The 906,931-nt window shown below is 65.5% G+C and carries 831 protein-coding genes, 23 tRNA genes, 2 other RNA genes, 9 pseudogenes and 1 riboswitch (2 of these 866 running past the window's edge); of the genes and pseudogenes, 508 read left to right on the forward strand and 357 right to left on the reverse strand.

The window, feature by feature from the left end; genetic code table 11:
- The 4 genes from coaBC to WJ542_RS07910 form a co-directional block, all read right to left on the reverse strand.
- On the reverse strand, positions 1-73 hold the start of the coding sequence (gene coaBC / locus WJ542_RS07895; protein ID WP_411188739.1) for a bifunctional phosphopantothenoylcysteine decarboxylase/phosphopantothenate--cysteine ligase CoaBC. Its footprint begins 1,157 nt before the window's first position; only the first 73 of its 1,230 coding nucleotides appear in the window; its start codon is at positions 71-73; the stop codon falls past the left edge of the window.
- A 65-nt stretch (positions 74-138) separates the two neighbouring features.
- Positions 139-672 (reverse strand): signal peptidase II, encoded by a 534-nt coding sequence (gene lspA / locus WJ542_RS07900; protein WP_411188741.1) that lies wholly within the window; start codon positions 670-672, stop codon positions 139-141.
- Complete coding sequence (ileS, locus tag WJ542_RS07905; protein ID WP_411188742.1) at positions 672-3,521, reverse strand: isoleucine--tRNA ligase; 2,850 nt, start codon at positions 3,519-3,521, stop codon at positions 672-674. The genes lspA and ileS overlap by 1 nt, the downstream gene beginning before the upstream one ends.
- 115 nt (positions 3,522-3,636) lie before the next feature.
- On the reverse strand, positions 3,637-4,632 hold the full coding sequence (locus WJ542_RS07910) for a bifunctional riboflavin kinase/FAD synthetase (RefSeq protein ID WP_411188744.1): 996 nt from the start codon (positions 4,630-4,632) through the stop codon (positions 3,637-3,639).
- A 157-nt stretch (positions 4,633-4,789) separates the two neighbouring features.
- On the opposite strand from WJ542_RS07910, the gene purN reads away from it, so the two are divergent.
- The 5 genes from purN (at position 4,790) to nadC (ending at position 10,631) form a co-directional block, all read left to right on the forward strand.
- Positions 4,790-5,485, forward strand: a complete 696-nt coding sequence (gene purN, locus WJ542_RS07915; protein ID WP_411188745.1) for a phosphoribosylglycinamide formyltransferase — start codon at positions 4,790-4,792, stop codon at positions 5,483-5,485.
- The gene (locus tag WJ542_RS07920) at positions 5,482-6,870 is read left to right on the forward strand and encodes a methyltransferase domain-containing protein (protein WP_411188746.1); all 1,389 of its coding nucleotides are present in this window, start codon (positions 5,482-5,484) and stop codon (positions 6,868-6,870) included. The genes purN and WJ542_RS07920 overlap by 4 nt, the downstream gene beginning before the upstream one ends.
- A gap of 347 nt (positions 6,871-7,217) precedes the next feature.
- The gene (locus WJ542_RS07925; protein WP_411188747.1) at positions 7,218-8,414 is read left to right on the forward strand and encodes a DesA family fatty acid desaturase; all 1,197 of its coding nucleotides are present in this window, start codon (positions 7,218-7,220) and stop codon (positions 8,412-8,414) included.
- 186 nt (positions 8,415-8,600) lie between these two features.
- Positions 8,601-9,731 (forward strand): quinolinate synthase NadA, encoded by a 1,131-nt coding sequence (gene nadA / locus WJ542_RS07930; RefSeq protein WP_411188749.1) that lies wholly within the window; start codon positions 8,601-8,603, stop codon positions 9,729-9,731.
- On the forward strand, positions 9,732-10,631 hold the full coding sequence (gene nadC / locus WJ542_RS07935; RefSeq protein WP_411188750.1) for a carboxylating nicotinate-nucleotide diphosphorylase: 900 nt from the start codon (positions 9,732-9,734) through the stop codon (positions 10,629-10,631).
- Positions 10,632-10,735: 104 nt separating this feature from the next.
- Here the strand turns inward: nadC and nadB are convergent, their stop codons facing one another.
- From nadB to radC, 4 genes are all read right to left on the reverse strand, one after another.
- Entirely contained in the window at positions 10,736-12,337 is a 1,602-nt protein-coding gene (nadB, locus tag WJ542_RS07940) for an L-aspartate oxidase (RefSeq protein WP_411188751.1), read from the reverse strand.
- A 205-nt stretch (positions 12,338-12,542) separates the two neighbouring features.
- The gene (rpmG, locus tag WJ542_RS07945; RefSeq protein ID WP_027794136.1) at positions 12,543-12,710 is read right to left on the reverse strand and encodes a 50S ribosomal protein L33; all 168 of its coding nucleotides are present in this window, start codon (positions 12,708-12,710) and stop codon (positions 12,543-12,545) included.
- Between the two features lie 10 nt (positions 12,711-12,720).
- Positions 12,721-12,954 (reverse strand): 50S ribosomal protein L28, encoded by a 234-nt coding sequence (gene rpmB, locus WJ542_RS07950; RefSeq protein WP_027794135.1) that lies wholly within the window; start codon positions 12,952-12,954, stop codon positions 12,721-12,723.
- Positions 12,955-13,217: 263 nt separating this feature from the next.
- Positions 13,218-13,916 carry a RadC family protein gene (gene radC, locus WJ542_RS07955; protein ID WP_411190502.1) on the reverse strand — a complete coding sequence of 233 codons (699 nt, stop codon included), beginning with the start codon at positions 13,914-13,916 and terminating at the stop codon, positions 13,218-13,220.
- Positions 13,917-14,230: 314 nt separating this feature from the next.
- On the opposite strand from radC, the gene WJ542_RS07960 reads away from it, so the two are divergent.
- The 6 genes from WJ542_RS07960 (at position 14,231) to WJ542_RS07985 (ending at position 20,460) form a co-directional block, all read left to right on the forward strand.
- Entirely contained in the window at positions 14,231-14,686 is a 456-nt protein-coding gene (locus tag WJ542_RS07960; RefSeq protein ID WP_411188752.1) for an FKBP-type peptidyl-prolyl cis-trans isomerase, read from the forward strand.
- A 4-nt stretch (positions 14,687-14,690) separates the two neighbouring features.
- Positions 14,691-15,653 carry a 4-hydroxy-3-methylbut-2-enyl diphosphate reductase gene (gene ispH, locus WJ542_RS07965; protein ID WP_411190504.1) on the forward strand — a complete coding sequence of 321 codons (963 nt, stop codon included), beginning with the start codon at positions 14,691-14,693 and terminating at the stop codon, positions 15,651-15,653.
- Between the two features lie 1,159 nt (positions 15,654-16,812).
- On the forward strand, positions 16,813-17,763 hold the full coding sequence (locus WJ542_RS07970) for a branched-chain amino acid ABC transporter permease (RefSeq protein WP_411188753.1): 951 nt from the start codon (positions 16,813-16,815) through the stop codon (positions 17,761-17,763).
- Between the two features lie 16 nt (positions 17,764-17,779).
- Positions 17,780-18,949, forward strand: coding sequence for an ABC transporter permease subunit (locus WJ542_RS07975; protein ID WP_411188754.1), 1,170 nt, complete (start codon positions 17,780-17,782; stop codon positions 18,947-18,949).
- Positions 18,950-18,967: 18 nt separating this feature from the next.
- Positions 18,968-19,744 (forward strand): ABC transporter ATP-binding protein, encoded by a 777-nt coding sequence (locus tag WJ542_RS07980; RefSeq protein ID WP_411188755.1) that lies wholly within the window; start codon positions 18,968-18,970, stop codon positions 19,742-19,744.
- The gene (locus WJ542_RS07985) at positions 19,744-20,460 is read left to right on the forward strand and encodes an ABC transporter ATP-binding protein (protein ID WP_411188756.1); all 717 of its coding nucleotides are present in this window, start codon (positions 19,744-19,746) and stop codon (positions 20,458-20,460) included. Before WJ542_RS07980 ends, WJ542_RS07985 begins: the two co-directional genes overlap by 1 nt.
- Positions 20,461-20,568: 108 nt before the next feature.
- On the opposite strand, the gene WJ542_RS07990 is transcribed toward WJ542_RS07985, so the two are convergent.
- Both WJ542_RS07990 and WJ542_RS07995 read right to left on the reverse strand, forming a co-directional pair.
- Positions 20,569-21,039, reverse strand: a complete 471-nt coding sequence (locus tag WJ542_RS07990) for a GNAT family acetyltransferase (protein WP_411188758.1) — start codon at positions 21,037-21,039, stop codon at positions 20,569-20,571.
- Between the two features lie 17 nt (positions 21,040-21,056).
- A complete protein-coding gene (locus WJ542_RS07995) occupies positions 21,057-22,241 on the reverse strand; it encodes an acetylornithine transaminase (RefSeq protein ID WP_411188759.1) in 1,185 nt (394 codons plus the stop codon).
- Here WJ542_RS07995 and WJ542_RS08000 point away from each other — a divergent pair.
- A complete protein-coding gene (locus WJ542_RS08000; RefSeq protein ID WP_411188761.1) occupies positions 22,240-22,476 on the forward strand; it encodes a hypothetical protein in 237 nt (78 codons plus the stop codon). The genes WJ542_RS07995 and WJ542_RS08000 overlap by 2 nt on opposite strands.
- 81 nt (positions 22,477-22,557) lie before the next feature.
- Here WJ542_RS08000 and WJ542_RS08005 read toward each other — a convergent pair whose 3' ends face one another.
- Positions 22,558-23,589 (reverse strand): CDP-6-deoxy-delta-3,4-glucoseen reductase, encoded by a 1,032-nt coding sequence (locus WJ542_RS08005; protein ID WP_411188762.1) that lies wholly within the window; start codon positions 23,587-23,589, stop codon positions 22,558-22,560.
- A 75-nt stretch (positions 23,590-23,664) separates the two neighbouring features.
- Between WJ542_RS08005 and WJ542_RS08010 the strand changes: the two genes are divergently transcribed.
- Entirely contained in the window at positions 23,665-24,714 is a 1,050-nt protein-coding gene (locus WJ542_RS08010) for an NAD-dependent epimerase/dehydratase family protein (RefSeq protein ID WP_411188763.1), read from the forward strand.
- Positions 24,715-24,748: 34 nt separating this feature from the next.
- Here the strand turns inward: WJ542_RS08010 and WJ542_RS08015 are convergent, their stop codons facing one another.
- Positions 24,749-24,937 (reverse strand): hypothetical protein, encoded by a 189-nt coding sequence (locus WJ542_RS08015; protein WP_411188764.1) that lies wholly within the window; start codon positions 24,935-24,937, stop codon positions 24,749-24,751.
- A gap of 154 nt (positions 24,938-25,091) precedes the next feature.
- Positions 25,092-25,796: a pseudouridine synthase gene (locus WJ542_RS08020; RefSeq protein WP_411188766.1), complete on the reverse strand. Its 705-nt coding sequence runs from the start codon at positions 25,794-25,796 to the stop codon at positions 25,092-25,094.
- Positions 25,797-26,057: 261 nt separating this feature from the next.
- On the opposite strand from WJ542_RS08020, the gene poxB reads away from it, so the two are divergent.
- The 3 genes from poxB to WJ542_RS08035 all read left to right on the forward strand — a co-directional run bounded on the left by poxB (position 26,058) and on the right by WJ542_RS08035 (position 29,773).
- Positions 26,058-27,776 carry a ubiquinone-dependent pyruvate dehydrogenase gene (gene poxB / locus WJ542_RS08025; protein ID WP_411188767.1) on the forward strand — a complete coding sequence of 573 codons (1,719 nt, stop codon included), beginning with the start codon at positions 26,058-26,060 and terminating at the stop codon, positions 27,774-27,776.
- Positions 27,777-27,909: 133 nt separating this feature from the next.
- Positions 27,910-28,686 (forward strand): TraB/GumN family protein, encoded by a 777-nt coding sequence (locus WJ542_RS08030; protein ID WP_411188768.1) that lies wholly within the window; start codon positions 27,910-27,912, stop codon positions 28,684-28,686.
- A gap of 547 nt (positions 28,687-29,233) precedes the next feature.
- Positions 29,234-29,773 (forward strand): hypothetical protein, encoded by a 540-nt coding sequence (locus tag WJ542_RS08035; protein ID WP_411188769.1) that lies wholly within the window; start codon positions 29,234-29,236, stop codon positions 29,771-29,773.
- A gap of 307 nt (positions 29,774-30,080) precedes the next feature.
- Here WJ542_RS08035 and WJ542_RS08040 read toward each other — a convergent pair.
- Both WJ542_RS08040 and hemN read right to left on the reverse strand, forming a co-directional pair.
- A tRNA-Leu gene (locus WJ542_RS08040) sits at positions 30,081-30,165 on the reverse strand.
- 103 nt (positions 30,166-30,268) lie between these two features.
- Positions 30,269-31,654 carry an oxygen-independent coproporphyrinogen III oxidase gene (hemN, locus tag WJ542_RS08045; RefSeq protein ID WP_411188770.1) on the reverse strand — a complete coding sequence of 462 codons (1,386 nt, stop codon included), beginning with the start codon at positions 31,652-31,654 and terminating at the stop codon, positions 30,269-30,271.
- 239 nt (positions 31,655-31,893) lie between these two features.
- On the opposite strand from hemN, the gene WJ542_RS08050 reads away from it, so the two are divergent.
- The 3 genes from WJ542_RS08050 (at position 31,894) to WJ542_RS08060 (ending at position 33,767) form a co-directional block, all read left to right on the forward strand.
- Positions 31,894-32,196 (forward strand): YkgJ family cysteine cluster protein, encoded by a 303-nt coding sequence (locus WJ542_RS08050; RefSeq protein WP_411188771.1) that lies wholly within the window; start codon positions 31,894-31,896, stop codon positions 32,194-32,196.
- A gap of 59 nt (positions 32,197-32,255) precedes the next feature.
- Entirely contained in the window at positions 32,256-32,843 is a 588-nt protein-coding gene (locus WJ542_RS08055; RefSeq protein ID WP_411188772.1) for a DUF1439 domain-containing protein, read from the forward strand.
- Between the two features lie 75 nt (positions 32,844-32,918).
- On the forward strand, positions 32,919-33,767 hold the full coding sequence (locus WJ542_RS08060; RefSeq protein ID WP_411188773.1) for an undecaprenyl-diphosphate phosphatase: 849 nt from the start codon (positions 32,919-32,921) through the stop codon (positions 33,765-33,767).
- A gap of 56 nt (positions 33,768-33,823) precedes the next feature.
- Here WJ542_RS08060 and trmB read toward each other — a convergent pair whose 3' ends face one another.
- The 3 genes from trmB to WJ542_RS08075 form a co-directional block, all read right to left on the reverse strand.
- Positions 33,824-34,597, reverse strand: a complete 774-nt coding sequence (trmB, locus tag WJ542_RS08065) for a tRNA (guanosine(46)-N7)-methyltransferase TrmB (RefSeq protein ID WP_411188774.1) — start codon at positions 34,595-34,597, stop codon at positions 33,824-33,826.
- Between the two features lie 267 nt (positions 34,598-34,864).
- A complete protein-coding gene (locus tag WJ542_RS08070; protein ID WP_411188775.1) occupies positions 34,865-35,089 on the reverse strand; it encodes a hypothetical protein in 225 nt (74 codons plus the stop codon).
- A gap of 204 nt (positions 35,090-35,293) precedes the next feature.
- Positions 35,294-35,368: transfer RNA gene (locus WJ542_RS08075), tRNA-Gly, on the reverse strand.
- 273 nt (positions 35,369-35,641) lie between these two features.
- Here WJ542_RS08075 and WJ542_RS08080 point away from each other — a divergent pair.
- Together WJ542_RS08080 and WJ542_RS08085 are read left to right on the forward strand one after the other, a co-directional pair.
- On the forward strand, positions 35,642-35,938 hold the full coding sequence (locus WJ542_RS08080; protein WP_411190505.1) for a DNA-binding protein: 297 nt from the start codon (positions 35,642-35,644) through the stop codon (positions 35,936-35,938).
- Positions 35,938-36,243, forward strand: coding sequence for a helix-turn-helix domain-containing protein (locus tag WJ542_RS08085; RefSeq protein ID WP_411188776.1), 306 nt, complete (start codon positions 35,938-35,940; stop codon positions 36,241-36,243). Before WJ542_RS08080 ends, WJ542_RS08085 begins: the two co-directional genes overlap by 1 nt.
- A gap of 75 nt (positions 36,244-36,318) precedes the next feature.
- On the opposite strand, the gene WJ542_RS08090 is transcribed toward WJ542_RS08085, so the two are convergent.
- Positions 36,319-36,882, reverse strand: coding sequence for a YggT family protein (locus WJ542_RS08090; RefSeq protein ID WP_411188778.1), 564 nt, complete (start codon positions 36,880-36,882; stop codon positions 36,319-36,321).
- Positions 36,883-36,957: 75 nt separating this feature from the next.
- Positions 36,958-37,278: an EthD family reductase gene (locus tag WJ542_RS08095; RefSeq protein ID WP_411188779.1), complete on the reverse strand. Its 321-nt coding sequence runs from the start codon at positions 37,276-37,278 to the stop codon at positions 36,958-36,960.
- 467 nt (positions 37,279-37,745) lie between these two features.
- Between WJ542_RS08095 and WJ542_RS08100 the strand changes: the two genes are divergently transcribed.
- Positions 37,746-37,907: a hypothetical protein gene (locus tag WJ542_RS08100; protein ID WP_169740107.1), complete on the forward strand. Its 162-nt coding sequence runs from the start codon at positions 37,746-37,748 to the stop codon at positions 37,905-37,907.
- A gap of 414 nt (positions 37,908-38,321) precedes the next feature.
- Positions 38,322-38,630 carry a hypothetical protein gene (locus tag WJ542_RS08105; protein WP_411188780.1) on the forward strand — a complete coding sequence of 103 codons (309 nt, stop codon included), beginning with the start codon at positions 38,322-38,324 and terminating at the stop codon, positions 38,628-38,630.
- Between the two features lie 119 nt (positions 38,631-38,749).
- Here WJ542_RS08105 and WJ542_RS08110 read toward each other — a convergent pair whose 3' ends face one another.
- The 3 genes from WJ542_RS08110 to WJ542_RS08120 all read right to left on the reverse strand — a co-directional run bounded on the left by WJ542_RS08110 (position 38,750) and on the right by WJ542_RS08120 (position 42,614).
- Complete coding sequence (locus WJ542_RS08110; protein WP_411188781.1) at positions 38,750-39,418, reverse strand: LysE family translocator; 669 nt, start codon at positions 39,416-39,418, stop codon at positions 38,750-38,752.
- Between the two features lie 93 nt (positions 39,419-39,511).
- Positions 39,512-40,984, reverse strand: coding sequence for an NAD-dependent succinate-semialdehyde dehydrogenase (locus WJ542_RS08115; protein WP_411188782.1), 1,473 nt, complete (start codon positions 40,982-40,984; stop codon positions 39,512-39,514).
- 49 nt (positions 40,985-41,033) lie between these two features.
- Positions 41,034-42,614: a UbiD family decarboxylase gene (locus WJ542_RS08120; protein ID WP_411188783.1), complete on the reverse strand. Its 1,581-nt coding sequence runs from the start codon at positions 42,612-42,614 to the stop codon at positions 41,034-41,036.
- 561 nt (positions 42,615-43,175) lie between these two features.
- Here WJ542_RS08120 and WJ542_RS08125 point away from each other — a divergent pair.
- Positions 43,176-44,339, forward strand: a complete 1,164-nt coding sequence (locus tag WJ542_RS08125; protein WP_411188784.1) for a transglycosylase SLT domain-containing protein — start codon at positions 43,176-43,178, stop codon at positions 44,337-44,339.
- 86 nt (positions 44,340-44,425) lie between these two features.
- Here WJ542_RS08125 and WJ542_RS08130 read toward each other — a convergent pair whose 3' ends face one another.
- The 4 genes from WJ542_RS08130 to ribBA form a co-directional block, all read right to left on the reverse strand.
- On the reverse strand, positions 44,426-45,619 hold the full coding sequence (locus WJ542_RS08130; RefSeq protein ID WP_411188785.1) for a pyridoxal phosphate-dependent aminotransferase: 1,194 nt from the start codon (positions 45,617-45,619) through the stop codon (positions 44,426-44,428).
- Positions 45,620-45,743: 124 nt separating this feature from the next.
- Positions 45,744-46,178 (reverse strand): transcription antitermination factor NusB, encoded by a 435-nt coding sequence (nusB, locus tag WJ542_RS08135; RefSeq protein ID WP_411188786.1) that lies wholly within the window; start codon positions 46,176-46,178, stop codon positions 45,744-45,746.
- On the reverse strand, positions 46,175-46,687 hold the full coding sequence (gene ribH, locus WJ542_RS08140; protein WP_411188787.1) for a 6,7-dimethyl-8-ribityllumazine synthase: 513 nt from the start codon (positions 46,685-46,687) through the stop codon (positions 46,175-46,177). The genes nusB and ribH overlap by 4 nt, the downstream gene beginning before the upstream one ends.
- A gap of 80 nt (positions 46,688-46,767) precedes the next feature.
- Entirely contained in the window at positions 46,768-47,934 is a 1,167-nt protein-coding gene (ribBA, locus tag WJ542_RS08145; protein WP_411188788.1) for a bifunctional 3,4-dihydroxy-2-butanone-4-phosphate synthase/GTP cyclohydrolase II, read from the reverse strand.
- 164 nt (positions 47,935-48,098) lie between these two features.
- Between ribBA and WJ542_RS08150 the strand changes: the two genes are divergently transcribed.
- Together WJ542_RS08150 and WJ542_RS08155 are read left to right on the forward strand one after the other, a co-directional pair.
- Entirely contained in the window at positions 48,099-48,377 is a 279-nt protein-coding gene (locus WJ542_RS08150) for a type II toxin-antitoxin system RelE/ParE family toxin (RefSeq protein WP_411188790.1), read from the forward strand.
- Positions 48,378-48,388: 11 nt separating this feature from the next.
- On the forward strand, positions 48,389-48,694 hold the full coding sequence (locus WJ542_RS08155) for a HigA family addiction module antitoxin (protein WP_411188791.1): 306 nt from the start codon (positions 48,389-48,391) through the stop codon (positions 48,692-48,694).
- A 72-nt stretch (positions 48,695-48,766) separates the two neighbouring features.
- Here the strand turns inward: WJ542_RS08155 and WJ542_RS08160 are convergent, their stop codons facing one another.
- The 10 genes from WJ542_RS08160 to WJ542_RS08205 form a co-directional block, all read right to left on the reverse strand.
- Positions 48,767-50,596, reverse strand: coding sequence for an ABC transporter ATP-binding protein (locus WJ542_RS08160; protein WP_411188792.1), 1,830 nt, complete (start codon positions 50,594-50,596; stop codon positions 48,767-48,769).
- A gap of 439 nt (positions 50,597-51,035) precedes the next feature.
- Positions 51,036-52,310: a DUF445 domain-containing protein gene (locus WJ542_RS08165; protein ID WP_411188793.1), complete on the reverse strand. Its 1,275-nt coding sequence runs from the start codon at positions 52,308-52,310 to the stop codon at positions 51,036-51,038.
- A gap of 14 nt (positions 52,311-52,324) precedes the next feature.
- Positions 52,325-53,185: an EcsC family protein gene (locus WJ542_RS08170; protein WP_411188795.1), complete on the reverse strand. Its 861-nt coding sequence runs from the start codon at positions 53,183-53,185 to the stop codon at positions 52,325-52,327.
- A complete protein-coding gene (locus tag WJ542_RS08175; RefSeq protein ID WP_411188796.1) occupies positions 53,182-55,314 on the reverse strand; it encodes a heavy metal translocating P-type ATPase in 2,133 nt (710 codons plus the stop codon). The genes WJ542_RS08170 and WJ542_RS08175 overlap by 4 nt, the downstream gene beginning before the upstream one ends.
- A 10-nt stretch (positions 55,315-55,324) precedes the next feature.
- A complete protein-coding gene (locus WJ542_RS08180; RefSeq protein WP_411188798.1) occupies positions 55,325-56,047 on the reverse strand; it encodes an HMA2 domain-containing protein in 723 nt (240 codons plus the stop codon).
- 159 nt (positions 56,048-56,206) lie between these two features.
- A complete protein-coding gene (locus WJ542_RS08185) occupies positions 56,207-56,617 on the reverse strand; it encodes a DUF5132 domain-containing protein (RefSeq protein ID WP_411188800.1) in 411 nt (136 codons plus the stop codon).
- Positions 56,618-57,159: 542 nt separating this feature from the next.
- On the reverse strand, positions 57,160-57,795 hold the full coding sequence (locus WJ542_RS08190) for a riboflavin synthase (RefSeq protein WP_411188801.1): 636 nt from the start codon (positions 57,793-57,795) through the stop codon (positions 57,160-57,162).
- Between the two features lie 53 nt (positions 57,796-57,848).
- The gene (gene ribD, locus WJ542_RS08195; RefSeq protein WP_411188803.1) at positions 57,849-58,982 is read right to left on the reverse strand and encodes a bifunctional diaminohydroxyphosphoribosylaminopyrimidine deaminase/5-amino-6-(5-phosphoribosylamino)uracil reductase RibD; all 1,134 of its coding nucleotides are present in this window, start codon (positions 58,980-58,982) and stop codon (positions 57,849-57,851) included.
- Positions 58,983-59,065: 83 nt separating this feature from the next.
- Positions 59,066-60,364, reverse strand: a complete 1,299-nt coding sequence (gene hemL / locus WJ542_RS08200; RefSeq protein WP_411188805.1) for a glutamate-1-semialdehyde 2,1-aminomutase — start codon at positions 60,362-60,364, stop codon at positions 59,066-59,068.
- Between the two features lie 69 nt (positions 60,365-60,433).
- Positions 60,434-60,901, reverse strand: a complete 468-nt coding sequence (locus tag WJ542_RS08205; RefSeq protein WP_411188806.1) for a hypothetical protein — start codon at positions 60,899-60,901, stop codon at positions 60,434-60,436.
- A 183-nt stretch (positions 60,902-61,084) separates the two neighbouring features.
- Between WJ542_RS08205 and WJ542_RS08210 the strand changes: the two genes are divergently transcribed.
- Positions 61,085-62,317, forward strand: a complete 1,233-nt coding sequence (locus WJ542_RS08210) for a Bcr/CflA family multidrug efflux MFS transporter (protein WP_411188808.1) — start codon at positions 61,085-61,087, stop codon at positions 62,315-62,317.
- Positions 62,318-62,406: 89 nt separating this feature from the next.
- On the opposite strand, the gene WJ542_RS08215 is transcribed toward WJ542_RS08210, so the two are convergent.
- The 3 genes from WJ542_RS08215 to zwf all read right to left on the reverse strand — a co-directional run bounded on the left by WJ542_RS08215 (position 62,407) and on the right by zwf (position 66,563).
- The gene (locus tag WJ542_RS08215; RefSeq protein ID WP_411188810.1) at positions 62,407-64,323 is read right to left on the reverse strand and encodes a bifunctional transcriptional regulator/glucokinase; all 1,917 of its coding nucleotides are present in this window, start codon (positions 64,321-64,323) and stop codon (positions 62,407-62,409) included.
- On the reverse strand, positions 64,304-65,005 hold the full coding sequence (gene pgl / locus WJ542_RS08220; RefSeq protein WP_411188812.1) for a 6-phosphogluconolactonase: 702 nt from the start codon (positions 65,003-65,005) through the stop codon (positions 64,304-64,306). The genes WJ542_RS08215 and pgl overlap by 20 nt, the downstream gene beginning before the upstream one ends.
- Before the next feature lie 91 nt (positions 65,006-65,096).
- Positions 65,097-66,563 carry a glucose-6-phosphate dehydrogenase gene (gene zwf, locus WJ542_RS08225; RefSeq protein ID WP_411188813.1) on the reverse strand — a complete coding sequence of 489 codons (1,467 nt, stop codon included), beginning with the start codon at positions 66,561-66,563 and terminating at the stop codon, positions 65,097-65,099.
- Between the two features lie 565 nt (positions 66,564-67,128).
- Between zwf and WJ542_RS08230 the strand changes: the two genes are divergently transcribed.
- From WJ542_RS08230 to WJ542_RS08245, 4 genes are all read left to right on the forward strand, one after another.
- Positions 67,129-68,376 (forward strand): ABC transporter substrate-binding protein, encoded by a 1,248-nt coding sequence (locus WJ542_RS08230; protein ID WP_027795427.1) that lies wholly within the window; start codon positions 67,129-67,131, stop codon positions 68,374-68,376.
- A 169-nt stretch (positions 68,377-68,545) separates the two neighbouring features.
- Positions 68,546-69,487 carry a carbohydrate ABC transporter permease gene (locus tag WJ542_RS08235; protein WP_411188815.1) on the forward strand — a complete coding sequence of 314 codons (942 nt, stop codon included), beginning with the start codon at positions 68,546-68,548 and terminating at the stop codon, positions 69,485-69,487.
- Complete coding sequence (locus WJ542_RS08240; protein WP_027795425.1) at positions 69,477-70,334, forward strand: carbohydrate ABC transporter permease; 858 nt, start codon at positions 69,477-69,479, stop codon at positions 70,332-70,334. The genes WJ542_RS08235 and WJ542_RS08240 overlap by 11 nt, the downstream gene beginning before the upstream one ends.
- 29 nt (positions 70,335-70,363) lie before the next feature.
- Positions 70,364-71,482 (forward strand): ABC transporter ATP-binding protein, encoded by a 1,119-nt coding sequence (locus tag WJ542_RS08245; protein WP_411188817.1) that lies wholly within the window; start codon positions 70,364-70,366, stop codon positions 71,480-71,482.
- Positions 71,483-71,584: 102 nt separating this feature from the next.
- Here WJ542_RS08245 and WJ542_RS08250 read toward each other — a convergent pair whose 3' ends face one another.
- Both WJ542_RS08250 and trxB read right to left on the reverse strand, forming a co-directional pair.
- Positions 71,585-72,358 carry a Smr/MutS family protein gene (locus WJ542_RS08250; protein WP_411188819.1) on the reverse strand — a complete coding sequence of 258 codons (774 nt, stop codon included), beginning with the start codon at positions 72,356-72,358 and terminating at the stop codon, positions 71,585-71,587.
- Between the two features lie 111 nt (positions 72,359-72,469).
- On the reverse strand, positions 72,470-73,465 hold the full coding sequence (trxB, locus tag WJ542_RS08255) for a thioredoxin-disulfide reductase (protein WP_411188821.1): 996 nt from the start codon (positions 73,463-73,465) through the stop codon (positions 72,470-72,472).
- 369 nt (positions 73,466-73,834) lie between these two features.
- Here trxB and WJ542_RS08260 point away from each other — a divergent pair, with 369 nt between their 5' ends.
- Together WJ542_RS08260 and lolA are read left to right on the forward strand one after the other, a co-directional pair.
- Entirely contained in the window at positions 73,835-76,153 is a 2,319-nt protein-coding gene (locus tag WJ542_RS08260) for a DNA translocase FtsK (protein WP_411188823.1), read from the forward strand.
- A gap of 47 nt (positions 76,154-76,200) precedes the next feature.
- Complete coding sequence (gene lolA / locus WJ542_RS08265) at positions 76,201-76,929, forward strand: outer membrane lipoprotein chaperone LolA (RefSeq protein WP_411188824.1); 729 nt, start codon at positions 76,201-76,203, stop codon at positions 76,927-76,929.
- Positions 76,930-76,946: 17 nt separating this feature from the next.
- Here lolA and WJ542_RS08270 read toward each other — a convergent pair whose 3' ends face one another.
- Positions 76,947-78,020, reverse strand: coding sequence for an MBL fold metallo-hydrolase (locus tag WJ542_RS08270; protein ID WP_411188826.1), 1,074 nt, complete (start codon positions 78,018-78,020; stop codon positions 76,947-76,949).
- Between the two features lie 230 nt (positions 78,021-78,250).
- Between WJ542_RS08270 and WJ542_RS08275 the strand changes: the two genes are divergently transcribed.
- The 11 genes from WJ542_RS08275 to bioB all read left to right on the forward strand — a co-directional run bounded on the left by WJ542_RS08275 (position 78,251) and on the right by bioB (position 90,523).
- Positions 78,251-78,667 carry a MerR family transcriptional regulator gene (locus tag WJ542_RS08275; protein WP_411188827.1) on the forward strand — a complete coding sequence of 139 codons (417 nt, stop codon included), beginning with the start codon at positions 78,251-78,253 and terminating at the stop codon, positions 78,665-78,667.
- Positions 78,668-78,700: 33 nt separating this feature from the next.
- Positions 78,701-80,506 carry a bifunctional isocitrate dehydrogenase kinase/phosphatase gene (gene aceK, locus WJ542_RS08280; protein ID WP_411188829.1) on the forward strand — a complete coding sequence of 602 codons (1,806 nt, stop codon included), beginning with the start codon at positions 78,701-78,703 and terminating at the stop codon, positions 80,504-80,506.
- 37 nt (positions 80,507-80,543) lie between these two features.
- Positions 80,544-81,311: a carbonate dehydratase gene (can, locus tag WJ542_RS08285; protein WP_411188831.1), complete on the forward strand. Its 768-nt coding sequence runs from the start codon at positions 80,544-80,546 to the stop codon at positions 81,309-81,311.
- Positions 81,304-82,497 carry an acetyl-CoA C-acetyltransferase gene (locus tag WJ542_RS08290; RefSeq protein ID WP_411188833.1) on the forward strand — a complete coding sequence of 398 codons (1,194 nt, stop codon included), beginning with the start codon at positions 81,304-81,306 and terminating at the stop codon, positions 82,495-82,497. The genes can and WJ542_RS08290 overlap by 8 nt, the downstream gene beginning before the upstream one ends.
- A 106-nt stretch (positions 82,498-82,603) precedes the next feature.
- On the forward strand, positions 82,604-83,281 hold the full coding sequence (locus tag WJ542_RS08295) for an SDR family oxidoreductase (protein ID WP_411188835.1): 678 nt from the start codon (positions 82,604-82,606) through the stop codon (positions 83,279-83,281).
- Positions 83,282-83,350: 69 nt separating this feature from the next.
- The gene (locus WJ542_RS08300; protein WP_411188837.1) at positions 83,351-83,803 is read left to right on the forward strand and encodes a YchJ family protein; all 453 of its coding nucleotides are present in this window, start codon (positions 83,351-83,353) and stop codon (positions 83,801-83,803) included.
- A 428-nt stretch (positions 83,804-84,231) separates the two neighbouring features.
- Complete coding sequence (locus tag WJ542_RS08305; protein ID WP_411188839.1) at positions 84,232-85,656, forward strand: dienelactone hydrolase family protein; 1,425 nt, start codon at positions 84,232-84,234, stop codon at positions 85,654-85,656.
- A 447-nt stretch (positions 85,657-86,103) separates the two neighbouring features.
- On the forward strand, positions 86,104-87,459 hold the full coding sequence (gene bioA / locus WJ542_RS08310; RefSeq protein WP_411188841.1) for an adenosylmethionine--8-amino-7-oxononanoate transaminase: 1,356 nt from the start codon (positions 86,104-86,106) through the stop codon (positions 87,457-87,459).
- Positions 87,459-88,655, forward strand: coding sequence for an 8-amino-7-oxononanoate synthase (gene bioF, locus WJ542_RS08315; protein WP_411188843.1), 1,197 nt, complete (start codon positions 87,459-87,461; stop codon positions 88,653-88,655). The genes bioA and bioF overlap by 1 nt, the downstream gene beginning before the upstream one ends.
- Positions 88,652-89,380, forward strand: coding sequence for a dethiobiotin synthase (gene bioD / locus WJ542_RS08320; RefSeq protein ID WP_411188845.1), 729 nt, complete (start codon positions 88,652-88,654; stop codon positions 89,378-89,380). Before bioF ends, bioD begins: the two co-directional genes overlap by 4 nt.
- 72 nt (positions 89,381-89,452) lie before the next feature.
- Positions 89,453-90,523, forward strand: coding sequence for a biotin synthase BioB (bioB, locus tag WJ542_RS08325; RefSeq protein WP_411188847.1), 1,071 nt, complete (start codon positions 89,453-89,455; stop codon positions 90,521-90,523).
- A gap of 161 nt (positions 90,524-90,684) precedes the next feature.
- Here bioB and cytX read toward each other — a convergent pair whose 3' ends face one another.
- Positions 90,685-92,001 carry a putative hydroxymethylpyrimidine transporter CytX gene (gene cytX / locus WJ542_RS08330; RefSeq protein ID WP_411188849.1) on the reverse strand — a complete coding sequence of 439 codons (1,317 nt, stop codon included), beginning with the start codon at positions 91,999-92,001 and terminating at the stop codon, positions 90,685-90,687.
- A gap of 196 nt (positions 92,002-92,197) precedes the next feature.
- Between cytX and WJ542_RS08335 the strand changes: the two genes are divergently transcribed.
- From WJ542_RS08335 to WJ542_RS08375, 9 genes are all read left to right on the forward strand, one after another.
- Positions 92,198-93,529, forward strand: a complete 1,332-nt coding sequence (locus WJ542_RS08335) for a replication-associated recombination protein A (RefSeq protein WP_411188851.1) — start codon at positions 92,198-92,200, stop codon at positions 93,527-93,529.
- An 87-nt stretch (positions 93,530-93,616) separates the two neighbouring features.
- A complete protein-coding gene (serS, locus tag WJ542_RS08340; protein ID WP_411188853.1) occupies positions 93,617-94,909 on the forward strand; it encodes a serine--tRNA ligase in 1,293 nt (430 codons plus the stop codon).
- Between the two features lie 185 nt (positions 94,910-95,094).
- Positions 95,095-95,185 (forward strand) — tRNA-Ser (locus WJ542_RS08345).
- Positions 95,186-95,543: 358 nt separating this feature from the next.
- Positions 95,544-96,329, forward strand: a complete 786-nt coding sequence (gene map / locus WJ542_RS08350) for a type I methionyl aminopeptidase (protein WP_411188854.1) — start codon at positions 95,544-95,546, stop codon at positions 96,327-96,329.
- Between the two features lie 171 nt (positions 96,330-96,500).
- Positions 96,501-97,049 carry a GNAT family N-acetyltransferase gene (locus tag WJ542_RS08355; RefSeq protein ID WP_411188856.1) on the forward strand — a complete coding sequence of 183 codons (549 nt, stop codon included), beginning with the start codon at positions 96,501-96,503 and terminating at the stop codon, positions 97,047-97,049.
- Between the two features lie 206 nt (positions 97,050-97,255).
- Positions 97,256-98,116 carry a septum site-determining protein MinC gene (gene minC, locus WJ542_RS08360; RefSeq protein ID WP_411188858.1) on the forward strand — a complete coding sequence of 287 codons (861 nt, stop codon included), beginning with the start codon at positions 97,256-97,258 and terminating at the stop codon, positions 98,114-98,116.
- A gap of 75 nt (positions 98,117-98,191) precedes the next feature.
- A complete protein-coding gene (gene minD, locus WJ542_RS08365) occupies positions 98,192-99,007 on the forward strand; it encodes a septum site-determining protein MinD (RefSeq protein WP_411188860.1) in 816 nt (271 codons plus the stop codon).
- A gap of 14 nt (positions 99,008-99,021) precedes the next feature.
- The gene (minE, locus tag WJ542_RS08370) at positions 99,022-99,276 is read left to right on the forward strand and encodes a cell division topological specificity factor MinE (RefSeq protein WP_028215841.1); all 255 of its coding nucleotides are present in this window, start codon (positions 99,022-99,024) and stop codon (positions 99,274-99,276) included.
- A gap of 303 nt (positions 99,277-99,579) precedes the next feature.
- Complete coding sequence (locus WJ542_RS08375) at positions 99,580-99,897, forward strand: hypothetical protein (RefSeq protein WP_411188861.1); 318 nt, start codon at positions 99,580-99,582, stop codon at positions 99,895-99,897.
- A 94-nt stretch (positions 99,898-99,991) separates the two neighbouring features.
- On the opposite strand, the gene WJ542_RS08380 is transcribed toward WJ542_RS08375, so the two are convergent.
- Positions 99,992-101,407 carry a chloride channel protein gene (locus WJ542_RS08380; RefSeq protein ID WP_411188863.1) on the reverse strand — a complete coding sequence of 472 codons (1,416 nt, stop codon included), beginning with the start codon at positions 101,405-101,407 and terminating at the stop codon, positions 99,992-99,994.
- A 210-nt stretch (positions 101,408-101,617) separates the two neighbouring features.
- Here WJ542_RS08380 and waaC point away from each other — a divergent pair, with 210 nt between their 5' ends.
- Positions 101,618-102,622 (forward strand): lipopolysaccharide heptosyltransferase I, encoded by a 1,005-nt coding sequence (waaC, locus tag WJ542_RS08385; RefSeq protein WP_411188865.1) that lies wholly within the window; start codon positions 101,618-101,620, stop codon positions 102,620-102,622.
- Between the two features lie 465 nt (positions 102,623-103,087).
- On the opposite strand, the gene WJ542_RS08390 is transcribed toward waaC, so the two are convergent.
- The 4 genes from WJ542_RS08390 to WJ542_RS08405 form a co-directional block, all read right to left on the reverse strand.
- Positions 103,088-103,267 carry a hypothetical protein gene (locus WJ542_RS08390; RefSeq protein ID WP_411188866.1) on the reverse strand — a complete coding sequence of 60 codons (180 nt, stop codon included), beginning with the start codon at positions 103,265-103,267 and terminating at the stop codon, positions 103,088-103,090.
- A 156-nt stretch (positions 103,268-103,423) separates the two neighbouring features.
- Positions 103,424-104,737, reverse strand: a complete 1,314-nt coding sequence (locus WJ542_RS08395; RefSeq protein ID WP_411188867.1) for an MFS transporter — start codon at positions 104,735-104,737, stop codon at positions 103,424-103,426.
- Positions 104,738-104,905: 168 nt separating this feature from the next.
- Positions 104,906-105,418: an energy transducer TonB family protein gene (locus WJ542_RS08400; RefSeq protein ID WP_411188868.1), complete on the reverse strand. Its 513-nt coding sequence runs from the start codon at positions 105,416-105,418 to the stop codon at positions 104,906-104,908.
- A gap of 140 nt (positions 105,419-105,558) precedes the next feature.
- Positions 105,559-105,771: a hypothetical protein gene (locus WJ542_RS08405; RefSeq protein ID WP_411188869.1), complete on the reverse strand. Its 213-nt coding sequence runs from the start codon at positions 105,769-105,771 to the stop codon at positions 105,559-105,561.
- 497 nt (positions 105,772-106,268) lie between these two features.
- Here WJ542_RS08405 and WJ542_RS08410 point away from each other — a divergent pair, with 497 nt between their 5' ends.
- Entirely contained in the window at positions 106,269-107,468 is a 1,200-nt protein-coding gene (locus WJ542_RS08410; protein ID WP_411188870.1) for a tyrosine-type recombinase/integrase, read from the forward strand.
- A 52-nt stretch (positions 107,469-107,520) separates the two neighbouring features.
- Here WJ542_RS08410 and WJ542_RS08415 read toward each other — a convergent pair whose 3' ends face one another.
- The 12 genes from WJ542_RS08415 to rph all read right to left on the reverse strand — a co-directional run bounded on the left by WJ542_RS08415 (position 107,521) and on the right by rph (position 116,731).
- Positions 107,521-109,143, reverse strand: a complete 1,623-nt coding sequence (locus WJ542_RS08415; protein WP_411188871.1) for a T6SS phospholipase effector Tle1-like catalytic domain-containing protein — start codon at positions 109,141-109,143, stop codon at positions 107,521-107,523.
- A 24-nt stretch (positions 109,144-109,167) separates the two neighbouring features.
- Positions 109,168-109,704 (reverse strand): DUF3304 domain-containing protein, encoded by a 537-nt coding sequence (locus tag WJ542_RS08420; RefSeq protein ID WP_411188872.1) that lies wholly within the window; start codon positions 109,702-109,704, stop codon positions 109,168-109,170.
- 301 nt (positions 109,705-110,005) lie between these two features.
- Positions 110,006-110,296 (reverse strand): hypothetical protein, encoded by a 291-nt coding sequence (locus tag WJ542_RS08425; RefSeq protein ID WP_411188873.1) that lies wholly within the window; start codon positions 110,294-110,296, stop codon positions 110,006-110,008.
- A 452-nt stretch (positions 110,297-110,748) separates the two neighbouring features.
- Positions 110,749-111,552, reverse strand: coding sequence for a DUF3987 domain-containing protein (locus tag WJ542_RS08430; RefSeq protein WP_411188874.1), 804 nt, complete (start codon positions 111,550-111,552; stop codon positions 110,749-110,751).
- Positions 111,549-111,779 carry a hypothetical protein gene (locus WJ542_RS08435; RefSeq protein ID WP_411188875.1) on the reverse strand — a complete coding sequence of 77 codons (231 nt, stop codon included), beginning with the start codon at positions 111,777-111,779 and terminating at the stop codon, positions 111,549-111,551. The genes WJ542_RS08430 and WJ542_RS08435 overlap by 4 nt, the downstream gene beginning before the upstream one ends.
- Positions 111,776-112,708, reverse strand: a complete 933-nt coding sequence (locus tag WJ542_RS08440; RefSeq protein WP_411188876.1) for a hypothetical protein — start codon at positions 112,706-112,708, stop codon at positions 111,776-111,778. The genes WJ542_RS08435 and WJ542_RS08440 overlap by 4 nt, the downstream gene beginning before the upstream one ends.
- A 55-nt stretch (positions 112,709-112,763) precedes the next feature.
- Positions 112,764-112,931: a helix-turn-helix transcriptional regulator gene (locus WJ542_RS08445; RefSeq protein WP_411188877.1), complete on the reverse strand. Its 168-nt coding sequence runs from the start codon at positions 112,929-112,931 to the stop codon at positions 112,764-112,766.
- Positions 112,932-113,145: 214 nt separating this feature from the next.
- Complete coding sequence (locus WJ542_RS08450) at positions 113,146-113,832, reverse strand: hypothetical protein (protein ID WP_411188878.1); 687 nt, start codon at positions 113,830-113,832, stop codon at positions 113,146-113,148.
- A gap of 175 nt (positions 113,833-114,007) precedes the next feature.
- Positions 114,008-114,097, reverse strand: a tRNA-Ser gene (locus WJ542_RS08455).
- 45 nt (positions 114,098-114,142) lie between these two features.
- Positions 114,143-115,360 (reverse strand): radical SAM family heme chaperone HemW, encoded by a 1,218-nt coding sequence (gene hemW / locus WJ542_RS08460; RefSeq protein WP_411188879.1) that lies wholly within the window; start codon positions 115,358-115,360, stop codon positions 114,143-114,145.
- Positions 115,357-115,998 carry an RdgB/HAM1 family non-canonical purine NTP pyrophosphatase gene (rdgB, locus tag WJ542_RS08465; RefSeq protein WP_411188880.1) on the reverse strand — a complete coding sequence of 214 codons (642 nt, stop codon included), beginning with the start codon at positions 115,996-115,998 and terminating at the stop codon, positions 115,357-115,359. The genes hemW and rdgB overlap by 4 nt, the downstream gene beginning before the upstream one ends.
- Entirely contained in the window at positions 115,991-116,731 is a 741-nt protein-coding gene (rph, locus tag WJ542_RS08470) for a ribonuclease PH (RefSeq protein ID WP_411188881.1), read from the reverse strand. Before rph ends, rdgB begins: the two co-directional genes overlap by 8 nt.
- 292 nt (positions 116,732-117,023) lie before the next feature.
- Between rph and WJ542_RS08475 the strand changes: the two genes are divergently transcribed.
- From WJ542_RS08475 to WJ542_RS08495, 5 genes are all read left to right on the forward strand, one after another.
- Entirely contained in the window at positions 117,024-117,959 is a 936-nt protein-coding gene (locus WJ542_RS08475; RefSeq protein WP_411188882.1) for a YicC/YloC family endoribonuclease, read from the forward strand.
- Positions 117,960-117,973: 14 nt separating this feature from the next.
- Complete coding sequence (gmk, locus tag WJ542_RS08480; RefSeq protein ID WP_411190506.1) at positions 117,974-118,666, forward strand: guanylate kinase; 693 nt, start codon at positions 117,974-117,976, stop codon at positions 118,664-118,666.
- A gap of 40 nt (positions 118,667-118,706) precedes the next feature.
- Entirely contained in the window at positions 118,707-118,910 is a 204-nt protein-coding gene (gene rpoZ, locus WJ542_RS08485) for a DNA-directed RNA polymerase subunit omega (protein ID WP_006400783.1), read from the forward strand.
- Between the two features lie 90 nt (positions 118,911-119,000).
- Positions 119,001-121,367, forward strand: a complete 2,367-nt coding sequence (locus WJ542_RS08490) for a RelA/SpoT family protein (protein ID WP_411188883.1) — start codon at positions 119,001-119,003, stop codon at positions 121,365-121,367.
- Positions 121,368-121,401: 34 nt separating this feature from the next.
- Complete coding sequence (locus tag WJ542_RS08495) at positions 121,402-121,890, forward strand: phage protein NinX family protein (RefSeq protein WP_411188884.1); 489 nt, start codon at positions 121,402-121,404, stop codon at positions 121,888-121,890.
- Between the two features lie 90 nt (positions 121,891-121,980).
- Here the strand turns inward: WJ542_RS08495 and WJ542_RS08500 are convergent.
- Both WJ542_RS08500 and WJ542_RS08505 read right to left on the reverse strand, forming a co-directional pair.
- A tRNA-Arg gene (locus WJ542_RS08500) sits at positions 121,981-122,057 on the reverse strand.
- A gap of 97 nt (positions 122,058-122,154) precedes the next feature.
- Positions 122,155-122,231, reverse strand: a tRNA-Arg gene (locus WJ542_RS08505).
- Positions 122,232-122,349: 118 nt separating this feature from the next.
- Between WJ542_RS08505 and greB the strand changes: the two genes are divergently transcribed.
- A complete protein-coding gene (gene greB, locus WJ542_RS08510; protein WP_411188885.1) occupies positions 122,350-122,916 on the forward strand; it encodes a transcription elongation factor GreB in 567 nt (188 codons plus the stop codon).
- Between the two features lie 95 nt (positions 122,917-123,011).
- On the opposite strand, the gene WJ542_RS08515 is transcribed toward greB, so the two are convergent.
- Both WJ542_RS08515 and WJ542_RS08520 read right to left on the reverse strand, forming a co-directional pair.
- Positions 123,012-124,169, reverse strand: a complete 1,158-nt coding sequence (locus WJ542_RS08515) for a porin (RefSeq protein WP_411188886.1) — start codon at positions 124,167-124,169, stop codon at positions 123,012-123,014.
- A 524-nt stretch (positions 124,170-124,693) separates the two neighbouring features.
- Positions 124,694-124,897, reverse strand: coding sequence for a hypothetical protein (locus WJ542_RS08520; protein WP_411188887.1), 204 nt, complete (start codon positions 124,895-124,897; stop codon positions 124,694-124,696).
- A gap of 407 nt (positions 124,898-125,304) precedes the next feature.
- Between WJ542_RS08520 and WJ542_RS08525 the strand changes: the two genes are divergently transcribed.
- Entirely contained in the window at positions 125,305-125,508 is a 204-nt protein-coding gene (locus WJ542_RS08525) for a cold-shock protein (protein ID WP_028205165.1), read from the forward strand.
- A gap of 279 nt (positions 125,509-125,787) precedes the next feature.
- Positions 125,788-126,969, forward strand: coding sequence for an exonuclease domain-containing protein (locus WJ542_RS08530; RefSeq protein WP_411188888.1), 1,182 nt, complete (start codon positions 125,788-125,790; stop codon positions 126,967-126,969).
- A 15-nt stretch (positions 126,970-126,984) separates the two neighbouring features.
- Here WJ542_RS08530 and WJ542_RS08535 read toward each other — a convergent pair whose 3' ends face one another.
- The 5 genes from WJ542_RS08535 to pepN all read right to left on the reverse strand — a co-directional run bounded on the left by WJ542_RS08535 (position 126,985) and on the right by pepN (position 132,665).
- Positions 126,985-127,575, reverse strand: a complete 591-nt coding sequence (locus tag WJ542_RS08535; RefSeq protein ID WP_411188889.1) for a chorismate mutase — start codon at positions 127,573-127,575, stop codon at positions 126,985-126,987.
- A 256-nt stretch (positions 127,576-127,831) separates the two neighbouring features.
- On the reverse strand, positions 127,832-127,981 hold the full coding sequence (locus WJ542_RS08540) for a hypothetical protein (RefSeq protein WP_027795377.1): 150 nt from the start codon (positions 127,979-127,981) through the stop codon (positions 127,832-127,834).
- A 674-nt stretch (positions 127,982-128,655) separates the two neighbouring features.
- A tRNA-Thr gene (locus tag WJ542_RS08545) sits at positions 128,656-128,731 on the reverse strand.
- Positions 128,732-128,792: 61 nt separating this feature from the next.
- Positions 128,793-129,809: a class 1 fructose-bisphosphatase gene (locus WJ542_RS08550; RefSeq protein WP_411188890.1), complete on the reverse strand. Its 1,017-nt coding sequence runs from the start codon at positions 129,807-129,809 to the stop codon at positions 128,793-128,795.
- A gap of 168 nt (positions 129,810-129,977) precedes the next feature.
- Positions 129,978-132,665, reverse strand: coding sequence for an aminopeptidase N (pepN, locus tag WJ542_RS08555; RefSeq protein ID WP_411188891.1), 2,688 nt, complete (start codon positions 132,663-132,665; stop codon positions 129,978-129,980).
- Positions 132,666-132,934: 269 nt separating this feature from the next.
- Between pepN and WJ542_RS08560 the strand changes: the two genes are divergently transcribed.
- Positions 132,935-133,609 carry a DUF4136 domain-containing protein gene (locus WJ542_RS08560; protein ID WP_411188892.1) on the forward strand — a complete coding sequence of 225 codons (675 nt, stop codon included), beginning with the start codon at positions 132,935-132,937 and terminating at the stop codon, positions 133,607-133,609.
- Positions 133,610-133,701: 92 nt separating this feature from the next.
- On the opposite strand, the gene WJ542_RS08565 is transcribed toward WJ542_RS08560, so the two are convergent.
- From WJ542_RS08565 to WJ542_RS08600, 8 genes are all read right to left on the reverse strand, one after another.
- On the reverse strand, positions 133,702-134,274 hold the full coding sequence (locus WJ542_RS08565) for a TMEM165/GDT1 family protein (RefSeq protein WP_411188893.1): 573 nt from the start codon (positions 134,272-134,274) through the stop codon (positions 133,702-133,704).
- A gap of 6 nt (positions 134,275-134,280) precedes the next feature.
- A riboswitch (yybP-ykoY riboswitch) is annotated at positions 134,281-134,509 on the reverse strand.
- Position 134,510: 1 nt separating this feature from the next.
- Positions 134,511-135,830 (reverse strand): guanine deaminase, encoded by a 1,320-nt coding sequence (gene guaD, locus WJ542_RS08570; RefSeq protein WP_411188894.1) that lies wholly within the window; start codon positions 135,828-135,830, stop codon positions 134,511-134,513.
- A 158-nt stretch (positions 135,831-135,988) separates the two neighbouring features.
- A complete protein-coding gene (locus WJ542_RS08575) occupies positions 135,989-137,032 on the reverse strand; it encodes an adenosine deaminase (RefSeq protein WP_411188895.1) in 1,044 nt (347 codons plus the stop codon).
- Positions 137,033-137,060: 28 nt separating this feature from the next.
- Positions 137,061-138,119, reverse strand: a complete 1,059-nt coding sequence (gene xdhC / locus WJ542_RS08580) for a xanthine dehydrogenase accessory protein XdhC (RefSeq protein WP_411188896.1) — start codon at positions 138,117-138,119, stop codon at positions 137,061-137,063.
- Between the two features lie 66 nt (positions 138,120-138,185).
- A complete protein-coding gene (gene xdhB, locus WJ542_RS08585) occupies positions 138,186-140,603 on the reverse strand; it encodes a xanthine dehydrogenase molybdopterin binding subunit (protein WP_411188897.1) in 2,418 nt (805 codons plus the stop codon).
- Complete coding sequence (xdhA, locus tag WJ542_RS08590) at positions 140,600-142,141, reverse strand: xanthine dehydrogenase small subunit (protein ID WP_411188898.1); 1,542 nt, start codon at positions 142,139-142,141, stop codon at positions 140,600-140,602. The genes xdhB and xdhA overlap by 4 nt, the downstream gene beginning before the upstream one ends.
- A 391-nt stretch (positions 142,142-142,532) precedes the next feature.
- The gene (locus tag WJ542_RS08595) at positions 142,533-143,063 is read right to left on the reverse strand and encodes a disulfide bond formation protein B (RefSeq protein ID WP_411188899.1); all 531 of its coding nucleotides are present in this window, start codon (positions 143,061-143,063) and stop codon (positions 142,533-142,535) included.
- Between the two features lie 144 nt (positions 143,064-143,207).
- On the reverse strand, positions 143,208-144,596 hold the full coding sequence (locus WJ542_RS08600) for an amidase (RefSeq protein WP_411188900.1): 1,389 nt from the start codon (positions 144,594-144,596) through the stop codon (positions 143,208-143,210).
- Positions 144,597-144,740: 144 nt separating this feature from the next.
- Between WJ542_RS08600 and WJ542_RS08605 the strand changes: the two genes are divergently transcribed.
- The 3 genes from WJ542_RS08605 to WJ542_RS08615 all read left to right on the forward strand — a co-directional run bounded on the left by WJ542_RS08605 (position 144,741) and on the right by WJ542_RS08615 (position 148,927).
- Positions 144,741-146,498 carry a cation:proton antiporter gene (locus WJ542_RS08605; protein ID WP_411188901.1) on the forward strand — a complete coding sequence of 586 codons (1,758 nt, stop codon included), beginning with the start codon at positions 144,741-144,743 and terminating at the stop codon, positions 146,496-146,498.
- 124 nt (positions 146,499-146,622) lie between these two features.
- The gene (locus WJ542_RS08610; protein WP_411188902.1) at positions 146,623-147,972 is read left to right on the forward strand and encodes a gamma-glutamyl-gamma-aminobutyrate hydrolase family protein; all 1,350 of its coding nucleotides are present in this window, start codon (positions 146,623-146,625) and stop codon (positions 147,970-147,972) included.
- Between the two features lie 235 nt (positions 147,973-148,207).
- Entirely contained in the window at positions 148,208-148,927 is a 720-nt protein-coding gene (locus tag WJ542_RS08615) for a DUF2968 domain-containing protein (protein ID WP_411188903.1), read from the forward strand.
- Positions 148,928-149,079: 152 nt separating this feature from the next.
- Here WJ542_RS08615 and WJ542_RS08620 read toward each other — a convergent pair whose 3' ends face one another.
- Both WJ542_RS08620 and WJ542_RS08625 read right to left on the reverse strand, forming a co-directional pair.
- Complete coding sequence (locus tag WJ542_RS08620) at positions 149,080-150,150, reverse strand: hypothetical protein (protein WP_411188904.1); 1,071 nt, start codon at positions 150,148-150,150, stop codon at positions 149,080-149,082.
- A gap of 283 nt (positions 150,151-150,433) precedes the next feature.
- A complete protein-coding gene (locus WJ542_RS08625) occupies positions 150,434-150,964 on the reverse strand; it encodes a GNAT family N-acetyltransferase (protein WP_411188905.1) in 531 nt (176 codons plus the stop codon).
- A 304-nt stretch (positions 150,965-151,268) separates the two neighbouring features.
- Between WJ542_RS08625 and tcuC the strand changes: the two genes are divergently transcribed.
- A complete protein-coding gene (gene tcuC, locus WJ542_RS08630; RefSeq protein ID WP_411188906.1) occupies positions 151,269-152,564 on the forward strand; it encodes an MFS transporter in 1,296 nt (431 codons plus the stop codon).
- A 24-nt stretch (positions 152,565-152,588) separates the two neighbouring features.
- Here the strand turns inward: tcuC and WJ542_RS08635 are convergent, their stop codons facing one another.
- Positions 152,589-154,496 carry a tetratricopeptide repeat protein gene (locus WJ542_RS08635; protein WP_411188907.1) on the reverse strand — a complete coding sequence of 636 codons (1,908 nt, stop codon included), beginning with the start codon at positions 154,494-154,496 and terminating at the stop codon, positions 152,589-152,591.
- 128 nt (positions 154,497-154,624) lie between these two features.
- Between WJ542_RS08635 and WJ542_RS08640 the strand changes: the two genes are divergently transcribed.
- The 3 genes from WJ542_RS08640 (at position 154,625) to WJ542_RS08650 (ending at position 157,737) form a co-directional block, all read left to right on the forward strand.
- Positions 154,625-154,951, forward strand: coding sequence for an ArsR/SmtB family transcription factor (locus tag WJ542_RS08640; protein WP_411188908.1), 327 nt, complete (start codon positions 154,625-154,627; stop codon positions 154,949-154,951).
- On the forward strand, positions 154,951-155,979 hold the full coding sequence (locus WJ542_RS08645) for a cation diffusion facilitator family transporter (RefSeq protein ID WP_411188909.1): 1,029 nt from the start codon (positions 154,951-154,953) through the stop codon (positions 155,977-155,979). The genes WJ542_RS08640 and WJ542_RS08645 overlap by 1 nt, the downstream gene beginning before the upstream one ends.
- An 81-nt stretch (positions 155,980-156,060) precedes the next feature.
- Positions 156,061-157,737: an FAD-dependent monooxygenase gene (locus WJ542_RS08650; RefSeq protein WP_411188910.1), complete on the forward strand. Its 1,677-nt coding sequence runs from the start codon at positions 156,061-156,063 to the stop codon at positions 157,735-157,737.
- A 30-nt stretch (positions 157,738-157,767) separates the two neighbouring features.
- Here the strand turns inward: WJ542_RS08650 and WJ542_RS08655 are convergent, their stop codons facing one another.
- The 4 genes from WJ542_RS08655 to WJ542_RS08670 are packed head-to-tail and all read right to left on the reverse strand — an operon-like array spanning position 157,768 to position 163,048.
- On the reverse strand, positions 157,768-158,007 hold the full coding sequence (locus tag WJ542_RS08655) for a formate dehydrogenase subunit delta (RefSeq protein ID WP_411188911.1): 240 nt from the start codon (positions 158,005-158,007) through the stop codon (positions 157,768-157,770).
- A gap of 4 nt (positions 158,008-158,011) precedes the next feature.
- The gene (gene fdhF / locus WJ542_RS08660; protein WP_411188912.1) at positions 158,012-160,951 is read right to left on the reverse strand and encodes a formate dehydrogenase subunit alpha; all 2,940 of its coding nucleotides are present in this window, start codon (positions 160,949-160,951) and stop codon (positions 158,012-158,014) included.
- 13 nt (positions 160,952-160,964) lie between these two features.
- A complete protein-coding gene (locus WJ542_RS08665; RefSeq protein WP_411188913.1) occupies positions 160,965-162,533 on the reverse strand; it encodes a formate dehydrogenase beta subunit in 1,569 nt (522 codons plus the stop codon).
- Positions 162,530-163,048: an NAD(P)H-dependent oxidoreductase subunit E gene (locus tag WJ542_RS08670; RefSeq protein WP_411188914.1), complete on the reverse strand. Its 519-nt coding sequence runs from the start codon at positions 163,046-163,048 to the stop codon at positions 162,530-162,532. The genes WJ542_RS08665 and WJ542_RS08670 overlap by 4 nt, the downstream gene beginning before the upstream one ends.
- Positions 163,049-163,179: 131 nt before the next feature.
- Between WJ542_RS08670 and WJ542_RS08675 the strand changes: the two genes are divergently transcribed.
- Positions 163,180-164,265 carry a substrate-binding domain-containing protein gene (locus tag WJ542_RS08675; protein ID WP_411188915.1) on the forward strand — a complete coding sequence of 362 codons (1,086 nt, stop codon included), beginning with the start codon at positions 163,180-163,182 and terminating at the stop codon, positions 164,263-164,265.
- 105 nt (positions 164,266-164,370) lie between these two features.
- Positions 164,371-164,637, forward strand: a complete 267-nt coding sequence (locus tag WJ542_RS08680; RefSeq protein WP_411188916.1) for a hypothetical protein — start codon at positions 164,371-164,373, stop codon at positions 164,635-164,637.
- Positions 164,638-164,746: 109 nt separating this feature from the next.
- Here the strand turns inward: WJ542_RS08680 and ssrA are convergent.
- From ssrA to ompA, 4 genes are all read right to left on the reverse strand, one after another.
- Positions 164,747-165,116: a transfer-messenger RNA gene (ssrA, locus tag WJ542_RS08685) on the reverse strand.
- 91 nt (positions 165,117-165,207) lie between these two features.
- Positions 165,208-165,939, reverse strand: coding sequence for a phosphoglycolate phosphatase (gene gph / locus WJ542_RS08690; protein WP_411188917.1), 732 nt, complete (start codon positions 165,937-165,939; stop codon positions 165,208-165,210).
- Positions 165,940-165,967: 28 nt separating this feature from the next.
- The gene (gene ubiG, locus WJ542_RS08695; RefSeq protein WP_411188918.1) at positions 165,968-166,666 is read right to left on the reverse strand and encodes a bifunctional 2-polyprenyl-6-hydroxyphenol methylase/3-demethylubiquinol 3-O-methyltransferase UbiG; all 699 of its coding nucleotides are present in this window, start codon (positions 166,664-166,666) and stop codon (positions 165,968-165,970) included.
- Positions 166,667-166,837: 171 nt separating this feature from the next.
- Positions 166,838-167,485, reverse strand: coding sequence for an outer membrane protein OmpA (gene ompA / locus WJ542_RS08700; RefSeq protein ID WP_411188919.1), 648 nt, complete (start codon positions 167,483-167,485; stop codon positions 166,838-166,840).
- A 542-nt stretch (positions 167,486-168,027) separates the two neighbouring features.
- Here ompA and gyrA point away from each other — a divergent pair.
- From gyrA to cysM, 17 genes are all read left to right on the forward strand, one after another.
- Positions 168,028-170,640, forward strand: a complete 2,613-nt coding sequence (gene gyrA / locus WJ542_RS08705; RefSeq protein ID WP_411188920.1) for a DNA gyrase subunit A — start codon at positions 168,028-168,030, stop codon at positions 170,638-170,640.
- A gap of 189 nt (positions 170,641-170,829) precedes the next feature.
- Positions 170,830-171,438: a DUF2059 domain-containing protein gene (locus tag WJ542_RS08710; protein ID WP_411188921.1), complete on the forward strand. Its 609-nt coding sequence runs from the start codon at positions 170,830-170,832 to the stop codon at positions 171,436-171,438.
- Positions 171,439-171,616: 178 nt separating this feature from the next.
- The gene (gene serC / locus WJ542_RS08715) at positions 171,617-172,699 is read left to right on the forward strand and encodes a 3-phosphoserine/phosphohydroxythreonine transaminase (protein ID WP_411188922.1); all 1,083 of its coding nucleotides are present in this window, start codon (positions 171,617-171,619) and stop codon (positions 172,697-172,699) included.
- 69 nt (positions 172,700-172,768) lie between these two features.
- Positions 172,769-173,851 (forward strand): prephenate dehydratase, encoded by a 1,083-nt coding sequence (gene pheA, locus WJ542_RS08720; protein WP_411188923.1) that lies wholly within the window; start codon positions 172,769-172,771, stop codon positions 173,849-173,851.
- Between the two features lie 57 nt (positions 173,852-173,908).
- The gene (gene hisC / locus WJ542_RS08725) at positions 173,909-175,015 is read left to right on the forward strand and encodes a histidinol-phosphate transaminase (RefSeq protein ID WP_411188924.1); all 1,107 of its coding nucleotides are present in this window, start codon (positions 173,909-173,911) and stop codon (positions 175,013-175,015) included.
- A 34-nt stretch (positions 175,016-175,049) separates the two neighbouring features.
- Positions 175,050-175,985 (forward strand): prephenate dehydrogenase, encoded by a 936-nt coding sequence (locus tag WJ542_RS08730; protein ID WP_411188925.1) that lies wholly within the window; start codon positions 175,050-175,052, stop codon positions 175,983-175,985.
- A gap of 64 nt (positions 175,986-176,049) precedes the next feature.
- Positions 176,050-177,354 (forward strand): 3-phosphoshikimate 1-carboxyvinyltransferase, encoded by a 1,305-nt coding sequence (aroA, locus tag WJ542_RS08735; protein ID WP_411188926.1) that lies wholly within the window; start codon positions 176,050-176,052, stop codon positions 177,352-177,354.
- A 71-nt stretch (positions 177,355-177,425) separates the two neighbouring features.
- Positions 177,426-178,151: a (d)CMP kinase gene (gene cmk / locus WJ542_RS08740; RefSeq protein WP_411188927.1), complete on the forward strand. Its 726-nt coding sequence runs from the start codon at positions 177,426-177,428 to the stop codon at positions 178,149-178,151.
- A gap of 159 nt (positions 178,152-178,310) precedes the next feature.
- On the forward strand, positions 178,311-180,041 hold the full coding sequence (rpsA, locus tag WJ542_RS08745; RefSeq protein ID WP_411190507.1) for a 30S ribosomal protein S1: 1,731 nt from the start codon (positions 178,311-178,313) through the stop codon (positions 180,039-180,041).
- Positions 180,042-180,067: 26 nt separating this feature from the next.
- Positions 180,068-180,391 (forward strand): integration host factor subunit beta, encoded by a 324-nt coding sequence (locus WJ542_RS08750; RefSeq protein WP_411188928.1) that lies wholly within the window; start codon positions 180,068-180,070, stop codon positions 180,389-180,391.
- A 279-nt stretch (positions 180,392-180,670) separates the two neighbouring features.
- The gene (locus tag WJ542_RS08755) at positions 180,671-180,964 is read left to right on the forward strand and encodes a lipopolysaccharide assembly protein LapA domain-containing protein (RefSeq protein ID WP_411188929.1); all 294 of its coding nucleotides are present in this window, start codon (positions 180,671-180,673) and stop codon (positions 180,962-180,964) included.
- A gap of 64 nt (positions 180,965-181,028) precedes the next feature.
- Positions 181,029-182,204, forward strand: a complete 1,176-nt coding sequence (gene lapB / locus WJ542_RS08760; RefSeq protein WP_411188930.1) for a lipopolysaccharide assembly protein LapB — start codon at positions 181,029-181,031, stop codon at positions 182,202-182,204.
- 79 nt (positions 182,205-182,283) lie between these two features.
- A complete protein-coding gene (locus tag WJ542_RS08765; RefSeq protein WP_411188931.1) occupies positions 182,284-183,690 on the forward strand; it encodes a UDP-glucose dehydrogenase family protein in 1,407 nt (468 codons plus the stop codon).
- Positions 183,653-184,660 carry a D-glycero-beta-D-manno-heptose-7-phosphate kinase gene (rfaE1, locus tag WJ542_RS08770; protein ID WP_411188932.1) on the forward strand — a complete coding sequence of 336 codons (1,008 nt, stop codon included), beginning with the start codon at positions 183,653-183,655 and terminating at the stop codon, positions 184,658-184,660. Before WJ542_RS08765 ends, rfaE1 begins: the two co-directional genes overlap by 38 nt.
- 12 nt (positions 184,661-184,672) lie before the next feature.
- Complete coding sequence (gene rfaD / locus WJ542_RS08775; RefSeq protein ID WP_411188934.1) at positions 184,673-185,665, forward strand: ADP-glyceromanno-heptose 6-epimerase; 993 nt, start codon at positions 184,673-184,675, stop codon at positions 185,663-185,665.
- Positions 185,666-185,743: 78 nt separating this feature from the next.
- Complete coding sequence (locus WJ542_RS08780; protein ID WP_411188935.1) at positions 185,744-186,100, forward strand: ComEA family DNA-binding protein; 357 nt, start codon at positions 185,744-185,746, stop codon at positions 186,098-186,100.
- A 266-nt stretch (positions 186,101-186,366) separates the two neighbouring features.
- The gene (gene cysM, locus WJ542_RS08785; protein WP_411188936.1) at positions 186,367-187,269 is read left to right on the forward strand and encodes a cysteine synthase CysM; all 903 of its coding nucleotides are present in this window, start codon (positions 186,367-186,369) and stop codon (positions 187,267-187,269) included.
- A 66-nt stretch (positions 187,270-187,335) separates the two neighbouring features.
- On the opposite strand, the gene mltB is transcribed toward cysM, so the two are convergent.
- The gene (mltB, locus tag WJ542_RS08790) at positions 187,336-188,631 is read right to left on the reverse strand and encodes a lytic murein transglycosylase B (RefSeq protein WP_411188937.1); all 1,296 of its coding nucleotides are present in this window, start codon (positions 188,629-188,631) and stop codon (positions 187,336-187,338) included.
- Positions 188,632-188,835: 204 nt separating this feature from the next.
- Between mltB and WJ542_RS08795 the strand changes: the two genes are divergently transcribed.
- Positions 188,836-189,762, forward strand: a complete 927-nt coding sequence (locus tag WJ542_RS08795) for a histone deacetylase family protein (protein ID WP_411188938.1) — start codon at positions 188,836-188,838, stop codon at positions 189,760-189,762.
- 90 nt (positions 189,763-189,852) lie between these two features.
- On the forward strand, positions 189,853-190,662 hold the full coding sequence (locus WJ542_RS08800) for an enoyl-CoA hydratase (RefSeq protein ID WP_411188939.1): 810 nt from the start codon (positions 189,853-189,855) through the stop codon (positions 190,660-190,662).
- A 2-nt stretch (positions 190,663-190,664) separates the two neighbouring features.
- On the opposite strand, the gene WJ542_RS08805 is transcribed toward WJ542_RS08800, so the two are convergent.
- Complete coding sequence (locus WJ542_RS08805; RefSeq protein ID WP_411190508.1) at positions 190,665-191,528, reverse strand: alpha/beta hydrolase; 864 nt, start codon at positions 191,526-191,528, stop codon at positions 190,665-190,667.
- Positions 191,529-191,896: 368 nt separating this feature from the next.
- Here WJ542_RS08805 and WJ542_RS08810 point away from each other — a divergent pair, with 368 nt between their 5' ends.
- The 5 genes from WJ542_RS08810 (at position 191,897) to WJ542_RS08830 (ending at position 197,394) form a co-directional block, all read left to right on the forward strand.
- Complete coding sequence (locus WJ542_RS08810; protein ID WP_411188940.1) at positions 191,897-192,931, forward strand: methionine ABC transporter ATP-binding protein; 1,035 nt, start codon at positions 191,897-191,899, stop codon at positions 192,929-192,931.
- Positions 192,921-193,574: a methionine ABC transporter permease gene (locus tag WJ542_RS08815; protein ID WP_411188941.1), complete on the forward strand. Its 654-nt coding sequence runs from the start codon at positions 192,921-192,923 to the stop codon at positions 193,572-193,574. The genes WJ542_RS08810 and WJ542_RS08815 overlap by 11 nt, the downstream gene beginning before the upstream one ends.
- A gap of 215 nt (positions 193,575-193,789) precedes the next feature.
- Positions 193,790-194,539, forward strand: a complete 750-nt coding sequence (locus WJ542_RS08820; protein ID WP_411188942.1) for an electron transfer flavoprotein subunit beta/FixA family protein — start codon at positions 193,790-193,792, stop codon at positions 194,537-194,539.
- 20 nt (positions 194,540-194,559) lie between these two features.
- Entirely contained in the window at positions 194,560-195,495 is a 936-nt protein-coding gene (locus WJ542_RS08825) for an electron transfer flavoprotein subunit alpha/FixB family protein (RefSeq protein ID WP_411188943.1), read from the forward strand.
- A 111-nt stretch (positions 195,496-195,606) separates the two neighbouring features.
- Positions 195,607-197,394: an acyl-CoA dehydrogenase gene (locus WJ542_RS08830; protein WP_411188944.1), complete on the forward strand. Its 1,788-nt coding sequence runs from the start codon at positions 195,607-195,609 to the stop codon at positions 197,392-197,394.
- Positions 197,395-197,487: 93 nt separating this feature from the next.
- Here the strand turns inward: WJ542_RS08830 and WJ542_RS08835 are convergent, their stop codons facing one another.
- Positions 197,488-198,774, reverse strand: coding sequence for a D-amino acid dehydrogenase (locus tag WJ542_RS08835; protein ID WP_411188945.1), 1,287 nt, complete (start codon positions 198,772-198,774; stop codon positions 197,488-197,490).
- A gap of 179 nt (positions 198,775-198,953) precedes the next feature.
- Here WJ542_RS08835 and WJ542_RS08840 point away from each other — a divergent pair, with 179 nt between their 5' ends.
- Together WJ542_RS08840 and WJ542_RS08845 are read left to right on the forward strand one after the other, a co-directional pair.
- Positions 198,954-199,442: an Lrp/AsnC ligand binding domain-containing protein gene (locus WJ542_RS08840; protein ID WP_411188946.1), complete on the forward strand. Its 489-nt coding sequence runs from the start codon at positions 198,954-198,956 to the stop codon at positions 199,440-199,442.
- A gap of 85 nt (positions 199,443-199,527) precedes the next feature.
- Entirely contained in the window at positions 199,528-200,673 is a 1,146-nt protein-coding gene (locus WJ542_RS08845) for a PA0069 family radical SAM protein (RefSeq protein WP_411188947.1), read from the forward strand.
- A 29-nt stretch (positions 200,674-200,702) separates the two neighbouring features.
- Here WJ542_RS08845 and WJ542_RS08850 read toward each other — a convergent pair whose 3' ends face one another.
- Both WJ542_RS08850 and WJ542_RS08855 read right to left on the reverse strand, forming a co-directional pair.
- Entirely contained in the window at positions 200,703-201,167 is a 465-nt protein-coding gene (locus tag WJ542_RS08850) for an NINE protein (protein ID WP_411188948.1), read from the reverse strand.
- 94 nt (positions 201,168-201,261) lie between these two features.
- Entirely contained in the window at positions 201,262-202,539 is a 1,278-nt protein-coding gene (locus tag WJ542_RS08855) for a PQQ-dependent sugar dehydrogenase (protein ID WP_411188949.1), read from the reverse strand.
- Between the two features lie 108 nt (positions 202,540-202,647).
- Between WJ542_RS08855 and rpsP the strand changes: the two genes are divergently transcribed.
- The 6 genes from rpsP to WJ542_RS08885 all read left to right on the forward strand — a co-directional run bounded on the left by rpsP (position 202,648) and on the right by WJ542_RS08885 (position 206,896).
- Entirely contained in the window at positions 202,648-202,902 is a 255-nt protein-coding gene (gene rpsP, locus WJ542_RS08860; protein ID WP_027795319.1) for a 30S ribosomal protein S16, read from the forward strand.
- A 26-nt stretch (positions 202,903-202,928) separates the two neighbouring features.
- The gene (gene rimM, locus WJ542_RS08865) at positions 202,929-203,645 is read left to right on the forward strand and encodes a ribosome maturation factor RimM (RefSeq protein ID WP_411188950.1); all 717 of its coding nucleotides are present in this window, start codon (positions 202,929-202,931) and stop codon (positions 203,643-203,645) included.
- A gap of 49 nt (positions 203,646-203,694) precedes the next feature.
- A complete protein-coding gene (gene trmD / locus WJ542_RS08870; protein WP_411188951.1) occupies positions 203,695-204,462 on the forward strand; it encodes a tRNA (guanosine(37)-N1)-methyltransferase TrmD in 768 nt (255 codons plus the stop codon).
- Positions 204,463-204,623: 161 nt separating this feature from the next.
- Positions 204,624-205,019: a 50S ribosomal protein L19 gene (gene rplS / locus WJ542_RS08875; protein ID WP_027795316.1), complete on the forward strand. Its 396-nt coding sequence runs from the start codon at positions 204,624-204,626 to the stop codon at positions 205,017-205,019.
- An 84-nt stretch (positions 205,020-205,103) separates the two neighbouring features.
- Entirely contained in the window at positions 205,104-205,793 is a 690-nt protein-coding gene (locus WJ542_RS08880; RefSeq protein ID WP_411188952.1) for a CoA pyrophosphatase, read from the forward strand.
- A gap of 161 nt (positions 205,794-205,954) precedes the next feature.
- On the forward strand, positions 205,955-206,896 hold the full coding sequence (locus tag WJ542_RS08885; protein WP_411188953.1) for a CobD/CbiB family protein: 942 nt from the start codon (positions 205,955-205,957) through the stop codon (positions 206,894-206,896).
- Positions 206,897-206,983: 87 nt separating this feature from the next.
- Here the strand turns inward: WJ542_RS08885 and WJ542_RS08890 are convergent, their stop codons facing one another.
- From WJ542_RS08890 to WJ542_RS08900, 3 genes are read right to left on the reverse strand one after another with little or no spacing between them, the layout of a single operon-like run.
- On the reverse strand, positions 206,984-207,307 hold the full coding sequence (locus WJ542_RS08890) for a putative signal transducing protein (RefSeq protein WP_411188954.1): 324 nt from the start codon (positions 207,305-207,307) through the stop codon (positions 206,984-206,986).
- Between the two features lie 14 nt (positions 207,308-207,321).
- Entirely contained in the window at positions 207,322-208,317 is a 996-nt protein-coding gene (gene rsgA, locus WJ542_RS08895; protein ID WP_411188955.1) for a ribosome small subunit-dependent GTPase A, read from the reverse strand.
- Positions 208,314-209,585: a M48 family metallopeptidase gene (locus WJ542_RS08900; RefSeq protein WP_411188956.1), complete on the reverse strand. Its 1,272-nt coding sequence runs from the start codon at positions 209,583-209,585 to the stop codon at positions 208,314-208,316. Before WJ542_RS08900 ends, rsgA begins: the two co-directional genes overlap by 4 nt.
- Before the next feature lie 127 nt (positions 209,586-209,712).
- Between WJ542_RS08900 and orn the strand changes: the two genes are divergently transcribed.
- Positions 209,713-210,351, forward strand: coding sequence for an oligoribonuclease (gene orn, locus WJ542_RS08905; protein WP_411188957.1), 639 nt, complete (start codon positions 209,713-209,715; stop codon positions 210,349-210,351).
- 27 nt (positions 210,352-210,378) lie between these two features.
- On the opposite strand, the gene mog is transcribed toward orn, so the two are convergent.
- Together mog and yjgA are read right to left on the reverse strand one after the other, a co-directional pair.
- Positions 210,379-211,002, reverse strand: a complete 624-nt coding sequence (gene mog, locus WJ542_RS08910; protein WP_411188958.1) for a molybdopterin adenylyltransferase — start codon at positions 211,000-211,002, stop codon at positions 210,379-210,381.
- Positions 210,989-211,597 (reverse strand): ribosome biogenesis factor YjgA, encoded by a 609-nt coding sequence (yjgA, locus tag WJ542_RS08915; RefSeq protein WP_411188959.1) that lies wholly within the window; start codon positions 211,595-211,597, stop codon positions 210,989-210,991. Before yjgA ends, mog begins: the two co-directional genes overlap by 14 nt.
- 183 nt (positions 211,598-211,780) lie before the next feature.
- Here yjgA and pmbA point away from each other — a divergent pair, with 183 nt between their 5' ends.
- Entirely contained in the window at positions 211,781-213,151 is a 1,371-nt protein-coding gene (pmbA, locus tag WJ542_RS08920; RefSeq protein ID WP_411188960.1) for a metalloprotease PmbA, read from the forward strand.
- A gap of 51 nt (positions 213,152-213,202) precedes the next feature.
- On the opposite strand, the gene WJ542_RS08925 is transcribed toward pmbA, so the two are convergent.
- From WJ542_RS08925 to WJ542_RS08965, 9 genes are all read right to left on the reverse strand, one after another.
- The gene (locus WJ542_RS08925; RefSeq protein WP_411188961.1) at positions 213,203-213,700 is read right to left on the reverse strand and encodes a dihydrofolate reductase; all 498 of its coding nucleotides are present in this window, start codon (positions 213,698-213,700) and stop codon (positions 213,203-213,205) included.
- A gap of 55 nt (positions 213,701-213,755) precedes the next feature.
- A complete protein-coding gene (locus WJ542_RS08930; protein WP_411188962.1) occupies positions 213,756-215,288 on the reverse strand; it encodes a sigma 54-interacting transcriptional regulator in 1,533 nt (510 codons plus the stop codon).
- Positions 215,289-215,305: 17 nt separating this feature from the next.
- The gene (locus tag WJ542_RS08935; RefSeq protein WP_411188963.1) at positions 215,306-216,817 is read right to left on the reverse strand and encodes a hypothetical protein; all 1,512 of its coding nucleotides are present in this window, start codon (positions 216,815-216,817) and stop codon (positions 215,306-215,308) included.
- Between the two features lie 130 nt (positions 216,818-216,947).
- Positions 216,948-217,772: a peptidase C39 gene (locus WJ542_RS08940; RefSeq protein ID WP_411188964.1), complete on the reverse strand. Its 825-nt coding sequence runs from the start codon at positions 217,770-217,772 to the stop codon at positions 216,948-216,950.
- A gap of 15 nt (positions 217,773-217,787) precedes the next feature.
- The gene (locus tag WJ542_RS08945; RefSeq protein WP_411188965.1) at positions 217,788-218,501 is read right to left on the reverse strand and encodes a C39 family peptidase; all 714 of its coding nucleotides are present in this window, start codon (positions 218,499-218,501) and stop codon (positions 217,788-217,790) included.
- A gap of 121 nt (positions 218,502-218,622) precedes the next feature.
- Complete coding sequence (locus WJ542_RS08950; RefSeq protein WP_411188966.1) at positions 218,623-220,035, reverse strand: hypothetical protein; 1,413 nt, start codon at positions 220,033-220,035, stop codon at positions 218,623-218,625.
- 27 nt (positions 220,036-220,062) lie between these two features.
- The gene (locus WJ542_RS08955) at positions 220,063-220,668 is read right to left on the reverse strand and encodes a hypothetical protein (protein WP_411188967.1); all 606 of its coding nucleotides are present in this window, start codon (positions 220,666-220,668) and stop codon (positions 220,063-220,065) included.
- On the reverse strand, positions 220,665-221,156 hold the full coding sequence (locus tag WJ542_RS08960; RefSeq protein WP_411188968.1) for a hypothetical protein: 492 nt from the start codon (positions 221,154-221,156) through the stop codon (positions 220,665-220,667). Before WJ542_RS08960 ends, WJ542_RS08955 begins: the two co-directional genes overlap by 4 nt.
- Positions 221,157-221,245: 89 nt before the next feature.
- Positions 221,246-221,761: a hypothetical protein gene (locus WJ542_RS08965; RefSeq protein WP_411188969.1), complete on the reverse strand. Its 516-nt coding sequence runs from the start codon at positions 221,759-221,761 to the stop codon at positions 221,246-221,248.
- A gap of 554 nt (positions 221,762-222,315) precedes the next feature.
- Between WJ542_RS08965 and WJ542_RS08970 the strand changes: the two genes are divergently transcribed.
- On the forward strand, positions 222,316-223,707 hold the full coding sequence (locus WJ542_RS08970) for a sigma-54 dependent transcriptional regulator (RefSeq protein WP_411188970.1): 1,392 nt from the start codon (positions 222,316-222,318) through the stop codon (positions 223,705-223,707).
- Positions 223,708-223,833: 126 nt separating this feature from the next.
- The gene (locus tag WJ542_RS08975) at positions 223,834-224,805 is read left to right on the forward strand and encodes a thymidylate synthase (RefSeq protein WP_411188971.1); all 972 of its coding nucleotides are present in this window, start codon (positions 223,834-223,836) and stop codon (positions 224,803-224,805) included.
- A 130-nt stretch (positions 224,806-224,935) separates the two neighbouring features.
- Here WJ542_RS08975 and WJ542_RS08980 read toward each other — a convergent pair whose 3' ends face one another.
- Together WJ542_RS08980 and WJ542_RS08985 are read right to left on the reverse strand one after the other, a co-directional pair.
- Positions 224,936-227,143 (reverse strand): DUF6600 domain-containing protein, encoded by a 2,208-nt coding sequence (locus WJ542_RS08980; protein ID WP_411188972.1) that lies wholly within the window; start codon positions 227,141-227,143, stop codon positions 224,936-224,938.
- A 229-nt stretch (positions 227,144-227,372) separates the two neighbouring features.
- On the reverse strand, positions 227,373-228,083 hold the full coding sequence (locus WJ542_RS08985) for an ArsR/SmtB family transcription factor (RefSeq protein WP_411188973.1): 711 nt from the start codon (positions 228,081-228,083) through the stop codon (positions 227,373-227,375).
- A 212-nt stretch (positions 228,084-228,295) separates the two neighbouring features.
- On the opposite strand from WJ542_RS08985, the gene WJ542_RS08990 reads away from it, so the two are divergent.
- The 3 genes from WJ542_RS08990 (at position 228,296) to WJ542_RS09000 (ending at position 230,175) form a co-directional block, all read left to right on the forward strand.
- Positions 228,296-228,442, forward strand: a complete 147-nt coding sequence (locus WJ542_RS08990; protein WP_411188974.1) for a hypothetical protein — start codon at positions 228,296-228,298, stop codon at positions 228,440-228,442.
- A gap of 91 nt (positions 228,443-228,533) precedes the next feature.
- The gene (locus WJ542_RS08995) at positions 228,534-229,553 is read left to right on the forward strand and encodes a GlxA family transcriptional regulator (RefSeq protein WP_411188975.1); all 1,020 of its coding nucleotides are present in this window, start codon (positions 228,534-228,536) and stop codon (positions 229,551-229,553) included.
- A gap of 118 nt (positions 229,554-229,671) precedes the next feature.
- Positions 229,672-230,175, forward strand: coding sequence for an acyl-CoA thioesterase (locus WJ542_RS09000; protein WP_411188976.1), 504 nt, complete (start codon positions 229,672-229,674; stop codon positions 230,173-230,175).
- Positions 230,176-230,259: 84 nt separating this feature from the next.
- Here the strand turns inward: WJ542_RS09000 and fumC are convergent, their stop codons facing one another.
- From fumC to WJ542_RS09025, 5 genes are all read right to left on the reverse strand, one after another.
- The gene (gene fumC / locus WJ542_RS09005; RefSeq protein WP_411188977.1) at positions 230,260-231,660 is read right to left on the reverse strand and encodes a class II fumarate hydratase; all 1,401 of its coding nucleotides are present in this window, start codon (positions 231,658-231,660) and stop codon (positions 230,260-230,262) included.
- Between the two features lie 98 nt (positions 231,661-231,758).
- Positions 231,759-233,414 carry a phospholipase D family protein gene (locus WJ542_RS09010; protein WP_411188978.1) on the reverse strand — a complete coding sequence of 552 codons (1,656 nt, stop codon included), beginning with the start codon at positions 233,412-233,414 and terminating at the stop codon, positions 231,759-231,761.
- Between the two features lie 59 nt (positions 233,415-233,473).
- Complete coding sequence (gene panS / locus WJ542_RS09015) at positions 233,474-234,412, reverse strand: ketopantoate/pantoate/pantothenate transporter PanS (protein ID WP_411188979.1); 939 nt, start codon at positions 234,410-234,412, stop codon at positions 233,474-233,476.
- A gap of 136 nt (positions 234,413-234,548) precedes the next feature.
- Positions 234,549-235,955, reverse strand: coding sequence for an MATE family efflux transporter (locus WJ542_RS09020; protein ID WP_411188980.1), 1,407 nt, complete (start codon positions 235,953-235,955; stop codon positions 234,549-234,551).
- Between the two features lie 132 nt (positions 235,956-236,087).
- Positions 236,088-236,309, reverse strand: a complete 222-nt coding sequence (locus tag WJ542_RS09025) for an RNA-binding S4 domain-containing protein (protein ID WP_411188981.1) — start codon at positions 236,307-236,309, stop codon at positions 236,088-236,090.
- 187 nt (positions 236,310-236,496) lie between these two features.
- On the opposite strand from WJ542_RS09025, the gene WJ542_RS09030 reads away from it, so the two are divergent.
- Positions 236,497-238,653, forward strand: coding sequence for an ATP-dependent helicase (locus WJ542_RS09030; RefSeq protein WP_411188982.1), 2,157 nt, complete (start codon positions 236,497-236,499; stop codon positions 238,651-238,653).
- A 61-nt stretch (positions 238,654-238,714) separates the two neighbouring features.
- Here the strand turns inward: WJ542_RS09030 and WJ542_RS09035 are convergent, their stop codons facing one another.
- The 8 genes from WJ542_RS09035 to fdxA all read right to left on the reverse strand — a co-directional run bounded on the left by WJ542_RS09035 (position 238,715) and on the right by fdxA (position 243,136).
- Positions 238,715-239,476: a DUF4088 family protein gene (locus tag WJ542_RS09035; RefSeq protein ID WP_411188983.1), complete on the reverse strand. Its 762-nt coding sequence runs from the start codon at positions 239,474-239,476 to the stop codon at positions 238,715-238,717.
- 194 nt (positions 239,477-239,670) lie between these two features.
- Positions 239,671-239,994, reverse strand: a complete 324-nt coding sequence (locus tag WJ542_RS09040) for an AzlD domain-containing protein (RefSeq protein WP_411188984.1) — start codon at positions 239,992-239,994, stop codon at positions 239,671-239,673.
- Complete coding sequence (locus WJ542_RS09045; protein WP_411190509.1) at positions 239,991-240,677, reverse strand: AzlC family ABC transporter permease; 687 nt, start codon at positions 240,675-240,677, stop codon at positions 239,991-239,993. Before WJ542_RS09045 ends, WJ542_RS09040 begins: the two co-directional genes overlap by 4 nt.
- Before the next feature lie 160 nt (positions 240,678-240,837).
- Entirely contained in the window at positions 240,838-241,740 is a 903-nt protein-coding gene (locus WJ542_RS09050; protein ID WP_411188985.1) for a helix-turn-helix transcriptional regulator, read from the reverse strand.
- A gap of 83 nt (positions 241,741-241,823) precedes the next feature.
- A complete protein-coding gene (locus tag WJ542_RS09055) occupies positions 241,824-242,303 on the reverse strand; it encodes a CreA family protein (RefSeq protein ID WP_411188986.1) in 480 nt (159 codons plus the stop codon).
- Positions 242,304-242,470: 167 nt separating this feature from the next.
- Positions 242,471-242,546, reverse strand: a tRNA-Asn gene (locus WJ542_RS09060).
- Between the two features lie 67 nt (positions 242,547-242,613).
- Positions 242,614-242,689 (reverse strand) — tRNA-Asn (locus tag WJ542_RS09065).
- Positions 242,690-242,812: 123 nt separating this feature from the next.
- Entirely contained in the window at positions 242,813-243,136 is a 324-nt protein-coding gene (gene fdxA / locus WJ542_RS09070) for a ferredoxin FdxA (RefSeq protein ID WP_411188987.1), read from the reverse strand.
- A gap of 287 nt (positions 243,137-243,423) precedes the next feature.
- On the opposite strand from fdxA, the gene pncB reads away from it, so the two are divergent.
- From pncB to WJ542_RS09095, 5 genes are all read left to right on the forward strand, one after another.
- Positions 243,424-244,626, forward strand: coding sequence for a nicotinate phosphoribosyltransferase (gene pncB, locus WJ542_RS09075; RefSeq protein WP_411188988.1), 1,203 nt, complete (start codon positions 243,424-243,426; stop codon positions 244,624-244,626).
- 105 nt (positions 244,627-244,731) lie between these two features.
- Positions 244,732-245,394 (forward strand): LutC/YkgG family protein, encoded by a 663-nt coding sequence (locus WJ542_RS09080; RefSeq protein WP_411188989.1) that lies wholly within the window; start codon positions 244,732-244,734, stop codon positions 245,392-245,394.
- A complete protein-coding gene (locus WJ542_RS09085; protein WP_411188990.1) occupies positions 245,395-246,816 on the forward strand; it encodes a sodium:proton antiporter in 1,422 nt (473 codons plus the stop codon).
- A 43-nt stretch (positions 246,817-246,859) separates the two neighbouring features.
- Entirely contained in the window at positions 246,860-247,849 is a 990-nt protein-coding gene (locus WJ542_RS09090) for a 2-hydroxyacid dehydrogenase (RefSeq protein ID WP_411188991.1), read from the forward strand.
- Positions 247,846-249,348 carry a DNA recombination protein RmuC gene (locus WJ542_RS09095; protein ID WP_411188992.1) on the forward strand — a complete coding sequence of 501 codons (1,503 nt, stop codon included), beginning with the start codon at positions 247,846-247,848 and terminating at the stop codon, positions 249,346-249,348. Before WJ542_RS09090 ends, WJ542_RS09095 begins: the two co-directional genes overlap by 4 nt.
- A gap of 15 nt (positions 249,349-249,363) precedes the next feature.
- Here WJ542_RS09095 and WJ542_RS09100 read toward each other — a convergent pair whose 3' ends face one another.
- From WJ542_RS09100 to WJ542_RS09125, 6 genes are all read right to left on the reverse strand, one after another.
- A complete protein-coding gene (locus tag WJ542_RS09100) occupies positions 249,364-249,858 on the reverse strand; it encodes a GNAT family N-acetyltransferase (RefSeq protein WP_411188993.1) in 495 nt (164 codons plus the stop codon).
- On the reverse strand, positions 249,858-250,133 hold the full coding sequence (locus WJ542_RS09105; protein WP_411188994.1) for a hypothetical protein: 276 nt from the start codon (positions 250,131-250,133) through the stop codon (positions 249,858-249,860). The genes WJ542_RS09100 and WJ542_RS09105 overlap by 1 nt, the downstream gene beginning before the upstream one ends.
- A gap of 67 nt (positions 250,134-250,200) precedes the next feature.
- Positions 250,201-251,508, reverse strand: a complete 1,308-nt coding sequence (gene moeA, locus WJ542_RS09110; RefSeq protein ID WP_411188995.1) for a molybdopterin molybdotransferase MoeA — start codon at positions 251,506-251,508, stop codon at positions 250,201-250,203.
- A gap of 142 nt (positions 251,509-251,650) precedes the next feature.
- Positions 251,651-252,271, reverse strand: coding sequence for a molybdenum cofactor guanylyltransferase MobA (mobA, locus tag WJ542_RS09115; protein WP_411188996.1), 621 nt, complete (start codon positions 252,269-252,271; stop codon positions 251,651-251,653).
- Positions 252,272-252,278: 7 nt separating this feature from the next.
- The gene (moaA, locus tag WJ542_RS09120; RefSeq protein ID WP_411188997.1) at positions 252,279-253,391 is read right to left on the reverse strand and encodes a GTP 3',8-cyclase MoaA; all 1,113 of its coding nucleotides are present in this window, start codon (positions 253,389-253,391) and stop codon (positions 252,279-252,281) included.
- Between the two features lie 163 nt (positions 253,392-253,554).
- On the reverse strand, positions 253,555-256,713 hold the full coding sequence (locus tag WJ542_RS09125) for an Rne/Rng family ribonuclease (RefSeq protein ID WP_411188998.1): 3,159 nt from the start codon (positions 256,711-256,713) through the stop codon (positions 253,555-253,557).
- Between the two features lie 852 nt (positions 256,714-257,565).
- Here WJ542_RS09125 and WJ542_RS09130 point away from each other — a divergent pair.
- Genes WJ542_RS09130 through WJ542_RS09145 form a run of 4 tightly spaced genes read left to right on the forward strand, consistent with a single transcriptional unit; the run spans position 257,566 to position 260,748 of the window.
- The gene (locus WJ542_RS09130; protein WP_411188999.1) at positions 257,566-258,609 is read left to right on the forward strand and encodes an RluA family pseudouridine synthase; all 1,044 of its coding nucleotides are present in this window, start codon (positions 257,566-257,568) and stop codon (positions 258,607-258,609) included.
- A 58-nt stretch (positions 258,610-258,667) separates the two neighbouring features.
- Positions 258,668-259,327, forward strand: a complete 660-nt coding sequence (locus WJ542_RS09135; protein WP_411189000.1) for an HAD-IA family hydrolase — start codon at positions 258,668-258,670, stop codon at positions 259,325-259,327.
- A complete protein-coding gene (locus WJ542_RS09140; protein ID WP_411189001.1) occupies positions 259,324-259,716 on the forward strand; it encodes a Rieske (2Fe-2S) protein in 393 nt (130 codons plus the stop codon). The genes WJ542_RS09135 and WJ542_RS09140 overlap by 4 nt, the downstream gene beginning before the upstream one ends.
- A 15-nt stretch (positions 259,717-259,731) precedes the next feature.
- Complete coding sequence (locus WJ542_RS09145; RefSeq protein ID WP_411189002.1) at positions 259,732-260,748, forward strand: S49 family peptidase; 1,017 nt, start codon at positions 259,732-259,734, stop codon at positions 260,746-260,748.
- Positions 260,749-260,850: 102 nt separating this feature from the next.
- Here WJ542_RS09145 and WJ542_RS09150 read toward each other — a convergent pair whose 3' ends face one another.
- Entirely contained in the window at positions 260,851-261,570 is a 720-nt protein-coding gene (locus WJ542_RS09150; protein WP_411189003.1) for an SAM-dependent methyltransferase, read from the reverse strand.
- On the reverse strand, positions 261,567-262,214 hold the full coding sequence (locus WJ542_RS09155; RefSeq protein WP_411189004.1) for a Maf-like protein: 648 nt from the start codon (positions 262,212-262,214) through the stop codon (positions 261,567-261,569). Before WJ542_RS09155 ends, WJ542_RS09150 begins: the two co-directional genes overlap by 4 nt.
- Positions 262,215-262,551: 337 nt before the next feature.
- Between WJ542_RS09155 and WJ542_RS09160 the strand changes: the two genes are divergently transcribed.
- The 22 genes from WJ542_RS09160 to nagZ all read left to right on the forward strand — a co-directional run bounded on the left by WJ542_RS09160 (position 262,552) and on the right by nagZ (position 282,638).
- Positions 262,552-263,199, forward strand: a complete 648-nt coding sequence (locus WJ542_RS09160) for a DUF177 domain-containing protein (protein WP_411189005.1) — start codon at positions 262,552-262,554, stop codon at positions 263,197-263,199.
- A 131-nt stretch (positions 263,200-263,330) separates the two neighbouring features.
- On the forward strand, positions 263,331-263,510 hold the full coding sequence (gene rpmF / locus WJ542_RS09165; protein ID WP_018441573.1) for a 50S ribosomal protein L32: 180 nt from the start codon (positions 263,331-263,333) through the stop codon (positions 263,508-263,510).
- A gap of 147 nt (positions 263,511-263,657) precedes the next feature.
- Positions 263,658-264,764, forward strand: coding sequence for a phosphate acyltransferase PlsX (gene plsX / locus WJ542_RS09170; protein WP_411189006.1), 1,107 nt, complete (start codon positions 263,658-263,660; stop codon positions 264,762-264,764).
- On the forward strand, positions 264,764-265,753 hold the full coding sequence (locus WJ542_RS09175; RefSeq protein ID WP_411189007.1) for a beta-ketoacyl-ACP synthase III: 990 nt from the start codon (positions 264,764-264,766) through the stop codon (positions 265,751-265,753). Before plsX ends, WJ542_RS09175 begins: the two co-directional genes overlap by 1 nt.
- 134 nt (positions 265,754-265,887) lie before the next feature.
- Positions 265,888-266,826, forward strand: coding sequence for an ACP S-malonyltransferase (gene fabD, locus WJ542_RS09180; RefSeq protein ID WP_411189008.1), 939 nt, complete (start codon positions 265,888-265,890; stop codon positions 266,824-266,826).
- 70 nt (positions 266,827-266,896) lie between these two features.
- The gene (fabG, locus tag WJ542_RS09185; RefSeq protein WP_411189009.1) at positions 266,897-267,646 is read left to right on the forward strand and encodes a 3-oxoacyl-ACP reductase FabG; all 750 of its coding nucleotides are present in this window, start codon (positions 266,897-266,899) and stop codon (positions 267,644-267,646) included.
- Positions 267,647-267,802: 156 nt separating this feature from the next.
- Entirely contained in the window at positions 267,803-268,042 is a 240-nt protein-coding gene (acpP, locus tag WJ542_RS09190) for an acyl carrier protein (RefSeq protein WP_004197638.1), read from the forward strand.
- A 209-nt stretch (positions 268,043-268,251) separates the two neighbouring features.
- Positions 268,252-269,493: a beta-ketoacyl-ACP synthase II gene (fabF, locus tag WJ542_RS09195; protein WP_411189010.1), complete on the forward strand. Its 1,242-nt coding sequence runs from the start codon at positions 268,252-268,254 to the stop codon at positions 269,491-269,493.
- 140 nt (positions 269,494-269,633) lie between these two features.
- Positions 269,634-269,984 carry a hypothetical protein gene (locus WJ542_RS09200; RefSeq protein WP_411189011.1) on the forward strand — a complete coding sequence of 117 codons (351 nt, stop codon included), beginning with the start codon at positions 269,634-269,636 and terminating at the stop codon, positions 269,982-269,984.
- A gap of 125 nt (positions 269,985-270,109) precedes the next feature.
- Entirely contained in the window at positions 270,110-270,709 is a 600-nt protein-coding gene (gene rpoE / locus WJ542_RS09205; protein ID WP_028215987.1) for an RNA polymerase sigma factor RpoE, read from the forward strand.
- 76 nt (positions 270,710-270,785) lie between these two features.
- The gene (locus tag WJ542_RS09210; protein ID WP_411189012.1) at positions 270,786-271,421 is read left to right on the forward strand and encodes a sigma-E factor negative regulatory protein; all 636 of its coding nucleotides are present in this window, start codon (positions 270,786-270,788) and stop codon (positions 271,419-271,421) included.
- Positions 271,422-271,426: 5 nt separating this feature from the next.
- The gene (locus WJ542_RS09215) at positions 271,427-272,485 is read left to right on the forward strand and encodes a MucB/RseB C-terminal domain-containing protein (RefSeq protein ID WP_411189013.1); all 1,059 of its coding nucleotides are present in this window, start codon (positions 271,427-271,429) and stop codon (positions 272,483-272,485) included.
- 20 nt (positions 272,486-272,505) lie between these two features.
- The gene (locus WJ542_RS09220; protein WP_411189014.1) at positions 272,506-274,032 is read left to right on the forward strand and encodes a DegQ family serine endoprotease; all 1,527 of its coding nucleotides are present in this window, start codon (positions 272,506-272,508) and stop codon (positions 274,030-274,032) included.
- Positions 274,029-274,292 (forward strand): glutaredoxin family protein, encoded by a 264-nt coding sequence (locus WJ542_RS09225; RefSeq protein ID WP_411189015.1) that lies wholly within the window; start codon positions 274,029-274,031, stop codon positions 274,290-274,292. Before WJ542_RS09220 ends, WJ542_RS09225 begins: the two co-directional genes overlap by 4 nt.
- Positions 274,293-274,409: 117 nt before the next feature.
- Positions 274,410-276,203, forward strand: a complete 1,794-nt coding sequence (lepA, locus tag WJ542_RS09230; RefSeq protein WP_411189016.1) for a translation elongation factor 4 — start codon at positions 274,410-274,412, stop codon at positions 276,201-276,203.
- A 30-nt stretch (positions 276,204-276,233) separates the two neighbouring features.
- Positions 276,234-277,127 (forward strand): signal peptidase I, encoded by an 894-nt coding sequence (gene lepB, locus WJ542_RS09235; RefSeq protein WP_411189017.1) that lies wholly within the window; start codon positions 276,234-276,236, stop codon positions 277,125-277,127.
- A 133-nt stretch (positions 277,128-277,260) separates the two neighbouring features.
- Positions 277,261-278,370, forward strand: a complete 1,110-nt coding sequence (gene rnc, locus WJ542_RS09240) for a ribonuclease III (protein WP_411189018.1) — start codon at positions 277,261-277,263, stop codon at positions 278,368-278,370.
- A 63-nt stretch (positions 278,371-278,433) separates the two neighbouring features.
- Entirely contained in the window at positions 278,434-279,339 is a 906-nt protein-coding gene (era, locus tag WJ542_RS09245; protein WP_411189019.1) for a GTPase Era, read from the forward strand.
- The gene (recO, locus tag WJ542_RS09250; protein WP_411189020.1) at positions 279,326-280,297 is read left to right on the forward strand and encodes a DNA repair protein RecO; all 972 of its coding nucleotides are present in this window, start codon (positions 279,326-279,328) and stop codon (positions 280,295-280,297) included. Before era ends, recO begins: the two co-directional genes overlap by 14 nt.
- Positions 280,294-281,058, forward strand: coding sequence for a pyridoxine 5'-phosphate synthase (gene pdxJ / locus WJ542_RS09255; protein WP_411189021.1), 765 nt, complete (start codon positions 280,294-280,296; stop codon positions 281,056-281,058). The genes recO and pdxJ overlap by 4 nt, the downstream gene beginning before the upstream one ends.
- A 66-nt stretch (positions 281,059-281,124) precedes the next feature.
- Positions 281,125-281,532: a holo-ACP synthase gene (gene acpS / locus WJ542_RS09260; protein ID WP_411190510.1), complete on the forward strand. Its 408-nt coding sequence runs from the start codon at positions 281,125-281,127 to the stop codon at positions 281,530-281,532.
- Between the two features lie 62 nt (positions 281,533-281,594).
- A complete protein-coding gene (gene nagZ, locus WJ542_RS09265) occupies positions 281,595-282,638 on the forward strand; it encodes a beta-N-acetylhexosaminidase (protein WP_411189022.1) in 1,044 nt (347 codons plus the stop codon).
- Positions 282,639-282,716: 78 nt separating this feature from the next.
- Here nagZ and WJ542_RS09270 read toward each other — a convergent pair whose 3' ends face one another.
- The 4 genes from WJ542_RS09270 to earP all read right to left on the reverse strand — a co-directional run bounded on the left by WJ542_RS09270 (position 282,717) and on the right by earP (position 286,788).
- Entirely contained in the window at positions 282,717-284,096 is a 1,380-nt protein-coding gene (locus WJ542_RS09270) for a sigma-54-dependent transcriptional regulator (RefSeq protein WP_411189023.1), read from the reverse strand.
- A 287-nt stretch (positions 284,097-284,383) separates the two neighbouring features.
- Positions 284,384-284,593: a CsbD family protein gene (locus WJ542_RS09275; protein WP_411189024.1), complete on the reverse strand. Its 210-nt coding sequence runs from the start codon at positions 284,591-284,593 to the stop codon at positions 284,384-284,386.
- A gap of 266 nt (positions 284,594-284,859) precedes the next feature.
- On the reverse strand, positions 284,860-285,417 hold the full coding sequence (gene efp / locus WJ542_RS09280; protein WP_411189025.1) for an elongation factor P: 558 nt from the start codon (positions 285,415-285,417) through the stop codon (positions 284,860-284,862).
- 183 nt (positions 285,418-285,600) lie between these two features.
- Complete coding sequence (gene earP, locus WJ542_RS09285; protein ID WP_411189026.1) at positions 285,601-286,788, reverse strand: elongation factor P maturation arginine rhamnosyltransferase EarP; 1,188 nt, start codon at positions 286,786-286,788, stop codon at positions 285,601-285,603.
- Between the two features lie 206 nt (positions 286,789-286,994).
- On the opposite strand from earP, the gene uvrC reads away from it, so the two are divergent.
- The 7 genes from uvrC (at position 286,995) to WJ542_RS09320 (ending at position 291,478) form a co-directional block, all read left to right on the forward strand.
- Positions 286,995-289,274 (forward strand): excinuclease ABC subunit UvrC, encoded by a 2,280-nt coding sequence (uvrC, locus tag WJ542_RS09290; protein WP_411189027.1) that lies wholly within the window; start codon positions 286,995-286,997, stop codon positions 289,272-289,274.
- Between the two features lie 108 nt (positions 289,275-289,382).
- On the forward strand, positions 289,383-289,973 hold the full coding sequence (gene pgsA / locus WJ542_RS09295; protein WP_411189028.1) for a CDP-diacylglycerol--glycerol-3-phosphate 3-phosphatidyltransferase: 591 nt from the start codon (positions 289,383-289,385) through the stop codon (positions 289,971-289,973).
- A 180-nt stretch (positions 289,974-290,153) separates the two neighbouring features.
- Positions 290,154-290,229 (forward strand) — tRNA-Gly (locus WJ542_RS09300).
- Between the two features lie 62 nt (positions 290,230-290,291).
- Positions 290,292-290,367, forward strand: a tRNA-Gly gene (locus WJ542_RS09305).
- A 125-nt stretch (positions 290,368-290,492) separates the two neighbouring features.
- A tRNA-Cys gene (locus WJ542_RS09310) sits at positions 290,493-290,566 on the forward strand.
- Between the two features lie 55 nt (positions 290,567-290,621).
- A complete protein-coding gene (locus WJ542_RS09315; RefSeq protein ID WP_411189029.1) occupies positions 290,622-290,891 on the forward strand; it encodes a DUF2164 domain-containing protein in 270 nt (89 codons plus the stop codon).
- Positions 290,892-290,977: 86 nt separating this feature from the next.
- A complete protein-coding gene (locus WJ542_RS09320) occupies positions 290,978-291,478 on the forward strand; it encodes a GNAT family N-acetyltransferase (protein ID WP_411189030.1) in 501 nt (166 codons plus the stop codon).
- Between the two features lie 23 nt (positions 291,479-291,501).
- Here the strand turns inward: WJ542_RS09320 and WJ542_RS09325 are convergent, their stop codons facing one another.
- Positions 291,502-292,428 (reverse strand): cytochrome c oxidase assembly protein, encoded by a 927-nt coding sequence (locus WJ542_RS09325; RefSeq protein ID WP_411189031.1) that lies wholly within the window; start codon positions 292,426-292,428, stop codon positions 291,502-291,504.
- A 126-nt stretch (positions 292,429-292,554) separates the two neighbouring features.
- Entirely contained in the window at positions 292,555-293,109 is a 555-nt protein-coding gene (locus WJ542_RS09330) for an SCO family protein (RefSeq protein ID WP_411190511.1), read from the reverse strand.
- 391 nt (positions 293,110-293,500) lie between these two features.
- Between WJ542_RS09330 and otsB the strand changes: the two genes are divergently transcribed.
- Both otsB and otsA (WJ542_RS09340) read left to right on the forward strand, forming a co-directional pair.
- Positions 293,501-294,250 carry a trehalose-phosphatase gene (gene otsB / locus WJ542_RS09335; RefSeq protein ID WP_411190513.1) on the forward strand — a complete coding sequence of 250 codons (750 nt, stop codon included), beginning with the start codon at positions 293,501-293,503 and terminating at the stop codon, positions 294,248-294,250.
- A gap of 73 nt (positions 294,251-294,323) precedes the next feature.
- Entirely contained in the window at positions 294,324-295,784 is a 1,461-nt protein-coding gene (gene otsA, locus WJ542_RS09340) for an alpha,alpha-trehalose-phosphate synthase (UDP-forming) (protein ID WP_411189032.1), read from the forward strand.
- 95 nt (positions 295,785-295,879) lie between these two features.
- Here the strand turns inward: otsA (WJ542_RS09340) and WJ542_RS09345 are convergent, their stop codons facing one another.
- Positions 295,880-297,715 (reverse strand): ABC transporter ATP-binding protein, encoded by a 1,836-nt coding sequence (locus tag WJ542_RS09345; RefSeq protein ID WP_411189033.1) that lies wholly within the window; start codon positions 297,713-297,715, stop codon positions 295,880-295,882.
- A gap of 718 nt (positions 297,716-298,433) precedes the next feature.
- On the opposite strand from WJ542_RS09345, the gene WJ542_RS09350 reads away from it, so the two are divergent.
- From WJ542_RS09350 to WJ542_RS09360, 3 genes are all read left to right on the forward strand, one after another.
- Positions 298,434-299,498, forward strand: coding sequence for a glycosyltransferase family 4 protein (locus WJ542_RS09350; protein WP_411189034.1), 1,065 nt, complete (start codon positions 298,434-298,436; stop codon positions 299,496-299,498).
- A 192-nt stretch (positions 299,499-299,690) separates the two neighbouring features.
- Positions 299,691-300,554, forward strand: coding sequence for a hypothetical protein (locus WJ542_RS09355; protein WP_411189035.1), 864 nt, complete (start codon positions 299,691-299,693; stop codon positions 300,552-300,554).
- 86 nt (positions 300,555-300,640) lie between these two features.
- Positions 300,641-301,102 carry a DUF2214 family protein gene (locus tag WJ542_RS09360; protein WP_411189036.1) on the forward strand — a complete coding sequence of 154 codons (462 nt, stop codon included), beginning with the start codon at positions 300,641-300,643 and terminating at the stop codon, positions 301,100-301,102.
- Between the two features lie 146 nt (positions 301,103-301,248).
- Here WJ542_RS09360 and WJ542_RS09365 read toward each other — a convergent pair.
- The 4 genes from WJ542_RS09365 to WJ542_RS09380 form a co-directional block, all read right to left on the reverse strand.
- Positions 301,249-301,323 (reverse strand) — tRNA-Val (locus tag WJ542_RS09365).
- A 48-nt stretch (positions 301,324-301,371) separates the two neighbouring features.
- On the reverse strand, positions 301,372-302,115 hold the full coding sequence (gene dnaQ, locus WJ542_RS09370) for a DNA polymerase III subunit epsilon (protein ID WP_411189037.1): 744 nt from the start codon (positions 302,113-302,115) through the stop codon (positions 301,372-301,374).
- A 49-nt stretch (positions 302,116-302,164) separates the two neighbouring features.
- On the reverse strand, positions 302,165-302,614 hold the full coding sequence (rnhA, locus tag WJ542_RS09375; RefSeq protein ID WP_411189038.1) for a ribonuclease HI: 450 nt from the start codon (positions 302,612-302,614) through the stop codon (positions 302,165-302,167).
- On the reverse strand, positions 302,611-303,435 hold the full coding sequence (locus tag WJ542_RS09380; RefSeq protein ID WP_411189039.1) for a class I SAM-dependent methyltransferase: 825 nt from the start codon (positions 303,433-303,435) through the stop codon (positions 302,611-302,613). Before WJ542_RS09380 ends, rnhA begins: the two co-directional genes overlap by 4 nt.
- A gap of 21 nt (positions 303,436-303,456) precedes the next feature.
- Here WJ542_RS09380 and gloB point away from each other — a divergent pair, with 21 nt between their 5' ends.
- The 6 genes from gloB to WJ542_RS09410 all read left to right on the forward strand — a co-directional run bounded on the left by gloB (position 303,457) and on the right by WJ542_RS09410 (position 312,354).
- Positions 303,457-304,272, forward strand: coding sequence for a hydroxyacylglutathione hydrolase (gene gloB / locus WJ542_RS09385; protein WP_411189040.1), 816 nt, complete (start codon positions 303,457-303,459; stop codon positions 304,270-304,272).
- Between the two features lie 151 nt (positions 304,273-304,423).
- Entirely contained in the window at positions 304,424-306,079 is a 1,656-nt protein-coding gene (locus WJ542_RS09390) for a transglycosylase SLT domain-containing protein (RefSeq protein ID WP_411189041.1), read from the forward strand.
- A gap of 467 nt (positions 306,080-306,546) precedes the next feature.
- Positions 306,547-307,707, forward strand: coding sequence for a glutamine-hydrolyzing carbamoyl-phosphate synthase small subunit (carA, locus tag WJ542_RS09395; protein WP_411189042.1), 1,161 nt, complete (start codon positions 306,547-306,549; stop codon positions 307,705-307,707).
- A 169-nt stretch (positions 307,708-307,876) separates the two neighbouring features.
- Positions 307,877-311,143: a carbamoyl-phosphate synthase large subunit gene (carB, locus tag WJ542_RS09400; RefSeq protein WP_411189043.1), complete on the forward strand. Its 3,267-nt coding sequence runs from the start codon at positions 307,877-307,879 to the stop codon at positions 311,141-311,143.
- Positions 311,144-311,363: 220 nt separating this feature from the next.
- Positions 311,364-311,840, forward strand: a complete 477-nt coding sequence (gene greA / locus WJ542_RS09405) for a transcription elongation factor GreA (protein ID WP_411189044.1) — start codon at positions 311,364-311,366, stop codon at positions 311,838-311,840.
- A 61-nt stretch (positions 311,841-311,901) separates the two neighbouring features.
- Positions 311,902-312,354: a DUF4149 domain-containing protein gene (locus tag WJ542_RS09410; protein ID WP_411190514.1), complete on the forward strand. Its 453-nt coding sequence runs from the start codon at positions 311,902-311,904 to the stop codon at positions 312,352-312,354.
- Between the two features lie 113 nt (positions 312,355-312,467).
- Here the strand turns inward: WJ542_RS09410 and WJ542_RS09415 are convergent, their stop codons facing one another.
- Positions 312,468-313,010: a YhbY family RNA-binding protein gene (locus tag WJ542_RS09415; RefSeq protein ID WP_411189045.1), complete on the reverse strand. Its 543-nt coding sequence runs from the start codon at positions 313,008-313,010 to the stop codon at positions 312,468-312,470.
- Between the two features lie 239 nt (positions 313,011-313,249).
- Between WJ542_RS09415 and WJ542_RS09420 the strand changes: the two genes are divergently transcribed.
- The 11 genes from WJ542_RS09420 to phoR all read left to right on the forward strand — a co-directional run bounded on the left by WJ542_RS09420 (position 313,250) and on the right by phoR (position 325,678).
- On the forward strand, positions 313,250-313,912 hold the full coding sequence (locus WJ542_RS09420) for an RlmE family RNA methyltransferase (RefSeq protein ID WP_027795220.1): 663 nt from the start codon (positions 313,250-313,252) through the stop codon (positions 313,910-313,912).
- 207 nt (positions 313,913-314,119) lie between these two features.
- Positions 314,120-316,009 (forward strand): ATP-dependent zinc metalloprotease FtsH, encoded by a 1,890-nt coding sequence (ftsH, locus tag WJ542_RS09425; RefSeq protein ID WP_411189046.1) that lies wholly within the window; start codon positions 314,120-314,122, stop codon positions 316,007-316,009.
- A gap of 134 nt (positions 316,010-316,143) precedes the next feature.
- Positions 316,144-317,052 carry a dihydropteroate synthase gene (folP, locus tag WJ542_RS09430; protein WP_411190515.1) on the forward strand — a complete coding sequence of 303 codons (909 nt, stop codon included), beginning with the start codon at positions 316,144-316,146 and terminating at the stop codon, positions 317,050-317,052.
- 51 nt (positions 317,053-317,103) lie between these two features.
- The gene (gene glmM / locus WJ542_RS09435) at positions 317,104-318,456 is read left to right on the forward strand and encodes a phosphoglucosamine mutase (RefSeq protein WP_411189047.1); all 1,353 of its coding nucleotides are present in this window, start codon (positions 317,104-317,106) and stop codon (positions 318,454-318,456) included.
- A gap of 354 nt (positions 318,457-318,810) precedes the next feature.
- On the forward strand, positions 318,811-319,842 hold the full coding sequence (gene pstS / locus WJ542_RS09440; protein WP_411189048.1) for a phosphate ABC transporter substrate-binding protein PstS: 1,032 nt from the start codon (positions 318,811-318,813) through the stop codon (positions 319,840-319,842).
- Positions 319,843-320,022: 180 nt separating this feature from the next.
- Positions 320,023-321,009 (forward strand): phosphate ABC transporter permease PstC, encoded by a 987-nt coding sequence (gene pstC / locus WJ542_RS09445; protein WP_411189049.1) that lies wholly within the window; start codon positions 320,023-320,025, stop codon positions 321,007-321,009.
- Complete coding sequence (pstA, locus tag WJ542_RS09450) at positions 321,006-321,902, forward strand: phosphate ABC transporter permease PstA (protein WP_411189050.1); 897 nt, start codon at positions 321,006-321,008, stop codon at positions 321,900-321,902. The genes pstC and pstA overlap by 4 nt, the downstream gene beginning before the upstream one ends.
- Positions 321,903-321,923: 21 nt before the next feature.
- Positions 321,924-322,778, forward strand: a complete 855-nt coding sequence (gene pstB / locus WJ542_RS09455; protein WP_411190516.1) for a phosphate ABC transporter ATP-binding protein PstB — start codon at positions 321,924-321,926, stop codon at positions 322,776-322,778.
- Positions 322,779-322,797: 19 nt separating this feature from the next.
- Positions 322,798-323,502: a phosphate signaling complex protein PhoU gene (phoU, locus tag WJ542_RS09460; protein ID WP_411189051.1), complete on the forward strand. Its 705-nt coding sequence runs from the start codon at positions 322,798-322,800 to the stop codon at positions 323,500-323,502.
- Positions 323,503-323,532: 30 nt separating this feature from the next.
- Positions 323,533-324,234, forward strand: a complete 702-nt coding sequence (phoB, locus tag WJ542_RS09465; RefSeq protein WP_027795211.1) for a phosphate regulon transcriptional regulator PhoB — start codon at positions 323,533-323,535, stop codon at positions 324,232-324,234.
- A 130-nt stretch (positions 324,235-324,364) separates the two neighbouring features.
- Positions 324,365-325,678 carry a phosphate regulon sensor histidine kinase PhoR gene (phoR, locus tag WJ542_RS09470; RefSeq protein ID WP_411189052.1) on the forward strand — a complete coding sequence of 438 codons (1,314 nt, stop codon included), beginning with the start codon at positions 324,365-324,367 and terminating at the stop codon, positions 325,676-325,678.
- A gap of 123 nt (positions 325,679-325,801) precedes the next feature.
- On the opposite strand, the gene ppk1 is transcribed toward phoR, so the two are convergent.
- Positions 325,802-327,865, reverse strand: a complete 2,064-nt coding sequence (gene ppk1 / locus WJ542_RS09475) for a polyphosphate kinase 1 (RefSeq protein ID WP_411189053.1) — start codon at positions 327,863-327,865, stop codon at positions 325,802-325,804.
- 216 nt (positions 327,866-328,081) lie between these two features.
- On the opposite strand from ppk1, the gene ppx reads away from it, so the two are divergent.
- Positions 328,082-329,662, forward strand: coding sequence for an exopolyphosphatase (gene ppx, locus WJ542_RS09480; protein ID WP_411189054.1), 1,581 nt, complete (start codon positions 328,082-328,084; stop codon positions 329,660-329,662).
- A 77-nt stretch (positions 329,663-329,739) separates the two neighbouring features.
- Here the strand turns inward: ppx and WJ542_RS09485 are convergent, their stop codons facing one another.
- Both WJ542_RS09485 and sixA read right to left on the reverse strand, forming a co-directional pair.
- Positions 329,740-330,558: a GNAT family N-acetyltransferase gene (locus tag WJ542_RS09485; protein ID WP_411189055.1), complete on the reverse strand. Its 819-nt coding sequence runs from the start codon at positions 330,556-330,558 to the stop codon at positions 329,740-329,742.
- Positions 330,559-330,789: 231 nt separating this feature from the next.
- On the reverse strand, positions 330,790-331,254 hold the full coding sequence (gene sixA / locus WJ542_RS09490; RefSeq protein WP_411189056.1) for a phosphohistidine phosphatase SixA: 465 nt from the start codon (positions 331,252-331,254) through the stop codon (positions 330,790-330,792).
- A gap of 148 nt (positions 331,255-331,402) precedes the next feature.
- On the opposite strand from sixA, the gene WJ542_RS09495 reads away from it, so the two are divergent.
- Positions 331,403-331,479, forward strand: a tRNA-Pro gene (locus WJ542_RS09495).
- 80 nt (positions 331,480-331,559) lie between these two features.
- Here the strand turns inward: WJ542_RS09495 and WJ542_RS09500 are convergent.
- The 5 genes and pseudogenes from WJ542_RS09500 to WJ542_RS09520 all read right to left on the reverse strand — a co-directional run.
- Positions 331,560-331,778, reverse strand: a complete 219-nt coding sequence (locus WJ542_RS09500) for a hypothetical protein (protein WP_411189057.1) — start codon at positions 331,776-331,778, stop codon at positions 331,560-331,562.
- Positions 331,779-331,815: 37 nt separating this feature from the next.
- On the reverse strand, positions 331,816-332,127 hold the full coding sequence (locus tag WJ542_RS09505; RefSeq protein WP_411189058.1) for a hypothetical protein: 312 nt from the start codon (positions 332,125-332,127) through the stop codon (positions 331,816-331,818).
- 314 nt (positions 332,128-332,441) lie between these two features.
- Positions 332,442-332,792 carry a hypothetical protein gene (locus tag WJ542_RS09510; protein ID WP_411189059.1) on the reverse strand — a complete coding sequence of 117 codons (351 nt, stop codon included), beginning with the start codon at positions 332,790-332,792 and terminating at the stop codon, positions 332,442-332,444.
- 55 nt (positions 332,793-332,847) lie between these two features.
- Positions 332,848-334,020, reverse strand: a pseudogene (locus WJ542_RS09515) (DUF6402 family protein).
- Between the two features lie 419 nt (positions 334,021-334,439).
- Positions 334,440-335,184 (reverse strand): annotated as a pseudogene (locus WJ542_RS09520) (IS5 family transposase); the annotation flags it as partial.
- Positions 335,185-335,195: 11 nt separating this feature from the next.
- Between WJ542_RS09520 and WJ542_RS09525 the strand changes: the two are divergent.
- Together WJ542_RS09525 and WJ542_RS09530 are read left to right on the forward strand one after the other, a co-directional pair.
- Positions 335,196-335,693 carry an integrase core domain-containing protein gene (locus tag WJ542_RS09525; RefSeq protein WP_411189060.1) on the forward strand — a complete coding sequence of 166 codons (498 nt, stop codon included), beginning with the start codon at positions 335,196-335,198 and terminating at the stop codon, positions 335,691-335,693.
- A gap of 168 nt (positions 335,694-335,861) precedes the next feature.
- The gene (locus WJ542_RS09530) at positions 335,862-336,089 is read left to right on the forward strand and encodes a hypothetical protein (RefSeq protein WP_411189061.1); all 228 of its coding nucleotides are present in this window, start codon (positions 335,862-335,864) and stop codon (positions 336,087-336,089) included.
- Between the two features lie 30 nt (positions 336,090-336,119).
- Here WJ542_RS09530 and WJ542_RS09535 read toward each other — a convergent pair whose 3' ends face one another.
- Complete coding sequence (locus WJ542_RS09535) at positions 336,120-339,467, reverse strand: autotransporter outer membrane beta-barrel domain-containing protein (protein WP_411189062.1); 3,348 nt, start codon at positions 339,465-339,467, stop codon at positions 336,120-336,122.
- Between the two features lie 308 nt (positions 339,468-339,775).
- Here WJ542_RS09535 and imuA point away from each other — a divergent pair, with 308 nt between their 5' ends.
- The 3 genes from imuA to WJ542_RS09550 are packed head-to-tail and all read left to right on the forward strand — an operon-like array spanning position 339,776 to position 345,597.
- Entirely contained in the window at positions 339,776-340,609 is an 834-nt protein-coding gene (gene imuA, locus WJ542_RS09540; RefSeq protein ID WP_411189063.1) for a translesion DNA synthesis-associated protein ImuA, read from the forward strand.
- On the forward strand, positions 340,518-342,125 hold the full coding sequence (locus tag WJ542_RS09545) for a Y-family DNA polymerase (RefSeq protein WP_411189064.1): 1,608 nt from the start codon (positions 340,518-340,520) through the stop codon (positions 342,123-342,125). The genes imuA and WJ542_RS09545 overlap by 92 nt, the downstream gene beginning before the upstream one ends.
- Before the next feature lie 10 nt (positions 342,126-342,135).
- Complete coding sequence (locus tag WJ542_RS09550) at positions 342,136-345,597, forward strand: error-prone DNA polymerase (RefSeq protein WP_411189065.1); 3,462 nt, start codon at positions 342,136-342,138, stop codon at positions 345,595-345,597.
- On the opposite strand, the gene WJ542_RS09555 is transcribed toward WJ542_RS09550, so the two are convergent.
- Together WJ542_RS09555 and WJ542_RS09560 are read right to left on the reverse strand one after the other, a co-directional pair.
- On the reverse strand, positions 345,591-346,505 hold the full coding sequence (locus WJ542_RS09555) for a dTDP-4-dehydrorhamnose reductase family protein (protein WP_411189066.1): 915 nt from the start codon (positions 346,503-346,505) through the stop codon (positions 345,591-345,593). The genes WJ542_RS09550 and WJ542_RS09555 overlap by 7 nt on opposite strands.
- 11 nt (positions 346,506-346,516) lie before the next feature.
- Positions 346,517-346,729 (reverse strand): heavy-metal-associated domain-containing protein, encoded by a 213-nt coding sequence (locus WJ542_RS09560; RefSeq protein WP_411189067.1) that lies wholly within the window; start codon positions 346,727-346,729, stop codon positions 346,517-346,519.
- Between the two features lie 161 nt (positions 346,730-346,890).
- Between WJ542_RS09560 and cueR the strand changes: the two genes are divergently transcribed.
- The 3 genes from cueR to WJ542_RS09575 all read left to right on the forward strand — a co-directional run bounded on the left by cueR (position 346,891) and on the right by WJ542_RS09575 (position 348,341).
- On the forward strand, positions 346,891-347,316 hold the full coding sequence (gene cueR / locus WJ542_RS09565) for a Cu(I)-responsive transcriptional regulator (RefSeq protein WP_411189068.1): 426 nt from the start codon (positions 346,891-346,893) through the stop codon (positions 347,314-347,316).
- 291 nt (positions 347,317-347,607) lie between these two features.
- Positions 347,608-347,754: a DUF3563 family protein gene (locus tag WJ542_RS09570; RefSeq protein ID WP_084168922.1), complete on the forward strand. Its 147-nt coding sequence runs from the start codon at positions 347,608-347,610 to the stop codon at positions 347,752-347,754.
- Positions 347,755-347,981: 227 nt separating this feature from the next.
- Complete coding sequence (locus tag WJ542_RS09575) at positions 347,982-348,341, forward strand: hypothetical protein (RefSeq protein WP_411189069.1); 360 nt, start codon at positions 347,982-347,984, stop codon at positions 348,339-348,341.
- Positions 348,342-348,353: 12 nt separating this feature from the next.
- Here WJ542_RS09575 and WJ542_RS09580 read toward each other — a convergent pair whose 3' ends face one another.
- The gene (locus WJ542_RS09580) at positions 348,354-349,199 is read right to left on the reverse strand and encodes a 23S rRNA (adenine(2030)-N(6))-methyltransferase RlmJ (protein WP_411189070.1); all 846 of its coding nucleotides are present in this window, start codon (positions 349,197-349,199) and stop codon (positions 348,354-348,356) included.
- 83 nt (positions 349,200-349,282) lie between these two features.
- Positions 349,283-350,254, reverse strand: a complete 972-nt coding sequence (locus tag WJ542_RS09585) for a potassium channel beta subunit family protein (protein WP_411189071.1) — start codon at positions 350,252-350,254, stop codon at positions 349,283-349,285.
- Between the two features lie 204 nt (positions 350,255-350,458).
- On the opposite strand from WJ542_RS09585, the gene WJ542_RS09590 reads away from it, so the two are divergent.
- Together WJ542_RS09590 and WJ542_RS09595 are read left to right on the forward strand one after the other, a co-directional pair.
- Entirely contained in the window at positions 350,459-351,262 is an 804-nt protein-coding gene (locus tag WJ542_RS09590) for a 3-hydroxybutyrate dehydrogenase (RefSeq protein ID WP_027797613.1), read from the forward strand.
- A gap of 13 nt (positions 351,263-351,275) precedes the next feature.
- Positions 351,276-352,550 (forward strand): patatin-like phospholipase family protein, encoded by a 1,275-nt coding sequence (locus WJ542_RS09595; RefSeq protein ID WP_411189072.1) that lies wholly within the window; start codon positions 351,276-351,278, stop codon positions 352,548-352,550.
- A gap of 89 nt (positions 352,551-352,639) precedes the next feature.
- Here the strand turns inward: WJ542_RS09595 and WJ542_RS09600 are convergent, their stop codons facing one another.
- On the reverse strand, positions 352,640-353,839 hold the full coding sequence (locus WJ542_RS09600; RefSeq protein ID WP_411189073.1) for an amino acid aminotransferase: 1,200 nt from the start codon (positions 353,837-353,839) through the stop codon (positions 352,640-352,642).
- 216 nt (positions 353,840-354,055) lie between these two features.
- Between WJ542_RS09600 and uvrB the strand changes: the two genes are divergently transcribed.
- The 6 genes from uvrB to WJ542_RS09630 all read left to right on the forward strand — a co-directional run bounded on the left by uvrB (position 354,056) and on the right by WJ542_RS09630 (position 360,036).
- Positions 354,056-356,137, forward strand: coding sequence for an excinuclease ABC subunit UvrB (gene uvrB, locus WJ542_RS09605; RefSeq protein ID WP_411189074.1), 2,082 nt, complete (start codon positions 354,056-354,058; stop codon positions 356,135-356,137).
- Positions 356,138-356,355: 218 nt separating this feature from the next.
- Positions 356,356-356,904, forward strand: coding sequence for an iron transporter (locus WJ542_RS09610; protein ID WP_411189075.1), 549 nt, complete (start codon positions 356,356-356,358; stop codon positions 356,902-356,904).
- Between the two features lie 28 nt (positions 356,905-356,932).
- Complete coding sequence (locus WJ542_RS09615) at positions 356,933-357,277, forward strand: cupredoxin domain-containing protein (protein WP_411189076.1); 345 nt, start codon at positions 356,933-356,935, stop codon at positions 357,275-357,277.
- A gap of 56 nt (positions 357,278-357,333) precedes the next feature.
- On the forward strand, positions 357,334-358,176 hold the full coding sequence (locus tag WJ542_RS09620; protein WP_411189077.1) for an FTR1 family iron permease: 843 nt from the start codon (positions 357,334-357,336) through the stop codon (positions 358,174-358,176).
- A 59-nt stretch (positions 358,177-358,235) separates the two neighbouring features.
- Complete coding sequence (locus tag WJ542_RS09625) at positions 358,236-359,591, forward strand: 4Fe-4S binding protein (protein ID WP_411190517.1); 1,356 nt, start codon at positions 358,236-358,238, stop codon at positions 359,589-359,591.
- Positions 359,592-359,628: 37 nt separating this feature from the next.
- Positions 359,629-360,036, forward strand: coding sequence for a GlcG/HbpS family heme-binding protein (locus tag WJ542_RS09630; protein ID WP_411189078.1), 408 nt, complete (start codon positions 359,629-359,631; stop codon positions 360,034-360,036).
- A gap of 145 nt (positions 360,037-360,181) precedes the next feature.
- Here the strand turns inward: WJ542_RS09630 and hemP are convergent, their stop codons facing one another.
- From hemP to WJ542_RS09650, 4 genes are all read right to left on the reverse strand, one after another.
- The gene (hemP, locus tag WJ542_RS09635) at positions 360,182-360,490 is read right to left on the reverse strand and encodes a hemin uptake protein HemP (protein ID WP_411189079.1); all 309 of its coding nucleotides are present in this window, start codon (positions 360,488-360,490) and stop codon (positions 360,182-360,184) included.
- A 144-nt stretch (positions 360,491-360,634) separates the two neighbouring features.
- Complete coding sequence (locus tag WJ542_RS09640) at positions 360,635-361,117, reverse strand: SRPBCC family protein (RefSeq protein WP_411189080.1); 483 nt, start codon at positions 361,115-361,117, stop codon at positions 360,635-360,637.
- A 45-nt stretch (positions 361,118-361,162) separates the two neighbouring features.
- Positions 361,163-361,561 carry an OsmC family protein gene (locus WJ542_RS09645; RefSeq protein WP_411189081.1) on the reverse strand — a complete coding sequence of 133 codons (399 nt, stop codon included), beginning with the start codon at positions 361,559-361,561 and terminating at the stop codon, positions 361,163-361,165.
- A 63-nt stretch (positions 361,562-361,624) separates the two neighbouring features.
- Positions 361,625-362,506, reverse strand: coding sequence for a pirin family protein (locus tag WJ542_RS09650; protein ID WP_411189082.1), 882 nt, complete (start codon positions 362,504-362,506; stop codon positions 361,625-361,627).
- Positions 362,507-362,628: 122 nt separating this feature from the next.
- Between WJ542_RS09650 and WJ542_RS09655 the strand changes: the two genes are divergently transcribed.
- Entirely contained in the window at positions 362,629-363,708 is a 1,080-nt protein-coding gene (locus WJ542_RS09655; RefSeq protein WP_411189083.1) for a LysR family transcriptional regulator, read from the forward strand.
- A gap of 393 nt (positions 363,709-364,101) precedes the next feature.
- On the opposite strand, the gene WJ542_RS09660 is transcribed toward WJ542_RS09655, so the two are convergent.
- The 8 genes from WJ542_RS09660 to WJ542_RS09695 all read right to left on the reverse strand — a co-directional run bounded on the left by WJ542_RS09660 (position 364,102) and on the right by WJ542_RS09695 (position 371,066).
- The gene (locus tag WJ542_RS09660; protein WP_411189084.1) at positions 364,102-364,521 is read right to left on the reverse strand and encodes an ExbD/TolR family protein; all 420 of its coding nucleotides are present in this window, start codon (positions 364,519-364,521) and stop codon (positions 364,102-364,104) included.
- A gap of 14 nt (positions 364,522-364,535) precedes the next feature.
- Positions 364,536-365,255, reverse strand: coding sequence for a MotA/TolQ/ExbB proton channel family protein (locus WJ542_RS09665; protein ID WP_411189085.1), 720 nt, complete (start codon positions 365,253-365,255; stop codon positions 364,536-364,538).
- A 50-nt stretch (positions 365,256-365,305) separates the two neighbouring features.
- Positions 365,306-366,040 carry an energy transducer TonB gene (locus tag WJ542_RS09670; protein WP_411189086.1) on the reverse strand — a complete coding sequence of 245 codons (735 nt, stop codon included), beginning with the start codon at positions 366,038-366,040 and terminating at the stop codon, positions 365,306-365,308.
- A gap of 235 nt (positions 366,041-366,275) precedes the next feature.
- Positions 366,276-366,527 carry a (2Fe-2S)-binding protein gene (locus WJ542_RS09675; protein WP_411189087.1) on the reverse strand — a complete coding sequence of 84 codons (252 nt, stop codon included), beginning with the start codon at positions 366,525-366,527 and terminating at the stop codon, positions 366,276-366,278.
- A 238-nt stretch (positions 366,528-366,765) separates the two neighbouring features.
- Positions 366,766-367,665 carry a glutamate racemase gene (murI, locus tag WJ542_RS09680; RefSeq protein ID WP_411189088.1) on the reverse strand — a complete coding sequence of 300 codons (900 nt, stop codon included), beginning with the start codon at positions 367,663-367,665 and terminating at the stop codon, positions 366,766-366,768.
- A 40-nt stretch (positions 367,666-367,705) separates the two neighbouring features.
- Positions 367,706-368,185, reverse strand: a complete 480-nt coding sequence (bfr, locus tag WJ542_RS09685) for a bacterioferritin (RefSeq protein WP_411189089.1) — start codon at positions 368,183-368,185, stop codon at positions 367,706-367,708.
- A 214-nt stretch (positions 368,186-368,399) separates the two neighbouring features.
- Positions 368,400-369,923 carry a fumarate hydratase gene (locus tag WJ542_RS09690; RefSeq protein ID WP_411189090.1) on the reverse strand — a complete coding sequence of 508 codons (1,524 nt, stop codon included), beginning with the start codon at positions 369,921-369,923 and terminating at the stop codon, positions 368,400-368,402.
- 255 nt (positions 369,924-370,178) lie between these two features.
- Positions 370,179-371,066 carry a DMT family transporter gene (locus WJ542_RS09695; RefSeq protein ID WP_411189091.1) on the reverse strand — a complete coding sequence of 296 codons (888 nt, stop codon included), beginning with the start codon at positions 371,064-371,066 and terminating at the stop codon, positions 370,179-370,181.
- 405 nt (positions 371,067-371,471) lie between these two features.
- Here WJ542_RS09695 and acs point away from each other — a divergent pair, with 405 nt between their 5' ends.
- The 5 genes from acs to WJ542_RS09720 all read left to right on the forward strand — a co-directional run bounded on the left by acs (position 371,472) and on the right by WJ542_RS09720 (position 377,702).
- Entirely contained in the window at positions 371,472-373,454 is a 1,983-nt protein-coding gene (acs, locus tag WJ542_RS09700; RefSeq protein WP_411189092.1) for an acetate--CoA ligase, read from the forward strand.
- Between the two features lie 92 nt (positions 373,455-373,546).
- Positions 373,547-373,912: a DUF4212 domain-containing protein gene (locus WJ542_RS09705; RefSeq protein ID WP_411189093.1), complete on the forward strand. Its 366-nt coding sequence runs from the start codon at positions 373,547-373,549 to the stop codon at positions 373,910-373,912.
- Complete coding sequence (locus WJ542_RS09710) at positions 373,909-375,927, forward strand: sodium:solute symporter family protein (RefSeq protein WP_411189094.1); 2,019 nt, start codon at positions 373,909-373,911, stop codon at positions 375,925-375,927. Before WJ542_RS09705 ends, WJ542_RS09710 begins: the two co-directional genes overlap by 4 nt.
- A gap of 141 nt (positions 375,928-376,068) precedes the next feature.
- Complete coding sequence (locus WJ542_RS09715) at positions 376,069-376,902, forward strand: MoaF C-terminal domain-containing protein (RefSeq protein ID WP_411189095.1); 834 nt, start codon at positions 376,069-376,071, stop codon at positions 376,900-376,902.
- Entirely contained in the window at positions 376,899-377,702 is an 804-nt protein-coding gene (locus WJ542_RS09720) for an SDR family oxidoreductase (RefSeq protein ID WP_411189096.1), read from the forward strand. Before WJ542_RS09715 ends, WJ542_RS09720 begins: the two co-directional genes overlap by 4 nt.
- A gap of 68 nt (positions 377,703-377,770) precedes the next feature.
- On the opposite strand, the gene WJ542_RS09725 is transcribed toward WJ542_RS09720, so the two are convergent.
- The gene (locus WJ542_RS09725) at positions 377,771-378,556 is read right to left on the reverse strand and encodes an SDR family NAD(P)-dependent oxidoreductase (RefSeq protein WP_411189097.1); all 786 of its coding nucleotides are present in this window, start codon (positions 378,554-378,556) and stop codon (positions 377,771-377,773) included.
- A 182-nt stretch (positions 378,557-378,738) separates the two neighbouring features.
- Here WJ542_RS09725 and WJ542_RS09730 point away from each other — a divergent pair, with 182 nt between their 5' ends.
- The 6 genes from WJ542_RS09730 to WJ542_RS09755 all read left to right on the forward strand — a co-directional run bounded on the left by WJ542_RS09730 (position 378,739) and on the right by WJ542_RS09755 (position 384,760).
- Positions 378,739-379,467, forward strand: a complete 729-nt coding sequence (locus WJ542_RS09730; protein ID WP_411190518.1) for a helix-turn-helix transcriptional regulator — start codon at positions 378,739-378,741, stop codon at positions 379,465-379,467.
- Between the two features lie 88 nt (positions 379,468-379,555).
- On the forward strand, positions 379,556-380,887 hold the full coding sequence (locus tag WJ542_RS09735) for an aspartate aminotransferase family protein (RefSeq protein WP_411189098.1): 1,332 nt from the start codon (positions 379,556-379,558) through the stop codon (positions 380,885-380,887).
- Positions 380,888-381,094: 207 nt separating this feature from the next.
- Positions 381,095-382,033 carry a helix-turn-helix domain-containing protein gene (locus WJ542_RS09740; protein ID WP_411189099.1) on the forward strand — a complete coding sequence of 313 codons (939 nt, stop codon included), beginning with the start codon at positions 381,095-381,097 and terminating at the stop codon, positions 382,031-382,033.
- A gap of 261 nt (positions 382,034-382,294) precedes the next feature.
- Positions 382,295-383,599 carry an MFS transporter gene (locus tag WJ542_RS09745; protein WP_411189100.1) on the forward strand — a complete coding sequence of 435 codons (1,305 nt, stop codon included), beginning with the start codon at positions 382,295-382,297 and terminating at the stop codon, positions 383,597-383,599.
- A 100-nt stretch (positions 383,600-383,699) separates the two neighbouring features.
- Positions 383,700-383,790 (forward strand) — tRNA-Ser (locus WJ542_RS09750).
- Between the two features lie 298 nt (positions 383,791-384,088).
- Complete coding sequence (locus WJ542_RS09755) at positions 384,089-384,760, forward strand: nitroreductase (RefSeq protein ID WP_411189101.1); 672 nt, start codon at positions 384,089-384,091, stop codon at positions 384,758-384,760.
- A gap of 27 nt (positions 384,761-384,787) precedes the next feature.
- Here the strand turns inward: WJ542_RS09755 and WJ542_RS09760 are convergent, their stop codons facing one another.
- Complete coding sequence (locus WJ542_RS09760) at positions 384,788-385,204, reverse strand: HIT family protein (protein WP_411189102.1); 417 nt, start codon at positions 385,202-385,204, stop codon at positions 384,788-384,790.
- Between the two features lie 169 nt (positions 385,205-385,373).
- Here WJ542_RS09760 and cfa point away from each other — a divergent pair, with 169 nt between their 5' ends.
- A complete protein-coding gene (gene cfa / locus WJ542_RS09765; RefSeq protein ID WP_411189103.1) occupies positions 385,374-386,540 on the forward strand; it encodes a cyclopropane fatty acyl phospholipid synthase in 1,167 nt (388 codons plus the stop codon).
- Here cfa and crcB read toward each other — a convergent pair.
- Positions 386,537-386,917 (reverse strand): fluoride efflux transporter CrcB, encoded by a 381-nt coding sequence (gene crcB, locus WJ542_RS09770; protein ID WP_411189104.1) that lies wholly within the window; start codon positions 386,915-386,917, stop codon positions 386,537-386,539. The genes cfa and crcB overlap by 4 nt on opposite strands.
- Before the next feature lie 140 nt (positions 386,918-387,057).
- Here crcB and WJ542_RS09775 point away from each other — a divergent pair, with 140 nt between their 5' ends.
- The 5 genes and pseudogenes from WJ542_RS09775 to WJ542_RS09795 form a co-directional block, all read left to right on the forward strand.
- Positions 387,058-387,801 carry a (Fe-S)-binding protein gene (locus tag WJ542_RS09775; RefSeq protein WP_411189105.1) on the forward strand — a complete coding sequence of 248 codons (744 nt, stop codon included), beginning with the start codon at positions 387,058-387,060 and terminating at the stop codon, positions 387,799-387,801.
- A complete protein-coding gene (locus WJ542_RS09780; RefSeq protein WP_411189106.1) occupies positions 387,798-389,195 on the forward strand; it encodes a lactate utilization protein B in 1,398 nt (465 codons plus the stop codon). The genes WJ542_RS09775 and WJ542_RS09780 overlap by 4 nt, the downstream gene beginning before the upstream one ends.
- Entirely contained in the window at positions 389,182-389,769 is a 588-nt protein-coding gene (locus WJ542_RS09785) for a LutC/YkgG family protein (protein WP_411189107.1), read from the forward strand. The genes WJ542_RS09780 and WJ542_RS09785 overlap by 14 nt, the downstream gene beginning before the upstream one ends.
- Before the next feature lie 80 nt (positions 389,770-389,849).
- Complete coding sequence (locus WJ542_RS09790) at positions 389,850-391,940, forward strand: cation:proton antiporter (RefSeq protein WP_411189108.1); 2,091 nt, start codon at positions 389,850-389,852, stop codon at positions 391,938-391,940.
- A 40-nt stretch (positions 391,941-391,980) separates the two neighbouring features.
- Positions 391,981-392,226: pseudogene (locus WJ542_RS09795) on the forward strand (hypothetical protein); the annotation flags it as partial.
- A 306-nt stretch (positions 392,227-392,532) separates the two neighbouring features.
- Here the strand turns inward: WJ542_RS09795 and WJ542_RS09800 are convergent.
- Entirely contained in the window at positions 392,533-393,921 is a 1,389-nt protein-coding gene (locus tag WJ542_RS09800; protein ID WP_411189109.1) for an NYN domain-containing protein, read from the reverse strand.
- Positions 393,922-394,243: 322 nt separating this feature from the next.
- Here WJ542_RS09800 and WJ542_RS09805 point away from each other — a divergent pair, with 322 nt between their 5' ends.
- Both WJ542_RS09805 and WJ542_RS09810 read left to right on the forward strand, forming a co-directional pair.
- A complete protein-coding gene (locus WJ542_RS09805) occupies positions 394,244-395,530 on the forward strand; it encodes an alkaline phosphatase family protein (RefSeq protein ID WP_411189110.1) in 1,287 nt (428 codons plus the stop codon).
- Between the two features lie 2 nt (positions 395,531-395,532).
- Positions 395,533-396,849 (forward strand): cytochrome-c peroxidase, encoded by a 1,317-nt coding sequence (locus WJ542_RS09810; protein WP_411189111.1) that lies wholly within the window; start codon positions 395,533-395,535, stop codon positions 396,847-396,849.
- Between the two features lie 42 nt (positions 396,850-396,891).
- Here the strand turns inward: WJ542_RS09810 and WJ542_RS09815 are convergent, their stop codons facing one another.
- The gene (locus WJ542_RS09815) at positions 396,892-397,767 is read right to left on the reverse strand and encodes an IclR family transcriptional regulator (RefSeq protein WP_411189112.1); all 876 of its coding nucleotides are present in this window, start codon (positions 397,765-397,767) and stop codon (positions 396,892-396,894) included.
- A gap of 121 nt (positions 397,768-397,888) precedes the next feature.
- On the opposite strand from WJ542_RS09815, the gene WJ542_RS09820 reads away from it, so the two are divergent.
- Positions 397,889-400,237, forward strand: coding sequence for a cytochrome P450/oxidoreductase (locus tag WJ542_RS09820; protein WP_411189113.1), 2,349 nt, complete (start codon positions 397,889-397,891; stop codon positions 400,235-400,237).
- A 73-nt stretch (positions 400,238-400,310) separates the two neighbouring features.
- Positions 400,311-401,684, forward strand: coding sequence for an MFS transporter (locus WJ542_RS09825; RefSeq protein WP_411189114.1), 1,374 nt, complete (start codon positions 400,311-400,313; stop codon positions 401,682-401,684).
- 32 nt (positions 401,685-401,716) lie between these two features.
- Here WJ542_RS09825 and WJ542_RS09830 read toward each other — a convergent pair.
- Both WJ542_RS09830 and WJ542_RS09835 read right to left on the reverse strand, forming a co-directional pair.
- Positions 401,717-402,394: pseudogene (locus WJ542_RS09830) on the reverse strand (ferritin-like domain-containing protein); the annotation flags it as partial.
- A gap of 42 nt (positions 402,395-402,436) precedes the next feature.
- On the reverse strand, positions 402,437-403,054 hold the full coding sequence (locus tag WJ542_RS09835; RefSeq protein ID WP_411189115.1) for a LysE/ArgO family amino acid transporter: 618 nt from the start codon (positions 403,052-403,054) through the stop codon (positions 402,437-402,439).
- A 115-nt stretch (positions 403,055-403,169) separates the two neighbouring features.
- Here WJ542_RS09835 and WJ542_RS09840 point away from each other — a divergent pair, with 115 nt between their 5' ends.
- Both WJ542_RS09840 and WJ542_RS09845 read left to right on the forward strand, forming a co-directional pair.
- Complete coding sequence (locus WJ542_RS09840) at positions 403,170-404,063, forward strand: LysR family transcriptional regulator ArgP (protein WP_411189116.1); 894 nt, start codon at positions 403,170-403,172, stop codon at positions 404,061-404,063.
- Positions 404,064-404,805: 742 nt separating this feature from the next.
- A complete protein-coding gene (locus WJ542_RS09845) occupies positions 404,806-405,279 on the forward strand; it encodes a DUF3331 domain-containing protein (protein ID WP_411189117.1) in 474 nt (157 codons plus the stop codon).
- A 109-nt stretch (positions 405,280-405,388) separates the two neighbouring features.
- Here WJ542_RS09845 and WJ542_RS09850 read toward each other — a convergent pair whose 3' ends face one another.
- Both WJ542_RS09850 and WJ542_RS09855 read right to left on the reverse strand, forming a co-directional pair.
- Positions 405,389-406,654 carry an MFS transporter gene (locus tag WJ542_RS09850; RefSeq protein WP_411189118.1) on the reverse strand — a complete coding sequence of 422 codons (1,266 nt, stop codon included), beginning with the start codon at positions 406,652-406,654 and terminating at the stop codon, positions 405,389-405,391.
- Complete coding sequence (locus tag WJ542_RS09855; RefSeq protein WP_411189119.1) at positions 406,651-407,643, reverse strand: PRC-barrel domain-containing protein; 993 nt, start codon at positions 407,641-407,643, stop codon at positions 406,651-406,653. The genes WJ542_RS09850 and WJ542_RS09855 overlap by 4 nt, the downstream gene beginning before the upstream one ends.
- 522 nt (positions 407,644-408,165) lie before the next feature.
- On the opposite strand from WJ542_RS09855, the gene WJ542_RS09860 reads away from it, so the two are divergent.
- From WJ542_RS09860 to WJ542_RS09870, 3 genes are all read left to right on the forward strand, one after another.
- Positions 408,166-409,557, forward strand: a complete 1,392-nt coding sequence (locus WJ542_RS09860) for an NCS2 family permease (RefSeq protein WP_411189120.1) — start codon at positions 408,166-408,168, stop codon at positions 409,555-409,557.
- A gap of 162 nt (positions 409,558-409,719) precedes the next feature.
- A complete protein-coding gene (locus tag WJ542_RS09865) occupies positions 409,720-410,163 on the forward strand; it encodes an ArsR/SmtB family transcription factor (RefSeq protein ID WP_411189121.1) in 444 nt (147 codons plus the stop codon).
- An 8-nt stretch (positions 410,164-410,171) separates the two neighbouring features.
- On the forward strand, positions 410,172-410,501 hold the full coding sequence (locus WJ542_RS09870; RefSeq protein WP_411189122.1) for an SRPBCC family protein: 330 nt from the start codon (positions 410,172-410,174) through the stop codon (positions 410,499-410,501).
- 139 nt (positions 410,502-410,640) lie between these two features.
- On the opposite strand, the gene WJ542_RS09875 is transcribed toward WJ542_RS09870, so the two are convergent.
- On the reverse strand, positions 410,641-410,823 hold the full coding sequence (locus WJ542_RS09875; RefSeq protein WP_027797668.1) for a hypothetical protein: 183 nt from the start codon (positions 410,821-410,823) through the stop codon (positions 410,641-410,643).
- A gap of 117 nt (positions 410,824-410,940) precedes the next feature.
- Positions 410,941-411,846, reverse strand: coding sequence for an NAD-dependent epimerase/dehydratase family protein (locus WJ542_RS09880; protein ID WP_411189123.1), 906 nt, complete (start codon positions 411,844-411,846; stop codon positions 410,941-410,943).
- 111 nt (positions 411,847-411,957) lie between these two features.
- On the opposite strand from WJ542_RS09880, the gene WJ542_RS09885 reads away from it, so the two are divergent.
- From WJ542_RS09885 to WJ542_RS09905, 5 genes are all read left to right on the forward strand, one after another.
- Positions 411,958-412,872: a LysR substrate-binding domain-containing protein gene (locus WJ542_RS09885; RefSeq protein ID WP_411189124.1), complete on the forward strand. Its 915-nt coding sequence runs from the start codon at positions 411,958-411,960 to the stop codon at positions 412,870-412,872.
- 106 nt (positions 412,873-412,978) lie between these two features.
- Positions 412,979-414,505 (forward strand): histidine ammonia-lyase, encoded by a 1,527-nt coding sequence (gene hutH, locus WJ542_RS09890; protein WP_411189125.1) that lies wholly within the window; start codon positions 412,979-412,981, stop codon positions 414,503-414,505.
- Between the two features lie 68 nt (positions 414,506-414,573).
- On the forward strand, positions 414,574-415,269 hold the full coding sequence (gene hutC, locus WJ542_RS09895; RefSeq protein ID WP_411189126.1) for a histidine utilization transcriptional repressor HutC: 696 nt from the start codon (positions 414,574-414,576) through the stop codon (positions 415,267-415,269).
- Between the two features lie 277 nt (positions 415,270-415,546).
- The gene (locus tag WJ542_RS09900) at positions 415,547-416,224 is read left to right on the forward strand and encodes a hypothetical protein (RefSeq protein WP_411189127.1); all 678 of its coding nucleotides are present in this window, start codon (positions 415,547-415,549) and stop codon (positions 416,222-416,224) included.
- Between the two features lie 68 nt (positions 416,225-416,292).
- Entirely contained in the window at positions 416,293-418,272 is a 1,980-nt protein-coding gene (locus tag WJ542_RS09905) for a DUF3857 domain-containing transglutaminase family protein (RefSeq protein WP_411189128.1), read from the forward strand.
- Here WJ542_RS09905 and WJ542_RS09910 read toward each other — a convergent pair.
- The 5 genes from WJ542_RS09910 to glgC all read right to left on the reverse strand — a co-directional run bounded on the left by WJ542_RS09910 (position 418,269) and on the right by glgC (position 423,909).
- Positions 418,269-419,468 (reverse strand): branched-chain amino acid ABC transporter substrate-binding protein, encoded by a 1,200-nt coding sequence (locus tag WJ542_RS09910; RefSeq protein WP_411189129.1) that lies wholly within the window; start codon positions 419,466-419,468, stop codon positions 418,269-418,271. The genes WJ542_RS09905 and WJ542_RS09910 overlap by 4 nt on opposite strands.
- A gap of 64 nt (positions 419,469-419,532) precedes the next feature.
- On the reverse strand, positions 419,533-419,994 hold the full coding sequence (locus tag WJ542_RS09915; protein ID WP_411189130.1) for a hypothetical protein: 462 nt from the start codon (positions 419,992-419,994) through the stop codon (positions 419,533-419,535).
- 78 nt (positions 419,995-420,072) lie between these two features.
- Positions 420,073-420,936 carry a pyridoxal kinase PdxY gene (pdxY, locus tag WJ542_RS09920; protein ID WP_411189131.1) on the reverse strand — a complete coding sequence of 288 codons (864 nt, stop codon included), beginning with the start codon at positions 420,934-420,936 and terminating at the stop codon, positions 420,073-420,075.
- A 209-nt stretch (positions 420,937-421,145) separates the two neighbouring features.
- Positions 421,146-422,618, reverse strand: coding sequence for a glycogen synthase GlgA (glgA, locus tag WJ542_RS09925; RefSeq protein WP_411189132.1), 1,473 nt, complete (start codon positions 422,616-422,618; stop codon positions 421,146-421,148).
- A gap of 25 nt (positions 422,619-422,643) precedes the next feature.
- Positions 422,644-423,909: a glucose-1-phosphate adenylyltransferase gene (glgC, locus tag WJ542_RS09930; protein ID WP_411189133.1), complete on the reverse strand. Its 1,266-nt coding sequence runs from the start codon at positions 423,907-423,909 to the stop codon at positions 422,644-422,646.
- A gap of 328 nt (positions 423,910-424,237) precedes the next feature.
- On the opposite strand from glgC, the gene WJ542_RS09935 reads away from it, so the two are divergent.
- A complete protein-coding gene (locus WJ542_RS09935) occupies positions 424,238-425,272 on the forward strand; it encodes an alpha/beta fold hydrolase (protein WP_411189134.1) in 1,035 nt (344 codons plus the stop codon).
- Positions 425,273-425,311: 39 nt separating this feature from the next.
- Here the strand turns inward: WJ542_RS09935 and WJ542_RS09940 are convergent, their stop codons facing one another.
- The gene (locus WJ542_RS09940) at positions 425,312-426,307 is read right to left on the reverse strand and encodes an LLM class flavin-dependent oxidoreductase (protein WP_411189135.1); all 996 of its coding nucleotides are present in this window, start codon (positions 426,305-426,307) and stop codon (positions 425,312-425,314) included.
- Between the two features lie 664 nt (positions 426,308-426,971).
- Here WJ542_RS09940 and hpnI point away from each other — a divergent pair.
- From hpnI to WJ542_RS09975, 7 genes are all read left to right on the forward strand, one after another.
- Positions 426,972-428,243, forward strand: a complete 1,272-nt coding sequence (gene hpnI, locus WJ542_RS09945; protein WP_411189136.1) for a bacteriohopanetetrol glucosamine biosynthesis glycosyltransferase HpnI — start codon at positions 426,972-426,974, stop codon at positions 428,241-428,243.
- Positions 428,233-428,364: a hypothetical protein gene (locus tag WJ542_RS09950; RefSeq protein WP_411189137.1), complete on the forward strand. Its 132-nt coding sequence runs from the start codon at positions 428,233-428,235 to the stop codon at positions 428,362-428,364. Before hpnI ends, WJ542_RS09950 begins: the two co-directional genes overlap by 11 nt.
- The gene (gene hpnJ, locus WJ542_RS09955; protein ID WP_411189138.1) at positions 428,361-429,782 is read left to right on the forward strand and encodes a hopanoid biosynthesis associated radical SAM protein HpnJ; all 1,422 of its coding nucleotides are present in this window, start codon (positions 428,361-428,363) and stop codon (positions 429,780-429,782) included. Before WJ542_RS09950 ends, hpnJ begins: the two co-directional genes overlap by 4 nt.
- The gene (gene hpnK, locus WJ542_RS09960; RefSeq protein ID WP_411189139.1) at positions 429,782-430,690 is read left to right on the forward strand and encodes a hopanoid biosynthesis-associated protein HpnK; all 909 of its coding nucleotides are present in this window, start codon (positions 429,782-429,784) and stop codon (positions 430,688-430,690) included. Before hpnJ ends, hpnK begins: the two co-directional genes overlap by 1 nt.
- Positions 430,687-431,745 carry a lysylphosphatidylglycerol synthase domain-containing protein gene (locus WJ542_RS09965; RefSeq protein WP_411189140.1) on the forward strand — a complete coding sequence of 353 codons (1,059 nt, stop codon included), beginning with the start codon at positions 430,687-430,689 and terminating at the stop codon, positions 431,743-431,745. The genes hpnK and WJ542_RS09965 overlap by 4 nt, the downstream gene beginning before the upstream one ends.
- Positions 431,746-431,840: 95 nt before the next feature.
- A complete protein-coding gene (locus WJ542_RS09970; protein ID WP_411189141.1) occupies positions 431,841-432,410 on the forward strand; it encodes a hypothetical protein in 570 nt (189 codons plus the stop codon).
- A 16-nt stretch (positions 432,411-432,426) separates the two neighbouring features.
- Positions 432,427-433,458 (forward strand): patatin-like phospholipase family protein, encoded by a 1,032-nt coding sequence (locus tag WJ542_RS09975; protein WP_411190519.1) that lies wholly within the window; start codon positions 432,427-432,429, stop codon positions 433,456-433,458.
- Positions 433,459-433,495: 37 nt separating this feature from the next.
- Here the strand turns inward: WJ542_RS09975 and WJ542_RS09980 are convergent, their stop codons facing one another.
- Positions 433,496-433,834: a type II toxin-antitoxin system PemK/MazF family toxin gene (locus WJ542_RS09980; RefSeq protein WP_411189142.1), complete on the reverse strand. Its 339-nt coding sequence runs from the start codon at positions 433,832-433,834 to the stop codon at positions 433,496-433,498.
- Positions 433,835-433,840: 6 nt separating this feature from the next.
- Positions 433,841-434,128, reverse strand: a complete 288-nt coding sequence (locus WJ542_RS09985) for an AbrB/MazE/SpoVT family DNA-binding domain-containing protein (protein WP_027796462.1) — start codon at positions 434,126-434,128, stop codon at positions 433,841-433,843.
- A gap of 440 nt (positions 434,129-434,568) precedes the next feature.
- Between WJ542_RS09985 and WJ542_RS09990 the strand changes: the two genes are divergently transcribed.
- The 12 genes from WJ542_RS09990 (at position 434,569) to WJ542_RS10045 (ending at position 448,202) form a co-directional block, all read left to right on the forward strand.
- Positions 434,569-435,258, forward strand: a complete 690-nt coding sequence (locus tag WJ542_RS09990; RefSeq protein ID WP_411189143.1) for an ABC transporter permease — start codon at positions 434,569-434,571, stop codon at positions 435,256-435,258.
- 19 nt (positions 435,259-435,277) lie between these two features.
- A complete protein-coding gene (locus tag WJ542_RS09995) occupies positions 435,278-435,991 on the forward strand; it encodes an ABC transporter permease (protein ID WP_411189144.1) in 714 nt (237 codons plus the stop codon).
- An 83-nt stretch (positions 435,992-436,074) separates the two neighbouring features.
- Complete coding sequence (locus WJ542_RS10000; RefSeq protein ID WP_411190520.1) at positions 436,075-436,878, forward strand: ABC transporter ATP-binding protein; 804 nt, start codon at positions 436,075-436,077, stop codon at positions 436,876-436,878.
- 49 nt (positions 436,879-436,927) lie between these two features.
- Positions 436,928-438,040 carry a GlxA family transcriptional regulator gene (locus WJ542_RS10005; RefSeq protein ID WP_411189145.1) on the forward strand — a complete coding sequence of 371 codons (1,113 nt, stop codon included), beginning with the start codon at positions 436,928-436,930 and terminating at the stop codon, positions 438,038-438,040.
- Between the two features lie 180 nt (positions 438,041-438,220).
- Complete coding sequence (locus WJ542_RS10010; protein ID WP_411189146.1) at positions 438,221-439,435, forward strand: aspartate aminotransferase family protein; 1,215 nt, start codon at positions 438,221-438,223, stop codon at positions 439,433-439,435.
- 32 nt (positions 439,436-439,467) lie between these two features.
- The gene (gene aruF, locus WJ542_RS10015; RefSeq protein WP_411189147.1) at positions 439,468-440,565 is read left to right on the forward strand and encodes an arginine/ornithine succinyltransferase subunit alpha; all 1,098 of its coding nucleotides are present in this window, start codon (positions 439,468-439,470) and stop codon (positions 440,563-440,565) included.
- A complete protein-coding gene (astA, locus tag WJ542_RS10020) occupies positions 440,562-441,611 on the forward strand; it encodes an arginine N-succinyltransferase (protein WP_411189148.1) in 1,050 nt (349 codons plus the stop codon). The genes aruF and astA overlap by 4 nt, the downstream gene beginning before the upstream one ends.
- Before the next feature lie 8 nt (positions 441,612-441,619).
- Positions 441,620-443,083, forward strand: a complete 1,464-nt coding sequence (gene astD / locus WJ542_RS10025; protein WP_411189149.1) for a succinylglutamate-semialdehyde dehydrogenase — start codon at positions 441,620-441,622, stop codon at positions 443,081-443,083.
- A gap of 12 nt (positions 443,084-443,095) precedes the next feature.
- Positions 443,096-444,436: an N-succinylarginine dihydrolase gene (astB, locus tag WJ542_RS10030; RefSeq protein ID WP_411189150.1), complete on the forward strand. Its 1,341-nt coding sequence runs from the start codon at positions 443,096-443,098 to the stop codon at positions 444,434-444,436.
- Positions 444,420-445,472, forward strand: coding sequence for a succinylglutamate desuccinylase (gene astE, locus WJ542_RS10035; RefSeq protein WP_411189151.1), 1,053 nt, complete (start codon positions 444,420-444,422; stop codon positions 445,470-445,472). Before astB ends, astE begins: the two co-directional genes overlap by 17 nt.
- Positions 445,473-445,720: 248 nt before the next feature.
- Positions 445,721-446,515, forward strand: a complete 795-nt coding sequence (locus WJ542_RS10040; RefSeq protein WP_411189152.1) for an ABC transporter substrate-binding protein — start codon at positions 445,721-445,723, stop codon at positions 446,513-446,515.
- Between the two features lie 367 nt (positions 446,516-446,882).
- Positions 446,883-448,202, forward strand: coding sequence for an EAL and HDOD domain-containing protein (locus tag WJ542_RS10045; protein ID WP_411189153.1), 1,320 nt, complete (start codon positions 446,883-446,885; stop codon positions 448,200-448,202).
- A gap of 104 nt (positions 448,203-448,306) precedes the next feature.
- On the opposite strand, the gene WJ542_RS10050 is transcribed toward WJ542_RS10045, so the two are convergent.
- On the reverse strand, positions 448,307-449,749 hold the full coding sequence (locus WJ542_RS10050) for an HDOD domain-containing protein (protein WP_411190521.1): 1,443 nt from the start codon (positions 449,747-449,749) through the stop codon (positions 448,307-448,309).
- 48 nt (positions 449,750-449,797) lie between these two features.
- A complete protein-coding gene (locus WJ542_RS10055) occupies positions 449,798-451,747 on the reverse strand; it encodes a putative bifunctional diguanylate cyclase/phosphodiesterase (protein ID WP_411189154.1) in 1,950 nt (649 codons plus the stop codon).
- Between the two features lie 356 nt (positions 451,748-452,103).
- On the opposite strand from WJ542_RS10055, the gene WJ542_RS10060 reads away from it, so the two are divergent.
- The 3 genes from WJ542_RS10060 (at position 452,104) to WJ542_RS10070 (ending at position 454,622) form a co-directional block, all read left to right on the forward strand.
- Positions 452,104-453,426, forward strand: a complete 1,323-nt coding sequence (locus tag WJ542_RS10060) for an EAL and HDOD domain-containing protein (RefSeq protein WP_411189155.1) — start codon at positions 452,104-452,106, stop codon at positions 453,424-453,426.
- A 135-nt stretch (positions 453,427-453,561) separates the two neighbouring features.
- Positions 453,562-454,125, forward strand: coding sequence for a peroxiredoxin (locus WJ542_RS10065; protein WP_411189156.1), 564 nt, complete (start codon positions 453,562-453,564; stop codon positions 454,123-454,125).
- Between the two features lie 29 nt (positions 454,126-454,154).
- Positions 454,155-454,622, forward strand: coding sequence for a hypothetical protein (locus WJ542_RS10070; protein WP_411189157.1), 468 nt, complete (start codon positions 454,155-454,157; stop codon positions 454,620-454,622).
- Positions 454,623-454,660: 38 nt separating this feature from the next.
- On the opposite strand, the gene WJ542_RS10075 is transcribed toward WJ542_RS10070, so the two are convergent.
- The 5 genes from WJ542_RS10075 to WJ542_RS10095 form a co-directional block, all read right to left on the reverse strand.
- Complete coding sequence (locus WJ542_RS10075) at positions 454,661-457,954, reverse strand: efflux RND transporter permease subunit (protein WP_411189158.1); 3,294 nt, start codon at positions 457,952-457,954, stop codon at positions 454,661-454,663.
- Positions 457,955-457,958: 4 nt separating this feature from the next.
- Positions 457,959-461,096 (reverse strand): MdtB/MuxB family multidrug efflux RND transporter permease subunit, encoded by a 3,138-nt coding sequence (locus tag WJ542_RS10080; protein WP_411189159.1) that lies wholly within the window; start codon positions 461,094-461,096, stop codon positions 457,959-457,961.
- Positions 461,097-461,102: 6 nt separating this feature from the next.
- The gene (locus WJ542_RS10085) at positions 461,103-462,449 is read right to left on the reverse strand and encodes an MdtA/MuxA family multidrug efflux RND transporter periplasmic adaptor subunit (RefSeq protein WP_411189160.1); all 1,347 of its coding nucleotides are present in this window, start codon (positions 462,447-462,449) and stop codon (positions 461,103-461,105) included.
- A gap of 388 nt (positions 462,450-462,837) precedes the next feature.
- Positions 462,838-463,674, reverse strand: coding sequence for an IclR family transcriptional regulator (locus WJ542_RS10090; protein WP_411189161.1), 837 nt, complete (start codon positions 463,672-463,674; stop codon positions 462,838-462,840).
- A gap of 559 nt (positions 463,675-464,233) precedes the next feature.
- Positions 464,234-465,436: an ammonium transporter gene (locus tag WJ542_RS10095; RefSeq protein WP_411189162.1), complete on the reverse strand. Its 1,203-nt coding sequence runs from the start codon at positions 465,434-465,436 to the stop codon at positions 464,234-464,236.
- Positions 465,437-465,867: 431 nt separating this feature from the next.
- Between WJ542_RS10095 and WJ542_RS10100 the strand changes: the two genes are divergently transcribed.
- Positions 465,868-467,529, forward strand: a complete 1,662-nt coding sequence (locus tag WJ542_RS10100) for a sensor histidine kinase (RefSeq protein ID WP_411189163.1) — start codon at positions 465,868-465,870, stop codon at positions 467,527-467,529.
- On the opposite strand, the gene WJ542_RS10105 is transcribed toward WJ542_RS10100, so the two are convergent.
- Positions 467,526-467,870, reverse strand: coding sequence for a hypothetical protein (locus tag WJ542_RS10105; protein ID WP_411189164.1), 345 nt, complete (start codon positions 467,868-467,870; stop codon positions 467,526-467,528). The two genes, WJ542_RS10100 and WJ542_RS10105, sit on opposite strands and share 4 nt — an antisense overlap.
- A gap of 123 nt (positions 467,871-467,993) precedes the next feature.
- Entirely contained in the window at positions 467,994-468,575 is a 582-nt protein-coding gene (locus tag WJ542_RS10110) for a DJ-1/PfpI family protein (RefSeq protein WP_411189165.1), read from the reverse strand.
- Between the two features lie 59 nt (positions 468,576-468,634).
- Here WJ542_RS10110 and WJ542_RS10115 point away from each other — a divergent pair, with 59 nt between their 5' ends.
- The 7 genes from WJ542_RS10115 to WJ542_RS10145 all read left to right on the forward strand — a co-directional run bounded on the left by WJ542_RS10115 (position 468,635) and on the right by WJ542_RS10145 (position 474,594).
- Entirely contained in the window at positions 468,635-469,159 is a 525-nt protein-coding gene (locus WJ542_RS10115; protein WP_411189166.1) for a GNAT family N-acetyltransferase, read from the forward strand.
- 2 nt (positions 469,160-469,161) lie between these two features.
- A complete protein-coding gene (locus WJ542_RS10120) occupies positions 469,162-469,626 on the forward strand; it encodes a BCAL1086 family glycoprotein (protein WP_411189167.1) in 465 nt (154 codons plus the stop codon).
- A 76-nt stretch (positions 469,627-469,702) separates the two neighbouring features.
- A complete protein-coding gene (locus WJ542_RS10125; protein ID WP_411189168.1) occupies positions 469,703-470,170 on the forward strand; it encodes an Rrf2 family transcriptional regulator in 468 nt (155 codons plus the stop codon).
- Positions 470,171-470,275: 105 nt separating this feature from the next.
- Positions 470,276-470,920: an NAD(P)-dependent oxidoreductase gene (locus WJ542_RS10130; RefSeq protein ID WP_411189169.1), complete on the forward strand. Its 645-nt coding sequence runs from the start codon at positions 470,276-470,278 to the stop codon at positions 470,918-470,920.
- Positions 470,921-471,075: 155 nt separating this feature from the next.
- Positions 471,076-473,598: a mechanosensitive ion channel family protein gene (locus tag WJ542_RS10135; RefSeq protein ID WP_411189170.1), complete on the forward strand. Its 2,523-nt coding sequence runs from the start codon at positions 471,076-471,078 to the stop codon at positions 473,596-473,598.
- 263 nt (positions 473,599-473,861) lie between these two features.
- Complete coding sequence (locus tag WJ542_RS10140; RefSeq protein WP_411189171.1) at positions 473,862-474,320, forward strand: Lrp/AsnC family transcriptional regulator; 459 nt, start codon at positions 473,862-473,864, stop codon at positions 474,318-474,320.
- Between the two features lie 79 nt (positions 474,321-474,399).
- Positions 474,400-474,594, forward strand: coding sequence for a hypothetical protein (locus WJ542_RS10145; RefSeq protein WP_411189172.1), 195 nt, complete (start codon positions 474,400-474,402; stop codon positions 474,592-474,594).
- A 53-nt stretch (positions 474,595-474,647) separates the two neighbouring features.
- Here WJ542_RS10145 and WJ542_RS10150 read toward each other — a convergent pair whose 3' ends face one another.
- Together WJ542_RS10150 and WJ542_RS10155 are read right to left on the reverse strand one after the other, a co-directional pair.
- Positions 474,648-476,897 (reverse strand): FUSC family protein, encoded by a 2,250-nt coding sequence (locus WJ542_RS10150; protein WP_411189173.1) that lies wholly within the window; start codon positions 476,895-476,897, stop codon positions 474,648-474,650.
- Positions 476,898-477,040: 143 nt separating this feature from the next.
- Positions 477,041-477,682 carry a VC0807 family protein gene (locus tag WJ542_RS10155; RefSeq protein WP_411189174.1) on the reverse strand — a complete coding sequence of 214 codons (642 nt, stop codon included), beginning with the start codon at positions 477,680-477,682 and terminating at the stop codon, positions 477,041-477,043.
- 165 nt (positions 477,683-477,847) lie between these two features.
- Here WJ542_RS10155 and arfB point away from each other — a divergent pair.
- Positions 477,848-478,240 (forward strand): annotated as a pseudogene (gene arfB, locus WJ542_RS10160) (alternative ribosome rescue aminoacyl-tRNA hydrolase ArfB); the annotation flags it as partial.
- A gap of 76 nt (positions 478,241-478,316) precedes the next feature.
- On the opposite strand, the gene WJ542_RS10165 reads toward arfB, so the two are convergent.
- The 3 genes from WJ542_RS10165 to WJ542_RS10175 form a co-directional block, all read right to left on the reverse strand.
- On the reverse strand, positions 478,317-478,574 hold the full coding sequence (locus WJ542_RS10165) for a DNA-binding protein (protein ID WP_411189175.1): 258 nt from the start codon (positions 478,572-478,574) through the stop codon (positions 478,317-478,319).
- A gap of 153 nt (positions 478,575-478,727) precedes the next feature.
- Positions 478,728-478,955 carry a hypothetical protein gene (locus WJ542_RS10170; RefSeq protein ID WP_411189176.1) on the reverse strand — a complete coding sequence of 76 codons (228 nt, stop codon included), beginning with the start codon at positions 478,953-478,955 and terminating at the stop codon, positions 478,728-478,730.
- 170 nt (positions 478,956-479,125) lie between these two features.
- Positions 479,126-479,875, reverse strand: coding sequence for a YdcF family protein (locus WJ542_RS10175; RefSeq protein ID WP_411189177.1), 750 nt, complete (start codon positions 479,873-479,875; stop codon positions 479,126-479,128).
- A gap of 243 nt (positions 479,876-480,118) precedes the next feature.
- Here WJ542_RS10175 and WJ542_RS10180 point away from each other — a divergent pair, with 243 nt between their 5' ends.
- Positions 480,119-480,436, forward strand: coding sequence for a hypothetical protein (locus WJ542_RS10180; protein ID WP_411189178.1), 318 nt, complete (start codon positions 480,119-480,121; stop codon positions 480,434-480,436).
- A 239-nt stretch (positions 480,437-480,675) separates the two neighbouring features.
- Here the strand turns inward: WJ542_RS10180 and WJ542_RS10185 are convergent, their stop codons facing one another.
- Positions 480,676-480,960 (reverse strand): hypothetical protein, encoded by a 285-nt coding sequence (locus WJ542_RS10185; RefSeq protein WP_411189179.1) that lies wholly within the window; start codon positions 480,958-480,960, stop codon positions 480,676-480,678.
- Between the two features lie 252 nt (positions 480,961-481,212).
- Positions 481,213-481,599 (reverse strand): annotated as a pseudogene (locus WJ542_RS10190) (transposase); the annotation flags it as partial.
- Positions 481,600-482,042: 443 nt separating this feature from the next.
- On the opposite strand from WJ542_RS10190, the gene WJ542_RS10195 reads away from it, so the two are divergent.
- From WJ542_RS10195 to truB, 9 genes are all read left to right on the forward strand, one after another.
- The gene (locus WJ542_RS10195) at positions 482,043-482,945 is read left to right on the forward strand and encodes a LysR family transcriptional regulator (protein WP_411189180.1); all 903 of its coding nucleotides are present in this window, start codon (positions 482,043-482,045) and stop codon (positions 482,943-482,945) included.
- A 96-nt stretch (positions 482,946-483,041) separates the two neighbouring features.
- Positions 483,042-484,277, forward strand: coding sequence for a pyridoxal phosphate-dependent aminotransferase (locus WJ542_RS10200; protein WP_411189181.1), 1,236 nt, complete (start codon positions 483,042-483,044; stop codon positions 484,275-484,277).
- A 292-nt stretch (positions 484,278-484,569) separates the two neighbouring features.
- Positions 484,570-485,622, forward strand: coding sequence for an SMC-Scp complex subunit ScpB (gene scpB, locus WJ542_RS10205; protein ID WP_411189182.1), 1,053 nt, complete (start codon positions 484,570-484,572; stop codon positions 485,620-485,622).
- A gap of 147 nt (positions 485,623-485,769) precedes the next feature.
- The gene (gene rluB, locus WJ542_RS10210) at positions 485,770-487,569 is read left to right on the forward strand and encodes a 23S rRNA pseudouridine(2605) synthase RluB (protein ID WP_411189183.1); all 1,800 of its coding nucleotides are present in this window, start codon (positions 485,770-485,772) and stop codon (positions 487,567-487,569) included.
- A gap of 458 nt (positions 487,570-488,027) precedes the next feature.
- A complete protein-coding gene (gene rimP / locus WJ542_RS10215; protein WP_411189184.1) occupies positions 488,028-488,486 on the forward strand; it encodes a ribosome maturation factor RimP in 459 nt (152 codons plus the stop codon).
- A complete protein-coding gene (nusA, locus tag WJ542_RS10220; RefSeq protein WP_411189185.1) occupies positions 488,483-489,958 on the forward strand; it encodes a transcription termination factor NusA in 1,476 nt (491 codons plus the stop codon). Before rimP ends, nusA begins: the two co-directional genes overlap by 4 nt.
- A 152-nt stretch (positions 489,959-490,110) precedes the next feature.
- Entirely contained in the window at positions 490,111-493,086 is a 2,976-nt protein-coding gene (gene infB / locus WJ542_RS10225) for a translation initiation factor IF-2 (protein WP_411189186.1), read from the forward strand.
- 80 nt (positions 493,087-493,166) lie between these two features.
- On the forward strand, positions 493,167-493,535 hold the full coding sequence (rbfA, locus tag WJ542_RS10230; protein WP_411189187.1) for a 30S ribosome-binding factor RbfA: 369 nt from the start codon (positions 493,167-493,169) through the stop codon (positions 493,533-493,535).
- 10 nt (positions 493,536-493,545) lie between these two features.
- Entirely contained in the window at positions 493,546-494,511 is a 966-nt protein-coding gene (gene truB, locus WJ542_RS10235; RefSeq protein WP_411189188.1) for a tRNA pseudouridine(55) synthase TruB, read from the forward strand.
- 54 nt (positions 494,512-494,565) lie between these two features.
- Here truB and WJ542_RS10240 read toward each other — a convergent pair whose 3' ends face one another.
- The 4 genes from WJ542_RS10240 to WJ542_RS10255 all read right to left on the reverse strand — a co-directional run bounded on the left by WJ542_RS10240 (position 494,566) and on the right by WJ542_RS10255 (position 499,651).
- Positions 494,566-496,131: a DHA2 family efflux MFS transporter permease subunit gene (locus WJ542_RS10240; RefSeq protein ID WP_411189189.1), complete on the reverse strand. Its 1,566-nt coding sequence runs from the start codon at positions 496,129-496,131 to the stop codon at positions 494,566-494,568.
- Between the two features lie 28 nt (positions 496,132-496,159).
- Positions 496,160-497,410 carry an EmrA/EmrK family multidrug efflux transporter periplasmic adaptor subunit gene (locus WJ542_RS10245; protein ID WP_411189190.1) on the reverse strand — a complete coding sequence of 417 codons (1,251 nt, stop codon included), beginning with the start codon at positions 497,408-497,410 and terminating at the stop codon, positions 496,160-496,162.
- 79 nt (positions 497,411-497,489) lie between these two features.
- A complete protein-coding gene (locus tag WJ542_RS10250; protein WP_411189191.1) occupies positions 497,490-499,073 on the reverse strand; it encodes an efflux transporter outer membrane subunit in 1,584 nt (527 codons plus the stop codon).
- 86 nt (positions 499,074-499,159) lie between these two features.
- Positions 499,160-499,651 (reverse strand): MarR family winged helix-turn-helix transcriptional regulator, encoded by a 492-nt coding sequence (locus WJ542_RS10255; RefSeq protein ID WP_411189192.1) that lies wholly within the window; start codon positions 499,649-499,651, stop codon positions 499,160-499,162.
- 363 nt (positions 499,652-500,014) lie between these two features.
- Between WJ542_RS10255 and typA the strand changes: the two genes are divergently transcribed.
- From typA to WJ542_RS10285, 6 genes are all read left to right on the forward strand, one after another.
- Entirely contained in the window at positions 500,015-501,841 is a 1,827-nt protein-coding gene (gene typA, locus WJ542_RS10260) for a translational GTPase TypA (protein WP_411189193.1), read from the forward strand.
- 348 nt (positions 501,842-502,189) lie between these two features.
- Positions 502,190-505,054, forward strand: coding sequence for a 2-oxoglutarate dehydrogenase E1 component (locus WJ542_RS10265; protein WP_411189194.1), 2,865 nt, complete (start codon positions 502,190-502,192; stop codon positions 505,052-505,054).
- Between the two features lie 107 nt (positions 505,055-505,161).
- Positions 505,162-506,424 carry a 2-oxoglutarate dehydrogenase complex dihydrolipoyllysine-residue succinyltransferase gene (gene odhB, locus WJ542_RS10270; RefSeq protein WP_411189195.1) on the forward strand — a complete coding sequence of 421 codons (1,263 nt, stop codon included), beginning with the start codon at positions 505,162-505,164 and terminating at the stop codon, positions 506,422-506,424.
- 101 nt (positions 506,425-506,525) lie between these two features.
- On the forward strand, positions 506,526-507,956 hold the full coding sequence (gene lpdA / locus WJ542_RS10275; RefSeq protein WP_411189196.1) for a dihydrolipoyl dehydrogenase: 1,431 nt from the start codon (positions 506,526-506,528) through the stop codon (positions 507,954-507,956).
- 116 nt (positions 507,957-508,072) lie between these two features.
- Positions 508,073-509,170, forward strand: coding sequence for a cell division protein ZapE (gene zapE / locus WJ542_RS10280; RefSeq protein ID WP_411189197.1), 1,098 nt, complete (start codon positions 508,073-508,075; stop codon positions 509,168-509,170).
- Positions 509,171-509,303: 133 nt separating this feature from the next.
- A complete protein-coding gene (locus tag WJ542_RS10285; RefSeq protein WP_411189198.1) occupies positions 509,304-509,753 on the forward strand; it encodes a transposase in 450 nt (149 codons plus the stop codon).
- A 146-nt stretch (positions 509,754-509,899) separates the two neighbouring features.
- Here WJ542_RS10285 and WJ542_RS10290 read toward each other — a convergent pair whose 3' ends face one another.
- The 4 genes from WJ542_RS10290 to WJ542_RS10305 form a co-directional block, all read right to left on the reverse strand.
- Positions 509,900-510,385: a DUF2147 domain-containing protein gene (locus tag WJ542_RS10290; protein ID WP_411189199.1), complete on the reverse strand. Its 486-nt coding sequence runs from the start codon at positions 510,383-510,385 to the stop codon at positions 509,900-509,902.
- A gap of 148 nt (positions 510,386-510,533) precedes the next feature.
- A complete protein-coding gene (locus WJ542_RS10295; protein ID WP_411189200.1) occupies positions 510,534-512,222 on the reverse strand; it encodes a ShlB/FhaC/HecB family hemolysin secretion/activation protein in 1,689 nt (562 codons plus the stop codon).
- 253 nt (positions 512,223-512,475) lie between these two features.
- The gene (locus tag WJ542_RS10300) at positions 512,476-513,966 is read right to left on the reverse strand and encodes a collagen-like triple helix repeat-containing protein (protein WP_411189201.1); all 1,491 of its coding nucleotides are present in this window, start codon (positions 513,964-513,966) and stop codon (positions 512,476-512,478) included.
- A 39-nt stretch (positions 513,967-514,005) separates the two neighbouring features.
- Positions 514,006-515,502, reverse strand: a complete 1,497-nt coding sequence (locus WJ542_RS10305) for a collagen-like triple helix repeat-containing protein (protein WP_411189202.1) — start codon at positions 515,500-515,502, stop codon at positions 514,006-514,008.
- Between the two features lie 574 nt (positions 515,503-516,076).
- Between WJ542_RS10305 and WJ542_RS10310 the strand changes: the two genes are divergently transcribed.
- From WJ542_RS10310 to WJ542_RS10375, 14 genes are all read left to right on the forward strand, one after another.
- Positions 516,077-516,256: a Flp family type IVb pilin gene (locus tag WJ542_RS10310; protein WP_411189203.1), complete on the forward strand. Its 180-nt coding sequence runs from the start codon at positions 516,077-516,079 to the stop codon at positions 516,254-516,256.
- Between the two features lie 112 nt (positions 516,257-516,368).
- The gene (locus WJ542_RS10315; protein WP_411189204.1) at positions 516,369-516,872 is read left to right on the forward strand and encodes an A24 family peptidase; all 504 of its coding nucleotides are present in this window, start codon (positions 516,369-516,371) and stop codon (positions 516,870-516,872) included.
- Positions 516,869-517,348: a TadE/TadG family type IV pilus assembly protein gene (locus tag WJ542_RS10320; RefSeq protein WP_411189205.1), complete on the forward strand. Its 480-nt coding sequence runs from the start codon at positions 516,869-516,871 to the stop codon at positions 517,346-517,348. Before WJ542_RS10315 ends, WJ542_RS10320 begins: the two co-directional genes overlap by 4 nt.
- A 61-nt stretch (positions 517,349-517,409) precedes the next feature.
- A complete protein-coding gene (gene cpaB, locus WJ542_RS10325) occupies positions 517,410-518,342 on the forward strand; it encodes a Flp pilus assembly protein CpaB (protein ID WP_411189206.1) in 933 nt (310 codons plus the stop codon).
- A gap of 48 nt (positions 518,343-518,390) precedes the next feature.
- Positions 518,391-519,785, forward strand: a complete 1,395-nt coding sequence (locus tag WJ542_RS10330; protein WP_411189207.1) for a type II and III secretion system protein family protein — start codon at positions 518,391-518,393, stop codon at positions 519,783-519,785.
- Between the two features lie 48 nt (positions 519,786-519,833).
- The gene (locus tag WJ542_RS10335; RefSeq protein ID WP_411189208.1) at positions 519,834-521,060 is read left to right on the forward strand and encodes a P-loop NTPase family protein; all 1,227 of its coding nucleotides are present in this window, start codon (positions 519,834-519,836) and stop codon (positions 521,058-521,060) included.
- Between the two features lie 3 nt (positions 521,061-521,063).
- Positions 521,064-522,398, forward strand: a complete 1,335-nt coding sequence (locus WJ542_RS10340; protein WP_411189209.1) for a TadA family conjugal transfer-associated ATPase — start codon at positions 521,064-521,066, stop codon at positions 522,396-522,398.
- The gene (locus WJ542_RS10345) at positions 522,391-523,461 is read left to right on the forward strand and encodes a type II secretion system F family protein (protein WP_411189210.1); all 1,071 of its coding nucleotides are present in this window, start codon (positions 522,391-522,393) and stop codon (positions 523,459-523,461) included. Before WJ542_RS10340 ends, WJ542_RS10345 begins: the two co-directional genes overlap by 8 nt.
- The gene (locus WJ542_RS10350) at positions 523,458-524,588 is read left to right on the forward strand and encodes a type II secretion system F family protein (RefSeq protein ID WP_411189211.1); all 1,131 of its coding nucleotides are present in this window, start codon (positions 523,458-523,460) and stop codon (positions 524,586-524,588) included. The genes WJ542_RS10345 and WJ542_RS10350 overlap by 4 nt, the downstream gene beginning before the upstream one ends.
- 9 nt (positions 524,589-524,597) lie before the next feature.
- Complete coding sequence (locus WJ542_RS10355; protein WP_411189212.1) at positions 524,598-525,491, forward strand: tetratricopeptide repeat protein; 894 nt, start codon at positions 524,598-524,600, stop codon at positions 525,489-525,491.
- A 42-nt stretch (positions 525,492-525,533) separates the two neighbouring features.
- On the forward strand, positions 525,534-525,902 hold the full coding sequence (locus tag WJ542_RS10360) for a DUF3613 domain-containing protein (protein WP_411189213.1): 369 nt from the start codon (positions 525,534-525,536) through the stop codon (positions 525,900-525,902).
- A gap of 82 nt (positions 525,903-525,984) precedes the next feature.
- Positions 525,985-527,769 (forward strand): pilus assembly protein TadG-related protein, encoded by a 1,785-nt coding sequence (locus WJ542_RS10365; protein ID WP_411189214.1) that lies wholly within the window; start codon positions 525,985-525,987, stop codon positions 527,767-527,769.
- 9 nt (positions 527,770-527,778) lie between these two features.
- A complete protein-coding gene (locus tag WJ542_RS10370) occupies positions 527,779-529,167 on the forward strand; it encodes a sigma 54-interacting transcriptional regulator (protein WP_411189215.1) in 1,389 nt (462 codons plus the stop codon).
- Positions 529,168-529,215: 48 nt separating this feature from the next.
- Positions 529,216-529,950: a DUF2968 domain-containing protein gene (locus tag WJ542_RS10375; protein ID WP_411189216.1), complete on the forward strand. Its 735-nt coding sequence runs from the start codon at positions 529,216-529,218 to the stop codon at positions 529,948-529,950.
- Positions 529,951-530,139: 189 nt separating this feature from the next.
- Here WJ542_RS10375 and WJ542_RS10380 read toward each other — a convergent pair whose 3' ends face one another.
- The 3 genes from WJ542_RS10380 to hfq all read right to left on the reverse strand — a co-directional run bounded on the left by WJ542_RS10380 (position 530,140) and on the right by hfq (position 532,259).
- A complete protein-coding gene (locus WJ542_RS10380) occupies positions 530,140-531,333 on the reverse strand; it encodes a low temperature requirement protein A (protein ID WP_411189217.1) in 1,194 nt (397 codons plus the stop codon).
- 99 nt (positions 531,334-531,432) lie between these two features.
- Positions 531,433-531,624, reverse strand: coding sequence for a hypothetical protein (locus WJ542_RS10385; RefSeq protein WP_411189218.1), 192 nt, complete (start codon positions 531,622-531,624; stop codon positions 531,433-531,435).
- A 146-nt stretch (positions 531,625-531,770) separates the two neighbouring features.
- The gene (gene hfq, locus WJ542_RS10390) at positions 531,771-532,259 is read right to left on the reverse strand and encodes an RNA chaperone Hfq (RefSeq protein WP_411189219.1); all 489 of its coding nucleotides are present in this window, start codon (positions 532,257-532,259) and stop codon (positions 531,771-531,773) included.
- A 461-nt stretch (positions 532,260-532,720) separates the two neighbouring features.
- Between hfq and WJ542_RS10395 the strand changes: the two genes are divergently transcribed.
- On the forward strand, positions 532,721-532,858 hold the full coding sequence (locus WJ542_RS10395) for a hypothetical protein (protein WP_411189220.1): 138 nt from the start codon (positions 532,721-532,723) through the stop codon (positions 532,856-532,858).
- Positions 532,859-532,883: 25 nt separating this feature from the next.
- Here the strand turns inward: WJ542_RS10395 and WJ542_RS10400 are convergent, their stop codons facing one another.
- Positions 532,884-534,707, reverse strand: a complete 1,824-nt coding sequence (locus WJ542_RS10400; protein ID WP_411189221.1) for an AMP-binding protein — start codon at positions 534,705-534,707, stop codon at positions 532,884-532,886.
- A gap of 298 nt (positions 534,708-535,005) precedes the next feature.
- Positions 535,006-536,223 (reverse strand): MFS transporter, encoded by a 1,218-nt coding sequence (locus tag WJ542_RS10405; protein WP_411189222.1) that lies wholly within the window; start codon positions 536,221-536,223, stop codon positions 535,006-535,008.
- A 399-nt stretch (positions 536,224-536,622) separates the two neighbouring features.
- On the opposite strand from WJ542_RS10405, the gene WJ542_RS10410 reads away from it, so the two are divergent.
- Together WJ542_RS10410 and WJ542_RS10415 are read left to right on the forward strand one after the other, a co-directional pair.
- Positions 536,623-537,396, forward strand: a complete 774-nt coding sequence (locus WJ542_RS10410) for an SDR family oxidoreductase (protein WP_411189223.1) — start codon at positions 536,623-536,625, stop codon at positions 537,394-537,396.
- A 98-nt stretch (positions 537,397-537,494) separates the two neighbouring features.
- Complete coding sequence (locus WJ542_RS10415) at positions 537,495-539,249, forward strand: long-chain fatty acid--CoA ligase (protein WP_411189224.1); 1,755 nt, start codon at positions 537,495-537,497, stop codon at positions 539,247-539,249.
- A gap of 40 nt (positions 539,250-539,289) precedes the next feature.
- On the opposite strand, the gene WJ542_RS10420 is transcribed toward WJ542_RS10415, so the two are convergent.
- Complete coding sequence (locus WJ542_RS10420; RefSeq protein ID WP_411189225.1) at positions 539,290-539,679, reverse strand: hypothetical protein; 390 nt, start codon at positions 539,677-539,679, stop codon at positions 539,290-539,292.
- Positions 539,680-540,085: 406 nt separating this feature from the next.
- Between WJ542_RS10420 and oxc the strand changes: the two genes are divergently transcribed.
- The 4 genes from oxc (at position 540,086) to oxlT (ending at position 545,062) form a co-directional block, all read left to right on the forward strand.
- Positions 540,086-541,831: an oxalyl-CoA decarboxylase gene (gene oxc, locus WJ542_RS10425; protein ID WP_411189226.1), complete on the forward strand. Its 1,746-nt coding sequence runs from the start codon at positions 540,086-540,088 to the stop codon at positions 541,829-541,831.
- A 47-nt stretch (positions 541,832-541,878) separates the two neighbouring features.
- The gene (gene frc / locus WJ542_RS10430; RefSeq protein ID WP_411189227.1) at positions 541,879-543,129 is read left to right on the forward strand and encodes a formyl-CoA transferase; all 1,251 of its coding nucleotides are present in this window, start codon (positions 541,879-541,881) and stop codon (positions 543,127-543,129) included.
- Positions 543,130-543,265: 136 nt separating this feature from the next.
- Positions 543,266-543,700, forward strand: a complete 435-nt coding sequence (locus WJ542_RS10435; protein ID WP_411190522.1) for a PAS domain-containing protein — start codon at positions 543,266-543,268, stop codon at positions 543,698-543,700.
- Between the two features lie 54 nt (positions 543,701-543,754).
- Complete coding sequence (oxlT, locus tag WJ542_RS10440; protein ID WP_411190523.1) at positions 543,755-545,062, forward strand: oxalate/formate MFS antiporter; 1,308 nt, start codon at positions 543,755-543,757, stop codon at positions 545,060-545,062.
- A 24-nt stretch (positions 545,063-545,086) separates the two neighbouring features.
- Here oxlT and WJ542_RS10445 read toward each other — a convergent pair whose 3' ends face one another.
- The gene (locus WJ542_RS10445) at positions 545,087-545,803 is read right to left on the reverse strand and encodes an alpha/beta fold hydrolase (RefSeq protein WP_411189228.1); all 717 of its coding nucleotides are present in this window, start codon (positions 545,801-545,803) and stop codon (positions 545,087-545,089) included.
- 449 nt (positions 545,804-546,252) lie between these two features.
- Between WJ542_RS10445 and WJ542_RS10450 the strand changes: the two genes are divergently transcribed.
- From WJ542_RS10450 to WJ542_RS10480, 7 genes are all read left to right on the forward strand, one after another.
- A complete protein-coding gene (locus WJ542_RS10450) occupies positions 546,253-546,930 on the forward strand; it encodes a heavy metal response regulator transcription factor (protein ID WP_411189229.1) in 678 nt (225 codons plus the stop codon).
- Positions 546,927-548,315, forward strand: coding sequence for a heavy metal sensor histidine kinase (locus WJ542_RS10455; protein ID WP_411189230.1), 1,389 nt, complete (start codon positions 546,927-546,929; stop codon positions 548,313-548,315). The genes WJ542_RS10450 and WJ542_RS10455 overlap by 4 nt, the downstream gene beginning before the upstream one ends.
- A 149-nt stretch (positions 548,316-548,464) precedes the next feature.
- Positions 548,465-549,271, forward strand: a complete 807-nt coding sequence (locus WJ542_RS10460; RefSeq protein WP_411189231.1) for an alpha/beta hydrolase — start codon at positions 548,465-548,467, stop codon at positions 549,269-549,271.
- Positions 549,272-549,411: 140 nt separating this feature from the next.
- Positions 549,412-549,699 (forward strand): hypothetical protein, encoded by a 288-nt coding sequence (locus tag WJ542_RS10465; RefSeq protein ID WP_411189232.1) that lies wholly within the window; start codon positions 549,412-549,414, stop codon positions 549,697-549,699.
- 1 nt (position 549,700) lies between these two features.
- Positions 549,701-550,753: a multidrug transporter subunit MdtN gene (mdtN, locus tag WJ542_RS10470; protein ID WP_411189233.1), complete on the forward strand. Its 1,053-nt coding sequence runs from the start codon at positions 549,701-549,703 to the stop codon at positions 550,751-550,753.
- Positions 550,734-552,740, forward strand: a complete 2,007-nt coding sequence (locus WJ542_RS10475; protein ID WP_411189234.1) for an FUSC family protein — start codon at positions 550,734-550,736, stop codon at positions 552,738-552,740. Before mdtN ends, WJ542_RS10475 begins: the two co-directional genes overlap by 20 nt.
- On the forward strand, positions 552,710-554,296 hold the full coding sequence (locus WJ542_RS10480) for a TolC family protein (protein ID WP_411189235.1): 1,587 nt from the start codon (positions 552,710-552,712) through the stop codon (positions 554,294-554,296). Before WJ542_RS10475 ends, WJ542_RS10480 begins: the two co-directional genes overlap by 31 nt.
- A 134-nt stretch (positions 554,297-554,430) precedes the next feature.
- Here WJ542_RS10480 and WJ542_RS10485 read toward each other — a convergent pair.
- Positions 554,431-554,517, reverse strand: a tRNA-Leu gene (locus tag WJ542_RS10485).
- Between the two features lie 216 nt (positions 554,518-554,733).
- Positions 554,734-554,820 (reverse strand) — tRNA-Leu (locus tag WJ542_RS10490).
- Between the two features lie 364 nt (positions 554,821-555,184).
- Here WJ542_RS10490 and rnr point away from each other — a divergent pair.
- The 3 genes from rnr (at position 555,185) to rpiA (ending at position 559,397) form a co-directional block, all read left to right on the forward strand.
- Positions 555,185-557,653, forward strand: a complete 2,469-nt coding sequence (gene rnr / locus WJ542_RS10495; protein WP_411189236.1) for a ribonuclease R — start codon at positions 555,185-555,187, stop codon at positions 557,651-557,653.
- A 163-nt stretch (positions 557,654-557,816) separates the two neighbouring features.
- Positions 557,817-558,560, forward strand: coding sequence for a 23S rRNA (guanosine(2251)-2'-O)-methyltransferase RlmB (gene rlmB, locus WJ542_RS10500; protein ID WP_411189237.1), 744 nt, complete (start codon positions 557,817-557,819; stop codon positions 558,558-558,560).
- 141 nt (positions 558,561-558,701) lie between these two features.
- Positions 558,702-559,397, forward strand: a complete 696-nt coding sequence (gene rpiA, locus WJ542_RS10505) for a ribose-5-phosphate isomerase RpiA (protein WP_411189238.1) — start codon at positions 558,702-558,704, stop codon at positions 559,395-559,397.
- An 82-nt stretch (positions 559,398-559,479) separates the two neighbouring features.
- On the opposite strand, the gene WJ542_RS10510 is transcribed toward rpiA, so the two are convergent.
- The gene (locus WJ542_RS10510; protein WP_103705863.1) at positions 559,480-560,214 is read right to left on the reverse strand and encodes a Crp/Fnr family transcriptional regulator; all 735 of its coding nucleotides are present in this window, start codon (positions 560,212-560,214) and stop codon (positions 559,480-559,482) included.
- Between the two features lie 697 nt (positions 560,215-560,911).
- On the opposite strand from WJ542_RS10510, the gene WJ542_RS10515 reads away from it, so the two are divergent.
- The 3 genes from WJ542_RS10515 (at position 560,912) to WJ542_RS10525 (ending at position 564,661) form a co-directional block, all read left to right on the forward strand.
- Entirely contained in the window at positions 560,912-562,480 is a 1,569-nt protein-coding gene (locus WJ542_RS10515; RefSeq protein ID WP_411189239.1) for a mannose-1-phosphate guanylyltransferase/mannose-6-phosphate isomerase, read from the forward strand.
- A gap of 329 nt (positions 562,481-562,809) precedes the next feature.
- Complete coding sequence (locus tag WJ542_RS10520; protein WP_411189240.1) at positions 562,810-563,538, forward strand: FadR/GntR family transcriptional regulator; 729 nt, start codon at positions 562,810-562,812, stop codon at positions 563,536-563,538.
- 145 nt (positions 563,539-563,683) lie between these two features.
- On the forward strand, positions 563,684-564,661 hold the full coding sequence (locus WJ542_RS10525) for a Gfo/Idh/MocA family protein (RefSeq protein ID WP_411189241.1): 978 nt from the start codon (positions 563,684-563,686) through the stop codon (positions 564,659-564,661).
- 59 nt (positions 564,662-564,720) lie between these two features.
- Here the strand turns inward: WJ542_RS10525 and WJ542_RS10530 are convergent, their stop codons facing one another.
- From WJ542_RS10530 to WJ542_RS10560, 7 genes are all read right to left on the reverse strand, one after another.
- On the reverse strand, positions 564,721-565,380 hold the full coding sequence (locus WJ542_RS10530) for an amino acid ABC transporter permease (RefSeq protein ID WP_411189242.1): 660 nt from the start codon (positions 565,378-565,380) through the stop codon (positions 564,721-564,723).
- A 31-nt stretch (positions 565,381-565,411) separates the two neighbouring features.
- Positions 565,412-566,209 (reverse strand): transporter substrate-binding domain-containing protein, encoded by a 798-nt coding sequence (locus WJ542_RS10535; protein WP_411189243.1) that lies wholly within the window; start codon positions 566,207-566,209, stop codon positions 565,412-565,414.
- A gap of 62 nt (positions 566,210-566,271) precedes the next feature.
- Positions 566,272-567,306 carry a quinone-dependent dihydroorotate dehydrogenase gene (locus tag WJ542_RS10540; RefSeq protein WP_411189244.1) on the reverse strand — a complete coding sequence of 345 codons (1,035 nt, stop codon included), beginning with the start codon at positions 567,304-567,306 and terminating at the stop codon, positions 566,272-566,274.
- Between the two features lie 136 nt (positions 567,307-567,442).
- Positions 567,443-568,219: an arginyltransferase gene (locus WJ542_RS10545; RefSeq protein ID WP_411189245.1), complete on the reverse strand. Its 777-nt coding sequence runs from the start codon at positions 568,217-568,219 to the stop codon at positions 567,443-567,445.
- Positions 568,220-568,395: 176 nt separating this feature from the next.
- Positions 568,396-569,148 (reverse strand): leucyl/phenylalanyl-tRNA--protein transferase, encoded by a 753-nt coding sequence (gene aat / locus WJ542_RS10550; protein WP_411189246.1) that lies wholly within the window; start codon positions 569,146-569,148, stop codon positions 568,396-568,398.
- Positions 569,149-569,160: 12 nt separating this feature from the next.
- Positions 569,161-569,706: an NUDIX hydrolase gene (locus WJ542_RS10555; protein WP_411189247.1), complete on the reverse strand. Its 546-nt coding sequence runs from the start codon at positions 569,704-569,706 to the stop codon at positions 569,161-569,163.
- Positions 569,707-569,878: 172 nt separating this feature from the next.
- A tRNA-Met gene (locus WJ542_RS10560) sits at positions 569,879-569,955 on the reverse strand.
- Between the two features lie 145 nt (positions 569,956-570,100).
- Between WJ542_RS10560 and WJ542_RS10565 the strand changes: the two genes are divergently transcribed.
- Both WJ542_RS10565 and WJ542_RS10570 read left to right on the forward strand, forming a co-directional pair.
- Positions 570,101-570,598 carry a heme-degrading domain-containing protein gene (locus WJ542_RS10565; RefSeq protein ID WP_411189248.1) on the forward strand — a complete coding sequence of 166 codons (498 nt, stop codon included), beginning with the start codon at positions 570,101-570,103 and terminating at the stop codon, positions 570,596-570,598.
- A gap of 4 nt (positions 570,599-570,602) precedes the next feature.
- Complete coding sequence (locus tag WJ542_RS10570) at positions 570,603-570,941, forward strand: DMT family transporter (RefSeq protein WP_027797196.1); 339 nt, start codon at positions 570,603-570,605, stop codon at positions 570,939-570,941.
- Positions 570,942-570,999: 58 nt separating this feature from the next.
- Here WJ542_RS10570 and WJ542_RS10575 read toward each other — a convergent pair whose 3' ends face one another.
- Positions 571,000-571,215, reverse strand: coding sequence for a hypothetical protein (locus WJ542_RS10575; protein ID WP_411189249.1), 216 nt, complete (start codon positions 571,213-571,215; stop codon positions 571,000-571,002).
- A gap of 129 nt (positions 571,216-571,344) precedes the next feature.
- Here WJ542_RS10575 and WJ542_RS10580 point away from each other — a divergent pair, with 129 nt between their 5' ends.
- Together WJ542_RS10580 and WJ542_RS10585 are read left to right on the forward strand one after the other, a co-directional pair.
- Positions 571,345-571,716 carry a DUF1488 family protein gene (locus WJ542_RS10580; RefSeq protein WP_411189250.1) on the forward strand — a complete coding sequence of 124 codons (372 nt, stop codon included), beginning with the start codon at positions 571,345-571,347 and terminating at the stop codon, positions 571,714-571,716.
- The gene (locus tag WJ542_RS10585) at positions 571,608-572,762 is read left to right on the forward strand and encodes an enoyl-CoA hydratase/isomerase family protein (protein ID WP_411189251.1); all 1,155 of its coding nucleotides are present in this window, start codon (positions 571,608-571,610) and stop codon (positions 572,760-572,762) included. The genes WJ542_RS10580 and WJ542_RS10585 overlap by 109 nt, the downstream gene beginning before the upstream one ends.
- Before the next feature lie 20 nt (positions 572,763-572,782).
- Here the strand turns inward: WJ542_RS10585 and WJ542_RS10590 are convergent, their stop codons facing one another.
- Positions 572,783-573,208: a hypothetical protein gene (locus WJ542_RS10590; protein ID WP_411189252.1), complete on the reverse strand. Its 426-nt coding sequence runs from the start codon at positions 573,206-573,208 to the stop codon at positions 572,783-572,785.
- A gap of 306 nt (positions 573,209-573,514) precedes the next feature.
- On the opposite strand from WJ542_RS10590, the gene ssuD reads away from it, so the two are divergent.
- Genes ssuD through WJ542_RS10615 form a run of 5 tightly spaced genes read left to right on the forward strand, consistent with a single transcriptional unit; the run spans position 573,515 to position 577,067 of the window.
- Positions 573,515-574,672 carry an FMNH2-dependent alkanesulfonate monooxygenase gene (gene ssuD, locus WJ542_RS10595; protein ID WP_411189253.1) on the forward strand — a complete coding sequence of 386 codons (1,158 nt, stop codon included), beginning with the start codon at positions 573,515-573,517 and terminating at the stop codon, positions 574,670-574,672.
- Positions 574,673-574,723: 51 nt separating this feature from the next.
- On the forward strand, positions 574,724-575,563 hold the full coding sequence (gene ssuC, locus WJ542_RS10600) for an aliphatic sulfonate ABC transporter permease SsuC (RefSeq protein ID WP_411189254.1): 840 nt from the start codon (positions 574,724-574,726) through the stop codon (positions 575,561-575,563).
- Positions 575,560-576,513: an ATP-binding cassette domain-containing protein gene (locus tag WJ542_RS10605; protein ID WP_411189255.1), complete on the forward strand. Its 954-nt coding sequence runs from the start codon at positions 575,560-575,562 to the stop codon at positions 576,511-576,513. Before ssuC ends, WJ542_RS10605 begins: the two co-directional genes overlap by 4 nt.
- Before the next feature lie 50 nt (positions 576,514-576,563).
- Positions 576,564-576,779, forward strand: a complete 216-nt coding sequence (locus WJ542_RS10610; protein ID WP_027797203.1) for a TOBE domain-containing protein — start codon at positions 576,564-576,566, stop codon at positions 576,777-576,779.
- Positions 576,780-576,830: 51 nt separating this feature from the next.
- A complete protein-coding gene (locus tag WJ542_RS10615) occupies positions 576,831-577,067 on the forward strand; it encodes a hypothetical protein (protein ID WP_411189256.1) in 237 nt (78 codons plus the stop codon).
- 34 nt (positions 577,068-577,101) lie between these two features.
- On the opposite strand, the gene WJ542_RS10620 is transcribed toward WJ542_RS10615, so the two are convergent.
- From WJ542_RS10620 to dusA, 3 genes are all read right to left on the reverse strand, one after another.
- The gene (locus tag WJ542_RS10620) at positions 577,102-577,485 is read right to left on the reverse strand and encodes a hypothetical protein (RefSeq protein WP_411189257.1); all 384 of its coding nucleotides are present in this window, start codon (positions 577,483-577,485) and stop codon (positions 577,102-577,104) included.
- Positions 577,486-577,777: 292 nt separating this feature from the next.
- Positions 577,778-577,853: transfer RNA gene (locus WJ542_RS10625), tRNA-His, on the reverse strand.
- A gap of 95 nt (positions 577,854-577,948) precedes the next feature.
- Positions 577,949-578,980, reverse strand: coding sequence for a tRNA dihydrouridine(20/20a) synthase DusA (gene dusA / locus WJ542_RS10630; protein WP_411189258.1), 1,032 nt, complete (start codon positions 578,978-578,980; stop codon positions 577,949-577,951).
- Between the two features lie 278 nt (positions 578,981-579,258).
- On the opposite strand from dusA, the gene WJ542_RS10635 reads away from it, so the two are divergent.
- The 3 genes from WJ542_RS10635 to WJ542_RS10645 all read left to right on the forward strand — a co-directional run bounded on the left by WJ542_RS10635 (position 579,259) and on the right by WJ542_RS10645 (position 582,251).
- Positions 579,259-580,311: an NADP(H)-dependent aldo-keto reductase gene (locus WJ542_RS10635; protein WP_411189259.1), complete on the forward strand. Its 1,053-nt coding sequence runs from the start codon at positions 579,259-579,261 to the stop codon at positions 580,309-580,311.
- 262 nt (positions 580,312-580,573) lie between these two features.
- A complete protein-coding gene (locus tag WJ542_RS10640) occupies positions 580,574-581,635 on the forward strand; it encodes a permease (RefSeq protein WP_411189260.1) in 1,062 nt (353 codons plus the stop codon).
- Between the two features lie 193 nt (positions 581,636-581,828).
- Positions 581,829-582,251, forward strand: a complete 423-nt coding sequence (locus WJ542_RS10645; protein WP_411189261.1) for a hypothetical protein — start codon at positions 581,829-581,831, stop codon at positions 582,249-582,251.
- Positions 582,252-582,306: 55 nt separating this feature from the next.
- Here WJ542_RS10645 and WJ542_RS10650 read toward each other — a convergent pair whose 3' ends face one another.
- Both WJ542_RS10650 and nodI read right to left on the reverse strand, forming a co-directional pair.
- Positions 582,307-583,143: an ABC transporter permease gene (locus WJ542_RS10650; RefSeq protein ID WP_411190524.1), complete on the reverse strand. Its 837-nt coding sequence runs from the start codon at positions 583,141-583,143 to the stop codon at positions 582,307-582,309.
- Between the two features lie 96 nt (positions 583,144-583,239).
- On the reverse strand, positions 583,240-584,154 hold the full coding sequence (gene nodI / locus WJ542_RS10655) for a nodulation factor ABC transporter ATP-binding protein NodI (protein ID WP_411189262.1): 915 nt from the start codon (positions 584,152-584,154) through the stop codon (positions 583,240-583,242).
- Between the two features lie 270 nt (positions 584,155-584,424).
- On the opposite strand from nodI, the gene WJ542_RS10660 reads away from it, so the two are divergent.
- Entirely contained in the window at positions 584,425-584,898 is a 474-nt protein-coding gene (locus tag WJ542_RS10660) for a universal stress protein (protein WP_411189263.1), read from the forward strand.
- Between the two features lie 39 nt (positions 584,899-584,937).
- Here WJ542_RS10660 and WJ542_RS10665 read toward each other — a convergent pair whose 3' ends face one another.
- The 3 genes from WJ542_RS10665 to lexA form a co-directional block, all read right to left on the reverse strand.
- Entirely contained in the window at positions 584,938-585,597 is a 660-nt protein-coding gene (locus tag WJ542_RS10665) for a DUF2939 domain-containing protein (RefSeq protein ID WP_411190525.1), read from the reverse strand.
- Positions 585,598-585,703: 106 nt separating this feature from the next.
- The gene (locus WJ542_RS10670; RefSeq protein ID WP_411189264.1) at positions 585,704-586,087 is read right to left on the reverse strand and encodes a hypothetical protein; all 384 of its coding nucleotides are present in this window, start codon (positions 586,085-586,087) and stop codon (positions 585,704-585,706) included.
- 27 nt (positions 586,088-586,114) lie between these two features.
- Entirely contained in the window at positions 586,115-586,765 is a 651-nt protein-coding gene (gene lexA / locus WJ542_RS10675; RefSeq protein WP_411189265.1) for a transcriptional repressor LexA, read from the reverse strand.
- A gap of 271 nt (positions 586,766-587,036) precedes the next feature.
- Between lexA and WJ542_RS10680 the strand changes: the two genes are divergently transcribed.
- The 6 genes from WJ542_RS10680 to WJ542_RS10705 all read left to right on the forward strand — a co-directional run bounded on the left by WJ542_RS10680 (position 587,037) and on the right by WJ542_RS10705 (position 593,237).
- Entirely contained in the window at positions 587,037-588,092 is a 1,056-nt protein-coding gene (locus tag WJ542_RS10680; protein ID WP_411189266.1) for a sulfate ABC transporter substrate-binding protein, read from the forward strand.
- Between the two features lie 110 nt (positions 588,093-588,202).
- Entirely contained in the window at positions 588,203-589,102 is a 900-nt protein-coding gene (gene cysT / locus WJ542_RS10685) for a sulfate ABC transporter permease subunit CysT (protein ID WP_411189267.1), read from the forward strand.
- Positions 589,099-590,079, forward strand: a complete 981-nt coding sequence (gene cysW / locus WJ542_RS10690; protein WP_411189268.1) for a sulfate ABC transporter permease subunit CysW — start codon at positions 589,099-589,101, stop codon at positions 590,077-590,079. Before cysT ends, cysW begins: the two co-directional genes overlap by 4 nt.
- 3 nt (positions 590,080-590,082) lie before the next feature.
- Positions 590,083-591,147, forward strand: coding sequence for a sulfate/molybdate ABC transporter ATP-binding protein (locus WJ542_RS10695; protein WP_411189269.1), 1,065 nt, complete (start codon positions 590,083-590,085; stop codon positions 591,145-591,147).
- Positions 591,148-591,196: 49 nt separating this feature from the next.
- Positions 591,197-592,123: a CysB family HTH-type transcriptional regulator gene (locus tag WJ542_RS10700; protein ID WP_411189270.1), complete on the forward strand. Its 927-nt coding sequence runs from the start codon at positions 591,197-591,199 to the stop codon at positions 592,121-592,123.
- 76 nt (positions 592,124-592,199) lie between these two features.
- Positions 592,200-593,237 (forward strand): asparaginase, encoded by a 1,038-nt coding sequence (locus WJ542_RS10705; protein ID WP_411189271.1) that lies wholly within the window; start codon positions 592,200-592,202, stop codon positions 593,235-593,237.
- 115 nt (positions 593,238-593,352) lie between these two features.
- Here the strand turns inward: WJ542_RS10705 and lysM are convergent, their stop codons facing one another.
- The 4 genes from lysM to gcl form a co-directional block, all read right to left on the reverse strand.
- Entirely contained in the window at positions 593,353-593,853 is a 501-nt protein-coding gene (lysM, locus tag WJ542_RS10710) for a peptidoglycan-binding protein LysM (RefSeq protein WP_411189272.1), read from the reverse strand.
- Between the two features lie 436 nt (positions 593,854-594,289).
- The gene (locus WJ542_RS10715; protein WP_411189273.1) at positions 594,290-595,198 is read right to left on the reverse strand and encodes a 2-hydroxy-3-oxopropionate reductase; all 909 of its coding nucleotides are present in this window, start codon (positions 595,196-595,198) and stop codon (positions 594,290-594,292) included.
- Between the two features lie 73 nt (positions 595,199-595,271).
- A complete protein-coding gene (gene hyi, locus WJ542_RS10720; protein ID WP_411189274.1) occupies positions 595,272-596,069 on the reverse strand; it encodes a hydroxypyruvate isomerase in 798 nt (265 codons plus the stop codon).
- Positions 596,070-596,155: 86 nt separating this feature from the next.
- Positions 596,156-597,940 carry a glyoxylate carboligase gene (gene gcl, locus WJ542_RS10725; protein ID WP_411189275.1) on the reverse strand — a complete coding sequence of 595 codons (1,785 nt, stop codon included), beginning with the start codon at positions 597,938-597,940 and terminating at the stop codon, positions 596,156-596,158.
- A gap of 183 nt (positions 597,941-598,123) precedes the next feature.
- On the opposite strand from gcl, the gene WJ542_RS10730 reads away from it, so the two are divergent.
- From WJ542_RS10730 to WJ542_RS10765, 8 genes are all read left to right on the forward strand, one after another.
- Positions 598,124-599,038, forward strand: coding sequence for a substrate binding domain-containing protein (locus tag WJ542_RS10730; protein ID WP_411189276.1), 915 nt, complete (start codon positions 598,124-598,126; stop codon positions 599,036-599,038).
- Positions 599,039-599,243: 205 nt separating this feature from the next.
- Positions 599,244-599,615, forward strand: a complete 372-nt coding sequence (rpsF, locus tag WJ542_RS10735) for a 30S ribosomal protein S6 (protein WP_411189277.1) — start codon at positions 599,244-599,246, stop codon at positions 599,613-599,615.
- A 55-nt stretch (positions 599,616-599,670) separates the two neighbouring features.
- On the forward strand, positions 599,671-599,970 hold the full coding sequence (gene priB / locus WJ542_RS10740) for a primosomal replication protein N (protein WP_411189278.1): 300 nt from the start codon (positions 599,671-599,673) through the stop codon (positions 599,968-599,970).
- 2 nt (positions 599,971-599,972) lie between these two features.
- On the forward strand, positions 599,973-600,248 hold the full coding sequence (rpsR, locus tag WJ542_RS10745) for a 30S ribosomal protein S18 (protein WP_027797225.1): 276 nt from the start codon (positions 599,973-599,975) through the stop codon (positions 600,246-600,248).
- A gap of 27 nt (positions 600,249-600,275) precedes the next feature.
- Positions 600,276-600,728, forward strand: a complete 453-nt coding sequence (rplI, locus tag WJ542_RS10750; protein WP_411189279.1) for a 50S ribosomal protein L9 — start codon at positions 600,276-600,278, stop codon at positions 600,726-600,728.
- A 156-nt stretch (positions 600,729-600,884) separates the two neighbouring features.
- Positions 600,885-602,270: a replicative DNA helicase gene (locus tag WJ542_RS10755; protein WP_411189280.1), complete on the forward strand. Its 1,386-nt coding sequence runs from the start codon at positions 600,885-600,887 to the stop codon at positions 602,268-602,270.
- A 191-nt stretch (positions 602,271-602,461) separates the two neighbouring features.
- Entirely contained in the window at positions 602,462-603,088 is a 627-nt protein-coding gene (locus tag WJ542_RS10760) for a DUF47 domain-containing protein (RefSeq protein WP_411189281.1), read from the forward strand.
- 10 nt (positions 603,089-603,098) lie between these two features.
- Complete coding sequence (locus tag WJ542_RS10765) at positions 603,099-604,109, forward strand: inorganic phosphate transporter (protein WP_027797229.1); 1,011 nt, start codon at positions 603,099-603,101, stop codon at positions 604,107-604,109.
- Between the two features lie 52 nt (positions 604,110-604,161).
- On the opposite strand, the gene WJ542_RS10770 is transcribed toward WJ542_RS10765, so the two are convergent.
- The 13 genes from WJ542_RS10770 to WJ542_RS10830 all read right to left on the reverse strand — a co-directional run bounded on the left by WJ542_RS10770 (position 604,162) and on the right by WJ542_RS10830 (position 617,401).
- Positions 604,162-604,968, reverse strand: a complete 807-nt coding sequence (locus WJ542_RS10770; RefSeq protein WP_411189282.1) for an SDR family oxidoreductase — start codon at positions 604,966-604,968, stop codon at positions 604,162-604,164.
- 118 nt (positions 604,969-605,086) lie between these two features.
- Positions 605,087-606,256 carry a C40 family peptidase gene (locus WJ542_RS10775; RefSeq protein WP_411189283.1) on the reverse strand — a complete coding sequence of 390 codons (1,170 nt, stop codon included), beginning with the start codon at positions 606,254-606,256 and terminating at the stop codon, positions 605,087-605,089.
- Positions 606,257-606,470: 214 nt separating this feature from the next.
- A complete protein-coding gene (locus tag WJ542_RS10780) occupies positions 606,471-608,294 on the reverse strand; it encodes a PhoH family protein (protein ID WP_411189284.1) in 1,824 nt (607 codons plus the stop codon).
- 115 nt (positions 608,295-608,409) lie between these two features.
- Positions 608,410-608,586, reverse strand: a complete 177-nt coding sequence (locus tag WJ542_RS10785; RefSeq protein ID WP_411189285.1) for a hypothetical protein — start codon at positions 608,584-608,586, stop codon at positions 608,410-608,412.
- Between the two features lie 81 nt (positions 608,587-608,667).
- Positions 608,668-609,129 carry a peroxiredoxin gene (locus WJ542_RS10790; RefSeq protein WP_411189286.1) on the reverse strand — a complete coding sequence of 154 codons (462 nt, stop codon included), beginning with the start codon at positions 609,127-609,129 and terminating at the stop codon, positions 608,668-608,670.
- A 113-nt stretch (positions 609,130-609,242) separates the two neighbouring features.
- Positions 609,243-610,139, reverse strand: coding sequence for a polysaccharide deacetylase family protein (locus WJ542_RS10795; protein WP_411189287.1), 897 nt, complete (start codon positions 610,137-610,139; stop codon positions 609,243-609,245).
- A 25-nt stretch (positions 610,140-610,164) separates the two neighbouring features.
- Complete coding sequence (locus tag WJ542_RS10800) at positions 610,165-611,211, reverse strand: bifunctional UDP-4-keto-pentose/UDP-xylose synthase (protein ID WP_411189288.1); 1,047 nt, start codon at positions 611,209-611,211, stop codon at positions 610,165-610,167.
- The gene (locus tag WJ542_RS10805) at positions 611,208-612,179 is read right to left on the reverse strand and encodes a formyltransferase (RefSeq protein WP_411189289.1); all 972 of its coding nucleotides are present in this window, start codon (positions 612,177-612,179) and stop codon (positions 611,208-611,210) included. The genes WJ542_RS10800 and WJ542_RS10805 overlap by 4 nt, the downstream gene beginning before the upstream one ends.
- Entirely contained in the window at positions 612,176-613,225 is a 1,050-nt protein-coding gene (locus WJ542_RS10810) for a glycosyltransferase (RefSeq protein ID WP_411189290.1), read from the reverse strand. The genes WJ542_RS10805 and WJ542_RS10810 overlap by 4 nt, the downstream gene beginning before the upstream one ends.
- 132 nt (positions 613,226-613,357) lie before the next feature.
- Positions 613,358-614,512: a DegT/DnrJ/EryC1/StrS family aminotransferase gene (locus WJ542_RS10815; RefSeq protein WP_411189291.1), complete on the reverse strand. Its 1,155-nt coding sequence runs from the start codon at positions 614,510-614,512 to the stop codon at positions 613,358-613,360.
- Between the two features lie 117 nt (positions 614,513-614,629).
- A complete protein-coding gene (locus WJ542_RS10820) occupies positions 614,630-615,001 on the reverse strand; it encodes a DMT family transporter (RefSeq protein ID WP_411189292.1) in 372 nt (123 codons plus the stop codon).
- A 164-nt stretch (positions 615,002-615,165) separates the two neighbouring features.
- Positions 615,166-616,860, reverse strand: a complete 1,695-nt coding sequence (locus WJ542_RS10825; RefSeq protein ID WP_411189293.1) for a glycosyltransferase family 39 protein — start codon at positions 616,858-616,860, stop codon at positions 615,166-615,168.
- Between the two features lie 166 nt (positions 616,861-617,026).
- Positions 617,027-617,401: an Mth938-like domain-containing protein gene (locus WJ542_RS10830; protein WP_411189294.1), complete on the reverse strand. Its 375-nt coding sequence runs from the start codon at positions 617,399-617,401 to the stop codon at positions 617,027-617,029.
- A 372-nt stretch (positions 617,402-617,773) separates the two neighbouring features.
- Between WJ542_RS10830 and WJ542_RS10835 the strand changes: the two genes are divergently transcribed.
- From WJ542_RS10835 to WJ542_RS10860, 6 genes are all read left to right on the forward strand, one after another.
- The gene (locus WJ542_RS10835) at positions 617,774-619,021 is read left to right on the forward strand and encodes a pyridoxal phosphate-dependent aminotransferase (protein WP_411189295.1); all 1,248 of its coding nucleotides are present in this window, start codon (positions 617,774-617,776) and stop codon (positions 619,019-619,021) included.
- Between the two features lie 41 nt (positions 619,022-619,062).
- Complete coding sequence (locus WJ542_RS10840; protein ID WP_411189296.1) at positions 619,063-620,394, forward strand: homoserine dehydrogenase; 1,332 nt, start codon at positions 619,063-619,065, stop codon at positions 620,392-620,394.
- Between the two features lie 21 nt (positions 620,395-620,415).
- On the forward strand, positions 620,416-621,867 hold the full coding sequence (thrC, locus tag WJ542_RS10845; protein WP_411189297.1) for a threonine synthase: 1,452 nt from the start codon (positions 620,416-620,418) through the stop codon (positions 621,865-621,867).
- Between the two features lie 178 nt (positions 621,868-622,045).
- Complete coding sequence (locus tag WJ542_RS10850; protein ID WP_411190526.1) at positions 622,046-623,281, forward strand: molybdopterin molybdotransferase MoeA; 1,236 nt, start codon at positions 622,046-622,048, stop codon at positions 623,279-623,281.
- Positions 623,282-623,291: 10 nt separating this feature from the next.
- The gene (moaD, locus tag WJ542_RS10855) at positions 623,292-623,549 is read left to right on the forward strand and encodes a molybdopterin converting factor subunit 1 (protein WP_411189298.1); all 258 of its coding nucleotides are present in this window, start codon (positions 623,292-623,294) and stop codon (positions 623,547-623,549) included.
- 21 nt (positions 623,550-623,570) lie between these two features.
- On the forward strand, positions 623,571-624,053 hold the full coding sequence (locus tag WJ542_RS10860) for a molybdenum cofactor biosynthesis protein MoaE (protein ID WP_411189299.1): 483 nt from the start codon (positions 623,571-623,573) through the stop codon (positions 624,051-624,053).
- Positions 624,054-624,178: 125 nt separating this feature from the next.
- Here WJ542_RS10860 and WJ542_RS10865 read toward each other — a convergent pair whose 3' ends face one another.
- Positions 624,179-624,733, reverse strand: a complete 555-nt coding sequence (locus WJ542_RS10865; RefSeq protein WP_411189300.1) for a group III truncated hemoglobin — start codon at positions 624,731-624,733, stop codon at positions 624,179-624,181.
- A gap of 131 nt (positions 624,734-624,864) precedes the next feature.
- Between WJ542_RS10865 and WJ542_RS10870 the strand changes: the two genes are divergently transcribed.
- Positions 624,865-625,416 carry an Rrf2 family transcriptional regulator gene (locus WJ542_RS10870; protein WP_411189301.1) on the forward strand — a complete coding sequence of 184 codons (552 nt, stop codon included), beginning with the start codon at positions 624,865-624,867 and terminating at the stop codon, positions 625,414-625,416.
- A gap of 168 nt (positions 625,417-625,584) precedes the next feature.
- Positions 625,585-628,182, forward strand: coding sequence for an ATP-dependent chaperone ClpB (gene clpB / locus WJ542_RS10875; RefSeq protein WP_411189302.1), 2,598 nt, complete (start codon positions 625,585-625,587; stop codon positions 628,180-628,182).
- A gap of 89 nt (positions 628,183-628,271) precedes the next feature.
- Here the strand turns inward: clpB and WJ542_RS10880 are convergent, their stop codons facing one another.
- The 3 genes from WJ542_RS10880 to WJ542_RS10890 all read right to left on the reverse strand — a co-directional run bounded on the left by WJ542_RS10880 (position 628,272) and on the right by WJ542_RS10890 (position 631,627).
- Entirely contained in the window at positions 628,272-628,706 is a 435-nt protein-coding gene (locus tag WJ542_RS10880) for a YidB family protein (RefSeq protein ID WP_411189303.1), read from the reverse strand.
- Between the two features lie 139 nt (positions 628,707-628,845).
- Positions 628,846-629,424: a ComEA family DNA-binding protein gene (locus tag WJ542_RS10885; RefSeq protein ID WP_411189304.1), complete on the reverse strand. Its 579-nt coding sequence runs from the start codon at positions 629,422-629,424 to the stop codon at positions 628,846-628,848.
- Between the two features lie 247 nt (positions 629,425-629,671).
- Entirely contained in the window at positions 629,672-631,627 is a 1,956-nt protein-coding gene (locus tag WJ542_RS10890) for a sigma-54-dependent Fis family transcriptional regulator (protein WP_411189305.1), read from the reverse strand.
- 470 nt (positions 631,628-632,097) lie between these two features.
- Between WJ542_RS10890 and WJ542_RS10895 the strand changes: the two genes are divergently transcribed.
- Genes WJ542_RS10895 through lipA form a run of 5 tightly spaced genes read left to right on the forward strand, consistent with a single transcriptional unit; the run spans position 632,098 to position 637,324 of the window.
- Entirely contained in the window at positions 632,098-633,156 is a 1,059-nt protein-coding gene (locus tag WJ542_RS10895) for an ATP-NAD kinase family protein (RefSeq protein WP_411189306.1), read from the forward strand.
- Positions 633,157-633,194: 38 nt separating this feature from the next.
- Complete coding sequence (locus tag WJ542_RS10900) at positions 633,195-634,178, forward strand: thiamine pyrophosphate-dependent dehydrogenase E1 component subunit alpha (protein WP_411189307.1); 984 nt, start codon at positions 633,195-633,197, stop codon at positions 634,176-634,178.
- Positions 634,179-634,225: 47 nt separating this feature from the next.
- On the forward strand, positions 634,226-635,230 hold the full coding sequence (locus WJ542_RS10905) for an alpha-ketoacid dehydrogenase subunit beta (RefSeq protein ID WP_411189308.1): 1,005 nt from the start codon (positions 634,226-634,228) through the stop codon (positions 635,228-635,230).
- A gap of 4 nt (positions 635,231-635,234) precedes the next feature.
- Entirely contained in the window at positions 635,235-636,356 is a 1,122-nt protein-coding gene (locus WJ542_RS10910) for an acetoin dehydrogenase dihydrolipoyllysine-residue acetyltransferase subunit (RefSeq protein WP_411189309.1), read from the forward strand.
- A gap of 2 nt (positions 636,357-636,358) precedes the next feature.
- Positions 636,359-637,324, forward strand: a complete 966-nt coding sequence (gene lipA / locus WJ542_RS10915; RefSeq protein WP_411189310.1) for a lipoyl synthase — start codon at positions 636,359-636,361, stop codon at positions 637,322-637,324.
- A 35-nt stretch (positions 637,325-637,359) separates the two neighbouring features.
- Here lipA and WJ542_RS10920 read toward each other — a convergent pair whose 3' ends face one another.
- The 8 genes from WJ542_RS10920 to trxA form a co-directional block, all read right to left on the reverse strand.
- Positions 637,360-638,727, reverse strand: a complete 1,368-nt coding sequence (locus WJ542_RS10920; protein ID WP_411189311.1) for an MATE family efflux transporter — start codon at positions 638,725-638,727, stop codon at positions 637,360-637,362.
- A 7-nt stretch (positions 638,728-638,734) separates the two neighbouring features.
- Complete coding sequence (locus WJ542_RS10925; RefSeq protein WP_411189312.1) at positions 638,735-640,489, reverse strand: ArnT family glycosyltransferase; 1,755 nt, start codon at positions 640,487-640,489, stop codon at positions 638,735-638,737.
- Between the two features lie 239 nt (positions 640,490-640,728).
- Positions 640,729-640,992 (reverse strand): type B 50S ribosomal protein L31, encoded by a 264-nt coding sequence (locus WJ542_RS10930; RefSeq protein WP_035526223.1) that lies wholly within the window; start codon positions 640,990-640,992, stop codon positions 640,729-640,731.
- Between the two features lie 179 nt (positions 640,993-641,171).
- On the reverse strand, positions 641,172-642,008 hold the full coding sequence (locus tag WJ542_RS10935; protein ID WP_411189313.1) for a M90 family metallopeptidase: 837 nt from the start codon (positions 642,006-642,008) through the stop codon (positions 641,172-641,174).
- A 32-nt stretch (positions 642,009-642,040) separates the two neighbouring features.
- A complete protein-coding gene (locus tag WJ542_RS10940) occupies positions 642,041-643,597 on the reverse strand; it encodes an MFS transporter (protein WP_411189314.1) in 1,557 nt (518 codons plus the stop codon).
- Entirely contained in the window at positions 643,594-644,142 is a 549-nt protein-coding gene (locus WJ542_RS10945; protein WP_411189315.1) for a MerR family transcriptional regulator, read from the reverse strand. The genes WJ542_RS10940 and WJ542_RS10945 overlap by 4 nt, the downstream gene beginning before the upstream one ends.
- 141 nt (positions 644,143-644,283) lie before the next feature.
- Positions 644,284-645,546 carry a transcription termination factor Rho gene (gene rho, locus WJ542_RS10950; protein WP_027797263.1) on the reverse strand — a complete coding sequence of 421 codons (1,263 nt, stop codon included), beginning with the start codon at positions 645,544-645,546 and terminating at the stop codon, positions 644,284-644,286.
- Positions 645,547-645,807: 261 nt separating this feature from the next.
- Complete coding sequence (trxA, locus tag WJ542_RS10955) at positions 645,808-646,134, reverse strand: thioredoxin TrxA (protein WP_027797264.1); 327 nt, start codon at positions 646,132-646,134, stop codon at positions 645,808-645,810.
- A gap of 408 nt (positions 646,135-646,542) precedes the next feature.
- Between trxA and ffs the strand changes: the two genes are divergently transcribed.
- From ffs to WJ542_RS10980, 5 genes are all read left to right on the forward strand, one after another.
- Positions 646,543-646,641: signal recognition particle sRNA small type (ffs, locus tag WJ542_RS10960), an RNA gene on the forward strand.
- A 252-nt stretch (positions 646,642-646,893) separates the two neighbouring features.
- Positions 646,894-649,251 (forward strand): DNA polymerase III subunit gamma/tau, encoded by a 2,358-nt coding sequence (gene dnaX / locus WJ542_RS10965; protein ID WP_411189316.1) that lies wholly within the window; start codon positions 646,894-646,896, stop codon positions 649,249-649,251.
- Between the two features lie 79 nt (positions 649,252-649,330).
- A complete protein-coding gene (locus WJ542_RS10970; protein WP_027797266.1) occupies positions 649,331-649,657 on the forward strand; it encodes a YbaB/EbfC family nucleoid-associated protein in 327 nt (108 codons plus the stop codon).
- 133 nt (positions 649,658-649,790) lie between these two features.
- Positions 649,791-650,387 (forward strand): recombination mediator RecR, encoded by a 597-nt coding sequence (recR, locus tag WJ542_RS10975; protein WP_411189317.1) that lies wholly within the window; start codon positions 649,791-649,793, stop codon positions 650,385-650,387.
- Positions 650,388-650,458: 71 nt separating this feature from the next.
- Positions 650,459-651,697 (forward strand): CaiB/BaiF CoA transferase family protein, encoded by a 1,239-nt coding sequence (locus WJ542_RS10980; RefSeq protein WP_411189318.1) that lies wholly within the window; start codon positions 650,459-650,461, stop codon positions 651,695-651,697.
- 84 nt (positions 651,698-651,781) lie between these two features.
- Here the strand turns inward: WJ542_RS10980 and WJ542_RS10985 are convergent, their stop codons facing one another.
- Entirely contained in the window at positions 651,782-652,753 is a 972-nt protein-coding gene (locus tag WJ542_RS10985; protein WP_411189319.1) for an NADPH:quinone oxidoreductase family protein, read from the reverse strand.
- Positions 652,754-652,992: 239 nt separating this feature from the next.
- On the opposite strand from WJ542_RS10985, the gene surE reads away from it, so the two are divergent.
- From surE to WJ542_RS11010, 5 genes are read left to right on the forward strand one after another with little or no spacing between them, the layout of a single operon-like run.
- The gene (gene surE / locus WJ542_RS10990; RefSeq protein WP_411189320.1) at positions 652,993-653,754 is read left to right on the forward strand and encodes a 5'/3'-nucleotidase SurE; all 762 of its coding nucleotides are present in this window, start codon (positions 652,993-652,995) and stop codon (positions 653,752-653,754) included.
- Entirely contained in the window at positions 653,751-654,842 is a 1,092-nt protein-coding gene (locus WJ542_RS10995) for a protein-L-isoaspartate(D-aspartate) O-methyltransferase (protein ID WP_411190527.1), read from the forward strand. Before surE ends, WJ542_RS10995 begins: the two co-directional genes overlap by 4 nt.
- A gap of 11 nt (positions 654,843-654,853) precedes the next feature.
- A complete protein-coding gene (locus WJ542_RS11000; RefSeq protein WP_411189321.1) occupies positions 654,854-655,738 on the forward strand; it encodes a peptidoglycan DD-metalloendopeptidase family protein in 885 nt (294 codons plus the stop codon).
- Between the two features lie 13 nt (positions 655,739-655,751).
- A complete protein-coding gene (gene rpoS, locus WJ542_RS11005; RefSeq protein ID WP_411189322.1) occupies positions 655,752-656,831 on the forward strand; it encodes an RNA polymerase sigma factor RpoS in 1,080 nt (359 codons plus the stop codon).
- Between the two features lie 51 nt (positions 656,832-656,882).
- Complete coding sequence (locus WJ542_RS11010; protein ID WP_411189323.1) at positions 656,883-657,659, forward strand: 3'-5' exonuclease; 777 nt, start codon at positions 656,883-656,885, stop codon at positions 657,657-657,659.
- 40 nt (positions 657,660-657,699) lie between these two features.
- Here WJ542_RS11010 and WJ542_RS11015 read toward each other — a convergent pair whose 3' ends face one another.
- Positions 657,700-658,560: an endonuclease/exonuclease/phosphatase family protein gene (locus WJ542_RS11015; RefSeq protein WP_411190528.1), complete on the reverse strand. Its 861-nt coding sequence runs from the start codon at positions 658,558-658,560 to the stop codon at positions 657,700-657,702.
- 106 nt (positions 658,561-658,666) lie between these two features.
- Complete coding sequence (locus WJ542_RS11020; protein ID WP_411189324.1) at positions 658,667-658,966, reverse strand: hypothetical protein; 300 nt, start codon at positions 658,964-658,966, stop codon at positions 658,667-658,669.
- Between the two features lie 554 nt (positions 658,967-659,520).
- Between WJ542_RS11020 and rlmD the strand changes: the two genes are divergently transcribed.
- A complete protein-coding gene (gene rlmD / locus WJ542_RS11025) occupies positions 659,521-660,825 on the forward strand; it encodes a 23S rRNA (uracil(1939)-C(5))-methyltransferase RlmD (protein WP_411190529.1) in 1,305 nt (434 codons plus the stop codon).
- 117 nt (positions 660,826-660,942) lie between these two features.
- Here the strand turns inward: rlmD and WJ542_RS11030 are convergent, their stop codons facing one another.
- Positions 660,943-661,866: an outer membrane protein assembly factor BamD gene (locus tag WJ542_RS11030; RefSeq protein WP_411189325.1), complete on the reverse strand. Its 924-nt coding sequence runs from the start codon at positions 661,864-661,866 to the stop codon at positions 660,943-660,945.
- Positions 661,867-661,905: 39 nt separating this feature from the next.
- Between WJ542_RS11030 and WJ542_RS11035 the strand changes: the two genes are divergently transcribed.
- From WJ542_RS11035 to phaR, 6 genes are all read left to right on the forward strand, one after another.
- Positions 661,906-663,180, forward strand: a complete 1,275-nt coding sequence (locus WJ542_RS11035) for an RluA family pseudouridine synthase (RefSeq protein ID WP_411189326.1) — start codon at positions 661,906-661,908, stop codon at positions 663,178-663,180.
- A complete protein-coding gene (pgeF, locus tag WJ542_RS11040; protein WP_411189327.1) occupies positions 663,177-664,037 on the forward strand; it encodes a peptidoglycan editing factor PgeF in 861 nt (286 codons plus the stop codon). The genes WJ542_RS11035 and pgeF overlap by 4 nt, the downstream gene beginning before the upstream one ends.
- Positions 664,038-664,444: 407 nt before the next feature.
- Positions 664,445-666,319, forward strand: coding sequence for a class I poly(R)-hydroxyalkanoic acid synthase (gene phaC, locus WJ542_RS11045; RefSeq protein ID WP_411189328.1), 1,875 nt, complete (start codon positions 664,445-664,447; stop codon positions 666,317-666,319).
- Between the two features lie 89 nt (positions 666,320-666,408).
- On the forward strand, positions 666,409-667,590 hold the full coding sequence (locus WJ542_RS11050; protein WP_411189329.1) for an acetyl-CoA C-acetyltransferase: 1,182 nt from the start codon (positions 666,409-666,411) through the stop codon (positions 667,588-667,590).
- A 214-nt stretch (positions 667,591-667,804) separates the two neighbouring features.
- Positions 667,805-668,545 (forward strand): 3-ketoacyl-ACP reductase, encoded by a 741-nt coding sequence (locus WJ542_RS11055; protein ID WP_027796445.1) that lies wholly within the window; start codon positions 667,805-667,807, stop codon positions 668,543-668,545.
- 141 nt (positions 668,546-668,686) lie between these two features.
- On the forward strand, positions 668,687-669,259 hold the full coding sequence (phaR, locus tag WJ542_RS11060; protein WP_411189330.1) for a polyhydroxyalkanoate synthesis repressor PhaR: 573 nt from the start codon (positions 668,687-668,689) through the stop codon (positions 669,257-669,259).
- Between the two features lie 46 nt (positions 669,260-669,305).
- On the opposite strand, the gene WJ542_RS11065 is transcribed toward phaR, so the two are convergent.
- Both WJ542_RS11065 and WJ542_RS11070 read right to left on the reverse strand, forming a co-directional pair.
- Positions 669,306-669,590: a helix-turn-helix domain-containing protein gene (locus WJ542_RS11065; protein ID WP_411189331.1), complete on the reverse strand. Its 285-nt coding sequence runs from the start codon at positions 669,588-669,590 to the stop codon at positions 669,306-669,308.
- The gene (locus WJ542_RS11070; RefSeq protein WP_411189332.1) at positions 669,583-669,897 is read right to left on the reverse strand and encodes a transcriptional regulator; all 315 of its coding nucleotides are present in this window, start codon (positions 669,895-669,897) and stop codon (positions 669,583-669,585) included. The genes WJ542_RS11065 and WJ542_RS11070 overlap by 8 nt, the downstream gene beginning before the upstream one ends.
- A 267-nt stretch (positions 669,898-670,164) precedes the next feature.
- Here WJ542_RS11070 and rimO point away from each other — a divergent pair, with 267 nt between their 5' ends.
- The 4 genes from rimO (at position 670,165) to WJ542_RS11090 (ending at position 674,365) form a co-directional block, all read left to right on the forward strand.
- Positions 670,165-671,502, forward strand: coding sequence for a 30S ribosomal protein S12 methylthiotransferase RimO (gene rimO, locus WJ542_RS11075; protein ID WP_411189333.1), 1,338 nt, complete (start codon positions 670,165-670,167; stop codon positions 671,500-671,502).
- A 5-nt stretch (positions 671,503-671,507) separates the two neighbouring features.
- Positions 671,508-672,434, forward strand: a complete 927-nt coding sequence (locus WJ542_RS11080; protein WP_411189334.1) for a sugar kinase — start codon at positions 671,508-671,510, stop codon at positions 672,432-672,434.
- A gap of 64 nt (positions 672,435-672,498) precedes the next feature.
- On the forward strand, positions 672,499-673,128 hold the full coding sequence (locus WJ542_RS11085; RefSeq protein WP_411189335.1) for a hypothetical protein: 630 nt from the start codon (positions 672,499-672,501) through the stop codon (positions 673,126-673,128).
- A 52-nt stretch (positions 673,129-673,180) separates the two neighbouring features.
- Complete coding sequence (locus tag WJ542_RS11090; RefSeq protein WP_411189336.1) at positions 673,181-674,365, forward strand: cystathionine beta-lyase; 1,185 nt, start codon at positions 673,181-673,183, stop codon at positions 674,363-674,365.
- A gap of 81 nt (positions 674,366-674,446) precedes the next feature.
- Here WJ542_RS11090 and serB read toward each other — a convergent pair whose 3' ends face one another.
- Positions 674,447-675,286, reverse strand: a complete 840-nt coding sequence (gene serB / locus WJ542_RS11095; RefSeq protein ID WP_411189337.1) for a phosphoserine phosphatase SerB — start codon at positions 675,284-675,286, stop codon at positions 674,447-674,449.
- 374 nt (positions 675,287-675,660) lie between these two features.
- Between serB and ligD the strand changes: the two genes are divergently transcribed.
- Both ligD and WJ542_RS11105 read left to right on the forward strand, forming a co-directional pair.
- Positions 675,661-676,704 carry a non-homologous end-joining DNA ligase gene (gene ligD, locus WJ542_RS11100; protein WP_411189338.1) on the forward strand — a complete coding sequence of 348 codons (1,044 nt, stop codon included), beginning with the start codon at positions 675,661-675,663 and terminating at the stop codon, positions 676,702-676,704.
- Between the two features lie 254 nt (positions 676,705-676,958).
- On the forward strand, positions 676,959-677,519 hold the full coding sequence (locus WJ542_RS11105; protein ID WP_411189339.1) for a DUF6013 family protein: 561 nt from the start codon (positions 676,959-676,961) through the stop codon (positions 677,517-677,519).
- Between the two features lie 58 nt (positions 677,520-677,577).
- On the opposite strand, the gene WJ542_RS11110 is transcribed toward WJ542_RS11105, so the two are convergent.
- Together WJ542_RS11110 and WJ542_RS11115 are read right to left on the reverse strand one after the other, a co-directional pair.
- Positions 677,578-678,390 carry an ABC transporter permease gene (locus tag WJ542_RS11110; RefSeq protein ID WP_411189340.1) on the reverse strand — a complete coding sequence of 271 codons (813 nt, stop codon included), beginning with the start codon at positions 678,388-678,390 and terminating at the stop codon, positions 677,578-677,580.
- Positions 678,387-679,163: an ABC transporter ATP-binding protein gene (locus WJ542_RS11115; RefSeq protein ID WP_411189341.1), complete on the reverse strand. Its 777-nt coding sequence runs from the start codon at positions 679,161-679,163 to the stop codon at positions 678,387-678,389. The genes WJ542_RS11110 and WJ542_RS11115 overlap by 4 nt, the downstream gene beginning before the upstream one ends.
- 174 nt (positions 679,164-679,337) lie before the next feature.
- On the opposite strand from WJ542_RS11115, the gene WJ542_RS11120 reads away from it, so the two are divergent.
- Positions 679,338-681,671, forward strand: coding sequence for an AsmA family protein (locus WJ542_RS11120; protein WP_411189342.1), 2,334 nt, complete (start codon positions 679,338-679,340; stop codon positions 681,669-681,671).
- Between the two features lie 105 nt (positions 681,672-681,776).
- Here the strand turns inward: WJ542_RS11120 and WJ542_RS11125 are convergent, their stop codons facing one another.
- Positions 681,777-682,274: a hypothetical protein gene (locus tag WJ542_RS11125; RefSeq protein ID WP_411190530.1), complete on the reverse strand. Its 498-nt coding sequence runs from the start codon at positions 682,272-682,274 to the stop codon at positions 681,777-681,779.
- A 403-nt stretch (positions 682,275-682,677) separates the two neighbouring features.
- Here WJ542_RS11125 and WJ542_RS11130 point away from each other — a divergent pair, with 403 nt between their 5' ends.
- The 3 genes from WJ542_RS11130 (at position 682,678) to WJ542_RS11140 (ending at position 686,908) form a co-directional block, all read left to right on the forward strand.
- Positions 682,678-684,300, forward strand: a complete 1,623-nt coding sequence (locus WJ542_RS11130) for a sensor histidine kinase (RefSeq protein WP_411189343.1) — start codon at positions 682,678-682,680, stop codon at positions 684,298-684,300.
- Between the two features lie 66 nt (positions 684,301-684,366).
- Positions 684,367-684,846: a response regulator gene (locus WJ542_RS11135; RefSeq protein ID WP_411189344.1), complete on the forward strand. Its 480-nt coding sequence runs from the start codon at positions 684,367-684,369 to the stop codon at positions 684,844-684,846.
- A gap of 82 nt (positions 684,847-684,928) precedes the next feature.
- Entirely contained in the window at positions 684,929-686,908 is a 1,980-nt protein-coding gene (locus WJ542_RS11140) for a hybrid sensor histidine kinase/response regulator (protein ID WP_411189345.1), read from the forward strand.
- Between the two features lie 100 nt (positions 686,909-687,008).
- On the opposite strand, the gene mscL is transcribed toward WJ542_RS11140, so the two are convergent.
- The 4 genes from mscL to mfd form a co-directional block, all read right to left on the reverse strand.
- On the reverse strand, positions 687,009-687,455 hold the full coding sequence (mscL, locus tag WJ542_RS11145; protein ID WP_411189346.1) for a large conductance mechanosensitive channel protein MscL: 447 nt from the start codon (positions 687,453-687,455) through the stop codon (positions 687,009-687,011).
- A 150-nt stretch (positions 687,456-687,605) separates the two neighbouring features.
- The gene (locus tag WJ542_RS11150) at positions 687,606-688,616 is read right to left on the reverse strand and encodes a threonine/serine dehydratase family protein (RefSeq protein WP_411189347.1); all 1,011 of its coding nucleotides are present in this window, start codon (positions 688,614-688,616) and stop codon (positions 687,606-687,608) included.
- 26 nt (positions 688,617-688,642) lie between these two features.
- Entirely contained in the window at positions 688,643-689,884 is a 1,242-nt protein-coding gene (argE, locus tag WJ542_RS11155; RefSeq protein ID WP_411189348.1) for an acetylornithine deacetylase, read from the reverse strand.
- A 121-nt stretch (positions 689,885-690,005) separates the two neighbouring features.
- Entirely contained in the window at positions 690,006-693,479 is a 3,474-nt protein-coding gene (gene mfd / locus WJ542_RS11160; RefSeq protein ID WP_411189349.1) for a transcription-repair coupling factor, read from the reverse strand.
- A gap of 185 nt (positions 693,480-693,664) precedes the next feature.
- Here mfd and ispD point away from each other — a divergent pair, with 185 nt between their 5' ends.
- The 3 genes from ispD (at position 693,665) to WJ542_RS11175 (ending at position 696,248) form a co-directional block, all read left to right on the forward strand.
- A complete protein-coding gene (gene ispD, locus WJ542_RS11165) occupies positions 693,665-694,387 on the forward strand; it encodes a 2-C-methyl-D-erythritol 4-phosphate cytidylyltransferase (RefSeq protein ID WP_411189350.1) in 723 nt (240 codons plus the stop codon).
- A 38-nt stretch (positions 694,388-694,425) separates the two neighbouring features.
- On the forward strand, positions 694,426-694,905 hold the full coding sequence (ispF, locus tag WJ542_RS11170; RefSeq protein ID WP_411189351.1) for a 2-C-methyl-D-erythritol 2,4-cyclodiphosphate synthase: 480 nt from the start codon (positions 694,426-694,428) through the stop codon (positions 694,903-694,905).
- Between the two features lie 194 nt (positions 694,906-695,099).
- Entirely contained in the window at positions 695,100-696,248 is a 1,149-nt protein-coding gene (locus tag WJ542_RS11175) for an acyltransferase family protein (RefSeq protein WP_411189352.1), read from the forward strand.
- A 6-nt stretch (positions 696,249-696,254) separates the two neighbouring features.
- Here the strand turns inward: WJ542_RS11175 and WJ542_RS11180 are convergent, their stop codons facing one another.
- The 3 genes from WJ542_RS11180 to ompR are packed head-to-tail and all read right to left on the reverse strand — an operon-like array spanning position 696,255 to position 698,960.
- Positions 696,255-696,803 (reverse strand): peroxiredoxin, encoded by a 549-nt coding sequence (locus tag WJ542_RS11180; RefSeq protein ID WP_027796424.1) that lies wholly within the window; start codon positions 696,801-696,803, stop codon positions 696,255-696,257.
- Positions 696,804-696,832: 29 nt separating this feature from the next.
- On the reverse strand, positions 696,833-698,182 hold the full coding sequence (locus tag WJ542_RS11185) for an ATP-binding protein (RefSeq protein WP_411189353.1): 1,350 nt from the start codon (positions 698,180-698,182) through the stop codon (positions 696,833-696,835).
- A 43-nt stretch (positions 698,183-698,225) separates the two neighbouring features.
- Positions 698,226-698,960: an osmolarity response regulator transcription factor OmpR gene (ompR, locus tag WJ542_RS11190; protein ID WP_027796422.1), complete on the reverse strand. Its 735-nt coding sequence runs from the start codon at positions 698,958-698,960 to the stop codon at positions 698,226-698,228.
- 227 nt (positions 698,961-699,187) lie between these two features.
- Here ompR and WJ542_RS11195 point away from each other — a divergent pair, with 227 nt between their 5' ends.
- From WJ542_RS11195 to WJ542_RS11205, 3 genes are all read left to right on the forward strand, one after another.
- The gene (locus WJ542_RS11195) at positions 699,188-699,529 is read left to right on the forward strand and encodes a hypothetical protein (protein ID WP_411189354.1); all 342 of its coding nucleotides are present in this window, start codon (positions 699,188-699,190) and stop codon (positions 699,527-699,529) included.
- Between the two features lie 297 nt (positions 699,530-699,826).
- Complete coding sequence (locus tag WJ542_RS11200; protein ID WP_411190531.1) at positions 699,827-701,293, forward strand: DUF1800 domain-containing protein; 1,467 nt, start codon at positions 699,827-699,829, stop codon at positions 701,291-701,293.
- 67 nt (positions 701,294-701,360) lie between these two features.
- Entirely contained in the window at positions 701,361-702,578 is a 1,218-nt protein-coding gene (locus tag WJ542_RS11205; RefSeq protein ID WP_411189355.1) for a DUF1501 domain-containing protein, read from the forward strand.
- A gap of 65 nt (positions 702,579-702,643) precedes the next feature.
- Here the strand turns inward: WJ542_RS11205 and WJ542_RS11210 are convergent, their stop codons facing one another.
- A complete protein-coding gene (locus WJ542_RS11210; RefSeq protein ID WP_411189356.1) occupies positions 702,644-703,468 on the reverse strand; it encodes a squalene/phytoene synthase family protein in 825 nt (274 codons plus the stop codon).
- A gap of 302 nt (positions 703,469-703,770) precedes the next feature.
- On the opposite strand from WJ542_RS11210, the gene WJ542_RS11215 reads away from it, so the two are divergent.
- Positions 703,771-703,857: transfer RNA gene (locus tag WJ542_RS11215), tRNA-Leu, on the forward strand.
- 108 nt (positions 703,858-703,965) lie between these two features.
- On the opposite strand, the gene WJ542_RS11220 is transcribed toward WJ542_RS11215, so the two are convergent.
- Positions 703,966-704,331: a hypothetical protein gene (locus tag WJ542_RS11220; RefSeq protein ID WP_411189357.1), complete on the reverse strand. Its 366-nt coding sequence runs from the start codon at positions 704,329-704,331 to the stop codon at positions 703,966-703,968.
- 117 nt (positions 704,332-704,448) lie between these two features.
- Between WJ542_RS11220 and WJ542_RS11225 the strand changes: the two genes are divergently transcribed.
- Positions 704,449-705,201, forward strand: a complete 753-nt coding sequence (locus WJ542_RS11225; RefSeq protein WP_411189358.1) for a helix-turn-helix transcriptional regulator — start codon at positions 704,449-704,451, stop codon at positions 705,199-705,201.
- Between the two features lie 71 nt (positions 705,202-705,272).
- Positions 705,273-706,376, forward strand: a complete 1,104-nt coding sequence (locus WJ542_RS11230; RefSeq protein WP_411189359.1) for a DNA alkylation repair protein — start codon at positions 705,273-705,275, stop codon at positions 706,374-706,376.
- Between the two features lie 104 nt (positions 706,377-706,480).
- On the opposite strand, the gene WJ542_RS11235 is transcribed toward WJ542_RS11230, so the two are convergent.
- Positions 706,481-706,927 carry a MarR family winged helix-turn-helix transcriptional regulator gene (locus WJ542_RS11235; RefSeq protein WP_411189360.1) on the reverse strand — a complete coding sequence of 149 codons (447 nt, stop codon included), beginning with the start codon at positions 706,925-706,927 and terminating at the stop codon, positions 706,481-706,483.
- Positions 706,928-707,127: 200 nt separating this feature from the next.
- The gene (locus WJ542_RS11240; RefSeq protein ID WP_411189361.1) at positions 707,128-708,276 is read right to left on the reverse strand and encodes a glycerate kinase; all 1,149 of its coding nucleotides are present in this window, start codon (positions 708,274-708,276) and stop codon (positions 707,128-707,130) included.
- 471 nt (positions 708,277-708,747) lie between these two features.
- Here WJ542_RS11240 and tig point away from each other — a divergent pair, with 471 nt between their 5' ends.
- The 6 genes from tig to WJ542_RS11270 all read left to right on the forward strand — a co-directional run bounded on the left by tig (position 708,748) and on the right by WJ542_RS11270 (position 715,872).
- Positions 708,748-710,094 (forward strand): trigger factor, encoded by a 1,347-nt coding sequence (gene tig, locus WJ542_RS11245; protein WP_411189362.1) that lies wholly within the window; start codon positions 708,748-708,750, stop codon positions 710,092-710,094.
- A gap of 161 nt (positions 710,095-710,255) precedes the next feature.
- Positions 710,256-710,909 (forward strand): ATP-dependent Clp endopeptidase proteolytic subunit ClpP, encoded by a 654-nt coding sequence (gene clpP, locus WJ542_RS11250; protein ID WP_411189363.1) that lies wholly within the window; start codon positions 710,256-710,258, stop codon positions 710,907-710,909.
- Positions 710,910-711,185: 276 nt separating this feature from the next.
- Positions 711,186-712,457, forward strand: coding sequence for an ATP-dependent Clp protease ATP-binding subunit ClpX (gene clpX / locus WJ542_RS11255; RefSeq protein WP_411189364.1), 1,272 nt, complete (start codon positions 711,186-711,188; stop codon positions 712,455-712,457).
- Between the two features lie 194 nt (positions 712,458-712,651).
- Positions 712,652-715,081 carry an endopeptidase La gene (gene lon, locus WJ542_RS11260; RefSeq protein WP_411189365.1) on the forward strand — a complete coding sequence of 810 codons (2,430 nt, stop codon included), beginning with the start codon at positions 712,652-712,654 and terminating at the stop codon, positions 715,079-715,081.
- A 318-nt stretch (positions 715,082-715,399) separates the two neighbouring features.
- Positions 715,400-715,672, forward strand: a complete 273-nt coding sequence (locus WJ542_RS11265) for an HU family DNA-binding protein (protein ID WP_027796408.1) — start codon at positions 715,400-715,402, stop codon at positions 715,670-715,672.
- A 124-nt stretch (positions 715,673-715,796) separates the two neighbouring features.
- Positions 715,797-715,872 (forward strand) — tRNA-Val (locus WJ542_RS11270).
- Between the two features lie 186 nt (positions 715,873-716,058).
- Here WJ542_RS11270 and WJ542_RS11275 read toward each other — a convergent pair.
- The gene (locus tag WJ542_RS11275; RefSeq protein ID WP_411189366.1) at positions 716,059-716,730 is read right to left on the reverse strand and encodes a hypothetical protein; all 672 of its coding nucleotides are present in this window, start codon (positions 716,728-716,730) and stop codon (positions 716,059-716,061) included.
- A gap of 59 nt (positions 716,731-716,789) precedes the next feature.
- On the opposite strand from WJ542_RS11275, the gene WJ542_RS11280 reads away from it, so the two are divergent.
- Entirely contained in the window at positions 716,790-717,326 is a 537-nt protein-coding gene (locus tag WJ542_RS11280; protein WP_411189367.1) for a hypothetical protein, read from the forward strand.
- 212 nt (positions 717,327-717,538) lie between these two features.
- On the opposite strand, the gene WJ542_RS11285 is transcribed toward WJ542_RS11280, so the two are convergent.
- The 7 genes from WJ542_RS11285 to WJ542_RS11315 all read right to left on the reverse strand — a co-directional run bounded on the left by WJ542_RS11285 (position 717,539) and on the right by WJ542_RS11315 (position 722,870).
- Positions 717,539-717,721: a hypothetical protein gene (locus tag WJ542_RS11285; RefSeq protein WP_411189368.1), complete on the reverse strand. Its 183-nt coding sequence runs from the start codon at positions 717,719-717,721 to the stop codon at positions 717,539-717,541.
- A gap of 11 nt (positions 717,722-717,732) precedes the next feature.
- Positions 717,733-718,473, reverse strand: a complete 741-nt coding sequence (locus WJ542_RS11290; protein WP_411189369.1) for a hypothetical protein — start codon at positions 718,471-718,473, stop codon at positions 717,733-717,735.
- 154 nt (positions 718,474-718,627) lie between these two features.
- Positions 718,628-719,131, reverse strand: a complete 504-nt coding sequence (locus WJ542_RS11295) for a hypothetical protein (protein WP_411189370.1) — start codon at positions 719,129-719,131, stop codon at positions 718,628-718,630.
- Between the two features lie 69 nt (positions 719,132-719,200).
- Positions 719,201-719,776 (reverse strand): hypothetical protein, encoded by a 576-nt coding sequence (locus tag WJ542_RS11300; protein ID WP_411189371.1) that lies wholly within the window; start codon positions 719,774-719,776, stop codon positions 719,201-719,203.
- A 126-nt stretch (positions 719,777-719,902) separates the two neighbouring features.
- Positions 719,903-722,059, reverse strand: coding sequence for a lytic transglycosylase domain-containing protein (locus tag WJ542_RS11305; protein ID WP_411189372.1), 2,157 nt, complete (start codon positions 722,057-722,059; stop codon positions 719,903-719,905).
- Positions 722,060-722,290, reverse strand: a complete 231-nt coding sequence (locus WJ542_RS11310; protein WP_411189373.1) for a hypothetical protein — start codon at positions 722,288-722,290, stop codon at positions 722,060-722,062. It abuts the gene before it with no gap.
- 10 nt (positions 722,291-722,300) lie between these two features.
- Positions 722,301-722,870, reverse strand: coding sequence for a hypothetical protein (locus WJ542_RS11315; RefSeq protein ID WP_411189374.1), 570 nt, complete (start codon positions 722,868-722,870; stop codon positions 722,301-722,303).
- A gap of 138 nt (positions 722,871-723,008) precedes the next feature.
- Here WJ542_RS11315 and WJ542_RS11320 point away from each other — a divergent pair, with 138 nt between their 5' ends.
- From WJ542_RS11320 to WJ542_RS11355, 8 genes are all read left to right on the forward strand, one after another.
- On the forward strand, positions 723,009-723,296 hold the full coding sequence (locus tag WJ542_RS11320) for a hypothetical protein (protein ID WP_411189375.1): 288 nt from the start codon (positions 723,009-723,011) through the stop codon (positions 723,294-723,296).
- A 364-nt stretch (positions 723,297-723,660) separates the two neighbouring features.
- Positions 723,661-723,894, forward strand: a complete 234-nt coding sequence (locus WJ542_RS11325; RefSeq protein WP_411189376.1) for a hypothetical protein — start codon at positions 723,661-723,663, stop codon at positions 723,892-723,894.
- Positions 723,895-724,137: 243 nt separating this feature from the next.
- Complete coding sequence (locus tag WJ542_RS11330) at positions 724,138-725,184, forward strand: hypothetical protein (protein ID WP_411189377.1); 1,047 nt, start codon at positions 724,138-724,140, stop codon at positions 725,182-725,184.
- Positions 725,184-726,293 (forward strand): DNA-primase RepB domain-containing protein, encoded by a 1,110-nt coding sequence (locus tag WJ542_RS11335; RefSeq protein WP_411189378.1) that lies wholly within the window; start codon positions 725,184-725,186, stop codon positions 726,291-726,293. Before WJ542_RS11330 ends, WJ542_RS11335 begins: the two co-directional genes overlap by 1 nt.
- 143 nt (positions 726,294-726,436) lie before the next feature.
- Positions 726,437-728,341 (forward strand): primase-helicase family protein, encoded by a 1,905-nt coding sequence (locus WJ542_RS11340; RefSeq protein ID WP_411189379.1) that lies wholly within the window; start codon positions 726,437-726,439, stop codon positions 728,339-728,341.
- A 709-nt stretch (positions 728,342-729,050) separates the two neighbouring features.
- Positions 729,051-729,491 (forward strand): hypothetical protein, encoded by a 441-nt coding sequence (locus WJ542_RS11345; RefSeq protein WP_411189380.1) that lies wholly within the window; start codon positions 729,051-729,053, stop codon positions 729,489-729,491.
- Entirely contained in the window at positions 729,491-730,177 is a 687-nt protein-coding gene (locus WJ542_RS11350; RefSeq protein WP_411189381.1) for a hypothetical protein, read from the forward strand. Before WJ542_RS11345 ends, WJ542_RS11350 begins: the two co-directional genes overlap by 1 nt.
- Positions 730,174-730,608: a hypothetical protein gene (locus WJ542_RS11355; protein WP_411189382.1), complete on the forward strand. Its 435-nt coding sequence runs from the start codon at positions 730,174-730,176 to the stop codon at positions 730,606-730,608. The genes WJ542_RS11350 and WJ542_RS11355 overlap by 4 nt, the downstream gene beginning before the upstream one ends.
- An 83-nt stretch (positions 730,609-730,691) precedes the next feature.
- On the opposite strand, the gene WJ542_RS11360 is transcribed toward WJ542_RS11355, so the two are convergent.
- On the reverse strand, positions 730,692-731,678 hold the full coding sequence (locus tag WJ542_RS11360; RefSeq protein WP_411189383.1) for a tyrosine-type recombinase/integrase: 987 nt from the start codon (positions 731,676-731,678) through the stop codon (positions 730,692-730,694).
- Positions 731,679-731,757: 79 nt separating this feature from the next.
- On the opposite strand from WJ542_RS11360, the gene WJ542_RS11365 reads away from it, so the two are divergent.
- Positions 731,758-731,833, forward strand: a tRNA-Val gene (locus tag WJ542_RS11365).
- 169 nt (positions 731,834-732,002) lie between these two features.
- On the opposite strand, the gene WJ542_RS11370 is transcribed toward WJ542_RS11365, so the two are convergent.
- From WJ542_RS11370 to WJ542_RS11385, 4 genes are read right to left on the reverse strand one after another with little or no spacing between them, the layout of a single operon-like run.
- The gene (locus WJ542_RS11370) at positions 732,003-733,151 is read right to left on the reverse strand and encodes a CaiB/BaiF CoA transferase family protein (protein WP_411189384.1); all 1,149 of its coding nucleotides are present in this window, start codon (positions 733,149-733,151) and stop codon (positions 732,003-732,005) included.
- Between the two features lie 30 nt (positions 733,152-733,181).
- Positions 733,182-733,787 carry a DAK2 domain-containing protein gene (locus tag WJ542_RS11375; protein WP_411189385.1) on the reverse strand — a complete coding sequence of 202 codons (606 nt, stop codon included), beginning with the start codon at positions 733,785-733,787 and terminating at the stop codon, positions 733,182-733,184.
- Positions 733,784-734,788 (reverse strand): dihydroxyacetone kinase subunit DhaK, encoded by a 1,005-nt coding sequence (locus WJ542_RS11380; RefSeq protein ID WP_411189386.1) that lies wholly within the window; start codon positions 734,786-734,788, stop codon positions 733,784-733,786. The genes WJ542_RS11375 and WJ542_RS11380 overlap by 4 nt, the downstream gene beginning before the upstream one ends.
- A 56-nt stretch (positions 734,789-734,844) precedes the next feature.
- The gene (locus tag WJ542_RS11385) at positions 734,845-736,581 is read right to left on the reverse strand and encodes an acetolactate synthase catalytic subunit (RefSeq protein WP_411189387.1); all 1,737 of its coding nucleotides are present in this window, start codon (positions 736,579-736,581) and stop codon (positions 734,845-734,847) included.
- A 564-nt stretch (positions 736,582-737,145) separates the two neighbouring features.
- Here WJ542_RS11385 and WJ542_RS11390 point away from each other — a divergent pair.
- From WJ542_RS11390 to WJ542_RS11490, 21 genes are all read left to right on the forward strand, one after another.
- Positions 737,146-737,715, forward strand: coding sequence for a hypothetical protein (locus WJ542_RS11390; RefSeq protein ID WP_411189388.1), 570 nt, complete (start codon positions 737,146-737,148; stop codon positions 737,713-737,715).
- A 3-nt stretch (positions 737,716-737,718) separates the two neighbouring features.
- Complete coding sequence (locus tag WJ542_RS11395) at positions 737,719-738,600, forward strand: N-acyl homoserine lactonase family protein (RefSeq protein WP_411189389.1); 882 nt, start codon at positions 737,719-737,721, stop codon at positions 738,598-738,600.
- Between the two features lie 122 nt (positions 738,601-738,722).
- Complete coding sequence (locus tag WJ542_RS11400) at positions 738,723-739,727, forward strand: substrate-binding domain-containing protein (RefSeq protein WP_411189390.1); 1,005 nt, start codon at positions 738,723-738,725, stop codon at positions 739,725-739,727.
- 7 nt (positions 739,728-739,734) lie between these two features.
- The gene (locus WJ542_RS11405; protein ID WP_411189391.1) at positions 739,735-741,294 is read left to right on the forward strand and encodes a sugar ABC transporter ATP-binding protein; all 1,560 of its coding nucleotides are present in this window, start codon (positions 739,735-739,737) and stop codon (positions 741,292-741,294) included.
- Positions 741,291-742,256 carry an ABC transporter permease gene (locus WJ542_RS11410; protein ID WP_411189392.1) on the forward strand — a complete coding sequence of 322 codons (966 nt, stop codon included), beginning with the start codon at positions 741,291-741,293 and terminating at the stop codon, positions 742,254-742,256. Before WJ542_RS11405 ends, WJ542_RS11410 begins: the two co-directional genes overlap by 4 nt.
- On the forward strand, positions 742,253-743,260 hold the full coding sequence (locus tag WJ542_RS11415; protein ID WP_411189393.1) for an ABC transporter permease: 1,008 nt from the start codon (positions 742,253-742,255) through the stop codon (positions 743,258-743,260). Before WJ542_RS11410 ends, WJ542_RS11415 begins: the two co-directional genes overlap by 4 nt.
- 76 nt (positions 743,261-743,336) lie before the next feature.
- Positions 743,337-744,104, forward strand: a complete 768-nt coding sequence (locus tag WJ542_RS11420; protein ID WP_411189394.1) for an SDR family NAD(P)-dependent oxidoreductase — start codon at positions 743,337-743,339, stop codon at positions 744,102-744,104.
- 199 nt (positions 744,105-744,303) lie between these two features.
- Positions 744,304-745,734, forward strand: coding sequence for an MFS transporter (locus WJ542_RS11425; RefSeq protein ID WP_411189395.1), 1,431 nt, complete (start codon positions 744,304-744,306; stop codon positions 745,732-745,734).
- A 148-nt stretch (positions 745,735-745,882) separates the two neighbouring features.
- Complete coding sequence (locus WJ542_RS11430) at positions 745,883-746,941, forward strand: LacI family DNA-binding transcriptional regulator (RefSeq protein ID WP_411189396.1); 1,059 nt, start codon at positions 745,883-745,885, stop codon at positions 746,939-746,941.
- Between the two features lie 345 nt (positions 746,942-747,286).
- Positions 747,287-748,186: a CoA transferase subunit A gene (locus WJ542_RS11435; protein WP_411189397.1), complete on the forward strand. Its 900-nt coding sequence runs from the start codon at positions 747,287-747,289 to the stop codon at positions 748,184-748,186.
- Positions 748,183-748,989 carry a CoA-transferase subunit beta gene (locus WJ542_RS11440; protein WP_411189398.1) on the forward strand — a complete coding sequence of 269 codons (807 nt, stop codon included), beginning with the start codon at positions 748,183-748,185 and terminating at the stop codon, positions 748,987-748,989. Before WJ542_RS11435 ends, WJ542_RS11440 begins: the two co-directional genes overlap by 4 nt.
- A gap of 93 nt (positions 748,990-749,082) precedes the next feature.
- Positions 749,083-750,270, forward strand: coding sequence for a CaiB/BaiF CoA transferase family protein (locus tag WJ542_RS11445; protein ID WP_411189399.1), 1,188 nt, complete (start codon positions 749,083-749,085; stop codon positions 750,268-750,270).
- A 54-nt stretch (positions 750,271-750,324) separates the two neighbouring features.
- On the forward strand, positions 750,325-751,839 hold the full coding sequence (locus WJ542_RS11450) for a sugar ABC transporter ATP-binding protein (RefSeq protein WP_411189400.1): 1,515 nt from the start codon (positions 750,325-750,327) through the stop codon (positions 751,837-751,839).
- Positions 751,832-752,833 carry an ABC transporter permease gene (locus WJ542_RS11455; RefSeq protein WP_411189401.1) on the forward strand — a complete coding sequence of 334 codons (1,002 nt, stop codon included), beginning with the start codon at positions 751,832-751,834 and terminating at the stop codon, positions 752,831-752,833. Before WJ542_RS11450 ends, WJ542_RS11455 begins: the two co-directional genes overlap by 8 nt.
- 15 nt (positions 752,834-752,848) lie before the next feature.
- Complete coding sequence (locus WJ542_RS11460; protein ID WP_411189402.1) at positions 752,849-753,880, forward strand: substrate-binding domain-containing protein; 1,032 nt, start codon at positions 752,849-752,851, stop codon at positions 753,878-753,880.
- A 50-nt stretch (positions 753,881-753,930) separates the two neighbouring features.
- Positions 753,931-754,956 carry a hypothetical protein gene (locus WJ542_RS11465; protein WP_411189403.1) on the forward strand — a complete coding sequence of 342 codons (1,026 nt, stop codon included), beginning with the start codon at positions 753,931-753,933 and terminating at the stop codon, positions 754,954-754,956.
- The gene (locus WJ542_RS11470; RefSeq protein ID WP_411189404.1) at positions 754,953-755,960 is read left to right on the forward strand and encodes an ABC transporter permease; all 1,008 of its coding nucleotides are present in this window, start codon (positions 754,953-754,955) and stop codon (positions 755,958-755,960) included. The genes WJ542_RS11465 and WJ542_RS11470 overlap by 4 nt, the downstream gene beginning before the upstream one ends.
- A gap of 5 nt (positions 755,961-755,965) precedes the next feature.
- The gene (locus tag WJ542_RS11475; RefSeq protein ID WP_411189405.1) at positions 755,966-756,757 is read left to right on the forward strand and encodes an ATP-binding cassette domain-containing protein; all 792 of its coding nucleotides are present in this window, start codon (positions 755,966-755,968) and stop codon (positions 756,755-756,757) included.
- Between the two features lie 14 nt (positions 756,758-756,771).
- The gene (locus WJ542_RS11480; protein WP_411189406.1) at positions 756,772-757,701 is read left to right on the forward strand and encodes a CoA transferase subunit A; all 930 of its coding nucleotides are present in this window, start codon (positions 756,772-756,774) and stop codon (positions 757,699-757,701) included.
- Positions 757,694-758,458, forward strand: coding sequence for a CoA-transferase subunit beta (locus WJ542_RS11485; protein WP_411189407.1), 765 nt, complete (start codon positions 757,694-757,696; stop codon positions 758,456-758,458). The genes WJ542_RS11480 and WJ542_RS11485 overlap by 8 nt, the downstream gene beginning before the upstream one ends.
- A 39-nt stretch (positions 758,459-758,497) precedes the next feature.
- Positions 758,498-759,391 carry a CoA-transferase gene (locus WJ542_RS11490; RefSeq protein WP_411189408.1) on the forward strand — a complete coding sequence of 298 codons (894 nt, stop codon included), beginning with the start codon at positions 758,498-758,500 and terminating at the stop codon, positions 759,389-759,391.
- A gap of 95 nt (positions 759,392-759,486) precedes the next feature.
- On the opposite strand, the gene WJ542_RS11495 is transcribed toward WJ542_RS11490, so the two are convergent.
- Genes WJ542_RS11495 through WJ542_RS11505 form a run of 3 tightly spaced genes read right to left on the reverse strand, consistent with a single transcriptional unit; the run spans position 759,487 to position 762,274 of the window.
- Positions 759,487-760,308 carry a CoA-transferase gene (locus WJ542_RS11495; RefSeq protein WP_411189409.1) on the reverse strand — a complete coding sequence of 274 codons (822 nt, stop codon included), beginning with the start codon at positions 760,306-760,308 and terminating at the stop codon, positions 759,487-759,489.
- Positions 760,305-761,201, reverse strand: coding sequence for a CoA transferase subunit A (locus WJ542_RS11500; protein ID WP_411189410.1), 897 nt, complete (start codon positions 761,199-761,201; stop codon positions 760,305-760,307). Before WJ542_RS11500 ends, WJ542_RS11495 begins: the two co-directional genes overlap by 4 nt.
- A gap of 59 nt (positions 761,202-761,260) precedes the next feature.
- The gene (locus WJ542_RS11505; protein WP_411189411.1) at positions 761,261-762,274 is read right to left on the reverse strand and encodes a sugar ABC transporter substrate-binding protein; all 1,014 of its coding nucleotides are present in this window, start codon (positions 762,272-762,274) and stop codon (positions 761,261-761,263) included.
- A 75-nt stretch (positions 762,275-762,349) separates the two neighbouring features.
- On the opposite strand from WJ542_RS11505, the gene WJ542_RS11510 reads away from it, so the two are divergent.
- The 3 genes from WJ542_RS11510 to WJ542_RS11520 all read left to right on the forward strand — a co-directional run bounded on the left by WJ542_RS11510 (position 762,350) and on the right by WJ542_RS11520 (position 765,849).
- Positions 762,350-763,483 carry a CoA transferase subunit A gene (locus tag WJ542_RS11510; protein WP_411189412.1) on the forward strand — a complete coding sequence of 378 codons (1,134 nt, stop codon included), beginning with the start codon at positions 762,350-762,352 and terminating at the stop codon, positions 763,481-763,483.
- Positions 763,480-764,304 (forward strand): CoA-transferase, encoded by an 825-nt coding sequence (locus WJ542_RS11515; protein WP_411189413.1) that lies wholly within the window; start codon positions 763,480-763,482, stop codon positions 764,302-764,304. The genes WJ542_RS11510 and WJ542_RS11515 overlap by 4 nt, the downstream gene beginning before the upstream one ends.
- Before the next feature lie 420 nt (positions 764,305-764,724).
- Positions 764,725-765,849 (forward strand): CaiB/BaiF CoA transferase family protein, encoded by a 1,125-nt coding sequence (locus WJ542_RS11520; protein WP_411189414.1) that lies wholly within the window; start codon positions 764,725-764,727, stop codon positions 765,847-765,849.
- A 132-nt stretch (positions 765,850-765,981) separates the two neighbouring features.
- Here WJ542_RS11520 and WJ542_RS11525 read toward each other — a convergent pair whose 3' ends face one another.
- Entirely contained in the window at positions 765,982-767,487 is a 1,506-nt protein-coding gene (locus WJ542_RS11525; protein ID WP_411189415.1) for a sigma-54 interaction domain-containing protein, read from the reverse strand.
- A gap of 475 nt (positions 767,488-767,962) precedes the next feature.
- Here WJ542_RS11525 and WJ542_RS11530 point away from each other — a divergent pair, with 475 nt between their 5' ends.
- The 24 genes and pseudogenes from WJ542_RS11530 to WJ542_RS11645 all read left to right on the forward strand — a co-directional run bounded on the left by WJ542_RS11530 (position 767,963) and on the right by WJ542_RS11645 (position 792,781).
- The gene (locus WJ542_RS11530) at positions 767,963-769,144 is read left to right on the forward strand and encodes a CaiB/BaiF CoA transferase family protein (RefSeq protein WP_411189416.1); all 1,182 of its coding nucleotides are present in this window, start codon (positions 767,963-767,965) and stop codon (positions 769,142-769,144) included.
- Positions 769,145-769,266: 122 nt separating this feature from the next.
- Positions 769,267-769,952: pseudogene (locus WJ542_RS11535) on the forward strand (enoyl-CoA hydratase-related protein).
- A 9-nt stretch (positions 769,953-769,961) separates the two neighbouring features.
- Positions 769,962-771,671, forward strand: coding sequence for a class I adenylate-forming enzyme family protein (locus WJ542_RS11540; RefSeq protein WP_411189417.1), 1,710 nt, complete (start codon positions 769,962-769,964; stop codon positions 771,669-771,671).
- Positions 771,668-772,438 carry an enoyl-CoA hydratase/isomerase family protein gene (locus tag WJ542_RS11545; protein WP_411189418.1) on the forward strand — a complete coding sequence of 257 codons (771 nt, stop codon included), beginning with the start codon at positions 771,668-771,670 and terminating at the stop codon, positions 772,436-772,438. Before WJ542_RS11540 ends, WJ542_RS11545 begins: the two co-directional genes overlap by 4 nt.
- Position 772,439: 1 nt before the next feature.
- Positions 772,440-773,201 (forward strand): SDR family NAD(P)-dependent oxidoreductase, encoded by a 762-nt coding sequence (locus tag WJ542_RS11550; protein WP_411189419.1) that lies wholly within the window; start codon positions 772,440-772,442, stop codon positions 773,199-773,201.
- A gap of 31 nt (positions 773,202-773,232) precedes the next feature.
- On the forward strand, positions 773,233-774,399 hold the full coding sequence (locus tag WJ542_RS11555) for an acyl-CoA dehydrogenase family protein (RefSeq protein WP_411189420.1): 1,167 nt from the start codon (positions 773,233-773,235) through the stop codon (positions 774,397-774,399).
- Positions 774,400-774,411: 12 nt separating this feature from the next.
- Entirely contained in the window at positions 774,412-775,287 is an 876-nt protein-coding gene (locus WJ542_RS11560; RefSeq protein ID WP_411189421.1) for a 3-hydroxyacyl-CoA dehydrogenase family protein, read from the forward strand.
- A 2-nt stretch (positions 775,288-775,289) separates the two neighbouring features.
- Entirely contained in the window at positions 775,290-775,946 is a 657-nt protein-coding gene (locus tag WJ542_RS11565) for a 3-hydroxyacyl-CoA dehydrogenase family protein (RefSeq protein ID WP_411189422.1), read from the forward strand.
- Between the two features lie 235 nt (positions 775,947-776,181).
- Entirely contained in the window at positions 776,182-777,174 is a 993-nt protein-coding gene (locus WJ542_RS11570; RefSeq protein ID WP_411189423.1) for an NADPH:quinone oxidoreductase family protein, read from the forward strand.
- Positions 777,175-777,215: 41 nt separating this feature from the next.
- Positions 777,216-778,901 (forward strand): class I adenylate-forming enzyme family protein, encoded by a 1,686-nt coding sequence (locus tag WJ542_RS11575; RefSeq protein WP_411189424.1) that lies wholly within the window; start codon positions 777,216-777,218, stop codon positions 778,899-778,901.
- Complete coding sequence (locus WJ542_RS11580) at positions 778,898-779,686, forward strand: SDR family NAD(P)-dependent oxidoreductase (RefSeq protein WP_411189425.1); 789 nt, start codon at positions 778,898-778,900, stop codon at positions 779,684-779,686. Before WJ542_RS11575 ends, WJ542_RS11580 begins: the two co-directional genes overlap by 4 nt.
- Before the next feature lie 98 nt (positions 779,687-779,784).
- Complete coding sequence (locus WJ542_RS11585) at positions 779,785-781,155, forward strand: MFS transporter (RefSeq protein ID WP_411189426.1); 1,371 nt, start codon at positions 779,785-779,787, stop codon at positions 781,153-781,155.
- A gap of 14 nt (positions 781,156-781,169) precedes the next feature.
- Positions 781,170-782,054, forward strand: coding sequence for a MaoC/PaaZ C-terminal domain-containing protein (locus WJ542_RS11590; protein WP_411189427.1), 885 nt, complete (start codon positions 781,170-781,172; stop codon positions 782,052-782,054).
- Positions 782,051-782,818, forward strand: a complete 768-nt coding sequence (locus tag WJ542_RS11595; RefSeq protein WP_411189428.1) for an enoyl-CoA hydratase-related protein — start codon at positions 782,051-782,053, stop codon at positions 782,816-782,818. Before WJ542_RS11590 ends, WJ542_RS11595 begins: the two co-directional genes overlap by 4 nt.
- A 38-nt stretch (positions 782,819-782,856) precedes the next feature.
- A complete protein-coding gene (gene panB, locus WJ542_RS11600) occupies positions 782,857-783,678 on the forward strand; it encodes a 3-methyl-2-oxobutanoate hydroxymethyltransferase (protein ID WP_411189429.1) in 822 nt (273 codons plus the stop codon).
- A 120-nt stretch (positions 783,679-783,798) separates the two neighbouring features.
- The gene (locus tag WJ542_RS11605) at positions 783,799-784,812 is read left to right on the forward strand and encodes a LacI family DNA-binding transcriptional regulator (protein ID WP_027796057.1); all 1,014 of its coding nucleotides are present in this window, start codon (positions 783,799-783,801) and stop codon (positions 784,810-784,812) included.
- Between the two features lie 216 nt (positions 784,813-785,028).
- Positions 785,029-785,985 carry a substrate-binding domain-containing protein gene (locus WJ542_RS11610; protein ID WP_411189430.1) on the forward strand — a complete coding sequence of 319 codons (957 nt, stop codon included), beginning with the start codon at positions 785,029-785,031 and terminating at the stop codon, positions 785,983-785,985.
- A gap of 47 nt (positions 785,986-786,032) precedes the next feature.
- Complete coding sequence (locus WJ542_RS11615; protein WP_411189431.1) at positions 786,033-786,827, forward strand: ATP-binding cassette domain-containing protein; 795 nt, start codon at positions 786,033-786,035, stop codon at positions 786,825-786,827.
- Positions 786,828-786,829: 2 nt separating this feature from the next.
- A complete protein-coding gene (locus WJ542_RS11620; protein WP_411189432.1) occupies positions 786,830-787,843 on the forward strand; it encodes an ABC transporter permease in 1,014 nt (337 codons plus the stop codon).
- Positions 787,844-787,846: 3 nt separating this feature from the next.
- Positions 787,847-788,944: a phosphotriesterase family protein gene (locus tag WJ542_RS11625; protein ID WP_411189433.1), complete on the forward strand. Its 1,098-nt coding sequence runs from the start codon at positions 787,847-787,849 to the stop codon at positions 788,942-788,944.
- 103 nt (positions 788,945-789,047) lie between these two features.
- Positions 789,048-789,830 (forward strand): glutamine amidotransferase, encoded by a 783-nt coding sequence (locus WJ542_RS11630; RefSeq protein ID WP_411189434.1) that lies wholly within the window; start codon positions 789,048-789,050, stop codon positions 789,828-789,830.
- 27 nt (positions 789,831-789,857) lie between these two features.
- Positions 789,858-790,988 (forward strand): M20 family metallopeptidase, encoded by a 1,131-nt coding sequence (locus WJ542_RS11635; RefSeq protein WP_411189435.1) that lies wholly within the window; start codon positions 789,858-789,860, stop codon positions 790,986-790,988.
- Positions 790,985-791,923 (forward strand): ribokinase, encoded by a 939-nt coding sequence (locus WJ542_RS11640; RefSeq protein ID WP_411189436.1) that lies wholly within the window; start codon positions 790,985-790,987, stop codon positions 791,921-791,923. Before WJ542_RS11635 ends, WJ542_RS11640 begins: the two co-directional genes overlap by 4 nt.
- Before the next feature lie 12 nt (positions 791,924-791,935).
- Positions 791,936-792,781: a BtpA/SgcQ family protein gene (locus WJ542_RS11645; protein ID WP_411189437.1), complete on the forward strand. Its 846-nt coding sequence runs from the start codon at positions 791,936-791,938 to the stop codon at positions 792,779-792,781.
- An 84-nt stretch (positions 792,782-792,865) separates the two neighbouring features.
- Here WJ542_RS11645 and WJ542_RS11650 read toward each other — a convergent pair whose 3' ends face one another.
- Positions 792,866-793,663: an IclR family transcriptional regulator gene (locus WJ542_RS11650; RefSeq protein WP_411189438.1), complete on the reverse strand. Its 798-nt coding sequence runs from the start codon at positions 793,661-793,663 to the stop codon at positions 792,866-792,868.
- Between the two features lie 327 nt (positions 793,664-793,990).
- Here WJ542_RS11650 and WJ542_RS11655 point away from each other — a divergent pair, with 327 nt between their 5' ends.
- The 9 genes from WJ542_RS11655 to WJ542_RS11695 all read left to right on the forward strand — a co-directional run bounded on the left by WJ542_RS11655 (position 793,991) and on the right by WJ542_RS11695 (position 804,804).
- Complete coding sequence (locus tag WJ542_RS11655) at positions 793,991-795,055, forward strand: substrate-binding domain-containing protein (RefSeq protein WP_411189439.1); 1,065 nt, start codon at positions 793,991-793,993, stop codon at positions 795,053-795,055.
- A gap of 58 nt (positions 795,056-795,113) precedes the next feature.
- Positions 795,114-796,037, forward strand: a complete 924-nt coding sequence (locus tag WJ542_RS11660) for an ABC transporter permease (protein ID WP_411189440.1) — start codon at positions 795,114-795,116, stop codon at positions 796,035-796,037.
- 56 nt (positions 796,038-796,093) lie between these two features.
- Positions 796,094-797,218: a Gfo/Idh/MocA family protein gene (locus WJ542_RS11665; RefSeq protein ID WP_411189441.1), complete on the forward strand. Its 1,125-nt coding sequence runs from the start codon at positions 796,094-796,096 to the stop codon at positions 797,216-797,218.
- Between the two features lie 59 nt (positions 797,219-797,277).
- Positions 797,278-798,099, forward strand: a complete 822-nt coding sequence (locus WJ542_RS11670) for a sugar phosphate isomerase/epimerase family protein (protein WP_411189442.1) — start codon at positions 797,278-797,280, stop codon at positions 798,097-798,099.
- 25 nt (positions 798,100-798,124) lie between these two features.
- Positions 798,125-798,895: an ATP-binding cassette domain-containing protein gene (locus WJ542_RS11675; RefSeq protein WP_411189443.1), complete on the forward strand. Its 771-nt coding sequence runs from the start codon at positions 798,125-798,127 to the stop codon at positions 798,893-798,895.
- Positions 798,892-800,823 carry a thiamine pyrophosphate-dependent enzyme gene (locus tag WJ542_RS11680; protein ID WP_411189444.1) on the forward strand — a complete coding sequence of 644 codons (1,932 nt, stop codon included), beginning with the start codon at positions 798,892-798,894 and terminating at the stop codon, positions 800,821-800,823. Before WJ542_RS11675 ends, WJ542_RS11680 begins: the two co-directional genes overlap by 4 nt.
- Positions 800,789-802,288, forward strand: coding sequence for an NAD-dependent succinate-semialdehyde dehydrogenase (locus WJ542_RS11685; RefSeq protein ID WP_411189445.1), 1,500 nt, complete (start codon positions 800,789-800,791; stop codon positions 802,286-802,288). Before WJ542_RS11680 ends, WJ542_RS11685 begins: the two co-directional genes overlap by 35 nt.
- Positions 802,289-802,295: 7 nt before the next feature.
- Positions 802,296-804,011: a dihydroxy-acid dehydratase gene (locus tag WJ542_RS11690; protein ID WP_411189446.1), complete on the forward strand. Its 1,716-nt coding sequence runs from the start codon at positions 802,296-802,298 to the stop codon at positions 804,009-804,011.
- Between the two features lie 310 nt (positions 804,012-804,321).
- Positions 804,322-804,804 (forward strand): hypothetical protein, encoded by a 483-nt coding sequence (locus tag WJ542_RS11695; protein WP_411189447.1) that lies wholly within the window; start codon positions 804,322-804,324, stop codon positions 804,802-804,804.
- Here the strand turns inward: WJ542_RS11695 and WJ542_RS11700 are convergent.
- The gene (locus tag WJ542_RS11700) at positions 804,792-805,814 is read right to left on the reverse strand and encodes a hypothetical protein (protein WP_411189448.1); all 1,023 of its coding nucleotides are present in this window, start codon (positions 805,812-805,814) and stop codon (positions 804,792-804,794) included. The genes WJ542_RS11695 and WJ542_RS11700 overlap by 13 nt on opposite strands.
- 97 nt (positions 805,815-805,911) lie before the next feature.
- Positions 805,912-806,094: a hypothetical protein gene (locus tag WJ542_RS11705; protein WP_411189449.1), complete on the reverse strand. Its 183-nt coding sequence runs from the start codon at positions 806,092-806,094 to the stop codon at positions 805,912-805,914.
- A gap of 331 nt (positions 806,095-806,425) precedes the next feature.
- Between WJ542_RS11705 and WJ542_RS11710 the strand changes: the two genes are divergently transcribed.
- Positions 806,426-806,502 (forward strand) — tRNA-Asp (locus WJ542_RS11710).
- 106 nt (positions 806,503-806,608) lie between these two features.
- Positions 806,609-808,546 (forward strand): SurA N-terminal domain-containing protein, encoded by a 1,938-nt coding sequence (locus WJ542_RS11715; RefSeq protein WP_411189450.1) that lies wholly within the window; start codon positions 806,609-806,611, stop codon positions 808,544-808,546.
- Between the two features lie 113 nt (positions 808,547-808,659).
- On the opposite strand, the gene WJ542_RS11720 is transcribed toward WJ542_RS11715, so the two are convergent.
- The gene (locus WJ542_RS11720) at positions 808,660-809,007 is read right to left on the reverse strand and encodes a hypothetical protein (RefSeq protein ID WP_411189451.1); all 348 of its coding nucleotides are present in this window, start codon (positions 809,005-809,007) and stop codon (positions 808,660-808,662) included.
- A gap of 121 nt (positions 809,008-809,128) precedes the next feature.
- The gene (locus tag WJ542_RS11725; RefSeq protein WP_411189452.1) at positions 809,129-809,902 is read right to left on the reverse strand and encodes an arylesterase; all 774 of its coding nucleotides are present in this window, start codon (positions 809,900-809,902) and stop codon (positions 809,129-809,131) included.
- A gap of 6 nt (positions 809,903-809,908) precedes the next feature.
- Here WJ542_RS11725 and WJ542_RS11730 point away from each other — a divergent pair, with 6 nt between their 5' ends.
- The gene (locus tag WJ542_RS11730) at positions 809,909-810,646 is read left to right on the forward strand and encodes an ABC transporter ATP-binding protein (protein WP_411189453.1); all 738 of its coding nucleotides are present in this window, start codon (positions 809,909-809,911) and stop codon (positions 810,644-810,646) included.
- Between the two features lie 42 nt (positions 810,647-810,688).
- On the opposite strand, the gene pgi is transcribed toward WJ542_RS11730, so the two are convergent.
- From pgi to WJ542_RS11745, 3 genes are all read right to left on the reverse strand, one after another.
- Positions 810,689-812,308: a glucose-6-phosphate isomerase gene (pgi, locus tag WJ542_RS11735; RefSeq protein WP_411189454.1), complete on the reverse strand. Its 1,620-nt coding sequence runs from the start codon at positions 812,306-812,308 to the stop codon at positions 810,689-810,691.
- Between the two features lie 207 nt (positions 812,309-812,515).
- Positions 812,516-814,108: an NAD(P)H-hydrate dehydratase gene (locus tag WJ542_RS11740; RefSeq protein WP_411190533.1), complete on the reverse strand. Its 1,593-nt coding sequence runs from the start codon at positions 814,106-814,108 to the stop codon at positions 812,516-812,518.
- A gap of 132 nt (positions 814,109-814,240) precedes the next feature.
- Complete coding sequence (locus WJ542_RS11745; protein WP_411189455.1) at positions 814,241-815,536, reverse strand: FAD-dependent oxidoreductase; 1,296 nt, start codon at positions 815,534-815,536, stop codon at positions 814,241-814,243.
- A 393-nt stretch (positions 815,537-815,929) separates the two neighbouring features.
- Here WJ542_RS11745 and purL point away from each other — a divergent pair, with 393 nt between their 5' ends.
- From purL to WJ542_RS11765, 4 genes are all read left to right on the forward strand, one after another.
- Complete coding sequence (purL, locus tag WJ542_RS11750) at positions 815,930-820,015, forward strand: phosphoribosylformylglycinamidine synthase (protein ID WP_411190534.1); 4,086 nt, start codon at positions 815,930-815,932, stop codon at positions 820,013-820,015.
- Positions 820,016-820,156: 141 nt separating this feature from the next.
- Positions 820,157-820,405: a type II toxin-antitoxin system Phd/YefM family antitoxin gene (locus WJ542_RS11755; protein ID WP_411189456.1), complete on the forward strand. Its 249-nt coding sequence runs from the start codon at positions 820,157-820,159 to the stop codon at positions 820,403-820,405.
- Positions 820,402-820,788, forward strand: a complete 387-nt coding sequence (locus WJ542_RS11760; protein WP_411189457.1) for a type II toxin-antitoxin system VapC family toxin — start codon at positions 820,402-820,404, stop codon at positions 820,786-820,788. Before WJ542_RS11755 ends, WJ542_RS11760 begins: the two co-directional genes overlap by 4 nt.
- A 103-nt stretch (positions 820,789-820,891) precedes the next feature.
- Positions 820,892-822,016, forward strand: coding sequence for a Fic family protein (locus tag WJ542_RS11765; protein WP_411189458.1), 1,125 nt, complete (start codon positions 820,892-820,894; stop codon positions 822,014-822,016).
- 108 nt (positions 822,017-822,124) lie between these two features.
- Here the strand turns inward: WJ542_RS11765 and WJ542_RS11770 are convergent, their stop codons facing one another.
- From WJ542_RS11770 to WJ542_RS11790, 5 genes are all read right to left on the reverse strand, one after another.
- Positions 822,125-822,904 (reverse strand): peptidylprolyl isomerase, encoded by a 780-nt coding sequence (locus WJ542_RS11770; protein WP_411189459.1) that lies wholly within the window; start codon positions 822,902-822,904, stop codon positions 822,125-822,127.
- Between the two features lie 92 nt (positions 822,905-822,996).
- A complete protein-coding gene (locus WJ542_RS11775; protein ID WP_411189460.1) occupies positions 822,997-823,308 on the reverse strand; it encodes a BolA family protein in 312 nt (103 codons plus the stop codon).
- Positions 823,305-823,838: a septation protein A gene (locus WJ542_RS11780; protein ID WP_411189461.1), complete on the reverse strand. Its 534-nt coding sequence runs from the start codon at positions 823,836-823,838 to the stop codon at positions 823,305-823,307. The genes WJ542_RS11775 and WJ542_RS11780 overlap by 4 nt, the downstream gene beginning before the upstream one ends.
- A gap of 63 nt (positions 823,839-823,901) precedes the next feature.
- On the reverse strand, positions 823,902-824,321 hold the full coding sequence (gene msrB / locus WJ542_RS11785; protein ID WP_411189462.1) for a peptide-methionine (R)-S-oxide reductase MsrB: 420 nt from the start codon (positions 824,319-824,321) through the stop codon (positions 823,902-823,904).
- Positions 824,322-824,378: 57 nt separating this feature from the next.
- Positions 824,379-826,022 (reverse strand): protein adenylyltransferase SelO, encoded by a 1,644-nt coding sequence (locus tag WJ542_RS11790; RefSeq protein ID WP_411189463.1) that lies wholly within the window; start codon positions 826,020-826,022, stop codon positions 824,379-824,381.
- 141 nt (positions 826,023-826,163) lie between these two features.
- Between WJ542_RS11790 and WJ542_RS11795 the strand changes: the two genes are divergently transcribed.
- From WJ542_RS11795 to WJ542_RS11830, 8 genes are all read left to right on the forward strand, one after another.
- Positions 826,164-827,858 carry a 3-(methylthio)propionyl-CoA ligase gene (locus WJ542_RS11795; RefSeq protein ID WP_411189464.1) on the forward strand — a complete coding sequence of 565 codons (1,695 nt, stop codon included), beginning with the start codon at positions 826,164-826,166 and terminating at the stop codon, positions 827,856-827,858.
- A gap of 180 nt (positions 827,859-828,038) precedes the next feature.
- Entirely contained in the window at positions 828,039-830,120 is a 2,082-nt protein-coding gene (locus WJ542_RS11800; protein WP_411189465.1) for a 3-hydroxyacyl-CoA dehydrogenase NAD-binding domain-containing protein, read from the forward strand.
- A gap of 21 nt (positions 830,121-830,141) precedes the next feature.
- Positions 830,142-830,777, forward strand: a complete 636-nt coding sequence (pncA, locus tag WJ542_RS11805) for a bifunctional nicotinamidase/pyrazinamidase (RefSeq protein ID WP_411189466.1) — start codon at positions 830,142-830,144, stop codon at positions 830,775-830,777.
- 79 nt (positions 830,778-830,856) lie between these two features.
- Entirely contained in the window at positions 830,857-832,035 is a 1,179-nt protein-coding gene (locus tag WJ542_RS11810; RefSeq protein WP_411189467.1) for an acetyl-CoA C-acyltransferase, read from the forward strand.
- Positions 832,036-832,184: 149 nt separating this feature from the next.
- Complete coding sequence (locus tag WJ542_RS11815) at positions 832,185-832,487, forward strand: Dabb family protein (RefSeq protein ID WP_411190535.1); 303 nt, start codon at positions 832,185-832,187, stop codon at positions 832,485-832,487.
- A gap of 20 nt (positions 832,488-832,507) precedes the next feature.
- Complete coding sequence (locus WJ542_RS11820; protein WP_411189468.1) at positions 832,508-833,005, forward strand: PaaI family thioesterase; 498 nt, start codon at positions 832,508-832,510, stop codon at positions 833,003-833,005.
- Positions 833,006-833,071: 66 nt separating this feature from the next.
- The gene (locus WJ542_RS11825; RefSeq protein WP_411189469.1) at positions 833,072-834,070 is read left to right on the forward strand and encodes an NADP-dependent oxidoreductase; all 999 of its coding nucleotides are present in this window, start codon (positions 833,072-833,074) and stop codon (positions 834,068-834,070) included.
- A 90-nt stretch (positions 834,071-834,160) separates the two neighbouring features.
- Positions 834,161-835,039: an SDR family oxidoreductase gene (locus tag WJ542_RS11830; protein ID WP_411189470.1), complete on the forward strand. Its 879-nt coding sequence runs from the start codon at positions 834,161-834,163 to the stop codon at positions 835,037-835,039.
- 79 nt (positions 835,040-835,118) lie between these two features.
- Here WJ542_RS11830 and WJ542_RS11835 read toward each other — a convergent pair whose 3' ends face one another.
- Together WJ542_RS11835 and ygfZ are read right to left on the reverse strand one after the other, a co-directional pair.
- Positions 835,119-835,952 (reverse strand): NRDE family protein, encoded by an 834-nt coding sequence (locus WJ542_RS11835; RefSeq protein ID WP_411189471.1) that lies wholly within the window; start codon positions 835,950-835,952, stop codon positions 835,119-835,121.
- A gap of 90 nt (positions 835,953-836,042) precedes the next feature.
- Positions 836,043-837,074, reverse strand: a complete 1,032-nt coding sequence (gene ygfZ, locus WJ542_RS11840; protein WP_411189472.1) for a CAF17-like 4Fe-4S cluster assembly/insertion protein YgfZ — start codon at positions 837,072-837,074, stop codon at positions 836,043-836,045.
- Between the two features lie 78 nt (positions 837,075-837,152).
- On the opposite strand from ygfZ, the gene mltG reads away from it, so the two are divergent.
- The 10 genes from mltG to WJ542_RS11890 all read left to right on the forward strand — a co-directional run bounded on the left by mltG (position 837,153) and on the right by WJ542_RS11890 (position 846,700).
- Positions 837,153-838,163: an endolytic transglycosylase MltG gene (gene mltG, locus WJ542_RS11845; protein WP_411189473.1), complete on the forward strand. Its 1,011-nt coding sequence runs from the start codon at positions 837,153-837,155 to the stop codon at positions 838,161-838,163.
- Positions 838,164-838,784: a dTMP kinase gene (tmk, locus tag WJ542_RS11850; protein ID WP_411189474.1), complete on the forward strand. Its 621-nt coding sequence runs from the start codon at positions 838,164-838,166 to the stop codon at positions 838,782-838,784.
- A gap of 28 nt (positions 838,785-838,812) precedes the next feature.
- Complete coding sequence (locus tag WJ542_RS11855; RefSeq protein ID WP_411189475.1) at positions 838,813-839,862, forward strand: DNA polymerase III subunit delta'; 1,050 nt, start codon at positions 838,813-838,815, stop codon at positions 839,860-839,862.
- Positions 839,863-839,966: 104 nt separating this feature from the next.
- Positions 839,967-840,479: a GNAT family N-acetyltransferase gene (locus WJ542_RS11860; protein ID WP_411189476.1), complete on the forward strand. Its 513-nt coding sequence runs from the start codon at positions 839,967-839,969 to the stop codon at positions 840,477-840,479.
- A gap of 18 nt (positions 840,480-840,497) precedes the next feature.
- Entirely contained in the window at positions 840,498-841,283 is a 786-nt protein-coding gene (locus WJ542_RS11865) for a TatD family hydrolase (RefSeq protein ID WP_411189477.1), read from the forward strand.
- A 67-nt stretch (positions 841,284-841,350) separates the two neighbouring features.
- Entirely contained in the window at positions 841,351-842,094 is a 744-nt protein-coding gene (locus tag WJ542_RS11870; RefSeq protein ID WP_411189478.1) for an ankyrin repeat domain-containing protein, read from the forward strand.
- An 88-nt stretch (positions 842,095-842,182) separates the two neighbouring features.
- Positions 842,183-842,545 (forward strand): Rap1a/Tai family immunity protein, encoded by a 363-nt coding sequence (locus WJ542_RS11875; protein ID WP_411189479.1) that lies wholly within the window; start codon positions 842,183-842,185, stop codon positions 842,543-842,545.
- 192 nt (positions 842,546-842,737) lie between these two features.
- Entirely contained in the window at positions 842,738-844,135 is a 1,398-nt protein-coding gene (gene otsA, locus WJ542_RS11880; protein ID WP_411189480.1) for an alpha,alpha-trehalose-phosphate synthase (UDP-forming), read from the forward strand.
- A gap of 126 nt (positions 844,136-844,261) precedes the next feature.
- Positions 844,262-845,425, forward strand: a complete 1,164-nt coding sequence (locus WJ542_RS11885) for an AAA family ATPase (RefSeq protein WP_411189481.1) — start codon at positions 844,262-844,264, stop codon at positions 845,423-845,425.
- 207 nt (positions 845,426-845,632) lie between these two features.
- Positions 845,633-846,700 carry a glycosyltransferase family 4 protein gene (locus WJ542_RS11890; RefSeq protein WP_411189482.1) on the forward strand — a complete coding sequence of 356 codons (1,068 nt, stop codon included), beginning with the start codon at positions 845,633-845,635 and terminating at the stop codon, positions 846,698-846,700.
- Between the two features lie 32 nt (positions 846,701-846,732).
- Here the strand turns inward: WJ542_RS11890 and WJ542_RS11895 are convergent, their stop codons facing one another.
- The 3 genes from WJ542_RS11895 to WJ542_RS11905 all read right to left on the reverse strand — a co-directional run bounded on the left by WJ542_RS11895 (position 846,733) and on the right by WJ542_RS11905 (position 848,575).
- Positions 846,733-847,320: a BPSL1445 family SYLF domain-containing lipoprotein gene (locus WJ542_RS11895; RefSeq protein WP_411189483.1), complete on the reverse strand. Its 588-nt coding sequence runs from the start codon at positions 847,318-847,320 to the stop codon at positions 846,733-846,735.
- Between the two features lie 231 nt (positions 847,321-847,551).
- On the reverse strand, positions 847,552-848,007 hold the full coding sequence (locus WJ542_RS11900; protein ID WP_411189484.1) for a hypothetical protein: 456 nt from the start codon (positions 848,005-848,007) through the stop codon (positions 847,552-847,554).
- A gap of 253 nt (positions 848,008-848,260) precedes the next feature.
- The gene (locus tag WJ542_RS11905) at positions 848,261-848,575 is read right to left on the reverse strand and encodes a PsiF family protein (protein WP_411189485.1); all 315 of its coding nucleotides are present in this window, start codon (positions 848,573-848,575) and stop codon (positions 848,261-848,263) included.
- Between the two features lie 184 nt (positions 848,576-848,759).
- On the opposite strand from WJ542_RS11905, the gene WJ542_RS11910 reads away from it, so the two are divergent.
- Positions 848,760-849,056, forward strand: coding sequence for a YciI-like protein (locus tag WJ542_RS11910; protein ID WP_411189486.1), 297 nt, complete (start codon positions 848,760-848,762; stop codon positions 849,054-849,056).
- A gap of 32 nt (positions 849,057-849,088) precedes the next feature.
- Here the strand turns inward: WJ542_RS11910 and WJ542_RS11915 are convergent, their stop codons facing one another.
- The gene (locus WJ542_RS11915; protein ID WP_411189487.1) at positions 849,089-849,748 is read right to left on the reverse strand and encodes a phosphoribosyltransferase; all 660 of its coding nucleotides are present in this window, start codon (positions 849,746-849,748) and stop codon (positions 849,089-849,091) included.
- Between the two features lie 194 nt (positions 849,749-849,942).
- On the opposite strand from WJ542_RS11915, the gene WJ542_RS11920 reads away from it, so the two are divergent.
- Positions 849,943-850,164, forward strand: coding sequence for a hypothetical protein (locus WJ542_RS11920; RefSeq protein WP_411189488.1), 222 nt, complete (start codon positions 849,943-849,945; stop codon positions 850,162-850,164).
- Between the two features lie 37 nt (positions 850,165-850,201).
- Here WJ542_RS11920 and WJ542_RS11925 read toward each other — a convergent pair whose 3' ends face one another.
- A complete protein-coding gene (locus WJ542_RS11925; protein WP_411189489.1) occupies positions 850,202-851,059 on the reverse strand; it encodes a LysR substrate-binding domain-containing protein in 858 nt (285 codons plus the stop codon).
- 118 nt (positions 851,060-851,177) lie between these two features.
- On the opposite strand from WJ542_RS11925, the gene WJ542_RS11930 reads away from it, so the two are divergent.
- Positions 851,178-852,338 (forward strand): 2-aminoethylphosphonate--pyruvate transaminase, encoded by a 1,161-nt coding sequence (locus WJ542_RS11930; RefSeq protein ID WP_411189490.1) that lies wholly within the window; start codon positions 851,178-851,180, stop codon positions 852,336-852,338.
- Between the two features lie 66 nt (positions 852,339-852,404).
- The gene (gene phnX, locus WJ542_RS11935) at positions 852,405-853,208 is read left to right on the forward strand and encodes a phosphonoacetaldehyde hydrolase (RefSeq protein ID WP_411189491.1); all 804 of its coding nucleotides are present in this window, start codon (positions 852,405-852,407) and stop codon (positions 853,206-853,208) included.
- A 124-nt stretch (positions 853,209-853,332) separates the two neighbouring features.
- Here phnX and WJ542_RS11940 read toward each other — a convergent pair whose 3' ends face one another.
- Positions 853,333-854,454, reverse strand: a complete 1,122-nt coding sequence (locus tag WJ542_RS11940; RefSeq protein WP_411189492.1) for an asparaginase — start codon at positions 854,452-854,454, stop codon at positions 853,333-853,335.
- Positions 854,455-854,845: 391 nt separating this feature from the next.
- On the opposite strand from WJ542_RS11940, the gene WJ542_RS11945 reads away from it, so the two are divergent.
- On the forward strand, positions 854,846-855,163 hold the full coding sequence (locus tag WJ542_RS11945) for a YnfA family protein (protein ID WP_411189493.1): 318 nt from the start codon (positions 854,846-854,848) through the stop codon (positions 855,161-855,163).
- Between the two features lie 24 nt (positions 855,164-855,187).
- Here the strand turns inward: WJ542_RS11945 and WJ542_RS11950 are convergent.
- From WJ542_RS11950 to WJ542_RS11990, 9 genes and pseudogenes are all read right to left on the reverse strand, one after another.
- A pseudogene (locus WJ542_RS11950) lies at positions 855,188-855,328 on the reverse strand (thioesterase family protein); the annotation flags it as partial.
- 1 nt (position 855,329) lies between these two features.
- On the reverse strand, positions 855,330-856,700 hold the full coding sequence (locus WJ542_RS11955; RefSeq protein ID WP_411189494.1) for a sensor histidine kinase: 1,371 nt from the start codon (positions 856,698-856,700) through the stop codon (positions 855,330-855,332).
- The gene (locus WJ542_RS11960) at positions 856,687-857,403 is read right to left on the reverse strand and encodes a response regulator transcription factor (RefSeq protein ID WP_411189495.1); all 717 of its coding nucleotides are present in this window, start codon (positions 857,401-857,403) and stop codon (positions 856,687-856,689) included. Before WJ542_RS11960 ends, WJ542_RS11955 begins: the two co-directional genes overlap by 14 nt.
- A 29-nt stretch (positions 857,404-857,432) precedes the next feature.
- Complete coding sequence (locus WJ542_RS11965) at positions 857,433-858,983, reverse strand: alkaline phosphatase family protein (protein WP_411189496.1); 1,551 nt, start codon at positions 858,981-858,983, stop codon at positions 857,433-857,435.
- Positions 858,980-859,708, reverse strand: a complete 729-nt coding sequence (locus WJ542_RS11970) for a TonB family protein (protein ID WP_411189497.1) — start codon at positions 859,706-859,708, stop codon at positions 858,980-858,982. The genes WJ542_RS11965 and WJ542_RS11970 overlap by 4 nt, the downstream gene beginning before the upstream one ends.
- A gap of 1 nt (position 859,709) precedes the next feature.
- On the reverse strand, positions 859,710-860,108 hold the full coding sequence (locus tag WJ542_RS11975; protein ID WP_411189498.1) for an ExbD/TolR family protein: 399 nt from the start codon (positions 860,106-860,108) through the stop codon (positions 859,710-859,712).
- Positions 860,109-860,110: 2 nt separating this feature from the next.
- Positions 860,111-860,800: a MotA/TolQ/ExbB proton channel family protein gene (locus WJ542_RS11980; RefSeq protein ID WP_411189499.1), complete on the reverse strand. Its 690-nt coding sequence runs from the start codon at positions 860,798-860,800 to the stop codon at positions 860,111-860,113.
- 22 nt (positions 860,801-860,822) lie between these two features.
- Entirely contained in the window at positions 860,823-862,997 is a 2,175-nt protein-coding gene (locus WJ542_RS11985) for a TonB-dependent receptor (protein WP_411189500.1), read from the reverse strand.
- A gap of 390 nt (positions 862,998-863,387) precedes the next feature.
- Complete coding sequence (locus WJ542_RS11990; protein WP_411189501.1) at positions 863,388-863,642, reverse strand: DUF4148 domain-containing protein; 255 nt, start codon at positions 863,640-863,642, stop codon at positions 863,388-863,390.
- A gap of 357 nt (positions 863,643-863,999) precedes the next feature.
- Between WJ542_RS11990 and WJ542_RS11995 the strand changes: the two genes are divergently transcribed.
- From WJ542_RS11995 to WJ542_RS12035, 9 genes and pseudogenes are all read left to right on the forward strand, one after another.
- A complete protein-coding gene (locus WJ542_RS11995) occupies positions 864,000-864,221 on the forward strand; it encodes a DUF4148 domain-containing protein (RefSeq protein ID WP_487007203.1) in 222 nt (73 codons plus the stop codon).
- Positions 864,222-864,260: 39 nt separating this feature from the next.
- A pseudogene (locus tag WJ542_RS12000) lies at positions 864,261-864,404 on the forward strand (alpha/beta fold hydrolase); the annotation flags it as partial.
- A gap of 143 nt (positions 864,405-864,547) precedes the next feature.
- The gene (locus WJ542_RS12005) at positions 864,548-865,795 is read left to right on the forward strand and encodes a serine hydrolase domain-containing protein (RefSeq protein ID WP_411190536.1); all 1,248 of its coding nucleotides are present in this window, start codon (positions 864,548-864,550) and stop codon (positions 865,793-865,795) included.
- Positions 865,796-865,888: 93 nt separating this feature from the next.
- Positions 865,889-866,578: a GntR family transcriptional regulator gene (locus tag WJ542_RS12010; RefSeq protein WP_411189503.1), complete on the forward strand. Its 690-nt coding sequence runs from the start codon at positions 865,889-865,891 to the stop codon at positions 866,576-866,578.
- A 194-nt stretch (positions 866,579-866,772) separates the two neighbouring features.
- Entirely contained in the window at positions 866,773-867,687 is a 915-nt protein-coding gene (locus WJ542_RS12015; RefSeq protein ID WP_411189504.1) for a dihydrodipicolinate synthase family protein, read from the forward strand.
- A gap of 33 nt (positions 867,688-867,720) precedes the next feature.
- Entirely contained in the window at positions 867,721-869,145 is a 1,425-nt protein-coding gene (locus WJ542_RS12020) for an FAD-binding oxidoreductase (protein WP_411189505.1), read from the forward strand.
- Between the two features lie 100 nt (positions 869,146-869,245).
- Entirely contained in the window at positions 869,246-869,572 is a 327-nt protein-coding gene (locus WJ542_RS12025) for an MFS transporter (RefSeq protein ID WP_411190537.1), read from the forward strand.
- On the forward strand, positions 869,503-870,234 hold the full coding sequence (locus WJ542_RS12030) for an MFS transporter (protein WP_411190538.1): 732 nt from the start codon (positions 869,503-869,505) through the stop codon (positions 870,232-870,234). The genes WJ542_RS12025 and WJ542_RS12030 overlap by 70 nt, the downstream gene beginning before the upstream one ends.
- Positions 870,235-870,379: 145 nt before the next feature.
- Positions 870,380-870,721 (forward strand): RcnB family protein, encoded by a 342-nt coding sequence (locus WJ542_RS12035; RefSeq protein ID WP_411189506.1) that lies wholly within the window; start codon positions 870,380-870,382, stop codon positions 870,719-870,721.
- Here the strand turns inward: WJ542_RS12035 and dmpG are convergent.
- The 6 genes from dmpG to WJ542_RS12065 all read right to left on the reverse strand — a co-directional run bounded on the left by dmpG (position 870,718) and on the right by WJ542_RS12065 (position 877,111).
- On the reverse strand, positions 870,718-871,812 hold the full coding sequence (gene dmpG, locus WJ542_RS12040; RefSeq protein WP_411189507.1) for a 4-hydroxy-2-oxovalerate aldolase: 1,095 nt from the start codon (positions 871,810-871,812) through the stop codon (positions 870,718-870,720). The two genes, WJ542_RS12035 and dmpG, sit on opposite strands and share 4 nt — an antisense overlap.
- Positions 871,813-871,816: 4 nt before the next feature.
- A complete protein-coding gene (locus WJ542_RS12045; protein WP_411189508.1) occupies positions 871,817-872,776 on the reverse strand; it encodes an acetaldehyde dehydrogenase (acetylating) in 960 nt (319 codons plus the stop codon).
- Between the two features lie 13 nt (positions 872,777-872,789).
- Positions 872,790-873,578 carry a 2-keto-4-pentenoate hydratase gene (gene mhpD, locus WJ542_RS12050; protein ID WP_411189509.1) on the reverse strand — a complete coding sequence of 263 codons (789 nt, stop codon included), beginning with the start codon at positions 873,576-873,578 and terminating at the stop codon, positions 872,790-872,792.
- An 11-nt stretch (positions 873,579-873,589) separates the two neighbouring features.
- The gene (locus WJ542_RS12055; protein WP_411189510.1) at positions 873,590-875,125 is read right to left on the reverse strand and encodes a bifunctional 3-(3-hydroxy-phenyl)propionate/3-hydroxycinnamic acid hydroxylase; all 1,536 of its coding nucleotides are present in this window, start codon (positions 875,123-875,125) and stop codon (positions 873,590-873,592) included.
- A gap of 131 nt (positions 875,126-875,256) precedes the next feature.
- Entirely contained in the window at positions 875,257-876,114 is an 858-nt protein-coding gene (gene bphD, locus WJ542_RS12060) for a 2-hydroxy-6-oxo-6-phenylhexa-2,4-dienoate hydrolase (RefSeq protein WP_411189511.1), read from the reverse strand.
- 73 nt (positions 876,115-876,187) lie between these two features.
- A complete protein-coding gene (locus WJ542_RS12065) occupies positions 876,188-877,111 on the reverse strand; it encodes a VOC family protein (protein WP_411189512.1) in 924 nt (307 codons plus the stop codon).
- Positions 877,112-877,281: 170 nt separating this feature from the next.
- On the opposite strand from WJ542_RS12065, the gene WJ542_RS12070 reads away from it, so the two are divergent.
- The 3 genes from WJ542_RS12070 to WJ542_RS12080 all read left to right on the forward strand — a co-directional run bounded on the left by WJ542_RS12070 (position 877,282) and on the right by WJ542_RS12080 (position 879,411).
- Positions 877,282-878,028 carry a TetR/AcrR family transcriptional regulator gene (locus tag WJ542_RS12070; protein ID WP_411189513.1) on the forward strand — a complete coding sequence of 249 codons (747 nt, stop codon included), beginning with the start codon at positions 877,282-877,284 and terminating at the stop codon, positions 878,026-878,028.
- Between the two features lie 176 nt (positions 878,029-878,204).
- Positions 878,205-879,044, forward strand: a complete 840-nt coding sequence (locus WJ542_RS12075; protein WP_411189514.1) for an HTD2 family dehydratase — start codon at positions 878,205-878,207, stop codon at positions 879,042-879,044.
- A gap of 46 nt (positions 879,045-879,090) precedes the next feature.
- Complete coding sequence (locus WJ542_RS12080) at positions 879,091-879,411, forward strand: autotransporter outer membrane beta-barrel domain-containing protein (RefSeq protein ID WP_411189515.1); 321 nt, start codon at positions 879,091-879,093, stop codon at positions 879,409-879,411.
- Positions 879,412-879,552: 141 nt separating this feature from the next.
- Here WJ542_RS12080 and WJ542_RS12085 read toward each other — a convergent pair whose 3' ends face one another.
- Both WJ542_RS12085 and WJ542_RS12090 read right to left on the reverse strand, forming a co-directional pair.
- Positions 879,553-880,923 carry an EAL domain-containing protein gene (locus WJ542_RS12085; protein ID WP_411189516.1) on the reverse strand — a complete coding sequence of 457 codons (1,371 nt, stop codon included), beginning with the start codon at positions 880,921-880,923 and terminating at the stop codon, positions 879,553-879,555.
- The gene (locus tag WJ542_RS12090) at positions 880,920-881,633 is read right to left on the reverse strand and encodes an EAL domain-containing protein (protein WP_411189517.1); all 714 of its coding nucleotides are present in this window, start codon (positions 881,631-881,633) and stop codon (positions 880,920-880,922) included. Before WJ542_RS12090 ends, WJ542_RS12085 begins: the two co-directional genes overlap by 4 nt.
- 410 nt (positions 881,634-882,043) lie before the next feature.
- On the opposite strand from WJ542_RS12090, the gene WJ542_RS12095 reads away from it, so the two are divergent.
- Complete coding sequence (locus WJ542_RS12095) at positions 882,044-882,595, forward strand: recombinase family protein (protein WP_411189518.1); 552 nt, start codon at positions 882,044-882,046, stop codon at positions 882,593-882,595.
- A gap of 209 nt (positions 882,596-882,804) precedes the next feature.
- Positions 882,805-884,514, forward strand: a complete 1,710-nt coding sequence (locus tag WJ542_RS12100; RefSeq protein WP_411189519.1) for a dihydroxyacetone kinase family protein — start codon at positions 882,805-882,807, stop codon at positions 884,512-884,514.
- Positions 884,515-884,521: 7 nt separating this feature from the next.
- Here the strand turns inward: WJ542_RS12100 and dbpA are convergent, their stop codons facing one another.
- From dbpA to WJ542_RS12115, 3 genes are all read right to left on the reverse strand, one after another.
- Complete coding sequence (gene dbpA / locus WJ542_RS12105; RefSeq protein WP_411189520.1) at positions 884,522-885,919, reverse strand: ATP-dependent RNA helicase DbpA; 1,398 nt, start codon at positions 885,917-885,919, stop codon at positions 884,522-884,524.
- 69 nt (positions 885,920-885,988) lie between these two features.
- Entirely contained in the window at positions 885,989-886,456 is a 468-nt protein-coding gene (locus tag WJ542_RS12110) for a YaiI/YqxD family protein (RefSeq protein ID WP_411189521.1), read from the reverse strand.
- Between the two features lie 76 nt (positions 886,457-886,532).
- Positions 886,533-887,429 carry an AraC family transcriptional regulator gene (locus WJ542_RS12115; protein ID WP_411189522.1) on the reverse strand — a complete coding sequence of 299 codons (897 nt, stop codon included), beginning with the start codon at positions 887,427-887,429 and terminating at the stop codon, positions 886,533-886,535.
- A 161-nt stretch (positions 887,430-887,590) separates the two neighbouring features.
- Here WJ542_RS12115 and WJ542_RS12120 point away from each other — a divergent pair, with 161 nt between their 5' ends.
- Positions 887,591-888,370, forward strand: a complete 780-nt coding sequence (locus tag WJ542_RS12120; RefSeq protein ID WP_411189523.1) for an SDR family NAD(P)-dependent oxidoreductase — start codon at positions 887,591-887,593, stop codon at positions 888,368-888,370.
- A 38-nt stretch (positions 888,371-888,408) separates the two neighbouring features.
- On the opposite strand, the gene WJ542_RS12125 is transcribed toward WJ542_RS12120, so the two are convergent.
- Positions 888,409-889,368 (reverse strand): GlxA family transcriptional regulator, encoded by a 960-nt coding sequence (locus WJ542_RS12125; RefSeq protein WP_411189524.1) that lies wholly within the window; start codon positions 889,366-889,368, stop codon positions 888,409-888,411.
- Positions 889,369-889,487: 119 nt separating this feature from the next.
- Here WJ542_RS12125 and WJ542_RS12130 point away from each other — a divergent pair, with 119 nt between their 5' ends.
- The 3 genes from WJ542_RS12130 to WJ542_RS12140 all read left to right on the forward strand — a co-directional run bounded on the left by WJ542_RS12130 (position 889,488) and on the right by WJ542_RS12140 (position 891,195).
- Positions 889,488-890,288: an SDR family NAD(P)-dependent oxidoreductase gene (locus tag WJ542_RS12130; protein ID WP_411189525.1), complete on the forward strand. Its 801-nt coding sequence runs from the start codon at positions 889,488-889,490 to the stop codon at positions 890,286-890,288.
- Positions 890,289-890,359: 71 nt separating this feature from the next.
- On the forward strand, positions 890,360-890,671 hold the full coding sequence (locus WJ542_RS12135) for a DUF4148 domain-containing protein (protein WP_487007204.1): 312 nt from the start codon (positions 890,360-890,362) through the stop codon (positions 890,669-890,671).
- 293 nt (positions 890,672-890,964) lie between these two features.
- The gene (locus WJ542_RS12140; protein ID WP_411189527.1) at positions 890,965-891,195 is read left to right on the forward strand and encodes a hypothetical protein; all 231 of its coding nucleotides are present in this window, start codon (positions 890,965-890,967) and stop codon (positions 891,193-891,195) included.
- 481 nt (positions 891,196-891,676) lie between these two features.
- On the opposite strand, the gene WJ542_RS12145 is transcribed toward WJ542_RS12140, so the two are convergent.
- Positions 891,677-892,567 carry a LysR substrate-binding domain-containing protein gene (locus WJ542_RS12145; RefSeq protein ID WP_411189528.1) on the reverse strand — a complete coding sequence of 297 codons (891 nt, stop codon included), beginning with the start codon at positions 892,565-892,567 and terminating at the stop codon, positions 891,677-891,679.
- Positions 892,568-892,692: 125 nt separating this feature from the next.
- Between WJ542_RS12145 and sdhC the strand changes: the two genes are divergently transcribed.
- The 4 genes from sdhC (at position 892,693) to WJ542_RS12165 (ending at position 896,632) form a co-directional block, all read left to right on the forward strand.
- Positions 892,693-893,109: a succinate dehydrogenase, cytochrome b556 subunit gene (gene sdhC, locus WJ542_RS12150; protein ID WP_411189529.1), complete on the forward strand. Its 417-nt coding sequence runs from the start codon at positions 892,693-892,695 to the stop codon at positions 893,107-893,109.
- A 3-nt stretch (positions 893,110-893,112) separates the two neighbouring features.
- A complete protein-coding gene (gene sdhD, locus WJ542_RS12155) occupies positions 893,113-893,481 on the forward strand; it encodes a succinate dehydrogenase, hydrophobic membrane anchor protein (protein ID WP_411189530.1) in 369 nt (122 codons plus the stop codon).
- Positions 893,482-893,485: 4 nt separating this feature from the next.
- The gene (sdhA, locus tag WJ542_RS12160; protein ID WP_411189531.1) at positions 893,486-895,261 is read left to right on the forward strand and encodes a succinate dehydrogenase flavoprotein subunit; all 1,776 of its coding nucleotides are present in this window, start codon (positions 893,486-893,488) and stop codon (positions 895,259-895,261) included.
- Between the two features lie 669 nt (positions 895,262-895,930).
- On the forward strand, positions 895,931-896,632 hold the full coding sequence (locus WJ542_RS12165) for a succinate dehydrogenase iron-sulfur subunit (RefSeq protein ID WP_411189532.1): 702 nt from the start codon (positions 895,931-895,933) through the stop codon (positions 896,630-896,632).
- A gap of 31 nt (positions 896,633-896,663) precedes the next feature.
- Here the strand turns inward: WJ542_RS12165 and WJ542_RS12170 are convergent, their stop codons facing one another.
- The 4 genes from WJ542_RS12170 to WJ542_RS12185 are packed head-to-tail and all read right to left on the reverse strand — an operon-like array spanning position 896,664 to position 901,436.
- Positions 896,664-897,845 carry a lipid-transfer protein gene (locus WJ542_RS12170; protein WP_411189533.1) on the reverse strand — a complete coding sequence of 394 codons (1,182 nt, stop codon included), beginning with the start codon at positions 897,843-897,845 and terminating at the stop codon, positions 896,664-896,666.
- On the reverse strand, positions 897,842-899,413 hold the full coding sequence (locus WJ542_RS12175) for an AMP-binding protein (RefSeq protein WP_411189534.1): 1,572 nt from the start codon (positions 899,411-899,413) through the stop codon (positions 897,842-897,844). The genes WJ542_RS12170 and WJ542_RS12175 overlap by 4 nt, the downstream gene beginning before the upstream one ends.
- A 51-nt stretch (positions 899,414-899,464) precedes the next feature.
- Positions 899,465-900,586, reverse strand: coding sequence for a DUF5938 domain-containing protein (locus WJ542_RS12180; RefSeq protein WP_411189535.1), 1,122 nt, complete (start codon positions 900,584-900,586; stop codon positions 899,465-899,467).
- Positions 900,587-900,632: 46 nt separating this feature from the next.
- Positions 900,633-901,436 carry an SDR family NAD(P)-dependent oxidoreductase gene (locus WJ542_RS12185; RefSeq protein ID WP_411189536.1) on the reverse strand — a complete coding sequence of 268 codons (804 nt, stop codon included), beginning with the start codon at positions 901,434-901,436 and terminating at the stop codon, positions 900,633-900,635.
- 258 nt (positions 901,437-901,694) lie between these two features.
- On the opposite strand from WJ542_RS12185, the gene WJ542_RS12190 reads away from it, so the two are divergent.
- On the forward strand, positions 901,695-902,342 hold the full coding sequence (locus tag WJ542_RS12190) for a TetR/AcrR family transcriptional regulator (RefSeq protein WP_411189537.1): 648 nt from the start codon (positions 901,695-901,697) through the stop codon (positions 902,340-902,342).
- Between the two features lie 48 nt (positions 902,343-902,390).
- Here WJ542_RS12190 and pdxA read toward each other — a convergent pair whose 3' ends face one another.
- The 3 genes from pdxA to WJ542_RS12205 are packed head-to-tail and all read right to left on the reverse strand — an operon-like array spanning position 902,391 to position 905,697.
- Entirely contained in the window at positions 902,391-903,392 is a 1,002-nt protein-coding gene (gene pdxA / locus WJ542_RS12195) for a 4-hydroxythreonine-4-phosphate dehydrogenase PdxA (protein WP_411189538.1), read from the reverse strand.
- Positions 903,389-904,708, reverse strand: a complete 1,320-nt coding sequence (locus tag WJ542_RS12200; RefSeq protein WP_411189539.1) for a four-carbon acid sugar kinase family protein — start codon at positions 904,706-904,708, stop codon at positions 903,389-903,391. Before WJ542_RS12200 ends, pdxA begins: the two co-directional genes overlap by 4 nt.
- Positions 904,705-905,697 carry a 2-keto-3-deoxygluconate permease gene (locus WJ542_RS12205; RefSeq protein WP_411189540.1) on the reverse strand — a complete coding sequence of 331 codons (993 nt, stop codon included), beginning with the start codon at positions 905,695-905,697 and terminating at the stop codon, positions 904,705-904,707. The genes WJ542_RS12200 and WJ542_RS12205 overlap by 4 nt, the downstream gene beginning before the upstream one ends.
- Before the next feature lie 285 nt (positions 905,698-905,982).
- Between WJ542_RS12205 and WJ542_RS12210 the strand changes: the two genes are divergently transcribed.
- Positions 905,983-906,750: a DeoR/GlpR family DNA-binding transcription regulator gene (locus WJ542_RS12210; RefSeq protein ID WP_411190539.1), complete on the forward strand. Its 768-nt coding sequence runs from the start codon at positions 905,983-905,985 to the stop codon at positions 906,748-906,750.
- Here the strand turns inward: WJ542_RS12210 and WJ542_RS12215 are convergent.
- Positions 906,725-906,931: the final stretch of a DoxX family protein gene (locus WJ542_RS12215; RefSeq protein ID WP_411189541.1), read on the reverse strand. The gene runs 315 nt beyond the window's last position; 207 of the gene's 522 nt are visible here — the last part of the coding sequence; the start codon falls outside the window, past its right edge — the gene reads right to left on this strand; it ends in the stop codon at positions 906,725-906,727. The genes WJ542_RS12210 and WJ542_RS12215 overlap by 26 nt on opposite strands.

A 906,931-nucleotide genomic window follows, 5' to 3' on the forward strand; every position in this document is an offset into this window, starting at 1 on the left:
CGATGCCGCCCGTCATGCCGATCACGAGGTGCCTGCCGGCCAGTTCTCCGGGGTTCGCTGCGGACGTGTTCATCAGGTCAGGTCTCCTGTCCCATGCAGAGCAGTCGGGCGGCGGCTCGCGCCGCCACTGTCAAACGTTCAGCGCGCACCGCGCACGCGGCGCAGTTCGTCGAACACCAGCAGCGCGGCGCCCACGCAGATCGCGCTGTCCGCGACGTTGAACGCCGGCCAGTGCCAGCTACCCACGTGGAAGTCGAGGAAGTCGATCACGTGGCCATACATCAGCCGGTCCAGCACGTTGCCGAGCGCGCCGCCCAGTATCAGCGCAAGCGCGGTGCAGAACAGGTGCTGCGTGGCGTGGCGCTTGAGCAGGTAGCAGATCACGAGCGCGGCGACCACGCCGAGCGCCGTGAACCCCCAGCGCTGCCAGCCGCCTGCCGTGGCGAGGAAGCTGAACGCCGCGCCCTTGTTGTAGACGAGCACGAGGTTGAAGAACGACGTGATCGCGCGCCCTTCGCCGTAGCTGAACACCTTGGCCATGGCGATCTTCGTGAGCTGGTCGGCGAGGATCACGATCACCGCGACGCCGAGCCACGGGGCGAGCGTGCCGCCGGTGCCGCCGCTGCTACCGGCTCCGCCGCTACGGGATTGTTTCGGCAGGGTTTTTGCCATTATGCCGCGCTCCGCGTTTCGCCGTTTCCGAACAGGTTCGCAACGCACCGGCCGCACAGGCCCGGATGCTCCGCATTCGCGCCCACGTCCTCACGGTAGTGCCAGCAACGCTCGCACTTGAGGTACTTCGACGTGATGACCTCGACGGCTTCGTCCGCCTCGCTGTCCACCTTGACGACTTCCGCCGCCGAGGTGATCAGCACGAACTTCAGGTCGTCGCCGAGCGAGGCGAGGGCGTCGTAACGCGCGCCGCTCGCGAGGATGCGCACTTCGGCCTGCAAGGACGAGCCGATCTGGTTCGCCACGCGGGCCTCTTCCAGCGCCTTCGTCACGTTGCCGCGCACGTCGCGCAGGAGTGTCCACTTCGCGATCAGTGCTTCGGCCTGCGCGATGTCCGGGAAGGCGTGGAACGTCTCGACAAAAATGGTTTCGCTCTTCGGCTGGAACACCTTCCACGCTTCTTCGGCCGTGAACGAGAGGAACGGCGCGAGGATGCGCAGCAGGCTGTGCGTGATGTGATAGAGCGCGGTCTGCGCGACGCGGCGGGCCGCCGAGTCGGGCGCACTCGTGTAGAGGCGGTCCTTCAGCACGTCGAGATAGAAGCCGCCCAGGTCTTCCGAGCAGAACGTCTGCAGCTTGGCGACGACCGGGTGGAACTCGTAGCGGTCGTAATGCGCGAGCACGTCGTTCTGCAGCGTGTGCGTGAGCGCCACGGCATAGCGGTCGATTTCGAGCCACTGGTCCGCGGGCAGCGCGTGCTTGTCGAACTCGAAGTCGGAGAGGTTCGAGAGCAAAAAGCGCAGCGTGTTGCGGATACGGCGATAGCTTTCCGTCACGCGCTTGAGGATTTCTTCCGAGATCGCGAGTTCGCCCGAGTAGTCGGTCGAGGCGATCCACAGGCGGATGATTTCCGCGCCGAGGCGATTCGCCACTTCATGCGGATCGACGCCGTTGCCGAGCGACTTCGACATCTTGCGGCCTTCGCCGTCCACGGTGAAGCCGTGCGTGAGGAGGGCGTCGTACGGCGGGCGGCCGTCGAGCATCGAAGCCGTGAGCAGCGAGGAGTGGAACCAGCCGCGGTGCTGGTCCGAGCCTTCCAGATAGAGGTCGGCCGGAAATTGCAGCTCGTCCTTGTGCGAGCCGCGCAGCACGTGCCAGTGCGTCGTGCCCGAGTCGAACCACACGTCGAGCGTGTCGCGGTTCTTCTCGTACAGATTCGCGTCGTCGCCGATCAGCTCGCGCGCATCGAGCGTCTGCCATGCCTCGATGCCTTCCTTCTCCACGCGCTTCGCGACTTCCTCCAGCAATTCGAGCGTGCGCGGATGCAGCTCGCCCGTTTCCTTGTGCACGAAGAACGCCATCGGCACGCCCCATTGGCGCTGGCGCGAAAGCGTCCAGTCCGGACGGTTGGCGATCATCGCGTAGAGGCGTTGTTTGCCCCAGGACGGATAGAAGGCCGTCGCTTCGATGCCTTCCAGCGCCGTTTCGCGCAGGGTCTTGCCGCCGTCCGCGGGCTTGACGTCCATGCCCGCGAACCATTGCGAGGTGGCGCGGTAGATGATGGGCGTCTTGTGGCGCCAGCAGTGCATGTAGCTGTGCAGGTACTTTTCGCTGCGCAGGAGCGTGCCGGCGGCGTCGAGCGCTTCGACGATCTTCGGGTTCGCGGCCCAGATCGAGAGCCCGCCGAAGAGCGGCAGCGATTCGATATAGCGGCCATCGCCCATCACCGGGCTGATGATGTCCGAGTCGGCCATGCCGTGCGCCTTGCACGAGACGAAGTCTTCCACGCCGTAGGCGGGCGAGGAGTGGACGATACCCGTGCCGGTGTCGGTGGTGACGTAGTCGCCCAGGTAGATCGGCGAGGTGCGCTTGTAGCCCGGATGAGCCGACGCAAGCGGATGATGAAAGCGCAGGTTCGCGAGCTTTTCGCCGGGCGCCGTGGCGATCACGCGGCCTTCGAGTCCGAAGTCCTTCAGGCAGGCTTCGACGCGTTCCTCGGCGAAGATCAGCAGGCCGCGCGGCGTATCGACGAGCGCGTAGACCACTTCCGGATGGACGTTCAGCGCCTGGTTGGCGGGGATCGTCCACGGCGTGGTGGTCCAGATCACGATGCCGCCTTCCTCGCGCGGCAGCGCGGCGAGGCCGAACGCGGCGGCCGTTTCCGCGGGTTGCGCGAACGTGAACAGCACGTCGATGGTCGGGTCGGTCTTGTCCTTGTACTCGACTTCCGCTTCGGCGAGCGCCGAGCCGCAGTCGAAGCACCAGTTCACCGGCTTCAGGCCGCGGAACACGTAGCCCTTCTCCATGATCTTCGCGAGTGCGCGGATTTCGCCGGCCTCGTTCGCGAAGTTCATGGTCTTGTACGGGTTGTTCCAGTCGCCCAGCACGCCGAGGCGCTTGAAGCCCTTTTTCTGCGTTTCGATCTGGCCGGCGGCGTACTCGCGCGCCTTCTTCATGACTTCCTGGGCCGGCAGCGACTTGCCGAACTGCTTTTCGATCTGGATCTCGATCGGCATGCCGTGGCAGTCCCAGCCCGGCACGTAGACGGCGTCGTAGCCCGCGAGATTGCGCGCCTTGACGATCATGTCCTTCAAGATCTTGTTCACCGCGTGGCCGAGGTGGATGTCGCCGTTCGCATACGGCGGCCCGTCGTGCAGGATGAACTTTTTGCGGCCCTTCGAGGCGGCGCGGATCTTTTCGTAGAGCTTGCCTTCGTCCCATTCCTTGACCCATTGCGGCTCGCGCTTCGGCAGGTCGCCGCGCATCGGGAACGGGGTGTCCAGCAGGTTGACGGGATATTTCGATTCGGACTTCTGCGGCTTGCCGGAGGATGCTTTCTTGTCGCTCATGGTGAAATCACGGTGAATTCTGGGGATGCACGGCGTCGGGGAGAGCGGACTTGCCGCGCAACCGTCGCCTCGTGTGCCGCTCGCGTGGAACGCGAGGCGGCACAGGGGCCGCGGATCACCTAATTCGGTCGGTGGCCGAGGTGGAGAAACCGGTGGAACGGGTGCCGGCCGCGTCGGCGCCGGCGGCGGCGAACCAGGCGCGTGCGTTGACCACGTCGCGCGCGATCGCAGCGGTAAGCGTTTGGAGGTCTTCGAACTTTTCCTCGTCGCGCAGCTTCTTCAGGAACTCGACGCGCACGAGCTTGCCGTAGGCGTCGCCGTGCCAGTCGAGCAAATGCACTTCGAGCAGAACGCGGCCCGAGTCGTCCACGGTCGGGCGCAGGCCGAGGCTCGCCACGGCCGGCAGCGGATGATCGGCAATGCCGTGCACCTGCACGACGAAGATGCCTTTGGCCGCCGGCCGCTTGTGGCCGATCGGCAGGTTCAGCGTCGGGAAACCGAGGTCGCGGCCAAGTTTTTGCCCGTGCACGACGTGGCCGCTGATCGCGTAGCCGCGGCCGAGCGCGGCGCGCGCCGAATCGAGGTCGCCGGCGATCAGCGAAGTGCGCACGCCGGAACTCGAAATGCGCGCGCCCGACGGGTCGGCCACGGTTGCCATCTGCTCGACTTCGAAGCCGTACTGCTCGCCGGCCGCCTTCAGCGAATCGAAGTCGCCCGCGCGCTTCGCGCCGTAGCGGAAGTCGTCGCCGATCATCATCCAGCGCGCGTGCAGCCCGCCGACGATGATGCGCTCGACGAACGTATCGGGCGACTGGCTCGCGAACGTGTGGTTGAAGTGCTCGACGACCACGCGGTCCACGCCGTTATCGCGCAGCGCCTCCAGCTTGTCGCGCAGCATCGCGATGCGCGGCGGCGCGCCTGCCGGGTTGAAGAATTCGCGCGGGTGCGGTTCGAAGGTCATCACGCAGACGGGGAGGCCGCGCGCGTCGGCCGCCGCGCGCACGCGCGCGAGCAACGCCTGATGCCCGCGGTGGACACCGTCGAAGTTGCCGATGGTGAGCGCGCAAGGCGCCCGGCTTTCGGCGTTGGGAAGACCGCGGAAGACTCTCACGATAGCGGATCGGACCGGTTATGGGGCTAGTGTGACCTGATGTGACGCCAGGCATCGCGGCGCGAGGTCCGCGACGAAACAGAAGATTATAAACGCTCGGGCGCGGGATCGCCGCCGCCGGAGGGGCGGCGCTCGACCTCGATGATAAAATCCGCGGATGAAAAATCTCGTTATCCTGATCTCGGGGCGGGGCAGCAACATGGAAGCCATCGTGCGCGCGTGCGTGCACGAAGCCTGGCCGGCGAAGATCGCCGCCGTGATTGCCAACCGTCCCGACGCCGCGGGCCTTGCGTTCGCGGCATCGCACGGCATTGCCACGGCGGTGGTCGACCACCGCCAGTTTTCCGATCGCGCCGCCTTCGATGCGGCGCTGGCCCAGGTCGTCGACGGCTATCGGCCGGATCTCGTCATCCTCGCGGGCTTCATGCGCGTGCTGACGGACGGCTTCGTCGATCATTATGCGGGTCGGATGCTCAATGTTCATCCTTCGCTGCTGCCGAGCTTTCCGGGCCTGAAAACACATCAGCAGGCGCTCGACGCCGGCTGCCGCGTGCATGGCGCCACGGTGCATTTTGTCACCCCGAAGCTCGATCATGGTCCGATCGTCGCGCAGGCGGCGGTGCCGGTGCGCGCGGGCGACGACGCCGCGGCGCTGGCCGCGCGCGTGCTCGGGACCGAGCATGTGATTTATCCGCGCGCGGTGCGCTGGTTCGTCGAAGGGCGCCTTGCGCTCGACGGCGGCAAGGCGACGCTTACACCGCCCGAGCCGCAGTGGCTCTTCCTTGACGACACCCGCAACGATACCAGCGACGACACAAGCGCGAACGCACGAGCCGCCGGGGAGGGCGCATGAGACTGCATGGATTCCTGATCGGACAAACCGAGACGCTGCTGGCCGACGTCCTCAAGTTCACGGGCCCCGCCGACGCGGTAACGAGCCGCTTCTTCCGCGAGCATCCGAAGCTCGGCCACGGCGAGCGCGGCGTGATTGCCGAAGCGGTCTTCGCGGTCCTGCGCCGCCGCATGGAGTTCGCGCATCTGGCCGAGAGCGGCACGGGCGGCCCGACGCGGCGTCTCGCCTTGCTCGGCCTGATGGCGACGGCGGGCCGCTCGGCCGTCCGGCCGTTCGTCTCCGACGCCGAGGCGAGCTGGCTCGAGCACGTCTCGAAGGTCGACCCGGCGAGCCTGCCGCAGCGCGTGCAACTGAACCTGCCGGAGTGGATCGTGCGCGGGCTCGAACCGCGCTTCGAGCCCGCTGAGCTTGCGCAACTGGCCGCGGCGCTGAATTATCCGGCGCCGCTGGACCTTCGCGCGAACCCGATCAAGGCGAGCCGCGACGAACTGCTGCGCGCGCTGGCCGAAGCCGGCATCGAAGCTGGCGAGACGCCGTTTGCACCCTTCGGCGTGCGTGTGGTCGGCAAGCCGGCGCTCGCGAAGCTCGACGCGTTCAAGAACGGCTGGTTCGAAGTGCAGGACGAGGGCAGCCAACTGCTCTGCTCGCTGGTGGCGCCGCGCCGTGGCGAGATGATCGTTGATTTCTGCGCGGGTGCCGGCGGCAAGACGCTCGCGCTCGGCGCGGCGATGCGCTCGTCGGGCCGCCTCTATGCGTTCGACGTGTCCGACCGCCGGCTCGCCAAGCTCAAGCCGCGCCTTGCGCGTAGCGGGCTCTCGAACGTCAATCCGGTGCTGATCGACAGCGAGCACGACGCGAAGATCAAGCGGCTCGTCGGCAAGATCGACCGCGTGCTGGTGGACGCGCCGTGCTCGGGCCTCGGCACGCTGCGCCGCAATCCCGATCTCAAGTGGCGCCAGACGCCGGAGTCGCTGGCCGAGCTCGCACCCAAGCAGTTGTCGATCCTCACCAGTGCAGCGCGTTTGCTCAAGCGCGGCGGCCGGCTCGTCTACGCGACCTGCAGCATCCTCGAAGCCGAGAACGAGGCGGTCGTGAAGCAGTTCCTCGAAGCGCATCCGGAGTTCGAGCTGGTGAGCGCGCGCGACGTGCTGGCGGAGCAGCGCGTGGGTCTCGACACCGGCGACTATCTCTCGCTCTGGCCCCATCGCCACGCCACCGACGGCTTCTTTGCCGCCGTGCTGGAGCGGCGCGGGGAGGCGAGGCCAAAGGCCGGGCAGGCCAAGGCGGCTACCACGCCGGAAGAGTCGGCGGCGCAGCAGGAGGCCGTGGACGCCATCGCGAAGGCGAGCGAGACAGCGGCGGAACCGGACGCGGCGCTCGAATAATTCCGCAGGCGGTCCGTCCCCGGTTTCCGGTTCGTTGCCGGGCGGTCCATAAGTAGCGAGGCAGCAGCGCGAGGCGCGTGAGCCCGGCAAAGGCCCGGCTCACGCGTGTGCCGGTTCGCGCCGATTGCGAGCACATTGAGCGAAGATGGGTTGAAAGGTGCGGCAAAGCGCCTCCGGGGCGCTTTCAGGCATTGACGGGAACCCCCGAAAAGGAAAAAAATCTTCATTTGTTACAAACACTTGGAACGGTTCTAGTAGAATGCCGTCCAACCACTTTGCTGTGCTTTCACTTTCCTGACTCAGGCGGCCTTGTAAGGCCGGAGTCGCTCGTTACACGGGTATAGACCTTGTTGAACTCCCTGTTAGATTTCCTCGCTCACGGGCTGCTGCGCTTCTCGTGGTGGCAGATCCTGTTGTCCGTGGCAGTCGCTACGCACATCACGATCGTCGGCGTCACGGTGTATCTGCACCGCTGCCAGGCGCACCGGGCGCTCGACCTGCACCCCGTCGCGAGCCACTTCTTCCGTTTCTGGCTCTGGATGACCACCGGCATGCTCACCGGCCAGTGGGCCGCGATCCATCGCAAGCACCATGCGAAGTGCGAGACCGAAGAAGATCCGCACAGCCCGCAAACGCGCGGCATCTGGAAGGTGCTGCTCGAAGGCGCGGAACTGTATCGCACGGAAGCGAAGAACGAAGAGACGCTGCGCCGCTTCAGCCACGGCACGCCCAACGACTGGATGGAGCGCAACGTCTACACGCGCTACCCCATTCTCGGCGTGAGCCTCATGATGGTGATCGACGTGGCGCTGTTCGGCGCGGTCGGCCTGACCGTCTGGGCCGTGCAGATGGCGTGGATTCCGTTCTGGGCGGCTGGCGTCGTCAACGGTCTCGGCCACTTCTGGGGCTATCGCAATTTCAATTCGGCGGACGCCAGCACGAACCTGCTCCCTTGGGGCATCCTCATCGGCGGCGAGGAACTGCATAACAACCATCACACCTTCGCGACTTCCGCGAAGCTGTCGAACAAGTGGTACGAGTTCGACATCGGCTGGATGTACATCCGCCTGATGTCGATGGTCGGCCTTGCGAAGGTCAAGAAGGTCGCGCCCACGCCGCGCCTCATCACGGCCAAGCTGGTGCCCGATCAGGAAACGCTGCAGGCCGTGCTGTCGAACCGCTATGAAGTGATGGCGCGCTATGCGAAGGCCGTGAAGCAGGCGTATCGCCAGGAGCTCGCGCACCTCAAGGAAGTGGGCGCCCGCGAGAAATACCTGTTGATGCGCGGCGCGCGCAAGTGGTTCGACAAGGAAGAGGCGAGCCTCGACGAACCGCAGAAGCGCCAACTGCCGCAAATCTTCGCGAACAGCCAGAAGCTGCGCACCTACATCGAATTGCGCAACGAACTCGCGGCGATCTGGGAGCGCTCCAGCGCCTCGCGCGAACAACTGCTGACGCAGTTGCAGGATTGGTGTCACCGTGCCGAACAAAGCGGCATCAAGGCGCTCCAGGAATTCGCCTCGCGTCTTCGCCGCTATGCATGAGACGTAAAAAAATCCATTAGAATTCAGGTACGTCACAAAACCCCGCGTTGGCGGGGTTTTTCTTTTTGGGGCCGCGAAAACCTGCGCCGCTTGCAGGGCTTTTTCCGCAGCCGTCGGCAGGGCAGCAACCTGCTTGTATGGGCCAGGGTAAGTGCATTGCATCAGGACTGGCCGACAGAGGAGATCATGAGTCAGGCGATCATGAAGGTCGAATACGACCGGCCGCAGGGCGCCGTCTGCAGCGTTGGACAGGCGTGGGCACGCGTGCCCGATGCCCCTTCCGCGGCGCAGCGTGTGGCATTGAAGGAGCGCATCCGTGCGCTTCTCAAGCGCGAGAAGGCAGTGCTTGTCGCGCACTACTATGTCGATCCCGAACTGCAGGAGCTGGCGGACGAAACCGGCGGCTGCGTTGCCGATTCGCTCGAGATGGCGCGCTTCGGCCGCGATCATGAGGCTCGGACGCTGGTTGTCGCGGGCGTGCGCTTCATGGGCGAGACCGCGAAGATTCTGAGTCCGGACAAGCGCATCCTGATGCCGGACCTCGATGCGACCTGCTCGCTCGATCTGGGCTGCCCGGTGGACGAATTCTCCGCGTTCTGCGATCAGCATCCGGACCGCACCGTGGTCGTGTACGCGAACACGAGCGCCGCCGTGAAGGCGCGCGCGGACTGGATGGTCACGTCGTCGATCGGGCTCGAGATCGTCGCGCATCTGCATGCGCAGGGCCAGAAGATCATCTGGGCGCCGGATCGGCACCTGGGCGGCTACATCCAGAAGAAGACCGGCGCCGACATGCTGCTGTGGCAGGGCTCCTGCCTCGTGCACGACGAGTTCAAGGGCATCGAGCTCGATCTGCTGCGCGCCGAATATCCCGATGCGAAAGTGCTCGTGCATCCCGAATCGCCCGAAGGCGTCGTCGCGCAGGCCGATGTGGTCGGCTCGACCACGCAGCTCATCGATGCGGCCGTCAAGCTCGATGCCACGCGTTTCATCGTCGCGACCGACCTCGGTATCCTGCACAAGATGCGTCTCGCCGCTCCCGGCAAGACGTTCATCGAAGCGCCCACGGCGGGCAATAGCGCGACCTGCAAGAGCTGCGCACACTGCCCGTGGATGGCCATGAACGGCCTCGAGAATCTGGCCGACGTGCTTGAGCGCGGCCATAACGAGATCTTCGTCGATGCCGCACTGGGCGAGCGTGCCCGGCTGCCGATCGACCGCATGCTGGCCTTCGCGGCCGAACACAAGCGCCGCGTGCAGGCGAGCGGCGATCTCGCGCGCGACGGCGCGCTGTTCGCGAACGTGGGAGCGGCGTAAATGGGGGCGATGGAACTGATGGGTCTCGACGCAGCGTCGCCGGTCCTCGCCGAAGTGCGTGCGCAGTACGGTGCGGCGTTCGACGCGGCGATCGAGCGCAACGTGGCCGATGCGCTCGCGGAAGACGTGGGCGCGGGCGATCAGACGGGCCGGCTGGTCCCCGCCGACGAGATGCGCGACGCCCGCATCATCGTGCGCGAGGAGGCGGTGTTGTGCGGCGTGCTTTGGTTCGTTGGCGTGGTGCGCAGTGTCGATCCGCGTATCGAGGTGCGCTGGCACTACCGCGAAGGGGACCGCATGAGCGCCGATACGACGGTCTGCTCGCTGCGAGGCCCTGCGCGCGTGCTGCTCACAGCCGAACGCAACGCGATGAATTTCCTGCAACTGCTTTCCGGCGTGGCGACGGCAACGCGCCGCTACGTGGACGCGATCGCGCACACGAAGACGCGTATCGTCGATACGCGCAAGACGCTGCCCGGCCTGCGTCTCGCGCAGAAGTACGCGGTGCGCGTGGGCGGCGGGGCGAACCAGCGGCTCGCGCTTTACGACGGCATCCTCATCAAGGAAAACCACATTGCGGCCGCGGGCGGCGTGGGCGCTGCGATGGACGCCGCGCTTGCCCTGAATGCGGGCGTGCCGATCCAGGTCGAAGTGGAAACTCTGGCGCAGCTCGACGAGGCGCTCGCACACGGCGCGAAGTCCATCCTGCTCGACAATTTTTCGTTCGCGGCGATGCGCGACGCCGTGCGTCTCACGGCCGGCCGCGCGGTGCTGGAGGGTTCGGGCGGCGTCAACTTCGAGACGGTGAGCACGATTGCCGAAACGGGCGTCGATCGCATCTCGATCGGCGCGCTGACGAAGGACGTACGCGCGACCGACTACTCGATGCGGATCGTCTGAACACGCATACACAGACCGTGAAAGCAGAAAGGGCCGCTCCTGGCGAGGCGGCCCTTCGTTTTTGTGGTGCCCGCTTCCGCCTGCTTCGTGCGGGCCCTGGATGCTCAGCTCACCGTACGATTGCGCACGCGTTCCGGTGAAAGCACGGTGGGGAGTGCCTTCGGCAGCGCATTCGGCCAGTCGCGGCTGTAGTGCAAGCCGCGGCTCTCGCGCCGCTGGCGTGCGCTTTCCACGATCAGCGACGCCACTTCGACGAGGTTGCGCAACTCGAGCAGATCGCGCGTGACGCGGAAATTCGCGTAGTACTCGAGAATTTCGTCGCGCAGCAGGGCGAGACGATGCTGCGCGCGCGCAAGCCGCTTGTCGGTACGCACGATGCCGACGTAGTTCCACATCAGGCGGCGCAGTTCATCCCAGTTGTGGGCGACCACGACTTCTTCATCGGAGTCCGAAACGCGGCTCTCGTCCCAGTCGGGCAGCGGTGCGTGTGCGGCGGCGGCAAAGCCTTCGGCTTCGATCGCTTCCGCGGCCGAGCGGCCGATCACGAGACATTCGAGCAAAGAATTGCTGGCGAGCCGGTTGGCGCCGTGCAGCCCCGTATAGGACGTTTCCCCGACCGCATAGAGGCCCGCGAGATCAGTGCGGCCCGCGAGGTCGGTGACGACTCCGCCGCAGGTGTAGTGCGCGGCCGGCACGACGGGAATGGGCTCCTTCGTGATGTCGATGCCGAACTCGCGGCAACGCGCAAGGACCGTGGGGAAGTGCTCTTCGAGGAAAGCGGCGGGCTGGTGGCTGATGTCGAGATGCACGCAGTCGATGCCGTGCTTCTTGATCTCGAAGTCGATTGCGCGCGCGACGATGTCGCGTGGCGCCAGTTCGGCGCGTGCGTCGTGCTCCGGCATGAAGCGCGTGCCGTCCGGCAGGCGCAGCACGCCGCCTTCGCCGCGCACGGCCTCGGTAATCAGAAACGACTTGGCGTGCGGATGGAAGAGGCAGGTGGGGTGGAACTGGATGAATTCCATATTCGCGACCCGGCAGCCCGCGCGCCACGCCATGGCGATGCCGTCGCCGGTGGCCGTGTCGGGGTTCGTCGTATAGAGATAGACCTTGCCTGCACCGCCTGTCGCGAGGACCGTGTGAGGCGCCTGGATCGTCACGGTGCGGTCGTTCTTCAGATCGAGCGCGTAGAGGCCGTGACAGCGACGCCCCGGCAGGCCGAGGCGGTCGGACGTGATGACGTCGATGGCCTGATGGTCTTCGAGGATCGTGATGTTCGGATGCTGGCGCGCGCGCTCGAGCAGCGTTTGCACGACCGCGTGGCCCGTGGCGTCGGCGGCGTGGATGATGCGGCGGTGGCTGTGGCCGCCTTCGCGGGTGAGGTGAAAACCCAGCTCCGCAGCCGCATCTTTCGTGAACGGCACGTCCTGCGCGATGAGCCACTCGATCGCCTCGCGGCCATGCTCGACGATGAAGCGCGTGGCGGCCTCGTCGCATAGTCCGCCGCCGGCGACGAGGGTATCGTCCACGTGGTTCTCCACGCTGTCCGCCGAATCGAGCACCGCGGCGATACCGCCTTGCGCGCGGTCGCTGGCGCCTTCGGTCATCTCGCGCTTGGCGATCACCACCACGCGCCGCGTGTCGGCGAGATTCAGCGCGACGCTCAGTCCGGCCAGTCCGCTGCCGACGATCGCTACATCGAAATTCATGGTCCTGCTTCTCCGTCTCTTGTTCTACTGAGGCGCGCACGCGGTGCGCGCCGATGAAGCGGGAAGCATACTCCCTTCGGCAACAGGACGAAAAGCCGCACGACAGGGGAGGTGGGAAAAGGTGTTCCGCGAACGGTGCAAAAAGAAAAACCCCGCTGCAGGAGCGGGGTTTTTCTTGTCTTCGTCAGGCTCGGAACCCGATCAATTACTTGATCTTGGTTTCCTTGTACTCGACGTGCTTGCGAACAACCGGGTCGAACTTCTTGATCGACATTTTTTCCGGCATGTTGCGCTTGTTCTTCGTGGTCGTGTAGAAGTGACCCGTACCTGCGGTCGACTCCAGCTTGATCTTGTCGCGGACGCCCTTGGCCATGATTTACTCCTTACAGTTCGCCGCGTGCGCGCAGGTCTGCGAGCACGGAGTCGATGCCGTTCTTGTCGATCAGGCGCAGGCCTGCGTTCGAGATGCGCAGACGCACCCAACGGTTTTCGCTTTCAACCCAGAAACGGCGGTTTTGCAGATTCGGGAGAAAACGACGCTTGGTCTTGTTGTTCGCGTGGGAAACGTTGTTGCCGCTCATCGGCGCTTTCCCAGTGACTTGGCATACACGTGCCATGAGTACACTCCTACGGAAATTCTGAGTTCGAGAGCCGCTTAAGTTTCCCAGGCGAGAAATGGCCAGAATAGGAGCGCGCTCACGTATGGATGAGAGACAACCTCGAACCCAGGCCATATTTCCCCTGGAACGCCTCGATGGGCTTCGGAACAGGGTTGGAAATAGGCAAACCGCAATTCTAGCAGAAAAAGGCCAGAAAAATCAAACCCAATTTGCGAAAGTTCGTGGCGCAGCCGGCAACTCACTGGTAACTCACCTGCGGCTCAATTCCAGCCATTGCGGGCGAACGAATAAGTGTCGTGCGCGCCCACCACCAGATGGTCGATCAGCTGAACCTCCACGAGCGCGAGCGTTTCGCGCAGCACGCGTGTGAGGCGCCGGTCGCTCGCGCTCGGCTGCACGGCCCCCGAAGGATGATTGTGCGCGACGATCAGGCTCGCGGCGTTGAGCATCAAGGTGCGCCGGACGATCTCCCGAGGATACACCACCATGCGCGAGAGCGAGCCGCGCGAGCTTTCCTCAGGGGGGCGGATCAGCCGGTGGCGCACGTCGAGGTACAGACAGACGAAGACCTCGTAAGAGCGTCCGCCGATCAGGAGGCGCAGATAGTCTTCCACGGCGCCCGGCGTATCGACGAGCGGGCGATCGTCCAGTTGTTCCGCGAGGGCGCGCCGCGCCAGCTCGAGCACGGCCTGCAGCTTGGCCGCCTTCGCGGGGCCGATGCCGCGCAGGCCATCGAGCTCTTCGGGCTGCGCGTCCAGCATCGCGCGCAGGGTGCCGAAACGCTCGATCAGCGACCGTGCGACCTCGAAGACGCCGTGGCCAGGCAAGCCGGACCCGAGCAGCAGGGCCAGCAGCTCGACGTCGGACAGGGCGCCGGGGCCCGCTGCTCGCAGGCGTTCGCGCGGCATGTCGCGCTCGCGCGCGAGCGGCGCCGGCTCCGGTTCGGCGAGAGCCGGCATGGTTGGCTGCACACGCGAGCGAGCGTCGTTCGCTGCGGATTGCGACGGGGTTTCGCCTTGCAATACTTCTGCGCTACGCCAGGCCGGCTTCGCGCAAGCTGCTTCCAGCATCGTGACCTCCGAAAGACGGTGCGGCGCGCCGGGATCCAGGGGCGCCATGCCCGTGGCCTTTCATACGCGCAAGCCCAACCGCTGTGGATATGTGGCTTACAATAGAGGCTTTCCGGCTGCGGGAACGCTGCCGGACCGGCGCCTCGCGGCGCGCACGCGCCTGTTCTTGCCTGAGCGCGCGTCCTGACGAAAATGAGTACTGCATGAGCATCATCGACATCTCCGAGGTAAAAGCCGGTTCCCACGTGACACTTCACTACCGGCTTTCGCTCGCCGATGGCACCGAAATCGTCAATACCTTCGTTGACCGGCCCGCCACGCTGCTGCTGGGCGCCGGGCAACTCGCGCCGCCGCTGGAAGACATTTTGCTGGGCTTGAAGGTGGGCCACCACTCGACCTTTCAGCTAGCGCCCGGCGTCGCATTCGGCCAGCGCAATCCCGATCTCATCCAGCGCGTCTCGCTCGCCACGCTGCGCGAAAACGGCATGATCGGCGAGGACTTCACGCCCGGTGACCTGATCGAGTTCAACGCGCCGGACGGCGGTCGCTATGCCGGCGTGCTCAAGGAGGTGAACGAGACCTCTGCGCTGTTCGATTTCAACCACCCGCTCGCAGGCCAGGCGGTTGCGTTCGAAGTGAAAATCATCGGAATTCTCTAAACCCATCAGCTCCATGGACACGTCCTTGACTGCCGAAAGCGAAATCCTGCTTGCACAGCCGCGCGGCTTTTGCGCAGGCGTCGACCGCGCCATCGAGATCGTCGAGCGCGCGATCCAGTTGCACGGCGCGCCGATCTACGTGCGCCACGAGATCGTTCACAACGCCTATGTGGTCGAGGATCTGCGCAAGAAGGGCGCCATTTTCATCGAGCAACTCAGCGAAGTGCCGTCCGGCAATACGGTGATCTTCAGTGCGCACGGCGTGTCGAAGGCGGTGCGCGCCGACGCCGAGGCGCGCGGCCTGCGCGTCTATGACGCCACGTGTCCGCTCGTCACCAAGGTGCACGTCGAGGTTGCCAAGATGCGCGACGAGGGGCTCGATATCGTGATGATCGGCCACAAGGGGCATCCGGAAGTCGAGGGCACGATGGGGCAGGCAGCCGCGGGCATGTTCCTCGTCGAGGACATTGCCGACGTCGAGATGCTGCGGTTGCGCGACCCCGAGCGGGTCGCGTTCGTCACGCAGACCACGCTTTCCGTCGACGACGCCGCCGAAATCATCACGGCGCTCAAGGCCCGTTTCCCGGCGATCCGCGAGCCGAAAAAGCAGGACATCTGCTACGCCACGCAAAATCGGCAGGACGCGGTGAAGTTCATGGCGCCGCAATGCGACCTCGTGATCGTGGTGGGCAGTCCTAACAGCTCGAATTCGAACCGCCTGCGCGAAGTTGCTGAAAAGCGCGGCGTGCCAGCGTATATGGTGGATGCGCCCGACCAGATCGAACCGGCGTGGCTCGTCGGCAAGCGCCGCATTGGCCTGACGGCCGGTGCGTCGGCGCCCGAGGCGCTCGCGCAGCAGATCATCCTCCGGCTCAACGAGCTCGGCGTACGCAACGTGCGCGCGCTGGAGGGGATCGAGGAGAATATCGCTTTCCCGTTGCCGCGGGGCCTGGGTCAGCCAGCCTGAGGCGCAGTCGCTTCGAGGTTGGGTTCCCCTGAAAGAAAGCGCGCCGCAGGCGCGCTTTTTTGTTGGCCGGCATCGTTGGCCAGTAACCGGCGCCGGGTTGTGTTAAATGGGGTCGCATTAATGTGAAGGGCCCGGAAAACCCGGTTGCATCCAGGTTCTTTCGGACCTGCCCAGTGGGATTTCGCCGCCGGATTCTTCAACGCGTCCCCAATTTACTTGAACGCCGGTCCGCTTGGGCTTCCGCGTGCATCAATCTGGTGCGTCCAGAGCATAACCCTGATTGAAGTGGCTTCTTTTCCAGTGGCCCACCTGGCAAGGCATTCCGGGAGCTTCTCGCAACAGTTGATGCAAGCCGCTGCACATTTGGTGCAACTGATGCACGAAAAAATGGCGCAACCAAGGTGCAACCACGTTTCGCTCCTACTCTCAAAAAGTGGTTGCAATGCAGGAAAACCCTGCCGGCTCAGCATATTGCCCGTCGCATAATTGGAGTTACAATGCGCGCGTCCTGAAGGCTTGACACCCTTCAGGCGAGCAATCCGGAAGGCGCGGGAGACCTTATTAATGCAAGTCAAGTTTGCTGATGCCGCGTCCGAGGCGGCTGCGGTTGCGCCGCGCGATGCGCGGTTCGATGGCAGGGCCAGGACGGGCAGGTGTGCGGCGTCGACGGCGACTGTGCACCATCTAAGGGCTGTTAGGCGTTCCGGACGTGATGGCGAAAGCGGCGAGTCGCGCTTCGGACCGCGTTCCTTTCGGGCGTTAGCCGCGAAACGGACCGGAATGACCGTGATTCCCGTCGTCATATCGATTGCAGAAACTGGCATGCAACTTGCTCGTTCATACACCGGTACCGGAAACGGGCCGAAAGAGGGAGTCATGACGCACGACACATGCATGGGCGGCCATCGTGCCGCTCGCGATTGCGTCGCCGCGATCCTGGCGGGTAGTTGAACCCGACGGCACCGAACCATCCGACGGTGCCGTTTTTGCATCCGCATCCGGTGAGCTGCCGCTGCAACACAGCGGCAATCCGAGCCGGCTGAGGCTAACCGTTACCGGTCTTTTTTCAGTACCCGAAAGTGTCGTTGCGGTTCCGTAAAACATCGCCCACCGGCCGATGACTAGCGCGAATCCGGTCGCACGGGCTAAGGAGCATTAAATGGATATCTTCGTCCAACAGATCCTAAACGGGCTGGTGCTTGGCAGCGTTTATGCCATCATCGCGCTCGGCTACACCATGGTGTACGGGATTCTGGGCATCATCAATTTCGCGCACGGCGACGTACTGATGGTGGGGGCCATGGTCGCGCTCTCCACCATCAACGTGTTGCATAACCACTTCCCGGGCCTCGGGAACATTCCCACGCTGTTCATCGGTCTCATCGTCGCCGCCGTGGTCTGTTCGGTCGTCGGGTACACGATCGAGCGGGTCGCGTACCGGCCGTTGCGGCGCGCGCCGCGTCTCGCACCGCTGATCACCGCAATCGGCGTGTCGATCCTGCTCGAGACGCTCGCCATGATCATCTGGGGCCGCAATCCGCTGGCCTTCCCGCAACTGATCTCCACCGATCCGATCAACGTGATCACGCCTAGCGCGACGGGCGTCGGCGCCGTGATCTCGCCCACCGAGATCGTCATCATCGTCGTCGCGTTCGTCGTGATGGCTGGCCTGCTGCTGCTCGTGCACAAGACGAAGCTCGGCCGCGCCATGCGCGCGATCGCCGAAAACCCGGCCAATGCGAGCCTGATGGGCGTGAACCCGAACTTCGTGATCTCGGCCACCTTCATGATCGGCTCGGCGCTCGCGGCGCTGGCCGGCGTGATGATCGCCTCCGAGTACGGCAACGCGCACTTCTACATGGGCTTCATTCCCGGCATGAAGGCGTTCACCGCGGCCGTGCTGGGCGGTATCGGCAACCTCGGCGGCGCCATGGTCGGCGGCATCGTGCTCGGCCTGATCGAGCAGCTTGGCGCGGGCTACATCGGCAATCTGACCGGCGGGGTGTTCGGCAGTAACTATCAGGACGTGTTCGCGTTCATCGTGCTGATCGTCGTGCTCGTGTTCCGTCCGTCGGGGCTGCTGGGCGAACGTGTTGCGGACCGCGCATAAGAGGGAGTAGCACAACATGACTTCTATTCAACCGATCGAGCCGTCGACGACGCTCATCCCCGAGAAGAACACGACGAAGACTCTCGCAGTGGGCATCGTCACGGCGGTCTTCGTGGCCGCGCTGCCCTTCGTGGTGGGCGCGACGGGCGGCAACTACTGGGTGCGCGTGCTCGACTTCGCGATGCTCTACGTGATGCTCGCGCTGGGCCTGAACGTGGTGGTCGGCTTCGCCGGCCTCCTCGACCTCGGCTACATCGCGTTCTACGCCGTCGGCGCCTACACGGCCGCACTGCTGACCTCGCCGCACCTCACCACGCAGTTCGAGTGGATTGCGAACCTGTTTCCGGGCGGTCTGCATACGCCGTACTGGATCGTGATTCCCGTGGCGATGGCGTTCGCGGCCGGTGCTGGCGTGCTGCTCGGCGCGCCGACGCTGCGCCTGCGCGGCGACTATCTGGCGATCGTGACCCTCGGCTTCGGGGAAATCGTCCGTATCTTCATGAACAACCTCGACCGTCCGGTGAACATCACGAACGGGCCGCAGGGCATCACCGGCGTCGCGCCGCTCGAAGTGGCCGGCTTCAATCTCGCCCAGCCGCATACGATCTTCGGTTTCACGTTCACGTCGGTCTACATGTACTACTACGTGTTCGTGATCTGCGCGCTGCTCGTGATCTGGGTCTGTACGCGCCTGCAGCACTCGCGCATTGGCCGCGCCTGGGCCGCGATCCGCGAAGACGAAATCGCCGCCAAGGCCATGGGCATCAACACGCGTAACGTGAAGCTGCTCGCGTTCGCGATGGGCGCCTCGTTCGGCGGCCTTTCGGGCGCGATGTTCGGCTCCTTCCAGGGCTTCGTCTCGCCGGAATCGTTCACGTTCTGGGAATCGGTCGTCGTGCTCGCCTGCGTGGTGCTCGGCGGCATGGGCCACATTCCGGGCGTGATTCTCGGCGCGGTGCTGCTCGCCATCTTCCCCGAGTTCCTGCGCTCGACGATGGGCCCGCTGCAGGACGCGATCTTCGGCCATGAAATCGTCGATACCGAAGTCATTCGTCAACTGCTCTACGGTCTCGCGATGGTCGTCATCATGCTGTACCGCTCGGAAGGTCTCTGGCCCGCGCCGAAGCACGAAGACAAGATCGCGAAGATTGCGAAGCGTTCCAGCAAGAAGCCGGTGCGCGCCTAAAAGGACAGAGAGACGAATATGAGCAACAAATCCATCCGCCTGTCCGTGAAGGGTGTGAACAAGCGCTTCGGCGGCCTGCAGGCGCTCTCGGACGTGGGCCTCGAGATCGAGCAAGGGACCATCTACGGCCTCATCGGCCCGAACGGCGCCGGCAAGACCACGTTCTTCAACGTGATCACGGGTCTCTATACGCCGGACTCCGGCGAGTTCAGGCTCGACGGCGAGGCCTACACGCCGACGGCCGTCTATCAGGTGGCGAAGGCGGGCATTGCGCGCACTTTCCAGAACATTCGTCTCTTCGGCGGCATGACTGCGCTGGAGAACGTGATGGTGGGCCGCCACGTGCGCACGAAGCACGGGCTGATCGGCGCCGTGTTCCAGACGCCCTCGGAGCGCAAGGAAGAGCGCGAGATCAAGGAGCGCGCGCTCGAACTGCTCGAATACGTGGGCATCGCGCAGTACGCCGACTATACGTCGCGCAACCTCTCGTACGGTCACCAGCGGCGTCTGGAGATCGCGCGCGCGCTCGCGACCGATCCGAAGCTGCTCGCGCTCGACGAGCCGGCGGCCGGCATGAACGCGACCGAGAAGGTCGAACTCACGCGCCTGCTCGACAAGATCCGCGCGGACGGCAAGACGATCCTGCTGATCGAGCACGACGTGAAACTGGTGATGGGCCTGTGCAACCGCATGACAGTGCTCGACTATGGCAAGGTGATCGCCGAAGGTCTGCCGCATGACGTGCAGAAGGACCCGAAGGTGATCGAGGCATATCTGGGCGCAGGGGTGCACTGATGGCAAAGGCAATTCTCAAGATCACGGGCCTGCAGGTCAACTACGGCGGCATTCAGGCCGTGAAGGGTGTCGATCTCGAAGTGCGGGAAGGCGAGCTCGTCACGCTGATCGGCGCGAACGGCGCGGGCAAGACCACGACGATGAAGGCGATCACGGGTCTGAAGCCCTATTCGGCGGGCGACATCGAATACGATGGCCAGTCGATCAAGGGCGTACCGGCGCACGAACTGCTCAAGCGCGGCCTCGCGATGGTGCCGGAAGGCCGCGGCATCTTCGCGCGCATGTCGATCCTCGAAAACATGCAGATGGGCGCGTACCTGCGTAACGACACCGAGGGCATCAAGAAGGACGTCGACCGCATGTTCGGCTTCTTCCCGCGCCTGAAGGAGCGCGCGACGCAGCTCGCAGGCACGCTCTCGGGCGGCGAGCAGCAGATGCTGGCAATGGCGCGGGCGATCCTCAGCAAGCCGAAGCTTTTGCTGCTCGACGAACCGTCGATGGGTCTTTCGCCGATCATGGTCGAGAAGATCTTCGAAGTGGTGCGCACGATTTCGAGCGAGGGCATCACGGTGCTGCTCGTCGAGCAGAATGCGCGTCTCGCGCTGCAGGCCGCGAATCGCGGCTACGTGATGGACTCGGGCCTCGTCACGATGGAAGGCGACGCGAAGCAGATGCTCGACGATCCGAAGGTGCGCGCTGCCTACCTTGGCGAATAAGCGGGCGAATAAGCGCCTCTCGTAGTACGAAGCAAAAAGCTGCATGGGTGGTTCAGACCCATGCAGCTTTTTTTATGGCCTTCGCGTTGGCGATGCGGCGGCCGGGGCTTACTGCGCGTCGGCGGTGATCGCGAGCATGGGCCGTTCCAGCCGCTTGCCAAGGCTCACCACCGCATCGGCGCGGTAGCCTAGCGCCTCGTAGAAAGCCAGTACCTCGGGCTTGTCGCGCAGTACCTGCAGATTGAGCTTCGGGCAGCCGCGCGCGGCGAGCTGGCTTTCAGCGTGGCGCACGAGCCCCGTGCCGATGCCGAGCCGCCGCTCCGCCGGATCGACGGCCACCGAATAGAGCCAGCCGCGATGCCCGTCGTAGCCCGCCATCGCCGTTCCGACCACCGCGCCGTCTTCGTCGCGCGTGGCGACGAAAAACAGTTCGGGCTGCGTACCGAGTTTGTTCTCGATCGACAGACGCGGACTGCGATGCGGGCGAGTCGTGTCCTGATACTCCGGAAACGCCTGCAGCCACAGTGCGATGACCGCTTCGGCGTCGGCTCGTGCGAAAGGGCGGATCGTGACGGACATTGCCTGGTTCCAGCCGATTACAGCGAATCGAGAATCGAACGCAGCATTGCCATCATCTGGTCGATCTCTTCGTTCGTCACGTTGAGCGCGGGCATGAAGCGCAGCAGGTTCGGTCGCGCGGCGTTGAGCAGCAGGCCGTCGGGTTGCATGAGGCGCGCCTTCTCGACGATCTGCGGGCCGATGTCCTTGCCGAGCAGCAGCGCGCGCAACAGGCCTTCGCCACGCTCACCTTCGAAGCCGCGCTCCGCCGAGAGTTCGAGCAGCTTCTCGCGAAGATAGTCGGCGCGCGCACGCACGCCCTCCAGAAAGCCCGGCGCAACCAGTTGCGAAATCACCGAATAGCCCGCGGCCGTCATCAGCGGATTGCCGTTGTAGGTGCCGCCCTGGTCGCCCGCTTCGAACACGCAGATCTCCTGCTTCGCGAGCAAGGCCGCGAGCGGCACGCCGCCGCCAATGCCCTTGCCGAGCGTCATGATGTCCGGCTCGATGCCCGAGAGTTCATAGGCGAACAGCGTGCCGGCGCGGCCGCAGCCGCTCTGCACTTCGTCGACGATCAGCAGGATGCCGTGCTGCTTCGTGAGCGCGCGCAGTTGCTGCATGAATTCGCGCGTGGCGGGAATCACGCCGCCTTCGCCCTGGATCGGTTCGAGCATCACGGCGACGGTCTTCGCGCCGATGAGCTTCTCGACCGAGGCAATGTCGTTGAGGTCGGCCTTCGGGAAGCCCGGCACCTGCGGCGCGTAGATCGTGTCCCAGCCGGCCTTGCCGCTCGCCGACATCGTCGCGAGCGTGCGGCCGTGGAAGCTGTGGTCGAACGTGATGATCTCGTAGGCGCCGTCGCGATGCTTTTTGCCCCACTTGCGCGCGAGCTTGATCGCGCCTTCGTTGGCTTCCGCGCCGCTGTTGGCGAAGAACACCTTGTCGAAGCAGCTATGTTCCGTGAGGAGGTTCGCGAGCTTCGCCATCGGCTCGTTGTAGAAGGCCGGCGACGGATTGATGAGGAGGCGCGACTGCTTGTCGAGCGCCTCGATCATGCCTTCGTTGCAGTGGCCGAGACTGTTGACGGCCCAGCCCTGGATGAAGTCCAGATATCGCTTGCCTGCGTTGTCGTAGAGCCACGACCCCTTGCCATGCGTGAAAACGATTTCGGGCCGGTTGGTGATGTACATCAGCGACTCGGTCGGGTACTCGGAAAAATTCATGGCAACGGGCTCCGCGCTCAAGGGTTGCAACAAGGGTGGCAAGGAAGCCGCGACGGGGCGGCCGGAAAAACAAAAAGCCACGGCTGGCCGTGGCTTTCGTAATTCGAACTGCATGCGCGTGAGTGACGCGCGTCCGCAACGAAGCCAGGCCCTATTCGGGCAAGCGGCGACGTCGGAGAGCGGACAGGATGCGGTTCATGGGCGCAAGAATACGACAAGCGGATCGGCCGTGTAAACCGTCAATTGTGCACGGCGGAAGAAATTTTCGTGACGGCAGTTGGCCAACCCGCCGCCACGAACCGCGTGAGAGGCCGTATCAAACGGGGTTGGCGAGGTCCGCTGCGCTTGTGAACGAGTCCGCGTAGAACTCGTCTTCGGGCAGGCCGTGGTGCTGCGAGAAGTCGCGCTGCGCCGATTCCACCATGACCGGCGCGCCGCACGCGTAGACCTGATAGCCGGACAGGTCAGACAGGTCTTCGATCACCGCGCGGTGCACGAAGCCCGTGCGGCCGGTCCAGTTGTCGCTCGCAGCGGGTTCCGATAGCACCGGCACGAAGCGGAAGTTCGGAATGTCCTTCGCCCATTGTTCGGCGAGATCCAGCAGGTACAGGTCCTTTTTCTGGCGCGCGCCCCAATAGAGCGTCATCGGGCGGTTCAGGTTCTTGTAGGCCGCGTGCTCGACGATGGCCTTGATCGGCGCGAAGCCGGTGCCCGAGGCGAGCAGGACAATCGGCTTCTCCGAGTCCTCGCGCAGGAAGAAGGTGCCGAGCGGTGCCTCGAAACGCAGGATGTCGCGCTCCTTCATCTGCGTGAAGACGTGGTCGGTGAACTTGCCGCCCGGCATGTGGCGGACGTGCAGTTCGAGCGGGCCTTCCTCGTGCGGCGCGGTCGCCATCGAGTAGCTGCGGCGCGTGCCGTCCTTCAGGATGAATTCGAGGTACTGGCCGGCGAGGTATTGCAGGCGCTCATTGGCGGGCAGTTGCAGCTTCAGGACGACCACGTCGTCGGCACGGCGCTCGATCGCGGCGATGCGCGTGGGCAGCTTGCGCACCTGCATGTCGCCCACGCCCGCGACTTCGCGGATGTCGATTTCGAGGTCCGACTGGGCCGTCGCGCAGCACAGGAGCGCCATGCCGCGCGTGCGTTCGTCGTTCGAAAGCGCCGAGGCCGCGTGCGCGCGCTGTTCGATCTCGCCGTTGCAGATCGTGCCCTTGCACGAACCGCAGGCGCCGTTCTTGCAGCCATAAGGCAGGCCGACGCCCTGGCGCAGGGCTGCATTGAGGATGGGTTCGTCCGGTTCGACCTGGAACTGCCGGCCGCTTTGCTTGAGCGTTACGTTGAAAGCCATATTCGATTGAAGCGTAAGTCGGAAATCCGTAAGGGCCGCCGCCGACGTGGGCCGACGGCTTAAAATGGGTCCACCATGATTGCCACAAGAACCTTGCGCCGTGCGCGCATCCTGATCGTCGGTTGCGGCGACGTCGGCTTGCGCTGCGCCGTGCTGCTGCGCCCCCGCGCACGCGTGTTTGCGCTCACGAGCCAGCCGGCACGCGCGGCTTCGCTGCGCGAGGCCGGCACGGTCCCGCTGGTGGGCGACCTTGACGTGCGGGCGAGTCTTGCGCGGCTCGCCGGGCTCGCGAATGTCGTGCTGCACCTCGCGCCGCCGGAAAAATCCGGCGAAGACGACAACCGTAGCCGTCATCTGATCGCCGCCTTGACCGCCCGGAGCCGTTCGGCGGCGCGGCCGGCCGGGAGACCCCATGGAGCCTCGCGGCGCGGCATGGCGGCAAGCCCGCGCGCAGCGCTGCCGGTGCGTCGCAAAGCACGGTCTATTGTACCCGAGCGCACTATGGGGCCCGCAGGGCGGACGCGTATCCGCACTGGCCGATTGAAACTGGTTTATGCCAGCACCACGGGCGTCTATGGCGATTGCGAAGGCGAGCGCATCGACGAAACGCGCCCTGTACGACCCGCCAACGCGCGCGCCAAGCGCCGGGTGGCCGCCGAGCGCGTGCTGCGCCGCGCGACCGCGCGCGGCGTGCTGACGGCTTCGATCGCGCGCATTCCCGGCATCTATGCGGCCAACCGCCTGCCGCTCGCTCGTCTCGCGAAAGGCACGCCGGCGCTGGTCGAGCGTGACGACGTCTATACGAGCCATATCCACGCCGACGATCTGGCCGCCATCATGGTGCGGCTCGCCGCGCATGGCCGCCCGGCGCGCGTGGTGCACGCGTCGGACGACAGCGAACTGAAGATGGGGGACTATTTCGACCGCGTGGCCGATGCGTTCGGACTCGCGCGGGCGCCGCGCGTGAGCCGGGAGGAAGCGGAACGCCGCCTCGAACCCATGCTGCTTTCGTTCATGCGCGAATCCCGGCGCCTTTCGAACCGACGGCTCAAGCGGGAACTGGGTGTGAGACTGCGTTATCCGAGCGTCGACGATTTTCTGCGCACGCTGCCGCCGCGCCCGTGAACAAGGGCGCGGCGGCATGGCGCAAGCGTGCCGTTCACGTGATGGCCGGCAGCGCTTCGAGCAAGAGGAAGCAGAACAGGGCGCCGATGAGCACGCCGATCAGACCTGGCTGATATCGATGACGCAAACGCATCGACACGAGCAGCCCGCCGATCAGCAGCGCCCCCATTGCCACGAACGCCATCAACACGTATGAAATTTGATATGTGCCGTTGATGAACATAGCCCCCCTCCTTGCATCGCTTGTAATCATTGTTTAAACGAGTATAGGGCGCAACGTCAGGAAGGGCATGTTGCGGCGCGGCGGAACAGGGACGGTTCCGACGATATGAGTGCGGCACCGCACATAGCCGCAACCGGTGTCGATACGGTGGGGATCAGCCTTCGCGCAGTGCGTCGAGCTCGGGCGCTTCGAGCCATCGCCAGGCGCCGGGCGCGAGATCCGCGGGCAGCGTGAAGCCGCCAATGCGCTCGCGATGCAGTGCCTCGCAGCGATTACCCACAGCGGCGATCATCCGCTTGACCTGGTGGTACTTCCCTTCCAGCACCGTGAGTTCGAGTTCATGTTCGCCGTGCGTGCGCGCATCGACGGCCGCGATGGGCTCCCGTTCGCCGTGCAGCAGGACGCCAGTACGCAGCGCCTCGAGTTGCGTGTCGTCTAGCGCGTGGCGTGTCGTTGCCACGTAGACCTTCGGCACCTTGCGTTTGGGTGACGTGAAGGCGTGAACGAACTGGCCGTCGTCCGAAAGCAGCAGCAAGCCGGTCGTGTCCTGATCGAGACGGCCAACGCATTGCACGCCGCGCGTCGCGAGCGGTGCCGGCAGCAGATGAAAGACGCTCAGATGGTGCTGCGGATCGCGCGAGCACTCGTAGCCCGCAGGCTTGTTCAGCGCGAGATACGCGCGTTCGTGAAACGGCCAGGGTTCGGCGTCCACACTGAAGCTGAGCCCTGCGGTGTCGAACGATGCGAGCGGATCGGTGCAGAGGGCGCCCGCGACGGCGACGCGCGCGTCGGCGACGAGCGCGCGGCACTGGCGGCGCGAACCGAAACCCTGGCTGAAGAGAATGCTTTCGAGATTCATGAAGACCGGCGGACGGCGTCAAAACCGCTGCATTCTAACCGGCACCGCGGTCCGGGGCGGGCGCGGCGCCTCGCTTGCCGCATGCGGGCTTCGAAGCATCCTTCGCGAGGATGGCGTAACGTAGCGCGACGCATCGCAGATTGCCGCCGGCGAATGACGGCGCGGTTGCGCGATACGCATCCCTTTTTCCGGCGCGGTGCCGCGATGTGCAGCGGGACAGGCACATCGCGGCGCCGCGCGTCAGTCTACGAGGAGGACAGCATGGCGAACACGATCGCGGATTATCTGGCGAAGACACTCGAAGCGGTGGGCGTAGAGCGCATCTGGGGCGTCACCGGTGACAGCCTGAACGGCTTGTCTTCGAGCCTGGATCGTCTTGGCACGATTCGCTGGATGCATACGCGCCACGAGGAGGTTGCGGCATTCGCGGCCGGAGCCGAAGCGGCGGCAACGGGGCGGCTCGCGGTCTGCGCGGGAAGCTGCGGGCCGGGCAACCTGCACCTCATCAACGGCCTCTATGATTGCCAACGCAACCATGTTCCCGTGCTCGCGATCGCGGCGCACATTCCGTCGACGGAGATCGGCCTCCACTACTTTCAGGAAACGCATCCGCAAGAGCTATTCAAGGAGTGCAGCCACTACGTCGAACTGGTGACGAACGCCTCGCAGTTCCCGCGCGTGCTCGCGACGGCGTTGCGCACGGCCATCGACGAAAAGGGCGTGGCGGTGATCGTGCTGCCGGGCGACGTGGCCTTGCTCGAAGCGACCGGCGAGGAGCCGGCATGGGCCCAGGCCGCGCGGCCGGCGACGCTGCCGGCGGAGGCGGACATCGACCGGCTCGCCGACCTGCTGAACCGCTCGGAAGCCGTCACGCTGCTGTGCGGCAGCGGTTGCAAAGGCGCACACGACGAAGTCGTCGCGCTGGCGGACGCGCTCGGCGCGCCGACCGTACATGCATTGCGCGGCAAGCAGTACGTCGAATGGGACAACCCTTACGACGTGGGCATGACGGGACTGATCGGCTTCAGCTCGGGCTATCACGCGATGATGTCGTGCGACACGCTCGTGATGCTCGGCACCGACTTCCCGTATCGCAACTTCTATCCGCAGCACACCAACATCGTGCAGATCGACCGCAATCCGGCGGCGCTCGGCAGGCGGGCGCCGCTTGCGCTCGGCCTCGTGGGCGATGTGCGCGAGACGTTGCGGGCGCTCGCGCCGAAGCTCACGCGCAAGACCGATCGCCGCTTCGTCGAGCGTGCGAAGGAGCACTACAAGACTGCGCGCCAGGGTCTCGACGATCTCGCGACGCCGGCGCCCGCGGGCAAGCCGCTGCATCCGCAATACGTGACGGCGCGCGTGAACGCGCTCGCGGCCGACGACGCGATCTTCGCCGTCGATGTCGGCACGCCGACGCTGTGGGCGGCGCGCTATCTCACGATGAACGGCAAGCGCCGGCTGCACGGCTCGTTCAACCACGGGTCGATGGCCAATGCGATGCCGCAGGCGCTGGGCGCGCAGGCGGCCCATGCGGGCCGACAGGTGATCTCGCTGTCGGGCGATGGCGGGCTCTCGATGCTGCTCGGCGACATCCTGACTTCGCGGCAGCTCGACCTGCCGATCAAGATCGTTGTCCTGAATAATGGCACGCTGGGCTTTGTTGCGATGGAGATGAAGGCTGGCGGCTACGTCGAAACGGGCACCGACCTCGTGGCGACCAACTTTGCGGACATCGCGAAGGGGGCGGGTATATTCAGCGTGCGGGTGGAGACGTCGGAAGCGCTCGACGATGCGTTGCGCGCGGCGTTCACGCATCCTGGGCCGGCGCTCGTCGATGTGGTGACGGCCAAGCATGAGCTGGCGATGCCGCCGAAGCTGCAATGGGCGCAGGCCAAGGGGTTCAGCCTCTATATGCTGCGCGCGGTGCTGAGCGGGCGCGGGGACGAGGTGATCGAGCTTGCGCAGACTAATCTGCGTTGATGGAGTCGGACGGTTGTAAGCGCGCAAAGCCCCGCAATAGTGCGGGGCTTTGCTTTTGAAGCCGGTTGAGGATAATGCGGCTGCGGTACGCATTCAGGCCAAGTCCGCTGATTGACGTTTTGGGGGAAGTGGCGTGCTCTGGCAGATCGAAGGTTCAAACACCTACGTGCTCGGTTCCGTCCATGTGACAAACATGGCGCGACTGACTTTATCCGACATCGCCGGGCGCATCTTCGAGCAGGCCGATCGCGTGATCTTCGAGGCCGATCAGAAGGTTGCCCCAGATGCATCGCTATTCATGCTGCCGCCCGATACTCGCCTCGATAGGCTCATGGAGCCACCGGTATTTCGCAGGGTGCATGCGCACTGGGCTCGACTGGGACTTCCTGACGCGAATCTGTTGGTGCTGCGTCCAGTGATGGTCGCCATGACTCTGCAAATCTCGGAGGCATCTCGGAACGGGTATTTGACACAGTTTGGCGTGGACCACCTTCTGCGCGAGAGATCGGAACTGGCGCGCAAGAAAATTGACTATCTCGAAGATCTGAACGACCAGTTGCGTCTTTTGATGAGCACACCCTTGTCGGAACAAGTTTCGCTCCTGGACCATATTGCAACGCCAACGGACGCAGGATTTTCGGAGATAGAAGCCATGGTTTCGGCATGGCAGAACCACGACCTCGGACACTTCGAAAATCTACTGGAGGACCGCAGAAAGCTTTGGCCGCAATCCGTCGACGCTGTCCTGACCAGGCGCAATGAGGATTGGGCGCCACTGATTGCCGAGATGGTCCGGGCCGGCACGCATAATCTGATAGTCGTAGGTGCCCTGCACCTCGTAGGACCAACAGGTCTTCCTGTCCTGCTGCGACAACAGGGCCTTCACCTGGCGCCCCGGCAAGACGTTTAACCGGATTGTCGCGCAGCGCTGCTGCAGATCGGCTCAGCGGTTTCCAAACGCCTGTTTCCTGTGGTAACCAGGGTGGAAACTACGCCCGCCCGCCGTTGCTGATTCCACTGCAATCGACGCTGGCGGTTTTTCCAGTTCGGCATTATCTGCGGACTTGCTGCGCGGAAAAGCGTTCGGAAATTCCGGCTCACGCCGCCCGCATTTCCTTGAGGTATAAGCCTTTCAGGCCCATCGGCAGTTTCGAAACTGCGCGGAAATAGGTGAACTAATAATATGCGAAAAAATTCGCTGTTACTGACGCGTCGGGCGCCATGCCCGTAATGGCGCGCCTGGAGCGGCAATCCGTGAGTATCGCGGTGATGTTTGTTCGTAAATACAATTCATTGGTCTGACGCAGCCTCGTCTTGGATTCACCTACCCGAAGCGCATCTCGCTGATGCGGCTGCAAGAATCGCATCACACCGATTGTCGGTTCTGTACCGTGTGTAGAATATCGTCGCAAGAAATCACCAGTCTGCTTCGGACCGGGATGCGAAAGGGGGCATAAATGAAAAGAAGTGAAATGCGGACGAAAGTCGCCGTAATGCTGTCTGCCGGCGCGAAGAAACAGGACGTTTTTGCTGAGTTATCGGGGCAAGGTGTAAAGGATCGGGCTCTTGCGTACCTTATTGCAACGCACGTAGACCCGCGCCGTTGCGCCGACAACAAGATCCATCGCAGGATCGTGATCGCGATTGCCTGCATCCAGTTGATGCTTGCGATTCTCCTGGGAGGGTATGTTGCCCTTAATGCGTCGATGGCTGTTGGTGTGGTGGTCGGCGCGATTGGAGTATTGTTCGCTATTCTGTTTTTGCGGGGGTTCTTGACCGACAACGCCACTATTTACACGGCGTTTATCTTTCTCTCGCTTTCCCAATTGCCGCGACAACTTCAGGGTTTCTCTGATGACCCCGTCTGGGCCTCTATTGGTCTGGGAGTCGGCGTTGTGATCATTGGTTATGTCTGGTTCGTTCGTCACCGGCTGTTTCCGGACCTGGCCATTGTCTCGGTCAGGAAGATCAACGGCAAGTATGTATTCTCGGACTAATCAGCCAATTCCCGGTAGTTCATCCGCCAGTATTTCGCGCCGGACTTGTCGAGCTGGAGGTACATGCGGCCGCTGTCTGGCAGACGGTTGCCGCTGTCTTCCGGGTTGTACCGGGCTCCTGACTTGAGTGTCGGTGAGCGGCATGGTGGTATCGCAGCGCGAAATTCGGTGGTAGCTGAGCTGATGCCACCAAAAATACCACCGGCTGTCACTGGTAACGCGTTGCAGGCGATGGCAACAAAAAACCCCGCAGCGCTATGTCTGGCGGGGTTTGCTGGCGAAACGTTGTGAACGTTCGGAGAGTACTTGGTGCCTCGGGCCGGAATCGAACCGGCACTCCTTTCGGAACCGGATTTTGAGTCCGGCGCGTCTACCAATTTCACCACCGAGGCAGGACCTCGGCACCATCCGTCGCTATTTACGACGGCTATGCGCCGGGTAGCCAAGAATTATGACCTAATTCAGCCCGCCCGGCAACCGGCGCCCACCACGCGCTCAAACCGTGCGCGAGAATTGCTCCGGGCGCTGCGTGCCGAGGTAGCGGTCGAACACCATGGCGATATTGCGCACGAACATCCGCCCGGCCGGCAGCACTTCGAGCCGGTTCGCGCCGCGCGCGACAAGCCCGTCTTCCTCGAACGAGCGCAGGCGTTCGAGTTCGGGTGCAAAGGCGCTCGGGAAACTCACGCCGTAGGCGGCCTCGAACTCGTCGAAGCGCAGTTCGAGATTGCACATCAGCTCAGTGATGATGTCGCGGCGCAGCCGATCGTCGGCGCCCAGGCGGATGCCGCGTGCAATCGCGAGCCGCCCCGCGTCAAGCGCGGCGCCATAGCCGGGCAGATCCTTCGCGTTCTGGGCGTAGACGTCGCCGACCTTGCCGATGGACGACGCGCCGAAGCCGATCAGGTCGCAGTCGGCGCGCGTGCTGTAGCCCTGGAAATTGCGATGCAGCGTGCGCTGCTTTTGAGCCACTGCGAGCTCGTCGGTAGGCAACGCGAAGTGATCCATGCCGATGTAAACGTAGCCCGCGTCGGTCAACTGCTCGACCACGAGCTGCAGCAGCGCGAGCCGTTCGGCGGGCGAGGGCAGCGCCGCCGCATCCATTTGCCGCTGCATCTTGAACAGATGCGGCATATGCGCGTAGCCGAACACCGAAAGGCGATCGGGTGCGAGCAGCAGGATTGTGTCGAGCGTACGCCGGAAGCTCGCCACGGTCTGATGCGGCAGTCCGTAGATCAGATCGACGCTGATCGATTCGAAGCGGTTCGCGCGTGCCGCATTGATGCATTCAACCGTCATCTCCAGCGGCTGCACGCGATTGATCGCGCGCTGCACGACCGGGTCGAAGTCCTGCACGCCGAGGCTCAGGCGGTTGAAGCCGAGGCCGCGCAGATGCGCAATAGTGGCCGCCGAGGCTTCGCGCGGGTCGATTTCGATCGAATATTCGCCCTCGTTGTCGGAGCGCAGCGTGAAGTGCGCGCGCGTGGCGGCCATCAGTGCGCTCATCTCGTCGGGCGAAAGGAAGGTAGGTGTGCCGCCGCCCCAGTGGAGCTGCGAGACGGGCCGCTTCGTGTCGAAAAGTGCGGCCTGCAGTTCCAGTTCGCGGATCATCTGTTTCAGATACGGTTTCGCGCGGGTGCGGTTTTTCGTCGCAACCTTGTTGCAGCCGCAATAAAAGCAGACGGTGTCGCAGAATGGAATGTGGAAGTAGAGGGAAAGATCGGTTTCTTCGGCACCGGGGTCGGTGGCGGCACGGAAGTAGTGGGCGGGATCGAAGTCTTCGCGGAACTGCAGCGCGGTGGGGTAGGACGTATACCGCGGGCCGTTCGCGCCGTACTTGGCCAGCAGGTCGGGGCGGAACAGGAGATCGGCGTCACGCATGCGGGGTTCTCGTTGTTGGGGCGCCGTGCGGCCGTGGCCGGCGCCATTTCGAGGCAACATTCGGGCAACACCCGGACATCGCTCGGGCCTGGCACCGGACGGCATAATTTCTTGCGCCGGATTGATCCAGTTTAAGAGTGCGGTGCGTTTGGCGTTTGTGTAAAAAGGTCGCAGCCGGCAATGGCACAATGCGTCTGGTTCGTCGCGAGGCGGATCGTATCGACTGATTCAGGAAGCAGATGGTGAGTGCCGTTTCCCCCTTCGACGTGCCGGGTCACGCATGTCGCCCCGGCTGCGGCGCGTGCTGCATCGCGCCGTCCATTACGAGCCCGATTCCGGGCATGCCCGGGGGCAAGCCCGCGGGCGTGCGCTGCATTCAGCTTGGCGAGGATCTGCAATGCGCGATCTTCGGTTCGCCGCTGCGGCCCGCATGCTGCTCGGGGCTGCAGCCGCAGGCCGAGATGTGCGGCGCCTCGCGCGAAGAGGCGATCGTCTGGCTCACGCGGCTCGAGTCGGCGACGCGGCCCTCGCCCGACGCCTGAGTGCGTCCTTCCCACGTTTCGAACGGCAGGCCTCGCGCCGCCCTTCAAGGAGATTTCGCATGATTCATACGGCAACGCGCGTTTCCCGGCGAGCCTTCCTCCTCGCGGCATGTGCCGCGGCGGGCACGGCCATGTCACTGGGCGCGTGTGCGACGGGTACCTTCCCGTTCATCCCCGATCACTACACGTTCTCGCAGGAGCAGGTGCAGGCGGCGGTCCAGCGCAAGTTCCCGTATCACCGCTCGTTGCAGCAACTCTTCGAGGTGACGCTGACGAACCCCGTCGTCGTGCTGCAGCCCGATCGCAATCGCGTGGCCGTCCGCCTCGACGCCGAGCTTCAGAGCCCGCTGTTGCAGCAGCCTGTCGATGGCGTTTTCACGCTATCGAGCGCGCTTGCGTGGGATGCCGCGAGCCGCTCGGTGGTGCTCCAGTCGCCGTCGGTCGACAGCGTGGACATGCAAGGCGCGGCCGCGGCCTACGGACAGCAGGTGGGCTCGGTGGCGGCGCTCGCTGCCGCGCAGTTGCTCAACAACTATCCCGTCTACACGTTCAAGCCCGAGCAATTGCAGTTTGCCGGGGTCAACTACGAACCGGGTACAATCAACATCCTTACAAACGGCATGCGAGTGCAGATCGTCGAGAAATAAGCCGACGCGACGCCGCCGCGTGCAGCCGCCGGCGGTCCCGTCTTCCGTCCGGCGCGAATCCTCGCGAGGAAACGGATGGACTGGATACTGTTCTGCAAGGCTTTGATTCTGGGTGTCGTCGAAGGGCTAACCGAGTTCCTTCCGGTATCGAGCACCGGCCATCTGATCGTTGCGGGCAGCGCGCTCAGCTTCGACGGCGACTACGAGAAGACCTTCGACGTGGTAATCCAGTTCGGGGCGATTCTCGCGGTGTGCTGGGAATTTCGCGGCAAGATCGGCAATGTGATCGCGGGGCTGCCCACGCGGCCCGACGCGCGGCGCTTCGCGTTGAACGTGATCGTCGCGACCGTGCCCGCCGTCGTGCTCGGCCTGCTGTTCGAAAAGGCGATCAAGTCGGCGCTGTTCGCGCCGGTGCCCGTGGCGTTCGCGCTGGTGGCCGGCGGCCTCGTCATACTCTGGGTGGAGGGGCGCCACCGTCGTTCCGGTGCGCCGGCCGCGCAGACGCCTGCGCGGGTACGCTCGATCGACGACATCCGGCCGCTGGACGCGTTCAAGGTCGGCTGTGCGCAGTGTTTTGCGCTGATTCCGGGTATGTCGCGCTCCGGTTCGACGATCATCGGTGCGATGCTGTTCGGCTTCGAGCGGCGCATCGCCACCGAGTTTTCGTTCTTCCTGGCGATTCCGGTGATCTTCGGCGCCACCGTCTACGAACTGCACAAGAACTGGCAAGCGCTCTCAATAGACTGGCTGAGTTTGTTCGGCGTGGGCTTCGTTGCCGCGTTCGTTAGCGCGTTTGCCTGCGTGCGCTGGCTGCTGCGCTTCGTTGCCTCGCACGACTTCACGGCGTTTGCGTGGTATCGCATCGTGTTCGGCCTCATCGTCCTGCTGTTCGGCTATGGCGGCGGGCTTGGCTGGGAAGACTGAAAATCAAAAGGGGCGCCTTGTGCGCCCCTTGTGCATGTTGCTGTCCGACAGACCGTTCAGTCCGCGCGGCGGCGGAACACGAGGTCCCATACGCCGTGGCCCAGGCGCAGGCCCCGTCGCTCGAATTTCGTGACCGGCCGATAGTCCGGGCGCGGCGCGTAGCCGTCTGCGGTGTTCTGCAGCGCGGGCGTCGCACTCAGCACTTCCAGCATCTGTTCGGCGTAGTTCTGCCAGTCGGTGGCGCAGTGCAGGTAGGCACCCGGCTTCATGCGCGAAACCAGCAGTTCGACGAACTTCGGCTGGATCAGGCGGCGCTTGTGATGGCGCGCCTTGTGCCACGGATCCGGGAAGAAGATATGCACGCCGTCGAGGCTCGCGGGCGCGATCATCTGTTCGAGCACCTCGACCGCGTCGTGCTGGATGATGCGGATGTTCGCCAGGTTTTGCTCGCCAATCAGCTTGAGCAGCGCGCCAACACCGGGTTCATGCACCTCGACGCCGAGGAAGTCGTCGTCCGGACGCAGCCCGGCGATTTCCGCCGTGCTCGCGCCCATGCCGAAGCCGATCTCAAGCACGCGCGGCGCGCGGCGGCCGAACACGGCGTCCCAGTCCGCCGGTTGCGGCGTGTAGGGGACGACGAAGCGCGGACCGAGATCGTCGAGCGCGCGGCGCTGGCCCGTCGAGACGCGGCCGGCGCGTGTCACGAAGCTGCGGATGCGGCGGCGGTGCAGGGCGTCGGTCGAAGCGCCTTCGGCGGACTCGTGCGACTCGCCCGATGCGTCGGGCAGCGGGCAGTCGGACGGGACTGCGTCGTTCGGATCGTGATTCATCTTCGCGGATGGGCAGGTGAGGGCAGTGCGCGTTGCGGCCAGACCATGCGGCGCGGAGTCGGCGGGGCAGGCGGGGCGTTTGCGTCTGCTGAAAACAGGATATTGCAGGATCGCGGGATCGGGATCAGGCGGCGGCGCGGACAGGTGGCAGACGGAACCCGCGGGTGCCGCGGGCGCTGCCGTGGCGACCGGCGCCAAAACCGACGCGCATTATAACAGTGCCGTCACGCCGGGCCGCCGGGCGACACGGGATCCTCGTCCGGCTTCTCAATCTGCCGAGATCGTGATGTAGACAGGCGCCGGATAGGTCAGCTCGAAAGCGTCGATGCGGCAGGCGCGCACGTCCAGCAACAGGCGTTCGAGTTGTGCGGCGCGGTCAAGTAGCGGTTGGGCCTCGGAGGGCCCGCGCTCTCCGGCGTCCGCCAGCAGCTTCTTGCGGGCGGTCGCAATTAGCGCGATCGCGCTGGGGCGGGAGATGAAAAATCGTTCCATCGCTGACGGCCTCGCGGGTTGCGCGAAGCGAGTCGGGGTAAGCCGGATCACGGCGTGCCAGCGTGACAAACGCCGGGATGACCCAGGGTGAGCCGGACTTCGAACCTGCGAGAGGGAATTCAGGACAACCCGGGGCTCCTGCACGAGGCCCTTAGCGGGGCTCCGGTAGGTCCGGCAAGATCATGCGGCACTGATGAGCCGATGTGGAGCGGGCGATGGGAATCGAACCCACGTCTCCAGCTTGGGAAGCTGGGGTAATAGCCATTATACGACGCCCGCAGAGCCGGTGATTCTACAGGGAATTTTGGGGTTTGGGCAGTGGGGTGGTTTGGAGGCTGGCATCGAAACTGGCGCGGGTCGCTGGTGGAGCGGTGGCATAACTGGCGGCGAATGTTAGGTTGAGTGCAGTCTGCGGTACCTGGCTAGACCGCTCTTACCCCTTGGCTGAATCAAACGAGCAACGCATTCTCGATATACGCAAACCGGATGATCTAGTGATCGACAAGAGCTCCCGGAACTTGATGTTATACGGGAATCCCGTATAATTTATCTATACGGACCGTGATCGAGACCCCGACTTTCCAGAGACAAGCTGAACGCATTTGGTCTGATGTTGAGCGTCTCGAATTCATTAGTTGGATAGCAGCCAATCCTGATGCCGGGGATGTGATTCCGGGTGCAGATGGCGCTCGCAAAGTGCGGTGGAAGCGTGCCGGTACGGGTAAATCTGGCGGTACGCGAGTGATTTACTTCAACCTGACCGATGAGGAAATCGTGTTGCTCGTAGCTATCTATGCCAAAGCCGAACGCGAGAACATGCTCCCCAAAGACATCCGAAAGGTGATGTGATGGACATCGAGAAAATTGCTAAGGCAATCGAGGCCGACGCCGGTGAGTCGTTGCCAGATCTACGTCAAGCGCTTGAGGAAGCAGGGGCGCGCATTGGTCGTATGACGACTCCGGAGCAGATGCTTGTGCGTCAGGCGCGTGAGGCAGCAGGTATGACTCAACCTGCATTTGCCGAGCGAATTGGTACGCCGGTTGCTACCTTGCGCGACTGGGAGCAGGGTCGCTTTGCGCCGTCGGGCGCGGTGCTGTGCCTGCTACGCTTGCTTACCCGGCACCCCGAACTGACGGCTGAACTTGCCGCGTAGTTCTCACTGATCGTATTTGCCCATATGGAGCCCGCCTTTGAGCGGGCTTTTTCATAACGACGCCGCCCGCATCCGTCAAATTCCAAACAACGTGAGCGATACCGCCGCGCGTGTGATCACCATCAGCAGCACCTGCACGATGACGAAGAGCAGGATTGGAGAAAGATCGAGCCCGCCGAACTGCGGGACGATGCGACGCAGCGGGTTAAGGAACGGCGCTGTCAACTGGAACAGCACTGGCATGGCCGGCGACTGCGGATTGAGCCACGACAGCAGCGCCATCAGGATCGTGAGCCAGATGAGCAGATTGAGCGCCCATTTCACGACGGTCAGCACGGCGACGACAAGGAGGGTCGGCAAGAGGCCGAACGGATCGACGCCGGCCAGCCAGACCATCACCAGCACGTAGGCAATGGCGGCGATCAGCGCGGCGACCACGCTGGCCCAGTCGATGCCGCGCATGCCGGGTATGACGCGTCGCAGCGGCAGCACGAGCCAGTTGGTCACCTGTTGCACCGCGTGGCTGACCGGGTTGTAGGCAGCGACCCGGACGTACTGCAGCCAGGCGCGCAAAAGCAGGGCGGCGCCAAACAGCGTGAAAATCGTGTTGAGCAGAAAGCGGGCGATATCGCCGAACATCGGTGTTTTTTCTCCGTAGGGCTGGCGGTGGCGCGGACGGCCGCCGGGTCGTGATCAGGGTTGAGGCGGCGTTGCTTAGACCGAGATTTTGATCTCGCTGATCAGGATCGTGCCATTTCCGCCGTCGGTGTAGTTGGGAATGTCGTCGAGCAGCGTTTTGGCATGCGGCTGGAACACGGCGTAGAACGCTTCCGCGGTGTCGAACAGGAAGTGGCCCGCCGCGACATACGGCGGCGGCGTGCCCGGCGGCCCCGCATTGATGCCGATATCGACCGACCAGCCGCGCAGCGCATCGCCGAACAGGCGCGCGGCAAGCGGCATGTGGTGCGTACAGTAGTACTCGCTGTCGAAACGTCCGTTTTCGCGGTACGGATAGAGGATGCTGACCTTGATCATTGTGCGTTCTCGTCGGTGAATCCCGGGGCGCGGGCCGTATGGTCCGGGCGGCGCGCGCCGTTGCCACATTACCACGGCTTTCGCGGGCGCTGTGTAGTGCCGCGCGCCGAGGCGCCGGCATCGTGCGCAATCTGCACACGTGCGCAGGCTATGTTCGATATCGTACCGATACGCAGGATCGTGGCAGCTACAAAGAGCGAAGGATAGTCTGACAGACACGCTGCTGGGGCGCCATGTATTGCCTGCGCCGCTCATGGCGCAGAAATTGCATAGCTCCGGTCCCCAAGGCCCAAACGGCCTGGCTCAAAGCGATCGACAATGCAAGTGGGATATGCGCTACGAATGCGGCTATCTCACAACAAGGCAGTCAGTGTCTCAAAATTTGCGCACAATGGTCTCAAGCGTTTCGGTTTTGTCGTTGCAGTCCTGAGCTGTTTCCTGTCGGTAGTCCGATTCGGGAGTTCGCCATGAGCATCTTCGCTTACCGAAAGCATCTGCGGTTTCTTACGCCCGTCCAGCGGCGCCGCTGGTGGGATCAGAAGAAGCGCCTGAAGCCCAGGGTGCAGATCAGCGGTGCTTACGTGCCGCCCAGCATCACCCGCGAGTTCACTTATGTGAAGGTCGGATAGGGGTCGGCATAGCCGCCGGGGCGGCGCTTTCAGCCCGTTCTCAGCCAGCAGCAGGATGCCCGGTCGACGACCGGGCATCGTCGTTTACGGGCGCGGCGAACGGCGCCTCCAGCCAATTTGTAATCAAACTTTACCGGGCAATTTGTCTCGCCGGGTGCACCGGACGGTAAGAATGACAGCCCGCCGCTACGTCTGACGATTAATGCCTTGGGGCGGCGCGTCTGCGGGGTTCTACTAATGCGTGCCTGTCGCACGGGTGCGTCAGAGGGCAGCACTCTGTAAAAACAGGCTTGCAATTTGCAACAAATGCCCACCGCCAGAGCGCCGTGTTTTCGATACATTGGAATCGTCGGTTGTGTCCGTCTGTCTAACAGATTGAAGTTGGCGCCATTGCTGGCTGTCAGGAGAAGAGAAGTGAAAAAGACCGTTTCGTTTATCGTTGCCGCTGCGCTGGGTCTGGGGCTCGTCAGCGCGGCCGAGGCGCACGTTTCGGTGGGTATCGGTATCGGCATTCCCGTTGCACCCGCTTATCCGGTGTACGCAGCGCCGGTCTACGCGCCGCCGCCGCCCGTCGTTTATGCACCGCCGCCGGTTGTCTATGCGCCGCCGCCTGCGGTCGTCGTCGGCGGCTACTGGGGCCATCCGTACTGGGGGCATCCGTATTATCGCGGCTACTACCACGGTTATCACGGTTATTACCACGGCGGTTATTACCGTCATTGATCGCGCGGGCGGCTCCGGGCCGCCTCGTGACCGTTTTGCGCAAACGGCGCAACGTATGGCTCATGCCGCGTTGCGCCGTTTGCTTTTTGCGCGTCCCCCGGTGAGACGCCTTCGTGGAATCAGGACGCGTGCTGGACGATCAGGTCGCGATAGCCGTGCACGATCACGCTATATGAGAACCATGCAAATAGCAGCGCGGAAACCACGTGACACGCGCGCAGCAGCCCGGTGCCGGCACGCTTGCGTCCGTGGCTCGCGAGGCTGCAGAGGAAGAGGGTCCAGCCGAGGCCGCCGAGGAAGAAGCCGGAGAGAAATAGCGCCGCCGCGCCCGCGCTCGTCGCGCCCGACTTCGCAATCAGCGCGCCGCCCACGGCCGCGAACCACAAGATCGCGCTAGGCGAAGAAAGCGCGAGCAGCACGCCGCGCAAGAAGCCGCGCCACGGGCCTGGCAGCGGCGAGGCGAGGTCCGCCTCGCCCTCGACAGGCGGCGCAGCGGCCGGGTTGAGCGCCTCGCGCGCCATCTTCCAGGTGAGCATCAGCAGAATGGCCGAGCCGCCGATCCAGACGACCCAGCGTACGGCCTCGAACTGCAGCAATGCCGCCATGCCCGCGAGGGCGAGCGCCGCGTAGATGAGATCGCCGAAACAGGAGCCGAGGCCCAGCCAGAATCCTGGCCGGAAGCCGTGCGAGAGCGTGAGCGAGATGATCGCGACGTTGACGAGACCGATATCGAGGCAGAGCGAGAGCGAAAGGAAAAAGCCGTCGGACAGCAGGGAGAAGTGAGGCATTGAAGCGATTTCTTGTTCGAATGGAGCGCGTGGCGTCCGGATTTCAGGGCGTCCACACCGTGCGCGTGGGCGCCCATAGTAAGCTTTCGTTAATCAGACGCCAATACACAGGTATTTGAGCTCGACGTACTCGTCGATGCCGTACTTCGAGCCTTCGCGCCCGAGCCCCGACTGCTTGACGCCGCCGAACGGCGCAACCTCGTTCGAGATGAGGCCCGTGTTGATTCCCACCATCCCGTACTCGAGCGCTTCGGCCACACGCCACGCGCGAGCGATGTCGCGGCTGTAGAAGTACGCCGCAAGCCCGAAATCGGTGTCGTTGGCGAGGCGGATCGCGTCCGCTTCGTCTTCGAAGCGGAACACGGCCGCGACGGGTCCGAAGGTCTCTTCCTGTGCGATCAGCATGTCTCGCGTGGCGTTCGCGAGCACCGTCGGTTCGACGAAGCGGCCCTCGCGCACGCTGCCTCCCGTGACGAGCGTGGCGCCCTTCGCGGTGGCGTCACCGATGTGCTGGACTACCTTTTCGACTGCGGCGTCGTCGATCAGCGGGCCTTGAGTCACGTCCGACTCGAAGCCGTTGCCCACGCGGATGCCGCGCGAGGCCGCGGCGAGCTTGCCGACGAAGGCGTCGTAGACGGAGTCGTGCACGTAGAAGCGGTTCGTGCAGACGCAGGTCTGGCCCGCGTTGCGGTACTTCGAGATCGTGGCGCCCTCGACCGCGGCGTCGAGGTCGGCGTCGTCGAACACGATGAACGGGGCGTGACCGCCGAGTTCGAGCGCGATCTTCTTGACCGTCGGCGCGCACTGCCGCATGAGGATGCGGCCCACCGGCGTGGAACCCGTGAACGACAGATGCCGCACGACGTCGCTCTCGCACAGTACCTTGCCGATTTCGATCGAGTTCGCCGCGCTGGCCGTCAGGACATGGAACACGCCGCGCGGCACGCCCGCGCGCTGCGCGAGCTCCGCCAGGGCCAGCGCGCAAAGCGGCGTCTGCTCGGCGGGCTTCACGACGATCGTACAGCCCGCCGCGAGCGCGGGCGCGACCTTGCGGGTGATCATCGCGATGGGGAAATTCCAGGGCGTAATCGACGCGCAAACGCCGATCGGCTGCTTCAGGACGACTAACTTTCTATCTGCCGCGGGACTCGCCAGAACGTCGCCGTTCACGCGCTTCGCCTCTTCCGCGAACCATTCGAGAAACGAGGCGCCGTAGGCGACTTCGCCGCGCGCTTCGGCAAGCGGCTTGCCCTGTTCGGCGGTCATGATGACGGCCAGGTCGTCCGCATGCTCGGTCACGAGTTCGAACCAGCGACGCAGAACCGCCGCGCGCGCCTTGCCCGTGAGCGTGCGCCACGCGGGCAGGGCCGCGTGCGCCGCGGCGATCGCGCGGCGCGCCTCGTCCGCGCCGCAGTCCGGCACGCGGGTGATCTCGGCGTTGTCGGCGGGATCGAGCACGGCGAACTCCGTCGTGCCGCCGCTCCATTCGCCGTCGATCCAGGCGCGGGTCTTGAAAAGTGCGGGATCCTTTAACTGTGTCAGGCGCTCCGATGCCAGCAGAATCATCTTCGTGTCTCCTGAGTGCGTGAGCGGCGGGCAGGAGACACGTGGTGCCTCAGAGCCCGAGTTCGTCGTACAGCTTGTCGACGCGGGTTTTCACGTCGGCGTCCATTTCGATGGCGCGGCCCCATTCGCGCGAGGTTTCGCCAGGCCACTTGTTGGTCGCGTCGAGGCCCATCTTCGACCCGAGCCCTGCGACGGGCGAGGCGAAATCCAGATAGTCGATAGGGGTGTTCTCGACGAGCACGGTATCGCGCGCGGGGTCGATGCGCGTCGTGATCGCCCAGATCACTTCCTTCCAGTCGCGGATGTTCACGTCATCGTCGACCACGACGATGAACTTTGTATACATGAACTGGCGCAGGAAACTCCAGACGCCGAACATCACGCGTTTGGCGTGCCCGGGATAGCTCTTCTTCATCTGCACGATCGCCATGCGATAGCTGCAGCCTTCGGGCGGCAGATAGAAGTCCGTGATTTCAGGGAACTGCTTTTGCAGCAGCGGCACGAATACCTCGTTGAGCGCCACGCCGAGCACGGCGGGCTCGTCGGGCGGCTTGCCGGTGTAGGTCGAGTGGTAGATCGCATCGCGGCGCATCGTCATGCGTTCGACCGTGAAGACGGGGAACCACTCCTGTTCGTTGTAGTAGCCGGTGTGATCGCCGTACGGGCCTTCGAGCGCGTGCTCGTACGCCGCGCTCGCGCCCCTGGTGGGACGCGGCGGCGCGCCAGCGGGCGCCGGTTCCGGAACGCCCGCCTGCGGATAAATGAAACCTTCGAGGACGATTTCCGCGCGCGCCGGCACTTGCAGCGTGTCGACGCCGGGCGTCAGGCACTTCGCAAGTTCGGTTCGGCTGCCGCGCAGAAGGCCGGCGAACTGGTATTCGGAAAGCGTGTCGGGCACGGGCGTCACGGCGCCGAGAATGGTCGCCGGATCGGCGCCGAGCACGACCGCGACCGGGTAGGGCTGGCCGGGGTGGCGCAGCGCGAACTCGCGGAAGTCGAGCGCGCCGCCCCGGTGCGCGAGCCAGCGCATGATGAGCTTGTTGCGGCCGATCAACTGCTGGCGGTAGATACCCAGGTTCTGGCGCGTCTTGTTCGGCCCGCGTGTTACGGTGAGGCCCCAGGTGACGAGAGGGCCGGCGTCGCCAGGCCAGCAGGTCTGGACAGGCAGCTTCGCAAGATCGACGTCCTGCCCTTCCCAGACGATTTCCTGGCACGGCGGCGAGCCGACCGTCTTCGGCGCCATGTCCCAGACCGCCTTCGCCAGCGTAAGCAGCTTGCCCGCATCTTTCAGGCCGCGCGGCGGATCGGGTTCCTTGAGCGCGGAGAGCAGGCGGCCCACGTCGCGCAGCGATTCCAATGCGGCGCCGTCGCCCGCGCCGCCTTGATCCGGTGCGGGCGCGTCGATGCCCATCCCGAGCGCAACGCGGCGCGGCGTGCCGAACAGGTTGCCGAGGACCGGGAACGCATGGGTCGAGCGGTTCTCGAAGAGGAGTGCCGGGCCGCCCGCGCGCAGCACGCGGTCGCACAGCTCGGTCATTTCCAGCACCGGGGAGACGGCTTGCGGCACGCGGCGCAGTTCGCCGAGGCTCTCGAGGCGACCGATGAAGTCGCGCAGGTCTTTGTATTTCATCAGGAAAGGGTCGGGGCCACAGCGGCGGGTCGATTGTCGATTTTACCTGTGTTGGTTGGCACACGCTGGCCACCATAATGCGAAATGGTTACAAACGCCCGGTAAATGGCCGCAAACACGCATGGCGCGCGGGTCTCGACCGATTGAAGGCTGTTCATCATTACAATTAGTTATAGATTTGACAATCTATAGTATTGACGATCTATAAAACGCTGCTAGAATCCGTCCACACTGGTTGCAGGGCTTGCAATTTTTAGCCATCGTCCCGGTCCTTCAGACGCAACGCGTCGCCGTTTAGCCGACTCCCTGCACGGCTTTTCACGGTCTAGATTGGTTGTCCATCGCCAGCGCGCCTGTGCGCTGGCTTTTTGCGTGAGAACTCCCGCGTGCCCTTGCGCGCGCCTCAAGCAGTAACGGAGGAGTTCCACCACGGCGTACTCGCCGTTTTCCCGACGCCGCTGCCGCACCAGCCAGGGCGCGCGGTGTCTTGATCCTGCATCGGGCTGATGGCCTCGTGCCGCCCCCGTTTGGCCGGATCATGCAACATGGGGAGATCTGTAGATGAATACCTGGTTATCGTGGTGGCGCGCCGACGAGCGTGTAGCGCTTGGCCTGCGTGCGTTGCTGCGGCGTGGCACCCGTCTGAGCCATCACCTGTTCAGTATTGTTGGCGGCTGTGCCGTCCTGCTCGCGCTTGCCCTCTGGCTGCTGCCCACGTGGCGCGGCACGCTGGCCGCGCGCGTCATGCCCTTCGTTTCGGCGGCCGTGCAGGCCGGTCCGGCGCGCCTCCTGCAAGGCAATCCGCTGCCTTCGCTCGTGCCTCCAGGCGCGGCGGGCGACGAGAGCGAGAACGACGGTTCGACGCTGCCGGTGGCCCTCACGCCCGACGCCGGCGCAAACGGCGCCGGCAACGCGCAACCTGGGCCCGGTCTGGCCACGCTCGACGCGGTCACGCTCAACGGCCTCGATCCGCGTTCGCTGCCCAGCGTCGGCACGCTGGCGCATATGATCCCGTCGCAGCGCATCACGCCCGATGCCCGCGACGATCGCATCCTCGTTTCTGAGAGCGAGCAGGCGCTGGTCGCGAGCTATCTCGCGCGCCGCTATCGCGTGGCGCAGGAGCCGGTGGGCGAACTGGTGAAGGCTGCGTTCGATACCGGCCGGGAAGTGGGGCTTGATCCTCTGCTGTTGCTGGCGGTGATGGCGATCGAGTCGGGCTTCAATCCGTATGCCGAGAGTGGTGTCGGCGCACAGGGCCTGATGCAGGTGATGTCGAAGGTCCATTCCGACAAGTTCCAGTACTTCGGTGGCCAGAACGCGGCACTCGACCCGGTCGCGAACATCAAGGTCGGCGCGCTCGTGCTGAAGGATTGCATCGCGCGCGGCGGCTCGGTGCCGGGCGGTTTGCGTCTGTACGTCGGTTCGACGTCGCAGGACGACGGCGGCTACGGCGCGAAAGTGATGGCCGAGCGTTCGCGTCTGCGCGACGTCGCCCGTGGCCGCAACGTGCCGATCAATGCGCCGCAAGCGCCCGTTACCACGGCTTCGGCCACGACGGCCGCGCCACAGAAGGTGGCGAGCAACAAGCGCGTGCAGGTGACGCTCGACGGCGCTCATCCGATCGTCGAGAAGCCGGCGGTTACGCCGGTCAAGGCGGATCCGGATCAGGACGACGCCAGCGCGAGCGCGCAGAAGCGTAGTTCTTCACCCGAGCTTGGCGCATAAGTCGTCAGCAGCGAGATAGCCGGCCAATCGCCGGACGAAAAAAATGGCGCCCCTGGGCGCCATTTTTATTTGTGCCGGGTTGCGGGCTAGCGGCTGAACAGCCTGTGCAGCCGCTCGACGGCCTCCTCCAGCCGTTCGTACGCCGTGGCATAGGAGAGCCGCACGTACTGGTGTGGCGCTGCCGTGCCGAAATCCATCCCCGGCACCATCACCGTGCCTGCCTCGTGCAGCATCGCGCGCGTCAGGGCATCGCTGTCGCCGGCGGCAGGGTGCGCGACGTGCGTGCAGTCGGCATAGACATAGAATGCACCGTCGGGCATGACCGGCACGCGGAACCCGAGCGATTCGAGCGCCGGTGCGATGAAGTCGCGGCGACGCCGGAATTCGAGGCGGCGCGACTCGTAGATCGCGAGCGTGTCCGGTTCGAAGCAGGCCAGCGCCGCGTGCTGGGCGAGCGCCGACGCGCAGATGAAAAGGTTTTGCGCGAGCTTTTCGAATGCACCGACCAGCGCCGGAGGCACGACGAGCCAGCCAAGCCGCCAGCCGGTCATGTTGAAGTACTTCGAGAAGCTGTTGACGGTCACGACATCGTCGCCGAACGACAGGGCGGACACCGGCGGCGCATCGTAGCTCAGCCCCTGATAGATTTCGTCGACGATCGTGAAGCCGCCGCGTTCGCGCACCGTCTGCACGATGCGCCGAAGCTCGTCGGGCTCGATCGAGGTGCCGGTGGGATTCGAGGGCGAGGCGAGCAGCACGCCGCGCGTACGCGGGGTCCAGAGCCGCTCGACGTCGGCCGCCGTGAGCTGGAAGCGAGCCTCGGGGCCGCTCGGCACGAGCACCGGCTTGCCTTCTGCCGCGGCCACGAAGTGCCGGTTGCAGGGATAGCAGGGGTCGGGCATCAGCACTTCGTCGTCGCGGTCGACGAGTGCCGTACAGGCGAGCAGGAGTGCCGCCGAAGCGCCTGCCGTGACGACGACGCGAGCTGGATCGATCGTCAGGCCGTGCGCATGCTGGTAGTGCGCGGCAATCGCCTCGCGCAGCGCGTGGATGCCGAGCGCACTCGTATACTGCGTGACCCCGCGGCGTAGCGCCGCTGCGGCGGCGTCGACAACGGGCTCCGGCGCCGTGAAGTCCGGTTCGCCAATCCCCATGTGAATGATGTCGCGCCCGGCGCGTTCGAGCTTGGCCGCTTCCTTGGCCAGTTCCATGACGTAGAACGGCTGGATCGCGTCGACGCGCGCAGCAAGCCGCAGGAGCGGTTCGGCAACGGTATTCATGCGGGTGATTCCAGTTTCTTGCTGCCGGCAGAACCGGCGGGTCCGCCGGCGCGGACCGTAAAACGACAGCGAATTCGCAAGGCGGCGGGGCGCACGAGTGCGGCGCGCCCCGCCGCGCGAGACATCACGACCTGCGCGCGGCCTGGGTTTCCGCGGTGCGCAGTTGCACCGCGAGCTTGTCGAGCACGCCGTTGACGTACTTGTAGCCGTCCGAGCCGCCGAACGTCTTCGCCAGTTCGACCGCCTCGTTGATCACGACGCGGTAGGGGATGTCGACGTGGTGCGTCAACTCGTAGGTCGCGACCAGCAGCACCGCGCGCTCGACGGGCGAGAGCTGCTCGATCGGACGGTCGAGGCAGGGCGCGATGGCGGCCGAGAGCGTGTCCGAATCGCGGATCACGCCGTGCAGGATGGCGTCCAGATGCTCGTGATCCGCCTTGTCGTAACCCTGCGAACCGCGCAACTGCGCGTCGATCTCGCCGGCGGGCACAGCCGACAGCAGCCACTGATATAACCCCTGCGTGGCCAGTTCGCGGGAGCGGCGACGCGCGCTCTTCATTGCTCTTCCTCTTCGTCTTCCTCGTCTTCGTCCTCATCGCCGCCGTCGAGCTGCTCGAGCGCGACCGTGAGGTTCGCCATTTCGACCGCGACGCGCGCCGCGTCACGACCCTTCTCGGTCATGCGCGCGACAGCCTGCTCGTCGTTTTCCGTGGTCAGCACGGCGTTCGCCACCGGCACGCCGAAGTCGAGCGCGATGCGCGAAATGCCCGCGCCGCTCTCGTTCGAAACGAGCTCGAAGTGATAGGTCTCGCCGCGCAGGACCGCGCCGAGCGCGATCAACGCGTCGAACTGGCCGCTTTCGGCGAGCTTTTGCAGCGCGAGCGGGATTTCGAGCGCGCCGGGCACGGTGACGAGCAGCACGTCTTCGCCGACCACGCCGAGGCGTTCGAGTTCTTCGATGCAGGCGTCGGCCAGGCCGTTGCAGACGGGTTCGTTAAAGCGCGACTGGACGATGCCGATGCGCAGTCCGTCGCCGTCGAGGTTCGGTTGGTATTGTCCGATTTCCATGTGGTGTCCGTTGGTTCGGTTGTGCGTGGTGACGCGTATGAGTGGGCGCGGAGTGCCTTGTGCCGGGTGGTACTTGTGGCTCAGGCGCGCGTTGCGGCGTGCTCGGCGGCTTCCGGCGGGCACGGCGCTTCGGCGCTGCTGCCGGGCATCGGCACGAAGCCCGTGACTTCGAGCCCGTAGCCCGACATGCTGCCGAGGCGGCGCGGTTTCGACAATACCTGCATGCGGCCCACGCCGAGTTCGCGCAGGATCTGCGCGCCGATGCCGTAAGTCTTGAAGTCCACCGGACGGCGCGCGAGCGCCTCCGCGCGTTCTTTCTGGTCGAACGCCTTGAACATCTCGATCAGATGTTCCTTGGTGTCGCCGCAGTTGAGCATGACGATCACGCCGAGATCGCGTTCGGCGATTTCGCGCATGGCCGCGTCGAGCGTCCACGAGTGCGTGGACGAGCCCGTTTCCAGCAGGTCCAGCATGGAAAGCGGCTCGTGCACGCGCACCGGCGTTTCGCTCTCGGGCGTGGGCGTGCCGCGCACGAGGGCGATGTGCGGCGTGCGCGTCGGATGATCGACGTACATGACTGCACGGAAGGCGCCGTGCGCCGTCTGCATGGTGCGCTCCGCCACGCGTTCGACGATCGATTCCGTGCGGCTGCGGTAGTGGATCAGGTCGGCGATGGTGCCGATCTTCAGGTTGTGCTCCTGCGCGAACTCGATGAGGTCGGGCAGGCGCGCCATCGTGCCGTCGTCCTTGATGACTTCGCAGATCACGGAGGCCGGCGTGAGGCCCGCGATTGCCGTGAAGTCGCAGCCGGCCTCGGTGTGGCCCGCGCGCACGAGCACGCCGCCCGGCTGCGCCATGATCGGGAATACGTGGCCCGGCTGCACGATGTGCTCGGCGCGCGCGTCGTGCGCGACCGCGGCCTGGATCGTGCGGGCGCGGTCGGCGGCGGAAATGCCGGTCGTCACGCCCTCGGCCGCCTCGATGCTCACCGTGAACGCGGTGCCGTACTGCGTGCCGTTGCGGTAGGTCATGAGCGGCAGGTTGAGCTGCTTGCAGCGTTCCTGCGTGAGCGTCAGGCAGATCAGGCCCCGACCGTACTTCGCCATGAAGTTGATGGCCTCGGGCGTGATGAATTCCGCGGCGATGACGAGGTCGCCCTCGTTTTCCCGGTCTTCTTCGTCGACGAGGATCACCATCCGGCCGGCTTTGAGCTCGGCGATGATCTCCAGGGTGGTGGCGAGGGTCATGTTGGTGAGGTCTTTTCGGGAAAGCGCATATTTTACGCCACGGCGGGCGGCAAGTTGCTGTCAGCGGGGATGAGGGTTGGCCGAACGGCCGGCTGGGCAGCGCAAAACGCAGTCGGCACAATAGTAACGGTTGACGTTATTAACGCATTGCGTTACTATCCCCGATGATTACTTCGTTTGCATGCCGTGATACCGAGGCGCTCTTCTTTGGGCGCCGTGTCGCCCGCTTTGCCTTGATCGAACGGGTGGCGATTCGCAAGCTGCAGCAGATCCACGCCGCCGCCACGCTCTCGTTTCTGCGAGCGCCGCCCGGCAACCGGCTGGAGCGCTTGTCGGGCGATCGCGAAGGCTGGTACAGCATCCGCATCAACGTGCAATGGCGGATCTGCTTTCACTTCGAAGACGGCGAGGCAGCGGAGGTCCGCATCATCGACTACCACTGAGGAGCAGCAACATGGTACGGGAAGTTCCGCTTGCAACACCGGGCGAGATTCTTTCGGAAGACTGGCTCAAGCCCATGGGCATCAGCCAGTACGCGCTCGCCAAGGCGATCGGCGTGCCGCCGCGCCGCATCAACGAGATCGTGCTCGGCAAGCGCGCCATCACGGCCGACACCGCCGTGCGCCTCGCCGTCTATTTCGGCACCGACGCGCGCAGCTGGATGGAGCTGCAGGCGCATTACGACACCGAACTCGCGCGCGAGCAATTGCAGGACGTGCTCGCGCGCATCCAGCCGCGCGTGCCTGCCGAGCCTGCTTGAAACCGGCGTGAAACCGGCCTGAAACCCGACTGAAGCGTTGCTGCCGCGCCCGCGCGTGGTAGCACCGATGCGTCAGCGCAGGATGACGTCGTCCGCAAGACCCTTCGTCAGTTCGAGCGCCTGGCGCTCGAACAGCCGGCGATACAGCCCGCTCTCGCGGCGAATCAGGGCGTCGTGGCTGCCTTCTTCCACCACGCGCCCGCGCTCCAGCACGAGCAGCCGGTCGAGCGAGCGCACCGTCGAGAGCCGGTGCGCGACGACCACGGTCGTCCTGCCCACCATCAATCGCTCCATGGCCTGCTGGATCAGCACTTCGCTTTCGCTGTCGAGGCTCGAAGTCGCTTCGTCGAAGATCAGGATCGGTGCGTTCGCGAGGAACGCGCGTGCAATCGCCACTCGCTGGCGCTCGCCGCCCGAGAGCTTCACGCCGCGCTCGCCCACGAGCGTGTCGTAACCGTGCGGCAGCGCGGCGATGAAGTCGTGCGCGCTGGCCTGCCTTGCCGCGCGCTCGATCTCGGCGCGCGTAGCGCCTGGCCGTGCATAGGCAATGTTCTCCGCGAGCGAGCGGTGGAACAGCACCGGCTCCTGCTGCACGATGGCGATCTGCGAACGCAGCGAGGCCTGCTGCACGCGCGCGATGTCCTGGCCGTCGATCGTGATGCGGCCGCCGGACACGTCGTACAGGCGCTGAATCAGCTTGATCAGCGTCGTCTTGCCCGAGCCCGAGTGGCCGACGAGACCCACGCGCTCGCCCGGCGCGATCCGCAGCTTGAGGTTCTCGTAGAGCGGCCGTTGATCTGCACCGTAGCGGAACGTCATGTTTTCGAACTGGATGTCGCCGCGGTCGATCACGATGGGCGGTGCGCCCGGCTTGTCGTCGATCCCGAGCGGCTGGGCGTCCAGCATCACGAGTTCTTCCATGTCGTTGACCGAGCGCTGCAGGTTGCGAACGTGCATGCCGACGTCGCGCAGATAGCCCTTCAGCAGGAAGAACAGCGTGAGCGCGAACGTGATGTCGCCGACGCTCGCGAGCCCGCGCGCCCACAGCATGAGCGCTGCGCCGAGAATCGCCGCCTGCATGGCCACGAGCAGCACGCCCTGTACGCCGCCGTTGAACGTGCCGCGCCGCCACGTGCGTCGCGTGCGCTTGTCCCACTTCGAAACGACGCGCGCGAGCCGCGCCTCTTCGCGCGTTTCCGCGCCGAACGCCTTGACGACCGCGTTGCAAGAAATTGCGTCGGCGAGCGCGCCGCCCATCTTCGTGTCCCACGCGTTCGCGAGCCGCGCGGACGGCGCGACGTAGAAGAGCGAAAGCGAGACCGTGATGGCGAGATAGAGCAGGGAACCGAGGCCTACCACGAGTCCCATCACATGCCACTGCAGCGCGAGCAGGACGGTCGAGCCGACCAGCATCACGAGCGAGGGAAAGAGGGCGACGAGCAGCGTGTCGTTGAGCAGGTCGAGCGCCCACATGCCGCGCGTGATCTTGCGCACGGTCGAGCCCGCGAAACTGTTCGCGTGCCAGTCGGTGGAGAAGCGCTGCACACGGTGGAACGCCTGCGTGGCGATCTCGCTCATCATCCTCAGCGTGAGCACGATAATGTTCTGGAATGCTAACTGGCGCATGAGCGTGCCTGCCAGCCCGAGCGCGGTGAGCATCCAGAACGCGGCAATGGCGGCATGCCACGTAGGCGCCGCGCCGCTCGCGGCGTTGCGGGCCAAGGCGTCGACGAGTTCGCCCGCGTAATGCGGCGTGAACACGTCGGCGAGTGCGCCGAACAGCGCGGCGAGCGCCACGGCAAGCACGCGCGCAGGTTGGCGTGTCCAATGGCGCCAGGTGAAGCCGAGAACGTCTCGGAACGTGCGTCCGCCGGAACCGGTCTTTGTCTTTTGGTCGGTCATGGATAGCGTACTCCGGACTTTGCGTCCGGAGGCCCCAATGGAAAGTGGCTACGGAAAATGGGTTCGTGCGTCCTGGCTGCGGCCGGACGCACTACCTCGGAATCACGAAAAGGCTACGCAGCGAAAGTTTGGGCCGCGCGAAAGACCTGATCGGGGCGCAATCGCTGGGTGCAATTACGTCAGTGCCCGCGAAAAACTCGTGGCGAACCCGACATCACGCGAGGCATCGGCATGCCGGCGGCCATCTGAATGTTGTTGATCATCTCAGCCTCCTCGTGGAATCGGGTGAAGGGAAGGGCGCCGCTCAGGCCGGCACCCGTATGAAGATTCTGCCGATTCTAGCAGTGTCGACGCGTTCTTGCTTGCATCGGCTCTTATCTGTGACCAAAAGGAAACGGCGGGAAACGGCGCAGCACGGCACGGCACGAAACGAAACGGCTCAACCCAGGAGCCGCACCGCAACGAAGATTCCGAGTCCCACCAGACCGCCCACGAGCGTGCCGTTGACGCGGATGTACTGGAGATCCTTGCCGAACTGGAGTTCCAGTTTTTTCACGAGCGTTTCGGTGTCCCAGCGCGCGACGACTTCGGAGACGAAAGCGCCGATCTCCTGGCGGTTCGGCACCACGGCGTTGAAGACCATCCGCTGCGCGGACTGGTTGATGAGCGCACGGATATCCGCGCTTTCGTCGATCCATTTGCCGATCGCGATCAGCGCCTGCTCGAGGTAATTCGCCAGCATGCCGTCGCTCGCGCTCAGTTCGGCCCGCACCTTGCCTTCGATCTCCACGCCCAGCCAGTTCAGATACCCTTCGACTACCCCGTTGTCCAGCACGTCCGATTTGATCCGCTCGCCATACTCCAGCAATTGCGGGTCGTCGGCGAGACGGAGCATGAAAGTGTCGAGCATGTCCCGGTATTCGACGCGCCAGGGGTGTTCGGCGTCTTCGCGCGCCTCGTTCATCGTGCTTTGCAGTTCTGCGAGAAAGGCGTTGGTCAACCGCTCGTCGAGCCAGCCTGGCACCCAGCCCGCGCTTTTCTTCGCGACCTTCTGGCGAATGTTGTCCTGGTGGTGATCGAGGAAATGCCGGGCTGTGTCGATCGCGATGTCGAACGCCGCTTCGTGATGGCCGTGCGCGACGAGCACCGACAGCAATCGTGCGACGAGCGGCGCGGCGGCAAACGAATCGATGCCGTTGCGAATCAGGCCCCGGCTGAAGCTTTGCACTTCGTGCTCGCCGAAGAGCGAAAGCAGCGAGGGGAAGAGGCCTTGCAGGCGTTGCGCGACGAGCTTTGCGTTGGCGGGCTCGGTGATCCAGCGTGTCGCCCAGCCGGCGGCATCGACATGTTCGAGCCTCGCCGCCACTTCGGCCGGTGCCAGAAAGTTGCTCGACACGAACCGGCCGAAACTTTCGCCGATGCGCACCTTGTGGCGGGGGATGACCGCCGTATGCGGCAGCGCGACGCCAAACGGATGGCGAAACAGCGACACGACGGCGAACCAGTCGGCGCAGGCGCCCACCATGGCTGCCTCGCTGAACGCGCGCACATAGGCAAGCCACGGTCGCGCCGATTCGAACGCCGACGCCGCCACGAACAGCAGCAGCATCGCGAGCAGCAGCGCGGTGGCCACGATGCGCATGCGCCTGAGTTGCACGACGCGTTCGTCGGCAGGCAAGGGCGCCGCGGGATCGATGGGAGGAACGCTCGCCATGGCGTTGCGGCGCGCTAGGGAAGGAGTTTTGCCAGGTATCCGGACGCGGACGCTGCGGACGCTGCCTTGCGCGAATGCCCGCGGTACAGTCCCTGGATCGTCTGCGGGCCATAAATGCGCTCGAGGCGCCGGACCATGAAGTGGCCGCGCGCAACGCGCTGGAAGTGCTCGGTGAAGATCATGTTCAGAGTCGCGCCGCCGATGGCGCCGACTACCGGCACGATGCTCGAAGCCGACATGTCCGACACCACAAGGCCGAAGCGGGCGACGATCTCGCCCACGAGCTTGGCGATGATCGGCGTGGACGCGTTGACCGCGCCGCGCTCCGTGACGAGTGCGGCGACATCGTGGGTGAGGCGCGTCAGCACGAGGCGTGCGGCATAGTAGTCGACGTTTGCCCGGTCGTGCGGGCCGCGCACGCCGAGCGCGAAGACTTCCAGGCAGGCAAGCCGCGTCTCGATGAGGCCCAGGTCCTCGCCTTCGGCGCGAGCGATCCCGGCGATCGCGCGCAGCATCAGGACCGTGGTGATCGGCAACTCGACGGGCAAGGCCGCCATGCCGAAGAAGCCGCCCACACCGCCCGCGAGGCCGACGACGACATTGTTCAGCCAGTCCGGCGCGGCCTCGGGGGTATCGTCTTCGAGCGAGTCGATCGCGACTTCGAGGCATTTGAGAATCGCCCCGCGAACGCTGTCGCGCAGCCGTTCGTTGAGCGTGCGCGGCAGCCGCTCGACGATCGAATTGATCGGTTGTCCGACATAATCGGCGAGCCGCGCGGCAAAGTGCGGGTTCTCCAGCAGGTCGACGGCGAGTTTGAGATCGCGGCGGTGTTTCGCCGTCAGCGTGCCGTCGACAACCTGGATGGGCGTGTTCATGATTGGCGCAGGGCGGGGCGCAGACCGTTCAGGCTCGCGATGATCGCCGAGCCGTTGCTGATGACCGCGGTGACCTCGGGGCTGACGAGGCCGCCGGGCAGTGCAAGTCCCAGCGCGATCGTGTTCAGTGCCGCCACGATTCCGTAGTTCTGCTTGATGAGGCCGACCGCGCCGCGCGAAATCTCGATCGCCTTGATGAGCTTCCAGAGCGAGTCTTCCATCAGCACGACGTCGGCCGACTCGTGCGTGATGTCGGCGCCGTACTTCATCGCAATGCCGACGTCGGCGAAGCTCAGAGCCGGCGAATCGTTGATTCCGTCGCCCACCATCGCGACGACGCGCCCTTCGCGCTGTAGTTGAAGGATCACCTCGGCCTTGTCCGCCGGCATCATGTTCGCCACCTGGCGGGTCAGGCCGACGCGCTTGCCGACCGCCTTCGCCACGACGGCGTTGTCGCCCGTCAGCATGATCGTGTCGCGGATGCCCATGCCGTGCAGCGTGTCCACGATCTGGCGGCTTTCCGGGCGAATCCGGTCTTCGTAGGCGATCAGGCCCGCGAGCTGGCCGTCGATGGCCACATAAAGCGACGAGCAGCCGCGTTCGTCGATGGCGGCGCGTTCGGCCGCGATGTGATCGACGCGAATATCGTTCTGCCGCAGGAAGCGCTCGCTGCCCACATGCATGTAGTAGCCGTTCACGCGCCCCTCGACGCCGAGGCCGATCCGGTATTCGGTCTCGTCGCAAGGCGGCAGCACGAGCTGCAATTCGCCGCTCTTTTCGCGCAACGCTTCCGCCACGGGATGCTGGAGGCGCGTTTCGGCCGCCACCGCGAGCGCCAGCAGGTGCTCGGGCGAGACATGGCGATTGAACGACTGCATGTTCACGACGTGCGGCGTGCCGACGCTCAGCGTGCCGGTCTTGTCGAACACCACGGTATCGACTTCGGCGAGCTTTTCCATGTGGCCGCCGCTCTTGATGACGATGCCGGCGCGCGCGGCATGGGTCATCGACGAGAGCACGGCGGTCGGCGCCGCGACCCGGATGCCCGTGCCGTAATCGACGATGACGAGCGACAGGAAGCGGTTGAAATCGCGCGAGACGAGCGCGGTGCCGATCGCGAGGCCAAGCGTGGGCAGCACGAGCCGGTCCGCGAAGCGTTCCGCGTGATTCTGCATGCGCGTGTCGCCCACGGGCGCCGAGTCGACCAGGTGGGCGATCTGCCCCGCCGTGGTGTCGTTGCCGACACGGATCGCGCGCAGCGTCAGTTGTCCTTCGCGCAGGATCGTGGCCGCGAACACGACTTCGCCGGCGCCGCGCGAGACGGGCAGCCCCTCGCCGGTGATCGTCTTCTGGTCGATCATGCCGTTGCCGGAGAGGATCTCGCCGTCCACGGGAATCATTTCGCCGGGGTAGACCACGACGGAGTCGTCGATCGCGAGGCTCGTCGCGGGAACGGCCACTACCGTGCCGTCGCGGATCACCCAGGCCGTCTTGTCCTTGAATCCGAGGAGTTCCGTGACGGCCCGCTTCGAACCGGCCGCGGTGAGGTCGCGGATCCAGTCGCCGAGGCGGATCAGCCAGGTAATGACGCCGCCTGTGACGAGGTTGCCCTGGCCGATCGATGCCGTGATCGCCAGCGCGTCCAGGAAGTCGACGTTCAGGCGCCGCTCGCGGCTCCAGACCAGCCAGGCCCGGTGGAAGATCGGCGCGGCGTTGTAGACCATGAGCGGCACGTTGACCGCGATGGCGAATGGGTTGACCGAAAACGAGAGCAGCAGCGAGAGGCTGGGCAACGCGAGCGGCCAGCGGGGCTTCTCGGGCGCAACGTGGCTGCGTGCGGCGCCAACCGCGCTTGCCGAGCCGGTCGGGTCCAGATAGCGCAGCAACTGATCGAGGTCGGCGAGGCTGAAGCCCTCGAGCATTTCGAGCAGTTCGGCGAGCTGATCGCCTTGCTCGCGGTCGTAATGGACGATCAGGCTCGCGCAGTCGTATTTGATCTGCGCTTCGTCGATGAACTCCTGCTGCCGGAGCCACGACAATGCCGATTCCGCGAGCGGCGAGGGGGAGCAAAGCGCCGGGACATGCAGACGCACGCGGCCCGGAATCGCGTGCCGGATCGAAAACTCCATAGCGTGCGGGTCAGGCGGCGGCGCCGCGCGGGGTGGCCGCGGTGGCCGTGGCGGGCGGCTCGGCTGCCGGGCGGCCGTCCTGCTTCAATTCGATGAGGTGGTTCATGGCAAAGAGGCCCAGGGTGACCCACATCGGTGTCGCGGCTTCCGCGCCGATCTCGACGAAAGTCGCCACCGCGAGGCCGCCCACCAGCACGAACTTCAGGTCGATGGTGTTGTCCGTCATCGCCTTGATCTGATAGTCGACTTTCTTGAACAGGTCGACCGTGGCGCGCACCGCTTCCGAGCGTTCGGCCAGGAACTCGGCTTCGGCTTCGATTTTTTGGGCGATTTCCTCGATCTCGTCGCCCGGCCGTGCGGCTTTGACCGTGACGTCGGCCTGCGCGCAACAGCGGTGGAAGTGCGTCTGGAATTCGGCCTCGTGGCTCGGATCGTAGTGGATGACGATGCTGCCGGTGTCCGGCTTCGCCTTCACCTTCGTAATGCCGGGTATGGCCGAGAACACGCTCTGGAACAGCGTGAGAAATTCCGGGTTGTTCTTCGCGGACGGGATCTTCATGCGGATCCGGCCCGGCACCTTGTGCTCGATTCTCACCTCGTGTTTCTTCTTTTTGCTCCGTGCTGCCCGCGCGGCTTCGTCGCTCTCGCGCGACGCGGCGTGCGCCTCGGGCTCGTGCGTCGAGGTAGTGAGCGGTGCGTTGGGGGAGGGATCGTCAGGTACGGGATGACTCATGGGCAACGTTCGATAGTGCCAGGGCGCGGTCGGCGGGTGTGCGGCCGCGCGGAGGTTCCGGAAAGCGTGCTTCCTGAAAGGCGCGCGCAGGCCTCGCAACGAGGAAGGGGCGCAAAGTTGCGGGCGACCCTGCGGGCGCCCGCTGCCGTCATGCGCTGCTCAGGCCTTTGCGGCTTCAGCGGCCGGAACGACTTCGCCCGCGGCTGCCACTTCTTCGGCTTCGACTTCGGCTGCGATATCGCTCATCTGCTCCCGGACCTCGCCAACCGCCGACCGTGCCTTGCGGCCGAGCTTGTAAGCACCACGAACGGTTCGGTTGAAGAGCGGCTGAATGCGATCGCCGAGACCCGGCAGATACTTCGGGGCGAGCGCGGCGGCCGCGCCGATCAGAATGCCGGGAATCAGTGCGCTTTCGAGGATAGCGGCACCGACCACCACGACGCCGATCGTCGCCACTTTCGACTGCATGTCGTCGCCCCTGGGAGCCGCATCGCCGTGCTCGTCCTCAACCGTGTGTGCGTGGTCAGCGTGAGCGCTCGCGCCGTTGAGCTCGACTTTGTACTTTCCCATGATCCGGTCGTTCCTTTCACCTGAGGTCTAGAGACGAATCGGGCGACCGCGAGCGGTCGCCCCATGCCAGTTGATTGTTTTGTACGCCCGAACTGTGACACGCAGGTTACGTCGCGGGGCATTTCGTTCGAAGACCTATGCGAATGACGCAAATGAAAAGTGATGGAGGTTATTCGTAGGTTTTTTGAAAGTCACCAGGGCGAATAGAGATGTTCGCTGCGAGCCGGCATCCCTATGACGAATGCGAATCGAGACGGCGCACACTAGCGATAATCGGGACCGCGCACGAATAATCTTCGTGGCTGACCCGGTACTCCCTGTATGCGGCAGGAATGATGGTCGGCATCGGGTGATCTTCACGCGTCGCTGCCGATTCCAATGCCGGCGCGTCAGGCAGTCGTTTTCGGAGTGCTGATGAGTATGAGATTAGGATGGCTAACGGTATATGAGCTGCGGAAAACGGCTGTATACGTTGGAGATGCTGTCATCAAATCATGGATTTAGCGAGACGAAGGTAGACGATCGCCTCGCCAAAAACCAGATTACTTCAACGGGTTATGGCCGTCCTGAGACGTGCTGAGCATCCGCTCCACATACCGCGCAATCAAATCGATCTCCAGATTCACTTTCGTCCCTGCCTGAAGATGCTTGAGCGTCGTAACCTCGACCGTGTGCGGGATCAGGTTGATCGAGAATTCGCAGCCGTCCGCGCGGTCTTCCACCGAGTTGACCGTGAGGCTCACGCCGTTCACCGTCACCGATCCTTTGTACGCGAGGTAGCGACCGATCTCGGCGGGCGCGAGAACGCGCAGTTCGTGCGATTCACCCACCGGCGCGAAGCGCGTGACGGTGCCAAGGCCGTCCACGTGGCCCGAGACGATGTGGCCGCCCAGCCGGTCGTGCGCGCGCAGCGCCTTTTCGAGGTTGACTTCGCCCGTGGCCGCGAGGCCCACGGTGCGGTTCAGGCTCTCGCGCGAAACGTCGACGTCGAAGCTCGTCGCGGTTTTTTCGACGACGGTCATGCAAGCCCCCTGGATCGCGATGCTGTCGCCGATCTGGACGTCGTCCATGCCGAGCGCGCCCGCATTCACGCTCAGGCGCACGCCTGCATCGGCGTCGCTGCCGAGCGGTTTGATCGATTCGATGCGGCCCACCGCCGCGACGATTCCGGTAAACATCGTGCTGTTCCTTATGTTCGGTTCGTTGATGGAAGCGGCGGCCGCGGCACCGGTCAGGGCGCGTCCGCTTGCGAGGCTTCGGCGCGCTCGATGCGCGCGAGGAGGCGCAGGTCGTCGCCGAGGCGATCGACCGAGTGGTACTTCAGCCGCATGCGCGCGTCCAGCGACGCCGGCGCGGCAATGTCGATCATGCCGAGCGCGTTGGTGCCGAGCAGCGACGGCGCGAGGTAGACCAGCAGTTCGTCCACGCAGCCTTCGCGCAGGAGCGACCCGTTGAGCTTGTAGCCGGCTTCCACATGCAGTTCGTTTACGCCGCGCGCGGCGAGCTCGCTCAGCATGGCGGGCAGGTCCACCTTGCCTTGCGCATTGCCGAGCGGCACCAGTTCCGCGCCGCGCGCGCGCAGCGCTTCGGCGCGCGCTTCGTTGTGCTCGTCGAGCGAGGCGCAGAACACGAGCGTTGGCGCGCCCACGAGGATCTGCGCTTCGGGCGGCACGTCGAGCCGGCTGTCCACGAGCACGCGCTTCGGCTGGCGGGGTGTGTCGATGGCGCGCACGGTCATGCGCGGGTCGTCTTCCTTGACCGTGCCGATGCCGGTGAGGATGGCCGAGGCGCGCGCGCGCCATGCATGTCCGTCCGCGCGTGCCGCCTCGCCGGTGATCCACTGGCTTTCGCCCGAGGGCAGGCCCGTGCGGCCGTCGAGCGACGCTGCGATCTTCATGCGCACCCACGGGCGCTTGCGCACCATGCGCGAAACGAAGCCGATGTTCAGCTCGCGCGCTTCGTTGGCGAGCAGGCCGCAGCGCACGTCGATGCCCGTCTCCCGCAGCATCGCAAGGCCGCGTCCCGACACGAGCGGATTCGGGTCTTCCATCGCCGCGATCACGCGGCCGACCTTCGCTTCGATCAACGCGTTCGCGCAGGGCGGCGTGCGGCCGAAATGGCTGCACGGTTCGAGCGTCACGTAGGCCGTCGCGCCGCGCAGGTCGTGGCCGCGCCCGCGGGCGTCCTTCATCGCCTGGATTTCGGCGTGATCCTGGCCGGCCGGCTGCGTGTAGCCTTCGCCGATCACCTCGCCGTCCTTCACCAGCACGCAGCCGACGCGCGGATTCGGATCGGTCGTGTAAAGGCCGCGCGCCGCGAGAGCGAGCGCGCGCTCCATGTGGAGGAAATCGGTTTGCGAGAACATCGTCGTGCTTTCTCCGCGGCGGCGGGTCGGGTGAGCCGGGCGCGCAGCGCCCGGTGATGGCATGGCGGCAGCTCCGGCGCGATTCAGGCGGCGAAGGCGCGACGCGCGGCGGCGATCGTTGCGTCGATCGTCGCGTCGTCGTGCGCGCTCGACACGAAGCCTGCCTCGTAAGCCGACGGCGCGAAGTACACGCCCGCGTCCAGCATCTGATGGAAGAAGCGGTTGAAGTGCGCAATATCGCTCTTCGTAACTTCGGCGAAGCGGGTGGGGACCTTGTCGGCGAAGTAGAGGCCGAACATGCCGCCCACCGCGTCGGCCGCGAACGGCACCTTCGCATTGCGCGCCGCTTCGGTGAGGCCTTGCGCGAGACGTGCCGTTTGTGCCGAGAGCTTCTCGTAGAAGCCGGGCGCCTGGATCAGTTGCAGCGTCTTGAGGCCGGCCGCGACCGCAACCGGGTTGCCCGAGAGCGTGCCCGCCTGGTAGACGGTGCCGTTGGGCGCGAGATGGTCCATGATCTCGCGCCGGCCGCCGAATGCCGCCGCGGGCATGCCGCCGCCGATCACCTTGCCGAGGCACACCATGTCGGCCTCGACGCCATAGAGTGCCTGCGCGCCCTTGAGGCCCACGCGGAAGCCGCACATCACTTCGTCGAAGATCAGCACGGCGCCGTGCTTCGTGCAAAGGCTGCGCAGTGCGCCGATGAACTCGGGCGTGCCCTTCACGAGATTCATGTTGCCGGCCACCGGCTCGACGATCACGGCGGCGATCTCGTCGCCGAAGGCCTTGAACGCCTCTTCCAGCGCGGCCACGTTGTTGTATTCAAGCACCGTGGTGTGCTTCGCGATGTCGACGGGCACGCCCGCCGAAGTCGGATTGCCGAACGTGAGGAGGCCCGAGCCCGCCTTCACGAGCAGGCTGTCGGCATGGCCGTGGTAGCAGCCTTCGAACTTCACGATGCGGTCGCGCTTCGTGTAGCCGCGCGCGAGGCGCAGCGCGCTCATCGTGGCCTCGGTGCCGCTCGATACCATGCGCACCTGCTCCATCGAGGGCACGAGCTTGCAGATTTCCTCGGCAATCTCGATCTCGGCTTCGGTCGGCGCGCCGAACGAGAAACCGTTCTTCAGCACGCGCTCGACGGCTTCGAGCACTTCGGGATGAACGTGACCCAGGATCATCGGGCCCCATGAGCCGATGTAGTCGATATAGCGCTGGCCGTCGGCGTCCCAGAAGTACGGTCCTTGCGCGCGCTCGATGAAGCGCGGCGTGCCGCCGACCGAGCGAAACGCCCGCACGGGCGAGTTGACGCCGCCGGGAATGGTGCGCTGCGCGCGTTCGAAGAGAGCGTCGTTGCGGGACTGCGTGCTGGACTGAGTGTTCGACATGGGAGCTGGACCTGCGTGTAGGGTGTGGCGCGCGGCGCGACGGTCTCGCGCGGCGTAGGGAGGATCTGCTCAAATTGTACCGGAGTCGCCGGGATGGGGCCGACGCCCGGTCAGTTGGGCCCAGCGCTTCTCCAGCGCGCCTTCGGCAATCGGCTTGATGCGGGTCCCGGAGCTCTGGGCGTCCCAGGTCTGCACCGAGAACGGATGCACGCGCAGCGCGTCGCGGCCGATCACGACCTCGTGGCTCGCGTCCACGAGCCAGTCGTAAACGAAATCGATGCACAGGCGGTAGCCCCGCTTGTAGGCCGCGTCGGGCACCTCGTAGGGCGCGCGCGTCACGTAGCCCGAGCCGAAGAGGCCGCGCGGCTCGGACGCCACGCGGTGCACGAACACACGGTCGCCCGGCAGGATGCCGCGCGCGAAGCCGCAGCCCCAGGTGTCGGCAACCGCCTCTCCCAGCCGTACGCGTCGCGCTACCTCGGGGAGTTCGGGCCAGGGCCACTTCTTGGGGCTCCAGATCAGCAGGAAGGCGGTCATCGGTCGGGCTGCGCGCAACGCGCTGGCATAAAACCGGCAGCTTACCGTGAAGGCTCGCACATAGGCGTTTTTAAGCGTCGGGTACAATTCCCTCATTCGACGCCGCTTTGCGCCACCCGCATTGCGCGCCTTTGACTGATACGGCCGTCGCGCACCGCCGGCGGCTCGTTCCCGCACGCTCCCATGCCTCATTCCATACGCCGCCGGCCCGACGTCCGGCTGATCCTGCTGCTTGGCGCGCTCGCGGCCTGCGGCCCGCTCGCGACGGACATGTACCTGCCGAGCCTGCCCGCCATCGCGAAGGCCTTCGGGGTATCGGCGTCCGCGGCGTCCGCGACGCTCACGAGCTTCATGGCCGGTTTCTCGATCGGCATGCTGCTGTACGGGCCGCTCTCCGATGCCTACGGCCGGCGTCCGGTGCTGCTCGGCGGCATCGCGCTCTTCACCGTGGCGAGTATCGCGTGCTGGCTGTCGTTCTCGGTGGGCGAACTCACGATCGTGCGCTTTCTGCAGGCGCTCGGCGCCGGTGCCGCCTCGGTGCTCGCGCGTGCCATTGCCCGCGACGCGCACGAGCCGTCCGACGCCGCGAGAGTGCTGTCGATGGTCGCCATCGTCACGGCGATCGGCCCGCTGCTCGCGCCGTTGCTCGGCGGCCAGTTGCTGCTGCTCGGCGGCTGGCGCATCGTGTTCGTTGCGCTGACGCTGTTCGGCATGGCCTGCGCCGTTGCGGCCTGGCTGCGCGTGCCCGAGACCTGGCCGCCCGAGAAGCGCGAAAGCGGCGCGGTCCTGCGCTCGTTCGCGGCTTATGGGCGGTTGCTGCGCGATCCGCTGGTCTGGGGGCACATGATCTGCGGCGGCATGGCGTTCGCGGCGATGTTCACCTACATCTCGGCCACGCCGTTCGTCTATATCGAGTACTTCCACGTGACGCCGCAGCATTACGGCTTCTTTTTCGGCCTGAACATCCTCGGCATCATGCTCGGCAATTTCCTGAACACGCGCTTCATCGGCCACATGGGCACGCTGCGCATGGTGTCGATCGCGTCGCTCGTGAGCATCGTGGCGTCGTTCTTCGTCGCACTGGCCTGCCTCACCGGGCTCGGCGGGCTGTGGTCGATCGTGGCCGGCCTGTTCTTCGTGGTGGGCGTGGTGGGGCTGCTCGGCGCGAATTGCGCGACCGATCTCATGTATCGCTATCCGGTCAATGCGGGCGCGGCGGCGGCCGTGTTCGGCGCGGCGCAGCTCGGTCTCGGCGCGTTCGCGAGCGTGATGGTGGGCTGGTTTCCGGGCGTGTCGCCGTTCGGCATGGGCTGCACGATCGGCGTGTTCGGCGCGCTGACCTGGGTTGGCCGCCGCGTGGTGATCAAGTGGCATGGCCGGCCCGCGCCGGGGCAGGCGCAGCCAGCTTCGGTCTGAGCTGTTCGCCGCAACGGCAACGACAATGAAAATGGGACGCCGAGGCGTCCCATTTTTCTATACGGCGATACGCGGCGAGGGTGGCGCGCTTACTCCCGCGCGATCGACGAGGCGCCGTGGCTCAGCCAGTCGAGCACGGCGGAAGCATCGTCGTCGGCCTGTTCGCGCGCACGCTCGACGGCGTCGTGCATGCCGCCGTCCGACGACGCGCGGCGGATCGCGACGCCCACGGCGAGGATATCGATCATCAGCAGATGCAGGACGCGCGAGATCATCGAGAGCTGCGACTCGCGCATTTCGATGTGATCGGTTTCGAGCGCAACGGTCGCGCGCTTCGCGAGCGGCGTGTTGCTCGAGGTGATCGCAATGACCTTCGCGCCGGACTGCATGGCGACGTCGAGCACGCGCAGGAGTTCGGGCGCGCGGCCCGACTTCGAAACCGCCACGATCACGTCGCCCTTGCCGAGCAGGGCGGCGGAGGCCGCCTGCATGTACAGGTCGCCGTAGGCGATGGTCGGGATGCCGAAGCGGAAGAACTTGTAGTGCGCGTCCTGGGCGACGATGTGCGAGTTGCCGAGGCCGTAGAACTCGATGCGGCGCGCGCCGTTGAGCAGCGTGATGGCTTCCTCGACGTGCTCGAAGTTCAGATGCTCGCGCAACTGCAGGATGGCCGAGACGGTGTTGTCGAGCACCTTCGCGCCGAAATCGGTGGCCGTGTCGCCCAGATGCACCTGGCTGTGGCTCACGGGAATCGTGCCGGTGAGGCCCGTGGCGAGCTTGAGCTTGAAGTCCGAGAGCCCCTGGCAGCCGAGCGAGCGGCAGAAGCGGATCACCGTGGGCTGGCTCACGTCGGCCTTGCGCGCGATGTCGACGATCGGGTCGTTGATGATCGAGCGCGGATGGTTCAGCGCGAGGTCGGCCACGCGGCGCTCGGCCGGCGTGAGCGCGTCGCGCATCTGGCGGATGCGCTCGAACACGGCCGACGAGCCGCCGCCGGCGCGATTCGACAACTGCTCCGCAAGGATCGCGGAGACGCCGAGGAACGCCGGATATTCGGCGGTGATGACGTAGGTCGGGATATTCGCAAGATAGGCGTCGAAGCGTCCCTTGGCCTCGAAGCGCTGGCGGAACGACGAGCGCGTGAAGAGCTCGCCCAGGCGCGGCACCACGCCGCCGCCGATGTAGATGCCGCCGAGCGAGCCGAGCGTCATGGCGATGTTGCCCGCGAAGCTGCCGAGAATGCCGCAGAAGCACTCGACCGTTTCGAGCGCGAGCGCTTCGCCCTCATGCGCGCGCTTCACGACTTCCGCGGTGTCGAGGTTTGCTGGCAGACGCTTCTTGTCGCGCGCGGCGAGCGCGCGATAGATCAGTTCGAGGCCGGGGCCCGCGCAGACGCGCTCGAACGAGACATGCGGCCACTTCTTGCGCGCGAACTGCAGCACGACATCTTCGCGTTCGTCCTGGGGCGAGAAGCTGGCGTGGCCGCCTTCGCTGCCGAGCGCGATCCAGCGGTCGTCGGCGGGAATGAGGCCCGAAACGCCGAGGCCCGTGCCCGGCCCGAGCAGGCCGATCACGCTGTTCTGGCGGCGCTGGCCGCCGCCCACCTGAACGCGCTGGGTGTCGGTGAGGCCCGGCAGCGCCATGGCGAGCGCGGTGAAGTCGTTGACGACGAGCAGCGTGTCGAAGCCGAGCGCGCGGCGCGTGGCTTCGATCGAAAAGGTCCAGTCGTGGTTGGTCATGCGGACCTGGTCGCCGTCGACCGGGTTCGCGATCGCAATGGCCGCATGGTTCACGCGGCCGATCTTCGTGTCCTTCAGGTATTGCCGGATTACGTCCGCGACGCCGGGATAGTCGGCGCACGGATAGACACGCACCTGGCCGATCTCGCCCGGGCCGGTCTCTAGCGCGAAGCGCGCATTGGTACCGCCGATATCGGCGAGCAGCCTCGGTCCGTCGGCGTGCTGGCCCGCGCCAGGGGCGGTTTTATTAGGCACACCAGTAGACATCGAGTCTCACTCCCTTGTCGTTCGCCAGCTTCGAGATGGCGTTATTTTGTTCCGCCGCGGCGGCTTGTTGCAAAACGTCCAGCTTGCGCTGACCGGCGATCAGCAGGAAAAGCCGGTCGACCTGGCGCAGCGCCTGCATCGACCAGGACACGCGCGCGTGCGGCGCGGTCTGCGGATGGACGGCCACGAACGGGCGCGCCGTGGTGATCGCCTCGTGCCACTCGGGCGCGTCCGCGAAGATCGACGCCGTGTGGCCGTCCTCGCCCATGCCGAGCACGGCGACGTTGGGCAGGAGGCGCTGCGGGTCGGCATTGAGCGCGGCCACGTGGGCGTCCAGCGTCTGGCTTACGTCCACGAGCGGCAGGAAGCGCGCCTGCGCGGCTTCGTTTTTCAGCAGCGTTTCGTGGACGAGGCGTGAGTTGCTGGCCGCGTCCGTTTCCGGCACCCACCGGTCGTCGACGAGCGTGATGTCGGTGCGGGCCCAGTCGAAGCGGTGCGTCGACAAGGTCTCGAGGAAGGGGCGCGGGCTCGTGCCGCCGGAAACGGCGAGCGTCGCACGGCGCGCACCGGTTCCGGGCGCGGCGCTCTGAGCGGCGAGCGATGCATGTAGCGCATCGCCCACGGCTCGCGCCAGCGCGTCGGATTGGACGCGCGGGTCGTCGAATACGTGAAGCTCGATCACTTCTCCTCCAAGCAGCTTTTTTGTAGGTTTCGGATGATAGCCATCAATCGGTCGGTTGCCGGCGCGCGAGGCGCGCCGTTTTGCAGCGTGTTCAGTTCTCTTCTTCGAGCCAGCAGGTGCCGTGCTGCGCGAGCATCGCGCTCGCCGCCGCCGGGCCCCACGTGCCGGCCGCATAGGGTTTCGGCGCGCGCGTGGACGTGGCCCACTCGTTCAGGATCGGCTCGACCCACTTCCAGGCCGCTTCCTGCTCGTCGCGGCGCACGAAGAGCGCGAGGCGCCCGTTGATGACGTCGAGCAGCAGGCGCTGGTAGGCCTCCATCTGGCCTTCGCGGAAGAACTCGTCGAACGCGAGGTCCAGATGCACGCTCGCGAGGTTCATCCCTTCGCCGGGTTGTTTCGCGAGGCAGTAGAGGCGAATGTTCTCGTTCGGCTGCAGGCGGATCACGAGCCGGTTCGCGCCGGAACGCAACGCCGGCGCGCCGAGTGCGGAATGCGGCACGGGGCGGAAGTTCACCACGATCTCGGCCACCCGATCGGCAAGCCGCTTGCCGGTGCGCAGGAAGAACGGCACGCCGGCCCAGCGCCAGTTCTCGATCTCGACCTTCAGCGCGACGAAGGTCTCGGTGCGGCTGTCGGTTTTGACGCCGGGCTCCGTGGCATAGGCCGGCACGGCCTGGCCGCGGATCACGCCCGCATGGTACTGGCCGCGCACCGCGACCTTGCCGATGTCGTTGGCGTCGATGGGCTTGAGCGCGCGCAGCACGCGCAGCTTCTCGTCGCGCACCGAGTCGGAGTCCATCGAGTGCGGCGGCTCCATGGCGACGATCGAGAGCAGTTGCAGCAGGTGATTCTGCACCATGTCGCGCAGCGCGCCGGTGTTGTCGTAGAAATCGCCGCGCGCCTCGACCCCGAGTTCCTCCGCGATCGTGATCTGGATGCTTTCCACCCACTCGCGGCGCCACAGCGGCTCGAAGAGCGCATTGCCGAAGCGCAGCGCGAGCAGGTTCTGCACCGGCTCCTTGCCGAGGTAGTGGTCGATCCGGTAGATCTGGCCTTCGGCGAAGATCTCGCCCACGGCGTCGTTGATCGCGTTGGACGACTTCAGGTCGTAGCCCAGCGGCTTCTCCAGCACGATGCGCGCGTTTTCGTTCAGGCCGACGGCGGCGAGCGCGCGGCAGATCGGCACGAACAGCGACGGGCCCGTGGCGAGATAGAACACGCGGATGCCGGGCAGCGCTTCGATGCCGTCGCGCAGCATCGCGAAGTCTTCGGCGCGCGAGAGATCCAGCTTCACATATTCGATGCGCGCGAGAAAGCTCGCCCAGGCAGCCTCGTCGAGGCCGTTCTTCGAGACGTGCGGCTTGACGTGCGCGTCCACCCACTGGATGTACTCGGCGCGGTTCTCTTCGTGGCGTGCGACGCCCACGATCCTGCCCGGCTCCGCAAGCATGCCCGAACGGTGGGCTTCATACAGGGCCGGCAGGATCTTGCGCATCGACAGGTCGCCGGTCGCGCCGAAAAGAACGAACGTGAAGCCCGAATCGGTCTGGAATTGCATAGTCTCCGTCACAGTCCTGGGGGCCGCTGCAGGGGGAAGTCGGGCGGCCGTAGTCCGATAAATTTTTTTTTGACACTGAATTGTAGTTTAACTACAATCCAAATCAAGAGGTAACGTTCATTCGATGAAAAAAGCGTGGCGGCCTGCGGTGCGGGGCGGTCTGACGTGATTTCGCGAGCGGACGGAACATCCCTCATGTTAAAGGACAATGAACTTGTCGATGCGCGAGCCGGTTGGCCGGATCGCCGCCATGAGGGGGTTGGCCGCGTGACGCAAGCGGCGCCTCGACCTGCCGGGGGCAAGCAACCTGTGATCTTGCCCGCCGGCCGGTGAAAATCAAAAGAGGAGACAGTCAGTTGCATTCCAAACCACTCATCTCTTGAGCGTCCAGCGGCCGGAAACCGGCTCGCGGCTCGCGCACGTTTAGTGAAAACACGCGCGCGCGGCACTCCGGCGCCCGACCGTCCAGTGTTTTGCCTGTTTTTGTGCCTGTTTTAACCACACCGCACCCTGGCGACATCAGGGGCCAAACTTTTTTTGTTCAGGTGTCTGGAGGAGATAAGCAATGAAATTCCGAGCGATCATGGGCGCCCTGTGCGCCGCAGGTCTGATGGGTAGCGTGGTTACCGCGCAAGCGGCCGAGTCCCTCGAAGTGCTGCACTGGTGGACGTCGGGCGGCGAATCGAAGGCCGTCGGCGTGCTCAAGGACGACATGCAGAAGCAGGGCTATGTGTGGAAGGACTTCGCGGTCGCCGGTGGTGCGGGCGCGGCAGCCATGACCGCACTGAAGACCCAGGTGATTTCGGGCAATGCGCCGAGCGCCGCCCAGATCAAGGGTCCGCTGATCCAGGAATGGGCTGAGCAGGGCGTGCTGGTGCCGATCGATTCGGCCGCCACCGACTGGAAAGCCAACCTGCCGCCGCAGATCGACAAGATCATGCACGCCGACGGTCACTACGTCGCCGCGCCGTTCTCGGTGCACCGCGTGAACTGGGTGTGGATCAACAAGGCTGCGCTCGACAAGGTGGGCGGCAAGGTGCCGACCACGTGGCCGGAATTCTTCGCGCTCGCCGACAAGATGAAGGCTGCCGGCATCCAGCCGGTCGCCGCCGGCGGCCAGCCGTGGCAGGATCTGACGCTGTGGGAAGACGTGGTCCTCTCGCAGGGTGCGGACTTCTACAAGAAGGCGATCGTCGATCTGGACCAGAAGACCCTGACGTCGCAGCAGATGGTCGGCGTGTTCGACACGGTTCGCAAGATCGAGTCGTACATGGATAACGGCCGCACGGGCCGCGACTGGAACCTCGCCACGGCGATGGTCATCAACGGCAAGGCCGGCATGCAGTTCATGGGCGACTGGGCGAAGGGCGAGTTCGCGAACGCGAACAAGCAGCCGGGCACGGACTATGTCTGCGCGCCGGTGCCGGGCACCTCGAAGGGCTACACGTTCAACGTCGACTCGTTCGTGTTCTTCCAGCAGAAGGGCGAGAAGGCGGCGACGGCTGGCCAGCTCGCGCTCGCGAAGACCATCATGAGCCCCGCGTTCCAGGAGCAGTTCAGCCTGTACAAGGGTTCGATCCCGGTCCGTCTGGGTGTGGACATGAGCAAGTTCGATGCGTGCGGCAAGCAGTCGTACGCGGATGAGCAGACCGCGATCAAGGCTGGCGGCTATGTGCCGTCGCTTGCTCACGGCATGGCTCAGCCGGATGCGACCGCCGGTGCGATCACCGACGTCGTGACGAAGTTCATGAACTCCGACGAAGACTCGAAGAGCGCAGTCGAAGCGCTCGCCAAGGCAGCAAAGACGAAGTAAGCAGGGTGAGTTCCGCGCGCGGTGTGTAGGTGTCTATGCCGCGCCGCGCGCGGCGCCCTGGGCATGACGGTTCAGCCCGAACCTTTTCCCGTGCGAAACGGGCCTTCGCGCCGCTTGTGAACCCCAAGCGCGCACCGGCGCCGCGACGCACCGTACCAGGAGTTGCGCAGTGACTGCTTCTCTTAGCGGCAACGGCAAGGCGGCCACGCCTGCCAACCGCCGCACGTCGCCCATGGCGGCGCTTGCAGACCGCTGGATTCCGAAGCTGGTGCTTTCGCCCAGCATTCTGATCAGCCTCGTGTTTGTCTACGGCTTCATCGCCATTACCGGCTATCTCTCGCTGTCCGATTCGCGATTGATGCCGCGCTACGATTTCGCGGGATTCGACCGCTATAGCGAGCTTTTCTCCAACGACGTCTGGTGGACGTCGGCGCAGAATCTCGGCTGGTTCGGCATTCCGTTCATTGCGATCTGCGTGATCCTCGGCCTCTTTCTCGCGATCCTGCTCGACCAGCAGATTCGTCAGGAGGGCGCGCTGCGCGCGGTTTTCCTCTACCCGATGGCGCTTTCGTACATCGTGACCGGCACGGCCTGGCAGTGGATCTTCAATCCGGACCTCGGCCTCCAGCAGGTGATGCACCAGTGGGGCTGGACGAGCTTCCAGCTCGGCTGGCTCAACGACCCGGACAAGGCCATCTTCTGTATCGTGGTCGCGGCCGCCTGGCAGTCCACCGGCTTTTGCATGGCGCTCTTTCTCGCCGGCCTGCGCGGCGTGGACAGCGAAATCTTCAAGGCCGCCCAGGTGGACGGCGCGACGCTGCCCACGATCTACCGCAAGATCGTGATTCCGAGCATGCGTCCGGTGTTCTTTTCGGTGCTGCTGATCCTGTGCCACATCACGATCAAGACGTTCGACCTCGTCGTCGCGCTCACTGCGGGCGGTCCGGGCACGTCGTCGTCGCTGCCCGCCATCTTCATGTACACGTTTTCGTTCAACCGCGGGGAGCTCGGCGTCGGCGCCGCGTCGTCGATGATGATGCTTGCAACCGTGGTGGCCGTGCTCGTGCCGCTGATGTACCTGGAATCGAGGAGCACGCGCAATGCAGCCTAAGATGAAGGTAAGCCGCGTGGTCATCTACGCGGTACTGATCCTGTTCGCGTTGTACTTCCTCTTCCCGCTTTACGTGATGCTCTCGACGTCGCTGAAGACGCTCGACGAACTGCACGCGGGCAACATGCTCACGCTGCCCGCCCACCCGACCTTCGCGCCGTGGGTGAAGGCCTGGGCCGAGGCCTGCACGGGCGTGCGCTGCGACGGCATGCAGCCGTTCTTCATGAACTCCGTGAAGATGGTGATTCCGGCCGTGCTGATCTCGTCGATCATCGGCGCGTTCAACGGCTATGTGCTCACGCACTGGCGCTTCCGCGGGGCCGATGCGCTCTTCACGATGCTGCTGGTGGGCTGCTTCATTCCGTTCCAGGCGATCCTGCTGCCGATGGCGCGCCTTGAGGGCTTCTTCGGCCTCTCGAACACGATCGGCGGCCTCGTGCTCGTCCACGTCGTGTACGGCATCGCGTTCACGACGATGTTCTTCCGCAACTTCTACGTGAGCGTGCCCGCCGAACTCGTGAAGGCCGCGCGCATCGACGGCGCCGGCTTCTTCATGATCTTCACGCGCATCATGCTGCCGATCTCGCTGCCCATCTTCATGGTGTGCCTGATCTGGCAATTCACGCAGATCTGGAACGACTTCCTGTTCGGTATCGTGTTCTCGGGCGTCGATTCGATGCCGATCACGGTGGCGCTGAACAATCTCGTGAACACGTCCACGGGCGTGAAGGAATACAACGTCGACATGGCCGGCGCGATTATCGCCGCGCTGCCCACGCTGCTCGTCTACGTGATCGCCGGCCGCTACTTCGTGCGCGGCCTCACGGCGGGCGCGGTGAAGGGCTAACAAGCTCATTCGATTAAAGGATTCATAGTATGGCAAGCCTTTCCATTCGCGACGTCTACAAGACCTACCCGAACGGGGTGCCCGTCCTCAAGGGCGTCAACATCGACATCGAAGACGGCCAGTTCCTGATTCTGGTCGGCGGCTCGGGTTGCGGGAAGTCGACGCTCCTGAACATGATCGCGGGTCTCGAAACCGTCACCAAGGGCGAGATCTGCATGGACGGCAAGGTCGTCAACAACCTCTCGCCGAAGGACCGCGACATTGCGATGGTGTTCCAGTCGTACGCGCTCTATCCGTCGATGACGGTGCGCGAGAACATCTCGTTCGGCCTCAATATCCGCAAGGTGCCGAAGGCCGAGCAGACGCAGATCGTCGACCGCGTGTCGAGCATGCTGCAGATCCAGCACCTGCTCGATCGCAAGCCGGGCCAGCTCTCGGGCGGCCAGCGCCAGCGCGTTGCAATGGGCCGTGCGCTCGCGCGCGATCCGATCATGTTCCTGTTCGACGAGCCGCTTTCGAACCTCGATGCGAAGCTGCGCATCGAGATGCGCTCCGAAATCAAGCTGCTGCACCAGCGCGTGGGCAAGACGATCGTCTACGTGACGCACGACCAGATCGAGGCCATGACGCTTGGCGACCGCATCGCCGTCATGAAGGACGGCATCGTCCAGCAGTTCGGCGCGCCGCAGGACATCTACGATTCGCCATCGAACCTGTTCGTCGCCGGCTTCATCGGCGCGCCGCCGATGAACTTCATCAACGGCAAGCTCGTGGAGCAGGGCTCGGGCGTGGGCCTCGAACTGGATACGGGCGTGGCGCGCAACGTGCTGAACCTGCCGTTCGACGCGAACAAGGTGCGCGGCCACATCGGCCAGGAAGTGGTGCTGGGCCTGCGCCCCGAGCGCATCACCGACGCGCGCAGCTCGCACGACGGCCATGGCCACGAACTGCAGCGCCACACGGTGAAGGTGGACGTGATCGAGCCGACCGGCCCGGACACGCTCGTGTTCGCGCAGATCAACGGCAAGCGTGTGGTGAGCCGCGTGCACCCGGGCTCGAATCCGCAGCCGCTCAACAACATGGAACTGCTGTTCGACGTGTCGAAGGCCGTGTTGTTCGATCCGAAGACGGAAGAACGCGTCGCCTGAACCGGGCGGTGCGGTTCAGAATGAAAAGCCTCACGTGCGGGTCGCACGTGAGGCTTTTTTCATGTCCGCGGCTGATCGGGACGACGGCGCGCTGCTTCAGCGCTACAACTGCGGATGATGCTGATGATGTCCCGGCGCGTGCGGCTGCAGCAGCACGAGCACGGCGCCGGCGCCGCCGTCGTGCGGCCGGGCCTGGCAGAACGCGATGACCTCCTCCTTCTGCACGAGCCAGGCGCGTACCTTGCCCTTGAGCACCGGCTCCTTGCCGACCGAGCCGAGCCCCTTGCCGTGGATCACCCGCACGCAGCGCAGGCCGCGCTTGCCGGCTTCGCGGATGAACGCCTGCAGCGCCTCGCGCGCTTCCTCGCGGCGCATGCCGTGCAGGTCCAACTGGGCCTGCACGATCCACGTGCCGCGCCGCAGCTTCTTCACGACCTCGGCACTGACACCGGGGCGGTGGTAGTAGAGCGAGTCGTCGGTATCGAGGAGCGTTTCGGGATCGAAGTCGTCGGAGATCGCTTCATGCAGCACGGCCTGTTCGTCCCGCTGCGTCTGCAGCGGCAGCGGCACGGGCGGCGCGCGCCGCGCGGGCGGGCGCGGCGGCGCATTCAGAGGCGCGACGGCGCCGATTTCGCGGCGAAAGAGGTCGCTGTCGGCGGCGGCTTCCACGCGGGCGGCCTGAGTGGCGGCGCGCTCGCGTTCGCGCTGGCGCGTCTCTTTTTTCAGCGCGTCGCGCAGGCCGCCGAGTCCGGCGAAGCCCGCTTGCGACTTGCCGCCGGTTTCGCTCGCTGGAGCCGCCGGGGCAGGCGCGGGCTCGGCTGCGCGTGCAGGAGCGGGGCGCTTGGGTTCGCCGGGATGAGGCACGTTCTTCGGCATGACAGAAGGCGCGGAAGGGGTGGGATGGATCGGGGTCGGCGCCAAAGAAAAGGGCCGCCGGCTGGCTGGCCGCGGCCCTCGTTCCGGCGCGCCAGCCGCCGGTGGCTCGGCTTAGCGCTCGGCTTCGGCGCTCATGACGTGCGGCTGGCCGATCTCGTCGACGGTTTCGAGGTAGCGCTGCGCGTCGAGCGCGGCCATGCAGCCCGTGCCGGCGCTCGTGATCGCCTGGCGGTAGACGTGGTCCTGCACGTCGCCCGCGGCGAACACGCCCGCCACGCTCGTGCCGGTGGCGTTGCCGCTCAGGCCGCCGTTCGTGATGATGTAGCCGTTCTTCATTTCGAGCTGGCCCTCGAAAATGTCGGTGTTCGGCTTGTGGCCGATCGCGACGAAGAGGCCCTGCAGGTCGATATCGGTGGTTGCGCCGGTCTTCGCGTTCTTGATGCGAATGCCGTTCACGCCGCCGTCGTTACCCTTGACTTCGTCGAGCACGTGGTTCCACTTGATCTCGACCTTCCCTTCCTTTTCCTTCTCCAGCAGGCGGTCGATCAGGATCGGCTCGGCGCGGAACTTGTCGCGGCGATGGATCACCGTCACCTTGCTCGCAATGCCGGCGAGGTACAGCGCTTCTTCCACGGCCGTGTTGCCGCCGCCCACCACGGCCACGTGCTGGTTGCGGTAGAAGAAACCGTCGCAGGTGGCGCACGCCGAAACGCCGCGGCCCATGTACAGCTCTTCGCTAGGCAGGCCGAGGTATTGCGCCGACGCGCCGGTAGCGATGATCAGCGAGTCGCAGGTGTATTCGCCCGAATCGCCGATCAGGCGGATCGGCTTTTCGTTCAGCTTCGCCGTGTGGATGTGATCGAACACGATTTCCGTGTTGAAGCGCTCGGCGTGCTCGAGGAAGCGCTGCATGAGCTCGGGGCCTTGCACGCCGTTCGGGTCCGCGGGCCAGTTTTCCACGTCGGTCGTGGTCATGAGCTGACCGCCCTGCGCGAGGCCGGTGACGAGGAGCGGCGAGAGATTCGCGCGCGCCGCATAGACGGCAGCGGTGTAGCCGGCGGGGCCGGAACCGAGAATCAGGACTTTGGCGTGTTTGGTTGCAGACATGGTCGAAATCCGTAGAAAGACGCTGCGGGTGGTGCTTCGAAGCGGGCTGCGAAGCGTGCTTCAAAGCGGCGCCGCCCGCCGGTGCGGCAGGGGACACGCAGGTATGTGGGCATCAAGCCGCAATTATAAAGGCGGGGGGCGATCGCTGCCTCATGAAGCTTCCTCATCGCACCGATAGCCACGGAACGGGCCGGTGAGGCCCGTGACGCTCCGCTCGCCCGCTGTTGCCGGTTACCGTCATTTACAGCCGGGGCCTAAACAACCCGTTTACAATAAGCCGGATCGGACGACGGCGGCCGCGCCCTCACGCTGCAGAGATGCGCGGCGCGCGCGGACCGCGTATGCATCAAGGATCAGCACCAGGATTCAATGGCCAAAGCTCCCTATTCCGCGCAGGCGCAGGCACTGCCTCACCGCATGTCGCGCCTTCTCACCGAAATCCGCTGGCTGCTGCAGGTGGCGCTAGGCGTCTTCCTGCTGATGTCGCTCATCAGCTACAGCCGCCACGACCCGAGCTGGACCCATGCCGCCCAGGTCGACCACATCGCGAACTGGGCAGGCCGCGTGGGCGCGTGGACCTCGGACATCCTGCTGCTGCTCTTCGGCCTCTCGGCGTACTGGTGGATCGTGCTGCTCGCGCGCCGCATCTCGGCGAACTACCGGCGTATCACGCGCCACGAGTCGCCTGAAGACGACGATGACAAGCCGCGCGACCATAGCTGGATCGCCGAAGGCTTCGCGTTCGTGCTCGTGCTGCTGGCCTGCGACGGTATCGAGGCGCTGCGCATGTGGTCGCTCAAGGTGCAACTGCCGCGCGCCCCGGGCGGCGTGGTGGGCGAGGCCGTCGCGCGCGGCGTCTCGCACGCGCTCGGCTTCACCGGGGGGACGCTGGCGCTCCTCCTGGCGCTTGGCATCGGCCTGTCGCTGTATTTCCGCTTTTCATGGCTCTCGGTGGCCGAAAAGGTGGGCGAGGCCATCATCGACGCGGTGACGCTCGCAAGACTGCGCCGCGAGGCCGTGCGCGACCGCAAGCTCGGCGAGGCCGCCGCGGTCAAGCGCGAAGGCAAGGTCGAGCGCGGCCGCGTGAAGATCGAGGAACACGAGCCCGTCACGATCGTGCCGCCCGTGGTCACGCCGCAGCGTTCGGAGCGCGTGGAGAAAGAGCGCCAGGTGCCGCTCTTCACCGACCTGCCGGGCGACTCCACGCTGCCGCCCATTTCGCTGCTCGACGCCGCGCCCGCGAGCCAGGAGACGATTTCCGACGACACGCTCGAATTCACCTCGCGCCTCATCGAAAAGAAGCTCAAGGATTTCGGCGTGGATGTGGCCGTGGTGGCGGCCTATCCGGGGCCGGTCGTCACGCGCTACGAAATCGAGCCGGCAACGGGCGTGAAGGGCAGCCAGATCGTCAATCTCGCGAAGGATCTCGCGCGTTCGCTCTCGCTCGTGTCGATCCGCGTGGTGGAGACGATTCCGGGCAAGAACTTCATGGCGCTCGAATTGCCGAACCAGCGCCGCCAGACGGTGCGCCTCTCGGAAATTCTCGGCTCGGCGGTTTATGCCGACGCGCCGTCCGCGCTCACCATGGGCCTCGGCAAGGACATCGGCGGCAAGCCCGTCTGCGCCGACCTCGCGAAGATGCCGCACCTGCTCGTGGCCGGCACGACCGGTTCGGGCAAGTCGGTGGGGATCAACGCGATGATCCTGTCGCTCCTCTACAAGGCGAGCGCCGAGCAGGTCCGGATGATCCTGATCGATCCGAAGATGCTGGAAATGAGCGTCTACGAAGGCATTCCGCACCTGCTGTGCCCCGTCGTCACCGACATGCGCCAGGCCGGCAATGCGCTGAACTGGACCGTGGCCGAGATGGAGCGCCGCTACAAGCTCATGAGCAAGCTGGGCGTGCGCAATCTCGCGGGCTACAACAACAAGATCGAGGAAGCGAACAAGCGCGAGGAGAAGATTCCGAACCCGTTCAGCCTCACGCCGGACGATCCGGAGCCGTGCCAGAAGCTGCCGCATATCGTCGTGGTGATCGACGAACTGGCCGACCTCATGATGGTGGTCGGCAAGAAGGTGGAAGAGCTGATTGCGCGCATCGCGCAGAAGGCGCGCGCGGCGGGCATTCACCTGATTCTCGCCACGCAGCGGCCTTCGGTCGACGTCATCACGGGCCTCATCAAGGCCAACGTGCCGACGCGTATCGCCTTCCAGGTGTCGTCGAAGATCGACTCGCGCACGATTCTCGACCAGATGGGCGCCGAGTCGCTGCTCGGCATGGGCGACATGCTTTACCTGCCGCCGGGCTCGGGCCTGCCCGTGCGCGTGCACGGCGCGTTCGTCGCCGACGACGAGGTGCACCGCGTCGTCGACAAGCTCAAGGAGCAGGGCGAGCCGAACTATATCGAGGGCATTCTCGAAGGCGGCACGGCCGGCGAGGGCGACGAGGGTTCGGCGGGCGCGGGAACCAGCGGCACCGGCGACGAGTCCGACCCGCTATACGACCAGGCGGTCGAGGTCGTCATCAAGAACCGCCGCGCGTCGATCTCGCTCGTGCAGCGCCACCTGCGCATCGGCTATAACCGGGCGGCGCGGCTGCTCGAACAGATGGAGCAGTCGGGGCTCGTTTCCGCGATGTCGTCGAACGGCAACCGCGAGATCCTCGTGCCCGCGCGCGACGCCGATTGAGGCCGACCGAGGCCGCGCGCTTTCCATTCCTCTTGGAGAATGATTTGATGCAGTTTTTTGCTGGACAACCGGGCAGCCGTTTTGTCTCACTGGCTCAACTTGGCGCACGTGCGGCGCGCGCTTGCGCCGTGGCGCTCGGCGCCTCGGTACTGATGGCGTCGCACGCGTTCGCGAGCGGCACCGATCAGCTCAAGCAATTCGTCGCGCAGGTGCATGCCGCGCGCGGCGACTTCGTGCAGCGCGAGCTGAAGGTGCCGTCGGGCGCGAAGAACGCAAGCGACGCGATCGCCTCGGCCATGTCGAGCGCGAAGGTCTCCAGCGGGACGTTCGTGTTCGCGCGGCCCGGCAAGTTCATCTGGCAATACGAGAAGCCGTACCAGCAACTGCTGCAGGCCGACGGCGACAACCTCTACGTCTACGACAAGGACCTGAACCAGGTCACGGAGCGCAAGCTCGGCGGCGCGCTGGGCGCGAGCCCGGCGGCGATCCTGTTCGGCAGCAACGACCTCGACAAGAACTTCACGCTGCGCGACGCGGGCGTGAAGAACGGCATCGACTGGCTCGAGCTGATTCCGAAGTCGAAGGACACGCAGTTCCAGAGCGTGGGCATCGGCTTTCGCGACGGCAACCTCGAAGCGATGGAACTGCACGACGTGTTCGGCAACGTGACGCTGCTCACCTTCTCGAACATTCAGACGAATCCGTCGCTGCCGGCTTCGACGTTCAAGTTCGTGAGACCGGCAGGCGCCGATCTCGTGACGGGCGGCGCGAACTAAGACGGCGCTGAATCGGCTCAGACGGGGGCGAAGCGGATCACCTCGTCCGCGCCGGTCTCGCGCCGAAGCTTGCCCGCAAGCCACAGCAGATGCAGGTGGGCGAGCGCCTCGCCCATGGCGAAAGTCATCTGGTGGATGTCGAGCTGGCGCTTGAACATGAGCGGCACGATGTCGGCCGCGCTGCGCGGTGCCGCCGCGCAGGCTTCCATCACTTCGGCAAGGCGTGCGTCATGGTGCGCGCGCAGTTGCGCGATGCGCGTGCGCACGCCGCGGAACGGCTTGCCGTGCGACGGCAGCGCAAGGGTGTCCTCGGGCATCGTCTCGTAACGGCCGAGCGATTCGAGGTACAGCGCGAGCGGGTTGCCTTCCGGCTCGACTTCGAACACCGAGACGTTGGTCGAGATGCGCGGCAGCACCATGTCGCCCGAAATCAGCACGCGCGTTGCCTCGCAGAAGAGGGCGCAATGCTCCGGCGAATGGCCGTAGCCCGTCACGACGCGCCAGTCGCGCCCGCCTATCTTCACCGTGTCGGCTTCGCGCAGGCGCCGGTACTGCGCCGGCAGAGCGGGCACGAGGCTCGTGTAGTAGCCGCTGCGGTTGCGCAGCTTCTCCAGCGACTCCGGGTCGGCAAGGCCGTGGCGGCCGAAGTGGCGCGCGGCGCCTTCGCCGCCCGCGTTCGAGCCGTCGCCCGAGGACATGACGCGGGCGCTCATGTATTCGCCAAGCGTCGTCCACAGGCGCACGTCCCAGCGCTGCTTCTCGCCGCCCGCGCAGATCCAGTGCGCGAGGCCGATGTGGTCCGGGTGGCAGTGCGTGACCAGTACGCGCAGCACCGGCAGGCCTTCCAGCGCGGTATCGAACACCTGTTCCCAGTGCGCCTTGATCGTGTCGCTGGTGATGCCGCAGTCCACCACGGTCCAGCCCGGCTGGCCGTCGATCTCGTCGCGCAGCAGCCATAGATTGATGTGGTCGAGCGCGAAGGGCAGCGGCATGCGCAGCCACTTGACGCCGGGTGCGACGTCGAAGGTGTGCCCGGGTTCCGGCAGGGTGTCGGCGTAGGGATAGTCGAGCTGGTGTTCGAGGGCGTTCATCGGGGGTGTCTTCTCCATTCTTGTCGCCGCGGCGCGGGCCTGCGGCTTGCCCACATTGTCGCTGCATTGCGTCAAAGCTGCAGGCTGCCATTTTGCGTAGCGGTTGCACAAGCGCCAGCTTGACGATAACGTAAACGTCGATTGTATAGTCCAACGCAGCCCAATGTGACCCGCGGCACAACCCGAAGCCCGCTCCCGGCGGCAGCGGGCCCGTCGCCCACCGCACATCCATGACCCAGTACACGATTACCGAACTTGCCCGCGAATTCGACGTGACGCCGCGCGCGATCCGTTTTTACGAAGATCAGGGCCTGCTCGCGCCGAGCCGCGAGGGGGCGGGCGGCCTCAAGCGCGTGTTTTCGGGGCGCGATCGCACGCGGCTGCGACTCACGTTGCGCGGCAAACGGCTGGGCTTCACGCTTTCGGAGATCCGCACGCTGCTCGACCTGTACGACTCGCCCACCGATACGCTGCCGCAGCTACAGGCTTTTCTCGACACGGTGGTGCGTCATCGCGAGATTCTGGAGCGCCAGCGCGCCGACCTCGACGCCACGCTCGAAGACCTCGCGCAGTACGAGACGCAGGCGCGCGAGCTGCTCGCCCGCACCCATGCGACCGCGTCCAGCGTGCCGGACACCAGGGACTAGACGGGAGCGCATGTCTTCGCGGGCATGGAAGCGATGAAACACTTTCCGAAACTGCTCTCTTCGCAGATAGGCTTCGACGTCGCCGAGACGCTGCTCGAAGGCTTCAATCGCCACTACCGCAACTTCAGCGACGCGGCGGTGCGGGCGAAGGGCCTCTTCGAGTCGGCCGACTGGCGCGGCCTGCAGCGGCTCGCGCGCGAGCGCATCGCGTCCTACGACGAGCGCGTTGAAGCATGCGTGGCGACGCTCGAAGACGAGTACGAAGCGGAAGACATCGACGGCGAGGTCTGGCAGCAGATCAAGCTGCACTACATTGGCCTCCTCACGACGCACCGGCAGCCCGAGTGCGCGGAGACGTTCTTCAACTCGGTGTGCTGCAAGATCCTGCACCGCTCGTACTTCAACAACGATTTCATCTTCGTGCGGCCCGCGATCTCGACGGAATACATCGAGAACGACGAACCCGCCGCGAAGCCGACGTACCGTGCCTATTACCCGGGCAAGGACGGGCTGGCGGCGACGCTCGAACGCATCGTCACGAACTTCCAGCTCGAAACGCCGTTCGAGGACCTCGCGCGGGACGTCGACTGCGTCATGCGCGCGCTGCGCGAGACGTTCGGCGAAGTGGAGCCCAAGGCCAACTTCCAGATACACGTGCTGTCGTCGCTGTTTTTCCGCAACCAGTCGGCGTACATCATCGGGCGCATCATCAACGGCGATTTGCTCGCGCCGTTCGCCGTGCCCGTCCGTCACGTGGGCGCCGGCCGGCTCGCGCTCGATGCCGTGCTGCTGCGCCCCGAGCAGTTGCTCGTCATGTTCAGCTTCTCGCATTCGTACTTTCTGGTGGACATGGAGGTGCCGTCCGCCTGGGTCGAGTTCCTGCGCACGATCATGCCGCGCAAGCCGAGAGGCGAGATCTATACGTCGCTCGGGCTGCAGAAGCAGGGCAAGAACCTGTTCTATCGAGACCTGCTGCACCATCTCAAGCATTCGTCGGATCCGTTCGTCGTCGCACCCGGCATTCGCGGGATGGTGATGATCGTCTTCACCCTGCCGTCGTTTCCGTACGTGTTCAAGGTCATCAAGGACAGCTTTCCGCCGCCCAAGGAGACCACGCGCGCGCAGGTCGAGGCAAAATACCAGCTCGTGAAGCGCCACGACCGCCTCGGGCGTCTTGCCGATACGCTCGAATATTCGAGTGTCGCGCTGCCCGTGGCCCGCCTCGACGAGGCGCTCGTGAGCGAGCTGCAGAAGCTCGCGCCGTCGATGATCGAGTACGAGGGCGACAATCTCGTGATTCGCCATCTGTATATCGAGCGCCGCATGGTGCCGCTCAATCTCTGGCTGCAGAACGGCAGCGACGCGGAGGTCGAGCACGGCGTTCGCGAGTACGGCAACGCGGTGAAGGATCTGATGCGCGCGAACATTTTCCCCGGCGACATGCTGTACAAGAACTTCGGCGTGACGCGCCACGGCCGCGTGGTGTTTTACGACTACGACGAGATCGAGTACCTGACCGATTGCAACGTGCGCGCGGTGCCGCAAGCGCGTAATGAGGAGGACGAACTGTCTGGCGAGCCCTGGTACTCGGTCGGGCCGCACGACATTTTTCCGGAGACGTACCGCACGTTCCTGCTGGGCGATGCGCGCGTGCGCCGCTATTTCCTCGAACATCATCCCGACTTCTTCGACCCGGCGCTCTGGCAGGAGAGCAAGACGCGCCTGCTGGCGGGCGAAGTGCCGGACTGTTTTCCCTACGATCCGTCGATCCGCTTCAGCGCGCGCTATCCCGAGTGCTACGCCGGCGAAGCGCCGGCCGCGGCAGTGCGCGCTGCCTGAGGTGTCGGCCGCGAACGAACCAACCTGTTGAAACACTATGAGCCCCTCTCCCGACCACCCGCTTGCCCATCTCTTTGCGAACAACGAAAAGTGGGTCAGCTCGCGTCTTGCCGCCGACCCCGAGTTCTTTTCGCGGCTCGCCCATCAGCAGGCCCCCGAGTACCTGTGGATCGGCTGTTCCGATTCGCGCGTGCCGGCCAACGAGATCATCGGCTTGCCCTCCGGCGAAGTGTTCGTCCACCGCAACATCGCGAACGTGGTCGTGCATACCGACCTCAACTGCCTGTCGGTGATCCAGTTCGCCGTCGAACTGTTGAAGGTGAAGCACATCATGGTGGTCGGCCATTACGGCTGCTCGGGCGTGGGCGCGGCGCTGTACGGCACGCGCGTCGGCCTGGCCGACAACTGGCTGCAACACGTGCAGGACGTGCGCGAGAAGCACGCCGCGCTGCTCGACGAGTGGCCGATGGGCGAAGCGCGCCATCGCCGGCTCGTGGAGCTCAACACGATCGAGCAGGTCGTCAACGTGTGCCGCACGACCATCGTCGGCGACGCATGGGCGCGCGGCCAGCCGCTCACGGTTCACGGCTGGGCCTACGGCGTGCACGACGGGCGCATGCGCGACCTCGGCATGACTATTTCTGCGCCGGAGCAGTGGCAGGACACGTACAGGCGCTGCGTCGCGGGGGTTTCCGCGCAGCGCGCGCATCAGGCGGACAACGACGTCGTCGCGGCCGACGCGGCGAGTCTTGGCGGCATACCGGCCGTCGTTGCAGGCGTCATCAAGGAGCTCAAACATGAGTGAGACAAGTCAGGACCCCATCGTCATCGTCTCGGCGGCGCGCACGCCGATGGCGGGTTTTCAGGGCGATTTCGCGGCGCTGACGGCGCCGCAGCTCGGCGCTGCCGCGATCGCGGCAGCGGTGGCGCGCGCGGGCCTCGAGCCCGGGCAGATCGACGAAGCCGTGATGGGCTGCGTGCTGCCCGCGGGGCAGGGGCAGGCGCCGGCGCGCCAGGCGGCGCTCGGCGCGGGTCTGCCGCTTTCGGTCGGTGCGACGACCGTCAACAAGATGTGCGGTTCGGGCATGCGCGCGGCGATGTTCGCGCACGACATGCTGGCGGCGGGCTCGGTGGACGTGATCGTCGCGGGCGGCATGGAGAGCATGACGAATGCCCCGTATCTGCTGCCGAAGGCGCGTGCGGGCATGCGCATGGGCCACGGCCAGGTGCTCGACCACATGTTCCTCGACGGCCTCGAGGACGCGTATGACAAGGGCCGCCTGATGGGCACCTTCGCCGAAGAGTGCGCGGCCGAATACGACTTCTCGCGCGAGCGTCAGGACGCGTTCGCGATCGAATCGCTCAGGCGCGCAAAGCGTGCCAACGAAGACGGTTCGTTTGCGTGGGAAATCGCACCGGTGAAGGTGGCGTCGCGCGCGGGCGAGACGACCGTCGAGCGCGACGAGCAGCCGTTCAAGGCGAACCTCGACAAGATCCCGACGCTCAAGCCCGCGTTCAGCAAGACCGGCACGGTGACGGCGGCGAATTCGTCGTCGATCTCGGACGGCGCGGCGGCGCTCGTGATGATGCGCGAATCGACGGCGAAGCGCCTCGGCGTCACGCCGCTCGCGCGCGTAACGGGCCATTCGAGTTTCGCGCAGCAGCCCGCGAAGTTCACGACGGCCCCTGTCGGCGCGATTGCGAAGCTCTACGAAAAGACCGGCTGGCGCGCCCAGGATGTCGACCTCTACGAAATCAACGAGGCATTCGCCGTGGTCACCATGGCCGCGATGAAGGAGCACGACCTGCCGCACGAGAAGGTCAACGTGAACGGCGGCGCGTGCGCGCTGGGCCACCCGATCGGCGCGTCGGGCGCGCGCATTCTCGTCACGCTGATCGGCGCGCTGCGCGCGCGCGGCGGCAAGCGCGGCGTTGCGAGCCTGTGCATCGGCGGCGGCGAGGCGACGGCGATGGGGGTCGAACTGCTGTAACCCGTCCGAACGGCGGTAGGCTGGCAGCGAGCTGCGCCGCAGGGAGGCGGCGCGGCAATGCACGCGGCGGCCCGTTGGCGCCGCGTCTAACGATAAAGGTGTCCACATGAAAACCGTGTTGATCGTGGGCGCGTCGCGCGGCATCGGCCGCGAGTTCGCGCGCCAGTATGCGAAGGCGGGCTGGCGCGTGCTCGCCACGGCGCGCGGCGGCGAAGCGCTCGAAGCCCTGCAGGAGGTCGGCGCGCAGCCGTTCCAGCTCGACATTACGCAGCCCGAGGAGATCGCCGCGCTCGGCTGGAAGCTCGACGGCGAGCGGCTCGACATCGCGCTGATCGTGGCGGGCGTGTACGGCCCGCGCACCGAGGGCGTGGAGACCATCACGGCCGAGGACTTCGAGTACGTGATGACCACCAACGTGCGCGGCCCGATGCAGCTGATTCCGATGCTGCTGCCGCTCGTCGAACCGGCCAACGGCGTGCTGGGCGTGCTGTCGAGCCGGATGGGCAGCATCGCGCAGACCACGGGCACGACGGGCTGGCTCTATCGCGCGAGCAAGGCGGCGCTCAACGACGCGCTGAAGATCACCTCGCTGCAGACGCGCCGCGCGACCTGCATCGCGTTGCATCCGGGCTGGGTGCGCACCGAGATGGGCGGCGCGCAGGCCGCGATCGACGTGGCGCACAGCGTGAAGGGCATGCGCGAAGTCATTGCGGAAGCCGCGGCGGCGCGCGACGTGTTCAATGGCCGCTTCTTCCAGTACGACGGCACCGAACTCGACTGGTGACGGTTGGCTTTCTTTCTGTATGACGGATCCGCGCACCGATGCGCCGGATCGCAACGGGCTTTCCTCGCAATGAATGCTGCAACCCCGCGTGCCGCACGGCCCGCAGACTGTCCCTGCGGCGGCGCCGCGCCGACTCTCAAGCCGGGTGCAAAGCCGCCGCGCTATGCGGGCTGCTGCGGCCGTTTCATCGACGCGGGCGAACTGCCCGCGACCGCGCTCGAACTGATGCGCTCGCGCTATACGGCGTATGTGCTGGGGGAGACGGCGTACTTGCGGACGAGCTGGGCACAGGAGACCTGCCCGGCGGATCTCGACGCCGATCCGGCCGCGCCCGGCGCGCCGCGCTGGCTGGGCCTCGCGGTCAAACGCCATGAGCAAATCGACGCCACGCACGCCATCGTCGAGTTCGTTGCGCGCTACAAGACCGGCGGCCGCGCATGGCGGCTGCACGAGACGAGCCGCTTCACGCGCGGCGAGGACGGCCGCTGGCGGTACGTCGACGGCGACGTGACGGACGCCTGAATATCTTCGCCTGGCGGCTTTCCCCGCAGCCTGGACGCCGCTCTGGCGCATCCCTCCCTTACACAGCGATTTCAGTTCCGCCATGCGTACGTCGCACGACATACGCACTGGGGCTGATCCGGATGGACTCTCGCGTATCGCCCACCAGACGGGCCTGCGCGGCACTGGCATGCCTTATGCCGGGGTAAGCCCTGAATTGCGCAACAATATTTTGTCGTGTGAGGATCCAATCACGGTGTCCGTTGAGCCTCTGTGCGGCGGGCACCTGTAGCGGCAGCGATGCCGCAGCGATGTTCCGATCGGCTTTTCCCCACGACGGATCCCATCGGCACGTGCCTCGTGGCATGCGCAAGGGCTTTCGTTGTGCCGGAAACGGGCTGGCCGGGGTAAGACGGATTCAGGCAGGTTTGTCGCAGGTGGGTTTGCGAATGGCGTACACGAAGCACCTTGGTGGATGGATGTTGGCCGGCACGGCGTGTCTGCTTTCGTTCGCGCATTCGATCGCTTACGCCGCGCCGCTTGCCGCGTCGGTTGTCGCATCGCCTGCTGATACGCAGGCGCAGTTCCAGTCCGACCCGCAGACGTCCGCTCCCGCAGCGCACCCGGCACCGCTCGCGGCCGGTCCCCTCGGCAGTGCCAAAGTTTCCCCCCTCGCGCTCGACGACGCCTGGCTGCCCGCCGTGCGCGCCGACCTCAACGAGCAGGTGATCCGGATTCCGGTGGCCGGCGACGCCGACGTCACGCTCGAAACCACGATCTACCGCCCGGACGGCCCCGGCCCGTTCCCGATGATCGTGTTCAACCACGGCAAGATTCCCGGCGACCCGCGCTACCAGACGCGCAGTGACCCCGTGTCGTTCGCGCGCGAATTCGTGCGCCGCGGCTACGTGGTCGTCGCGCCGAACCGCCGCGGCTTCGCGGGCTCGGGCGGCACCTACGAGCAGGACGGTTGCGACGTGGCGCGCAACGGCCTTGGCCAGGCGGCCGATATCGCCGCGACGATCGACTACATGTCGAAGCAACCGTACGTGGACGCGAAGCACATCGCCGTGGCCGGCACCTCGCACGGCGGTCTCGCGACCATCGCCTACGGCACCGAAGCCGCGAAGGGCGTGCGCGCACTGATCAACTTCTCGGGCGGCCTGCGGCAGGATGCCTGCGCCGGCTGGCAGGACAACCTCACCCAGGCGTTCGGCGGCTACGGCGGCAAGGCGCGCGTGGCGTCGCTCTGGCTCTATGGCGACAACGACTCGGTGTGGACGCCGGATCTCGTCGCGAAGATGTTCGCCGCTTACCGCGGCGCGCAGGCAGATGCGCAAGCGGGCGACTCGGTGCCCGCCGCCGCTGCGAAGCTCGTCGACTTCGGCTCGTACAAGAACGATGCGCACCGTCTCGTGGGCGACCGCGACGGCGTGCAGATCTGGTGGCCGCGCGTGGAGGCGTTCCTCTCCCGCGAGGGCATGCCCACGGTCGTGCAGTACCGTGTGGCCGCGCCCGAAGCGCCGAACGCAACCGGTTTTGCGGCCATCGATTCGGTGGGCGCCGTACCGTTCCTCGACCAGGCCGGCCGCGACGGCTACCGCAACTTCCTCAAGCAGTATCCGACCCGTGCGTTTGCCGTTTCCGATTCGGGCGCGTGGTCGTGGGCCGAGGGCGGCGACAACCCGATGGCCGTCGCGATCGCGAACTGCGAAAAGCACAGCAGCGACGCCTGCCATCTGTATGCGGTCAACAACACCGTGGTCTGGTCCGACGACGCAGCCGTCGTCGCGCGCAACGACGCAAGCGCAGGGGTTGTGCCGACCGCCGCCGAAGCCGCCGACAACGACGGTCACGCACTCGCAAGCCGCTAGGCGCGCCTTCGCGCGGCGCGCGCACGAAGGCGCTGGCGCCGCTATCTTCGCTGTTCTCCGCTTCGAATTCCTCTCCTTGCGGGGCGTGTGTGCGCCGCCGCCCAGGTGCCTCCTGGACTGCCGTTGGGAGCCGTGGCAGCGGCTCCGCCAGCGTGTGCCACGGCTCATTTCATCCTCGTTTCGACCCATTGCCGCGCCGCCCGCTGCGACGCGTCCCCATTTTTGCGCCGATCTTCCACCGCCGCCCCCAGATTTTTTTGCATAAGCGAGCTTTACTTTGCCGTCGTCATCTGCGCGCTTTTCCGGGTATCCCGGGCGATTGGTCTTTTGCTGTGCCGAACCGCGCCGAACCTCGCTCCGCCACGCTTTCCAGCGCCGTTTTTGGGGTAGTGCATTGCGCGAGCGTTCGCGCTAATCTCGGTCCCGCTGTCGTATCGGGAGTCGTACTTGAATCCGCATTCCAATCTCGCCACCGACCGCTGGATCGAGCGCAGCCTGCGCGCCGTGTGGCACCCCTGCACCCAGATGAAGCATCACGAGCGTCTGCCGCTCGTCGCGGTGGCCCGCGGCGAAGGGCCGTGGCTCTACGATCGTGACGGTCGCCGCTATCTGGACGCCATCAGTTCGTGGTGGGTGAACCTGTTCGGCCACGCGAACCCGTCGATCAACGCCGCGCTCAAGGCGCAGCTCGACACGCTCGAGCACGTCATGCTCGCGGGCTGCACGCACGAGCCGGCGGTCGAACTGGCCGAGCGGCTCGCGGCGCTCACCGGCCATGCGCTCGGCCACGCGTTCTTCGCGTCCGATGGCGCCTCGGCGGTGGAGATCGCGCTGAAGATGAGCTTTCATGCCTGGCGCAACCGCGGCGAAGACGGCAAGCGCGAGTTCGTTTGCCTCGCCAACAGCTATCACGGCGAAACGATCGGCGCGCTCGGCGTCACGGATGTGAAGCTGTTCAGGGATGCTTACGACCCGCTGCTGCATCATGCGCACGTGGTCGCGTCGCCCGATGCGCGGGGAGCCCAGGCCGGCGAGAGCGCCGCCGACGTGGCGCGGCGCGCGCTTGCCGATGTCGAGCGCCTGTTCGCGGCGCGCAGCGAACATATCGCCGCGCTGATCGTCGAGCCGCTCGTGCAATGCGCGGCGGGCATGGCCATGCACGATCCGGCCTACCTCAAGGGACTGCGCGCGCTGTGCGACCGCTACCGCGTGCATCTGATCGCCGACGAAATCGCCGTGGGCTGCGGCCGCACCGGTACGTTCTTCGCGTGCGAGCAGGCCGGCATCTGGCCCGACCTGCTGACCCTGTCGAAGGGCATCAGCGGCGGCTATCTGCCGCTTTCGATCGTGCTCTCGCGCGACACCATTTTCGAAGCGTTCTACGACGACGACACCACGCGCGGCTTTCTGCACTCGCATTCGTACACGGGCAATCCGCTCGCGTGCCGCGCCGCACTCGCCACGCTCGATCTGATCGAGCAGGGCGACGTGCTGGCCGCCAATGCGCGCAAGTCGGCGCAACTACGCGAGGCGTTCGGCCCGCTCGCGGCGCATCCGCTCGTGCGCAACGTGCGCCAGTGCGGCACGATCCTCGCATTCGACGCTGCCATCGAAGACCGCTCGCGCGCCGCCACGTTTTCGCGCCGCTTCTTCGAAGAGGCGCTGACGCGCGAACTGCTGCTGCGGCCGATCGGCACGACCGTCTACGTTATGCCGCCGTACGTTCTCGACGCGCCGACCCAGGCGCTGCTCGCCGAACGCACGCTCGAAACCTTCGACGCTGTCGTCGCGGAGGACCGTTGATGCTGCTCCTCGACACCCTCGAACAAGGCTTGCGCGAGCTGGATTCGCGCGGCCTGCGCCGCCGCCGCCGCACGATCGACACGCCCTGCGGCGCGCACATGCTCGTGGATGGCCGCGAGACGATCGGTTTTTCGAGCAACGACTATCTCGGGCTCGCTTCGCATCCGCAACTCGTCGCCGCGCTGGTTGAAGGCGCGCAGCGCTATGGCGCGGGCAGCGGCGGCTCGCATCTGCTCGGCGGCCATTCGCGCGCGCATGCGCAACTGGAGGACGATCTCGCCGAATTCGCGGGCGGCTTCGTCGAGAATGCGCGCGCGCTGTATTTCAGCACCGGTTACATGGCGAATCTGGCCGTCGTGACCGCGTTGGCCGGCCGCGACACGACGCTCTTTTGCGATGCGCTCAATCACGCGTCGCTGATCGACGGCGCACGCCTTTCGCGCGCCGACGTGCAGATTTACCCGCATGCCGATATGGACGCGCTCAGCGCGATGCTGGAGGCGTCCGCCGACGGCCCGAAGGCGATCGTCACCGACACCGTGTTCAGCATGGACGGCGACGTCGCGCCGCTCGCGCGTCTCGTCGAGCTGGCCGAGCGGCATCAGGCCTGGCTCATCGTCGACGACGCGCACGGCTTCGGCGTGCTCGGCCCGCAGGGGCGCGGGGCCGTGGCCGAAGCCGCGCTGCGTTCGCCGTACCTCGTGATGGTCGGCACGCTAGGCAAGGCGGCGGGCGTGGCAGGCGCGTTCGTCGCGGCGCATGCGACGGTCGTTGAGTGGCTCGTGCAGCGCGCGCGCCCGTATATCTTTACGACGGCGTCGGCGCCGGCGGTCGCCCACGCGGTGTCGGCCAGCCTGCGCATCATCGCGGGCGACGAAGGCGACGCGCGACGCGCGCATCTGGGCAAGCTGATCGGGCGCACGCGAGCGATGCTCCGGCAAACGTGCTGGCTGCCCGTCGATTCGCAGACGGCCGTTCAGCCGCTCGTGGTGGGCGCGAACGACGCCACGATCGCACTGCAGGCCACGCTGGAACGCGACGGTCTGTGGGTGCCCGCCATCCGGCCGCCAACCGTGCCGGAAGGCACGTCGCGGCTGCGCATCTCGCTGTCGGCCGCGCATTCGGACGCGGATCTCGATCGGCTGGACGCGTCGCTGCAGCACGCGAGCCGGGAAACCCGGGAGGGGGCGCGATGACGCTTTCGCTCTTCGTCACCGGCACCGATACGGAGATCGGCAAGACTTTCGTGAGCGCGGCGTTATTGCGCGGCTTCGCCCGCAAGGGCCTGCTGGCGGCGGCGCTCAAGCCCATCGCCGCCGGCGCGTACGAGCGCGACGGCGTGTGGCACAACGAAGACGCCGATCAGCTCGATGCCGCCGCGAGCGTGCTGCTGCCGCCCGAAATACGTACGCCTTTCCTGCTCAAAGCGCCTGCCGCGCCGCATATCGCGGCCGCGCTGGAGGGCGTGACGCTCGACATGGGGCGCATCGTCGAATGCCATGCGGAGGCACGCAAGCGCGCCGAGGCTGTCGTGGTCGAAGGCGTGGGCGGCTTCCGCGTGCCGCTCACGGCGCAGCACGACACGGCGGATCTTGCCGTCGCGCTGAATCTGCCCGTCATACTCGTGGTCGGCATGCGGCTCGGCTGCATCAGTCATGCGTTGCTTACCGCCGAGGCGATCGCCTCGCGCGGGCTGAAGCTCGCCGGCTGGGTGGCGAACCGCATCGACCCGGACATGACGTTCCCCGAAGAAAACATCGACGCATTGCGCGAGCGCCTCGCCGCCCAGTACGGCGCGCCGCTCATCGGCATCGTGCCGCATCTGCGCGGCGCGAGCGCCGACGACGCGGCAGAACATCTGAACATCGACGCATTGCTCAGCCGCCTCGGCGCGGACCCGACTACGCCCGTGTTGCACTGAACATTGCCCTGAAATCCGCACCGGATCCGCATTGAACTGCTTGAAGTCAACGTCGCGAAGGACCCTGACACCATGACGCAAACCCACATCGACATCACCGGCCTCGGCAAGACCAAGGCGGCGGCCGCAGCGGCCGAAGCGCAGGACGCGGCGGCACGCTGGCGCGTTGCCGACGTCGCCGCGCTCTACGAGCTGCCGTTCAACGACCTGATCTTCCGCGCGCAGCAGGTGCATCGCGAGCATTTCGACGCGAACGCCGTGCAGCTTTCCACGCTCCTGTCGATCAAGACGGGCGGTTGCGAAGAGGACTGTGCCTATTGCCCGCAGTCGTCGCATTACGACACCGGGCTCGAAGCCGACAAGCTGATGGCCGTCGACGAAGTGCTGAAGGCGGCGCGCGTCGCGAAGGACAACGGCGCAACGCGCTTCTGCATGGGCGCGGCATGGCGCAATCCGAAGGACCGCCATCTGGAGCCGATCAAGGACATGATCCGCGGCGTGAAGGAGATGGGCCTCGAAACCTGCGTGACGCTCGGCATGCTCGAAACGCATCAGGCGAAGGCGCTCGCCGACGCGGGCCTCGACTACTACAACCACAACCTCGACACGTCGCCGGAGTTCTACGGCCAGATCATCTCGACGCGTACGTACCAGGACCGCCTCGACACGCTCGAACGCGTGCGCGACGCGGGCATCAACGTGTGCTGCGGCGGCATTGTCGGCATGGGCGAGTCGCGCCGCGAGCGCGCGGGCCTGATCGCGCAGCTCGCGAACATGGAGCCGTATCCGGAATCGGTGCCGATCAACAACCTCGTGCAGGTGCACGGCACGCCGCTCGAAGGCACCGAGCCGATCGATCCGTTCGAGTTCGTGCGCACGATCGCGGTGGCGCGCATCACCATGCCGAAGGCGATGGTGCGGCTTTCGGCAGGCCGCGAGCAGATGGACGAGGCGCTGCAGGCGCTGTGCTTCATGGCCGGCGCGAACTCGATCTTTTACGGCGATCAGTTGCTCACTACGAGCAATCCGCAGGCCGAGGCGGACCGCAAGCTGCTTGCGCGGCTCGGCATTCGCGCGGAGGCGGCGCAGGAGCTGCCCGCATCGGAGAAGGCGGCGCACGGCGGCTGCGGCCATTGCGAATGATGCGTTGAGCGCGGCGCGAACGTAAAACGAGTCCACCGGAAAGAAAGCCACGTTGCGAGCGATTCGCAACGTGGCTTTTTTAACGCATCGCGTCCGCGCAAATGAAAACGCCGCGCTTTGCGGCGCGGCGTGGATTCAAACGTCAGGCACAGATAACGGCGTCAGGCGTAAGCCGCACGCCGGGGACTGGCAAGCACGAGATAACAGAGCGCGCCGATCACGAGCGACGGCAGCGTTGCACCGAGATTCGGCAGCCACTGATTGAGCGCCTGGTAAGCGCCGAAGCCGATCACCCACGCCACGAACGCGCTCACGTGCCAGCCGCCCGAATACCCGTAGACGCCGCCCAGATCGGCAAGCGCTTCCGGTTCGATGCGGCGACGGCGCACCACGAAGTGATCGGCGAGCACGACGCCGAAGAGCGGCGCGAACACCGAGCCGATGAAGAGCAGGAAGTTTTCGTAGCGCGCCATCGGCACCACGATGCCGATTACCGTGCAGATCGCGCCAAACGCCGCCGAGAGCCAGGGCACGCTCGCGCGCGTCCAGAAGGTTCCGGTGGAGACGGCGGCCGAATGAATGTCGGCGAAGGCGTTGTCGATCTCGTCGATCAGCACGAGCAGCAGCGCGAAGCCGCCGCCCGCCTGCGCGAGCGCCGAGGTGAGCAGGGCGTCGCCGCCGCCCGCCGCGAGGCCGTAGATCGCGCCGAGCGCATAGAACCAGAGATTGGCGATGCCGTAGCCGACCAGCGTGCCGCGGAAGGTTTCGCCGGCGCGGCGGCCGAAGCGCGTGTAATCGGCGATCAGCGGCAGCCACGAGAGCGGCATCGCCACCACGAGGTCGATCGCGCTGCCGAACGGCATGTCGCCCGTGCCGGGGCGACGCATCAGGGCGCCCAGGTCATGGCGCGCGAGCAGATTCCACGTGAGCCACGCGGCGCCCGCGAGCAGCAGCCAGATGCCGTACGTACGCAAAAAGCGCCGCACGAACGAGAGCGGGCCGCTCACGGCGAGCAGCGTCGCGAAGAGACCGGCCAGCAGCGTCCAGACGAGCGGGACCGAGAAGCCGAAGGCTTGCTTCGCGAGCGCGTCGGCGGAGTCGCGCATCACGATGATCTCGAACGAGCCCCAGCCCACGAGCTGCACCATGTTGATGATGGCCGGCACCGAGGCGCCGCGCACGCCGAGCGTGGGGCGCAGCGACGACATGGCGGCGAGGCCGGTATCCGTGCCGATCACGCCCGCGAGCGCGAGCAGCACCACGCCGATCACGGTGCCGATGCCGATGGCCGCGAAGGCGGCCGGCAGCGAGAGGCCCGGCACGAGCAGCGCGCCCGCCTGGGCGACGAGCAGGCCGATGCCGAGCGAGAACCACAGCGCGAAGGCGTCGCCGGTGCGGAACTGGCGGCGCGCGTCGGGCACCGGCAGGAGCGGGGCGTAGGTGGAGCCGGCTGCGCCGGCGGGTGAATCCTGGGTCATCGGGAAAATTGTCCTCTGGTGTCGTCGAATGATTTTGGTATTTTCGGGGTCTGATCCTGCGCGGCGCGGCGGCTTGCCCTGGTGCGCCTCGCCCCGCCGCCGCACACTGTCATAATGCACGATTGCATCTGGCGCGGCCGACGCTCCCTCTTTTGGGGTGGTCGCGCCGAAAAGCCGACATTATCGCGAAAACCTCATGTTCGAAGAAACCCGTGCCAACGTACCGCTCGCCGAGCGGCTGCGCCCGCGCTCCATCGACGAAGTCATCGGCCAGAAGCATCTGCTCGGGCCCAACAAGCCGTTGCGCGTCGCGTTCGAGTCCGGCGAAGCGCATTCGATGATCCTCTGGGGGCCGCCGGGCGTCGGCAAGACCACGCTCGCGCGCCTCATGGCCGACGCCTTTCACGCCGAATTCATCGCGCTTTCGGCGGTGCTCTCGGGCGTGAAGGACATCCGCGAGGCCGTCGAGACCGCGCAACTGCATCGCGCGCACGGCCATCAGACGCTCGTGTTCGTCGACGAAGTCCATCGCTTCAACAAGAGCCAGCAGGACGCATTCCTGCCGCACGTGGAATCGGGCCTGTTCGTGTTCGTCGGCGCGACGACCGAAAATCCCTCGTTCGAAGTGAACAGCGCGCTGCTGTCGCGCGCGGCGGTGTACGTGCTGCGGAGCCTCGGCGAGGAAGAGCAGGGCGAACTGCTCGAGCGCGCGAGCGCGGAGCTGGGCGGCCTCACCTTCGCGGACGAGGCGAAGAAAGCGTTGATCGGCTCGGCCGACGGCGACGGGCGCAAGCTTCTGAACAATCTGGAAATCGTGGCGCGCGCCGCCGCGCAGCAGAAGTCCACGGAAATCGACACGGCGCTGCTGGGCAGTGCGCTCGCGGAGAATCTGCGCCGCTTCGACAAGGGCGGCGACGCCTTCTACGACCAGATCAGCGCGCTGCACAAGTCGGTGCGCGGCAGCAACCCGGACGGCGCGCTCTACTGGTTCTGCCGCATGCTCGACGGCGGCGCCGACCCGCGCTACCTCGCGCGGCGCATCGTGCGCATGGCGTGGGAGGACATCGGCCTGGCCGACCCGCGCGCGGGGCGCATCACGCTCGACGCCGCCGAGACTTACGAGCGCCTCGGTTCCCCCGAGGGTGAGCTCGCCCTCGCGCAGGCCGTGATCTACCTGGCCGTCGCGCCCAAGTCGAACGCGGGCTACATGGCGTACAACGAGGCGCGGCGCTTTGTCGGCAAGGACCAGTCGCGCGCCGTGCCGGTTCATCTGCGCAACGCGCCCACCAAGCTCATGAAGGAGTTGGGCTACGGTCACGAATACCGTTACGCGCACGACGAACCCGACGCCTATGCGGCAGGCGAGACCTATCTGCCGGATGGCATGCGCGAGCCGCGCTGGTATCAGCCGACGCCGCGCGGGCTTGAAGGCAAGATCGGCGAGAAGCTCGCGCGCCTTGCCGAACTCGACGCGCAATGGCGCGAGGAACACAAGGACGAGATTCGCGAGAAGAAGCGCCGGAGCTGAACGCCGCCGGGACGGGCGCCCTCGGACCCCGCGCGCCGGTGCGCTAAAATTGCCACTTCACACAACGAAACTGCGTCTCACAATCCCATGCTCGACATCCAGCTGCTGCGCAAAGACCTCGAAGGCGTCGCGAAGCGCCTCGCCGACCGCGGCTACACCCTCGACGTCGCGGCCTTTTCCGCGCTCGAAGCGGAACGCCGCGCCATCCAGACCCGCACCGAAGAACTGCAGGCGCGCCGCAACAGCCTGTCGAAGCAGATCGGCGCGATGAAGGGCCGTGGCGAGGACACGTCGGCGGTGATGGCCGAAGTGGGCGGTATCGGCGACGAAATGAAGGCGTCGGCCGCGAAGCTCGAAGAGATCCAGTCGAGCCTGTCCGACCTGCTGCTGGGCGTGCCCAATCTGCCGCACGAAAGCGCGCCGGTGGGCAAGGACGAGAGCGACAACGTCGAAGTGCGCCGCTGGGGTGCGCCGCGTCAGTTCGACTTCGAAGTGAAGGACCACGTGGACGTGGGCACGCCGCTCGGCCTCGACTTCGAGACCGGCGCGAAGCTCTCGGGCGCGCGCTTCACGATGCTGCGCGGCCAGATGGCGCGCCTGCACCGCGCGCTTGCGCAGTTCATGCTCGACACGCATACGCTGCAGCACGGCTATGCGGAAACCTACACGCCGTACATCGTCAACCCGGACATCCTGTACGGCACGGGCCAACTGCCCAAGTTCGCCGACGACATGTTCCGCGTGGAGAAGGGCGGCGCTGAGAACACGGTTACGCAGTACCTGATCTCGACGTCGGAGATCTCGCTCACGAACACGGTGCGCGAGAGCATCGTCGAGGCAAACGCCCTGCCGATCAAGCTCACGGCGCATTCGCCGTGCTTCCGTTCGGAGGCCGGTTCGTATGGCCGCGACACGCGCGGCATGATTCGCCAGCACCAGTTCGACAAGGTGGAAATGGTGCAGATTGTCGCGCCGGAAACGTCGTATGACGCGCTGGAGCAGATGGTCGTCCACGCCGAGACGATCCTGCAGAAGCTTGGCCTGCCGTATCGCGTGATTACGCTGTGCACGGGCGACATGGGCTTCTCGGCAGCCAAGACGTACGACCTCGAAGTCTGGCTGCCCGCGCAGAACACCTATCGCGAAATTTCGAGCTGCTCGAATACCGAAGCGTTCCAGGCGCGCCGCATGCAGGCGCGCTATCGCAATGCGCAAGGCAAGCCGGAACTCGTGCACACGCTCAATGGTTCGGGCCTCGCGGTCGGCCGCGCGCTCGTGGCGGTACTGGAGAATTATCAGGAAGCAGACGGCTCGGTAACGGTGCCCGAAGTGCTGCGCCCGTACATGGGCGGTGTGGCGCGTCTCGCAGCGAACGCCTGACGCTCTCCGGAACAGGGCGCTTTCCTCGCCCCCACTTTTTTGAAAGGGGACTTGGAAAGTGTCGTGGAATGTTCTATAATCTTCGCTTCGCCAGTCAACGACCGGGCTGACGAAATCGCGGTGAAAGCAGCAGTGGCAAATTTTGCAACACTCGTTTGCAGTGCTCGCCGCGGTAGTTGGACACCGGAGAGGTGGCAGAGTGGTCGATTGTACCTGACTCGAAATCAGGCGTACGGTTCCCCCGTACCGTGGGTTCGAATCCCACCCTCTCCGCCAGATACGAAAAACCCCCTGCAAGCCGAAAGGCTGCAGGGGGTTTTGCTTTGGGCGGCGCATTTTGATGGCATAGGCGTATTGCCGGGATGTTCGGGACTGCGTAGCGTCCGGCCGACGACGATGCACGCGGGCCGAAGCGCGAGAGCCACCCGCGAAGGTGGGGCGGTGATCGCGGTCAGGACGTTCTGCGCCTGGCGTTGTAAGATATTTCCCATTCTTGAGGGCAGCAGGGGCGCGGAAAGCCGGACATATCCGATTCCGCAGGCTGGCGGGCTTCAGCCCCCTGGTACAATCTCTCCTTTGCCTTGAACTGGCGGCGCGGCTCGACGAGCGGCGCCGCGCGTACTTCGGTCCACAGATGGCTATCACCTACAAGTCCGCCGCCGACATCGAGCGGCTGCGCATCTCCGGCCGGCTGGCCGCAGACGTGCTTGCGATGATCGGCGAGCACGTCAGGCCCGGCGCCTCCACCGACGACCTCGACGCGATCTGCAACGACTTCATCGTCAACACGCTCAAGGCCGTGCCGGCCAATGTGGGCTACCTCGGCTTCCCGAAGACGATCTGCACGTCGGTCAATCAGGTGGTCTGCCACGGCATTCCGAACCGCAACGAGATCCTCAAGGACGGCGACATCATCAATATCGACGTCGCCGTGATCAAGGACGGCTATTTCGGGGACACGAGCCGAATGTACACCGTGGGCACGCCGAGCACGGTCGGGCGTCAACTGATCGACACGACCTACGAGGCGATGGTGGCCGGCATCCGCGAAGTGCGGCCGGGCGCGACGCTCGGCGACGTGGGCCACGCGATCCAGCGCCGCGCGCAGGCGGACGGTTTTTCGATCGTGCGGGAGTACTGCGGGCACGGCATCGGCAAGGTCTACCACGAGGAGCCGCAAGTGCTGCACTACGGCCAGCCGGGGCATGGCCTGCGCCTGAAGCCCGGCATGGTCTTCACGATCGAGCCGATGGTCAACGCGGGCCGCGCCGGCACGGCCGTGCAGCGCGACGGCTGGACGGTGGTGACGAAGGACCGCTCGCTCTCGGCGCAATGGGAGCACATGGTCGCCGTCACCGACGAAGGCTACGAGCTCCTCACGCCCTGGCCGGACGGTACCGGCGACTACGAGTCGCCCTGATTCTCGCGAGGACATGACTGTTGCGGGGCCGTCTGTAAAGCGCCGCGTGCGTGCCGGGGCTGTCGTGAAGCGTCGGCGCGACGAACGGCTACTTTTGTCAAATAAGGATTTGACTCCCAGGCGAGTTCGGTTAAAGCTACGCGTTACTGGTTTATAGGGGTTTACGACTGCATGAGTCCGTCACTGACCGTTCGCCGTATCGCCGCCGATCAGGGTGCGGTGCTTCGCGAGCTCAGAACTGCGTCGTTGCGCGATGCGCCCTACGCGTTCGGCGATGCCACGCTCGAAGACGCGCTTTCCGCCGATGCGGCGGTTTTCGATGCGGCGGCGGCCCGCTATGCGGACTCGCATTCCGTCACCTCGTTCATCCTGTACACCGAAGGCCATCCCGCCGGGCTGATCGGCGCGAGCTTCGAGAGCGCGCCGGCAAGCCGGGCCTTCGTTTCGGCGCTGTGGGTCGCGCCGGCCGTACGGCACCTGCGCGGCGGCGAACTGCTGTTGAACGCGGCGATCGACTGGCTCGTTGCCGAGGGCACCGCGCAGGTCTACGCCTGGATCACCGACAACAACACGACCGCCATGCGCTTTTACGAGCGCTTCGGCTTCATTGCGACCGGCGATCACGCGCGCAGCAAGCATTCGCCCGAACAATGGGAAACGCTGCTCATGCGCGACGTCGGCAGTCGGGCACCAGACGCAGTGCAAGCCCAATCGAACTAGCGTTCCCGGCGCGCCGTGGCCCGCGCGCCTTCCATCGTTCCCTCACCGGTACGCCCCCCGTGCACGAACGCGCACGCCGTGTTTTCCTCGCGTTTGCACGCGTGGTGCGAGAGGGGTCCGGATTACCGGCTCCTGATTTAACCGCTAAAAATAATGGCCGTGCGCGTCGACGCCTGTAAAATACGCAAAATTTTTCGCCGAACGCCATGTCGCCCAGGAAATCGCCATATTTTGAACTGAAGAGCGGTTCAGTCGATACGCTTCTGTTCGTGGTCAAGACGACCGAGCTGGATGCCATGCGCGCCGAACTCACGCGGCGCTTCGAAGCTACGCCCGAATTTTTCGCGAACGACACGGTTGCCATCGACGTGCGGCGCCTGGGCGATAACGAGCAGGTCGCGCTTGGCGACATCGTGCGCCTGCTCGAGAGCGTGCGTATGCATCCGGTCGGCGTCGTGGCGCATTCCGCGCAGCACGCATGGGCCGCCGAGGCCGGCCTGCCGCTCCTCGAAGCGCGCGACCGCCGCGGCGCGAGCGCCAAAACGGCCGCGGAGGAGGCGGATGCCGCCGACGCGCCGGCCGCTACCGTGACCACGGCCGCCGCCGCCGTGGAGCCGCAGGCAACGTCCCCCGCGCTCGCGCAACCCGAACTTTTCCCCCCCGCGAGCGAGCCGCCTGCCGATACGCCGGCGGCAGCCGGCGACGCGGCCGCGCGCGCCGCGCGTGCGGAGCCGACGCTCGTCGTCGACCGGCCGCTGCGTTCGGGCCAGCGCATCTACGCGAAGGGCGACCTGGTGGTGCTTGGCCTCGTTTCGAACGGCGCGGAAGTCATCGCCGAAGGCAATATTCACATCTACGCGCCGTTGCGCGGCCGCGCGCTGGCGGGCGTGCACGGCAACCACGACGCGCGCATCTTCTGCACGTGTCTCGAGGCGGAACTGATTTCGATTGCGGGCATCTACCGTACGACTGAAGTCCCGCTTCCCGGCGAGGTGGCCGGCAAGCCGGTGCAGATCCGGCTGGACGACGAAGAAAAGCTGTTGATCGAACCGTTGAGGCTCACCTGACGCGCCGGGAGAAGCCGGGACGGCGGCGTGCGATGGGACCAAACTGAAGAAACTGACGAACACAAGGTTAAGGGAATGGCAAAAATCATTGTGGTGACTTCGGGCAAGGGCGGCGTGGGCAAGACGACCACGAGCGCGAGCTTCGCATCGGGCCTCGCGTTGCGCGGCCACAAGACCGCGGTCATCGACTTCGACGTGGGCCTGCGCAATCTCGACCTCATCATGGGTTGCGAGCGCCGTGTCGTGTACGACCTCATCAACGTGATCCAGGGTGAAGCGAACCTGAACCAGGCGCTCATCAAGGACAAGAAGTGCGAGAACCTCTTTATCCTGCCGGCCTCGCAGACGCGCGACAAGGACGCGCTCACGAAGGAGGGCGTGGAAAAGGTGATCGAGGACCTGCGCAAGATGGACTTCGAGTACATCATCTGCGATTCGCCCGCGGGTATCGAATCGGGCGCGCTGCTCGCGATGCACTTCGCCGACGAGGCGCTCATCGTGACGAACCCGGAAGTCTCGTCGGTGCGCGATTCGGACCGCATTCTCGGCATGCTCTCCTCGAAGACGAAGCGCGCGATCGAGGGCGCGGATCCCGTCAAGGAACACCTGCTCATCACGCGCTACAACCCGAAGCGCGTGAGCGAAGGCGAAATGCTCTCGCTCACCGACATTCAGGAAATCTTGCGCATCGAGCTGATTGGCGTGATTCCCGAATCGGAAGCCGTGCTGCACGCGTCGAATCAGGGCCTGCCCGCCGTGCACCTCGACGGCACCGATGTCGCCGAGTCGTACAAGGACGTCGTCTCGCGCTTCCTTGGTGAAGACAAGTCGCTCCGTTTCACCGATTACCAGAAGCCGGGCCTCTTTCAGCGCCTCTTCGGCAACAAGTAAGGGAGGCGCACGTCATGTCGTTTCTTTCGTTTTTTCTCGGCGAGAAGAAGAAGTCCGCCTCGGTAGCGAAGGAACGCCTGCAGCTCATCATCGCTCACGAGCGGGCGGGCGGCCATCCGCCCGCCGATTATCTGCCGGCGTTGCAGCGCGAACTGGTTGCGGTGATCTCGAAATACGTCAAGATCTCCGACGACGATATCCGCGTGAGTCTCGAACGTCAGGACGATCTCGAAGTGCTCGAGGTCAAGATCGAGATTCCGCAGGCCTGATGGTTGGGGCGGCGAGGCGTGCCGGTTTGCCGCCGGCGCGCTTCGCTGTTGTCCTTATCTCCTCCCGCTTTACTTTCGCAGTCAAGCGGCGGTTCCGTGCCGCCGCGGTGGCTCTCCTCGGCACGCGCGTCCTTCGCCTGCCGGCCATCGGCGACCCCCAAAACCTGCATTTGCCTTGCACGAAACAATCGGTTTCACTTCGTCCACGCTCGTAATGCCGCTCATGTCAGCGAAAACCGGGGTTCGCGCATTGATTGCAGTAGCGCCAACTCTGGCGTCTAACAACTGACAAGGGTGATCCCTATGAAAAAGTCCTTCCGCCTGATGCTCGCCAAGGGCGCCTTCCTCGCCGCCGGCGTTTGCGCTGTCGCCGCGCCGGCCTTGGCCGCAGTCGTCGTCGTCGAACCGAACGTTCCGCCGCCCGCCGAGCGTGTCGAAGTGGTACCGGCACCGCGCGCCGGTTACGTCTGGGACAAGGGCCACTGGAGGTGGGATCACGGCCAGTACGTATGGATTGCCGGCCACTGGCAGCGCGAGCGCGTGGGCTACCACTGGGTGCCCGGTCACTGGGTGGCGCACGGCCCGAACTGGCACTGGGTCGACGGCCACTGGGCAGCCTGAGGGACTGCTTTGAGGTGCAGCCTGCCGAGGCTGCCTGAGAGGCACGCCTGAAAGCGCGCCTGAGGAAATGGCTTGAGCGCGAGCCCGCAGCGTTTCAGCGACCGGAGGTTTCGTTCGCGGTGGTGCTGTCGGGCTCGTTGCGTCTGAGCGGCTCGGGCACGTCGGCGGGCGCCGCATCGGCTGCGGCGGGCTGCGGCGCAGCCGCCGGTTGCGGCGGCGCCGTGTAGCGCTGCGACAAGGTCTCGTAGAGCGGCGGCGCGAAAAAGCGCGAGACGCGGCTCGCGATCAGAGCCGTGGCCATCAGCGAGATCACGAGCGCGTGGCCGTTGATCATCTCCATCACGATCACGAACGATGTAATGGGCGATTGCGTGACGGCCGCGAGATACCCGACCATCGCGAGCGCAATGAGCATCTGCAGCTCCATGCCGCTGAAAACCATGTGCAGCGCGTTGCCGAAGCCCGCCCCGATCGACAGCGACGGCGCGAAAATACCGCCCGGAATCCCGGGCAGGTAAGAACCCACCATCGACGCCATCTTCAGGAACGGATACGCGAGTGACAGATGCTCGCGGCCGTCGAGCAGGCCGCGCGCTTCCGCGTAGCCGCTGCCGAACGTCGTGCCGCCCGAGACGAGCCCGATCACGGCGATGACGAGCCCGCAGAGCGCCGCGAACGCGACCGGCTGCTCGCCGTACAGCTTGCGCAGCGGCGCGGGAATCCAGCGCGCGGTATTGAGCAGCAGCCAGCAGAAGATGCCGCCGGCGATGCCGGTGACGACGGCGGTGAGCAGCACCGCAACGGCGAGCAGGTCCGGAAAGTGCGAGCCGATCTGGATCGTGCCGAAGTAGGTGTAGTTGCCGTTCAGGCCGAGCGCGATCACGCCCGCAATGATGATGGTGGTGATGACCACGCCGCTCGCGCGCGCTTCGAAGCTGCGCGTGAGTTCCTCGATGGCGAAGACGATGCCGGCAAGCGGCGTGTTGAACGCGGCGGAGAGCCCCGCGGCCGCGCCGGCCAGCACGAGCTTGCGTTCGATGTGCACGTTCGAGCGCGGATAGAGCCGCCGCATGTGGAACATGAGCGCGGCGCCGACCTGCACGGTCGGCCCTTCGCGGCCGATGGTGAAGCCGCCGAGAATGCCGAGAAACGACACGGCGATCTTGCCGGCCAGGATGGGCAGCGTGAGCAGACGCTCGCCCGACTCGCCGGGTCTCGCGTGCAGTACGGCGATCACCTGTGGAATACCGCTGCCTTCGGCGCCGCGAAAGAAAGTACGCGTGAGCCAGACCGAGACCGCGGCGACGGCGGGCGTCAGGATGAGAGGCAGCCAGATGTGCTCGCGCTGCAGGTGCAGAAAGGCGTTGTAGCCCCAGTCGATCAGGCGGGCGTAGAACACGGCCACGAGGCCCACGGCGACCGCGCCCAGCCACAGCACGCCGTATTGCCGCCACAAGCGTCGTGCGCGCCGCACGAAGGTCGAATAAAGGTCGGGGCTTACCGGTTGCATGGGCTCTGTTGGGGCGCAAAGACGAAATTATAGGGCGGGTCCGTGCAAGCCGCCCCTGGGGATTGCTGCGAGATTTCCCTGACCGTTCTTTTACCCGCGATAAACAAGGGCACGATGTATCGCTGGGGAATTGCCCGGATCATCTGCTTGACGATGCCGGCATTCCGTTAAAATCTCGAAAAAATTCATGGATAGCGAGCCGGCAGGACAATGAAACGGTTTCTGATTATCAAGGTGACCTCGCTGGGCGACATCGTCGAGGCATTACCGGTGGTGGCCGACATACAGCGCGAGTTTCCGGGTGCAACGGTGGACTGGGCCTCGGACGAATCGTTTGCCGATATCGTGCGCTGGAACGCTGGCGTCGACCGGGTGCTTTGCGCGCCGCTGCGCCGCTTCAAGAAGACGCGCAAGTGGAGCGACCTGAAAGCCATCTGGGCTTCGATCGGCGAATTGCGCGCCGTGCGCTACGACGCCGTCGTCGACATTCATGGCGTGTACAAGAGCGCCATCATCGCTGCGCTGACGCGCTCGAAGCGACGCTTCGGCTATCTCTCGCAGGATCTCGGCGAGCGCGGCGCGGCGTTCGCGTACAACGGGCGTTTCGGACCGCGTCCGAGAACCGATGCCTGGCTCGGCATGCGCATCAGCGCGGGCGAAGCGCTTGGCTATACGATCGATACGCCGCCTGTGTTCAACATGCGCATCCCGCGCGACGGGACGGCGCTGCCCGCGCCCGAAGGGCCGACCGCGCTGATTTTCCATGCAACGTCGAAAGACGAAAAGAAGTGGCCTGTCGCGCACTGGGGCGAACTCTGCCGCGATCTGCAGTCGCGCGGCCTGCGCATCGAACTGCCGTGGGGCTCGGATAATGAGCGCGCCACGGCTGAAGAGATTGCCGCCATCGTTCCTGGCGCCGTTGTCCTGCCGCGCCTGACTGTCCCGCAGGTGGCGCAGCGTATCGAGGACGTTGCACTCGTGGTCGGTACCGATACAGGCTTTGTCCATCTCTCGCATGCGCTGCTGAAGCCCACCGTGATGATCTTCGTCACGACGTCGGCGGAACATACGGGCGTGCGTGCACCAGGCAGATCGGTTTCGGTGGGAGACGGCAACCACGTGCCGCCTGTGAAGGCTGCGCTCGACGCCGTTAGCGAAGTCTATCCGCCGCGTGCCGATGCATCGCTGCAAGGCTCGGCCGTTTCGGCTGCGTGAGTGACACAGACGCGACACGGAGGCGACACGCGCTCGCCTTTTTTGTGTCTTTTCGCACGGCTTCTCGCGTAGTTTTTCGTTTACAGGTTTGTTAAAAGTGTCGCCGCGAGTTGGCGAATGTGCCGCGTACGCGGCGGCGCAGTGGGACATCGCGCCTCGCGTGTAACACGCGTCACATCGCTACTTACAAATTGCAACGCCTGGCGAAGTCGCCGTCGTGTTCAATCGAATCGTCCGGAAGCCAGACACGGCACACCAGGACGACAGACATTGACTCGACGGGAGAATGAAGTGAAACGACTGACGCTTACCCTCATTGCAGGTGCATTGCTCGCGGCAGCGCTGAGCGGGTGCGTCGTGGTGCCGGCCGGCGGCTACTATGGCGGCTACCATCACGGCTATTACTACTGAGGCGGATCGACCGGGAGAGCGAGGGCGGCACGCGCGCCGCCACCACGAGGTGACTCAGGCCAGCAGTATTTCGAGTGCGACGACCGCCGCGATGGCGGCCGCGTTCGCGGCAATCGCTTCGATCACCACTGCGCGCCAGCTCGTCGCGTGCAGCCTGAAAGCCAGCACGAGCGCAGTGCCGAGCGCGAGGGCGATCATCAGGACGACGTCGGCGTTGCTCAGATGGATGTTCATCGTCGGCTCCCGGAATGAGGAAGACAGCGTGGGCTGACCGAAATACTGATCTGTTGAACGAAGTATAGTCAGGCACCCCATGCGCTCAAAGTGGACAAAAAAAGCGGAGTCCGTCTTTTGCGGACTCCGCTTTTTCATCAGGGGCGACCCTGGGTATTACATCAGCGCCTTGTCGCGTGTCTCGTGCATGCACAGGACACCGAACAGGCTGATCGCAGCCGCGATCGACACGTACGCGCCGACCCACGACAGGCCGCCGCGCGCAGCGAGCACCTGGGCGATATACGGCGCCACCGAAGCGCCGAGAATGCCACCCAGGTTGTACGCCACGCCCGCGCCGGTATAGCGCACGCTCGTGGGGAAGAGTTCGGGCAGGAGCGCGCCCATCGGCGCGAAGGTGGCGCCCATCAGGAACAGCTCGATCACGAGGAACAGCAGCACGAGCGGCAGCGAACCACTGCCGAGCAGCGGCGCCATCGTGAAGCCCGAGGCGATCGCTGCGATGCAGCCGGCGGCCAGCACCGGCTTGCGGCCCCAGCGGTCGCTGGCCCATGCCGAAAGCGGCGTGGCGAGACCCATGAAGACGACCGCGACGCACAGCATGCCAAGGAAAGTCGGACGCGGAATATGCAGCGCCGTTACGCCGTGCGAGAGCGAGAACACCGTGGCGTTGTAGAACAGCGTGTAGCAGACGACCATGGCGAGCGCGCCCAGGAGCGTGGCCCGCCAGTGATCGGCGAGCAGCGTCGCGACCGGTACGCGCACGCGCTCCTCGCGCTCGATGGCTGCCTTGAAGGCGGGCGTCTCGGCAATCTTCAAACGCACATAGAGGCCGAGCGCGACGAGCACGGCCGAAACGACGAACGGCACGCGCCAGCCCCAGTCGCGGAACTGCTGGTCGGAGAGTGTCGAGGCGAGGCCGAAGAAGAGGCCGTTCGAGGCGAGAAAACCCACCGACGGCCCGAGCTGCGGGAACATGCCGAACCAGCCGCGCTTGCCGGCCGGCGCGTATTCGGTCGCGAGCAGCGCGGCGCCGCCCCATTCGCCGCCAAGGCCGATTCCCTGACCGAAGCGCAGGACGCACAGCAGGATCGGCGCGAGGCTGCCGATCGCGTCATAGCCGGGCACGAAGCCGATCAGCGTGGTGGAGAGGCCCATGACGAGCAGCGAGGCGACGAGCGTCGATTTGCGGCCAATGCGGTCGCCGAAATGACCGAACAGAAAGGAGCCGATGGGCCGCGCGACAAACGCGATGCCGAACGTGACGAAGGCCGAAAGCGCCTGCGCCGTCGCCGAGCCGTGCGGGAAGAACACCGGGCCGATCACGAGCGCGGCGGCCGTTGCGTACACATAGAAATCGTAGAACTCGATCGCGGTGCCGATGAAGCTCGCGAAGATCACGTGCGACGTGCGCGTCGCGCCGGCGCCGTCCTCGCCGGCGCGCGCGGGCGAAATCGGGGAAGTCGACATGTACGGAGTCTCCAGTCGTTGTAAGGCGCGTTGTCGCCGGGTTCGTCGTCGCTTGGGCGGTGCACGTCTTTATTCGCGGCGCAAAGGCCGGCGGGGTAGCGGAAAATTATAACGACCGTGAGTTGTGCGCAGCAAGGCGGCGGAAAGGCGGGGCGGCTGGGCGGCCGTTCAGTCGAAGTTCTGGGCCTGCGGCGACGCGAGCGTGCGCAACTGGAATTTGCCGTTGTCGTTGAAGAGCCAGTCTTCGAACATCTCGAGTTGACCTGCCGAGTTCAGCAGCCGTTCCGGCGGCACGGGCAAGGGTGCCGCACGGCGCAGCGTGGAGAGCGCGGTGGCTTCGGCCTCGTCGTCGCCGTTGGTGCGGTAGATCGACGACTTCACGATCTGGCCGTTGCGGTCCACCACGAAGGAGACGACCACGAGCGAACGCAGCATCGCCTGGGGCGAGCCATGCAGGATATACGAGGGGTTGCGATCAACGATGCGGTGGGCAACGGCCGTTCGGTACTGGTCGAGCGTGTTGCTGTTGATGGCTGCGGGCGGAATGATCAGGAGCGGACGCTGCGGCGGCGTAATGGTGCAGGCGCTTGCGATCAGCAGGGGCAAAGCGAAACCGACGCGCCGCAGCAGATTGGCGCATGACGCGGCGGGGCCGTCAGGCGGGCAGGCACGGATGAGCATTGTCGAACAAGCTCGGAGGCGAGACCAGATTCGAGCTTAGTCGAAATGCTCGCGGATGCAACCCGCGGTGGTCCGCAGCGGCCCGTATCATGCGCGGACATTCGGCGACGCCGGTGAAACGAGGCGGGACGGGCCGAGGCTTACTCGACCGGGAACTGCGCGCACGGGTCGGTCGCGATCGTTGCGCAGGCATACGAGTACTCCCCGCTCTTCAGGAACAGATCCTTGCCCTGCTGGAAGTTCGCGCGGAAGTCGGGCGAGCTTTCCCAGGCGATGAAGCCGGAGCACATCACGGCAGATAACACGACGAGCGTGAAGGCGATCTTTTCGAGGACTTGGTAACGGTGCGGCATGGTGGTGATTTCCCGGAATGCGTGGGATTTTACCGCGTTATTAGGGTTTTCACCTAGTTCCGTGTTTCGGGGTGTGTTTTGATTCAACCCTTATTTATTTTGGAGTTGGCTCGTCCGCTATACCAGTCGCGTAAGCTGGCCTCTGGAGTCGCATGCTGAAGGCAATCAGACCTGGGAATTGTCAAGGAATGCGAAATTTTCGGGATCGATGTCTTCCGTGTAGCGCTGTCGACGTCTGACGCTCGATGAAGAGTGGATGCTGGAGAGGCTTGTCGGGTGGAATTCTGGCGACTGGGCCAGAGGTTTCTAGGGGGAAGACGGCCGAGTGCAGGAATGTTCTGGCGGAGGCGGTGACCGCCAAAATACATTCCGAGAATTTCCGTGCCACTCCGTAGAATTCAATTACATCAATGGGTTAAAGCCATATTACTACTGTAACAGGCTACAATATTCCGGCGCTATCCGCCATTTTGCGATGGGCTAGACGATGGGCTGAAATGGCACTTACGGACAGACAGGCAAAGGGGCTGCAACCCGGCGACAAGCCGGTATTCGACGGGAAGGTAACGGGGTTGATGCTCACGCCAGGCAAGACGGGCAGCAAGTGGACGCTACGTTTCACAAGCCCGGTAACGGGCAAGCGGCGCGATGCGGGTCTCGGCGTCTATCCTGAAGTCTCGATACTGGACGCGCGTAACAAGGCGCTTGCCATGCGCACCCAACTCGACGCGGGGAAAGACCCAATCGATGAACGCGACCGCGAACAGCAAGCCGCGAGTGTCGCCGCTTCCGCGCTAACGTTCGAGAAAGCCGCGCGCACTGTCCACGAAGAGCTCAAGCCCGGCTGGCGGAATGCGAAGCACGCCGCCCAATGGATTAGCACGCTTGAGACTTACGTGTTCCCGAGGATCGGCAGCAAGCCACTCGACGCGGTCACGCCCGCCGACTGCGCGGACGCGTTGCGGCCTATCTGGTTAGACAAGGCAGAGACCGCCAGTCGTACCCGCCAGCGTATGCACGCCGTCATGCAATGGGCCTGGGCGCACGGCCATATCTCGGCGAACCCGGTTAGCGTAGTTGACCATATCCTGCCGAAGCAGGGCGCAAAAAAAGAACATCAACCGGCGATGCCGTGGCGCGAAGTTCCGGCGTTCGCGAAGGCTCAGTTACGTGATATCGAACCCGGCGACAACACGCGGGTGGCCTTGCTGTTCCTGATTCTCACGGCGGCGCGTAGCGGCGAAGTGCGCGGCGCGACGTGGGGCGAGTTCGACCTCGACGCCGGTATCTGGACCGTCCCAGGCGAACGTATGAAAGCGAAGATACCGCACCGCGTCCCGCTCCCGGCGGCCGCGCACGCGCTCGTCAAGCAGCTGAAGGAACAGAAGCAGTACGAGACGTTGGTGTTCCCGTCGCCGCGTGGCAAGGTGCTATCCGATATGACCTTGACCGCTCTACTGCGCCGGGTGAAAGCGAAAAGCGATACGCCGGGCCGCGTCGCGACCGCGCACGGCTATCGGTCAAGTTTCAGAGATTGGGCCAGCGAAAACGGCTACGCACGCGACCTTGCCGAGCGGGCGCTCGCACATACGGTCTCGAATAAGGTTGAAGCGGCGTATCACCGGACCGACCTGCTGGAATTGCGCCGCCCAATGATGGAAGCGTGGGCGTCGCATGTTTGCGGTACGGCGGAATGATTGGGTCCCGGCATCGCGATTATCGCGAGCCGGGGGTATGGACCTTAGAGGGTCAAGCGGTCATGACTTCCGGTTGTGGTCCAAGCCACGGCCTCTCGGCCAGGTATCGCACCCGGTCACAAAAGACGCTCCGTGGATCGTACAGGGCGCACGGCCACGAAGTGAAGTGCGCCACTGAGTCGTGAACATGTTCCGCCAGCAGGCCATCCACGGCGGGCGGGACAGCAGCGGGATCGTCCCACGCGGCAAGAATGAGGTCTTCATAAGGAGTGCGCTTGCGTGGCTCCGGTGGCGGCCAGTCCCGGCTGCCCGCATGGCGTTCTACAGGATTGCGCAGGAAGGCGACCCGGCGCTCCAGCCGCCGCTGTTCACCTAGTAACTGGGTCGCCTGCTTTGCCGGGTTTCGCGGGAGGGTGTACGTCCAGCCGGTCGGATCGCACTCGGGGTGGTCCTCGTCGGTGGCCGCCGGTACAGCCTCACAGGCCGACGCGGACACACCATGCTTCCCGTACAACTCCCCGAGCACATGGTTGTCGCCGTCCTTTCGGGCAAGACCGCCGCGCCACTGGAAATTCAGGCGACGGTGTACGTGTATCAGCGATTCCACATCGTCGCCTTCGGCGGCAGGCAGAGCCGCCATATAGTCCTGATAGAGCTTCAGCACAGGCTCGGTATTTGCGAGTGCGAAATAGCCTTGCCAGTCTGGCTGCATCTTGTCCAGCGACAGCAGCGGCACGCCAGCTTCCAGCGCTGCCGCGTACATGTGGCGTAGCGGGATGCGCGAGAGACGGTTGCTGCGGCCCTGTTCGTCTGGCGCGTAGCCGCCACCCACGTCCGAATGCACGCCAGGATAAACCACCTCCTCACAGTTGCCAGGATAGGTCCGGTTCACACGCACGGAATCCAGCGGGAATGCTTCACGGACCTCGTGGGCGGCAACGTAGTGCACACACCGCTCGACCTCGGGCGGTATCGCCAGTTCGGACGCCCAGTCCAGGTGCAGCCCCGGCCCGCCCACCGACGCCACCGTGTCAAACAGACCCAGGAACGTGATACGTAGCGGAATGCGCCACATGTCCTTTCCTATCCAGCACCGTTGACCGTCCTTATCGACGCATCGCGAAAGCAGCTTCCGCACAAAAGCCCGCGCCTCGGTCGCACCGCGCGAGAAGCCAAACACTGCAACACTGATAAACGGCATATGCTGCCGTGCTCCCTCGCTCCAGTCCTCCCCAAGAATCATGTCAAATGTGGCGAGCGCCGAATCGATGCGCGTCTGTCCTCCAGCACCCAGGCCGAGACCCAACGCCCCGCCGTCGTCATTGCGCAGCAGTTCGGTAAAGTAACCGGGCACTCGCCGGGGAACCTGGAACGGGGTGCCGACACCGGAGATGTAAGTGGGCGTGGCACCCTGTCTGGCCGGATCGTCAATCGCGGCCAGAAAGAGCTTAGCCACGTTCGACAGCGCCTGTTCGTGCTCAGGCTTCTCCAGTTCCTGATACATGTTGTTGCCAGTGCCGTCAAAGAAGAAACTGAGTTTCGGATAAAGACGGCACTGCAAGCGAGCCTTCGGGTCGCTGGGGAGTTCGGCGGCGATCCGTTTGCTCATTCCGCGTGCAGTAGCGCGGTCCAGTTCGGCGTCACTCACAGGTGCGCCCGCCTGGCGTACTGTCATGCTGAATTCCTTATGGTTGCGGGGTTATTTTGTGGCGCAGCGCGTGCGGCTTCGTGCAAACGCCAGTTCGGCCGTATCACGGTCGCGCACGATCAAGCAGAGGTAGCGGTCATCCTTCGCGGGGCCACCGGGTGGGAAATGCAGGACAGCAGAATGGGGTTCGCGCGGCTTGATGACGGCCTTCGTCTTCGGGTCGAGTTCCGTGCCCCACGTCCAATGAACTGTTACCGGTTCGCTCCAGTCCTTGGGGCTGGGATAACAGCAGGCCGCTGCACCACCACCGCCATGTGGTGGGCTGCCCCCCATGCCATAATGGTCAACAGCCATGTTGATCGCCCATTGGTCGGTCTGACTGATCGGGACCATGTACAGGGGGTGCTCGCTCGCGAGCGGATCGTCGGACACCAGTGCGCTGTCCGCCGTGCAGGCCGACAGGGCGAGCAGTGCGCCAGCGGCAAGCGCGACCGTGCGCGAGTATGCAATTGAGCACCTGTAGGGTGTCGTGTTGTGGAAATGCGGTTGGTGCCTGGATATCGCGTGCGACGCGTCCTGGTCTGCCATAGGCTGGCCTCCTTGCTGGATTGGGGGAGACGCGGCCCAATACATCAGGACTGCAAAGACAAGGCAGGCCGCGATACGAAGCTATTTCCGCTCTTCACGGCTTATAACGCGCAATACGCAGTGCCTCAATACGGAAACGTCAGAAAATTGGTCAACAATTGTCAGGGCGCAATGTTGAGCCTCGCCTAACCGGACGTAAGCCGGAGGGCATTGTTTTTGAGATGGTTATCGGTGGTCGCCGCTCGAATACGCCGCCGTTCGCCGGGCGCTGTGCGCTTCTTTTTTAAAGCGGTGCAATCACCTAGGTCGTCCCGGTTTCGTCCGCTTCGTCGTGGCCGTTTCCAAACAGGTTGGCGAACAGAATGTCGTCGTCCTTGTCGGTTTCGGTGCAGACCGTCGGGCGGCCATAGGCACGGTCGAGAATCGCGCAAGCAGCAGAAAGGCGCACCCCTTCAGTTGTGCCGTGCTGCATGATCGCGATGATCGTTTCGATGGCGGCAGGTGCATGCTGCCCGGCGAGATCGCGCATCCTCAGCGTCGTTTTGTTTAACGAGCCGGGCAGGCGACCGCCCGTTTTGCGTCCGAGAGCCATAGTTCTACTCCCTCCGATCTAACTTTCTCTAATTTAGACGGGCGGACCGTCGACTGTGTATTCGCCATCGTCTTAGGCGTTGGCTGCTGGCTGGCGGGTTGCCCGCAAGCGATATGGGCCGTGCCCGCCTTCACGTTCGACCCAGTGCGCGAGTCCGGTCTCGTTCTCGCGGGGGACTCGCTCAAACGCCGCCTGTCCTGCTTCGCCGTTGTTCAAAGTACCCTCGGTGCGAAAATCATGCGTATCGCAACATATGTTGAATCCGAATGAGGAAATGCGCGACGGGTCCGCATTGTCCGCGCCCGTGTCGGATTCCTTTGGCCTTGCATGGATGCGTACCCCTTGCCCGATGCGGACACCTTTGCGGACCCTTGGCTACGGACATTTCGCGAGTCTTCGCGCCCGCATTGCGGATGGTCTCAGGAAGGACCCATGCGCCTGTTCGTGACGCCTTAGCGCCCGGCTGGATCGTACCGCCAGCCACTCGCTGCCATTGCGACTTGCGCCTCAGCTTCGGCGCGACACTCAATCACTTTCGCGTGAAAGTACGCGATGTTCGGCAGCAGGTCCGAGAGCGGGCCGTTCGCGGCTCGCCCTAACGTTTCGGCGTGACGCTCGCGCGTCCATCCCTCAGCACGCGCAAGTTCGTCCACCATCGCGAACAGTTCGGCGCGCAACCGCCGCACGTTGTCCTCCGCGAGATACGGCCCCCACGGCAGGTAAGGTCCGCCGTCCGGGTCGATCATCGCACCGGCACATTTGTCGGACGTGGCTCTTGGATCGTTGGCGGCTTCCGCCTGTTCGCGTTCGTAGTCACGTATGGCACGCATGAAAAAGCTGTCGCACGTCGTCTTGCGCTCGCCGCTGTCCGCGATCACCACCACGAACAGGCTTACCGGCCCGCTCAGGCGGCTATCACGCTGCACGTCGACATGCGCCTGTATGGCCACGCTGAGCGCGGCGTGCGCGGAACACGCGACCATCGGCAAGGGAGCCTGAACGTAGCACTGCACCTCTTCCACGGCGGCGCGTATAGCTGGCGGCAAGGCGTCGACCGGATAGGGTTCCGGCTCTACCCGTACCGTCAACGGCTGCGGTTGCGGCCAGGCTGGCGGATCGTCCGCCACGGCGCTCGCGCGAGTGAAGAAGGCTTCACGCTTCGCTTGGATAGCCTCACGCTCGGCGCGTTCCCGCCTCGCGACCTCATCGGTTGCGACGATCTCCGCGAACGTTGCACGGCAAAAGTCGTTGCTCATAGCTCCCCCCGTTGCGCGCGTTCACGCAGCGCCGCCACCAGCGACGCGCGTGCGTTCTCCTCGACCCATTCGCGATGCTCAGCCCATTGTTCCGCCGTCATGGCGCGTTCGCATCGGGCCAGTTCGACGGCCAGCAGACTTTGTGCGTAAGCCTCAAGCGCGTCCACCGTGCGTGGTGGATGCTGGCGGCGGTCCCCCCGGACCTCGGCATGGTTAGCTCGCTTCATTCGTTAGCTCCGTTGAACAGCGCCGCCATGCGCCCGATATGCTCGCGCTCCGACTCTTCGGCAACCTTCGCGACCGCCAGCGCGTTCTCGGGCAACAGTTCCTCAATCGCGATGCGCAACAGACCGCGCAGAACGCTGGCAGGCATCGCTTCGGCTTCAACCGTTGCCGCAACCTCCGGCGAACGGCGGTCCGTGACCTTGCGCGGTTTGGTCGGGAGGTCGTACTGAGCGATCTGTTCTTCGTTGATCGCGATGCGCGCGAAATCGAGGTCGATTGCCGAATCGAGGTGCTTACGCAACTCGCGCTCCAGCGACCGGTCGATTAGTACCCCCGCCGGGTCGAAATCGCCGACGTAGAACACGACGAGCGGGCGACCATCGTCGCTGTCGTTGTGCTGCGCGGCCGCTTCGTGGACGAAGCTCACACTACTGAACCCGCCGCATGGGTAGAGAGGGACGGCCAGTTCCTGGCAGTCGTCCAGCACGACCGAAGCGATCGAGCGCGATTCGACCCAGACTTCGCACCGGCAGTCGGCACCGCGCCAGAGGTCAGCGCGGTAAAGCCCCCGCATGCGCCGAAGGAAATCGCCCGCGCCGCTGAACGTGTCGACGAAGTATCCACGCCTGGACATATCGGCGATCCAGTCGTACGGCAATACGCCCGCGCGGCGCAGCCGGACGCAACGTTCCTGGACATGGCGATACCCCCGGTCCGACTTCTCGACCGGAACCGCCAGCCTGGGGTTCGTCATCTGGTAAAAAACGTGCCGCACCGACTGCGGGTGGTCGGCACACAGGACCTCGATGATCTGCGCGTCCAGTTGATCCAGTTCGCTACGAGTGCGCCGCTGGCGCTTTATCGTGCTAGCACGATAAACGTCGGTATCGTCGCGACTCGCCTCGTTGCTGGCGGACTCAGGCGCGGACACGGCGGCCAGCCTTGACCGGTTGTTGCGCGCGGCTCGCGTCGATCTGCTGCTGCACCTAGGTCGCGACTTCGGACTCGATCCAGCGCACGGCGGCGGAACCGATGGTGACGGGCTTCGGGAATTCGCCTCGCGCGATGCGGTCATAGAGCGCGCTGCGCTGGAGTCCCGTAATCGCGGAGACGCGCGAGCGGGGAATCAGAACGGGGATGGTTTGATCGGCCATGCTGCACCTCAGCTTGTGGTGGTGCGCGCCGGGCTGGCGCGGCATGGCGGTATTTGATTCCTGCGCGTAGGCAGCGAATAGCCAGGCAGGTTGAGAAAACCCACCCCCTGCTAACGGTCAAAGGGGTGGGTGGGTTTGTGCTGAATGGGTAGGTGGGTTCGCGTGCGCGATACGAGCGAACCCAATAGCAGCAAGGCTTAAGGGGCGGGGTAGGTTACTGGCCGGGCGTCTTCGGCGCGCCGCCTGTCGGTTGCCAGTTGGCGACCTTCGCGACTTCCTCGATGCCGGTCTCGTTCGGATTTCCGTCGTCGTTCGTGAGCCCATATTCCGCCGCGTGCTCGCGCAACCATTTCTTGATCGCGTCTTTCACGCTTTTGCCGCTGGCCTGTGTAACCGCCAGCCACGCATTGACGGCAGCAGCGAGCCTTCGTGCATAGCGCGGATGCTCGGCGTTCAGGTAGTCCGGCGTATCACTCGCACCGGGGAAGAAGAACCCCGTTGTTACCCCGCGCGACGCGAGCCACGTTTTCAGGACTTCAACATCGACGGTCGTCCGCTGTGGGTCGATTTCGCCTACGGGGTCCCAATAACCTTCTGAATCATCGTTGATGTATCGAATATGGGTGTACTTGCCCAAGTAGACCTTATTGGCGGTCAGCGTTCTCCGTTCCGCTGCGTGCATCAACGCCTGTAGAACGGTCCTGAACTTTTCAGGGGTGTCGTCCTGGACCTCTTCGCCGGTCTCGAACTCCGTGAAGCTCGCCTGGCGCGGAATGTGGCAAGTTTTTTGGCCGTATTCGTCAGGCCCCTGGACGCGGCTAGGTCGGATGCCGCAAATCAACGCCGCCGCGCCCGCAAGCGAAAACGTATCGGCGATCCTGCAGAGATCGAACTCGTCCATGAAGTGTCCCGCGATGGGAAACATGAATGAGCGGATTCTAGCGGACTGTCGCGGCAACGATACGGGCCGCGCAGATATCTGAAACGCGTAGGAAGGCCGCGAGTTTGTGCGTGATGATGGGCTGAAAAAACCCCCCCGCAAATATCTGAATTTGCAGGGGTTTATGTTCCACTCCTGGCGGAGGCGGTGAGATTCGAACTCACGGAAGGGTTACCCCTTCGCCGGTTTTCAAGACCGGTGCATTCAACCACTCTGCCACACCTCCGGAGCCGCGCATTGTAACCCAAAAGGTCTGCCGGCCAGCAGCGTCTCACTCCGCGTCTTTGAGAAACATCTCCTGCAGGTCGTTCAGAAAGCGCTGCCCCAGTTCGGTCGGCGCGATTTTCTCGTAATCGCGCACAATCAGACCGCGTCGCTCGGCTTCCTGCAGCGCGGGCTCGATCGACGTCATCGACAAGCCGGTGCGCTCGACGAACCGGTGCACCGGAAAGCCCTCCACGAGCCGCAGCGCGTTGAGCATGAACTCGAACGGCAGATCACGCGAACCGACCTCGCGTTCCTCTTGCACCGGCGTGCCGGCGCGCGCCTGCTCGATGAACGTTGCCGGGTGCTTGTAGCGCGCCTGGCGCAGGATGCGGTTGGGAAACGACAGCTTGGTGTGCGCGCCCGCGCCAATGCCGAGGTAGTCGCCGAAGCGCCAGTAGTTCAGGTTATGGCGGCTCTGCCTGCCCGGTTTCGCATAGGCCGACACCTCGTAGCGTTCGTAGCCGGCTTCGGCCGTGCGCGCGTGGATCCAGTCCTGCATGTCGGCCGACTGGTCGTCGTCGGGCAGTGCCGGCGGGAACTTCGCGAACAGCGTGTTCGGTTCGAGCGTCAGGTGATAGAGCGACAGATGCGGCGGCGCGAACGAGAGCGCCGTTTCGATGTCGGCCTGGCATTCGGCGAGCGTCTGCTGCGGCAGCGCGAACATCAGGTCGAGGTTGAAGTTCTCGAAGGTATTCGCCGCGACTTCGACGGCGTGGCGCGCCTGCACCGCGTCGTGGATACGGCCGAGCGCTTTCAGATGCGCTTCGTTGAAGCTTTGGATACCTACAGAAAGGCGGTTGACGCCGCTTGCACGAAACTGCGCGAATTTTGCTGCGTCGAACGTGCCCGGATTGGCTTCAAGCGTGATTTCGGCGTCGGCGTCGAGCGGCAGCAGCGCGCGCACGTCCGAGAGCAGGCGATCGAGCCCCGCGGCGGAGAGCAGGCTCGGCGTTCCGCCGCCGATGAACACCGTGTGCACCTGGCGTCCCCAGACGAGCGGCAGGGCCTGCTCGAGATCCGAGCGCAGCGCGTCGAGGTAATCGTCCTCGGGAAAGCGCTCGCCTTTCCATTCGTGCGAGTTGAAGTCGCAGTAAGGGCACTTGCGCACGCACCACGGGAAGTGCACATAGAGCGCGAGCGGTGGCAGCGAGGTCAGGCGGGTGCTGCCAGGCGTCGAGAACGCCTGGATCACACGCAGGCCGGTTTGATGCGGGTCGCTCACGCGTCCTCCTTGAGGCGCGCGAGCAGGTGCTTGAGCGCCATCGCGCGGTGGCTCGAAGCGTTTTTCACGGCCGGATCGAGTTCGGCGGCCGTGGCGTTCAGTTCGGGCAGGAGGAAGTACGGGTCGTAGCCGAAGCCGTTCGCGCCGCGCGGCGAGTCGAGCACGACACCATGCCAGCGGCCTTCGGCGATGAGCGGCTCGGGGTCGGCGGCGTGACGTACGAGGGCGAGCACGCAGTAGTAGTACGCGCGGCGGTCCGCCTCGTCCTTCAGGCGCTCGACGAGCAGCGCGTTGTTGGCCGCGTCGCTCTTCTCGCCGCCGGCGAGCTGCGCGAAGCGCGCCGAGTACACGCCCGGCGCGCCGAAAAGCGCGCGCACGCACAGGCCCGAGTCGTCGGCGAGCGCGGGCAGCCCCGTAAGCTTCGCCGCATGGCGCGCCTTGGCGAGTGCGTTTTCGACGAAGGTGGGATGCGGCTCTTCCGCCTCGGGCACGTTGAACTGGCCCTGCGGCAGGAGCTCGATGCCGACCGTGCCGAACAGCGCCGCGAATTCGCGCAGCTTGCCGGCATTGTTCGAGGCGAGCACGACGCGCGAGAGCGCGCCGGCGGCGGCACCGCGGGTATTCCGGCCGTCAGCCATGCGCGATCCCCAGCGCCGCCTTTTGCTTCTCGACGAGCGAGCGGATGCCGCTCTGCGCGAGGTCGAGCAGGGTGTCCATTTCGGCGCGCGAGAAAGGCGCGCCCTCGGCGGTGCCCTGGACTTCGACGAGTCCGCCCGAGCCCGTCATCACGACGTTCATGTCGGTGTCGCATTCCGAGTCCTCGGCGTAGTCGAGGTCGAGGACGGGCATGCCTTCGTACACGCCCACCGAGATCGCGGCGACGTAGTCGGTGATCGGCGAACGCGCGAGGCGGCCGTCGGCAATCAGCTTCGACACCGCGTCGTGCGCCGCGACGAACGCGCCCGTGATGCTGGCGGTGCGCGTGCCGCCGTCGGCCTGGATCACGTCGCAATCGAGATTGATGGTGCGCGCGCCGAGTGCCTCGAGGTCGAACACGGCGCGCAGCGCGCGGCCGATCAGGCGCTGGATTTCCTGGGTGCGCCCCGTCTGCTTGCCGCGCGCGGCTTCGCGGTCGCTGCGCGTGTGGGTGGCGCGCGGCAGCATGCCGTATTCGGCCGTGAGCCAACCCTGGCCCTTGTCGCGCAGGAAGGGCGGCACGCTTTCGGAAACGCTCGCGGTGCACAGCACCTTCGTGTCGCCAAATTCCACGAGCACGGACCCTTCGGCGTACTTCGTGTAGTGGCGGGTGATGCGGACGTCGCGAAGCTGGTCGGCGGGGCGGCCGCTCGGGCGCTGGATCGATTGGGTCATCGTGAGAGCGTGCGCACGGGCACGAAAGGGGAGGGGAAAACACAATTTTACCGCCTCGACGCGACGCGCGAGGAACGGCGTCCGGGCTCGCGCGCGGGGCCGCCGCGCCAGGGCGGCGGCGCGGCGCGCGTCCTGTCCCGGGCTGGGCCGATCTGGGCGGGCCGCCCCCCAAAATGGGATAATACGGTTTCTCCGCCCCGCGTCATCATGAACACGCCGGGCGCCTCGATCCTTCCGCCGTGTCCCGCGCATCGCTACGCGCGACGCCACGGTTTTATTCGCGAGACGAACCATGATTTACAGCATGACCGGCTACGCAAGCGTCACGCGCGAGCTTGCTTCGGCTTCGGGTACGGGCGGCGCCAGCGTGTCCGTCGAATTGCGCACCGTGAACTCGCGTTTTCTCGACCTGAATTTCCGCATGCCAGAAGACGTGCGCGTCTGCGAGCCGACGCTGCGCGAAATGCTGATGACGAAGCTGTCGCGCGGCAAGGTCGATATCCGCATCAACGTGCAGCGCAGCGAGCAGACCGCGAACGCGGGCGCGCTGAACCGCGATGCGCTCGATCAGCTCGCCGCGCTCGAGCGCGCCGTGCTCGAAGCGTTTCCGGAGTCGGGGCATCTGCGCACGGGCGAGATCCTGCGCTGGCCGGGTGTGCTGGCCGAAAGCGGGGTCGCGCCCGAGGTGCTGCGCGATGCGGTGCTCGGCTGCGGCAAGGAGGCCATTGCCGAACTCATCAACGTGCGTGCGCGCGAAGGTGCGCAGCTCGCGAACATGCTGCTCGCGAACGTGACCGAAATGGAAGCGATCGTCGCGAAAATCACGCCCCTCGTGCCGGACCTGATCGTCAAGCACCAGCAGAAGATCGTCGAGCGGCTGCAGGAGGCGCTCGGCATTGCGGCGCCGGAGGCGAACGGCAACGGCACGATCGGTGGCGTCTCGCGCGAGGAGATCGCCGAGCGCATCCGCCAGGAAGTGACGATGTACGGCATTCGTATCGATATCGCCGAAGAACTGTCGCGTCTCACGGCGCATCTGAACGAAACGCGCCACGTGATCGAGAAAGGCGGCAAGGTCGGCAAGCGGCTCGACTTCATGATGCAGGAGCTCAACCGCGAAGCGAACACGCTCGGTTCGAAGGCGGCGGCGAAGGAACTCGCGGACGCGTCGATGACGCTCAAGCTCCTCATCGAACAGATGCGCGAGCAGGTGCAGAATCTCGAATGAAGGAAGCCACGAACATGACCGACCAGACCAGTGCAGCGAAGCCGCGCAATCCGTATGCGGGCGTCTATCCGGGCAACCTCTTCATGGTGGTGGCCCCCTCGGGCGCCGGCAAGTCGACGCTCGTCAACGCGCTGCTCGCCGAGGACAGCGCGATCCGCCTGTCGATCTCCTACACCACGCGAGCGCCGCGCTCGAAGGAGCGCGACGGCGAGCACTATCACTTCACCACCGTCGACGATTTCCTCGCGCGCCACGCTGTCGGCGAGTTTCTCGAAAGCGCCGAAGTGCATGGCAACTACTATGCGACTTCGCGCGTGTGGATCGAGGATCAGATGAAGATCGGCCACGACGTGCTGCTGGAAATCGACTGGCAGGGCGCGCAGCAGGTGAAGAAGCAGTTCCGCAACGCGGTAGAGATTTTCATTCTGCCGCCGTCGCTCGATGCGCTTGCCGATCGCCTCAGAAAGCGCGGCGAAGACGAGCCCAACGTCATCACGCGGCGCCTTCTGGCAGCCGGTAGCGAGATGGCGCACGCGAGCGAATCGGAGTACGTGGTGATCAACGAGAACTTCGATCGCGCGCTGCAGGAACTGCGTAACGTGGTGGCCGCAACGCGCCTGCGCTTCGCCTCGCAATACGCGCGTCATACCGGGCTCTTCGTGCAGCTCGGTATCCATCAGCCGCAGCCCGGGTCGTCGGGCACATAAGGTAGAATAAGAACCTGCTGAGAATGAGAAGGAAACCGACATGGCCCGCATCACCGTCGAAGATTGTCTGAAACAGATTCCGAACCGCTTCGAACTGGCGCTCGCCGCGACGTATCGCGCGCGCCAGCTCGCACAAGGTCACACGCCGAAGATCGAAAGCCGCGACAAGCCCACCGTCGTCGCGCTGCGCGAGATCGCGGCTGGCCAGGTCGGCCTGGAAATGCTGAAAAAAGTGCCTGTTTAACGGCGCCTCGTCCGTATTTCTGCCAAGGCCTGAAGTCGTCACGCGCGCGAGCCGCTTTCACGTCAACGCCAACCTGATACGGAGGGGAACATGAGCACGACGCCCTCGCCGGCCACCGAGGTGGACCAGGAAGCCGAGACCGCAAGCACCGCGCGCAACTACATCGACGCGGTCCTCGAACAGTCGTTTCGCCATCTGTTCGGACCCACCGCGACGCCGGAGCAGCCCCGCAAGCACGGGGTCGTCTCCATCGCCAATCTGACCGCCGCGCTTTCCGCTTACCTCACACCCGAGGAAATCAAGGAAGTCAAAGCGGCGTTCCACTTCAGCGACGAGGCCCACCTCGGGCAATATCGTCAGAGCGGCGAACCCTATATCACCCATCCTGTCGCCGTCGCGGAAATCTGCGCCGGCTGGAAGCTCGACGCCCAGTCGATCATGGCCGCGCTGCTGCACGACGTGATCGAGGACCAGGGCGTGACCAAGGCGGAGATCGCCGAGCGCTTCGGCGCGAAGGTCGCGGAACTGGTGGACGGGTTGTCGAAACTCGACAAGATGGAGTTTCGCAACCGCGAGGAAGCGCAGGCGGAAAACTTCCGCAAGATGCTGCTCGCGATGGCGCGCGACGTGCGCGTGATTCTCGTGAAGCTCGCGGACCGGCTTCACAACATGCGCACGCTCGGCGCGGTGCCGCCGGCCAAGCGCCGCCGCGTCGCGCGCGAGACGCTCGATATCTACGCGCCGATCGCGCACCGCCTTGGCCTCAACAACACCTATCGCGAACTGCAGGATCTGAGCTTCGCGAATTTCAATCCGAACCGCTACGCCACGCTGGAAAAGGCCGTGAAGGCAGCGCGCGGCAACCGTCGCGAAGTGGTGGGAAAGATCCTGGAAGCGGTGCAGCGCGCCATTGCGGACGCGAAGCTCAGCGCCGAAGTCACCGGCCGCGAGAAGACCATCTTCAGCATCTACAAGAAGATGCGCGACAAGCAGTTGTCGTTCTCGCAGGTGCTCGACGTGTACGGCTTTCGCGTCGTGGTGGAGTCGGCGCTCGAATGCTATACCTGCATCGGCGCGCTGCACGCGCTCTACAAGCCGGTGCCGGGCAAGTTCAAGGACTACATCGCCATTCCGAAGGTGAACGGCTATCAGTCCCTGCATACCACGCTCGTGGGCCCGTTCGGCGCGCCGATCGAGTTCCAGGTGCGCACGCGCAAGATGCACGAAATCGCCGAAGCGGGCGTGGCGGCGCACTGGCTCTACAAGAACGGCGGCGCCGATCTGAACGACGTCCAGAAGCGCGCGCACCAGTGGCTCAAGTCGCTGCTCGACATCCAGAGCGAAGCGGGCGATTCCAGCGAGTTCCTCGAACACGTCAAGATCGACCTGTTCCCGGACGCGGTCTACGTCTTCACGCCGAAGTCGAAGATCATGGCACTGCCGCGCGGCGCCACGGCGCTCGACTTCGCGTACTCGATTCACAGCGACCTCGGCAACCAGTGCGTCGCGGTGAAGATCAACAACGAGTTGCTGCCGCTGCGCACCGAGCTCAAGAGCGGTGACATCGTCGAGGTGATCACGGCGCCGTACTCCAAGCCGAATCCCGCCTGGCTCGGCTTCGTGCGCACCGGCAAGGCGCGCTCCGCGATCCGTCACTATCTGAAGACGATGCGGCTCACGGAGTCCGTGCAGTTGGGGGAGCGGCTCGTCGACCAGGCGCTCAAGGGCTATGGCTACCAGCTTTCGGATGTCACGCCGGAAGTGTGGGAAAAGCTCGTGCAGTGGACCGGTAACAAGGACCGTCAGGAAATCTTTGCCGACATCGGTTTGGGTCGGCGCGTAGCGGCCGTGATGGCCAAGCGTATCGAAGTGCTGATCAACGGCCTCGAGGCCGACGACGACGAGCACCACCATACGCCGCGCGATCCGAACGCGCCGCATGCGCCGCCCGTGGTCATCACGGGCACCGAAGGCATGTCGGTGCAGCTCTCGGCCTGCTGCCGCCCAATTCCGGGCGACGACATCATGGGCTATATCGGTATTGGCCTCGGCATGGCGATCCACACGACCGACTGCCGCGTCGCGCAGCGCATTCACAAGCGCGACCCGGGTCGCTGGATCGACGTGGCCTGGGCGCCGCAGCCTGGCCGCCTGTTCGACGTGGCCGTGAAGGTGCTCGTGAAGAACACGAAGGGTGTGTTCGCACGCGTGGCCGCCGACATCACGTCGGCCGACGCCAACATCGTGCATATCGCCATGGACGACGACCTCGCACAGGAGTCGAACCTCCTGCGCTTCGTGATCCAGGTGAGCGACCGTGTACACCTCGCGAACGTGATGCGCCGCGTGCGCACGAACCCGGACGTGATGCGCATCGTGCGTGAACGTCCGAGCGACGAAGGGCACCACCGCCACGATGGCGGCATGCGGATCGAACGCGAGCGCGGCGACTACTGAGCGGTGGGCGGGACTCCGCCCGTAGGGAGTTGCGATGAACGTAGCTGATCTGACGGGCATGACGCTCGACTATTGGGTGGCCCGCAGCCTGCATGATTTCGTCCGCGAAATTTATTTCACCGACAGCGGCACGAAGGTTGCGGTGCGCGGCAATGACCGTGGACGACCGTGGGATGGGCGCTTTGCGCCCTCGACGTCGTGGGAGGCGGCGGGTGTCGTGCTCGATCGCGCGCGGCGTTTCGAATTGCGCGAGCGGCGTGACGGCGCGAAGGCGTTCTGCGTTGCGGAATTCACGGGCAGTCACCGGACGGCCGAGGCGCATGGCGACTCGGTGCGCGTTGCGCTGCTGCGGGCGTTCGTCATGAGCCGCTACGGCGATACGGTGGGCGAGATGTTGCGGCAGCCGCAGGCGCTGAACGGCCCGCATGCCGAGCAGGTGGGGGAGCCGAGCGATATCGGCGACGTCGAAGATCTGCCGCGCCCGGATGCCCAGATAGGCGATATCGGCTCGCCGCCGCGCTAGGGCATTGGCGCAGGCGGCCGCGGAACAAGAGGAAGAGCGAGCTGAAAGACAAAAAGCCTTCCTGAATCATCAGGAAGGCCTTTCGAGAGGTGGCGCGGCTGGCAGGATTCGAACCCACGACCCCTTGGTTCGTAGCCAAGTACTCTATCCAACTGAGCTACAGCCGCACGCTAAAACTGTACTACTTCCGCCTTTCTGGTGCAGCCACGAAATCGCCGCCAGGAAAGACAAGGGCCTTCGTATGAGGAAGGCCCTCTGAATAAGTGGCGCGGCTGGCAGGATTCGAACCCACGACCCCTTGGTTCGTAGCCAAGTACTCTATCCAACTGAGCTACAGCCGCACGCAGAAGTGAGATTATAGCAGAGGTTTGAAAAAAGGGAAGGCTCTTATCGCGATTTGTCCTCGCGCGGGCATCGTGTAACCTGTGTGCAGGTTGCAAGTATCAACACTGAATCATCATGAACAAGGCATTTGTCAAAGAATCGAACGACAGCGACGACGACGATCTCGAAGGCGGTTTGCCCGAGATTCCTGCCGGCGCGAAAAACTATATGACGCCGGCTGGTTACCAGCGCATGCGCGGCGAACTGCTGCAATTGATTGACGAGGCGCGTCCGGAAGTCGTCAAACTCGTCTCGTGGGCTGCCTCGAATGGCGACCGTTCCGAAAACGGCGACTATATCTACGGCAAGCGGCGTCTGCGCGAAATCGACCGGCGCATCCGCTTTCTCACCAAACGGCTCGATCTTGCCGAGGTGGTGGACAGCAGCCGCCAGGAAAACACCGATCAGGTGTTTTTCGGCGCGACGGTGGAGTACGGCACCGACGACGGCGAACTGCATACGATCACCATCGTCGGTATTGACGAAGTGGATCTGGACCACGGCCGCGTGAGCTGGATTTCGCCCGTTGCGCGGGCGTTGCTCAAGGCGAAGATTGGCGATCAGGTGACGCTGTACACGCCTGCGGGCCCCGCCCCGATCGACGTGCTCGACGTGCGGTATCCCGCAGCGGGCGAGGCCTGAGCATAGCCGCGGCCGCGCGGAGCGAAATGGAAAAAGGCGCCGCCAGGGCGCCTTTTTCGCTGCTTCCCGCGTGCTCTGGGTCAGCAGGACGTTGCTTAGAAGCGGTGACGCATACCTACCGTCACGGCGACCTGGTCTTGCGTATTCGACGCCGAACTCAGACCGTTCAGGTAAGCGCCGACTTCCGGATTCGACGAGACGTGCTGCCAGTCGCCTTGCAGGTAGACGTCGGTGCGTTTCGAGAGCAGATAGTCGGATTGCAGCGCGACCGTGTTGTAGTTCGGGTTCACACCGCCGCCCAGATTCGCGCGGGTGTACGTGTATGAACCTGCGAGGCTCAGGGCCGGAGTCAGGGCATAACGGATGTTGCCTTCGAAGTTCTGGAAGCGTGCGCTGTTCGCGTTGAACGGAACGCCCGCGGTCGCAACGCCTGATTTCGCAGGCGAGATGCTGCCGCCCTGCGTGTCGCTCAGGTTGGTCTGCGTGTACACGAAGCCTGCCGTTGCCGGGCCGAACGTGTAGTTGAGGCCGCCGCCGAATGTGCGCTGACGGCCGGCCAGGAAGGTCCATTCGCCCGTTTGCGCGCCCGCGAATGCGGCTTGCTTGACCTGCGGGTTGTTCATGTCGTTGTTCAGTTGCAGGTAACCGGCGGCGACGTTCAGGCCGCCGTAGTTATACGTGGCGCCAAAGCTATAGGCCCGGTTGTTCGCGAATTCGGCGCTGTTCGAGAACGAGTACGTCGTGCCGAACTTGAAGCCCGAGTAATTCAGGCTCGAATACTTCACCGTGTTGTTGAAGCGGATCGAGTTGTTCAGGTTGTCGTTGTCGAACGGATGGGCGGCGATCATGCCGCCGGCTTGCGTCCCGGTGATCGACAGCGGTGCCAGATAGTCGACGACGGTGTCGTACTGGCGGCCGAGGGTCACGGCGCCATACTGATCGCTGGTCAGGCCGACGTATGCCTGGCGGCCGAACATGCGGCTCGATTGACCTGCCGTGCCGTTCATGATGCTGAAGCCGCTTTCCAGCACGAAGATCGCCTTGAGGCCGCCGCCAAGGTCTTCAGAGCCGCGCAGGCCCCAGCGGCTGCCGGTGACGGTGCCGCTCGTTGCTTGCCATGCGCTATGACCGTTTTGGTTGTTGGTGTAAGTGATGCCGGCATCGATCAGGCCGTATAGCGTTACGCTGCTTTGGGCGTGCGCAGCCGTTGCGACAGCGCCCGAGAGGGCGGTGACCATGAGAGTCTTTTTCATCGTTATGAACTCCGAGTGCAATATGGGTTTCCGGGAACCCAGGCTTGCGGAAACCGTTCACGCGAGAGCCGGCGAGAAGGGACAAGCCGCGTGGGACGCATGGATGCGACGAAACCGGTTTCCGGACAGGCAGAGTGTAGAGAGGGTGCGCGAAAGCGAAATATTTCGAAATTCACAATAGTCCATTGTGAAAAGTCGAATTATCTTGAGTGGAGCCTCAACCCCTGGCTGGAAGGGGCTTTGTCCCGCGCGGGTCCAGGTGTAAGCGAAATGTCAACTGAGTGACGTTGCCCGACCGCTACAGTGTGATTGCGAAAATCGGAATAAAAAGATGCCGTGCACCATTGTTGCGACCGGTGTAACACATGATTGTGTTATATGCGCTTAATACGCAGTTCGAACAGCGCATATACTACAAACGCTGCTTTTCGAAGCAGACTTTTTCGTTGACGAAAAAGATCTCCAAACCTTTGTCAGCGCGGCCCCAAGCCGCGCTTTTTTTTGTTCGCGCTATTGCTGCGCGTTCATCTGGCTGGTGCGGCGGGAGGCTCGAGCTGCAAGCTCCAGTCTTCCATCACGTAGTGCCGCGCGTCCATGGGCGAGCAGAGCAGGTTGTGCCAATGGTCCCCGTGCCACGGGCCGTAAGCGTCGAGTTCTTCCACTATGGACGTTGCCGGGTCTTCTGTTTGCACCAGCCACTTAAAACAGCGCCGCAGATTCTTCAGCATGATGACCTCCTGAAGCTTGCCATCCATCCAGATCTTGAATTGAATGTTTTACTTGAACAACCCGTAAAAACACTTACGTTTGATACGTATTGTTACATATCGGGAATTCTTGCGGTGACCGCATTAACACAAGTAATTCGGGTAAAAATGACGCAGGCTTGCGCAGCGCCATAGTTCGGTTTTTGCGCGAATTTTGATGCACGATGGTTTTATCGTGAAAATGGGAAAGCTGTTATAAAAAATTCGCTTGACTGGCGATTGTCGTTCCCCGTATAACGGCAATGCTGATTTTCCGGTCAAGCGCAATACCCATGCAGTTTGCTGAGTTTGTGATGAGGCGGGGATCGGTTGGCTTACGGCGCCAGGGTTAATCCCCGCGTCATCAAAATTTCGAGGGAAACTGAAACATGGAAACCGGTATCGTCAAGTGGTTCAACGATGCGAAGGGCTTTGGATTTATCACGTCTGACGCCGGCGGCGATGACCTGTTCGCGCACTTCTCGGAGATCCGCGCGGACGGCTTCAAGTCGCTGAAAGAAAACCAGCGCGTGTCGTTCGACGTCAAGGTCGGCCCGAAGGGCAAGCAGGCAGCGAACATCCAGCCGCTGTAAATGCATGCTGTGAATGTAGTCTGACACAGGCGCGACGCGCATGTGTCAGAACAGAAGGCCCTGGTAATACCAGGGCTTTTTTATTTTGATCGATTAAAAATAAAGACATGCAATAACGCGAGGCGTCGCGTTATTGTTTTTGCAATCGGGGAAAATCCGGGGAGTGCCGATGTGCGCCATTTGAAAGGTTGAAGTCTTGTATCAAGGAAGGCTGGGCACGTGGCGCCCGAACAGGGCATACTTGGCGCGTTTTCTTACATCCTTGCTTGCTGCTTCACCATGTCCGATATTTCCATGATGCCCGGCGCTGCGCCGGTCGATTCTCCCCTGGTTTTCGTGGATCTCGAGACGACAGGCGGGTCAGTGGGTGAGCATCGGATCACCGAGGTCGGCGTCGTGGAAGTGGCGTCGGGGCAGGTGACACGATGGAGTACCCTCGTCGACCCGCGTCAGGCGATTCCGCCCTTCATTCAGCAACTCACCGGCATTACCGATCAAATGGTGCAGGGCGCACCGACCTTCGACGAGATTGCGCCCGCACTCCTCGAGCGGCTCGACGGCAAGCTGTTCGTTGCCCATAACGCAGCGTTCGACCGGGGTTTTCTGCGCGCGGAATTCGAGCGTGCCGGTTTCTCGTTCAATCCCGACGTCCTGTGCACCGTGCGACTTTCGCGAGCGCTGTTTCCCGGCGAGAAGCGTCACGGACTCGACGCACTCGTCGAGCGGCACGCGCTCGTGCCGTCGGACCGCCACCGGGCGCTCGCCGATGCCGATCTGCTCTGGCAGTTCTGGCAGCGTCTGCCCTCGCTTGTGCCGGAGGAGATGCTCGCTACGCAGATCGACCGGCTGACGCGGCGGCATCGGCTGGCGGGCGAAATCACGGACGATCTCATCGATACCGCACCGGCTGGCCACGGAGTCTATGCGTTCTATGGTGAAGACGACGCGCCTCTCTATGTCGGACGCAGCGTGCGCGTGCGTCAGCGCGTGCGCGCCCATCTGTCGGGGGAGCGCCGCTCGTCGCGCGAGCAGCGGATGGCACAGCAGGTGAGGCGGGTGCAATGGTGCGCCACTGGGGGAGAATTCGGGGCGCTGCTCGTCGAAGCGCAATGGATCGCCGCGCTTCGACCCGCGTTCAATCGCGTGCCGCGCGTGACCCGGCGCGATCCGCTGTCGGCGTCCTGGCCGTTCGATGGAGCCGTGCTGGTCGAGGAGCGCGACGCGGCCGGCGGTGCGAGTGTCCTGCACCTCATCGATCGCTGGTGCTATCTGGGCGCCGTGGCAAGCGTTGCCGAGGCTGCCGAGCGCATTCAGACCGCGGGCGAACCGTCATTCGAAGTGGCGACGTGGCGCATCCTGCAAGGCCGCCTCGAGCGTGGTTTGCGCGTGCAGCCGCTGCAGTTGTCCGGGGCGGGCGCTGTTGCGAGCGTCGTTCAGGGGAGCGGGGGCGCAGCCGGCTGATCCCGTATGGGACTCCTAAGCGGCGCCGCCTACCCCGCCGCCTTCGCAGACATGGCCAAGCGCATCGTTGATCGCGCCAGCCCGTGAGGAATCGTAGCGCGTTAGCTGTTTCCAGTTCGCGAGCGCGCGCCCAAGCCGGGAGGGACAATCCGCCGAGGCCCGCAGCGGCTGAATTTGCACGAGCGCGCCGATCAACTGCCCGGTAAGCCGGTCGAGCTGGGGGCGCATGACGGTAGCAAGATCGGGTGCGGCTCCCGCTGGAGCCTGCGAGGTGCGCCACGTGTCGAAGAGCGCCTTCTGCACTTCGGTGCTCGCGTCGATCTGGTCGCGGAAGAACGCGTGTGCAAACTCGGGGTCGACGCCCGCTGCGGTCGCCCGCTTCTGGACATCGGTGAGCAGTGTCGCTTCGCGCGGCGCGTCGGTGATCGGTTTGTGATGCTCCCACTTCCAATGAGCGACGGGTTCGGCGAGCGAGAGGCGCTGCGAAACGAGCGCGATCAGATTGGTGAGCGCCGTGTCGTCGCCATCGGCGCGGGCGGGGGAAAGAGGTAGGGCGAGCAGCAGCGCCGCGGCGCAGCAGGCGCTTGCGCGAACGAGGGAATTCATTATGCGGTTTCGGTGGAAGTGAGCCGTCGGCTCGGGGTCGCGAAAGGCAAAGGATAGCGGGTATTGGCGATGGAGTAGCCGGTCGCGGATGTACCGGGTCGCGAAGGGATTCGCGAAGCCTCCAGTTGCTGCACTGCGTTTGCCGCGCAGCCCGAACATGCGCTGTCTCTATGTACAGCGCACGCTTTTGCATTAGCGCGCATCGAAGCGGCGGGTCGTCCGATCCGCCGTTCAATGCGCGTGCGCGCTTTCCCCGTTACTTTTGTTCGTGGGCCTTACGTTGCTCGTCAAGAAATGCGCGCACGTGTGCGGGCAATTCGTCGCCGAGGAATTCGACGGCCACCGGTTCCGGATCCGGGCTGAATACTTGGTCCGGGGTCGGAATCCTTGGCGGTTTGGCATCCATGATCTTTCTCCTGTGTAAGGCAATTATCCGACTCGGCCCTTCAAGCGCGCTAGTGCCGTTCACAGTAACAATGCTTTTCAGATGTGCGTGTTGCTTTAACCGCACAACGTCACACGGTAATAACCGGCGCGGAATATAATTGGCTGGATCACTTTTCGTGCTCCGTATGCGCGTTGCTTTCGCGCTTGCGCCTGCCAGCACAAGGGTTCTGAGCGCCCGCGCGTTGGTGCGGCGGGCCGCGCACGGGACACGAGATCATCCCTCCATGTCTGCGCAACGCACGATTAACCTTTGCCGTTGACGCGAAAATTCTTAAATTTTCTTAAACGCAAAAAAAGCGAGTTCGAGTCCATTCGTTTGATTAATTCAATCGCGAATGCCGTTTTCGGGCGATTTACTGCCAGGTGCATATAAACCAGGGCGGTGGTGAACGTGGGCTCCCGCTGCTCGCTTTTGGTAGCTAATGTCCTGGAGGCCTGAAGAGGGGCGGGTGCCGGCACATGCTGCACGTTTTCGTGGTTTGCCGGTCGCGCAGCGGCGTCGATCTTTCTGCGGGAGAGGCTCGCGGGGCGCGAGCACCGATGAGCCGGTTGGCGCGCTTCGGGACCGTAGAAATGAGGCCGCAGAAAACAAAAAGCCCAGTCACGAGGACTGGGCTTTTTGCTTGATTCTTTTGGTGCCGGAAAGAGGAATCGAACCCCCGACCTTCGCATTACGAATGCGCTGCTCTACCGTCTGAGCTATTCCGGCATCAGAGAAGGAAGATTATAGGAAGGATTCACCGTATACACAAGCCCCTCCCGTGCCTTTTTCATTTTTTGGCTTCGTGATGGTAGCGGGTCACGCGCTCGACTTCGTTCTTCGATCCGAGAAACACCGCCACGCGCTCGTGCAGGCTCGTTGGTTGAACGTCGAGGATGCGCGCCTCGCCGTTCGTCGCCGCGCCGCCCGCCTGCTCGACGATGAAGGCCATCGGGTTCGCTTCGTACATGAGGCGCAGCTTGCCGGGCTTCGACGGATCGCGGCGGTCGGCCGGATACATGAAGATGCCGCCGCGGTTCAGGATGCGGTGCACGTCGGCAACCATCGAGGCGATCCAGCGCATGTTGAAGTTCTCGCCGCGCGGGCCGTCCTTGCCCGCATTCAGCTCGCCGATGTACTGCTGTACCGGCTCGTACCAGTGGCGTGCGTTCGAGGCGTTGATCGCGTATTCGCGCGTCTCCTCGGGGATGCGCATGTTGCTTTGCGTGAGCACCCACGAGCCCAGTTCGCGGTCGAGCGTGAAGCAGTTCACGCCGTTGCCGGTCGTGAGCACCAGCACGGTTTGCGGGCCGTACACGGCATAACCCGCCGCGACCTGCTTCGTGCCCGGCTGCAGGAACGAGGCTTCGGTGGGCTGCTGGCCGTCCGGGCAGCGCAGCACCGAAAAGATCGTGCCGATCGAGACGTTCACGTCGATATTCGACGAGCCGTCGAGCGGATCGAACACGAGCAGGTATTCGCCCTTCGGATAGTTGGCGGGGATCGGGAAGAAGGTTTCCATCTCTTCCGATGCCATTGCGGCGAGGTTGCCGCCCCACTCGTTGGCGTCGAGCAGGATTTCGTTCGAGAGGATGTCGAGGTTCTTCTGCACCTCGCCCTGGACGTTCTCGCTGCCGGCGGTGCCCAGTGCATCGCCCAGCGCGCCTTTGCTGACGTTGAAGCTGATCGCCTTGCAGGCGCGGGCGACGACTTCGATCAGGAGGCGCAGATCGGCGGGCAGATTGCGGTGCTCGCGCTGCTGCTCGATCAGGTACTTCGTGAGGGTGGTACGACGTTGCAAAGCCATTGCAGGACTCCGGAAAGGCTTGGGAATAATGCAATTCTACCCGCTCGACCTTGCACGGCCGGGGTGCGGCGGCGCGAAAAAAAATCGACAAAAAAGCCTGCCGGGAGGGCAGGCCTGCAGGGACTTCGCTGCGGCGCAGCCGCTGGGGCCGCGCCGCATTCCGGCCGGTTACGCCAGCGCTTTTTCGACGATCTCGCGCACATCGCGCGACTTCGCACCGGCTGCGACCTTCTCCAGCGCGGCGCGCATCGGTTCGCGCAGTGCCGGCGTAAAGCGGCGCCACAGTTCGAGGCTGCGCGCGAGGCGCGCGGCGACCTGCGGGTTGATCGCGTCGAGGGCAAGCACCTGCTCGGCCCAGAATGCGTAGCCCGAGCCGTCGGCCGCGTGGAACTGCGCGGGGTTCGCTGCGCAGAAGCTGAAGATCAGCGAGCGCGCGCGGTTCGGATTCTTCAGGTTGAACGCGGGATGGCGCATCAGCGCGCGCACGGTCTCGATCACCGGCCGCGCCGTGCTGCCGCGCTGCGCGGCCTGCAGCGCGAACCACTTGTCGATGACGAGCGGTTCCTTTTCGAAGCGCGCGTAGAAGTCTTCCAGCGCCTTGTTCGCGAAGTCGCCGCCCGTAGCCGCCGAGGCGTTCAGCAGTACCGAGAGCGCGGCCGCGCGGTCGGTCATGTTGTTCGCACCGTTGTATTGCGCGGTGGCGAGGCGTACGGCGTCGGCCGGATCGTCGAGTTCCGAGAGGTACGAGAGCGCGAGGTTCTTCAGCGCACGATGGCCGGCCGCCTCGGGTGTCGGCTCGTAGGCGCCCGGGGTGAGGTGCTTCTCATAAGCGGCGAGCCAGTCGGCCTTGAGCGCCGTGCCAAGACGCTTGCGCAGGAACTGGCGCGCTGCGTGCACGGCGGCCGGGTCCGATTCGGTCATCTGTTCGGCCAGGTACGTTTCCGACGGCAGCATCAGCGCGAGTTCGCGGAACGACGGCGAGAGCGCTTCGTCGTTGAGCACGCGGCGGAACGCGTCGATCACGTCGTCGGTGACTTCGAGGGGCTGGCCCGCGCGCGCGGCAAGCGCAAGCAGCTCGCGCGTAGCGAGGCGCTGGCCGGCTTCCCAGCGGTTGAACGGGTCGCTGTCGTGAGCGAGCAGGAAGGCCAGTTCGTCGTTGCCGTACTCGTACTCGACGATCACCGGCGCCGAGAAGTTGCGCAGGAGCGAGGGCAGCGGCTTCGCCGGCACGTCGACGAATGTAAAGGTCTGCTGGGACTCCGTGAGTTCGAGCACGCGCGTCGTGCCTTGCGCGTTCGTCTCGCCTTCGAGGCGCAGCGGCAGGTCCTTGCCGTCCGCGCCGATCAGGCCGATCGCGAACGGGATCAGGAGCGGCCCCGTCTGCGTTTCGCGCGCGGCCGGCGAGGCGTTGCCGTAGTCCTGCGCGAGGGTCACGGCATAACGCTTCTGCGCTTCGTCGTAGCGTGTCGTGACTGTCACGCGCGGCGTGCCCGCCTGGCTGTACCAGCGCTCGTACTGCGTGAGGTCGCGGCCGTTGGCGTCAGCCATGGCGGCGCGGAAGTCGTCGCAGGTCACGGCCTGCCCGTCATGGCGCTTGAAGTACAGGTCCATGCCCTTGCGAAAGCCTTCGCGGCCGAAGAACGTCTGATACATCCGCACGACTTCCGAGCCTTTCTCGTAGACCGTCATCGTGTAGAAGTTGTTGATCTCGACGTAGCTCTCGGGACGCACCGGATGCGCCATCGGCCCCGCGTCTTCGGCGAACTGCATCTGGCGCAGCACGCGCACGTCTTCGATGCGCTTCGTTGCGCGCGCCGCTTCGTTCTCGTCGCCGCCCGACATGGCCGCCGAGAACTCCTGGTCGCGGAATACCGTGAGGCCTTCCTTCAGGCTCAACTGGAACCAGTCGCGGCAGGTCACGCGGTTGCCGGTCCAGTTATGGAAGTACTCGTGGCCGACCACGGCTTCGATGTTGGCGAAGTCGACGTCCGTGGCCGTTTCGGGATTCGCCAGCACGTACTTCGTGTTGAAGATGTTGAGCCCCTTGTTCTCCATCGCGCCCATGTTGAAGTCGCTCACGGCGACGATCATGAAGCGGTCGAGATCGAGTTCGAGGCCGAAGCGCGCCTCGTCCCAGCGGATCGAGTGAATGAGCGAGTCCATTGCATGGCGCGTCTTGTCGAGGTCGTGCGGCTCGACCCAGACTTGCAGCAGCTTTTCCTTGCCCGAGCCGCTCTTGATGCGCTCTTCCAGCGCAACGAGCTTGCCCGCGACCAGCGCGAACAGGTAGCTCGGCTTGCGGAACGGATCTTCCCATTTTGCGTAATGGCGGCTGTCGGGCAGGTCGCCTTCCGCGATCAGGTTGCCGTTCGAGAGCAGTACCGGATACGTGGCCTTGTCGGCGCGCAGCGTGACTGTATAGGTGGCCATCACGTCCGGGCGGTCGAGGAACCACGTGATGCGGCGAAAGCCCTCGGCTTCGCACTGCGTAAAGAAGTTGCCGCCCGAAACGTAGAGGCCCGAAAGCGTCGTATTGGCCGCCGGGTCACAGGCGCCGGTGAGCGTGAGCTCGAAACGGTCGGGCACGTTCTCGACCGTCAGGCCATGCTCGTGCGCGTGCACATTCGCATACGGCTTGCCGTCGAGCGCCGCGCTCACGAACTCCAGTTGCTCCCCCATCAGTTCGAGGTGCGGCATAGCGGCGGCAGCGGGGTTGCGGCGAACGCGCAGCGTGCTTTTCACGATCGTGCGCTCAGGGACGAGGTCGAACTCGAGATCGACGGTATCGATCAGGAAAGCAGGTGGCGCGTAGTCGGCGCGGCGAATCACGTTGGGCGTGGCGGTCGTATCGGACATGGTCGGGTGGGATCTCGTCGAATGGGGCGTCGCGCCCGTTCTGCCGCTTGTGGGGCGCTGCTTTTGGGCGCTTGTGGCGCGGCGCATCGTCTCATTGTACAAAGGCTCGGCCGGCTTGTCCGGGTTGGCCGTGGAGGCGGGCGTCGGGTGCGGGGCTGCGCGCGAACTTTCCCCCATTTGCGCGAGTCAGTATGATCATCGGATTGCCGTGCCGGGGGTCGGGCGCTACCGCCTCGACCGCGCTTTCGACCAATAGACACGAGAAGACCATGAAGCATGACCGCTGGACCCGCCGCGCCCTGATGCTGCTGGCGGTGTTTGCCGTGACGCTGTCCGGCTGCACGACCTACGTGACGAGCCAGGTGACGGCCTTTTCGGCGTGGGAAGGCGGCAGCGACGCCACGCGCACGTACGCCTTTTCACGCAACCCCGACCAGAAGCACAGCATCGAGGAAGAGACCTACGAGCGCATGGTCGCCGACGGTCTGGCGCAGTATGCGTTCCGCCAGGTCGACGAACGGCAGGCGCGCTATCTGGTGGGCCTCGCCTACGGCAGCCGCATGGATCAGGTGACGGTGGCGCAGCCGGTGTTCTACAACCCGTGGCCGGCGCCGTACTGGGGGCCGTTCAATCCTTGGGGGGCGTGGGGGCCCTACGCGCCCGCGTACGTGAACCAGACCTATCCGGTCTATACGCACGCGCTTGGCATCCGCATCACCGACAAGGCGACGGGCAAGGAGCTCTATAACGTGACGGCGCGCACGTCCGGCGACGAGCCGTCGCTCGTGCGCGCGATGCCGTACCTCGCGCGCAGCGCACTCTCGAATTTCCCGCTGGCGAACGGTTCCGTGCAGGAAGTCAGGCTGCCGGTCGAGAAGAACGGCGGGGCGCCGAACGAAATGGCCGCACCGATGCCCGCTTCGGGCGCTCCCGCGGCGCAGTAGCCCCGCGCGCCCTGGCATGCCCGGCAGGGCAATCGAATGGCGGGCCGCCGCAGGTTTTCAGGCGGCGCCGCCTTTCGTTCCGATTATTCCGTCTAGATTCCCACGCCCATCACCGCCAGCACGCCGAGCACGACGAACATGACGGCGGCGATGCCGTGCACGAGCTTCGTCGGCAGCTTGTGGGCAAAGCGGTCGCCCAACAGGATGGCAGGCACGTTGGCGATCATCATGCCGAGCGTGGTGCCGCACACCACACCGAAGAAGTCGTGAAAGCGCGCGGCGAGCGCCACCGTGGCGATCTGCGTCTTGTCGCCCATCTCGGCGAGAAAGAAGGTCACGACGGTCGCGCCGAACACGCCCAGCCGCGAGCGGTTGACGTTGGCTTCGCCTTCGTCGAGCTTGTCGGGCACGAGTATCCATAAGCCCATGGCGACGAACGAGGCGGCCAGCGCCCAGCGCATCACGGAAGGCGTGACGAGCGCGCCGAGCCAGGTGCCGAGCGCGCCCGCGCCCGCGTGATTGACGAGGGTGGCGACCAGCACGCCAAGGATGATCGGCATGGGCTTGCGATAGCGCGCAGCAAGGACGAGCGAAAGCAGTTGCGTCTTGTCGCCAATTTCGGCAAGCGCGACGGCACCCGTGGAAACGAGAAAGGCTTGATCCATTTTCTGAAAGTCCTCGGGCCGAGATGAGTGCGAGCGACGACCCACAACCCGCCGGGCCCTGTTGCGGCGGTTATGGGTCATCGGTCTCGCCAGGCCAGAGGCTGCACCTGCCATGGCCGCGAAGGCCAAGTTTGTTGACAGGTGCCCCCGCGGATCGTGCGCCGGGCGCATGAGCCTTCGTGGAAGGCGTGTTGCGCAGCACGATGCGGGGCGGCTACTCCCCAATGAGCGGCGGATTATAGCACAGCGCTTTGCGCGCGCTCGCCGCGGCGATGCACGCGCTTGCCGGCCGCGTAGGTCTCATGGACCGCGCGGTCGTCGCCGAGCAGCGCCAGCGCGAACAGCAGTTCTTCGAGCGATTCCGCGCGGGCCGTGCGCCGCGCGAGCAGCGGGGTGGCCCGCGGGTCGAGCACGACGAAGTCGGCTTCGCTGCCCGGCGCGAGCGTGCCGATGGTGTCGGCCAGATCGAGCGCCTGCGCCGCGCCCGCCGTCGCGAGCCAGAACATGCGCGTGGCGGTGAGGTGGTGGCCGCCCATGCGCGCGACCTTGTGCGCTTCGTTCATGGTCTGCAGCATCGAGAACGACGTGCCGCCGCCTACGTCCGTCGCGAGCGTCACGGGCATGGCCGATTCGTCGGCCTTGTCGAAGTCGAACAGGCCGCTGCCGAGGAAGAGGTTCGAGGTCGGGCAGTGCGCCGCGACCGTGCCCGTCTGCGCCATGCGGCGGCGGTCTTCGTCATCGAGCCAGATGCAGTGGCCGTACACCGCGCGGCGACGCAGGAGTCCGTAATGATCGTAGACGTCGAGGTAGCTGCGATGGCGCGGGAACAGCTCGCTTACCCATTTCACCTCGTCGGGATTCTCGGCCACGTGGCTCTGGATGAAGATGTCCGGATGGGCTTTCGCGAGTGCCTGGCAGGCTTCGAGCTGCGCCTCGGTCGAGGTGGGCGCGAAGCGCGGCGTGAGCGCGTACATCTGGCGGCCGCGTTTGTGCCAGCGGCCGATCAGCTCGGCGCTGTCGTCGTAGCCCGTCTGCGGCGTGTCGCGCAGGAATTCGGGGCAATGGCGGTCCATCAGCACCTTGCCGGCGATCATGCGCAGGTTCTTGGCCTCGCTCGCGGAAAAGAGCGCATCGGCCGACTGCTTGTGCACCGTGCAATAGACGAGCGCCGTGGTCGTGCCGCTCGCGAGCAGTTCTTCGACGAAGAAGCGCGCCGTGTCCTCGGCCACCGCCTCCTTTTCGAAGCCGCGCTCGGTCGGGAACGTATACGTTTCCAGCCACGGCAGGAGGCCCGGCGCCGGCGACGTGATCATGTCGGTCTGCGGATAGTGGATGTGCGTGTCGATGAAGCCCGGGACGATCAGCTTGTCGCGCAGGTCATGGACGGCGGCGCCGTCGGCGACGAGGCCGGCGAGCGCGGACCACGCGCCCGAGGCGATCACGTGGCCGTCTTCGACGATCACGACGCCGTCTTCGTGAAAGACAGCGGCGTCGGACGATTGCGCGGGGTCGCCTTTGAACGTCAACAGTTTTGCGCGGTAAGCCGATTGAGTCATGGGAACTGCGTCTCCAAAATCTTCAGGTTTGAGTGAGGTTGAGATCCCTTATTTGCGCCGTCCCTGAAAAACGCGGCACGAGAGGGCCCACGGCCCGGCGCTTTCGTGCCGGTCCCTGCGGTGTACTGCTGCCCCGTGAGGGGCGCGTGAGTCAGTGCTTACGCGGTCGTGCTGCTCCAGTAGGCGTCGAGCTTCGCGATCAGCGCGGCGCGCTCTTCCGGGCTCACGAACGACGCTTCGAAGCCGTTGCGCAGGATCGTGTAGACCTCCTGATCGTTCAGCTTCAGTGCGTCGATGATCGCGGTGTAGTTCTCGTTGACGTAGCCGCCGAAGTAGGCGGGATCGTCGGAATTGACCGTGACCGCCACACCCTGGTCGAGCAGGTCCTTGAGCGTGTGCTTCGTCATGTCGTCGAACACGCACAGCTTGAGGTTCGAGAGCGGGCAGACCGTGAGCGCCACACGCGTGTCGGCAAGACGCGTGACGAGCGCCGCGTCCTCGATGCTGCGCACGCCATGGTCGACGCGGTCCACCTTCAGCAGGTCGAGCGCTTCGTAGATGTACGACGGCGGGCCTTCCTCGCCCGCGTGTGCAACGAGCTTCAGCCCCTTGGCACGAGCTTGCCCGAACACGCGCTCGAATTTCGAAGGCGGATGCCCGCGCTCGGACGAGTCGAGGCCCACGCCGATCAGGCGCGGGTAGCGGTCGAAGAGCGGCAGCGCGGCTTCGAAGGTGGCGAGCGCATCGGCTTCGCTCAGGTGGCGCAGGAAGCACAGGATCAGCTTGCTCGTGAGGCCGCGTTTTTCGGCGTCGGCGAGCGCACGGTCGATGCCCGCGACCACGGTTTCGATCGGCACGCCGCGTTCGGTGTGCGTCTGCGGATCGAAGAAAATTTCGGCGTGCACGACGTTGTCCGCGAGCGCGCGCTCGCAGTAGGCCATCGTCATGTCGTAGAAGTCCTGCTCCTTGAGCAGCACGCTCGCGCCCGCGTAGTAGATGTCCAGGAACGACTGCAGGTCGGTGAACGCGTAGGCGCGGCGCAGCGACTCGATCGAGTCGTAGGCGAGCTTCACTTGGTTGCGCTGCGCGAGCGCGAAGATCAGTTCGGGTTCGAGCGAGCCTTCGATATGGATGTGCAGCTCGGACTTCGGCGCGCGCGCGGCCTTTTCGGTGAGCGGGACGGCGGTGGTCGTGATGGTCATGGTTGGGTCGGTCCGTGGGTAGATGACATCACGCGGAATGGGCGAGGGCATGGGCTGCGTGCGCCTCGATCGCCTGCAGGAGCTGCGCGGCGGCCGAGATGGCGATCACTTCGGGCGACTTGTCCACGATGCCGTCGACGCCGAGCGGGCACTTCATCCGTGCAATCTGCAGCGGATCGATGCCGCGCGCGGCGAGCCGGTGCTCGAACTGCTTGCGCTTCGTGTGCGAGCCGATCATCCCGAAGAACACGTAGTCGCCACGGCGCAGGATGCGCTCGGCGAGTTCGAGGTCGAGCGAATGATCGTGCGTCATCACGATGAAGCTCGTGCCCGGCGGGGCGGTATCGACGGCTTCGTCCGGGGCGTCGTTCGCGTCGATTTCGACGTTGGGCGCCGCCAGCGCCGCGAACGCTTCGGGCGACGGAAACGCGGCGTCGCGCTCGTCCACCCAGCGCACGCGGCACGGCAGCGTGCCGAGCACACGCACGAGCGCCGCGCCCACGTGCCCCGCGCCGAACAGCACGACGGGGAAGTCGTTGGGCGCGATCGTTTCGGTGAGCAGCGCGCCGCCTTCGCCGTCGTGCGTGTCCCAGAGGAGGCAGTCGGGGGCTTCCACGCCCGGCTCCGGCTCGGACAGCAAGATGGGGTCGGCCGCCGCGGCGCTGCCCGCGCCGATCGGGCTCCCATTCCGCGAGGAGCGGAATGATACGCTACGCACGGTCGACGCGCCTGCCGCGAGGCGGCGCGCCAGCGTGGCGAGCCAGCCGAGGTCGCCCACGTCGACCCGCTCGAACGCGAGCACGACCGCGCCGCCGCAGCACTGGCCGAGGCTCGGGCCGAGCGCGAGCCGTTCGAGACGGCGCATGTTCGGCGCGCGCATGCCGTCGCGCAGCACCTGACGCGCGATCTCGATAGCCTTCCATTCGAGGTGGCCGCCGCCGATCGTGTGGCGCGCGGCCTCGCGCGTCACGATCATCTTCGTGCCCGCTTCGCGCGGCGCCGATCCTTCGACGCGCGCGACCGTCACGATCACGGCGGCGTCGCCGTGCGCGAGCAGTTGCTGCAGATCGGTCAGCCAGGCTTGCATCTTGCGGTTCTCCTTGCTTCAGGCGGCACGAAGGGCGCGCCGCCGGTTGATCCTGGTAACTTCGTCTTATGGCTTCGCGCCGGCCAGGCTTTCGGCTACCGGCGCTGCGTCGGCTTGCGCCATGGCACTTGTGCGCAAAGCGTCGAGTGCATCGAGTATCGCTTCGGGCGTTGCCGGCGCACGCAGCGAGGCGGCCTCGCGCGCCTCGGGCACCGCCGCGCCGATGGCGTCGCGGATCGCGAGAAACACCGAGAACGGCAGCAGAAGCGGCGGCTCGCCCACGGCCTTCGAGCGGAATACGGTCGGCTCCGCGTTGTCGTTGCGATAGAGCCGGGTCGTGAACGCGGCGGGCGTATCGCTGATCGCGGGGATCTTGTAGGTGGACGGCGCGTGCGTCATCAGGCGTCCTTCGCCGCTCCACCAGAGCTCCTCGGTCGTGAGCCAGCCCATTCCCTGGATGAACGCGCCTTCCACCTGGCCGATGTCGATGGCCGGATTGATCGACTGGCCGGCGTCGTGGAGCAGATCCGCGCGCACGAGTTTCCATTCGCCGGTCAGCGTATCGACGACCACTTCGGACACGGCCGCGCCATAGGCGAAGTAATAGAACGGATGGCCCGTGAGCGTGCGCGCATCCCAGTGAACTTTCGGCGTCGCGTAGAAGCCGTCCGACCAGAGCTGCACGCGTTTCATATACGCGCGCTCGACGAACTCCGCGAACGCTACCGAGACACCGTTCGTGCGAACCGCACCGTCTTCGAACACGACGGCATCGGGCGTACCGCCGTACTCGGCGGCGGCGAGCCCGGCGAGGCGTGCGCGGATGGTCAGCGCGGCCGCTTCCGCGGCCTTGCCGTTCAGGTCGCTGCCGGTCGAGGCCGCGGTTGCCGAAGTATTGGCCACCTTCGACGTATCGGTCGCGCTCACGCGCACGCGCGCCAGCGGCAGTCCGAACGTGCCGGCCACGACCTGGGCGACCTTGGTGTTGAGTCCCTGTCCCATTTCGGTGCCGCCGTGATTCACGAGCACCGAGCCGTCGCGATAAACATGCACGAGCGCGCCGGCCTGGTTCAGGTGCGGCACGTTGAACGAGATGCCGAACTTCACCGGAGTAAAGGCGATGCCGCGCTTGAGGACCGAGTTCGAGCGGTTCCAGGCCGCGAGCGCCGCGCGCCTCTCGCGGTAGCGGCTCGAGGCGAGCAATTCGTCGGTGAGCGGCGCGAGGACGTTATCCTCCACGGGTTGGCCATAGGGCGTGACGTCGCGTTCGCCGATGCCGTAGTAGTTCGCGCGCCGCACGTCGAGCGGATCGCGGTTCAGCCTCTTCGCGATGCTGTCGAGCATCACTTCCATCACGAGCGCGCCTTGCGGGCCGCCGAAGCCGCGGAACGCGGTGTTCGACTGCGTGTTCGTCTTGCAGCAAAGCGCCACGATCTCGACGTCGGAGAGGAAGTAGGCGTTGTCGAAGTGGCAGACCGCGCGCGTCGCCACCGCACCGGAGAGGTCGGCGGAATAGCCCGCGCGCAGCGCGATTTCCACGCGCGCGCCGAGCAAACGCCCCTCGTCGTCGAAGCCGGCTTCGTATTCGTAAAGCGCGTCGTGGCGCTTGCCCGTGATCATGAAGTCGTCGTCGCGGTCGGCGCGCAGCTTCACCGGGCGGCCGGTCTTGTGGGCCGCGAGCGCGGCGACGCAGGCGAAGACGGCCGACTGCGATTCCTTGCCGCCGAAGCCGCCGCCCATGCGCCGGCATTCGCACGCGACGCGATGCGCGGGCCAGTCCAGCAGATGGGCCACGACCTGTTGCATCTCGCTCGGGTGCTGCGTCGAACTGTGGACCAGCATGCCGTCCTGTTCCTGCGGCAATGCGTAGGCAACCTGACCTTCCAGATAGAACTGCTCCTGGCCGCCCACGGCGAACGTGCCGGTAATGCGGTGCGGCGCCGCCGCGATCCGCTCCGCGGGTGCGCCGCGCGTGAGATGCAGCGGCGGCAGCACGTAGTGCTGCCTGGCGCGCGCCTCGGCGATGGAGAGCACCGGTTCGAGCGGCTCGTAGCGCACCACGTCGTCGCTCGCGGCAAGCGACGCGGCACGGCGCGCCAGATCCTGGCTCGTCGCGATCACCGCGAAGACGGGCTGCCCGAGGTATTGCACCGTGCCGTCCGCGAGTACCGGATCGTCGTGCAGCACGGGGCCGCAATTGTTCTCGCCGGGGATGTCGGCAGCACTGAGCACCGCGACTACGCCCGGCGCTTCGCTCACGCGGCGCAGGTCGAGCGACACGATGCGCGCGTGTGCGTGGCGCGAGAGTCCGAGCGCCGCGTGCAAGGTGCCTTGCACCTCGGGGATGTCGTCGGTGTAGCGGGCCTCGCCGCTCACGTGCAGTTCCGCGGATTCGTGCGGCAGCGACGCACCCAGCGCCGAGTGGGCCAACCGCGCTGCGGCCCCGGCGACGCTCGCGACAAACGGTTCGGACTGTCGGTTCATGGCGTTTCTCCCGCGGCGAGGATGGCGTCGTCCTCGAAGCCGTCGCCGGCGCCGAAGGCGAACGCATTGACGTCGCAGAGCGCGAGCGGAGCGTCGTCGCGGGTCTCCAGCCAGCAGCGCCACAGCAGGTTGCGCGCGACTTTCAGGCGATAGGCGGCGCTCGCGCGCAGGTCGGTGAGCGGCTGGTAGTCGGCCGCGAGGGCGTCCATCGCGCGCCGCGCCGTGGCTTCGTCCCAGCGCGCACCGGTCAATGCGGCTTCGGTGCGCGCGCCGCGCAAAGGCGTCGCGGCCATGCCGCCGAACGCCACGCGCGCCTTCGCGATGACGCCGTCTTCGCCGACGTCGAGCGCGAACGCCGCGCATACGGCCGAAATGTCCTGGTCGTAGCGTTTCGAGATCTTGTACGTGCGAAAACGCAGCGTGGACGTGGGGCGCGGCACGCGGATCGACTCGACGAACTCGCCCGGCGCAAGTGCCGTCTTCTGATAGCCGGTGTAGAAGGCGGCGAGCGGCAGCGTGCGCTCCGCGTTGGCCCGGCGCAGCACGAGTTGCGTGTCGAGCGCGAGCAGCACGGGCATCGAATCGCCGATGGGCGAGCCGTTCGCGACGTTGCCGCCCAGCGTTCCGGCGTTGCGGATCGGCAGCGATGCAAAGCGGGCCCAGAGTTCGGCGAGTTCGGGGTAGTCGATCGTCAGCGCCGCGTAGGCTTCTTCGAGCGGCACCGCGGCGCCGATCGTCAAGGCCTCGGCATCGGTCGCGAGGTCGCGCAGTTCGGCGACGTTGCCGGTATAGATCAGATCGCCCAGCTCGCGAAACTGCTTCGTGACCCACAGGCCAACGTCGGTGCTGCCGGCAAGCACGCGCGCCTGCGGCCGTTCCGCGCGCAGCTTCGCGAACTCGCCGAGCGTGCGCGGGGCGAAGAACGTCGCTTCGCCGCCGGCCACGCTCTTTGCGCGGTATTCGAACGTGCCGTCGCGCGCGAGCGCGCGCAGGGCGTCTTCGATGGCCGGGCGGTCGAGCGCGGTGCGCGGGTAGTCGAACATGCGCTGGGCGGCGTCGACGATGGGCCGGTAGCCGGTGCAGCGGCACAGGTTGCCAGAAAGGGCCTGATTGATCTCGTCGCGCGTGGGCAGGCCGGCGCTGGCCGGCTGGCGTTCGTAGAGCGCCCACAGCGACATCGCGAAGCCCGGCGTGCAGAAACCGCACTGCGACGCATGGCAGTCGACGAGAGCTTGCTGGACGGGGTGGAGCGTGCCGTCGGCGGCGCGCAGGTCTTCCACGGTGAAGAGCGCGCGGCCGTCGAGCGTAGGCAGGAACTGGATGCAGGCGTTGACCGCCTTGAGCGCGAGTCGTCCCTCGTCGTCGAGTTCTCCGACGACCACCGTGCACGCGCCGCAATCGCCTTCGGCACAGCCTTCCTTCGTGCCACAGGCGTGCAGATCCTCGCGCAGGTGCTGCAGCACGGTGCGCGTGACCGGCACGTCGCGCACCTCGTGCACGGCGCCCCGGCGCAGGAATCGGATGGTTTGCGTTGTCATGGTGAAACCCGGGAGACATTGCGGATCAGGCGCGCGTTACGCAGGGGGCGTGCCAAAGCCGGCCTCGCGCACGTAGATCGCCATCCAGTTCCGAAGATAGCACTGCTTGCGTCGGGAAAGTATTACCCGCGCATGATGGGGGTTATCACGCTGCCGTCATGGCAGCGGGCGCGGTGCTCCGGCCCTTTGCGAGGATTCCGGTGGTGGGGTGCAGGGCGGGGCGTTGCCGGAATGCCGCTCGTGGGCGGCTACGGCGGTGAGCAAGACGGGGCAAACGCAGGGCGCGGATGCCGGACTGGAACGGCGGTACGGTACCGCCGTGGATGCGCCAGTCCCGGTGAGGTCCGGAAGCCCGGGCGGAACATCGCTGCCGCGGGCCTCCGGCTGTCGCTCAGCGACGGAGGCCGGGCCAGGACACCTGGCGGCGGCGATTGCGCCAGAGGCTCAGGAATACCAGAACAAAGATGCAGAGGAACGCGACCAGCGACCACGCGGGCACCGACAGGCCGAGGATCGGCGGATAGACGGTTTCGCACAGGCCCTGGACCTTGAAGACCCCGGGCAGCCATTGCGCGGGCGGCAGCCCATCGATGATCGGCTGGAGCGTGTCGAAGCCGCAGCTAAAGCTCGGAAACGCCTGCACCCAGACGAGCCGCGCCGCGGCGACGATGCCGCCCGCAGCGGACAGCACGACCAGCCCTTCGAGCAGGCGTACGCCGCGCCAGCTCGACAGGCGCGCGCCGAGGAACGCGAAGATCGCGATCAGCGCGAAGAAGTAGCGCTGGAGGATGCACAGCGGGCAGGGATCTTCGTGCTCGACATATTGCATGTAGAGCGCGCCGCCCAGCAGCGCAAGAGAGATGAGGCAAAGAAGGACCAGCAGGCGGCGCTCGCGGCGCAACAGCGCGTTATCGTCGTTCATGTCGCTCGATTTTTCGGTTTGGTGACGCAGCGCACGGGCTGCGGCGGCGTGTCCGCGATTCTAGCGCGAAGGGCGTGTCGTGCGGCCATGTGCGCTTGACCGTATGGGGTTGCGATTGGAAAAGCATCGCACGCCGCTGCCGGCTCAGCGCAACGGCGCAAGCACCGCCTCGACGCCGCGGCCGATCGCCAGCAGGGTGTCGTCGGCAAAGGGCGCGCCGGCCAGCATCAGCCCGACCGGCGCCGCGCCGTGATGGTGGCACGGCAGCGACAACGCGCAGGCGTCGAGGAAATTGAACGTGCTTGGGTTGCGCAGCACGAGCGCGTTGGTTTGCGCGAATACGGCGTCGTCGTCGATAAGCGGCGCCACGCGCGGCGCCGCGATCGGCACGGTCGGCGCGATCACGGCATCGAAACGCGACCAGAGCGTGGCCTCGGCTTCCTGGAGCACCGCCGCGCGCGCCGCGATCAGGTCGAGGTAATCACAGGCGCGTGCCGGCTCACCCTTCAGGATGCGGGCGAGCACGCGCGGATCGTAGTCTGCGCGATGCCGGGCGATCAGCTCGCGGTGCCACGCATAGGCTTCGATCGGCGAGAAACCATAGCGATTGATCTCCGGCAGCCGATCGAGCGCGCCGAACCGGACTTCGCTCACGATCGCTCCTGCCGCGTCGAGATGCCTGAGCGCCGCGTCGATCGTCGCGGCGACTTCGGGCTCGACATCCTCCGTGACGTAGTTGGTCAGCACGCCAAGGCGCACGCCTTCCAGATGTCGTGCCGCGGGGACGTGCGGCGCGAGCCCGGCGAGGATGCGGTCGGTGAGCGCGCAGCATGCCACGCTGTTGCCAATCGGCCCGAACGAGTCGAGCGTCGGCGAGAGCGGCACGGCACCCGTCTTCGGAATTCGCGCGGCCGTGGGCTTGAAGCCCGTGAGTCCGCAGAACGCGGCGGGGATGCGGATCGAGCCGCCGGTGTCGGTGCCGAGCGCGACCGCGGCCATGCCATCGGCCATCGAAGCCGCCGCGCCCGACGACGAGCCGCCCGCGACACGCGCGTTGTCTTCCACGTTGCGCCCATAGGGAGAAAGAGGCGTGCCGTAGTGCGGATTCAGCCCGAGCCCGGAGAACGCGAACTCGCTCATATTGGTGCGCCCGATCAGCACGGCGCCCGCGTGGCGCAGCCGGGCGACCGCGACGGCGTCGTCCTGCGCGGGTAGCGCGCCCGCGAGCGCGGTGGAGCCCGCGCGCGTGACCTCGCCTTGCACGTCGAACAGGTCCTTCACCGAAACGGGCACGCCCGCGAGCGGCGAGAGCACGGTGCCCGAGGCACGCAGGCGATCGTGGGCGTCGGCCGCGGCGCGCGCGCGTGCGGGATCGACGTGCGTGAAGACGGTGGCGCCCTGGCCGGCCGGGTCGGCAATGCGCCCGAGCGCGGTCTCGACGAGCGCGCGGCTCGTCGTGCGGCCCGCGGCCAGATCGGCGGCAAGCTGGGCGAGGGGAGCAAATGGGGTGAAGGGGGCGGAGTCGGTGGTCATGGCGATGGGCGGTGGGAGGCGGGCGGTCCGGGCGGCGGACGCATCACATTGTAGGGCCGGATTTTCATCGCGGCGTAATTTGGATCGGCGCGCTCATCAGGTAAGATTCTTCAAATAGACAGCTATTTGTAAGGATTTGCTGACATGCACCAAGGAATCGGCTTCATTCAGGATCTGGCCGTCGTGATGGCGCTCGCCGGCGTCGTCACGGTGCTGTTCCATCGCCTGAAGCAGCCCGTGGTACTCGGCTACATTGCCGCGGGCGTGATCATCGGTCCGTACACGCCGCCATTCCAGCTCATCCACGACGAGCAGACCATCCAGACCCTCGGCGAGCTGGGCGTCGTGTTCCTGATGTTTTCGCTCGGCCTCGAGTTCAGCCTGAGGAAACTGTTCCAGGTCGGCGTGACGGCGATCATCGCCGCGCTTTCGGAAATCGTGCTGATGCTGTGGATCGGCTACGAGATCGGCCGCGCGTTCGGCTGGAGCGCAATGGACGCGCTCTTTCTCGGCGCGATCCTCGCCATCTCTTCCACCACGATCATCGTCAAGGCGCTCTCCGATCTCGGCGTCAAGCGCGAGCCGTTTGCGCAGCTCGTGTTCGGCATCCTGATCGTCGAGGACATTCTGGGCATCGCGATGCTGGTCCTGCTGGGCGGCATCGCGCAGACAGGCGAGCTCTCGCCGGGCATCGCGTTCATCACGCTCGGCAAGCTGCTGCTCTTCATGCTCGTCTCGCTGCTGGCGGGCATCCTGATCGTGCCGCGCGTGCTCGGCTACGTCGCGCGCGTGGGCAGCGACGAGATGCTGCTCGTCTCCGTGCTGGGTTTCTGCTTCGGGTTCTGCCTGCTGGTCGTCAAGCTCGATTACTCCATCGCGCTCGGCGCTTTCCTGATCGGCGCGATCATGGCCGAGTCGCGCCACCTGCATCGCATCGAGCATCTCGTCGCACCGCTGCGGGACGCGTTCTCGGCCATCTTCTTCGTGACGATCGGGCTCATGCTCAATCCGCTCGTGCTGGTGGATTACGCATGGCCGATCGCGGTGATCTCGCTCGCGGTGATTCTCGGCAAGCTCGTTTCGTGCGGCCTCGGCACGTTCCTCGCGGGCCGCGACGGCCGCACGGCGATGCGCGTGGGCATGACCGTTTCGCAGATCGGCGAGTTCTCGTTCATCATCGCGTCGCTCGGCCTCACGCTCAAGGTGACGAGCGGATTTCTCTATCCGATCGCGGTGGCGGTCTCCGCCATCACGACGCTCACGACCCCGTATCTGATCCGCTTCGCCGATCCGCTTTCGCAACGGCTCGCGCGAGCGATGCCGGCCACCGTGGCGAACGTCTTCGGCCTCTATGGCCAATGGCTGCGCTGTCTCATGCCGCGCTCGTCGGGGCCGACGTTCTTCACGCTCGTGCGCCGGATCGTCTTGCAGGTGGCGGTGAATCTTGCGCTCGTGTCGGCGATTTTCATCGGCGTGTCGTACGGTGCCCGCTATGCCGGCGCGCCGCTCTCCGCGTGGATTGCCGACGAGCGCCTCCAGCGCGTGGTGTTGTGGAGCCTCGCGCTCGTGCTGGCGATGCCGTTTCTCGTGGCGGTTTGGCGCAAGACGCAGTCGCTCGCGCTGCTGCTGGCCGAGGCGAGCGTGCAGCCCGAAAAGGCGGGGCGCTTCACGCGCGCGCTGCGCCATGCGATTGCCGAAGTCGTGCCCGTGCTGGCCATGGTCGGCGTCTTTCTGCTCGTCGCGGGGCTTTCGGGCACCATCCTGCCGCCAACCGGCTATCTGATCGGCGTGCTGGTAGGGGCGGCCGCGCTCACGATGCTGCTGTGGCGCTGGTTCGTGAGGATCCACGCCTCGATGCAGATCGCGCTGCGCGAGACCTTCGACGAACGCCCCGACGCATGACGCCGTGTTGCGCGGATGTGACCGGATGTGAGGAATTGTGCGCGGGGCTGGCGGCCTCTGACGGGGCGAAGGATAATCGGTCCATGTTCATCGTTCGCGCGCGCCGCGCACCCGACCCCACGTCATGAGCGAAAACAGATCCGACCGCCCTGAGGCATCCGACGGCATCGACCGTCCCGCCCATGCCGGCTCACCCGGCATCTCCCAATCCAACGCTTCGGCCGGATCCTCCGGCGCTTCTCCCGCTGCATCGACCTCCACGTCGCCCAAGCCCACGCCCACATCCGCGGAGCCCGTTGCCGCCGCTGCTGTGGCGGAAGGCGCGCCGGCAAAGCGTGCGTCGACCGATGCGCCCGAAAGCGCCTCGACGGTCACGCCCGACGCACAGTCTCATGGGGCAGAGGGGGGCGGGGGACGCACGCCGCAGAGCCCGGCAAGGGAAGCCGCCAAGGGAACCGAGGCGGCGTCCGCGGCGACCGAACCACCAGCGTCCGCCGATGCTCCGCGCCCAGGTGCGGCGCCCGCGGGCTTCGGCCAGGCACCGGACTTCAGCGCGCAGAACCCGCCGCCGCCCAATGCCTTGCCGCCGAATCCGCCGCGCTACCTGCGCCCGAGCGATTCGGCGTGGTCGGTGCTCGGCCGCATCATCGCGGCGCGCGCGCGCCAGCTGTTCGACCGTGCGGGGCAGCGGATCACGCAGCGGACCCTGCGCATCGGCGTGTCGGCGCGCATCTTCCATCCGGAACCGGGAGCCATGGGGCTGCGTGGCAAGACGCTGCAATATCTGGAAGAGTCGATTGCGCACTGGGTCATGTCGCGCGACGTGATCGTGTTCATGATTCCGACCGTCGGGCACCAGGGGATGCTGCATCCGAGCAATATCCGTCTGCGCGACTATGCGAAGCATCTCGACGGCCTCTTGCTGCAGGGCGGTGCCGACGTCTCGCCGCAGACCTACGCGGAAGTCTCGGCGCGCCCCGAGTGGCCCGGCGACCGGGTACGCGACATGTACGAGCTGGAGCTGCTGCACGAATTCGTCGAATCGGGCAAGCCGGTGCTGGGTGTGTGCCGAGGCTGCCAGTTGATCAACGTGGCGTTTGGCGGCACGCTTTACCAGGACATCGCCACCGATGTGCCTACCGCCAGTGCTCACGTGAGCGAACGCTACGACCAGCATCGTCACGCGATCACGTTCCCCTCGGGCTCGTCGCTTGCCAGCATGTTTCCGGGCCGCAGCGAGGCCATCGTGAACTCCATTCATCACCAGGCCGTGAAGAGCCTGGGGCGCGACCTCACGATCGAGGCGGTTTCGGCGGGCGACGGCCTCATCGAGGCGGTGCGATACCGTCGCGCGCCTTTCGTGGTGGGCGTGCAATGGCACCCGGAATTCCATCGCGCGGGCGGTCCCGAACTGCTCGACTGCACGCCGCTGCTCGACGCCTTCCTGCGTTCGGCGCGCGAGACGCGTTTTTAGCCATCGCGCGTTTTTAGCATCGCTTGCCGGCGCGCCACCGCGGTGCGCCGTTGCGTCGCATCATTACCCTGGTCCGAGGCGTGTCCAAGCCCCGCAACGGGGTGACGTCCGGGACGACTGCATTCCGTCTGTCCGGTTGATTCGATTCCAGGTAATCCCGAATTAAAGCCCGTTTTTGAGATTGCCGGACGGGGATAATGAAGGGTTACTCTGAATCATCAACGGAATGGCAGGTATGAAGTACTCAACGGCACTGCGCCGCGCGTTGCCCGGCGCCGCAGCTATCTTGATGTTGCTGCATGGCGCCGCAGGATGGGCGCAGGACGACGGCGGCGAGCTGGCGCCCGTAGCGGGCAACCGGCCGTCGCTTGGCACCCTGACGCCGCCCCCGGCCGGCGCGGTGCCGCCCGCGTCAACCGACGAGCAGGCGAGCGCAGACAGCGCGCAGGGCGATGTCGCCATGCTCATGGAGCTGATACACGATTCCCAACTTGTCGAATTGCGCACGACCTACAACGGCAGCTACGGCGCGAGTCTGTTCTTCTATCCCCCGGATATGACCTGGTACGTCGTACTGTTTCAGGACAAGCATTTCTGGCGGGTGATCCGTTCGCAGGACGAAGGACGCTCGGAGGCGATCTACGCGGATTTCGCGCGGCAGACCGGGCGGCTGGCGGACGTCGAGATACACCGTACCCAGCTCGAAGCGCAGAAGGCGTATATCCAGCGTGTGATCGCACTGTCCGAGGACCGTGCACGCCGTCTGCAGGCCGACCTCGACGTGGCGCACACACAGCAGGCACAGGTCAACGATCGCCAGCAGCAGATGCAGGCCGACGCGGCGACGCTGCGGTCCGAGAAGGCTCAAGCCCAGGCCCAACTGCGCGATCTTCAACGCCAGGTTCAGGATCTGCAGCGGGAGGCCGAGGCGGGCCTGCCCGGCGCGAGAAAATGAGGCAGGGTAGAGGCGCCAGGAGCGGGGCAAATAGCAGGTCAAATGACAGGTCAAGCGGCGGATCAAACAGTGCCGCCAATCAGTAAAAAGCCCGGCGTGCCGGGCTTTTTACTGTCTGACTGATACGTTGCTAAACGGTGTTGTTGAGCACATTACTTCGCGAAGCTGTCGGGTATTTCAGTCACTCGACGTTGCGAGACGTGGTTAACCCATTCGGTACTATCGACAGGGACCGATGAGCGGCTGGCCGGGCGTGGCGTTGTGTAGGTGCTAGCGTAGGAGGCGATCGATGCGTACTCGTCGCTATGATGCGCGCTCGGCCGACGGGGCGAATAATGCCCCGCTTTCGAATACCTGGCCGCAGTACGGTGGGTAGCGACCTGGTGGGGGTTCACGCGGTGCGGCGTGAACGTGTGCGCCGCATGCCGATCGTTGAAGGCGCGTGGCTTGATGGCGGCCTTGGACTTTGCGGCGCCTGGAACCGATCGGGCTGGATGTTTTTCGTTGTCTGCAACGAGCGGCAGCGCCAGGATCGGGGGCGGCGCAGTCACGTGATGGCTCTCTGCCGAGTAGTCCGGCCGGCTCGCGATGAGAGGCGCATCCGTGCCGGGTGTCGGCGTTGCGCTTTGCAACGGTGCAGTCGGCTCCACGGCTTGACTGGTCTGGAGAATCGTCTGCGAGTCCGCTACCGCGAGGTCGTGCGCAGCGCGTTCGTCGGCGAGCCGCTGCGAGACGGTACCGCCGGATTCATGATCCGCACGTGTGGGCGGTGGCGCGGCCAACTGCGTGTCGCTCTGCGGAGCATGGCTTGCCAGTATCCACGTCAGCAATGCGGCACCGCCGATTGCACAGGCTCCACCCGCCAGCCGGCTCCGGTCGGGTGGTGACATGCCCCCCGTGCCGGCCGGCAGGACCGGCCGCAAGGCTTCGATATGCGGCTCGACCGCCGGTTCGAGCCCACCGACGGAGAAGGGCACGGTCACGGCAACTGCCCCGTTCGCCCCTGCATGGATCGATTCGCCAACCCGTGCTCCTGCTGGCTCGGGAATCGTACGGCGATGCGGGTCCCAGCGGCAGGCCGCGCGAAACGCCTCCGCACTCAGGCAAACAGTGCGCATGATGGCGGCGTAAAGCGCCTTCATTTCGACGCGCAGGCTGAAGTGCGGCGGTAGCAGCATCCATTCGCGACCGAACGGTGGCGGAATGTGGTCGAGCGGGAGCACGCGCGGTAGCGCAATGGCACCCTCAACCTGAACGAACGGAATTGTCGACATCGATCTCTCGCAGCCATAGCTTGAACGAAGCGGGGCTACGGGCCGCGCTTCACGCCATCTTTCTGTTTATCGCAGGCGATGATGCAGGACGGCAGAAGAGCGATCTATCAGAAATGTCTTAAAAATTGATATCGCCTAAATCCGGCAGCGCGGCGGCAGATGGCTCGAAAGCCGGGTGCTCCGCGCGGCAGGAAGCCTTCGTGCGCGACCCGGTATTGAGTTTGATCAAGGCTTACACAGTATCGAGCCGCAAGACGTAACGCAGCGCCGTAATATCCACCCCGCCCATATGGTCGGGTTCGGCGCCCGAGAATTTCCAGCCCTGCCGTTCGTAGAACGCGATCGCCGGCGCATTGCCTTCGAGCACGTAGAGGTACAACTGGGCTTCGCCACGCGAGCGGGCCCATTCCTGCGCGGCCTGCATCAGCCGCTTGCCGACGCCGATACCCTGATGGTCCGGTAACGCATGCAGGTTATCGAGCAAGACACCCCACGGCGAATCGGGCTGCTGCTCGACGCAGACGAAACCCACCGGCGTCGTGTCGTTCAGTTCGGCAATCAGCACGAGGCGGCGCTCACCGCCCGGCGCTTCCATGCGTGCGCGCCACCAGGCCGCACGTTCGTCGCCGACTTCGCGCTCGAGGAAGGCGGCGGGCAGCAGACCGCGATACGTGGTTTGCCAACTGGCGGCGTGCAGGGTGGCGATCAGCGGGGCGTCGGCAGCGGTGGCCGGGCGCAGTATCAGAGGAGCAGCGTTGGGCATGCGGTGGCTGGGCATCGAAACGGATGGTGCGAGGCACTGCGCACAGGCTTTATTGTGCATGATAGGCGCACCGGCGCGAGGGCTCCCCGAAACCGCGATAAAACGCAATAAACTGGCGGAGCAAAGATCATTCGGTGCTTGTGTCGCACCCTCAGGTAATACCCTGATATATGAGAGTGCGCACGGGCAGCATAATGGCCGCCCGCTGGGCGCGCCCGCGTGACGCTCCGCTCGCGGGCTTTCTGTTTCACTGTCTGCCCAGCCGGCCACGCAGGGTGCGGCGGACGCCTCCTTTGAGAACGTCATGTCTACCGCGCCTCACGCTGCTTCCAGGGAATCCCGAGCTCGGACCGTGTTTCGCGTCACGAGCGGCAACTTCCTGGAAATGTACGACTTCATGGTCTATGGCTATTACGCTTCGGCGATTGCCAGGGCCTACTTTCCGAGCAACAATCCCTTCGCCTCGCTGATGCTGGCGCTGTCGGTGTTCGGCGCGGGTTTCCTCGTGCGGCCGCTCGGTGCCATTATTCTCGGCGCGTATATCGACCATCACGGCCGCCGCAAGGGCCTCATCCTTACGCTCGGCCTCATGGCGCTCGGCACGCTCACCGTCGCCGTCGTTCCGGGCTATGCGACGATCGGCTTTTTCGCGCCGCTGCTCGTGTTGTGCGGGCGCCTGCTGCAGGGCTTTTCCGCGGGCGTGGAGCTGGGCGGTGTCTCGGTCTATCTCTCGGAGATGGCGACCAAAGGCAACAAGGGCTTCTATGTGTCGTGGCAGTCGGGCAGCCAGCAGGTGGCCGTCGTGTTCGCCGCGCTGCTCGGCGTGTCGCTGCACCGCATCCTGCCTGTCGAGGAGATGACCTCGTGGGGCTGGCGCGTGCCGTTCATCATCGGTTGCTGCATCGTGCCGTTCCTGTTCCTGATTCGCCGCTCGCTGCAGGAAACGGAAGAGTTCGCGCACAAGAAGCATCGCCCGTCGATCGGCGAGATCATGAACTCGATGATCCAGAACTGGGGCACCGTGCTCGGCGGCATGGGCATGGTCATCATGACGACCGTGTCGTTCTACATGATCACCGCCTACACGCCGACCTTCGGCAAGGAAGTGCTCAAGCTCAGCGAAGTCGATACGCTCGTCGTGACGATCTGCATCGGCCTCTCGAATCTGTTCTGGCTGCCGGTTTCGGGCGCCATATCTGATCGCATTGGTCGTCGCCCTGTGCTGCTTGCCTTCACCGTTCTCACGATCCTCACCGCCTATCCGGCCGTGCAATGGCTCGTCGCCGATCCGTCATTCGGCCGGCTGCTGATGGTCGAGATGTGGCTCTCGTTCCTCTATGGCTGCTACAACGGCGCAATGGTCGTCGCGCTCACGGAAGTCATGCCGCCCGACGTGCGCACGGCCGGCTTCTCGCTGGCGTACAGTCTCGCGACGACGATCGGCGGTTTCACGCCGGCCATCTCGACCTATCTGATCCATGTGAGCGGCAACAAGGCCGCGCCGGGAGCGTGGATGGGCATCGCGGGCGTCTGCGGCCTCATTGCGACGCTCGTGCTCTATCGCACTGCGGAAGCACGCAATCAGTACAAGACCGTTTGACGAGTGCGGTCCCCGGTACGGCAGTCAGGCGTCGCGCAATTCCCGCGCGACGTCTTCCACGACTTCCGCCCATGCGCCGGGCCGGGGCTGACGCACGAGCCGCGCGCGCGGATACCAGGGGCTCGTGTCGGTGTCCGTGAACCAGCGCCAGTCTGCCGCGAACGGCAGCATCAGCCAGAGCTTCGCGCCTAGCGCGCCTGCCAGGTGCGCGATCGACGTGTCGATCGACACCACGGCATCCAGACGCTCGATTACCGCAGCCGTATCGGCGAAATCGGCGACCTTCAGGCCGAGGCGGTGGATCGAGCGCGCGCGCGGGTGAGCGCCGAGCGCGGCGTGGTCGGCGTCGCTCAATTGCGGTTGCAGCACGATCCAGTCGATACCTTCGAGTGCGAACAGCGGATCGAGTGCGGCCAGCGCCAGCGAACGATTTTCCTGCTTCTGGAGTCGGCCCGACCACGCGATGCCGATCTTGCGCTTCGCCTGCCCGCCGAGCGAGCCGCGCCACTTGCGCCGGTAGGCGGCCGGTGCCTCGAGGTACGGCTTGCGGCCGGGCAGGGCGTCGAAGGTCGTGCCGAGTGTGAGTGGCAGGGAAAGCAGCGGGCAGTACAGGTCGGCGGCCGGGCGCGGCGCCCCTTGGGCGATCAACGTCACACGCGCGGTTTCCACGACGGGCGCGATGAGCGGCAGCAACTGCGGCTGCACCTCGAGCACGACGCGTCCCCCCCTGTCCGCGACGAGCGGCACGAAGCGCACGAACTGCAGGGTGTCGCCGAAACCCTGCTCGGCCTGGATCAGCAGTGTCCGGCCGTCGAGCGGCTCGCCGCGCCAGCGCGGCAGGGCGTCGGCGGGCGCGCCGGTGAGGGGGGGGGATGCGGCATGCGAGGCTATCGTCGCCTGGTACTGCGCCGGTCCGCGCGAGGCCGGATCGAGGCGCCATTCGTATTCGGGCAGGCCGCGGCGGAAGTCGCCCATCGTGAGCCAGGCGAGCGCGCGGTTCAGATGCGCGGCGGCAAGCTCGGGACGCAGACGCAGGGCTTCGTCGAAGGCCCGCACGGCGGCTGCGTGCCGGCCCAGCGCATGGTGCGCCGTGCCGAGCCCAAGCCAGGCCAGCGCAAACTTCGGGTCGAGGCCGACGGCGCGCTCATAGGGACCGATGGCCTCGTCGTGACGGCCAAGCGACGCGAGCGCGGTGCCGAGGCCGAACAGCGCCGGCGAGAAACGCGGCTGAAGCGCGAGCGTGGCTTCGAATACCGTGACGGCCTCGGCGTGCTGGCCCATAGCGTCGAGCGTGTTCGCGAGATTGAAGTGCGCGGCGACGAAGCGCGGCTGCGCCGCCAACGCGGCGCGGAACTGGACGAGTGCGCCCTCGGTATCGCCGAGCGCATTCAGCGACATCCCGAGATTGTTGTGGGCACCCGCGTGGCTCGGGCGGATTTTCAGCGCGCGGCGGAACGAATCGGCAGCTTCGCTGTAGCGCCCGAGCGCGTGGTAGGCGTTGCCGAGATTGTTGTGCGAAGACGCGTCGCCCGGCTGCAGTCGCACCGAATGGCCGAACGAGAACATGGCGTCCTCGTGGCGGCCCAGCGCCGCATAGGCGTTGCCGAGGTTGTAGTGCGCGAGCGCGAAGGCCGGTGAGAGCGTGAGCGCGTTGCGAAAACGCTCGATGGCGGCTTCGAGCTGGCCGAGCGCCTTCAGGGCGTTGCCCAGATTCAGTTGAAGCGCGGCGTCGTCCGGGCGCAGGTCCACCGCACGGCGCACGAGGTCCGCCGCTTCCGCGTGCTGGCCCTGCTGGTGCCGCAGCACGCCGAGCAGGTGCAGCGCATCGACGTGCACGGGATCGGCGGCGAGCGTCGCGCGATAGTCGCGCTCGGCGTCGTCCAGCCGTCCGTCGCGATGTGCGGCGTACGCGCGGAAAAAAACCTGTTCCATGACCGGCAGGGGCAAGACCTGAATAAAACAAAGGCAGCATTTTCCCATACTCGAACGAGTGCCCCCGACACTTGACAGGAGATCCTGTAAGTCTTTAACATGTGAACACATATTCATATGTTTGATTAATGACCCTGTCTACACGCTTCGACGACGAGCGTATCGCGCCGCTCGCCGATCTCTTTCGCTTGCTGGGCGACCCTACGCGCCTGCGCATCGTGCTCGCTTGCGTGCACGACCGGCTTTCCGTTGGCGCGATCGCGGAGGTGCTCGGGCTTTCGCAATCGCTCGTCAGCCACCACCTGCGACTTTTGCGCGCAGCACGCATCGTGCGTGCGGAGCGCGAGGGCAAGCAGGTGTTTTACATGGCCGCCGATGCGCATATCAGCACGATGCTCGCGGGAATGCTCGAACACGTCGGCGAGCCCGCTGCCGAATATCAGGAGTCCGTCTGATGAGCGACGATCGCAAACAACGAAGCGCTGTCGAAGCGCACGATCACGATCATGACCACGATACCCACGCGGGCCACGATCACGGCGGCCACGATCACGCGGGGCACAACCACGGCCATGGTCACGGCCACCACCACCATGCCCCCGTAGCCGGCCATGGGCGCGCCTTTGCGCTGGCTGTTGCGCTGAACATCGTGATCGTCGCCGTGCAGGCCGTATACGGCGTGATTGCCCATTCGACGGCACTGCTCGCCGATGCCGGCCACAACCTGTCCGATGTCCTTGGCCTGCTGCTCGCCTGGGGCGCGATCTGGCTTGCCACGCGCCGCCCGTCGGCACGCTTCACGTTCGGCTTTGGCAGTTCGTCGATTCTGGCTTCGCTCGCGAACGCGACGCTGCTGCTCATCGCCTGCGGCGCCATCATTGCCGAGGCAATCGGCCGGTTGTTGACGCCAGCGCCGGTGGCCGGGCTCGACGTGTTCGTCGTCGCCGTGGTCGGCATGGTGGTCAACGGGTTCTCGGCGTGGCTCTTCATGCGCGGGAGCAAGGACGATCTCAACGTGCGAGGCGCATTCCTGCACATGGCCGCCGACGCCGGCGTTTCGGCGGCAGTCGCCGTGAGCGGCCTCGTGATTCTCTTCACGGGCTGGAACGGGATCGACCCGATCATGAGCATCGTGGTCGTGCTCGTGATCGTCTACGGCACGTGGGGTCTGTTGCGCGAGTCGGTGCGGCTCGCGCTTGCGGCGGTGCCCGAAGGCGTGGATGTGGAGCGCATTCGCGTGTTCCTCGCGCAGCAGGAGGGGGTGACCGACGTGCACGATCTGCACGTCTGGGCGCTCTCGACCACGGGCAACGCATTGAGCGCGCACCTCGTGATGCCTGGCGGCCATCCGGGCGACGCCGCGCTCGACGGCATCGTCCAGGTGCTCGGCGTGCGCTACAGCATGAAGCACGTCACGCTGCAGGTCGATATGGGAACGTCGCAACACCGCTGTTCGCTCGACGTCGTTCCGCACGCGCACTGATTCAGCGGCAAGCGGCACCGGCCCGGTCCGCGCCGGTGGCGGGCGTACACTACGGTTCATGTCGACCGCATGGAGGCCTGCATGACCGTGGCTTCTTCCTCGCCGCCCGTGCTCATCGTCGGGGCGGGACCGACGGGTCTTGCCGCCGCGCTTGCCCTCGTCCGCGCGCGCATTGCGGTCCGCCTGATCGATCGCACGCCCGAGCCGGGACATCACACGCGCGCCATCGGCATTCAGGCCCGCACGCTCGAACTCTTCGAGCAGCACCGTATCGTCGAACCCTTCCTCGAACTCGGCCACCGCGCGCATGCGGCCAATCTCTACTCGAACGGCCAGCGCCGGGCGCGGCTCGACTTCGATCCGCTCTTCACGCGCTATCCCTATCTGCTGTTTCTCGACCAGACCGTCACCGAACGCATTCTCGCCGAGCGCCTTGCGGCGTCCGGCGTCGAGATCGAGCGCGGCTGCGAGTTGCTCGAATTCACACAGGGCTCGGCGGGCGTGAGCGCCGAGGTGCGCTGTCCCAATGGCCGTATCGAATCGATCCGCGCCGCGTATCTGATCGCCGCCGATGGCGCGCATAGCACCGTGCGCCACAAGCTGGGGATGAAGTTCGAAGGCGAGACGCTGGAGCAGTCGTTCCTGCTCGCCGATGTCGGTGCCGGGACGCCCTGGCCCGACGACGAGTTCCATGTGTTCGCATCGAGCGACGGACTGGCCGCGCTGTTTCCGTTCGGCGAGGGACGCTGGCGCCTGATCGCCGATCACAAGGCCGTGCTGCCTGCCGCGCCGGAAGGGACGATGCCGGTCCCCACGCTCGACGAATGCCGCGCGATCGTCGGGCAGCGCATCCATCATCCGGTCTCGCTCTCGGAGATGACCTGGGCCTCGTATTTCGGCGTGAACAGCCGCATGGTGCGTCAGATGCGCGTGGAGCGCGTTTTCTTCGCCGGCGACGCGGCCCACGTGCACAGCCCCGCGGGCGCGCAAGGGATGAACACCGGCATACAGGAGGCGTTCAACCTCGGCTGGAAACTGGCCCGAGTGCTGACGGGCGGTGCGCCCGAGCGCCTGCTCGACACTTACCACGCGGAGCGCCATCCGATCGAGCGGCTCGTCCTGCAGCAGACGAGCTTCATGACCCAACTGGTGGAGGCCGATCATGGGCCGCTGAAGCTGCTGCGCGAGCGCGTGATGCCTGTGCTCGTCGCGCTAGGGCCGTTGCGCGATGCGGCGCGCGAGGCGGTGAGCGAGCTGTCGATCCAGTACCGGCGCAGTCCGCTTACGCTCGAGCATGGGCTAGACGGCGGACCGCGCGCGGGAGAACGCGCCCCCGATGCGCTGGCGCGCGTGATCGACGGGCCGTTCGGCAATGCGCCCGGTACGGGGCGCATTTTCGATCTGCACGACCCGGCGAGTTTTTCGTTGTTTCTGCTCGTCGATGGAGAGCCTGGGCGCGTGGCCCGGGACGACGATGCGGCGCTCGCGCGTTTCGTCGAAGCGGTCGAGCGGCTGCTGCCGCAGGCCTTGCGCGTCTGGCGGCTCAGCGATGCGCCGAGGGGCGGAACGACGCCCAAAGGCGAGGGCGCGCCAACGCTCGCCGAATCGTATGGACGTACGCGGCCCGCGTTCTACCTCGTGCGGCCCGACGGATATCTCTGCGCGCGCGGGCGTCCGTCGTCGGATCTCGACGGGCTGCTGCGTCACTGCGAGACCTGGTTCGCGCCGAATGGCGCCGCGCAGGGCCCCGTCGCGTGACGTGCGAAGACGGCAGCCCGTCCGGTTCGATCAGGCCGCCACGGGCGTCAGCGATTCGCGATACTTCGTCAGCGCCGCGAGGACGATTGCCGAAAGGCCGGCCTCCGCCGCACCGCTATCGAGCGCGGCCAGCAGCGTGCGCCGCATGCGCGGTTCCCAGAAGCGCCGGATGTGTTCGGCAATGCCCGTGAGCGCCTCGTCGCGATCGGGCAGCGACTCGAAGAACAGGCCGATCTGGTTGGCCATTTCGAACAGATGGTCGACATTCATGGCGTTATTTCCCTGAAGTCGTGGCAGCCGCTTCCACGCGCTGGCGGTGCAGTTCGAGCTGCTCGGCGCTGAAGCGCGAATAGTCGCGCTGCCATTGCGACGGCTGCTGCACGTGGCTGACCTGGACGGCCGTCACCTTGTACTCGGGGCAATTGGTCGCCCAGTCGGACGATTCCGTCGTGATCACGTTCGCGCCCGATTCGGGGAAGTGGAACGTGGTGTACACCACGCCCGGCTGCATGCGCGTGCTCACCTTCGCGCGCAGCACCGTCTGACCGGCGCGCGACTCGATGCCCACCCAGTCGCCGTCGCGGATGCCGCGATCCTCGGCGTCCACCGGATGGATCTCCAGGCGATCCTCTTCGTGCCAGCGCGAGTTCTCGGTGCGGCGTGTCTGCGCGCCCACGTTGTACTGCGAGAGGATGCGCCCCGTCGTGAGCAGCAGCGGATAGCGCCGCGTGATCTTCTCGGGTGTCGCGATGAACTTCGTGATCACGAACTTGCCCTTGCCGCGCACGAACGTGTCGACGTGCATGATCGGCGTGCCATCGGGCGCGTTCTCGTTGCAGGGCCACTGGATGCTGCCGAGCTCGTCGAGCCGCTCGTACGAAACGCCGTGGAAGGTGGGCGTGAGGCGAGCGATCTCGTCCATGATCTGCGACGGGTGCGTGTAGTTCATCTCGTAGCCCAGCGCGCGGGAGAGCAGAATCGTGGCTTCCCAGTCGGCGTACCCGGCCAGCGGCGGCATCACCTTGCGCACGCGCGAGATGCGGCGCTCGGCATTGGTGAACGTGCCGTCCTTTTCGAGGAACGACGAACCCGGCAGCAGCACGTGCGCGTACTTCGCCGTTTCGTTGAGGAAGATGTCCTGCACGACGATGCATTCCATCGACGAGAGCGCCGCCGCCACATGCTGCGTGTTCGGGTCGGACTGCACGATGTCTTCGCCCTGGCAGTAGAGCCCCTTGAAGCTGCCGTCGAGCGCGGCTTCGAACATGTTCGGGATGCGCAGGCCCGGCTCGGCCTGCAGCGCGACGTGCCAGGCGTCCTCGAAGAGGGTGCGCGTGGCGGTGTCGCCCACGTGACGGTAGCCCGGCAGCTCGTGCGGGAACGAGCCCATGTCGCACGAGCCTTGCACGTTGTTCTGGCCGCGCAGCGGATTCACGCCCACGCCCTCGCGGCCGATGTTGCCCGTGGCCATGGCGAGGTTCGCGATGCCCATCACCGTTGTCGAGCCCTGGGCGTGCTCCGTGACGCCGAGGCCGTAGTAGATCGCGGCGTTGCCCGCCGTGGCGTAGAGGCGCGCGGCCTTGCGCACGTCCTGCGCCGGTACGCCCGTAACGGCTTCCATCGCTTCCGGCGAGTTCTCGGGCAGCGCGACGAAATCGCGCCACTGCTCGAAGGCGCGCATTTCGCAGCGTTCGGCGACGAACGCCTCGTCGACGAGACCTTCGGTGACGATCACGTGCGCGAGCGCGTTGACGATCGCGACGTTCGTGCCGGGACGCAGCGGCAGGTGATGCTCCGCCTTCACGTGCGCCGTATCGACGATGTCGATGCGGCGCGGATCGACGACGATCAGCTTGGCGCCCTCGCGCACGCGGCGCTTCAGGCGCGAGCCGAACACGGGGTGGCCGTCGGTGGGATTGGCGCCGATCACCATGATGACGTCGGTGTGATCGATCGACGCGAAGGTCTGCGTGCCTGCCGATTCGCCGATCGTCGTCTTCAGGCCGTAGCCCGTGGGCGAGTGGCACACGCGGGCGCAGGTGTCGACGTTGTTGTTGCCGAACGCGGCGCGCACGAGCTTCTGCACGAGATACGTTTCTTCATTCGTGCAGCGCGACGACGTAATGCCGCCGATCGAGTCGCGGCCATACTTGTCCTGGATGCGCTGGAATTCGCTGGCCGCGTAGCGGATCGCCTCGTCCCAGCTCACTTCGCGCCAGGGATCGGTGATCTTCGCGCGGATCATCGGCTTCTTGATGCGGTCCTTGTGGGTGGCGTAGCCCCACGCGAAGCGACCCTTCACGCAGGCGTGGCCTTCGTTCGCCTGGCCGTTGCGGTGCGGTACCATGCGCACGACCTGGTTGCCTTTCATTTCGGCCTTGAACGAGCAGCCCACGCCGCAGTAGGCGCAGGTCGTCACGACCGAATGCTCGGCCTGGCCGAGCATCACGACGCTCTTTTCCTGCAGTGTCGCGGTCGGGCACGCGGCCACGCACGCGCCGCACGAAACGCACTCCGATTCCATGAACGGCTCGTCGACGCCCGCGGCCACGCGCGATTCGAAGCCGCGCCCGGCGATCGTCAGCGCGAACGTCCCTTGCGTTTCCTCGCACGCGCGCACGCAGCGGTTGCAGACGATGCACTTCGACGGATCGTAGGTGAAGTACGGGTTCGATTCGTCCTTCTGGTCGGCGAGGTGATTGGCGCCTTCGAATCCGTAGCGCACCTCGCGCAGCCCCGTTACGCCCGCCATGTCCTGCAGTTCGCAGTTGCCGTTGGCGGGACAGGTGAGGCAGTCGAGCGGGTGATCGGAGATATAAAGCTCCATCACGTTGCGGCGCAGTTGCTGCAGACGGTCGCTTTGCGTGCGCACTTTCATGCCCGCTTCGACCGGCGTCGTGCACGACGCCGGGTAGCCGCGGCGCCCCTCGATCTCGACGAGGCACAGGCGGCACGAGCCGAACGGCTCGAGCGTGTCGGTGGCGCAGAGCTTCGGCACGTTCACGCCGGCCTCGATCGCGGCGCGCATGACGGACGTGCCCGCGGGCACCGTCACGGCCTGGCCGTCGATTTCGAGCGCGACGTCCACATCGGCGTGGCGCAACGGCGTGCCGTAGTCGGTGTCGTCGAACGGCGAGCGTGGTTTCATCGCCTGCGACTTGCAACTGCACGCGCCGGAACCGCATCCGGCGTTGGGAATGAGCGCGTCGGACATGCTGGCTCCTGAATCAGGCCGCCGCCGCAGGGGCAGTGGGGTGGGCTGCGGGTTCGAGGCCGAAATCTTCGGGGAAATGGTTCAGTGCGGAGAGCACCGGGTAGGGCGTCATGCCGCCCATTGCGCAGAGCGAGCCGGCCATCATCGTGTCGCACAGGTCGCGCAGCAGCGTGACCTGTTTCTCCGAGGTGTCGCCCTGGCGGATCTTCGCGATCACTTCCACGCCGCGCGTCGAGCCGATGCGGCACGGCGTGCATTTGCCGCACGATTCGAGCGCGCAGAACGCCATCGCGTATTGGGCGAGCTCCGCGAGATTCGAGGCGTCGTCGTGAACCACGAGACCCCCGTGTCCCACCACGGCACCGACGGCCGCATACGCTTCGTAGTCCATGGGAATGTCCCACTGGCTTTCGGGCAGATAGGTGCCGAGCGGGCCGCCTACCTGTACGGCGCGAGCCGGGCGGCCGCTCGCCGTGCCGCCGCCGTAGTCGAACACGAGTTCGCGCAGCGTGACGCCGAACGCGAGCTCGACGAGCCCGCCGCGCGCGATGTTGCCCGCAAGCTGGAACGGCAGCGTGCCGCGCGAGCGGCCCATGCCGAAATCCTTGTAGAACGCTGCACCCTTCGCGAAGATCACCGGCACCGTGGCGAGCGTGATGACGTTGTTGATGACCGTGGGCTTGCCGTACAGACCCGCGAGCGCGGGCAGCGGCGGCTTCGCGCGCACGATGCCGCGCTTGCCTTCGAGCGACTCGAGCAGCGCGGTTTCCTCGCCGCATACGTAAGCGCCGGCGCCTTTCGCTACGAAGAGATCGAACGGCTTGCCGCTGCCCAGCACGTCTGTGCCGAGCCAACCCGCCGCGCGTGCGCGCCGGATCGCTTCTTCGAGCGCGGCAATCGCATGCGGGTATTCGCTGCGCACGTAGATATGCCCCACGCTCGCACCGACGGCGATGCCCGCGATCGTCATGCCTTCGATCAGCACGTATGGATCGCTTTCCATGATGAGACGATCGGAGAACGTGCCCGAGTCGCCTTCGTCGGCATTGCAGACGATGTACTTCTGATCCGCCTGCGCGTTCGCGACGGTGCGCCACTTGATGCCCGCCGGGAACGCTGCGCCGCCGCGTCCGCGCAAGCCGGATTCGATCAGCGCTTCGCAGGCGGCGGCGCCCGTCGTCGCGAGTGCCTGGCGTAGTCCTTCGAGGCCGCCGTGCGCGACGTAGTCGTCGGTGGAGAGCGGGTCGGTGATGCCGATGCGCGCGAAGGTGAGGCGTTGCTGCTTGCCCAGATACGGAATCTGCTCGACGAGGCCGACGCTGCGCGCGTGCTGGCCGCCCTGCAGAAAGCCGGCGTCGAACAGCGCAGCGATGTCCGCTGCTTCGACGTTGGCATAGCCGACGCGGCCATCGGGCGTTTCCACTTCGACGAGCGGTTCCAGATAGAGCAGGCCGCGCGAACCGTTGCGCACGAGTTCGATGGCGTCGCCGCGCGCGGCGGCTTCGCGTTCGATGGCCCCGGCGACCGCATCGGCGCCGAGGGCGAGCGCCGACGAGTCGCGGGGAACGTAGACGCGGATCATGCGGCCTCCTTTGCGCCGACGGCCGCGGCCATCGCGGCGCCGAGGAGTGCGTCGAACTTCTGCGGCGTCACTTTCGCGTGCAGCGTGCCGTTGATCGTCATCGCCGGCGAGAGCGCGCACTGGCCGAGACAGTAGACCGATTCCAGCGCGACCTGCCCGGTGGCCTCGCGCGCGGTTTGCCCATCATGGCCGTGCGCCTGCGCGAAGCGGCAGCCCGTATGCGCTTCGGCGTGCCGGGCCAGCGCCTCGCTGCCCATGCTGCGGCATGCCTCGGCACGGCAAAGCTGAACGGTGACGGCCGCCGGCGGCGCCGTGCGGAAGTGGTGGTAATAGCTGATGACGCCATGCACCTCGGCCCGCGACAGATTCAGGGCTTTCGCAAGCGGCACGATGGTTTGGGGCGGCACGTAGCCGGTTTCGTCCTGGATCGCATGCAGGATCGCGAGCAGGGTGCGCCCTGGCAGCGTGTGCCGGCGCACGAGTTCGTCGGGCGCGATAGGTGTCGTCTCGTCCAAGGTGGGGTACCTCCTGGAGCAAATATGCACTTGTTATTCATAAAGTGCGCATATATGCTGCCGTTGTCTCGTTGTGTGAACGAACGATAGGCCGATGTATTGGGTTTCGCAATAGGAAGGGCGAATTCATAATGATCAAGGTCGAATGCCAGGCGCAACTCGTCGTGCGCGATGCGGAAGGGCGTGAGGCAAGCCTGACGGACGTTGTGCCGCTGCTCGCGCTGGTCGCCGAGGAAGGCAGCATCGCGCAGGCCGCACAGCGTAAGGGTTTGTCCTATCGGCATGCGTGGGGCCTGCTGCGCGAGGTGGAAGAGCGTCTGGGCGGCGCGTTGATCGCCAAGGCGCGTGGCCGTGGATCGGTCCTCTCGGAACTCGGCGAGGCGGTGCTGCGCTCGCAGCGGCTGTGCGGCGAGCGTCTGCAAGGCAACCTGCAGGCGCTGGCGAGCGAAGTGGCGAGCGACCTCAATCGCTGGCTCGTGCCGCATGCGCTCGATCTGCGCATTCATGCCTCGCACGGTTACGCCGTGGCCTCGCTGGTGACGGCGCTGGTCGCGCAGCAGTTACCGGTGGAGATCAAGTATCGCGACAGCGTCGACGCCATTACGGCGCTCGCGCGCGGCGAGTGCGATCTGGCCGGCTTTCACCTGCCGCGCGGGGACTTTCGCGCGGCCTGCGCCGATGCATATCGCGGTTGGCTCGATCCCCAGCGGCATGTCTTCATCCATCTGACGCGGCGCAAGCAGGGCCTCTTCGTTGGCCGCGGCAACCCGAAGCAGATCGCCGGGCTAGCCGATCTCGCGCGCGGCGACATCCGCTTCGTAAACCGGCAGCCGGGCTCGGGCACGCGGATGCTGATCGATCTGCTGCTGACGCGCATCGGCGTCGATCCCGGACGGGTCAATGGCTACGCGTCGTCGGAACTGACCCATTCGGCGATTGCCGCCTTCGTTGCGAGCGGCATGGCCGACGTGGGGTTCGGGGTCGAGCCGGCGGCGCATCATTTCGGGCTCGACTTCATGCCAATCGCCGATGAAGATTACTATTTCGCGTGCGATCGGGCCCAGTTGGAGCGGGAGCCGCTGGCTGCCGTACTGGCGCTGCTGCGCGGCGCTGCGTTCCGCCAGAATGTCGCGCGCCTCGAAGGCTACGATCCCGCCGACTGCGGCAAGGTCGTGGCGCTCGACGCCGGCTGGGCCGGACTGGAGCCGGCGCTGTAATGCGATGCAATTAGCGGGTACTGCAGCCGACGGTGCTTTCTGTGATACTTTCGGGCGGGTATTGGCCTTCTCGTTTCAGATGCGCGCCACACGCGCCGATCGACCATGAAATTCCTGTTTAATGTTTGTGCTGCTGCCGCGACTGCGGGAGCCTTGTTCGCCACTGTTTCGATCGCCTTTGCGCAGAATTCGCCGGGCCAGCCCGACGGTATTCTCAGCGACGAATTCCGTCTGCAGCAACATCCGCAGTTGCCGTTCGCGGCTTCGGCGCCGTCGAACAAATATCAGCACGGTGCGCCTTCGGAAATGCGCAAAAAGGGCGATATGGGAGATCCGAACGGCTGTAATCTGCAGTGTCCGGACGACAATTGAGGGATTGAAGCCGGCCGTGTACGACGTGCCTGCCGGCTGCGGCGCGTAAAAAGAAAAACTCGCGAGGCCCGTAAGGGCGCCGCGAGTTTTTCTTTTGAGGCGGGAATTCTGGTGGAGCCGGCGGGAATCGAACCCGCGTCCAAAGGCAGTCCACACCCAGTTCTACATGCGTAGTTCTGTCGTTTGATTTAACCGCAGCGACGCGGACGAACACGCTGCGCTACGGCGATTCACTAAATTTTCGACTCTGCCGTCGTGACGCCGACAGAGCTTAACTGACGTAAATGACCTCTGGCGGTATTGCTACCGGTCTTGCGACGCTAACCCGTCAGTGAGCCAGGCAGAGGACGGCGGCCCTTAGGCTGCCAGTGCGAACGTATCGTCGTTTGCAGTTACGTTTTTCCCATTGATTAACGAGGTGACGGGTCCTCGGCATGCCCTGACTGCTTCATAACCCCTGTCGAAACCAGGTCGGCCCCAGAGGAAGGATCAATTATCCCATAGTTCGCCGGATGAGGCGAACCGCGCCCGTTTCAACAGGCGCGGGCTGCATCAAGGAATCGGCGGGATTTAGTCCGGCCGTGCTGCCTTTCCGACCGGCTTGAGCAAGTCGAGCAGCGCCGCGGTCGTTTCAGCGATGTAGTGCGCGTTCCATTGCGACGGCGGAACCTCGTTGCCGCAGTAGCCGTAGGCGGCGGCGATCGTCGCCATTCCGGCAGCCGCGCCCGCCTGCACATCGCGCGCGTCGTCTCCGACATAGACCACACGCTGCGGCTCGACGCCGATTACCTCGGCCGCATGCAGCAGCGGCGCCGGGTGCGGCTTGGAGTAGGGCGTGGTGTCGCCGCTGACGACGCATGCAGCCCGCGCGTCGAGATGCATGAGCTTCACGAGCGGATCGGTCAGGCGTGCGACCTTGTTGGTCACGATGCCCCAGCGCACGCCACGCGCGTCGAGGTCGTCGAGGACGGTGTCGATGCCCGGAAAGAGGGCCGTCTCGACGCGCAGGTTCGCCGCGTAGTTGGCGAGGAATTCCTCGCGCATCGCCGCGAAATCGGGATGGTCAGGGCCAATGCCAAATGCCCCGCCGATCAGACCGCGTGCGCCCGCCGAGGCGAGCGGCCGCAGCCGTTCGAGCGGCGCAGGCGCGAGACCGCGTGCGTGACGCATCTGATTCACGGCGGCGGCGAGGTCCGGGGCGGTATCGGCTAGCGTGCCGTCGAAGTCGAACAGGACGGCGTCGCAGGCGGCGAGCGCCACGCCGTTGCCGGATGCGGCGTCAATGAGAGTCGATGCAGTCATATCGGAGAGGGGGGTACCTGTTGCCGCGTCAGCCCTCGCGCCGGCACGCGATCATGTAGTTGACGCTGGAGTCGTTCGAGAGCGAGAAATGCCGCGTCAGCGGGTTGTAGGTGATGCCTTTGATCTCGACGAGGCGCAAACCGGCGAGGCGCACGAAGCCGGCGAGCTCGGAGGGGCGAATGAAGCGCGCGTAGTCGTGCGTGCCTTTGGGCAGCATCTGCGCGATGTATTCGGCGCCGATCACGGCGAGCAGATAGGCCTTCAGGTTGCGGTTGAGCGTCGAGAAAAACACCCAGCCGCCCGGCTTCACGAGGGTGGCGCAGGCTTGAACGATGCCGGCAGGATCCGGCACGTGCTCGAGCATTTCCATGCAGGTCACGGCGTCGAACGAGGCGGGCTCGCGTGCTGCGAGCGCTTCCGCGGCGATTTCTTCGTAATCGACCGTGACGCCGCTTTCGAGGCTGTGCAGATCGGCGACGCCCAGCGCCTCGCGGGCGAGGTCGATGCCTTTCACGGTGGCGCCCAGCCCGGCCATCGACTCGGACAGGATGCCTCCGCCGCAGCCGACGTCCAGCACGCGCTTGCCGGTGACGTGCGCGTGCGCGTCGATCCAGCCAAGGCGGACAGGGTTCAGTTCGTGGAGCGGCTTGAATTCCGCGTTCGGGTCCCACCAGCGATGAGCAAGATCGCTGAATTTCTGCAGTTCGTGGGGATCGGCATTGGTCATGTCGGAGCGGCCTGAAGCGCGGGGGCGGATGGGTGAGGATAAGGCCTGAGTATATAGGCGGGCTCCGATGGCGGCAAAATGCCACGCACCTTCGCAGTGCCTCTCAGGACGTGAAGAATAAAAAAGCCCCGCCGAAGCGGGGCTTTGAGACTTTCAGTCGCGACTCGCGAATTACTGCTTCTGCGTGCCGACAACTTCGACTTCCACGCGACGATCCGGTGCGAGGCAGGCGATGAGAGCCTTGTGGTTCTTCTGGTTGCAGCCCGTCGTGACCGGGTTGCGCTTGCCCTTGCCTTCCGTGTAGACACGGTCGGCCGGCACGCCCTTGCTGACCAGGTACGCCTTGACGGCTTGCGCACGGCGCAGCGACAGACGGTCGTTGTACGCGTTCGAGCCGATGCGGTCGGTGTAGCCGGTTGCAACGACGACTTCCAGGTTCAGAGCTTCGATCTTGCTTGCCAGATCGTCCAGCTTTTCCTTGCCGGCCGGCTTCAGGATAGCCTTGTCGAAGTCGAACAGAGCGTCAGCCTGATACGTGATCTTCTGGCTCGTGATGGCCGGCGGCGGCGGCGGAGCGACCGGCGGCTGCGGTGCCTGGGCGACCAGCGCGCCATCGCACTTGGCGTTGGCCGTGGCCGGCGTCCAGAACGCATCGCGCCAGCAAAGCTCGTTCGTGCCGTTCATCCACACCCACTCGCCCGTACCATTCACCCAGTTGTCATTGACGGCTTGTCGCGACGCCGGCACCGACTGTGCCTGAGCGGATGCAGCCATGACTGCGGTAGCTGCAATGAACGCGAGCTTTGAAAGTTTATTCATATTTCTCCTCTCGAAATTGAGATTACCGCAGGTTTACTGCGAGCCATATGACGAAGACAAGTCATACATTGCTCGAAGTATAACATTGGCGCGTTGCAGCGAACGTGTTGTGTAGACTTCGAGCAGCGTCTAACTTTGTGCGTTGGCATTTTGCCATATCGTTCCCGTCGTACGATAAAAAAAATCCGCCCCTTTCTTTGCGATCGATCGAATGTGGTACACCCGCAACAAAAAGTTCCCGCGGGATACCCTGGTATGGCGCCTGATTTCGGGCAGGTCCCGCAAACGGGCGGGTGCTGCACTGCGGATATCCTGGCGGCTCCTCGCCGGAGTCGCCGGATGGCGCTCAGGTGGCGTTCTGAGCGGTTCGGCGCCACCCCTCTAATAGGTATACGTAGAGCGAAGTCGGGGGTGTCGTGCGTGGTAGAATCGCGTGATGCGCTGCGTCCGCGGCGTCCATGCGACAGCAGGGTGCGCTTTTGCGTTGCTGCCTCCGGGTAGCATCGCGCGTGCCTCGCGTGTGCCTGTATACGACATCGATAATGGATCAATTCGCCAAAGAGACTCTGCCTATCTCCCTCGAGGAGGAAATGCGCCGCTCGTATCTCGACTACGCGATGAGCGTGATTGTCGGGCGGGCGCTCCCGGATGTTCGCGACGGCCTCAAGCCCGTGCACCGGCGCGTGCTCTACGCGATGCACGAACTGAACAACGACTGGAACCGCGCCTACAAGAAGTCGGCGCGTATCGTCGGCGACGTCATCGGTAAATACCATCCCCACGGCGACACGGCTGTCTACGACACGATCGTCCGCATGGCGCAGAATTTTTCGCTGCGCTACATGCTGGTGGACGGCCAGGGTAATTTCGGTTCGATCGACGGCGACAATGCCGCCGCGATGCGGTACACCGAAATCCGCATGGCGAAGATCGGTCACGAACTGCTGGCCGACATCGACAAGGAAACGGTCGATTTTGGGCCGAACTACGACGGCAGCGAAAGCGAACCGCTGATCCTGCCCGCGCGCATCCCGAACCTGCTCATCAACGGTTCGTCGGGGATCGCGGTCGGCATGGCCACGAACATTCCGCCGCACAACCTGAACGAAGTCGTCGATGCTTGTCAGCATCTTCTGAAGAATCCGCAGGCGTCGATCGACGAACTCATCGAAATCATTCCGGCGCCCGATTTTCCGACCGCCGGCATCATCTACGGTGTCTCCGGCGTGCGCGACGGTTATCGCACCGGCCGTGGCCGGGTGGTGATGCGCGCGGCCACGCACTTCGAGGAAATCGATCGCGGTCAGCGCATGGCGATCATCGTCGACGAACTGCCGTACCAGGTGAACAAGCGGTCGCTGCTGGAACGTATCGCCGAACTCGTCAACGAGAAGAAGCTCGAAGGCATTTCCGATATTCGCGACGAATCCGACAAGAGCGGCATGCGCGTCGTGATCGAGCTCAAGCGCGGCGAAGTGCCCGAGGTTATCCTCAACAATCTGTACAAGGCGACGCAGCTGCAGGACACGTTCGGCATGAACATGGTCGCGCTGGTAGACAACCAGCCGAAGCTGCTGAACCTGAGGGAAATGCTCGAGCATTTCCTGTCGCACCGCCGCGAGGTGCTGACGCGGCGCACTGTATACGAACTGCGCAAGGCGCGCGAACGCGGCCACGTGCTGGAAGGCCTCGCCGTCGCGCTCGCGAACATCGACGAGTTCATTGCGCTCATCAAGGCCGCGCCTACGCCGCCTATCGCGAAGCAGGAACTCATGAACCGCTCGTGGGATTCGTCCCTCGTGCGCGAAATGCTCGCGCGCGCCGAGACCGAAAACTCGGCGGCGGGCGGCCGCGAGGCGTATCGCCCGGAAGGGTTGAACCCGCAGTACGGCATGCAGGGCGACGGTCTCTATCGTCTGTCCGATACCCAGGCGCAGGAAATCCTGCAGATGCGTCTGCAGCGCCTAACGGGGCTGGAGCAGGACAAGATCATCGGCGAGTACCGCGACGTGATGGCCCAGATTGCCGACCTGCTCGACATTCTTGCACGCCCCGAGCGCGTAACGGTCATGATCTCCGACGAACTCACCGCGATCAAGAGCGAATTCGGCGACGAACGCCGTTCGAAGATCGAGATGAACGCGACCGAGCTCAACACTGAGGACCTGATCACGCCGCAGGACATGGTCGTGACCATGTCGCACGCGGGTTACGTGAAATCGCAGCCGTTGTCCGAATATCGCGCCCAGAAGCGCGGAGGTCGCGGCAAGCAGGCCACCTCGATGAAGGACGACGACTGGATCGACACGCTCTTCATCGCCAACACCCACGACCACATCCTGTGCTTCTCGAATCGCGGGCGCGTCTACTGGGTGAAGGTCTACGAAGTGCCGCAGGGCTCGCGCAACTCGCGCGGCCGGCCGATCGTCAACATGTTCCCGCTCCAGGACGGTGAAAAGATTACGGTTGTCTTGCCGGTCAAGGAGTTTTCGGCCGACAAGTACGTCTTCATGGCGACCGCGCTCGGTACCGTGAAGAAGACGCCGCTCGAGGCCTTCAGCCGCCCGTTGCGCAAGGGTATTATTGCGGTCGGCCTCGATGACGGCGATTACCTGATCGGCGCGGCCATCACCGACGGCGAACACGACGTCATGCTGTTCTCCGACGCCGGCAAGGCCGTGCGCTTCGACGAGAACGACGTGCGCCCGATGGGCCGCGAAGCGCGCGGCGTGCGCGGCATGCAGCTCGAAGAGAGTCAGCAGGTCATCGCGCTCCTCGTGGCGGGCGACGAGCAGCAGTCGGTGCTCACCGCAACCGAGAACGGCTACGGCAAGCGCACCCCGATCACCGAGTACACGCGCCACGGGCGCGGTACGAAGGGGATGATCGCGATCCAGACGTCGGAGCGCAACGGCAAGGTGGTCGCAGCGACGCTCGTGGACCCGGAAGCCCAGATCATGCTGATCACGACGACAGGCGTGCTGATTCGCACGCGTGTTTCCGAGATACGCGAAATGGGCCGCGCGACGCAAGGTGTTACACTCATCAGCCTTGACGAAGGCACGAAACTCTCCGGCCTGCAGCAGGTCGCAGAGGCCGACGGGGAAGGCGAAGCGGGTGATGCCGAGCCGGGCGAGGGTGAAAGCCAGGAGTAAGCAGGCGTGATGCAAAGCGACGGTCCGCGAGATGCGGGCGGGCCAGCGCAGGAAGGTCCTGAAATGGTGCCGGGCGGATCCGGCTGCGGGCGACCGTCTTCGAGTGAAGACGGTGCCGCGCGGGTCTGAGTTTGTCCCTGAATGGTCCGTCTGGCAGGCAGTTCGACTAATTTCTCTAAGGGAGTAATGATGCAAAAACGATTCAAGCAGGTTTTGTTGCTGGCCGCTCTCGTGCCGACGTTTGCGATGGCTCAGGCGCTCCAGAACCAGGCGCCCGACCAGTCTGCACCGGCCGCTGCCGCAGCACCGATCGATCCGGCAAAGCAAGCCGCGATCAAGGACCTGCTCGACGCGATCGACGCGCAGAAGCTCGTCGGCGCAATCGGCAACAGCGCGCAGATGCAGGCCAAGCAACTCGTCCCGGCGATCCTGTCGGACGCGCTGACGGAAAACAAGACGATGACGGACAAGCAGAAGCAGGCTTCCGTCCCGGGGCTGCAGAAGAATGCCGTGCCGAAGCTGGTTGACTCGGCAGGCCAGGTCTTCGCGACCCCCGCGTTCCAGCAAGATGCCATGCAAGCTCAGTACGACGCTTACGCGAAGTACTACAGCACGCAGGAAATCAAGGACCTGACGACGTTCTACCGCAGCCCGACCGGCCGCAAGTTCATCCAGGTGCAAGACCAGGTGGGCCGCGACGTCGTGAACGGCCTGATGCAGAAGTACATGCCGCAGTCGATCAAGGCAACGCGTCAGCAGGCTGACCAGGAAGTCGCCAACGCCGCCAAGGCCAAGTAAGTCAGGCATACCGGCGCCGCTGGCTGCCGGGCTCGCGTTGGCGGGTTCCAGCTGACAGTGCGATAATGGTTGTTTGCGCGTGAGCGCAAGCAACCATTTTTCATTTCGGGCGCGTTTTTCCGGTGCCTTTTATGCCACCGTGATACCGCCGCGCCTGCCTCCCCGGGGTCCTTTAACGATGCGCGTCTTCAACTTCTCCGCCGGACCTGCGGCCATGCCCGAAGAAGTGCTGCGCCAGGCCGCCGACGAAATGCTCGACTGGCACGGTAGCGGCATGAGCGTGATGGAAATGAGCCATCGCGGCCCCGAGTTCATGCAGATCCACAGCGAGGCGCTGCTCGACCTGCGCGAGTTGATGGAAGTCCCGGCGAGCCACCACATCCTGTTCTTGCAAGGTGGCGGCATTGGCGAGAACGCGATCGTGCCGCTGAACCTGTTCGGGGTGAAGCCGCGCGCCGACTTCGTGGTCACCGGCGCCTGGTCGCAGAAGTCGCAGAAGGAGGCGCTCAAGTACGGCGCGTCGCACATCGCGGCCAGCGGGCGGACCGAGGCGGGCTTCACGCATGCGCCGTCCGCGAACGAGTGGAAGCTTTCGGACGATCCCGCTTACGTCCATTTGTGCACGAACGAGACGATCGACGGCGTCGAGACCTTCGAGATCCCCGATCTCGGCGACATTCCGCTCGTGGCCGACGCTTCGTCGCACATCCTCTCGCGCCCGATGGACATCGCCAAGTACGGCGTGCTCTACGGCGGCGCGCAGAAGAACATCGGCATGGCCGGCGTGACGGTCGTGATCGTGCGCGAGGATCTGCTCGACCGCGCGATGTCGATCTGCCCGTCCGCGTTCGAATGGAAGACGGTTGCCGCGAACAACTCCATGTTCAACACGCCGCCCACCTATGCGATCTACATCGCCGGGCTCGTGTTCAAGTGGCTCAAGCGCCAGGGTGGCCTCACCGCCATCGAAGCGCGCAACATCGAAAAAGCGAAGCTGCTCTACGACACGATCGACGCGAGCGGCTTCTACATCAACAAGGTGGAGCGCCGCGCGCGCTCGCGGATGAACGTACCGTTCTTCCTCGCCGACGAATCACGTAACGAAGATTTCCTTGCCGGCGCGAAGGCGCGTGGGCTGTTGCAGCTGAAGGGCCACAAGTCCGTCGGCGGCATGCGGGCGTCGATTTACAACGCGGTGCCGCTCGAAGCAGTGAAAGCGCTGGTCGAGTACATGAAGGAATTCGAAGCGAAGCACGCATGAGCGCCGCATTTAGTATCTAACTATGCGCGGCTCGCGCGTGCGCCTCCTTTCAGATTGCCGGTCTCACGCATGGACGACGAACTCAATTCCAAACTCAAGCCGCTGCGCGAACGTATCGACGCGATCGATGCGCAACTGATCGCGCTGCTCAACCAGCGCGCGGCGGTGGCGCTCGAAGTGGGCGAGGTCAAGAAGCACTACAACGCGCCGGTGTTCCGCCCGGAGCGCGAGCTGCAGGTGATCGCGCGCCTGCAGGGACTGAGCGCAGGGCCGCTCGGCAACGAGCACATCAGCGCGATCTGGCGCGAGATCATGGCCGCGAGCCGCTCGCTCGAAAAGACGATCACCGCGGCCTATCTCGGGCCGGTCGGCACCTATAGCGAGCAGGCGATGCACGCGTACTTCGGCCAGTCGATCGAAGGCTTGCCGTGTCCGTCGATCGACGAGGTGTTCCGCTCGGTCGAGGCCGGGGCCTCCGAGTTCGGCGTGGTGCCGGTCGAGAATTCGAGCGAAGGCGCCGTGTCGCGCTCGCTCGACCTGTTTCTCGAGACGCAGCTCGTGATCGGCGGGGAAATCGCGCTGCCGATCGAGCACAACCTGATGACGCAAAGCGGCAAGCTGGCGGGCGTGACGCGCGTGTGCGCGCATCCGCAAGCGCTCGCGCAGTGCCAGCACTGGCTCACGGCGCACGCACCGCACCTGGAACGCCAGGCCGTGGCGAGCAACGCGGAGGCGGCGCGTCTTGCCGGCGCCGACCCGACGGTCGCCGCCATTGCCGGCGAGCGGGCGGCCACCCATTACGGCCTCCTGATCGCGAATGCGCTGATCCAGGACGATCCGCACAATCGCACGCGCTTCGTCGTGATCGGCAAGCAGCCGGCGGGCCCGACGGGCAACGACCAGACGTCGATGATCGTTTCGGTGAAGAACGAGCCGGGCGCCGTCTACAAGCTGCTCGAACCGCTCGCGCGCCACGGCGTGTCGATGACGCGCTTCGAGTCGCGTCCGGCGCGTGTCGGTACGTGGGAGTACTACTTCTATATCGACTTCGAGGGCCATCGCGACGATCCCGCCGTGGCCGGCGCGCTCGACGATCTCGGCAAGAAGGCCGCGTATCTGAAGATCCTGGGTTCGTATCCGCGCTCGCGCTGAAAACGTGGTCGGGCGGCTGCCAGGCCGTCCGCCAGGAACTGCTGAAGGAGACCCTGCATGACATCGCAATTCGGCCCGAACTACGTGCGCGCGATCGCGCCCTACGTTGCGGGCAGGCCGATTTCGGAAGTGGCGCGCGAGTTCGGGCTCGACGAGGCGCGCATCGTGAAGCTCGCCTCGAACGAGAACCCGCTCGGCATGCCCGAGTCGGCGCAACGCGCAATCGCGCAGGCCGCGTGCGAGCTGGGCCGTTATCCCGATTCGAACGCGTTCGAACTGAAGGCCGCGCTCGCCGCGCGCTACGACGTGCCGCCCGAATGGATCACGCTCGGCAACGGCAGCAACGACATCCTTGAACTCGCGGCGCGTGCGTTCGTCGAGCGGGGGCAGTCGATCGTCTATTCGCAGTACTCGTTCGCGGTCTATGCGCTCGCCGCGCAGGGCCTCGGTGCAAGGCATCTCGTGACGCCGGCCGTCCATCATGGCCACGATCTCGACGCGATGCTCGCGGCGATTGCCGACGACACGCGCCTCGTCTTCGTCGCCAATCCGAACAACCCGACCGGCACGTTCATCGACGGCGCGACGCTCGAGGCCTTCATCGCGAAGGTGCCGAGCCATGTGGTGGTCGTGCTCGACGAGGCCTACACGGAGTATCTTGCCGCCGGCAAGCGTTACGACTCGATTGCCTGGGTGCGCCGCTATCCGAACCTGCTCGTGTCGCGCACGTTCTCGAAGGCGTACGGGCTCGCCGGTCTGCGCATCGGCTTCGCGATTGCGCAGCCGGAGCTGACCGATCTGCTGAACCGTTTGCGTCAGCCGTTCAACGTGAATACGCTCGCGCAGGCTGCGGCTGTTGCCGCACTCGGCGACACCGCGTTCCTCGAAAAGAGCGCCGCGCTCAACGCCGAAGGGTATCGCCTGCTGACGGCCGCTTTCGAACGCCTCAAGCTCGAATACGTGCCGTCGGACGGTAACTTCGTGCTCGTGCGCGTAGGCAATGAAGACGGCGCGGGCGACCGGGTGAATCTCGCCTTGCTCAGGCAGGGCGTGATCGTGCGTCCGGTCGGCAACTATGGCCTGCCGCAGTGGCTGCGCGTGACGATCGGCCTGCCCGAGGAGAACGTGGCCTTCCTCGCGGCGCTTGAACGCGCGCTCGTGTGAGCGACGCGTATGTTTTCGTTTTTCCGGTGATGTCGTGAGCGTGTTTTCCTTCAACAAACTGGTGATTTTCGGTGTCGGCCTGATCGGCGGGTCGCTCGCTCGCGGGCTGCGCGAGCGCGGTGCCGGCGGCCTCCATGCGGGCCGCGTGATTGGCGTGGGGCGGCGTCTGCATTCGGTCGAGCGCGCGCTCGAACTGGGCGTGATCGATGCGGCCGCCACGCTCGACGACGATGCGGCGCTGGCCGAAGCGCTCAAGGGCGCCGACGTCGTGCTGCTGGCTGCGCCTGTCGCGCAGATGCGCGCGTTGTTCGAGCGCATCGCGCCGCATCTCGAAGACGAGACGCTCATCACTGATGCGGGCAGCACCAAGAGCGACGTGATCGAGGCCGCGCGCGCGGCGCTCGGCGCGCGTATCGCGCAGTTCGTGCCGGCTCACCCGATTGCGGGCCGCGAGTCGAGCGGCGTGGAGGCCGCGCTGCCCGATCTCTATGTCGGCCGCAACGTGGTGCTGTGCCCGCTCGCGGAGAACGCGCCGGAAGCGGTCGAGCGCATCGCCGCGATGTGGCGCGCGACGGGGGCCGTGATCGGCACGATGAGCGCTGCGCAGCATGATCGCGTGTTCGCCTCGGTGAGCCATCTGCCGCACGTGCTGTCGTTCGCCCTCGTGGACCAGATCCTCGCGTCGCCCGATGCCGAGCTCAAATTTTCGTTCGCTGCCGGAGGCTTTCGCGATTTCACGCGTATTGCCGCGTCGAGCCCGGAGATGTGGCGCGACGTCTGCCTCGCGAACCGCGCGGCGTTGCTCGCCGAGCTCGACGCCTACACCGAAGTGCTGGCGAAGCTGCGCGCAGCCATCGACACCGGCGACGGCGCCGCCCTCGAAACGGTGTTCGCGCGCTCGCGCGCGGCGCGCAGCGCGTGGCAGGAGCGCGGCGGCAAGCGCGCTGCCGAGGCCGCACCGGACAAGTAAGCCGAAAGATCAGCCGACAGACCCGCCGCGCCCTCGCGCCCGACCGAATTCTCAGGACACACCCATGGACTACCTCGATCTCGGACCTTTCTCCCGTGCGTCCGGCACCGTCCGCCTGCCCGGCTCGAAGAGCATCTCGAACCGCGTGCTGCTGCTCGCGGCGCTGGCCGAAGGCGAGACCACGATCACGAATCTGCTCGACTCCGACGACACGCGGGTCATGCTCGACGCGCTCGAAAAGCTCGGCGTGAAGCTCAAGCGCGAAGACGACACCTGCGTCGTGCAGGGCACGCGCGGCGCATTCACGGCGGTGCGCGCGGATCTCTTCCTCGGCAACGCGGGTACGGCCGTGCGTCCGCTCACGGCGGCGCTCGCGGTGAACGGCGGCGACTACCGCATTCACGGCGTACCGCGCATGCACGAACGGCCGATCGGCGACCTCGTGGACGGCCTGCGCCAGATCGGCGCGAAGATCGATTACGAGGAGAACGAAGGCTTTCCGCCGCTGCGCATTCGTCCGTCGGCGATTTCGGTCGATGCGCCGATCACCGTGCGCGGCGACGTTTCGAGCCAGTTCCTCACGGCGCTGCTGATGACGCTGCCGCTCGTGCGCGCCAAGGACGGCGTGACGGTCGTGCAGGTGGACGGCGAGCTCATTTCGAAGCCTTATATCGAGATCACGATCAAGCTCATGGAGCGCTTTGGCGTGAAGGTCGGGCGCCACGGCTGGCACCGCTTCGAAGTGCCGGCGGGCGTGCGCTATCAGTCGCCCGGCAAGATCATGGTCGAGGGCGACGCGTCGTCCGCGTCGTATTTCCTCGCCGCGGGCGCCATCGGCGGCGGTCCGCTGCGCGTGGAGGGCGTGGGGCGCGCGAGCATCCAGGGCGACATCGGCTTTGCCGACGCGCTCGGCCGCATGGGCGCCAACGTCACGATGGCCGACGACTGGATCGAAGTGCGCGGGATCGGCAACGATCACGGCAAGCTCGACCCGATCGACATGGACTTCAATCTGATTCCCGACGCGGCCATGACGATCGCCGTGGCGGCGCTTTTCGCGGACGGCGCCACGACGCTGCGCAATATCGCGAGCTGGCGCGTGAAGGAAACCGACCGCATCGCGGCGATGGCCAAGGAGCTGCGCAAGGTCGGCGCGGAGGTGGAGGAGGGCGTGGACTATCTGATCGTGCGCCCGCCCGCGCAACTCACGCCGAACGCGGCAATCGACACGTACGACGATCACCGCATGGCAATGTGCTTCTCGCTCGTGAGTCTCGGCGGCGTGCCCGTGCGCATCAACGACCCGAAATGCGTCGGCAAGACGTTCCCCGACTATTTCGACCGGTTCCTCGCGCTCGCGCAGCCGTAACGCCTTATTTTTCCCTGACGCCGATACTGAAGTTGTCACCGTAGTGGTTCGCAGTTGCTAATAACGCCAGCATGAAATCAAACCGTCCCTTTTATCCGACGCCCGTCATTGCAATCGACGGCCCGACCGCTTCCGGCAAGGGCACGGTGGCCACGCTCGTGGCCGCGCATCTCGGCTTTCACCTGCTCGACAGCGGCGCCCTGTACCGGCTCGCGGCGCTCGCCAGCATCCGCTATGCGATTGCCTGCGACGACGCGGACGGCCTTGCAAAGCTGATCGACGATCTTCACATCACGTTCCGCGAGGGGCTTGCGCAGCTCGACGGCGTCGATGTCTCGACCGAAATCCGCGCCGAGGAAGTCGGCAACCGGGCCTCGGTGATCGCCGCGCATCCTTCGGTGCGCGCGGCGCTCGTGGCGCGCCAGCGGGCCTTCCGCAAGCTGCCGGGGCTCGTCGCGGACGGTCGCGACATGGGTACCGTGATCTTTCCGGAGGCGGTTCTGAAGGTGTTTCTGACAGCGAGCGTCGAGGCCCGCGCGGCCCGCCGGCATAAGCAATTGATCCAGAAGGGATTTTCTGCTAATATGGATGACTTGCTCCGGGATTTGCGTGAACGCGATGCGCGCGACAGTAGTCGCACGGCCGCGCCGCTCAAGCCCGCAGCAGATGCGAAGCTTCTGGACACCTCGGCGCTCTCGATCGACCAGGCGGTCGAACAGGTGGTGCAGTGGTACCAGACGCTGTCGTCAGCATCGCAGCCCGCCCGTCACCACGACGGGCACGGCAAACAGGCGTAAGCCGTAGTTGTAGTAGCAGTGGTGCTCCGCACGAGCGGAGCGTGTGTTAAACCCTTTAACCCCGTATGGCTTTCGCATCCGTGCCGCGAACAGGCGTTCCGGCAGCAAGGCGGGACCGGTCCAGATGACCGGCAGGCAGTCGAACCCGCGGCGAAAACCCTGCAAATTCAGATTTTTATGTCCGACCTGCAAACCTCCACCCCGAATACCGAATCTTTCGCGGCTCTGTTCGAAGAGTCGCTGACCCGCCAGGACATGCGCGCCGGCGAAGTCATCTCCGCTGAAGTCGTGCGCGTCGACCACAACTTCGTGGTCGTGAACGCTGGCCTGAAGTCCGAGGCCTACATTCCCATCGAGGAATTCCTGAACGACCAGGGCGAAGTGGAGGTTCAGGCGGGCGATTTCGTTTCCGTCGCGATCGACGCGCTGGAAAACGGCTACGGCGACACGATCCTGTCGCGCGACAAGGCGAAGCGTCTCGCTTCGTGGCTGTCGCTGGAAAAGGCTCTCGACAACAACGAACTCGTGACCGGCACGATCACGGGCAAGGTCAAGGGCGGCATGACCGTCATGGTCAACGGCATCCGCGCGTTCCTGCCGGGTTCGCTCGTCGACACGCGTCCGGTCAAGGACACCACGCCGTACGAAGGCAAGACCCTCGAATTCCGCGTCATCAAGCTCGACCGCAAGCGTAACAACGTCGTGCTGTCGCGCCGTGCCGTGATCGAAGCCACGCAAGGCGAAGAGCGCGCCAAGCTGCTCGAAACGCTGAAGGAAGGCGCGATCGTCAACGGCGTGGTCAAGAACATCACCGACTACGGCGCGTTCGTGGACCTCGGCGGCATCGACGGCCTGCTGCACATCACCGACATCGCATGGCGTCGCGTGCGTCACCCGAGCGAAGTTCTCTCGGTTGGCCAGGAAGTCACCGCGAAGATCCTCAAGTTCGACCAGGAAAAGAACCGCGTTTCGCTCGGTATCAAGCAACTGGGCGACGATCCGTGGGAAGGCATCTCGCGCCGTTACCCGTCGGGCACGCGCCTGTTCGGCAAGGTCACGAACATCACCGACTACGGCGCGTTCGTCGAAGTCGAATCGGGCATCGAAGGCCTGGTTCACGTTTCCGAAATGGACTGGACCAACAAGAACGTTGCGCCGTCGAAGGTTGTCCAGCTCGGCGACGAAGTCGAAGTCATGGTCCTCGAGATCGACGAAGACCGCCGCCGCATCTCGCTCGGCATGAAGCAGTGCAAGCCGAATCCGTGGGATGACTTCAGCCGCAACTTCAAGAAGGGCGACAAGCTGCAAGGCGCGATCAAGTCGATCACCGACTTCGGCGTCTTCATCGGTCTGCCTGGCGGCATCGACGGCCTGGTTCACCTCTCCGACCTGTCGTGGAGCGAAACCGGCGAAGAAGCCGTGCGCAAGTACAAGAAGGGCGACGAAGTCGAAGCCGTGGTTCTGGGCATCGACGTCGAGAAGGAACGCATTTCGCTCGGCATCAAGCAGCTCGAAGGCGACCCGTTCAGCAACTTCGTTGCCATCAACGACAAGGGTGCGACTGTCGACGGTACGGTGAAGTCGGTCGACGCGAAGGGTGCGGTTATCACCCTGACGGCCGACGTCGAAGGCTACCTGCGTGCTTCGGAAATCGCGCAAGACCGCGTGGAAGATGCTCGCAACGTGCTGAAGGAAGGCGACAAGGTTAACGCGATGATCATCAACATCGATCGCAAGTCGCGTGGCATCAACCTGTCGATCAAGGCGAAGGACTCGGCTGAAACGCAGGAAGCGCTGCGCAGCATGTCGTCGGACACGGGTTCGGCTGCCACCGGCACGACCAACCTCGGCGCGCTGCTCAAGGCCAAGCTCGACGGCCAGAACCAGTAAGCCTCATAACGGGGGCAAGCTGAAGTATGACCAAATCTGAATTGGTCGCGCAGCTGGCTACGCGATTTCCGCAACTTGTCCTCAAGGATGCGGATTTCGCGGTCAAGACGATGCTCGATGCGATGTCCGAGGCGCTTGCCAAGGGCCATCGCATCGAAATTCGCGGTTTTGGCAGCTTCGGCCTGAACCGCCGGCCGTCGCGCGTGGGACGCAACCCGAAGTCGGGTGAGAAGGTGCTGGTGCCTGAGAAGTTCGTGCCGCACTTCAAGCCGGGCAAGGAATTGCGCGAGCGTGTGGACCGGCGTGCGGGCGAGCCGCTGAAAGCGGACGAGCCGGACGATGATCTGTAAGTCGCCCTTGGGTGCTTGCGGTTGTCGGCGGTCAATGCCAGATGGCCAGATATAAGGACCGGAAAGCGCCGGGGGTTATCGACCCCCGGCGTTTTTTTTTGTGCATACCCGGTGGTATCGCCTGCGGATTCGCCGCGTGCCCGCGACATGCGCTATAGCGCACATCCCGATGGGCGAGGCGTTCATTTACAATACGGGTCACTTCGGCACGGCTCGTGCTGCGGCGCAGCATGGCGGCCGGTGCCGGCGCCTTCTTCGCAACTGCCAAGAGACTCTTTCATGAGATTGATTGCCTGGGTGATCCGTGTGCTGGTATTCGTGTTGCTGCTCGTGCTTGCGCTCGCCAACACGCAAACCACAACGTTGAACTTTCTTGCCGGGTACGCGTGGCAGGCTCCGCTGATCTTGATCGGCCTCGCATTCTTCGTGGTGGGGTTGCTGGCCGGGCTGCTTTCGGCGCTGCCGGGCCTGTTCCGGCTGCGTATGGAGAATGGCCGCCTGAAGCGCGATCTGCGGGTGGCGCGCGAGACGCCGTCGCCGGTTGTCGAGCCGCCGCTGCCGCCGCTCATCTGACGCCATCGTTTCGCCGTGCGCCCGCAAGGCGTGCGGCTTGTGTCCCGCTTACACCGTCGCTCGCATGGATCTCGATTTCTGGTGGCTTCTCGTCATTCCCGTCGCTTTCGCGCTCGGCTGGATGGCGTCGCGCTACGACCTCAAGGCGCTTTTGTCCGAAAGCGCCAACCTGCCGCGCTCCTATTTCCGCGGCCTGAATTTCCTGCTCAACGAACAGCCGGACAAGGCCATCGATGCGTTCATCGAAGTCGCCAAGCTCGATCCCGAAACGGTCGAGCTGCACTTCGCGCTCGGCAACCTGTTCCGCCGCCGCGGCGAGACCGACCGCGCCATCCGCGTGCACCAGAATCTGCTTTCGCGCCCGGACCTGCCGGTGAACGAGCGCGATCACGCGCTCTATGAACTCGGCCAGGATTATCTGAAGGCGGGCATGCTTGATCGCGCGGAAGAGACCTTCGTCTCGCTGCAATCGGGCGACTATGCGCTGGGCGCCCAGCGGGCACTGCTCACGATCTACGGCATCGAGAAGGACTGGAACCGCTCGATCGATACCGCGCGCCAGCTCGAAACCATGGGCGCGGGTTCGCTCGACGTCGAAATCGCCCAGTTCCATTGCGAGCTGGCGCAGGAAGCGCTACAGCAGAAGAAGCCCGACGAAGCGCGGCGCCAGCTCGAGCTCGCGCTCAAGGCGAATCCTCAGAATGTGCGCGCGACGATCCTTGGCGGCGACGCCGACGCGGCGGGTGGCGACTGGGAGGCGGCGCTCGACCGGTGGCGCGGCGTGGAGGAGCAGAATCCCGCGTATCTGCCGCTCGTCGCCGAGAAGGTCATGAAAGCCTACGAATCGCTCGGCCGCGCGGAAGAGGGCGCGCAATTGCTGACCACGTGGGTCGATACGTATCCGTCGAACGATCTGCTCGACGTCGCCTACAAGTACGTTGCGGCGCTGCGTGGCGGCGACGCGGCGCACGCGCTTGCGCGCACGCAGATGCAGAAGGCACCGAATCTCGCCGGCATGGCGCGTCTGCTCGAAGCGCAGCAGGCCACGGCAGAGGAGCCGCGCAACAGCGAGCTCCAGTTGATGCGCTCGCTCCTGCAGCAGCGCACCAAAAATTTGCCACGCTACACGTGCCAGAATTGCGGCTTCCGGGCGCGCCTCTTCTACTGGCAGTGCCCGGGGTGCAGCGGCTGGGAAACCTACGCGCCGCGCCGCGTCGAGCCGATCCCCGCGTCGAGCTGAGCGTCCGGCGTTCGTCCGCGGGCCGTATGCAGGCGGGGCGGCGCCGCAACACAACACAGAATCTCTCACCGGAGCGCGTATGAAAATCACCATTGTCGGCACCGGCTACGTCGGCCTCGTCACCGGGGCGTGCCTTGCCGAGATCGGTCACGACGTGTTCTGCCTCGACGTCGATCCGCGCAAGATCGACATCCTGAATGGCGGTGGCGTGCCCATCCACGAACCGGGCCTGCTCGAGCTCATTGCGCGCAACCGTGCGGCGGGCCGCATCACGTTTTCCACCGACGTCGCCGCGAGCGTCGCGCACGGCGAGGTGCAGTTCATCGCCGTGGGGACGCCGCCCGACGAGGACGGCTCCGCCGACCTGCAATACGTGCTCGAAGCGGCGCGCAACATCGGCCGCCACATGAGCGCCTTCAAGGTGATCGTGGACAAGTCGACCGTGCCCGTGGGCACCGCGCAGCGCGTTCACGCCGTGCTCGGCGAGGAACTCGCGAGGCGCGGCCTGGCGGGCAGCGCGGAGCATCGCTACTCGGTTGTCTCGAATCCCGAGTTCCTGAAGGAAGGCGCGGCCGTCGACGACTTCATGCGGCCCGACCGCATCATCATCGGTATCGACGAAGACGAGAACGGCGGCCTCGCGCGCGAGAAGATGAAGCGCCTCTATGCGCCGTTCAACCGCAATCACGAGCGCACGATCTACATGGACGTGCGTTCCGCCGAGTTCACGAAGTACGCGGCCAACGCCATGCTCGCCACGCGCATTTCGTTCATGAACGAAATGGCCAACCTCGCCGATCGCGTAGGCGCCGATATCGAGTCGGTGCGTCGCGGCATTGGCTCTGATCCGCGCATCGGCTATCACTTCCTCTATGCCGGCTGCGGCTACGGCGGCTCGTGCTTTCCGAAGGACGTGCAGGCGCTGATCCGCACCGCAGCGGAATCGGGCCAGAATCTGCGCATTCTCGAAGCCGTCGAGGACGTGAACCACGGGCAGAAGGAAGTGCTGGTGCGCAAGATCGTCGGCGCATTCGGGGACGATCTTTCCGGCCGGCGCTTCGCGGTCTGGGGGCTCGCATTCAAGCCGAACACGGACGACATGCGCGAGGCGTCGAGCCGTCGCCTGATTGCCGAGCTGCTCGCGCGCGGCGCGGCGGTGACGGCCTACGATCCGGTTGCGACCGACGAGGCGCGCCGCGTGTTCGGACTCGATCTCGCACACGTGCCGGAACTGCTCGCGCGGCTGACGTTTGCAACGGGTCCCGAAGAGACGGTCGTGGGGGCCGACGCGCTCGTGATCGTTACCGAATGGACCGTTTTCAAGGCGCCGGACTTCGCCTACCTGAAGTCCGTGCTCAAGTCGCCGTTTATTTTCGACGGCCGCAATCTCTACGAGCCGGACGCGATGGCGGAACTCGGCATTGACTACTATTCGATTGGGCGACCCCATGTCAAGCTCGCAACCGATGCAACTCCCACGGTCTGATTCCACGGAGAAGGGCGTCGCGACGCCCGCGCCTGCCGTCGAGCACGTGCCGCGCGAGCGCTTCGCCGCCGCGCGCGTGCTCGTGGTGGGCGACGTGATGCTCGACCGTTACTGGTTCGGCGACGTCAACCGCATTTCACCCGAAGCGCCGGTGCCGGTCGTGCACGTGCAGCGCCAGGAGGATCGCCTGGGCGGCGCGGCGAACGTTGCGCGCAACGCCACCGCGCTCGGCGCGCAAGCGGGCCTGCTCTGCGTGGTCGGCCACGACGAGCCGGGCGAGCGCATCGTCGGACTGCTCGGCGAAAGCGGCGTCAACGCCCATCTCGAACGCGATCCTGCGTTGCCCACCACGATCAAGCTGCGCGTGCTTTCGCGTCAGCAGCAGTTGCTGCGTGTGGACTTCGAAAACACGCCGGCGCACGAAGTGCTGCTCGCAGGCCTCGCGCGCTTCGACGCACTGCTGCCCTCGCACGACGTGATCCTCATGTCCGACTACGCGAAGGGCGGCCTCACGCACGTCACGCAGATGATCGCGAAGGCGCGTGCGGCAGGCAAGGCCGTGCTGGTCGACCCGAAGGGCGACGACTGGGAGCGCTATCGCGGCGCGAGCGTCATCACGCCGAACCGCGCCGAGCTGCGCGAGGTGGTGGGCACGTGGAAGTCCGAAGAGGATCTGCTCGCGCGCGTGACGAAGCTGCGCCGAGAGCTGCAGTTCGATGCGCTGCTGCTGACGCGCTCGGAGGAGGGCATGACGCTCTTCACCGACGACGGCGTGCTGCACGCGGCGGCCGACGCGCGCGAAGTGTATGATGTTTCGGGCGCCGGCGACACGGTGATCGCCACGGTGGCCGTGGCGCTGGGCGCGGGCCTGCCGCTCGTGCAGGGCGTCGCGCTCGCGAACCGTGCGGCCGGCATCGTGGTCGGCAAGCTCGGGACCGCTACCGTCGACTACGACGAACTCTTTCGCTGACGCAGGCACACCATGACTCTTATCGTGACCGGCGCGGCCGGCTTCATCGGCAGCAATATCGTCAAGGCGCTCAACGAGCGCGGCGAGGATCGCATCATCGCCGTCGATAACCTCACGCGCGCCGACAAGTTCAAAAATCTGGTCGATTGCGAAATCGACGACTACCTCGACAAGACCGAATTCGTCGAGCGCTTCGCGCGCGGCGACTTCGGTAAAGTGCGCGCGATATTCCACGAAGGCGCCTGTTCGGACACGATGGAGACCGACGGCCGCTACATGATGGACAACAACTTCCGCTACAGCCGCGCGGTGCTCGACGCCTGCCTCGCGCAGCGCGTGCAGTTCCTGTATGCCTCGTCGGCGGCGATCTACGGCGGTTCGAGCCGCTTCGTCGAAGATCGCGAGGTGGAGGCGCCGCTGAACGTCTACGGCTACTCGAAGTTCCTGTTCGACCAGGTGATCCGCCGCGTGCTGCCCACGGCGCAGAGCCAGATTGCGGGCTTTCGCTACTTCAACGTCTATGGTCCGCGCGAAACGCACAAGGGCCGCATGGCGTCGGTGGCGTTCCACAACTTCAACCAGTTCCGCGCCGAAGGCAAAGTGAAGCTGTTCGGCGAGTACAACGGCTATGCGCCGGGCGAGCAGACGCGCGACTTCGTCTCGGTCGAGGACGTCGTGAAGGTCAATCTGTTCTTCTTCGATCATCCCGGGAAGACGGGCATTTTCAATCTGGGCAGCGGCCGTGCGCAACCGTTCAACGACATTGCAAGCACCGTGGTCAACACGTTGCGCGCGATGGAAGGCAAGAACGCGCTGACACTCGGCGAACAGGTGGAGCAAGGTTTGATCGAGTACATTCCGTTCCCCGACGCGTTGCGCGGCAAGTACCAGTGCTTCACGCAGGCCGATCAGACGAAACTGCGCGCAGTAGGCTACGACGCGCCGTTCCTCACGGTGCAGGAAGGCGTCGATCGCTACGTGCGTTGGCTGTCTGGCCAGGTGTAATTCGCACCCGCCGCTCCCTAAACTGGACTCTCACTGCCGGCGACGGTCGCCGGCAGGTCGTTTCAAGGGAGATCCAGCATGTTCAGAAAACTGCTCGCCGCGGCACTCTTCGTTGCCGCAGTCGGCCACGCGTTCGCGGCGGTCGACGTCAACACCGCCAATGAAGACGCGCTGCGCGGCATCAAGGGCATCGGGCCGGCACGCGCGAAGGCCATTCTCGACGAGCGCGGCGCGCACGGGCCGTTCAGGGACGCCTCCGACCTCGGCAAGCGCGTGAAGGGCATGGGCGGCCATACGGTCGAACGTTTGCAGGCCGAAGGATTGTCGGTCGGGCCGGCGAGCGCGCAGGCCGCGCACGGCAACGGTCAGTCGGCACAAACTGCGAAGGCGGCACCGCCTGGACAGCCGGCGGCCGCCGTGACGGTCAAGAAGTAGCCGCCGTCCCGTTCTTCGCTTACGCGCGGTAGCGCCTGACGGTCCCTTCAGGTGGCCACTCAGGTGACGTCGACCCGTGGCCTTGACCCGCGGCCCGGGCCGCGGGTTTTTTGCGCCACCGTGCAATCATCGCAGCGCCACACCACAGCGGCCTCGCCCCTACCGCTGTCAGGGGTCGTCAGCGCCAGGCCACTGCGTGGTTTAGAATCGACGGATCACATCCTACGCGCCATGCCTTGTGCATCGCGCCCGAAACGCAATCTGCCATGCCATACAAGACCATTGAAGACACGATCGGCAACACGCCCCTCGTGCAACTCGTCCGCCTGGTGGACGACGACATCCGCGCGCGCAACAACGTCATCCTGGCCAAGCTGGAGGGCAACAATCCCGCGGGCTCGGTGAAGGATCGTCCGGCGCTCTCGATGATCCGCAAGGCGGAAGAGCGCGGCCGCATCAAGCCCGGCGACACGCTCATCGAGGCCACGAGCGGCAACACCGGCATCGCGCTCGCGATGGCAGCGGCGATTCGCGGCTACAAGATGCTGCTCATCATGCCGGAGGATCTCTCGGTCGAGCGCCGCCAGAGCATGGCTGCCTACGGCGCGCAGATCCTGCTCACGCCGGTCAAGGGCGGCATGGAGTACGCGCGCGATCTCGCCGAGCAGATGCAGCGCGACGGCAAGGGCATCATCCTCGACCAGTTCGCGAACCCGGACAACCCGCTTGCCCACTACGAGGCCACCGGTCCGGAAATCTGGAACGAGACCGAGGGCCGCATCACGCACTTCGTGTCGTCGATGGGCACGACCGGCACGATCATGGGCACGTCGCAGTTTCTGAAGGAAAAGAATCCGGCCATCGAGATCGTCGGGGCGCAGCCGGAAGAAGGTTCGCGCATTCCGGGCATCCGCAAGTGGCCGGAGGCATACCTGCCGAAAATCTTCGACCGCAGCCGCGTCGATCGCACCGAGAACGTGAGCCAGGCCGCCGCCGAGACCATGGCGCGGCGCCTCGCTTCCGTCGAAGGCATTTTCGCGGGGATATCGTCGGGCGGCGCGTGCGAGGTGGCGATGCGCATTGCACGTCAGGTCGAGAACGCGACCATCGTGTTCATTGTCTGCGATCGTGGCGACCGTTATCTTTCGACTGGCGTGTTCCCGGCCTGAGCGGCGTCGTGACGCGCGGGTGGCGCGCCGCTCAGGAAAAGCGGGGGGCCACCCCTGGATCGATGTTTACTGCTGATCGCCGGGAGCGGGCGCCATACCCGGCGCGGCAGGGCCACCCGATCCACCCGGGCTACCCGATCCGCTATTACCTGGCCCGCTGCCCACACCGGGCTGCGTCGCCAGCATCTGCGCCTTCACGCGCATCCCCAACTGATACACCGCAAGCGCATAGAAGAAGCTGCGGTTGTAACGCGTCAGCACGTAGAAGTTCTTCAGCCCGAGCATGTACTGAGTGGGCCGCCCCGGCGTCGGCAGATCGACGACCGTGACCGGCGTGCCCGCTTCGGCCGCGATGTCCACGCTCGGCTCGCCGAGCACTAGCCCCGAGCGCAGCAACTGTTCGAGCGGCCAGTGCGGTTCCGGCTGCCCGTCGGCGGCGGCCTGCGCGATACCTTGGCTACCCGCATCGCCGGCGATCTGCCAGACCACCGGACGGCCCGATTCCCAGCCGTTCTGCCGCAGATAGTTGGCGACGCTGCCGATTGCGTCGGCCGGGCTCGTGCGCAGGTCGATATGGTTATTGCCGTCGTAGTCCACCGCATACTGCACGATGCTGCTCGGCAGGAACTGCGGAATGCCGATTGCGCCCGTGTAGGAACCCAGCACCGAGGTCGGATCGATCTGCGCGCCGCGCGTCCACACCAGATAGTCTTCAAGATTCTTGCGGAACGTTGCTTCGCGGTCGGCGCGGTTCGGCGTGTTCGGGTAGTCGAACGCAAGCGTCGTCAGCGCGTCGAGCGCGCGGAAGTTGCCCATGTAGCGGCCGTAGATCGTCTCGACGCCGATAATGCCGACGATCACCTCCGGCGGCACGCCGAACTCGTCGGCGGCGCGCTGCAGCGTGGCTGCGTTTTCGCGCCAGAACTTCACGCCCGCATTGATGCGCACGGGATCGAGAAAGCGCGCCTGGTAGACGCGCCAGTTCTTGATGCCCGGCGTGGGCGAGGGGGTGACGAGCTTCACCGCCGTCGCCGAATAGCTCACGCCCGCGAACAGCGCGTGCAGCGCGGTCGGGTCGAAGTCGTAGCGCGCCACCATGTCGTTGATGAATCCGTCGACATCCGGGTTGTTCGCATAACGCTGCGGGATGATTTCCTCTTCGAACGTCTGGCCCTGCTGCGTGGGCGCCTGGGGCTGCGCCTGCGTGACGGTGAGCGGGGCCTGGGGCGCTTGGGGTACCTGTGGCGCTGCCGTCTGGGCACGCGCCGTGCCGGTCCACAGCGGCAGCGCGGCGCTGAGCGCGAGGGCGAAAGTCGTGATGCGCAGGCGGCCGGATGCGGACAGAGCGGACTTGAGCGTCATGGGAAGCGGAAAGGTGGGAGCGAAGAGTGAAAGGGGCACGGGGCAGTATACCCGAGCGCCCCGCCGGAATTGGCGCTCCGGCGTGCCGGGTCGGCGCTTTCGCACGGAGTCCCTGTGGTAACGTGATGACTGATTGCGTGCTTTTCCGGCGCGCCCCAAGGATGGAGACCCGCGGCGACGTGCATGCCGCGGCAAGCACGACATATGACGACCGGATTCTTTACGCACCCAGACTGCCTGCTGCATGAAATGGGCGACTGGCATCCCGAATGCCCGGCGCGCCTGCAGGCCATCGAAGACCAGTTGATCGCGGGCCGCATCGACACGCTGATCGAGCGCGACGAGTCGGCTCCGCTCGCCGAAGTGTCAGCGCTGCTGCGCGTGCACACGCAGGCGCATATCGACTTCATCCGCAATACGTCACCGCAAGAAGGGTATGCGGAGATCGATCCCGATACGTCGATGAATCCGCACACGTGGCAGGCTGCGCTGCGCGCCGCGGGCGCGGCGCTTGCCGCCACCGACGCCGTGATCGCGGGGCGCTACGAAAACGCGTTCTGCAGCATCCGGCCGCCGGGCCATCACGCGGAACCCGCGCGCGCAATGGGTTTTTGCTTCTTCAATAACGTCGCGGTCGCGGCGCGGCACGCGCTGGAGGTGCACGGCCTCGAGCGCGTCGCGATCATCGATTTCGACGTACACCACGGAAACGGCACGGAGGCGGCCTTTGCGGGCGACTCGCGCGTGCTGATGTGCAGCTTTTTCCAGCATCCGTTCTACCCGTTCTCGGGTGCGGATCACCCGATGCCGAACATGGTCAACTTGCCGATGGCCGCACGCACGAAGGGCATGGAAGTGCGCGAGGCCATCGACCTGATGTGGCTGCCGCGCCTGCACGAATTCAAGCCGGAGATGCTGTTCATTTCGGCAGGCTTCGACGCGCATCGCGAGGACGACCTCGGCAACATGGGCCTCGTCGAGGACGACTTCGCGTGGATCACCGAGCAGGTCCGCGCGATCGCCCAACGCTATGCGAAGGGGCGCATCGTGAGCTGCCTCGAAGGCGGCTATAACCTCTCGGCGCTCGGGCGCAGCGTGGTCGCGCATCTGCGCGCGCTCGCCGATCTGTGAAATCGCCGCGCATCGCCGTGCCGTGTTGCCGTATTGCCGTGTCGCTTTGTCATGCCTCGTGACACGCATCGAGCCTGAAGGAGAGTGTGCATGAGCGTTCAACCGTCCGTCCCGGCCACCGGTGCCGAATCGTCGCTAATCGAAGTGACGCACGATGCCTGGGGTGTGCCGGGCGTCGTGCGTGTCACGCTGAACCGGCCCGATGCGTTCAACGCGCTCTCCGAGGCGCTCATCGACGCGCTGCAGGAACAGCTTTCGGCGCTGGCAAAGTCGCCGGCGCGCGTGGTCGTCATCGCCGGTGCGGGCCGCGCGTTCTGCGCCGGGCACGATCTCAAGGAAATGCGGGCGGCCCCTTCGCGCGAGTACTACGCGCAGCTATTCGCGCGCTGCACGAAGCTGATGCTGACGATCCAGAAAATGCCGCAGCCCGTGATCGCGCGCGTGCACGGCGTCGCGACGGCGGCCGGCTGCCAGCTCGTGGCGATGTGCGATCTGGCCGTCGCTGCCGACACGGCACGCTTCGCCGTATCGGGCATCAACCTCGGTCTCTTCTGCTCGACGCCCGCGGTGCCGCTTACGCGCAACGTTTCGCGCAAGGCGGCGTTCGAGATGCTGATGACGGGAGAATTCATCGATGCCGTCGCTGCACAGCGCGAGGGGCTCGTGAACCGCGTGGTTGCGCCGGAAGAACTCGACGCGGCGGTGACGGCGCTGGCCGCAAGCATTTGCGCCAAGCCACGCGAAGCGGTCGTGGCCGGCAAGGGGCTCTTCTACCGGCAGCTCGAAATGGGCATCGAGGCCGCGTACCAGTTGGCGGGCCAGACGATGGCCTGCAACATGATGACCGACCCCGCGCTCGATGGCGTGCAGGCTTTCATCGAGCGCCGCGGGGTGAAGTGAGGTCAGGCTTCAGCGGGCGCCGCCGTCGTGCCCGCGTTGTGCGCCTTTATCCAGTCGATCGCGGCGTCGATCACGCGTTCGCGTTCGAGGTCGTTGAGCGTCTCGTGATAATTCCCTTCGTAGAGCGTGAGCGTGCGGTCGGGCGAGCCCACATGGGGGCCGAACGCGCGGCTGCCGTCGGGTTCGGTGAGCTTGTCGGCGGTGCCGTGCCAGATCAGCACCGGCAGGCGCAATTCCGCGCGGCCGGCTTCGATACGCCGCATCGCGTTGAGCACTTCGGCTCCTGTACGCGCCGGAATCGGGCCGTGATGGACGAGCGGGTCGGCACGGTTCGCCTCGACCACGCGCGCGTCGCGCGCGAGCAGGGCAGCATCGATCTTCATTGCGGGAAAGCGCGGCCAGATCGCGCTCATCACGCGGCTCGCGGCAATCATCCATGACGGTACGTCGCGGCCGGGCGCCAGCGCCGGGCTCGACAGCAACAGGCCCGCGAGCGGCACGCCGCCATGCGGCGCGCGTTCGATCGCATAAAGCGCCGCAATGGCGCCGCCCATGCTGTGCCCCATCAGGAAGAGCGGGGTGCCTTGCCGGGCGCAGGCATCGCCCGCGTGGGCGACGAGGGCATACGCATCGTTCAGGTATTCGTCGAAGTGCGCGACCCACGCGCGAGGGCCGCTTGCACGGCCGTGGCCGCGCAGGTCGATCGCATAGACGTCGATGCCCGCGGCGTTCATGGCGGCAGCGAATGCCGCGTAGCGGCCCGCATGTTCGGCCAGGCCATGCAGCAGCGCGATCGCGGCCACCGGCGGCGTGGCGGTCGTGCGCCAGACGTAGAGAGGCAGCGTCGCGCCGTCGGGCGCATGCAGTGTCGAGGTTTCGGGAGTCGCGCCGGGTGCGGCATCACGCGCGGCGGCGTCGAACGGCGGGTTTGTCTCCATGGCTCTTCTTGTCCTTTGCGGTGGCTATTGTCGGTATCGTCTGCGCGGTGCGCCGCCCGATCATAGCCGCCGCGCCGCCCCGTTGGGCTCGCGCGGGGCAGCGGCATTCCTCTAATGCAATCCGGTTATGAAAATATCGAAATCAATTATTAAAAGGAATGACGGCCGCCAGGGTAAAATCGCGAGTTGAATTCAGTCCAGCAACGGCGGCTGTTTGCCGGCGCCCGGCGCTTCGGTGATCCCTGCGATCTTTCCGGCGTGCGGTGCGCGGCACGTCCGCCGTTTCGTTTTTCTCCATGATCGAAATACGCAACGTGTCCCAGCGTTTCGCCGGCCCGCAAGGCTGGATCGAGGCGCTGCACAACGTCAATCTGACCATCCCTCCGGGCGAAGTGTTCGGTATCATCGGGCGCAGCGGCGCGGGCAAGAGTACGCTCGTGCGCACCATCAATCTGCTCACGCGCCCTACCGAAGGCGATATCGTCGTCAACGGCCATACGCTCACGTCGCTCTCGCCCGCCGCGCTGCGCGAAGCGCGGCGCGAGATCGGCATGATCTTCCAGCACTTCAATCTGCTCTCGTCGCACACCGTGTTCGACAACGTGGCGCTGCCGCTCGAACTCGCGGGCATGAAGCGCGCGCAGATCGAGGAGACGGTGCTGCCGCTCCTCGAACTCGTGGGCCTCGCGGCGCAGAAGGATCGCTACCCGTCGCAGATCAGCGGCGGCCAGAAGCAGCGCGTGGGCATTGCGCGCGCGCTGGCGAGCAAGCCGAAGGTGCTGCTCTCCGACGAAGCCACGTCCGCGCTCGACCCTGAAACCACGCGGGCGATCCTCGACCTGCTGCGCAAGATCAATCGCGAGCTGAACCTCACGATCGTGATGATCACGCACCAGATGGAGGTGATCAAACAGGTCTGCGACCGCGTTGCCGTGCTCGATGCCGGCCGCGTGGTCGAAACCGGCCCCGTGATCGACGTGTTCCTGCAGCCGCGCCACGAAGTGACGCGCGCGCTGCTCGGCGACGTGATCGCGCAGGAACTGCCGCCCGCGCTCAAGGCGCGCGTGACCGAACGGCTCGCGAAGGGCAGCGGCCATCTGCTGCGCCTGGCTTTCAAGGGTACGGGCGTGGATCAGCCGGTGCTCTCGGAGACGATTCGCCGCTTCGAACTCGATTTCAACATCCTGCATGGCCAGATCGACGAGATCCAGGGGCAGGCGTTCGGCTCGCTCGCGGTGCTGGCCGGCGGCGATCCGGCCAGGGTGGCGCAGGCCGTGGCCTGGCTGCGCGAGCAAGGCGTGGTGGTGGAGGAACTGTCCCATGTGGAGTGAAATGTTCGACATGTTCGTCCAGTCGTTCTGGGAAACGCTCGTCATGGTGGGCATCTCGGGCGTCGTGGGCGCGGCCGTCGGTCTCCCGCTCGGCGTGCTGCTCTATCTGACCGATCGGGACGGCGTGCTGCAGAGTCTCGCCGTCAATCGCGTAATGGGTGCGATCGTGAACGCCGTGCGCTCGGTGCCGTTCATCATCCTGCTCGTTGCCGTGATTCCGTTTACGCGGCTCGTGGTGGGGTCGTCGATCGGCACGGCAGCCGCGGTCGTGCCGCTTACGATTGCCGCCGCGCCATTCATCGCGCGGCTCGTCGAAACGGCGCTGCGCGAAGTCGATCGCGGTCTCATCGAGGCTGCGCAGGCGATGGGCGCGAGCACGAGCCAGATCGTCTTCAAGGTGCTGCTGCCCGAGTCGCTGCCCGGCGTCGTGGCGGGGCTCACTATCACGTTCATCTCGCTCGTCGGCTATTCGGCGATGGCGGGCGCGATCGGCGGCGGTGGCCTGGGCGATCTCGGCATCCGCTACGGTTACCAGCGTTTCGAGCCGGAGGTCATGCTGATCGTCGTCGTGATCCTGATCGTGTTCGTGCAACTCGTGCAGTCGCTCGGCGACTGGCTCGTGCGGCGCCTGAGTCACAAGTGAACGACAACCAGGGCGGGAGGCCATGGATCTCCCGTTTAGAGAAATTCGTCGGAACCCGGGGTTGTAGCCCGGGTTTTTTCCACCGTAAAATAGCACGATCGTTCGCTGTCGCGCAAAAGCGGTAGCTGTGAAAAGTGCGGGCGGCAGAGGCGCACGGCGAGGCGCTCGCTATAATGTCCGCCAGGTTGACGTATTCGTAACTTCGGAGCATGTGAATGAAAATCCTTGTGCCAGTCAAGCGCGTAGTCGATTACAACGTCAAGGTCCGTGTGAAGTCGGACGGCACGGGCGTCGATATCGCCAATGTGAAGATGTCGATGAACCCGTTCGACGAGATTGCGGTGGAAGAAGCGGTACGTCTGAAGGAAGCGGGCGTGGCGACCGAGGTGGTGGCGGTGTCGGTGGGCGTGGCGCAGGCGCAGGAAACGCTGCGCACGGCGCTGGCGATCGGCGCGGACCGTGCGATTCTTGTCGAGGCGGCCGACGGCGTCGAGCCGCTGGGCGTGGCGAAGATCCTGAAGGCGCTTGTGGACAAGGAGCAGCCTTCGCTCGTAATTCTCGGCAAGCAGGCCATCGACGACGATTCGAACCAGACCGGCCAGATGCTCGCCGCGCTGGCGAACCTGCCGCAGGCCACCTTCGCCTCGAAGGTCACGGTGGCGGACGGCAAGGCGACAGTGGCGCGTGAAGTGGACGGCGGCGCGGAAACGCTGTCGCTGACGCTTCCCGCGGTGGTCACGACGGACCTGCGCCTGAACGAGCCGCGCTACGTGACGCTGCCGAACATCATGAAGGCGAAGAAGAAGCCGCTGGAGACGATCAAGCCCGAGGACCTCGGCGTGGACGTCACGCCACGCCTGAAGACGCTGAAGGTGGCCGAGCCGCCGAAGCGTTCGGCCGGCGTGAAGGTGCCGGACGTGAAGACGCTGGTCGAGAAGCTGAAGACCGAAGCCAAGGTCATCTAAGGGTTGAGGAGCGTAAAGACATGACGATTCTGGTTATTGCCGAACACGACAACACGTCCGTCAAGGCTGCGACGCTGAACACTGTGGCTGCCGCGCAGAAGATTGGCGGCGACGTGCACGTGCTGGTGGCGGGCCACAACGCGCAGGGCGCGGCTGATGCCGCGGCGAAGATCGCCGGCGTGGCGAAGGTGCTGCTGGCCGATGCACCGCAACTGGAGCAAGGCCTGGCGGAAAACGTCGAGGCGACGGTTATCGCGATTGCGAAGAATTACTCGCACATCCTTGCGCCGGCGACGGCCGCAGGCAAGAACGTGGCGCCGCGTATCGCCGCGAAGCTGGACGTGGCGCAGATCTCGGACATCACGGCGGTGGATTCGCCCGACACGTTCGAACGTCCGATCTACGCAGGCAATGCGATCGCAACGGTGCAGTCGGGCGACCCGATCAAGGTGATCACGGTCCGCACGACGGGTTTTGACGCCGTCGCATCCGAAGGCGGCAGCGCGAGTGTCGAGAAGCTCGAAGCGGCGGCAGACAGCGGCCTGTCGCAGTTCGTGAGCCGCGAAGTGACGAAGCTGGACCGTCCTGAACTGACGAGCGCGAAGATCATCGTCTCGGGTGGACGTGGCATGGGCAGCGGCGAGAACTATACGAAGGTGCTGGAGCCGCTGGCCGACAAGCTGAACGCCGCACTGGGCGCCTCGCGTGCCGCAGTGGACGCAGGCTACGTCCCCAACGACTTCCAGGTGGGTCAAACCGGCAAGATCGTGGCGCCGCAGCTGTACATCGCGGTGGGCATCTCGGGCGCCATTCAGCATCTGGCGGGCATGAAGGACTCGAAGGTGATCGTCGCGATCAACAAGGACGAAGAAGCCCCGATCTTCAGCGTGGCCGACTATGGCCTCGTGGGCGATCTGTTCACGCTCGTGCCGGAGCTGGTCAAGGAACTCGGCTGATTGCCGGTGCTGACCGACGCCGCGCGGGTTGAACCACGGCGTCCGGCATGACAGGAAGGGGTGCTACGGCGCCCCTTTTTTTATGGTTCGCAACCCGCGGAGGAGACAGACATGTACAACGCGCCGATCCACGACATGCTGTTCGTGATGAAGGAACTGGCAGGCCTCGACGAGATCGCGGCGCTGCCCGGTTTTGAAGACGCGACGCCCGAAACCGTTCAGGCGGTGCTCGAAGAAGCGGCAAAGCTCTGCGGCGAAGTGCTCGCGCCGTTGAACGCGGAGGGCGACCGCAATCCCAGCCGCTGGGATAACGGCAACGTCAGCGCGACACCGGGCTTTGCCGATGCGTTTCGCCAGTTCTCCGCAGGCGGCTGGCAGGGTGTGCAGCATCCACAGGAGTACGAAGGGCAGGGTTTGCCCAAGCTCGTTGCGACGCCGTGCATCGAAATGCTCAACGCGGCGAACCTGTCGTTCGCGCTGTGCCCGCTCTTGACCGACGGCGCGATCGAGGCGCTGCTTACGGCAGGCACCGAAGCGCAAAAGGCGCGCTACGTGCCAAAGCTGATCTCGGGCGAGTGGACCGGCACGATGAACCTCACGGAGCCGCAGGCGGGCTCCGATCTCGCGCTCGTGCGCACGCGCGCCGAACCGCAGGGCGACGGCAGCTACAAGGTCCTCGGCACGAAGATTTTCATTACCTGGGGCGAGCACGATATGGCGGAGAACATCGTCCATCTGGTGCTCGCGCGCACGCCTAGTGCGCCCGCCGGCGTGAAGGGCATTTCGCTCTTCATCGTGCCGAAATTCCTCATCAATGAGGACGGCTCGCCTGGCGCACGCAACGACGTGCATTGCGTGTCCATCGAGCACAAGCTCGGTATCAAGGCGAGCCCCACCGCCGTGCTGCAGTACGGCGATCATGGCGGTGCCGTGGGCTATCTGGTGGGTGAAGAGAACCGCGGCCTCGAATACATGTTCATCATGATGAACGCGGCGCGTTTCGCGGTCGGCATGCAGGGCGTCGCTCTTTCGGAGGGGGCGTACCAGAAGGCCGCGGCGTATGCGAAGGAGCGCGTGCAGAGCCGTCCCGTCGACGGATCGGCGAAGGATGCCGTGACGATCATCCATCACCCGGACGTGCGTCGCATGCTCGGCACGATGCGCGCGCTCACCGAAGCCTCGCGTGCGCTGGCCTATGTGGCGGCGGCAGAAAGCGACCTCGCGCATCGCCATCCCGACGAGGCGGTGCGCGCGCAGCATCAGGTGCGTTACGAGTATCTCGTGCCCATCGTGAAGGGCTGGAGCACGGAGCTCTCGATCGACGTGACGAGCCTGGGCGTGCAGGTGCACGGCGGCATGGGCTTTATCGAGGAGACGGGCGCCGCGCAGTACTACCGCGATGCGCGCATCCTGCCGATCTACGAAGGGACCACTGCGATCCAGGCCAACGATCTGGTCGGCCGCAAGACGCTGCGCGACGGTGGCGCGGCGGTGAAGGCGCTGATCGCCGACATTGCCCGGACCGTGGAAGCGCTGGGCTCGCACGAAGACGCGCCGTTCAAGGCCATGCACCGGCACCTGTCGCAAGGGCAGCAGGCGCTGGCTTCGGTGGTGGACTATGTGCTTGCCAACACGAAGAGCGATCCGAACGCCGTGTTCGCCGGTAGCGTGCCGTATCTGAAGCTGGCGGGCATCGTGCTGGGCGGCTGGCAGATGGGACGCGCGATGCTCGCATCGGCGCGGCTGAATGCAGAGGATCCGGCGTTCCACGGCGCGAAGATCGCGACTGCGCAGTTCTACGCGCAACATGTCTTGCCGCAGGCGGTGGCGCTCGAAGCGGCGATCGTCAGCGCGAAGGGGGCCGAGGGCGTGCTGGCGCTTTCCGAAGACCAGTTCTGACCCGCCTGTCGCACAACAGCATGCGCCAATGAAAATCGGCGCCCTCGGGCGCCGATTTTCGCTTGTGCCTGGCGTGCTGTCGAAGCCGCGGCGTTACGCGTAGGCGGGGCGGTGCGCGCCTTGCGTTTCGCCGAGATAGCGGAACACCGAGAGATCGTCGGCCTTGATCGCGGGCTGCTTGCCCGAAATGAGATCGGCGAGCAGTTGGCCCGAACCGCACGACATCGTCCAGCCAAGCGTGCCGTGGCCTGTATTGAGGAACAGATTCGGGAGCGGCGTGCGGCCGACCACGGGCGTGCCGTCCGGCGTCATCGGACGCAGGCCGGTCCAGAAGGTGGCCTTGGTGGTGTCGCCGCCGCCCGGGAACAGGTCGTTCACGCACATTTCCAGCGTCTCGCGGCGCGCTTCGCGCAGCGTCTTGTCGAAGCCGACGATCTCCGCCATGCCGCCCACGCGGATGCGATTGTCGAAGCGCGTGATCGCGATCTTGTAGGTTTCGTCGAGCACGGTCGAGACCGGCGCGGCATCCGCGTTCACGATCGGCGCGGTGATCGAGTAACCCTTGAGCGGATAGACCGGAATCTTCACGATGTTCGCGAGCATCTTCGTCGAGAACGAGCCGAGCGCAACCACGAAGGCGTCGGCGCGCACGAACTCGCTGCCGCACTGCACGCCCGCGATGCGATCGCCCGAGACCGCGAGGCTGTCGATCGGCATGTTGTAGCGGAATTTCACGCCCAGTTGCTCGGCCATCGCGGCGAGACGCGTGGTGAAGAGCTGGCAGTCGCCGGTTTCGTCGCCCGGCAGGCGCAGACCGCCCGTCAGCTTGTGCGAGACCGCGGCGAGCGCCGGCTCGGCGCGCTGGAGTTCGGCTGCGCTGAGCAGCTCGTACGGCACGTTTGCCTCCTTGAGCACGGCGATATCCTTCGCCGCGCCCTCGAACTGCTGCTGCGTGCGGAACACCTGCAGCGTGCCGCCCGTGCGGCCTTCGTACTGGATGCCGGTGTCGGCGCGCAGGGCCTGCAGGCAGTCGCGGCTGTATTCGGCAAGGCGCACCATGCGGCCCTTGTTGAGCGCATAGCGTTCGGCCGAGCAGTTCTGCAGCATCTGCCACATCCACTGGAGCTGGAACTTCGTGCCGTCGAGGCGGATGGCGAGCGGCGCATGCTTTTCGAACATCCACTTGATCGCCTTGAGCGGGACGCCCGGCGCCGCCCACGGCGCGGCATAGCCCGGCGAAATCTGGCCGGCGTTCGCAAAGCTGGTTTCGAGCGCCGGGCCGGCTTCGCGGTCGATGACCGTCACTTCGTGGCCCGCGCGCGCCAGATACCAGGCACTGGCCACGCCGACCACTCCACTGCCCAATATGACGACTCGCATAGCTGCTGCTCCAATAGATATTGTTGATGCGACGCCGGTTCCAGACCGCCTTGCCACGTGACAGGGCAGGGCAAACAGGAAAAAACACGCTTTGAGCGGCGTAGCTAGTGTTATTAGCTATGCTATTGTTGTATGCCTAGATTTAGTTATTGTATTTCTCAAATATTCAGGAAAAAAACATGAGAACGCAGCGCCAGCCGGTCCGCGCACTCGACCGGCTCGATCACCGCATCCTCAAGCTGCTTCAGGAGGACGGGCGCATGGCGATGAAGGATCTCGCCGAGCAGGTGGGGCTTTCCGTGACGCCCTGCATCGAGCGCGTCAAGCGCATGGAGCGCGACGGCGTCATCATGGGCTACTACGCGCGCGTGAACCCGGGCGTGCTGGGAGCGGCGCTGCTGGTGTTCGTCGAGATCACGCTCGACCACAAGAGCGGCAACATGTTCGAGCAGTTTCGACGCGAGGTGCAGAAGATTCCCGAGGTGCTCGAATGCCATCTGGTCTCGGGCGACTTCGACTATCTGATCAAGGCGCGCATCGGCGAAATGGCCGACTACCGCAAGCTGCTTGGCGACATCCTGCTGCAATTGCCCGGCGCCGTGCAGTCGAAGAGCTACGTCGTTATGGAAGAGATCAAGGAAACACTGACGATCGCGGTTGGCGCCTGAGGCGAGGCGGCCCCGTTTTTCGGGCTCGACAATGCGGCTCGATACTGTATATTTATACAGTATCGAGCCGCATTTTTATTTCCCTGTGAACGATCCCGATCGCGAGCCGCACGACGATGCCGACGCGTGGCAACCCATTGCGCCACCGGCGCCCCGCAAGGGGCGCGGTGCGGTCACGAACCTGCAGGGGCGCTACGAAGTGGATCAGCGCGAGACTTTCGACGACGGCTGGCGGCAACCCGGCGCCGAAGATGGTGGCGAGGAGGCCCCCGCATTGCGCACGCAGGTGTTCGAGGAACACGCGAAGAGCATCCTCACGCGCAACCAGTCGCCGGACATCCCGTTCAGCGTTTCGCTGAATCCCTATCGCGGCTGCGAGCACGGTTGTATCTACTGCTTCGCGCGTCCCACGCACAGCTATCTCGGCCTGTCGCCGGGGCTCGACTTCGAAAGCCGGCTCTACGCGAAGGTCAATGCGCCGGAATTGCTGGCACGCGAACTGTCGAAGCCGTCCTACGAGCCCGAGCCGATCGCGCTCGGCGTCAGCACGGACGCGTGGCAGCCCATCGAACGAGAACTGCGCCTCACGCGCCGCGTGATCGAGGTGCTGGCCGAGCGCGGGCATCCATTCGCGGCGATCACGAAATCGTCGCTGATCGAGCGCGACCTCGACCTGCTCGTGCCGATGGCCCAGCGCAACCAGTTCATGGCCGCGATCACGATCACGACGCTCGACGCCGATATCGCGCGCACGCTCGAGCCGCGCGCGGCCTCCCCGGCGCGGCGGTTGCGCACGATCCGCACGCTGGCCGAGGCGGGCATTCCGGTGGGCGTGAGCATTGCACCGGTGATTCCTTTCGTCACCGAGCCGGACATGGAGCGTGTGCTCGAAGCCTGCGCGGAGGCGGGCGCGACGAGCGCGAGCTATATCGTCCTGCGCCTGCCGTGGGAGGTGGCGCCGCTCTTTCACCAATGGCTCGCCGCGCATTTTCCGCAGCGCGCCGGGCGCGTGATGAACCGCGTGCGCGACATGCGCGGCGGCAAGGACTATGACGCCGCGTTCTCGCAGCGCATGAAGGGAACGGGTCTCTGGTCCGAACTGCTCAAGCAGCGCTTTCACAAGGCGGTGCGGCGGCTCGGACTGAACGAGCGGCGGCACGGCATTCTCGACATGTCGGAGTTCGTGAGCACGAAGTCCGCGCGCGAAAAGCCGCAGCTCGATCTTTTCTAACGCGGGAAAAGATCGCTATCGGGAGAGCGCTATTGAGAGAGCGCTTTTGCGGCCTCGACCTGCGATTCGAAATACGTCTGGAACGAGAGCGCGAGTCCCGACATGAGGAGGAACGCGCCGATCAGCAGCGAGAAGATCACGACGAAGACCACCGCCCAGCCCGAGCGGCTTTGGCGGCCGGCTTGCGCGTTGAACTGGGCGTCCCACTTCGCGTCGGGGCGCAGGCCGTAGACGATGGCCGCGAGAAACGCCGAGAGCACCGAAACGGCGCCGATGACCGCGAGCACCCAGCCCGCCGTCGAGGCGCGCTCGCTGGCGACGAGCAGCAGCACGCCCGGAACGCCGAGCAACGTGCCGAACACGTGCGCCCAGCCCCAGAAGTCGCGCAGGCCATAGAGGTAGAAGCGATGGGCGCCGAGGCTGCCGAAGAAGAACGCGAGCGCGGCGGTGAGCGTCTTGGAGCGAAAGCGCGTTGAAGGAGAGGCTTGGGACATGGGCGGGCGAAGGCGCGAAGTCGTTGATGCCGCAACGGCGGCAGCCGTCGGGCATTGTACGTCGCGCGCCCGTGCGTGCGCAGTGCCGCGCGGCCTACGGTTTCGTCCAGGTCACGCGATAGATCGCTCCCGCGTAGTCGTCGCTGATGAGGAGCGATCCGTCGGGCAGCGGCTCCACGTCGTCGGGGCGGCCCCATTGGGTGTCGTCGGGGTTGAGCCATCCTTGCGCGAATACCTCCTGACGCGCGTTCGTGCCGTCCGGATTCGCGGTGATCCGCACCACGCGGTAGCCCACTTTCCTGCTGCGGTTCCACGAACCGTGCTCGGCGATGAAAATGCTGTTGCGGTAGTCGGGCGGAAACATCGTGCCGGTGTAGAAGCGCATGCCGAGCGAGGCGACGTGCGCCCCCAGCTTCATGACCGGCGGTGTGAATCCGCTGCATGGGTGGCCCGCGCCGAACTCGGGATCGGGCACGTCGCCGCCGTGGCAATACGGGAAGCCGAAGTCGAGGCCGGCGCGTGCGAGGCGGTTGAGCTTGTCGTCGGGTACGTCGTCGCCCATCATGTCGCGGCCGTTGTCGGTGAACCAGAGTTCGTGCGTCTCGGGATGCCACGCGAAGCCCACCGTGTTGCGTACGCCGCGCGCGATCGTCTCGTAGTGGCTGCCGTCCGGGTCCATGCGGCCGATCATCGCGTAGCGCGTGCGCTGCGGGTCGCTCGCGGGAAGGCAGATGTTGCAGGGCGCGCCCTGCGGCACGTAGAGCTTGCCGTCCGGACCGAACGCGATGAATTTCCAGCCGTGATGGCGGTCGGCCGGCAGGGCGTTCGTCACGACGACGGCTTGGGGCGGGTCGTCGAGATGGCTATCGATGGCGTCGTAGCGCAGGATCGACGAAACGGCGGAGACGTACAGTGCGCCGTCGTGCCACGCGACGCCCACGGGCATTTCCAGTCCCGACGCGATCACATGTTTCCGGGCGAGCTTGCCGTCGCGCAGTTCCAGTGCGTACACGTGGCCGTCCATGCTGCCGACGTAAAGGATGCCCCTGGGCGAGAGCGTCATCTCGCGGGCGGCCGGCACGTCGTCCGAGAGCACTTCGATGTGGAAGCCGGGCGGCAGTTGAATGCGCTCGATGGGGAGGGCCGCCAGCGCAAACGGCGCGGTAAGCGCGAGGAGAGCGGCGGCGGCCGTACGGTATGTCAGAATGCCGGCCTGGCGTGCGCGCAGGACCCTGTCGCAACCCGGTGTTCTGTTCGTATGCGGGGACAGAGTGCGATGCGGCAGGCCTGCAAAAAGCCGCAGCAGCGCCGTGCGAACCCACGTCCGAGCCCTTTCCGCGCGGCCATCCCGCCTCGATCGATCGCCATTCATCGCACTTTCCCTCCTGGATTCTCAGTTAAGTGTTTGTTATGGCTTCGGTTTCGGGATATAATCGTCTGTTTCAGTAGTCCCGAACCCCCGGTTTTCAAGGATTCTAGTATGGTCATCATCCGTCTGGCACGCGGCGGCTCGAAGAAGCGCCCGTTCTACAACATCGTCGCAACCGACTCGCGCAACCGCCGCGACGGCCGTTTCATCGAGCGCGTGGGCTTCTACAACCCGGTCGCTACCAAGGGTGAAACGCTGCGTATCGCGCAAGACCGCGTGACGTACTGGCAAGGCGTTGGCGCGCAACTGTCGCCGGCCGTCGAGCGTCTCGTGAAGGAATCGCAAAAGGCAACGCCTGCTGCTTGAGCTTTGGCTTGATGCGAGGTTCGCCGATGCATGACGACGCAAAAGCCGCAAAAGCAGATGCGCCGGCTTCGGTCAAACCGCGCAAGGATGCTGGCGCTGCGCGCCGTGCTGCGCCGTCTTTTGGCGCGTTCGTGCGCAAGTCGCAGCCCGAACGTGCGGCAGAGGTTCCGAAGGCTGCGGCCGAAGGCTTGCTGCCCGCAACGGAGTCGAGCTTTCCGGCCGATGCCGTCGAAGTCGGCGCCGTGATCGACGCCTATGGCCTCAAGGGCTGGGTGAAGGTCGCGCCGCATGCGCAAGGCGGCAGCGCGTTGCTGGCGGCGAAGCGCTGGTGGCTCGTCAAGGGCCGCGAGCGGCAGTCCGCGGTGCGCATTGCCGCGAAGGTGCACGGCGACAGCGTTGTCGGGCAACTGGCAGGCGTAGCCGATCGCGACGCCGCACTGCTCCTGCGCGGTTCGCGTATCTACGTGAGCCGCGCCGAATTTCCCGCCCCCCAGGCCGACGAGTATTACTGGGTCGACCTGATGGGTCTCGACGTCGTCAACGAGGCGGGCGTCGAACTCGGCAAGGTCGCCGACCTGATCGACAACGGTGCGCACTCGGTGCTGCGCACCGAGTATCCGTCGACGGGCAAGGACGGCAAGCCGGCCACCGGCGAGCGGCTGATCCCGTTCGTCGGCGTGTACGTCAAGTCGGTGGACCTCGCGGCGAAGCGTATCGTCGTCGACTGGGAAGCCGATTACTGAGCGTGCGCTTGTAATCAGTTTGTACTCATTTCGCTGAACGGAGAGAGCGATGCAGTTCGATGTCGTGACGCTCTTTCCCGAGATGTTCCGTGCGCTGACCGACTGGGGCATCACCAGCCGGGCGGCGAAGCAGCAGCGCTACACGTTGCGTACGTGGAATCCGCGCGATTTCACGACCGACAACTACCGCACGATCGACGACCGCCCGTATGGCGGCGGCCCTGGCATGGTCATGCTGGCGAGGCCGCTCGAAGCGGCCATCGGCGCGGCGCAAGCCGCCCAGGCCGAACAGGGCGTGAGCGCGCCGCGCGTGCTGTTGATGTCGCCGCAAGGCAAGCCGCTCACGCACGAGCGCGCCGTGCAGTTTGCGCAGGAGCCCGGTTTCGTGATCCTGTGCGGCCGTTACGAGGCGATCGATCAGCGTTTGATCGACCGTCACGTCGACGAGGAAGTCAGTCTTGGCGACTTCGTGCTGTCGGGCGGCGAATTGCCCGCCATGGCCCTGATGGATGCCGTGGTGCGGTTGCTGCCGGGCGTGCTGAACGATGCGCTTTCGGCGGTGCAGGACAGCTTCGTCGACGGTCTGCTCGACTGTCCGCACTACACGCGGCCCGAGGAATACGAGGGCGTGCGGGTGCCCGATGTGCTGCTTGGCGGCCATCACGCGGAAATCGAGCAGTGGCGCCGTCGCGAGGCGCTGCGCAATACATGGAGCAAGCGGCCCGATCTGATCGCGCGGGCCAGGAAGAACAGAATGTTGAGCCGTGCCGACGAGGCATGGCTCGCTAGTCTCGCGAAGGGTCCGGACGAAGCGTAAGGCTTCGGGCGGGTGCGCCGCGAGGCGCCCAAGGCGGTGCCGCTTCATGCGTGAACGGCGCCAGTTGTGAATCCATCCTCTATCGGGGCCGTCGTTGCAGCGATTCCACGGGAATCCGGCACAGGTACGAACGCCGACATGATGGCTTACGGAGTGAATCCATGAATCTGATCGAAAAACTCGAACAGGAAGAAATCCAGCGCGTGCTGGGCGAGAAGACCATCCCCGAATTCGCCCCCGGCGATACGGTGATCGTCAACGTGAACGTGGTTGAAGGCAACCGCAAGCGCGTTCAGGCCTATGAGGGCGTCGTGATCGCAAAGCGTAACCGCGGTCTGAACTCGTCGTTCATCGTGCGCAAGATCTCGTCGGGTGAAGGCGTGGAGCGTACGTTCCAGACGTACTCGCCGCTGCTGGCCAGCATCGTCGTGAAGCGTCGCGGTGACGTCCGTCGCGCGAAGCTCTACTACCTGCGCAACCTGTCGGGCAAGAAGGCTCGTATCAAGGAAAAGCTGGTGTCGAAAGACCGCGCAGCGGCTCCGGGCGAGCAGGCTTAAAAGCTGTAAGAAAAAAGCACCCTCCGGGGTGCTTTTTTTGTTTTGGACGCAAAATAGTTATCCGGCAGTGACTCGAGAGATCCGTTGAGACGTCCAGCATTTGAACCCGAAAGCCTGCCGATCGAATCGACCGGCGCCCATCTGCCGCCGGTTGCCGCCGGGCGGCTCACGCCCGAAGGTCTGCGCGCGCGTTTCGAGCAGCGCCTGCCGTGGGACCCCGAGCCGCAGGAAGCGCGCTTCACCGAAATGCGCGATCCGCGCGAGGCCGCGGTCCTCGTGCCGCTCGCCATGCGCCAGTCGGGCCTGACCGTATTGCTCACGCAGCGTGCCGACCATCTGAGCAACCACGCCGGGCAGGTGAGTTTCCCCGGCGGCAGCCGCGAGCCCTCCGACCCCACGCCCGTGGCCGCCGCGCTGCGCGAGGCGCACGAGGAAGTGCATCTGGATCCGGCGCGCGTCGAGGTGCTGGGCGCGCTGCCCGACTATCTGACCGGTACGGGCTTTCGCGTAACGCCCGTGGTGGGGCTCGTGCACGAACCGTTCGATGTCCATGCCGATACGCTCGAAGTGGCCGAAATCTTCGAGGTGCCGCTCAGCTTCCTCATGAATCCGGCCCATCACCAGGTGCGGGTGCTGCGCTGGGAAGGCGGTGAGCGGCGCTTCTTCGCGATGCCGTATCCGGCGGCGGGCGAGGAGGGCGTGGGCGGCGCGCATTTCATCTGGGGCGCGACAGCCGGCATGCTGCGCAACTTCTATCGCTTCCTGCTGGCCTGATGGTGTGTTCTGGCGGCGTGCTCCGATGGTGAGTTCGAAACAAGCGCTCCGGACTACCCAGGTGCTTAAGTGTTGTGCGTTTGCAGCCAGGCACTCAGGCACATCTGGCCCTGTGATATCTTTGCAACAATTTCCTTAACAAGCATCGCACGGCGCGTCGCATGACCTTCTTCTCCGTATTGCTGGCTCTCGTCATCGAACAGGTGCGGGCGCTTTCGCCGAACAACCCGGTGATGGGGCTCGTGCGTCTCAATGCGGAATGGGCCGCGCACGGCTTCGACGCGGGCAAGAAGAAGCACGGCGTCATCGCCTGGCTCGTCGTCGTGCTGCCGTGGACGCTCGGCACGGCGCTCGTGTACTACGTGCTCTACCACATCAGTTTCGTGCTGGCGTTCCTCTGGAACGTGGTGGTGGTGTACTTCACGCTCGGCTTCCGGCAGTTCAGCCACTACTTTACCGACATCCATCTCGCGCTCAACAACGACGACGTGCCCCGCGCGCGCGAGATCCTGCAAGAGTGGACCGGCATGGACACCGTGGACATGCCGGTGAGCGAGATTGTGCGCCACACGCTGATCCATGCCGTGGTGGCGTCGCACCGGCACGTGTTCGGCGTGTTTTTCTGGTTTCTCGTGCCGATCGGCCCAGCCGGCGCCGTGCTGTACCGTATCTCCGAATATCTCGCGCGCGAGTGGTCGCGTCCGGCCGACGAGCGCAGCGAGTCGTTCTCGAACTTTGCGCAGCACGTGTTCTTCGTGATCGACTGGGTGCCGGCCCGGCTGACCTCGCTTGGCTTCGCGATCGTCGGCAATTTCGAGGATGCGATCTACGCCTGGCGCAATCACGCGAACCAGTGGCCCGATACCAACGAAGGCGTGTTGCTCGCGGCCGGCAGCGGCGCGCTGGGCGCGCGGCTCTCGGGTCCGCTCGCCGAGCAGTCGAGCCTCGACGCGCTCGCCACCACACCGGGCGAAGGCGGCCCGTACACGGTCGGCGACGACTGCACGCCGCGCACGCTGCAGTCGGCCGTGGGGCTGGTCTGGCGCGCCGTGATCCTGTGGATGATCCTCCTCCTCATGCTCACGATCGCCGTCTGGTTCTGATCCGCCGGCGCGCTTCCCGATACCGCGTCCTCACGCAAAACGGCCCGCTTCGATGAGCGGGCCGTTTGCATTCCACCTCTGGTTGCGTCATTCGTCGCGGATGTCACGCTCTCGCCCGCACTGCCAGCAGACCGTGAACTGCGCTTCCAGCGTTTCTCCGCAAGCGGGGCAGCGCCATGACGGCGTGCCGGCGGGCGGTCCGCGTTTCGCCTCGTCGATGAGGCGCAGCGCGAGTTTCTCGTCGCGCTCGTCCATGAGCCACAGTTCGGGCGCGCACTGCTCGGCGGGGATTTCGCCCATGGCGCCGCTCAGGTAGCGGTTGTGCAGCTCGCACGGCACGCCCGCGGTCGCGAGAATGTTCATCCAGTGCTGGGCAATCAGCAGATTCGGGGCGCGCACGAGCCTGAGCATGGTGTGGGCGCTCCCTAGCGCACGACCTGGCTGATCTCGTGCATGAGCTGCGCGTAGAGCGCGTGACGCTCGGGTGCAATGCGACCATCCTCCACCGCCTCGAGAATGGCGCAGCCCGGCTCGTGCAGGTGATGACAGTTGTAGAAGCGGCAGTGCGCTAGGAGCGGACGGAACTCGGGCAACGCACGCTCGAGCGTGCCTTCGGTGAGATGGTAGAGGCCGAACTCCTGAAAGCCCGGCGAATCGATCAGTGCGCCGCCTGAAGATGTGCCATCCGTTCCGTCGTCCGGCAGCATATAGAGGCGCGTGAACGTCGTGGTATGGCGGCCGCTGTTGAGCGCCGTCGAGATTTCGCGCGTGGCCGCTTCGGCGTCGGGCACGAGCAGGTTGACGAGCGTCGACTTGCCCATGCCGGACTGGCCGAGCAGGATTGTCGCGTGGCCGCGCAGATGCTCCGCGAGCGCCGCACGCGCCGCTTCGGGCTGGCCCTTCACGGAGAGTTCGAGCACCGTGTAGCCGAGCGCCCGGTAGCGTTCGAGCCGCGCGCGCGCGAGCGGCAGCGCGGCTTCCACGTCGATCTTGTTCAGCACGATCAGCGGCTTGAGGCCGTTGGCCTCGGCGGCGATGAGCGCGCGGCCGAGCAGGTCCTCGCTGAAGTGCGGCTCGGTGGCGAGCACGATCAGCAGCTGGTCGAGATTCGCGGCGAAGAGCTTCGACTTGAACTGGTCGGAGCGATAAAGCAGGTTGCGCCGCTCGCCGATCGCCACGATCACGCCCTGGTCGGCCGAGGTCGATTGATATTCGACCCGGTCGCCCACCGCCACCTCGCTTTTCTTGCCGCGCGGGAAGCACTGCAGCGGCGCGCCGCTGCCTTCCGGTGCGACGAGGTAGTGGCGGCCGTGCGCCGCGATCACGACGCCGTGCAGCGTGCCGCTCGACGTTGCGCCAGCGGTTCCGGCCGCGCCCCCTTGTCCGCCTCGCGCGGCGGCTTTTGGTCCGCGCCGGCTCATGCGTGCGCGAGCAGTCGGTCGATCCGTTCCGAAGCGGGCGGATGCGAGTAGTAGAACGCGGTATAGAGCGGATCGGGCGTGAGCGTCGAGGCATTGTCTTCGTACAGCTTCACGAGCGCGTTGACGAGCTGCTGCGCGTCGGTCTGGGTCGCGGCGAATGCGTCGGCTTCGAACTCGTGCTTGCGCGAGCTGAGGCTGCCCAGGGGCGTGATGAAGAACAGGAACACCGGCACGGCGAGGAAGAACAGCACGAGCGCGAGTCCTTCGTTGCCGCCGAGCAGCGACGGCCGCACGCCGAGCCCCTCGTAGAACCAGACGCACTGGGAGAGCCAGCCCAGCAGCGCGAGTAGCGCAAGGCTGATCGCGAAGGTCACGAGCATGCGCTTGATGACGTGGCGCCGCTTGAAGTGACCGAGCTCGTGCGCGAGCACGGCCTCGATCTCGCTGCCCGAGAGGCGCGCGAGCAGCGTGTCGAAGAACACGATGCGCTTGGCCGCGCCGAAGCCCGTGAAGTAGGCATTGCCGTGCGCGGAGCGGCGGCTGCCGTCCATCACGAAGAGCCCCTTGGCCGCGAAGCCGCAGCGCTGCATGAGCGCCTCGATGCGCGAGCGCAGGGCCTCGTCCTTGAGCGGCTCGAACTTGTTGAAGAGCGGCGCGATGAAGGTGGGGTAGAGCACGAGCACGAGCATCTGGAACGCCACCCACACGGCCCAGGTCCACAGCCACCAGAGGCTGCCGGCCTGCCTCATGAGCCACAGCACGACGAACAGCAGCGGGATGCCGAAGGCCGCGCCGATCACGAGACCCTTGAGGCGGTCCATGACGAAGATGCGCTTCGTCATGCGGTTGAAGCCGAAACGCTCTTCGATCACGAACTGGCGGTAGTAGTCGAGCGGCAGTTCCACCGCGCCGCTGATGGCGAGCACCGCCCCGATCAACGCGATCTGCCCGACATAGTCGCGCCCGAGCCAGCCGGAAATCCCGAGATCGAGCGCCTGCACGCCGCCGAGCAGCGTGAGCGCGATCAGCACGACGGCGGAGAGCACGATTTCGAGCATGCCGAGGCGCGTGCGCGCGACCGTGTAGTCGGCGGCGCGCTGGTGGGCGGCGAGCGGGATGGTGGCCGCGAACCGGGCGGGCACCGCGCCGCGGTGGGCCGCGACGAAGCGCGTTTGGCGCGTGGCGAGCCAGAGCTTGGTCGCGGCCATGGCGAGCACTGCGAACACGAAAAGAGCGCTGAAGGTCAGCGCGGGGGACAAATTAGCCATCCGTGGGGTCCGTGGTATCTATGCGACAATTATATGATCTTGTCGGCTGGGCGACTGCAAGCTCGCTGCGTCGCAGCTTCCCTCGCGCTTCCCTGCCGCGTCCTCACCGTTTTCCGGATTGCCTTTCATGACTGACACGACCTCCGCCACGACGGCCGGCCAGGCGCCGCTCGAACGCACCGACATGAACCTGATCTGGCTCGACATGGAGATGACGGGGCTCGACCCCGACAACGACCGGATCATCGAAATCGCCGTGGTGGTGACGAATTCGACGCTCGACAAGGTGATTGAGGGCCCGGTGCTGGCCATTCACCAGACCGAAGCCGAACTCGACCGCATGGACGAGTGGAACCGCAACACGCACGGCCGCTCGGGCCTCATCGAGCGCGTGCGCGCTTCGATGGTGACCGAGGAAAGCGCCACCGGGCAGATTCTCGCGTTTCTTGCGCAGTACGTGCCGCCGGGCAAGTCGCCGATGTGCGGCAACTCGATCTGCCAGGACCGCCGCTTCATGGCGCGCTGGATGCCGACGCTGGAACGCTTCTTCCACTACCGCAACCTCGACGTCAGCACGCTCAAGGAGTTGTGCCGCCGCTGGCAGCCGGCCATCTACAAGGGCTTCCAGAAGCGCGCGATGCACACGGCGCTGGCCGACATCCACGAGTCGATCGACGAACTCAAGTACTACCGCGAGCATTTCCTCGTGCCCGGCGCGAGCCAGGCGCCGGCGGCAGACGCTGGAGCGGGTGGGGCGGCGAAGTAAATCCCGCCTCCCGCAGCGAAGGGTGGTTCAGGCGCGCGGCGGGCGTTGCGCGCTTTTCGGCCGGAACGCCATGACGACGTTCGGATCGGTTTCGATGTACGGCCCGCCGATCAGGTCGATGCAGTACGGCACCGCCGCGAAGATGCCCGGTACTTTCACGGCGCCGGTCTCGTCGCGCAGGCCTTCAAGCGTTTCCCGGATCGACTTCGGCTGGCCCGGCAGGTTGATGATCAGCGCCGCGTGATCGGCGGTTTCGCGGATTACCGCGACCTGGCGCGAGAGGATCGCCGTCGGCACGAAGTTCAGGCTGATCTGGCGCATTTGCTCGCCAAAGCCGGGCATTTCCTTCGTCGCCACCGCGAGCGTTGCTTCGGGCGTCACGTCGCGGCGCGCCGGCCCGGTGCCGCCCGTGGTCAGCACGAGGTCGCAGCCAAGGCCGTCCACGAGCGCCGTGAGCGCGGCGGAGATCGTGGCCGCGTCGTCGTGGATCAGGCGCGTTTCCGCGCGCCACGGCGACTTCAGCGCCAGCCCGAGCCATTCCGTCAGCGACGGAATGCCCTTGTCCTCATAGACGCCCGCCGTCGCGCGGTCGCTCACCGAAACGAGGCCGATCAGCAGTTCGTCCGGGTGGCGACGCTCAGGCTTCGTCATCGTCGCGCTCCTCGTCCCCGTCAGGGGCCGTATCGTCGGCCTCGTCCGGGCTGCCGCTCGCGGTCTTGATCCACTGGAATAGTTCGCGGAAGTATTTGGGCGGCCGGCCTTGCTCCTGCTCGCGCCGCGCGTTGCGGATCAGCGTGCGGCCTTCCTGCGGGTCGGCGGCGGGGTGCTGGCGAATGAATTCGGTGAGCGCGGCGTCGTCGGCGAGCAGCTTCTCGCGCGTGCGTTCGATCCAGTGCAGACGCGCCGTGGCGGCCCGGTTTACGCCGCGGTGCTCTTCGAGCGCCGTGCGCAGCGCGGCGACCTCGGTTTCGTTCAGGCCGCGCATCATGCGGCCCACGTACTGGAGCTGGCGGCGCTTGCCTTCGTGGTCGGTGATGCGGCGCGCCTCGTGGACGGCTTCCGCGAGGTCTTCGGTCATCGGCATGCGCTTGAGCGCGTCTTTCGGCAGCTCGACGAGGGCGGTGCCCAGTTCCTGGAGCGCCGTCATTTCGCGCTTGAGCTGCGACTTGCTGGGACGATCGTAGCCGTTGTCGTCCTGATCGGCTGGAGCGTCGTGGATGGGTTGAGTGCGGGTTTTGCGTGTCATGGACGATATTGTAGCTTGCGGGCGCGACGGCGCCGGGCTCGCGGGAGGCGCGCGAAAACCCGCCTCGGTGCGGGGCCCGATACCTTGCTATGATCGCGGGATGCGCCCATGAGGCGAATTTCCCGACACACGATTAGTGGACACCAGCGGGCCCAGGCGGCCCGGAACCGGACCGTAACGACAATGGCAGCAGATATCGAAGCCCGGCAACGCTTTTTCCCGCATACCCAGGACGAACTGAAAGAGATCGCCTCGGACATCCTCCGGCACGCGAAGACGCTCGGCGCGAGCGACGCGGCGACGGAAATCTCCGAGGGCGACGGGCTTTCCGTGTCCGTGCGGCGCGGCGAAGTCGAGACCATCGAGCACAACCGCGACAAGATGGTCGGCGTGACCGTCTATATCGGCAACAAGCGCGGCAATGCCAGCACCTCGGACTTCTCGCCGCAGGCGCTCAAGGACACCGTGGCGGCCGCGTACAACATCGCGCGCTTCACGGCCGACGACGACTGCGCTGGCCTTGCCGAGCGCGACCTGCTCGAAACGGCGCCGCGCGACCTCGACCTCTATCACCCGTGGAATCTCTCGGCCGAGGAGGCCGTCGAGATCGCCCGCCGCGCCGAGGACGCCGCGTTCGCCACCGACCCGCGCGTGAAAAACTCGGAAGGCGCGAGCGTTTCCGCGCAGCATTCGCAGTTCGTGCTGGCCACGAGCGGCGGCTTCCTGCACGGCTATCCGTATTCGCGCCACTACATCTCGTGCGCGCCGATCGCGGGCGAAGGCCGCAACATGCAGCGCGACGACTGGTACACGTCGCGGCGCAGCGCGAGCGAGCTGGCTTCGCCCGAGGCCGTGGGCCGCTACGCGGCCGAGCGGGCGCTTTCGCGGCTCCACGCGCGCGGACTCGACACGCGCAAGGTGCCGGTGCTGTTCGAGGCGCCGCTCGCGGCGGGCATCCTCGGCGCGTTCGTGCAGGCGACGAGCGGCGGCGCGCTCTACCGCAAGACCTCGTTCCTCGTGGACAGTCTCGGCAAGCCGGTATTCGCGCCGCATATCCAGATCGTGGAGGATCCGCACGTGCCGCGTGCGGCGGGCAGCGCGCCGTTCGACGAAGAGGGCGTGCGCACGCACCGTCGCGAGGTCGTGAAGGACGGCGTCGTGCAGGGCTATTTCCTCTCGTCGTATTCGGCGCGCAAGCTCGGCATGCAGACGACGGGCAATGCCGGCGGTTCGCACAATCTCCAGTTGAAGAGCTCGCTCACGCAACCGGGCGACGACTTCGAGGCGATGCTGAAGAAGCTCGGCACGGGTCTGCTGTTGACCGAGCTGATGGGGCAGGGCGTGAACTTCGTGACGGGCGACTATTCGCGCGGCGCGTCGGGCTTCTGGGTGGAGAACGGCAAGATCCAGTACCCCGTGGAAGAGATCACGGTGGCCTCGACGCTGCAGGAGATGTTCCGCCACATCGTCGCCGTGGGCGCCGACACGCTCGCGCGCGGCACGCGGCAGACCGGCTCGGTGCTCATCGAGCGCATGACGGTGGCGGGGCAGTAAGAGCCCGCGGGCCCTTGCTGCGGGGCCCGCAGTGACTTCCCGGTAACGCCTTCAGTCGCGCCGTTCGTAAGTCACGAACGCGAAGTCGAAGTTGTTCGGCGGGTTCGCGTGCAGTGTCTGGCGCGAGGTTTCGCGCCAGTGCGCGGGATCGGGGGCGGGGAAGTGGGCGTCGCCCTCGAAGTCGATGGCGATTTCGGTCACCACGAGCTTGTGCGCAAGCGCGAGCCCTTCGGCGTAAAGCTGGGCGCCCCCAATCAGGAACGCCTCGGGCGCCTGATCCTGCGCTGCCAGCGCGAGCGCCTCTTCGAGGTTCGTGGCCGTATCGCAGCCCGGGAAGCGCTTCGTGGCGTCGCGCGTCACGACGATATTGCGGCGCCCCGGCAGGGCGCGGCTGATCGATTCGTGAGTCTTGCGGCCCATCACGATGGGCGCACCCATCGTCGTGCGCTTGAAGAAGGCGAGGTCTTCGGGCAGACGCCAGGGCAGTTCGTTGTCGCGGCCGATCACGCCGTTGCGCGCGCGCGCGACGATCAGGGTGAGCGTCGTCATCGAGTCAGTCGAAGTAGGGAGTACCCCGCGATTCTACCCGACGGCGTTTCCTCCCTCACTCCTCGTTTTCCGCCGGCGGTTCGGACTGGTTCTCCGCAACGCCCGCGAAAATCGTCTTCTCGTCGCGCAGGCCGTGCGTGCCCATCAGGCGGTAGAGCGTCACGCGCGAGATGCCGAGGTCCGCGGCCGCCTCGGTGAGGCGGTGGCGATGGCGCAGCAGCGCCGCTTCGATCGCGCGCTTTTCGGCGGATTCGCGCGCCTGGGCGAGCGTCACCGTCTGCTGCTCGGTAAACTGCGCGAGGTCGAGATCCTCGGCGGAGAGCAGCTTGCTTTCGGCCATCACGATCGCGCGCCGCACGCGGTTGATGAGTTCGCGCACGTTGCCCGGCCAGTTGTAGTTGTACATGGCCTCGATCGCGTCGGGCGTGAAGCCGCGAATCTTGCGGGCGCTGTCCATCTTGAACTTGTGCAGCACGTGATGCGCGAGTATTTCGATATCCTTACCACGCGCGCGCAGCGGCGGCTCGTCCACGCGCAGCACGCACAGGCGGTGGAACAGGTCCGCGCGGAAGCGTCCGTCGCGCATCGCGGCTTCGAGATCGACGTGGGTGGCCGAGATGATGCGCACGTCCACCGGAATCTGCTCGTGGCCGCCAAGGCGTTCGATCTTGCCTTCCTGCAGGAAGCGCAGCAGGCTCGCCTGGCTTTCCATCGGCAGGTCGCCGATTTCGTCGAGGAACAGCGTGCCGCCGTTGGCCGCTTCCACGCGTCCGATCTTGCGCTGGTTGGCACCGGTGAACGCACCGCGTTCGTAGCCGAACAGTTCGGATTGCAGAAGATGATGCGGGATCGCACCGCAGTTGATCGGTACGAACGGCGCCTTGCGCCGTGGCGAGCGTTCGTGGATCGCGAGCGCGGTCAGCTCCTTGCCGGTGCCCGACTCGCCGGAGATGAACACCGTGGCGTCGGTGTTCGCGACCTTGCGGATCGTGCGGAAGAGCTGCTGCATCGCCTCGCAGGTGCCCACCATTTCGTCTTCGTCGTGGCTCGCCGCCGCGGCGGCCCCGGGCGCGTCGAGATCGCACAGCGACACCATGCCGAACGCGTGGCCGACAAGATAGTCGAGCGTCGCGTTCGTGACCGGCAGGTGGACGTAATCGAAGCAGTAGTGGCGGATCAGCCGCCGCACTTCGGGATCGGTGAGGCGCGCCGAATCGGTGAGCGCGATCCAGCCGACCTGCTGCAGCCGCAGCACCGCTTCGAGCGTGGCGAGATCGCGCGGCGCGAAGCCGGTCAGATCGACGATGCCGGCGCAGGCGGCCTCGGGCTTCACGAGCCGCGAGGCCTCGTGGGCCGTGCGCGCCGTCGCGAGATCCCAGCCGCGGCTCTTGAGGTAGGCCGTGAGCGCCGGGTCCGGCGTACGGGCGACGTAGACGAGGATACGCTCGGTTTCCGTCGCGCTGCCCGCAGCGGTGTCGTCGGTTTCGGCGAGCGGCCGGCCCGGTTGCGGCGGCGGCACGACGGCGGGCCGCTGGCCCGCCCCGGCGAACGGCGTCACGGTAGCGCTCAGGTGAGAGGTTTCGCGCACGATCGACCTCGTGTTCGTCAGAAGGTGTAGGGGAAGCGCACGCCGACGACGAAGTTCGGTGCGTCGGGCGTGAGGCCCACGGCGACCGCGCCGTTGATCGTCAGGTGCTTGTTGACGACGTGATTCAGGCCGAAATTCAGCACGGAGGCCGTGGTTTCGCTGCCTGGCACGCCGGTCCAGCTACCGCCCGGCGCCTTGGTCTGCGACTGGGGCTCGATGGCCATCGTGTAGGAGATGCTGGCCGAATCCTTGTCGGAGAACGCGAGCGCCACGCCGCCGCCGAACTGGATGATGTCGCCGAGCTTCACGTCGGCCGGCTCGGTCTGCCCGACCACCGACGAGATATCGGCGAACGAGCGCGAGATGTTGTAGGTGTACGAGAAGCTGCCGAACAGCACGACCGGGTCGTAGGTCTTCAGCACGGACAAGCCGGCCGTGACGTTCCAGAAGCCGGTGCCGGTGGGCAGCCTGGTCGGCGCCACGAGGTTCGTGTTGTCGCCCGAGATCTGCTCCAGCTTGATGCCGAACGGCGAGCTGCCGGTGTCGGACTTCACGCGCAGGCTGCCGACCACGTCGGGGATGTCGTTGGTTTCCTTCAGGAACTGGTAGTAGATCCCGAAGTTCACGTCGCCGATGTTGCTCGAATTGGCCGAGGCATCGGAAAGCGTGCTCGCCGCACCGCCCGCGCCGCCCACGATGAACGTGCTGTGCCGGTAGATGTAGGGCACGTCGACGTCGACGCTGATGCGGTCGGTGAGACCGTAGCGCACGTCGAGATCGGCCATCAACTGATGAGACTTGGTCTCGCCGAGGTTGATGTTGCCGAGGAAGATCGCGTCGAGCGCAAGGAAGCCCGAAAGCTGCAACTGGCGGCGATCGTAGTACGTGTCGCTGATACCCCAGTCGAGCGTGAGCTTGTGGTCGAAGAGCGGCGCTTCCTGGCGTTCCGCGACGGCCTGCTCGGAGGCGGTGCGGGTGGGCTGCTCGCTCTGCTGCGTCGTGCCGACCGTCGGACTGGCCGTGCTCGCCGGATTCGCTGCGTTCGCCGGATTGACGCCGACCGGCGCGCCCTGTTGCGGGCCGCTTGCTGCCGAGCTGCCGGTCGCGCCGGTGGTCGGGCCGCTGTCGGGCGAGGGCGGATTGACGGGAACGCCCGTCGCCGTGCCGGTAAGCGAACCCGGCGCGGTGGCGCCGGGTACCGCCTGGGCGAGCGGCGGCAGCGGGACGGGCAAGCCGTCCGCGCCGGGCTGTTCCGCGACCGCGGTATCGGACGCAGCGTCGGGCGCGCCCGCACCGGGCAGGCCGCGGCCGCGCTGCTGCATCTCCAGGTTCGTGACCTGGCGCTCGAGTGACTGGATCTGCTTTTGCTGCTCGTCGACCACGCGCATCAGCGTGTTGAGGCGGTCGTCGACCGACTGGTCCTGAAGCGCCTGTGCGTGTGCCGACTGCGCAAAGGCGAACAACATGGCGGCTGCGGGTATGGCCGCGAGTCTGAGGCGCGGCCAACCCTTTGTGGACATCGTGTTCATTCTTGTTTCCCCCCGGGTTTGCAGACGGGCGCTTTTCCGCGCTTTGCGGTCTCGCGCCCGCTTACAACGATGCTTCTCGGTCTCTTGCCGTACTGCCCGCGAGCCCCTCGCCCGCGACGGTGCCTCCTCGTTAGTGGCTAATACGCAGTGCCTGTAGTAAACCGGTCTGCCGGATCATGGCGCCGCTCATCTGCTGCGTCTGCAGAGTCAGCGCCAGTCGATTGGCGACCTGCTGGTTATTGCCTGCGATCTGGAGCAACTGGGCGATTGCGCCGGCCTGCTGGGCGTTGCCTGGCACGACGCTCTGCGTCGCGATGCCGGCGGGCGTCTGCAACGACAGGTTGATGCTGTTATTCGCGAACGAGATGCCAGCCGTGACGCTGCCGCTCGCATTCGAGGCAAACGAGGTCGGCGAGGTGGAGGCGCCGGTGAGCTGAGGCAACGTGTTGCTGTACTCGATGGTGGCGCCGTTGCTGCCGCTATTGCTGTTGCCGGCAACCTGCGTGATCTGCGATATCCCGTTGACGGCCACGTTCTGACCGCCCGTGGCAACGGCATTCGGATTGGCGCCGGTGTCATGCGAATGGTTGCCGCCCGTGACGCTGGCCGACGTCTGGATCTGGGCGGTCAACTGGTGGGTGACGCTTTGGGTGACGCTGAGTGCGCCTTGCGCGACGGCGGTCGCGCCATTTGGCAATTGCCATTCAGAAAGCAGGCTCAGAACGAACCCGGAAATCATGTTGCTGCCGGCATACTTGCCGGTCTGATGGGATAGCACGTCGTCGTCGACGGGCAGGCACTGAATGTTCTGCTGCTGCGTAGCGGGGCCGGCCGAGAGAAAGGCGGGCAAGGTCTGGGCTTCGATACCTCCGGCGACAGGCGCACCGCTCGCATGGCTGCAGGCGAGCGCGAGGAGCGCTGCCGTGACGCCATACTTTGAGAGCTTGCAGTTCATGGCTGGATCACTACATCAGAACATTACGGCCTTTTCGAGGCCGTAATCGACAAAGGGTGTCGCCGCCATACCGTTCGCCAGGGCGTTGGCGCGCAGCTTGAGTGCGAGCGACTGGTTGTTCTGCAGTAACGGAGAATCCTCCCTGAAGGGTTTGCCGAGCACCGCGAAGACGAGGCCATTCCAGGTCTTCGCGAAATCGTCCTCGGTGACGATGCGATTGCCGAGCGCCGGGTCCGCAATGAACACGCGGCCTTCTTCGGCATGCTTCACGATCACGAAATGCTCGTAGCCATCGATGTTCATGAGCACGAGAACGGGAATCTGCAAGTGATAGAGCGCGTCGGTGTTGACGCGAAAACCTCGTCCACGCAGGCCGATCGTTTCCACGAACTTCTTCATGTCGAGCATCGAAAAGCCGTTCTTCACGACCACCGCGGGCGTCGAGTACACCATCATCCGGCGAATCAGTTCGACCTCCGGAATATCGATGTCGTAGCCGTCCTTGAGCAGTGTCGCGAGTGCAGCAGCACCACAGCTGTAGTCGAACTGCTGGGTGACGATGCCGCTGTAGCGAATGTCCTTCATCGAGCGAATCGGCAACTTCACCGGCACGCCAATGAGGTTAGTCGCATCGAGCGTCGACTGTGCGTGGGCTTGCGCACACAAAACACAAGCTGCGAGCGCAACGACGCAAGCGGTTGACGCCGGGAACCGGTCGAGCCCGGGCATGGTGGTCTCCTGTCGATCCGGATGGGCCTTATGCGCCTGGCTCCGGTCCCACGCAGGTTATTGCGGCTAAAACGCGCCGGCTGCTGCAGTGGCAGCCGGCGCGCGTGCTGCGCTGGTGCGGTTACTTCGATACGGTCAGAGCGGCGATGGCAAGACCGTTGTGCTGGACGTTGCCCGCGCCACCGGCGATGTTCACGCCGATGTTGCCGCTGGCGCCGGCGAGCGCATTGGCTGCCAGCGTAGCGGTACCGCCGAACGAGCCGTTGAAGTTCAGGCTGGCCGTCTGGCTGTTCTGGTCGGTGGCGACCATGGCAGCGCCGCTCGGGGCCTTCGTGTCGGTGCTGCTGGCGGCGGCAAGGCTGTTGTTCTGCGCGTTGCCCACGCCGGCTGCGACGTTCACGCCGATGTTGCCGGTTGCGCCGGCGAGCGCGTTGCTGCCGATGGATGCGTTGACGTTGAAGTTGTGGATCGACGCGTTGCCCGAGGTCGACTGATTGTTGAAGACCTGGGCATTGCCGAACACGCTGCCTGCATCGATCATGGCCAGCGACGCATCGTTGCTTTGCGCGTTGTCCACGCCTTCCGTGATGTTGATGCCGACGTTACCCGACACGCCCATGGCACCCGAGCTGCCGTCGCCGATGTTCGCGTTGAGCGAGCCGGTCGGGATGCCGTTGTAGTGCGTCGTGACCGCGCCCACCGTCGTCGTGTTGGTGGTGTCGTCATGCGCTTTCACGCTCCACTGGGCGCTGACCGAGTTCGAGTTGACGGACCCGCCCACGCTGTAGCCGCTCGACTGCTCGCCGTAGGCCTGGTAGCCCGAGCCCTCGTTCGCCTGGGCGCCCCACACCGCACCCTGGCCCGAGCCTTCCGTGCCTTCGAAGTAGCCGCCTACGCCCGAACCCTTGGCATAGCTGGATTCGTTATAGCCAGCCGAAAGGCCGCCCTGAACGTAGCCGCCACCGCCACTGTTGCCGAAAAACGGATTGCCGTAGTGATACGAGCCATACGAGCCGCCGGCCTGGCCGCCTGCGGAGAGATGGCCGCCCTGGCTCTGGTTCGTGTTGTAGAAGTAGCCGCCGATGCCCGCGCTCTGCTGGCTATATTCGTAGCCGCCGCCGGCGGCGAATGCCGACTGGTTGCCATAGGCATAGCCCGACGATTCCTGGAAGCCTTGCGCGCCGGCCGACGCATGGTAGCTCGTCGTCGTGAGCGAGCCCGATGCCGTGCCGCCGATGTTGACCGTGCTCGTCGTGTTGTGCGTGAAGGTGGTCGTCGAGCCGGTCTGATAGGAGCCCGTCGGCAGGTTCGGCGTCAGGCTGACACCGTCGAGGTTGACGTTCTGCGTATTGTTGACGACGGCGCCGGTGGTGCTCGACACGCCGACGCAACCATAGAGCAGAACGCCGCCCCAGAGTTCGGCGCCCTGGGTGACGCCGGTTGCGTTGAAGAGATACGAATCCGCCCAGCTATGGGCGAAGGCGCTGCCGGACGATACCGCGAGAACTGCCGCAGCAATGAGAGTGCGCTTCATGATGTCGCTCCGATACTGATTGGTCAGTTAGAAAAGAGTGCCCGCCGGGGGACGGAGCACAAAACTGTTCGCCGTAGCATTACCGGCTCCGACGGTCTGGTTCACCTGCACGAGACCAGTCGCATTCCTGAATGCCGTACTGCCGATACTCGCTTCACGAATGCCACTGGACTCGGCCGATCTGCCCGGACCACCGTTCGTTGCAGCTGTCGCAGACAGATCTCCGTCCGAGACAGTTTCAACACCGATCACAGCAGTGCCGATTCGCGCACTGTTGCTCTGGGTATTTCCTGCGCCCGCAGCCTGGTTCACCAGGACCGCGCCCGACGCGTTCGCAAAGGCGCCCTGGCCGATGCTCGCCGTCGCGACCGGCACGCGCACTCGCGCGCCCGCGCTCTGTTCGCTGCTGGTGCCGTTGACCGTGAGCGGGGTGCCGCTCGTGATGGTCAACTGGTTGGACTGCGCGTTGTTCAGGCCCGCCACCTCGTTGACGGTGACCGAGCCTAGCGTGCCGGTTGCCGCGTCCGGGGCGATCACCGCGTTCGCCGTGACGACACCCTGGGCTTGCGCGGCGCCCGCGCCGGCGAGCAGGGCGGCGGCGAGCGCGGCCGGAAGAAGCCGGCGGGCGCTCATTTCACGGCTCCGAGGGCGGCCGAGATCGGCGCCAGTGCACCGGTCACGGCGGACGTGATCGAGCTGCCCATGCCTCCGGCCTGGACGCCTGCGCCCATCGCCATGTTGTTGCCGCTTTCCCGGCCGCTCAGGACGCCGGTGAGCGCCTGCATGCTGGCGGCCGTGGCGCCCGCCGTGTTGCTCCCGATGATGCCGGTCGAACCGTGGGCGCTGGTGAGCTCGGCGTCGGAGACGACGGCGGCCATGGTCGGGTCGAACGTGTTGGCCGGGAACGTGGTCGCCCGCACGAGTACCGGATCCTGGCTCCTCGGGACGCTGTCGAAGGCGCCGCGCGGCGTGACATCGCGTTCGACAATGATGTCGCCCGGATTCGTGACCTGCTGCGCCATGGCCACTGTCGTTACACCCGCGGCAAGGCAACCGCAGACGACTGCGGCGATCCTCGCTGAACGCCGGCCTGCGGCTGGCGTGGTGATGCGTGCTGACATGTCGGTCTCCTGCTGTCCGGGGCGCACCCTCTGTGCGCCGCGCCGGACGCCGCGCCGCCCCGGCGGCACGGTTTGCTCTCTCGATCGGATTACCTTCTGGTGTAGCTGGTGATATTTCCCTGCGCGGCCTGCGAACCGTCGACCGGGATCGGCATGGGTGCGGGCGGCGCGATTTCGTCCCACAAGGTGACGTTGTTGCCGCCGTGCATGAGCTGCGGGGTGGCGGCTACCATCACCATGCCGACGGCGCCGCCGCGCTGGCGCGACAGCGTTTGATCGTCCAGCGCGCCGATGCCGGCCACCACGCTGTCGTCGTCTTGCGGCGACGGGTCGGCGGCGAGCGGACCGCTTGCGGTGTCCGCGGTGTCGTCGTCGGGTGTCGCGGCCAGCTTCAGCGTCGCGGACATCGCCCTCGGCGCGCCGAACGCGTCGGGCGTTGCAGGAATGACATCGGCGAACACCTTCGCGGCGGCCGAGGCGACTTGCGCACCGGCATCGAACGACTGCGCATGGGCCGACGGCGCAAGGGCGAGCAGCGCGGCAGCCGCGAGGGCGGCGGCACTGGCGTTGAACTGGCGTCTGGCGTTGAGGTGGTTGAGTCGCATGGCGTATCTCCTGGTGCCGGAGATTTAGCGAAACGTGTGCCATGTGCCGCAAACCGTTGATGCGCTTCGATTCGCGATATTTTCTGCGAAATTTGAATGGCCGATTTTCGTCAAAATGTTTCAGTGCTGAAACGCGCAATGCTGAATCGGGTCTGCGGATTGCTCGCAGGTAACATTTTGTGGAATGCCGTCTTATTCGGCGGCGCGCTAAGAGAAAGGAAACATCCGATTTATTTTCTTCGGACGATAAGGGAATATCGCGCAATGGAAGCCCTTCCATCCGTCCCGCATTGATTCGTTGGGCATATTTCCTATCCACGAGCCCAATGCATATAGTAAGCTTCAGAAAACGTCGTACTGCCCATAAGAAAAAAGGCCAAAAGGGCTACTGACACACACACGCCACGACTCGGGGTTATGCCGTCAGCAGAAAGCCTGTCCGTTCGCCGCCAATTCAGTCAATGCGGTGGAAATGGCGCTTAATGCTGCGTGTCTGGACATTCAGGTGCGTGCCGTCAATCTCCAACGCAGTGTTTGGCGAGAGGATCTGAATAATGGAATCCGCAACGCGGCAATTGATTTACGTGACGCGCGAACCTGACAAGGCGCTGCACGAGCGATTCGACGAGCGCGGCTGGCAGGTGGAGGTGGTCGGCACCGCCCGCGACGCGCGGCGGGCGCTGCGCGCAGGGCTTCCGGCCGGCGGCCTGCTCGACCTTTCCAGTCATTTCCATTTGCATGAGATCGGCTCGTTCGAGCCTTGCCTTACGTTGCCTAACGTCGGCTGGGTCGCGGCGACCACCACGGGCCAGCTCAAGGACGCCACGCTGCGCCGGCTCGTGCGCGACTACTGTTTCGATTACGTAACGGTGCCGTGGAACGGCGAGCGGATCGTCGATTCGATCGGCCACGCCTATGGCATGGTCTCGCTCGTCGAACCGGCCTCGAACGACACCACGGGCGGCACCGAAGGCGAGATGGTGGGCTCGTGCGAGGCGATGCTCGCGCTCTTCCGCTCGATCCGCAAGGTCGCGATGACCGACGCGCCGGTGTTCATCTCGGGCGAGTCGGGTACGGGTAAGGAACTGACCGCTGTCGCGATCCACGAACGCTCGTCGCGGCGCACCGCGCCGTTCGTGCCGATCAACTGCGGCGCGATTCCCCCGCATCTGCTGCAATCCGAACTGTTCGGCTACGAGCGCGGCGCGTTCACGGGCGCGAGCCAGCGCAAGATCGGGCGCGTGGAGGCGGCCAACGGCGGCACGCTGTTCCTCGACGAAATCGGCGATCTGCCGCTGGAAAGCCAGGCAAGCCTGCTGCGCTTCCTGCAGGAAGGCAAGATCGAACGCCTTGGCGGCCATCAATCGATTCCGGTGGACGTGCGCATCATCTCGGCGACTCACGTCGACATGCGTGCGGCAATGCTGGAAGGGCGCTTTCGCCAGGATCTGTATCACCGGCTTTGCGTGCTGCAGATCGACGAGCCGCCGCTGCGCGCGCGCGGCAAGGACATCGAACTGCTTGCGCGCCACATGCTCGAACGTTTCCGCAAGGACGGTGGCCGGCGCCTGCGCGGTTTCTCGCCCGATGCGATCGCCGCGCTCCATAACTACAGTTGGCCGGGCAACGTGCGCGAGCTCATCAATCGCGTACGGCGTGCGATCGTGATGTCGGAAGGGCGGGCCATCACGGCGCGCGACCTCGAACTCGGCGACTATGTCGAGGTGGTCCCGGTGTCGCTATCGCAGGCGCGCGAGGCGGCCGAGCGCCAGGCGATCGAACTCGCGCTGCTGCGCCATCGCGGGCGTCTTGGCGACGCGGCGCAGGAGCTCGGCATCTCGCGCGTGACGCTGTACCGGTTGCTGTGCGCCCACGGCATGCGCCATATGGAAAGCGATCCGCTTGCGCCGCATCCGGGGGGACTGGCTTCGGGGGGCGGGGCGTAAGTTCGGGGCCGGCGGCGCGTACGACACGCGCCGCCCGACCTGACCGCCGCGCGCTTGCTAAAATCGGGGTTTTCCATCCGAACCGGGCCAACCAGGCGTTGAGCCTGCCCGCCGAAGGAACCCCGCATGAAACAGTATCTCGAGCTGGTCCGCTCGATTCTCGACACCGGCACCTGGCAGGAAAACCGCACGGGCATCCGCACGATCAGCCAGCCCGGCGCGATGCTGCGCTTCGATCTGCAACAGGGCTTTCCGGCCGTTACCACGAAGAAACTGGCGTTCAAGTCCGCTGTCGGCGAACTGATCGGCTTTCTGCGCGCCTCGCGCAGCGCCGCGGACTTCCGCGCGCTCGGCTGCAAGGTCTGGGACGCCAACGCGAACGAGAACGCGCAGTGGCTCGCGAATCCCTATCGCGAAGGCCCGGACGACCTCGGCGGCGTGTACGGCGTGCAGTGGCGCCGCTGGCCCGCATACAAGGTGCTGGACGCCGGCGCGACGGCTCGCATTGACGACGCGCAGTCGCGCGGTTATGCGCGCGTGGCGGAATTCGTCGAAGATGGGCGGCCGCAGGTGCTGCTCTACAAGGCGATCGACCAGTTGCGCCAGTGCCTCGACACGATCATGCACAACCCCACCGACCGGCGCATTCTGTTTCATGCGTGGAATCCGGCGGTGCTCGAAGAGATTGCGCTGCCCGCCTGCCACCTGCTGTACCAGTTCCTGCCGAACGCGACGAAGCGCGAGATGTCGCTGTGTCTTTATATCCGCAGCAACGACGTGGGCCTCGGCACGCCGTTCAACCTGACCGAAGGCGCGGTGCTGCTGCATCTGGTCGCCCGGCTTACGGGCTACACCCCGCGCTGGTTCACGTACTTCATCGGCGACGCGCACATTTACGAGAACCAGCTCGACATGCTCAACGAGCAGTTGCGCCGTGAACCGTTCGCGAGCCCGCAACTGGCGATCTCGGAGCGGGTGCCCGAGTACGCGAAGACGGGCGTGTACGAGCCGGAATGGCTAGAGAAGGTCGAACCCGCGGATTTCTCGCTGGTCGGCTACCGGCATCACGAACCGCTCACGGCGCCGATGGCCGTCTGAGCGCGAGCGGCAACGGCGGCGGCCTATGAAAAAGGCCCGCGAACCTCAGGTTCGCGGGCCTTTCGCGCTTGATGGCAGCGCTCGATAGCCGCTTTCATGACCGGGGAGCCAAGCTCCCCGGCGCTCGCGCTCAGCCGTGCTGATGGTCGTCATGACCGCGGTTGGCGTGCTCGTCCGGATGGGGCGCCGGGTGCGGTTCCGCGTGGGGCTGCGGCTGCGGGCGGGGTTCCGCATGTTGCTGCGGCTGCGGACGGGCCTCCGCGTGCTGCTCGGGCTGCGGTTGCGGGCGAGACTCCTCCCGAGCCTGCTGCGGCGCCTGCGGCCTTGCCTCGGGAGCCTGCTCGAAGCCGCGCTGCGGCTGGCCTTGCGGCTCGCGGGCGTTCGCCGCCTCGCGGGTCTCGGGCTGCCCCGGGCGGCGGGCTTCGTTGCCGGGTTCGCTGCGCGCGGCCATCGGCGCATGCGGCTGAGTCCAGACCGGCTGATGCGCCTCGGCCTGGCCCGGCGCGTTCGGCGTGCCGCCTGCCGGACGGCCTGCGACCTGCTGCGGCGGATGCGGTACGCCATGCTCCTCTTGCACCGGCTCATGGGCGTTCGCCATGCCCGGCTGGCCGCGTTCGGGTGCGGGCACGCCGCCCGGACGAGCAGGTTGCGGCGCACCGCCCCCGGGGCGCTCCGCTTCGCGCATCACCGGCGAATGCGGTGGCACCACGCGCACGTTCTGTGCGGCCGCGAGCGGCGCATGCGCCGGCGCGGAGACGCGCACGACCGGCGCGCCGGCCCCCGGCACCGCGCCGCCTTCGTGCGCGAAGCGCTGGGCGAGGGTGTCGTGAAAGGCGGGCGGCGTGACGGCCGCGCGCGTTGCCACGACCTGGCGTGCCTGCAGTGCCGCGGGCGGGCGATAGTTCGCGCGCCGCAGGGCGCCGCCGAAGCTGCCCTGCACCGGCGCGATGCCCGGCGTGCCGGACTCGATGCGAGCGTTGCGCCATTGCTGCGGATCGACGCGCTGCGCGAAGCGCGCGACGGGCTGGCCATGGACGAAGTCCGTCGCCGGCACCGCCGTCACCGCACCCGGCACGCGATAGTTGACGAAGGTGTTGTGCACGTTGACGTTCGTGATGTTGGTTACGTGCACGTTGTTGACGACGACGGTCTGGTTCACGCGCTGATAGTAGTGCGGGCTCCAGCCGCCCCAGCCCGGGTGCCACGGCTCGCCCGGCCCGAGCGCGAACCAGGCGACGCCTGCCGCGGCCACGCCGCCCACGGTCAGGTCCACGCCCCAGTTCGCGTCGCCGCCCCCGCCGCCGACGAAGGCGACGAGTGCCGGCGCGTAGACGGGCGGAGCGCTCTCGACGAGCGGGCCGGGCACCCACGCCCAACTGTCGTCGACATAGGCCCAGCGGCCGTAGTGATATGGCGCGAAGCCCCACGGGGCATCGTCGACCCACGTCCAGCCCCACGGCGCCTGCCAGACCCAATGGCCGTCGTGGTAAGGCGCCCAGCCCGCAGGCTCGGCGTTCGGTACCCAGACCTCGCCGTATTGCGGATTCTCGCGCCAGTTGCCGTTGGCATCGAGGTCCTCGTAACCGGGCATGTCGCGCGACACATAGCGCGCGGAGATCGAGCGGTCCTCGGCCGCGTCGCGAGCCAGCGCCCACTGGTCGAAGGCGTCGGGCGGCGGCGCGGCGTTGCTCGCCGTCTCCTGCAGGTCGGTGCCCGCGAACTGGATCTGCTGGCCCGCCGACATCGGGATCTGGCCGTTCTCGCCGTACACCGTCACGCTGCCGCTGCGCACGGTCACCGTCGTCGAGCTGCCGTCCGGCGCCACGTCCACGCGATAGTCGCCGGGCTGATTCACGCCGAGCGCGAGGTTCGGCGTGTCGATTTCATAGGTGGTGCCGGCGGGCAGCTCGCGCACGCGCGTCGAAAGCGTGCCTTGCGCCACCTTCAACTGGGCGGCGCTGTCGCTGAGGTTCAGGATGTCGAGGCTCGTCTGCGCGCTCATCCGCACCGCCGTCGAGCCGATATGAAGTTCCGAGCGGGCGTTCGCGTCGTTCCAGAGCTGGTCGCCCGTCGTGAGCGGGCGGTTCACCTGGGCATAGGACCAGTCGGTGGTGCCGGCCGGTTCGGTCGTGACGGCGCCGGCCATATAGTCGAGCCGCGCGACGCGGCCCGGCGGATCGACGTTCGCGCCTTCCTGCGCGCTGGCGCCGGGCGGCGGGGCGGACTGAGCGAATGCCGGGGCGGCGGCGAGGTTCAGTGCGGCAAGCGCGGCGCAAGCGATCAGCGTGTGGCCGGTAAGCCGGCGGAATGAGGTGAGGGTCGGTGTGCGCTCTTTCATGTTTTTCTCCATGGCGCGCCGCTTTTTACGGTGCGTCCTGTGAAGCACTGTAACGGCCGTGCCTGTTTCCATGCGCGCGGAATTGTAAGACCTTCGGCTCCAGATGTAACAGAACGTGTTGCCGTGTAAGGATTGCAAGGTGGGGCGTGCGGATCCCTGCCTTCGGCGCGGGCAGGGATCGACGGGATCGGGATGGCGGCAGGGATGGCGGCGAGGATGGCGCAGCGATCTAGCCGGCCGTCAACGCGTCGAACTCGCGCTGACCCGCCGGCGTGATACGCAGCACGCGCGGCCGGCTCGCGCGCTCGATCCAGCCGCGCGCCAGCCAGCAATCGAGCAGCGCGGCACCCAGCGCGCCGCCCAGATGCGGTCGCCGCTCGCTCCAGTCGAGACAGGTACAGGCGAAGCGGCGCCGCTTCGCGTGCAGCGCGCCGACGTCCACGCCCAGGTCGCGCAATCGTGCCGCACCGTCGGGCGTCGCGTCGAGATAGCCGCCGTCGAAGACGAGCAAGCCGTCGTCGACGAAGCGCTCGAACACGCTGACCGCGACTTCGCCCGCCATATGGTCGTAGCAGGTGCGGGCGCGGCGCATTTCCAGCGGCACCGTGCGCGCGGGCCGTATTGCCGGCTGCGGCGTCGCCGCCTCGGCGATGTTCATGAGGGCTTCGATGGCCGCCGCGATGTCGGGTGTCGCGATCCGGTAGTAACGATGGCGGCCGCGCACGTCGAGCGCGAGCAGGCCGCCTTCGGCGAGGCGCGCGAGGTGCGCGCTCGCTGCCGAGGGCGACAGCCCGGCGATCAGCGTGAGTTCGCCGGCGGGCCGCGCGCTGCCGTCCATCAGCGTCCAAAGCATGGCGGCCCGTCCGGGATCGGCGAGCAGCGCGCCAATGCGTGACAGGCCGGGAAAGTGGCGGGTTTCGTCGAGAAGCGGGGCAGCCATGGCGGCTCCTTGCAAGGGCGGCACGCGGGTGCCCATGAACGCTACTCTAACCGCGCCCGGCATTCGACGTTTCACGTTAATCTGAAACATGAACCTTCCACGTGCTCGCCTTCCCGAGAGGCCCGGCGGAGGCTTAGGGTCGAACGGGCGTCTCCTGCGTGTGCCGGTGCCGCTGCGCTAGAATCTAAACCTCTCCCTCACCGCACGCAGAGATGAAACGCTTTCTGGCCCTCGCGGCTGCCTGCTCCCTCGCATTGCTGTGCGCGGCTTGCGCACAGGGCGGTCCTGCGCCGTCGAACGACGTAAGCGGAGTCACGATGTACGGCACCCTCGACGAAGGCATCGTCTTCCGGCATTGAGCGTGGTTTGGCAGGAATTGATGCCATCCTGATGTGACTGCCAGCCGGGGCGATGCGATGATGACTGCATCGCGTCTTCCCGCTTTGCGCCATGTCTCAATCGTCTGCCGCGCGTCACGTCGTTTTCGCCGTCGCCCCCGATCTCGTTCTGCTCGATGCCTGTGGGCCCATTGAGGCGTTCTGGCGCGCCGAGCTCGCGGTGCGCGCTGCCCGGCCCGCGCAGGCGGCTGGCGGCGAGCCCTGTGCGTACCGCGTCACGGTTGCCTCGGTGGCGGGCGGCGTGCTACCGACCTTCGCGGGGCTGCCCGTCGTCACCGAACGGCTCGATGCGCTCGATGCCGCCACCATCGACACGCTGATCGTGCCGGGAACGCCCGTCGACGACGCCACGCCGCTGCAGCCCGAACTCGTCGCCTGGATCGCGGCCCGTGCGCCGCACGCACGGCGCGTGGCCGCGGTGTGCACGGGCGCGTTCTATCTCGCTGCCGCCGGTCTGCTGGATGGCCGCCGCGCGACGACGCATTGGCGCAACGCGGCCCAGCTCAAGCGGCGCTTTCCGCAGGTCGAAGTCGATCCCGATCCGATCTTTTTGTGCGACGCGCGCGATGGCCGCGTGGTCTGGACCTCGGCGGGCGTGACGGCGGGTATCGATCTGTCGCTCGCGCTGATCGAGGAGGACCATGGTCACGCCGTGGCGATGCAGGCCGCGCGCCGGCTCGTGGTGTTCATGAAGCGGCCCGGCGGCCAGGCGCAGTTCAGCGAGGCGCTGGCGGCGCAGTCCATGGCGGGCGGCACGTTCGACGCACTGCACGGCTGGATGGCCGCGAACCTGCATACGGAATTGAGCGTCGAGCGGCTTGCCGAGGCGGCGAGCATGAGCCCGCGCACGTTTGCGCGGCGCTATGCCGAAGAGGTGGGGCGTACGCCGGCGCGCACGGTGTCGGCGATGCGCGTGGAGGCCGCGGCGCACGCGCTCGTGCAATCGCGCCGGCCGCTCAAGCGGATCGCCGCCGACTGCGGCTTCGGCAGCGAGCAGAACCTGCGGCGCGCCTTCGAGCGCAGCTATGGCGTGCTGCCGCTCGAATACCGGGAGCGCTTCGCGGCAGCGTAGGGCGTTGGGGGGAGGCGGGGCTCGGCCAGACGCTGCGCCGGCCCAGATGCAACCGTATAATCGACGCCTTCCCACAAGCAAGCTGCGCAAGCGGCAAACCCCACGAGCGGAGCCCATCATGAGTACGCCTTCCCAGCCGCTGGACCGTTCGGAAACGACGTTCCGCTTTCTGGCCGAGCCGACTTCGGTGAATTTTGGCGGTAAAGTGCACGGCGGTGCGCTGATGAAGTGGATCGACGAGACCGCCTACGCATGCGCGGCCGTCTGGTCGGGCCGCTACTGCGTGACGGTGAGCGTGGGCAACATCCGGTTTCGCCGGCCGATCCTCGTCGGCAACATGGTCGAACTGCGCGCGCGCGTGGTGGCGACGGGCCGCACCTCGATGCACATCCACATCACGGTGCATGCCGGCGACCCGAAGAGCGGCCAGTTGCGCCTCACGACCGATTGCCTGATCGTGTTCGTTGCCGTGGACGAAAACGGCAATCCGATTCCCGTGCCGACGTTCACGCCCGAAACCGAAGAGCAGCAGCGCCTCGCAAAGTACGCGCTCGACGTGAGGCATGCGCTCGACGCGATCGTCGAACTGAAGCCCGAGGAAGTCGCGAAGGGCCAGGTCTGACGCACGACTTTCGTGAACGCAAAGCGGGCGGCGAGGTTTCGAATCCTCGCCGCCCGTTTGCTTTGCGCGAAGGCGAAGCGCCAGCTACTTTTTCGGATTTCCCACCATGTCGGCGGGCTTGACCCACTCGTCGAACTGCGCCTCGGTGACGTGGCCGAGCGCGAGTGCGGCGGCCTTGAGCGTCGTGCCTTCCTTGTGCGCCTTCTTGGCGATCTGCGCGGCTTTGTCGTAGCCGATGTGCGGATTGAGCGCCGTCACGAGCATCAGCGATTCGTTGAGCAAAGTGTCGATGCGCGTGTGGTTCGGCTCGATCCCCACGGCGCAGTGATCGTTGAAGCTGAGCGCGCCGTCCGCGAGCAGGCGGATCGACTGCAGCACGTTGTGCGCGATCATCGGCCGGAACACGTTGAGCTCGAAGTTGCCGCTCGCGCCGCCGAAGTTCACGGCCACGTCGTTGCCGAACACCTGGCAGCAGAGCATCGTCACTGCTTCGGACTGCGTAGGGTTCACCTTGCCGGGCATGATCGAGCTGCCGGGCTCGTTCTCGGGAATCGAGAGTTCGCCGAGGCCGCAGCGCGGGCCGCTCGCGAGCCAGCGAATATCGTTGGCGATCTTCATGAGGCTCGCGGCGACCGTCTTGAGCGCGCCGTGCGCGAACACGAGCGCGTCCGCCGCGGCCATCACCTCGAACTTGTTGGGCGCTGTGACGAAGGGCACGCCCGTGAGCTTGCCGATGGTTTCGGCCACTTTCTGCGCGAACTGCGGATGCGCGTTCAGGCCCGTGCCGACGGCGGTGCCGCCCTGCGCGAGTTCATGGAGATGCGGCAGCGCCGACTCGACATGCCTGATGCCCTGGTCGAGTTGCGCGACATAGCCGGAGAACTCCTGGCCGAGCGTGAGCGGCGTGGCGTCCTGCAGGTGGGTGCGGCCGATCTTGACGATGCCGGCGAAGGCCTTTGCTTTGGCGTCGAGCGTGTCGCGCAGCGTCTTCAGCGCGGGCAGCAGATGCTTGACGATGCCGTAAGCGGCCGCGACGTGCATGGCCGTCGGGAACACGTCGTTCGACGACTGGCCGCGATTGACGTCGTCGTTCGGATGGACGAGGCGTGCCTCGCCGCGCTCGCCGCCCAGGATCTCGCTCGCCCGGTTCGCGATCACCTCGTTGAGGTTCATGTTGGTTTGCGTGCCCGAGCCGGTCTGCCAGACCGCGAGCGGGAACTCGCCGGGATGCTTGCCTTCGATGATCTCGTTGGCAGCCTGCACGATCGCGCGCGCTTTTTTCTCGTCGAGCACGCCGAGGGCGAGGTTGACCTCGGCGGCCGCGCGCTTGATCGTGGCTAGCGCGTTGATCAGCTCGGGCGACTGCTTCTCGGTCGAAATGCGGAAGTTCTGCAGGGAGCGCTGCGTCTGCGCGCCCCAGAGGCGCGCGGCGGGCACGGCGATCTCGCCGAACGTGTCGCGCTCCAGTCTTACGTCTTCGGTCATGGTGCACTCCGGTGAGTGGCGCGACGCCGGCGATGGCTCAGGCGCCGCTTTCGGGTCCGCTTTCGGTCCGCCTGGGTGTCCGGTCGAAGGCGGGAATTTCACAACTGATTGTCGACCGGCAACAGCAAGAATAGCCCGGTCAACAGATTTCGGCAGAAACCGGCGTTCGGATCGACGTTGTACGTGTGGATCATGCCGTCTTCCTCGTCGGTCCACACGAGCGGCCAGGCCGTGGCCGCGCCGTTGGTGCCGGCGGGCGTGGCGAGCGTCACGTGGTAGCTGACCTTGGGCGAGGTCGCGCGCGCGAAATAGCTCGCTACCTCGTGGGCGAGCACCGGGCTGTCGATGGTCAGCGCGAGCTCGGTGTTCAGGCTCGCGGAGCGCGGGTCGAGATTGAGCGAGCCGATCACGACGGTCTCGTCGTCGATGACGTAGGCTTTCGCGTGCAGGCTCGAGCGCGAATGCGAGCCGGCGATGCTGACCGGTCTGCGCGAGGGCACGTCCTCCTTGAACTCGTAGAGTTCCGCGCCGGCGCGCAGGAGCGGCACGCGATAGGGGCTGTAGCCGGCCTGCACGGCGACGGCGTCCGTGGCGGCGAGCGAGTTGGTCAGGAACGCCACGCGCACGCCGCGCGCGGTCAGCTTGCGCACCTCCTCGACTCCCGCGTCGTGCGGCACGAAGTAGGGCGTGAAGGCCTGCACGCTGCTGTGCGCCGTGTGGATGCGGTCGAGGAGCGACTGCATGGCGGCGCCCACTTCGCCGCTCGGAGCGGCCTGCGCGTCGGCGATCTTCTCCGGCGAGTCGGCGACGAACGAGCAGCGCGCCCACTCGAGGTCGAGCTGGTGTTGCGCGATCTGAACGTCGAGCGGCGTGGCGTTGAGCGGCTTCGCGTTATAGGGATCGGCGTTCTCGTGCCAGTGGCGGCGCAATTCGTCGCGCGCGGCGTCGAGCTCGCGCGGATCGAACTGCTGGCGGTTCAGCGCGCTCAAGGGATAGGCGACGCTGCTGTTCCAGTACGCGTCGAAGCTTGCCGAGATCTGCGCCGCGACCGGGCCGGCCGCGAGCACGTCGAGATCGGTGAACTGCAATGTCGGGCTCGCGCTGAAGTACTCGTCGCCCAGGTTGCGGCCGCCCACGATCGCGAGCTGGTTGTCCACGATCATCGCCTTGTTGTGCATGCGGCGCGTGAACTGGTCGAGGTTCGTGAAGAAGTTCGTGGTGCGCGCGAACATGCCTTCGCCCGCGCTGCCATACGGATTGAACACGCGGATCTGGATCATCGGGTGCGTGTTCAGGGCCGCCATCAGACTGTCGATGTCGTGGAAGTTCAGGTCGTCCACGAGCATGCGCACGCGCACGCCGTGGTCGGCCGCATAGAGCGCCGCGCCCAGCAGCAGCTTGCCGGTCGTGTCCTCGTTCGCGATGTAGTACTGCATGTCGAGCGTCTTCGTCGCGGCCCGGGCGAGCGCGATGCGCATCTGCAGGGAGTCCGTGCCGGTGGCGAGGAGGCGAAAGCCCGACTGGCCCGGGTGCGCGGCTTCGGGCGCCGCGAGCGCGGTGCCGAGGGCGGTGGGCGTGGTCTGCGGCAGCGCCTGGGTGGTGTCGCGCGGCAAGGCCGTGGCGGGCGGCCGCGTGGCGCAGGCGGCGACGAGCGTCGCGCAGAGGAGGACAAGAGCGGCGCGCAGGAATCGCGCGAAAGGGCGCGCCGCATTGCGGCGCGTTGGAGCTTGGGTCGGTGCGGGTGGCGCAGTCAAGCGGGGTCTCCCGTGCGGTCGTGGCGCGCTGTCTTCTTTCCTGCGGAGTCGGCCTGATTCTACGGGAGCGTGCTGGCGCGCGTACTGCCGCGCGCCGGCTTGCCGGCCCAGTAGCCCGCGAGCAGCGACCCCGAAAGGTTGTGCCACACCGAGAACAGCGCGCCGGGCAGCGCGGCGAGGGGGGAGAAGTAGAGCTTGCCGAGCGTCGCGGCGAGGCCCGAGTTCTGCATGCCGACCTCGATGGCGAGCGTGCGGCACACGGACTCGTCGAAGCCGAGCAGGCGTCCGCCCCAATAGCCGCCCAGCAGGCCGAGGCCGTTGTGCAGGACCACGCCGAGCGCGACCAGCGGCCCGACCGTCGCGATGCTCGCGTGCGTGCCGCCCACCACAGCGGCGATGATCGCGAGGATCGCGGCCATCGAGACGAGCGGCAGCACCGGCTCGATGCGGCGCACGAGCCCATGGGCGAGACGGTTGACGAGGAGGCCGATCAGGATCGGCAGGCCGACGATTTGCAGGATGCTCAGCAGCATGCCGCGCACGTCGACCGTGATCGAGGCATCGACATAGAGACGCGTGAGGAGCGGAGTGGCGAACACGCCGACGAGCGTGGACAGCGCGCTGATCGTCACTGAAAGCGCGACGTCGCCGCGCGCCAGATAAATCATCACGTTCGAAGCGGTGCCGCTTGCCACGCTGCCCACGAGCACCATGCCGGCCGTGAGGTCGGGCGGCATGTGCAGCGCTTTTGCGATCGCCCATGCGGCGAGCGGCATCACGAGGTAATGCAGGAAGATGCCGGCCAGCACGGGCGCGGGCCGCGTGAACACGCGCTGGAAGTCGGCGAAGGAGAGCGTGACGCCCATCGCGAGCATGATGATCATGAGCAGCGTCGTGACGTGCGGCGCGATTGGCGCGACCGCGCCCGGCACGAAGTACGCGACGAGGGAGACGAGCACGGCCCAGAGCGGGAAGAGTCGGGTGATCGGGGCAAGCATGGCGGGGTGGTCCGGTTTTGGTTTTTTGGGCGTGGCTGCGTTTGTTATCGGCCGATGCGGAGGCGCGCCTCATGGACAACTGGACGGCGACCGTGGCGCGCCCATTTTAACCGGACGCTTAACTGCCCGAGGCGCGTCAGGCCTGGCGGGCTCCGGTGGCCGCGACGATGACGCGCCGCAGGCTCATCCGGTGAAAACGCAGCGTCATCAGCACGGCGACCGTGGCAAGGCCCGCGGCGAGGCCCCACCAGAGCCCGCGCGCGCCCAGCCCGAAGTGGAACGCGAGCGCATAGCCGATCGGAAAGCCGATGCCCCAGTAGCCGAGCGTTGCCGCCATCATCGGAATGCGCGTGTCCTTCAGGCCGCGCAGGCAGCCCGAGCCCACGGTCTGCACGCCGTCGGCGATCTGGAACAGCGCCGCCACGCCGAGCAGCGAGGTCGCGAGCGAGACGGTCGCAGCGTTCGCGGGATCGTCGAGATGCAGGTAGAGCCCGACGATCCAGTGCGGCGCGAACACCATCACGAGCGCCGAGAGCGACATGAAGCCTCCGCCCAGCGCGAGCGCGACGAGGCCGGCATGGCGTGCCGCGCCCGGCTGCCCGGCGCCGGACCAGTAGCCGACGCGCACATTGGCCGCCTGGCCGATTGCGAGCGGCACCATGAACGACACGGAGGCCACGTTCAATGCGATCTGGTGCGCGGCGAGCGGCGTTTCGCCGAGCAGGCCCATCAGCAGGCCGGTGACGAGGAACAGCATCGCCTCGACTGCGTAGGTGATCGCGACGGGCCAGCCGATCGAAACGAGTTCGCCCATCATGGGCCCCGTGGGCCGCCGCGCGGCGACGAAATGCTGATGCGAGGGCCGCAGGTGCAGGAGCGCCATCAGGACGATGGCGGTGAGCCAGATCGTGATGGCGGTCGCCGTTGCCGAGCCGAGGAAGCCGAGGTGCGGCAGTCCCCACGCGCCGTGGATCAGCCCGTAGTTGAGGAAGCCGTTGACGAACACGCACGCGAGCGACACCCACAGGAGGCGCTTCGCGGCGCCGATGGCCGGCAGGAACGAGCGCAGGAGCCCCACGGCGATCAGGCTCGCGGGCGCGCCCCAGCGCAGCACGGCCGCGTAGTCGCCAACGTGCTGCGCGAGGAGCGGCGGTTCGCCAAGTCTGAGCAGGATGGGGCCCGCAAACGAGAGCAGCGCGAACGCGGGCAGCGAGAGCAGCAGCGCGAGCGCGAAGCCGGTCCAGTAGATATGCGGCACGTCCTGATCGTTCTGCGCGCCGCGCGCCTGGGCGACGCTCACGCTTACCGAAGTCAGCACACCCTGCAGCACCGTCACGACGACGAAGAACAGGTTCGCGCCGAGCCCGCCCGCCGCAAGCGCATCCGCGCCGAGCGAGCCGAGCAGCACGGTGTCGGTCACGCTCATGGCCATCTGCGAAAGCTGGGCGATGGCGAGCGGGGCGGCGAGGCGCGCGGTGTCGGCGGCGTGGCGGGAAAGCGTGGGCGGCGCGATGGCGCGCGCGGAGAGCGTCGGTCGGGTCATAAAAGACAAGCGGCGCGAAGAGTCGCGCCGCGCGGCGTTTTAGCGTTTTATCGGGCGTTCTGTCGGAATCGACAGCTTATTGCGGGTTAGCCCTATTGTCGATCACGAAGCCCACTTCTGGTGCATTTTCTTTCATTCCGCTTCGCGGATCGCGATGCGCGTGTCGCCCAGCAGCACGACCTGGCCCGCGCGGACCTTGCAGGTCTTGCGCAGTTCGACCTCTCCGTCCACCTTCACCGCCCCCGAAGCGACGATCTGCTTGGCCGAGCCGCCGCTGTCGGCGAGCCCCGTGATCTTCAGGAGGTTGTGCAGTTCGACGAATTCGCCGGTCAACGTGAAATCGAGATTGGGCATGGCGAGGTCGGCTCGGGGCGCGGGAGGATGCATTCGAAGGGTTCGCATCATACGGCATGCGGAGGATGGGGCCAACGGGAGGCTTTGAGCCTGAATACTGCCAGATCGCATCAGGATCGGTGCTTGCCGGCGTGGGGTGTATGGATATACAGTATGCGTCGCCCCTTGTTTCCAGACGCCCACTGCCGTGTCCAGCGTAGTCGAAAACCCCGCCGCGAGCGATGTCGTTGCCACCGCAGTTTCCACTGAGGTTGCCAACTGGCTCTCGAAGCTCAACGACGCCCAGCGGGCGGCTGTCGAGCATGGCGGCCCGGACGGTTTCGCGCCCGGCGCGACGCTGCCCCCGCCGCTCCTCGTGATTGCCGGCGCGGGGTCGGGCAAGACCAATACGCTCGCGCATCGCGTCGCGCATCTTGTCGTCAACGGCGCCGATCCGCATCGCATCCTGCTTCTCACGTTCTCACGCCGCGCGGCCGAGGAAATGAAACGCCGAGTGGGCCGCATCGCCGCGGGCGTGCCGGGCGCGGCGGCCGCGCTCGCGCAGGGACTCACGTGGGCGGGCACGTTTCACGGCGTCGGCGCGCGCCTGTTGCGCGAATACGCCGAGCAGATCGGCCTTTCGCCGGCCTTCACGATCAACGACCGCGAGGATTCCGCCGACCTGATGAACCTCGTGCGCCACGAGTTGGGTCTCTCGGCGAAAGAGCGGCGCTTTCCGTCGAAGAACACCTGCCTCGCCATCTATTCGCGCGTCGTCAACACCGGCGACACGCTCGTGAACGTGCTGAACCGCTCGTTTTCGTGGTGCCTCGAGTGGGAGCCGCAATTGAAGGCGCTCTTTGCGGCCTACGTCGATGCGAAGCAGAAGCAGAGCGTGCTCGACTACGACGACCTGCTGCTCTACTGGGCGCACATGGCCGCGGAGCCCTCGCTTGCCGCCGATCTGGCGGGCCGCTTCGATCACGTGCTCGTGGACGAGTACCAGGACACCAACCGCCTGCAGGCCGCCATCCTGCTCGCGCTCAAACCCGACGGACGCGGCCTCACGGTGGTCGGCGACGACGCCCAGGCCATCTACTCGTTTCGCGGCGCGACAGTGCGCAACATCCTCGATTTCCCCGCGCAGTTCGATCCGCCCGCGCGCCAGGTCACGCTCGAGCGCAACTATCGCTCGACGCAGCCCATCCTCGCCGCGTCGAATGCCGTGATCGATGCCGCGCGCGAGCGCTTCACGAAGAATCTCTGGAGCGACCGGCCCTCGGCGCAGCGTCCGCGCCTCGTGACGGTCGCCGACGAGGCCACTCAGGCGCGCTACGTCGTCGAACAGATTCTGGAGGCGCGCGAGACGGGCATGAAGCTCAAGCAGCAAGCCGTGCTGTTTCGCGCCGCTCACCACAGCGCGGCGCTCGAAATCGAACTCGCGCGGCGCAACATCCCGTTCGTGAAGTTCGGCGGACTGCGCTTTCTCGATGCCGCGCACGTCAAGGACGTGCTCGCGGTGCTGCGCTGGGCGGAGAATCCGCTCGACCGCGTGGCGGGTTTTCGGGTCGCCCAGTTGTTGCCGGGCGTCGGGCCCGCGACGGCCGCGCGGCTGCTCGACCAGGTCGCGGCCTGCACGGGCGCGTATCGCGCGGCCGAAGCGCTCGCGGCGTTTGCGCCGCCGCCGCGCGCCGCCGAGGACTGGGCCGCTTTCGCCGCGCTGATCGAGGATATCGGCCGGCGCGCGACGCCGTGGCCCGCCGAGTTCGAGCGCGTACGCCGCTGGTACGAGCCGCACCTCGAGCGCAACCACGAGGACGCGGCCGTGCGCCTCGCGGATCTGCTGCAGATGGAGAGCATCGCGAGCACCTATGCCTCGCGCGAGCGCTTTCTGACGGAACTTACGCTCGATCCGCCCGACGCCACGAGCGCGGAATCGGCCAATCCACTGCTCGACGAGGACTACCTGATCCTCTCGACGATCCACTCCGCGAAAGGGCAGGAGTGGCGCAACGTGTTCGTGCTCAACGGCGTGGATGGCTGCATCCCGTCCGATCTCGGCGCGGGCAGCGACGAAGAACTGGAAGAGGAACGTCGCCTGCTCTACGTGGCGATGACGCGTGCGAAAGAGGATCTGCACATCGTCGTGCCGCAGCGCTTCTACGTCCACAACCAGACCGCCTCGGGCGACCGTCACATATGGGCTTCGCGCACGCGCTTCATTGCAGCGGCGGCGCTGCCGCTCTTCGAGTCGCGCGCGTGGCCGCCCGCGCCCGCCGTCGCGCCGCCGAGCGCGGCCGGCCTTGCCGCCGCCGCGCAGGCGAAGATCGAGATCGGTGCGAAGCTCAGGAAGATGTGGGATTAGGCGGGCGAGGGTGGCCGCTCGGGGCGCCGGTAGTTGGACGCCCCGCGGTCAGACGCCCTCCTCAATTCGACTGGCGGCGCGGCTGGCTGCGCTGCGGCGGCACGAAGAAGTTGCGCAGCCACGCGGCGAGGCGCGTGAAGATGTCGTCGGGTTCCTCGACGAAGATTTCAGGCTTGAGCAGCCGCAGGTACTCCATGATCTGCTGCGCCTCCTGCTTCTGGAACACGCCATGCGTGATCGCGAGCCGCAACAGGCCGCGCAGCTCACCGAGGCGCTCGCGCGCCGTGCTGCCCGAGCTCGTCTCGCAGCCGATCTTCGCCTCGTAGATACGCTGGCGCAGCGACTCCGAGAGACGCCAGGCCGGCGTCTGCATCTGCTCTTCCAGCGTCTGCATGTCCTGCACGGACGACTTGATCTGCGCCGCGAGCGGATCGATCAGCACCTGCTCGCCCTGCGCCTCGTCCACGATTGCCGCCGCCCATTCGCGGCACTGCTTGGCCAGCTCCTCAGGCGTCCATTCGGGGCGCGAGGCGAAACCGAAACCGAACTCGCTCGCTTGCCGCATCAGGATCGACACGACTTCGGGAAATTCCTTGTCGAGCGTGCGCTTTGCCCAGGCATACTGGCCGCCCGTCAGCATGCGGTGCACCGCGTTCTCGGTGAGCGGCACCATGTTGTCCAGCAGCTTGGCGCGCAGAAAATCCTCGAACGCCGGCGTCGCGAACTGCGGGTCGAGCTTCAGCGAGACGCGCAGGAAGGCGTCGAAGTCCTTGCGCAGCGACGCCAGCGTTTCGTCCTTGAGATTGAGGGTGATGTGCCCCATTGTGGTTGCCCCGTGTGATCCTTGCCGCACTGCGCCGTGCTGGCTGTCGCCCGGCCCGGGTGACGCCGTGCGGCGCCTCCGCGAATATGCGAACACGCGGGCGACGGCGCCAAAGCAGGCCTTGACGGGATTAACGGCCTCGCGGAGCGAAACTTGAGACAAGCTTGGCTGGAGGCGGCGCGCGGCCGCGCGCCTTAGCGCAAAACGACGCCTTGCCAGAGAAAGAACACACCCAGGCCGACCGCGATCGTGACGAGCGGCCGCCGCGTGAGCACGCTGACGACGATGGCGGCGAGCGCGCCCACGAGCTGCGGATTGCGCCAGTTAAGCTCGGCGCCGTGACCGTGCGGCGAGACGGCCATCGGCACGATGATCGCGGTGAGTACCGTAACGGGCACGAAACCGAGCGCGGTGCGCACGAGCGGCGGGAACACGAGCCGCTCGCCGAGCACGAAGACGGCCGTGCGCACGAGCCAGGTGATGAGGGCCATGCCGAGGATCAAGACGACGTAGCTCATTGGCGGGCTCCGGCGGCGGTGCGCGGTCCGGTGCGCTGGGTGGCACGCGGCAGCGACAGCGCCACGCCCACTACGACGCCTGCCAGCACGGCGGCGAGCAGCCCGAGCTTGTACGGCCAGCCCTGCCAGAAGAAGGCGAGCGCGCCGGCCGTGACGGCAGCGGCCACATAGCGCACGGCGACGAGCTGCGGCACGACGATGGCGATGAAGGTGGCGACCATCGCGAAATCGAGCCCGAGCGACTGCAGGCCTGGGAAGGCGGCGCCGAACAGCAGGCCGACGGCGGTCCAGATCTGCCAGTTCACGTACATCGCGACGCCCGAGCCGAGGAAGTGCCAGGGCGAAACATCGTCGCCGGGCGGATGGCGGCGGAAGTGTGCCCAGGCGACGGCGAAGACTTCGTCGGTGAGGAGCCCGCCCAGCACGAGACGCCAGCGCAACGGCAGGTGCGAAACGTAGGGGGCGAGCGTCGCGCTGTAGAGCACGTGGCGCAGGTTGACGACGAGCGTGGTCGCCCAGATCACGACGAAACTCGCGTGCGAGGCAATCAGGCCGAGCGCGATGAACTGCGCGGACCCGGCGAACACGGCCAGCGACATGAGCTGGCCATGCCAGAGCGCCAGCGGGCCCGAGGTCACGAGCGTGCCGAAGATGACGCCGAACGGCGCGGCGCCGACCATCATGGGGATCGTGTCGCGCGCGCCCGCGACGAACTCTTGGGAACGGGTGGGGTGAGTGGTCAAGTTGTCCTCCTGAGACTGGAGGACAGCGTAGCGCCCCGGCCGGCGCCTGGCTTGTACGTTCTTGCGGCGGCGCTAATAGTGCTACTGGTGCTAATGGCGCTTACGGTGCCTGCCAGCGTCCCGGCGGCACGCCGAACATGCGGCGGAAGTGCCGCGTGAAGTGACTCTGGTCGGTGAAACCGGCGGCGCTGGCGACGTCGGCGACCGTGGCGCCCGCGCGCAGCGGCGCGAGCGAGCGCTGCAGGCGCAACTGCGTGCGCCATGCGTGCGGCGGCAGGCCGGTGGCCTGCGTGAAGAGCCGGGTGGCATGAAACGGCGAAAGGCCAACCGCTTTGGCGAGATCGGCGATACGCAATGGCGCCGTGAGATCGGCGGCGAGCAGGGCCTTCATCGTCTCCACGCGCGGATCGTCCGGCAAAGCGCGCACGGGTGCCGCCTCCGTGTGGGCATGGCGCGCGAGCAGGGTCGAGAGTGCATCGACGAGGGCGCATTCCACCCCCAGCAGATCGCTGCCGGGGCTCGGTGTGCCGGTCACGACCGGATTTTCCGCATCGGCCCTGGTCCGGGCCGCGTGGTGCCGGTCGACATCGGCTTCGAGTAGCCGGTGCGCGTGGGAGAGACGCCGGGCCAGATCGGGATCGCGGATCACCTCGGAGCCGAACCACGGCAGCGGCTGCGTTCGACCGGCGATTTCGTCGGCCAGGCCGTGCAGATAGTCGATCGGCACGTACATCACGCGATAGCGCCAGCCTTCGTCCACTGCGCGCGAACCGGTGTGCAGCTCGCCGGGATGGATGACCGGCACGGTTCCCGCTTCCGCCACGTACTGCGCGCCCCGGTAGCGGTAGCACTCCGCGCCGTCCTCGATCACGGGAATGGCGTAGGCCTCGTGCCAGTGCGGCGCGAACGTGTGCTCGTGATACTCGGCCGTGACGAGATCCGCGCCGGGCAAAAGCGGTGTGCGCCAGTAGCGGGCGAAATCTCGGAAACGGCGGGTGGTCATGGCGGCAAGCAATCGGGGCGGGCGTCTTTCAGTGTAGCGCGCCCGCGAGCGGACGGGCGAGCGGGCGCGGCGCGGGAAGGGCGCTAGCGCAGCGGGATCGCCGTGCCCGCCGGCACGGGCACGGCGGTGACGCTGTTCTTGGCGCTGCCGCTCACTACCCGGTCGCTGTAGGTCAGATAGACGAGCGCGTTGCGCTTCGCGTCCACCACGCGCACGACGTGCAAGGTCTTGAAGAGGAAGGACATGCGCTCGTTGAACACGTCGTCCTGCTGCTTGAGCGGCCCGGTGAAGGAGATCGCGCCCACCTGGCGGCAGGCGATGGAGGCTTCGGTCGGATCCTCGGCAATGCCGAGCGTACCCTTCACGCCGCCCGTGCGAGCGCGCGAGACATAGCAGGTGATGCCGTGCACCTGCGGATCGTCATAGGCCTCGACGACAACGCGGTCGGAGCCGGTGAGGTGGAAATTGGTGTTCACGCTGCCGATCTGTTCGGCGTGGGCGGTGGCGAGTGCGAAGCCGAGGGCGGTGCCGCTCAGCAGGGCGATGAATCGAGATGCGGACATATCGGATTCCCGAGGGTAGCGAACCGTCATTATCGGGCAGGCCGGTTCGCCCGCCAGTGCCTGGTGCACGGATAGCGGGCAAAGCCACGCGACAGCTCGTGCTGCGCAAGGGTGGCGCGAAAAAAGAAAAAGGCGTTGCGCGAAAATCGCGCAACGCCTTCGATTTTTGGCTCCCCGACCTGGGCTCGAACCAGGGACCTACGGATTAACAGTCCGGCGCTCTACCGACTGAGCTATCGGGGAACAGCAATACAGCAACTCTTCACGACATAAAAAAGCCCGTTGTGGTTAACGGGCTTTTGCGATTCTTTGGCTCCCCGACCTGGGCTCGAACCAGGGACCTACGGATTAACAGTCCGGCGCTCTACCGACTGAGCTATCGGGGATCAACAAAAGCAGAGAACGAGATTTTAGGAGGTACGGATGGGTCTGTCAATACCTCGGCGCCATCCCAAAAACAATTCCGTTCCGGAACGCAACGGCGCAACACGCGCCTGGGTTCAGCGCGATTAGCGTGCCAAAAGCGCGAGTTTGTCCTTCACATCCTTGAATTCGTCGGCTTCGGGCAGCGGGGCCTTGGTCTTGGTGATGCTCGGCCAGTCCTTCGCCAGCTCGGCGTTCAGGGCGGTGAAATGCTGCTGGTCGCCAGGCACGTCTTCTTCGGCGTAGATGGCGTTCACCGGGCACTCGGCCACGCACACGGCGCAGTCGATGCACTCGTCAGGATCGATCGCGAGGAAGTTGGGACCTTCGCGAAAGCAGTCCACCGGGCACACATCGACGCAGTCGGTATAGCGGCACTTGATGCAGCTTTCGGTCACAACGTGGGTCATTCAGGCAGCTCCTGCAAGCTTTTGTATCGTGGGAAGGCGCGTGGGCCGAAACCCTTATTGTAACTGAATGCGAATTTTCGCTGCGAGAGGCCCGCAAGCGCGCTTATATCGTTTCGTGATTAGTTTATGGCACAGCCCGGGACATCCCAGGCTCCCTGCCGCGGTCACCGTGAAATCTTCGCAAAGCGCGCTGCAACGCGCGTGGGCATGCCCGGCAGGGCGGTGAATGCGTACGCATTCGGGTAACATGGGCGCGCGTCCTCAGAATGCAGTCCGGCTGGCTCATCATGATCATTACTTCGCTGCTCGATACCGATCTCTACAAATTCACGATGATGCAGGTGGTGCTGCATCACTTTCCGGCCGCGAGCGTGGAATACCGCTTCCGCTGCCGCACGCCGGACGTCGATCTCGTTCCTTACGTCGACGAGATCCGCAGCGAGATCCAGAAGCTCTGCCGGCTGCGCTTTTCCGAAGTCGAGCTCGACTACCTGCGCCGTATGCGTTTCATCAAGGGCGATTTCATCGATTTCCTCGCGCTCTTCCATCTGAACGAGAAGTACATCTCGGTGACGCCTTCGCCGAAGAACAACGGCGAGATCGACATCGAGATCAAGGGGCCGTGGCTGCACACGATTCTCTTCGAGATTCCGGTGCTCGCCATCGTCAACGAGGTCTACTTCCGCAACACGCAGCACCATCCGCAATACGACGAAGGCCGCGAGCGTCTGCGCCGCAAGATCGAACTGCTCGGCGCGAAGCCCGAGTTCGCCGACTGCAAGATCGCCGACTACGGCACGCGCCGCCGTTTCTCGAAGCGCTGGCACGAAGAGGTGATCCTCACGCTCAAGGAGGATCTCGGCGAGCAGTTCACGGGCACGAGCAACGTGTACTACGCCATGAAGCACAATCTCACGCCGCTCGGCACGATGGCGCACGAGTACCTGCAGGCGTGCCAGGCGCTCGGGCCGCGTTTGCGCGACTCGCAGATCTATGGTTTCGAGATGTGGGCGAAGGAGTATCGCGGCGACCTGGGCATCGCGCTGTCGGACGTGTACGGCATGCAGGCCTTCCTGCGCGACTTCGACATGTACTTCTGCAAGCTCTTCGACGGCGCGCGCCACGACTCGGGCGATCCCTTCGAGTGGGGCGAGCGCCTGCTCAAGCACTACGAGGACAACCGCTGCGACACGCGCACGAAGACCATGATCTTCTCGGACGCGCTCGACATTCCGAAAGTGCTGCGGCTCTACGAGCGTTTTCGCGGGCGCTGCCGGCTCGCATTCGGCGTCGGCACGAACCTCACGAACGACCTCGGCTATCAGCCGCTGCAGATCGTCATCAAGATGGTCCGCTGCAACGGCCAGCCCGTCGCGAAGCTCTCCGATTCGCCGGGCAAGAACATGTGCGACGACAAGGCCTATCTCGCGTATCTGCGCCAGGTGTTCGGCATCGAGCAGCCCACCGAAGAAGAAAGCGCGGGCAAGTAGCGCCGCAAACGGGGCGAGGCGGCCAGCGGGGTGGCCCCGTTATAATCGGCACCAATGCCGCGCGCGAGCGCGCAGCGCTTTTCTTCAACGCAACGAGGATCGCCCATGGACACCACGGCCGCCCGCCGCAGCATACTCGCGCGCATTCGCGCGGCTCAGGGCCGCGAGGCGGCGCCCGCCGCGTCCGAGCGCGAGGCCGTGGCCGACTATCTTGCGCATCATCCCGAAGGGCCGCGGCCCACGCTCGAAGGCGACCTCGTCGCGCGCTTCGTGCGCGAAGCGCAGAAGATGTCCAGCACCGTCGAGGAAGTCGAAGGCATGGCCGCCGTGCCGGCCGCCGCGCAGCGCTATCTCGTCGAACGTGGCCTCGCCGTCAACGCAGTGGCCTGGGCCACGCTCGCTTCGCTCGACTGGGCTGCCGCGGGCCTCGCCGTCGAATTCCGCAAGCCCGAGGATCGCGATCTGGTCGGCCTCACAGGCTGCTTCTGCGCCACGGCAGAGACGGGCACGCTCGTTCTGCTTTCGAGTCCCGAGACCTGGGCCTCGGGCGCGCTGCTGCCCGAAACGCACATTGCCGTCGTGCCCGCGTCGCGCATCGTCGCGGGCCACGAGGACGCCTTCGCGCTGATGCGCGCCGAACGCGGCGAGTTGCCCCGCGCCGTCAACTTCGTCTCGGGGCCGTCGCGCACCGGCGACATCGAGCAGACCATCATCCTTGGCGCGCACGGACCTTACCGCGTGCACGTCATCGTCGTGCATGGCGCGTAAATGACGCACAAGCGCTGCGCCGCGGCGCTCGCCGCCGTCCTGGCGCTGCTGCCTGCCTGCGCGCATGCCGAAGGCGTCGACGGCGCGATGCTCCCCGCCACCTGGGGCCTGCCCTTCGCGGGCATGCTCTTGTCGATCGCCTTCTACCCGATGTTCGCGCCGGTATTCTGGCACCGGCATTTCGGCAAGATCGCCGCCGCATGGGCGCTCGCGTTCCTCGTGCCGTTCGCCGCGACGCACGGCATCGCCGCCACCTGGCCGATGTTCCTGCACGCGCTGATCGACGAGTATCTGCCGTTCATCGTCCTGCTCGGCTCGCTTTATACGATTGCGGGCGGCATCTGCGTGTACGGCACGCTGCACGGCTCGCCGCGCACGAATACGGCGATCCTCGCGCTGGGCGCGCTGCTCGCGAGCGTCATGGGCACGACCGGCGCGGCCATGCTGCTGATCCGGCCGCTCTTGCGCGCGAACGACAACCGGCGCCACAACGTTCACGTCGTGGTGTTCTTCATCTTTCTCGTGGCGAACGCGGGCGGGATGCTCACGCCGCTCGGCGACCCGCCGCTTTTTCTCGGCTTTCTGAACGGCGTGGGTTTCTTCTGGACTACGCAGCATCTCGTCTTGCCGATGCTGTTTGTCTGCGGCGTGCTGCTCGCCGTGTTCTACGTGCTCGACGCGCGGTTCTTCGGCCGCGAAGGCGAAACGCGCGCCGCGTTCCTCGACCCGACGCCCGACACAGGCTGGCTCGGCATCGGCGGCAAGTTCAATTTCGTGCTGCTCGCGGGCGCGATCGGTCTCGTGCTGCTGAGCGGGGTCTGGAAGCCGGGTATTGCGTTCGCGGTGCCGGGGGCGCACATCGAATTGCAGAACCTCGTGCGCGACGCCGGCCTCGTGCTGCTCGCGGTCGCGTCGCTTGTTTTCACGCCGCGCGAAGCGCGCGCCGGCAACGAGTTCAACTGGGCGCCCATTGCCGAGGTCGCGAAGCTTTTCGCGGGCATCTTCGTGACCATCGCGCCGGTCATCGCGATCCTGCGCGCGGGCGAGGCGGGTGCGTTCGCGGGCCTCATCCGCCTCGTGAACGACGCGCCGGGCCGACCCAACGACGCGATGTACTTCTGGGCAACGGGCCTCCTGTCGTCGTTTCTCGACAATGCGCCAACTTGGCTCGTGTTCTTCAATCTCGCGGGCGGCGACGCTTCAGCGCTCATGACATCGGGCGCGAAGACGCTCGCGGCGATTTCGGCGGGAGCGGTGCTGATGGGAGCGAACACCTACATCGGCAACGCGCCGAATTTCATGGTGAAGGCGATCGCGGAATCGCGCGGCGTGCGCATGCCGGGCTTCTTCGGCTATCTTGGCTGGTCCTGCGCGATACTGGTGCCGATATTTCTGGCGGCGACCTGGCTCTTTTTCGCCTGAGCGTCGCCCGCGTGTGCAACCGAAACTGAAGTGGAGAGCAACGATGCAGAAGATCTTCGTGGCGCGGCCCATTTTTCCCGACGTGATCGAGCGCCTCAAGCAGCATTTCGAGGTGGACTGGAACACCGGCGACGCGCTGCCGGCCGACGAACTCGCGCGGCGTCTCGCCGACAAGGACGGCGCGCTCACGGCCGGCGACCCGGTCAACGCCGCAACGCTCGCGGCGGCGCCGCGCCTGCGCGTGGTTGCGAACATGGCTGTGGGATACAACAACTTCGACATGGCGGCGTTCAACGCTGCGAACGTGCTGGGCACCAACACGCCCGACGTGCTCAACGAAACCACGGCCGACTTCGGCTGGGCGCTGATGATGGCGGCCGCGCGCCGCATCACGGAGTCGGAGCACTTCCTGCGCGCGGGCAAATGGGAGAAGTGGTCGTACGACATGTTTCTCGGGCCGGACCTCTACGGTTCGACGCTCGGCATCGTCGGCATGGGCCGCATCGGCCAGGCGATCGCGCGGCGCGCGCAGGGTTTCAATATGCGCGTGATCTATCACAACCGTTCGCGCGTCGCGCCGGAAATTGAAGCTGAACTGAATGCCGAATACCGCACGAAGGAGGCGCTCCTGCGCGAGGCCGATCACGTTGTGCTCGTGCTGCCCTACACGGCGGAAAACCATCACACGATCGGCGCGGCGGAGCTTGCTCTGATGAAACCCACGGCGACGCTCACCAATGTCGCGCGCGGTGGCATCGTCGATGATGCCGCGCTGGCCGAGGCGCTGCGCGAGCGCCGCATCGCGGCAGCCGGCCTCGACGTGTTCGAAGGCGAGCCGAAGGTGCATCCGGCGCTGCTGACGGTGTCCAACGTCGTGCTCACACCGCACATCGCGAGCGCGAGCGAGGCGACGCGCCGCGCGATGGCGAACCTTGCCGCCGACAACCTCATCGCCGCGCTGGGCGAGGGGCCGCGCGCGGGGCGCCCGCCCAATCCGATCAATCCTGAAGTCATGGGGAAAGCCCGTTCATGAGTCCCTTGCTGTTGATGTCCGTCGCGACGCTGCTGGTCGCGATTGCTCTCGTCGTCGCCCTCGTCGCGCTGATGCGCGCTCGCCGGGGTGACGAAGCCGAAGCGGCGCACGCGCTCCACGAAGGGCTGGACGCGCTGGGCGATCGTCTTGCCGCTTCGACCGAGACGCAGTCGCGCGCCGCCGAGCGCATCGAGCGCGAGCTGCGCAACGAGATCGCGCGCACGGCGCAGGCCTCGCGCAGCGAGTTCGGCGGCGGCTTTGCTCAGGTGCAGCAGGCGCTGGCCGCGCACCTCACGAGCATCGCGACGGTGCAGAACAACCAGATCGAGGGCTTCGCGCAGCAGCTCGTCAAGCTGACGGAGACCAATGCGCAGCAGCTCGAAGCGGTGCGCCAGAGCTTGCAGCAGCAGGCGCAGCAGGCGCGCGAGGAGCAGGGCAACGCGTTGCGCCATTTCGGCGGCGTGCTGGCGCAGCAGCTCGCGCAGCTCACGGAGGCGAACGACCGGCGCTTCGCCGAAGTGCGCGCGACGCTGGAGCAGCGCCTGAAGGATATCGAGGCGAACAACGCCGCGAAGCTCGAAGAGATGCGCCGCACCGTCGACGAAAAGCTGCATGCGACGCTCGAACAGCGCCTCGGCGAGTCGTTCAAGCTCGTGTCGGATCGTCTGGAGCAGGTGCATCGCGGGCTGGGCGAGATGCAGACACTGGCGGCCGGCGTCGGCGATCTGAAGAAGGTGCTCACGAACGTGAAGACGCGCGGCACGTGGGGCGAGGTCCAGCTCGAGGCGCTGCTCGAACAGATGCTCACGCCGGACCAGTACGCAAAGAACGTTGCGACGGTGCCGAAGAGCAACGAACGCGTCGAGTTCGCGATTCGCCTGCCAGGGCGCGGAGACGCCGACGGCACGGCCGCGCCCGTGTGGCTGCCGGTGGACGCGAAATTCCCGCGCGAGGACTACGAGCGCCTGATCGACGCGCAGGAACGCGCCGACGCGGCGGGCATCGAGGAAGCGGGCCGCGCGCTGGAGGCGCGCGTGCGGGCCGAGGCGCGCACGATTGCGGAGAAGTACGTCGCGCCGCCGCACACCACGGATTTCGCGCTGCTCTTCCTGCCGACCGAGGGGCTCTACGCGGAAATCCTGCGCCGCCCGGGCCTGACCGACCTGCTGCAGCGCGATTTCCGCGTGACGGTGGCGGGGCCCACGACGCTGACGGCACTCCTCAACAGCCTGCAGATGGGCTTCCGCACGCTCGCCATCGAGCGCCGGTCGAGTGAGGTGTGGCAGGTGCTGGGCGCGGTGAAGACCGAGTTCGGCAAGTTCGGCGACGTGCTCGCGAAGACGAAATCGCAGCTCGAGACGGTGACGCGCTCGATCGAGGCCGCCGAGGTGCGCACGCGCGCGATGAATCGCAAGCTGCGCGACGTGGAGGCGCTGCCGGGCGAGGAAGCGACGGACCTGCTGGGCGACGCCTTGCGCAACGGCGCCGCCGACGAGTAAGCGGCGTGCTCTGGCTCAGGCCGGCTGTTCGGCCGGCGCGGCGAGGCGTTCGAGCGCGTCGCCAGCCACGCGCACGACGCGCCATTCCGGCAGCACAGTCGCGCCCATCTTCTCGTAGAAGCTGATGGCCGGCTGGTTCCAGTCGAGCACGGTCCACTCGAAGCGTCCGCACTGACGCTCCACGGCGATGGCCGCGAGCGCGCGCAGCATGGCCGTGCCGAGACCCGTGCCGCGCTGCGACGGCTGCACGTAGAGGTCTTCCAGGTAGAGCCCGCGGCGGGCGAGGAAGGTCGAATAGTTGTGGAAGAAGAGCGCATAGCCGACGATCTTCCCGGCGTCTTCGGCCACCAGCGCTTCCGCTGCGGGACGCGCGCCGAAGAGCGCATCGGCGAGCCCCTCGGGCGTGCCGACGAACAGATGCGTGAGTTTTTCGAACTCGGCCAGTTCGTACATCAGCGCGTGCATGGCGCCGACGTCGGCCGGCGTGGCCGTGCGGATCGTGGCCGCCATTACGCTTCTTCCGGCGCGTCGGCGAGGTGGATCTCGATGCCGCCGAAGCGCGCCGCGACCCAGTTATAGGCGTGGCAGGCGATCCACAACAGGATGAAGCCGACGATCGCGTTGAGCAGCAGCGCGCTGAAGACGGTGGCCAGTTCGAAGGTGCCGTAGCGCAGGAACGCGACAACGGCGACGAGCAGCACGAGCGGCACGCTGAACGTCAGATACACGAGGATGAGCGCCTTGGCAGTCTGCCCCGCGGCAATGAACGAGATCTGTTTTTTCATGTGAGTCGGTCCGTATGGCGTGGTGGACGTATGGAATTCGGCAAAGGCTGGAAAGGGCTGGCTCGTGCTAGACGAGTCCGTCGAAAAGCATGATGTCGACGGCGTCGCCGGCGTCGAGATCGGAGGCTTCATGGGCGAGCACGATAAAGCAATTTGCCTCGCTCATGGTACTGAGCGCGCCGGAACTTTGTGATCCCGTTGGCACGACGCGCCACTCGCCGCGTTCGCCGCGTTCCTCCCGGCGCGCCTGGCCGCGCTGGAATTCGGTGCGGCCGGCCCGCTTGCGGATCGGCGCGTCGCAGCGCGCCGGGATCAGCGGCACGGGCTGCGGGGCGGCGCCGGCCATGGCGAGCAGGGCGGGGCGCACGATCTGGTAGAACGTCACCATCGTCGCGACCGGGTTGCCCGGCAAGCCGAAGATGAGCGCCGCACGTCCCGTGCCGGGTTTGCCGCCCGACCAGATGCGGCCGAAGGCGAGCGGCCGGCCGGGGCGCATTGCGAGGCCCCAGAAGGCGACGTCGCCGAGCGTCTGCAATTGCTGGCGCGTGAAATCCGCTTCGCCAACCGAGACGCCGCCCGAGGTCAGCACCACGTCGGCGCATTCGGCGGCCTGCTTCAGCGTGGCGGCGAGCGCGGCCGGCTCGTCGCGCACGAGGCCGAGGTCGATGGCCTCGACGCCGAGCCGCTCGAGCATGGCGCCCAGCGTGTAGCGGTTGCTGTCGTAGATGCAGCCCGCTTCCAGCGGCTCGCCCGGCGAGCGCAATTCGTCGCCGGTCGAGAAGTAGGCCACGCGCAGCCGTTGCTTCACGTCGACGTCGATGAGGCCGAGCGAGGCGATCAGGCCGATGTCGGCGGCGCGCAGGATGCGACCGGCGCGCAGCGCGGCGCTGCCCTTCGCGAGATCTTCGCCGCGGCGGCGGCGGTTGGCGCCGCACGCGACGGCTTGCGCGGCGAACGTCACGCAATCGCCCTCGCGCCGCGTGTGTTCCTGCGGGACGACCGTGTCGCAGCCGGCGGGCATCGGCGCGCCGGTCATGATGCGCACGCACGCGCCCGATGCGATCTCGCCTGCGTACGGATGTCCTGCAAAGGCCTTGCCCGCGACCTTGAGGGTCAGCGTGCCGCCGGTCTGGCTTTGCAGCGCGGCGCCGTCGAACGCGTAGCCGTCCATGGCGGCGTTGTCGTGCGCGGGGACGTCGATCGGCGAGATCACGTCCGTCGCGAGCACGCGCGCCAGCGCATCGCGCAACGGCACGCGCTCGCTTGCCGCGAGCGGTGTGACCCATTGCAGCACGATGGCCTGGGCGGCGCTTACGGGCAGGGCTTGAGGATCGTAACGGCTGACGCAACCGGACAAAGTGTTAAGCGTGGTCATCGGGTGGGGAGGCGGCGCGTTAAGCCCGGTCGGGTGCGGCGGTCGTCCTGGTGGGCATGCCTGATATGCGTCGGAGCGGTGGGACAGCGGGCGGCGGCTCGCGGGCTGCTGTCCGGAGTGCTCCCCGGGTTGCTCCCACTCGTCAGGCACGGTCGAGGTCGGCGAGTTGCTGCAAAGAGTTGATATTGTAAAACGCACGCTCCTCGGCAAAGGCCACTTCGACCACCTTGTGGCGCCCGTACCACGCGCGCACCTTGCGTTCGCCCGCGTCCAGAAAGGCAGCGAGATCGTCGGCAAGCGCCGTGCGCAATAACACGAAGACCGGGTGCAGTGAAACCTCTCCGGCGGCGCTCGCGGTGGTGACGGTCGTGATGTCGGCGTCTTCGGCGAGTGCCGCAGCCGACAGCCGCGCCGCCAGATCGGCGGGCAGCCAGGGCGAATCGCACGGCGCGGCCAGCAGCCAGTCGGTGCGCGCCGCGGCGAGTCCGGTCAGCAGTCCCGCGAGCGGGCCGGGGTAATCGGGCAGGGTGTCGGCGAGCACCTGCGCCTGCCAGGGTGCGCCGAGCGCCGCGTAGGTCTCGGCATGGCGGTTCGCGCTGATCGCCAGCGCGCCGACCTGGGGCGCGAGCCGCGCCAGCACGTGCGCCGCGAGCGGCCGGCCATGCAGTACTTGCAGCCCTTTGTCGGCGCCGCCCATGCGCTGGCCGCGTCCGCCCGCGAGCACGAGTCCCGTGATGGCGGCGGCAGTCAGGGTAGCGGACATCGGCTGGTTACCCGCCGATATAGGACATTTCGATGCGGCGTTCGCTGGATTCGGCGCGAGCGGCGGCACTGCCGCGCAACTGCGAGTAGCGGTCGGCGCGGCCTTCCCAGACCTGGGCGATGGCCGCCGAGATCGCTTCGTCGCCGGCGCCGTTGCGCAGGAGCGCGCGCAAGTCGTAGCCCATCGAGGCGAACAGGCACAGGTACAGCTTGCCCTCGGTCGAGAGGCGCGCGCGCGTGCAGGTGCCGCAGAACGCGCGCGTCACGCTGGAGATCACGCCGATTTCCCCCGCGCCGTCGGCATAGCCCCAGCGTTGCGCGGTCTCGGCGGCGTCGTGGGCTTCGAGCGGCACGAGCGGAAAGTGCTCGGCGATGCGCGCGACGACGTCCGCCGAAGGCAGCACTTCGGTCATGTTCCAGCCGTTCGAGCTGCCCACGTCCATGTATTCGATAAAGCGCAGCGTCACGCCCGAGCCGCGGAAGTGTCGCGCCATCGGCATGATTTCGTCGTCGTTGGTGCCGCGCTTGACCACCATGTTGACCTTCAACGGCGCGAGGCCCGCGGCCTGCGCGGCCGCGATGCCTTCGAGAACGTCGGCGACCGCGAAGTCGGCGTCGTTCATGCGGCGAAAGAGTGCGTCGTCGAGCGCGTCGAGGCTAACGGTCACGCGCGTGAGGCCCGCGTCGCGCAGCGTGCGCGCCTTGCGGGCCAGCAACGACCCGTTGGTCGTGAGCGTGAGGTCGAGCGGCTCGCCTGCTGGCGTGCGCAGCGCGGCAAGACGCTCGATCAGGAATTCGATGTTCTTGCGCAGGAGCGGTTCGCCCCCGGTCAGGCGGATCTTCGTGACGCCGTGCGCGACGAAAAGCCGCGCGAGGCGCTCGATCTCCTCGAGCGAGAGGAGGGCGGCATGCGGCAGGAAAGGGTAGTCCTTGTCGAACACTTCGCGCGGCATGCAGTAGACGCACCGGAAGTTGCAGCGGTCCGTGACCGAGATGCGCAGGTCGTGCAAGGGCCGCACGAGGGTGTCGAGAACCTCGCCGGCCGGCGCGCGCGCGGCCCCGCCGGCCGCGTGAGGCGGCAGCGTACGGGCATCGGCAACGGGGATGACGCGTCGGGACATCGTGGCTTCGTTCAGAGTTTGATTGAATTTTAGCCGAACCTCTGCCCCGCCAGCCTCGGGGAGGACCCGTGATATATCAAAAAAAAGCCCGCCGATATGGCGGGCTTCCTTGGGGCCGGGAGATGCCAGGCGTGACGCCCGGCATCTCCCGGCCGGACAGGCCTTACTGCGCCTGATGGTTCGTTTCGACCTGCTGCATCGGCGTCGTATCGGCCGGCGGCAGCGCCTTACGCTCGCGCGGCACGCGCGCCGGCTTCACGATCAATGCCGCCGCGGCCTGGGCGGCGTGCAGCTTGCCGCTGTCGGTGTTGACCCAGACGAGGCCGGCGGCGGCCAGCATCGGCTCCAGCGTCTCGGCCGACAGCGTGGCCGCGGCGGCCGGACGGGCCGGGGCTTGCGCCACCGGCGCGGCTGCGGCGGGTTCGGCTGCAGGTTGCGTTGCTGGCTCAACCGCTTGCAGCGCCGGGTGTTCCACCGGTTGCTCGATGGCTTGCGAAGCCGCCGGGGCTTCTACCCGGTCTTCCCGGGTAGCAAGTGTTTCAGCCGGGGTCGGCGCGGCCGGTGCGGTTTCGGCCACGGGGGCCACCGGCTCGGTCGCTTCTGCAGCGGCAGGCGCAACCGGTTCGGCAACGGCCGGCGTGACGGGCTCGACCGGCGCTACTTGCGCCGGCGCTTCCGCTTGCGTTTGCGCCGGTGCTTCCGACTCGACTGCTTGCGCTTCGACCTGGGTCACGACGGCTTGCGCCGCTTCCGGCAGTGCAGTCACGACCACCGATTCGGCGACGATCGTGTGCACGGCGACATCCGACGACGGTGCTTCGGCTGCGGCTTCCGCAGGTGCGGCAACGGGCGCGGCAACGTCTGCGGCGTGTTCGGCTTCCGCCGGCGCTGCGGCTTCGGCGGCATCGTCCTGCGCGCCTTCCGCGCTTACGTCGGCGACACCTTCGGTCTCGCGCTCGCGACGGCCGCCACGGCGGCCGCGACGGCGGCGGCGGCGTTCCTCGCCATCGCGCGGTGCGCCCGCGTCGTCATCGCCGGCACCCTGCGCGACGCCTTCCGTCAGCACGGCGCCGGTGTTTTCGACCGAGGCGGCGTCGAGACGCGTTTCCTGGGCCTCGGCGGCTTCGGTCTGCTGCGTACGGCGGCGTTCGCCCCGTTCGCCGCGCTCACGGCGTTCGCTCCGCTCCTGACGTTCACCCCGTTCCTGGCGCTCGCCGCGCGGTGCGGCGGCTTCTGCCTGGTCGGCGCGGTGCTCGCCGCGTTCCACGCGTTCGATGCGCTGTTCGCGCTCGCCGCGGCCTTCGCGCCCCTCACGGGCTTCACGCGGCTCACGGCCTTCGCGTCCCTCGCGCGGTGCACGACCCTCGCGTCCTTCACGCGGTTCGCGTTCCTCGCGGCGCGCCGACGGTTGGCCGGCACGTGCACCGCCCGCCGCTTCGCCGCGGCCAGCCGCATCGCGGCCGCCCGAACGACGATTGCGGTTGCGATCGCCGCCGGCTTTCTCGCCGCGCTCACCGCGCACTTCGCGCGCCGGGCGGGCTGCCTTGTCCTGCCCGGCCGGCGCCGGTGCGGGAACCGCGGCCGGTGCGTTGCCGAAGAGGCGCTTGACCCAGCCGAAGAATCCGCCACCGGCCGGCGTGACAGCGACCTGAGCGGCCGCGGGCGCAGCTTCGGCAGGCTTGACCGGCGCGCTCGGCGCCGGACGCTCCGGCGTAATGCCCTTCACCGCGGCTTCCTGCTTCGGCTTGGCTTCGGCGGTGCGCTTGCTGTAGCCCGTTTCCGATTCAAGTTCGCGAGCCGCTTCCTCGGCCATCTTCCACGAGGCACGCGGGTCGTCGAGGCGCGCGTCGTCGTGACGCAGGCGTTCGAGCTTGTAGTGCGGCGTTTCCAGATGCTTGTTCGGGATCAGGACGACGGCGACCTTGAAGCGCGATTCGATCTTGTTGATTTCCGAGCGCTTTTCGTTCAGCAGGAAGGCGGTCACTTCGACCGGCACCTGACAGTGGATCGCCGCGGTGTTTTCCTTCATCGCCTCTTCCTGGATGATGCGCAGGACCTGAAGCGCCGACGATTCCGTATCGCGGATATGACCCGTGCCGTTGCAGCGCGGGCAGGTAACGTGGCTGCCTTCCGAGAGAGCGGGGCGCAGACGCTGGCGCGACAGCTCCATGAGGCCGAAGCGCGAGATCTTGCCCATCTGCACGCGCGCGCGGTCGTGGCGCAGCGCGTCCTTCAGGCGCTGCTCGACTTCGCGCTGGCTCTTGGCCGACTCCATGTCGATGAAGTCGATCACGATCAGGCCGCCCAGGTCGCGCAGACGCAACTGGCGCGCCACTTCGTCGGCGGCTTCGAGGTTGGTGCGCGCGGCGGTTTCCTCGATGTCGGCGCCCTTGGTGGCGCGCGCCGAGTTCACGTCGATGGCGACGAGCGCCTCGGTGTGGTCGATCACGATCGCGCCGCCCGAGGGCAGCGGGACGGTACGCGAATACGCCGTCTCGATCTGGTGCTCGATCTGGAAGCGCGAGAAAAGCGGCACGTCGTCGTGGTACCGCTTCACCTTGTTGACATTGTCCGGCATCACGATATCCATGAAGGCGCGCGCCTGGTCGTGGATCTCGGTGGTGTCGATGAGGATTTCGCCGATGTCGGGCTGGAAGTAGTCGCGGATCGCGCGGATCACGAGGCTCGATTCCAGGTAGATCAGCATCGGCTGACCGCTCTGGCCGGCCTGCGAGGCGGCTTCGATCGCGCGCCACAGTTGCAGCAGGTAGTTCAGGTCCCACTGGAGCTCTTCGGCGGAGCGGCCGATGCCGGCCGTGCGCGCAATGATGCTCATGCCGTCCGGCAACTGGAGTTGCGCCATGGTTTCGCGCAGTTCCTGACGGTCGTCGCCCTCGATGCGGCGCGACACGCCGCCGCCGCGCGGGTTGTTCGGCATGAGGACGAGATAGCGGCCGGCGAGCGAGATGAACGTGGTGAGGGCGGCGCCCTTGTTGCCGCGCTCTTCCTTCTCGACCTGGACGATCAGTTCCTGGCCTTCCTTGAGGGCGTCCTGGATACGCGCGCTGCGCATGTCCACGCCTTCACGGAAGTACTGGCGGGCGACTTCCTTGAACGGCAGGAAGCCGTGGCGGTCTTCGCCGTAGTTGACGAAACATGCTTCGAGCGACGGCTCGATGCGGGTGATGACGCCCTTGTAGATATTGCCTTTGCGCTGTTCGCGCCCGGCGGTTTCGATGTCGATGTCGATCAGCTTCTGTCCATCGACGATGGCGACGCGCAGCTCTTCCTGCTGCGTCGCGTTGAACAGCATTCGTTTCATTGAACGGCTCCAGAGCGGCTTCGCGCGCAGTCCGTCGCGGTGCCGGGCGAAAGGCCGGGCGGCACCTGGACGGGCAGCGGCATGCCGCGCCTTATCGTGTTTTCACAAGCACGCGGGAGCAGGAACGATGGCGGGGAGAATTGCCTTCAGTGGGTCTGGCCGGAGCGATGCGCAGCACGATGGCTGCCATGCCCGGACGGACCGCGGGGCTCATGCGAATACGGCTTCAACAAGCGGCGCGAGTTGCCGCGGGAGCGCGACGACGCGTAATACCTGCGCTTCCCATCCGGGCGCCGGGTGCGCGATGCAGGGCATCGGAACGCACGGCCGCGACCAGTACAACCGGCATCGACCGCAGCGGCGAACCGCGCGCGCTGCTGGCCGGATCAGTTTCGCGACCGCCGGTTTCAAACCGGCCGGCCGCGCACGGGAAGCTTTCAGGTAACGCCCGTCTTCCCCCTCGGGGTGTCTCGCCATTGTTGACGTCGCCTTGTCCCGCACGTTACGCAGGACGCTTCGGGCGCTCGCCGTTATTCGCCACCGGCGCGTCCTCTCGACGGCCACTTCGACCGTGCGGCAGGATTCGCCGGATGAATTCTTTATACCAACCTTCCGTTACCGTCGGAGCCCGCTGTCAACCGAACGTGCCTGTGGGCGCCGTCCCTGCCGATGCGAACTTCCGTGCGTGCAACTCGTTGCTTCTCAGCTTTCGGGGTAAGCAACTCGCCCCGGGCGCAAGTAAAATAACGGTTTATCGCTTGCTGCCAGCGCAGGCGGCGCGGTTTCGGGACCCGACGGATTTTTAGCCGTTCGGTCGACCTTCGCGCGAGCGCTGGGCAAATTATATTCAGAATGAAAGGGTTAGGCAAAATATCCCAGAATCAGGTCGCAAGCGACCAGGTTTCTTACGTCGAAGTCGATGAGGGCTCGGCCGGTCAGCGCATCGACAATTTCCTCCTGCGCGTCTGCAAGGGCGTGCCCAAAAGCCATATCTACCGGATCTTGCGCAGCGGCGAAGTCCGCGTGAACAAGGGCCGGATCGATGCCCAATATCGGCTTGTCCTTGGGGACGTGGTGCGCGTGCCGCCCATCCGCACGGCGCAGACCGACGCCGGCGCCGCCGCGCCCGTGCCGGTACCGGCCGCCCAATTTCCGGTGCTCTACGAGGACGAAGCGCTGCTCGTGATCGACAAGCCGGCGGGCGTGGCGGTCCATGGCGGCAGCGGTGTGGCGTTCGGCGTGATCGAGCAGTTGCGCGAGGCGCGGCCGCATGCGAAGTTCCTCGAACTGGTGCACCGGCTCGACCGCGAGACCTCCGGCGTCCTCATGCTGGCCAGGAAGCGCGCGGCGCTGGTGGGCCTGCACGAGCAGATCCGCGAAAACCGGATGGACAAGCGCTACTACGCCTGCGTCCACGGCGACTGGGCGAGCGACTGGGGCCGCCGCCGGGTGGTGAAGGAGCCATTGCACAAGTTCCTGACCCCGGAAGGCGAGCGGCGCGTGCGCGTGCAGCCCGACGGCCAGCCATCGCATACGGTTTTCAACCTCGTCGAGCGCTGGCCGGAGTACGCTCTGCTCGAAGCCGAGCTGAAGACGGGCCGCACGCACCAGATCCGCGTGCATCTGGCGCATCTCGGCCTGCCCATCGTCGGCGACGCCAAATACGGCGACTTCGCGCTGAACAAGGCGCTCGCGCGCCCGGCCGCCAGTCCCGGCATCAAGCGCATGTTTCTGCACGCGTACCGGCTGAAGCTTGCGCACCCGATCACGGGCGAGACGCTGCAGTTCGAGGCGCCGCTGCCCGCCGAGTGCCGCCGCTTCGTCGAGTCGCTGCGCGCGCAGCGCGACGGCGCCGAAGGTGACGCGGGTGCGGAACAGGGGCGAGAACAGGGGTGAGACGCGGGCAGGCCTGCCGCGCAACCCGAATAGAACAATACGTTTGGAGAAGCACCGCATGGCCAGAGAGCAATTTGATCTGATTGTGTTCGATTGGGACGGCACGCTGATGGATTCGACGGCCCACATCACGCGCAGCATCCAGGCGGCTTGCCGCGACCTGGGGCTGCCTGTGCCCGGCGACGAAGCGGCGAGCTATGTAATCGGCCTCGGCCTGCGCGAGGCGCTGCAGATTGCGGCGCCCACGCTCGATACGGCCGACTACCCGCGTCTTGTCGAGCGCTACCGCGTGCATTACCTGCTCAACGAGCAGAAGACCGAACTCTTCGCCGGCGTGCGCGAGATGCTGGTCGAGCTGCGCGAGGTCGGTTACCTGCTGGCCGTGGCGACGGGCAAGAGCCGCGTCGGGCTGAACCGCGCGCTCGACGAGGCGCGCCTCACGAGCCTTTTCGACGGCACCCGCTGCGCCGACGAAACCTTTTCGAAGCCGCATCCGGCGATGCTTCACGAATTGACGCGCGAACTGGGGCAGGATCCGGGGCGCACGCTGATGATCGGCGACACGACACACGACCTGCAGATGGCGATCAACGCGGGGGTGGCGGGTGTGGGCGTCGCATATGGCGCGCACGCGGCGGGTTCGCTCGAAACCTTGGAGCCGCGCTACATCGCCCCCGATGTGGCGGCGCTGGCCACCTGGCTGCGGGAGCACGCATGACGGAAGCGCTGATCGATCCGGTGCGAATTTGTGCCGCGGAGGCGCTGCTCGACGGCGGCGCAGGCCAGCGCATGAACGCCACTTACGTGGGCGGCGACGCGGTGGTGTTCTTCGTTCGCTATGGCGGCGAGGTCTACGGCTACCTGAATCGCTGCGCTCACGTGCCCATGGAGCTGGACTGGGTCGAGGGCCAGTTCTTCGAGTCGTCCGGCCTCTACCTGATGTGTGCGACGCACGGCGCGATCTACGAGCCCGACACCGGCAAATGCGTGGGCGGACCATGCCGCGGCGGCCGCCTGCGGCCCGTGCGTGTCGAAGAACGGGACACGCCCGAGGGCCGTACGGTATTCTGGCTTCCCGATGGCGATCTGCGCCCGACCCAACCCTGACCACGCACCGCTCGCATGTCCGACAATCCGACCCCTGAATCGAACGAACCGGTCCGCCCCAAATCGGCTGAAAGCGCGGCTGACCGCAATGCGTCTGCGCCCGGCTGGGAGCGCGAGGCGCTCGAGCGTATCGCGCTGGCGGCGATCCACGAGCAGCGCGCGGCGCGGCGCTGGAGAATATTCTTCCGCTTCGCCTTCCTCGCGGTGCTGCTGGTGATTGCATGGAGCGTGCTGGACCTTTCCGGCGCGCGCGTCGAGGGCGACAGCCGCCACACGGCGCTCGTGTCGCTCGACGGCGAGATCGCCGCCGATACGAGCGCGAACGCCGAAGACATCAACAGCGCGCTCGACAGCGCCTTCGACGACGACGGCACGGCCGGCGTGATCCTGCACATCGACAGCCCCGGGGGCAGCCCCGTGCAGGCGGGCATCATCAACGACGAAATTTTGCGGCTGCGCAAGAAGTACCCGGCGATCCCGCTCTACGTCGTGGTGGGCGACATGTGCGCGTCGGGCGGCTACTACGTTGCCGCTGCCGCCGACAAGATCTACGTGAACAAGGCGAGCATCGTGGGTTCGATCGGCGTGCTGATGGACGGCTTCGGGTTCACGGGTCTCATGGACAAGCTCGGGATCCAGCGCCGCCTGCATACTTCGGGTGAGAACAAGGGCTTTTTCGACCCGTTCTCGCCGGAGACGCCGCAGATGGACGCCCACGCCCAGGACATGCTCGATCAGATCCACCAGCAGTTCATCGACGCCGTGAAGACCGGCCGCGGCAAGCGTCTGCACGATACGCCCGACCTTTTCTCGGGCCTTTTCTGGACGGGCGAGAAGAGCGTGGAACTGGGTCTGGCAGACGGCTTTGGCGACACCGACTACGTGGCGCGCGAGGTCATCAAGGCGCCCGATATCGTCGATTACACGGTCAAGCAGAGCCTCACCGACCGCGTCGCGAAGCGTTTCGGCACGGCAGTGGGCTCGGCCGCGATGCACGCGCTGATCGCGAGCGGCCAGGTCGCTGTCCACTAGAACCGCGGCTTTTGCGATGAACGGCCATCCGTGCCTCGTGCGCGGGTGGCCGTTGCGCTTTGGGGTAGCGACTTCGCGTTGTGTCGCGTTGCCCCGGTCGCGTCAGGCGGCGAGGAGCAGAAAGATGGCCGGCCGCTTGTGCAGATCGGGTGCGGGCTTTTTCTTCCAGTCGGCCACTGTTCGGCTCACGATCGTTTCCGTCGGCAGCGTGAGGTCGACGGCGACGCACACGAGCGTCGAGGGTGCGCAGCTCGCGAGTAGCGCATCGAGCATCGTCCGGTTGCGGTAGGGCGTTTCGATGAAGATCTGCGTTTGCTTCGCCTTGCGCGAGTGCTGTTCCAGCTCGCGCACCTTCTTCGCGCGTTCGTTCGCATCGACGGGCAGGTAGCCGTGGAACGCGAAGCTCTGGCCGTTCAGGCCCGAGGCCATCAGCGCAAGCAGGATTGAGCTGGGCCCCACGAGCGGCACGACCTTGATGCCGCGCTCGTGTGCCCGCCGCACGAGCAGTGCGCCGGGGTCCGCCACGGCGGGCACGCCCGCCTCCGAGACGAGACCTGTGTCGATCCCCGCGAGGAGCGGCGCGAGCAGCTTGTCGATCTCGGCGGGCGGCGTGTTGACGTTCAGTTCGCGAATCTCGATTTCCTGGATCGGGCGCGTCGTGCCGACCCGCTTGAGGAAAGCGCGCGTCGTCTTGGCGTTTTCGCCGATATAGCTCGCGAGCGTACCCGCGCGCTCGCGCACCGGAGCAGGCAGGACGGCCGCGAGCGCGGCCTCGTCGCCGTCGCCGAGCGTGTTCGGAATCAGATAGAGCGTACCGGTCATCGGGCCTCCAGCAGCGGGTAGCCCGCCGTGAGCAGCATGCGCGTGAGCGCGATGAGCGGCAGGCCGATCAGCGCAGTGGGGTCGTCGGATTCGATCGCCTCGAGCAGCGCAATGCCGAGGCCCTCGGACTTCGCGCTGCCTGCGCAGTCGTAGGGCTGTTCGGCGCGCAGATAGGCGTCGAGCGCCGCATCGGAGAGCGGCCGGAAGCGCACCTTCGTCACGACATCGACCGTATCCGTTTGGCCAGTAGCGGTGTCGAGCAGGCTGAGCGCGCTATGGAAAAGCACCTCGCGGCCCCGCATCGACTGCAACTGGGCCAGCGCGCGCTCATGAGTGCCGGGCTTGCCGATCTGCTTGCCGTCGAAGGTTGCCACCTGGTCGGAGCCGATCACGAGCGTGCGGCCGGCCGTGGCGGGCAGCGCGCTCGCCACGGCGCGGGCTTTGGCTTGCGCGAGTCGCAGCGCCGTGGCTTCCGGCGTTTCGCCGGCGTGCGGCGTTTCGTCGACGGCGGGCACCGCGGTGTCGAACGGAATGCGCAGCCGCTCCAGCAGTTCGCGGCGGTAGCGTGAGCTGGACGCGAGAATCAGCGCGGGGCGGCTCGGGGAGGGGGCGGCGCCTCGGTCCGTAGGGGATAAGTCCTGCATGTTCGGTTGATCGTAGAAAGAGGGGCGGATAGAGAGGGTGCTAGAAGGGAAAACTCTGCCCGCACAGGCACTTGCGTGCAAGCCGTTAAGTGTTTGACTCCAAAAGATAAAGGCGTTATGATTTTGGGCTTTTCATCGGTGCGCGCGTTTCGCACGCCTCTTTTTCTTGCCCCTTCGTGGGGTGGGCTGTGGCGGAATGGCCGGCGGCAAAGCGCTGCAGGGCTTGCACGCCTCGCGAGCCAGTCAGGCTTAAAAGAGGCGCAGTTCGCAAGCGCGGCTTGCCAGGCGCTGCGACACGCGCGAGACTGGCGCGTAGGCAACGACGCAGGAGCGCACAATGACCGAACTCACTGGCAAGCCCGCAGGCGCCATCGCTTCGCTTAACCCACGCGATCTCGATCTCTTCGAATTCGCGCGCAGCGGCCGGGAAGCTGCAGGAGCCGTGCGTCTCTCGCAGCTGCCGCGCATGTTAAACGAAGTCGCGGCGGACGCGCCAGATCGCGACACAGTTTTTACGTGGCAGGCGGCAGGGTTCACCCAGGCGGAATTGCAGGATGACGGCACCGAAGGACCGCAACCGTATCTGCGGCTTGCGGTTCACGGTAGCGCATGGATTACGTGTCAGCGTTGCCTTGCTCCCTACGAGCAGGCATTCGACGCTGACCCGGTCTTCCGTATCGTCCAGACGGAAGAAGAGGCGGACGAGTTTCCGCTCGACGACGATGACGTCGATGTGATTGTGGGCTCGCGCCATTTCGATCTCGTCGACTTGATCGAAGAGGAGCTGTTGCTCTCGCTGCCGCTCGTGCCGAAGCACGAAATCTGTCCGGCGGTGCACGAAAGCCTCGCCTCGGGTGCCGACGGCGCGGAAGGCGTGGACTCCGTGGACGACGTGCCGGAGCAGGAAATCGAGACGCAAGAGCGCGTCAACCCGTTTGCGGCGCTCGAATCGCTCAAGAAGGACGGTCCCGGCAGCAAGCACTAACGCTGCTGCTGGTGGCGCGCAGTACATCGTAGTACCCATTCGTAGGCCCCCTCCGGGAGTCCTGCCAACCCCTTGGGTGGCGGCGGTCGGATCGGGTTGTGTTAGAATTCGCGAAATTCTCAGGAGTTATCATGGCAGTTCAACAAAACAAGAAGTCGCCGTCGAAGCGCGGCATGCACCGCTCGCACGATTTCCTCACGGGCGCTCCGCTGGCTGTCGAGCCGAGCACGGGTGAAGTGCATCTGCGTCACCACATCAGCCCGAACGGCTACTACCGCGGCAAGAAAGTCGTCAAGACCAAGAACGACTAATCGTTCCACTGTGCGGCGCCCGCTTGATCCGCAGGATCATCGAGCGGTGCTGTGCATGGCGATTCCGTTCGCTTGACAATTTTTCGGCTCGGCAAAAAAGGCGGCATTCAACTGCCGCTTTTTTGTGCCTGAAATCCGTCGCATTCCATGACTGTTACGCTCACGATAGATTGCATGGGAGGCGACCACGGACCGTCTGTGACGGTGCCTGCCGCAGTCAAATTCGTCCGCTCGCACCCCGACGCGCATCTGCTGCTCGTGGGCGTCGAGTCGGCGATCCGCGCCCAGTTGAAGAAGCTGAAGGCGCTGGATAACCCTGCGTTCACGGTCGTTCCCGCCACCGAGGTCGTCGAAATGGACGACCCGGTCGAAGTCGCGCTGCGCAAGAAGAAAGATTCGTCGATGCGCGTCGCGCTCAACCGCGTGAAGGACGGCGAGGCGCAGGCCTGCGTTTCGGCGGGCAACACCGGCGCGCTGATGGCCGTGTCGCGCTACGTGCTCAAGACGCTGCCCGGCATCGAACGTCCCGCGATCGCTTTTCCGATGCCGAACGTGACCACCGGCTATACGACGGTGCTCGACCTTGGCGCGAACGTCGATTGCGAACCGCAGCATCTGTTGCAGTTCGCCGAGATGGGACACGCGCTCGTCGCTGCGCTCGAAAACAAGGAGCGGCCAAGCATCGGCCTCCTGAACATCGGCGAAGAGATCATCAAGGGCAACGAGACCATCAAACGTGCGGGCGAACTGCTGCGCGCGAGCACGCTGAACTTCCGCGGCAACGTCGAAGGCAACGACATTTACAAGGGCACCGTCGACGTGATCGTCTGTGACGGTTTCGTTGGTAATGTCGCGCTCAAGACGTCGGAGGGCCTCGCCGACATGCTCACGAAGGGGCTCAGGGAAGAGTTCGGCCGTTCCTGGCTCACGAAGCTGGCCGCGCTCGTCGCGATGCCCGTGCTGCTGAGCTACAAGAAGCGGTTCGATCCCCGCAAGTACAACGGCGCGGCGCTGTTGGGACTCAAGAGCGTCGTCATCAAGAGCCACGGCTCCGCGGACGCCTACGCGTTTGAGTGGGCGATCAAACGCGGGTATGATGCCGTCAAAAATGGCGTGCTGGAGCGTCTCGCTCGCGCCATGGACGAGAACGCCGGTTCGCTCGAACAGGCGGCCGGCGGGTCCGGCGACAGCCAGCCCGGCGCTCAGGCCGCGGGCGAGATTCCGCCCGGCACCGCATCTTCCTCGAAGGCATAATGGCTCAATCGACTCTATATACCCGCGTGCTCGGCACGGGCAGCTATCTTCCGCCGGACCGCGTCACCAACCAGGAACTGGCTGAGCGTCTCGCCGCGAAGGGCGTCGAGACGAGCGACGAGTGGATCGTTGCCCGCACGGGCATCCACGCGCGCCACTTCGCCGCTTCCGACGTCACGACGAGCGATCTCGCGCTGGCCGCCTCGCAGCGCGCCATCGCCGCGGCCGACGTCGATCCGCAGTCGATCGACCTCATCATCGTCGCCACGTCCACGCCCGATTTCGTGTTCCCGAGCACGGCCTGCCTGCTGCAGAACAAGCTCGGCATCCGCAATCAGGGCGCCGCGTTCGATGTGCAGGCCGTGTGCGCGGGCTTTGCGTACGCGGTCTCGATCGCCGACAGCCTGATCCGCAGCGGCCAGCACCGCACGGCGCTCATCGTCGGCGCGGAAACCTTCTCGCGCATTCTCGACTTCAACGATCGCACCACCTGCGTGTTGTTCGGCGACGGCGCGGGTGCGATCGTGCTGCAGGCATCCTCGGAACCGGGCGTGCTGTCGAGCGCCCTCCACGCCGACGGCAGCTACGCGCACATCCTCTGCACGCCGGGCAACGTGAACGGCGGCGTGATTGCCGGCAACGCCTTCCTGTACATGGACGGCCAGGCCGTGTTCAAGCTTGCCGTGAACGTGCTGGAGAAGGTCGCGCTCGAGGCTCTCGACAAGGCGCAACTGAGCGCCAACCAGATCGACTGGCTGATTCCGCACCAGGCCAATATCCGCATCATGCAGGGCACCTGCCGCAAGCTCGGCTTGCCTGCCGAACGCATGGTGGTGACGGTGGGCGAGCACGGCAACACGTCGGCGGCGTCCATTCCGCTCGCACTCGATGTCGCGGTGCGCGACGGCCGCATCAAGCGCGGCCAGAACGTACTCATCGAAGGTGTCGGTGGCGGCTTCACGTGGGGCGCATCCGTCATCCGCTATTGATTTCGACCGGGCTACGCACGCCGCGCCATTCCTTGCGCGGCCGGCGGGCGCACGTTCGAGGCGGTAGGTCGCACGCCTCGCGCGCGCCAGGTCGCGGTGCGCCGCCCATCTGAACTGACCGAATTGGGGACGCTATGAAATTCGCATTTGTTTTTCCGGGCCAGGGCTCGCAGGCCGTCGGCATGCTCGATGTTTTTGCCGATAGCGCCGTTGTGCGCGAAACGCTGCAGGAAGCGTCGGACGCGCTGAATCAGGATCTTGGCAAGCTGATCGCAGAAGGTCCGGCCGACGAACTGAACCTCACCACCAATACGCAGCCGGTCATGCTGACCGCCGCCTGGGCCGTGTATCGCGCATGGCAGCAGGCGGGTGGTCCGGCGCCCGCCGTCGTCGCGGGTCACAGCCTCGGCGAATACACGGCGCTCGTCGCGGCCGGCGTGCTGGCTTTCCGCGATGCGGTGCCGCTCGTGCGTTTTCGCGCGCAGGCGATGCAAAGCGCCGTGCCGGTGGGCGAGGGCGGCATGGCCGCCGTGCTGGGCCTCGACGACGACACCGTGCGTGCCGCCTGCGCGGAAGCCGCTGCGGCTACGGGCGGCGTGGTCGAAGCCGTCAACTTCAACGCGCCGGCGCAGGTCGTGATCGCAGGCCATAAGGGCGCGGTCGAAAAGGCCTGCGAAGTCGCCAAGGCGAAGGGCGCGAAGCGCGCGCTGCCGCTGCCGGTCTCCGCGCCGTTCCACTCCTCGCTGCTCAAGCCGGCATCGGACCAGTTGCGTCACTATCTCGCGAACGTGAAGCTCAATGCGCCGTCGATCCCCGTCGTGAACAACGTCGACGTGGCGTTCGCAACCGATCCCGAAGCCATTCGCGAAGCGCTCGTGCGCCAGGCCGCCGGTCCGGTGCGCTGGGTGGAGTGCGTGCAGGCGATTGCCGCGCAGGGCGTCACGCATCTGATCGAATGCGGTCCGGGCAAGGTGCTGGCGGGCCTCACGAAGCGTATCGACGGCAACCTCGTGGGTGCGTCGGTGGCCGACCCGAAATCGCTCGAAGAAGCACTCGCGCTCGTCGCCGGCTAAGTCGTTAGCGGCTGAACGGCTTTCCGAGTCATCCCGGGTCACACTCGTAACGGATTCAAGAAATAGACAGATGGAAAAGACTCTCGACAACCAGACCGCCATCGTGACGGGCGCCTCGCGCGGCATCGGCCGGGCGATCGCGATCGAACTGGCGCGCCAGGGCGCCATGGTGATCGGCACCGCCACGAGCGAAGCGGGCGCGCAGGCCATCGGCGCGGCCTTCGAGGCGGAAGGCCTCAAGGGCCGCGGCGCCGTGCTCGACGTCAACGACGCAACGGCGGCCGAAGCGCTGATCGATGCGACGGTGAAGGAATTCGGCGGCCTTGCGGTTCTCGTCAACAACGCGGGCATTACGCAGGACAACCTTGCAATGCGCATGAAGGACGACGAGTGGGACGCCGTGATCGACACCAATCTGAAGTCGGTATTCCGCCTTTCCCGCGCCGTACTGCGTCCGATGATGAAGGCGCGTTCGGGCCGCATCATCAACATCACGTCGGTGGTCGGTTCGTCGGGCAACCCGGGCCAGGCCAACTACGCGGCGGCGAAGGCAGGCGTGGCCGGCATGACGCGCGCGCTCGCGCGCGAGATCGGCAGCCGCGGCATCACCGTGAACTGCGTCGCGCCGGGCTTCATCGACACGGACATGACGAAGGATCTGCCGGCTGAGCAGCAGGCCGCGCTCAAGCAGCAGATTCCGCTGGGCCGCCTTGGCAGCCCGGACGATATCGCGCATGCGGTCGTGTTCCTCGCGTCGCCGCAGGCGGGATACATCACCGGCACCACGCTGCATGTGAACGGTGGCATGTATATGTCTTAACCGGATTCGGGTACTATCCGCGCCTTGATATACCTGATGGGTGCGGTCGCAGACCCAGGCCATCCGGAACCTCGAGCGCCGCTTTTCTGCCAGTTCAAACCTGCTAAAATGCGCGCACTCGCATTCATGAGCTAACTTTTTTCCCTTGGAGGGGTAATGGACAACATCGAACAGCGCGTCAAGAAGATCGTCGCCGAGCAACTGGGCGTCGCGGAAGCCGAAATCAAGAACGAGGCTTCGTTCGTGAACGATCTGGGCGCCGACTCGCTCGACACCGTTGAACTGGTGATGGCCCTCGAAGACGAATTCGGCATGGAAATTCCCGATGAGGAAGCCGAGAAGATCACGACGGTCCAGCAGGCCATCGACTACGCTCGCGCGAACGTCAAGGCCTAAGGACATTCAGGCGCTATTTGTCCGCAGTTGTCTCGTAGGGGCCAGCGCCGCTGCGGCGCGAGCGGCCCGAGAGGACATACGCCAGTGAACCCGCACACGCCCGCACCTGCTGCAGGGCCATTGCCGGTCAACTAGCCACAGGGCTCACAGGAGCATTTCCTGTGGCCTCTGTGGCTTTTGCTTTTGTCATCTATGGAAAAGGGGTTATCGTGAGCCGCCGTCGAGTTGTTGTTACAGGCCTGGGGCTGATTTCGCCTGTTGGCAATAATGTTGCCGACGGCTGGGCCAATCTGGTCGCCGGCAAGTCCGGTATCGCCAACATCACGAAGTTCGACGCCACGAACTTCTCGACCCGCTTCGCCGGCGAAGTGAAGGGCTTCAACATCGAGGATTACATCCCGGCGAAAGAAGCGCGTCACATGGATACGTTCATCCATTACGGCATCGCCGCGGGCATGCAGGCGATGCAGGACAGCGGCTTCGAGATCACCGAAGAGAACGCGGAGCGCGTCGGCGTCGTGGTGGGTTCGGGCATCGGCGGCCTGCCGATGATCGAGATCACGCAGACCGAACTGCTCAACCGCGGCCCGCGCCGTATTTCGCCGTTTTTCGTGCCGGCCTCGATCATCAACATGATCTCCGGCCACCTTTCGATCAAGTACGGCCTCAAGGGCCCGAATCTGTCGATGGTCACGGCCTGCACGACCGGCCTGCACTGCATCGGCGAGGCCTCGCGCCTGATCGAGTACGGCGACGCCGACGTGATGATCGCGGGCGGCGCGGAATCGACCGTCTCGCCGCTCGGTATCGGCGGCTTCGCGGCGGCGCGTGCGCTCTCGCAGCGCAACGACGATCCGGCAACGGCGAGCCGTCCGTGGGACAAGGACCGCGACGGCTTCGTGCTGGGCGAGGGCGCGGGCGTGATGATCCTCGAAGAGTACGAGCACGCTAAGAAGCGTGGCGCGAAGATCTACGCGGAAGTCACCGGCTACGGCATGAGCGGCGATGCGTATCACATGACCGCGCCGCTCGAAGACGGTGACGGCGCGCGCCGCTGCATGCTGGCGGCGATGCGCAACGCGGGCGTGAACGCCAGCGAAGTGAACTGGCTGAGCGCGCACGGCACCTCGACGCCGCTCGGCGACCTCGCGGAAACGACTGCGATCAAGCGCGCGTTCGGCGACCACGCGAAGGACATCGTCGTGAATTCGACGAAGTCGATGACCGGGCACCTGCTCGGCGGCGCGGGCGGTCTGGAGTCGGTGTTCACGGTGCTCGCCGTGCACAACCAGATCTCGCCGCCGACGATCAACATCTTCAACCAGGATCCGGAATGCGACCTGGACTACTGCGCGAACACCGCGCGGGACATGAAGATCGACATCGCGCTGAAGAACTCGTTCGGCTTCGGCGGCACGAACGGCACGCTGGTCTTCAAGCGCCACGCTTGACGCGCACAGACCCTCAAGCGGCCGCGCCGGCAAGCCCGGACGGCCGCGATCCCGCCTTTCTTTCGCGGCGCGAAAGTGCGCCGCGAATTGTCTTGCGCCTTTCCCCCACGCTTTTTTGCGTTCTCGCAGCGGGTATCGCCGTGGCGACGGCGGCCGTCTGGACGGCGCTGGCTCCATGGTTCGGTCCCGCGCGCGCCGTGCCGCCCGCACTGGCGATTCTGGCTGCCTGTGGCTTGTCGGTCGCGGCCTGGCGCCGCAGACAGCCGGCGGCCCTTGAAATCGGGCCAGATTCGTTCGCGACGTATTCGAACGCCGGTGCCTGCCTGTTTCAGGGGCGCCTGACGGGCGCGTCGCAGTGGGGAAGCGCCTTGCTCGCGCTGTCGGTGCAGGACGCGGCGCGGCGTGCCACGGTGCTCGTCGCTGCCGACGCGGTCGGGCGTGCCGCCTTTCGTGAACTGGCGGTCCGCGCGCGCTGCGCGGCCGGCCGCTGAGCGCCTTCTTGCGCCGCGCCGGTCGCTGTAACGACTGTAACGGCTGTTACTCGCGTAACGTGACGGGGGGTGGGGGGCGCTACAATGGTGCCCCCGCGTCTACCATGAGCTAACGGATTTTTCAGGTGAGCGAAAAAGAAATCGACCAGGTGCTGGTCGAGCGCGTGCAAAAAGGCGACAAGGCCGCGTTCGAGCTTCTGGTCTCCAAATACCACCGCAAGATCATCCGGCTGATTTCGCGCCTCGTGCGGGATCCCGCCGAGGTCGAGGACGTGGCCCAGGACGCCTTCATCAAGGCGTACCGGGCGCTGCCGCAGTTTCGCGGCGAATCCGCTTTCTATACGTGGTTGTACCGGATTGCGGTCAATACGGCCAAGAATTACCTTGCGACCCAGGGAAGACGCGCTCCGACTTCCACCGAAGCGGATGCAGAAGAAGCGGAAACTTTCTCGGACGCCGATCAACTAAGGGATATCAACACGCCCGAGTCGATGTTGATGAGCAAGCAGATCGCAGAGACGGTCAACGCTGCCATGGCGGTTTTACCGGAAGAGCTGCGCACCGCCATTACTCTTCGGGAAATTGAAGGTTTGAGCTACGAGGAAATTGCTGAGATGATGGGGTGCCCGATCGGTACCGTCAGATCAAGAATTTTCCGCGCTCGCGAAGCCATTGCGGCAAAATTGCGTCCGCTGCTGGACACACCGGAAGGCAAGCGCTGGTAAGCCAGCCGCCTGCGGGGCACGGATGCGATTCACCGGGTTAGTGTCATAAAGGGTCTGTAAGGGAATGGGGAGCATCATGGGATCGGTCTCGATGCAGTCGGTGTCAAGCTCGCACGGCGAGCGTCTGTCCGCCTTTATCGACGGGGAACTCACCGTCGAAGAGCATCTGAGCGGTATCTTTTCTGAACTCGATCAGGAAGGCCGCGCCGCCTGGTCGGAGTATCACCTGATCGGCGACGTGCTGCGCTCGGACGATCTCGCGCTCAGCACGGCCGCGAGCCGGTCGTTCATGACGGGGTTCGCCGCGCGTTTCGAGGCCGAGCCGCACGTGCTCGCCCCTGCGGCGCTGCCGGCCGCACGCGAAGGCGCGAGCCGCGTCGGGCGTATTCTCGCGCTGCGTCACCGCGTCGTGCCCACGCTGGCCGTTGCCGCGGCCGCTGCCACTCTCACCTGGATCGTCGTGCCGCAGATGCGCGGTGCGGGTCTGGCGAGCGGCGGGGCACAGGTCGCGTCGGTCGGGTCGTCACAGGGCATGCAGCGCGTGGCGATGAATTCGGCGCCCGTGCAGACGGCTGCCGTGCAGGACGGCAACATCATTCGCGACGCGCGTCTGGACGAGTATCTGGAAGCTCACCAGCAGTTCGCGCAGCAACCGGCGATGGCGGATTCGATGCCGTTCGTCCGGGCTGCCCTCACCACGCAAGGCCAGTAAGTTTGATGCAGACATTGCGGTTCAATAAAACGACACTCTGGGGGCGGCTGCCGGCATTCCTGTGCTGTGTGGCCGTAATGCTGACCGCTCTGTCTGTGGCCAACCGGGCCGACGCGCAAGGCGCGCCGGCGGCCGATCTCACCACACCTCAGGGTGCGGCCCAATGGCTGGACCGCATCCAGCAGGCCGCCCAGCAGCAGAATTACGAAGGCACCTTTGTCTATCAACGCGGGGCCTTCGTACAGTCGTCGCATATCACGCACTACGCCACGAAGAACGACGGCGAGTACGAGCAGATCGAAAGCCTCGACGGCAAGCCGCGCAAGCTGCTGCGCCACAACGACGACGTTTATACCTTCGTGCCCGAGCGCAAGCTCTGCGTGGTCGAGAAGCGCCAGAACAAGGACGCCTTCCCGGCGCTCCTCAGCTCCAGTGGCGCTCAGGTCCTGATCGTCTACACGCCGAAGGCGCTCGGCGGCGATCGTGTCGCGGGCATCGACAGCCAGATCGTCGAACTCGATCCGAAGGACGGCTATCGTTTTGCCTACAAACTCTGGGCCGACGCGAAGACCGGACTGCTGCTGCGCGCGCAGACGCTCGATCCGTCGAACGGGCAAGTGCTCGAGCAGTTGTCGTTCACCCAGGTCCAGATCGGCGTGCCGTCGGACAAGGCTTCCATCGTCAACGGCATGAACACCGCCGGCTGGACCGTGGTGCATCCGCCGCTGGAGCCGGTGGACATGGAGGCGCAAGGCTGGAGTTTCGGCTCGCCCGTCCCCGGCTTCCACAAGATCCGCGAACTGCGCCGTCCGATGGCCGCGCGGGATTCGAACGACCCGCCCATCCCCGTGGATCAGGCCGTCTTCTCCGACGGTCTCGCCGCGATTTCCGTTTTCGTCGAGCCCGCCGAGAACAATAGCCGCAAGGAAGGCTCGGGCAGCAACGGGGCAACCCATGTGCTCGTGAAGCGCCGCGGCGATTACTGGATTACCGTGCTCGGCGAGGTGCCCCAGACCACGTTGCAGCAGTTCGCGTCTGCCATAGAATACAAGGCTCCCAGGTAAATCCTTCGGCTGACTACGATATGACGATTCTCCCGCTGCGCAAATTCTTCGCAGCCGCGGTGGTTGCGGCTTGCCTGCCGTTCGCGCCGCAGGTGGCGTCGGCGGCACCCGCTGCCAATCTGCCCGACTTCACCGATCTCGTCGACAAGGTCGGGCCTTCCGTCGTCAACATCCGCACGACCACGCGCGTGAGTTCCGCACAGCCTGGCTTGCCGCCGGGTATGGACAACGGCGACATGTCGGAGTTTTTCCGTCGCTTCTTCGGTATTCCGCTGCCGCAGAGTCCGCAGGGGCAGTCGCCTCACGGTAGCCAGGGCGGGCAGGGCAGCCAGGGTGGCCAGGGCGGCGATCAGGATGCGGCACCTCCCGACAGCGGCAGCGATAGCGAGCAGAACAGCGGCGTCGGCTCGGGCTTCATTCTGTCGAGCGACGGCTACGTGATGACGAACGCTCACGTCGTGGACGACGCGGACACCATTTACGTCACGCTCACGGACAAGCGCGAGTTCAAGGCAAAGCTCGTCGGCGTGGACGATCGCACCGATGTCGCCGTCGTGAAGATCCAGGCGAACAGCCTGCCGGCCGTGACTATCGGCGATTCGAACAAGCTGCGCGTCGGCGAATGGGTCGTCGCGATCGGCTCGCCGTTCGGACTCGAGAATACCGTGACGGCGGGCATCGTCAGCGCCAAGGGGCGCGACACGGGCGACTATCTGCCGTTCATCCAGACCGACGTCGCCGTGAACCCCGGCAACTCGGGCGGCCCGCTCATCAATATGCAGGGCGAAGTCATCGGCATCAACTCGCAGATCTATAGTCGCACCGGCGGGTTCATGGGCATTTCGTTCGCGATTCCGATCGACGAGGCGATGCGCGTGGCCGACCAGCTCGAAAAGACGGGCAAGGTCACGCGCGGCCGCATTGCGGTGGCGATTGGCGAAGTGACAAAGGACGTGGCCGATTCGCTCGGCCTGCCGAAGGCGCAGGGCGCGCTGGTGTCGAGCGTCGAGTCGGGCGGCCCGGCCGACAAGGCCGGCATCCAGCCGGGCGACATCATTCTGAAGTTCAACGGTCAGTCCGTGGATACGGCCACCGACCTGCCGCGCATGGTCGGCGACACGAAGCCCGGCACCAAAGCGACCGTGACGATATGGCGCAAGGGTCAAACACGCGACCTGCCGATCACGATTGCCGAAACGCAGGGCGACAAGACCGCGAAGGCCGACGAGAAGTCGGCGCCGCAGCCGAAGCCGCGGGCTGCGAACGCGCTCGGTCTCGCGGTGGTCGATATTCCGTCCGACCAGCTCGCGCAACTGAAGATCAAGGGCGGCGTGCAGGTCGATTCGGTCGATGGCCCGGCGGCCCGCGCCGGACTGCAGAAGGGCGACATCATTCTGCGCGTGGGCGACACCGACATCACGGGCGCGAAGCAGTTCGAGGAAGCCACCTCGCATCTCGATCCGCAAAAGATGGTGGCGGTGCTCGTGCGGCGCGGCGACAATACGCAGTTCGTGCCGCTTCGGCCGCGCAGTGCGGGGCAGAAGTGACCTTGCCGCGCGCGGTGGTGCCGCAGCTCGTGCTGTACGGCCGCGCGTGGTGCCATCTTTGCGAGGAAATGCGCGCGGCGGTCGAGCCGCTGGCCGCGGCAGCCGGGGCGCGGGTGGACGTGATCGACGTCGATTCCGACCCTGCGCTGCAGGCGCGCTACGACGAGCTCGTACCGGTTCTCGTATGCGACGGCGTGGAGCTTTGTCGCTATCGCCTTGACGAAACGCGCCTGCGCGAGGCGCTCGGGATGCGTGCCTGATACGCCGAAACCTGCCGTCGGCACCCCTTTTCGGCTAAAATAGTCCGGTTTTTCATCTGTTTACGAGGCGTGCCCAGCAATCGTTGGGGCGCGCCTTTTTCGCTTGATCGGCACTGAATGGATCATATTCGTAACTTCTCGATCATTGCGCACATCGACCATGGCAAGTCGACGCTCGCCGATCGCATCATCCAGCTTTGCGGCGGCTTGTCCGACCGCGAGATGGAAGCTCAGGTGCTCGACTCGATGGATCTCGAGCGCGAGCGCGGCATCACCATCAAGGCGCAGACTGCTGCGCTCTCGTACAAGGCACGTAGCGGCAAAATTTACAACCTGAACCTCATCGACACGCCGGGCCACGTCGACTTCTCCTACGAGGTGAGCCGTTCGCTCTCCGCGTGCGAGGGCGCGTTGCTTGTCGTCGACGCGAGCCAGGGCGTCGAGGCGCAGACGGTCGCCAACTGCTATACGGCCATCGAGCTCGGCGTGGAAGTCGTGCCGGTGCTCAACAAGATCGACCTGCCCGCGGCGAACCCCGAAAACGCGATCGAGGAAATCGAGGACGTGATCGGCATCGACGCGACCGACGCCACGCGCTGCAGCGCGAAGACCGGCCTCGGCGTGGAAGACGTGCTCGAAGCGTTGATCGCGAAGGTGCCGGCGCCGAAGGGCAATCCCGAAGCGCCGCTGCAGGCGCTCATCATCGACTCGTGGTTCGACAATTACGTCGGCGTGGTGATGCTCGTGCGCATCGTCAACGGCACGCTTCGCCCGAAGGACAAGATCAAGCTGATGGCGACCGGTGCGCAGTATCCGGTCGAGCACGTCGGCGTGTTCGCGCCGAAGTCGCGCAATCTGGACGAGCTCTCGGCCGGGCAGGTGGGCTTCATCATTGCCGGCATCAAGGAACTCGCCGCGACCAAGGTGGGTGACACTGTCACGCATGCCACGAAGCCGGCCGAAGAGCCGCTGCCGGGCTTCAAGGAAGTGAAGCCGCAGGTGTTCGCAGGTCTCTATCCGGTCGAGGCGAACCAGTACGACGCACTGCGCGAGTCGCTCGAAAAGCTCAAGCTCAACGACGCATCGCTGCAGTACGAGCCCGAAGTTTCGCAGGCGCTCGGCTTCGGTTTCCGCTGCGGCTTCCTCGGCCTCCTGCACATGGAAATCGTGCAGGAGCGGCTCGAGCGCGAGTTCGACATGGACCTCATCACCACGGCGCCGACCGTGGTGTATGAGGTCGTGCAGCAGGACGGCAGCACGATCAAGGTCGAGAACCCGGCGAAAATGCCGGAGCCCTCGAAGATCGCCGAAGTTCGCGAGCCGATCGTGACGGTGAACCTGTACATGCCGCAGGAATACGTGGGCTCGGTCATCACGCTCTGTACGCAGAAGCGCGGTAGCCAGATCAACATGCAGTACCACGGCCGCCAGGTCCAGCTCACATACGAGATCCCGATGGCGGAAATCGTGCTCGACTTCTTCGACCGCCTGAAGTCGGTGTCGCGCGGTTATGCGTCCATGGACTACGAGTTCAAGGAGTACCGCACCTCGGACGTGGTGAAGGTCGACATGCTGATCAACGGCGACAAGGTCGATGCGCTGTCCATCATCGTCCACCGTTCGCAGTCGCAGTACCGCGGCCGTGAAGTGGCGGCGAAGATGCGCGAGATCATTCCGCGCCAGATGTACGACGTGGCGATCCAGGCGGCCATCGGCGCGCACATCATCGCCCGCGAGAACATCAAGGCGCTGCGCAAGAACGTGCTGGCCAAGTGTTACGGCGGCGACATCACGCGCAAGAAGAAGCTGCTCGAAAAGCAGAAGGAAGGCAAAAAGCGGATGAAGCAGGTGGGCTCCGTGGAAATTCCGCAGGAAGCCTTCCTTGCGATCCTGCGCGTCGAAGACAAATAAGACGCATCACGTTGAATAACGGATAACTACATGAATTTTGCGCTGATCCTTTTTGTGCTCGTGGTTTTGACGGGCATTGCATGGGTTGCTGACAAACTGGTTTTCGTGCCGCGCCGGCGCCTCGCCGCCGATGCGGCGGTCGCGGAGTTCGATCGCCAGCAGGCGCGCGTTGGCGAGCGCTTCGCCGACGAAAATGCGGCCGTCACGCGTCAGAACCTGCGCAACGAGAAACTGCGTCAACCGTGGTGGCTCGAGTACACGGCGAGCTTCTTTCCCGTGATCCTGATCGTGTTTCTCGTGCGCTCGTTCGTCGTGGAGCCGTTCAAGATTCCGTCGGGCTCGATGGTGCCCACGCTTCTCGTGGGCGACTTCATCCTCGTGAACAAGTACGACTACGGTATCCGCCTGCCGATCACGAATACGAAGATCACGCAGGGCCGTCCGCTCGAGCGCGGCGACGTGGTCGTGTTCCGCTACCCGATGGACGAGTCGGTCGACTACATCAAGCGCGTGATCGGCCTGCCGGGCGACGTGGTCGCATATCAGGACAAGCAGCTCACGATCAACGGCAAGCCCGTGCCCGAGACGGCGCAGCCCGACTACTTCGACGAAGAGCGCATCGGCTATGCGAAGCAGTTCACCGAAGACCTCGACGGCCGCAAGAACAACATCCTGAACAACCCCGCGGTGCCGCCGTTCATTATCGGCGCGGAAGACTATCCGTATCGCGACAACTGCCAGTACAACGCGCGCGGCGTGATCTGCAAGGTGCCGCCGGACCACTACTTCATGATGGGCGATAACCGCGACAACAGCGCCGACAGCCGCTATTGGGGCTTCGTGCCCGACGCGAACGTCGTCGGCCGCGCGTTCTTCATCTGGATGAACTTCAGCAGCCTGAAGCGCATCGGTCCGTTCGAGTGACGACCCTGTCATCGAGACGCGCGAAGTCTTCGCGCGCCACTTGAAGAAACCGCGCTAACCTCGCAACATCCACGCTTTTTCGCCGGCCGCCCCGGGTTTTCGCCGGGACGGGCGGGCGCGTTATACTCTGTCCATGCCCCTATCTCCGCTGGAAAGCCGGTTGCGCTATGAATTTCGCAATGCGGAATTGTTGCGCCAGGCTTTAACCCACCGTAGTCACAGTGCCACGCATAACGAACGCCTCGAGTTTCTCGGCGATTCGGTCCTGAATTGCGCGGTGGCGGCCCTATTGTTCCAACGCTTTGGCAAGCTGGACGAAGGCGACCTTTCGCGCGTGCGCGCGAACCTGGTCAAACAGCAGTCGCTCTACGAAATTGCTCAGGCCCTCAATATTGCGGACGGCCTGCGCCTGGGCGAAGGCGAGTTGCGCAGCGGCGGTTTTCGCCGCCCGTCGATTCTCGCGGACGCGCTGGAAGCCATTTTCGGGGCGATTTTCCTCGATGGCGGTTTCGACGCCGCGCAGACCGTCATCAAGCGTCTTTATGTACCGATCCTCGATCACATCGACCCGCGCACGCTAGGCAAGGATTCGAAGACGCTGCTGCAGGAATATCTCCAGGGCCGCAAGATCGCACTGCCTACCTACACGGTTATCGCGACGCATGGTGCGGCGCACAATCAGCAGTTCGAAGTCGAGTGCACGGTGCCGAAGCTGGACGTGAAGGTGTCCGGTTCGGGCGCGAGCCGTCGCGCCGCCGAACAAGCCGCGGCCAAGAAGGCGCTGGACGAGGTCATGGCGGCGGCGCCGGCGCTGGCCGCAAGGCCGCGCCGCTCGAAGGGCGCGCGCGCCGCACGCGCGGAGCCCGAGGTGGTGCCGGGCGTGACGGGCGTGCAGGGCGCGCTCGATCTGCGTACGCCGGAGCGCCGCGAGCGTGCCCAGCGCAGCGAGCGCCAGCCCGCGCCGGCCGAGGCAATCGATCGTGTTCCGCCGCCGCAGGCGGCGCCTGTCGCCGTCATTCGCGCGGCGCACGTGCAGGAACGTCCGGGCGAGAAGGAGAAGGGCGGCCCGCGTACCGCCGAGCGCGCCGAAACCGGTCCGCAGGCCGCCGAGTCGCGGCCCGCGGCTCGCGGTCGCGATGCCGCCGAAGCGCCACTGCCTGGCCATTCCGCCCATCCGGCCGCAACCGCGGCCGAGGACCATGCTGTCGCGCTGCCCGTGCGCGCGGCCGATGCCGGCCACTGATCCCAACCCGTGCGCGCCTCGCGCGCGGTCGCTGCACTCAACGCTTTTTTGTCCGGTCCGATCATGAACGCTCCCATTTCCACTCCTGCCGGTTTTCGTTGCGGCATGGTCGCGATCGTCGGCCGGCCGAACGTCGGCAAATCGACGCTGATGAATGCCCTGGTCGGCCAGAAGATCAGCATCACGTCGCGCAAGGCGCAGACCACGCGCCATCGCATTACGGGCATCAACACGATCGACGACGCGCAATACGTTTTCGTCGACACGCCCGGCTTTCAGACGCGCCACAGCACAGCGCTCAATCGCTCGTTGAACCGCGCCGTGACGTCGACGCTGAGTTCCGTCGACGCGGTGCTCTTCGTGATCGAAGCGGGCAAGTTCGGTCCCGACGACCAGAAGGTGCTCGATCTGATTCCGCCGAACGCGCCGACTATCCTGATCGCGAACAAGATCGACCGCGTGAGCGACAAGGCCACGCTCTATCCGTTCATCCAGGAAGTGCAGAAATTGCGCGAATTCCGCGAGATCGTGCCGCTTTCGGCGAAGAACCAGGACGACATCAAGCACCTGCTCGAAACGCTCAAGCCGTATCTGCCCGTAGGCGAGCCGATCTACGGCGAAGACGATCTCACCGACCGCAGCGAGCGTTTCCTCGCGGCCGAGATCCTGCGCGAGAAGGTGTTCCGCTGGACCGGCGACGAGTTGCCTTACACGAGCACCGTGCTGATCGACAAATTCGAGCAGGAAGGCCGGCTGCGCCGCATCTTCGCGACGATTCTCGTCGAGCGCGACACCCAGAAGGCGATGGTGATCGGCCAGAAGGGCGCGAAGCTCAAGCAGATCAGCACCGAGGCGCGGCTCGACATGGAGAAACTGTTCGACGGTCCCGTTTATCTCGAAACCTTCGTGAAGGTGAAGAGCGGCTGGGCCGACAACGAAGCCGGGCTGCGCGCCTATGGGTATGAATGACGGCGAGGCCGTAAGCATTCACGACGACTGGGAAGCGGTCGACGCTTCGCGCGACGACGCGGACGTCCCGGCCGCGCCGCTGGCCGAGCCCAAACCGGCCGCGGCTGATTCGTCCGCGCCTGGACCGTCGGCGCCGCGCCGCAAGCGCGCCGCCAAAGCGCGGCCGGCGGCCCGGAGCGACGACGGCGAAGGCGAGTCCGCGCGCCGTGTGTCGGCGCCGCGTGCGCCGCGCGGCGTGTCGTCGGATTTCCGCGTCGCCGAGCAGCCGGCCTTCGTGCTGCATAGCTACCCGTACCGCGAAACCAGCCTCATCATCGACGTCCTCTCGCGCGACCACGGCCGCATCGCGCTTGTCGCGAAGGGCGCGAAGCGTCCGCACTCGGCGCTGCGCGGCGTGCTGCAGACGTTCCAGCCGCTCACGCTCTCGTGGACCGGCAAGGGCGAAGTCCGCACGCTCACCGGCGCCGAATGGGTGGGCGGCATGTTGCCGCTCACCGGCGATGCGCTTCTGTGCGGCTTCTACGTGAACGAACTGCTCGTGAAGTTCTGCGCGCGCGAAGACCCGCATCCCAGCCTGTTTCGCCATTATGTCGTGACGCTCACGCGCCTCGCGCACGACGAGCCGCCGGTGCAGGTTCTGCGCTCTTTCGAGCGCGTGCTGCTGCGCGAGACCGGCTATGCGCTGGCGCTGAACCGCACGGTGAACCGGAAGACCGTCGTGGCGGAAGGCCGCTACGTGTTCGACCCCGAGCGCGGCGTGCGCGAGGCGTCGGACGAATGGCCGGCGCAGTGGCCGGTGCTGGCGGGACAGACGTTGCTCGACATGGAGCAGGACGATTACCATCGTCCCCAGACCGTCGCGCAGAGCAAGGCGCTGATGCGTTTCCTGCTGAATACTTACCTTGGCGGCACGCCGCTCGCGACGCGCCAGATCCTGATCGACCTGCAGAATCTATGAGCTTCTTTCTCACCTCTCCCAACGTGATCGATCTCGGTGTGAACATCGACCACGTCGCGACGCTGCGCAACGCGCGCGGCACCGCCTACCCCGATCCGATCCGCGCGGCGCTGCTCGCCGAAGACGCGGGCGCCGACGTCATCACGCTGCATCTGCGCGAAGACCGCCGCCATATCGTCGATGCCGACGTGCGCGGGCTGCGCCCGCTGCTGAAGACGCGCATGAACCTCGAATGCGCCGTGACGGCCGAGATGCTCGACATTGCCTGCGACATCAAGCCTCAGGATGTCTGCCTCGTGCCCGAAAAGCGCCAGGAACTGACGACCGAGGGCGGTCTCGACGTCGCCGGCCATTTCGATGCCGTGAGCGGCGCGTGCCGGCAACTGGCGGACGCGGGCATCCGCGTCTCGCTCTTCATCGACCCGGACGAGACGCAGATCCGCGCGGCGCACGAGACCGGCGCGCCCGTGATCGAGCTGCATACCGGCCGCTATGCCGAAGCCCATGACGCCAGCGAGCAGGAGCGCGAGTACGAGCGCGTGGTGGTCGGCGTGAACTGCGGCATCGGTCTTGGTCTCAAGGTCAATGCGGGCCACGGGCTGCATTACACGAACGTGCAGCAGATTGCCGCCATCGACGGCATCGACGAACTGAACATCGGTCACGCGATCGTGGCGCACGCCGTCTTCGCGGGCTGGGAAAATGCCGTTCGCGAGATGAAGGCGATCATGGTCGCGGCGCGTCTCGGCGCGCGCGCGTAATCCGGCGCGACGGTCATGCCACAACGGCCGCGCCACGGCGCGCAGCCGCACTTCGACGAGGAGCCCATGGCGATCTACGGCATCGGTACCGACATCATTCAGGTCAGCCGCGTCGCGGCGGTCATGGAGCGCACCGAGGGGCGCTTTGCCGCGCGCGTGCTCGGTCCGGAAGAGCTGGCCGTGTACGAGGCGCGCAAGGCGCGCTCGGCCGTCCGCGGGCTCGCCTATCTGGCCACGCGGTTTTCGGCCAAGGAGGCGGCTTCGAAGGCGATCGGCCTCGGCATGCACATGCCCATGACCTGGCGCTCGGTGCAGACGCTCAACGAGCCCGGCGGCAAGCCGGTGATCGTCGCCTCCGGGCCGCTCGCGCAGTGGCTCGACGAGCGTGGCATCACGATGCGCGTGACGATCAGCGACGAGCACGATTACGCGGTGTCGTTCGTCATCGCAGAAACCAGCAAATCCGCGGGCTGACAGGTCCGCCGAATTCCCCGCTGCGCGGCCGCCGTCGCGCAGCTTCTACGCAAGAAGACTCAATGAAGAAACTCCCTGGACCGGTGATGCTCGACGTGGTCGGCAAGACGCTGACCGACGACGATGTGCGTCGCCTAGCCCACCCCATGACCGGCGGCGTGATCCTGTTTGCGCGCCACTACGAAAACCGCGCGCAGCTCGTCGCGCTGACCGACGCGATTCACGCCGTGCGCGACGACCTGCTGATCGCCGTCGACCACGAAGGCGGTCGCGTGCAGCGCTTTCGCACCGACGGCTTCACGGTGCAGCCCGCGATGGGGCGCCTCGGCGAACTGTGGGACAAGGATGTGCTGCTCGCGACGAAGCTCGCGACGGCCGTGGGCTACATCCTCGCGAGCGAACTGCTCGCGTGCGGTATCGACCTCTCGTTTACGCCCGTACTCGATCTTGGCTATGGCCAGTCGAAGGTCGTGGGCGACCGCGCGTTTCATCGCGATCCGCGCGTCGTCACGCTGCTCGCGAAGAGCCTGAACCACGGTCTCTCGCTGGCGGGCATGGCGAACTGCGGCAAGCATTTCCCGGGTCACGGCTGGGCCCAGGCCGACTCGCACGTGGCGGTGCCGATCGACGACCGGCCACTCGAGGCGATCCTCGGCGAAGACGCGATGCCCTACGATTGGCTCGGCCTTTCGCTCGCCGCCGCGATGCCGGGGCATGTGATCTATCCGAAAGTCGATTCGAAGCCGGCCGGGTTCTCGCGCATCTGGGTGCAGGAGATCCTGCGCGGCAAGCTGCGCTTCACGGGCGCGATCTTCAGCGACGATCTTTCGATGGAGGCTGCACGCCAGGGCGGCACGCTGACCGAGGGCGCGCGCGCCGCGCTCGAAGCGGGCTGCGACATGGTGCTGATCTGCAACCAGCCCGACGAGGCAGAGAAAGTGCTGGATTCGCTGCGCGTCGTGGAGCCGTCGCGCGCCATGCGCCTCGAGTCGGCGAAACGCATCCGGCGGTTGCGTCCGCGCGGCAAGGCGCTGCGCTGGGACCGGCTGATCGCGGAACCCGCATATCTGTCGGCCCAGACGTTGTTGCGCAGCGTGCTGCCGTAAAACTGGAACGCTTGAATGCAAATGGCCGCCCCTCGGGCGGCCATTTGCATTTCCACACCGGTAGCAGTGGGCTTGCGTTCAGTTCAGGCGCATCCGCTGGAGCTTGTTGTAGAGCGTCTTCGGGCTGATGCCGAGCAGCGACGCCGCGCGGTGCCGCGTGCCGCCCACCGCGTCGAGCGTCGCGCGGATCAGCATCTCCTCGACGTCGGCGAGCGGTGTGCCCACCGTGACCTGGACGCGGCCGCCGTTCACGTCGCGCGGGCGCGCGCCACTGCTTTCTTCGGCCTGCAAGGTCTCCAGCACGTCGCCGGATGCTTCCCAGGCGAGCCGCACGCGCTCCTGCAGTTCGCGCACGTTGCCGGGCCAGTCGTAGGCCAGGCACTCGCGGATGAACGACGGCGCGATCAGGCGTGTCGCCGCGCCGCCGCGGGCGTGGGCCTCCTGATTGAACTCGTCGACGCAGGCTGCGGCAAGCAGCGCCGCGTCTTCCTCGCGTTCGCGCAGCGGCGGCAGCATGAGCGCGGCGGCGTCGAGGCGCAGCCACAGTTCCTCGTTCAACAGGCCCTGCGCGACGGCGTCGCGCGGCACGGCGCGCGTGGCCGCGATCAGACGGAAGTCCGTGCCGACCTCGTTGCTGCCGCCCACGCGCATGAAGGTCTGGGAATCGAGCGCGCGCAGGAGGGCGGTCTGTTGATCGCGCGGCAGGTCGATGAGTTCGTCGATGAAGAGCGTGCCGCCGCTCGCCTCGCCGACGAGTCCCGGCTCGCGCTGTTCCGCGCCTTCGAATGCACCGCGCTCGTGGCCGAACAGCAGGCTCGCGAGCGGCCGGCCGTTCGCTGCTTCCGAGCCGACCGCGCGGGCGTCGTACACCACGAACGGGGCTTTGCGGCGCCGGCTCAACTGGTGCAGCGTGCGCGCCGCGACTTCCTTGCCGGTGCCGGCTTCGCCCTGGATCAGGATCGCGGCTTCGGTGGGCGCAAGCTGCTCGAGCGTGTCGTACACGCGCTGGATCGCGCTGCTGCGCCCGAGCATGGGCCCGAAGCGGCCGATCTGACGCAGCAGCGAGCGCAGCACCCGGACTTCCTCGGTGAGCTCGTAGGGGCGCGGAATGCGCGCGAGCAGGCTGCGCAGGCGCGGAATGTTGACCGGTTTGAGCAGATAGTCCCAGATGCCGTGGCGCAGGCCCTCGATCGCGCTTTCGACCGTGGCGTTGCCGGTCATGACGATGACGGGCAGGGCGCCGCTGGGTTGCGCGGGCAGGTGAGGGAGCAGTTCGAGCCCGCTTCCGTCGGGCAGATTCAGATCGACGAGCACGACGTCGGGGATGAAGCGCGCGAGTGCGGCTCGGGCTTCGGCGAGCGTGGCCGCGGTATCGACGGAGAAGCCGTCGGCGGCCACGATCGCGGACAGGCCGGACAGGCTGTTGGGATCGTCTTCGACAATCAGGGCATGTGGCATGGCGAGGCGGCGTTACGGATAATTGGAGGCGGAATCAGACGCAATCAGGCGCAAGCGCCCGCCGCACAGTCCGGATGCGCAGCGGCGCGCCGTGCAGGGCGCGGCACGGAGCGTCAGGGTCCAGCGGGCAAACTCGATGCAGACGTTTCAGATCCGGTCCTCCAGAATGGCGACGGCGCGCGGGGCCTCCCCCGGCAATGCCGGACGGGAGGCCGCGCCACGCGGCCGTACTACCCCCAAAATGCATCCGGCAGGGAGACGGCCCGTGCAAGCCATGCCAGGGCGCGTCAGTTGCGCGGCCGATGTGCCTCGACCCAGCGCCGCACTTCCTGCTCGGCTTCGTCACGGGTCTTGCCGTAACGCTCCTGGATCAGACCGGCAAGCCGGTCGACATGTCCTTCGGCCTTGATCAGCTCGTCGTCCGTCAGCTCGCCCCAGGCGGCCTTGGCCTTGCCGATCAACTGTTTCCACTTGCCTTCTGCGATGTCGTTGTTCATGGGTTTCTCCTGATTGGGTTCATGTCCCGCGAGGACTGAACCCGGCACAGCAGAAACCGTGCCGCGGATGGTGCGTTCCCGGCGCGCCGCATGATTCCCGTGCGCGGCGCGGACCGGTAAAGACTTCCCGTGGCATTCACAAACATACACGCTTGGGAAAAAAAGAAAAAGCGCCCCAAAGGGCGCTTTCCTGCCGGATCCACTCGCCGCGCATGAACGCGGCGCCGCCGGTGAGTATGGCCAGAAGCGGCGACCCGAGGCGGCGCTTACGCGCGGCTGCGGTACTCGTTCGTGCGCGTGTCGATTTCGATCTTGTCGCCGATGTTGCAGAAGAGCGGCACTTGCAGCTCGAAACCCGTGTTCAGCTTGGCCTGCTTCATGACCTTGCCCGACGACGTATCGCCCTTGACGGCCGGTTCCGTGTAGATGATTTCGCGCACCAGCGTGGTCGGCAGTTCGACCGAGATGGCCTTCTCGTTGTAGAACACGACTTCGCAACCCATGCCGTCTTCGAGGTAGTTCAGGGCGTCGCCCATCATCTCGCCTTCGACTTCGAACTGGTTGTAGTCGGCGTCCATGAACACGTACATCGGGTCGGCGAAGTACGAGTACGTCACTTCCTTGCGGTCCAGCACGACGACGTCGAACTTGTCGTCCGCCTTGTACACGGTTTCCATGCCGGCGCCGGTCAGCAGGTTCTTGAACTTCATCTTCACGACGGCGGCGTTACGGCCCGATTTGTTGTACTCGGCCCGTTGCACGACCATGGCGTCGTTACCGATCATCACGACGTTGCCGACGCGGAGTTCCTGTGCGGTCTTCATAAAACAGTCCTGTCCAGATTAAATAGCTTCAGTGTGCTCGACGGCAAACGTCGCAAGCGCGTTCGCAGGACGCTCCAAAAAAGGGAGCGGTTGCGGCGGGATGCTCGAGGGAGTTGCCGTCTTGAATCGCTGCAGTGAACCTTGCAGTCAACCCGCTTGAGACGGCTGCCGTCGGATAACCGCTTATTTTAACTGAGTTTTTGCGAATTCGGCGAGATTTCCGGCGAGGTCGCCGGGTCGCGCGAGTTCCTCGGCCCAGCTTGCGGCCCGCGCCGAAAAATCGGGCAAATGGTGTGCGAACGTGGGCCAGTCCGGCGTGCCGCGGCCGTTCCACGCGTGCCAGAAGGCCTCCAGCGCGCTGCGTGCCGCGGTGGACAGCGGCCGGGCATAGTGTTCGAGGGCGGCATCGAGCTTGGGAAGATGCGCGTCGTCGGCCTGCGGGTAGATGTGCCAGACGAACGGCTTCGCCGCCCACTGCGCGCGCACGAACGAGTCTTCGCCGCGCACGAAGTTCAGGTCGCTCGCCCACAGCAGCGGGTCGTAGCCCCGCTGCTCCGTGAAGGCGAGGCTGTGCGCATGCAACGCCCCGCGCATTGCTTGCTCACCGGGCTCGAACGCATGCAGGCCGAAGAAGCGCGCCACGGCGCCCGAGATGCGGCCCTGCGGGACCAGCAGCACGACAGGCGTCGCGTGGTTTTGCCACTGGGCGAGCAGGCTGTCGATGGCCGGATTCTCGTAGGCGAAGAGCGAAATCACGGTCGCATCGGGTGCTGGCGGCGGTGCGCCGGCCGTATCGTGCCACCAGGCTGCACGCGCTTCGGCCGAGCTTTCGAAGGCGAGGCGGGCGGCGTCGAGATCCCGCTCCTTGAGCACGCCGCTGGTTCCCGGCCCGAGCCCCGGAAAGAAGAAGTGCTTGACGAGCGGATAGCGCGGATGCGGCGAGGGCCGCAAATGGAAGTCGGCGACCCAGTCCTCGGCGCTCAGGTATTCGAGGTTGAGCCACGCCGGCGTGCGCGTACGCGCTGCCATTGCCGCGACGTAGACGGGCGGCAGTTCGCAGGCGAACGCCTCGATCACGACATCGGCGATCTGCAGCGTCTCGCCGGCATGCGTGGGCGCGTGCCAGTGCTCGACGACGACGCCCTCGACGGTTTGCGTCGCGCGGGCAATGTCGAGCGCGGGGCAAAGTCGCGCGAACGCGTGCAGGTCGTCCACGAACACGCGCACCTCCCAGCCGTGCTCGCTGGCGAGCTGGCGGGCAAGACGCCAGCAGACGCCGATGTCGCCGAAGTTGTCGATCACCGCGCAGAAGATGTCGCAGGCGACGGTGGAGGGGGAGTCGGCTTCGGTGGGCAGCATGGCGTTGGTCATGGCGGGCGGGCCGGGCGGTGCGGTGGGGGTGTTTCGTGCCTCGCGCGGCGGACGGCGAGCACGGACACGCTCGTCCCCCGAGCGCGGTTCGGCCCGGCGCGGAATGATCTAAACTTGCAATTCTAAGACACCGCCGGGCCCGTGCGTGGCCGACCTGAACGCGCTGAGACGGGCGACAGCCCTCCCCCCGAATACCCGACTACTGGATGACCGACTCCGACGTTTTCGACCCCAAGAAGGCGCTCTCGCAACTGCCGCACCTGCCTGGCGTCTATCGCTACTACGACGCGCAGGGCGCGGTGCTGTACGTCGGCAAGGCGCGAGATCTGAAGAAGCGCGTATCGAGCTATTTCACCAAAACGCTGCTTTCGCCGCGCATCGCGATGATGGTCACGCGCATCGTGCGCATCGAAACCACGGTGACGCGCTCCGAGGCCGAAGCGCTGCTGCTCGAAAACAACCTCATCAAGGCGCTGACGCCGCGCTACAACATCCTCTTTCGCGACGACAAGTCCTATCCGTTCCTCAAGCTGACGGGGCATAAGTTCCCGCGCATGGCGTACTACCGCGGGGCCGTCGATCGCAAAAACCAGTACTTCGGACCGTTCCCGAGTGCTTCGGCGGTGCGCGAGAGCATCCAGATCCTGCAACGCGTGTTCCAGTTGCGCACCTGTGAAGATTCGGTGTTCAGCAATCGCACGCGGCCCTGTCTGCTGCATCAGATTGCGCGCTGCACGGCGCCGTGCGTCGGCGCGATCGGCGAGGAGGACTACGCCCGCGACGTGAGCAACGCGTCGCGGTTCCTGCTCGGGCGGCAGAACGAAGTGATGAAGGAGCTCGAAACGAAGATGCACGCGTTTGCCGCCGAGCTCAAATTCGAGCAGGCGGCATCCGTGCGCAACCAGATGAGCGCGCTCTCCACCGTGCTGCACCAGCAGGCAATCGAGACCGGCAGCGAAAGCGACGTCGACATTCTCGCCGTGGTGGCGCTGGGCGGGCGCGTCTGCGTGAACCTCGCGATGGTGCGCGGCGGCCGGCATCTGGGCGACAAGGCGTACTTCCCGGCGCACGTCGAACGCGTATTGACGGACGAGGAGGGCGGCGTCGCGGAGGCAGTGGACGGCGACGCCGTGCTGGCGGCATCGGCGCTGACCGCGCTGCCGGCCATGGCGAGGCGGGCGCTCGAAGCGGCCGCGGGCCTTGCGGCCGACGCGCCGCATGGCGAGCCGGCAGGCGAGACCGACGAGATGGACGCCGTCGGGGCCATGCCCGATCCGCTCGCCATTGCCGCGGACCTGCCGCCCGAGGCGCAAGGCGTGGGCGGTGAAGAGGCGGACGAGACCGACGAAGCTGCCGATGACGTTACCGATGACGTTACCGATGAGGCGGCGTCGGCCGAAGAGGCGTCGTCGTCCGCGGGCCGCAAGCGTCGTGCGACGGGTATCGAATCCGAGGTGCTCGACGCGTTCATCGCGCAGCATTACTTCGGCAATCGCGTGCCGCCGGTGCTCGTGGTGAGCCATCCGCCCGCGAACCGCGAACTCGTCGAGGTGCTCACCGAGCAGGCCGGCCACAAGGTAACGCTCGTGCGCCAGCCCCAAGGGCAGAAGCGCGCATGGCTTGCGATGGCGGAGCAGAACGCGCGCCTCGCGCTGGCGCGGCTGCTTTCTGAGCAGGGTTCGCAGCAGGCTCGTACGCGCTCGCTCGCGCAACTGCTCGGGCTCGAACCCGACGACCTCGCGCATCTGCGCATCGAATGCTTCGACATCAGCCATACGATGGGCGAGGCGACCCAGGCCTCGTGCGTGGTCTATCACCATCACAAGATGCAGTCGGGCGACTACCGCCGCTACAACATCACCGGCATCACACCGGGCGACGACTACGCCGCCATGCGCCAGGTGCTCACGCGCCGCTACGAGAAGATGGTGGCGCAGGCGGCGGAGAACGAGGCGGACGAGGCCGCGGCGCAGCCAGGCGGCGACGCCTCCGGTCCGATGGCAAGCCCCGAGGGCGCCGAACCCGCGGCGACGGGCGGCACGCTGCCGCATATCGTGCTGATCGACGGCGGCAAGGGGCAGGTGGAGGTCGCGCGCCAGGTATTCACGGAGCTGGGGCTCGATCCGGCGATGCTGGTGGGCGTCGCCAAGGGCGAAGGGCGCAAGGTGGGCCTGGAGACGCTGGTGTTCGCCGACGGCCGCTCGCCGCTCGAACTCGGCAAGGAGAGCGCAGCCCTGATGCTCGTTGCGCAGATCCGCGACGAGGCGCACCGCTTCGCGATCACGGGCATGCGTGCGAAGCGCGGCAAGACGCGCCAGACTTCGCGCCTCGAGGAGCTGGAAGGCGTGGGCGCGAAGCGCCGCCAGCGTCTGCTCGCGCGCTTCGGGGGATTGCGCGGGGTGATGGCGGCGAGCGTCGAGGATCTCGCGAGCGTCGAGGGCATTTCACGCTCGCTCGCGGAGCAGATCTACCAGCAACTGCACTAAACCCGGACCGCGCGCCGCGCGGCCTTTGGGTCGCCGCCTTTCAGTTGCTTGTGGCAGGTGCGGCTACGCGGCACAATTGCAACTCCTTTCGACAGACAGCGCCAGCCGATGCCGTTCAATTTTCCTATTCTCCTGACGTGGCTGCGGATCGTACTGATCCCGCTGGTGGTTGGCGTGTTCTATCTGCCCGAGTCGCTGTTGAGCCTGACGCACCAGAACACGGCGGCGATGCTGATCTTCGTGCTGGCGGCGCTCACCGACTGGTTCGACGGCTATCTCGCCCGCAGATGGAACCAGACCTCGTCGTTCGGCGCGTTCCTCGACCCTGTCGCGGACAAGCTGATGGTCACGGCGGCGCTGCTGATCCTCGTGCACCTCGCCCGGCTCGACGCGGCGATCGCGCTCGTGATCGTCGGCCGCGAGATTGCGATTTCGGCACTGCGCGAATGGATGGCGCAGATCGGTGCGTCGAAGAGCGTTGCTGTGAACTCGCTCGGCAAATTCAAGACGGCCTGCCAGATGGTGGCGATCCCGATGCTGCTGTTCTATGCGCCGCTCACGATAGGCGGCGTGACGCTGTTCGATTCGCGTGTATGGGGGGCGTGGCTCATCTATGTCGCAGCGTTCCTCACGATCTGGTCGATGCTCTACTATATGAAGCTCGCCTGGCCGCAGATCCGCGAGCGCGGGAGTTTTTGAGCGCGCGCGAGGTGTTCCCGTCCGGTGTCCCCTATTCAAAAAGTTTGCCGGTAGGGGTTGACACGATTCAGCGGGTTATACATAATCTCACTTCTCCGCTGCACGACAAAGTCAGCAGCAAGCAGATGCGGTGGAAATCGCCGCAGATGCAGTCAAGTAGCGGTGAGATGGTGCAAATATGCGGGAGTAGCTCAGTTGGTAGAGCGCAACCTTGCCAAGGTTGAGGTCGCGAGTTCGAGACTCGTCTCCCGCTCCAGAATTCTGGTGCGATGCGTTTGGCAGGTGGCGTCGCGTCACGGTAGTAGCAGGCAGGACCACGCGGGAGTAGCTCAGTTGGTAGAGCGCAACCTTGCCAAGGTTGAGGTCGCGAGTTCGAGACTCGTCTCCCGCTCCAGATATCCGGGGAAGCAGCGCTTCCCCTTTTGTTTGGCAGGCTTCGACCGGTATGTCGAACTGCCGCACAAATCTGTCCCGTCGTTGCGGGCGCAAGCGCGCTTCATGTACGGACAGTCCGCTTCCGGCGCGATAGCAAAGCGGTTATGCAGCGGCCTGCAAAGCCGTGTAGGCCGGTTCGACTCCGGCTCGCGCCTCCATTCAAAAGCCCTGACTTGTCAGGGCTTTTTCTTTTCCCCCATCGTTTTTTTCGCCATGGCCATCGAACTCCCTGAAGACGCGCGCCGCGATGCCATCGCGTCGATCCAGCGTTACTTCGACACCCACATGGAGGAGTCCATCGGCAATATCGCGGCCGGTGCGCTGCTCGGTTTTTTCCTCGAAGAGATCGCGCCGGTGATCTACAACCAGGCGGTTGCCGACGCGCAGGAGCACATGCAGGCACGCATCGCCGATCTTGACATCGATCTGCACGAAGCGCCATTCCAGTACTGGCGCAAGTACGCGCAACCGAAGCGTAAATGATGCATTTCGCACTGGGTGACGCCTGCACGGCGTTAGCAGGGCGCGGCATAATTGCCATTTCACACGACGCTTGACGGAAAGTTCCGATGACCACGCAGTCCCGCGCATTGCCGCTTGCCCATCTCGATTGGCGCTGGAGAGCCTTCGACGCGCTCGATCCCCGCGAAATTTACGCAATGCTTCGGGCGCGATCCGAAGTGTTCGTCATGGAGCAGGAATGCGTTTATGGCGACATCGACGGCCTCGATACCGGCGCGTGGCACCTGTTTGCGTGGGACACGGCCGGCGAGCGCCCGGTGCTGGCGGGCTATCTGCGCGTGCTGCTGCCCGATGCGGACGACCCCGACGTTCGCATCGGCCGGGTGCTGACCACCGCCGGCTATCGCGGCATCAAGCTCGGCAATGCGCTTCTTGAGCGCTCGATTCATCACATCGCGCAGCAGTGGCCCGACGTCCCGATGCGGCTGCACGCCCAGGCCCATCTGCAGAAGTTCTATGGCGCGTTCGGCTTCAGGCCCGTTTCGGAAATCCACGACGAAGACGGCATCCCGCACGTCTGGATGCGGTCGGATTCACTGTCGGAGTAACTGCGGCGTTGCGCAGGCGCGGTTCAGGTGCGCTGGGGCTCGCGGTCGTGCGCTCCGTCGGGCGCACTGCCAGACGCATTGCGGGGCGCACTACCCGGCACGGCGGACGGCTGCGGGCGTGCCGGCCGATCGCGGCGGCGCAGGCGTCCGCGCGCCGAGAGCCGCATCCAGTGGCGCAGCGCAACCAGTGCGCCAATCACGCTCATCATCGACCCCGGAATCCACAGCAACAGGCCGCCGATCTGCTGGTCGCGCATCGGGCTGAGCCAGGTGAAGGCGCGTCCGCAGATCGAGTACACGGGGTAGAGTTCGCGCGGCGTAAAGAAGATGAACGCGCCGAGCAGGATCTGCGGCGGAATCGCCGCAATCACCACCAGCACGCGCTTGCCCGGCGCGAGCCGCGCGGGCGGGGCGGAGCGCGCGTCGAGCACGAGCCACCAGAACATGAGGCCGTCGATCACCATGCTCCAGTTCATGACGCGATAGAGGCGCCAGTCGAGCATCGCGATGAAGTGGATCGGCGAAAACAGCCAGAAATAGATCAGCCCGACGAAGAGCGTCACGGCGACGACCGGATGCATCACGACATCCAGCGCGAGACGCACGGGACGCGCCGCTAGCGCGGGCCGCACGAAGCGCTGGCGCCATGCGAACGGAATGCCCGCGCGCAGGGCCGCGCCAGGATAGGCGAGCGCGATGAAGAAGGGCCCCAAATGATGCAGCACCAGATGCTGCGCGCGGTGCATGAAGAATTCGTGCTCGAAGTAGTAATCGAGCCGCGTATGCAGTGCGACATAGAGCGCGCCGAGCCCGAACCAGAACGAGATGCGTCGTGCGAGCGATACGCGTGCATGGCGCTGGCCGCGCACGAAAAGGATCGCGGCGGTCGCGATGGCGATCACGACCGTAGGCGAAGGCTCCCAGGGATCGAGCCAGTAGAGCAGGTTCATGGTTGGCGGATCTCCCGCGTCAAGACTTGCGAGCGCACGCCGAATGCCGGCAGGCGGACCGCGGCGTTATCGGTAGGGCGGATTCCCGTGGGGCAGCCACAGCGGACCCGGCATGAAGCAAATGACTCAGCCGGCATCGTCGATCACACGGCGCACATCGTGCGCGATCACATCGGGCGCGTCGTTGTCGGTCGCGAGCAGCCGCGCGCGGCCTTGTGCGTCGAACACATACACCGCCGAGCTGTGCGTGACGTCGTAGCTCCCGTCGGGATTGGGTTTTTCCAACTGGTACGCCACGCGATAGTGCCTGGCGAGCGACTCGATCTGGCCGTCGCTGCCGGTCAGGCCCAGTGCATGTTGCGAGTCGAATGCCGCAATATAGCTGTGCAGCACGGCAGGCGTGTCGCGTGCGGGATCGACGCTGACGAAGAGTATCCGCACGGCGCGTGCCTCGGGACCGAGTTTTGCGATCACCTGCATCAGCCGCGCCATGGTCTCGGGACAGATGTCCGGGCAGTGCGTGTAGCCGAAGTACACGAGCGTGGTTTGTCCGCGGAAGCTCACGCCCGTGACCGGGCGGCCGTCGTCGTCGGTCAGGCTGAAACTGAGGTCAGGCAGGTGGCCGGTAACGTTGGTGAGCTGCCAGGGGGCGGCGGGATGGGAACAGGCGCTGACCAGCATCGCTCCCGCCACGATCGCGGTGCCTCCGGCAAGCCGTGCGCGGGCGCCGCGGTGGCGCAGGGCGGGAAGCGTGGCGAGGGAGAGCTTGCGGAACAAGGGCGTCTCGGCGAATGTCTCGGTATTTTGCTTCGTGGTTCGTGGCAGGCGGTTAGCGGAGACCGACGGCCAGCAACTTTCTGCGACTGTAGCAAAATTAGTGAGGGACTGTCGTACCTAACAAGAACCCGGCAAAGAACCCGGCAGCGAACCGGAAGGATGGCGTGTCCAACCTTACACGCTCGAAAATCGACCGAAGGCGAGGTAAGATGCGCACACTTTCTCCAGCAGCCCAGCGTTCGCCGGACCCGCCGGACCAATGCGCGGCTAGCGCCGAGGGATGAAAAAACACGTAATGCAAGGACTACCGGCTGTATTGCCGCCAGATCAGACGGCCTTCTTCTTCGATTTCGACGGCACGCTCGTCGAACTTGCGCCAACACCCGATGGCGTGCTCGTGCGGCCCGACATGCTCGCGCTGCTCGGCGAGCTGCGGCGCCTCACGCACGGCGCGGTGGCGATCGTGTCCGGGCGCGGCATCGACAGCATCGACGCATTCCTCGGCATGCCGGACCTGCCGGTGGCGGGCCTGCACGGCGCCGAGCGCCGCGACGCCAACGGCGACACGCAGCGCGTGGGTTTCAACGATCAGCGGCTCCTGCACATGGAGCAGGTGCTCGCGGAAGTGGTGCGCACGCATCCCGGCACGCTCCTCGAAATCAAGGGCGCGGCGCTGGCGTTGCACTACCGGAACGCGCCCGAGCACGAACCGGTTGCGCGCGAGGCGACCACGCGGCTTGCCGGCGAATTCGCGCAGGCCTACGTGCTACAGCCCGGCAAGATGGTCTACGAAATCAAGCCCAAGGACGTCGACAAGGGCCGCGCGCTGCGCACGTTCCTGGACGAGCCGCCGTTCGCGGGGCGCCGTCCGGTGTTTGCCGGCGACGATCTCACCGACGAGAAGGGTTTTGCCGTCGTCAACGCACAGCACGGATTGTCGATCAAGGTCGGCGGCGGCGATACGATCGCGCAGACGCGTGTCGACTCGGTGGATGCGCTGCTTGCGTGGCTGACGTCGCTGGTCGCGGCGATGCGCGTGGCGTGACGCCTGGCCTCTCTGCGGCCGGTCCGCTGCACCCGCCGCACCCTTACCCACTCCTCGACGGAACCCGCATCTCATGAGCCGATTGATCATCGTGTCGAACCGGGTCGCACCCATTTCCGAAGGCGGACCGGCGGCGGGCGGCCTTGCGGTGGGTGTTTATGATGCGCTGAAGGAAACCGGCGGCATGTGGTTCGGCTGGAGCGGCGACGTGCTGGCTTCGGGCCAGCCGCAGATCCGGCTGGAAGAACGCGGCCCGGTGACGTTCGCTACCATCGGGCTCCTGCGTCGCGACTATGACCAGTACTACCGCGGGTTTTCGAACGCGACGCTGTGGCCCGCGTTCCACTATCGCGCCGATCTCGTCCAGTACGACCGCCACGAATACGCGGGCTACTGCCGCGTGAACGCGTGGCTCGCGCAGCAGCTCGTGCCGCTCCTGCGCGACGACGACGTGATCTGGGTCCACGACTATCACCTGATCCCGTTCGCGCAGGCGCTGCGCTCGGCGGGCGTGAAGAACCGCATCGGCTTTTTCCTGCACATTCCGTTTCCTGCTTCGCAGGTGCTGCTGGCGGTTCCGCCGCATCGCGACCTCGTCGAGGCGCTGTGCTCGTTCGACCTCGTCGGTTTCCAGACGAAGCCCGATCTGCGCGCGTTTTGCGATTACGTCGTCAACGAGGCGGGCGGAACGGTCGAGCGCCTGCCGGGCGGCGTGGCGCGCATCCAGGCATTCGGCCAGACGCTGGTCGCCAACGACTACCCGATCGGCGTCTATCCGGACGAGGTCGCGGGACTCGCAAAGGCCGGCGAGCGCGGCAAGCCCGTGCGTACGCTCAAATCCACGCTGCACGGCCGCAAGGTCATCATCAGCGTGGACCGGCTCGATTACTCGAAGGGACTCGTGGAGCGTTTTCGCGCGTTCGAGCGTCTGCTCGACCAGCACGCCGGCGAGCGCAACAACGTCTCGTTCGTGCAGATCGCGCCGCCCACGCGGGCCGACCTCCATGCCTATCAGGACATCCGCCTCAAGCTCGAAGCGGAGTCTGGGCGGATCAACGGCCGCTTCGCCGAGCTCGACTGGACGCCGATCTGGTACATCCATCGTCAGTACGAACGGGCGGTGCTGGCGGCGCTGTTCCGCGCGTCGCACGTCGGCTACGTGACGCCGTTGCGCGACGGCATGAACCTCGTCGCGAAAGAATACGTGTCGGCGCAGGATCCGGAGAACCCCGGCGTGCTCGTGCTTTCGCGCTTCGCGGGCGCCGCGCAGGAACTCACCGGCGCGCTGATCGTCAATCCGCTCGACATCGACGGCATGGCCGACGCCCTGGCCGCCGCGCTCTCGATGCCGCTTGCCGAGCGGGCGGCGCGCTATCGGGACATGATGGCGCAACTGCGCGAGAACAACGTGTCGGTCTGGCGTGACCGCTTTCTGGGCGACCTCATGCGGATCGGCGAGCGGCGCGGCGTCGCGCTGCCGGTCGCGGAGACGGCGCATGGCGAGGCGCCAGGGCAGGTTCTGGACGCGAGCTGAGCGACGCGTTCGCCCGGGGTGCCCACGCTTCGCACAGAAAAAAACCGCTTCACAGAACAGGAAGCGGCTTTTCCGTTTCAGACGGCGGAAACGCCTCAGGCGACGTGTTTCTCGTCGCTCTTCTTGCTGCCGAGATGCAGCGTGGAATGCTTGCCATGCTGCTTGGCTAGCAGCTCGCGGTAGAGACCCGGACGGTTGCGCAGCTCTTCCGGGCTGCCGTCGTCGATCACCTTGCCCGAGCTCATCACAATGATGCGGTCGAAGTTCTGCAGCGTGGAGAGGCGGTGCGCGATGGCGACTACCGTGCGGCCCACCATCAGCCGGTCGAGCGCCTGCTGGATCGCCTCTTCGGAGGCGCTGTCGAGCGCCGAGGTCGCTTCGTCGAGCAGCAGAATAGGCGCGTTCTTGAGGATCGCGCGCGCAATCGCGATGCGCTGGCGCTGGCCGCCCGAAAGCTTCACGCCGCGGTCGCCCACGATCGTGTCGTAACCTTCCGGCATGGCTTCGATGAAGTCGGCGCAGCGCGCTTCGCGCGCAGCCTCGATCACTTCCTCGCGGCTCGCCTCGGGGCGGCCGTAAGCGATGTTCTCGTAGATCGAGCGGTGCAGGAGCGAGATGTCTTGCGGCACGAGCGCGATGGTGTTGCGCAGGCTGTCCTGCGTGACCTTTGCGATGTCCTCGCCGTCGATCCGGATCGCGCCGCCCTGCAGTTCGTAGAACCGCTGCAGCAGCGCGAGCACCGTGGTCTTGCCCGCGCCCGACTTGCCGATCAGACCGACGCGCTGGCCGGCCGCAATGTGCAGGTCGAAGTGGTCGAGGATGGGCTTGCGGTGCGGATAGGCGAAGGTCACGCTTTCGAAATCCACGCGGCCGCCCTGGGCGACGAGCTCGGCGGCGTCGTCGCGGTCGGGCATGCCGTGCGGCTCGAGCAGCGTCTGGACGGCTTCCGCGAGCCGCGCGACGTGCTGCGTCACGTCCACGAGCGCCACGGCGAGGTCGCGCGTGCCGTGCAGGATCGTGAAGCCGAGTGAGCTCACGAGGACGATGTCGCCCGAAGTGGCGCGGCCCTGATTCCAGAGCCACAGCGCCCAGCCGAGCAGGCCGGCCGAAAGCATCGCCGTGATCACGGCGTGCAGGAGGCGCAGCCTTTCGAGGTAGAGCAGGCTCGTGCGACGCGCGTCCAGTTCCGCCTTGACGGTCGCGCGAAAGCGCGTCTGCTCGCGGAAGGTCATGCCGAAGGCGCGTACGAGCGCCATATTGCCGATCACGTCCACCAGTTCGCCGTCCACGGCCGCGGCCCTGGTCGCGAACGCGTGGTGGCGCGAGGAACCGCGCCCCGCAAGCTTGAAGAGGATCACCGAGAGGATGGCCGAGCAGCACAGCAACGCGGCGGCCATCAACGGATTGACCGAGACGATCATGACGATCGCGCCCGCCACGGCGATGCAGGGCGGCAGTACGTTCCACGCGGTCGTGTTCTCGGCCGTATAGATGGCGTTCGAGGTTGCCGTGATGCGGCTCGCGAGCGTACCGGGCTGCTTTTCCGCGTAATACGTGGGCGAGTGGCCGCTCAGGTACTGGAAGAGGTCGCGCCGCAGGTCGCCCGTCACGGCGACGAAGGTGTGCGCCGCGAACCAGCCGCCCACGCGCCAGAGCAGGTTGTCGGCGGCGATCAGGCCGACGAGGATCGCGAACGCGGTCCACAGCGGCCCCGGGTGGTGACGTCCTGCGCCGAGCACGTCGATCAGGTGCTTGATCGCGTACTGCGAGGCGAGGGCGCAGCCGACGGCGGCGAACACGCTGGCCAGCACGACGGCATGGGCGAACGGGTGACGTCGGATATAGCGAAACAGGAACGCGAGCGGACGCCGCGCATAGCTCGCGAGCTTTGCGTTGTGGGCATTACGCTGGGCGATGGTCAGATGTTCCAATTGATCGGTGGTCGGTCTGACGGAGCTGGGTCCGTGCAAGTTGAAAAAAGAAATGGGAAGGCGCGGTAGCGGCAGCCCACGACGGACTTTCCAGCATTGTAAACACGCCCTGCGCGTGGTGCATCGCCTATGGCCATGGGACGCGCATCATATCGCGACGTCATGACGCGGGGTATGCCTTGCCGACAGTCTGTTGCTGCACAGGTTCAACAGGCGTTGCGAGCCATTTTGGAGATACAATTGCGGATTCCGTTGACGTCGCGTGCATGGCGCGTCCGACGACGGGCGCTGCGGCGCAGCAAGGTTCGGAAGTGCTGCCGCAATTGCCGTGCGCGAGACCCCCGATTTGCATCCGGACAGGCGACCCAATTTAAAACCATCTTTTAAAACAAAGAGTTGTGGATTGTTTCCGGTTTGTAACAACGTAAAGTATTTGAAATGTTTTGGGTGGCATGGGTCCCGAACCGGGATAATGCCGACTCGGATAGCGTAGGGAATCTGACAGCTTGTGTGTCAACGACCGCGAACCCTGCGCGTTTACCGCCTGAGCCGTTCCGTCTGCCTGAAAGCGCGACGGCCAGTGTGTCGGCAGAGCCGGCGCGGTTAGCGGTACGGAACGCCCGGGATGACGTGCGGCAAGGCTGCCGGCGCCACCGAGGGTCGATTGTCAAACTTGCAGTACTTTGCCCGATTTATTACGAGGAAGGAGTTCACCACTATGCGAATCGCTCAAATCGCTCCGTTGCACGAGGCGGTTCCTCCCAAGCTGTACGGCGGCACGGAACGGGTGGTCTCCTACCTGACCGAAGCGCTGGTCGAACAGGGTCACGACGTCACACTGTTCGCAAGCGGCGATTCGATCACCTCGGCAAAGCTCGAAGCGTTTTGGCCGCAGGCACTGCGCCTCGATCCGACGATCCGCGACGTGATGGCTCCGCACATGCTGCTGCTCGAAGAAGTGCGCCGCCGCGCGCATGAATTCGACGTGCTGCATTTCCACATCGACTACTATCCGTTCTCGCTGTTCCAGCGTCAGGAAGTGCCGTTCGTCACGACGATGCACGGCCGTCTCGACCTGCCGGAACTGCAGCCGATCTTCAATGCGTTCAACGACGTGCCGGTCGTCTCGATCTCGGACAACCAGCGCATCCCGCTCCAGCAGGCCGCCTGGCAGCAGACCGTCTATCACGGCCTGCCGGAAGACGTGCTCAAGCCGATTCCGAACGTCGAGCCCGGCTATCTGGCCTTCCTCGGCCGCGTTTCGCCGGAGAAGGGTCTTGACAAGGCAATTCGCATCGCCGGTCAGGCAGGGATGAAGCTCAAGGTTGCCGCCAAGATCGACAAGGCCGACCGTGCCTACTACGAAGAAGTCATCAAGCCGCTGATGGCGTTGCCGCACGTCGAGTACATCGGCGAAATCGGCGAGCATGAAAAGCGCGAGTTCCTCGGCAATGCGCACGCACTGGTGTTCCCGATCGACTGGCCGGAGCCCTTCGGCCTCGTCATGATCGAAGCCATGGCCTGCGGTACGCCGGTTATCGCGTTCAAGCGCGGCTCGGTGCCGGAAGTCATCGACAATGGCGTGTCGGGTTTCGTCGTCGAAGACGAAATCAGCGCCGTCGCGGCGATCAAGCGCCTGTCGACGCTGCCGCGCGAGAAGGTCCGTGCCGCGTTCGAGGCCCGCTTCTCGTCGAAAGTGATGGCGCGGAACTACGTCGCCGTGTACGAAGAACTGCTGCGTCAGAAGCGCCGCACCGTGCTGCGCGAAGTCGCCGCCGGCTAAGACGCCGCCGGCCTCGTGCCGGAGCGGCGGGCGCTGTCCCGTCGTGTCTTTCAGCAACGCCCCTGTGCCCTGCGCGCCGGGGCGTTGTCTTTTATGTGCGCGTGGCGCGCACGGCGTGAGCGCGGGCGGCAATGTCCCTATAATGGCCGTTCTGCAGGACCAGCAGCCACCAGAATTAAGAGGAGAAAAGCTTTGGCGAGATCCCGACCGACGCCCACGGTCGCCGTACCCGGCGCCGGGACGATGTTCGCCTTGCGCGCGATCGGTCTCGTGATCCTCGCGCGGTGGCTCTTCTCGATGGCGCAGATGAATTTCATCGCATCGCTCGAAGGAATGGCCTCGTCGCCGTGGGCGTGCATCAATCTCGTGTTCCTGTTTCTTCTGATCGTTCTGCCCGGCGCGAAGGCGCGCGTCGAGCGGCCGTTCCATCCGTTGCCGCAGTGGCTGCGCCAGGCGCTGCGATTCTTCGGCCTGCTCGGGTGCCTGTTCGCGCTGTGGTCGGTGGGCGCCTTCGTCTGGATGTCCGGCTGGCGGCGCGCGGTGCAGGCCGTGGCGGCAACCAATGGCTGGCTCGTCGTTGCGCCGGCATTGTATGCCGCCGTCGTGTGGATCTGCCGCCCGCGGGCGCTCTGGCGCTCCAACATCGCGGCGCGCCGTTTCGCGATCGGCCGTTACGCGGTCTCGCTCGACGCCGCCACGCGTACCACGATCGTCTGGCTGGAAAGCCGCAAGGTTGGCCAGTACGACGCGCGCGAGCTTTCGGTGCGCTGGCTGCAGGAGGCGCCGCCGGCTGTCGTGCCGGCCTCGCCGCCTGGGCCGGAGGGTACCGTGCTGGCGGAGGTGGCGGCTACCGCTGCCGGACCGTTATCGCCGGCGCCGTCCTCCGGCGCCACAGCCGTCCAGCACGCGGCGCATCGTCGGCCGAAGGTCGAGTTGCTGTGGGATTCTCCCGCCGCGGCGGGCCATAACCGCCAAACCGTGTTTCGCGTGCGGCTCGCTACCGATGGCGATCGCATGGCCGCGCGCGCGCTCGACGCCGCTCTGAAGCAAGTCTGATTCTCCCGGCGGCGCGCTGTTGCGGCATCGCGGGGCGCACTTCGCTTTGGGCTTGCCGTGCTTGCCGTCAACCTGGAGGAGTTGCGATGTACTCACGCTGGTTGCTTGCCGCCGTTCATCTCCTCGCTTTCGGCTATGCGCTCGCCTCGATTTTGCGGCGCTCGCGTGGATTGCGCCGCTGCACGTCGACGGAAGACCTGCCCGGCATCTTCGGTGCCGACAATGGCTGGGGACTCTCCGCACTCGTGCTGATTGTCACCGGAGCGATGCGCGCGTTCGGCGGTTTCGAGAAGGGCGCGTCGTATTACTTCCACGAGCCGCTCTTTCACGTGAAGATGGGCGCGCTCGTGCTGATCCTGTTGCTCGAGATCGCGCCGATGATGGCGCTGCTGCGCTGGCGTCTCGCCGTGCGGCGCGGCGATGTGCCGGACCTGACGGGGGCGCCGAAGTATGCGCGCATCGGCGCATGGCAAACGGCGTTGCTCGTGGTAATGGTGTTTGCGGCTACGGGTATGGCGCGCGGGATCGGGATCGACACGGGGGCTTGAGGCTGACCCCGTGCGATGCGGGTGTAGGTGAGCCGGTCTGGAATCTAAGGGATGCGAAGTAAATGCCCTGTAATGAAAAAAGCCCCCAGACTGGCGTCTGGGGGCTTTTGTTCTTCGGTGCTTGTCTTTACCAACACCAGAAATTCTGGTGGGTAGTACTGGGATCGAACCAGTGACCCCTGCCGTGTGAAGGCAGTGCTCTACCGCTGAGCTAACCACCCGAAGAGCTTTGGATTATGACGGGCTTTCCGAATCTTGTAAAGCCCTTTTTAAGCAATTTGCGCATCCGTCGGCTTTTCTTCCGGGGCGGGTTGCGTGCGCCACACGCTCGTTCCTTTGAGTGCTTTGTCGAGGTCGTCGAGCACGGCGTCGTGCGCCGCCAGTTCTTCGTCGGTCGCGGCGATCACAGGCAGCGCGAGCGTCTCGATCTGCACGCGGGGCGCCGCGACGTCGCCGGTCGCAGCCGTCTCACCCAGCATGTCGATGACAAGGCTTTCCTGGCCCCGCGTCATCGCGAGATAGACCTCCGCCAGCAGTTCCGAGTCGAGCAGTGCGCCGTGCAGCGTGCGGTGCGCGTTGCTGATGCCAAAGCGATCGCACAGCGCGTCGAGCGAATTGCGTTTGCCCGGGAAGATCTGCTTGGCCTGCACCAGCGTATCGATCACCTCGCCGCAGTGCTCCTTGAACGGCGGCTTGCCGAGCAGCGCGAGCTCCGCGTCGAGAAAGCCGATGTCGAACGGCGCGTTGTGGATGATGAGGTCCGCGCCCTGGATGAAGTCGAGGATTTCGTTGGCCACTTCGGCGAACTTCGGCTTGTCGGAGAGGAACTCGGTCGTCAGGCCATGTACCGCGAGCGCGCCGGGGTCGCTGTCGCGCTCGGGGTTGACGTAGAAGTGCAGGTTGTTGCCGGTGAGCCGGCGGTTCACCAGCTCGACGCAGCCGATTTCAATGATGCGGTCGCCCGTGCGGGCGTTCAGGCCGGTGGTTTCGGTATCGAGAATGATCTGGCGCATGTCGGATCGGAAAAATCGTATGTTGCGATAGGCGAGCGCGGACGGGCGCTCAAAGTTCGGCGAGCGAAGCGACGCCGCGGTTCGCGAGCGCGTCGGCGCGTTCGTTTTCCGGATGGCCGGCGTGGCCCTTCACCCAGCGCCATTCCACCTGGTGTTGCGCGACGAGCGCGTCGAGCCGCTTCCACAGGTCGTCGTTCTTGACGGGCGTTTTCGCCGCCGTCATCCAGTTCTTTTTCTTCCAGCCGTGGATCCACTCGCTGATGCCTTTCTGCACATACTGCGAGTCGGTATGGACGATCACGGTGCATGGACGCTTGAGGGCTTCGAGCGCGGCGATCACGCCCATCAGTTCCATGCGGTTGTTGGTCGTGACGGCTTCGCCGCCAAACAGTTCTTTTTCCAGCGTGCCGAAGCGCAGCAGCGCGCCCCAGCCGCCGGGGCCGGGGTTGCCTTTGCAGGCGCCGTCCGTGAAGATTTCGACGAAGTCGGGTGCGTTCATGAGTCCTTGTTGCGTGTGGGGGAGGGTGTCGTGGCGGCGGCCTTCAGGCTTGGCGCCAGCACCGGTTTCTTGACCTTTAGCGGACCGACGAGGCGCATGCCGCGCACGCGCTTGATCGCCGTAACCATATAGACGGCGCCGAAGATCGGCCACCAGCGGTCGCCGGCGGCTTCCATGAAGGCATAGCGGCCGAGCCATTGCTCGGTGGCGAGCGGCGGACGATAGCAGCCAAAGCGCCCGCGCTCGAGTTCGAAGCCGAGCAGCTTGATCCAGTCCTTCAGGCGCGTGAACGCGATCAGGTCCTGGCGCGCGGGCAGGAACGGTTTGCCGGTCAGCTTGCCGGCCGACTGGCGCGCGCCCCACAGCGAGAGCGAGTTGAAGCCGACGATCACGAGCTGTCCCTCGGGCATCAGGATGCGTTCCGCCTCGCGCAGCAGGCGGTGCGGATCGCTCGTGAATTCGAGTGTGTGCGGCATCACGATCAGGTCGACGCTCTGCGCCTCGAACGGCAAGTCGAGAAAATCGCACCAGACCGTGCTGCGGCCCTCGGGGGCATGACGCCGCGCGGATGCCGCGCCGCCGTCGGCCGGAGGCACGGTATAGGGTTCGCTCGCGGCGCTCGCCGCGTCGAGCACGAGCCCGCGGCACGGCATGCGGTTCTCGCGCAGGGCGTCGAGATGCGGCATGCCGAGCTGCAGCGCGTGGTAGCCGAAAATATTCGACACCACGCGATCTAGCTGCTCCTGCTCCCAGTCGAGGACATACCTGCCGGCAGGCGAAGCGGTCCAGGCGGGCCAGTCTATAATCGTTCGGTCAGACATGTCGAAGAATACGCCGCCCCAATGAATAGTCCGCTTGAGTACGCGTACGAATACGTACCGGTTCCGGCCTTCGATGACAACTACATCTGGGTCGTGTCGGACGGCCGCAATGCAATCGCCGTCGATCCGGGCGAGGCCGCGCCCGTTCGCGCGTATCTGGCGAAGCGCGGCTGGCGGCTCGTCGCTATTTTACTCACCCATCATCACAACGACCACGTCGGCGGGGTGGCCGATCTGCTGAACGGCCAACGCGTGCCGGTCTACGGCCCGGCCGGCGAGGCGCTCGGGCCGCTCGACCCGGTCGTCACGCGCGTGAAAGGCGGCGATCGCGTGCGGCTGGAAGCGCCGGCGCTCGACTTTACCGTGCTCGACGTGCCCGGCCACACACGCGGCCATATCGCCTACTTCCAGGCAGCCGATCCGGCGGGCGTGCCGCATCTGTTCTGCGGCGACACGCTATTCGCCTGCGGCTGCGGCCGCCTGTTCGAAGGCTCGCCCGCGCAGATGCTCGCCTCGCTCGACGCGCTCGCGGCACTCCCCGGCAACACCGAAGTGCATTGCGCGCACGAATACACGCTGTCGAACATTCGCTTTGCGCTGGCCTGCGACCCGGACAACGCCGCGCTGCACACCTGGAGCCGCGACGCGGCGGCGCTGCGCGAGCGCGGCGTGCCCACGCTGCCCACCACGATCGCGCACGAACGCGCCGTGAATCCGTTCCTGCGCGCGGGCGATCCGTCGGTCCAGGCGAGCCTTGCCGATCAGCTTCATGAAACGGTGTCTGATCGCCTGGCGGCATTCACGCTGATGCGCGAGTGGAAGAACCGGTTCCGCTAAGCCGCGCGTGTCAAGGGGCAAGCTCATCCCGAAAGTACGGAAGTGCACCCAAGCTACGGATTTTCATGGTTTTTTCGTATATTTCCGGTTGACGCAAACGTGTACGTTCCGTACCATCGGCTGCAAATTCCAGCCATGCAAGTAGACGTTCATGCGATTTATTTTTAGTGCGCTGCTGGTCCTGATGCTCGCCGCTTGCGCGAGCGGGGGACCATCTGCGAGTCATTCCGCCAACAATCCCGCCACAGCCGATCCCCAGGCCGCCGCCGACCAACTCCGCAAGACCTCCGCAGCCCAGGAAACCATCGACGTCGACAATGGCTCGGTCAGTTCCTTGACGAGCCAGGACGCCGATCTGTGGGGGCGTATTCGCCGCGGTTTCCAGATGCCCGACCTCCAGAGCGATCTGGTGGACATGAATGCCCAGTGGTATGCCGAGCGGCCCGACTACGTCGCACGCATGACGGAGCGGTCGCAGAAGTACCTCTATCACATTGTCGAAGAGCTTGAAGCCCGGCACATGCCGACCGAGCTGGCGCTGCTGCCGTTCATCGAATCGGCGTACAACCCGCAGGCGCTTTCCGTGGCGAAGGCGGCGGGCATGTGGCAGTTCGTGCCGGATACGGGGCGCACCTACAACCTCAAGCAGAACATGTGGCAGGACGAGCGCCGCGACGTGCTCGCCTCGACGAGCGCCGCGCTCGACTATCTCTCTCGCCTGCACGACATGTTCGGCGACTGGTATCTCGCGCTCGCCGCCTACAACTGGGGCGAGGGCAATGTGCAGCGCGCGATCGCGCGCAACCAGGCGGCCGGTTTACCCACCGACTACGAGAGCCTGCGCTTGCCCAACGAGACGCGTAACTACGTGCCGAAGCTGCAGGCCATCAAGAACATCGTGATGAACCCGCAGCAGTATGGCCTCACGCTGCCCTCGATCCCGAACCACCCGTATTTCGTCACGGTCACCACGTCGCACGATATCGACGTGGACGTCGCCGCGAAGCTCGCGAACATGACGCCCGACGAGTTCCGTTCGCTCAACCCGTCGTTCAAGAAGCCCGTCATTCTCGGCGCGACGCAGCCGCAGATCCTGCTGCCGTTCGACAACGCGAGCGCGTTCGAGCACAACCTGAAGGCCTACACGGGCCAACTGTCGTCGTGGACCGTCTACACCACCGACGCGCGCACCACGCCTGCCGCGCTCGCAGAAAAGATCGGCGTCGATGCCGATACGCTGATGTCGGTGAACAAGATTCCGGCCGGCATGCGCCTCAAGGCGGGCTCGACGCTCGTGGTGCCGCGCACCGACAGCGATGACGACGAGGACATCAGCGCCGACGTTGCCGAAAGCGCCGTGCTCGCGATGGAGCCGGACGTGCCCGACACGCGCAAGATGCTGATCCGCGTGCGCCGCAAGCAGGCCATGGACACGGTGGCGAGCCGCTATGGCGTGTCGGTCGGCCAGTTGAAGGGGTGGAACAAGACCCACCGCGACTACGTCATGCCGGGCCAGGTGCTGGTGCTGCACGTGGCGGTCGGCAAGGCGATGCCGAGCGAACCGGGGCCGGAACGGATTGCGACGAACGTGTCGGGCGGCGGCGTGCAGCGTATTGGCACCAAGGTGGCAGACACGGGTTCGAAGTCGCGCTACGATAAGAAGCACGGTCGTGAGCGCGCCGAGGTCGTGAAGGTTTCCGATCCGGTCAAGGCCAAATCGTCGAGCGCCGCGCCCAGCAAGGCGTCGAAGGGTACGGCAAGCCGCCAGAAGGCCGGCACCCACGCGCAAAAGCAGACATCAAAATAGCGGCTTGCGAAGGGTGACCACATGCGTTGCGGGGGCAGCGCATGGCAGTTCGCTCCGATCACTCATCGTTTTACTTTATGCGCCGTCGCCCTTTGGGTGACGGCGTTTTCATTCCGCGTTATCCTGGAATTTGAAGGAAAGGGTACTTTCGGGCTATAATTTCAAGGTTTGAGCTTATCAACCCGCACCCTAGCGCCTACCTCTTCCCATCCGTTCATCCGCCGCCCGCGTATTGCGCTTTTCGCCGTCGGTGCCGCTCGATTCCTGTTCCCGAAGCCTTTCAGGCCGGGGCGCGAAACCGGGGGCAGCCTGGCCCCGGACGAAAGCCGCCGCAACATGCGACATAAAGCGACGAATTGCGAATGAGCCGCGCGCGCATCTTGAAAACGATGCCGACGCCGCAGCCGCCGCAAGGTCACCGGTCGGATAAACAGGTCGGCACAGGGTGTTCCCCCAAGGAGTCTCCCGTGTTGCCGTCATTCTCTCCCGCTCTGCTCGCGCTCGCCGACGGCACGGTCTTTCGTGGTTATTCGATCGGTGCGCCGGGTCATACCATCGGTGAAGTCGTGTTCAACACGGCCATTACCGGTTATCAGGAAATCCTGACCGACCCGAGCTATGCACGCCAGATCGTCACCCTGACGTACCCGCATATCGGCAACGTCGGCGTCAACGCCGAAGACGTCGAAGCCACGAAAGTCCATGCCGCCGGGCTGATCATCCGCGACCTGCCGGTGCTCGCCTCGAACTTCCGCATGGAGCGCACGCTCGGCGACTATCTGCGCGACGAGAGTGTGGTGGCGATCGCCGGCATCGACACGCGCAAGCTCACCCGCATTCTGCGCGACAAGGGGGCGCAGAACGGCGCCATTCTCGCCGGCTCGGATGACGAGGCGAAGGCAATCGAACTCGCGCGCTCGTTCCCGGGCCTCGCGGGCATGGACCTCGCCAAGGTGGTTTCGACCGGAAAGTCGTACCAGTGGAACACGACCGAATGGCGTCTGGGCGAAGGCTACCGTACGCAGTCGGCGCCGAAGTACAAGGTCGTCGCGTTCGACTACGGCGTGAAGCAGAACATCCTGCGCATGCTGGCCGAGCGCGGCTGCGACGTCACGGTGCTGCCGGCGCAGGCCAGCGCGGCTGATGCGCTTGCACTGAACCCGGACGGCGTGTTCCTCTCGAACGGCCCCGGCGACCCCGAGCCGTGCGACTACGCGATCAAGGCCGCGCAGGAGTTCATCGCACGCGGTATCCCGACCTTCGGCATTTGTCTCGGCCACCAGATCATGGGTCTCGCCGTGGGTGCGAAGACCATGAAGATGAAGACCGGCCACCATGGCGCGAATCATCCGGTAAAGGATCTTGGCGATGGCCGCGTGGTCATCACGTCGCAGAACCACGGGTTTGCCGTGGACGCCGACACGCTGCCCGCGAACGCGCGCGTCACGCACGTCTCCCTCTTCGACGGCACGCTGCAAGGCTTCGAGCTGACCGACAAGCCCGCGTTCTGCTTCCAGGGTCACCCGGAAGCGTCGCCGGGCCCGCATGACATCGGCTATCTGTTCGACCGCTTCACCGCGCTGATGGACAACGCCAGGGGCGACAAGCGCAGCACGGCGGCAGCGTAAGCGCCAGCCGCAAGGCGGAGCAGAGCAGGGCGCGCAGCGAGCAGGGAAAGCAGGCAGGAAAACTGGCCACCGCGCCGGCCACCGCGCACGCCCGAGGGCGAGCAGCAGCGTGTGAACGCACGCGCCGCTCGCCCGGAGTCAAGACACAGAAATATTTAGCGAGAGCGTTATGCCCAAGCGGACAGACATCAAGAGCATTCTCATCATCGGCGCGGGTCCGATCATCATCGGCCAGGCGTGCGAGTTCGACTATTCGGGCGCGCAGGCCTGCAAGGCGCTGCGTGAAGAAGGCTACAAGGTCATCCTCGTCAACAGCAATCCGGCGACGATCATGACCGACCCGAACACGGCCGACGTCACCTACATCGAGCCGATCACGTGGGAAGTGGTGGAGCGCATCATCGAGAAGGAGCGCCCCGACGCGATCCTGCCGACGATGGGCGGCCAGACCGCGCTGAACTGCGCGCTCGACCTGCACCACCACGGCGTGCTGAAGAAGTACAACGTCGAACTCATCGGCGCGTCGCCGGAAGCGATCGACAAGGCCGAAGACCGCCAGAAGTTCAAGGACGCGATGACGAAGATCGGCCTTGGCTCAGCGAAGTCGGGCGTCGCGCACTCGATGGAAGAGGCGCTCAAGGTCCACGCGGAAATTACCGCGGCCACCGGCACGGGCGGCTATCCGGTCGTGATCCGTCCGTCGTTCACGCTGGGCGGCTCGGGCGGCGGTATCGCCTACAACCGTGAGGAATTCGAAGAGATTTGCAAGCGCGGTCTCGATCTTTCGCCCACGCGCGAGCTGCTGATCGAAGAATCGCTGCTCGGCTGGAAGGAATACGAGATGGAAGTGGTCCGCGACAAGGCGGATAACTGCATCATCGTGTGCTCGATCGAAAACCTGGACCCGATGGGCATCCACACCGGCGACTCGATCACGGTCGCACCGGCGCAAACGCTCACCGACAAGGAATACCAGATCCTGCGCGACGCCTCGCTGGCAGTCCTGCGCGAGATCGGCGTGGACACCGGCGGTTCGAACGTCCAGTTCTCGATCGACCCGCGTACCGGCCGCATGATCGTGATCGAAATGAACCCGCGCGTCTCGCGTTCGTCGGCGCTGGCCTCGAAGGCCACGGGCTTCCCGATCGCCAAGGTGGCGGCGAAGCTGGCCGTCGGCTACACGCTTGACGAACTCAAGAACGAAATCACGGGTGGCCAGACGCCGGCTTCGTTCGAACCGACCATCGACTACGTCGTCACGAAGATCCCGCGTTTCGCGTTCGAGAAGTTCCGCGAAGCCGATCCGCGTCTCACGACGCAGATGAAGTCGGTGGGCGAGGTGATGGCGATCGGCCGCACGTTCCAGGAGTCGTTCCAGAAGGCGCTGCGCGGCCTCGAAGTGGGCGTGGACGGTCTGGACGAGAAGACCGCGAGCCGCGACGAGATCATCCGCGAGATCGGCGAAGCCGGTCCGGACCGCATCTGGTATGTGGGCGACGCGTTCCGCGTGGGCATGACGCGCGAAGAGATCTTCGAAGAAACCGCGATCGACCCGTGGTTCCTCGCGCAGATCGAAGAGATCGTCAGGAAGGAAGCGGCCGTGAAGGGCCGCACGCTGGCGAGCCTCTCGAAGGACGAACTGCGTTTCCTGAAGCAAAGCGGTTTCTCGGATCGCCGCCTTGCGAAGCTGCTCGGCGCGAACGCCGCCGACGTGCGCAAGCGCCGTATCGAGCTGAACGTGCGCCCGGTCTACAAGCGCGTGGATACCTGCGCAGCCGAGTTCGCGACGAAAACGGCCTACATGTACTCGACCTATGAGGAAGAGTGCGAGGCCAACCCGACGAACAACAAGAAGATCATGGTGCTGGGCGGCGGCCCGAACCGGATCGGCCAGGGTATCGAGTTCGACTACTGCTGCGTGCACGCCGCGCTCGCCATGCGCGAAGACGGCTATGAAACGATCATGGTCAACTGCAACCCCGAGACCGTTTCGACCGACTACGACACGTCCGACCGTCTGTACTTCGAGCCGGTGACGCTCGAAGACGTGCTCGAAATCGTCGACCTGGAAAAGCCGGTTGGCGTGATCGTGCAGTACGGCGGCCAGACGCCGCTGAAGCTTGCGCTCGACCTCGAAGCGAACGGCGTGCCCATCGTCGGCACCTCGCCCGACATGATCGACGCGGCCGAAGACCGCGAGCGCTTCCAGAAGCTGTTGCAGGACCTCGGCCTGCGCCAGCCGCCGAACCGCACCGCGCGCGCTGAAGACGAGGCGCTCAAGCTCGCCGACGAAATCGGCTACCCGCTCGTCGTGCGTCCTTCGTACGTGCTGGGCGGCCGCGCGATGGAAATCGTCCACGAGCCGCGCGACCTCGAACGCTACATGCGCGAGGCCGTGAAGGTGTCGAACGATTCGCCGGTGCTGCTCGACCGCTTCCTGAACGACGCGATCGAATGCGACGTGGACTGCATCTCCGACGGCGAAGCCGTGTTCATCGGCGGCGTGATGGAGCACATCGAGCAGGCGGGCGTGCACTCGGGCGACTCGGCGTGCTCGCTGCCGCCGTACTCGCTTTCGAAGGAGACCGTCGCCGAACTGAAGCGTCAAACGGCTGCGATGGCCAAGGCGCTGAATGTGGTCGGCCTGATGAACGTGCAGTTCGCGATTCAGCAGGTTCCTTCCGACACAAATCCGGAAGATGGCTCGAAGAAGGACGTCATCTACGTGCTGGAAGTGAACCCGCGGGCCTCGCGTACGGTGCCGTACGTGTCGAAGGCCACGAGCCTGCCGCTCGCGAAGATCGCGGCCCGGGCGATGGTCGGCCAGAAGCTCGGCGTACAAGGCGTGACGAAGGAAGTCGTCCCGCCGTACTTCAGCGTGAAGGAAGCGGTGTTCCCGTTCATCAAGTTCCCGACCGTCGACCCGGTGCTCGGACCCGAAATGCGTTCGACGGGCGAAGTGATGGGCGTGGGCAAGACCTTCGGCGAAGCGCTCTTCAAGTCGCAGCTCGCGGCCGGTTCGCGTTTGCCGGAGTCGGGCACCGTGTTCATCACGGTGATGGACTCGGACAAGCCGAAGGCGGTCGAAGTCGCCCGCATGCTGCACGAGCTCGGCTACGGGCTCGTGGCGACGCGAGGCACGGCCGCTGCGATCGAAGCGGCCGGCGTGCCGGTGAAGGTCGTGAACAAGGTGAAGGATGGCCGTCCGCATATCGTCGACATGATCAAGAACGGCGAGATCGCACTCGTGTTCACGACCGTCGACGAGACGCGCGCCGCGATCGCCGATTCGCGCTCGATCCGCATGAGCGCACAGGCGAACAAGGTCACGTACTACACTACGATGTCGGGAGCGCGGGCCGCCGTGGAGGGTCTGCGCTATCTGAAGAACCTGGAAGTCTATGATTTACAAGGACTCCACGCTCGCCTAAACTAAGGCTTCGAGTGTCTGTCCAATAACGGAACAGGGCAGACAAACCAGCTGAATATGTGCCGCGGTTAAGCGGCGTTCCAACAGGGTTTTCGGGCTGCGCCAGATCGCGCCGCCACCCTCGCGGGATGCACTTAACCGCGGTGATTTTTTTATGGCCGCAACGTTCGCGCAAGCGCTCGTGGCGCGGCCTCATTGCGGCTTTAACCGGCCATACGAGTTGTTTATGAGCACGATTCCCTTGACCCGGCGCGGCGCGGACCAACTTCGCGAAGAGCTCCAGCGCCTGAAATCCGTCGAACGTCCGGCGGTCATCAATTCCATCGCCGAAGCGCGCGCGCAGGGCGACCTGTCCGAAAACGCGGAGTACGACGCGGCAAAGGAGAAGCAGGGCTTCATCGAAGGCCGCATCGCCGAAATCGAGTCGAAGCTGGCGGCGGCGCAAGTCATCGATCCGGCTACGCTGGAAGCGGACGGCCGCATCGTGTTCGGCTCGACGGTCGATCTCGAAGACCTCGAATCGGGCAAGTCGGTCACGTACCAGATCGTCGGCGACGACGAAGCCGACCTCGAGCATGGCCTCATCTCCGTGAGTTCGCCCATTGCGCGTGCGCTGATCGGCAAGTCGGAAGGCGACGTCGCCGCGGTGCAGGCACCGAGCGGCGTGCGCGAGTACGAAGTCATCGAGGTTCGGTACGTCTGACGGGCACGCCAACGTGACATCCGTTTCCCCGGCTCCGCATCGCTTGTTCGGGCTCCTCGCCATGCTGTGGGTGGGCAGCCAGCTCACTATCGGCTATGCGGTTGCGCCCGTACTGTTCGCTTCGCTCGAACGCATGACGGCCGGCTCGGTCGCGGCCCAGCTCTTTCGTATCGAAGGCTGGTTGGGCGCAGTGTGCGGCGTGCTGATGCTCGTGCTCTCGAACCAGCTTGCGCGGCGCGGCGCCTTGCAGTACCGCCGGTTGCGCTGGCTGCTGGTCGGGATGCTCGTGTGTGTGCTGGTGGGCTACTTCGCGTTGCAGCCGTTCATGAACGCGTTGCGCGTGGAGGCGATGAACGCCGGCATGGACATCGCGAACTCGCCTTACGCGAGCCGCTTCGGCATGCTGCACGGCGTATCGAGCCTCTTCTATCTGGTCGAGAGCCTGCTGGGCGTTGCGCTAGTGTGGCTTCTGCCGTCAGCACGCGTCGTTACGCCACAGCGTCATCCGCTCTGAATTGCGTTGCCGCGCGGGGTGGGCGGCCCACGCTTTTCGTCCCGTCCGGAAAGAAAAACGCGCCGCCGGCAAGGCCGGGCGGCGCGTGTAGTTAGATTGCCTGGCTTAGCGACTTACTTCGAGCCTTGGTGGACGCGCTTGCTGCTGGTCTGGCGCTTCTTCGCACGCTTGACGTTGCCGCCTTGCGTAACGCGCTCGTTGCCCTTGACCACGACTTTTTGCGCTTTCGGTTTGCGCATCGGGTTTTCGCTCGGCTTGACGACCTTGACGACGCGGGGCGCGGCGCCGCGGCGCGCATCGCCCGCGCTCGGTACGTCGCCAGCCGGGCGCTTGACGGTGCCGCGTGCGCCGGCACGGGCCGTCGTGGTCTTCGGCGCGGCTTCCTCGGGCTTCCAGATCACGAGCAGCTTGCCGATGTGCTGGATGGGGGCGGCGTTCAGCCGGTCGCAGATATCTTCATAGACTGCGATGCGCTCTTCGCGCTCGTCCCCGAACACGCGGATCTTGATGAGCTGGTGCGCGGCGAGGTGAACCTTGATTTCCTTGAGGACGGCGTCGGTCAACCCTTCCGCGCCGATGAGCACAACCGGTTTGAGCGCATGAGCCGCGGAGCGCAGTTCGGCGCGCTGTTCGGCAGAAAGAGAGAGGGCGGGCATGGGATCTGGCAGACTCGACTAAAATGACGGCCGCCGGCAGGCGGCAATGAGCGGCATGCCTGTGGCATGAGCGGCTCGCCTGGCGGACAGCGCATCGGAACTACGGAAAAAACCGTGGGAACGGCCCGGCGCGGGCGAAAGCCGGCGTGACCTCTGCCGGACGGGCCGCGGCGGCCGCACGAATAAAACGCGTATTATCCGCTAAAAGCGCGCAATCACGCAGCAAGAGTTCATTTTTAATGGCAAAAAACCGCTTCAACCAGTCGTGGCTGCACGACCATATCAACGACCCGTACGTGAAAATGGCGCAACGGGAGGGCTATCGTGCCCGCGCTGCCTACAAGCTCAAGGAAATCGACGAGCAGGACAAGCTGATCCGCCCCGGCATGGTGATCGTGGATCTCGGCGCGGCGCCGGGCAGTTGGAGCCAGTACGCGCGTAACAAGCTCGCCTTGGGTACGAAGCGTGACGAGCAACGCCAGGGTGGCATCGATGGCACGATCATCGCGCTCGACCTGCTGCCGATGGAGCCGGTTGCCGACGTCGACTTCATTCAGGGCGACTTCCGCGAAGACGAGGTGCTCGCGCAACTCGAGGAACGCGTGGGCGGACGCCCGGTCGATCTTGTAATTTCGGACATGGCACCCAATCTCTCGGGGGTGGCATCGGCCGACGCTGCGCGCATCGAGCATGTCTGCGATCTCGCGCTCGAGTTCTCGCAGAATCATTTGAAGCCGGATGGTGCCCTTTTAGTAAAATGTTTTCACGGCAGTGGCTATAGCCAGATCGTCGAGAAATTCAAGCATCAGTTCAAGATCGTGGCCGCCCGCAAACCGAAAGCTTCGCGGGATAAATCGGCCGAAACGTTTATATTGGGTAAACAGCTGAAGCGACCCCGTTGAGAAGGGGGCATTCGCCCGCACGTGAGGCTTGTCCATGACGCGCCGCCGGTGGCTGCAAAGCCGCCCGGAAGGCTCGCCGGACAAGGCTCTGAGGCTATTCCCGCGTTAGCGAATCGTTATGGCGGGGCCTGGCGTAGTGGATTAGAATGCTTTGGTGGTGTCGCAAGGCAAATGTAGGCGCCCGTCAATGAGTGAAGGAGTGGTGCTTTGAACAACAACATGTTTTCCAAGGCAGCAGTGTGGCTGGTGATCGCACTGGTGCTGTTTACGGTGTTCAAGCAGTTCGACAAGCCCCGTGTCCAGGAAGGCGTTTCCTATTCGCAGTTCATGGACGACGCGAAAAGCGGCAAGGTCAAGAGCGTCGTGGTGCAGGGGCGGAACCTCACGGTCACTCCGGCTGATGGCCAGAAATACCAGATCGTCTCCCCGGGTGACATCTGGATGGTCGGCGACTTGATGAAATACGGCGTGCAGGTGAGCGGCAAGGCCGACGAAGAGCCGAACGCGCTGGTTTCCGCACTGTACTACCTGGGACCGACGATCCTCATCATCGTGTTCTGGTTCTACATGATGAGACAGATGCAGGGGGGCGGCAAAGGCGGGGCGTTCTCCTTCGGCAAGTCCCGCGCAAGGCTGATCGACGAGAACAACAACGCGGTCAACTTCTCCGACGTTGCGGGCTGCGACGAAGCCAAGGAAGAAGTGTCCGAACTCGTCGACTTCCTGCGCGATCCGCAGAAATTCCAGAAGCTCGGTGGCCGCATTCCGCGCGGCGTGCTGCTGGTCGGCCCTCCGGGCACCGGTAAGACGCTGCTCGCCCGCGCCATTGCCGGCGAAGCGAAGGTGCCGTTCTTCAGCATCTCGGGTTCGGACTTCGTGGAAATGTTCGTCGGCGTGGGCGCGGCCCGCGTGCGCGACATGTTCGAGCAGGCCAAGAAGCACGCGCCTTGCATCGTGTTCATCGACGAAATCGATGCGGTCGGCCGTCATCGCGGCGCCGGCATGGGCGGCGGCAACGACGAGCGCGAACAGACGCTGAACCAGATGCTCGTGGAGATGGACGGCTTCGAGGCGAACTCGGGCGTCATCGTGATTGCGGCAACGAACCGTTCCGACGTGCTCGACAAGGCGCTGCTGCGTCCGGGCCGTTTCGACCGTCAGGTCTATGTGGGGCTGCCTGACATTCGCGGCCGCGAGCACATCATGAAGGTGCACCTGCGCAAGGTGCCGATCGCCAACGACGTGGACGCGGCCGTGATCGCGCGCGGCACGCCGGGCTTCTCGGGCGCAGACCTCGCGAACCTCGTGAACGAGGCCGCGCTCTTCGCGGCCCGCCGCGGGAAGCGCATCGTCGAAATGCAGGACTTCGAAGATGCCAAGGACAAGATCTTCATGGGTCCGGAGCGCAAGTCGGCCGTGATCCGCGAGGAAGCGAAGCGCGCGACGGCCTACCACGAGTCGGGCCACGCGGTGATCGCGAAGCTGCTGCCGAAGGCCGATCCGGTGCACAAGGTCACGATCATCCCGCGCGGCCGTGCGCTGGGCGTGACGTGGCAGTTGCCGGAGCACGACAACGAAACGTATTCGAAGGACTATTTGCTCGATCGCCTGGCAATCCTGTTCGGTGGCCGCGTGGCGGAAGAGTTGTTCCTGAATCTTCTCAGCACGGGCGCATCGGACGACTTCAACAAGGCGACGCAGACGGCCCGCGCGATGGTCGCGCGCTTCGGCATGACCGATGCCCTCGGGCCGATGGTCTATGTGGACGACGAGAACGACGCCAGTCCGTTCGGCCGCGGCTTCACGCGCACGATTTCGGAAGCGACGCAGCAGAAGGTCGATGCGGAAATCCGCCACGTGCTCGACGAGCAGTACAACCTCGCGAAGCGTCTCCTGGACGAGAACCGCGACAAGGTCGAGGCAATGACTGCCGCGCTGATGGAGTGGGAAACGATCGACGCCGACCAGATCAACGACATCATGGCGGGCCGTCCGCCGCGCTCGCCCAAGAGCAGCGCACCTGGTGCCGGCGACGCGCCGTCGTCGGGCGGCAGCTCGAGCGAGGTCAAGCCCGGTAGCGCGACCGCGCCGGCTTGAGCGGGGTCCGGTAAAGTTGCGGGCCGATGTGCGGGTCACATCGGCCCGCTTCACATTTCTTTCGACATTTCTTGCCACCGCGTTCGACTGGCGCAAGCTTTGTTACCTATCTGACGTTTGTTGACGTGCCCAATATGCTTTTGCAGGGTAATCTCCCGACCGAACCGGCTCCCGAGCCTCTGAAGTGCGGCCGTTTCACGCTGACCTTCGAGCGCCCGCTCGTGATGGGGATCCTGAACGCGACGCCGGATTCATTTTCCGACGGCGGCCGCTACGAGCGCGGCGAGGCGCTGCGCCGTGCCGAGCAGATGTTGCTCGACGGCGCCGACATCATCGACATCGGCGGCGAATCGACGCGGCCGGGTGCGCCGCCGGTGCCGCTCGACGCGGAACTCGAACGTGTGATTCCGCTCATCGAGCAACTGCGGAGCGCAAACGTGCCGCTCTCGGTCGACACGTACAAGCCGGAAGTCATGCGTCGTGCGCTAGCCGCCGGTGCCGATCTGATCAACGACATCTGGGGTTTCCGGATGCCGGGCGCGGTCGATGCCGTTCGCGCGAGCGATTGCGGCCTGTGCGTCATGCACATGCTGGGCGAACCGCAGACGATGCAACTGGGCGAGCCGGCTTATGTCGACGTCGTGGGCGAAGTTCGCGAGTTTCTGACGGCGCGCGTTGCCGGGCTGGAGGCGGCGGGTATCGCGAAGGCGCGTATCAGTGTCGATCCGGGCTTCGGCTTCGGCAAAGCGGCGATCGAGCACAATTACGCGCTGCTCGCGCACCTGCCCGATACGGCACCGCGCGTGGGGCAGGGGGCGGCGCCGTATCCAGTGCTGGCAGGCATGTCGCGCAAGTCGATGCTGGGTGCGCTTGTCAACCGTCCCGCACCCGAGCGTGTCGCCGCCAGCCTGGCCGCCGCGGTGTGCGCGGCCGAGCGGGGGGCGGCAATCATTCGCGTTCACGATGTCGCACAGACTGTGGACGCGCTGAAGGTATGGGCCGCTGTGCGCGAAGCCGCGCGCCGTCCGGCCCACCGTGTATAACCTTGAACGCGGAACTGAACAGACGCCGTGCAGAAAGAGGGGAATCGAAGGATGGGACGTCGTTATTTCGGAACGGATGGAGTGCGCGGCAAGGTCGGCTCGGCGCCGATTACGCCCGATTTCGTGTTGCGGCTCGGCTATGCGGCGGGCAAGGTGCTCGCCGGTTCGGCCGCGGCCTCAGGGCCGCGCCCGGCCGTGCTGATCGGCAAGGACACGCGCATCTCGGGTTACATGCTGGAGGCGTCGCTCGAGGCCGGGCTTTCGGCGGCGGGCATCGACGTCATGCTGGCCGGTCCCATGACCACGCCCGGCATTGCCTATCTCACGCGGGCGCTGAGGCTCGCGGCAGGCGTCGTGATCAGCGCGTCGCACAATCCCTATTACGACAACGGCATCAAGTTCTTCTCCGCCGACGGCAACAAGCTGCCCGACGAAGTCGAAACGCAGATCGAGGAGCAACTGGAGTTGCCGCTCGACTGTGCGCCGTCCGCCCAGCTTGGCCGCGCGCGGCGCCTCGACGATGCGCGCGGGCGCTACATCGAATTCTGCAAGAGCACCTTCCCGCAAGCATTCAGCCTGCGCGGGCTGAAACTTGTCGTGGACTGCGCGAACGGCGCAGCCTATGACATAGCGCCGCACGTGTTCCATGAACTGGGCGCCGATGTGATTCCGATCGGCGTCTCGCCGAACGGCTTCAACATCAACGACGGTGTTGGCGCGACGGCGCCGGACGCGCTCGTGCGTGCCGTGCGCGCGAATCATGCCGATCTTGGCATCGCGCTGGACGGCGATGCCGACCGCCTGCAGGTGGTGGACTCGCACGGGCGCCTCTTCAACGGCGACGAACTGCTCTACGTGCTCGTAAAGGATCGCATCGCGACGGACGGCGAGGTGGCAGGCGCGGTGGGTACGCTGATGACGAACCTGTCCGTGGAGCAGGCCGTCGAGCGCCTTGGCGTGAAATTCGTGCGCGCCGCCGTGGGCGACCGCTACGTGCTGGAGCAGTTGCGCGAGCACGGCTGGCAGCTAGGCGCCGAGGGCTCGGGGCACATCCTGTCGCTCGATCGCCACACGACAGGCGACGGTATCGTTTCAGCGCTGCTCGTGCTGGCCGCGATGCAGCGCAGCGGGCAGACGATCGCGGAGATGCTCGATGGCGTGCAGTTGTTTCCGCAGCGGCTCATCAACGTGCGTATCGCGCAGGGTGCCGACTGGAAGGGCAACGCCACGATCCAGAAGTCGATTGCCGACGCCGAGGCCGAGCTCAAGGGCCGCGGCCGCGTGCTGATCCGCGCTTCGGGCACGGAGCCGGTGCTGCGTGTGATGGTCGAGGCACGCGAGGAGCGCGACGCCAATCAACACGCCGAAGCGATAGCCGAGACGGTCCAACGCTCCATTGCCTGAGCCGGAACTCCTTTAGTCATCGTGCGCGGCGACAACGCTACCACCGCGCACGTTGATTCTGGCCTCACAGGTGTCTTGCCCAGAGAGGTTTCAATACGCTTTCGGTGACAGGTAAATTCGCCAAAACCACCCGCGCTGCGTCCTCCCGCCGCAGGCTGCAAACCTTTGCGGCGCGTCCTCAAATGCTTGCTGTACAGGCCGCAACAGCCTTGAAGTCAGTCCCTTCTCCAGCCAAGTCCCGCCTTTCATCCGGTAATCGTATTGTCATGTTCAATTCATGAATCGTCACGGTACTGTCACATAGAGACCCTAAGCTTCGCGGTGTCGTTCATCCGCTCACACACTGGAGGTCTCATGAAATTGATGCAAACCGCGCTCGCTGGCGTTGCTGGCGCGCTCTTCGCGATTGCAGCGCAGGCAGCCGATATCACCGGCGCGGGCAGCACCTTTGCAGCACCGATCTACACGAAATGGGCGGACGCCTATCAAAAGTCGGGCGGCGGCAAGGTGAACTACCAGGGCATCGGCTCCTCGGGCGGTATCAAGCAGATCCTCGCCAAGACCGTCGACTTCGCGGGCTCGGACGCTCCGCTGAAGGACGACGATCTTGCCAAGGATGGTCTGTTCCAGTTTCCGACGGTGGTGGGCGGCGTCGTGCCGGCGATCAACGTGCCGGGCGTGAAGGCCGGCGAAATCACGCTGTCGGGCCCGGTGCTCGGCGACATCTATCTCGGCAAGATCAAGAAGTGGAACGATCCGGCCATCGTCGCGCTGAACCCGAAGGTCAAGCTGCCTGACCTCGACATCGCCGTGGTCCGCCGCGCCGACGGTTCGGGCACGAGCTTCATCTGGACGAACTACCTGTCGAAGGTCAACCCCGACTGGAAGAGCAAGATCGGCGAAGGCACGACCGTGAACTGGCCGACGGGTACGGGCGGCAAGGGCAACGACGGCGTCGCGGCCTTCGTGCAGCGTCTGCCGGGCGCGATCGGCTACGTCGAGTGGGCGTACGCGAAGCAAAACCACATGGTCTACACTGCCATGAAGAACGAAGCGGGCGCGGTCGTTCAGCCGGATACCGAGACGTTCAAGGCTGCTGCAGCCGGTGCCGACTGGAAGAAGTCGTTCTACCAGATCCTCACGAACGAGCCGGGCAAGGACGCATGGCCGGTCGTGGGCGCGACTTTCGTGCTGCTGCACACCGCGCAGGACAAGCCGGACCAGGGCAAGGAAACGCTCAAGTTCTTCGACTGGGCGTTCAAGAACGGCGGTGCCGCGGCGAGCGACCTCGACTACATCTCGCTGCCGCAATCGGTCGTGGACGAGATCCAGTCCCAGTGGAAGACGAAGGTCAAGGACGCGAGCGGCAAGCCGATCGCTGAATAAAAGGCAGGCTTGACGCCAAGCCGGACGGGGCCGTCGCGAAAATCGCGCGAGCCCCGTTCGGCCGTTTTGAAAGAGACCGTTCGTTATCCGGTTGTAAGGCCGGAGAATGGACGGGCTGCAGTCCCCAGCTGCATGACGGCCGCCAGGCTCGCACCTGACGGCATCTGGAAACAGGTCACCATGTCCGACTTCCCGCTCGTGTCGAATCCGTCCGGCAACGCGGCGCAACAAAAAGCGCCCAGTCCGGTCGGCGACATCATTTTCGGCGGCCTTGCGCGCCTCGCCGCTATCGTCACGTTATTGCTGCTCGGCGGCATTATCGTGTCGCTCATCATTGCTTCGCTGCCGACGATCCAGAAGTTCGGCTTCGCATTCCTCTGGACTGCCGACTGGGATCCACCCAGCGAGCAGTTCGGCGCGCTCGTGCCCATCTACGGCACGATCGCCACCTCGATCATCGCGCTCATCATCGCCGTGCCCGTGAGCTTCGGCATCGCGCTCTTTCTCACCGAGCTTTCGCCCGCGTGGCTGCGCCGTCCCCTTGGCATCGCCATCGAACTGCTGGCCGCGATCCCGTCGATCGTGTACGGCATGTGGGGTCTGCTCGTGTTCGCGCCGATCTTCGCGCAGTGGTTCGAGAAGCCCATCGGCCAGGTGCTCGGCGGTATTCCGTTCGTCGGGGCTCTGTTCCAGGGTGCGCCTATCGGCATCGGCATTCTGTGCGCCGGCGTGATCCTCGCGATCATGATCATTCCGTACATTGCTTCGGTGATGCGCGACGTGTTCGAAGTCACGCCCGTGCTGCTCAAGGAGTCGGCCTACGGCATCGGCTGCACGACCTGGGAAGTGATGTGGAAGATCGTCCTGCCGTTCACGAAGACCGGCGTGATCGGCGGCGTGATGCTCGGCCTCGGCCGCGCGCTTGGCGAGACCATGGCTGTCACGTTCGTGATCGGTAACACGAACCTGCTCGACAACGTGTCGCTCTTCTCGCCGGGCAACAGCATCACCTCGGCGCTCGCCAACGAGTTCGCCGAAGCGGAACCGGGCCTGCACACTTCCGCGCTGATGGAGCTGGGCCTGATCCTGTTCGTGATCACGTTCATCGTGCTCGCGATCTCGAAGGTCATGCTGCTGCGCCTCGAAAAAGCGGAGGGCGCACGATGAGCGAGCCGCGGATGTTGATTCCGGGCGCCACCTACGGCGCCGAACTGGAGAAGATGCGCGGCAAGCTGCAGCACCGCCGCCGCGTGGTCAACGCGATCGCCCTGACGTGCTCGCTCGCCGCCATGGCGTTCGGTATCGTCTGGCTCGTGTGGATTCTCTATACGACGCTCTCGCTCGGCGTGGGCGGACTTTCCGTGCAGCTCTTCACGCAGTCCACGCCGCCGCCGAACACCGATGGCGGCGGTCTGGCCAATGCGATCGTCGGCAGCCTGCTGCTCGTCGGCATTGCTACGCTCGTGGGCACGCCGATCGGCATTCTCGCGGGCGTCTATCTCGCCGAGTACGGCCAGAAGGCGTGGCTCGCCAGCGTGACGCGCTTCATCAACGACATTCTGCTGTCGGCGCCCTCGATCGTCGTGGGCCTGTTCGTCTACGCGCTCTTCGTTGCGAAGATGGGGCACTTCAGTGGCTGGGCCGGTGCGATCTCGCTCGCATTGCTGCAGATCCCCATCGTGATCCGCACGACGGAGAACATGCTCAAGCTCGTGCCGAACGCGCTGCGCGAGGCGGCTTTCGCGCTCGGCACCCCGAAGTGGAAGATGGTGATGTCGATCACGCTGAAGGCCTCCGTGGCGGGCATCGTGACGGGCGTGCTGCTGGCCGTGGCGCGCATTGCCGGCGAAACCGCGCCGCTGCTTTTCACGGCGCTGTCGAACCAGTTCTTCAGCGTGAACATGAATCAGCCGATGGCGAATCTGCCGGTCACGATCTACAAGTTTGCGATGAGCCCGTTCGCGCAGTGGCAATCGCTCGCCTGGGCCGGTGTTTTCCTGATCACGCTGGGCGTGCTGGGGCTGAATATTCTCGCGCGCGGCATCTTTTCGAAAAAGTAAGGGCGGAGTCATCCGATGAACATGGCAGAAAGTCACATCAACACCGCCGGCCACGCCAGTGTGCCGGCTGCGGGTTTCGAACCTGCGGATCCCGCCCAGGGTGCGCATGAGCAAACGCTCGGCAAGCCGAAGATCGAGGTGAAGGACCTCAACTTCTTCTACGGCAAATACCATGCGCTGAAGAACATCAACCTGCAGATTCCCGAAGGCAAGGTGACGGCGTTCATCGGCCCGTCGGGCTGTGGCAAGTCCACGCTGCTGCGCACCTTCAACAAGATGTATGCGCTCTATCCGGAGCAGCGCGCGGAAGGCGAGATCCTCATGGACGGCGAGAACCTGCTGACCTACAACAAGGACATCTCGCTCCTGCGTGCGCGTATCGGCATGGTGTTCCAGAAGCCGACCCCGTTCCCGATGTCGATCTACGACAACATCGCGTTCGGCGTGAAGATGTTCGAGACGCTTTCGCGCCCGGAGATGGACGACCGCGTCGAGTGGGCGCTGACCAAGGCCGCGCTCTGGAACGAAGTGAAGGACAAGCTGGGCCAGAGCGGCTACGGCCTCTCGGGCGGCCAGCAGCAGCGCCTGTGCATCGCGCGCGGCATTGCGATCCGCCCCGAAGTGCTGTTGCTCGACGAGCCGTGCTCGGCGCTCGACCCGATCTCGACGGGCCGTATCGAAGAGCTGATCGCCGAGCTCAAGAGCGACTACACGGTCGTGATCGTCACTCATAACATGCAGCAGGCCGCGCGTTGTTCGGACTACACTGCATACATGTATCTCGGCGAGCTGATCGAGTTCGGCGACACCGAGAAGATCTTTATCAAGCCGGTCCGCAAGGAAACGGAAGACTACATCACGGGCCGTTTCGGCTGACCGGGAGAGGGAGGAAATTATGTCCGACAAGCATCTGTCCAGCCAGTTCGACGCCGACCTCAACCTCATTTCGTCGAAGGTTCTCGAAATGGGCGGCCTCGTGGAATCGCAGATCATCACGGCGATGCAGGCGCTCAACGAATTCGACGGCGAAGCCGCCGAGCGCGTGATCGTCGCGGAAGACCGCCTCAACACGATGGAAGTCGAGATCGACGAAGAGTGCAGCAACATCATCGCGCGCCGCCAGCCGGCCGCGCGCGACCTGCGTCTCGTGCTCGCGATCTCGAAGACCATCACGAACCTCGAGCGCGCCGGCGACGAAGCCGAGAAGATCGCGAAGCGCACGAAGCGTCTGCTCGAAGACGGTGCCTCGCGCAGCGTGAACATCGCCGAGATCAAGGTCTCGGGCGAGATGGCTGTCTCGATCCTGCGCCGCGCGCTCGACGCGTTCGCACGCCTCGACACGGTTGCCGCCGCGCAGATCGTGCGCGACGACAAGGCCATCGACGAGGAATTCCGCGCGTTCGTGCGCAAGCTCGTGACGTACATGATGGAAGATCCGCGCACGATCTCGGTGGGACTCGACTATCTGTTCATCGCCAAGGCGATCGAGCGGATCGGCGACCACGCGAAGAACATCGCGGAGTTCATCATTTACATCGTGAAGGGCACCGACGTGCGGCACAAGTCGCGCGACGCGCTCGAACGTGAAGCATTGAGCTGAGTTAACTGGATAAAAGGTCAAGAGGTGCCGATGCCTAGCAGCATTCTCGTCATCGAAGATGAGCCCGCGATTTCGGAGCTGATTTCCGTGAACCTGCAGCACGCGGGGCATTGCCCGATTCGTGCATACAACGCGGAACAGGCGCAGAACCTGATCAGCGACGTGCTGCCCGATCTCATCCTGCTCGACTGGATGTTGCCGGGCAAGTCGGGTGTGTCGTTCGCGCGCGATCTGCGCAACAACGAGCGCACGAAGCACATCCCGATCATCATGCTGACCGCACGCGGCGACGAGCAGGACAAGGTGCTTGGCCTCGAAATCGGCGCGGACGACTACGTCACGAAGCCGTTCTCGCCGAAAGAGCTGATGGCGCGCATCAAGGCGGTGCTGCGCCGCCGTGCGCCGCAGCTTACCGAGGACGTCGTCGCGATCAACGGCCTGAAGCTCGATCCGGCCACGCACCGCGTCGCCGCGCATGCCGAAGGCAGCGAGATCAAGCTCGACCTCGGCCCGACCGAGTTCCGGCTGCTGCACTTCTTCATGACGCACCCCGAGCGCGTGCACAGCCGCACGCAGTTGCTCGACCAGGTGTGGGGCGACCATGTGTTCGTCGAAGAGCGCACCGTGGACGTGCACATCAAGCGGCTGCGCGCCGCGCTCAAGCCGGCGGGGTGCGATGCTATGATCGAAACGGTGCGCGGTAGCGGCTACCGTCTCGCGAAGAGCGCTTGACGCACGACTTGCTTTAGCCGCGCTGCACGCCGCGGCGCGGATCTGTGTGATTGCGTGCCGCTCGCGCATCGATGCAGCGCGCCCCGACCAGGCGTCCCCGTTCGGACTGTCTCTTTCAGATCAACGGAACATGAACATCATCTGGGCGCGCTCCTTCGTTTCCATCGTTTTGCTCGCGCTCGTGTGCACGGGCGTCAGTGCGCTATTCGGCGTCAAGGTCGCGCTTGCGCTGGCGGTCGCCGCGCTGCTCGCGCAAATGCTCTTCAGCACGTTTCACAAGCAGCGTCTCTGGCGCCTGCTCGATGCGCCGGTCTACGGCGAAGTCCCCAGCGCTCCCGGCGTCTGGGGCGAAATCTATTACCGTCTGCACAAGCTCGCGAAACGCTGGCACGCCCAGGTGCGCCAGGTCGAGCAGCAGCATTCGCGCTTCATCCAGGCGATCCAGGCCTCGCCCAATGGCGTCGCGATGCTGGACGACCATGACCAGATCGAGTGGTGCAACGCCATTTCCGAACTGCATTTCGGGCTCGATGCGAAGCGCGACCTGCGCCAGCACATCACGCACCTCGTGCGGCAGCCGGACTTCGTGCGCTACCTGAACTCCAACCGCTACGAAGACATGCTGATCATGCGCGGCATGGGCGCAAAGCGGCAGAACGTGATTTCGGTGCAGGTGTTTCCGTATGGCGATAACCGCAAGCTCGTGCTCTCGCAGGACATCACGGAGCTCGAACGCACCGACGCGATGCGCCGTGACTTCGTCGCGAATGTTTCGCACGAATTGAAGACGCCGCTCACCGTGCTGTCGGGCTTCCTCGAAACGATGCACGAGTTGCCGCTTTCGGAGAGCGAGCGGGCGCGTTACCTCGAACTCATGGAGCAGCAGGCGGCGCGCATGCGCCACATCGTGACGGACCTGCTGGTGCTCGCGCAGCTCGAAGGCGAAGGGCAGCAGCCCGGCGATCACATGGTCGACATGCGCGCGGTGCTCTGCCATGTGTGCGAGGATGCGGAGAATCTTTCGGGCGGTCATCATCGCATCACGGCCGACTTCGACGACAGCCTCAGCGTGACCGGTTCGGAAACCGAAGTGTTGAGTGCGCTCGGCAATCTCGCGACCAACGCGGTGCGCTATACGCCGGAAGGCGGCACGGTGCACCTGTCGTGGCGCGAGGAGGGCCACAGCGCCGTGTTCTCGGTGACGGACAGCGGCCTTGGCATTCCGTCCGCGGACATTCCGCGTCTGACTGAGCGCTTCTATCGCGTGGACCGCAGCCGCTCGCGCGACACGGGCGGCACGGGGCTGGGCCTCGCGATCGTCAAGCACGTGCTGCAGCGCCACGATGCGGCGCTCGAGGTGAAGAGCGAGGAGGGGCGCGGCAGTACGTTTACGGTGCGCTTCCCGGTCGGGCGTACGGCGCGGCGGCAGCCGACGCCGGCGTGAGACGGCACGCTTTACGGCACGCTTCGTCCGGGCGATAAAAAGGCCGCGCAATTCGTAATTGCGCGGCCTTTTTGCTTGCGGCGCGCGTCGCACGAAACGACGCGGCGCGATAACGTTACGGCGTCACGGGCAGAACTTCGCGAGCAGGCTCAACTGCGCATTGCGCACCGACTTGCCCGCGCGGCGGCGCCGGTAGTGACCATCGCTCTGCATGAGCCATGCCGACTGGTTGTCGCCGAGGAAGGTCGACAAACCTTCGGCGATCACGCGGCGCTTCAGGCGCCGGTCGTCGATCGGGAAGGCCACTTCGACGCGGCGGAACAGGTTGCGGTCCATCCAGTCGGCGCTCGACAGATAGACGTTCTCCTCGCCCCCGGCATAGAAGTAGTAGATGCGGTGATGTTCGAGGAAGCGCCCGACGATCGAGCGCACCGTGATGTTCTCGGAGAGGCCCGGTACGCCGGGTTTCAGCGAGCAGACGCCGCGCACGATCAGATCGATCTTCACGCCAGCCTGCGAGGCCTCGTAAAGCTCGTCGATCACGGTGGGTTCGAGCAGCGCGTTCATCTTCGCGACGATGCGCGCCTTCTTGCCGGCACGCGCCGCGTGGGCCTCGGCGCGTATGGCTTCGACCAGCTTCGGATGCAGCGTGAACGGCGACTGCCACAGCTCGTGCAGCGGCAGTTCGCCACCGATGCCGGTCAACTGCTGGAAGACGTGATGCACGTCCTCGCAGATCTTCGGCTGGGAAGTCAGGAGGCCGAAGTCCGTATAGAGGCGTGCCGTGCGCGGGTGGTAGTTGCCGGTGCCGAGGTGCACGTAGCGACGCAGCACCATGCGGCCGTTCTGGGACACGCGGCGCACGATCAACATCATTTTTGCGTGGCACTTGTGGCCCACCACGCCGTAGACCACGTGTGCGCCCACGGCTTCGAGCTGCGAGGCCCAGTTGATGTTGGTTTCCTCGTCGAAGCGCGCGAGCAGTTCCACCACTACCGTCACTTCCTTGCCGTTGCGCGCGGCCTGCATGAGCGCGTCCATCAGCGGCGAGTCGGTACCAGTGCGGTAGATGGTCTGCTTGATCGCGACCACGTTCGGATCGTTTGCGGCCTGCAGCAGCAGTTCCAGCACGGGCTGGAAGCTTTCGTACGGATGATGCAGCAGCACGTCGCCCTGATCGATCACGTCGAACAGATTGCTGTTCGCGGCGATGCGCTTCGGAATCGCGGGGACGTGCGGCACGAATTTGAGGTCGGGGCGGTCCACCATCTCGGGCAGTTGCATGAGGCGCACGAGATTCACGGGGCCGTCGACGTAATAGCAATCCTTTTCGGTGAGGCCGCTTTCGTCGAGCAGACGCTTCACGAGCTGCACCGGCGTGTCGGCCGATACTTCGAGGCGCACGGCATTGCCCAGGTGCCGCGCGGGCAGTTCGCCCTGCAGCGCGACGCGCAGATTCGTGATTTCGTCTTCGTCGACGAAGAGCTCGCTGTTGCGCGTGATGCGGAACTGATTGCAACTGCGCACGACGAGCCCCGGGAACAGTTCGCCGATGAAGCGCTGCAGGAGCGAGCCGAGCAGCACGAAGCCGTGCTGGAAGCCCGAGAGTTCCTGCGGCATGCGCACGAGACGCGGCAGTGCGCGCGGAGCCTGTACGATGCCCATGACGGCTTGACGCCCGAAGGCGTCTTTGCCTTCGAGCTCGACGACGAAGTTCAGGCTCTTGTTGAGCACACGCGGGAACGGGTGCGCGGGGTCGAGCCCGATTGGCGTGAGAACGGGTAGCAATTCGTCGAGGAAGATGCGGCGCGCCCATTCGGTCTGCGCTTCGTTCCAGGCGTCGGTGCCGTGGAAGTAGATGCCTTCCTGCTCGAGGGCCGGCAGCACGGTATCGTGCAGCATGCTGTACTGACGGTGCACGAGCCGCTGCGCGCGCTCGACCACGAGGTCGTACACATGCTGTAGGGACATGCCGTCAGGCGAAAGCGCGCCCGGGTTGTCGCGTATTTGTTCCTGAAGCCCGGCCATACGGACTTCGAAGAATTCGTCGAGGTTGCTGCTGGTGATACAGATGAAGCGCAGGCGTTCGAGCAAGGGGACCGAAGGGTCGGCCGCTTGCGCGAGCACGCGCTCGTTGAATCCCAGAATGCCCAGCTCGCGATTGAGTAAGGGGTAGCGGATGGACATCGGCAATGAAAACTGAATGTCAGGGTTGGATTCGAACGGACGCTCGGAAATTCGCACAGTTTGGTGACTTTATTGTGACATTCGCGGTGTCATAAATTTTACGCTGCATTTTCACGAAAAAGACAACGCGGTTCGTAATGATGCACAGTGGTTCATGCTCACTAGTTCATCCTTGCTGGCATGAGGAGCGACATTGTGAAAGCGGGTACGCTTAAAATGACACATTTGAACAGCGCGGCCGCCGCCCGAATGGCCGCGCTCGCACGCATGGAGCCCGCCCCCTCGATGGTCACCAACCCCCAACTGCTTGCTGCCGTTGATCTTGGTTCCAATAGTTTTCGCCTGATCGTTGGCCGGGTCGAAGAGACCGAAGCCGGCAGCCAGATCTATCCCGTCGACGCCCTGCGCGAGCCGGTCCGCCTTGCCGCCGGTCTCTCCAGGGACAAGATGCTCGACCGCGCCTCGCAGGTGCGCGGCTGGGACGCACTCAAGCGCTTCGGCGAACGTCTGCGCGACTTCCATCCCGATCACGTGCGCGCGGTTGCGACCAACACGCTGCGCGTCGCCAAGAATTCGCGCGAGTTTCTTGTCGAAGCCGAAAACGCGCTGGGTTTTCCGATCGAAGTGATTGCGGGGCGCGAAGAAGCGCGCCTTATTTATGCCGGCGCCGCGCATTCGGTGCCGGCGAGCGCGGGCAAGCGGCTCGTTGTCGACATCGGCGGCGGTTCCACCGAGTTCATCATCGGCGCGCACTACACGCCGATCCGCATGGAGAGCCTCTATATCGGCTGCGTGAGCCACAGCCGCCAGTTCTTCCCGTCGGGCAACGTCGACGAATACACGATGCGCCAGGCCGAACTCGCGGCCACGCGCGAAATCCAGATCATCTCCGGCGACTACCGCAAGACCGGCTGGGAGCAGGCGATCGGCTCGTCGGGCACCGCGCGCGCGCTCGCCGAACTCGTCGAGGCCAACGGCTTCAACGACCCGGGCATCACGCACGGCATTACGCGCGGCGGCCTCGAACGGCTCAAGCGCGCGCTCATCAAGGCCGAGAACGTCAACCGCCTGAAGCTCGTCGCGCTCAAGCCCGACCGCATTCCGGTGCTGGCGGGCGGCCTCTCGATCATGATCGCCGTGTTCGAGGAACTCGGCATCGACTATGCCGACACCACCGACGCCGCACTGCGACTCGGTGTTCTCTACGACCTGCTCGGGCGCTCGCAGCACGAGGACATGCGCACGATCACGGTCGAGGGCTTCATGCGACGCTATGGCGTCGATCGCGCGCAGGCGGGGCGTATCGGCGAACTGGCCATACGCTTCTACGACCAGCTTGGCGAGTCCGACGAGGAGCGTCTTGAGGAAAGCCGCATGTTCCTCGGCTGGGCCGCGTCGCTGCACGAGATCGGTCTTTCGATTTCTCACAGCGCCTATCACAAGCACTCGGCCTATATCGCCAGCAACGCCGACATGCCCGGTTTCTCGCGCACCGACCAGGCGCGGCTCGCGGCGCTCGTGCTCGGCCACGTGGGCAAGCTCGGCAAGCTTTCGCAGACGCGCGACGTGCAATGGCCGCTGTTGGCCTGTCTGCGCCTTGCGACGCTGCTGTGCCGCCGGCGTGCCGACGTGGGGCTGCCCGAGATTACGGTGGCGCTGGATGGCAATGGCTATGAAGTGCGCCTGCCCAACTCGTGGGTTCAGAACAATCCGCTTACCGATTACAACCTCGTGCAGGAAGCGGCGGAGTGGGGCAAGATCGGCATGCCGTATCGCGTGGTTTATACGGAGGACTGATCGTTTTTTGCGGTGCCCGCAATGAGAGCGCCCGGCCTGCGAGCCGGGCGTTTGTATTTCGGTTTTGCGGCTTGTGCTCAGTGCCCGGCTGCTTCGCCGAGGAAGTGGCGCGCGTAGCGTTCGTTGATCTCCGAAAGACGGAACAGCGTGAGGAAGTCGGCGCAGTTGAAGTCGGGATCCCAGGCGGGCGCGCCGCAAATCTTCGCGCCGAGGCGCAGATAGCCTTTGACGAGCGGCGGCGGTACGGCCGGGGCGCCCGTGCGCAGTTCCTCGACCGGCAGCGGCGTGTGGGGGAACGCGCGATATTCGGGCGCGGTCAGCGCATTCGCACCGAGCGCGGCGTAGAGGTTGGCGGCGTAGTGCCCGCCGTCGGCCATCGAGACGCTTGCGCAGCCGAGCATCGTTTCGTAGCCGTTGTGCGTCATGTAGGCGCCGAGCCCGCCCCACAGCGACATGATGACGCCGCCGCTGCGGTAGTCGGGGTGCACGCAGGAGCGGCCCACTTCGACCATCTTCGGGCGCAGGTGGGCCAGACGCGAGATGTCGAATTCGCTCTCGGCGTAGAGGCGGCCGACACGCGTGGCCTCGTGCGGCGGCAGCACGCGGTAGGTACCGACGACCTTGAGCGTGTCGAGATCGCGCACGAGCAGGTGGTCGCAGTAGTGGTCGAACGCGTCGACGTCGAGGCCGGCCGGGCCCGTGAGACGCGCGCCCATTTCCTCGGCGAACACGCGGTAGCGCAGGCGCTGGGCTTCGCGCAGCTCTTCGTCGCTGCGAGCCCAGGCCACCTGCAGACGATGCTGCGCGGTGATCGTTTCTTCGGCGCGCGGCAGGCGGCGGTTCGTCTCGAACAACGTCGAGGCGAGCGGCAGGATGGGCGTCGGCAGATCTCGCATGGGTCGTCCTGGTCGGGAGGTAACGGAACTTTTCCGGCAAATGTAGTAAGGCGCGGTTACGGTTACATGGCAGCGCAATGACGATTCGGTGACTGGGCGTAAGGTGGGTGTAGGTGGGAAGAGGGCTGCGCTGGATGCCTGGGCAGCCGAAGTGGCCGTTGCCGTCGTAGCGGGTGGCAAGGGCCTGGGTGGCGCGCCCGCGGAGGGCGGGCGGCTGTGATGGCGTTGCTGCTAGATCAGGTCGGGTGTGATCGCGGCGTGCAGGACGGCCTGCTCGTCGCCGTTGCGCTCGCGGCTGGCGAGCCAGACCACGGCGCCCTTCTTGAGCGCCCAGCTACGCGGGTCCTGTCCGCTGGAAAGGAGGCGCGCCGCCACTTCGCCGAGCGTGGGCTGATGGCCGACGATGAGGACCGTGGGCGCGGCGCCTTGCGGCCAGCCTGCTGCGGCGAGAACGGCATCGACGCTCGCATTGGGCGCGAGTTCGCGCACGACGCGATACTGGTCGGTCAGCGCTTCGGCGGTCTGGATCGTGCGGGCCGCGGGGCTCGCGAGGATAAGGGTGTCGTCGGGCAGGCGGGCGCGCAGCCACTTCGCCACGTTCTGCGCCTGCTTGCGCCCGCGCGTGGTGAGCTGGCGTGCGAGATCGCTGGCGGCAAAGTCTTCGGCTTCGGCGTGGCGCCAGAGGATGAGGTGCATTGGCGTTTCCTGGATCGGATCGGGCAGCGTAGGGTGGCGTAGGGCGATTGCCCTGTCTCCGCATCTTGCACGTCCGGGGTGGCAGGAGCAAGGCGAGGCGGCGCAGTTTGACGGGGGAGGGTGAGAGCCGCTACAATCTCTGATTCGTCGGAGCGTAGCGCAGCCTGGTAGCGCATCTGATTTGGGATCAGAGGGTCGTAGGTTCGAATCCTATCGCTCCGACCAATAGTTTCAAGCACTTAGCCCAGCCTTAACCGGCTGGGCTTTTTGCTTTCTGGGTCCGTGTAGGCACTGTGTAGGCAAATTCAATCAACGCCGGAAGGGTTGCTGGCGGAGAAATCCTGATTCGCGGCCTTCACCACCCCATAGCGGCTTAGCCATTCTTCGGGTGCGCCATCAACGCTCGCGGCTGACGGGTGCATCAGTACGGCTTCGGCTTCGTCCCGTGCGTCGGTATACAGCACGATTTCCCTTCGCGGCACCTCCGCCGCCAGCACAAGGGGCTCCGGGCCTGCGAAGCGCATGGCGAACCAGCAGGCGATATCGCGGTCGAGTGTCCAGCTATAGCCGGTTCGCGCCAGGCATCTCCGATGCGCCGCATGCGCCGCGCCAGACGCGCACGGTTGGCCCCATGAAATCCGGCAGGGGAAACGCGGCATAGCGAAACATGGTCGCGAGGCGGCGGCGCGTCCCGGCAGCGCCAATCACCCTGGCGTAGTCATGTTCCCAAACCGCCTCCAGGTACTTGCGAAACGCGGGCCGGGGTATCTTTGCATCCCACATTGCCACGGCCACCGCGCCGCGCTTGGGGTTGTCGAGCGCAACGGCCAGTTCCAGAGCCGCGTTAGGATCGCCGGAGAACGCCGCTTCCACGTACTCCATTGCCTAGGGGGCCGCATACCGCAGCACGACATGCATGGCGTGCTGCCAAAAAAAGGACTTCGCGCGGTGCATGGCCCATGCCTGGGTGCGGACCTCCGCGCCCCTCAGGTATCACGTTGACGGAAGTAGGAAGGATAGAACGATTGCAGAAATGCGGGGCAAACTATCGACGCGGCAGCGCCGCCCGATGATGGAAGCGTGGGCGGCGCATGTATGCGGGCTGGCGGGTTGGCCCCATAGACAAAGCCGCCACAAGGGCGGCCTTCTGGTGCACCGAAATGGGGGCGCTCAGGGAACCTAACCAACTAGCGGCCCCAAGGCAACCGGGGCCTCATTGCCCGTATTTTTTCCCAAGAAGAAGGTGGAAGATCAATGTATGTTTGGTCATCGCCACCATCGCCTTTTATGAACATTACAGATTTATTGTAGTGTTTTTCTTCCTCACCAAATCCAGTCCATAATACTTGGATGTCATCTGCATAGGCAACGAAAGTATGTTGAGCGAGCAGTCTCCCGTTTTTTTCATCATATAATCTGCCAACATAATCATTACCCGCCCGGCCTTCCATACCAAACATGCATCGTTCGGCTATAAATTTCCCATCTGGTGAGTTAGATCGCTCACACTTGGTACCATGTGGAGTATCGTCGAACATTAACCAGTACCCTATAATAAGAAGGATACAAAAAAAGTAATCTTAACTGACCGCTTCATAGTGGCACCCGGATGGGATTTTGCAGTCGAATAAATTTCCTATCAGAAAAACTGATAAAATCGCCACCACGATTATGTTTTTTCTGCTAATCCCGGAAATCAGAATTGTGAACCGGAGAATATAGATTCGATTTTACACGCACATTACCAATCGCAACGGGGTAATCGAGATAGGGGAGCCGAGATGTTTTTGATTCGACGAACGCGTAGGGAACAAGCGCAACTCCATTCACCCCCCAATGCCCCAAATAGGTTGATCGCGCCCCGCGTTCATCGGTGAATGAGAAAGGGTTTTTCACATACATCCATATTCCGGTCACCTTGGCAATACGATCCCCTGATGGGTTTTTTTCAATGTTGCCTTGCGCTATCGCCGCATAGAACGCAAATCCGCCCAACGCCGCATAAAGATCATCGGGAATTCCACGGTTATCCATATTGAAGCGTAGGAAATCTTCCAACTTCTCAGAAAGTACCGCATCAACGGTACTTACCTGGAATTCAAAAGAATTATGCAATTCCCTGATACCATGACCGCAAATGTCGCTTGTGAAAAACAATCCGTAGTAGTTTCGATAATAACTTAATTTTTCGGATATTTCATGCATCGCCTTTGGCCGATAAATCATTTCACTAACAAGCTCGTCAAATTTAACCTTTGCCCGGTCGTATTTGAGCACCCAATCCAGTTTTATGTCGTCGTAAGCATACATATCGTCAGCATAGGGATTCCCATTCTGGTCAATGCCATTATTGTTCGGCGAATAATTAAGCCTTCCTGCAAACCACCGCTCCATCATCTTGGCCCCAACCGGCATATGTTCCTTGCGCATGGCGTTCGGTATTTCCTGAATGTCGAACGGCGGCACCGTCTCCACCTTTGGCTCAGGCGTGGCCTTGAGCGGTTTGGGCGGATCGGGGGTATCCAGCCACTTCTTGAACCGTCCCAGCGCTTCGAATGCGTCCATGACACCGTTAATTGTATTGGCCGTACGGTTCGGTGGTGGTGCGGGCGGCGGCGGGGCCTTCGGTTTGGGTTGTTTCGGCAATGCTGGCGGAGCCTTGTCCATCGACAAGCGGACCTCATGCACGATGCGAGCGCCGTCTTTCTTGCTCCAGCGCCACAACAGCTTGTTAATCTCGTAATACGGGAGTTCATTACCTGCCATAACCTACCCATCCAGATTGAGCTTGAATCCCCGCCAAGGGACACGGAACAGTAGACTCGCCGCGCATCCTGGCGACCCAGTTTATGCGCTCCAAGGGGACGCACTAACCCAAGGCCAATCGTTGGCAAGGCAGAGGAAAAGCGATATCAGACATATCCGAAAAAACGGATCGCCAGAAATGCGAAAAGCCGCCCTTGTGGGGCGGCCATGCTATCGGGTGCGCCGTCCTGCTGTATCAATGCATTACGGTCCAGCGTCCGCCCGCTGCATCAAGGCGGCGCGCGCATCGGCAAGCCGAAGGGCTCTTCCGGGTCGTCTCACACCTGTTGCATTAAGCGTGCGCCCGAAGCGATCGTTGTACTTGGTCGTGGGGCGTAGCGCGGCCAGGTGTGGACACTGGTTGAACCGACTAAGAGTCGCTAACACAAGTCATCCACGAAGCGGGAACAAATGACAGCCGCAGTCAGGGAGAGCAACGCAACATGAATGTCGAGACGACGCTCGAAACGAATGCGCAGTTTGCCGAATCCGGCGAACCAGGTATGCGTGCGCTCGACGACCCAGCGATGCCGTCCAGGTCGCTCGTTGCTCTCTACGCCTCTGCGGGCGATACGAGCCGTGATTCCGCGCTGCTTCAGGTAGCGCCGGCACCGGGCAAAGCATAGCCCTTGTCCGCATGCAGTTTGCTCGGGCGTTTGCGAGGCCGGCCATTCAGTCCCGACACCGACGGGATGGCATCGACTGTCCGCTCGAACGCAATCGAGTCGTGCCGGTTGGCCCCCGTGACCGTGACGGCAAGCGGAATTCCTCGCGCATCTACGACGATGTGCCGCTTCGACCCGAGCTTGCCTCTGTCCGTCGGGTTGGGGCCGGTTTCCTGGCCCCCCGGGGGCTGGAAACGCTGGCTGCATCAAGGCTCGTCCGTTCCCACTCAATCTGGTCATGTTCACGCAGTCGGCGCAGCATTGCCAGATGCAGCCGGGCCCATACGTCTGCGGCGTGCCAATCGCGTAGCCGGCGCCAGCATGTCATGCCGCTGCCGAAACCGAGTTCCTGCGGTAGGTCTTCCCATGGGATGCCCGTCTGCAAGACATACAGGATGCCGTTTAATGCTGCGCGGTCATCGACCGTACGGCGCCGGCCACCTTTGGGCGACGGCGTGGGCGATAGACTTCGTGTTCGATTCGCTGGCCAACGGGCGGCACATGCGTATGCTGACGATTATCGACGCATGGAATCGGGAGTGTCCGCGCATTGAAGTGGGCTTCTCGCTAACCGGCGCGCGTGTTGCCCGCGTACTGGAGCAGTTGCGATTGCAGGGGCGTTGCCCGAGGCCGATTCAGGTCGATAACGGGCCGGAATTCGTGAGTCGCGCGTTGGATGCGTGGGTGCACGAGCACGGCGTGCGATTGCAGTTCATCCGTCCCGGCAAGCCGGTGGAGAACGCGCATATCGAGAGCTTCAATGGGCGACTACGCGAGGAATGTCTGAATCAACACGCGTTCGTCAGCATCGATGACGCACGCCAACGCATTGAAGCCTGGCGAATCGATTACAACTTGGTCCGGCCGCACAGTGCGCTGGGGCAACTGGCGCCGGACCAATTCCGGCAATTGCATCAATCAAAAACCGGCGAGACCACTAATTTACGAATGATGTACTCGGCGGGGTAAGGTCAGCGCTATTAACACTCGTACCGATATCAATGCCGCGTTGAAGGCGACGGGCCATAAGCCGTTTGCTTTGCGCTGACTCTGGAGATCGGGCTGTACGAAACGCAGATCCCATAGCCCGCCTCGTGCTAATTTATTGGTTCCGCAACCACAAGAGACGGAGACGGAATGAACATCGACATCCATATCAGGTACTCCGAGAGAGCCATTGCAGCCGCTGGGCCGCTGCCGCCCACCCGGTTCTCCTATTCGGTTGGTATCCCCTTTCCTCAACCTGGCGACTTCATCGAAACGGAAACCGACTCCGGACCCCTGGCGTTCAAGGTGGTCGAGCGTGTGTTTTCGTATGGGAATCGCTCGGTCGATATACGCGTATTGCTCGACCTTCCGTCCTGAGTGGATCGTTGCCCCCGGTTGGGCGTGTCCTCACCACGCCCACCGCACCCCGGCATTCCCGGTGATCGTGCGTTGATGCTCGCCGCCGAGATTCGCAAGATAGCTTCCCGTCGCATACACGCTGCCGCGCTTCGTCAACTGGGCGACCACGCCCACGCCAATCTGTCCCAGCGTTTGTCCAACTGGTGTGCCGAGCGTCGTCGTGCCGCCGAAAGTCGTCTGGTCGTCGGCGCCGAACGTGCGCAGCACGTTCAGGCGCAGCCAGGGCTTCCAGTCGATGCCGTTCGTCGAGGTCGCCCACTGCAGGCGGGCGCCGATTCGCGCGAGGAACGTGTTGCCGTTGTTCCAGGTCACGTTGGACACGCCGTCATTGAACGCGTCGAGTGACAGCCACTGCCATACCATCTGCGCCTGCGGCTCCAGCGTGAAGCCGTCGCCGAGCGCGATCGGCAATCCCGCTTCGAACGAGCCCGTGAATGCATTGCCGTCCGTCGAGCCGTTCACGCCATTGTTCGAGTTCGTGCGCACCGTGAGCACGCTGCCCATCGCGACGGCGTCCGTGTACCAGCCGCCGGGGCCGATGTGCGTCCAGTAGCCTGCGAGGTTATACGCGTTGACCTGGAGCGAACCGACACCCAGCCCGGGTTGTCCCAGTGCGAAACCGTTCACGTCGCCCACGGCCCGTGAGAAGCCTGCGAAGAAGCCGTAGTGATTGTGCTGCCCGCTGACCGTGCTGTCCGCATACAGGTCCTGGCCGATCTGCATGCCCCACATGGTGCCGTCGAACGACGGCGCGACGTCGCCCCCCTGGTGCAGATTGCTGTAGCCGCCCCAGGCACGCGCCCAGGCCGCCGGCACGGATTCGTCTCCCGTCAGCAGCGATTGTTCGCCTTGGCGATCGTGGAACGTGTCGATCTGCAGGAGTCCCAATTGCCGTGCGACGCTGGGCGCTTCCGTATAGAGCGGCACCTCCGGCCGATAGACCGGCACGGCGGACGTGTCGGAGCCGGCGTTCTCGACGGCTTCGGTGATCGGCGCGGGCGTGCCTTCCGCCGGCGTGATCTGCGGCCCGGCCGGAGGCGGTACCGTGGGTGATGTCGACGATGTCGGCGGAGGCGTCTCCGTCGTCGGCGGTGCGATCGTATTGCGCAGATACCAGTTTTCGCCGCTGCCGGCCGTCACGCCGCCCTTCACGAGGTAATAGGCATAGGCACCGGCCTCAACCGTGCCTCCCGACAGCGTGAACGTGCCCGCGTTCGTCGTCGCGCCATTCGTGGCCTGCACGACCTCGATGCCGTCGCTGACCGTCTGCGCGCCGGGTCCGTTCACGTTCGTGACCTTCAACGTGTTCGTGCCGCTCGCGTTTCCGCCGCTGACGATCAACCGGTCCGAAGCGGCGCCGTCGCCGGCCAGGTAAGTGTTGAGCGCGATCGTCGCGTTCTGGCCGATGTAGTTGCCCACGACGGTCAGCGTGTTGCCCACGCCGCTGCCGCCCAGTTGCACGAGTCCCGCGTTGGTGAGGTTGCCGTCGATCTGGAAGTTGCCGGTCGTGCCGCTCGCAAGGCTCGCGAGCGCGTTGGCGACCGAGATCGTGCCTTCGTTCGTCACGTTGCCTGTCACGCTGCCGTAGCCGCCGAGCGTCGCACCCGACGCGACGAGCACCGGCCCGCCGCCTGCGAGCGACGGCGGATCGCTGCTGCCGTCGCCGACGATCAGCGTGCCCTCGTCGACATTCGTGCCGCCTGTGTAGCTGTCCGTACCATTGAGCGTCAGCGTGCCGGAGCCGATCTTGGTCAGCGCTCCCGCGCCCGTGATGTTTTGCGCGATCGTCGAGTCGTAGCTCTGCGTGTCGATCGTGCCGTTGTTCGACGTGATCGATATCGCGCGGCTTGCCGCGAGATCGAAGGCGCTGCCGAACTGCAGCGTGCCGCCGTTGAAGGTCAGCCCGCCCGACGAAGTGCCGAGCGCGTTGTCGGCCGCAACCGAGAGCGTGCCCTCCGTGATCGTCGTGCCGCCCGAATACGTGTTGCCGCCAGAGGCGGAAGGCGCGAGCGTCAGCGTGCCAACGCCGGTTTTCTCCACCGCGCCCGTGCCGCCAATGAGGCCTGTGTAGGTGCCCGCGCTGTCCTGCTGGAAGCGCACGAGCCCGTTGTCGGTCACGGAGAGCGGCAGGTTCGAGGCATTCGCCTGCAGCGTCGCGCCGCTGTTGACCGTGGCGACGACCGTTGCGGTGGTCGTGCCGAGCGTGCCGGTCAGGTTCAGCGTGCCGCTTTGCACGAGTGCGGTCGAGAACGTGCCCGTACCGGCCCAGGTCCAACTGTCGCCTTCCATCGTCAGGCTCTGGTAGTTCACGAACGCGTTCGACGCGGTGCCCGTGCCCTGCAGCAGCACGGCGTTGTTGCCGCCGCCGCCGTTGGCTATGCCAACGATCTGAGAACCGGTCTGCAGGATCAGCGTGTCGTTGCCGTTGCCGTTCTGGATCGCGGTGCCGCCGCCGCCTTCGATCAGGCCGGCATTGGTGATCGTAGTGCTGCCGTTGGTCGAGCGCACGCCGATCCCGCTGTTGCTGATGATCTGGCCGCCGGCCTCGTTGGTGATCGTCGCGGTAAACGAACTGCCGACCGTGTTGGACACGACCGCGTCGACGTTGCCGCTGCTCGATGCGGTGCCGGTGGTCTGGATCGTGCCGCTGTTGATCAGCGTGTCGTTGTTGCCCTGCATGTAGACGGCGGTACCGTCTTTGCCCGACGCCGTCAGCGTGCCGCTGTTGCTGATGGTGCCGCTGCCGCCCAGCAGCGAGGCCGTGCGAGCGTTGCTGCCCGAGGTCGTGACCGTTCCCGTGTTGATGAGCGTATTGCCCGACGCACCGGTGTTGCTTTGTCCCCAAGCGGCCGTCATGCCATACGAGTTGCTGCCGCTCGTCGTGATCTTGCCGTTGTTGATGAGCGTGTTGTTGTTGCCGTTTGCCGCGATGCCGTCGTTGTAGGCGCCCGTCGTGGAGATCACGCCCGTTGCGCCGTTGGTGATCGTGTTGCCGTTGTTCATGCCGATCAGCATCGCGCCGCGGTTCGCCACCCCCGTACCGTTGCCGGAGAGCGCAAGCGTGCCGCTGTTCGTAATTGCGCTGGAGGTGTCCACGGAGAACGGCGTGGGTGTGCTCGAGAGCGTATAGCTACCCGTCGCTCCCTGCGCGATGTCGAGGGTGACGCCGGTGCTGCCGCTTGCGGCGACGACCGAAGGAATGCCCGCGCCCGTGCAGGTCACGGTCGTATTGCTGGGCGGCGCCGTTGCATTACAGGCCGCGTGGCCCGCGGCCGGCGCCGCACCCGTCAGGATTGCCAATCCTCCCAAACGCAACTTCCACGCTTTGTTTTTCATGGTCTGTTTGCCTTTTTAGTGAAACTGGCTGCACAAACGAGCTGCAAGCGGGCGCGTGATTCGCGTTATAGCACCGATCTCAAAAATGGCTCCGGCTGTCGTTCCTGGTCTCTCGTCATTCCGGTCTCCCCCAGGGCGTGCGTGGGTGCTCCTGCATCCACTTTCCCAAATCCCATGAAATACTGTATAAATATACAGGTTATGGCGTGCTACGGCGCCAGGTAGCCATCCCGTCATGCCCCCTTTTTCTGGCCGGGCAGGGGGATCTATTTCCCTTTTGATCTGAGCCTTTTTGACCGAGCGCACTCATGGCAGCAGCACTCCAGCTTGCGGCGACACATCTGCCGTCCCGGCTGCAAAGCCGGATCTGGCAAGGCGATCAGCTTGCGCACGCGAGCGAGCGCACGGTGCGAAGCGGTCACGCCGCGCTCGATGCGCTCCTGCCCGGTGCGGGCTGGCCCGCGGGCAGCCTGACCGAGCTGCTCGTCGAGCAGGGCGGCATCGGCGAGATGCGGCTCGTCGCCCCCGCGCTGCGCACGCTGACGGCCACGGCCAGCCAGCACGTGCTCTTCGTCGCGCCGCCGTGGCAGCCGTATGCGTGCGCGCTCAAGACTTGGGGTCTCGCGCTCGATCGCGTGATCTGGGTGCGCGCGGGCGAAGCCGAGGCGCCCTGGGTCGCCGAGCAGGCGCTGCGTCAGGAGGGCGTTGGCGCGGTGCTGCTCTGGCAGGCGAAGGCGCGTGCCGACGCGGTGCGGCGCCTGCAGGTCGCCGCCCAGGATTCGCGCACGCTCGCGTTCCTGATCCGGCCGCCCGCCGCGCGCAACCAGTCGTCGCCGGCGCCGCTGCGCATGGTCTGCACGCCGGTGCCGCCGCCTGTCGACGCGAATCTCAACCGGCGCCAGTGGATGCAGCTTACCGCCGTGTCCGTCGATATCTTCAAACGCCGCGGGCCGCCGCCCGCCCAGCCACTCGTCGTTACGCTGCCGCTGCAGGATGCCGTGCTGCCCCCCACGGGGCCGGCATCTGTCATGCCGCCGCCCGGGGTCAATCATGTTGTGGATCGCCGTTACCTTGCCGCTTTTGCCGCTGGAGGCCGTGAAGCCGCCGCTCCTGTCGGACCCGGTATCGCCTCGTCGTCCTGATGCGCCGCCGCAGGACGCGCGCTGCTACGCGCTGGCGGATTCCCTGCGTGTCCTGATCCCCGATCTCGATGCCTTGCGCTTCGGCGTAGACGCGGGCAGCACGCGCGCCCATGCGCTTGCCCTCGCGCCGGGCCTCGTGCTGCTCGCGCCCGATCCGTCACGCGAGAGCCGCGCGGTCGAGGCGCTCGCGCTCGCGCTGCTCGCCTACACGCCGAAGGTGTCGTTCGCGCCTTCGCATACGCTGCTGCTGGAGGTGGGTTCCGGGCTGCGCCTCTTTGGCGGCGTGCGCGCGCTGCTCGCAAAGGTGGCGGCGACGGTGGCCGGCTGCGGCCACGCCGCCCGCATTGCCTGTGCGCCCACCGCCTGGGGCGCGTGGACGCTCGCGCAGGCGCGCGCCACGCAGCGCAGTTCGGGTACCCTGCGCCGCTGGCGCGTGCTCCAGGCAGCGACGCTCGCGCGCGTGCTCGACGCGTTGCCGGTCACGCTCGCGCCGTTCGCCGCGCCGCACGAGCACGCGCTCACGCAGATCGGCTGCGCGACGTTTGCCGATCTGCGTCGCTTGCCGCGCGACGGCATCGTGCGACGCTTCGGCGACGGTGTGCTCACCTGGCTTGCGCAGGCGCGCGGCGAGGCACCCGATCCGCGCGCTTCGTTCAGCGCGCCGCCGTCGTTTTGTGCCGGACTCGAATTGCAGGCGCGCGTGGAAAGCGCCGAAGCGCTGCTCTTCGCCGCGCGGCGGCTCGTGATGCAACTGACGGGCTGGCTCTGTGCACAGCACGCGGCGCTGACGGCCTTCGAGCTGCGGCTCGAACACGAGTTGGCGTCGCGGCACGCGCCGCGCACGTCGAGCCTCACGCTCGCATGGGCGGCGCCCTCGCGCGATGCCGATCATCTGCTCTGGCTGTTGCGCGAGAAGCTGAACCAGACCGAGCTGGCCGCGCCGGTGATCGGGCTTGCGCTCGTCGCCACCGGGGTGAGCGAGTACGCGGCGCCTAACGACACGCTGTTCCCGATGCCCGAGGCTTCGGAAGCCTCGCTCGCGCAACTGTTCGAACGCATTGGCGCGCGGGTGGGGGAGCAGAACGTGCTGCAGCTTTTCGTCGAGGACGATCACCGGCCCGAGCGGGCGATGGCGGCGCGTGCTTATCGCGCTTCGGGAGGCAAGTCGGGCAAGGCCCGCAGTCCGCACAAGCCGCGCAATCCGCAGCCGAAGGAAGCGCAAACGTCGGCCTCCACGCAGTGCATGCTCGATCTGCCCGACGTGCCGCTACCGTCACAGCCGCGCCCGGCATGGCTGCTCGAAAAGCCGCTGAAGCTGGCCGTGCGCAACGACCGTCCCGTGTACCGGCGGCCGCTGAAGACGCTCACGCGCGCCGAGCGCATCGAAACCGGCTGGTGGGACGGCAAGGAGGTCGGGCGCGACTACTACGTTGCCGCCGACGACCAGGGGCGCATGTTCTGGCTTTATCGCGAGCGCATGGGCGGCGAGTGGTATCTGCAAGGGCTCTTCGGTTAAAGCGGCGATCATGTCGACGTTGCCCACGCAGTCGCCCATGCATTTGCCCGAATATGCGGAGCTGCACTGCCTGACCAATTTCACGTTCCTGCGAGGCGCCTCGCAGCCGGGCGAACTGGTCGAGCAGGCGATCCAGCACGGCTATCGGGCGCTTGCCATCACCGACGAATGTTCGTTCGCCGGTGTCGTGCGCGCCTTTAGCGCCTTGAACGAGCACGACGAGCCGCTCAGGAAGGCGCACGAAGAAGCCGTGCGCGCAGCGCGCGAGCGCGGCGGGGCGGAGGCTGAGGCGAAACTGGGGTCGTTCGTGCCGTCGCTGCACCTGCTGATCGGCAGCGAGTTGAATCTCGTCGAGAAGCGCGGCGACGACCCGGATAAGGGGGAAGAAAAGCCGTTCTGCTCGCTGGTTGCGCTCGCGATGAACCGCGAGGGCTACGGCAATCTCTGCGAGCTGATTACGCTTGCGCGCGCGCGGGCGGACAAGGGCCACTATCGCGTGTATCCCGATGACTTCGTCGATCCCGAGCCCGGCTTCGAACATCTGAAGTATCTGCGCGATTGTGTGCTGCTGCTGGTGCCGCAGCGCACGGCGACGCTGGCACAGACGCTGCGCGCCGCACACTGGCTGGCGGGTTTCGCGGCGGAGCGTGCATGGCTCGCGCTCGAACTCTGGCGCACGGGCGGCGACGATACGCAGATCGAAGCCTTGCGCCATGTCTCGCAGGAAACGGGCTTGCCGCTCGTCGCGGCGGGCGGCGTGCTGATGCATGCGCGTTCGCGCAAGCCGCTGCAGGACACGCTGAGCGCCATTCGCATCGGCCAGCCGCTCGCGGCATGCGGACGCGTACTGGAGCCGAACGCGGAGCGGCATCTGCGCTCGCGCGTGCGCCTGGGCGCGCTGTATCCGCGCGATACGCTCGACGCGACGCTCGATGTCGCGCGCCGCTGCACGTTCTCGCTCGCCGAACTGGCCTACGAATATCCCGAAGAACTGGTGCCTGCAGGCGAGACGCCATTCACGTGGCTGAGCCAGCTCGTGATGCAGGGCGCGCTGGAGCGTTGGCCCGACGGGTTGAACGAGAAGCGATCGGAGCAGATCGGAGAGGAACTGAAGCTGATCGCCGAACTGAAGTACGAAAAGTACTTCCTGACCGTTCACGACATTGTCTGCTATGCGCGCTCACAGGGCATTCTGTGCCAGGGGCGCGGCTCGGCGGCGAACTCGGTGGTCTGCTACTGCCTGGGGATTACCGAGATCGACCCGGTGCAGATGAACATGCTCGTCGCGCGTTTTCTGTCACGCGCGCGCAACGAACCGCCCGATATCGATGTCGATTTCGAGCATCAGCGGCGCGAGGAAGTCATTCAGTATGTCTATCGAAAGTACGGTCAACGCCGCGCGGCGTTGGCCGCGACGCTCATCACGTACCGTTCGCGCAGCGCGCTGAGGGATGTCGGCAAGGCGCTCGGGCTCGACGTGGCGCTCGTCGAAAAACTTTCGGGCGCGCAGCAATGGTGGGACGGTCCCGATTCGATCGCGCATCATCTGAAAGAGGCCGGCTTTTCAGAAGACTCGCACGTCACGCAGCAACTCATTCGCCTCACGCGCGAGCTGCGCGGTTTTCCGCGCCATCTCTCGCAGCACGTGGGCGGCTTCGTGATTGCGAAGGACAAGCTCTCGCGCCTCGTGCCTATCGAGAACGCCGCGATGAAGGACCGCTATGTGATCGAGTGGGACAAGGACGATATCGATACGCTGCGGCTTCTGAAAGTCGATGTGCTCGCGCTCGGCATGCTTTCGGCGATCCGGCGTTCGCTGGAATTCGTCGCGCTGCGGCGCGGGTTGCCGCAGTTTCGCGTGCAGGACATCCCGCGCGAAGATCCCGCCGTCTACGAGATGTGCTGCCACGCGGATACGATCGGCGTGTTCCAGATCGAATCGCGCGCGCAGCAGAGCATGCTGCCGCGTCTCAGGCCGCGCAAATACTACGACCTTGTGATTCAGGTGGCGATCGTGCGGCCCGGGCCGATCCAGGGCGACATGGTGCATCCGTATCTGAAGCGCAGGCGCGGGGAAGAGAAGGTCGAATATGAGAAGGAGAACTTGAAGCCGGTGCTCGAGCGCACGTTCGGCGTGCCGATCTTCCAGGAACAGGTGATGCATCTGGCGATGGTGGCCGCCGGCTATAGCGCCGAGGAAGCCGACAGGTTGCGCCGCGCGATGGCCGCATGGCGGCGTCACGGCAACCTGCGGCCGTATCAGGACGATCTCAAGCGCCGGATGATGGAGAAGGGCTATGAGGCAGCATTCGCGGACCGCATCTGCAAACAGATCGAGGGCTTCGGCGACTACGGCTTTCCGGAGAGCCATGCGGCGAGCTTCGCGATGCTCGTCTACACGAGTTCATGGCTCAAGCGTTACGAGCCGGCCGCTTTTTTGGCAGGATTGCTGAACAGTCAGCCGCTGGGGTTCTATTCGCCGTCGCAGCTCGTACAGGACGCGAAGCGCCACGGCGTGGAGGTATTGGCGCCCGATATCGTATTGAGCGACTGGGAAGCGGTACTGGAGAGTCGTATGCGGCCGGGCGTGCGGCTCGATGCCGACGCGACACGTGCTCGCCGGGCCAGGGTGGAGCGGCTCCAGCAGCGGCTGCGCGCCGCGTGGCCGCCGGACCGGCCGAGGCTCGCGTGCTGTTTCCTGCGCCGCTTTGCGCGCAGGTTGCGTGCGCGAATCGAGTTGCCGCCGGATCTCTATGGCCGCGGCGGCCCGGCCGTGCGGCTCGGTTTCAGCCTCATCAAGGGGTTTTCCGAAGACGCCGCGCAGCGCGTGATGAAGGCGCGTGCGCAGGCGCCGTTCGCGGACGTGGACGATCTCGCGCGGCGCGCCGCGCTCACGCGGCGTGAGCTGGAAGCGCTTGCGGCGGCGAATGCGCTCGCGAGCATCGCGGGGCACCGGCGCGAGGCGTGGTGGGCCGTGACCGCGCAGCATGCGGTGCCGGCGCTGCTGCGCGACGCACCGCTCGCCGAAGCGCCGCTCGCGCTGCCGCGCGCGTCCGAGGGCGCGGAGATCGTCGCCGACTACGCCAGTTTGCGGCTGACGCTGAACCGCCATCCGCTCGAACTGCTGCGGCCGGGGCTCGCGAAGCAGCGCTTCCGCACGGCCGCGCAACTGACGCAGTGTCTTGACGGCAGACTTGCGCGCGTGTGCGGCATCGTCACGGTGCGGCAACGGCCGGGAACGGCGAAAGGGACGATCTTTGTTTCGCTGGAGGACGAGACCGGCACGATCAACGTGATCGTGCACGCGGCGCTCGTGGAGGCGCAACGCAAGGAATTGCTCGGGTCTTCGCTGATGGCGGTGGCAGGCGTCGTGCAGCGCGAAGGCGAAGTGATCCACCTCGTCGCGCAACGGCTGGAGGATCATAGCCGGCTGCTCGGTCGGCTGGCGACCGAGAGCCGGAATTTTCATTGAGCGGGACGTGCCTCGAAGCCGCCGAGCACGCCGCCGATCGCCGCATCGAACGGCGTGCGCCGGCCGATGCCGAGGCCTTCGAGGCGGCTCGAATCAAGGTGGCAGTCGCGCGGGCGCGGTGTCGCGTCGGCGGGCGTCGTCTGGGCGAGAAGCCGCGCGTCCACGCCGAGTGCCTGTGCGAGATGCTGCGCGATCCGATACTTCGTCATCGGCTCGTTGCCCGACCATTGCGCGATGCCGCAGACCGCCTTGCCGTCCGCGTGCCGCGTCAGCAGTTCGCGGATCACGAACGCGACGTCGGGGGTGAACGTCGGATAACGCGTGGCCCACGCATCCATCGCGGCCGGCTGCGCACCTGGCTGGGCCGAGGCCAGCACGGCCGGCACGAGACTCGTCACGGCCGATTCCTGCCAGTCCACGACCGGGCCGTAGAGCAGCGGCAGACGCAGCACGAGCGCATTGTCCGTTGCCTCGAGCAGCGCGCGCTCGCCTTCGAGCTTGCTATGGCCATAGGCGTTGAGCGGATTTGGCGTGTCGTCGCAGCGGTAGGGCGGCGTGGTGCCGTCGAACACGTAGTCGGTGGAGATCGACAGCACCCACGCGCCGCGCGGGCGTGCCGCCTGGGCGATGGTGCGCACCGCATCGACGTTCAGCGCGCGCGCCGTAACGGGGTCGTTTTCGCACACGTCGGGACGACGCTCCGCGGCGGCGACAACAATCGCATCGGGGGCTTCGCGCGCGACGAAGGCCGCGACGGCATGCTTGTCGCGCACGTCGAGCGAAACCTGTTGCGGCCCGGCGTGGCGGAAGGCAGTCGGTACGATCCGCCAGTCCGTCCCGGCGCCAAGCTCGCGCATCACGGCGCGTCCGAGCAGCCCCGACGCACCAATCACGGCAACCTTGAACATGGCGCGGCGCGTCACGCGTTCGCCGTGCCGGCGTTCTTTACCGTATAGCCTGCCTCGTCGATAGCCGCTTTCAGCACGTCGGCGCTCTGGTTCGATTCGACCGTCACGTGGCCCGCGGCCAGATCGACTTCGACCTTCGCGGTGGCGTCGTGCTCGTGAATCGCGCGGGTAACGGCACCCACGCAATGCTGGCAACTCATGCCTTCTACGTTGAACTGGATCATCGTGTCTTCCTTTTCTGAACTGAAGGGGGAACTCAACTGCTGCTTGCTGCGGACAGGAGGCCGTCGCCGGATTATGCCAGCCGGCCCGGTGACGGACGCTGGACCTTCCCACAATGGGAAGGTGTACGATCGACCCATCGATCGAATGCGGGAAGGGACCCATGAATATTGGCGAAGCGGCGCGCGAATCGGGCGTCACGGCGAAAATGATCCGCTACTACGAGAGCGTCGGACTGCTCGCGCCCAAGGGGCGCACGGAATCGGGCTATCGCGTGTACGGCACGGAGGAGGTGCACACCCTGCGCTTCATCCGCCAGTCTCGACGACTGGGTTTTCTCGTCGAAGATATCCGCCGGCTGCTGGCACTCTGGCACGATCGCTCGCGCGCCAGTGCGGAGGTCAAGTCCATCGCGCTGGCGCATGTGATCGAACTGAACCAGCGCATTGCCGAGCTGACCCAGATGCGGGACACACTCGCGCATCTGGCCGACCACTGTCACGGCGACGACCGGCCGGACTGCCCGATTCTCGAAAATCTCGCCGACTCCAGGCCGTCGATCGGCGAAGCCGGCGCCTGCCATCACTGACGCCGCTGTGGTTGCGCCAGGCAAATTGTCGCAACTTGTTTCAGGATGAGCCCTGAAATGGTGCATTTCAGGGTCCTGTCGAAACAACTGCTGGCGACGAGAAAAAATACGCCGATAAATCATGGTGTTGTGGATTCCTTGAATTGATGCATTCCAGTTTGGAATGCACGGCATTCGGGCAATTCACTAGCAAAGTTCCCAAAGATCGCTATAATGCGGGTTATCCCTTACTAGGGTAATCCCTGATGCAAATCCACCGGGGATACATACCGATCCTTGGAGAGCACCATCATGTTTGCGTACATCCTCGAAGCCCTGAGCAACTGGTTTGAAGTCAGCGAGCGTACCCGCCGCGAAGCCTATCTCGCATCGTCGACGGACATCGTGCAACTCGAACAGCGCATCCGCTCGCTCGAATCGACCGGCTACTCGAACTAAGCCAGCGTTTTCCGGCGTCTGCCGGTACCAGCCGGCACTACGCCAAGGCTGTTTCAAGCCCCGCATTGCGGGGCTTTGTCGTATCTGGCGCCCGCGTTGTCGGTGCTTGCGTTGCAGGCCACACGCACAGTCTGAACCTTGACACTGCGGTAAGGTAAAGTCCTTTTTGAGATTGGCCGACATACGAGTGAAGCAGCAAGTGAAGCCACTCATTTCGGGGACCGTTCATGGTGTCAGACCGCATATTCCGCAAGTCTTTGATCGTCTGGTTGCCCGCCGCCGCGCTGGCGTGCGGGCTGGCGCTGGGACACGCCGCCGCCTGGGCGGACGGCCCGCCGTTGATACTCGATACGCAAAAGGGCATCAGCGACGGCCAGAAGGGGATCGTGCTGCAAAACGCGCCGCTTTCGCACGAGCCGATAGTCACGGCCCGCCAGCCTGCGGAGACCACGACGAACTCGTCGCAGTCGTCGCAGCCTTATATCGTCGCGCCGTACATCGAGGTGCCGGGCGGCGGCGGTTCGCGGCCCAATCCGCCGCGCCCACCGTACCCCAGGCCGACGCCCCAGCCCGCGCCGGCTCAATAAGGGCGCCGGCGATCAATCGCCGCGCGACTCGATCTTGAACTGCGCCGCCTGATCCTGGCCCAGTGCTTTCACGAGCCAGGGCAACGTTTCCTTCATGGATGCCACCAGCGTGTAGGGCGGATTCAGGATGAACATGCCGCTGCCGAAGAGCCCGTAACCGTCCGCGGGCGGCTGGCTGACCGTGAGCGTGACGTGCAGCCAGTTCTTGTCCTGCAGGCGCTTGAGCTGATCCGGGAAGCGTTGCGATTCCGGCCGCGTGACCTGCGGATACCAGATCGCATAGGTGCCCGTGGCGAAGCGTTTGAGACTTTCCTCCGCGCAAGCGATCGTGCGCGCGTAGTCGCGCTTGTCCTCGAACGACGGGTCGATCAGAACCAGCGCGCGGCGCGGCGGCGGGGGTAGCAGCGCCTTGACGCCTTCGAAACCGTCGCCGTCGTAGAGCATCACGCGGCGGCCCGCGTCGCGAAAGCGATGGCGCAGCACCTCGATTTCGGTGCTATGCATCTCGAAGAGCCGCATGCGATCCTGCTCGCGCATCAGCCGCCATGCGAGATAGGGCGACCCCGGATAGAACTGCAGCCCGCCGTCCGGATTGAGCGCCGCCACTTCGTCCACGTATTCGGCCAGCGCCGCCGGCAGGTCGGTGCGCCCCCACAGTTTGCCGATACCCGTTTCGAACTCCGCGGTCTTCGTGGCATAGCCTTCGCGCAGCGCGTAGGCGCCCGCGCCCGCGTGGGTGTCGATGTACCAGTAGGCTTTGTCCTTTTTGCCGAGATAGCGCAGGAGCTGCACGACCACGGTGTGTTTCAGGACGTCGGCATGGTTGCCTGCATGGAAGGCGTGGCGGTAACTCAGCATGATGGGTGGGACGGAAAGTCGGAAGAAAACGGGCGGCGGATCGGGGTCGCGTATTGTACGCGGCCCCGGTGCTGCCGCGAACCTCAGTCGTGCTCGTCGCCGACGATCGCTTCGATCTGCGCCTTGATTTCCGGCGTGATCTTTTCGGCAATGTCGCTCGCCAGCATGTTCTGCCCGATCTGCTCCACCCGCGAGGCGCCGGTGATCACGGTGCTCACGTGCGGGTTCTTCAGGATCCAGGCGATGGCCAGTTGGCCGACCGTGCAGCCCAGCTCCGCGGCCAGATCGGCGAGCTTCGCGACGATGGCGTTGCGGTTCGCGTCGGTGAGCGATCCGCGCAGCCAGTCGTAGCCCTGCAACTGGGCGCGGCTGTCCGCCGGCACGCCGCTCTTGTACTTGCCCGTTAGCAGGCCCGAGGCGAGCGGGCTCCAGGTGGTGAGCCCGAGGCCGATGTCCTCGTAGAGCCGCCGGTATTCGTCTTCCACGCGGCGCCGATGGAACAGGTTGTATTGCGGCTGCTCCATGACCGGCTTATGAAGGTGATGCCGCTCGGCAATCTCCCACGCGGCGCGGATTTCGTCGGCGCTCCATTCGGAAGTGCCCCAGTACAGCGCCTTGCCGCGCGTCACCATATCGCTCATCGCCCAGACCGTTTCCTCGATGGGCGTATTCGGGTCCGGCCGGTGGCAGAACGCGAGATCGACGTAATCGAGCTGAAGGCGCTTGAGCGAGCCGTCGATGGCGTTCAGCAGGTACTTGCGGTTGAGCGTGTGGTACTGGTTCGGTGCCTCGTTCAAGCCCCAGAAGAACTTGGTCGAAACCACGTAGCTCACGCGCGGCCACGCCAGTTCCTTGAGCGCGGTGCCCATGATCGTCTCGGACTCGCCGCCCGCGTAGGCCTCGGCGTTGTCGAAAAAGTTGACGCCCGCGTCCCGCGCCGCGGCGAGCGATTCGCGCGCCAGGTTGCGATCGACCTGGTTGCCGTAAGTGACCCACGAGCCGATGGACAGTTCGCTGACCTGCAGGCCCGAGCGGCCCAGTCGCCGATAGTTCATGAATGTCTCCAGAAGGGAAGAAGCCCGATATTAGCGCCAGCGCAAGCGGCTTGTGCCGGACTCGATGCGTGAGATTGCCGGCTTCATGCACAATAGCGCGGTTGGCCGCGGTGCAGCATTCTGCCGAATGGCATACGCCGTCCGGTCAGTTTGACAGTGTCCGCGAGTCGAGGTCTGATTTCATCTACAACCTGGAGGTGCTCGATGTCGTCTCTTTCCCTCAACACCAAACTGGACGGCAAGGTCGCCGTCGTTACTGGCGCGGCTAGCGGCATCGGCAAGCAGATTGCCCTCACGCTCGCGCAGGCGGGCGCGGCGGTCGCCATTGCCGACCTGAACCAGAGCGGCGCGGACGCCGTGGCCGAAGAGATCAAGGGCGCGGGCGGCAAGGCCATCGGCGTGGCCATGGACGTCACGAACGAAGACGCCGTGAACCAGGGGATCGACCGCGTGGCGGCCGAACTGGGTTCGGTGGACATCCTGATTTCGAACGCCGGCATCCAGATCGTGAATCCGATTGAAAACTACGCGTTTTCCGATTGGAAGAAAATGCAGGCCATCCACGTGGACGGCGCGTTCCTCACCACCAAGGCCGCGCTCAAGCACATGTACAAGGACGATCGCGGCGGCGTCGTGATCTACATGGGTTCGGTCCACTCGCACGAGGCCTCGCCGCTCAAGTCGGCCTACGTCACCGCCAAGCATGGGCTGCTCGGTCTCGCGCGCGTGCTGGCCAAAGAAGGCGCGAAGCACAACGTGCGCTCGCACGTGGTTTGCCCTGGCTTCGTGCGCACGCCGCTCGTCGACAAGCAGATTCCCGAACAGGCGAAGGAGCTCGGCATTTCCGAAGAGGAAGTGGTCAAGCACGTGATGCTGGGCGGCACGGTGGACGGCGTGTTCACGACCGTCGAAGACGTCGCGCAGACGGTGCTGTTCCTCTCCGCGTTCCCGACGGCCGCGCTCACGGGCCAGTCTTTCATCGTCAGCCACGGCTGGTTTATGCAGTAAGGGAGACGCGGCCATGGCGCAACGCAAGAAAGGGCAGGTCCAGTCCAGCGCGGTCGACGAACAGGCGGGCGTGCATACCGGCGCCGCGCCGCGGCCGCATCCCCGCCACTGCGGCGAAGAGACCGCCCAATGGGAAACCGTCGCGCTGACGCTGCAGGGCGGCGGCGCGCTCGGTGCCTACCAGGCTGGCGTGTATGAAGGTCTCGCCGAGGCCGGCATCGCGCCGAACTGGCTCGCGGGCATCTCCATCGGCGCGCTCAACACGGCGATCATCGCCGGCAACGCGCCCGAGCACCGCGTGGCGCGGTTGCACGAGTTCTGGGAAACGATCTGTCAGCCCGCCTACACGCCGCCGCTGCCCGGTTTCGTCGAACATGCGTTCTTCAACTCGGGCGATGCGATCCGCAAGACGTTCACCGCGATGCAGGCGGCAGGCGCAATCGTGGAAGGCCAGAAGGGCTTCTTCGTCCCGCGTTTTCCTCCGCCGTTGCCGCACGGCTCGGGGCATCCCGAAAAGGCCAGCTACTACGACACGCGGCCGCTCAAGGCCACGCTCGAGCGGCTATGCGACTTCGACCGGATCAACTCGAAGGAGATTCGCGTTTCGGTTGGCGCCGTCAACGTCGGCACCGGTAACTTTGCCTACTTCGACAACACCACCATGAAGCTGCGGCCCGAGCATTTCATGGCTTCGGGAGCGCTGCCGCCGGGCTTCGCGGCCGTGGAAATCGATGGCGAGTACTACTGGGACGGTGGCCTGATGTCGAACACACCGCTCTACGAGGTCATCCAGACCACGCCGCGCCGCGACACGCTCGCGTTTCAGGTCGACCTCTGGAGCGCGCGCGGGCCCGTGCCCGACAACATCACGGACGTCCAGGGCCGGGTGAAGGACATCCAGTATTCGAGCCGCACGCGTCTCGTGACCGACATGCTGCAGCGCTCGCAGCGCTTCCGTCATGTGTTGCGCGAGGTGCTGGAGCGCGTCGCGCCCGAGCATCGGCAGGATGCGTGGGTAGAAGTGGCGAATGAGCTGTCGTGCTCGAAGAAGTACAACGTGGTCCACCTGATCTACCGGCAGAAGGAGTACGAGGGGCACTTCAAGGACTTCCAGTTCGGCGTTTCGACCATGCGCGAGCATTGGGCGAGCGGTCTGCAGGACATTCGGGCGTCGCTTGCGCAGCCGGGGTGGCTGGAGAAGCCCAACAACGACGCCGGCTTCGTCACTCACGATATTCATCGAGACGCGCGCGGCGGCCGTCGAGTGCCGGGGGAAGGCAGCACGTGACTTGACGTGGACTGGCGTTAAAACACAAACGGCGTCCGTTCATCTTGAACGGACGCCGTTTCAACTTGCTCGTTTGCGAGCGGCTCTGCTTACTTCAGCACTTGCGCGACGGCGCTCGCGACCACGTCGAGGTTGCGCGTGTTGAGCGCGGCCACGCAGATGCGGCCGGTGCTCACGGCGTAGATGCCGAACTCTTCGCGCAGGCGGTCCACCTGAGCGGCCGTGAGGCCCGAGTACGAGAACATGCCGCGCTGCACGTTGATGAAGTTGAAGTCGCGGTCCACGCCGGCAGCCGTCAGGCGCTCGACGAGGCCCGTGCGCATCGCGCGGATACGGTTGCGCATCTCGCCCAGTTCGTTTTCCCACATGGCGCGCAGTTCCGGCGAGCCGAGCACGGCGGCGACCACCGAACCGCCGTGCGTCGGCGGGTTCGAGTAGTTCGTGCGGATCACGCGCTTCAGTTGCGAGAGCACGCGGGCCGATTCTTCCTTGCTGTTCGTGATGACCGACAGCGCGCCCACGCGCTCGCCGTAGAGCGAGAACGACTTCGAGAACGACGACGAAACGAACACGTTGAGTTCCGAAGCGGCGAACAGGCGCACGACTTCGCCGTCTTCCGCGATGCCGTCGCCGAAACCTTGATAGGCGATGTCGAGGAACGGCACGAGGTTGCGCGCCTTCACGACTTCGACGACCTGCTTCCACTGGTCGATCGTGAGATCGACGCCGGTCGGGTTGTGGCAGCACGCGTGCAGCACGACGACCGTGCCCGCGGCGTAGCTGTTCAGCGCGGCCAGCATGCCTTCGAAGTTCACGCCGTTGGTTTGCGCGTCGTAGTACGGATAGGCCGCCACTTCGAAGCCGGCGCTCTCGAAGAGGGCGCGGTGGTTTTCCCAGCTCGGGTCGCTGATCGCGACCTTCGCGGTCGGGTTCACGCGCTTGAGGAAATCGGCGCCGATCTTGAGCGCACCCGTGCCGCCCAATGCCTGGGCCGTCACCACGCGGCCTGCCGCGATCAGCGGCGAGTCGTCGCCGAGCAGCAGCTTCTGCACGGCGGCGTCGTAGGCGGCGAGGCCTTCGATCGGCAGGTAGCCGCGCGGCAGACCGGCTTCGACGCGGGCCTTTTCCGCCTCGCGCACCGCGCGCAGCAGCGGGATCTTGCCTTCCTCGTTGGTGTACACGCCCACGCCGAGGTTCACCTTGGAGGTGCGCGCATCGGCGTTATAGGCTTCGTTCAGGCCCAGGATGGGGTCGCGAGGGGCGAGTTCGACGGCGGAAAAGAGGGACATGATGGTTCGGCTATAGTCAAGGATGGACAATCCGGTTGGCCGGTGCGCTGGCTTGAACGCCGCCGCGCGGTTGCCGCAGGCGACGCAGCCGGCCGGCCACGCAACGCGCTATTGTAGCGAATCTGGGGGGCGTTTTCGCCTGCCAGGACCACCCCCGGCTCGCCGGGGCGCAAGACGCTAGAATAGTCGCTTGCTCAAGGCACAGGATGCCGCCCCATGTCCGACCATATCGTGGCCGATGCGCCCGCGCTCGACGAGTCGAAGTTCGTCCAGTACGAGGGTTCGCCGTTCCAGCTCTATCAGCCATACTTGCCGGCCGGCGACCAGCCCACAGCCATCGAAACGCTCGTGGAGGGCGTGGGCGACGGCCTCTCGTTCCAGACCCTGCTCGGCGTGACCGGCTCGGGCAAGACCTACACGATGGCGAACACGATCGCGCGCCTGGGGCGCCCGGCCATCGTGTTCGCGCCGAACAAGACGCTCGCCGCGCAGCTCTACTCCGAGTTTCGCGAGTTCTTTCCGCGCAATGCGGTCGAGTACTTCGTCTCGTACTACGACTACTACCAGCCGGAAGCCTACGTTCCGCAGCGCGACCTCTTCATCGAGAAGGATTCGTCGATCAACGAGCACATCGAGCAGATGCGGCTCTCCGCGACCAAGAGCCTGATGGAGCGGCGCGACGTGGTGATCGTCGCGACGGTCTCGGCCATCTACGGTATCGGCAATCCGTCCGAGTATCACCAGATGATCCTCACGCTGCGGCACGGCGACAAACTCGGCCAGCGCGACATCATCGCGCGCCTCATCGCGATGCAGTACACGCGCAACGAGCAGGACTTCCAGCGCGGCACGTTCCGCGTGCGCGGCGACACCATCGACATCTTTCCGGCCGAACACGCGGAGATGGCCGTGCGCGTCGAACTCTTCGACGACGAAGTGGAGACGCTGCAGCTCTTCGACCCGCTCACGGGCCGCGTGCGGCAGAAGATTCCGCGCTTCACCGTCTATCCGTCCTCGCACTACGTCACGCCGCGCGATACCGTGCTGCGCGCCGTCGAGACCATCAAGACCGAACTGCGCGACCGGCTCGAGTTCTTCCATACCGAAGGCAAGCTCGTGGAGGCGCAGCGGCTCGAGCAGCGCACGCGCTTCGACCTCGAGATGCTGCAGGAGCTTGGCTTCTGCAAGGGCATCGAGAATTACTCGCGGCACTTCTCGGGCGCGCTGCCCGGCGAGCCGCCGCCCACGCTCGTCGACTACCTGCCGGCCGACGCCGTGATGTTCCTCGACGAATCGCACGTGCTGATCGGCCAGCTCAACGGCATGTACAACGGCGACCGCGCGCGCAAGGAAAATCTCGTCGATTACGGCTTCCGGCTGCCTTCGGCGCTCGATAACCGGCCGCTCAAGTTCAACGAGTTCGAGCACAAGATGCGCCAGGTGATCTTCGTCTCGGCCACGCCCGCCGACTACGAGAAGAAGGTGACGGGTCAGATTGCCGAGCAGGTCGTGCGCCCCACGGGTCTCGTCGACCCGGTGATCGAGGTGCGGCCCGCCTCGACGCAGGTGGACGACGTGCTAGGGGAGATCAACGAACGCGTCGCGGCCGGCGAACGCGTGCTTGTCACCACGCTCACGAAACGCATGGCCGAGCAACTGACCGAATTTCTCGCCGATCACGGCGTGAAAGTGCGCTATCTGCACAGCGACATCGACACGGTCGAGCGCGTGGAGATCATTCGCGACCTGCGACTTGGCACTTTCGACGTGCTCGTGGGCATCAACCTGCTGCGCGAGGGGCTCGACATTCCCGAGGTCTCGCTCGTGGCGATTCTCGACGCCGACAAGGAGGGCTTCCTGCGCGCCGAGCGCTCGCTGATCCAGACCATCGGCCGCGCCGCGCGCAACGTGAACGGCAAGGCGATTCTCTATGGCGACCGCATCACCGACTCGATGCGTCGCGCGATCGACGAGACCGAGCGCCGCCGCGCCAAGCAGATGGCCTTCAACGAGGCGAACGGCATCGTGCCGCGCGGGGTGGTCAAGCGCATCAAGGACATCATCGACGGCGTCTACAACGTGGACGAAGCGCGCGCCGAGCTGCGCGAAGAACAGGAGCGCGCGAAGTTCGAGGACATGTCGGAAAAGCAGATCGCGAAGGAGATCAAGCGCCTCGAGAAGCAGATGATGGATCACGCGAAGAATCTCGAATTCGAAAAGGCTGCGCAGACGCGCGATCAGCTGGCGCTGCTGCGCCAGCGCGTGTTCGGGGCGAACGTGGGCGATCATCCGGCCTGACCGAATCAACTTACGTTTCCTTCATCATGTAAGGCGCCGCCCGGCGCCTTTTCCTTTATGGGCAAAGCCCTTTCCCCAATAGACCTGTCGCCGACTTTCAATTGTTACGAATCCCTATCGGTGCTACACTCCTGCAATATTGAGAATTGTTCGCATTAACGTTTCCGTTGTTGTTGATGCGCTGTCTTGGTGTCTCTCATAAAAAAACAGGAGTTTCGATGCGGATTCACTCTCTCTTGCGCGGCACGGCGCTGATTGCCGCCGCGGCAGCGGCGTGCTCGGCCAGCGCGGCCGAATACCCGATCGGCAAGCAACAGATCCAGGGCGGCATGGAAATCGGCGCGGTCTATCTGCAGCCGATCACCATGGAACCCGAAGGCATGATGCGCAAGGCGTCCGACTCGGACGTCCACCTCGAAGCCGACATCCACGCGGTCAAGAACAACCCGACCGGTTTCGCCGAAGGCGACTGGATGCCTTATCTGCAGGTCCACTACGAACTCTCGAAGCCGGGCTCGAACTACGTGCAGAAGGGCGATCTCATGCCGATGGTCGCGAACGACGGGCCGCATTACGGCGACAACGTCAAGCTGGCCGGCCCCGGCAAGTACCACCTGAAGCTGATCGTCGAAGCGCCGATGCAGACCGGTCACATGGCATTCGGCCGTCACGTCGACAAGGAAACGGGCGTGGGCCCGTGGTTCAAGCCGTTCACGCTCGAATACGACTTCCCGTTCGCGGGCATCGGCAAGAAGGGCGGCTACTGATCGCGCGGAACTCAGGCAGGAACAACGGATGACTGGAATCAGAAAGATGGCGGCGCTCGCATTCGCCGCGGCGCTCGTTGCGCCGCTGGCAGGCGTCGTGCATGCCGAGGATCTGCCGACGTTCAGGCTGGAAATGGCCGACGGCAAGCTGAACCCCGCGCGCATCGACGTGCCGGCGGGCAAGCGCGTCAAGATCGAGGTGCGTAACACGGGCAAGGGCGCGGTGGAGTTCGAGAGCGTCCAGTTGCGCAAGGAAAAGGTGCTGGCGCCTGGCGCGGAATCGTTCGTCGTCATCGCACCGCTCGATCCGGGCGAATACAAGTTCTTCGACGACTTTCATCAGCAGGCGCAGGGCGTGATCGTTGCCAAATGAGCGTTGCCCGATGAGCGTTGCGGCATGACCGGCGGCGCCGGTTGCAGGAGAGTGGAATGGGTCAGGTGATGTTCATCGTGTGGCGGGAGAGCGTCGAGGCGCTGCTCGTCGTCGGCATCCTCTATGCGTGGCTGAAGAACGGGGACGCCGACGCGCGGCGCGGCCTGCCCTATCTGTGGGGCGGCGTGGCGCTCGGGATCCTCGCGGCGGTTGCGCTGGGCGCGGCGCTGGTCGGGTTCACCGAAGTGCTTTCCGGTGATGCGCAGGACGACTTCCAGATTGCGATGGTGCTCGTCGCTTGCGTACTGATCGTGCAGATGGTGCTGTGGATGAAGCAGCACGGGCGCACGCTCAAGCGCGAGATGGAGGCGTCGCTCGAAAAGACCGCGCGCGACGCGAACTGGTGGGGCGTGACCGTGCTGGTCGCGCTCGCCATCGCGCGCGAGGGCAGCGAAACGGTGATTTTCCTCTATGGCCTCGGCTTCGGGCAGTCGGGGCACGTAGCGGCGAGCCAGTACTTCGCCGTACTGATCGGCCTCGCACTCGCGTTCCTCACGTTCTATGTGCTGCAGTTGGGCGGCAAGGTGTTCTCGTGGCGCCAGTTCTTTCGCGTCACCGAAATCATGCTGCTGTTCCTCGGCGCGGGTCTGTTCCAGACCGGTGTGGACAAGCTGATCGACAAGGAAATCCTGCCGACGCTCGTCGATCAGGTGTGGAATTCCTCGGCACTGCTTGATGATTCGGGCACCGTCGGCTCGCTCGTCGCAACGCTCACCGGCTATCGCGCGCATCCCGCGCTCATGAACCTGGCTGCGTATGCCGCGTACTGGTTCATGGTGGGGTTCCTCGTGCGGCGCGCCGGCGGCCGGGCCGCCGCGAGCCAGAGGAAGGCGGCGTGAGCTGTGGTTCGGCCCGGCCGGCCGCGCCGCGTGGCAAGCTCGCGCTGGCCGGGCAGTGGATGCAGCGGCACGGTGCGGCGATCCGCGCCGTGCAATGGGTCGTCGTCGCGATCTATGCGTTCCTGATCCTCGTGCCCGCGGCAATGCCGCTGCCCGACGACACCGCGCATCTCTGGAACAATCTCACGCTCGCCGCGCAGTTCGTCTTCTGGGGCATCTGGTGGCCGTTCGTCCTGCTTTCGATGGTGATGCTCGGGCGCGTGTGGTGCGGCGTGCTATGCCCCGAAGGCGCCCTCACCGAATTCGCGAGCCGGTTCGGCCGCGGCGGGGCGATTCCGCGCTGGATGCGCTGGGGCGGCTGGCCCTCCGTCGCCTTCGGGCTCACCACGATCTATGGGCAGATGGTGAGCGTCTATCAGTACCCGAAAGCGGTGCTGCTGGTGCTGGGGGGATCGACGCTCGGCGCGATGGTGATCGGCTTTTTGTACGGACGCGAAAAGCGCGTCTGGTGTCGCTACCTGTGCCCCGTCAACGGGGTTTTCTCGCTACTGGCGCGTCTCGCGCCGTTTCACTACAAGGTCGACGAGGACGCCTGGCGCCGTTCGTACACGGCGGGAGAGCACGGCGGCCAACGCGTCATCCCCATCAACTGCGCGCCGCTCGTGCCGCTGCGCAACATGAAGGGTGCCGCCGCCTGCCATATGTGCGGCCGCTGCGCGGGTCACCGCGACGCCATCGATCTCGCGTGGCGTTCGCCGGCCGAGGAGGTGGTCGGGCTCGGCAACCGGCAGGCGAGCGGCTGGGATACGGCGCTGATTCTCTACGGACTCCTCGGGATCGCCATCGGCGCGTTTCACTGGACTGCCTCGCCGTGGTTCATCGGTCTCAAGCAGGCCGCTGCGGGCTGGCTCATCGACCGCAACATCGTCTGGCCGCTCGACACGAACGCGCCGTGGTTCCTGCTCACGCATTATCCTGAGCAGAACGATGTGTTTTCATGGCTCGACGGCACGATGATCGTCGGCTATATCGTCGCGACGGGGCTCGTCTACGGCACCGCGCTGTTTGCCCTGCTCGCCGGCGCGAGCGCACTCTTCGGGCGTTTCGACATGCGCCGGCTGCACCATTTTGCTCAGGCGCTGATTCCGCTCGCGGGCGCGGGCGTATTCCTCGGACTTTCGGCGACCACGCTGTCGCTCCTGCGCGCGGAGCACGTCCCGCTCGGCTGGGCATCGGACGTGCGACTTGCGATTCTCGGCATATCGAATATGTGGAGTGGCTGGCTTGCGTGGCGGGTGAGCGGCCGATACAGTCAATCGCTCTGGCAACGCGTTCCGGCGACGACGGTCTTCGTCGCCGCGCTTGCCGTGGTCGACAGCGCGTGGTGGCTCATGTTTTGGGGCTGGACACGCTGACCGGCCGTTCAACGTTCAACCGATCGGAGAGCGAACCATGCGTACCAGGGTAGCACTGACTGACGAAGACATCGTGAAAATGGGCGACGCGGCCGTTGCGTACGCGCGGGCCAACGAGTGGAACGTGACGATTGCCATCGTGGACGAAGGCGCGCACCTGCTGTGGCTGCGCCGACTCGACGGCGCAGCGCCCGTGTCGGCCGAAATCGCGGCGTCCAAGGCCCGCACTGCCGCGCTCGGGCGTCGCGAGAGCAAGGTCTACGAGGAAGTGATCCGCCAGGGACGCACCGCGTTCCTCAGCGCACCGCTGCCGGCGATGCTGGAGGGCGGGGTGCCGATCGTCGTCGACGGAGACGTGATTGGCGCCATTGGCGTCTCGGGCGTGAAGTCCGATCAGGATGCGGCTGTAGCACGCGCGGGCATCGGTGCTATCGGCGTCGAATGAGAACAAAAAAGTGGCGTGGCTGGCTGCGACGGCTGCCTTGAAGAATGTCTGCACGAAGGGGTCTAGATCTCGCGTGCAAGCCGTCGTGACTGGCTACTGCCCCAACGCCTCTCAGGGAGGCGGTCCCCACAATACCCGGTACGTACTACTTGGTGAGGATCAGCTTGCCAAGGCGCGTGGCCCGCAACTGATACGTCTCGCCGTTATGCATGATGCTCACGTGGCTGCGGCCTTGCAGCAGCGCCGTGCTGTCGAGCGTCCGCTCAGGGTTCGCGGCCCGCGCTGTGCCGGCCGCCTCCGCGTTCCTGCGTGCCGGTGCGGACGGCTTGTTCGCCGGTGCCGTTCTGGCTGGCGTGCCGCGCGCAGCGGTCAGCGCCGAAGCACTGGTCGCGCTGCCGGCAGAACTACCTGGGTGGCGCAAGCTGAGCGTGGGTGAGCGGTTGAAGTCGGTCATGGTCGTGACGTCTTTCTCGATAGGATGAGGTGATTCTAAATGATAACCATTCCTATTTTCAACTGTAAGAAATTGATCGGATTGACGCGGCGATAGTCTTTGGGGGGCAGGGGAGCGCGGCACGAGAGGCCGCGCACGGGGCGTTCAGTGCCGCGCCTCGGGGTCGTCGAGACCGAGCACGTATTGGCGGATCAGCCGCACGGTGTCGATATCCGATTCGCGATAAGCCGACTTCACGATCTCGGACGTCTGCCGGTCGTCTTCGGTATCGGCGGTGGGCAGCGTGGTGCGGTAGTCGAAGCGCAGGAATAGCTGCGTTTCCTCCGGCTCTTCGATGGTCATGGTGAGCGAGCCGCCCACGTAAGTGTCGGTCGCGGCGATGTCGTAGCGCACGCTTCGGTCGGGCGTGAGCGTGACATGGTCGCGCACCGTGGCGTGGCCATAGTGCAGCTCGCGCTCCAGGGTGTTGCCTTCGCGCGCGAGGATCGTGCAACTGTCGAGGCCGAGCACGAACAGTTGCGGCTGCTCGGCGCGCAGTACGAGACCTTCCCAGAGCTGCGCGCGCGTCATGGGCTGGACGAGCGGATTCGACGGGTCGTTGATCTGGACAAGATGTTCGAAATTCAAGGTCGGCGGTTTCCTGTGGCTATGTCCTGGTGTCTGCACCGCCGCTCATACGGCTGAGAGGCCCGTGCGGATCGCGATCGTGTTCGTGAGCACCTTGTGGACCGGGCAGGCGTTCGCGATTTGCAGCAGCCGTTCTCGCTGCTCGTCGCTGAGCGCGCCTTCCAGCACGATCTGGCGGTCGATGGTCGTGCCTGCGTTGCCGGTTTCCATCGAGAGCTTCACGCGCACGCCCTCCAGCGGCCATTCCTTGCGCTGCGCGTACATCTTCAGCGTGATCGACGTGCAGGCGCCGAGGCTCGACAGCAGCAGCGAGAACGGCGAGGGACCGCGGTCGCCGCCGCCGAGCGAGGCGGGTTCGTCAGCGATCCAGGTGTGGGTGCCGTCGTCGAATTGAACCTGGTAGTCGGTCGAGCCGATCTGGGCGGTAACGGTGGGTTCGGCCATGAGCTCCTCGCGGGCGGTGCGGACAGGGGATGGGGCGCACGACGCGCCCCTCGAACCGCTATTTTAGTGCGAGATGCGTCCCATGCGCCCGGCCTGGTAGTCGAGCACGGCCTGGCGGATCTCGGCTTCGGTGTTCATCACGAACGGGCCATAACGCACCACCGGCTCGTTGAGCGGCACACCGCCGATCAGCAGCACCTCGAGCGGCTCCGTGGCGTCGTCCGGCGCGGCAAGGACGACCGAATCCCCGTCATTGGCGAAGGCCACCATCTGCTGAGCCTCGATGCGCTCGCCCGCGGGCCCGTAGTTGCCGCTGCCCGAGAGGGCATAAGCAAACACGCGCCACTCGCGCGGCACTGGCTGCTCGACGCGGCCGCCCGGCGCGATCGTGAAGTGCTGGTAGAGGATGGGCGTGCGCGTCTCGATCACGGCTTTCGCGCCGAGCGCCTCGCCGGCGATCACCTTCACCGAAACCTTGCCGTCCGCCGAACGGCCCACCGGAATGCGCGCGCTCGGGATTTCCTGATAGCGCGGCGCGATCATCTTGTCGCGCGCCGGCAGGTTGACCCATAGCTGCAGGCCGTGCACGCGGCCGCCGGCGCGCGCGAATTCGGGGTCGGGCATCTCGCTGTGGATCACGCCGGCGCCCGCCGTCATCCATTGCACGTCGCCGGGGGCGAGCGTGCCCGAGTGGCCCGCCGAATCCTTGTGGCCAAAGCGCCCTTCGAGCGCATACGTGACCGTTTCGAAGCCGCGGTGCGGGTGATCGGGCGCGCCCTTGGCCGCGCCCGGCGCATAGTCGACCGGGCCCATCTCGTCGAGCAGCAGGAACGGATCGAAGTCCATCAGCGTTCGCGTGGGAAACGGACGATGGACGATGAATCCAGCGCCCTCGGTGGTGCGAACGGCGGGAAACACGCGTTCGATCGTGCGGGTGGTCGTCATGGATATCACCTCGGAAAAATGGGAATTGCGCGATAAGCGAAACAAAACGCTATTATAGGTAGCCGTTTTGGGCAGTTCGACGGCCTTGACGCAATGGATTGTCCCATCGCTGGAACGACGACATGAAGATCGACTCGCATAACCTGAACGACCTGATGTACTTTTCGCAGGTGGTCGAGCATGGCGGCTTTTCGGCCGCCGAACGCGTGCTCGGCATCTCGAAGTCGCGTCTGTCGCGACGGGTGAGCGAACTGGAGGCATCGCTCGGCGTGCGTCTTCTGCAGCGCTCCACGCGCAAGCTCGCGCTCACCGAAGCGGGCGAGCTTTTCTACCAGCATTGCCGTGCGATGCTCTCCGAAGCGCAGGCGGCCGTGAACGTCGTTCAGTCGCTGCGTTCTTCGCCGCGCGGCACGGTGCGTGTGAGCGTGCCCGTCACGCTCTCGCAGACGATCTTTTCGCAGATCATCCCGGAGTTCATGCACCGCTTTCCGGAAGTGCGCGTGGTGATGCGCGTCACCAACCGCGTGATCGATCTGTTCGAGGATTCCGTGGACATCGCGCTGCGCGTGCGTTCCGAGCCGCCGCAGAACGCGAACATCGTGGTACGGCCGCTGTGGCGGACCGAGCAGATGCTGGTGGGCGCGCCGAGCCTCCTCGCGCAGAACGCGCCGCCGCTCACGCCCGACGACCTCACACGTTTCGAAACACTCGATACGCCGACGGGCGACGGCCGGCATGTATTCCATCTGATCGCTCCGGACGGCAAGCGCCACGCGCACGAACACGAGCCGCGCCTCATCACCGCGGACCTCACGACGATCCGCGAGGCGGTGCTGGCGGGCCTCGGTATCGCGGCGATGCCGGAGATGATGTACGGCGCCGCGCTGCGCTCGGGCAAGCTCTCGCCGGTGATGCCGGGCTGGACGCTGCCGGTGCCGCAGCTCTACGCGGTATTTCTCTCGCGGCAGGGGATGGTGCCCGCGGTGCGCGCGTTCGTGGATTACCTCGTCGAGGTACTCGACGCGGACAAGCACCTGCAGCAGGAGTGCCCGCTACGCAGCGAAATCGAGCCGCTGCTGGAGCAGCATCGCAAGGCGCGGGACGAAGAAAGACGTGAAGCACGAAGCGAGGGAAGAGGCGAGGTACGAAGCGAAGCGGGCATTGCACGCCCCATATCCCGCAGCAAGATCGAAACCGCATGAAGCGTAATGCTCGCCGCCGCGCATTACGCTAATGACTTTTCGCATTTAAGCGTCGCCGGCAATCGTTACTTTCAATGGGCGAAGTCTTGAATGCGAGAGGCGAGAGGAATATATTGAAATCCCTCTCGCCAAGACCGGTCTTGAGCGGGAATTGATGGCCGCTATCATAGCGAGCCTTCAGGGTCGGTAGCGCTGTCCGTGTTGCCCACGGCATGTCGCATGTGTCGACGCGAACTGGCCGACGGTGAGCGTCGATACCGCCCGAATGCGCTGCGTGCGCTCGAAAAAAGGCCTTCATCCGACGATGAAGGCCTTTTACTTTGCACTGCGGAGAATTCGCGGACAGGGCCGGCGCCTGTCGCTAACTGCCCGACGACGCGCTCGACGTTGCGTTCAACGATGTGCGGGATCGGTTACGAAGCCGAGCTTCGTGAGACCGCCGCTCTGCGCCGCCGACATCACCTGCGCCACTTTCTCATAGGCGACCTTGCGGTCCGCGTTCAGATGCAGCTCCGGTTGCGGCTGTGCTTGCGCGGCGGCGGCTATCTTCGTCTGCAGCGTCTTGTCGTCCACGGCCGTGCCGTCCCACAGCACGGTGCCGTCCGCTTCGATCGCAACGTTGATCTGCGCGGGTTTGGTGTCTTCCTTCTGGCTGCTCGCATGCGGCAGGTCGATTTTCACGGCATGACGGATTACCGGAATCGTCACCATGAAAACGATCAGGAGAACCAACATGACGTCGACGAGCGGCGTCATGTTGATTTCGTTCATCAGGCCGTCGTCTTCGTCGCTCATAAAAGGGCTCGTCGCCATGGTGCGCCTCCGCTTCAGTGCGCGCGCGCGGCGACGCGCAGATTGCCCTTCGTCGAGGCAACGCGTGCGCCGGTCACGAAAAACGCATGCAGACCGTGCGCGAAGCGGTTGAGCTTCGTGACGATTGCCTTGTTGGCGCGCGTGAGCGCGTTGTAGGCGAGCACGGCCGGGATCGCGACGAAGAGGCCGAAGGCGGTCATGATGAGCGCTTCGCCCACCGGACCCGCGACGGCATCGATGGAGGTCTGGCCCGTCGCGCCGATCGTGAGCAGTGCGTGATAAATGCCCCATACGGTGCCGAACAGGCCGACGAAGGGCGCCGTGCTGCCGATCGAAGCGAGGATCGCGAGGCCGCTTTGCATCCTGGCGATCGCCTCGTCCATCGTGTCCTTCAGGCAGCGCGTGATCCAGTCGGAGACGTCCATGCGGTCGTGCAGGTGCGGTTGCGTCTGGTGATGATGGTCGGCGGCCTCCTGGCCCGAGAGCGCGAGCGCGAGGAACGGGTTGTCGTCGCGGGTGCCGCTGCCTAGCTTCCTGACGCCGTCGTCGAAGTCGCCGGAATGCCAGAACGATTGCTCGGCGTTCTTCGTGAGGCGCTTCAGACGCATGACGTTCCAGCCCTTCACGAGAATCACGCACCAGGACAGCACCGACATGACCAGCAACGCGAGCGCGATGCCGCGCGTCACGAAATCCCCTTGCGCCCAGACATGGGCGATACCGTAGTTCTGCATTCTCAAGTCCTCGTTATTCAATTCATGAAAGTGATGCGGCGTCGGCGGCTTCAGTCGCTCAGGCTGAAGTCGAAAGGCTGCGTGTAAGCCGCGCGTACCGGCTGGCCGCCTTCCAGATAAGGCTTGCACGAGCTTTCGTGCATGGCGGCGAGCGCGGCGTCGTCGAGGCGGCTGTAGCCGCTGCTCTTCTTCAGTTCGATGCTCTCGACCTGGCCGTTCAGTCCCACCACGAAGCGCACGTAAGCCACGCCGGTTTCGCCGCGGCGTCTCGACAATGCCGGATAGTCGGGCTGCACGATGCGGCAGTCGAGGTGCGAAACGTTCTTCGGCGCGTTGAGCGCCATGGTCGGCTTGCCTGGCTCGGGCGCGGCTGCCGCAGCGGGCGCGGGAGCCGGCGCGGCGGGGGCGGGCGGTGTCGGGGCCGCGGGCGTTTCGACGGCGTGCTGCGACGGCGCATCGGCGACCGGCAGCGGCGTGGGCACTGGCTTGGGCCGCGGCTGAACCACCGGTTTTGCGCGCGTCACGTGCGGCACCGGTTTCGGCGGCGGTGGCGTGGGCGTGGACTGGATCGCGGCGGGGGCGGCCACGGGTTCGGGCTGGATCAGCTCGGCCGTGATCGTGTGCGATTCGAGCGCGAGAGGGGCGGCGGCGTCGCGTTGGGTCAGTACGAACGCAATGAGCGTCGCGTGCAGCGCCACCACGATCGCGGTAGCGGTAATGATACGGCGGTTCATGCGGACGGCGGAGCCCGGCAACGTGCCGGCGGTGGTGGAGAGAGCCTGCATGTTAGCGGGTTTGCCGGAGGAAAGACGGCACCCCGGCAGGCCGATGCGCCGTGTCGGACAGCTTCATTTGCGGAATATCAACAGCGAGATGCACAGGGTAGTCACGAATCCGATCAGCAATTCCATCCCGACCTCCTGAAGAGGGGAACGCGAACTAGCTGGCTGGTCGTGAAACTGGCTTGCTGTCGGCAGGAAGGTGGCGCGAAGCCGGGGAGCCCGGCGCGCGCCGCGGTAGTCAAGCGGCCTTGCGCTCGTAGAACGTGAGGGGTTGCACGGCAGGCACCGCCACCGGATGCGCGTGAGCCACGCCGCAGCGGGTCGCGCAGACGCCGCTTTGGGCCATCACGTCACGAACCGATTCTTCGCACTTGCCGCAGCAGGTCGCCACGCCGAGTTCGAACTGGAGCTCGTCGAAAGAGTCCATGCCTTCAGCGATCGAGGCACGGATCGTCCGGTCGGAAACGGACTTGCAGACGCAGACAATCATGATGAAGCGCGATAGAAAGGGTTAATGCGAATTATTATCATTTTGTTTGATGCGTTTGGCAAGCGCCTTCGCGGAATTTTTGTAACAAAACCGGGCTCTTAGCAGGGATTTTGCTGTTCGCGCGGGTGGGTGGCGAAGCGGCGAATCGGGGGCGGAAGGGAGAGCGCCGTGGGCCGGACGGGCAGGGCTCAGGGCGTTAAAGGGGCCAGAAATGGCCCAAGGAAGGAGGCGCCGCGCCTCAGGCCGCCGAAGCTTCCAGCGCGAGCGTGCGTCGCGACGGAATCTGCACGGTCTCGACCTTGGCGTCGATGCCGAGCAGCGCGGCCGCGAGCGTGCGCAAATGCGCGCCGTCGCTCGTCGAACAGAAGCGCACCGGGGCTGCGTCGGCCGGGCTTGCCGCGCCGGCGGCCGCCGGCGCCAGCAGGCCGTGCTGGTCGAGCATCCGCTCGAGCTGCCGCGCGATAGCCACGCTGGTATCGATCAGCGTCATACGCTCGCCGACGATCGAACGAATCGCCGTATCGAGAAACGGATAGTGCGTGCAGCCGAGCACGAGCGTATCGGCGCTGGCGTCGAGCATAGGCTGCAGATAGCCGCGCAGCAGCGCGAGCAGCTCGGGCGAGCCGACGTCGCAGCGCTCGACGGCTTCCACGAGTCCGTGGCCGGGTTGGCTGAGCACGCGCAGGTCGCCGGCGTGGCGTTCCACGAGCGCCTGAAAACGCGCGCTGCGCAGCGTGACCTGGGTGGCGAGGACGCCCGCCACGCGCGAGCGAGACTGCAGCGCGGCCGGCTTCACGCCCGGCTCCACGCCCACGAGCGGAATCGGCAACTGCCCGCGCACGAGCTCGATCGATTGAGCGGTGGCTGTGTTGCAGGCCACCACCAGCGCTTTCGCCCCCTGCTTGATGAGCCATTCGCCGATGGCGAGCGTGCGGTCGGCGATGAAGTCGTCGTCGCGCTCGCCATAGGGCGCATAGCGCGAATCGGCGACATAGACGATCCGTTCGGCGGGCAGCAGGGCGCGCACCGCGCGCAGCACGGAAAGGCCGCCAAGGCCGGAATCGTAGATGCCGACGGGCGCGGTGCCGGCGAGGGGCGAGTGGTTCAAGGGTTTCGGGGCAGGTTGGAAAAAGCGCATTTCCCTCCCGGGAAAATGCGCCGTGTCGCGAGGACGGTGATCAGGATTCTACCGAACCCATGGCCGACTGCTGGTAGTTCTGAATGCCGACCTTGCCGATGAGATCGATCTGCGTTTCGAGCCAGTCGATGTGTTCCTCGGTGTCGTCGAGAATCTTCACGAAGATTTCGCGCGAAACGAAATCGCGCACGGACTCGCAGTACGCAATGGCTTCCTTGCAGGTGGACTGGGAAATCTGCTCGAGCTTCAGATCGCATGCCAGGATTTCCCCGGTTTCCTCGCCAATCAGGAGCTTGTGCAGGTCTTGCAGATTCGGTAGGCCGTCGAGCATGAAGATGCGTTCGATGAGCCAGTCGGCATGTTTCATTTCCCCGATCGATTCGTCGTATTCGTGCTTGCCGAGCTTTTCGAGGCCCCAGTGCTTGTACATGCGCGCGTGGAGAAAATATTGATTGATCGCGGTGAGCTCGTTCTTGAGCTGGGCGTTCAGATATTCGATGACCTTTTTGTCGCCTTGCATGATTTATTCCTTACCTGGTAGGGCGGAGGTGGGTTCTGGTTCTGAACAATAAACGCTGTGCCTGCAAATGCCAAGACCAAACCGGCATTCCGATCGGACATTCGCGTTGTGCTGAGAATTAATCTCAATCCTTTTCGCGTTAATCAAAAAGGCAAATGAAAAACCGGGGCGCGGAGCCCCGGTTTTGCATATCGGCGTGAGCCGATTAACGAGCTCAGGCCGTCGCGACCGGAATCTTGCCGATCTTCGCCTGCCATTCGGCGGGGCCGGTCTTGTGGACCGACGTGCCCGACGAATCGACCGCAACCGTCACCGGCATGTCCTGCACGTCGAACTCGTAGATGGCTTCCATGCCGAGGTCTTCGAACGCGAGGACCTTCGAGCCGCGGATCGCCTTCGAAACGAGGTAAGCCGCGCCGCCCACGGCCATCAGGTAAGCGGCCTTGTGCTTCTTGATCGCCTCGATCGCGACCGGGCCGCGCTCGGCCTTGCCCACCATCGAGATGAGGCCCGTTTGCGCGAGCATCATTTCCGTGAACTTGTCCATGCGCGTGGCCGTGGTGGGACCTGCCGGGCCGACCACCTCGTCGCGTACCGGATCGACCGGGCCGACGTAGTAGATCACGCGGTTCGTGAAGTCCACCGGCAGCTTCTCGCCCTTGGCGATCATGTCGGCGATGCGCTTGTGCGCGGCGTCGCGGCCCGTGAGCATCTTGCCCGAGAGCAGCAGCGTCTGGCCCGGCTTCCACGAAGCGACTTCTTCCGGCGTGAGCGTGTTGAGGTCCACGCGCTTGCTGGTTTCCGTGTTCGGTTCCCAGTTGACCTTCGGCCAGGCGTCGAGCGACGGCGCTTCAAGCTTTGCCGGGCCCGAGCCGTCCAGCACGAAATGCGCGTGGCGCGTGGCGGCGCAGTTCGGGATCATCGCGACGGGCTTCGAAGCCGCGTGCGTGGCCGTGGCCATGATCTTCACGTCGAGCACGGTGGCGAGACCGCCCAGACCTTGCGCGCCGATACCGAGCGCATTGACCTTCTCGTGCAGTTCCACGCGCAGTTCTTCGATCCAGTCCTTCGGACCGCGTTTGATGATGTCCTGAATGTCGATGGATTCCATCAACGATTCCTTCGCCATCAGCATTGCCTTCTCGGCGGTGCCGCCAATGCCGATGCCGAGCATGCCGGGCGGGCACCAGCCCGCGCCCATTGTCGGCACGGTCTTGAGCACCCAGTCGACGATCGAGTCGGACGGGTTCAGCATCACGAACTTCGACTTGTTCTCCGAGCCGCCGCCCTTGGCCGCAACCTGCACGTCCACCTTGTCGCCCGGCACGATCTCGTAGTGGATCACGGCCGGCGTGTTGTCCTTCGTGTTCTTGCGGCCGCCTTCGGGCGGGCTCACGATCGAGGCGCGCAGCACGTTGTCCGGGTTCAGGTAACCGCGGCGCACGCCTTCGTTGATCATGTCGGTCACGCCCATCGTGGCGCCGTCCCAACGCACGTCCATGCCGACCTTCACGAAGATCGTGACGATGCCGGTGTCCTGGCAGATCGGGCGGCGGCCTTCGGCGCACATGCGGCTGTTCGTGAGGATCTGCGCGATCGCGTCTTTCGCGGCCGGACTCTCTTCGAGTTCGTACGCGCGGCCGAGCGCCTCGATGTAATCCTGCGGATGGTAGTAGCTGATGTACTGCAGCGAATCCGCGATGCTCTGGATCAGGTCTTCCTGTTTGATGACGGTCATGGCTAGCTTCAGTGGGGACGGGGGGTATTGAATCTTGTCGCAGGCGCCGCGCTATTCGGGGGCAACGGCATCGGCCGGCGCCGGATGGCGCGCGGCAAGTTCCTGGTCGTGCTCAGGATGCGGGGGCGCCGCCGGCGGATGCGCGCCGCATGGGCCGGGCGCGCGCTATTGTACAGCGTCGGCGCGCGGGCCCGCCGCGAGCCCGGCAGCTACCCGGAACACCCGGAGCAGACCCGGAGCGAGGGCGTCGGGGCGTCAGGACGCGACGGGCGGCAGCCGCTTCGTCTTGACGCTCGCGAGTGCGACACCGGTGATCACGCAGGCCAGCGCGACGCCGTGCGCGGGCGTGGGCCGTTCGTCGAGGAACACCATGCCGTAAATCGCGGCGGCGACGGGCAGGACGGCCGTGAAGACGCCTGCGATGCTGCCCGGTACGTGGCGGATCCCCTTCATCCAGAGCCAGAACGAGAAGATGCTGGCGGAGAGCCCGTACCAGAGCGCGAGGCCCCAGATGCCGGCGGGTACGGCCGGATAATCGAACGACAGTGCGTAAGGCAGCCCGACTGGCAGCATCAGCAGAAAGCCGAACAGGTGCGTGTACGCGCAGATGTCGATGGGTTCGAGCGTTTGCGTGAGGCGGCGCGAGAGGATCACGTAGAGCGATTCGCAGCAGACTGCGCCCAGCACCATCAGATTGCCGGCGAGCGATTGCGGCGAGCCGCCGTCGGCATGGGCGAGATTGATGACCGCAATGCCCGCGATGGCGAGCGCGATCGACGCCAGCGCGCGTGCGTCGGGCCGCTCGCGCAGGAAGCACCACGAGAAGAGGGCGACCACGGCCGGAATGGTGCTCGTGATGACGCCCGCCGCGACGGCGCTCGTGCGATGGACGCCGCCGAGCATGAGCAGTGTAAACCCGAATGTGCCGAACAGCGCCTGCAGGAACAGATTGATCCATTCGCCGCGTTTCACGCGTTGCATTTTCGCGGCGCGCAACAATGGCGCGAGCACCGCAAGGGCGATCACGAAGCGCAGCAGCGCAAAGAGCGGAACGGGGATGAAGGCGACGATCGATTTGCCGATGCCGACGTTGCTGCCCACGAGGAGCATCGCGGCGACGAGGAAAAGAGAATAGCGGTTCAAGCTGGAATCCGGGCACACAGTTCAGTTAGCATTCTAAATGCCCGCTTACTACGGCGTCACACACTTGTCTGGCATTTGCGTTGCGCGGCTGCGATGCTGCGTGCGTAAGTGGCCGGTAAGTTGCTACGCTTAACCTAGGCGAAATGGACGGGGCGGCCATGCCGGCTGTCCATGTATGCTGCATTGCCGCATCGCCACTCGTGCAAATCGGCGCGGGTCGGAGTGGGGCGACGCGGATCGCCACGGTTCGCGGCGCGTGCAGCGGGAACAAGAGCGCCTTCGCCATGCCGGCCCCACGCGGGACCGTGCCGGGGCGAGGGGCACAGGGAGACGGCGCGTGGTCCGCGACTGAAGCGCGGCACGCGTCCACGGCTTTTACGTTTCATCTTCACCAAGGGGTTGTCGATGTCTGCGATTGAATCGGTTCTTCACGAGCGCCGCGTTTTCGCGCCTTCCGAGCAAGCGGTGGCCAATGCCACGGTGTCCGGCATGGATGCCTGGAAGGCGCTCGTCGCCGAAGCCGAACGCGATTACGAGGGCTTCTGGGCGCGCCTCGCGCGCGAGACCCTGACGTGGCAGAAGCCGTTCACCAAGGTGCTCGACGAGTCGAAGGCGCCCTTCTACACGTGGTTCGAGGACGGCGAACTCAACGCCTCGTACAACAGCCTCGACCGTCACGTCGAAGCGGGCAACGGCGAGCGCGTTGCCGTGATCTTCGAAGCCGACGACGGCACCGTCACGAATGTCACCTATAAAGACCTGCTCGCGCGCGTCTCGCGCTTCGCGAACGCGCTCAAGAAGCGCGGCGTGAAGAAGGGCGACCGCGTGGTCATCTACATGCCGATGTCGGTCGAAGGCATCGTCGCGATGCAGGCCTGCGCGCGCATCGGCGCGACGCATTCGGTGGTGTTCGGCGGGTTCTCCTCGAAGTCGCTCAACGAGCGCATGGTGGACGTGGGCGCCGTGGCGCTCATCACGGCCGACGAGCAGATGCGCGGCGGCAAGGCGCTGCCGCTCAAGAACATCGCCGACGAAGCGATCGCGATGGGCGGCTGCGAGGCCGTGCAAAGCGTGATCGTCTACCGGCGCACGGGCGGCAAGGTTGCGTGGCACGAGGGCCGCGACTGCTGGATGCACGAGCTTTCGGCCGCCGAGAGCGACACCTGCGCGCCGGTGCCGGTGGGCGCCGAGCATCCGCTCTTCATCCTCTACACCTCGGGCTCGACGGGCAAGCCCAAGGGCGTGCAGCACAGCACGGGCGGCTATCTGCTGTGGGCCGCCCAGACCATGAAGTGGACCTTCGACTGGAAGCCCACGGACGTGTTCTGGTGCACGGCCGATATCGGCTGGATTACGGGCCACAGCTACATCGCCTACGGGCCGCTCTCGATCGGCGCGACCCAGGTGGTGTTCGAAGGCGTGCCCACGTATCCGAACGCAGGCCGCTTCTGGGACATGATCGGGAAGCACAAGGTCACGGTGTTCTACACGGCGCCCACGGCGATCCGTTCGCTGATCAAGGTCTCGGAAGCCGATGCGAAGGTGCATCCGAAGAGCTATGACCTCTCGTCGCTGCGCATTCTCGGCACGGTGGGCGAGCCGATTAATCCCGAAGCCTGGGTCTGGTACTACGAAAACGTGGGCGGCGCGCGCTGCCCGATCGTCGACACCTGGTGGCAGACCGAAACGGGCGGCCACATGATCACGCCGCTGCCGGGCGCGACGCCGCTCGTGCCGGGCTCGTGCACGCTGCCGCTGCCGGGCATCATGGCCGCGATCGTCGACGAAACGGGCCAGGACGTGCCGAACGGGCAGGGCGGCATTCTCGTGGTGAAGCGTCCGTGGCCTTCGATGATCCGCAACGTGTGGGGTCAGCCCGAGCGCTACAAGTCGGGCTACTTCCCCGAGGAACTGGGCGGCAAGCTCTACCTCGCGGGCGACGGCAGCGTGCGCGACAAGGATACGGGCTACTTCACGATCATGGGCCGCATCGACGACGTGCTGAACGTCTCGGGCCACCGCCTCGGCACGATGGAGATCGAGTCGGCGCTCGTGGCCAATCCGCTCGTGGCGGAAGCGGCCGTGGTGGGCCGCCCCGACGACACGACGGGCGAAGCCGTGGTGGCGTTCGTGGTCCTCAAGAGCGCGCGCCCGCAGGGCGAAGCGGCGGTCAAGCTCGCCAACGAGTTGCGCGCCTGGGTGGGCAAGGAGATCGGGCCGATCGCCAAGCCGCGCGACATCCGTTTCGGCGAGAACCTGCCGAAGACGCGCTCGGGCAAGATCATGCGCCGTCTGTTGCGCTCGCTCGCGAAGGGCGAGGCCATCACGCAGGATGTCTCGACGCTCGAGAATCCCTCGATTCTCGACCAGCTCGGCGAATCGCTGTGAGCCCGGGGCCGGCGCCAGCGCCGGCCTCGCGCAAATGGGGTTCCCAGGTTTTTCCCGATTTCCGGCCATGCGCGTTTTTGCTACATAGGCGCATGGCCGCGCCACACTCCGCACCCCAGAACAACGTCAATCCCCTGCCTGAGCCGCCGCCGGTCAGCGAGGCGATGGCGCTCGCGCATCGGCGCTACTGGCGCTTCAACCTCACGCTGATCGCGGCGCTCATGACGATCGGCTTCGCGGTCTCGTTCGTCGTCCCGATCTTTGCCCGCGCACTCGCCGGCGTGAGCTTCGCGGGTTTCTCGTTGCCGTTCTATTTCGGCGCGCAAGGCGCGATTCTGGTCTATGTGCTGCTCGTCGCCCTCTATATCGTGCTGATGCAGCGCGCCGACCGCGCGCTGCAGGCCGCGCTCGAAGCCGATCTCGCGATTCGCGAGGCCAGCAAGGCGCCGCCGCGATGAAGCTCGCGCACCGGCTGATCCGCTCGTACTCGCTCTACACGCTCGGCTTTCTCGCCTTCGTGTTCGTGATGTGGCGCATCGAGCTCTCCACCGGCCCCGGCATGTGGATCGGCTATGTTTTCCTGTTCGTGCCGATCGCCGTCTATGCCGTCATCGGGCTGCTCTCGCGCACCTCCGACCTTGTCGAATACTACGTGGCGGGGCGCCGCGTGCCGTCGTTCTTCAACGGCATGGCCACGGCCGCCGACTGGCTTTCGGCGGCCTCGTTCATCGGTCTGGCCGGTTCGCTCTACGCCACCGGCTACGACGGCCTGGCTTACATGATGGGCTGGACCGGCGGCTACTGCCTCGTGGCATTCCTGCTGGCGCCTTACGTGCGCAAGCTCGCGCGTTACACCATCGCCGACTTCCTCGGCACGCGCTTTTCGAGCAATCTCGTGCGCGCGCTTGCCGTGCTCGCGACCATCATCTGCTCGTTCGTCTATCTCGTCGCGCAGATCCAGGGTGTGGGGCTGATCGCGACGCGCTTCATCGGCGTGGACTTCGCCATCGGCATCTTCTGCGGACTCGCGGGGATACTCGTGTGCTCGTTTCTCGGCGGCATGCGCGCGGTGACGTGGACGCAGGTTGCGCAGTACATCATCCTGATCGCCGCGATCCTGATTCCCGTTTCGCTGATCGCGCATCGTGACGGATTGAGCTGGCTGCCGCAGGTCGACTACGGCCGCCTGATGGAGCGCATGGAAACCCTGGAGGGCAAGGTGCGCGACGCGAACGCCGAGCAGAGCGTGCGCGACGCGTACCGGCAGCGCGCGGCACTGTGGCAGACGCGGCTCGACACGCTGCCGCAGTCCTGGGTGGAAGAGAAGACCCATCTCGCGGACTCGCTCGCCGACCTGCGCCGCCACAACGGGCCGCTGCGCCAGATCGATACGCTCGAGCGCGACCTGGCGGTATTCCCGCGCGACGCGGAAACGGCGCGCATGGTCTGGACGCAGCAGCGCGACGACCTGCTCGCGCGGGCGGCCACGCCCGTGCCGATGAACGAGCCATTCCCGGCCGATAACGAGGCGACGCGGCGTCTGCACGAACGCAACTTCCTTTCGCTCCTGCTCTGTCTTTCGCTGGGCACGGCGAGTCTTCCGCATATTCTCACGCGCTACAACACGACGACGACGGTGGCTTCCGCGCGGCGCTCGGTGGGCTGGACGCTGTTCTTCGTCGCGATCTTCTATCTGACCGTGCCGGTATTGGCCGTGCTGATCAAGTACGAGATCCTCTCGCATCTGGTGGGACAGCGCTTCGACGACCTGCCGCGCTGGGTGATGCAGTGGCGGCGCATCGAGCCGTATCTCATCGGCATTGCCGACGTGAACGGCGACGGCATCGTGCGCTGGGGCGACATCCAGATGCAGCCCGATATGGTCGTGCTGGCCGCGCCCGAGATCGCGGGACTGCCGTATGTGATGTCGGGGCTCGTTGCCTCGGGGGCGCTGGCGGCCGCGCTTTCGACCGCCGACGGACTGCTGCTCACGATCTCGAACGTCCTCTCGCACGACGTCTACTATCACATGGTCGATCCCGAGGCTTCGAGCCAGCGGCGCGTGACGATGTCGAAGATCCTGCTGCTCGGCGTGGCGCTTTTTGCCTCGTGGGTGGCGTCGCTCAATACGGGGAACATCCTGTTTCTCGTGGGGGCGGCGTTCTCGCTGGCGGCGTCGAGCCTCTTTCCGGTGCTCGTGCTCGGCGTGTTCTGGAAGCGCACCACGCGGCTTGGCGCCGTTGCGGGAATGACCGCGGGGCTGGCGGTGTGCATCTACTACATCGTCGCGACCTATCCGTTCTTCACGCAACTGACCGGCTTCGAGGGCGGCCGGTGGTTCGGCATCGATCCCATCAGTTCGGGCGTGTTCGGCGTGCCGGCCGGCTTTCTCGTGGCGATCGGCGTGAGTCTGCTGGACCGGCGGCCGGACGCTTATACGGTTGCGCTCGTGGACTATATCCGGCACCCCTGAGCGGCGGTGCGCGCTACGTTGTCATCCTTCTGGTCGATGCCGCCGGATTGCGGCACTTCGTAAAGTGGTCGTCATGCCGCATTGGCACGCGCGGCGCGTGCCGCATGCGCTGCCGTTCAACGACCTGCCGGAGTGTCCTCCATGTCATCGCAACCCGTTTTCATCCCGGTCGGCGCGCTCGCCGACGGTTTCGCTCCCGAGAGCAACATCCTCGCCCCGGTCGACGACCTGTACGGTCGCACGTTCGAACTGGCGTTCAGTGACGGCACGCGCAGCACGCTCGCCTTTGCCGCGGACGGCACGGTTCGCGCCGCCGTTGCCACCGCTGTTGCTACCTCCGTTGCCACCTTCGCGTGCCGCGTGACGTCGGTACGCGATGGCATGTATTTCATCGACTACGTTGGCGGCGGCGACGGTACGCGGCCTTCGACGACCAGCATCGTGATCGACGTCCGGCAGGGCCTCTGCACTTCGGTGACGGGCAGCCTGCCGACCGAAAGCGAGGCGCGCCTCGACGCCTTTACGCGCGTGGAGCGCGGCCTGCCGCTGACGGGCGTGGCCGTGCAGATCCGCCACGGCCGGATCGTGCAGGAAGGCGCCGACGCATCCGCCCCGCTGCATGCTCCGACGACCGAACTGATCGGAATGCGCAACCTGTACACATATAGCCCGACCGAACGCTACGAGCACATCTACCTGAACGAGAACTTCTATACGTGGCAGTGCCTGGCGGGCGTCGAGGCCGGGCTTGCCGACGTCGACCACTGCTACATGATCGGGATTGCCAGGAAACTCACGTTGTTTGTCTGGTGCGAGAAGATCGTCCCGACACTCGGCGTCGTGATGATCGATCTGGAGCGAATGAAGACCGACGGCAAGATCTTCGGCTATCAGGGCAGCAATTTCGGCGCGCTGTCGAATTTCCCGGTTGGCGCCTTCGCGCAGATCCTGAACGTGACGCGGTATCCGGAATGAGCCGCGCCGCGCAACGCGAGCCGCTCGCGCGCGACTTCGCGGGCAGGACGGTGCTGATCACCGGGGGCGCGCAGGGGATAGGGCGAGGGATTGCCGAAGCCTTCGCGGCGCGCGGGGCCGCCGTCGCGATCGCGGATCTCCGGATCGACGTCGCCGAGGAGGCGGCCAGCCGGATCGCGGCCACGGGCGCGATCGCACGCGCGTGGCAGGTCGACGTTGCCGCGCACGAACAGATCGGGGCGCTCGTCTCCGGCGTGGAATCCGCGTTCGGCCGGCTCGACGTCGTGATCCACAACGCGGCGTATTTTCCGCTGACCCGCTTCGAGGCGATTACCCCGGAGATTCTCGGCCGCACGCTCGACGTGAATCTCGCCGCGCTGTTCTGGCTCGCGCAGGCCGCGCTGCCCGCGTTCCGCAGGCAGGGTGGCGGGCGGCTGCTGGCGACGTCGTCGGTGACGGGGCCGCGCGTCGCGTATCCGGGGCTCTCGCACTACGCGGCCTCGAAGGCCGGCGTCAACGGCTTCATTCGGGCCGCCGCGCTCGAACTCGCGAAGGAGCGCGTCACGGTCAACGGCGTCGAGCCGGGCATGATCCGCACGCCCGCCATGGACAATCTCGGCGACGCCGCGCACAACGCGCGCATTGCGGCCGGGATCCCGCTGGGGCGCCTGGGCGAACCGGCCGATATCGCGGCGGCGATGTTGTTCCTCGCGTCCGACGCGGCCTCGTACGTGACCGGGCAGACGATCGTCGTCGACGGTGGCGCGACATTGCCGGAGTCGACCGCCGCGCTGGCGTAAGGGCCGGGGTAAGGGCCGCGGTAAGGGCGCTACCGGCGTGCACCGGCCACGCCGCGATCGCTTGTCCGTTACAGGTGTTCGAACGCGAGGGTCGGCACGTCGACGATCGTCGAGCCGCCATCCGCGACGATCGTGGCGCCCGTGACGATCGACGCCGCAGGCGAGGTCAGGAATGCACAGACCGCTGCGATTTCGTCGGCCTCCGCCGGCCGGCGCAGCGGCACGTCTGCGCACACGCGCGCGTAAGCGGCATCGAGCGACTCCTCGTAGCGGCTCATCAGCGGTTCCATTTCCGCATCCGCCATCGGCGTGCGCACCCAGCCCGGGCACACCGCGTTGACGCGCACGCCTTGCGGGCCGTAATCGCGCGCGAGCGAGCGCGTCAGGCCGATCAGCGCGTGCTTCGCGGTCGTGTACCCGCAGACGGCAGGGCCGGCGGCGAGCGAGGCGATGGAGGCGACGAGCACGATCGACCCGCGCCGCGCGATCAGGCCGGGCAGGCACGCGCGCGCGCTGACGAACGCGGTGTCGAGGTTCGCGCGCATCGCGGCGGCCCAGTCCGTATCGCTCATTTCGGTCGCGGTGCCGAGTCCGTGGCCACCGGCGCAGGCGACGAGTGCGTCGATGCCGAGGCCTTCGGCGTCGAGTTGGCCGGCAATGCGCGCCCAGTCGCCGGCGTTCGCGGCGTCGGCGGCGAACGCGAGGCCGCCCGTTTGCGCGGCGATGCGCTCGATCGGCTCGCGCCGGCGGCCGATCAGTACGACACGGTCGCCGTTTGCCGCGTAGCGCTTCGCGCAGGCTTCGCCAATGCCGGTGCCGGCGCCGGTGATGAGGATGGTGCGTGACATGGACATGCGTTTCGTTCCTGGTCGAGGGACATGCGGGCTTCCAGTCTAGGCCGGCCGCCGCCGCGGGCGGAATCGGACAAAAGGATGACAACGCGCCGGGTTTGCCGAACCGGTTGCCGATTCGTGCTACCGGCCGGATTTTCGCGCCGGTAGCATCGGGCGGAATGCATGTTTCCCGTGAGGCCGCCATGTTGCCCTCGTTTTGCGACGCCGCTCGCGGTGCGGTACGCGTGCCCGCCTGCGGTGCCGCCGCGTTGACCCCGGCGCTCGACGCCGGGGTCAGCGCGCTCGCGCAGCTCGTGCGGCCCTCCGCGACGGTGTTCTACCGGATTGGCGAGGATCAGGAACCCTCGGGCTTCGAACTGTTCGGCATGGCGGAGGCGATGCATCGCACCTGGCTCCGGCGCTATTGCCCGCTCGACCCGATGCATCCGTCACGCTTCGCGGCGCAGCCGGCCAACGTGCTGACGCTCGACAGCGAATTGCCGGCGACCGTGCGCGGCGGCTCGATCTACTGGCAGCGCTTTCTGAACGCGTATCAGGTCGTCGACGTAATGGAGGTGCTGCTGCGGGACGGCGCTCGCCCGGCTGCTGCGTTCTCGCTGTTGCGCATGGCGCCCGCGGAGCCGTTCACCGTCGACGACCTCGGCCGCGCGCGCGCCGTGCAGCCGCTGCTCGAGGCCGCGCTGATTCCGGCCGTGCGCGACGAGCGCCTCCTGCACGTGGCGGCCGACGGGCCGCGCCTCACGCACCGCGAGCAGCAGATCGCGCAGCTCGTGCGCGACGGGCACGCGAACAAGGCAATCGCCCGCGCGCTCGATCTGTCGCAGCCCACCGTGAAGACGCACCTGCTGCGGATGTACCGCAAGCTGGGCGTGTCGAGCCGCACCGAGCTGATCGGCATGCTCTTTCTGTAACGACGCGCCGCGACGGCCATTGTTTCGTCATCCTGTGGATCGTGACCTGATCGATCCCGCTTCCCCCGACCTGAAACGGAAGACCTCCATGCGACAAGACACTTCGAACTTCTGGCATCCGATGACCCATCCGGCCGAAATGCAGCAGCGCAAGCCGATCCGTATCGTGCGCGGCGACGGCTGCTACGTGTTCGACGAGGACGGCAACCGGCTCGTGGACGGCGTGGCGGGTCTCTGGAACGTGAACATCGGCCACAATCGCCGCGAGGTGAAGGACGCAATCGTTCGCCAGCTCGACGAGCTCGAATACTTCCAGCTTTTCGACGGCATCTCGCATCCGCGCGCGGAAGAGCTCTCGCGCCTGCTGATCGAACTGCTCGCACCCGAAGGCATGCGGCGCGTGATCTACAGCTCGGGCGGCTCGGACGCCGTCGAATCCGCGCTCAAGCTCGCGCGGCAATACTGGAAGGTCGTAGGGCAGGCGGACCGCACGAAGTTCATCTCGCTGAAGCAGGGCTATCACGGCACGCATTTCGGCGGGGCATCGGTGAACGGCAACACGGTGTTTCGCCGCAACTACGAACCGAACCTGCCCGGGTGCTTTCACGTCGAAACGCCGTGGCTCTACCGCAATCCGTTCACCGACAATCCCGAGAAGCTCGGCCAGATCTGCGCGGAGCTGCTCGAGCGCGAGATCGTGTTCCAGGGGCCGGACACCGTTGCCGCGTTCATCGCCGAGCCGGTGCAGGGCGCGGGCGGGGTGATCGTGCCGCCGGCAAACTACTGGCCGCTGATCCGCGAGGTTTGCGACCGGCACGGCGTACTGCTGATCGCCGACGAGATCGTCACCGGTTTCGGGCGCTCCGGCAGCCTGTTCGGCAGCCGCGGCTGGGGCGTGAAGCCGGACATCATGTGCCTCGCAAAGGGAATCACGTCGGGCTACGTGCCGCTCGGCGCGACGGCCTTCAACGAGCGTATCGAGCAGGCGTTCATGAACAACGCGGACTTCTCCGGCGCGCTGATGCACGGCTACACCTATGCCGGGCATCCGGTCGCGTGCGCGGCCGCGATCGCGAATCTGAAGATCGTTGTCGAGGAAGATCTCGCGGGCCGTGCCGCGCACCAGGGCGAATATCTGCTTGGCGCGTTGCGCCCGTTTGTCGAGCGCTATGCGGCGGTTGGCGACGTGCGCGGCAAGGGCTTGATGGTCGCGCTCGATCTCGTGCAGGACAGGAAAACGCGCGAGCCGATCGATCCGGCCAGCGGCTACGCGAACCGCGTAGCCGAAATCGCCCGCTCACACGGTGCGCTCGTGCGGCCGGTCGGCACGAAGATCATTCTGTCCCCGCCGCTCGTGATCGAGCGCGAACCGCTCGACGCAATCGTTTCGGCGCTTGACGCGGGTTTCGAGGGGGCCTGAAGCGGCGCGCTCGCAGGGCGATCCGGCAGACTCGACACGATAATGTAAGGTGAACGTAGGGTAACGGACGGTACTGGAACGGCGTGCATTGCGCGCCGCTGGCGCTCCCGCTATGCTGATCCGGCGCGGGATGCCCGCCTGGCGGAATCCGGACGATTGGCCTCGGGCGAGTCGCGCGCGTCGCGTTTCGTTTCGCAGGAGAGAAAGATGGAGTTCCGGGTCGTTGCCCTTGCCGATACCCACGATCTGTCGCACGCGGTGGATGGCTGGGAGCAGACCTATCGGCAAATCACGCCTGGCCGGTTCGAATGCACGCTGTTCCAGGCGAGCGGCGCGGATTTCCAGTTCTTCCGCGAAACGACCAACCGCCGGGTCGTGCAGGCGGGCGTGTCGCCGGAAGGGCTGTGGTCGCTGGCGGTCCCGCTGCACGCGCCGATGCAGGGCACGTTTCAGGGTCGGTTCGTTGACGGCTTCGCGATCATGTCGCTGGGCGAGCACGAGGAATTCCGCCTCTATACGCCCGAATCGATGCACTACGTTGGCGTGAGCCTGCCGGGCAGCAAAATGGAGGAACTCGTCGGGCTGACGGTCGGCGAGCATGCCGTGCGTCAGCTTGCCCAGAACGTACTGCCGATTCCCGGCGACGGCGGGGCGGAGCAGCGCACGCGTCTCGCACTCCTGATCGAATCGGCCGAGCAGAGTCTCGCCGGCCTCGTCGATCCGGCGGGCACGAAGCCCTTCCAGGACGAAATCGTGAGTTTGCTGCTGAGCTTGCTGGAGGGCGCGACCGGCGGAACGCGCGACCTCACGCACAGCACCTACAGCGATATCGTCCGGCGCTCCGAGCGTCTCTTGCAGGAGCAGGCCGACCATCCGCTGACTGTGCTCGACCTGTGCGTCCATCTGCGCTGCAGCCGCCGCACGCTGCAGACGAGCTTTCAGCGCGTCGCGAACGTGACGCCCGTCGAATACCTGCGCTCGATCCGCCTGAACGCCGTACGGCGGTTGCTGCGCTCGACGAACCCCGAAGAACTGCTGATAGGCGACGCGGCGGCGCGCTGGGGGTTTACGCATCTGAGTTATTTCGCGCGCGAGTACCGCGACCTGTTCGGCGAATTGCCCTCGCAGACGCAGCGCAAGTTCTGAAACGGCCGGCTTCCTTCCTCCGGAATTCTTTCGTTTTCCTGTCTATTTTCGGCGCAGACCACGCATCCGGCGTCCGGGTTTTCCCGCGACTCGCCACATGTTGCCGATTTGTGCTGCCGGCCCTTCCTTTTGGTTTCCTACAGTGTCCGGACCGGTGTCGCTGCATGCCTCTCGCGTGCGGCGCGCACCCCGCGTGCTGCGAACGACACCCGGTTTACGGGGCGACATTCGCATCGCAAGCGGTTACGGAGACTGACTTACATGAGAGACATTCAGGCAGAGGGCCTGTACGACGGGGCGGCCGCGATGCCCGCCATGCCGTCGAACCGGCAACTCATCTTTGCGATCACGATCGGCAACGGACTCGAGTTTTTCGATCTGACTGTCTACAGCTTCTTCGCCGTGCTGCTAGGCAAGCTGTTCTTTCCCTCTGTGTCCGCGCAGCAGCAACTGCTGCTTTCGGTCGGCACGTTCGGCGTTGGCTTCGTCGCTCGGCCGATAGGCGGCGTGCTGATCGGTATCGTCGCGGACCGCTTCGGCCGCGTGCCGGCGATGAACCTTACGCTCGCGACGATGGCGATCGGCACCGGCATGGTCGGCTTGATGCCCACCTACGCGCAGATCGGCGTGCTGTCGCCGATACTGATCGTGCTCGCGCGGCTGCTTCAGGGTTTCTCGGCGGGCGGCGAGGTCGGCGTGTCGACCTCCATGCTCGCCGAGCGAGCCCCGGCGGGGCAGCGCGCGTACTACACGAGCTGGCAGTTTGCGAGCCAGGGGGCCGCAGCGCTCGTCGGGTCGCTGGTCGGCTTCCTGCTTACGCACTATTTGAGCGCCGATGCCTTGCAGACGTGGGGCTGGCGCGTGCCGTTCCTTGGCGGCGTGCTGATCGCGCCGATCGGCCTCTATCTGCGTTCGCGTTTCGGCGCGAGCGAGCGCGCGGAACGCAAGACGCGCGAATCGGCGCCGCTCGGCACGGTGCTGCGCCGCGACGGCGGGGCCGTGCTGGCCGCGCTTGGTCTCGTGATCGGCGGCACGTCCGCGCATTTCATCGTGATCTACTACATGTCGACGTACGCGATCCGGACGCTGCATCTGCCGATGGACACCGCCCTGTGGAGCGGGATCATCGCGGGTGCGGTGATGTTCGTCGTGTCGCCGGTCGGCGGGCTCCTGACCGACCGCTATTCGCGCAAGGCAATGGCGTTCTGGACACGCCTCGTGCTGACCGTGGCGATCCTGCCGGGCTTCCTGCTGGTCATTGCGTGGCCCTCGGCCGCGATGCTGTGCGCAGTGGTGGGCGTGCTGTCCGCCATGCATTCGCTGAACGCGGGCGCGACCGGCATTTTGCTGGCCGAACTGTTCCCGAAGAGCACGCGTGCGACCGCGCTTTCACTCGCTTATGCGGGGGGCGTGTCGATCTTCGGCGGCTTTGCGCAATTCATCGTGACCTGGCTGATCGGCGCGACCGGCCGGCCGACTTCGCCCGCGTGGTACGTGATCGTATGCGGGGTGCTCTCGCTCGTTGCGCTTGCGTTTACTACCGATCGCTCGCGGATCGACGGGTGAGCAGGGCGTTGTGGCATGCGCGCGATTCTGGTATCTCGGCGCGCAAGGCGACGGCCGGTTTCCCCTGCCGCCCGGACTCTGCTATAATTCGCGTCCCGCCGGAGAGATGGATGAGCGGTTTAAGTCGCACGCCTGGAAAGCGTGTATAGGTTAATAGCCTATCGGGGGTTCGAATCCCCCTCTCTCCGCCAGCGGACCTCTTGGCCATCAGGCCTGGAAACCCCACCAGATAAGGCCCTTCAGCCCACTACGACCGGACGAATTCGGGCTGCAACCAGGCGCTCCCGGCTATCGGAAGGCCAACAAACACACAATCAGCACCCACGCGCAAACAATCGTTGCACCCGCATCGATCACCGACCTCAGCAAGAACCCGGTCGCGAACGGGCAGGCGCCAGTGACCATCGGCAATCGCTCCACGCTTCGGCCATAATGAAAAAACACCGGGCATCCCGGCGTCTTTTCATAAATGGACCGAGGAGAGCGTCCTTGAAGGTCAGTGAAGCGGTCGAGAGCCGCAAATCCGTACGCCAGTTTCTACCCGATCCCGTGGACCCCGCCGTGATCCGCGCCGTGCTGCAACACGCGGCGCGCGCACCGTCGGGCGGCAATCTGCAGCCGTGGCACCTGCACGTGGTAGGCGGTGAGTCGCTCGCCACGCTCAAGGCCGTCATGGCGCAGCGCATCGAGCAGGCCCCCGAGGGCGAGCGTACCGAATACGACGTCTATCCGCGCGAGCTCTCCTCGCCGTATCGCGATCGGCGCTATCAGGTGGGCGAGGATCTCTACCGCAGCATCGGCATCGCACGCGAGGATCGTCCCGGCAGGCTGCGCCAGTTCGCGCGCAACTACGCGTTCTTCGACGCGCCGCTCGCGCTTTTTTGCAGCGTCGACCGGCAGATGGGCCCGCCGCAATGGGCCGACCTCGGCATGTTCCTGCAGACCGTCATGTTGCTGCTGCGCGAAGCGGGTCTGCATAGCTGCGCGCAGGAATGCTGGGCGCGCTACGCCCGCACGGTGGGCGAGTTTCTCTCGCTGCCGGACGCTCATATGCTGTTTTCCGGCATGGCGATCGGCTACGAAGACACTGCCGCGGCCATCAACCGGTGGCGTTCGGCACGTGCGCCGCTTCACGAATTCGCCCGGTTTTACGGCGTCTGAGCGTGCAATGCCACCGCCTCTGCTTTTTTAAAGCGCCGCCCGAATCCGCTGGGCGATTGCTTCCAGCTTTGCCATGTCGGCCATTTCACGTGCATGCGGGCGCAACGTTTCGCCTTCGCGGCGCGGGATCACGTGGAAATGGACGTGCGGCACGGTCTGGCCGGCCGCCGCGCCGTTGAATTGCGCGATCAGGAGGCCTTCCGGCGCGAGCGTCGCGCGTACCGCTATCGCCACCTTCTGGGTCATGGCGATGGCCGCCATGCCGGCTTCGACCGGGAGTTCGTAGATCTGTTCGGCCGGCGCTTTCGGCAGCACCAGCACGTGGCCGTCGGCCTGAGGCATCACGTCCATGATCGCGAGCGTGCTGTCGTCTTCGCAGACCTTGATGCAGGGGAGTTCGCCGCGCAGGATGCGCGCAAAGATATTGTTCGGATCGTAAGCCATGGGTCCTCCCGGTGGCACGCGGCTTGCATGCAGGCGTGGAAACGGTCAAGCGGCGATTATGGCGCACGGCGGCGGCGCTTGTCGGCTTTCCTGCAGGTTTTTTCGGCCAGGTGCATCATAAGAGTTCGCAAACGAGCGCGACGACGAACGTCCTGATACGGAGCACGCCATGTCTACGACCGATCTCGAAGCAGCCCATTCCGCCCGCGAGGCCACCGGTTCCGCGGCCTGGCGGTTTGCCGCCGACCTGCTGGCGCATGCCGACGTGCAGCTCAACGGCACGCGCGCGTGGGACATGCGCATCCACGACCCCCAGGTGCCGGAGCGCGTGCTCGCGCTGGGCAATCTGGGCCTTGGCGAGGCCTATATGGATGGCCAGTGGGATTGCGAGCGGCTCGACGAGTTCTTCGCGCATGTTCTGCGCGCGCATCTCGACGAGCGGATCGATCCCGCGCGGCTCGTTTTCCATGCGCTGAAGGCGCGTCTCATGAACCGCCAGACCGCGCGGCGTGCCTGGAAGGTGGGCCAGAAGCACTACGACATCGGCAACGCGTTCTACGAGACCATGCTCGACTGCCGCATGACGTACACCTGCGGTTACTGGCCGGGGGGCGCGAAGACGCTCGACGAAGCGCAGGAAGCCAAGCTTGATCTGATCTGCCGGAAACTCGGGCTCGCGCCGGGCATGCGGCTGCTCGATATCGGCTGCGGCTGGGGCAGCCTCATGCAGTTCGCCGCCGAGTACTATGGCGTGTCGTGCGTCGGCGTGACGATTTCGAAGGAACAGGCCGCGCTTGGCGCCGAACGCTGCCGGGGCCTGCCCGTCGAGTTCCGGCTGCAGGACTACCGGCTGCTCGACGAACGCTTCGACCGCGTTGCGAGCGTGGGTATGTTCGAGCACGTCGGCCCGAAGAACTACCGCACGTATATGGAGGTGGCGCACCGCTGCCTTGCCGACGACGGCATTTTCCTGCTGCACACGATCGGCAAGAACCGGCGCGAGACCACGCCCGACGCGTGGATCGACAAATACATTTTCCCCAACGGCGAGTTGCCCACCATCGGCCAGATCGCGGATGCCTCGGGCGGCCTGTTCGTCACCGAGGACCTGCACAACTTCGGCGCCGACTACGACCGCACGCTGATGGCCTGGCACGCGAACTTCGAAGCGGCCTGGCCGCGTTTCGAAGCCGAAATGGGGCAGCGGTTCTATCGCATGTGGCGTTACTACCTGCTTTCGTGCGCCGGTGCGTTCCGCGCGCGCGATATCCAGCTCTGGCAGTGGGTGCTGACGAAGAACGGGCTCCCCGGCGGCTACAAGCGTCCCGCGCTTTAACGCATCACGACCGCGACGGTGGCGATGCCGAGGATCGTCATCACCACCGAAGCGCACACGTGGATGGCGATTTCGCCGGCCGCCCAGCCGAAGCGGCCCTCCTGCAGGTGCGAGACCACTTCGGCGGAGAAGGTCGAGAAGGTGGAAAGTCCGCCCATGAGGCCCGTGATGACGAAGAGGCGCCATTCGGCCGGCACGTCGGGCATGCGCGCGAAGAACGCTACGGCCACGCCGATCACATAGCCCGCGATTACGTTGGCGGCCAGCGTGCCGAGCGGCAGCTCGGGGAAGAGCGCATTCAGGCGCAGGCCGAGTACCCAGCGCAGAAGCGAACCGAGCGCGCCGCCAATGCCGACTGCGAGTATGGACAGATACATGGTGTGAACAGGTTGTAGGCGCAAGGAAGGCCTGCGTAGCGCAGGCATTACGTCGATCCGGGAGTTTAGCATCGGGCTCCGGACACCCCGGCGGCGATCGGCAGTAAAATGGGCGCGTCCCGTCCGGTCCGAGTCGCTGCATGAAAGTCGCCCTTTTCATCCCGTGTTTCATCGACGCGTTCTACCCCGAGGTGGGGATCGCGACACTCGAACTGCTGGAGCGGTTCGGCTGCGAAGTCGACTATCCCGCCGAGCAAACCTGTTGTGGCCAGCCCATGGCCAACAGCGGCGCGCAGGCCGAGGCCGCGGGCGCGGAGCGCGTGTTCGTGCGCGCTTTCGCCGGCTACGACTATATCGTCGGCCCCTCGGCCAGTTGCGTGAACCACGTGCGCGACCACCTCACCGCCATCGAGCAGACCGACGAGGTGCGCAAGGTGCGGGCGTCCACCTACGAACTCGTCGAGTTCCTTCACGATGTGCTGGGCGTGCGCGAGTTTCCGTGGGCCGAGTTTCCGTGGCGTGTCGGCCTGCACAATAGCTGCAGCGCACTGCGGCATCTGCACGAGGCCTCGATTTCGGAGGTGGCGGGCCCCGCGTTCTCCAAGCCGCGCACGTTGCTCGAAGGCGTGAAGGGCATCGAGTTCGTGCAGCCCAAACGTCCCGACGAGTGCTGCGGCTTCGGCGGCACCTTTGCCGTGACGGAGGAGGCTGTGTCCGTGCGCATGGGGCAGGACAAGGTGGTCGATCACGTGGGCGCGGGCGCGCAGTACATCGTTTCGGGCGACATGTCGTGCCTCATGCATCAGCAGGGCTGTGCCGAGCGCATGAATGCCGACGTCCGCTTCATCCATATTGCCCAGGTGCTCAACGGAGTTCGCGAATGAAGCGCGTCGAACATGCGAAGCTGGCGAGCGGCTTTCTTGCCCATCCGGAGCACGTGAGCTTTCACGACAAGCGGCTCTGGGATCTGCGCATGAAGCGCGACGCGCAGGCGCAGGCGATTCCCGAATGGGAGACGCTGCGTACGCTCGCTTCGGCGATCAAGGGGCACACGCTCTCCCGGCTTTCCGACTACCTCGAGCAGTTCGTGAGCAACGCCGAGGCCAACGGCGTGCACGTGCATTTCGCCGATAACGCGGAGGAGCACAACGAAACCGTGTACCGGCTGCTGAGCGAGCGCGGCATGACGGGGCTCGTGAAGAGCAAGTCGATGCTCACTGACGAGTGCGAGATGCGCCCGTATCTGGAGTCGCGCGGCATCGCGGTGATGGAAACGGATCTGGGCGAGCGGATCCAGCAGCTCGATTCGCAGCCGCCCAGCCATATCGTGGTGCCGGCCGTGCACAAGCTGCGCGGCGACGTGGCGCAAGTTTTCAGCCGCACGATCGGCACGGATCCGCACAACGACGATATCCACTACCTCGCACAGAGCCAGCGCATGAACACGCGGCCCTGGTTCGTGCGCGAGAAGACGGCTGGCATGACGGGCTGCAATTTTGCCGTGGCCGAAACGGGCACCGTGGTCGTGTGCACGAACGAGGGCAACGCCGACCTGTCCGCTAACATGTCGCCGCTGCATATCGTCTCCATGGGCATCGAGAAGCTGATCCCGCGCATTTCGGACCTCGGCGTCTTTATCCGCCTGCTGTCGCGCAGCGCGCTCGGTTCGCCGATTACGCAGTACACCTCACATTTCCGCGCGCCGCGCGAGGGGGCGGAGCTGCACTTCGTCCTCGTCGACAACGGCCGCTCGGAGCGGCTCGCGATGCCCGACTTCTGGTACTCGCTCAAGTGCATCCGCTGCGGCGCGTGCATGAACACGTGCCCCGTCTACCGGCGCAGCGGCGGGCTTTCGTACGGCAGCACCTATGCGGGGCCGATCGGCGCGATCATCAATCCGACCTTCGACCTCAAGCGCTTCAGCGCGCTGCCGTTCGCTTCCACGCTCAACGGCAGCTGCACCAACGTATGCCCCGTGAAGATCAACATCCATGAGCAGATTTATCAGTGGCGCCAGGTGATCGCCGCGCGCCACGAGGTGCCCTTCGTCAAGCAGGAGGTGCTGAAGATGGCCGGGCGTCTGCTCGCGAGCCCGACACTCTATCGCGGCGCGGTGGCGTCGCTCGAAGGCGCGCTGCGGCGCTTGCCCAACTTCATGCTGTACAACCCGCTCAATATCTGGGGACGCCAGCGCGACCTGCCGCCAGCACCGCCCCTGACCTTTCATGCGTGGTACAAGAAGAACCGGCAAGGAGGCAGCGGCCATGGCCAGTCGTGAAGCGTTCATCGCGCGCGTACGCGCTGCGCAGCCGGCCGCGCTCGATCTGCCCGAGGTGCCGCTCTTCGGGACGCCCGCGGGTGACCTGCGCGAGCGTTTCGTGGCGTCGCTCGAACTGATGGGCGGCCGCGCCGTACAGGCCGCATCGGCCGATGCCGTGCTGCCCTTGATCCACGAACGCTTCGGCCCTCACGTCGAAATCGCCTCGGCGGTGCCGGAAGTGTCGGGCACGGTCACGCTCGACGCCGCGATGCCGCCGACCTGGCTCGAAAGGGTCGACGTGGGCGTCGTGCGGGCGCGCTTCGGCGTGGCGGAGACGGGCTCGGTGTGGCTCAGCGAACGCGAATACGTCGTGAACGCGCTCGGCTACATCGTTCAGCATCTGGTCGTGCTGCTCGATTTCGCGCAGATCGTCGGCGGCTTGCAGGACGCGTACCGGCGCGACGATTTTCGCCGCGCGCGCTACGCGGCGCTCGTGACCGGCCCCTCCGCGACGGCGGATATCGAAGGCGTGCTGATTCAGGGCGCGCAAGGGGTGAAATCGCTGACGGTGGTGGGGCTGCCGGCTTCGTGAGCGCGAGGGCTTCGCAAGTCGGTCCGTAGTCCGATGCAAAAGCAGCGGACGTAAAAGCAGGGCGCAACGACTGGCAGACGATGGTCATCCCGATCCTTCTCCTGAGCGGCTTTTTGCTGGCGAGCATCGCCTTCGTGCAGGCGGCGAGCGTGCGCTGGGCCATTTCCGAATCGGTGCTGCTCGCCGCGTGGGGTTTTACGCTGGGCGGCGCCTGGCTCGTGAGCGGGGAAGCGTGGCCGCATCTTGTCGCGAGCGTCGTGACGCCCGCGCTCGCGCCGCGCCTGCCGCCCGAGGCCTATCTCTGGATTTTCCTGCCGCCGCTGCTTTTTCAGGCCGCGCTCAGCGTGAACGTGCGCGAAATGCTGGGCGATGCCGCGCCCATCTTGCTGCTTGCCGTGGTGGCCGTGTTCGTCGCGACGGGCATGGTGGGCGGCGCCCTTCGCTTGACGGGACTGGGTCCGCTCGTCGACGGGCTCCTGCTGGGGGCGATGATCGCCACGACCGACCCCTCGGCCGTGCTGGCCGTATTTCGCGAAGTGGGGGCGCCGGCGCGGCTCGTGCGACTCGTGGAAGGCGAGAGCCTGCTGAACGATGCCGCCGCAATCGCCATTGCCAGCGTGCTGATCGCGGCCATCACCGGCGACGCGGCCACTGCCACGGCCGGCGCCGCGCTGCGCACGTTCGGCATCCAGTTGGGCGGCGGCCTCGTCGCGGGGGCGCTCGCCGGGCGTCTCTTCGCATGGGTGCTGCCGTGGCTTGGCGGGGAGGGCAAAGCCGAGGTGTCGCTCAGCTTCGCGCTGCCGTATCCGCTCTATCTGTTCGCCGATCAGGCGCTGCATGTGTCCGGCGTCGTCGCGGTGGTGGCGGCCGGGCTCGTGATCAGCGGCCTCGGGCGCACGCGTCTTTCGCCGCTGAACTGGCAGCATCTGCAACTGATCTGGGAACAGATCGCGGCCATGGCGGGCGCGGCGATCTTCCTGCTGGCCGCCATGCAGATCCCGGCCACGCTGCGCGACGCACGCTGGCTCGACCTCGCCGCGCTCGCCGTGGTCGTGGCCGCGGCGTTCGCAGCGCGCCTCGTGGTGGTGTTCGGCATGCTGCCGCTCCTGAGCCGCCTGCGGCTGACCGAGCCCGTGAGCGCCGCCTATCGGCTCGTCATCGCCTGGGGCGGGCTGCGCGGCGCGGTGACGCTCGTGCTCGCGCTCGGCCTCGCGCAGAACATGGCGCTACCCGAGAACACGCGCCGCTTCGTCGCCATCATCGCAACGGGCTTCGTGCTGGTGAGCCTGATCGTGAACGGCTCGTCGCTGAAGTTGCTGATCCGGCGGCTGAAGCTCGATCTGCTTTCGCCGCAGGAGGAGGCGCTGCAGCAGCAGGCCGTGCAGCTTTCGGCGATCGCGGTTTCGGAGCAGGTGCGTGCGGCGGCCCGGACGTTTCGCATCGGCGCACAGCAAGCCGACGCGGCTTGCGAGACCTATCGGCGCAGTATCGACCTCAGCGCGACCGTTTTCGATATCGAGGCGGCGCTTACCGAGCGTGAGCGTCTCGCCATCGGCCTCGTCACGCTGGCAGCGAAGGAGCGCGACCTGATCCCGCAATATGGCAGCGGGATCATCTCGATCGGCAATCTCGACGCCATGGCGCGCAATACCGAAGCGATGATCGAAGAGGCGCGCCTGCATGGCCGCGTGGGCTATCAACGTGCGGCGCGCCTGATCCTGGCGTATTCGCCAGGAATGAAGCTCGCACGCTTCGTGAGCCGCTGGCTGCACATCCAGCAGCCCTATGCCGATGCCCTCGCAGATCGCTTCGAACTCCTCATGTGTCGGCGCGTCGTGCTGCATCAGCTATTCGAATTCAATGACGCAAGCCTCAAGCCGCTGCTGGGCGAGCGCCTTTCCACACTGCTCGCGACGATCCTCAAGGCGCGCATCACGGTTCTCGAGCATGCGCTCGACGACGTGCGGCAATGCTTCGGGCACGGGGCGGACGTGCTCGAGCAACGCATGCTGCTGCTGTATGCGCTGCGCGAGGGCCGCGAGCGCATCGCGTCGATGTACGAGGACCGCTCGATTTCGAAGGAGATCTACGATTCGATTTCGCGCGAGCTCGGCGAGGCGTGGAAGATGGCCGTGCGGCGCGCGCATCCGGTGGTCGTGCCGTTGCGCTAGACTTGCTGCTCTGCGGATCGCACGGAACCCGGAGGGGCTTATGGCGCGCAAGATACTCAACGCATCGCGGCTTCAGGAGGAGGTGAGCCGACGCCTGCACAAGCTTCAGGAAGTGATCGACGATGGCGTGAAGTTCGTCGTGCCGCGGCCGCAGCTTCAGCCGGCGTACCGCACGGACTGCAACTGGACGATGAAGCACTTCGGCAATGCAGCCGGTTTCGAGGCGAGTATCGCGGATGTGCTCGCGAAAGTGCAGGCCGAGTACAACCTCGCGGCCGAGGGCGAAGAAGAGGAGGGCGAGGTGAGGCCCGATCCGTTCGGCCAAACGGCGCGGGCCGGCAAGGTGAATCCGTTTGGGGAAGCGGTGGGGTCGTCGGACAAGCCCAATCCGTTTGGCGAAGCCGCAGGTCCGGCGAAAGCATCGAACCCGTTCGGAGCGGCGAAGTCCGCCGGGGAGGCCGATCCGTTCGGTGCGGCGGAGGAGCCTGCCGCGCCGGCGCCGAAGCGGTCCGCTAATCCGTTCGGCGACGCCTGAGCCCGCTGGCGGCGCGGCATGCGCCGACCCGAGTCGGTGCCGCGTGCCGCGTTGCCGTCAGCTTGCGTCGCTGGCGGGTTTGGCGCGCGGACGGCGCGGGCGTGACGGGGCTTTCTTTGCGGCCGGCGCTTTCGGCGCTTCTACGACGCCGTCCGCTGCGGTGGCGGGAGCCGGTGCCGCGTGCTCGTCGGTCGGCGCCGCGGTCGTCTTGCGGGCCGTGCTCTTGCGGGAGGCTGTTTTGCGGGCGCGGCGCGGCGCCGGGCGGGAGGCTTCGGCGCTTTCGGGCTCGGCCTGGGCGACCTCGTCGACGGAGAACGCGGCCATCTCGTCAAACGGAGACGAAGCGGGCGCCACGTCGCCAAAGAGGGGCAGGGCCGTCTGCTCCGCATGCGCTGCGGCCTCGTCGTCGCGCGTGCCGGTGGCCGCGCCGCGCCGCGTTTCGGCCGTCTGCGCCGCGGTGCCTTCGGTAGCGCCTGCCGCACGTTCCTGCACGCCGCGCTCGTCGCGCCTTCCTTTGCCGCGGCCCTTGCCGCGACGGGGTTCTTCGCTGCGCGTGGGGGCTTCCTGCTTTTCCATGGGCACGGCGGCCTCTGCGGCGGGCGCTGCCGGCGGGTTTGTCCGCGACACATAGGTGCCCGATTTTTCGTCGCGGCCCACTTCCAGCAGGCCGCGCACCTGGGCTTCGTCGAGGAGATTGCCGAAAGCGCGGAAGCCGTAGCGCGTCTCGTTGAAATCGGGCCGGCGCCGCTTGATGGCGCTCTTGAGTACCGAGGCCCAGACTTTCCCGCTGTCGCCGCGCTCCAGCACGAGTGCGTCGAGCGTTTCGACGGCGAAGGCGATCGCCCTCGACCGGCGTTCCTCCGACTTGCGCTCTTCGCGATCGTCATTTTCGGCCTTCGGCTGGCGCTCGTCGCCGGCTTTCTGCCTGGCCTGGCCGGCGCTCTCGCGCTTCGAGGCGCTGCGCGACTGCTCGCGCACGAGATCGTCGTAGAAGATGAACTCGTCGCAGTTGGCGACGAGCAGGTCGGAGGTCGAGTTCTTCACGCCCACGCCGATCACCTTCTTCGCGTTCTCGCGCAGTTTGGATACGAGCGGCGAGAAGTCCGAGTCGCCGCTCACGATCACGAAGGTGTCCACGTGCGACTTCGTATAACAGAGGTCGAGCGCGTCGACGACGAGACGGATATCGGCGGAATTCTTGCCCGACTGGCGCACGTGGGGAATCTCGATCAACTCGAAGCTTGCCTCGTGCATGGAGGCCTTGAAGCCCTTGTAGCGGTCCCAGTCGCAATAGGCTTTTTTCACGACGATGCTGCCCTTGAGCAGGAGCCGCTCGAGCACGGGCTTGATATCGAAGCGGTCGATCTTCGCGTCGCGCACGCCGAGCGCGACGTTCTCGAAGTCGCAGAACACCGCCATGCTGACGTTTTCCTGGGGAGAGGCCATGTGATTCGTTTGTTCCCTATGCGGTACGAAACCACATGATAGCCCCTGCGCAGTGGGAGGACGTGAAACGGCTCCGGCAAGGGCGGCGCAGCGGTATGCCGCGAGACGGATAAGCGGCATATGATCATGCCGGCTTGGCGGCAAACTGATTGTGTGCGCAAGGATCGTCCGTTTTGACGATTCTCCTGTTTCACCTATGAACCAGGCCTCGATTTCACATCCACGTCACATCGGCTCCCTAATCTTGCGCCGCCTCATCCGTCACGCATGCGGCGAAAAAAACAGAACAACCCATAACGATTCGACCCACAAGAGGAATCTTATGCTCTCACGCATCCCTGGCAAAATCTGGGCACCTGTCGCCGCATTGCTTGCCGTGCTATTCGCCGCACTCTTCGTGAGCGCGTGCGGATCGTCGTCCTCGAACGTCACGGCCGGCGTGCACCAGATCCGCCACGTGTTCGTCATCACGCTCGAAAACGAAAACTACGCCACCACCTTCGGCTCCAGCACGAAGGCGCCGTACCTGGCGCAGACGCTCGCTTCGCAGGGTGCGCTCGTGCAGAACTACTACGGCACGGGCCACGTCAGCCTCGACAACTACATTTCGATGCTCAGCGGTCAGGCTCCGACACCGCAGACCGACAACGACTGCACGGCCTATGAAAACTACGCCATGACCGGCACGACGTCGGACGGTCAGGCTGTCGGCACGGGCTGCGTGTTTCCCGCGAGCATCCAGACGCTGCCCGACCAGTTGAAGGCCGCCGGCTTTACGTGGAAGGGCTACGAAGAGGACATGGGCAACGACCCGTCGCGCGAAGCGGCGACCTGCGGCCACCCCACGCTGAACACGACCGACCTCACGCAGGAAGCCGAAGCGCCGAGCGCGGCCGTGCCGCTGGGCGACCAGTACGCAACGCGTCACGACCCGTTCATGTACTTTCACTCGATCATCGATTCGCCGGACTGCCAGACGAACGTCGTGAACCTGAGCCATCTGCAGACCGACCTGCAGTCGGTCGCGACGACGGCCAACTTCAACTTCATCACGCCGAACCTCTGCGACGACGGCCACGATTCGCCTTGCGTGAACGGTCAGCCGGGCGGTCTCACGAGCGCGAACGCGTTTCTCGAGAAGTGGGTGCCGATCATCACGTCGTCGCCGGCGTTCAAGAACGACGGACTCCTGATCATCAACTTCGACGAGAGCAGCTACGCGACCGAAACGCCGAACCTGACCACCAGCCCGCCGACGCTGACGCTCACCTACTCGGGCGACACCTGCTGTAGCGAACAGCCAGGTCCGAATCTGGCGGCGTTCCCGCAGTCGTCGGTGTACGGTACGCTCCCGGCGACCGAGATTCCGGGTCTGCCGGCGTCGCTCGGCACGATCCAGCTCGTCATGACGAAGGCGAACTACGGCGGCGACCAGACCGGCGCCGTGATGATCTCGAAGTTCATCAAGCCGGGCACGGTTTCGACGGTGCCGTACAACCACTATTCGATGCTCAAGAGCATCGAGGACATCTTCGGTCTCGGCCACCTTGGCTACGCCGGGCAGGCTGGGCTCGCGAGCTTCGGTAACGACATCTACACGAACCAGTAACCATGTCCATGTCTCACGCAACCACGACGGCGCGCCGCGCCGTCAAGGCTGCGCTCGCCGCTACCGCTGCCGCGGTGGCGGCGTTTAGCGCTCCGGGCGCCGCGTACGCCCAGGCTCAGCCTGCGTCGGCAACCACGGCACAGGCCGCGAAGCCGCTTGTCCTCAGCGACACGGCGGCCCTCGGCAAGCAACTGTTCTACGATCAATCGCTCTCGGCCTCGGGGCGCATGTCGTGTGCGAGCTGTCATAGCCCCGCGCATTCGTACGGTCCTCCCAACGGACTCGCCGCCCAACTGGGCGGCCCCGATCTCCACTCGCAAGGCACGCGCGCCGTGCCTACGCTGAGCTATGTGCTCAACCGCACGCCGATCTGGACGCACGTGCAGGCGGCGAGCCTCGGCGAGCGTTTCGAGGACGACAATTCGCCGTCGGGCGGCTTCGGCTGGGATGGCCGCTTCAATCACCTGCACGACCAGGCCACGTTCCCGCTCTTCAATCCCGACGAAATGGCGAATCGCGATGCCGCTTCGGTCGTCGCGAAGCTCGCGCGCGCCCCCTACGCGGCGCGCTTCAAGCAGGTGTTCGGCGAGACGGTGTTCGATTCGCCGGAGGTGGCGTTGCGTCAGGCGATGTCGGCCGTCGAGCGTTACGAACTCGAGGAACCGGACTTTCATCCGTACACGAGCAAGTTCGACTACTACCTGGACGGCAAGGCCACGCTCACCGCGGCCGAGCTGCACGGCATGAAGCTCTTCGACGATCCGAACAGCGGCAATTGCGCGTCGTGCCATATCGACCAGCCGGGCGTCAACGGCGCACATCCGCTTTTTACGGACTTCCAGTTCGAAGCGCTGGGCGTGCCGCGCAATCCCGAGCTGCATGCGAACCGCGATCCTTCGTACTACGACGAAGGCCTATGCGGCCCGTTGCGTACCGATCTGGCGAAGGACAAGACGATGTGCGGCCTCTTCAAGACGCCGACGCTGCGCAATGTCGCGACGCGCCAGGTGTTCTTCCACAACGGGCGTTTCCACACGCTGCGCGAGGCGCTGCGCTTCTATGTGGAGCGAGACACGAATCCGGAGAAGTGGTACTCGCGCGATGCTCGCGGCCATGTCGTGAAGTTCGACGATCTGCCGCCCGATCTGCGCCACAACGTGGACACCATCGACGCGCCGCTGACCTACAAGCAGGGCGACAAGCCGGTGTGGAGCGAGCACGACATCGACGACGTGATCGCGTTCCTGAAGACGCTCAACGACGGCTACCAGCCGGGCGCGCAGCCTGCGAAAAAACCGCTGGCGCAGGCATCGCGCTGAGCGCAGCAAAGCGTGCTGAGGGCGTAAGCGCGCCAGCCGCGCTTACGCGCCCTGTACGGGCGCGTCGGCCTCGGGCAGATACCCGAGCAGGGCGCTCGCCGCGGCGGCCTCGCGGCGCAATGCCGTGCCGATGGGACCTTCGAGCGAGGCGTCGAAGCCTCCCGTCGCGCCAAGCGCGGTGAGCACGGCGCAGAGCCTGCCCGTGTGATCGAAGAGCGGCGCGGACACGGCGCTGATCCCCTTGAGATTCGTATCCCTGACCGACGCGCAGCGCATGGCCTGCACGTCGCGCCGCAACGCGCCAATCGGGTCCCGGGCATCGAGCTGCGCGCGCAGCGCAGCATCGGCCTGCGCGAGTTCTTCCTCGGCGAGGGCGAGCACGCGCTTGTCGTCGAGGAGGCCGAGAAACACGCGCCCCGTCGCGGACCACAAAAGCGGCATCACCGATCCCACCCTCGCGTTCACAATCACGGGCAGCCCCGGTTCCTCGAAACGAATGATCGTCGGCCCTTTGTTGCCCATTACAGCGACGAACGCCGTCACTTCGAGCTGTTCGCACAGACGCACGAGCGCGGGCTCCGCCACGCGCACCGGATTGGCCTGGCGCATGGCAGCCACGCCGATCATCATCGCCTCGGGCCCCAGCAGGTATTGCTGCGTGCCCGTGTCCTGCGCGACGAACCCTTCCTCGATCAGGCTTACCAGATAGCGATGCACCTTCGCGGGACTTTCGCCCACATGGGACGCGAGGCCGGTGAGGCTCGCGCGGCCGCCAAGGCGCGCGAGTCCCTTGAGCACGGCCATGCCGGTCTGTGCCGACTGCACGCGCTGGCGGCGCTCGCGCTCGGCGGGCGCCTTCGCGGTTTTGCGGGTCTTCGCGGCGTCGGACGAGGGGGAGGAAATAGGGGCGGTTTTCATGCAGCGATTCTAAGCGGCTGGACAGATAGGGCGACGCTCGCCCTCGTTGGAGGTTAACCCTTATCTTAAATTTACGCAATGCGTACTAAAGTTACGCAAAATGCAACGCGTAGGAGATGTGATGAGCAATACGACTGCGGCCCAGGCGCAGGCTCAAGTCCAGGCGGGAGGCTGTCCCTTTCCCCATCACGCCGCGAACGCCGCGCCCGCTTGCCCGGTCAGCGCGAACGCCGCCGGGTTCGACCCGTTCAGCGACGGCTACCAGCAGGACCCGCCCGAATACGTGCGCTGGGCGCGCGAGCACGAGCCGGTGTTCTACAGTCCGCAACTGGACTATTGGGTCGTGACGCGCTACGACGACATCAAGGCGATCTTTCGCGACAACCTCACGTTCAGCCCCTCGATCGCGCTCGAAAAGATCACGCCCACGGGACCGGAGGCGAACGCCGTGCTGGCCTCGTACGGTTACGCCATGAACCGCACGCTCGTGAACGAGGACGAGCCCGCGCACATGCCGCGCCGCCGCGTGCTGATGGAGCCGTTTACGCCTGAGCATCTGAAGCACCACGAACCGATGGTGCGGCATCTTACGAGCGAGTACGTGGATCGTTTCATCGACGACGGCCGCGCCGATCTCGTCGACCAGATGCTGTGGGAGGTGCCGCTCACGGTGGCCCTGCATTTTCTCGGCGTGCCGGAGGAAGACATGGACCTCCTGCGCAAGTATTCGATCGCGCACACGGTCAACACGTGGGGCAGGCCGCGTCCGGAAGAGCAGGTCGAGGTGGCGCACGCGGTGGGCAACTTCTGGCAGTTCGCGGGCAAGGTGCTCGACAAGATGCGCCAGAACCCCGACGGCCCGGGCTGGATGCAGTACGGCATCCGCAAGCAGAAAGCGCATCCGGAAATCGTCACGGACTCCTATCTGCATTCGATGATGATGGCCGGCATCGTGGCCGCGCACGAGACCACGGCGAACGCCACGGCCAATGCGATGAAGCTCCTGCTGCAACATCCGTGCGCGTGGCGCGAGCTTTGCGAAGACCCGGACCTCATTCCTGGCGCGGTCGAAGAGTGCCTGCGCCACAACGGCTCGGTGGCCGCCTGGCGGCGTCTGGTGACGAAGGACGTGCAGATTGGCGGCATCGCCATTCCGGCGGGCGCGAAGCTTTTGATCGTCACGTCGTCGGCGAACCACGACGAGCGCCATTTCGCCGATGCGGATCTGTTCGACATCCGGCGCGACAACGCGAGCGACCACGTCACGTTTGGGTACGGTTCGCACCAATGCATGGGCAAGAATCTCGCGCGCATGGAAATGCAGATCTTTGTCGAGGAGTTTACGCGGCGTCTGCCGCACATGAGGCTCGCAGATCAGGCATTCACTTACGTGCCGAACACTTCGTTCCGCGGACCGGAGCACCTTTGGGTGGAGTGGGACCCCGCGCAGAATCCGGAGCGCACGCAGCCCGCGTTGCTCGAAAAGCCGGTGAACGTTCGCATAGGTGAGCCCTCGGCGCATGCGCTCGCCCGGCCCGTGATCGTGGAGCGCGTGAGCCGCGCCACGGACGGTATCGTGCGGCTGCGCCTCGTTGCGCCCGAAGGCGGTACGTTGCCGCGCTGGGCGCCGGGCGCGCACATCGACGTCGAATGCGGCGACACCGGCGTCTCGCGCCAATATTCGCTGTGCGGCAACTCCGCCGATACGCATGCGTTCGAGATCGCCGTGCTGCGCGAAGCGCAAAGCCGCGGCGGCTCAGCGTGGATCCACGATACCGTGCGCGAGGGCATGCGGCTGAAGATCCGCGGGCCACGCAATCATTTCCGTCTGGACGAGGAAGGACGCCGGGTTATTTTCGTCGCGGGTGGCATTGGCATTACGCCCATCAGCGCGATGGCGCGGCGCGCCAAAGAACTTGGCATGGACTACGCATTGCACTACAGCGGACGTGCGCGCGCGGGGATGGCTTTCGTCGACGAACTGGTGCAGCTCCACGGCGACCGGTTGCATCTGCATGTCTCGGAAGAGGGCGCGCGCAACGATTTCGGCGCGCTTGACGTGGACGCTCACACGCGCGTCTATGCGTGCGGTCCGGCGCGCATGCTCGAAGCCCTGCAGGCAGCGAGCGGGACCTGGCCGGAAGACGCGCTGCGCGTCGAGCATTTCGCGGCGAGCGTGGGCAAGCTCGATCCAGCAAACGAGCATGCGTTCGAGGTGGAGTTGAAGGACTCGGGGCTCGTGCTCGGCGTTGCCGCTGACCAGACCGTGCTCGACGCGCTGCGCCGCGCGAACATCGACGTGCAGAGCGACTGCGAAGAAGGCCTGTGCGGCTCGTGCGAGGTGCGCGTGCTGGCGGGGGAGGTCGACCATCGCGACGTCGTGCTTACGCGCGCCGAACGCGATACGCATGCGCGCATGATGACCTGCTGCTCCCGCGCGAAGGGGCAGCGTCTGGTACTCGAACTCTGATAACGCAACGTCAATAGCGCGTAATCACGTACATAAGCGCGTACGCAAGCGGAAGAACCGTGGAGATTTTCTTATGAGCAAGACCGTGGAGGTGACCGGCGTTATCGACGAAAGCCGGTTCGGGCCATATCAACTGCTGGTGGTCGTGCTGTGCGCAATGTGTCTCGTCATGGATGGCTTCGATGTCCAGGCGATGGGCTATGTCGCGCCCGTCGTGATCCGCGAATGGGGCATTGCGAAGGAAACGCTCGCGCCGGTGTTCGGTGCAGGCCTGTTCGGCATGCTGGTGGGCTCGCTCACGTTCAGCGCGCTCGCCGACAAGATTGGCCGGCGCCCGGTGCTGATCGGTGCGACGCTGTTTTTCTCCGCTTGCATGATGGCCACGGGCTTTGCGCACTCGATCACCCAACTGATTGCGTGGCGCTTCGCGGCAGGGCTCGGGCTTGGCTGCATCATGCCCAACGCCATGGCGCTCGCCGGCGAGTACAGCCCGCGCCGCATGCGCGTGACGCTCATGATGATCGTATCGTGCGGTTTCACGCTGGGCGGCGTGCTGGGCGGGCTCATCACCGCCGCGCTGATCCCGGCCTTTGGCTGGCGCGCGGTGTTCTTCGTGGGCGGGGCGATTCCGCTGGTGATGGGCGTGCTCATGTGGCTTGCACTGCCCGAATCGATCCAGTTCCTGCTGTTCCGCCAGGGCCGCGATACGGGGACGCGCGTGCGCCGCAACCTGGCGCGCGTGGCGCCTGCGCTGGCGCTGCCGGCCGGCACCGTGTTCACGACGGCGGAGACGCGCTCGCGCGGCGTGCCGTTCGTCGAGCTCTTCAAGGAGGGCCGCGCGCGCGTGACCGTGCTGCTCTGGATCGTGAACTTCGCGAACCTGCTCGACATGTACTTCCTCTCGAACTGGCTGCCCACCGTGATCCGCGATGCCGGTTACACCACGCAGACCGCCGTGCTGGCCGGCACCGCGCTATGGGGAGGCGGCGTGATCGGCACCTTGCTGCTCGGCCGCATCATCGACCTCGCGGGCTTTACGCGCGTGCTGGCCACGACCTTCGTGATTGCCATCGTCGCGACGGCCGCGATCGGTAATCCGGCCGTGATGGTATCGGTGGCGGCGATGTTCGTCGCGATCTTCCTCACGGGTTTTTCGATCGTCGGCGGCCAGCCCGCCATCAACGCGCTCGCCGCGACCTACTATCCCACTTCGCTGCGTTCCACCGGCATTGGCTGGAGCCTTGGCATAGGCCGCATCGGCTCGGTGGTCGGTCCCGTGCTGGGTGGTGCGCTGATGCATCTGCAGTGGTCGTCGGCGTCGCTGTTCATGGCCGCGGCCGTGCCGGCCTGCGTCTCGCTCGCGGGCATCGTCGCGATTCACTACGTCAACCGCGGCGCGGCGCGCGAGACGCCGGAGGCCGGCAACGCGACGCCGCAGGTGGAGTGACCCGCGCTCGCCCAAATGCGCCGGACTTCGGACTACTGCTTTTTCTTGTCGCGCATGAATCGCAGTGCGAAGCGCATTAGCTTCGGCATCGTTTCGGGGCGCAAGAGCCGCGCGTCGTAACCGGCAAAGCGCCGGTCGTTCTCGCTCAGGCACAGGCGCATGAGTTCAGGCATACCGATGTTGACATCGGTCATCGACTGCGCACCGTTCACGGTGAAGTTATTGTCCTGGCTTTGCACGTTGCCTTCGGCATCCAGGGTGCGCGCAAGGCCAATGCGCTCCCAGCCGAGGAAGGCCCACACGGCCGCCACCTTGAGTTCGAAGTGGATCCGCCGCCACCACGAGAGGCGCGCGCGGTGCCACGCCACCCAGTTCGCGAACAGCAGGATGTGCCGGCATTCTTCCTGCATCACGGGGTCGAACGTGTCGATCAGTTCGGGCGGAACGAGCCCGGAGCGTCGCGCCACTTCGAAGAGGCCGAAGGCGAAGAAGCTGTCGACGCACTCGCTGTAGCCCGTCACCAGATACGCCCACTCCGCATCGCGCGGCCAGACATAGGGCGGCTCGCTGGCAAGCCCGATGCCGTGGGCGGCCACCATGCGCGACAGCACTTCCTTGTGGCGGCTCTCCTCCCACGCGTTGAGCGCGAGGGTGTCGCGCATGTCGCCGCCGTCGCGCGGCCGAAGCGTGGCGCGGTAGCCTGGCAATCGGCGCAATTCGCGTAACGATCAACGCGACTATTGACGTAACGATCAACGCAACTGGGCAAAAGCGATCAACAGCACCATGCCGCCGATGGCGCCGTCCAGCACGCGCCACGCGCCGGCGCGGCGAAAGAGCGGAGCGAGCGCGCGCGCTCCATAGCCGAGCCCGACGAACCAGATGGCGCTCACGCTCATGGCGCCCAGCGCGAACGCGAGCCGTCCGCCCACGGGCTCGCGGGCGCCTGCGGTGCCGATCAGCAAGAAGGTGTCCAGATAGACGTGCGGATTGAGCCACGTGAAGGCGAGCGTCATGAGCACGATGGGCCACGCACGTTGCTCGGGCGAGGCCGCGGCCGCCGTCGGGTCGAGCACCGCGTGCCCGGGGCGCACCGCGCGCCGCAGCGCGCCGATGCCGAACCAGACGAGCCACGCGAGGCCCGCATAGAGCACGAAATGGACGAAGGTGGGATAGCGCTCGACGAGCGCCGAGGCGCCCCCTACGCCCGCGGCGATCAGGACGAAGTCGGAGAGCGTGCAGAGCACAACGATCTTGGCGACGTGCGCGCGCAGAATGCCCTGGCGCAGTACGAAGGCGTTCTGCGCGCCGATGGTGACGATCAGCGAGGCGCAGAGCGCCGCGCCATGGGAAAAAGCGAGCCAGTTCATGTTGAGACCCGAGGTCGGCGAGCGACCGATTGCATGACAGGGGAAGAGGCGCTAGTCTGCGTTCGTCAGCGACATAAGAGAAGCTGATTTTCTTAAACCCGATTAAGGAACGCTAATGCTCGACTATGCGTTGCTCGACGCGCTGGCCGCGGTGGTGCGGCACGGCTCGTTCGACCGCGCGGCCGGCGCGCTCAATGTCACACCCTCCGCGGTCTCGCAGCGCGTGAAGCTGCTGGAGGAGCGCGTGGGCACGGTGCTCGTGAAGCGCGGGCAGCCGTGCGTCGCGACGGCCTCCGGCGCACTGCTGTGCCGCCATACCGAACGCGTGCAGTTGCTCGAGGCGGAGCTGGGCGGCGCGATGCCGACCTTCACGGGCGCACTCGAAAGCGCGAGGCCCACGCTGCGTGTCGCCGTCAACGACGACAGCGTGGGCACCTGGTTCATCGATGCCGTTGCGCCGTTCTGCGTGGAGCGCGACATTCTGCTCGACCTCGTGATCGACGACCAGGACCATACCGCGCAGCGTATCCGCGACGGCAGCGTGCAAGGCGCGGTCACGACGCAGGCGGAGCCGGTGCAGGGCTGCCGTTCGACGCGCCTTGGGCGCATGCGTTATCTTGCCGTGTGCTCGCCGGCGTTTTTCGAGCGTTATTTCGCGCAGGGCGTGACGCGCGAGTCGCTAAGGCGCGCGCCGTGCATCGAGTTCAATCCGAAGGATCAACTGCAAAAGCGCTTCATCCGGCGTATCACGCGCGCTCAGGTCGACGCGCCGCTGCACTGGATTCCGCACGTTGCCGGCTTTCTGCGCTGCTGCCTCTCCGGTCTCGGGTGGGGCATGTGCCCCGAGCGCATGATTGCCTCGCATCTCGCGCGCGGCGAGATGGTCGAGCTCACGCCCGGACGCGCGCTCGATGTCGACCTGTACTGGCAGAGCTGGCGTCTGTCGATTGGCTGGCTCGACGACTTTGGCGCCATGCTGCGCCGACGGTCCGCGGAATTCCTCGACTGAAGCCGGAGCGAGTGCCCGCTTCAGGATGTAATGTTTCGTACAGACTTAAGGGCAAACGGATTTTTGTATGCAGCCGTCCAATCGTCGAACTATTTCGGCAAGGACGGTTCGCCATTTCGGTGCAATCGATCCGCAATTGCACATCGTAAAACGCGAAAAGAATCATTCACGATGAATTAATCCCTCGTGAAATAGAGCGCGCTCTCAAATGGCTTTGTTGTAAGCTTCGCGTTTCCTGCCACACGGCAATTGCATGCGGTTTCCACTGATGTTTGATACGTGAAATCCGCCCTCCGGGACGCTCCCGCATACTATTGCGTTTCATTGATCGGTCATCATTCGGCGCGAATATGCAGGTGAGGTCGTGTGACGCAGGAGTACCTGCGGATGCCTGTGCTGTATTGATATGCGTCAACGGGCCGCAGCGGGTGCAGACCTGTTTGGCTGATGGGGCAGTCCTTCTGCCACGGGACTTCAAGCGGATTTGCCGGTTATTTTTTCCGTGCCGGCAATGACAAAGATCGTCAAATCGGCAAAAAAGTTGCGGAAAGTAAAGAAACTATTGGTGTATCGACTCAGTCGGATTGTAAGCTTGGCCGTCTCATTGTTTTGCGTTTCGGATTATCGTGTGAAAATTGAGTTTTTCCTGTGGATTACGAGATGGACACGCTATAATCCCGACGTGGCAGAGTGCTTATTCGACCGGCATATTTGAATCGTTTCCGCGTGCACGAGGTGCATTATGACGAAATTAGATACCGGCAGCGTCTGGCAACAAACCGTCAGTCTTCTGTCCGCGGCTAGTGAGCCCTTGCTTCTGGCGGGCGAGCTGGAGAGCAGCAGGAGCTGCAGACCGGTACCCATCACACGCGGTGCTTCGGAGGCGGCCAATCGGCGCCGCGCTACCGTGCGTTCGTGGGATGCGCAGGGCATTACCTTGATCCGGCGTCATGATCCGGAAAGCATTACGGTCTGCTGGAGCGACGCCACTTACGGCCGCTATTCCGACCAGCTTTGGCGCGTGTGCACGGCAAGGCGCAGTTCGGTTTGCGCGCTGACCGGTGAGAAGATCCGCCGCGGCGACGCGGTGTTCCGGCCAAGTCCCAATCGCCGCCATCGCCCGGCCAATGCCGACGCGATGATCCTCGCCAGCAAGATCGACAACCTGCCGAGCAGCGTGGTTGCGGCGCGTCTGGACGAGGCGCTGGCAGCGTAGGTCGTCTAACAGGGTTTTTCATGCAGAACGGGCACCGGCCTGAACCTTGAGGTTCGGGCCGGTGCCCGTTTTTGCGTGGATGTCCGCGGCGTCCGGGGCGCGCCGGCGCTCAGACGGCCACGTCGCCGGCCTTTTCTTCTTCCATCGCGTCGCGCGTCTCCGGCATGGCGAGCCAGACCAGCAGCACGGCGAGGGCGCCTGCGGCAGCGAGACCCATGAAGCTCACCGTATTGCCGAAGTGATCGGCGACAAAGCCGGCCACAGCCGTCGAGAGCGTCGCGCCGATCCCCGCCGAGAGCCCGAAGAGCCCGATACAGAGGTTGTAGCGCCCCTTGCCGCCGGCCACGTCGGCGGCGATGAGCGGCAGCATCACGCCGAACACGGCCGCGGAAAGCCCGTCGAGCATCTGCACCGGCACGAGGAAGTACGGGTTGCCCACCGCCGCGAACAGCAGCGCCCGCACCGGCAGCGCCGAAAAGCCGAGGATCAGCACCGGCCGGCGGCCCCAGCGCTGGGCGGTGCGGCCCACCCACGGCGACATCAGCGCGACGATGGCTTGCGGCACGATGATGCACGCCGCAATCACGAGCTGGACGTTGTCGCCCATGCCGGCCGTGACTTCGCCGGCGGCGAGGTTCAGCATCGCGGCGTTCGAGAGGTGGAACAGCACGACGCAGGCCGCGAACGCCAGCATGCGCTTGTCGCGCAGCAGGTCGAGGATGGTCTCGCGCGGCTCGCCGGCGGGCGGGGCAGCGGGCTTGCGCGCGCCGGATGCGGCCAGGTTCGCGCCGGGGCCCCGACGGTCGTACTCGATCATCGCCAGCGCGACGAGCGCGGGCAGGGCAAGCGCCGCGGTCAGCCAGAACACGGCGCGCGGCGAGACGTACTCGCCGCACAGGCCCATGAGGCCGGCCGCCACCGCGCTGCCGATCGACGCCCAGCGGGCGTTGCGTCCAAGCCGGTCGCCGAGGTTCTGGCGGCCCACCAGCATGAGCGCGAGCGCGGCCATGGCCGGCGTGAGCATGCAGCTCGCGAAGCCGTGGAAGACCTCGGCCGCCATCACCGGAATGACCGTCGGGCTGACGGCGAGCAGCGTTGCCGAAAGGATGATCGCGACGATCGCCCAGGCGGCCGCGGCCTTCTTGTTGCGCAAGGCATCGACGGCGGCGCCGCCCGGCACCTGGCTCACCATTGCGCTGACCGTGCCCACCGAGAGCGCGAGGCCGATCTCGCCCTGGGTCCATTTGTGCGATGCAAGATAGGACGCGATGAACGGCCCGAAGCCCGTCTGCACGTTCGCGACGAAGAAGTTCAGCCAGTCGAGCGCTCGCAGACTTCGCGTGCTGGCCATCGTGCGCAGCGTGCCGCCCGTCATTTGGCACCGTGCGCGGAAGCCGCAGAGGCGGCGGCGGGCGCGGGCGGCGCAGCGGGGGTCACCGCGCGCACGGGCTGGCCGTTCTCGTATTCGGGCGAGGCTTCCACCTGCTGGTCGCTCATATCGAGCTGGGCGGTCAGCTCGTTGTTCTTCGTGACGAAGTGCAGCGCCGACCATTCGGCCGCGATCGTATGACGTTTTTCCAGCGTGCCGCTTACGTCGAGCACGATGGCGAGCGGATCCGCGCTGCCGTCGAGGAGCACGTCCACCACGCGGCCGACCTTGGCGCCGTTGGTGCGTTCGACGGTCGCGTCGAGCATCGGCAGGCGCGTCGGACTCGGCTCGCCCGCGGCGGGCGGCGTGACGCCGGCCCCGGTACCCGAGCGGGGCCGCTCCGGTACGGGCTGCTGGCCCGGTCCCAGCGCGAGCGTGATGGCGGGGGAGGTCGGCTGCGTGTTCACGCGCACGACGCTCCACGGGAAGACGGCCTTGCGGTCGCCCACGCCCATGAAGCCTTGCAGGTTCACGACCACTTCCGTGGGCTTGCCGTCGGGGCCGGTCACGAGGTCGACCGCGCGGCCGACCACCTTGCCGTCGGTTTTCTGGACGGCACTGTCGAGCAGCGTGCGGAAGCTGCCGCGCTCGATCGTGCGCAGGGAGACGATCGGTGCGGGCCCGCTCGCCACCGGCGCGCTGGCCGGAGCGGGCGGCGGCGGGGCCGGGCGGCGGCGCCGGATCGGCGCGGGGTGCGGCTTCCTCTGCGTAGGTTTCGCCTCGGCGGTTTCCTCGGGCACGCTCGCCGCTTCGGGTGCCGACGCTTCTTCGGGTTCGCTCGCGGGCGCTTCGGGCTCGCTTGCCGCAACGGGGGCTTCAGGCTCGGGGGGCGGCGCGGCGGGGCGGAACAGACTGCAGCCCGAGAGCATGAGCAGGACCAGCAGGGGCAGGGCGTACGGGAGGGCTGCAACGGGACGTGCGAAACCGCCTCTCATCAACGGGAACTCCTTGAAGCGGCCGGCGCCCTTGGCGCGCGGCGGGGAAAACCGGGTCGGGTGCGTGAGAGTTTAACCCGCGCGGGTCCGCATCCCGTGCAATTGAGCATTGCGGCCGGCAACGCGGCCCGGTGCGGGCGGGATTTCCAGGCCGGTGAGCGAGGGGCGGGGTGACCCGGCGCGAGTCTGGTGCGGCCTGGTGTATACGCGGGGGCGCCCCGCCCGCAGCACCCTGTCATCTCAAATATAAGGATCGTGGCATGTCCTGAATGCGATTCCCGCGATGGGAGCCTGGATTGTGTTCGCCTAACCTTCGATCCAGCAAAAAAAGATGTCAAAACGATGTGAATCGCCGCGCCCACACGCGGTGGATTCGGAGACAAAGCCGTCACCGGCATTTTTGCTTCGAGTGTGCCGGCGGCTCGCGCATCGCGCCGACACGACTTATTCCAATCGAGACGAACCTGACGACGGACCCGGCAAGGGCTGCGTTTCAGCACGCTGATAAAGGAGGCACTCACCATGATGGAACCCCAGGCCACGCCGCTCGCCGAGACGGCCGGCGCCCAGGTCGAGCCGATCGGCACGACCGGCTTCCTCGACCGCTACTTCGACATTTCCTCGCGCGGCAGCTCGCTGCGCCAGGAGGGGATTGCGGGCGTCACGACCTTCCTCGCGATGGTCTATTCCGTGTTCGTCGTGCCGGGCATGCTCGGCAAGGCGGGCTTCGACACGAGCGCGGTGTTCGTCGCCGTGTGTCTGACCACGGCGTTCGGTTCGCTGCTGATGGGCCTGTGGGCGCGCCTGCCCATCGCCATCGGCTGCGCGATCTCGCTCACCGCGTTCACCGCGTTCGGTCTCGTGCTCGGCAAGGGCATGAAGCCCGAAGTCGCGCTCGGCGCCGTGTTCCTCATGGGCCTCGTCTTCACCGGCATCTCGGTGACGGGCGTGCGCTCGTGGATCCTGCGCAACCTGCCGCACGGCATCGCGCACGGCACAGGCATCGGCATCGGCCTCTTCCTGTTGCTGATCGCCGCGAACGACGTCGGTCTCGTCGTGAAGAACCCGGGTGCGGGCCTGCCCGTCACTCTCGGCCACATCACGTCGCTGCCGGCGATTCTCTCGGTGGCGGGGCTCGCCGCGATCTTCGGTCTCGTGCGCCGCCGCGTGCCGGGCTCGATCCTGATCGTCATCGTCGCGATCTCAGCGCTCGGTTTCGTGCTCGATCCCGAGGTGAGCTTCCACGGCGTGTTCGCCTGGCCGACGCTTTCCGCGCCGGGCCATGCCTCGCTGATCGGCGCAATGGACATCAAGGGCGCGCTCTCGCTCGCCGTGCTGCCCAGCGTGCTTGCCCTCGTGATGACGGCCGTGTTCGACGCCACCGGCACGATCCGCGCCGTGGCGGGCCAGGCCGGCCAGCTCGACGAGAACGGCCGCATCATCAACGGCGGCCGCGCGCTCACGGCCGACTCCCTTTCGTCGATCTTTTCGGGCTTCTTCGGCGGCGCGCCGGCGGCGGCCTACATCGAATCGGCGGTGGGCGTTTCGGCAGGGGCGAAGACGGGTCTCGCCGCAGCCGTGGTGGGCGTGCTGTTCCTCGCGGTGATGTTCTTCGCGCCGCTCGCGGGCCTCGTGCCCTCGTATGCGACGGCTCCGGCACTGATGTACGTGGGCCTCATGATGCTTTCGAGCGTCTCGCGCCTCGACATGGCCGATATGGTCGACGCGATGTCGGGCCTCGTCTGCGCCGTGTTCATCGTGCTGACCGCGAACATCGTCACGGGCATCATGCTGGGCTTCTGCACGCTCGTGATCGGCCGCATCGTGAGCGGCGAGTATCGCAAGCTGAACGTGGGGACCGTGGCGATCGCGGTGGTGCTGGCCACGTTCTACCTGGGCGGCTGGGCCATCTGATCCGTGCGCTGACACGGTAATGGCCCGGCCTTTCGGCCAGGCGGACCCGGCGGCCCGCCCGGCCGGCTGCACGGCCCGCGTCGCGTTACGGCGGCGCGGGCCGTGCGGCTTTTTGTGCCGCTCGCGCTTGACTTCCCTCATTCGTTTCCTATGCTTAACCGCATGGTTAAGCATGAAGACGACGCGTTGAACCGCACCTTTGCCGCGCTTTCCGACCCCACGCGGCGCGCGTTGCTCGCGCGCCTTTCGCAGCAGCGCGAGCTCTCCGTAAGCACCCTGGCGCAGCCGTTCGCGATGTCGCTGCCCGCCGTGATGAAACATCTCGACGTTCTGGTCGAAGCGGGTCTCGTCACGCGCGAGAAAACGGGGCGCACGGTGGCGTGCCGCCTTGCGGCCGCGCCGATGGAAGAAGCGATGCAGTGGCTGATGCGCTACCAATGCTTCTGGAACGAACAACTCGATCGCCTCGCGGCGTTCGTCGAGGAGGACGCATGCCGGCCAGCCCCGAATCCGGTTTCTCCAGCAGTCCCGGTCTCACTCTCCGGCGGCGTATCAACGCGAGCCCCGCGAAGGTCTACGCGGCATGGACGCAGCCGTCGCAACTGATGCAGTGGATGTATCCGAACGACCACGTCTGCCTCCACGCCGAAGCCGACGTGCGCGAAGGCGGCCGCTTTCGCGTCATCATGCGCGCGCCGGATGGCGAGCAGCACGACGTGAGCGGGACGTATCTGGAGGTGGTGCCCGACGCGCGGCTCGTTTTCACGTGGGTGTGGCGCAGTACGCCCGAGCGCGAATCGCGCGTGACCGTGATGCTGCGCGAGGACGGTCACGCGACGGAGCTCACGCTCAAACACGAGCGCTTCTTCGACGAAGTCGCGCGCGACGCGCATGAAGGCGGCTGGTCCGGCGCGCTCGATCATCTGGTGGAGCGGTTTCGCTGATCCGGCGCGAGCAGCGTTGCTCACGAAACGCAAAGGAGGGCACAACGATGGATGCGCACAAGATCGTTTCGCAGGACGAACGACTTGCGGCACGCAAGACGCTGCTCGCGGACGAACACGCCTTCACGCCTCGGCGCGCCTAGAGCGCCATGTCGAAAGCTGGCCGCAGCAGGACCTCGATCGCCATGACGATGAGTCCCATGGCGCCGGCGGCGAGCGTCAGCGTGCCATATTCGTCGTAGCGCTTATCGTAAAGACACGCGACGATGAACAAGATGGCGAGCAGATTGGTCAGCCAGTAGAAGTTCAGCGCGAGGAACATCGGCGTATCCGTAACGCGGGCGAAGAGGCGGCAGTCCTGACAAATTGGACAATTCAATTCGCCGGATTCTAGCGAACCGACCTTACGGATACGCAACAGCAATGTGGTCTGCAGCGCTTATTTTTGCGCCATGTCCATCTCCGTGCGGATCCACTCCGTGACCGAGCTGCGACGCGGTTGCCAGCCTAGCAATGTGTGGGCGCGTCCGCCGCGTACGCGGCTGTTCGAGCCGAGACTGTACGAGGCCATCTCGTAGCCCCATTCCTCGATCGCCGCTTCGAGCGGCCAGTCCTGCGGTTCGCCGAGCTTCATGACTTCGGCGAGCGCCGCGGTCATGTCGCGGAACGCGGCCTCGCCGCTTTCGACGAAATAGAACGTGCCTGCAGGCGTTTTTTCGAGTGCGAGCCGGTAGAGTTCGGCAACGTCGTCGATATGAACATTCGACCAGAGGTTCGCGCCGCGCCCCACGTGACGCATGACACCGCTCTTTTGGGCCTGGCGGACGAGGCGCGGCAACTGCACGCTGGCCGCGCCCGGCACGACGCCCCCGCCGTAGATCAGCGTATTGCAGAGCACCGCGCTGCGGATGCCGCGTGCCGCGCCCGCCAGCACCAGACGATCGATGGCCACGCGCGGCGCCTTGTCGGCGGTCGGCTCGGGCAGGGCGTCTTCGCGGTAGATGCGCTCGGTCGGCTCGCCGCCCGAGGCGTCGCCGACGATGCTCGAACCGCTCGTATGCAGCAACACTTTGCTCGAATCTTCGAGCGCGTCGAGCAGCGCTTCCACCGCGCCGCGATGATCGCTGCTCGCGGCGTTGATGACGGCGTCGGCGGCGCGCGCTTCGGTCATCAGCCGGTCGCGATCGTCGAGATCGCCCGCCACCGGTTCGATGTCGAGCTTTTCGAGGTCGGCGAACTGCTCGGGCCGGCGCACGAGGCCGCGTACCGTATGGCCCGTACGCGCGAGATGCGCCGCGACCGATCCGCCGATAAAACCACCCGCGCCCGTTACGAAAATCTTCATGGTTTGCTCCTGCTGAGAGGTGGATGAGAGGTCGATGACGGCGAGTATCCGCCGTGCGGCCGCACGCACAAACCGTGTTAGGCTCAAATGAATCTTGACTGCGGATCAACAATGAAGACGTCCACCGACGAACTGCTCGTATTCGTCACCGTGATCGATGCGGGGTCGATCACCGCCGCCGCCGAGAAGCTCCAGCAGACCGTCTCCGGCGTGAGCCGCGCGCTCACGCGGCTCGAAAAACAACTGGGCGTCGCGCTGATCCTGCGCACCACGCGGCGGCTACAACTGACCGGGGAGGGCGAGTTGTTTCTCGAGCGTGCCCGCGCGATCCTCACGGCGATGGAGGACGCGGAGGAGGCCGTCGCGCGACATCGCGAGGCGCCTTCGGGGCGTTTGCGCGTCGACGCGGCCACACCGTTCATGCTCCATTGCATCGTGCCGCACGTGGCCGGGTTCGCCGCGCGCTATCCCGCGATCCAGCTCGAACTGACCAACAACGAGCGCATCGTCGATCTGCTGGAGCAGCGCGTGGATGTGGCGATCCGCATCGGCGCGCTGCAGGATTCGACACTGCATGCGCGCGCGCTGGGTACGAGCCGGCTGCGGCTCGTCGCGAGTCCTGCGTATCTTGCCGCGCACGGCACGCCGCACGATGCGCAGACTCTGCGCGAGCGCCGTTTGATCGGCTTCACGGCGCCCGCGCATCTGAACCGCTGGCCTTTGAGGGGGGCGCGCACGGACGAGGGCGGAGAGAATGCCGCAACGCCATACCTGCCGATCGAGCCGTCGCTTTCGGCGTCGAGCGGGGAGACGATTCGCCAACTGGCGCTCGCCGGCGCCGGCATTGCCTGTCTCGCCGACTTCATGACCGCCGCCGACCGCCGCGACAACCGGCTCGTGACCGTGCTCGACGACGCGCTGGCCGACGAGCGTCAGCCGATCCACGCCGTCTACTACCGCAGCGAGGCGCTGGCGGCCCGCGTGCAGTGCTTTCTCACATTCATCGGGAGCCGGCTGGAGCTGTAGGGGCGCCGCCTCGTGGCGTGTACCGGGGCGGCGACATGCGGAATCTGTTGTCTATACAAGCTGACCAGGCTAGACTTCAGTGCACTTGTATAGACAGGATTCGACAATGCGACTCACGCCCGGCCACCTGACCCTGCCCCAATTGCGCCAGATCGCGCGCGAGGCAGTGAAACTCGAACTCGATCCGGCAAGCTTTGCCGCCATCGACGCGTGCGCGCAAGCTGTTGCCGACATCGCCGCGAAGGGCGAGCCCGCCTACGGCATCAATACCGGCTTCGGCCGCCTCGCGAGCACCCACATTCCGACCGACCAGCTCGAACTGCTGCAACGCAATCTCGTGCTCTCGCACGCCGTGGGCGTGGGCGAGCCGATGGCGCGCCCGGTCGTACGCCTCCTGATGGCGCTCAAGCTGTCGAGCCTCGGACGCGGCCACTCGGGCATCCGCCGCGAGGTGATGGATGCGCTCATCGCGCTCTTCAACGCCGACGTGCTGCCGGTGATTCCCGTCAAGGGCTCCGTGGGCGCCTCGGGCGACCTCGCGCCGCTCGCGCATATGTCGGCCGTCCTGCTCGGCATCGGCGAGGTGTTCATTCGCGGCGAGCGCGCCAGCGCCGAAGCGGGGCTTGCTGCCGTCGGCCTCAAACCGCTCACGCTGCAGGCCAAGGAAGGTCTCGCACTCCTGAACGGCACGCAGGCCTCCGCGGCGCTCGCGCTCTACAACCTCTTCGCGATCGAAGACCTGTACCGCACGGCGCTCGTCTCGGGCGCGCTGTGCGTGGACGCGGCGGCGGGCTCGGTCAAGCCGTTCGACGCGCGCATTCACGAACTGCGCGGACATCGCGGCCAGATCGAGGCGGCGGCGGCCTACCGCTCGCTGCTCGAAGGCTCGGCGATCAACCTTTCGCACCGCGACTGCGGCAAGGTGCAGGACCCGTATTCGCTGCGCTGCCAGCCGCAGGTAATGGGCGCGTGCCTCGACCAGATGCGCCACGCGGCGCAGGTGCTGCTCGTGGAAGCGAACGCCGTCTCCGACAATCCGCTGATCTTCCCGGACACCGGCGAAGTGCTCTCGGGCGGCAACTTCCACGCCGAGCCGGTAGCGTTCGCCGCCGACAACCTGGCGCTTGCCGCCGCTGAAATCGGCGCGCTGGCCGAACGCCGTATCGCACTGCTGATCGACGCGACGCTCTCGGGCCTGCCGCCGTTCCTCGTGAAGGATGGCGGTGTGAACTCGGGCTTCATGATCGCGCACGTGACGGCGGCCGCGCTCGCCTCGGAAAACAAGACGCTCGCGCATCCGGCTTCGGTCGACTCGCTGCCCACGTCGGCGAACCAGGAGGACCACGTATCCATGGCGACCTTCGCCGCGCGCAAGCTTGCCGACATCGCGGACAACACGGCGAACATCCTCGCGATCGAGTTGCTCGCCGCCGCCCAGGGCGTGGACCTGCGCGCGCCGCACCAGACGAGCCCGGCGCTCGCGCACGTGATGCAGACAGTACGCAGCGAGGTGCCGCATTACGACCTCGACCGCTATTTCGCCCCGGACATCGCGGCCATGACGCGTCTCGTGCAGAACGGCGTGATTGCGGCGCACAGCCCGCTGGCGTTCGAGTCCGAAGCCGCAGCGTGATGGTCGCCGCCATGAAGCAGGCGACGAGGCAACGCGCCGCGCACTTGCCGGGTCATGGTGCCTGAGCGATGAACGCACCCGCGTACCAGGGCATCAAGGACTTCATCCTCACGCGCATCGATGCGGGCGAGTGGAGGGAGGGCGACCAGGTGCCTTCGGAGAACGAACTGGCGCGCGAGTTCAAGGTCGCGCGCATGACCGTGAACCGCGCGCTGCGCGAGCTGACTGCCGAGCAGGTGCTCACGCGCGTGCAGGGCGCGGGCACCTTCGTCGCACGGCCGAAATACGAGTCGACGCTCGTGGCCATCCGCAGTATCTCGGACGAAATTCTCGCGCGTGGCCACCGCTATCGCGCCGAGGTGCTGGAGATCGGCGTGCTGCCCGCCGACGCGGCGCTCGCGGTCGAAACCGGCCTTGCCATGAACGACAGGCTGTACTACTCGCGCGTGCTCCACTTCGAGAACGACGTGGCCGTGCAACTGGAGGAGCGCTGGGTCAATCCAGCGGCGGCGCCCGAGTATGCCGGCCAGGACTTCACGCACATCACGCCGAACCAGTACCTCATGCGCGAGGCGCCGCTGCAGCGCGTGGAGTACCGCATCGAGGCGCTGGTGCCCGACGGCGAAACGCGCACCCGCCTCGCGATGGGCGAGTCCGAGCCCTGCCTCGTGCTGCACCGGCGCACGTGGTCGCGCGGACTGGTGGCGTCGGTGGCGGATCTCTGGCATCCCGGCAGCCGCTACCGGTTCACCGGGCATTTCTAGCCCGGCCGTCGCGCCGCGGCGTTTTTTCCGTCTTTGCGCATTTTCCGTCCCGCTTTCCAGCCTATAAAGCGTGGCATCTTCCTCTTTCTCCGTTTTCCGTGTTTTGCCCCCCCCGGGCACGCAGGTTGCGCGCGGCCTCCTGGAGCGACTAACCTTCAGTCACTGGTCCGGCCGGTCACGCCGGGCCGCACGGCGCGCGTGCGAGAGAGGGAGCGCACGGCTCGCGTGCGAGAGAAGGAACGCACGGCCCGCGTGCGAGAGAGGGAGGATTCGAGCGATGGAAGATACCGGCGCAACGCTCACGCCCATATGGCGTGCGAATCTCGCGCTGCTGACCCGTGAAGTGGGCGCGGCCACGCGGCTTGCGCGAATGATGACGTTTTCCGCCAGTTACATGAAGCTGATCCTGTCGGGACAGCGCGATTTCAGCGGCGAGTTCGTGCGCGGCGTCGAAGCCGTCACGGGCTTGCCCGAGGGATGGATGGACGTGCCGCACGGCGCCGACGAGGTGCCGGAAGTCGCCCGCGAGGCTATCGGCAACGAGACGCCGCACGCCCGTTTTCGCGGCACGGCGCATCCCGTGCGCAAGCCGCCGGTGCTGCGCGCCGAGCCGATCTTCGGCCAGAAGGCGGCGCAGCGGGGCGACGAGCGCGCGGCCGCCGGCCAGCAGCAGGCCGGACGCATGGCGGGCCTGCGCAAGATGCGCGATCTGGCCGCGCAGGACGTGCGCAAGCTCGAACGCTATCTGGGCGCGCCGCCCGTCGAGCCGGCCGTGCTGCGCGCGCGCATCGAGGAAGTGATCGCGGTGATCGAGGCCGACGAGCGCGTGCGCGCCGATCTCGCCGGGCGTCTCGAACAGATCGAAAAGCATCGCGAACTGCTGCTGCGTCACGTGACGAAGCTTTACGCCTTGCTCGTGCGGCTCGGCGAGGATCCGGGAGGCAACCGGCCCTAGCGGTCCTGGGCGCGCACGCCATCCATGCCGTCCACGCTGTCCACGCGCAGTTCGGCGAGGATCTGCCGATGTGCTACAAAGGCAGACATCGCTACCGTTCCCGTGAGGTTGTCTTGCACCTGCGCGCCGCGGCCTTTGCGCTCTGTCTGCTGCTGGCGGGAGGGGCCGCGTATGCCCAGCCGCCGGGCAGCACCGGGCCCGCTCCCACGCCCGGGTCGGCGGAACCTGCCGCCGATGCTGCGGACGTCGCGCCCGCCACGCTCGAGCGCGACGTCCACTTGTTCATCGTGCAAAAGGACGGCTCGGTCGTCGAGCGGGACGACTCGACGATGCGCGCGAACACGACGGCGGGCGTCGACCAGGTGGCGCAGCGCTACGTCTGGTTCAATAAGGATATCGAAACGATTACCGCGCTTTCGGCCGAAACCGTCGATCCGGACGGCACGGCGCATCCGGTTGGCCCCGAGGGCATGCGCGACGTGCAGGAGTCGCGCTCGGCCGGTGCGCCGACCTTCGAGGACGGCGTGCTGCGCACGGTCATCTTCCCCGGCGTGCAGCCGGGCTCGCGCGTGCGCCTCGTCTTCGGCAAGCGGCGCGCGAGGCCGCTGCAGGCGGGCACGTTCTCGTATTTCGTCGAGCCGACGGGCGAGCCCGTGGAATTCCAGCGCCTCGTCTTCGACCTGCCGGCCGACGTGCCACTCTACGCCGACGCGCGCGGCTACGTCGCGCTCCCGCCGGTCACGTCGAACGGGCGCACCCGCTATACGTTCGATTACCGGCACGGAGCCTATGCGCCGCTGGAACCCGGCGCGGTCGCCTATGTGAACTGGGGCGATCGCCTGATGGTTTCGACGGTGCCGGACTTCACGGCCTTCGCCGCGCGTTACCGCGACGCGGCGGCCGACCCCAGCGCGACCGACCCGTCCGTCGCGGCGCTGGCCGCTGCGCTGACGGCGGGCGCGGGCGACGAACGCGAGAAGGCGCGGCGCCTCTACGACTGGGTGCGCTTCAATATCCGCTACGTGGCGCTGTTTCTCGGCGAGACCGAGGCGGTGCCGCATCGCGTAGTGGACATCCTGCGCAACCGTTACGGCGACTGCAAGGACCACGTCGCGGTCTTCACGGCGTTGCTCGCGGCGGCGGGCATACGTTCGGAGGCGGCGCTGCTCAATCTCGGCCCGGTCTATTCGCTGCCCGACGTGCCGGGGTATGGCGCCGATGCGATCAATCACGTGATTACCTGGTTGCCGGACCTTGGCCTTTTTGCGGATACGACCGCGGGCGGGGTCGCGTTCGGCTATCTGCCGGCGGGCGTGATGGACCGTCCGGCGCTGCTCGTGGACGACGGCGTGCTCGTGCGCACGCCGGCGACGCAGTTGCGCGCGCGCAGCGCGAAGCTCGCCGTCGAGGTGGGGCGCGACGGCGACGCCGGGTATCGCTATTACGTCGAGGACGAAGGCGCGGGGGCGGAGCCCGAGCGCAACACGTTTCGCCGCTCGACGCGCCAGACGGCGCAGCAGTTGGCTGCGCAGCGCTTGCGGGCAACAGGCCTTTCCGGCACGGCCCGCATCGGGACCGGACCGCTCGACGCGACGTTTGGCCCGTTTGCGACCACCATCACGGGCACCCTCGATCACGTTGTCTGGCCCGATGGCACGACGGCGCTGCCCGCGCTATCGAGCCTCTCGGGCGGCATCGCCACCCAGGTGGACTACTGGCTCGCCCAGCCGCGCAGAACGCAGCCCTGGGCCTGCGTCGGCGGGGATTTCGACGAAGCGGGGCAGATCGTGCTGCCGGCGACCGTGCGCGTGACCGACGTGCCGGAAGACGTGAGCGTGACGGGCGGCCCGCTCGCCTATACGGCGCATTACCTGTTCGATCCGGGTTCGCGCACGGTGCAGGTCGTGCGCCGTCTTTCGGCGCACTTCGGCCATCAGATGTGCTCGGTCGCCGAGTTCGAGCAGATGCGCGATACGCTGTTGCGCATCGAGCGCGATACGCATGCGCAGATCGTCGTGCGCGCGCGGGACGGCGGGGCGGGGGCCTAACCGCCCTGGGTCGTTACCGGCACCCAGACGCCTTTCTTCACGAGATAAAGCGTGGACGCGCCATTGCGCAGCGAGCCGTCGCGCTCGAAGGCGACATGGCCGGTGACGCCGTCGAAGGCGATCATCTTCAGCGCGCTGCGGTACACGTCGGGCTGTGCCGACCTGGCGAGGACCATGGCATGGATCGCCGCCCACGCGGCATCGTAGCCGAAGGGCGCATAGGCGAGCACGTCGGTGCCGTAGCGGCTCCGGTATTTCTGGGCGAAACGCGGGCCGTCGGGTAACTGCGCGAGCGGCCGGCCGTACTCCCATGACATCGCGCCTTCGGCCGCGGCGCCCGCGTCCTGGATGAAGGCCGAGTTGACCACGCCGCCGCCGCCCACGAACTGCGGCGTCATGCCCAGGGTTTTCATCTGCCGGACGATGGCGGCCGCCTGGTGCGCGAGGCCGCCGAAGTAGACGAGGTCGGCGTCGGTGCGTCGAATCCTTGCGAGCTGCGTCGCGAAGTCGTCGGTATTGCTGGTCGCGAATTCGCGCGCGACGACATTGCCGCCATGCGCGCGCACGGTGCGCTCGAACACGTCGGCCTCGCCCTGACCGAAGGCGCTGCGGTCGTCGATGATGGCGATACGCTTGACCTTCATCGTGTCGACGGCCCATGCGCCCGCAATGCCCGCGTTCTGCGCATCGTTCGAGATCACCATGAACACGTTCGCAAAGCCCTGCGAGGTAAGCGTGGGATTGGTGGCGGCGGGATCGATCATCGGAATGCCCGCGGTCTCGTAGATGCGCGAAGCGGGAATCGCCGTGCCCGAGTTGAAGTGGCCGACCACGGCCGAAACGCCCAGGTTCACGAACTGCGCCGCGGCTTGCATGCCGAGGCGCGGATCGCCCTGGTCGTCGAGCGGCACGAGTTCGAAGTGCGCGGTCTGGTCGCCGATCTTGATACCCTGCGCGTTCGCCTCGTCGAGCGCGAGCTGCACGCCGTTCTCGAGGTCGTGGCCGTAGTTCGCATCGTCGCCTGTCAGTGGCGCGACGAAGCCGATGCGTACGGTGAGCGGCGTAGCCGCGAGGGCGTTGGATATCGCGCCGGGGGCCGTGATCCCTACCGCGACGGATACCGCGGTCGATACCAGGCCGGCGACCACGGCCGCGAGCAGGGTAGCGGCGAGAGTCGGCGGGGCCAGCGGTCTCATCGTGACTCCTTGCGCCGCGAAGGCGCGGTGTGCCCGCACAGGCAGGCCGAACGCCGCGCGGCGCTCAATGGCCGCCCTGCATCTCCAGCAGCGTTTCGCGCAGTTGCATGAGCGGCGCCTTCGTTGCTGCGTCGGCCCAGTCTTCGAGGTCGTCGAGCGCGCGATTGCAGCCGTCGAGCACCACGTCGAGATCGACCGCCACGCCGTTGGCGAGCGCGAAGCGCAGCGTTTCTTCAAACCGCTCGCACTCGTCCTCGCCATAGGCGATGTCGAGGTTGTCGGCGATCGTCTGCGCGATGTCGCTGCGGGCGCGGTCTTCTTCGTCCACGAAATCGATGATGCCGCGCGCCACCTCGGGCGCGTGATAGAGCGCGATGTCGAGCCATTGGGCGGCGTCGAAGTCGCTCTCGTGGCTCTGCGTTTCGAAGTACTCGATCGCTTCCTGTTCGTGCGTTTCGCCGGCGTCGACGGCCAGACAAAGCTGTTCGAAATACTCTTCCTGTTCGCTGCGGATCGGATGGGACATCGGCCATTCTCTTCAATCAATCTGCGCAACGTGCGCGGCCCGCATTATAGGCTGCGCCGGACGTCCTTTCGGGGCATTTCAGGGGGCATCCGCCGCCCAGGCGTCGAACCATTCGCGCGGCCGCGCAATCTGGTCCTGCGCGGCGACGATCTCCAGCTCGTAGCGGCCGGCGTCCCACGTCGCCTTCACGACGGCGTTCACGGCCGCGAGCGTGTGCTCGAAAGCGGGGCGCAGGGTGTCGCCCAGCATCTGCCGCGCGACGAACACGGCGCTCGTCACGTCGCCCACGCCCACGGGCTGGCGCGCGAACGGGTAGAGCGGGCGCTGCGCGACCCATGCTTCGCGCTCGGTCACGACGAGCATGTTGAAGCGGTCGGCGGGGCTGTTGCGGTCCAGCAGATGCTTGACGAGGATCACCTTCGGGCCGCGGCGCAGCAACTGGCGGCACGCCGCGACGGCTTCCTCGACGGTTTCGATCTCGCGGCCCACAAGCCGCTGCAGCTCGCCGTGGTTCGGCATCATCGCGTCGGCCACCCCGGGCATGTGCTTGACAAGAAACTCTTCGATGCCGGGCTCCACGCGGCAGCCGTTGGCCGTGCCCATCACCGGGTCGCAGAAGTAGCGCGCATGCGGATTGGCGGCTTTCACGACGCGCACGATATCGATCACGGCCTCGGCCTGCTCCGGCGTGCCGAGGTAGCCCGAGAGCACGGCGTCGCAGCGCGGCAGCACGCCGATCGCGCCCATGCCCTCCACGAGTTCGACCATCTGCCCGGGGGCGATGGCGCTGCCGGTCCAGTGGCCGTACTGCGTGTGATTGGAGAACTGCACGGTGTCGAGCGGCCAGACATTCACGCCGAGCCGCCGCATCGGGAACACGGCCGCGCTGTTGCCGGCGTGGCCGAACACGACGTGGGACTGGATGCTCAAGACGTTTTTCATGGATCGATCCGCGGTTTCTTATGGCGTCGGGCTGGGTCCGGCGGGATACGGGGCGGGGCATGGGGCAGGGGCATGGGGCGCGCCTCCGCGTGCTCGCACGTGCCCGTGAGGGCGCTGCAGCAACGATAACCGAATTCGGTTCCCCCGGTCGATCACCGCGCGTAGGCGGTGTTGCGCGAAATCGCCAGTCTGCGGGGCGTGCGGGCCCGTCAGGCCAGCTCGCGATAGAGCGCCATGTAGCGCTGTGCGGAGGCGGCCCAGCCGAAGTCCTGCTCCATGCCGCGGCGGCGCGTCTCGCGCCAGTCGCGGCTTCGCGCATAGAGCGCGAAGGCGCGGCGGATCGCGGCCGCCAGCGCGTCGGGCTCGAAGCGCTCGAACACGAAGCCGGTTGCGAGGCCGTCGGCGAGGTTTTCGAGCGAGGCGTCCACGACCGTGTCCGCGAGGCCGCCCACGCGATGCACGAGCGGCAGTGCGCCGTAGGCGAGCGCGTAGAGCTGGGTGAGCCCGCAGGGCTCGAAGCGCGACGGCACGGCCATCACGTCGGCGCCCGCGACGATCGCGTGCGCGAGCGTCTCGTCGAAGCCGAGCTCGACGGCGACGGCATCGGGGTGCTGGCGCGCCGCGCGCGTATAGCCTTGTTCCAGACTCGCGTCGCCGGTGCCGAGCACCACGATCTGGCCGCCGCGCGAGACGATCTCGGGCAGGGCGGCGAGCAGCAGGTCGAGGCCTTTTTGCTCGGTCAGGCGGCTCACCACGCCGAACACGGGTGCGTCGTGCTTCTGCGCGAGCTTCATGCGCACCTGCAGCTCCGCCTTGCAGCGCAGCTTGCCGCTCATGCGCGTGGCCGAGTAGCGTGCCGCGATCGCAGCATCGCTGGCGGGATTCCAGACGGCATAGTCCACCCCGTTGAGGATGCCGACAAGGTCGTGCGCCCGGCCGCGCAGGAGTGCTTCGAGTCCGCCGCCCTGGGCGACGGTCTGGATCTCGCGCGCATAGGTGGGGCTCACGGTCGTGATCTTGTCGGCGTAGTAGAGCCCCGCCTTCAGGAACGAGAGCTGGCCGTAGAACTCCACGCCATGCATGTCGAAGAAGTCCGCCGGCAGGCCGAGGCTGGCGAACTGCTGCGCGGGAAAGATGCCTTGATAGGCGAGGTTGTGAATCGTGAACACCGAGCGCGCCGGCGCCGCCTCGGGCGCAAGGCCGCGCGCGAGCGCCGCCGCCCGCAGGTAGGCCGGCGCGAGGCCCGCATGCCAGTCGTGCGCCTGCACGACACGCGGCGCCCAGTCCGGATCGGCGTGCTGCGCGAGCTGCGCGGCCGCCCAGCCGAGCAGCGCGAAACGCTGGGCGTTGTCGCCCCAGGGAACGTGTTCGCCGTCCAGATACGGGTTGCCGGGCCGTGAGTAGAAGTCGTCGGCGCGGATCATGTAGACGGGCAGGCCGTTCTCCGGCAGGCGTCCCAGTTCCAGTGTCGCTTCGCGGGCGCCGAAGGTGCGGCCAAGGCGCGCGACGGGCCGCAGATCGGCGAGGCCCGCCGCGACCGGCACGAAGCCTGGCAGGAGGAGGCGCGCATCGGCGCCTTGCTCGATCAGCGCAGCCGGCAGCGCGGCCGTCACGTCGGCGAGGCCGCCCGTCTTCAGGAGCGGATAGAGTTCGCTGGCTACATGCAGGACGCGGATGGTCATCGCTCGGGGAACCTCAGGGTGTTGGTCAGCCGTGCACGCGCTCCAGCGCCTCGCGCGTGACGAGCACGACGCCGTTTTCGGTCCGGTAGAAGCGCTCGCCGTCGCGCACCGGGTCTTCGCCGATCACGGTGCCGTCGGGGATCTCGCAGCCGCGGTCCACCACGACCTTGCGCAGGCGGCAGCTCGTGCCCACCGTGACCTGCGGCAACAAGACTGCCTCGGCAATGTTGCAGAAAGACTTCACGACGACATTCGAGGAGAGCACCGAGCGCGAAAGCTGCGATCCCGAGATGACGCTGCCGCCGCAGACGATGAGATTCGTGCCGGAGCCCTGCAGGCCGTTGAGGTCGCGCACGAACTTGGCGGGCGGCAACTGCTCCTGGTAGGTCCAGATGGGCCAGTTGCGGTCGTAGAGGTCGAGCGCGGGGATGGTCGAGGCGAGGTCGAGATTGGCGGCCCAGTAGGCGTCGATCGTGCCCACGTCGCGCCAGTAGGGCTCGGCGGACGGGTCCGAGGTGACGCACGAGAGGCTGAACGGATGGGCGACCGCGAGCCCTTCCGTGACCACGCGCGGAATGATGTCCTTGCCGAAGTCGTGGTCGGTCGCGGACATGGCGATATTTTCTTCGAGCAGCTTGATGAGGTAGGCCGTGTCGAACACATAGATGCCCATGCTGGCGAGGGCGACGTCGGGGTGCCCCGGCATGGCGGGCGGATCGTCGGGTTTCTCGACGAAGCCGATCACGCGGCGCGACTCGTCCACGGCCATCACGCCGAACGCGCGCGCGTCGAGCCGGGGCACCTCGATGCAGCCTACCGTGCACTCGGCGCCGCTTGCCGCGTGGTCGGCCACCATGCGCGTGTAGTCCATCTTGTAGATGTGGTCGCCGGCCAGCACGACCACGTACTTCGGCGAGATCGAGCGGATGATGTCGAGGTTCTGGTAGACGGCGTCGGCCGTGCCGCGGTACCAGTGCGCGCCTTCCACGCGCTGCTGCGCGGGCCACAGGTCGAGGAACTCGTTGAACTCGCCGCGCAGGAAACCCCAGCCGCGCTGCAGATGGCGCAACAGCGAGTGCGCCTTGTACTGAGTGACGACGGCGATGCGCCGTATGCCCGAATTCAGGCAGTTGGAGAGGGCGAAGTCGATGATGCGGTATTTGCCGCCGAAGTGGACGGCCGGTTTGACGCGCTTGTTCGTGAGCGGGCCGAGCCGCGTACCGCGCCCGCCCGCGAGCACGATGGCAAGCGTGGTGCGCTGCAGATCGTTGAGGGTTGCCGGAGTTTCCATGAATGTCTCCATGTCTCTTTGTTTTGCCCCCCGAAAGGGCCGGCCCGGCGCATGGTTTATGAGGTTTGTGACTGCTTGCGCGGCCGGCGTTCTCGTTCGCCTGCATAGACTGTTCTAGCACCGAATCGCGCGCAGTGCGAATGTGGTGCGAATCGCCGCGCGTGCGCGGGTGCAGCAAATGGGCCGTGCGGAGGAGGGGCAGCGTGGCGGCGAGCGTGCCGCATCGCGGCTAGAATCGGCGGCTGGCGTGCTGGCGTGCTGGCGTGCTGGCGTGCTGGCCTGCCCGCGCCGTGTTGACCGATTCGAAGACCGACTGCCTCCCTCGCTCATGATCTTGACCCTCACCCGCAAGCTTTCCCTCTTCGCCATCGCCTGCTGCGCCGCCGCGCTATGCCAAACCGCGCGGGCCGGCGACGAGCCGGCCTTCGGGCCGGAGCTGCAGGGCTTTGCCTACCCGTATACGGTGCAGGACTTCGCGTTCACGTCGCAGGGCCAGGCGTTGCACATGGCCTACATGGACGTGCATCCGGCCACGCCCAACGGCCGCACGGTCGTGCTGCTGCATGGCAAGAACTTTTGCGGCGCGACGTGGGAGCAGACGATCGGCGAGCTCGCGGCCGCCGGCTACCGCGTGATCGCGCCCGACCAGATCGGTTTCTGCAAGTCGAGCAAGCCCGTCGCCTACCAGTTCAGCTTCCAGCAGCTCGCACGCAATACGCATGCGTTGCTCGCTTCGCTCGGCGTCGGGCGGGCGACGATCATCGGCCATTCGACGGGCGGCATGCTGGCGGTGCGCTACGCGCTGATGTACCCGCAGGAGACCGAGCAGCTCGTGCTCGTGAACCCGATCGGCCTCGAAGACTGGAAGGCGCTGGGCGTGCCCGCGCTCTCCGTCGACGACTGGTACGGCCGCGAGCTGAAGACTACCGCCGAAGGCATCCGCCGCTACGAACAGGCCACGTACTACGCGGGACAGTGGCGCCCCGCGTACGAGCCCTGGGTGCAGATGCTGGCGGGCATGTACCGCGGTCCGGGCAAGGCGCAGGTGGCGTGGGATTCGGCGCTGCTCTACGACATGATCTACACGCAGCCGGTGGTCTACGAGTTCGGCCAGTTGCGCATGCCCACGCTGCTTCTCATCGGCGACAAGGACACGACGGCCATCGGCAAGGACGTCGCGCCGCCCGAGGTGCGCGCGAAGATCGGCCACTATCCGGCGCTGGCGAAGGCGGCGCAGCGGGCGATACCGCATGCCACGCTGGTCGAGTTTCCGGATCTGGGCCATGCGCCGCAGATGCAGGACCCGCAGGCTTTCCATGCGGCCTTGCTCGAAGGGCTCGCCGCGTTGCCCGAGCAGCACTGAACGTCGTGCCGGGGGAGGCGGCTGCACGCCCCCGGGCGCTTACTGCGCTGCCGAGAGCGCCTCGCGCACTTCGGCGGCGATCTCGAACGAGCGCAGCCGCGCCGCGTGATCGTACATCTGCGCCGTGACGATGAGCTCGTCCGCGGCGGTCTGCTCGATGACCGAGGCGAGCTGGGCTCGCACGGTCTCGGGCGAGCCCACCGCCGAACAGGCGAGCGCGTGCGCGACGCCCGCGAGTTCGAATTCGGTGGCCTGGATCTTCGTCACGGGCGGCGGCAACTGCCCCGGCGTGCCGCGCCGCAGGTTCACGAACTGCTGCTTGAGCGACGTGAAGAGAAAGCGGGCTTCGTCGTCGGTATCGGCGGCGAAGACATTGACGCCCACGATCGCGTGCGGCCGCGCCAATTGGGCCGAGGGACGGAACTGCGAGCGGTAGACCCGGAGCGCGGTGAGCAGGTGATCGGGGGCGAAATGCGAGGCGAAGGCGAACGGCAGGCCCATGGCCGCCGCCATCTGCGCGCCGAACAGGCTCGATCCGAGGATGTAGAGCGGCACATTCAGCCCCGCCCCGGGCACCGCGCGCACGCGCTGACCCTCCACCGGCGCGGCGAAGTAGCGCTGCAGCTCGGCGACGTCGTCGGGGAACGCATCGGCGCTCGACTGAAGGTCGCGCCGCAGCGCGCGGGCCGTCGTCTGGTCGGTGCCCGGCGCGCGGCCGAGCCCGAGGTCGATGCGGCCCGGATACAACGATTCCAGCGTGCCGAACTGTTCGGCGATCACGAGCGGCGCGTGATTGGGCAGCATGATCCCGCCCGAGCCCACGCGGATCGTTCGCGTGCCGCCCGCCACGTGACCGATCACGACCGAGGTCGCCGCGCTGGCGATGCCCGTCATGTTGTGATGCTCGGCGAGCCAGTAGCGGCGGTAGCCGAGGCGTTCCGCGTGGCGGGCGAGGTCGAGCGTGTTGCGCAGGGCGACGCCGGCGTCGGAACCGGCCGGAACGGGGGAAAGATCGAGAACCGAGAAAGGGATCATGGCGCGTTGGAGGGGGCGGATGGGCTGCAAGCCGGGTGCAAGGTGGGGCCATTGTGCCCATGCGCGCGGCTTTCTGCTGGCGGCGAACCCGAATCCCTGGCGGCCGTGGGGCTATGCCGGCAAGCCTTTGCGGAGCGGCGGAACCGGGATGCATTGCGATATGCATTCTTTTAATCTGCTAAATGCTGACATAAACCTTTAATTCGCTTTCATTAAATTGCGATTGCGTTTTGCTTACCGGGTATTTCGAAACGTAAATCGTGAAGGCAAGCCGCTAAATGCCTGAAATAATGACGGTTCCCGCATTGTCGGAGAGGGCGAAAAGCAGTGTTGCAGTTCGGTTCAAGCAGTTTCAGGAACGAACTGTTACAATTTTACGCGTTCAGGCGGTTGTGCAGTGAAACCGAATGAGCGTCAGTTATTGTCGAAAATGATGCAGCCGGGTTTTGTGCCGCATCATGTCGCGTGGCATTCAGGGTTGATCTTCTGGCGAGGAATCTGCGCTGCAGTTACGATGCGCGGTTGCCATTTTTCCGAACTTCATGGTTGTGCAAATGTTACGAGGCGATCCGGCCGGGCAGGCCGTCGCAGGGATCGGCGCCGGCGCCCGGCAGTCGTGCCGGCAGTTGCGTGCGCGGCGCGGCGCCTCGCCGGAGGTGAGGGCATGACGACGTCGCTCCCGCTGGCCTCCTGGTTCGTCGTCGCGCTGTGCTGCGTGGTCGCGTTTTACGCGGTCTGCGCGGCGCTGACCATGCCGCGTCTTGGTTCGGCCTCGCTCGTGCGCGAGGCGGCGCGGCGCGCGCGCGCGCGCCGGCCTTCCGGCGTGAGCGTGCTCAAGCCGCTGTGCGGCGCCGAACCCCGTCTGTACGAAAACCTCGCCACCTTCTGCGAGCAGCGTCATCCGCGCTTTCAACTGCTGTTCGGCGTCTCGTCGCCCGCCGATCCGGCCATCGCCGTCGTGCAGCGCCTGCAGGCGGCGTATCCGCATTGCGACATCGAACTCGTGATCGACGCGCGCGTCTACGGCAGCAATCTCAAGGTCAGCAACCTGATGAACCTTGCGGCGCGCTCGCGTTACGACGCGCTGATCGTCGCGGACAGCGACATCGCCGTCGAGCCCGACTATCTGGATATCGTCACGGCGCCGCTCGCCGATCCGAAAGTCGGCGTCGTGACCTGCCTTTACCATGCACGCAGCGTCGGCGGCTTCTGGCCGCGTGTGGGCGCGCTCTTCATCAACGAGTGGTTCGCACCCTCGGTGCGCGTCGCGCACACCACGGGCTCGCGCGCGTTCGGTTTCGGCGCGACGCTCGCGCTCTCGCGCGCCACGCTCGAGCGCATTGGCGGCTTCGCGGCGCTCAAGGACTGCCTCGCCGACGACTACATGCTTGCCCGCTACGCGCGCGACCACGGGCTCGCCACGGTGCTCGCGCCGGTCGTGGTCGAAACCGACGTCGTCGAGCCCACTTTCGGTGCGCTCTGGCTGCGCGAAACGCGCTGGCTGCGCACGATCCGCTCGGTCAATCCGGCGGGTTTCGCCTCGCTCCTCATCACTTTCACGTCGCCGTGGCTCCTGCTGGGCGGCGTGTTGTGCGCGCTGCTTGCCTTGGGTGGCCTGCCGATCGGCGCGGGGCTCGCGGGCAGCAGCAGTTCCGCGGCCATACTGGCGGTGCTCGGCGCGAGCACCGCAGGCGGTATCATCGCGCGTGCGCTGTTGCATGCGCGGGGCAGCGCCAGTTGGCGCGTGTTCTGGCGCGATTTACCGCTCGTGCCCTTGCGCGACGGGCTGCTCGCGCTGCAGTGGCTTGCGGCGGCATTCGGCTCGCACGTCGTCTGGCGCGGCGTGCGCGTGCCGGTGGCCAATCCCGAGGCGGGCGAGCCAGGCGTGGGCGCCTCGGCGCGCCGGCCGGCCGTGGAGGTGTCCGATGGCCGCTGAGTTCGAGACTGGGTTCGAGATTGATGGCGCGGGCCGCGAGGGCGGCGCGCGCGACGATTTGTTCATGTTCATTACTTTTTTGCCCGATACAACCCGGGTTGCCGGAGCACTCATCTCATGAAAACGCTGTTTCTGCAGGCCCCGTCCTATGACGGCTTCGACGGTGGCGCCGGTTCGCGCTACCAGGCAAAGCGCGAGATCCGCTCGTTCTGGTATCCGACGTGGCTTGCGCAGCCCGCGGCACTCGTGCCCGACAGCCGCGTGCTGGATGCGCCCGCCGACGGCCTCTCCGTCGAAGCAACGCTCAAGATCGCCGACGACTACGACCTCATCATCATCCACACGAGCACGCCGTCGTTCCCGACCGACGCGCTCTTCGCCGAGGACCTGAAGAAGCGCAAGCCGTCGCTGCTCGTCGGCATGGTGGGGGCCAAGGTGATGGTCGATCCGCACAACTCGCTCACCGCGAGCGAGGCGATCGATTTCGTTTGCCGCGAGGAATTCGACTACACGTGCAAGGAAATCGCCGAAGGCAAGCCGTTCCCCGAGATCAAGGGTTTGAGCTGGCGCGCGAAGGACGGCTCGATCGAGCACAACGAAGCGCGTCCGATCCTCGAGAACATGGACGAACTGCCGTTCGTGGCGCCCATCTACAAGCGCGACCTGAAGATCGACAACTACTTCATCGGCTACCTGAACTTCCCGTACGTCTCGATCTACACGGGTCGCGGTTGCAAGTCGCGCTGCACGTTCTGCCTGTGGCCGCAGACGGTCAGCGGCCACCGCTACCGCACGCGTTCGGTCGAGAACGTGCTTGCGGAAGCGAAGTGGATTCGCGACAACATGCCGGAAGTCAAGGAACTGATGTTCGACGACGACACCTTCACCGACGACCTGCCGCGCGCCGAAGCCATCGCGATCGGTCTGGGCAAGCTCGGCATGACGTGGTCGTGCAACGCCAAGGCCAACGTGCCGTACAAGACGCTCAAGGTCATGAAGGAAAACGGCCTGCGCCTGCTGCTCGTGGGTTTCGAGTCGGGCGACGACCAGATTCTCGTGAACATCAAGAAGGGCGTGCGCACGGACTTCGCGCGCCGCTTCAGCGCGGACTGCAAGAAGCTCGGCATCAAGATCCACGGCACCTTCATCCTGGGCCTGCCGGGCGAAACGCAAGAGACCATCAAGAAGACGATCGAGTACGCGAAGGAAATCAATCCGCACACGATCCAGGTCTCGCTCGCCGCGCCCTATCCGGGCACGACGCTCTACAAGCAGGCTGTCGAGAACGGCTGGATGGAAGAGAACAAGACCATCAATCTCGTGAGCAAGGAAGGCGTGCAGCTCGCGGCGATCGGCTATGCGCATCTGTCGCGCGACGAGATCTATCACCATCTCGAACAGTTCTATCGCCAGTTCTATTTCCGCCCGTCGAAGATCTGGGAAATCGTGCGCGAAATGCTCACGAGCTGGGACATGATGAAGCGCCGCCTGCGCGAAGGCGTGGAGTTCTTCCGCTTCCTGCGCGCCCACGAGGCATGATGGACCGGCCGCCCCGCCACAGTGGGCAAGACCGGCGCGCGCTCATCTTCACCGCCGACGACTTTGGCCTGCACGAGCGGGTCAATGTCGCGGTCGAGCGTGCGCATCGCGAGGGGGTGCTCGATGCCGCGAGCCTGATGGTGGCCGCGCCCGCGGCCGCCGGCGCCGTGGCGTGCGCGCGGCGCCTGCCATCCTTGCGCGTGGGGCTGCATCTGGTGCTGGCCGACGGAGCGGCGATGCTGCCGCGCACGCAGATTCCCGCACTCGTCGATCGGGAAGGGCGCTTCGGCCAGAACATGGCGCTGGACGGCGTGCGCTTTTTCTTCCTGCCGCACGTGCGTGCGCAACTCGCGAAGGAGATTCGCGCGCAGTTCGAAGCGTTCGCGGCGACCGGGCTCGCGCTCGATCACGTGAACACGCACAAGCACTTCCATCTGCATCCCACCGTGCTCTCGCTGATCCTTTCGATCGGCCGCGAGTTTGGCCTGCGTGCCGTGCGCCTGCCGCTGGAGGCCGGCGCGCCCCTCGCGCTCAAGCCCTGGCTCGCGCTCGTGCGCGCCCGCCTCGCGCGCGCGGGCATTGCGCACAACGACTTCGTGGTGGGCATCGCGAAGACGGGCGCGATGGACGAGGCGGTGCTGCTCGACGCCATCGCGAACCTGCCCGAAGCGGGCGTGGGCGAAATCTACTGCCATCCGGCCATCGCGGCTGAAACGGGCGAGGGCGCCATTACGCCTTCCATGCAGACCTATCGCCACGCCGACGAACTGGCGGCCTTGATGTCGCCGCGCGTTGCGCAGGCGCTCGCGGCGGCCCGCGTGCGTCATGGCGGTTTTACGGATGTGTTCTACGGCGGCGAGGCGCAGGCCGGCGCCCACGCGCTCGCGCGGGAGCCGCAGCCGTCATGAAGTGGCTTCAGTGGCTGGGCCTGCCCGTCGGCATCGCGGTTCTGATCGCGCTCGCGATCCACGACGGCGCGCACGACATCGTGCATGCCGTCGGCGTAGCGGGTCCGGCGCTGCTCTGGCTCGTACCGTTTCACGCGCTGCCGCTTTTGCTCGATGCACACGCGTGGCGTTTGCTGCTCGGCAAGCGTCTGCCGCTCGGTTTCCTCTGGTGGATTGCCACCGTGCGCGAGGCCGTCAGTCGCCTCCTGCCCGTGATGGGCGTGGGTGGCGAGGTCGTCGGCATACGGCTGGCGCGCTGGCGCATGCGCGACGGCAGCTTCGTTACCGCCTCGGTGATCGTGGAAGTACTCATCACTATCGCCGTGCAGTACGCGTTCTCGGCGCTCGGCCTCGTGCTGATCGTCGCCGCAACCGGCAACGGCGGGTCGCTCCACACCATCACCACGATCGGCCTTGCGCTCGTGCTCACGATGCCGTTCCCCGTGATCGCCGTCCTCATGCTGCGGCGCGGCGGCGTGTTCCACAAGATCGAGCGCTGGGCCGCCCGCATGTTCGGCGCCGGGCATCCGCTCGTGATCGGCATCGACGGCCAGCAGCTCGACCGCGATCTGGACGCGCTGATGTCTCGCACGGGCCTGATGTTCCGCACTTTTAGCTGGCAGTTGGCCGGCTATATGCTGGGCGCCTTCGAGACCTGGTGGGCGCTGCGGCTTCTGGGTTTTCCGGTGTCGGTCGAGGGGGCGCTCGCTATCGAAGCGCTGACCCAGGCCGTGCGCCACGCGGCCTTCATGGTGCCGGCGGGGCTCGGTATCCAGGAGGCCGCCGTGGTGCTGCTCGCGCAACTCTTCGGCGTGGGCCCCGATGTGGCGTTTTCGCTCGCGCTCGTCAAGCGGATGCGCGAAGTGGTGTTTGGCTGCCTTGCGCTGCTTTCCTGGCAGGGCGCGGAGATCGTGCGCACGCGCCGCTTTCCTGGCCGTGGCGCAGTGTTCGAGCAGGCGAACGACGTCACGGCGCGTGGCACGGTTCGTTCCGGGCAGCACGAAGAGGTTCGCTAAAGGGTACATTGAGGGTACATTGGCGAAATCCTCCGACAAGGCGCGCCTTTCTCCGGTGCGCCTGCGGACCGTTCGTTATCCCGATTCGCAGGACCATGAAACTCAACTTGCAGGCGAGCCGGTTCGCTTTCGCCGCGCTCGCCGTGGCGGCGATGCTTGCGCTCACCGGCTGTAACGACCGCCAGACCGATTCCATGTGGCAGACGCTCAAAGCCTTCTTCGATTCGGTGAAGCCTGATGTGCTGCTGCTCAAGGGCCTCACCCCGGGCGTCTCGACGCTCGATGACGTGCGCCGCCAGATGGGCAGGCCCGAGACCGAGCGCCTCTTCGACAACGGCTCGCGCCGCCTCGAATACCCGCGTGGCCCGCAGGGCCTGAACACCTACATGGTGGACATCGGACCGAACGGACGGCTCGTCGCGATCACTCAGGTCCTCACGGCCGGGAACTTCGCGAAGATCCGCCTCGGCATGTCCGAGGACGAGGTGCGGCAACTGCTCGGCAAGCCCGGGCAGATCGCGGCGTTCCGCCTCAAGAAAGAGACCGTGTGGAGCTGGAAATGGCTCGAAGGCGGAGTCGAGCGGGAGGCGTTCTTCAATGTGCACTTCGGACCGGACGGCCGGGTCGTGACGACCTCGCGCTCGGACGTGAACCGCGGGCACTGAGCGGCGGGAGGCCAGAATCATGCAGCGACGGCGTACTCCTCGTATCGGGCTCGTGCTAGGCGGCGGCGCAGCACGCGGCTGGGCGCATATCGGCGCGATCCGCGCGCTCGAGGAAGCCGGCATCAAGCCCGATGTCGTGTGCGGCACGTCGATCGGCGCGCTGGTTGGCGCGGTTTATGCGAACGGCGATCTCGACTGGCTGGAGGAATGGGTCGGCAAGCTCACGTGGCAGACCGTGGTGCGGCTGCTCGACCTGCGCTTTTCGGGCGGCCTGCTTGGTGGACGCAAGGTGATCGACGTCTTCGCGAACAAGTTCAACGGGTGTGGCATCGAGGAACTGGCGCTGCCGTTCACGGCGATTGCCACCGAACTCGATACCGGCCGCGAGGTATGGCTGCGCGACGGCGCCGTAGCCGAGGCGGTGCGCGCCTCGATTGCGATTCCCGGTCTTTTCACGCCGATCTGGCACGACGGCGTATGGCTCGTGGACGGGGGGCTCAGCAACCCGGTCCCGGTTTCCGCCGCGCGCGCGATGCGCGCCGACTGCGTGATCGCCGTCGACCTCAATCACGACCTCCTGAACGGCCGCGATCTGGGCGGCATGATCGATACCGTGCCGCGCGAGGTTCCTGTGGCGGCCGCCGGTATGCCGCCAGCGAGCGAGGGGGAGGAGGGTCACGAGGCCGATCAAGAGTCGGAACCGCCAGAAGAGGCTGGCCCGCCGTTGGTCCTGCGCCGCAACGGCAAGCCCTTCCCGCGCTGGCTCCAGCCTTCGGCGACGGCCGGCAGCGACGACGTGCGTCTCGCGCCGCCGCCCAGCGCGCGCGTGCCGTCGTTGCTGAGTTCGATTGCGCAGAGCATCGACATCATGCAGGTGCGCATCACGAGGAGCCGTCTCGCGGGCGAGCCCGCCGACGTGCTGATCCAGCCGCGCCTTGGCGGCATGGGCATTTTCGACTTTCACCGCGCGGCGCCTGCCATCGCGGAAGGGCGCGCGGCCGTGCAGTACATGCTGCCGGCGATACGCGCGCAGTTGGGGATGGAGTAAAGCGCGGCGCCTGGGGCGCGCCTCGGGCGTCTCGCCGCTACAGATTTAGAATGCCGGCGACGGCAAACCGGGCTGCTTCCAGTTCTTCTTCTGTCGCCGCCTCGCCCCGGTGACGCCAGATTCGTCCCCTCAGGGACAGCGTGGTGATTTGATCCGCCATCGCGACGCACGGCCTGCTGAGGCCGCTGATCGGGATTTCCGATTCCCAGCCGTGAATGGTGCTGGTAATGGGCAGCCCGATGAAGCGGCTTGTCAGTTCGTTGAATTCGGCGGCCGTGAGCACGAGGGCCGGCCGGTAGCCGTCCTGCTCATTGCCTGCGCCCGGCCCCACGTTGAGCCAAACAATATCGCCTGCATCGGGTGTTCCGTTCTTCATGCGTTCTCACCATGGGTCAAAACGCGTCGGGTCATCGGGACCACCGATTTCGGAGCCCTGCGGTTCGCCGAAGTCGACGAGCGGATGCTGCGCCAGCCGCTTCTCGCGCAATTGCTGCAGATACCGCTCGCGCGAAAAGCGCCGGATTGCCGTATGAGGGCGAATCGTGAGCACACCGTCTTCGACTTCCATTTCGATCTCCTGGCCTTCGGCAAACGCCAGCTTTGCGGCAACGCTGGCCGGGATTCGCACCGCAAGGCTATTTCCCCAACGCTTGAGGGTCTGAATAGACATTTAACATCTCCTTGGGTTTGTCCACCAATCTGCCGAACGGCCTGCCAATACGATGTATCGACGCGTTGATACATGCTGGATCGTACTCTGCCGGCACTCTTGTGTCAACGCGTTGATACATTGCCTGCGGAACGTCCGCGACGGCCCAGCCAGCGCGCGAGGTGCGCCGCACGGCCTATCGAAAAAACGCCTCCAAACTTGCGAAAACGCTCCGCCCGGCGGAGCGGCGTCGCTTCGGCTTTCAATTTCATCGCGCCCGCGAAGACAGGGGCTGCTGTGGCCGCCGGCCCGCATGAGGCAGCGGATGCTGCACTGCAATATTTCAGGTGCCGACGATTGAGCGATCCTTTTTGCCCTGCGACGATCCGCGCACATTCTCCCGGCGCCGCGCACGGCGTGGCCGCCGGGGGAAGCCGACAACGATTTCCCCGGAGACGCGCGTGTTCCTCTACGGCTTTGGCCCGATTCTCCTCGCCGGCACGATCCAGACCGTCGAGCTTTCGCTGCTCTCGCTCGGCGTGGCCGTGCTGCTGGGCCTGATCGGCGCGGCGGCGAAGCTCTCGCCCAACCGGGCGCTCTCGGCGGCGGCGACCGCCTATACCACGCTGATCCGTTCGGTGCCGGACCTCGTGCTGATGCTGCTGCTGTTCTACAGCATCCAGATTGGCGTGAACGAGGCCACCGACGCGCTCGGCATGGCGCAGATCGACATCGACCCGTTCGTGGCCGGCGTGCTGACGCTCGGCTTCATCTACGGCGCGTATTTCACCGAAACCTTCCGGGGCGCCTTCCTCGCCGTGCCGCGCGGCCAACTGGAAGCGGGCTACGCCTACGGCATGAGCGGTGCGCGCGTGTTCGCACGCGTCCTGTTTCCGCAGATGATGCGCTTCGCGCTGCCGGGCATCGGCAACAACTGGCAGGTGCTCGTGAAGGCGACGGCGCTCGTTTCGATCATCGGCCTCGCCGACGTCGTGAAGGCCGCCCAGGACGCGGGCCGCAGCACCTTCAATCTGTTTTTCTTCCTCCTCGTGGCCGCCGCGATCTACCTGGCGATCACGACCGTCTCGAACTTCGCGCTGATCTGGCTCGAACGCCGCTATTCGGCGGGCGTGCGTCACGCGCAACTCTGACGAGCGGGGACCACGCCTCATGAACGAGATCATTCAGCAGTTCGGCAAGGCCTTTCTCTACTGGGACGGCGAACATGTTTCGGGCCTCGCGATGACGCTGTGGCTGCTCGTCGTTTCCGTCGGGTTCGGCTTCGTGTTCTCGGTGCCGCTCGCGGTGGCGCGCGTATCGAAGCGCCGCTGGCTCTCGGTGCCCGTGCGCTTCTACACCTATGTATTCCGCGGCACGCCGCTCTATGTGCAGTTGCTGCTCATCTATACGGGCGTGTACAGTCTCGCCTTCGTGCGCGCCGAGCCGCTGCTCGACGCGTTTTTCCGCAGCGGCCTGAACTGCGCGATCCTCGCGTTCGCGCTCAACACCTGCGCGTACACGACCGAGATTTTCGCCGGCGCGATCCGCGCGACCTCGCACGGCGAGGTGGAAGCCGCGCGTGCCTACGGCATGAGTCCGTTCACGCTGTACTGGCGCGTCGTGCTGCCCTCGGCGCTGCGCCGCGCGCTGCCGCTGTACAGTAACGAAGTGATTCTGATGCTGCATGCCACGACCGTCGCCTTCACCGCCACGGTACCCGACATCCTGAAGGTCGCGCGCGACGCCAACTCGGCAACGTACCGCTCGTTCGAGTCGTTCGGCTTCGCGGCGCTCATCTACTGTGCGGTATCGTTCGTGCTGGTGGCCGCGTTCCGCCGTGCCGAACGCCGCTGGCTCGGCTATCTCGCCGTGCGCAAGCACTGACGCGCTGCTCCACATAGCCCCGAGCCCCACCGGAATCAAGAAGGAGACCCATCTTGTCCCAGACGACGCAAAATGCGCAAAACGTGCAGAACGCAGCCCGCTCCGCGACCGAGGCGAGCACGAGCAAACTGATCGCGCGCGACATCCACAAGCGCTATGGCGACCACGAGGTGCTCAAGGGCGTTTCGCTCGATGCGAAGAAGGGCGACGTGATCAGCATTATCGGCGCGAGCGGCTCGGGCAAGAGCACGTTCCTGCGCTGCATCAATTTCCTCGAGAAGCCGAACGCCGGCGAGATCGTGGTGGACGGCGAGGCCGTGCGCACGAAGGCGGGCCGTGGCGGCGACCTCGAAGTGGCCGATCACAGGCAGCTTCAGCGCATTCGCACGAAGCTCGCAATGGTGTTCCAGCATTTCAATCTCTGGTCGCACATGAACGTGATCGAGAACGTGATCGAGGCGCCCGTGCATGTGCTGGGTGTGCCGCGCCGCGAGGCCGAGGAGCGTGCGCGCGAATACCTCGAAAAAGTGGGTCTCGCGCCGCGCGTGGAGAAGCAGTATCCGTCGCATCTTTCGGGTGGCCAGCAGCAGCGTGTGGCGATTGCGCGCGCGCTGGCGATGCGCCCGGACGTCATGCTGTTCGACGAGCCCACCTCGGCGCTCGACCCCGAACTCGTGGGCGAAGTGCTGAAGGTGATGCAGAAGCTCGCGGAGGAAGGCCGCACCATGATCGTCGTCACGCACGAGATGGGCTTCGCGCGCAACGTCTCGAATCATGTGATGTTCCTGCACCAGGGCCGCACGGAAGAAGAGGGCGCGCCTGCCGACGTGCTCGGCAGCCCGAAGAGCGAACGGCTGCGCCAGTTCCTCTCGGGCAGCCTGAAGTAAGCAGGACCCGCCGCCCGCTGCCCGCCGCAAAGAGGCCTGCATTCCGACGATGATCCGTACCAGCCCCAGCGCGCCCGCGGCGCCGAACGCCGTACCCAACAGCGCCGCGCCCGGCAATCCGCAAGGCGCGGCGCCCGCGCGCGCGGGCCGCACCACGCAGGTGGCGATCGTGGCGCTGCCGCCGGTGTCGATGTCGGGCGTGGGACCCATCGTCGACGCGTTGAGCCTTGCCAACGAGATCGACGGCCGCGCGCTCTACCGCTGGCAGATGCTTTCGTGGAACGGGCGGCCCGTGCCGCTCTCGGGCGGCGCGCAGTGGCCCGCCGACGGCGCTTTCGGCGACGCGCTCGCGTGCGACTGGCTGATCGTCGTGACCGAGCGCTACCAGCAGTTCGCCGACTACCGCCTCTTTCTCGCGAGCCTCGCGCGCGTAGGCCAGCGCACGCCGCTCGTCACGGGCATCCACCACGGCATCTGGTGGCTCGCGATGGCCGGGCAACTGCAGGGCTATCGCGTGGCCGCGAACTGGGAAACGTACCAGCAGTTCGCCGAGCAATTCGAGCGCACCATCGTCACGCAGCACATCTACGAAATCGACCGCGATCGCGCGACCTGCGCGGGCGGTCAGGCAACGCTCGACTTCATGCTGGCGATGATCGGCCGCGACCATGGGCCCGAGCTTGCCGCGCGCATTGCCGACGCGCTTGGCGCGAGCACGCTCAGAAGCGGCGACGAGCGCCAGCGCATTCCTTACGTGACGGCGCCGGGCGAGCGCCATCCGCGCCTGAACGACGCGCTCATGCTCATGGAAGCGAACATCGAGGACCCGCTCACCACCGACGAGATCGCCGGTCTCGTGGGCGTGTCGCGGCGCCAGCTCGAACGGCTCTTTCGCCAGTACCTCGGTGCGATGCCGTCGAAGTACTACCTGGGCCTGCGCCTCGCGAAAGCGCGCTCGCAACTGCAGCGCACGAGCAAGTCGGTCGTGCAGATCAGCCTCGCGTGCGGGTTTTCGTCGGCGGCGCATTTCTCGAATGCCTATCGCGAGCGTTTTGGCGTGACGCCGCGCGAGGATCGCCGCAACTGGATCGAACGCCAGCACGGCGGCGCGGTGGCCGAGCCGCGCGCCGGCGCGCTCGTCGAGCCGCCGGAACCCGCATGAAAGGGCCGGCGCCGCGCACGAACACGTCGGCCTCGAAAGAACGTGTCGCGCATACGCAAGACGTTTGCAGCGCGCTTGCCTACACTGCACCTGTTATCGATGCGCGCACCGCATGCGCGGCGCGTGCTGCCCGAACCCCTGGCTTGCTTTGAGCCTGCCTCGAGACTGAGAGGATCCGCCATGAACGACCAGACTGTGACCCGCAAGACCTTCGACGACGTGATGGTGCCGTGCTTCTCGCCGGCGCCGTTCGTGCCCGACCGCGGCCTCGGCTCGCGCGTATGGGATACCGAAGGCCGCGACTACATCGACTTCGCGGGCGGGATCGCCGTGACGGCCCTCGGCCACGCGCACCCGGAACTGCTGCGCGTGCTGAACGACCAGGGCAGCAAGCTCTGGCACATCGGCAACGGCTACACGAACGAGCCGGTGCTGCGCCTTGCCCGCAAGCTCGAAGCGCTGACTTTCGCCGACCGCGCATTCTTCGCGAATTCGGGCGCCGAGGCCAACGAGGCCGCGCTCAAGCTCGCCCGCCGGGTCGCGTTCGAACGTTTCGGCGAGCAGAAGTTTGAAATCGTTTCGTTCACGCAATCGTTCCACGGCCGCACTTTCTTCACGGTGAGCGTGGGCGGTCAGCCGAAGTATTCGGAAGGTTTCGGGCCGGTGCCGGGCGGCATCCGCCATCTGCCGTACAACGACATCGACGCGGCGCGCGCGGCGATCGGCTCGCAAACCTGCGCGGTGATCGTCGAGCCGGTGCAGGGCGAGGGCGGCGTGATCCCGGCCGATCCGGCTTTCCTGCGCGCGTTGCGCGAGGCCTGCGACGCGCACGGCGCGCTCCTGATTTTCGACGAAGTGCAGACCGGCGTGGGCCGCACGGGCCACTTCTATGCGTACGAAGACACGGGCGTGACGCCCGATATCCTGACGACGGCCAAGGCGCTCGGCAACGGCTTCCCGATCGGTGCGATGCTGACGACCGAAGCGATCGCCGCGCACTTCAAGGTGGGCGTGCACGGCACGACTTACGGCGGCAACCCGCTCGGCGCGGCGATTGCGGGCAAGGTGGTCGATATCGTGAGCGAACCGGCCGTGCTCGCGGGCGTGCGGGCGCGCGGCGAGACGATCCGCGCGAAGCTCGCCGGGCTGCACGAGCGTTTCGACGTGTTTGCCGAGGTGCGCGGCAAGGGCCTTCTGATCGGCGCCGAATTGAACGCGCGCTACGCGGGCCGGGCGAAAGACTTCAACGCGGCGGCGGCCAGCCATGGCGTGATGATGCTGATCGCGGGCCCGGACGTGCTGCGCTTCGCGCCGTCGCTCATCATTCCCGAAGCGGATCTGGCCGAGGGCTTCGTGCGTCTCGAGCAGGCCTTCGAGGACGTCATCGGCGGCTGATCCGCCGACACTCAACCGACACAGGACCGACGATGCTTTTCGTTCGCCCCGCAAGGCTTGCCGACCTCGACGCGATCGCCCGCATGGCGCGTACTGCGCAGCCGGTGCTGCATTCGCTGCCGCATGACCGCGCGGCGCTCGAGGCGCGCATTGCGCTCTCCGAGGATTCGTTTCGCGCCGACGTCGACTTCCCCGGTGAGGAGTTCTATCTTTTCGTGCTGGAAGACCCGGCAACGGGGCGGCTTGTCGGCACGTCGAGCCTCGTGGCGGCGGCGGGCTATTCGGAGCCGTTCTACGCGTTTCGCAACGATGCGCTGATTCACGCCTCGCGCGAACTGCACGTGAACCGCAAGATCCATGCGCTGCAGATGTCGCACGAACTCACCGGCAAGAGCCGTCTGGCGGGCTTTTACATCGACCCCTCGCTGCGCGGCGACGCCGCCGCGCATCTCATGTCGCGCGCTCGCATGATGTACGTGGCGATGAACCGCCGGCGCTTCACGCCCGAGGTGTTCTCGCTGCTGCTCGGCGTGACCGACGAGGCCGGCGTGTCGCCGTTCTGGGAAGCGGTGGGGCGCAAGTTCTTCGGGCGCGATTTCAAGGACATCGAAATGGCCTCCGGCGGGCGCAGCCGCACCTTCATCGCGGAGGTGATGCCGGCGTATCCGATCTACGTGCCGCTGCTGCCCGAAGCCGCGCAGCGCGTGCTGGGGGAGCCGGACCCGAGCGCGCTGCTTGCCTACGAGATTCATCTGGAGGAGGGCTTCGAGCCCGACCGCTATGTCGATATCTTCGACGCGGGCCCCGTGTTGACCGCGCAGGTGGACCGCACGGCTTCAGTGGTCGCCAACGAAAGCCGCACGGTGTGCGAGGCAGCGGAGGGCGCGCCAGGCGCGTCGTGGATGGTCGCGAGCCAGCGTGCGGGCGAATTCCGCTGCGTGCTCGCGAATCTTCCGCCCTTGCCTGAAGGAACGCGAGGCGCGCCGCGCCACGCCGTGCGCGGTGAAGCGCCGCTCGACGCCGCCGCGCGCGCCGCGCTCGGCGTGCAGGACGGCGATAGCGTTTGCTGCGTGCCGCTGTGGCGCGAGACATCGGCAACGGAAGACCAATCGATGGGAGAGTCGCAATGATCGTGGTTCGCGTCGTGCAGACGGGCGATGTGGACGCGCTCGTCGCGCTAGCCCAGGAGACCGGCCCCGGCCTCACCACCTTCAAGCCGGACCGCGACGCGCTGATCGCGCGCATCGCGCGCACGCGGCGCACGCTCGCGAGCGAGGCTGCGCAGGCCGAAGCCGGCTATTTCTTCGTGATGGAAGACACCGCCACCGGCGACGTGGCGGGTGTCTGCGGCATCGAAACGGCGGTGGGCCTGCAGCAGCCGTTCTACAACTACCGCGTGAGCACGGTCGTGCATGCGAGCCAGGATCTCGGCATCTGGACGCGCATGCGCGCGCTCAACATCTCGCACGACCTCACGGGCTATGCCGAGGTCTGCTCGCTGTTCCTCTCGCCGCGCTACCGCACGGGCGGCGTGGGCAGCTTGCTGTCGCGCTCGCGCTTCATGTTCATCGCGCAGTTCCGCGACCGCTTCCCGGAACGCATTTGCGCAGAGCTGCGCGGCCATTTCGACGCGGACGGCACCTCGCCGTTCTGGCGCGCAGTCGGTTCGCACTTCTATCAGATCGACTTCAATGCCGCCGACTACCTGAGCGCGCACGGCCGCAAATCCTTCCTCGCCGAGTTGATGCCGCGCCATCCGGTCTATGTCGAGCTGCTGCCCGACGAGGCACAAGCCGCAGTGGGCCTCACTCATGCCGACACGATTCCCGCGCGCCGCATGCTCGAAGCCGAGGGCCTGCGCTACGAGAATCACGTCGACATCTTCGATGCAGGCCCCGTGCTCGAATGCCATATCGCCGACCTGCGCACGGTGCGCGAGAGCGTGGTGGTGCCTGTCGAGATCGGCACGCTTGAGGTGGGAGTCCAGGATGGACAGGATATAAAGGGCGTGCGCTCACTCGTTTCGAACACGTCGTCCAGCGACTTCCGCGTGGGCTTTGCGCCCGGTACGGTACGCGACGGCGTGTTCACGCTGAACGCCGAGGAAGCGGCGGCGCTGAACGTGGCGGCGGGCGATCCTGTGCGCGTGCTCGGTCCCGCACAAAAGCATCTATAGGAATACTCATGAACGAGCTTTTCATCGATGGGCAATGGTGCGCGGCTTCGGGCCCGGCATTCGCCTCGCGCAACCCGGGCACCGGCGAGACGGTGTGGAGCGGCCAGGCCGCGACCGCGGAAGAGGTAGACCGTGCCGTGAGCGCTGCGCGCCGCGCGTTCGGCGCCTGGTCGCAGACGCCGCTCGAAGCGCGCTGCGAGATCGTGCGCCGCTTCGCCGCGCTCGTCACCGAACGCAAGGAGCAGCTCGCGCAGGCCATCGGCCGCGAGACCGGCAAGCCGCTGTGGGAAGCGCGCACCGAGGCGGCGTCCATGGCCGCGAAGGTCGCGATCTCGATCACGGCCTACGGCGAGCGTACCGGCGAGAAGCGCACGCCGATGGCCGACGGCGTCGCCGTGCTGCGGCACCGTCCGCATGGCGTCGTCGCCGTGTTCGGGCCGTACAACTTCCCGGGGCACCTGCCCAATGGCCATATCGTCCCGGCGCTGATTGCCGGTAACGCCGTGGTGTTCAAGCCGTCCGAGCTTGCGCCCGACGTCGCGCGCGTGACAGTCGAGCTCTGGCGCGAAGCGGGCCTGCCCGCGGGCGTGCTGAACCTCGTGCAGGGCGAGCGCGACACGGGCATCGCGCTCGCGAATCATCGCCAGATCGACGGGCTTTTCTTCACGGGCAGTTCGGACACCGGCACGCTGCTGCACCGGCAGTTCGGCGGCCGGCCCGAGATCGTGCTCGCGCTTGAAATGGGCGGCAACAACCCGCTCGTCGTCGCGCCGGTGGCGGATATCGACGCGGCCGTGCACCATGCGATCCAGTCGGCGTTTCTTTCGGCGGGGCAGCGCTGTACCTGCGCGCGCCGCATTCTCGTGCCGACGGGCGCATTCGGCGATCGTTTCCTCGCGCGTTTCGTCGAGGTGAGCGAGCGCATTGCCGTGGGCGAATACGACGCCGATCCGCAGCCATTCATGGGCGCCGTGATCTCGGCGCGCGCGGCCGCGAAGCTCGTGAGCACGCAGGGCATGCTGATCGAGCGCGGCGCGCGCGCCTTGCTGACGATGGCGCAGCGCGACCCGTCGCTCGGCTTCGTGAGCCCCGCGATTCTCGACGTAACCGGCGTGGCCGATCTGCCCGACGAAGAGCACTTCGGACCACTCGCCCAGGTAACGCGCTACGCGGATTTCGACGAGGCGATCGCGCGGGCGAACGATACGGCCTACGGTCTCTCGGCGGGCCTGCTCGCCGACGACGAAGCGCTCTGGCACCGGTTCGCGCGCGACATCCGCGCAGGCATCGTCAACTGGAACCGTCCCACCAACGGCGCGTCGAGCGGCGCGCCCTTCGGCGGCACGGGCCGCTCCGGCAACCAGCGCCCGAGCGCGTATTACGCGGCCGACTACTGCGCCTACCCGATGGCGTCGGTGGAAAGCGCGCAACTGCAAATGCCCGCGAGCGTTTCGCCGGGCCTGCACTTCTGAAGAGGATCGACGATGCAAACCCTTGAAGCCAACTTCGACGGACTCGTCGGCCCGACCCACAACTATGCCGGCCTGTCGTTCGGCAACGTGGCGTCGCAGAACAACGAGAAGTCCGTTGCGAACCCGAAGGCCGCCGCACGCCAGGGACTCCGAAAGATGAAGCGGCTCGCCGACCTCGGCTTTGCCCAGGGCGTGCTGCCGCCGCAGGAGCGGCCGTCGATCCGCCTCCTGCGCGAGCTCGGCTTCACCGGCAAGGATGCCGAAGCTATCGCGAAGGCCGCGAAGGAGGCGCCCGAACTGCTCGCGGCGGCGAGTTCCGCGTCGGCCATGTGGACGGCAAACGCGGCCACCGTGAGCCCCTCGGCCGACACGCCCGACCGCCGCGTGCATTTCACGCCCGCGAACCTGTGCAGCAAGCTGCATCGCGCCATCGAGCACGAGGCCACGCGCCGCACGCTCGGCGCGATTTTCGCCGATCCGTCGCATTTCGTCGTGCACGACGCGTTGCCGGGCACGCCCGCGCTCGGCGACGAGGGCGCGGCCAACCACACGCGTTTTTGCGCGCAGTATGGCGGGCGCGGCGTGGAGTTCTTCGTCTACGGCCGCAGCGAGTACCGCCGCGGCCCCGAGCCGAAGCGCTTCCCGGCGCGGCAGACCTTCGAGGCGAGCCGCGCAGTCGCGCAGCGCCATGGTCTTGCCGAGGATGCGACCGTGTTCGCGCAGCAGAACCCCGACGTGATCGATGCCGGCGTGTTCCATAACGACGTGATCGCCGTGGGCAACCGCAGCACGCTGTTCTGCCACGAGCTGGCGTTCGTGGAGCAGAAGGCCGTGTACGACGAACTGCGTGGAAAGCTCGCGGCGCACAGCGCGCCGTTCCACGTGATCGAGGTGCCGGATGCGCAGGTGAGCGTGGCGGATGCCGTGTCGTCGTATCTGTTCAACAGCCAGTTGCTGAGCCGCGCGGACGGCACGCAGATCCTCGTGGTGCCGCAGGAATGCCGCGAGAATCCGCGTGTGGCGAACTACCTCGACGAACTCGTTGTGACGAGCGGTCCGATCGACGAAGTGCTCGTGTTCGAGCTGCGCGAGAGCATGAAAAACGGCGGCGGCCCGGCGTGTCTGCGGCTGCGCGTGGCGCTCTCGGAGGCCGAGCGCGCGGCGGTGGCGCCGGGCGTGTGGATCGACGACAAGCTGTTCGCGCGCCTCGACACGTGGATCGAAAAGCATTATCGCGACCGCCTCGCGCCGCACGACCTGACCGATCCGATGCTGCTCGCCGAATCGCGCACGGCGCTCGACGAGCTCACGCAGATCCTCGGACTCGGCTCGCTTTATGACTTCCAGCGCTGATATGCCGCTCGCCGATTTTCTGCGCTACACGCTCGCGGGCGAACGCCCCGCGAGCGACGCCGATGCGCGCGGGACCAGCGCGAGCGGTGCGCGCTGGCAATGGCTCGACGATGGCGTGCTGCAGATCGAGCCGTCACGAGTGGAAGCGGCGACGAGGAGCGTGCTGCTTTCGGCCGGGATTCACGGCGACGAAACCGCGCCGATCGAACTGCTCTCGCAACATGTGGCCGATATCGCGGCGGGGCGCGCGGCGCTTGCGTGCCGTCTGCTGGTGGTGCTGGGCAACGTGGGTGCCATGCGCGAAGCGCGCCGCTATCTCGACGACGATCTGAACCGCCTCTTCGGTGGCCGTCATGCACAGGCAGGGACGAGCGCAGAAGCGCCGCGCGCCGCTGCGCTCGAAATGCATGCACAGCGCTTTTTCACTGCGGCGGCCGACGCGCCGCACGCGCGCTGGCACCTCGACATGCACACGGCGATCCGCGCCTCCGCGTTCGAACAGTTCGCACTGCTGCCGTATATCGGCAATGCGACGAACGCCGCGCTGTCGCGTGCGATGTTCGCGTGGCTCGCCGACGCACGCATCGGCTGTGTGCTGATCCACACGGAAAAGGGCACGACCTATTCGGCGTTCACGGCCGGAACCTGCGGCGCCACGGCCTGCACGCTCGAACTCGGCAAGGTGCAGCCCTTCGGCCAGAACGACCTCGCGCGCTTCGCCAACGCGGATGCAGCCGTGCGCCGCCTCGTGGCGGGCGCGGCACCCGACGCGCATGCGCCGCTGCCGCGCGTCTTTACGGTGATCGGCCAGATCACGAAGCAAAGCGGCGCATTCGAACTGCACGTGGCTGCCGACGTGCCGAATTTCACGCCGTTCGTGCGCGGCACGGTGCTTGCCAACGACGGCGATTATCGCTACGTCGTCGCGCACGACGAAGAGCGCATCGTCTTTCCCAATCCCGCCGTCAAGCCAGGCTTGCGCGCGGGCCTGCTCGTCGTCGAGACGACGGCCGCCACACTCGGCGCGCTTGCCTGAAGCGGCGGCGCGAGCGTGGCGTTCCAGGCGCCGTAGCCGCGCTTGCGCATCCACGACATCCATTTGCAAGTTCGCCCGCGCGCCGCAGCCTCGTGCGCCGACCGACCCCTTGTGCACCCGCTGTACAATTGCGCCCTCGCGGTTGTTGCGGTGCACCACAAAGAGGGCCTCCGTTTGAGCCGCGATATTGGCGCAGCGATCCTGTGCCGGCGCGCCATAGCGCGTCATATCTGACTGGAAAGAGACACATGAAAACGAACTGGAACAAGCTGGCCGCTCTCGCATTCTGCACGGCCGCCACTCTCGCGGCCGGCGCCGCACAGGCCGCCGACATCAAGGAAATCCGCTTCGGCGTGGAGGCGTCTTATGCGCCGTTCGAGTCGAAGTCGCCCGCGGGCGAACTGCAAGGCTTCGATATCGACGTGGGCAACGCGGTTTGCGCGAAGCTCAAGGCGAAGTGCGTGTGGGTGGAGAACTCGTTCGACGGGCTGATTCCGGCCCTCGAGGCGCGCAAGTTCAACGCAATCAACTCGGACATGACGATCACCGAGCAGCGCCGTCAGGCCATCGACTTCACCGACCCGATCTACGCGATCCCGAACCAGATGATCGCGAAGAAGGGCAGCCCGCTTCTGCCGACCGCCGAATCGCTCAAGGGCAAGCATGTGGGCGTGCTGCAGGGCACGATCCAGGAAGCCTACGCGAAGGCGAAGTGGGCGCCGGCGGGCGTCGACGTCGTGCCGTACCAGACCCAGGACCAGATTTACGCCGACCTCGCTTCGGGCCGGCTCGACGCCGCGTTTCAGGACGGCGAGGCTGCCGCGAAGGGCTTCCTGAACCGTCCGCAAGGCGCCGGATTCGCGTTCGCCGGCCCGGCCGTGACCGACGAGAAGCTGCTGGGCTCGGGCGTGGGCTACGGCGTGCGCAAGGGCGACGCGCAGTTGAAAGGCGAGTTGAACGAGGCCATCAAGGAACTGAAGGCGGACGGCACGATCGACCGCCTGGCCGCGAAATACTTCGACGTGAAAGTCGTGCTGAAGTAAGTTCGAGTCGGTACGACCCAGGCAAAATAATCGGCCGGAGCGTATCCGGCCGGTTGTTTTTTCGGCAGATTGATATGGATTCCGAAATGAGTGGCAAGATTTGACCCCTTTGCTCGTACGGTATGGACGGACGCAGCGTCGTCTGCAAAGCGAGAGCGGTGCCGGCCTCGCGTACAGCGAGGCCAAAAATATTGCCGAATCGGCGCGTGCCGACGTATTCCGGTCGTACTGGACAGGATAGAATCGGTAAGGATTTGCCGGGGCGTGTCGCGCAAGGCACGGCACCCTGCATCGACCTTATCAAGAACCAGAAAGAACCAGACGCCACATGCAGCAGCGTGCAGCAGGGCGCTACGCGAGGGACCCCATGAGCTTGAATGCCGCCGATCGGCCACCCATGCCAGGAGCCGCGGGAGACGATTCAGCCGCGAACCGGTACGACATTGACTTTGCCCGCCAACCCTTGCTCGACCGGGATGGCATGTTGTGCGGCTATGAGATGCTGCCGCGCGTGATCGATCGCGGCGACGACCCCGAAGCGCCAGCGGCGGCGGGCTCCGCACTCATCGCAGCGTTCGCGGCGCCGGCGGTGCGCGCGGCGCTGGTGGAACACCCGGGCTGGCTCGACGTGACGCGCGACGCGTTGTTCGACGAGGCCGTGCTGCGCCTGCCGGCCGCCAGAGTGATGTTCGAACTGCCGCTCGATATCGGCGCGGACCCCGCGCTCGTGGCGCGGCTCACGCAACTGCACGGGCGCCGCTACCGGTTCGCGCTCGATCACGTTACCGAGGCGAACGAAGCCTTCGCGAAGCTGCTGCCGTATGTGGAAGCGGTCAAGATCGATCTGCGCCGCATCGAGCCCGTGCTGTTGCCGAAGTTCGCGAGCGTGCTGAAGGCGGCGGGCAAGATTCTGGTGGCGATGGGCGTGGAGAATCAGGCCGATTTCGAACGCGCGCACACGCTCGGCTTCGACCGGTTCCAGGGCTATTTCTTCGCAAAGCCGCAGGGTGGCGGACGCCGCGCGAGCGCGCCGCGCCAGGCGCTCCTGAACCTGCTGCAACTGCTCGCTTCGGAGCCGACCGTCGCGCAGCTCGAAGCCGAGCTGAAGCTGAATCCCGTGCTCGTGATGCATCTGATGCGGCTCGTGAACTCGCCGAGCTTCGGAAGCGGGCACAAGGTGTCCACGCTGCGCGAGGCAATCAACGCGACGGGCACCAACCGCATTGCGCGCTGGACCCAGTTGCTGCTCTACGCGGACGGCCGCAAGGTCTCGCTCGAAGACGATCCGCTGCTGCAGCTCGCGGCCACGCGCGCGCGCTTCATGGAACTCGCGGTGAGCCAGTTGCCGGAGGCCGGGCGCGACGAGCAGGATGCGGCGTTTCTCGCGGGCGTGTTCTCGTTCGTCGATGCCGTGTTCGGCGGCCCGCTTGCCGCGACCGTCGACATGCTCACGCTCGCGCGTCCCATTCGGGCGGCGATCGTGGGTCGCGAGGGTGTGCTGGGCCGGCTGCTCGACGTGATTCAGGCGCTGGAGCGCGGCGACTGGGACGTCGTCGACATGGCCTGCACGCAGCTCGCGCCGCTCGACGCGAGCGCGGTCGCGGCGCTTGCCCTCGCAGCGGGCGAATGGGCGGGCATGGCGGACCGCAATGCCGAGGCGACGGGGCTGGAGCGAATCGACGACTGAGCGCGGGCGGCCGGCCATGCGGCCGCTACGTACGGGCATCAAGACAAAGGGGCGGTGCGATGCACCGCCCCTTTGTCTTTAGCAGACCGCCTGGCTCCGGCCGTTCAAACGTTGGCGGAGCTCGCCGAGAAGAACCGCGCGAGTTCGCGGGCGAGATCGTTGAGCACGCTCATTTCCTTCTGCGAGATGCGCCTCGGCTCCTGATCGAGCAACCAGTCGCCGTAGAGCAGCGCCACGGGCTGATCGCCTTCGGCCGCCACGGGCAGGAGGACGAAGGCGCGCGTGTCGTCAAAGCTCGAGCGGTACCACGCGGGCAGGCGCGAGATCATCTTCGCGTCGCGCGCGTTCTCGATGAAGATGCCGACCGAGTTCGCGATGGCCAGATGGAACACGTCGGGCTGAAATGCCGCGTTGAAATGCAGTTTCGGCAGCTTGCCTTCGACGCCGGGACCGAAGCCGCGCTGCGCCGCGAACATGTTCGCGCCTTCGCGCACGAACACCACCGTGCGCGCGAAGCCGAGGCCCGCGAGCACCGTCTCGTTCGCAAGCGTGAGGGCCGCGCCGAACGGGCTGTCGGGCGGCAATGCGCGCAAATCTTCCACGCCTGCCGCAATGCGTGCCTCCGGATCGAGCGCCTCGCGCGCGATGGCGTCCGCGTTGGCGCGCAGCTCGACGATCTCGCGCATCACGCCGTCGTCGGCCTCCTCGTTGGCCAGTGCGAGACTCATCTGCACGAGCACTTCCGGATCGGTGCCGAGCGCCCGGCCGTAGTAGTTCGCGAGGTCCGCGATATGCGCCTCGCGCATCTCGTCGGTCAGGTCGGGCGTCGTCAGGACGCGCGCCACTTCGGTGGAGTAGTTCGTGATCGCGCGCAGCCACTGCACCTGGCGCGGCTCGTTGCCCTGCGGGTCGAATTCGCCCATGCCTTCGCGGATCATCCCGGGCATGCGCCAGCGCGTCGCGGCTTCCTGGCCGATTTCGTCGAACGTCACGCCGAGCACGGCGATGCAGGCCTCGTCCTCGGCCGCGCCCTCGTCGCACTCGCGCCGTATCTGGTCCCACTCGGCTTCGAGATAGAACACGACGAGCAGCTTGCCCACCTGGCGCATCAGCGTGCAGACCACGGCTTCCTCGCCCGCGCGCAGGTCGCCGCGCTCGGTGAGCTTGCGCGCGACGCAGCCCGAGAGAATGGTGCGATTCAGTTCGAGCTTCGCGTCGATGCGGCGCGGCGCGCTGTGATGGAAATGGTCGACGATCTTCAGACCCACCACGAGATGGCCCACGGCGTCCATGCCGAGCACCATCAGCGCGCGCGTGACGGTGGTGATATTGCCGCCGAACGCCATGTACATGGCCGAGTTTGCGAGGCGCAATACCTTCTGCGTGAGGGCGAAGTCGGACAGCACGACCTGCACGAGCGCGTTGAAATCGTAGTCGTCGTTGGTCATCGCGGCGACCGTGGTGCGCAGCGACTGCGACAGCATGGGAAAATCGCCACGCTCGTTCATGCGTGCCCATAGCCGGTCTAGCAGGACTGCCTTTACCATCTGAACCATGTCAATTCCGCGAACGCCTCGCCTTGTCGGTTGAGCGCATCACTGTACCTCATGAACGTAGAGCGAGCGCGCATTGAACCGCCGCGCCAGCTCCTCGGACGGGAGCGCCTTGCACACGAGCCAACCCTGAATGTGATCGCAGCCCAGCTTCGTGAGCAATTCGCGCTGCGCTTCGGTTTCCACGCCTTCGGCGACGATCTCGAGGTCGAGCGTGCGCGCGAGGCCCACCACGGCGTTCACGATAGCCTGGTCGTTGCGCGACGTGAGCAGGTTCTCGACGAAGCTGCGGTCGATCTTCAGCTTCGAGAGCGGGAAGCGCTGCAGATAAGCAAGACTGGAGTAGCCGGTGCCGAAGTCGTCCACGGCGAAACGGATGCCGAGCCCCGTCAATTCTTCGAGCAACGTTTTGGCATGCTGCGGGTCCTGCATCAGCAGGCTTTCGGTGATCTCGAAGACGAGGCGGCGCGGATCGACGCCGGTGAGCTCGATCGCTTCCTGAACGCTATCCTTGAAACGCGGATTGCGGAACTGCTGCGGCGATACGTTGACCGCGACGTACTGCAATGAAATGCCTTGCTCGTCCCATTGGGTCAATTGCATACAGGCAGCCTTCAATACCCAGTTGCCGAGATAATTGATCAGGCCGACGGATTCCGCAAGCGGAATAAATGTGGAGGGCGGCACGAGACCGTGCACGGGATGCTGCCAGCGGATCAGCGCCTCCACGCCGACCACGCCGCGCGTGGCGCTGCTCGTGATCGGCTGGAAGTGCAGCGAGAACTCGCCGTTGCGCACGCCGTCGTAGAGGTCCGACTCGAGCTTCAGGCGCAGCGCGTCGGCGGGATCGTCGTCGGGCACGTGCAGCATCAGCGTGTTGCCGCCCGCGGCCTTGGCCTGCTGGAGCGCCTGGTCGGCGCGCCGGATGAGCGGTGTCGGGTCCGCGTGAGGCGCCGTGTCGGCCGCGCTTTGGGCCGGATGGAACGCGATGCCGATGCTCGCCGAGAGGTGCACCGGCTGGTTGCGAAACGTGTAGGGCTGCAGGATCGAGGCGAGCAGGCGCCGCGCCAGCGCTTCGGCCGCGACCGGCACTTCGCCCGGATCGCCGTGCGGCTGCGGCGTAATGACGATGGCGAACTCGTCGCTGCCCGTGCGCGCGATCAGCTCGCCCTGCAGCGCGATATGCGTGAGGCGCCGCGCGGTTTCGCGCAGCAGTTCGTCGCCGGCATCGTAGCCGAGCGCACGGTTCACGCGCTGGTAGTCGTCGAGGTCGAGCAGCAGCAGCGCGACCGGCACGCCGTACAGGTCGGCTTCGGCCTGCACGCGTTCGAGCTCGGGCGCGAGCGCCGTCTGGTTGGGCAGGCCCGTCAGCGGATCGTGGTGCAGGGCGTGCGTGAGACGCTGCTGCTCACGCAGCCAGCCCGAAACGTCGAAGCCCGCCACGGCGAAGCCGTCCCTTCCCGCATAGGATGCGCGCTGTACGCGCAGCTCCACGGCGAGCGGATAGGTGAGCGCCTTCACGAGATCGACCGTGTCTTTCTCGACCGCGCCGGTGGTTGCCGCGCGATCGAAGAGGGCGTCGAGCCGTTGCAGATGATCGGGGGCGACGATGTCCTGCAGCGTGGCGCCGAGCAGGAACTCGCGGTGGTAGCCCGCGAAGCGCAGGCTCGCGTCCGAGACGTAGAGAAAGCGCAGGCTGCGGTCGACATGCACGAGGAAGTCCACCGGGCTCGCGGTTTCCTCGAACGAGCGCGAGACCGCGTCCGCGGCGTCGGACGAGGCATGCGCGGCCGGCGCTTCGTGAGAGCGCTGCGGTTGCGGTTCTGGCTCCGGAGGACGGACGGGCGCAGGGCGGGTGACGGGCGCGAGCGGGGCGCGCGAACGACCATCAGGGCCATCGGAGCCGTCGGGGCGACCGGCGAGCGCGCGAATCCGGTCGATGACCGTGCGCATCCAGCCCGGGCGGGGCGCCGTGATCCTGTTCGCTTCCATGTCTATCGCTGACAACCCTGTTCCATACGGCTCATGTGTGGCGTGTGTCTTCGCAGGGCGCCCGAGCCGCGGAGGCCGCGAACCGGCATCCGCCTTCTGGCTGAAGGCGCCCATCAGAGGGAGTTATCGACCGGATGGGGAAAATCTTTAGCGCCTGGAAAGAAAATTCGCCGTGGCGCGCCGCGGCACCGTCCTGGCGCTCCGCTGGCACGCGGATTCGGTTAAAGTGGCGCGGGTCGGCACGCTTGCGTCATGCGCAATGAATAACGGGCGCAGCGACACGGCGCGGCCGGCCGCAGCACCGGTCTTGCGGGACGTCGCGCCGCCGGCCATTCCATCTGTTCGAGTCATACGCCATGTCCGATTCATCGTCAGCGTCCGACAGGGCGGCGATCCCCGCCGCGCGGGGCGCGGGCGGCGGCCCTGTGCCGGCCGCGCAACCGTTCGTCTATCTGGGCCGCCAGCCGATTCTCGATTGCGGCGGCGCGCTGACGGCCTACGAACTGCTGTTCCGCGGCGGCGCGCACAACCGCGCGGACATCGACGACGACGCGCTCGCGACCGCCCAGGTCATGACGCGCACGATGGGACAGCTCGGCGTGCCGGCCGTGCTCGGGCGCCATTACGGCTACGTGAACGTGAGCCGCGAGCTGCTCTTCGACGACATCATCCATCTGCTGCCGCCCGGCCGCTTCGTGCTCGAAGTGCTCGAGCACGTGCGTTTCGACGACGCGCTCATCGAGCGTCTTGCATTGCTGCGCCGCGCGGGCTACCGCATTGCGCTGGACGACGTGAGCGTGATCTCGGAGAACCTGCTGAAGGGGCTGCCCTGCGCGGACATCGTCAAGGTCGACCTCATACAGACCGAGCGCGGCATGCTGCCCGAGATCACCGCGACGATTCGTGCGACAGGCAAGACGCTGATTGCCGAGAAGGTCGAGACGAGCGAGGACTTCGAGCTGGCGCGCTCGCTCGGCTTCGAGCTGTTTCAGGGGTATTTCTTCGCGCGCCCGCAGGTGCTGCGCGCGCCGCGTGTGCGCACGTCGCGCCTCGCGCTCGTGCGCCTGCTCGCGCTCGTGGCGAGCGACGTCGGCGTGGCCGAGCTCGAACGGGAGCTGCGCAACCATCCGGGCGTCGTCGTGCAACTGCTGAGGCTCGTGAATTCGAGCGCCTATGCGCCCGCGCGGCCCATCGCCTCGCTGCGCGAAGCTGTGCTCGCCGCCGGCACGCGCCAGATCGCGCGCTGGGCGCAACTGCTGCTCTATGCGAGCGGACGCGACCTGCCGTGGGGCTCGGACCCGCTCGTACAACTGGCCGGCACGCGCTCGCACTTCATGGAGCTGGCGGCGCGCAGCCTGTATCCGAACAATTCCGACTTTGCCGATGCCGCGTTCATGGCCGGCATTTTTTCCCTCGTGCACGTGCTGGTGGGCTCGACGCCGGCCCATACGCTCGAACGCCTCGGGCTCTCGCCGGCGATCAGCCGGGCCGTGGACGGCCATCACGGCGAGCTGGGCACGCTGCTGCGCATCGCCATGAGCGCCGAGCGGGGCGACCATCAGACGGCGCAGTCGATCGCCGCCGCCGCGGGCGGCGTGTTCGCCTCGCTGACCTTGCCGCTGCTCGCCGAGCTGAACCTGTGGGCGGGCGCCTGGTTCACCGCTTACGCCGACGGCTGAGGCCGGGCGGAGGCGCGTAGAGCGCCCGCCTGCGCCCGCCGCGATTGTATGGTCCAATGACGCCATCGCCGCGCGGCCGCCCGGCCGTGCCCGGGCCGACGAGGCGCGCGGCGAGCCATCGAGAGGAGCATCGACATGAAATCCCGATTCATCGCGGCAGGCGTCGCGGCGTTGCTGTGCGCCGGACTCTCGCTCTACGCACTCACGGCCGACGCGACGCTCAAGCCCGGCGACGCTGCGCCGGACTTCACGACCGAGGCGTCGCTTGGCGGCAAGACCTACACGTACACGCTCGCCGACGAACTGAAGAAGGGGCCGGTGGTGCTCTACTTCTATCCGGCCGCGTTCACGAAAGGCTGTACGATCGAGGCCCACGAGTTTGCCGAAGCCGTGGACGAGTACAAGAAGTACGGCGCGACCGTGATCGGCGTGTCGCACGACAATATCGATACGCTGACGAAGTTTTCGGTGAGCGAATGCCGCAGCAAGTTCCCGGTGGCCGCCGACGAAGACTCGAAGATCATCAAGTCGTATGACGCCGCGATGCCGATGCACGAGTCGATGGCCAACCGCGTGTCCTATGTGATCGCGCCCGACGGCAAGATCATCTACGAGTACACGAGCCTCTCGCCCGACCAGCACGTCGAGAACACGCTGCGCGCCGTGAAGGAGTGGGCCGCGCAGCATCCGAAGCAATAGTTGCCGCGCTGGCCGCGCCGGTTCGTCGCATGCCCATTCTCGTTCTGCTGTTTGCGTTCGCCGCGCTCGTTTACGGCGCGGTGGTGTCGTTTCACGCGCTCGCGCAGCGGTTCGGCATGGATGTCGCGGTGGCCGCGGCGGTGGTCGTTGCCGCCGTGCTCGTGGCGCTTGCCGCCCGGTGGTGGCAGCGCCGCCGCGACGTGGCGCCGAACCTGCGCGGCGACGGCGACTGGACCCACGGCATGTCGGGCGAATGGGGCGCGGTGCGGCTCGCGGCGGGCAAGCGCCTGTGCGAGCTGACGCTCGGCGCGGCGCAGGGCGCCTATATCTTCGCGCACCTGCGCGGCGCGCAGCCGGCGCGCGAGGCGGGGCAATGGCGCGTAGCGCTCGATGTCGCCGATGCGAAGCGCCCTGTCTGGAATGTGCCGATGGCGAGCGAGCGCGAGGCGAGGCGCTGGACGCGGATCTTCACGCTGGCCATGGCGCAGCGGCTTTGAAGAGATGTCGCACTCGAATTGCCCCCCGCTACCGGCCGTCACTCAGCCCCCGCCTCCGCAGGCCGCACCCCCCGGCTTTCCCACCACACCCTCAGCCGGTCCATATACAGATAAACGACCGGCGTCGTATAGAGCGTGAGCATCTGGCTCACGATCAGCCCGCCCACGATCGAAATGCCGAGCGGCGCGCGCAGCTCCGCGCCTTCGCCCGTCCCGAACGCCAGCGGCAGCGCGCCAAGCAGGGCCGCGCACGTCGTCATCATGATCGGCCGAAAGCGCAGGAGGCACGCCTGATGGATCGCGTCGCGCGAGCTCAGGCCTTCGCGCGATGCCGCGATGGCGAAGTCCACCATCATGATCGCGTTCTTCTTGACGATGCCGATCAGCAGGATCACGCCGATCAAGGCGATGATGCTGAACTCCGTCTTGAAGAGCAGCAGCGCAAGCAGCGCGCCCACACCGGCCGAAGGCAGCGTGGAGAGGATCGTGAGCGGATGGATGTAGCTCTCGTAAAGGATGCCGAGCACGATATATACGGCGGCCAGCGCCGCGAGAATCAGGATCGGCTGGTTGTCGAGCGACTGCTGGAACGCCTGCGCCGTGCCCTGGAAGCTGCCATGGATCGTGGCGGGCATGCCGATCTCGCCCATCGTGTCGTAGATGGCCGCGGTGGCGTCCGAAAGCGACTTGCCGGGCGGCAGGTTGAACGAGATCGTCGAGGCGACGAACTGGCTCTGGTGATTGACCGAGAGTGGGGTCGTGCCGGGCCCGAACGAGGCGATGGCCGAAAGCGGAATCATCGTCTCCTGCGCCGTGGAAACCGCTGCGCCCGAAGAAGCGCTCGACTTGCCGCTGGCCGCGAGCGAGTTGATCGCGAGGTTGAGCGCCGAGTCGGCTGCGATGGCGGCTGCGCTTGCCGCCGTGGCTGCGGCCGCGCCGCCCGCGGTCGTGGACGGCGCGCTCACGGTGCCCGCCGTCGCGTTGGTGCTCTGCGAACCGCTGGCGGGACCGCCCGAGGTGCTCACCCAGATCTGGTCGAGCATCTCCGGGCTTTGCCAGTATTGCGGCGCGACTTCCATCACGACGTGGTACTGGTTGAGCGGGTTGTAGATCGTCGAGACCTGGCGCTGGCCGAAGGCGTCGTAGAGCGTGTTGTCGATCTGCGAAGGCGTGATATTCAGGCGCGCGGCGCTCGCGCGGTCGATCGTGACCATCGACTCGAGGCCGCCTTGCTGCTGGTCCGAGTTCACGTCGGCAAGCTCGGGACGCGATTGCAATGCCTCGGTGAGCTTCGGCCCCCACTTGTAGAGGTCTGTCGTGTTGTCGGCGAGCAGCGTGAACTGGTACTGCGCGTTCGACTGCCGGCCGCCCACGCGGATGTCCTGTACGGCCTGCAGAAAGGTGCGCGCGCCCGCCACGCTCGAAAGCGGCCCGCGTAGCTGCGCGATCACCACGTCGGCGGAGAGCTTGCGCTCGCTTTTCGGCTTGAGCGAGACGAACATGAAGCCCGAGTTGGTCGCCCGTCCGCCGGAAAAGCCCGCCACCGAATCCACGGCGGGATTGGACTGCACGATGCGCATCATTTCCGCGAACTTGACCTTCATCGCCTGGAACGAGGTGGCCTGATCGGCGACGATGCCGCCCGTGAGCCGCCCGGTGTCCTGCTGCGGGAAGAAGCCCTTGGGTACGACCACGTAGAGTGCGACGTTCAGCGCGATCGTCGCGACGAGCGTGAGCAGCACGAAAAGTGGATGCGCGAGCGCCCAGCCGAGCGTGTGCTCGTAGCCGCGTTGCAGGGTCATGAAGCCGCGTTCGAGCCACTGCGCGAAGCGGCCCTCGGCCGCTTTCTCGTGCGGCTCGTCGAGCAGGCGCGAGCACATCATCGGCGTGAGCGTGAGCGAGACCAGCAGCGACACCGCAATGGCGAGCGAGAGCGTGAGCGCGAACTCGCGAAAGAGGCGCCCCACGATGCCGCCCATCAGCAGAATGGGCAGGAACACGGCGACGAGCGAGACGCTGATCGAGAGCACCGTGAAGCCCACTTCGCGCGCGCCCAGCAGCGCCGCCTGCAGGCGCGGCACGCCGTTCTCGATGTGGCGCGAGATGTTTTCGAGCACGACGATGGCGTCGTCCACGACGAAGCCTGTCGCGATGGTGAGCGCCATCAGCGAGAGGTTGTCGAGCGAGAAGCCCATCAGGTACATCGCGCCGAAGGTGCCGATGATCGAGATCGGCACCGCGACGCTCGGAATGAGCGTCGCGCGCCAGTTGCGCAGGAACAGGAACACCACCATGACCACGAGCGCCACGGCGATCATGAGCGTGCGCTCGGTGTCCTTGAGCGAGGCGCGGATCGTCACGGAACGGTCGGAGGTGGGAATCACCTCGACGCTGGCGGGCAGCGAGGCCTTCAACTGCGGCAGCATCGCGATCACGCGGTCCACCGTCTCGATGATGTTCGCGCCGGGCTGGCGGTACAGGATCACGAGCACGGAGCGCTTGCCGTTGGCGAGGCCGATGTTGCGCAGGTCCTCCACCGAATCGACCACTTCGCCCAGGTCCGAGAGCTTCACGCCCGCGCCGTTGCGGTAGGCGATGACGAGATCCTTGTACTGGCTCGCCTTGCTCGCCTGGTCGTTGGTGTAGAGCTGGAAGCGCTGCGGGCCGAACTCGATGTCGCCCTTCGGGCTGTTCGCATTGGCCGAGGCAAGCGCCGCGCGCACGTCTTCGAGCCCGATGCCGTAGTGAAAGAGCGCGTGCGGTTCGAGTTCGATGCGCACGGCCGGGTTGGCCGAGCCGCTCACGTCCACTTCGCCCACGCCGTCCACCTGCGAGAGCGACTGCTGCAGGACGGTCGCCGCGGAATCGTAGAGCTGGCCCGCCGTGAGCGTGGGCGAGGTGAGCGCGAGGATCAGGATCGGCGCGTCGGCGGGGTTGACCTTGTGGTAGGTGGGGTTCGAGCGCAGGCTTGCCGGCAGGTCGGCGCGCGCCGCATTGATGGCGGCCTGCACGTCGCGCGCGGCGCCGTCGATGTCGCGGTTCAGGCCGAATTGCAGCGTGATGCGCGTGCTGCCCACTGAGCTTTGGGAGGTCATCTCGGTGACGTCGGCGATGCTGCCGAGGTGGCGTTCGAGCGGGCTCGCCACGCTTGTCGCCACGGTCTCGGGGCTCGCGCCGGGCAGCGTGGCCTGCACGGAGATGGTGGGGAAGTCCACCTGCGGCAGGGGCGCGACGGGCAGCTTCGTGAAGGCGAACACGCCGGCGAGCGCGATGCCGAGCGCGAGCAGCGTGGTAGCGACGGGGCGGGCGATGAACGGACGGGACAGGTTCATCGCGTCACGGCTCCTGGGACGAGGCCGGTGCCGAGGGCGACGAGGGCGAGCCGCCGAAGCGCTGCCTCATGCGCTGCGCGAGCGAGTCGAACGCGAGATAGATCACGGGCGTGGTGAAGAGCGTGAGCGCCTGGCTCACGATCAGGCCGCCCGCGATAGCGATGCCGAGCGGCCGGCGCAGTTCGCTGCCCGCGCCGCTGCCCAGTATGAGCGGCACGGCGCCGAGCAGCGCGGCCATGGTCGTCATCATGATCGGACGGAAGCGCAGCAGGCACGCCTGATAGATCGCCTCGCGCGGCGTCTTGCCTTCGCGCCGCTCGGCGTCCAGCGCGAAGTCGATCATCATGATCGCGTTCTTCTTCACGATGCCGATCAAAAGCACGATGCCGATAATGCCGATGATGTCGAGATCGTGGCCCGTCATGATCAGCGCGAGCAGCGCGCCGATGCCGGCCGAGGGCAGCGTCGAAAGAATCGTGACGGGATGCACGAAGCTCTCGTAAAGCACGCCGAGCACGATATACATCGTCACGATGGCGGCGAGGATCAGGAAGAGCTCGTTCGAGAGCGAGGCCTGGAATGCAAGCGCCGCGCCCTGGAAGCGCGTCTGGAACGAGCCGGGCAGCCCGATGTCGCTCCCGGCCTGCTGGATCGCCTTCACGGCCGCGCCGAGCGAGGCGCCGGGCGCGAGGTTGAACGAGATCGTGGTGGCCGGGAACTGGGAAAGGTGCGTGACGAGGAGCGGCGCCGGGCGCTCGTGGAAACTCGCAATGGCCGAGAGCGGCACCTGGCCCGTCGTCGAGGTCGAGGAGGGCAGGTAGATCGCGTTAAGCGCGTCGGTGTAGTGCTGGAGCTGCGGCTCGGCTTCGAGGATCACGCGGTACTGGTTCGACTGCGTGAAGATGGTGGAGATGATGCGCTGGCCGAACGCGTCGTAGAGCGCGTTATCCACCGTCGCGGGCGTGATGCCGTAGCGCGACGCGCTCGCGCGGTCGATTTCGACATATACCGACTGGCCTTCGTCCTGCAGGTCCGTTGCGACGTCGGCCAGCTCGGGCAACTGTTCGAGCCGGTTCATGAGCTTCGGCACCCAGGTCGTGAAGTCCTCGATGTTCGGCGTGGTCAGCAGGAACTGGTACTGGGTCGGACTTACCGTCGAGTCGATCGTAAGGTCCTGTACGGGCTGCATGTAGAGCGTGGCGCCGGGGAGATGAGCGACGCTCTTCTGCAAGTCGCGGATGATCTCGCTCGCCGTCTCGCTGCGGTCGTCGCGCGGCTTCAGGTTGATCAGCATGCGGCCGCTGTTGAGCGTGATGTTCGTACCGTCCACGCCGATGAACGAGGTGAGGCTTTCCACGTTGTCGTTCTTCAGGATTTCGGCGGCGAGTGCCTGCTGGCGCTCGGCCATCGAGGCATACGAAACCGACTGCGGGGCCTGTGTGATCGCCTGGATGACACCCGTGTCCTGCACGGGGAAGAAGCCCTTGGGCACTACTACGTAGAGCACGCCGGTGAGCACGAACGTGATGGCGAACACGATGAGCGTGAGACGCCGGCGCGCGAGCACCCAGTCGAGCGCGACCCCATAGCGGCCGATCACGTAGTCGAAGAATGCATGCACGCGCGCCTCGAAACGGCGGCTTTCGGCGGGCGGCGGGTTTGGCATGGAGCGCAGCATCTTCGCGCACATCATGGGCACGAGCGTGAGCGAGACCACGGCCGAGATCACGATGGTCACCGCGAGCGTGATGGCGAATTCGTGGAAGAGGCGGCCCACCACGTCGCCCATGAAGAGAAGCGGGATCAGCACCGCGATCAGCGAGACCGTGAGCGAGATGATCGTGAAGCCGATCTGCTTCGAACCCTTTAACGCGGCTTCGAGCGGCGTCTGACCTTCCTCCACGTAGCGCGAGATGTTCTCGATCATCACGATCGCGTCGTCCACCACGAAGCCCGTCGCGATGGTAAGCGCCATCAGCGAGAGATTGTCGAGCGAGAAGCCGCACAGATACATCACCGCGAGCGTGCCGATCAGCGAGAGCGGCACCGAAAGGCTCGGGATTACCGTGGCGTAGAGGTTGCCGAGGAACAGGTACATCACGAGCACGACGAGCACGACCGACATCAGCAGTTCGAACTGCACGTCGCGTACCGAGGCGCGGATCGTCGTGGTGCGGTCGGTGACGATCTGCACGTCGAGCGCCTGGGGCAGCGACTCCTGCAACTGCGGCAGGATCGACTTGATGCTGTCCACCACCTGGATCACGTTCGCGCCCGGCTGGCGCTGCACGTTCAGGATGATCGCGGGTACGCCGTCCACCCACGCGCCGAGCTTCGTGTTTTCGGCGCCCTCCACGATGGTCGCGACGTCGGTGAGCATCACGGGGCGGCCGTTGCGGTAGGCCACCACGGCGCTTTTGTAGGCGTTCGCGTCGGTGAGCTGATCGTTCGCGTTGATCGTGTAGGCGCGCGTGGGGCCGTCGAAGTTGCCCTTCGGCGTATTGACGTTCAGGTTCGAGATGGTCGTGCGCAGGTCGTCCAGATTCAGGCCATAGGCGGCGAGCGCGCGCGGGTTGGCCTGGATGCGGATGGCCGGCCGCTGGCCGCCCGTGATGCTCACGAGGCCCACGCCCGCCACCTGCGAGATTTTCTGGGCGAGGCGAGTGTCGGCGAGATCCTGGATCTGCGTGAGCGGCAGCGTCTTCGAGGTGATCGCGAGCGTGAGGATCGGCGCGTCGGCGGGATTGACCTTGGCGTAGATGGGCGGCGCGGGCAGGTCGGAGGGCAGCAGGTTGCCGGCCGCGTTGATGGCGGCCTGCACCTCCTGCTCCGCCACGTCGAGCGGCAGGTCGAGGCTGAACTGCAGCGTGATGACCGACGAGCCCGCCGAGCTTTGCGAGGACATCTGATTGAGCGACGGCATCTGGCCGAACTGCCGTTCGAGCGGTGCGGTGACCGATGAGGTCATCACGTCCGGGCTCGCGCCCGGATAGAAGGTCTGTACCTGGATGGTCGGATAGTCGACTTCGGGCAGGGCGGAGAGCGGCAGGAAACGCAGCGCGACGAGGCCGACCAGCATGATCGCCGCCATGAACAGCGCGGTGCCGACCGGACGCAGGATGAAGACACGGGACGGATTCATGCGGGCTTACTGGCCTTCCGGCTGCGAAGCGTGCCGGTGATGGCGATGCGCGCCGGAGGCGGCCCATGGGGCAGAGGCTCCCTTTGCGCCCGAGGCATGCTTCGGATGTTCGGCGGGGATCGAGATCTTCGCGCCTTCGCGCAGGCGGTCCGAGCCGTCCGTCACGACGCGCTCGCCGGCTTCGAGCCCGGAGGCGATGCTCGTGCGCTCGCCGTCCACAGGCCCGACCTTCACGAGCCGCACGGTGACGGTGTTGTCGGGCTTCGCCACGTACACGTACTGCCCCTGCGAGCCGTTGAGCACGGCGGCGGTCGGCACGATCACGGCGTTGTGGATCGTGTCGACGGTGAGGCGCGCGTTGACGAACTGGTTAGGGAACAGCATCTGGTCCGGGTTCGCGAAATTTGCGCGCAGCTTGACCGTGCCCGTGGTGGTGTCGATCTGGTTGTCGATGGTCGCGAGCTGGCCGTCTTCCAGCGGCGTCGTGTTGCTGCGGTCGTACGCGGCGACCGGTAATTTCGCGCCCGTGCGCATCTGCTTGAGGATGACCGGCAGGTCGCTTTCCGAGGTCGTGAAGATCACGCTGATAGGCTGCAACTGCGTGAGCACGACGATGCCGTTAGTGTCGCCCGGCGTTACGTAGTTGCCCGGATCGACCTGGCGCAGGCCGACGCGGCCCGAGACCGGCGCCGTGATGCGCGCGTAGATGAGATCGAGCTTGTAGGTGTCGACATTGGCCTGATCCGACTTGACCGTCCCTTCGTACTGCTTGACGAGCGAGGCTTGCGTGTCCACCTGCTGGCTCGCGATCGAGTCCTGCGCGAGCAGTGTCTGGTAGCGCTTGAGGTCGACCCGCGCCGTGGCGAGGAGCGCCTGGTCGCGCACGAGCTGGCCTTCGGCGTTCTCCAGCGAGATCTGCCAGGGGCGCGGATCGATCTGTGCGAGCACGTCGCCCGCTTTCACCATCTGGCCTTCCTGGAAGTTCACGCTCTGCAGCGTGCCGGAGAGCTGCGTGCGCACCGTGATGTCGGCAAGCGGCGTGACCGTGCCGAGGGCCGTGACGACGACGGGCATGTCGCCGTTCGCGGCGGTCGCCACGGTGACGGGCTGCGGCAGGTTCGCCATCGCGCCCGGGCCGCCATGACGCATGTGCCCGCCGCGCGCCGGCTCTGTCGCGACGCTTGCGGGCGCCTTGTTCCACGGTTGCCAGCGCAACAGCACGATGCCCGCGACGACCAGCACGGCGGCGAGCGCGATCAGCTTGCCGCGCGAGCGGGGCGGCCGGGGTGGCCGATGTGGCCGATGTGGCATTTCTTGGCGGGACGATTCCAGCGGCTTTTCTTGTTGGTCCATCGGTCAGGTCGTCTCGGGCTGTCAGGTTGGGCGGCCGGTGCCGCGGGCAGACGTACGGATTGCCGGCGCTACGCGCAATCAATGAAAGGAAATTGTCAGGCTGTACGCCACTCTAGCAAACGCTGGATGCGCGCGGGAGGCGCGGCGGCCGAAAGGCTGCGGCGAGCGGTGGCTGGCTGGCGATGCGTGGATGGCTGGCTGGCGTGGCTGCGCCGCCAAAAATGACACAACGGCCACGATGCTAGTCGGGGCTCCGGATAGCGTCCAGCGCCATTTCTTTCAAAGCATTACCGTCGTAACAGTCCTCGCGGCAGACGAGGCCGAGCGCCGCCCGAGGCCTGCGCGGCCGGCGGAAACGACGTGAATGGCGGTGGCCGGCCAGGTCTTGTCAGCCGCCGCCGGGCAGGCACACGATGCCGCCGATTTCGGCCGCGATCCCCACGAGACATTCGCGCAGCAGTGGCGCGGCATGCGTAACGAGCCATTCGCGCGGGCATTGCTGCGAAGCGCCGCAGCAGTTGATCGCATAGCGCTCGCCATCGGGTGCCGTGAAGGCGCCGGCGATCGCGTTCAGGCCGTCGTGCCAGTCGCCTATCGTCATGGCGTAGCCCCGCCCGGCGGTTTCGGCGACGGCTGCGTCGAGGCGGCTGCCGAAAAGGCCCCAGTCGTTGCCGGCCGCGGCCTGCAGCGCAGCGGTGACCGTGTCGCGCTCGGGTGGCGTGAGAGAGGCGAGCCACGCCCGCCCGACGGCCGTGCGGCTCATTTCGATGCGCGAACCCACGTCGAGCCGCGAAACCAGCACGGCCGAACGCGGACGGATCGCGTCGATTACGGCCATTTCCAGCCGGTCGCGCACGGTCAACTGGACGGAAAGCGCGGTGCGTTCGGCAAGGCGTGTGAGATACGGCCTTGCTCGGGTGCGGATATCGGAGTTGCGCAGGAAGCCGTTGCTCAAATCCAGCACGGCCGAAGTCAGCACGAAGCGCTCGCTGTCCGGCAGGCGCACGAGAAAGCCGGTGCTGACGAGCGTGCCGGTCAGGCGCGAGACCGTTGGTTTGGGAATGCCGGTCAGGTCGGTCAGCTCGCGGTTGGAAAGCGGGGCGTCGGCAGCGGCAATGCAGCGCAGGACGGCGAGACCGCGCGCGAGCGCCGTCACCTCGTCGGCCGCACCGTCTTTGTCGCGAAGCGCCTCGGTGCGCACTCGCGGATCGGTTGCGGAAGTCATCTCAGGTCTATTTGCGTTTTTTTGAAACAGTATTTCAGCAGGTACCGCGACCCTGGAAGTGGGCCGGGACCATTATCGCGCACTTATTACGCACCGGCGCGGTGCAGCAGAAATCGCCTGAGAGATATTAAAAACCGGCTTAAATAGTCAACCGATTCTTAGGGATACGGGCTTTATCGAATGGCGTAATCCGGAGAGATTTTGCTTGACTTAGTCAGCAGCTCAGTAAAAAATGGAACCGCATTTCGACATGACCCCGCGGCACGCGGGTTTTAATGTGCCGCGGCATATGCATTCCGCATAACGCAGTCTGATTCGGGGCGGCGGCGCGAGTCGAAATACCCTCTCTCAGGTTCTAGCACGGCCCTCGGAATGGCTAGAACTTTTAAAGCGTCACGTTCACACGTGGCGCTTTTTTTTTGATATTGGCAGGGTGAAGGGAAAGGAATAGCCGCGGCTGCTCACGCCGGTATGAAATGGCGTTTTACGTTAGCGTTGTTTCAGGGGCTCCGCCCTTTTCTCTGGCCTGGAATCGAAGGCCCCGCGGCAGGCCGTCTCCTCAGACTACCGTTTCCCGTTCGGGCGTGGCCGTGATCTTGTGGATCGACAGATCCGCGCCATTGAACTCTTCCTCCTGGTCGATGCGCAGGCCGACGGTCAGTTTGAGCGCGCCGTACACGATGGTCCCGCCGAGCGTGGCCACCACGATGCCGCCCACGGTCCCGACCACTTGCGCCCAGAAGGACACGCCGCCCATGCCGCCTGCCCAGTGCATGCCGAAGATGCCGGCTGCGATGCCGCCCCAGGCGCCGCACAGGCCGTGCAGAGGCCAGACGCCGAGCACGTCGTCGATGCGCCAGCGGTTCTGCACGCAGGTGAACATCGTCACGAACAGCACGCCCGCTACCGCGCCCGTTACGAGCGCGCCAAGCGGATGCATGAGGTCCGAGCCCGCGCACACGGCCACGAGGCCGGCCAGCGGGCCGTTATAGGTGAAGCCCGGGTCGTTGCGGCCCGCGAGCCAGGCGGAGAGCGTACCGCCCACCATCGCCATGAGCGAGTTGACGGCCACGAGGCCGCTGATCTTGTCGATACTCTGCGCGCTCATCACGTTGAAGCCGAACCAGCCCACCGCGAGCACCCACGCGCCGAGCGCGAGGAACGGAATGTTCGAGGGCGGATGCGCGGCGACGCGTCCGTCGCGTGTGTAGCGCCCGTGTCGCGCGCCGAGCAGGACCACGGCCGGCAGCGCGACCCAGCCGCCGAACGCATGCACGACCACCGACCCCGCGAAGTCGTGGAATGGCGCGCCGAACCAGTGCGTGAGCGCGTCCTGGATGCCGAATCGCCCGTTCCAGACAATGCCCTCGAAGAACGGGTAGATGAAGCCGACGATCACGAAGGTCGCGAAGAGCTGCGGATTGAACTTCGAGCGTTCGGCAATGCCGCCCGAGACGATCGCGGGAATGGCCGCCGCGAAGGTGAGCAGGAAGAAGAAGCGCACGAGGGCATAGCCGTTGTGCTGGGCGAGCACGTCGGCGCTGGCGAAGAACTGCACGCCGTAGGCGATCGTGTAGCCGATGAAGAAGTACGCGATCGTGGAAACCGAGAAGTCCACGAGAATCTTCACGAGCGCGTTGACCTGGTTCTTCTTGCGCACCGTGCCGAGTTCGAGGAACGCGAAGCCCGCGTGCATCGCAAGCACCATGGCGGCGCCCAGCAACAGGAAGAGCGTGTCGGTGCCGGTCTTGAGAGTGTCCATCTTGATGACGTGTCGTGGTTGCCCAAAAAGAGCGCATCCATGAGCAAGATGCGGGCCAGCGGCGCGCCAAAGCGGTGAATCGGGCTCCGCGGCGGATCATTGAGTCGCTTCGTGCCGGTGCGTGCGTGCACCGGGTCGGGAGAAAGGCATCGGCGCAGGGGCGAGTGCGGTGCGTGTGCGATGCTTTCATTTACAGCGTTCTCGCACAATTTGTGTGCTAGTGCTCGAACATGGGGAATGCGAGCGCCAATTCGGGGAGATTTATTTGATTTTGCTTTCTGTTCAAGAGTGATGTCAGCAAGCTGAAACAGAGCGGCGCCGGCGGCCGCGTGCGGCGCGTTTTTATCCGGGGACACGCGGAATGTCCCTCCACGCGCAAACGCCGACATAATGGCTGGATCGATTCACCCCATCGTCCGACCCGCCACTGCATGCGACTAACGACCAAAGGGCTGCTGCTGATCGCGATTCCCGCCGTTTTCGAACTGACGCTGCTGCTCGGCATCGTCAGGGCGCAGAGCGATGCCGAGGCCGCCGAAAGCTGGAGCCAGCACAGCCAGGAGGTGCTGGCCCAGGCGGGGCGGGTGCTGGAGCCCGTGCTGATCGAATCGGTGCAGCTGCGCGGCGCCGTGGCAGCCGGCGATGCGGCATTCACGACGCCGCTGTCCACATGGGTGGAGGTCGACGAGCGTATCGACCAGCTCGTCGACCTCGTTGCCGACAATCCCGGCCAGGTCGAGCGCGCGGTACGCATCCGCCAGGCGGTGCAGAACTACCGGCATTGGTCGGAACGGGTCCAGGATCTGTTGCACGCGAAGCGCAGCGGCGAACTCGTCGACCGCTTCCGCGAACTGACCGATGCCGACGTGCTCGATCGCGTGCGCGCACAGATCACGGCGTTCCAGACCGAGGAGCGCCGGCTCGACGTCCTGCGCGTCACGGCTGCCGAGGAGGCGCGCGCGCAGCAGCAGACGCTCGTGATCACCGCGGTGACCGGTTCGATTGCGTTCGTCGCGCTGGCGGTGTGGCTCTTTACGCGCGGCGTACGCGGACGACTTCTCGCGCTGTCGGACAACGCCAACCGTCTCGCGGGCAACGAGCCGCTGGCGCCGCTTACCGTCGGCAACGACGAGATTGCGCGGCTCGACCTCACGCTCCACCAGATCGGCCAGCGCCTCATCGAGGCCGAACGCGCGCGGCTCGGCTTCCAGGCGGACCTCGCGCGTCGCGCGGAGCAGCTCGCTCAGATCAACGAGAACCTGCGCCAGCAGACCCAGGAAAACGAGATGTTCATTCACAGCGTCTCGCACGATTTGCGCGCGCCGCTCGTGAACCTGCAGGGTTTTTCGCGCGAGCTGAACCATGCCTGCGACGACCTGCGCGCGCTCGTTGCGCGCTCGGCGCTGACGCCCGAGGCGCGCGCCGAGGTGGAGCGGATCGTCGATGCGGACATTGGCGAGGCGCTGCGCTATCTGCAGACGGCCGTGCTGCGGGCTTCGCACATCATCGACGCGCTCTTGCGCCTCGCCCGCGTGGGGCGCGTGGAGTACCGCCGTCAGCGGGTCAACGTGCGGGAGCTCGTGCAGCGCGTGGTGGACGCCATGCACGGGTCGATCCGCGCCCGTGCGGCGACGGTGAGCGTGCGACCGCTGCCCGCGGTGTGGGGCGACCCGACGGCGCTCGAGCAGGTTTTCGCGAACCTGATTGGCAACGCGCTCAACTACCTCGATCCCGCGCGCGAGGGCAAGGTCGAGATCGGGACGGCACCCGCGCCGCCCGGCGTGGAATCGCTGCAGATTTTCTACGTGCGCGATAACGGGCTCGGCATTCCCGAAGTGGCACTGCCGCGTCTTTTTCAGGCATTCCAGCGGATGCACGGCCATATCGCGCCAGGCGAGGGGATCGGGCTTGCGCTTGTTAGGCGCGTCGTCGAACGTCACGGCGGGCGCGTGTGGGTGGAATCGCGCGAGGGCGAGGGCACGACGTTCTATCTTTCGCTGCCCGACGCGCTGGCGCAGGTGCCGCCCGCGCCGGGCGAGGCCGTCATGCCGGCGGCCGCCGGGGGTGGCGAGGCTACCCGCGCGGCCGGTTAGCGCGACAGCCCGTGGCTCGACCTGAAGAGTCGGCGCGCGCGCAGCAGGCGCCGGCCGCGGATCGACCAGACGCTGCCCGCGACGATCAGCATGAGCGCTAAACCCAGCACCGCGCGCGGATCGAGGTGCAGGCCGAACGGCGCGGCGCCCGGCGAGAGGAAGCTTTGCGCGAGCACGAGCAGGGCGCCCCAGAAGGCGATCGCAGCCTGCACGACGAGCCGCGTGCCCGCGCGGTGGCGCATGCGGTCAACGAAAGTCGCACGACGATGCGTGCGCGAGCAAAAAAAAGCGATCGCCAACAGGGCGATCGCGAGAAGCACAATCCAGTCCGTCAGGTCCATCACAACTACTCCTAAAGCAGTTAAGTACTTTAGGCATCTGTGACATCGGACGATATAGGACATGTCTCAAAGAACGGCACGCCCGTCATTCATCGGGGCGTGCGCCGGTGCGGCCAGCGCGCCTTACGGCTCGATGCGGGTGCCGAGCAGCACCAGGAACTGCCGCAGCCACTCCGGATGCGCGGGCCACGCCGGGGCGGTGACGAAGGGCGCGTCGGTCACGGCGCTGTCGATCGGAATGTCGGCGTATTCGCCGCCGGCCAGGCGCACTTCGGGCGCGCAGGCCGGATAGGCCGAAATCCGCCGGCCGCGGATTACCTCGGCGGCGGCAAGGAGCTGCGCGGCGTGACAGATGGCCGCGACTGGCTTGTTCGCGCCCGCGAAGTGGCGTACAAGCTCGATCACCTTGGGATCGAGCCGCAGATATTCGGGCGCGCGGCCGCCGGCGATGGCGAGCGCGTCGTAGGCGGCCGGGTCGATGTCCTCGAAGGTTGCGTTGAGCGTGAACTGGTGGCCCGGTTTCTCCGTGTAGGTTTGGTCGCCCTCGAAGTCGTGGATGGCGGTCTTGATCCGCTCGCCAGCCTTCTTGCCGGGGCACACGGCGTCGACGCGGTGGCCCACGGCCTGCAGTGCCTGGAAGGGCACCATCGTTTCATAGTCCTCGGCAAAGTCGCCGGTGAGGAAAAGGATCTTCTTGACTGCCATTGCACGCCTCCCGTGTTGGATGGTGGAACAGATTGGACCCCAATGCAGTCTACTCCAGCATGATTGACGCTTCTGTTACGCCCCGCCTGCCGCCCGATATCGTCTGGCGCGCCTACCTACCCGGGCGCGACGCCGCGCCGCTCGCGGCGCTCTTTCGCGCGGCGGTGACGACGCTCGCGGCCGCGCGCTACGATGCGGCCCAGCGGGCGGCGTGGGTGTCGTCCGCCGACGATCTTGCGGCGTTCGACGCGAGGCTTGCGCGCGGCACGACGCTCGTCGCGGTCCATGCCAGCGCGAGCGTGGCGTTCGGTCAGCTCTTTCCGGCCGATCACGTCGAGATGCTCTACGTCGCGCCGGATTGGGCGCGGCGCGGCCTCGCTTCGGCGCTGCTCGGACGCCTCGAGGCCGTGGCACGGGGGCAGGGCGCAAACGTACTGAGTGCGCAGGCGAGCGCGCTTGCCCGGCCCGTATTCGAGCGAGCCGGCTTTTCGCTGGTTTCACCTCAGGTAGTGTCGCGCGGCGGCGTATCATTGCCGCGCTTTCAGATGGCCAAGCCGCTCTTTGCGGCCAAACGTTCAGGATGACCATGTCTTTCAGGGTATCGATACACCGGGCCTGCGTGCCCGTTCTGGCCTGTGCGCTGCTCGCGGCGGGCTGCAGCAAGCAGGACGCCAGCGCGCCCGATCTCGCGGGCAAGTCCGCCGACGCCGCGCAGCAGGCGGTGCAGCAGGCGGCCCAGCAGGCCGCCGATCAGGCCAAACAGAAGCTCGACGAGGCCGCGAGCTATGTGAACCAGCAGGTCGACGCCGCGCGCACGGGGGCGCAGCAGCAGATCGACAACGCTTCTTCGCAAACGCAGGACGCGAGCGCGTCGACGGGCCAGCTCGCCTCCGCCGCGCAAGGCCAGTTGAGCGATGCGGCGAGCGACGCCCGGGCCATGCTCGGCCATGCCGCGGCCGCTGCGGGCACCGGGCTGCAACTGACCGGACGCACGCTGCAGCAATGGGCCAGCAGCACCGCGGCGGCCTCGTCGCCGGCGGCGAGCCAGTGAGCACGAACTTGACGTCCGCGATTAATGTAATTACTATGGTTACACTTTTCGATGCAGGCTTCATGGCAGGTTCGGCGTGAACACGAGTAGCCGCTTTGCGTTTGCCGTCCACGTGCTTGCGCTGCTCGCGCAGCAGCAGGGCGCGCCGCTTTCGTCGGAGATCATCGCCGGCAGCGTGAACACGAATCCCGCGCTGATCCGGCGGCTCCTCACGATGCTCGCGAACGCGGGGCTTACGGGTTCGCAGTTGGGCGCGGGCGGCGGGGCGCTGCTGGCGCGCGAGCCCGGGTCGATCACGCTGCTGGACGTGTACCGCGCCGTGGACGACGCGCAGCTTTTCGCCATGCATCGCGAAGAGCCCAATCCGGCCTGCATGGTCGGGCGGCATATCCAGCACACGCTGCGCGGCGTCATCGACGACGCACAGTGCGCGATGGAGGCGTCGCTCGCGGCGCGCACGCTCGCCGATGTCGTCGACGATGTGGAGCGCAGCGAGCGCAGGCTCGAACGGACGCGCGGTACGCGTGGGGCGGCCAGGGCGTGAGGATCATGGACGTCATCGCATCACTCACCGGGGCTATGCCCCGTTTTTTAACGCTTTATATGTAACTACATTGGTTACATAAAACCGTACGACAGGAGTTCAAACATGAGCAAGTCGCTGAATATCGCTCTCTTTGGTGCAACCGGCATGATCGGTTCGCGCATTGCCGCCGAAGCCGCGCGCCGCGGCCACCGCGTGAGCGCCCTCGTGCGCGAGCCGGGCCGCGTGGCGGCGGGGCCGAATGTCGTGGCGTCGAAGGTCGACGTGCTCGACGCAGGTAGCGTGGCCGCCGCAGTGCGCGGTCACGGCGTGGTCGCGAGCGCCTACGCGCCGCCGCACGATCGCGTGGCGGACGTTCTGATCGCGAGCCGTGCGCTTGTCGATGGCGTGCGCGCGGCCGGGCTCAAGCGGCTCGTCGTGGTAGGTGGCGCGGGCTCGCTCGAAATCGGACCCGGCAAGCAGCTCGTCGATTCGGAGAGCTTTCCCGCGGCGTGGAAGGGGATCGCGCTCGCGCATCGCGACGCGTACGACTATTACCGTACCGTCGCCGATCTCGACTGGACGTTCTTCGCGCCTGCCGCGATGATCGCTCCCGGCGAGCGCACGGGCCAGTTCCGCACCGGCGCGACCGCGCTGATCGCCGATACTAAGGGCGAGAGCCGCATTTCGGCGGAAGACTACGCGGTGGCATTCGTCGACGAACTGGAGCAGGGGCGCTTCGTTCGCCAGATCGCCACGGCGGGTTATTGATGCCGTAGCGGGGAGGCACGCCGGCCGCGCGAGGCGCCGCCGGCGTGCCGCGCCGCTTTTCGCCAGGATTCTCGCTGACATTCTGTTACGCGGGCGTGCCGCGCGGGCGGCTCGACTGCCGCTAAACTGGAGCGTCCTGTTCTTGCCTTTGCGACATGAATTCACGCTCCGGACGGGACGGCGCACGGGTCCAGCCGGCGTGCGCCGGGTGGCCCGCGGTTGCTCCCGTTTTTGACCGGCACCCGGCGCAGGCGACACGCTCGCCGCTGAGCCAGGGCTGGCTGACGCTGCTCGCCTGTCTCGTGCTCTGGTGCGCCTGCGTGCCGCTCGCGTTGGCCCAGGCGGTGGTGCCTGCGCCCGCCGCGCCTGTTCTGCCGGCGCTGAAAAGTCTTATCACGGGCCAGCCGGCGGCTGCCTCGGGCGCGTCGGCAGCCGAGGCCGCATCGGCCCCCAGCGCGGCCAGCCAGGCCGAGTTCACCCGCAATCTCGACAGCGTGATCACGACGCTCGACAGCGACCGGCAGCGCAATGCGCTCGTCGCGCAACTGAAAAAGCTGCGCGACGCTTCGCAAAACGTCGCGCCCGCGCCGGCTTCGGGCGCGGCGGGCACGTCGGGGCTGCTCGGCGCGATCGCGTCAGGGCTCTCGTCGGTCGAAGCGGATGCGCGCCGCGGCCGCAGTCCGGTGCACTACTGGGCCGGACGGTTCCGGGCGGCCGGCAACGAGCTGTATGCGCTCGCGGCGGGCGAGGACGAGGAGCGCGCGGGCGGTCTCGTGCTCCACCTGCTTGGCATGCTCGTGGGCTGGGGCGCCTGCGCGCTCGCGCTGCGCTGGCTCGTGCGCCGCGTGCTGCGGCGTTTTTCCGTCGACACCGGGCTGCAGCCCAATCCCACCACCATCGAGCTCGGCGTGTTCGCCCTGCAGCGGGTCGGACCGTTCATCGTCGCCTTCGTGGCGGCGCTCGTCGTCGAACGCGCGTTGTCCCAGTCCGTCGGCCGCACGATCGGCCTCGTCATTGCCTATGCCATTGTCGCGGGCGCGGTGTTTTCGGCCATCTGTCTCATCATGTTCTCGCTGTTCGGGTCGGGGCACCGGCGTGCCGCGGTGCGTGTGCTGATCGCGCGCGGGCGCCGGCTGCTCTTCGCGATCGGCGTGTGCAGCGCGCTCGGCGACGCGGCCACGAATTACGACGTCGCGTATCAGATTGGCATCAACCTGGCCGCGCTTGTCTCGACGTTCGCCAACATGACGGCGGCCGTGCTGACCGCCGTATTCGCCATGACCTTCAGCCGGCCCGTTGCGCATCTGATCCGCAACCGCAGCTACCAGCTGCGCCACGACCACAAGGCGCTCACGGAAATCTTTGACTTGCTGGCCTCGATCTGGCACGTGCCGATGCTGCTGCTCGCGGCCGCATCGATCGTCGCGACCGTGGGGGGGCTCAGCAGCAGCGAGAACGTGCTGCAGATCTCGATCGTCACCGCGCTTCTGCTCGTGCTCGCGTTCTTCCTTTCGGCGGTCGTCCGGCGCCTCACGCGGCCGGATCCCGCGCGCATGCGGCGCCGCTCGCCCTATTTGCGGCGGCTGCTGCGATTTGCGGGCACGCTCGCCATCGTGTTCATCTGGCTCGCGTACTTCGAATCGTGCGCGCGGCTGTGGGACATCTCGCTAGCGCGCATCATCGAGGCGAGCGTCGCCGCGCGAGGCATCGCTCATGCGCTATTCGCAATCGGCGTGACCGTGTTCTTCGCATGGCTCACGTGGATCGTGCTCGATACCGCGATCCTCGAGGCGCTCAATCCGAGCGGTCCGCGCGCCAAGGGCCGCGCGCCCAGCGCACGCGCGCGCACCATGCTGCCGCTCGTGCGCAACGCGCTGCTCGTGACGATCCTCACGATCGCCGGGATCGTCACGGCCGCGAACCTTGGCATCAACGTGACGCCGCTGCTCGCGGGCGCCGGCGTGATCGGTCTCGCGATCGGCTTCGGCGCGCAGTCGCTCGTGAGCGATCTCATCACGGGGCTCTTCATCATCATCGAGGAGACGATTTCGGTGGGCGACTGGATCGATCTCGACAACGGCCATGCGGGCACCGTCGAGCATTTGTCGATCCGCACCGTGCGCCTGCGCGACGGTCAGGGCGCGATACACGCCATTCCGTTCTCCCAGATCAAGATCGTGAAGAACCTCTCGCGCGACTTTGCGTATGCGGTCTTCGAAGTGCGCGTGCCGTTTTCCGTCGAGCTCGATACCGTCACGCGACTGATTCGCGAAGTGGGCGCGGAGCTGGTGGCCGATTTCCGCTACCGGCGCGAGATCCTCGGGCCCGTGGAGGTGTGGGGGCTCGACCGTTTCGAGCCGAACTGGATGGTCGTCAAAGGGCAGATCAAGACGCGGCCGCTCCAGCAGTGGAGCGTGGCGCGCGCGTTCAATGCGCGGCTCAAGCACCGCATGGACGAGGCCGGCATCGACATGCCGGTACCGCAGATGCAGGTGCACATGAGCCCGCGCGGCGCGGACGTTCCGCTGCACGAGGACGATCTTGCGCCGCCTTCGCATGCGGCGGCCTCGAAGGAAGGGGTGCGCGACGCGTCGCACGAACCACGCCCGGCGCCACCGCCCACGGCCAGCCCCGACAGCGCGCCGCCGCAGATTCCGACCGCAGGCAGCCGAGGCTAGTCCTTTTCGGGTCGTTCGGACTGCTTTTCAATCGTTCATGCCGCGGCGGGCAGCAGCGGCAACACGTCGTTGACGTGCGTTCCGATCTACGCGGCGGGTTGGGCGTCAAACAGGACGGGTTCGGCGGGGAGGTTCATCGGTGCAGGGGTGTTCGGCTGCGGATGAACAGGGCGATATCGGTTTGCGTCGGGAGAGAGTTTTCATATAATTCCCCTGTGCTGGCTCCAGATAGAATAAATTTCTACGCAAGGGGAAAGGCGGAAATGGATGTAATCGACAGAAAGCTCGTCGAGTTGTTGCAGCAGGACGCCACGATGCCGGTTGCCGAACTCGCGCAGCGTGTCAATCTTTCGCAAACGCCGTGCTGGAAGCGGGTTCAGCGTCTCAAGGAGACAGGCGTGATTCGCGCCCAGGTGGCGCTGTGCGATCCGAAGAAGCTGGGCGTGGGGACGACCGTGTTCGTAGCGGTGCGCACGAACCAGCACACCGAGGCGTGGGCGCAGAGCTTCACGCGCGCGGTGCAGGACATTCCCGAGATTGTCGAGGCCTACCGCATGAGTGGCGAGACCGATTATCTGTTGCGCGTCGTGGTGTCGGACATCGACGACTATGATCGCGTCTACAAGCAACTGATTCGCGCCGTGCCCCTCTCCGACGTGAGCTCGAGCTTCGCCATGGAGCAACTCAAGTACTCGACGGCCTTACCGGTACGAACCGGCTAAGGCGGCCGCCGCGAAGCAAGCCGCTTGCAAGGCGCCCCGGCGTAGAATGCCCGCTTTGCTCCTCACTTTCCGGCGAACCATGAACGAACCGCGCAAGAAGAATCCCGCCTTTGGCGTTGGCGTGCTCATCGTGGTGGTGGTGCTCTTCGTGATCGGCACCGTGCTGTTCAATGCGATTCGCGGCAAGCGCGAATACGACGAAGCGAATCCGGGCCAGCCGGCGAGCGCCGCAGCGAGCGCGAATGCCTCGCCGCCGGCCGGCACGGGGCAGTAACGTACCTCGCGGTCCTTTACAGCGCTGTACCCGCGCTTGTACCCGCTCTTCCGCTACGCATCGGGCAGCCGGATCACGCTCGCGTCCTTGCGGATGAGCCAGGACGCGGCCAGCATCTGCTTGCATTGATGCGCGAGCAGTTTCAGTTCCTGCGCAAACTCCGAGGACGGCCCCAGCGCGCGCTCGGTCTCGACCACCGCGGTGTCGAGATCGCGCGTGAGCCGTTTCGTGAGGTCGATCTGATCGGCGGGGGCCGGCGTTCCCGATTCGGCAGCGACGAGGTTTTCGTGCACGCATGAGAGGGCCCGTTCGAGCGCATCGGGCGCGGCCGTCTGACCGGGCTTTGCCGAGGCGCGCAAGAGCGGCGCGGCCGCCGTGATCTGCGAGGCGAGCACGTGGCTGCGGATCAGGAGGTCGTTCAGTTCGGCGACGTACTTCTGCGCCGACTTCGGCTCCAGCATCATGCGCTGGAAGGCCTGGCCCAGATTCGCAAACGCCACGTGCACGTTCTTGCGCGCGAGGCGGTAGCGGAAGTCGGCCGGGGGCGCGGCGCCGGCCAGCGCGGGCTCCGCCTGCGTCTGCGCCGCGCGCGTGCCCCGACCCCAACTGGCTTCGAGATACTGGCGCATCGCGCCGATCATGTCGTTCACGAGTTTGCCCATCAGCCGGTATTCCCAGTACGGGAACAGATGGCTCGCGGCGATCGCGATCATGCAGCCCACCATGGTGTCGATGGCGCGCTCGCCGATGATGCGCATGCTGCCGGGCGCAAGCAGATGGAACATCAGCAGGACATAGGCCGAAGTGAAGACGACGCTCGCCGTATAGTTAAAGAGCAGCAGGCTGTAGCTCATCACCATGGCCGCGAACATCGCCACGAGCAGCACGAGCGGGTGCTTCACGAGCAGGATCAGGGCCACGCTTGCCGCGCAGCCGATCAGCGTGCCGACGATACGCTGCGCATTGCGCTGGCGCGTGAGCGAGTAGCCGGGCTTCAGGATGATAATGGTCGTCATCACGATCCAGTAGGCGTTGGTGAGCGGCAGCAGGCGCCCGAGCCAGAAGCCCACGGCCACCGCGATCGTCACGCGCAGCGCATGCCGGAAGCTCGGCGAGGCCATGGTGAGGTTCGAGAAGATTTGCCGGAACGGCACGCGCCGGCTCGTGACGAAACGCTGCAGGGCTTCGTCGAGGCGCAGTTCCGTTTCGGTCGTCGGCGCCTCGCTCGTGAGGCTGCGGCGCATGCGGTCGATCAGGCGCGTCGCGCTCCAGATGCGCCGGAACGACGCCGAGACCGCCGCATAGGCCTCCGGGTCGGTCTTCTGCAGATCGCGCTTCCTGAGCTGTTCGAGCTCGTATTCGATCGCGCGCAGCTCGGCTTTCGCGTTGACGCTCACGCGCGGCGCTTCGTTCTGCAGCACGGCAAGACCAATGTCCTCGAGATCGGCGGCGGCCTTGCGGATCAGGTCGCGATAGAACGCGAGCAGGTCGGAGCCGCCGAAGGTATTGCGCACGAGCGGATAGTCGGTGTGGGCGCCCACGAAAAGCTCGTGCAGATCGACCGTGTTGATGAACAGGTTGAAGTGCATGGCGCGCACCGGGTCGAGCTTGCCGCTCCTGAGCTTCGGCAGGCTGCGCAGCACGATGTCGCGCGCCGCGTCCTGGCGCTCCACCGCGGCGATCTGTTTGGCGACGAGGTTGCGATAGCACTCGTCGAGATCGTTGTCGAGGTCGAAGAACTGGGCGCGCGCGAGCAGGTAGTCGGCGCAGGCGAACACGCTCTCGGCGATCGCCTGCTGCTCGATGCGGTGGAGCATCAACTGGCTCACGAGCGTGGACCAGGCCGTGTACCAGAGGCCGCCCAGCAGGATCCATAACGCGTTGACGAGCGCCTGGTGCGGCGTGAAGTGTTCCTCCAGCGTCATCACCATCATGAACAGCGTCGCGAAGCTGATCTGCGGCCAGCGATTGCCGTACACCACGATCAGCGAGAGCACGAAGGTGAGCGGCACGACGGCGGCCCAGAGCGCGACCGGGTTGACGGTCGCGAGGCCCGTTGCGTAGGCGGCCAGGAAGCCGATCGCGCTGCACGCGAGCATCTCGTTGCGCTTGTACTTCAGCGGACCGGGCATGTCGACCACGCAGGCGCCCAGCGCGCCGGTGGAGAGGGTGAAGCCGAGCTCGCTCTGGTTGAAAACGAACAGGCACAGCACGGCGGGAAGCGAAATGCCGACCGCGATGCGAAGGCCGCCATAGAAGTACTGGCTATAGAGGAATTTGCGGATTTCTACCGAATAGCGCATCGACTGCCGATGTGGTTCAAGAGCGGGCGGCGCGGAAGTGCACCGCGGAATGGCGGTGAGTCTAACTGATTTCGCCAGGGGGTTGAGCGGCCGTGCCGGCGGGGGCTGGCCGGGCGTGATGCGAGCGCTGGCGGCAGGCGCGCTCAGGCCGTCGGATCGCCGAGCAAGCCGCGGGTGCCGTGGATGCGGCGCATGCGTGTGCGATACCAGAAGGTCCAGGCGAGCAGGCCGCCAAATACGCCGTAGCCGATCACCGGCGAGACGACGAGGAAGCGCTCGATGGGCCAGGTGGCGGCGAGCCACGCGCGCAACGCCGCGTCGGCGGTGAGGCCGAGGCCCCAGACGGCCGTGAGCATGCGCATGGCCGAGACGAACTCGCGGCGCTCCTGCCAGAGCTGTTCGAAGCGTGCGACGCCCTCGGGCGTTTCGCGAGCGACGGTCGCGCGCGCGAGGTAGTACACGAGCGGGCGGCGCGCGAGCAGCGAGGCGAGGAAGGTGACGCCGATGGCGCCCGAGGCGAGGCATTCGCGCATCAGCAGCACGCGCGGGCCGCCGCCGAAAGCCATGGCGGCGAGCGAGAGCGCAATGCCGAGCAGCACGATCGCGGCGAGCGCGTCAACGCGCCGAAAGCGCGCAAGCTCGACGATGCTCCAGGCGACCGGCGGAATTGCCGACGCCACGAGGCCGCCCACTTCGCCGTAGTGCGGATGGGCAAGGCGGTACGCGACCCAGGGGAGGAGCAGATTGACCGCCAGTTCGGCGACGAATGCCGGGCGCAGCTTCATGCGATGCGTCCTCGCGTGTCCATGTTGATATGAACCCAGTATGGCCGAACGATGACCGATCGGCAAACGGCGGCGCGAAGCCCATCTGGCGGCCGCCTGTGCGACACTCGCAGATGCTCCGCCCCGCACCCCGGCATGCCTCTTCTAACTGTTTCGCCGTCCGATATGTCCGTCCGCTATCCCGTCGCTCCCCACGAAGTCGAACTGGTCGCCGTGCGTGCGCAAGGCGCGGGCGGCCAGAATGTCAACAAGGTATCGAGCGCGATCCACCTGCGCTTCGATATCCATGCGTCTTCGTTGCCCGACGTGATCAAGATGCGCCTGCTCGCGCTCTCCGACCGGCGCGTGTCGAGCGAAGGCGTGGTCGTCATCAAGTCGCAGGAATACCGGACGCAGGAGCAGAATCGCGCCGCGGCGCTCGCGCGGCTCGACGAACTGATCGACAGCGTGAGCGTGACGCGCAAGGCCCGCGTGCCGACGCGGCCCACGCGGGCGTCGAAGATGAGGCGTCTGGAGGGGAAGGCCCGCCAGGGCGAGGTGAAGGCCGGCCGGCGGCGCCGGCCGGCGGCGCGTGGTCGACTGAGCGAGTGGAGTGAGGCGCGGCGCCGGCGGCCGGGGCGTGCCCCGGCAGAATTCAGTGCGCCGTGTTCGGCACGTCGAGGATCAGGATGATGGTCCAGTCGGCGTCGCCTTCGTGATGGTACTGGCGCTCCGCGACGATGAACGGCTGCTGCTTGCCCTCGGGGCCGAGGAACAGCACGTCGCCTTCCATCGGGAGGCATTCGACCGGCGGCAGTGCGAGGAACGCGTCCTGCTTGCCGCGCGGCATCAATTTTTCGATTTTGCGGGATGCCTCTTCCGTCCATTCGATATCGAGCTGGATGTTGCTCATTCTGTTCTCCGCGCGAGGGGCGCACCGTTGCTGGGTCAATTCGAGGTGCGCGACTTTAGCATACCGCGCGCGACAAAAAGCCGATGCCGGCTACCCGTGCATCAGCTTTCAAAAAGAGGACGGCGCGGCGCTCGCTCGATGCCGCGCGCCGCATTACTGAGCCGGCATGTCCTTGTGGTGATGATGCGGCTTCGCGTGTTCCTTCATGTGCATCGGCGCCGGAGCGGCTTCCTGACGAGATTGCAGTTCCTGCGCGTGCTGTTCGACATCCGCTGCCCGCTGCGGGTCGGTGCTCATCGTGACGCCGTGTTCGTCTTGCGCGTAGGCAGCACCCGTCAGGGCGGAAAGCGAAATCAGGACTGCGAGGGACATTTTTTTCATCATTACCTCCGTGGAAGCGGTTTATGGACCCAGCCGTTGCCTGGCAAGGCAAAACGCAGGCGGAATGGCCATGCCATTCTAAGGAGCAAATATACGCTCCAGATGAGGTTGCGGAGTTGAGGATGCGCAGCGTTACATCTTGTTACGCTGCGCCGTAGCAAACGATGACGTCAAAACCAGCCGATCATGCAATAGACATGGAACTGTGCGATGCCGATCAACTCGTGCAAGGCTATTTGCGCGCTTTCCAGATTGGCGAGGCGCGGCCGCCAGCCGGTGAGCGCAACGCGCGTGCCGGAGACGACCGGCAGCGGGTCGTTGCCGTCGCGCCGGAAATCGAGCAGGGCGCGCGGCATCTGATATGCCGAGGTCACGAGCAGCAGCGTGGTGCCGGCCGCATCGGGCCAGGTCTGGAGCAGGCGCGTTACGTTGCGCGCGTTCTGCCACGTCGTCAGACTGGCGTTTTCCAGCACGAGGTCGCTGCGCGCGACGCCGGCGCGCAACAGATACGGCGCATACGTGTCGGCTTCGGTGGCAGCGTGATGCTGGGGGTTGCCGCCGCTCACGATCACCCGGCAAATGCCGCCCGCCGCGCGGCATCGCGCGTAGAGCGACGCAGCGGTCGCGAGCCGCGGGTAAACGTCCTGCGGCGGCACGAGGACGCCTGCGTCGTTCACATGCGTGCCGCCGCCAAGCACGACAATGGCCGTGTGCGCCCCGAAGGGCCGGGGCAAGGGCTTCGCCGGATCGTAGGGGGTGCGATACGCTGCGGGCTGGGCGAGATCGAGCAGCGGGCCCGTCAGCCAGCCGGAGGCGAGCAGCCAGAAAAAGACGATCGCGCCGGCGGCGACGATCACGCGAGCCCGGCAGCATAAGACGAACAGCGCAAGAAAAGCCGCGAGGAAAACGAATAGAATCAATTTGAATGAGGTAACGTATGATTTCGGGGATAAAGCATCTGCGCACATGCGTTGCGAGCGTGGCGCCGCGCAGTCGTTCCGAAGGCGCTCATCGCGCCTTCACGGGGCCCGGACAAGCTCGCAGTTTCTGCCTGCTTCCGACTGACAGCGAATGCGCATCGACGGCTAGCCGAAGCAGGCTTACCGCTTTGTGACTGAGCGCAGCGGCCTCTCTGGAAGGTCGCATTTTAAGAAAGAAGTGAGATGGCCACGTATTCCAACGAAGCAGTACTCGAAGCGTTGCGGCGGGTGCAGTATCGGCAGGTCCCCTGGGCGCGACGTCCCGAAGTTTTTCAATATCTGCGCGGGCTTGGGCTGATGGAGACGGTGCGGCAACGCACGGTGGCGCCCGCGCCCGGGTTTCACGCGCCCGTCGACATCGCGGTGCTCACCGACCTCGGGCGTGCCGAATTCGCGCGTCTCGCGCGCGACGAGCGCTCGCTCCACTGGGCCGATCATCGCATCGCCAGCTATGCGGCCCAAGGCAGCGTTTCCGAGTCGGACGTACCCGCGCGCCAATAGGTTCACGGCGCGGCCAGGGCGCCGGCTCGGCGCCTCTGTCCGTTCCGGACTGCTTCGGGTCGCTCGACATCAAAAAAAAGCCCGTATCGGACGATACGGGCTTACCGGAATTACTGCTGCCACGCTGTGCTTGATGGCATTAGGTAGACCGGCGCGACGCGCAGGGGTTCCCGTAAAGCATCGGTGTGCGCGTGAGGGTTTACGTCCAGGGCGCGAGGCGCAGGCGTGCTTGCGACCTCTCAACGGCGTGGCGACGCGGGCATGGCTTCGCGCGGCGGCATGGCGCGCTGGCGGGCGTTGTCGGTGATGTCGGCGCGTAGATCGCCGCGCGGCACAGCGGGATTGGCTCCGCCTGGGCGGGGCGCGCGATCGGGCGGCCGGGCGCCAGCGTGGGGCAGGTTCCCGCCGTCGGCGTTATGTTGCGGCGGCTGAGCGGCGGTGACGCCACAGGAGAGTGCGGCAATCAGGGCGAGGGCGGTGAGCGAACCCATGCTGCCCCGAACGAGCAGAGTCATGGATTTCATGGCGGCTTCCCGTCAATACGGGTTCTCGACGTTTGTAGACATGGGTCTACCCTAGCGTCGGCCGCGAAAGCAGGGTGTAAATGTTGGTAAGGAGATGTTTCCCCTGCCTGGGCTATCGCCAATCCGGGAAGAAGAGGCCGGCTCATGCGGGCGGCGCTGGCGCGCTCGCGAAGGTGTCCGGCGTGGCCGGGCGCGCGAGGCGCCCGGCGGGAGAAAGCGGAAAGCCGACGCTCAGGCCATCTTGACCGGCGTGACCGGTGCGCGCCACGACTCCGGATTGGTCCAGAACGCGCCGCGCAGGCGATCGCGGCTCGGCGGTGCGGGCGGCTTGGTGGCCGTCGCGCCAATGCGACCGCGCAGCGAAATCTCGCGGCCGTTCGTGCTCAGGCGTTTCACGATCTCGGCGAGGGTGCCGTCAGCCTGCCACTCGTCGAAACGGCGGCGGCAAGTGGGCGGTGACGGATAGCGGCCCGGCAGCTTGGACCAGCCTTCGCCTGTCGAGAGTACCCACAGTACCGCGTTGACCACCGCACGCGCTTCGACGCGAGGCCGTCCGCGCCGTTCGCTCCGCGCGGGTTCCGCGCAGAACAACGCCTCGACCAGCGCCCATTCGTTATCTCTCAAATCGTCGAACAGCATCATGTCATTCACCTCAGCGAAGCTATCTCCGGTGCGCTGCCCCGCGCTGCGCACTCTTCATGTACGCCCGTCCGGAGGGCGGGGTACCAGGCGGGACCTCGAGGCGGGCTGGATGATTGTGGTTTCCAGTCCGTCCGTCGATCCTGTGCATGCCCTTATGCGAGAAGCGTGCCAATTCGTACGCTTTCGTCTCGGAGCCGCGTGGCATCAGGCCCGCGCGGGTGCTTGCCAGGGGCGTATTCGACTCGAAATCGCATAGAGGGGATATCGGGACAATCACCAATCTTGTGCAAATTGGCTCGCCAGGCGTGCGTTTGCGCCGTATTGCTGCATTGCGGCGAATAATCGCCGCGGCCCGTTTCGGCGATGCAGCGCCCATCTGGCCACGCACAAAGGCGCTGATATAAAATTGCATGAAAAACCATGATTGATGAATTGGACCGATGAATGTGACGCTACGGCAGTTGCGGGTCTTTATCGAAGTGGCGCGGTTGCAGAGCTTCAGTCGCGCCGGCGACGAAATCGGGCTGACCCAGTCGGCGGTGAGCCGCTGCGTGCGCGAGCTCGAGGCGGAGATCGGCGTCAAGCTGGTGGACCGGACGACGCGCGAGGTGCAGTTGACCGACGTCGGCGCCAATCTGATCGCGACGATTCCCCGTCTTATTGGGGACCTCGACGACGCGTTGCGCGAGATTCGCGAGATCGGCGAGCAGCGGCGCGGGCGCGTGGTGGTCGCGGCGAGCCCGACGGTGGCGTGCCGCCTGATGCCCGAGGTGGTCGCCGGATGCTCACGGCAGTTTCCCTATGTCACGCTCGGACTGCGCGACGACGTGCAAAGCGACGTGGTGCGCAAGGTGCGCTCGGGCGAGGTCGATTTCGGCGTGATCATCGGGCCGTTCGCGGCGGAGGACCTCGACACCGAAAAGCTCACGACCGATTCGTTCTGCGTGGTCGTGCGCGGCGACCACGCGCTCGCGGGGCGCGATCGGGTCGGCTGGCGCGAGCTCGACGGCGAACGGCTCGTGATGCTCGACTACGCGTCGGGCAGCCGTCCGCTGATCGATGCCGTGATGGGCGAGCAGGGCGTGCGCGCCTTGGTGGTGCAGGAACTGGGGCATCCGGCGACCGTGTTCGGCCTCGTCGAGGCGGGCGTCGGCATCAGCGTGCTGCCGTGGCTGGCGCTGCCCGTGCCCGCGGGCTCGTCGCTCGTTGCCCGCGCGCTCGTGCCGCGCGCGGAGCGAACCGTCGAGCTCGTGCGGCGGCGCGACCGCTCGCTTTCGCCGGCCGCCGAGGCCGTCTGGGCGCTGATCAGGCAGATCGGCGGCCGCCCGGAGACGCTGGGTTAGCGCCATAACTAGAGCGGTGTGTCGGATGCGGGGCTCGCCATCGTGTCTGTGGCGTGCGCGCTACACTGTGTCTTTTACCCGTTTGCCTAATTCGCGATGAGCCACGCCGCCCCCATTTCGTCCAGCCACCCCACGCCGAACCGGCCCGACCTCGCCAGCGCCCGCGAGGCCGTGCGTGCGTTGCGCTCGTCGCAGATCCGCGAGGTGGCGAATGCGGGCTTTGGCGTGCCGGACGTGTTGCCGTTCTGGTTCGGCGAGTCCGACCGCGTGACGCCGCCTTTCATCCGCGAGGCCGCTGCCGAGGCGCTGGGTCGCGGCGATACGTTCTATACGCATAACCTCGGTATCGCGCCGCTGCGCGAGGCGCTCTCGCGCTACGTGAGCGGCTTGCACGGCGTGACGCCGGCGGAGAACATCGCGGTAACCAGCGCGGGGGTGAACGCGCTGATGCTCGCCGCGCAGCTCGTGACGGGAGCGGGCGAGCGCGCCGTGGCCGTGACGCCGCTGTGGCCCAATCTCGTCGAGATCCCGAAGATACTCGGCGCCTCGGTCGAGACCGTTTCGCTCGTTTACGGCGAGCGCGGCTGGGTGCTCGATCTCGACCGCCTGCTCGCCGCGCTCACGCCGGACACGAAGCTCCTGATGATCAACTCGCCGAACAATCCGACGGGCTGGGTGATGACGCGCGAAGAGCAGCGCGCCGTGCTCGATCATTGCCGCCGTCACGGCATCTGGATCGTCGCCGACGAAGTGTACGAACGTTTGTACTACGAAAGCGAGGGCGAGGCTGGCGGACGGACCGCTCCCTCGTTTCTCGATATCGCATCGCGCGACGAGCGTCTGATCTGCGTGAATTCTTTCTCCAAGGCCTGGCTCATGACGGGCTGGCGCCTCGGCTGGATGGTCGTGCCCCATGGGCTGATGGACGATCTCGGCAAACTGGTCGAATACAACACCTCGTGCGCGCCGTCGTTCGTCCAGCAAGCGGGTATCGCCGCGCTCGAGCACGGCGAGCCTTTCACGCGCGCTCTGGTCGCGGACCTGCGCGCGTCGCGCGATCATCTCGCGGCCGCGCTCGCGCGGCTGCCGGGCGTGGACGTGAAGATCCCGCATGGCGCGATGTACCTGTTTTTCCGGCTGGCCGGCGCGCAGCCGAGCCTCGATCTGTGCAAGGCGCTCGTACGCGACGCGGGTCTCGGGCTCGCGCCCGGCAGCGCCTTCGGCCCCGAAGGCGAAGGTTTCGTGCGCTGGTGCTATGCGTGCGATCCGGCGAGGCTCGACGAGGGCGTGGCGCGTCTCGCCGGCTATCTGGAGGCGCGGACGGCGCGTTGAACGCACGTAATGCACGGCGCATCGGCGGACGGTGAGCGATGGAAAGGCGTCTTTACGCACCCGCCGTTTTTGCGTAATATGGCGCTCAGTCTAGCGGTTCCCTGCGGGAACTTCGCTGCTCCGTCCGGCTGGGTCTGGCTCGATTGCCTGTATTGCGGCCCCCCGGTGCGTGCTCCCATCAATATGACCGATCAGAATCGGGCGAGCGCGTCTCCAGTTCCATATCGTCTTTCGTCTGTCTGATCCGGTTCCTTGAACCTGATTTACCTTACTTAAGGTCTGACCTGGCTGCATGAATACCCAAGAGGCGAAGATCGTCCTCGAGACTGCATTGATCTGCACGCAGGAGCCGCTGAAGGTCGGCGATCTGCGCAAGCTGTTCTCCGATGACATTTCGGCCGACACGGTCCGCCACCTGCTCGAAGACTTGAAACAGGAATGGTCGGGGCGCGGCGTGGAGCTGGTGGGCCTCGCGTCCGGCTGGCGCTTTCAGAGCAAGCCCGCCATGCGGACTTACCTCGACCGCCTGCATCCCGAAAAGCCGCCGCGCTATTCGCGCGCGGTGCTCGAAACGCTCGCGATCATCGCGTACCGGCAGCCGGTCACGCGTGGCGACATCGAGGAAATTCGCGGCGTGACGGTCAATACGCAGGTCGTCAAGCAGCTCGAGGACCGCAGCTGGATCGAGGTGATCGGGCATCGCGACGTGCCGGGCCGTCCGGCGCTTTATGCGACGACGCGGCAGTTTCTCGACGACCTCGGGCTGAAGTCGCTCGACGAGCTGCCGCCGCTCGACGACCCTTCGGCGCAGATGGGCGAGCAGTTGCTCGCGCAGCATGCCATCGAGTTTCCGGACAGCGAGGTGGCCCAACTGCTTGCTGCGCAAGCGGGAGACGAGGCCACGGAGCCGGTCCGCACGGACGCGGCCGAGGCCGTTGAAACCGAAACTGGCGCTATTGAACCGGCGGAACCGTTGGAATCGTTAGAGCCGGCGCTCGACGCAGGCGCGCCGGATGCGGCGGAGCATGAACCGCGCGAAGCGGTTCATGAGGCGCAGGAAACCGGGGAGGCCGCTGAACCGGGCGTATCCGGCGAGCAGGACGCGGCGCAAGCCGAAGAAACCGCCCAGGCCGCTGCCACCACGGTCGAACCCGAGGCCGATGAAGGCAACGAGTCAGACAGGACGGCAGCCGCCCAGGACGACGACGCACGCGACACCAACGTCGCAGGCGCCGAACCCCAACACGAACGACGCGAGGAAGCACCTCGCGCCGGGCAGAGCGAGCCCGCTCATCCAAAGGCGTATTGGCCGTATCCGGTCGCTGCGCCCGAAGGCGACGACTGAACCGGACACGACAGCCGCGACGCGGCACAGGACGACCCCGTCCCAACGGCGGGACTGACGTCGGAGCCGCTCGCCGCGGCGTCTGGCGTAACGAACACACTGACGCGCCTTGCAAGGGGGCGCGCAACCTGACATTTTGAGGTTGTTTTGACTGATATCCACGATACCGATTCGACCGACGCGTCCGAATCCTCGCGCCGCGCGGCATCCGCGCAGGCCGACGAACCGCGTTCCCGCGAAGCCGGCGACGTTCCCGAGGGCGCGCCCGGTAGCGGCGAAGGCGAGGACCGTCCGCGCCGCGGTTTGCGTCGCGGGCCGCGCAGCCTGATCGCGCGCCGCCGCGCGGGTGCGAAGGCCAAGGCCACCGACGAGCCGGGCGCCGCCGCCGAAGACACGCAGGACGGCGAGAACGCCGCGCCGGCACCGCGCCGGGAAGGTGCTCCGAAGAAGCCGGGCCGCCGCAAGGACGCGGGCGCGTCCGGCGCCCAGGGCGAAGCCGCGGCGGCGAAGCCCGCCGGCAAGCGCCAGAAGAACCCGAATCAAGGCCAGGGTCAGCAGGGGCAGGGTCATAAAGGCCAGCCGCGAGCGCAGCAGTCGACGGCCGCCGCCGGCGAGAGCGCGCAGGACGATCTGTTCCTGTACGTGACGTCGCCGGCTTTCGACGCCGACAACGGCGCGGCGGGCTCGGGCGTGCGCGCGCCGATGCTGCGTCGCGGCCGCGTGCAGCAAAAGCGCGTGTTGAGCCCCGACGACGACGCGCCGAAGCTGCACAAGGTGCTCGCCGACGCAGGCATGGGCTCGCGCCGCGATATGGAAGAGCTGATCATTGCGGGACGCGTTTCGGTGAACGGCGAGCCGGCGCACATCGGCCAGCGCATCCTGCCGACCGACCAGGTCCGCGTGAACGGCAAGCCGATCAAGCGCAAGCTGCCGAACAAGCCGCCGCGCGTGCTGCTCTATCACAAGCCGACCGGCGAGATCGTGAGCCATGCCGATCCGGAAGGCCGCGCCTCGGTGTTCGACCGTCTGCCGCCCATGAAGACGGCGAAATGGCTCGCGGTCGGCCGTCTCGACTTCAATACCGAGGGGCTGCTGATGCTGACTACCTCGGGCGATCTGACCAATCGTTTCATGCACCCGCGCTATAGCGTGGAGCGCGAGTACGCCGTGCGTGTGGTCGGGGAGCTGACGGAGGGGAATCGCCAGAAGCTGCTCAAGGGCATCGAGCTCGACGACGGCCCGGCGAACTTCCTGCGCATCCGCGACGGCGGTGGCGAGGGCACGAATCACTGGTATCACGTCGCGCTGGCCGAAGGCCGCAACCGCGAAGTGCGCCGCATGTTCGAGGCGGTCGGCCTGATGGTGAGCCGCCTGATCCGCACGCGCCACGGTCCGATCGCGCTGCCGAAGGGCCTCAAGCGCGGCCGCTGGGAGGAGCTCGACGACAATCAGGTTCGGAGCCTCATGGCCGCGGTCGGGCTCAAGGCGCCGGCCGAGGAGAAGGGCGGCCGTGGCGGCAACGCCCAGGAACGCCGTCAGCCGGACCCGATGCAGACCTCCATGGGCTTCATCAACCGCGAACCGGTGCTGAGCTCGCACGGCGCGATGGCCCAACCGCGCCAGGGGCGGCGCGGCGCTGCCGGTGGCTTCGGCGGCGGGGCGTCGGGCGGCACGGGTGGCTTCGGCGCGGGTTTTGGCGGCGCAGCGGGTGGCGGGCGCAACGGCAATCGTCCCGGTCCCGGCCGCGATGTCGACGGCAACCGGGCTCCGGGCGCCGGCAAGCGTGCGGGCGGGCAGGCCAGCGGCAATCGCCGCGGTCCGGGCGGCAACGGTAATGGCAATGGCAATCGCAGCGCCAATCCCAATGCCAGCGGCAACTGCGCTCCGGGCGGCAACAGCCGTGGCGGACAACGCGGCGCACCGCGCAACCGCACGCGCGGTCACTAAGCGCGGCAAGGCGGTTCGTCGGCATCCTCCTGCAAGGGGCTGACGAAGCTTTGCAAAAGCGTGCGCAAATCCCGCAAGCCCTTTCCGGACAGGCATTTAGCGCCGTCCGGTTTGCGTTGATGTCAAAAAAAGGCTACAATCTCGAAGTCGCTGGGCGTGCGGCTTTGATTTGCGCTCCAGGTCCGACCACCTGGCTATAAAAGAAGATGGGCGTTTCGCCCATTTTTTTTTGGTCCGGCCGCTTGAGGGTACAACGGTGAACGCAAGAGCAATGTAAAGGCGTGCGCAGTTGTAAAGGGAAGCGGCGGGCCATGCAGGGTGCGTCATCCGGGGAGCAGGCAATGTGCAAGAGCGCGCGCTCACCTGGCGCGCGGCCCGCGAACCGGAATGAAACCGGACGACCGAGCGGAATCTCGGGAAGTTGCTGGCCTGCTGCGCGAATATCTGGAGTAGGCATAGTGCAACTGACGGAACTGATTGAAACCACGGTCACCGGGCTCGGTTACGAGCTGGTCGATCTCGAGCGCACCGGGCGCGGCATGCTGACGATCTATATCGATCAGCCCGCGGGGATCGCGATCGAGGATTGCGAGAAGGTCACGCGTCAGCTGCAGCACGTTCTGACCGTCGAGAACATCGACTACGAGCGGCTCGAGGTTTCGTCGCCCGGTCTCGACCGTCCGCTGAAGAAGCTGGCGGACTTCGAACGCTTCGCAGGCAGCGAGGCGGTTATCACGTTGAAAAAGCCATTGGACGGACGGAAATCGTACCGGGGCATCGTGCATGCGCCCGAAGGCGAGACCATCGGTCTGGAATTCGAAGGGAAGGCAGGGCCCGCGATGCTGGATTTCACGCTCGCGGACATCGACAAGGCACGCCTTATCCCCAAAGTTGACTTTAGGAGCCGCAAACAATGAGTCGCGAAGTGTTGATGCTGGTGGACGCGCTGGCACGCGAGAAGAATGTCGACAAGGACGTGGTGTTTGCCGCCCTTGAAGCGGCGCTGGCGTCCGCCTCCAAGAAACTCTTCGACGAAGATGCGGACATCCGCGTGCAGATCGACCGCGAAAGCGGCGAGCACGAGACGTTCCGCCGCTGGCGCGTCGTGCCCGACGAAGCGGGCCTGCAGGAGCCGGATCAGGAGATCCTGCTGTTCGAAGCGCGCGAGCAGAAGCCCGACGCGCAGATCGACGACTTCATCGAGCAGCCGGTGCCTTCGGTCGAGTTCGGCCGCATCGGCGCGCAGGCCGCCAAGCAGGTGATCCTGCAGAAGGTGCGCGACGCCGAGCGCGAGCAGATCCTCAACGATTTCCTCGAGCGCGGCGAAAGCATCATGACCGGCACGGTCAAGCGCATGGACAAGGGCAACTTCATCGTCGAGTCGGGCCGTGTCGAAGCACTCCTGCGCCGCGACCAACTGATTCCGAAGGAAAACCTGCGCGTGGGCGACCGCGTGCGCGCCTGGATCGGCAAGGTCGACCGCACCGCGCGCGGCCCGCAGATCGAGCTCTCGCGCACGGCGCCCGAGTTCCTCATGAAGCTCTTCGAAATGGAAGTGCCGGAGATCGAGCAGGGCCTTCTCGAGATCAAGGCCGCTGCGCGCGATCCGGGCGTGCGCGCCAAGATCGGCGTCGTGGCCTACGACAAGCGCATCGATCCGATCGGCACCTGCGTCGGCATCCGCGGTTCGCGCGTGCAGGCCGTGCGCAACGAGCTCGGTGGCGAAAACGTAGACATCGTGCTATGGTCGGAAGACCCCGCCCAGTTCGTGATCGGCGCGCTCGCGCCGGCAGCCGTGCAGTCCATCGTCGTCGACGAGGAAAAGCACGCGATGGACGTTGTCGTCGACGAAGGCGAGCTTGCCGTCGCCATTGGCCGCAGCGGCCAGAACGTGCGTCTCGCCGGCGAACTCACCGGCTGGCAGATCAACATCATGACGCCGGACGAAAGTGCGCAGAAGCAGAATCAGGAGCGCACCGTGCTGCGCGACCTGTTCATGGCGCGTCTCGACGTTGACGAAGAAGTCGCCGACATCCTCATCGACGAAGGCTTCACGAGCCTCGAAGAGATCGCCTACGTGCCGCTCAACGAAATGCTCGAGATCGAGGCGTTCGACGAGGACACCGTGCACGAGCTGCGCAACCGCGCACGCGATGCGCTGCTCACCCAGGCCATCGCCAACGAAGAGAAGGTGGAAAACGCCGCGCTGGACTTGAAGAGCCTGGACGGCATCGACGCTGACCTGCTTGCGAAGCTGGCGCAGCACGAGATTCATACCCGCGACGAGCTTGCCGAGCTGGCCGTGGACGAGCTCACCGAAATGACGGGGATGGAAGAAGACACCGCGAAAGCGTTGATCATGAAGGCACGTGAACACTGGTTTCAGTAACCTGGCAACAGGTGCGAAGCCGGTGGCGAACGAGCAGGAACCGACCATGACCCACTGAACCTATCGCGGCCGGCACCGCCTTCGAGCGCGTGCCGGGGCCGCATGAACCGATGTCAACCGCAAGGAACCGCTCCTTGCATTAAGAGGAATGAATGGCGAGTAACAACGTAGCCCAATTTGCCGCGGAACTGAAGATGCCTGCAGGCGTGCTGCTGGAGCAACTCCAGGCGGCGGGCGTCACTAAAGCGAGCGAAGCCGACTCCTTGTCCGAAACGGACAAGGCGCGTCTGCTCGACCACTTGCGCAAGTCTCACGGCTCGACTGATGCAGACAAGCGCAAGATCACGCTGACGAAACGGCATACGTCGGAGATCAAGCAGTCCGATTCGACGGGTAAGGCTCGTACCATTCAGGTCGAGGTGCGCAAGAAGCGCACTTTCGTCCGCCGCGACGAGTCCGCCGATCAGGCGGAGACATCGAATCATGCAGCCGACGCAGCCGCTGCCGCCGAAGAGGCGGAGCTGCAGCGCCGCGAGGAAGAAGCGCGCCGCGAGGCCGAGTTGCTCGAGCGCCAGGCTCAGGAGCTGAAGGAGCGCCAGGAGCGGCTCGCGCGTGAAGAGGCCGAGCGCCGCGCACGCGAAGAGGCCGCCGAAGCCGACCGCCGCCGCGCCGAGGAAGAAGCCGCGAAGAAGAAGGTGGTGGCCGAAGCCGCTGCGCGCGAGCTGGCCGACCAGGCGGTTCAGGCGCAGCGCGCCGCTGCTGCCGAGGCACAGGTGAAGCAGCCCGACGAGCAGGAAGAACAACGCGCTGCCGCCGAGCGTGCAGCGCAGCGCGAAGCCGCCCAGAAGGCCGAGGTTGCCGCGCGCGAAGCTGCCGAGAAGGCTCAGAAGGAACAGGAAGAAATCGCTCGTCGCCGCGCGGCGGCGGAAGCCGAAGCGCGCGCGATTCGCGAGATGATGAACACGCCGCGCAAGGCGCAGGTGAAGGCACCCGAGCCGCCCAAGCCCGTGGAGCCGCCCAAGCCCGCCGAAGCGAAAGGTACGCTGCACAAGCCGGCCCGCCCCGAAGGCGCGCCGGCACGTCCGGCTGGGGGGGGCTCAGGTGGCGCGGGCGCTGCGGCGAAGCGTCCGGCCGCGGCGGCCGGTGCTCCGGCTGCGAACGCGAATGCGGGCGCACCGGGCGCCGCCGACCGCAACAAGAAGCCGGGCGCCGGCAAGGGCGGCTGGCAGGACGATGCCGCGAAGCGTCGCGGCATCAAAACGCGTGGCGATTCGTCCGGCGGCGTCGACCGCGGCTGGCGCGGCGGTCCGAAGGGCCGCGGCAAGCACCAGGACAGCGCATCGAGCTTCCAGGCGCCGACCGAGCCGATCGTGCGTGAAGTGCACGTGCCGGAAACTATCACGGTGGCCGATCTCGCGCACAAGATGTCCGTGAAGGCTTCGGAAGTCATCAAGGTGATGATGAAGATGGGCCAGATGGTCACCATCAACCAGATGCTCGACCAGGAAACGGCGATGATCATCGTCGAGGAACTCGGCCACCATGCGGTTGCCGCGAAGCTCGACGATCCGGAAGCGCTGCTGGTCGAAGGTCAGGAAGCCGCGACGGACGCCGAGCAACTGCCGCGTCCGCCGGTCGTCACCGTCATGGGTCACGTCGACCACGGCAAGACGTCGCTCCTCGACTACATCCGCCGCGCGAAGGTTGCGGCGGGCGAAGCGGGCGGCATTACGCAGCACATCGGCGCTTACCACGTCGAAACGCCGCGTGGCGTCATCACGTTCCTCGACACGCCGGGTCACGAGGCCTTCACGGCCATGCGTGCGCGCGGTGCGAAGGCGACCGACATCGTGATTCTCGTGGTCGCGGCCGACGACGGCGTGATGCCGCAGACGAAGGAAGCGATTGCCCACGCGAAGGCGGGCGGCGTGCCGCTCGTCGTGGCGATCAACAAGATCGACAAGCCGGACGCGAACCTCGAGCGCGTGAAGCAGGAGCTCGTTGCGGAAGGCGTGGTGCCGGAAGAGTACGGCGGCGATTCGCCGTTCGTGCCGGTTTCCGCGAAGACGGGTTCGGGTATCGACGACCTGCTCGAGAACGTGCTGCTCCAGGCTGAAGTGCTCGAACTGACGGCGCCGATCGTGGCCCCTGCGAAGGGTCTCGTGATCGAAGCGAAGCTCGACAAGGGTAAGGGTCCGGTCGCAACCGTCCTCGTGCAGTCGGGTACGCTGAACCGCGGCGACGTCGTGCTCGCGGGCAGCGCCTATGGCCGCGTGCGTGCGATGCTCGACGAGACGGGCAAGCCGACGAAGGAAGCGGGTCCGTCGATTCCGGTCGAAATCCAGGGTCTGTCGGAAGTGCCGGCGGCGGGCGAAGAAGTCATCGTGCTGCCCGACGAACGCAAGGCGCGCGAAATCGCGCTGTTCCGTCAAGGCAAGTTCCGCGACGTCAAGCTTGCGAAGCAGCAGGCCGCGAAGCTCGAAAACATGCTCGAGCAGATGGGCGAAGGCGAAGTGCAGAACCTGCCGCTCATCGTCAAGGCCGACGTGCAGGGCTCGCAGGAAGCGCTGGTTCACGCGCTCCTCAAGCTCTCGACCAGCGAAGTGCGCGTGCAGATCGTGCACGGCGCGGTGGGCGGCATCAGCGAAAACGACGTCAACCTCGCGACGGCATCGAAGGCGGTCATCATCGGCTTCAACACGCGCGCCGATGCGCAGGCGCGCAAGCTGGCCGAGGCCAACGGTGTGGATATCCGCTACTACAACATCATCTACGACGCCGTGGATGAGGTGAAGGCGGCGATGTCGGGCATGCTCGCGCCGGAAAAGCGCGAAGTCATCACCGGCATGGTCGAGGTGCGCCAGGTATTCAAGGTGCCGAAGGTTGGCGCGGTGGCCGGCTGTATGGTCACGGACGGTATCGTCAAGCGTTCTTCGTCGGTGCGCGTGCTGCGCAACAACGTGGTCATCCACACTGGCGAACTCGATTCGCTCAAGCGCTTCAAGGACGACGTCAAGGAAGTCAAGCAGGGCTTCGAGTGCGGTATGTCGATCAAGAACTTCAACGACATCGTCGAAGGCGATCAGTTCGAGGTGTTCGAGATCACCGAAGTCGCGCGTACCCTGTAACTTTCAGGCGCTACGCAGTGCGGGCGGGGCGGGCGCTGGCCAGCCCCGCCCGTTTGTTTTTGCAAGAGGGTGGATAAATCATGACCAAAAGACGTGCCTCTCCGAATCGCAACGTGCAGATCGCGGACCAGATCCAGCGCGATCTGTCCGAGCTCGTGTCGCGCGAGGTGAAGGACCCGCGCATCGGACTCGTGACGATCCAGAGCGTCGAGCTGACGCCGGATTACGCGCATGCCAAGGTGTACTTCACGACGCTCACGGGCGATCCGCAGGCAACCCAGGAAGCGCTCAACCACGCGGCGGGCCATCTGCACAATCTGCTTTTCAAGCGTCTGCACATCCATACCGTGCCGACGCTGCACTTCCATTACGACAAGACGGTCGAGCGTGCCGTCGAAATGTCGCGCCTCATCGACGAGGCCAATTCGACGCGCGCCAAGGACGAGTAAGCGCCCGCGCATGACTGCATCCTCCAATCCGGCGCAGCCCAAGGCGGCGGCGCCCAGGCTGCCGCGACGCCTGCTCGACGGCGTGCTGCTGCTCGACAAGCCGCTCGGTCTTTCCAGCAACGACGCGCTGATCCGCGCGAAACGTCTCTTTCGCGTGAAGAAGGCGGGCCATACCGGCACGCTCGATCCGCTCGCTTCGGGCCTGCTGCCGCTGTGCTTCGGCGAAGCCACCAAGTTCTCGCAGGACTTGCTCGACGCCGACAAGACCTACGAAGCGACGATGCGGCTCGGCATTCGGACGGCGACGGGCGACGCCGAGGGCGAAGCGATCGCCACACGCGAAGTGCGTTGCGACGAGGCGGCCGTGCGCGAGGCGATGGCACGCTTCGTCGGCGACATCGTGCAGGTGCCGCCCATGTACTCGGCGCTCAAACGCGACGGCAAGCCGCTCTACGAATATGCGCGCGCGGGCCAGGTGGTCGAGCGCGAGGGTCGCCAGGTGTCGATCCTTGCGCTCGAGATGGCGGCCTGTGCCTTGCCTGACGTGACGTTTCGCGTGACCTGCAGCAAAGGCACTTATGTGCGCACGCTCGCCGAGGATATCGGCGAGGCGCTGGGTTGCGGGGCCCATCTCGTGATGCTGCGGCGCACGGGTGTGGGCGCGCTGACGCTTGCGCGGGCCGTTACGCTCGAAACGCTTGCCACGGCCGACGAAGCCGCGCGCGACGCCTGGCTGCAGCCAGTCGATGCGCTGCTTTCCACTTTCCCTGCCGTGACGTTGTGCGCAGAGGCGTCGCGGCGCTTCACGCATGGCCAGCGTTTGCCGTTGCACGAGTTCGCGGGAGATCGCACCCAGTGGGAAAACGCGGCACGCGTGCGTGTGTACGGTGACGACGGCCGCCTGCTGGGCGTTGCGAAAGCGGCGAATGGGGTGCTTGCGCCGGAGCGCCTCGTCGTGAGTGGCGCCGCGGCTTAAGCCCGTACGGCCGCGGCACCGCCGCACTTTCCAGACTAATGCACGCTACGTCCGTCAGTGCGCCGCCGAAGCCGCCGCGCCCGCGTCCCCGCCGCCTGCGCGTTCGGGCCGCGTGATCCAGATCAACGCGATCAGCACGATGAAGATCACCGACGAAATATAGAAGAGGTCGTTCACGCCGAGCTGGGCGGCCTGCTGGGAGAGCAGGCGGTCGAAGAGCCCGTGCGCCTGGGCCGTGTCGAGCCCAGCCGCGTTCTGCATCTGCTGCATCGACTGGTTGAAGATCGGGTTGGTCGGCGTGGCGACTTCGGTCAACTGCGCATGGTGGAACGTCGTGCGGTGGTCCCATGCGGTTTCGAAGATCGACGTGCCGATGCCGCCGCACATGATCCGCACGAAATTCGAGAGCCCCGAGGCGGCCGGAATCCGGTGGCCGGGCAAGCCCGAGAGCGTGATCGAAACGAGCGGAATGAAGAGCCCCGCCATGCCGATGCCCTGGATCAAGGTCGGCACCGTGAGCGCCCAGGTGTCCACGTCCGTCGTGTAGCGCGAGCGCATCCAGAAGCACAGCGCGAACACCACGAACGCCGCCGTCGCGATGTAGCGCGGGTCCGTGCGCGGCAGGATGCGGCCCGTGATCGGCGAGAGCATGACCGCGAAGAAGCCCACCGGCGCCATCACGAGACCGGCGTTGGTTGCGGTGTAGCCGATGTCGGTCTGCAGCCACAGCGGCAGCAGTACGAGATTGCCGAAATAGAGGCCGTAACCGATCGAAAGCGCGATCGTGCCGCCCGTGAAGTTGCGCCGCGCGAAGAGCGAGAGATCGACGACGGGGTGCTTTTCGGTCAGCTCCCACACCACGAAGAACGCGAACGCGATGATCGCGGTGAGCGCGAGCACGACGACCGTGGTGGAGGAGAACCAGTCGAGGTCCTTGCCCTTGTCGAGCATGACCTGCAGCGAGCCCACCCAGACGATGAGAAGCGCGAGTCCCACGCCGTCGATCGGCGCCTTCTTCAAGACCGAGTCGCGGTGGCGGAAGATCGCCCACGTCGCGAACGCGGCCACGATCCCCACCGGGATGTTCACGTAGAAGATCCACGGCCACGAGATGTTGTCGGAGATCCAGCCGCCGAGAATGGGGCCCGCCACCGGCGCGATCAGCGTGGTCATGGACCACATGGAGAGCGCGATAGGGGCCTTCGCGCGCGGATAGCTCGCGAGCAAGAGCGTTTGCGAGAGCGGGATCATCGGGCCGGCCACGGCGCCCTGCAGCACGCGCGAGGCGAGCAGGAAGGGCAGCGTGGGCGCGAGACCGCACATCCACGACGAGATCACGAAGAGGATGATCGACGCCATGAAGAGGCGCACCTGGCCGATGCGGTCGGTGAGCCAGCCCGTGAGCGGCACCGAGATCGCATTGGCCACGGCGAACGACGTGATGACCCACGTGCCCTGGTCGGACGACACCCCGAGGTCGCCGGAGATCGACGGGATCGAGACGTTGGCGATCGAGGTGTCGAGCACGTTCATGAACACCGCGAGCGACACCGCAATGGTGCCGATCACGAGTTGCGCGCCTTGCAGCGGCGGGTGGACTGCGCCTTGTTGCTCTGCCATTAATTCACTTCTTGTTGTGCGGGGACCGTTACATCAGCTTCGAGGCCGGCTTTGCCGTGTGTGCGTTCGCCGAGGAGACCGTCGCCTTGCCGCTGTCTGCACTGTTGTCTGCGCTCTTGCCCGCGTTTTCCGCGATGATGCGAGCGATCTCGGCATCGGCTTCGTCGCCGTACTTTTCGAACACATTCGTCTGATAGACGGTGTTCAGCACGTTGCCGAGCTGGCTACCCGAATCGTCCTTGATGTCGACGTCGACCTGCATGGAAAGACCAATGCGCAGCGGATGCTTCTGCAGATCGGCCGGATCGAGCGACACGCGCACCGGCAGGCGCTGCACGACCTTGATCCAGTTGCCCGTCGCATTCTGCGCGGGCAGGAGCGAGAACGCCGAGCCGGTGCCCGCCGAGAAGCCCACCACCTTGCCGTGGTAGACCACGGACGAGCCGTACACGTCGGCCGTCATCTCGACCGGCTGGCCGATGCGCATGTGCTTGAGCTGCACTTCCTTGAAGTTCGCGTCCACCCAGATGGCGTTCAGCGGCACCACCGACATCAGCGGCGTGCCCGGCGAGACGCGCTGGCCCACCTGCACCGAACGCTTGGCCACATAGCCCGTCACCGGCGCCGGCAGTGTGTTGCGCGCGTTCGCGAGGTAGGCGTCGCGCACCTTCGCGGCCGCGGCCATCACGTTCGGATGCGACGAGACGGTCGTGTTCGCCGTGAGCGCGCGGTTGGCGGCGAGCTGCTGCTGCGCGGCTTCGAGCGCGGCCTCGGCGCTCTTCACGGCGTCGTTGGCGTGCGAGATTTCTTCCTGCGAGACGGCGCCCGTCTGCGCGACTTCCATGCGGCGGCGCAGATCCTGCTGGGCGCGCGTGAGGTCGGACTGGCGCTGCGCGACCTGTGCTTCGTACTGGCTGTCGTCGGCGAAGAGGCCGCGCACCTGGCGTACCGTCTGCGCGAGATTTGCCTCGGCCTGCTGCAGCGCGATGCGCGAGTCGGCCGGGTCGAGTTCGACGAGCGAGTCGCCGATCTTGACGTTCTGGGTGTCGTCCGCGTTCACGGCGATCACCGTGCCGGTGACCTGCGGCGTGATCTGCACGACGTTGCCGTTCACGTAGGCGTCGTCGGTGCTCTCGGAGAAGCGCGCGACGAGGAAGTAATAGAGGCCGTAGGCAATGGCTGCAATCACGATCACGAGGACGAGCAGCGTCATCATGCGTTTGCGCTTGCTGTTGCTCGAGTTCTGCGGGGCGGCCGCCGGTTGCTGGGGGGTGCTCATGGAAGTGATCTCCAGGTTCTCTCTTGCTGTTCGTTCGATGCCGTGTGGTTCTGCTGCGCTCAGTGCGCCTTTGGTGCGGTCAGTTCGTCGCGCTCGCCGCGGCCGTTGCCGGCTGCTGCACGGGCACCGTCGTGCCGCTCCACGGCGCGCCGTTCGGGCCCTTCGCCTCGCTGCCGACAACGGCCGGCGGCGTCAGGCCCGCGTCCGTTGCGTCGAAGCCGCCGCCGAGCGCCTTGATGAGCGCCATCTGCTCGTCGCGCCGCTGCGCCTTCAGGTCCGTCACCGTCTGTTCCGCGACAAGGCGGTTCTGGTCGGCGCTGAGCACCTGCAACTGTTCCGAGAGGCCCGCCTTGTAGCGGATCACGGCGAGCTGGTACGCCTTCGTGGAGGCGTCGAGCGCGTGCTGCGCGTCGACGAGCTGGCGGTCCGACGAGCGGATCGACGACACCTGGGTCGCGACGTCCTGGAATGCGCCGATGAGCGTCTGGTTGTAGTTGGCCACGTCCAGATCGAAGTCGGCGTAGCGGCTCTTCAACTGCGCGCGCAGGGCGCCCGCATCGAAGATCGGCAGATGGACCGCCGGCCCGAGCTGCGCCTGGCGGCTCGCGACGTTGAGGAATCGGCCCCAGCCGAACGCATCGAACCCGAAGCCCGCCGCGAGGTTCACGTCGGGGTAGAACTCGGCCTTCGCTTCCTTCACGTCGTGCATCTCGGCTTCCACCTGCCAGCGCGCGGCGACGATATCCGGACGGCGCGCGACGAGGTCGGCCGGCAGGTTGTCGGGCAGCGCGACGTCGGCGAGCGGATTGAGCACCGGCTGCGCGATCTGCAGGCCGCGGTCCGGACCCTTGCCGAGCAGGGCGCCCAGCTGGTAGCGCACGGTTTCGATCTGGCCGTCGATCTGCGAGAGATTCGCCTGGCTCGTCGCGATGTTGCCGTTCGCGGTCTCGCGCTCGACGTTGGTGTCGAGGCCCGCCGCCACGCGCCCGTTGGTGATCGTGCCGATGGTCTTGCGGTTGCCGATCTCGCGCGCGGCGATGTCGCGCTGCGCGTAGAGCTGCGCGAGCTGGTTGTAGGTGCGCGCGACCGACGCCGCGAGCGTGATGCGCGCCTGCTGCATGTCGGCCTCGGCGGCCTTCTGCTGGGACACCGCCTGGGCGAGGCGCTGGCGGTTCTTGCCCCAGAGGTCGAGCTCCCACGAAGCGCTTGCGAGCACGTTGTTCTCGCTATACCAGGTACCGCCGTAGGGCGGGGGATAGAGCGAATTGGCCGAGAAGACCTCGCGGTTCCACGAGTAGCTCGCGTTGACCTTCGGGAAGAGCGCGGACTTCGAAGTCTCGATGTACGACGATGCCTTGGCGATGCGCGCCTGCGCTTGCGCGATGGTCGGATTGCCTTCGAGCGCCTCGTCGATGAGCTTCGGCAACTGCGGGTCGCCGAACTGGTTCGCCCAGTCGAGCGTCGGCCACTGGCCGCCTTGCGCCGGGATGCTCTGCGAACTCTCGAACTGTTGCGGCTGGTCCAGCGTCTTGTCGCTCTTGATGCCGGCGTAGTTCGCACATCCCGCGAGCGCCAGCGCCGCGAGCGCCGCCGCCATGGCCGCGGCGGCCCGGCTCGGCGCCGGTCGGATCAGAGCCGCCCGGGTGAGGGATTCGGAATTCATTGCTCGTCTCGATGCGTGAGAAGTGGTGTTGATGCTGGACGATGCAGCTATTTTCTTGTGCGACGCGTTCAAATTTGATTGCCCCGTCATGAATTCGCCGGCGGATTCTGGCTCGGATCGCAGCTGTTAGCGAGTACCCGCCGCAGCATGCTTTTCAGGAATCCGGCTTCTTCCGGCGAGAGCCCGGTCATGAGCTTGTCCGTGATACTAGTGAAGATCGCCGGCATGCGCACAGCGATAGCCAGGCCTTCGGGCGTGAGGGCGAGCCGCACGGCGCGCCGGTCTTCGGAACTGCGCACGCGTTCGAGCAGGCCGCGCTTTTCGAGGCGATCCACTAGCCGGGTCACGGCGCTCGCGTCGATGCCGTACTCGCGTGCGAGCTCGGCGGCGAGCACGCACTTGCCGCTCGCCACCATGAACAGCACGCTCGCCTGCTGGCTCGTGACGCCCAGTTCCGCCACGGTGCGCTGGTTGACCATGTTCAGCATGGTCGATCTCACTCTGGCGATCAGGTAGCCAACGCTTTCGCCGAAGTCGTAATTGCGCACTTCGGGCGGCGCGGGGATCGGGTCCGTCATGATTCGGCTGCGACTGCAATGGTTGATCAGGCAGGGATTATAGGCCGCAGATAGTTGACGCGGCAAGCGTCAATTCTCCGTTTGCTGAATAACCTTTGCTGGCCAGGGTCTTAATCCGGGCGCAGCCGTGTGGGAAAATTCCGGCCCGCACGTGTGTTCCGCGTGTTCCGGTTACATTGCGCAAGACAGCCAGGGGGTATGTCATTCCCGCGTGCTATAATTTCAGGTTCCCAAAAGTGCGCTTTTCTCACGTGCCCTGTCACCGCCGGTTGTACTGCCGGCTATCGGTTATCGGTTATCGGTGGCGGGCGAGCACGGAAACACACGAGAGAGACGCGCACTCAACTGTGTAGCCAGGTTCCTATGTCCCGCGCCCTTCGCAACATCGCCATCATTGCCCACGTCGACCACGGCAAGACCACGCTCGTCGACCAACTGCTGCGCCAGTCCGGCACCTTCCGCGACAACCAGCAGGTCGCCGAACGCGTCATGGACTCGAACGACATCGAAAAAGAGCGCGGGATCACGATTCTCGCGAAGAACTGCGCGGTCGAGTACGAAGGCACCCATATCAACATCGTCGACACCCCGGGCCACGCCGACTTCGGCGGCGAAGTGGAGCGCGTGCTCTCGATGGTCGACTCGGTGCTGCTGCTCGTCGACGCCGTGGAAGGCCCGATGCCGCAAACGCGCTTCGTGACCAAGAAAGCGCTCGCGCTGGGTCTGAAGCCGATCGTGGTCGTCAACAAGATCGACCGTCCGGGCGCCCGTATCGACTGGGTGATCAACCAGACCTTCGACCTGTTCGACAAGCTCGGCGCGACCGAAGAGCAGCTCGACTTCCCGGTGGTCTACGCCTCGGGCCTGAACGGCTATGCGTCGCTCTCCGCCGATGCGCGCGAAGGCGACATGCGCCCGCTGTTCGAGGCGATCCTCGAACACGTGCCGGTGCGCGACGCCGACCCGGAAGGTCCGCTCCAGCTCCAGATCACGTCGCTCGACTACTCGACCTACGTCGGCCGTATCGGCGTGGGCCGCATCAAGCGCGGCCGCATCAAGCCGGGTCAGCCGGTGGCGCTGCGCTTCGGCCCGGAAGGCGACGTGATGAACCGCAAGATCAACCAGGTGCTGTCGTTCAGCGGCCTCGAGCGCGTGCAGGTCGAATCGGCCGAAGCCGGCGACATCGTGCTGATCAACGGCATTGAAGACATCGGCATCGGCGCGACCATCTGCGCGGTCGACACCCCCGAAGCGCTGCCGATGATCACGGTGGACGAGCCCACGCTCACGATGAACTTCCTCGTGAACTCGTCGCCGCTCGCCGGCCGCGAAGGCAAGTTCGTGACGAGCCGCCAGATTCGCGACCGTCTCACGAAGGAGCTGAACCACAACGTCGCGCTGCGCGTGAAGGACACCGGCGACGAAACCACGTTCGAAGTGTCGGGCCGCGGCGAGCTGCACCTCACGATCCTGATCGAAAACATGCGCCGCGAAGGCTACGAGCTGGCCGTGTCGCGTCCGCGCGTGGTGCTGCACGAAGTCGACGGCGTGAAGCACGAGCCGTACGAACTCCTGACGGTGGATGTCGAAGACGCCCACCAGGGCGGCGTGATGGAGGAGCTGGGCCGCCGCAAGGGCGAAATGCTCGACATGGCCTCGGACAGCCGCGGCCGCACGCGTCTGGAGTACAAGATTCCGGCGCGCGGCCTGATCGGCTTTCAGGGCGAGTTCATGACGCTCACGCGCGGCACGGGCCTCATGAGCCACGTGTTCGACGAATACGGTCCGGTCCGCGAAGGCTCGCTCGGCGAGCGCCGCAACGGCGTGCTGATCTCGCAGGACGACGGCGCCGCCGTTGCCTACGCGCTGTGGAAGCTGCAGGATCGCGGCCGCATGTTCGTGAAGCCGGGCGACGCGTTGTACGAAGGCATGATCATCGGCATTCACAGCCGCGACAACGACCTCGTCGTGAACCCGATCAAGGGCAAGCAGCTCACCAACGTGCGCGCCTCGGGCACCGACGAAGCCGTGCGCCTCGTCCCGCCGATCCAGATGTCGCTCGAATACGCCGTCGAATTCATCGACGACGACGAGCTCGTGGAAGTGACGCCGCAATCGATCCGCCTGCGCAAGCGTCACCTGAAGGAGCACGAGCGCCGCCGCGCAAGCCGTGAAGGCGCTGCCGAATAAGTCTCGTTCGAAGATTTCGCGCACCGCAATGCACTGAGGTAAACAAAAAGGCCGCCGCTGTCAGGGCGGCCTTTTTGCATGCGGCGGCCCATGGGGCCGACCCATTGTCCTGCGGTGCGGGAAGAGAGTGTTGCAAACCCCGCAAAAGCCCGTCTAGAAAGGGTTTGCGTGTGGTGTTGTGCCACATTGCATTCTATGGAGAGTATCCGTTCTGTGATATCCTCCGCGGATGCTGTTTTAGGTCCTTCCAAGCAGACTTGATTCGCAATCCGCTAAACGGTCAGGCCGTGGCGCGGAAGGTTGAGTAACCCGCTATTTCTCGAGAAACTCGAAGAAAGGTGAGCGTAAATGTCGGAAACGATGAAGCAATTCCAGCTGAACTCCTATTTGTTCGGCGGCAATGCTCCGTATGTCGAAGAGTTATACGAAGCATATCTTGACAACCCTGCATCCGTTCCGGATACGTGGCGCGAATACTTTGACGCGCTGCAAAACGTGCCGTCGTCGACCGGCACGGCCGACAGCGACGTGGCCCACGGCCCCATCGTCGAGTCGTTTGCCCAGCGCGCCAAGGCCAACGCCTTCATTCCGCGCGGCGGCGGCGAAGACCTCGCCACGGCCCGCAAGCAGGTTTACGTTCAGTCCCTGATTGGCGCCTACCGCTTCCTCGGCTCGCAATGGGCCAATCTCGATCCGCTGAAGCGCCGCGAGCGCCCGGCCATCCCCGAACTCGAGCCTGCGTTCTACGACTTCACCGAAGCCGACATGGACCAGACGTTCAGCGCGACGAACCTGTACTTCGGTTTCGAGCGCGCGTCGCTGCGCGAGATCGTCAAGGCGCTGCGCGACACGTATTGCGGCACGATCGGCGCCGAATACATGTACCTCAGCGACCCGGAGCAGAAGCGCTGGTGGAAGGAAAAGCTCGAATCGATCCGCTCGACCCCGAACTTTTCCGCTGACAAGAAGAAGCACATCCTGCAGCGCCTGACGGCCGCCGAAGGCCTCGAGCGCTTCCTGCACACCAAGTACGTCGGCCAGAAGCGCTTCTCGCTCGAAGGCGGCGAAAGCTTTATCGCCTCGATGGACGAAGTCGTCCGTCACGCGGGCGCTGCGGGCGTGCAGGAAATCATCATCGGCATGGCCCACCGCGGCCGCCTGAACGTGCTGGTCAACACGCTCGGCAAGATGCCGGCCGACCTCTTCGCCGAATTCGAAGGCAAGCACGTGGACGACCTGCCGGCCGGCGACGTGAAGTACCACAAGGGCTTCTCGTCGGACATGGCCACCGAAGGCGGCCCGGTCCACCTCTCGCTCGCGTTCAACCCGTCGCACCTCGAAATCGTCAACCCGGTCGTGGAAGGCTCGGCGAAGGCCCGTATGGACCGCCGCGGCGACGAAGACGGCCTGCAGGTGCTGCCGGTGCAGATCCACGGCGACGCGGCCTTCGCGGGCCAGGGCGTCGTGATGGAAACGCTGAATCTCGCGCAAACGCGCGGTTACGGCACGCACGGCACGCTGCACATCGTCATCAACAACCAGATCGGCTTCACGACGTCGGACCCGCGCGATGCGCGCTCGACGCTCTACTGTACCGACGTGGTCAAGATGATCGAGGCGCCGGTGCTGCACGTGAACGGCGACGATCCCGAAGCCGTCGTGCTCGCCACGCAGATCGCCATCGACTTCCGCATGCAGTTCCACAAGGACGTCGTGGTCGACATCGTCTGCTTCCGCAAGCTGGGCCACAACGAGCAGGACACGCCGGCGGTCACGCAGCCGCTCATGTACAAGAAGATCGCGCAGCACCCGGGCACCCGTGCGCTGTACGCCGAGAAGCTCGTGCAGCAGGGCGTGATCACGGCGGAAGACGGCGACAACTACGTCAAGGCGTACCGCGCCGCGATGGACGAAGGCAACCACACCATCGACCCGGTGCTCTCGAACTACAAGAGCAAGTACGCGGTCGACTGGGTGCCGTTCCTGAACCGCAAGTGGACCGATGCCGCCGACACGGCCGTGCCGCTCGCGGAACTCAAGCGCCTCGGCGAGCGCATCACGACGATCCCGGAGAACTTCAAGGTTCACCCGCTCGTCGAGCGCGTCATCAACGACCGCCGCGCGATGGGCAAGGGCGAAGCGAAGCTCGACTGGGGCATGGGCGAGCACCTCGCGTACGCTTCGCTGGTCGCTTCGGGCTACTCGGTCCGCCTGACCGGCCAGGATTCGGGCCGCGGCACGTTCACGCACCGCCATGCGGTGCTGCACGACCAGAACCGCGAGCGCTGGAACGACGGCACGTACATCCCGCTGCAGAACATCGCCGAAGGTCAGGCGAAGTTCACGGTGATCGACTCGGTGCTGTCCGAAGAAGCCGTGCTCGGTTTCGAATACGGCTACTCGACCGCCGAGCCGAATACGCTCGTCGCGTGGGAAGGCCAGTTCGGCGACTTCGTGAACGGCGCGCAGGTTGTGATCGACCAGTTCATCTCGTCGGGCGAAGTGAAGTGGGGCCGCGTTTCGGGTCTCACGATGCTGCTGCCGCACGGCTATGAAGGCCAGGGTCCGGAGCACTCGTCGGCGCGTATCGAGCGCTTCCTGCAACTGTGCGCCGAGCACAACATGCAGGTCGTGCAGCCGACCACGCCGGCGCAGATCTTCCATCTGCTGCGCCGCCAGATGATTCGCCTTTTCCGCAAGCCGCTCGTCGTCTTCACGCCGAAGTCGCTGCTGCGTCACAAGGAAGCCGTGTCGGATCTCTCGGAGCTCGCGAAGGGTTCGTTCCAGCCGGTGATCGGCGAAGTGGACGAGTCGATCGATCCGAAGAAGGTCAAGCGCGTGCTGGCCTGCTCGGGCCGTGTCTACTACGACCTGATCGCGCATCGCCGCGAAGCGAAGGCGAACGACGTCGCGATCGTCCGTGTCGAGCAGCTCTATCCGTTCGCGCACAAGCAGTTCGAAGCGGAGCTGAAGAAGTACGACAACGCGACGGAAGTGGTCTGGGTGCAGGACGAGCCGCAGAATCAGGGCCCGTGGTTCTACATCGAGCACCACCTGAAGGAAGGCATGAAGGAAGGGCAGAAGCTCGCGTACAGCGGCCGTCCCGCTTCCGCCTCGCCGGCCGTCGGCTACTACGCGAAGCACTACGAGCAGCAGAAGTCGCTGATCGAGGGTGCGTTCGGCCGCCTGAAAGGCGCGCAGGTCGCGAAGTAAGCACAAAGAGCAAATCGAACCGGGAAAGCGTGCCTCGTTAAAGCGCGCTTTCCCGCGCTCAGGTGCGCGACCCCGGTTCGTTACAGATACGTATTCAGGAAAATCACATGGCTATTGTTGAAGTCAAGGTCCCGCAGCTTTCGGAGTCGGTTTCGGAAGCCACGATGCTCCAGTGGAAGAAGAAGCCGGGCGAGGCTGTTGCCCAGGACGAAATCCTCATCGAACTGGAAACGGATAAGGTTGTTCTCGAAGTGCCCGCGCCGTCGGCCGGCGTGCTGGCCGAGATCGTCGCCAACGACGGCGACACCGTCGTCGCCGATCAGGTGATCGCGAAGATCGATACGGAAGCCAAGGCTGGCGCCGCGCCCGCCGCCGCGCCGGCTGCGGCACCTGCCGCTGCTGCCGTCGCCGCGCCGGCCGTCGCCGCAACGGCTTCGAGCAGCACGATTGCTTCGCCCGCCGCCGGGAAGCTGATGGCCGAGAAGGGTCTCACGGGCGCGGATGTCGGCGGCACGGGTCGCGACGGCCGCATCACGAAGCAGGACGTGCTCGGCGCAGGCGCGCCGAAGGCTGCTCCGGCTGCGGCTCCCGCGGCTGCGAAGCCGGCTGCCGCGAAGCCCTCGCTGCCGCAAGTCAACGCGCCGGCATCGGCCGCGAACTGGCTGAACGACCGTCCGGAACAGCGCGTGCCGATGTCGCGTCTGCGTGCGCGTATCGCCGAGCGTCTGCTGGAGTCGCAGCAAACCAACGCCATCCTCACGACGTTCAACGAAGTGAACATGGCGCCGGTCATGGATCTGCGCAACAAGTACAAGGACAAGTTCGAGAAGGAACATGGCGTGAAGCTCGGCTTCATGTCGTTCTTCGTGAAGGCGGCGGTTCACGCGCTGAAGAAGTTCCCGCTCGTGAACGCGTCGATCGACGGTAACGACATCGTCTATCACGGCTACTTCGACATCGGTATCGCCGTCGGCTCGCCGCGCGGTCTGGTGGTGCCGATCCTGCGCAACGCCGACCAGATGAGCCTCGCCGACATCGAGAAGAAGATCGCCGAATTCGGCCAGAAGGCCAAGGACGGCAAGCTCTCGATCGAGGAAATGACGGGCGGTACGTTCTCGATCTCGAACGGCGGCGTGTTCGGCTCGATGCTCTCGACCCCGATCATCAACCCGCCGCAGTCGGCGATCCTCGGCGTGCACGCGACGAAGGAACGCGCGGTGGTCGAGAACGGCCAGATCGTGATCCGTCCCATGAACTACCTCGCGATGTCGTACGACCACCGCATCATCGACGGCCGCGAAGCCGTCCTGTCGCTGGTCGCGATGAAGGATGCGCTGGAAGATCCGGCTCGTCTGCTGCTCGACCTGTAAAAGCCGATCTCATCAAGTATCAAGTCTCACGCTGAGTGCCATGCGCGCGGATTCCGGAAGCCGGGGTCCGCGCGTGGCGCTCACGTATCGAAAGGATGACCATGTCCAAAGAATTTGACGTCGTCGTGATCGGCGCCGGCCCCGGCGGCTATATCGCGGCGATCCGCGCCGCGCAGCTCGGCAAGTCGGTTGCGTGTATCGAGAAGTGGAAGAACCCGGCCGGCACGCTGAAGCTCGGCGGCACCTGCCTGAACGTGGGCTGCATTCCGTCGAAGGCGCTGCTTGCCTCGTCCGAAGAGTTCGAGAACGCGCAGCACCACCTGGCCGACCACGGCATCAACGTGGGCGACGTGAGCATCGACGTTGCGAAGATGCTGGGCCGCAAGGAAGCCATCGTCGAGAAGATGACGAAGGGTATCGAGTTCCTGTTCCGCAAGAACAAGATCACGTGGCTCAAGGGCCACGGCAAGTTCACCGGCAAGACCGACGCTGGCGTGCAGATCGAAGTGAGCGGCGAAGGCGAGACTGAAGTCGTGACGGCGAAGAACGTCATCATCGCGACGGGCTCGAAGGCGCGCCATCTGCCGGGCATTCCGGTCGACAACAAGATCGTCGCCGACAACGAAGGCGCGCTCTCGTTCGACACGGTACCGAAGAAGCTGGCCGTGATCGGCGCCGGCGTGATCGGTCTGGAACTGGGCTCGGTGTGGCGCCGTCTGGGCGCGGAAGTGACCGTGCTCGAAGCGCTGCCGGAATTCCTCGGCGCCGCCGACCAGGCTTTGTCGAAGGAAGCCGCGAAGCTCTTCAAGAAGCAGGGCCTCGACATTCACGTTGGCGTGAAGGTGGGTGAAGTGAAGGCGACGGACAAGAATGTCACCATCAACTACACCGACAAGGACGGCAACGCGCAGGTGCTCGAAGCCGACCGCCTGATCGTTTCGGTCGGCCGCGTGCCGAACACCGACAACCTCGGTCTCGAAGCGATTTGTCTGAAGGCCAACGAGCGCGGCTTCATCGACATCGACGACCACTGCCGCACGGCGCTGCCGAACGTCTACGCGATCGGCGACGTGGTGCGTGGTCCGATGCTCGCGCACAAGGCCGAAGACGAAGGCGTGCTGGTGGCCGAGATCATCGACGGCCAGAAGCCGCACATCGACTACAACTGCATTCCGTGGGTGATCTACACCGAGCCGGAAATCGCATGGGTCGGCAAGACGGAACAGCAGCTCAAGGCCGAAGGCCGCGACATCAAGACGGGCCAGTTCCCGTTCATGGCGAACGGCCGCGCGCTCGGCATCAACAAGGCCGACGGCTTTGTGAAGATGATCGCCGACGCGAAGACCGACGAGCTGCTCGGCGTGCACATCATCTCGGCGAACGCATCGGACCTGATCGCGGAAGCCGTGGTGGCGATGGAATTCAAGGCCGCTGCCGAAGACATCGGCCGCATCTGCCATCCGCACCCGTCGCTGTCCGAAGTCATGCGCGAAGCCGCGCTCGCCACCGACAAGCGCGCGCTGAACATGTAAGCGCCAAGGGCAGGGCGGCCGCTGTCTGGTGGCTGCCCTGCTTCGCAGTACCAGCATCACGTACGGAGGCGGGTGGGCGTTAGCTCCCCCGCCTTTCCTCATTTGCGGCCCAGAAAATGAACGTCACCGAATACTACGAAAACGAACTGCAGAAGCGGGGATACCAGCCCGATACGGCCCAGCGCGCCGCGATCGACCGGCTGCAGCGGTGCTACGACGAATGGGTCGAATACAAGTCGCGTCGCTCGAATGCGATCAAGAAATTCCTGATTCACCCGGACCTGCCGCGCGGCGTCTACATGTGGGGCGGCGTGGGGCGCGGCAAGAGCTTCCTGATGGACAGCTTCTATGCGGTCGTGCCGCTGCAGCGCAAGACGCGCCTGCACTTTCACGAGTTCATGCGCGAAGTGCACCGCGAGCTCGAAGAACTGAAGGGTCAGGCCGATCCGCTCGACGAACTCGCGCGCCGCATTGCGAAGCGCTATCGCCTGATCTGCTTCGACGAATTCCATGTCTCGGACATCGCCGACGCGATGATTCTTTATCGGCTGCTCGATGGGTTGTTCAAGAACGGCGTGCAGTTCGTGATGACTTCCAACTACGATCCCGATCTGCTGTACCCCGACGGCCTGCACCGCGACCGCATGCTGCCCGCGATCGAGCTCATCAAGGAAAAATTGGATGTCCTGAACGTCGATGCCGGCGTCGACTACCGGCAGCGCACGCTCGCCCAGGTCGAGGTCTATCACACGCCGCTCGGTGCCGAAGCCGACCGCGCGTTGCGCCACTCGTTCGCGCAGCTCGCGGCGGTGCCCGACGAGAGCCCGATCCTGCATATCGAAAAACGCGAGCTGAAGGCCTTGCGCAAGGCCGATGGCGTGGTCTGGTTCGATTTCGCGACGCTGTGCGGCGGCCCGCGCTCGCAGAACGATTATCTGGAGCTGGCGAGCCGTTTCCACGCGGTGATCCTTTCCGGCGTGCCGCAGATGACGCCGCGCATGCAGTCCGAAGCGCGCCGCTTCACGTGGCTCATCGACGTGTTCTACGACCACAAGGTGAAGCTGCTGATGTCGGCGGCGGTGCCACCCGAAGAGTTGTATGTCGAAGGCCCGATGGCGAACGAATTTACGCGCACGGTCTCGCGCATCGTCGAGATGCAGTCGAAGGAGTATCTCGAAACGCCGCGCCGCATCGTCGATACGAGCCTGACCTGAGCGCTGTTCCGTCTCGTTCGCCATCGCGAAAAGACGTCGCGGCAGCCTTTTCAAGATTCGGACTCATCCGATAGTCGCCGCTGGGGCAAGTCCCTATCGTTTGTCTGGAACGTTACGGACAAAGGAGAGGACCATGACCCCCTATCGCGATATTACCGAGGAAGAATGGCGCCGCGTCATGCCGCTGCTGCCTGAACTGCGCCCGCGCACCGAGCTGCGCGGGCGGCCGCTGGCCAACACGCGTGCGGTGCTCAACGGCGTGCTCTGGGTGATGTACAGCGGCGCTACGTGGTCGGCCATGCCGCGCCGCTACCCTTCGTATCAAACCTGCCACCGGCGCTTCAAGACCTGGCACGATAACGGCGTGCTCAGGCGCGTGATGGGGGAACTGTTCGGCGAAGAAGGCGTGACGCTGTGCGACACGATCGAGATGCGCATGCGCAAGCATCTGAGCCGTGCAGACAAGCTCGCGCGTCGCGACCCGCCGCCCGCGTTGCTGCCGAAGACCTCGCCGTTCGCGCCGTCGCCCGATGCGGCGCAGCCTTTCTCCTACCAGCGAGCCCTGTATCGCCAGACGGCCTGAGCATGTTGTCCATGGGCCGGGGCGCGGTCCATCAAGATGGGACCGCGCCCCTCGCATTTGTCTGGCCCACATTCGAGCCGCACATCCGTAAACACCCGATTACCTGGTCAATTGCCTGGTAGTGCCATCTACTGCCAGATCGGCGCTCATTGCTGGCGAACCCACGTCTGCGAGCGGCCCAGCAGCGAGATGCCAAGATAGCCGCGCACCACGAGCTTCTGCCCGCCGTCTTCCAGATGCATCTTGCAGCGATATACCTTGCCGTTTTCCGGGTCGAGAATGTGGCCGTTGTCCCAGCCGTCGTCGCTCTTTTTCATGCCATCGATAATCGTCATGCCGAGAATGAGCTGGTCCTTGCGTGCGTCGGTGCATTCGGTACAGCGGCGGTCCGGCTTGTCAGCCGGACCGAGCCCCTTGATGACTTTGCCGCTGAGGTCGCCGCTACCGTCGTCGCTGATCTGGACGAGCGCCTTCGGCTGCCCCGTGTGATCGTCGATGGTCTGCCACACGCCCACCGGTGTGTCGCTCTGTGCATGAGCGGCCATCGCGCCGCCGAAAAGGGTGCTCGCCAGCGCGAGCTGGGTCGCCGCGCGTGCGGCGAATGCAAGGGTGCGTCCGGTGATCCGGTTCATGTGTCGTCCTCCACTGATGATTGTCGTGATCGTGCAGACCGTGCGTGCGCCTTGCCAGCGCGCACGCCGGTGTAGGGCAGGATACGCGAAAGCGCGGCGTTCGTAGGAGAGGAGGGCCTCTAGTCGCCCGAGCGCGCGGTTGTCCAGATCAGTTCAACTGATACGAGAATGTCGCGTTGACGCGCGGACTGCGCGATGCGCTCTCCACGGGCGCATCCGCGAGCGCTTTGGCCACCGAGAGGTCGAGCGTGTAGTACTTGCCGTCCGATATCCGGAAGCCGATCGACGCCGACGAAAGCCTTGACGGCGCGGGCGTGCCCGCATGCAGATAGACGCGCGCCATGTCGAACGAGACATAGGGCGTGATCGTCTGCAGCCACATGTAGGCGGGCCTGAACGGATGGTTCACTTCGAAGGAGAAGCCCCAGCCCGAATCGCCCGATGCTTCGCCGGGCTCGTAGCCTTGCGCAAAATGCTGTGCGCCGAAGGCGATCTCCTCGGACGTGGGCAGCGTCACCGGGCTGTATTGGCCCGTGGCCGCCACCGCCGTGCCGAAGCCGAGCGGCCAGTCGTTGGTTTGCGACACCGTGGCGTCGGTGCGCACGAAGTTCAGCGAGACGGGGTTCTGCACCACGAGCCCCGGTATGTTCGTGTCTACCGACTTCGACGCGCCGAGCACGTCGAAGGCCTTTGCCACGTTGAAGCTCGCCTTGCGCACCTGGCCCGGCTGCACGTCGGTATAGTCGGCCTGCAGTTGCAGCACGCGAACCTGGGAGCGTTCGCCATACTGGGCGCCGTTGATCGTGTTGTGATAGTCGTCCTCGTCGTGGGTCGCATAGACGCTCGCCGTGCCGATCAGGCTGCGCGTGTTGTTCAGCAGCATCGGATACGAGAGCGAGCCCGTCAGCTTGTCGCTGATGACCGTGCGTTCGACATAGGAGGGCAGGCCCGGATTGTCGGTCGGGTTGCCGCGATAGTGCGAGGCATCCACTTTGGCCGTGAGGCCGTCGCTTCCCACCGGCACCGCCGCATGTGCCGCAATGTAGGTGATGTGGTCAGGACCCCTTGGCATCAGTGCGGAGATGCTCAGTTGCTCGCCGAACGGCGTGAGCCCGTTTTCGCTGGCGGTGAGAAGGCCCTGAACGCCGGGCTGATTGGTGTTTACGCCGGCGCTGAAATCGACGGACTTGTGCTGCGTATCGAGTTCGAGCGTCGTCGCGCCGTCGGTATTGCTGGGCGGCGGCACGTTGGCCGAGACCTTGAGGCCGGGCAACAAGCCGAGCACGTTGATGTAGCGCTGGAACGTGGCCGTGCGCAGCGGCCGGTCATCGACGATATGCGCCGCGATCGCCCGGATCTTGCCTTCCAGCGCACCGGGCTTGCCGGTGATCTTCACGTCGGCCACGTAGCCCTCCACGACCACGATGCGCACGACGCCATTGGCGAAGTCCTGTGCAGGTATGAACGCGAACGAGAGCGCATAGCCACGCGACTGATACAGCTTCGTCACGCCGTTCGCCGTCTCGATCAGCTTGCCGATCGTGATGTCGTGATTCGCAAGGGGTGCGAAGCGTTGAGCGACCTCGTCGAACGGGATCGACTTCACGCCCTCGACCTTGAACGTCGTGGGCGTGAGATGCGTGGCGAGCAACTGCTGCAATTGCGGCGTCTGCTGCTGCACGTTCACGGTCACGTTCGGCGCCTTTTGCGGCGCGTTGACCTGCGGCAGCGCGTCGAGCGGATTCCCGCCGAGCGGGTTTCCGCCCGGCGCCGGCCGGCTCTGCGCGACTGCAACCCCCGTAAGGCTGCTCGCCGCCGCCCCCGCAGCGGCGAGCATGACCCATCCTGCAACTGCGCCTCTCATTTCACTGCCCTCTAGCTTATCGGGCGGCACGCGTCGTTGATTGTTTGTGTCCGACGCGTGCCGTCTCTTTGTGCCGCCTTCGTGGGCGGTCTGTGGCTCCCTGACGCCTGTGTTTTTATTCCTGCGGTCTTGCGACTACGTTCCTGCCAGGCTGTGCGCGCGCAACTTTCCGGTCCGAATGTCGCGTCGTCGCGTTGCGTATCTTGCCCGATGATTTTGCGTTCGGCTATGGCAGCTTCTTGAGCAGGCCACCTAACAGACCCCCTGAACTGCTTGAGCTACCCGAGGTGCCGGACGTGCCGCCCGCCGTCGAACCGAGCGTGCCCGTGACCGTGCCGACAAGGGCCGTCACCGGCTGCAGCAGGGCAGTGGCGCCGGCGCTACCGGTCGTGGGCGAGGTGAGCGAGGCGAGCGCGCCCGTGGCCGCCGGGCTGCCGGCGCTGCCAGTCGTCGTGCCCGCTAGCAGGGCGCCGACCACCGGCACGCCCGCGATTGTGCCGCTGAGCGGGGTGGCCGAGAGGATGCTGTTGAGCGGCGTGTTCGTCAGCACGCCTCCGAGCGGCGTGCCCGAAAGCACACCCGTGAGCGAGCCGACCGGCAGGTTGCCGAGCGGCGAACTGCCGAGGCCGAGGCTGGCGAGCGTGGCCTTGAGCGGGCCGAGCGGCCCGCTCGCTGCGGCGCCGGTCGGTGGACCGCTTAGTACAGCGTAATTGCTGCTGCCGACCAGGCTCACGATCAAGCCGGGAATTGGCGCAGCGCCGTTAGGCCCGTTCGGGTTGACGAGGCCGCCCGCGTTCGTCACGGTGTTGCCGAGCGAGGCGACGAGCGTGCCGACGTCGGCGCCGAGCGGGTTGTTCGTGGCGGCGCTGGCCGCGCTGCCGAGGGTCGTGCCGGCCGTCGAGACTGCGCCGCCCAGCTTGGCGAGCACGCCCGAAAGCGGCACGCCGAGGCCTGTGGTCGTCCCCACCTGCTGCGTGACGAGACCGGCGGTGAGCACGATCGGCGTGATGGCCGTGCTGATGGGTTGCGTGACCTGCTGCACGGGGGCCGAGGAGAGCACGTTGCCAAGGACCGCGCCGCCCGCGTTGACGGTGTTCGCCGTCGTGGCGAGTACGCCCGCCACCGGCGACGTGACGGGAGCGAGCGGCGAGAGCGGGCCGCTGCCGAGACCGCTCACGGTCGACGAAAGGCCGTTGACGACACCGCTCGTTGAGCTCACCACGCTGCCCAGGCCGGCGACCGTGGCGCCCACGGGATTCGTGCTCGACCCGGTCTGACCGACACCGCCCGCGAGGTCGTTGGCGAGCGCGTTGACCACGCCGCCGGTGCTCGCGACCGTGCTGCCGAGGCCCGAGGTGACGCCGCTCGCGCCGGGTAGGGGCGTGGAGCTGATGGTGTTGCCGAGATCGGTGGCGGTCTTGGCGACCGAGGTCAGCGCGCCGCTCGTCCCGGTTGTGCCGCTGGATGTCGTCGAGCCCCCGCCGCCCGAGTTCGTGCCGCTGCCGCCGCCCGTCGAGCCGGTCGTGGTGCCGCCACCCGTGCCGCTGGTGCCGCCCGTGCCGGTCGCCCCGCTGGCCGCGTTGTTGGGCGGCGTATAGCTGCTGCCGCCGCAGGCCGCGAGCGAGCAGGCCACGGCACAGGCGAGCGCGGTGAGGCGCAGGCCGCGCACGAGCGTCTGGGTCTGTTCGTTGAAAACCGCCGTTGCGCTGGTGGACATGACGGTGTCTCCTCGTCTGAAAGAGTGGTTCGAATGCGCTTACTTTTTGGCGCCGAGCAGGCCGCCAACGAGCGAGGTCAAGCCGGCGAGCGGGCCCGTCGTGCTGCTGCCGCTCGTTCCGCCGCTCGAGGATGCGAGCGAGAGGCCAGGTGTGGTGCTGCCGGTGCTCGTGCCGTGCGATCCCGAGGTCCCGGCGCCCGCACCGGCCACCGCGCCGACGCCGACTCCCACGCCGACGCCGCCCGCCGCGCCGGTGACCGTGCTGGTCAGGGTCGAGACGAGGTTCGTTACGGGTGCGAGCGGATTGCTGCCGCTGCTGCCGGAACCGCCGGTTATGCCGCCAAGAAGGCTCGTTACGGGTGCGAGCGGGCCGCTGCCCGAACTGCCGGAGCCACCGGTCGCGCCACCCAGGAGGCTCGTGACCGGGGCAAGCGGATTGCTGCCGGAGCTGCCGCCCGTCAGCAGTCCGCCCGCCGAGGCGACCGTCTTGCCCGTATCGGCGACGAGCGTGCCGACGCCGGTCGTGACCGGATTCGTGCCGCCGCCGGTCTGCGCGACGAGGGCGCCGCCCTTCTGGAGTCCGCCGCCGATCGCTTGCAGCAGGCCATTGACCGGCGCGCCGACGCCCGTTGCGTTGCCAAGCGTTTGCGTGGTGGCAGCGAGCACCGAGGTGATCGGCGTGATGGCCGAGCTGAGCTGCTGCGTGACCTGTTGGACCGGCCCTTGCGAAAGGACCGACGTGAGTGTTTGACCGCCGGTGGTGAGCGCCGAGCCCAGCGTGCCGACGGCGCCGCCGACGGGCGTCGTGAGCGCGGCGAGCGGCGCGAGCGGGCCGCTGCCGAGGCTCGTGACGAGTTGACCGGCGTTCGTGACGGCCTTGCCGACATCGCTCACGGCGCCGCCTGTGCTGGCGAGCGTGGTGTCGACCGGATTGCTGCTGGCGCCGATCTGGCCGAGGCCTTGCGAGACGCCCGTGCCGAGCGTCGAGACAGCCGAACCGACGTTCTGCACGATGCCGCCGGCAGCGCTCGTGGTCGCGGAGCTGACACCCGGCACCGACTGCGAGGCGATCAACGTGCCGAGACCCGTCGCCGTCGAGCCGGCGGCGTTCACGACATTGCCGGCGGCGTTTGCGACCTGGCCCACGGCGTTGGCGGCGACGGTCGAACCGCCGCCGCCTCCCGAACCGTTGCCGTTGCCATTGCCGTTACTGCCGGTCGTGGTGCCGCCCCCGGTCCCCCCTCCGTTGTTCGAGCCGCTACCGCTACCGCTGCCGCTGTCGCCGGTGGTCGTGCCGCCGCCGCCGCTGCCTGTACCGCTGCCGTTGCTGCCGGTTGTGGTGCCTGCGCCGCTGCTGTCGCCGCTTCCTCCCGAGCCACTGGAGCCGCTCGTGGACAGCGTGCCGCCGCCGCTACCCGTGCCCGTGCCGCTGCTGAGCGTGCCGGAACCGCCGCACGCGCTCAACGAAAGCATGGCAGCGGTGGTGGCCGCGACAAGCGTCAAGCGTGCGGCGTTGCCGATCGTGTTCTGATTCATGATGCCCTCGTCTCGTGTGGTATCTGCTTGTGTCGTTTGTCTGGACTACGCGTCCTTATCTGCAACAGATGTGCCAGGCAGCGACGAGGGGTATGGCGTGCAGGAAACCGCTCGCTAGAGGGGTTTTTCAAATCAAGGCGTGCCAAGCATCCGGCCGTGTCTTTCGTCGAATGAATCGTTTGCGCAGGTGTCGCGAGACCTCGTGCCGGCAAGCGTTACGTCACGTAACGCCGGCATGGGAGCGTTACGGAACAGGGCGTAACACGATGACTTTCTAGTCCTGAATAGTGTTGTCATGGTTTGTCCGGGCTAAACAACACAACGCCTATGCCGATAATGAAAATACGAGAGGGCGATTGCGCAACGATGTTTGTTACGCTATAAAAGCCGCACAAGGAGCACTGAACGCATGCATCAAGAGGGATGTGTATGCGATTTGGGCCAACGTTAGCGAGCTGTAATAAAGGCTCGCGCGCAGCCGGACCGGATGCGCAGGCGACTATTCACGATACGGGCAAGGCTTTGTGAAGCCGGCGCAGGACAACGTGAAAGCGAAATAAGAGAGAGGGCCGAAATGAACAAACTGTTCAAACAATTCATCAAGTCGGAAGACGGGGTTACCGCGCTGGAATATGGGCTGATTGCGGGAGTGATCGCGCTGGCGATTCTGACTGCGGTCACGAACCTGGGCGCCGAGCTGAACACCGTGTTCACCAACATCTACGCGAGCTTGTCGAAGACCGTTGGCGGCTAAGCCGACGTCGCTCTTTGCCCTATTCGTAGTAGTCCGTAGCGAAGCAGAAACTCTGCTTTTCACTCGCTCCGTTCCTGTGGTGCGTGCGGATTGCTGTGCGCGAATTCCGGCTATGACACTCACCCTACTCAGCGACCTCGTGTTCGGCGTCTGGGCGGTGGCGGTCGCGATCGGCGATTGCCGCTCGCGCCGCGTGCCCAACGCCCTCGTCGTGGCCGGTCTGTGCGCTGCGCTTGCCGCGTCGGTGCTCCACGCCGGTCCGGCGCGCATCGACGTCGCACAAGCCCTTGGCGCTGCCGTGGTCGGCCTCGCCGCGCTCATGCCGTTCTTTGTGCTCGGTGTGATGGGGGCGGGCGACGTCAAGGTGTTCGCCGTGCTTGGTGCATGGTGTGGGCTGCATCTGTTGCCGGGTCTCTGGATCGCAGCGAGCATTGCTGCGGGCGTGCACGCAGCAGCGACGCTGCTTGTGCTTCGTCGTCGCAGTAGCGCTGCGCGTTATCAAGGAGTGCAGATATTTATGGTGGGCGGGCGTCGCGGTACACCATACGCCGCCTGCCTGACGGTGTCGGCCGTCGCGTGGCTCGCATGGCAGTTCGCGCTGGGAGGTATCCGATGAGCCGGGTCACGGGCAAGCCCACGCGTCGCGCGATGCAGCGCGGTACCGCCGCAGTCGAATTTGCGATCGTGTTCCCGGTGTTCTTCCTCGTGCTGTACGCGATCATCACGTACAGCATGGTGTTCCTCACGCAGCAGAGCCTGACAGCAGCAGCGGAAGAGGGTGCGCGTGCCGCGCTCGTCTGGCAGAGCGCGACGAGCGATGGCACGGCCCTGAGCGAGCGTGCCGCGCAGGCGTGCAGTCGCGCGACGACCGTCGTGAGCTGGCTACCCGTCACGGCGACCTGTACGAATGCGATCAGTGCATCGCCGTCGGGTTGCACGAACAACCCCGCCATGGACTGCATCCAGGTGACGCTGACTTATGCATACGGGGCGAATCCGCTCGTGCCGATATTGCCTCTTCTGAGCATCGCTATACCGCAGTCGCTCACCGGCCAGGCCACCGTGCAGCTCGACCCGGAGAACCTGCTCTGATGTGCGTCCATACCTCTCTATCCGTAATCGCGCCGCTCCAGCGGAGCCAGGGTGACCGTTCATGGCGAATCTGACCAAAATCGTCGCGGGCCTGCTGATTGCCGGCGCTCTCGTGCTCGGCGCGTTTGCTTTCATGCTGGCGCGCCGCGCACCTCCGGCGCCCGTCGTACCGCCCGTTTCGTCGGCTGTCCAGATGCTCACGCCGGTCGTCGTCGCCACGCGCACGCTGCCCGCGGGTCAGCCGATTTCCGCCGATGCGCTGCGCGTACAGGCCTTGCCCATTCATCCCGAAGGCGCGTTTAACGACAAGGCGCTGATCGCCGGCCGCGTGCCGCTTACCGAGATCGCGGCGGACGCGCCCGTGCTCGACACGCAACTGTCGTCGAGCCTCGCGGCCAGCATCCAGCCTGGCGAGCGCGCGGTGGCGGTGCGTGTAGACGAGGTCAACGCGGTGGGCTACGAGCTGAAGCCCGGCAATTACGTCGATGTGTTCTTCACGCTGCGCCGCGATGGTGCGGTGAGCGGTGGCGAAGTGGGGCGCACCCAGGCGCGCCTCCTCGTCTCGAAGGCGCGCGTGCTGGTCTTCGGCAATCCCGCCGACGCAACGCCGCCGGGCGGCAATCCGCAACGCACGAGCGGCTTCGGTACGCAGAACATGGCGCCGCGTACCGCCGTGCTCGCGGTACCGGTGACCGAGGTGGACAAGCTGGCCCTCGCCCAAAGCCAGGGACAACTGATTTTGGCGCTGCGCAATCCGACCGACGACGACACAGTCGATCCTTCGGCGTTCGCAACGTCTCCGGGCGTGATCAAGGTCGTGTCGCACGACGCGCCGCAAGGCTCGACGCGCGCGGCGGAGGGCGTGGCGCTCGATCAGCTCGCCGGCGGCAGTGCGCCGCGCGAGGCAGCGGCAGCAACACATCGCAACGCGCCGGCGGCGCGCGGCGGCATCGAAGTAATACGGGGCGGGCGAGCGGAAACGGTTGCCTGGTAATGTGCCGCACAGGCGCGGCGGGTTTGTGGCAAGCAAAACAATATGACGATGACGAGGAAACTCGCAGTGGCCCTCGCGGCATCCGCGTGCGCCGGGCTTCTCACGCTCGCGCTTGCGACGGTGCCCGCGCGCGCTGCGCCGGGTGCGCAAGCGGGAGCGGCGGCGGGATCGGCGGAACTGCCGCAGGCGGTCGAACTCACGGTGGGCGAGCAGCGCACGCTGCCGGTTTCGGGCGCATTGCGGCGCATCGCCGTGGGCGATCCGTCGATCGCGGACGTGATGATCGTGCGCGGCGACCGGCGTGGCGGCGTGCTGCTGGTGGGCAAGGCGCCGGGCACGACGAACGTGATGCTGTGGGACGGCGGCGATACGGTGAGCACGATCACGGTCAACGTGACGACGAGCGCCGCACGCGCGTTGCTCGGTCCGGATACGCCGGCGGTGAAGACGCTGAACGGCACGGCGATCATCACGGGCGAAGCGGCGACGATGGAGGCTCACCAGCGCGCGGTGGTCGCGGCCGAGGGCGCGCTCGGCAAGGATGCGAAGCCGGACAGCGTGCTCGACGCGTCGAATGTCGCGACGCGTGCGGTGGTTCAGGTGGATGTGCGCGTGGTGGAGTTCAGCCGGTCGGTGCTCAAGCAGATCGGCTTCAACTTCTTCCGCCAGAACAATGGTTTTTCGTTCGGCTCGTTCGGACCTTCGTCGCTGTCGTCCGGCGCGAACAATACGGCGGTGGGCACCGCGCTCACGGGCATCACGCCGATCTCGTCGGCGTTCAATCTCGTGTTTTCGTCGGCTTCGCATGGGCTGTTCTCGGATCTGAGCCTCATGGAGACGAACAACCTCGCGCGCGTGCTGGCCGAGCCGACGCTCGTGGCGCTCTCGGGGCAGAACGCGAGCTTTCTCGCGGGCGGGGAAATTCCCGTGCCGGTGCCGCAGGCGCTCGGTGCGACATCGATCGAATACAAGCCGTACGGCATCGGGCTCACGCTCACGCCCACCGTGCTCTCGCCGCAGCGTATCGCGCTGAAGGTCGCGCCCGAGGCGAGCCAGCTCGACTACACGAACGCCGTGACGATCAGCGGCGTTTCGGTGCCGGCGATCACGACGCGCCGCGCGGAAACGACCGTCGAGCTGGGTGATGGCGAGAGCTTCGTGATTGGCGGCCTGATCGATCGCGAGACGTCGTCGAACGTCAACAAGGTGCCGCTCCTTGGCGACTTGCCGGTGATCGGCACGTTCTTCAAGCAATTGCAGTATCAGCAGACCGACAACGAACTGGTGATCATCGTGACGCCGCATCTGGTTTCGCCGCTCGCGAAGAACGCCATGCTGCCCGCCACGCCTGGTGAGCAGTCCGAACAGCGTGATGGACCGGTCTGGCGCGCGTTGCTGGGCGGCGCGGCCTCGCGCGATCCGGTACCGGGATTTTCGCCGTGAGCGCGCCGAGGCAGCCTACGGCGCAGCGGAAAAAATGGGAGAGCAGTCATGAACGCGAGAGCGCACTTGCAGACTGACCGTACGGTCGCGGATTCCTTCGTGTTCGCATCGCCGGACGAAGCGCACGCACGCTGGGTTGCCCGCTCGATCGGGGCGGCCGGCAAGATGGAAGCCGTGGCGCTCGATCCGGCGCAGGTGACGCAGCGCATTGCGATGCACATGCCCTCGCTTCTGCTCGTGGACTTCTCGGCGGGACGCGGCGCGGCGGCGAGCGCGGTGGCGGCAGCCGCGCACGCGGCGTTTCCGGGGCTGCAGGTCATTGCAGTGGGCACGCTCGCCGAACCCGAGAGCGCGCTCGCGGCATTGCGCGCGGGCGTGCGCGATTTCGTCGACATGGCGGCCGACGGCGGCGACGCGCTGCGCATCGTGCGCCAGGTGCTCGACAACCGCGTCGAGCCGGTGAGCCGCCACGGCCACCTCACGGTGCTGCTGGGCGCGCGCGCGGGCATGGGCGTGACGACGCTCGCGGCGAACCTCGGCGCGCTGCTTGCGCACAAAGGCGCCGCCATCAACCGCCACACGGCGCTTCTCGACCTCGGTCTGCCGGCCGGCGACGGCGCGTTGCTGCTGAACGCGGGCAACGGCTTCTCGTTCGTCGACGCCGTGCGCAACCTGCGCCGCTTCGACCAGACCTTCGTGCACACGGCGCTCGCGCGCCACGAGAGCGGGCTGGCGCTGACGACCCTGCCTGCCGATCTCGGCGCGCTGCGCGAGGTTTCGTATCAGTCCTCGGCGGCGTTGCTCACGCGGCTGCGCGCGTTCTTCGACCATCAACTGGTCGACCTCGGCGGCTTTTCGAATATGGAGTTCATCGCGAACGTAGTGCAGGCCGCCGACGACACCTGGCTCGTCTGCGACCAGAGCGTCGCCTCGATCGTTTCGGCGGCGCGTCAGCTCGACGCGTTGCGCGAGGGCGGCGTGGACCTCGCTCACGTGCAGCTCGTGCTCAACCAGTACGAAGCGGAGCTCGATCTCTCCGCCGCGCAGATCGCTTCGCGCCTTGGCATTGAACTTGCGGGGGTATTGCCGTCGCGACGCGTGGCGCTGTGCCAGGCGGCCAATCGCGGCAAGCTGCTCGCCGAAACGGCGCCGCGCGATCCCTACGTGCGCGCGCTCGAAGCGCTCGCCGCGCAGCTCGATGGTCAGCGGCCGCGCGCGGCGAGAAAGCTCGAGGCGCTGCGCCGCTTTCTCCCACACTCTTCGAAGCGGTCGTAGATCATGGCGGATAACATCGAATTTGCCGACGACTCTCCTCTGTTCGCGCAGAGCCAGCAGTTTCAGGACGTCAAGAACGCGGCCCACGAGCATCTGCTCACACGCATCGAAGAGCTGGGCGCCGAATTCGGCCGCTGGTCGCGCCACGCGATCAACCAGTTCGTCGACCTGGAGATGGACAGCTTCGTCCGGCTGCGTCATATCCCGATCAACGAAAGCGAGGTGCGGATCATCGCCGAGGCGTTGACGAAGGAACTCGCGGGCTTCGGGCCGATCGAGGATCTGCTTGCGGATCCCGCCGTCGAGGACATCCTCGTGAACGGCTATAGCGACGTCTACGTGTCGCGTCACGGCATCCTCGCGAAGATTCCGGTGCGTTTCTCCGACAACGCGCATCTGCTGCGCATCGTGCGTCGCATCCTCGCGCCGATCGGGCGGCGTCTCGACGAATCGAATCCGATGGTCGATGCGCGCCTGCCCGACGGCGGACGCATCAATGTCGTGATCGAGCCGCTTTCGCTGGCGGGTCCGATCGTCTCGATCCGCAAGTTCCGCAAGGATCCGCTGCGGCCCGACGATCTGCTCGGCAACGGTACGTTTGGGGTGGAGATCGGGGCGCTCTTCGAAGCGGCGGTGCAGGCTCGCTGCAACATCCTCGTTTCGGGCGGCACGAGTTCGGGCAAGACGTCGCTGCTCAATGCGCTGGCGTTTCACATCCCCGACGTGGAGCGCGTGGTGACGATCGAAGACACCGCGGAGCTTTCGCTGAACCACCCGCATGTGGTGCGGCTGGAGAGCCGGCCGGGCGGCTTCGACGGCGCGGGCGTGGTGAGCATCCGCGATCTGCTGCGCAACACGCTGCGCATGCGGCCGGACCGCATCATCGTCGGCGAAGTGCGCGGCGGCGAGGTGCTGGAAATGCTGCAGGCGATGAACACGGGCCACGACGGATCGATGGCCACCGTGCACGCGAGCTCGCCGCGCGAGTGCCTGTATCGCCTCGAAATGCTTGCGGGGTTCGCGGGCTTTCAGGGCACCGAATCGAGCCTGCGCCGGCAGATCGCGAATGCGGTCGACTTCATCGTGCAGATCGGCCGGCTCTCGAACGGGCGCCGGAGAATTCTTTCGGTAACCGAAGTAACGGGGCTGTCCGACAACATCATCGCGACGCAGGAGTTGTACCGCTACGAGCCGGTGACCACCCCCGAGGGCGAGGAGATCGACCGCTGGGACTCGCTCGGCATCCATCCGCATTCGCCCAAGCTTGCGCGTTTCCGGCAGACCTTGAGCGCGGCTGCCTTCGGCATGGGCGGGCGCGACGGGGGCTTCAATGTCTAGCGTGCTGGCCGTCGTCGCCGCGCTTGCGCTGCTGTTCGCAGCGTCGGGGCTCATGCTCTGGCACCGCGCGCAGACGCGGGTCGCGCGCGAGCGCGTGACCCGCTTCGTCGAAAGCCGGGTGTCGGCGGCGGGCTATGGCGCCGCCGTGCCCGTTCACGCGGGATCCGGCACGAAGAACGCGGAAGGGGCGACGGCATTTGCGCCGTCGCGCCCGGGTGCGCGCGCGGCGAATGCACCCAATGGACCCAACGCATCGAACGCATCGAACGCCCAGACGCCCACCCGCGCCGCGGCGGACCCGGATAGCTGGCGTGCACGTGCCGCGACGGCCTTCGAACACGCGATGAGCCGCGCCGGGATCGCCAACGCACGCAAGCCCGCATTGCTCATCGCGTTCGCAACGCTGACGGCGTGCCTGTGGGCTGGACTACTCGGCGGCGCGCTCGCCGCGCTAACCGTGCTGGCAATGATCGGCGTGCTCGTGGCGTTTGTACTTTCGTTGCGCATGCAACGGCGCCGTGCGAGGCTGGTCGCGCAGCTCCCCTCATTTCTCGACGGTATCGTCCGTCTCGTGGTGCTCGGCAACAGCGTGCCGGCCGCGTTCCAGGCCGCGCTTCAGACCACCGAGATGCCGCTGCGCGAGTGTCTCGAACGCGTCTCGCGCATGCTGCGTACCGGCGTCGAGATCGATCGCGCGCTGCATCAGGTCGCCCAGGTCTATCACGCAAACGAGCTCGATCTGGTGGGCGCGGTGCTGCGCCTGTCGGTCCGTTACGGCGGGCGCGCCGACGTCATGCTCGAACGCATGGCGACCTTCATGCGCGATCTCGATCAGGCGCAGCGCGAACTCGTGGCGATGTCGGCGGAAACGCGCATGTCCGCATGGGTACTGGCACTGCTGCCCGTTGGCATCGTCGGCTTTCTCATCCTCGTCAACCCGAAGTATTTCGCGGCGATGTGGTACGACGATGGCGGCCGTCATCTTGTCTATGGTGCGCTCGTGCTGCAGGCGGTGGGCGCGTATCTGCTGTATCGGCTCACCCGGCTGAGGAGCTCGCCATGAACGCAGGACGGCTCGGCGTGCTCGCGCTACTGCTGGCGGCGCTCGGTTTTGCGCTGCTGGCAGGGCAGGCGCTAAGCCGCATTGCCGCTGCGCGGCGCAGCGCGCGCACGCTCGAGCAGCGCTTCGCGAGCTATGGGGCCGAAGCGGCCGTGGCCGATGCGCGCGCGGCGGCGTCGAACCGGGCCGACGCCGGTGGTGGCGCAGGCGGCGCTGCGGGCGGCGCAAAGATCGGCTTCGGCGCGGCGACGCAAGGGATAGGGGCGGGCGTTAATGCGGTGTCCCAGGCAAGTGCGGCGGGTTCTGCCGCGGAAGCCGCGGGCCGGTCGGCAGGCTCGCAGCCGGCGCGCGCAACCGGGCTCAAGGGTTTCGTCGAAGCGTTCGCCGAACGGGGCGCGCGCTGGCTCGATACGCCGGCGGGCCGGCTCATCGTGGCCGAAGAAGACCGGCGTGTGCTGGATCGCTGCGGCTATGTCGACGCGCGCTCGCGCGGGCTTTTTCTCGTCGCACGCGTTGCCTGCGCGGCGGGGGGCGGCGCTGTCGGCGCGTGGCTTGCCACGTCGCACAATCCGGCCGGCCATCCGCTCGTGTTCATGGGCGTGGCCGCCGTCGCGGGCTTCATGCTGCCCAAGCTCTGGCTGGCAAGGCGCGTACGCGCGCGAATCGAATCCGTCGCAAACGAGCTGCCGATGTTCGTCGATCTGCTGCGCCTGCTTCAGGGAGTGGGTCTCTCGCTCGACCAGAGCCTGCAGGTCATGGTGAACGAATTCCGCCGCGTGCTGCCCGTGCTTGCGGGCGAGATGGAGATCGCGCAGCGCCAGTTCGTCGCGGGTCGTACGCGCGAGCAATCGCTGCATCGCATGGCGTCGATCTATGAGAACGAGGACTTGCGCGCCGTGATCCGTTTGATCATTCAGGTCGACCGCCACGGCGGCGCGGTCCAGGAGCCGCTCAGGCAATTCGGCGAGCGCCTGCGCGAAGTGCGCCGCGCGTCGCTGCGCGAGCGCATCGGCCGGCTCACCGTCAAGATGACCGGCGTGATGGTGCTCACGCTCTTGCCTGCGCTGCTGATCGTCACGGCGGGGCCCGGCTTGATCGCGGTGATGCGCGCGCTCGCCTCGCATCGTTGAGAGCCGGCCATGAAATTCGCTCACGAGGACATCATGAATCACATCGTTACGCGTCGAGCGCCGGCTGCGCGCGGCGCGCTTGCCGCCGCGGCATGCATGGCGCTTGTGGTACTCGCTGCCTGTGCGTCGAAGGAACAGGGCTACGGCGTGGGGCCGCAGGCCCAGGCCGAACTGCAGATGCGCGACGCCACGCGCGACCCGGCGCCCGATACGCCGGGCATGTACCTGGGGCTCATCCAGCGCATGCAGGCCGAGGGGCTCTATTACGCATCGCTCGCGCATATCGACGCGTACGAGCATCAATACGGCGCGAGCCCGGAGTCGATCGTGCTGCGCGCCGATGCGTTGCGCGCGACGGGGCAGTCGGCAGCGAGCGCCACGGCCTACATGCAGTTGCTGACGACGCCGTTCGCGGCGCGCGGCCATCGCGGCCTGGGTCTGCTCGCGGGCGCGGCCGGCGATTTTTCGAAGGCGGCCAGCGAACTGGCGGAGGCGTCGCGGCTGGAGCCCACCGATGCCACGACGCTCTCCGATCTCGGCTACGCGCTGCTGCGCGAGGGCGAGGTGGCGGCGGCGCGCGTGCCGCTGCTGAAGGCCGTCGAGCTCGATACGCATAACCCGAAGATCGTCGCCAATGTCGCGCTGTATTTCGTGGCGAGCGGCGATGCGGCAAGCGCGCAGGCCCTGATGGCGCAGGAGGGTCTCGCGCCGGCGGCGCGCGCGGCGATCGAGCGCGACGCGCAAAACGTCGCGCAGGCTCAGCACGCGCGCGAGATGGCACACGCGCGCGCGGCATTGGCGAGCGCGGCGATGCCCGCGCCGACGGCGGCAATGGCAAGTACACAGTCGGGCTGGCCGGGCGGGGAGGCGCAGCCGCGGCTCGTCGAGCGCTCTGCTCAATGACGTGCAATGACTCGCCAGGGCAGGCGGAACACGGGGAGCGATATGAAGAAGACGAATAACCGTAGCGGAAGCAGCGGCGGAAACGGCGGCGGAAACCGCGGCACGCGCAGGCAACTCGCGGCGCTCGCGCTTTGCGCGCTGCTAGCGCCGCAGGCCCATGCGCAGGCAACTGACGCCGCGCCGAACAGCGAGATCGGTCATTCGGCGAGCGCGTGGCTCGAACTCCAGCGCAGCAACGCGCAGGCCGCCCCGGCGCTGCCTATGCTGGGCGCGGAGGCAGGCCTCGCCTGGCGGCGCTACCTGAAGTCGTTCGATACGGAGATTCCGGCCTCGTTCGGCTCCTCGGTCGACACGGGACAGAGCCAGGCCAATATGGCCAATACGCCGGCGACTTCGGGCGGCTCGAACTGAGATGGATGCGCGCGAGCCCCTGCCGGTGCGCGCCGGCGCAGACGCAAGGCGGCCGCTGTTGCGGCGGCGCGCTCGCGCGCGTATGCCTGCGAGACGGGCGCGCGGCTCGATTGCGAGCATCGCGGCCCTCGCGCTCGTCGTGGCGGTGGCGGCGCTCGGGGTGCTCGATGTCGCCAACTTCTATCTCGCACGCCGCTCGCTGCAGAACGTCGCGGACCTCGCCGCGCTGGCCGCCGTGCAGCAGATGGACGACGCGTGCCAGCAACCGCCCATCACGGCAGCGGCGAATGCGGCGAGCAACGGATTCACCGTTTCGTCCACGCAGACGCTGTCGACCGTCTGCGGACGGTGGGATTCGAGCGGCAGCGGTATGGCGTTTACGCAGGCCTCCAATCCGCCCACTGCGGCCCAGTTGCCGCTCAATGGCGCGGAGGTGACGGTCACGCGCCTCGTGCCGTACTTCTTTGTCGGGCCGGCGCACGAGGTTTCGGCCGTAGCGACCGCCCAGGCCACGAATACGGACTCTTTCTCGCTCTCGACGACGCTGGTGCAGGCGGATCTGCTCAACGGGTTGCTGAGCGGCCTGCTCGGCACGAGCGTCAACCTGTCGCTGGCCTCCTGGAGTGGCCTGGCAAATACGACCATCAGCCTCGGCGATCTGGTGGCGCAGGCCAACGCGGGTACCGTGGATGGCCTGCTCAACACGAACGTCACGGTCGCGCAGCTCGCCCAACTCATGGCCAATGTGCTGCAGAAGCAAGCCGTCACGGACGCGAATGCGTCCGCCGCACTCGGCGCGCTGAACACGATTCTCTCCGCGAACATTCCCGGCACCACCAGCTTTGCGCTTGGCAATCGGCCGAATGCTCCCGGGCTGCTTTCGCTCGGGCTCGCCGATTCGAATGCCGCGCTCGACGCGACGATCTCGCCGCTGCAGGCACTCATCGTCGGCGCGGAGATCGCGCAGACCGGGCAGCCGCCGATCGGCCTGAACGTCAACCTGAACAACCTGACCGGCGGCCTCGGCACGCTGCCCGCGAGCCTGCAGTTAGCCGTGCAGATAGTCGAGCCGCCTTCGATCGGGGTCGGCCAGCCGGGCTACATTCCCGGCACGACGACGTGGCGCACCGTCGCGAGCACCGCGCAAATTCTCGTACTGCTCAATGTCGGGCTCGGCACATCGAGCCTGACCGTCAACATTCCGATCCTCGGCTCGCTCATCAACTTTCTGACGCAAGCCGTGGATGTGTCGGTTCAACTGCCGGTCTATCTCACGGTGGCTCCCGCCCAGGCATGGCTGACGTCGATCCAGTGCGCACCGACCGCGGCGGCGAGTGTCATCAATATCGGCGCCCAGACCGGTCTCCTCAACCTCTGCATCGGGCAGGCGCCCACGGGCCTGAACTCCACGCAGGCTTTCAGCTGCGGCACGCCCGCCACGATTGCGAACGTTGCGCTGGCGGGCCAGCCGGTCGCGACCGTAACGGCTGCCTTGCCGCTTGAGGCCTCGGTGCCGGCCGCCGATGCGGTCACGTTATCGTTCGACGGCAACGGTAATCCGCTCGGCAGCAACAGCACCAACGCGAACCAGCTTGGCCCGCTGCTTTCCGCCACGCTGTCGGACACGAGCCAGGCGCTGCTGCAGGGCAACGCGTTGAATGTCTCGCTGCTCGGCAGCCAGAGCATTCCGGCGGGTCCGCTCGTCGGCTTCGTCGGCAGCGTGCTCACCACCTTGCTTACCCCCGTGCTCGACACGCTCAGCACCGCGCTGATCGCCCCGCTTCTGCAACTGCTCGGCGTTCAGGTGGGGGTCGCCACCGTGACGCCGAGCCCCGCTGTCTGCGGCGTCGCGCAACTCGTCAAATAGAGCCACACGATGCGAACCACCACCCCCATCGAGGAACTCGATCTCTACGTCTGGGAGGGCAAGGCCGACATCGTCGAGCGCGTCGGGCGCTGCATGGCCAGTCTCGACGTCGACGTGATCCGCGCCGACGACACGGTCATCTCGCCGCAGCGGCTCGCCGCGCGCGCGTCCATTGCCGTGGTCAGCGTGAGCGTGATCGACACCGGTGCGCTCGTGCTGCGCGACTGGCAGGCTACCCACGGCATGCCCGTGATCTGGGTGGGCGCGGCGCCGCGCGACAATGACCCGGCCATGTACCCGGCGGAGTACTCGTACATCCTGCCGCTCGACTTCACCTGCGCCGAGCTTCGCGGGCTCGTCTCGAAGCTCGTGATCCAGTTGCGCGCGCATTCGGCGCAAACGGCGGGCGCCGACGTGCTCGTCGCCGAATCGGAATCGATGCACGCGCTAATGAAGGAAGTCGAGACCTTCGCCGACTGCGAGACGAGCGTGCTCGTGCACGGCGAGACCGGCACGGGCAAGGAGCGCGTGGCCGAGCTGCTGCATCGCAAGAACGCGCGCTACGGCCAGGGCCCGTTCGTCGCCGTGAACTGCGGCGCGATTCCCGACGGTCTTTTCGAATCGCTCTTCTTCGGCCATGCAAAAGGCTCGTTTACCGGCGCGGCGGTTGCGCACAAGGGCTACTTCGAGCAAGCCGACGGCGGCACGCTTTTCCTCGACGAAATCGGCGACCTGCCGCTCTACCAGCAGGTCAAGCTGCTGCGTGTACTGGAGGACGGCACGGTCACGCGCATCGGTTCGGCCACGCCCGTGAAGGTGGATTTCCGGCTCGTCGCGGCCACCAACCGGCAGTTGCCGAATCTCGTGAAGGAGGGCACGTTCCGCGCCGATCTCTACTACCGGCTCGCGGTGATCGAACTGATCGTGCCGTCGCTCGAGGAGCGCGGGGCCGTGGACAAGATCGCGCTCTTCAAGGCGTTCGTGGCGATCGTGGTGGGCAAGGAGCGGCTCGCCACGCTGCCCGAGCTGCCGTACTGGCTTGCCGATTCGGTTGCGGCAATGCGCTTTCCGGGCAACGTGCGCGAGTTGCGCAACCTGGCCGAGCGCATTGGGGTCACGGTGCGCCAGACGGGCAGTTGGGACGCGCCGCGCCTGCGCCGGCTGCTGGCGGGCGCGCTTGGGGTACAGCCGGCCGCAGCGGAGGCCGGGCTGCCGGTGATCGATCGCAGCAAATGGGACATGGCCGAGCGCAGCCGGTTGCTGGCGGCGCTGGATCAGAACGGCTGGCGGCGCAAGGATACGGCCCAGTTCCTCGGCATCAGCCGCAAGGTGCTGTGGGAAAAGATACGCAAGTACCAAATTTTCGACGAGGAGCCCGAAACCCGGGAAAGTGAGTGATAATTAGCCGGTTTTGCCAAAACTAGAACTGTTCAAAGCAGGGACTACATGGACTACAAGTGGAGAGTTCGACAGGCGGCACTGGCAGTCATGGTGCTGTTCGGGGGGACCGAGGCCGGTTGCGCGCAGGCGCTGCCGCAAGACGCTGGGGTGACCACCCAGCCGGCGGTCCAGGCGGCGCCCGCTGCAACGGAGGCGTTGCCGGCAACGGCCGCTTCTGAACCGGCGGCCCAAAGCCAAACGATTGCGCTGACGCCGGAAGAGGCGCAGCAGAACGCGGCGGGCAATGTGGCCGAGCTGCAGCAGATGATCCGCGGGTCGGATCTGAACGAGCTGCGCACGACCTACAACGGCACGTACGGCGCGAGTCTGCTGTTTTACGGCAAGGAGATGATCTACTACGTCGCGCTGTTCCAGAACAAGACGTTCTGGCGCGTCATCAAGACCAGTGACGAGACGCGCGCCGAGGCCATTTACCGCGACTTCGCGCAAAAGTCCCAGCAGCTCGCCGAAGTGGAGATCCGCCGGATCCGGCTCTCGGCGCAAAAGGCCTTCACCGACCGCATGATCGCGCTGACTCAGGATCACGCGAACCGTCTCCAGGCGGATCTCGCGATTGCGCGTCAGCAACAGGCGGTCGTGTCCGACCAGCAGAAGCAGACGCGCGACCAGGCGAATGCGCTGCAGGTCGAGAAGGCGGCGGCTCAGGACCAGTTGCGGGCCGCGCAGCGTCAGGTTCGCGAGCTGCAGCGTCAGGTTGAGGGCGGCTTGCCGGTCCAGTGAGCAGAATGCCGCCCTCGCAAGCGGCATGATGTTGGAGCGGGGCGGAAAATCCGGGCTGGCATGCTGGCCCGGTATGCCGCTTATCCCGGCTTTCCGCACTTTCGCTCGCGCAGTGTCTTCAATGCGGCGCCCCACCACGGGGCGCCGTTTTCATTCGTGCCGGTGTTCCGGCTTTGCGCAGGCCGCGGTCTAAGGCACGCTCAGCCGGTGTTCCTCTGCGCCGCTGCGGCGCGACACGCTTTCCCAGATCGCCACGACGATCATCACGCCGGTCGTCAGCGCGCCGGCCATCAGCAGGTCGGTGTGCAGCGCGAGCGGTGCCGCCAACGCAAAGAGTGCGAGTCCGATCCAGTGCGAGAGCGGGAACCAGCCGTAGACCACGCGCTTGTAGAACCCGTTGCCGATTACATAGAGCGCGGGACCGCCGATCAGTAGCGCCGCCTCGGTCATGCCGACGCGCGTTGCCGGATGCAGTATGACGAGATCGTCGCCGGCGGCGGCTGCGATCATGCCGGCAATCAGCACGGCGTGGACATAATGGAACGCCGCAGCCATCAGGCCCGGCTCTTCCGCTTCCTCGATCGCCCGGCTGCCCGCGCGGCTGCTCGTGTCGAAGTACACCCACCACATGGCGATGCTGCCCGCGAAGCAGACCGCGAACGCGATCGCGACAGGAACGCTCCATTGCGCGATGTCGGAGAAGGTGGCGCCCGTGACCACCACCGATTCGCCCAGCGCGAGGATCACGAAGCCCTGGCAGCGCTCGGCGATATGGCCGCCCGCGGCGGTGCGCCAGTCGGCGCCGGTCGAGCGGCCGAGCAGGGGGAGCGGGAAGCCGAACATCGGCGAGACGTATTCGCACAGCACGGCCGCGCTCCACCAGACGAGGCGCGCATAGCCGTCGGCGAAACCGCCCGCGATCCAGAGGCAGCCCGAGATGGCGAGCCAGCTCGCGATGCGGCGGAAGTTCGCGGTGAGCGCATGGCGCGGGCCGAGGAACACCAGCACGACGAGACTGCGCCCCAGTTGCAGCACGACATAGCTTGCGGCGAACATCAGGCCGCGCGAGCCGAACGCGAGCGGCAGGCTCGCGGCCAGCACCATGCCGACGAGCATCGCCGCGAAGAGCAGCAGCCGCACCGGGATGCGATCGGGGTCGAACCAGTTCGTGACCCAGCACGTGTACTGCCAGCCCAGCCAGACGGCGAACCAGAGCACGAGCGTTTGCACGGCGCCGACGACCGAAAGATCGTGGACGAGCCGGTGCGAGAGCTGTGTGACGGCGAAGGCGTAAATGAGGTCGAAGAACAGCTCGACGTAGGTCACGGCGGCATGGGCGCCGTCGCGCTCGCGCAGGAAATGGGCGTTACGGGTCGCGCTCATGCGGGCAGGGGAGAAAGGGTCACCAAAATACGCACAAGGGATGCACGAAAGGGCGCACAGACGCCTCACGCCCGCGCGATGCTTGCGCTTCGTCCGGGCTCAGTGCTTGCCGCCGTGGTGGCCGCCGCTGTGGTGCTTTTTCTTGCCGTCCCCGTCGTCCTTGCCGGACTCGCGGTTGCCGCGCTCGGGCTCCACGGCGATAGGATCGCTGGCCGGAAAAGTTTCTTCGAGCGCTTCGTCGAGCGGATCTTCCGGCGCGGGTGCAGGGGTTTTCGGCTTCGATGCGCTCATGACGTTCTCCGTGGAGGGATCATGCGCACCAGCATATCGCAACCGATAAAACCATGAACGCGAGCGGGTTGCGGCCAGCCACGGCAATGCCTGCCTGATGGGGGCCGCGGGGCAGGCGTACGCCTGCCCCGCGCGAGCAGAAGGGATCAGGTGTTGCCCGAGCCGTCGCCGCCGTTGTTGTTGCCGCCGTTATTGACGGTGCCGTAGAGGCGGCGGCGGCGCGTAACGACGACCGGGCCGTCCTGCGGTGCACGCTCGCCGCCCGCGGGGGTGGGTGCGGACCACGATTCGCGCGGTTCGCGCGGCTCTCTGGGTTCGCGCGGCTCGCGTGATTCACGCGGGCCGTGGCCCCCATGGCTGCCGTGCGGGCCGCGGCTCGTATGTTCGCCGCCGTGTGCGGGGCGCGCCGGACGCGGACCGGGGCGCGTGCCCGTATCGAGCTGGATCGTGGAGATGGCTCGCTTGTAAATGCCTTGCAGGCCGACGGGCGTGCGCAGCATCACCAGATACTGATCGAACGACTCGATGCAGCCGGTCAGGCGAATGCCGTTGACCAGATAGATTTCGACGCGCTTTCGTTCCTTGCGCGCGGCGTTCATGAAGTCGTTTTGCGGATGCGATTCTGCGGAAGCCATGGACGAATTTTGACCTGGCGGCTCGATGCCGCATTCAGTTGGAAACGTTTGCTCGCCGGGATTCTACCCTGTGTCGACGAGACGCGCGAAAGTGAACATACATTACTGCAGCACTATACCGGCTTGGAACCGGCTTCGCAGATCGGTTTCGGGTGGGCATTGTTGTGTCCCCTGTGGTCGAGCGGGCGGCCGCCGCGCGCCGTAACCTCGCCTCACGATGCACGACACTCACGCCTACACTGTAGCAGTACGCTGTGACAGTACGCCGCATTTACCGCGCGCGTCCTCACAGGGTAGGGCAAAGCGGCCGTGCACGCGCGACTTGTATCGGACTCGATTGTCGCGTTGCGTACCTCATTTCTTCCGTGCGCCGGCTCACACGTGGCGAGCTCTCGCCGCACAGGGGCATGGCAAGGTATCCCAGGCAAACCGGCCGGGCGTGTTTCGTGAAGGAGGCGACGATGAGACGGTGGTGCACATTGCTTGCGTGGCTGATGCTGGCCACGATTTCCGCCACAGGGCTTGCCGCATGCAGTGGCATGGGATCGAGCAGCGGTTCGTCGGGAAGCTCGGGCAGCAGTTCGAGCAGCAGCTACTGACGGGCCGGCGTCGGCAGCCGGGATTTCAGGCGGTGGACGAGCCCGCCGCCTGTTTCCTGATTTCTTCGTCGCGCAATTCGCGCCGCAGGATCTTGCCGATGTTCGACTGCGGGAGCGTTTCGCGGAACTCGACGAGGCGCGGCACCTTGTAGCCCGTGAGTTGCTGGCGGCAGAACTGGATCAGCGCCTCTTCGGTGAGCGCTGGGTCGCGCTTCACGACGAACACCTTGATGCGTTCGCCCTGCACGGGGTCGGGCACGCCGATCGCCGCGACCTCGCGCACGCCCGGATGGGCGGCCAGCACGTCTTCGATCTCGTTCGGATACACGTTGAAGCCGGAGACGAGGATCATGTCCTTCTTGCGGTCGATGAGACGCACGTAGCCTTGCACGTCCATCACACCGATGTCGCCCGTGGCGAGCCAACCCTCCTCGTCGAGCACTTTGGCCGTTTCGTCGGGACGGTTCCAGTAGCCCCGCATCACCTGCGGACCCTTTACGCACAGCTCGCCGGCTTCGCCGACGTTCGCCCAGTTGCCGTCGTCGCGGCGAAAGCGCACGAGCGTCGAGGGCGCCGGCAGGCCCACCAGTCCTTCGAAGTCCTGCATATGTTCGATATCGACGGGAGTCATCGTCACGATCGGCGAGCATTCGGTCAGGCCGTAGCCCTCGACGATCGGCTTGCCCGTCACGGTCTTGAAGCGCTCGGCCACGGCCTTCTGCGTGGCCATGCCGCCCGCCATCGCGAGCTTGAGGCCCGAGAAGTCGCGCTGGCGGAACGCCTCGTTGTCGAGCAGCGCGTTGTAAAGCGTGTTGACCGCCGACATGCAACTGAAGGTCTCGTGGCGGATCGTCTTCACGACGCGCTGGATATCGCGCGGATTCGCAATAAGGATGTTGCGGCCGCCGAGCGCCATGAAGATCATCGCGTTCACGGTGAGCGAATAGATGTGATAAAGCGGCAGTGGTGTAAGGACGGTTTCCTGGTGGTTCGCGCTGGCGTCGAACTGGCCGCCGGTCCACGCTTTGGCCTGCAGCAGGTTGGCGATCATGTTGCCGTGCGTGAGCATCGCGCCTTTGGCGACGCCCGTGGTGCCCCCCGTGTATTGCAGGAAGGCAAGATCGTCGAACTCGACGTTCACGGGCGCCACAGGGCGGCGTGCGCCCTGTGCGAGCACTTCGAGAAGCGGCATGGCCTGCGGCAGACGATACGACGGGACCATCTTCTTCACGTGCCGCAGCATGAAGTTGATGAAGCGGCCCTTGAGGTTGAAGCCTTCGCCGAGCAGGTCGCCGAGTCCCGTCACGACAATGCGCTTCACGCGCGTGCCGGGCAGCGCCTCTTCGAGAACCCTGGCGAAGTTTTCGAACACGACGATGGTTTCGGCACCGCTGTCCTTGAGCTGATGGGCGAGTTCGCGTGCCGTGTAGAGCGGGTTCACGTTGACCACGACGGCGCCGGCCTTGAGCGTGCCGAAGAGCGCCACCGGGTACTGCAGCGTGTTGGGCAGCATGATGGCGACGCGCTCGCCGGGCTTTACCCCCTGGCCTTGCAGCCACGAGGCGAATGCGGTGGCGCGGCGCGCGAGCGCGGCATAGGTCATCGGCGAGCCGGCGCTCACGTAGGCCACGCGATCGCCGAAGCGCGCCGTGCAGTGGTCGAAGAACTGCGCGAGCGAGCGGTATTGATGCACGTCCACGTCGCGCGGCACATCGGCCGGATATGACGCGTACCAGGTGCCGTCCGTGTCGGGTGCGTTGGGTGCCCCTGTCTGCCCCTTGGTCTGCGGCGCGGCGATTGGGGCCGAGGTGGCGTCGGTGGCCGTGGGCGTGCGGGGCGTGTCGGTCATGAGGTCTCTCCGGGCGGCGTGTCATAGTGGAAGCACGCCGCGTAGACGGCGGCGGCGATCTTGCGCGGCTCATCGTGCGGCGGCGGGTCTGGCGGCTTGTTCTCGATGTTTGTTCGCGAGCGTCGGGCCAGTCGTCAGCTCGAATCGTGCCACGGCATGGCGCGGCGCGAAAGCGCGCGGCGTGCCCTCGGTGTGCCTGCAGCGTGCCGATACGCAAAAACAAAAGCCGCGCGGGGCAAACCCGGCGCGGCTTCGGATTGCCGGGCAGCAGGGGAAACGCTGCGCCCGCGCACGAAGGTCAGGCGCTCGACACCTCTTTGGCCGACTGCGTCATGTCGATGCCTCGGCGCTCGCGCCCGAACAGGATCATCACGGCGATCAGCACGGCCACGGTGCCGGCCACGGCGGCCATCGCCATGCCGTAGTTGTTGTCGTGGGTCGAGGCGAACGATGCCTGCATCGTAGCGTTGACCGAGGCGAGCAGGTTGCCGAGCTGGTAGACGAGACCCGGGAACGTCGCGCGGATTTCGTCGGGCGAGATCTCGTTCAGGTGCACGGGAATCACGCCCCATGCGCCCTGCACGGAAATCTGCATGAGGAACGCGCCGAGCGCGAGCAGCAGCGGCCCGCTCGAAAAGGCCCACAGCGGCAGCACCGGCAGCGCGATCAGCGCGGCGATGCAGATTGCCTTGCGGCGGCCGATCCGCTCGGAGATCGACCCGAAGAACAGGCCGCCCACGATCGCGCCGATGTTCAGCACGATCGTGATGAGCGAGACCGTGTGCGGATCGAAGTGATGCTGTTCGCGCAGGAAGGTCGGATAGAGATCCTGGGTGCCGTGCGAGAAGAAGTTGAAGCAGGTCATCAGCACGATCGCATAGATCGACAGCGCGAAGTTGTGCTTGAGGGTGGCGAGCAGGCTCGGGCGAGTGCGCTTTTCCATGACCTGGAACGCAGGCGACTCGGGCACGTGGGCGCGCACGTAGAGCACGAGCAGCGCCGGCAGCACGCCAACGAAGAACATGCCGCGCCAGCCGATGAATTGATAGAGGACGCCGAACACGACCGAGGCGAGCAGATAGCCGCTCGGATAACCGGCCTGCAGGAGGCCCGAGACCCAGCCGCGCGCCTTGGGCGGAATGGTTTCCATCGTCAGCGCCGAGCCCACGCCCCATTCGCCGCCCATCGCGATGCCGAAGAGCGCGCGCAGCACGAGGAAGGTGGTGAGATTCGGCGAGAAGCCGGTGAGCAGTTCGAGCAGGGAGTAGCACGCGATATTGATCATCAGCGTGGGGCGACGGCCGAACTTGTCGGCAAGCCGGCCGAAGATCAGCGCGCCGAGCGGGCGCATGGCCAGCGTGAGCGTGAGCGCGAATGCGACTGCGGGGATCTTGGTGTTGAATTCGGTGGCAATGTCTTTCAGAACGAAAACCGTCAGAAAGAAATCGAACGCGTCGAGTGTCCAGCCCAGGTAGGCGGCAATCGTCACGTTTCTCTGTTCCCGCGTCCAGCTCATTGATTGTTCTCCTGATATGCCTTTACGGCGCCGTCTGCAGCGGCGGTGTCTCCTGCGGTCCGCGACACCCCCCGGCGGCGGACTTGCCGCGAGTGTACGCCCGGCATTAAACATTTGCATGGTTGCGGGCGCCAACCTCGGGCTAATCCCTGGAGTCATTCGTTATGAATCGTTGCCCAATGGTTTTGTCGATGGCTTGCGTGTAATAAAAATGAAAGATTGAGGGTGCGGCTGTACGAGAGCGCGTGCGCTCTTGCGGTCCGCGCAATAGATTCTTTAATGAACGACCGTGCTTTTCCTGATTTACCGCGCCGGATTGCCTCGCTAGAATCGTCCGTCAGTTCATGAGGGCCGCGTGGCGGAGTGCTTGCGGCCCGGAAACATCAAGGAGACGAAGACATGCAGGTCAGGGACATGTTCGAGCTGGGCGGGCAGGTCGCCCTCGTCACCGGCGGCTCGCGCGGCCTCGGGTTGCAGATGGCGCAGGCGCTGGGCGAGATGGGCTGCCGCGTGGTCATCACCGCGCGCAAGGCCGACGAGCTGGCCGAGGCGCAGCGGCACCTGCAGGGGCTTGGGATCGAAGTGACGACGGTGGTGAGCGATCTGCAGCACGCGGCGAGCGTCGCGCCGCTCGTGGACGAGGCGCTGGCTGCCTGCGGCAGGATCGACATTCTCGTGAACAACGCGGGCGCCACCTGGGGCGCGCCGGCCGAGGATTATCCCGACGAGGCCTGGCACAAGGTCATGAACCTGAACGTCAACGCGCCATTCTTTCTCGCGCGCGAAGTGGGCAAGCGCTGCATGATTCCCCGCAAGAGCGGGAAGATCATCAACATCGCGTCGATCGCGGGGCTCAAGGGCGCGCTCGGCTCCATGCAGGCCATCGCGTACAACACGTCCAAGGCGGCGGCCATCAACTTCACGCGCGCACTGGCCGCCGAGTGGGGCAAGTACGGCATCAACGTGAATGCGATCTGCCCAGGTTTCTTCCCCTCGAAGATGTCGGCAGGACTGCTCGACAAACTTGGCCAGACCGTTATCGATCACACGCCGCTGCATCGCCTGGGCGACGACGACGACCTCAAGGGCGCCGTCGTGTTCCTCGCGAGCGCCGCGGCGCGTCACATCACGGGACAGTATCTGGCCGTCGACGGCGGCGCCAGCGTTGTCTGATGTTCCTCCCCCGTTCGCGCGCGAGGGTCCGCGCGCGAACCGCTTGCACGATCGGCGCGCCGCGCTCGTGGCGCGCCTTCAACGAGACGGAATGGTCCATGTCCTCATCAGCCTCGCCGCAGTCCGCATCCCGGTCGTCGACTTCCGTCGAACGGGCACAAGCCGAGCCGCAACAAGCAGGATCGCACCTGCCGTCGCCGTTCTGGCCGCCGCATCTTTCGCCGCATCTGACGATTCCGGCTACGAACCTGTTCTATAACGCCGAGGTTTCGGCGGCACGCTATCCCGACAAGCCTTTTATCGTCTTCTACGACACGCCCGTAACCTTCGCGCAGTTCAGGGACGAGGCCGAGCGCGTGGCCGGCTGGTTGCAGCAGCGCTGCGGCGTGAAGGCGGGCGACCGTGTGCTGCTCTACATGCAGAACAGCCCGCAGTGGGTGCTCGCGTACTACGGCATCCTGCGCGCGAACGCGGTAGTCGTGCCGGTCAATCCGATGAATCTGACCGACGAACTCACGCATTACGTGGAGGACAGCGGTGCGACCACGGCTTTCGTCTCGCAGGAACTCCATGCGCGCATCGCGCCGCACGTGAGCGAGGGCGACGGGCCGGGGCTGCGTCACCTGATCGTCGCGACCTATTCCGACTACGTGAAGGGCGAGCCTTCGTCGCCGCCGCCCGAGTTCGTGAGCGCGCCGCGCCACGTCGAGGGGCCCGGCGTGACGCATTGGGCCGATGTGCTGGAGGCGCGCTGCGCGCCGGGCCCGCTGACGGCCGGCGCGGACGATCTCTGCGTGATGCCCTATACGTCGGGCACGACCGGCAAGCCCAAGGGGTGCATGCACACGCATCGTAGCGTGATGAGCACGGCCGTGGGCGGCTGCAACTGGTTCGGCAGCAATCAGGATGCCGTACAACTTTCGGTGCTGCCGTTCTTTCACGTCACCGGCATGCAGGGCGGCATGAACAGCCCGATCTACAACGGTTCGACGATCGTGATTCTGCCGCGCTGGGATCGCGACGCCGCGGCGCGCGCGATCGAGCACTACCGCATCAACGGCTGGCAGGCGATCTCGACGATGGTGGTCGATTTCATTTCGAACCCGCGCATCGGCGAATACGATCTGTCGAGTCTCTCCTGGATGCGCGGCGGCGGCGCGACGATGCCCGATGCCGTTGTCAAGAAGCTGCGCGACCTCACGGGGCTCGAGTTCGTCGAAGGCTATGGCATGTCCGAAACCATGGCGGGCACGCACATCAATCCGCCGCAGCGCCCGAAGCGGCAATGCCTCGGCATTCCGGTCTTCGACGTGGAGTCGCGCGTGATCGACCCGATCACGCTGGAGGAAGTGCCGGACGGCGAGTCGGGCGAGCTGATCATGCACGCGCCGCAGGTGATGCAGGGCTACTGGCGCAATCCGGAGGCGACGCGCGAGGCCTTCATCGAGCGCGACGGCAAACGCTTTCTGCGCACAGGCGATCTGGTGCGCCGCGACGAGGAGGGCTATTACTTCATTACCGACCGCCTGAAACGCATGATCAATGCCTCGGGTTTCAAGGTATGGCCGGCCGAAGTCGAGGCGCTGATGTACCGCCATCCCGCGATCAAGGAGGTATGCATCATCGGCACGCAGGACGAGCGGCGCGGCGAGACGGTCAAGGCTTATGTCGTGCTCGACCCGAAGCAGGTGGGCGCCGTGAGCGCGGACGACATCATTGCCTGGGCGCACGACAACATGGCGGCCTACAAGGCGCCGCGCGTCGTCCAGTTCGTCGAGACGCTGCCCAAGTCGGGCAGCGGCAAGATCCTGTGGCGCAAGCTGCAGGAGGACGAGGCGAACGCGGCGCGTTAGCCTGGCGGCATCCTTCGCGCGCCGCTCAGGTGCCACTCAGTCAGGTGCCGGCCAGCGCAGGCAAGCCTGCGCCCGCCTCGCCCCAGCCATACTCCGCGCCGGCCTCTTTGGCCGGCGTTTCTTTTGTCACGCCCTGTAGCACCACGCGCCCCGCGAGCCATTCGCCGGGCGCCCGCGCGTGCTTGGGCGCGAGGATGGCGTCGCTCAGGAAATCGATGCTGTAAGCACGCAGAAGATGGGGATGATGCGCGCCAATATAGGCGGCAAGGCGTGCGCGCTCGCCCTCGATTGCCGCAAGCGCGCGGAGCGTTTGCGCATCCCAGCGAAAGCGCAGGCCCAGTTCGGCAAACGCGGAATTGAACGCGCTCAGGTGCGCGTGCAATTGGGTGTCGTGTTCGGCGGCGGGCCGGTTGAGGAATGGTTGGCTCATGACAGTCTCCTTCCTGAATGTTCATTGGCATGAACGGAAGGGTAGGAGCGCCGATGAATAGACGACAGTTAAAGATTTTTCTGATTTGTATTCGCTCTTGCTTATCGACTGGTGAGCCTGCCGGGCCGGGCAGGCCGCGATTTCTGCCCGATATCGCATGAAACGCGTGCGTCGATAAGTTTCCGGTCTGAATCGCAACGCGCCGAAGCGGAGGAATCGATATGGACTCCGTAACGTATGCGGCGTCGCGCCACCCGTGTAATGGGCTGGCAGGGCCGTGGTGCAAGGGTCCGGCGTTCTTCGCAGCGCGCCCCCCTTTGAACGGGCAAAAAGCCGCTTGACTAATGTGGTGTGTGAAATATTGTATATCACAGCTCACCCCACGCCCCGCCCAAGAGGAGACGTCATGGCAGAAGCAGGCATCAACGAGGCGCAGACGGCCGCTGTGCCACCCGCGCAGGAAATGACCGATGGCTTTCATCTCGTCATCGAAGCGCTGAAACTCAACGATATCGACACGATCTTCGGGCTCGTCGGCATTCCCATCACCGATCTCGCCCGTCTCGCCCAGGCCGAGGGCATGCGTTTCATCGGCTTTCGTCACGAGCAGAACGCGGGCAACGCCGCCGCTGTCGCGGGCTATATAACGAAAAAGCCCGGCGTTTGCCTCACCGTCTCCGCGCCCGGCTTCCTCAATGGCCTTACGGCGCTAGCCAATGCCACGACCAATTGCTTTCCGATGATCCTCATCAGTGGTTCGAGCGAGCGCGAGATCGTCGATCTGCAGCAGGGCGACTACGAGGAGATGGATCAGTTGAATGCCGCGAAGCCCTATGCGAAGGCGGCTTATCGCGTGCTACATGCCGAGGACATTGGGATTGGCATCGCGCGCGCAATCCGCGCGGCGGTGTCGGGCCGCCCCGGCGGCGTCTACCTCGATCTGCCTGCCAAACTACTGGCGCAGACCATCGGGGCCACGAAGGGCAGGCAGTCGCTCGTGAAGGTCGTAGATGCCGCGCCTCGCCAGATTCCCGCCCCGGACACGGTGAAGCGGGCGCTCGATGTATTGAGAACTGCGAAACGTCCGTTGATCCTGCTCGGCAAGGGGGCAGCCTACGCGCAGGTCGACGCGCCGATCCGCGCGCTGATCGAAAAGACCGGCATTCCGTACCTGCCGATGTCGATGGCCAAGGGGCTGTTGCCCGACACGCATGAACAGTCGGCTTCGGCGGCGCGCTCGTTCGTGCTTGCCGAGTCCGACGCCGTGCTGCTGATTGGCGCGCGCCTGAACTGGCTGCTTTCGCACGGCAAGGGCAAGACCTGGGGCGCGCCCATGCGCAAGCGTTTCGTCCAGATCGACATCGCGCCCACCGAGATCGACAGCAACGTCGCGATCGAAGCGCCTGTGATCGGCGATATCGGCTCATGCGTCGAGGCGCTGCTCGAAGGTCTCGGTCACGATTTCCCGAAGCCGCCGGCCGAATGGCTCGACGCCGTCGCCCAGCGCAAGACGCAGAACCTCGCGAAGATGGCCGCGACGCTGGCGAAGAATCCGACGCCGATGAACTTTCACAGCGCGCTGCGCGCCATTCGCGACGTGCTGAAGACGCGGCCCGAAATCAACGTCGTCAACGAAGGCGCGAACACGCTCGACTACGCGCGCAGCATCATCGACATGGTTCAGCCGCGCAAGCGCTTCGACTCGGGCACGTGGGGAATCATGGGTATCGGCATGGGCTTCGCCATCGGCGCGGCCGTGACGAGCGGCACTCAAGTGGTCGCTATCGAGGGCGACAGCGCATTCGGCTTCAGCGGCATGGAACTGGAAACCATCTGCCGCTACGACTTGCCGGTCTGCACGATCGTCTTCAACAACAACGGCGTCTATCGCGGCACCGACGTCAATCCCACGGGCGGGCCCGACGTGGCGCCCACCGTCTTCGTCAAGAACGCGCGCTACGACCGGATGATGGAAGCGTTCGGCGGTGTGGGCCACCACGCCACCACGCCCGGGCAGCTTGCGGCAGCGCTTGTCGAGGCGATTGCCTCGGGTAAGCCGACGCTCATCAATGCCGTCATCGACGAGTCGGCCGGCACGGAAAGCGGGCGCCTCACGAATCTGAATCCGCAGAGCGCGGCTGCGAAGCAATGAGTTCAACCGAACAAAACGCATCGGTCCAGGAACCAGGAGATAAGGCAATGAGCAAACCCCTCGACGGCATCAAGATCATCGACTTCACGCACGTGCAGGCGGGTCCCGCCTGCACGCAGATGCTTGCGTGGTTCGGTGCGGACGTGATCAAGGTGGAGCGTCCGGGTGCGGGCGACGTCACGCGCAGCCAGTTGCGCGACATTCCGGACGTCGATGCGCTGTACTTCACGATGCTCAACAGCAACAAGCGTTCGCTGACGCTCGACACCAAGAAGCCCGAAGGCAAGGAGGTGCTGGAGAAGCTGATTCGCGAATCGGACGTGATGGTGGAGAACTTCGGTCCCGGTGCGCTCGATCGCATGGGATTCACCTGGGAGCGCATCAAGGAACTCAATCCGAAGATGATCGTCGCCTCGGTGAAGGGTTTCAGCGAGGGGCATCACTACGATGACCTAAAGGTCTACGAGAACGTGGCGCAATGCGCGGGCGGCGCCGCTTCGACAACGGGCTTCTGGGACGGCCCCCCGACGGTGAGCGCCGCCGCGCTGGGCGACAGCAACACGGGTATGCATCTCGCCATCGGCATCCTTACGGCGCTGATTGGCCGCGACAAGACGGGCCGGGGGCAGAAGGTGGCCGTTTCGATGCAGGACAGCGTGATCAACCTCTGCCGCGTGAAATTGCGCGACCAGCAGCGCCTCGATCGCGTGGGCTACCTCGAAGAGTATCCGCAGTATCCGCACGGCAGCTTCAGCGATGTCGTGCCGCGCGGCGGCAATGCGGGCGGCGGCGGCCAGCCGGGTTGGGTGCTCAAGTGCAAGGGCTGGGAAACCGACCCGAACGCGTACATCTACTTCACGATCCAGGGGCATGCGTGGGAACCGATCTGTCACGCACTCGGCAAGCCGGAGTGGATCGACGACCCCGGCTACAGCACGCCGAAAGCACGTCAACCGCACATCTTCGAGATCTTCAATACGATCGAGGCGTGGCTGGCCGACAAGACGAAGTTCGAGGCCATCGACATCCTGCGCAAATACGACATCCCTTGTGCGCCGGTTTTGAGCATGAAGGAAATCGCGAACGATCCCTCGTTGCGCGAGAGCGGCACCATCGTCGAAGTGCCGCACAAGGAGCGCGGCACCTACCTGACGGTTGGGAGTCCGATCAAATTCTCGGGGCTCAAACCGGAGATCAAGGGGTCGCCGCTGCTTGGCGAGCATACCGACGAGGTGCTGGCGGATCTGGGCTACACGCCCCAGCAGATCGCCGCGCTGCACGAGGTTCGCGCGGTATGAGGGCAGCCGGCACGGCAGCAAGCGCCGCCGTGCCGGCGGATAGCGCTACCGCAGGCAGGGCGGCGTGCCGCGGCTGCTCAGAGGCGGCGTCCCCACGATACACGGCGATATGCCGTTCACCGATCGAACTTTTGCCATGCAATCTGCCATCGATTTCGCGCAGCTCGCCGACGCTATCGGCGACGCCATCGTCATTTCCGACGCAACTGGCGACATCACGTACTGGAACCGCGCTGCGACCCGCATGTTCGGCTACACCGAGGCCGAGGCGATGGGCCGCACGCTCGACCTGATCATCCCGGAACGTTTGCGCGGGCGGCACTGGGAGGGCTATCACAAGACGATGAAAAGCGGACAGACGCGCTACGGCAACGATGTGCTCCGGGTACCCGCCGTGGACAAGGCCGGCCGCGCGCTATCGATTGCCTTTACGGTCGCGCTGCTGCGTGCACCCAGCGGCGCGGTGACGGGCGTTGTCGCCGTGATTCGCGACGAGACGGCGCGCTTCCAGGAGGAGCGCGGCCTGCGCAAACGGCTCGCGGAACTGGAGGCGCAAGTGCAGCAGGGCTGATTGGGCGAGGCAGAGACAGAAACGGAGAGAGACAACGTGGCACATACTGATCGCATGGCAGCCGGTTATACCGCGCGGCGGCACAACCGCTGGGTGCAGCTCGTTGCGGGTATCGTCTGCATGGGGCTCGTCGCAAACCTGCAGTACGCGTGGACACTCTTCGTTGTCCCGATGGATGCCCGCCACCATTGGGGCCAGGCGGCGATTCAACTGGCGTTTTCGATATTCATCGTTACCGAAACGTGGCTCGTGCCCGTGGAGGGCTGGCTCGTCGACCGGTTCGGCCCGCGTCCCGTCGTGATGGGCGGCGCTTGCTGCGTCGCGCTGGGCTGGGTGCTCGACGCCTGGGCGCCGGTGCTGCCCGTGCTTTACGTTGCCGCGGTGATATCGGGCATCGGAGCGGGCTGCGTCTACGGCACATGCGTGGGGACGGCGCTCAAATGGTTCCCGGACCGGCGCGGTCTCGCGGCGGGCATGACGGCTGCGGGTTTCGGCGCGGGCGCCGCGCTCACCGTGATCCCGATCTCGAACATGATTCAGCATGCGGGCTACGAGCGCGCGTTCGTATTCTTCGGAGTCCTTCAGGGGGTGTGCATCCTGGCGCTCGCAACCCTGATGGTCAGGCCGAAGCCGCCGGCCCACGCGGCAGGGAAGAAGCGTGTCGTGGCCACCAAAACCGACTATACGACGCGAGAGATGGTGCGCGCGCCGCTGTTCTGGGTGATGTATGCGATGTTCGTGTGCGTGGCGTCGGGCGGTATCATCGCGACCGCGCAGATCGGGCCGATCGCGAAGGCCTACGGTTTCGCGGCGATGCCGGTCACGTTCGCGAGCGTCACGCTGCCGCTGCTCACGATGACGCTGTCGATCAACAATCTCTGCAACGGCTTCACGCGGCCGCTGTGCGGTTTCATTTCGGACCGTATCGGCCGGGAAAATACCATGTTCATGACGTTCATTGGCGAAGGACTGGCCTTGTTCGGCTTGCGCTGCTTCGGTCACGATCCGTGGCTCTTCATGCTGTTCTCGGGGCTCGTTTTCCTGTTCTACGGTGACATCTTCTCGAACTTCCCCGCAACCTGTGCCGACACGTTCGGCGCGCGATACGCGGCCGCCAATGCCGGCACGCTTTATACGGCGAAGGGCACGGCAGCGCTGCTGGTGCCCGTGGCGACCTTGCTCGCGCTGCACGGCGGCTGGAACGCCGTGTTCGAGTTCGGAGCCTGCGTGGCGATGGCGGCGGGCGTGTGCGCGAAGCTCGTCCTGCAGCCGATGCGGCGGCGCTGGATCTTCCGTTCGGCAGCGCCGGCCACCGTATCCGAAGGCGTATTCGCGGCGCCGGCGCTGGGGTCCCAGGAGTAGCGGTTCGCTTGACGTCCACTTCATTCACGCGGTGGCCTGCCGCATTCGGGCGATAGCGTCGATTGCGTAGACGATCGCACCGGGGTCGTCGCGCTGGACGAAGTGTTCGCTCGACGGCAGACGCACCAGCGTCGCGCGAGACGACAGGCGCAGAAAAGTTTGCTGCAACCGCTCCCACTCGGACTGCAGCGCGTTGCGCCGTTCAGGCGGGAAGAGCCGGGAATTCCGATACGACCCGGCCACGAGGACCACCAGCGGCAGGTCTCCGAGCGATCCCGTCGCCCGGACTTCCCGAAAGCTCGCCGGAAAATCGATTCGTTCTACCGTCGATTGCGGATCGCGCCATGCGCCGCGCCAGAGCGTCTTCATTTGCGTCAATGCGGGCGGATCCGCTTCCGTGGGTTTGGAAAAGGCGTCGGAGAAGACGTCGAACTGATCCTCGTGCATGGCCTCGACCAGTACGAGACCCTGCACCTCCGTCCGATAACGATGCGCGAAAATCCGCATCAGCAATCCGCCGAACGAGTGGCCGACAAGCAGCCAGGGAGGCGGCAGGCCGCTCGCGCGGAGCAGGCGGGCGAGTCGATCGGCCATGACGGATGCATCCTGGGGCCCGGTCGCCGGACCACTCGCGCCTCGCCCGACGCGATCGTAGCGGAACACGCGAAAGCGGTCTTCGATTTGCGACTGCACGCCTTGCCACTCGGCGCTTTCGGCGCCCAGACCCGTCTCCAGCACCACCGTGGGCGTACCTGTCCCGGACGACCACCATGCGAGACGATGGCCGTCGATGTCGGCAAATTGCGCGCGCGGCAGTGAGATCATGCAGCCTCCTGTGTCGATGCGGCGGGTCTCCCGTTGACCCGGCAAAGAAGGTTATTTTCCTCCCGAACGGGATCGACCGGCCGTTGGTCCGCTACTGCGGGCTGTCGCGGTGCGACTGGCGTGCTGTTTGCCATTTCGCTCGTCATTTTTTTGTAATGATCGGGTAACGGCCCTGTTCGGCCGCTCTTTTTAGACTGCCATCACGTCCTGCCCAGGCGCCGTGTCACGATGCCGATCGAGGCGCATCATTAACGCAGGGCTCGATCGGATCCGCAGGAAGGCGCGGCTCCAGGCGTGAAATAGCGAAGGGGCGGCGCAGCAGGACGGCCGCCGTCATGCAGAGGGAAGTTCGGAGATTGGATAACATGAGAATTCTGGTCATCGAAGACGAAGCCAAAACGGGCGAATACCTGCAGAGCGGATTGACGGAGGCCGGCTACGTGGTGGATGTGGCCACGAACGGCATCGACGGACTGCACCTTGCGCAGGAGATGCGCTACGACCTGATCTTGCTCGACGTGATGATGCCGGAAATGGATGGCTGGACCGTCATGAAGAAGCTCGGTGACCGCACGCATACGCCGGTGCTGTTTCTGAGCGCGCGCGGCACGCTCGAGGACAGGCTGAAGGGACTTGACCTTGGCGCCGACGATTACCTCGTCAAGCCTTTTTCATTCGCCGAACTGCTGGCGCGCGTGCGCATCATCTTGCGTCGCGGCCAGCCCCAGAAGCAGGAGGAAGAGGTTTTCGAAGTGGGGGATCTGCGTGTCGATGTTCCGAGGCGGCGGGTCGAGCGGGGCGGTATTCGCGTCACGCTGACCAACAAGGAATTCAACCTGCTGCAGTTCTTCGTGCAGCATCAGGGACAGGTGCTGTCCCGTACCGTGATCGCCTCGCGCGTGTGGGACATGAATTTCGACAGCGACAGCAACGTCGTCGATGTCGCGGTGCGCCGCCTGCGGCAGAAGATCGACGATCCTTTCCCCGTTCGCCTGATCCACACGGTACACGGCGTGGGGTACCGGTTCGAGCACGAAGCATGAAGCGCCTCTCGCTCACGACGCGGCTTGCAGTGCTGTACGCCCTGATCGCGTTTGCCGCGATGGAACTGTTCGGTGCGTTCCTGTATCGAGCGTTGGAGCAGCAATTGATGGTACGCGACGACGGCGCACTGGTGACGAGAGTCGACCAGATCCGCACGCTGATGAACGACGTCGACGTGCGCGAGCTGATTCGCGACAAGCCGCACCTGTTCGCCAACATGCTCGGCAACACGGAATCGCTGCTGGTCGTGCGTTCGCCGGGCGAGACACCGCTCATCACGGTGAATCCGGGCCACAGGGCGGTGCCCGATACGACGCCGGTGCCGGCGGATGCCCCGCTCACGCTCGGCGCCGTCCAGCATACGCGCGCGGCGGACGGAACGCCGTTCATCTACGTGGCCGCCGCCGTGCACGATATCGCCGAGCCCCACGACCTGCAGATCATCTCAGGACGGATGCTGACCGAACGCACGCGGCTGTTGCAGGAGTACCGGAACCAGATTCTGCTATGGGCCTCGACGGTGGCGTTCATGGTTGCCTTGCTCGCCTTCGTTGTCGCACGTCGCAACCTGCACCCATTGCGCCTTCTCGCGGCGCAAACGGGAGCAATCGGCATCGACACGCTCTCGACCCGTATCGGGCAGCACTCGGCACCGCCCGAGCTCGACGCGCTGATTGCGGCATTCAACGGTATGCTCGATCGCCTCGAACGCGGGTTCACGCAGTTGAAGCAGGTGTCCGCGGATATGGCGCACGACCTGCGCACGCCTATCGGCAACCTGCTGGGGCAGACCGAAGTCGGCTTGAGCCAGACGCGTGACATTGCGTATTACCAGCGGCTGCTCGGCTCGAACTTCGAGGAACTGCAGCGGCTTTCGAAGATGCTGGACAACATGCTGTTTCTCGCGCGGACCGAGCATGCGGACAATGCCATCGAGCGCAGCGACCTGCTGCTCGCCGACGAGTTCGAACGCATGCAGGAGTATTTCGAAGGCCTCGCGGACGAGCGCAACGTCGGCCTGGAGTGGCGCGGCGACGGGTACGTGTCGGCGGATCCGCTGATGCTGCGTCGCGCGCTGGGAAATCTGCTGGCGAATGCCTTGCGGTATGCGGAACCGGGCACGGCGATCACGACCGTGGCGGAGCAGGGCGTCGATCGAACGACGATCCACGTCGAAAATCATGGCCCGACGATCGAGCCGCATCACCTCGAACGGATCTTCGATCGCTTCTATCGAGCAGATCCCTCGCGGCAGCGGTCGTCGGAATCGAGCGGGCTTGGACTCTCGATCGTGCGCGGCATCATGTCGTTGCACGGCGGGACGTGCCATGCAACGAGCGGCAACGGCGTGACGCGCTTTACGCTTGTGTTCCCACGGTCCTGAGACACGGTTGATTGCTTCATGACAGGTGCCACTCGTGCTTTGCAGGTTTCCACATGTTTAGTTATACGAATCAATAGAGATGATTTACCCCGCACGTGGCGGATTACCCCGGGTGCTCTCGTGTTTGCCGGAATGCAACCGAACCTTTTATGTCCTTCCAGGAGATTCAAATGAACTTTCGACTGTCTTGCGCTGCGCTGGCCGCTCTTTCCTTCACGTTGGCAAGTCATGCGGCGTGGGCCCAAACCGACGCGGCGGCGACGCCCACTCCGGTACACAATGTCGTGCTCGTCCATGGCCTGTACGCCGACGGTTCGAGCTGGGGGAAAGTGATCCCGCTGTTGCAGGCCAAAGGCCTGCATGTGACGGCGGTCCAGAATCCGACGACGTCGTTCGACGCGGACGTCGATGCCGTCAAACGGGCGCTCGCCCAGCAGGATGGCCCCACGCTGCTGGTAGCGCACTCGTATGGCGGCATGGTGATCAGCCAGGCCGGCGACGATCCCAAGGTTACCGGCCTTGTGTACATTGCGGCGCGGGCGCCCGACGCCGGCGAGGACTATCCCGCGCTGGCCCGCAAGTTCCCGGCCGCCCCGGCATCGGCCGGCGTGCACTGGTCTTCGGACGGCTACGGCGCACTCTCCGAGAGCGCGTTCGTGAAGGACTTCGCGGGCGATCTGCCGGTTTCGGAAGCCGAAGCCTACTATGCGGTGCAGCAGCCGATGGGCAAGGCGATCACGTCGGCGAAGACGACGGTCGCCGCCTGGCACGACAAGCCCACGTGGTACGCGGTGTCGACCGAAGACCGCACCATCAACCCCGATTTCGAGCGCTTCATGGCTAACCGGATGAAAGCCCATACGATCGAGATCGACTCCAGTCACGTTTCATTGATCTCTCATCCGCAGGAGGTTGCTAACCTGATTCTGGAGGCAGCGGGGCAGCCGGCGAAGTGAGATCGCCAGCGTGTTGCGGCGGGGGGACGTTACGCCGCAACACTCGCATGCCGGCCTGTACGCGCCGCGGGTGCGGCAAACCGCGCTATGATGACGTGCCTGGCAGTGAGATACCAGTATTTGTTCCAGTCACGAAAGCGATGAAACAACGTACATGGCCCAGAATCACCGCCGCCTGTTCCCCCCTGGCGCTCACGCTGCTTGGGGGGTGTGCCGCCCGCGGCGCACCGTCCTATGTGCTGTTCGGCGCGTACTTTCCTTTCTGGCTTCTGAGCTCCGTGACCGGCATCGCGGGCGCCCTCGTCGCCCATCGCGCATTCGTCGCGACCGGCTGGGTCCGCACAGTGCCTTACCAGCTTTCTGTCTGCACCGCGATTGGCGTTGTCGTCGGGGTGCTCGTCTGGCTATCGGGAACGGGGCAACTCTGATATGAAAATGGCCGGCGCGAATTCAAACTCCGCATGGAAGGGCCGCGCGATCGCTGCGGCAATCGTCCTGCTCGGGGCCGCGGCGCTCTGGTACGCCTACGATCGGTCGTCGCGCTTTCCCTCGACCGATGACGCTTCCATCGACGCAGATGTGGTGCACGTCGCATCGCCCGTCGGCGGCCGGATCGTGCGGGTTGCCGTCGAGGAGAACGAGCGGGTCGCGAAGGGCGACGTGCTGTTCGAAATCGATCCTGTGTCGTACCGGCTGGCCGTCGCGCAGGCGCGGGCCGAAGTCGAGCTGGCACGCGCGGCACTGGCCACGCGCCGCCGCTCGCTGATCGGCGAGACGTCGAACGCATCGATCGCCGCCGACCAGACCCGCCGCGCGACGCATAACTACGATCTCGCCACACGCAGCGTCGAACGGCTGCGGCCGCTCGCGGCACAGGGCTACGTGTCGGCCCAGCAGTTCGACCAGGCGGTGGTTGCGCAGCGGGACGCGAGCGTGTCGCTCACGCAGGCCAGCGAGCAGCAGCGTTCGTCCGCGCAGACGATCGGCGACGACTCCGACGCCATCGCCACGCTGCACGCGCGCGAGGCGGCGCTGGCGATCGCGCAGCACGCGCTCGACGATACGGTTGTGCGCGCACCGTTCGACGGCTACGTGACGGGGCTTTCGATTCTCGCGGGCGAGACGGTCGCGCCGAACCAGTCCATCTTCACGCTGATCCATGCGAACGAATGGTTCGCCGTGGCGAATTTCCGGGAGACGGCCCTCGGGGCAATCGACGTGGGCGATTGCGCGACGGTGTATTCGATGATCGACCGCACGCATCCGATGCGCGGCAAGGTCGTCGGTATCGGCGCGGGGATCCTGGACACCGATCGCGTGGACGTGCCGCACAGCTTGCCTTATGTGCAGCAGTCGGTGAACTGGGTACGAGTTTCGCAGCGCTTCCCGGTGCGGGTGCGGATCGACGCGCCGGCCGCGAAGCTGGTACGGATCGGTGCGAGTGCGATCGTCGAGGTCCGGCATGGCCAAGCTTGCCGGTGACGTCGGCACGCCCGGCCTGCGGGAGATCGCAGGACTGCTCGCGCCGTTTCCGGGGCGCGCTTCGTTCGTCACGCGCATGGCCCTGATGTGCGCCCTGACGACGCTGATCGCGAGTGCGTACGGCACCCCCGAGGCCGCGCTTTCGGCCTATCTCGTGTTCTTCTTCAACAAGCCCGACCGCGTGACGAGCATCGTGACGTCGGTCGCGTTGTTCCTGCTCGTGACCGTGATCATCGGGATCGTGATGGGCTTCGCGATCTTTTCTATCGACGTGCCGGCGCTGCGTGTCGGCTGCATGACGGTGCTTTCGTTCGGACTGCTGTTCGTCACGTCGGCGAGCAAGCTGCGGCCGGTCGGTGCGACTGTCGCCATGATCGTCGGCTATGGTCTGGACGAACTCGGCCTCGCGCCGATCGGCGAGGCCGCCACGCGCGGCCTGCTGTACGCGTGGCTCTTCGTCTCGATTCCGATTGGCGTTTCCATCGTCGTGAACCTGCTGTTTGCACCGTCGCCGCGCCGCCTCGCCAGCGCGCAGCTCGCGAAGCGCCTGAGGCTCGCGGCGCGCCGCCTGACGGGCGCGGCGACCGAGGCCGAGCGTGCCGGATTCGAGGCGTGCCTGCGCGAAGGCGAGCACCAGATCCTGGCGTGGCTCAAGTTCTCGAAGCTCGAAGGTACCTCCACCGCAGCCGACTTTGCGGCGTTGCGCGCCGCGGCCGCGGCGACGACCGCCATTCTGCTCGCGACGGATCTTGCCGCAAGCGAACCCGGCGCGCGGTTGCCTGCGGCCTGCGCGGCGCGGCTGGCACAGACGATGGAGCAGATGGCCGCGATGCTCGATGCCGGCGGTTATCCAGTGGACGTCGTGGTCGATCTGCAAGACCTGCCCGAGGCGACCACGTTGCCGCCGCTCGCCGCGCTCGTGCTCGCCGACCTGCGTGCGGCGCTGGAGGGCTTCGCGGTGCCGGCTTCGAAGGAGGCTCCCGCCCCGGCGCCGGAACCTGCGCGCGGCAGCTTCTTCGACGCGGACGCATTCACGAATCCCGATCACGTCCGCTACGCGTTGAAGACCACGGTGGCGGCGATGTTCTGCTACCTGCTGTACCAGCAGCTCGACTGGCAGGGCATCCATACCTGCTTCCTCACCTGTTACATCGTCTCGCTCGGCACGACGGCCGAATCCGTCGAAAAGCTGACTCTGCGGATTGCCGGCTGCCTCATCGGCGCGGTGGCCGGCACGGCGGCGATCGTGTTCGTGACGCCGGCACTGACTTCGATCGGCGAGCTGATGGCGCTGGTGTTCGTGGGCGCGTGGCTGTCCGCGTGGGTTGCGGTGGGGTCGCCGCGAATCGCGTATATCGGTTTTCAGGTCTCCTTTGCGTTTTTCCTCTGCGTGATCCAGGGCGCGGCCCCCGCGTTCGACCTGACCATCGCACGCGATCGCGCGATCGGCATTCTGATCGGTAATGCCGTGGCTTATCTCGTGTTCACGCGCGTATGGCCGCTTGGCATTGCTAAGCGAATCGACAAGGCGCTGGATGAACTGGTTGCCCAGTGGGGCCGGGTTGCGCGCACAGTCGACGCGGGCGCGCGCCGCACGCTTGCCGCGGGGGCGCTCGCGCAATACGGCGCACTCTACGGGGATCTGGGCTTGATCCACTACGAGCCTTCGTGGGTGCGTCCCGCGCCCGAATGGATCGCGAGCCGGCGGCGTGCGCTTGCCGAGCTCGGCGCGCTGGAGGGGCCGCTCTTTCTGTCGGCCGGCCGCGTGGGCGCTGCGGCCGATGCCCGGTTGAGCGAGGTCGCCGAACGAATGGAGCAGGGCGGAGATGTGAACCGGGAGGTCGGCCGTCGCGACCGCGGCGACCGCGACGTCAACGCGCTTCTGAACGTGATCGACGCGCGCTTCGGCGAGATCGCCGAAGCCGTGCGCAGCCCAACCGAAGGAGACGACGATCGATGCGCGCCCTTGAACCGACGCCCTGGCTGACCGCGCTGGCCAGCGCATTGACCGCCGCCCTGGTAGTCTCGGGGCTCGCGGGATGCGCGACGTCCTCGCTGGATCTTGCGCCTCCCGCGCCTGACCGTCCGTGGCAGCCGCAGACCGACACGGCTGGCAATATCGTGCCGGGGCCGCCGCATAGTGCCGCCGGTTCGATCGACGCAGCGCGCGAGGGCTACACGTTACCGCGCAGCGCCGGGCTGGCGTCGATCGAACCGGCGGCGCTCGACGCCAGCCATCCGTACACGCTGCCCGAGCTGATCGATCTCGCGGAATCGACGAATCCGCTCACGCGGATCGCCTGGAACGACGCGCGCAATGCGGCGCTCGCGGCGGGCATCGCGAAGACCGCTTATCTGCCGCAGCTCACCGCGACGGCGATGGGCGGCTACCAGGCATCGGGCGGTTCATCGTCGACGTTGCTTGGCAACGTGTCGACCAATGCGGACATCCACGGCACGGTGTCGGTGCTTGCGCTGCAATGGCTGCTGTTCGATTTTGGCGGCCGCCGCGCGCGCGTCGATGCGGCCACGCAACTCTCGGTCGCCGCGAACGTCACGTTCACCGCCGTGCATCAGCACGTGATCCACGACGTGAGCGTTGCGTACTACATGTACGAAGCCGCGGGTGAACGCGCGAGCACCGCGCAGCAGTCGCTCGACAACGCGGACGGCATCCTCGCCGCCGCTCGTGCGCGATACGGGCGGGGCGTGGGCACGGTCGTCGAAGTGGCGCAGGCCACGCAGAACCAGGCCCAGGCGAATCTTGTCAAGGTGCAGGCGGACGGCGCCCTGAGCGACAGTTATTTGAGCCTCGTCTCCGCGCTCGGCGTCTCGCCGTTGTCGAAACCGACGATTGCCCCGTTGCCGCCGCGCGCGCTTTCGCCGGCGCTGCACCAGTCGGTGGACCAGATCGTTGCCGACGCGATAGCACGGCGGCCCGACGTGCAGGGGGCGTACGCGCTCGAACAGGCGAACCAGGCGAAGATCCGCGCAGCCGAGGCTTCCTTCATGCCGAAGGTGTTCTTGTCCGCGGCGGCTGCGTACGGCACTGGTTCGACGGCGATCACGGCGATCCCGCCAGTCGGCGATCAGGCGGCAACCGTCAACCTGACCGGCAGCCGCCGCAGCGGCAGTGTGTTCCTCGGCGTGACGATCCCGCTGTACGACGGCGGGTTGCGTTCCGCCGTGCTGATGCAGGCGCGCAATGACGCGGATAGCGCCTCAGAGCAGTTGACCCGGACGAAGGACGAGGCCGTCCGCCAAGTCGTTGCCGCGCAGAACGCGCTTTCCACGAGCCTTGCGTCGAACGCCGCCGCGAAAGCGCTGGTCGCCGCCGCGCAGACGACTTACGACGCGGCGTTCTCCGCGTACCGGCACGGGGTAGGCTCGATCACCGATGCGCTGCTCGCACAGAATCAGTTGCTCGCGGCGCAGAACGCCTATGCGGACAGCTACAGCGCCGCGCTTTCCGCCGCCGCGTCGCTCGCGCTCGCCACGGGGGAGATCGGCACGACTACGCCTGACGGCGAGCCCGCCTGGTAGAGAGGGGTGTGAGTTTCCGGAGAAGCCCGTTTGGAGTGCTTACAGTCCGGTGCTTCTTTTGACGGCTTCTTTTTGCTGCTTCTTGAACCAGAAATGAAAAAAGGCCGGCTATGCCGACCTTTTCCGCAAATTCCTGGTGCCCAGGAGAGGACTCGAACCTCCACAGTGTTGCCACCGCCAGGACCTGAACCTGGTGCGTCTACCAATTCCGCCACCTGGGCACATCTTCAAGCTAGTTCGCAATTATAGCGGCCCGAAGCAAGCTGTCAACGGATGTTTGAAAAAATTTCACCGGAAGGGCCGACGGTCGTGAAATCCTGTTGCGCAATCCGCCCGCCTTGGGGATAGAGATGCGCAAAAGCGCGTCATTCACGCGCTATTTTATTTTCCGGCCAGGAAATGAAAAAGGCCAGCTGGAAGCTGGCCTTTTTTGAATCTGGTGCCCAAGAGAGGACTCGAACCTCCACAGTGTTGCCACCGCCAGGACCTGAACCTGGTGCGTCTACCAATTCCGCCACCTGGGCAAGGTGTCGTTTGCCGTTCGATGTGTCGTGCAGCAAAGACCGCCATTCTAGCGTGCCCGCCGCGCTTGTCAAGTGTTTCCTGAAAAAAGCGCGGTGCGGCGTTTCCGGCTCGCCGCCACGGCGTTTGTCTCCTGTGTTGCCCTCGCGCGCCCGGTCCGCGCGGCGTCTGCCGCGTACGATGCGGGTGTTAGAATGCCTCGCAGCAGTGGCGCCGGTGGGCGCGTGGCCCACGGAAGCTCGCCGGCCGGCACGCTGAATGAAGCACTCGAAGACCGGGGCGCCGCCCGAGTTTCGTCGTTGAATGAAATTTGGGCGACGCGACAGATCCGACATCGACGCAACGAGAACAACCATCGACAAGCCCTTGAGCAAATATCCGTATCCGATTCCCAGCCGCGAAGAGATTCTCGGCGTGCTGCGGACCAGCGAAACGCCCTGCACCGCGAACGATATCGCCGAGGCGCTCGCCATCAAGCGCCAGGAGCGCGAAGGGTTCTTCAGACGGCTCGCCGCGATGGAGCGCGACGGGCAGATCCGGCTCGATTCGCGCGGCCACTATCAACTGGCGCATCCTTCCAGCTTCGTTGCGGGCCGCGTGCAGGGCCATCGCGACGGCTACGGCTTTCTCGTGCGCGACGACGGCCAGGACGACCTGTTCCTGCCGCAGGGCGAAATGCAGAAGGTCATGCACAACGACCGCGTGCTCGCGCGCATCGTCGGCTATGACCGGCGCGGCCGCCCCGAGGGGCATATCGTCGAGGTCACCGACCGCGCGAACACGCGCGTGATCGGGCGGCTGCTGAACGAGAACGGCGCGCTGATCGTCGCACCCGAAGACAAGCGCATCGGCCACGACATTCTGGTGACGCAGAATCCGAAGAAGGCGAAGGTCGGGCAGGTGGTGGTGGTCGAGCTCACCGATTTTCCGAGCCGCCATTCGCAGCCGCTCGGCCGCGTGGTCGAGGTGCTCGGCGACATCGACGATCCCGGCATGGAGATCGAGATCGCCGTGCGCAAGTACGGCGTGCCGCACGAATTCAGCAAGCCCGCGCTCGACGAGGCGGCGAAGCTGCCCGACGCCGTGCGTCCCACGGACATCCGCTATCGCGTGGATCTGCGCGACGTGCCGCTCGTGACGATTGACGGCGAGGACGCGCGCGACTTCGACGACGCCGTCTATTGCGAACCGGTGCAGGTCGGCCGCGGCGAGGGCTTCCGCCTGATCGTCGCGATCGCCGACGTCTCGCACTATGTGCTGCCGGGCAGCGGCCTCGACGTCGACGCGATCGAGCGCAGCACGTCGGTGTACTTCCCGCGCCGCGTGATTCCGATGCTGCCGGAGAAGCTCTCGAACGGGCTCTGCTCGCTCAATCCGCACGTGGATCGCTGCGTGCTGGTGTGCGACCTGGTCATTACCGCGCGCGGCGAGATCAAGGCTTACCAGTTCTATCCGGGCGTGATGCACTCGGCCGCGCGGCTCACCTATACCGAAGTCGCCGCGGTGCTCAAGAACACCAAGGGACCGGAGGCGATGCGGCGCGCGGCCTTGCTGCCGCAACTGCAGAATCTCTACGGCGTGTACAAGGCGCTCTTCGCCGCGCGCCAGAAACGCGGCGCCATCGACTTCGACACGACCGAAACGTATATCGTCTGCAACGCGCAGGGCAAGATCGAGCAGATCGTGCCGCGTCAGCGCAACGACGCGCACAAGCTGATCGAAGAGTGCATGCTCGCGGCCAACGTCTGCGCCGCGGACTTCATGAAGCGCAACAAGCACCCGGGCCTCTACCGCGTGCACGCGGGCCCGAGCGCCGAGAAGCTCGAGAACCTGCGCACCTTCCTGCGCGGCATGGGCCTTTCGCTCGGCGGCGGCGACACGCCCCACGCGAGCGACTACGCGGCGCTGATGGCGCACATCCGCGACCGGCCCGACGCGCAGATGCTGCAGACGATGCTGCTGCGCTCGATGCAGCAGGCCGTCTACAGCCCGGACAACATCGGTCACTTCGGTCTTGCGTACGAGGCCTATGCGCACTTCACGAGCCCGATTCGCCGCTATCCGGATCTGCTCACGCACCGCGCGATCTACGCGATCCTGCAGGGCAAGAAGTATCAGCCTGCCGCGCCCCACGGCGTCGAGCTCAATACGGCGCTGTCGCCGCGCGCCCGCGCGCTCCAGGCCGAGGACGAGGAAAAGCGCGGCAAGCGCGGACGCGGCGGCAATACGGCGATCTGGGAAGAGCTCGGCCTGCACTGCTCGGCCAACGAGCGCCGCGCCGACGAAGCGTCGCGCGACGTCGAGGCCTGGCTCAAGTGCTACTTCATGCGCGACAAGCTCGGCGAGGAGTACGGCGGCATGGTGAGCGGCGTGACGTCGTTCGGCATATTCGTGCAGCTCGACTCGCTCTTCATCGAAGGTCTCGTTCACGTGACGGAACTGGGTTCGGACTACTTCCAGTACGACGAGATCAAGAACGAGCTGCGCGGCGAACGCACGGGTATCCGCTACCGGCTTTCGGACCGCGTGCGCGTGCAGGTGAGCCGCGTCGATCTCGACGCGCGCAAGATCGATTTCCGTCTCGTGCGCGACACGCCCGTCAAACCCGCGGCCGGCCGTACGGCACCGGCGGACAAGGGTATGGGCATGGGCGATGGCGGCCCGCGCGTGCGCGCGCTGCAGGACGGCGACGCACCGCGCCGCAAGAAGGCCGCGAGCGCGCCGAGCGCTTCGGTGAAGGAAGCGCGCGCCGCCCGCGGCGCGGCGAAGACCGCAAAGAAGCGCGCCGCCGCCAAGGCCGCGACGAAGAAGCCGGCACCGCGCAAGAAGCGCTGAGTGCCGCAGGCGCGGCGCTTGCCTCCGGCTCGTATGAGGGGGCGGGCGCCGCGATACCCGGCGCGTGCCGGCGGCCGGAAGAGTTACAGTCGTTCGTCAGGCGCGCGGTGCAGTCCCTGCACGCGCCGCGTGGCGGACCGTTCATCAGGGGTTGTCTCAAGTCATGTCACGTCTCAAGGTTCTTTACGGGTTTCATGCGGTGACCGCGCGTTTGCGGCACGACGCGTCGACGGTCGAGGATGTCTATTACGATCCGACGCGGCGCGACCGCCGCATGCAGGACTTCCTGCATGCCGCAAAGGACGCCGGCGTGCGCGTGATCGCATCCGACGAAACGCGGCTCTGGGGGCTCGCGCATACGGAGCGCCATCAGGGTGTCGTCGCGCGCGTGCACGATCTGCCGCTTGCGCAGAATCTGGCCGAGCTGCTCGACGGCATTGTGGGCGCGCCGCTCCTGCTCGTACTGGACGGCGTGACCGATCCGCACAATCTCGGCGCCTGCCTGCGGGTGGCCGATGCGGCCGGGGCGCATGCCGTCATTGCGCCGCGCGACCGCGCGGTGGGCCTGAACGCCACGGCCGCGAAAGTGGCGAGCGGCGCGGCCGACACGGTGCCCTATATCACCGTGACGAATCTGGCCCGCGCGCTGCGCGAGCTCAAGGAGGCGGGCGTGTGGGTGGTGGGCACGGCCGGCGACGCGAGCGCGAGCCTTTATCAGACGAAGCTCGAAGGCCCGGTTGCGCTCGTGATGGGCGCGGAAGGCGAGGGCATGCGCCGGCTCACGCGCGAGACCTGCGACGAGGTCATGCACATTCCGATGGCGGGCACGGTGGAAAGCCTGAACGTCTCGGTGGCGAGCGGCGTGTGCCTCTTCGAGGCCGTCCGGCAGCGCGGCGTCGCGAGCTGAGCCTTGCATGGGACCGGAGTAAGCGCTAAAGCGCCAACTCTGGTCGACAGCCTTGCATGGGACCGGAATCGGCCGGCTGGTCCTGCCAACTCCGGTAAACTAGGCGCCTCCCGCTTTTTTCCTCTCTCGCGCCGTATTCCCATGACTCAAGACGAACTGAAACAACTGGTCGGCAAGGCCGCCGCCGACTACGTGAACGCGAACGTGCCCGAGGGCGCCGTGATCGGCGTCGGCACCGGCTCGACCGCGAACTGCTTCATCGACGCGCTGGCCGCCAGCAAGGACCGCTACCGCGGCGCGGTGTCGAGCTCCGTGGCAACCACGGCGCGCCTGCAATCGCATGGCTTTCGCGTCTTCGACCTTAACGACATCGAAGGGCTGCCCGTGTATGTCGACGGCGCCGACGAGATCGACGCGCAGGGCGCGATGATCAAGGGCGGCGGCGGCGCGCTCACGCGCGAGAAGATCGTGGCGTCCGTGGCCGAGGTGTTCGTTTGCATCGCCGACGCGAGCAAGCGCGTCGACGTGCTTGGCCAGTTCCCGCTGCCCATCGAGGTGGTGCCGATGGCACGCACGGCCATCGGCCGCCGCGTGAATGTGCTGGGCGGCGTGCCCGTGCTGCGCGTGCAGAAGGACGGCTCGCCTTATCTCACCGACAACGGCAACGAGATCCTCGACGTGAAGGGTCTGAGCATCAGCGACCCGTGCGCATTCGAGGCGCTCGTCAACGCATGGCCCGGTGTCGTGACCGTGGGTCTCTTCGCGGCGCGCGGCGCCGACCTCTGCCTGCTGGGTGCCGCAACGGGCGTCGAGCGCATCGACTACCCGAAGCGCTGAGGCAAAGGCAGCGGGCCGCGCCGGGCGGCCCGCCACAAAGTCCGCGCGGAGCCTGTCCCGCGCGGCGTCCCTCCACTCACGCTCACTCCACCGTTTCCGCCTGGCGCAGACGCGGCAGCAGGCGGTCGAACTCGCGCCGCACGAGCCCGTAGCATTCGCAGGCGCGGGCTTCCAGACCCTCGCGATCCAGCACGCGAATGCGGCCGCGGCTGTGATGGATCAGGCCTTCGTCGTGCAGCTTGCCGGCTGCCTCCGTGATGCCTTCGCGGCGCACGCCGAGCATGTCGGCGATCAACTGCTGCGTGACTGTGAGGTCGTTCGAGGCCACGCGGTCCACTTCGATCAGCAGCCAGCGGCACAACTGCTTGCTGAGAGAATGGTGGCGATTGCACGCGGCCGTCTGGGCCACCTGCGTGAGCAGGGCGTGCATGTAGAGCAGCATCAGGCGGCGCAGGAAGTCCGAGCGGGCGAACTGCTGCTTGAGACTTTGTGCGCTCATGCGATACGCGAAGCCCGCGCATTGCACCTGCACGCGGTTCGGCATCGTTTCGCCGCCCGTCAGGACCGGCACGCCGGTCATGCCTTCGCGGCCGACTGCCGCGATTTCGACCGAGCTGCCGTCTTCCATGGTCGAGAGCATGGAGATGATGGCCGTGGTCGGAAAGTACACGTGATGGATGCGCTGGCCGGAATCGCACAGCAATTGTTCGGTACGCAGATGAACGAGTTCGAGATGGGGGGCGAGCGCCTGCCACTCATGCGACGGCAGGGCGCCAAGCAGGTGGTTGCCGTGCAGGTCGGATTGAAGGGTCAACATGATTGGTCCTCATGCGAGGCTGCTTGCGAGCAAGCGCTGCCTCGTTGTTATTCGTTCCGGCTCGCGAATCCGTAGTTGTGTGCCGTTTCCCGTTCGGCTATCCGTTCGTCGTGCCAGCCCCATAGTCCCGTATGCGTACGCCGGTCTGATCCCGGCGCTTATCGCTAGTGTGGCGACATGTCTTTAGCAGGGTGTGTGCCAGAACGGCATGCATCGCGACCCCACGCGTCTTCGCGGGCATTGCGCCTCGAGCCGTGCCGGAGAAGTCGGCCTTTTTGTTTCACTTCTGCACGATGAATTCCGCCGCCGCACTTCTTGCCGGATGAATTTTGGTTTATCTAACGCCTTGATTTAGTGTGATTATTCGTGGTTCTCCGGGTGTTTCCAAAAATGACTCCAGACTGAAACACGCGCCGTGCGCGGCGAGCGCCACCACCCGGCTACACAGAAAGAGGCCGCCGAAAACGATACAGGGCTGACACATTGGCGCGGCATACGCGAAAGTGTTCGGACCTGAAACATCGTTGCGTAACGTCGTGTCACGTTACGCGGATAAACGGCGTCTTCCCGAAACGGCGAGCGATCAGTGTGTGTATGCGCACAGAGCGGCGCCGCGAGGTTTGTTCCAATCATGATCAGGGCGGGCGCGGCGAGGCTTGGGAGCGCGGCCGGCCATGATCATCCAGGGGGACGGCGCATGAACCAGGTGGTGCCGCACGCCAGCCTGACGGCGATGGCGAACGAAATCGAACCGGTGCTCGTCGTTCAGCCCGTCGTGCTGGCGGGCGGCTCGGGTACGCGCCTGTGGCCGCTCTCGCGCGAGCATTGTCCCAAGCAACTGATCGAACTGCTCGACGGCGAATCGCTGCTCGAGGCAACCGTGCGGCGCTTCGACGGCGTATTCGCACCGGCCGACGGTGCCGGCCCGGCTGCGGTCTGCAAAGCCGCGCCGCTCGTCGTGAGCAGCGAGGAATTGCAGTTCCTGACGGTCGACCGCCTTGCCCGCAGCGGCATGGCCGCGCGCGTGGTGCTCGAACCGGTGGCGCGCAATACGGCGCCTGCGCTGACGGTGGCGGCGCTTGCCGCAAAAGCCGCTCAGCCGCCGACCGTGCCCGCTGCCGCCGATCCCGTGCTGGTCGCCATGCCGGCCGATCATCTGATCGCCGACCGCGTCGCGTTCGCCCGCGCGCTCGAGCGCGCTGTCGAGCATGCGGCGCGCGGCGCGATCGTGACGCTCGGCGTGCCGCCGCAGCGCGCGGAGACCGGCTACGGCTATATCGGCGCGGGCCGGGTGCTCGATGCTCAGGGTGCGCGCATCATCGAACGTTTTGTCGAGAAGCCGGATGCCGAGCTCGCGGCGCGTTATATCGCGTCCGGCGACTTCTGGTGGAACAGCGGCATCTTTGTCGTCCGGGCCTCCGTGTGGCTTGCCGCTATCGCGCTGGCGCGCCCCGCGATCGCCTTGCGCTGCGCCGAGGCCTTCGAGCGCGCGAAACGCGACGCGGATGGCAGCGTGCATCTCGATGCGGCCGCGCTGGCCGCGTGTCCTTCCGATTCGATCGATTACGCGGTCATGGAATCGATCGGCACCGAAGCAGGTCTTGCGGGTGTCGTCGTGCCGCTGGTTGCGGGCTGGTCCGACGTCGGCGCCTGGGACGCGGTCTGGCAGGTCTCGCACAAGGACGCGAGCGGCAATGTCGCGCGCGGGCGCGTGCTGTTCGAAGACGTGAGCGATACCTTCGCGCATTCGGACGGGCGTCTCGTGGCCTGTGTCGGCGTGCGCGGCGTCGTGGTGGTCGAGACCGCGGATGCGGTGCTGGTCGCCGCGAAGGATCGCGTTCAGGACGTGAAAGCAATCGTCGGGAAACTGAAAGCGCAAAGCGGCGACGAAGCCCGGCACCATCGGCGCGTGGAGCGGCCGTGGGGCTGCTACGACTCGCTCGATCGGGGCGAACGCTTTCAGGTCAAGCGGATCGTCGTGAAGCCAGGCGGGCGGCTTTCGCTGCAGATGCATCACCATCGCGCGGAACATTGGGTCGTTGTGCGCGGGACGGCCCGCGTCACGCGCGGCGACGACGTATTTTTGCTGTCCGAGAACGAATCCACCTATATTCCATTGGGCGTGAAGCATCGTCTGGAGAACCCAGGAATCACACCGCTCGAAATCATCGAGGTGCAATCGGGCGGCTATCTGGGCGAAGACGACATCGTGCGTTTCGACGATCAATACGGTCGCGCACCGCTGCAAAACAAGGAGAAGGCGTGATGCCGCACGGCGCGGGATAGGCGCAATGGCGCCGCAGCACTGCATATGCACAGCCGGTGGAAACCGGCCAGGGGTAAATAGGCATTCCATACAGTTGACCGGCCCGCAGGACAACCAGGAAAAATGGCCGGCCCAGGTACCAGGATGAGGCTCGCAGGATGACGTCTCGTGCGGACTGCACATCGGCTTGACCGCAACACGTCAGGAGATATCCTGGGTGGCGGGATATGTGATCCGCATGCAACGTACAACATGGCGTTCTACGACGCATGAGGAGCCCGCAGTGTCTGGCAATGAGGGGTGATAACGCCGAATCGGGGGGGAGTGTCATGGAACTCGGGAACAAGGAACGCTCGCTGGTGAGCAAGGTCATGGATGGCCTGATCGCCGGCATTGTGGAAGAGCGCTACGGTGCGGTGCTGCCGCCGCAGGATGTGCTGTCGAAGGAATTCGACGTGAGCCGCACGGTGATGCGCGAAGCGCTTTCCATGCTGCTTGCGCGACATATGCTGGACGTGCGGCCGAAGATCGGCACACGTATACGGCCCATGCGCGACTGGCGCATGATCGATGAAGACGTCGTGAGCTGGCGTTTTCGCGCGAAGCCGGACAAGACTTTTTTGCGAGACGTGATCGAATTTCGCGCGCTGATCGAGCCCGCCGCGTGCGGTCTTGCGGCGACGCGCGCCACGGCAGCCGACATCGCGGGCATTCGCGACGCGTACGAGGTACTGCGCGAGACGAGTCCGGGCGACAATGGTTGCCAGGCCGCCGACGCGCTTTTGCATACGCGCATACTCGCGGCGAGCGGCAATCAGTTCTACCAGCAGATGGCGGCGATTATCCGCGGTGCGCTTTCGCTCGTGAATCCGATTCTCAACGGGCGCGCGGACGGCTGGGCGAATATCGTGCGCGCGCACGGCAGCATCGTCGAGGCGATCGAGCGGCGTCAGCCGCAAGAGGCCCAGGCTGCCGCGGCGGCGATGATCGAATCGACCGCCGGGGAGCTGCAGCGCGCGCTGGCGTCGGAGGCGTCCGAGGCGCTTGCGCAGCGCTAGACTCGCGCGGTTTTCGTCGACGCCTGGTGTGCGTGTCCGTGCGAAGCGCGGCGGCGCCGTTGCGGCGCGCTGCGCGTTTCGGGTATCGTGCGTGTCTTTGGTCTGCCGCGCCATCGGCGCGGCGCATAGCCGGAGCATGCAGCACATGAGCGGGACGGAAACGATTCGTTGGGGCATTGTCGGCGCGGGCCGCATCGCGCGGCGCTTTGCACAGGGCGTGGCGCACGTGGAGGGCGCGCGCATCGGCGCGGTCTGGTCGAGGCGCGCGGAGCCGTCGGCAGCGCTGGTGCAACAGCATGGTGCGAGCGCATGCGCGAGCTTTGAAGCGCTCCTTGGGAGCGGCGTCGACGCCGTTTATATCGCCACGCTGCAGGACAGCCACGCCGACTACGCTATTGCCGCGTTGGAGGCCGGCTTGCCGGTGCTCTGCGAGAAACCCGCCACCGTGAACGCCGCGCAGCTCGCGCGCGTGATCGAGGCCGCGCGCGGCGCGCAGCGTCTCTTCATGGAGGCGATGAAGCCGCCTTTCTATCCGCTCTACTGCGCGTTGCGCGCTCACCTCGCCGCCGATCCCATCGGCCCGGTGGAGCTCGTGCGCGCGGGGTGCTCGGTGGCGAACGTGAGTGCCGACCATCCTTCGTTCTCCTACGAACATGCGGGCGGCGCGTTGCTCGATATCGGCGTGTACGAGATGTTTCTCGCGGTGGACTGGCTCGGCGCGCCGCTCGACGTACAGACTTTCGGCCGGCTTGGCCCCACCGGCGTGGACACCTTCGCGAGTCTCAACTGCCAGCACGAGCACGGCATCGCGCAGCTCTTCTGCGGTCTCGATCTGCATGGGAAGGGTGATGCGCTGCTCGCGGGGCCGCTTGGCCATGTGACGATCCACGAGAACTGGTGGAACCCTGTACGCGCGACGATCCGCTATGTCGACGGCCGCACGGTGGACCTCGACGAACCGTTCGAAGGCGGCGGCCTCAACTACGAGACCGCGCACTTCTGCGAGCTGCTGCGTACGGGCGCGCTGGAGAGCCCGGTGATGACGCATGCGCACTCGCGCGGCATGATTGCGATGGCCGATGCGGCGCGCGCCGCGCTCGGCCTGCGCTTCGCCTGCGAGTGAGCGGGGCGGCCGGCGGGGCCCGGTGACGCCGGGTGGTGCTTAATGCCGCTCAATGCCGCTTAATGTCGCGAGGGCAGCGCGAGACGCTTTTCGAACCAGTGCTGGACCCACTCCAGCACCTGGCAGAGCACCCAGTAGACCGCCGCGGCGGCGAGATAGAGCGGCAGCGGCTGAAAGGTCGAGGCGATGATTTCCTGCGCGCTGCGCAGCAGCTCCGTCACGGTGATGACCGAGACGAGCGAGGTGTCCTTGATGAGGCTGATGAGGCTGTTCGAGAGGCTCGGCACGGCGATGCGCAGCGCCTGCGGCGCGATCACGTAACGCAGCGTCTGACGCCGCGAGAGCCCAAGACTGTAGGCCGCGAGCCACTGGCCGCGATCGATGCCGAGTATCGCGCCGCGCATGCTTTCGGACAGATAGGCGGCGACGTTGGCGGACAACGCGATCACGCCGGCCGGCGTCGGGTCGAGCGAAATGCCGACGCTCGGGAGTCCGTAGTAGATGACGAAGATCTGCACGAGCAGCGGCGTGCCGCGCATGAGACTCACATAAACCCGCGCGATCTTCGGCAGGACACGATTCGTGCTGATGCCCATCAACGCGAGCACGGCGCCGCCGATGAGGCCGAAGATCATCGAGAACACGGCGAACTTGACCGTCAGCACAGCGCCCTGCGCGAGCACCGGCAGCGACTGGATGAGGAGCGTAGTGATGGGCATGGGCGAAGCGCGGGTTGAGTTCGGGGCGAACTTACTGCGCGATCGGCTTGCTCACGTCGATGCCGAACCACTTCTCCGAGATCTTCGTGAACGTGCCATCGGCTTCGAGTTGCGCCATGGCGTCGTCGATCGCCTTCGCGAACTTCGGATTGCCCTTCTTGAACGGGATGGCCGACGGGTTGCCGTTGCCGACGATCGCACCCGTGCGCAGCGGCAACTGCGAGTTCTTCATCAGGTACGCGAGCATCAGGCGGTCGTTGAGCGCGGCGTCGAGGCGGCCGGCGGCGAGATCGCGCAGATACTCGGGCGCGCCCGGGTAGGTCACCACGTCGATGCCGGGCACCGACTTCGCCATGTCCATGTAGTTGGTGCCGAGACCGACGCCGAGCTTCTTGCCCTTGAGGTCGTCGAGCGACTTGAACTCGCGCGTGTCGTCCTTGCGCTGGATGAGCTGCGCGGCCGAGTAGGTGTACGCCGGCGAGAAGTCGAGCACGGCCTTGCGCTGGTCGGTCACGCCCACCTGGTTGACGATCACGTCGAACTTGCCGGCCTGCAGGCCCGCAATGATGCCGCTCCACTCGGTCGTGACGAACTCGGGCTTCAGGCCGAGCTTCGCGGCGACGGCCTTCGCGATGTCCACGTCGTAGCCGACGAGCTGGCCGTCGGGCGCCTTCGAATCGAACGGCGGGAAGGTGCCTTCGAGGCCGATGCGCAGCGTGCCGCGCGCCTTCACCTGGTCGAGCAGGTCGTCGGCGTGGGCGCTGGCCGAAACGAACGCGGCGCCGATCAGCGTGGCCGCAAGGAGTTTTTTCAGCAGGGCGAGTTTCATCGTTTTCCTCTTGTAATCTTGTAATGGCGCGGGTGACCCATGACTAGCGTGAAACTATAGCGTCAGGCGCGGCGCGCGGCCAGTGCGCGCGCACATTCGGCGACGAGCGCGGGGCCCTGGTAGATGAAGCCGGTGTAGAGCTGCACGAGCGAGGCGCCTGCCTCGATCTTCGCGCGCGCGTCGTCTCCCGAGAAGATGCCGCCCACGCCGATGATCGGCACGTCGGCGCCGAGCTCGGCACGCAGCTTGCGGATCACGGCGTTCGACGCCTCGAATACCGGGCGCCCGGAAAGGCCGCCGGTTTCGTCCGCGTTCGGCTGGCCCTGCACGGCGGCGCGCGAGAGCGTGGTGTTGGTCGCGATCACGCCTTCGAACCGGTGGCGCAGGACGGTGTCGGCGATCTCCTTGATCTGCTCGTCGTCGAGGTCCGGCGCGATCTTCAGCGCGAGCGGCACGAGCTTGCCGTGCAGGTCGGCGAGGCGCTGCTGCTTGTCCTTGAGCGCCGCGAGCAGCGCATCGAGCTCGCCCGCGCCCTGCAACTGGCGCAGGTTCTTCGTGTTCGGCGACGAGATGTTGATCGTCACGTAGCTCGCGAACGGGTAGACGCGCTCGAGACAGAACAGATAGTCGTCGGCGGCGCGCTCGATGGGCGTATCGGCGTTCTTGCCGATGTTCAGGCCGAGGATGCCGCGATAGTGCGCGGCCCGCACGTTCTTCACGAACTGCTCGACGCCTTGATTGTTGAAGCCCATGCGGTTGATGATGCCGCCCGCCTGCGGCAGCCGGAAGATGCGCGGACGCGGATTGCCGGGCTGCGAGCGCGGCGTTACGGTGCCCACTTCGATGAAGCCGAAGCCGAGCGCCGCGAAGCCGTCGATGGCGGCGCCTTCCTTGTCGAGTCCCGCCGCGAGGCCTACCGGATTGCGAAACGTGAGGCCCATCACGGTGCGCGGCGAGTCGGGCGTATGCGAGCCCAGCAGGCCCGCCATGCCGGTGCGGCCGGCGGCGCCGATGGCGCGCAGCGTCAGATGGTGGACGTCTTCGGCGTCGAAGCGAAAGAGCTGGTCGCGCAGAAACGGATAGAAGGAGCTGAACACGGGAGGAGGGCGCGGATGCCGGAAGAATGGGAACCCGCTATTTTACCGGCTTTGCGGGCCCCGGCGAGGGCGCCCCCGGCCTGCGCGGCCTGTCACGCCGCGCTCCGGCCGCCACCTTGGGTAGACGGCGCGCCCTTTATGCGCGGGCGGCGAGTGCCTCGTCGAGCGGCGCCCACACGCCGTCGAAAAGGCCCTCCAGCGGCCGGAAGTGCGCCTTGTAAGCCATCTTCGGGCTTTCGCGGATCCAGTAGCCGAGATATACGTAAGGCAGTTGCAGGCTGCGCGCCTGCTCGATCTGCCACAGGATGTTGTAGGTGCCGTAGCTCGTGTGCGGGGCGTCGGGCTCGAAGAAGGTATAGACCGACGAGAGCCCGTCGCCGAGGATGTCGATCATGCTCACCATGCGCAGCGTGCCGCTGCCTTCGGGGTCCTGCGCATCGCGCTCGCGGAATTCGACGAGGCGCGAATTGATGCGGCTTTGCAGGAGGAACTGCTCGTACTGGTCCCGGCTGTCGCGGTCCATGCCGCCGCCCGCGTGACGGGCCGACTGGTAGCGCATGTAGAGCGCGTAGTGCGCTTCGTCGTAGTGCAGGGGCGCGACCGTCGCGACGAGCTCGCCGTGCTGCTTCCAGGTGCGGCGCTGCGTGCGGCTGGGCGCGAAGCGCGTGACCGGCACGCGCACCGGCACGCACGCGCGGCAGCCGTCGCAGTAAGGGCGGTAGGTGAAGACGCCCGAGCGCCGGAAACCCGCCTTGACCAGTTCGGTGTAGACGTCGGAGTTGATCAGGTGGCTGGGTGTCGCCACCTGCGAGCGCGCAATACGCCCCTCCAGATAGCTGCAGGGGTAGGGCGCCGTTGCATAGAATTGCAGCGCGGAAAGCGGTGAAAGCGGCAGCTCGTTGGGATGCGTCACGTTGGCGGCTCTCGTAGCAGTTCGGATCGTCGCGCGCACGGCGCGCTGGTGGCGCGGCGGCCGCGCGCGACATGTTCTATCTTCAGTCTAACATCGAGCCCGAAGCGGAATCCATCGAATTGCGCGGCACGACGGAAGGCTTGCCGCGCCCGCCGGGCGGCCCGCCCGGGTCTTGCTCAAGCCGCCGGGGCAGTGTCCGGGCGCGTTACGTGGTCGGCGAGAATCGCCTTGTCGAAGCGCCATGGAATGCGTGGCGCATCGACCGTTGCGCGCACGTGTGCGATGAAAACCTTGCGCGCAATCTCGTGCCCGCCGAGCGACGCGAGGTGCGAGGTGTTCTGCTGGCAGTCGATCAAGGCCACGCCGTGGCGCCGCAGATGCGCGACGAGGGCGGCGAGCGCGATCTTTGAGGCGTCGGTGACCGAGGCGAACATCGACTCGCCGAAGAACATCGTGCCGAGCGACACGCCATAGAGGCCGCCCACGCGCTCGCCGTCGTGCCAGGCCTCGATGCTGTGCGCGTCGCCGATGCGGTGCAGGGCCGAGTAGGCGTCGATCACGTCGCCCGTGATCCAGGTGCCGCGCTGGCCGTGGCGCGGCGCGTTCGCGCAGGCGCGCATCACGGCGGCGAAGTCGTCGTCGACGCGAATCTCCCACGCGTCGTCGCGCAGCACGCGCTTGAGCGTTTTCTTCAGCGACGGCGAGACCTTGAACGCGTCGGGCCGCAGGATCATGCGCGGGTCGGGGCTCCACCAGAGCACGGGCTGGCCGTCCGAATACCACGGGAAGATGCCGTGCCGATAGGCGTCGATGAGGCGCGAGGGCAGCAGGTCGGCGCTCGCGGCCAGCAGCCCCGGCGCGCCGCTGCCGGCGCCGAGCGCGCGTTCGACGCTGGGAAACGGGTCTTCGGGCCCGAGCCAGGGAACCATCGGGAGTGGGGGTCAGCCGTCGCGCAGCGAGCGCAACACGTCGCCGGTGTGCAGGCCGTAGCTGCCCGACTGGCGGTCGGCGAAGAAAAAGCGCAGCGTCTGCCCGACCGTGGGAAACGCAATGTCGTCCCAGGGAATTTCGCGCTCTTCGAAAAGGCGCACTTCGAGGCTCTCCTCGCCGGCCGCGACATCGATGTCGAGCAGGCGCGCGAGATAGAACAGGTGGACCTGATGCACGCGCGGCACGTTCAGCAGCGAGAAGAGGTTTTGCACCTCGACGCGCGCGCCGGCTTCCTCGAGCGTTTCGCGCGCCGCGGCCTCGGCGGTGGTTTCTCCCATCTCCATGAAACCGGCGGGCAAGGTCCAGTAACCGTAGCGCGGCTCGATGGCCCGCCGGCACAGCAACACCTTGTCCTCCCAAACGGGGACAGTGCCGACCACGTTACGCGGATTCTGATAGTGCACGGTGCCGCAGGCCGAGCAGACGTAGCGTTCGCGGTTGTCTCCGGGCGGCACGAGCAGGCTGACCGCCTGACCGCAAGTCGAGCAGAATTTCATGGGTGCGATTGGGGGAAGAGTGATGCGAGTGTATCACCGCGGGGCGGGTGGCCGTGAGGGTGGCCGCGGCGGTGGCAGGCTGGTGCCGCGCTGGCCAGACAGGCGCGGAAAACAAAAAAGGGTTACACGCGAATGCGTTGTAACCCTTGCTTGCTGTTCGACGGAGAGTGCTTGGTTGCGGGGGTAGGATTTGAACCTACGACCTTCGGGTTATGAGCCCGACGAGCTGCCAGACTGCTCCACCCCGCGTCCGTCGAAGAAAAGATTATAGCGCGGCTACTTCTGCATTGCAACAGAGATTAACGAATTCCCTTCGAGTCGTTTGCGGGACGCTTGCCGGCGGCCCCAGGCTAGAATCGGGGACCTGTCGAAAGACCCATTCCCGTTCGTATCCATGGATATCGCACACGATCTGCAGTCGATTGCCGCGCAGGAAGCGGCGCTGGTCTTTCCCCGTTTCGACGCGGCCCGCGCGTGGGAGCTCGGCTCCTGCCTGCATGAACTCGCGCGCTCGCGCACGCACGCTCTCGTCATCGACGTGCGCACGTTCGGCCAGCCGCTTTTCTTCAGCGCGCTCGACGGCACGACGCCCGACAACGTCGACTGGGTGCGCCGCAAGTCACGCGTAGTCGAGCATTTCCGCCGCAGTTCCTACGCGATCGGCCTGCGCATGCAGCAGGCGGGCACGACGCTCGCCGAGAAGCACGGCCTGCCCGTTGCCGACTACGCCACGCACGGCGGCGCGTTTCCGCTCGCCGTGGCCGGCGCGGGCGTGATCGGCTCGGTGACGGTGTCGGGGCTGCCGCAGCGCGCCGATCACGAGCTCGTCGTCGAGGCCCTGTGCGCGCTGCTCGGCGCCGATTACGGCCAGCTTGCGCTGGCGAAGGCCTGACGCCATGCGTTTCGGCCCCTGGACCTGGCTCGTCATCGCCATCATTGCGGAAGTGATTGCGACCTCGGCGTTGCGCGCCTCGAACGGCTTTACGCGGCTCGTGCCCTCGGTCATCGTCGTCGCGGGCTATGGGCTCGCGTTTTACGGGCTCTCGCTTACGCTGCGCAACATTCCCGTCGGCATTGTCTATGCCGTGTGGTCGGGCGTGGGCATCGTCCTCATCACGCTCGTCGCCATGGCGCTCTACCGCCAGGTGCCCGATCTGCCCGCCATGCTGGGCCTCGGCCTGATCGTGGCCGGGGTGGTCGTGCTCAACCTGTTCTCGAAGATGCAGGCGCACTGACGCCGCGCCGAGGCACGCGCCGGGCAGCGTGCCCGGCAACGCGCGCGCGAGGGCGGTCTCAGCGCGCCGCGGGCGGCTCGATACGGATGCCTGCGGCCTGAATCGTGGCGCGGCTCTTCTCGCCGTCGAGCGAGGCCGCGTCCTCCCACAGGCTGATCGCCCGCGCGATGTCGATGTCGTGCTTCCGTGCGTAGTCGAACCAGCGATTCGCCGCTTGCGGTTCGGGAATTTCCTGTTCGTTGACGAAGTAGCGGCCGGTGAGTTTCGAGTCCATCGCGTGCGCCGAAGTGAATAGCGAGAATCAGTGCGCAGCGTAACATGTATGGATCAACGCGCCGTCTGCCGGCGCCCGCTCGATCCGGCTACTCCGATTGTTCCGACGAATTGCCCAGCGAGGCTGGAGATGAATATTCGCTTTCTTCCCGATGCGCCGGTCTACCGCGATTCGAATCTGACGGTCGTGTTCGCGGCGCTCGTCGATGGCGCCAGGGTGCCGTGTGCGATTTCCGTGGAGGCGCTCGAGGATCATTTCGGTGCGCCTCCGCTCAGCCGCGACGCTTCCATGCAGGCCTTCGATGCGGGCCGCCCGCGCATTTCGATGTATTTTGAAAACCGTGGCGCGTTTGCATCGCGCCTACCTCTCAATCTCCGGTCACTTCGATTGCCATGTCACAGGATCCCACCGCCTCGTCCGCGAGCGGCGCCGGCCAACAGGTCGTCACCCGCGTGGCGAACCGCATCGGTTTCATCGAACTCGAACGTCCCGAGGCGCTGAACGCGCTCTCGACCGGCATGGTTCGCGCCATGCAGGCCGCGCTCGACCGCTGGCGCGGCGACGTCGGCGTACTAGCCGTCGTGGTGCGCTCCCGCCACGCGCGCGCGTTCTGCGCGGGCGGCGATATCCGCTTTCTCTACGAGTCGTATCGGGCCGGCGACCGGGCCGCGTTGGACACTTTTTTCACCGAAGAGTACCGGCTCAATCACGCGATTTTCACTTACCCCAAGCCCTATATCGCGTTCATGAACGGCGTGGTGATGGGCGGTGGAATGGGGATCTCGCAGGGTGCGCATCGCACGGGCGGCCTGCGCGTGGTGGGGCCGTCCACGCGCCTTGCCATGCCCGAGACGCGCATCGGCCTCTTTCCGGATGTGGGCATGGGCTGGTTTCTGGCGCGTACGCCGGGCGCACTCGGCCGTTACCTGGCGGTGAGCGGTGAAACGATCGACGCGCCGGCGGCGCTTTATGCGGGCCTCGCCGACGCGTACCTGGACGAGGCGGCATGGCCCGCGTTGATCGATGCGCTCGAAACGGAACCGTTCGCGACGGGCGAGGAGATCGTCGCGCGGATCCGGCGCGAAGCGGCCGTGGGCGAGGACGTTCGGCGCGAGGCCGGCGCCAGCGCGCTTGCCGGGGCACGTGCGTGGATCGACCGGCATTTCGGGTTGCCCGACGTGCCGGCCATCGCGGCGTCGCTCGACGCGGTGCAGCGCGAAACGCAGGGGCCCGAGTCCGGTTGGGCCGAGCAGGCGGCGGGCGTGCTGCGCGAGCGCTCGCCGCTATCGATGGCGGTTTCGCTGGAAGTGGTGTCGCGCGCGGAAGGGGCAATGGCGGACGTGCTGCGGCGCGATCTCGATCTCACGCGGTCGACTTTTGCTCAGGGCGACGTGATGGAAGGCATTCGAGCCCGCATCATCGACAAGGACAACCGTCCGGACTGGCGTTTCGAGCGCATCGAGGACGTGCCGCGCGCGCAGGTCGAGCGCATGTTCGAAAGCTCGTGGTCCGAGGCGGACCATCCGTTGCGCGACCTGAAGGGCTGAACCCGCCGCGCGGGGCGACGTCAGTCCTCGACGGTTTCGCTCATGAACGCGCGCATGAACACGAGCGCGCCCCATCCCCATACCGCATTCGAAGCGAAGCCCTGTGCGAGACGCGGCAGCATGTTGCCGCTCGGCCAGATGCCGCGGAGCGGGTCGACCACGAACACCATCGCGGCCGTGAGCACGAGGCCGCCGAACACGAATGCCTGCACCCAGGGCGCGGGCCGCGAAGGCGAGACGCGCAGCAGCCACGCCATGGGCACCGCCCACGCCGCACTCCAGATCGCGTTCACGAGAAACTCGGGCAGGCCGAACGGCACGAACGGCGCGGTCGAAAAGCCGGCTGCGTCGATGACCTGGGCCGCGTGCAACAGCGCGAGCGTGGCCTCGCGAAAGAAGAGCGAGGCGAGAAAGCCGGACAGGAACGGCAGAATCAGTTTTTGCATGTGAACGGCGAGAGTGCGAAGCACCGGCGGCGGGGCGCGCATGGCGGCGCCGGGTGCGGCCTGCCGGGCTTTTTGTTGGCGTGAGCCATTATATCGGCGCGGCGCGCCAAAGCACGAAAGCGGAAAACCTAAGCTTTAAAAAATCGTTCAAAAGCCACACCCCTCTCCCTAGACTGATTCCCCATGACTACGACGGCCTGGCCGTCGGCGGTTCGCCTTGCGCGGGCAGGGCGCACGCCGTGCCCGCCGGTTTTCGTCTCGCGTTTTGGTTTCGCATTTTCGTCCAGTATCCAGCAGGAGCAATGCATGAATGTGTTCTGGTTCATCCCGACCCATGGCGACAGCCGTTATCTGGGCACGACCGAGGGCGCGCGCGCCGCTGACCTCGCGTACTTCCAGCAAGTGGCCACCGCCGCCGATACGCTCGGCTACGAAGGCGTGCTGTTGCCGACGGGCCGGTCGTGCGAAGACGCCTGGGTTGTCGCATCGAGCCTGATCGCAGTCACGCGGCGCCTGAAATTCCTGGTGGCGATCCGCCCGGGGTTGTCTTCGCCGGGGCTCTCGGCGCGCATGGCGGCGACCTTCGACCGGCTCTCGAACGGGCGTCTGCTTATCAACGTGGTGACGGGCGGCGACCAGGCCGAACTCGAAGGCGACGGTTTCTTCGCCGATCACGACACGCGCTACGAAATCACCGACGAATTCCTGCACATCTGGCGCCAACTGCTCGCCGCGTCGCACACCAGCGAAGCGGTCGATTTCATCGGCAAGCATCTGGTCTCGAAGGGCGGCAAGGCGCTTTATCCGCCGGTGCAGCATCCGCATCCGCCGCTCTGGTTCGGGGGCTCGTCGCCGGCCGCGCACACCATTGCGGGCGAGCATATCGACACTTACCTCACGTGGGGCGAACCGCCCGAGGCGGTCGCGAAGAAGATTGCCGACATCCGCAAGCGCGCGGCCGAACGTGGCCGCACGATCCGCTTCGGCATTCGTTTGCACGTGATCGTCCGCGAGACCGAGGAGGAGGCCTGGGCCGACGCCGAACGCCTCATCAGCCGACTCGACGACGACACCGTTGCCCGCGCACAGGCCGCGTTCGGCAAGATGGACTCGGAAGGCCAGCGCCGCATGGCCGCGCTGCACGGCGGCAAGCGCGGCACGCGCAAGGAACTCGAGGTCTATCCGAATCTCTGGGCCGGCGTGGGCCTCGTGCGCGGCGGCGCCGGCACGGCGCTGGTCGGCAATCCGGAGCAGGTGGCGGCGCGCATGAAGGAGTATGCGGATCTCGGCATCGAGACGTTCATTCTTTCCGGCTATCCCCACCTTGAGGAATCCTACCGGTTCGCCGAACTCGTGTTTCCGCTGCTGCCGGGCCGTCAGGCGAAGCGCGCGGACGGTCCGCTTTCGGGGCCGTTCGGCGAAGTGGTGGGCAATCAGTATTTGCCGCGCGCCAGCCAGAGCTGAACGTCAGCGGGATGTCAGCCAGGCATCGTTAACCGGTTCGGAGAGGTTTTCATGAGTCAAACGGCTGTTGCTCCGGTGGTCGCACCCCGTGACCGGCGTTCGCTAAGACCCCTGCTGCGCGCCGCGTTCGCCAGCGCGGCGCCTTGGATCGTGCCGCTCGCGATTCTTGCCGCGTGGGAGCTGGCTGCGCGCAGCGGCGTGCTGTCCTCGCGTGTGCTGCCCGAGCCGCTCGCAGTGCTCAGGGCCGCCTGGGCACTGATCGAGTCCGGGGAGATGTGGCAGGACGTGCGCGTGAGCACCTGGCGCGCGCTGGCAGGCTTTGCGATCGGCGGGGGCTTCGGGCTCGTGCTCGGCCTCGCGACGGGGCTCTTCAAACCCGTCGAAACCGCGCTCGACTCGACCATCCAGATGATCCGCAATATCCCGGCGCTCGCGATGATTCCGCTCGTGATCCTGTGGTTCGGCATCGAGGAAGAGGCCAAGCTCTTTCTCGTCGCGCTGGGCGTGTTCTTTCCCATGTACGTGAACACCTTTCACGGCATCCGCTGCGTCGACGCCAACCTCGTGGAGATGGCGCGCAGCTATGGCCTCAAGGGATTCGCGCTCTATCGGCATGTGATCCTGCCGGGGGCGTTGCCATCGATACTCGTCGGCGTGCGCTTCGCGCTGGGGCTGATGTGGGTGACGCTGATCGTCGCCGAAACGATCTCCGCGCAGTCGGGCATCGGCTACATGACGATGAACGCGCGCGAATTCCTGCAAACCGATGTGGTGGTGGTCGGCATATTGCTCTACGCATTGCTCGGCAAGCTGGCGGACGTGCTGGCCAGGTCGCTCGAGCGTGCCGTGCTGCGCTGGCACCCCGCGTATCAAACCGGGAGCGGTACATGAGCGCGACGATTTTGGCGCCGGGCTATGCCGGCATTGCGGGCCGCGATCTGCAGGCCGAAATCGAGGCGCAGCGGCAGCGCGAGCACGGCGCGGTCGAGCCACCCCCTCGGGCGAAAGGCGACGCGTCGAGGTCGAGGCGGCAGGACGCAGAAGGCGCACCGGGGCTGTTGCGCGGTGGCGCGCCGGCCGCGGATCCGGCGGTGGAATTGCGCGCCGTGGGCAAGCGCTATGGGCAACGCGTGGTGCTCGACGGATTCGATCTGTCGATCGAGCGCGGCAGCTTTGTTTCGATCGTCGGCCGTAGCGGCTGCGGCAAGTCCACGCTGCTGCGCCTCATTGCGGGGCTCGAGACGCCGGATGCGGGGGAACTGCTCCGGCACGGCGAGGCGGGCGCACCGCCCGAGACGCGCATCATGTTCCAGGACGCGCGCCTTCTGCCCTGGAAGACGGTGCTGCAGAACGTGATGCTGGGTCTTGGCCGCGGCGCGCGCGAGGATGCGCGTGCCGTGCTCGACGAAGTGAGGCTCCTGGGGCGGGCGGACGACTGGCCCGCGCGCCTTTCCGGCGGCCAGCGCCAGCGCGTGGCACTCGCGCGCGCGCTCGTGCACCGGCCGAATCTTCTCCTGCTCGACGAACCGCTGGGTGCGCTCGACGCGCTGACGCGTATCGAAATGCACGCGCTGATCGAACGCCTGTGGCGCGAACACCGTTTCACGGCGCTGCTCGTCACGCACGACGTGCAGGAGGCGGTGGCGCTGGGCGAACGCGTCCTGCTCGTGGAGGCGGGGCATATTGCGCTCGACGAACCGGTGCCGCTGGGGCGTCCGCGCCAGCGCGCCAACGCGCGCTTTGCGGCGCTCGAAGCGCGCGTGCTCGATCGCGTGCTGAGCCGTACGCCCGAGAGCCTGTCTTCACGACGTGAAGGCTGCGCGGCATGCCAGGCGTCGTGAATTGCTGCTGACCTTTTGACCATTTCATTCGAATTTTCGAGGCTGATTTTATGGGTATTTCCGCTATCAACGTGCGCAACCAGTTTCGCGGCAAGGTCAAGGAGATCATCCGCGGGCCGGTGGTTTCCGAGGTCGACGTGGATACGCCGTTCGGCGTGGTGACGTCGGTGATCACGACGCGTTCGATCGACGAGCTCGACCTCAAGGTGGGATCGGAAGTGGTGGCGCTCGTGAAGTCGACGGAGGTATCGATCGCGAGGCTTTGACGCGCGCTGAAGTGCTACGATGGTCCGGTCTGCCACGACGGAGAAGCGATCATGGAGCCGAAGGGCCTCGACATGGGCGACTATCAGGAGCGCTACAAGGACTTCGACATCGAAGTGGCGGTCGAGCAGGTGCTAACGGGCGTAAAGGCCCATTTTCGCGTGCTGCGCGGTAATGCGGTGGTGAAGGACTGGCAACTGGTCCATATCGACCGGCTGTGGTCGACCGAGCATGCCGCTGCCGAGGCGGGCTTCGAGGCGGCGCGAGCGTGGGTGGATGGGCAGGGGTAGGGAAGCGGTGGTTGGCGCGCATTCCGGTGCTGCGTCATGCGCCACTGGCACGCGCGCGATCGCGCCAAAACAGCAATAACCAGGCTAGCAATAATCCGATCGCCACGCCCGAGAACTCGCACATTACGCGCAGCCCGATACTGTCCGGATCGTGTACGTCGGCTAGTGCCGCGCTCAGGAACACCGGCGACTGCAGGTCGGCGTAGTTGAAATAGAACAGATTCCACAAATCGCCGCTGGAACTGGGCAGCAGGGACAGCAGATAAGCCACTCCGAGCTCGCGGCCCTGGCTCCAGCGTTGTTTGCGGGTCAGCCAGCGCACCAGCAGCAGCATGAAGAATCCGATTGCAGCCGCAATCGCACCCGCCTGCAGACCCCCGACCATGCCGTAACCCATCCACGATTGGCTATAGAACATGCCAGTGCCTCCCGGTTATCAATAAAGGTAGATTAACTGCGGGTTCCGCTGGCGTATTTCTTTTTTTCATCCTTCGCTGGCCCGGTTATCTATCGCGACTCCCAACGGCATTGTGGGAAACGCGATGGGGTAGGTAATCCGACGAGAAAATTCCTCGTGCGGGCCGCAGAAGCGCTGCGGCGAGAGATGACGTTGCGCAGGCAACGGTCCGGATTTGCCTGCACAGCGCCTACGCGGACCCGCAAAGCAAAAAGCCCAACCGGTTAGGGCTGGGCTTTTTGATTGAATTCTTTGGGGTGGCTGATGGGACTCGAACCCACGACGACAGGAATCACAATCCTGGACTCTACCAACTGAGCTACAGCCACCACTGCACAACTTTGCTCGACCCATGCTGCAACAGACGCAGCCATCAATCGAGAAGCAAGATTATATACACACTCTATTGCGATTGCCTAGCCCTTCATTGAAATATTTCCGCAGACGTTTCCGCTCCGTCCTCGGAGAATGCGGCCGCCCGCAGAGGCTCGCGCGCCTCTTCGAAGATGGCGAGATCGGCTTTCGCAAGCTTGCGGTTGTCCGACAGCACGCGACGCCAGCCGCGCGCGCCGGCCACGCCGCGATAGAGTCCCAGCGCGTGGCGCGTGATCGCGCTCAGATGCGTGCCGCGCGCGATTTCCTGCGCACAGTACTCGATGAGCTTTGCCTCCACTGCCTCGCGCGTGGGCGCGCGCTCCTGCGAACCGTAGAAGCGCGCATCAACCTCGGCCAGCACGTAGGGGTTGTGGTAGGCCTCGCGGCCGAGCATCACGCCGTCCACGTGCTCGAGATGCGTCTCCACCTCGTCGAGCGTCTTGATGCCGCCGTTGATGATGATTTCGAGGTGCGGGAAGTCGCGCTTCAACTGATGCGCGTACTCGTACTTCAGCGGCGGAATCTCGCGGTTTTCCTTCGGGCTGAGCCCCTTGAGAATCGCGTTGCGCGCGTGGACGATAAACACCTCGCAGCCCGCGTCAGCGACGGTGCCAACGAAGTCGCGCACGAATGCATATTCCTCGACCGCATCCACGCCGATACGGTGCTTGACCGTCACCGGCACCGAAACGACGTCGCGCATGGCTTTCACGCAGTCGGCCACGAGTTGCGGTTCGTTCATGAGGCAGGCGCCGAACGCCCCGCGCTGCACGCGCTCGGACGGGCAGCCGCAGTTCAGGTTGATCTCGTCGTAGCCCCATTGTTCGCCGAGCTTCGCCGAACGCGCGAGGTCGTCGGGTTCGCTGCCGCCCAGTTGCAGCGCCACCGGTGCCTCGTGCGGCGTGAACGCCAGATGGCGCGGCACGTCGCCGTGGAGCAGGGCGCCCGTCGTCACCATCTCCGTATAGAGCCACGTGTGCCGGGAGATGAAGCGGTGCAGCGAGCGGCAGTGACGGTCAGTCCAGTCCATCATCGGCGCCACGGAGACGCGGCGGGGGCTGGAGACGGGATTGGCGGACATGAGAGAAGGCGCGAAAACGCAGCGTGCAAGGATCAACCTTGTATTTTAACCCAGATGCCATGTCGCGTTGCGCGCTGCGCAAACCCGATGTGAAGGTCTGCCAGCGTCTGTCAGCAAAAATCTGTCGGCAAAATCGCTTGACCCTATTTTCGACCGGACAAGCCCGCACCTGGCGTCTACGCACGCGCAGGCGCCGCCTCGTCTGGGCGATCCTCTGAAAAATCCGCGCGGGCGTGGTAGTTTCAGCGTCTGACCAACTCACGATGGAATACGCTTCGATGGACTACCGCACACTCGGCGACACGGACGTGAAGGTGAGCCTGATCGGTCTCGGCACGATGACCTGGGGCGAACAGAACACCGAGCGCGACGCGCACGAACAGATCGACTACGCACTCGATCAGGGCGTCACGCTGATCGATGCCGCGGAGATGTATCCCGTGCCGCCGCGGCCCGAGACCCAGGGCCTGACCGAGCGCTATATCGGTACGTGGCTCGCCCAGCATCGCAGCGCGCGCGATCGCATCGTGCTCGCCAGCAAGATTGCCGGGCCGGCGCGCCAGCCGCACAATCCGCGCCATATCCGCGGCGAGGGCAACCAGTTCGACCGCAAGAATCTCACCGAGGCGCTGGAAGGCAGCCTCAAGCGCCTGCAGACCGATTACGTCGATCTCTATCAACTGCACTGGCCCGACCGCAGCACGATGACGTTCGGCCGCAACGTGTATCCGTGGGTCGACGACGCCTATACGGTGCCCATCGAGGAGACCTTGTCCGTGCTGGCCGAGTTCGTGAAGGCAGGCAAGGTGCGTCACATCGGCGTGTCGAACGAGACGCCGTGGGGCGTCGCGCAATTCCTGCGCGCGTCCGAAAAGCTGGGCCTGCCGCGCATCGTCAGCATCCAGAATCCCTATAGCCTCGTGAACCGCACCTTCGAAAGCGGGCTTTCCGAGTTCACGCATCGCGCGGGCATCGGTCTGCTCGCGTATTCGCCGATGGCGTTCGGCTGGCTCTCCGGCAAGTACGAGGGCGGCGCGCGCCCCGAAGGCGCGCGCATCACGAAGTTCGAGCGCTTCCAGCGCTACAGCAAGCCGCAAGCCGTCGCGGCCACGTCCCGTTACGTCGCGCTCGCGAAGGAGCACGGCTTCACGCCCGCACAGTTCGCGCTCGCCTTCGTCAACAGCCGGCCGTTCGTCACGAGCAATCTGATCGGCGCGACGTCAATGACGCAGTTGAAGGAGAACATCGCCAGCGTCGACGTGAAGCTCTCGCCCGAGGTGCTCGCGCAGATCGACGCGCTCCACGAACAGCAGCCCAACCCCGCACCCTGACCGCCGCCCGGAAGCCGTGAAGCGTCGCGCGCCCGGCAGGTCCGGGTAGTTGCGCGACCCGCGCCACGCGCCGCCGCCCGCGAGGTGCGTGTATCCTTGCGCTCGCCGCGCCGGCGGCGGCGTAGTGCCGACAGCGTTCGACATGCCGCGAAAGCCGTTTGGCGATTCGCGCGCCATACACTACGATCCAGCTTGCGCTGTCGGGGCCGTATCGCACGATACGGCCCCGACTGCTTCCCCCTTTTCCCGGAGAACGTTCACGATGACGAGCGCCCGCGACGCGCAACCGACGCCCTCGTATGGCTGGCCCATTTTTTTTCTGCTGGCGGTGGCCGGTCTTTTCTACGTGAAGTGGTTCCCGTATTACCACCGTGCCTTTACGGCCGAGGCAACGCATTCGATCGGCAAATCCATTCTGATGGGGGCCGACGCCAGCGCGCCGGCGCCGTCGGTGTCCGCCGCGCTCGATTATGCGTGGGCTTATGGCAAGGCGATCTGGCAGGCGATGGTTCTCGGCCTGCTGCTGGGGTCGGCGGTTCAGGCGCTGCTGCCGGTCCAGTGGGTCGCGCGCGTGCTCGGGCGCCACGGCTTCGGCAGCGTCGCGGCGGGTGGTCTTCTCGCCGTGCCGGGCATGATGTGCACCTGTTGCGCGGCGCCCGTGGTGGCCGGGCTGCGCGCGCGCAATGCCTCGGCGGGCGGGGCGATTGCGTTCTGGCTCGGCAATTCCGTGCTCAATCCCGCTACGCTCGTCTTCATGGGCTTCGTGCTCGGCTGGCAGTGGAGCGCGCTGCGTCTGGTCCTGGGCGTGCTGATGGTCTTCGGCCTCGGCTGGCTCGCGAACCGGCTCGTCACACCGCAGGAGGCGCACGCCGCCGACGACCGCCTCGCCCAGCTCGCGCAGCAGCAGGCGGACGGCGGCAGCATGTTCGTGCGCTGGCTGACACTCTTCGTGCGCATGGCCGTGCGCCTCATTCCCGAGTACGTCGTGCTCGTGCTGCTGCTCGGCGCGGCGCGCGCGTGGCTGTTTCCGCATATCGGGCCCGAAGTGACGAGCAGTCTCGGCTGGATCGTCGCGTTCGCGGTGGCGGGCATGCTGTTCGTGATCCCGACGGCCGGCGAGGTGCCGATCATCCAGGCGATGCTCGCGCTCGGCATGGGCGTTGGCCCGGCCGGCGCGCTTCTCATGACGCTGCCGCCCGTGAGCGTGCCGTCGTTCGCGATGCTGACGGGCTCGTTCCGTGCGCGCACGCTGGCCTTGGTGGCTGCGGTGGTCGTGTTGTTCGGTGTGGTTTCGGGTCTTGCCGTAGTGGCATTCGGCTTCTAGCGGCGTGTGGCGGGGCGGGGGTGGCGCGTCCGCACGGCGCTTTGGTGCGGCCCTCGTTCGCGATGCTACGATGGAGTGCGAAGGGAATCAGGCATTGATGTCATGCATAAGCGGGGCGGGCGGCAAGCCATGGGCAAGCCGTTCGACGGTTTTGCGTGGGACAGGAGAAAGGGGCTTCAGCCCGGGAATGAGCATGGCACAGCAGAAAACGAATCCGAAACTCGAACAGGCGCTCACACGCGGCGACCTCGCCATTCGCCAGGCCAATTCGGCACGCGCGACGGCCGTGCTGCGCGCGCTCGGAAAAATGGTCGTGGAGGCCTCGGCGACGATAGGCGTCGAGGCGCACGTCGCGATTCCCGACGGCGACCGTATCTACGATCCCGCCGACGGTGTATGGCCGCAGCAGTTGCTGGTCTCGCTCGACGGTCCGGTGGAGGACTCCGACCCCGAGGAGATCCGCATCGTGCGGCTACTCGCGCAAACGCCGGCAACCACCTTCCGCATTGAATGGCATCGCGCCGACGGCAAGCTCGGCCGCGAGGAAGGCGGCCCGTTCGCGACGGTGGCCTTTATTTCGGACGTCGATATTCCCTGGGGCGACGACGAGGATTGATCCGTCGTCACGCCTTGTCGGCGCGAGGCGGCGCATATCGCGGCCGCGCGCGCTTTCAGCGCATCATCCGCCTGCGGAACAGCACGGTCGCGATTGCGAACGGCACCAGCACGTACACGGCCAGCACGAACACATGCGTTGCCGCGTTCTCAACGGGGCGCCCCAGCATGGCTGGACGGATCAGTTCGACGGCATGCGCGAGCGGCAGCATCAGCGTGATGTGTTGCGCGGCCGACGGCAGCTGCGTGATCGGAAAGAACACGCCCGAAAGCAGCAGCATGGGCGTGAGCACGAGCGTCTGGTAGAACATGAAGAAGTCGTACGACGGCGCAAGCGCTGTCACGATCATCGCGCAGCTCGCGAATGCGAGCCCGGCGAGTGCGATCACGGGTAGCGCAAGCAGCATCGACGGAAAGCTCGCGTAGCCGAGCACGCCCGCCACGAGCATGATGGCGGCGCCCGACAGCATCGACTTGCTCGCGGCCCAGACGATCTCGCCCAGCACGATGTCGCCGAGCGAGAGCGGCGTGTGCATGATGGCTTCCCACGTACGCTGCACGTGCATGCGCGAGAAGCCCGAGTACATCGACTCGAAGCTTGCCGACATCATCACCGACGACGACACCGTGCCCGCCGCGAGGAAGGCGATATAGGAGACGCCGTCCACGTGGCCGACCATCAGGCCTAGCCCGAAGCCGAGACCGAACAGATAGATCATCGGGTCGGCGAGATTGCCGAACATCGAGGCGAGCGCGAGCTTGCGCCACACGAGATAGTTGCGGCGCCAGACGGCGACCCAGTGCGTCGTGCTGGAGGGCAGCGCGGCGCGCGGCTCGCGTTGCGGGTGGCTGGCGGGGTGCGCTGGCGCGCGGTCTTCGGTGCGTGCTTGCATAGGGGGGAGGGATGAGGCCTCGCGGGTGTCGTCGTGCCGGTTCATGCGCGTTCTGTCCTGCCAGTCTTGATCCTGCCGGGTTTAATCCTGCTGGGTTTAATCCTGCATCTCGCGGCCCGTGAGCCGCAGGAACACGTCTTCCAGATTCGCGGGCCGGTGCAGATAGCGCAGGTCGGCGCGCTGGCGCAGATGCTGGTGCACGGGCTGCGGATCGTCGACATAGCAGAAGAGCGTTTCGCCGCTGATTTCCGTGCGTATCGCGAAGGGCGCCAGTTCATCGCGCAGCGCGACTGGGTCGGGGCCGTACACTTCGATCACGTCGTAACCAATCTCGGATTCGATCAGCGCGTTCGGCGCACCCTCCGCGATCTTGCGGCCTTCCTCGATCACGCATACGCGTTTGCAAAGTCGTTCGGCCTCCTCCATGAAATGCGTGGTGAGCAGGATGGTCTTGCCGCGCGCAAGCAGCGAGCGCAGCCGCTCCCAGATGAGGTGGCGCGCCTGCGGATCGAGCCCGGTGGTCGGTTCGTCGAGCACCAGCACATCGGGGTCGTTGACGAGCGCGCGCGCAAGCGTGAGGCGCCGGCGCATGCCGCCCGAGAGCTCGCTCACGCGTGCATCGGCCTTGCTCTCGAGCCGCGCGAATTCGAGCAAAGGCGCGACGAGCGCACGCGCCTCGCTGGCGGACAGGCCGAAATAGCGGCCGAATACGAGCAGGTTCTCGCGGACCGTGAAGTCCGGATCGAGATTGTCGAACTGCGGCACGACGCCTACGCGCGCGCGGGCATGGCGCGCCCGCGCGGGCACCGGCTCGCCGCAAAGGCTGATGCGGCCCGCATCGGGTGCGACGATGCCAAGCAGCATGCGCAGCGTCGTGGTCTTGCCCGCGCCGTTGGGTCCGAGAAGCCCGAAGCATTCGCCGGGCCGGACCTCGAAGGACAGGCCATTGACGACCGCCCTGTCTCCATAGTGTTTGATGACCTGCTCGAATTCGATGGCGGGTGCGGACATAGGCCGTAATGAACGATGAGTTCGACGGAAGCGGTGCACGCGCGATGCACCATGAGGGGGCCTATTCTAGAGCAATCCTGTGCCTCCGGCCGACGGCAAAACCTGCCACGACAAGCTTTGACGCAGCAACGACGTAAGTCCGCCCCGCAGGATTCCGGATCGGGCGCAACACGGCCGGACCTGGCGTTTTCCAGCCCTTGCATGTGGAATTGCGGCGCACCATCATGAAATTGCACAGCCTGCGATTCGCGTGGGCGGGGGAGAAACATCATGGCGAGCTACAAAAAGATTCTGCTTTGTTACGACGGCTCGCGCGAAGGCCGCAAGGCACTGCGCTGCGGCGCGGATCTTGCGCTGGACCTGCGGGCGGAAACGCATCTGCTTTCGGTGGTCGACATGCGTTCGACGATCGCGCAGAGCGCCGGCCTCCTGACCGACGTGGCCTGCGGCCGCTTCGAAGAGACGGCGCGCGAGATTCTTCAGGAGGGTGTGGAGTGGCTGACCGAGCGCGGCGTGCATGCGCAGGGTCACTTCGCCTTCGGCCATCCTATCGACGAGATCGCGAATCTGGCCAACGAACTGCACGTCGATCTGGTGGTGGTGGGGCACCGCTGCCGCACCGGTCTCTCGCGCTGGTGGATGGGGGCGGGCAATACGCTGCTGCTCGACCGCGTGTCGTGCAGCATCCTCGTAGCGTGTTCTTCGGCTGCGGAGCAAAAGCAGCAGGCGCAGGAGGCGGCTTGAGTGCCGCCTGAGTGCCGCCAATAGCGGTGCGATTCGCCGCTATTGGTCGCTGTTCGTATCGGCCGGGTCGTTCAATTCGACCGCCGCGAGCTTCCACGAAAACAGGCCATGGCGTTGCAGGACGGCGGCGTAACGCTCGCCGCTCGCGCTGCGCTGCCAGGTCACGACGAATTCATCGAGGCTGCGGTAGCCGGCCGTGGTCTGAGGCCGTGGCGCCGGCTGCGCGTTTTCAGCCGGGGCGGCCGGAGGCGTCGGGGCGGGCGGATTGGCGGGCGCAGGAGCCGGTGCCGCAGCGGGATTGCCTGCCTGGGGCGGCTGCTCGCCCGGCTTTCCGGTGGGCGGCATGCCATTGAGCAGCGCGGCGACGCCGTCCGGTGTCGCATACGCGTCCACGAGCGGGCCGATGAGGGCCGCGCCAATCACGGCGCCGAACAGCAGCAACGGGTTACTGCTGTGCTGCGCCGCGATGCGCCGCTGAAGCAGTTTGCCAACCTGCTGCTTCAAACTCGCGCGCAAAGCCGGGTAGTCGACATATTCGCTGAGCGTGGCCGCATCGCGCGCATCGGCGGCGGCCTTCAGCCGATCCAGCGCGACATAGGGCGACGCATAGCCGTAGCCCAGCGCGGCGACGAGCGCCAGCGCGACGAGCACGACGGCGACGGGTTTGATCCAGCGTTTGTTCGAAGCGGATTCGGTCATCATTCAGGTCGGGAGTGATGGGACACGTCCTGTTGACCGCGCCGGCGCCGAAACGATCCCGAAGCTTCTTGCCGGACCTTCCCCCACCGCCTTCACGCGCCCTGTGTTACCGGGCGAGCGCCGCCGGGTCGGCCTGTTCGGCGATGCAGCGGTCGATCATGCGGCACACCGCATCCATGGTTCCCACCATGATCAGCCGCGAGGGGCCGTGATAGACGCGCACCGGCGCGCGGCGATCCGGCTCGGCGTGATTCAGGCCGCTGTTGAGCGAAACGCGCGCGAATGCGGGCTGTGCGGATGGCAACGATGGAAGGTCGACCGGAGTCGCGGCCGCACCGGCGGCGGACTCATAATCCGCTGCCTCGAAGAGCGAACCGGACAAGGCGGCGGCCGTTGCGCGCGCATTGCGCGCGGCGCAGTCGGCGAGGCCGCGCAGATGGCGCAGGCGGCCAAATTGACGAAAGGGCAGCAGACGGGCAAGACGTTCCATAACTCCCTCCAGACAGTGTTCGGATTATCAGAATTCGGTGGGGCGGATCAGCCCGACTGCGATGCCTTCCAGCGCAAATTCGGCGCTGCTGGCCTCGACGAAGATGTTCTCGTAGTCGGGGTTTTCGGCAATCAGTTCGAGGCCGTTCGGCCGGCGCTTCAGGCGTTTGACGGTGACGTCGTCGCCAAGGCGCGCCACGATGATCTGGCCGTCTTTCGCTTCGCTTTTCTTTTGCACCGCGAGCAGGTCGCCGTCGAGGATGCCGGCGTCGCGCATCGACAGGCCGCGCACCTTCAGGAGGTAGTCGGGCTTGCTCGAGAAGAGCGCGGGGTCGCACGCGTAGTGCTGCGAGATGTGCTCCTGCGCGAGGATCGGGCTGCCGGCTGCCACGCGGCCGACGAGCGGCAGCGAAAGCTGCATGATGCTGGCGTGCGGCAGCGTGAACTGGTGCGGGAGGTCGTCCGGACCCGGCATGAGACGGATACCGCGCGACGCGCCGGCGGCCAGTTCGATCACGCCCTTGCGCGCCAGCGCGCGCAGATGCTCCTCGGCGGAGTTCGCGGAGCTGAAGCCGAGTTCGGCCGCGATTTCGGCGCGGGTGGGCGGGAAGCCCGTGCGCTCGATCGCGCGCCGGATCAGATCGAAAACCTGCTGCTGTCGTGCGGTGAGTTTGGTCATGGCGCCACTGTATGGATAGACAGGTGACTGTATTTTTATACAGTATTCGACGCTTTTCAAGTGTTACTTGAAGTTCTTCGTTCGGCCGGCGCCGGAACGTGCAAATCCCGCATCTGCCAGGACGACAGCAGCGTTATGAGGTCCGGTCAGCTTTCCTTAGCACAATTGGATATGAAAGAATAAGAAAACATCATTTTTACTCATTTAAGCAAATTGTTAGACTCCGCTGCATCGTTAGCTGCAATCACGCACGACAACACGGAGAAAGCGGATGCGTAGTGGGAATACGGGGAACGCGGGAAAAAATGGCTGGTTCAGGACGCTGGCTGCAAGACTCCTGATCGGTGCGGTGCCGCTGGTCGGCATGGCTATGCTGATGCCGGTTGCCCACGCGGAGACTTCGCTCCTGAACGTTTCCTACGACCCGACACGCGAGCTCTACCAGGACATCAATAGCGCCTTCATCAAGGAATGGAAGGCGAAGACCGGCGAGACGGTCACGATCAGGCAGTCGCACGGCGGCTCCGGCGCGCAGGCGCGCTCGGTGCTCGACGGGCTGCAGGCCGACGTCGTCACGCTCGCGCTCGCTTACGACATCGACGCCCTTGCGAAGAAGGGCCTCGTCGCCGCCGACTGGCAAAAGCGCCTGCCCGACAACGCCTCGCCGTATACCTCCACCATCGTGTTCCTCGTGCGCAAGGGCAATCCCAGGCACATCAAGGACTGGGGCGACCTCGTGAAGCCGGGTGTTTCGATTGTTACGCCGAATCCGAAGACTTCGGGCGGCGCGCGATGGAACTATCTCGCCGCCTGGGCGTATGCGCTGCACCAGCCGGGCGGCAATGAGGCGACGGCGAAGGCGTTCGTCACGAAGCTCTACAAGAATGCGGGCGTGCTCGACTCGGGCGCGCGCGGCGCGACGACGAGCTTCGTGCAGCGCGGCATTGGCGATGTGCTGATTGCATGGGAGAACGAAGCGTTTCTTTCGCTCAAGGAGTTCGGGCCCGACAAGTTCGAGATCGTGGTGCCGTCGGCAAGCATTCTGGCCGAGCCGCCCGTTGCCGTGGTCGACAAGGTGGTGGACAAGCACGGCACGCGCAAGGTGGCCGAGGCCTATCTGCAGTTCCTCTATTCGGAGGAGGGCCAGGAAATTGCGGCGAAGAACTTCTACCGCCCGCGTTCGGACAAGGTGCCGGCGAATCTCACGGCGAAGTTTCCGAAGCTGAAGCTGTACACGGTCGAAGACACCTTCGGCGGCTGGGCGAATGCGCAGAAGACCCATTTCGCGGACGGCGGCGTGTTCGATTCGATCTACGCGCCGCAGTGATGTGGCCGTGATGCAAACGCCGCGGCCGCATTTTGCGGTCATCGACGAGCACGCCTCGAAGGCGCGCTTTTTGGCGCATGGCGCCGCAGCAATCTGAAAGAGCCACGAGCATGACGACGTTTCGATTACGCAAGCCGAGTGCGCTGCCGGGATTCGGCCTTACGCTCGGCATTACGGTGGCTTACCTGAGTCTCGTGGTGCTGATCCCGCTTGCGTCCACTTTCCTCAAGACCGCGACGCTCGACTGGGGGCAGTTCGTGCGCGCCGTGGCGTCGCCGCGCGTGATCGCGTCGTACCGGCTCACGTTCCTCTCGGCGCTGGGTGGGGCGCTCATCAACGCGGTGTTCGGTTTTTTGCTCGCGTGGGTGCTCGTGCGCTATCCATTTCCGTTCAAGCGCATCGTCGATGCGCTCGTCGATCTGCCGTTTGCACTGCCCACCTCCGTGGCGGGCATTTCGCTCGCGGCCGTCTATGCGGGCAATGGCTGGATCGGGCAATTTCTCGAGCCGCTCGGCCTCAAGGTCGCGTTCACGCCGCTCGGCGTGCTCGTGGCGTTGACGTTCATCGGCCTGCCGTTCGTCGTGCGCACCGTGCAGCCCGTGCTGGAGGATTTCGAGCGCGAACAGGAAGAGGCCGCCGCCTGCCTCGGTGCCTCGCGTTGGCTCACGTTTCGCCGCGTCGTGCTGCCCGCCGCGCTTCCCGCGCTGCTGACGGGATTCGCGCTGGCGTTCGCGCGTGCGCTGGGCGAGTACGGCTCGGTCATCTTCATCGCCGGCAACGTGCCGATGAAGTCCGAAATCACATCGCTTCTGATCATCACGAAGCTCGAACAGTACGACTATGCAGGCGCTACTGCGCTCGCCGTCGTGATGCTGTGCGTCTCGTTCGTCATGCTGCTTTTCGTCAATACGCTGCAGTGGTATCTGCAGCGGTGCACGAGCCGCGGTGTGTCGGCGGGCCCAGGGACTGGTGAGCTCGCGCGCGTCGTCGTCACAGGAGGTGCGCAATGAGCACGCCCGTACCCTCAACGCGTGCGCAGCGCCGGCCCGATCCGGTGACGGAGGCGCCCTGGGTGCGCTGGCTCCTCACCGGTATCGCGCTCGCCTTTCTCACGCTCTTTCTCGTGGTGCCGCTCGTTGCGGTGTTCAGTCAGGCCTTGTCGAAGGGCATTGGTTTCTACTTCGAATCGCTTGCCGATCCAGACGCGGTCTCGGCGATCAAGCTTACGCTCCTTACCGCCGCGATTGCCGTGCCGCTGAATCTCGCGTTCGGCCTCGCGGCCTCGTGGGCGATCGCAAAGTTCGAATTTCGCGGCAAGGCGCTCCTCACGACGCTGATCGATCTGCCGTTCTCGGTTTCGCCTGTGATCTCGGGCCTCATTTACGTACTGCTGTTCGGCGCGCAGGGCTGGCTCGGCCCCTGGCTCGAAGACCATGACGTGCAGATCATCTTCGCTGTGCCAGGCATCGTGCTCGCGACGATCTTCGTGACGTTCCCGTTCGTTGCGCGCGAACTGATCCCGCTGATGCAGGCGCAGGGCAACGACGAGGAGGAGGCCGCGCGCGTGCTCGGCGCTTCGGGCTGGCAGATGTTCCGGCGCGTGACGCTGCCCAACATCCGCTGGGGCCTGCTGTACGGCGTGATCCTCTGCAATGCGCGCGCGATGGGCGAGTTCGGCGCGGTGTCGGTGGTCTCGGGGCACATCCGCGGGCAGACCGACACGATGCCGCTGCACGTCGAGATCCTCTACAACGAATACAACTTCGCCGCGGCGTTCGCGGTGGCGTCGCTGCTTGCGCTGCTCGCGCTGGTGACGCTGGGCCTGAAGTTGCTCGCGGAGCGTCATCTTTCTGCCGAACTCAGGGACGAGAGCGCGGTGCCGGCGCAGGCGGCCGTCCTGGCCGGCGGCGTCCCTCTACAACCCGGCACGCAGGACGCCGTACGCGCCGGCGTTGCCCGGCACGCGTTTGAACACGGAGATCTGTAAAACATGGGTATCACCGTTCGTAATCTGCAAAAGCACTTCGGCGATTTCGCCGCGCTCGACGACGTCTCGCTCGACTTTCCTCCGGGCGAGCTCGTTGCGCTGCTCGGGCCGTCCGGCTGCGGCAAGACCACGTTGTTGCGCGTGATCGCCGGCCTCGAATATGCCGATGCGGGGCAGGTCGTGCTGCAAGGGCAGGACGTGGGCGCGGTGGGCGCGCGCGAGCGCCAGGTGGGCTTCGTGTTCCAGCACTACGCGCTGTTCAGGCACATGACGGTATTCGAGAACGTGGCGTTCGGGCTGCGTGTGAAGCCGCGCGGCGAGCGTCCTGCCGAAGCCGCGATTCGCCAGAAGGTGCATGAGTTGCTGAGCCTCGTGCAACTCGACTGGCTCGCGCAGCGCTATCCCTCCGAGCTTTCGGGTGGCCAGCGTCAACGCATCGCGCTTGCGCGGGCGCTTGCCGTCGAGCCGAAAGTGCTGCTGCTCGACGAGCCGTTTGGCGCACTCGACGCCAAGGTCCGCAAGGAGCTGCGCGGCTGGCTGCGGCGCCTGCACGACGACCTGCACATCTCCACGATCTTCGTCACGCACGACCAGGAAGAGGCGCTCGAAGTGGCCGACCGCATCGTCGTGCTCAATCGCGGCCGCGTCGAACAGGTGGGCAGCCCGCAGGACGTCTACGATCGCCCGCAGACGGCGTTCGTCTACGAGTTCCTCGGCGCGGCGAACCGGCTTTCGGGTTATGTCGACGCGCGGGGGTTCGTGGCCGACGGCGCGGCGCAGCCGATCGCCGTGCAGGCCAGTTTCGAGGGCCGCGCGCTTGCCTACGTGCGGCCGCACGATCTCGCGCTGTATCCGCGGCAGGCGGATCATCACGAGGGCATCGTCGTCGATGTGCGCCGCGTGGTGCCGGTGGGCGGCTCGGTGCGCGTGGAACTCGAAAGCGGCGCGGGCAGTGCGCTCGAAGCCGAGCTCGACCGCGAGGCATGGCGCATGCTTTCCCTTTCGGTGGGCGACAACGTTACCGCGGTGCCGCGCGGGCTGCGCGTGTTCGCGGCGCAGGCGGCGTGATACTTACATCAAATCAACCTGATTACTTCGGTGTTTCCGGAGACGAGAGATGAATTTTCAGCAGTTGCGATTCGTGCGCGAAGCGGTGCGCCAGAACATGAACCTGACCGAAGTGGCGAACGTGCTGTACACGTCGCAGTCGGGTGTGTCGAAGCAGATCAAGGACCTCGAGGACGAACTCGGCGTCGATATTTTCATCCGCCGCGGCAAGCGCTTGACGGGCCTGACCGAGCCGGGCAAGGCCGTGCATCAGCTCATCGAGCGCATGCTGCTCGATGCCGAGAACCTGCGCCGCGTCGCGCGCCAGTTCGCCGACCAGGACAGCGGTCACCTCGTCGTCGCGACGACCCACACGCAGGCGCGCTACGCACTGCCAAAGGTCGTGCATCAGTTCCGCGAGGTGTTTCCGAAAGTGCATCTCGCGCTGCGCCAGGGCAATCCGCAGCAGATCGCGCAGTCGATCATCAACGGCGAGGCCGACATCGGCATCTCGACCGAAGCGCTCGACCGCTACCCGGATATCGTGACGTTCCCGTGCTATTCGTGGCATCACGTGGTCGTCGTGCCGAAGGACCATCCGCTCGTGGGGCGCGAGAACCTGACGCTGGAAGAGATCGCCGAGTATCCGATCATCACCTACGACCAGGACTTCACGGGCCGCTCGCATATCGACCAGGCGTTCGCGAAAGTGGGCGCCGTGCCCGACGTTGTGCTCACCGCCATCGACGCGGACGTCATCAAGACCTATGTCGAGCTGGGTATGGGGGTGGGCGTGGTGGCGGCGATGGCCTACGACCCGAAGCGCGATACGGAACTCGTCGCGCTCGATACGCAAAACCTCTTCGAGGCCAGCACGACGCGCGTGGGTCTGCGCAAAGGCGCGTTCCTGCGTCAATACGCGTACCGGCTGATCGAGATGTTCGCGCCGCATCTCAACGAGCAGCAGATCGCGGCCCAGTTGCGCGAGGTGGGTTGACGCCGGTTGCACGGCCGGTGGGCGTTGGCCTTCCGGCCAGGTGGCGCGCGGCGGCGGATCGCTTAAAATCGCCGCCATGAATACTCCACTGACCCCATCCTCTTCCCCGGCGGCGGCCTCGAAGCCGCTGCCGCGCATTGCCGTCCTTGCCACCGGCGGCACCATCGCGGGCGCCGCGCCCGATGCGGCCAACACCTCCGGCTATCAGGCCGGCGTGATCGGCGTCGCGCAACTGCTGGCCGCCGTGCCGGGTCTCGATGCCGTCGCGCAGATCGCGGCTGAGCAGGTCGCGAGCATCGACAGCAAGGACATGCCGCTCGCGCTCTGGACCACGCTCGCCCAGCGCGTGAACAGGCTGCTCGCGGCCAACGACGTCGATGGCGTCGTCATCACGCACGGCACCGATACGCTCGAAGAAACGGCTTACCTGCTGCATCTCGCCGTGAAGAGCACGAAGCCCGTCGTGCTGACGGCGGCCATGCGTCCAGCTTCGGCGCTTTCGGCCGACGGCCCGCTCAACCTGCTCAACGCGGTCACGCTCGCGGCAAGCGGCGCAGCGGCGGGGCAGGGCGTGCTCGTCGCGTTCAACAACCGCATTCATTGCGCGCGCGACGTCGTCAAGATCAGCACCTATGCAGTTGATGCGTTCCAGTCGCCCGAGATCGGCGCGCTGGGCTGGGTGCAGGACGGGCGCGTGGAGTTCCAGCGCGGCGCGCTGCGTCCGCACACCGTCGCTACGCCATTTTCGGCCGTCGAGGCGTGGCCGCACGTCGAGGTCGTGACGAGCTATGCGGGCGTTTCGCGCATTGCGGTCGATGCGCTCGTGGCGGCGGGTGTGCGCGGCATCGTCGTGGCCGGCACGGGTAATGGCTCGATTCACGTTACGCTGCAACAGGCACTGTCGGAGGCCGCCGCGAAAGGCGTGGCCGTCGCGCGCGCCTCGCGCGTGGGCTCGGGCCACGTGATGCATAACGGCGCCGCGAGCGACGACGCGCTCGGCTTCGTTTCGGCGGGCTCGCTCAATCCCTACAAGGCGCGCGTGCTGCTCGCGCTTGCGCTCGCCCAAGGCGCGGTCGACCGGGGAGCATTGCAGCGGGTCTTCGATACCTACTAAGACCAGCGAAGACGGGCATTGACCGCGAACGCGGTGCGCGGAAATGCAAAGCGCCACGCAGAGAGCGTGGCGCTTCAGCTTCGACGCGCGGTTATCCCACGCTTTATCGGGCGGCTTATTGCTGTGCCGGAATCACCAGCACCTGGCCCGGATAGATCTTGTCCGGGCTCTTGAGCATCGGCGTGTTCGCCTGGAAGATCACGTCGTTCTTCGCGCCATTGCCGTAATACTTCTCGGCGATCTTCCACAGGTTGTCGCCAGCGACAACCGTGTGATGTTCCGCGGCCGGCGCCGGGTTCGTCACCGTCATCTGGTCGTCCACCTTGTCCACGTTCTGCACGTTGCCCGCGGCCACGAGAATCTTTTCCTTCGTCGCCTGGTCGGCGGCGTTGCCCGTTACCGTGACGGCGTGCGTCGCGCCGTCGTAGGTCACGCCGAGGTTGTCGGCGGCGAGGCCCTGCGAGCGGATATAGGCGGCGACGGCGTCGCCCGCCTTCTGGTTCAGCTCGGCGAGATTAGCCGCGGGTGCGGCTTCGGGTTGCGCAGCGGCGGCTTCCGGCGTGGCGGCCCCAAAGAGCTTTTCGCCGGCTTCCTTGATGAAGTTGATGATGCCCATCGATCACACTCCTTACGTGCTGGGTTGACTGGTCGATCGCGCGTCGCGATCACCTTGCGCCGGCCGAATGACAGGCCGATGAAAGGCGCGATCATAGGGCGAGGGGGCGGACGCGGTCTATCAGGGGAGCGTCAAGGAGTGTGAAGCGCCACAGAGCTGTGGCGGCACGGAATCGTGCCGGATGAAACGCGATGGCTATTGCGGTTGAGGACAATCCGACAGGCGGACACCCGATGACGACGTCTGACCGACCAAGGCTTCCCCGCCGTCACCGGGCGCCGCTGCGGACCCCACTGGCCGCCCTCAGCCCAGAGCGGCCCCGATTTGCCCCGCGACGGTTGCCGCCGCCGCGGAGCGCCCCACGATCGGCCGTCGCGACTCGCGCGCCGGCCCCAATCAAACTGCCTGCTTCAGGCAGCCTTCCCGACGAGTCCTCTCAGGCAGCCTTCGCCTTGGAGCCTTCGCCTTCGGCGATCTCGAAGTTCGCCATGATTTCCAGCGCGCGAATCATCGCCGAGTGGTCCCACGCCTTGCCGCCGTTCGCCGCGCACACGCTGAAGAGTTGCTGCGCGCTCGCCGTGTGCGGCAGCGCGATGCCCAGCTTGCGCGCGCCGTCGAGGGCGAGGTTCAGATCCTTCTGGTGCAGCTCGATGCGAAAGCCCGGATTGAACGTGCGCTTCGTCATGCGCTCGCCATGCACTTCGAGAATGCGCGACGAAGCGAAGCCGCCCATCAGCGCACGGCGCACGCGCTCCGGATCGGCGCCCGAGCGTGCCGCGAAGAGCAGGGCTTCTGCCACAGCCTCGATGTTCAGCGCGACAATGATCTGGTTCGCGACCTTGGTGGTCTGACCCGCACCGTTGTCGCCGACGAGCGAGATGTTCTTGCCCATCAACTGGAACAGCGGCAGCGCGAGGTCGAACGACTTTTGCGGGCCGCCGACCATGATCGAGAGCGTCGCTTCGCGTGCGCCGACTTCGCCGCCAGAGACCGGCGCGTCGAGGTAGTCGCAGCCGAGCGCGTTGATCTGCTTCGCGAACTGTTGCGTTTCCAGCGGCGAGATCGAGCTCATGTCGATCACGAGCTTGCCGGCGGTGAGGCCCTTGGCCACGCCGTCGTCGGCGAAGAGGACGTTCGCGACGTCAGGCGTGTCGGGCACCATCAGGATGACGATGTCGGCGGCCTGGGCCACGGCGGTCGAGTCGGCGACGACGGTGGTCTGCGTGCGCAGGTCGTCCGGCACCGGATATTTGCCGTTCACGGCGAGCGTGTGACCAGCCTTCAAAAGGTTGCGCGCCATGTGCGCGCCCATGATGCCGAGGCCGATAAAACCAATCTTTGCCATCTTGGGTTTCTCCGTTAAATCTATTCAGTTCGTTACCGCTTCGTGGTGCGCCGCGGGTGCGTTTGCGCTGTGCTCAAGCGTGCGCGGCCGAGCGCTGCCGGGCGCTGCGCAGCCAGCCGAGGCCTTCCACGGTCGTCGTGCGCGGCTTGTACTCGCAGCCGATGTAGCCTGCGTAGCCGAGGGTATCGAGCAGGTCGAACAGGAACGGGTAGTGAATTTCGCCCGTGCCCGGCTCGTTGCGGCCCGGGTTGTCGGCAAGCTGGATGTGGGCGATCTTCGCGAAATGCTTCCTGATCGTCGCCGCGAGTTCGCCTTCCATGCGCTGCATGTGATAGATGTCGTACTGCAGGAAGACGTTGTCCGAGCCGGTCTTCCCGATTACGTCGAGCGCCTCGGCCGAACGGTTCAGCGCGAAGCCCGGAATGTCGTATGAGTTGCACGGCTCGACGAGCAGGCGAATGCCTTCGCGCTTGAGCGCGGCGGCAGCGAACGCGAGGTTCTCCACGATCGTCGCGAGCGCCGTATCGCGCGAAACGCCCGCCGTCGGAATGCCGACGAGGCAGTTCAGTTGCGGCACCTTCAGCGCCTTCGCGTATTCGATCGCGCGGCCCACGCCTTCCTGGAACTCGCCCTTACGGTCGGGCAGGCAGGCAATGCCGCGCTCGCCCGCTTCCCAGTTGCCGGCCGGCAGGTTGTGCAGCACGAGCTTGAGCTTGTTCGCTTCGAGGCGCTCGGCCAGTTCGTTGGCCTGGTACGGATACGGGAACAAGAATTCCACGGCGTCGAAGCCCGCGCTCGCGGCCGCGGCGAAGCGGTCGAAGAACGGAACTTCGTTGAACAGCATGGTCAGGTTGGCTGCGAATTTCGGCATGATGCTTGGGTCTCGCTGGTCGGTCAGTAAAGAAGTCGGGGCAGGCCGCGCGCCAGTTCGGCACGCGCGGCCTGCGCGGGTGAAGCTCAGTCGAGTGCGTTCAGGGCGCTGATGGCCGTCGGCGCGTGCTCCGGCTTGTCGGCCAGATCTTCGAACTCGTTGACCGCGTCGATTTCGGCGCCCATCGAAATGTTGGTCACGCGCTCGAGGATCACCTCGACCACCACCGGCACGCTGTGCTCGGCGGCCAGGGCTTGTGCCTGCTTCAGCGCCGGCTCGATCTCTTCCGGCTTGAACACGCGCAGCGCCTTGCAGCCGAGGCCTTCGGCCACCGTCACGTGATCCACGCCGTAGCCGTTCACTTCCGGCGCGTTGATGTTCTCGAACGCGAGCTGCACGCAGAAGTCCATGTCGAACGCGCGCTGCGCCTGGCGGATCAGACCCAGATACGAGTTGTTCACGACCACGTGGACATACGGCAGCTTGAACTGCGCGCCCACGGCCAGTTCTTCGACCATGAACTGGAAATCGTAGTCGCCCGAGAGCGCAACGATCGGACGGGCCGGATCGGCGGCACGCACGCCGAGCGCAGCCGGAATCGTCCAGCCGAGCGGGCCTGCCTGGCCGCAGTTGATCCAGTTGCGCGCCTTGTAGACGTGCAGGAACTGGGCGCCCGCGATCTGCGAGAGGCCGATCGTGCTCACGTAGCAGGTATCGCGGCCGAATACCTTGTTCATCTCTTCGTAGACGCGCTGCGGCTTGATCGGCGCGTTGTCGAAGTGCGTCTTGCGCAGCATCGTGCGCTTGCGCTCCTGGCACTCGGCCACCCACGCCTTGCGGTCCTTCAGCTTGCCCGCGGCCTTCCATTCCTGCGCGACTTCGTTGAAGAGCTCCAGCGCGGCCTTGGCGTCGGACACGATGCCGAGGTCCGGGCCGAACACGCGGCCGATCTGCGTGGGCTCGATGTCGACGTGCACGAACTTGCGGCCCTTCGTGTAGACCTCGACGCTGCCCGTGTGGCGATTCGCCCAGCGGTTGCCGATGCCGAGCACGAAGTCCGAGGCGAGCATCGTCGCGTTGCCGTAGCGGTGCGACGTTTGCAGGCCGACCATGCCGGCCATCAGCGGATGATCGTCGGGAATGGCGCCCCACGACATGAGCGTCGGGATCACCGGCACGCCCACCGTTTCGGCGAACTTGACGAGCAGATCTTCGGCTGCCGCGTTCAGCACGCCGCCGCCCGAGACGATCAGCGGCTTCTCGCTGGCGTTGAGCAGCGTGAGCGCCGCTTCGATCTGCTTGCGCGTTGCCTTCGGCTTGTAGACCGGCAGCGGCTCGTAAGTGTCGATGTCGAATTCGATTTCGGCGAGCTGCACGTCGATCGGCAGGTCGACCAGCACCGGACCCGGACGGCCCGAGCGCATCAGGTGGAACGCCTGCTGGAACACGCGCGGCACGAGCGCCGGCTCGCGCACGGTCACGGCCCACTTGGTGACGGGCTTGGCGATCGACTCGATATCGACGGCCTGGAAGTCTTCCTTGTAGAGACGGGCGCGCGGCGCCTGACCCGTGATCGCGAGGATCGGAATCGAGTCGGCGGAAGCCGAGTAGAGGCCCGTGATCATGTCGGTGCCCGCGGGGCCCGATGTGCCGATGCACACGCCGATGTTGCCCGGCTCGGCCCGCGTGTAGCCTTCTGCCATGTGCGAGGCGCCCTCGACGTGGCGCGCCAGCACGTGCGTGATGCCGCCGGCCTTCTTCATCGCCGAATAGAACGGGTTGATGGCGGCGCCTGGCACGCCGAAAGCGGTGTCGATCCCTTCTTTTTCGAGCACCAGCACGGCTGCGTCGACGGCTCTCATCTTGGCCATGAATGTCTCCTGAATGTCGCAAATTGCACAAGTAACCAGGTGGTTGAGGCGACTGTAGAGCCGCCGGAAAGGTTTGATAAGATCCGTCTGGGTCGCTTATTTCGAAACTAAAAGTATTGAATGCTGTCGCGACGGCCCTTGGCGGCCCCCAGGCGGTATTGCGCGGCATTCAGGAGACACAAAATGGACCGCTTCAAGCAGATCGAAACCTTCGTGCGCGTTGCCGAGGCGGGCAGCCTTGCGGCGGCGGCCCTGGAGGAGGGCGTTTCGCCCGTGGTCCTCGGGCGGCGCATCGACGCGCTGGAAAAGCGCCTGGGCGTAAAGCTGATGTACCGTTCCACGCGGCGGCTCGTGGTGAGCGAGGAAGGCGGCGCCTTTCTCGAGCGTTGCCGGGGCCTGCTTGCCGAGTGGGAGCAGGCGGAGAACGAGCTTTCCGCCGGACGGCGTGTCGTGAACGGCCATTTGATCGTTTCGGCGCCGGCGGCTTTCGGGCGCAAGCACGTTGCGCCGCTCGCGCCGCCGTTTCTCGCCGACAAACCCGAACTCCAGGTCTCCTTCAACCTGACCGACCGCGTGGTCGATCTCGTGCGCGAGGGTTACGATCTGTCGATCCGCATCGGCGGCGCGGTCGACCCGAACTTCGTCGCGGTGAAGCTTGCTTCGAACCGGCGCGTGGTGTGCGGTACGCCCGAGTACTTCCGCAAGCACGGCAGGCCGAAGACGCTGGAAGATCTGCCGAATCACAACTGCCTCGCGTTCAACCTGCAGGGCGGCCAGAACCGCGGCTGGTACTTCCGGCGCAATGGAAAGCTCGTGACGGTGCGCGTGGGCGGCACGCTCGACTGCAACGACGGCGAACTGCTGCATCGCTGGGCGACCGAGAGCCTGGGGCTCGGCTGGCGGTCCACCTGGGAGATCGACGCCCAGTTGGCGCGCGGCGAACTCGAAACGGTGCTCGACGAGTATGCGTTGCCCGACTACGACATCCTCGCCGTGTATCCGCAACAGCGTTACGTGCCGGCCAGGGTGCGCTATTTCATCGACTACCTGAAAGAAGTCTATGCGCGGCCGGGGTACTGGAGCGGCGAGGCGGGCTGACTGGCATGGACCGATGCGGGGCCGGATGCGTTCCAGGGCCTGCGGGCCGCGCAAGTCATTGAAAATACGCCCGAATCAGCGTGCTGGATCACGATTTCAGTTGCGCGTGCGTGTCACTCGCGCTACAATCTTCGGCTTCTCACTTGCCGCACCGGTTCCGACGCCCGGGTGGCTTATATCCACAAGTAAGCATAAGGAGTGATACATGCGTCATTACGAAATCGTCTTCATCGTGCATCCCGATCAAAGCGAGCAAGTGCCCGCCATGATCGAGCGCTACAAGAGCACGATCACGTCGCACGGTGGCCAGATCCACCGTATCGAAGACTGGGGCCGTCGCCAACTGGCCTACATGATCGAGAAACTCGCGAAGGCTCACTACGTCTGCATGAACATCGAATGCGACCAGACCACGCTCGACGAACTCGAACACGCGTTCAAGTTCAACGACGCCGTTCTGCGCCACCTCATCGTCAAGATGAAGAAGGCCGAAACCGGCCCGTCGCCGATGATGAAGGAAGTGCAGCGCGAAGAAGCCAAGAAGGCGGCTGCCCAGCCGGCCGACGCGCAGGCTTAAAGATACAAGCCATCAGGATTCAGCTCAGTTGCTAACAGTTGCGTAAATCAGCCACGTGAACAGGCTGCAACTCACGGCCAGCGTCGTCGAACGCGAACCGGTGCGGTACACCCCCGCCGGCGTTCCGATCGCAAGCTGCACGTTGCACCACCGCACCGAAGTCGTCGAGGCTGGCATTGCCCGCCTCGTGGAACTGACGATGGACGCGGTGGCCGCCGGCGAGGCATGCGGCAAGCTGGAAGGTTGCGAGATGGGCGTCGAGGCGCTCTTCACCGGCTTCCTGGCTAAAAAGCACCGCAACGCGCGAACCCTGGTGTTTCACATCACCGAAATGCAAGGTACAGGAAAGGACTAATCATGCCCCGCCCGACTGGTAAGAAATTCGACAAGCGTCGTCAACAGCAAAACCCGCTCTTCAAGCGCAAGAAGTTCTGCCGCTTCACGGCAGCCAACGTCGAACAGATCGACTACAAGGATCTCGACACGCTGAAGGACTTCATCGGCGAAAACGGCAAGATCACGCCGGCACGCCTGACGGGTACGAAGGCCCACTATCAGCGTCAGCTGGACACGGCTATCAAGCGCGCGCGTTTCCTCGCGCTGATGCCGTACACCGACCAGCACAAGGCCTAACAAGACGACGCGATAAGGAGCAATAGAATGCAGATCATTCTTCTGGAAAAAGTCGTCAACCTGGGCAACCTCGGCGACATCGTCAAGGTGAAGGACGGTTACGCACGTAACTTCCTGATCCCGAACAAGAAGGCGCGCCGCGCCACGAAGGACGCAATCGCCGAATTCGAAGTTCGCCGCGCCGAACTCGAAAAGGCCGCCGCCGAGAAGCTGGCCGCCGCTCAGGCAGAAGGCGAGAAGCTGAACGGCCTGACCGTCCAGATCGGCCAGAAGGCTGGCGTGGACGGCCGTCTGTTCGGTTCGGTCACGAACGCCGACATCGCCGAAACGCTCACGAAGCAAGGCTTCGCAGTGGAAAAGGCGCAAGTGCGTCTGCCGGAAGGCCCGCTGAAGATGGTGGGCGACCACCCGGTGCAAGTCTCGCTGCACACCGACGTCCTCGTCGACGTCACGGTGTCGGTGCTGGGCGAGCACGCCTAAGGCATACGAGCGACCCGTCAGGGCCGCTCGACCTTCGTTGTTCGAAAGAGGCAGGAGCCCCACGGCTTCTGCCTTTTTTTGTTGCCCGAACGCCTCGTGGCGTTTCTCGCTTTCCAGCTTGTTCCAGGTAGCCGGCTTGTCCGATAATTGCCCTCCATGAACGCGCCCAAAGATCCCCAGCTCGAGTCGCTGAAAGTCCCTCCGCATTCGATCGAGGCCGAACAATCGGTGCTCGGCGGCCTGTTGCTGGACAACAGCGCTTGGGACCGGATTGCCGACTTCCTCTCGCAAAGCGACTTCTACCGTTACGATCATCGGATCATCTTCGAGCATATCGGCCGGCTGATCTCGTCCACGCGGCCCGCGGACGTGGTGACGGTGTACGAGGCGCTCGGCACCTCCGGCAAGGCCGAAGAGGTGGGCGGCCTCGCGTACCTGAACGCACTCGCGCAGAACACGCCGAGCGCGGCGAACATCCGCCGCTATGCCGAGATCGTGCGCGACCGCGCCGTGCTGCGGCGCCTCGTCTCGGTCGCCGACGAAATTTCGGCGGATGCGTTCAATCCGCAGGGCAAGGAAGTGCGGCAGCTTCTCGACGAGGCCGAGGCGAAGGTGTTCTCGATTGCCGAGGACGGCGCGCGCGGCACCCAGGGCTTCCTCGAAATCGGACCGCTGCTCACGCAGGTCGTGGAGCGCATCGACACGCTGTACCACACCGCCAATCCGAGCGACGTGACCGGCACGCCGACAGGCTTCGTGGACCTCGACCGCATGACCTCCGGCATGCACGGCGGCGAACTGATCATCGTGGCGGGGCGTCCTTCGATGGGCAAGACGGCGCTCTCGATGAATATCGGCGAATACGTGGCCGTGGAATACGGCCTGCCGGTCGCGGTGTTTTCGATGGAAATGCCGGGCACGCAGCTCATCATGCGCATGCTCGGTTCAGTCGGGCGCCTCGATCAGCACCGCATGCGCACGGGCCGGCTCACCGACGAGGACTGGCCGAAGCTCACGCACGCCGTGCAGAAAATGAGCGAGGCGCAGATCTTCATCGACGAGACGGGCGGCCTGAACCCGATGGAACTGCGCTCGCGTGCGCGGCGTCTTTCGCGGCAGTGCGGCAAGCTGGGCCTCATCATCATCGATTACCTGCAACTGATGAGCGGTTCTTCGACGGGTGAGAACCGCGCCACCGAAATTTCCGAAATCTCGCGTTCGCTCAAGAGCCTCGCCAAGGAACTGGACGTGCCGGTGATCGCGCTTTCGCAGCTCAATCGCGGGCTGGAGCAGCGGCCGAACAAGCGTCCCGTGATGTCGGACCTGCGCGAATCGGGCGCCATCGAACAGGACGCGGACGTGATCCTGTTCATCTACCGCGACGAAGTCTACAACCCCGACAGCCCGGACAAGGGCACGGCCGAAGTCATCATCGGCAAGCAGCGTAACGGTCCGATCGGACCCGTTCGCCTCACGTTTCATGGTCAATACACGAAGTTCGACAACTTCGCCGGAGCGCAGAGCTTCTACGGCGGCGACTGACGCCGTTACCCTCCCTGTCAAGACGCCGCGGGCGGCATCGGGCGCCGGCGTGGTGCAAATGCCGCTTCCGTGTCCGGCGACAAGTGCGTCTCAGTGCACCTGACGCTACAATGTTGCCGCCTTATGACGGATATTTGACGGCTATTTTGCCGTTTTATGACGGCAAACCGAGACCCATTTCCAGGATTCCAATGTTCGGTCGATTCATGCCCACCGAGGGCAAGTTCTTCGAAATTTTCAACGCTCATGCAAAGTGCATGGTTTCCGCGAGCCAGGAGCTGGAGCTCCTGATCGACAACCTGGCCGACGCCGAAGTGCACAAGCAGAACGTCCAGACGGCCGAGAAGGCCGCCGACAAGCTCACGCACGAAGCGATCGACCTGCTGCACAAGACCTTCATTACGCCGCTGGACCGCGACGAGATCCACAAGCTGATTTCGACGATGGACGACGCGCTCGACCTGATGGAAGACGTCGCCACGGCCATTTCGTTGTACGACGTACAGGCGGTGACGGCTGAAGCGAGTCAACTCGCGCATATCTGCACGATGACGGCCCAGCGCGTCCAGACCGCCGTGGGGCTGCTCTCGGACATGAAGCAGGCGCGCGAGATCCTGAAGGCCTGCGAAGACATCGACCGGCTGGAATCGGACGCGGACCGCCTGCTGCGCTCCGCGATCTCCAAGCTCTTCCGCGAGGAAGATAACGTCAAGACGCTGATCAAGCTGAAAGCAATCTACGAATTGCTCGAGACGATCACCGACAAGTGCGAGGATGTCGCGAACATCATCGAAGGCATCGTGCTGGAAAACGCCTGAGCCCGCCGCGATGCAATCGATACAACTCGCCATCTGGGTGGTCGCGTCGCTCGTCGCCATCTCGCTGATTTTCGACTTCATGAACGGCTTTCACGACGCGGCGAACTCGATCGCCACGGTCGTGTCGACGGGCGTCCTCAAGCCGCAGCAGGCGGTGGCGTTCGCGGCCATGTTCAACGTCATCGCCTATTTCGTGTTCCACCTGAAGGTGGCGCAAACGGTGGGCAAGGGCACCATCGATCCCGATATCGTCGACCACTACGTCGTGTTCGGCGCGCTCGTGGGGGCGATCGGCTGGAACGTGCTGACTTGGTATTACGGCATTCCGTCGAGTTCGTCGCACGCGCTGATCGGCGGACTCGTGGGCGCGGCGCTCGCCAAATCGGGCTGGCACTCGCTCAACTTCGACGGCCTCATGAAGACCGTCGCGTTCATCTTCATCTCGCCGCTGCTGGGCTTCATCCTCGGCTCGTTCTTCATGCTGCTCGTGTCGTGGCTGTATTTCCGCACGCCGCCGAGCAAGGTGGACCGGCGCTTTCGCCGGCTGCAACTGATCTCCGCGAGCTTCTACAGCCTCGGCCACGGCGGCAACGACGCGCAGAAGACCATCGGCATCATCTGGATGCTGCTGATCGCCACGGGCTACGCTTCGGCCACGGCCGCCGCGCCGCCGATCTGGGTGGTGGGCGGCTGTTATCTGTCGATGGGGATCGGCACGTTGTTCGGCGGCTGGCGGATCGTGCGGACGATGGGGCAGAAGATCACCAAGCTCAAGCCGGTCGGTGGTTTCTGCGCCGAGACGGGCGGGGCGATCACGCTCTTCACCGCGTCCTGGCTCGGTATCCCGGTTTCGACCACGCATACCATCACCGGCGCGATTGTCGGCGTGGGAGCGACGCAAAAGCTCTCCGCCGTGCGCTGGGGCGTGGCCGGCAATATCGTCTGGGCCTGGGTGCTTACGATTCCGGCCTCCGCCGCGCTCGCGGCAGCGGGCTGGTGGCTGGGTCACCGCCTGATGTGACGCAATGCCCGGCGCGGCGGCAGGCCGCGCCGGGCAGCTTTTCGCGGATACCTCAGAGAATTGGTGCCGAGGCGCCGTCCATCGGGATGAGCGCTCCTGTCACATAGCTCGCCCGGCGGCTTGCCAGGAAGAGCGCCACATCCGCAATTTCCTCGGGTTTCGCATATCGCCCGAGCGGCACCTTGGCCTCGCCGCGCGCGAGCGCCGCATCTTTGTCGATTCCTTCCCGTCCTGCTTCCAGGATCAACGCTTCCTGCAGGCGCTCCGTGAGCGTCGCGCCGGGATTGATTGCGTTGATGCGAATGCCGTAGCGCGCATGATAGTGAGCGAGCCCCACGGTGGCGAGCATCAGCGCCGCATTGGCGGCGCCCCCCGCGATATGGATGTCGCTCGCGTACTTGCCGCCCATGCCGATGATGTTGACGATCGTGCCGGGCTCGGCGGCCGCGCCGGTTTTCACACGCTCCACCATGCGGCGCAGCACCTCTTGCTGCGGGTAGATGTACGGGAAGTACTTGGCTTCCATGGTCGCCTTGAAAGCTTCGGCGTCGAGCGTCTCGGGATCGTAGCGGCGGGCGGCGCCCGCGCTGTTGACGAGCACGTCGATCGGGCCGACGCTCGTCGAGACGTCTTCGACCACATCCGCGGCGCTGTGCGGTTCGTGCAGGTCAGCGCGCGTGAGGTGCACATGCAGTCCCTCGCTGGCCAGTTGTTCGCGCGCGCGGGCCAGATTGGCGGGATCGCGCGAGACGATGGCAACCCGCGCACCTTCTCTCGCAAACGCCCGGGCGCAGGCGAGGCCGATACCTTTGCTGCCGCCGGTGATCAGAACCACCTTGTTGTTGAGTCCGAGATCCATCGCTGCCTCGCTTGCCTCGCTACGAAAGGGGTATCAAGACGATAGCAGACACAGCGGGGAGCGCAAACCGCGTTGGCCGTCCGGCCAGGGGTCGTGGCGCTGCGCGAGGCACAGGGTGTCAGTCGCCGCCGTTGGCGAAGCGGGCGATGGGGTCGTCGCTCGATTGCGTGGGTGCGCGCTGTGGCGTGCCCGCCGTCGAGGCGCGCAGGATCTGCACCGGTTCTCCGGCCGGTGCGACGGCAACCGAACCGGCCCGCGCGGCCTGGCGCTCGGCTGTGGCGGCGGCCGGTGGCGGCGGCTCGAAGGCGTCCGCGGCGGCGTCGATCGGGTCGGGCTGCGCGCCAGCGGAAGGCAGTGCCGCGGGAGTTGCGGCGGCCGAAGTCGCCAGTGCGATGCCGTCATTGGCAGCCGCGCCAGCAACCGGTGCCGCCACGTTCGGCGTAAGCGCCCCGGCTTGACGCGCCTGTGTTTGGGCCGCGCCCAGTGTTGCGGGCGGCGGCTCGAACGCGTCAGCTTGAGCGGAGGTCGCCGGAGCTGGCGCCGCAACCGGGGCATACGCCGGCGCAGCCGCAACCGGCGCTGCGGCAGCCGTCAGGCGATTCTGATCGGAAGGCATTGTTCGCGCAGCGGGAGGCGCCGCGACAGCCGCCGCCACCACCGGTGCGGGCGCAGGCGTGACAGCGGTGACGGCGTCCGGACGCTGCGCCGGCGCGGACGCCTCCCACGTCGGCGTCTCGAACGGCGCCGGTGTCTGCCTCGGCGGCGCCATCCGGCGGATGCCGTCGAAGCGCTTCGCCCAGTAAGGGTTGGTCAGATAGTCGAGCCGCACGGTTCCACCGGTCGAAGGCGCGTTCACGAAACGCAGCTTGCCGACATAGATGCCCACGTGCGAATGCGCCCGCCCGGTCGTGTTGAAGAATACGAGGTCGCCGGCCGCGATTTCGTCGGGGTTGATGCTCTGGCCGCGCTCGCTCATTTCGGCGGTGGTGCGCGGCAGGTCCACGGAAGCCGCCCGCGCGAGCACGTATTTGACGAGGCCGCTGCAATCGAAGCCGCTGTCGGGCGTATTTCCGCCCCAGCGGTAGGGTATGCCCACCAGCCCCATGGCCTCGATCGAGATTTCCTCGCGGCCGATGCTGTGGTCGACGAAATCGGGGAAGCCCGGCGGCCGGGTGCGCCAGGCGTCGGCGGTCGTGGACGAACCGCTGCTGCGCGAGACCCTTTCCGGCGCGCTGGAGCAGGCAGCAAGAAAAACCACGATCAGTAACGGAAGCCAGAGTCGGCGCATGGAACAACGCTCGGGCGACGATATCCACCCGGGGGTAGCCGGTAATGCGCCGATGGTAGCCCGTCCAGCGGGGCGTTCGCAAGAATTCTTGATAATTTACTTGAAGTTCGTACGAAAGATGTTGCTTCCCGGGCACGTCGCGCCATGAAAAAAGGACCGTATCCGGCGATCCGGAACGGTCCTTCGGGTGAGGCTCAGAGGGCGTGAAACGCGCTTACAGGATGTCTGACGCGTAGTCCGCCAGACGCGAACGCTCGCCACGCGCGAGCGTGACGTGGCCGCTGTGCGCCCAGCCCTTGAAGCGATCGACGACGTACGTGAGGCCCGAGCTGCCTTCGGTCAGATAGGGCGTATCGATCTGCGCGATATTGCCGAGACACACGATCTTCGTGCCCGGACCCGCGCGCGTGACGAGCGTCTTCATCTGCTTCGGCGTGAGGTTCTGCGCCTCGTCGATGATCAGGTACTTGTCGACGAACGTGCGTCCGCGCATGAAGTTCATGCTCTTGACCTTCAGGCGCGAGCGGATCAGCTCCTGCGTCGCGGCGCGGCCCCATTCGCCGGCGGCGTCGTCGGTTTTCTGGAGCACTTCGAGGTTGTCGTCGAAGGCGCCCATCCACGGCTGCATCTTTTCCTCTTCCGTGCCGGGCAGGAAGCCGATGTCCTCGCCGACGGGCACCGTCGCGCGTGTCACGATGATCTCGTTGTAGCGCTTGTCGTCGAGCACCTGCGCGAGGCCGGCCGCGAGCGCCACGAGCGTCTTGCCCGTGCCGGCCTGGCCGAGCAGCGTCACGAAGTCGATGTCGGGATTCATCAGCAGGTTCAGCGCGAAGTTCTGCTCGCGGTTGCGCGCCGTGATGCCCCACACGTTGTTCTTGTGGTGGCCGTAGTCGCGCAGCGTCTGCAGGAGCGCCGTCTTGCCGTTGAGTTCGCGCACGATCGCGTGGAAGGCGGGCTCGCCGTTTTGCGGCTCCAGGTAGACGAACTCGTTCACGAGCATCGACGCGCATTCCGGACCTGTCACGCGGTAGTAGGTCGTGCCGGACTTCGTGTCCTGCCACGATTCCATGCCCTTCGCGTGCTTCGTCCAGAAGTCCTGCGGCAGCGCGCGGATGCCCGAGTAGAGCAGGTCCTTGTCTTCGAGAACCTGGTCGTTGAAATAGTCTTCCGCGGGCAGGCCGAGCGCATGCGCCTTGATGCGCATGTTGATGTCTTTCGACACCAGCACGACGAGCCGGTCCGGCCGGTCGCGCTGCAGCGCGCGCACGACGCCGAGGATCTGGTTGTCCGCCTTGCCTTCGGGCAGGCCGTCCACCGGATCGATGTGCGTGAGCGTGGTCTGGAAATACAGGCGTCCGAGCGCTTCGCGGCTGCCGAGGCGCGCCAGCGAAATGCCTTCGGAGATCGGGCCCGCATTCGCGACGAGCTGGTCGAGCGTGCGGCTCACCTGGCGCGCGTTGCGCGCCACTTCCGACATGCCCTTCTTGTGGTTGTCGAGCTCCTCCAACGTCATCATCGGCAGATAGACGTCGTGTTCCTCGAAGCGGAAAAGGCAGGTCGGGTCGTGCATCAGCACGTTCGTGTCGAGCACGAAGAGCTTGCGGACTTCGACACCTTCTTCGGGATGCAGGCGTTTCCTGGCGGTGCCGCGCGTGCCCGGTGCGGGCGTCGCGCCGGAGGTTTTGCCTGCGCCGGGTTTGTCGCTGCGGGCAACCGGAGCCTCGGTATCGGCATCCACTTCCATCGGCTGCAGGAGCGCCGCGGTCTGTTTGCGTTTGCGGGCGGTCGCGGGCGCCACGGGTTCGAGCGCGGCCAGCTCGGCGCTGCCGACGGGCAGCGGCACCGTGCGCAACGTCGTGGCGGCGTTGGCGGCCGGCGTCATTGGCTCGGCGACGCTCGCAGCGCCGTATTCGGCAACGTCGAGCGCGTCGTTTTCGCTCGCCGCCTTGCGCGTGCTGCGCGTGTTACGCGCGCGCGCCTTGTATTCCTCGGGCGGCAGCAGATTGCCGAGCTTGCTGGGGGGGGTAGGCAAAGGCATGGTGTCCCTCGAAAAAATCGGGTCGAGTGGGCGCGGTGTTAACCGTGCGGTGCGCTTTCGGGCGGCGCGCTCGGGTGCCGGGTGGGCGCCCGCCGCTGCCGCGCTGGGTGCGCGCTCAGGTCTGGAAATGCCGGTTCGCCTGGTTTTCGATCGGCTCCTTGGCGTTGACGCGCACCGGGTCGCTAAGCCGGTGCGACGTAGAGGGAGTGAGAGCAAACAAAAAAGCCGCCGCCCCGACTGACGAGGCAAGCGGCTTGACTGCTTCGCGGCGCGGCAGGGCTTGAGCGGTCATCCTGTGACCGTTGGCGAAACCGCGGCAATGCGAAAAAAAATGGGGTGGACAGGCACTCATTGCAGCCCAATATAACGCGCCTCAAAGCGCTTGTACAGCCTCCAGGACCTCGTCGACATGGCCCGGAACCTTGATGCCGCGCCACTCGCGGCGCAACACGCCATCGGCGTCGATAAGGAAGGTGGAGCGTTCGATGCCACGTACTTCTTTGCCATACATTTTCTTCATTTTGATGACGTTGAAGAGCGTGCAGAGCGCTTCATCGCCGTCCGATACCAAGGTAAACGGCAATTCGAGCTTGGCCTTGAAGTTATCGTGCGAGCGCACGCTGTCGCGCGACACGCCGACGATCTGCGCTCCCGCCTTCTTGAACTTCGGATTGAGGTCGCGGAACTGCAGGCCCTCGGTCGTACAGCCCGGGGTGTTGTCCTTCGGGTAGAAATACAGCACGACCTTGCTGCCTTTGAGGCGGGAGAGCGTGAAGTCGCCGCCGGTAGCGGGTGCGGTGAAGTCGGGAACGGGCTGGTCGACTGCGATGGGCACGAGGTCCTCCGGTTGTTATTGTCGGGCGTAGCGCGGGCGCGGCGCGGCGCATCGCCAGACCGGCGCCGTCCAGGACGCGAGAGAGACGGGAAAAGCGCGTGCGGACGGCGAATTCAGTCGGGCTGGACGATCAACTGGCCGGAGCGGCCGGTGATCTCGCCCCAGGTAACAGGGTACGATGGCAGCGAGTCGCGGTCCAGCGTCGCATGGTAGTCGCCCATCGTGGCAAACGTGTGGCCTTGCGCGCGCCAGCCCGCGAGCAACTGCTCGAACACCGGCGCGAGTTTCTGGCCTTCCAGTTCCGCATGCAGCGTGAACACCTGGTCGTGCGGGTTGTTTGCCGTGAGCTTGAGCATCCAGGCGGCAACGCTACCGGTGTCGACACCGTCCACGCCGAGCACTTCGTCGAGCGTGGGCAGCGTGGTCGGCATCTGCACGTGGCTCAGCGCTCGGCCTTCCACGACCGGCAGATACGGCGAGTGCCCGCGCCCGTCCGACGCGTAGCGCATGCCCCAGGCGTCGATCTGTTCGAAGGCGGCCTCGTTCATCTGCCAGCCGGCCGCGCCGTGCGTGACGGGCGGCGCGCCGAAGATCTGCGTGAAGCGCTCATGGCTCTTCTGCATCTCGCGCGCGGTCCAGTCGCGCTCGCGGCTGCGCACATTGTCCTGCCAGTACACATGGTCCCACGTGTGGATGCCGCATTCGAAACCGGCTTCGTGGATCGCACGCATCTCGGCCGCGGCGCGCACGCCGATGTCGGGGCCGGGCAGCAGCACGCCGTACATCAACTGTTTCACGCCGTAGTGCTCGACCACGGACGTACGCGACACCTTCTTCAGAAAGCCTGGGCGAAACACGCGGCGCAGCGCCCAGCCCGTGTGGTCCGGGCCGAGGCTGAAGAGGAACGTTGCGCGCGCCTTGTAGCGGTCGAAGATGCGGGCGAGATTCGGCACGCCTTCGCGCGTGCCGCGCAGCGTGTCGACGTCGATCTTGAGGACGATGCGGGCCAAGTGGCAGGGTCCTTCGCGTGAGGCGTTATTGCTGCTCGACGAGGGCGCGCGCCTCGGCCACATGGCCGCGATACGCCTCGAAGATCTTGCGCAGCGCTTCGTCGAAGGTCGACTTCGGCGCCCAGGCGAGCTCCTGCATCGTGTTGTCGATCTTCGGCACGCGGTTCTGCACGTCCTGGTAGCCCGCGCCGTAGTACGCGCCCGACGAGGTTTCGACGAGCTGCACCTTCTTCGCCGTTTCCGCGTACTCGGGAAACTCGGCGGCGAGCGCGAGCATCTTGTGCGCGAGTTCGCGCACCGAGAAGTTGTTGGTCGGGTTGCCGATGTTGTAGATCTTGCCCGAGGCCACGCCGTTCTTGTTCTCGATGATCTTCATGAGCGCTTCGATGCCGTCGTCGATGTCGGTGAACGCGCGCTTTTGCGCGCCGCCGTCGACGAGGCTGATGTTCTCGCCGCGCACGATGTGGCCGAGGAACTGCGTGACGACGCGCGACGAACCTTCTTTCGGCGTGTAGATCGAGTCGAGGCCCGGGCCGATCCAGTTGAACGGACGGAACAGCGTGAAGTTCAGGCCTTCCATGCCGTAGCCCCAGATCACGCGATCCATGAGCTGTTTCGAGCACGCGTAGATCCAGCGCGGCTTGTTGATCGGGCCATAGGTCAGCGCCGAGGCGTCCGGGTCGAACTGCTCGTCGGAGCACATGCCGTAGACCTCGGAGGTCGAGGGGAACACGAGGTGCTTGCGGTACTTCACGGCCGAACGCACGATGGGCAGGTTCGCCTCGAAGTCGAGTTCGAACACGCGCAGCGGCTGCTGCACGTAGGTGGCGGGCGTGGCGATCGCGACGAGCGGCAGGATCACGTCGCACTTCTTGACGTGGTATTCGACCCACTCCTTGTTGATCGTGATGTCGCCTTCGAAGAAGTGCATCCGCTCATGCTTGACGAGATCGCCGAGGCGGTCCGTTTGCATGTCCATGCCGAACACTTCCCAGTTCGTGGTTTCGAGGATGCGCTTGGAGAGGTGGTGGCCGATGAAGCCGTTCACACCCAGGATCAGGACTTTTTTCATTGACGGGAAGCGGATGAAGTGAGTTCGGCGAACGCGGCGGGCGTGATGACGGTTTCTTCACCGCTTTCATTTCGCTGGTGCCGCAGTTCGTGGATCGCGATGGCGCGGCCATCGCCGCAGAGGGCGAAAAGCGCATTATCGCTTACGTGGATACCGGGGGGCAATCTGCCCGACTGTGCGCCCGGTTGCGACAGCGCCGCCGGCGTCGCGCCCGGCCGGGCCAGGCGCGCGCGGGCAATCACGAAGCGCTCGCCGCCGATATCCGTGAACGCGCCCGGATAGGGCGGCGCAACGGCGCGGATCAGGTTGTAGACCTGCTGGGCGCTCTGGCCGAAGTCGATGCGGCCGTCTTCCGGCTTGCGGCCGCCGAAGTAGCTGCCCTGCGAGAGATCGTTCGGCAGGTGCGGCGCTTCGCCGGCGACCAGCGCGGGCAGCACGCGCCAGAGCGTTTGCTCGGCGGCCACCGTCACCTTGTCGAAGACCTGCGCGGCCGTGTCGTCGGGCAGGATCGGCACCGGCGTTTGCGCAACAATCGCACCCGCGTCGGGCTTCGCCGCCATTTCGTGCAGCGTCGCGCCGGTTTCCGTTTCGCCGTTGAGCACCGCCCAGTTGGTCGGCACGCGGCCGCGGTACTTCGGCAGCAGCGAGCCGTGCATGTTGTACGCGCCGCGCGCGGCAAGCGCGAGCAGGTCGGTCGGCAGCATGTGCCGGTAGTAGAACGAGAAGATGAAGTCCGGGCGCGCCGCGGAAACGGCTGCGCGCAACTCGGCGCTTTTCGGGTCGGCGGGCGTGACGACGTCGATGCCATGCGCTTCGGCCATCGATTTCACGCTGCCGAACCAGATGTTTTCGGTCGGGCTGTCTTCGTGAGTGACCACGAGCGCGACGTCCACGCCGCCTGCGAGCAGCACCTGCAGGCAGCGTACGCCGACGTTGTGATAAGCGAAAACGACGGCGCGCGGTTTCATTTCTGCATCCCCATGCCTTGCGCGGCGGACTGCACGGGCTGGACCAGGTCCTGGCGCGGTGCGGCGGCGATGGCCTCGCCGTTGCGCTCTTCGAGGATGGTCTGCACGAGATAGCGCGGACGCGCCCGCACCTGCTGGTAGATGCGGCCGATGTACTCGCCGAGCAGGCCGAGCGCGAAGATGATCACGCCGAGCAGGAAGAACGTGATGGCGAACAGCGTGAACACGCCTTGCACTTCCGCGCCGATGATGAAGCGCCGGATCAGCAGGAGGACGAAGAGGCCGGCCGAGCCGAGCGAGAGGATCACGCCGATGAACGACAGCCACTGCAGCGGCACGACGGAGAAGCCGGTGACGAGGTCGAAGTTCAGGCGGATGAGGCTGTAGAGCGAGTACTTCGATTCGCCCGCGAAGCGCTCTTCGTGCGCGACCTCGACCTCGACCGGGTTCTGCGCGAACGTGTAGGCAAGCGCCGGGATGAACGTGTTGATCTCGCCGCAGCGGTTGATGGTGTCGATGATGTGGCGGCTGTAGGCGCGCAGCATGCAGCCCTGGTCGGTCATCTTGATGCGCGTGATGCGCTCGCGCAGACGGTTCATCATCTGCGAGGCCTTGCGGCGCCACAGGCTGTCCTGGCGCTGCATGCGGATGGTGCCGACGTAGTCGTAGCCTTCGCGCATCTTCTCGACGAGCTTGCCGATTTCTTCGGGCGGATTCTGCAGGTCCGCGTCGAGCGTGATGACGATCTGGCCGCGGGCCTGCTCGAAGCCCGCGAGGATCGCCATGTGCTGGCCGTAGTTGCCATTGAGCAGGATCACGCGCGTGGTGTCGGGACGCGCTCGGAACTGCTCCGCGAGCATCGCGGCCGAGCGGTCGCGGCTGCCGTCGTTGATGAAGATGATTTCATACGCGGCGCCGAGCTTGTCGAGCGCCGGGTACAGGCGCGCGAACAGCGCCGCGAGCCCGGCTTCCTCGTTGTAGACCGGAATGATGACCGAGACTTCCGGCTCTAGCCTCGTCAAGGTGCGTTGTTCCGTTTGACTCATGAGTGCGTCTTTTCCGTATGTATTCGTAGCGCTTGCGCGTGGTGTATCGGTCACGTGTACGGATGCCTTTCCCTGTCAAGGCTTCGGCCCGCGTCCGTACGCGCGTGCTGCTGTGGCCGGCAAGCCAGGTTTTCAGCCCTGGCTGTACTGCTCGCAAATTTCGTTCACGGCGCGGCACACGCGCGCCACGTCGTCTTCCGTCATCTGCGTGAAGAGCGGCAGCGTGACCGTGGTCGTGCCGAACCGCTCGGCGTGCGGGAACATGCCCGCCTTGAAGCCGCGCTCGCGATAGAGCGTGAAGAGGTGGATCGCCGGGTAGTGCACGCCCGAGCCGATGCCACGTTCCTTCAACTGTTCCATGAATCCCGCGCGGCTCAAGGTGAGGCGTTCGAGCGGCAGCGTGATCTGGAACATGTGCCAGTTGCTGTTCGCGAAGTCCGCCACCGGCAGGCCGACGCCGAGCTTCACGGCCGCGCCGCCTTCGAAGCGCGCGAAGTACGCGCGCGCCAGCTTGCGCCGCTGCTCGATGAAACGCCCGAGGTGGCGAAGCTGGCCGAGGCCGACGCGGGCCGCGACATCCGTGAGATTGTACTTGCCGCCGAGCACGTCGCAGTCCATGCCGTCGAAGCCGGTGCGCGTGACGCCCTGCAGACGGTACTTCTGGGCGAGCACGGCCTCGGCCTCGTCATTGAGGACGAGTGCGCCGCCCTCGATGGACGTGAGGTTCTTGTTCGCGTGGAAGCTGAACGAGACGATATCGCCGAGCGCGCCGATGCGCTTGCCGTTCCACGTTGAGCCGAACGCCTGGGCCGCGTCCTCGACCACGCGCAGCTTGTGCTGGCGGGCGATGGCGTAGAGGCGGTCCATGTCGACGGGCAGGCCCGCGAGGAACACCGGGATGATGGCCCTGGTGCGCGGCGTGATGACAGCTTCGAGCTTGTCGAGGTCGATGTTGCGCGTGACGGGGTCGATGTCGGCGAAGACGGGCGTGGCGCCCACTTCATAGATCACGTTGCTCGTCGCGACCCAGGAGGCCGGCGTGGTGATGACCTCGTCGCCGGGGCCCACGCCCGCGATGCGCAGGCCGATTTCGAGCGTGGCCGTGCCCGAGTTGAAGGTGCGCACCGGACGGCCGCCGCAGAATTCCGAGAGGGCGGCCTCGAACGCCTGGTTCTGCGGACCGGTCGTGATCCAGCCCGAACGCAGCACGTCGACGACGCCCTGAATGGTTTCTTCGTCGATCTCGGGCCTGACGAACGGCAGGAACGCAACGCTGGACTGGGTCATGGGTGCAGGGCTCGTGAAAAAATGGGACGAAGCGCAAGGCGGACGGCAAGCCTTGCTGAATTGTAATGTTGAGGCGCAATGCGCCGGCTGCAAGTTCCTGGCGCGCGGGAGCGCACACTAGCTGCGCGCGAGCACCACCACGCCAATCAGAATGATGCCGATGCCGACAAGCCGCTGGACGGTGAGCGGCTCGCCGAACAGGTACCACGCCGCGAACGCGTTGACCACGTAGCCGAGCGAGAGCATCGGGTAGGCGATCGAGACGTCCACACGCGACAGACCGACGATCCAGACAACTACGCTCACCACATAACAGCCCAGCCCGCCGATGATCGGCAGTTGGGTGGCAAGCTTCAGGCCGATGGGCAGGATGTTCGCACGGCTGAATTCGAAGTGTCCAACGGCATTGACACCGGCCTTGAGCAACAGTTGCGCGCACGCATTCAGGGCGACGCCGGCAAGGATGCAGAAGAGGGATATCGGATTCATCGGGCGGGTCCGGCTATATATAGGGTCAAATTTTTAGGGGTCAAACTCTTAGGGGTCAAACTCTTAGGGGGCAAATTCTGAGGCTGGTGCGGCATCGGCTTCCGGTTTGCCGGCTGCGCCCGGGCGCGATTATCGCTCAGGCGCCGCACCCGGCCGCCGCCGTGTCAGGGCGAGTCAGGCTTTTCGACGATGACGCGGCGGGTGTCGCGGGCGACCACCTGCATCGGCAGACCCTGCGCGGCCAGTTCGCTGTAGCGCTGGGCCGGAATCAGCGCCAGCGCATAGCGGTCGGCCTTCCAGCGCTGCTCCCAGTCGGCGATGGTCGGGATCCATTTATTGGGTTCCTCGGAAATGCCGAAGGCGAGTTCGTCGGTGACCTCGACCATCGTCATGGTGTGGCGCACGTAGAACGGCAGTGTGTGATCGAGCACGCCCACCGAGTAGAACGGCGTATCGGGCGGCAGCTTCGCAATGGCGGCGCGCACGGCCGGCGCGAGCGGCGCGCCCGAACTGAGCGTGCCGAAGACATCGTGGCCCGTGCCGGCAATCGTGGCGAGCAGGAGCCAGGCGGCGCCCTGGGCAAGCGCCGGCGCGGCGGCGCCGGTGCCCGGCGTGCGCTTCGCGCGGTTCAGCCACAAGCCGACGGCCGTCGCCACGAACGCGACCGCGGCCGCCGCGAACACCCAGACCTGGAACTCGCGGTAGAGCGCATTCGGGTTGCGCGCATCGCCGAGGCGCGTCAGGTAGAACGAGCCAAAGGCCAGCGCCAGGCAGAGGAACAGGTAGCCGGCCAGGTGGCGGCGCCACTGTTCCCGCTTCATCAGCGGCAGGTAGAGGCCGATCACGAGCGCGAGCGGCGGGGCGATCGGCAGCGTGTATGAGATCAGCTTCGAGTGCGAGGCGCTGAAGAAGAGGAAGATGAAGGCGCTCCAGACCAGCATCAGCGTGACGGGGGCGAAGCCGTTGGGCTGGCGCGGCGTGGCGAGCGCGTGGCGCAGGCTCTGCACGCTCACGGAAAGCCACGGCAGAAAGCCCACCAGCATGACTGGCACGAAGTACCAGAATGCGCCGGGGCGGTTCTGCTCGGGCGTCAGGTAGCGGCGGAACTGCTGGACGATGAAGAAGAAGTTGAAGAATTCGGGGTTGCGCTCCTGCACGAGGACGAACCACGGCGAGACGACCGCGAAGAACATGATCAACCCGCTCACGAGGTAGAGCCGCTTCCAGAGCGCCCAGTCGCGCGAAACGAAGGTGTAGAGCACGAGCACCGCGCCGGGCAGGATCAGGCCGATCAGGCCCTTCGAGAGCACGGCGAGGGCCATCGCGGCCCAGCAGACCCACATCCACAGCCGCACCTGGCTCTTTGGCAGGCCGGGGCGCTGGGCGAGCAGCAGGGCGCAGAGCGTGAGCTCCATCCAGAACGACAGGCCCATGTCGAGCGTGTTGAAGTGGCCCATCAGGTACCAGTACGGCCCCGTGGCCAGCACGAGCGCCGCGAAGAAGCCCGTCGCCGCGTTGAACACGCGCGCGCCCGTAAAGCCGATCAGCAGGACGCCCGCGAAGCCCGCGAGCGCCGTGTAGAGGCGCGCCTGCCATTCGCCGAGGCCGAACCACGCGAACGTGAGCGCGTTCGCCCAGGTCTGCAGCGGCGGCTTCTCGAAGTACTTGTAGCCGTTGTAGCGCGGCGTGATCCAGTCGCCGGTGGCGAGCATTTCGCGGGCCATTTCGGCGTAGCGGCCTTCGTCGCTGGGCAGCAGGTGGCGCCAGCCGAGCGGCACGAACCAGATCACGGCGAGCGCCACGATGAGGAGCAGGATCGCAGCGCGGTTGAGCGGGGGCCTCGAAAGCGTTTCGTTCATGGTTCCAGACTATTATGGCGTTCGGGGTTCGTGAAGCATGGCGGACCGTTGTCGACTCGCGGCGCCGGCCGCGCGTCGGCGCGGCGCGCAAGTGTACGTCATCGCGCGGCTCGTGGGCTTAATGCGGGCTTAAGGCACGATCAACACGATCGAGGCTCGAACAGGATCAGGGTTCGATCAAGAGCGCGGCGGCGACCCGGCGGCCCTCGGCCATCAGGATGTTGTAGGTGCGGCAGGCCGCCTGGATGTCCATTGCCTCCACGCCGATGCGCTTCGCCGCAAGCGCGGCCGTCAGGCGCGGATGCGGAAAGCGCAGGCGGGAGCCGCTGCCGAACAGCACCACTTCCGGCGCGTTCGGCAGCAGCATTTCGAAGAGTTCGGGAGTCAAGGCATCGAACGCATTCACCGGCCAGGGGACGACTGGCACGTCGGGCAGGACGATGATGCTGCTTTCGTGGCGTTCGAGATTGATTTCGACGTAGTCGGTGCCGTAGCCGGTGACGGTGTTGAGGGCGCCGCTCGAGTCCTGGTGTAGTTTCAAAACGGGTTTCCGGATTGTCGCGGTTCGGGTAACGCCGTGGCGTCTTGCGCATTGCGGAAGTTGACCAATATCCGCTAAATTATAACTTTTTAGCCGCTGCTGCGGCGTTCCACGCTTCGCGCGCCGTCGCCACGAGCTGTTCGGCCGCTGCTCGGCCTGCCGTCAACAAGAGGCAATACACCACGAGGCAACCCCGGGGGACACCACCCAGGACGGGACAAGACGTGCGCCCGGCGTCAGCCGTGGCCACCGTCCTTCGCTGCGGCCCGCGTTTTGACCCCATCGATCAACCTTGTCGATGTCCCGGCCTGGCCGGTGGCGCGCGGGTGCCCACGGGTGTCTGGCCCGATCTAGCCCACTTTATTAACCGGATTGCCCGCTTTGAAACCGATCCTGAAATCCAACAAACTCCAGAATGTCTGCTACGACATTCGCGGACCGGTGCTCGAACATGCGAAGCGCCTCGAAGAAGAAGGCCACCGCATCATCAAGCTGAATATCGGTAATCTCGCCCCGTTCGGCTTCGACGCGCCGGACGAGGTCATTCAGGACATGATCCTGAACCTGCCAAGTTCGTCGGGCTATTCGGATTCGAAGGGGGTGTTCGCCGCGCGCAAGGCGATCATGCATTACGCCCAGCAAAAGGACATCAAGGGGGTCGAGCTCGACGACATCTACATCGGCAACGGCGCCTCCGAACTGATCGTGATGGCCATGCAGGCGCTCCTGAACGACGGCGACGAAGTGCTGCTGCCGGCGCCCGACTATCCGCTGTGGACGGCCGCGGTGAGTCTGTCGGGCGGCACGCCGGTCCATTACATCTGCGACGAATCGAACGCGTGGATGCCCGACCTGGACGACATTCGGGCGAAGATCACGCCGAACACGCGGGCGCTCGTCGTCATCAACCCGAACAACCCGACCGGCGCGCTCTATTCGGACGACCTGCTGCGCGGCCTCGTCGCCATCGCACGCGAGCACGGCCTGATCCTGTTCGCCGACGAGGTCTACGACAAGATCGTCTACGACGGCAAGACGCACACGGCGCTCGGCTCGCTTTCCGAAGACGTGATCACGGTCACGTTCAACAGCCTGTCAAAAAGCTATCGCGCGTGCGGCTACCGCGCGGGCTGGATGTTCCTTTCCGGCATGACGGGCGAGAACCGCCGCCACGCGAAGGACTACACGGAAGGCCTCGGCATTCTGGCGTCGATGCGCCTGTGCGCGAATGTGCCGGGCCAGTACGCGATCCAGACGGCGCTGGGCGGCTACCAGAGCATCAACGAGCTGATCCAGCCCGGCGGGCGCCTCTATCGCCAGCGCGAACTCGCCTATGAGATGCTGACGGCGATTCCCGGCGTGAGCTGCGTGAAGCCCGAGGCGGCGCTTTACATGTTCCCGCGCCTCGACCCGAAGCTTTATCCGATCCAGAACGACCAGCAGTTCATTCTCGACCTGCTGCTGCAGGAGCGCGTGTTGCTCGTGCAGGGCACGGGTTTCAACTGGAAGCAGCCGGACCACTTCCGGGTGGTGTTCCTGCCGAACGTGGACGACCTGACCGATTCGATCAACCGCATCGCGCGTTTCCTCGACGGCTATCGCAAGCAGCACGGCAACTGAATCCCGATTCCCTTTCAAACTCTTAGACGAACACACGCTGCATGGAACCGATCAAAGTAGGTCTCTTGGGCTTCGGCACGGTGGGCAGCGGCACCTTCACGGTACTGCGCCGCAACCAGGAAGAAATCAAACGCCGCGCGGGCCGCGGCATCGAGATCGCGCGCATTGCCGTGCGCAATCCGGCCAAGGCGACGGCGGCGCTCGGCAGCGAGGCCGGCACGGTCGAATTGACGACCGACTTCAACGCGGTGGCTGACGATCCGTCGATTTCGATCATTGCCGAAATGATCGGCGGCACGACGCTCGCGAAGGACCTTGTGCTGCGCGCCATCGCGAACGGCAAGCACGTCGTCACCGCGAACAAGGCGCTGCTGGCGGTCCATGGCACCGAGATTTTCCAGGCGGCGCGCGCGAAGGGCGTGATGGTGGCGTTCGAAGCGGCGGTGGCGGGCGGCATTCCCATCATCAAGGCGCTGCGCGAAGGCCTGACGGCGAACCGCATCCAGTACATCGCGGGCATCATCAACGGCACGACGAACTACATTCTTTCGGAGATGCGCGAGCGCGGCCTCGACTTCGCGACGGCATTGAAGGCCGCGCAGGAACTCGGCTATGCCGAGGCCGATCCGACCTTCGACATCGAGGGCGTGGACGCCGCGCACAAGGCCACGATCATGAGCGCGATCGCGTTCGGCGTGCCGGTGCAGTTCGACAAGGCCTACGTGGAAGGCATCAGCAAGCTCGACGCCATCGACATCAAGTACGCCGAAGAACTAGGCTATCGCATCAAGCTTCTCGGCATCGCGCGCCGCACGGAAAAGGGCATCGAGCTGCGCACGCATCCCACGCTGATTCCCGCCAAGCGCCTGCTCGCGAACGTGGAAGGCGCGATGAACGCGGTGGTCGTGCACGGCGACGCCGTGGGCACGACGCTTTACTACGGCAAGGGCGCGGGCGCGGAGCCGACGGCCTCCGCCGTGGTCGCCGATCTCGTGGACGTCACGCGCCTGCACACGGCCGACCCCGAGCATCGCGTGCCGCACCTCGCGTTCCAGCCGGACAGCCTCTCGAACACGCCGATCCTGCCGATCGACGAAGTGACGAGCGGCTACTACCTGCGCCTGCGCGTGGCCGACCAGACGGGCGTGATGGCCGACATCACCCGCATCCTGGCCGACAGCGGCATTTCGATCGACGCGCTGCTGCAGAAGGAATCGGAGCAGATCGACGCGCAGGGCAAGGCGGAAACCGACATCATCCTGATCACGCACATCACGGTCGAAAAGAACGTGAACGCGGCGATCGCGCAGATCGAGAAGCTGGCGACGGTGAAGTCGTCGGTGACGAAGCTGCGCATGGAAGGACTGAACTAAGGCGTATTTAAGGCGATGGCAATGAATTACGTATCCACGCGCGGCGCGGGCGCCGGCGAACATCACTCGTTCTCGGACATCCTGCTGGGCGGCCTCGCGCGCGACGGCGGCCTGTATCTGCCGGCGCAGTACCCGCAGGTCACGGCCGATGAGCTCGCGCGCTGGCGCGGTCTCTCGTACGCGGATCTCGCGTTCGAGATCCTCTCGAAGTTCTGCGACGACATTCCCGCCGAAGATCTGCGCGACATCACGCGCCGTACCTACACGGCCGCGACCTATTGCAACGTGCGCCACGGCGAGGACGCCAGCCGGATCACGCCGCTCACTACGCTAGGCGAGGAGAACGGCGCGCGGCTTTCGTTGCTCGAACTCTCGAACGGCCCGACGCTCGCGTTCAAGGACATGGCGATGCAACTGCTCGGCAACCTGTTCGAGTACACGCTCGCAAAGGCCGGCCAGCAACTGAATATTCTGGGCGCGACTTCGGGCGACACGGGCAGCGCCGCCGAGTACGCGATGCGCGGGAAGAAGGGCGTGCGCGTGTTCATGCTCTCGCCGCACAAGAAAATGAGCGCGTTCCAGACGGCGCAGATGTTCAGCCTGCAGGATCCGAATATCTTCAACCTCGCGGTCGAAGGCGTGTTCGACGACTGCCAGGACATCGTCAAGGCCGTCTCGAACGATCACGCATTCAAAGCGAAGCAAAAGATCGGCACGGTCAACTCGATCAACTGGGCGCGCGTCGTCGCGCAGGTCGTCTACTACTTCGCGGGCTATTTCGCGGCCACGAAGAGCAACGACGAGCGCGTCGCTTTTACGGTGCCCTCGGGCAACTTCGGCAACGTCTGCGCGGGCCATATCGCGCGCATGATGGGCCTGCCCATCGAAAAGCTCGTCGTGGCGACCAACGAAAACGACGTGCTCGACGAATTCTTTCGCACCGGCATCTACCGCGTACGCGGCTCGGCGGAAACATGGCACACGAGCAGCCCGAGCATGGATATCTCGAAGGCTTCGAACTTCGAGCGCTTCGTCTATGACCTGCTCGGCCGCGATCCGGCGCGCGTCACGCAACTCTTTCGCGACGTGGAGGAGAAGGGCGGCTTCGATCTCGCGGCGAGCGGCGACTTCGTGCGCGTGCAGCAGTTCGGCTTCGTTTCGGGCCGCAGCAGCCACGCTGACCGCATCGCGACGATCCGCGACGTTTTTTCGCGCTACAACACGATGATCGACACGCATACGGCTGACGGCGTGAAGGTCGCGCGCGAGCATCTGCAGCCCGGCGTGCCGATGGTCGTGCTGGAAACGGCGCAGCCGATCAAGTTCGGCGAGACGATTCGCGAGGCGCTCGACCGCGAGGCCGAGCGTCCGGCCGCGTTCGCCGGGCTCGAATCGCTGCCGCAGCGTTTCGAAGTCGTGCCGGCCGACGTCCAGCGCGTGAAGGACTACATCGCCGCCCACACGGCGGACTGATCCGGGCCGTTCCCGGACGATCGCGGCCCGAATCCGCGGCATACGAAGGACGCGGCGCAACGCCGCGTCCGCGCCGCTACAATAACGGCAGACCAACCGTTGAAGGCGGCCCCGCGGCCGCCTGCCAGCCGCTCCGATGTCCACTTCCCCCACTTCCGCACCGGCGCCGCGCGCGCCGATGCTTTCCACCGCCGACGCCCTTGCAACGCTGCTCGGCGCGGCCCGGCCAATCGCCGGCACCGCCGATGCGACCGAAACGCTGCCGACGCTCGACGCGCTGAACCGCGTGCTGGCGGTCGACGTCGTTTCGCCGCTCGACGTGCCGCCGATGCACACGAGCGCGATGGACGGCTACGCGGTGCGCGTGGCCGATCTCGTGCAGGGCAACCGGCATATGCCGGTGTCGCAGCGCATTCCCGCGGGCTACGCCCCGCAGCCGCTGGCGGCGGGCACGGCCGCGCGCATTTTCACGGGGGCGACCGTGCCGCCCGGCGCGGACGCGGTGGTCATGCAGGAGCAGACGGAAGCCGCGGAAGGCGAGGTGACCTTTCTGCACACGCCCAAGGCCGGCGAATGGATCACGGTGCAGGGCGCGGATATCCGCAAGGGCTCGGTCATCCTGCCCGCCGGCACGCGGCTCACGCCGCAGGCGCTCGGCCTCGCGGCATCGGTGGGCTGCGCGACGCTCGCGGTCGTGCGCCGCGTCAAGGTCGCAGTGTTCTTCACGGGCGACGAACTGACGATGCCCGGCGAGCCGCTGCGCCCCGGCGCGATCTACAACTCGAACCGCTACACGCTCAACGGGCTGCTGCGCAATCTCGGCTGCGAGGTAACGGACTACGGCATCGTGCCGGACCGGCTGGATGCGACGCGCGCGACCCTGCGCGAGGCGGCCGCCGGTCACGATCTGATTCTGACCTGCGGCGGCGTATCGGTGGGCGAGGAAGATCACGTCAAGCCGGCCGTGGAAGCCGAAGGGCGGCTCTCGATGTGGCAGATCGCCATGAAGCCGGGCAAGCCGCTGGCGTTCGGCGCGGTGCGGCGCGGCGAGACGGCGGGCGCGTCGGGCGACGAGGCGTTCTTCATCGGCCTGCCGGGCAATCCGGTATCGAGCTTCGTGACCTTCCTGCTGTTCGTGCGGCCGTTTCTGCTGCGCCTCGCCGGCGCGACCCAGGTGAATCCGCGCGCGCTTTCGCTGCGCGCCGATTTCACGCAGGCGAAGGCCGACCGGCGCAACGAATTCCTGCGCGCGCGCGTGAACGGGGCGGGCGGGCTCGATCTGTTCCCGAACCAGAGCTCGGCGGTGTTGACGTCCACGGTCTGGGGCGACGGCCTGATCGACAATCCGCCCAATCACGCGATCAGCGCGGGCGAGACGGTGCGCTTCATCCCTTTTACTGAATTGCTGTATTGAGCCGGACTTCATGAAGATCCAGTTGAGATTTTTTGCGAGCGTGCGCGAAGCATTGGGCGTGGCGCAGGAATCGGTGACGGTGCCCGACGGCATCGCGACGGTTGGCGACGTGCGCGGCTGGCTGCGCGCGCGAGGGGGCGCCTGGGCCGAGACGCTGGCGGAAGGCCGCACGTTGCGCATGGCCTGCAATCACGTCATGACGGAGCCGGGCACGCGCATCACCGAAGGCTGCGAGGTGGCGTTCTTTCCGCCCGTGACGGGCGGCTGAGGCGCGAGGAGGAGAGCGGCCATGCCCGTGCGCGTGCAAACCGAAGATTTCGACCTGACGACGGAGGTCGCGCAACTGCGCGCGCGCAATCCGGCGATTGGCGCTGTGGCGTGCTTCGTCGGCACCGTGCGCGATCTGAATGAGGGCAGCACCGTCGCGGCGATGGAGCTGGAGCACTATCCGGGCATGACCGAGAAGGCGCTCGAGCGCATCGTGGCCGAGGCGCAGCGGCGTTGGCCCGATATCGAGGTGCTGATCGTGCATCGGGTGGGCAAGCTCGCGCCGCTCGACCAGATCGTGCTGGTGGCGACGACCTCGATGCACCGTGGCGACGCGTTCGCGTCGTGCGAGTTCGTGATGGACTACCTCAAGACCGAGGCGCCGTTCTGGAAGAAGGAGGAGACGGAGCAGGGCGCCCGGTGGGTGGACGCCCGCGTGAGCGATGATGCGGCCCTCGCACGCTGGGGCGTGGATTCGGGGAATGGAGTGCAGGCGAAAGAGTAGGGCGCGGTCTTGATGCCCGAGGCGCGGAAATGCAAGATTCACATCGAGCATCTAAAACGCAACTAACAGCCATTCCGCGCTAACCACGCCACACGCGCGGCGAACCCCGCGCGCGGCGCTTCGAATCAATCCATCGCCTGGCCGACGATTTTCGCCGGAAACGGTTCGCCAGCCGGACGGACCGGCAAGTCGTGATCGTCGTCGACACCCGGCGGCCGGCGGCGCGGAGCGACGCGCTCGAGCAGCGCCTGCTGCTCGGCGGGAATGGTGTAATCCCAGCCGAAGCGGCTCAATTGCAGGCTCTGCGCGATTCTCAGGGCCGGTTCCATGAACTGCACGGCGGCAGCAGGCTGATAGCGCGACTCGACCGTATCGAGGAACAGATAGAGCCAGCGGCTGAAATGCCGGGGCTCGATGCCCGGCAGCGGTTGATGCACCTGCTGCACGTTGCCGCGGTAGCTTTTGGTGCCGAGGACGAGGCTGGTCCAGAAGCGGCACATTTTCGGCAGATGGTCGTCCCAGCGCCCCGAGAGCACGCTGTCGAAGACCGGACCGAGCAGGGCATCGTCGCGCACGCGGTCATAGAACGCGTAAACGAGTTCGCGAATGTTGTCTTCCGCGGGTTCGGCGTGCCGCGGGTCGGCGGCGCTGGTGCGGGTGGAGGCGGTGGAGGTCATCATGCTGCGGGCGAATCGGATGAGTTGGGTTCGGCTTGAACCCAACGTGCATCATACCCAGGCACGCTAAAATGTGCACCGTGCCTGCATGTTATTGTGCAGGCTTCGACGTTCTATCGTGCGCCGCCAGAATCATGAAGCTGACCGACTACACCGACTACTCGCTGCGAGTGATGCTCTACCTCGCGCTGCGCCGCGACGGTCTTACTACGATCCAGGAAATTTCGGACGCGTACGGCATTTCGAAAAACCATCTGATGAAGGTCGTCCAGCGCCTTGGCGAACTGGGCTGGGTGGACACGATCCGCGGGCGGAACGGCGGCCTGCGGCTGGCGGCGGATTCGCTCGCGCTTTCGGTCGGCGAGGTGGTGAGGCAGACCGAGAGCGACTTCGCACTGGTCGGCTGTTTTCCTGACGAAAACGGCGAGCGCCGCCACTGCGCGATCGAACCCCATTGCCGCCTCAAGTACGCGCTGGCGGCTGCGCGCGACGCATTTCTCGCCGAACTCGATCGCCATACGATAGGCGAACTCGCGCGACCGAAGACGGAACTGGCGGGCCTGCTCGGACTCGCGCCGATCGTCCTGGTGCGGCCTGAGAAAAGGGCGGTAACAGGGGCAACCGCGGGGACAACCGCGGGGACAACTGCGGGAGCAGCACCGCGTTCGCCGTCGCGCAAACACTGATTCGAGTTCTCGACCCGCCAGGATGACAATCGGCCGCATGGTTGCCTGCCACAGGCTCCAAGGCACGCCCGAGCCATGGAATCGGAAAATTTGACATAAACAAGGTTGAAACTGGCGCAATCCCCCTCAAATTTGGTGACAGTTAAAAATCTGGAGGTCTCGTTTTAAATGAGAATCGACAAACTCACCACCAAGTTCCAGGAAGCAATTTCCGACGCCCAGAGCCTCGCGGTCGGGCACGATAACCAGTACATCGAACCGGTTCACCTGCTTGCCGCGCTGGTTGCGCAGCAGGACGGCTCCGCGCGTTCGCTGATGTCGCGGGCCGGCGTGCAGGTGCAGGCGCTGCAGAACGCGCTCAACGACGTGATCAACCGTCTGCCGCAGGTGCAGGGCACCGACGGCAACGTGCAGATCGGCCGCGAACTGGCGGGGTTGCTCAATCAGGCCGACAAGGAAGCGCAGAAGCTGGGGGATAGCTACATCGCGAGCGAAATGTTCCTGCTCGCCGTCTCCGAGGACAAGGGCGATGCGGGTCAGATCGCGCGCCGACATGGCCTCACGCGTAAAGCACTCGAAGCGGCGATCGTCTCCGTGCGCGGCGGCGCGCAGGTCAACAGCCAGGATGCCGAAAGCCAGCGCGAAGCGCTCAAGAAATACACCGTCGACCTGACGGAGCGTGCCCGCGCCGGCAAGCTGGATCCCGTGATCGGCCGCGACGACGAAATCCGCCGCTCGATCCAGATCCTGCAGCGCCGCACCAAGAACAATCCGGTGCTGATCGGCGAGCCGGGCGTGGGCAAGACGGCGATCGTCGAAGGGCTCGCGCAGCGCATCGTCAACGGCGAAGTGCCGGAAACGCTCAAGGGCAAGCGCGTGCTGTCGCTCGACATGGCGGCGCTGCTCGCCGGTGCGAAGTATCGCGGCGAGTTCGAGGAGCGTCTGAAGTCCGTGCTGAACGACATTGCCAAGGACGAAGGGCAGACCATCGTATTCATCGACGAAATTCACACGATGGTGGGCGCAGGCAAGGCCGAAGGCGCCATGGATGCGGGCAACATGCTCAAGCCGGCGCTCTCGCGCGGCGAACTGCACTGTATCGGCGCGACCACGCTCGACGAATATCGCAAGTACATCGAAAAGGATGCCGCGCTGGAGCGCCGCTTCCAGAAGGTGCTCGTTGACGAGCCGTCGGTCGAGGCGACCATTGCGATCTTGCGCGGGCTGCAGGAGAAGTACGAACTGCACCACGGCGTGGAAATCACCGACCCGGCGATCGTTGCGGCGGCGGAACTCTCGCACCGCTACATCACGGATCGTTTCCTGCCCGACAAGGCCATCGATCTGATCGACGAAGCCGCTTCGAAGATCAAGATGGAAATCGATTCGAAGCCCGAAGAGATGGACAAGCTCGACCGCCGTCTGATCCAGTTGAAGATCGAGCGCGAAGCTGTCAAGAAGGAAAAGGACGAAGCCTCGCAGAAGCGTCTGCAACTGATCGAAGAAGAGATCGACCGCCTGAGCCTCGAATATAAGGATCTCGAAGAAATCTGGACCGCCGAGAAGGCGGCCGTGCAGGGCAGCGCGCAGATCAAGGAAGAGATTGACCGCGTGCGAGCCGAGATTACGAAATTTCAGCGCGAAGGCAAGCTCGAAAAGGTCGCCGAACTGCAGTACGGCAAACTGCCGCAACTCGATGCGCAATTGAAGCAGGTCACCCAGGCCGAGGCCGACGAGCAGAACAACCCGACGCGCCATCGTCTGCTGCGTACGCAGGTGGGTGCGGAGGAAATCGCGGAAGTCGTCTCGCGCTCGACCGGTATTCCCGTGTCGCGCATGATGCAGGGCGAGCGCGAAAAGCTGCTGCTCATCGAAGACAAGCTGCATGAGCGCGTGGTGGGCCAGGACGAGGCGATCACCGCGGTGGCCGACGCGATCCGCCGTTCGCGTGCCGGTCTTGCGGACCCGAACCGGCCGTATGGCTCGTTCCTGTTCCTCGGGCCGACCGGCGTGGGCAAGACCGAGCTGTGCAAGGCGCTGGCAGGTTTCCTGTTCGATTCGGAGGAACATCTCATCCGCATCGACATGAGCGAGTTCATGGAGAAGCACAGTGTCGCGCGTTTGATCGGCGCGCCGCCGGGCTACGTGGGCTACGAAGAGGGCGGCTATCTGACCGAGGCCGTGCGCCGCAAGCCGTATAGCGTGATCTTGCTCGACGAGGTCGAGAAAGCGCACCCGGACGTGTTCAACGTGCTGCTGCAGGTGCTCGACGACGGCCGCATGACCGATGGCCAGGGCCGCACTGTCGACTTCAAGAACACGGTGATCGTGATGACGTCGAACCTGGGTTCGCATCTGATCCAGGCGATGGCGGGCGAGCCGCAGGAAGCGGTGAAGGACGCGGTCTGGAACGAAGTGAAGCAGCAGTTCCGCCCCGAGTTCCTGAACCGGATCGACGAGGTGGTCGTGTTCCACGCGCTCGGCAAGGAAAACATCGAGTCGATCGCGAAGATCCAGTTGCAGCGTCTGCGCGAACGTCTGGAGAAGCTCGAAATGGAACTCGTGGTGTCGGACGAGGCGCTCGCGAAGATCGCCGAGGTTGGCTACGATCCGCTGTTCGGTGCTCGGCCGCTCAAGCGCGCGATCCAGCAGGAGATCGAGAATCCGGTCGCGAAGCTGATTCTCGCGGGCAAGTTCGGTCCGAAAGACGTGATTCCGGTCGATGTGTACGACGGCAAGCTGGTGTTCGAACGCGTCGTGCACTGAACGGCGTGTTATGAATAAAAAGGGCAGCGGAGCGATCCGTTGCCCTTTTTTACAGGCGCGGGAAACACCCCGCGCCACCCCACCGGCGCTTAAGCCTGCTTGTTTCCGCCGAGCAGCGACGCGAGGCCGCCCAGCGTGCCGAGCACGCTCTCGCCGTTGATCTGGCCGCCGCTAGGGACTTCGCCGTTGGGCGTGCCGGCGTTCACGACGTGCGGCAGTACCTGAGCGAGCAGGCCGCTCACCTGGTCGGGCTGCAAACCGACCTTCTGCGCGAGGCCCGCGACGGCATCCGAGCCCAGTACGTTCTGCAACTGGTCTCCGGAAACCGCCTGATTTTCGCCGTTGCCGACCCAGGACTGCACCACGTCGCCCAGGCCGCCTTGCTGGAACTTCTCGATCAGCCCGTTCAGGCCGCCGGGCTGGTTGTTGACGAATTCCATCGCCGTAGCGATGAGTTGCTGTTGGCCGCCGCCTTCTTGCGACGATCCGCCGAGCAGGGAACCGAGGGTGTCTAGCAGGCTCATGTCGATCTCTCTGGTAGTTGGCCGCCACGGAACGTGTGCGGCCGGAAAATGGGCGGCGCGTTATCCGGATGCCGGTTTGCGCGCCGTATTGCACGGTCTGTTGTCTTGATGCGCAGCGCTGTGCCGCGCACGGCGGGCATCAGGCGCCGGAAGCTGCCGCGGCCGAAGCGGCCTTGGCTTTCTTCGACTTCTTGCTCTTCTTCGCCGTAGTCTCCGAGGCGCCCGCCGGCGCGGAAGCCGCCGGGCCGGCCTCTGCGGCGCTTGCGGCCTCGGCTGCCTTCTCCTTCTTGCTCTTGTGCTTCGACTTGGTGGCCGTCGTTCCCGAGGCCGCATTGGCGGCCGGCGCAGCCGCCGTTGCAGGGCTGGACGCGGTCGCAGCGGCCGGGGTCGCGGCTGCCGTCTTGCTGCTCTTCGATGCGGCGGTCTTGCCGTTGCCAGCCGGCGGCGCCGACGAGCCGTTGATCGTCAGCCCCGCTGCTTCGAGGTTCTGCACCGACTTCGGGCCGATGCCCTTGACGCGGCTCACGAGATCGTCGGCGTCCTTGAACGGGCCGTTTTTCGTCCGCTCGTCGATGATCGCTTTTGCGTGGGCCGGGCCAATGCCCTTGACGGTTTCCAGCGCGGTTTCGTCGGCGGTGTTCACTTCGACAGCAGCGGCCGTCAGTGCGGACAGGGACAATCCGAGCGCAACGAACAGCATTAGCAGCTTTTTCAGCATGGCAATCACTCCATTGAGGGCAAGTCCAGTTAGCCGGGAACGGACGACGCATCCAGTAGTCGTTAGTGCTGCGCTACAAGAATAGGCCAGTTGGCGTATCCGTGAACGGGAAGCGCTCGATTTATACCGATCGAATTGTGGCAAGTAAATCGCGTCGCACAATTTTTAATACTTCTATGCAATGGCAACGCGGTCAGTGGGGGCGGGCGCAACGAAGAAGCCCGGCCCTCGGTTTCGCCATGCAGGCTCAGGCGCGATGCGGAGCGACGATCCCGAGCTTCGCGATGCGCCGGTACAGCGTTGCGCGCGAGATGCCGAGCGCCAGTGCGGCGGCATTGGGCCGCCAGTGGTGGGTACGCAGCGCGGCGACGATGCGCTCGCGCTCGTCGGCAAGGGCAGCGGCGCCCGTCTCGTCCGGTCCATGGACGGCGCCCGGCAACTGTGCGGCCAGATCGCCGGGCAGATGGCGCGCCTCGACACGCACGGTGTCGCAGACGGCGCAGGCGTAGCGCAGGGCGTTGCGCAGTTGCCGCAGATTGCCGGGCCAGGCGCAGGACGCCAGCCGCACGGCGAGCGCGCCGTCGAGCACGAGCGGGCGGCCGGCGGCCTGGGCTTCCTCTGCGAAGACCGTTTCGATCAGCGTGCCGATATCGCGTCGCTCCCGCAACGGCGGCAGCGTGAGCACGGCGCCGCAGAGCCGGTAGTAGAGATCCTCGCGAAAGTCGCCCTGGGCCGCCATATGCGCGAGATCGCGATGGGTCGCGCATATCACTTCGAGATCGACGCGTACCGGCGCCTCGCTGCCGAGCGGCACGACCTCGCCTTCGGCCAGCACGCGCAGCAGGCGCGTCTGCAGGGCGAGCGGCATGTCGCCGATTTCGTCCAGAAAGAGCGTGCCGCCGTCGGCCATGGCGATCTTGCCGCGCGCGCCGTGACGCCGCGCACCCGTGAAAGCGCCCGGTGCATAGCCGAAGAGTTCGCTCTCGATCAGCGATTCCGGCAGCGCGCCGCAATTCACGGCGACGAAGGGACGGTTGCGGCGCGGGCCCGCGTCGTGGATCGCGCGTGCGAATACTTCCTTGCCCGCGCCGGTCTCGCCGAGCAGCAGGATCGGCAGGCGCTTGCCCGCAATACGCTGGGCGATGCGGGCGTTCCCGGCGACGCACGCGTCCGGGCTGCGCAGAAAAGGCCCGAGCGCGCTGCAGTCGAGGCGTGCGTCGGCGCGCTCCTCGCGCAGTGGCACGGCGCCATGCAGGACGGCGGCGGCCGGTGCCGCAGTTCGTCCCAGCGGCGCGCGTATGCGCGCGTGGAGCGTCATGCCCGTCGCGCGCAGCCGCAGTGTGGCGATGGCCTCGATGCGGCCGAGATCGCGCAACTGGACGTGCGACGAATCGAAGATTTCGTCGATGTGGCGCGGCCCGTCAAGCCCCGCGATGCATTCGCGCGCGCGCCGGTTCGCGGCGACGACGTTGCCGTTCTCGTCGAAGGCGATCAGCACCTCGGGCTGGGCCTCGACGTAGTTGCGGCTCTGATGCCCGAAGAGGATCCAGCACGAGGACGTGCGGTGGAGAAAGTAGCCGTCTTCAATGAGCGTCGCGCTCTGGCGCACCAGTTGATTGACGATGCGCTGGCTGTCGCGGTTGTCGGGCGACTGGACGGCGGATGCATCGAGCACGCCGATCAGCTCGCCGCCCGGTGCGAAGATCGGCGCGGCGCTGCAGGTGAGCGTGGTGAAGGCGGCGCGGAAGTGATCGGTCTTGTGGACCGTGATGGGCGCGAGATCGGTCAGCACGCTCGCGATCCCGCAGGTGCCTTCCTCGCTTTCGGACCAGCACGAGCCGATATAGAGCCCCGCGTGCTTGAAGTCGTTGCGCCGCTCGCGGTCGATGCGGTAGTCGATGGTGACGCCGTGGGCATCGGTCAGCATGACGCAGTAATCGGCGTCGCGGATGGTCTCGTGCAGGCGCGAAAGACACTGGCCCGAGGCGCGCAGGAAAGCCTCCTCGCGCTCGCGGATCTCGCGCAGCTCGCCGGCGCTCAGGACGCGCGGACCGATCACGGAACCTGGGTCGAGCTGGTAGCGCTCGAACGAGCGTTGCCACGACGAGACGAGCCGCGTCGAATCGGCTGGCGCGGGGAGGCGGCCTTCGACGGCGCCGCGCACGCGCTCGGCGTGCCGGCTGGACGCAACGGGGTAGGGCATGGGCGGATCCTGGCTCTGGCGTCGGGCATGGCGAAGCATGCCCGGGGATTTTTTTGTAGCACATCTGCGCCGCGCAATCACACCGCACTGCAGCATGCGAGACGTCTGAGACGGTCGTCTCAGGTCGTCGCCCGTCATGCCGGTTGCGCGGGAGACAGGCCTGAGGCCTTGCCGGGCGGGGCCGCGGGCAGAACGCGGTCGCGCGTGCGTGCCGGGCCGTCTCGCACGTTTGCCGCTCGGCGTCGTGAGTGAGACGGCCGATCTGCGGTTTCGCCCGCGCCGATGAACCGGGCGAAGCGCGGCGCGGGCCGTCGCAAGCCGGTTTGCGGACGATGGCCGTCGCCTCCGGCTCTCTGGCACAACGCTTGCAGAGTTGGCGGACAGACCCGGCAGCCGAATGTGCCGGCATCTCAGCAACAAGATCGACAACAAGTTCGCGCCGCGCCCGGCGCGAACCGGAGACACAGCCCGTGCCGACGCCCGCAACTGTTGGCGTGATCGTCAACCCCGCATCGGGGCGCGATATCCGCCGTCTTACCTCGCATGCCTCGGTCTTTCCCACGGCCGAAAAGGCCAACATGGCCGTGCGCCTTCTTGCTGGTCTGGGCGCGCTGGGCGTCGCTCGCGTGCTGACCCTGCGCGATCAGACCGGCGTCGCCGCGCTGCTGCTGCGCGCCATCGAAACGCATGCCGCGGTCGCCGCGCACGAGCCCTGGCCCGAAGTCGAGTTCATCCCTCTGCCGATTACCGAGAGCGTTGCCGACACCCACGCAGGCGTCGCGCACATGGTGCGCGAAGAGGTGTCGCTGATCGCGGTGCTGGGCGGCGACGGCACCCATCGCGCGGTCGCCGCGCACTGCGGCGATACGCCGTTGCTCGCGCTCTCCACCGGCACCAATAACGCCTTTCCCGAGTTGCGCGAGGCGACAGTCGCGGGACTCGCGGGCGCGCTGGTCGCGACCGGCGCCGTGCCGGCGGACGTCGCGTTCACGCGAAACAAGCGGCTCGTCGCACGCTGTATCGAAGGGCCGAGCCGCGGGCGCGAGGAGATTGCCCTCGTCGATATCTGCGTGGCGCGGCAACCGTTCATCGGTGCGCGCGCCATTTCGGAAAGTTCGGATATCGAATCGATCTTCCTTGCTTTCGCCATGCCGGACGGCATCGGACTTTCCGCCATCGGCGGCGCTTTTGCACCGGTCGGACGCGATGCCGCGCACGGCCTGCACATGACCTTCGCGCCCGCAGGCGGGCAGGACGGCGTGCCGCTCATCGCCCCCATTGCGCCCGGCCGCATCGAACGGCTCACGCTGCGCACCTGCCAGCGGCTCGAAGCGGGCGTGGCGCTGCCGCTCGACGCGGGGCACGGCACGCTCGCCTTCGACGGCGAACGGGAAATCGAACCGGCGCGCGGCGATCGCTACGAGGTGTCGCTCGACTGGGGCGGTCCGCTTACGGTCGACGTTGCACGTACGTTGCGTTATGCCGCCGCGCATCAATTGCTGCGCGAGGCGGCGGCGAGGACCTTTTAACCTGCTTCACAACCCGACAGACAACCCAGGAGACAACCATGTCTGTTACATCCCAGTTGAACCGAGAGCAGTTGCTGAGCGCCTATCGCTCGATGCGCACGATTCGCGAATTCGAAGAGCGGCTGCACGTGGAGTTCGCCACCGGCGAGATCCCGGGCTTCGTTCACCTGTATGCCGGCGAGGAGGCGTCGGCGGTCGGCACGATGAGCCATCTGAACGATACCGACTACGTGGCGACCACGCACCGCGGCCACGGGCACTGCATCGCCAAGGGCGTCGACGTGCGCGAGATGATGGCCGAGATCTACGGCCGAGCCACGGGTTCGTGCCGAGGCAAGGGCGGCTCGATGCATATTGCCGATCTCTCGAAGGGCATGCTCGGCGCGAACGGCATCGTCGGGGCGGGCGGGCCGCTAACCTGCGGTGCGGCGCTCGCGGCCAAACAGAAGAAGACCGGCGGTGTGGGCGTGTGCTTCTTCGGCGACGGCGCCTCGAATCAGGGCGTGATATTCGAGTCGATGAACCTTGCTTCGGTATGGCGCCTGCCGGTGATCTTCGTTGCGGAGAACAACGGCTACGCGGAAGCGACGTCGTCGACGTGGTCGGTCGCGGCCGACAACATCGCCGATCGCGCGAACGGCTTCGGCATGCCCGGGGTGATCGTGGACGGCTTCGACTTCTTCGCCGTGCACGAGGCCATGGGCGAGGCGATTGCGCGGGCACGCAATGGCGGTGGCCCGACGCTCGTGGAGATGAAGCTGTCGCGCTATTTCGGCCACTTCGAAGGCGACGCGCAGACCTATCGCGCGCCCGGCGAGGTCCAGAAGCTGCGCGAGGAGAAGGATTGTCTGAAGCGCTTCGAGGAGCGCGCGGTACGTGCCGAGCTGGTGCGCGCGGACGACCTGCGCAAGGTGGACGAGGAAGTGAAGCAGTTGATCGACGACGCCGTGACGAAGGCCAAGGCCGCACCGTTGCCCGCCGACGAGGAATTGCTTACCGACGTATACGTGTCGTATCCCTGAACCCCCGACGCGTCACATCATCAGGATTCCAGATCAAGGAGACGAAAATGGCACGGAAAATCACTTATTCGCAAGCGATCAACGAGGCTCTGGCGCAGGAAATGGCGCGCGACGAGACCGTGATCGTGATGGGCGAAGACAACGCGGGCGGCGCGGGTTCGCCCGGCGAGCAGGACGCGTGGGGCGGCGTGCTCGGCGTGACGAAGGGACTGTACGGCAAGTTTCCGGGGCGCGTGCTCGATACGCCGCTCTCGGAGGGCGGGTTCATCGGCACGGCAGTGGGCGCCGCGGCCTGCGGGCTGCGCCCGGTGGCGGAGCTGATGTTCATCGACTTCATGGGCGTGTGTTTCGACCAGATCTTCAACCAGGCGGCGAAGTTCCGCTACATGTTCGGCGGCAAGGCCGTGACGCCGGTCGTGATCCGGACGATGTGCGGCGCGGGCCTGCGCGCGGCGGCGCAGCACTCGCAGATGCTCACCTCGCTCTTTACGCACGTTCCCGGCCTCAAGGTCGTGTGCCCGGCCACGCCCTACGACGCGAAGGGCCTGCTGATCGAAGCGATACGCGACAACGACCCGGTCATCTTCTGCGAGCACAAGCTGCTCTACGGCATGGAAGGCGACGTGCCCGAGGAGTCGTATTCGATTCCTTTCGGCGAGGCGAACATCGCCCGAGACGGCGACGATGTCACGATCGTCACGTATGGCCGCATGGTCCATTACGCACTCGACGCTGCGCAGAAGCTCGCGAAAGAGGGCATCGAAGCCGACGTGATCGACCTGCGCACGACTTCGCCGCTCGACGAGGAGACGATCCTCGAAAGCGCCCGGCGCACGGGCCGCGTCGTGGTCGTGGACGAGGCGAATCCGCGCTGCTCGATCGCCACCGATATCGCGGCGCTCGTCGCGCAGCGCGCGTTCCACGACCTCAAGGCGCCCGTCGGCATGGTCACCGCGCCGCATACGCCCGTACCGTTCGCGGGCGTGCTCGAAGACCTGTACATTCCCTCGGCGGAGAAGATCGCCGAAGCCGCACGCCAAGCCAGGAGCTGAAGTCATGCCGATTCACATGATCACGATGCCCAAATGGGGGCTTTCGATGGAGCAGGGCCAGGTGAATGGCTGGCTGAAGTCGCTCGGCGAGAAGGTGGCGAAGGGGGAGGAACTGCTCGACGTCGAGACCGACAAGATCGCCTCGGGGGTCGAATGCGCGTTCGAGGGCGTGCTGCGGCGGCAGATCGCGCAGGAGGGCGAAACCTTGCCGGTCGGCGCGCTGCTCGGCGTGGTGGCGGACGCCGAGGCGGCCGACGCCGATATCGATATGGCCGTGGCCGAATTCCAGCGCGATTTCGTGCCGGCCGCGGCCGCCGACGGCGATGCGGGGCCGCAGCCGGAAAAGGCCCAGATCGGCGGGCGCACGGTCCGTTATCTGAAGCTCGGCGAGGGCGGCGGGGTGCCGGTCGTGCTGATTCACGGCTTCGGCGGCGATCTGAACAACTGGCTCTTCAATCACGCCGATCTCGCTACCGGGCGTACGGTCTGGGCGCTCGATCTGCCGGGGCACGGCGAATCGGGCAAGGCCGTCGAGTCCGGCAGTCTCGACGAACTTGCGCAGAGCGTGACCGACTTTCTCGACGCGCAAAAGCTCGAACGCGTGCATCTGGTCGGGCACTCGCTCGGCGGCGCCGTGGCAATGACGGTTGCGCAGCGGGCGCCATCGCGCGTCGCATCGCTTGCGCTGATCGCGAGCGCGGGGCTGGGCGAGGAAATCGACGGCGCCTATATCGAGGGCTTCGTCGCGGCCACGAACCGCAACACCTTGAAGGCGCCGGTCACGAAGCTCTTTGCCGATCCCGCGCTCGTCACGCGGCAGCTCGTGGAGGATCTGGTGAAGTACAAACGGCTCGAAGGCGTCCAGGAAGCGCTCAGGAAGATCGCCTCGCAGGCGTTCGAGGGCGGGGTGCAGCGGCATGTCCTGCGCGAGCGGCTGGGCGCCCTTGCGCCTCGCGTGCTCGTGATCTGGGGCACGGCCGATCAGATCATCCCCGCGCGCCACGCGGAAGGTTTGCCGCAGGGCGTGCAGGTGCAGGTGATCGCGGGCCAGGGCCACATGGTGCAGATGGAGGGCGCCGCCGAAGTCAATCGCCTGCTCAAGGCCTTTTTCGACGAAGAGGCCTGAGCATGGACTCCGCCACGTTCGAAACGGCGCGCGAGGCTACGACCGCGCTCGGCCAGCACGGTTTGCGCAGCCGCGAAAAGCTCGCACGTATTCCCGTGAAGATCGTTCAGGCCGAGGCGGCGTTGCCGAAGCCGCCCTGGTTGCGCGCGAGGCCGCTGATGAGCGCAACGATCGCGGAGGTGGCGGCGGTGCTGCGCGAGCATCGGCTTCATTCGGTGTGCGAAGAGGCGATGTGCCCGAATATCGGCGAGTGCTTCGCGCAGCGCACGGCGACTTTCATGATCATGGGAGGGCTCTGCACGCGCCGGTGCCCGTTTTGCGACGTCGCGCACGGCCGCCCGGACCCGCTCGATGCCGACGAGCCGACCCATCTCGCGTCGGCGGCCGCGGCGCTCGGCCTGCGGCACGTCGTGATCACCTCGGTCGACCGCGACGACCTGCGCGATGGCGGCGCCGCGCATTTCGCGCGTTGCGTGGAGGCGGTGCGCGAGCGGGTGCCGGGCATCGGCGTCGAATTGCTGACCCCGGACTTTCGCGGTCGCGTCACGCGTGCGCTCGACGCGCTTTCGGTCGCGTGGCCCGACGTCTTCAATCACAACGTCGAGACCGTGCCGTCGCTCTATCGTGCGGCGCGCCCGGGTGCGGACTATCGCGGCTCGCTCGATCTGCTGGCGCGGGCGAAGGCGGCTTGCGCTTCGCTCGTCACGAAGTCGGGTTTGATGGTGGGGCTCGGCGAGACCGATGCCGAGCTGCTCGCGACAATGCACGATCTGCGCGCGCACGGCGTAGAAGTCCTGACGATCGGGCAATATCTCGCGCCGTCGCGGTTCCATTTGCCGGTGCGACGCTACGTGAGTCCGGAAGCCTTCGTCGCGCTACGCGGCGCGGGGCTCGCCATGGGCTTCAGGGAGGTGGTGGCCGGGCCGCTCGTGCGTTCGTCCTATCATGCGGCGCAGGCGGCGGGTTAGCGCCAGCCGAAGTGCGCCCGCGAAGGTGGCGCGGATTACGCCGGCTCGCGCAGATACCGCGTGCTAACGCGCGAAAGATAGAGCATGAGGCCGGCGCCCGCAATCGCGAGGCTTGCCATGTTGGCGAGCCAGAAGCCGCGCGCGCCGGTGGCCCATAGCGGCAGCGTGCCCGTCACGTCGAAGCCGAGCGCGTAGCCGCCGCCGAGTCCCACACCCCAGAGCGCGACGGCATAGATCACGGTCGGCACGACGGCGACCTTGTAGGCCCGCAACGCAAACGCCGTGGTGACCTGCAGCGAGTCGAAAACGTGATACAGCGCGACGATTGCGACGAGCGGCATCGCCCTCGCCAGCACAGCCGGGTCGGGCGTGTAGCCGCCAATGATCAGCGGCCGCAGCGCGAACACCGCGAGCGCGAAGCAGCAGGCAAGGCTGACCGCCGTCGCGATGCCGTGCCGCGCGAGCGTGCGCGCCTCGGCGGGACGATTGCCGCCCAGTGCCTGGGCCACGAGCGTCGAGGTCGCCACGCCGATGGAGAGCGGCGTCATGTACAGCACGGCGCCGATGTTGCCCGCGATCTGATGGCCGGCAAGTGTCGTCGTACCGAGGCGCGCGATGAAGATCGCCATGAACGTGTACGAGGTCACCTCGATCAGATACGAGAGCCCCATCGGAATGCCGAGCTTGAGCAGTTCCGCCTGGCGCTTCCAGTGCGGCCAGCAGAAGTGCCGGAAGATGCTGAACGGCGCGAATACGTCGAGGCGGGTGAGGGCGAGCGCCGCGAAGGCGGCGAGGGCCCAGTTGATCGCGGTGCTCGCGAGCGCGCAGCCGGGGCCGCCGAGCCCCGGCACGCCGAATCCGCCGAAGATGAGCCAGCGATTGAGCAGCACCTTCAGCACAAGCGCGCCCAACTGGAGAAACATCACGAGGCGCGGCCGGCCCACGGCGTTCGCGAGCGAACTGTAGATCCGGAAGGCGAGTCCGGCGGGCAGGCCGAACGCTAGCAGCCGCAGGTAGTCGACGGTACGCTCGCGCAGGGCTTCGGGGGCGCGGGCAAGGTCGAGCAGCGGACCCGGAAAATAGAGGATCGCCCCGCCGATCACCATCAGCACGAGCGCGAGCCAGAGCGCCTGGCGCACTTCTTCGCCGATTTCGGCGTCGCGCTGGGCGCCATAAAGCTGGGCAGCGAGCGGCTGCAGCGCGCTCAGCACGCCGGTGAGGCTGATATAGACGGAGATGTAGATCGAGGAACCGAGCCCGAGCGCTGCGAGGTCGAGGGCGGAGTAGCGCCCGACCATCGCCGTGTCGATCACGCCGAACGCAATGATCGCGAGCTGGCCGATCAGCACCGGCCATGCGAGGCCGGCGATGCGGCGGACGTCGCCGAGGACGGTGCCGCTCACCGCGGCCTCAGTTCGGACGCTGGCGCCAGATGCGGCGCTTCACGGGCGGCTGCGGACGGTCGATGCGCACGTACAGGCGGAAGCGCTCGTCGCGGTCGGCGGCGCGGCGGCCTTCCCAGACCAGCTTCCAGGCGAAGTTCGACATCGAACTCGGCTCGCCATAGTCCTGGGTGTCCTGGCGCAGGATCACGTCGCAGTCTTCGTCGAACGAGAAGTGCATCTTGCCGAAGTAGGCGAAGGTCGCGATCTGCGCGTCGCCAAGACGCACCGGCGAGATGCACGAGTAGTCGGCGGGCAGGTGCACCGCGATCTGCTGGGCAACGTCCTTGTAGGTCCGGCTGTAGTTGACGACGGGCAGCCACAGCGTCATGAGCAGCACCCACATCAGCGTGGTGCCCCCGCTCGAGAGCACGACGCTGCGCCAGAGCACCTTCGGATGCCGCGCTATGCGCCACTGCGCGAGCATGATCCAGCAAACCGTCACGGCCACGGCGCAGGCGAACGACAGAATCTTGAACTGCGGCGTGAATCCCGGGGCGAGGCGCGCGAGATTGCGCGCGAGCGGCGCGGGAAAGCCGGTCATGCCGGCGAGCCACACGAGCCAGACGAAGGTGCCGAGTATGGTGAAGCTCAGGACCGCGAACCAGTCGATGGCGTTGATCGCACCGCGCTTGAGCGTGGGCAGCGCGAACGCGGCGAGCACCGAGAGCGCCGGCAGCACGAGCATGAAGAGGCGGTTGGTCTCGTGGCTTTGCACGACCACGAGGATCAGCAGCGGCACGATGACCGAAAGCGGAATAGCGATATGCGGCGCGCGGCGCAGGCCGGCCCAACTGAACCAGGCCCACATCGCGAGCGGCCACGCGGGCCACGTGAAGAGCGGCAGGTTCTTCGCCGCGTAGCGCAGCACCGATCCCGGCGGCCCGGCGTAGGCATTGACGCTAGAACGGGCCCACTGGTTGAGGAACCACACGGCGTCGTCGGGATAGAGATGGAGCGCGAGGAACGGCCAGGACGCCGAAATCACGAGCGCCACCGGCAGCCCCGCGACGAGCAGCCAGCGCGAGCGCGTCTCCGGCGCGATGGCGAGCATCGCGAGCGTACCCACGAGCAGGGCGCCCACCTGCACCGGTCCGCTGGAGAGCATCACGACGCCGAGCGCGAAGCCCCACCAGAGCGCACCCTGGATCGGCTTGTCGATGGCGCGCACGATGCCGTACAGCAGCATCGCGATGCCCACGAACTGCATGAGCTGCGGCGTGGTTTCGTGGCCGCGTTCCGCCAGGCCGAAGCAGGCGAGCAGGACCAGCAGTGCGCCGTCGGCGAGGGTGCGGCCGTAGTCGCGCGGCTCGGGTTCGCCGCCGAACGCGTACTTGAAGGGCTGAACCTCGGGGCGCCGGCCAAGCAGATAGGCGCTGTACCAGACGAAGGCACAGGCGAGGCAGAACAGCACGCCGGTGGCGACGCGCGAGGCGTTGCTCGCGTCGACCCACGGCGCGAAGACGCGGATGCACAATGCGCCGAGCCAGTAGCCGAGCGGGCCGTTTTCGGTGATGTACTTGCCGACGAGGTTGGGCAGCAGCCAGTCGTGCGCCGTGCCGCCTGCCATCGTCCACATCACGCCGAAGCCCGCTGCGTCCTCGTTCTTCCACGGATCGCGGCCGAACAGGCCAAACGACGCGAAGACGATACACATGGTCAGCAGCAGCCAGCGCGGCAGCGCGCTGGTGGCAGAGGCGGTCAGTCGGATGGCTGGCTTCATTCAGTACGAGGTAGGCGGGTAACCGGACCGGCACGTGCTCGGCCGTCCCGAATCCGGCATTCTAGCCGGGCCGGTGAGTGTGCGTCACGGCGGACAGCCGGCCGAAAACGAAAGATAACGGCTCAAACAGGATGGTGCCGGCGGGCCTGGTGGAACGGGCAACGCGCGGGCAACAAAAAAGGGCAGCGATCGCTGCCCTTTTTGCGGGTTCGGGACCGGCGCGAGGGCCGGCGCAGACATTACTTCGCTGCCTTGCCCGAGGCGCGTGCGCCGAACTTCTTGTTGAACTTCTCGACACGGCCGGCCGTGTCCATGATCTTTTGCGTGCCCGTGTAGAACGGATGCGATTCCGACGACACTTCGATCTTGGCGAGCGGGTAGGTCTTGCCGTTGAACTCGGCGGTTTCGCGCGTCTGGATGGTCGAGCGGGTCACGAACTTGAAGTCGTTCGAAACGTCGATGAACAGGACTTCGCGGTAATCGGGGTGAATGCCTTCTTTCATGGTTTTTCCTTAAATCTGACGGTAGCCAACTCGCGTGCCCAGCCGCGCCATGCAGCAGGGCGCTTTTGCCCGTGCTTTCGCAATTCGCTTTTGCACTTTGTTCGGGCGCGAGCCACTTGCCTAAGGTCGAAAAACGGCGATTATGCCAGAAAATCAGCCGGTTGGCGAATTTTTGGGACTCACTCGCCATGGCTGGCGAGGATGCCGGTTTTCGCCGGATCCTGCCGATAGTAGCGTGCGAGCAGCCGGTAGAGTTCGGGATACCCGGCTTCGAACTCGTGCGGCTTCACGAACAGCGCCTCGCTGCATACCGCGAAAAATTCGGACGGATGGTCGGACGCGTAGGGATCGATCAGCGATTCGCGCTCGAAGCGCGCCCAGCGGCGCTCCGGTACGGCATCGACCTTGGCGCAGAACTGGTCGTAGGCGTTGTCGAACACGTCCGCCCAGGCGGGCGCGTCGAGCGGCGCGTGCCAGCGGCGATAAAGGGGCGGATGACCGTCCGTCTCGCCGTTCATCATGTCGATTTTGTGCGCGAACTCGTGAATCACGACGTTGTAGGCGTCGCTGCCGTCGGTCATCTGCGCGTCTTCCCACGAGAGAATGACGGGGCCGCCTTCCCAGGCCTCGCCGCTCGCGTCGTGCTCGACTTCGTGCACCACGCCGTCCTCGTCCTCCACGGTTTTGCGGATCACGAATTCGCCCGGATAGACGATCACGCCCACCCAGCCGCGATACAGGTCGAGCGAGAGGTTCAGCACCGGCAGCGATGCCTGGACGGCGATCGCGACCACCATCCGGTCGGTCAGTTCGAGGTCGTGGGCTGTCGAGAATTCTTTCTGCGCGATGAAGAGGCTCGTGAGTTCGCGCAGACGTGCGAGGCCGGCGGCGTCGAGATGGGCGAGGAAGGGCAGGCCGTCGAGCGTTGCCTGCCAGAGCGCGTCGTCGATCGCGTGGGTGCGCAGCGCTTTCTCGCGGCGGCGCGTGCCGAACCACTGGGATAGTTTCGATAGCATCGCCGGATCGTTTCGTGAAAGGAATTTCGTCGTCAGTTGATCTGCTTCTGCCAGGCCGCAAAGATACCACCGCAGAGCGCCACGCCGATGAGGAAATAGAAACCGTCGAGCGAACTCAGAAAACTGGCTTGCTGGGCCACCAGCCGGCTCATCTGTCCGATTGCGAGCCCGTGGGCTTCGCCGGGCGTGCTGCCGAGCGCCTCGAAGCCGCGCGTAAGTGTCGCAAACAGGTTCTGAAAGACGGGGTTGAACGGATTCACGAACTCGGCGAGACGCGATTCGTGCAGCGCCAGCCGATGCTGCTGGATGATGATGACGCTGGCCGTGGCGAACGAGATCGTCAACTGGCGCACGATGTTCTTGAGCCGGTAGCCGTGCGTGAATTCCTCGATCGCGAAGATGCTGAAGGTTACGTTGGCGACCGGCAGCACGATGAAGAGCAGCAGCAGACCGCGCACCAGCAGGGGCACGATGAGCCACGATTCGCTGACGTCGGGCGGCATCTGCGTCATCCAGAGCGAGACGAACGCGGCGAGCACGAAGCCGGGCACGATGATCCACTTCTTGCGCGTGACGGACTTCGCGTAGCGGAAATAGAGGAACAATGCCGAAGCCGAGATCAGCGACGTGATGCCCGTGAGCCGGCCGGCGTTTTCGACCGGATAGTTGAGTCCGCCTTCGAGGAAACGCGAGACGAGGTAGCTGAGCGCCGTGCTCTGGTAGTAATAAACCATGTAGAGCACGATGCCGACCTGAAAGGTCTTCTCGCGCAGCGCGTGCAGGCGCATGAGCGGTTTCGGATGATGCCACTGCTGCCAGACGAACCAGGCGAGCCCGCCGATTCCGGCAACGGTGAGCACGATCAGCCCGGGCGAGGTGCTGAAGAGCTCGAAGCGCACCTGCTGCATGGCGATCTGCAGCGCCCCCTGGGCGAAGGCGAAGATGATGTAGGGCCAGAAATGCGATTCGCCGCGTTCCTCGGGGAGCACATGGCCCGAGTCGGGCAGGGCGGCGAGCGCCAGCATGGCGAACAGCACGCCGGCCGGCGCCGTGCAGGCGAATAGCGCGCGCCAGTCGAAATGCGAGACCAGCAGGCCGCCCGCCAGCGGTGCAAGCGCACTCGAAAGCACGATCAGGATCAGAAACGCGCGGGTTGCCACGGGGCGCTGCTGCGGCGTGAAGCAGCTCTGGATGAGGATGCGGCAGGTGCCCATCATCGGGCCAATGAAATAGCCCTGGAAGCCGCGCGCGAACGCGAGCTCGATCGACGACTCGCAAAGGGCGGCCGCCACCGATCCGGCCGCATAGAGCAGCAGACAGCCGCCCACGTAGCGCCGGTAGCCCAGCCGCTCGACCCACCACTGCTGCTGCAGGATGCCGAGCACGGCGGCCACGGCATAGGCGCTCGACGACCAGACGAGTTCGTCCGGCGAGGCGTTGATGCCGCCCGCGATGTAGCTCGTGAAGAACGAGAAGATGGCGTTGTCGAAGTAATCGAGCCCGGTGGCGAGCGCGAGCACCCACGGGAAGAAATCGCCGCGCAGGCGTTCCGCGCTGAAAAGCGGTTGACCGGTCGGCGCGGTGCTCATGATTGGGAGCCCCCGTCGTTGCCGGCCCCACGATCGTCCGGCGTGTTCGAGGCCGTGCGGCGCTTCTTCCTGGCCGCGAGCCGCTCGTCGATCAGCGTTTCGGAGGGGACGCCCGCGAGGCGCTTGCTCAGATAGTCGAGGTCGTCGGCCAGCTCGGCGCGGACGGTTTGCGCTTCCTTCAATTCGCGGCGCACGGCGGCGATGCGCGCGTCGAGCGTTTCGATCTGCTGGCTCAGCGCGTGAGCGATGTGTTGCAGCGAGTCCTGCGAGTAGTGTTTGCGTCCGTCGCCTGCGGACTCCAGCGGGCGCTTGAGCATTTCGGCGATGCCATGCAGCGAAAAGCCGAGCGAGCGCAGCCTCAGGATGCGCGCGAACTGCTCGAGATCCTGTTCGTCGTAGAGGCGGTAGCGGCCCCCGCTGCGCGTGGGGGTGACGAGGCCGCGCTCTTCGTAATACTTGAGCGTGCGCGGTGTGACGTTCAGACGCTGCGCGGCGTCGCGCACCGTGAGCAGTGCAGTGGGGGCCTCAGTGGTGTTCTTGGGCATCGGCGGCCGGCCGGAACGGCAAACGGTTGAATCAGCCGCGTATTATAGTCCAACGTGAACGTTCACGTACAGGTTATGGCCGGACCTCCGAAACGACAACGCCCGCTTGCGCGGGCGTTCGTGGCGATGCGGGAGGAGGCCTTAGCCGCCGCGGCGCATCATGTCGAAGAACTCGGAGTTGTTCTTCGTCTGGCGAATCTTGTCGAGCAGGAATTCCATGGCTTCGACTTCGTCCATGTCGTGGATGAACTTGCGCAGCACCCAGATCTTCTGGAGGATGTCCGGTTTGATGAGCAGTTCTTCGCGGCGCGTGCCCGACTTGTTCAGGTTGATGGACGGGTAGACGCGCTTTTCCGCGAGACGGCGCTCGAGGTGCACTTCCATGTTGCCGGTGCCCTTGAACTCTTCGTAGATCACGTCGTCCATGCGGCTGCCGGTTTCGATCAGCGCCGTGCCGATGATGGTGAGCGAACCGCCTTCCTCGATGTTGCGCGCGGCGCCGAAGAAGCGCTTCGGACGCTGCAGCGCGTTGGCGTCCACGCCGCCCGTCAGCACCTTGCCCGATGCGGGCACGACCGTGTTGTAGGCGCGTGCGAGACGCGTGATCGAATCGAGCAGGATCACGACGTCGTGCTTCATTTCGACAAGGCGCTTGGCCTTCTCGATCACCATTTCGGCGACCTGCACGTGACGCGCGGCCGGTTCGTCGAAGGTCGAGGCGATCACTTCGCCCGCCACCGAGCGCTGCATTTCCGTCACTTCTTCCGGACGCTCGTCGATCAGCAGCACGAACAGGATCACGTCGGGGTGATTCTGCTTGATGGCGTGCGCGATGTGCTGGAGCATCACGGTCTTGCCCGACTTCGGCGAGGCGACCAGCAGGCCGCGCTGGCCCTTGCCGATAGGCGCGATCATGTCGATGATGCGGCCCGTCACGTTTTCTTCGCCGCGCATCTCACGTTCGAGCAGCAGCACCTTGTTCGGGTGCAGCGGCGTGAGATTCTCGAACATGATCTTGTGCTTCGAGGCCTCGGGCGGCTGGCCATTGACCTTGTCCACCTTCACCAGCGCGAAATAGCGCTCGCCGTCCTTCGGCGTACGCACTTCGCCTTCGATCGTGTCGCCGGTGTGCAGGTTGAAGCGGCGGATCTGCGACGGACTGATGTAGATGTCGTCCGTGCTCGCGAGATACGAGGTTTCGGGCGAGCGCAGGAAGCCGAAACCGTCCGGCAGCACTTCGAGCGTGCCGTCACCGAAGATCGTTTCGCCCGTCTTGGCGCGCTTTTTAAGAATCGCGAACATCAATTCCTGCTTGCGCAGGCGGTTCGCACTTTCGATCTCGAGGCCGTTGGCCATCTCGATCAATTCGGAGACATGCAGAGACTTAAGCTCGGAAAGATGCATACGGAGAACCCGTCGGGGAGGAGTGCGACGAAAGAAGTCTTGGGGGAAAGAAGCGAGCGGAATCGCTCTAGGACCTGCTTGGAACTTCTGCTTGGAACGTTATAGGGCGCCGGGTAGACGCTTTATGGATTCTAGCATAGCACACGCCAAAAACCGCCAGTGCGGTCGATCGGCATGTTTTTGCGGTGCGTGTTGTCCAGGGACAACACGCACTCTTGCGGGCCGTGCCGCCGCGGAAGGCAACACGGCGGCCGGCGCAAATTACAGGTGGCTGTCCAGGAACGCGGTGAGCTGCGACTTGGAGAGTGCGCCGACCTTTTGCGCGGCAACCGCGCCGTTCTTGAAAAGAATCAGCGTGGGGATGCCGCGCACGCCGAACTTGACCGGCGTCGACTGATGCTCGTCCACATTGATCTTCGCAATCTGCAGACGGTCGCCGTAGTCTTTTGCGACTTCATCGAGAATCGGCGCGATCATCTTGCACGGGCCGCACCACTCGGCCCAGAAGTCCAGCAGAACCGGCTTGTCGGATTTCACGACGTCCTGTTCGAACGATGCGTCGCTGATGTGCTTGATTTGTTCGCTCATTGTATAAATACCTCTTTCGAATCGAGGCTGATTGAATTGCTCGCCACGATACACCAAAACTGAAAACCCGGTCGGGGCTACCAAGGCGCCTCGTTGATTTGCGCAAGCCCTGTGCCGGGCGGCCCGCGCTGGCGCAGGCCCGATGCCGACGCCAGTGTAGCCTAAATCCCTATGCGCTGCCGACGGTGATAGTACTCATACCGCCAGCAGGGTTTCAGTCGTTCAGACCACACTGGGCGGGTACTTTTGAGTCCATTTCCGCGTTTGTTTTCGCGCCCGCCTTTTCATCACTGCTGCGCCTCACGCCAACGATGTTGAGGCGCAGCGCTCCATTGCAAGAGCCTGTCCGGGGTGACTTTTCCGGAGGCGGTATCGCATTGCAGCGCAACCAATGTTAGAATGCGACGTGACGGGCCTCCTCGCATGGAGGGGCGGTCAACCTGGTCAGGTCGGGAACGAAGCAGCCACAGCCGTTTTCCGCCAGTGCCGAGGGTCAGGCTCGTCACCTTCTATTTCTTCCGGTTTTACTCCCCCGCAATAGTCCGTAATACTCCCCGGAATTTTTCCTCGCAGGCATTGACGCCAGAGTTGTCGCGCGCCTCGAAACTAGCGCGGGCAAAGCGGCCATTTCGTGTCGCGATCCCACTGGCGAGGAGGCGTTTCACGCGCCGTTCCGCGTCGCGCGGGGCCTCTCGGGAGGTGCGTTTCAAGGCCCTGCGATTCATCGGTGCGCGCGGGCGTTGCTGATACAATTTCCGGATGACCTATCAAGTTCTCGCACGCAAGTGGCGACCGAAGGACTTTGCTTCGCTCGTCGGACAGGAGCACGTGGTGCGCGCGCTCACGCATGCACTCGACGGCGGTCGCCTGCATCACGCGTATCTCTTCACGGGCACGCGCGGCGTGGGCAAGACAACGCTCTCGCGTATCTTCGCCAAGGCGCTCAACTGCGAGACCGGCGTGACGTCGAAGCCCTGCGGCGTCTGTCGGGCGTGCCGCGAGATCGATGAGGGTCGCTTCGTCGACTATGTCGAAATGGACGCGGCGAGCAATCGCGGTGTCGACGAAATGGCCGCGCTGCTCGAGCGCGCGGTCTACGCGCCGGTCGACGCGCGCTTCAAGGTCTATATGATCGACGAAGTGCACATGCTCACGAACCACGCCTTCAACGCCATGCTGAAGACGCTGGAAGAGCCGCCGCCGCACGTCAAGTTCATTCTCGCCACCACCGACCCGCAGAAGATTCCGGTGACGGTGCTGTCGCGCTGCCTCCAGTTCAACCTGAAGCAGATGCCGGCGGCGAATATCGTCGAGCATCTCACGCACATCCTCGGCGAAGAGAAGGTCGAGTTCGAGCCGCAGGCGCTGCGTCTGCTCGCGCGCGCGGCCGACGGCTCGATGCGCGACGCGCTTTCGCTTACCGACCAGGCCATCGCGTATTCGGCCAACCAGGTGACCGAGGAGGCCGTGCGCGGCATGCTCGGCGCGCTGGACCAGAGCTATCTGATTCGCCTGATCGACGCGCTCGTCGCGAGCGACGGTTCGGCTGTGCTCTCGATCGCCGACGAGATGGCGTTGCGCAGCCTGTCGTTCTCTACGGCACTCCAGGACCTGGCGGGGCTCTTCCACCGGATCGCATGGGCGCAGTTCGCGCCGGGCTCGGTGCTCGACGAGTGGCCGGAAGCCGCCGATCTGCGCCGGTTCGCCGCCGAACTTGCACCGGAGCAGGTGCAATTGTTCTATCAGATCGCGACGCTCGGCCGTAGCGAACTAGGACTCGCGCCGGACGAATATGCGGGCGTCACGATGACACTGCTGCGCATGCTGGCATTCGAGCCGGCGACGGCAGGCGCTGGCGGCATGGGCAGCGCGCCGGCTTCGAAGCCCGCGGCGCGTGCCGGCACGCAGGCCGGGGCGCAGGCGGTCGCGTCGGCTGTTGCGAGCAGCGTGGCGGACGTGCCGCGGGCGGTTGCCGCATCGAAGCCAGTCGCGGCCGCGGCGCCAGTCGTTGCAGCGCCGAGCGCCGAGGTTCGCGCGACGGAGCCGGTCAAGGCCGCGGACCCAGCGCCGGAGATGGCAGCAGGCGTTGCCGCCGCCGCATCCGGCGTCGTGCCGCCGTGGGAGTCGGCCGATGAGCCCGCAGCGGCGCCTGACGCACCCGCCGAACCCCGCGCACAGGCCGCGGCGCAGCCCGAAACGCCGCGCCCAGCGGTGGTCGACGAGGCTGCTGATCCGTTCGCGGCGTCCGGTGCGCGCAGCGGAGCGAGCGCAGCGCTCGACGTGCTGCGCAGCAAGGGCATGCGCGTCGCGACCGACCGCGGCGCCCGTACCGCCGGCGCGCCTGCTGGAGCATCCGCCGCCGCACCGAAGCCTGCCGCGCCGCGCGCCGAAGTGAAGGTGCCGACGCCCGATCCCGCGCGCCGCGCGGCGGCGGCTCAGGAAGCCGAATCGCGCCGTCCGGCGCGCGGCCAGCCGACGCAGGACGCCTCGTCCGCGCCGCCGTGGGACGCGCCCTGGGGGGATACCCCGCCGGACGACTATGTGCCGCTCGGCGCCGACGACGCATATTTCGCGTCGCCCGACGACAGCTTCGTGCCGGCTTTCGGCAGCGAACCGGCCGCTGCGCCCGCCGCATCCGCCGCATCGCCTGCGGCGGCCGTCGTGGACGTGAGCAAGCTGCCTCCCGGCATTGCGCTCGATGCGATCGGTTTTGCGGGCGACTGGCCCGCGCTTGCCGCGACGCTGCCTCTCAAGGGCATTTCGTATCAGCTCGCGTTCAACAGCGAACTGACGGCGCTCGACGGCGCGCTGCTAAAGCTGAGCGTCCCGGTACCGCAGTACGCGGAAGCCTCGCAGGTCGCGAAGCTGAAGGCGGCGCTGGCCGAACGCCTCGGCAAGACGGTGGACGTGGCGGTGGAAGTGGGTCCGGCACGCCGCACGGCGGCCGCGCTCGACGCCGCTGCGCGCGCCGAGCGCCAGCGCGACGCCGAACGCGAGATCGGCGCCGATCCGTTCGTCCAGCAACTGATACGCGAATTCGGCGCGAGCATCGTGCCGGGTTCGATCCGGCCGCTCGCGCCCGAAGCCGCGGCGGGCGGCAGCCAGGCCGCTCATTGATTTGCGGCGCGCGGCGCCCGGGTTTGCGCGGCGCCGCGCGCTTTCCACGAATACAGACGATCCAGAAGGAGTCACGACCATGATGAAGGGCCAACTCGCCGGGTTGATGAAACAAGCTCAGCAGATGCAGGAAAACATGAAGAAGATGCAGGAGCAGCTTGCCCAGATCGAAGTCGAAGGGCAGGCGGGCGCCGGTCTCGTCAAGGTGACGATGACGTGCCGCAACGACGTGCGTCGCGTTTCGATCGACCCGAGCCTCCTCGCCGACGACAAGGACATGCTGGAAGACCTCGTCGCCGCGGCGTTCAACGACGCGGTGCGCAAGGCCGAGGCCACGTCGCAGGAAAAGATGGGCGGCATGACCTCGGGTCTGCCGCTGCCGCCGGGCTTCAAGCTGCCGTTCTGATGCAGTGCCGGCGGGCCGCCCTGGGCTGGCCCGCCGGGCGTGCTTCGCACGCAAAGCCTGCCATGCGAGATTGCCCGGCACCCCGTGCAAGACGCCTCGCACAAGACCTACCGATCTGCCACGCTGAATCCGCATGAAACAACCTTCCGCCCTGGCGGCGCTTGTCGAGGCGCTGCGCGTGTTGCCCGGCGTCGGGCCGAAGTCGGCGCAGCGTATGGCTTACCACCTGATGCAGCACGACCGCGAAGGCGCCGAGAAACTCGGCGGCGCGCTGCTCTTCGCCACCGAAAACCTGAAGCACTGCGAGAAGTGCAATACGTTCACCGAAGCTCAGGTCTGCGAAACATGTCTCGACGAGGAGCGCGATCCTTCGCTGCTGTGCGTGGTCGAAACGCCCGCCGACCAGATCATGCTCGAGCAGACCATGACCTGGCGCGGCCTTTATTTCGTGCTGATGGGGCATCTGAGCCCGCTCGACGGCATCGGGCCGAAGGAAATTCATTTCGACCGGCTCGTGAAGCGCGCCTCGGACGGCATCGTGAAGGAGGTCGTGCTCGCGACCAACTTCACGAACGAAGGCGAGGCCACGGCGCACTACCTCGGCCAGGCGCTGAAGGCGCGCGGTCTCGCGGTCACGCGTCTCGCGCGCGGCGTGCCGGTGGGCGGCGAGCTCGAATACGTCGATGCCGGTACGATTGCCCGCGCGATGATCGACCGGCGCTCGATGTAGCTCGCGCACCGGCCGCGCGCGCTACCGGGAGCGCACCGCGCGGCGCGCATCAACGACACGAAAGGAGACGCATGAGCGCAGCCACTACTCACGAATCCGCATCCGGCGAGCGTCCGACCGGCCCGCTGGCCGGCGTCAAGGTGCTTGAGCTCGGCACGCTGATCGCCGGCCCGTTTGCGGCGCGTTTTCTCGGCGAATTCGGCGCCGAGGTCATCAAGATCGAAGACCCGAAGGGCGGCGATCCGCTGCGCAAATGGCGCAAGCTGTATCCCGAAGCGGGCGGCACCTCGCTCTGGTGGGCCGTTCAGGCGCGCAACAAGAAGTCGGTGACGGTGAACCTGAAGGCCGAGGAGGGCAAGGAAATCGTTCGCCGCCTCGCAAGAGAGGCCGATATCGTCGTCGAGAATTTTCGTCCCGGCCTGCTCGAAAAGCTGGGGCTCGGCTACGACGTGCTGTCGAAGGACAATCCCGGCCTCGTGATGGTGCGGCTTTCGGGTTATGGCCAGACCGGCCCGTATCGCGATCGTCCCGGCTTCGGCGCGATCGCCGAATCGATGGGTGGCTTGCGGCACATCACCGGCTATCCCGATCTGCCGCCGCCGCGCATCGGCATTTCGATTGGCGACTCGATCGCTGCGCTGCACGGCGTGATCGGCGCGCTGATGGCGCTGCATCATCGCAATGCCAACGGCGGCAGCGGCCAGATCGTCGATGTGGCGCTCTACGAGGCCGTCTTCAACATGATGGAGAGCGTCGTGCCCGAATACGGCGTCTACGGCATGGTGCGCGAGCGCACCGGCGCGTCGCTGCCGGGTATCGTGCCCTCCAATACTTATCCGTGCCGCGACGGCAGCATCGTGATCGGCGGCAACAGCGATCCCATCTTCAAGCGCCTCATGACGGCCATCGACCGCGAGGATCTCGCGAACGACCCGGGCCTCGCGCACAACGACGGTCGCGTACCGCGCACCGCGGAGATCGACGGCGCCATCGCCGCGTGGCTCTCCACGCGCACGATCGACGAAGCGCTCGACGTGCTCAACGCGGCCGACGTGCCGGTCGGACGCATTTATAGCGTCGCCGACATGTTCACCGATCCGCAGTTCATGGCGCGCCAGATGATCCAGCAGTTCCGCTGGCAAGGGAAGGTGGACGTGGCGCTGCCCGCCGTGACGCCGAAACTCTCGACCACGCCGGGCGAAACCCGCTGGCTCGGTCCCGAACTGGGCGAGCATACGGACGAAGTCCTGCGGGCGCTGGGTTACGACGGCGAGGCCATAGCACGGTTGCACGCGCAACAGATCGTCTGAGGGACGACAGGCCGGGCACGAGAAACGGCGCGCATGGCGCGCGCCGTAGTCGTGTAGTCGTGAGCGGAAACCGGGCGGAAATGCTCAGGGTTCGATGACGATCTTGCCGGTCACCTTGCGCGACGCCATATCCTTGAGCGCCTGCGCGGTATCGGCGAGCTTGTAGCGCTTCGAGACGTACGGCTTGAGCTTGCCTTCTCCGATCCAGCCAACCATTTCCGCGAATGCCGCCGCGTTGTGCTGCGGCTCGCGGCGCGCGAAATCCCCCCAGAATACGCCGACGAGACTCGCACCCTTGAGCAGTGCGAGATTGAGCGGCAGCTTCGGAATCTCGCCGTTGGCGAAGCCGACCACGAGGTAGCGGCCGCGCCAGCCGATGCTGCGAAACGCCGGCTCGGCGTACTCGCCGCCGACCGGATCGTAGATCACGTCGGGGCCCTTGCCGTCGGTGAGCGCCTTGATGCGCTCGCGCAGGTCTTCGGTGCTGTAGTTGATGGTGGCATCGGCGCCGTAGCGGCGGCAGATCTCCAGCTTCTCTTCGCTCGACGCCGCGGCGATCACGCGCGCGCCCAGCACCTTGCCGATCTCCACGGCGGCGAGGCCGACGCCGCCCGCGGCGCCCAGCACGAGCATGGTTTCGCCCGCCCGCAGCGCTGCGCGATCGACCACCGCGTGATGCGAGGTGCCGTAGGCGAGGGTGAAGGCGGCGGCCGACGCGAAGTCGGCACCTTCGGGCAGCGGCACGCAGGCGTCGGCGCTGGCGATCGCCTGCTCGGCGAAACCGCCCTGGCCCACGTAGGCAACGACGCGCGTACCCGGCGCGAGCTTGACGCCGTCGCCTGCCGCACGCACGATGCCTGCGACTTCGGCGCCCGGCGTGAAGGGCAGCGGCGGCTTCATTTGATACTTGTTTTCGATGATCAGCACGTCGGGAAAATTGACGGCGGCGGCCTTCACGTCGATCACGACCTGGCCCGGGCCGGGCGTGAGGTCGGCCAGTGCTTCGAGCGTGAGCGTATCGGGCGGACCGTACTGGTTGCAGCGGATGGCGCGCATCGTGTCTCCTGTTCTGTCGCGTCGTTCATGAAATCGGCATCAGCGGACAGTGTACGGCAAATCGGGTAAATGCGAACGATCGTGCGATTCAAGCCGGCGCCAATGAGTGGCGTGGAAAATCCACGCCGAAGGGCACAGAAATGGGCGTGCGGCAAGGCCGGCAAGAGCGGCCCGTGGCGCCGGGAACGATGCGCCGGGCTGTCGTTCGCCTGCCTTCTTTCCTCGGTTACAATCGACTGATGCGAATACTACTCAGCAACGACGACGGTTATCTCGCCCCCGGCCTCGCAGCGCTCTACGAGGCGCTCCAGCCGCTCGGCGAGGTCACCGTGATGGCGCCGGAGCAGAACTGCAGCGGCGCATCGAACTCGCTGACGCTGTGGCGTCCGCTGTCGGTACTGCGCTCGGCGACCACGGGCTTCTACTACGTGAACGGCACGCCCACCGACTCGGTCCACATCGCGCTCACCGGCATGCTGGAGCACAAGCCCGATCTCGTCGTCTCCGGTATCAACAACGGTCAGAACATGGGCGAAGATACGCTCTATTCGGGCACCGTGGCGGCAGCCACGGAAGGCATCATGTTCGGCGTGCCGGCCATCGCGTTCTCGCTCGTCGACAAGGACTGGGCGCACCTCGATTCGGCGGTGCGCGTCGCCGCCGAAATCGTGACGCACTACCTCGCCCAACCGTTGCCGGGGCACCCATTGCTGAACGTCAATATTCCGAACCTGCCTTACGAGGAACTCGGCGAGTGGCGCGTGACGCGCCTGGGCAAGCGCCATCCCTCGCAGCCCGTAATTGCCCAGACCAACCCGCGCGGCGAGCCGATCTACTGGATCGGCCCGGCGGGCAGCGCGCGGGACGCGAGCGAGGGCACGGATTTTCATGCGGTGTCGCACGGCCATGTGTCGATCACGCCGCTGCAACTCGATCTGACCCACACGCAGATGTTGCCTGAGACGCACGCATGGGTGCGCCAGGGCGGCAGCGCTTCATGACCGGCGAGCGCACCCGGCGTTTTCCGCTCGGACTGGCGGATCTCGTGCGCGAGCCGCGCGCGTCGCTTGCGAGCGGCGCGAAACCCGCCGCGGCGAAGGGGGCGGCCGTGCAGACCCCGCGCGCCAGCGGCGCGGGTGCTTCGGTTGGCGCCATCGGCGCGAGCAAGCCCGGTGCAACGCGCACAGCGCGCCCCGGCGAAGCGTCGGTGAAGTCTTCGATCAAGCCGCCGGCCAAGCCGCTGGTCAAGTCATCGCCCACCGCGCGCGCGGGCGAAGCGCGCCGCAGCGATGCCCCGCGAACCGTGCAGCCCGCGACGCCTGCCGCATCCGCAAACCGTTCGAGCGCGATGCGCGCTGCTATCCCGCGTCCGGGCGCCGTTCCAGCTTCCGGTGCGCCCGGCGTGCCGTTGAACAGCGCGTTTGCATTGACTTCGGAACGGGTTCGCGAACGCATGGTCGAACGCCTGCGTGCGAACGGCATTGCCGATCCGCGGGTGCTGCAGGCGCTTGCGGCGGTGCCGCGCCACATGTTCGTCGATCCCGGTCTCGCGACTCAGGCCTACGAAGATGCGGCGCTGCCGATCGGCCATCAGCAGACCATCTCGAAGCCTTCGGTGGTAGCCCGCATGCTCGAACTCGCGGGCGCAGGCCGCGCACTCGACCGGGTGCTCGAGATCGGTACCGGCTGCGGCTATCAGGCCGCCGTGTTGAGCCGCATCGCACGCGACGTTTATTCGATCGAGCGCATCAAGCCGCTGTACGAGCGCGCGAAGACGAATCTTCGTCCGCTGCGCATTCCGAATATCCGGCTGCATTACGGCGACGGGAGGCTTGGATTGCCGTCGGCGGCGCCATTCGATGCGATCGTGATCGCTGCCGCGGGCCTCGACGTGCCGCAGGCGCTGCTCGAGCAACTCGCCATAGGCGGACGGCTCGTGGCGCCGGTCGCATCGGCCGGTGCGGCCGGCAGCGATACGTCCCAGGCCGCCCAGGTGCTGATCGTGGTCGAGCGTACGGGGCCGGCGCAGTGGCGGGAGTCGCGGCTTGATCGCGTTTTCTTTGTCCCCTTAAAATCCGGAGTGATCTGAAACCGATGAGTATGTTGCGCGCGATGCAAAGAAACCGCTTGAATGTCGACCTCACCGCAGCCCAGCGCGGCGCTTCAGTCATCGCGCTCTGCCTGCTGACGGCCTGTGCGACGAGGCTCGACCAGGCGCCTGTCGTCGACCGCACCGCGCCGCTCGGCACCGCTGCCGCGCAGCCGGCCGTGCCGCTCGGGCCGCCGCCTCCGGGATACTATCGGGTGAAACCGGGCGACACGCTCTACAGGATTGCGCTCGAAAACGGCCAGAGTTACCGCGACATCGCGACGTGGAACAATCTCGCCAATCCGAATCAGATCGAGGTGGATCAGTTGCTGCGCGTCGTGCCGCCGGGCGCAAATCCGGCCGCGTCGACGCCGGGCGTGGTCACCGCGCCGGTGCCGGGCGCCAATGTGGCGAGCGTGCCACCGGGTTCGTCGGCGGCCGTGCCGCCGATGGTCGGCTCGGGCGGCGGCGCCGCAACCGCGGCTGTGCCGCCGCAGGCAAGCGCCGGCGACACGGCAGCGCCTGCCAGCAGCATTGCGCTGGCATGGCCGGTGCGCGGCCCGGTGCTCAACGGTTTCGACGACACGAAGAACAAGGGCATCGATATTGGCGGGGCGGCAGGCGATCCCGTCAAGGCCGCCGGGGATGGCCGCGTGGTTTATGCCGGAAACGGGCTGCGCGGATACGGCAATCTCATTATCATCAAGCATGACGCCACCTATTTGACGGCGTATGCACACAACCGCGCTTTGATGGTAAAAGAAGGGGATGCGGTCACGAAAGGTCAGAAGATCGCCGAAATGGGCAACACCGATTCGGATCGTGTGATGCTGCATTTCGAAGTCCGCCGTCAGGGCAAACCCGTCGACCCACTGAAGTACTTGCCGCCGCAATAATAGCGAGCCGACCATGCCGAAACCGAAGCGTCGTCCGCAGCAAACCGAGTCTGACAGCCAGGCCGCGCCGGTTTCGGTCGAAGACGGCGCTGCGTCCGGCGAGGACGAGGCGCCGTCCGAGCTCGACAACGGCCGCGAGTTCGACGAGCGCGAGGCAGCCGCGGAAGAAGAGGGCGGCGGCCGGGAGGCGGCCGAACCGGCGCCGGAGGACGATTTCCGCGCGATGCTGCAGGCCGAGTTGACGGCCGACACCATCCAGCACTACCTGAACCGCATCAGCGTGAAGCCGCTTCTCACCGTCGAGGAAGAGCAGCGCTACTCGCGCCTCGCGAAGGCGGGTGAGTTCGAGGCGCGCCAGGTCATGATCGAGCGCAATCTGCGGCTCGTGGTCAGCATCGCGAAGGGGTATCTGAATCGCGGCGTGCCGCTGCTCGATCTGATCGAAGAGGGCAATCTCGGCCTCATGCACGCCATCGAGAAATTCGATCCCGCGCGCGGCTTCCGTTTCTCGACCTATGCGACGTGGTGGATCCGCCAGAGCATCGAGCGCGCGATCATGAACCAGGCGCGTACGGTCCGGCTGCCGGTGCACGTGATCCGCGAGCTGAATCAGGTGCTGCGCGCGAAGCGCCATCTGGAGAAGAATTCGCTGAATGCCGATTCGGCGTCCGAACGGCGCGACGCGAGCATCGACGACATCGCCTATCTCACCGGCAAGACGAGCGAAGAAGTCACCGACATCCTCGCGCTCAACGAACACACCGCGTCGCTCGACGCGCCGCTCGATCTCGACCCGGCGAGCAGTCTGCTCGATCTGCTCTCCGACGACCAGAGCCAGTCGCCCGACGCCGAGGTGCAGCATCGCGAGCTGGAAACGCTCACGCGCGCATGGCTTGGGCGCCTGTCGGACAAGCATCGCCACGTCATCGAACGGCGCTTCGGGCTGAACCATATCGAGCCCGCGACGCTCGAGGAGCTGGCCGACGAAATGGGCCTGACCCGCGAGCGCGTGCGGCAGATCCAGCAGGAAGCGCTCGTGCGGCTCAAGCGCTTTTTCGCTTCCAACGGTGTGCGCAAGGACGCCGTCCTGTAAATGCCGCATTTCGTTTTGTGAATCCGGCAGTTCGACTGGATGTTCGACTGAATGACACCTGTACTCGTATTCGACATCGAGACGATTCCCGATGTCGACGGCATTCGCCGTCTCGACAATCTGCCGGCCTCGCTCAGCGACGCCGAAGTGGCCGAACATGCATTCGCCGCGCGGCGTGAGAAGACCGGCAGCGATTTCCTGCCGCATCACCTGCAGCGCGTCGCGGCGATTTCGTGCGTGTTCCGCGACGGCCAGGGTTTTCGCGTGCGCTCGCTCGGCACGCCCGAGGACGGCGAAGCGGCGCTGATCCAGTCCTTCTACCGCACGATCGAGAAGTACACGCCGCAACTCGTCTCGTGGAACGGCGGCGGTTTCGACCTGCCGGTGCTGCACTACCGGGCGCTCGTGCATGGCATACGCGCGTCGCGCTACTGGGATCTCGGCGAAGACGACCGCGACTTCAAGTGGAACAACTACATCAGCCGCTATCACTCGCGTCACACCGACCTGATGGACGTGCTGGCGATGTATCAGGCGCGCGCCAACGCGCCGCTCGACGCGCTCGCGAAGCTCTGCGGGTTTCCGGGCAAGCTCGGCATGGATGGCGGGCAGGTGTGGACGGCGTTCCGGGAAGGGCGCATCGAAGAGATCCGCAACTACTGCGAAACCGACGTGGTCAACACGTATCTGCTCTACTGCCGCTTTCAGATGATGCGCGGCGGGTTTACCGAGCGTGAATACGAAGACGAGATCGCGCACGTCAAAAATGCGCTTGCCGTGGAGCCGGCGCCGCACTGGGCCGAATATCTCGCGGCGTTTGGCGCCTGAGCGGTGTCTGGGTTGCCCCTGAGTTGCCTGCCGGGGCGTGTCAGCCCAGTTCCAGCACGATCGGCTGATGGTCGGACGCTTGCGTCGCGCTGTCGATTTCGCAGCGCTTCAGATGCCCGCGCAGATCCTCCGTGACGAACACGAAGTCGCACGCGACCGGCCCCGACGACCACTGTTTGGTGTCGTAGACGCCCGCAGTGGGAGGCGGCGTTGCGCCTGGGTGCAGCGTCGTCCATGCGTCGACGAATGCGGGGCTGCCGGCAATCGGTTCGAGCATGCGCGCGTACGCTTCACTGCCCCATGCGCTGTTGAAGTCGCCGCACAGGATCGCGCTCACGGGGCGGCCCGTGGGCGCGAATGGGCCGGTTTCGTTTTCCGCCGGCGCGGGGGAGGCGGCATGCTCCGCCGCTTCCAGCTGGAGCCGCCGCAACTCGTCGACCTGGGCGAGCCGCTGGCGCACGGAATAGAACTCCAGATGCGTGACGAGCACGCACAGCGCTGCGCCAGGCGCCTCCAGCACGGCTTCGAGCGCGACGCGCTGCATCGAAGGTGCGGCGGGATCGGCAGGCCAGGGCAGGGTGTGGCGGAATACTTGCGCAACCGGCAGACGCGTGGCGATGGCGTTGCCGAACTGGCGCCGCCGCGCGCCAGGGGTGTCAGTCGCCGCCGGGAGATCGGCGCCGATGGCCTCGAGCACGGTGTAGCCGGGCAGAAGCCTCGCCAGTTCGGCAAACTGATCGTCGCCGGGGCCGCCAGGCAGGCCTGCGAAGCCGCGCGTGAGTTCCTGCAGACAGAGCACATCAAAGTCGGCGAGCCGCCGTGCCTCGCGTACGGTGCGCGCCAGATCGACCACGCCCGCCGCGTCGCGGCCCCACTGTACGTTCCAGCTCAGCAATTTCATGGCTACCCGCAGGGGGATCGGCATGACTCCAATGTAGGCGAAGGGGAGATCTTTTGTCCCTCGCCCTTCGTCTCAAGCGGAAGCGTCACCCTTCGGCGGGATGCATTTAGTGCAGCATGCCGGAGCACACGCCGCGCGTTGTCCCGGAGACACGATGCTGGCCGTCGAAATACACGGCAAACGGCGTACCGGCGTTGTCGCCCAGCGAATACTGGAAGCAGTCGTTTCCGGCATTCGTGGTTTCGCTGTCCGGCGGGCCGATGCGTTGGACGACCTCCGTTTGCGACATGCCGGGCGTGACCCTGGTCATGATCTGTTCGGGCTTGACGGACGAAGCGCATGCGGCGAGGCTCAGGAGTGCCGCCGCAGCGATGGGGCCGAAGGTGCGGTAGATTAGTTTGCTCAAGTCGATTCCTGGGGTCTAAGGGGGATTGATCCATACGCCAGGCACGTATGATCCATCGGATCAGGCCGAAACGGCAGCCCGCAAGGGCTGCGCGTCCAGTCCGTACGGGCGCGCATGCTGTCAGTCGAGCAACATGTGGACGGCCGGCAACAAGCCCATCGGCGCGATGGGTGCAGCGAGGCCGCCGAACATTAGCATGATTCGCTGCCTGTGAACCACTTCAGGCGGTGCGAGGGACTCGATCGCGGGCACGATTGGCGTAACGAAGCCCTCCGGCACGATCGGGGCGGCCTCTGCCGTGCGGGGCGGCGGCGCCGACTTCGTCTACAATCTCGCCTTTGCCCATTTTTCAATCACCGTCTGTCAGGAATCCGCTGGTGTCTCAAGCCGTCCCCGATTCTCAAGCCGAACCTGTGGAAGCCGCGCCCGCTCCGGATGCGCCGCCGGCCGCCCCCGCCGCGAAGCGCAGCAAGCGCGAGCGCCGGGCCGAGCGGCGCGCTGCCGCCGATGCATCGGTGCTTCACGCCCCGATTCTCGAGATCGAGTCGCTCGACATGGAAGCGCGTGGCGTCGGCCGCACCGTGACCGAAACCGGGGAGCCCGGCAAGGTGATCTTCGTCGAAGGCGCGCTGCCCGGCGAACGCGTGACCTACTCCAGCTATCGCAAGAAGCCGAGTTTCGAGCAGGCGCAAGTGGTGGACGTGCTGCGCGAAAGCGCGGTCCGCACGAAGCCGCAATGCGCGTTTTTCGGCACCTGCGGCGGATGCTCGATGCAGCATCTGGACGTGCGCGCGCAGATCGCCGTCAAGCAGCGCGTGCTGGAGGACAACCTCGCGCATCTTTCGAAAGTCCGCGCCGAAACGCTGTTCCGGCCGATTCACGGGCCGTCGTGGGGTTATCGCTACCGCGCGCGCCTGACCGTGCGCAACGTGCCGAAGAAGGGCGGGGTGCTGGTGGGCTTCCACGAAAGAAAGAGCAGCTACGTGGTTGACATGACGAGCTGCGAGGTGCTGCCGCCGCACGTGTCGGCCATGCTCGTGCCGCTGCGCAAGCTCGTCGAAGGGCTCTCGATCCGCGATCGCATGCCGCAGATCGAGCTTGCCGTGGGCTCGAGCGTGACGGCGCTCGTGCTGCGCATCCTGGAGCCGCTCACGGCCGCCGACGAAGCGCTCCTGCGCGCTTTCGCGGACGAGCACAACGTGCAGTTCTGGCTGCAGCCGAAGGGGCCGGATACGGTGTTTCCGTTCTATCCGCTCGACGCGCAGCTCGACTACACGCTGCCCGAGTTCGACATCCGGATGCCGTTCAAGCCGACCGACTTCACCCAGGTCAATCATCAGATCAATCGCGTGCTGGTTGGTCGCGCGCTGCGGTTGCTCGCCCCCCGGCCGGGCGATCGTGTGCTCGACCTGTTCTGCGGCATCGGCAATTTCACGCTGCCGCTCGCGCGGCTCGCGCGCGAGGTAGTGGGCATCGAGGGCAGCGATACGCTGACGGCGCGCGCGCTCGAGAACGCGCGCGCGAACGGTGTGGACGGCCATACGTCCTTTGCGTGCCGCAACCTGTTCGAAGTGACCGCCGACGACATGCGCGCACTGGGCGCATTCGACAAGTTCCTCGTCGATCCACCGCGCGAAGGGGCGCTTGCGGTATCCAGGGCGCTTGCGGACATCGCGCAAAGCGGCGAAGGCCCGCTGCCGAAGCGCATCGTCTACGTGTCGTGCAGCCCGGCGACGCTCGCGCGCGATGCGGGCCTTCTCGTGCACGAGGCCGGCTACCGGCTCAAGGGCGCGGGCGTCGTGAACATGTTCCCGCACACGTCGCACGTCGAATCCATCGCGCTGTTCGAGCGCGATTGAGTTCGATTGAGCGCTGGAGATTTGCTCCGGGTGCCGCCCGGCGCATCAATGAAAAAACCCGCCGAAGCGGGTTTTTTTCTTCCGGCGCAAGTCAGGCGGAGGCCCGGCGCGGCGGTCTTACCAGAGTTGCCACCAGGGCTTGCTGTTGCCGCTGCCGTCCTTGCTTGGCCGCGCATGGCCGGTGATGTACGGGCTGTCCGGGAACGTCGACGCCAGCACCCGGCGGGTGTCGTCGGCGAGCTGCGGCCGATCCAGCTTCTGGTACGAGAGGATCATGATGTGCAGCGCGTCTTCGATGGCCGGCGCGCTCTTGTATTGCGTGATCGTGAGCTGCGCGCGGTTGATCGCGGCCACATAGGCGCCGCGGCGGTAGTAGTAGTCGGCCACGTGCACTTCGTGCGAAGCCAGCGCGTTGACGATGTAGCGCATGCGTTGCGCCGAATCCGGCGCGTACTTGCTCTGCGGATACTTGTCGACCACCTGCTTGAACGCGTCATAGGCTTCGCGCAGCGATTTCGGGTCGCGCTCGCTCATGTCCTGGCCCGAGAAGCGGCCGAACAGACCCAGGTCGTCGTTGAAGTGGATCATGCCCTTGAGGTAATAGGCATACGCGATGTCCGGGTGATCCGGGTGCAGGCGGATGAAGCGGTCGATGGCTTCGTCCGCGGCGTCGTTCTCGCCGTCCTTCCAGCTACAGTACGCCACGTTGATCTGCGCCTGTTGCGCGAAGTGGCCGAACGGATCGCGGCCTTCGAGCGACTCGAAGTACTTCGCGCACTTGCTCCAGTCGCCGCTGGAGAGCGCGTCCTGGGCCTCCGTATATAATTTGTTGTTGTTCCACGTCGCCGTTTCGTCGGTCTTCTCCGGCAGGCCGTGGCAGGCCGCCACGACGGCGAGCGCGGCGCCGCACGCGGCGATGCGAACGACGTTACCGATCTTGCGGATCGTCGATACGGTCGCCGTGTTTCCGGCCGTGTTCAGGGCCGCGTTCCGGGCAATAGCATGTTGGGCCAGTTTCGTAATCGTGTTCAAGGCTCGCATTTTCCAGTTCAGCTTCAGGTCCCAGGTGACCCAGACTCAATGACCCGTTCAGTTCTTCCGGGAGGCGGCGCCCCCGGCGCCCAAAACAGCATCGACAATTATAGCCTGGGCGCAGTGCCCGATGACGCAGCGCCCGGTGAGTCGCTCGACGACGGCCTTGGCGGCGAGGCGCTTGCGGGCGGCTCATCCAGGCAAAGCGCCGGGCAAAGCGCCACGCAGCGCGACAGGCGCGGCAGCGAAGCGCCGCGGCGCGTCCAGGTGCCCGACGAGCTTGCCGGCGAGCGGCTCGACAAGGTGCTCGCGAAGGTCTTTCCCGAATTTTCGCGCAGTCGTTTGCAGGGCTGGATCGAAGCGCAACGCGTACGCGTGGATGGCGCGCCCGCCAAGGTGCGCCAGGCGGTGCCGCTCGGCGCGACGATCGAGCTCGTGCCCGACCTGCTGCCCGAGCAGCTCGCGTTCACGCCCGAGCCCGTTCCGCTCGACGTGATCTACGAGGACGACGCCATCGTCGTCATCAACAAGCCCGCCGGGCTCGTCGTTCATCCCGCCGCGGGCAACTGGAGCGGGACGATCCTCAACGGCCTCCTGCATCGCTACGGCGAGGCGGCCGCTGGCTTGCCGCGCGCGGGCATCGTCCACCGGCTCGACAAGGAGACCTCGGGGCTGATGGTCGTCGCGCGCACGCTGGAGGCGCAGACCGACCTCGTGCGCCAGTTGCAGGCCCGCACGGTCAAGCGGCGCTATCTGGCGCTCGTGTGGGGCACCATGCCGGACGAGGGCACCATCGACGCGCCGATCGGCCGCGATCCGCGCGAACGCACGCGCATGGCGGTCGTCGCGGGCGCCTCGGGCAAGCCCGCGCGCACGCATTTCCGGCGCGTCGATTCGACCCTGTGGCACGGCCAGCCGGTGAGCGCGATTCACTGCGATCTGGAAACGGGGCGCACGCATCAGATCCGCGTGCACTGTGCGCACATTCGTCATCCGCTGCTGGGCGATCCCGTGTATGGGCACGCGCGCGGGCGGCGCTCGGTCGCGGCGTTGCCGGGCGACTTCGCGCGCCAGGCGCTGCATGCGTGGCGGCTTGGTCTCATCCATCCGGTTACTCGCCGCGCGATGCAGTGGCGAGCCGACGTGCCCGACGACATGGACGAACTGATCGCCGCACTCGGCTTCGGTTCGAACGAGGACGAATACGGCTTCGACGAGGAGATGTTCGACAGCGCCTACACGGACGAAGGTTTCGTGATCGGTAGCGACGAAGACGACTACGAAGACGACGAGCACGACGACAGCGAGGACCGCCGCGCATGAGCAGGCCCCATGAACTGAATTCCGCCGACTTGCTGCTGCCGGACTGGAGCGCGCCGTCGAACGTGCGCGCGCTGGCGACGACCCGTAACGGCGGCGTGAGCGCGCCGCCGTTCGGCCGGTGGCAGGCCGGTGCCGCGGGCGGAGCGGGGCGCGACCTGCCGGGCGGCCTGAACCTCGGCAGGTTGTCGGGCGACGAGCTCGACCACGTCGAAGCGAACCGGGCGCGCCTCCTCGCTTATGCGGGCGTGCCAGCGGCATGGCTCAGGCAGGTGCATGGCGCCGACGTGGTCGATGCCGCCGAGGCGCTCGCCGCCGCACGCGCGGGCGAGCCGCTTGCCGCCGACGCGAGCGTGACGGACCGCCCGGGCATCGCCTGCACGGTAATGGTCGCCGACTGCATGCCGGTGCTGCTGTGCGATGGCGCTGGCCGCGCGATCGGCGCCGCGCATGCGGGCTGGCGCGGACTGGCAGCGGGTGTGATCGAGCGGACGGCCGCTCGCGTGGCCGCACTCGCCGGTTGCGCTCCCCACGATCTGCACGCCTGGCTCGGACCGGCCATCGGTCCGACGGCCTTCGAGGTGGGCGCAGACGTGCGTGACGCGTTCATGACCCACGCAGCCGATGTCGGCGGCGCACAACGCGAGGCGACGGCGGCCGCGTTTGCTGCGAGGCCCGAGGCGAGCGGCAAGTACCTCGCCGATCTCAATGCGCTCGCGCGCTTGCGGCTCGCGGCACTCGGCGTCGTGCGTGTCGGCGGCGGCGACAGGTGCACCTGGACGGAACGCGAGTCCTTCTACTCGTATCGGCGGGATCGGGTCACGGGTCGCATGGCGGCGCTCGTCTGGCTGGCTACCTGACGTATCTGCCTCCGTATTTCACTCTATTGCCACGCGTTTGAGCCGCGTTTTGCTGCGTCGCATCAAAAGCGGCGGAACGCGACGAATTGCAGCACGCGATGTGATGCCGATTGCGTGAGCGCGAGTCGCCTGGCATTGCAACCGCTTGGCCCAACGGCGGTTTTTTATGTGCACGCCGGATTGCGTATGACTTGCCGCGTTTTATTCGTTGCTTACATCGGGAAAACGATAATAAAAAAAATATCGCAGTGCGGCAAAATCGGGCACAAGCATTGACACGCTTCGCAGTGGGGAGCAAGAATGTCCTTCACCTACGGGACAGGACGCGACAGGGCGCGACGCGCGCTCCGTCGGCGTACCACCTGCCTCTCAACCAGCCCTTCGGGGCACACCGGTCAAAAGCAGGCATGACGGCATCTGAACGTTCCACGAATTCCCCGGGCACGGGCGCTTCAACTAGCGGTGCGCAGCAATTCACTCCGGATGCCGCCGGAATGCAGCAGATACTCGACGCGTGGACGGTAGCGTGGCGCAATGCCATGAATGCCGCACAGCAGGCCCAGGATGCGGCGGCCCGGCAAATGCCGTTCGGCACCGGCTGGTGGCCCCCGGTGGCGAATGCTGCAAGCGGCGCGAACGGCGCCGGCATGGCCGCGCCGTTCGACGCGTTCCGGTTGCCGGGTGTCGTGGTCGAACCCGCACGCCTTCAGCAACTCCAGGCCGAGTATTCGCGCGACGCGATCGATCTGCTGCGCCAGGCTTCGGATACCACTCCCAAAGCGCCCGAACTGAAGGACCGTCGTTTCAGCTCCGAGGCATGGAAGAGCACGCCGGCCTATGCGTTCACGGCGGCGTGGTATCTGCTGAACGCGCGCTACCTGCACGAACTCGTCGACGCTATCGATACCGATGCGAAGACGCGCGAGCGCATCCGCTTCGCGGTCCAGCAATGGACGGCTGCGGCGTCGCCCAGCAACTTCCTCGCGCTCAATCCGGACGCGCAGAGCACGCTGCTCGAAACGCACGGCGAGAGTCTGCGCCAGGGTGTGATGAACCTGCTCGCCGACCTCACGCGCGGCAAGATCTCGCAAACCGATGAGTCGCGCTTCGTGGTGGGGCGTAATCTCGCAACGACCGAGGGTTCGGTCGTGTTCGAGAACGAACTGTTCCAGTTGATCCAGTACAAGCCGCGCACGGCCACCGTACGCGAGCGGCCGCTGCTCATCGTGCCGCCCTGCATCAACAAGTTCTACATTCTCGACCTGCAGCCTGAGAATTCGCTCGTCGCGTACGCGCTCGAACAGGGCCAGCAGGTGTTCCTCGTGTCCTGGCACAACGGCGACGCGTCGATTGTCGAGAAGACCTGGGACGACTATATCGAAGACGGCGTGCTCAAGGCCATCGACACCGTGCGCAGCATCGGCGGCCGCGAGCAGATCAACACGCTCGGCTTCTGCATCGGCGGTACGATGCTGGCCACCGCGCTTGCCGTCGCGGCCGCGCGCGGAGAACATCCGGCTTCGTCGCTGACGTTGCTGACCGCGATGCTCGACTTCTCGGATACGGGCGTGCTCGACGTGTTCGTCGACGAGGCGCACGTGCAGATGCGCGAGCAAGCCATCGGCGGCAAGAACGGGACGAAACCGGGTCTCATGCGCGGCGTCGAGTTTGCCAACACATTCTCTTTCCTGCGCCCGAACGATCTGGTCTGGAATTACGTCGTCGACAACTACCTCAAGGGCCGCACGCCGGCTCCGTTCGACCTGCTGTTCTGGAACAGCGACTCGACGAGTTTCCCCGGCCCGGCCTACACGTGGTATCTGCGCAATACGTACCTTGAGAACAAGCTGCGCGAGCCGGGCGCGCTCACGGTTTGCGGCGAGGCGGTGGACCTCTCGCGCATCGACGTGCCCACGTTCATCTATGGCTCGCGCGACGATCACATCGTGCCGTGGCGTACGGCGTACGCGTCGGTGCCGCTGCTTTCGGGACCGCTGCGCTTCGTGTTGGGAGCGTCGGGCCACATCGCGGGTGTGATCAATCCGGCTTCGAAGAACAAGCGCAGCTTCTGGAGCATGGAGGCCGACGCGAAGCACCTGCCCGAAGCCGCCGACAAGTGGTTCGACGCGGCGCAGGAAAAACCTGGTAGCTGGTGGCCGACCTGGGCCGAATGGCTCGACCAGTTTGGCGGCAAGAAGGTGAAGCCGCGCGCGCAGGCCGGGTCGGCGGAGTTTCCGGAGATCGAGCCGGCACCGGGGCGTTACGTGCAGCAGCGCGAATGATGCGGAGCGATGTGTCGTGCTGCGGCAATGGTTTTTAACTTGACGGGTCAGCGTCTTTCGCGACGTTGTGCTGACCGGAGGAACTGGAAATGACTGACATTGTGATCGTATCGGCCGCCCGTACGGCGGTGGGCAAATTTGGCGGCTCGCTGGCGAAGATTCCGGCGCCGGAGCTGGGCGCGGTGGTGATCAAGGAAGCGCTGGCGCGCGCCGGCATCAAGCCCGAGCAGGTGAGCGAAGTGATCATGGGTCAGGTGCTGACGGCCGGTTCGGGCCAGAACGTCGCGCGCCAGGCATCGATCAAGGCGGGGCTGCCTGCCTCGGTGCCGGCCATGACGATCAACAAGGTGTGCGGCTCGGGCCTGAGGGCGGTGATGCTCGCGGCGAACGCGATCATCGCGGGCGAGGCCGAGATTGTGGTGGCGGGTGGCCAGGAGAACATGAGCGCGGCGCCGCACGTGCTGCCGGGCTCGCGCGACGGCTTCCGCATGGGCGATGCGAAACTCGTGGACAGCATGATCGTGGACGGCCTGTGGGACGTGTACAACCAGTACCACATGGGCGTGACGGCGGAGAACGTCGCGAAGGAATACGGCATCACGCGCGAGGAGCAGGACGCGTTTGCGGCGTTTTCGCAGAACAAGGCGGAAGCCGCGCAGAAAGCGGGCCGTTTCGACGACGAAATCGTGCCGGTGGCGATCCCGCAACGCAAGGGCGAGCCGCTGCAGTTCAGGACCGACGAGTTCGTGCGCCACGGCGTGACGGCGGAGTCGCTCGCGGGCCTGAAGCCGGCGTTCAACAAGGAAGGCACGGTGACGGCGGCGAACGCGTCGGGGCTGAACGACGGGGCGGCGGCGGTGGTGGTGATGTCGGCGAAGAAGGCCGGGGAGCTGGGGCTGAAGCCGCTGGCGCGCATCAAGGCGTACTCGAACGCGGGTCTGGACCCGAAGATCATGGGCATGGGTCCGGTGCCGGCGTCGAAGCGGTGCCTGGAGCGCGCGGGCTGGACGGCGCAGGATCTGGATCTGATGGAGATCAACGAGGCGTTTGCGGCGCAGGCGCTGGCGGTGAACAAGCAGATGGGGTGGGACACGTCGAAGATCAACGTGAACGGCGGGGCGATTGCGATCGGACACCCGATCGGGGCGTCGGGGTGCCGGGTGCTGGTCACGCTGCTGTACGAGATGCAGAAGCGCGATGCGAAGAAGGGCCTGGCGTCGCTGTGCATCGGCGGCGGCATGGGCGTGGCGCTCGCGCTCGAGCGTTCGTGATGTGATGAACGCAGCGGGCTGCAGCGCAGCCCGCTGTGGCGCCAGAGGCGCTGGAAGAAGCGGCGCGTGCTGTAAGGGAAAGGCGGACGCCCGGCCGCCACAAAGCGTGTCAAGGCGCCTCCGGCGAGGCGCGGCAGCACGGGCGGGAACACAGGAGAGGGCGAGGCCGGGGCAGCCGTTCGGCACCCCGGAAAACGATAATGGAGTTGGGTTTATGTCAGAGCGTAATGCGTATGTAACGGGCGGCATGGGCGGAATCGGAACGGGAATCTGCCAGCGCCTCGCCAAGCAGGGCTTCACCGTGGTGGCTGGCTGCGGCCCGAATTCGCCGCGCCGCGTGAAGTGGCTGGAAGACCAGAAGGCGTTGGGCTTCGACTTCATCGCCTCGGAAGGCAATGTCGGCGATTGGGATTCGACGTGCCAGGCATTCGAGAAGGTCAAGGCCGAAGTCGGCGAGATCGACGTGCTGGTCAACAATGCGGGCATCACGCGCGACGTCGTGTTCCGCAAGATGACGCGCGAAGACTGGACCGCCGTGATCGACACGAACCTCACGAGCCTCTTCAACGTGACGAAGCAGGTGATCGACGGCATGGTCGAGCGCGGCTGGGGCCGCATCATCAATATCTCGTCGGTGAACGGCCAGAAGGGCCAGTTCGGCCAGACCAACTACTCGACCGCCAAGGCCGGCATTCACGGCTTCACGATGGCGCTTGCGCAGGAAGTGGCCACGAAGGGCGTGACGGTCAACACCGTTTCGCCGGGTTATATCGGCACGGACATGGTGAAGTCGATCCGTCCCGACGTACTGGAGAAGATCGTCGCGACGATCCCGGTACGGCGCCTCGGCGCACCCGAAGAAATCGCGTCGATTGTCGCCTGGCTCGCCTCCGACGAGTCGGGTTTTTCAACCGGTGCGGACTTCTCGCTGAACGGCGGGTTGCACATGGGCTGATCCGGCCGCGCCGCACGTCCTTCCCCGGCGGGCGGCTACGCAAGGATCCACACGGGCGGCGCGCCTTGCTGCACACCGGGGCAGGCGCAACCTCCTGGCTAGACCGGCGCACAGGGTTGGCCGGACGAACAAGGGCGACATATGACGACTACAAAGAAAACCGCCGAACGACTGATCAAGAAGTATCCGAACCGTCGGCTGTACGACACGGAGACGAGCACCTACATCACGTTGACGGATGTGAAGCAGCTCGTGCTGGATCAGGAGGAGTTCAAGGTCATCGACGCGAAGACCAATGAGGATCTGACGCGCAGCATCCTGTTGCAGATCATTCTGGAAGAGGAAAGCGGCGGTCTGCCGATGTTCTCGTCGTCGATGCTGTCACAGATCATCCGCTTCTACGGCCACGCGATGCAGGGGATGATGGGCACCTACCTGGAAAAGAACATCCAGGCCTTCATCGACATCCAGAACAAGCTCGCGGACCAGTCGAAGAGCCTTTACGAAGGCAACGCGATGAATCCCGAGGTCTGGACGCAGTTCATGAACATGCAGGCGCCGATGATGCAGGGCATGATGACGAGCTACATCGAGCAGTCGAAGAACATGTTCGTGCAGATGCAGGAGCAGATGCAGAACCAGGCGAAGTCGATGTTCGGCACGTTTCCGTTCAAACCGGCTGGACAAACGCCCGAGGGCGACGACAAGAAGTGATCGTCAGGACGTGATCGCGGCGGGCGGCCTGGCAGGCGCCGGCCGCTCAAGCCGTTTTGAGATCGCGCAGCGCTTCGGGATGGAGCGCTGCGACGCGCAGCAGCGTTTGTGCGGCGCCCGTGGGCTGGCGCCGGCCTTGCTCCCAATCCTGCAGCGTACGCGTGGAGACGCCGAGCAGCGCGGCGAAGGCGCTTTGTGAAAGCCCGACCTTTGCGCGTGCGAGCGCCGCGGCGGTGGGCTCGACGCGCGTGGTGCGCGCCGCGCGCCCGCTCTTCATTTCATGGACGGACTTGAGCAGGTCCGCCTGAAACTGTTCCAGTTCCTTATCCACATTCCACCTCTTCGCGCAGCCGGCTGAGAAACGCTGCCGGCAGGTTGTCGAATTTTGCCTTTGCGTAGACGATCAGGAGCCAGATGCAGCCCTGATCGAGCATGTTGTAATAGATCACCCGCGTGCCGCCGCGTTTGCCGAATCCCCAGCGCGTCCAGCGAACCTTGCGCAGGCCGCCGGTGCCGGGGATGACGTCGCCCGCCAGCGGGTGGTCGGCTAGCCATGTGATGAAGGCTTCGCGTTCGCTATCGCGCCAGATATCGGCCGCGTACCGCTGAAACGTTTCCGTTTCGATGATCGTGAGCATAAGAAAGAAGCGGAAATGATTATACGGCTTTGCCGTATGTTGGGTGAGTGATGCCGATCAAGAAATTTGCCTAGCGCAATCCTGTTGCGGCCCGACTTTCCCGATGCTACGCAGCAAAGGAGCGGCGCTCCATATGACATACGGGTAAAATGACGGACTGGCTTGATCTCGCACGGCGCATCGCTCGCCTTGCGCCCACATCCGGACGTACACGTGAAAAACCCTGTTGAATCAACGACCTCCCGCAACCCTGCTCCGCGTGTCGGGATGGTTTCCCTTGGCTGCCCGAAGGCCCTCGTCGACTCCGAGCAGATCATCACGCAACTGCGCGCGGAGGGTTACGAGATTTCCGGCACCTATGACGGCGCGGATCTGGTCGTGGTCAACACCTGCGGCTTTATCGACGAAGCCGTTCAGGAAAGCCTCGACGCCATCGGCGAGGCGCTCAGCGAGAACGGCAAGGTGATCGTGACGGGCTGCCTCGGCGCGAAGCAGAGCGCGAGCGGCTCGAATCTCATCGAGGAAGTCCACCCGAAGGTGCTGGCCGTGACCGGCCCGCATGCCGTGGGCGAAGTCATGCAGGTCGTGCACACGCATTTGCCCAAGCCGCACGATCCGTTCGTCGATCTCGTGCCGGCCGCTGGCGTGAAGCTCACGCCGCGCCATTACGCATATCTGAAGATCTCCGAAGGCTGCAATCACCGCTGCACGTTCTGCATCATCCCGTCGATGCGCGGCGATCTCGTTTCCCGTCCCGTGGCCGAGGTGATGCTGGAGGCGGAGAACCTCTTCAAGTCCGGCGTGAAGGAACTGCTCGTCATCTCGCAGGACACGAGCGCATACGGCGTGGACGTCAAGTACCGCACCGGCTTCTGGAACGGCCGGCCGCTGAAGACCCGCATGACCGAGCTGGTCGGTGCATTGGGCGAACTGGCCGCGCAGTACGGCGCCTGGGTGCGCCTGCACTACGTCTATCCGTATCCGAGCGTCGACGAAGTCATTCCGATGATGGCCGAGGGTCCGTTCAAGGGGCACGTCCTGCCGTATCTCGACGTGCCGTTCCAGCACGCGCATCCCGAAGTGCTCAAGCGCATGAAGCGTCCCGCCAATGCGGAGAAGGTACTGGAGCGCGTGAAGGCCTGGCGCGAGATCTGCCCGGATCTCACGATCCGTAGCACGTTCATTGCCGGCTTCCCCGGCGAGACCGAGGCGCAGTTCGAAACGCTGCTCGACTTCATTCGCGAGGCCGAGCTCGATCGCGTGGGCTGCTTCGCGTACTCGCCTGTGGAGGGCGCGAGCGCCAATGAGCTCGATGGCGCGCTGCCCGACGAAGTGCGCGAGGAGCGTCGCGCGCGCTTCATGGAGGTGGCCGAGGCCGTGTCGGCGAAGCGCATTCAGCGCAAGGTCGGCAAGACGCTCAAGGTGCTGATCGACGAGATCAACGCCGATGGCGGCATCGGCCGCACGGCTGCCGACGCGCCGGAGATCGACGGCGTCGTCTACGTCGCGCCATCGACGAAGGCGTCGAAGCGCTACAAGGTCGGCGACTTCGTCTCGGTGAAGATCACGGGCGCAGACGGCCACGATCTCTGGGGCGAGGTCTGAGCCGCATGAGCGCCGCTGCCCCGCAGGTTCTCGCGTTCGGCGAGGCGATGGTCGAATTCAACCAGGCGTCGCCGGACAAGCCCGAATACCTGCAGGGCTTTGGCGGCGATACGTCGAACTTCTGCATTGCAGCCGCGCGCCAGGGTGTGCGCACCGGCTTTGTCTCGGCAGTCGGCGGCGATCAGTTCGGACGTCTGCTGCTCGACCTGTGGGCCCGCGAGGGTGTCGATACGTCCACCGTGCGCGTGGATCCGACAGCGCCCACCGGCGTCTACTTCGTTTCGCACGGTCCCGATGGCCATGCCTTCGATTATCTGCGCGCCGGGTCGGCCGCGAGCCGCTATGCGCCGGGCGATCTGCCGCGTGAAGCGCTTGCGGCGGCGCAAGTGCTGCATCTGTCCGGCATCAGCGTGGCGATCAGCAATACGGCCTGCGACGCGGCGTTCGCGGCCATCGACCACGTGCACGCCAACGGCGGCCGGGTGAGCTTCGATACGAACCTGCGTCTGAAGCTCTGGCCGCTGCCGCGCGCGCGGGCCGTGATGAGCGAGGTGCTGCGCGTCACCGACATCTGTCTGCCTAGCTGGGACGACGTGACGGTGCTGACCGGGCTGGACGAGCGCGACGCCATCGTCGACTGGCTGCTCGCGCGCGGGCCGCGCGTGGTGGCGTTGAAGCTCGGCAGGGAAGGCGCCTACGTGGCGACGGCCGAAGAGCGGCGGCTCGTGCCGGGCCGTGCCGTCGCGGCGGTCGATGCGACGGGGGCGGGAGACTGCTTTGGCGGGGCGTTCGTAGCCCGTCTCGTGTCGGGAGACGATCCGTTTGCAGCGGCGCGCTACGCGAACGCGGCAGCCGCGCTCTCGACGCTGGGGTACGGCGCCGTTGCGCCGATTCCGCAGCGCGAGGCTGTCGAAAAACTGCTGGCCGGCTGAGCGCAGGCTGCCGCGTGCGGCGACCCAACCGTTCGGTCGCGGCGTACTCGAAGGAAGGAGTCAGATGGAAGTATCGACCTTGAAACAATGGGGCGCCGCGTCGCGCGGCGTGGGTCATGCGGCGCGCGCGTGTGCGCTCGCCGTTGCGGCGCTTGCGTTGCCCGTCATGGGGTTTGCGCAGGATACTGCCGATCCCGTGAAGGCGTTGGCCGCGCCGCCCGCGATCCAGTTGCCGCTCAAGCCCAACCCCGAGTTCGCGCAGTTTCCGCGCTACGTGGGCATGCTCGGCAAGCGGCAGATCGTGATGCGCCTCGGCCCGAAAACCGACGATCCGAGCGGCGTGCACGGCGAGTACCAGTTCACCGACACGGGCGAAATCATTCTGATTGCCGGCGATCACGAAGGCACGACCTTCGAGGGCGAGGAATCGAACGACGGCACGCACATCACCGGCAATTGGGTGGGGACGTTCTCGCCCGACGGAACGGTGTCCGGCGAGCGCATGGAAGTGGACGATTCGAACCCGGTCGATTTCGAGCTGAAGCCGCTCGCGGCCGGGCAGCCGGTCCCGCCCGCTTCGGCTTCTCGCGAGGCAGCCCAAAGTCACGCCCAGCAGTGGCAGGCCGCATCCGCGCCGGCGCCCGGCGGTGCCCAGCAGGTCAACGGTGTCAGCAATCTGAGCACCGGCGAATAACCCCCGGCTTGCCGCCGGTCGATCTGGCCTTCATCGTTTTTTCGATTCCGAAATGAAGAAAACCGACTCCAGCCGCGCATTGCAGACGCGCCTCATCCATCCGCAAGACGAGATCACGCCGGGCTTCGAATCGTTCGCCGCGCCCGTCACGCGGGCCTCCACCGTGGTCTTCCCCGATCTGGCGACGGTGCGCGGACTCGACTGGCGCGACGACTCGCAGTGGCGCTATGGCCTGCATGCGACGCCGACTTCCGCCATGCTGACCCAGCGGCTCGCGGCCATCGAAGGCGGCGAGCACGCACTGCTGCAGCCTTCGGGGCTCTCGGCGATCTCGAACGTATACTTCGGCCTCCTGAAGATGGGCGACGACGTGCTGATTCCCGACAACGTCTACTCGCCCAACCGTGAACATGGCGAGTGGCTCGAGCGCGACTTCGGCATCACGACGCGTTTCTACGATCCGTTGGTGGGTGCCGGCATCGCGGAACTGATCCGGCCCGAGACGAAGCTGATCTGGATCGAGGCGCCGGGCTCGGTCACGATGGAAGTGCCCGACGTGCGTGCGATCACGGCCGTGGCGCGTGCGCGCAACGTGGTGACGGCGATCGACAACACGTATTCGGCCGGCCTCGCGTTCAAGCCGTTCGAACATGGCGTCGACATCTCGGTGCAGGCGCTCACGAAATACCAGTCGGGCGGCAGCGATGTGCTGATGGGCGCGACGATCACGCGCGATCGTGCCTTGCATCTGAAGCTCAAGCAGGCACGCATGCGTCTTGGCATCGGCGTTTCATCGGACGATTGCTCGCTCGTGCTGCGCGGGCTGCCGAGCATGAAGGCGCGCTTCGAGGCGCACGACCGCAGCGCGTTCGCGCTAGCGGGCTGGCTCAAGACGCGCTGCGAGATCGCGGCCATGCTGCATCCCGCATTCGAAGACTGCCCCGGCCACGCCGCGTTCGAGCGCGACTTCACGGGCGCCGGGGGGCTGTTTTCCGTGGTCTTCGACGAGCGCTACAGCGCTTCGCAGATCGATACGTTCTGCGAAGCGCTCGACCTCTTTGCGCTCGGTTGGAGCTGGGGCGGGGCGCACAGTCTCGTCATGCCTTACCACGTCGAATCGATGCGTACGGCCGCGCGCTGGCCGCATCGCGGTACGCTGGTGCGTTTCTACGTGGGTCTCGAAGACGAAGCGGACCTGCGCGCCGACATCGAGCAGGCGCTCGCGACGCTCGCCTGAGCGCGCGAACGGGCCGGACGACAACGGCCGCGGCGCATGATTCGCGCGGCGGCGCGAGGCAATGCAAGGGCTGCGAGCCGATCAGAAAAGCCGCAGCAAGCCGTCGAGTCCCACGAAATTGAATGCGACGCTCGCCGCCTCGCGCACCACGGGCTTCGCGCGGAACGCCACCGAAAGTCCCGCTTCCGCCATCATCTTCAGATCGTTCGAGCCGTCGCCCATCGCAATGGCCCGGCTCGGCTCGATGCCCAGTTGCGCACAGGTTTGCGCGAGCGTGCGGGCTTTCACCTCGGCATTGACGATCTCGCCGCTCACGCGGCCCGTGAGTTTGCCGTCCACGATTTCCAGCGTGTTGGCATTCGTGTAGTCGAGGTTCAGGCGCGCTTTCAGGCGCTCGGTGAAGAACGTGAAGCCACCCGAAACGAGGAGCGTCTTCAGGCCCGCGGCTTTCGCGCCGGCCAGCATCTGCGTGGCGCCCGGCGAGAGTTGCAGGCGCTCTTCGTAGACGCGTTCGAGCGCGCTTGCGTCGAGCCCCTTGAGCAGTGCAACGCGGCGCGTGAGGCTCTCGTTGAAATCCTTGATTTCGCCGCGCATGGAGGCTTCGGTAATCGCCGCGACTTCCGCCTTCAGACCACAGAAATCGGCGATTTCGTCGATGCACTCGATCGTGATGAGCGTCGAGTCCATGTCCATGGCGAGGAGACCGAAGTCGGCGAGCGCGCGGCCGCTTTCCACGAACGCATAGTCGAGTTGATGCGTACTGCAATAGACCTCGATATCGGCGCGCTGGCCGGGCACCGCGTTTTCGATGCGCAGGGCGCATTCGTCGATCGGCGCGAGCCGGCTGCCGCGCGCGAGCGCGAGTAACGGCTTGTGGTGGACGGCGGGCAGCGGGGCAAGGCTCTGGATGACGAGGTTCATGTCGTGCAGGTTGTAGGTGAGCAGCGGCGAGGGTGCCGCGTCCTGATGCGCGGTAAATCACGACATTGTAACTGCTCGTAGTTGGCATCTGGCTGGCGCCCTGTGCCCGCGCGCTTTAGGGAGCATGCCCGAAGCCGGGTGCATGGAAAAGCGATCCGTCCCCACAGTTTTTCGGGACGAAGGCGCCTATTCGTTGCAAAATGAAAGCTAGCGCGGCGGTCCGACAGCTCCGCATGGGACGGAGTCAGGACTGAAGCCCTGACTCCTGTCGACAGCGATACACGGGCCCGGTCGCCGTATGCCGTGAACCGCACGTGCCGCGACTTGCGTCGCGCGGCGCGTCACATGCGCCAATCCGCGCCAGGGGAACCGGTATGCAGGACGCTCACAAGCATCAGCACGCGTCGCCCACCCGGAGGTCGCGCCGCACGCGGTCGGCTGTCAAGGACGCCGCCGCTGAAGTCTCGCGGACCACGTCCGCGCCGCGCTCGCCGTCCCGGGTACGCCACACGGAGGCGGGCACCGAGATTGCCGGCGTTCCGATCACGAGCGAGCGACGCGTGATCGATCCCGTCAGCGGCACCCACAAGATCGATCTCGTCCGCTACTACGCGCGCGCGGCGCCATGGCTGCTGCCTCATCTGGCCGCGCGTCCGGTTTCGGTCGTGCGGGCGCCTCGCGGCCTGTCCGGGGACATGTTTTTCCAGCGCCACAATGGACGTCCGCCGATTCCGGGGGTGACCGAGCACGAAGACCTCGACCCGGGCCATCCTCCGCTCATTACGATCGACACGCTCGAGGCGCTCATCGGTGCCGCGCAGATGGATGTCATCGAACTGCATACATGGAACGCGCTGGCCGCGGACATCGAGCGGCCCGACCGCGTCGTGTTCGACCTCGATCCGGATCCGGCACTCGGCTGGGACCGCATGATCGAAGCCGCTGAAATGACGCGCGCGCTGCTGCGCGATCTCGGAATCGAGTCGTTCTGCAAGACGAGCGGCGGCAAGGGCCTGCACGTTGTCGTGCCGCTCGTGCCGCAGGCGGATTGGGAGGATGCGAAGGCATTCGCGCGCGCGGTCGCGCACCATCTGGCCGCGACGGCGCCGACGCAGATCACGGCGACGATGGGCCCCGAGCATCGCAAAAAGCGGATCTTCGTCGACTACCTGCGCAACGCGCGCGGTGCGAGCACGGCGGTTGCATACGGAGTGCGGGCGCGCAGCGGAATGGGGATATCGGTGCCCATCTCGTGGGAGGAACTCGGGAGCACCACCGGTGGCGCGCAGTGGACGTTGCGCAATATCGACGAGCGGCTGGCGGCCTTGGCTCGCGTGGATCCGTGGGCAGGCTACGCGAGCGTCGGGCAGCGGATCACGGCCGAGCTCACGATCGGGCTGGAAGAGAGCGGCAAATAGCCGGGAATGGAGGGCAAGCGGCGGCCCGTGCAGCCGCCCGCCGCGGCGGGCAGAACCGTTCGTTGCGCCTGCAAAATTCCCGGCGTGGCAAGCGGGATAAAACCTGGTCGGCGAGGGGAGTACGTTCGGCGCAAGGCGGCGTGGGGCGAGCTAGACTAGGTAAATGGAGCAGGACCCTACGCCATGCGGCGTGCGCCGTTCACAAGGCAGGTAACGACGGGCGGCACGCGGCGGCTTTCGTCAGGAGGTGACGCATGCATTGCCACCGCTCGCGCCGCGCTCGTGCGGCGCTCGTCCATGCCGCATTCGCGGCCTCGTGCGCGCTCGCGCTGCCCGCGCTGGCGAGCACGCCAATCAACGTGACCTCGAAAACGCCAACGGACGGCCCGATCCGCTACACCGTGCGCGTTACCTCGAAGCAGTACGGCAACTCCAGCGAGACGCGCACGCTGCGCTCGGGCGACACCGACGACTTCACCTGGCGCACCACGCCTCCGGGCGGCGTCGTGCCGTCTCCCGATGGTTGTCCCGGCAATGCCTCGCTGCCGCTCGACGAGAACGGCGCGATGATGCGGCAGACGCAGTTGCGCCTCGCGCCCATTGTCGACGAGCACGGCACGGCCAATGTCCAGGCGAGCTTCCGCGCCCAGGCGCCGCACGGCACGCGCAGCGTCGAAAACGAGGGCAAGACGCTGACCTGTCCCGCGGTCGTGTCGTACAGCGAGGTCGTCCGCTTCTCGATGCCGACCAATGGCACGGTGAAGACGGTCAAGCTCGGCGACGGCACCCAGATCGCGATTTCCGCGCAGCGCTGACGGGCTGTAAAGCGTAAAGCGGGCTATAACGCGGGCCGTAGCGCGTCAACGACGCGCGCTATTTTGCATTTGCGCTTCGCTCCATGAGCCGCGAGGTGAGGAAGCGGTGTTCGGCGGAGAACACGCGCCGGTACGCGAGCAGGACCGCGCCGACGGTGCCGAGCGCCGACGAGGCGGCGATCAGAAACATGATCACGATCTGATAGCGTACGGCCTGTAGCGGCGGCTGGCCGGCAAGCACCTGGCCCGTCATCATGCCCGGCAGGCTTACCACACCCACCACGGCCATCTGGTTCAGCGTCGGGATCATGCCGGCGCGCACGGCTTCGCGCGCGCTGGCCTGGGCCGCTTCCCAGCGCGTCGCACCGAGAGCGAGCGAGGTCTCGATGCGGTCGCGCCGCGCCGTAAGCTCCTGCATCATCCGCTCGACGCCGAGCGACACCCCCGTCAGCGTGTTGCCGAGGATCATGCCGAGGATCGGGATGGCATATTGCGGCTCATACCACGGGTGGATGCGGATCACGACGAAAAGCCCCACCGCGGCGACGAGCCACGCGCTCACCCAGATCGAAACGATGCTGTCGGCACGCTGCCCCGCGTAGGTGCGCGCACCGCGCTGCGCTCCGGCCACGCCCGCGATCAGCGTCATGAGCGCCATCAGCGGCAGCACGACGTACCAGCGGTTGTACGCGAATACCCACCCAAGCACGTAGCCGATCGCGAGCAACTGCACCACGGTGCGCACGGCGGCCCAGGCGAGCTTGCGTTCGAGGTCGAGCTTGAGCAGCACGGATACCGCGCCGTTGACGAACACGAGCAGCGCCGCGATCGCCACGTCGCCGAGGCCGAGGTTCTGGAGGACGGAATTCATCGGCTGGCTCCTGCGGCTCCCTCGGTGCGAGCGGGGGCGGGCGCGGGTTCGCCGGCCGCGTCGAGCACGCCGGCCGTCATCGTGAGATGCCGGTTGCCGACGCGGGCGGCCTGAGCCGGGTCGTGCGACACCCAGACCGTGGCACGCGCGGTGCGTTGGGCGTCGAACCAGCCGCCAACCAGCGCTTCGACTGCGCGTGCAGAATCGGGATCGAGCGAGGCCGTGGGCTCGTCGAGCAGCAGGGCATCCGGATCGAGTTGAAGCACGCGCACGAGCGCGGCGATCTGGGCTTCGCCGCCCGAGAGTTCGGACGCATGACGCGCGAGGAAGTCAGCCGGGCGTCGTGCGGCGTCGAGAAGCGCCTTCACGCGCGCGGCGTCGAATGCGGCGTCCCGATAGACGGAGAGCGTGTAGGGGTAGCGCAGGTTGTCCTCGACGGTACCATCGAGCAGGGCGGGCCGTTGCCGCAGGTAGGCGATATGCCGGCGAAAGCGCGGGATGCTCGCGCGCGGGACCGGTTTGCCGCGCCACAGCACGGTGCCGCCGTCGAGTGGATCGAGCAGCGCGAGGGCGCGCAGGAACACGCTCTTGCCCGAGCCGGACGGCCCCGTCAGCACGGCGCGCTCGCCCGCATGCAAGGCGAAGTCGGCGGGATGCAGCAGATACTCGCCGTGCTGCCGGGCGTGACGCGCTATCTGGCGGGCTTCGACGAGCGCAACGCGCCTCTCGGCGCCGCTTTCGTCTGGCTGGCTGGAAACGGGGGATCGGGTCATGAGAGGATTGCAAACAAAAAGTGCGCGCCCCGTTGCGATACGGCATGATGGCGCACCGGGCAGGAAACAGGATGGACCGCAGGACATACAGCGGGACGTAACGCAGGCCGACGGCAGGCACGCCGCCTGCTTGCCTCCTGCCTTAAAAAAACGACCCAGAATCACGGAGAGTGAATGACGTCACCGCAACCCAAGCCTCGCGGCATCGGCCGCCTGTTCGCCAGGATCTTCGCATGGCTTGCGCTCGTTGTCGTCGTCCTCGTTGGGATACTCGTGGCGGTTCTTCTTACCTTCGACTGGAATCGCGCGAAGCCCTGGGTCAACGACAAGGTGAGCGAGGCGATCGGCCGGCCGTTCGCCATCGAGGGCGATCTGAAGATCGGCTGGCGCGCGCCGGTGGGCGAGACGGGCTGGCGCGCATGGGTGCCGTGGCCGCGCTTTTCGGCCACCCGCATCGAGGTGGCCAATCCGGACTGGACGAAATCGCCGCATTTCGCCACGCTCGACGAGATCGACTTCGAGGTCATGGTGCTGCCGCTCCTCGCGCACGACATCGTGATTCCGGCCATCAATCTCGTGAACCCGTCCGTGGACGTCGAGCGGCTTGCGGACGGGCGCAACAACTGGACGTTCAAGCTGGCTTCGTCGAGCGGTCCGTCCACGTGGAAGCTCGATCTGCACGACATCGCCTTCGCCTCGGGCAATATTGCCGTCGACGATCGGCAAACGAAGACCGATTTGCGGATCACCGTCGATCTGCTCGGCCACGGCATTCCGATCGGCGCCGCGATGGCGCAGCAGGAGGCGACTTCGCGTAGCGAGTCGGCGCAGGCGATCGGCGCGGCGGGCGCCCGTCGGCTCGCGCAGCAGGCGCGGACCCAGCAGGCATCCGAAGCGGCGGCCGCGAGCGCGGCCAGTGCAGCCAGCGCCGTAAGCGAAGCGAGCAGCGGCGGCGCGGCTGCGACGCCCGCTTCGGCTTTGGCGAGCACTGCGTCGGGTGCTTCCACCGCTTCTGCAACGAACGTGACGAGCGCCGCGAAGCCGGCCGAGCCGTTCTACGCCATCGGCTGGACGCTCAAGGGCACGTACAACAAGACGCCCGTGTCCGGCACGGGCAAGCTGGGCGGTGTGCTCGCGCTGCAGGACGCGAAGCGCCCGTTCCCGGTTCAGGCCGACGTGCGCGCAGGCGATATGCATATCGCACTCGTTGGCACGCTCACGGATCCCGCCCATCTGGCCGCCGTCGACCTGCGCCTGTGGCTGCAGGGCGAGAGCATGGCGCATCTGTACAGCCTGACCGGCGTGACGCTGCCCGAGACGCCGCCGTATGCCACGGAAGGCCATTTCGTGGGCGAGTTTCACCGCGGGGCGAGCGAGTTCCGCTACGAGAATTTCACAGGGCGCGTCGGCGGTTCGGACCTGAACGGCACGCTTGCCTACGTGCAGCGCGATCCGCGTCCGCTGCTCAAGGGCGAACTGGTGTCGAACCTGTTGCAGTTCTCCGATCTCGCCCCGATCATCGGCGCCGACAGCAATGCGAGCAAGGCAAAGCGCGGCGATGCCGTGAAGCAGCCCGCCGATCGTGTCATTCCGGTCGAGCCGTTCCGCACCAACCGCTGGAGCGCGATCGATACGGACGTCACGTTCACCGGCCGGCGCATCGTCAGGCAGGGCAGCCTGCCGATCTCCGATCTCTATGCGCACGTCGTGATGACGGACGGTGTGCTGTCGCTCGACCCGCTGCGCTTCGGCGTGGCGGGCGGGACGCTCGCCACGCGTATCGCGCTGGACGGCAGCGGCGTGCCGCTCAAGGCGCGGGTCTCGGCCGAGGCGCGGCACTTGAAGCTCAAGCAGTTGTTCCCCAACGCCAAGTCGATGCAGTCGGCGCTCGGCGAGGTCAACGGCGATGCCTCGCTTTCGGCCACCGGCAATTCGCCGGCGGCGCTTGCCGCGACCTCGAACGGCGAAGTGAAGATGCTGGTCACGCAGGGCACGATCAGCCGCTTGCTCATGGAGGCGGCCGGCCTGAACGTGGCGAACGTGGTGTACGAAAAGCTGTTCGGCACGCAGGACGTCAAGATCAACTGCGCGGCCACCGATTTCGTCGCGACCAACGGCGTGCTCGATCCGCGCGTGTTCGCGCTCGACACGGACGACGCCGTGATCGACATCAGCGGGCCGATCAATCTGCGCGACGAATCGCTGGATCTGAAGATCCATCCGCACACCAAAGGGTTTCGCGTGTTTTCGCTGCGCTCGCCGCTCTATGCCAAGGGAACATTCAAGGATCCCCACGTCGGCGTGGATGCGACAGCGCTTGCGCTGCGTGCCGGAGCCATGGTCGGGCTCGGCCTGATCAATCCGTTCGCCGCGCTGATTCCGCTGATTGCGCCGAGCAATAACAAGCCGCTGGCGTGCAAGGATCTCTTTGCCGAAATGCGCACACGACCCGTGGCGCCCCCGCCAGGCCAGAAGATGCGCGCACCGGCAGGCACCGCTAACCGCTAGGGCCGCGGCGGTGGCGAACCACGATTAGAAAATGGCAAACCCGCGGAGGACCCGCGGGACACTCGCGTATCGGGCCTGTCGCCGCGCTTGCGGCGCGAACAGGCCTTAACGCAGTGAACGCGGTACGGTATCGCCCGTTGCGCCCTGGCGGCGCGTGACGCGTCGCGTGGTCAGGCCAGGGCGGGCCGCGCCGAATTCGGGCAGGATCCGGCTGCGCGCGCGGCTGGCAAACACGAGGAAGCCGAAGCCGTCCGCCTCGTACCAGTAGCCGCCGTTTTCCAGCCCTTCGATGGGCTGCTCGAGCGCATGCGCAATGGATTCGATGCAGCGCCGCCGCAATTCGCTCGTGGCCGGATAGGGGGGGTGCGCGCCGCGCACACTGCAAAGCAGGACATCGAGTCCTGGCAGAATGTGGGCGTAGAGTACGGGCTCGTCCTGGGCGCGGGCTCGCGCAATCTTGGTATCGAGCTGTCCGAACGGTTTGAAGTGGTCGAGCACGGCAAGGAACGACTCGTCGCCGTCCGCCTTGACGCGTTTACGCTTTTTCGGGAAGGACATAAAAACTCGCCTGAAAAAGGATTGCAAAAAACGCAGCTGTTCCATGCGACCACTCCCGGTTTTGCGCGCCGCACGTCGATCCTTTATAGCATAGGGTTCTGCAGGATTCACGAGGATTCGAGGTTGTCCGAGCCCTCGCGGGTGTCCGCAGCCGCCGTGCCCGACCGCTCGCCGCGCTCTGATGTAGGTATCCCGGCTCTCCTTTTCCCTTCTTTCTGTCTCCGTCTCAATAATAGTCCTGCTGACGCGCACGGTGTGGCCATCATTCGTAAAAAAGCGGGCTTTTGTCACGATTCCGTGGCAGGGGCCACATCCGTTGTCATCCTGATATTTCGCGCCGATAATGTTCGGGTTCTGGTGCCTGCAGCCCGTTGGCGTTGCGCGGGCCACCGTGCCGCGTCGATCCGCCAGTCCGTACTCACGCCGATACCCACGCGCCAGACCCGCCATGAAACTGTTCACCAAGGGGTTGCTGCTGATCGCGATTCCGAGCGTCGTCGAACTCGCGCTGCTCGGCGTGGTGTTCGATACGCAGGAGGCCGCGGTGCGTGCGGCGCAAGGCGAGCAGAACAGCAAGCAGATACTCTGGCAGGCGTCGAGCCTCGTCGACCCGCTGTTGCGCGAGGCCGCGCGCGTGCGTACGGGGATCGCGCTCGACGATCCCTCTTTCATCGATCGTCGTGCGGTGTGGACCGAGTTTGCCGACCGCATCGCCTTGCTCTCGCAAATGGTGGCCGACAATCCCGTCCAGCTCGCGCGCGTCGACCACATGCGCGCGGCGGCCTATGCCTGGCGCGCCCAGGCCGGCGACATTGCCGATGCGCTGCGCGCCGGACGCAGCGTCGCGTGGGCGCGCACCGCTGCCGCCACGCTGCCGCCCGAGATCGAGACGGTGCGCAGCGAGCTGGCCGAGTTCATGGCCGAAGAAGCGCGCCTCGACGCACGGCGCAATGCGTCCTGGAGCATGACGCGTGCGCGCCTGCAGGACGCGCTGATCGCAGCCGTGCTCGGCTCGATGCTGGCGTGGGGCGTCACCGCAGCGGTATTCGCGCGCAACGTGGGCAGGCGCCTTGCCGCGCTGGGCGACAATGCCCGCCGGCTGGGCGACGGGGTGAGGCTGGCGCCGGCGCTGTCGGGCAACGACGAAATCGCCGCGCTCGACGCGGTGCTGCATGAGACGAGCGCGCGTCTCGTCGACTCCGAACGGGACCAGGCCGCGCTCAAACACCAGTTGCAAGGGCGTGCTACCGACCTCGCGAACGCCAACGAACATCTGCGCCAGGAGACGCAGGACAACGAGATGTTCATTTACAGCGTCTCGCACGATCTGCGCTCGCCGCTCGTGAATCTGCAGGGGTTTTCGAAGGAGCTGCAGGTTTCCTGCGACGACCTGCGCGCGCGGATCGACGCAGCCGGGTTGCCTGCCGACGAGCATCGCCGCGTGACCGGGCTGCTCGACGGCGACGTCGACGAATCGCTGCAATTCCTGCGCCAGGCGGTGGCGCGTGCGGCGGCGATCATCGACGCGCTGCTGCGAATCTCGCGCGCCGGGCGGCGGGAATATCGCTGGCAGCGCGTGAACATGGGACGCATCGTCGAGCGGGTGCTGGTCGGTCTTGACGTCGTGTCGGATGCAACGCGTATCGACGTGCGCGATCTGCCGCCCGCCTGGGGCGATCCCGCGGCCATCGAGCAGATTTTCGGCAACCTGATCGAGAACGCGCTGCGCCATCTCGATCCGCAACGGGCGGGACGCATCGAGATCGGCGCGCTCGAGACGCAGGCCGACGGGGATGGCACTGGCGCCGCGGCACCCCGTGTGCCTGCGCCGCGTACGCGAACGTATTATGTGCGCGACAATGGCGTGGGCATTCCGGAGGCCTGGCAGCCGAAGCTCTTTCGCGCGTTTCAGCGTCTGCATGGCGGCGATTCGGGTGGCGAGGGCATCGGGCTCGCGCTCGCTCGACGCATTGCGGAGCGGCATGGGGGGCAGATGTGGGTGGAGTCGGCCGAAGGAGTGGGCTCGACGTTCTTCGTCGCGCTGCCCGAGCAACCTGCGCGTGCGGCATGAGCGCTACGATGCGTAGCGTCGCGGCGGCCCGGCCGCGAGCCGGTACGTACCCATCGGGGAGATGAAATGACGGACGAGGAACGGGTCAGCATCGTGCTGATCGAAGACGACGATGGCCATGCGACGCTGGTCGAGCGCAACCTGCGGCGCTCGGGGGTTTCGAATGGTTTCGTGCGCTTTTCGGACGGTCAGGAGGCGCTCGACTATTTCTTCGGGTCGGCGGCCGCCGGAGGCGCTGGGGCGCCGGGCGTCCCGTCACGCGAAGATCTTGCGAACGTCGTCGTGCTGCTGGACCTGCGCATGCCGCGCGTGGACGGCTTCGAGGTATTGCGCCGCCTGAAGGCCGATCCGGCCACGGCATCGGTGCCGGTGATCGTGCTCACCACCACCGACGACCCGCGCGAGATCGAACGCTGCTACGAACTGGGCTGCAACGTGTACATCACGAAACCGGTCGAATATGACGCGTTTATTGAAGCCGTGCGGCGGCTCGGCTTCTTCCTGCAGGTCGTCAAGCTGCCGCCGGGGCATCGTTACGCGCGCTAGCGGCGCGCAGCGGCCTTGAGCGGCGCCCGGCTTGCCGATCCACCCCTTGCGCAATTTTGACTCCTGGAGGAACGTCCAGCGCATGAACGACGAAGTCAACCTGTTGGCGGGTGCACACGTGCTGGTCGTCGACGACGACGAAGGCATACTGCGGCTCGCGCGCAAGTCGCTCGCCCGAGCCGGCGCGCTGGTGGACACTTGCGCGAGCGTGAGCGAGGCGCTCGCGGTGCTGGCCGCCCGCACGCCCGACGTGCTCGTGCTCGACTATCAGCTGGACAGTGCGGAAACTGGCCTCGACCTCTTTCGCCGGCTGCGTGCCCAGGACGTGCGCGTGCCCGCGATACTCGTGACCGGCTTCACGGACGAATCGCGCGTGATCGCGGCGCTGCGTGCCGGCGTATCGGATGTCGTGCCGAAAGCGGGCGGCTATCTCGACTATTTGCCCGAGGCCGTTGCGCGGGTGCTTTCGCAGGTCGCGCTGCAGCGCGCCTCCGACGAAGCGCTGCTGCTGCGCGATCGCGAAGAGCACTACCGGACGCTCTCGGAGGCGCTCCCGCATCTCGTGCTCACCTGCGGCGCGGACGGCAACTGCGATTTCCTGTCGAAGCAGTGGCTCGACTACACGGGGCTCGACGCGCGTCATTCGCACGGTCTGGCCTGGCTCGACGCCGTGCATCCCGACGACCGGGAGGAGATCCGGCGCAGCTGGCTGAAGGCCGTGGCGAGCGGCGCGACCGACTATCGGCACGAGCTGCGCATCCGCCGCCACGACGGCGCGTACCGTTGGTTCGATGTCCGTATCGTTGCGATGCGCGATCCGCGCGGCGGCGTGAACAAATGGTTCGGCAGCTGCACCGATATCCATGTGCAGCGCGAGTCGACGCAAGAGCGCGAGCGTCTGCTCGCTTCCGCGCAGGCCGCGCGCCAGACGGCGGAAGAGGCCAACCGCGCGAAGGACCGTTTCCTTGCGATGCTCTCGCACGAATTGCGCACGCCGCTCACACCGGTGCTGGCCGGCACACGCCTTATCGAGCAGATTCCCGACTTGCCGGCGGCGGCGCGCGCGGGCGTACTGATGATCCGCCGCAATATCGAGCTGGAGGCACGATTGATCGACGATCTGCTCGACCTCACGCGCGTGGCCAACGGCAAGCTCAGCCTCGCGCTCGATACCGTGGACGTGCACGAGGTGATCGACGCCGTGCTCGAACTCTTTCACAGCGAGATTCAGGTGAAGCAGCAGGACGTGCACGTCGATCTGCGTGCGCAGCATCATTACGTGCGCGGCGATCGCGCGCGCCTGCAGCAGATGTTCTGGAATCTCGTGCGCAATGCCGCGAAGTTTACGCCGGACGGCGGCCATATTTACGTGCGTACGCGCGACGAGCGTATGCAGATGCTGATCGAAGTGGAGGACACGGGTATCGGCATCGCACCGGAGCAGATCGGCAAGCTCTTCAATGCCTTCGAGCAGGGCAGCCACAACATGACGCGACAGTTCGGCGGCCTCGGTCTGGGGCTCGCGGTCACGAAGGCGCTGACCGAGGCGCACGGCGGCAGCGTGACGGCGCAGAGTCCTGGCGCGCATTGCGGGGCGACCTTCTCGATCGTGCTGCCCACGGCTACGCCGGTGCCGGGCGCGACGGCTCCCGACGATGTCGGCAGCCCGCACCTGGCGGGCGCGCTCGACATTCTTCTGATCGAGGATCACGAGGACACGGCCGAGGTCATGTCGCAACTGATACGCGGGCTTGGGCACGAGGTGGCGGTGGCCGACAGCGTGGCGAGCGCACTCGCTCTCGCGTCACGGAATCGTTTCGACCTCGTACTGAGCGATATCGGCTTGCCCGACGGCACCGGCATCGACTTCATTCACGCGTTCCGCAAGCACTCGGCCGCGCCTGCCATCGCGCTTACTGGCTTCGGCACCGACGACGACGTGCGCCGCTGCCTCGAAGCGGGCTTTACGGCGCACCTCACGAAGCCGGTCAATTTCGAGCACCTCGAACGGCTGATCGAGAAGGCCGCGGTGACGCGCGTAGCGGATCGTCCGTCCTGCTGACGAAGGGCGCGCAAAAAAGCCCGCGCGGCGTTCACGCCTGTGCGGGCTCTTGTGCGGGCGTTTGCGTCGGTATTTGCGCGGACGGCCGCGCGGGCGTCGCTCAGCTCCGGTTGTTCTTCAGCTCGTCGCGGATTTCGCGCAACAGGAGCACGTCTTCGGGCGTGGGCGCCGGCTCTGCGGGCGCGGCCTCTTCCGGCTTGCGCAGGTTGTTGATGAACTTCACCATCAGGAAAATGATGAACGCGAGAATGATGAAGTTGATCAGCACCGTGATGAACGAGCCGTAGCCGAACACGGCCACGCCCGCCGTCTGCAGATCCTTGTACGAATCGGGGTTGCCCTTGAAGCTGGCAGGAATGTGCCCGAGCCGGATGAACTGGTTCGAGAAGTCGAGGCCGCCCGTGACGACGCCGATGACCGGCATGATCAGGTCTTTCACCACCGAGTTGACAATGGTGGAAAAGGCCCCGCCGATGATCACACCGACGGCGAGGTCCATTACATTGCCTTTTACGGCGAATTCCTTGAATTCCTTGATTATGCTCATGGGCGGGCTCTCCGAGGGAAGGGGCGGTTGACTGTGACTGAATGCCGCAATGATAGCGAACGCGTCCGCGATGCGGTAGCGATTTGACACTTTCTGACCCGCGGCCGATGTCGCTGCACCGCCGCTCAAGCCGCTCGAACCGGTCGAAACTTAAGAGGTGCGCGCGAGCTGGCCGGCGAGACTGGCCGGGTCGGTGTTGGTCCCACACAGCAGGACGCCGACGCGCCGGCCCTGCAAGGTGTCGCGCAGCGGCCCGATGAGGCCCGCGGTGGCCGCCGCGCAGGCAGGCTCCACGGCCAGCTTCAACTGGTCGAACAACAGGCGCATCGCGGCGCGCAGTTCGTCGTCCGAGACCGTGACGATGCGCTCGAGATGGCGGCGGCACAGTTCGTAGCTGTATTGCTCCGTGTGCGGGGCCATCAGCGAATCGGCGATCGAATGCATGTGGCTGATGCGCACCGTATGGTTCGCGGCAAAGCTGCGGCTCATCGCGTCGGCGGTTGCGGGCTCGACGCCGTACACGCGCACGCGCGGATTCGCGAGCCGCAGCGCCGTCGCGACGCCCGCGGCGAGGCCGCCGCCGCCAATCGGCAGGATCACGGCGTCGAGGTCGTTCGCCTGGGTGGCCCACTCGTAGCCGAGCGTCGCCGTGCCGAGCACCGTGCGATAGCCATTGAACGGATGCACGAAATAGCGGCCTTCCTCCGACTCGATACGCCTGACGATGTCGAAGGCTTCGCTGCTGTTGCCCGCCATGACGATCTCGGCGTGAAAGCGCCGGCATTGCGCGATGCGTGCCGCGCTCGCGGTGGCGAACAGCACGACCTTCGCGCTGATACCGAGCCGCATCGCCGCATACGATACGGCGATCGCATGATTGCCGCCCGAGACGCAGGTGACGCCGGCGCTGCGCTGTGCGGCATCGAGGGCGAGCAGATGCGTGAACGCGCCGCGCACCTTGAAGCTGCCGCTCGCCTGCAGCAGTTCGAACTTGAAGTTGACGAGCGTGTCTTCGAGCGAGGGCAGGTCGTTGCGGTCGAACACCGGTGTGCGCAGCACCCACGGCGCGAGCGCGAAATGCTGCGAGGCGATCCCGTCGAGCGTGGGGATGGGCTCGCCGTCGATCGTATGGTCGGTGGGAAGCGGCGTGCCGGTGGACATGGCGGTAGCGGGGCGTGGGTGCGTAATTATCGGGGTTGCGCTTCCAGCGACATGCCGTGGATCAGCTTGCGCAAAAAGCTTTCGCACGCACCCAGTTGCTCGAGCGCGACGAATTCGTTGGCCTTGTGGGCCTGCTCGATGTCGCCGGGGCCGCACACCACGCTCGGAATCCCCGCGCGCGCGAAGAGCCCCGCTTCGGTGCCGTAGGCCACCTTGCGCTGCGACCGGTCCGCCGTGAGGGTGCGCACGAGCTGCGTGATCGCCGCCTGTTCCGCGGCGTCGAGGCCCGGCGCCGCGGCGATCTTCGTGAACTCGATCGCGGCAGACGCGTGCTCGCGCTGCATCTTCGGCAGCAGCGTCTCGCGCGCGTAACGCTCGATGCGCGCGAAGATCGCGTCGGGATCGAGCGACGGCAGGTTGCGGAACTCGAACACGAAGCGGCACTCGGCCGGCACGGTGTTGATCGCGTTGCCGCCTTCGATCGTGCTCGTCTGCGAGGTCGTGAACGGCACGTCGTAGAGCTCGTCGAACGGACCCTTCGCGCGGAACTCGTCGGCCAGGTCGCGGATATGGCAGATGAGGCGCGCCGCGTATTCGATGGCATTGAGCCCGCGCGGCGTGAGCGACGAGTGCGCCGCGTGACCGCGCACGCAGCACTGGTACGCGTTGATGCCCTTGTGGGCGACGATGGGGCGCATGCCCGTCGGCTCGCCGACGATGCAGCCTTCGGGTTGCACGCCGCGCTTCACGAGTTCCTCGATCATGAAGGGCGCACCTGCGCAGCCCACTTCCTCGTCGAAGGAGAGCGCGAGATGGATCGGTTTCGCAAGCTGCGCGCGCTGCATCTCGGGCACGAGGGCAAGCGCCGCGCCGATGAAGCCTTTCATGTCGCAGGTGCCGCGGCCGTAGAGCAGGCCGTCGCGGACCTCGGGCTTGAAGGGATCGCTGTCCCACTTCTGGCCATCCACGGGCACGACGTCCGTGTGACCCGAGAGCACGATGCCGCCGTTCGTCGCGCCATCGTGCGCCGGCAGCGTCGCGAACAGGTTGGCCCAGCGGCCGCCGCGGCCGTAGGTGAGCGTCGACTCGATACCGCGTGCGCGCAGGTCGTCGCGGACTGTCTCGATCAGGCCGAGGTTCGGGTGGCGGCTGACCGTGTCCATCGACACGAGCCGGGTGACCCAGGGTAGCGAAACGGGGACAGCGGAGGCGGAAGAAGCGGCGGCGGGCGACTGCGAGGGTTGCGCTGATTCAGCGGCGACGGACATGAGGGGGCTCCAGCTTGCTAGTCGTAGCCATCTTACCCAAAAAGGATAAGTCAGGACAAAGATACCCGCATGGCGGGTATCTTTGTGCGACGCAGCAGAGGACGTGCCCGAGCAGGCCGGATCAGCGCGAGGCCGTGCGCGCCGGGGCGCCGAGCGCGCGCAGCGTTTCCTTGACCGTCGCCACGCGCACCGCCAGGTCCGGGCTGCGTGTTTCGATGCGCAGCTTGTCCTGTCCGGCGAGCTTGACGTGCTTGTGCTTCTGCACCATCTCGATGATGCGCATGGCGTCGACGGGCGGATTCGGCACGAACTGCAGTCCGATCACGGCTTCGCCCGCATCGATCTTCGTGATGCCGAGCGGCTTCGCGGCGAGGCGCAGCCGGTGCGTCTCGATCAGCGCATGCGCCTGCGGCGGCATCTTGCCGAAGCGGTCGATCAGCTCTTCCTGGATGCCGTCGATCGAATCGTCGTGCTCGCAGTTCGCGAGGCGTTTGTAGAGCGACAGGCGCTCCCGGACGTCGCCGCAGTAGTCCGCGGGCAGAATGGCCGGCGCGTGCAGATTGATCTCGGTCGTTGCGGCGAGCGGCGCGTTGAGATCCGGCTCGCGGCCTTCCTTGAGCGCTTTCACGGCGTCGGCGAGCATGTCCGTGTAGAGCTGGAAGCCGATTTCCTGGATTTCGCCCGACTGCTTGTCGCCGAGCACTTCGCCCGTACCGCGGATTTCGAGGTCGTGCATGGCGAGGTAGAAGCCCGAGCCCAGTTCCTCCATCTGCTGGATCGCTTCCAGACGGCGCTGCGCCTGCTTCGTGAGCCCCTGCGGATCGTGCACGAGCAGATAGGCGTAGGCCTGGTGATGCGAGCGCCCGACGCGGCCGCGCAGTTGATGCAGTTGTGCGAGGCCGAACTTGTCGGAGCGATGGATGAGGATCGTGTTTGCCGTCGGGACGTCGATGCCGGTCTCGATGATCGTGGTACAGAGCAGCACGTTGGCGCGCTGGGCCACGAAGTCGCGCATCACCGCTTCGAGCTCGCGCTCGTGCATCTGGCCATGCGCGACGGCGATGCGCGCCTCGGGCACGAGCGCTTCGAGCATCGCGCGGCGATTCTCGATCGTCTCGACTTCGTTGTGCAGGAAGTACACCTGGCCGCCGCGCTTGAGTTCGCGCAGCATGGCCTCGCGGATCACGCTGTCTTCCTCGCGGCGCACGAAGGTCTTGATCGCGAGGCGCTTCTGCGGCGCGGTCGCGATCACGGAGAAGTCGCGCAAGCCCTCCAGCGCCATGCCGAGCGTACGCGGAATGGGCGTCGCGGTGAGCGTGAGCACGTCCACCTCGGCGCGCAGCGACTTGAGCGCCTCCTTCTGGCGCACGCCGAAGCGGTGCTCCTCGTCGATGATCACGAGCCCGAGCCGCTTGAACTGCACGTCCGAAGAGAGCAGCTTGTGCGTGCCGATCACGATGTCGACGCTGCCGTCGTTGATCTGCTGGATTGCCGCGCTCACTTCCTTCGCGGACTTGAAGCGCGAGAGTTCGGCGATGCGCACGGGCCAGTCGGCGAAGCGGTCCGTGAAGGTCTGCGTGTGTTGCTCCGCGAGCAGCGTGGTGGGCGAAAGAATCGCCACCTGCTTGCCGCCCATCACGGCGATGAACGCCGCGCGCAGCGCCACTTCGGTCTTGCCGAAGCCCACGTCGCCGCACACGAGCCGGTCCATCGGCTTGCCGCTCGTCATGTCGCCGATCACGGCCGCGATGGCGGCGGCCTGGTCGGGCGTTTCCTCGAAGCCGAAGCTCTCCGCGAACTTCACGTAGTCGCGCGGTTCGAGCTGGAATGCGTGGCCCTCGCGCGCCGCGCGGCGCGCGTAGAGGTTGAGCAGTTCGGCAGCGGTGTCGCGAATCTGCTGCGCGGCCTTGCGGCGCGCCTTCTCCCACTGGCCGGAGCCCAGCGCGTGCAGCGGAGCGCTGTCCGGATCGGCGCCGCTGTAGCGCGAGATCACGTGAAGCTGCGAAACCGGCACGTAGAGCTTGCTGCCGCTCGCGTACTCGAGGTGCAGGAACTCGGTGTCGCCTTCGCCGAGGTCCATCGTCACGAGGCCGTGATAGCGGCCAATGCCGTGCTGGGTGTGGACGACCGGGTCGCCCACCTTGAGCTCCGAGAGGTCGCGCACCATCGAGTCGACGTTGCTCGCCTGCTCCTGGCGGCGGCGTCCCGCGCGGCGCGCGAGCGGGCCGTAGAGCTCCGTTTCGGTGAGGATGGCGAGCCCTTCGGCCGGCAGCGCGAAGCCGCTCGAAAGGGGGGCGACGCCCAGCACGAAACGTTCGTCGGAGGTCAGCCAGTCTTCGTAGCTGTCCACGGACGCGGGCCGCAGATGGTTGTCGGCGAACAGTTGCGCGATGGTTTCGCGGCGGCCCGCCGATTCCACCGCGAACAGCACGCGGTTTTGCGTCGTGCCCAGGTAGTCGCGCAGCGCCGCGAGCGGCTCGTCCACGTGGCGATCGATCGCGAGGTTCGGCAGCGCGTTCGCCCAGCCGCCTGCGCTGGCCGCCGGCAGCACGAGGCGTGCGAAGGGTTTGGCGAGCGTGAAGAAGTCGTCTTCGGCGAGGAAGAGGCGCTGCGGCTCCAGGATCGGCCGCTCGCGGTCGTGCGAGAGGAAGTTGTAGCGCTGCTTCGTGTCGTTGGAGAAACGGCGGATCGCGACGTCCAGATCGCCCGAGAACACCAGTTGCGCGTTGTCGGGCAGGTAGTGGAACAGCGTGGCGGTTTCTTCGAAGAAGAGCGGCAGGTAGTACTCGATACCCGCCGACGGCACGCCGCTGCCGATGTCCTTGTAGATCGTCGCGCGGCTCGGGTCGCCCTCGAATACCTCGCGCCAGCGGCTGCGGAATGCGGTGCGCGAGGCCTCGTCGAACGGGAATTCGCGGCCGGGCAGGAGGCGCACGTCCTTTACCGGGTAGAGGCTGCGCTGGCTGTCCGGGTCGAAGGCGCGGATCGAATCGACCTGGTCGTCGAACAGGTCGATGCGGTAGGGCAGCGGCGAACCCATCGGGAACAGGTCGATCAGCGAGCCGCGCACGCAGTATTCGCCCGGTCGCACGACCTGGCTCACGTGCTCGTAGCCGGCCAGCGTAAGCTGGGCCTTGAGCTTCGCTTCGTCGAGCCGCTCGCCCTGCGAGAACGAGAACGTGTAGGCCGCAAGGAACGAGGCGGGCGGCATGCGGTAGAGCGCCGTCGTGGCGGGCACGAGCAGGATGTCGCAGCGGCCTTCGCCGAGGTCGTGCAGCGTCGCGAGCCGTTCGGAAACGAGATCCTGGTGCGGCGAGAACGTGTCGTAGGGCAGCGTTTCCCAGTCCGGCAGCAGGCGCACGCGGGCCTCGGGTGCGAAATACGGGATTTCCTGCGCGAGCCGCTGCGCGTCCACGGCGCTCGCGCAGATCACGGCGACGAGCGGCGCGCTCGCGCGCGACGCCTCGCGGTAGCGGGCGATCAGGAGCGCGTCGGACGAGCCGTGCGTACCGTCGAACGCGAAGCGCTGCCCCGGCTTGACGACGGCGACGGGGGACGGAGACGGTGACTGCTGGGAAGCGGCGATATCGGACATAGGCTACAGGTTGGCCTGACTTGGCCTGGTTTGGGCCTGGTTTCGCTCCCGAACCCCCGTCTCCCAAACGGGGGACGGGTGGCGGGCGCGAGTCCAGCGGGTCCATGCGGTGGGCCGGGGCGCACCGGGCAAAGGACGTATTATAAAATCCGTCCTTTACTTTGACTCATGCGGCTAGCACCAACGTGACCCCACGCCTTTTCGCCCTGATCCCGTGCGCCGGAACCGGCAGCCGCTCGGGCTCGGCCATGCCCAAGCAATACCGGACCGTCGCCGGTCGCGACCTCCTGCACTACACCCTGGCCGCCTTCGACGCCTGCAGCGAATTCACCCAGACCCTCGTGGTGATCGCCCCCGACGACGCCCACTTCGACGCCCGCCGCTTCAGCGGCCTGCGCTTCGCCGTGCGCCGCTGCGGCGGCGCTTCGCGTCAGGCCTCGGTGTACAACGGTCTCGCCGGCCTCGCCGAATTCGGCGCGCGCGACGAGGACTGGGTGCTCGTCCACGACGCGGCGCGCCCCGGCATCACGCCCGCGCTGATCCGCTCGCTCGTGGAGGCGCTCAAGGAGGATCCCGTGGGCGGCATCATGGCGCTGCCGGTGGCGGACACGCTCAAGCGCGTAGCGCCGGGCGGCGGCGCGGCGCCCCTTGCACGTATTGGCCGCACCGAGGCGCGCGACGGTCTCTGGCAGGCCCAGACGCCGCAGATGTTCCGCATCGGCATGCTGCGCACCGCGATCGAGCGCGCGCAACAGGACGGCCACGATCTCACCGACGAAGCGAGCGCGATCGAATGGCTCGGCCATGCGCCGAGCCTCGTGCAGGGCAGCCTGCGCAATTTCAAGGTGACGTACCCCGAAGATTTCGCACTCGCCGAGGCCATTCTTGGCCGCCAGACGGCGAACTGAGCGCCGCGTACGCCATTTCACTACGGAAGACTTTCCTCATGGACATCAGAATCGGACAAGGCTATGACGTGCACGCCCTCGTGCCGGGCCGCCCGCTCGTGATCGGCGGCGTGACCGTGCCTTACGAGCGCGGACTGCTCGGCCACTCGGACGCCGACGTGCTGCTGCACGCGATCACCGACGCGCTGTTCGGCGCGGCGGCGCTGGGCGACATCGGCCGCCACTTTCCCGATACCGACAAGGAGTTCTACGGCGCCAACAGCCGCGTGCTGCTGCGCGAGTGCCTGCGCCGCGTGCAGGCGGCGGGCTTTGCGCTCGTCAACGTGGACAGCACCGTGATCGCGCAGGCGCCGAAGCTCGCGCCGCACATCGAGGCGATGCGGACGAATATCGCGGAGGATCTCGGGCTGCCGCTCGACCGGGTGAACGTGAAAGCCAAGACCAACGAAAAACTGGGCTACCTCGGCCGCGGCGAGGGGATCGAGGCGCAAGCCGCCGTGCTCCTGACACGCGCGTAAGCGGCGCACGGGCCTTGCGCCGTGCTGCCAGAGCGTCGGCGTGCGAGGCAGGCCGCGTTCCAGCCCGCAAAAACGGCCGACGAGGCTTATGCGATCGTCGGCCGTTTTTATTGTCGATTTATTTCCGCTTTTTTTGCACCGATACTGATCATTGGCGTAAAGCGGGGAGAGCGATGGCGGCGGACGAAAGGCGGGTGAAAGGTCTCGACGGTCTCCGGGCGCTGGCAGTGGTGATGGTGTTTCTTGCGCATAAAGCGCACGTCGACGCGGTGGACGTGGGGCAGTTGGGCGTGTGGCTGTTCTTCCTGATCAGCGGCTATCTGATCATTGGCGAATTGCATCGCAACCGCTTGCGGGTCGAGCAGCATACGGCGCGCAAGGATGCGGTGCTTTGCGTGTTTTTCGTCAAGCGCGCGCTGCGTATCTGGCCGGTTTATTACCTCTTGCTGATTGCGCTGGCGATCGCGCACGCAGGCTTTTATCAGCGTGACGTCGATCTGGGCCTCGCATGGCATTTCGCATTCCTCTCGAATTACTGGATCGGTGTCGTGCGCGACAGTTGGCCCGGTACGGTGTCCCATTTCTGGAGTCTCGCTGTCGAGCAGCAGTTCTATCTCGTCGCGCCGTTTGCGCTGCTCTTTACGCGTGCTTCGCGGCATCTCGCGCTCTGCACGGCGGTCATCGTCGCCGCTGCGCTGGCGCACTGCATGCTCTATCTGCATGAGGCGAGCGAACCGCTGATTTACGCGTTTTCGCCGTGGAATTTCGCGCTTATCGCGCTGGGGGGCGTAGTGGCCATCGTCGGGCGGCGCGTGTCGCCGCCGCGCGGCATGGCAGGCGCGATGTGGCTGGCAGCGGGCATCGGCGGGATTGCAGCTTGCGCGCTGGCGCGAGCGCATTGCGCGCAAGGCGTGGCGCCGGAAGCCTCCGTGCTCCCCGGCGTTTTCGACATTGGGCTCGCGCTGATGCTGGGCGCGGTGTTTCTCTGGATTGTGCGCCGCCCGGATTCGGTTCCCGTCGCCATTCTCGAACTCAGGCCGCTCGCCTGGCTAGGCACCATCAGCTACGGCTTCTATCTCTTCCACAACCTCGTGCCGTCGAAACTGGGCGAGGCCCCGGCACTCTATGCCCATCTCGGCCTGCCGCCGGTCGTGGAGGCGGCGCTGCCGCTCGCGGTGCAGTTCGCGTTGGCATTGTTGCTCGCGCATCTATCGTGGCAACTGCTCGAAAAGCGCGTGCTGGACTGGAAAGGGCCGTTGCAGGCGGCGATCCGGCAGCGCATGCCGTCCGGCGCCGACAGGGCCGCAGGGCGGTATTCCGGACCGGCAGCCAGCGACGGCTGACCGCTGTCAGAGCGTCGCGCCGCCGATCGCGCGCCCGCTCGGACACAGCGCGCCTGTCTGCAGCGCATCGAGAACGCGCAGCACCTCGTCGGGGCTGCGTCCGACGTCCAGATTGTCGACCGAGACATGCTGGATCGTGTTGTCGGGATCGACGATGAAGGTGGCGCGCAGCGCGACACCGGCCTCCTTGTCGCGCACGCCGAGCTGGTCGATCAGTTCGCCCTTCACGTCGCCGAACGAATAGTGGTTGAGGCGGTCGAGATCCTTGTTCTCGCGGCGCCATGCCAGCTTCACGTATTCGTTGTCGCAGCTGCCGCCGAGCAGCACGGCATCGCGGTTCTCGAACTCCTTTTGCAGGCGCGCGAAAGCGACGATTTCGGTCGGGCAGACCGTCGTGAAGTCCATCGGGTAGAAATAGATGACTTTCCACTTGGTCGAGAAGGTCTGCTCAGTGATTTCGACGAAGGCCGATTCGCCGTTCTCCTCGGGCTCGTTGAAGCCGGGCTTCGCGGCGTTGACGGTGAAGGCTTCGAGTTTGTCGCCCACGGTTTTCATGCGGCAGCTCCTGAGTAGGCAGAGTAGGGTTACACGCCCTTGGCGAGCGGAAACTCGATCGTCACTTCGAGCCCTGGGCCGGGCTGACGGTTGCGCAGGCGCAGCGCGCCGCGATAGCGGCCCACGAGCCGCTGCACGATCGCCATGCCGAGGCCCGTGCCGTTGGCCTGGGTGCGCGCGGTGTCGACGCGATAGAACGGCCGTGTGACGAGCGAGAGCTGGTCTTCGGGAATGCCGGGGCCTTCGTCGACGACCGAAAGCTCGACGCGCGAATGCGATACGCGCGTTTCGAGCATGATGTGCGGAATGCCGTCCGTCTCGCTCACGCCGTACTTGCGCGCGTTCTCGATCAGGTTGCCCACTACGCGCCGCATGTCGGTGTCGTCGGCCTCGATCATGGCCGACGGCGCGAGCCGTGTGATGAGCCGCACGCCGTCTTCGCTCGCCATGCGCGCGGCCATCTCGCCCGCGATCACGGAGAGATCGACGCGCTCGGGGCTGCGCTGCACGGGCCGCGCGTAATCGAGGAAGCGGCCGATGATCATGTCCATCTGCTCGATGTCGTCGATCATCGCGTCCTTGGTGGTCTGGTCGGACGGACTCATCTCCGTTTCGAGCCGCAGGCGTGCGAGCGGCGTGCGCAGATCGTGCGAGATGCCGGCCAGCATGAGCGCGCGGTCGGCCTCGAGCTGTTCGAGGTCGCGCACCATCTGGTTGAAGCTGCGGTTGGTTTCGGCGGCAACGCCCATGCCGCTTTCGGGCAGCGTGGCGGGCGATTGTCCGGAGCCCACCATGCGCGCCGACATCGCGAGCCGCGCGAACGGCCGGTTCACGAGACTCGTGATGAACGCCGCGCCGAACAATGACAGCGCGAGGGCGGACACGCCCCATCCGACCCACTGCAGGCCCGTGACGTTGTCGAGCTGATCGCGGTCGAGCGCGACCCAGTAGTCGTCGTCGTCGATCTTGAAGCTGATCCACACGCCCGGAATGTCGTTCACCGACTGGGCGATCACGGTATCGTCGCCAAGCCGCCCGCGGATGTCGTGCTCGATGAGGCGGTTGAGCGACTCGTCGGGCTGGAGCTTGTATTTGTCGGTGGTTTCGCGCGGATAGACGCGCACGCCCTCGTTGCTCTCCAGATCCTGCAGGAGCGCGCGGCGCAGATCGGGATCGGAATAGAGCAGGGCGGTACGCGTGAGCTTGACGATGGCGACGAGCTGCAGCGCCACGCGCTGCGCGCGCGGCTCCCGCTCGATCACGCGAAAGCTCTGGAACCACGCGGCGAGGCTGACCGCGATGAGAAGCGCGATCAACAGGAAGGTGCGCCAGAACAGGTCGCCGAACGCAAGCGTCAGCACACGCCGGTCAATCCGCATGAAACCTTCCTGTCGACAGAGGAATTGCAGACATCCAGCCGGATCAGGCCGCGCCGTCCGGAATGAACACGTAGCCGAGGCCCCAGACTGTCTGGATGAAACGCGGGCTACCCGGATCCGGCTCGATCAGCTTGCGCAGACGCGAAATCTGCACGTCGAGACTGCGGTCGAACACTTCGTATTCGCGGCCGCGCGCGAGCTCCATGAGTTTTTCGCGCGACAGGGGCTGGCGCGGATGACGCGCGAACACCTTGAGCACCGAGAATTCACCTGTAGTGAGCGGGATTTCCTGGCCCGCCTTCGTGAGCGTGCGTGTGGCGAGGTTCAGCGCGAACTCGCCGAATTCGAACACCTCGGTAGTTTCCGACGGCGCGCCGGGCAGCTCCGAAGGCGCCTGGCGGCGCAGCACCGCATGAATGCGCGCCACCAGTTCGCGCGGATTGAACGGCTTTGGGAGATAGTCGTCGGCGCCCATTTCGAGGCCGACGATGCGGTCCACGTCCTCGCCCTTCGCCGTCAGCATGATGATGGGCGTGCGGTCGTTGCTGCCGCGCAGGCGGCGGCAGATCGACAGGCCGTCTTCGCCGGGCAGCATGAGGTCCAGCACGAGCAGATCGAAACGCTCGCGCACCCACAGCTTGTTCATGGCGGGTGCGTTTTCGGCCACGTACACGTTGAAGCCTTGCTCGCCGAGATAGCGCCGCAGCAGATCGCGGAGGCGCGGGTCGTCGTCGACTACGAGAATTTTCGATGGGTTTTTGGTTTCCATGCGTGGCATCTTATCGCGATTGGATACAGGTGCGAGTTTGCACCAATTATCAGGTAACAGTCAGTTACAAAATTTACCGGTGACGTGCCACGACCGCAAGCACTGACAGATAGACTGCTTTACTGAATGCGGCCGTTCGGTAGATACTTCAACCGACTTTTACATCGCCACCCGCGTCGGGGCGGGTCCGTGTCTGTTTTCGAGGTAGCCGTTTGCCGCGTCACGAAGGGAAGAAAATGAAGGGAGGGGTCGGGCCGACAATGCGCCACACCGTGACTGCACTGGCGTTGGCCAGCGGCGTCGTGGTGGCATTGAACCCGGTCGCAGCCCATTCCCAGCCCTCGGCCGACCGCCTCGAAGTTCCCCGTCCGCCTTCGTACCCTCCCGGCAGCAAGCCGCCCCCCCGGCGCTTTCGCAGCGATTCTCCCGACACTACCGCTTCCGATCTCAGCATGCGTACGTCCGGCGTGCCGCCCGACCTCGATCAGCGCCGCCGCGACGGCCACATGACGCCCGAAGAGCGCCGCCTCCTGCGTCAGCACATCGAAGACGCCGTGCGCGAGCTGTACAAGCGCTGATGTCGCGGCGCGGCACAGCGCGGCCGTGCGCTGCCGTTGTGCAGGTCTGAAAAATTCCGTAGCAATTGCGTCGTCAACATCCGTACCGGATCGCTCGTTAAGCCGATACATTCAATCTGCGCGTGCCGAAGCACGAGTGCGCGCCTTCTTGTCCGAGGCGATATGGAACCGCTCAGGCCGATGAACCCGCCACGTTTCGCGGCGTCAGGCGCGTTGCTCGCGGCTGCGTTGCCGCTGCGCGCGGCGGCCGCCGAAGACGAGACGCCGGCGCCGCATTTGCGGCGGCCATTTGCCGCGATGCCGGGCGAAGACTTGCTGCTCGACCCGGACGACGCGCGCCATCTCTTGCTGCGTACCGGTTTCGCGCCGTCCGCGGCCGACGTCGCGCCGTACGTGGGCCTTTCGCGTGGCGACGCCGTCGACCGCGTGCTGGCGACCGGCCGGACCGTTGCGTTCACGCCGTTTCCCGACTGGACCGCCGCGGCTCCGCCAACGCGCGCGGAGCGCGCCGCATGGACGCCCGACCAGCGCCGCGAAGCGGACAAGCGGCGTGGCCAGCACTACGACCAGTTGCGGGCCTGGTGGCTGGGCGAGATGCTGGTCACGCCTTCGCCGCTCACCGAGCGCATGACGCTCTTCTGGCACAACCACTTCACGTCCGGCCAGGACAAGGTGTCCGAGCCGCAGTTGATGGCCTCGCAAAACGCGTTGCTGAGGCGCGAAGCGCTCGGGAGTTTCGCCGCGATGCTGCACGGCGTCGCGAAGGATCCCGCGATGCTGCTCTATCTCGACGGGGCGAGCAATCGCAAGGGCAAGCCCAATGAGAACTTCGCGCGCGAGGTGATGGAGCTGTTCACGCTCGGCGAAGGGCAGTACACGCAGCGCGACGTCTCGGAGGCGGCTCGCGCGTACACCGGCTGGGGCGTCGATCCGGATACCTGGCACTACGTGTGGCGGCCGGAGCAGCACGACGGCGGTGAAAAAACCGTACTGGGCCGCAGCGGCGCATTCGACGGTGACGCGGTGCTCGACATCCTGCTTGAAGAACCGCAGACGGCCCAGTTCGTCGCGGCCAAGCTTTGGCGCGAGTTCGTCTCGCCCGCTCCCGACGACGCCCAGCTCGACCTGGCCGCGCAACGGTTTCGCGCAAGCGGCTACGACATCGGCACGGGGCTGCGCGCGCTACTGCTCACGTCCGCTTTTTGGGACGAAGACAATCGCGGCACGCTGGTGAGCTCGCCCGTCGAATTCGTCGTGGGCACGATCCGGCGCTTCGACGTCTCTTACGGCGATGCGATGCCCTTCGCACGGACGACGGCATCGCTTGGCGAGAACCTGTTCTATCCGCCGAACGTGAAGGGCTGGCCGGGCGGCACGGCGTGGATCAACAGCTCGACGCTGCTCGCGCGCAAGCAGTTCGTCGAGCAGCTCTTTCGCGCGACCGAAACGGCGCAGCCGAAGAAGGCCGGCGCGGTGACGAAGACGGCTGCTTCGATGGTTCCGCCCAGGTTATCGCCGACGGGTTCCTCCATGGCTACCGGACCCGGTTCGGCACGCGTGGGGCCCGGTGGCATGCGTTTCGATCTCGATGGCTGGCTTGCACGTTTTCACGTGAGCGCCGACGACACGCCTGGTCTTTCCGAGCAACTGCAAATGCAGCATGCGGTGCTGCCGCTCGCGCCGGTCGACGCGCTCGCGGCGGGCAGCAACGCGGGCGCGTATCTCGAAGCACTGCTGATGGATCCGGTCTACCAGTTGAAATAGCAGACATGACAAGTCGGTTCGACGAACCGGACGGCGCGGGTCGCCGTGACGAGGAGCGAGGCGGAGCATGAAACGACGCGAGTTTCTGGCGGCGGCCGCGGCGGCGGGCACGTCGCTGTGGTTGCCGAACGCGGTGCGCGCGGAGGGCGGCGTGGCGCCCGGCGCCGCGGCCGCGGGCTACGACAATCTGCTGATCCTCATCGAGCTGAAGGGCGGCAACGACGGCTTGAACACCGTCGTGCCGTTCGCGGATCCGCTCTACTACAGCTATCGCGCGAACATAGGCGTGCGCCGCGAGCAGGCGGTCCAGCTCGACGAGCGCACGGCGCTGCATCCGGCGCTTGCGCCGTTGTTGCCGATGTGGCGCGCGCGGCAGCTCGCGATCGTGCAGGGCGTCACGTATCCGCAGCCCAACCTCTCGCATTTCCGCTCGATCGAAATCTGGGACACGGCGTCGCGCTCCGACCAATATCTGCGCGAAGGCTGGCTCACGCGCGCCTTCGCGAGTGCACCGGTGCCGAAGGGTTTCGTCGCCGACGGCCTCGTGCTCGGCAGCGCCGAGATGGGGCCCATGGCGAACGGCGCCCGCGCGATTGCGCTCGTCAATCCGGCGCAATTCGCGCGCGCCTCGAGGCTCGTTACGCCGGTGTCGTTGAAGGAGCGCAACCCCGCGCTCGCGCACATCCTCGATGTCGAGAACGACATCGTGCATGCCGCCGACCAGTTGCGTCCGCGGCCGGGGCAGTACGCGCTGAAGACGGCGTTCCCGCAGGGGGCGTTCGGCGCGTCGATCAAGACGGCGATGCAGGCGCTTGCCTCTAGCGACACGCCGCAGGGCGGACCGGTGCTTGGCAAGGGCGTGGCCGTGATCCGCCTCACGCTCAACGGCTTCGACACGCACGAGAACCAGCCGGGCCGGCACGCGGACTTGCTGCGTCAGTTCGCGACGGGCATGGTGGCGCTACGCGATGCGCTCGGTGAACTCGGCCGCTGGGACCGCACGATGATCGTCACGTATGCGGAATTCGGCCGGCGTGTGCGCGAGAACCAGAGCCACGGCACCGACCATGGCACGGCGTCCGCTCACTTCGTGGCGGGCGGCCGTGTGGCGGGTGGTCTCTATGGCGAGGCGCCGCAACTGGCGCGTCTGGACGGCAACGGCAATCTCCCGGTTGGCGTCGATTTCCGGCAGATCTATGCGACGGTGCTGGGACCGTGGTGGGGGCTCGATGCGCCGACCGTGCTGCAGGGCAACTTTCAGCCGCTGCCGCTCCTGCGGGCCTGAAGTGCCGCCCAAGGCGATGCACGCGCGATGCACGCGCGACGCGGGCCGTTGCGGGTATCCGGGGCTCAGGCGCGCCAGGCGATCCAGAGCTTGCGAATGGGCGTGAGGACAATCTGCTGATGCAGCACCTGAAACTGCTCGCGCTCCACCTCGGCGAGGAGGGCCAGTGAAAGCGCGGCCAGTGCGCGCAGGGTGCGCTGGCCGCGGCGTTCGTCGGCCGGAATGGCGGCGAGCGCCGTGTCGATGGCTTCGCGCGCGCGTGCTGTCTGGAACTGCATGAGTTCGGTGAAGTCGTCGCTGTAGCGGCGGTTGATGAGATCCGCGGCGGTGACGTTGTAGCGCTGCAGTTCGTCGATCGGCACGTAGATGCGGCCATGGCGCGCGTCGTTGCCGATCTCCGCCACGAACTGCGCAAGCACGAGCGCATGGCCGAGCGGTGCAGCCCATTGCCCGACCGCTTCCGGATGGCGTGCGCTCACGCGGGCAATCAGCGTAGCGAAGGTGCCGCCCACGCCCTCGATATAGCGTTTCAGATTCGGGAAGTCGAGATAGCGTGCCTGCTCGAAATCCATCTCGTAGCCGGCGAGCAGCGCCTGAAGTGCTGGGTACGCGGTCTTCACGTCCTGCTTCAGATGTGCTGCGAGCGCCTGGGTGACGGGGTGCGCCGCTTTGCCCTCGGTGAGCGCGGCAAGCTCCTTCTGCCACCACGCAAGCTTGGTGCGGCCGACGGTGGGATCGCTCGTTTCTCTCGCCGTTTCCTCGAGCTCGCGGCGCAGGGCGAAGAGGGCGGCGAGCAGAGGCTGGCGCGCGGCGCTCGCCTGGCGCAGCGCATAGTAGGTGCTCGATCCGGGCGGAGCCGCCTTTTGCAGGCAGTAGTCGTCGAAGTTCACGGCCGAAGTTCGCGGCAAACGAGGGGGTGGGGAAGTGCGCCAGCGCAGCCCGGAACGGGCGGTAGCCGTGGCCGCTGCGGCAGACGCGCGATTCTAGCACTGGGCCCGGAATTGCCGCACGCGCACATGCAGACAAGCGTCGGGCAATCGGTTAGAATCTCGCGCTCGCGCTTGACGGGCGCTCGCCGGCGGTATTGGTACGTGTTACGTATCGGCCTACGTCCTGCCCGGCGCCGATGGTTCGCAGAAAATTGACTCGCACGCGACTTCGCAGCGGTCCTGCCGGCCAGGCGAGAAGATTCGCGTGAGTGGCGAAATTGGTAGACGCACCAGGTTTAGGTCCTGACGCCCGCAAGGGTGTGCCGGTTCGAGTCCGGCCTCACGCACCATAAAAGAAAAGGCCGCGTTCGAAGGAACGTGGCCTTTTTTGCTTTCCCGACGGCCTTTCGCCAATTCTGGCCCCGATAATCCGGCCTTCGCGGGCGCACTATCGAAACTTACCGTTCGGGCTCGTTCCGCAGAATAATCAATTGCGTGATCTTTCTCGCCTCTAACGTGAAGTAGTAGCTGAGGATAAGGGGCGTGGGCAAATTCGATTTGTCGAAATTCCCATCGACTTTCGCGTGGATCACGACATTCGCATGATTCCGGAAGGCTTTTTCGACCTGCATTGTCACGTGGTCGCCAAAAATTTCCTTGTCGGCCCATGCCCGGATGGCGTCATGGCCGATGAATTCTCGCCGGACGTCATTGAGCCATGCATCGGCGGAAAATGTTGCAATGAACGCTGCCGGATCGGCGAGGTTGTGCGCGGCGATGTGAGCGGCAATGACGTCGGGAAGGGTGTGGGTGATGTCTTCCATGGGGTTCTCCAGAGAGGTCTGGCAACGATCGTAAGCGAAGGGAATGTCAGTTCCTGTCAGGACGGCATGCCTTGGCCTGCTCCGGTGTTGTGCTGCAGACGGCTTACAATCTCCGGAATGTGTTTGGGATCGAGATCCCTGTCGAACCGGGAGCGGCGGATGTCACGTTCTGGGCGCCTTCTGGGCCTGATGGAGATACTGCGCACGAGGCGGCGGCCCGTAACGGCCGCGCGACTCGCGGACGAGCTCGCGGTGTCAGAGCGGACGATCTATCGCGACGTGGCCGAGCTGGTCGCGCAGGGCGTGCCCATCGAAGGCGGCGCCGGCATCGGCTACCTGTTGAAACCCGGTCATGTCCTGCCGCCGCTGATGTTCGCGCGCGAGGAAATCGAGGCAATCATGCTGGGTCTGCGCTACGTCGACCAGCGCGGCGACGACGTGCTGAAAACCGCCGCCGCGAAGGCGCTGGCGAAGATCGCCGCCGTCTTGCCGCCGGAGGCGGGCGAGACACTCGACGTGCCGCTGGCGATGCCGGGGCCGCCCGCGCCATCCTTTCCCGGCAACCTGGTCGAGTTGGCGCGCCTGCGTGCCGCGATCCGGGCGCAGCGTCGTCTGGAAATCGTCTATGCCGATGCGGCCGGGCGTCGTTCGCAACGCGTGGTCTGGCCCGTGCAGATCGGTTTCATGGACAGCGCGCGAGTGCTTGCCGCATGGTGCGAACTCCGCGGAGCCTTTCGCACGTTCCGAACCGACCGGATCCTCGCAGCGACGGAAGGTGCACGCTATCCGGATAGTCGCGCCGAATTGATGCGCCGCTTGCACGAGCATCTTGCGCTTTCCATGGAGCCGCACGCTGCTGACAGGAACTGACAGCCGCTTCGGCGACACTCCCTGCTTCTCCGACTCACGGGCCCGCCGTGCGACCGGCTACCCGCCTTGCCATGACCACTCAAGCTGCTGTGCCGCTGAAGCAATCGATAGGAGAGCTACAGTTCCGCGCTCTGTCGACCCTGCTGAAATCGATCGAGCCTGCTTTCGACGCGCATGCTTTTCTCGCGACCGCACTCGACGACCTGGACTCGCTGTCCCTGATGGCACGCATACGCCGCGCCAGCCATGCCATTCATGCCGGGGCGCACGCGTTGCCGGACGGCTACGACGCGGTACTCGCGCTGCTGACGCAGGCCGCGCCCCGGCTCGACCGGGGATTCGTTGCGCTTGTCGCGCCCGACTTTGTCGGGCAGCACGGCCGGCATGCCTTCGATCGCTCGATGGACGCATTGAAATACTTCACCCGGTTCGGTTCGTCGGAATTCGCGGTGCGCGAATTCCTGCGCGATGACCTGCCTCGTGCGCTGGCGACCATGGAGATTTGGTCGCGCGATGCCGACGATGCCGTGCGACGGCTGGCCAGCGAAGGCAGCCGGCCGCGTCTGCCATGGTCGTTTCGACTTCGTGAACTGGATACCGACCCGGCGTTGACGAGGCGAATTCTCGATAACCTTCGCGCGGACCCCAGCCCGTACGTGCGCCGGTCGGTCGCGAACCATCTGAACGACGTGACGAAGGTTCATCCCGCGTGGGTGCTGGAGCAAGCTACCCGATGGGGTATCGAGGACCCGCCTACCCGATGGATCGTTTCCCACGCATTACGTACGCTGGTGAAGCGGGGCGACGCGCGGGCGCTAGCGATGCTGGGTGCGCAAAGCACGCCCGGCATCGCTGTCGGGCCGTTTTCCGTGACGCCGGAAACGGTCGTCCTCGGTGGCGCGATCACGCTTTCGTGCGAACTGCGCTCGACGGCAGACGCGGCGCAGCGGCTCGTGGTCGATTACCGCATTGCTTACGTCAAGCGGAGCGGCGTGACGAAAAAAGTGTTCAAGCTGAAGACCCTGACGCTGGCGCCAAGCCAGCGCATTACGCTTGGCCGTAGCCAGCCGATTCGCGATTTCACGACGCGCACGCATTATTCGGGCAGGCATGAGATCGAGCTGATCGTCAACGGCGGTGTCGTTGCGCAGACTTCTTTTGATCTGGTGCGATGACGCGTATGACCCCGGCGGCAGCGCGAGCGGGGCAAGCCGCTCGCGTCCTGCGATTCCTCCGATCTATCCGGCCATGGGCTCACGCAAGACGCGCGAGCGGATGCTCACAGTTCCGCGTGTGCCGCCTCGATCACCTTGTCGAGCGCGCGACGCAACGTTTCACGCTCCTTCTCGTCGAGGCACGCGAACAGGTCGGTATTCCATTTGCGGGCGATGGGCATGACCTTGCGGTAGAGTTCGCGCCCTTCCGGCGTGAGCGAGACGAGCACGAGGCGGCCGTCCTCCTCGCTCGTGTCGCGGCGCATGAGACCGCGACGCATCAGCGCCTCGGCGGCGCGGCTTGCCTGGCTCTTGTCGAGATTCGCGTGACGTGCGAGCTCCATCACCGAGAACGGGCCGAATGCGCCTACCGCCGCGATGAGGCGCGCCTCGGGCAGCGTGATCCCGAGTTTCGCCTGATAGCGTTCGCTGCTGCCCCGTTCGGACAGCTTGTTCAGGACATGGAGCCGATAGGTCAGAAACTGCTCGAGTCCGGCTTTGCTTGCCTTCATGGTCGTCCTGGTCGCGTGAGGATGGCGCGATCGTGTCGCGCGTGACGTGATTGTTGCCGCAACCGGCGCGCGGGTCAATTCGTAACGCATCGCGCGCACCACGAAAGAACGTGGCGCGCGCATCTTTTAATCGCTTAAATAGGAAAGCGAAGCGCTTGCCGTTTGCTCATCCGCTTCTTCGTCCGCTTCTTTGTCGCTAATCAGCGCGAACCGAAGGCGAGGCGTGTCAGTTGCTCGGCTTCGTTGGCGAGCAGCTTCGCGGCATCGCGGATCGCCGTATCGAGCGTGATGGGCCCGGGAGCGGGCGAGAAGCAGCCGCTGAAGTGCTCGGCGAGCCGTGGCAGCGCGGCCGGGTCGACGGCGCCCGACAGCAGCGTTGCGGGCACGTTCGCTGCGCGCGCATGACGGCAGGCGATGAAGGGCGCCTTGCCGTGCAGCGTTTGCACGTCCGAGCGGCCTTCGCCGGTGATGAGCCAGTTCGCGCCGCGCAGGGCATCGTCGAGGCCGATCTGGCGCGCCACGACCTCCGCGCCCGGTTCGAAGCTCGCGCCCAGCATGCGCAGCGCGAAGCCAAGCCCGCCCGCCGCGCCCGATCCGGATTCGTCGCGCACGCGCCGCCCGAGCGCCGCTTCGACGAGGTCGGCGAAACGCGCAAGCGCGGCGTCGATGGGCGCGACCTGTTCGGCCGTCACGCCCTTTTGCGGACCGAATACGGCCGTTGCGCCGTGCTCGCCGGTGAGCGGGTTGTCGACGTCGGACATGCCGACGAACGAGGTTTCGGCAAGACGCGCGTCGAGTCCCGAGACGTCCACGCGCGCAACGTGTGCGAGCGCATCGGGCGTGGCGGCGAGCGCCTCGCCGTTTGCATCGAAAAGCCGCATGCCGAGCCCCGCGAGCAGGCCGGCGCCGCCGTCGTTGGTACTGCTGCCGCCGAGCGCGACGTAGACGCGCCGCACCCCTTCGTCGAGCAGCGCGCGGATCGCTTCGCCCATGCCGACCGTGCTGCGGGCGGCCACGGGCACGCCCATGCCGACCGGGTCGGTGATGCCGACGATCTCGGCCGTTTCGATGATCGCACTGCCGTCGTGGAGGACGCCGGCAGCGGCCTGGCGCTCAGGCCCCGCGGCGCCGCGCACGGTCATGACGCGGCGCTCGCCGCCGACCGACAGCATGGCGTCGAGCGTGCCTTCGCCGCCGTCGGCCATCGGGCAGATGTGAATTTGCGCGTCCGGACGGGCGCGGCGGATGCCTTCGGCGATCGCGGCGGCGACCCCGTCCGCACTCAGCGAGCCTTTGAAAGAATCTGGAGCAATGACGACGACAGGAGCGTCGGATGACGGGTTGGGCATGATGTCTCTGCTGGCAAGGGTTGACGTGTCTCAAGCGTCGGCTGAGGCCGGTGGGGCATCCGGCTCGTCCGTAAGCTTAACAGCCTCACCGTGTCCGCTGGATACCCTGCCAGCGATAGCGTGGATCGGCGCCCGGCATGGCGCGGGGCGCGCTGCGCCGATCCTTCCGGAAATCGACGTTTTGGGCCGGTTTTGACGGGTTCGGACGTGCCTTTCCGGCATTCCGGGCAACCCCGAAGGGTAAATTCGTTTTATGGGGAAAATAGTTTGCTAAAATACTTGGCTCTTTTGACGGAACCGTGTCGAACGCTGCCTGAATGCTTCCCGTGAGCGGCGCAACGAGGTGTGACGCCGTTGGGACAGAAGCAGGGACAAAAGCAGCGCGCCTGGTCCGCTACCCCGACGGATGGCGGACCGCGGCACAGCAAAGATTACTGATTCGCTCGAACAAATTTTAGGACGATTGAAGCCATGGCTAACGTTGTAGAAAACCTCGGCAAGCTCGAACGCCGCGTGACGATTTCCCTGCCGAAGGATGCCGTGCAGAAAGAAGTGGACTCGCGCATCCGCCAACTTGCGAAGAACGTGCGCATGCCGGGTTTCCGCCCGGGCAAGGTGCCGCTCAAGATGGTCACCCAGCAGTACTCGGGCCAGGTGGAAGCCGAAGTGCTGAGCGACAAGGTCGGCAAGGAATTCTTCGACATCAGCCGCGCCGAGAACCTGCGCGTGGCCGGCCAGCCGAGCTTCGCGCCGAAGGCCGAGGCAGCCGAAAGCGACTACGCGTTCGATGCGACCTTCGAGGTCTATCCGGAAGTCAAGATTGGCGAAGTGGGCAGCGCCGAAATCGAGCGCACGACCACAACCATCACCGACGCGGAAATCGATCGCACGCTCGACATCCTGCGCAAGCAGCGCGTGCACTTCCACGCACGCGGCGAAGCGGGCGAGCACGGTGACGGCGGTGCCGACGCCGCAGCGAAGAGCGGCGACCGCGTGACGGTGGACTTCGTCGGCAAGATCGACGACGTCGCATTCCAGGGCGGCAGCGCCGAGGGCTTCGCGTTCGTGCTGGGCGAAGGCCGCATGCTGCCGGAATTCGAAACCGCGGCGACGGGCCTGAAGGTTGGCGAGTCGCGCGAGTTCGACCTCAAGTTCCCCGAGGACTATCACGGCAAGGACGTCGCCGGCAAGACCGCGAAGTTCACGATCACGATGCAGAAGGTCGAGTGGCCGCATCTGCCGGAAATCGACGCGGAATTCGCGAAGTCGCTCGGTATTGCCGACGGCGATCTCGTGAAGATGCGCGCCGAAATCAAGGACAACCTCGAACGTGAAGCGAAGCGCCGCACCCAGGCCATCGTGAAGAACCAGGTCATGGACGCGCTGCTGAAGATCGCCGATCTCGACGTGCCGAACGCGCTCGTCGCGCAGGACCAGGAGCGCCTCGTCGAAATGGCGCGCGCCGACCTCGCGCAGCGCGGCGTGCCCAACGCGAAGGACGCGCCGATCCCGGCCGAGATGTTCAAGGAGCAAGCCGAGCGCCGCGTGAAGCTGGGCCTCGTGCTGGCCGAGCTCGTGAAGGCGAACAGCCTCGAGGCGAAGCCGGAGCAGATCCGTGCCGAAGTCGACGAATTCGCGAAAAGCTACGAAGACCCGAAGGAAGTCGTGCGCTGGTATTATTCGAACCAGCAGCGCCTTGCCGAAATGGAAGCCTATGTCGTCGAATCGAACGTCGTGGACTTCGTGCTGGGCAAGGCGAAAGTGACGGACAAGCAAGTGAGCTTCGAGGAACTGGCAAGCGCAACGGCGCAGGCTTGAAGTTGCTGTGCTCCGGCGTGCCGGCTGTCGGGGCGACCGACGGCGAGCACGCCGTTTTTGTATCCGCGCAATTTAGCCACGCTGGCGGTGTGGTTGATTTTTGCAGGGTCCGTCGCCATTCGGGTTAATCAGAAGAACTTTTCCAGACAAGGATGCACCGCATGACCATTCGCGCTCAATCGCTGGATACGTTGACCTCCCATGCGTCGCGGGATCTTGAGCCGCAGGCGCTCGGGCTCGTGCCGATCGTCGTGGAAACGAGCGGCCGTGGCGAACGTTCCTACGATATCTACTCGCGTCTTCTGAAGGAGCGCGTGGTATTCCTGGTCGGCGAAGTGAACGACCAGACCGCGAACCTCGTCGTCGCCCAGTTGCTGTTCCTGGAAAGCGAGAACCCGGACAAGGACATCAGCCTGTACATCAACAGCCCGGGCGGTTCGGTTTCGGCCGGCATGGCGATCTACGACACGATGCAGTTCATCAAGCCGGACGTTTCGACCCTTTGTATGGGCCTCGCGGCCAGCATGGGCGCGTTCCTGCTGGCTTCGGGCTCGAAGGGCAAGCGTTTTGCGCTGCCGAACTCGCGCGTCATGATTCACCAGCCGCTCGGCGGCGCGCGCGGCCAGGCGTCGGACATCGAAATCCAGGCCCGCGAAATCCTGTACCTGAAGGAGCGCCTGAACCAGTTGCTCGCGCATCACACGGGCCAGCCGGTCGAGCGCATCGCGCGCGACACCGACCGCGACAACTTCATGTCCGGCGACGACGCGCAGGCGTACGGTCTCGTGGACCAGGTGCTGCACAAGCGCCCCTGATCCGGCCCGCGCAGTTTTACGCAGTTTTACGCAGTTTTACGCAGTTTTATTTAATCAGGCGCGCTGCCCGAGGCACGGGGCGAGGGTTCGGCCCTCATGGACCTCGTGCAAAAAGGGATTGGCGCCGCCGCGCGGACCGTGTGAAATAATCGGCATACGCGCTCGCAGCCTGCGGCCCGCACGCCGTCACAGCAAGCGGTTCGTGCGCCCCCCGCCCGGCGTGGCCGGGGGAAAAACGGCGTATTATGTAACAGAGTGTCCGGAGGCTCTCTATCCATGGCGGACAAGAAAGGTTCTAACAGCGAAAAGCTGTTGTATTGCTCGTTTTGCGGCAAAAGCCAGCATGAAGTGAAGAAGCTGATTGCGGGTCCGTCGGTGTTCATCTGCGATGAATGCATCGACCTGTGCAACGAGATCATTCGCGACGAAGCCGCGGGCGCCGGCGTCGACGCTGCGCTGTCGCGCTCGGACCTGCCGAGCCCGCAGGAGATCCGCGACATCCTCGATCAGTACGTGATCGGCCAGGAGCGCGCGAAGAAGATCCTCGCGGTGGCGGTGTACAACCACTACAAGCGCCTCAAGCACCTCGACAAGAAAGACGACGTCGAGCTCTCGAAGAGCAATATCCTGCTGATCGGGCCGACGGGCTCCGGCAAGACCCTGCTCGCGCAAACGCTCGCACGCCTTCTGAACGTACCGTTCGTGATCGCCGACGCCACCACGCTGACCGAAGCCGGCTACGTGGGCGAGGACGTCGAGAACATCATCCAGAAGCTGCTGCAGAACTGCAATTACGAAGTCGACAAGGCGCAGCGCGGGATCGTCTATATCGACGAAATCGACAAGATCAGCCGCAAGTCGGATAACCCGTCGATCACGCGCGACGTCTCGGGCGAAGGCGTGCAGCAGGCGCTGCTCAAGCTCGTCGAGGGCACGATGGCATCGGTGCCGCCGCAGGGCGGCCGCAAGCATCCGAACCAGGATTTCATCCAGGTCGATACGACCAATATCCTGTTCATTTGCGGCGGCGCCTTCGATGGTCTGGAGAAAGTGATTACCGACCGCACCGAGAAAACCGGCATCGGCTTCGGCGCGAGCGTGAAGAGCAAGCAGGAGCGCGACACGGGTGAGGTGCTGCGCGAGACGGAGCCGGAAGACCTGATCAAGTTCGGCCTGATTCCGGAACTGATCGGCCGTCTGCCGGTGGTCGCCACGCTCGGCAAGCTCGACGAAGCCGCGCTCATGAAGATTCTGGTCGAGCCGAAGAACGCGCTCGTCAAGCAGTACCACAAGCTCTTCAACATGGAGCGCGTGGAGCTGGAGATTCGTCCGGCCGCGCTGCAGGCCGTCGCCCGCAAGGCGATCCGCCGCAAAACCGGGGCGCGCGGCCTGCGCTCGATCCTGGAACAGGCGTTGCTCGACGTGATGTACGAGCTGCCGGCCATGAAGGGCGTGAGCAAGGTGGTCATCGACGACAACGTGATCGATGGCGACGGCAAGCCGCTCCTGATCTATGAGGACGCGCCCAAAGTTGCAGGGTCGAACTGATGGCGGTGATGATCGGCTAAAGAGTACCGGGAAAAAGCCGTTCATACAATCGGATGAACGGCTTTTTCGTTTATCTTGTGGTCGATGGCGCACTTTTTTTGGAGTCACTGAACTTTTCCCACCCTCGCGAGGCTTGCAATCGGTTTTTCAGGCCTCACTTACCGAACAATTGATTCCATTCATGGGGAAATGAAATGTCAGGCACCCAACTCCTTCCGCCGGAACGCACCACGCTCCCGCTGCTGCCGCTGCGAGACGTCGTAGTTTTCCCGCATATGGTGATTCCCCTCTTCGTGGGCCGGCCGAAATCGATCAAGGCCCTCGAAGCGGCGATGGAGGGCGGCAAGCACATCATGCTCGTCGCGCAAAAGACCGCCGCCAAGGATGAGCCGACCGAAAAAGACATGTATGAAGTGGGATGTATCGCAAACATCCTGCAAATGCTGAAGCTGCCCGACGGCACGGTGAAAGTGCTCGTCGAGGGCCTGCAGCGCGCGAAAACGCTCTCGATCGAAGAACAGGAAACGCAGTTCTCGTGCGAGGTCGAACCGCTCGAGCCCGATCATGCCGACAGCGCGGAAACCGAAGCGCTGCGCCGTGCGATCGTCTCGCAGTTCGATCAATACGTGAAGCTCAACAAGAAGATCCCGCCGGAAATCCTGACCTCGTTGTCGGGCATCGACGAAGCAGGCCGTCTTGCCGACACCATCGCCGCGCATCTGCCGCTCAAGCTCGACCAGAAGCAGCACATCCTCGAAATGTTCCCGGTCGTGGAGCGTCTGGAGCATTTGCTCGCCCAGCTCGAAGCCGAAATCGACATTCTCCAGGTGGAAAAGCGCATCCGCGGCCGCGTGAAGCGCCAGATGGAGAAGAGCCAGCGCGAGTACTACCTGAACGAACAGGTCAAGGCGATCCAGAAGGAACTGGGCGAAGGCGAAGAGGGCGCCGATCTCGAAGAGCTCGAGAAGCGCATCACCGCCGCGCGCATGCCGAAGGAAGCCAAGAAGAAGGCCGACGCCGAGCTCAAGAAGCTCAAGCTGATGTCACCGATGTCGGCCGAAGCCACTGTCGTGCGCAACTATATCGACACGCTGATCGGCCTGCCGTGGCGCAAGAAGAGCAAGGTCAACAACGACCTCTCGAATGCCGAAGCCGTGCTCGACGAAGACCACTACGGTCTGGAGAAGGTCAAGGAACGCATTCTCGAGTATCTCGCGGTGCAACAGCGCGTGGAAAAGGTCAAGGCGCCGATCCTGTGCCTCGTCGGGCCCCCCGGCGTCGGCAAGACCTCGCTCGGCCAGTCGATTGCGCGTGCAACGAACCGCAAGTTCGTGCGTATGGCGCTGGGCGGCGTGCGTGACGAGGCCGAGATTCGTGGCCACCGCCGTACGTATATCGGTTCGATGCCGGGCAAGATCCTGCAGAGCCTCGCGAAGGTCGGTGTGCGCAATCCGCTCTTCCTGCTCGACGAAGTCGACAAGATGGGCATGGATTTCCGCGGCGATCCGTCGTCGGCGCTGCTCGAAGTGCTCGATCCGGAACAGAACCACACGTTTGCCGACCACTACATCGAAGTCGATTTCGATCTGTCGGACGTGATGTTCGTCGCCACGTCGAACTCGCTGAACATTCCGCCGCCGCTGCTCGACCGGATGGAAGTCATCCGCCTCTCGGGCTACACGGAAGACGAGAAGGTCAGCATCGCCCAGCGTTACCTGCTGCCGAAGCAGAAGAAGAACAACGGGCTGAAGCCGGGTGAGATCGAGGTGACCGAAGGCGCGATCCGCGACATCATTCGCTACTACACGCGTGAAGCGGGCGTGCGTTCGCTCGAGCGCGAAGTGTCGAAGATCTGCCGCAAGGTCGTGAAGATGCTGCTGCTGAAGAAGGCCGACAAGGCCGTCACGGTGGACAGCGCCAACCTCGACACCTTCCTCGGCGTGCGCAAGTACGACTTTGGTCTTGCGGCGAAGGAAAACCAGATCGGTCAGGTCACGGGCCTCGCATGGACGGAAGTGGGCGGCGACCTGCTGACGATCGAAGCGGCGGTCATGCCCGGCAAGGGCAACGTGATCCGCACGGGTTCGCTTGGCGACGTCATGAAGGAATCGGTCGAAGCGGCACGTTCGGTGGTGCGTTCGCGTTCGCGTCGTCTCGGCATCAAGGACGAGGCGTTCGAGAAGCAGGACATCCACATCCACGTGCCGGAAGGCGCGACGCCGAAGGACGGTCCGTCCGCCGGCGGCGCCATGACGACCGCGCTGGTGTCGGTGCTCACGGGCATTCCGGTGCGCGCCGATGTCGCGATGACGGGCGAAATCACGCTGCGCGGCGAAGTATTGCCGATCGGCGGGCTGAAGGAGAAACTGCTCGCGGCGCATCGCGGCGGCATCAAGCTCGTGCTGATCCCGGAAGAGAACGTCAAGGATCTCGCCGAGATTCCGGACAACGTGAAGAACGCGATCGAAATCGTGCCGGTCCGCTGGATCGACAAGGTGCTCGAACTCGCGCTCGAGCGGGTGCCGCAGCCGCTGCCGGAAGAAGAGGTGAAGGCCGAGGACGCCAAGGCGCCCGTGGCCGAATCGAAGGATGCCGGTGCTACGACCGAAGTGGTCAAGCACTGAAACCGGCTGATCCTGTGCCCGCCGCACCGCCCGGTGCGGGCGCGGCGCGGCGAAGGTCCCGAGAACCCGCGGCTTTGTCCGCGGGTTTTTTATGGCCGCTCCGCCTGATCCGCGCCTGGATGCGGAAATCGAATATTCCCTCGAATGTCCCGTCGAATCAGGCGGAACCCCGCTTGACATCGCGCTTTCGGCTCCGTTAAATGTGCGGGGCCCGGCGTTCTGCCGGGCTGTGTGTTCCAGTTTTTTGTTCCTGCCTGGTTCCTTTATCCGGCGTGGCAGGCGCCATAACGATTGTCAAACACATTCTCGGGGGCTGGAATGAATAAGACGGAATTGATCGACCATATTGCACAACAAGCCGATATCTCAAAAGCGGCGGCAGGACGCGCGCTCGACGCCGTGATCGGCGGCGTCAAGGGCACGCTCAAGAAGGGGGGATCGGTCACGCTGGTCGGCTTCGGCACCTTTGCCGTCGGCAAGCGCACCGCGCGCACGGGCCGCAATCCGCGCACGGGCGATGCGATCAAGATCAAGGCCGCGAAGGTTCCGAAATTCAGGCCTGGCAAAGCACTGAAAGATGCGCTAAACTAATTGGCTAGCTGGTTGACGGCGCTTCCGCTCAGGTGATTTGAGGTCGTGTTGGAATGCGCGGGTTAGCCAAGGTGGCGCAAGCGTGGCATCCATGTGGCACCCGCAGTACAGGAATCGCGAAGCTGGGTGCTTAGCTCAGTTGGTAGAGCGGCGCCCTTACAAGGCGTAGGTCGGGAGTTCGAGCCTCTCAGCACCCACCAAAAGTTCCATAGAATCAAGGGCTTACGATTTTCAGTCGTGAGCCCTTTTTTCATTTCTGCGCTCGCGGAGTCCCATAAAAGTCCTTGGGCGTCCCTGCGTCAAATCCGCGAGCCACTATTTTACCTTGCGGGACGCAGAAGGGCGTGGTGCGGCAGGCAGCTATGGTCTACCGTGCGAACGGACCACTATTGCGCTTCCGAGAGGGCCTGATAGAGCGGCGGGTTTATCTGCGATAAATCCAGTTGGTTCACCGCTTCGACCGGGGATGCGGCCAGTGCTTGGCAAAGAGCGGCCGCAGTCGTATTTGATCGCGTTGCCAAGTCCTCTGTGTTCTTCCGAATCATCTGCTCCATCGTCGGGCCCATCTGTTTGTACATTGTGTCTTCCAACACATCTGCCGAATACGGGCCGCGAGCGTTGATCACTCGGCTCTTTTCATAGAGGGTCGCGTTATGCTGCTTGAATGCAGAAACAAACGTGCTGATATCCACGCCTTGCGACTTGCAGTAATCAAACCGCGCTCGGACATTGGCGAGGTAGTAGCCCAGAAATTGGCCGGCAGCTTCGTCAGCCTTTTGGGCCCCTGATTCCGATGCGAGTCTCGCCTGACCCTGTGCAGCCGCTGCATTGCTTGTGGCGACGCCCAGCGGCTGGTCCGGGTGCTGCTGGGCCGCCTGACTCTGGAGTTGCTGCATTGAGGCTGTTGCTTTTTCCGTGCCTTGCGCGATGGCTTCGCTATCCGCCGCGTGTTGTTTGTATGACTTCACCGCCACGAATGCGATAACGAAGGCAGCGAACCAGACAATCCTTCTCCGCCAAGGCGATTTTTGGGGCTTGTCGTTATTACTTGTAGCCATAGTGGTCTCCGTACTTCGGTCCACCGTATGATAGCCAAAACAGCACATGCGGGGGCCAAATGGCTAATCTGGGTTGGACAGACTACGTTGGCGCGGTGGCCGGGATGGTCGGCATGGCGACGGGAATCTCCGGCGCAGTCATGGGCTATATCGGCTACCGGCGAAGCAACCAGATCAAAGCTCTGGACTTGCGGCTGGCACTTCGGAAGGATTTGGGCGAAGCTCGCGAGTCAATCGGCACGCTTCGGCAGGTGATGTCCCAAGCAGATGGGTCTCGGAAGGCGAATATGGCTGCAAGGGGGCTTGGCAGATCAGGCGCTATGGTCGTCTGGGAACAGACGCTTGAAGCTGACCGCGCCGAAGTGACCAAAATCGCTGCGGCGATCCCGCGCGAAGGCACTGATTTTTCCGCCATGTCCGAGAAGCAGTTGGAATCCGAGATTATTGCCGCGCACAAAATCAAGACTAGCCTGTCCACCTTGGTAGAAAAATATCGTGGAGAGCTTGCGGCGGACGCCGATTCGCGCCGCCAGATTGCAGGGCAGCAGACGGCTATGACGGCAGCGCGCATACAGGCTGCGAAACCGCCCGGATAGGGCGTTCGCGTTGTGTACGGGACTGCGTAGCGCGGCGGAAGGGACGCAGGAGGGACGAGGGGCGGGCGACGGCCCACGCCGCGAGCGGTCGGCGCTCTATAGAGTGTTCGAACGGGAGCCGCGAGCGGTCGAAAAGAAGCCCGCTAGGCGGTCGGCGTAGCGGGCTGAGGGGTTCGGGTTCGGGCGGCGGCGCGGAGCCGTCCGGGCACGGCCTATCGTGTCTGAGCGGGAACCGCGAGTAGCTCACGCAACTCGCGGCGAGCGGCAGCACGCGTGAACTTGTTTCCATTCGGAAAAGTCGCCATCCGTTCCAGCGCGGCAATCGCCCGGTCGCGGCTCCAGATTTTGTCGAACTGGCCGCCGTCCCAGAGCGCGTCGAATTCGGCTTTGGTCATCTCTTCCTCAATCAACGTATTTCGATGAACTCAAACGATTCATCGCCAATGTTCATCGTCACCTTTCCGTCGCGTCGCAACAGGGTGACGAAGGCTTTAACGTGCTCTGATAGCATTCCTAGACTAAAGAATCCGGCCTTTTCGAAGGCGATGCTCAAGCGCTCGAAGCGCTCGCCGTTCATCATGACCTTTATGCTGAACATCGCCGCGTGGTGTTTTGCTCTTCTGGCCGGGTCTTCAAAGCTCTTTATCTGCCCGGCGATGTTATTCGCTCTTCTGGTAGGGTCTTCGTAACTCTTCAAGTGCGCGGCACTCAACTTCGAGAGGGCAGCTTGATCTTCATATAGCTTTCGTTTCGACACACTCAACTTCGAACGTCTATCTTCGCTCCACTTAAATCCAAGAGGGCTTCCCGTCGCAGAAGAGTAAATGTTCATCATCAACTTGTCGCCGTGCCGCGCGAACCCGTCATCAATCCACCGCTGCTCTGCTGCCAGAATGACCTTGCGCGCTGCGTACTTAGACAACCCTTCGATGTCGATGAACTCGACAACTGTGATCGCGTGAGCGAAGAACCCGTGCTTGGCGATGCTGCGGCGTAGATGCGAGTTGTGGCAGTCGCGCTCGTGACCCCTCAGCCGCCTGTGCAAATCCACACCACTCCCGACATACACATAACCGGACGGGTTGACGAAGCGATAGATGCCTGCCTTGCCGCGCAAGGCGTTGATGTTCTCTTCGGTGACGATCATTATGCATACCTAAGTTAATTGGCATGAGAAAGATTCTCGTTTGCATAGGTGTCGTCATACGTTCACTTCTTGCCTAGTGTCGCGAAGATTGCTCCGGTGATTCGCGCGGCGAAGTACGCTGCTGCAAGTGCGAGTACAACGCCGCGCCTGACCGTCACGCGGCTTCCAGCACGACCAGCGAATCGTCGTAATCGAGCATCTTTGCGGCGCGCTTCCTGAACTCCGGGTAGTCCGCAATGATCGAAGAGCGGCTGGAAAGTCTTCCAGCGCGCGTCATGTAGCTGATGTGACCGTTAAGGTCCGAAGAGTCGGGCGGCAGATAGCAGCCAGCAGCGATCATGAAGTCCAGAACGCTGACCAGCCCAAGTAATCGCGTTTCCGATTTGACGAGACCGGCGCACGCGAACTGTGCCGGTGTGCAGCGCACGCCTCTTGCCGTCTTGGTGAACGAGAGAACGAAGGCGTTGGCTGTGAAGCCGTCGTTTCGGCAAAACACGCCTTGAAACGCCACGATGTCGCGGTCGCTATTCCGTGTGGCTGACGGGATGATGAAGAACTCGTTGTGATCGAGTTCCACCCTGTTTGCACCGTCAGTAGCGACGAGCCGGAACATTTGCGCCTTGAACAGCTTCGACGCGATAGCTCTGTGGATTGACATATTGGTTAACCTGATGAATATCGACAGCCGCGCCCACCTGATGCGGGCGCGGCGGGCGCGGCGAGCGCGTTACTTGCTGACCTTCGACACGTCGCCAATAAACGCGTAAACGTCATCGGGCACTTCGTCCGGCAGGCCGAGCGCGACGCGTGCGGGGTTGTATGCGCCTAGCGCTGCGGCCTGCTCCGCTGCCGTGGAAAATCGGGCGTGGCGGATGCGCGCGACTTGCGCAGCGTCCTGGCTAGTGATGGCGTTCGGGTCGCCTTCGGTCGGCGCGTTGGCCGTGCCGGAGTGATCGAGGTCTTCGGGATCGTCGTTCGAATTCGCGACGTACTCGCGCATGACGGAGTCGAGCGACTTGAGCAGCTTGCCGATTGGCTTGATTGCCGCGTCTGCGGTCTTCATGGCCGCTGCATCGCCGGTGGCGCGGAGCTTCTGGCAGATGGCGAGCGCGTCGCCTGCGGCCTGCGCGACCGTCATGACGCGGCTGAAGTATTCGCGATCTTGGATGCCGATGGTGGAAGGAGCGATGGTGCGGATGCCGCGCGTGCTGGGGGTGACGGTATCTTGTGCCGTGCGCTTGCCACGAGCGCGGACGACGCGCGGATTGCGCGGGATTTTGTCGTGGACGATTCGGGTTGCCATGTCGGCTCCTTTGATTAATAGTATTCCTGACGAATACGGGGTTAAAGGCGAACGGTTCGCCTGAATAGAATTCTCTCGTGGCCCGGTGTACGGCAGAACATCACCGTCACACCGGGCGGCGCTCGATCAGCCCTTGATGCCCGTCGCGTTGTTGACGAGCAAATCCGTCATCGACTTCCGCAGCGCGTCGTTCACAGCTTGGCCGACAGCCTTCGGGTCGGTTGTACCGTTCACGTTGATCTGAATTTGCATTTCCCCGATTGTTCGCTGACGGTCGCCGAGCGGCTGACGATCCACAACGCCGCGCGCGTACTGGCGCATCAGGTCGAGACCGCGCGACTGCGCGTATAGGTCTTGTTGGAGCTTGGCGTAATCCTGTTGTGGCAGACCGCCTACTGATAGCTGCTTCTGGATGCCGTAGATGTTGTTCTGAATGCCCGCTTCGATCTGCGAGCGCGCCCATGATGCGTCGCCGCGCGAAACGCCGCCGCGCTGAATCTGGTCAACGGGAACGTGGAGCCAGTCCGCGATACTCTGCTGAACGTTGCGAATGTTGATCTTCTCTTTGCTCTCACCGATGCCACGAACGTTGCCGCCATAGAACCCGGAGACCTTCGCGACATAATTGGCATCGCTATTGCCGTTATAGGCGCGCAGGGCTGCGGCCTGATCGCCGTTAAATCGCTTCAAGTTTTCCGCATAGATGCGGGTGCCGACCATGATGTTGCTAGCTGGGTCCATGACGCTCGCGCCATTGCCGTAAGCCTTCCAATTGCCGCGTGTGACCTGCATCAGACCGCCCGCGCCCGTCGAGCTATATTGACCGTTGCGGCCGGTCGATTCGGCCATCATGATCGAATAGACCATCTGCGGGTCAACGCCGTACTTCGCCGCTGCGGCCCGGATTTCTGACGCGTACTGATTCGCCGCCCAATTTCCGCGACCACCACCCGACAGCGAAGGTGCGCCCGAGCCGGTCGAGCCGGGAAGGTTGTTTGCGCGCCCGATTTCGCCTGCCCATGCGGCCCACGCCTGCTGAATGTTGATTGCCGAAGAGAACGACTGGACAGCGCCCGCGAACATATTGACGGCTAGTGCCATCGTGTTCGCGGTCTGCAAGCCTTGCTTGTTTGACTCGTCCATCTTGTTTACCGCCGCGTCGCGAGTGTCTTGCTCCTTCTTTGCGGCTTGCTTCGCCTGCTGTTGGTCTGCGGTTTTCTTCTTCGGCTCGTCGCCAAAGCCAAGCGCGCCGAGAATGCCGCCGCCCTTGAGGAATGAATTGTTGTCAACCACATCGCCGCCAGGGCCGATGCCGTACTTGTCCTTGAGCAGATCGAGAAACATGGCGGGGCCGCTGCGCTTGTCGGCAACGAAGTCCTTGACTGCCTTTGCCTCTTTCGAGTTGTCGGACTTCGGGATAGCTGCCGCGAGCCGTTCCATCAACTGGACAAGGCTCGTCAGGGCGGGCAGCAGTGGCTCTGCGAGAGCGTTGGAGACTTCAAGGAAGTTCTCTTTCAGCTTGCCGAGTTGATCGTTGAACTTGGCAAGGCTTTGTTCAGCCTGCCCGCGCGTTTCGATTTCCTGACTCGTCAGTTCGGTTATCTTGCCGATCTGCGGCCCGATCTGTTGGAGTGTCAGCAGCCAATCTTGATTCATGCCGGTTGCTTTCGCGATGCCTTGCACCTGTCCGGCAGACTTTCCCTGTAGGCCGGTGGCGAGTTGGACAAGGCGCTCGTTCGTGCCGGTCGGGGTTGCGCCGCGCGCGCCTACATCAACGCCGAGCATACGCATGACCCGCGCCTCTCTGCCGAGCCGGGACGGGTCTTGATAGGCGGCGTTCGCCATGTCGGAGAAGGCCGTGATGCCTTGCGATGCGGAATCGCGCGTGACGTTCCGCGAGCTACCGGCGCGAACGAATGCGCGTTGATAGTTTTCGAGCCGCAGCGACGATACGCCCAACTGCATTCCTTCCGTGCGCTGGCCGTTGTACTGGTCGCGCAGGTTCATGACCATCTTCACGCCGACCGCGAGCGTGGCGAGTGCGCCGGTTGCCACAGCGAACTCCGTACCCATCGCACGGACGGCGGACGACACTGCGTTGAGACCGGGGACGAGCTTGCCGAGTTCGCCGGACGCGTCTGCGGCGAATGACTTCAGTTCGTTGGCGCTGCTCTTCGCGCCGTCGCCAACCTTGTTCATCCTGTCCTGTAGCAACTCTAGGCGCTTGATACTGTCCTTGAGGTCCACTTGGTACTGGAGTACAAACTTGTCCAGATCGCTCATTTAATGCTCCTTGTAGTATCGGGCCGTGTCATGGCCGTTCGGTGCGCGCTTATAACCAAGGTCAGCCATCGCCTTGCCGAATGCACGGCAATTACCGTCGAGGCACGCGCCGAGGTCTGCCGCAGCGGCGCGGATGTCTGCTGTCGAAACGGCCACCTTGCCGCCGCGCGTCCTGCCTTTTGCCGTTTCTGCTGCCTTGGCCACTACTGCGGAGAGAGGAATCTGATTCACATTGCGCTCCTTACTCGCCTTCGAATTTGCGATCCCAGTCGATCTTCGGGCCGTCACCGCGTTCGATGGCTTCCTCAATTTCGATCTCACGCGAACGCTCGTTGAGGATGGCCGCGAGGGCAATGTGATCGGAAGGCTGCGCGTACCGGCTCTTGTCAATCGCCCGGTAATCGACCAGATATTCGCGGCGAATATGAATTGCTGCGTCTTCCGCTGCCACGGACATAAGCTGGACTTGCCGCGCCCATTCGACTTTCAGCGTGTGCGGGTCGGTCGTATCGAGCACTTCGATCAGTTCGCGCTTGGCGATGGAGGTTTCTTCGTACACTTCTGCGACCTTCGCCACGGCGTCCGGGTGAATGTGGAAGTGCTTGGCGAACGCGGCGGACCACGATTCGACGCTGGACAGGCCGTAGGCGCGCAGTAGCGCATACAAGCGCCTGTCTTCAACGGGGAGAAGCGCGCGGATCACCGGGCGGCTGGCGAAGTCTTCGGGATAGAGGGTGTTCGCGCCTTCCGGAAATCGCTCTTCATCGAAGGCGATCTGGATTTTGTGAAGCGGGTTGTGATTTGATTTCATTTTTGATAGTTATCCTTATTGAACGGGAGGGGCGAACCGTTCGCCTACAGGTATTGTCGGCGCTCGTTATGTACGTGGCCGCGCCATCGAAGCAGCGATACTTCGGAGCGTCCGAATTACGTTGGAAGAGGAAAGGCTATGTCCGAGTTCACATCACGCATCTACATCGGCGGCAAAGTGGCTTCGTCCGCCACGGTCACGAGTGCATCGCTTACCTCGCTTACGGAGCCGCGCATGTCGGTGGAGCGCGCGCTGATTGCGCTAGGGCGTCGTGCCGGTGCGGAGTTGCGGACGTGCAAGACGGCGGAATCCATCGCCGCAGATAAGGCGCGTGCGGAACTGATGTTGCGCGGTAAGTTCAAGACGGCTGCTGAGTTGGCGGCGCTCGCTGGCGGTGACGAAGAATCCGACGAATCGGACATTTAGATACGCCCGGATTTGGCGGCGGGTGGGCCGTGGCAGGCGTTCGGGAGCGCTACTGCGGGTCAGTAAACAAGTCAATACTCTGCTGATCAAAATAGGCTGCTCGAAGGGCTTGCAGAGAGGGTGGGCGTTGATCTATCATCGCCTTGCCTCTGAGCACCGGGCACCACCTTCGTCCGGTTTGTCGTATCTGGTCTATCCTGCACCCCAAAGGCAGGACGCCCGCATAACCAACCCCGCCTATCTCGGCTGATCGCGCAACGCGGTCTGATTAGTTTCGAGCCGGAAAATTTACCTTTTACTTATCGCCGCGCCCACGCAGCGTGACTGCGTTCGTGCGCGCTCAATCTCTGAGGACGGACAAATCATGTGCAACATCGAGACGGCAGAACTGGTCATCAACGCTGCAATCCACGCTACCGGATTAGGCTGGGCCGTGGCCAACATCAGTTGGTGCGATCCGGTAGCGTGTGTAGAGGTTTCCTACAGCGATCCTGAGAAACTTCCTGTGTTATTTCAGGCGCTATCGAAGGCAGTCGAAACGATGGATGAGTACGGGATGGAGATTCCTGTAATCCAGCTGAAGCACCAGACTGCATAAGTCGGCCTGATGCAATCCCGATGACCGCTCGCGGCTTCGTGCTGCGGGCCTTTGTTCGCTCGCGGTGTCTCGATGGAGATAGACACGATGAACACGCGACTGGACGTAAGATAGCCGGGCAACAGTTGAGCAGTTAGCGCAGCACCGACCTACGCAGAATGTCAGGCGGGTGAGAAAGAGCGGTCACGGGATCAATAAGGCACCCGGACCAACCCGGACAACGTTTTGTGGAGAAGCCGCGCCATGGCTGGCTCAAGCTCATCTATCCGACCCGCAAACGGTCGCACCAAATTTCCCGTCTCAGGCCCGCACTTCGGAAAAGCCCTTGATACCGTCATCAAGGACCGGCTCGATGTCGCCCTTTGGTTTCTCAAAGATCGTGAACGATGCGCGGCGCACCCCGACATCGCCAACTACCTTGTTGCCGCTACCAAAAGCCGGTTGAGTGCTAGCAAGACGCCTCGCCACAATCGCGCGCAGTTGGATTTTCTCGATGGTCGGTTTCTCGATACCGTCTTGAACATCGTGACGGAAGAGGAGGGGTGGCCGATCAATTGGCTGACGCATGGAAAGAACGTTCGCGCCGTTCCTGAGTCGATGTTCGGTTGGGACTTGTACGTTGGCGCGAATTGCCTGCACTGCGGCGAGCCGAACTGCACTGGTGACCGCGAGTTTTGCGGCGGTAAAGGCGTCTCATTTGCTATCGAAATCAAGCCGATCATTAGCGATCGCAGAACCGTGAAGGGCGAAGTCATCGAAGACCCCGCCGCCATCCTTCGGCAAGCTGTCCGCCAGCGTAACACTGCGCAAGCTGATAGCTACATCCTGTATGCCGAAGAAATTGACTGCGTGGCTACGCTGGCGGAACTCGAAGATTACTTCAGTCGGTCGGGCGTGACGTTAGTTACGCTTGATGATGTTGGTACGCACATGATGTCCAGTGGCAATTTCGTTGATCTGTTTGGTGACGATGCAAGCTCTATGATATCGGCATATGGATACATCAAGCGCGCGCTGACGAATGCCGATGATTTGATCATATCGTGGCACGGCGCTAATCAGTTTGCCTTCAACATCGAATCTGCTCGCAAAAGATTCAACGAACAGATTCCGGACTTCGTGCGACGCATACCGTATGCGCTGATCCATCACGCCTTGAAAGAAAGCGTGGACGGAATCGGAATCGAATCGAGGTGGCTTATCGGTTCTGAAAGCGGGTACGGCACGGTGTATCTATCGTTTGCACAAGCCAGTCGGATCATATTCAACATGCTCCGAGGGATCGTGTAATGGCGACCCTCAGCAAACAGCAACGCGCGGCGGAAACGGCTGCTGTAAAAGAGTTCGTTCACGAACTGTTCCGGGGCATCTTGCCGCACGAGCGCGTGATGGTGAGCTACGCGGAAGACGCGCAGGTACAGACTGGCGTGGACGGCAAGCGCCGCAACAATGGCTTCTTCCCATCGATCTATCGCGAAGAGCGGATTGACGTGGATGCGAATTGCTACGTTCCCATCTCGTCTTCGATCAAGTCGCTCAACGTGAAGACGGACGAGTGGCGATTCTGGCGCGGCGTGGACAACTTCGGGCGCGGGTTCGGCTTCTTCATTGATGACGTTGGGAGCGGCGTTGGCTCGAAGGGCAGCTTGCGCCTCTCCGATATCGAAGCGATCTTGCCGCCCAGTGCCGTGGTTGAGTCTTCGCCCGGTAACTTTCAGGTCTGGTATTTCCTCAGCGCGCCCGAAGATAACCGATTCAAATTTAAGGGCTTTCTCGATTCGTTCGTGTGGAACGTGCTGCGTGATCGCGGCGGGGACGTGACCATCAAGGATATTCAGCGCGTTGGTCGGCTTCCTGCCGGGTACAACAATAAGCGCCTGCCGGATGGCTCGTTGAAGTACCCCGAAGGCTTTCGGGTCCGCCTGCTGTATTCCGATTACGACACGCGCTACACGCTGGACGAAATTGCGTCTGCCTTCGGGTTCGTCATCGAAATCCGCACGCCGAGACCGCGCAACCCGGATGCGGATGGGGCGGACGCGAACGCGCGCTGGCTCGAAATTGCGCGGATCGTGCTGAGCGCCGCGCAGATGGGCGAAGGTCGTGGCGGCGCGGTCGAGATGAACATGTCGGGAAAGTACCGGCTGCGATGTATCAATGCCGACCACCACGGCAACGGCGATCCCTACGGCGCGTACATGCGCGGAAAGATTCCGTCCGGTGAGTTCGACTACGTGTACGACTGCTCGCACGATTTTTGCAAACAGAATAAGTGGCGCGCGTCGTGGTCGCACTTCGTGGACACCATCGTGATCCCGGCGATTGTGGCGAAGCTGGACGATGCGAACGCTGCCGCGCCTGACACGTTGGACGGTTGGAGGTTTCCGATCCGGAATTGAACAGGCAAGAAAAAAGACCGCTGAGGCGCGAACCTGAGCGGTCTGAAAAATTCTGTATCCCGGACGGACGCAGAGAAGGCAAGAGAAATTATACGCGCCTTTATCGTCCGCAATCGTCCATTAGATTCGGATTACTTATTATTATGTTGACCATTGGCGAAACACAGTACGCAACGAAACACGTAGCCAAGGATGCGCTCGCCGCGCAGTTCGTTGAGCGGTTCAAGACCGTATCCGAACTCGACGCGAATACAAGCGAGATTATGTCCGGCGCGGCGGAAGGAGAGGCGCGTTGGGCGTTGGATGCGGCCGTGAAGCAAGCCCGCTCCGTCATCGAACAAGGCGCGGCCACGGACATTATCGCGAAGCGCCAGCAGCAGGAGCAAGCAGCAGGCGCGTACTCTGGCGTGAACCGAATTGAAAGCCTGCCGGAAGATTGGTATTGGATGGCTGGCATGGGGCAGACGACCGCTGTTTACTTCCACAAGGACAACCCGTTCCGCGCGTATAAGGCGCAGATCATGGACGAGCGCATCCCGAAACGGCACTGGGAGAAGGAGCGGGACGGGCGAGGGGTTGTGGTCATGAAATCGAATAAGCCCGTGCTCGTGCCGCCTTCGCGCTCGCACCTGTCGTGCGAGGATTTCGAGATTCACAATCTGACGATGGACCCGTACCGCTCGCGCGTTTACACGAACGATAACGGCGAGCGGTGCTTGAATCAATATAAGGAACTGGTCCTACCGCCGTCACCCGGCGCGGAGTATTTGAAGATTGGCGAAGTCGTGGAGAAGTGGCTAGAGTTCATCTATCCGGGCCGCGCCGCGCATATTCTCGATTGGATGGCGCACGCGTATCAGCAGCCCCTCGTGAAGCCGAAGACCTGCATCGTGTTCGGCGGCGGCCAAGGCATCGGCAAAGGCGCAATCATCGACTTCTTCAAGTACACCTTCGCGCGGCAGGACAAGGTTTCGAGCATCAATACTGGCACCGCTTGCGGTCCGTTCAATGAATTCTTGCTGAAGCCTATTGTCTTCATTGATGAGTTCCACGTTGAGCGGTCCGACAAGAACTACATGGAGATTAAGAACAACCTGAAATCGTGGATCGCGGGGGACCGCTCGTTGAGCGTGAATGCGAAGAACCGGAATCTGGCGCAGGTGGCGAATATTCACCGCATCTTGATCGCGACGAACTATGAGCAGCAGATTCCGCGCGACCCAGACGACCGCCGATTCTTTATTTGCTCGTCGCACGTGACGAAAGAGCAGGTGAAAGAGTATATGCGCGGCGTCTTTGCCGATGTGCTTGGGCGAGATTTCGATACGGTCGAGTTCGAAGAGTTGCGTAAGGAAGGGTATGGGGACGGCTTCACGCACTTCCTGTTGGAACGGGATATCTCCAAGTTCGATCCGCATAACTTGCCTGCCGCGCTGATGGCGGAGTATGACGAGTATCGGAAGGGGCACGAGATGCCGCACGCGCTTGAGTCAGCCTTGAGTGAAATCACGGTCACGTTTGGTCGGTGGCGGTGGATGAAGGAGCGCGGGATGGATTTGATGGGCTTTATGCCTGACTTCGATCCGACTGCTGATCGTGATTGGCCGCAGCATGTCGAGTTTAACGATGAGAAGTACCCTTGCGACCCGTCCGTGGTAAGTCGTGCGGATTGGCCGGCTATCGTGGCGGGGCAGCAGATTTTGAATACGCAAGCGTCCTACGATGATGATGGCGAGGGCGAGCGCATCCATGTATCGAAGCGGAAGAACGGATACATGGAACGGCTCATGTCGAATGCTGGCTATCAAAAGCTGATGCCGCCCGATGGGAAGGCGCAATGGGTCGGAAAGGCTCCGAAGATTGCCGATCAGTCGAAGGGCGCGATTCGTGTGCAGACTGCCTTGTACTACTTGCCTGAGCGCTTCGGCAATGATCTGACGATGAAGGAAAAGCGGGCGCTTGGTGAGAAGTTCGTGAGGGAGCTGGAGGCGTGGTGGTGCTCGACGGAGGGCGTTTCTGCTATCGGAGTTGCGCCGAAGAAGTTTTGAACCTGCTGACGATTGTTGTAGGTTTGATGTTAACGGGTCGAAATTCGGCAAAAATGCTGTATTTCGACCTGTTTTTGTGTGTTTTGGCGATCTAGATTAAGAAAACAGGATTAGGTCTTAATCTAGTGATAAGTTGTTTGAAATCAACGTGTTATAGGCGTTTTTCGGTCGGCCGGATAAACAGATTAACAAAATTGCATATCCGGTAAGAGAAAAATATGCAGCCGAGATAAGTTTAGATTTTGTTAATCTGTTAATCCTAAACACCTAGAGTCCAAGCAGGGCGCGGCCCTATGCCAGATTTACCGTAAATTTAGGCGTTAATCTGTTAGTCTTTTTCCCACTTGCATGGCGCGGCGAAGTCCAGCGCCGAAGGCGCGCCAGCGGACGCTCAAACGCACGACGCCTTTATTCGGCGTTCTCCCACAAGCGGAACAAGGTGTGATGAAGGGCGGGGACGCATCCGGGACTGGCGCGGCGAAATCGAAGGCGACCGGACGCAAACGCCGACCCGATACCCGACCGTTAAACGGGTGCATCCGGCCTAAATCCGTGTCCTACGCCCGTCGAGCGACCCGGCCCACATCGACCTACCCGAAGCAAGTTCGAACGCCTCTACGCCTCTACGCCCACGACACCAGAACACGTAGCCATCGACACCAGACACACGGAGAATCGCGAGCAGGACATCGAATGCCTAGCCAACGCCATGATCTACGATCCGATCAAAGACAACATCAGCGCCGAATTGCGACGCATCTACAGCACGTACATCGAGCAAATCGTGTGGCGCGGCTGCACCAAGCAAGAAGCGGCGTTACGCGTGGGCGTCGATCCCGATCAGGTTGAGCAGTGGATTCGAAACGCAGAAACCGACCCGTATGTGCTTCACCTGATCGAGCAAGAGACCGCGAAGCTGGACCCTCAGAAAGCGTGGAGCGCGAACGCGGCCATCGTTCACCTTCTCCGCTTGGTCGAAAATCCCAGTGAGAAAGGCAACGTCAAGCTCGGCGCCATCGACCGCTTGAACGTCCTGCTCGGCATCGTGACTGTCGATAAGGACGGCAACACGCGTCGCGGCGGTCTGACGGTCGAAGACGTGCTCAGGATGACGCCGTCCGCACCGGGCGCAGCGTCGAAGGTCCACTAATGATCGACCGCGCGACCTATCAACGGCTGCTCGACACGCACGGTCGGCGCGTCGCCAATCGCGCGTTCGTCGCGGAGCAGTCGCCAGAGCAGCGTGATTGGACTTCATTCTATGCGTGCTATGGCGACGAGCGAAAGCTACCGGAGAACGAGCGTTGCCGAACAGGAGTGCTTCGCCAGTTCGATCCGATGGGCTGGACTCGGCTCTACGAAAACCACCCATACGAAGAGCACAGCATCATCTATATCAGCACGAAAGGCGCGAGCGCGGAATGGCTCGATCAGCTAGTCAAAGCGCGCGAGTTTTGGGGCGATTGGGTCATCGCATTTCTGTACAAGAGTCTTATCTGCGGCCAGTCCATCGAAGTCTTCGACAGCATCGCAGACGATCAAGGCGAGTTCGTCACGGTCGAAGACAGCAGTGCCATCGGCCCCTTCGGAGCGGATGGCGCGACATTCTGCGCGTGGTTCCCGGAGTGGCGCGGCTGGGCTGCATGGTCCGCGAGCCTGAGCGAAGACGACATATCCGTCATCGGAGAAGTGTTCGCATGGGCCTTCTCGTGGTCACGCGGCGAAGAGCAAGCGCCGAAGCTATGGCCCGATCCCGGCACGCCCGAAGCCATGGCGTTTCGGTCAAAGCTGCGTGGGAAGGAATCCGCCACGCCTAAACAGGAGCCAAAGAAATGAGCCTACGATCCAAGCGCCCATCGAAAGCGCCAGAAACCAAGGATACCGAACAAGTCAGCGAGAAGCCCGCAGCCACGTTCTGGGACGGTTTCGAGTCATCGGGCAGCAGCACCACCGGAATCGACCAGCGCAAGTGGCGCGACGCAGAAATCATCACCAGCGAACCGGAAGTGACGGAAGCGCCCGCACAGGAACGACCCACATCGCGCGGCAAGATCGAAGGCGGTAAGCGCCTCAATCACGCACCGCTGTTGAGCGACGATCCGCGCGACCTTTTCAGCACGCACCGCGCCGAACGATCATCGCACCCGGAAGCCGTCGCCAAGCGTGAAGCAGCCCGCGCGAAGAAGGCCAAGGAGCAGGACGAGCGGGCATGGCGCGGCATGGCGTTCTTCCTCAAGCTCGTTTCGATGGGAGCGGGGCACAACTGAGTCCCGCCCGCGTCCCTTCTCAAGTCTCACCCGCGCCCATCAACAGGGCGAACGCCGTTCAGAGGCGCGGGTTGTGCGAGAAATTACCCAAGCACCGCCACAAGATCGTCCGCAGACAGGTTGACATAGCGTTGCAGCATGGCGAGCGTCTTGTGACCGGATACGACGCGCAGTTGTGCCGTAGTCAGCCCGTCGCGAGCCAATCGCGTGCAAGCTGTATGTCGCAGGTCGTGAAACGTGATGTGCGGTATCTTGGCGCGGCGGACGGCCCGGATGAAGTTGTGCGTGATGTCGCCCAACGCGAACATGCGCTCCGTCCCTTCCGGCAGCGCGCGCAATATACATATAGCCTTCGAGGACAGTGGCACATCGCGCGGCGCTCCGTTCTTCGTCATGTGCAACCGTGCCACGCGCCGATCCCAGTCAATATCCTTGCGGCAAAGGGCCAGAATTTCGCCTTGTCGCATCGCGGTCGCCAGCGCGAACTCGATTGCCGCTGCCAGATATATGTTGCCGGAGTCGTGTGCCGCCGCCAGCAGCAAAATCTCTTCTTCCGGCTTGAGTACCCGATCACGCGCGGCAGGCGCTCGCGGGCGGGTGATGCGAACGTCCGGCACGCTGATCCCGAATTCGAGACGCGCCCGGTTGAGCGCCGCCCGGATAATGTTCAGTTCCTTGAGGACCGTTCCCGGCTTGACCGCCCTTAGCCGCTCGTCCCGGTAGTTCGCGAGGACATCGGGCGTCAGGTCCGCCGCCCGCACGCGGCTGAACGGGTGCTTGAGCAGGGCGGCGATGCGCCGGTGTTCGTCATCCGCGCTCCGGTGCGCCGGTACGCAGCGCGTGTCGTACATTATTAGTATGTCGGCCACGGTCGATTCGTTCACCGACTCCTGCTTGGCTGCGGCGAGACCTTCGCCTGTATCCCATGAGCGCTCGATGCCGCGTGCCCACTTGATAGCCTCTTTCTTGTCCAAAAACGTTTTCGATAGGATGGGGAAGCCTTTGCGGCGGCACTTCGCTTGATACGAGACTTCGCCAGCTTGGTTGACACGTTTGCTGATCGTTGGCATGATTGCGTCCTTCGTCGAGTCCTACGGACGCAGAGACGGAGCGCAAAAATGCGGCGGAAGCCCGTTTCATAAGGGAAACGGGTGCTTAGCTCAGTTGGTAGAGCGGCGCCCTTACAAGGCGTAGGTCGGGAGTTCGAGCCTCTCAGCACCCACCAGTTTCGTGATCTGCAGTTGTCCAGCGCAGTCTGAAAAAGTAGGTTGTAGTCCCTGAAACCCGCACGGCCATTGGCTTTGCGGTTTTTTTGTTTTTCGCGGACGGTCCAGAAACGTCCAATCATCCCCCGCTTTCCCGCTGTCAGAGACACGTCGCCCAAACCAGGGCACTCAATTCACGCCCCATTCGCGCAGCACTTCTTCATTGTGCTGCCCAACGGTCGGTGGTGGTCGCCGTACCGAACCCGGCGTGTCGGAAAGCTTCACCGTCACGCCGTGCGTCGTATAGCGCCCGGCGACAGGGTGATCGATGTCGACGATCTGGCCGCGCGCCTGCAACTGCGGATTCTGGACGACTTCGTCGATCGTTGCGACCTTGGCGCACGGCACGGCCGCCGCGTCCATGGCTTCGACCACCGCATCGGCAGTCCTGCCCTTGACCCATTCGGCCACCACCGCGTCGATGGCAAGGCCGTTGGCGAGCCGTGCATGCGCCGTGGCAAAGCGCTCGTCGTCGAGCAGCCCCGGCTGCTTCATTGCGCTCACCAGTCGCGGAAAAAGCGCATCGGTGCCGGCCGCGAGATACACCCATCGGCCGTCCGACGTCTGGTAGCTGTTGACCGGAGCGGTGTAGCGATCGAGGTTGCCGCAACGGGACATCGTGTTATCGAGCTGCTTCTGCTGCGGGATCGCGGTAAGCAGCAGGCTCGCTGCACTTTCGAGCAGCGTGGCCTCGACGAGTTGTCCCTTTCCGGAAGTCTGGCGGCTGTGCAGGGCGCTAAGCGTACCGATGGTCGCATAGAGCGCGGAGGTGTAGTCCACCATGAACGTACCCGCCAGCGTAGGCGGTCCATCCGACTGACCTGTCATGCTCATCAGCCCGCTCATGGCCTGCGCGATTGCGTCGAAGCAGGCACGCCTGGCGAGCGGACCAGTCTGTCCGAATCCGGAGATCCGCACCATCACGAGCCGTGGGTTCAGCGCTTGCAGCGTGTCCCAGCCGCATCCCATCTTTTCCATGGTACCGGGCCGAAAATTTTCGATCAGCACATCGGCTTTGCTCGCGAGCTGGCGCAGCGTTTCCTGATCTTTGGGATTGCGAAAGTCCAGCGCGACGCTCCGCTTGTTGCGGTTGAACGTCATGAAATAGAGACTCTCGCCATTTATCTGCGGCAGATTTTGCCGCGTGTCTTCGCCTTTGCCCGTGCGTTCCACCTTGATCACGTCGGCGCCCATGTCCGCCAGCTGCATCGCGCACATGGGACCAGCGATGTAACGCGAGAGATCGAGTACCTTGATGCCTTCCAGCGCGCCTGCCATTCCTGATGTCTCCGGGATAGTTGATTTTGTCTATGCGATCGCGTGCAACAGGCATCGGAATGCCACCATGCCCGGATCGTCGAGTCCGATCGAGCGCTCGGCGAACATCCGCGCACGTCCGATCCGGTTGGGCTTGCCGCGATAGGTTGCCAGTGTCGCGTCGACCGCGTCGACCGCGGCCCGGTACTGGCTGGCCCGATCGGCGTGGCCCGTGATCGCGGTCTGGACGGCGGCGAGCGGATCGAGCACGGTCTTGTCGCCGAGCGCCGCGCCGCCGCGCGCGATCAACGCGTCGAGCACGCTCTTGAGGAGCGCGGGCAGCGCATTGGGCGCGAGCGCCGTCTGACCGGCGGTCTGCTTCGCACACGCAATGAACGCGACACCCAGCAATGTACCAAAGCTCGAACCCGAGGCGCGGGTACAGGCAAGCGCGCATTGGCGGAACAGTTCGTCGGGCGAGCCGGCGGGCGTCGCCAGCGCGGACCTGATCTGGACCGCGCACTTCTGCAGCGTCGCGCCGAGATCGCCATCGCCGAGCTGGGCGTCGAGGCGGTTCAGTTCGGGCGCGAAGCTGTCCACCTGGTCGGCGCAGCGCAGCAGCGCGGCCGCGATCTCTTCGGTGGTCATCGGGGTCATACGGCACTCCAGTAAGGACAGACGGCTGGCGCGCGCAGCAGCGTTTCCAGTTCGCTGTCGAGCCGGCACAACGAGAGGGAAGCGCCGGTCATCTCCATCGAAGTCGCGTAGCGGCCCACGCGCGGCAGCACGATTTCGATGCCTCGTTCGTCCAGCCTCGAGGCGACGCGGCGATAGAGGATGTAGAGCTCCTCGAGCGGCGTCGCGCCGAGCGAGTTCACCAGCACCGAAACGCGCTCGCCCTTGCCGATGCTGCTGTCGTCGAGCAGCTGCCCGAGCATCGTGTCGGCGGCGGCGTCCGCGCTCATCATCGGTCCGCGCTGGATGCCCGGTTCGCCGTGAATGCCCATGCCGAGCTCCATTTCGCCGTCGCCGATCGAAAAGGTCGGTTCTCCGGCCTCGGGCACGGTGCAAGGGGTCAGCGCCACGCCGATCGTCACCGTTGCGTCCGCGGCCTTCTGCGCGATCGCGGCGACGCTTTCCAGCGTGGCGCTCTCGAGTTCGGCCGCGGCGCCGGCCACCTTGTACGGATAGATCAGGCCCGCGACACCGCGGCGCTTCTCGCGCTCGGCTCGCGGGGCGCTGCCGACGTCGTCCGCGATCAGCACGGTTTTCGTGGCGATGCCTTCGAGTTCCAGCATCTCGGCGGCCATGTTGAAGTTCATCTTGTCGCCGCCGTAGTTGCCGTACAGGAACAGGACGCCTTTCCCGCCACTGGCGGCCGTGGCGGCGGTCATGCAGTCGTGCACGGCCGGACCGGCGAACACGTTGCCGACCGAGCAGGCATCGAGCAGCCCCTCGCCGACGTAGCCGGTGAAAGTGGGCAGATGACCGGAACCTCCGCCCGACACGACGCCGACCTTTCCGGCGCGCGTCGGCTTCGCGCGCGCGATCACACGCCCCGTTTCGCCGAGCTGGCGATAGATGCCGGGGTGAGCGGCGCACAGGCCGGCGAGTGCCTCGTCCGCATACGCGTCCGGGCGGTTCAGGAGTTTCTTCACGTAGTGTCTCCTCCGCGTCGCGGCGGCATTGCCTGCCGCCATGACGCTTCGATTGATCAGTAGCGCAGGGCGGCCCGCTCTTCGAAAACGGTGACCGGCGGATACGCAGTCTGGTCGGTCACCACGTCGATCACCGTGACGCCGTTGGTGGCGAACGCGGTCTTCAGCGCGGGCAGGAACTCGTCCGGACGCTCGACGCGTATACCCTCGCAACCGCACGCGCGCGCAATCGCGGCGTGATCCACCGGTTCGAAATCGCAGGCGTTCGAGTAGTCGTTGAAGAAGACTTTCTCGGCGTGCTTTTCGTAGCCGAGAATCTGGTTGTTCAGCACCACCAGCACGAGATTGAGTCCGGAACGCTTCGCCGTTTCCAGTTCCGACCACACGTGAGCGAAGCCGCCGTCGCCGACCAGCGCGAACACCGGGGAACCCGGGCGCGCCATCTTCGCGCCGAGCGCGAACGGCAGGCCCCAGCCGAGGCCGGCGAGGCCGCGAGGCGTGACGAAGCGCGTGCCCACGCCGCGCGCGGTCAGGAAATTCGCGACCCAGATCGACGAGTAGCTCGCATCGGCCACGACGACGGTCTCTGGCGTCAGGATGCTGTCGAGATCGGCCATCAGCCGCTCCGGGCGAACCGGCGTCGCGTCGAGATCGACCGCCGTGCGCATGTCAGCCTGCCATTTCGCGTGCCCGTCGGCGATCGTGCTGGCGAGCGCGTCGCGCTGCTCCGTGCGTTTCGCGAGATCGCGCCGTGCCAGCGCGTCCGTCAATGCGGCGAGACACAGCCGTGCATCGCCGACGAGCCGCAACGCGTCGTAGTTGCGACCAATTTCCTGACCGTCGATATCGATGTGGATGTAGCGCGCGTTGGCCGGATACAGGCTCCAGCTATCGGTGCCGTTCTGGTTGGTGCGGTTGCCCACCAGCACGATGACGTCCGCGTCTTCGACCAGCGGGCGCAGGTGACGCGTACGGCCGCGCGTCCCCATGAAGTAGCCCACCACGCCCACCGAAAGCGGATGGGTTTCGTCGACGGCACCCTTGCCCATCGCGGTCGTCGCGACCGGCAGCGAAGCCGTCTCCTGGAGCCGGGCGAGTTCCGCCGCGGCATCCGACGTATGCACGCCGCCGCCCGCGATGACGAGCGGCGCGCGGGCATTGGCCAGCAGGTCCGCGGCGGCTTCGATCATGTCGGGCGCGGCCACGCTGCGATCGAGCGGGAAGCTGCCGAGGTTGCTCGCATGCGTGCGCGCGGTGACCTGCGCCGGCTCGACGAACAGATCGATGGGGACGATCAGCACGGCCGGCCCGGGACGGCCGGACGCAGCAGCCGTGAAGGCCATGTCGACATAGTCGTCCACCCGGTCGGCTTCGGTCACGCGGCGCACCCACTTGGCGGCGCCCTTGAACAGATCGAGATGATCGAGCTCCTGGAACGCGTTCTTGTCGGTCTGCTTGCGATGGACGTCCTGCACGATCGCCACGACCGGTATGGACGCCTTGTACGCTTCCGCGAGCCCTGCCACCAGCAGCGTGGCGGCCGGCCCGTTCTGCGCGGTCACGACCGGTACCTTGTGGGTGAGGCGGGCATAGGCGTCCGCCATGTAGGAGCCTGCGTTTTCGGTGCGGTAGCCGACCTGGCGAATCCCGTACTCGGGCGTCGCGAGGAACAACGCCGCCGGAATGGCCTGGCCGAATATGACCTCGACCCCATGACGCTTGAGCGCCGCAGCAAATACCTGCGCCACGGTCTTCTTCTGAAGCGCGTCGACTTCCGCCTGATTGGACTGCATCAAGTCTTTCTCCATGATGGCTTCGCGATGTCTGCATGAGATGCGCCCGCACGGTGCGCGGCAGCAATGCGAAGCGTGTTTGCACGATGAGGTTGAACCGGTGCCGGTCCGCTCGTCTGCAGACCCGCTCCCTAACCCGCCACGCGTTCGCATCGGCACAGTCGTGCGGTGCGTCGGCAGCAGACGGGTCACCAGTTCAATCTATCATAAAAACGTTATTATAAAAACGTTTTTATTTCAGGGTAACTACTGATATGTCGGGCGTTGTCGGGAGCGCCTGTGACATCGATCCGGGACGCGAGGCCTCAGGTCCTGCCGGACAGCCCGGCACGGGCTGATTCCCAGGGAACACCCGAAAATAAAAACGTTTCTATAATAACGTTTTTATGCTAGATTGCATCGACGGTCGAGGCTCGCTTTCACTTTCGTGATCGACAGCCACCGGAATTGCGCGAAAAGAGGAGGTCGCACGCGGGGTTCGAAGCGCGCGGCTACGGAGACAGTGATCGCCTGCGACTCGTTCGAGAGACAAGGTTGTCATGCATACGATGTGGAGTGCCAATGATGTCTGCGGAACATCCGTTTCTCCAGGAGATGCCAGACGGTCTGGAGCGTCATGCCGCCGCGAATACGAAGGCACATGGAGAGCATTGCGCTGGGAGCTATGCCCCTGAGCACGATGTCACGCTCAACGATGCCTTGATCGCGTATCTCCTGCGCGTCCAGTCCACCTTCGAACTGCTGCGCGACGCCGCGTCCCAGACCGCGGCCATCCTGGTGCTGGTCGCTAGCGGCAGCTCCGGCGCCACCGCCCATCCGATGCTCGCCGTGGTGGAACAGAGCGAGCGCGAAGTTCGCGAGCGCCTGTCGGAGCTTGCAGTGCCGGCTGGGGGCAGGCACGGACATCTTCACCTGTCCGATGCGGCCGAAGCGCTGCGGGCAGCGCTGTCGTCCATCCGCGCCGCGGGTTCGGCACGAGTGGCCCAGCCGACGCAGGACCTCGCCCAGATCTATGGGCGCCTGCAGAACACGCTGCAGGAATTGCGGTTCGCGGCGGGGTGTCTTCCCGGTCTCGAACTCGTGTCCGTTTCCGAATCCTGTGCGTGTCACGCGCGTTTCGCAAAGGGAGACTGAGCGATGTCGAGGTATTCGATCTGGGTGCTGGAATACAGCTATATCGAAGCGGTTCCAGTCAGCGTGCAGATCTACGCGGCGCACAACGAGGGCACGCGACGGATCCCGTTCGCCTATGTGCTCATCAAGGGCTCCGGCGTGGTGGCCATGATCGACGTGGGTTTCAATCGCAAGGATTATGGCGCCGTGCTTGCCGAGGAGTTCGACATCGTCAACTGGCGCTCGCCCGCAACCGTGCTCGCCGAATGCGGCGTCACGCCCGAGGACGTGACGCACGTGTTCCTCACGCATGCGCATTACGACCATATGGGCGGCATCGAAGCGTTCCCGAACGCCACGTTCTACATTCAGGAGCGCGAACTGTCGAAATGGGTGTGGGCGATGGCGCTCGACCGGCGCTTCCGCTTCCTGATGAGCGCGACCGATCCGGCCGACATCCTCCGGGCGGTGGATCTCGCCCGCCAGGGCCGGCTGAAATGCGTGAACGGCGACGTGGAGGACGTGCTGTCCGGCATCGATCTGCATGCGGCATTCGACACCCATACGTGGGGCTCGATGTTCGTCCGCGTGCGAAACGACGGCAGGCGCGACAGCGACGACAACTGGATTTTCGCCGGCGACAACGTGTACTGCTTCGAGAATCTGGTCGGACGCGATGCGTCCGATCCCGAATACCTGCCGATCGGTCTCGCCGTCGGCAGTCACACCGAGATCCTGTTTTCGATCGACCAGATGGTGCGGCTCGCGGGCGGTGATCCGCGCCGCGTCGTGCCGGTCCATGAAGACCGTCTGGGAACGAAATTCCCGTGTCGCACGACGCGCGAAGGTTTGCGGGTATTCGAGATCGCGCTCGGCGACGGAGAGAGCAGCTTGACCACGGCGTAGTCCCTTCGGCGCCACACGCCGCGGAGATTCGCCACATCGCAGTGTGCCGATGCAAACAAGCCGGAAACCAGCGGGGAACCGGCGATGACGGCACACCTATAACCCCGAAAACGGAGACGGAGATGGTATCGAGCAGGAGATGGGCAACGGCGCTGCTGTCGGCAGCCGGTATGTGCTGGATGATCGGTGCGAGCGCGCCTGCGTTCGCGGACAAGCCTGTAACGGTTGCGTTCGCGCTATCGGACCTGAGCAACGACTGGAAGGAGACCTGTCAGCGCGACATGCAGGAGCACGTGAAGGCCGCGGGCTGGAAGCTGATCAGCACGTCGGCGGACAACGACCCGGCCAAGCAGTTGTCCGACATCCAGAATCTGCTCGCGCAGTCGCCGAGCGTGATCGTTGTTTCGCCGATCGAATCGGTCGCGCTGGCGCCCGCCGTGCAGATGGCGAACGACGCGGGCGTGCCGATGATCGTCATCGACCGGAAGCTGTCGGTCGCGCCGGGCACGGGCGAGTACAAGGTCGCGATCGTGCAGAGTCATGCGGCGTCCGGCAAGCTGCTCGCCGAAAAGACGGTCGAACTGCTTAAGGCCAAATATGGCAAGCCGAAGGGCAACGTCGTGCGTCTCGCAGGCATTCCGGGTGCGTCGACCGTGGCCGATGCGCGCGCGGGCTGGGATTCGGTGATGAAGAACTATCCGGACATCAAGGTCATTGCTTCGCCGAATGCGCAGTTCACCAAGGAAGGCGGCATCAAGGCGATGCAGGATCTGCTGCAACGCTATCCGAAGGGCTCGATCGACGTGGTCTGGTCGGACTACAGCGACGAGACGATGGGCGCGATCCAGGTGATCAAGGCCGCGGGGCGTACCGAACTGCTGGGCAACATCGTCGGCGAGGGCGGCCAGATCCAGGCGATCGAAGCCGTCACGCGCGGCGAAATCGCACGCGAGACGCAGACGCCGCCTTACTTCGGTCAGGACGTGGTCGACAACGTAAAGAAGCTGCTGGCCGGGCAGAAGGTGCAGCCGGAGCAAGGGCTGCAGATCCAGGTGTTCGACGCCGACAAGAAGGACCAGGCGCTCGCGTATCTGAAATCGATCCAGGCGAAGGGCCTGAAGTTCTGAGTCCGGCATGAATACGATCACACCCGTCCTGTCGTTGCGCGACGTCAGCAAAGCCTATGGGCCGGTCAAGGTGCTCAAGGGCGTCTCCTGCGATTTCAATCCGGGGGAGGTGCATTGCCTGATGGGGGAGAACGGCGCGGGCAAGTCGACCTTGATCCGGATCCTGTCGGGTGCGCATCACGCCGATTCGGGCGAGATCGTGTTCGACGGGGCCGATCTGCGCGCGCGAGGTTCGAACTTCGCGCGCCTGACACCCGCCGCGGCGCGCGAACTCGGCATCGCGACGATCTACCAGGAGCTGGATCTGATTCCGAACCTGAGCGGCGCGGAGAACATCCTGTTGGGCCGCGCGCCGCAACGCAGGTTCGGGTTGATCGACCGTCGAAAGATGCGGGCGCGCGCGCAGGAAATTCTCGATTCGATGCACGTGAGCGCGAACCTCGAGCGGCCGGTCAGGGAACTCGGGATCGCACAGCAGCAGATGATCGCGATCGCGAAGTCGCTCACCAACGATTGCCGGGTACTGATTCTCGACGAACCGACCGCCGTCTTCACCGGGGCCGAGACGCGTGCGCTGTTCGAGCTGATACGGCGCATGCGCGAGCGCGGCATCGCGATCATCTTCATTTCGCATCACATGGAAGAGATCTTCGAGATCGGAGACCGGGTCACGGTATTGCGCGATGGCATCGTCGCGAGCTCCGGGCCGATCGCGGACTACAGCCACGACCGCCTCGTGCGCGACATGGTGGGCCGCGACGTGGTCCGCACCGAACGTGGCGTCGCGAAAGTCGATGCGCCGGTGCTGCTCGAAGTGAGTCATCTGGGCGACGGCGTGGCCGTGAAGGACGTGTCGCTTCAGGTGCGCGAAGGGGAGATCGTCGGCATGGCGGGTCTCGTCGGTGCGGGCCGCACGGAAGTGGCTCGCCTGATCTTCGGGGCTGACGTCGCAACGCAGGGAACGATCCGGCTGGCCGGCCGCGAGATCGCACCGCGCACGCCCTTCGACGCGGTGCGCCTCGGCATTGGCATGGTCCCCGAGGACCGCAAGCTCGACGGCCTCGTGCTGACCCGCAGCATCGGCGAGAACGTCGGCTATACGCTGGTGCGCAAGGTCGCGCGCGCGGGTCTCGTGCACTGGTCGCGTGTGGGACGCGAGGTGAGCGCGAGCATGACCGCAACGGCGGTCAAGCCGCGCAATCCGGCGGCGCTCGTTGCGAGACTGAGCGGCGGCAACCAGCAGAAAGTCGTGCTGGGCCGCTGGCTGGCGGCGGGCGTCCGGTTCCTGATTCTCGACGAACCCACGCGAGGAGTGGACGTCGGGGCGCGCAGCGAGATCTACGACATGATTCGCGGACTGGCGGCGAACGGGCTCGGCGTGCTGCTGATCTCGTCGGACCTGCCCGAAGTGCTGTCGCAATCGGATCGCATCTATGTGATGGCGAAGGGGCGGATCGCCGGCGAATTGAGTGCGGACGAAGCGACCGAGGAGGTGGTGATGGCACTGGCCTTCCAGACCACCGAGGGCCGCCGTCCGCCGACAACGGAACAGGGAGCCATTGCATGAACCCGCCATCTTTTCTCGCGAGGCTGCGCGGACTGGGCGAGCACGGCACGCTGATCGCGCTCGTCGTGCTGGTTGCATGTGCAGCCTGGTTCGAGCCGCCGTTTCTGTCGCGCTTCAATCTTTCGGCGATTGCTTTCCAGTACTCGGTGATCGGACTGATCGCGCTCGGTCAGTTCTGCGCGGTGGTCACAGGCGGCATCGACCTGTCGCAAGGGTCCGTGATCGGCCTTGGTGCAGTGGCGTGCGCGATGGTCAGCGCATCGCTGGGTTACCCGGCGGGAATCGCGGCTGCCGCGGCGGTCGGCATCGCGGTGGGCGTGCTCAACGGTCTCATCGTGTCGTTCACGCGCATCCCGCCGTTCGTGGCCACGCTCGGCACCATGAGTCTTGCGCGCGGCCTGTCGTTGACCGTGACGGGCGCGCAGCCGGTGCCATTGGGCGACGCCACCCTGATGTCGCTGGCGAGTCTGCGTCTGTTCGACGTACCGGTTTCGTTCCTGTTCTTCCTGCTGTGTGCGCTGGCCATGGCAGCATTCCTCGCCGGCTGGCCGCTCGGACGCGCGATCTACGCCGTAGGCGGGCATGAGGAAAACGCGCGACTGACGGGTTTGCGCATCGTGCGCGTGAAGCTGGTCGTGTACGGCCTGTCGGGCCTGGCGGGCGGCCTCGGCGGCGTGCTGATGGCGTCGCGGATGGGTACGGGTCATCCGCTCGCGGGCACCGGCTACGAGCTGGTCAGCATCTCGGCGGTCATCATCGGTGGCGCCAGCTTGTTCGGCGGCGTGGGCCGCGTGTCGGGGCTCGTTGCGGGTGTGCTGCTGCTCGGCGTGCTCGACAGCGCGATCAATCTCTCGGGCCTCACGCCGGATCTGCAGGGCGCGGTGAAGGGCACCATCGTTCTGCTGGCGTTGGCATTGAGCCAGTTCAACCAGTTCCGCTTCAAGGGCAGGGTGCACGCATGACGACTTCCAACGCCAACACCGGCGCGGGCTCCGGTCGCACCGCAGGCGCGACGCGCGCCTGGGCCGCACCGCTCGGCGCGCATGGCGCGACGCTGCGGCTCGCATGCATTCTCGCCGGCGTCGTGCTGATCGGCACGCTCGCGTCGGGCGGCATTCTGCTGCGGCCGTCCAACCTGCTCGACGTCGTCCAGCAGGAGTCGATCCTGCTGGTGCTCGTCACCGCGCAGTTCTTTGTGATCGCGACCGGGGGCATCGATCTGAGCGTCGGCGCGGTGATCGCGCTGTCGAGCGTGGTGTTCGTGAGCGCACTGGACGCGGGGCCCGTGTTCGCCTGTTTCGCGGCATTGCTGTCGGGCTGCGTGTTCGGTCTCGTGAACGGACTGCTCGTCACCTTCGTGCGCCTACCTGCGTTCGTCGTAACGCTCGGCACGATGCAGATCGGCTACTCGGTCGCCAAGCTGTGGAGCCATGGCGGCACGGTCGACACGTCGGCCGGTGGACGCCACATTCCCCACGCCATGCTCGACTTCTACAGCGAGAAGCTTGCTGGCCTGCCTCTGGCGTTCTGGGCCGCGCTTGCAGTGCTCGGTCTCGGCTCGCTGTATCTGCGTACCGCGACCGGCAGCTTCACGTTCGCGATCGGCGGCAACCGCCGTGCCGCACGCCTCGCGGGCATTCCGGTCGAGCAGGTGAGCCTCGCGGCCTATGCCACCGGCTCGACCATCGCCGCGGCGGCGGGGCTGCTGTTCGCGATGCGCGTAGGCTACGGCGATCCTCATACCGGCGTGTGGCTGCCGCTCGATTCGATCGCCGCGATCTCGGTCGGCGGCGTCAGCCTGACAGGAGGCCAGGGCAACCTGGTTGCGGGCTTCATCGGCGTGCTGATTCTTGCGCTGGTGGACAACACGATGAATCTCGTCGGCATCTCGGCGCTCGTTCAACCTGCAGTCAAAGGCGTGATCCTGCTGCTCGCGGTACTGGCGTACAGCCGCAAGACAACCTGAACGTCGCCGCGGCAGGATCGCTGCCAGCCGGCGGCTGTCGTCGCCCCAACTTCACCGGACAATGGATGGACGAGTCGTGAACAGGAACGAAAAGGCAAGGACCGCGATCGTGACGGGCGCGGCGAACGGCATTGGCGCTGCTACCGCGCGCCGCTTCGTGCGGGACGGACACCGCGTGGTGCTGGTCGATGTCGCGCAGTCGGGCCGCGCACTGGCGGACGAACTCGGCGAGCAGACGGTGTTTCTGCAGGGCGACATCGCGCAGGAGACAACGGCGGCCACAGCGGTGCAACTGGCCATCGACCGCTTCGGCTCGCTCGATACGGTCGTCAACAACGGCGGCATTTCGCTGCTGCGATCACTCGTCGACATGACCGTCGACGAGTGGGAGCGCGTGCAGTCGGTCAACCTGCGCTCGTCATGGCTGTTCCTGAGGGCCGCGCATCCTCATCTGCTGAAGAGCGCCGTGCCGTCGGTCGTGAACGTGTCCTCGTTTCACGCGGGTGCGACGATCGGCGATTTCACCGCCTACGCCACCTCGAAGGCGGGCTTGTCGGGCTTCACGCGCAGCGCAGCAGTCGAGCTCGCCGCGCACGGTATTCGCGTGAATGCGGTGGCGCCCGGCGTGATCCACACGTCGATGCTGCAGAACTGGCTCGATACGGTCGCCGATCCCGATCAGGCGCTCGACCGCATGCGAACGTTTCAGCCGCTCGGTCGTCTGGGTCAGCCCGATGAAGTGGCGAGCGCGATTGCGTTTCTCGCCAGCGAAGACGCTTCGTTCGTGAACGGCACCACGCTGCTGGTGGACGGTGGGGTGTCGGCGCGTCTGTGGCATGCGTAGCGGCATGCGAGGCGCTCGGTATTTACCCAGGGAAGACGAGAAAACCCTGCTATAGAAACGTTTTTATTGGTACATTGGCTTTGGTGAAATATTGAAGCCGATCATGGGTGGCGGCGCTCTGGCTGGCCGGTTACAGGCCGCGCTTCGGGGCATGCGCGATGTCGAGCCGCCACCGCCCGGATAACAGGAGGAAGACGTGATGAAGTCAGGCAGTACGTCGATGAGTCTCGCGACCGGCGAGATGGACCAATCGCGGGAGGCGAGCGCGTTGTCGATGTCCGGGAGGGAGCGCGCGGCACTGCTGCGGCGCGCCGTGTTCGCGAGTCTGGTCGGTACGGCGGTCGAGTGGTACGACTACTTCATCTTCGCCACGGCTTCGACGCTGGTATTCGGCAGCCTGTTTTTCCCGGGCAATTCTCCGATGATGGGTGCGATCAAGTCGTTCGCGATTCTCGGCGTCGGCTTCGTCGTGCGTCCGCTTGGCGGCATCGTCTTTGGCGATATCGGCGACCGGCTGGGCCGCAAGAAGGCACTCGTCATCACTTTCATGATGATGGGTATCGCCACCTTCCTGATCGGCTGTCTGCCAACCACGCAGTCGATCGGCATCTGGGCGCCGATCCTGCTGGTGATACTGCGCCTGCTGCAAGGCTTCGGCGTGGGCGGAGAATGGGGCGGCGCGTCGCTGGTCGCGGTCGAGTTCGCGCCCGAAGGCAAGCGCGGCACCTACGGAAGCGTGCCGCAGGTTGGCAACGCGATTGGTCTCGTCATGGCGACCGGCGTGTTCGCCGTCGTCGCGCGCATGTCGCATGACGACCTGATGGCGTGGGGCTGGCGTGTGCCGTTCCTGCTCAGCATCGCGCTCGTGGTGGTGGGTCTCTTCATCCGGATGCGGCTGACCGAAACACCCGCCTTCGAGGCAGCAAGGCGCCAGATCGAAGCGAAGCGGGATGCGCATGACGACGGCAGCACCGCCGCGCAGATCGTCGACGACGCGTCGAAGCTGCCGATTTCCGTCGTGTTCGTGCGCTTCTTCAAGCCGCTGCTGCTGGCCATGGGCATGCGACTCGGCGAAGGCGTATTCGGCTACATGACGCTTACCGTCGGCCTTGCCTACGCGACGCACTACACGAAGACACCCGACGTGCACATCCTCTGGGCGGGCACGCTGGCGGCGGCGGGCGGTATCTACGCGTTCTTCTTCTTCGGACGGCTGTCCGACCGCATCGGCCGGCGCTGGACGTTCATGCTCGGCACGGCCGCGGGCGTGATCACCATCTTCCCGTTCTTCTGGGCGCTGCGCATCGGCAACATCCCGATGGTGTATGTGATGTACTTCCTCGCTTATACGCTGGGCGTGGGGGCGACGTATGCGGTGGAGCCCAGCTTCTTCTCGGAGCTGTTCGGCACCCGGGTCCGCTACACGGGAATCTCGCTGGCCGCTCAGGTGCCGAGCATCGTGATCGGTCTCTGGCCGATGGCGTCCGCAGGCCTGCTCGTGTGGTCGCATGGCGACCCGTGGCCGCTTGCGGCGACCACCATTGCCTGTGTGCTGGTCGGCGGGATGTGCGCGTTCATCGCACCGGAGACACGCCACGCGGACCTCACGCGCATTCGTGGCCGGGACTAGGTAACCGCAGGGCAACCGCGGGGCAAACCCGCGGGCTCCGGTTCCCGCCCGAACGAAAACGTTTTTTTCGTGCTGGACGATTGAGTACAATAGCCGCATCTGCAATTACCCGTGAGACCGTGCGTCGCACGGCAGGTCGGAACGTCCCGTGACCAAAAAGAACAGTCCCGCAAAGCCCAAGGTTTCGATCCACGATGTCGCGCGTGAAGCCGGTGTCGCGTTGTCGACCGTATCGAACGCGCTGGCCGGCAAGGAAATCGTCAAGGAATCCACCCGCGTGCGGATCCAGGAGATCGCCGACCGCATGGGATATCGCGTATCGGTGGTGGCCCGCGCGTTGCGGATGCAGCGCACGTTCACACTCGGCGTGCTGCTCGCGGACGTGTCGAATCCTTCATCGCCCGATTTTCTGCGCGGCGTAGAAGATGTCGCGGACCGCGAGTCGTGCAGTCTGCTGGTGTGCAACACCGACGGCGTGCTGGAGAAGCAGATCACGCAGATGAAGGTGCTGCTCGATCGTCGCGTGGACGGTCTCGTTCTGCTCTCGCAGTACAGCGAACCGCCTCTCGTTCGCGAACTGCTGGATTCCGGCACGCCGTTCGTGTTCCTGCAGCGCCGCTCGCGCAAGCATCAGGACGACTATGTGGGAGCCGACAACAACGAGGGCATTTCCGCCGCTGTCGAGCACCTCGTCAAGCTCGGTCACACGCGTATCGGTCTGATACGCGGTCCTTCAGAGTCGAGCACGGCCGACGAGCGGATGGTCGCGTTCCAGCAGTCGGTCGAGCGGTTGCACATCGACGACGATCCGAGCCTCATCGTGCAGGGCAACTATCACGTGGAGGGCGGGTATCGCGCCGCGAAAGAATTTTTCGCCCTGCGCAATCCGCCCACCGCCATTCTCGCCGCGAACGACATGAGTGCGATCGGCGTGATGAATGCAGCGCACGAAGCCAGGATCGCCATTCCAGAACAACTGTCCATCATCGGCCTCGACGATATCGAACTGGCCTCGTACGCGCCGATCAATCTCACGACCATCGCGCTGCAGCGGCGCGAAATGGGCGCGGCGGCCGCCACACTGCTGATGGACCGGATCAAGAACAACCGCAAGAAGGCCAAACAGGTGCTGTTCCCGATGCGCCTCGTCGTACGCGGCTCGACCGGGCCGGCGCTCAAAAAACGCACCCGGGTCAAGGCGGGCTGACACGCTGCGCTCGCGGCAACAGCCGCCAGTCCCAATCCTCCATTTTCTCCCGGCGTAACGATCCGTCGAACGATGGGTGCGTCGTCGCGCGCGTCTTTCACGCGAGCTTTCGCCAAAACGAATCGAAGCCGTCGTGCGAGATCGGCGCGCCTCGAACAGGGCATGCACACCCGTGCAGCCGATTGGATAAGGATCCACGGCCCTGCGCGCAAACCCTTTCTTGACACAAAATAAAAACGTTTCTATAGTCGGCTTCAACGTTAATAAAAACGTTTCTTTCGCAGGAAAAGACGCATTCGAGGATTTTTTCGATGCGCGGAAAGAAGCGGCTTATCAAGAGCAAGCATGCGAGACAAACTGGTACGCCTGTCGGAGGCCATCGCCCGTATTCCTGGAGGCAGCAGCATTGCGCTGGGCGGCAACATCATGCGTCGTCAGCCGAATGCAGCGGTGCGCGAACTGATCCGTCAGAGGATCGGCGAGCTCACGGTGTACGCCTTCGCGACCGGTTTCTCTGTCGACATGCTTGCCGCTGCCCGTCTGCTCAGGCGCTTCGAGGGCGCCTATGTCGGCATGTTCTGGCACGGGCTCGCACCGAATTTCCGCCGCGCGGTGGAGTCGGGGGAGGTGGAAGTCCGCGATTTCCCGGAATCCTCGATCGTGGCCCGCTTTCTTGCCGCTGCTCACGGCACGAGCTTCATGCCTGTGAAAGCGATCCTCGGCACCGACATGGCACGTCAGGACAACTCGATCGTCACCGAGTTCGCGTGCCCGTTTACCGGCGAGCCGTATGCAGCAGTGCGCGCCATCGACGCGGATTTCACCATCATTCACGGCTATGCGGCCGATTGCTTTGGCAACGTGCAATGGCCTGTCGCACGTGATGCTGATGACATCGACCAGATCATCGCGCGCGGATCGCGCCGCCTGATCGTGACGGTCGAGCGCATCGTCTCGCATGACGCCGTCCGGGCAACGCCCAATCTCACCTACATCCCGGCCGAATGGGTCGAGGCCGTAGTCGAGACGCCTTTCGGCGCGCATCCTCTCGCATGCGACACGATTCACGACGAGGACGAAGCGCATCTGCGCGACTACGTCGACCAGTGCTCGGGCGACGCCGGCGCGCGCGACTATCTGCAGCGCTATGTGTTCGGCGCACACTCGCATGACGGTTATCTCGCGCAATGTGGCGGCGTCGAGGCGCTGACCGGCCGGCTCGCTGTGCACGCGGAGCCGCGATGAGCCCGACTTTCACCATCAACGAACTGATGGCGTGCGTGATCGCCCGCGAGATCAGTGACGACGATCTCGTGTTCGTCGGCGTTGGCACGGCAGGGCGGCCTTTCACGCTCGCAGTCGGCATTCCTGTCGCCGCCACGCGTCTTGCACAGCTCGATCATGCGCCGCATGCGTCGCTCTACTGGGGCAATCTGCTCGGTCCCGATCTCGGGAGGATGCCGGCGGTCTGGCAGCAGGACGCGTTCACGCGCTGGCCTTGCGCGGCACAGCTCACCGAAACGTCGCAGAAGATCGACATGCTCGGCCGCGGCCGCTTCGACGTATCGTTCGAATCGGCGGCGCAGATCGATCGTTTCGGCAACCTGAATATCACGCGCATCGACGACGAAGCGGGCGCGTTGCACAAACGGCTGATTGGCTGTCTCGCACAGCCCGAGCACCTCGCATTCGTGCGCAAACCGATCATCGTCGCCGACCTGGGACGGCGCACATTCGTCGAAGCGGTGGACTACGTGACGAGTTTCGGACATCAGCGCAATGGCGTGCGTCGCAAGTACTACGCGCTTCCCGGACCGGGTCCGCAGTTGTGCGTTACCGACAAGGCAGTGTTCGATTTCTCGGGTGCAGGCGGTGCGATGCGGCTGCGCTCGCTGCATCCCGGCGTGACGCGCGACGAGGTTCGCGCGCTGATGGGTTTCGAGGTGGAGGCGTCCTCCGATCTGACCGTGACGCCTGAGCCATCGAGCGAACAGCTTGAGGTCATACGTTCGCAAATCGATCCCGGGCACGCGCTGCTGCGCGCCTGAGCAGCCCGCATGCGTGCGTGCGCGCACGTGCAGGGCTATCGCAAACGACCGCTGCCACGCGTGGAGCAGGGCAGCCAACAGGACGGAGAACCCATGTCGCAACCGCTCTCGGAACTCAAGGTGCTCGATCTTTCGCGCTTTATCGCCGGGCCGCATTGCGCCAGTGTGCTGGGCGATCTGGGCGCGGACGTGGTGAAGGTCGAGCGTCCGCGACAAGGAGACGACAGCCGTGCGCTCGAGCCGAATATCGAGGGCGAGAGCGTTTATTTCCTGATGTTCAATCGCAACAAGCGGGGCATTACCCTGGACTTTCGGAACCCGGCTGCACAGGACCTGCTTCGACGTCTGGCGTGCGAAGCCGATGTGCTGATCGAAAACTTTCGCCCCGGCACGATGGAGAAGATGGGGTGTGGGTGGGACGACCTGCATGCGCTCAATCCGCGTCTCGTGATGGCCCGCATCTCGGGCTATGGACAATCCGGTCCGCGCGCTGGCGAACCGTGTTTCGACGGCATCGCGCAGGCGAATTCCGGGTTGATGGACCTGACCGGTTCGCCCGACGGACCGCCGACCATGGCGGGTACCTTCGTGGTGGACTACAGCACTGCGCTCTATGCATGCGTCGGCATTCTCGCTGCGATCGAAGAGCGGCGGCGGACCGGTGAAGGACAACTCGTCGACGCGAGCCTGATGGGCGCGGCCACGTCGCTGCTGATGACCGCGATTCCCGAGTATGTGGTCAAGGGCACGCTGCTCACGCGCACGGGCAACCGGGATCGCTATACGGCGCCTTCGAACACCTTCCGTGCGGCGGATGGCAAATGGGTGCACGTGATCGCGGGCGGCGAGCCGATGTTCAAACGCTTCGCGGCATTGATCGGCCGCCCCGATCTACTCGGCGATTCACGCTTCTCGACGCTTGCCGCGCGCCGCGCGAATGTCGAAGCCGTCGAGGCGATTGCTGCCGAATGGGTTGCGAGCCTGCCCGCGGAGGAAGCGGCGCGCCGCCTGAATGCTGCGGAGCTGCCTGCCGCCAGAGTCGCGAGCATCGCGGACATTGTGGCGGACCCGCTGATGCGGGAGGCCGCCTACATCGTGGATGTCGAGCATCCGAAAGCGGGCCCGGTGCCGATGCACGGGCAGGCGGTACGGGTGGGCGACCACCCGCCCGCATTCGCGCCGCCGCCGCTGCTTGGGCAGCATGTCGACGAAGTGCTGTCCGGCTGGCTCGGCCTGTCGCCGGACGAAATCTCTGCGCTGCGCGAAGCAGGCGTGGTGTAGGCCGAAACGCGTGTGAACTGACCGCGCAAAGCGGCAGGCAAACCAGGAGGAGGTATGACGGAGGCGGTAGAGCTGCTGTCCGCGCGCTCGATTACGAAGCGCTTCGCGAACAACACGGTGCTGAGCGAGGTGTCGCTCGACGTCAAGTCCGGCGAGGTGCATGCGTTGATCGGCGAGAACGGCGCAGGCAAATCGACCTTGATGAACATCCTGAGCGGCGCGTTGCCGCCGAGCGCGGGAGAGATTCACGTCGACGGCCGCGCGCAGCGTTTTCGCGATCCGGGCGAAGCGCTCAGTGTCGGCATCGCGATGATGCACCAGGAGCCGAAGGTCGCCGAAGCGCTGAGCGTGGCGGAGAACGTGCTGATGGGACGCCTGCCTGCGCGGCGCGGCGGATGGCTCGACGCGGCGTCGATGCGCGCGCGGGTCGAGGCGGCGTTGCAGGACGTGGGTGCGTCCTTCGGCGCGGCGGAAACGGTGGGCCGGCTCAGCGTTGCGCAGCGGCAACTGGTCCAGCTCGCGAAGGCGATCACGCAGAACGCGCGCGTCATCGTGCTCGACGAACCGACCGCAAGCCTCACGCCGGTCGAAACCCGCGTGCTGTTTTCGGTAATGCGGCGGCTGAGCGCGCGCGGCGTCGCGTTCATCTACATCTCCCACCACCTCGACGAGATCTTCGACATCGCCCAGCGCGTGACCGTGCTGCGGGACGGACGCAACGTCGTCACGAAGGCAGTGCCCGACACGACGAGAGACGAACTGATCTGCCTGATGGTCGGCCGCGACCTCGGTTCGCACTTTCCACCGCGCCGCGTAGCGCATCCCGGCGAACCCGTGCTCGAGACAAGAAGCCTGAGCGGGCCCGGTTTCTCGGACGTGTCGTTGTGTCTGCGGCGCGGCGAGATCGTCGGTATGGCCGGACTCGTCGGCGCGGGGCGCACCGAACTCGCTCGCGTGCTGTGCGGCGCCGAGCGCGCGACCCACGGCGACCTGCTGCTCGACGGGCAGGCAGTGACCTTCCGGAACCCGGCGCAGGCCGTCGCGCGCGGCATTGCCTACCTGGCCGAAGACCGTCGCGATTCCGTGCTGCGCCCGCTGTCGATCCAGCAGAACATCACGCTCGCCGCGCGCCGATCGGTGGCGCGCGCGGGTTTCATCGATGCAGCCGGCGAGCGTCGCGAAGCGCAATCGTATGTCGGCAAGCTGCGGATCCGGACGACCTCGGTCGAGCAGCCTGCCGGCCAGTTGAGCGGCGGCAACCAGCAGAAATGCGTGATCGCCCGCTGGCTGATGCAGGGCTCGCGCGTGCTGATCTTCGACGAACCCACACGCGGTATCGACGTCGGTGCGAAGCGCGAGATTTATACCCTCATCCACGAGCTGGCGGACCAGGGCTACGCGATTCTGATGATCTCGTCCGAGCTGCCCGAGGTCATCAGCATCAGCGATCGCATTCTGGTGATGTGCGAAGGCCGCATGCGCGGCGAACTGATCGCCGCCGAGGCCACGGAAGACGCCGTGATCCAGCTCGCGGTCCCGAACAGTCGGAGCGAAACCCGTCATGTCTGAGCTCGAACCCGAATCGAACGTCGCGGCCCTGTCGCAACATGCGCCGGCAGCTCAGCCGGGATGGCTGCGCAGGATGCTTGCGCACAGCGTCACCTGGAGCAACCTGATCGCGCTGGCCGCGCTGCTCGTGATCGGCGGCATTCTCTCGCCGCATTTCCTCAGCATCGTCAACATCTTCAACGTGCTGCGCGGCTCCAGCATGGTAGGGATCGTCAGCATCGGCATGACCTTCGTGATTCTCAACCGCGGGCTCGACCTCTCGGTCGGCTCGCTCGTCGGCGTGTCGGGTGTGCTGATGGCGGGGCTCGTGTCGAAAGGCGCGCTCGGCTGGGCAGTCGTTCCGCTGCTCGCCACGGCTGCGCTCGGCGTCGTGAACGGCGTGCTGATCACGACGATGCGCCTGCAGCCCTTTATCGCGACGCTCGGCATGATGATTTTCGCGCGCGGTCTCGTCTACACGTATTCCGACGGCAGCCCGGTCGTCGTGTCGCAGATGCCCGCCGCGGTGGCGTTTCTCGGTTCGGGGTACATCGGTCCCGTGCCGGTCCCGGTGATCGTGTTCGCGCTGTGCGCGGTAATCGGCCACGTCGTGCTGCGCCATACCGTCTTTGGCCGCGAGATCTACGCGGTCGGCGCGAACGAGGAGGCGGCACGGCTGTCCGGCATCCGTACCCGCACGGTGCAGATCTGGGTGTACGCGGTCAGCGGTCTGCTCGCGGGCCTGGGCGGACTGGTGCTGACCGGGCGCCTCGGGGTCGGCGATCCGAATTCGGGGCAGCTCTACGAGCTCGACGCGATCGCAGCTTGCCTGATCGGCGGTACGACGTTCGACGGCGGCGTCGGCTCCGTGCGCGGTACCGTGATCGGCGTGCTGATTCTCGCGTTCCTCTCGAACATCCTGAACCTCATCGGCATCTCGCCTTACTCGCAGATGCTCCTCAAGGGCGTGATCATCATCGTGGCGGTCATCGTCAGCGTCATTCGCAAACGCTAGATATCGGAGTCAAGCATGTCCACAAACAAACCGACGTTCGCCCTCAACCGGCGGCAGCTTCTCAAACTCGGCGCGATGAGCTTTGGCGGCGTGGCGCTCTCGCCGTGGCTCGCGACGCTCGCGCACGCGCAGTCGCCCGTGGCGGGCAAAACCATCGGCTTCTCGCAGTCGTACGTGACCACCGAGTGGATCCGCGAACAGCGTGAAGGCGTGGTGGATACCGCCACGAAACTCGGTCTGAAGACCGTCGTGCTCGACGCGGCCAACAGCCCCGCGAAGCAGGTCAGCGATCTCGAGGATCTCGTCACGCGAGGTGTCGACGCGATACTGATCAGCACGTACTTCTCGGAGGCCATCACCCCTGCGGTACTCGAAATCAATCGCGCGGGCATCCCTGTGATCGTATTGAGTTCGGGGCTGGTGGGCGGTGCGAAATGGAGTGTGTATCTGAGCGTCGATACGCTCGCCTCGGCGCGCGCCGCTGGCCAGTATTTCGTCGACCGGTTGAAAGGGCAGGGCACCGTGATCGAGATCGACGGTTCGCCCGGTTCGACCGTCAACCAGGCGCGCGGCCAGGGATGGCACGAGGTCGTGGACAAACAGCCGGGCATCAAGGTGGTGGGCCGCGTGATGGCCAACTACGACCGCGCGAAGGCGCTGAAGGGCATGGAAGACATGCTGCAGGCGCATCCGAAGATCGATGCCGTCTACGCGCATTCGGAAGACATGGCGCTCGGCGCGATCCAGGCGATCCGCGAAGCCGGGCGGCAGAAGGAAATGTTCGTGACGGGTTACGACGGCGTTGCCGCGGAAACGCTGAAGGCGATCTACGACGGCGAACTGGCGATGGTCATGTCCTACCACCCGTTCGGGGTGGAAGGCGTCGAGGCTGCCGCACGCGTGCTCGAAAAGAAGCCGACGCCGAACACCATCGCCTTCAAGGCGCCGATGATTTCGCGCGAAAACGTTCTGGAGTACTACGATCCCGCGACGGGCAAGGCGAAGCTCGCGCCTTCGCGTCTGGATGCGATGGGTCTGACTGCCTGAAGCAACCGAAGTCGCACCGTAGCCGCAACTGTAACCGCGAGGTAGAGCGAATGAATACCATGCAACCGCTGTCGCCCTGGCGCGACCTGACCGATCCGCGCCGCGCCGTTGGTGTGGAGGACCTGGAAGCGGGGCTCAAGGAGCCCGTCTTCGAGAATCTGGAGATTCCCGAAGCACTCGGTCCTGTCACCATCACCGTCGACGATCACAAGATCAAGCGTTTCTCGTTCACTCAGGACGACTATCATCCGTGGTATCTGACCGACGGCGCGAGTCCGTTCGGGGGTGCGCGGATCGGTCAGCCATGTCTGCTCGGCAACGACCTGGTGCAGCTCTTCACGACGCGCTACCGCGCGAGCAGGACCGTCGGCTTCCATACCGAGGAGCAGATGTGGTTCGACAGTCCGCTGAAGCTCGGCGAGAAAGTGACGATGTCCGGCAGCTACGTCGAAGCCTACGAACGGCGCGGGCAGGGCTATGTCGTGATGGAGGCGCAGGCGCGCGGCGAGGACGGGCGCAGCATTGTGCGGCATCGCGGCGTTGAGATCCTGCGCACGGTGCCGGGCGCGATCGGCGGACGAGGCAGCGAGACGGCGCCCGAAAAGCGCGTGACCGGCGAGGTGCCGCGCGATGCCCGCGTGATAGACGCGGTGACCGGGGACGCGCGCGTGGGGGACGTGCTGCGGCCGCTGCCGAAGGTCGTGACGGCGGAGCAGGCTGCGGTGTTCTCGCGCATCGGCGAGTACGTTCACAACATCCACAACGATCTGCGTATCGCGCGGGCGGGCGAGTTGCCGACGCTCATCGTGCAGGGCCAGCAGCAGGCGGGGCTCGTCGGCGAAGCGATGGTGCACGCGTTCGGTGCCGCATGGTTCAGCGCGGGCTGGTTCAAGCTCAAGTTCGTCGCACCGCTCGAAGTGTTCGACCCGATTACGATCGCGGGTGTCGTCACCGGTCTCGTGCGTGATGCGGACGGCCGCCGGCGCGCCGAGCTCGAGGTCTGGGTTCGCCGCGCATCGGACGAGCGTCTGACTACGGTCGGGTGGGCGTCGTGTGTCGTGGGAGAAGCCAATTGACTGCGACCCATTCGACTGTCGAGGCGGCGGCGGTGGCCAGTCGCGTCGCACCGTCGCGAGCCATCCTGAATACGTGGCGCACGGAGCTCGGCGTCGGGCTCGGGCTGGTCGCGCTCTTCGTGCTGTTCAGCTTTGTCGCGCCGCACTTCGCGAGCATCGACAACGTCGTGTCGATCCTGACCCAGGTGTCGGTGACGGCAATCATAGCGGTCGGCATGACAATGGTGATCATCGCGGGCGAGATCGATCTGTCCGTTGGCGCGAGCGTGGGATTGTCCGGCACCGTGTTCGCGCTGCTGGTCGTCAAGGAGGGCGTGCCAATGCCGCTGGCCGTTCTGTGCGTGTTGGCGGTCGCAGCGGTGATCGGCCTCTTCATTGGTGGGTTGCGCGTGCTGTGGGGCATTCCTTCCTTTATCACGACGATCGGTCTGCTATCGGCGCTGCGCGGCATTGCCTTCCTGCTCAGCGACAGCACCAATATCGGGCCGATGCCCGATGCGCTCGCGTCCTTGTGGTTCGGCAGCGCACTCGGTCTGCCCGTGCCGGTTCTCATCACGGTCGTGGTTGTGGCGCTGGGGTGGCTGACCTTGTCGCACACCCGTTTCGGCCGTCACCTGTACGCACTCGGGGGCAATCCGGTGACGGCTGCACGCTACGGCATTCGCGTGAACCGGATGCGGCTCTACGTGCTGGTGATCGTGCAGTGCCTTGCGGCGCTCGGCGGCGTCCTCTTCACAGCACGTCTGAACAGCGGCAGCGCGTCGGTTGGCGATTTGCTCGAGCTCGATGTGATCGCTGCGGTGATCGTCGGCGGCACCACGCTGGGGGGAGGCGCGGGGCGCATGGCCGGCACCGTGCTGGGCGTGCTGTTCGTCGCGACGCTGCGCAACGGCATGGTGCTGATGGGCGTCGATCCGGTCCTGTTCATGATCGCGCAGGGCTTCGTCATTATTCTTGCTGTCTGGTGGAGCATGCTCCGCCGCGGCGGCTGGCGTTCGGAGTAGCGGGCATGGACGATCACTTTCTGCTGCGGGCACGCGGGGTCCGCAAGACGTATGGCGCCGTGGAGGCACTGCGCGGCGTCGACTTCCACATCTCGCGCGGCGAGACGGTCGCGCTCGTCGGCGATAACGGCGCGGGCAAGAGCACACTCGTGAAGTTGCTGTCCGGTGCGATCCGCCCGACGGCCGGGACGATCACCTTCGACGGACGCGAGGTCGCGCTCGACAGCACCGATGCGGCGCGCGATCTCGGCATCGAGACCGTCTACCAGGATCTCGGTCTGTGCGCCAACCTGAGCGTTGCCGAGAACATCTATCTCGGACGCGAGCTGGAACGCGGCGTGACGCCGTTCCGCTGGCTTGCGAAGCGCGAGATGCATCGCCGCGCCGCGCACGTGCTGAAGGATCTGTCGATCAACGTGCCGAGCACGTGGGCCAATGTCGCGGGCCTGAGCGGCGGTCAGCGGCAGGCGGTCGCGTTGGCGCGCGCACGTTTGTGGGAGCGCTCGATGATCCTGCTCGACGAACCGACCGCGGCACTCGGCGTGCAGGAGACCAAACGCGCGATGGACAGCGTGCGCCAGATCCGCGCCGAAGGCACAGCGGTGGTGTTGATCACACACAGCATGCCGATGGTGATGGAGATGAGCGACCGGGTGGTTGTCATGCGTCGCGGCGAAAAAGTGGGCGACGTGCCGACGTCGAAGCTCGATGCGGATGCCGTCGTGTCGCTGATCACCGGCGGCACCGAGCGATGGATCGAAGAGCCGCGCGAGTTCGGGCGCGCGGTAGCGGGTTGAATGCGGAGGCGAGCGTGAGCCAAAGCAGAGTGGTATCGATCGATCAGGCGCTCGATGCGATCCGCGACGGCATGTCCGTGACCGCGGGCGGCTTCGCCCATTCGCATCAGCCGATGGCGCTGCTGCGCGGGTTGCTGCGACGATGTCCGCGCGACCTCACGCTGATGGGCGTGGCCGAGTGCTGGGTCGCCGAGTGGATGGCCGCGGCCGGCGCGCTCAGCCGCTTCTACTTCTCGAACTTCATGTTCGAAGGATTCGGGCGTTGTCGGCGCTTTTCCGCGGGCGTGGAGAGCGGCGAGATCGAAGTCGAGGATCACAGTCACTTCGGGATGGTCAACCGGCTGAACGCCGCGGCGATGGGCCTGCCGTTCATGCCGATGAGAGCGATGTCCGGCACCGACATGCTCAACGTGCCGGGATTCGAGCCGGCATCGGGCAAGAGCCGGCTGATCGAGTCGCCGTTCGGCAACGGCCGGGTGCTGGCGGTGTCGCCTCTCAGGCCCGACGTTGCCATCATCCATGCGGCGCGTGCCGACGAAGAAGGTAACGTGCAGCTCTTCGGACCGACCTCCGTGATCGTCGAACAGGCACGGGCCGCGGCGCATGTGATCGTCTCCGTCGAAGAGATCGTGGACACGGCGATCATCCGGCAGCACCCGGAATTCACGATCCTGCCGGCAATGCTCGTCGATGCTGTCGTGCTGGCGCCGTTCGGCGCGCATCCACTCGGCAACTTCGGCTACTACCAGCACGATCACGCGTTTCTCGACGCCTATTACACGGCCTCGCAGTCTGCCGATACGACACACGCGTGGTTGAGCGAATGGATAGATGGCGTGACGGATCACTGGGCCTATCTCGACCGGATCGGCGTCGCGCGGCTGCTGAAACTGCGCGTCGATCCGGCGCTCGGCTACGTTCCCGCGGAGCACGCACATGAGTAACGCGAGTCCAGATGAACTCATGGCCGTCTCGGCGGCCGCCGAAATCCGCAGCAGCGACGTCGCATTCATCGGGACGGGCTTGCCGATGGTCGCCGCGTATCTGGCGAAAGTCACGCACGCGCCGGACGTGAAGCTCGTGTTCGAATCCGGCATCGTTGACCCGCGGCCGCGCGAACTGGCGACTGGCGTGGGCGACTACCGTCTCGCGCATGGCGCGCCGATGGTCGCCGGTACAGCTTACGCACTGAGCCTGCTGCAGGGTGGTGTGATCGATCTGGGTTTTCTCGGCACTGCGGAGATCGACCCCTACGGCAACCTCAATTCCACCGTGATCGGACCGTATCACCGGCCGAAGGTGCGCCTGCCCGGCAGTGGCGGCGCCAATGACATCGCCAGCATGGCGGGCCGGTTTGTCGTGATCTGCCGGCTCGAGCGCAAACGGTTCGTGGAGAAGCTGCAATACCTGACGACGCCCGGATTCCTGAACGGCCCGGGCGCGCGCGAGAACGCCGGCTTGCCGGGAGGCGGTCCGGCCCGCGTGATCACGGATCTCGCAGTGCTCGGCTTCGATCCCGACACGAAGCGGATGCGTATCGAGGCCCTGTATCCGGGCGTCGAGGCGGTCGACGTGCAGGCGCGTTGCAGCTTCGAACTCGGACTCGCACCGCAGGTCATGCGGCTTGCGGCGCCGGACACCCGACAACTGCAGTTGCTGCGCGAAGTGATCGACCCTGGCCACGTGTATGTCGGCCGATAGACCGTATTACGGGCATGCAATCGAACGAGGTAGCGGACCATGACGCAGAACTCGAGGACGCAATCGAAGGTACGGTCGTTGCGCGATGCAGTAGCCGGGATACCCGATGGCGCCACGGTCGCGCTTGGCGGCAGTGGGCTCGTCGGGCGCCCGGTGGCATTGGCCCGGGAACTTGCGCGGCAGCGCAGACGGGCACTGCATCTGCTGTGTTTCGGGATTGGCATCGACGCGCGGCTGCTCGTCGACGCCGGTGCCGTGGAGCGGATCGACTGTGCCGCTGACGAGGACGCGTCTGGCCTTTGCGAAGGTATCCGACGAACGTCGACAGCGCCGATACTCGAACGACACGACGCAGTGGTCATGCGTGCCGCGTTGGGCGCCGGCGCCGGTGGCACTTCGTTCCAGCCTTTGGCCGAAGCGACCGTCGCCGGGGAAGATGCCTGGCTGAAACCGTGCACCTGCCCTTTTTCCGGCGTTGTCGCGGCCTCAGTTGCCGCCGTGCGCCCCAATCTCGCGATCATCCATGCACAACTGGCAGATCGCGACGGCAACGCGCGTCTCGCACCGACGCACATGGGCGACGACGTCGACCTGCTGCTGGCGCGCGCCGCTACGACCGTCATCGTCTCTGTCGAACAGATCGTCAGCCGCGAGACGATTGCGGCGCTCGCAAGCCAACCGCTTCTCGATGCGGCGAAAGTGTCCTGCGTGGTCGAAGCCCCGTACGGCGCGTGGCCATACGGATTCGGAGCGCGTTACCGCAGCGACGACGCGATGTGCGACGAGTTCTCCCGCGCCGCACGTTGCGAAGACAGCTTCGCGGGCTGGCTGCGAGAAAGCGCGTTAGGCGAGCCGGATCACGATGCGTGCCTCCAGCGTATCGGAGCCCGTCGTCTGCTGGCGCTTGCCACGCAGCTCTACGCGAAGGCGTGAGCCGCGTCGCGCGCGGCGCTTGCGTGCGTAGCGATGCGACCGCATGGCGCGCGCGAGGCTCGCACACCGGGCGGGCCGGCGTGCGGACCCCGACGTCAGTCCGCGCGCAACCGCAGGATGTTGCGCGGATCGACAGACTCGCGCAGCAGCCGCAGCTCTTCGGTGCTGGGCGCTTCGGTCACTGGCACGGCGGAAAGATCACCAAGGTCGAACCCGGTTGCTGCCCGCAGTTCGTCGGCCGATACGCCGGCATGGATGGAGTGCACGCGAATCCGGCCCGCCTCGCGGTCGAAGTCGAAGACGCAGCGCGGGGTGATAACGAAGCAGGGGCCGCCGCTGTCGAGCCCGAGCGCGCGCCGTCCCGCCTCTCCCCCTGGATAGCCGACGCCTGATACGTAGTCGACTTTCTCGACGAAATTGCGGCGCTCGTGGTGCGGCATCATCACGTATTCGCGGCCGAACAGGGTCATGTGTTCCGGCTGCAGGATCGGCCCGACGAGTCTGACTTTCGGGTGTTCGTAAGGACCCACGCAGACACTGTTGATGTTGCCCACCACGTCGACCTGGACCGCGCTGCTGAAGCCAAAGCGGACGTCGCCGCGCTTGAGTGCCCACTGGCCCGGATAGTCGATGGTCTGCGCTTCGCAGGCGAGATCGCGCAGTTGCGCATCGTGCTCGGAATCGGGCAGCCGATCGAGTTCGTCCAGAACAGGGTTGTGATAGCAGCCGGCCAGCAGGATCGTCAGATTGGGGGCGTGCGAGCGTCGCGCCAGCTCCATTGCAGCGAGCGGAATCGAGGTGCCGTAGATCGCGGCCGCGGCGCCGGTCAGCAGACCGGTGAAGCCGACTTCGCCGTCGACGAACGTGCGCGACAGAACGACGGCGAGTGTTTCGTGAAGGGTAGGTGCCTGGTTCATAGCAGGGAGTCGATGTCGGACAGGCGTGCGATGCGGGCGGCACCGACGCGTTGCAGATAGTCGTCGTGCGAAGCGGGTTCGAAGACGTAGCGTTGCAGATAGTCGTCAAACGTCGCAGCGCTCTCGGCGGCCTGCGCGTATTCCGCCATGTGTTCCTCGTCGGCAAGATAGCGCGACAGCAGCGGCGTGGGATGTGCGCCCCACGGTACTTCGACGACAGCCGTGGTCCGGTAGGCCGGCACCTCGACGAGTCTTGCGTGGCGACGGATGAACGCCTTCGACACGATCCTTTCCGCGGTGACGATCACCGTGTCGCAGGAGCGGGCCATCAGCACGTCGCCGTTTTGCGGCAACAGCCGGCGCGCGGGGAACACGACGTTGCCCTGCTCATCCGCCGCCACGGCATGAATGACCACCACCTGAGGGTTCGCGGCAGGCAGCGCCTGCATCGGGCGGCCGGTGACCGGACAGGTGAACGGGCGAATGTCCGGGTTGTGCGTGAGCACGTCGTTCCCGCCGAGAAAACCGACCGGCCAGAACGCGAGGCCTTCCTGGTTTGCGCGAAAGCGGTCCCAGCTGCCCATCTCCGGGTAGTCGACGACGCGCAGCGAGCCGTCCTCGGCCCGACGGCGGAAATTGCGCGCGAGGCCGTGTTTTTCGAGCCCGACGTACGATGTTTCGACGGTTGCGAGACAGCCCGCCGCGGCGAGCAGATCCACGTCGTAGCTGTGCGCGGATCCGACGATCGTCAGATTGCGCCGCCGCGCTCGCGCGAGCGCGCGCACGAACGCCATCGGCTTTTGATAGACGGCGAAGCCGCCGAGTGCCAGACGCGCGCCGTCTGGGACCAGCGAGACCGCGTCTTCAAGGGAAATACATTTGTTCTTCAACACGTGAACCTCGTGGTTGGATTCCAGCCTGCTTCCTTATGCTGCTTCCTTGTACTGCTTCATTACGACGCGAGCGACTTCACCAGTGCGAGGTACTGCTTTACCTCGTCAGGCTCGCTCTTTCTGTAGAGCTTGGGCGGCACCAGCACGTAGCGCGGTTCGCTCTTGCCCTGTTTCGCCTGAACGGCGGTTTCCACGGTCAGACGACCAATGCGGTACGGCTGCTGGTCGGCGACCGCAGTGAGATTGTTGGCTGGATCGAGCAGCATGTTCGCAAGTTCCTGGCTCATGTCGATGCCGTACAGTTTCGCCGGCGACTTCGAATGCGTTGCAGCAACCGCTGCGCCCGCAAGCGTTCCTGCGTTCGATGCCCACACGAGCTGCGTATGCGGATTACGCTGCATGATGTTCTCGAAGCCATTTGCTCCCTGTTCCGGCGTGCTGCCCGACACCTCGGCCACCACATCGATCTTGACGCCTTCCAGCCCCTTCAGCACGCCCGAGCGGCGTGGGCCGCTGTTCGCGTTCATCGGCGGCAGCGAGATCAGGCCGATCGTGGCCGCGCCGCCGAGCCGGGACGCGATGTACTGATGCATATCTTCGCCCAGCGCCGATGCGAGTGCAAAGCTGTCGACGCCGACCGAGTGGTTCGCGATCGACTTGTCCGCGAGTTGGGTGTCGTATTCGATCACAAGAATGCCTTTGCTCTTCGCACGCTTTGCCGCCGCAATCGAACTTTGCGCGTCTAGCGGAGGAATGACCAGCGCGTCCACGTCGCGCGTCATGTAGTCGTCGACGAGCTGGCTTTCCACCGGTAGCTGACGCTGGTTCATGCCGACCAGCAGATTCACGTTGTTGTCTTTCGCAGCATCGCGCATGCCCTTCTCGATCTGCTGCCAGTACTGCGAGTCCCGCGCGTAGATGATCGCGCCGATCGTCAACTTGTCTGCGGCACGCACCGGCTTCGCGCCGAGTGCGAGCAGCGTGCCGCCAAGCAGGCTCGCGGCGCCGAGCTTCAGCATGCTGCGACGGCTGATGTCGGTCGAAAGGCATTCGGGTTCGTGATCGGTTTGCATCCTGTCTCCTGGCGTGGCGAGGATCGCTTTCGTGACGACTCGCAACGACCGCGTCGATGTCACGGCGCGGCCTTGATGAGTGAGGTGAACGCGCAGATTCCGAATTGTTCGTCCAATTCTGGTTGCATTCGTTCGTGCAATCAGACAGAATTATCGAAACGTTTTTATTTTCGCGCAAGCTTCCATGTGTCCGGGGTAACCCCAGGCGTCGTCGCAACGGGTGATGGCGGTGGGGCGGACACGTGCTGCATCGGCCGTGGCCGCGCACCGTTGCCATTGCTGAAAATTACGGAGGATAACGAATCGATGAACGATAAGCTCGTTGAACTCGGCGCTGCCTTGCGAGCAGTCAGTTCGGGCAGCACGGTCGCGCTCGGCGGCAGTCTGCTGCGCCGGCAGCCGAATGCCGCCGTGCGCGAGTTGATCCGCAATGGTGTGCGCGACCTGACCGTACAGACCTGGGCGGCAACCACCGCGGTCGACATGCTTGCGGCGGCGGGCGCGTTGCGCCGTTATGAAGGCATCTACGTAGGCATGTTCAGCCATGGCCTCGCACCGAATTTCAGGCGCGGGGTGGAGGCGGGCGAAATCGAGGTGCGCGATTTCTCCGAGACGGCGATGGTCGCGCGGTTTCGGGCAGCTTCGGCCGGGCTGGAATTCATGCCGCTCAAGACATTGCTCGGTTCGGATATCGCGCGCCTCAACCCCGAGCAGTTTCGCGAAATGCGCTGCCCTTTCTCGGGTGCGTCGTTGCACGCGGTGGCGGCCGCGAAAGCTGATTTCACCGTCATTCATGGCTACGTCGGCGACCGCTATGGCAACGTACAGTGGCCGATTGTCCGCGACACCGATGACATCGACCAGATGATCGCGAGTTCGGCAAAGCGGCTCATCGTCACCGTCGAAAAGATCATCCCGCACGAGGAGATTGTCCGCCGGCCGACGTTGACCTACATTCCGGGGCATTGGGTGGAAGCGATTGTCGAGGCTCCGTATGGCGCACATCCCGGGGCATGCGACGCGCACTACAACGAGGACGAAGCGCGGCTGGCCGAGTATCTGACGCGCAGCCGCACGGCTGAAGGTGCGCGGGAGTGGCTCGACGAGTATGTCCACGCGCCTGCTTCGCACGCCGCCTATATCGAGAAGGTTGGCGGTCTCGCCGCGCTGGGGGCGCTCAATGTCACGGGTCACGGAGGTAACGTATGAGCAGGCTTGCCCGGGAGGCCGATCAGCCGTATTCGATGAACGAACTCGTGACGTGCGCGATCGCGAAGCAGATTCGCGATGGCGACCTCGTGTTCGTGGGCGTGGGAACCAACGGCCGCGCGTTCACGCTTGCCGTAGGTATTCCACTCACTGCAGTGCGGCTCGCGCAGATGCTCCATGCGCCCTCAGCGGCGGTCTACTGGGGCAACCTGCTGGAACCTGATCTCAGCAGGGTCTCATCTGACATCAAACAGGACACATTCACCCGCTGGCCCGCCTCGTCGTGCCCCTCCGATACGGGCATCAAGTGCGACATGCTGGCGCGTCAAGCCTTCGACGTGTGTTTCGATTCGGCCGCGCAGATCGACCGGTTCGGCAATCTCAACATCACGGCCATCGGCGACTACCGCAAGCCGTCGGTGCGGCTGGTGGGCTGTCTCGCGCAGCCGGAGCATCTCGCATTCGTGCCTCGGCCTCTCGTGGTCGTCGATCTCGACAGGCGGGTGTTCGTCGATCGTGTCGACTTCATCACGAGCGTGGGGCACTACCAGGGCGGTCGTTCGCGCGAAGAAGTCGGTCTGCCACCCGGCGGCCCTGAACTCGTCATCACCGACAAGGCGATTTTCGACTTCGAGCCGGAGACGAAACAGATGCGCCTCGCGTTGCTGCACCCGGGGGTGACGAAGGAAGAGGTATTCGATCTGATGTCCTTTAGACCCATGGTTCCGGACGTCGTGCTCACGACGCCCGAACCGGACGACGAGCATCTGCGGCTGATCCGCTCGGTCATCGATCCGAACCGCGTGCTGCTGCGCGTGTAGGTACACGCTGCGCAATGCGGCCGGTTGGCTTCCGGCCACGCGCTCACCATGCCGTCGGTCGCGACAGCGCCGAACACTTGTGTACGCGCGAAAGACAGTTAGTGCGCGGGCGTCGCGTTCGAGGACATCATCGCGTGTTTTTCGCCCGTGGTTTCGCCCGCGCGAAACGAATGACATGGCGGTTTATGTCCATCATGAAGGGCGCCTCCGTGCATGGCTCGCGTATCCCTGGCCCGACTGGCATGAAAGTCGCTTACTACGATTTTCGAAAACAAACGCACATCTGGCGACGGAAACGGATTTCGACGCCGCGATCCGCGCCGCGCGCACGCGCCATGTATCGGGACGCCGGGCCAACTGAGCGCACTGTTCCCATTCATCCATCCCATACACACCGAACGAAATACGCGAGGATTTTTCATGTCCGCCTTGGAAGGCTTGAATGTTCTGGATTTTTCGACGCTGCTGCCGGGACCGCTCGCCGGTCTCATCATGGCGGAGGCCGGCGCCACCATCATCAAGGTCGAGCGGCCGGGTTCGGGCGACGAAATGCGCTCGTATCACCCCCGCATCGGCGACGACAGCGTGAACTTCGTGATGCTCAATCGAGGCAAGCACAGCCTCGCTGTCGATCTGAAGGCGCCCGACGCCATCGCGCGCCTGCGCCCGCTGATCGACAAGGCGGACGTGTTAATCGAGCAGTTTCGCCCCGGCGTGATGGCGCGGCTCGGTCTCGGCTACGAACAGGTTCGCGAGATGAATCCGCGTATTGTCTACTGCTCGATCACCGGCTGGGGGCAAACGGGCCCGAAAGCCCATATCGCGGCGCACGACCTGAACTACATTGCCGAAACGGGCGTGCTCGGCCTGGGTGCGGACGACAGCGGCAAGCCCGTGCTGCCGCCCGTGCTCGCGGCGGATATCGCGGGCGGCGCGATGCCGGCGGTGATGAACATCATGTTCGCGCTGCGTCAGCGCGATCGCACGGGCGAGGGTGCGTATCTCGACATCTCGATGGCCGACAACCTGCTCGCATTCAATTACTGGGGCGTGGGCAGTGGCTTGTCGGGGCAGGGCTGGCCGAAGCCGGGCCGCGAGCTCGTCACAGGCGGCTCGCCGCGCTATCAGATCTATGCGACCGCTGACGGGCGCTATGTCGCCGCTGCGCCGATCGAGGAAAAGTTCTGGGCGGCGTTTATACGCATCATCGAATTGCCGGAAGCGTTCCGGGATCCGGCGGCCGACCCTGCCGCAGCCATCTCCGAAGTGGGCAAGCGCATCGCAACGCGCACCGCGTCCGAATGGAAAGCGCTGTTCGACGGCCAGGATGTGTGCTGTTCGATCGTCGCGACGCTCGAAGAAGCGGTGAACGATCCACACGTCAAGGCGCGCGGTTTGTTCGAACACCGCATCGGTTTCGGCGAGACGACGCTGCCTGCGCTGCCGGTTCCCGTCGCGCCGGTGTTTCGCGCACCGCCCGCGCGCCGGAACGCGCCTGCGCTGGGCGATTCGAACGCGACATTGCTCGCGCCGGGCGGGCGATGAGATGCGCTTCATCGGCCACGACTGACCAGAACGGGAATCGCCGCTCGTACGCGGCGTGACCCGATCACGCGACGGTGCCGTTATCGCGAATCCGATCGTGGTACGGCGCCAAGCCGCGTCACCACGCGTGCATCAGTTGATCGAAAGCTCGCTCAAGCGCTTGTACAGATACGAGCGCGACACGCCGAGTTCTTCCGCCACGCGCTTCTTGTTCCCCTTGAGCCGCTGCATCGTTTCCACGATCAACTCGGATTCCAGGCGATCCTTTGCAGCCCATACGTCGTTGGGCGCGTTATCGCGCTGTGCGGAAAGCACCGCATAGCTGGCCGGTGGCGTTTCCTTCGCGGGATCGAACGAGAGGCCGAAATCGACGACGGAAATCGTGTCCGAATCGCTGAAAATCGCCGCGCGCTCGACCGCATGCTGAAGCTGGCGAATATTGCCTGGCCACGGCCGCGATTGCAGAAAGCGCACGACTTCGGGGCCGAGCCTTTTCTTCGGCACGCCGTGACGGTCGGCAAAGCCTTGCAGGAACACGTCGGCCAGCAGCCCGATATCGTCCAGCCGCTCGCGCAGCGGCGGAAGACGCAGCGTGATCGCCGCGATCCGATAGAACAGATCGAGCCGGAACGTGCTTTCCTCGATCATCGAATCGAAGTCGCGATTGCTCGCGGTGATAAGGCGAAAATCCGAATGCCTGCGGCGTTCGCCGCCCACGCGTTCGAAGCTGCCGTCTTGCAGCGTGCGCAACAGCTTGACCTGCACGTCGAGCGGCATGTCGCCGATTTCGTCGAGAAACAGCGTGCCCGTATCCGCCTGCTCGAATTTGCCTTTACGTCCCTTGCGGTCCGCGCCCGTATAGGCGCCCCCTTCGTAACCGAACAGCTCGGCCTCGACCAGCGTGCTTGGCATGGCCGCCGCGTTCACCAGCACGAGCGGATTGGCGCTGCGGGGGCTCAGCATGTGAATGGCGTGCGCCACCAGTTCCTTGCCCGTGCCGCTTTCGCCGACGATGAGCACCGGCACGTCGAGCGGCGCAATGCGCAAAATGTCTTCCTTCAGCCGTTTGATCGCATCGCTGTTGCCGACGATCTGCTGAAGACCGTACGAGCGGTTGCGAATGCCGGAGAGTTCGCGCTTGTAGAAGTCGAGTTCCTGACGCACGCGTGTGAGCTCGCCGCGCATTTCCTCGAGCGCTTCCACGCCTTTGAACATCACCTGGCCAATTGCGCCGACGCAACGCTTGCCTTTGTCGAAAATGGGCACGCGGTTTACCACCCGGGCGACGCCGTTCATTTCCTGCACGCGGCCGATCTGCGCGCGGCCGCTCACGGCAACTTCCTGTAGGCGGGTGTTTTCGATGACTTCGGTCACGGGCTGACCTACCGCCTCGCCGTGCCGGAGTCCGAAGAATTTTTCATGCACGGGGCTCATGTAGAGCAGCTTGCCGGCTTGATCGACGACGGTGATCGCTTCGTAGGGATTGGTAACGAAGTGGCGAAGAATGTCGTCGGAGAAATCGACGCTGGAGATGAACTCGGACAGCGCCTCGTTCGTGTCGTTGACCGACACGAGAAAGCACACGGCTTGGGCGGCCTTGAATGCCGACACCATCAGCGGCCGTTCCTTGTTGATCAACGGAAAAACCTGCTTCAGACGGTTGTCGGCCCGATTGCGCCATAAAGCCGATAGCTCCGCGATGAGCGATGTATCTTCGCAAAGCCCAGCGGATAGGCGGACTGAACCGGTGTCGTCCAACACCAGCACTCCGCATTCCTGTCTCGACATGTCTCCCTCTTGGGTTCTCGCCGGATGATTCGCGTCTTGTGGCCCGTGTACACATGCGTGCGGAAAGTGACCGCACCGACAACACTCGGCACGCGAACGATTGTATTCCAGAACGCCCGGCTCGTTAAAGACGAAACACGGCGCTTACTTGAAAACCCCGAGAAAGCCGCGGCATCGAGCGTGTTTATAACGCTTCATGATTTCACGCGTCTCTCTCGCGAAAATTGGCATGAACCTTGCCCTAATGCTGTCACTCGTTCGATCTGAGGACACAATGAGGCAGCTCGACAGACTTCCCAAAAAAATGGAGACAGCCGGACTCGGCATGTTGGCGGGCCTACGCGTGCTCGACCTGACTACTTCGGTCGCGGGACCCTACGGAACGCAATTGCTCGCGGACCTGGGCGCCGAAGTTACGAAGGTCGAACGCACGGGCGCAGGCGACGATACGCGCGCCTGGGGGCCGCCGTTTACCGAAAACGGCGAATCGCTGTGGTTTCTGAGCGTGAATCGCAACAAGGCGAGCATCACGCTCGACGTGCAGCATGCGGAAGGTCGCGCTATTCTCGATGCGTTGATCGAGCAGAGCGACGTGCTTGTGCTTAATATGGTGCCGGCCGTACAAGCCAAGCTTGGCGTCGATTACGCGCGGCTGCACGAAAAATATCCGCGTCTTGTTCACGTCTCGCTGACGGGCTTCGGGCCCGACGGCCCGCGTTCGGGTTTGCCCTGCTACGACCTCATCGCGGAAGGGTACTCCGGCGTGATGGATCTCACCGGCGAGCCGGAGGACGGTCCGCAGAAAGTCGGTACGCCCGCCGCCGATCTGCTCGCGGGGCAGGACGTCGCGCTTGCGACGCTCGCTGCCGTGGTCGAACGGATTCGCACGGGCGTGGGCAAACGCATTGACGTGTCGATGGTGTCAAGCATGGTGCGCTTCATGGCGCCCCGCATCGTGCCGTACCTCGGCTCGGGCGAGTCGGTCACGCGATCGGGCGGCCGCGATTCGGTGATTGCGGTTTATCAGGTATTCGATACTGCGGACGATCCGATCACGCTCGGCCTCGGCAACGACGCGATTTGGACACGCTTCTGGAACGCGCTCGGCGAGCCTCAATACGCCGAAGAGCCGCGTTTTCGCAGTAACGCGCAACGGCGCGAGGCGCGAGAGGAAATCGTCGACGCGATTGCCTGTCGCCTGAAAGCCAGATCGAGCGCGCATTGGCTGGCGCTCTTTGCCGCGCATCGCATTCCCGCCGGTCCGATCAATCGTATCGATCAGCTCGTGCAGGACTCGCAGTTGCTCGACGAAGGCTTGTTCTATGCGGCGCAGGGCGAATCAGGCCTTGTTCCGCAAGTGGGGCTTGGCATCAAGTTCGACGGACGCAGCGATATTCATCGCCGCGCGCCCCCGGCGCTGGGGCAGGACACGGAAGACGTATTACGGGAGCGGCTCGGCCTGTCGGACGCACGCGTCGAGCAGCTTAAACACGACGGAATCATTTGAATTCGAATTCGAAGGAGACGAAAACCAAAATGGCTTACGAAGAAATCCTTTATCACGAAGACGGTCCCATTGGCACGATCACGCTGAACCGCCCCGACGACGGCAACATGTTCACCGAAAGAATGTGTCACGAGATCCGCGACTGCATCAACGCGATCCGCCGCGAAACGCGCACGCGCGTCATCGTCATCACCGGCGCGGGCGACAAATTCTTCTGCACGGGCGGCCGCAAGGATGGCATGCAGAATTCCACGCTCTACGCCGGCGTGCTGCCCACGCTTGAAATGTATGAAAGCATCGATCGTTTGCAGAAACCCGTGATCGCGTCGGTAAACGGCTATGCGGTGGGGGCGGCAACGTGCTGCAAGTCGTGTGCGATCTGACCATTGCGAAGGAAAGCGCGATTTTCCGCCAGGTCGGGCCGATGGTCGGCAGCTTCGACGCGGGCTATGGCACGTGGTATCTGGAAGATCTCGTCGGCAAGAAGCGCGCGAAGGATATCTGGTTCCGCAATCCGAAAATCTCGGCGAAAGAGGCGCTGGAGTGGGGAATGATCAACAAGGTCGTGCCCGACGCCGAACTGAGGGAGGCGACGCGCCAGTACGCGCTGGAAATCGCGCAGCGCGGCGCATTCGCGCTGGCTTCGCTGAAGGCTGCATTCAATGCGCGTCACGGCGGCGTGAGCGGCCTGTCGCGCATGAGCCACGACTTGCTGCTGCGCGGCTATCTGGATTCGCAGGAGCACGACGAACTGGCCACCGCGTTTGCAGAGCGCCGCGAGCCGGATGCTTCCAAATTCGGCCACTGAGCGACGCATATGCAAAACATTCTCACCCTGCACGATCCGCAGCGCGCGCGCGAATACTATCTCGAAGGCGTGTGGCAGCAGGACACGCTCTACACGCTCGCGCGCCGTCATGCGCGCGAGCGCTCCACCGCCTGCGCGCTGCGTGACGCCGAGTTGCGCCTCACGTGGCGCGAGCTGGTGAACTGGGCAGACAGCGTCGGCGAGGAACTGCATCGCGCCGGGCTGCGTTCGGGCGACCGCGTGGGCGTCTGGCTGCCGAACGTGGTCGAGACCGTCGTGATTCTGCTGGCGTGCTCGCGCAACGGGTACGTGTGCTGTCCTTCGCTGCACCAGAATTACACGGTGGACGAAATCGCCGTGCTGCTCGAACGCGTCGATGCGAAGGCGCTGTTCGCCGCGCCCGGCTATGGCGCGGATAGCGATCGCCATTCGATCTTCGCGCGCGCGGCGTCGCTGCCGAATCTGAGCGCCGTCTACGCGCTCGAGCGCCATGCGCACTCACTGCGTCCCGAGGAACAGGCCTCGCCGTTTCCCGAGCGCGTACCGCCCGCCGTCACGCGCGCCTGCGATCTGAATCCCGACAAGATCACCTACCTCGCGTTCACGTCGGGCACGACCGGTATGCCGAAGGGCGTGATGCATAGCGACAACACATTGCTCGCGAACGGCCGCGCACTTGTCTACGACTGGGGGCATACGACCGATACCGTGATGTTGTCGCTCTCGCCGATGAGCCATCACATCGCCACCGTCGGCATCGAGCAGATGATGGTGGCGGGGCTCGAATTCGTGATGACCGATCCGATCCGCGGCAAGAAGGGCCTCGAGTGGGTGCTCGAAACCGGCGCGACCTACGTGCTGGGCGTCCCGACGCACGCGATGGACATTCTGGGCGAAGTCTCCGCACGCGGGTTGAACGCGATTGGCAAGGTGAAGACCTTCTATATGGCCGGCGCGGCGATTCCGCGTGAAGTCGCGCAAAAATTCGTGAACCTGGGCGTCACGCCGCAGAACATCTATGGCATGACGGAGAACGGTTCGCACCAGTACACCATTCCGACCGATACGCCGGACTCCATCGTGTCGACCTGCGGCCGCGCGTGCAAGGGCTACGAAGTGAAGCTGTGGCGTCAGGACGATCCCGACACCGAAGTGCAGCCCGGCGAAGTAGGCGAGATTGGCGGACGCGGCGGCCTTCTGATGCTCGGCTATTTCAGCAATCAAAGCGCTACGGAACGGTCATTCAATCGTCACGGCTGGTTCATGAGCGGCGACCTTGGTGTGATGACGCCGGACGGTTGCCTGCAGATTGTTGGGCGCGCCAAGGATCTCATCATTCGCGGCGGCCACAATATCCATCCGTCGCGAATCGAGGAACTGGCGATGCGCCATCACGATCTGGAACGTGCGGCCGCTTATCCGGTACAGGACGACCGCCTCGGCGAGAAAGTCTGTCTCGCCGTTATCGCGAAAGCGGGCAAATCCGTCGATCCGGACGCGCTGCTGCGATATCTCGCGGAAGTGGGTCTCTCGAAATACGACATGCCGGAGTTTTTCCTCCAGCTTCCGATGTTCCCGATGACGGCGAGCGGCAAGATTCTCAAGCGCCAGTTGATCGACAGCACGCGCGCGGGCGAACTCGTGCCGGTGGCGGTGCGCTACGTCGCACCGAAGCAGGTTGCCGAAGCGGCCGAAACGGTAACGGGAGGCGCAGCATGAGCCTGCAACTCGCATTCTCCGGCGATATCGCGCACATTACGCTCGATCGTCCCGAAGCATTGAACGCACTCAGTTTCGCGGTGCTGCGCGAGATCGCATCGGCGATCGACGAGGTGGCGCGTTCGTCCGCGCGAGCGCTGGTATTCACCGGCGCCGGCGGGAAAGCGTTTTGCGCGGGTGCCGACATCAAGGAACTCACGGGCCGCAGCCTGATGGAAGAACGTGACGGCGCGGCGTTTGGACAAGCCGTGTGCGCGAAACTGGATCGTCTGTCGATTCCCTCCGTTGCGGTGATTCACGGCTACGCGTTCGGCGGCGGTCTCGAACTGGCGATGGCCTGCCTGTTTCGTGTCGCGACGCCGAACGCGAAAATGGGGCTACCCGAAATCAAGCTTGGCCTGATTCCCGGCTACGGAGGCACGCAACGTTTGCCGCGTCTGATCGGCGAGGCGCGGGCGCTCGAACTCGTCATGTCGGGCCGCACGGTGGATGCCGAAGAAGCGGCGCGCATCGGGCTCGTGAATCGCGTAGTGGAGGGCGGCGAACCGAAAGCCATCGGCGAAGCGTTCGTCAGCCAGTTCACGCGGTACTCGCGTTGTGCGTCGACGTTCGCGCGTGAGGCCGTGCAGCGGGCGCACGGCGTGAGCTTGCAGGAAGGCCTGCAAATCGAAGCCGATTTGTCGACGCTCGCGTATCGCACGCAGGATGCCGCCGAAGGTATGCGCGCGTTCGTCGAAAAGCGTGCGCCCCAATTCAAGGACGCTTGATATGACGCAGGAAAGCAAGATTCGCGGATGTGTGATGGTGACCGGCGCGAGCCGCGGCATCGGCGCGGCGATCGCCGAAGAACTCGCGGTGAGCGGCTATTCGGTAGGCTGTCTGTCGCGAACCGGCGGCGCGCCGCAGCGCGAGAACGTATCAGACGAGGTGCGCGCGCGCTGGATGCCGATCCGATGCGACATCAACGACGCAGCGGCGCTCGCCGTAGCGTTCGAAACGTTGACGCGGGAAGCCAGGGCGCCGCTCGTCGGCCTCGTGAACAACGCGGGCATTCATCTGGAAGGGCCGTCTGAAAAATTCGCGCTGCAGGATTTCGATCGCGTGATGTCCACCAACGCGACCGCGCTGCTGGCCGCGAGCCAGGCAGCGTTTCCGTATCTGCGCGAGGCGGGCAAAAGCGTCGTCGTCAATATCGGTTCGTTCTTCGACAAGCTAGGCGTGAAGCGCAACGTCGCCTATTGCGCGTCGAAAGCGGCGGTGGGCGCCATTACGCGTTGTCTTGCGGCCGAATGGGCGAGGCACGGAATTCGCGTGATAAACGTCGCGCCGGGTTACATCGTTACCGACCTCAATCGCGAAGAGATGAACGGCGATGCGCTGCGCGCGTTCCTCGAAAAGCGCATTCCGTTACGCGCGCCGGGCGAGGCGCAAGACGTGGCGCACGTGGTGGCGTCGATGTTCGGGCCGGCGGGCGCTTTCATGACGGGCGAAACGCTGTACGTGGACGGCGGTCAGGGTATGGCGCTCTAACGGAGCGCCGAAAAAAAGTAAGGACACGAAGATGAATGTACTCGAACGAATCGAAGCGCGCATCAAGCTGAACGACGAAGAACGCATGGTGCTGGACAGCGTGAAGAAGCTTTGCGCCGAACAGATCATGCCGCGCGCGGCCGATTACGATCGCACGGGCGAGTTCCCCTGGGATAACGTGAAGGCCATCAACGAACTCGGCCTCAATGCGATGTTCGTGCCCGAGGAGTACGGCGGCGTGCCGATGTCATTTACGTGTTATGCCGCATGCGTGAAGGAAATTACAAAAGCGTGCGCATCGACCGGCATTATTTGGGCGACCAATTTTCATGCGGCAAAGCCGATCGTCGCGTACGGCGGGAACGATCTTAAAGAGACGTTTTTGCCGCGCGTGGCGCAGGGCGCGCTCGTCGCGCTTGCGATCACCGAGCCGAATGCCGGATCGGACGCCACCGGCATGCAAACCGCTTTCAGGGAAGACGGTGATCACATCGTCATCAACGGCTCGAAGACTTTCATTACCAACGGCGACGTCGCGGATATCTATCTGCTGTTCGGCAAATGGGCGGGTATCGACGATCCGAAGAAAGCCATCTCGGTACTCGTGCTGGAGAAAGGCACGCCTGGTCTCTCCGTCGTCGGCACGGAGCACAAGATGGGTACGCGGGCATCCGGCACGGCCACGCTCGCGTTCGAAAACTGCCGGGTGCCGCGCGGCAATCTGATGGGAGAAGCGGGGGCAGGGCTCAAGATTCTGCTTGGCTCGTTGAACCGCTCGCGTCCCAGCGTCGCTGCACATGCGCTCGGCATCGCGCGCGCCGCGTTCGACGATGCCGTGGCGTACATCAACGAACGCAAGCAGTCGGGCAAGAAGATCATCGAGTTTCAGGGTATCCAGTTCATGCTCGCCGATATGGCTGCCGAACTCGCCTTGTGCGACGCGTGGCTATGGCGCGTGGCGGAAATGGTCGACGCGGGCGATCCGGACTTCGGCATTGAAGCGTCGATGCTCAAGCTGCGCGCGTCGGACGCGGCCATGCGCATCACCACCGATGCGGTGCAACTGTTCGGCGGTTACGGCTATTGCTCGGACTACCGCGTGGAGCGCCTGATGCGCGACGCGAAGATCACGCAGATCTGGGAAGGAACGAATCAGGTGCACCGCCAGTTGATCGGGCGGAGCTTCATTCAGAAATAACAGGAGACGGATGTGAGCGAAATTAAAACGGTCGGCGTGGCGGGCGCGGGCACGATGGGCAGCGGCATCGCTATCGTAGCGGCGCGCGCGGGTTTCAGAACGAAGGTGTTCGATACGCGTCAGGACGCGCTGGATCGCGCGCGCAAGCAGACCGAGGGTTTCCTGAACAAATCCGCGCAGCGCGGCAAGATTCCGGCGGATGCGGTGTCCGGCATCATGTCGCGCTGGGAAGGCACGACGAAGCTCGATGATATGGCCGACTGCGACATCGTGATCGAAGCGGTGTTCGAAGACCTCGGCGTGAAGCACGATCTGTTCGGCAAACTCAACGAGATCTGCGGCAAGGACGCGCTGTTCGCCTCGAATACGTCGACGATTTCCATCACGGAAATCGCAGGCGGCTCGGGTCGCGACGATCGCGTAGTCGGCATGCATTTCTGTCTGCCAGCGCAGTTGATGAAGTTGATCGAGATGTCGCCCGGCATGAATACGAGCGAGGCGACCTTCAAAAAAGCATGGGACTTCGCGCTCGCGCTCGGCCAGAAGCCGGTGAAGACGCAAGACACGCCGGGTTTCATCCTCAACTATTTCCTGATCCCGTTTAACAACGACGCGATCCGCCTCGTCGAGCAGGGTGTGGCGGACGCAAAAAACATCGATCTCGCCATCAAGACCGCGCTCGGTTATCCGATGGGACCGCTCGAACTGCTGGATTTGATCGGCATGGACACGCAGCGGCTGCTGTGCGAAGCCATGCACGGCTTAACTCACGAGCCTCGCGCTGCGTGTCCTCCGCTCGTGCGCCGCATGATCGCGGCGGGGCGACTAGGCAAGAAGAGCGGGATCGGCTTCCATCAGTACGACGACAACAAGATGTACGGAGCATGACAATGGCACAGTCCTACAAGATCATCGTTACGGGCGAAAGCCGTTCGTTCGCGGAAGGCCATACGTTCGTCGATCGGGCGTCGAGCGACGCGAGCGCGTGCGTCTACGTGGGGGCAGGCGCAGGCCGTCGTTTCGCGCATGACAAGGCTTCGTTGGCCGGTGTGCCGTTCGTGCTGGTCGAGCTCGGCACCGAATGCCTCGGCGCGTATCTGGACGAAGGCGAAGCCGCCAACGTCTTCGGCTTTGCGCGATTTCGTCTCGGCCATGCCGCGCCGAGCAATCTGATCGAACTCGTGCGGCCCGCCGGCACCGGCGACGAAGCGCTTGCGGCCGCGAAGGACGCATTCGCGTCGGCGGGCCTGGTGGTCGCCGTATGCGGGGATTTCCCGGGCCGCATTGTCGACCGGCTTGCCCGACCGTACTACAACGCCGCGCTGCGCCGTCTCGACGAAAAGCTGGCTAGTGCGGCGGATCTCGACAAAACGCTATGCCTCGGCCTCGGGTATCCGGAAGGGCCGATCGCGCTGCTCGAGCGCAGCGGGCTAGCGCACCACTACGGCGTTACGAAAGCGCTGTACGAATCCCTCGGCGATCCGGCCTATGCGCCCGCGCGCCGTGCGACGAACGCCGCCGCGCGTGCGGCGCTTAAAGACGACTGAACATACCGTGTGTGTTCAACGGACAGTCAGTCCGTACCGAAGACACTCGCGAGATCGGATATAACGGGGACGAAGCGCGGTAGCGGGATCGGCGGAGATGGCGGGCCGCCTTCATGTTGGCATGGCTATTGCCTTATGAAGACGGTTCGAGCAGAACGTCGATGGGTAAATCGCTGCGCTTCAATTCTTTATGTTTCGGAATGCTTATTTTATGGATGTAAAAGGCCAAACAGATATGCGTAGCTATCGAGTGCATGAGCATGGCGATCCGTCTTCGATGCTGATCGAGGATATTCCCGGCGTGAAGCCGGAAGCGGGGCAGATAGCTGTCGATGTTCATGCCGCCGGCATCAACTTTCCGGATGTGCTCGTCGTGTCGGGCGCGTATCAACTGTTGCCTGCGCGGCCTTTCACGCCGGGCAAGGATTTCGCCGGCGTGGTGCGCGAAGTGGGCGAGGGCGTGACTGGGTATGCGCCCGGCGATCGCATCATGTCGCAGATCGAGTACGGCGCGCTCGCACACGAAGCCATCACCACGCCGTCGCAATCGTTTCGGATTCCGGACGGAATGAGTTTCGAGGAAGCCGCCGCAATGGGGCTCGTGTATCAGACCGCGTGGTTCGCGCTGATGGAGCGCGGACAGTACAAGCCGGGCGAAACTGTGCTGATCGGCGGAGCCTCGGGCGGCGTGGGTCTGGCCGCCGTGCAGATCGCGGTGGGCCACGGCGCGACCGTGATCGCCGCCGTGCGCAACGACGCGGAAGCGAAGGTGGTGCGCGAATCGGGCGCGCGTTACGTGATCGATCTGTCCGGCGGCAATCTGCGCGAAAGCGTGCGCGAGCAGGTTCACGCGGTGACGGGCGGCCACGGCGCGGACGTCGTGCTCGATCCGCTCGGCGGCGACTTCTTTGCGGGCGCATTACGCACCACGGCGTGGTGCGGGCGCGTCGTCGTGATTGGTTTTGCGGCGGGCGAGATTCCCTCGCAGAAGGTGAATTATCTGCTGCTGAAGAACATCGCCGTAGCAGGGCTGCAATGGAGCGACTACCGCGATCGCACGCCGGAGAAAGTGAAGGCCGCGCAGGAAGATCTGTTTCGGCTGTGGCGCGAAGGTCACGTGCGGCCGGTGGTGATGCGCGCGTTCGCCTTCGATGAAGCGGCGGAGGCCATGCGTCTGGTGCGCGACGGGCTGGTGCGCGGCAAGGTCGTGGTGAAAATGGACCGCTAAGTGTCGATACGCGACGAACGAACCAGAACACGGAGACATGAATGCGTTCCAATTTGCTGACCTTGCATGATCCAGCGCTCGCGCGTGAATTTTACGCAAACGGGCAATGGCGCGACGACACGTTGTATACGATTGCGCGCCGCCATGCGCGCGATTATCCTGGCCGCTTCGCGTTGCGCGATGCGCATCTCCGCCTGACCTGGAAGGACCTGGTGTGCTGGGCCGACGCGCTTGGCGCCGAACTGCACGACGCGGGCCTGCGTACCGGCGATCGCGTCGCCGCATGGCTGCCGAATCGTGTGGAATCCGCGGTACTGCTGCTGGCTTGCTCGCGCGAAGGCTTTGTGTGCACGCTATCGCTGCATCAGAACCATACTGTCGATGAAGTCATGACGCTGCTCGAACGGTGCGCGGTATCGGCATTCGTCGGCTTGCCCGGTTATGGCTCGGACTCGGACGTGAAGAACATTTTCGCTCTGCTCGGGTCGCTTGCGAGCATGAAGCGCGTGTACGCGTTGGCGAATCAAGCGCAAGCGCGGGATAGCCATGCATTTCCGGCACTGCCGCCCGATTTCTCCGCACGCCCGATCAATGACAACCCGGACAAGGTGACGTATCTCGCATTCACCTCGGGCACTACCGGTGCGCCGAAAGCATTGATGCACAGCGACAACACGCTGCTCGCCAACGGCCGCGCGATGGTTGACGATTGGACGCATACGCGCGACCTCGTCATCTATTGCCTGGGGCCGTTGAGCCACCATCTCGCGACCATCGGCCTCGAACAAACGCTGGTGACGGGCTGCGAGCTGGTCGTCAACGATCTTTCGAAAGGCGAGAAGCCGTTCGATCGCATCGTCGCGTGCGAAGCCGATTATGTGATGGGCGTGCCTACGCATGCGATCGACATCCTGCGAGAAATGGAATCGCGCAAACTCGACAAACTCGGCAACGTGAAGACGTTCTATATGTCCGGCGCGGCGATCCCTGCCGAACTGGCGCGCCGGCTCGTGGAGCGCGGGATCACGCCACAGAATACCTACGGCATGACCGAAAACGGCTCGCATACCACGACGTTGCCCACCGACGATCTCGATACGATGATCGAGACGGTCGGCCAGACGTGCGGACGCGGCAATCCTTGCTACGAGCTGCGCGTATTCCGTACCGACGACCGCGACGTCGAAGCCGCGCCTGGCGAAATCGGCGAGATAGGCGGACGCGGCGCGTCGCTGATGCTCGGCTACTTCGGTAACCATGCGGCCACCCAGGCGTCGTTCAATGCGCAGGGGTGGTTCATGAGCGGCGACCTGGGGCGCTTCAACGAACAAGGCAATCTGCAGATCGCAGGACGTTCGAAGGATCTGATTATTCGTGGCGGCCACAATATCTATCCGGCCGAAATAGAAGGTCTCGCGCTGACGCATGAAATGGTGGTGAAGGTTGCCGCGTTTCCGGTCGTCGACGAACGCCTTGGCGAAAAAGTATGTCTCGGCATCATCGGCGTGCCGGGCGCGACGGTGGATGCTTACGAGATGCTGGAACATCTGTTCGACGCAGGCCTTTCGAAGTACGACATGCCGGAATACTTTGTCAGCGTCGAGCAATTTCCGATGACGGCGAGCGGCAAGATCCTCAAGCGCGAATTGTCCGTGCAAGTGCGCGAAGGGCGGCTCGCCGTGCAGCCGGTGCGCTGGACCGGACGGCGCGCGGAGTCGCCGGCATGAGCGGCTCGTTCCGTCAATCGCCTGCCTCGCTCGTCGACATGCGCGGCAAGGTGGCGCTCGTGAGCGGTGCAGCATCGGGCATTGGTCGTGCGCAGGTCGAGTTGTTCGTCGCGGCGGGGGCGCGCGTGGTCGCCGTGGATATCGACGCCGACGGCCTCGGCAGCCTAAAGGAAGCGTGCCCCGCGCGCGATGCGCTGCTATGCGTGCGCACCGACCTTACCGATACGCAGCAGATTACGCACGCCGTCGCGCAAGGTCTCAACGCATTCGGCGCGATCGACATTCTGTGCAACACGGCCGGTTGTCTCGACGGTTGGGCGCGCACGCTCGATACGCCCGAAGCGCTATGGGACCGCGTGTTCGACATCAACGTGAAAGGCATGATGCGGCTCACCAACGCGTTGCTGCCCGGCATGCTGGAACGCGGCGCGGGAATCGTCGTGAACATGGCCTCGGTCGCGGCCTTCAAGGCGGGCGGTGGCGGAGCCGCCTACACGTCGAGCAAGCACGCGGTGATTGGCTATACGCGCCAGCTTGCCGCCGACTACGGACGGCGCGGCATTCGCGCCAACGCGGTGTGCCCCGGCATGATCGAAACGGCGATGACGCGCAACGTGCTCGAAGACGAGGACTCGGCGCTCGTCAAGACCTTGAAACGCGTCCCGGCGGGCCGGCTTGGCCGTGCCGCGGACATCGCGTACGTGTCGCTCTTTCTGAGCGGACCGGGCGCGGAATTCATCCACGGTGCGGCCATCGTTGTCGATGGCGGGCTGCTGGTCAAGTAGATGCAAGCGAAGCTGTTCAAGCTCGATATGACAGGTTGACAAGGGCGCCCGGCACGCGGCTACGCGTGTGCCGTTCGCAACATAAAACGGAGACAGAGATGGACCAGACACGCAAGCTTTTGGGGCGCGCCGGCATGATGAAGGTCGCGGGCGCCAGCTTTATCGGCACACTCATCGAGTATTTCGACTTCTTTCTATTCGGCACGGCGGCGGCGCTCGTATTCAACAAGATCTTCTTTCCGAACCTGACGCCGGTAACGGGTACGCTCGCGTCGTTCGCGGCGTTCGGCGCGGCGTTCGTTGCACGGCCGCTCGGCGGCATGGTGTTCGGTCACTTCGGCGATCGCATCGGGCGCAAGACCATGTTGGTGTTGAGCCTTTCGATCGTGGGCGTCTCCACGGCGGCGGTCGGTCTTTTGCCGACTTATGCGCAAGTGGGGTTGTGGGCGCCGTGCCTGCTGGTGTTCTTCCGTCTGATGCAGGGCATTGCGATCGGCGGCGAATGGAGCGGCGCGGTGTTGATGGCCGTCGAGCACGCGCCGTCGGGCAAGCGCGCCTTCTACGGCAGTTGGCCGCAGTGCGGCATTCCAGCCGGACTGGTGCTCGCGACCGCGTCGTTCTATCTCGTGCAGAAGCTGCCGCCCGATCAGATGATGAGCTGGGGCTGGCGTGCGCCGTTCGTGGGCAGCGCGATTCTGGTGTTGCTGGGCTTGTGGATTCGTTTGAAGATCCAGGAAACACCGGCCTTCGAGCAGGTGAAGGAGCGCAAGCAGGAAGCACGCTTTCCCGCCGGCGAAGTGCTGACGAAGGCGTTTCCCGCCGTGCTGAAGACGGTCTTCGCCATCGCCGCGCCGAACATTCTGTTCTATCTCGCGACGGTGTTTATCCTGAGCTACGGCACGCAAAGCGTGGGCATCAAGCGTGAAGTGCTGCTCGGCGCGATCTGTGCAGCGTCTTTCGTGCAGATTTTCACGATCCCGATGTTTGCGATGTGCGCGGACCGCTTCGGGCGTCGCCCGGTGCTGCTTGCCGGTTCCATTGGCATCGTGCTGGGGGCGTTCCCGTTTTTCTGGTTGCTCGATACCGGCAATACCGCGTGCGTGTTTCTCGCATTGATGCTGGCGCTGCCGATCCTCCATGCCAGCACCTATAGCCCGATTGCGAGCTTCATGCCCGAGCAGTTCGAAACGCGCCTGCGCTATACCGGCTCGGCGTTCGGCTATCAGGTGGGTGGCCTGACGTCGAGCGGGCCGGTGCCGTTTATCGCGGCGGGCCTGTTCGCCTGGGCGGGCGCATCGTGGCCGCTCTCGCTGTACATCATGGCGGGCGGCGTGCTGTCGGTGATCGCCGTCGCGTCGGCGCGCGAAACATACAAGGATTCGATTGAGAGAGTGGATGGCCACGTTCAGCACAACGAAGACGAGGATGCCGCTCTGCCGGCGCATGCGCCGGTTCACGTCAACCGCTAAAAGACACATTCGACATGCCGATCGATTATGCGACGCTGAAAGCATGGCCGTTCACGGACGTCCGTCAGCACTACACTCCGCGCGACACGATTCTGTACGCGCTCGGCGTGGGCGCGGGGCGGGGTTGCGATGCGCCGGATTCGGCCGCCTTGCGCTACGTGTATGAGGAAGCGCTGCGCGCGATCCCCGCCATGGCTGTCGTGCTTGGCTACCCCGGCTTCTGGCTGCGGGATCCGGCAAGCGGCATCGATTGGCGCGCGGTTCTGCATGTCGAGCAGGATGTCGTGCTGCATCGGCCGTTGGCGAGTAGCGGAACGGTGATCGGGCGGAATCGCGTGGAGGAGGTCTACGATCGCGGGCCGGGGCGCGGTGCGGTGATGATCACGTGCCGAGAGCTCGTCGATGCCGATAGCGACGCGCCGATCGCTTCCCTTCGGTGTACGGAGTTTTGCCGTGGCGAAGGCGGTTTCGGCGGCCCGCCGCCGCTTCCGCGCCAACTCGATACGATGCCGTCACGCAGCCCGGACGACGAATTGACGCTGCACGTGGACGAGCGCGCAGCACTGATCTACCGCCTGTGCGGCGACGACAACCCTTTGCATGTCGATGCAGCGGTGGCGCGCTCGGTTGGATTGGATCGGCCGATCCTGCACGGTTTGTGCACCTTCGGCATGGCGACCTATGCGCTGATGCGCTGCCTGTTTCCCGACGATACGGGGACCGTTCGGCGTATCAAGACCCGCTTGACGTCGCCCGTCTTTCCGGGCGAACGGCTGTGTGTCGACGTGTGGCGCGAAGGCGAAGGCGACGCGCGCTTTCGCGTGCGCGCACCGGAGCGCGGCGTAATCGTCATGGATAGCGGCCTGTTTGTCTACGAACCCGCATTTTCGAATACATGACGCATTCTTCCATTCAGCGCGACATACAAGGCCAGGTACTGATCCTGACGATCCACCGGCCCGCCGTTCGCAATGCGCTCGACGTCGAAACGCATCACGCGCTTGCGGCCGAATTCGACCGCTTCGAGGCAGACGGCGCTTTGCGCGTCGCGATCGTCACGGGCAGCGGCACGCAGGCATTCTGCGCGGGCAGCGATATCAAGGACGATCTCGATCCGGCGAGCAAACCGGTCACCGGCTTCGCGGGATTGAGCCGCCGCTTCTCGTTACAGAAGCCTGTTATCGCGGCGGTCAACGGCTTGGCGCTCGGCGGTGGCGTCGAGATACTGCTTGCGTGCGACATCGCCGTGGCGGTGGAGTCGGCGCGATTCGCGCTGCCCGAGCCGCGCGTCGGGCTGGCTGCGATCGAAGGCGGCATACAACGCCTCGCGCAGCATATTCCTTACAAATTCGCGATGCAGATGCTGCTCACGGGCGAATCGATCGACGCCGCCACGGCGTTGCGCTTTGGCCTCGTCAACGAGGTCGTTCCGCGCGAAGGTCTGATGGACGCCGCGTTGAACTACGCGCGAGCCATGCTGAAAAATTCGCCGCTCGCCGTCGAAACGACCAAACGCGTGGTTATGGACGGCATGAAGCGCGCAGGTACGGCCGATCCTTCGTTATGGCAGCACCCGGCGGTTGATTCGCTATGGGCAAGCCATGACGCGAAGGAGGGCATCGCGGCGTTTGCCGAGAAGCGCTCGCCGGTTTGGCAGCGCTGACATCGACGCTTTCTTTCATGACTTTCGGCACGATCTATATGACTTATCTTCAAGAACCCGTTCGCAAGCGCATGACGATTTCCGTGCTGCAAAGCATGCGGGAAAACGGCGAAAAAATTGCGATGCTGACGTGCTACGACGCGAGTTTCGCCGCGATGCTGGACCGCTGCAACGTTGACGCGATACTGGTCGGCGATTCGCTCGGCAATGTCTGCCAGGGCCACGCCACCACGCTGCCGGTGACGGTGGAGCAGATGATTTACCACACGGAATGCGTGGCGCGCGGCATTCGCAGTACGTTCGTCGTTGCGGATCTGCCGTTCTCGTCCTACGCAACCCCCGACGACGCATTTCGCAACGCGGCCCGGCTGATGCAGGCCGGCGCGCATATGGTGAAGCTGGAGGGCGGGGCATGGCTCGCGCCGACGGTCGCTTTTCTGGTCGAGCGCGGTATTCCCGTCTGCGCGCATATCGGTCTCACGCCGCAGTCCGTCCATGCGCTCGGCGGATTTCGCGTGCAGGGAAAGACGGACGGTGCGGCGCGGCAACTTATCGAGGACGCGTTGGCGTTGGAAGCCGCGGGTTGCGCGCTGCTCGTGATGGAAGCGATTCCCGCTGCGCTTGCTGACGACGTGACGCAACGCGTTGCGATTCCCACTATCGGCATTGGCGCGGGGCCGGGCTGTTCCGGGCAGGTACTGGTGTTATACGATGCGATTGGCGTGTTTCCGGGGCGCAAGGCGAAGTTCGTCAAGAATTTCATGGAAGCGCGCAATTCGATCGACGAAGCGATCGCTTCTTACGTCGACGAAGTGAAGAGCGGCGCATTCCCTGCGCCCGAGCATACCTTTCCCGCATAAGGATGCAGGACTAGCCATGACATCCGGCGACGCCTTCGGCGATACCGGTCAGAACCGCGTACGCCCGGAGATCACGAGACACCCGCGCTACACTGGCGTTTTCCGCTCCGGAATCCTGCAGTGCCCAAAGTGTCCACGATCCGCGATGTCGCCGAACACGCGAAGGTGTCGAAAGCCACCGTTTCCCGCTATCTGAACGGCAGTCTTACCCTTCCGCCCGAGACCGCCGAACGCATCGACGCGGCGATCGTCGCGCTCAACTACCGCCAGAACAGCCTCGCGCGGCGCCTGAGCCTTGGCAGCAGCGAAACGATCGGGCTCGCGATGCCCGATGTCGCCAACCCGTTCTTCGCTGAAATCGCGGACGAAGTGGAGCTGGCCGCGTCGGAATGCGGCTACGGGCTTTCGCTGTGCATCACGCGCAATCAACTGGAGCGCGAGTCGCTGTATGTCGGCTGGCTCGACACGCAGCATCTCGACGGCCTGATCCTCGTCTCCAACCGTCCCGACGACGGCTCGCTGCGCAACCTGATCGGCACGCGCGGCAATATCGTCATCATCGACGAAGACATCGCCGGCGCCGACGTGCCGAAGGTTTTCGTCGACAACGTCCAGGGCGGCTATCTCGCGACGCAACATCTGCTGGACGCAGGGCATCGGCGCATCGGCCACGTGAGCGGCCCACGCGGGCTTTTCACGGTGCAGGAACGCTGCGAGGGCTACCGGCGCGCGCTGGCGGAGGCCGGCGTCCCGTTCGACGAGGCACTCGTGCGCTTCGGCTCGTACGACCGGCAGTTCGGGGCCTCGGCGCTGGCTGGGCTGCTCGAACTGCCTTCGCCGCCTACGGCGGTCTTCGCGGCGAGCGACTACCTCGTCGTCGGCATGCTCGAAACCTTGCGCGAGCGCGCGATCGGCGTGCCTGCCGATATGTCGATCGTCGGCTTCGACGACATGGAGTTCGCGAGCCTCCTGATGCCGCCAATCTCCACCCTGCGCCAGTCCGCCCGCGATCTCGGGCGCAAGGCGGTCGGCATGCTGGTTGCCCGCCTCGCGGGCGACACCCCCGCCACCGTCGAGCGGCTCCCCGTGCGGCTGATCGAACGCGCTTCCGTCGCGCCGCCGCGCGAGCGCTGAGCGGATCGCCAAAAATTTATTTTTGATGCGGTTGACAGCGTCCGGCTGTCGGCAGTAGTGTTCAGTAAACCGGTTTACAAGCATCCGGTTTGACGGCGTCATTTGCCAGCCTCGGGCGCGCGATCGACTGCGCCTGCTGAAGTTTCACCAACTGAAGCCGGGACGGCCGCAGGGGCGGCGGTTCCGCGCCTTCGGCCTGCCATGAAGGGGAAGTTGATGAGCACAGCCAGGAAGTTTAGCCGGATCCTCACTACCGTCGTTCTCGCGAGCGCCGTCTCGCTGCTGGGGGCAACGGGCGCCGCGCACGCGGCCGGCAAGAAAAAGATCGCCCTCGTCCAGATCAACCAGGAGGCGCTGTTCTTCACGCAGATGGACGATGGCGCGCAGAAGGCGGCGAAGGCGGCCGGCGCCGACCTCGCGATCTTCAACTCCAACAACGATCCGAACGCGCAGAACAACGCGATCGAAACGTACATCCAGCAGAAGGTGGACGCGATTCTCGTCGTCGCGATCGACGTGAACGGCATCAAGCCCGCGATCACGGAGGCGAAGAAAGCCGGCATCCCGGTCGTGACGATCGACGCGATCGTCAACGGCGACAACGATGTGCAGGTGGGCGTGGACAACCGCAAGGTGGGTATCGACATCGGCACCTACACCGCGAACCTCATCAAGAAGTCGCTCGGCGGCAAGGCCCAGGTAGGCGTGGTGGGTGCGCTGAATTCGTACATCCAGAACGTGCGTCTAGACGGCTTCAAGGCGGGTCTCGCCGCCGCTCCCGATGCGAAGATCGTTGCCACCGTCGACGGCCAGAACGTGCAGGACCAGGCGCAGACCGCGGCCGAGAACCTGATCTCCGGCAACCCCGGCGTCCAGATTCTCTACGCGACCGGCGAACCCGCGCTGATCGGTCTGGTTGCGGCGGTGTCGGCCCAGGGCGTGGCCGACCATGTGAAGATCGTCGGCTGGGATCTGAGCGCCCAGGCGATCAAGGGCATCGATCAGGGCTTCGTCACCGCGGTCGTCCAGCAGGACCCCGAAGGCGAGGGCAAGGCAGCCGTCAATGCGGCGCTGAAGCTGATTGCGAAGCAACCGGTGGAGAAGACCATTTCGGTACCGGTGACGATCGTCACGAAGGCCAATGTCGACAAGTACCGCAGCGTGTTCAAGTAACCGGACGAGGCGCCCCGTTGCGGGGCGCGTGGCGTGGAGGAAGCGAGATGAACGATGCAGGCACGGCGGCGCCGCAGCGCGTCCGCATGCGCAATATTGCCAAGCAGTACGGAGCGATCCAGTCGCTGCGCGGCGTCAATCTGGACGTCGCGCCCGGCGAGGTGCTGGGGCTCGTCGGCGACAACGGCGCCGGCAAGTCCACGCTCTCCAAGGTGCTCTCGGGCGCCGTGGTTCCGGACAGCGGCTCGATCGAGATCGACGGCCAGGCGGTCCACTTCAACGATCCGGGCGACGCGCGCGCCCATCGCATCGAGATGGTCTATCAGGATCTCTCGCTGTGCGACACCGTCGACGTGGCCGGCAACCTGTTCCTCGGCCGCGAACCGATGCGCCGCATCTGCGGCGTTCCGGTGCTCGATCACGCGAAGATGCATCGCGACGCGCGCGAAATGCTCGACGGTCTCGGCATCCGTATTCCCGACACCCGGCTCGATGTGGAGAACCTCTCGGGCGGCCAGCGCCAGGCGATCGCGATCTCGCGCGCCGTGTCGTTCGATCCGAAGGTGCTCATCATGGACGAGCCGACCGCCGCACTGGCCGTTGCCGAAGTCGAGGCCGTGCTCGATCTCGTGCGCACGGTCAGCGCGCGCGGCGTCAGCGTGATCCTGATCAGCCACCGGCTGCAGGACCTGTTTCTCGTGTGCGACCGCATTGCGGTGATGTACGAGGGCGAGGCCGTCGCGGACCGCCCGATCGGCGAAACGAACCTGCAGGAAATCGTCGATCTGATCGTCGGCCACAAGTTCACCGCGCGCTCCGCGCGCCCTCTGGCGGAGCACTGACCATGGGTATCACCGTGTCCCACTCTTCTCCCACGCCGGCCGCGCCGCGGCAGTCCCGGCTCGCGCGCCAGTTGGGCCGGCATGCGGGCGTCGCCAGCATCGCGGCCTTCTTCCTCGTCTGCCTCGTCGCGTTCACGCTGTCGACCGACACCTTTCTCACGGCGGGCAACCTGCTGAACGTGCTGCGCCAGAGCGCGCCGCTCCTGATCGTCGCGACCACGATGACGCTCGTGATCACGACGGCCGGCATCGATCTGTCGGTCGGTTCGACGCTCGCCTTCGTCGGCGCGCTCGCGGCGATCGCGCTGCATGCCGGCGTGCCCGATACGCTCGTGCTGATCGGCGGCCTCGTGCTCGGCGGGCTGATCGGCCTCGTCAACGGCTACTTCATCGCGATCGCCGGCATGCCCGCGTTCATCGTGACGCTCGGCACGCTGTCGATCGTGCGCGGCGCGGCGCTGCTGATCACCCAAGGCTATTCGGTGCCCGTGGACAGCAACGGCTGGTTCGTCGATCTGGGCCGCGAATGGCTGCTGGGCCTCCCGCTGCCCGCGGTGATTGCGGTCGCGACGCTGGTGGCCGGCTGGGCCGTGCTGCGTCACACGCGCTTCGGGCGCTACATCACCGGCATCGGCACCAACGCGGAAGGCGTGCGCCGCGCGGGGGTGGACGTGCGCCGCGTGATCGTCAAAGTGTACGTATTGAGCGGCGCCTCGGCGGGGCTGGCCGGCCTCATCACGACGGCACGCCTTGGCAGCGGGTCGTCGAACCAGGGCGTGGGCTTCGAGCTCGCGGTGATCGCGGCGGTCGTGCTGGGGAGTACGAACCTGTTCGGCGGGCGCGGCACCATACTCGGCACGCTGCTCGGCGCGCTCACGATCGCCGTGCTCGGCAACGGGTTGATTCTCGTGCACGTTTCGCCGTTCTACACGCAGATCATCCAGGGGGCGATCATGCTGTTCGCGATCTGGATGAACACGCGCATTTTCTCGCCGCAGCGCCGGCGCAAGGGCTGAGCGATGACGCGATCGAAACTTTCGTTCGGGCACGTCGATCCGCTGCCGGTGGGTGTCGACAGCGGCCAGGTGATGACGGTGCTGGGCCCCATTCCCGTCGCGCAGATGGGCGTCACGCTGATGCACGAGCACATCCTGATCGACGCCTCGGGCAAGTGGGTCGCGCCCGCGTGCTGCAGCCAGCGGCATATCGGCGAGCAGAAGGTGCATATCGGGATTCTCGGCGCGTTGCGCATGAATCCGCTGATGAACCGCGACAACTGCCAGTTGTTCGACGCCGACCTCGCCGCCGAGGAGTTGATGAAATTCCGCGATCTGGGCGGGCAGACGGTGGTCGATCCCACCAATCTCGGCATCGGCCGCGATCCGCTCGCGCTGCAGCGCATCGCGCGCCGCACGGGCCTGAACATCGTAATGTCGACCGGCTTCTATCTGGAGCCGTCGCATCCGGCCTGGGTGCGCGAGCGGGACGCCGACGCGCTTGCGGAGCAATTGATCTACGAAGTGGGCGGGGCCGGGCAGAAGCCCGAGGTGATCGCCGGGCTGATCGGCGAGATCGGCGTTTCGGCGGCGTTCACGGCCGAGGAGGAGAAGTCGCTGCGCGCGGCCGCGCGCGCGAGCGCGGCGACGCGGGTGCCGTTGTCCGTGCATCTGCCGGGCTGGGTGCGGCACGGGCACCGTGTGCTCGACATCGTGGAGCGGGAAGGCGCCGACCTCTCGCATACGGTGCTGTGCCACATGAACCCGAGCCATGCGGACGTGGCCTATCAGCACGCGCTAGCGCGGCGCGGGGCATGGCTCGAGTACGACATGATCGGCATGGACTACTACTACGCGGACGAAGATGCGCAGTCGCCTTCCGACGAAGAGAACGCGCGCGCCATCCGCGCGCTGATCGACGCCGGCTTCATCGGCCGCCTGCTGCTGTCGCAGGACGTGTTCCTCAAGATGATGCTCACGCGCTACGGCGGCTACGGCTATGGCTACCTCCTCGAGCACTTCGTGCCACGGCTGCGGCGCCACGGCGTAACCGACGCGCAGATCGAAACGCTGCTCGTGACGAATCCCGCCCGGGTGTTTTCGCGCGACCGTCCAGGTTGACGCGACGCCGGGGTTGACGGCGCACCCGCGCCATTCATCGAGATGCAATCACGCAGGTGCCGACGGCAAACGCGCCGCGGGCCTGCGTCCAAAGGAGATGCGAATGAAGAAAACCGTCCTGCTCGCCGGCGAATCCTGGACCAGCACGGCAACTCACGTCAAAGGCTTCGATCAGTTCGCCTCAGTGACGTATCACACGGGCTCGCAGCAGTTCCTCGCACTCTTCGAGGATTCCGGCTACGCGGTCACGCATATGCCGAGCCACGACGCGCAGACGCTGTTTCCGTCGACACTCGAAGGACTGCAGGCCTATGACGCGATCATCCTGTCCGATATCGGCGCGAACACGCTGCTGCTGCATCCGGACACGTGGGCGCAGAGCCGGCGCACGCCGAACCGCCTGAAGCTCCTGCGCGACTACGTGCAGGCCGGCGGCGGGCTCATGATGATCGGCGGCTACCTGAGTTTCCAGGGCATCAACGGCAGCGCGCGGTTTCGCAATACCCCTGTCGAAGCGGTGCTGCCCGTGCGCTGTCTGCCGTGGGACGACCGCGTCGAGGTGCCCGAAGGCTTCACGCCCGAGATCGTGGCGCAGCACCCCGTGATCGAAGGGCTCGGCGCCCACTGGCCGCATCTGCTCGGCTACAACGAAGTGGAAATCAAGCCCGATGCCACGCTGATCGCGACGGTGCCGGAGACCGGCCATCCGCTGCTCGCCGCGGGTCAGTACGGCGCGGGACGCACGCTCGCCTGGACGAGCGACATGTCCGTGCACTGGCTGCCGCCCGAGTTTTCCGCATGGGAAGGCTATGCGCGGCTGTGGCGCAACTGCCTCGACTGGCTGACGCCGGACACCGCGGGCTCTCGCAACAAGGCGGCGCAATGAGCCGGTCACGGCACGCGAGATTCGCTCATGACCGCCATTGATCCCGTCGTGCTGACGCGGGAGCTCGTCGCGTTCGAGTCGGTCAATCCGCCCGGCGACGAGGAAGCCTGCGCCCGCCATCTGGCCGGCGTACTGCGGGGGCTGGGGTTCGACGTGAGCCTGCATGCGTTCGGCGCCCGGCGCCTGAACCTGGTGGCGCGGCTGGCGGGCGACGCCGAAGGGCTGCCGCTCGGCTTCACCGGACATCTCGACGTGGTCCCGCTGGGCGCGGCGGCGTGGGAGCACGATCCGTTCGCGGGCGAAATCGCGGGCGGACGGCTGTACGGGCGCGGCACGAGCGACATGAAGGCGGGCATTGCCGCCTTCGTCGCCGCGTGTGCGGGCTCGCTCGATACGCTGCGGCGCGGGACGGGCGTGCACCTGATCCTCACGGGAGGCGAGGAGACTGGCTGCGACGGCGCCGAGGCGCTGCGTGCCGAGGGCGCCGGGTGGCTGCCGCCGCTCGGCGCGCTGATCGTCGGCGAGCCAACCGCCAACCGCGTTCTGCTGGGACACAAGGGCGCGCTGTGGCTCAGAGGCGTGGCGCACGGCGTGACCGCGCACGGCGCGATGCCCGAGCGCGGCGTCAACGCGATCCGCGTCGCCGCCGAGGCGCTCGCGAAGCTCTGGGATTTCAGCGTGGGCCCCGCGCACGAAGCGATGGGGGCGCCCACGCTGAACGTCGGCACGATCCACGGCGGCCTCAACGTGAACTCCGTTCCCGACCGCACCGAGTTCACGATCGATATGCGGACCGTGCCCGGCATCGATCACGCCTGCCTCGCGAGGGAGTTGCACGGTCGCCTCGCGCCGGTCGAACTGTCGCCGGTCATCGATCTGCCGCCGGTCTATTCCGAACCGTCGGACAACTGGATCGCGCGCGTGCTCGAACTCGCCCGGCCGTTCGACGAGATGCCGGCCGCCCCGCGCACGGCGCGCTATTTCACCGACGCGGCCGTGCTGAAGCCCGCCACGGCATGGCCGCCCACCGTTCTGCTGGGTCCGGGCGAGCCGGAGCTCGCGCACAAGACCGACGAGTACTGCCGCATCGACCGCATCCATGCCGCGGTCGATCTGTACCGCGTCATCCTCGACGACTGGGCGGCGCGCGGCCCATGACGAACGGCACTGGAGCGCGCGGCGGCGCGGGGGTCTGCGTGATCGGCAACGCGGCGATCGACATGACGTTGCGCGTCGCCGCGCTGCCGCAGCCGGGCGAGACCTCGCTCGCGCTCGACAGCACGCTCGACTTCGGCGGCAAGGGCGCGAACCAGGCGGTGATCGCGGCACGCGCCGGCGCGGCGGTTACGCTGCTGGCCGCCGTCGGCTGCGACGCGGAGGGCGCGCGGATCATCGCGATGCTCGAGCGCGAACACGTCGACACGCGCTACGTCGTGCAGCTCGACTGCGCGACCGACCTTTCGGTGGTCACCGTCGATGCGTGCGGCGAAAACACCATCGTGACCCGCAGCGACGCCGCGAACCGCTACGCGCCCGACGAGGACGCTCTCGATGCTTCGAGCCGCGTGGGCGACTGGATCGTGCTGCAGGGCAATCTGTCGCGTGCCGTGACCGCCGCGCTCCTGCGGCACGCCCGGCGGGGCGGGCGCAGGACACTGCTGAACCCCGGTCCTGCGCAGTACGACTGCCGTGCGCTGCTACCCGACGTCGATGTGCTGGTGGTCAACCGCGTCGAAGCGGCGGCGCTGTCCGGGCTGACCGATTCGCATCGCGCGGCGCAGGCGCTGCGGCGCGCCGGCGCGGCAAACGTGCTCGTCACCCTGGGGGCCGAGGGCATCATCTGGTGCCATGGCGACGGTGAGCCGGTCGATGTGCCGACGCTCCGGGCGGTGGCGGCGGTCGACACAGTGGGTGCCGGAGATGCGCTGTGCGGCATGCTTGCCGCGGCGCTCGCACGCGGCCTTTCGGTCGGCGATGCGCTGCCCGATGCGATGGCCGTAGCCGCGTACGTGGTGAGCCGCCGCGGCACGCAAGCCAGTTTCCCGGGCCGCGAGCTCATGAGCGAGCTGGCCACGTTTATTCGAACCCGTTGAGAGGGAATTTCCATGAGCACGCAGCAGGTAGTGGGGCGAGGCCGCACCGACAGTCTCGAACGGATTTTCGGGCGCTCGCGCGGCGTGGTGATCGGCGTCATTCATTGCCCTGCCTTTCCTGGCGCGCCGCGCTACGACGGGCGAGCGAGCGAGGTGCTTTACGAAGCGGCGCTTGCCGACGCGCGCGCCTATGCGCAGGGCGGCGTAGACGGCCTCATCGTTGAGAATCACGGCGACGTGCCGTTCTCGAAGCCCGACGACATCGGCCACGAGACCTCCGCGTTCATGGCCGTGGCGGCGGACCGGATCGGGCGCGAAACCGGTCTGCCCGTCGGCATCAACGTGCTTGCGAATGCGTCGATACCGGCCCTCGCGATTGCGGCTGCCAGCGGCGCGGCATTCGTGCGGGTCAATCAGTGGGCGAATGCGTACGTGGCCAACGAAGGCTTGATCGAGGGGGAGGCGGCGCGGGCGCTGCGCTATCGCGCGCAGCTTCGGGCCGACGGGATCCGCGTGTTCGCGGATGCCCACGTGAAGCATGGTGCGCATGCGATCGTCGCGGACCGGGCGCTCGAGGAGCTTGTGCGCGATGTCGAGTTTTTCGATGCGGATGCGATTATCGCCACTGGCCAGCGTACGGGGGATGCGGCCAGCGTCGAGTATCTGCGGCAGATTCGTGCGGCGACCCGTTTGCCGTTGCTGGTGGGCAGCGGTTGCACGGAGCACAACGTGGCGGAGATTTTATCGGTGGTCGATGCGGTGATCGTCGCGAGTTCGCTGAAGGTGGGAGGCGTGTGGTGGAATCCTGTCGATGAGGACAAGGTTCGGCAGTTTGTGCTGGCGGCGAGAGGAGGATGAGGGCCGGACAGAGCAACTTACCGACGCTCACGTCCTTGCCGTCATGCGGAACGAGCACCCCCAACCACGCGAAGTGTCGCGCAGCTATTCCCCGGCGGTCAGTTCGACTCGCTTGCGCAATTCCTTGGGCGCCTCCCAACCTAGCTGTATGGAAATCGAGAGCGCTTCTTCCTGCAACATGACTGCCCACTCTTGCAGGCGTTCGTCGGTGACACGCGGGCTCGGTCCGGACAGTCCAATTGCCGCCGCGACTGACCCATCGTGCTTGAAGATCGGAACGGCCAAACAACGCACGCCTACGCTGAATTCTTCATCGTCGTAGGCGACCCGGTGGGACGCGATCTGCTCCAGATCCCTTCCTACTGCCCTCGCGTCGGTGAGTGTGCGGCGCGTGAACGATTCCAGATGCAGGGTTCCAAGGAGTGACTGCCGTGCGGCCTCCGGCTGGAATGCGAGCAAGATCTTTCCAAGCGCGGTGCAGTGCAGCGGTGCAAGCGTGCCGATTGGGGCATCGATGCTGACTCCTCGCGAGGGTGCCGCTTGATCGATGTAAAGGGCGCGACCGCCAACCAGAACTGCAATGTGCGCGCACTCGCCGGAGCGGGCGGCAAGAGACTCGAGCGACCCTCGTGCGGCGTTGCGCAAGTTAATTCGGCGCAGAACCTTCTGACCAAGATGCACGAGCGTCAGACCCAGCATATAACTCTTGGTCACCGGATCCTGCGTAACAAAGCCCGATATTTCAAGCGTGCGCAACATCCGCGACACCGAAGCCTTGTCCATATCCAGTTGCCGACCCAATTCACTGACCCCGACCGGGCCGTCAACATCGGCGAGCGCTTCCATCAAACGAAGCGCTTTCGACACAGATCGAACTTCCATTTTTTCCTCACGAGCGCGCTGTGACGCAAATATGTTGCTGCTGATGATACACCTTGCCTTATCGTGCAACCAATTATTCGCTCGATTCGCTAAAAATATAATAAGGCGTTGATTATTGCACAACGAAAGAAAGATTTTTCGGCACCTGAGGCGATTGTTTTCGACTGTAAGCACCGTATAGCGCAGAAGCCAGGGTAATCCCCGCATCATTTTTCACGCAACGATGTTGACGATTGTGAAACGCGGCGACTATATTCAGTCCATCCGTTCCATCGGACGGTGTAAGGGCGACGAACAAGGGTGGAGAACCCAGCTAAGGAGACATTCATGATCATGGCATCGCGGAGAGGCGCGCTTCGGCGCGTATTTGGGGCAGCACTGTTGGCATGCGCAGCCTCGTGGGTCGTTCCGGCCTCGGCGCAGACGAAAGACATCACCATCGGAGTCTCGATTCCGACACTCGACAACCCATTCTGGGTTCGAGCCGTCAATTTCGCGCAATACGTCGCCCAGCAACTGGGGGCGAAGTTAGTTATCGTTGGCGCGCAAAACCGCGAAGACAAACAGATCAGCGACGTACAGTCGTTGGTGTCGCGTGGCGTGCAGGCGCTTGTCGTAACGCCGCAGTCGACTGCGAGTGCCCCAGGTCTGATCCGCATTGCGAATCGTGCTCATCTGCCGATCATGATTGTCGATCGCTACCCTGGCTTTGCCGCGGACAACGCGCAGGCGCCGTACCTCGGTTTCATCGGCCCCGATGATGTCTACGCCGGCCGCTCGATAGCGAACCACCTCATCGCCGCCGGCGCGAAGAAGATTGTGGCCATCGGTGGCTTGCCCGGCTCGTCGGTTGCAGAGGGCCGCAAGTCGGGGCTGGAGGAAGCGATCAAGGCGCATCCAGACGTAACGCTTGTGCAGTACGTAGGTCCAGGCGAATCGGAAGACTCGGGCTACAAGGCAATGCAGGACCTGCTTGCTGCTCACGGTAAAGGGCAGATCGATGGCGTATGGTGTTACAACGACGCGTTGTGCCTCGGTGCGTTCCGCGCGGTCCGGCAGGCTGGCCGCCAGGACGAAATCAAGCTCGCCGGCATGGACCTCGTGCCGCAGGCTGTCGATCTGATCTCCAAAAATACGAACTACATCTTTTCGACCGGCGGCCATTGGTTGCAGCTCGGTTTCGCCGTGCTGATCGCCTTCGACAAGGTGAATGGTCACGACCCGCTCAATACGAACATTCGTTTGAGCTTGCTCGACGTCGATTCGGGTTCGTTCGCAAAGTTCAAGCAACAATTCATCGATTCGCAACCGCCTTATAACGTCAAGGACTACTCACTGACGTTCAATCCGAAGGCGACCAGCCAGACCTTCCCTCTGAAGATTAAAGAGTAAAGCGATGTCTACGACGAACCCGTCCATTCCTGCAGTGCCCACTCCGAGGAAGCGTTTCGTGTACAGCGATTTTGTCGCTCACTACATTGCGTACCTCGCGTTATTTCTCGTTGTGCTGATCTTCGGTGTCCTTGCCCCCGACCGGTTCCTGACGTGGTCGAACCTGGGTACCGTGTTTCAGAACTGTGCGGTCCTGTGCGTGGTCGCGATCGGGCTGACGTTTGTGATCATCGGCGGCAGCATCGATCTGAGCGTCGGGTCTTCAATGGCACTCGCGGGCATTTTCGCAGCATGGGCAAGTCCGCAACTCGGGGTCTGGGCGTTCGTCGTTGCAATGGCGGTCGGCGGCGTGGTGGGTGCGGTCAACGGTGCGCTGTTCGTCGTCGGGCGCATCCCGTCGTTCGTCGTCACGCTCGGCATGCTCTCCATGGCACGGGGTCTCACCGTTATCCTGACGCAGGGCACACCGGTCTCTGTCGATCTCGCGAGCCCGTATAACGATCTCGGCAATCCGCCGGTACCGCTGATCATCATGGCGATCGCGGCAGTCGTAACCGGCCTGTTGCTGAAGTTCACGACGTTCGGCCGTTACGTGTTCGCGATCGGGGGAGACGAGGAAAAGACCCGCATTCTTGGAGTCCCGAACAGGGGCGTGAAGTTCGCAATGTTCGTTCTATGCGGCGTCATGGCGGGTGTGGGCGGCGGCATCCTCACCGCCCAGATCGGCTCGGGAAGTCCTACAACCGGGATTGGCTTCGAACTGCTTGCTATTTCCGCTGTGGTGATTGGCGGCACGCCACTGACCGGAGGCATGGGTTCGATCGTAGGGACGGTTGTCGGTAGTCTCGTCATGACCACGCTTGCCAACGGCCTTGTCATCGTCGGTGTGTCGACAAACGTGCAAACGGTGCTGACTGGAGCTGTGCTGGTGGCGTCCGTTCTTGTCTCTATCCGCCGCGGAAAGATTCGCATAATCAAATAAGGCTTCGGCCATCGGCAATACGAGCTATTTCCAATCCGGATTAAAAGGAATCCAAAATGAGCAATGAAAGGCAGTTGGGAATCGGACTGATTGGCGCCGGTACCATCATGCGGTTGAGTCACATCCCGACGGTGCTCAAGTCCGGCCTTGCGCGCCTGGTCGGAATCTATGACGCAGACCCGACCCGCGTCGATGGCTTGATCGCCGAGTTTGGCGCCGGACGCCGCTTCGACACCCTGGACGCCATGCTCGACAGCAGCGAGATCGACGCCGTCATCATCGCGACGCCGAACAACCGGCACGAAGAGGCAGCCGTCGCAGCGGCCAGGGCCGGGAAGCACATTCTGTGCGAGAAGCCTCTCGCCATCGAAGTTCAGCAATGTGCGCGCATGGTAGAAGCCGCCCGGCAGGCTGGCGTCGTGCTGCAGGTCGGCTTCAACCAGCGATTCTGGAGCCAGGTACAGATCGCCAGGACGCTCATTGATTCGGGATTCATCGGCGACGTTCATGCGTTCCGGTCCGTCTACTCGGAGAAGTCCACCGCGTATCCGGCGGCGTCCCGATATCGTTACGATCTGGCGCAGTCCGGTGGGGCCACGATCATCGACCTGACGATTCACCGTATCGATCTCGCACGGTATCTCGTGGGCGATTTCGCCGCGATTTTCGCCGAGCTGTCGCACCATGTGCTGCCGGAGAAGGCGGATGACAACGTGTGGTTGCTTGGGCGCTTCAAGAACGGGGCGCGGGGCTGCCTCTCCTCCGATCGCTATTCCCCGGCAATTGGCGACGGCACCGACATCTACGGGACGAAGGGCACGATCCACATCGCCAGCGAGACGCTGAATCCCTTCCACGCCGCGCCGCTCGCGGTGTACACCGAAAACAAGGCGAACGATCTGCCGGACGTATTGCGCGAGGCGCACTACCCCGAGGCCTGGTGGAACACCTTTGAGGGCGGCTGGATCAAGATCTTTCCGCCGCGCAAAAGTGCCTATGCAGGCCAGTTCGCGGCTTTCTGCAAAAGCATTACGGAAGGCGCGCCGGTTATTGCTTCCGGTATGGACGGCTTGCGGGCGCAGGAAGTGGTTCAGGGCGCCTACATCTCGGCAAATGACGGGGGCCGCTGGGTCGATCTTCCGCTGCCGGCCGACGCGCCGTTCAAGCTGCCCAGCTACTGATTAACAGCTAATTTCACCATGACGAGGCGGCACGCGTGTGCCGTCTTGAGGAAATCCATATGTACGCATCGTTCCATACGGTCGGTCTCCCCAGGCGGTCGTTGAAAGACGTGATCAAGGCAGTGAAGGACGCAGGCTATGCGGGCATTGAACTGAACGCGGAAACGCTGCCCTGGGCAGAAGCGCACATCACGCCGGCTACCCCGAAGGAGGAGCGCGAAGACATCCGTCGCGCCATCGCGTCCGCAAAGCTCAAGGTGCCGGCTATCGGTGCGCACATCCCGATGTTGCATCCTGAAGAAGCTCTACGCCGACAGGCAATCGACTTCATGAAAGGCTGCAACGATCTCGCCGTGGAAATGGGTTCGAGTTACGTCCATGTTCTCTCTGGCCCGCTTGCCGCCAACACGAGCCGCGAGATCGCATGGGGATGGTTCGCAGATGCGATTGGGGAACTTGTCGAGCATGCGTCGGAGCGCGACGTGCAACTGGGAATCGAAGCGATTGCCGGCCACATTTTCCACAGCGCTAAGGACTACGCAAGACTGGCGTCGGACCTGCCCGGGGTTCCGTTCAAGATCAACTTCGATCCGAGCCAGATCGTCGTTCAGGGCGCGAGTCCTTTCGAAATTGTCGACCGCTTCGCCGACAGGATCGCACACGTTCACATGAAAGACGGATCCGGTCGATTTCCCGATTTCGCCTTCCCTCCACTCGGCGAAGGCGAGATCGACTTCAAGGCGCTTGTCGATCGGCTTCGCGATGCCGGTTACGACGGCGCGCTCTCGATTGAATACGAAGCGCAGGTCTACGGCTTTACACGCACGGACGAACAAATCCTGGACGAGAGCCGGGCATTCCTCTCCAACCTGAGCGTTTGATTCGCTCTACAGGACGGATATCAAAATGAGTTCAGCTCAAGTTCAGCCTTTCCTCCAGATGCGCGGCGTGGGCAAGCGATTCGGGGGCGTCGAAGCGCTGCGTAACGTGGACCTCGATATTCGCGCGGGTGAAGTGCTCGGCCTGCTTGGTGACAATGGGGCTGGAAAGACGACCCTCGTCAAGGTGCTTTCGGGCGTGCATCAACTTTCCTCCGGGCAGATCTTGTGCCGGGGAGAGGAAGTGAATATTTCAGGGCCGAAGGCAGCGCACGCACTCGGAATCGAGACGGTGTTCCAGGACCTCGCGATGGTGCCGAATCTCGGCGTGACCGACAATTTTTATATCGGTCGCGAGATTACGACAACCATCGTTCCAAAACTGATCAAGGTGCTTCGCAATAAGGCAATGCACGCCGATGCCCGCGCGACGCTTGATCGTCTTCATATCCACATCCCGTCGCTCAAGGTCTCGGTTGATAGTCTCTCCGGCGGCCAGCGCCAGGCAGTGGCAATCGCGAGAGCGATCCGATGGAAGGCGAATCTGGTTATTCTCGACGAGCCGACAGCGGCGCTCGCGGTGCCCGAGCAGCGCAAGGTGCTTGAACTGACCCGCAAGCTCGCGGATGAAGGCGTTGCCGTTGTGTACATCACGCACAATATGCTCGATGTTCTCGAGGTCACGGATCGCATCGCAGTGATGTACCGCGGTCAGAAGGCAGGCGAACTCCTGACCTCGAAGACAAACCAGACCGAGATCGTCGAGATGATCATGTCCGGGCGAGGGAAGCAATCATGACGTTTCCGGAAGCTTCGACTCTGACACAGCAGCAGGAGCCGCACGCGCTGGACAACGACGTAACGCGGCAGGCGAGGGCGCGTGCACGCGCGATCGCCAGGGCGGGCGGGCTGAAGGAGGCACTGGAGTCAGGAGCCCTGGCGGGATCGCTCGACGTCACCGTGTCGGAAGCACTCGTGCTCGCGCTGCTGCGCCAGGGTGTGTCCAAGTATCTGGGCATCCTGGGGCACGGCACGACCGACCTGGGCGAGATCCTGCGCGCGTACACCGAAGAGGGCGTCACGCGCTTTTTCCAGTGCCGTAACGAGGTCGCGATGGCACACGCGGCCACGGCGCTGGCCTGGGCATTCGGTGAGACGCCCGCGGTGGTCACGTCGATCGGCCCGGGCGCGCTGCAGGCGTTCGCGGGCTCGCTCGCGGCCGCCTCCAACGGGGTCGGCGTGTACCACATCTACGGCGACGAGACGACGCACGGCGAAGGCTACAACATGCAGCAGATCCCCACGCGCCGCCAGAGCCAGTTTCTGCGCATTGCCGAGACGATGAGCGGCGCGTACACGCTGCACACGCCCGAGGCGCTGCGCGAGGCAATGCGCCGCGGCACGGAGACGGTACACCGTCCGTACTTCGCGGGGCCGTTCTTCCTGATGCTGCCGATCAACGTGCAGCCCAAACGCATGCAGTTGCGCCTCGATGCGCTGCCCGAGCGTATCGAGATGCCGGTGGTCGCGCCTGCGGAAGACGCTGCCTACGATTCGGCCTGCGATCTGATCGCGCAGCACGAGCGCATCGTGATCAAGGCAGGCGGCGGCTCGCGTCGCCATGGCGAGCAGATGGCACGGCTCGCGGACGCAGTGAACGGCGCGGTGGTGCTCTCGCCGGGCTCGGTGGGCGTGCTGCCCGACGCGCATCCGCGCAACATGCACGTGGGCGGCAGCAAGGGCTCGATCTCGGGCAACCACTCCATGGAGAGCGCCACGCTGCTGATCGCGGTGGGCTCGCGCGCGGTGTGCCAGGCCGACTGCTCGGGCACGGGTTATCCGCAGGTCGGGGCGGTCATCAACATCAATGGCGACGTCGACGACGCCAATCACTACAACCACACGGTCGGACTGACGGGGGACGTGGGTGCGGTCATCGACGGACTGGTCGCAGCGCTCAGGCGCCGCAACGTATCGAAGCCTGTCTCGAACGCCTGGGTCGAGGCATGCCAGGCGAAGAAGGCCGAGTGGAACGCACTGAAGCGCGAGCGCGTGGCGGGCGTGACGCTGCAGGACGAGGTGTGGGGGCGCAAGGTGCTCACGCAGCCGAGCGCGGTGCACGCGGTGTCGTCGTTTGCGAACCGCGTGGGGGCGATCAAGCTGTTCGACGCGGGCGATGTGCAGGCCAATGGCTTCCAGTTGGTGGAAGACGACCGCGCGGACCAGACGTACACGGAAACGGGTGCCTCGTACATGGGCTTTGCGTCGAGCGGCATGCTGGCCGGCGCGCTCGCGGAGCAGCCCCGCTACATGGTCGGCTTCACGGGCGACGGCTCATTCATGATGAATCCGCAGATCCTGATCGACGCGGTGGTGCACGGCACGAAGGGGATGCTGGTGATCTTCGACAACCGGCGCATGGGAGCGATCTCGTCGCTGCAGGCTTCGCAGTACGGCCCGGACTTCGGCACGAATGACCCGGTGCAGGTGGACTTCGTCGCGATGGCCAACTCGGTCAAAGGCGTGAAGGGTATCTTCGGCGGCTACACGCTCGGCGAGCTGGATGCGGCGCTGGAGGAGGCTTATCGTCACGACGGCCTGTCGGTGGTGCATGTGCCGGTGTACTGGGGCCACCAGGACGAAGGAGGCATGGGCGCATACGGTCGCTGGAACGTCGGGCCGTGGGTCGACGATGTCGAAAAGCTCTACGCCCAGCAGACAATCTAGATCAGACATTGAGAAGGCAACCGTGTATCAACGATATGGACTGTTTATCGACGGTGAATGGCGTCAGGCTTCGTCTGGAAATACGGAGCCGGTGCTGAATCCGTTCGACGGAAGTGCGCTCGGCGAGATTCCCTGCGCCGACGCACGTGATCTCGACGATGCGTTGAATTCGTCTCAGAGCGGCTTCCGCACATGGCGGGCCGTGAGTGGCTGGGAGCGTGCGGCGTTGCTGAGCCGCGTGGCAGCGGAAATCCGTGCTCGCGCTGATGAAGGCGCTCGCATGATGACGCTCGAAACGGGCAAGCCGCTCGCGGAAGCCCGCGGTGAGTTCAACGCCATGGCCGAGCAATTCGACTGGTATTCCGGCGAAGCATGCCGCGTTTTCGGTCATACTCTTGACGGGCGCGATGCGAACACGCGTCTTCACGTGCGCTTCGATCCGGTCGGCCCCGTGGCAGCATTCACGGCATGGAATTTTCCGGGATTGCTGCCCGCGCGCAAGATCGCACCTGCACTCGCAGCGGGCTGCTCGATTATCGTCAAGCCGTCGGAAGAGGCCCCGTTTTCAACGTACATCATGGTCGAGGCAGTGCGTGCCGCCGGTCTCCCAAAGGGTGTGCTCAATGTGGTTACCGGCAAGTCGACCGACATCTCGGCGCACCTGATCGCTTCGCCAATCGTCCGCAAGGTCAGCCTCACCGGCTCGGTGCCTGTCGGCAAGATTCTTTTGAAGTTGTGCGCGGACGGCATGAAGCGCGTGAGCATGGAGCTTGGCGGTCACGCCCCGGTGCTGGTATTTGATGACGTTGATCCCGTTGAAACTGGCACGCTCTGTGCGCGCACGAAGTTTCGCAACGCGGGTCAGGTCTGCATTTCGCCTAGCCGCTTCTATGTTCATGAGAGCATCAAGGCATCGTTCGAAAAGGCAATGGCCGATGTCGCGAAGTCGCTGCGTCTGGGCAATGGTCTCGACGCGTCCACGGAATTCGGTCCGATGGCCAATGCGCGCGGTCGCGAACGCGCGGTCAGCATGGTCAGCGATGCGGTGTCCAGGGGCGCAACCTTGCAGGCCGGCGGCTCGATCCCCACGAGCTTCCCGAGCGGCGGCTTCTTCTTTGAACCGACGGTTCTGGGCGATGTGCCGGAACACGCGGAAATCATGACGGCCGAGCCGTTCGCGCCGGTCGCACCGGTTGCGAGCTTCAAGACGTTCGACGAAGTGATCGAGCGCGCCAACAACGTGCCCTTCGGTCTCGCCGCCTATGTGTTCACCAGTTCGCTCGGCACGGCAACGCGAGCGAGCGAAGCGCTCGAGGCAGGCATGGTCGGTGTGAATGACATGCTGCTTGCGTCGGCCGAGGTTCCGTTCGGCGGTGTGAAAGAAAGTGGCATGGGTCGTGAAGGCGGTCAACTGGGCATGCGCGACTACCTGGAACCCAAGTACATCAAGCTTCGTATTCAGTGAGTTGGCGATGAGCGAGCAAAACAGCAAGAAGGATTCTGTCCAGCCGGTGGGTTTCGCCCGCGGCCTGACTAACTACGGTGACCGCGAATTCAGCGTCTATCTGCGTCGCACGTTTGCAAGTTCGATGGGCTACAGCCGCGAGATGCTGGACCGTCCCATCGTCGGCATCGCGCATTCGGCCAGCGGCTTCAACAACTGCCATCGTCACTTTCCCGAGATGATCGAGGCGGTGAAGCGCGGCGTCCTCGCAGCGGGCGGCCTGCCCATCGAGTTTCCGACGATCTCGCTCGGTGAGACGTTCCTTACGCCCACGAGCCTGAAATTCCGCAATCTCATGTCGATGGACGTTGAGGAAATGACCCGGGCGCAGCCGATGGATTCTGTGGTCCTGCTTGGCGGATGTGACAAGACTGTTCCAGCGCAGTTGATGGGAGCAGCATCGGCGAATATCCCGGCCATCCAGCTCGTGGCGGGTCCGATGTCGACCAGCCGTCACCGTGGCGAACGTCTTGGCGCCTGCACAGACTGTCGTCGATTCTGGGCCAGGTTCCGCGCCACCGAAATTGACGCGAATGAGATCAACACGGTCGAGCGACGTCTCGCGTCCACGGCAGGCACCTGCGCGGTAATGGGCACGGCCAGCACGATGGCGATCATCGCCGAGACGCTCGGGATGATGCCGGCGAACAGCGCGGCATGCCCAGCGGTAGACGCCGACCGTCTGCGCATCGCAGAGGAAACCGGGCGTGTGGCTTTCAACCTCATCGCAAACCCGATCCGCCCGAGTGAGATCGTCACCGAGAAGTCGGTGGAGAACGCGCTTCGCGTGCTGCTCGCAATCGGTGGCTCGACCAATGCCGTAATTCACCTCACGGCGATCGCTGGCCGTCTCGGCATCAAGGTAGACCTGAATCGATTGAATCAGTTGAGCGATACGACGCCCGTGCTCGTCGACTTGAAGCCGACCGGCCAGTACTACATGGAGGACCTGTACGCAGCGGGCGGCGTGCCTGCCATCCTCCGCGAGATCAAGCCGCTGTTGCATCTGGACTGCCGCACGATCACGGGCGAGACGCTGGGTGACCGATTGAACGACGTCGGCTGGGTCGATCATGCCGTGGTCAAACCCTCCTCCGAGCCGGTGCGCGAGACCGGCGGTCTCGTTGCGCTGTTTGGCAACCTCGCACCGCGCGGTGCGATCCTCAAGCGCTCGGCTGCTGATCCGAAGCTGTTTGAAAAGGAGGGGCGTGCAGTGGTGTTCACATCGCTGCAGGATGTCGCTGATCGCATAGACAGTGATGAACTCGATGTGACGGCCGACGACTTCCTTATCCTGCAGAACGCCGGCCCAACGAGCGATGCCGCCATGCCGGAAGCAGGTTACCTCCCCATTCCTGGCAAGCTGGCGCGCGCCGGCGTCAAGGACATGGTCCGCATGTCGGATGCTCGCATGAGCGGTACCGCATACGGAACGATTGTTCTGCACATCACGCCGGACTCCGCTTCGGGCGGCCCGCTCGGACTGGTCCGCAACGGCGACCGGATTCGCCTGAGCGTCGCAAATCGCTCGCTGGAACTGCTCGTTTCGGACAGGGAACTCGATCGTCGGCGCGCCGAACAGCCGCCGCGTCCCGAGTCGACGGTCAAGCGCGGCTACGCGAAGCTGTATGAGCGCGAGATTCTCCAGGCTGATGAAGGCTGCGACTTCCAGTTTCTGAAGTAAGCCGGGCTGTGCATCGCTGACGCCTTTGAAGCGTTCGATGCTGCGTATCTCCCGCAGCGGATTTTCCTGACGCAGAGCGCATCCGAACGGATCGACCAGATTCGGCAGTCGCTAGCGAGTAGCGCAAACCTGTTTAACCTGGTGATATCGCGACAGCAAAATAGGACCGAAAAGTGGATAGAAATCGAGCTGCGCGTCTCGACGGAAGTTGCCTCAACCATGGCAGAGCTTGAGCGCGATTTGCGTGCGTTGATGGGCGACGCCGAAACGCAGGCTGGTTGACACAGGAAAACGTATAGAGGGAATACAGGTGACGAGGATCAGCGAAACCGAATGGCAGGCCAGGTTAAAGCAAGCCGAGAGCCTTGCAGAAGCCGGCACTGAATATTCGAGCACGCTGCGCGTGTGGGCCGAGTCGGACGAATCAGAACCGGTGCTCGCTCGATGGCTGGTATCAGGCAACCCTTCGTTGTCGCTCAGTGCAATATCGCTGATAGCGAGGACCCGGACGAACCTCGAAAGTCACGCCGACCATCTGATCGGGCGTTTCAACGCGCAATTGTCCCTTTCGGCAGCCTCTCCTGAGGATGGCCTGGATGCCGCCACGGGGCGACACAGCGGCTGGGCTCCGGCTGTCTATTCGACTCTGAAGGCTTACGTCTGGGGCGACAATGTGAGCTTAAGAGAGCGGCGAGCGGTGAGAACGGATGTGTCCGTCGGCCGGGAAGGACGTACGCCCTTTACGATGCCGAGTTTCCGCTGGGATCTTGAAGATCGATGTCACTTCATGTAGAAGTCAAAATCCCCGGTGTAGATCTTGATGCGCAAGTCGATTTCGCTGCCGTCGTCCAAGGTAAAGGTGGTGGCTGCTGCGCCGCTAACTCCGCATTTTTCGAGTTCAATTTTCAGGTTCTCTCTGTTGGCGGAAAGTTGAGCATTTTTTAGCCAAGACACCACGGAGTCTTCTTTGAGTAATTCACCGAAGTAGACCCCGTTGCGTCCCTGCCGCTTCAATTTCAGTGCGGCAGCCATACAGACGTCGAGAATGGACCCTTGGAGTATGGTCCTTTGGGCTTCCGATGGCGGTGGCTCGGCGACCTCGACATCGGCTGAAAACACTTCTCGTAAAATAGGCGCTACGACCTCGGAGTAATACTTGTCGAAGTCGCTCAAAAAATCCCGGGTCGCAATGTCCGTCGAGGCGATTTCTCTGGATTTTCCGGCCTGATGGATTTGAAAATTTCCACTCTCAGTGTCGAAGCGGATCAGAAACAGAGAAAAGATCTTTCCGTTCTTGATGAGAACGTAAAACATCATCGGAACCTGAATCTGATCCGGCTCAATTCCTCCCTGCGTGACCGACTTCATGAACGCATCCAGATGAGCACGATTTTCCCTGGAAAGGTCGTAAGCTGAAGTCTCATCGGTCCATTGGGTCTTCGTCAGGTTACTGAAGATGTCGTGATCGAATTCGCGGCCGAAAATCTGCTTTCGGTAGTCCCATAGTAACTCTTGGGCGAAGTCATATATTGAAATGGCGTCACGGAATTTGGCTTCCACAAAATGGTGGTCGTGCTTCTCGTGACCGATCAGCAGGTCGGGCAATCTCCCGATGTAGTTCTGGATCTTGTTCACGTTGCTGCCGCCGGACTGGCCTCGGAAGCGTGAAGACCGATTGGCGAATTGAGTCGCGAAGTGTTCAACGCCCGCGTTCTCGATTTGGAAGCCCATCGCTGCAAAATGATTCTTACAGACAGCTTCTACGATATCCCCTTTTATGCGTCGGATCCGGTAGTGGTCCATCGATGTTCTTGGTTCGCTATGAAAAGACATGGCACTAATTTTTACTCCTGGATCATATCACGCAGTACCACCTCGGCTCATGCCGAACGCTAGCCAGTCAACGCGTTGCCCAGAAAGAGGGGGCAGACCAGGTTTTGCCGTAATTGACTGCTTTTTCTACGTCCTTGAGGAATGCGTTTGCCTTGTCTTGTCGAGCGTGTCCAACATGCTGACGGATCACTGCACGTAAGGCACGGATGGAGGCCGTGACGTGAGGTATTTCTGCCGTCAGCTTGTCCATATGGCGTCGTCGGTCAACTTCGACGAGCGGCGGCCGCTCTGGGTAGACACGCAGACTGCGAAGACGATCCATTGCGGCGCGACCCCGCTTTCAAGATGTCCTGACTCCAGGCGCACGTTGCTCCCCGGTAAGCCGGCGCGGTCAGATTCCCGTTGCAAGGTCGCGGCATTTGAGGCAAAATCTTGCGTCGTTGTATCTGGGCAATCGAACTAGTGAAAAGCCTTGGCCAGCAAGGCAGGCAAGGGGGGCCTGGAACCCCTCGGCACCACCAGTTTCCACGGTTTTCCTGTCAGGCACGTGAAGTCAACCGCGCGTGCAGGTAGTACCGCACGGAGCGGTAGTTCAGTTGGTCAGAATACCGGCCTGTCACGCCGGGGGTCGCGGGTTCGAGCCCCGTCCGCTCCGCCAGATCAGTAGAAGGCGAACCGAAGGCAAACTGCGGTTCGCCTTTTTTATTGTCCTCTGAGGTAATATCGGGCGTTCTGTTTTTGGCGCTCTTTTTGCTCCTTCACGCATGCTCGACTTTTTCCGCAATCACAAACGGCTGATGATGTTCATGCTGATCCTGGTGGTCCTGCCAGGGCTCGGCTTCGTCGGCATTCAAGGTTTCCGCGGCTTCTTCGACGAAAGCGCGAACGTCGCCAGCGTGAATGGTCACAAGATCACCCGCGCCGAGTACGACAGCGCGGCGCGCCAGCAGCTCGATCAGGCGCGCCAGGTCATGGGCGCGAACTTCGACGCGAGCCTCTTCGATACGCCGGAGCATCGCAAGGATATTCTGGACGGCCTGATCCAGCAGCGCGTACTCGCGGATGAGACGCAGCGTCTGCATCTCACGGCGTCCGACGACGCCGTGCGCCGCACGCTGCTCGCCGATCCGGTGATCGCTTCGCTGCGCAAGCCCGACGGTTCGATGGACCTCGACCGCTACAAGCAACTGCTCGCGATGCAGGGCATGACGCCCGAGCAGTACGACGAGCGCGTACGCTATGGCATCGCGATGCAGCAGTTGCCCGGTGCGGTGATCGACAGTGCGTTCACGCCGAAGTCGCTCGCCCAGCATCTGATGGCGCTCTCGGAGCAGCAGCGCGAAGTGCAGGGTCTCGCGTTCCACGCCAGCGACTATGCTGCCAAGGTTCAGCCCACCGACGCGCAACTGCAGGCTTACTACGACGCGCACAAGAGCGACTTCGCAACGCCCGCCACGGCGCAGATCCAGTACCTGGTGCTTTCGGCGGCCACGGTGGCGGCGAACGTGCAACCGAGCGATGCCGATCTTCAGCAGTACTACAACGACAACATCGCGCATTACCGCACGGACGAAGAGGTGCGCGCGAGTCATATCCTGATCGCGGTGCCGAAGGATGCCAGCGCGGCCGACCGCAATGCGGCCAAACAGAAGGCCGAGTCGATCCTGGCTGAAGTGAAGGCGCATCCCGACCAGTTCGCGCAGATCGCACAGAAGGAATCGCAGGACCCGGGTTCGGCGGCGAAGGGCGGCGACCTCGGCTACTTCGGGCGCGGCATGATCGCGGGCGGACAGGCTTTCGACGATGCCGTGTTCAAGCTCAAGAAGGACGAGATCAGCGACGTGATCCAGTCGGACTTCGGCTATCACATCGTCAAGGTTACGGATATCAAACCCGCCACGACCAAGCCGTTCGGCGACGTGAAGGCGTCGATCGTCAACGACGTCAAGGCGCAGCAGGCCGGCAAGCTTCTCGTCGACGACTCCGATGGCTTCAGCTCGCTGGTCTACGAACAGTCGAAGAGCTTGCAGCCGGCTGCCGACAAGTACAAGCTGACGCTCCAGACGGCCACGGTTACGCCGAAGCCGAACCCCGCGCTGCCGCCGGACAGCCCGCTGAACAACCAGAAATTCCTCGACGCCGTGTTCGGGAACGATTCGGTGAACCAGCACAACAACACGCAGGCAATCGACGTCGGCAACAGCACGCTGATCTCGGCGCACGTGACGAGCTTCCAGCCTGCGGCCACGCCCGCATTCGCCGCAGTCAAGGACGCCGTGCGCCAGAAGGTGGTGGCGGAGCAGGCGGCCGAACTTGCGCGCAAGGATGGCGAAGCGAAGCTCGCCGATCTGCAGAAGTCGAAGGCGACTGACGGGTTCTCGTCGGCGGTGAAGGTCTCGCGCAACGATGCGCAGGGGCTGCCCCCCGCCGCGCTCTCCGCCGTCTTCAAGGCCGATTCGCAGAAATTGCCGGCCTACGTCGGCGTGGATCTCGGTGCCGACGGTTATGCGATCTACCGCGTGAACTCGATCGCGCAGGGCCCCGCAGTGGAAGGTCCGCGCCTTGCCGCCGCGCAGCAGCAGCTCGCCCAGATGATCGGGCAGTCGCAGGGCCAGGCTTATCTCGACGCGGTGCGCGACCGCTCGAAGGTCAAGTACTACGGGTCGCTCGGCGCCTCCGGTCAGGCGGGCGACGGGCAGTAAGCAACCTCTAAGCCGTCCCGGGCTGGCATGCATGAACAAAGCCCCGCAGTCGAACTGCGGGGCTTTGTTTTTTGCGGTCGTTGCGAGAGGTGAAAGAGGCGGTGCAACGGTCGTCAGAGGCAGGCGCTGATGTCGCCCGTGGCGCCGCTGTCCGCGCCGGCGCCCGCGCGCAGGCCCACCCAGGTCTTGCCGCTCGAGGACCAGGCGGGGCGAACGATCGCGGCGCCGCCGTTTGGCGGCTGCTGGCCCGGCATGTAGACGTCGGCGGCCTGGTCGTTTGCGACGACCGTTTGCGTCACGACCTGTTGCTGCGAGCGGTCGGCCCACTTCTGCGCGATGCATTGCGCCACGGCCCCCGGCGGCTGCTGGCTCGTGCCCACGGACTGCGTGCCGCTTGGGATCGGCTGGTTCGCGCAGGCACCGAGTGCTGCCGTTATGACAATAAGAGGTAAATATTTCACGCTTGACTCCCTCCAGTCAGGGTCGATCGGAATCGGACGCATGCCGCTCGTCCGGCAAAGGTTCCATGACCGATTCGCCGGGGCCCGGAGCCGCAAGACGCCGCTTGACGTCCTGCTCCGGCTAGCGCCGGGCACCGCTCTCCAGCAGCGGCTTCAGCGTCGGCCACACGTTATCGAGAAGCAATGACTGTGCCTGCTGGGTGGGGTGGATCTGGTCGGACTGGAAGAGGTCGGGTTTGTCGGCGAGCCCGGCAAGCAGGAACGGGACCAGCGGCACGTTCAGTTCCTTCGACAACTGGCCATACAGGCCATGGAATTTCTGAGTGTAGTCGGGGCCGTAATTGGGCGGCACGTACATGCCCACGAGCATCGGCTTCGCGTTGCCCTTGCGGACTTCGGCGATGATGGCGCGCAGGTTGCTGTCGGTGGTGGAGAGCGGTACGCCGCGCAGCGCGTCGTTGGCGCCCAGCTCGACGATCACGATGGCGGGCTTGAGGCGTTGCATCACGAGCGGCAGACGCGCGAGGCCGCCGCTCGTGGTGTCGCCGCTGATGCTCGCGTTCGCGACGCTATAATCGATTCGGTCGCTGGCCAGCCGCTCGCGCATCAGCGCGACCCACCCGGTGTCGCGAGGTAGTCCGTATTCGGCGGAGAGACTATCGCCGAGCACGACGATCATGGGCTTCGCGGCGTTGACCGCGGTTGGCGCCGCAGTCGGTGCCGTAGCCGCGCAGGCCGCCTGGGCGGCGAGGGCAAGACCGCTTGCGGCGAGTCCGGCGGCGAGAAATGCGGAGAGCGATGTGGAAAGAAGCGCGGCGAAGCATCCGGCGAGTTGGGTGCGTGCGGAGGAAAATGCGCTGCGAAGCGCCTTGACGGCTAACCTGTGCTTGATCATGTGCGAATGAATAGCGATCCAGTCATCGAAGTGCGGGGGTTGTGCAAGCGGGTCACCGATGCCACCGGTGAGCTGACGATCCTCGAGGGCATCGACCTCACCGTTGCCGCCGGCAGCAGCGTGGCGATCATCGGCGCGTCGGGCTCGGGCAAGTCTACGCTGCTCGGCCTGCTAGCGGGGTTGGACAGTGCGAGCGCGGGCTCCGTTCGGCTGCTGGGCCAGGAGCTGACCGGGATGGCCGAGGATCAGCGTGCGGCGCTGCGCAACGGCTCGGTGGGTTTCGTGTTCCAGTCGTTCCAGTTGATGCCGCATCTCACGGCACTCGAGAACGTTGCGCTGCCGCTGGAACTGCAGGGCGGCATGGCCTCGCGCGAGGCCTATCTGCGCGCCCGCGCGCTGCTCGAACGTGTCGGCCTCGGCCAGCGCACCGCGCACTATCCAAAGCTGCTTTCCGGCGGCGAGCAGCAGCGCGTGGCGCTCGCTCGCGCGTTCGTCACCCACCCGTCCGTGCTCTTTGCCGACGAACCGACGGGCAGTCTCGACGCCGCCACGGGCCATGCCGTCATCGACCTGATGTTCGAGATGAATCGCGCGAACGGTGCGACGCTCGTTCTGGTCACGCATGACATCGATCTTGCGCGCCGCTGCGATAGCACGGTGACGATCGAGGCAGGCCGGCGCGTGATGCCTGGGGCGCTGGATGCCGGTGCGCGCACGTCCGGCCAGGTCGAGGCGGGCCGCTAGGAAACGAGGCACAGGGCGCGCCCTTGTGCCTCAGTTCCGTTCTCAGCGCTTGAGCGCGGCGCGTGCCCGTGCGATCAGCGCGGCCGTCGACGAATCGTGCGCCTTCACGTCGCCCGGCGCGGCCGTGAGGTCGGCCTCCACCACCTTGCCCAGAATCTTGCCGAGCTCGACGCCCCACTGGTCGAACGGGTTGATATCCCACACCGTCGCCTGCACGAGCACCTTGTGCTCGTAGAGCGCGATCAGCGCGCCGAGCGAGCGGGCCGTGAGCGCGTCCACGAGCAGCGTCGTGGTCGGGCGGTTGCCGGGGAACATGATGTGCGGCACGAGTTCGGGCTTGTCCGGGCCGGCGATCTTCCTGGCTTCTTCCTCGGTGCGGCCGAGCATCATCGCCTCGCTTTGCGCGAAGCAGTTCGCGAGCAGCTTCGGGTGATGATCGGCAAGCGGATGCTCGGGCGTGAGCACGGCAATGAAGTCGATCGGCACGATCGTCGTGCCCTGGTGAAGCATCTGGAAGAACGCGTGCTGGCCGTTCGTGCCAGGCTCCCCCCACGTAATCGCCGAGGTCGCGTAATCGACGAACTTGCCGTCGAGGCGCGCCTGCTTGCCGTTGCTCTCCATTTCGAGCTGCTGCAGGTACGAAGGCAGATAGTGCAGCGCCTCGGAGTACGGCGCGACGAGATAACTCTGCGAACCGAAGAAGTTGCGATACCAGATGCCGATCATGCCGAGCAGCACCGGCAGGTTCTTTTCGAGCGGGGTCTCGCGGAAGTGCTTGTCCATGTCGTGCGCGCCCGCGAGCAGCTCGTCGAACTGCTGCGGCCCGATCGCGATCATGATCGAGAGGCCCACGGCCGACCACAGCGAGTAGCGGCCGCCCACCCAGTCCCACATCTCGAACACGTTGTCCTTTGCGATGCCGAACTTCACGACCTCGGCCGGATTGGCCGAGACGCCGACGAAGTGCTTCGCGAGCGCGCTTTCGGGGCAGCCGTGCTTGACGAACCAGTCGCGCATCGAACGCGCGTTCGTCATGGTTTCGAGCGTCGTGAAGGTCTTCGAGACGATGATGGCCAGCGTCTCTTCCGGATCGATGTTTTCGATGACGCGCCACAGGTCCGCGCCGTCGACGTTGGAGACGAAGTGCGACGTGATCTCGGGCAATTCGAGGTGCTGGAGCGCGTGCACGACCATCTTCGGCCCGAGGTCCGACCCGCCGATGCCGATGTTCACGACGTGACGGATGCGCTTGCCCGTATAGCCGGTCCAGGCGCCGCTGCGCACGGCGTCGGCGAATTTCGCCATTTTTGCGCGCTCGGCGAGGATCTGCGTATGGAAGGGCGCGTCGGGCTCGGTCGCGCGCAAGGCCGTGTGCAGTGCCGCGCGGCCTTCCGTCGGGTTGACGATCTCACCCGCGAACATGGCGTCGCGGCGCGCCTCGACGCCGGCCTCGCGGGCGAGCTGCACCAGCAGCTTCAGCGTGGCGTCGGTGATGCGGTTTTTCGAGAAGTCGGCCGCGAGGCCGCCGCCCGCGTACGTGTAGCGTTCGGCGCGGGTGGGCGCGGGGTCGTTGGCGGGCGCGAACCAGTCACGCAGGCGTTCGTTGCGGATCTGTTCGTAGTGCGCCTGAAGCGCGGACCATGCAGGGAGGGGATTCGTCATGTTCGTCTGGCGGGGAAGAACGAATGGAGAACGCGCGGGCGCGAGGTCGCCGGTGAGGCAGGCGAAGGCTGTACGCGCCGCAGGGATGCGAGCCCGCGTCCAATGGATTTTGGGCTACGCGGTGAATCAGTATAGCGGTCCCGCGCGTGCCTGCGCGAAGCGTGTCCCGCGCACGGTCGTGCGTTTTGCAGGCAACAGCCGCGAACGTCAGCCACGCGACGAGTAGAACAGCCGGTTCATCAGCCGCCGCACCGCCGGCGCCAGTTCGCCTGCCGTGAGACCCGCGGGGCCGGTGCCTTCGGCGCTGAGCGTGTCGGCGGCGAGCCCGTGCAGCCAGACGCCCGCGAGCGCCGCTTCGAACGGTGGCAGGCGCTGCGCGAGCAGGGCGCCGATCAGGCCGCCGAGCACGTCGCCCGTGCCGCCTGTCGCAAGCCCCGCATTGCCGGTGGGGTTGACGGCAACGCGGCCGTCCGGCGCCGCAATGACCGTGCCGCTGCCCTTGAGCACGGCCACGGCGGCGAGGCGGGCCGCCAGCGCGCGTGCGGCGGCGAGGCGGTCGCGCTGGACCGAGGCCGTTTCGGTGGCCAGCAGGCGCGCTGCCTCAAGCGGATGCGGCGTGATCACGCACGGTAGGGTGCGGGCGGCGGCGCGCGCCGCGAGGGCTTCGTCGCGGGCCACGAGGTTGAGTGCGTCGGCATCGAGCAGAACGGGGGCGTCGAGCTGCAGGATCTGGTCGACGAGACTGCGGGCCGAGGCGCTGCCGCCCATGCCGCAGCCCGCGGCGACGGCGTCGAGCGTGCCGAGCGCGAGCTTGCCTGCGGCATGCAGCATCAGTTCGGGATGCGGCGGATCGTAGGGTGGCGCGTCGCTGCCGATGAAGCCCACGTGCACCTTGCCCGCACCCGTCAGCAGCGCGGCGCGCGCGGCGAGGATGGGCGCGCCGCACATGCCGGTGTCGCCGCCGATCACGGCGAGCGTGCCGTACGTGCCTTTGTGCGTCGAGTAGTCCCGGGCGGGCAGCGAGGGGGCGAAGAGCGACGGGGCGTTCAGGCGTGCCGGGCCTGGGGCATTCGGTGCATCAATGCCCGCTGTGACACCGATCGGCGCGACAGTCACGGCACCCGCGTAATCGCGGCCCTCGCCGGTGTAGAGGCCGGGCTTGGCCGCGATGAAGGTGACCGTGTGCGTTGCGCGCACGGCGGGGCCGGTGCCGACCACGTTGCCGGTGTCACTGTCGAGGCCGCTCGGCACATCCAGCGCGAGCACGTGGCCGTCACTGCGCGCCCTGGCCGAGAGGCGCGCGGCGAGACCGGCGAAGACGCCTTCGAGGCCGCGCGCGAGCCCGATGCCGAACATGCCGTCGACGAGCCAGCCGTAGGCGTCGAACGCATCGGGCGGCACGGCGCCGATGGGCACGCCAGCCGCGCGGGCTTCGGCCAACGCCCAGCAGGCGTCGTCCGGCTTGACCTCGACGGGCATGCAGACCTCCACGGGCACGCCCGCGCGGTGCAGTTCAGTTGCGACGACCAGGGCGTCGCCGCCGTTGTTGCCTGGCCCGGCAACGAGCCAGACGGGCCGTCCTGCGGCCGGCGAGGGCGCATGGGCGATGTGCTCGCGCAGGAAGCGGGCGGCGGCGGCCCCGGCGCGCGCCATCAGCGCATGCGCGGGCAGTTCGGCCTGTGCCGCGGTCTCGGCGACGCGCAGTTCCGCGACGGTAAGGAGCGGCACGGCCTCGTCGTGTGGCGTAACCAGGGTGGGGACGGCAGAGCCGGAGCGATGGGAAAGCGGCGAATCGGGCATGGCGTCGGCGAAGCGGAGGGTATCGACAATGCAACGATACCTGAGCGACCCCGGCCGGGCGAGGGCGGTCACGCTCCGCCGCCGGCCGGGCTGCCGCGCAGGTCGGGCGGCAGCCGTCGGCGCGAACGGGTTTTAGCCGCGCTCGGGCCGCAGCGCGGCGACGGTTTCTGCCGGCAACCCGGGCGCGATGCCCGACACCTGTTGCGCGACAAGCTGCGCCGAGCCCAGCGCGAGCGCCCAGCCCGCGGGCCCGTGACCGGCGTTCACGAAGAGTCGCGGATGCCCCGCGTTGCCGACCGCGGGCAGGCCGTCGGCCGAAAGCAGCTTCATGCCTTCCCACGCGAGGGCTGCGGAAATGCGCGCCGCGCCGGGTGCCCAGTCGCGCGAAGCCTCGCCGAGCAGGGCGAGCGCGTCTTCGGTCAGCGCCTCGGGCAGCGGCTCGTCGATCTGGCGGGCGTGCAGCAGCACCGCGCCGCCCGAGATGCGCAGGCGGTGGTTCACGCGTGTGATCGCGATACGCCGCGCCGCGTCGACGATCGTGTGGTGCGGCACGCACTCCTCGTGCGCCACCGGGGCGTTCAGCGTGTGCACGCGCAACGGATAGAGCGGCAGCTTGATCCCGAGCGGCGCGAGCAGGCGGGGCGTCTGCGCGCCCGCGGCAACCACCACGGCGTCGGCGGAAATCACTTCGACGTCGCGCGAGCGAGCCTCGTCGGGCTGGCGCGGCGCGAGCTCCACGGCCGCGCGGCCGCTTTCCAGCCGGATCGCGCTGACCGCGCGGCCCGTCTGGAACTGCACGCCGCCCTGCATATCGAGCACCTGCTTGAGCTGCTTCACGAAGAGCGGACAGTTCGCCACCCGGCCGTTCTCGAAGTGCACGCCGCCCGCGAACGGCGGGTCGGCGGGGAGATTGGGTTCGAACGCAAGGCATTCGGCGGCGCTGAGCGCATGGTGCGGCACCTCGAAGCGGCGCAGCAGTTCCAGCGCGGGCTGCGTCAGCGCCCATTCGTCGCTGCCGCGCACGAGGTAGACGAGGCCCTCGCGCTGTTCGTACTCGAGCTGGAAGCGGCCTTCGGCGTCGGCCAGGACGGCTTCCGCCGCGTCGATCAGCGGACGCAGCAGCGCGTAGCGCGCCTCGAAGGGCTCGGAGCCGTGGAGGGCGCCCAGTCGCTTGACGAACGCGCGCGCCTGGCCGGTAAAGCCCGTCTTGCAGATCACGCCGCCCGTGGACTGCCGGCCGTCGCGCAGGAACGTGGGACCGAACCACACGTCGATCGGCGTGGGCAACGCGATGCCGCTGTGGCCGTAGGTGGCGCCTTGCGCGACCGTGGCGTGGCGTTCGACCACGCAGACGCGATGGCCCGCCGCGCGCAGTTGGTAGGCGGTAGCGACGCCGGCGATTCCGCCGCCAATGACGATGACATCCATGACGATACGATCTGCAGGCAGATGGCGCGCCGATGACCGCTGTGATGACGGTCAGGTCGTGCCGTGCCGGGGTAGGGCGTGCGGCGCGAGCTTCCGCAGATTGACGGGTTCGCGCGCCGATCGGGTGAAACGCGCAATGATAGCAGCCAAACGGGGCGGCTCGCCATGTGCGGCGTGCTGGAAAGCTTCCCGGCGGGTCGGCTGGAGCGGGCCTTCCGGGTTATAATCGCGATCTCCCTTTTGCCTGATGTCGCCCCTCGCGCGCGACGCATCGCCATTTTTGCGATGGCCGCCGCGCGAGGCGAAATTTGCGCCCCGGCTTCATGACGCAAATTCGTGACGCAGATTCGCGACACCAACCCGCGACGTAACTTCGACGCAACGCCCCAGTCCATGGCCCACTTCTCGTGTTTCCCCGGCGCTTCGGCCCTCTCCGACTTCCGTCAAACCCGCCTTCTCGAAACGCTCCAGCGTATCGACGCCAACATCGTCGGCGTGCACGGTCAGTATCTGCACTTCGTCAATGCGGCTGCGCCGCTCAGCGCCGAGGACAGCGCGAAGATCGACGCGCTCATGCACTACGGCGCGCCGTTCGCGGCACCGCAGGAGCGCGGCGGCGCCGTGACGTTCCTCGTCGTGCCCCGCTTCGGCACGGTGTCGCCGTGGGCGAGCAAGGCCACGGACATCGCGCATCACTGCGGTCTCGAACAGGTACGCCGCATCGAGCGCGGCGTCGAATATACGGTCGTGCTGAAGTCGGGGCTCCTCGGCGGCAAGAAGACGCTTTCCGACGAAGCGCGCGAAGCGGTCGCGGCGGCGCTGCACGACCGCATGACCGAAAGCGTGGCGGCCTCGCGCGACACGGCGCAGCAACTCTTCGACGAACTGCCCGCGAAGCCGATGCAGACCGTTGACGTGCTGGGCCACGGCCGCAAGGCGCTGGAGACGGCGAACGGCGAACTGGGCCTCGCGCTCGCCGACGACGAAATCGACTATCTCGTCAACGCGTTCACGAAGCTCGAGCGCAATCCCACCGACGTCGAGCTGATGATGTTCGCGCAGGCCAACAGCGAACACTGCCGCCACAAGATCTTCAACGCGACCTGGACGATCGACGGCCAGGAGCAGGAGCTCTCGCTCTTCGCGATGATCCGCAACACCGAGAAGATGAGCCCGCAAGGCACGATCGTCGCGTACTCGGACAACTCGTCGATCATGGAAGGCGCCGTGGCCGAGCGCTGGTTCCCGCGCAAGAACGGAGCGGACGGCACACCGGGCGAGCAGTACGGCCGCCACACCGAACTCACGCACACGCTGATGAAGGTGGAGACGCACAACCACCCCACGGCGATCTCGCCGTTCGCGGGCGCGGCAACGGGCTCGGGCGGCGAAATCCGCGACGAAGGCGCGACGGGCCGCGGCGCCCGTCCGAAGGCCGGTCTCACGGGCTTCACGGTCTCGAACCTTGATTTGCCCGAAGCACGCGAAACGTGGGAAAACGCGCGCGACGCGGCCACGCCGCCCGCGCACCGCAATCCGGCCGATGAGGCGCAGGCCTATGGCCGTCCGGACCGCATTGCCTCGCCGCTGCAGATCATGATCGACGGGCCGCTCGGCGGTGCCGCCTTCAACAACGAATTCGGCCGCCCGAACCTGGGCGGCTATTTCCGCGTCTACGAGCAGAATGTTGCGGGCACCGTGCGCGGCTACCACAAGCCGATCATGATCGCGGGCGGCATCGGCAATATCAGCGCGCAGCACACGCACAAGCATGACCTGCCGGCGGGCACGCTGCTGATCCAGATCGGCGGCCCCGGCATGCGCATCGGCATGGGCGGCGGCGCGGCCAGTTCGATGGCGACCGGCACCAACACGGCCGAACTCGACTTCGACTCCGTGCAGCGCGGCAATCCGGAAATCGAGCGCCGCGCGCAGGAAGTCATCAACTCGTGCTGGCAACTGGGCGAAGGCAACCCGATTCTCTCGATCCACGACGTGGGCGCGGGCGGTCTCTCGAACGCGTTCCCCGAGCTCGTGGACGGCGCCGACAAGGGTGCGCGCTTCGAACTGCGCAAGGTGCAACTGGAAGAATCCGGCCTCTCGCCGCGCGAAATCTGGTCGAACGAATCGCAGGAGCGCTATGTCCTCGCGATTTCGCCCGCCGACCTGCCGGCCTTCGAAGCGATCTGCGTGCGCGAGCGCTGCCCTTTCGCGGTCGTGGGCGTCGCGACCGAAGCGCGCGAACTCAAGCTGATCGACACCGACGAAGCGGCGCTTGCCGCGAACGGCGGCCACCAGCCCGTCGACATGCCGATGGACATCCTGCTCGGCAAGCCGCCGCGCATGCATCGCGACGTCGCGCACGCGAGCACGCCGCTCGTGCCCGTGGACGTGACCGGCATCGCCTTCGACGAAGTCGCGAAAAGCGTGCTGCGCCATCCGACCGTCGGCAGCAAGTCCTTCCTCATCACCATCGGCGACCGCTCGGTGGGCGGCACGAGCGTGCGCGACCAGATGGTCGGCCCGTGGCAGGTGCCGGTGGCCGACTGCGCGATCACCGCGCTCGACTACGCCGGCTACAAGGGCGAGGCGATGACGATGGCCGAGCGCACGCCGCTCGCCGTGATCGATGCGCCCGCATCGGGCCGCATGGCCGTGGGCGAGGCGATCACGAACATCGCGTCCGCGCCCATCGCCTCGCTCGACAAGCTCAAGCTCTCGGCGAACTGGATGGCCGCATGCGGCGCGCCGGGCGAGGACGCCGCGCTCTACGACACCGTGAAGGCGATCGGCATGGAACTGTGCCCGGCGCTCGGCATCGGCATTCCGGTGGGCAAGGATTCGCTCTCGATGCGTACGAAGTGGAACGACGAGGGTGTCGCGAAGGAAGTGGTCGCACCGGTGTCGCTCATCATCTCGGCGTTCGCGCCGGTCGAGGACGTGCGCCGCCATCTCACGCCGCAACTGCGCCGTACCGACGAAGCGGGCCGCAGCGTCGATTCCGTGCTGATCGCGATCGATCTGGGCCGCGGCAAGAACCGCCTCGGCGGCAGCATCTTCGCGCAGGTCACGCAGCAGGTGGGGGACGCGGTGCCCGACGTGGACAGTGCGGAAGACCTCAAGCAGTTCTTCACGGCCATCCAGCAACTGAACGCGAACGAGCAACTGCTCGCGTACCACGACCGCTCGGACGGCGGCCTCTGGGCCACCGTCTGCGAAATGGCGTTCGCGGGCCACACCGGTGTGTCGCTGAACGTGGACATGCTGGCGCTCGACTCCGACCACGAATCCGACTACGGCGACGCAAAGGACTGGGCGAAGCAGACGAGCGGCCGCCGCGAGGACCGCACGCTGCGCGCGCTCTTCTCCGAGGAGCTCGGCGCCGTGATTCAGGTGCCGGTACAACAGCGCGACGCCGTGTTCGCCGTGCTGCGTCAGCATGGTCTTTCGGCTTGCTCGCACGTGGTCGGCCAGTTGAACGACCGTGACGCGATCGAGATCTATCGCGACGCGAAGCGTATTTACGAAGCACCGCGCGCCGAACTGCAGCGCGCATGGAGCGAAGTGAGCTGGCGCATCGCGCGCCTGCGCGACAATCCGGCCTGCGCCGATGCCGAATACGACGCGTTGCTCGACGCGGCCGATCCGGGCATGCAGCCGCATCTTACGTTCGATGCGGCCGACGATATCGCCGCTCCGTTCGTCGCGACCGGGGCGCGCCCGCGTGTCGCGATCCTGCGCGAGCAGGGTGTGAACTCGCATCTCGAGACCGCCTATGCGTTCGACCGCGCGGGCTTCGACGCGCACGACGTCCATATGAGCGACCTGCTGGAAGGCCGCGCGACGCTCGCCGATTTCGCGGGCGCCGTGGCGTGCGGTGGCTTCTCGTATGGCGACGTGCTGGGCGCGGGCGAGGGCTGGGCGAAGACGATCCGCTTCAACGCCAGGCTCGCGGACATGTTCGCCGCCTTCTTCGCGCGTCCGGACACGTTCGCGCTCGGTATCTGCAACGGCTGCCAGATGTTGTCGAGTCTCGCCTCGATGATCCCCGGCGCGGATGCGTGGCCGAAGTTCACGCGCAACAAGTCGGAGCAGTTCGAAGCGCGCTTCTCGCTCGTGGAAGTGCAGAGTTCGCCGTCGATCTTCTTCGCAGGCATGGAAGGTTCGCGCATTCCGGTGGCGGTGGCGCACGGCGAAGGCTACGCGGACTTTTCGCAGCAGGGCGACCTTGCGAAGGTGGCGGTGGCGATGCGCTACGTCGATCACCGCGGACAGGCTACCGAGGGTTATCCGTTCAACCCGAACGGCTCGCCGCAGGGCATCACCTCGGTGACGACGCCCGACGGCCGCTTCACGGTGCTGATGCCGCACACGGAGCGCGTGCAGCGCACGGTGACGATGAGCTGGCATCCGCAAGCGTGGGGCGAGGCGAGCCCGTGGATGCGCGCGTTCCGCAATGCGCGCAAGTGGGTGGGCTAAGACAGCGTTGGCCTTGCCTTGACGACGAAAAGCCGACCCGCGAGGTCGGCTTTTTGTTGCGTGGCATTCAGTATCGATTCGGTGTCGGCTTGATTCGCGAGATTAGCCAGACTAGACTAAGCATATTAAACGGGAGCGCCCATGAACTACGTCAATATGCTCGAAGCCAAGTCGTCCCTGTCGCGCCTGGTGGAGGATGTCGAATTGGGGCGCGAAGCGGAAATCATCATTGCCCGTGGCGGCCGGCCGGTCGCGCGACTCGTGCCGCTGGCTCCGGTCGCGCCCGTAGAACGGCGTATTGGCGTGGCCAAAGGGCGCTTCGAGGTTCCCGACGACATCGACGCTCATAATGAAGAGGTGGCGAATCTCTTCCATGGAAGCGGCGCGTGAATCTTCTGCTCGACACGCATATCGCGCTTTGGGCCATCACGGATAGCCCGAAATTGTCCTCGACAGCGCGGGATCTGATTCTGGCGCAAACCAGTACTGTCTTCGTGAGTGTTGCGAGCCTCTGGGAAATCGGCATCAAGCATTCTTTGCAACGCGGCGATATGCCGGTCTCCGGAAAAGCCGCATTGGATTACTTCCGGGAAGCGGGGTATCGCATCCTGCCAATCGAAGCCGAACATGCAGCGGCCGTCGAAACACTGCCGTCGCACCATCAGGACCCGTTCGACCGGCTCCTCGTGGCCCAGGCGCTGACCGAACCGCTGCGCCTGATCACGCATGACCGGCAAATTGCGCGATATAGCGACACCATTATCCTGGTCTGATCGATACGGACTGAGCCAGATTGCGGCGAATAGGGCCTTTAATCACCGCATAAAATGCGGCGATTAACTTGCCCTTGCGGCGAATAGCGGCCATAATCACCGCATGAATAGCGGCGATTACACCTACATCTGGCAAGCCGGCGACTGGCCGAACTGGCGTTTCGACCTGGCGAAACTGGCAGCGCCCATGGCCGAGGTCAGTCGCGCCCAAGGCGTGTTGACGGGGCGGCTGGCCGATGTCGGCCTGGCGTTGCGCGACCAGGCCAGCCTTGCCGCGCTCACCGAGGACGTGGTCAAGACCAGCGAGATCGAGGGCGAACGGCTCGACGTTCAATCGGTGCGCTCGTCCATTGCCCGCCGTCTGGGTGTGGACGTCGGTGCGCTCGCGCCGGTGGACCGTCATGTGGAAGGCGTGATCGAGATGGTGCTCGACGCCACGACCCACAGCCAGTCTCCGGTCACAAGGGAACGCCTGTTTGGCTGGCACGCCGCGTTGTTCCCCACGGGCTATGCAGGCCTTTCCCGGATCAACGTTGGCGTCTGGCGCGACGACGCCAGCGGCCCTATGCAGGTGGTGTCGGGTCCGATCGGCCGCCAGCGCGTGCATTTCGAAGCACCGCCCGCAAACCGGCTGGAGGCCGAAACCGGCCGCTTCCTCGACTGGATCAATGGTCCCGCCAAAGAGCCGCCGCTGATCAGGGCCGCCCTCGGTCATTTGTGGTTCGTGACACTGCACCCGTTCGACGACGGCAACGGCCGGATCGCAAGAGCGATCGGCGATTTGCTGCTCGCCCGTGCCGACGGCAGCCTGCAACGGTTCTACAGTCTGTCGGCGCAGATTCAGCGAGAGCGAGCGGGATACTACGACATTCTGGAGCGCACGCAGAAGCGGGGCCTGGACGTGACGGAGTGGCTGCTCTGGTTCTTCGACGCGCTACATCGTGCGGTCGACCAGGCGCAGTTCACGCTCGACGCGGTGCTGACCAAAGCGCGCTTCTGGCGCGAGTGGGCAACGTCGCCATTCAACGAACGCCAGGTGAAGCTGCTCAACAAACTGCTCGATGGTTTCGACGGCAAGCTCACGAGCGGCAAATGGGCGGCCATTGCCAAATGTTCTTCCGATACGGCCTTGCGCGACATCAACGATTTGCTGACGCGTGGGGTGTTGCGGAAGACGGAGGGCGGTGGCCGGAGCACGAGCTACGAGCTGAGCGAGCTTCCCGGATAGCTGCGTGATCGCGGCCAGCGCGTGCAGCAACAGGCAAAAGGGAGGGCCAACAAAAAACCCGCGCCATCAAGGTCGCGGGTTTTTCGTCGCAGCGACGCACCGTGTGCGTTACTGGATCTTCGCCTGCTTGCGCAGATTCTCTTCGAACGCCTGCAGCTTCTCCTGCTGCAGTTGCTGCACGATCTGCGGGCGCACCTGGTCGAGCGGGGGCGGCGTGATCGCGCGGATGTCGTCCACGCGGATGATGTGCCAGCCGAACTGCGTGTGCACCGGCGTATCGGTCATCTGACCTTTCTGCAGATGCGTTGCCGCTGCGGCGAATTCGGGCACGTAGGCCTTCGGATCCGACCAGTCGAGGTCGCCGCCATTCTTCGCCGAGCCCGGATCCTTCGAATACTGCTTCGCGAGGTCTTCGAAGCTCGCGCCGGCCTTGATCTTCGCGATCAGGTCCTTCGCTTCCTGCTCGTTGTCCACGAGAATGTGGTGCAGGTGATACTCGCTGCCGCCCGCGTCCTTGACCAGTTGGTCATAGCGCGCCTTGACTTCGGCGTCGGTCGGCGGGTTGTTCTTCACGAAGTTTTCGATCAGCGCGCGCAGCACGACCGTCTGCTGGGCCACGGCGATCTGCGCCTTCACGTCCGGCTGGTTCGGAATGCCTTCGCGAATCGCTTCCTGCATCAGGATCTCGCGGTTCACGAGTTCTTCACGCACGGCCGCCTGCAACTGCGGGGAGTCCTGCTGGCCTTGGTGGACGAGCTGTTCGACGAGCGCATCGGCGCGTGCTTTGGGAATCGGCGTGCCGTTCACGACGGCGATGTTCTGCGCGAAAGCGGGAGCCGCCGCGCAAGCAGCCAGCAACACCCAGAGACGGGTTTTCTTCAAGGTCATCGGAAAGTCCTAACAGGGCGAACCCAAAGGGCAACTAAACGGGAACGAATGGGCAACCAAAGGGAAACCAAAAGGCTAACGGGAAAGCAGGGCTACCGTGGCAGCGCTGCAGCTTCTTCGGGCGTGAGCGCCGTGATCGCGAGGGCGTGAATGCCGCGCTGCATCGCCTCGGCCAGCGCATCATACACCATGCGATGCCTTGCCACGCGGGCTTTCCCCGCGAATGCGGCGGCCACGATCGTTACGCTGTAATGGCCGCCGGCCGCGGCGCCGGCATGGCCCGCGTGCTGTGCGCTGTCGTCGCGCACCGAGATCGAGGCGATGGGCGCAAGCGCCGTCGCGAGGCGCGACTCGATCAGCGCCATGCGTTCGGCCGGGCTTGCGTTCAGGAAGACGTCGCTCATTCCTCTTCCTTGATGTAACGCGAAAGCCACAGACTCTGTCCGACGATGAACACCACGAGGATGCCGGTCGCGCCGAAGAGCTTGAAGTCGACCCACGCGTCGGTGGAGAAGTGGAACGCGACGAAGAGGTTCACGAGGCCGAGCAGCACGAAGAAGACCGCCCAGATCAGATTGAGCTGCGTCCAGACGCGATGCGGCAGGGTGATCTGCTTGCCCATCATCGCCTCGATGATGTTCTTGCCGAAGCCCAGTTGCGCGCCCAGCAACGCGACCGAGAAGGCCCAGTAAAGCACGGTGGGCTTCCACTTGATGAAGGTTTCGTCGTGCAGCACGAGCGTCGCGCCGCCGAACACCACGACGATGGCGAGCGACACCCACAGCATGGGATCGACCTTGCGGTGGCGGAAGGCTACCCAGGCGATCTGCACGAGCGTGGCGACGATGGCCACGGCCGTTGCCGTGAAGATGCCCCACAGCTTGAAGGCAACGAAGAAGAGGATGATCGGAAACAGATCAAACAGAAATTTCATTATCGGCCCGGAGGTTGGCGAAATGCGCCGTAAAAAGAGGGCGGGACGCCCAGGGCGCCGCGGTCACTTGGGCTCGAATTGTAGCGCAGCCGAATTGATGCAATACCGGAGGCCGGTCGGGGCGGGACCGTCCTCGAACACGTGGCCCAGATGCGCGCCGCAGTGCTTGCAGCGCACCTCGATGCGCAGCATGCCGTGCGAACGGTCCGTGCGCTCCTCGATCACCTCGCCGTTGATCGGGCGGAAGTAGCTCGGCCAGCCGCAGCCGGCGTCGAACTTCGTATCCGATTCGAAGAGCGGCGTACCGCAGCACACGCAATCGTAGACGCCGCGGTCCCAGTGATCCCAGTAGCGGCCCGTGAACGGGCGCTCGGTGGCCGCATGGCGCGTCACCTGGTAGTCCGTGCCCGAGAGCTGTTTGCGCCACGCTTCGTCGTCCTTGTGGCCGGGATAGGCGGGGGAATTGTGATCGTCATGGCTCATGTCGGGGGTCCTGTCTGGTGAAAGACAACGCTGAAAACGTGGGGCGGGCGCGGCGGCTCACGAAGAGCAGCTCACCGAAAGCGTGCCGGCCCAATCGGGCGGCAGCGCCGCGTAAGCCTCGTGTTCGGGCTGTTCGTCGAATGGGCGCGAGAGCACCCGCGCGAGCCGTTCCACTTCGCTGAAATCCTTTTGTTGCGCGCGCTCGATCGCCGTTTGCGCGAGATGGTTGCGCAGCACGAACTTCGGATTCACACGGTTCATCGCCTCGGCGCGCGCTTCGTCGCCGCGTGGTTCCTCCTGAAGCCGGGCGCGGTAATCGTTTGCCCAGGCGTCGAAGGCCGGGCGATCGAGGAACAGGTCGCGCACGGGGGCGTCGCGGCGTTCCCCCTCCTTCGCGCCGTGCTTCGAGACACCGGCAAGATGGCGGAAGGTCAGCGTGAAGTCGGCACGGTTCGCGTGCATGATCTCGAAGAGCCGGTTCGAGAGCGCGTCGTCGCCCTCGCGTGCGGTTTCGAGGCCGAGCTTGGCGCGCATGCGCGCTTCCAGCGCCGGCGAGAAATAGGTCTTGAAGCGTTCGAGCACGGCCTGGGCGTCGGCCACCGCGCGTTCGCCGCGCGTTTTTTCGTCGGCGCTTTCGTCCGCGGCGTCGCGTTGCAGCCCGAAGAGCGGCAGCAGCGCCTGAGCGAGGCAGAAGAGATTCCAGTACGCGATCTGCGGCTGCATACGGTAGGCGTAGCGCCCCTGCGAATCCGAATGATTGCAGATGTGGTTCGCGTCGAAGCCGTCGATGAAGCCGAACGGACCGTAGTCGATCGTGAGGCCGAGGATCGACATGTTGTCGGTATTCATCACGCCGTGGCAGAAGCCCACGGCCTGCCATTCGACCATGAGGGCCGCCGTGCTGCGCACGGCCTCGTCGAGCAGCGCGAGATAGGGATCGTCGGCTTCGCGCAACTGCGGGTAGAAGCGCGCGATCACGTGATCGGCGAGCGCCTGTAGCGCGACGACGTTGTCGTTCGAGTAGAAGTGCTCGAAGTGGCCGAAGCGCACGAAGCTCGGCGAGACGCGCGTGACGACGGCAGCCGTTTCGCGTTCCTCGCGCCGCACCGGCAGGTCGGAGCCGATCACCGTGAGCGCGCGCGTCGTGGGAATGCCCAGATGATGCATGGCCTCCGAGCACAGGAATTCGCGGATCGACGAGCGCAGCACCGCGCGGCCGTCGCCCATGCGCGAGTAGGGCGTGCGCCCCCCGCCCTTGAGCTGGAGCTCGAAGCGCCGCCCGGCATGTTCGAGTTCGCCGATGCCGAGCGCGCGGCCGTCGCCGAGCTGGCCGGCCCACACACCGAACTGGTGCCCGGAATAGACCGAGGCATACGACATCGCCTCGCCCGCGCGTTCGCGCGTGGTGTTGCCCGCAAAGAGCGCGGCGAACGCAGGACGTGCGGGATCGGCGGCGAGCGCGGGATCGAGCCCGAGCAACGCGGCCGTGCCGGCCGAAAAGCCGACGAGGTAGGGCTCGGGCAGCGGTGCGGCCGGCAGCCGTGTGAGGAATGCCGGACCCAGTGAGGAAAACGCGTCGGCACGCGGCGTGGCGAGCTCGCGTTCGAGCGCCGCGAGCGGGCCCGGCTGGACGTCGGACTGGGCTTCGGGCGAGGCGGCGGGGCCTGCCTCTGAATGGGAAAGGCCTGGTGAAAACGACATGTTGAGCGCCTGTTGAATAGCCGATATTGTAAATCCGCGCCAGCCGGCGTGCTGGCCGGCCGCTCGGAGCCCCCCGGGGCGGGCTGCGGCGGCCGTGAGAACGATCGACAACAGACAAAGAGGGCGAGGAGACCAACAACGATGACTGCGACGACTGCGCCGCTGCTGGGACAGATGATGGACGTGCCGCTCAACCTGTCGTCGCTGCTCGTGCACGCGGCACGGCATCACGGCGACACGCAGATCGTGTCGCGCCGTATCGAAGGCGACGTGCATCGCTACACGTACCGCGAGTGCGAGACGCGCTCGAAGCGGCTCGCGCAGGCGCTCGTCGCGCTCGGCGTGGCGCCTGGAGAGCGCGTTGGCACGCTCGCCTGGAACGGTTATCGGCATCTGGAGGCGTACTTCGGCGTGACGGGTTTCGGCGCCGTTTGCCATACGATCAATCCGCGGCTCTTTCCCGAGCAGATCGCCTGGATCATCAACCACGCGGACGACCGCTACATCCTCTTCGACACCACGTTCGCGCCGCTCGTGGACACGCTCGCGCCGCAATGCCCGAACGTGCGCGGCTGGATTGCGCTGGCCGCGCAATCGCACCGGCCGGACATGCGGACCCCGGTGCTCTGCTACGAGACGCTGCTCGACGAACAGGACGGTCGCTATGACTGGCCGGCGCTCGACGAGCGCTGCGCGTCGAACCTCTGCTACACGTCCGGCACGACCGGCAATCCGAAGGGGGCGCTCTACACGCACCGCTCGCAGGTGCTGCATGCCTATGGCGCTTCGCTGCCCGACGCGATGGCGCTTTCCTCGCGCGACGCGATCCTGCCCGTGGTGCCGATGTTCCATGTGAACGCGTGGGGCATTCCGCACGCGGCGCCGCTGAACGGTGCGAAGCTCGTGCTGCCGGGCAAGGATCTGGACGGCAAGTCGCTCTACGAACTGATGGAAGCGGAGGGCGTGACCTGCTCGGCCGGCGTGCCGACCGTCTGGCTCGGGCTGCTCACCTATATGCGCGAGGCGGGCGTGAAGTTTTCCACGCTCCAGCGCACGGTGATCGGCGGTTCGGCGTGTCCGCCGGCCATGCTGCGTACCTACGAGGACGTCTACGGCGTGCAGGTGATCCACGCCTGGGGCATGACCGAGATGTCGCCGCTCGGCACGCTCGCGAAGCTGAACTGGGAGCAGTCGCAGCGGCCGCTGGATGCACAGCGCGCACTGCTGGAGAAGCAGGGGCGCGTGATTTTCGGCGTCGACATGAAGATCGTCGGCGAGGACGGGCGCGAACTGCCCTGGGACGGCGTGGCCTTCGGCGATCTGCACGTGCGCGGACCGTGGGTCATCGACCGCTATTTCCGCCAGGAGGGCACGCCGACTGTCGACGGCTGGTTTCCGACCGGCGACGTGGCGACCATCGATCCCGACGGCTTCCTCCATATCACCGACCGCAGCAAGGACGTGATCAAGTCGGGCGGGGAGTGGATCAGCTCGATCGATCTGGAGAACATCGCGGTCGCCCACCCGGCTATCGCCGAGGCCGCCTGCATTGCCTGCGCGCATCCTCGCTGGACCGAACGTCCCTTGATCGTCGCCGTGAAGAAGCCCGGCGCCGAGGTCACGCGCGAGGAACTGCTGGCCTTTTACGTCGGCAAGGTCGCGAAATGGTGGCAGCCCGACGACGTCGCGTTCGTCGAGTCGTTGCCGCATACGGCCACCGGCAAGCTGCAAAAGCTCAAGCTGCGCGAGCAGTTCCACGATTACGTCCTGCCAACGGCGCTCGCCGCCGAGGCGTCCTGTCCCATGAACGCGCCAGCGGGCCACGATCCGGCCTGATTGGGCCCGTTTGCGCCGTCTGCCGCAAGAAAACCGCAGCCTTCCACGAACACGCCGGCTGCGGTTTTTCGACAAAAATTGAACGAACGTTCTTTTTTGTGTATCCTGCTTGCTGACCGGGAATGTCGGACAATGAAGCCGGCGACGCACAACGCGGCCCGCAAGCATGGAGGCAGGCAAATGGCAGTGGACTATACGACTCGCGACGGCGTCGCCGTCATCACGCTCAACAACCCGCCCGTCAACGGCCTCGGGCATTCCACCCGGGCCGGCATCGTCGAGGGCATCGCGCGCGCCAACGGCGATCCGGCCGTCGCCGCCATCGTGATCACCGGCGCCGGCAAGGCGTTCTCGGGTGGCGCGGACATCACCGAATTCAACACGCCGAAGGCGACCCAGGAGCCCACGCTCCACACCGTCATCGACGAAGTCGAAAAGAGCGCCAAGCCCGTCGTCGCGGCGATTCACAGCGTCGCGATGGGCGGCGGCCTCGAACTCGCGCTCGGCGCGCACTATCGCATCGCCGCGCCCGGCGCGCAGATCGCGCTGCCCGAAGTAAAGCTCGGCATTCTGCCTGGCGCCGGCGGCACGCAGCGCCTGCCGCGCGCGCTCGGCCTTGAACCCGCGCTCAACATGATCGTGACCGGCACGCCGGTGCTGTCCGAAAAGCTCGCCGGCACGGGCCTCTTCGACGCCGTCGCGCAAGGCGATCTGCTCGACGAGGCCGTCGCGTTCGCACGCAAGGCCGCCGACCAGGCCGGCCCGCATCCGCTCGTGCGCAACCGCAAGATCGAGCATCCGAATGCCGAGGGCTTCCTGCAGTTCGCGCGCAATACGGTGGCCGCGATGGCGAAGAACTATCCGGCGCCCGTGAAGTGCGTCGACGCCATTGCCGCGGGGGCGAAGGACGGTTTCGTGAAGGGCCTCGCGTTCGAACGCGAATGCTTTGTCGAACTCGTGCAGACGCCGGAAAGCCGCGCGCTGCGCCACGCGTTCTTCGGCGAGCGCGCCGCGAGCAAGATCCCCGACGTGCCCTCGAACACGCCCACGCGCGACATCCAGCAGGTCGCGGTGATCGGCGCGGGCACGATGGGCGGCGGCATCACCATGAACTTCCTCAATGCGGGCGTGCCCGTCACGCTGCTCGAAATGAAGCAGGAGGCGCTCGACCGCGGCATCGCGACGATCCGCAAGAACTACGAGGCGCAGGTCAAGAAGGGCAAGCTCTCGGCCGAAAAGCTCGAAGCGCGCATGGCGCTGATCCGCCCGACGCTCACCTACGACGACCTCAAGCAGGCCGACCTCATCATCGAAGCCGTGTTCGAAGAATTGGGCGTGAAGGAAACGGTGTTCAAGCGCCTCGACGAAGTCGCGAAGCCCGGCGCAATCCTCGCCTCGAACACCTCGACGCTCGACGTCGACAAGATCGCCGCCTTCACGAAGCGTCCGCAGGACGTGGTGGGCATGCACTTCTTCAGCCCGGCCAACGTCATGAAGTTGCTCGAAGTCGTGCGCGGCAAGGAGACGGCGAAGGATGTGCTCGCAACGGTCATGCAGCTCGCGAAGAAGATCCGCAAGACAGCCGTGGTGTCGGGCGTGTGCGACGGCTTCATCGGCAACCGCATGATCGAGCAGTATGTGCGCCAGGCGCTCTACCTGCTCGAAGAAGGCGCGCTGCCTGCGCAAGTGGACCGCGCAATCGAGAAGTTCGGCTTCGCGATGGGTCCGTTCCGCATGAGCGACCTCGCCGGCAACGATATCGGCTGGGCGATCCGCAAGCGCCGCTATCAGGAGAAGCCGGACCTCAAGTACTCGAAGATCGCTGATCGCCTTTGCGAAGGCGGGCGTTTCGGCCAGAAGACCGGCGCCGGCTGGTACGACTACAAGGCGGGCGAGCGCAACGCGTTGCCTTCGGCTCTCGTGGACGACATGATCGTCGCGTACTCGAAGGAAGCAGGCATCGCGCGCCGCAAGATCGGCGACCAGGAAATCGTCGAGCGTCTCGTGTACGCGCTCGCGAACGAAGGCGCGAAGATCCTCGAAGAGGGCATCGCCTCGAAGGCGTCGGACATCGACATGGTCTATCTGACCGGCTACGGTTTCCCGCTGTGGCGCGGCGGCCCGATGCTCTATGCCGATACCGCGGGTCTGTACAACGTGGCGCGCGCGATTCGCCGCTACGCCGGGCAGCCCAACGGCGACGCATGGCAGATCGCGCCGTCGCTGGCCGACCTCGCCGAGAAAGGCGGCACCTTCAACTGAGTCGTTCACCGGACGGACATCATGAGAAGCGCGGACGACGTGCTGTTGCTGATCGACCTGCAATACGACTTCATGCCGGGCGGGGCGCTTGCCGTCGCGCACGGCGACGAAGTCGTGCCGGTCGTGAACCGGCTGGCGCAGGGTTTTGCCCACGTCGTGCTCACGCAGGACTGGCACCCGGCGCAGCACGTTTCGTTCGCCGCGAACCACGCAGGCTGTCAACCGTTCGAGACGATGGCATTGCCGTATGGCGAGCAGGTGCTGTGGCCCACGCATTGCGTGCAGGACAGCGAAGGCGCCGCGCTGCACCGCGGGCTCGAGGTGCCGCACGCTCGCGCGATCATCCGCAAAGGTCATCACGCGGACGTCGACAGTTACTCGGCCTTTCTCGAAGCCGACCGCAAGACGCCCACAGGCCTCGCGGGCTATCTGCGCGAAGCGGGTGCGAAGCGCGTGTACTGCTGCGGCCTCGCGACTGACTACTGCGTTGCGTGGTCCGCGCTCGATGCGCGTGCCGCCGGGTTCGAGGCGGTGCTGATCGAGGACGCCTCGCGTGCCATCGATCTGAACGGTTCGCTCGCCGCCGCCTGGGAACAACTGCTCGCCGCAGGCGTGGCGCGCGTGCAATCGGCAGAGGTGCTGAGTCGCGCCGCCTGAGCGTCTTTCATGAATGAACGGTCCGTCCCATCCCGAACATCCCGTCGCAGGATCAACTTATTTGTAGCAGGAGACACACATGACTGACGCCGTAATCGTATCGACCGCACGTACGGGCCTCGCCAAATCCTGGAAGGGCTCGTTCAACATGACCCACGGCGCGACCCTGGGCGGACACGTGACGAAGGCCGCCGTCGAGCGCGCCAACATCGACCCCTCGCGCGTCGAGGACGTGATCATGGGCTGCGCCAATCCCGAAGGCGCGACGGGCGGCAACATCGCGCGCCAGATCGCGTTGCGCGCGGGCCTGCCGGTTTCCGTGCCGGGCATGACGGTCAACCGCTTCTGTTCATCCGGACTGCAAACCATTGCGCTCGCCGCGCAACGCGTGATCGCGGGCGAGGGCGAGGTGTTCGTCGCGGGCGGCGTGGAGTCGATCTCGTGCGTGCAGAACGAGATGAACCGCCATCTGGCGTACGAGGGCTGGCTCAAGCAGAACAAGCCCGAGATTTACTGGAGCATGCTGCAGACGGCGGAAAACGTCGCGAAGCGCTATGAAATCTCGAAGGAGCGCCAGGACGAATACGGCGTGCAATCGCAGCAGCGCGCCGCCGCCGCGCAGGCCGCGGGCCTGTTCAACGCGGAAATCGTGCCGATGACGGTGCTCGCGGGCGTCGCCGACAAGGCGACCGGCCAACTGGTGACGAAGGAAGTGACGGTCGCCGCCGACGAAGGCATTCGTGGTGATACGACGCTCGAAGGCGTTGCGAAGATCCGCACGGCGCTGCCGGGCGGCGTCATCACCGCGGGCAACGCGAGCCAGTTCTCGGACGGCGCGAGCGCGTGCGTGGTGATGAACGCGAAGGTCGCGGAGCGCGAAGGCCTCGCGCCGCTCGGCATCTTCCGCGGCTTCGCCGTGGCAGGCTGCGAGCCCGACGAAATGGGTATCGGCCCGGTGTTCGCGGTGCCCAAACTCCTCAAGCAGGCGGGTCTCAAGGTCGAGGACATCGATCTGTGGGAGCTGAACGAGGCGTTCGCCGTGCAGGTGCTCTATTGCCGCGACAAGCTCGGCATTCCGGCCGATCGACTGAACGTGAACGGCGGCGCGATTGCGGTTGGCCATCCCTACGGCGTTTCGGGCGCACGCCTCACGGGCCATGCGCTCATCGAAGGCAAGCGGCGCGGCGCGAAGCTCGTCGTGGTGACGATGTGCATCGGCGGCGGGCAGGGCGCAGCGGGTCTGTTCGAAGTCGTCTGACGCCGGCGCCCGAGGGCCGAAGGCGGCTTTGCGGCAGGCATGGGCTTGCAGGGGCTTCCCTCGCGCGGCAGGTCGCGCGGGTATCATGACGTCTTCTGGCGCGTGCCTCGTGCCGCGCCTCTTCAACGCAGACTGAAAAGGTGAATACGTTGATTCGTCATATCGTCATGTGGCAGCTCAAGGCGTCGGCGGAAGGTGCAACGCGCGAGGAAAACCTCGTGAAGTTCAAGGCTCTTCTGGAAGGCTGTCGCAATCTCGTGCCCGGTACGCTGCATCTGGAAGTCGGCCTGGCGGAACCGGGCCTCGCGTCGACGTTCGACATCGCGCTCGTCTCCGACTTCGCCGACAAGGCCGCCCTCGACGCCTATCAGGACCACCCCGATCACGTCGTCGTGAAGCAGTTCGCGAAGGCCGTGACGGAAGGCCGCCAGTGCGTCGATTACGTGATCTGATTGAGCGCCGGTTGAGCACCATGAGTGACCAGGACAGGGCAGGCGGCAGCGCTGCACAGACTTCGCAGATGAACATCGAAAGCCCGTTCGTCGACCATCTCGGCGCGCAGCTCGTGAGCGCGCGCGACGGCGCGAGCGAAGTCGCGCTGTTGCTCGCCGAACGGCATCTGAACACGTGGGACATCGCGCACGGCGGCGTGACGATGACGCTGGCCGACATCGCGCTCGCCATGGCTGCGCGCAGCGTGGCCGGCGACGGCGTGGGCGTCGTCACCGTCGAAATGAAAGTCAACTTCATGCAGCCGGGCCGCGGCGAGTTGCGCGCCTATGGGCGCGTGCTCACGCGCACGACCACGATGGCCTATTGCGAAGGCGAAGTGCGCGATAGCGAAGGCCATTTCGTCGCGAAAGCGCTCGGCACCTTCAAATACATGCGCAGGCTTGCCGTGGGGCGCGACGTCGCGCGCCAGCGGCTGCGCAGCGATCCAACGGCGAAGCCGGGACCGAGCGACGGCTGAGCATTTCCGCGCGCCCTCCTTGCATCGTCATTTACCCACGCGGCCACGCGCCGCAGAGCGAACGCCATGACCCAAACGAATCGCCAGATCCTGCTCGCGTCACGCCCGGAAGGTGCCGCGAGCGTCGACAATTTCCGCCTCGTCGAGACGCCGCTTGTGCCGCTGCAGGAGGGGCAGGTGCGCGTGCGCAATCACTACCTTTCGCTCGATCCGTACATGCGCGGCCGCATGAACGAGAGCAAGTCCTATGCGGCGCCGCAGCCGCTCGATGAGGTGATGATCGGGGGGACGGTGGGCGAGGTGGTCGAATCGCGCAATCCGAAGTACAAGGCCGGCGACAAAGTGGTGGCGATGTTCGGCTGGCAGGAGTTCGGCACCTCGGACGGCACGGGCATGCAACCCGTCGATACGACCCACGTGCCGCTTTCCGCTTACCTCGGACCGGTAGGCATGCCGGGCGTTACCGCCTGGTACGGCCTGAACCGCATCATTGCGCCGAAGGCGGGCGAGACCGTCGTCGTGAGCGCCGCGAGCGGCGCGGTGGGCAGCGTGGTGGGCCAGCTCGCGAAGCGCGCGGGCTGCCGGTCGGTCGGCATCGCCGGTGGCGCGGACAAGTGCCGCTACGTCGTGGAGACGCTAGGCTTCGACGCCTGCGTCGACTACAAGGCCGGCAACTTGTACCAGGACCTCAAGGCCGCGACGCCCGATGGCGTGGACGGCTACTTCGAGAACGTCGGCGGCGAGGTGCTCGACGCCACGCTCGCGCGCATGAACGCGTTCGGGCGCATCGCGCTGTGCGGCATGATCGCGGGCTACGACGGCAATCCGCAGCCGCTCCGGTATCCGGGCCTCCTGCTCACGCAACGGCTGCTCGTGCAGGGCTTCATCGTGAGCGAGCACATGGACGTGTGGCCGCAGGCGCTGAAGGAGCTCGGCACGCTCGTCGCGCAGAAGCAACTGGCGTACCGCGAAACCGTGGCCGAGGGTCTCGGGAACGCGCCGTCCGCGTTCCTTGGCATGCTCAAGGGGCAGAACTTCGGCAAGCAGCTCGTCAAGCTGGTCTGATGCCTCGCGCCGGGCCGGCGCGGGAGCGCCGGCTTTCTCATTGATTCCAACGCAGCGATTTCACCGCAGCGAATCCAACCAGGGATAGCAATGGCTGATCCGTTCCAGTTCGACGGCCGTGTGGCCGTCATCACGGGCGCGGCGAGCGGCTTTGGCCGCGCGTTCGCCCACAAGGCTGCCGCGCTCGGCATGAAGCTCGTGCTCGCCGACGTCGATCAAAAGCTGCTCGACGAGACGGTGGCGGCGTTGCGTGCCGCCGGCGCCGAAGCGACTGGCGTGCGGACCGACGTACGCGACCCGGCCGCGGTCGACGCGCTCGCGAAGGCCGCCGTCGACACGTATGGCAAAGTGCATCTGCTCTTCAACAACGCGGGCGTGGGCACCGGCGGCTTCGTGTGGGAAAGCAGCGCGAAGGACTGGGAGTGGGTGTTCAGCGTGAACGTGATGGGGGTCGCGAACGGCGTGCGCGCCTTCACGCCCATCATGCTGGCCCAGGGCGAGCCCGCGCATATCGTCAACACGGCTTCCGTGGCAGGTTTGCTGTCGCCTTCGGCGATGGGCGTCTATAACGCGTCGAAGCACGCGGTCGTGTCGCTCACCGAAACGCTTTATCACGACCTCAAGAGCGTCGGCGCAACGGTCGGCTGCTCGGTGCTGTGCCCGGCGTTCGTGTCCACCGGCATCGCCAACGCGGAGCGTAGCCGGCCCGATGACCTGCGCAACGATGCGCCGCCCACGCGTTCGCAGCAAGCCGCCGACCTGCAACTGCAGCGCGCGGTGCGCTCGGGCCGCCTCACGCCGGAAGACGTCGCCACGCAAACCTTCGACGCGGTCCGCGAAAACCGCTTCTACATCCTCACGCATCCGCAGATTCTCCCTTCGGTGAAACTGCGTCATGAGGATATCGAAACATTGCGCAACCCCATCGATCCGCTTTCGTTGAAGCCGGAAGTGAAGCGGGCGGACTGAACGGCACGATGTTGCCGCCAACCATGGCGACTGGCGTTTCGCGCCGCGCGCGTGCGGCGGCCAGGGCCGCCGCGTCCGCTCAGCGCGTCTCGACGGCGAACCGCTCGCGGCGCTCGAAATTGCCGGGCCGCACGATGCGATGCGAGCCGTTGTCGTCGCTGCGCTCGACGACCTCGACCTCGATCCGCGCGCCGTCTGCGTCGACGCGCAGCGCCGTGGTGCCCCGCGTGCCGTAATCGGGCGTTTCGATGAAGGCCGCCGAAAGCGCGCGCTCGCGTTCGAGCGGGATGCCGGTGGCCGGCAATTCGTCGTCGCGGGCGATCCGCGGGTCGCGCATCATCGCCACGAGCCGGTCGAGCGGGGCAGGCGCTCCATTGCCGGCCAGCTCGGCGAGCTCCGCGCGCTTATGCACGAGCTTCGGCCAGGGCGTATCGAGCACGGCATTCGAAATGCCGTGCGTGCCCGACGGCAGGAGCGCGGGAGCAAGATCGCCGCGATTGCAGTACCAGGCCAGCTCGCGCCGCGTCCAGTCGCCCACCACCAGATTGAAGCCGTTATAGAGGCGGCCGTTGTGCGCCACCTCGGCCAGATAGCCGAGCGGTGTATCGGGCAAGCCGTCGCCGCCGGTGAGCCAGGCCGAAACGAGCGTGCCGCGCGTGGGCGCGTCGGGCCGCATTTCATGCGGCGCGCGGTAGTTCGTGAGCGCGGCGAAGCGGCCGCCGCGCGTCATGCCAAGCCATGTTCCGCCTCCCACGAGGTCGCGGCCCGCGAGCACGTGGGGTGTGCGGGGTGCATCGTCCCACCAGTGGAGCGGATCGGCCGTGCGGCGCAGGAACTCGTCGCGGTTCGCGGCGAGCGTGAAAATCGCGCCTGCCGTGGCCTCGGGGCGCCAGTCGAAGACGATCAGACACATGGCGCAGGCTCCCCGGCATGGGCCGCCGCGCCAGGTGCGACGAATGCGTTCGGGGCGCGGCGTGCGACGCGCGGGTGCGGGGCCAACGCGTCAGACCTCGGCGGGCAGTGCGTACGGCAGCGGCAGGAAGCGCAGGGCGGGGCCGTCGGCGGCGCCCAGATGCACGGTGCCCGATTCGAGCGCGGCAAGCTTGATCTCTGCGAGCAGATCGACACCGCCCCCGGGCGCGCTGGCCGCGTTGACGATCATGCCGCACGGCTGGCCGGGGTCGTCGGCGTGAAAGAGTTCGACACCCGCGCGCGCGGCATCGAGCCCCGCAGCGACGCTCGCTAGCGCGGTGCGGCGCTTGATCGTGCCGCGATACTGGCTGCGCGCCACGATCTCCTGGCCCGGATAGCAGCCTTTCTTGAAATTCACGCCGCCGAGCACGTCGTAGTTCACCATCTGCGGCACGAACTGCTCCGAAACCGCGTGGGTGATGCGCGGCTCGCCCGCGCGGATGTCGAGCCAGTCCCAGACGGCGGGCGGCACGCGCGTGAGCTTGCCCGCGAGCGCCGCGAGGCGCGCCTCGACGGCTTCCTTCGGGCCGACCCACAGATAGCGCAGGCGGCCGGCCGCATCGGGCAGACGGATCAACGTGCCGGCCGGATCGTCCACTTTCACGTGCACACCGTCGGGCAGGGCGTCGAACTCCGCCGCGAGCGCGCCGCGCACGTCGCCGGCGAGCCCCACCACGAGCAGCTTCTCGCTGTCGTCCACGAGCTTCGCCTTCGCGCGCAGCACGAACATCGAGAGCCGCTTCTGCACGCTCGCCTGCACGTCCTTCGCGATCAGGAGACGGATTGCCTCGCCGCTCTTCCAGACGAGAAATGAGGCGAGAAGGCGCCCCTTAGGCGAACAGTAGCCCGCGAGGCGCGCACCGGCGACGTCCAGATGCTGGATGTCGTTCGTGAGCTGGCTGTGCAGGAAGCTTGCGGCGTCGTCGCCGCTGGCGTCGATCACGCCGAACTGCGGCAGGATCGCGTATGCGCCGCCTTCGAGGACGGCCTCGAAATCATGCGCGGCGGGCGGCTCGGCGGCGGTGACGGGAAGCGTGGCGGCGGAATCGTGCGGGGAATTCATGGATTCGGGGAACAGTCAATCCTGACTTTAGCGAGGGCAAGCGGTTATTATAGGAGGCTCGTTCCGAGCCGTGTTTTCATGTCCCTCTTCAAGAAATGCCTTGTTGCCGGCGCCACGCTCGCCGTGCTTGGCGCGGCCGCCGCGGGCGGCATCTGGCACTGGGCCAATTCCCCTGTCCAGCTTGCCACCCCTCAGCTCGATGTGACCATCAAGCCGCACAGCTCGGTACGCAGCGTCACCGCGCAACTGCGCCGCGGCGGCGTGCCGGTCCAGACCGACCTGTTCGTGCTGATGACACGCGTGCTCGGTCTGCAAAGCACGCTCAAGTCCGGCAACTACGAATTCAAGCTCGGCATTACGCCCTACGAGGTGCTGCAAAAGATGGCGCTCGGCGACGTTAACGAGTACGTCGCGACGATCATCGAAGGCTGGACTTTCAAGCGCATGCGCGCGGAGCTCGACGCCAACCCGGCGCTGCACCACGACAGCGCCGGCATGAGCGACGCGCAACTGCTCGCCGCGATCGGCGCGCCGGCTGCGCCTATGGGCAATGCCGAAGGCCTGTTCTTCCCCGACACCTATTTGTTCGACAAGGACACGAGCGACCTCGACGTCTATCGCCGCGCCTACCGGCTGATGCAGACGCGGCTTGCCGAGGCCTGGTCCGCGCGCTCGCCGGGGCTGCCGCTCACGTCGCCCTACGAGGCGCTCACGCTCGCCTCGCTGATCGAGAAGGAAACGGGCAAGGCCGGCGACCGGGCGCTCGTGGCCGCGGTGTTCGCCAACCGGCTGCGCTCGGGCATGCCGCTGCAGACCGACCCCGCCGTGATCTACGGGCTCGGCGAAAGTTACCAGGGCCGCCTGCACAGGCAGGATCTGCAGACCGACACTCTTTACAATACGTATCTGCACCTTGGTTTGCCGCCGACACCCATTGCGCTGCCGGGTGCGGCGTCGCTGCAGGCGGCGCTGAATCCGGCATCGACGGCCGCGCTGTATTTCGTGGCGCGGGGCGATGGCAGCAGCGTTTTTTCGGACAATCTGGTCGACCATAACAAGGCTGTCGACAAATACATTCGGGGGCAGTAAATGGCGCGGGGCCGATTCATCACGTTCGAGGGCATCGACGGTGCGGGCAAGACCACGCATCTCGCCTGGTTTCGCGACCGGCTTGCGGACAAGCTGGCCGGCGCCGGGCGCCAGGTCGTGATGACGCGCGAGCCGGGCGGCACGCCGCTTGGCGAAACGCTGCGCGAAATCCTGCTGCACCAGCCGATGGACCTCGAAACCGAGGCGCTGCTGATGTTTGGGGCGCGCCGCGAGCATCTGGCCCAGGTGATCGAGCCGGCGCTCGCGCGCGGCGATTGGGTGCTCTCCGACCGTTTTACCGACGCGACCTTCGCCTACCAGGGCGGCGGACGCGGGTTGCCGCGCGACAAGCTGGAGACGCTGGAGCGCTGGGTGCAGGGCGGTTTCCAGCCCGACCTGACGGTGCTGTTCGATGTTCTGCCGGCCACGGCGAGCGAACGCCGCGGCGCGGCGCGCGAGCCGGATCGCTTCGAGAGCGAGACCGACACGTTTTTCGTGCGCACGCGCGCCGAATACCTGCGCCGGGCGGAGGAAGCGCCGTACCGCTTCGTGATCGTCGATTCGACGCAGAGTATCGAAACGATCCGCGCCCAGCTCGGGCATGTGATCGCGGCGCTTTGATATTCTCGGCTAACTGGTTGATTCCAAAATGATCTATCCGTGGCAGACCGGCGACTGGGAGCGCCTCCAGCAACTGCGCAGCCACTGGCCGCACGCACTGCTGCTGCACGGCCAGGCCGGGATCGGCAAGCTGCACTTCGCCCAGCATCTGGCCAAAGGGCTCCTGTGCGAGTCGCCGCAGCCCAATGGCGAGCCCTGCGGTTCGTGCCCGGCCTGCAACTGGTTCGTCCAGGGCAATCACCCGGACTACCGCGTCATCGTGCCCGAAGCGCTGGCAGCCGAGGTAGGCCCGGTGGGCGCGGACGACGGCGACAAAGCGGCCGACAAGAGTGAGAAGGGCGAAGGGGAAGAGAGCAAGAAGACCCGCACGCCCAGCAAGGAAATCCGCATCGAGCAGGTGCGCGCGCTGCTGGACTTCACGGCAGTGGGGTCGCATCGCGGCGGCTTGCGCGTCGTCGTGCTGTACCCGGCCGAGGCGCTGAACGTGGCCGCCGCCAATGCTCTCCTGAAGACGCTGGAGGAACCGCCCTCGGGCGTCGTGTTTCTGCTCGTTTCGGCGCGAGTCGATCGCCTGCTGCCCACCATCATCAGCCGCTGCCGTCAGTGGCCGCTCTCCACGCCTGCACCCGAGACCGCCGAAGCGTGGCTCGCGGCGCAGGGCGTGGCCGACGCAAAGGCCCTGCTGGCCGAGGCGGGCGGCGCGCCGCTCGCGGCGCTCGCGCTCACCCGCGACGAGAACCGCACGCTGCGCGACTGGACCCTCGCGCAACTCTCGGCGGGGCCGGCCTGCGACGCCTTCGCCTGCGGCGAGACGCTGCAAAAGCTGCCCGTGCCGCTCGTGCTGGGCTGGCTCCAGCGCTGGGCGTACGACCTGCTCGCCGAGCGCACCGCCGGCCGGCCGCGCTATTTCCCGCAGGCCGCCGCGGCGCTCGCGCGCTGTGCCGCGAAGCTCGACGCACCGGCGCTCGCACACTACCTGAAAACCGTCACGCGTCAGCGCGCGGTCGAGAACCATCCGCTGAACGCGCGTCTCGTATTCGAAGAACTGTTTCTCGGCTATCGTGAATTGTTCGACTGATGCTCGACCGATCATTCGCGCAAAGCGCCAATCTGACTGATCCACCGACCCGGCCCGCCGCGCCGAACGCCAGGCAACGCGAGCCCCAGCCGAAATAAAGCACCATGAGTCTTGTCTACCGGGATGCCACCCTCGACGATCTGCCCGCCATCGTCGCCATCTACAACTCGACCGTGCCCTCGCGGCAGGTCACGGCCGATCTGGAGCCGGTCAACGTGGAAAGCCGCCTGCCGTGGTTCCACGCGCACGGGCCCACCACGCGGCCATTGTGGGTGGTCGAAGAGGGTGGCCGCGTGATCGCGTGGCTCAGCTTCTCCGACTTCTACGGACGCCCGGCCTACCGCCACACGTCCGAGGTCAGCATCTATCTCGACGAAGCCGCGCGCGGCAAGGGCCTCGGGCGCAAGCTCCTGACCGCCGCCCTCGAAGCTGCGCCGGGTCTCGATATCCACACGGTGCTGGGCTTCGTGTTCGGCCACAACGAGCCGAGCATGCGGCTCTTCCAGGGCTTCGGTTTCGGGGCGTGGGGCACGCTCCCGCGTGTCGCCGTGCTCGACGGCATCGAGCGCGATCTGATCATCCTCGGCAAGCGGCTCGACACCGCGCCCGCCGCCTGAACCCGCGCAGGACCGCCCATGTTCGTCGATTCGCATTGCCACATCAATTTCGAGGGTCTGGCCGACCGTCTGCCGCAGGTTCTGGAGAACATGCGCTCGAACGCCGTGACGCACGCGTTGTGCGTTTCGGTCGATCTGGAGACGCTGCCCTCGGTGCTCGACATCGCCAGCCGCTTCGAGAACGTCTACGCCTCGGTGGGGGTGCATCCAGATCACGAGGATGTGCGGGAGCCGACCGTCGCCGAACTCGTGGAACTGGCCGCGCATCCGAAGGTGGTCGCGATCGGCGAAACGGGGCTCGATTACTACCGCCTCGGCGAGCGCACGATCGCCGACATGGAGTGGCAGCGCGAGCGCTTCCGCACCCATATCCGCGCGGCGCACGCGACGAACAAGCCCTTGATTATCCATACGCGCGCCGCTTCCGAGGACACGCTGCGCCTGATGGAAGAGGAGCGCGCGGGCGTGCCGGGCGGCGTCATGCACTGCTTCACGGAGCCGTGGTCCGTCGCCGAGCCGGCGCTCGCGCAGAACTTCCATATCTCGCTCTCGGGCATCGTCACGTTCAAGAGCGCCACCGACGTGCAGGACGTGGCGCGGCGCGTGCCGATCGACCGGTTGCTGATCGAAACGGACTCGCCGTACCTCGCGCCGGTGCCTTTTCGCGGCAAGCCCAATGAACCTGCGTACGTGAGCCATGTCGGAAGATTCATTGCGCAGCAGCGGGGGATCTCCGATGCCGAACTGGGCGCGGCCACCACGCAGAACTTCTTCCGGCTCTTCAAGATCCCGGCAGCGGTTTGAGTGCGTGACCGTGAGCTGTCAATGCCGTTTATTATCAACAAGATATCGAAAAATATTAAGGTCTCACATGAACTTTAATCCGCTTTCGCCCGCCGTCTTTCCCGTCCGTGCCGCGTCCGTGCGCCGCGTGGCCGCCGCGCTCGCCTTCGGTATGAGTGCCGCGCTGCTGGCCGCCGCGCCCGCGCACGCCGCGCCGATCGACTCGCTCGTGAAGGCCGTCAAGTTCGACGACGACAAGGCCGTTTCGGAGGATCTCGCCAAGGGCATGGACCCGAACGCAACGGACGACCACGGCATGCCGCTCCTGGTGCTGGCCGCGCGCGAGAAGTCCGACAAGGTGGTGGCCGTGCTGCTCGACAATCCGCAAACGAAGATCGAGATCGAAGACGGCGCCGGCGAGAACGCGCTGATGATGGCCTCGCTCAACGGCGACACCGACCTCGTGAAGCTCCTCATCACGAAGGGCGCGGAAGTCAACAAGAAGGGCTGGACCGCGCTGCATTACGCGGCGGCCAATGGCCACGACGACATCGCGAAGCTGCTGCTCGGCTATTCGGCCTATGTGGACGCGCCGTCGCCCAATGGCACCACGCCCCTCATGATGGCCGCGCGCGGCGACCATATCTCGACGCTCAAGCTGCTGCTCGACAACGGCGCGGACCTCAACGCGAAGAACCAGATCGGCATGAATGCGCTCGACTTCGCCAAGCAGTACAAGTCGCCGGACGCGATCAAGGGCCTCTCCGCCCGCATGGCGCAGCAAGGCGCTCAGCCCACTGACACGGCGGCGCCGCAAAACGGTGCAAAATAACGGGATTGCCGCAGGACCGGACCGACCGGCGGCCAGGCGGCGCTCCCAGGCGGGCGCCGCACCCCACAGTTACGAATCAAGGAGAACCATGCTGCGGGCTCTGATTTGCGCCGGTGCGCTCGCTCTGCCGGTGTCGGCATTCGCCTTCACGGCCAGCGATCTGAACCGGCTCTGCACCAAGACCGATGTAGCCTCGCGTAGCGCGTGCGCGGCCTATATCGAAGGCGCCGCCGACGGGATCTTCAACACGATCGATGCGATCGGCGGCACGACCGGGCCGCGCGTGGGCCAGTACTTCTGCCTGCCGCCGGACGCACGCTCGGCGCAACTGACCGACGCGGTGCGCAAGTACATCGCCGACAACCCGAACGTGGCGGGCTACAACGCCAGCACGGCCATTTCGCTCGGCCTTGGCAAGGCATTCCCTTGCGCGCCGGGCAGCGGAGGTTGAGCGCAGGCTGATCCGCCGGCCGCCGGGCCGGTTTTCCACGTCGGCGGGGCGGCGCGGGTCAGGCCGATCCGCACGCGGCACGCTTCGTGCTGGCCGGTGAGCACGATAGCCGGGCCGGCCTCGGCGGCCTGTGGCTCCAGGAGCACCCACCCGGCGCCCGGAGTCGAGGCAAGACGTGCGGAGGAAGCCGGAATGGGTAGATTGATCGTCGTGTCGAATCGCGTGGCAACGCCAACGGAGACCAAGGGCTCCGCAGGCGGGCTGGCCGTGGGCGTGTTCGGCGCGCTCAAGGACGCGGGCGGCGTCTGGTTCGGCTGGAGCGGCGACGTCGTCAGCGAAAGCGTGGCGAACGCGGGGCCGGTCCTTGTCGACGAAGAGCCCGTCACGTTCGCGACCGTCGGTCTCACGCGCAAGGACTACGATCAGTACTACCGCGGCTTTTCGAACGCCACGCTCTGGCCCGTCTTTCACTACCGCAACGACCTCGCGCGCTACGAGCGCGACGAGTACGCGGGATATCGCCGCGTGAACGCGTGGCTTGCCCACAAGCTCATCAAACTGGTCGACCCCGACGACAACATCTGGGTGCACGACTACCATCTGATTCCGTTTGCCGAAGCCCTGCGTTCCGAGGGCGTCACGAACCGGACCGGTTTTTTTCTGCATATTCCGTTTCCCTCGCCGCAGGTGCTGCAGACGATTCCGCCGCACGATGAACTCGTGAGATCGCTGTGCTGCTACGACCTGCTGGGCTTTCAGACGCGCAATGACCAGCAGGCGTTTCACGACTACATCGTGCGCGAGGCGCGCGGCAAGGTGAGCGAGCAGGGCGACAAGGCCCAGGTGGAAGCGTACGGCCGCAGGTTGCGCACGGGCGTCTATCGCATCGGCGTGTTCCCGGACGAGATCGCCGAACAGGCGGCCCGCTACGAGAGCCGCCAGCATGTGCTCGACCTCAAGCAGAGCCTGGAAGGGCGCAAGCTCATCATGAGCGTGGACCGGCTCGATTATTCGAAAGGGCTCGTCGAGCGTTTCCACGCGTTCGAGCAACTGCTGGAAGACGCCCCGGAGTGGCGCGGCAAGGTCACGCTCGTGCAGATCGCGCCGCCCACGCGCTCGGACGTCGCCAGCTACCGGCTGATCCGCGAGGAACTCGAACGCGAGGCCGGGCGCATCAACGGCCGCTACTCGGGGCTCGACTACACGCCGATCCGCTATCTGAGCCAGCAGTACGACCGCTGGAAGCTGATGTCGCTGTTTCGCGAGTCGCAGGTGGGCTATGTCACGCCGCTGCACGACGGCATGAATCTCGTGGCGAAGGAGTATGTCGCGGCGCAGAACCCCGCCGACCCCGGCGTGCTCGTGCTTTCGGTCTTCGCGGGCGCCGCCGCCGAACTCTCGGGCGCGCTGCTCGTCAATCCGCACGATGCGACCGGCATGGCGGAGGCGCTGCAGCGGGCGTTGTCGATGCCGCTTGCGGAGCGCCAGTCGCGCTACGAGACCAACATGGCGGCGCTGCGGCGCAACGATCTCGGCGTCTGGCGCGACACCTTCCTGAGCGATCTGGCCAACGTGCCCCGGCTGCGCTGATCGTCCCGGTGACGTCCGGTCTCGACCGCGCACGAGGCTTGGCTGGACGTTGCGCGAGGCGCAGCCTCGGGCCGGCGTCGCGCGCGATTGCGTATGATCCCGCGATCGCTTCCGCCACACTGTCTCATGCTGACCACGCTCGCCATTGCCAACTACCGCTCGCTGCGCGAACTGATCGTGCCGCTCGGGCCGCTCAACGTCGTTACCGGACCGAACGGCAGCGGCAAGTCGAATCTCTACCGTGCATTGCGTCTGCTCGCGCTCACTGCGCGAGGCGGCGTGATTCCCTCGCTCGCGCGCGAGGGCGGACTGCAATCGACGCTCTGGGCCGGCCCCGAGCGCTTCTCCCGCGCAGTGCTTGAGGGCGCCGTCCCGGTTCAGGGCACCGTGCGCAAGGACGTCGTGAGTTTGCGTCTCGGCTTCGCGGGCGACGCGTTCGGCTATGTGATCGATCTCGGGTTGCCGACGGCGTCGACGTCGCAGTTCGCGCTCGACCCGGTCATCAAGCGCGAATGCATCTGGAGCGGGCCGCTGCTGCGCCCTTCGGCGTTGCTGGTCGACCGCCAGGGTCCGGCGATCCGCATCCGCGACGAAGCGGGGGACTGGACCACGCTGGCGCAGCCCGTCGCGAGCTTCGACAGCATGATGTCGGAGTTTGCAGACCCGCGCAGCGCGCCGGAGATGATCGCGGTGCGCGAGCAGATTCGCTCGTGGCGCTTTTACGATCACTTCCGTACCGATGAGCTGGCCCCCGCGCGACAGGTACAGATCGGCACGCATTCGCCGGTGCTTTCCGACGACGGCGCGAATCTCGCCGCGGCGTTGCAGACGATACGCGAGATCGGCGACAGCGAAGCGCTCGACACGGCCGTCGCTGACGCCTTTCCCGGTGCGCGGGTCGAGATCGTCAACCACGAAGGCCGCTTCGAACTGGCGCTGCGCCAGCAAGGGCTGCTGCGGCCGTTGCGCGCGGCCGAGCTTTCGGACGGCACCTTGCGCTACCTGCTGCTCGCGGCGGCCTTGCTGAGTCCCAGGCCGCCGGCACTCCTCGTGCTCGACGAACCGGAAACGAGCCTCCATCCCGACCTGCTGGCTTCGCTGGCGCGCCTCATCGCGCGGGCGTCACGGCATTCGCAGGTGCTTGTGGTGTCGCATGCGGCGCGCCTCGTCGCGGCGCTGGAGCGCGAGGAGGGCAGCCGGTCGATCGTGCTGGAACGCAAGCTCGGTGCGACCGCGCTGGCCGACGCCGAGGCGCTCGACCTGCCGCCCTGGAAATGGCCGTCGCGCTGAAGGCGGGCGCACGGGAAAGAATTCGGGCGCGGGTACGCGGCTTGCACGGCAACGGGGCTTTATGCGGAAGGCGTCCCCGGGGCGGCGGCCGGCCTGTCGCCCGCTGCCGTGCCGGTTCGCGTTCGCCTTGCCTTACAATGCGTCATGAGATCAGAAGCCGCGGCGCTGCCCGATCGCGCCCGCGCACCGGATTGACGGAGACTCCCGATGAGAATCGCCCAGATCGCCCCGCTCACCGAATCGGTTCCGCCCAAGCTCTACGGCGGCACGGAACGCGCCGTGTCGTACATCACCGAAGCGCTCGTGGACCTTGGCCATGAAGTCACGCTGTTCGCGAGCGGCGACTCGGTCACGCGTGCCAGGCTCGAGCCAGTCTGGCCGCGCGCGCTGCGCCTCGATCCCTCCATCCGCGACCGCATCGCGCCGCACATGCTGCTCATGGAAATGGTGCGCCGCCAGGCCGATCAATTCGACGTGCTGCACTTCCATATGGACTACTACTCGTTCTCGGTGTTCAAGCGCCAGGACACGCCGTTCGTGACGACCTTGCACGGCCGCCTCGATCTGCCCGAGCAGCAGCCCGTATTCGATACCTTCAACACGGCGCCGGTCATTTCGATCTCGAACGCGCAACGCCAGCCTTTGCCTCAGGCCAAGTGGCTCAGCACGGTCTATCACGGGCTGCCCGAGCACCTCTATGTGCCGCAGCCGGTCGAGCAGCGCTATCTGGCCTTCCTCGGCCGCATCTCGCCGGAAAAGCGCGTGGACACGGCGATCGGCATCGCGCGCCGCTGCGGGCTGCCCATTCGCATCGCGGCGAAGGTGGACGAGGCCGACCGCGAATACTTCGAGCGCACGATCAAACCACTGTTGGCACTGCCAGGCGTCGAGTTCATCGGCGAAATTTCCGACTCGCAAAAGGCCGAATTCCTTTCGGGTGCCCACGCGCTGCTGTTTCCGATCGACTGGCCGGAGCCGTTCGGCCTCGTGATGATCGAGGCAATGGCTTGCGGCACGCCCGTGATCGCGTTCAACCGCGGCGCGGTGCCGGAAGTCGTGGACGAGGGGGTGACGGGCTATATCGTGGAAGACGAAATCGGCGCGGTGGCCGCCGTGAACCGCCTCGCGCGCGTGCCGCGCGCCGGCGTGCGGCGCCGCTTCGAGGAGCGCTTCACGTCGCGCCGCATGGCGCAGCAGTACGTGGAGGCGTATCAGGCGGTGATCCGCGCGAGCCGGCGCTCGCGCTTCAAGGTGATCGATACGTCCGCGAGCTGAACGGCTCGCGGAATGCAGCGCACGTTTCTTCCTTAGAGGTCGAGACGCGAGATCTTCGTGCTGTTGAGCGACAGGTCGCCGATCAGGCCGCTGTCGGTCATCACGAACACTTCGACCGGTTTCACGGCGGTGGTCGTGTCGATGCTGCCGTTCGCGCCGACCTTCACGAGCGCGACCGAAGCGTCGCCGCCCACCGACCAGCCTTCCGAGGTGTGCAGCCGCTCCAGCGCATCCTGCGTCATGAAGAGATAGACGACCGACTTCGTCTGCATGCCGAGCGTGGCGCCCACCGACACCGACGTCGTGCTGTAGTAACCGGCCGTGCTGCCGCCTATGCGCAGCGCGCCGTCGCCGTGCTCGCCGCCGATGCCGATACCTGCCTGAGTGACCTTCGGGAACACCAGGATGCCGCGTGCCTTGCTGACCAGTTCACGTGAGCCCGGCACGGTCTGGAACAGGCGCGAGAGCGTACCGTCCACGCTCGCATCGATCGCCTGTTTGCGTGCATCGTTCGAGGCGGCGGTGGGAGGTTGATCGCCGGTGGTGCTGCAGCCTGCGAGCGTGACGCTGGCGAGCGCAATGGCGATCGAAGCCTTCAGAAGGAAGCCGTACTTTTGCATTTTCTTCTCCGTTTTGGTGGCCGGATACCGCACCGCTAATGGCCAGGAAGGCCGACTATGCGGGCTGAAGCGGTTATAGCACAGATATTTCTGGGGGCTGTTTGAGCGAGCCCATCCCGCAAGCATCCGGAATGGGCCGCGGTGCGGCGTCGAAGCGGCGCACGGCAAAGGGCTGCCATGCGCGATGGGTGATAACGACAGCGGACACCGCAACTATTTGCCGCAGTGGCGTCATTGCTCCGGTACGGCTTTCGCGGGCGGCTTCGCAGGCGGGCGCCGAAGCGCGCGGCGAACGCCGCCGATCAGCACGCCGAGGGCGAGCAGCGTGGCCGCCGGCACGATCCAGTAGCCGACGAACGCATGCCAGAGATAGCCGAAGAGCGTGCTGCGGCGCAGTGCGTATTCGTCTTGCGCTTCCTGCCAGCGCGCGGCGTTCCGCGCCAGGACTTCGGCCGGGCAGCCGGCGGCGCGGGCCGTGTCGGCGCTGCCCTGGCAGCGCTGCGGCAGGCCGGCGCTGCGTTCGGCGTCGGTGAACGTCCACGTGGCCAGCGCTCGCTGGAGATCCTCGCGGTTGTAGGCCATCTCTTCCTGAACCTCGCGCACGGCGACGATCATCACCGGCACCAGCCAGAATACGATCACCAGCAGCCAGCGGCGAAACCAGCGGTTCTTGTGTCTCCATGCCATCCGTGCCTCCGTTCGATGCCATTGGCATCAACGTCAACCGGCGGCCCGATGGCGTAGGCGTTATGTCGTTCGGGATGGGACCGCCGTTGGAGCCATCATAGGAGAAAAACGGCGTGTACGAAGGCGGCGCCTGGGCGGAGGGGAAAGTGCGAGGAGTCGGGTGGGCGGAGCGGGTTGAGCCGGTTGAGGCGCAGGCGCGCGAAAAAAACGCGCGGCTGTCGTAACCGCCGCGCGCCCGCAACCGGTGTGGCGGTCAGCTCTTCGTCGAGAGGCACTGCTTCATGAAGGCCTTGCGGTCGTCGCCTTTCTTGTCGCCGGCCTGCGTGTTGCACGCCTTCATCCGTTCCTGCTGCGACATTGTCGGCGCCGGTGCGCCGCTGGCCGAAAGACATTGCTTCATGAAGGCCTTGCGGTCGTCACCCTTCTTGTCGCCGGCCTGCGTATTACATGCCTTCATCTTCTGTTGCTGGCTGTTCGGCGCGGCTGCAGAAGCGGGGGTCTGGGCGAACGCCGGTGCGGCCAGCACGCCGCCCAGCACGATTGCAGCAATAACGGATTGCATTTTCATGGGTCACTCCCTTGGGATTTCGACGTTGTCGGTAGTCGTGCGAGCGGGCCTTGGCGGTCCATTTTCGCGGCGACCATTATGGCAAAGCCTTCTTAAAAACGGGGCAGCAATGTCCGCGGTTGACGGCATACCGCACAATGCGATTTACACCCCGTAGTTACGTGAACGCCTTAAGGAGGGCACGATGCATTGGCTCTTGATGTACGAACTCGCCGAAGACTATCTCGAACGCCGCGCCGAGCACCGCAACGCCCATCTCGCGCTTGCCTGGGCGGCAGCGCAACGGGGCGCACTGCTGCTCGCAGGCGCGGTGGCCGATCCGGTAGACAGCGCGCTCCTGCTATTCGAGGGCGAGACATCCGCCGCGGCCGAAGCTTTCGCGCGCGCCGATCCCTATGTCACGGCGGAACTGGTCCGAAGCTGGCGCGTGCGGCCCTGGCAGACCGTGGTGGGAGAGCGCGCGGCCAATCCTGTGCGCTGAGCCGAGGGGCACCGGCGAGCACCAGTGGGCCCTCAGGACAGATCCGGGCCGCGGGCCGCTTCGTCGAGCAGCTCGCGCACGGTATCGTCGCCAACCTGATCGAAGTCGAGGTAGAACTGCCCGACGCTGTAGAAGTGCTGGGGCGCGAGCACGCTGACGAGTTCGTCCACAGCGTTGCCCAGACGGTTGCGCGCCAGTGCGGGCGCAACGGGGACCGCGGCGACGATACGGGCCGGACCGAGTGTCGCGAGGGCCCGCGCGGCAGCCTGAAGCGACGCGCCCGTCGCCATCCCGTCGTCGATGACGAGCGCCACGCGTCCGGCTACGGCCACCGGCGGCCGCTCGCCGCGATAGCGCGCTTCGCGGCGCCCCAGTTCGATGCGCGCCGTGGCCAGCGCGCTTTGCAGTTGTGCCGCGCTCACGCCGGCTTCGCGCACGAGCGCTTCGTCCACGAACTGCGCGCCGTTCGACGAGAGCGCACCCATGGCGAGCTCCGCATGCCACGGCGTACCGAGCTTGCAGACGGGCAGGACATCGAGCGGCGCGCCCAGCGCGGCCGCGACCTCGAAGGCAACCGGCACGCCGCCGCGCGGCAGCGCGAGCACAACGACGTCGCGTCGTGAAGCGTACGGGGAAAGTTGCTGAGCGAGCAGGCGGCCCGCTTCGTGGCGATCGGTGAACGGACGCTCCATGACGGGCTCCGGGGCGAAACAACCCGACCAGTTTGCCACGCTGTGCCCGGTCTCGTAAGGGAAATGAAGAGGGATGCAGAACATTGCCGCCTTCGCCGCACGATTGTCATTTGCTAACGCGTATTCGTCGTTTGGTCGCGTGCCTCCCCGTCGTTACGATGGAAGGACCGCCCACCCACGACGAGGTCCCGACCATGTCCGAATCCGCTTGTTTCAAGCCGCGCGTCATCGAGTCGGCCGCCGCGGATTGCCCCGAGGGTTTGGGTCTGGCGGTGGAGTTATGGCTGTCGCGGCCCGTGGACGGCATTGCCGGCCGTGCCGTGCGCATTCATTTGCGCAGCGGCGCGCGCATGGAGCAGGCGGAGACGCTGCGCGACCTGCTCAACGCCATCGGCACGAATATCATCGTGAGCTGAGTCGTTACCCGAACCGGCGCACCCGAGCCGGCCGCGCTCAGTCTGGATCGATTGCGAAGAGGGCGTCGAGCAGGTTCGAAGACGGCTGATCGGCGAGCCTCGTGAGCGATTCGACCATGCGCACCTGGCAATCCACGAGCGGCACCATGCGGATGCGGCGCGACTCGCCGAACTCCGCATGCGCGATCACCCCCACGCCCACGCCCTGCGCGATGGCCGTCTGCAAGGCCTCGCGGCCGTCCACGTAGAGCACGGGCTGCACCTGCAGGCCTTTGCGCACGAGTTCGGCTTCGAGCAGTTGCTGCGTCACCGACTGCGCCTCGCGAAAGACCATCGGCTCGCGCACGAGCTCCTCGTAGCTCATGCGCCGTTTCTTCGCGGCGGGGCTGTCGGCGGGGACGACCGCGACGAGCGGTTCTTCGCGCAGCACGCGCGTTTGCAGGCGGCTATGCACCTGACGCGCCGCCGTGATCGCCGCGTCCACCTCGCTGGCGAGCACGCGGCGCAGGCATTCGGTCGCGTTCGCGATCGACAGCTTCACCACCACGCCGGGATAACGGCGCCGGAATACGCCGATGAGCTTGATCGCGAGGTCGGGGGCATCGGCGATCAGCGAAAGCTCGCCCGACTCCAGCGCGCCCGCGGCCTCCAGCAGCCGGCGGGCGTCGCGCTCGCAGCCCACCATCTGCCGCGTCACTGCGAAAAGGCGCCGCCCGAGGTCGGTCAGCTCGACGCCGCGCGGCGCGCGCTCGAAAAGCTTGACTCCGAAATCCTGCTCCAGCCTCCTCACGTGGTCCGAGATGGCCGGCTGCGTGAGCGAGAGCGCCTGCGCGGCGCGCGAGAAGCCGCCATGTTCGGCGACGGCGTGAAAAGCGCGTAACTGGGCGTACTGCATGGCGATCCGGTTCCGATAAGTTTAGCTTATGTAAGCATCGATTATATCGATTTTACCGATGTATGACGTTCCGGTACTGTGTCGGCATTCGATGCTGAACCCCGACCGGAGTCGCCGCATGACCACCCCCGCCGAACCTTACCTGCTGACCCCCGGGCCGCTCACCACGGCTGCTTCCACGAAGGAAGCCATGCTGCGCGACTGGGGCTCGTGGGACGGCGAGTTCCGGGCCATGACGGCCCGGTTGCGCAGCAGCCTGCTGGCGATCGCCGGCGGCCCCGAGGGCGCCTGGGACTGCGTGCCGCTGCAGGGCAGCGGCAGCTATTGCGTGGAGGCGATGCTCGGCAGCTTCGTGCCGCGCGACGGCCACGCGCTCGTGCTCGCAAATGGCGCCTACGGCAAGCGCATTGCGACGACGCTGCGCTATCTGGGCCGCCGCCACACCCTGCACGATACCGGCGACTATCTGCCGCCGCGCGCGGCCGACGTCGAACGCCTTCTCGTCGCCAACACCGACATCACGCATGTCGTGGTGGTCCACTGCGAGACCAGCTCCGGCATCCTGAACCCGATCGAGGAGATCGCCGCCGTGACGGCGCGCCAGGGCCGCCGTCTTTTGATCGACTCGATGAGCGCGTTCGGCGCGGTGCCGCTCGACGTGTGCAAGCTGCCGTGCGACGCGTTCGTTTCTTCCGCAAACAAGTGCATTGAAGGCGTGCCGGGCTTCGGCTTCGTGATCGCGAAGCAGGACGTGCTGCGCGAGGCAAAGGGCAACAGCCATTCGCTCTCGCTCGACATCCACGATCAATGGGATGTGATGAACCGCACGGGCCAGTGGCGCTTCACGCCGCCCACGCATACCGTCGCCGCGTTCGTCGAGGCGCTGCGCCTCCATGCCCTCGAAGGCGGCCAGCCCGGGCGTCTCGAGCGCTATGCGCGCAACCGCGACGTGCTGGTCGCGGGTATGTGCTCGCTCGGCTTCGAGCCGCTCCTGACCGAGGCGTGGCGTTCGCCCATCATCGTGACGTTTTTTTCGCCCGCCGATCCGGCGTTCCATTTCGAGCGTTTCTACGAGCTGATGAAGGCGCGGGGTTTCATCATCTATCCGGGCAAACTGACCGCCGTCGAGAGCTTCCGCATCGGCTGCATCGGCGCGCTGGACGACACGGTGATGCGGCGCGTCGTGACCGCATGCGGTTCGGCGCTGCGCACGCTCGGCGTGACGAGCGGCGCACCGGATCTCGCCGCGCTCGGCGCGCGCGAGGCGCTCGCGGCATGAACGGCCGCTGCGGCCGCCATATCACGCAAGAACTCTCTACGCAGGCATTTCGCAGGACTTAAGGCAATGAAACACGTTAAGGCAGTGATCTTCGACTGGGCCGGCACGGTGGTGGACTATGGTTCGCGCGCGCCGATGGGGGCATTCGTCGAAACCTTCGAGGCGTTCGGCGTGCCGATCACGATCGACGAGGCGCGCGGCCCGATGGGCATGGCCAAACGTCCGCACATCGCGGCGCTGATGGCGCTGCCGCGCGTCGCGCAAGCCTGGGAGGCGCGCCACGGCCATGCGCCGGGCGACGCGGACATCGACGTCGTGTACGACGTGTTCGTGCCGAAGAACGTCGCGGTTGCCGCGCAATACAGCGACGTGATCCCGGGCGTGCCCGCCGTGACCGCCGCGCTGCGCGCCGAAGGCGTGCGCATCGGCTCGACCACGGGCTACACGCGCGAGATCATCGACCAGATCGTGCCGGGTGCGGCCGCGCAGGGCTTTCAGCCCGACAGCATCGTCTGCACCGGCGATACGCCCGAAGGCCGTCCGTCGCCGTACATGATCTATCGCACGCTGCCGCAGCTCGGCGTGTGGCTCGCGCGCGATGCGATCAAGGTGGACGACACCGAGGTCGGCATCGAGGAGGGTATCAACGGCGGCACGTGGGCCGTGGGCGTGGCCGTAAGCGGCAACGCGTTCGGCATGACCGAGGAAGAGGTGCGCGCGCTCCCGCTCGACGAATTCGCGCGTCGCCGCGAGGCAGCCGTGGAGCGCCTGCGCGCCGCGGGCGCCCACTATGTGATCGACAGCGTGGCCGACCTGCTGCCCGTGGTGAGCGAGATCGAAAACCGGCTGGCACGCGGCGAGCGTCCCTGAGTGTAGTAAAAATCCCTGAGCGGTGGAGCAGTTCAGCGGAGCTCCTCGGGCGCGCCTTCGCGTTGATCGCGAGGCGCGCCTCTTTTTGCCTGTCTTCCGGCGCTAGCGATACCAGGCCCGCGGCTTACCAGGTAGCCGCGAATGCCTTCTGCACCTGCGCCGTCTGCGTGATGCCGTTCGCGATCAGGATCTGCGTGAGAATGCGCGCCTTCTGAGGATTGAGGTCGAGCGAGACGGCAAAGCCGCTGGTGTCGTCGTTGACCTCGACGTTGCGGTTCACGAAGCCCGAGCCCACACGCGACGCGCGCACCACCACGATTCCTTGCTTCGCGGCGCGCTGCAACGCATCGAGGGCCGTTTTCGAGGTGTTGCCGTCGCCGACGCCGGCGAGCACGATGCCCTTCGCCTTGTCCGCGATCGCACTGTCGATCTCCATTGCGTCCATGTTCGCGTGCGAGTACACGATCTCGACGCGCGGCAGCGCGTCGCCCGAGGGCAGCGCGTACTTGTGGCTGTCGGGCTGGTAGGCAGGCGCGACGAAGCGCACGCTCGCCGGATCGACATAACCGATCGGGCCGGTGTCGGGCGACACGAAGGTCTGCACGCTCGTCGTGTTGGTCTTCGTGGTCCAGCGCGCCGACTGGATCTGGTCGTTCAGCACCACGAGGACGCCGCGCCCGCGCGCGGACGGACTGGCCGCGACCTCGACGGCTTCGTACAGATTGCTCGGGCCGTCCGCGCTCGTTGCCGTGGACGGACGCATCGAGCCGACCAGCACGACGGGCTTGTCGGTATGCAGCACGTTGTCGAGGAAGAACGCGGTTTCTTCGAGGGTGTCGGTGCCGTGCGTGATCACGACGGCGTCGGCCTCGTTTTTGTCGAAGATCTCCTGGATGCGGCGCGCGAGCGTAAACCAGACCTTGTCGTTCATGTCCTGCGAACCGATCGAGGCGACCTGTTCGGTGGAAAGGTGGGCCAGCTTCTCGATGCCGGGCACGGCCTGCACGAGCTGCTGCGCGCCGACGGCACCGGCGTTATACGCATTCGCGGCACGTGTATCGGCCTGGCCGGCGATGGTGCCGCCCGTGGCGAGCACGGCGACGCGCGGCAGGTTGCCCTGGCCGCTGTCCTGCGCGTGCGCGGATGGCGCCTGGAAAGCCGCGGCGGCAATGATCAGCGCGGCGGCGACAAAGCCGTTCCAGGCGCGCCGGCTGGCCGGCGATTTTTGTCGAATGGCGTTCTGCATGTTTGATTTCCTCCGGCTTTGGAAAATCGGTTTATTGGAAACTGCCGATGCGAGAAATCATTATTGGCGAATTTTCGGAAAGTTTAATTGAGTGTGCGCAATTTATAAGGCGTCGAGCGTTTTTTTGCGAGCGAGAAAGCGTTGAGGATGCGTATTGGGAATTCGACGACGCCATTCAGGTGAGATTATTTCGAAAAGAGAAGCGGTAGGTCGATTTATTCAAGCATTCTTTGACGAGAATTGAAATTATCGGAATATTCGTTCGAAGACCTGAAACGCGAGGAATTTATGTTTTCGGGAAATACCTGCGGTTTCTCGTCGCTCGCGGCGCTGTGCCGGCAGGGGCTTGCCGCGGTACCATGAGCGCCCCAAATTGCGACACCGCTTTACGATGACGACATTCCTGCTATTCGTGCTGACCGCGCTGGCCGAAATCGTTGGCTGCTACCTGCCGTACCGATGGCTGCGCGAAGGCGCGAGCGCGTGGTGGCTCGTGCCCGCCGCCGCCTCGCTCGCGCTGTTCGCAGGGTTGCTCACGCTGCACCCGAGCGCGGCCGGCCGCACGTATGCGGCCTATGGCGGCGTCTACGTTTGTGTGGCGATGGTTTGGCTTTGGGCCGTCGAGGCGATCCGGCCCAGCGCGTGGGACTGGGCCGGCATGGCATTCACGCTGATCGGCATGGCGCTGATCGCATTCCAGCCGCGCTAGCCGCCAGCCACAAGAGAGAGCGTATCAGCCGACCGTGTTGACGTTCTGAAATTGGGCGCGGAATGCCTCCGGCATCGGCACGACTTTCCTGGCTTCGTAGTCGAAGAACACGAAACCGGACTTGGCCATCGCGATCAGCGTGCCGTCGGTCGGGCGCGCGGTCCGGTCAGGCGGTCGCGGGTTTGGGGAATCTCAGTTGCATCCGGCAGCCTGGCTCGTTGTCGAGGATTTCGATGGCGGCGTCGTGCACGCGCGCAATCGCCGCGACCAGACTGAGACCGAGACCGTGGCCGGGTGTCGAATGCTCGAACCTGTGAGCCCGATAAAAGGTGTGCAGCACGGCGCCGCGCTCGGCCGGCGCGATGCCGGGGCCGGTGTCGGCCACCACGAGCAGCGGTTGTCCGCCGTCGAACCGCACGCCCAGTTCGACCGCGCCGCCCTCCGGGGTGAACTTGAGCGCGTTGTCGACGAGGTTCTCGATCGCGCCGAACAGCAGATCGAAGTCGCCGTTGACTTCCACGGGCACGCCGGTATCGAGCGTCAGCGAGAGCCGGCGATTCTCCGCCAGCGGCTCGTAGAGTTCGGCGACGTCGCGCAGCACGGTGTCGAGCGCGACCGTGCGGAAGCTCGCGCGGCGGCTGCCCGACTCGACTTCCGCGATCCGCAGCAGGGCGGTGAAGCGATTGAGCACCACGTCCGACTGGCCGATGGCGACGTCGATGGCGTGGCCGAGCGCCTCGGGGGACCCGGTGCGCCGCCGGGTGCGTTCCAGCCCCGCGCGCAGCGAGGTCATCGGCGTGCGCAGGTCGTGGGCGATGCCCGCGCACACGCCGCGAACCTCACCGACGAGGCGCTCGATTTCGTCGAGCATCGTGTTGACGATGGCGGCGAGGCGGTCGAGGTCGTCGGTCGTGCCGCGCAGCGGCAGGCGCCGGTTGAGCTTGCCGGCCATGATCTCGCCGGCGGTCTCGCTGATCGCCGCGATCCTGCGGTTCGAAATATGGTTGAGCGCCGCGCCGCAGGCGAGCGCCAGCAGACTCGTCAGCGCGACGCCGGCGCACAGCGTTTTCAGCAGGGTGCGGTCGAAACGGCGGACTTCGTCGATCGAATGGCCCACGACGATGCGCAGGCCGCTCGTGGTCGGAATGATGACGCCGCGATAGTGCGCGGTCTTCGTGCGGTCGCCGTCGCGGATCGTTTCCGTGTAATTGAACGGCTTGCGGTCCTTTTCGGGCGGCAGGGCCGAGATATTGCCCGCAAGGCGTACGCCCGCGGCGTCGAACAGGCCATAGGGCCGCGAAGTCGCGATGTCGCGGCGGCTCAGCGCCGCGATCGTCGCGATCGCCTGAGTGCGGTCGATCGCATGAAACTCGGCGAACTCGCCGCGCAGCCGCTCGTCGACCTCGTGCAGCAGATAGCTGGCCGTGAGCCAGTAAAGCAGCGCGAAGAGGGCGATGGCCGAGCCGACGAACACGGCCAGCAGCCAGCCGACGCCGCCGGAGAGGCGCGCGCGGCGGCGGGCGTCAGCCCGCGGCATGGATGATATAGCCGGCATTGCGCACCGTCACGATCATGGCCGAAAGCCGCCCGTTGCAACTGAGCTTGCGGCGCAGGTTGCTGATATGCATGTCGATCACGTTGGTCTGCGTGCCGAAGTGATAATTCCATACCGACTCGAGCAGCATCGCGCGCGTCACCACTTCGCCCGCGTGGCGCATCAGGAATTCGAGCAGGTTGTATTCGCGCGGCTTCAGATCGATCAGTTCTCCCGAACGCTGGACGACGTGCGTTTCGGTGTCGAGCGTGAGATCGTCGATCTGCAGTACCGATGCGTCGGCCGAGCCGGCCAGCGTGGCATGGCGGCGGCGCAGCAGCGCGTTCAGGCGCGCCGTCAGCTCCAGCCCATCGAAGGGCTTGACGACGTAGTCGTCACCGCCGGCCCGCAATCCGCGCACGCGCTCGTCCACCGCGTCGAGCGCGCTCAGGATCAGCACGGGCGTCTCTTTGCCGATGTTGCGCAGCGTGGTGAGGATCGAGAGGCCGTCCAGGTCGGGCAGCATGCGATCGAGCACGATGGCGTCGAATTTGCCGTTGGTCGCCCGCAGCAGCCCCTGAAAGCCGGTCGGCACGCACTCCACCTCGAACCCGTAGTCTTCGAGAGCGGCGGTGACTTCCAGCCCCGCGCCGGCGTCGTCTTCGACGACCAGCACGGTGGGGCGGCTTGCGAGCGGGCTGTTCATCGGCAGTTCAGTGGCAACCTGGTGGCAACTTAATGGCCGGAGGCCGGCGTTAGCGTTTCGTCATGCGCGAGCGGATCCGTCGTGGCCCAGGCCGTGCCCGGCAAGACCGGTGTGCCTTCCAGCGCGACGGCTTGCAGTGCTTTCGGCGGCAGGCCGAGCGCCGCAAGTATCGTCGGCGCGACCTGGGTCGTCGAGACGGGCCACGTGACGCTCGCGCCCGTCGCGGCGAGCCGCGGGCTCGACACGAGCAGCGCGACGCGCGTGTCGTCGCCGTGAAACCCGCCGTGCTCGGCGAGCTTACCATCGTGCGGTGGCGTGAATATGACACCGTTGCGCGACACGACCACGATGTCGGGCGTGCGGCTGTCGGCGGCTGGGGCCGGGAAGCGCAGCGCGAGACGCTCGCCGCTGATCACGTCCGCGATGCCGAGCGCCTCTGCATGCGCGCGCAGCGCCGCCGTGATGGCCGGGGCCGCGGCGGGGTTGCGCAGCCACACGAGCGCGCCGTGGTCGGTCGTCAGTTGCGCGAGGGCGCCCGGCGCGGCCGCATCGATCACCTTCGCGAGCTGGGCCTCGTCGATCTTGTCGAGCCGCGTGCGGTCGATCGGGCCGTTGCCGTGCTTGGCCGTCACGATCACGAGCGTGTCCTCGCGCAGGTGGTGGCGGTCGAGTTCGGTCACGAACGCATGCAGCAGGGTGTCGACATGCGCGATCGCGCTTTCCAGGCCCGGCGTGGGATCGCCGTCCGCGTCGCGGTAGCCGTAGATCTTCTGCGCCACGTTGACGGCCTGCAGGTTCAGGCCGAACACGTTCGGCACGGTTGCCGAGGCGCGCCCGTCGTGGGTCAGGCCGTCGATCTCGTTGACGAGCGCGCGGGCCTTCATGTCGTCGTAGGCCTCGGTTTTCGCGAGCGAGCCGGTGATTTCGCGCGCCTTCGCGTCGGTGAGCCCCTCGTAGTTGGCGCCGATCTCCGGCAGGAACAGATCGTCGACGCCATGGCCCGAAGGCCCCTCGACGAGTTCGTAGGTCGGGTGCTTGTCGATCCACGCCGTGTAGCCGCCCGCGTCGCGCACGGCTTCGAAAATGGTGTTTACGCGCAGGTAGGCATGCGGGTAGACCGGTGCGCAGCCATGCCGCGGATCGAGCGGCAGCTTGGCGGCGTCGATTTCGTCGTGGCCGTGGCCGTCGTCCTTGTCGAGCGATTCGTCGTAGCGCACGCGCGTGCCCGTGCGGCTGCAGTCGCTGCCGGGGGGCGCGAGGGCGCGGTCGTACGAGTCGTCGTAATACACGCCGGTCGCCGCGGGCGTGCCGCCCGTCACAAGCGCGAGCAGGCCGGGAAACGAGTCGGCCGGCACGACCGCCTGGGCGTTCGTGTAGTCGATGCCTTGGGCTGCGAGCTGCGCGAGCGTGCTATCGGGATGAGCCGAAACGTAGCGGGCGAGGTCGCTCGCGTGGAGCCCGTCCACGCTCACCAGCAGCACGTGGTGCACAGGCGCGTTGGCGGGCAGCGTGGCGGCAGTCGCCGCGTCATTAATAAGGAAAGCGAAGCAAGCGGAGAGTACGGGCAGAATCAGTTTCATTCGTGATCGTCTAGATTGAAGTTGACCCATAGTTGTTCGGTAAGGGTTTTGCCCGCAAAGGCGGGTTCCGGCCTGGGATAGTCCGCGTCGCGCACGGCGGCGAGCGCCGCGCGGTCGAGCAGCGCAACGCCGCTGGACACGACCACGGTTTCGCCCGACACGGCCCCGTCGCGGTACTGGAACGCGACGCGCGTGCGCCCCGAAATGCCGGCCATGCGCGCCGATTCCGGGTAGTGCAGCGCAGCCTGGATCGCCGCGCGCACCTTGCTGGCGAAGTCCGGGCTCGGACCGGCCGGCGCGGGTGTGGGTGCAGGCGCCGGGGCGGGCGCGGGCGGCGGCGCCGCGTCGGTCGGTGCCGTTGCCGGGGAGGGCGCGGGCAGCGGAGCCGCGGACGGCGCCGGCGTGGGCCGCGGCGGTTCGGTGACGGGCCGGGGCGGCGCCGCATGCGCGGCGCGATGAACCGGCTCGGTCCGGTGCGGTTGCGGCACCGGCGGAGGCGGCTTGGGCGTCGGCGGTGCTGGCGTCGGCGCCGCAGGGTGCGGTGCCGGCGCGCTCGTCAACGAAAGCAGGGTGGGCGGCCGCTCGGGCGGCGGCGCGGCGCTCTTGTGCGCGAGCATCGCCCAGCCGAGCCCCAGCAACACCAGCTCCACGACGAGCGCGACGCCCGCCGCCGTATACAGGCGCCGCTCTTCGGACACGACGGATGCGGTGGAGAGGGTGGCCATGTCACTTCGCCGCCGGCTGGGCCGCGAGGGCGACCTGGGTCACGCCGGCCGCGCGGCACGCATCCATCGCGGCCACGAGGTACTGCAGGCGCGCGCCGCTTGCGCCGGCGATCGTCACGACCGTATGCGCCGGATCGGCTTCGCGGCCAAGCAGCGCCGTGAGCTGGGCGGGCGTGAGCGTGCGCGAGTCGACCGAGAGCGTGCCGTCGTCGGTGAGCGTGACCGTGATCTTCGGCGGCGGCAGCGGCTGCGCGGTGGAGCTCGACGGCAGCCGCGTGGCGAGGCCCGCGTTCGGGATCATGTGCAGCGTGATCATGATGAAGAACACCAGCAGGAAGAACATGATGTCGATCATCGGGATGATCTCGATGCGGGCCTTGCGTGCTTCGAAGTACTTCATCGTCACGCTCCCTGCGAGGCCAGTCTTGCCGCCACGTCGCGCCGGCTTTCCTGCACCTCGGTCAGCGGCTCGTACGCGATGCCCGACATGCGGTTGACGAGCGACATCTTCACCGTTTCGAGCTGATGCACGACGATCCGCACGCGGTTGTGCAGCCCGTTGAAGAACAGCAGGCCGATCATCGCGACGAACAGACCCGATGCGGTCGCAACGAGTGCCTCGGCCACGCCGCCCGTCACCTGGGTCGGCGCATTGCCGGGGTTCGAGAGCACCTGGAACGCGTGGAACATGCCGACGATCGTGCCGAAGAGGCCGAGCAGCGGGGCGAGCGTCACGGCCGTGTCGAGCACCCAGAGGAAGCGGTCGATGCGCGGCGCCTCGCGCATGATGGTTTCGTCGAGCGACGCCGTGAGTTTCTCGCGGCTGCGCTCGCCCGCCATGCGCGCGGCGAGCGATATGACCCGGCCGACCGGCAGATCGCGATAGCGGGCCGCGAGCGTCGAGAGCGCCGCGGCATCGACGCGGTCGAGGCGGTCGAGCTGGTCCAGCGCCGCACGGCCGCTCGCGGCGACGCGCTGCAGGAACCAGGTACGCTCGACGATGACGGTCAGCGCGACGAACAGCATGGCCGCGATGACGTACAGTACGCCGCCCGAATCGCTCGCGAGATGCATCAGGGTGTCGGCAGTCATGGCATGGAACTCCAGTCAGAGGTTAAAAGTCGGTCGAGACGGTCGCGATGACCGAGCGGCCGGGGATCGTCCAGTAGAGCGGCGTGTTGTCCGCGGCGGTGTAGCCGGCGAGGCCGTCTATGCTCGTCCGGTTGAAGAGGTTGTCGATCTCGAGGCCGATGCGCGTGTTGCGCATCCACGTGGTCGGCGACTTGATCGTGTAAGCGCCGGCCAGGTTCGTGACGAGGAAGCCGCCGATCGGCTGCGTGTCGCCCGTATCGCCGTACTGGTGGCCGATGAACTTCGAGATCAACGAGGCGTGCAGCGGACCGCGGTCGTAGATCGCGCCGAACGCGGCGGTCTGCTGCGGCGCATTCTGCATCCACGCGCCGGTGCTCTTCTGCTTGGCCGAGTTGAACGTGAGGTTGCCGTAGAGACTCACGCCGTAGCCGACGTAATACGTTGCCTCGGTTTCGACGCCCTTGTAGACGGCGCCGCCCGCGTTCGAGAAGTACGTTTCGCCGCCGACCGTGGTGCTCGTCACGGCATTGCGGAAGTTGATGTAGTAGACGTCGGCCGCGACCGTCAGGCGGTTTGACTTGTACGTGGTGCCGATCTGGTAGTTGTCGGTCTGCTCGGGAGCCGGTTGGCCGGACAGCGAGGGATTCGGCACGTAGAAGACGTTCAGGTTCGGCGCGAGGAAACCCTGGGCGTACTGCACGTACGCGCTCCAGTTCTTGTTGAAGTCCTCATGCAGCGTGACCGAGGGCAGGACCTTGGTCCACGTGTGGCTGAAGTCGACGGGGGCGCCCGTGCTCTGGTTTTGCGGCGAATCGATACTGCGCTCGAACGACACGTACTTGACGCCCGGCGTGAGCGTGAGCCCGTACGGCAGCTTCCACGCGTACTGGATGTACGGCTGGAACGTGAGCATCGTGTCGTGCATCGTGAAGTTCAGTTGCTCCAGCGCAAAGTTCAGCGTGTCGTCCACGTTCATGTTGTCGCGGTAGTTCGTCTGGTACGCGAGCCACCCGCCCAGCGTCAGCTTGCCCGGACCCAGATCCCGCTGCGCGTCCAGGACGTCGCCCCATGCGCGATAGTTGTTGGCCATCTGCGTGCCCGGCACGTTGTCCGCGCCGAACGTGGTGCCGTTCGGCGTCTCGCCGTTGGGGTCGAGGCCGTTGAAGCCGTCGTGGTAATAGCCGTAGGTGTAGACCTTGTTGTCGAGCTTCCAGCTTCCCAGCACCGTTTGCAGGCCGATATATTCGAAGTCGGTGTTGATGCGGTCGAAGTTGTAGCCGTAGAACGCCTGGCTAGCCGGATTGCCGTTCAGGCCGAAGTTCGGGCCGTACTGGGCGATCTGTGCGGCCGTCGCGCCGAGCGAGGTGTTCTGGTAGATGCGGTTGTAGTCGGCGTAGAACGTCAGCAGCGTGTCGTTGCCGATCGGCTTGTCGAGCTTGAAGTAGAAGTTGTCGCGCCGCTGCCCGACGTCGTTCAGATAGCCGTCGCTGTCCGAGTGGTCGTAGCCCACTACCGCGCGCGCGTCGCCCCACTGCTGCAGGTCGCCCGTGTTGAACTGGCCGCCCGCGAGCCACGTGTTCCAGCTACCGTAGGAGCCGAGCACGGTGAACGCCGGCGTTAGCGAGGGCTCGATCGAGGCGATGGACACCGTGCCCCCGAAGGTCGCGAAGCCGATCTGCGAAGCGTCGCCCGGACCGCGATCCACGGCGATGCTACCGATGTTCTGCGAGTTGAAGAACGACGTCGAATGGTGCGTGAAGTCGTTGGTGTCGCCGAACGGAATGCCGTCGAACGTCACGTTGTACTGGCCGTCCTGAAAGCCGCGGATCGTCAGGCTTTGCGTTTCCATGAGGCCGGGACCGTTCGGGGTAATGCCCGACACGCTCGGCGCGATCTGGATGATGTCGCTGTAGTTGGCCGTGGGCGGCGTGCTGTTCTGGATGTAGTTCTTGTTGATGATCGACTTCGGCTCGGAAGCCGTGAGCGAGCCTTGGGTCGGCGCCTGTGCCGGGGCCGACTGCGGATTGTTCGGGTTGCCCGTGTCGCTCGTCGCCGAGCCCGACGAAGCGGTGCTTTGCACGGCGCCGAGATCGCCGCTCGACTGCGCGAAGGCAAGCGGAGCGCCCGTAGTGCAGAGCGAGGCCAGAAGAAGTTGTGCCAGCGGCTTTCTGCGGAACCGCGTCTGATGCTGTGTCATCCGTAGGTGTCCTTGTTTTCGATTGACGATCTGGTTGAGAGACGCGGCAATCGTAGAGACAAGGAATTAATCGGCCGTGATGCCTGTCTTACGAAGTTAAGAAGCGTGGCGGGAGCCGAAGCCGAGGAGCCGGCGGACGATTGCCCCCACGTCGATGAAATTCGAGGCGGAAGGCGAGATGGTGAGGCCGGCGTGTTGCAGCCGAAAGGCGGGATGCTTACAGCTTTTTATGATTCAGCCCGGCTTGACGCGGGCTGCCAGGGACGCCTGGTGGCGATTCCCGGGGGCGCGTGAAAAGTTGCGCGCGCACCGGTTTACAACATGGCGATTGCGAGGCGGACAGGCAGCGGCTCTTCAGGGTGTCAGACTGGCATCGTTGCGTGAAAGCCGTTAGTGATGGGCATAGAGCGTCGAATTCAGGTACTTGAGCTGCCCGTCCTGCTCGGCCCGAACCAACTCCTGATAGACCTCGGCGCGTGTTTTTTCATGTACCGGCTGGCCGTAGGCGGGCATCACGGCGCTATTTGCGGTTGCCGCTGCCGTAGCAGCGTTCGCGGGCTGCGCGCTTTGCGTCGCGGTCTGGGCGTGTGCCGAGGCGGCGCATGCCACACTCGCGGCGAGACAGAATCGGATGAGGGTCTTCATGATGTTCCTTCGCGTGAACCGTGTGCTCATGTCGGTCACGATAGCTGACAAAAACCTTCCGGTCCATTACACGAAAATGAAGAGAAGTTTAGTTTGCTGCGATACCGCACGGGTAGGCGCCGGCGCCAGTCCGTGCGATCGGGGCTGCCGCGTTTCATGATGAAGAAGGTTTAACCTCGATGCACATGCTTTACCGGGCGCGGCGAAGTACGCTGGCAGTGTTCGACGCCCTGGACGGAGGCATTCGTCATGAACACGCTATCCCGTAGTGCCTTGTTAGTTTTGCTGAGCATTTTCTCGCTTCCTTCGTTGGCCGGAGCGAGACTCACGCCTGAGCAGTGCAACGATTACCCCTTCGTGAAGACCGATCATCCAGTCACGCATCGCGAACTCCAGAATGAACTGGGCGAACTGGAGTCCGTGGGCTATGTCCCGGCCATTGGCGACGACTACAACTATCCGGACGACATTCAAACAGCCGAGCAGCGCCTGCGCGTGCTGTATCGGCGAGACTGCCTGCCGCACGCGCCAGGCGAGCAGACCGCGCCTCGCGAGGCAACCGGCACGACGCAGTGGTGACGTGAAAGCCGCGTGGCCTCGGCAAGGTCTTTTCATCACCAGGTAATTCCGCTGGCGAACTCGTTGAAGCTGCTCGAACTGATCGGCCCCGCACAATTCCATGTTTTCGGCCAGTGCGGGCACTGGACACAGATCGAGCATGGCGCGGCGTTCAACGCGCTGGTCGAGGACTTCCTGCGGGAGGATCCACGTTCGCCGCGCCAAGGCCCGCGAAAATCCCATGCGGGCTCCTTTGCCGAAAGTTCCCGAATCGCCGATACTGTGGCGGAACTCGGCCAGATGCGATCCGGCTAGCCGCAATGCTCAGCAAAGGAGAGAACATGGGGATGGGAAGCAAGGAAAAGCAGGGGATGTCGTGCGAACGCCTCGCGCGGATAGAGCGCTTCATGAACGACAACTACATTGCTACGGGCAAGCTGGCAGGCGCCGTGACCCAGGTGTGGCGGCGCGGTGCACTCGCCCTGAACTCGGTGCAGGGCCTCGCCGACCGCGAACGGCAGGTGCCGCTGGCCGAGGATTCGATCTTCCGTATCTATTCGATGACCAAGCCCATCACGTCGGTGGCGGTCATGATGCTGCTGGAGGAGTGCAAGATCGCGCTGGACGATCCCGTCAGCAAGTACATTCCGGCCTGGGAAAAGCTTGGCGTTCACGTCGGCGGCTTCATGGACAGCTTCCAGACGCGTCCGCCCGCGCGCCCGATGCTCGTGGTCGATCTGCTGCGCCACACCTCGGGCCTGACTTACGGTTTTCAGCAGAACACCAATGTCGACGCTGCCTATCGCAAGCTGAAGGTGGGCGACATCGGGCTGGAGGGCACGCTCGATGAGATGATCGAGAAGCTGGCTACGCTGCCGCTCGAATTCTCCCCGGGCGAAGCGTGGAATTACTCCGTTTCCACGGACGTGCTGGGCTATATCGTCGGCAAGGTCAGCGGAATGCCGTTCGAGACGTTTCTCAAGGAACGGATCTTCGACCCCCTGGGCATGGTCGACACGGCCTTTTACGTGCCGGAGGAGAAGGTGTCGCGTTTCTGCGCCTGCTACGCCATTGGTTCGCTCGGCTCGAAGGTCGTCTCGGAGAGAGGGCCGACGCTGCAGGACGATCCCCGGAGCAGCCCGTATCTCAAGCCGCCCGGCTTCATCTCCGGCGGTGGCGGCCTCGTATCGACGGCCGCCGACTACATGCGGTTCGCCCGCATGCTGCTGCAAGGCGGCGAACTGGACGGCGTGCGCTTGCTGGGACCGAAGACCCTGGCGCTGATGACCGCCAATCATCTGCCGGGCGGCCTCGACCTGCCACGTCTCTCGCGCTCGATGTTCAGCGAGGCCGCCTACGAAGGGGTGGGCTTCGGCCTGGGCTTCGCGACGACCATGACGCCTGCGGCCACGCTGATTCCTGGCAGCGCGGGCGACTTCTTCTGGGGCGGCGCGGCCAGCACCTTCTTCTGGGTCGATCCGCGCGAGGACCTGATCGTGCTGTTTCTCACGCAGTTGCTGCCGTCGAGCGCTCACCCGGTGCGCCGTCAATTGCGCACGATGGTCTATAGCGCGATCACCGAGACCGGGGCCTGAGTTTCGTCGTGCGGTGCCGGGGGAGCAGGCCGAAGCGCTCCCGTGTGCGTGCTAACATGTCAGTTGGCAGTCAACCCGCATGCAGAACCGGCAATGAACTCTATTCCCACCGTCAAGGACGAGCAGGAGGGCAAGTCGCTCCGGCTCGTCGCCTACGAAAATTTCACGCAGCAGATCCTCGACGCCAACATCCGCCCGGGGCAGTTCGTTTCGCAGCGCCAATTGATGTCGCTGACCGGCATGCCGCTCGGTGCGATTCGCGAGATGGTCCCGCGTCTCGAGGCGGAAGGTCTGTTGCGCACCGTGCCGAACCGCGGCCTGCAGGTGTGTCATGTCGACCTGCGGCTGATCCGCAACGCTTTCCAGCTACGCCTCGTACTTGAGCGGGAAGCGATCGTCAATTTCGTGCAGAACGCGACCGACGCGGAACTGGATCGCCTCGAACGCGCCCATAAAGACATCGTCAAGCGCGCGTCGTCGAAGAAGATCGACGAGCGTGTTGTCGCCGATGCGCAGACCATCGATTGGGGCCTTCACGACAGGATGATCGATGCGATGGGCAACGAGATCATTTCGAACATTTACCGCGTCAACAGCCTGCGGATCCGCCTGATTCGCCTCGAACACGTCGTGCTGACCCCGGAGGTCGTGCTGCCGACGATGCGGGAACACCTCGAACTGATCGCTGCGCTGAAGGCTCGCGACACCGATACGGCGGTCGCGCTGCTCGAAACCCATATCGAGAATGCGCGAAAGCGTTCGTTGGGAGATTTCGGTCTGTAAACTGCTATCCGGCTCGTGATTCAGGGCCGCAATTCAGGACCGTGACGGCACGGTCCTGATAAACCCTGGTGCCGGTTCGCATCGATTCGTTTTGACGCGTCATTGCCAACGCACTAACATGTCAGTCACAGTTTGGTCGGTGTTTGGCTGGTAATCAAGCCGGCGCGGCGATACCCGAGAGGAGAACGTCAATCATGGCTTTGCAAGGCAGTAGTGGGGAAGGGGTGTTCGCAGCGGTCGCGACGCCGCTCGATGCGGCCGGCCGTGTCAACGTGCCGTTGCTGGCGCGTCACTCGCTCGACCTGATCCGGCGCGGACTGCATGGCATCACGCTGTTCGGCACGACGGGCGAGGGCCCTTCGTTCACGGTGGACGAACGGCGTGCGGCGCTCGACGCGCTGCTCGAAGCGGGCGTGGCGAATCACCAGGTGATCGTTGCAACCGGCGCGGCGGCGCTGGGCGACGCGATCGAGCTCACGCGGCATGCGCTCGCGCGAGGCTGCAATCGCGTGCTGCTGTTGCCGCCGTTTTTCTTCAAGGACGTGAGCAGCGCCGGCGTGGCCGATGCGGTGGGTGCCGTGGTCGAGGCGCAGGACGATCCGCGCTTGCGCATCATTCTCTATCACATCCCCCAGGTTTCGGGCATCGCCATCGATCATGGGGCCATCGCAACATTGCGTGAGCGCTATGGCGCCGTCGTCGAGGGGATCAAGGACAGCAGTGGAAATCTTGAGCACTCCCTGGGATTGATCGAGCGGCATCGCGGCCTGAAGGTGTACGTGGGCGCCGAGAACACGATTGCAAGAACGCGTGCCGCGGGTGGGGCGGGCACGATCTGCGGCCTGGCAAACGTGGTGCCGAACACGATCCTCGCGAGCTTCGCCGGCGAGAGTGGGAAAAGCGGCGAGAGCCGCGAAATCGTCGATACCTTGCTGGCGAGCGTGGGCAGTCAGCCGTTCACGCCATGGTTGAAGGCGCTGCTCGCGGTTCGCCAGTGCGACGACAGTTGGCGCCGCGTGCGCCGGCCGCTCGTCGAGGCGGGGCCTGACGCGCTGAAGGCTCTGCCCCCGGCATTGCGCGACGCTTGCCCCGATCTTGCCGCGAACTGAAGGAAAACGCCACGGATACGGAGGGAGGACGACATGGACCACGAACCGGACGCAGAGGATCTTGCCGCTGCGCAACACCAAGGACTGCTCAGGACGTTGTGCGATGCGTTAGGCCTTGCTGCAGTGCTGAGCGGCGCCGACATCCCGGCGCGCAACGAGCACGACTGGAGCACGCTCGGACCGTTGCGGCCGGTGGCGGTCGTGCGGCCGGCGGATACGGAAGGCGTCGCGACGGCGATGCGCTTGTGCGCGCAACATCATGTGCCCGTCGTGCCGCAAGGCGGCCTGACCGGTCTTTGCGGCGGTGCGCGTCCTGTGGAGGGAGCGGTGGCCTTGTCGCTGGAACGGCTGGTCGGCATCGAAGAGATCGACGCGGCGTCTGCCACGCTCACCGTGAAAGCGGGCACACCGCTGCAAGTCGTGCAGCAGGCCGCCGACGAAGCCGGATTTTTCATTCCCCTCGATCTCGGCTCGCGCGGCTCGTGTGCGATTGGCGGCAACCTGTCGACCAATGCCGGCGGCAATCGCGTGATCCGCTACGGCATGGCGCGCGAAATGGTGCTGGGGATCGAGGTCGTGCTGGCCGATGGCACGGTCGTGACCAACCTGAACAAGATGTTGAAGAACAACGCGGGCTACGATCTGAAGCACCTGTTCATCGGCAGCGAGGGCACGCTCGGCATCATCACGCGTGCCGTGCTGCGGCTCTCGCCCAAGCCCGGCTGCACGATGGCGGCGCTGTGCGCGCTCGATAGCTATGCGCAACTCGTCGCGTTGCTCGGCGCGGCGAGACGAGGCCTCGGGCCGCTGTTGTCCGCGTTCGAAGTGATGTGGCCGGACTATTGGCGAACGGTGACGCAACAGGTGCCCGGCGTGCGCGATCCGCTGGGCGGCGAGCACGCTTGCTACGCGCTGATCGAGGCGCAGGGCATGGACGAGGCGCTCGATGCACCGCGCTTCGAACATTGGCTCGGCATGCAGATGGAGCAGGGCGTGATTGCCGATGCCGCGCTGGCGCAGTCGCTTGCCGACGTGCACGCATTCTGGGGACTGCGCGACGCCTGTGCGGAATTCCCCCAGGTGCTGGGGCCGCACGAGTCGTTCGACATCGGCCTGCCGGTGGCCTCCATGGACGAATACGTGAGCGCTTGCCGCGACGCGTTGCAGACGCGCCTGCCCGGCATCGTCGCGCTCTTTTACGGCCATATCGGCGACGGCAACCTGCATATCGTTGCCTGCATGCCGGGCATCTCCCCTCAGCCGAAGGAGGCGATCGCCGAGACGGTGTATACGCTCGTCCAGCGCTTCGGCGGCACGATTTCGGCGGAGCACGGCATCGGCATCACGAAGAAGGCCTGGTTGCCCAGCACGCGCAGCGAAGCCGAGCTTGCCCTGATGCGCCGGCTCAAGAGCGCCCTGGATCCGCAACACCTGCTCAACCCGGGAAAGGTCGTGTAGCACCCGCAAGTTCGACGCCTGCGCAGTTATATGCCCGATCAAGGAGGCCGGCGCCAGACCGGTCCCGCGATCCATCGCAGGGAACCGACAAGGAGACACCATGCTTTTTCTCGGCGCCGCCGAAGCCGGGCTGTTTCCGGGCGCCGTGCTGTATCTGACCTACTGGTTTCCGGCCCGCTCGCGCGGCCAGATCATGGGTATCTTCTACTTCGGTTCGCCGCTCGCGCTAATGCTGGGCGGGCCTTTGTCGGGTTATCTGCTGGAACAGGACGGACTGTTCGGCCTGCAGGGCTGGCAACTGATGTTTCTCGTGGAAGGGGGCTCGCGGCCATCGTCGGTATCGGAGCCTTCTTCTATCTGTGCGACCGGCCGGCCGAGGCACGCTGGCTGCCGCGCGACGAGGCGCAGGCATTGGGCCGGGTGCTAGCCGCCGAGGAGCAACAAAAAATCGTGCACGGCAAGACGAGCTTTCGGGCGGCGCTTGCCGACCCGCGTCTACTGCATTTCGCAGTGCTTTACTTCTGCATCCAGATTGCCGGCTACGGCGTGGCGTTCTATCTGCCGACGCAGGTGAGCGCACTGCTGCACGTCAAGATCGGCCTGCATGTCGGTCTCGTGGCGGCGATTCCCTGGGCATGCGCGATCGGGGCCGGTGCATGCTATCCGGGTTTCGCGGTGCGTAGCGGTCACCGGAAGTTCTTCGCGACGCTTTCGGCGCTCTCCATCACGGCCGGGCTCGTCGTTTCCGCGCATACGGCGCCTGTTACCGCGATCGCGGCGCTTTGCTTCGTGACGATGGGCATCATGACGGTGCAGCCCATTTTCTGGACGTTCCCCGCGGCCTACCTGGGCGGCGCCGCGGCGGCCGGCGGATTCGCGGTGATCAATGCCATCGGCAATCTGGGCGGATTCTTCGCGCCCAACGTGAAAAATGCCGTGGAGGCCTCATTTCACTCGCCGGCTGCGGGGTTGTATGCGATCGCGGCAAGCGGACTCGCCGCGGCGGTGCTGATTTGCGCCATGCGGCCCAATGCTCGCGGGGCACAAGAGGCGGGCACCGATGCGGCGGTTCGTGCAGGTAGTTTGTAAAGGTCAAATAAGGCAATTTGTTGCGTGATTGCCAATCCGCCCGGCCCGTTAGCCGGAATCTGTCGCATACTTGTTATCGTCGTCAGTCAATATGGCAGGCTCGTGGTGCTCCGCGCCGCAATTCATGGTTCTCAAGGGGAAAGCAATGCGTTCAAAAATCGTCGCCTCGCTTCTGATGGTTTCCATGCTGGTTGCGTCCGGCGCAGTGTTGGCCGAGCCGCAGCACCATGGCGCCGCGCATGGGCCGCGTCAGCCGGTACACGATGCGTCGGTGGACCGCCCGGGTGGTCCGATTCCGCATCAGGACTGGCACAAGGGCGAGCGTGTCCCGGCTGAATACCGCGATCGCAACTACGAGGTGGACGATTGGCACGAGCATGGCCTCTCGGCGCCGCCGCGCGGCTACCATTGGGTCGGTGTGAACGGCGACTATGTGCTGGCCGCGGTGGCGACCGGGGTAATCGCCAGCGTCATCGCTTCACACTAGGTGGTAGACAGGGGGGCGCCGGTTTTCGCAAGCGACGCGGTGCGGAAATTGTCCGCGCCTGACGAACCCGCTCCCCGGATGTCGTGCTCTTTCCGGATGTCCAGCGCCACGTCCACGATCATGTCCTCCTGGCCGCCCACCATGCGGCGCCGGCCCAGTTCGACGAGGATATCCACCGTCTTCAGTCCGTACTTCTTCGCAGCCACTTCCGAGTGGCGCAGGAAGCTCGAATACACCCCCGCATAGCCCAGCGCCAGCGTCTCGCGGTCCACGCGCACCGGGCGGTCCTGCAGCGGGCGCACGATGTCGTCGGCCGCGTCCATCAGCGTGTACAGATCGGTGCCGTGGTTCCAGCCCATGCGCTCGGCCGCCGCAATGAACACCTCCAGCGGCGCATTGCCCGCGCCGGCTCCCATGCCCGCCAGCGACGCATCGATGCGGTCGCAACCTTCCTCCACCGCCACGATCGAGTTCGCCACGCCCAGCGAGAGGTTGTGGTGCGCGTGCATGCCCGTCTGCGTTTCGGGCTTCAGCAGGGCCTTTACGGCGCGAAAGCGCTCGCGCACGTCATTCATCGTCAGCGCGCCGCCCGAGTCCACCACGTAGATGCAGGTCGCGCCGTAGCTCTCCATCTTCTTCGCCTCGACGGCGAGGTTCTCTGGCGTGGTCATGTGGCTCATCATCAAGAAGCCCACCGTATCCATGCCCAGCTCGCGCGCGTAGCCGATGTGCTGCTTCGAGATGTCGGCTTCCGTGCAGTGCGTGGCCACACGTACGATGCGTGCGCCCGCGTCATAGGCCGCCTTCAGGTCGTGGATCGTGCCGATGCCCGGCAACAGCAGCGTGGCGATCTTCGCGTGCCGCACCACGTCCGCCACCGCCTCGATCCATTCGAGGTCGCTGTGCGCACCGAACCCGTAGTTGAAGCTCGAGCCCTGCAGGCCGTCTCCGTGCGCGACCTCGATGCTGTCCACTTTCGCGCGGTCCAGCGCGCGGGCAATGTCCTGCACGTTCTGGATGGAATACTGGTGGCGGATGGCGTGGCTGCCGTCGCGCAGCGTCACGTCGGAGATGTAGAGTTTGCGGCTCATGGCTTCAGGCTCCTTGCGTGTCCAGCAGCGTCTGCGCCATACGCTCGGCGGTGGCGAGCGCGGCGGACGTCATGATGTCGAGATTGCCGGCATAGGCGGGCAGATAGTGTGCGGCGCCTTCCACTTCGAGGAACACCGAGGTCTTCAGGCCGCCGAACTTTCCGAGGCCCGGGATATTCAGGGGCGCGCTGACCGGAATCTCGTCGAACTGGACCTTCTGCTTGAGGCGATAGCCCGGCACGTAGGCATTCACCTTCGCGACCGTTTCCTCGATCGACGCCTCGACCTGCTCGCGATCCGCGAGGTCCGAGAGCGTGTAGACGGTGTCGCGCATCATGACGGGCGGTTTGGCCGGGTTCAGCACGATGATCGCCTTACCCCTGGCCGCACCGCCCACCGCTTCGATCGCCTTCGAGGTCGTTTCGGTGAACTCGTCGATGTTCGCGCGCGTGCCGGGCCCCGCCGATTGGCTGCTGATCGACGCGACGATTTCCGCGTAATGCACCCTTGCCACGCGCGAAACGGCCGCGACGATGGGGATCGTCGCCTGACCGCCGCAGGTGACCATGTTCACGTTGGGCGCGTCGATATGCGCGTCGAGGTTCGCCACCGGCACGCAGTACGGGCCGATGGCGGCGGGCGTGAGGTCGATCACGCGGATCGACGGCTTGAGGCTGCGCAGCAGCGCATCGTTCTTCACGTGCGCGCCAGCCGAGGTCGCATCGAACACGAAATCGATGTCCTCGAACACGGGCAGGCGCGTGAGACCCTCCACGCCTTCGTGCGTGGTCGCCACGCCCAGGCGCGCGGCGCGCGCGAGGCCGTCCGAGTTCGGATCGATGCCCACCATCGCCGCCATTTCCAGATGCCGGCTGTTGCGCAGGATCTTGATCATCAGGTCCGTGCCGATGTTGCCCGAGCCGATGATGGCGGCCTTGAGTTTTTCCGAAGCTTCCGAAGTCATAGCTATTCCTTGTTCAGGCGGAGAAAGTGGCGCGAACGCTGCCCAGGCCCTCGATCTGCGCGGTATAAGTGCCGGGTTCCTTCACGGCCACCATCGGCCCGAGCGCGCCTGTGAGCACCACGTCGCCCGCGCGCAGCGGCGTGCCGAGCTGCGCCATGCGATCGGCAAGCCACACGGCGGCGTTCAGCGGATTGCCGAGGCAGGCGGCGCCATTGCCGCGCGAGAGAATTTCACCGTCGCGCGAGAGCGCCATCGCACACCCGGCCAGATCGAGCTGCGCCAGCGGCACGGGGCGGCTGCCCACCACGAAGCGTGCGCTGGAAGCGTTGTCGGCGACCGTGTCGACGAAGCGGATATCCCAGTTCTGGACGCGGCTGTCCACCACTTCGATCGCGGCAAGGGCGTAGGCGCTGGCGCGCAGGATATCGACGAAGGTGTGCTTCCCGAGCGTGAGGTCGTGCTCCAGCACCAGTGCGATTTCGGCCTCCACCTTGGGCTGGATCAGTTGCGAGAGCGGGATCGGCTCGCCGTCGCCGCAGGCCATCGAGGCGAACAGCGCACCGAAATCGGGTTGATCGACACCAAGCTGCGCTTGCACGGCGAGCGAGGTGAGGCCGATCTTGCGGCCCACGACGCGCTCGCCGTTCGCCACGCGCCAATTCACGTTGGCCTGCTGCACGGCGTAGGCCGTGGCGAGGTCGTCCGTTGCGATTTCGCCGCGTACGGGGGCGATCGTCGTGTGCGTGGCTTCGGCTTCGCGCAGGCGGGTGGCAAGCGCATTCACTACGGTGATATCGGGCATGGGCGAATTCCTCAAGCCGGCACCGAAAGGCCGCTTACATCGGCCGCCGCAACGAAGCGGTCGGGACGCAGTGCCACCGCGCGCGCACCATACTTGCGCAACCAGGGGAGCAATACGCCATCGAGGTCGATCAATTCGTCGGAACCCTGGGTATGCTGGTCCTGCTGACGCACGGCGATGTACCGGGCCCCTAGCTTGTCCCACGCTTCCTTATCCGCGGTTGTGAGCAGCGTAGCAGGATCGACGTCATCTCCAAGCAGTACGAAGCGATTGCCAAGGAGATCGTCGAGGCGTGCCATCACCCCGCGCGTGTCGCCGACAACGGGCTGCGGCACCATACGACCGACGATGCTGCCTTCGGCGACGGGGCCGCGCAGCCATCCGGTCGCAAGCACCGGCGGTGCGATCAGCGGCGGCTCCGGTGCGTCCGCCGGAGGCGGCGCATTGAGCGCGGCCTGTTCTTCTTCCGAAAGCTCCTGCTTGATGATCCGGCCAAGCTCGACGGCGAGCTGCGTGTAAAACACAGCGTTGGGCCGGCGTTCCGTTTCGTAGGTATCGAGGAAAGATTCGGGCAAGGTTCCGTTGATTACGCCCGCGAGCTTCCAGCCCAGATCGAACGCGTCCCGCATGCCGGTCTGCATGCCGGCGCCGGCCCACGGCGGCATCAGATGCGCGGCGTCACCGGCCAGGAATACGCGTCCGACACGCCACTTGTCCGCCATCCGGGTATGGTGGCGATAAAACGCATGCTGGTGAATTTCGACATCGTCTTCGCTCACGCCCAGCGCCTCGAGCAGCGGCCACACTTGTTCGCGGGTCGCGAAGTCGGCCTCGGTCTCGCCTGGCTTGAGCGGCAGTTCCCAGCGGTGGTTGCCTCCCGACAGCGCGATGTCCACCACCGGCCGTTCCTTGTCGGACCAGAAGGTCAGCAGATTCCGGTCGGGCCACCAGCGCTTCACGCGGCAGTCAATCACGATCCAGAGCACGTCGAGCGTATCCCCCAGCAACTTCACGCCGAGGGCGCCGCGAGTGGCGCTGCTCCCGCCGTCGCAGCCGATCGCATAGCGCACGCGCGCGCTTTCCGTAGCGCCCGTTGCGGGATCTTGGGCCCTGACCGTGACGCAGGTTTCGTCCTGCTCCAGCGAGACCACCTCCAGGCCAAAGCGCACGTCGATCTCCGCGTGTCCGGTTGCGCATTCGCGCAACGTGGCTTCCATGGTCGGCTGGTAAATGTTGAAGAAGCGCGGCTTGATGCCCAGCGTCGAAGGCGGGTGCTCGATGCGCAGGATCTCCGTGCCGTCGTAGCGCATCCAGCGCAGCGCGCGCTGGGGATCGATGCATTTCAGAACGGGTTCGTCGACACCCAGGTTCTGGAATATCCGCATCGTCCAGTCGTTGACGGTCACGGCGCGAGCGCGCGGGTAAATGTCGCGGTATCGCTCGAATACCACGGTGGAGATGCCGTATTTCGCGAGGGTAAGCGCGGCAATGACGCCGCTCGGGCCATAGCCGACGATGGCGACGTCGGCATCGTAATGGTCTTTCATGGGGACTCCATTCAGTGTCTGCAGGCCTTCCGCAACGCACTCATTTTGGACTACGTAACATATGACGAGATTGCGTCGATTCTTTCCGCTGTTCGCCGGTTGCATTCCAGTCCGGCGGCGCGCGGCGGCCCTTACCAGTCCTTCAGGAAGTCGATGACCAACTGATTGAACTCGTCGGCGTGCTCCCACTGAGCCCAGTGGCCGCACTTCGGCAGGATATGGAGCCGCGCGTCCTGCAAGGTGTTGATCATGCGTAAGCCATGGTCGAGCGGCACGAAACGGTCGTCACGTCCCCAGGTAATCAGGGTCTTGTGGAAGATTTGCGGGAAACGGGCCGAGAGATCCCACGTCGTGACCGGGCAACGCTTCGAACTCTCGACGAAATTCTTCAGATGATTCAGGTTCGATTCGATATTGCTCCAGCGTCCCTGACGCAACTCCTCGGTAATGGCTTGCGGGTCATAAACGAACACTTCGAGCATGGCCTCGAAGTTCTCGTAGGTGGGTTGCGCATACAGCTTGAACATGCGCTTGATACCCTCGCCAGGCTGCGGCTGGATGATGCTTGGACCTTGCGCGCCCGGCCCCATGAGCACCATGCGATCCATCCGGTCCGGGAACTCCAGCGCGAAGCTCAGGGCAGAGGCGCCGCCCATCGAGTTGCCGACCAGATGCACTTTCCCGATGCCGAGAGCGTCCAGCACGCCCTTGGTGGCGCGGGCGTTCAACAGGTTGCGCGGTACGTCGGTGACGATCTCGCCGGACTTGTTGAAACCCGGGCTATCGAGCAGCAGCACGCGAAATCCGGCGTTCACCAGCGCGTCGATGTTCCGATAGTAGTTGCTCCAGCCGCTGGCGCCGGGGCCGCCGCCATGCAGCATGGCGATCGCGGGGCCGCTGCCGGCGTCGTTGAAATGAATGGTGAAATGCTCGAGACCAGGTTCGTTGATCGTCACGAACTTGCTGGTGCCGGATTCAGTCGGGGTCATGCTGTCGCTCCTGTGACGGGTGGCGGGTGAGTTGTCGGCTTGATGGGCTCGACCGGGCGCGATCGGGCGAGGTTCAGTGCGCTTGCGGGGCCGGCGCATCCGGCGGCGGATTCAGCTTGTGCCCCCAGTCGCTGAGCTCGGTGTAGCGCTTGACTTCCCATGTGTCGTCGTCGACGACAACGCCGCCGGCGCCGAACTCGATCGCGAAGCCGGAAGGCGAGATCATGTAGAACGAGAACATCTGGTCGTTGGGGTGATGGCCCAGTTCCATCAGAATGGGCACCCCCGCCAGTTTGCAGCGATCGTAGGCGAGGCCGACGTCGTTGGGGTCGGTGCACTCGACCATGATGTGATGGATACGCTTGTGGACCGGGAACGGCACGTCGGCGACCGCCAGAGAATGATGACGGCCGGTACGGGCGTGGAAGAAGGTCACGTCGAGCTGAAGGCCCGGCGCGGCGTCGCCACGGATGGTGTCGCTGAGCTTCAGGCCCAGTACACGCTCGCAGAACGCCTTGGCCTCGGCGCTCTGTTTGGGCACCGTGACGAAATGCCCGGCGCCCAGACGCCCCGTACTGAATGCCCCGCGCAGCACCGACGAACGAAACGTGTTGCGGGTACGAGCCCGGTAGGCGGTGCTGTAAAACTCGTGGCGAATGCCGTCGGGATCGTGACAGACGAAAACGCGCGCCACGCGGCGCTGTTCGGCGACTTTCGGGTCCGCCTCGGCGAGGTCGATGCCCCGGCCGCGCGCCTGATCCACGAAGGCATCGAGTTCCGCGTCGGATTCGAATTCCCAGCCGGCGGCCAGAAAGTCGTCGAGATCGCTCTTGAGCAACAGGATGCGCTGCTCGTAGTCGTCCATGCGCAAGCCGAGCGATTCGCCGGGAACTCGCGTTCCGGCCTGCAGGCCCAGCACGTCGACGGCAAACCTTTCCCATGCTGCCAGGTCGGTGACCCCCAGGACCATATATCCCAGCGTTGAGACGCTTTGCATTCTCTTCTCCTGATTTCGCGATTCCGATGACCGGCGGTCCGGGATTCCGCCCCGGGTATCGTGGCCGAGCCCATAGTCCGGAAGTGTACCGATTGGTCCAAAACTGGCTACCTGGGGGAAACGTGTAATGTACCGATTGGTCCAATACAGGCCGGGCTTATACTCACGGGATGGAAAATGAACCGCAAATCGGCAATCGGCGCGGCCAACGATCTCGCCAGGAAATTCTCGACGCCGCTTCCCGTGTGATGTCGGCCTATGGCTACGCCGGCACTTCGATGTCCGCGCTGGTGGAGGCGACCGGCATTCCCAAGAGCGCGATCTACCATCACTTCGGCTCCAAAGCCGGGCTGCTCGCGGAGGTGATGGCCGGAGGCGCCCGCGGTTTTTTCGCGGCCATGCGAGAGGCTCACCGGAGTCCGCCGGCAGACGGCACTCCGCGGGAACGTTTGGGCTGGTACCTGAAAAAGACCGGCGAGGTGTTCGAGCACCGCGAGAATTTCCTGCGCCTGCTGCTCGTCATGGTCATGAGCAATGAGTCCGCCGAGCCCGAGGCCATGCAAACGGTTATCGAGGTACGCAACGAAGGGCGTGCCTACATGCGGGAGATGATCCGCAACGCGTTCAGCGGAGAAGGGGAGGACGTCGCGAAGGCCGTTGCCGAAGACCTCGCTTACTTCGGAATGCTTGGGTTCGACGGCGCTTTCGTTTCCCTGCAGTCGGGCGACAAGAGGTCGATGACCCTGCACATGGAGCAACTCACGAGCGCCCTGATCGCGCTCGGCGAGGCTCGCATGATCGCCTTTCGGAACAGGACGGAAGCGTCGCGCCGCAAGCCCGCAGCAAAGCCCTCAAAGCCATCCCGGCAACCCCAGGATGAGCGGCAGGCGCGCAAGAAAAGCGCGCTTCGGGCTTGACCCCGGCTATTCCGGATACGCCCGTTTCGTGCGTGCCGATGGCACCGGTGCTTTACACGAAGCGGCCGCCCGGCGGCATTAAGCAAAGCCGAAGGTTGCGTTCGCAAATGCGGACTTCGCGAAATCCTCGCCGAGGCGCATAGTAGGGTCCAGTCAAACCGAACGGACCCCGCACGATGCAAGACTCAGGCACGATTCAAGACTGGCTTGGCCGTACCGAAACGGTCGAGGAACGGGTGGCACCATTCCCGGCCGCGGCGTTTGCCGCCATGCTCGATCGCCCCGCGCCGCAGGCGGTCCTGCCGCCGCTTTGGCACTGGTTTCATTTTCTGCAAGCCGCGCCGCGTTCGCAGCAAGGCCCCGACGGGCATCCGCGCCGCGGCGGCTTTCTGCCTCCCGTTCCGCTGCCGCGCCGCATGTGGGCCGGTGGCCGTCTGCGCTTCCTTGCGCCCGTGAAGATCGGCGAGCGCGCGGTGCGCGAGTCGACGATTGCCGCTATCGAGGACAAGACAGGCCGCAGCGGCCGGCTCGTGTTCGTCACCGTCCAGCATTGCATTTCGATGGCGGGCGAGCTGTGCATCGAAGAGGAGCAGGACATCGTCTATCGCGAGGCGCCCGCGCCCGGCGCTCCCGCTCCAAAGCCCATCCCGGCACCCGACGGCGAACACTGGCGCCGCACGATCGAAACCGATCCTGTCCTGCTGTTCCGCTATTCCGCCCTGACTTTCAATGGGCATCGCATCCACTACGATCAGCCCTATGCGACCCGCGAAGAGGGGTATCCCGGTCTGGTCGTGCACGGGCCGTTGATCGCCACACTGCTGCTGGACCTGGCCGTGACCGAACTCGGTGGCGCCGTACCCGCGCATTTCTCGTTTCGCGCCGTGCGGCCGACTTTCGTAGGCCAGGCATTTTCCGTTTGCGGACGGCGGGACGAAGACGGCAGGACGGTCGAGCTCTGGGCCAAGGATCGCGAAGGCTGTCTGACCATGCAGGCGAGCGCGGAGTTTGCCTGAATTTGCCGGACTTTTACCTTCCAGCATCATCGATGCCGCACCCTCGGTGACGAGCGATATCGGTGCGAAGATTTCGCGCGAACTGTCGACCTCGTACGGGGTACTCGTGCCGGAGCTGCAACTGGCGTGGCGCCACGAGTACGACAACACCCGGGTGACGACCCAGGCCAGCTACGCGGCCGCTCCGCCGGGCGAGACCAGTTTCACGTCGCTTGGCGCAAGCCCGGTGGAGGACTCCGTGGTGATGAGTTTGGGCATGACCCTGTTGCGGGCGAACAACCTCAGCATGACCGCGCGCTACGAGCTCCAGGCAGGCTCGGGCTACGTGGCCCAGGCGGGCATGCTGCGTCTGCGGCAGTTGTTCTGAATCGCGGCAGTTCGCTGCGGTATCCGTCTCCAGACGCATTCCCTCCAGCGTGGAGGGAGTGCGTTTTTTAACGGGAGGCGGATCGAGCGCCGGGGGCGGGCGAATTGAGTACTTTCCGGTTCTTCGACGTTTGCGAATCTATTACGTGGGATGGGCCGTGCTAGCCGCGGGGGCGTGTTTTCCCTGCCACCAATCCAGCTTCTCGAAAAACCTCGGCAGTTGATCTGCGGAGATCGCTTTGCCGAAGAAAAATCCTTGCGCCAGCTCGATTCCTGCGCGGCCCAGGTCATGGTTCTGACCGATTCCTTCTACGCCGTCCGCAATAACAGCAACGTCGTGCTGCCGGCCCACAGCGGCTATTGCCTGAAGCGTCTGGAGACGAGCTGATTCGTCCAGCGCCATAATGTCCCGGTCTACTTTGATGAACTCGAAGCCGGCGGGCAGTGCGGAGCCGATTATGGCAGTCGGCGTCCGGACACCGGAGAGGGCAGTGCGAACTTTGTCCCGGCGCAAACGCATCACGCTGCCGAGCCTTGCGGGCAGGTCTTCAGCTTTGATCTGGAACACCAGCCGACTGGATGTGAAGGACCTGGCCCTGGTTGCGATCAGGGAGAGGCATTCTTCGTTTCCGAGACATGATGCCCACACATTGACCATCAGATACAAGTTGCGGCCTTCGGCGAGAAGGCTCAGTTCCCTCTCGGCAGTCGAGAGCATGAACGCGACGATTTTCGTTGCAGCGCGGCGATCAGCAAGTTCGTTCATAAACCACGCTTCGCCCCGAAGGCCATACGCAACGTTTTTCCACCGCAGCACCGCTTCCAGTCCTATGCATTTGCGAGTCCTCGTGTAGAAGACCGGCTGATGCTCCAGGCGGAACTCGTCGCGTTTCAATCCGCGGTTGACCGCGCGAGCGAGAATCGCACGTTCGCTGAACCAGCGAACGTAAAGAAGTGCGGTGGCGGCGCCGACTAGTGCCAGCAGAGCCAGCACGAGAACCAGGAGAAGTACGCCAAGAATCCACCGGTAGCAGGCCGCAGACATTACGGATAGCGGTTCCGCCGGCTTCGGAGCGGCGACGATATTCGCTGTTCGCCGGGCCGCGTCGTGCGGCAAGGGATTGGTTGTGGCCAATGGGGCGGACGATCTGTTCTCCTCGGGCTCATCCCCCTGTGTCTGGGCTGTTCCCGCGGCACGCTGTTCTTCGCGTGTATCGGCGAGCGCCGCTCTGGAGGTATCCAGGCTCCTGGTGTGGAACGCACAAGTCTCGCGTGGACCGTCTACGTGCACAAACTCATTCATTCCGGCATCGCCGAATCGTGCTGGCAACAGGAAGGCGCCCGCTTCGGTACATCCATGGCCGGGGAAAGCGGCCGACTCCGGGACTTCCGAACTCGCGATTCTCGTCCCCGAAGGCACCAGGGAGGAGAACGCCGCTTCGTCATCGGCATAACAGATGGCACATAGACAGCAAAGAAGACCTGCGACGAGACGCCTTGCTCCAGGTTTCATATCGATCCTGGAGTATCGGGATCATTGACGTAATAGCCTTGAATCCAGCGTACACCGGCATCCCGGACGATTCGAATATCGTCGGGTGTTTCGACGCCTTCGACGACGAGAAGCGGGGCGATACCTCGGGCCATCACGATCAGACGGTTGAACCCGGCGATGCCAAGGGTGCCCTGGCGCACACGCCGGAGCAATGAACGGTCTACCTTGACGATGTCGGTCGCACACGCGGCCGCGGACACGGCAGAAAAGCCCACGCCAAAGTCGTCAATCGCAACACGAACGCCCAGTCTTCTCAAACGCCGGACAAACGTGCACCCATCAATCGGCAGGATCGGCGCCGATTCAGTGATTTCCACCACCAGGCGAGCTGCGGCCTCGGGGTTGTTTTCCAGTTCAAGGAAAACCTCCTGCCACCAGTGATCGTCCTGCGTACTTTGCGCCGAAATGTTACAGCCGAGCCTTGCGCCGGGTGTGGCCTTGATCGCCTCAAGCGTGTGGCGCACGACGTAACAATCGAACTGCCGCATCAGCGAAAGCCTTTCCAGAGCGGGAATGAATCTGCCGGGCAGAAGAACCGCGTCGGCGACCTTCATCCGCACCAGCGCCTCGCGATACAGGACCTCTGTCGGGGCGTCGACTGCGCAAATGACCTCATGGCGGAAAAACAGCCGATCGTCCGAGATGGCGCGGCAAACCTCGCGGGCCATTTTCCAATCGGGGGACTCGGGCGTTAGTGCCTTGCAGCCGGGCGCCACAGCAGGCCCGGTATGGCTCACGCCCCCCACAGTCTCACTTTTGATCACTGACATCTCGGCCCCGACGGACGGCAAAAGCACACGGTCGCTCGCTGCGTTGCAAACAGCTTTTTACAATTCCTTTCAGGTGCCAGCCAGACTCCGTGGCACAAAATTGGTCCTTTTTGCCAATATCGTTAGACGAATAGGGGATCATGGCGGGGCGGCCGAAGGCCAAGACCTGAGCCATGGAAGTTGCCGGGAGACAGAAAGGACCGTTTTTGTCAACTGATTGGTGCTGGCATTGCCGGGAAAGCAATACAACATTGCCGCTTCATTCACCAACAGTCAGGCAGAGGGCCCCTTCTTTTCCCGGAAAACACATGAAAATTGGTTATGCACGCGTTTCCACGCACGAACAAAGCCTTGCACTACAGCTCGATGCATTGCGTGCGGCGGGGTGCAACAAGTTCTTCACGGATCACGGCGTATCAGGCGCGGAGTTCTGCCGCCCCGGGCTGGACGCCGCACTGTCCGAGGCCAAAGAGGGCGACACGCTTGTCGTGTGGCGGCTGGACAGACTCGGGAGGTCTCTGAGCAAGCTGGTCGATCTCATTACCTATCTTGAGCGGCGAGGTATCGAGTTCGTATCGTTGAACGAATCCATTAATACGAGTTCGTCCGGCGGCGTACTCATCTTCCGCATGATGGCCGCGCTCGCCGAGTTTGAGAGGAACCTGATCAGCGAGCGAACCCGCGCAGGCATAGCGGCCGCCCGCGCAAGAGGCAGCAAGCTTGGGAGACGGCGGGCGCTTTCGCCGGAGCAGCGATCGCAGGCGCTGGAACTGCTTCGCCACCAGTCTGCGGCAGAGGTAGCCAACCAGTTCAATGTTCATCCGCGAACAATGTTGCGCCTGAAGGCCGCCGGTGCGTAACAAGCTGTGGCAAGAGAAATTTCGATAATTTGTATTATGTAAAATAAAGAAAACTGGATAGCCGAAAACCTGGCACCTCAATCGATGCGTCTTGCGGCGCGACATCTTCTGCGCCGCAAACACCTGACTAGCAATCGAGCGGCACCCGGGCCTCGAAGTTCAGCAAGCGATTACACTCACCTCGTACCCAACCGCCGGTAACGCCCCCCATGAAGAAACTCGTCAACAATCCGTCGAACGTCGTTCGGGAAATGCTCGAGGGCATTGCCAGGCAGGCCCCGGACACCGCTATCCTGGGTGACGAAAATGTCCTCGTTCGTCGGGATCTGCCCCAGGTCTCCAGTCGACCTGTCGCTGTCATCTCGGGCGGCGGCAGCGGCCACGAACCCGCGCACGCGGGATATGTCGGGGCCGGCATGCTGAGCGCCGCGGTGTGCGGCCAGGTTTTCACCTCGCCGTCCACCGACGAAGTTCTCGCCGCCATCCTCGCGACCGCGGGCCCGGCCGGCGCCCTCCTGATCGTCAAGAACTATACGGGGGACCGGCTCAACTTCGGCCTGGCCGCCGAACTCGCACGCGCCGAAGGGATTCCCGTCGAAGTGGTGATCGTGGCCGACGACGTTTCGCTGCGTCGACACACCGCGCGCGATCGCCGTCGCGGAATCGCGGGAACGGTACTCGTGCACAAAGTGGCCGGCGCTGCCGCGGAACAGGGGCGCTCGCTCGATCAGGTAGCGTCTGCCGCGCGCGCCGCTGCGGCCAACCTCGGGTCGATGGGCGTGGCGCTGGACGGCTGCACGATGCCCGGCGTGGAAAAATCCAGCTTCACGCTGGCCGATGACGAAATCGAGCTGGGTCTCGGCATTCACGGAGAAAAAGGCGTCGAGCGAACCGCGCCCCGGCCGGCCGACGAACTTACCCGGATCCTGCTCTCGAATATTCTGGAGGATATGGCGCTCGCGGCAGGAGAACGTGTAGCACTACTCGTGAACGGTCTCGGCGCAACGCCGCAGATGGAACTGGACATCGTCCTGCGCGCCGCCTGGGAAGCGCTGACCGGCAAGGGTATCGCCGTCGAGCGCGCATGGTCGGGCACCCTGCTCTCGGCGCTGAACATGCCCGGTTGCTCCGTTTCCGTCCTGCGCGTCGATAACGACCGTCTCGCGTTGCTGGACGCGCCGACGCGGGCCCGCGCGTGGCCGCGAGGGGGCGCCGTCAACGCCCACATCCGGATGGACTCGCCAGTCGCGAGCGCTGGCGAAACTTCGCCGCTCCTCGACGAGAACGCCCAGGCATGGATCCCCCGCCTCAAGCCGGCCCTGACCGCCGTCGCTCACGCCTTGATTGCCGACGAACCGCGACTCACCGAACTGGATTCACTGGCCGGCGACGGCGATCTGGGCATCAGCATGAAGCGCGCCGCGGACGCCCTCCTTGCCCTCCCCGACCAGGCGTTCGCCAACCCGGCGGGCGCGCTCGCTGCTTTGGGCGGGGCGCTACGCCGAGCCATCGCAGGCAGCTCCGGTCCTTTCTACGCCACGGCGCTGCTCCGCGCGTCACGGCGCCTTGCGGGCATGTCCGAGCCGACCGCCCACGACTGGGCGGAAGCCTTCAGTGCTGCCGTTGCGGCCATCGGCGAACTCGGCGGTGCAAAGGCAGGCGACAGAACGATGCTGGACGCGCTCATTCCCGCTGCCGATACGTTCGCGCAGGAACTGCGATCGGGCAACCCCGCGGCCGTCGCCTTTTCAAGGGCTGTCTCGTCCGCAAAGCGCGGCGCCGAAGCGACCTCCACGATGAAACCGCGGGCGGGCCGCGCGAGCTATCTGGGCGATCGCGCGATGGGCTCACCCGACGGCGGGGCTGTCGCCGTGGCCTGCTGGCTCAGCGCGATTCAACCCCACGTCGCGGCATCATGAATGCCGGCTATTCGTCCATCATCCGGACCTTGACCTTCTTGCCCTTGACCTTCCCCGCGCCGAGCCTGCGCAACGCCTCGTGCGCAATGCCGCGATCAACAGCCACGTAAGTCGAAAAGTCGGTCACGTTGATCTTGCCGATCTGTGAAGCGCTGAAGCCCGCGTCGCCCGTCAGCGCCCCCAGCACGTCGCCTGGGCGAATTTTTTCCTTGCGTCCGCCGAGAATCTGCAGCGTTTCCATCGGCGGCAACAGGGGCGCGTGGCTGGCGGCCGTCAGATCGGCCAGCTTGTGCCATTCGACGTCCTGTTTCTGCGCCTGCTCGATGCTGCCGACCCGCCCCATCTCGTCCATGCTGGCGAGGCTCAACGCCCAGCCGTCCTGATCCGCGCGGCCCGTGCGTCCGATGCGGTGCACATGCACATCCGGATCGGGCGTCACGTCGACGTTGATCACGGCTTCGAGTTGCGCGATGTCGAGGCCCCGGGCGGCCACGTCGGTCGCAACGAGGACCGAGCAGCTACGGTTCGCGAACCGGATCAGCACCTGATCGCGCGCGCGCTGCTCCAGTTCGCCATGCAGCGCCAGCGCGTGAAAACCCTGCGCGCGCAACACGTCGAGCAGATCGCGGCACTGCTGCTTCGTATTGCAGAACGCCAGCGTGCTCACCGGACGATAGTGATTCAGCAGCATGCCCACTGCGTGCAGCCGCTCGTCCTCGGCCACTTCGTAAAAGCGCTGCCGGATCTTGCTGCTGTCGTGACGCTCTTCGAGCTTGATTTCCTTCGGATTGCGCAGGAATTGCCGGCTCAGCCGCGCGATTCCCTCCGGGTAGGTGGCCGAGAACAGCAAGGTCTGGCGCTCCTTGGGGCATTGATCCACGACCGTGGCGATATCGTCGAAGAAGCCCATGTCGAGCATTCGGTCCGCTTCGTCGAGCACGAGCGTATTCAGTGCGCCGACGTCGAGGTTGCCGCGCGCCAGGTGGTCCATGATACGGCCCGGTGTGCCGACGACGACATGGGCGCCGTGCTCGAGGCTCGCGGTTTGAGGGGCCATGGGCGTGCCGCCGCACAGCGTCAGCACCTTGATGTTCTGCTCCGCGCGCGCGAGGCGGCGAATTTCCTGCGCCGCCTGATCGGCCAGTTCTCGCGTGGGACAGAGCACCAGCGTCTGAACGGCGAAACGCTGCACATCGAGGCGTGCGAGCAACGCGAGAGAAAACGCCGCTGTCTTGCCGCTGCCGGTCTTCGCCTGGGCAATCAGGTCGTGCCCTTCCAGCGCCACGGGCAGGCTTGCCGCCTGGATCGGCGTCATGGCCGTATAGCCGAGCTGGGCCAGATTGGCGAGCATGGCGGGGGCAAGCGGAAGCTCGCTAAAGGAGCGGTCAAGGTTTTTTTCTGACATTTCTGGGTGTTCCATCTATTGAGCGGCGCGCTGCCGCCGCGAGCGTCGTGACCGGAATGGCCGGGACGATCAATCGTTACCGCGAGGCGGCTTGCCGTAACGCGCAAGGAATCGGTCGAGCTGGCCCGCAAATGCCTTGCTGTCGCGCGTACTGAAGGGGGCTGGCCCCCCCGTATCGATGCCGGTGCTGCGCAGTTGATCCATCATGTCACGCACCGTCAAGCGTTCCTGAATATTTTCGCGCGTGAACCAGTTGCCGCGCGGGTCGAGTGCGTGCGCCCCCTTGTCGAGCACCGCGGCGGCAAGCGGGATGTCGGCTGTGATCACCAGGTCGCCCGATGCGGCCAGTTCGACGATACGGGCGTCTGCCGCGTCGAAACCGGCCGGCACCTGAATGGACGTGATGAAGGGAGACGGCGGCGTGCGCAAATACTGGTTCGCGACCAGCGTCACCCGCACTTCCGCCCGTCGCGCGGCCCGGAACAACATTTCCTTGATGACCACGGGAGAAGCGTCGGCATCGACCAGCACTTGCATGGGGGCAATTCCGCCAGGTTAAAACAGAATGATATCAAGACGTCGCGGAATGGCGTCCAGGCACTCTCGACGACCGTTATGCCGCGTCGAGCATCGCCTTCAGGCGCTTCGAGTCCCGTTTGGGCGGCGTGCCGAACATGCGCGCATATTCCCGGCTGAATTGGGAAGCGCTCTCGTAACCCACCTCGAACGCCGCCGCCTCGACACTGGCGGAACGGGATAGCAGCAGCCTGCGGGCTTCGAGAAGACGAAGCTGCTTTTGATACTGCAGCGGCGTCAGCGAGGTCAACGCCTTGAACTGGCGATGAAAGGCCGATGCGCTCAGTCGGGCCAGCGCCGCGAGTTCTTCGATGCGAACCGGCTGCGCGAAACGCTCGCGCAAGAAATGCATGGCGCGCATGACGCGCTGCGACGGGCTGTCCGCCAGGGCCATCTTCGCAACTTCGCCGCCATGCGGACCGGACAACAGCCAATAGCCGATCTCGCGCATGACCATGGGCGCGAGCGTGGGAATCGCCTTGGGCGTGTCCAGCAAGCGGACCATGCGCAGCGCGCAATCGGCAAGCGGCCCGTCGAAGTCCGTCACGAACACCCCGCGCGGCGTCTCGCCGACGGCCCTGGGCACGGTTTCCATCTCCTCGGCAACGGTGCGGATCATCGCCAGATCGAGTTCGATCATGAGCACGAGGCAAGGCTTGTCCGGGCTGGCTTCGAACACCCGGCCGAGCGAAGGCGTCTCCACGCCGACCACGAGCGCCTGACCCGCCCGGTATTCGAGTTGCTGTCCGCCGAAGCTCGCCCATTTGGCCCCTTGGGCAACGATACACAGGGCGGGCTGCGCAACCCGATGGACGGGCGGCCTGGGATGATCGGTGCGAAGAATGCAGACCCCGTCGATCGCCGTCATATAAGGGCTCGTGCCGGGCTGGCGCTCCGTATAGCGCAAGATTGCTTCCGATAACGATTTCAACATGTTCGATCGCCCTTTCGTATGGCATTCATGCCATGCATTCAACCCGGTCAGGATAGTTTGCCACAGCAGGATCAGGCAAGAACGAGGCGAGTTTCGGCATTCGAATCCGCACCCCTGCGACCGTATGATCGGGTCGATCCCAACGCCGAAAGGAGCGCGACATGTCGTCAACCGTCAATCAACCCGTCCCCGCGAGAATTGCCATCGTCACCGGCGGCAGTCGAGGTATCGGGCGCGATACCGTGCTGCGGCTCGCCGCGCGCGGCGTTCGCACGATACTCACCTATCGCTCGAACCGTGCGGAAGCCGAAAAGGTCGCGGCGCTTGCCGCAGCGGCCGGCGCGCCGGCCGCTGCCCTTCAGCTCGATATGGGCAATGCCGGCAGCTTCGGCGCCTTCGTCGAGGCGGTGCGGGAAGCGCTGGCGGGAATGGGCGCCGAACGCTTCGATTATCTCGTGAACAACGCCGGCGCCTCGTCCGCGGCCAGTTTTGTGGAGGGAAGCGAAGCCGAACTCGACGCGCAGTTTGCCGTCCACTTCAAAGGACCGTTCCTGCTGACACAGAAGCTCCTCCCCCTCATCAACAACGGCGGGCGGATCGTCAACGTCTCGTCGGGTCTCGCCCGATTCGCCTTTCCCGGTCGTGCCATCTACGGCCCGATGAAGGCGGCGGTCGAAGCGTTGACCCGCTACATGGCGCTGGAACTCGGGCCGCGCCGCATCGCGGTCAACGTTGTCGCGCCCGGCGCCATCGCAACCGACTTCAGCGGCGGCATGGTGCGCGACAACCCGGAGGTGAACAAGGCCGTGGCCTCGCACACCGCACTCGGCCGTGCCGGCTTGCCCGAGGATGTAGGCCCCGTCATCGCAGGTTTGCTGTCCGATGCGTTCGGTTGGGTCAACGCCCAGCGCATCGAAGTGGCGGGCGGTATTCACATTTAAGCCGACCCGCAATTCGCCTCGACCTCCGGGAGATGCCGCTATGCGGGATCTCCGCCTCCCGCGCGAGCGTCGCGCCGCACCGCCTGCGGCGGCAGGCCAAAGCCGCGCATGAACACCTCGCGCATATGGCGCCGATCGCGGAAGCCGGTTTCTTTCGCGATAACTTCGAGCGGGTGGCGGCTCTGCTCGATCATGAGCCGCGCCGCCTCCAGTCGCAGTCGCTCGACCGCCTTCGCCGGCGACTGTCCCGTTTCGAGCGTAAATACGCGGCTGAACTGGCGCGCGCTCATATGCACGGTGTCGGCCAGTTCCTCCACGGTCAACGCGCGATTCAGGTTCTGCCGCGCATAGGTCAGCGCGTTCTGGATGCGATCCGTTTTCGGCGCAAGTTCCAGCATTTCCGAATGCTGCGACTGGCCGCCCGCTCGTCGCTGATGCATCACGAGCTTGTGCGCCACCGAGCGCGCCGCCTCGGCGCCCAGGTCCTTCTCCACCATCGCCAGCGCCAGATCGAGTCCCGCCGTCATGCCGGCGGACGTCCACACCGGGCCGTCGACGATATAGATCCGGTCCTCCTCCACGCGCACCTCCGGGAACCGGCGCTGCATTTCGCGCCCAAACGCCCAGTGCGTCGTCGCGCGCCGCTGCGCGAGCAGGCCCGCTTCGGCAAGAACGAATCCGCCCGTGCAAATACCCGCAATGCGCCTCGCGCGCAAGCTCGCCTTGCGCAGGAACGCCAGCACACGCTCGGGCGCCGGCGACCTGAGCGGGTTGTTGACGCCGGCGACCATCCACGTATCCACCGCGGCGGCTCCGCGCAAAGGCCGCGTACCCACGCCGAAGCCAAGCGACGAGCGCACCTCGCCGCCGTCGAGGGAAAAATTGTCCACCGCGTAGAACGGCTCGCGCGCCACGACGTTCGCGTACTCGAACACCGACTGCGGCGCGAGCGTCATGATCTGGAAGCCGTCACTCAGTAAAAAGCCGATCCGGTGCATGTCCGTTTCCCGTCAGGCGATGTCCTGAATCATAACCTTATATGTCATTTCTGTCGCGACGAAACCCGGCCAGAATGGGCTCACCGTTTCATCAACGACTTGTCGAATGGAGTGACATCATGGCTCATACGTATCGCGGTACCGCCCTCATTACCGGCGCGTCTTCGGGTATCGGCGCGGTCTACGCCGACCGGCTCGCGCGGCGCGGCTACGACCTGATCCTCGTGGCGCGCAATCGCGAGCGGCTGGCCGCCCTCGCGGAACGCATCACGAACGAAACGCAGCGGAGCGTCGAGATCATCGACGCGGATCTGAACGACCGCGCGGCGCTGGCCGCCGTCGAAACCAAGCTGAAGCAGGACGCGAGCATTACGCTGCTGGTCAACAACGCCGGCGTGGGCACCCACAAGCCGCTTCTCGACAGCGACGTGGAAGCGATGACGCGACTGATCGACCTGAATGTCACCGCCCTCACCCGCCTCACGTATGCCGCGGTCCCCGGCTTCGTCGCGCGCGGCGCGGGCGCCGTGATCAACATCTCGTCCATCGTGGCCATCTCGCCGGAAACGCTCAACGGTGTCTACGGCGGCAGCAAGGCTTTCGTGCTCGCGTTCAGCCAGTCGCTTCACCACGAACTGGCCGCCCGGGGCATTCGGGTGCAGGCCGTGCTGCCCGGCGCCACCGCCACCGACTTCTGGCAGACCGGCGGCCTGCCGATCGAACACTTGCCCGCGGCCATCGTCATGTCGGCCGAAGCCATGGTGGATGCCGCCTTGACGGGCTTCGACCGCCATGAAACCGTGACGATCCCCTCCTTGCATGCGGGCGAAGAATGGGAGGTGTACGAAGGCGCGAGGCGAACGATGGCGCCGCATCTGTCGAGCAACAGCCCGGCGGCTCGCTATGTGACGGCGCAATAACGCTCGAACATCTCGCTTTGTCTTATTTCATCATGGTAAGGATTGCTTACCGTGACATGGAGTCCATGATCATGAAATCGCTTTTCAAGGCCGCGGCGCTGATGGCCGCGCTAACCGCTCCGCTCGCCTCGTTCGCGCAGACAGCGCAGCCGCTCTCGCGCAGCGAAGTGGGCGCGGACCTGGTACGCGCGGAGCAGGCCGGCTACAACCCGAACGACTGGTTGCACTACCCGGAGAACCTCCAGGCAGCCCAGGCGCGCATCGCCGCGCATCACGACAAGACGGCGTACGGCACCGGCACGACAGGCTCGTCGCAGGCGGGCCAGCATGCCGAAGTGACCGCGAGCCCGTATTCGCCGCCAGTCGAAGTCAAGGGAAATTAAGCCCTTGGCGCTTTCATCGGCGAAGCGGCCCACGGCTGGGCCCCGCTTCGCCGGCCTCAATTTGAATGCCCGGGTGTGTCGGGCTTGTTTCCACGAACCCGGATTCGTGCAAGCGTTCTTGTCCCTTCGTGCAGATGAGCCGGTGCCCGTTCTGCCGCGCCACGGCTCGACGCGAGACGGGATATGCGGCGAGATGCCGCGCCAAAATTTGTTTCGAACTTGTCCTGCATCAAGCCCGCGGCCGCGCGCCTATTCTGGCATCTGTCTCATTAATCATTTGCCGGAGAACAGCCATGAGCCCGCTTTCGCTTCTGATCGATCATTCCCGCCTGCTTGGCCGTGTTTCTACGCTGTACTCGTTTGCCCCCGACGTAGAAGCGAAGGCTGCATACGAGCATGCCGTGACCGACAAGGCCGTCGAACAACATGATGAACGCGCAGTCCAGCTCAAGGGACTTGTCACGGGCACGCTGCTTTTCCTGCCGTTTCTGATCGGCTATTTCGTTGCGTGTGGCAGCCGGTAATTCCTGGCTAACCGCGGCGCGCTGGCGCGCGGTCGATGAAATCGAAGCGTTTCCTTGTCGCCTGCTTTATGCAAGGTTGTTATGGAGGATATTCGTGAGTCTTAACTTGCCCTCAATATTCGCGCGTCTGCGAAAATCCGGAATTGCGCCAGCGCGGAAAGAGATTGTTTTGGGTCGAGAGCACTTGCCCACGCCGTCCATCGAACGCGATTACAGCCTCGGTATCCTGTTCAGCGTATTTCTGATCGGCTCATTGTGCATCGTGAGCGTAATAAGCGGTTTTCTCTTCCTGCTTGATTAGCACTTACTGTTATCCGACCAGGGTCACCGTCAAGCGCCGACTTTGAGCCCGGGGCATCGAGCCCTTCATGCGGCTCGGAAGCGCCGGGACACCGGCGCTTCCGCCAGATTCCCATCGCCTCCCGCGCAGACTCCGCCGGCCCGAACCGGTCGTGCCGGTTGCAGCCGGAGTATCGATCGATCAGCCGTGCCCGCCCTCGCCTGCCAACTCCAGAAAATTGGCGACTTTCGCATTGGGCACATGGGTTCGGCACGCCACCTTCAGGCCGATATCGGGGACGTTTCCATCGATGTCGACATAGACCACGCCTTCCACCTGGATCTGCGTGACGGCGGCGGGCACCATCGAAACGCCGAATTCGGCCGCCACGAAATTGATCACGGAAGCAAGCTGCGGAGCCTGCTGTCCGAGCAAAGGCTCGAAGCCCGCTTCGCGGCACGCGCCGACGATCCGGTCATACAGGCTTGGACTGGCTTCGCGCGGTATCAGCACGAACAGCTCAGCCGCGAGCGCCGCGAGGGGTAGCTTGCGCTTTCGCGACAAGGCGTGCGTCGCCGGCAGGACGAGTTTCATCGGCTCGATCGCAAGCGGATGGAACTCGATTCCGGTCGGCGGGCTTCCTCCAGGCCTCACGAAGGCCACATCGAGCCGGCCCTCGTCGAGCAGCGAGAGCAGGTTAGCCGTGTTCCCTTCGGCCAGCGTGAGCTGGACGTTGGGGAACGACTGGCGAAAGAGCCGTATGAGCCGGGGCACCATCGGATTGAAGGCGGCCGAGCCGGTGAATCCGATGTTCAGGTGTCCTATCTCGCCGCGCCCGGCGCGCTGCGCGTTGCGAACGGCGCCCTGCACATCGCCCAGGAGGCGCTTCGCGTCGTCGGCGAATGCGGCCCCGGCCTCGGTCAACGCCACGCCGTGTCCCGTGCGCCGAAAGAGCTGGACCCCGAGCTCGCGTTCGAGCGCATGCAGTTGCTGGCTGAGCGGCGGCTGGCCGATGCCGAGCTTGTCGGCAGCCCGTGTCACGTTGCGCTCTTCCGCAACGGCGAGGAAATATCGAAGGTGGCGGAGCTCCACGCGATGTTCTCCAATACGTATATCAGATAGACGTAACAGATATTGGACAGAATATCAAGCAGGCGCGACAATGTGCCCTGTAGAGATCCATCAGGATGTCGATTTCACGGGAGAGGGAGACTGGGATGGCAGAAGCCGCAAAAAAACCGAGGCCGGAATACCGGAACATCGGGCTTGGGCAGATCTTGTTCGCCTACCGCCTGCCGCTGGCAGGGCGCGTATCGATCGGCCACCGCGTGAGCGGGGCCTTGTTGTTCGTCTTCCTGCCCTTCCTGTTGTACCTGTTCGACCAGAGCCTCACCTCCGAACTGAGCTTCGCGGTCTTCCAGGCTTTCCTCTCCAACCTCATCGTCAAGCTCGTCGTGCTGGTGCTCGGCTGGGCCTTCCTGTTCCACTTCTGCGCCGGCGTGCGGCACCTGTTCATGGACTTCAGCCATGATCTGGCCAGCAAGCAGAAAGCGAAGTCGACTTCCCTCGTCGTCGTGATCGTCTCCTCGGTCCTCACGATCGCCTTCGCGGCCAAACTCTTCGGAGCCTTCTGAAACATGTCTGCCAACAACGGAATCGGTCCGAAGCGCCTCGTCGTCGGCGCTCACTACGGCCTGCGCGACTGGATCGCCCAGCGCGCCACCGCCGTCATCATGGCGCTCTACACCGTCGTGCTGCTCGCCCTCTTCTTCGGCGCGCACGACTTTTCGTACGACGGCTGGGCCTCGATCTTCTCCGCACAGTGGATGAAGCTCGCCACCTTCGTCACGCTGCTCGCGCTGTTCTATCACGCCTGGGTGGGCGTGCGCGACATCTGGATGGACTACATCAAGCCGGTCGGCCTGCGCATCGTGCTGGACGTGCTGACGATCGCCTGGCTGCTGGGCAGCCTCGGCTACGCCGCTCAGATTCTCTGGAGAGTGTAAAAGAATGGCTGCAATCAAGAACTCCCTGCCGCGTCGCAAGTTCGACGTGGTGATTGTCGGCGCGGGCGGCTCGGGGATGCGCGCCTCGCTGCAACTCGCGCGCGCGGGCCTCTCGGTCTGCGTGCTCTCGAAGGTGTTCCCCACGCGCTCGCACACGGTGGCCGCGCAGGGCGGCATCGGCGCGTCGCTGGGCAACATGAGCGAGGACAACTGGCACTACCACTTCTACGACACGATCAAGGGCTCCGACTGGCTCGGCGACCAGGACGCGATCGAGTTCATGTGCCGCGAAGCGCCGAACGCCGTGTACGAACTGGAGCACATGGGCATGCCGTTCGACCGCAACGCGGACGGCACGATCTACCAGCGCCCGTTCGGCGGCCACACGGCCAACTACGGCGAGAAGCCGGTGCAGCGCGCCTGCGCGGCGGCTGACCGGACCGGCCACGCGCTGCTGCACACGCTGTACCAGCAGAACGTCGCGGCGAAGACCACGTTCTTCGTCGAATGGATGGCGCTCGATCTGATCCGCGACGCCGAAGGCGACGTGCTGGGCGTGACCGCGCTGGAAATGGAAACGGGCGACGTCTACATCCTCGAAGGCAAGACCACCCTCTTCGCCACGGGCGGCGCGGGCCGGATCTTCGCGGCCTCGACGAACGCGTTCATCAATACCGGCGACGGTCTGGGCATGGCGGCGCGCTCAGGCATCGCGCTGCAGGACATGGAATTCTGGCAGTTCCACCCCACCGGCGTGGCCGGCGCGGGCGTGCTGATCACCGAAGGCGTGCGCGGCGAAGGCGGCATCCTGCGCAACGCGAACGGCGAGCGCTTCATGGAGCGCTACGCGCCCACGCTCAAGGACCTGGCACCGCGCGACTTCGTCTCGCGCTCGATGGACCAGGAAATCAAGGAAGGCCGTGGCGTGGGTCCGCACAAGGACCACGTGCTGCTGGACCTCTCGCACATCGGCGCCGAGACGATCATGAAGCGTCTGCCGTCGATCCGCGAGATCGCGCTGAAGTTCGCGAACGTGGACTGCATCAAGGAGCCGATCCCGGTCGTGCCGACCATCCACTACCAGATGGGCGGCATCCCGACGAACATCCACGGCCAGGTCGTGGGCACCGCGAAGGGTCACGAAGACCCCATCAACGGCTTCTACGCGGTGGGCGAATGCTCGTGCGTCTCGGTGCACGGCGCGAACCGCCTGGGCACGAACTCGCTGCTGGACCTCGTGGTGTTCGGCCGCGCGGCGGGCAACCACATCGTCAAACACGTGAAGGAGCAGCGCGATCACAAGCCGCTGCCGGCGGACGCGGGCGAGTTCTCGCTGGCGCGTCTGGCCGCGCTCGACAGTTCGAGCTCGGGCGAGTATGCGCAGAGCGTGGCGAACGACATCCGCGGCTCGATGCAGAAGCATGCGGGCGTGTTCCGCACCTCGGCGCTGCTGGAAGAAGGCGTGAAGGACATCGCGCAGATTGCGGAGCGCGCGAAGCACATCCACCTGAAGGACAAGTCGAAGGTGTTCAACACGGCGCGCGTGGAAGCGCTCGAAGTGGCGAACCTGATCGAGGTTGCGCGCGCAACGATGGTGTCGGCCGAGGCGCGCAAGGAAAGCCGCGGTGCGCATGCGCAGAGCGACTACGAACATCGTGACGACGAGAACTGGCTGCGCCATACGCTGTGGTTCAGTGAAGGCGACCGGCTCGATTACAAGCCGGTGCACATGCAACCGCTGACCGTCGAGTCTGTGCCGCCGAAGGCGCGGACGTTCTAAGTTTTTTTGTCTTGTGTTCTGGTGATTTGGTGTTTTGGTGTTTCCTTGTTTTCGTGTCGGTATGCAGGCGTTGCCCCTGTGCGGGGCGGCACCTACTTTTCTTTGCAGCGGCAAAGAAAAGTAGGCAAAAGAAAGCCGCTCACACCGCTAATGCCTGCCACCATTCACCTCTCGCAGTAATTGCCAGTGGCTCCGGAGCGTCTGTTACCTCGCACCTTCAAACTGAGTGACAAAGGGCTCATACCTCCCGCTTCGCGCTATGCGCTCTGCGGAAGGGTCTGCAAGGGAAACCGGCTGCTGCATGGAGCCGTGAATACGCGTGCGCCAGAAGGTTTTTGTTATGCCCTTCGGGGCGCGTAGCGCCACCGGATGAATGAGTCCTTTGTCACTCTGGTTGGCGGCGAGTGGCGACAGACGCTCCGGAGCCACTGGCTGTGGTGGTGCGAGGTGAATGGTGGCTGACATTAGCGGTGTGAGCGGCTTTCTTTTGCCTACTTTTCTTTGCCGCTGCAAAGAAAAGTAGGTGCCGCCCCGCACAGGGGCAACGCCTGCATACCGACACGAAATCAAGGAACCGCCAAAATCGCCAAAACAGAACTAGCGACAGACAAAAAAACAGACAAACCCAAACCACGCCCTAACCGGCAAGCCAGTCAAAAGGAATCGGAAATGGCCAAACGAATTTTTGAAGTCTACCGCTACGATCCGGACAAGGACGCGGCGCCGCGCATGCAGACGTACGAGCTGGAGCTCACGCACGAGCGCATGCTGCTCGACGCGCTGGTCAAGCTCAAGGAAGTGGACGAGACGCTGTCGTTCCGCCGCTCGTGCCGCGAAGGCGTGTGCGGCTCGGACGCGATGAACATCAACGGCAAGAACGGTCTGGCATGCCTGACGAACCTGAACGACCTGCCGGCGAAGATCGTGCTGCGTCCGCTGCCGGGGCTGCCGGTGGTGCGCGACCTGATCTGCGACTTCACGCAGTTCTTCAACCAGTACCACTCGATCAAGCCGTACCTGATCAACGACACGCCGCCGCCGGAGAAGGAGCGCCTGCAGTCGCCCGAGCAGCGCGATGAACTGGACGGCCTGTACGAGTGTATTCTGTGTGCGAGCTGCTCGACGTCGTGCCCGAGCTTCTGGTGGAACCCGGACAAGTTCGTGGGCCCGGCGGGCCTGCTGCAGGCCTACCGCTTCATCGCGGACAGCCGCGACGAGGCCACGGGCGATCGTCTGGACAACCTGGAAGATCCGTACCGCCTGTTCCGCTGCCACACGATCATGAACTGCGTCGATGTCTGCCCGAAGGGTTTGAACCCCACCAAGGCGATCGGCAAGATCAAGGAACTGATGGTGCGCCGCGCGGTTTGAGGCGGCGTTCCCTCAACGCTCAGTCCCGTCCTCAGCCTCGCCGATAAAGCGTCACGACGCACGCGCCGCCCAGCCCGATATTGTGCTGAAGCCCCACGCGTGCGCCATCGACCTGCCTCGGCCCCGCCGTTCCGCGCAACTGCCAGACCAGTTCGGCGCACTGGGCGAGTCCGGTGGCGCCGAGCGGGTGCCCTTTCGATAGCAGTCCTCCCGATGGATTGGTGACGACCCTGCCGCCGTACGTGTTGTCGCGCTCGCGCACGAATCGCTCCGCGCCTCCTTCCGGGCACAGTCCGAGCGCCTCGTAGCTGATCAGTTCGTTGCTCGTGAAACAATCGTGCAGCTCGACGAGGTCGAGATCTTCCGGCCCGATACCGGCCGACTCGTAGACCTGCCGGGCCGCCGCCGCCGACATGTCGTAGCCGACCATGCGCATCATCGAAGCCGGCGCGAAACTGCCCGGATAATCGGTCGTCATCGCCTGCGCGGCAATGTAGACGGCGTCGGACTTGCCATGGCGCTTCGCGAATTCATCCGAACACAGCACGGCAGCGCCTGCGCCGCAGGTCGGCGGACAGCACTGGAGGCGCGTCAGCGGATCGAACACTGCGTCCGAGCCCATCACCTGCGCGAGATCCAGCGGATCGCGAAACAGCGCAAACGGATTGTGCGCCGCATGCTCGCGCGCCTTCACCGAGATCATGCCGAACGTCTCCTTCTTCGCGCCGTAACGTTCAATATATTCGCGGCCCGCGCCGCCGAACATGCGCGCCGCGAGCGGCGCGGGCGACTCGCCCATCAATGCGTCGGCAACGCCGACGTGCAGCCCGAGCGGGGAGGCACGATCGTCGAACCGGGTCGTGAGCGCGCCCTTCGCCATCTGCTCGAAACCCAGCGCCAGCACGCACTCGGCCGCGCCGCTCTCGATCGCCTGCCGGGCCAGCCAGAGCGCGGTCGATCCCGTCGAGCAATTGTTGTTGACGTTGACGACCGGCACACCCGTCATGCCGATCTCGTAGACGGCGCGCTGCCCGCAGGTCGAATCGCCGTAGACGTATCCCGCGTACACCTGCTCGACGGCTTCATAGGGGATGCCGGCATCGTCCAGCGCCACGCGCGCGACGTTGGCCGCCATCTGGTAATACTGCGGACTCGCGCCCGGCTTCGTGAACGGGGTCATGCCGACACCCATGACATTGACGCGACGATTCATGCTTCCCTCCCTCGGAGTTGACCCGCTTCATCGCGCACTACAGCGTCGCGCAATCGTTCTTTCACGTCCGGCTTCGACACCTTGCCGACCTTCGAGCGCGGCAGGTCCGGCCACACCTCGATCTGCTTGGGCGTCTTGACGCTACCGATACGCTGCTTCACGAACGCCGTCAACGCCGCGACGTCGACGCGCCTGCCTTCGCGCGGCTGCACGACCGCCACGACGCGCTCGCCCCACTTCTCGTCGGGCACGCCGATCACCGCGCAATCGCGTACGTCGGCATGCGCCAGCAGCGCCTGTTCGACTTCGATCGAATAGACGTTGAATCCGCCCGTGATGATCATGTCTTTCGCGCGGTCGACGATGTACAGAAAGTTGTCCTCGTCGAGATAGCCGATGTCGCCCGTATGGTGCCAGCCGAACGCGGAGGCTGCCGCCGTCGCGTCCGGGTTGCGGTAATAGCCGGCCATCACGAGCGAGCCGCGCACGACGATCTCGCCGCGCTCGCCGGCGGCGAGCAGGCGTCCTTCGCCATCCATGATGCCCACTTCGACGAGCGGCGTCGGCCGCCCCGCCGACGACAGGCGCTCGACCGCGATCGATCCGTCCGGCCGGTAATGGTCTTTGGGCGCGAGCGTCGACACCATCATCGGCGCCTCCGTCTGGCCGAAGAGTTGCGCCATCGGACCGATTTTCACGAGTGCCTCGGCCAGCCGCTCGACCGAGATCGGCGCCGCCCCGTACCAGAAGCATTGCAGCGAAGCGAGATCCGTTTCCGGCAACCGCGGGTGATCGAGCAGCATGTAAATGACGGTTGGCGGCAGGAAGGTATGCGTGACGTGCTCCCGCTCGATCGCGGCGAGAAAGGCCCCGACATCGGCGTGCCGCATCACGACGATCCGGCCGCCGAGCGTCATGATCGGCAGGCACAGCACGCCGGCCGCATGCGTAAGCGGGGCGAACGCGAGATAGACGGGGCGCCCCTCGAACGGATAGCTCATCAGCGTGAGCGCCGTCATCGCCTCCAGGTTGCGGCCGGACAGCATCACGCCTTTCGGCACGCCGGTCGTGCCCCCGGTGCCGGGCAGCATCACGAGATCGTCCACCGGCTCGCGCTCGAAGAACGTATCCGGCACGCCCGTGAGCCAGTCGGCAAGACGCGGCGCGAACGGCTGCGCCACGTCGAGGCAAACCACGACGCTTAGCGCCGGCAGATCGGGCAGCATCTTGCGCACCATCTCCGCATACGCGCTATGGAATATCAGCACGCGGCAATCGAAGGCAGCGAGCAGGAAGCGGTTCTCGGCGACCTCGTTACGCGGATTGATCGGGCACCAGACGTTGCCCGCGCGGGAAATGCCGAACACGCACGCAAACGCGACGGGATCGTTGCTGGACAGAATCGCCACCTTCTCGCCGGTGGAGACGCCGGCAAGGGCGAGCCTTTGCGCGAGACGCCAGCTGAGACGCTGCACCTGCGCGTAGGTGAGCGTCTCGTCGTCCGCAACGAGGCAGGGTCGGTCGGCGCCAAGCGACGCGCCCTTGTCGAGATACTGGGTCAAACGCATGACGGCTCCCTGCGCAATGGACAAGAACAGGCGTAAAGCGAACGCGGAGCGTCAGTCGTGAACGGTGAGGACAGGTTTCATCACCAGCCCGAAGCTGCGCAACTGGCCGAGCAGCGTGCGATGTCCGAATGCCTGGCATCCCGAAGCGAATCCCACCCGCTGCGGCGGCGCTTGCAGCAGCGAGAACGCCGCATACGCCTGCAGCAGCCCCGTCTGCTTGTAGTTGCAGATGCCGTGGATCACACAGTGCGCGCGGCCGAGCGGCCCCGAGGCGTACACCGAATCGATCGTTGTGTTCAGGCGTGGGTTCTCGCGCGGCGGCATGTTCGCCTGCATGCTGCTCGCAATCTCGGCCAGCGCGACCTCCTGCTGATCCGGCGGCAGCGGACGAATCTTCTCCTCGAACATCTGCTGCGTTTGCCGCACGCCTTCCATCACCGCGCGCGCCATCACGCCGCCCACCGCGCGGCAGTTCGACACGCGCGGATCGTCCTTGAACCACACCGGATGCGCGGTGCCGCCCCACGGCACGGCGATTGCCGTGTCGTGCTGCCCCGGCACCTGCACTTCGAGATGCGCGGTCGGCTCCCAGGCGACGTATTGGTTCTGTTCGAGGTAATACCAGGTGGCTTTCAGGATCGTGAAGATCGTCTGGGTCGATGCGTAGGTGGGGAAACCCTTCCACAGCACCAGAATGTCGAGCGTATCGAGTCCAGGGGTCTCCAGGCAGAGATTGGCTGCGATTTCCCCCGTCGTATACATCTGCGCGATGTTCGGCGCGAGCAGCAGCTCCTTCTTTGCGAATGCCTCACCCCAGCGCTCCTTCGCGTGCAGCACCCAGTCCTGCTCGCCCGTCGTGTCCGAATAGTGGCAGCCGGCCGCGAGGCAGGCCTCGACCACTTCCGATCCATACTTGATGAACGGCCCCACCATGTTGCTGACGAACTTCGCACCCTTGAACAGTTCCGTTAGCGCGCCAACCGAATGCTCCACCTCGACAACCTCGTAATTCGCGGTCTCGATACCGGGAATGCGCGCGACCACGTCCTCCACGCGCTTCTTGTCGCGCCCGGCCGCGATGAACGGCACGTTGTATTCGCGCAGGTATTCGCACACGAGGCGGCCGGTATAGCCCGACACGCCGTACACCACCACTGGCTTCTTCGCACCCATGAACTGACTCCCTCTCTGGAAACTGGACGGCCGCGTGCGGCGGCGCTCACATACCCATGCCGCCGTCGACCGGCAAGCCGGCGCCGGTGATGAAGCGGGCTTCTTCGGTACAGAGGAACACGATCGCGTCGCTGATTTCGTCGACGGTGGCGAGGCGATTGAGCGGCGTTTGGCCGACCACGGCGCCGACCGCCGCGTCGATGTCGGGCGCGAGTCCGTTGGCGACGATGTCGGTCGCGAGCTTCATGCCCATTTCGGTCGGCGTGAGGCCCGGATAGACGCAATTGACGCGAATGCCATAGCCCAGCTTGCCCGCCTCCATCGCCGCAACGCGGGTCATCCGGTCGACCGCGGACTTGGTCGCGGAATAGCCGGCGATGGCGGGATAAGCAATCGTGGCGGCCACCGACGACACATTGACGATGGCGCCGCCGCGCCCCGCCGCCCCACCCGGGCGCATGGCGCGGAACGCATGCTTGAGCCCAAGGCCGACGCCCACGACATTGATGTCGCACATCCGGCGCAGGTCCTCGGCCTGCAGATCCGCGATCAGCGAGGTGATCTCGATGCCCGCGTTATTGATCAGGATGTCGAAACCACCCAGCTCGCCGACCACCGCGCCCACCGCGCGCTCCCACTGCGCGTCGTCGCGCACGTCGAGCGCCACCGAGCCGGCGCGCGCGCCCGTCTGTGCGAGTTCGCTCGCCGTTCGCGCCGCGAGATCGGTGAGCACATCGCCGATCATCACGGCGGCGCCCGCTTTCGCCAGCGCCTGCGCCACCGCCGCGCCGATACCGCGCGCGCCGCCCGTCACCAGGGCCTTACGCCCGTCCAGCCTGCCATTCGCCATGTCTCCTCCACGCGTCAAAGTTGCGCCGGACAAACCTCGCGATCTGCCGGCCACCGGCAACATCTAACCACTTGTAAAGATTATTTTTAACGCATGGTTGGATTTCTTTATCCACTTGTCAAGATTTTTCTGGACGATTGCCCAATTTTTTCTTGACAGCCGTTTCGCTGCTTCGCACAATGGGTTTGCCTGCCGGCAAGGGCTGCGCGCAATGTGGCGTACCGCGCCGGGCGAACGATCGAAGGGGAAAACAGCAGGATGACGAGGCATCACGACACAGCGACGCCCGCCGCGAGGCCGCGCGCCGCGCGCCCGAGGCGCGATCCGGTCGACAAGTACGAGGCCCGCCGCATTGAACTCGCGGAGGCCGCGCTACAGACGCTCGCCGAGCTGGGCTATGCGAAGACCAGTCTGCGCGAAATTGCGCAGAAGTCCGAGTTCACGCACGCGGTGCTGCACTACTACTTCGAGGACAAGCTCGATCTGATTCGCTGCAGCATCCGGCACTTCAAGGCGCAATGCGCGACGCGCTACGACGTCGTGACGGCTTCGGCGCGCTCGCAGGAGGAACTGATGAACGGCTTCCTCGACAAGCTAGAGGAAACCATTCGCGACGAGCCGAAAATGCACTGCCTCTGGTACGACCTGCGCGCGCAGGCGCTGTTCGAAGAGGCGTTCCGCGACGTCGTGCATGAAATCGACGCGAGTCTGGAGGCGATGGTGTGGCGTGTGGTGAGCCGCTATGCCGAGCTGGGCGGCCGGGAACCGTCAATTACGCGCGGGGCCGCCTATGCCCTGCTCGACGGTCTGTTTCAGAAGCACCTTCTGGCTCACGTATCGAAAGAGCCCAACGCCGTTCCCGATCTGCTCCGGGAAGTTCGGAATCTGCTTCCCGGGCTGGCATAAAGACTGCCTTGTTATTTCGGCAGTCCCAGGCATCTGGCTCTCCACGCGTCAACCGCGCCGCGTCGCCAGTTCGGCGCCTTGACGCAGCGCTTCGAGCAGACTGCGTTCGTCGGCAACACCCTTGCCGGCAATGTCGAACGCCGTGCCGTGATCGACCGAAGTCCGCACGACGTCGAGGCCCACGGTCACGTTGACGCCCGCTTCGAGGCCCAGCACCTTGACCGGGCCATGCCCCTGATCGTGGTACATCGCCACGACGAGATCGAAATCGCCGCGCCCGGCGCGATAGAACAGCGTGTCGGCCGGCAGCGGGCCTTCGATGTCCCAGCCGCGTTCGCGCAGCAACTGCACGGCGGGAACGATCTTCTCCTCCTCTTCGCCATAGCCGAACAGACCGTTTTCACCGGCGTGCGGGTTGATACCGCACACCGCAATACGGGGATTCGCAATCCCGGCCTTCTGCAGCGTCGCATGGCCACGTTCGATGGTGCGCTGGACGAGACCCAGTTCGATCTTGCGGATCGCGTCGATAATGCCGATATGCGTCGTCACGTGAATCACGCGCAGCTTCGGCGCGACCAGCATCATCGACACTTCTTCGATACCGGTCAGGTGCGCCAGCATTTCCGTATGGCCCGGATACTTGTGGCCGCCGGCGTGCAGCGCCTCCTTGTTGAGCGGGGCCGTGCAGATCGCGTCGATCTCGCCCGACTTCGCCAGTTCGACGGCACGCGCGATGAAGCGATACGCCGCATCGCCCGCGACGGGCGACAGCGCGCCGAACGGCAGGTCGTCCGGAATCAGGCCAAGATCGACGCAGTCGATCGTGCCGAACTCGTAACGCGCCTGCGCCGGACTTTCGATGCGCCGCACGCGCGCCTGGCCGCCCACCAGACGGTTGGCCGCGTCGAGGCGCCGCGCGTCGCCGATCACCAGCGGGCGGCACTGTAGATACACGGACTCGTGCATCAGGCTCTTGACGACGATCTCGGGGCCCACGCCGGCGGCGTCGCCCATTGTGATGCCGATCACGGGAAGGTAGTTGCTCATAAAGTCTCGTCCGGTTTCGGATGGCTCGCTGCGCGAGCCGGTGAGGGAGATAAAAAAATTTCGGTATCCGTATTATTTTCCTGACCGCGCAAATGCCGGTAGGCACCGTACAACGCATGCTCGCTGCCGAATGCGCCGGCCTTGGTCACGACCGTGAGGTGCGCATGGGCGTGCGGCCGCGCGACCGCGACGCCGGGCTCGATCTCGCCCAGCAGTTGCAGGCTGTCGATGCCCGCAGTGGCGAGCATCGCGCGCGCGGTCTCCCCACCGGTTGCAATCAGTCCGCCGAGATGCGCGAAGAACGGATGCGCGAGCGCGGCCAGCGCCATCGACAGTTGCGCGCCTTCGGCCGGGTCGAATGCCTCGTCGCGACCGATGCGCAGCAGCAGATCGGCACGCCCGGCGAGGTGTGCGCCAATGCGCGCCTGCCACTGCGTCCAATGCGGATGCCGCGCGCCCGCGCGCAGCACGGCAGGCGGCACAACCACTTCGCCGATCCCGGTATGCTCGCGCAGCAGCGCGCATTGACGGGCCGAAACCGTCGCCAGGCTGCCGACCAGGACCAGCACGGCACCTTCGCGGTACGCCGCCGGTTTCCGTTCCGGGTGTTTCCGCCCTGCCTCGCCGAACAGCCCGCTTACCGCTGCGAGCTCACGCGCGAGGCCGCCAGAGCCAACCCAGAACAGCGCGTCGTCGCTGGCGACGGTGGCCTCGGCGAGCGCGCGAAGATCCGCGTCGGTGTGCGCATCGACGATCAGCGCCTGGGCGCCGCTGCGCGCCGCGGCAGAAAGCGCCTCGCTTAGCGCGCGTGGATCGCCGCGCAGGATTTCGACGCCGAGCGTTTCCGCGCGCAGCCCCGCCTCAGCCAGCAGCGCACGAAGGTCGGCCGGGCGCCCGACATGTTCGAGTTGCCAGGTTTCCGTGTTTTCGAGCGGCACGTCCCGCACGAAAACGCGTCCGTCGCGTACCGTGCGCCCGGTTGCCGGGAACGCGGGCGCGACGATCGCGAGCCCCGCGAGTGCCTGCAATGCGGCAACCTCGGCGGCCCAGTTGCCGCGCAAGGTCGAATCGATTTTCTTGTAGAGGCGCCGGCCGCTGCCGCGCTGTGCCTGCCACGCCGCGCTCGTGCAACGCGCCGCGTCATCCGGCGGCAGGCGGCGCGTGTCGGTGTCGATGGCCATCACTTCCGCTGCGCTGCTGCCGCACGCGGCATTCAGCACGACCGAGGTAGCTCGCCCGGCGCTCGCAAAGGCGATTGCGCAATCGGCGGCGCCCGACAGATCGTCGGCAATGATCAGCAGGCCTGACAAACTCACCGCGCCACCCCCGATGCAACCCGTTCACCGGCCTCGCGCTGTGCGATGCGCTTCGCAACCGCCGCCGTCAGTATGGGCGACAGGATGGCCGTGACGACCACGCACGCGGCAACCAGCAGCGTCGCGCTTTTGGCGGCTTCCGCATAAGCCGGATTGGCTGCCGCGATCAGCGCGGGCACGGCGGCGCCATTACCCGCCGTATTGGCCGCGGCCACGCCGGCGACACCCGTGCCGCCCGTCAGTCGGTCCACGATAAACAGCGGAATGCCGGTCACGATCACCACGGCAACGCCTAGCCCGATGCCCAGCAGCCCCGCCTGCCAGACCTTGTGCAGATCGAGGCCGGCGCCCAGCGCCAGCGCGAAGAACGGAATCATCACCGGCACCGCGCGGCCGAGAAAGGCACGCATCTCGCGGTCCAGATTGCCGAGCAGCATGCCGGCCGCGAGCGGCAGGATGCTGCCGACGAGCGTTTGCCACGGAAACGCCGAGAGGCCGGCCACGCCCAGCGTCACCATGGTCAGAAACGGGCCGGATTCGAGCGACATGATCGTGTAGGCGCCGACGTCTTCGGATTTGCCATATTGCCCCATCAAGGCCATGTACAGACCGCCGTTTGTGTCGTTCATCGCGGCGACCACCGCGAGCGTCGAAAGACCGGCGAAGAGTCCCGACGAAACCGGCTGTTCGCCGAGAAAATGCCCCAGCACGACCCCCACCACAATGGCCGAGCCGACCTTCGCGGCGAACAACGCGCCGCCTTTCTTGAGCAGATAGGGCGTGGCCTTGACGTCGATCGCAGCGCCCATGCACACGTAGAACACGGCGAGGATCGGCAGCGCGCCCGTAAACAACGCATTGGTGAAGGAGCCGAAGAACTTCGGCATGCCCGGCACGAAGGTGGCAATCGCGGCGCCAAGCAGTAGCGGAACGATCATCATCCCGCCGGGTATGCGTTCAATGCTGCGTTTGATCGGTAGTTGAGCCATGATGTCTCCTGATTGTAAATGATCGATATATTCATTATTTTGATCGAATCGATCATTCGCAGTGTACGACATCTCCGCAGGCCCGAGCAATCCCTCGCTACCTTTCATCGATTCAGGCTGAAATCCTCCGCCCGGACCGGCAGCCATCGTGGCGATCAGTTTGACCGATTCGGTCAATTTTTCCGCGTGCCGGCGATTGCGATTGCCCGATCGGCCGCTTTGGTTACACTTACGCGCGTTGGCGCGCCGCAGCGCGCCGTCCGGCCAACCGTCAAGTCACCACCCATGAAAGTCACCCACCGCCGCGAAGCGATGCTCAAGGCCGTTCTCTCCGGCATGACCGATGTGGGCGCGCTGTGCGAACACTTCGGGATGTCGGAAGCCACCGTGCGCCGCGATCTCCGCGCCCTCGCGCAGGAACGCCGCATCGTGCGGACCTACGGCGGCGCCGCCGCGGCAATAGGCCTGCACGAGCCCGAGGAGTCCCTGAACAGCCGCAGCGAGAGCTTCCGCGAGGAAAAGGCGGCGATCGCGCGACGCGCGGCCCGCCACGTTTCGGAGGGCGACACGATTTTTCTCGACGGCGGCACGACGACCGCCGCGATGGCGCGCCTCCTTGCCGGCCGCCGCGACATTCACGTGGTGACCAACAATCTGCTGGCCGTCAGTCTTCTCGCGGCGAGTGACGTGCCGCTCACGCTGATCGGCGGCGACCTGCGCGCCAGCAGCATGAGCACGCTCGGGCCGCTGGCGCAGCTCGCACTGAGCCGCGTGACGGTCGACAAGGCATTTCTGGGCGCCGACGGCGTGGTGGCGGGCCGCGGGCTATGCGAAGCCAGCACGGAGCAGGCTTACCTGAAGGAATGCATCGTTCGACAAGCTGCGCAACTGTTCGTGCTGGTCACGTCGAACAAGCTGGACCACGCCAGCCAGCAGCACTGGACGCCGCTGGAGCGCGACTGGACGCTCATTACCGACGTCCCGGCCGATTCGCCGCCGCTCGCCAGCTTTCTGTCGCGCAGCGAAGTCACGATCGAGACAGCGTCGCTCTGATCGTCCGCGCATACCACGGACGTAGCAGCGTATCGACGGCCAGCGGCCCCGAACCGCCCAATACGAGCGTGAGCAATGCTGCGGCGTAAAGCAGATCCGTTTCGTAGCCGGGCGGTCCAAAGCTCGGCACTCCGTTGATCACGTCCATCAGCTTGATCGACGTGAACCCGTACGGCAAATG

This window comes from Paraburkholderia yinzeri, from assembly GCF_046581065.1.
In the GTDB taxonomy this organism is placed as follows: domain Bacteria; phylum Pseudomonadota; class Gammaproteobacteria; order Burkholderiales; family Burkholderiaceae; genus Paraburkholderia.

Excerpts from the sequence above, each read along its gene's own strand:
- lspA (WP_411188741.1), bottom strand. The coding sequence starts at position 672 with ATGGCAAAAACCCTGCCGAAACAATCCCGTAGCGGCGGAGCCGGTAGC.
- ileS (WP_411188742.1), bottom strand. The coding sequence starts at position 3,521 with ATGAGCGACAAGAAAGCATCCTCCGGCAAGCCGCAGAAGTCCGAATCG.
- purN (WP_411188745.1), top strand. The coding sequence starts at position 4,790 with ATGAAAAATCTCGTTATCCTGATCTCGGGGCGGGGCAGCAACATGGAA.
- WJ542_RS07920 (WP_411188746.1), top strand. The coding sequence starts at position 5,482 with ATGAGACTGCATGGATTCCTGATCGGACAAACCGAGACGCTGCTGGCC.
- nadA (WP_411188749.1), top strand. The coding sequence starts at position 8,601 with ATGAGTCAGGCGATCATGAAGGTCGAATACGACCGGCCGCAGGGCGCC.
- nadC (WP_411188750.1), top strand. The coding sequence starts at position 9,732 with ATGGGGGCGATGGAACTGATGGGTCTCGACGCAGCGTCGCCGGTCCTC.
- nadB (WP_411188751.1), bottom strand. The coding sequence starts at position 12,337 with ATGAATTTCGATGTAGCGATCGTCGGCAGCGGACTGGCCGGACTGAGC.
- rpmG (WP_027794136.1), bottom strand. The coding sequence starts at position 12,710 with ATGGCCAAGGGCGTCCGCGACAAGATCAAGCTGGAGTCGACCGCAGGT.
- rpmB (WP_027794135.1), bottom strand. The coding sequence starts at position 12,954 with ATGGCACGTGTATGCCAAGTCACTGGGAAAGCGCCGATGAGCGGCAAC.
- radC (WP_411190502.1), bottom strand. The coding sequence starts at position 13,916 with ATGCCGGCTCTCGCCGAACCGGAGCCGGCGCCGCTCGCGCGCGAGCGC.
- WJ542_RS07960 (WP_411188752.1), top strand. The coding sequence starts at position 14,231 with ATGAGCATCATCGACATCTCCGAGGTAAAAGCCGGTTCCCACGTGACA.
- WJ542_RS07970 (WP_411188753.1), top strand. The coding sequence starts at position 16,813 with ATGGATATCTTCGTCCAACAGATCCTAAACGGGCTGGTGCTTGGCAGC.
- WJ542_RS07975 (WP_411188754.1), top strand. The coding sequence starts at position 17,780 with ATGACTTCTATTCAACCGATCGAGCCGTCGACGACGCTCATCCCCGAG.
- WJ542_RS07980 (WP_411188755.1), top strand. The coding sequence starts at position 18,968 with ATGAGCAACAAATCCATCCGCCTGTCCGTGAAGGGTGTGAACAAGCGC.
- WJ542_RS07985 (WP_411188756.1), top strand. The coding sequence starts at position 19,744 with ATGGCAAAGGCAATTCTCAAGATCACGGGCCTGCAGGTCAACTACGGC.
- WJ542_RS07990 (WP_411188758.1), bottom strand. The coding sequence starts at position 21,039 with ATGTCCGTCACGATCCGCCCTTTCGCACGAGCCGACGCCGAAGCGGTC.
- WJ542_RS08000 (WP_411188761.1), top strand. The coding sequence starts at position 22,240 with ATGGCAACGGGCTCCGCGCTCAAGGGTTGCAACAAGGGTGGCAAGGAA.
- WJ542_RS07995 (WP_411188759.1), bottom strand. The coding sequence starts at position 22,241 with ATGAATTTTTCCGAGTACCCGACCGAGTCGCTGATGTACATCACCAAC.
- WJ542_RS08005 (WP_411188762.1), bottom strand. The coding sequence starts at position 23,589 with ATGGCTTTCAACGTAACGCTCAAGCAAAGCGGCCGGCAGTTCCAGGTC.
- WJ542_RS08010 (WP_411188763.1), top strand. The coding sequence starts at position 23,665 with ATGATTGCCACAAGAACCTTGCGCCGTGCGCGCATCCTGATCGTCGGT.
- WJ542_RS08015 (WP_411188764.1), bottom strand. The coding sequence starts at position 24,937 with ATGTTCATCAACGGCACATATCAAATTTCATACGTGTTGATGGCGTTC.
- WJ542_RS08020 (WP_411188766.1), bottom strand. The coding sequence starts at position 25,796 with ATGAATCTCGAAAGCATTCTCTTCAGCCAGGGTTTCGGTTCGCGCCGC.
- poxB (WP_411188767.1), top strand. The coding sequence starts at position 26,058 with ATGGCGAACACGATCGCGGATTATCTGGCGAAGACACTCGAAGCGGTG.
- WJ542_RS08035 (WP_411188769.1), top strand. The coding sequence starts at position 29,234 with ATGAAAAGAAGTGAAATGCGGACGAAAGTCGCCGTAATGCTGTCTGCC.
- hemN (WP_411188770.1), bottom strand. The coding sequence starts at position 31,654 with ATGCGTGACGCCGATCTCCTGTTCCGCCCCGACCTGCTGGCCAAGTAC.
- WJ542_RS08050 (WP_411188771.1), top strand. The coding sequence starts at position 31,894 with ATGGTGAGTGCCGTTTCCCCCTTCGACGTGCCGGGTCACGCATGTCGC.
- WJ542_RS08055 (WP_411188772.1), top strand. The coding sequence starts at position 32,256 with ATGATTCATACGGCAACGCGCGTTTCCCGGCGAGCCTTCCTCCTCGCG.
- WJ542_RS08060 (WP_411188773.1), top strand. The coding sequence starts at position 32,919 with ATGGACTGGATACTGTTCTGCAAGGCTTTGATTCTGGGTGTCGTCGAA.
- trmB (WP_411188774.1), bottom strand. The coding sequence starts at position 34,597 with ATGAATCACGATCCGAACGACGCAGTCCCGTCCGACTGCCCGCTGCCC.
- WJ542_RS08070 (WP_411188775.1), bottom strand. The coding sequence starts at position 35,089 with ATGGAACGATTTTTCATCTCCCGCCCCAGCGCGATCGCGCTAATTGCG.
- WJ542_RS08085 (WP_411188776.1), top strand. The coding sequence starts at position 35,938 with ATGGACATCGAGAAAATTGCTAAGGCAATCGAGGCCGACGCCGGTGAG.
- WJ542_RS08090 (WP_411188778.1), bottom strand. The coding sequence starts at position 36,882 with ATGTTCGGCGATATCGCCCGCTTTCTGCTCAACACGATTTTCACGCTG.
- WJ542_RS08095 (WP_411188779.1), bottom strand. The coding sequence starts at position 37,278 with ATGATCAAGGTCAGCATCCTCTATCCGTACCGCGAAAACGGACGTTTC.
- WJ542_RS08100 (WP_169740107.1), top strand. The coding sequence starts at position 37,746 with ATGAGCATCTTCGCTTACCGAAAGCATCTGCGGTTTCTTACGCCCGTC.
- WJ542_RS08110 (WP_411188781.1), bottom strand. The coding sequence starts at position 39,418 with ATGCCTCACTTCTCCCTGCTGTCCGACGGCTTTTTCCTTTCGCTCTCG.
- WJ542_RS08115 (WP_411188782.1), bottom strand. The coding sequence starts at position 40,984 with ATGATTCTGCTGGCATCGGAGCGCCTGACACAGTTAAAGGATCCCGCA.
- WJ542_RS08120 (WP_411188783.1), bottom strand. The coding sequence starts at position 42,614 with ATGAAATACAAAGACCTGCGCGACTTCATCGGTCGCCTCGAGAGCCTC.
- WJ542_RS08125 (WP_411188784.1), top strand. The coding sequence starts at position 43,176 with ATGAATACCTGGTTATCGTGGTGGCGCGCCGACGAGCGTGTAGCGCTT.
- WJ542_RS08130 (WP_411188785.1), bottom strand. The coding sequence starts at position 45,619 with ATGAATACCGTTGCCGAACCGCTCCTGCGGCTTGCTGCGCGCGTCGAC.
- nusB (WP_411188786.1), bottom strand. The coding sequence starts at position 46,178 with ATGAAGAGCGCGCGTCGCCGCTCCCGCGAACTGGCCACGCAGGGGTTA.
- ribH (WP_411188787.1), bottom strand. The coding sequence starts at position 46,687 with ATGGAAATCGGACAATACCAACCGAACCTCGACGGCGACGGACTGCGC.
- ribBA (WP_411188788.1), bottom strand. The coding sequence starts at position 47,934 with ATGACCCTCGCCACCACCCTGGAGATCATCGCCGAGCTCAAAGCCGGC.
- WJ542_RS08150 (WP_411188790.1), top strand. The coding sequence starts at position 48,099 with ATGATTACTTCGTTTGCATGCCGTGATACCGAGGCGCTCTTCTTTGGG.
- WJ542_RS08155 (WP_411188791.1), top strand. The coding sequence starts at position 48,389 with ATGGTACGGGAAGTTCCGCTTGCAACACCGGGCGAGATTCTTTCGGAA.
- WJ542_RS08160 (WP_411188792.1), bottom strand. The coding sequence starts at position 50,596 with ATGACCGACCAAAAGACAAAGACCGGTTCCGGCGGACGCACGTTCCGA.
- WJ542_RS08165 (WP_411188793.1), bottom strand. The coding sequence starts at position 52,310 with ATGGCGAGCGTTCCTCCCATCGATCCCGCGGCGCCCTTGCCTGCCGAC.
- WJ542_RS08170 (WP_411188795.1), bottom strand. The coding sequence starts at position 53,185 with ATGAACACGCCCATCCAGGTTGTCGACGGCACGCTGACGGCGAAACAC.
- WJ542_RS08175 (WP_411188796.1), bottom strand. The coding sequence starts at position 55,314 with ATGGAGTTTTCGATCCGGCACGCGATTCCGGGCCGCGTGCGTCTGCAT.
- WJ542_RS08180 (WP_411188798.1), bottom strand. The coding sequence starts at position 56,047 with ATGAGTCATCCCGTACCTGACGATCCCTCCCCCAACGCACCGCTCACT.
- WJ542_RS08185 (WP_411188800.1), bottom strand. The coding sequence starts at position 56,617 with ATGGGAAAGTACAAAGTCGAGCTCAACGGCGCGAGCGCTCACGCTGAC.
- WJ542_RS08190 (WP_411188801.1), bottom strand. The coding sequence starts at position 57,795 with ATGTTTACCGGAATCGTCGCGGCGGTGGGCCGCATCGAATCGATCAAA.
- ribD (WP_411188803.1), bottom strand. The coding sequence starts at position 58,982 with ATGTTCTCGCAAACCGATTTCCTCCACATGGAGCGCGCGCTCGCTCTC.
- hemL (WP_411188805.1), bottom strand. The coding sequence starts at position 60,364 with ATGTCGAACACTCAGTCCAGCACGCAGTCCCGCAACGACGCTCTCTTC.
- WJ542_RS08205 (WP_411188806.1), bottom strand. The coding sequence starts at position 60,901 with ATGACCGCCTTCCTGCTGATCTGGAGCCCCAAGAAGTGGCCCTGGCCC.
- WJ542_RS08210 (WP_411188808.1), top strand. The coding sequence starts at position 61,085 with ATGCCTCATTCCATACGCCGCCGGCCCGACGTCCGGCTGATCCTGCTG.
- WJ542_RS08215 (WP_411188810.1), bottom strand. The coding sequence starts at position 64,323 with ATGTCTACTGGTGTGCCTAATAAAACCGCCCCTGGCGCGGGCCAGCAC.
- zwf (WP_411188813.1), bottom strand. The coding sequence starts at position 66,563 with ATGCAATTCCAGACCGATTCGGGCTTCACGTTCGTTCTTTTCGGCGCG.
- WJ542_RS08230 (WP_027795427.1), top strand. The coding sequence starts at position 67,129 with ATGAAATTCCGAGCGATCATGGGCGCCCTGTGCGCCGCAGGTCTGATG.
- WJ542_RS08240 (WP_027795425.1), top strand. The coding sequence starts at position 69,477 with ATGCAGCCTAAGATGAAGGTAAGCCGCGTGGTCATCTACGCGGTACTG.
- WJ542_RS08245 (WP_411188817.1), top strand. The coding sequence starts at position 70,364 with ATGGCAAGCCTTTCCATTCGCGACGTCTACAAGACCTACCCGAACGGG.
- WJ542_RS08250 (WP_411188819.1), bottom strand. The coding sequence starts at position 72,358 with ATGCCGAAGAACGTGCCTCATCCCGGCGAACCCAAGCGCCCCGCTCCT.
- trxB (WP_411188821.1), bottom strand. The coding sequence starts at position 73,465 with ATGTCTGCAACCAAACACGCCAAAGTCCTGATTCTCGGTTCCGGCCCC.
- WJ542_RS08260 (WP_411188823.1), top strand. The coding sequence starts at position 73,835 with ATGGCCAAAGCTCCCTATTCCGCGCAGGCGCAGGCACTGCCTCACCGC.
- lolA (WP_411188824.1), top strand. The coding sequence starts at position 76,201 with ATGCAGTTTTTTGCTGGACAACCGGGCAGCCGTTTTGTCTCACTGGCT.
- WJ542_RS08270 (WP_411188826.1), bottom strand. The coding sequence starts at position 78,020 with ATGAACGCCCTCGAACACCAGCTCGACTATCCCTACGCCGACACCCTG.
- WJ542_RS08275 (WP_411188827.1), top strand. The coding sequence starts at position 78,251 with ATGACCCAGTACACGATTACCGAACTTGCCCGCGAATTCGACGTGACG.
- aceK (WP_411188829.1), top strand. The coding sequence starts at position 78,701 with ATGAAACACTTTCCGAAACTGCTCTCTTCGCAGATAGGCTTCGACGTC.
- can (WP_411188831.1), top strand. The coding sequence starts at position 80,544 with ATGAGCCCCTCTCCCGACCACCCGCTTGCCCATCTCTTTGCGAACAAC.
- WJ542_RS08290 (WP_411188833.1), top strand. The coding sequence starts at position 81,304 with ATGAGTGAGACAAGTCAGGACCCCATCGTCATCGTCTCGGCGGCGCGC.
- WJ542_RS08295 (WP_411188835.1), top strand. The coding sequence starts at position 82,604 with ATGAAAACCGTGTTGATCGTGGGCGCGTCGCGCGGCATCGGCCGCGAG.
- WJ542_RS08300 (WP_411188837.1), top strand. The coding sequence starts at position 83,351 with ATGAATGCTGCAACCCCGCGTGCCGCACGGCCCGCAGACTGTCCCTGC.
- WJ542_RS08305 (WP_411188839.1), top strand. The coding sequence starts at position 84,232 with ATGGCGTACACGAAGCACCTTGGTGGATGGATGTTGGCCGGCACGGCG.
- bioF (WP_411188843.1), top strand. The coding sequence starts at position 87,459 with ATGCTGCTCCTCGACACCCTCGAACAAGGCTTGCGCGAGCTGGATTCG.
- bioD (WP_411188845.1), top strand. The coding sequence starts at position 88,652 with ATGACGCTTTCGCTCTTCGTCACCGGCACCGATACGGAGATCGGCAAG.
- bioB (WP_411188847.1), top strand. The coding sequence starts at position 89,453 with ATGACGCAAACCCACATCGACATCACCGGCCTCGGCAAGACCAAGGCG.
- cytX (WP_411188849.1), bottom strand. The coding sequence starts at position 92,001 with ATGACCCAGGATTCACCCGCCGGCGCAGCCGGCTCCACCTACGCCCCG.
- WJ542_RS08335 (WP_411188851.1), top strand. The coding sequence starts at position 92,198 with ATGTTCGAAGAAACCCGTGCCAACGTACCGCTCGCCGAGCGGCTGCGC.
- serS (WP_411188853.1), top strand. The coding sequence starts at position 93,617 with ATGCTCGACATCCAGCTGCTGCGCAAAGACCTCGAAGGCGTCGCGAAG.
- map (WP_411188854.1), top strand. The coding sequence starts at position 95,544 with ATGGCTATCACCTACAAGTCCGCCGCCGACATCGAGCGGCTGCGCATC.
- WJ542_RS08355 (WP_411188856.1), top strand. The coding sequence starts at position 96,501 with ATGAGTCCGTCACTGACCGTTCGCCGTATCGCCGCCGATCAGGGTGCG.
- minC (WP_411188858.1), top strand. The coding sequence starts at position 97,256 with ATGTCGCCCAGGAAATCGCCATATTTTGAACTGAAGAGCGGTTCAGTC.
- minD (WP_411188860.1), top strand. The coding sequence starts at position 98,192 with ATGGCAAAAATCATTGTGGTGACTTCGGGCAAGGGCGGCGTGGGCAAG.
- minE (WP_028215841.1), top strand. The coding sequence starts at position 99,022 with ATGTCGTTTCTTTCGTTTTTTCTCGGCGAGAAGAAGAAGTCCGCCTCG.
- WJ542_RS08375 (WP_411188861.1), top strand. The coding sequence starts at position 99,580 with ATGAAAAAGTCCTTCCGCCTGATGCTCGCCAAGGGCGCCTTCCTCGCC.
- WJ542_RS08380 (WP_411188863.1), bottom strand. The coding sequence starts at position 101,407 with ATGCAACCGGTAAGCCCCGACCTTTATTCGACCTTCGTGCGGCGCGCA.
- waaC (WP_411188865.1), top strand. The coding sequence starts at position 101,618 with ATGAAACGGTTTCTGATTATCAAGGTGACCTCGCTGGGCGACATCGTC.
- WJ542_RS08390 (WP_411188866.1), bottom strand. The coding sequence starts at position 103,267 with ATGAACATCCATCTGAGCAACGCCGACGTCGTCCTGATGATCGCCCTC.
- WJ542_RS08395 (WP_411188867.1), bottom strand. The coding sequence starts at position 104,737 with ATGTCGACTTCCCCGATTTCGCCCGCGCGCGCCGGCGAGGACGGCGCC.
- WJ542_RS08400 (WP_411188868.1), bottom strand. The coding sequence starts at position 105,418 with ATGCTCATCCGTGCCTGCCCGCCTGACGGCCCCGCCGCGTCATGCGCC.
- WJ542_RS08405 (WP_411188869.1), bottom strand. The coding sequence starts at position 105,771 with ATGCCGCACCGTTACCAAGTCCTCGAAAAGATCGCCTTCACGCTCGTC.
- WJ542_RS08410 (WP_411188870.1), top strand. The coding sequence starts at position 106,269 with ATGGCACTTACGGACAGACAGGCAAAGGGGCTGCAACCCGGCGACAAG.
- WJ542_RS08415 (WP_411188871.1), bottom strand. The coding sequence starts at position 109,143 with ATGACAGTACGCCAGGCGGGCGCACCTGTGAGTGACGCCGAACTGGAC.
- WJ542_RS08420 (WP_411188872.1), bottom strand. The coding sequence starts at position 109,704 with ATGGCAGACCAGGACGCGTCGCACGCGATATCCAGGCACCAACCGCAT.
- WJ542_RS08425 (WP_411188873.1), bottom strand. The coding sequence starts at position 110,296 with ATGGCTCTCGGACGCAAAACGGGCGGTCGCCTGCCCGGCTCGTTAAAC.
- WJ542_RS08430 (WP_411188874.1), bottom strand. The coding sequence starts at position 111,552 with ATGAGCAACGACTTTTGCCGTGCAACGTTCGCGGAGATCGTCGCAACC.
- WJ542_RS08435 (WP_411188875.1), bottom strand. The coding sequence starts at position 111,779 with ATGAAGCGAGCTAACCATGCCGAGGTCCGGGGGGACCGCCGCCAGCAT.
- WJ542_RS08445 (WP_411188877.1), bottom strand. The coding sequence starts at position 112,931 with ATGGCCGATCAAACCATCCCCGTTCTGATTCCCCGCTCGCGCGTCTCC.
- WJ542_RS08450 (WP_411188878.1), bottom strand. The coding sequence starts at position 113,832 with ATGGACGAGTTCGATCTCTGCAGGATCGCCGATACGTTTTCGCTTGCG.
- rdgB (WP_411188880.1), bottom strand. The coding sequence starts at position 115,998 with ATGGCTGACGGCCGGAATACCCGCGGTGCCGCCGCCGGCGCGCTCTCG.
- rph (WP_411188881.1), bottom strand. The coding sequence starts at position 116,731 with ATGACCCAATCGATCCAGCGCCCGAGCGGCCGCCCCGCCGACCAGCTT.
- WJ542_RS08475 (WP_411188882.1), top strand. The coding sequence starts at position 117,024 with ATGATTTACAGCATGACCGGCTACGCAAGCGTCACGCGCGAGCTTGCT.
- gmk (WP_411190506.1), top strand. The coding sequence starts at position 117,974 with ATGACCGACCAGACCAGTGCAGCGAAGCCGCGCAATCCGTATGCGGGC.
- rpoZ (WP_006400783.1), top strand. The coding sequence starts at position 118,707 with ATGGCCCGCATCACCGTCGAAGATTGTCTGAAACAGATTCCGAACCGC.
- WJ542_RS08490 (WP_411188883.1), top strand. The coding sequence starts at position 119,001 with ATGAGCACGACGCCCTCGCCGGCCACCGAGGTGGACCAGGAAGCCGAG.
- WJ542_RS08495 (WP_411188884.1), top strand. The coding sequence starts at position 121,402 with ATGAACGTAGCTGATCTGACGGGCATGACGCTCGACTATTGGGTGGCC.
- greB (WP_411188885.1), top strand. The coding sequence starts at position 122,350 with ATGAACAAGGCATTTGTCAAAGAATCGAACGACAGCGACGACGACGAT.
- WJ542_RS08515 (WP_411188886.1), bottom strand. The coding sequence starts at position 124,169 with ATGAAAAAGACTCTCATGGTCACCGCCCTCTCGGGCGCTGTCGCAACG.
- WJ542_RS08520 (WP_411188887.1), bottom strand. The coding sequence starts at position 124,897 with ATGCTGAAGAATCTGCGGCGCTGTTTTAAGTGGCTGGTGCAAACAGAA.
- WJ542_RS08525 (WP_028205165.1), top strand. The coding sequence starts at position 125,305 with ATGGAAACCGGTATCGTCAAGTGGTTCAACGATGCGAAGGGCTTTGGA.
- WJ542_RS08530 (WP_411188888.1), top strand. The coding sequence starts at position 125,788 with ATGTCCGATATTTCCATGATGCCCGGCGCTGCGCCGGTCGATTCTCCC.
- WJ542_RS08535 (WP_411188889.1), bottom strand. The coding sequence starts at position 127,575 with ATGAATTCCCTCGTTCGCGCAAGCGCCTGCTGCGCCGCGGCGCTGCTG.
- WJ542_RS08540 (WP_027795377.1), bottom strand. The coding sequence starts at position 127,981 with ATGGATGCCAAACCGCCAAGGATTCCGACCCCGGACCAAGTATTCAGC.
- WJ542_RS08550 (WP_411188890.1), bottom strand. The coding sequence starts at position 129,809 with ATGGCTTTGCAACGTCGTACCACCCTCACGAAGTACCTGATCGAGCAG.
- pepN (WP_411188891.1), bottom strand. The coding sequence starts at position 132,665 with ATGTCCGATACGACCGCCACGCCCAACGTGATTCGCCGCGCCGACTAC.
- WJ542_RS08560 (WP_411188892.1), top strand. The coding sequence starts at position 132,935 with ATGAAGCATGACCGCTGGACCCGCCGCGCCCTGATGCTGCTGGCGGTG.
- WJ542_RS08565 (WP_411188893.1), bottom strand. The coding sequence starts at position 134,274 with ATGGATCAAGCCTTTCTCGTTTCCACGGGTGCCGTCGCGCTTGCCGAA.
- guaD (WP_411188894.1), bottom strand. The coding sequence starts at position 135,830 with ATGACTCAATCGGCTTACCGCGCAAAACTGTTGACGTTCAAAGGCGAC.
- WJ542_RS08575 (WP_411188895.1), bottom strand. The coding sequence starts at position 137,032 with ATGACCATCACGACCACCGCCGTCCCGCTCACCGAAAAGGCCGCGCGC.
- xdhC (WP_411188896.1), bottom strand. The coding sequence starts at position 138,119 with ATGCAAGCCTGGCTGACCGATCTGCAGCAACTGCTCGCGCACGGCGAC.
- xdhB (WP_411188897.1), bottom strand. The coding sequence starts at position 140,603 with ATGAACCGACAGTCCGAACCGTTTGTCGCGAGCGTCGCCGGGGCCGCA.
- xdhA (WP_411188898.1), bottom strand. The coding sequence starts at position 142,141 with ATGACAACGCAAACCATCCGATTCCTGCGCCGGGGCGCCGTGCACGAG.
- WJ542_RS08595 (WP_411188899.1), bottom strand. The coding sequence starts at position 143,063 with ATGAACGACGATAACGCGCTGTTGCGCCGCGAGCGCCGCCTGCTGGTC.
- WJ542_RS08600 (WP_411188900.1), bottom strand. The coding sequence starts at position 144,596 with ATGACCACCGACTCCGCCCCCTTCACCCCATTTGCTCCCCTCGCCCAG.
- WJ542_RS08605 (WP_411188901.1), top strand. The coding sequence starts at position 144,741 with ATGCACCAAGGAATCGGCTTCATTCAGGATCTGGCCGTCGTGATGGCG.
- WJ542_RS08610 (WP_411188902.1), top strand. The coding sequence starts at position 146,623 with ATGAGCGAAAACAGATCCGACCGCCCTGAGGCATCCGACGGCATCGAC.
- WJ542_RS08615 (WP_411188903.1), top strand. The coding sequence starts at position 148,208 with ATGAAGTACTCAACGGCACTGCGCCGCGCGTTGCCCGGCGCCGCAGCT.
- WJ542_RS08625 (WP_411188905.1), bottom strand. The coding sequence starts at position 150,964 with ATGCCCAACGCTGCTCCTCTGATACTGCGCCCGGCCACCGCTGCCGAC.
- tcuC (WP_411188906.1), top strand. The coding sequence starts at position 151,269 with ATGTCTACCGCGCCTCACGCTGCTTCCAGGGAATCCCGAGCTCGGACC.
- WJ542_RS08635 (WP_411188907.1), bottom strand. The coding sequence starts at position 154,496 with ATGGAACAGGTTTTTTTCCGCGCGTACGCCGCACATCGCGACGGACGG.
- WJ542_RS08640 (WP_411188908.1), top strand. The coding sequence starts at position 154,625 with ATGACCCTGTCTACACGCTTCGACGACGAGCGTATCGCGCCGCTCGCC.
- WJ542_RS08645 (WP_411188909.1), top strand. The coding sequence starts at position 154,951 with ATGAGCGACGATCGCAAACAACGAAGCGCTGTCGAAGCGCACGATCAC.
- WJ542_RS08650 (WP_411188910.1), top strand. The coding sequence starts at position 156,061 with ATGACCGTGGCTTCTTCCTCGCCGCCCGTGCTCATCGTCGGGGCGGGA.
- WJ542_RS08655 (WP_411188911.1), bottom strand. The coding sequence starts at position 158,007 with ATGAATGTCGACCATCTGTTCGAAATGGCCAACCAGATCGGCCTGTTC.
- fdhF (WP_411188912.1), bottom strand. The coding sequence starts at position 160,951 with ATGTCCGACGCGCTCATTCCCAACGCCGGATGCGGTTCCGGCGCGTGC.
- WJ542_RS08665 (WP_411188913.1), bottom strand. The coding sequence starts at position 162,533 with ATGATCCGCGTCTACGTTCCCCGCGACTCGTCGGCGCTCGCCCTCGGC.
- WJ542_RS08675 (WP_411188915.1), top strand. The coding sequence starts at position 163,180 with ATGATCAAGGTCGAATGCCAGGCGCAACTCGTCGTGCGCGATGCGGAA.
- WJ542_RS08680 (WP_411188916.1), top strand. The coding sequence starts at position 164,371 with ATGAAATTCCTGTTTAATGTTTGTGCTGCTGCCGCGACTGCGGGAGCC.
- gph (WP_411188917.1), bottom strand. The coding sequence starts at position 165,939 with ATGACTGCATCGACTCTCATTGACGCCGCATCCGGCAACGGCGTGGCG.
- ubiG (WP_411188918.1), bottom strand. The coding sequence starts at position 166,666 with ATGACCAATGCCGATCCCCACGAACTGCAGAAATTCAGCGATCTTGCT.
- ompA (WP_411188919.1), bottom strand. The coding sequence starts at position 167,485 with ATGAATAAACTTTCAAAGCTCGCGTTCATTGCAGCTACCGCAGTCATG.
- gyrA (WP_411188920.1), top strand. The coding sequence starts at position 168,028 with ATGGATCAATTCGCCAAAGAGACTCTGCCTATCTCCCTCGAGGAGGAA.
- WJ542_RS08710 (WP_411188921.1), top strand. The coding sequence starts at position 170,830 with ATGCAAAAACGATTCAAGCAGGTTTTGTTGCTGGCCGCTCTCGTGCCG.
- serC (WP_411188922.1), top strand. The coding sequence starts at position 171,617 with ATGCGCGTCTTCAACTTCTCCGCCGGACCTGCGGCCATGCCCGAAGAA.
- pheA (WP_411188923.1), top strand. The coding sequence starts at position 172,769 with ATGGACGACGAACTCAATTCCAAACTCAAGCCGCTGCGCGAACGTATC.
- hisC (WP_411188924.1), top strand. The coding sequence starts at position 173,909 with ATGACATCGCAATTCGGCCCGAACTACGTGCGCGCGATCGCGCCCTAC.
- aroA (WP_411188926.1), top strand. The coding sequence starts at position 176,050 with ATGGACTACCTCGATCTCGGACCTTTCTCCCGTGCGTCCGGCACCGTC.
- cmk (WP_411188927.1), top strand. The coding sequence starts at position 177,426 with ATGAAATCAAACCGTCCCTTTTATCCGACGCCCGTCATTGCAATCGAC.
- WJ542_RS08750 (WP_411188928.1), top strand. The coding sequence starts at position 180,068 with ATGACCAAATCTGAATTGGTCGCGCAGCTGGCTACGCGATTTCCGCAA.
- WJ542_RS08755 (WP_411188929.1), top strand. The coding sequence starts at position 180,671 with ATGAGATTGATTGCCTGGGTGATCCGTGTGCTGGTATTCGTGTTGCTG.
- lapB (WP_411188930.1), top strand. The coding sequence starts at position 181,029 with ATGGATCTCGATTTCTGGTGGCTTCTCGTCATTCCCGTCGCTTTCGCG.
- WJ542_RS08765 (WP_411188931.1), top strand. The coding sequence starts at position 182,284 with ATGAAAATCACCATTGTCGGCACCGGCTACGTCGGCCTCGTCACCGGG.
- rfaE1 (WP_411188932.1), top strand. The coding sequence starts at position 183,653 with ATGTCAAGCTCGCAACCGATGCAACTCCCACGGTCTGATTCCACGGAG.
- rfaD (WP_411188934.1), top strand. The coding sequence starts at position 184,673 with ATGACTCTTATCGTGACCGGCGCGGCCGGCTTCATCGGCAGCAATATC.
- WJ542_RS08780 (WP_411188935.1), top strand. The coding sequence starts at position 185,744 with ATGTTCAGAAAACTGCTCGCCGCGGCACTCTTCGTTGCCGCAGTCGGC.
- cysM (WP_411188936.1), top strand. The coding sequence starts at position 186,367 with ATGCCATACAAGACCATTGAAGACACGATCGGCAACACGCCCCTCGTG.
- mltB (WP_411188937.1), bottom strand. The coding sequence starts at position 188,631 with ATGACGCTCAAGTCCGCTCTGTCCGCATCCGGCCGCCTGCGCATCACG.
- WJ542_RS08795 (WP_411188938.1), top strand. The coding sequence starts at position 188,836 with ATGACGACCGGATTCTTTACGCACCCAGACTGCCTGCTGCATGAAATG.
- WJ542_RS08800 (WP_411188939.1), top strand. The coding sequence starts at position 189,853 with ATGAGCGTTCAACCGTCCGTCCCGGCCACCGGTGCCGAATCGTCGCTA.
- WJ542_RS08810 (WP_411188940.1), top strand. The coding sequence starts at position 191,897 with ATGATCGAAATACGCAACGTGTCCCAGCGTTTCGCCGGCCCGCAAGGC.
- WJ542_RS08815 (WP_411188941.1), top strand. The coding sequence starts at position 192,921 with ATGTGGAGTGAAATGTTCGACATGTTCGTCCAGTCGTTCTGGGAAACG.
- WJ542_RS08820 (WP_411188942.1), top strand. The coding sequence starts at position 193,790 with ATGAAAATCCTTGTGCCAGTCAAGCGCGTAGTCGATTACAACGTCAAG.
- WJ542_RS08825 (WP_411188943.1), top strand. The coding sequence starts at position 194,560 with ATGACGATTCTGGTTATTGCCGAACACGACAACACGTCCGTCAAGGCT.
- WJ542_RS08830 (WP_411188944.1), top strand. The coding sequence starts at position 195,607 with ATGTACAACGCGCCGATCCACGACATGCTGTTCGTGATGAAGGAACTG.
- WJ542_RS08835 (WP_411188945.1), bottom strand. The coding sequence starts at position 198,774 with ATGCGAGTCGTCATATTGGGCAGTGGAGTGGTCGGCGTGGCCAGTGCC.
- WJ542_RS08840 (WP_411188946.1), top strand. The coding sequence starts at position 198,954 with ATGAGAACGCAGCGCCAGCCGGTCCGCGCACTCGACCGGCTCGATCAC.
- WJ542_RS08850 (WP_411188948.1), bottom strand. The coding sequence starts at position 201,167 with ATGTCCCAAGCCTCTCCTTCAACGCGCTTTCGCTCCAAGACGCTCACC.
- WJ542_RS08855 (WP_411188949.1), bottom strand. The coding sequence starts at position 202,539 with ATGAATGGCGATCGATCGAGGCGGGATGGCCGCGCGGAAAGGGCTCGG.
- rpsP (WP_027795319.1), top strand. The coding sequence starts at position 202,648 with ATGGTCATCATCCGTCTGGCACGCGGCGGCTCGAAGAAGCGCCCGTTC.
- rimM (WP_411188950.1), top strand. The coding sequence starts at position 202,929 with ATGCATGACGACGCAAAAGCCGCAAAAGCAGATGCGCCGGCTTCGGTC.
- trmD (WP_411188951.1), top strand. The coding sequence starts at position 203,695 with ATGCAGTTCGATGTCGTGACGCTCTTTCCCGAGATGTTCCGTGCGCTG.
- rplS (WP_027795316.1), top strand. The coding sequence starts at position 204,624 with ATGAATCTGATCGAAAAACTCGAACAGGAAGAAATCCAGCGCGTGCTG.
- WJ542_RS08885 (WP_411188953.1), top strand. The coding sequence starts at position 205,955 with ATGACCTTCTTCTCCGTATTGCTGGCTCTCGTCATCGAACAGGTGCGG.
- WJ542_RS08890 (WP_411188954.1), bottom strand. The coding sequence starts at position 207,307 with ATGCTCAGGCTCGTGCGCGCCCCGAATCTGCTGATTGCCCAGCACTGG.
- rsgA (WP_411188955.1), bottom strand. The coding sequence starts at position 208,317 with ATGAGCCGGCGCGGACCAAAAGCCGCCGCGCGAGGCGGACAAGGGGGC.
- WJ542_RS08900 (WP_411188956.1), bottom strand. The coding sequence starts at position 209,585 with ATGGCTAATTTGTCCCCCGCGCTGACCTTCAGCGCTCTTTTCGTGTTC.
- orn (WP_411188957.1), top strand. The coding sequence starts at position 209,713 with ATGACTGACACGACCTCCGCCACGACGGCCGGCCAGGCGCCGCTCGAA.
- mog (WP_411188958.1), bottom strand. The coding sequence starts at position 211,002 with ATGACGAAGCCTGAGCGTCGCCACCCGGACGAACTGCTGATCGGCCTC.
- yjgA (WP_411188959.1), bottom strand. The coding sequence starts at position 211,597 with ATGACACGCAAAACCCGCACTCAACCCATCCACGACGCTCCAGCCGAT.
- pmbA (WP_411188960.1), top strand. The coding sequence starts at position 211,781 with ATGGCAGCAGATATCGAAGCCCGGCAACGCTTTTTCCCGCATACCCAG.
- WJ542_RS08925 (WP_411188961.1), bottom strand. The coding sequence starts at position 213,700 with ATGACGACGCTCACCCTGATCGTCGCGCGCGCGCGCAACGGCGTGATC.
- WJ542_RS08935 (WP_411188963.1), bottom strand. The coding sequence starts at position 216,817 with ATGAACACGATGTCCACAAAGGGTTGGCCGCGCCTCAGACTCGCGGCC.
- WJ542_RS08940 (WP_411188964.1), bottom strand. The coding sequence starts at position 217,772 with ATGAACTGCAAGCTCTCAAAGTATGGCGTCACGGCAGCGCTCCTCGCG.
- WJ542_RS08945 (WP_411188965.1), bottom strand. The coding sequence starts at position 218,501 with ATGCCCGGGCTCGACCGGTTCCCGGCGTCAACCGCTTGCGTCGTTGCG.
- WJ542_RS08950 (WP_411188966.1), bottom strand. The coding sequence starts at position 220,035 with ATGAAGCGCACTCTCATTGCTGCGGCAGTTCTCGCGGTATCGTCCGGC.
- WJ542_RS08955 (WP_411188967.1), bottom strand. The coding sequence starts at position 220,668 with ATGAGCGCCCGCCGGCTTCTTCCGGCCGCGCTCGCCGCCGCCCTGCTC.
- WJ542_RS08960 (WP_411188968.1), bottom strand. The coding sequence starts at position 221,156 with ATGTCAGCACGCATCACCACGCCAGCCGCAGGCCGGCGTTCAGCGAGG.
- WJ542_RS08965 (WP_411188969.1), bottom strand. The coding sequence starts at position 221,761 with ATGCGACTCAACCACCTCAACGCCAGACGCCAGTTCAACGCCAGTGCC.
- WJ542_RS08970 (WP_411188970.1), top strand. The coding sequence starts at position 222,316 with ATGGAATCCGCAACGCGGCAATTGATTTACGTGACGCGCGAACCTGAC.
- WJ542_RS08975 (WP_411188971.1), top strand. The coding sequence starts at position 223,834 with ATGAAACAGTATCTCGAGCTGGTCCGCTCGATTCTCGACACCGGCACC.
- WJ542_RS08980 (WP_411188972.1), bottom strand. The coding sequence starts at position 227,143 with ATGAAAGAGCGCACACCGACCCTCACCTCATTCCGCCGGCTTACCGGC.
- WJ542_RS08985 (WP_411188973.1), bottom strand. The coding sequence starts at position 228,083 with ATGGCTGCCCCGCTTCTCGACGAAACCCGCCACTTTCCCGGCCTGTCA.
- WJ542_RS08990 (WP_411188974.1), top strand. The coding sequence starts at position 228,296 with ATGAAACGCTTTCTGGCCCTCGCGGCTGCCTGCTCCCTCGCATTGCTG.
- WJ542_RS08995 (WP_411188975.1), top strand. The coding sequence starts at position 228,534 with ATGTCTCAATCGTCTGCCGCGCGTCACGTCGTTTTCGCCGTCGCCCCC.
- WJ542_RS09000 (WP_411188976.1), top strand. The coding sequence starts at position 229,672 with ATGAGTACGCCTTCCCAGCCGCTGGACCGTTCGGAAACGACGTTCCGC.
- fumC (WP_411188977.1), bottom strand. The coding sequence starts at position 231,660 with ATGACCGAAGACGTAAGACTGGAGCGCGACACGTTCGGCGAGATCGCC.
- panS (WP_411188979.1), bottom strand. The coding sequence starts at position 234,412 with ATGCTTGCCCCGATCACCCGACTCTTCCCGCTCTGGGCCGTGCTCGTC.
- WJ542_RS09020 (WP_411188980.1), bottom strand. The coding sequence starts at position 235,955 with ATGACCCGACCGACGCTCTCCGCGCGCGCCATCGCGCCGCCCACGCTT.
- WJ542_RS09025 (WP_411188981.1), bottom strand. The coding sequence starts at position 236,309 with ATGCCCAATCTCGATTTCACGTTGACCGGCGAATTCGTCGAACTGCAC.
- WJ542_RS09035 (WP_411188983.1), bottom strand. The coding sequence starts at position 239,476 with ATGGGGCACATCACCCTCAATCTCAAGGACGAAACGCTGGCGTCGCTG.
- WJ542_RS09040 (WP_411188984.1), bottom strand. The coding sequence starts at position 239,994 with ATGAGCTACGTCGTCTTGATCCTCGGCATGGCCCTCATCACCTGGCTC.
- WJ542_RS09045 (WP_411190509.1), bottom strand. The coding sequence starts at position 240,677 with ATGATGGTCGGCGCCGCGCCGTTCGGCGTCATCTTCGGCACGCTCGTG.
- WJ542_RS09050 (WP_411188985.1), bottom strand. The coding sequence starts at position 241,740 with ATGACCACCCGCCGTTTCCGAGATTTCGCCCGCTACTGGCGCACACCG.
- WJ542_RS09055 (WP_411188986.1), bottom strand. The coding sequence starts at position 242,303 with ATGTCCGCATCTCGATTCATCGCCCTGCTGAGCGGCACCGCCCTCGGC.
- fdxA (WP_411188987.1), bottom strand. The coding sequence starts at position 243,136 with ATGACCCACGTTGTGACCGAAAGCTGCATCAAGTGCCGCTATACCGAC.
- pncB (WP_411188988.1), top strand. The coding sequence starts at position 243,424 with ATGATCATTACTTCGCTGCTCGATACCGATCTCTACAAATTCACGATG.
- WJ542_RS09080 (WP_411188989.1), top strand. The coding sequence starts at position 244,732 with ATGGACACCACGGCCGCCCGCCGCAGCATACTCGCGCGCATTCGCGCG.
- WJ542_RS09085 (WP_411188990.1), top strand. The coding sequence starts at position 245,395 with ATGACGCACAAGCGCTGCGCCGCGGCGCTCGCCGCCGTCCTGGCGCTG.
- WJ542_RS09090 (WP_411188991.1), top strand. The coding sequence starts at position 246,860 with ATGCAGAAGATCTTCGTGGCGCGGCCCATTTTTCCCGACGTGATCGAG.
- WJ542_RS09095 (WP_411188992.1), top strand. The coding sequence starts at position 247,846 with ATGAGTCCCTTGCTGTTGATGTCCGTCGCGACGCTGCTGGTCGCGATT.
- WJ542_RS09100 (WP_411188993.1), bottom strand. The coding sequence starts at position 249,858 with ATGGCGGCCACGATCCGCACGGCCACGCCGGCCGACGTCGGCGCCATG.
- WJ542_RS09105 (WP_411188994.1), bottom strand. The coding sequence starts at position 250,133 with ATGAAAAAACAGATCTCGTTCATTGCCGCGGGGCAGACTGCCAAGGCG.
- moeA (WP_411188995.1), bottom strand. The coding sequence starts at position 251,508 with ATGACCACGCTTAACACTTTGTCCGGTTGCGTCAGCCGTTACGATCCT.
- mobA (WP_411188996.1), bottom strand. The coding sequence starts at position 252,271 with ATGTCCGCTACCCTGACTGCCGCCGCCATCACGGGACTCGTGCTCGCG.
- moaA (WP_411188997.1), bottom strand. The coding sequence starts at position 253,391 with ATGTCCCGACGCGTCATCCCCGTTGCCGATGCCCGTACGCTGCCGCCT.
- WJ542_RS09125 (WP_411188998.1), bottom strand. The coding sequence starts at position 256,713 with ATGAAACGAATGCTGTTCAACGCGACGCAGCAGGAAGAGCTGCGCGTC.
- WJ542_RS09130 (WP_411188999.1), top strand. The coding sequence starts at position 257,566 with ATGAAAGGGTTAGGCAAAATATCCCAGAATCAGGTCGCAAGCGACCAG.
- WJ542_RS09135 (WP_411189000.1), top strand. The coding sequence starts at position 258,668 with ATGGCCAGAGAGCAATTTGATCTGATTGTGTTCGATTGGGACGGCACG.
- WJ542_RS09140 (WP_411189001.1), top strand. The coding sequence starts at position 259,324 with ATGACGGAAGCGCTGATCGATCCGGTGCGAATTTGTGCCGCGGAGGCG.
- WJ542_RS09145 (WP_411189002.1), top strand. The coding sequence starts at position 259,732 with ATGTCCGACAATCCGACCCCTGAATCGAACGAACCGGTCCGCCCCAAA.
- WJ542_RS09150 (WP_411189003.1), bottom strand. The coding sequence starts at position 261,570 with ATGACCGGTACGCTCTATCTGATTCCGAACACGCTCGGCGACGGCGAC.
- WJ542_RS09155 (WP_411189004.1), bottom strand. The coding sequence starts at position 262,214 with ATGCAGGACTTATCCCCTACGGACCGAGGCGCCGCCCCCTCCCCGAGC.
- WJ542_RS09160 (WP_411189005.1), top strand. The coding sequence starts at position 262,552 with ATGACCGAACTCACTGGCAAGCCCGCAGGCGCCATCGCTTCGCTTAAC.
- rpmF (WP_018441573.1), top strand. The coding sequence starts at position 263,331 with ATGGCAGTTCAACAAAACAAGAAGTCGCCGTCGAAGCGCGGCATGCAC.
- plsX (WP_411189006.1), top strand. The coding sequence starts at position 263,658 with ATGACTGTTACGCTCACGATAGATTGCATGGGAGGCGACCACGGACCG.
- WJ542_RS09175 (WP_411189007.1), top strand. The coding sequence starts at position 264,764 with ATGGCTCAATCGACTCTATATACCCGCGTGCTCGGCACGGGCAGCTAT.
- fabD (WP_411189008.1), top strand. The coding sequence starts at position 265,888 with ATGAAATTCGCATTTGTTTTTCCGGGCCAGGGCTCGCAGGCCGTCGGC.
- fabG (WP_411189009.1), top strand. The coding sequence starts at position 266,897 with ATGGAAAAGACTCTCGACAACCAGACCGCCATCGTGACGGGCGCCTCG.
- acpP (WP_004197638.1), top strand. The coding sequence starts at position 267,803 with ATGGACAACATCGAACAGCGCGTCAAGAAGATCGTCGCCGAGCAACTG.
- WJ542_RS09210 (WP_411189012.1), top strand. The coding sequence starts at position 270,786 with ATGGGATCGGTCTCGATGCAGTCGGTGTCAAGCTCGCACGGCGAGCGT.
- WJ542_RS09215 (WP_411189013.1), top strand. The coding sequence starts at position 271,427 with ATGCAGACATTGCGGTTCAATAAAACGACACTCTGGGGGCGGCTGCCG.
- WJ542_RS09220 (WP_411189014.1), top strand. The coding sequence starts at position 272,506 with ATGACGATTCTCCCGCTGCGCAAATTCTTCGCAGCCGCGGTGGTTGCG.
- lepA (WP_411189016.1), top strand. The coding sequence starts at position 274,410 with ATGGATCATATTCGTAACTTCTCGATCATTGCGCACATCGACCATGGC.
- lepB (WP_411189017.1), top strand. The coding sequence starts at position 276,234 with ATGAATTTTGCGCTGATCCTTTTTGTGCTCGTGGTTTTGACGGGCATT.
- rnc (WP_411189018.1), top strand. The coding sequence starts at position 277,261 with ATGCCCCTATCTCCGCTGGAAAGCCGGTTGCGCTATGAATTTCGCAAT.
- era (WP_411189019.1), top strand. The coding sequence starts at position 278,434 with ATGAACGCTCCCATTTCCACTCCTGCCGGTTTTCGTTGCGGCATGGTC.
- recO (WP_411189020.1), top strand. The coding sequence starts at position 279,326 with ATGGGTATGAATGACGGCGAGGCCGTAAGCATTCACGACGACTGGGAA.
- pdxJ (WP_411189021.1), top strand. The coding sequence starts at position 280,294 with ATGAGCTTCTTTCTCACCTCTCCCAACGTGATCGATCTCGGTGTGAAC.
- acpS (WP_411190510.1), top strand. The coding sequence starts at position 281,125 with ATGGCGATCTACGGCATCGGTACCGACATCATTCAGGTCAGCCGCGTC.
- nagZ (WP_411189022.1), top strand. The coding sequence starts at position 281,595 with ATGAAGAAACTCCCTGGACCGGTGATGCTCGACGTGGTCGGCAAGACG.
- WJ542_RS09270 (WP_411189023.1), bottom strand. The coding sequence starts at position 284,096 with ATGCCACATGCCCTGATTGTCGAAGACGATCCCAACAGCCTGTCCGGC.
- WJ542_RS09275 (WP_411189024.1), bottom strand. The coding sequence starts at position 284,593 with ATGAACAACGACATCGCAGAAGGCAAGTGGAAACAGTTGATCGGCAAG.
- efp (WP_411189025.1), bottom strand. The coding sequence starts at position 285,417 with ATGAAGACCGCACAGGAACTCCGCGTCGGCAACGTCGTGATGATCGGT.
- earP (WP_411189026.1), bottom strand. The coding sequence starts at position 286,788 with ATGACCAACGCCATGCTGCCCACCGAAGCCGACTCCCCCTCCACCGTC.
- uvrC (WP_411189027.1), top strand. The coding sequence starts at position 286,995 with ATGACCGACTCCGACGTTTTCGACCCCAAGAAGGCGCTCTCGCAACTG.
- pgsA (WP_411189028.1), top strand. The coding sequence starts at position 289,383 with ATGCCGTTCAATTTTCCTATTCTCCTGACGTGGCTGCGGATCGTACTG.
- WJ542_RS09315 (WP_411189029.1), top strand. The coding sequence starts at position 290,622 with ATGGCCATCGAACTCCCTGAAGACGCGCGCCGCGATGCCATCGCGTCG.
- WJ542_RS09320 (WP_411189030.1), top strand. The coding sequence starts at position 290,978 with ATGACCACGCAGTCCCGCGCATTGCCGCTTGCCCATCTCGATTGGCGC.
- WJ542_RS09325 (WP_411189031.1), bottom strand. The coding sequence starts at position 292,428 with ATGAACCTGCTCTACTGGCTCGATCCCTGGGAGCCTTCGCCTACGGTC.
- WJ542_RS09330 (WP_411190511.1), bottom strand. The coding sequence starts at position 293,109 with ATGCTGGTCAGCGCCTGTTCCCATCCCGCCGCCCCCTGGCAGCTCACC.
- otsB (WP_411190513.1), top strand. The coding sequence starts at position 293,501 with ATGCAAGGACTACCGGCTGTATTGCCGCCAGATCAGACGGCCTTCTTC.
- otsA (WP_411189032.1), top strand. The coding sequence starts at position 294,324 with ATGAGCCGATTGATCATCGTGTCGAACCGGGTCGCACCCATTTCCGAA.
- WJ542_RS09350 (WP_411189034.1), top strand. The coding sequence starts at position 298,434 with ATGCGAATCGCTCAAATCGCTCCGTTGCACGAGGCGGTTCCTCCCAAG.
- WJ542_RS09360 (WP_411189036.1), top strand. The coding sequence starts at position 300,641 with ATGTACTCACGCTGGTTGCTTGCCGCCGTTCATCTCCTCGCTTTCGGC.
- dnaQ (WP_411189037.1), bottom strand. The coding sequence starts at position 302,115 with ATGCGCCAGATCATTCTCGATACCGAAACCACCGGCCTGAACGCCCGC.
- rnhA (WP_411189038.1), bottom strand. The coding sequence starts at position 302,614 with ATGAACGCACCCGACTTCGTCGAAATCTTCACGGACGGCGCCTGCAAA.
- WJ542_RS09380 (WP_411189039.1), bottom strand. The coding sequence starts at position 303,435 with ATGTCTGACCGAACGATTATAGACTGGCCCGCCTGGACCGCTTCGCCT.
- gloB (WP_411189040.1), top strand. The coding sequence starts at position 303,457 with ATGAATAGTCCGCTTGAGTACGCGTACGAATACGTACCGGTTCCGGCC.
- WJ542_RS09390 (WP_411189041.1), top strand. The coding sequence starts at position 304,424 with ATGCGATTTATTTTTAGTGCGCTGCTGGTCCTGATGCTCGCCGCTTGC.
- carB (WP_411189043.1), top strand. The coding sequence starts at position 307,877 with ATGCCCAAGCGGACAGACATCAAGAGCATTCTCATCATCGGCGCGGGT.
- greA (WP_411189044.1), top strand. The coding sequence starts at position 311,364 with ATGAGCACGATTCCCTTGACCCGGCGCGGCGCGGACCAACTTCGCGAA.
- WJ542_RS09410 (WP_411190514.1), top strand. The coding sequence starts at position 311,902 with ATGCTGTGGGTGGGCAGCCAGCTCACTATCGGCTATGCGGTTGCGCCC.
- WJ542_RS09415 (WP_411189045.1), bottom strand. The coding sequence starts at position 313,010 with ATGCCCGCCCTCTCTCTTTCTGCCGAACAGCGCGCCGAACTGCGCTCC.
- WJ542_RS09420 (WP_027795220.1), top strand. The coding sequence starts at position 313,250 with ATGGCAAAAAACCGCTTCAACCAGTCGTGGCTGCACGACCATATCAAC.
- folP (WP_411190515.1), top strand. The coding sequence starts at position 316,144 with ATGCTTTTGCAGGGTAATCTCCCGACCGAACCGGCTCCCGAGCCTCTG.
- glmM (WP_411189047.1), top strand. The coding sequence starts at position 317,104 with ATGGGACGTCGTTATTTCGGAACGGATGGAGTGCGCGGCAAGGTCGGC.
- pstS (WP_411189048.1), top strand. The coding sequence starts at position 318,811 with ATGAAATTGATGCAAACCGCGCTCGCTGGCGTTGCTGGCGCGCTCTTC.
- pstC (WP_411189049.1), top strand. The coding sequence starts at position 320,023 with ATGTCCGACTTCCCGCTCGTGTCGAATCCGTCCGGCAACGCGGCGCAA.
- pstA (WP_411189050.1), top strand. The coding sequence starts at position 321,006 with ATGAGCGAGCCGCGGATGTTGATTCCGGGCGCCACCTACGGCGCCGAA.
- pstB (WP_411190516.1), top strand. The coding sequence starts at position 321,924 with ATGGCAGAAAGTCACATCAACACCGCCGGCCACGCCAGTGTGCCGGCT.
- phoU (WP_411189051.1), top strand. The coding sequence starts at position 322,798 with ATGTCCGACAAGCATCTGTCCAGCCAGTTCGACGCCGACCTCAACCTC.
- phoB (WP_027795211.1), top strand. The coding sequence starts at position 323,533 with ATGCCTAGCAGCATTCTCGTCATCGAAGATGAGCCCGCGATTTCGGAG.
- phoR (WP_411189052.1), top strand. The coding sequence starts at position 324,365 with ATGAACATCATCTGGGCGCGCTCCTTCGTTTCCATCGTTTTGCTCGCG.
- ppk1 (WP_411189053.1), bottom strand. The coding sequence starts at position 327,865 with ATGTCCATCCGCTACCCCTTACTCAATCGCGAGCTGGGCATTCTGGGA.
- ppx (WP_411189054.1), top strand. The coding sequence starts at position 328,082 with ATGACACATTTGAACAGCGCGGCCGCCGCCCGAATGGCCGCGCTCGCA.
- WJ542_RS09485 (WP_411189055.1), bottom strand. The coding sequence starts at position 330,558 with ATGCGAGATCTGCCGACGCCCATCCTGCCGCTCGCCTCGACGTTGTTC.
- sixA (WP_411189056.1), bottom strand. The coding sequence starts at position 331,254 with ATGCACCTCATCCTCTGGCGCCACGCCGAAGCCGAAGACTTTGCCGCC.
- WJ542_RS09500 (WP_411189057.1), bottom strand. The coding sequence starts at position 331,778 with ATGCGCTTCGCAGGCCCGGAGCCCCTTGTGCTGGCGGCGGAGGTGCCG.
- WJ542_RS09510 (WP_411189059.1), bottom strand. The coding sequence starts at position 332,792 with ATGTTCGACGATACTCCACATGGTACCAAGTGTGAGCGATCTAACTCA.
- WJ542_RS09530 (WP_411189061.1), top strand. The coding sequence starts at position 335,862 with ATGAACATCGACATCCATATCAGGTACTCCGAGAGAGCCATTGCAGCC.
- WJ542_RS09535 (WP_411189062.1), bottom strand. The coding sequence starts at position 339,467 with ATGAAAAACAAAGCGTGGAAGTTGCGTTTGGGAGGATTGGCAATCCTG.
- imuA (WP_411189063.1), top strand. The coding sequence starts at position 339,776 with ATGGCAGCAGCACTCCAGCTTGCGGCGACACATCTGCCGTCCCGGCTG.
- WJ542_RS09545 (WP_411189064.1), top strand. The coding sequence starts at position 340,518 with ATGTTGTGGATCGCCGTTACCTTGCCGCTTTTGCCGCTGGAGGCCGTG.
- WJ542_RS09550 (WP_411189065.1), top strand. The coding sequence starts at position 342,136 with ATGTCGACGTTGCCCACGCAGTCGCCCATGCATTTGCCCGAATATGCG.
- WJ542_RS09555 (WP_411189066.1), bottom strand. The coding sequence starts at position 346,505 with ATGTTCAAGGTTGCCGTGATTGGTGCGTCGGGGCTGCTCGGACGCGCC.
- WJ542_RS09560 (WP_411189067.1), bottom strand. The coding sequence starts at position 346,729 with ATGATCCAGTTCAACGTAGAAGGCATGAGTTGCCAGCATTGCGTGGGT.
- cueR (WP_411189068.1), top strand. The coding sequence starts at position 346,891 with ATGAATATTGGCGAAGCGGCGCGCGAATCGGGCGTCACGGCGAAAATG.
- WJ542_RS09570 (WP_084168922.1), top strand. The coding sequence starts at position 347,608 with ATGTTTGCGTACATCCTCGAAGCCCTGAGCAACTGGTTTGAAGTCAGC.
- WJ542_RS09575 (WP_411189069.1), top strand. The coding sequence starts at position 347,982 with ATGGTGTCAGACCGCATATTCCGCAAGTCTTTGATCGTCTGGTTGCCC.
- WJ542_RS09580 (WP_411189070.1), bottom strand. The coding sequence starts at position 349,199 with ATGCTGAGTTACCGCCACGCCTTCCATGCAGGCAACCATGCCGACGTC.
- WJ542_RS09585 (WP_411189071.1), bottom strand. The coding sequence starts at position 350,254 with ATGAACTATCGGCGACTGGGCCGCTCGGGCCTGCAGGTCAGCGAACTG.
- WJ542_RS09590 (WP_027797613.1), top strand. The coding sequence starts at position 350,459 with ATGTCGTCTCTTTCCCTCAACACCAAACTGGACGGCAAGGTCGCCGTC.
- WJ542_RS09595 (WP_411189072.1), top strand. The coding sequence starts at position 351,276 with ATGGCGCAACGCAAGAAAGGGCAGGTCCAGTCCAGCGCGGTCGACGAA.
- WJ542_RS09600 (WP_411189073.1), bottom strand. The coding sequence starts at position 353,839 with ATGTCCCTCTTTTCCGCCGTCGAACTCGCCCCTCGCGACCCCATCCTG.
- uvrB (WP_411189074.1), top strand. The coding sequence starts at position 354,056 with ATGTCCGACCATATCGTGGCCGATGCGCCCGCGCTCGACGAGTCGAAG.
- WJ542_RS09610 (WP_411189075.1), top strand. The coding sequence starts at position 356,356 with ATGCGGATTCACTCTCTCTTGCGCGGCACGGCGCTGATTGCCGCCGCG.
- WJ542_RS09615 (WP_411189076.1), top strand. The coding sequence starts at position 356,933 with ATGACTGGAATCAGAAAGATGGCGGCGCTCGCATTCGCCGCGGCGCTC.
- WJ542_RS09620 (WP_411189077.1), top strand. The coding sequence starts at position 357,334 with ATGGGTCAGGTGATGTTCATCGTGTGGCGGGAGAGCGTCGAGGCGCTG.
- WJ542_RS09625 (WP_411190517.1), top strand. The coding sequence starts at position 358,236 with ATGCAGCGGCACGGTGCGGCGATCCGCGCCGTGCAATGGGTCGTCGTC.
- WJ542_RS09630 (WP_411189078.1), top strand. The coding sequence starts at position 359,629 with ATGCGTACCAGGGTAGCACTGACTGACGAAGACATCGTGAAAATGGGC.
- hemP (WP_411189079.1), bottom strand. The coding sequence starts at position 360,490 with ATGACCGACTTCAACCGCTCACCCACGCTCAGCTTGCGCCACCCAGGT.
- WJ542_RS09645 (WP_411189081.1), bottom strand. The coding sequence starts at position 361,561 with ATGGCCGAACCCACCGTTACCGCCCAGATCGGCTCGACCGACTACCAG.
- WJ542_RS09650 (WP_411189082.1), bottom strand. The coding sequence starts at position 362,506 with ATGACGACCACCCGCACGATCGAACGCGTGTTTCCCGCCGTTCGCACC.
- WJ542_RS09655 (WP_411189083.1), top strand. The coding sequence starts at position 362,629 with ATGAAGATCGACTCGCATAACCTGAACGACCTGATGTACTTTTCGCAG.
- WJ542_RS09660 (WP_411189084.1), bottom strand. The coding sequence starts at position 364,521 with ATGGCGACGAGCCCTTTTATGAGCGACGAAGACGACGGCCTGATGAAC.
- WJ542_RS09665 (WP_411189085.1), bottom strand. The coding sequence starts at position 365,255 with ATGCAGAACTACGGTATCGCCCATGTCTGGGCGCAAGGGGATTTCGTG.
- WJ542_RS09670 (WP_411189086.1), bottom strand. The coding sequence starts at position 366,040 with ATGCAGGCTCTCTCCACCACCGCCGGCACGTTGCCGGGCTCCGCCGTC.
- WJ542_RS09675 (WP_411189087.1), bottom strand. The coding sequence starts at position 366,527 with ATGATTGTCTGCGTCTGCAAGTCCGTTTCCGACCGGACGATCCGTGCC.
- murI (WP_411189088.1), bottom strand. The coding sequence starts at position 367,665 with ATGCGCTTTTTCCAACCTGCCCCGAAACCCTTGAACCACTCGCCCCTC.
- bfr (WP_411189089.1), bottom strand. The coding sequence starts at position 368,185 with ATGCAAGGCGACAAAAAGGTCATCGAATATCTGAACGCCCAGCTCAAG.
- WJ542_RS09690 (WP_411189090.1), bottom strand. The coding sequence starts at position 369,923 with ATGACCGTCATCAAACAGGAAGACCTGATCCAGAGCATCGCGGATTCG.
- acs (WP_411189092.1), top strand. The coding sequence starts at position 371,472 with ATGTCTGCGATTGAATCGGTTCTTCACGAGCGCCGCGTTTTCGCGCCT.
- WJ542_RS09705 (WP_411189093.1), top strand. The coding sequence starts at position 373,547 with ATGGCCGCGCCACACTCCGCACCCCAGAACAACGTCAATCCCCTGCCT.
- WJ542_RS09710 (WP_411189094.1), top strand. The coding sequence starts at position 373,909 with ATGAAGCTCGCGCACCGGCTGATCCGCTCGTACTCGCTCTACACGCTC.
- WJ542_RS09715 (WP_411189095.1), top strand. The coding sequence starts at position 376,069 with ATGTCATCGCAACCCGTTTTCATCCCGGTCGGCGCGCTCGCCGACGGT.
- WJ542_RS09720 (WP_411189096.1), top strand. The coding sequence starts at position 376,899 with ATGAGCCGCGCCGCGCAACGCGAGCCGCTCGCGCGCGACTTCGCGGGC.
- WJ542_RS09725 (WP_411189097.1), bottom strand. The coding sequence starts at position 378,556 with ATGTCCATGTCACGCACCATCCTCATCACCGGCGCCGGCACCGGCATT.
- WJ542_RS09730 (WP_411190518.1), top strand. The coding sequence starts at position 378,739 with ATGTTGCCCTCGTTTTGCGACGCCGCTCGCGGTGCGGTACGCGTGCCC.
- WJ542_RS09735 (WP_411189098.1), top strand. The coding sequence starts at position 379,556 with ATGCGACAAGACACTTCGAACTTCTGGCATCCGATGACCCATCCGGCC.
- WJ542_RS09740 (WP_411189099.1), top strand. The coding sequence starts at position 381,095 with ATGGAGTTCCGGGTCGTTGCCCTTGCCGATACCCACGATCTGTCGCAC.
- WJ542_RS09745 (WP_411189100.1), top strand. The coding sequence starts at position 382,295 with ATGAGAGACATTCAGGCAGAGGGCCTGTACGACGGGGCGGCCGCGATG.
- WJ542_RS09760 (WP_411189102.1), bottom strand. The coding sequence starts at position 385,204 with ATGGCTTACGATCCGAACAATATCTTTGCGCGCATCCTGCGCGGCGAA.
- cfa (WP_411189103.1), top strand. The coding sequence starts at position 385,374 with ATGTCTACGACCGATCTCGAAGCAGCCCATTCCGCCCGCGAGGCCACC.
- crcB (WP_411189104.1), bottom strand. The coding sequence starts at position 386,917 with ATGTATCTGTCCATACTCGCAGTCGGCATTGGCGGCGCGCTCGGTTCG.
- WJ542_RS09775 (WP_411189105.1), top strand. The coding sequence starts at position 387,058 with ATGAAAGTCGCCCTTTTCATCCCGTGTTTCATCGACGCGTTCTACCCC.
- WJ542_RS09780 (WP_411189106.1), top strand. The coding sequence starts at position 387,798 with ATGAAGCGCGTCGAACATGCGAAGCTGGCGAGCGGCTTTCTTGCCCAT.
- WJ542_RS09785 (WP_411189107.1), top strand. The coding sequence starts at position 389,182 with ATGGCCAGTCGTGAAGCGTTCATCGCGCGCGTACGCGCTGCGCAGCCG.
- WJ542_RS09790 (WP_411189108.1), top strand. The coding sequence starts at position 389,850 with ATGGTCATCCCGATCCTTCTCCTGAGCGGCTTTTTGCTGGCGAGCATC.
- WJ542_RS09800 (WP_411189109.1), bottom strand. The coding sequence starts at position 393,921 with ATGGCCTCTCCCCAGGAAAACGTCAGCATGGCGGTGTTCTGCGACTTC.
- WJ542_RS09805 (WP_411189110.1), top strand. The coding sequence starts at position 394,244 with ATGCTCTCACGCATCCCTGGCAAAATCTGGGCACCTGTCGCCGCATTG.
- WJ542_RS09810 (WP_411189111.1), top strand. The coding sequence starts at position 395,533 with ATGTCCATGTCTCACGCAACCACGACGGCGCGCCGCGCCGTCAAGGCT.
- WJ542_RS09815 (WP_411189112.1), bottom strand. The coding sequence starts at position 397,767 with ATGAAAACCGCCCCTATTTCCTCCCCCTCGTCCGACGCCGCGAAGACC.
- WJ542_RS09820 (WP_411189113.1), top strand. The coding sequence starts at position 397,889 with ATGAGCAATACGACTGCGGCCCAGGCGCAGGCTCAAGTCCAGGCGGGA.
- WJ542_RS09825 (WP_411189114.1), top strand. The coding sequence starts at position 400,311 with ATGAGCAAGACCGTGGAGGTGACCGGCGTTATCGACGAAAGCCGGTTC.
- WJ542_RS09835 (WP_411189115.1), bottom strand. The coding sequence starts at position 403,054 with ATGAACTGGCTCGCTTTTTCCCATGGCGCGGCGCTCTGCGCCTCGCTG.
- WJ542_RS09840 (WP_411189116.1), top strand. The coding sequence starts at position 403,170 with ATGCTCGACTATGCGTTGCTCGACGCGCTGGCCGCGGTGGTGCGGCAC.
- WJ542_RS09845 (WP_411189117.1), top strand. The coding sequence starts at position 404,806 with ATGACGAAATTAGATACCGGCAGCGTCTGGCAACAAACCGTCAGTCTT.
- WJ542_RS09850 (WP_411189118.1), bottom strand. The coding sequence starts at position 406,654 with ATGACGGGCGGCACGCTGCGCACGATGGCCAGCACGCGAAGTCTGCGA.
- WJ542_RS09855 (WP_411189119.1), bottom strand. The coding sequence starts at position 407,643 with ATGAGAGGCGGTTTCGCACGTCCCGTTGCAGCCCTCCCGTACGCCCTG.
- WJ542_RS09860 (WP_411189120.1), top strand. The coding sequence starts at position 408,166 with ATGATGGAACCCCAGGCCACGCCGCTCGCCGAGACGGCCGGCGCCCAG.
- WJ542_RS09865 (WP_411189121.1), top strand. The coding sequence starts at position 409,720 with ATGGTTAAGCATGAAGACGACGCGTTGAACCGCACCTTTGCCGCGCTT.
- WJ542_RS09870 (WP_411189122.1), top strand. The coding sequence starts at position 410,172 with ATGTATCCGAACGACCACGTCTGCCTCCACGCCGAAGCCGACGTGCGC.
- WJ542_RS09875 (WP_027797668.1), bottom strand. The coding sequence starts at position 410,823 with ATGTTCCTCGCGCTGAACTTCTACTGGCTGACCAATCTGCTCGCCATC.
- WJ542_RS09880 (WP_411189123.1), bottom strand. The coding sequence starts at position 411,846 with ATGAAGATTTTCGTAACGGGCGCGGGTGGTTTTATCGGCGGATCGGTC.
- WJ542_RS09885 (WP_411189124.1), top strand. The coding sequence starts at position 411,958 with ATGAAGACGTCCACCGACGAACTGCTCGTATTCGTCACCGTGATCGAT.
- hutH (WP_411189125.1), top strand. The coding sequence starts at position 412,979 with ATGCGACTCACGCCCGGCCACCTGACCCTGCCCCAATTGCGCCAGATC.
- hutC (WP_411189126.1), top strand. The coding sequence starts at position 414,574 with ATGAACGCACCCGCGTACCAGGGCATCAAGGACTTCATCCTCACGCGC.
- WJ542_RS09900 (WP_411189127.1), top strand. The coding sequence starts at position 415,547 with ATGGAAGATACCGGCGCAACGCTCACGCCCATATGGCGTGCGAATCTC.
- WJ542_RS09905 (WP_411189128.1), top strand. The coding sequence starts at position 416,293 with ATGTGCTACAAAGGCAGACATCGCTACCGTTCCCGTGAGGTTGTCTTG.
- WJ542_RS09910 (WP_411189129.1), bottom strand. The coding sequence starts at position 419,468 with ATGAGACCGCTGGCCCCGCCGACTCTCGCCGCTACCCTGCTCGCGGCC.
- WJ542_RS09915 (WP_411189130.1), bottom strand. The coding sequence starts at position 419,994 with ATGTCCCATCCGATCCGCAGCGAACAGGAAGAGTATTTCGAACAGCTT.
- pdxY (WP_411189131.1), bottom strand. The coding sequence starts at position 420,936 with ATGAAAAACGTCTTGAGCATCCAGTCCCACGTCGTGTTCGGCCACGCC.
- glgA (WP_411189132.1), bottom strand. The coding sequence starts at position 422,618 with ATGACCATCCGCGTCCTGCATGTAGCCAGCGAACTCTATCCGCTCCTG.
- glgC (WP_411189133.1), bottom strand. The coding sequence starts at position 423,909 with ATGGAAACTCCGGCAACCCTCAACGATCTGCAGCGCACCACGCTTGCC.
- WJ542_RS09935 (WP_411189134.1), top strand. The coding sequence starts at position 424,238 with ATGATCTTGACCCTCACCCGCAAGCTTTCCCTCTTCGCCATCGCCTGC.
- WJ542_RS09940 (WP_411189135.1), bottom strand. The coding sequence starts at position 426,307 with ATGATCCCTTTCTCGGTTCTCGATCTTTCCCCCGTTCCGGCCGGTTCC.
- hpnI (WP_411189136.1), top strand. The coding sequence starts at position 426,972 with ATGACGACGTCGCTCCCGCTGGCCTCCTGGTTCGTCGTCGCGCTGTGC.
- WJ542_RS09950 (WP_411189137.1), top strand. The coding sequence starts at position 428,233 with ATGGCCGCTGAGTTCGAGACTGGGTTCGAGATTGATGGCGCGGGCCGC.
- hpnJ (WP_411189138.1), top strand. The coding sequence starts at position 428,361 with ATGAAAACGCTGTTTCTGCAGGCCCCGTCCTATGACGGCTTCGACGGT.
- hpnK (WP_411189139.1), top strand. The coding sequence starts at position 429,782 with ATGGACCGGCCGCCCCGCCACAGTGGGCAAGACCGGCGCGCGCTCATC.
- WJ542_RS09965 (WP_411189140.1), top strand. The coding sequence starts at position 430,687 with ATGAAGTGGCTTCAGTGGCTGGGCCTGCCCGTCGGCATCGCGGTTCTG.
- WJ542_RS09970 (WP_411189141.1), top strand. The coding sequence starts at position 431,841 with ATGAAACTCAACTTGCAGGCGAGCCGGTTCGCTTTCGCCGCGCTCGCC.
- WJ542_RS09980 (WP_411189142.1), bottom strand. The coding sequence starts at position 433,834 with ATGAAGAACGGAACACCCGATGCAGGCGATATTGTTTGGCTCAACGTG.
- WJ542_RS09985 (WP_027796462.1), bottom strand. The coding sequence starts at position 434,128 with ATGTCTATTCAGACCCTCAAGCGTTGGGGAAATAGCCTTGCGGTGCGA.
- WJ542_RS09995 (WP_411189144.1), top strand. The coding sequence starts at position 435,278 with ATGAACGAGATCATTCAGCAGTTCGGCAAGGCCTTTCTCTACTGGGAC.
- WJ542_RS10005 (WP_411189145.1), top strand. The coding sequence starts at position 436,928 with ATGATCCGTACCAGCCCCAGCGCGCCCGCGGCGCCGAACGCCGTACCC.
- WJ542_RS10010 (WP_411189146.1), top strand. The coding sequence starts at position 438,221 with ATGAACGACCAGACTGTGACCCGCAAGACCTTCGACGACGTGATGGTG.
- aruF (WP_411189147.1), top strand. The coding sequence starts at position 439,468 with ATGCTTTTCGTTCGCCCCGCAAGGCTTGCCGACCTCGACGCGATCGCC.
- astA (WP_411189148.1), top strand. The coding sequence starts at position 440,562 with ATGATCGTGGTTCGCGTCGTGCAGACGGGCGATGTGGACGCGCTCGTC.
- astD (WP_411189149.1), top strand. The coding sequence starts at position 441,620 with ATGAACGAGCTTTTCATCGATGGGCAATGGTGCGCGGCTTCGGGCCCG.
- astB (WP_411189150.1), top strand. The coding sequence starts at position 443,096 with ATGCAAACCCTTGAAGCCAACTTCGACGGACTCGTCGGCCCGACCCAC.
- astE (WP_411189151.1), top strand. The coding sequence starts at position 444,420 with ATGACTTCCAGCGCTGATATGCCGCTCGCCGATTTTCTGCGCTACACG.
- WJ542_RS10040 (WP_411189152.1), top strand. The coding sequence starts at position 445,721 with ATGAAAACGAACTGGAACAAGCTGGCCGCTCTCGCATTCTGCACGGCC.
- WJ542_RS10045 (WP_411189153.1), top strand. The coding sequence starts at position 446,883 with ATGAGCTTGAATGCCGCCGATCGGCCACCCATGCCAGGAGCCGCGGGA.
- WJ542_RS10050 (WP_411190521.1), bottom strand. The coding sequence starts at position 449,749 with ATGGTAAAGGCAGTCCTGCTAGACCGGCTATGGGCACGCATGAACGAG.
- WJ542_RS10055 (WP_411189154.1), bottom strand. The coding sequence starts at position 451,747 with ATGGAAGCGAACAGGATCACGGCGCCCCGCCCGGGCTGGATGCGCACG.
- WJ542_RS10060 (WP_411189155.1), top strand. The coding sequence starts at position 452,104 with ATGTCCGATTCATCGTCAGCGTCCGACAGGGCGGCGATCCCCGCCGCG.
- WJ542_RS10065 (WP_411189156.1), top strand. The coding sequence starts at position 453,562 with ATGAAATCCCGATTCATCGCGGCAGGCGTCGCGGCGTTGCTGTGCGCC.
- WJ542_RS10070 (WP_411189157.1), top strand. The coding sequence starts at position 454,155 with ATGCCCATTCTCGTTCTGCTGTTTGCGTTCGCCGCGCTCGTTTACGGC.
- WJ542_RS10075 (WP_411189158.1), bottom strand. The coding sequence starts at position 457,954 with ATGAACCTGTCCCGTCCGTTCATCGCCCGCCCCGTCGCTACCACGCTG.
- WJ542_RS10080 (WP_411189159.1), bottom strand. The coding sequence starts at position 461,096 with ATGAATCCGTCCCGTGTCTTCATCCTGCGTCCGGTCGGCACCGCGCTG.
- WJ542_RS10085 (WP_411189160.1), bottom strand. The coding sequence starts at position 462,449 with ATGGACCAACAAGAAAAGCCGCTGGAATCGTCCCGCCAAGAAATGCCA.
- WJ542_RS10090 (WP_411189161.1), bottom strand. The coding sequence starts at position 463,674 with ATGACTTCCGCAACCGATCCGCGAGTGCGCACCGAGGCGCTTCGCGAC.
- WJ542_RS10095 (WP_411189162.1), bottom strand. The coding sequence starts at position 465,436 with ATGGACACTCTCAAGACCGGCACCGACACGCTCTTCCTGTTGCTGGGC.
- WJ542_RS10100 (WP_411189163.1), top strand. The coding sequence starts at position 465,868 with ATGCGACTAACGACCAAAGGGCTGCTGCTGATCGCGATTCCCGCCGTT.
- WJ542_RS10105 (WP_411189164.1), bottom strand. The coding sequence starts at position 467,870 with ATGGACCTGACGGACTGGATTGTGCTTCTCGCGATCGCCCTGTTGGCG.
- WJ542_RS10110 (WP_411189165.1), bottom strand. The coding sequence starts at position 468,575 with ATGGCAGTCAAGAAGATCCTTTTCCTCACCGGCGACTTTGCCGAGGAC.
- WJ542_RS10115 (WP_411189166.1), top strand. The coding sequence starts at position 468,635 with ATGATTGACGCTTCTGTTACGCCCCGCCTGCCGCCCGATATCGTCTGG.
- WJ542_RS10120 (WP_411189167.1), top strand. The coding sequence starts at position 469,162 with ATGTCTTTCAGGGTATCGATACACCGGGCCTGCGTGCCCGTTCTGGCC.
- WJ542_RS10130 (WP_411189169.1), top strand. The coding sequence starts at position 470,276 with ATGAGCAAGTCGCTGAATATCGCTCTCTTTGGTGCAACCGGCATGATC.
- WJ542_RS10135 (WP_411189170.1), top strand. The coding sequence starts at position 471,076 with ATGAATTCACGCTCCGGACGGGACGGCGCACGGGTCCAGCCGGCGTGC.
- WJ542_RS10140 (WP_411189171.1), top strand. The coding sequence starts at position 473,862 with ATGGATGTAATCGACAGAAAGCTCGTCGAGTTGTTGCAGCAGGACGCC.
- WJ542_RS10145 (WP_411189172.1), top strand. The coding sequence starts at position 474,400 with ATGAACGAACCGCGCAAGAAGAATCCCGCCTTTGGCGTTGGCGTGCTC.
- WJ542_RS10150 (WP_411189173.1), bottom strand. The coding sequence starts at position 476,897 with ATGCGCTATTCGGTAGAAATCCGCAAATTCCTCTATAGCCAGTACTTC.
- WJ542_RS10155 (WP_411189174.1), bottom strand. The coding sequence starts at position 477,682 with ATGAAGCTGCGCCCGGCATTCGTCGCCGAACTGGCGGTCAATCTGCTC.
- WJ542_RS10165 (WP_411189175.1), bottom strand. The coding sequence starts at position 478,574 with ATGAGCAACATCCAGCTCGATATCGAATGGACGGAAGAGGCATCCCGC.
- WJ542_RS10170 (WP_411189176.1), bottom strand. The coding sequence starts at position 478,955 with ATGAAAAAAATGTCCCTCGCAGTCCTGATTTCGCTTTCCGCCCTGACG.
- WJ542_RS10180 (WP_411189178.1), top strand. The coding sequence starts at position 480,119 with ATGGCCACGTATTCCAACGAAGCAGTACTCGAAGCGTTGCGGCGGGTG.
- WJ542_RS10185 (WP_411189179.1), bottom strand. The coding sequence starts at position 480,960 with ATGAAATCCATGACTCTGCTCGTTCGGGGCAGCATGGGTTCGCTCACC.
- WJ542_RS10195 (WP_411189180.1), top strand. The coding sequence starts at position 482,043 with ATGAATGTGACGCTACGGCAGTTGCGGGTCTTTATCGAAGTGGCGCGG.
- WJ542_RS10200 (WP_411189181.1), top strand. The coding sequence starts at position 483,042 with ATGAGCCACGCCGCCCCCATTTCGTCCAGCCACCCCACGCCGAACCGG.
- scpB (WP_411189182.1), top strand. The coding sequence starts at position 484,570 with ATGAATACCCAAGAGGCGAAGATCGTCCTCGAGACTGCATTGATCTGC.
- nusA (WP_411189185.1), top strand. The coding sequence starts at position 488,483 with ATGAGTCGCGAAGTGTTGATGCTGGTGGACGCGCTGGCACGCGAGAAG.
- infB (WP_411189186.1), top strand. The coding sequence starts at position 490,111 with ATGGCGAGTAACAACGTAGCCCAATTTGCCGCGGAACTGAAGATGCCT.
- rbfA (WP_411189187.1), top strand. The coding sequence starts at position 493,167 with ATGACCAAAAGACGTGCCTCTCCGAATCGCAACGTGCAGATCGCGGAC.
- truB (WP_411189188.1), top strand. The coding sequence starts at position 493,546 with ATGACTGCATCCTCCAATCCGGCGCAGCCCAAGGCGGCGGCGCCCAGG.
- WJ542_RS10240 (WP_411189189.1), bottom strand. The coding sequence starts at position 496,131 with ATGGCAGAGCAACAAGGCGCAGTCCACCCGCCGCTGCAAGGCGCGCAA.
- WJ542_RS10245 (WP_411189190.1), bottom strand. The coding sequence starts at position 497,410 with ATGAGCACCCCCCAGCAACCGGCGGCCGCCCCGCAGAACTCGAGCAAC.
- WJ542_RS10250 (WP_411189191.1), bottom strand. The coding sequence starts at position 499,073 with ATGAATTCCGAATCCCTCACCCGGGCGGCTCTGATCCGACCGGCGCCG.
- WJ542_RS10255 (WP_411189192.1), bottom strand. The coding sequence starts at position 499,651 with ATGACGGACCCGATCCCCGCGCCGCCCGAAGTGCGCAATTACGACTTC.
- typA (WP_411189193.1), top strand. The coding sequence starts at position 500,015 with ATGTCCCGCGCCCTTCGCAACATCGCCATCATTGCCCACGTCGACCAC.
- WJ542_RS10265 (WP_411189194.1), top strand. The coding sequence starts at position 502,190 with ATGTCGGAAACGATGAAGCAATTCCAGCTGAACTCCTATTTGTTCGGC.
- odhB (WP_411189195.1), top strand. The coding sequence starts at position 505,162 with ATGGCTATTGTTGAAGTCAAGGTCCCGCAGCTTTCGGAGTCGGTTTCG.
- lpdA (WP_411189196.1), top strand. The coding sequence starts at position 506,526 with ATGTCCAAAGAATTTGACGTCGTCGTGATCGGCGCCGGCCCCGGCGGC.
- zapE (WP_411189197.1), top strand. The coding sequence starts at position 508,073 with ATGAACGTCACCGAATACTACGAAAACGAACTGCAGAAGCGGGGATAC.
- WJ542_RS10285 (WP_411189198.1), top strand. The coding sequence starts at position 509,304 with ATGACCCCCTATCGCGATATTACCGAGGAAGAATGGCGCCGCGTCATG.
- WJ542_RS10290 (WP_411189199.1), bottom strand. The coding sequence starts at position 510,385 with ATGAACCGGATCACCGGACGCACCCTTGCATTCGCCGCACGCGCGGCG.
- WJ542_RS10295 (WP_411189200.1), bottom strand. The coding sequence starts at position 512,222 with ATGCTCGCCGCTGCGGGGGCGGCGGCGAGCAGCCTTACGGGGGTTGCA.
- WJ542_RS10300 (WP_411189201.1), bottom strand. The coding sequence starts at position 513,966 with ATGTCCACCAGCGCAACGGCGGTTTTCAACGAACAGACCCAGACGCTC.
- WJ542_RS10305 (WP_411189202.1), bottom strand. The coding sequence starts at position 515,502 with ATGAATCAGAACACGATCGGCAACGCCGCACGCTTGACGCTTGTCGCG.
- WJ542_RS10310 (WP_411189203.1), top strand. The coding sequence starts at position 516,077 with ATGAACAAACTGTTCAAACAATTCATCAAGTCGGAAGACGGGGTTACC.
- WJ542_RS10315 (WP_411189204.1), top strand. The coding sequence starts at position 516,369 with ATGACACTCACCCTACTCAGCGACCTCGTGTTCGGCGTCTGGGCGGTG.
- WJ542_RS10320 (WP_411189205.1), top strand. The coding sequence starts at position 516,869 with ATGAGCCGGGTCACGGGCAAGCCCACGCGTCGCGCGATGCAGCGCGGT.
- cpaB (WP_411189206.1), top strand. The coding sequence starts at position 517,410 with ATGGCGAATCTGACCAAAATCGTCGCGGGCCTGCTGATTGCCGGCGCT.
- WJ542_RS10330 (WP_411189207.1), top strand. The coding sequence starts at position 518,391 with ATGACGAGGAAACTCGCAGTGGCCCTCGCGGCATCCGCGTGCGCCGGG.
- WJ542_RS10335 (WP_411189208.1), top strand. The coding sequence starts at position 519,834 with ATGAACGCGAGAGCGCACTTGCAGACTGACCGTACGGTCGCGGATTCC.
- WJ542_RS10340 (WP_411189209.1), top strand. The coding sequence starts at position 521,064 with ATGGCGGATAACATCGAATTTGCCGACGACTCTCCTCTGTTCGCGCAG.
- WJ542_RS10345 (WP_411189210.1), top strand. The coding sequence starts at position 522,391 with ATGTCTAGCGTGCTGGCCGTCGTCGCCGCGCTTGCGCTGCTGTTCGCA.
- WJ542_RS10350 (WP_411189211.1), top strand. The coding sequence starts at position 523,458 with ATGAACGCAGGACGGCTCGGCGTGCTCGCGCTACTGCTGGCGGCGCTC.
- WJ542_RS10355 (WP_411189212.1), top strand. The coding sequence starts at position 524,598 with ATGAAATTCGCTCACGAGGACATCATGAATCACATCGTTACGCGTCGA.
- WJ542_RS10360 (WP_411189213.1), top strand. The coding sequence starts at position 525,534 with ATGAAGAAGACGAATAACCGTAGCGGAAGCAGCGGCGGAAACGGCGGC.
- WJ542_RS10365 (WP_411189214.1), top strand. The coding sequence starts at position 525,985 with ATGCCTGCGAGACGGGCGCGCGGCTCGATTGCGAGCATCGCGGCCCTC.
- WJ542_RS10370 (WP_411189215.1), top strand. The coding sequence starts at position 527,779 with ATGCGAACCACCACCCCCATCGAGGAACTCGATCTCTACGTCTGGGAG.
- WJ542_RS10375 (WP_411189216.1), top strand. The coding sequence starts at position 529,216 with ATGGACTACAAGTGGAGAGTTCGACAGGCGGCACTGGCAGTCATGGTG.
- WJ542_RS10380 (WP_411189217.1), bottom strand. The coding sequence starts at position 531,333 with ATGAGCGCGACCCGTAACGCCCATTTCCTGCGCGAGCGCGACGGCGCC.
- WJ542_RS10385 (WP_411189218.1), bottom strand. The coding sequence starts at position 531,624 with ATGAGCGCATCGAAGCCGAAAACCCCTGCACCCGCGCCGGAAGATCCG.
- hfq (WP_411189219.1), bottom strand. The coding sequence starts at position 532,259 with ATGGCTTCCGCAGAATCGCATCCGCAAAACGACTTCATGAACGCCGCG.
- WJ542_RS10395 (WP_411189220.1), top strand. The coding sequence starts at position 532,721 with ATGAGACGGTGGTGCACATTGCTTGCGTGGCTGATGCTGGCCACGATT.
- WJ542_RS10400 (WP_411189221.1), bottom strand. The coding sequence starts at position 534,707 with ATGACCGACACGCCCCGCACGCCCACGGCCACCGACGCCACCTCGGCC.
- WJ542_RS10405 (WP_411189222.1), bottom strand. The coding sequence starts at position 536,223 with ATGAGCTGGACGCGGGAACAGAGAAACGTGACGATTGCCGCCTACCTG.
- WJ542_RS10410 (WP_411189223.1), top strand. The coding sequence starts at position 536,623 with ATGCAGGTCAGGGACATGTTCGAGCTGGGCGGGCAGGTCGCCCTCGTC.
- WJ542_RS10415 (WP_411189224.1), top strand. The coding sequence starts at position 537,495 with ATGTCCTCATCAGCCTCGCCGCAGTCCGCATCCCGGTCGTCGACTTCC.
- WJ542_RS10420 (WP_411189225.1), bottom strand. The coding sequence starts at position 539,679 with ATGAGCCAACCATTCCTCAACCGGCCCGCCGCCGAACACGACACCCAA.
- oxc (WP_411189226.1), top strand. The coding sequence starts at position 540,086 with ATGGCAGAAGCAGGCATCAACGAGGCGCAGACGGCCGCTGTGCCACCC.
- frc (WP_411189227.1), top strand. The coding sequence starts at position 541,879 with ATGAGCAAACCCCTCGACGGCATCAAGATCATCGACTTCACGCACGTG.
- WJ542_RS10435 (WP_411190522.1), top strand. The coding sequence starts at position 543,266 with ATGCAATCTGCCATCGATTTCGCGCAGCTCGCCGACGCTATCGGCGAC.
- oxlT (WP_411190523.1), top strand. The coding sequence starts at position 543,755 with ATGGCAGCCGGTTATACCGCGCGGCGGCACAACCGCTGGGTGCAGCTC.
- WJ542_RS10450 (WP_411189229.1), top strand. The coding sequence starts at position 546,253 with ATGAGAATTCTGGTCATCGAAGACGAAGCCAAAACGGGCGAATACCTG.
- WJ542_RS10455 (WP_411189230.1), top strand. The coding sequence starts at position 546,927 with ATGAAGCGCCTCTCGCTCACGACGCGGCTTGCAGTGCTGTACGCCCTG.
- WJ542_RS10460 (WP_411189231.1), top strand. The coding sequence starts at position 548,465 with ATGTCCTTCCAGGAGATTCAAATGAACTTTCGACTGTCTTGCGCTGCG.
- WJ542_RS10465 (WP_411189232.1), top strand. The coding sequence starts at position 549,412 with ATGAAACAACGTACATGGCCCAGAATCACCGCCGCCTGTTCCCCCCTG.
- mdtN (WP_411189233.1), top strand. The coding sequence starts at position 549,701 with ATGAAAATGGCCGGCGCGAATTCAAACTCCGCATGGAAGGGCCGCGCG.
- WJ542_RS10475 (WP_411189234.1), top strand. The coding sequence starts at position 550,734 with ATGGCCAAGCTTGCCGGTGACGTCGGCACGCCCGGCCTGCGGGAGATC.
- WJ542_RS10480 (WP_411189235.1), top strand. The coding sequence starts at position 552,710 with ATGCGCGCCCTTGAACCGACGCCCTGGCTGACCGCGCTGGCCAGCGCA.
- rlmB (WP_411189237.1), top strand. The coding sequence starts at position 557,817 with ATGTCACGTCTCAAGGTTCTTTACGGGTTTCATGCGGTGACCGCGCGT.
- rpiA (WP_411189238.1), top strand. The coding sequence starts at position 558,702 with ATGACTCAAGACGAACTGAAACAACTGGTCGGCAAGGCCGCCGCCGAC.
- WJ542_RS10510 (WP_103705863.1), bottom strand. The coding sequence starts at position 560,214 with ATGTTGACCCTTCAATCCGACCTGCACGGCAACCACCTGCTTGGCGCC.
- WJ542_RS10515 (WP_411189239.1), top strand. The coding sequence starts at position 560,912 with ATGAACCAGGTGGTGCCGCACGCCAGCCTGACGGCGATGGCGAACGAA.
- WJ542_RS10520 (WP_411189240.1), top strand. The coding sequence starts at position 562,810 with ATGGAACTCGGGAACAAGGAACGCTCGCTGGTGAGCAAGGTCATGGAT.
- WJ542_RS10525 (WP_411189241.1), top strand. The coding sequence starts at position 563,684 with ATGAGCGGGACGGAAACGATTCGTTGGGGCATTGTCGGCGCGGGCCGC.
- WJ542_RS10530 (WP_411189242.1), bottom strand. The coding sequence starts at position 565,380 with ATGCCCATCACTACGCTCCTCATCCAGTCGCTGCCGGTGCTCGCGCAG.
- WJ542_RS10535 (WP_411189243.1), bottom strand. The coding sequence starts at position 566,209 with ATGAAACTCGCCCTGCTGAAAAAACTCCTTGCGGCCACGCTGATCGGC.
- aat (WP_411189246.1), bottom strand. The coding sequence starts at position 569,148 with ATGGTTCCCTGGCTCGGGCCCGAAGACCCGTTTCCCAGCGTCGAACGC.
- WJ542_RS10555 (WP_411189247.1), bottom strand. The coding sequence starts at position 569,706 with ATGAAATTCTGCTCGACTTGCGGTCAGGCGGTCAGCCTGCTCGTGCCG.
- WJ542_RS10565 (WP_411189248.1), top strand. The coding sequence starts at position 570,101 with ATGGATATCGCACACGATCTGCAGTCGATTGCCGCGCAGGAAGCGGCG.
- WJ542_RS10570 (WP_027797196.1), top strand. The coding sequence starts at position 570,603 with ATGCGTTTCGGCCCCTGGACCTGGCTCGTCATCGCCATCATTGCGGAA.
- WJ542_RS10575 (WP_411189249.1), bottom strand. The coding sequence starts at position 571,215 with ATGGACTCGAAACTCACCGGCCGCTACTTCGTCAACGAACAGGAAATT.
- WJ542_RS10580 (WP_411189250.1), top strand. The coding sequence starts at position 571,345 with ATGAATATTCGCTTTCTTCCCGATGCGCCGGTCTACCGCGATTCGAAT.
- WJ542_RS10585 (WP_411189251.1), top strand. The coding sequence starts at position 571,608 with ATGTCACAGGATCCCACCGCCTCGTCCGCGAGCGGCGCCGGCCAACAG.
- WJ542_RS10590 (WP_411189252.1), bottom strand. The coding sequence starts at position 573,208 with ATGCAAAAACTGATTCTGCCGTTCCTGTCCGGCTTTCTCGCCTCGCTC.
- ssuD (WP_411189253.1), top strand. The coding sequence starts at position 573,515 with ATGAATGTGTTCTGGTTCATCCCGACCCATGGCGACAGCCGTTATCTG.
- ssuC (WP_411189254.1), top strand. The coding sequence starts at position 574,724 with ATGAGTCAAACGGCTGTTGCTCCGGTGGTCGCACCCCGTGACCGGCGT.
- WJ542_RS10605 (WP_411189255.1), top strand. The coding sequence starts at position 575,560 with ATGAGCGCGACGATTTTGGCGCCGGGCTATGCCGGCATTGCGGGCCGC.
- WJ542_RS10610 (WP_027797203.1), top strand. The coding sequence starts at position 576,564 with ATGGGTATTTCCGCTATCAACGTGCGCAACCAGTTTCGCGGCAAGGTC.
- WJ542_RS10615 (WP_411189256.1), top strand. The coding sequence starts at position 576,831 with ATGGAGCCGAAGGGCCTCGACATGGGCGACTATCAGGAGCGCTACAAG.
- WJ542_RS10620 (WP_411189257.1), bottom strand. The coding sequence starts at position 577,485 with ATGTTCTATAGCCAATCGTGGATGGGTTACGGCATGGTCGGGGGTCTG.
- dusA (WP_411189258.1), bottom strand. The coding sequence starts at position 578,980 with ATGTCCGCCAATCCCGTCTCCAGCCCCCGCCGCGTCTCCGTGGCGCCG.
- WJ542_RS10635 (WP_411189259.1), top strand. The coding sequence starts at position 579,259 with ATGGACTACCGCACACTCGGCGACACGGACGTGAAGGTGAGCCTGATC.
- WJ542_RS10640 (WP_411189260.1), top strand. The coding sequence starts at position 580,574 with ATGACGAGCGCCCGCGACGCGCAACCGACGCCCTCGTATGGCTGGCCC.
- WJ542_RS10645 (WP_411189261.1), top strand. The coding sequence starts at position 581,829 with ATGGCACAGCAGAAAACGAATCCGAAACTCGAACAGGCGCTCACACGC.
- WJ542_RS10650 (WP_411190524.1), bottom strand. The coding sequence starts at position 583,143 with ATGCAAGCACGCACCGAAGACCGCGCGCCAGCGCACCCCGCCAGCCAC.
- nodI (WP_411189262.1), bottom strand. The coding sequence starts at position 584,154 with ATGTCCGCACCCGCCATCGAATTCGAGCAGGTCATCAAACACTATGGA.
- WJ542_RS10660 (WP_411189263.1), top strand. The coding sequence starts at position 584,425 with ATGGCGAGCTACAAAAAGATTCTGCTTTGTTACGACGGCTCGCGCGAA.
- WJ542_RS10665 (WP_411190525.1), bottom strand. The coding sequence starts at position 585,597 with ATGACCGAATCCGCTTCGAACAAACGCTGGATCAAACCCGTCGCCGTC.
- WJ542_RS10670 (WP_411189264.1), bottom strand. The coding sequence starts at position 586,087 with ATGGAACGTCTTGCCCGTCTGCTGCCCTTTCGTCAATTTGGCCGCCTG.
- lexA (WP_411189265.1), bottom strand. The coding sequence starts at position 586,765 with ATGACCAAACTCACCGCACGACAGCAGCAGGTTTTCGATCTGATCCGG.
- WJ542_RS10680 (WP_411189266.1), top strand. The coding sequence starts at position 587,037 with ATGCGTAGTGGGAATACGGGGAACGCGGGAAAAAATGGCTGGTTCAGG.
- cysT (WP_411189267.1), top strand. The coding sequence starts at position 588,203 with ATGACGACGTTTCGATTACGCAAGCCGAGTGCGCTGCCGGGATTCGGC.
- cysW (WP_411189268.1), top strand. The coding sequence starts at position 589,099 with ATGAGCACGCCCGTACCCTCAACGCGTGCGCAGCGCCGGCCCGATCCG.
- WJ542_RS10695 (WP_411189269.1), top strand. The coding sequence starts at position 590,083 with ATGGGTATCACCGTTCGTAATCTGCAAAAGCACTTCGGCGATTTCGCC.
- WJ542_RS10700 (WP_411189270.1), top strand. The coding sequence starts at position 591,197 with ATGAATTTTCAGCAGTTGCGATTCGTGCGCGAAGCGGTGCGCCAGAAC.
- WJ542_RS10705 (WP_411189271.1), top strand. The coding sequence starts at position 592,200 with ATGAATACTCCACTGACCCCATCCTCTTCCCCGGCGGCGGCCTCGAAG.
- lysM (WP_411189272.1), bottom strand. The coding sequence starts at position 593,853 with ATGGGCATCATCAACTTCATCAAGGAAGCCGGCGAAAAGCTCTTTGGG.
- WJ542_RS10715 (WP_411189273.1), bottom strand. The coding sequence starts at position 595,198 with ATGGCAAAGATTGGTTTTATCGGCCTCGGCATCATGGGCGCGCACATG.
- hyi (WP_411189274.1), bottom strand. The coding sequence starts at position 596,069 with ATGCCGAAATTCGCAGCCAACCTGACCATGCTGTTCAACGAAGTTCCG.
- gcl (WP_411189275.1), bottom strand. The coding sequence starts at position 597,940 with ATGGCCAAGATGAGAGCCGTCGACGCAGCCGTGCTGGTGCTCGAAAAA.
- WJ542_RS10730 (WP_411189276.1), top strand. The coding sequence starts at position 598,124 with ATGGACCGCTTCAAGCAGATCGAAACCTTCGTGCGCGTTGCCGAGGCG.
- rpsF (WP_411189277.1), top strand. The coding sequence starts at position 599,244 with ATGCGTCATTACGAAATCGTCTTCATCGTGCATCCCGATCAAAGCGAG.
- rpsR (WP_027797225.1), top strand. The coding sequence starts at position 599,973 with ATGCCCCGCCCGACTGGTAAGAAATTCGACAAGCGTCGTCAACAGCAA.
- rplI (WP_411189279.1), top strand. The coding sequence starts at position 600,276 with ATGCAGATCATTCTTCTGGAAAAAGTCGTCAACCTGGGCAACCTCGGC.
- WJ542_RS10755 (WP_411189280.1), top strand. The coding sequence starts at position 600,885 with ATGAACGCGCCCAAAGATCCCCAGCTCGAGTCGCTGAAAGTCCCTCCG.
- WJ542_RS10760 (WP_411189281.1), top strand. The coding sequence starts at position 602,462 with ATGTTCGGTCGATTCATGCCCACCGAGGGCAAGTTCTTCGAAATTTTC.
- WJ542_RS10765 (WP_027797229.1), top strand. The coding sequence starts at position 603,099 with ATGCAATCGATACAACTCGCCATCTGGGTGGTCGCGTCGCTCGTCGCC.
- WJ542_RS10770 (WP_411189282.1), bottom strand. The coding sequence starts at position 604,968 with ATGGATCTCGGACTCAACAACAAGGTGGTTCTGATCACCGGCGGCAGC.
- WJ542_RS10775 (WP_411189283.1), bottom strand. The coding sequence starts at position 606,256 with ATGCGCCGACTCTGGCTTCCGTTACTGATCGTGGTTTTTCTTGCTGCC.
- WJ542_RS10780 (WP_411189284.1), bottom strand. The coding sequence starts at position 608,294 with ATGCCTTTGCCTACCCCCCCCAGCAAGCTCGGCAATCTGCTGCCGCCC.
- WJ542_RS10785 (WP_411189285.1), bottom strand. The coding sequence starts at position 608,586 with ATGACCGCTCAAGCCCTGCCGCGCCGCGAAGCAGTCAAGCCGCTTGCC.
- WJ542_RS10800 (WP_411189288.1), bottom strand. The coding sequence starts at position 611,211 with ATGAAAAAAGTCCTGATCCTGGGTGTGAACGGCTTCATCGGCCACCAC.
- WJ542_RS10805 (WP_411189289.1), bottom strand. The coding sequence starts at position 612,179 with ATGAAACCGCGCGCCGTCGTTTTCGCTTATCACAACGTCGGCGTACGC.
- WJ542_RS10810 (WP_411189290.1), bottom strand. The coding sequence starts at position 613,225 with ATGAGTCAAACGGAACAACGCACCTTGACGAGGCTAGAGCCGGAAGTC.
- WJ542_RS10815 (WP_411189291.1), bottom strand. The coding sequence starts at position 614,512 with ATGACCCAGTCCAGCGTTGCGTTCCTGCCGTTCGTCAGGCCCGAGATC.
- WJ542_RS10820 (WP_411189292.1), bottom strand. The coding sequence starts at position 615,001 with ATGAATCCGATATCCCTCTTCTGCATCCTTGCCGGCGTCGCCCTGAAT.
- WJ542_RS10825 (WP_411189293.1), bottom strand. The coding sequence starts at position 616,860 with ATGAACGAAACGCTTTCGAGGCCCCCGCTCAACCGCGCTGCGATCCTG.
- WJ542_RS10840 (WP_411189296.1), top strand. The coding sequence starts at position 619,063 with ATGGAACCGATCAAAGTAGGTCTCTTGGGCTTCGGCACGGTGGGCAGC.
- thrC (WP_411189297.1), top strand. The coding sequence starts at position 620,416 with ATGAATTACGTATCCACGCGCGGCGCGGGCGCCGGCGAACATCACTCG.
- WJ542_RS10850 (WP_411190526.1), top strand. The coding sequence starts at position 622,046 with ATGCTTTCCACCGCCGACGCCCTTGCAACGCTGCTCGGCGCGGCCCGG.
- moaD (WP_411189298.1), top strand. The coding sequence starts at position 623,292 with ATGAAGATCCAGTTGAGATTTTTTGCGAGCGTGCGCGAAGCATTGGGC.
- WJ542_RS10860 (WP_411189299.1), top strand. The coding sequence starts at position 623,571 with ATGCCCGTGCGCGTGCAAACCGAAGATTTCGACCTGACGACGGAGGTC.
- WJ542_RS10865 (WP_411189300.1), bottom strand. The coding sequence starts at position 624,733 with ATGATGACCTCCACCGCCTCCACCCGCACCAGCGCCGCCGACCCGCGG.
- WJ542_RS10870 (WP_411189301.1), top strand. The coding sequence starts at position 624,865 with ATGAAGCTGACCGACTACACCGACTACTCGCTGCGAGTGATGCTCTAC.
- clpB (WP_411189302.1), top strand. The coding sequence starts at position 625,585 with ATGAGAATCGACAAACTCACCACCAAGTTCCAGGAAGCAATTTCCGAC.
- WJ542_RS10880 (WP_411189303.1), bottom strand. The coding sequence starts at position 628,706 with ATGAGCCTGCTAGACACCCTCGGTTCCCTGCTCGGCGGATCGTCGCAA.
- WJ542_RS10885 (WP_411189304.1), bottom strand. The coding sequence starts at position 629,424 with ATGCTGAAAAAGCTGCTAATGCTGTTCGTTGCGCTCGGATTGTCCCTG.
- WJ542_RS10890 (WP_411189305.1), bottom strand. The coding sequence starts at position 631,627 with ATGCCCTACCCCGTTGCGTCCAGCCGGCACGCCGAGCGCGTGCGCGGC.
- WJ542_RS10900 (WP_411189307.1), top strand. The coding sequence starts at position 633,195 with ATGTCTGTTACATCCCAGTTGAACCGAGAGCAGTTGCTGAGCGCCTAT.
- WJ542_RS10905 (WP_411189308.1), top strand. The coding sequence starts at position 634,226 with ATGGCACGGAAAATCACTTATTCGCAAGCGATCAACGAGGCTCTGGCG.
- WJ542_RS10910 (WP_411189309.1), top strand. The coding sequence starts at position 635,235 with ATGCCGATTCACATGATCACGATGCCCAAATGGGGGCTTTCGATGGAG.
- lipA (WP_411189310.1), top strand. The coding sequence starts at position 636,359 with ATGGACTCCGCCACGTTCGAAACGGCGCGCGAGGCTACGACCGCGCTC.
- WJ542_RS10925 (WP_411189312.1), bottom strand. The coding sequence starts at position 640,489 with ATGAAGCCAGCCATCCGACTGACCGCCTCTGCCACCAGCGCGCTGCCG.
- WJ542_RS10930 (WP_035526223.1), bottom strand. The coding sequence starts at position 640,992 with ATGAAAGAAGGCATTCACCCCGATTACCGCGAAGTCCTGTTCATCGAC.
- WJ542_RS10935 (WP_411189313.1), bottom strand. The coding sequence starts at position 642,008 with ATGCTATCGAAACTATCCCAGTGGTTCGGCACGCGCCGCCGCGAGAAA.
- WJ542_RS10940 (WP_411189314.1), bottom strand. The coding sequence starts at position 643,597 with ATGAGCACCGCGCCGACCGGTCAACCGCTTTTCAGCGCGGAACGCCTG.
- WJ542_RS10945 (WP_411189315.1), bottom strand. The coding sequence starts at position 644,142 with ATGCCCAAGAACACCACTGAGGCCCCCACTGCACTGCTCACGGTGCGC.
- rho (WP_027797263.1), bottom strand. The coding sequence starts at position 645,546 with ATGCATCTTTCCGAGCTTAAGTCTCTGCATGTCTCCGAATTGATCGAG.
- trxA (WP_027797264.1), bottom strand. The coding sequence starts at position 646,134 with ATGAGCGAACAAATCAAGCACATCAGCGACGCATCGTTCGAACAGGAC.
- dnaX (WP_411189316.1), top strand. The coding sequence starts at position 646,894 with ATGACCTATCAAGTTCTCGCACGCAAGTGGCGACCGAAGGACTTTGCT.
- WJ542_RS10970 (WP_027797266.1), top strand. The coding sequence starts at position 649,331 with ATGATGAAGGGCCAACTCGCCGGGTTGATGAAACAAGCTCAGCAGATG.
- recR (WP_411189317.1), top strand. The coding sequence starts at position 649,791 with ATGAAACAACCTTCCGCCCTGGCGGCGCTTGTCGAGGCGCTGCGCGTG.
- WJ542_RS10980 (WP_411189318.1), top strand. The coding sequence starts at position 650,459 with ATGAGCGCAGCCACTACTCACGAATCCGCATCCGGCGAGCGTCCGACC.
- WJ542_RS10985 (WP_411189319.1), bottom strand. The coding sequence starts at position 652,753 with ATGCGCGCCATCCGCTGCAACCAGTACGGTCCGCCCGATACGCTCACG.
- surE (WP_411189320.1), top strand. The coding sequence starts at position 652,993 with ATGCGAATACTACTCAGCAACGACGACGGTTATCTCGCCCCCGGCCTC.
- WJ542_RS10995 (WP_411190527.1), top strand. The coding sequence starts at position 653,751 with ATGACCGGCGAGCGCACCCGGCGTTTTCCGCTCGGACTGGCGGATCTC.
- WJ542_RS11000 (WP_411189321.1), top strand. The coding sequence starts at position 654,854 with ATGTTGCGCGCGATGCAAAGAAACCGCTTGAATGTCGACCTCACCGCA.
- rpoS (WP_411189322.1), top strand. The coding sequence starts at position 655,752 with ATGCCGAAACCGAAGCGTCGTCCGCAGCAAACCGAGTCTGACAGCCAG.
- WJ542_RS11010 (WP_411189323.1), top strand. The coding sequence starts at position 656,883 with ATGACACCTGTACTCGTATTCGACATCGAGACGATTCCCGATGTCGAC.
- WJ542_RS11015 (WP_411190528.1), bottom strand. The coding sequence starts at position 658,560 with ATGAAATTGCTGAGCTGGAACGTACAGTGGGGCCGCGACGCGGCGGGC.
- rlmD (WP_411190529.1), top strand. The coding sequence starts at position 659,521 with ATGGAAGCGCGTGGCGTCGGCCGCACCGTGACCGAAACCGGGGAGCCC.
- WJ542_RS11030 (WP_411189325.1), bottom strand. The coding sequence starts at position 661,866 with ATGCGAGCCTTGAACACGATTACGAAACTGGCCCAACATGCTATTGCC.
- WJ542_RS11035 (WP_411189326.1), top strand. The coding sequence starts at position 661,906 with ATGACCCGTTCAGTTCTTCCGGGAGGCGGCGCCCCCGGCGCCCAAAAC.
- pgeF (WP_411189327.1), top strand. The coding sequence starts at position 663,177 with ATGAGCAGGCCCCATGAACTGAATTCCGCCGACTTGCTGCTGCCGGAC.
- phaC (WP_411189328.1), top strand. The coding sequence starts at position 664,445 with ATGACGGCATCTGAACGTTCCACGAATTCCCCGGGCACGGGCGCTTCA.
- WJ542_RS11050 (WP_411189329.1), top strand. The coding sequence starts at position 666,409 with ATGACTGACATTGTGATCGTATCGGCCGCCCGTACGGCGGTGGGCAAA.
- WJ542_RS11055 (WP_027796445.1), top strand. The coding sequence starts at position 667,805 with ATGTCAGAGCGTAATGCGTATGTAACGGGCGGCATGGGCGGAATCGGA.
- phaR (WP_411189330.1), top strand. The coding sequence starts at position 668,687 with ATGACGACTACAAAGAAAACCGCCGAACGACTGATCAAGAAGTATCCG.
- WJ542_RS11070 (WP_411189332.1), bottom strand. The coding sequence starts at position 669,897 with ATGCTCACGATCATCGAAACGGAAACGTTTCAGCGGTACGCGGCCGAT.
- rimO (WP_411189333.1), top strand. The coding sequence starts at position 670,165 with ATGGTTTCCCTTGGCTGCCCGAAGGCCCTCGTCGACTCCGAGCAGATC.
- WJ542_RS11080 (WP_411189334.1), top strand. The coding sequence starts at position 671,508 with ATGAGCGCCGCTGCCCCGCAGGTTCTCGCGTTCGGCGAGGCGATGGTC.
- WJ542_RS11085 (WP_411189335.1), top strand. The coding sequence starts at position 672,499 with ATGGAAGTATCGACCTTGAAACAATGGGGCGCCGCGTCGCGCGGCGTG.
- WJ542_RS11090 (WP_411189336.1), top strand. The coding sequence starts at position 673,181 with ATGAAGAAAACCGACTCCAGCCGCGCATTGCAGACGCGCCTCATCCAT.
- serB (WP_411189337.1), bottom strand. The coding sequence starts at position 675,286 with ATGAACCTCGTCATCCAGAGCCTTGCCCCGCTGCCCGCCGTCCACCAC.
- ligD (WP_411189338.1), top strand. The coding sequence starts at position 675,661 with ATGCAGGACGCTCACAAGCATCAGCACGCGTCGCCCACCCGGAGGTCG.
- WJ542_RS11105 (WP_411189339.1), top strand. The coding sequence starts at position 676,959 with ATGCATTGCCACCGCTCGCGCCGCGCTCGTGCGGCGCTCGTCCATGCC.
- WJ542_RS11110 (WP_411189340.1), bottom strand. The coding sequence starts at position 678,390 with ATGAATTCCGTCCTCCAGAACCTCGGCCTCGGCGACGTGGCGATCGCG.
- WJ542_RS11115 (WP_411189341.1), bottom strand. The coding sequence starts at position 679,163 with ATGACCCGATCCCCCGTTTCCAGCCAGCCAGACGAAAGCGGCGCCGAG.
- WJ542_RS11120 (WP_411189342.1), top strand. The coding sequence starts at position 679,338 with ATGACGTCACCGCAACCCAAGCCTCGCGGCATCGGCCGCCTGTTCGCC.
- WJ542_RS11125 (WP_411190530.1), bottom strand. The coding sequence starts at position 682,274 with ATGGAACAGCTGCGTTTTTTGCAATCCTTTTTCAGGCGAGTTTTTATG.
- WJ542_RS11130 (WP_411189343.1), top strand. The coding sequence starts at position 682,678 with ATGAAACTGTTCACCAAGGGGTTGCTGCTGATCGCGATTCCGAGCGTC.
- WJ542_RS11135 (WP_411189344.1), top strand. The coding sequence starts at position 684,367 with ATGACGGACGAGGAACGGGTCAGCATCGTGCTGATCGAAGACGACGAT.
- WJ542_RS11140 (WP_411189345.1), top strand. The coding sequence starts at position 684,929 with ATGAACGACGAAGTCAACCTGTTGGCGGGTGCACACGTGCTGGTCGTC.
- mscL (WP_411189346.1), bottom strand. The coding sequence starts at position 687,455 with ATGAGCATAATCAAGGAATTCAAGGAATTCGCCGTAAAAGGCAATGTA.
- WJ542_RS11150 (WP_411189347.1), bottom strand. The coding sequence starts at position 688,616 with ATGTCCACCGGCACGCCGCTTCCCACCGACCATACGATCGACGGCGAG.
- argE (WP_411189348.1), bottom strand. The coding sequence starts at position 689,884 with ATGTCCGTCGCCGCTGAATCAGCGCAACCCTCGCAGTCGCCCGCCGCC.
- mfd (WP_411189349.1), bottom strand. The coding sequence starts at position 693,479 with ATGTCCGATATCGCCGCTTCCCAGCAGTCACCGTCTCCGTCCCCCGTC.
- ispF (WP_411189351.1), top strand. The coding sequence starts at position 694,426 with ATGGACATCAGAATCGGACAAGGCTATGACGTGCACGCCCTCGTGCCG.
- WJ542_RS11180 (WP_027796424.1), bottom strand. The coding sequence starts at position 696,803 with ATGAAAACCGTGGGCGACAAACTCGAAGCCTTCACCGTCAACGCCGCG.
- WJ542_RS11185 (WP_411189353.1), bottom strand. The coding sequence starts at position 698,182 with ATGCGGATTGACCGGCGTGTGCTGACGCTTGCGTTCGGCGACCTGTTC.
- ompR (WP_027796422.1), bottom strand. The coding sequence starts at position 698,960 with ATGCCACGCATGGAAACCAAAAACCCATCGAAAATTCTCGTAGTCGAC.
- WJ542_RS11195 (WP_411189354.1), top strand. The coding sequence starts at position 699,188 with ATGAAGGGAGGGGTCGGGCCGACAATGCGCCACACCGTGACTGCACTG.
- WJ542_RS11200 (WP_411190531.1), top strand. The coding sequence starts at position 699,827 with ATGCCGGGCGAAGACTTGCTGCTCGACCCGGACGACGCGCGCCATCTC.
- WJ542_RS11205 (WP_411189355.1), top strand. The coding sequence starts at position 701,361 with ATGAAACGACGCGAGTTTCTGGCGGCGGCCGCGGCGGCGGGCACGTCG.
- WJ542_RS11220 (WP_411189357.1), bottom strand. The coding sequence starts at position 704,331 with ATGGAAGACATCACCCACACCCTTCCCGACGTCATTGCCGCTCACATC.
- WJ542_RS11225 (WP_411189358.1), top strand. The coding sequence starts at position 704,449 with ATGTGTTTGGGATCGAGATCCCTGTCGAACCGGGAGCGGCGGATGTCA.
- WJ542_RS11230 (WP_411189359.1), top strand. The coding sequence starts at position 705,273 with ATGACCACTCAAGCTGCTGTGCCGCTGAAGCAATCGATAGGAGAGCTA.
- WJ542_RS11235 (WP_411189360.1), bottom strand. The coding sequence starts at position 706,927 with ATGAAGGCAAGCAAAGCCGGACTCGAGCAGTTTCTGACCTATCGGCTC.
- WJ542_RS11240 (WP_411189361.1), bottom strand. The coding sequence starts at position 708,276 with ATGCCCAACCCGTCATCCGACGCTCCTGTCGTCGTCATTGCTCCAGAT.
- tig (WP_411189362.1), top strand. The coding sequence starts at position 708,748 with ATGGCTAACGTTGTAGAAAACCTCGGCAAGCTCGAACGCCGCGTGACG.
- clpP (WP_411189363.1), top strand. The coding sequence starts at position 710,256 with ATGACCATTCGCGCTCAATCGCTGGATACGTTGACCTCCCATGCGTCG.
- clpX (WP_411189364.1), top strand. The coding sequence starts at position 711,186 with ATGGCGGACAAGAAAGGTTCTAACAGCGAAAAGCTGTTGTATTGCTCG.
- lon (WP_411189365.1), top strand. The coding sequence starts at position 712,652 with ATGTCAGGCACCCAACTCCTTCCGCCGGAACGCACCACGCTCCCGCTG.
- WJ542_RS11265 (WP_027796408.1), top strand. The coding sequence starts at position 715,400 with ATGAATAAGACGGAATTGATCGACCATATTGCACAACAAGCCGATATC.
- WJ542_RS11275 (WP_411189366.1), bottom strand. The coding sequence starts at position 716,730 with ATGGCTACAAGTAATAACGACAAGCCCCAAAAATCGCCTTGGCGGAGA.
- WJ542_RS11280 (WP_411189367.1), top strand. The coding sequence starts at position 716,790 with ATGGCTAATCTGGGTTGGACAGACTACGTTGGCGCGGTGGCCGGGATG.
- WJ542_RS11285 (WP_411189368.1), bottom strand. The coding sequence starts at position 717,721 with ATGACCAAAGCCGAATTCGACGCGCTCTGGGACGGCGGCCAGTTCGAC.
- WJ542_RS11290 (WP_411189369.1), bottom strand. The coding sequence starts at position 718,473 with ATGATCGTCACCGAAGAGAACATCAACGCCTTGCGCGGCAAGGCAGGC.
- WJ542_RS11295 (WP_411189370.1), bottom strand. The coding sequence starts at position 719,131 with ATGTCAATCCACAGAGCTATCGCGTCGAAGCTGTTCAAGGCGCAAATG.
- WJ542_RS11300 (WP_411189371.1), bottom strand. The coding sequence starts at position 719,776 with ATGGCAACCCGAATCGTCCACGACAAAATCCCGCGCAATCCGCGCGTC.
- WJ542_RS11305 (WP_411189372.1), bottom strand. The coding sequence starts at position 722,059 with ATGAGCGATCTGGACAAGTTTGTACTCCAGTACCAAGTGGACCTCAAG.
- WJ542_RS11315 (WP_411189374.1), bottom strand. The coding sequence starts at position 722,870 with ATGAAATCAAATCACAACCCGCTTCACAAAATCCAGATCGCCTTCGAT.
- WJ542_RS11320 (WP_411189375.1), top strand. The coding sequence starts at position 723,009 with ATGTCCGAGTTCACATCACGCATCTACATCGGCGGCAAAGTGGCTTCG.
- WJ542_RS11325 (WP_411189376.1), top strand. The coding sequence starts at position 723,661 with ATGTGCAACATCGAGACGGCAGAACTGGTCATCAACGCTGCAATCCAC.
- WJ542_RS11330 (WP_411189377.1), top strand. The coding sequence starts at position 724,138 with ATGGCTGGCTCAAGCTCATCTATCCGACCCGCAAACGGTCGCACCAAA.
- WJ542_RS11335 (WP_411189378.1), top strand. The coding sequence starts at position 725,184 with ATGGCGACCCTCAGCAAACAGCAACGCGCGGCGGAAACGGCTGCTGTA.
- WJ542_RS11340 (WP_411189379.1), top strand. The coding sequence starts at position 726,437 with ATGTTGACCATTGGCGAAACACAGTACGCAACGAAACACGTAGCCAAG.
- WJ542_RS11345 (WP_411189380.1), top strand. The coding sequence starts at position 729,051 with ATGATCTACGATCCGATCAAAGACAACATCAGCGCCGAATTGCGACGC.
- WJ542_RS11350 (WP_411189381.1), top strand. The coding sequence starts at position 729,491 with ATGATCGACCGCGCGACCTATCAACGGCTGCTCGACACGCACGGTCGG.
- WJ542_RS11355 (WP_411189382.1), top strand. The coding sequence starts at position 730,174 with ATGAGCCTACGATCCAAGCGCCCATCGAAAGCGCCAGAAACCAAGGAT.
- WJ542_RS11360 (WP_411189383.1), bottom strand. The coding sequence starts at position 731,678 with ATGCCAACGATCAGCAAACGTGTCAACCAAGCTGGCGAAGTCTCGTAT.
- WJ542_RS11370 (WP_411189384.1), bottom strand. The coding sequence starts at position 733,151 with ATGGCAGGCGCGCTGGAAGGCATCAAGGTACTCGATCTCTCGCGTTAC.
- WJ542_RS11375 (WP_411189385.1), bottom strand. The coding sequence starts at position 733,787 with ATGACCCCGATGACCACCGAAGAGATCGCGGCCGCGCTGCTGCGCTGC.
- WJ542_RS11385 (WP_411189387.1), bottom strand. The coding sequence starts at position 736,581 with ATGCAGTCCAATCAGGCGGAAGTCGACGCGCTTCAGAAGAAGACCGTG.
- WJ542_RS11390 (WP_411189388.1), top strand. The coding sequence starts at position 737,146 with ATGTCTGCGGAACATCCGTTTCTCCAGGAGATGCCAGACGGTCTGGAG.
- WJ542_RS11395 (WP_411189389.1), top strand. The coding sequence starts at position 737,719 with ATGTCGAGGTATTCGATCTGGGTGCTGGAATACAGCTATATCGAAGCG.
- WJ542_RS11400 (WP_411189390.1), top strand. The coding sequence starts at position 738,723 with ATGGTATCGAGCAGGAGATGGGCAACGGCGCTGCTGTCGGCAGCCGGT.
- WJ542_RS11405 (WP_411189391.1), top strand. The coding sequence starts at position 739,735 with ATGAATACGATCACACCCGTCCTGTCGTTGCGCGACGTCAGCAAAGCC.
- WJ542_RS11410 (WP_411189392.1), top strand. The coding sequence starts at position 741,291 with ATGAACCCGCCATCTTTTCTCGCGAGGCTGCGCGGACTGGGCGAGCAC.
- WJ542_RS11415 (WP_411189393.1), top strand. The coding sequence starts at position 742,253 with ATGACGACTTCCAACGCCAACACCGGCGCGGGCTCCGGTCGCACCGCA.
- WJ542_RS11425 (WP_411189395.1), top strand. The coding sequence starts at position 744,304 with ATGAAGTCAGGCAGTACGTCGATGAGTCTCGCGACCGGCGAGATGGAC.
- WJ542_RS11435 (WP_411189397.1), top strand. The coding sequence starts at position 747,287 with ATGCGAGACAAACTGGTACGCCTGTCGGAGGCCATCGCCCGTATTCCT.
- WJ542_RS11440 (WP_411189398.1), top strand. The coding sequence starts at position 748,183 with ATGAGCCCGACTTTCACCATCAACGAACTGATGGCGTGCGTGATCGCC.
- WJ542_RS11445 (WP_411189399.1), top strand. The coding sequence starts at position 749,083 with ATGTCGCAACCGCTCTCGGAACTCAAGGTGCTCGATCTTTCGCGCTTT.
- WJ542_RS11450 (WP_411189400.1), top strand. The coding sequence starts at position 750,325 with ATGACGGAGGCGGTAGAGCTGCTGTCCGCGCGCTCGATTACGAAGCGC.
- WJ542_RS11455 (WP_411189401.1), top strand. The coding sequence starts at position 751,832 with ATGTCTGAGCTCGAACCCGAATCGAACGTCGCGGCCCTGTCGCAACAT.
- WJ542_RS11460 (WP_411189402.1), top strand. The coding sequence starts at position 752,849 with ATGTCCACAAACAAACCGACGTTCGCCCTCAACCGGCGGCAGCTTCTC.
- WJ542_RS11465 (WP_411189403.1), top strand. The coding sequence starts at position 753,931 with ATGAATACCATGCAACCGCTGTCGCCCTGGCGCGACCTGACCGATCCG.
- WJ542_RS11475 (WP_411189405.1), top strand. The coding sequence starts at position 755,966 with ATGGACGATCACTTTCTGCTGCGGGCACGCGGGGTCCGCAAGACGTAT.
- WJ542_RS11485 (WP_411189407.1), top strand. The coding sequence starts at position 757,694 with ATGAGTAACGCGAGTCCAGATGAACTCATGGCCGTCTCGGCGGCCGCC.
- WJ542_RS11490 (WP_411189408.1), top strand. The coding sequence starts at position 758,498 with ATGACGCAGAACTCGAGGACGCAATCGAAGGTACGGTCGTTGCGCGAT.
- WJ542_RS11495 (WP_411189409.1), bottom strand. The coding sequence starts at position 760,308 with ATGAACCAGGCACCTACCCTTCACGAAACACTCGCCGTCGTTCTGTCG.
- WJ542_RS11505 (WP_411189411.1), bottom strand. The coding sequence starts at position 762,274 with ATGCAAACCGATCACGAACCCGAATGCCTTTCGACCGACATCAGCCGT.
- WJ542_RS11510 (WP_411189412.1), top strand. The coding sequence starts at position 762,350 with ATGAGTGAGGTGAACGCGCAGATTCCGAATTGTTCGTCCAATTCTGGT.
- WJ542_RS11515 (WP_411189413.1), top strand. The coding sequence starts at position 763,480 with ATGAGCAGGCTTGCCCGGGAGGCCGATCAGCCGTATTCGATGAACGAA.
- WJ542_RS11520 (WP_411189414.1), top strand. The coding sequence starts at position 764,725 with ATGTCCGCCTTGGAAGGCTTGAATGTTCTGGATTTTTCGACGCTGCTG.
- WJ542_RS11530 (WP_411189416.1), top strand. The coding sequence starts at position 767,963 with ATGTTGGCGGGCCTACGCGTGCTCGACCTGACTACTTCGGTCGCGGGA.
- WJ542_RS11540 (WP_411189417.1), top strand. The coding sequence starts at position 769,962 with ATGCAAAACATTCTCACCCTGCACGATCCGCAGCGCGCGCGCGAATAC.
- WJ542_RS11545 (WP_411189418.1), top strand. The coding sequence starts at position 771,668 with ATGAGCCTGCAACTCGCATTCTCCGGCGATATCGCGCACATTACGCTC.
- WJ542_RS11550 (WP_411189419.1), top strand. The coding sequence starts at position 772,440 with ATGACGCAGGAAAGCAAGATTCGCGGATGTGTGATGGTGACCGGCGCG.
- WJ542_RS11555 (WP_411189420.1), top strand. The coding sequence starts at position 773,233 with ATGAATGTACTCGAACGAATCGAAGCGCGCATCAAGCTGAACGACGAA.
- WJ542_RS11565 (WP_411189422.1), top strand. The coding sequence starts at position 775,290 with ATGGCACAGTCCTACAAGATCATCGTTACGGGCGAAAGCCGTTCGTTC.
- WJ542_RS11570 (WP_411189423.1), top strand. The coding sequence starts at position 776,182 with ATGCGTAGCTATCGAGTGCATGAGCATGGCGATCCGTCTTCGATGCTG.
- WJ542_RS11575 (WP_411189424.1), top strand. The coding sequence starts at position 777,216 with ATGCGTTCCAATTTGCTGACCTTGCATGATCCAGCGCTCGCGCGTGAA.
- WJ542_RS11580 (WP_411189425.1), top strand. The coding sequence starts at position 778,898 with ATGAGCGGCTCGTTCCGTCAATCGCCTGCCTCGCTCGTCGACATGCGC.
- WJ542_RS11585 (WP_411189426.1), top strand. The coding sequence starts at position 779,785 with ATGGACCAGACACGCAAGCTTTTGGGGCGCGCCGGCATGATGAAGGTC.
- WJ542_RS11590 (WP_411189427.1), top strand. The coding sequence starts at position 781,170 with ATGCCGATCGATTATGCGACGCTGAAAGCATGGCCGTTCACGGACGTC.
- WJ542_RS11595 (WP_411189428.1), top strand. The coding sequence starts at position 782,051 with ATGACGCATTCTTCCATTCAGCGCGACATACAAGGCCAGGTACTGATC.
- panB (WP_411189429.1), top strand. The coding sequence starts at position 782,857 with ATGACTTATCTTCAAGAACCCGTTCGCAAGCGCATGACGATTTCCGTG.
- WJ542_RS11610 (WP_411189430.1), top strand. The coding sequence starts at position 785,029 with ATGAGCACAGCCAGGAAGTTTAGCCGGATCCTCACTACCGTCGTTCTC.
- WJ542_RS11615 (WP_411189431.1), top strand. The coding sequence starts at position 786,033 with ATGAACGATGCAGGCACGGCGGCGCCGCAGCGCGTCCGCATGCGCAAT.
- WJ542_RS11620 (WP_411189432.1), top strand. The coding sequence starts at position 786,830 with ATGGGTATCACCGTGTCCCACTCTTCTCCCACGCCGGCCGCGCCGCGG.
- WJ542_RS11625 (WP_411189433.1), top strand. The coding sequence starts at position 787,847 with ATGACGCGATCGAAACTTTCGTTCGGGCACGTCGATCCGCTGCCGGTG.
- WJ542_RS11630 (WP_411189434.1), top strand. The coding sequence starts at position 789,048 with ATGAAGAAAACCGTCCTGCTCGCCGGCGAATCCTGGACCAGCACGGCA.
- WJ542_RS11635 (WP_411189435.1), top strand. The coding sequence starts at position 789,858 with ATGACCGCCATTGATCCCGTCGTGCTGACGCGGGAGCTCGTCGCGTTC.
- WJ542_RS11640 (WP_411189436.1), top strand. The coding sequence starts at position 790,985 with ATGACGAACGGCACTGGAGCGCGCGGCGGCGCGGGGGTCTGCGTGATC.
- WJ542_RS11645 (WP_411189437.1), top strand. The coding sequence starts at position 791,936 with ATGAGCACGCAGCAGGTAGTGGGGCGAGGCCGCACCGACAGTCTCGAA.
- WJ542_RS11650 (WP_411189438.1), bottom strand. The coding sequence starts at position 793,663 with ATGGAAGTTCGATCTGTGTCGAAAGCGCTTCGTTTGATGGAAGCGCTC.
- WJ542_RS11655 (WP_411189439.1), top strand. The coding sequence starts at position 793,991 with ATGATCATGGCATCGCGGAGAGGCGCGCTTCGGCGCGTATTTGGGGCA.
- WJ542_RS11665 (WP_411189441.1), top strand. The coding sequence starts at position 796,094 with ATGAGCAATGAAAGGCAGTTGGGAATCGGACTGATTGGCGCCGGTACC.
- WJ542_RS11670 (WP_411189442.1), top strand. The coding sequence starts at position 797,278 with ATGTACGCATCGTTCCATACGGTCGGTCTCCCCAGGCGGTCGTTGAAA.
- WJ542_RS11675 (WP_411189443.1), top strand. The coding sequence starts at position 798,125 with ATGAGTTCAGCTCAAGTTCAGCCTTTCCTCCAGATGCGCGGCGTGGGC.
- WJ542_RS11680 (WP_411189444.1), top strand. The coding sequence starts at position 798,892 with ATGACGTTTCCGGAAGCTTCGACTCTGACACAGCAGCAGGAGCCGCAC.
- WJ542_RS11685 (WP_411189445.1), top strand. The coding sequence starts at position 800,789 with ATGTCGAAAAGCTCTACGCCCAGCAGACAATCTAGATCAGACATTGAG.
- WJ542_RS11690 (WP_411189446.1), top strand. The coding sequence starts at position 802,296 with ATGAGCGAGCAAAACAGCAAGAAGGATTCTGTCCAGCCGGTGGGTTTC.
- WJ542_RS11700 (WP_411189448.1), bottom strand. The coding sequence starts at position 805,814 with ATGGACCACTACCGGATCCGACGCATAAAAGGGGATATCGTAGAAGCT.
- WJ542_RS11705 (WP_411189449.1), bottom strand. The coding sequence starts at position 806,094 with ATGGACAAGCTGACGGCAGAAATACCTCACGTCACGGCCTCCATCCGT.
- WJ542_RS11715 (WP_411189450.1), top strand. The coding sequence starts at position 806,609 with ATGCTCGACTTTTTCCGCAATCACAAACGGCTGATGATGTTCATGCTG.
- WJ542_RS11725 (WP_411189452.1), bottom strand. The coding sequence starts at position 809,902 with ATGATCAAGCACAGGTTAGCCGTCAAGGCGCTTCGCAGCGCATTTTCC.
- WJ542_RS11730 (WP_411189453.1), top strand. The coding sequence starts at position 809,909 with ATGAATAGCGATCCAGTCATCGAAGTGCGGGGGTTGTGCAAGCGGGTC.
- pgi (WP_411189454.1), bottom strand. The coding sequence starts at position 812,308 with ATGACGAATCCCCTCCCTGCATGGTCCGCGCTTCAGGCGCACTACGAA.
- WJ542_RS11740 (WP_411190533.1), bottom strand. The coding sequence starts at position 814,108 with ATGCCCGATTCGCCGCTTTCCCATCGCTCCGGCTCTGCCGTCCCCACC.
- WJ542_RS11745 (WP_411189455.1), bottom strand. The coding sequence starts at position 815,536 with ATGGATGTCATCGTCATTGGCGGCGGAATCGCCGGCGTCGCTACCGCC.
- purL (WP_411190534.1), top strand. The coding sequence starts at position 815,930 with ATGGCCCACTTCTCGTGTTTCCCCGGCGCTTCGGCCCTCTCCGACTTC.
- WJ542_RS11755 (WP_411189456.1), top strand. The coding sequence starts at position 820,157 with ATGAACTACGTCAATATGCTCGAAGCCAAGTCGTCCCTGTCGCGCCTG.
- WJ542_RS11765 (WP_411189458.1), top strand. The coding sequence starts at position 820,892 with ATGAATAGCGGCGATTACACCTACATCTGGCAAGCCGGCGACTGGCCG.
- WJ542_RS11770 (WP_411189459.1), bottom strand. The coding sequence starts at position 822,904 with ATGACCTTGAAGAAAACCCGTCTCTGGGTGTTGCTGGCTGCTTGCGCG.
- WJ542_RS11775 (WP_411189460.1), bottom strand. The coding sequence starts at position 823,308 with ATGAGCGACGTCTTCCTGAACGCAAGCCCGGCCGAACGCATGGCGCTG.
- WJ542_RS11780 (WP_411189461.1), bottom strand. The coding sequence starts at position 823,838 with ATGAAATTTCTGTTTGATCTGTTTCCGATCATCCTCTTCTTCGTTGCC.
- msrB (WP_411189462.1), bottom strand. The coding sequence starts at position 824,321 with ATGAGCCATGACGATCACAATTCCCCCGCCTATCCCGGCCACAAGGAC.
- WJ542_RS11790 (WP_411189463.1), bottom strand. The coding sequence starts at position 826,022 with ATGTCGTTTTCACCAGGCCTTTCCCATTCAGAGGCAGGCCCCGCCGCC.
- WJ542_RS11795 (WP_411189464.1), top strand. The coding sequence starts at position 826,164 with ATGACTGCGACGACTGCGCCGCTGCTGGGACAGATGATGGACGTGCCG.
- WJ542_RS11800 (WP_411189465.1), top strand. The coding sequence starts at position 828,039 with ATGGCAGTGGACTATACGACTCGCGACGGCGTCGCCGTCATCACGCTC.
- pncA (WP_411189466.1), top strand. The coding sequence starts at position 830,142 with ATGAGAAGCGCGGACGACGTGCTGTTGCTGATCGACCTGCAATACGAC.
- WJ542_RS11810 (WP_411189467.1), top strand. The coding sequence starts at position 830,857 with ATGACTGACGCCGTAATCGTATCGACCGCACGTACGGGCCTCGCCAAA.
- WJ542_RS11820 (WP_411189468.1), top strand. The coding sequence starts at position 832,508 with ATGAGTGACCAGGACAGGGCAGGCGGCAGCGCTGCACAGACTTCGCAG.
- WJ542_RS11825 (WP_411189469.1), top strand. The coding sequence starts at position 833,072 with ATGACCCAAACGAATCGCCAGATCCTGCTCGCGTCACGCCCGGAAGGT.
- WJ542_RS11830 (WP_411189470.1), top strand. The coding sequence starts at position 834,161 with ATGGCTGATCCGTTCCAGTTCGACGGCCGTGTGGCCGTCATCACGGGC.
- WJ542_RS11835 (WP_411189471.1), bottom strand. The coding sequence starts at position 835,952 with ATGTGTCTGATCGTCTTCGACTGGCGCCCCGAGGCCACGGCAGGCGCG.
- ygfZ (WP_411189472.1), bottom strand. The coding sequence starts at position 837,074 with ATGAATTCCCCGCACGATTCCGCCGCCACGCTTCCCGTCACCGCCGCC.
- mltG (WP_411189473.1), top strand. The coding sequence starts at position 837,153 with ATGTCCCTCTTCAAGAAATGCCTTGTTGCCGGCGCCACGCTCGCCGTG.
- tmk (WP_411189474.1), top strand. The coding sequence starts at position 838,164 with ATGGCGCGGGGCCGATTCATCACGTTCGAGGGCATCGACGGTGCGGGC.
- WJ542_RS11855 (WP_411189475.1), top strand. The coding sequence starts at position 838,813 with ATGATCTATCCGTGGCAGACCGGCGACTGGGAGCGCCTCCAGCAACTG.
- WJ542_RS11860 (WP_411189476.1), top strand. The coding sequence starts at position 839,967 with ATGAGTCTTGTCTACCGGGATGCCACCCTCGACGATCTGCCCGCCATC.
- WJ542_RS11865 (WP_411189477.1), top strand. The coding sequence starts at position 840,498 with ATGTTCGTCGATTCGCATTGCCACATCAATTTCGAGGGTCTGGCCGAC.
- WJ542_RS11870 (WP_411189478.1), top strand. The coding sequence starts at position 841,351 with ATGAACTTTAATCCGCTTTCGCCCGCCGTCTTTCCCGTCCGTGCCGCG.
- WJ542_RS11875 (WP_411189479.1), top strand. The coding sequence starts at position 842,183 with ATGCTGCGGGCTCTGATTTGCGCCGGTGCGCTCGCTCTGCCGGTGTCG.
- otsA (WP_411189480.1), top strand. The coding sequence starts at position 842,738 with ATGGGTAGATTGATCGTCGTGTCGAATCGCGTGGCAACGCCAACGGAG.
- WJ542_RS11885 (WP_411189481.1), top strand. The coding sequence starts at position 844,262 with ATGCTGACCACGCTCGCCATTGCCAACTACCGCTCGCTGCGCGAACTG.
- WJ542_RS11890 (WP_411189482.1), top strand. The coding sequence starts at position 845,633 with ATGAGAATCGCCCAGATCGCCCCGCTCACCGAATCGGTTCCGCCCAAG.
- WJ542_RS11895 (WP_411189483.1), bottom strand. The coding sequence starts at position 847,320 with ATGCAAAAGTACGGCTTCCTTCTGAAGGCTTCGATCGCCATTGCGCTC.
- WJ542_RS11900 (WP_411189484.1), bottom strand. The coding sequence starts at position 848,007 with ATGGCATGGAGACACAAGAACCGCTGGTTTCGCCGCTGGCTGCTGGTG.
- WJ542_RS11905 (WP_411189485.1), bottom strand. The coding sequence starts at position 848,575 with ATGAAAATGCAATCCGTTATTGCTGCAATCGTGCTGGGCGGCGTGCTG.
- WJ542_RS11910 (WP_411189486.1), top strand. The coding sequence starts at position 848,760 with ATGCATTGGCTCTTGATGTACGAACTCGCCGAAGACTATCTCGAACGC.
- WJ542_RS11915 (WP_411189487.1), bottom strand. The coding sequence starts at position 849,748 with ATGGAGCGTCCGTTCACCGATCGCCACGAAGCGGGCCGCCTGCTCGCT.
- WJ542_RS11920 (WP_411189488.1), top strand. The coding sequence starts at position 849,943 with ATGTCCGAATCCGCTTGTTTCAAGCCGCGCGTCATCGAGTCGGCCGCC.
- WJ542_RS11925 (WP_411189489.1), bottom strand. The coding sequence starts at position 851,059 with ATGCAGTACGCCCAGTTACGCGCTTTTCACGCCGTCGCCGAACATGGC.
- WJ542_RS11930 (WP_411189490.1), top strand. The coding sequence starts at position 851,178 with ATGACCACCCCCGCCGAACCTTACCTGCTGACCCCCGGGCCGCTCACC.
- phnX (WP_411189491.1), top strand. The coding sequence starts at position 852,405 with ATGAAACACGTTAAGGCAGTGATCTTCGACTGGGCCGGCACGGTGGTG.
- WJ542_RS11940 (WP_411189492.1), bottom strand. The coding sequence starts at position 854,454 with ATGCAGAACGCCATTCGACAAAAATCGCCGGCCAGCCGGCGCGCCTGG.
- WJ542_RS11945 (WP_411189493.1), top strand. The coding sequence starts at position 854,846 with ATGACGACATTCCTGCTATTCGTGCTGACCGCGCTGGCCGAAATCGTT.
- WJ542_RS11955 (WP_411189494.1), bottom strand. The coding sequence starts at position 856,700 with ATGCCGCGGGCTGACGCCCGCCGCCGCGCGCGCCTCTCCGGCGGCGTC.
- WJ542_RS11960 (WP_411189495.1), bottom strand. The coding sequence starts at position 857,403 with ATGAACAGCCCGCTCGCAAGCCGCCCCACCGTGCTGGTCGTCGAAGAC.
- WJ542_RS11965 (WP_411189496.1), bottom strand. The coding sequence starts at position 858,983 with ATGAAACTGATTCTGCCCGTACTCTCCGCTTGCTTCGCTTTCCTTATT.
- WJ542_RS11970 (WP_411189497.1), bottom strand. The coding sequence starts at position 859,708 with ATGGCCACCCTCTCCACCGCATCCGTCGTGTCCGAAGAGCGGCGCCTG.
- WJ542_RS11975 (WP_411189498.1), bottom strand. The coding sequence starts at position 860,108 with ATGAAGTACTTCGAAGCACGCAAGGCCCGCATCGAGATCATCCCGATG.
- WJ542_RS11980 (WP_411189499.1), bottom strand. The coding sequence starts at position 860,800 with ATGACTGCCGACACCCTGATGCATCTCGCGAGCGATTCGGGCGGCGTA.
- WJ542_RS11985 (WP_411189500.1), bottom strand. The coding sequence starts at position 862,997 with ATGACACAGCATCAGACGCGGTTCCGCAGAAAGCCGCTGGCACAACTT.
- WJ542_RS11990 (WP_411189501.1), bottom strand. The coding sequence starts at position 863,642 with ATGAAGACCCTCATCCGATTCTGTCTCGCCGCGAGTGTGGCATGCGCC.
- WJ542_RS12005 (WP_411190536.1), top strand. The coding sequence starts at position 864,548 with ATGGGAAGCAAGGAAAAGCAGGGGATGTCGTGCGAACGCCTCGCGCGG.
- WJ542_RS12010 (WP_411189503.1), top strand. The coding sequence starts at position 865,889 with ATGAACTCTATTCCCACCGTCAAGGACGAGCAGGAGGGCAAGTCGCTC.
- WJ542_RS12015 (WP_411189504.1), top strand. The coding sequence starts at position 866,773 with ATGGCTTTGCAAGGCAGTAGTGGGGAAGGGGTGTTCGCAGCGGTCGCG.
- WJ542_RS12020 (WP_411189505.1), top strand. The coding sequence starts at position 867,721 with ATGGACCACGAACCGGACGCAGAGGATCTTGCCGCTGCGCAACACCAA.
- WJ542_RS12025 (WP_411190537.1), top strand. The coding sequence starts at position 869,246 with ATGCTTTTTCTCGGCGCCGCCGAAGCCGGGCTGTTTCCGGGCGCCGTG.
- WJ542_RS12035 (WP_411189506.1), top strand. The coding sequence starts at position 870,380 with ATGCGTTCAAAAATCGTCGCCTCGCTTCTGATGGTTTCCATGCTGGTT.
- dmpG (WP_411189507.1), bottom strand. The coding sequence starts at position 871,812 with ATGAGCCGCAAACTCTACATCTCCGACGTGACGCTGCGCGACGGCAGC.
- WJ542_RS12045 (WP_411189508.1), bottom strand. The coding sequence starts at position 872,776 with ATGACTTCGGAAGCTTCGGAAAAACTCAAGGCCGCCATCATCGGCTCG.
- mhpD (WP_411189509.1), bottom strand. The coding sequence starts at position 873,578 with ATGCCCGATATCACCGTAGTGAATGCGCTTGCCACCCGCCTGCGCGAA.
- WJ542_RS12055 (WP_411189510.1), bottom strand. The coding sequence starts at position 875,125 with ATGAAAGACCATTACGATGCCGACGTCGCCATCGTCGGCTATGGCCCG.
- bphD (WP_411189511.1), bottom strand. The coding sequence starts at position 876,114 with ATGACCCCGACTGAATCCGGCACCAGCAAGTTCGTGACGATCAACGAA.
- WJ542_RS12065 (WP_411189512.1), bottom strand. The coding sequence starts at position 877,111 with ATGCAAAGCGTCTCAACGCTGGGATATATGGTCCTGGGGGTCACCGAC.
- WJ542_RS12070 (WP_411189513.1), top strand. The coding sequence starts at position 877,282 with ATGGAAAATGAACCGCAAATCGGCAATCGGCGCGGCCAACGATCTCGC.
- WJ542_RS12075 (WP_411189514.1), top strand. The coding sequence starts at position 878,205 with ATGCAAGACTCAGGCACGATTCAAGACTGGCTTGGCCGTACCGAAACG.
- WJ542_RS12085 (WP_411189516.1), bottom strand. The coding sequence starts at position 880,923 with ATGAAACCTGGAGCAAGGCGTCTCGTCGCAGGTCTTCTTTGCTGTCTA.
- WJ542_RS12090 (WP_411189517.1), bottom strand. The coding sequence starts at position 881,633 with ATGGCCCGCGAGGTTTGCCGCGCCATCTCGGACGATCGGCTGTTTTTC.
- WJ542_RS12095 (WP_411189518.1), top strand. The coding sequence starts at position 882,044 with ATGAAAATTGGTTATGCACGCGTTTCCACGCACGAACAAAGCCTTGCA.
- WJ542_RS12100 (WP_411189519.1), top strand. The coding sequence starts at position 882,805 with ATGAAGAAACTCGTCAACAATCCGTCGAACGTCGTTCGGGAAATGCTC.
- dbpA (WP_411189520.1), bottom strand. The coding sequence starts at position 885,919 with ATGTCAGAAAAAAACCTTGACCGCTCCTTTAGCGAGCTTCCGCTTGCC.
- WJ542_RS12110 (WP_411189521.1), bottom strand. The coding sequence starts at position 886,456 with ATGCAAGTGCTGGTCGATGCCGACGCTTCTCCCGTGGTCATCAAGGAA.
- WJ542_RS12115 (WP_411189522.1), bottom strand. The coding sequence starts at position 887,429 with ATGTTGAAATCGTTATCGGAAGCAATCTTGCGCTATACGGAGCGCCAG.
- WJ542_RS12120 (WP_411189523.1), top strand. The coding sequence starts at position 887,591 with ATGTCGTCAACCGTCAATCAACCCGTCCCCGCGAGAATTGCCATCGTC.
- WJ542_RS12125 (WP_411189524.1), bottom strand. The coding sequence starts at position 889,368 with ATGCACCGGATCGGCTTTTTACTGAGTGACGGCTTCCAGATCATGACG.
- WJ542_RS12130 (WP_411189525.1), top strand. The coding sequence starts at position 889,488 with ATGGCTCATACGTATCGCGGTACCGCCCTCATTACCGGCGCGTCTTCG.
- WJ542_RS12135 (WP_487007204.1), top strand. The coding sequence starts at position 890,360 with ATGAAATCGCTTTTCAAGGCCGCGGCGCTGATGGCCGCGCTAACCGCT.
- WJ542_RS12140 (WP_411189527.1), top strand. The coding sequence starts at position 890,965 with ATGAGCCCGCTTTCGCTTCTGATCGATCATTCCCGCCTGCTTGGCCGT.
- sdhC (WP_411189529.1), top strand. The coding sequence starts at position 892,693 with ATGGCAGAAGCCGCAAAAAAACCGAGGCCGGAATACCGGAACATCGGG.
- sdhD (WP_411189530.1), top strand. The coding sequence starts at position 893,113 with ATGTCTGCCAACAACGGAATCGGTCCGAAGCGCCTCGTCGTCGGCGCT.
- sdhA (WP_411189531.1), top strand. The coding sequence starts at position 893,486 with ATGGCTGCAATCAAGAACTCCCTGCCGCGTCGCAAGTTCGACGTGGTG.
- WJ542_RS12165 (WP_411189532.1), top strand. The coding sequence starts at position 895,931 with ATGGCCAAACGAATTTTTGAAGTCTACCGCTACGATCCGGACAAGGAC.
- WJ542_RS12170 (WP_411189533.1), bottom strand. The coding sequence starts at position 897,845 with ATGAATCGTCGCGTCAATGTCATGGGTGTCGGCATGACCCCGTTCACG.
- WJ542_RS12175 (WP_411189534.1), bottom strand. The coding sequence starts at position 899,413 with ATGCGTTTGACCCAGTATCTCGACAAGGGCGCGTCGCTTGGCGCCGAC.
- WJ542_RS12180 (WP_411189535.1), bottom strand. The coding sequence starts at position 900,586 with ATGGGTGCGAAGAAGCCAGTGGTGGTGTACGGCGTGTCGGGCTATACC.
- WJ542_RS12185 (WP_411189536.1), bottom strand. The coding sequence starts at position 901,436 with ATGGCGAATGGCAGGCTGGACGGGCGTAAGGCCCTGGTGACGGGCGGC.
- WJ542_RS12190 (WP_411189537.1), top strand. The coding sequence starts at position 901,695 with ATGACGAGGCATCACGACACAGCGACGCCCGCCGCGAGGCCGCGCGCC.
- pdxA (WP_411189538.1), bottom strand. The coding sequence starts at position 903,392 with ATGAGCAACTACCTTCCCGTGATCGGCATCACAATGGGCGACGCCGCC.
- WJ542_RS12205 (WP_411189540.1), bottom strand. The coding sequence starts at position 905,697 with ATGGCTCAACTACCGATCAAACGCAGCATTGAACGCATACCCGGCGGG.
- WJ542_RS12210 (WP_411190539.1), top strand. The coding sequence starts at position 905,983 with ATGAAAGTCACCCACCGCCGCGAAGCGATGCTCAAGGCCGTTCTCTCC.